Origin of the sequence: Streptomyces sp. 1222.5 (assembly GCF_900105245.1) — a bacterium.
GTDB classification, from domain to species: domain Bacteria; phylum Actinomycetota; class Actinomycetes; order Streptomycetales; family Streptomycetaceae; genus Streptomyces; species Streptomyces albidocamelliae.
Window position 1 is genome coordinate 3,080,816 of the sequence record NZ_FNSZ01000001.1, and the last position, 913,964, is coordinate 3,994,779.

Below are 913,964 nucleotides of genomic sequence, written 5' to 3' on the forward strand. Positions count from 1 at the left end.
GGTCACGCCCGTCCTCGGCGTGCCGGTGACCGTCATCGCTCGTTCTCCTCGTGCTCGTTCGTCGCCCCGGGTGCGTCGCCGTTCACCAGCCGGGCGAGTTCGTCGGCGTCCCATTCCGTCGCGGTACGGACCTGCCAGCCCGCCTCCCGGTAGGCCCGGTCCCGTTGTTCGGCGTCGATGTCCCGTCCGGTCACCGGGTCCGGACGGTGTGCGAGGACGACGCCTACGCGCGGGGCGGGCCAGGCGAGTTCGGCGGGCCAGGCGGCTGCTCCCAGCTCGTAGCCGGCCTCCGGCGCGGGCAGACCCCGGTCGGCGAGCTCCCCGGCGAGTGCGGACAGCCCGGGATCGTCGACGAGGAACTCGACGACCTCGTCCCAGGCCGGATCGCGTACGGCCGCGGGGGCCTGCTCGGCGGCGCCCGCTCGGTCCGTTTCCGGCACCGGCCCGTGCGCCACCGCTTCGTCCGCCTGGCGCTGCGAGGTGAGCCATCCGGCTCCCCCGGTGACCGCCAGTTCAGCCGGGTCGAATCCGGGCAGCAGGCCCGTCGTGAGCTGAACTCCGTCCCCCTCGCCCGCGTCGAGGAACTGGAGCAGGTTGCTCCAGTACAGCCATGCCTGCCAGCGCCTGCGATGGGCGGCCTCGTCCGCCGCGGCCGTGTCCGTGTCGTCGTCGAGTACGGTCAGCGCCGTCCAGACCGCCCCGGTCTGTCCCCGGCGCAGGTCGAGCACGATGGTGAGCGGGCATCCCGATGTGTCCCGGGTCGCCATGACCTGGACGGCGCCGTGTCCCCCGGAGAGCCGCCGCCCGTGCAGCGCCTCGCCGATCCTGCGTGCGATGTCCTCGCCGTCGGCCAGGGCCCTGCTGGTCGCCGACACGGCGGCGAAGCCGGCGAGCGTGCTCTGGGTGCGCCGCCGCCACAGGCCGGGGTCGGGGTCGGTGAGGTAGCCGATCAGTGTGTCCACCGGGTTGGCCCACATCAGGCGTGGCAGGTCGCGGGTGTCTCCGGCGTGCATGCGCCGGTGGACGTCCATGGCGGCCTTCTGCGCCGTGTTCGGGTACGGCTTCCACGCGGGGTCGGCGGGCGGCCTGGCCTGCCCGGTCCAGGCCCGTACGTCGTCCCAGGTGAGCTGGAAGACCTGCCAGCCCTCGGTGCGCAGCCGGGTTCGCTTGGCCGTGTCCTCCTCGGCGGTGAGGTGCGCGGGGCTCGCGTGGTAGCGGTACCCGTCGAGGTAGACGGCGACGCGGCGGTCGTCGTCGGTGCTGCGGAAGACCACGTCCGGCCGGGTGAAGCCGAGCGGGGTCTGGGTCTCCATCCGCCATCCGCGGACGGTGCCGTCGGGCGCGGTGAAGCGCAGGGTGGTGTCCCTGGTGCCGTCGGCGGTGAGCGCGGTGCGGACGCTGACGTCGTCCACCTGCTCGGCCCACTCCAGCAGCCCGCGCCGGAAGAGTGCCTCCAGTTCGCTCTCCACCTGGAGGACCAGGGTGATGTCCCGCGTGGTGGCGACCGGTTCGACGCTCCACCCGTCGGCGGTCCGGCCCAACAGGTCTCCCAGCATGTCCAGGGCGTGCTCGCGGGAGACCAGTTCGTACTCGCTGTCGGTGACGTGCCGCAGCAGGCAGCGGTGGCAGGCGGTCCGGCCCTGCGTCACGCACACGCAGGTCTCGACGACCTCGCGCGCGGCCTCCAGGACGCCCTTGAGTCCGTCCCGGTCGGCGAGGCGGTGCAGATACCCCGTGCCGCCGGGGAGGGTGTCGTAGAGCACCAGAAAGTGGCGGCGGTGCGCGGCCTCGCCGCCCTCGTCGGGCATGGAGTCGGTGACGACGGCGAGGTGGTCGGGGTCGCCGCCGTAGCTGCGGGCGATCCCGGCCAGCAGCAGCGCCTTGAAGGACGCGAGGCGTTCCTGGGTGTAGGCGGTGACGGCGGGGATGAGGATGCGCAGCGCGTCGGTGCGCAGTTCGTGGGCGAGCAGGACCCGTTCGCCCCGTCGGGCGGTGGCGGCATCGGCGCGCCGCCTGGGGCACCAGGGCCGGTGGTACCTGGCGGTCGCGGACGTGTCGCCCGCGTCGTGCGCGGCGGGTCCGCCGTCCGGGTCGGCGAAGCCGCACGCGTCGCACACCCAGAAGGGGTTGAGGCGGATCTCCCGTCCGGCGAAGGCCGTGTCGGTGCCGCCGTCCACCCGGGTGGCTCCGACGTTGATGTGGCGGATGTGCGCCTGGCGGGTGAACTCCCAGCCGAAGGTGACGTGTTGGTGTTTCCAGGCCTGTTCGACATCGCGCGCGTCGATGTCGACGGCGGGGACGACGGTGTAGTGCCGTCGCTCCCGTTCGTCGCTGTCGTCGCGTACGCGGACGTCGTCGCGTTCGTCCCGGGAGGTGACGCGGCGCGGTACGAGCACCTTGTGCAGGCAGCCGACGTCTCCGATGGCCGCGGAGCGGCAGCGGGGGCAGAGTGAGGCGTCCTGTTCGGCCCGGTGGGTGCGGACATGACCGCAGTCGGGGCAGATCCGCCACCAGAGCCAGGCCGGGCGGCCGGGGCTGCCGATGTCCAGTCCGGTGACGCGGTGCTTGTAGCCCTGCGCGTAGTAGTGGTTGCCGGGCGCGAGCTCGGTGAGGGCGAGGCGGGCGGGACGACGGTGGGGGATGGTCTTGTTGTGGTTCTCGCGCCGGCCGTCGGCGGTCTTCTCGGTCCAGGTGAGAGTGGCTTCGAGTTCGGTGGCGGAGTCGATCAGGCTGTAGTTGGGCAGCAGACCGAGATCGACGAGCGCGCCGTGCGCGGTGGTACGGGCGATGTCGCGGGCGACGCGTGACACGTCCCGGCGTTCGGCACGCAGTTCGCGGCCCTGCCGTTCGTGGTCGGGGTCGCCGGCGACGAGCAGTCCGTGCGCCCGGTCGATGGCCTCGGTCCGGCGCTGGAGTTCGGCGCGGCGGTCCTCCCAGCGTCGGCGCGCCGATTCCAGGGCACCGCCGAGTCCCTCCTCGCCCGGGTCGGTGGCGTAGGCGACGAGGGCCGCGCGGGCCTGCGGGTCGACGCCGGTGCCACGGGTCTCGTCGTACGACGGGAAGAGGTCCAGGAAGTCCCGTACGAGCCGGGGGCCGTCGGCGAGGGCGGCTTCGGTGAACTCGGCCTGCCAGGCCGAGGTCCCGAACAGCTCGGTGGCGCGTGCCGGCAGCGGCCGCAAGGGCGTCCCGTCGGGAGCGGTGAGCCGTCCGGCGCCCGCGAGGTCGAGGAGGTGGGCCAGGTACTGGCGGCGCAGGATCTCGGCGGCGGACAGGTAGCAGCCGGGCGGCAGGACGTCCCCGGCGATCATGAGCCGGGGTTCCTCGAGGTAGTAGCGGTCGCGCGGGCCCCGGTCGACCATGGTCAGCAGGTAGGCGTTGCCGGTGGCGCGGCCCGCCCGTCCGACGCGCTGGATGTAGTTGGCCGGGGCCTTGGGCAGGGAGGCCAGGACGACGGCGGAGAGGTCGCCGATGTCGATGCCGAGTTCGAGGGTGGGGGTGCAGGACAGCACCTGCGGGTTGGCGTAGTGGACGTCGGTGCCGTCGCGGAACGCCTTCTCCACCGCCTCGCGCCGGGCGCGACTGAGGGCGCCGGTGTGCTCGGCGGTGTTGATGGTGAAGACACCGGCCTCGCGGTACATGCGCCGGTAGAAGTCGTCGGTGAAGTCCCGCTGGCGGAGCCCGCTGTCCAGGTCGCGGCCGGTGTTCAGGATGCCGTCGCAGCGGTAGCGGGGGCAGGGCAGGCCGTGCCACTGGTCGGCGAGGTCGGGATGGACGGTCTGTTCCCAGAAGCACTGCGGACAGTGCGCGGTGGCGTCGGGAACGGTGTCGTCGGCGAGTTTGCGGACCTGGATGTGGCCGGGCTGGAGTCCGTAGACGCGGGTGGCGCCGTCGAGCGCGGTGCGTACGGAGACGACGCCCAGGTCGGCGAGCGCGGGCAGCAGCCGGGTCAGGAAGGCGCCGGCCGTGTCCGGTCGCAGGCCGAGGGAGCGTACGGCCCAGTCCTGGTACCAGCCGAGGCGGCCGGTGAGTACGTCGAAGTCCTCGCTGCCCTGTTTGGGGGTGCCGAGCAGGAAGGCGGGCGCGGACACGCCCCGGGGGAAGGCGGGCATCCCGGTCTCGCGCCCGCCCCAGATCGCCCATCGGCGTACTCCGGCCTGGTCCAGCCAGGGGTCCAGCCAGGCGTGCCGGACGGCGCCCCGGATGCGCATGCGTTCCAGCAGACCGCGCACGAATCCGACGTACTGGTCGGGCCCGGGGACCGACCCGTCCGCGAAGGCGATCTCTCCGGGTGTGGTGAGCAGGAGCTCTCGCACGAGGTCCGCCACGGCATCGGGGTCCGTCAGGGGCACGTCGGCGGCGACCGTGCGGGTGAGCTCCAGGGTGCGGCCCTGCCGGGACCGCAGGCCGAACTCCATGACGGTGGCGAACGCCAGGCGCTGCGCGATCAGTTCCCACGTGGGCCGGGAGCCGCGGCTGCGGCCGGACAGCAGCGTGTCCACGCCGCGCACCGGGTGCAGGTCCGGCGGGATGACGGCGGCCTGCACGGCCTTGCTGTCGACGACGTCCTCTATCAGGTCGGCGGCCAGGTCGTTCAGGGTGATCGGTTCGTTCTCGTCGATGCGGCTGGCGAGGAGGGCGCGCAGCGAGAACGTGTAGGAGCGGCTGGCGACGTATCCGGCGCGGTGGGCGGCGTCCTGGACGGAGTCGTTGAAGAGGAGAGTCTTGTTCTCCTTGAGGTTCCTGTCGAGTTCGCCGCCGGTGAAGAGCTGGGTGATGGCGGCGGCGGCGAGCGCGGCGAGGCCGGTGCCGAGGTAGCGGATGGAGTTGGCGGTGTGGCAGGCGGGGCACTGGTCGCGTTCGGCGGCCCGGTCGCCCGCGAGGTCGGCGTGGACGAACGCGGCGTTGTGCAGGGCCCGTGGCCGACGCGGCCCGTCCGCGCCTTCCGGACCCTCCGCGTCGATGAAGTCGGTCTCGGGCGACAGGGGCCGCAGCCGTCCGCCGCTGCCTTCCAGGACCATGACGGTGGATCCGCCGCGCCGGCGCTCGGGCCCGGCCCCGTAGGCCGCCTGGTGCACCTCCCGCGGGGTCGCGGCGATCATGTTGCGCACCCGCCGTTTGTCGCGCCCGACCGAGGCGCGGCGGATCTTCGTGGCGTTCAGGTCGAGTTCGGCGGGGTCGACCTCCGGTGAGTACGCGGCCCAGCCGGAGCGTCCGCACTCGCGGCAGAACACGGCCGGCAGAAAGACCTCGGCGGGCGGCGGTGCGCTGTCGTCGGCGGGTACGGCGCTCTGTCCGGCGGCGTCGAGCGGAACGGCCGGCTCCTCCCCGTCGTACGGGGAGCGCTGGGCGGCCGGGCCCGGGTCCTTGCGGGCCAGGGCCCCGCGGGAGGTCACCCGTTCGTCGTCCCAGCGGAACTCGGCGCGCGCCACGCCGATGCCGCGCAGCACGCGGGAGACGGAGCGCACCCAGTGGTGGATCTCGATGGACAGCAAAGGCCGTCCAGGGTGCTCCGGGTCGCGGGCGTACGACAGGAGGGCGACGTAGCGGGCGAGGGCGCGGGCGGCGAGACGCGGGCGCTGCTGTACAGCCACGCCCCAGTGGTAGGCGTAGCGGGGCAGTACCTCGGTGATCTCGGCGAGGGTCTTCGGGGTGCCGTCGAGGATCTCCAGGACGGCCGCGGTCAGCCGGTGCCGACGCAGCACGGCCCCGAGGTCCTCGGGACTCGGTCCGCTCAGGCGGGTGAACCTGGCCACGAGGTCGTCCATGGCACCCGCGTCACGGGTGGGGTCGCCGAGAGCGTCGACCTCCTCGGGCGAGGGGAACGGCAGACTGAAATCGCTCTCGCCGGTGAAGTCCTTGGTGGAGCGCCGGTCCTCGCCCACGACCGCGTCGGGCGGGAACGGTACGCCGAAGACCTGCTCGGCGACTTCCCTCATTCCCACTCGGCCGCTGCCGGCGCCGTTCTCGCCGAGTGTGGCGGAGGTGGCGACGGGGCAGACCGGCCCCAGTGGGCGGCCTGGTTCGGCGTGCCCGGTGACCGACCCCAGGCGGCGCAGCAGCATCGCGACGTCCGTGCCCTGGGCGCCGTCGTAGGTGTGGAACTCGTCGAGGACGACGTACGCGAGCGCCGGGTCCTGCCACAGCCGCCGGTCCTCGGGCCGCTGGAGGAGCAGGTCGAGCATCTTGTAGTTGGTGATCAGGATGTCCGGTACGGCGCGCCGGATCTCGTCCCGGTCGACGGTGATCGTCGGGTTGGCCTGCTTGAACTCCTGCGACGGTGTGTCGCCGATGTAGAGCGCGGCCCGTACGCCCGCATCGCGCAGCCGGGTGTCCTTGGGGTCACCGAGCCGCTCGCCGATGCGGTGGGCCTGGTCGGTGGCGAGCGCGTTCATGGGGTAGAGCAGGATCGCTTTGACGCCCTCCCGGCCGGCCTGCCGTGCGCGGTAGCAGTGGTCGATCAGCGGAATCAGGAACGACTCGGTCTTCCCGGACCCGGTGCCGGTGGTGACGAGGGTGGGCCGCGCCGGACCGTGCAGCGTGGACAGCCGTTCCCAGGCCCGCTCCTGGTGCCGGTACGGGGTCAGGTCGGGGTACCAGGTCAGATGCCGCTTCCAGTCCGTGCCGTCGGCGGTCCGGAAGGGTGTGCGGACGCGGAGGTAGGGCCCCCGGAAGATGCCGTCCTCGGGGTCGCCGAGGAAGTTCTCCAGGGCCCGGCGCGTGCTCTCGTCGGCCAGCGCGTACGTCGTCGCGAGGTACTGGCTCAGACTGTCCCGTACCTGGTCGGCGGCGAGGGTGGGACGCACGCGCGGTCCTCCTTTTGTGCTGGTGGGGCCGGTGGGCGGCCGTTCACCGGTCTACGGTAACGGGGGCGGCCGTCCGGCTCCGGCCCGGATCACTTGCCGAGTTTCCGTCCGACGTACGCGATGCGCAGGGTGCGCTCCTCGTGGAGCAGCCGGAAGTGCATCCGGCCCGGCGACGGCAGGAAGTCGCAGTGCCAGTCGAAAAGCTCGTCCTTGCCATCGTCGTCGGGGAACCAGCACAGACGCCGACGGGACTCGAACTCGGTGCGGACGTAGGAACGCCACTGGGGGCAGATGGGCTGCCGGGCCGGATCCCAGTCGCTGACGGCGTCCTGGAGTTCTCCGAGCCGCTCGCCCACCGGCCGCACCCACACCTCGGGAAGTGCGGCGAAGTGCTGCTCGGAGAGCCGGGTGAACTGGAGGAGCGGGAACAGGTCCGACTTCAGGCTCCACAGTTCGGTGCCGGAGCGCAGGCCTTCGACAGCCTTCTGCCGGGCGGAGTTCGCTCCGCGCCGGATCCACGGCAGGTGGGTGTCGACGTGCTCGGCGCGTGCGGCGTGCCGCACCTCGGCCTCGGTAAGCTCCGCACCCGCGTCTCCGTCCCCGCCGTCGAGCAGTTCCTCGCGTTCAAGGGTGAGCCGGTCCGCGTCCCAGCGCGTTTCCAGAGGCAGGGAGACACCTATGCCGCCCAGCTCATGCGCCCAGCCCAACCCTTCCACGACCTCACCGCCGTGCCGGTATTCGAGGCCGGAATAGGTCTCGCCCTTGGGAAAGACAGTCCTGAAAGGCGACTTGTCATCGAGTTCTTTCAGCCGCCCCCGTGCGTCCCTGTCGGTTCCCGGGGCGCCCATCCACTTGCTGATCGAGTGTCCCTGAGCGAGCTGTAACACCAGCAGGCTGTCCGCGTGGGTGATCAGCGCCGTGCCCTTCCGGTCCGCACGGGCCATGGCGAGTATGGCCGCGACCATCTCGTTCATGGCACGGTTGACCCGGTCCGGGTCGGCTGTGGTCCCGCAGGACCTCTCGTTCAGAAACAGGTGCGGCATGTGTCCCCCTCCGCCACGATCCGTGTGCCGGCCGCTCCGTGTGCGGTGTCAGCCGATGAGCTGGTCAAGCGTGTTCTCGAACTCGTCGAAGAAACCGGTGGGCCACTGGTCGAGCTTGCCGTCCCCGTTGACCTGCGGGCTGACGACCTCCACGCCGGTGCCGTCACCACGGAAGTAGTGGAACACCGCCTGGCTGGGCGTGATCCGCCCCCTCTTCACTGCGAGCCGCACCCCGTTGAGGACGTGGTCGCTGTGCGTCTCCATGATCACCTGAGCGCCCTGCGCGGCGGTCGCCGCGGCCAGCTCCGCCATCCGGGTCTGCCCCATCGGGTGGAGGTGTGCCTCCGGGTTCTCCAGGAGGACCAGGGAGCCGGGCCGGGCGGTGAGGCAGGCGACCACGATCGGTAGGACGTAGGTGAGGCCGAATCCGACGTTGCTGGGACGGCGGCGCTTAGTGGCGCCGAGCGATCCCTGGAACCCGTACGAGAGGCTCACCGCATCGGCGCCCTTGATGGCGTCCGCCTGGATGTCCACGCCGGGGCAGAGGTCACCCATCCAGGCGGCGACCTGGTCGCGCAGCAGGTCGGACCCGGTCCCCGGATGACGCAGCGGGCCCGCCGGGACCGTGTCATCGGCGTGGATGCGCAAAAAGTTGACGGTGTGTTCGCCGCGTACGCCGAGGAAGCCGCGGCCCATGACGGCGTGATGGTCGCGCGGGTAGAACTCGGCGGGCGAGATCCGGTCGGCGTGCAGGTACTGGAAGGGGGCGGTGAGGAACGAAGGAGTCACGGCCTCGGGTCCGGTGGGCGCGGCGGCTCCCTCCGAGGTGAGCGGCGACTCCACGTCCCGCAGCGGCAGCAGGTTCTGCTCTGCCTCGTACGCGACGGTCCAGCCGTAGTGGTACGGCCCCTCGTCCACGCCGAGTCCGATCAGCGGCTCGTCCTCCGTGAAGTCCTCGTGCAGGACGTCCTCTCCGGTGCCGAGGCCGACAAGTTCGCCGTTGAGCAGGAAGCCCTGGTTTCCGACCTCCCCCTGGAATCCGACCGCTCGCGCCTCATGCAGGAGCGAGGAGACGTCGAGGTCGCCCGCCTCGTACGACTGGCGCAGCAGGGCGATCGACTGCAGAACGCTGCTCTTGCCGGACGAGTTGAGTCCGGTGAGGAGGGTGAGGGGGCCCAGCGGCAGTGACGCGTCCTGGAACGCCTTGAAGTTGTGCAGCGTCAGACGGTCGATCACTGTTCTGCCACCCCTCGGAACAGTCGTGCCATTGCATTGAATCTGGTGCGGATCTTCGTCGGGCCCCCTGTGCCCACGGAGATCGACCGGTCGAAGTCCCAGTCGCCCATGAGCTGGACGAACCCGGCGATCACCTTCTCCCGAGACGCTACCAGCCTGGCCCGCTCCTGATCATCGAGAAGCGCGAGTTGGACGGAGATCGTCTCGAACAGTGCCTTGTTGATGGCGGGTGAACTGCGCTTGCCTCCACGCCACTTGCGGAAGGCATGGTCAAGGAACAGGTCCCGCGCGCACCGCATGGCCACCCGGAACTCCCGTGCCAACTGTTCGCGGCGCTCGTCGGTGAGCGCGTTGACCTTGTACATCGCATCGATGAGGAACTTGTCGAAGTCCTTCTCCTCGTGCCTGGCCGGATTCGTGAGACGGAAGGCGAGGAAGCGGAGCACCATCTCCCGGTCGGCCATCCGTTCGTTGGACACGCTCCATCGGGTGGCTTCGCCGAACGCCGGGTCCTCGGCCAGGTCGGCGAGGAACTCCCGGACCGGCCCCCGCACCAGCGCGTGCCGCAATTCCTGCGGCTCCAGCGGCACACCACCGGTGTTGATCCGGGAGAACACGTTGTACCTGACGGCCTCTGGGGTGCCCTGCTGCAGGATGTGGACGGTGAGCTGGGTCTCGCGCAGCCGAATCTTCAACCGTCCGGTCAGGTCCTGGTACGTGCTGCCATCGAACCTCCACAGGTAGTCCAGGCTCCGGAGGGTCAGCGGGCCGAGGTTGGTCAGCCCCGGCTCCATGAACCGGGCGATGGCGGTGAGCCGCTGGACGCCGTCCACCACGGCCCATTTGTCCTCATCGTCCTGGGCCATGTGGAAGTTGGAGATCGGGATGCGCAGCAGCAGCGACTCGATTAGACGGCTCTGCGCGCGGTCGCTCCAGATCCCGGCCCGGCGCTGGAAGTCCGGCGCGAGGTCGATCATGCCTTCCCGCAGCCGGGACAGCAGCAGGTCCACCGTGGTGGTCTCTGTGTGGATCTTGATGCTGTCGGGCCGGAACGGGGCCGAGACGCCGTCAGCGTCGCTGTACTCCTCGCCGTCCCCGCCCTCCTCGTCGTCCGGGAGTTCCAGCTCCACGCCGGTCGGCCGGCCGTCGGACCCGATTTCGAGGGGCGCCCCCAGCGGCAGGAGGAGCGCGTCCGGCTCGTCGACGTCCCCCGCCACGGCGTACCCCCGGACTCCTGCCTCCCGGTTTCGTCCGACACCCCGGCCGTCGGCGCTGCCCTCCAGGTCCGTCATGGTCCCCGCTACCCTCCGCCGCCACTCAATGCCGTTCCCGGCCCAGCCTATAGACGGGACTTACGGCATGTCAGCGCGACGGTCCGGGCCGGTCAGCCTGGCAGGTCCAGCTCGGCGACGACCGTCTTGCCGACGGGGAGACGGTCCACTACCTCCCACCGGTCAGCGAGGGCTTCCACGAGCAGGAGGCCCCGGCCGGTCTCCGCGAGCGGCGGGAGTGCGGGCCGCGCCGGGTGCCGGTGGCCGGCGCTCGCCTTGGGTGTCGGAGACCTCGATACGCAGGGTCCGGCCGAGGAGCCGGACGGCGACGACGAAGTCCCGGCCGGGGACACGGCCGTGCGTGACGGCGTTGGCCGCGAGCTCTGCGACGAGCAGCGCGGCGGTGTCGGACGCCTCGCTGCCGTACGGAACGCCCCAGGCGTCGAATGGTGCAGCACGAGGCGACGGGCGAGACGGGCTCCGCGTGGGGTGGAACTGAATCGCTGGGCGAACACACGTACGGTGACGGGCTCCCGGCGGGTTGTGGGGGACGGTGGCGTCATGTGCCCAATCTGGCGGCGGTTCGGGGCGTTCACCAGGGACGCCCTGCGTACTCTGGGTCAGTGCACGCACACACAGAGTGGACAGTGCTTGTCGCTGAGCGTGACTATGGGAGCGAGTCAGAAGCGGTACGGCGTGACCGGTGCGCGGGAGGTGGCTTGTGGTGGCCTACGAGAACACGGATGGCGGGGCGGCCGTTGGGAAGCTGCGGCGAGCCCGGGGTCTCGGACAGTTTGCGCACGTTCGGCGCCGTCGTCCAGGCCTTACGGGAACACGCGGGCCTCAGCCGCGAGGAGTTCGCCAACCTGGTCCGCTTCTCGAGGCACACGGTGGGCCTCGGTCGAGCTGGGGCGCCGCATGCCCGACCGTGACTTCGTGGAGCGCGGGGAGACGGCGACGGGCAACACGCGCAAAGGAGATCAGCTTGCTCCAGCAGCGGTATGCGAAACTGCGCCCGCAGGCCTTGCCCCCCTCCGCAGTCCTGCTGAAGCGATTGCGAGGAGCGCTATGAGCATGTCCGAACTGACCTGGTTCAAGAGCAGCTACAGCGGCTCGCAGGGTGACGCCTGCGTTGAGGTGGCGCAGGGCACGCAAGCGATCCACGTGCGGGACTCCAAGAACCGACAGAGCCCCAAACTCGCCCTCTCCCCCACCGCGTGGAACGACTTCGTCAACTTCGCCGCCCAGGGCTGACTTTCACTCCTCGCCCCGTGCCGGATGCGTCCGGCACGGGGCGTTGTCGCTCACTCACTTGCCCTTGTCCTGGGCCTTTTTGAGCCTCGCGGTGAAGTGGGCGTGTGCCTCGCGCATTTCCTCTTCGCGCTTGGCCTTGTAGAAGGGGGCGGTGTAGCCCTCGGGGGGCTCGGGGCGCTCCTTCTTCTGGTAGGCAAGGAGGTGGTCGTAGTGGTCCTTGGTCTGGCCGAAGCCGTAGGTGTAGCGGTCACCTGCGATCTTGCGTTCGTTGGCGTCAAACCACGTGACCGCGTCGAAGTCCTGCATGATCGGGAACCGGGACTTGTACATGGCCGCGAGCGCGTCTGCGCTTACTCCGAGCCAGACAGCGACTAGGGCATCGATCTCCACGAGCGCTGCCCTGCGCGCCCGCTCGCTGCGGAGCGGGGTTGCCCGTTCCCACGCCGGACCGACCTCGTGGAGCGGCTGCATATCCGGCCACTCCACTGCCCAGGGCTCGTAGCCGGGCCACGTCGGCTCGTACAGTTCCTCCCACAGGTCCGCGTAGGCGGACGTCAGGCAGTTAAGGCGGAGGGTGCGCAGCAAGAGGGCGGGGGCTAGCAGGTGGTCCCCCGCTGGCGCAGGCAGCCGCCTCGCCGGAGCTACATCGAGGTTTCTCACACGAACCGTGCGAAGCAAGTAGTCCACCGGGAGCGAAGCCCAAAAGCCAGCCAGCAATGCAGTCTTCCGGTTGTCGGGCAACGCCCCACTGCGCAACGCATCAACGTGCGCGGCACCGGGGGGGACCAAGGCTGTGTAGAGCGCCCTCTCCGTATCAGGCGCGATCATCTTGCGCCACGCCACCCGATAGAACTCGGTATACGGCCTCCGCAGCCGCCGTACCAGCTCCGCCTCCACCTGCTCCTCGGTAACCTCGGCAGGCTCCACCCCGAACCGCCCCGCCGCAGCGTTCCGCGCCCGCGTCACCTCACGCTCGGACGCCTTGAGCTGCTCCAGAGTCCTCCCGTCGCTCCACACGTCCTGCGCGGCCCGGTACACGTCGGGCTTCGCGACGTAGACGTACTCGGACTCGGGCACGGCGTCGTCGGCCAGCGTCAACGGGTTGAGGCCCAGGACCTCACCGCCACCCTGGCTCGGCTGCTTGAACATGGGGTTGGCCAGACCGATCTGAGGGCCCTTGAGGATCACCTCGGACCAGGCGGCGGGTCGTCGAACCGCGCCTGTGTCGTCGGGCGTGTTGTAGCCGATGAGGTCGTCGTCCTTGGCGGTCTTCTCGTTGTAACCGCTGGTGATCTGTGGGTCCCATTCGGCCAACCGCACCGGGTAGGCGGCCAGTGCCGTGATGGCATCAGCCTCAGCCGTGCTCACCGGCGACAACAGACGCGCCTGACGCGTCGGCTGTGTCTCGTCACCGGACAGCTTCTTCCACTGAGCAAGCGTCGTCTCATCGACTCGGACGATGCGCTTGCGGTGCGGGCGTTCGTCCCAGCTGGCTCCGTAGCGGACCCCGGGGTCGGGAGTCGTACCGTCGTCGTCCGCCGACAGACGCAAGGCATCCACCGAAAAGAGCCAGGACAGATGGTCGAAACCGATCTCGCCTGCCTGCCCGTAGATGTGCACGCCGAAGTGACTGGACCGGCCGACGGGAGGCGGAAAGAAGCGATTGCCCGCGTTTACGAAATCGCCATGGACGCGCAGCCTGGTGTAGGCGGCCTCCCGCAGCCGCCCTTCCTTGTCCCCGCTGAAGTGGGAGTCCGGGTGTACCAGGCCGATGGTGCCGCTCTCGCCCAGATGCTCCCAAGTGCGGCACATGAACGCTCGGTACAGGTCAGGACGCGTTCCCGAGATCAGCGGGTACGTTACAGCACTGCCCAGGATCTCGGCCGTACCCGTCGTCGCGGTCAATTCACGCAGGTACACCGTGCGACGGGCAACGTCCGTCAGAAGCGCGCTTTTACGCTGCCTCTGCACTGCCACCGGCTGCTTATCAGAGAGCTGGAACCACGGATCGAACTCGGCCAGTACGACGCCCTCGTTCCAGTCCGGCCGCACCCACGGCGGATTCCCCACCTGAAGGTCGAACCCACCCCCCGGCCCACGGAACACATGCGCGAAGTGCAACTCCCAGTGGAAGAAGCCGTGGCCGTCCTCTGCCTTTATGTCCTTCTCCGTGGTGCCGGCGATGTCCTCGACCGTGTTCAGCCACGGGTAGCGGAACGGCAGCAGCCGGGCCGGGCGCATGCCGAGGAAGCCCTCCAGGCGGTCCTCGACGTCGGCCAGCAACTCCAGTGCCTCGTCGGGACCGAGGTTCTCGATTCCCGAGAGCAGGGAGTTCTCGGGCATGTCGGCCTTGCCGAGGACGCTCTCCAAGAAGTCCAGCCAGTCGCCGAGGCTCTGGAGCGGGACGGTCGTGCGCTCCGGCGGCCGGGCGACGGACTTGCGGACGGGCGCGGTCCGCCCGGGTCCGGGGTCGGCGCCCAGTTCCTCCTGCTCGCCGTCCGGGTCGTCGAACAGCCCGGTCGCCCGCCACACCTGATCCCCAGGAGCCGGGCCGGTCGATGCCTCCGGCACTGCGGTCGGCCGGGGTCCGCCCAGCAGGCCCGCCACCGACGCCTCGTCGACCAGCGCGCCGCCCGTCCCGTACACCGGGTCGGTCCCGTCGAGTGCGCCGACCTTGTCCAGCGGCCAGAACCACAGGGCGCACCACGCGTCCATGACGGTCTTCAGCCGCCAATAGGGGGTGCCGTGCCGGGTCAGGTCGTCGAGGACCTTCTGCTTGTCCTCCGCCTCCGAGGACTGCTCCAGCCAGTCCGCGCCCCAGACGTCGACGCGGCGGGCGACAGCCCGCTCGGAGAGTTCCAGCCGGGTCGCGACGAGCGACCACAGGAACTCGGCGCGCCGGGCCACGCCCTGCAACCGGCCCAGTTCGGTCTTGTCGGCGGCCTTGAGCCACCGGTCGTATCGCTTCTGCCGTGCCTCGGTGGTCTCCTCGCCGCGTTCCTGGAAGGGTTTCGGTCCCTTCGGGGCCCTCTGGACGCCCTTGCGCCACGCGCCGAGCGCCCTGGCTTGGTCCTCCGCGAGTCGCTTCGCCTCCGGCTCGCCCGCGACCGCGCCCCAGCCGATGGCGGGCAGCAGGAACTGGTGGACGGCGCCCTCGGGCAGTGGGCCCTCACGGAAAGGCAGGTCGGTCGGCGGGAGGGTGTACTTCTTCGCCAGCCAGCCGCCGCCCGTCAGGGCATCGGCCTTGTAGACCTTCCGGCTCGCGCCGATGAGGGAGTTGCCGCGCCGCAGGTGCAGGCCGAACCAGGGCGCGCGCATGCCCGGGTGCATGGAGTTGAGCCAGAGGGAGACCTCCGCGAGTTCCACCGCCGTGGCGTTGAGGTCGACCCCGTAGGCGTTGTGCAGGGCGATGTAGGCCTTGGTCTTCTGGAGCTCGATCTGCCGCAGCTCGGGGTCCACGCGGCGGCCCAGCTCATGTTCACGCCGTCTCAGATACTCGGCGGCCACCTGGTCGATGGCCTCGTTGAGGAACGCGCCCGAGCCGAGGGCGGGTTCGCAGATCTTCCAGTCGAGGAGTTCGCGGGCCTCGGTGACGGTGCCGTGCTGGTCGAGCCGGTGCTTGAGGGCGAGTTCGACCGTGACCTCGGTGAGGGACTTCGGGGTGTAGTAGGAGGCGGAGGTCTGGCGGTCGCGGCCGGCCAGGCGGTAGACGAACGTGCCCTCGTCATGGACGACCCGCTCCAGGCGGCCGGTCTCGGGGTCCGTCCGATGGACGAAGAACTTGTCGTCGTAGTCCTGAACACGGTCCTCGGGGATAGTCCAGCTGCCGCCGGAGGGGTCGCCGCCCTTGGCGACCTCGTACAGCTTCTTCTCGGCGATGGAACCGGTGTAGGACATCAGGCCCTCGTACACCGCGCCGAGCTGGTTGATGCCGAGCTGGGCGTACGAGATGAAACCGCCGCGCTCCCTGCCCCGGCCCTGCGTGAGCATCAGGCGGCGCAGCACCTTGTGCAGGGTCTCGTTGCGCAGCCGGGTGTCCAGGAACGGGCGGCGCTTCTCCCCCTCGCCGCCCCGATACGCCGGGTTCTCGATACGGTCGTCGCCGATGAGGCGGACGGCGTCCTTGGTGAAGAGTTCGGAGCGCAGGGCCTCGAAGCGCAGGCCCGCGCCGGTGCTGCGGGCGGCGGTGCGGCGGACGCGGTCGGCCTCGCGCACGCGTTCGGTGTGCTCGGCGCGGGTGAGGGAGCCGGCGGCGAGCAGCCGGTCCGCCTCGTGCTCCGCCGCGGCGGCCTCGCGGGCGGCGGCCTCGGCCTTCAGGTCCTCCGGCTCGGTGCCGTAGCGGCGGTGGCCGTTCTCGACCTTGTCGAAGAGCAGGTTCAGCGACTCGTAGAGGTGGAAGCCGCGCCGGGAGCGCTCGCCGACGAGGTCGCGCAGGACGAGGTCGCCGAGGCGCTGGAGGCCGTAGCCCTGCTCGTACTCGGGGTAGTCGGAGGGCAGGATGCCGAGCGCCGGGCTGGCCTCGGCGTAGAGGAGGAACAGGATGCGGTAGAGGTAGCGCAGGGACTCGCGGCTGAGTTCCTTGGCGAGGCGTGCCGGGTCGTCGAGGTCGGCCGGAGTGACGCCGTTCTCCGGTTCGCGCAGGCGCTCCAGGACCTCGTTGGCGATCCACTCGACGCTCAGGCGCAGGCCCTCGCGCAGTTCGGTGGAGACGCCCACGGCGTGCTTGCCGGATTTGTCGACGAAGGCGGCGAGCGGTGCGGTGCCGCCCTCGGCGGGCGCGCGCAGTGAGTCGGCGCCAAACAGGGCGGCCAGGGTGTCGAGTTCGCCGCCGTGGCGGTCGTCGCGGCGGTTGAGGGCCGCGTCGAGGTCGGCGGCCAGGTAGCGGCCCTCGGGCCAGGCGAGGCGGTCGGCGAGGACGATGACGCCGCCGACGAGGAGGAGGACGTAGCGCGCCGGGGTGTCGCAGGCGAAGAGGAAGTCGGTGAGGGCCTTGGCGTCCTCGATCTCCAGCGACCCCTCCAGCTTCACGGGGTGCAGGAGTCGGCCGGCGCCGTCCGGGTCGAGGGCGGCGTCGGGTTCGGTGGTCCAGCCGCAGGAGACGGCGTACAGGCCGGGTTCGGCGTGGACGACCTGGATGCTGTACGCGTGGTCGGCGCGGTGGACGGTGACGGTCTGCTCGTGGGCGGCGGTGTGGCCGAGGGCGCGCAGCGTGTCCAGATGCAGTTCGGTGACCCGTTTCCGCCAGCCCGCGGGGACGGGCGCGTCGGGTTCGGCGAGGGCTTCCGCGTCCTGGGCGAGGGCGGCGCGGCCGGCGAAGTAGGGGCCGTGCAGGGCGCGCAGTGTCTCGCGTGGTGTGCGGGCGCGCGGGGGGACTGCGGCGGGGTCGAGGCCCTGGCGTTTCGCGTCGGCGACGGCGTCGGCGTGGCGGCGGCGTTCCTCCTCCTCGAAGGCGGCCCATCGGGTGAGGAGGCCGTCCTTGGCCTTGAGATCCTTGGGGAGGACCTCGGCGAGGTAGTGGGCCGAGAGGTAGTCGCCGTGGTTGACGAGGGAGTCGTACGTCATGCTCGGTTCTCCGCCTGGGCTTCGGGGGCGGTCGGGGTGCCGGGGCGGTCGAGGACGGCCAGGACGCGCAGCAGGGGGCGGCCGGTGGTGTGCAACTGGTCCAGCAGCCGGGCCAGTTCGTCGGCGGTCTCCTCGACGAGGCGTTCCCGGCGGCCCGAGAGGCCGGGGAGCAGGGAGTCGGTGCGCCACTGGGCGACGTGATCGCGATAAGTGGCGAGAGGTTCGCTGATCGTCTCCTCCCACTCGGCCCGTCCGGCGTCCAGGTGGGCGCGGGCGGCGGCGACGGCGGCCGGGACGAGGGCCTGGAGACGGTCCGGGTCGGCCGGCCCGCCGGTGCGGGCGAGCCTCGGGCCGACCTTCGCGTCGCGGAGCGCGTCGGCCATGGGGCGCACCTCGGGCGTGCCGTTTCCGGCGCCTTCGGTGCCGAGGGCGGTCACGGCCATCCAGCGCACCACGGTGGGGCGGCCCAGGGCGTTGGAGTGGATGCCCTGGACGAGGAAGACCGGGCCGTCGACGTGCGGGGTGGTGATGACCGGGGCCTCCTGCCTGCCGAACTCGACGAGGACCTTGTCCGTCAGCCACTCCACCACCGGGTGGATGTCGGTGAGGAAGGAGACCTCCGGCCACATGGTGGTGCTGCTGTCCCTGGCCTCGGTGAGCTTGCGCTGCGCGAGGGCGCGGTCGAAGGTGACCAGCATCCGCTCGGCGACCCGCTGCTCCTTGAGGTAGGACGGCGGCAGGGCCTTGAGGCGGTGGAGCAGGTCGGGGGCCATGGCCGGGGACAGCGAGAAGTATTCGCCGCCCTTGGCGTCGGCGCCGGACGACAGACCGACGAGGTCCTCGGCGCGCTCCTCGTACACCTCGTCGAGGGCGGTGGAGACGAAGGCGGCCGTGTCCCCCTCGAAGAGGGAGATCTGCTCGGCGCGTGCGGGCAGTTCCTGCTCGGTGACGGTGTCCACCTGGCCGAACAGGTCGGCGAGGGCGGTGTCGGCGGCCGGGTCGGGCTCCAGGAATTCCTCGACGCTGCCGCCTCTGACCAGTTCCCTGATGAGCCGGCGTTCCTCCTCCTCGGCCCGGTAGAAACCGGACACGGCCTCGGCGGTGCCGTCCAGTTTGTGGGCCTCCTCCTCCCGGCGGAGCAGCTTCTCCGCGACCGTGCGGTCGTCCTTGGCGCCGGGGACGGCGGAGGTGAGGATCAGCGCGCGGAACTGGGGCTCGTACTTCTGCCCGTACCGGTCGATACGGCCGTTGCGCTGCTCGATGCGGATCAGCGACCACGGGATGTCGTAGTGGATCAGGTGGTGGCACTGGCGGTGCAGGTTGACACCCTCGGAGGCGACGTCGCCGGTGAACAGGAGCCGGACCGGGGTGTCGGCGAGGCCGAACGCCTCCAGGACGTCGCCCTGTTCGTCGTCGCTGAGGCCGCCGTGCATCACGGCCACGGCCTTGGCCGTGCCGTCGGCCGCGACCGGGAAGCCCAGTCGGGCGGGGACGACCTGGGCGAGCCAGGTGAGGGTGCGGACGCGCTCGGAGAAGACCACCGCTCGGGTGGTGGACCGGGGACCGACACCGATCTCCTTCAACTGCCCAACGAGCGCGTCGAGTTTGGCGGAGTCGCCGGGGGCGGTGCCGTCGCCCATGCCGGTGATGATCTCCCGCAGCCGGGCCAGGGCCGCCTGCTCGGGGGCGATGGCCGGGTCGGGCCGCAGCCCCTTCTCGCCGGCCTTGCGGACACGGTCGGCGAGTGAGGCGACGCGCTTGTCGACCGTCTCGCCGAGGGCGACGTGGGAGGACAGAAACGTCTTCAGCAGCTGGTAGGCGAAGAGCTGCTCGGTGGCGACCGAGGTGCGGTCCTCGTCGGCCGTGCCGAACTCCGTGCTCGTCCGCGCGGCGGGCAGCCAGTGCTCGGTCAGCTCGGTGAAGATCCGCTCCTCCGCCTCGGTGGCGACGCAGTGGAGGGAGACGGTGGGGCCTCGGTCGGGCCACTCGGTGCCCATCTCGTCGCGCACCTCGGGACTGATCTTGGTGCGCCGGATGTAGAGGTGGCCGAGGTCCGCCTCGGGGTCGTAGTGGTCGCGGTCGACGATGGCGGCCGGGTCAAGCAGGGAGATCAGGTCGGCGAAGGAGCGCTTGTCGCCGTTGTGCGGGGTCGCGCTGGCAAGCAGCAGGGCGTCGGTGCGTGGGGCGAGGGTCTCGGCGAGGGCGCGGCGCTGGCTGCCCGGGTTGATCAGGTTGTGGGACTCGTCGATGACGACGGCGTCCCAGCGGATGCGCTCCAGATGGTGCCGGTACTGGCCGATGTTCTTGAGCGTGTCCACGGAGATGATCACGCGCTTGTAATGAGTGAACGGGTTCCGCCCCGCCGGGAGCTCGCGCTGGACACGCTGGATGCCGAGCGAGTCGAGCCGCACGAGCGGGATCGAGAAACGGGTCCACAGCTCGTGCTGGAACTGTTCCAGGATGCTCTGCGGGGTCACGACCAGGATGCGCTCGCCCCGTCCCCGGCGGATGAGTTCCGCGAGGGTCAGGCCGATCTCCAGCGTCTTGCCGAGGCCCACGACGTCGGCGATCAGGACCCTAGGGCGGAGGTTGCGCATGGACAGGGCAAGCTCGGCGGGGCGCTGCTGGTAGACGAGCGGGTCCAGCAGGAAGCGGTCCGCAAGGGCGAGCCCCCGCTCCGACTGCGGCAGCGGCGTCTTGCGCAGAACGGCTTCGAGGAAGAGGCGGCTGCGCCGGAAGTACGAGGAGGTGTCGGGGACCAGGCGGGTCTTCTCCGGGTCGAGTAGTTCGACCGTGTCGATGCCGCTGAAGAAGACGGCTTCCTCGTCCCGGACGAACTCGGATACGCCGACCGCTTCGATCCGCTCACCGTCATGCTCGGTCGTGATGGTGTTGCGGACCAGCCACTCCTCGTCCCGTACAAGGATCTGCGCTCCCGGCGGGAACCGAGTCCCGTCCTGCGTCGCCCCCTGGTCGGTCACCCGCGGCCCCTTCGTCTTCCCGTTCCACCTGCAATCACGTGGTCCTGCCGTCCAGCAGTCCTGCGACCGCAAGTCTGTCACGGGGGAGGAAGGGCTCGTACTGGCATCGGCGACGCGAACCGGCGCGGCTCAGAAGCGCGCCTCCCGCGCGTACCCTGCGCGGATCCGCTCAGCGACCTGGAGGGGGGTCGAGAGTCGGACGCCAGCGCTCCCACGGCTTCGGGACGAGCTCCCGTCCTGCCCGAGGACGGTCTCCCCCGGGATGGAGGGGCCAGCGCTCCCGGATTTCCCGCCGGGTTCGTCGTCGATGTCGGCGGGCTGCCCCGCGGCCGGTACCGCCGTGACCGCTTGCTCGTCGTCCTCCACCGCCGCCGGGTCGACGGCGGTGGGCGTGTAGGCGGGGGCGTCGGCCCCCGGTGCGGGTCCGAGGGCCGGCGCGGGGAGCTGGGGCACGACGATCTCGGGCGTGAGGTCGGTGAGGCGGTACTTGGCCTGGAGAGCGGTCAAGCCCTGGTCGTGGATGGCCCGTACTAGGCGCTTGATGACCTCGGGCAGAGCGGGCCGGGCGCCGGGGTCCGGCGCGAGCATGTCTGTGACCAGGGGCCCGAGCTCCGGTGGCAAGTCCGTCAGGTCGGGAGGAGTCGCCGGGTCCTCGATCTTCAGAGCAACGGCCTGCCAGGTGGGTCCCTCGTACGGGTAGTGTCCGGTCGCGGCGAACAGCAGCACCGCGCCCAGCGCGTAGACGTCGGCGGACCGGTCCAGCTGGTGCTCGCCCCGGGCCTGCTCCGGCGGCATGCACAGCACGCTGCCGACGACGAAGCCGGTCGCCGTCAGGGTGGTGCGGCGCTCGGCGAGCACGGCGAGACCGAAGTCGATCACCTTGGGGCCGTACCGGGACAGCAGGATGTTCTGCGGCTTGAGGTCACGGTGGAGCAGCCCCGCGTCGTGCACGGTGCCGAGGCCCTCCGCCAGCAGCGCTCCGAGGCTGGCGGTCTCGGCTAGCGGGAGGGGGCCGTGCTCGGTGACGAAGGTGCGCAGATCCGGTCCGGGGACGTACTCCACGGCGAGCCAAGGCTGATCAGCGTCCGCATCGGCTCCCACGAAGGCCGCGACGAACGGCCCGTACACCGTGCGCAGGCTGTCCACTTCGGACAGGAAACGCGCGCGGGTGTCCTCGTCGAGGACGGAAGGCTTGATGACCTTCACGGCGGCCTGGTGGCCGGCTGCGGACTCACCGAGGAAAACCTGCCCCATGCCGCCGGCCCCGATCCGGCAGACGAGGGCGAAGCCCCCGATCTCCTTCGGGTCCTCGTCCCTCAGTGGTTCCACAATGCTGTGCCTCCCCCTTGTGGCCTGTACGCGCCGCTGCGGACGAGAGCCGAGCTGGACCGGAATCAGTGTATGCAAGGCCTGGGGTTTCCCTGCGCTGCTTACGTGACCAAGCCCCCCCCCCGACAGGGGACTCGGCGGAACGCCGTTGTCCGCTTGTGCCCTCTGCTGTCTTGCCAACGAATTTCCTGGATCAGGCCAGCCGACTGTGGTGGTGATCGCTACGGTGTTAACCGCAGAGCGAAGAGGGGATCTCGATCCATGAGAGCAGACACAGTCGACCTGCGTCGGATCTTCGGCAGGGACATCCGTTACACGGTGCCGCTGTTCCAGAGGCCGTACGTGTGGAACCGGGACGACAACTGGTCGGCTCTGTGGGAGGACATTCGCCGCACCGTCGAGCGGGCAGAGCAGGCGGCCCTGACCGGCGATACGGTGGCTCCGCACTTTCTCGGCGCCGTTGTCTTCGACGAGACGCCGTACCTTTCGTCAAGTCTGGAGACACGGCAGGTCATTGACGGCCAGCAGCGTCTCACAACTCTGCAGTTGTTCCTGTTCGCGGCCCGCCTGTCCGCAGCGGCTCTCAACCATGAGCGGTCCGTGCGGCTGCTGAGCAAGTTCCTGGAGAACGACGAGGACCTGTTCGACCGCGTCCAGCACCCCGATCACCTCTACAAGGTGTGGCCGACCAACGCGGACCGGGACGAGTTCCGCAGCGTCATGCGCGGTCAGGGCGGGGCAGGACGGTTCGCCGAAGCCATCACCTACTTCAAGCAGGAGATCGACGCTTGGCTGGCAGAAGCCGCCGAACCGGAGGAGCGGCTAGGGACGCTGGTGCAGACCCTGCGGGAACAGTTGCGCCTGGTCATCATCGATCTGGAAAAGCACGACGACGCTCAGGTCGTCTTCGAGACGCTGAACAGCCGCGGTACACCGCTGGAGCACGCGGATCTGATCAAGAACCTACTGTTCCGTGACGCGGAACGCGCCGGCGCGGACATCGACCGGCTCTACAAAACGTACTGGGCTCCCTTCGACCAGGACGAATGGCGCACGGAACAGACGACTGGCCGCATCACGCGAAGCCGCCTCGACGTGTTCCTGACGTACTGGCTCACGATGCGAACACAGCGGGAGTTCACCGCCTCCGCCCTGTTCAAGGAGTTCGAGCGCTGGCTGCTCTCGGCTGCCGTCCCTACGGAGGAGGTCTTCGCCGAACTGGCGCGATACGCCGAGATCTACGACCTGATCGACGATTACCCGCAGCACGGCGTCGAGGGCCGGTTCCTCTACCGGATGAAAGTCCTTCAGACCTCCACTCCGATGCCCCTGCTTCTTCTCCTGTACGGCCTGGACGAGTCCGTGCTGCCCCCGGAGCGCCGTCGACGGGCGATCCGCGCCATCGACAGCTACCTCGTTCGCCGGGCGCTGCTCAATCTCAGCAACCGCGACCACAACAACGTCTTCCGTGACCTGGTCGCCGCTGCAGCCCGGCAGCCCGACCGCGCGGACGAGGCCGTCATCAAGGCCCTCTCGGCAATGCAGGGAGCCCACCGTCATTGGCCGAGCGACCATGAGTTCCGCGCTTCGTTGGAACAGGACCCCATCTACACCCGCCTGTACCGCCGCGGCGTACGCATCCTCCTGGAAGCGCTGGAGGACGAACTCCGCACCGACCACACCGAACAGCTCGTCGTCCCCCTCGGCGAGCAGGCGGGCGCGAAGTTGACCATCGAACACGTCATGCCGCAGAGCTGGCGCGACAACTGGCCGCCCCTCGAAAACGATCCATCCGAAGGCTCCGACCGCGACGAACTGGTCCACACCCTCGGCAACCTGACCCTGGTCACTGCCCGCCTGAACCCCACCTTGGGAAACATGGCCTGGGAAGACAAGCGGCAATGGCTCAGCAAGCACAGCCTGCTGCGTCTCACCCACGGCACCCTGCTCAGCGCACCACCGAACACCGACATCAGCGACTGGGCTGCCACCTGGGACGAGCACCGGATCCACGCACGTGGCTCCTACCTTGGCTCACTGTCTTTGAACATTTGGCCGCACGCCGATGGCCTACTCGCCGCTCCGGTTTCTGCCGACCGCGGCGACAAGTGAAGGTGGCGATGAGCACGTGGCGGGTTGATCATCCTGCCACGCGCAATAGCCGCTACTAACCTCCGCTGTTCAGCGGAACGTGAGCTGACGCCCTGACCGGCGAAACGAAGAAGAAGCCCAACGTCACCACAGTCTCGACGGTCACCCAGACCGTAACCTCTGCGCCGCAGAAGGTACAGCAGCCTTCATACAAGACGTCGACGGGCCGTGGACCATCTGTGGACCGGATAGGCATAATCGAGCCTCCGTGAGGCCATGAACAGCTGTTATTCATGGACCCGAAACGGCCTCCGGAGCCGTGTGCGCAGGTTCGAATCCTGCCGGGGGCACTCGCCTAGGAACAGCAAGAATCAAGCGCTGACCAGGGCGGATGCCGACAGAAGAGGGCGGGAGTCAGTCTCACTGACTCCCGCCCTCTCTCGTTGTCTCTCACCGTTCTCGCACTATCTGCGATACACGCGGCACACCTCCGCCACACTCGTCAGCCGTACGACATGGCATAGGGCCTTGCCAACCGCGATGAGGACGATGCGATGAACGAGGGGTGGGCGGCCCTAGCCGCCGGTGGCTTTGGATTGATCGGCGCTTTGGCTGCCGCCGGCGCTGCCATGTGGGGTGCTCGGACGGGGGCAACAAAGGCTCTCGAAGCCACCTACGCCCAGGTGACGGGCCAAGAACTTGCCGAGCATCGCCATTGGGTCCGCGAGCAACGCATGCTGGCCTTGATGGAGACAGTTGATCTACTGACGGCTATAGATGCAGCCCTGAGCTTGGCTTGGGTGAAGCTCCTCATGGGGGAGACGCCTGCTGCTGAACGGCACGAGGAGTTCGACGTAGCTCATAGGGCCCTCATGCGTTGTGTTTTTCGCCTGGGGGTCTGGGGACCGACCGAAGGCCGGGTCGTAGCCCAGGAGGTCCATCGCTTGGGCAGTCGCATCGCTGAAGCATGGATCCTGTGGGAGGCCTCTCTGGACTCCGGACATCCAACGGACGCACTTCAGGAAGACTTTCGGGTTCGCAGAGCAGCGCTCAACGCACCATGGGCCGAGTTCCTCAACTTGGCCGGACGGGCTCTCAGGGATCCTACGCAGGCCTCCTAAAAGTAAGGGACGCTGCGTCACCTGCTCACACGCGACGGAAACCGGCTCCCGCAGGCGCCGTCCAAGGGGGAGCTCCGGGCTGCCGGGCGCCTTAAGTAATCACCAGGGTGGCTGACCTGGGTTGCTGAGCTAGGGCACAATGCAGACCGTGAACGCAGGTGACGTGGCAATAGTGGGTGCGGCAGCAGCTGTATTTGGCGCACTGCTAGGGGCTGGCGGGGCTGTGATGGCTGCGACAGTCACAGCTCAGGGGCAGAAAAACTCGCAACATGCCCAATGGAGACGTCAGATTAGGCGCGAAGCCTACGCAAATCTAATGACGCTCACCGTTGACTTTTCTGTAGCGCTCTGGGCGCTCGAAACCCAGGTTAAGGACTACCAAGCGCAGAGATCTAGCCTCAGCAGCAGGCGAAGGCGTCTCCGTGCTGCCCAAATCCAGGAGAAACTGGACGCCGCGACGGCGGCGTATCACCGAGTGAACAGCGCCCATTCAGTGGTAGACCTCGAAGGACCGAACGATGTGATTTACCCGGCTGGGGCCTTGATGCGCGCAGTTAGGGAGGGGATGGAGGCTGCACGTGCGCGGGCGACACGGGAAAACGAGAACGATTTCCGCTCCCGTCGTGGCATTCCTCCGTCGGAGGACATTAGCGCCCGACGGTACCTACAGCAAGCTGATGATGCGGCGGTTCTTTTTAAGGTTGCCGCCCGGGATGTTCTGGATTCGTGAAAGGAACAACGCCTATGTCAAGGCAGGGTCCTGGCACGGAGCCATGTATTAGTGTCGCCCGCCCAAAGGGCGGTCCTTCCTGGAATCTCCCCCGGCCTCCTCCCTGCCTTTATACGACCTACGCGATGTCGCCCTCTTCCTCCAGAGCCTTTGTGATCTTTGCGTTGGCGACTTCCTCGTGGCCATCAATGCAGCCGTGATTGCACAGGTGGATCACCTCGGGGGAATTGCCGACCCGCCGGGCAACCTCGGCAATCGGTACTCCCGCGTTCAGCCATCGCGTGATGCAGGCGTGCCGCAGGTCGTACGGGCGGCCGGCCAGCGGCGAGTCGACGCGCTCGGGTGGGAGCGCGTACTCCCGCGCTTCCTCCCACACGCGCCAGTAGGTGGATGAGCCGACCACTCCCCCGCGCTCGTTGCCGAAGACACGGCCTTCCTTGGCTGTGCCGAACGCGTCCAGGTGCGCACGCAGGATCGCCACCAGGATCGGCGGGATGGGGACCGGTCGGTCGCTCTTGGCCTCCCTCGCTTGCAGCCCGCGCCGGTCGTGGCGCTCTCCTGAATCGGTCCACTGCTTCCCGGAGACGGGACGCGTCTCCCGGAGCGTCAGCGTGCCCCATCCTGCGTCCGGGAGGTGGCAGTCAGACCGCTTCAGCCGGACGCAGGCCCGCGTAGTACAGGACCGCGTAGAAGGCCACCAGGCGCCTACCGCGGCACCGGTCCCACGATCCGACGTAGGACACCGCCGCGAGCAACTGGCGGGCCTGTAGGGCGTTCACGAGGACTCGCCGGTCTACCACGTCATTGGAGCCGATGTGCTTCCGGCGGGAGCGCTGAAGCGGGTTCTCCGAGAGGTCTCCCGCGACCACTGCGTGTTCTAGGGCGGTGTTGAGGGCTCGCTGGGCGGCGCCTGTACGTGTCGCCCGCTGCCGGGGTGCCGTCTAGCTTGTACCCGAGGCGATAGAGCACGTCTTGAACACCGCAGCGTCTGCCACATCGGCCACCGGACGGTCCGTCGTCGTGAGCCAGTCATACGCGGCTTTGAGGTCGGCCGGCGGATCCTCGCCAGCATTCGCGGGCACGATCCCCCACCGGAAGGCCAACCGCAGTTGCTCATCCGAGGGAGAGGCGTCCCCGCGCTTGACCATGGCGAGCGTCACGGCTGCAAGACCGTCCGCCATGCCCTCTCGGGTCTTGGCCGCGCTCATACGCCACCGCCCGGCGACGTATTTGCGGCAGAACTCGAACCACCGCAACGGCGGTTCTTCTTCTGGGGCTTTCGCCGCTTCCGCTGCCGCGCGGACTTCGGACTCAGGCTGTCCGCTTGCGATCTCGAAAGCCTCGCCCCGGCGCATTGCCTGCCGCAGTTCCGAGCTTCGTTTTTCGGCGAGTGCCGACGTGGCGAACGTCGCGCTGCTCACCTTCCCGCCTACGACCCATCGCAGTTGGTAGGGTCGCGCTTTCCGATTGACCTTCGTGACCTTCCACAGCCGGACATCGAGGGAATACCCCGGCCGTGCTTCTCCGTGCGGCCGGAGAACAGGATCTTTGTCATCCGTGCTCACGCAGCGTCCTCCCGCTCCGCAAGCCAACGCTCATACTCCGACCGCCGGATCCGTACGTCACCGTTGGGAAGCTTGATCGCACGGGGGCCTATGTCGAGTTGGCGCCACCGGTAGAAGGTCGACGGGGCGACCTTCAGATCGGTGATGACCTCTTGGACGGTCATCTTTTCGTCCTGCGTACGGGCGCTCATTCCTTCTCCCCCTCGGCTTCGTCCGCCCCGGACAGGCCGGACAGCTCCAATTCCGACTGTCCGGGGTGTTCGTGCAGGTCAGACGCCATACCCGGACAGCCGGACAGCGCGGACACCTCTTGCGCGCCCTCTGTCCGGGTGTCGGTGTCCGGGTAGTACCGGCCGCCGGGGTCCTTGGTGAGCTGTCCGGCGTCGGCCATGCGGTTGCAGGTGCGCCGGATCGTGTCCAGATCAACGTTCGGCAGCTCGCCCGCCATGTCCTTCGGCTTGGCACCGGGGTGAGCGCGGACGTAGCGCAAAATCGTGGCGCGGGTGTCGCCGACGGTGTGGTCGGACACCGGGCCGTCCAGCAAGTGCCAGGCCCCGGAGGCGGGTTGGAAGCTGAGGGCGTACTCGGCTTCGTCCACGTCGCGGCCGGTGACGTGCAAGATGCCGTCTGCCTGGCCGCGTGCCCGCTTCAGTACGAGGGTGGCGTCGGCGGCTCCGGCGATGCCGTTGGTGCCGGAGACCTCGGTGAGGAAGTCCTCGGAGCCTGCCTTACGAACGTGGTGCACGAGGACGACAGCGACGCCGTAGTGGTCGGCGAGCCGCTTGGCGTAGCCAACGGCCACATAGTCCGCGTCGTAGGCCGAGACGCAGGCCGGAGACTGGCCGCGCATCTTGGCGAACACGTCGATGACGACCATGCGCGCGTCGGGGTTGCGCTCCAGCCACTGTGCGATGGCCTCGGTGCCGCCCTGGGGGAAGGGCGGGCATTCGGTGACCAGGGTCAGACCGGCGGGGGCGGGCTGGCCTCCGAGGAGCTTGCCCATGCGGGTCTTTAGACGGCGCGGGGTGTCTTCCAGGGCGAGGTAGAGCACCGGTCCGCCCTGCACGGGCACGGAGTCGAACGCCTTGCCTCCGGCCGCGACGGACAGGCCCAGTCCGAGGGAGAGCCAGGACTTGCCGACCTTCGGCGGTCCGGCGAGCAAGCTGACGCCCTCGGCGAGGATGCCGGGCACGGCCCATTTCGGCTCGGGGAAGTGCGCGGCCATGAGCTGATCGGCCGTCCATGCGGTCCGCGGGCGCTCCCGCTTTGGCGGCGCAGTGGGTGCCAGTTCGGGGTCGCTGGGCACGGAGTACAGGTGCAGGGGCGGGATGGGGTTGGCGCTCATGCGGCGACCGTCCTCGGGCGCCGTGCTCCGGCCCGCAAACCGGAAGCGATGGTGCGCCGTGCCTCACGCTCGCCCTGGCCGACTTGGAGCGCGGCCGTGAGGAGCCAGCCGGTGACGTCGGCTTCGCTCAGCTCGCCCCCGGAAACGAGCTGTCCCAAGGCGACCGCGGCGATGTAGAGCGCGTTGTTGTGCTCGTGCGGGCCGGAGCCGGTGACCCGCTCCACTTCCCCGTTGATCGCGGAGCGGAGGAAGGCGGTGCGCCGTCCGTGGCCGGTGAGGGCGACCGTGATGGGCGTCTGCGGGGGCAGTGGCGCCGAGCGCAGGAGGTCGGCGAGCCAGCCCGGCAGGGGTGCCACCGGCCGGTGGTGGGTGACCTCGTACGGGTGTCCGGCGACGGTGCTGCCCGCCCCGACTACGAGTCCGCCCCACGCGCGGGTGTCGACCTTCCAGCCCAGCCCGCGGGAGCTATCTCCGGCGGTGTTGCGCAGGGGCTCGCCCTCGGGGGCGAGGAAGTAGAGGTGTGTGCCGCCGCTCCAGGTGCGGACGGTGTAGGTGTCGCCGGGGTAGGGCTGGCCGTGGCGCGTGCAGAGCACGGCGAGCACGTCGGCGCCGTCGGTGACGCCGTGATGGGCCCAGGCGTCCGGCGGGGTGTCGCCGGGGTGCTTGGGCTTGTCCCGGTCGATGACGATCAGGCCGGAAGGGCCGGTGGCGATGCCGACGTTGAAGGCGCCGACGGACCATGCGCGGGGCGCCGAGGCGGCACGGGTGCTGCAGCCCGTCGGCGAAGCCGACCTTTCAATGGGCGCAGGAGCCGGAGGCGACTCCTACCTTGCTCGGCTGCACAGGTGAGCGACAGATCGACCTGGACGGATTACCCGGTGCTCTTGCGTTCACTCGACTCATCGTCGCTCAGGAACGCATTGAAGACATTGCGAAGCGCCTCCGGAGGTGTTCTCATCAACTTCGCCAGTGCAGGACCGTCCTTGCTCTTGCTGTACCCGCTGCCAAGAAAATGTTGCCAAATCCCCTTCAGTACATCGGCCCCTGGAGCAAGGGACTCCCAGGCGTCATCCCAAGCAGCGTCAATCTCTGCAGTATGGGTGAACCACGCTTCGCTGATACGCGACTTCACATCCCCGGGCCGGGGAATACGATCGACCACAGCTGAAATCAATATCTCCTCACTCGGCACTACTCGGCCGAGTTTTCTCCGCAAGGAGTTATCTACTAGTCGAACCGGATCGGAAAATTCGGTCATGACCCGCTTCATAACCACAGCATGCTTAAGCTCGTCTGCTGTTGACCGCGCAATGGCTGCAACTTCGGCGCTGCTCACGGGATCGCGCCCTTGCTTGGCGCGCTCAGTGCTCAGCAAGGTGGCGATGACCTCGTAGTCCAGCAGAAGGTTCTCAATCTCGCGGCCGGGAAGCAGGTAGGTGTTAGGTGACTTCTCCAGCTTTTCCAGGAAAGCTCCTGAGAGTTCATCACGATCACGCACGTAGAGGACCCGTCGCTGGCCGAGCTGGTCAGCAACCTCAAGCCACTTGGCAAGAAGTTCCGCGTGGCGAGCGTCGTACCCTCCCCCTCCCGGTAGAACTACAACCTTGGGACTACGCAGCACATCATGGAACCACGCCTCAAGAATTTCCCGGTCACTCGGACCTTCAAGGATCAAGATCCGCTCCGCTGACAAGACATCACTCATGCGCATGCCCAGTTCGCGCAATAGGTGGGCCCGCTCAGTCGTGACAACGACCGCCTCGGAAACGCCATGCTTCCGACTCACGGTCACAACTCTGGTTTCCGGAGAGGACCAGTCCAGCATGGCAGCGGAATGCGTGGCAGTGAGAATCAGACTGCGGTGGGACCAGTTCTGAAGTAGCCCAAGAAGGGCTCGCTGAGCGCTAGGGTGAAGGCCGATCTCTGGGTCTTCCAGCACGACCGTCGCGCGGGTCGAGGTGCGTGTAAGACCGACAACGAGCAGCATGAGCAACTGCTCCACCCCGGTACCGAGATCCTTGAGGTTGTGCTGAAACTCATTTTTCACAGCCGGATCCCTGAACGCAATTTCACACGTTCCGCCGTTAACCGGTGTCATTAGTACTCCAACATCAGGAATGATATCGGCAATCAATCCTTGGAGAGTGGACCAGAGGCGAGGTTTATTGGTGTGAAGGTGAAGCAGGACGGTGGCTAGGTTAGAGCCGTCCGAGTTCAGCACCTCAGAGACGTTGGAAAGCTGAGCTGACCGGCCACTGGCCTGCCGCAAGGGCTGGAAGTGAAAATAACCATTTCTCCAACGCCGTAGCACCCGCTGAGCAACGGAGACTCCGCCGAAATGAGACAGAGTGTCAATAGAGTCGCCACTACCTCCACTGGTTCTACTGCCTGCCGCCTCGGGATCGTAATTTCCAGCGAGAGCTGCTTCCAAGGCCGGTGTGGTGATTCGCCATCCGTCGGAACCGGATACCTCAAGCCTAGCAAGATAGCGCCATGCGTCTCGATAGTTTACTCGTACGGCAACAGGTTGCATTACATCAGGGTCAGGGATGCAAAAATCTCAATCACACCATGGCCGCTCCGCTACCCATCCCTCCGGCCTCCGGGCCACCCATGCCATGGAGACAGGCTGGCGCCGCCGAAGACTCCCGCCGGCTGCGACACACCTTCGACACAGCCAGTGCCCTCAGGCGCTGTGGATTAATTCCCCCGCAGGTCAGACGAGGTTGGGGGTTCGATCGGCGCAATCACTCCGGAGCCGGGTGCGACTGGGTCTCACAGAGGCGCGCACGTACCCACTTCGGTCAAACCTTCCGCTGGCTTTCCCAGATCGCGTGGTCTAGCTCCCACGGTGTGCACCTCAAGCGGGCCGCAGCCTCAGTGAGGATGCTGATCGCTTGGACCGTGGTCACCGTGCGCTGCAGCACTGTTTGCAACCATCGAAGAACCATGCGGTCCGGCTTGATGCGGCTGTCGTCTCCTAAGAGCATCCACAGGTAGGCGAGTCGCGCGCCGGAGCCGTGGCCGGCAACCCCGGCGAGATCACGCTCAATGGCGCTCAGCTTGTCCGGATCAGCGAGTAGCGCATTGGCATCGGCAAGGGTTGCGATGCCGTGAGATGCCAGGAGCTCGGCGTAGTGACGGGCAGCTTCCGCCTTCAGGGGGGCATCGCGGTTTGCCCGTGTGCGCTGCCTGTTCTGTATGACCTCGGAAGAGAAGGCCTCTTCACCGTAGGTCTGGATGTGCGTAACGAAGACCTGGAGCGGTTGCTCGTCGGGGACAGGGAGCTGCGCGCTACCTGACAGCGGAACTGAGATGCCGGCCCAGGCCGCGTACCGGTGACAGGTCGGGGCCGTGTGCCGCTCGTAGTGGGCATTGATGGAGAAGACGGCGTCTAGAACGCACAGGGAGGCATGGGCCCACCGAGGGCCCCGCGGTTTGAGTGCCAGATGCCCTGCGGCAACGACTACTTGTCCTATCTCGTCCATCGCTCTCCCAATTAATGAAACGGGGAGGCATTGTTGCATGCGGCGCTGGCAGGAGAGCCAGTTGAAGGTCGAACCACGAATGCATGCTGCGCACCTACCGCACGCAGTTTGTCCCTGAGTGTCCTCCGGAGCCGGGACCACGCAGGAGGTGTCCGGGCTGTCCGGCTGTCCGGTTAAACCCCTCACCTGCACAAACAGCCCGGACAACTTGGAGAACCGCTGTCCGGGCTGTCCGGTCACAGAGGGCTGCAACACCCCGCGTGTTGCAGCCCGTCAGGAACGCTGCTGTATCGCGTGTTAGCGGCGAATGCGCGGCAGGCTTCCTCGCAGCAACTTGACGACCTCAATAGCCCGTCGGGCCTTGCTGTCGTCAGAGGTGAACGCTGCGAACAGAGCGCAGATCGCGACGACAATCGTGACCAGCAAGGGAGGAACGGCGAACAGCCACAGGAAGGGCACAGGACGACAACTCCATGGTGAATGGATTGTCCCGCCGCCTACGGCTCGCCGGTCCGATTCCGGCTTCGTAGTGCTGGGAATGAATGGCTTCAGCGTCCCTGGGCTGTGTGAGGTGCGCTTGAGGCTCGGACCCGACCTCGTACCACGCGCTTCGCGGTAAGCCTACGCGATCCGCGGCCGTAAGCCCTGATCGATCCCAGCGGGGCCACATCCAGCCGAGCCCCCGGGGTGTCGCAGCCCATCGGCGAAGCCGACCGCGCTCAACGGGCGCAGGAGCCGGAGGCGACTTCCGACTTCGCACTATCTGCGATACATGAGGGCACTGCAAACCTCCCGGGATCAAGGAACCTGCTGGTCAGAGCCCATTCGCAAGCCGAACTCTGAATGTGCTCCGGAGCCGTGTGCGCAGGTTCGAATCCTGCCGGGGGCACCTCGAAGAAGGTGCCCAAAGACCCCGTCACCAGCGGAAACGCTGAGGCCGGGGTCTTCGCGTATGTGCAGGCGTGTGAGGGCCGAAGCGGCCGTATGCCGGGGTCTGTGGACGAGGCGTGGACGGGATCTTGGAGCATCGCCGCAGGTGAGGTTCATGAAAGGGCGAGGCCAGCACCGGCGCCAGGTGCCGCTGCCTTGATGCACATCCTCACGCCATCAGGGCTACCAGCGGGCTCCCTCGAGGACTGCCGACACCTAGTCCTGGTTGTTGCTGCGGGCCTGGCGTGCCGCCTCCTCGCGCTGCTTCAGAGGGCGGTGGCGCGTGGGGGCCTCGTGCCCTGCGACTCGCCACCGCCGCCCGGGGCTGTCCCGAAGGGACGGGTCAGCGCGCCAGCCACGAGCCGAACACGACGCCCTTCTCCGGCGCGCCGAGTGCCTTGGGGCCGAACGACTTGATGCCGGTGACCGTCAGGCCGCCGGCCGCGCCCCGCAGGTGCCAGGCGGCGCCGGAGTCGGCGTAGGTGCCGTCCTCCAGAGGCGCGGTCGCCGTCAGGTCGGCCTTGCCGTCCTTGTTGGTGTCCGACAGCAGGACCTGGCTGCCGAACTTGTCCTCCTTCTCGGAGACACCGGGCACGCCGGTCGTGGACTGCTGGAAGGCCTGCGCGCCCGTGCCGGTCAGACCGCTGCGGGAGCCCTTGAGCAGCACCGTGCTCCCCGCGTCCGCGACCGACTCGATGTCCTCGCCGGGGATGCCGACCGCGACGTCCGCGTAGCCGTCGCCGTTCACGTCGCCCGCGCTGATCGAGGAACCGAACTCGTCGCCCTTCTCGCCGACGCCGGGCACGCCCGCCGAGTCCTGCGTGATCTTCGCGGTGCGGGTCGTCGAAGGCCCGTTCGCGGTGCCGTACTTGATGAGGATCGTGCCTTTCTGGTACGGCATGTCCTCGAAGTTGTTGCCGATGTCGCGGACGATCAGGTCGCCGTAGCCGTCCTTGTCGACGTCCGCGATCGCCCCGCCGACGGAGGCAGCGAGCGGCTTCGGGGTGGTGTTCACGCCGTCCTTGCCGCCGGCCCAGAACTTGCTGCCGTACGCCATCTCCTCGAAGCCGTGGTTGGAGACGATGTCGTCAGCGCCGTCGCCCGTGATGTCGCCCGTGACGAAGCCGCCGGGGCCGAAGGTCTGGCTGGTGGCGACCGCCTGGGTGCTCGCGGCCTTACCCTCGCGCGTGAAGGGGCCGTAGGAGATGAGCATGCCCTGGTCGTCATTGTCGGGGTCGTCGCTGCGCGGGAAGTCCACCGTGACCAGGTCGCGCTTGCCGTCGCCGTTGAAGTCGCCGGCGGTGACGTGCCCGCCGTTCCAGGGCAGCTCGGCGCTGCCCTGGCCGGACAGGCCGGCGGCGGAGCCCCACAGGACCACGGCCTTGCCGTCGTAGCCGTTGACGACCAGGTCGGTGTACCGGTCGCCGTCGAGGTCGGCGGCGGCCGTCTCCTGACCGAAGCGTCCGCCGCTCCGCGGGTCGCCGGGCACGCCAGGGGTGGCGCGGCCGAAGGTCTTGGCGTGCGCGGTGTCGGGGCCCGACGCGGAGCCGTAGACGACCGTCACCCGGCCGGGCGTCGACTCCTCGTAGCCGCCGACCGCGGAGAACACGAGGTCGGCGTACCCGTCGTGGTTGAAGTCGACGAGCGGCGTGCGCGCCGCCGCCGGCGCGGCCGAGGCCGAGCCGGCGGCGACGAGCACGAGGGGAGTGACGAGCGTGGTGACCGCGAGGGCGGCCGCGAGAGAGCCTCGCACTGATCCTCCAGAAGAGAGAAAGACAGGGAAAACAGAAGGCGAGAGAGAGGGAGGGGGTCAGCCGCCGAGCGTGTGGCCGAACTTGGCGTCCTTCTCGGGAGCGCCGAGCTTCGCGGGGCTGAGCGTGCCGGCGCCCGTCGTGGTCAGGCCGCTCGCGGAGCCGTAGAGGTTCCACAGGGCCCCCGAGTCGGCGAAGGCACCGTCCTCGCCGGGGGCCGTCGCGGTCAGGTCCGCCTTGCCGTCCTTGTTCAAGTCGGAGAGGCTCACCTGGCGGCCGAAGTCGTCGCCCGACTCGGAGACACCGGGCACATTCGCAGTGGACTGGCTGTAGGCGATCGCGCCCTTGCCGGTCATGCCGCCGGCGGCCTTGGGCGCGCCCTTGAGCAGGATCACCGCGCCGGTACCGGTGGCGGCGCCGAGGCTCTCGCCGGGAACGCCGACCGCGACCTCCGCCTTGCCGTCGCCGTTCACGTCACCGGCGCTGAGGGACGCGCCGAAGGCGTCGTTCGCCTCGCTCACCCCGGGAACCCCCGCAGTGGCCTGGGTGATGACCTTCTTGCGCGTGTTGCTCGGCCCGGTGGAGCCGCCGTACTGGATGGTGATGCTGCCCGGGGCGGAGTCGATGACCTCGGTGACGGAGCCGATGTCGCGGGTGATCAGGTCGCCGTAGCCGTCGCCGTCGACATCGCCGACGGTGCCGCTGTACGCCGTGCCGAGGGCCTTGGAGGTGTGGCCGACGCCGGTCCTCGACCCCTTCCAGAAGCGGGCCTGGTGCTGCATCTCCTCGAAGCCGTGCGTGGTGACGATGTCGTCGACACCGTCACCCGTGAGGTCACCGGTGATGAAGGAGCGCAGACCCGAGGGGCCGTCGTCCGTGGTGATGCTGTCCTGGGTGCGCGTCTTGCCGTCGCGGGTGAACGGACCGTACTGGATCGTCATCCCGGAGACGTCCGGGTCGTCGCTCGGGTCGGAGTTCACAACGAGGTCGCGCTTGCCGTCGCCGTTGAAGTCACCGAGGGCGAACTCGGAGTACCGGTACGGCAGAACGGTGTTCTGGCCGGTAAGGCCGTCCTTGGAACCCCAGAGCACGGTCGGCTCGCCTTCGTCGCCGCCGCTCGTCACGAGCAGGTCGGTATACGAGTCATCGTCGAGGTCACCGGGGAGCGTCTGGACACCGAAGGCGAAGGTGCCCTGGAGGTCGCCGGGGACGCCGGGCGTGGCCCGGCTGATCATCTGGTGGCGCGCCGTTCCGGGCCCGGAGGCGGTGCCGTACACGACCGAAATGTAACCGGCCTTCTCCACACCGCCGACGGTGCCGAAGGGCGCCGCGACCGCGAGGTCGGCGTGTCCGTCGTGGTTGAAGTCAGTCATCGGCGTGCGGGGCGGCACGGGCGCGGCCGACGCCGCGCCGGAGGCGGCGAAGAGCGCGAGGGGGGTCGCGAGCGCGGTGACGGCGATCGCGGCCGTGAGAGTGCGGCGGGGCACTGTGCCTCCTGTGCGGAACGTGTGTGACGTAACGGGAGACGGACCACTTCGAGTGAAGGTTGTACACCGCTGGAACTCCGTTGCGAGATGCGGACGTTCCATCGAGTACGGCGGCCGTTCACCAGGTAGGGCGCAAACGAGGGAGGAGCCAGGCGACATGCCCGAGGCCTCAGTGTGATGCCCTTGTCTCACTCGTACTCGCGCAGCAGGTCCTCGATGCGCCGGTTGGCGACGTCCTGCCGTCCGTCGAGGCACTTCGCGTAGCGCGTCAGCAGGACCTCAACGCTGTTGCCGGCGCGCTCGGCAACCTCGGTGGGATCGACTCCGGCATTGAGCCATGTCGACAGCGCCGAATGTCGAAGGTCGTACGGCCTACTCGCCAGCGGCGAGGCCGCGACGGCCGGCGGAAGGGCCAGGAGACGAGCTTCCTGCCACACACGGTAGTAGGTCGAGGACGGGACAACCGAACCCTTCTCACTGAAGAAGAGCCGCCCGTCCTCCGCCGTGCCGAACGTGGCCAGGTGCTCGCGCAGCGCGGCAACGAGCTGGGGTGGAATGGGCACACGCCGAACGTCCTCCGTCGGCCGGTTCTTGAGTCCGCGGTCGTCGTGGGTCTCCCCCGAGTCGGTCCACTGCTTGCCGACCGAAGGACGGGTCCGGTGGAGCAGCGCCGCTCCCCAGCCCCGCTCGGGGAGGACGAGGTCCGTCTCGACCAGGCCGACCGCCTCAGCGGGCCGGAGGCCGACCGCGTAGTTCGCGGCGTTGACGAGAGTCCGCCGCTTCCGCCGCACGGTCTCGGCGGCTGCCGCAGTGCCGTCGAGCTTTAATGACGGCCTGGATCAAGACCGCGTCAACGCGTAGAGCGGACCGGGCCATCAGGGCGCCTTTCCGGGGCTCGGCGCCAATGTCGCCACGGCCGGACTCCTCGACCTGGCGGTCGTACCGGCCTGGCTGCGCATCCTCGTCGCCGGATGGCCGGCCGTCGCCTTCATCGGCGGCACCCTGCTCGTCCACGACTCCCCGAAGCCCGAAGAGACACCGGACCAGGGCACGTCGGTCGAGCACCATCAGGACCGGAGCGTGACGTTGACCTGTCAGCTGGCTGTGGGGCGTCAGGGCCACCCTGACGAGCGTTGGGTGGTCTCTCTGCCCCTGGACGACAAGTCCTGGGTGTAGTCGACGGTGGTGGAGCTATGAGGCGCTCTACGTCAACTCCCCACTGACTACGGGGACATGGAGGGGAGCACACGCTTTTCGGTCGCATCTGGACGAGTGGTGGACACGAAGGGGTACAACCGGCGGTCGGCGAAGCTGGGGCGGCGACTTACCTGACCAGCGCCCCCTCCTCGCCGAGTGCCTGAAGCCAGGTTGCGACTCGCCTGATTCGGTCGGCGCCTACGCCTACAGCGCCAGCCTCGCCGTACAGAGGCGACGCTTGCAAAGCCGGTCGCGCCGAGGGTGCAGGCGGGCCGCGGTGACTGCTGGTCCCGTCGGGCTCTGCTGGCGCCTCGGCCACTGCCGCCTCGTCGCGCAGGAGAGCTACGGCAGATGGCTCCCAGCCCGAGGGGTCGGCCCCCGGCGAAGCCGTTTGCCGGCGCCGACAGGCACCGGTCCGTGGCATCCCACGTCCCCACGCGTCCGCAGAGCCTTCCCACGCGTATGTGGGACCGTCCACACCCGCATCCGAAACCGTCCACTCCGTCCTGTTGTGGATCATCGTGCCGCTGCTGGTCGTCGCCCTGTCCTTCCTTGACTTCCGTCAGGCCCCCAAAGCGCGATCAAGAGCAGGGGCATCCGCGGGATAGGACCGGCACCACTTGTCACCGAGAGAAACCTCCCGCTCACTCAGCCTCGGCCTCACACGCGGGGAAACGAGCCCGTGCAGCGCGTGTGAAAATTGGGCGACCGGGGCGTCGAGATCGGCGGCAGGCGGTCGCGGTGACGAAATTCTCCCTCCCGGGACCGTGGCCGGGACGGCGTCGCGTCTGACCAGGCATGCAGCCGATCGGCGGGGGTAAGCGGGGGCTGCGTGGCCGTAGTTGTGGAGGCTGCTCGGAACCGGCCATTCATGGGTTCCGTCTCACCCAGAGTGCCAAGAACGCGACGATGCAGGTAAAGTCCGACCACCTTCTAGATGAACATCCGTACGCATCGGCTTGCGGCCCGCGGCCATCCCAATCGCGCCAGTCAGCAGTCAGTGCCCGTGGATGTTGAGTTGCCTGGAGCCCGCTAAGTGTCAGCGTCCCCCCCTTCCGCTCGGTTGCGCGCCGCAGCGGTACGCCTCTTCCTGCCGACGGTGCTCGCCCTGTCGTTCGCCGCTCAGGCGGCAGGTGCGCTCCTCCCCAGCGTCCCCCTGCTCGTGGCCTCCACCGCTGTCGGACTGGCGGCGGACCTCGCTCTGCACCGGTGGCAGCGGGGCATGGCCACGACTCTCGGGAAGCTGCATGCGACCGTGACCGTGCGCCAGGCAGTCCGTGATCTTCTGCTCGTGACCGGCCTGATCCGAATAGAGGACCAGGACTACGAGACGAAGTACATGGCTCTCGCCTGCGGTCTCCTGATCTTCTACGCCCTGCACTTCGCGTCGCAGGCCCTGGCGATCGTCGTACGGCGCAGCCGCACCCTGCCGATCCTGACCCGGAACATCGACGCCTCGCCCCTGCGGCTGAGCCCCGCTCCCCCGGCGCTGCTGATGCGCCGCTCCGGGCAGCGGCTCCTGGTGTTCGGTCTGCCCGCGACGGCCGGCCTGCTGGTCGCCGCCGTCGCCGACTCGGGCTGGGCGGCCGCCGCGGGCATCGCGCTGTCCGCCGTCCTCGCGCTGGCGGCCATCGTCGTGCTGGCGGTCCGGCTGCGGACGAGCCGCAAGCCGGTGACGAGCGAGGAGGCGCTGGAGTGGTTCGAGTCCTGGATCGCGGAGTACCAGCCGACGGTCGGCATGTACTTCTCCGGCGGCACGAGCTCCGCCTACCAGGCGAACATGTGGCTGGAGCCGCTGGCCCGGCTGGAGGGCCGCCCGCTGATCGTGCTGCGTGAGCGCTTCATGATGCGCAAGATCGCGTCCACGGACATCCCGATCGTGTGCCTGCCGAAGGTCGCCGACCTGATGCGGCTGGAGCAGTCCACGCTGAAGATGCTGATCCACCCGTCGAACTCGGGCAAGACCTCGCAGGTGCTGCGGATCCCCACGATCAAGCACGCCTTCGTCAACCACGGCGAGAGCGACAAGCTGTCCAGCTGCAACCCGTACGCGAAGGCGTACGACGAGGTGTGGGTGGCCGGCCCCGCGGCGCGCGAGCGGTACGCCCTGGCCAGCGTGGGCGTCGACGACAAGGACATCGTGGAGATCGGGCGCCCGCAGCTCGACGTGATCAAGCCGTACGCCGGTGCGCCGACGGGCTCGTACACCACGGTTCTCTACGCCCCCACCTGGGAGGGCTGGGACGGCAACCCCGGCAACACCTCGATCATCGAGGCCGGCGAGAACATCGTCCGCTCGCTGCTGGCCGACCCGGGCGTCCGGCTCGTCTACAAGCCGCACCCGCTGACCGGCTCGGTCGAGCCCCGCGCGGGAGCCGCGAACATCCGGATCCAGGAGATGATCCGCGCCGCCAACGTGACCCGAGCCACGGAGCACGCGAACGAGCGCCCCGCGGCCGCCGCCGCGGCCGAGCTGGAGCGGCGGACCGCCGAGCTGGAGCGACTGACCACGTCCAGGTTCCGGGACAGCGCGGACGACGCCGAGCGGATGCTGCTCCAGGCGGTGCCGGAGACCGGCCGGGCCGCGGCGGTGGCCGCCGCGACCGCCGCGTGGGAGACCGCGTACTGGGACTCGTTCCCGGCGTGGGAGCACCTGATCATCACCGACGCGCGGCCGAACGTCTACGCCTGCTTCAACGTGGCCGACCTGCTGATCAGCGACGTCTCCAGCGTGATCTCGGACTACCTGGCGAGCGAGAAGCCGTACGCGGTCACCAACACCAGCGGTCTGCCGGAGCGGGACTTCCGCACCACCTTCCCGACCGTGCGCGCGGGCGCCGTCCTCACTCCGGACGCCTCGGGCATGCCGGCGCTGCTGGAGTCCGTGCGGAACCCGGAGAACGACCCGTACGCGGCCGCCCGCACCGAGCTCAAGGAGCACCTGCTCGGTCCGTCCGACCCGCCGTCGGTCGTCCGCTTCAACGACGCCTCCCGTGCGCTGTGCGCGAAGGCCGAGGAGCACCGCGCGGGTATGGCGGTGCGGGCGCTCATGGCGATTCCCAGCCAGCGGGACGCCGAGTCGCCGGGCCAGCGGGACGCCGAGTCGCCGGCCGACAACGAGCACGTCAAGGGCTGACCGCCCGACCGCTGACAGGGCGTGTACGCCGGCACCAGCCGGTGGCCCCCGGAGCAGCGGCTGCCGCACCGATCGGGTGCGGCGGCCGTACGCTTCGGGGGCCGTTTCGTTTCCGCGGTGCTCGGCCGTGCTTGGGCCGCCGCCTCAGCATGCGGTGCGGTGCGCCGCGGCGGCGGCGCGGCGGCCTCAGGCGCGGAGTGCGGCGTCCAGGTCGCGGATCAGTTCTCCCACGCGGCCTCCCCCGGGAGGTGCGGCGGGCAGGCGGCCGAGCACCGCGGTGACCGCCGGTGGAGCGTGGTGGCGCGCCCATTCGAGGGTCTGTCCGGTGGCGCCCTGGCCTTCTCCGGATACCAGCTCCTCGGCCCGTGCCGCGTGCGCTGCCGCGCCGAGGATGTGTTTCACCTGGTGAGCGCTGGCCTTGGGGTGCAGGTAGGCGGCAGCGGCCGCGTGGCTAGCCGCCCGCGCCGCGTCGGCCGCGGCCGCTTTGCCGGGCACCTCCCCGGCGACGCCACCCGCCGCTTCACCGGTCACTTCACCGGTCACTTCGCCCGCCGCTTTGTACGCCGCCCAGCCACACGTCCGCAGTGCTTGCGTGCGTCGGCCGCCGTCGGCGAAGGCCTGCGCGGCTTCTACGGCGTCTCGGGGGCGGGAGTCGTCAGGGAGACTCCGCTCGAAGATCGACAGCACTCTGCGCGCACACTCCGCCGCGAAGCCCGTGATCTCCTGGAGTTCCTCTGTGCTGAGCTCGATGGTGTCCGGCTCGGTCGGCTTGGCTGGCATGGCTCAAGCCTGTCAAAGGTCGCCGATCACGGCCGCGCTCTTCCGCGTCATTTCCCGGCCGCCCCCTGTGCAGCGTCAGCTCCCGGCGTCCCCTCTTCCGAGGCGCCAGGCCACGGCGTCGAAGACCCGCAGCAGAGTCGTGTCCGCCGGCGCGTGGGAGGCGAGGACGGCCAGTCCTCCTTCGGGCGTTCCAGGTCGGCGTCGATGAAGCCGGCGAGCAGGGGGAAGAACACCGCGTCCGGCCGGTTCCGTACGCGGGTCATGGGATAGCCGGCCGTAGGCTCAGGCGTCCAGTAGCACCGTCTGACGTTGTCGTCGAAGAGCGGTATGAGCAGGGGCCGCTTCCGGTGGAGGACCTTCACCGGCGTGGTGAGCTGTACGCCGGGCAGCGAGAGGAAGGGGTCCAGTACGGACACCAGGGCGCCGAGGAGCTTGGTGTGGGCGCCCTTCGCGACGGCGGTTCGGAGGGTGAGGTCCGTCGGTGTCGCGGCGAGGAAGTGCTCGAGTTTCGGCCGGACGCGCTGGAGGGAGTACACGGCTTTGATGCTCGGCCCCGCGTTGAGGACCAGGGGCGCCGGCAGGTCACCGTCGTTCAGTTCGTTCGGCCCGCTGCCCGTGGCGAGGCGGTCGTAGGCGGGATAGGTGTAGACGGGGCCCTTGCCGAGAGCCGCGGCCTCCCGGTCGGCCGTCTCGTCGAAGTAGTCCTTGATCCAGAAGGCCGCCTTCTCGATGTCGACCCGGCGGCCACCGACGTGGATGTGGTGGTCGGTCATGTTCCCTGCTCGGTCAGTGAGGGGCCGGCGGCCGAGCGTCGGGCGCGTCGGCCGCCGGGACGGGTCGCGGGTGTCAGCCGGTCGGCGTCGCTTCCCTGGACGGTGTGCGGCGAGGTGTCGCGCGGTCCAGGTGGGCCGCCACGGTGGTGTAGAAGCGGTGCACCGCGTCGTCGACGCTGCGGATGAAGCCGGTCTCGGCGTTGCCGCGGCTGCTTCCCATGCCCTTGAGCAGGGACAGGCGGAAGCCGGTGATGCGGCCGGCGCCGTCCTTCGGCAGCAGGTCCGCCGGTTCGGGACGGAGCCGTTCGAGCGTGCCCCGGGGACCGCTCGTCTCGCCCTCGACGAGGGTCTCGATGTGGAGGTCCGCCGGTGCCTCGGCCAGGGTCCGGATGAGCCGTTTCGCCCAGGAGAGGGGGTAGCCCTGCTCGGGCGCCGGGATCGCGAGGGACGTACGCAGTCTGCCGGTCCGGAGATCCGCGGTGACCGCCAGCACGCCGGGCGTGCCCTCGATGCGCAGTTCCGCCTCGAGCCGTCCGTCGGCGCAGAGCTGCTCGGCGAGAAGGCTCCGGCGCGCTCCGGGGTCCGTCCCCCGCTTCGCCCGCTGGACGGGCAGCACCTTCTGTCCCAGTTCGCCGCCCAGCCCGAGACAGACCTGGCGGATCAGCCGCTCCCAGCTCTGCACGACCTCCAGGGCGCGCGGGTCCCCCTGGCACAGGGTCTCGTCGTCGATGCCGTTGCGTACGGGGACCCAGGCCGGGCCCATGTTCTGGAAGCCGTGGCAGCCGGAGTTCTCGTGCTGCAGGTAGTGCAGGAGCTCCTGGAGGAGCCAGGCGTGCGCCGCGTTGCCGACACCTTCGTGCCGGATCAGCATCTGTGCCTGGTGGGCGACCTCGGCCCAGGACAGGTGCCGGAGCGCGACCTTGTGCTTGCGCCGCTTGTCGATCTTGACGTCGACGAGCGGGCTGCCCTCCAGGGCGACGTCGTTCGACAGCGTGATCACGGCCTCGTAGCCGCGGCGCGCGGCGATGTCCATGTACGCCTGCACCTGCTCCGTCCTGAGGGCGTTCCCGTTGGTCTTCGTCTCGACCAGGGCCGTCCACAGCTTCCCGGCACGCTCGACGCGGATCACTCCGTCGGGGCGTCGCGGTGAGTCACCGTGCGGGAGGCTGACCTCGGTGAACGTCTCCATGCGCCCTGCGGGCGCTCCGAAGGCCGCGGTGAGTCTCCTGCCGAATTCCGGTACCTGGGCCATCACCGACAGCAGCACCGAGGTGGCCCGCGTCTCGCGGTCGCGGTCGCTCTTCAGCGCCGACACCGGGAAGAGCCGGGCCTCCCTCCAGGACTCGTTCTCTGCCAGGCTCTTCCTGGCCACCTTGGGCAGGGTGACCTTCTTCTTCGCGGTACGCGGCCGGGCGGCCCGCTTCTGCGGCTCGCCGTCCTCGGCGGCCCTGCGAGGGGACGGCACCGCGGTCAGCGGCTCCGGGGAGGTCCCCTCGGCGGCAGGGCCGGCTGCGGGGCCCGGCGCCGTGGCCGGGGCCGTCAGGTGTGCCGGATCGCCGGTCGCCGCGCTGCGCCGCTCCTCGGCCACCGCCGTACCGGACTCCGAGTCGAGGGCCGCCTGTCCGGCCTCCGCTTCCACCGTCGCCGCGTCGTCCTCGATGTCGACGCCGAAGTCCGTCGCGAGACCGGCGAGGCCGCTGGCGTAGCCCTGGCCCACGGCGCGGAACTTCCATTCCTCCGCACGCCGGTAGAGCTCACCGAAGATGATCGCGCTCACCGAGTCGACGTCGTCGATGGTGAAGCGCAGCAGGTCCTCGCCGGTCCCGTCGGCCAGCGAGAGGCGCACGTCCTGAAGTTCACCGAAGCGCGCTCCGCCGTAGCGGCTGGCGGCCACGACGATGCGGTCCACGTCGGCCGGGACCGCGGTGAGGTCGAAACTGATCCGGTCCTCGCTGCCGTCCTCGGTCGGCGCCTTGCCCAGCAGCTGCACGCTTCCGTCGGCGGCGACCGGGTTGTTGTAGAAGTAGAAGTCGGTGTCGCTGCGGACCTTGCCGTCGGAATCCAGCAGCAGCACCGAGACGTCCGCGTCGCCTTCGCCGGTCGGGCTCCCCCAGCCCAGGCCGACGATCACCGAACCGACGTCCTCGCTCAACGCCGCCAGAGCGACGTTCGAGCCCTTGATCATTTCTTGCACTATGCCCCCCAACTGGCGCAAGCCGGGCAGGAATGCGCCCCTCCCCCGGCCGCATGGAACACGACGCAGTGTGACGCGCCGCACATGGGTAACTGTAATACCCACGGAGTGGCGGGCAGGGGCGAGTCAGGACTTCCCGGCAGAACCTCAAGCCGAGCGTTTGCGGGAGGGTGTCTTCTTCGCCGGCGTCGCCTTCGCCGTCGTCGTCTTCTTCGTCGCCGCCGTCGACTTGGCCGGGTTCCCGGTCGCCCCGGTCTTGGCCGTCGTACTCTTCGCCGTCGCGCTCTTCGTCGTCGTGGTCTTCGCCGTCGTGGTCTTCTTCGTGCCCGGTGTCGCCTTGGACGTCGACTTTCTCGCGGGGGTCGGCTTCCTGGCGGCGGCCGTCTTCTTCGTGGTGGACGTCGACTTCTTGCCGCCCGTCTCCTTGGGTGCGGTCCGGCCCCGGGGCAGGGGTCTGACCTCGGCCTCGCCGCCGCCCGCCGGGGCTCCGCGTGACTCCCGTGCGGCCCTCACGCTGTTCTCCAGGGCGGCCATCAGGTCCAGCACCCGACCCCCGGCCGCCGGTGCGGGAGCCTCCGGTGGGGCCTCGCCGGAGGCCTTCGCCACGATGACCTCCTCCAGCGCTTCCCGGTACTCGTCGTGCAGGTCGTCCAGGTCGACCTCGCCGAGGGTGTCCATCAGGGCGTCCGCGAGGTCCAGCTCCTTGTCGCGGATGGTGACGTCGGTGTCCGGGGCGACGCCCTCGGGGGTGCGCACCTCGTCCGGCCAGAGCAGGCCGTGCATGACGATGGCCTCGCCGACCACGCGCAGCATGCCGAGGCGCTCGCGGCCGCGCAGCGCGAACTTGGCGATGGCCACCTTGTTGCTGCGCTTGAAGGCCTCGCGCAGGAGCGCGTACGGCTTGGCGGCGGGCGCTCCGCCGGCCGCGAGGTAGTACGCCGAACCCATCTGGAGCGGGTCGATCCGGTCGGCCGGCACGAAGGCGACGATCTCGATCGTGCGCGCGGTGGGGATGGGCAGGTGGGAGAGGTCCTCGTCGGTGATCGGGATGATCGTGCCGTCCGCGTCCTCGTACGCCTTGCCGATCTCGGCCTGGCCGACCTCGCGCTCCTCCAGTTCGCAGACCTTGCGGTAGCGGATGCGGCCGTTGTCCTCGGTATGGATCTGGCGGAAGGAGATCGCGTGGTTCTCCGTCGCGTTCACCAGCTTGATCGGGATGCTGACGAGACCGAAGGAAATGGCGCCGTTCCATATCGATCGCACGTGCCGCGCCCTTCCTTTCCCGTTTTTCCCTGTTCGTCTGGGATTGTCATCCTATGACGCCTATCACGGAGGTGGAGGGGCGGCGGGTCGCGCTCAGCAACCTGGAGAAGGTGCTGTATCCGGAGACCGGCTTCACCAAGGGGGAGCTGCTGCACTACTACGCGACCACCGCCGGCGCCCTGCTGCCGCATCTGCGCGACCGGGCGGTGTCGTTCCTGCGCTACCCGGACGGTCCGGAGGGCCAGCAGTTCTTCACGAAGAACGTGCCGCCGGGTACGCCCGAGTGGGTCACGACCGCCGGGGTTCCCCGGTCGTCCGCGGACGCCCCGGCGCGGATGGTGGTCGTCCAGGACCTGCCGAGTCTGGTGTGGGCGGCGAACCTGGTCACCGAGTTCCACACGCACCAGTGGCTGGTGCACAGCCCGGAGGAGGCGGACCGGCTGGTATTCGACCTCGATCCGGGCGCTCCGGCGACCGTCGTCCACTGCTGCGAGGTCGCCCTGTGGCTGCGGGAGCGGCTGGCCGCCGACGGGATCGAGGCGCACCCGAAGACGGCCGGGTCGAAGGGCCTGCACCTGCTGGCGGCGGTGCGCGGGGGGTCGTCCGAACGGACGTCGGAGTACGCGAAGGCGCTGGCGGTGGAGGCGGAGCGGGCGATGCCCCGGCTGGTGGTGCACCGGATGACGAAGAGTCTCAGGCCGGGGAAGGTGTTCGTCGACTGGAGCCAGAACGCGGCCCGCAAGACGACGGCGACGCCCTACACCCTGCGTGCCCGCCGCGCCCCGCTGGTGTCCGCGCCGGTGACCTGGCAGGAGGTCGAGGACTGCCGAGATCCCGCCCGGCTGGACTTCCGGGCGGACGACATCGCTCCGCGCCTCCAGGACCTCGGCGACCTGATGGCTCCCCTGCTGGACCGCGACCGGGCGGCACCCCTGCCCTGACCGGTGCCGCGGGCCGAGGAGGGGGCTGGTCCTCATTCCGGAAGGCACCGGAAGGGCACCGGGAAGCACGTCGCGCCCCGTCCCGGGTCCCCGGGCCCCGGAGCCCCCGAAGCCCGGAACCACCCCCCGTTCCCTCAGACCCTCCCCCAGGTCCCCCGGTCCCTCGCCATCGCGTGCAGCGCTTCCACGTCCGCCGGTTTCAGGACCGCGCCGGTGTGGGCCAGGGTCGGCAGGGCCGGGTCCTGGAGGACGCGGACTCCTCGGGGGGCGGTGGTCAGGGTCAGGTCGGCCGGGCCGGCCAGGGCGAGGACCGGGTGGACCTCGGCGGTCAGGGCGTAGGAGGCGCGGTCGGCGCAGGCGCGCAGGTGGCGCAGGACGGGTTCGGGTTCGCGGCGGCCCACGGTGACCATGGGGTCGGCGACCAGCACCCGGCTCTTGCGGGCGTACAGGGCGTGGAGGGCGAAGAGGCCGCCGGGGCCGATCAGCAGGTGGTGGACGCGGTCGCCGCCGGGCAGCGGGACCGAGTGCAGGGTGTGCCAGCCGGCACCCTCCAGCCGGTCCAGGGCCTCGCCGACGGTCTGCTCGGCGGTCAGGGCGCGCCGGCGGGGGTCGGGGCGCAGCCGGTGGGCGGGTCCGGGGTCGCGGTCGAGGGCGACGAGGAGGGCCTCGCCGGGGCGGTTGGGCGCCAGGTCGTCGTCCGGGTGCAGGGTGAGCCGGGCGAGTTCCGCCGGGGTCGGGACAGGGGGCGGGCCGACGGTCACCGGGCCGCTCAGGAAGGGTTTCAGGGCCGCGAGCACGTCGTCCCCGCGGTCCTCGTCGAGCAGGTCGACCCGGCCGGTCTCGCGGTCGTACCAGGCGACATTGCTTCCGTCCGGGCCGCAGACGTAGATCCGTTCCCGGCCGTGGCGGAAGGCCGGCACCACACGCAGTCCGTTCATGCGCCATCACCCCTCGACCATGGGAACAGGCGGGGTGCTCCCGGGGCAAGAGCGGTTACCTTGGATGACGGCCCTGTGCGAGGGAGTTGGGGAGGCGTCGTTGCGGACCCGCGGAAAGCAGCCCGACGTACCGGCTCCGGAGCGCCCGTGGAGCGAGATCGTGCCCGGCCTGTGGATGGGCGGGCACGAGTTCCGGGGCCGTTCGGGGCGGCTGGAGTTCGCCGTCGTACGTGACGAGTTCGAGGTGGTGCAGTCGCTGCTGCGGCTGCCGGGGTACGGCCCGGATCCGGGCGTCGAGCACCATGTGTGGCCGATACCGGACGGCCCGCTGGACGGGACGCAGCTGGCCGGGGTGATCCGGCTGGCCCGTGCGGTGAACGAGGCGCTGGACTCGGGCCGCCGGGTGCTGGTGCGCTGCTACCACGGGTACAACCGCTCGGGGCTGGTCGTCGCGCACGCCCTGGGGCAGCGCGGCCGGTCGCCCGACGAGGCGATCCAGCTGATCCGGGCCCGGCGCTCGGCGTGGGCACTGCACAACGAGCTGTTCGTGGAGTACCTGCGGGCGGGCCTGTCGACCGTGCGGCTGCTGGAGGAACTGGCCGAGTAGCCTTCTCTCTCAGCACCCCCGCCGGGGAACAAACAGGACTTTCCCGGGTATCTGAGAACACTTCCCTACGAATACACGAATTAAGGTGTACGGGGCTCGTCCGTCCCCGCTGCCCCCAGGAGCACCGTGCCTGCCCGTCGCCCCCTGCGCACCGCCCTCGCCGCGGCCGTCCTCGCCCTGCTGTCGGCGACGGCGACCGCCTGCGGGGACACCGGCGGGCTGCAGGCCGCCGGGGCGACCCCGACCGCCGTCAGCCCGGCCAAGCTCTGGCCGGACCTCAGGCCGGCGTCCAGCCCGGCCTACCCGTACGACGTGGCGACCAGGGCGGTCGTGAAGGGGGTGGCGGTGCCCGGGGACGACCTCCGGAAAGTCGATCCGGTGGACGTCGTCGAGGCGGAGATCAAGGCGCATCCGGACGACTACGGCTCGAAGGGCGTGTACCACGCGACGGTGGACCGGATGAAGGAGTGCCGCCCGGGCGGGGACGAGGCGCGGTGTCCGCTGCTGAAGCCGTACTACCGGGACCTGACGGGGGACGGCCGGCGGGACCTGACGCTCGGCTTCCGGCTGTACCCGACCAACCAGACGGCGGTGCGGGTGTACACCGTCGAGCACCACAGGCTGGTGCAGGTGCTGGCCGACAACGACGCGATCATCGGGGTGGAGCTGGCCGGCCGGGAGCTGATCGAGCGCTCCCCGGCGGACATCTCCGGTTACGAGTACCGCACCACCTGGGTGTGGGACCCGCAGGAGCGGGCGATGACGTTCTCCCGTGACGAGTACCTGCACACCGCCGGCGGCCGGCCCGGCCGGAAGCCGTCCCCGTCGGCCAGCCCCTCCGCGAGCGCGCCGTGAGGATCGCGCTGCCCCGGTGGTCCGGGACGCTCGCGGTGAAGGCGGCCGTGTTCATCACGGTGATGTGCTGCGCGCTGGCGGCGCTGCTCGGCATGCTCGTGCACGTCTCGGTGACGAACCAGACCGTCGAGCAGGCCCGGGACCTCGCGCTGTCCCGGCTGGAGGACACCACGAAGGCCTTCGAGGCCGGTGACGCGCTGCCGCCGGGCGCCGGGGTGGACCCCGCGGGGCTGCCCGCGTCGCTGCGGGCGCTGGCGGTGGCCGGCCGGCGCGGCACGGTGGTGGCCTCGCACCAGGGGCGTCCGATCATGTGGGCGGCGGGTCCGGCGGCCGGGCACCGGGCGCTCGCGGTGGAGGTGGACTATTCGCAGCAGTCCCGCACCATCGCCGGGCTCGACCAGTCGATCCTGTGGTCCTCGGGGCTCGCGATCGGCGCGACCGTGCTGGTGGGTGTTTTCGCGGTGACCCGGGTGACGCGGCGGCTGCACGGCACCGCGCGGGTGGCCCGGCGGATCAGCGGGGGTGACCTGGACGCCCGGGTGGACGATCCCCGTACGAAGGATCCGACCCGGCCGCAGGACGAGGTGGCGGCGGTCGCGGCCGCCCTGGACACGATGGCCTCGACCCTGCAGAGCAAGCTGCTGAGCGAGCAGCGGTTCACCGCGGACGTGGCGCACGAGCTGCGCACCCCGCTGACCGGGCTGCACGCGGCGGCCGAACTGCTGCCGCCGGGCCGGCCGACGGAGCTGGTCCGGGACCGGGTGGCGGCGCTGCGCACCCTCACCGAGGACCTGCTGGAGATCTCCCGGCTGGACACCGGCCGGGAGAAGCAGGAGGTCGACACCGAGGAACTGGGTGCGCTGGCCGGGCGGGTGGTGCGGGCCTCGGGCACGGACACCGAGGTACGGATCGTGCGGGACGCCCGGGTGGAGACCGACCGGCGGCGGCTGGAGCGGGTGCTGGGCAATCTGGTGGCCAACGCGCACAAGCACGGCGGCCCTCCGGTGGTGCTGACGGTGGACGGGCCGGTGGTGACCGTGCGGGATCACGGGGACGGCTTCCCGGAGTACCTGGTGGCGCACGGGCCGCAGCGGTTCCGCACGGAGGGTGGGGCCAAGGGGCACGGGCTGGGTCTGACCATCGCGCTCGGGCAGGCGGAGGTGCTGGGGGCGCGGCTCTCGTTCGTGAACGCGGTGGACGGCGGCGCCGTCGCGACGCTGACGCTGCCCGCGGAGGGCCAGGGCGCCCGCGACCGCCCGAAAGGACCACTGTGACGGGCGCCGGGCAGTCACCGCCCCTAGGGTGGCAATCGGTCAATATGCGGCAATAGGCCCGCCTTCGCCCGTTTTCCGGAGGTATCCCATGTCCCTGCGTTCCTCCCTCGCCCGCGGACTGGCCATAGCCGCGGCCACCGGCGCCCTGCTGACCGGTGTCGCGGCCGTCCCCGCCGCGGCCGACGACGGCGCGGGCGACGACGGGTCGGGCCTCAACCTGCAGAGCGACAGCGTTCAGGACGGCGGCCTCACTGGCCTCGACGGTCTCACGGGCACGGGCGGCCTCGGCGACTTCGGGAACGGCGGTACGGCCGGCCCGTATCGAGGCGTCGTCACCGCGCGGGGCGGCCTGTGGCTGCTCGACCGGCCGGACCGGGGCAGCCGGCGCGTCCGGTTCGTCCCGGAGGGCGACCCGGTCTCGATCTTCTGCAGGACCACGGGCGACTTCGTGCTCGGCACCCCGGTCTGGTACCTGCTGACGGACGGCACCTGGGCCTGGGGCACGGCCCGCTACATCCGGAACGTCGGGCCCACGCCACGCTGGTGCTAGCGGGCACGGCACACAAGTCGCCCCGTTTAGGTAGGTTCCGGGCATGACGAAGGCCGGAACCACCGTGGCGGCGGCCCAGACTCCCGCACCCTCCGTACGCCTGCCCCGGCGCCGGGGCGTCGAACTGGCCCTGATCGTGCTGGCCGTCCTGCTGTCCGTGTACGGCTACTGCGCGGTGGGCCTCGCGCGGACCGGGACCGTCCCCCCGGGTGCCGCCGTCTACGGCGCCGGACTCGGTGTGCTGGCCCTGTTCGCGCACGTCGTGGTCCGGATCCGGGCTCCGTACGCCGATCCGCTGCCGCTGCCGATCGGTGTGCTGCTCAACGGGCTCGGCCTGGTCCTGATCTACCGGCTGGACCTGGAGACCCCGGGCGACCGGGCGGCCCCCACCCAACTGGTGTGGTCCACGCTCGGGGTGGGGCTGTTCATCGTCGTGATCCTGATGCTGCGCGACCACCGGGCGCTCCAGCGGTACTCGTACGTCTGCGTGGTCGCGGCCCTGGTGCTCCTGCTGCTGCCGATCCTGTTCCCGGCGGTCAACGGGGCCCGTATCTGGATCCGGATCGCCGGGTTCTCCATCCAGCCGGGCGAGTTCGCGAAGGTGCTGCTCGCGGTGTTCTTCGCCGCCTACCTGGCGGCCAACCGCAACGCGCTGGCGTACACCGGCCGCAGGGTGTGGCGGATGCAGTTCCCGACCGGGCGGGTGCTCGGCCCGATCGTGACGATCTGGCTGCTGAGCGTCGGCGTACTGGTACTGGAGCGCGACCTCGGCACCTCGCTGCTGTTCTTCGGCCTGTTCGTGGTGCTGCTGTACGTCGCCACCGGCCGGACGGGGTGGATCGCGGTCGGGCTGGTGCTGGCCGTGCTCGGGGCCGTCGCCGTGGGCCGTCTCGAACCGCACGTGGGCGGCCGGATCGAGGACTGGCTGCACCCGTTCGCCACCATCGAGGCCGGACAGGGTCCCAACCAGCTCTCCCAGTCGCTGTTCGCCTTCGCCGCCGGCGGTGTCCTCGGCACCGGGCTCGGGCTCGGGCACTCGATCCTCATCGGGTTCGCGACCAAGTCCGACTTCATCCTGGCCACGGCGGGCGAGGAGCTGGGCCTGGCCGGGCTCGCCGGGATCATCCTGCTGTACGCCCTGCTGGTGGAGCGCGGCTACCGGGCGGGGCTGGCCCTGCGCGAGCCCTTCGGCCGGCTCCTCGCGGTCGGGCTCGCCTCGATCGTCGCCCTCCAGGTGTTCGTGATCGCGGGCGGGGTCACCGGGCTGATCCCGCTGACCGGCATGGCGATGCCGTTCCTCGCCCAGGGCGGCTCGTCGGTGGTCACCAACTGGGCGATCGTGGCGCTGCTGATCCGGGTGAGCGACTCGGCCCGCAGCCAGTACGACGGGAAGGAGGCCCCGTGAGCCGGTTCGACGGCGGACGGGGTCTCGCGAGCGAGCACGACGGGCGGGAGGCTCCGTGAGCGACTACGGCGGCGGGCGGCCGATGGCCCGGTACATCCGGCACGCCTGCGCGTTCTGCGCCCTGCTGCTGGCGGCGCTGCTGGTCAACGCCGCCCGGGTGCAGGTGGTGCAGTCCGGCGACTACGACGGCAACCCGGCCAACCGCCGTGCCACGATCGCCCGTTACCAGCAGCCGCGCGGTGACATCCTGGCCGGCGGTGAGCCGGTCACCGGGTCCGTGGACACCGGTGAGCAGCTGCGTTTCGAACGCACCTACCGAGACGGCCCGTTGTACGCGCCGGTCACCGGCTTCGCCTCGCAGATGTACGGCACGACCTTCCTGGAGCACGCCCAGGACGGGGTGCTCGCCGGCACCGATCCGATGCTGTCGCCGCTGCCGCTGTGGAACGACGTGACGCGCGGGGCGAGTCCGGGCGGGGACGTCGTCACGACCCTGAACCGGCGGGCGCAGGAGGCCGCGTACCGGGGGCTCGCCGGACGCAAGGGCGCGGTGGCCGCGATCGAGCCGGCCACCGGCCGCGTCCTGGCGCTGGTGACCAGCCCGTCGTACGACCCGGCGGAGCTGTCCGGCAACGGCGAGGCGGTCGCCTCGGCGTGGGAACGGCTCAACCACGATCCGGAGAAGCCGATGCTCAACCGGGCGGTGCGGCAGACCTATCCGCCGGGTTCGACGTTCAAGGTGGTCACGGCGGCGGCCGCGCTGGACGCGGGCCTGGTCACGGATCTGGACGCGCGGACGGACTCCCCCGACCCCTACCGGCTGCCGGGCACCACGACCCGGCTGACCAACGAGGCGGACGGCTGCCGCAACGCCCCGCTGCGGGAGGCCTTCGAGTGGTCCTGCAACACCGTGTTCGCCAAGCTGGGCGTGGACGTGGGAGTGAAGGACATGGCGGCCACGGCGCGGGCGTTCGGGTTCAACGACACCGGTCTGCGCGTGCCGTTCTCGGTCTCGCCCAGCACCTTCGACCAGCACGTGGACCGGGCGCAGCTGGCCCTGTCCTCGATCGGGCAGTACAACACGCGGGCGACGCCGTTGCAGATGGCGATGGTCGCGGCGGCCGTCGCGGACGACGGCCGGCTGCGGCCGCCGTACCTGGTGGAGCGGACCACCCGGCAGGGCGGCGAGACCGTCGCCGGGGCGGGGGCGCACCCGGCCCGGCAGGTCATGCGGCCGTCCACGGCCGTGCGGCTGAAGGAGCTGATGACCGGCGTGGTCGAGGAGGGCACCGGCACCCAGGCGGCGATCCCGGGCGCCGTGGTCGGCGGCAAGACCGGCACCGCGCAGCACGGGATCGGCAACTCCGGGGTGCCGTACGCCTGGTTCGTCTCCTGGGCGCAGGCCCGGAACGCGCTGGAGCCGGGGGTCGCGGTCGCGGTGGTGGTGGAGGACGCCTCCGCGAACCGGGGCGAGATCAGCGGCGGCGGGGACGCGGCGCCGATCGCGAGGGACGTGATGCGGGCCGTTCTCGGTCCGTGAGACCGGGGTACCGGGCGCGAGCGGCGCCGACCTACCGTTCGGCCATGACGGACACGGCAGCGCACGAACTCGCCCAGGTCAACATCGCCCGCCTCAAGTTTCCCTTGGACTCACCGCAGTTGAAGGACTTCGTCGACGGACTCGACCCCGTGAACGCGGCGGCGGACGGCTCGCGCGGGTTCGTGTGGCGGTTGCAGGGCGACAGCGGCAACGCGACCGACGTCCCGGTCCTCGGGGACGAGTGGCTGATCGTCAACATGTCGGTGTGGCGGGACACCGACGCGCTGACGGCGTTCATGTACCAGGGCCTGCACCGGGAGCTGCTGTCCCGGCGCAGGGAGTGGTTCGAGCGGCTCGCGGAGGCCGTGACCGCCCTGTGGTGGGTGCCGGCCGGCCACCGCCCGACGGTCGCCGAGGCGGAGGAGCGGCTGCTGCACCTGAGGGCGCACGGCCCGACGCCGTACGCCTTCACGTTGCGGACGTCCTTCCCGCCCGCGGAGGCCGCGGAGAACGGGCAGGTCAGCCGATCGGCTTGATCGCCTCGGAGCGGATCTTGAGGGTCTGCTTCGCGAGCGCCTCCAGGTCCACCTCCGACGGGTCCTGGGTCACGCCCTCCGTGGTCACCTCGGCGACCGTGGCGCCCGTGTTGTCGTCGGCCCAGGCGCACATCGGCAGGGTGATCTTCGTGCCGAGCTGGTCCTGGGTCAGCACCTCGCAGCTGACGGTGACGTCCAGGTCGAAGTCCTTCGGCGGGACGGCGACCTTCGCCGAGGCGCCCTCGGCGGCGCCCTTCATCATGTTCTTGCGGGCCGCGTCGGTGTTCTTGAACCGGCCGTACATGCCCGACACCACCAGGGTGCCCTTGTTCTCGTCACCGCCGAGGCCGTAGCTGCCGACGACACCGTGGGTGTCCTTGGCGTCCCACGCGCCGTCGGCCTCGCTCTCGATCTTCTTGCCCTCGGAGCCGGAAAGGTCCTTGCTCAGCTGGTACTTGCCGTCGAGCAGCGTCTGCGGCAGCGTCAGCTTGTTCTCCGCCTCGGGGAAGCCGCTGTCGGCCACCAGGCCGAGCACCAGGAGGACGGCGACGACGGCCACGACCACACCGGCCACGATCCCGACGATCAGGCCGACGCGGCGCTTCTTCGGGGGCGGGCCCATGGGCGGCGTTCCCCACGCGGGGTACGGCTGCTGGGCGCCCGGCTGGGCCGGGTAGGGCTGCTGCGGCGGGTACGGGGAGCCGTACGGGCCGGGAGCGGCCTGCGGGGGCTGCTGGCCGTAAGGAGGCTGCGGCTGGTTCGGATACGGCTGCTGCGGCGGCTGCGGAGGCATGGACACGCCAGCACGCTACTGCACCCGGGTGACCGAAAAGACACCGCACCCCGAAACGACTTCGGCAGGTCCCGGCGCGGCCAACAAGTCGTGCGCGGGGGATTGACGGCCTTGCTGACAAGCAGTCTCATAAGAAGCGGAAGACGTACCCCGGGTAACGAGGTGAGGGAGCCATGACGACCCTGACGGAAGCGGACGCGCTGGACGGCCTGCGCGACGCGCTCGGCCTGCTCAAGGACCGGGAACAGGTGGCCGAAAGGCTGCTGGTCTCCTCCGCCAAGCACTCCTTCGACCCGGACAAGGAGCTGGACTGGGACGCGCCCTTCGAGGAGGGCAAGTGGTTCTGGCCACCGGAGCTGGTCTCGCTGTACGACACCCCGATGTGGAAGCGGATGAGCGAGGAACAGCGCATCCTGCTCTCCCGGCACGAGGCCGCGGCGCTGGCCTCGCTCGGCATCTGGTTCGAGATCATCCTGATGCAACTGCTCGTCCGGCACATCTACGACAAGGCGGCGACGAGTGCCCATGTGCGGTACGCGCTCACCGAGATCGAGGACGAGTGCCGGCACTCGAAGATGTTCGCGCGGCTGATCTCGCGGGGCGGCACGCCCTTGTATCCGGTGAGCCGCGCCCACCAGCACCTCGGCCGCCTCTTCAAGACCATCTCCACGACCCCCGGTTCGTTCACGGCCACCCTGCTCGGCGAGGAGGTCCTCGACTGGATGCAGCGGCTGACCTTCCCCGACGAGCGGGTCCAGACGCTCACCCGGGGCGTCACGCGCATCCATGTGGTCGAGGAGGCGCGCCACGTCCGGTACGCCCGTGAGGAGCTGCGGCGCCAGATGGTGACCGCGCCCAAGTGGTCCCAGGAGTTCACGCGGGTCACCTCCGGCGAGTTCGCGCGGGTCTTCTCGGTGGCCTTCGTCAACCCCGACGTGTACACGAACGTCGGCCTCGACAAGCGGGAGGCCGTGGCCCAGGTGAAGGCGAGCGGCCACCGCCGCGAGGTCATGCAGACCGGCGCCAAACGCCTGACGGACTTCCTGGACGACATCGGCGTCCTCCGCGGAGTCGGCCGCCGCCTGTGGAAGTCCTCGGGCCTGCTGGCCTGACGGGACGCGGGAACGGGCGGGGGCAATCGCCGGGGTGGGAACGGGCGGCCGGTCGTCGGGGCCGCCGGCCTGACAGGCGCGGGAACGGGCCGGGGCAGTCGTCGGGGCCGGCCGGCCTGCCGTCGCGTCCGGCCATCGGTCCTGCGGCCCGCCCCGGCCCGCCGACCGCGTAGCGCCCGACCTGCGCGCGGCAGGGCCTCACCGTCAGCCGGTGGCTGCGGCGCCCGGCCGGACCGACGCGGCGAGGGAGCGGGTCCGGCGGGGGCAGTCACCTCGGGGCCCCCGACATGACGTCACGTCCCGCCACCGGCCCGGCAGCCCGCCCCGGTCCGAGGCCCACCGCGAAGCGCCCGGCAGCCACGCGGCCGAGCCCGCACCGGCGGCCAACGGTGTGACAGCCGGCCGGACCGACACGGCGAGGGCACTAGCCCGGGGGGCAACAGCCTCGGGGCCCGACATGACGTCACGTCCCGCCACCGGCCCGACAGCCCCTCCGCGGAGCCGCACCGGCGGCCGGCGGTGGGGCAGCCGGGCGGAGCGGCACGGTGCGGGGACGGGCCCGTCGGGCTGGTGGCGCGAAGGGGTGCGGGGACCGTCGGGTGGCGGCTTGCGGGAGGGCGGCGACCAGCCGCGACGGGCCGGAAGGGGAGGTCGGTCCAAGGGGTGCAGCGATTAGGCTGACGGGCATGACCCCGTCGGCCACCCCCGCCTACCGTCGGCTCAGTGTCGAGGAGCGGCGAAGCCAGTTGCTCGACTCCGCGCTCTCCCTCTTCGCGCACCGCGCACCCGAGGACGTGTCCCTGGACGACGTGGCGGAGGCGGCCGGGGTCTCACGGCCGCTGGTGTACCGGTACTTCCCGGGCGGCAAGCAGCAGCTGTACGAGGCCGCGCTCCGGTCGGCCGCCGAGGAGCTCCGGCAGTGCTTCGACGAGCCCCGCGTGGGCCCGCTGCTGCCCCGGCTGTCCCACGCCCTCGACCGCTACCTGACCTTCGTCGACGAGCACGACACCGGCTTCAGCGCACTGCTCCAGGGCGGGAGCGTGGTGGAGACGTCCCGGACGACCGCCATCGTGGACGGCGTGCGCCGGGCCGCCGCCGAGCACATCTTCAGCCACCTCGGCGTCCCGGACCCAGGTCCCCGGCTGCGCATGACCGTCCGGATGTGGATCACGGCCGTGGAGGCCGCCTCGCTGATCTGGCTGGACGAGGACAAGCAGCCCCCGGTCGAGGAACTGCGCGACTGGCTGGTGGAGCAGTTCACGGCCCTGCTCACGGTCACCGCGGGCCGGGACCCGCAGACGGCCGGCCTCGTCGGCACGCTCGCCGGGGAAGGCCGAGACTGAAGTCGTGAAGAGCCAGGACACCCCCTTCGAGGGCGGCCCCATGGACGGACGCGTGCTTTCCGTCCTGTGCGGCGCCACCGGTCACCCGCCGAAGACGTACCGCATCCCCGTCCCGGACCCGGCCGGCGGTCCGCCCACGGTCCTCGTCTACCGCCGGGTGCCCCGCGGGCACAGCAGGCGGCTGGGACTGATCCAGGGCTGGAAGTACCAATACGACCCGGACGACAGGACCGGCGGCCGGCTCAGGTGGCCCTGGTCCAAGCCACACACGGCGCCGTCCGGCAAGCCGGATGACACGCACGGGTGAATCCACTGCGCCGAACCGCGCACAGTCGGCACACAAACGCCACCGACACGTCTGATTATCACGGTGCGACGAGAGACGGAGAGCCCGTCTGTCCCGCACCGGAGGTGATGACGTGTCAGGAAGCTTTCGGCGCCTGGCCTGTACGGCCACGGTGGCGGCCCAGGCCGTCCTCGCGCCGCTGCCCGCCGCGGCTGCACCGGAGCCGGAGCGCTCCGTCTCCCAGCTGCTGACCGACCTTCAGCAGCTGTACCGGCAGACCGAGCAGGCCACCGAGTCCTACAACGGCACCGCGGAGAAGCTGAAGCAGCAGCGCGCCGAGGTGGCCCGCCTCGACGGCGAACTGTCCCGCGCCCGTCTCGCCCTGCAGGGCAGCCGGACCGACGCCGGGCGCCTGGCCAGGCAGCAGTACCAGAACAGCGGCGACCTCGGCCCCTACGTCCGCCTGCTGCTGGCCCGTGACCCCCAGCACGCGCTGGACGAGGGGCACGTCATCGGTGAACTGGCCCGGGAACGGGCCCGGACGGTGGCCCGGCTGACCACCGCCGAGAAGCGGCGGGACGCCCTCGCACGGGCGGCCCGCAAGGCCCTCGACACCCAGCTCACGCTGGCGGGCCGGCAGCGGGAGGAGCGCGACGACGTCCAGCGCAAACTGCGTGACGTGGAGCGCCTGCTGGCCGGCCTCACGCCGGACCAGCTCGCCGCGGTCGCCCGCCTGGAACAGCAGGGCGTCACCGCGGCCCAGGAGCGGCTCACCACCGCGGGCGCCCTTCCCGCCGACCACCCGGCCTCGGCCGGGGGCGACCGCGCCGTCCACTACGCCCTGGAACAGCTCGGCAAGCCGTACCGGTGGGGCGCCGAGGGCCCGTCGTCGTACGACTGCTCGGGCCTGACCTCACGGGCCTGGTCCCACGCGGGCACCCCGATCCCGCGCACCAGCCAGGAGCAGTGGCGCCGGCTCAAGCGGGTCCCGCTGAACGACCTGCGCCCCGGGGACCTGGTCGTCTACTTCCCCGAGGCGACACACGTGGCGATGTACGTGGGCGGCGGCAAGGTCGTCCAGGCCCCGAGACCGGGCGAGGACGTCAAGGTCTCCCCGATCGCGTCCTACCCGGTCCTGGGCGCGGTCCGTCCCGACGCCGCCGCCTCCGCCGCCTCCGCCGATCAGGCCCCGGCGACCGAGGCCGGGTAGGCGCCCGACCCCACAGGTCCTCTACCTGCAGTTCTCCCCAACTGCGGGTCTCCGGGTGGGGCCGTGGGCCGTCTGTGGGCCGTCACACCGGAGCGGCGCCTTGCCGAAGGAATCACGCCTGCTCCGCGGTGTGGGGGTCGACGGCGGACGGGACGGGAGCTGGGGTGAGTGGTGGGTCGCGGGGTGTGCTACCGCCTACCACGCCGGTAGGTGCCTTGTGCAAGCAGTGCCCGCTCGAGTGTGTGCAAGGTGCCTCACACGCCCGCTGCGTGTTCGCGCACCGCGATCTGAGCCAGCTTCGTCAGCATCATGCCGTTGCGGATCCGGACGAAGTACTCCACGGGGAGTCCGTGCATCCGCGTGCCGGGGCCCCGGAGGGGGTGCCAATCGAGGGTGAAAAGGGTGTGCTCGCCCCAGGGGATCAACTTCATCGCGATGCGAGCCGCGCCGAAGGGTTCTGCCTTCGCTTCCAGTTGCAAGCGTTGTCGCGGCTCGGAGATGCGGACGACACAAGTGTCGTCGAGAGTCAGAGGGCCGGCGCCGACGCGGACTTTCAGCCGGGCGCCTATGTCTGGCCAATGCGGGTCCACGGCGAGGATTCGCTGGGTTCCTGTCACCCACTCCGCGTAGCGGTGGCCATCGGACAGCAGGCGCCAGACTTCGGACGGCGAGCTCAAGATCAGACAGCGGTTCCGGGCCATGATCGCGCTCCTGGAGTATGGGCAGCTGGAGGCACCCCGGCCATGGCGTCCCTGGATGAGGACGTCCGGCGCAGCAGACGGTCGGCAATTGTGAAGCGCGGCGCGGGGCCCCGGCCACTCCTCGGCTCGACAGGTGGACCCAGAGCACCGGGTCTTCCCCTCCGGCCGTCCCACGGGCTCAACTTCAGCGTCATGCCGATCGCACCGCCTGCATAGTCCGTGAGATCCAGACGAGTGAGTCGACAGCCGGGGATCATGTCAGCCATGAACACCCCCACGCATGCCGACCGTGCCCCGGCCGTGCCCGATGGAGCGGGGAGCCACGGGGAACACCGGGTAGCAACGGTAGCCGGAACTGAAAACGGCCCCCGACCGCATATCCAGGTCAGGGGCCCTTCTCACTGCTCATCGCGCGGTGGGTGATCAGCACGACGGAGGCCCCGCCGTCCACTCAAGAGCTGATCAGCGAGGCGTGCAGGGACGGACCCAGGCGTGCCACTCCCGTGCCGGATCCAGCGGGGAGTCACGGAACGGCAGTAGCCGGCGGACGGTCGGCCCGCTGCTCTCAGATCAGCCCCTGGGCGTTTCCCCTGCCATCATTTAGGTCAGAACCTGACCTAACCGGCCCCTAGCGTCTTCCTTGACCGGCGGAACACGGACCACGGAAGGCAGCGACCATGAGCGAGACCGCGACTGTCGACGAACCGGCCACCCACGACCCGGCCCGTGAGCCGGCCACCGGCGAGCGCGCCGACTTGCTGGAGGTGCTGGCCAAGCATCGGCACTTCCTGCGATTCACCACTCGTGACATCACCGACGAGCAGGCCGGACGCCGGACCACCGCCAGCCAGCTGTGCCTGGGCGGCCTGATCAAACATGTCACTGCGGTCGAGCGAACCTGGGTGCAGTTCATCTCGGACGGCCCGTCGGCGATGCCCGACTTCACCACCATGACCGAGGCCGACTGGGCCCGGCGGTCCGACGAGTTCCGGATGCTGCCCGGCGAGACGCTGACCGGCGTGCTCGCCGACTACGCCGAGGTAGCCCGGCGGACCGACGAACTGGTTGTCACCCTGCCCGACCTGGACGCCACACAGCCACTGCCGAAGGCCCCGTGGTCCGAGTCGGGCGCGCGATGGTCGGCCCGCCGGGTGCTGATGCACATCGTCACCGAGACCGCTCAGCACGCCGGCCACGCCGACATCATCCGCGAGTCCCTGGACGGCGCCAAGACCATGGGTTAGCCAGCGGCGGGGCGGGGCCCATCGCTTCCACCCGTCGGGGGGCGACAAGCCCTCTGACCCGCCAACGCCTTGCCCGGTGATCCGCGGGTCGAGCGTGAACGTCGGCGTACAAGTGCAGTTGAGGGCGTACCCACAACCGTCGGCACGGCGTTTTCCCACGGTGAGATGCGAGACCCCCAGCCGATCAAGGCTGGGGGTGCTCGGCGTGACGACTGCAGGACCGCTGGTCAGAAGGCCGTCATGCCCCGGCCACCGAGCCCAGGTAGGCGCCAGTCTTCTCCGGGTCGTAGAAGAAGTTCTCGAAGTCGGCCGGGTCGTTGAAGCCGTTGGCGAAGCGGTCGGCCACCGGCTGGAGCTGGCCGGCGGCGCCGATGAGGTTCAGGATGTGCTCCGGCGGCGGCGCCAGCATCGCGTTCGTCCACTTGGTGACGTGCTGGGCGGTGGCCCAGTAGCGGTCGAACGTCGCCCGCATCCAGTCCTCGTCGAACGGCTTGTCCCCGTGTTCGACGATCGAGGCGAGGTAGGCCGCGGCGCACTTGGACGCCGAGTTGGAGCCCTGGCCGGTGATCGGGTCGTTGGCGACGACCACGTCGGCCACGCCGAGGACCAGACCGCCCGAGGGGAGACGGCCGACGGGGTTGCGGACGGTCGGCGCGTAGCGGCCGGCCAGCGTGCCGCCGGCGTCCGTGAGCTCGACCTTCGTGGCCCGCGCGTACTCCCAGGGCGTGAACTTCTCCATGAGTTCCAGAGTCAGGGAGAGATGCTCGGCCGGGTCCTTGACACCGTTGAAGACGTCGAGCGGGCCACCGGGTATGCCCTCCCAGAACAGGATGTCCGCGCGGCCGGAGGTGGTCAGCGTCGGCATGACGAACAGTTCGCCCACGCCGGGGACCAGGTTGCAGCGGACCGCGTCGAACTCCGGGTGCTCCGGACGCGGGCCGAGCCCGTGGACGTACGCCACCGCGAGGGCGCGCTGCGGCTCGCTGTACGGGGAGCGCTCCGGGTCCCGGCCGAACATCGACACGAGTTCGCCCTTGCCGGCCGAGACCAGGACGAGGTCGTAGGTGCGGGAGAAGTAGTCGAGGTCGCCGACCGCCGCGCCGTGGATGACGAGCTGGCCGCCGCGCTGGGCGAAGGTCTCCATCCAGCCGGCCATCTTCACCCGCTGGTCGACGGACTGCGCGAACCCGTCGAGCTTGCCCACCCAGTCGATCGCCCGCTGGGTGGGGCCCGGGTCGTGCGAGCCGGGGGCCGCGACCGAGACGCCGAGTCCTTCGATCTTCGGGGCCTGGGACTCCCAGAAGTTCAGCTGGAGATCGCGCTCGTGCTGAAGTGCCGTGTGGAACATGCACTGCGTCGACATGACCCGGCCGGAGCGGATCTCATCGGCGGTCCGGTTCGACATCAGGGTGACCTCGTAGCCGTGCGACTGCAGGCCGAGGGCGAGCTGGAGTCCGGACTGGCCGGCTCCGACGACGAGAATCTTCCGCATGCGGGTGGTGTCTCCTACGAGGTGAGGACTGCTGGGGGCAGGACTACTCGGGGGTTTCGTCCAGCGCGTGCGCCACCAGGGCGAGGAGGGTCTCGATGGCCGAGATCCGCCGCCGCGCGTCCATGATCATGACAGGGATGTGCGCGGGTATCGTCAGCGCCTCCCGTACGTCCTCCGGCTCGAACCGCTCGCTGCCGTCGAAGTGGTTGACCGCGACGACGTACGGCAGTCCGCAGCTCTCGAAGTAGTCCAGGGCCGGGAAACAGTCCTTCAGACGGCGGGTGTCGGCCAGGACGACGGCGCCGATCGCGCCGCGCACGAGGTCGTCCCACATGAACCAGAACCGCTGCTGGCCCGGCGTGCCGAACAGGTAGAGCACCAGGTCGTCGTCGAGCGTGATGCGGCCGAAGTCCATGGCCACGGTCGTGGTGAGCTTGCCCGGCGTGGCCGTCAGGTCGTCGGTCTCCTCGCTCGCCTCGGTCATCAGCGCCTCGGTCTGCAGGGGCGTGATCTCCGAGACGGAGGTGACCATCGTGGTCTTCCCGACGCCGAAGCCCCCGGCCACCACGATCTTCGTGGCGATGGGGGCCCGGGTGCGGTCCGTCTGCCAGGACTTCAGGTCGCCGTCCGGATCGGCGAGGCCGGCGGCGAGGGGGTTGCCTCCGACGGAGGCGGCTGCGTCAGAGACGACGGAGTCCACTCAGCACCCTTTCGAGCAGAGCGCGGTCCGGGCGGCCGGTGCCGTGACCGGTTCCGGTGCCGTACACACGGATCTTTCCCTGGTCCGCGAGGTCGCTGAGGAGGACCCGGACCACGCCGAGCGGCATCTTCAGCAGCGCGGCGATCTCGGCCACCGTGCGCATACGGCGGCACAGTTCGACGATGGCCCGCATCTCGGGCATGACCCGGGTGGCGAGCGAGCCGTTCGTCAGTTCCCTGCGCTCCTCGGGGGCCTCCAGCGCGGCCACGAAGGTCTCCACGAGGAGCACGTGACCGAAGCGGGTACGGCCGCCGGTGAGCGAGTAGGGGCGGACGCGGGCGGGTTTGCGGTCGCCGCCGCGGACGGGGAGCTTCGAGGTGCCGCTCATCGGGCGCTCCCGGTCGACGAGGCTTCCAGCGACTGCCGCAGTTCCGAGCGGAGTTCGGGGGTGAGGACGTGCCCGGCACGGCCCACGAAGAGGGCCATGTGGTACGCCACCACGCTCATGTCGCACTCGGCGGAACCGTGCACGCCGAGCAGCGAGCCGTCACTGATCGACATCACGAACAGGCTGCCCTCCTCCATCGCGACCATCGTGTGCTTGACCCCGCCGAACTCCATCAGCTTCGCGGCGCCGACGGTGAGGCTGCCGATGCCGGAGACGATGGTGGCGAGGTCGGCGGAGGATCCGCGCGGTCCGCCGCGCCTGGCTCCGCGGGTCTGCCGGGCCTCCTCCGCGTGCCCGGGGTCGGACGAGAGCAGGAGCAGGCCGTCGGAGGAGACCACGGCGACGGACTGGATGCCGGGTACTTCCTCGACCAGATTGGTCAGCAGCCAGTGCAGGTTGCGGGCTTCACTGCTCAGTCCGTAGGTACTGGGCGCGGTCAACTGCTTGCCTCCTCGGCTGTGCCCCCCGTGGCTTCTTCGGCGTGTGCGTAGCGGGCCGGGCGCTGGTGGCCGGCCGTCTGTTCGGCGATCTCCGCCTCCACCTCGCGGTAGCCGGCCTGGGCGCCCTGGCGGAAGCCGCCGAGCCTGCGGCGCAGGGCGTCGGCGTCGACGCTTCCGCTGCGCTGGCGGGGCGCCGCGGCCGGTGCGGTGATCCTGGGCGTGCGCTTGGGCAGGCCCTTGCTGGTGACCCGGTCCTCCTCGGGCTCCTGGAGAGCGTCGTCGGTCTCCTCGGGGGCCTCGGCGGCCGCGGGTGCGGTGTGGTCGTGGCCGTCCCCGTCCCTCGCCGGGTCTTCGCCGTCGGCCGCGGGGGGCCGGGGGGCGTTCCCGCCGTCGTCGGCCGGCGCCAGGTCCGGGAGCAGCAGCTCCATGGTGGTCTCGGCGAACGTCTCCGCCGGCGCCTTCGGGCGGGCCTCCGCCTGCTCGCCGCCCGCTTCGGCCTGCTCGTGCACGGCCTGCTCGGCCTCGGCCCGGTCGGACGCGGCCTGCCCGGTTCCGGTCGGTTCCGTCCCGGTCCGCTCGGTCCCGGTCCGCTCGGACGCGGTCTCATCGGTCCCGGCCGTGCGGTCGGCGGCGGCCGGAGCCGTCCCGTCCGCCGTGCTGTCGGAGGCGGTCTCCGCCGCCGTTCCGGCCTCCACCGCCTTCTCGGCGAGGGCGACGAGCAGATCGCCGTCCTTGGGGCGGCCGTACAGGACGTTGGAGTTGACCTCGGCGTCGGCGCCCGGCAGGGAGAAGGCCGCCGTACCGCCGGCGGCCGTGGCCTGGGACGGGACGGCGACCGTCGGGGCCTCCGTGAGCAGCGTGGCGGGCAGGACCACGACCGCGGCGATGCCGCCCTGCTTCTGCTCGCGCAGCTGCACCCGGACACCGTGGCGGTGGGCGAGGCGGGCGACGACGTAGAGGCCGAGCCCGAGGCCCTCGTCGCCCTCCTGGTCGTAGGGCGACTCGGGGTCGAAGTCGCTGAGGCGGGCGTTGAAGCGGTCGAGGCGGTCGCCCGCGACGCCGATGCCCTCGTCCTGGACCGACAGCATGACCTCGCCGGACTCCAGGAGCCAGCCGGAGACCTCGACGGGCAGGTCCGGCGGGGAGAACGAGGTGGCGTTCTCCATGAGTTCGGCCAGCAGGTGGGAGAGGTCGTCGGCGGCGAAGCCGGCCACGTGCGCGTGCGGCGGGAGAGCGGCGATGCGGACGCGTTCGTAGCGTTCGATCTCGCTGACCGCGGCGCGGACCACGTCGACCAGCGGCACCGGGCCGTGGTGCTGCTGGACGTGCTCGGTGCCGGCGAGGACCAGGAGGTTCTCGCTGTGCCGGCGCATGACCGTGGCGAAGTGGTCCAGCTTGAAGAGCGTGGCGAGGCGGTCGGGGTCCTGTTCGCGGTCCTCCAGACCCTCGATGACCGCGAGCTGCCGTTCGACCAGGCCGAGGGTGCGCAGGGCCAGGTTGACGAAGGTGGAGCCGATGCTGGTGCGCAGGCGGTCCAGCTGGGCGGCGGACTCGGCGAGTTCGGCGCGGAGCTCCTCGCGGGCGTCGGCCATCTTCTGACGCTGGCCCACCAGGTGCTTGCGGTCGGTCTCGAGCGTGGCCACGCGCTCGTGCAGGGCGGCCGCGTGCGTGTGCAGGGCGTTGACCGAGCGGACCACCTGGGCGAACTCGTCGTTGCGGCCGGTGAAGGTGATCGGTTCCTGCGTGACCGGGTCCTCGGCCTCCGCCAGCCGGGCCGAGCCGCGGCGCAGCACGGACAGCGGGCGGGTGAGGGTGCGGGCCATGGCGGTGGCGATGCCGATCGTGGCCAGCATCAGGGCGCCGAGCACGGCGATGCGGATCTCCAGGGCGGTGACGTCGTCGTCCCGGAGCACCGCGAGGTCCTTGGTGCGGTGGTCGTAGAGCGCGGCCTCGGCCCCGCGCATCAGGTCGACCCGGGCGGACAGGGCCGCGTCCAGCTTCCTGGTGCCGGTGCTCAGCTCGCTGTCGGAGAGCGTCGGCTGGTCGGTGAGCGCGGCGAGGTACTTGTCGGCGGAGTTGACCTCGGGGCCGGTGACCGTGGAGTCGTAGGAGTCGACGGCCGCCCTGGGGGCGGTCGCGCGGAAGTCGGCGAGGGTCGCGTCGGCGCGCAGCCGGGCCTGCTGGGCGGCGGCCGTGAGGGCGTCGCGCTGCTTCTTGTCCTCGTCGGTCGTGGTGACGGACGAGGTGGGCAGGCCGGTGGTGGGGCTGATCACCGTCTGAGTGCGCGAGGGGACGTTCAGCGCGGCCAGCAGCAGGCCGCGGGCGGCGGCGGACTGCTGGACGGCCGAGTCCAGTTCGGCGAGCGCGTAGGCGCCGGAGCCGGCCCGGGCGGGCATCTGCTCGGCGAGCTGCCCGGCGAGCCGGTGCAGTTCGCTGATCGTCGCCGAGTAGGCCTGGTGGGCCTGGAGGGCGGTGCTCTTGCCGGTGAGGGCGGCCCGGCGGACGGCGGCTACGGCGTCGAGGTCGCCGCGCAGGGCCGCCGGGGTGTCGGTGTCGGCCCGCAGGTCCTCCACCTGCCGGTCGACACGGGCGCTGCGGTCCTCCGAGGGTGCCTTCGTCCTGGGGCGGCCGGCCGCGATGTACGAGGTGACCTCGTCGCGTTCGTCGGCGAGCGAGTGGGCGAGGACCAGCGCGTCCTGGGTGCGGGCGGCCAGCGTCACCAGTTCCTGGGAGTCGCTGACGTCCTGGGACGCGGTGAGCAGCGCGGGTGCGCCGGCCCCGGCGACTGCGGCCGCCACCACGGCGACGGCGAGGATCAGCCGGGTGCGCACATGGGTGGGGCGGCCGGCGCCCACGGGGGTCTGCGGGTCGGTCCCCTTGGGGTCCGTCTGCCTGCCTGTGCGCCGAGGCCGCTTTTTCTGCACCGGTGCTCGCATTCCTGAACTCGTCCATCCAGGGGCCCGGGTGGCGCCCCGTCATCTCGGTGCCAAGTGGTGCGTACACCCGGTTCGTACGGTTCCCGACCCTCCCAGCGCCGGTGGGCAGTGGTCGCGCATCACCTGACCCGCCACCCGAAGGAGTGAACATCGGAGGGGAGTTGGCGGGCAAGTTCCGCCGGCGTGTGCGGTGGCCGTGCGCGGCGGGCCGGTTGGACGTGCGCGGCAGGCTTTGGCAGACTTCGCCACCACGTCTTCCCGGAGTGGATCATTCCCTCCCAAAACAGGCGTCTGACCTGCGCGGTCGCGGCCTTTCGACGGTGGTTGCCAGCCTTTGGCGGAGCCTGTGAAGGCCTGGTGCAGACTGGCTGGATGCGAACCGATCTCGTTTCGGAACCCGGTGACGCCGCCCGCCCCAACGAGGACTTCGCGGGGGTCGGACTACCCGCCTGCGGACTGGGCGGTTGCGTGGTCGTCCTGGACGGGGTGACTCCGCCCAGGGACGGCGCCGGCTGTCTGCATACCGTGCCCTGGTTCACCGCGCGGCTGGGCGGCGCGCTGACCGAACTGACCGTTTCCGGTGGAGATCTGACGCTCCCGGAGATTCTCGAGCGGGCGATCGAACGGACCGCCGAGGCCCACGCGGGCACCTGTGACCTTTCTCACCCGCGCACCCCGCAGGCAACCGTGGCGCTGGCCCGCTGGTCCGCGGACACGGTCGAGTATCTGGTGCTGTCCGACTCCGCTTTGCTGCTGCGGGGCCCGGACGGCACGGTCGTCCCGGTGCTGGACGACCGGCTCGCCCGGCTCCCCCGGTCCGCGCTCGCCACCGACGCCCTGGTGGACGCGACCGTGCGCAACAAGGAGGGCGGCTTCTTCACGGCCGCCGCCGACCCCTCGGTGGCGGCCCGCGCGGTCACCGGCTCGGTGCCCCGGCACGAGGTCCGCGCGCTGACCGCGCTGACGGACGGCGCGACGCGCTGGACGGAGACGTTCCACGAGGGTGACTGGACGGCCCTCTTCGACATGGTCGCGAAGGAGGGCGCCCGGTGGCTGGTGGACCGGGTGCGGGAGCTGGAGGCGGCCGACCGGGCGGAGCGGGCGTTCCTGGGCCGCGGCAAGACCCACGACGACGCCACGGTGGTCCACGTGGAGCTGTGAGGCCCGGGGGCGGGGGCCTGGCGGGGGCCTACCTCTCCATGACGCCGTTCAACTCGTGCAGCAGCCGCGCCAGTTCCGCCACCTCGTGGCGGTCCCAGTGGGCGAGCTGGCTGACGTAGCGGGCGCGGCGCGCCTCGCGGACCGTGCCGACGCGGCCACGGCCCTCGTCGGTGAGGGTGACCAGCCAGGCCCGGCCGTCGGCGGGGTCGGGCTGGCGGGTGATCAGGCCGAGGTCCTCCAGGGCGCGCAGTTGGCGGGACATGGTGGCCTTGCCCACGCCGATGTAGGCGGCGAGTTCCGTGGCCCGCTGGCCGCCCAGCTCGTCCAGCCGGATGAGCAGGCCGTACGCGGAGGACTCCAGGTCGGGGTGGACCTCGCGGGCCATCTCTCCCTGGTTGGCCCGGGCTCGCCGGAGCAGCACGGTCAACTCGCGCTCCAGCGCCAGGAACTCCTGGTCTGCACCACTCGGTGTCCCTGGGCCGGTGACGCCGTGCGCGCCACCGATTCCGTCCTCGTGCACGTCAGCACCCCTGCTCGATTTCGCGGTCCTGAAAGTTTCTGCCGAACGCCGTCATAGCCGCAGCTCCGTAAGTATTTCGCAGGCGTAGACCAACGGCGTCGTCCGGACCCCCTTCCCACTCCGTCATCTACGTGCGTAGCTTCTTTATCAGGCAATGAATGGCATGCCCACGCCACTCTTGGCCTTTCTCCCACGGTCACTGCCACGGTCCCCCCACACCACCCCCCGGAGGCACGCCATGTCCGTGCACAGACCCGGCCCCGCCCGCCCGCGTCCCCGTGCCGTCCTGCTCACGGCCCTCCTCGCGGCGCTCGCCCTCACCCTCCCCCTCACCTCCGCCCAGGCCGCGACCGCACCGGGCCGCGGCTCCGCCCACATGGGCATGGGCGTCCTCGCGCACGACGGCCAGGACGGCACCCCCAGCACGGGTGACGTCACCCAGACGGAGGGTGTGGACGTCGCCGGCTACCAGGGCAACGTCGCCTGGTCGACCCTGTGGAGCAGCGGGGTGCGCTGGGCGTACACCAAGGCCAGCGAGGGGACGTACTACACGAACCCCTACTTCGCCCAGCAGTACAACGGCTCCTACAACGTCGGCATGATCCGCGGCGCGTACCACTTCGCGACCCCGGACACCACCAGTGGCGCCACCCAGGCCAACTACTTCGTCGACCACGGCGGCGGCTGGTCGCGGGACGGCAAGACCCTCCCCGGCACCCTCGACATCGAGTGGAACCCCTACGGCGCCGCCTGCTACGGCAAGACCGCGAGCCAGATGGTCGGCTGGATCGCCGACTTCATCAACACCTACAAGGGACGCACCGGCCGGTACCCGGTGATCTACACCGCCACCAGCTGGTGGACCCAGTGCACCGGCAACTACGCCGGCTTCGCCGCCAACGATCCGCTGTGGATCGCCCGGTACGCCTCGGACCCGGGCACGCTGCCGGCCGGCTGGTCGTACTACACGATGTGGCAGTACACCTCCTCCGGCCCGACCGTCGGCGACCACGACAAGTTCAACGGGGCGCTGGACCGGGTGCAGGCCCTGGCCCTCGGCTGACCGCCGTCGGGCACCGGCCCTCCGCCGGCGACGGCGGGGGCCGGTGCCCGACGAGGACGCCCCGCCCCGCACGCCGCGCCTCCCGCCCCGATTTCCCGCCCGTCCCTGCGTTGGTGCTCGGCGCCGGCCGGGATCATGCTGGTCAGGGAGAGCCTGCCGAGCAAGGGCGAGATGAGCGGCGATGGAGCGACAGTCGACGTACACGGCCACGGCCACCATCGATGCGCAGGGCATCCTCACAGGCTGGAGCGAGGGCGCCCAGCGGCTGCTCGGCTACGACTCCTCCGCGGTCCTCGGCCGGCCCGCCGCCGCGCTGCTCGCCGCCGAAGGCGCCGCGGCGAGGCGGGTCCTCGCCGGACGGGAACGCTGGAACGGCAGCATCCCGCTGCGCCACCGGGACGGCCGGTCCCTGGAGCTGGGCGTGCTCGCCCACCGGCGGACCTCCGCCACGGGAGCCGTCGACTGGCTCGTGGTGAGCGCCGTGACGGCCCGGACCCAGCCGCCCCGGGGGGAACCGCTGGAGGAGTGGACCTTCCTGCAGTCGCCCTTCCCGCTGGCCATCTTCGACGCGGAGCTGCGGCTGGTGCGCGCCAACCGCCGCATGGAGCACGCCCTCGCCCTGCCCGAGGCGGCGATGCGTGGACTGCGCCTCGTCCACATCGTGCCCGGTGCCGCCAGCGAGGAGGCCGACCGCTCGCTGCGGCTGGCGCTGGAGTCCGGCCGACCGCAGGACGTCCGGGTCCGCCTCGGCGCGGAGCTCGGCCGCGGGATCGTCCTCACCCCGCTGAAGGACGCCGACAGCCGGGTCCGGGCCGTCTGTCTGTCCACCCAGCAGCCCACCCAGGACTCGGCCGTCCGCAGAAGCCCGCCGGACGACACCGGCTCGCGTGTCGGCACCGCCGCGGACCAGGCCCGTGCCGCACAGGAACTCGGCGAGGTCACGGTCCCCCGGCTGGCCGACGTCATGGCGGTCGACCTGCTCGACTCGCCCCGCTCCGGCGCCGAGGACCCCGTCCCGCAGCCCGGCCCGGTCGTCCTGCGGCGCGCCGCCCTGCGCGCGATGCCGAACGGCGACGGGCCGGCCTACGGCACCGGGGTGGGCGAGGCGATCGTCTGTCCGGCCGACTCCCCGCCTGCCCACTGCCTGGCGGCGGGCCGCCCACTCCTGTACGACACCGCGGACCCGGCCATCACCGAGTGGGCGACGCTGGACCCCGGCGCCGTGTGGCTGCGCACGTCCGGCACCCGGTCGCTGCTCACGGTGCCGCTGCTCGCCCAGGGCAACACGCTCGGGGTCGCGCTCTTCGGCCGCCACCGGGACCGGGAACCGTTCGGCCCGGAGGACCTGCGGCTCGCGCAGGAGTTCACGGCGAAGGCGGCAGCGGGCATCCATCAGGCCCGGGCCTACTCCCGGGCCCGCACCACCACCATGGCCCTCCAGCGCAGCCTGCTGCCGCACACCCTGCCCGACCAGGGCGCCCTGGAGATCGCCACCCGCTATCTGCCCGCGGCGACCCGGGCCGGCGTGGGCGGCGACTGGTTCGACGTGATCCCGCTGTCCGGGGCGCGGGTGGCGCTCGTGGTGGGCGACGTGGTCGGCCACGGCATCCGCGCCACCGCCACCATGGGCCGGCTGCGCACAGCGGTACGCACCCTGGCCGACGTCGATCTGCCGGCCGACGAACTCCTCACCCACCTCGACGACCTGGTGCTGCGGCTCGCCGCCGACGAGGGCAGCTCCGACCCGGCCGCCGAGACCGCCGGCGGCATCGGCACCACCTGCCTGTACGCCGTCTACGACCCGATCTCGCGCCACTGCACGCTGGCCCGGGCCGGCCATCCGCCGCCCGCGGTGGTCACCCCGGACGGCACCGTCCGCTTCCTCGACGTGCCCGCCGGGCCGCCGCTCGGGCTCGGCGGACTGCCCTTCGAGGCCGTGGAGACCCAACTGCCCGAGGGCAGTCTGCTGGCCCTGTACACCGACGGCCTGTTCGAGGCCCGCGACCACGACATCGACGAGGCGCTGGACAAGATGTTCGCCGCGCTCGTCCGCCCGGCGAAGTCGCTGGACTCCGTGTGCGACCGGGTGCTCACCGAGCTGCTGACCCACCGCCCCGACGACGACATCGCCCTCCTGGTGGCCCGCACCCGGGCCCTGCACGAGGACCGGGTCGCGTCCTGGGAGCTGGCGAGCGAGGCCACGGTCGTCTCCCGGGCCCGCCACTACGCCAGCGAGCAGCTGTCCGCGTGGGGCCTGGAGGACGCCTCGTTCACCACCGAGCTGATGGTCAGCGAACTGGTCACCAACGCCATCCGCTACGGCCGCCCGCCCATCCGGCTCCGGCTGATCCACCAGGGCAAGACGCTGGGCTGCGAGGTGTACGACTCCAGCGGCACCACCCCGCACATGCGGCGGGCGCGGATCTTCGACGAGGGCGGGCGGGGGCTGCTGCTGGTCGCCCAGCTCGCCGAACGCTGGGGCACCCGGCACGATCGCGTCGGCAAGACGGTGTGGGCGGAACAGACGCTCGCCTCCGGCTGACCGGCGCCGTGCCCGGCCGCCACCCCGGCGGATTTGGCTATAACTGGTAGAGCTACATATAGGCCCTACCGATACCCCATCTAGGTACTTGTCCGGCTAATCCCTCACCCATTTGCGCCGCATCCATCACCGAATGGCGGCGTTATCTGGAATATGACGAAGGCATCGGGGGGGCGGGGGTTCGCATCCGTCCCGAAGCGGTCGCACACGACTGCGCGGCGGCCCGCGCGGCTGGGCTCCTACATGTACGTGCCCGGGCAACCCGCCACCGGCCCCGCCAAGGGAGTTCTGGTGAAGGGCGGCCTTCCCGTCGCCCTCGAGGTGACCGAGGAGATCCTCCAGGAGTTCGTGGATGTGATGAACTCCCTGGAGGACGACGTCGCACAACGCTGGCCGAGCCAGGAGACGTGGCTCTGCGGCTCGCCCACAGGGTGAGTGGTCCACATCATGCATCAAGAGCATATGGGGTATCCGGAACCCTCCATGGGATATCCGGACGACTATCAGAGCGAGTATCAGGACGCCGAGGGATGGCATCCGGCATCCACCGAAGGTTTCTCCTCCCCTTTGATCCCGCCGGACTCCAGCTGGGATCCCGCGGAAGAGCTGGCCTTCATCCTGCAGGAGACCATCGAGCAGCAGCCGAGGATTCCGGCCGCGCGCGATGAGGACTTCTTCGCCCAACCACGCGTGAAGACTCCACGCGAAGCGCTCGCAGAGATGAGCGCGGAGTTGCCCCCGGTAAAGTCGCCTCCCCGAGGCCATCGAAGGGTCAGGGCACGGCAGCGCCCGAGCAAGATCCGGATCGCCAGTCACTTCATCGCCGTGGTGGTGACCTCCGTCGCGTCCGCGGTGAGCATCTTCGGCGGCCTGATCGCCTACGACCCGCTGCGCTTCGTGGCGATGTCGCGGATGCAGACCGACGTGGTCTCGTGGTGGCCGGTGCTCGTGTTCGGACCCTGGATGGTGGCGTCGCTCTCCATCGTCCGCGCCGCGCTGCACCAGCGCCGGGCGCTGCACTCCTGGTCCGTGCTCCTGGTGTTCTCGGCCATCGGGATGACGCTCTGCGTCGCCCAGGCGCCGAAGGACATCATCGGAGCCGCGGCCGCCGCCCTGCCGAGTCTGGCCTCCCTGGCCTGCTTCCAGCAGGTGGTGCGTCAGATCACCCTGACGAGACCGCCCCGGAAGGCCACGCCCCGGCACCGTACGAAGCTCGCCGAGGCGCCCGCCGGAAAGGGTGACCGGCAGGTCCGTACGCCACCCCGTACCAGGAGTGCCGAGTGAACAGTGTCGCCGCGGGCTTCCTGACTCTGCCCGACGTCTCCCGGCTCCTGCCCCGCCAGCAGATGGCCATCGACTGCGCGGTCTGCGCGCGCCCGCTCGGTGCCAACGGCCAGGTGATGGGCGACGTACTGCACCTCGGTTTCCTGTACCGGCTCTGGGTCTGCATGCGCGGCTGCGATGTGGGCGGGCCGGCTTCCGGCCACCAGGTCTCCCGGGGCCCGACCACCGCGGGGCCGGGGCTGCTGCTGTAGGCCTGCCGTGCGCGCAGAGGGGTCCGGGTGGTGCGGTCGACGACCGCACCACCCGGACCCTCTTACGTCAACCTCTCAGGCGGTCCGCGCCCTAGCCGGCGGTGGCGTCACCGCCGTTGCCTCCGGTGGCGTTCCCACCGGCATTGGTGGTGGCGTCACCACCGTTGCCGCCGGTCGCGTTGCCACCCTGGTTGGTGGTGGCGTTACCGCCGTTCCCACCGGTCGCATTGCCACCGGCATTGGTCGTGGCGTTACCGCCGTTGCCGCCGGTCGCGTTGCCACCCTTGTTGGTGGTCGCATTACCGCCGTTGCCGCCGGTCGCATTGCCACCCTTGTTGGTGGTCGCATTGCCGCCGTTCCCACCGGTGGCGTTCCCACCGCCGTTGGTCGTGGCGTTACCACCATTGCCGCCGGTCGCGTTGCCGCCACCATTGGTCGTGGCATTTCCGCCGTTACCACCCGTCGCATTTCCCGGGTTCTTCTTGTGATCCTTCTTGTGATGGTCCTTCTTGTGATGGTCCTTCTGGTCGTGGTTCTTGTGATGGACGACCATCGTCGTCACGGCCGAGTCGGGCATCGTGCCCGCCGAGGCGGCGGTGGCCGGGAGGATGATTCCACCGGCGACGACCACGGCCGAGGCGACGAGTGTCGAGAGACGGAAACCGCGCTTGGTGCGGATCTCCTGGGCGTTCTGAACGTTCTCGGTGTTGCGCTGCATGGTTATCTCCTACTTGCCGTCCGGGCCTTTTCGCTTTCCGGTCCTTCCGGTGCGGCCCGTGCTTCAAGTAGGCCGGAACGTGAAGGCGGGGTCACGTTCCGAGGACTCGGGACTTGACGAGGAGGAGGGCGACCGGGACTATGCCGGTTTCCCGAGGACCGGACCGGCCCAGGCGGGCGGCTCGGGCACCGGCGCGGCCACCGTCAGGGTCTCCGCGCCGAGGGTCCGCACCGGGTCCGCCGGGGCGTCCACGGCGGGGGCCGCCACATGGGCGTCCACCAGCGTCGGGGTACGGCCTCGCGGGCCGACCTCGCCGGTCGCGGTGCGCAGAGCGGCCACGAACTCCAGGCAGGAGCCGTGACGGTCGTCGGGGATCTTCGCCAGGGCCCGCCTGAGGACGTCGTCGGCGGCCCCCGGAAGGTCCGGCCGCCTGTCGCTGAGCGCGGGCGGTGGATCGTACTGGTGGGCCCAGAGCAGTTCGAGGTGGTCCTCGCGCTCGAAGGGCGGGACACCGGCCAGGATCTCGTGGACCACACACGCGAGGCTGTACAGGTCCGCCCTGCCGTCGACCGGGCGCCCGGCGATCCGCTCCGGCGCCACGTAGTCGAGGGTGCCGACGAACTCGCCCGCGGTGGTGAACCCGGTGAGCGACAGGGACTTCTTCGCCAGCCCGAAGTCGGTGAGGTAGACGTGCTCGGGGTGGTCGATGTCGATGCCCTTGGCCACCAGGACGTTGCCGGGCTTGACGTCCCGGTGCACCAGGTCGCGCGCGTGGGCCGCGTCGAGCGCGGACGCCAGCTGGGTCGCGATGCGCAGTGCGGCGGGCACCGGGAGCGGGCCCTCGCGGTCGATCAGGGCGCGCAGATCGAGACCGGAGACGAAGCACATGGCGATGTAGAGGATGCCGTCGGCCTCGCCGGCCTCGAAGACGGGGACGATGTTGGGGTGGTCGATGGCGGCGGCCACCCGCGACTCCTGGGCGAAACGGCGGCGGAAGGCGTCGTTTCGGGTGTACTCGGGGGCCAGCAGCTTCAGGGCGACCGTCCGGCCGAGGCGCAGATCCTTGGCGCAGTAGACGACGGCCATGCCGCCGCGACCGAGTTCGCGCTCGACCCGGTAGCCCGCGATCTCCGTCCCGATCAGACCGGAGGGCCGACCGCCCTGCCCATTCACGTCCGAATTCTACCGACTCGTCCCCGACGCCCGCCTGATCACACCGCCTGCCCGGACGGCACGACGGGTCCGCGCACGGGAGGACGGGGGCCCGCGCTCGGGGCGACGGCGGATGGGGCGAGGCAGCGACGGCAGGCTCATCGGGGACGGCGGCGGGCCCGCACTCGGGACGGCGGCAGACGAGGCCGGGCATCGACGGCAGGCCGGGCGAGGCACGACGACGCCCCCGATCACGGCGACAGACACGGGCGCGGCGCACGCGGCAGTACGCAGGGCCGCGCACTGGGGGGGCGACGCAGACCGGGCCAGGTCACGAAGGCAGGCGCCTCCGCACATGGTGGCAGGGCAAAGGCGCGGGCCCGTCCGCGGCATGGCGCGCGCCCGGTCAGGGCGCCGCTCGCGCGGCCGGAACGTGGCGAAGGCCCGGGGCCCCGTCGGGGTCCGGGCCTTCGCTCGTCCGGGAGCGTCCGTCACGCCGCTACCGGAACCTCCGGCGTCACACCGCTCGCGGCGGGTGCGAGCGCCAGTTCCAGGACCTGGCGGACGTCGGTCACGGCGTGGACGTCGAGCTTGTCCAGCACCTCGGCCGGGACGTCGTCCAGGTCGGGCTCGTTGCGCTTGGGGATGATCACGGTGGTCACCCCGGCGCGGTGGGCGGCGAGCAGCTTCTGCTTCACGCCGCCGATGGGCAGCACCCGGCCGGTCAGCGAGACCTCGCCGGTCATGGCCACGTCCGTGCGGACCAGCCGGCCGGACAGGAGCGACGCGAGGGCCGTCGTCATCGTGACGCCGGCGCTCGGGCCGTCCTTGGGGACCGCGCCCGCCGGGAAGTGGATGTGCACGCCCCGGTCCCGCAGGTCGCCCACGGGCAGTTCCAGTTCGGCGCCGTGGCTGCGCAGGAAGCTCAGCGCGATCTGCGCCGACTCCTTCATCACGTCGCCCAGCTGGCCGGTCAGGGTCAGCCCGGCCGCGCCCGTCTCCGGGTCGGCCAGGGAGGCCTCGACGAAGAGGACGTCACCGCCCGCGCCGGTCACCGCGAGGCCCGTCGCCACTCCGGGGACCGCCGTACGGCGCTCGGCCGGGTCCTGGGCGGACTCGGGCACATGGTGCGGGCGCCCGATCAGTCCGCGCAGATCCTCGTCCCGCACGGTGAACGGCAGCTCGCGCTCGCCGAGCTCGTGCTGGGCCGCGAGCTTGCGGAGCAGTCGCGCGATGGACCGCTCCAGGGTGCGCACGCCCGCCTCGCGGGTGTACTCGCCGGCGAGCCTGCGCAGCGCGCCCTCGTCGATCGTGACCTCGTCCGTGTTCAGGCCGGCCCGCTCCATCTGGCGCGGGAGCAGGTGGTCCCGGGCGATCACGATCTTCTCGTCCTCGGTGTAGCCGTCCAGGCGGACGATCTCCATACGGTCGGCGAGCGCCTCCGGGATGGCTTCCAGGACGTTGGCGGTGGCCAGGAAGACCACGTCCGACAGGTCGAGTTCGACCTCCAGGTAGTGGTCGCGGAAGGTGTGGTTCTGCGCCGGGTCCAGGACCTCCAGCAGGGCCGCGGCCGGGTCGCCGCGGAAGTCGGAGCCCACCTTGTCGATCTCGTCGAGGAGCACGACCGGGTTCATCGACCCGGCCTCCTTGATCGCGCGCACGATCCGGCCGGGCAGGGCACCGACGTACGTACGGCGGTGGCCGCGGACCTCGGCCTCGTCGCGGACGCCGCCGAGGGCGACCCGGACGAACTTGCGGCCCATGGCGTGCGCGACGGACTCACCGAGGCTGGTCTTGCCGACACCGGGGGGCCCGACGAGCGCGAGCACCGCGCCGCCGCGCCGGCCGCCGATGACGCCGAGGCCCCGGTCGCCGCGCCGCTTGCGCACCGCCAGGTACTCGGTGATGCGCTCCTTCACGTCCTCCAGGCCGGCGTGCTCGGCGTCGAGGATCGCCTTCGCGCCCTGGATGTCGTACGCGTCCTCGGTCCGCTCGCTCCACGGCATCTCCAGGACGGTGTCCAGCCAGGTGCGGATCCAGGAGCCCTCGGGCGACTGGTCGGAGGACCGCTCCAGCTTGTCGACCTCCTTGAGGGCGGCCTCGCGGACCTTCTCGGGCAGGTCGGCGGCCTCCACGCGGGCGCGGTAGTCGTCGGACTCCTCGCCCTCCTGTTCGCCGTTCAGTTCGCGCAGTTCCTTGCGGACGGCCTCCAGCTGACGGCGCAGCAGGAACTCGCGCTGCTGCTTGTCGACGCCTTCCTGGACGTCCTTGGCGATGGTCTCGGCCACGTCCTGCTCGGCGAGGTGGTCGCGGAGCTGCTGGGCGGCGAGCCTGAGGCGGGCCACCGGGTCGGCGGTCTCCAGCAGCTCGACCTTCTGCTCGGTGGTGAGGAACGGCGAGTAGCCGGAGTTGTCGGCGAGCGCGGAGACGCCGTCGATGGCCTGGACGCGGTCCACGACCTGCCAGGCGCCGCGCTTCTTCAGCCAGTTGGTGGCCAGCGCCTTGTACTCCTTGACGAGTTCGGCGACCTGGCCCGGCAGCGGGTCCGGCACGCTCTCGTCGATACGGGCGCCCTCGACCCAGAGCGCCGCGCCGGGGCCGGTGGTGCCGGCGCCGATGCGCACCCGGCTCCGGCCGCGGATCAGAGCCCCGGGGTCGCCGTCGGCCAGCCGGCCGACCTGCTCGACCGTGCCCAGCACGCCGGTCTTCGCGTACGTCCCGTCGATGCGCGGCACCAGCAGCACCCTGGGCTTCCCGGGCTCCGACCGGGCGGCGGCCTGGGCGGCCTCCACCGCGGCCCGTACCTCGGTGTCGCTCAGGTCCAGCGGAACCACCATCCCGGGCAGCACGACCTCGTCGTCGAGCGGCAGCACTGGCAGAACGAGCGTGAACGCCGTGGACTCAGCAGCCATGATGTCCCCTTAGGCAGTCAACTTGAGCTATGCCGACTCAACCGTTGGGCGTGGGCTGGTGTTCCCACAGCGGTGTTCGCTGTGGGCGATCACTGGGTGACGCAGGTGTTCTCGCAGGTCAGGTGCTGTCCAGGCGGCTGGGCCGACGGCGTCCGGCGGCGTACGAGAGGCCATGAGGCGACGCCGAGCGCGAGGGCGATCAGGTGGCCCCAGTTGGTCATCGGGTCCGTGAAGGCGACGAGGTCGTCGAGGAGCATGCCGCCCACCACGACGAGCAGGAGCCCGCGCAGCCACGGGGTGAGCAGTCCGGCCAGGGCGCCGATGCTGGTGGCCACGCCGAAGCTGATGCCGTAGTCGAGGCGGTGCAGCGAACTGTCCGGCAGGTGCCCGGACAGGACGGCCAGGCCCACCGGGACCTCCGTGGCGAGCGTGGCCAGGACGTGCCCGGCGAGGAACACGCAGGCCGCACGCGTGCCCCCGATCCGGCGCTCCAGTGCGGTGAGCACGAGCAGGAACGCCAGCGCGTACGGCGAGACGATCCCGCCCGCGATCCACAGCGCACTCGCCGGCAGCACCAGCAGGGGCGTGCGCACGAGGTGTGCCACGTCCGTGCTGGAGGCCTGGTGGACGGCGTGCACCAGCGCGGGGTCGGCCAGGGCCGCGAAGGCCGAGGTGGCGGCCAGAAGACAGGCGTAGGCGAAGGTGAACGGGGTGCCCGCCGGGGTGGGCAGCAGCAGCCACCACCGCGCGACCGCTGCGGCCGGACGCGTCGCGGCCGGCACCGGGGCGGGAGCCGTGGCACCGCGCTGACGCGGTATGCCGTCCAGCAACCGGACGACCGCGGGCGGGCCGACGGCGACGGCGCCGTCGGGAAGGGGCGTGCCCGGCGGGGGCGGGGACGCGGCCGTCGCAGGGCCCTTCGCGGTCCGTTCCACGGTGAGGCGCTCCTTCCGTCGCGCCCCACCCTTCGTGCTCCCCGGGCCGCTGTCTATGACCGACGCCACGCGAGAGCGGATTCACAGCAACCTCTCACGCTCCCGCCGCGTCCGCGTCCGCCGGCCGGGGCCGTCATCGGCAATTCCCGTGAACCTCGGGCCCCGTTCAAGCAGGATGGGCGTATGACAGCCGCGTACGACTCCCCCGTGGTCCTGGACCGGCGCGACGGCCCGTACGGCGAGGTGGTGCTCCGCAGACAGGGCGCGCTGCTCCAGATCATCGCCAACGGCTGTTTCCTGATGGACACCTCCGACGGCCGCTCGGAGCGACTGCTGGTCGACGCCGCGTACGGCGCGCTGGACGGGCGGCCGGCGCCGGAAGTGCTGATCGGCGGTCTGGGCGTGGGGTTCTCGCTCGCACACGCGGCCGCCGACGCGCGCTGGGGGCGGATCACCGTCGTGGAGCGGGAACCGGCCGTCATCGGCTGGCACCGCGACGGCCCGCTCGGCGAACTGTCCGCCGCCGCGCTCGCCGATCCGCGCACCGAGATCGTGGAAGCGGACCTCGTGAACTACGTCAATGAGACATCGGACACGTTCGACGCACTCTGTCTCGATATCGACAACGGGCCGGACTGGACGGTGACCGAGGACAACGACGGCCTGTACGCGTCGGCCGGACTCGCCGCCTGCGCAAGGGTGTTGAGACCCGGCGGCGTCCTCGCGGTGTGGTCGGCGAAACCCTCTCCGGAATTTGAAGGATCCTTGCGGAATGCCGGGTTCCAGCAGGTGCGTACCGAAGAGGTGCCCGTTGCCCGGGGCGTTCCGGACGCCGTTCACCTCGGCGTCCGCCCTGGATAGCGACAGCGCGGTGAGTCCCCGTAGGGTGCTGCCCTGACGCGCGGATCATTCAAGCGTCAATCGCAGACATGGGATCACCCCACGGATTCCGGAAAGCAACAACAGGGGCGGGCGATGGAGCAGACACACACCTCCCAGAGCGGCGCGGCGACGACCACCCCGGGTGCGCAGCGCCGGGTGCTGGTCGTCGAGGACGACACGACGATCGTCGACGCCATCGCGGCCCGGCTCCGCGCCGAGGGATTTCTCGTACAGACGGCGTCCGACGGTCCGGCCGCCGTCGACACGGCCGAGGCCTGGCAGCCCGACCTGCTGATCCTCGACATCATGCTGCCCGGCTTCGACGGCCTGGAGGTCTGCCGCCGCGTGCAGGCCCAGCGCCCGGTGCCGGTGCTGATGCTCACCGCGCGCGACGACGAGACCGACATGCTGGTCGGGCTCGGGGTCGGCGCCGACGACTACATGACCAAGCCGTTCTCGATGCGGGAGCTGGCGGCACGCGTGCACGTGCTGCTGCGCCGCGTGGAGCGGGCCGCGGTCGCCGCCTCGACGCCGCGCAGCGGGATCCTGCGGCTCGGCGAGCTGGAGATCGACCACGCGCAGCGCCGGGTGCGGGTGAAGGCCGAGGACGTGCATCTGACGCCCACCGAGTTCGACCTGCTGGTGTGCCTGGCCAACACCCCGCGCGCGGTGCTCTCCCGGGAGCAGCTGCTGGCCGAGGTCTGGGACTGGGCGGACGCCTCCGGCACCCGCACGGTCGACAGCCACATCAAGGCGCTGCGGCGGAAGATCGGCGCCGAGCGGATCCGCACAGTGCACGGCGTCGGTTACGCGCTGGAGACGCCGACTCCATGAGCGGTGACGGGCGCCAGGCCGCACGGAGGAGCCCCGGGGAGGAACCCTGGGGCGGCGTACGCCCGTTCTCGATCAAGACCAAGCTGGGCGCGCTGGTCGTCATCTCGGTCCTGATCACCACCGGTCTGTCGATGATCGCGGTGCACACCAAGACGGAGCTCCGCTTCATCACGGTCTTCTCGATGATCGCCACACTGCTGATAACGCAGTTCGTGGCCCATTCGCTCACCATGCCGCTGGACGAGATGAACACGGTCGCCCGTTCCATCTCCGAGGGCGACTACACGCGCCGCGTGAAGGACAACCGCCGGGACGAACTCGGCGACCTGGCCGGGACGATCAACGTCATGGCCGACGAGCTGGAGGCCCAGGACCGGCAGCGCAAGGAGCTCGTGGCGAACGTCTCGCACGAGCTGCGCACTCCGATCGCCGGCCTGCGCGCGGTGCTGGAGAACATCGTCGACGGGGTCACCCGGGCGGACCCGGAGACCATGCGCACGGCACTGAAGCAGACCGAGCGGCTGGGCCGGCTGGTGGAGACCCTGCTGGACCTCTCCCGCCTCGACAACGGCGTCGTCCCGCTGAAGCTGCGCCGCTTCGAGGTGTGGCCGTACCTGTCGGGCGTGCTGAAGGAGGCCAACATGGTCGCCTCGGCGCGGGCGGGCATCGCGTCCGGCTCGGGCAGCCACACCCGCACGGACGTCCATCTGCACCTCGACGTCTCCCCGCCGGAGCTGACCGCGCACGCGGATCCCGAGCGGATCCACCAGGTCGTCGCGAACCTGATCGACAACGCGGTCAAGCACAGCCCCCCGCACGGCCGCGTGACGGTGCGGGCGCGGCGCGGGCCGCGGCCGGAGTCGCTGGAGCTGGAGGTCCTGGACGAGGGCCCCGGCATCCCCAGGTCGGAGTGGCACCGGGTGTTCGAGCGGTTCAACCGCGGCGCGGTGACCCGGCCGCACGGCCCGGGCAGCGACGGCGGCACGGGGCTCGGTCTCGCGATCGCCCGCTGGGCGGTGGATCTGCACGGCGGCCGGATCGGTGTGGCCGAATCCGAGCGCGGCTGCCGGATCATCGTCACCCTCCCGGGACTGTCCTCCGCTTCAGGTTGACGTAAAGTTCGAACCGGAAGCACAAGATCCACGACGGTCGCCGCTGTTTCTCGCAGCTCGACACGTGTGATCAGGGGCAGGCCCGCGCCATCCGCCGTACCCAGGCGCCCCGGGCCTCGACCGGCGCACCCTCTCGCATCCGGAACCACGCTTGTTTCCCGCCATTTCAAGCCCTGAAACAAGATTTCTGATGTGACTTACGCGACGATGAACGGGCCCGACCTGACCTTCGCGGTCTTGGAGGCGTAGCCTTTATTCCCGCTGTCCATCACCTTGTGAAGCGGAAGAGGGCGGTTGCCGCCGTGTCGCCACAGTCCCCCAGTAACTCGAGCATCTCGACCGACGACCAAGCCGGGAAGAACCCCGCTGCCGCGTTCGGTCCGAACGAGTGGCTCGTCGACGAGATCTATCAGCAGTACCTCCAGGACCCGAACTCGGTAGACCGAGCCTGGTGGGACTTCTTCGCCGATTACAAGCCGGGTGCTCCTGCCACCCCGGCTCCGGCGGGTACTGCGGCCGCGGGGGCCGCAGCCACCACCGCAACGGCGCCGCAGGCCCAGCCCGCGGCTCCGGTCTCCCGGCCCGCGGCTCCGGCCCCCCAGGCCGCCGCCCCGGCCCCCGCGGCTCCACAGCCCCCGGCCGCTCCGGCCCCGGCTCCGGCTCCCGCCGCGAAGGCCGCTCCCGCCCCCGCCAAGCCGGCGCAGCCCGCACAGGCGCCCGCTCGGCCCGCGGCGCAGGCGGCCCCCGCCAAGGAGGCGCCCGAGGGTCCCGAGTTCGTGACGCTGCGTGGTCCGTCCGCGGCCGTCGCGAAGAACATGAACGCCTCACTGGAGCTGCCGACCGCCACCTCGGTCCGCGCGGTCCCGGTGAAGCTGCTGTTCGACAACCGGATCGTCATCAACAACCACCTGAAGCGCGCCCGGGGCGGGAAGATCTCCTTCACGCACCTGATCGGCTTCGCGATGGTGCAGGCCATCAAGGCCATGCCGTCGATGAACTACGCGTTCGGCGAGAAGGACGGCAAGCCGACCCTCGTCAAGCCGCCGCACGTCAACCTCGGCCTGGCCATCGACCTGGTCAAGCCGAACGGTGACCGCCAGCTCGTCGTGGCCGCCATCAAGAAGGCCGAGACGCTGAACTTCTTCGAGTTCTGGCAGGCCTACGAGGACATCGTCCGTCGCGCCCGCGACAACAAGCTGACGATGGACGACTTCACCGGCGTGACGGTCTCCCTGACCAACCCCGGCGGCCTCGGCACCGTCCACTCCGTGCCGCGTCTGATGCCCGGCCAGTCCGTGATCATGGGCGTCGGCTCCATGGACTACCCGGCGGAGTTCCAGGGCACCAGCCAGGACACCCTGAACAAGCTCGGCATCTCGAAGGTCATGACGCTCACGTCGACCTACGACCACCGGGTCATCCAGGGCGCCGCCTCCGGCGAGTTCCTGCGCCAGGTGGCGAACCTGCTGCTGGGCGAGAGCGGCTTCTACGACGACGTCTTCGAGTCGCTGCGCATCCCCTACGAGCCGGTCCGCTGGCTCAAGGACATCGACGCCTCGCACGACGACGACGTCACCAAGGCCGCCCGTGTCTTCGAGCTGATCCATTCCTACCGGGTCCGCGGCCACGTCATGGCCGACACCGACCCGCTGGAGTACAAGCAGCGCAAGCACCCCGACCTGGACATCACCGAGCACGGGCTCACCCTGTGGGACCTGGAGCGCGACTTCGCGGTCGGCGGTTTCGCCGGCAAGTCGCTGATGAAGCTGCGGGACATCCTCGGCGTGCTGCGCGACTCGTACTGCCGCACCACCGGCATCGAGTTCATGCACATCCAGGACCCCAAGCAGCGCAAGTGGATCCAGGACCGCGTGGAGCGCCCGCACTCCAAGATGGAGCGCGAGGAGCAGCTGCGCATCCTGCGCCGCCTGAACGCCGCGGAAGCCTTCGAGACCTTCCTGCAGACGAAGTACGTCGGCCAGAAGCGCTTCTCACTGGAGGGCGGCGAGTCCGTCATCCCGCTGCTCGACGCGGTGATCGACTCCGCCGCCGAGTCCCGCCTGGACGAGGTCGTCATCGGCATGGCCCACCGCGGCCGCCTGAACGTCCTCGCCAACATCGTCGGCAAGTCGTACGCGCAGATCTTCCGCGAGTTCGAGGGCAACCTCGACCCGAAGTCGATGCACGGCTCCGGCGACGTGAAGTACCACCTGGGCGCCGAGGGCACCTTCACCGGCCTGGACGGCGAGCAGATCAAGGTCTCGCTGGCCGCCAACCCGTCCCACCTGGAGACGGTCGACCCGGTCATCGAGGGCATCGCCCGCGCCAAGCAGGACATCATCAACAAGGGCGGCACGGACTTCACGGTCCTGCCGGTCGCGCTGCACGGCGACGCGGCCTTCGCGGGCCAGGGCGTGGTGGCCGAGACGCTGAACATGTCGCAGCTGCGCGGCTACCGCACCGGCGGCACGGTCCACATCGTCATCAACAACCAGGTCGGCTTCACCGCGGCGCCGGAGTCCTCGCGCTCGTCGATGTACGCCACCGACGTGGCCCGCATGATCGAGGCCCCGATCTTCCACGTGAACGGCGACGACCCGGAGGCCGTGGTGCGCGTCGCGCGTCTGGCCTTCGAGTTCCGTCAGGCGTTCAACAAGGACGTGGTGATCGACCTCATCTGCTACCGCCGCCGCGGTCACAACGAGTCGGACAACCCGGCCTTCACCCAGCCGCTGATGTACGACCTGATCGACAAGAAGCGCTCGGTGCGCAAGCTCTACACCGAGTCCCTGATCGGTCGCGGCGACATCACCCTGGAAGAGGCCGAGCAGGCCCTGCAGGACTACCAGGGCCAGCTGGAGAAGGTCTTCACGGAGGTCCGCGAGGCCACGTCCCAGCCGGCCTCCGGCCCGGTGTCGGACCCGCAGGCGGACTTCCCGGTCGCCGTGAACACCGCGATCTCCACGGAGGTCGTCAAGCGGATCGCCGAGTCGCAGGTCAACATCCCCGACACCTTCCACGTCCACCCGCGTCTGCTGCCGCAGCTGCAGCGGCGGGCGGCGATGGTCGAGGACGGCACGATCGACTGGGGCATGGGCGAGACCCTCGCGGTCGGCTCCCTCCTGCTGGAGGGCACCCCGGTCCGCCTGTCCGGCCAGGACTCCCAGCGGGGCACCTTCGGCCAGCGCCACGCGGTCCTCATCGACCGCGAGTCGGGCGAGGAGTTCACGCCGCTGATGTACCTCGCCGAGGAGCAGGCGCGCTACAACGTCTACAACTCGCTGCTCTCCGAGTACGCCGTCATGGGCTTCGAGTACGGCTACTCGCTGGCCCGCCCCGACGCGCTCGTCATGTGGGAGGCGCAGTTCGGCGACTTCGTCAACGGCGCCCAGACCGTGGTCGACGAGTACATCTCGGCCGCGGAGCAGAAGTGGGGCCAGACGTCCGGCGTCACCCTCCTCCTGCCGCACGGCTACGAGGGACAGGGCCCGGACCACTCCTCGGCCCGTGTCGAGCGCTTCCTCCAGCTCTGCGCCCAGAACAACATGACGGTCGCCATGCCGACCCTCCCGTCGAACTACTTCCACCTCCTGCGGTGGCAGGTGCACAACCCGCACCACAAGCCGCTGGTGGTCTTCACCCCGAAGTCGATGCTGCGCCTGAAGGCCGCCGCGTCGAAGACGGAGGAGTTCACGTCGGGTCAGTTCCGCCCCGTCATCGGCGACGCCACCGCGGATCCGGCGGCGGTCCGCAAGGTCGTCTTCGTGGCCGGCAAGCTGTACTACGACCTGGAGGCCGAGCGGGTCAAGCGCGGCGTCACGGACACGGCGATCATCCGCATCGAGCGGCTGTACCCGCTGCCGGGTGCCGAGATCCAGGCGGAGGTCAACAAGTACCCGAACGCCGAGAAGTACCTGTGGGCGCAGGAGGAGCCGGCGAACCAGGGTGCCTGGCCGTTCATCGCGCTCAACCTGATCGACCACCTGGACCTGGCGGTCGGCGCGGACATCCCGGCCGGCGAGCGGCTGCGGCGCATCTCGCGTCCGCACGGCTCGTCGCCGGCGGTGGGCTCGGCCAAGCGCCACCAGGCCGAGCAGGAGCAGCTGGTGCGTGAGGTGTTCGAGGCGTAGGCCTCCGGCGCCCGCCGACACCGAAGGGCCCGGTACCGAGTTCCGACTCGGTACCGGGCCCTTCGTGTGTCCGCCGGCTCTTCGCGCTGCGGCCGCTCTCGGCTGCCCGTCGGCTACTCGTCGTCCTCGTCGTCGAGGCGGGCGAGCCAGGTGGCGAGCCGCTCCACGGGCACCTCGAAGTCGGGGTTCAGGTCCACGAAGGTGCGCAGTTGCTCGGCGAGCCACTCGAAGGTGACCTCTTCCTCGCCGCGCCGCTTCTCCAGCTCCTCGATACCGCGGTCGGTGAAGTACATGGGGTGTGTCTCCTGCGTGTGCATCCAGGCCGTTGATGGCTTCGAGGACAGCCTATGCCGCGCTCGCTCACCCGGATGAGTGCCTTGACTTCCCAGGGGCACGATATATCGTGTTTCCCAGAGACGCGATATGGCGCGTCACGTCCGCGCCCGGCCTAGGAGGTCCCATGTCCGAGTGGTCCGTCACCGAGCCCCAGAAGCTGACCTTCGACGCCCCGGTGCACGACCTGCGGGTCCGCCTCGTCAACGGAACGGTGAACGTGGTGGGCACGGACGAAGGTTCCGCCCGCCTGGAGGTCTCGGAGATCGAGGGCCCACCCCTGGTGGTCACACAGGAGCGCGGCACCCTCACGGTGGCCTACGACGACCTGCCCTGGAAGGGCTTCCTGAAGTGGCTCGACCGCAAGGGCTGGCGCCGCAGCGCCGTGGTCTCGCTGGCCGTCCCGGCCGGCACACGCGTGGAAGTGGGCGTGGTCGGCGCCGCGGCGGTCGTCTCCGGCATCAGCGGACCGGCGGTGATCAAGGGCGTGACCGGGGACACCACCCTGGTCGGCGTCTCGGGTCCGGTCCGCGCGGACACCGTCTCCGGGAACCTGGAGGCCCAGGCCGTCACCGGAGACCTCCGCTTCAACTCGGTCTCCGGGGACCTCACGGTGGTCGAGGGTTCGGGACGGTCCGTCCGCGCCGACTCGGTCAGCGGCTCCATGATCGTCGATCTCGATCCGGACGGGCCCACGGAGGTCGGGCTCACCAGCGTCTCCGGCGAGATCGCCATCCGCCTGCCGCACCCGGCGGACGCCGAGGTCGAGGCGAACACCGCGAGCGGCAGGATCTCCAACGCCTTCGAAGGACTGCGGGTGTACGGCCAGTGGGGCGCCCACAAGATCGCCGGCCGGCTGGGCGCGGGTACCGGCAAACTCCGCGCCAGCACGGTCTCCGGCTCGATCGCCCTGCTGAGCCGGCCGCCCCGCGAGGACGAGCCCGGCGCCGCCTGGGAGACCGAGCCCCCACGGACCCCCGGCACCGGCCCGATACCGGACCCGGTCGGCGACGCACCGGCCGCCGCGGGGGACAATTCCGTCTCCGGCCAGGGTGCCGACGCCACCGACGTCCCGGCCGACGGCACGACCGACAAGAAGGTGCTCTGACATGCCCCCCGTCTTCGCCCACGGCCGCCTCCGCCTGTACCTGCTCAAGCTGCTCGACGAGGCCCCGCGCCACGGCTACGAGGTGATCAGGCTCCTGGAGGAGCGCTTCCAGGGGCTGTACGCCCCCTCCGCGGGCACGGTCTACCCCCGTCTCGCCAAGCTGGAGGCCGAAGGGCTGGTCCGGCACACCACCGAGGGCGGCCGCAAGGTGTACTCCATCACCGACGCGGGCCGCGCCGAACTGGCCGACCGCAGCGGCGAGCTGGCCGACCTTGAGCTGGAGATCCGCGAGTCGGTCGCGGAACTGGCCGCCGAGATCAAGGCCGACGTGCGCGGCGCGGCCGGTGACCTGCGCCGGGAGATGCGCGCGGCCGCCTCCGAGGCCCGCCGGCACTCCCGGGCGGCCGGCGGCGGTCAGGGACCCTTCGGGGAGTACGGCGACCTCGGTGACAAGGAGGCCTGGCGCACGGCCAAGGAGGAGATGCGCCGGGTGAAGCAGGAGTGGAAGGAGCAGGCCCGCCGCGCCAAGGACGAGAGCCGCCGGGCCCGCGAGGAGGCCAAGCAGGCCCGCCATCAGGCCCAGGAGGCTCAGGCACGGGCCCGGGCGCAGGCGCAGGAGGAGGTGCAGCGCATCGCCCGGCAGGTCCAGGACCGCGTCCAGGACCACTTCGCCCGCGGTGACTGGCCGACCGGCGTCCGCGAGGGGCTGACCGAACTGGCCAAGGAGTTCGGTGAGTTCGGCAAGGACTTCGGAAAGGAGTTCGCCAAGGACAGGGCCTCGTCCTTCGGCCGCACCCCGGGCAAGGCGGGCCCCGCCGCTGCCCCGGAACCGCAGTACACGGTCACGCGGGAGGACTTCCCGGCCGAGTACGAACCCTCCTGGGCACACGAGGAATCCACCGGCGACCCGGTGCGGGACCTGGACCGTCTGCTGGACCGCTTCCGTGACGACATCCGCGACACGGCACGGGATCACGGAGTCACCGCGGACCAGCTCGACGACACCCGCCACCACCTGTCACGGGCGGCGGCCCACATCACGGCACTGCTGCGGCCGCGCACCCCCTGAGCCGGCCGGGCCCACCGAGCGCATGGACCGCCCTCCGGCCGACCGGGTCTGCCGGAGGGCGGCAGGGGTGTCGTGTCAGCCGTACAGCACCCGGGTCACCGACGCGTGCGTGACCCCCGCGTCGGCCAGCACCTCGGCGGGCGCCCCGGGAAGGACGGTGAGCGCCAGCAGCAGGTGCTCGTCGCCGATGTGCCGGTCGCCGCGCCCGACGGCCATGCGCAGGGACTGCTCCAGCACCTTCTTGGCCGTGCGGCCGAAGCCGGGCCGGCGCCCGCCCCACCGGCTCGCCCCGTCCGTCCGGCTCGCGCCCTTCCCCGCGCCGGACATCGCCAGCGCCCCGACTCCGTGCGCTTCTTCCACGCGGGCCACGATCTCCGAGACGTCGATGCCCAGCCCGGCCAGCGCGTCCGTATCGGCGCGGGTCAGCCCCGCACGGCGCCGCGCCTCCTCCACGGCCCGCCGCACCGGCTCCCGCTCGGCGAGCCCGAGGGCGGACAGGGCGAACGACGCGCGGCTGCCCTGGCGGTCGAGGACGGCGAGCAGCAGATGCTCGGCGTCGACGGACCGCGCCCCCTCTCCCTGCGCATGGCCGAAGGCTCCCTCGACCACGGCCCGGGCGTCCTTCGTGAACCGCTCGAACATCATCGCCTCCCGTACTTCTTGTGCACGGCCTGCCTGCTGACTCCGAGCTCCGCGGCGATCTCCTGCCACGACCAGCCCTGATTGCGCGCGTTGCGCACCTGCACCGCCTCCAGCTGCTCCAGCAGCCTGCGCAGCGCGGCCACGGCCCGCAGTCCCACCCGCGGATCACGGTCACCGGCGCGCTCGGCGAGATCGGTTGCCTCCGTCATGATGTCAACTTACGTTGACAGTCGGCATGCGTCAACCCACGTTGACAGGTCGGTCGCGAAAGAGGCGGACCCGGTATCCCGGACCCGCCTCTCGTCGCACTTTCGTCTCAGGTGGCCTCAGGCGTTGGTGAGCACGATCTTCCCGAACTGCTCGCCGGACGCCAGCCGTTCGAAGCCCTCGCGGGCGCGGTCCAGCGGCAGTTCCTCGTCGATGACGGGCCGTACGCCGGTCGCGGCGCAGAAGGAGAGCAGGTCCTCCAGCTCGTCCTTGGTGCCCATGGTGGACCCGACCACCTTCAGTTCGAGGAAGAAGATGCGGGTCAGTTCGGCGTGCGAGGGCCGGTCACCGCTGGTGGCCCCGGAGATGACGAGCGTGCCGCCGGGTCGCAGGGACTTCACCGAGTGGGACCAGGTGGCGGCGCCGACGGTCTCGATGACGGCGTCCACGCGCTGCGGCAGCCGGGCACCCGACTCCACCGCCTCGACCGCGCCCAGTTCCAGAGCCCTCTTGCGCTTCGCCTCGTCCCGGCTGGTGGCGAAGACCCTGAGGCCGGCCGCCTTGCCGAGCACGATCGCGGCCGTGGCGACACCGCCGCCCGCGCCCTGCACGAGGACCGAGTCCCCGGGCCGTACGCCGGCGTTGGTGAACAGCATCCGGTACGCCGTCAGCCAGGCCGTCGGCAGACAGGCGGCCTCCGCGAAGGACAGCTCCTTGGGCTTGGGCAGGACGTTCCAGGACGGCACGGCGACCTGCTCGGCGAAGGTGCCCTGGTAACGCTCGGTGAGGATGGAGCGCGGCTCGTTCGGGCCGACGCCATGGCCGGTCTGGCCGATGACGGAGTGCAGGACGACCTCGTTGCCGTCCTCGTCGACGCCGGCGGCGTCGCAGCCGAGGATCATCGGCAGCCGTTCCTCCGGCAGGCCGACGCCCCGCAGGGACCAGAGATCGTGATGATTGAGGGAAGCGGCCCGTACGTTGATGGTGCTCCAGCCGGGACGGGCCTCGGGAGCCGGACGCTCCCCCAACTCAAGGCCGGTGAGCGGCTGGTCGCGGTCGATTCGGGCGGCGTAGACAGCGAACATGGCTCGACGATAGGTGCGCGGTGCAGCCGACGGAACCAGGTGGCCCTGTGACACATGCCCTCTTGCACGACGACACCCACACAGCGCAGCCCCCCCTTCACCCCTGCCCGAGCCCCCCCGCCCGAACAACCGTCGACCGCCCCACCGACCGACTGCCGAGCCGGCACGGAACGGGGCCAGTGTGCGCCGGGCCGGCCGCGGCCACCCCACCGACCGACGGAAGGCGGGCGGCGACGGGGCTGCCGACGGACAACGGTCCGGCAGCGGACGGGACTCGCGACCCGGCGGGCCAGTTGCCGGGGGCCGTCGCCGGGCCGCCCGCCGGCAGGGGACGGGCCCTTCGCCGGCGGCGGGGTTTTCGAGTGGCGGTAGAAGAAATGGCCCCGCCCGGTCGGGCGGGGCCATCAAGGGTGGGGTCAGCTGCGGGCGACGCCCTCGGCTCGGGCGGCTGCGGCCACGGCCGCGGTCACCGCCGGGGCGACCCGCTCGTCGAACGGCGACGGGATGACGTAGTCGGCGGCGAGGTCGTCACCGACCACCGCGGCCAGCGCCTCCGCCGCCGCGATCTTCATCCCCTCCGTGATCCGCGAGGCCCGCACCTGCAGCGCGCCCGCGAAGATCCCGGGGAAGGCCAGCACGTTGTTGATCTGGTTCGGGAAGTCGGAGCGCCCGGTGGCGACGACCGCCGCGTACTTGTGCGCCACCTCCGGGTGGACCTCCGGGTTCGGGTTGGCCATCGCGAAGACGAAGGCACCCTCGGCCATCGAGGCCACGGCCTCCTCGGCGACCGTACCGCCGGAGACGCCGATGAAGACGTCCGCGCCCGCGAGCGCGTCCTCCAGCGAGCCGGTGATGCCCGCCTTGTTGGTGAAGCCCGCGAGCTCCCGCTTGACCGGGGTCAGGTCCTCCCGGCCGGCCGACACGACGCCCTTGCGGTCCGCCACGGCCACGTCCCCGATGCCGGCCTCGACCAGCATCTTGGCGATGGCGACACCGGCCGCGCCGGCACCCGAGATGACGGCGCGCAGCTGCCCGATCTCACGCCTGCTGAGCCGCGCCGCGTTCCGCAGCGCCGCGAGCGTCACGACGGCCGTGCCGTGCTGGTCGTCGTGGAAGACCGGGATGTCCAGGCGCTCCTGGAGCCGGCGCTCGATCTCGAAGCACCGCGGCGCCGAGATGTCCTCCAGGTTCACTCCGCCGAACGAGGGAGCGAGCCGGACGACGGTCTCGACGATGTCGTCCACGTCGGTGCAGGCGAGCGCGATCGGCACCGCGTCGACGCCGCCGAACTGCTTGAACAGGATCGCCTTGCCCTCCATCACGGGGAGGGAGGCCTCGGGACCGATGTCCCCGAGTCCGAGCACGGCCGTACCGTCGGTCACCACGGCCACCACGGAGGACTTCCATGTGTAGTCGTTGACCAGTTCCGGCTGCTCGGCGATCGCGGTGCACACCCGCGCTACGCCGGGCGTGTACGCGAGGGAAAGGTCGTCCTTGTCGCGGACCGGCACGGTGGCCTGCACAGCCATTTTGCCGCCGCGGTGCAGCGCGAACACCGGATCGAAGGAATCGAGGGGCTCCGCCCCGCCGTCCTGGTCGGTGCCGCCGTCGCTGCGAGGATTGACGATCTCCGCTGCCACTTTGTTTTACCCCTTAGGTATGCATGGTTTGAGGGTCGACCACTCCTGGTGAGGGGTGGGCGGGCACCGCGCACGGCTCGATTGCGGATACGTACGAGCACATACGCGACGGGCGCGCCGCACACGCGCCCTGAGCCCCGGATGAGGGGTGTAAAGAACCTTCTTACCGGACGGACGGTACCCGCGACGAGTCCATTAGGTTCAAGGTCACATCCCGGAACCGGGAAACCACACGGAGATGACGCCCGGCCGACGGATGGGCGGGAGCACCACCGGGGCCGCCACCGGACCGCCCCGAGGGCGTCGGCGCTGGGCGGCACAAGGCCCGAACGGGGTGAAAGGGGCAGCCGCCCGGTTGATCACATCGTGAGATGCGCTGAAGATTTTCCGGCCGGAGCGCTTGATTCCCGCAGATGATTCGGCGGCCATGGACCAAGGATGTACCGACCTGATGCGGTTCGGGGGTCACCCGTTATCTGATTTTGACATTGCGACGACCCTGAATGGCGTAGTCCGAATGGCAAGATGCCGTAAACCCACGAGGTCGCGACACCCGAAGGTGTGTGTTTCCGTCGACCCATCGGCAACTCTTCCCATCCGCCGGAGGAACCACGATGACCGCAAGCTCCACCCGTCGTACCACCGCCGCGCACTCCCGTCTTGCGGCGGTCGGTGCGATCGCGGTCGCAGGCGCCCTGCTGCTCACCGGCTGCGGTGACCAGACCAAGGGCAACGACAACGGCTCCGGCAGCGCGTCCGCCGGCTCCGCTCCGCTGGCCGACAAGCTCCCCAAGGACATCCGCGACAAGGGCGAGATCAAGGTCGGTTCCGACATCGCCTACGCCCCGGTGGAGTTCAAGGACTCGTCCGGCAAGGTCGTCGGTCTCGACCCCGACCTCGCGGCGGCCATGGGCAAGCAGCTCGGCGTGAAGCTCACGTTCGAGAACGGCACCTTCGACGCCCTGCTCACGGGTCTGCGCTCCGGCCGCAACGACATCGCGATGTCGGCGATGACGGACAACAAGAACCGTCAGGAGGGCGTCGACCCCGACACCGGCAAGAAGGTCGGCGAGGGCGTCGACTTCGTCGACTACCTGACCGCCGGTGTGTCGATCTACACCCGCAAGGGCGACACCAAGGGCATCACGTCCTGGTCGGACCTGTGCGGCAAGAAGCTCGCCGTCGAGCGCGGCACCGTCTCGGAGGACCTGGCCAAGCAGGAGGCCAAGAAGTGTCCGAGCGGCAAGAAGCTCACCATCGAGGCCTTCGACGACGACCAGCAGTCCCAGACCCGTCTGCGCTCGGGCGGTGTGGACGCGGCCTCCTCCGACTTCCCGGTCGCCGCGTACGCGGTGAAGACCTCGGGCGGCGGCAAGGACTTCGAGATCGTCGGTGACCAGGTCGAGGCCGCCCCGTACGGCATCGCCGTGGCCAAGGACGACACCCAGCTGCGGGACGCGCTCCAGGCCGCGATGAACGCGATCATCAAGAGCGGTGAGTACCAGAGGATCCTCGAGAAGTGGGGCGCGGAGGACGGCGCCGTCAAGGAGTCCGCGATCAACGGCGGCAAGTGACCCGCGGTTCCCGAGCGGCCACTGAGAGGCAACACCCGTGACTGACATCAACAAGACGGCCGGGGAGCCGGGCACTCCCCCGGCCGGCGCGGAGGCCATCAAGGCCATCCCGGTCCGGCACTACGGACGATACGTTTCCGCGGTCGTCGCCATCGCGATCCTCGTCGCGATCGTCTACGCGTTCGGCCAGGGCCGGATCAACTGGCACGCGGTACCGGACTACTTCTTCGACGACCGGATCCTGACCGGTGTCGGCAAGACCCTCCTGCTGACGGTCCTGTCGATGGTGATCGGCATCGTCGGCGGCATCGTCCTCGCGGTGATGCGGCTGTCGAAGAACCCGGTCACCTCGTCGATCGCCTGGTTCTACATCTGGTTCTTCCGCGGTACCCCGGTCCTGGTCCAGCTGTTCCTCTGGTTCAACCTGGGCCTGGTCTTCGAGTACATCAACCTGATGCCGCTCTACAAGGACCACTGGTCGAACTTCATGACGCCGTTGCTGACGGCGCTGCTCGGCCTGGGTCTGAACGAGGCGGCGTACATGGCCGAGATCTGCCGGGCCGGCCTGCTCGCGGTCGACGAGGGCCAGACCGAGGCGGCCCACGCCCTCGGCATGAGCCACAGCAAAACCCTGCGCCGGGTGATCATCCCGCAGGCGATGCGCGTGATCGTGCCGCCCACGGGCAACGAAGTGATCAACATGCTGAAGACGACCTCGCTCGTGGCGGCCGTCCAGTATCCCGAGCTGTTCCGCTACGCCCAGGACATCGGCCAGAACTCCGGCGCCCCGGTGGAGATGTACTTCCTCGCCGCCGCCTGGTACCTGATCATGACCTCGATCCTGAGCGTGGGGCAGTACTACATCGAGCGGTATTACGCCCGCGGCTCCAGCCGCCAGCTGCCGCCGACGCCGTGGCAGAAGGTCAAGACCAACATGCTTTCCCTGGGCCGGCCCAAGGGAGGCATGGCATGAGCGACAAGCTGAGCAAGACGCAGGACACCCCGCCGCAGAGCACCGTCCCGATGGTGAAGGCGGAGGGCGTCCACAAGTCCTTCGGGCACGTCGAGGTGCTCAAGGGCATCGACCTGGAGGTCAAGCCGGGCGAGGTGTTCTGCCTCATCGGCCCCTCCGGCTCCGGCAAGTCCACCTTCCTGCGGTGCATCAACCACCTGGAGAAGATCAACGCCGGCCGGCTGTACGTCGACGGCGAGCTGGTCGGCTACCGCCAGCAGGGCGAGAAGCTGTACGAGCTGCGTGACCGCGAGGTCGCGCAGAAGCGCCGGGACATCGGCATGGTCTTCCAGCGCTTCAACCTGTTCCCGCACATGACGGCGCTGGACAACGTCATGGAGGCGCCGGTGCAGGTGCGCGGCACGAGCCGGGCGCAGGCCAGGGAGCGCGCCATGCAGCTGCTGGAGCGCGTCGGCCTGGCCGACCGGGCGGGGCACTACCCCTCGCAGCTCTCCGGCGGCCAGCAGCAGCGCGTGGCGATCGCCCGGGCGCTGGCGATGGACCCGAAGCTGATGCTGTTCGACGAGCCGACCTCGGCCCTGGACCCGGAGCTGGTCGGTGACGTCCTGGACGTCATGCGCGACCTCGCCGAGTCGGGTATGACCATGGTCGTCGTCACCCACGAGATGGGCTTCGCCCGCGAGGTGGGCGACAGCCTGGTCTTCATGGACGACGGCGTGGTGGTCGAATCCGGCCATCCGCGGGACGTGCTGACCAACCCGCAGCACGAGCGGACGCAGTCGTTCCTGTCCAAGGTGCTCTGACGCTCCACCGGTGAGGGGCGGTACGGATCCTCCGTACCGCCCCTTTTCCGTCGCCGGATCAGCGGCGGGTCACTTCAGCGCCAGCAGCAGGGTGTCCGACGGCGAGCACCACACCGGCCGGGCCTCGCCGAAGCCCCGCTCGCGCAGGGTGCGGGCGTGCCAGGCCGCGGACGGCGTCTCGCCGTCGGCGTGGGAGCCGTAGATCTCGAACCGACGGGCGGTGGGTGCGGCGAGGACGGGGTCCTCGGCCGCCCGCGCCCACCACTCGGCCCAGTCGAGGGCGCCGTCGCGCATGGCCTGATCCATGCGCGTGTGCCGCAGGGTGCTCTCGGCCGCGTTGATCCGGGGCGTGCTGTCGTCGATCATGTGGTCGGCGTTCATGAAGACGCCGCCGTACCGGACGAGGCCGGCGATCCGGCCGTAGAGAGCATCGAGGGCGTCCGTGCGCAGCCAGTGGAGGGCCGTGGCGGTGAGGACCGCGTCGTACGTGTCGTACGGCAGCGGGTCCGTCCAGTCGGGGTTCTTGAGGTCGGCCTCGACGAGGGTGACGCGGTCGTCGCCGTCGAAGGTGCCCCGGGCGATCGTGAGCAGCGCCGGGTCGAGGTCGACACCGGTGCTGGTGGCCTTCGGGAAGCGGGTGAGCAGCCGGGCGGTGATGCTGCCGGTGCCGCAGGCCAGGTCGAGTACGCGCGGCTCGGGCCCCGTGAAGGCCTCGACCATGTCGAGCATGATGCGGAACCGCTCCTCGCGGTCCGGCATGTACCACTCCTGCTGCCGGTCCCAGCTCTCCTGCCAGGCCTGCCAGCCGGTGTCCGTCGTCGTGGTCATGTGATCCCCTCTCCCCACCCGCGCGTAATACCCTGGGGGCGTAGGCAGCTGTTACGTCTCCGCGCCCTCGAAGATAGAACGCCTCCGTAAGGACTACAAGTGGAACTGGCCTATTACTCGGATTACGCCGTGCGACTCGTCAACAGCGAGGAACCGGCCCGGGGCAAGGACAACCTGACCTCGGTCGAGGCCGTCCGCGACCTCTTCGGGGAGAACGCGTCGGCGGCCCGCCGCGCCACCGACGCCGACGTCACGCGCTTCCGCTCGGTCCGGGCCCGGCTGCGCTCGGTCTTCGAGGCGGCCGACGGGGGCGACGAGACCCTCGCCGTCGACCTGCTGAACTCGCTGCTGCTGGAGTTCCCCGTCAGCCCCCAGATCTCCGGCCACGACCACCGCGACGAGGACGGCCGCCCGCTGTGGCACATGCACCTGGCCGACCACCCCTCCAACGCCACCGCGGGCTACGCGGCGATCGCGGCGATGGGTCTGGCCTTCCACCTGACCGAGTACGGCGTGGACCGCCTCGGCCTGTGCCAGGCGCCGCCGTGCCGCAACGCCTACCTGGACACGTCCACCAACCGTTCCCGGCGCTACTGCTCCGACCGCTGCGCCACCCGGGCCAACGTGGCCGCCTACCGGGCCCGCAAGCGCCTGGAGGCCGACCGGTCGGGCAGCAGCGGCCTCGCCGCCGAGAGGGCCCAGCGCGCCAGCGCCAGCGGCGAGCGCTGACCGGGCGGGAGCGGCCGGTACCGGAAGCGGGCCTTGCCCAGGACGAGGTCGTCCGGCACGACCCCGTAGTCGGTGCTGTCCCCGCCCGCGTAGGGGTTGTCCCCGAGCACCCACCAGCCGCCCTCGCGCCGCTCCACGGCCCGCTTGACGACCAGGAGGTCCTGCTGGAACGGGTGGCGCAGGACCACGACGTCCCCCGGCCGGACGACGGCGCCGTACTGCAGCAGCAGCCGGTCGCCGTGCTGGAGGGTGGGCGCCATGGACGGTCCCGTCACCTCGGCCAGCCCGAAGGGCGCAACCGCCCTCCCCCGCTCGGACTCCTGCGACAGCTCCGGCATCCCCGGCACCTCCCCGGTCGTTCCTCCACCAGTCTCAGTCTCACCCTGGACTTTTGTCCTAAGCCCTAGGGGGCACCCGAGAAATCGCCTTCCACAGGGAGTAATGTCGCACCTGAGAAGACGATCACGAGGAAGGAATGCTCCATGCTTTCCCGCCTGTTTGCCCCCAAGGTCAAGGTCAGCGCCCACTGCGACCTGCCCTGCGGCGTGTACGACCCGGCCCAGGCCCGCATCGAGGCGGAGTCGGTGAAGGCCGTCCAGGAAAAGATGGCCGGTAACGACGACCCCCACTTCCAGGCGCGTGCCACCGTCATCAAGGAGCAGCGCGCGGAGCTCGCGAAGCACCACGTCTCCGTGCTGTGGAGCGACTACTTCAAGCCCCCGCACTTCGAGAAGTACCCGGAGCTGCACCAGCTGGTCAACGACACCCTGAAGGCCCTGTCGGCCGCCAAGGCGTCCACCGACCCGGCGACGGGCCAGAAGGCTCTGGACTACATCGCCCAGATCGACAAGATCTTCTGGGAGACCAAGAAGGCCTGACCTTCAGAGCCTTCTGACCTGCGGTTCCCTGAACCACAGTGTCTCGACGACCGCACCCGGCCCACCAGGCCGCCGGCAACGGCGCCCCTGGCGGTCCGGGTGCGGTCGTCTCTCCTCCGGGTGCGGTCCTGGCTCCGTCGAAATCCGGGGCCGGCGGCGTGCGGACCTGTGCCAGGCTGAGGGGATGACCTGGCTGGAGGACCTCAGACGTCTGCGTCGTGTGCGGGACCGCATGGACCGCGAGTTCGCCGAGCCCCTCGACATGACCGAGCTGGCCCGCGACGCCCTGATGTCCCCGGGGCACTTCCAGCGCAGCTTCCGCAAGGCCTTCGGCGAGACGCCGTACAGCTATCTGATGACCCGCCGTATCGAGCGGGCCAAGGCCCTGCTGCGCCGCGGCGACCTCACCGTGACCGAGGTGTGCATCGCCGTCGGCTGTACCTCGCTCGGCTCGTTCAGCTCCCGCTTCACCGAGCTGGTCGGCGAGACACCGAGCGCCTACCGCTCCCGCGACCACGAGGCGAGCGCGGTGATCCCCTCGTGCGTGGCCCGTACGTTCACGCGCCCGCGCCGGCGCCCCTACTGAGGTTCCGCGCGCCACGGCCCGAAGGGGCCTAGCGTGACCCCATGGACGTGAAACTCAAGCAGTGCTTCATCGCGGTGGACGACCATGACAAGGCCCTCGCCTTCTACTGTGACGTGCTCGGCCTGGAGGTCCGCAACGACGTGGGCTTCGAGAACATGCGCTGGGTGACCCTGGGCTCGCCGCTCCAGCCGGACGTGGAGATCGTGCTGGAGCCGCCCGGCGCGAACCCGGACGCCTCTCCCGCGGACCGGCAGGCGATGGCCGAGCTGCTCGCCAAGGGCATGCTGCGCGGTGTCATCTTCACCACCGAGGACTGCGACGCGCTGTTCGAGCGGGTCCGGGAGTCCGGCGGCGACGTGCTGCAGGAGCCGACGGACCAGCCGTACGGGGTGCGGGACTGTGCCTTCCGGGACCCGGCCGGGAACCAGCTGCGTTTCCTCCAGCGGCCCGCGCGGTGAAATCCCGGCGGCGCCCGGGCACTTGCCGCCTACACTCCCGCGCATGATCATTCGCTGGACGTACGCCTTCGCCGACCGGCCCGCCGACCGCCTGGCCGAGGCGCGCGCCTTCTGGACGGCGGTCACCGGCACACGGCCGTCCGAACCCCGCGGTGAGAGGGGTGAGTTCGCCACCCTGCTGCCCGACGGGGCCGACGCGTGTGTGAAGCTCCAGGGTGTCGCCGAGGGGGACGGTGGCGCCCATCCCGACCTCTGCACCGACGACGTGCGCTTGCTGATCGCGACCGCCCGCGCGCTCGGCGCCGGGACGGTGGCCGACCACGGCGACTGGGCCGTACTGCGTTCCCCCGGGGGGCAGTTGTTCTGTGCGGTGCCCTGGCACGGGGAGACCGTACGGCCGCCGGTGGTGGCCGGCAGTCGTCTGGACCAGGTGTGCCTCGACATCCCGCCGTCCGCGTACGACACCGAGACCGCCTTCTGGGCAGGGCTCACCGGATGGGAGCACCGGGCGGGCTCCCGGCCGGAGTTCCAGGTCCTGGAGCCGCCGGCGGGGCTCCCCGTCCGGCTGCTGCTCCAGCGGCTGGACGACGAGCGTCCGGCCTCCGCCCATCTCGACCTGGCCTGCGCGGACATCGCCGCGGTCCGCGCACGGCACGAGGAACTGGGTGCCGTCGCCGTCCACCGGGGCGCCCACTGGACGGTGCTGCGCGATCCGGCCGGCGGCACGTACTGCCTGACCGGCCGGAACCCGCAGACGGGCGGCCTGCCGGCCGCCGCTCAGGGATCCGGCTTCGAGTAGGCGCAGGCCGGCAGGGGTGCGGGAGCCCCTTCGGGGGCTTGCGGGGTGGGACCCGTCGCGCAGGCGTCACCGTCCGGCCGCCGGTCCGCACCCCGCGGACGCGCCGGAGGCGACGAGCCGTCCTGCCAGACGTACGGCCCCTTCGGCCCGGCCTCCTCCCGGAGCACCAGCGTGAGTCCTCCCCCGACGGCGACGGCCACCACCCAGCCCGTCACCGCCCACCGCCACCACCGGCGGCGCACTCCCCCCGGCCGGGTCACCGCCAGGGTTCCACGTCCACCACGGCCTCGGCCGGCACCGGCCCGTAGACGTGCGGGAACTCCTCTCCGCCCGGCTCCATGGACTCGTACTTCACCGGCACACCGACCCGTGCCGGGTCGACCACCAGTACGACCAGCTCGTCCGGGCCGTCGTAGTCGCCGTAGAGGAAGCCGGCGACGCGCGGGAGCTGTTCGCGGGTGGAGAAGTGGATGAAGCCCTCCTCCTGGAGGGTGCGGCCACGCGTCGACACCTCGTAGGCGCCGCGCTCGCGCGCCGCGTCCCACAGGGAGCGCTCGGTGATGTGGAAGATGCGGGGCAGTTTCGGCATGCGCCCACGCTACGGCGCCCACTGTGCGCGGCGCCCGCGCCGACGGCGCTTTCCCGACACGGCCGGGATCACTTCCCGGCGGGCCCCTCCGGCTGCGGCCGTGCCACCGGTGCGGCGGGCTCCGCGGCCCCGGCGCCTGCCGCGCAGTCGGGATTGCGGCACGGACCGGGTCCCCACACCGGCACCCAGGCACCCAGCGTCTTGTGCCGCCGGACGACCGTCTCGACCGGCTGCCCGCAGACCGGGCAGACCGCTTCCTCCCTGGACATGACTTCAGGGTAGGACGGCGGCGGACTCAGCGCTTCCTGGCGTACGTCCGCACCATCACGCCGTTCGCGAAGGTACGCACCTCACCGAGGGTGAATTCCTCGACCCCGGCGCCGGTGGCGAACATCGGCATGCCTGTGCCGTAGACGATCGGATAGGACTTGATGACCAGTTCGTCGATCTCGTCGAGCAGTTCCCCGGCGACGACCGAACCACCGCACAGGAAGATGTCCAGCCCGCCCTCCTCGGCCTTGAGTGCGCGGACCCGGCCCACCAGGTCTTCGCCGATGATCTCGACGTTCGGGTCGGGCGAGACGCCCAGGCTGCGGGAGGCGACGTACTCGCGCAGGTGGCCGTAGGGGCTGGTGATGCCCATCTTGAGTGCCAGGTCGTAGCTGGCCCGGCCCTGGATCATGGTGTCGAACCGCTTGTTCGGCACGTCGTCGATGCCGAACTGCCTGCGCCCGGGGGTGGACAGGGTCTCGGGGAACTCCGCCGTGAGGAACTCCAGGTACTCCGCGTCCAGGAAGCGGAACATCTCCGAGGCGTCGCCGTGCTCGTCACCGATGAAGCCGTCGAGCGAGCAGGCGATGAAATACGTGAGCTTGCGCAAACCGATCCCGTTTCGTCAGGTTCGGAGCGGGCGATTGACCACTCCGTCTGTAGTGCTTCATTTGTAGTACTCCAAGTGGGGTCCGCGCAAGGACGTTTCGGGACGCACGACGGCGGGCCCCGCACACCGTGGGGATGTGCGGGGCCCGCCGGGCCGGAGTCCGGGTGGCGCGTGCGGGGTCAGGTCCGCAATGCGCCGGGGGACTCCGGGGCTTTCTCGGCCGCCGGCGATCCGGCAGCGCTCAACTGCTGCGTCTGGTCACGAACTCGGCGAGCGCCAACAGGCCGCCCGCCGCCTCGGGGTCGGGGACCGCGCGGGCGAGTTCCTGCATGGCCCGGGCCATCCGGTCGGCAGCCTCGGCCTGCGCCCAGTCCCGGCCGCCGGCCCGCTCCACGGCCTGCGCCGTGCGCGCGATCTCCGCCGCCGCCTCCGCGTCCTGCCCGTGGTACGGCTTCGCGTACAGGTCGGCGAGTTCGGTGGCCGCCGGGGTGCCCGAGGTGAGGGCGGCCACCACCGGCAGGGACTTCTTGCGGGCCGCGAGATCCGCGCCCACCGGCTTCCCGGTGTTCCGCGGGTCCCCCCATATGCCGATGACGTCGTCGATCAGCTGGAAGGCGAGTCCGGCCTGCCGGCCGAAGCCGTCCAGCGCCGCCACCTCCTCGTCGCCCGCGCCGGCGTACAGCGCGCCGACGGCACAGGCGCAGCCGATCAGTGCGCCGGTCTTCGCCTCGGCCATGACGAGCACTTCGTCGAGGGTGACGTCGTCCGGCGCGCGGCTCTCCAGGTCGGTGTCGGTGTGCTGGCCGGCGCACAGCTCCACGACACAGGCCGCGAGCCGGGACGCGGCCGGGATCGCGGCCGGGTGCGGGTCCTCGGCGAGCATCCGGAGCGCGAGCGCCTGCAGCGCGTCACCGGCGAGGATCGCGTCGGGGTCGCCGAACACGGTCCAGGCCGTGGGCCGGTGCCGCCGGGCGGTGTCGCGGTCCATCACGTCGTCGTGCAACAGCGTGAAGTTGTGGACCAGTTCGACCGCCGCGGCCGCCCGGACGGCCGCCGCCCGGGCGGCCGGGCCACCCAGTGCGGTGGCCGCGGCGAGGACGAGCGCGGGCCGGATGGCCTTGCCCGCATTGCCTGCCGCCGGAGTGCCGTCCGCGTGCTGCCAGCCGAAGTGGTAGAGCGCGACGCGGCGCATGGAGTCGGGCAGCGACGCGAAAGCCGCGCGCAACTCCGGGTCGACCAGGGCCCGGGTGCCCTCCAGCAGCGCCGCCGCCTCCTGGCCGTCGAGCGGACCGGCGGCGTCGCCAGGCCTCCCCCCGCGCTCCTCCGACGTGCCGGGACGCGGCACGACGGCGGAACGCTCCTCGGTCTCCGTCATGAACTCGGCCATGCCTCCCCCTCGCCAGGTCCGCGGACACCGGCGTCGCCGGCCCCGCCGGACGCATACTCCGAGGGTGTACCCCGCCGGGGAGGCGGGGACACGGCCACGACGTGCGAAAACGTCACCTCCACCGGCCGATCTCGACGTTCTCCAGCACACCGAGCGCATCGGGCACCAGCACGGCGGCCGAGTAGTAGGCCGTCACCAGGTACTTGATGATGGCCTGCTCGTTGATGCCCATGAACCGGACGGACAGGCTCGGCTCGATCTCGTCCGGGATGCCGGACTGCCGCAGGCCGATGACGCCCTGCTCCGCCTCGCCGGTACGCATGGCGATGATGGAGGTCGTCCGGGCCTCGCTGATCGGGATCTTGTTGCACGGGTAGATCGGCACACCGCGCCAGGTCGGGATGCGGTTGCCGGCCATGTCGACGGTCTCCGGGACCAGGCCCCGCTTGTTCAGCTCGCGTCCGATCGCGGCGATCGCCCGCGGGTGGGCCAGGAGCAGCTTGGTGCCCCGGCGCCGGCTGAGCAGCTCGTCCAGGTCGTCCGGGCTGGGTACGCCGTCGTGCGGCTGGATCCGCTGGTCGTACTCGCAGTTGTTGAGGAGGCCGAACTCCCGGTTGTTGACGAGTTCGTGCTCCTGGCGCTCCTTGAGCGCCTCGACCGTGAGCCGCAACTGCTGCTCGGTCTGGTTCATCGGCTGGTTGTACAGGTCCGCCACGCGCGAGTGGATGCGCAGCACGGTCTGGGCGATGCTCAGCTCGTACTCGCGGGGCCGTGACTCGTAGTCGACGAAGGTGTGCGGGATGTCTGGCTCGCCGGCGTGGCCGGCCGCCAGCTCGACCTCCTTCTCGCCGTACTTGTTGGTGCGCTGCGAGGGGATCGCACGGACCTCCTCCAGGTGCGCGCGCAGCGAGTCGGAGCGCTCGGCCACCTGCTCGAAGTCCTGGCGGCTGAGGATCAGCACGGTGGTCGCGGTGTCCGCGCGGGCGGTGAACTCCCAGATGGCGTCCGGGTCGACCAGCGCCTGCTCGCCGAAGTAGGCGCCGTCGGCCAGGACTCCGAGGACGGCGTCGTCGCCGTACGGGCCGGTGCCGACCTTCTCCACCCTGCCGTGGGCGAGCAGATACACCTCGTCGGTCTGGTTGCCGAAGTCGGCGATCACCTCGCCGGGGGCGAAGTCGCGCTGGCGGCAGCGCCGGGCGAGCTCCGTCAGCACCTCCTCGTCCTCGTACGACCGCAGGGCCGGCAGCTCGCCGAGCTCGGCCGGGATGACCTCGACCTGGTCCCCGGTCTTCACGAAGGTGATGCGGCCGTCGCCGACGGCGTAGGTCAGGCGCCTGTTCACCCGGTACGTGCCGCCCTGGACGTCCACCCAGGGGAGCGTGCGCAGCAGCCAGCGGGAGCTGATCTCCTGCATCTGCGGGACGGACTTGGTGGTGGTGGCCAGGTTCCGCGCGGCCGCCGTCCCGAGGGACTGCTGCGGCTTGCCCTGATCCGTGCGGACCTCTTCGCCTACCGACATAAGGAAATGCCCTCTCATGTTTGCCCGGTACCGACTCGCACACCGGTCTCGCACACAGGGTTCCATCACGGAGCGCGCTCGCACCATTACCCGAAAGAGCGGGAATGGATCATCGCACTACTGGGCAGAAAGAGGGATCTTGCCCACTGGCACCCGCGATGCCCGGCCTGTCCGGATCGGCTCGCACGGTGTGCGAACGATGTCGTCCGTGACGTCCGTTTTCGGTAGAAGCATGCAGACGAGAGAGCCGCCGTCGGCGGCCACCGGGCACGGCACGAAGGAGGGGGCCATGGCCCCACCCATGTCCGCGAGCGGATTTCTGGACGCGCTCAGGGCGGAGGGCGTCACGGTCGTCGAGGTCGGCGACTGGAAACACCACAACCGCAACCACAAGGGCCCCTGGGGTCCCGTCCACGGCGTGATGATCCACCACACGGTGACCCGCGGAAGCGCGCACACGGTGGAGGTCTGCCGCAAGGGTCACCCGGCACTGCCGGGTCCGCTGTGCCACGGCGTGATCACCAAGGACGGCACGGTCCACCTGGTCGGCTACGGCCGCGCCAATCACGCCGGCCTCGGCGACGACGAGGTGCTGCGCGCGGTCATCGCCGAGAAGGGGCTGCCGCCGGACAACGAGGCGAACACGGACGGCAACCGGCACTTCTACGGCTTCGAGTGCGAGAACCTGGGCGACGGCGAGGACCCCTGGCCCGAGGCCCAGTTGGACGCGATCGAACGGGTCTCGGCCGCGCTGTGCCGCCGCCACGGCTGGACGGAGCGGTCCGTGATCGGCCACCGGGAATGGCAGCCGGGCAAGGTCGACCCGCGGGGCTTCGCGATGACATGGCTCCGGGAACGGATCAGAGAGCGCCTGAAGGACTGACGCCCACCACCCGGGGGCGGCGCCGCCACCCGAAGGACGGCGCCGCAGCACGGACCGGCACGGCAGCTCACGGAGCCCCGCGCCCCGGCACACAGCCGCCGCCGACGGACCCGGAGTGCCGGGGCGCACCCGGCGGTGCCGTTCCGTGGGGTCGGGGGAGAATGGGGGGCGTGACCAGCCCCGATGTGCTCGCCCCCCGGCTTCCCTCGCCGCTTCACGAAGTGCGGGACGAGCGGTTCGGGCGGCGTGGGCTGCGGCTGCTGCTCAAGCGCGACGACCTGATCCACCCGGAGCTCATCGGCAACAAGTGGCGCAAACTCGTGCCGAACGTCGAGGCGGCCGGCGGGCGGGCCCTGGTCACCTTCGGCGGGGCCTGGTCCAACCATCTGCGGGCCACCGCCGCCGCGGGCCGCCTCCTCGGCTTCCCCACCGTCGGCGTGGTCCGCGGCCACGAGCTGGCCGACCGGCCGCTCAACCCGTCCCTGACCCGATGCGCGGCCGACGGCATGCGGCTGCATTTCGTCGACAGATCGACATACCGGCACAAGTCCGAGCCGGACACCCTGGCCGCGATCCTCGCGGCGGCCGGTGCGCGGGAGGCGTACGTCGTCCCCGAGGGCGGCAGCAACGCCGAGGCCGTACACGGCTGCCGGGCCCTCGGGGTGGAACTGCGCGGCTCGGCCGAGGTCGTGGCCGTGGCCTGCGGCACCGGCGGCACGCTCGCCGGTCTCGCCGCGGGACTCGCCCCCGGACAGCGCGCCCTCGGGATCCCGGTCCTGCGCGGCGGCTTCCTGGAGGCCGACGTCCAGGCCTTGCAGGAACGTGCCTTCGGCGCCCGTACCGGCTCCTGGTCGGTGGACGACCGCTTCCACTGCGGCGGTTACGCCCGCACGACCCCGGAACTCGAGGCGTTCGCACAGGACTTCGAAGACCGCCACGGACTGCCCGTGGAACGTCTCTATGTCGCCAAAATGCTGTACGGTCTCACGACCCTGGCCGCGGAGGGCGCGTTCGCGCGCGGTACGGCCCTCGCCGCGGTCGTCACGGGCCGCCCCTCCGCCTGAACGCGCCGCACGACGGGCCCGCGCCGCGCCTAGCCCGCCTCCCGGTACGCGGCCGCCTCCTCCAGGTCGAGCCTGCGCAGGAGTGCGCGCAGCATCTCGTCGTCGATGTAGCGGAGGTCGCGGAGCCGGACGAACACCTCGCGTTCCGCGCTGATCATCTCGCGGGACAGCCGGCGGTAGGTGTCGTCCACGGACTCGCCGGTGACCGGGTTGGTCTGGCCGAGGCGCTCCCAGACGGAGTTGCGGCGGCGCTCCAGGACCTGGCGCAGCCGGTCGGCGAGCGGTGGGGGCAGGGCGTTGCGCTCGTCGGAGAGGAGTTCGTCGAGACGGGTCTCGGCGGCCCGCGACGCCTGTGCCTGGGCGTTGGCCTCGGCGAGTGTCTCGGCCTGCCGGTCCCGGCCGGGGAACTTCAGCAGCCGGATCAGCGGGGGCAGGGTCAGGCCCTGCACGACCAGGGTGCCGATGACGGTCGTGAAGGTCAGGAAGAGGATCAGGTTGTGCTGCGGGAAGGGGTGGCCGCCGTCCACGGTGAGCGGGATGGAGAAGGCGATGGCCAGGGAGACCACGCCCCGCATGCCGGCCCACGCGGTGACCATCGCGCCACGCCAGGTGGGGTTCTCCTCGCGTTCGCGGATCCGCGCGGACAGCATCCGGGGCACGAAGGCCGCCGGGTACACCCACACGAACCGGGCCGCGACGACGACCACGAAGAGCACGACGGCGTACCAGGCGGCGGTCGAGCCCTCGTACTCGCCGAGCCCCTTGAGGACGACCGGCAGCTGCAGGCCGATCAGGGCGAAGACCGCCGACTCCAGGATGAACGCGACCATCTTCCACACCGCCTCCTCCTGGAGCCGGGTGGCGAAGTCGACCTCCCACGCGCGGTGGCCCAGGTAGAGGGCGACGACCACGACCGCGAGGACTCCGGAGGCGTGCACCTGCTCGGCGACCCCGTAGGCGACGAACGGGATCAGCAGGGAGAGGGTGTTCTGCAGGAGGGGTTCCGACAGATGGGTGCGCAGCCAGTGCAGGGGCGCCATGAGGACGAGTCCGACGCCGACACCGCCGACCGCGGCGAGCAGGAACTCGCCGATGCCGCCCGCCCAGGTCGCGCCCTCGCCGACGGCCGCGGCCAGGGCCACCTTGTAGGCGGTGATCGCGGTGGCGTCGTTCAGCAGTGACTCGCCCTGCAGGATGGTGGTGATGCGGGAGGGCAGCCCGACCCGGCGCGCGATCGCGGTGGCGGCCACCGCGTCCGGGGGCGCCACGACCGCGCCCAGCACCAGAGCGGCGGTCAGCGGCATGTCGGGGATGATCAGATAGGCGGCCCAGCCGACGACGAAGGTCGCGAAGAGGACGTACCCCACCGACAGCAGCGCCACCGGTCTCAGCTGCGCGCGCAGGTCGAGGTAGGAGCTGTCGCTGGCCGAGGTGTAGAGCAGCGGCGGCAGCAGCAGCGGGAGGACCACGTCGGGGTCGAGGGTGTAGTCCGGGACCCCCGGGACGTAGGAGACCGCCAGCCCGGCCGCGACCAGGAGCAGGGGCGGCGGCACGGGCCCCCTGCGCGCCGCCGCGGCGACTGCGGCGCTGCCCGCGACCAGCAACAGCAGCGGCATCACATCCATGGTTCTCGCCCACCCTCGTTTCCGCGCGGTCCCCCGCACACCCGTCGTAATCTGGCAATCATGAAACAGTGCACGCACGCCCCCGCGCTGCCGCACCCGGAACCGGAGCCGCAGGACAAGACCTGCCGCGAGTGTCTGCGCGACGGCACGCATCCGGTACAGCTGCGGCTCTGCCTGACCTGCGGCCACGTCGCCTGCTGCGACTCCTCGCCGGGACGGCATGCGACGGAGCACCACGAGAGGTCCGGTCACCCGGTGATGCGGACCTTCGAGCCGGGCGAGGACTGGCGGTGGTGCTTCGTCGACCACGTCCTCGTCTGAGCAGCCGTCCGGCGGTGTTCCCGGTCGGCCGCGATTTCGTGTGACACTGCTTGCGGGACGCGACCGCACGACGGTTCGAGCATCTGACGTCTGGGTACGTCAACCCGGCGCGCCCTCTTCCCATTTGGGCACGCCCACCCTCTAGACACGGAGCGTATTCGCGGCTTTACTGTGAGTGACGCCAGGGGGTTGGGGTCCCGGGGACAGGAACGTTCGGAGCGCGATAGCGTCACCGCGGAACCACGTTCGCGTTACCCCCGAGGGGCGACCCTCGGCCCCGTAGAGCTTGTACCACCATGGAGGTGAGGGTGTCCCAGATCGCAGGCGAGCCCGTGACGAACCAGGACTTCGTGGAAGTCCGGCTTCCGGCTGCGGGTGCCTACCTGTCGGTGCTGCGGACGGCCACGGCCGGTCTGGCGGCCCGCTTGGACTTCACCCTGGACGAGATCGAGGACCTGCGCATCGCCGTCGACGAGGCCTGCGCGATCCTGCTCCAGCAGGCCGTCCCCGGCTCCGTGCTCAGCTGTGTCTTCCGGCTCGTCGACGACTCGCTGGAGGTCACGGTGTCGGCGCCGACCACGGACGGCCACGCCCCCTCGCGGGACACCTTCGCCTGGACCGTGCTGTCGGCCCTCGCGGGCAAGGTCTCCTCCGCCGTCGACGAGGACAAGACCGTGTCGATCAGCCTCTACAAACAGCGCGGCGCGGGCCCCGGCCCGGCGTGAGGAACGGGGACGGTCCGGTGCGGGACGAAGAGCGCGGCACACGGGAGCTGCCGGCCGGGGACGGGGGTGCCCCCTGGCCGACCGGCGCCGAGACGTCCGGGGAAGGCCCGCAGGCCGGTTCCCGGCGCATGGCGGACGGCATCGACGGCATCCCCGACCAGGCCAGGCCCCACCCGGAGGACACCTCCGCGGGGGCCGGCCGTGACGGTGCCGTGCAGGGCACACCTTCACGGGGACGCGGCGGGTCCGCCTCCGCCGGCCGTGCGAAGGCGGGGCCTCGGGGAAGGGCAACGGGCGGGCAGATGAGCGAGCACGAGCGGAACGCCGAGGACGACGCGCCGGGCGCGGAGGCCGTGCAGGCCCCCCACCACGACCCGCAGGACCGCAGCGGGGCGCGCGCGATGTTCGTCGAGCTGCGCAAGCTGAACGCGGGCAGCGCGGAGTACGCGGAGCTGCGCAACAAGCTCGTCCGGATGCACCTGCCGCTCGTCGAGCACCTGGCGCGCCGCTTCCGCAACCGCGGCGAGCCGCTGGACGACCTGACCCAGGTCGCCACGATCGGCCTGATCAAGTCGGTCGACCGCTTCGACCCCGAGCGCGGCGTGGAGTTCTCCACGTACGCCACCCCGACCGTCGTCGGCGAGATCAAGCGGCACTTCCGCGACAAGGGCTGGGCGGTCCGCGTGCCGCGCCGGCTTCAGGAACTGCGGCTCGCGCTGACCACGGCCACCGCCGAGCTGTCCCAGCTGCACGGCCGCTCCCCGACGGTCCACGAGCTGGCCGAGAAGCTCGCCATCTCCGAGGAGGAGGTCCTGGAGGGACTGGAGTCCGCGAACGCGTACTCCACCCTGTCCCTGGACGTCCCCGACACCGACGACGAGTCCCCGGCGGTCGCGGACACCCTCGGCGCCGAGGACGAGGCGCTCGAGGGCGTGGAGTACCGCGAGTCCCTCAAGCCGCTGCTGGAGGATCTGCCGCCGCGGGAGAAGCGCATCCTGCTGCTGCGCTTCTTCGGCAACATGACGCAGTCGCAGATCGCGCAGGAGGTCGGCATCTCGCAGATGCACGTCTCCCGGCTGCTCGCCCGCACGCTGGCCCAGCTGCGGGAGAAGCTGCTCGTGGAGGAGTAGGGCGCAGGAGTGGGGCGCCCGCCTACTCGGACCGGCCCGGTCCCTTGATACCGAGGGCCCGGGTCGTCTCGCCGTTGACGAGGAGCACCAGCGCCGCCACGGCGACCACCGCGAGGGCGATACCGGCCGGGATGGCCATGCTGTTCGACTGAAGCAGGCTGTAGGCCACCGGCAGGGCCATGATCTGCGTGATCACGGCAGGGCCCCGGCTCCAGCCGCGGCGCAGCAGCAATCCGCGCGCGGCGAGCAGCGGAAGCAGCCCGAGCACGGCCAGCGTGATGCCCAGGGTCACGGCCTGCTGCCGGTCGTCCGGATCACCGGTGATCCCGAGGACGAGCACCCACAGACCGCCGGCCACCAGGGCGGCGCCCTCCAGTCCGGCCAGCGCCGCCGCGTACGTCAGCCGGCGCGGACGCGGTCCTTCGGCCACGGCTGCGTCGGCGGTGTCGGGTGCGGGCTTCTGGTCACTGCTCACCCCAGAAGGGTAGCCGTCGGGCCGCCGCGGACGGGGTGGGGTCGCCCTCAGGTCACCGACAGGTCAACGGTCCGATCGACTGCCTGGCCACCCTCCGGGTCACCTGCCGGCACCGGCCGGCGGCTTGCAGTCGATACGCCCCGAGTGTCCAGCCTCACGCCCTCCCCTCTTACCGGATCCCTACCTCGGTCTGGGCCGGGTACCACCCAGTAGGTACGCTGCCATGCATGCGTGCACTTCTCGTGGTCAATCCGGCGGCAACCACCACAAGCGCACGCAGGCGTGATGTCCTGATCCACGCGCTGGCCAGTGAGATGAAGCTGGAGGCGGTCACCACCGAGTACCGCGGCCACGCCCGGGACCTCGGACGGCAGGCGGCGGAGAGCGACGACATCGACATGGTCGTGGCCCTCGGCGGCGACGGCACGGTGAACGAAGTGGTCAACGGCCTGCTGCACGCCGGCCCCGCCCCCGACCGGCTGCCCGGCCTCGCCGTCGTCCCCGGTGGTTCCACCAACGTCTTCGCCCGGGCCCTGGGCCTGCCCAACGATCCCGTCGAGGCCACCGGCGCCCTGCTGGACGCCCTGCGCGAGAACCGGGAACGGATCGTCGGCCTGGGCCTGACCTCCGGCACGCCGGGTACCGAGGACGAGGCGGTCCCGGACCGCTGGTTCACCTTCAACGCGGGGCTCGGCTTCGACGCGGGCGTGGTGGGCCGGGTCGAGCAGCAGCGCGAGCGCGGCAAGAAGTCGACGCACGCGCTGTACGTACGTCAGGTGGTGCGGCAGTTCCTCGGCGAGCCGCACCGCCGACACGGCACGATCACGCTCGACCAGCCCGGTGCGGACCCGATCGAGGATCTGGTCGTCGCCATAGTCTCGAACACGTCCCCGTGGACGTTCCTCGGCAATCGAGCCATGTACACGTCACCGAAGGCCTCGTTCGACACGGGCATCGACGTACTCGGCCTCAGCCGTCTGTCGACGGCCGCCGTCGCCCGGTATGGCACCCAGTTGCTCACTTCGTCCCCCGAGCGGGGACCTCATGGCAAGCATGCGGTCTCACTGCACGATCTGGACCGCTTCACCTTGCATTCGAAGGCTCCCCTGCCCCTCCAGATGGACGGTGACCACCTGGGGCTGCGAACGAGCGTGACGTTCACAGGCGTACGCCGCGCACTGCGTGTGATTGTGTGAGCGGAACGGGCGAAAGTCCTTTCACTCGAACGTTTAGACCAGGGTCCACCCCATGGAAGTACGGCTGTGACCCAGTCGACACCGAGGAATCAAAAAAAACTTTCCGGAAGGGGTTGTATCCGCCGCTGAGGTTTGCGAGTCTCTACGTGGTGATCGGGACGGCCCGCAGGACCGGCCTCCACTGATCACCAGAACCCCTCTTCAAACCAAGGACCACGCCGGGTGAAGACTCGGCGGTCGGCCCTTCACTTGTTGAGGGATTCGTGAAAGCGTTCACATTCACAAGCAACTTGCACGTAATACCAAGGAGAGGTAGCAGCCATGGACTGGCGTCACAACGCCGTTTGCCGCGAGGAAGACCCCGAGCTCTTCTTCCCCATCGGCAACACCGGTCCTGCGCTGCTGCAGATCGAGGAAGCCAAGGCCGTCTGCCGTCGCTGCCCGGTTATCGAGCAGTGCCTGCAGTGGGCGCTCGAGTCCGGTCAGGACTCCGGCGTCTGGGGTGGTCTCAGCGAGGACGAGCGTCGCGCCATGAAGCGCCGTGCCGCCCGCAACCGGGCCCGTCAGGCCTCCGCCTGACACACCCACCCCTGCTGACAGCCTGAGCTTGGCGGCGCGTGCAGCACGCACGCATCTCCCGCCCCCGAGCCGCAGCGCGCAGTATCCCCCGATGCGCTTAGCGATTTAGCGGAGCAGCAACGAGCACAAGCCTCGGACCCATGGCGGTCCGGGGCTTTTTGCTGTCCCGGTCCCCGCCCGAACCCAACTGCCCATCCCCGCGGGCTCGTCGCTCGGTTCCCGGCAGGCCGGCCGCTCACTTCTGCGCCAGGACCGGGATGTCCAGGATCACCCGCGTCCCCCGCTCCGGGGCCGGCACCATGTCGAACGAGCCGCCCAACTCGCCCTCCACCAGGGTCCGTACGATCTGCAGGCCCAGGTTTCCCGAGCGGTGCGGGTCGAAGCCCTCGGGCAGGCCGACGCCGTCGTCCTGGACGGTGACGAGGAGGCGGGCCTCCTTGGTGGTGCCACCGCGGACGGCGGAGACCTCGACCGTGCCGGTGTCGCCCTGACGGAAGCCGTGTTCGAGGGCGTTCTGCAGCACCTCGGTGAGGACCATCGACAACGGGGTGGCGACCTCGGCGTCGAGTATCCCGAACCGGCCGGTGCGCCGGCCGGTCACCTTGCCCGGCGAGATCTCGGCGACCATCGCCAGCACCCGGTCGGCGATGTCGTCGAACTCCACCCGCTCGTCCAGGTTCTGAGACAGCGTCTCATGGACGATGGCGATGGAGCCGACCCGTCGTACGGCCTCCTCCAGGGCCTCCCGGCCGCGCTCGGAATCGATGCGCCGGGCCTGGAGGCGGAGCAGGGCGGCGACCGTCTGGAGGTTGTTCTTCACCCGGTGGTGGATCTCCCGGATGGTCGCGTCCTTGGTGATCAACTCGCGCTCGCGGCGCCGGAGTTCCGTGACGTCCCGGCACAGCACCAGTGAACCGATGCGAGTGCCCTTGGGCTTGAGCGGGATGGCCCGGAACTGGATCACCCCGTCGTGGGCCTCGATCTCGAACTCGCGCGGGGCCCAGCCGCTGGCCACCTTGGCCAGCGCCTCGTCCACCGGCCCCCGGGATGGCGCCAGTTCCGCCGTGGTCCGCCCCAGGTGGTGACCGACCAGGTCGGCGGCAAGGCCCAGCCGGTGGTAGGCGGACAGGGCGTTCGGGGAGGCGTACTGGACGATGCCGTCCGCGTCCAGCCGGATGAGGCCGTCGCCGACGCGGGGCGAGGCGTCCATGTCGACCTGCTGGTCGGGGAAGGGGAACGAGCCGGCCGCGATCATCTGCGCGAGGTCCGAGGCGCTCTGGAGATAGGTGAGCTCCAGCCGGCTCGGGGTACGGACGGTGAGCAGGTTGGTGTTGCGGGCGATCACCCCGAGGACGCGGCCCTCACGCCGTACGGGGATGGACTCCACCCGTACCGGGACCTCCTCGCGCCACTCCGGGTCGCCCTCGCGCACGATCCGGCCCTCGTCCAGGGCCGCGTCCAGCATGGGCCGGCGCCCGCGCGGGACGAGATGGCCGACCATGTCGTCCTGGTAGGAGGTCGGACCGGTGTTGGGGCGCATCTGCGCGACCGAGACGTACCGGGTGCCGTCGCGGGTGGGAACCCACAGGACCAGGTCGGCGAAGGAGAGGTCGGAGAGCAGCTGCCACTCCGAGACCAGCAGGTGGAGCCACTCGAGGTCGGAGTCGTCGAGGGCCGTGTGCTGGCGTACGAGTTCGTTCATGGAGGGCACGGTGCGAGCGTACCCGCGGCTTCGCGGTGGCCGGAAAACACCCGCGGGCCGCGGCGCCTGGAAGGGACCCTCAACCCTCCCGGCACCGCAGCCCGGAGCATCATCGGCCGTGGGGTGTGCGGTCCCGGTCGGCCGAAGGTCGAGGAGCCGGGGCAGTCAGGGCAGAGAGCGCCGGTTCCTCGATCCGCCTTCCTGTGCGGGGAAGACGGAGGCTTGTTCACTTGGATTGTGGACTAGACCACGAAGGCGTGTCCATGGTGCGGCGGCCTGCGCGTTCGAGCGATGGCACGCGATGCCACGCAGCCTAGCCCGCCCCGGCCGGTCATGGGGCCGGATGACCGCGGCAATTTCCGCGGGCGCCCGTGGTTTCCCTTGGGGCACCTGGGAGGAGACGCCTTTCGGGGGCGCCCTCGAACGCCGATTCTGTTAGATTGGTCTAAACCACATAGAGACGCACGAGCCCACTTCAGAACGGCAGGCCCAGCGTGGAAGTTGTCATCGTTCCGGATGCCGCGGCGGGCGGCGAGCTGATCGCCGAGGCCATGGCGCAGCTGCTGCGACGCAAGCCCGACGCCGTGCTCGGCGTGGCCACCGGCTCCACCCCACTGCCCGTCTACCAGGCCCTGACCGCGAAGGTGCGCTCCGGCGCCGTGGACACCTCGCGGGCGCGGATCGCCCAGCTCGACGAGTACGTGGGGCTGCCCGCCGACCACCCGGAGTCGTACCGCTCTGTACTGCGCCGGGAGGTGCTGGAGCCGCTCGGGATCGGCATGGACGCGTTCATGGGCCCTGACGGCACGGCCGCGGACGTTCAGGCGGCGTGCGAGGCGTACGACCGGGAACTCGTCGCGGCCGGCGGCGTCGACCTCCAGCTGCTCGGCATCGGGACCGACGGGCACATCGGGTTCAACGAGCCGTGCTCCTCGCTCGCCTCGCGCACCCGCATCAAGACGCTGACCGAGCAGACCCGCGTCGACAACGCGCGCTTCTTCGACGGTGACATCGAGCAGGTCCCGCACCACGTCATCACCCAGGGCATCGGCACGATCCTTGAGGCCCGGCACCTGGTGCTGCTGGCGACCGGCGAGGGCAAGGCGGACGCCGTCGCGGCGACCGTCGAGGGACCGGTCGCCGCGGTCTGCCCGGCCTCCGCGCTCCAGCTCCACCCGCACGCCACGGTGGTCGTCGACGAGGCGGCCGCGAGCAAGCTCAAGCTGGCCGACTACTTCCGCCACACCTACGCGCACAAGCCGGAGTGGCAGGGGATCTGACCGCAGCGGCGGCGGCGCGGCCGGGGCGTCGCCGCACGCACTGCCCCTGATGGACTAGACCAACAGCAGGGGCCCCGGTATACAGAGGAGATCACGGAGCGTGCGGGGTGGACTCCTGGCGCACGAAGCCGTGCCACGATGTGAGCCGTGGCCGATGCGAGGTCGGTCGCTTTCGGCATCCGGAGCCGGGAAGGCAGAGCATGAGCACCGACGTCAGCAGTGCGGAGAACGAGGCCGGCACGACCGTCCGTACCGCGCGCGTGCCCAAGTACTACCGCTTGAAGAAGCACCTGCTCGACATGACGGAGACGCAGGCGCCGGGCACGCCGGTACCGCCCGAGCGCACGCTGGCCGCCGAGTTCGACACCTCCCGCACCACCGTCCGCCAGGCCCTGCAGGAGCTCGTCGTCGAGGGCCGGCTGGAGCGCATCCAGGGCAAGGGCACCTTCGTCGCCAAGCCCAAGGTCTCCCAGGCGCTGCAGCTCACCTCGTACACCGAGGACATGCGCGCCCAGGGCCTGGAGCCGACCTCGCAGCTGCTGGACATCGGCTACATCACGGCCGACGACCGGCTCGCCGACCTGCTGGACATCACCGCCGGCGGGCGGGTGCTGCGCATCGAGCGGCTGCGCATGGCCAACGCCGAGCCGATGGCGATCGAGACCACGCATCTGAGCGCCAAGCGCTTCCCGGCCCTGCGCCGCTCGCTCGTTAAGTACACGTCGCTGTACACCGCGCTCGCCGAGGTCTACGACGTCCACCTCGCCGAGGCCGAGGAGACCATCGAGACCTCCCTGGCCACGCCCCGTGAGGCGGGCCTGCTCGGCACGGACGTGGGCCTGCCGATGCTGATGCTCTCCCGGCACTCGCTGGACCGCGAGGGCAAGCCGGTGGAGTGGGTGCGGTCCGTGTACCGGGGCGACCGGTACAAGTTCGTCGCGCGGCTGAAGCGGCCCGTGGACTGACCCCGGCGGCATCTCTTCACACCGCCACCCCGAAATCGGCATACCGATATCCGGACGAGGTCTTCCCGTGCACTGATCCCGTCACCTAGATTGCCTGCGCATTACACGCGTGATCAGCAAGGGGACGGGAGCCGTGGCATGTCCGAAACACCTCAAGTGAGACCTCCGGTGGTGACACCGGTCCGGGTCGTCATCGGCCTGTGTCTGGTGGCGCCCTTCGTCGCGATGCTGTGGCTCGGTTCGTACGCCAAGACGGACCCCACGTTCATCGGGATCCCGTTCTTCTACTGGTACCAGATGCTCTGGGTGCTGATCTCCACCGCGCTCACGATGACCGCGTACAAGCTGTGGCAGCACGACCAGCGTTCCCGCAACGGTGCGAAGGGGGGTGCCGCGCAGTGAAGGACGGGGTCAACGGCGTCGCGCTCGGCGTCTTCATCTTCTTCTTCCTGGCCGTCACGGTCATGGGCTTCCTGGCCGCGCGCTGGCGCCGGGCCGAGAACGAGCACTCCCTGGACGAATGGGGCCTGGGCGGCCGGTCGTTCGGCACCTGGGTCACCTGGTTCCTGCTGGGCGGTGACCTGTACACGGCCTACACCTTCGTCGCCGTCCCGGCGGCGATCTACGCGGCGGGCGCGTCCGGCTTCTTCGCGGTGCCGTACACGATCCTGGTGTACCCGCTGATCTTCACCTTCCTGCCCCGCCTGTGGTCCGTGTCCCACAAGCACGGCTATGTCACCACCTCCGACTTCGTGCGCGGCCGGTTCGGCTCGAAGGGCCTGTCGCTGGCGGTGGCGCTCACCGGCATCCTGGCGACGATGCCGTACATCGCGCTGCAGCTCGTGGGCATCCAGGCGGTGCTCGACGTGATGGGCGTCGGCGGCGGCGAGAACACCAACTGGTTCGTGAAGGACCTCCCGCTGCTCATCGCCTTCGGTGTGCTCGCGGCCTACACGTACTCCTCCGGCCTGCGCGCGCCCGCGCTGATCGCGTTCGTCAAGGACGCGCTGATCTACATCGTCATCGCGGTGGCGATCATCTACATCCCGATCAAGCTGGGCGGCTTCGACGACGTCTTCGCCAAGGCGGGCGGCGCGTTCAGCCAGGTCAACCCCGCCACCGGCAAGCCGCGCGGCGCGCTCGTCCCGCCCGAGGCGGGCCAGTGGACGTACGCCACGCTGGCGCTCGGCTCGGCCCTCGCGCTGTTCATGTACCCGCACTCGATCACCGCGACCCTGTCGTCCAGGAGCCGTGAGGTGATCCGCCGGAACACCACGATCCTGCCGCTGTACTCGCTCATGCTGGGCCTGCTGGCGCTGCTGGGCTTCATGGCGATCGCGGCCGGGGTGAAGGTGACCAACGGGCAGCTGGCGATCCCGCAGCTGTTCGAGGACATGTTCCCGGACTGGTTCGCGGGCGTGGCCTTCGCGGCGATCGGCATCGGCGCGCTCGTGCCGGCGGCGATCATGTCCATCGCAGCGGCCAACCTCTTCACCCGCAACATCTACAAGGACTTCATCAAGCCGGACGCCACGCCCAAGCAGGAGGCCCAGGTCTCCAAGATCGTGTCGCTGCTGGTGAAGGTGGGCGCGCTGGTCTTCGTCCTCACCATGGACAAGACGGTCGCCATCAACTTCCAGCTGCTGGGCGGCATCTGGATCCTGCAGACCTTCCCGGCCCTGGTGGGCGGCCTGTTCACCCGCTGGTTCCACCGCTGGGCGCTGCTGGCCGGCTGGGCGGTCGGCATGGTGTACGGCACGGTCGCCGCGTACGGGGTGGCCTCGCCGACGCAGAAGCACTTCGGCGGCTCCGCGAAGGAGATCCCGGGTATCGGCGAGATCGGGTACATCGGTCTCACCGCGTTCGTCCTGAACGTCGTCGTCACCGTGGTCCTGACCTTCGTCCTGAAGGCCGTGAAGGCCCCCGAGGGCCTCGACCAGACCCGGCCGGAGGACTACACCGCGGACGCCGGCGACCCGGGCGTCCAGGTGGAGCTGCCGCCGGCGACGGCGGGCACCGGTCACTGAGCGACAGCCGCGCGACGGGCCGCCGGAGGGGATCCGGCGGCCCGTCGTCGTTCCCGCCCGGCACACCGCCGCCGCCCGGGCAGGCGGCCGGCGACATCACTCTTCTCACCTACCAGTTGACGCTCTGAAACCGACGGCGACACAACATCTGGGGGTGGCGTGGCGGGCGAGCACAAGATGTATGCTCATCCTCGCTGTCGCCGCAGGGGAATCCGGTGCGAATCCGGAACTGTCCCGCAACGGTGTACTTGCGTGTCTCCGCACGCCTGTTCAGTCCGAGGACCTGCCGCCAGCGCGCCCGGCCGTCCGGTCCGGGTGCTCACAGACGTCCGGGCCTCGCGGAGTGGGCCGGTGGACGCGACGCCGTGCGCGCTCGTGGCTGCCCCCTGCCCTCCGCCAGGCCCTGTGCCGAGCGAGGGAGAGCCCCACGTGACCATCGCGCCAGCAGACCCGGCTTCAGTCAGCGAGCTGAAGACCGCCGGTCCCGGTGCCGCGCTGCTGCGGACCCTGACCGAGCTGACCGCCGACCTCCCCGACGCCGACCCCGGCCGGGTCGCCGCCGCCGCGCTGCGCGGCCGGTCCGCGCGGGCCGACGAGGCGGAGTTGCGCGAGCTGGCCACGGAGGCGGCCGCCGGCCTGATCTCCGAGGACCCCGCCTACTCCCGGCTGGCCGCCCGACTGCTGACCCTCGCCATCCGCGAGGAGGCCGCCTCGCAGGGCGTCACCTCGTTCACCGAGTCCGTGGCCGTGGGACACCGGGAGGGGCTCATCGCGGACCGGACCGCCGAGTTCGTCCGGCTGCACGCCGGGCGGCTGGACGCGCTGGTCGACCGGGCCGCCGACGACCGCTTCGGCTACTTCGGCCTGCGCACCCTGCACAGCCGCTACCTGCTGCGGCACCCCTTCACCCGCAAGGTCGTCGAGACGCCCCAGCACTTCATGCTGCGGGTCGCCGCCGGCCTGGCCGAGGACGACACCACCCGCTCGGTGGACGAGGTCGCGGCGCTCTACAGGCTCATGAGCCGCCTCGACTACCTGCCGTCCTCCCCCACCCTGTTCAACTCCGGTACGCGGCACCCGCAGATGTCGTCCTGCTACCTGCTGGACTCCCCGCTGGACGAGCTGGACTCCATCTACGACCGCTACCACCAGGTCGCGCGGCTCTCCAAGCACGCCGGCGGGATCGGTCTGTCGTACTCCCGGATCCGCAGCCGCGGTTCGCTGATCCGTGGCACCAACGGGCACTCCAACGGCATCGTCCCGTTCCTGAAGACCCTGGACGCCTCGGTGGCCGCGGTGAACCAGGGCGGCCGGCGCAAGGGCGCGGCCGCGGTGTACCTGGAGACCTGGCACTCCGACATCGAGGAGTTCCTGGAGCTGCGGGACAACACCGGTGAGGACGCCCGCCGTACGCACAACCTGAACCTGGCGCACTGGATCCCGGACGAGTTCATGCGCCGCGTCAACGCCGACGAGCAGTGGTCGCTGTTCTCCCCGGCGGACGTGCCCGAGCTGGTGGACCTGTGGGGCGCGGAGTTCGACGCCGCGTACCGCGAGGCCGAGGCCGCCGGGCTGGCCCGGAAGACCATCGCTGCCCGTGACCTGTACGGCCGCATGATGCGCACGCTGGCACAGACCGGCAACGGCTGGATGACCTTCAAGGACGCGGCCAACCGCACCGCCAACCAGACGGCCGAGCCGGGCCACGTCGTCCACTCCTCGAACCTCTGCACGGAGATCCTGGAGGTCACGGACGACGGCGAGACCGCGGTCTGCAACCTGGGCTCGGTCAACCTGGGCGCCTTCGTCGTCGACGGCGACATCGACTGGGAGCGGCTGGACGAGACGGTCCGCACCGCCGTCACCTTCCTCGACCGCGTCGTGGACATCAACTTCTACCCGACCGAGCAGGCGGGCCGCTCCAACGCCAGATGGCGGCCGGTGGGCCTCGGCGCGATGGGTCTGCAGGACGTCTTCTTCAAGCTGCGGCTGCCCTTCGACTCCCCCGAGGCCAAGGCCCTGTCGACGCGGATCGCCGAGCGCATCATGCTGGCCGCGTACGAGGCCTCCGCCGACCTCGCCGAGCGCAACGGCCCGCTGCCGGCCTGGGAGAAGACCCGTACCGCCCGCGGTGTGCTGCACCCCGACCACTACGGCGTGGAGCCGGCCTGGCCGGAGCGCTGGGCGGCGCTGCGCGAGCGGATCGCCTCGGTCGGCATGCGCAACTCGCTGCTCCTCGCCATCGCCCCGACCGCCACCATCGCCTCCATCGCGGGCGTCTACGAGTGCATCGAGCCGCAGGTCTCCAACCTGTTCAAGCGCGAGACGCTGTCGGGTGAGTTCCTCCAGGTCAACTCCTATCTGGTGCGGGACCTGAAGGACCTGGGCGTGTGGGACGCGCGCACCCGCGAGGCGCTGCGCGAGTCCAACGGCTCGGTGCAGGACTTCGCCTGGATCCCGGCGGACGTGCGGCAGCTGTACCGCACCGCCTGGGAGATCCCGCAGCGCGGCCTCATCGACATGGCCGCGGCGCGTACCCCGTACCTGGATCAGGCGCAGTCGCTGAACCTGTTCCTGGAGACGCCGACCATCGGCAAGCTCTCCTCGATGTACGCGTACGCCTGGAAGTCGGGCCTGAAGACGACGTACTACCTGCGCTCCCGTCCGGCGACGCGGATCGCCCGGGCCGCCCAGGCCCAGGCGCAGAGCCAGGCGCCCATCCCCGTCCAGCAGGTCGCCGAGCCCGACGCGGTCGCCTGCTCCCTTGAGAACCCCGAGTCCTGCGAGGCCTGCCAGTGATGACCACCCGTAACCAGAACCTCCTCGACCCGGGCTTCGAGCTGACCCTGCGTCCCATGCGCTACCCGGACTTCTACGAGCGCTACCGGGACGCCATCAAGAACACCTGGACCGTGGAGGAGGTCGACCTGCACTCGGACGTGGCCGACCTCGCAAAGCTGTCCCCGGAGGAGCAGCACCTGATCGGCCGGCTGGTCGCGTTCTTCGCGACGGGCGACTCGATCGTCGCGAACAACCTGGTGCTGACGCTGTACAAGCACATCAACTCCCCGGAGGCGCGCCTGTACCTGTCGCGCCAGCTGTTCGAGGAGGCCGTGCACGTCCAGTTCTATCTGACGCTGCTCGACACCTACCTTCCCGACCCGGAGGACCGGGCCGCCGCCTTCGCCGCCGTGGAGAACATCCCGTCGATCCGCGAGAAGGCCGGGTTCTGCTTCAAGTGGATCAACGAGGTGGAGAAGCTGGACCGCCTCGAGTCGAAGGCGGACCGCCGCCGCTTCCTGCTCAACCTGAGCTGCTTCGCCGCGTGCATCGAGGGGCTGTTCTTCTACGGCGCCTTCGCGTACGTCTACTGGTTCCGCAGCCGGGGTCTGCTGCACGGTCTCGCCACGGGCACCAACTGGGTGTTCCGCGACGAGACGATGCACATGTCCTTCGCCTTCGAGGTGGTCGACACCGTCCGCAAGGAGGAGCCGGACCTGTTCGACGACGAGCTCCAGCAGCAGGTCACCGACATGCTGCGGGAGGCCGTCGAGGCGGAGCTGCAGTTCGCGCGCGACCTGTGCGGTGACGGCCTGCCCGGCATGAACACCGACTCCATGCGCCAGTACCTGGAGTGCGTCGCCGACCAGCGTCTGACGCGTCTCGGCTTCGCCCCGGTGTACGGCTCGGAGAACCCCTTCTCCTTCATGGAGCTGCAGGGCGTCCAGGAGCTGACGAACTTCTTCGAGCGCCGCCCGTCCGCGTACCAGGTCGCCGTGGAGGGCACGGTCGACTTCGACGAGGACTTCTGACCGGCCGCACTCAGGCGGCGCGGGTCGCGCCGTGGTGACGGCGGGACTTGACGGCCCTCCGGGGGGCCGGCGGCTGCGGGGACGCGGCCGCCGGCCGCCGCCCGCTGCGCTCGGCCTCCCTGAGCTGCCGGTCGATACGCCGGTCGCGCACGATGCCGAGCACGGACGGGAGGACCAGCAGGAGCAGGATCCCGAGGGTGGCGGTCATTCCGATCAGGCCTTCGATCTGGTTTCCGTTCATGGACACCACTGTCGCGCCGAATGCTCCTTACCGTGAGTGGCAGGACTGCCGCAGACCCTCGAATTACTGCCACCGACGAGGCACACTGGCAGCATGCTGAAGAACGTGGCCGCAGTACTGCTGGACGGGGTGCACCCCTTCGAGCTGGGTGTCGTGTGCGAGGTGTTCGGCATCGACCGCAGCGACGAGGGGCTGCCGGTGTACGACTTCGCGGTGGTCTCGGCGGAGGGACCGACGCTGAGCACGCATGTCGGCGGGCTCTCCGTGTCGACGCCGTACGGCCTGGAGCGGCTGGAGGAGGCCGACCTGATCGCCGTGCCCGCCGGGGCCGACTACGTCGTCCGGGACTATCCGCCCGCGCTGCTCGACGCCCTGGTGCGGGCCGTGGAGCGGGGCACCCGGGTGCTCAGCGTGTGCTCGGGCGTCTTCGTGCTCGGCGCGGCCGGACTGCTCGACGGACGCCGGTGCAGTGTGCACTGGCGGCAGGCCGGGGAGCTGGCGCTGCGCAATCCGCGGGCGGTCATCGAGCCGGACGTCCTCTACGTCGACGAGGACCCCGTCATCACGTCCGCCGGCACCGCCGCCGGGATCGACGCCTGTCTGCACCTGGTGCGCAAGGAACAGGGTCCGGAGGTCGCCAACAAGATCGCCCGCCGTATGGTGGTGCCGCCGCACCGGGACGGCGGACAGGCGCAGTACATCGAGCGGCCGCTGCCGCGGACCTCGTGCGACACCGTCGGGGAGGTCCTGGTGTGGATGGAGGAGCACCTCGACCATGAGGTGACCGTGGAGCAGCTCGCCGCCCGCGCCCACATGTCGCCGCGCACCTTCGCTCGCCGGTTCCAGCAGGAGACGGGGACCACGCCCTACCGGTGGATCCTTCGCCAACGGGTGCTGCTGGCACAGGAGTTGCTGGAGGGCTCGGACGAGACGATGGACGCGATCGCCTGGCGCACCGGGTTCGGCACGGCGGCCGCGCTGCGGCACCAGTTCGTCCGGGCGATCGGGACGACTCCGAACGCCTACCGGCGCGCGTTCCGGGGCCCGCAGGCCGCCTGAACGCGCGCCGGTATCAGGCGCCCTACCAGGGCATCGCCCGCAGGCGCAGGTCGTGCGGACGCAGCGTGATGCCCACGCGTGTGCTGTCGTTCGACCCGCCGACCTGCTCGAAGCGGTACTTCGCCGAGATCGCCGCGGTGATCAGGCTCAGCTGGGTCATGGAGAAGTGGTCGCTCGGGCACTTGCGGTTGCCCACGCTGAACGGGCTCATCGCGTACTTCGGCACGTCCTTGGCCCGCTCGGGCCGCCAGCGGTCGGGGTCGAAGTCGAGGTGGCCCTCGTAGGAGCGGGCGTCGCGCTGGATCGCGTACGGGCTGTAGACGATGTCGGCCCCGGCCGGAATGCGATAGCCGCCGAGCGCGGTGTCGGTCACCGCGCGCCGCGTCAAAATCCATACGGCGGGCCTGAGCCGCATGGCCTCGACCACGACATTGTTCGTGTGCGTCAGTGAGCGGACGTGCTCGAATCCGACGGGTCGGCCACCGGTCACGGATTCGACCTCGGTCCGTACCTTCTCGGCGTGTTCCGGATGTTCCGCGAGGACCTGGAGCAACCACATGATCGTGGACGCGACTGTTTCGCTGCCGGGGGTGAGTATCGCGACGACCTGGTCGTGGATCTCCTGTTCCCCGATGGGGTCGCCATTGTCGTCCTTCGCCTCCAGCAATGCCGTCAGCAAATCGTCCGGCTTTTGACCAGATGCCCTCCGCTCGGCGACGATCTCGTCGACCAGCAGATGCAAATCGGCCAGTGCCCGGTTGAATTCGCGGTTGGCCGGGAACGGCAGCTGGTACAGCGGCCCCAGCGGAACCACCATCCTCCGGTACATGCCGCGGAAGACGGTGGCGAGGTCGTTGCTGAGCCGCTCGGCGCGCTCGTCCATGTATTCGCCGCGCAGCAGACAGCGGGCGGCGATGCGGACGGCGACCCGGAAGGACTCCGAGGTGCAGTCGATGGTCTCGCCGGGCCGCCAGCGCACGGTCAGCGCGTGCGCCTCCTCCTCCATCACCGGCCCGTAGTCCGGGATCGCGTCGAGCCGGAACGCGGGCTGGATGGTGCGCCGCTGACGCCGGTGCCGGGGGCCGTTGGCGGTGGCCACGCCCTCCTTGCCGAGCAGTCCCTCGAGGGACTCCCACAGGGGTCCGTCGATCTTGAAGTCGGGGCTCAGGGCCAGTGCGCCGGTGAGCGCCGGCGTGGTGACGGCGTACACCGTCTTGGGGCCGAGCCGCAGGCGTACGACGTCGCCGTGCCGGCCCAGCCCGGACATGAACGCGAGCGGGTCGCGGACCAGCTTCAGGCCGTGCCCGAGGCCCGGCACCGCGCCCCCGGCCAGCGGGGGCTCCCGCAGCTCCGCCGCCTCGGGGGCCACGGGCTTCACAGACTCGACGGTCATTTCTCACCTGCCGCTTCGTTGGTGACGTACGGGGGCGTGGACCGGTCGTCCCAGCTGTCGACCATGTACCGGCCGGACTCGTGGTGGAACCAGTAGACGGAGCTGAACCAGTCGCGCATATTGCCGACGCAGGCGCGGACGGCGGCGCTCAATTCCTTGCCGCTCACCGTGCCGTCGTCGATTTCGTCGGCGAGCCGTAGGGCGTCCCGTTCGGCCACGATGAATTCGTCGACGCATTTCTCGACACGCCGCCTCATTTCGTCCACGGCTTCTTCGAGAGTCAGCCCCTGGTGCGTGACGAGACTGATTCCGAGATTGTGGACCTCGTCGCCCGCTATTTCCTTGGGCAGTGAGCACAGGTCGTTGTACCAGGCGGCGAATTCCTGACTCAGCAGTGCGGCCCGGCGATAAGCGGGTTTCTTCCTCACCACGTCCGGAAGTTCGCATCCGGCGCTCGGCTCCAGCAGGTCCGTCCATATCCAGTGCGCGAAGGTGTGGCGGCGCAGGGCGAGGTATTCCTCGACGCCGGGCACATATCCCTCGGTGCGGTTGTGGAACTCACGGTCGTACGCCTCGATCACCGCGTGGAAGTGCCGGGCGAACCGCTGGTTCCAGGTGCGGGGCAGGAACCCGTACAGCCGCAGCACGCTGTCGGCGAACCCCGCGACCAGCGGGTCCGGGTGGTGCAGGTGGTGCTTGGGCGCGTCGAGCGCCGCGTGCAGGCGGTACCGCAGCCGCCGCCACTCGCCGGCCCGTCCGTGCACCACGTGGCGGTCGTGCCGGTCGTCCCAGACGAAGAACCAGGCGCTGTAGTCGGCTATGGCCTGCAGGACCTCGTCGGGGGCGCCGATGTAGTACCCCGCCATGAGGTCGGTGTAGCAAAGTCCGTCGGCATATTCCTGCACCTTGTCCGCCGGCATGAGCCGTTTTTCCAGCAGCCAGTGCCGCGTCTTCTCCTGTAGTCGCGGCCAATACGGGTGCAGTTGCCGGGGAAAGGCGGACTCGATCACCGGGAGTGCCAGTGAGGGTGGGACCACCACCGCCGTCGGTGTCGCTGTGGTGCTGTGTGGGAAAGCTTGCACAGAACAAACCCCTCTCAGCCGCCAGGAGCGCACGCCCCTCCCGTCGTGCCGGGCGTGCGCCGTTGCGTATCCCGCACTTACATTCAGCACCACAACTGACCGCCGTGGGAACGGATTTGCTCCACTCACTACCCCAAGGTGCCGAGAATCTCCCCTTGCGTGACCGATTGGGGATCGCCGGGAGGGCGGAAGCGACCGGATGTACGACGCACGGACGAGCGAACGCACTCATGCCAAGGGGCGCCCGGCCGGGAGTGATCCCGGCCGGGCGCCCCTACTGCCCTGCGCCGACTAGTCGTTGGCGACCACGGGGTAGCGTGGCTCGTTCTCGGCCATCTGCCGCAGCGCGTCCTTGCGGTCCCGCTTGGACAGCCGGTCGATGTAGAGGTAGCCGTAGAGGTGGTCGGTCTCGTGCTGCAAACAGCGTGCGAAGTAGCCGGTGCCCCGGACCTTGATCGGGTTGCCCTTCTCGTCCTGGCCGGTCACCTCGGCGTAGTCGGGGCGCGCGAGCGGCGCGTACGCGGTCGGCACCGACAGGCAGCCCTCGTTGCTGTCGTCCAGCCGGCGCTGCTCGGCGGGCAGCTCCACGAGCTTCGGGTTGCACACCACACCGACGTGCCGCTCGCCCTCGTCGTCGGGGCAGTCGTACACGAAGACCTTCAGGTCGACCCCGATCTGGTTCGCGGCCAGGCCCACGCCCTCGGCGGTGCGCTGGCTCGCGAACATGTCCGCGACCAGCTGCTGCAGCTCCTCGCCGAACTCGGTGACGTCCTTGCACTCCTTGTGCAGCACCGGGTTGCCGACGACCGTGATCGGGCGCGAGGTCCCGCGCTCCCGCCAGGCCGTCTCGCGCTCCTCGCAGTCCTCCGTGTCCACGACATAGCCCTCGTCGTCGACGGGGAGCACGCCCGCGTGCTGCTGATCGGTGTCCTGCTGCGCCATGACCGACGTATGCCTTCCTGCAAGCCTGGAAATTTCTGCGAGTACAGCCTAAAGGCGGCTGGTCACGGGCGGCTCAGCAAACCTCTTCGAGATCCCGCCAGTCCCGCGAGTCCGGGCTGTCGGCCACCCACCCGTCCAGCAGACCCCGGACCAGCGAGGCCGGCGCCGCGACCCCGCACTCCCGCTCCGGGACCCACAGCTGTCCGTCCGTCCGGTGCCCCAGCGGCCCGGGATGACCCGGCTCGCTGTGGTCGTGCGGATCCAGGTGCACCCCTTCGCCCTCGTCCGACGGCATCCGCGACTCCGAGCACATCCGGCACAGCAGCCGTACCGACGAGGACCAGTCCTCGGCGGCGAACCCCGCGTCGGCCGCCAGCTGCTCCAGCGCGTCGCGGTCCGCCTCCGTGGCCGCCTCCAGCAGGACCACCCAGGTGGGGACGGGGGACGGCGCCCACAGCTCGATCTCGTCGAAGACGGGATAACTGTGCCCGATGGACGTCGTGCGCTCGCCGTGCGGGACGCCGTCGTGCAGCACGACCTCGCCCCAGCGGCGTCCGGAGGAGGGAAGCGGGATGGACAGCACCTCCATCCGCGCCGGGTCCAGCCTGCGGCCCCACACGACCTCGGCCTCACCCTCCGGGGAGAGCCGTACGGCCGCGCTGCCCAGCTCCATGCCCACCGGCTCGCCGGAGACGGGGGCGCCGAGACCGCCCTTCGGCCGCGAGGACCCGCCGGGCACCTTCAGCCCGTACGCCTGCCAGGCGCGACGGGCCAGCGGCCAGTCCTGCAGGGCGGTGGCGGCGATGCCGACGTTCCACCAGTCGGGGGCGCCGGCCTCCCGGTCCAGCAGGGCGACCGCCCGCAGACCGGCGGCCCGGGCCTGCTCCCAGTCGTGCCGGAACTTGTGCAGCAGGGCGAGGTTGAACCAGGACTCCGCCAGCCAGGGCTCCAGGTCGGCGGCGCGTGTCAGCAGCTCGCCCGCGTCCTCGTACCGGCCGTCGCCGATCAAGGTGAACGCGCGGTCGGTGGCCTGCCGCCAGGAGGCGGAGGGCCGGTGCCGTCCCTTGCCGAAGATCCTCACGATTCCCGCCTGCCAGTTCCAGTTCCGCTCAGTGGGCTGGCTTGTGCCCCCGGACACCCTCTCCCTCGCATCCAACCACGTGCGGTGGGAAAGGCGCTCATTACCCATGGGTTACCCAGCCGCGGACGGGGTCAGACAGTGCCGTGCGTCTCCCGCCGCCCCCGGCCGGCCCGCTCTCGCCCCGTCCTCGCGGCTGGGCGAGGACCCGCGCGAGCGACTCCACGATCTCCGGAGCGTAGTCCCCGGCGGTGCCGAGGCGCAGTTCCTCCAGCGCACGCAGCGGCCCCTCGGGTCCGGTACCCCGGGTCTTCTCCTCGTAGGCGTTCACGGCCCGGACGATCCGCGCGGCGACCGGCTGCTCACGGCAGGGGTCGGCCTGCCGCTCGACGACGACCGCGACGGCCGCGTCCACGCCGGTCTGCCGGACGACGGCACCGCCGAGCAGGGCGATCCGCCGCTGCTCCTCGTCCGGCAGGTCCGCGGTGGCACCGGCCGGGACCGGGTCGACCAGGCTGAGCTGGCCGATGTCGTGCATGAGGGCCGCGTACTCCAGGACGGTCAGTTCGGGGCCGGCCAGGCCGAGGTCCCGGCCGACGGCCAGGCTGAGCGCGGCGACCCGGTGGGCGTGGCCGGCGGGGGTGTACCCGGCGATCTCCGTGGCGCGGGCGAGGGAGGCGATGGTCTGCCGGTAGGTGGCGCGGACGGCCGCGTGCCGGCGGACGGACAGCTGGGTGAGGAGCAGGGGCAGGCAGAAGACGGGCAGCGCCCACAGGCCGGCGACGGCGACCCCGAGTGCCATCACCGCGCCGGTCGCGCAGACGGCGGAGCCGATGCCGAGCAGCCCGTGCAGCTCCTCGCGCAGCAGCGGCCCGAACGGCCAGCGGGTGCGGAAGTGGGCCAGGGCGGCGGCCAGCACGGCGTCGCAGAGCGCGCTGAGGCTGAGCAGGGTGACGAGGAGCAGGGCGTAGGCGGGGCCGTCCCAGGAGTCGAACACTCCCCGGTTGTAGAGGGGCTGGAAGCAGACGGCGGCGAAGCCGACGGTGAGGACGCGGCGGGCCAGGTGATCGCGGGTGGGGGTGCTGCCGGACCAGATGTGCGGGACGGCGCCGAGCAGGGCGGCGGTGAGGACCACGGTGACGACCTGGGCGGCGCCGTGCTGCGTGGGCCGCCCGGCGTCGGCGCCCAGCAGGGCGTACGACAGCGATCCGGCGGCGCCGAGGGGCGCGGCCTGCCGGCCGGGGGAGGCACCCCAGCGGGTCAGCTCGCCGACGGCGATGAGCACGCCGAAGGCGAGCGCGACGCCCCTTTCCTGGAGGCCGCTCGCCAGGGTGAGGGCCAGGCAGCCGGCCGCGACGAGGGCGGCGGCGCCGTGGACGAGCCGCAGGGGGGCCGTCATCGGGGCGTCCCGGTGCCGGCCGGCCGCTGCCGGGGTGCCACGTCGTGGGCGGGCTCGTCGGCGGTGACCGCGGGATGCCAGCCGTGGCGGCGCAGGGCGCGCACGAGCGCGGCGACCATGCGGGGGTCGAAATGGGAACCCGCGCAGCGCTCCAGCTCGGCCACCGCGGCGGGGACGGGCCGGGCCCGGCTGTAGGACCGGGTGGAGGTCATCGCGTCGAAGGCGTCCGCGACGGCCACGACGCGGGCGCACTCGGGGATCCGGGTGCCGGCGAGACCGTACGGGTAACCGCTGCCGTCGAGGCGCTCGTGGTGGTGCAGGATCGCGGCGCGGGCCTCGCCGAGGAAGGAGATCCCGCGCACCATCTCGTGGCCGTACTCGGGGTGCAGCTCGATGATCCGGCGTTCCTCGGGGGTCAGCGGGCCGTCCTTGCGCAGCAGCCTGGTGGGGACGCCCAGCTTGCCGACGTCGTGCAGGATGCCGGCGAAGCGCAGCACCTCGACGCGTTCGTCGTCCATGCCGAGTTCGCGGGCGATCAGCACGGAGGCCTGTCCGACGCGTTCGCTGTGGCCGCGTGTGTAGCCGTCCTTGATGTCGACGGCCTGCACCAGGGCGCGGACGGTGGCCTGATGCGCGGCACGTTCGCGGTGGTACTGGGCGAACACCCACCAGGAGACGCACATCGGCAGCAGCACGAGCAGCGCGGCGACGGGGCCGTACGGGCTGCGCCACAGGACGGCCATCATCAGCCCGGCGAGTCCGTGCACGGCGACCGGCGCGAGCGACCGGGAGAGCAGCCCGCGCCAGGCCCGGCGCGCGCTCCCCCGCCCGGCGGGCGTGGGCACGCCCACGGTGAGGGCGAGGATGCCGCCGTCCAGGACGGTGAGGATCAGGCAGAACGCGAGGACGGCCGCGCCGGCGGGCAGCAGCGCGTAGGGGAAGTCGCAGTCGACGACGGCGTCCCGCCCGTCGAGCGCCCAGTGGACGTGGGCGGCGCCCCACACGGCCAGCGAGGGCTGTGCGGCGCGCCAGACGCGCCGCAGCGGCGCCGGCCGGTGCTCCCCGCGCGCGAACAGGGCGGCGGGCAGCGGAACGAGCGCGGCGGCCGGTGGGGGCAGCAGAAACGCTCCGGCCAGTAGGACCGGGTAGAAGGTGCCGCCGAAACGGCGGCCCAAAAGGTGCTCACAGGCCGCGTAGAGCGCCGCGAGCAGGCCGATCGCCCACCAGGGGGCGTGCGTCCTCGGCAGCGGCAGGATGCAGAGCGCGGACAGCAGGGCGACGCAGGCCACATAGCCGCGAGCCCTCGCCGGTACCGCCTCCATCGCGCCCCTTCCCCGACCGTGCCCGTCCAGGCTCGGAGCCTAGGGCGGGTGGGGAGGGAGGCGGGGCCTATGACCTGAGGATTAGCACGTTCGGGTGATGACCTGGCGGTCAGCTCTCCTGGGCGGTGGCGGTGACGTCGTGCTCCGGCACGGTCTGGCCCGAGCGGATCAGGTCGATCCGCCCCATGACCTTGGCGCGCAGGTCGGAGGGCACGTCGTCATGGCCGCAGCACCGCTTGACGAGCTTCTTCACGGCCTGCTCCAGGCCGTACTTCTCCAGGCACGGCGAGCATTCCTCGAAGTGGTGCTGGAACTTGTCGCGGTCGACGTCCGGCATCTCACTGTCGAGGAACTCGTACAGATGGTCGAGGACCTCACTGCAGTCCGTCTCGTGCGGCTCTCCGCAGCTCATGAGCCCGAGCCTTTCGCTTCGTTCGACTCCCCGGCGCCGGCGGGCACCAGCCCGCGCTCACGGGCGTAGTCCTCCAGCATGCCGCGCAGCTGACGGCGGCCCCGGTGCAGCCGGGACATCACCGTACCGATGGGTGTCCCCATGATGTCCGCGATCTCCTTGTAGGCAAACCCCTCGACGTCCGCGAGATAGACGGCGATGCGGAACTCCTCGGGGATCGCCTGCAGCGCTTCCTTCACGTCCGAGTCGGGCAGGTGGTCGAGCGCCTGCGACTCGGCGGAGCGCAGACCGGTCGACATGTGCGACTCGGCACGGGCGAGCTGCCAGTCCTCGATCTCCTCCGCGGCGGAGCGCTGGGGCTCACGCTGCTTCTTGCGGTAGGAGTTGATGAACGTGTTGGTGAGGATCCGGTACAGCCACGCCTTGAGGTTGGTGCCCTCGCGGAACTGGTGGAAGGACGCGTAGGCCTTGGCGTACGTCTCCTGCACCAGGTCCTCGGCGTCGGCCGGATTGCGCGTCATGCGCAGCGCGGCCGAGTACATCTGGTCGAGGAATTCGAGCGCGTCCCGCTCGAAGCGCGCACTGCGCTCCGCGGTGGACTCGGAGGACTCCTCCGCGCTCACGCCCTGGCCCTCGGGCAGCTCCGCCTGACCGTTGTCGGTCCCTGCGTCGGTACCGGTGACCGGACCCACCTCCTCAAGTTCCCGGGCAGGACCGAAACCGGTCCTACTCGTTTCGGAGGATAGAACACCACCCGGGCCCGCCGCCCCTCGAATAGGGGTGGCCTTGGCCGCGTGCAGCACCGTCCAGTCCAGGTCAGTACGGCTGCTGCGGCTCGGGCAGATGGTCGAACCCATGCGGCGGACTTCCTTTCCCACGACGTCGGTGCCGAGGCCTCAGCACTTCTGTCCGCCTCAACAGCGATGCGTCGCGCAGCATTCCCGGGGGTCACCCGAGTGACGCCGCCCACTCCACGACCCTTTCCGTGACGATCTCCAGGGCGCGTTCCTGGGTGATCTCCGCGCGTTTGGGGACCGCGAACCCGTGGTCGCCGTGCGGCACCTCGACGAGTGCGAAGTCACCCTCCGGGAACTCCGCCGGTCTTCCGAACGGATCGTTGCCGCCCTGGACGACCAGCGTGGGCACCCCCGCGCCCAGCAGTTCCGCCGCGCGGGACTTCTCCGGCCTGCCCGGCGGGTGCAGCGGGAAGCTCAGCGCGAGCACGGCGTGCGCGCCGAGCTCGCCGGCGGTGCGGCAGGCGACCCGGGCGCCCGCGCTGCGCCCGCCCGAGACCACGGGCAGGCCGGGCTCCGCGAGGGCGGGCCAGAGGCCGCGCCAGCCGGCGTCCAGGGTCTTCGGCGCGGGCGCGAGCTTCTTCCCGGCCACCCGCCACGGCTGCTCGACCAGGGCCACGCTCACGCCGTGCCCCGGCAGCGCCCGGGCGAGTGCCCGCAGGTCCCGCGCCTCGATGCCGCCGCCGGCCCCGTGGCTCACGGCCAGCACCAGCCGTGCCCTCTTCGCCCGGTGCCAGGTGATCCGGGCGTCCCCGGCCTCCGTGGCAACGGTCTCGGTCGTCATGTCGGACTCTGTGGTCACATCAGAAGAGTGTGCCCTCCTCCGGTGCCTCCAGCTCCTTCAGCAGCTCCGGGCCGTTGTTGCGGACGTTGCTGACGGCCGTGGAGACCGGGTAGGCGCGCATCAGCCCGGCCGGCGGCGGGGCCAGCAGCTCGCGCAGCTCCTCCGGGTCGGTGCGGGCGGGATCGAGCCAGGCGTCCCAGCGGTCCGGGGTCAGCATCAGCGGCATCCGGGGGTGGATCTCGGTGAGGGAGCGCGGGCCCTCGGCGGGGGCGACGGCCAGCGGGGTCCGCTCCGCCTCCGTGGTGATCACCGAGCAGGTGACCCACCAGGCCCGCGGGTGGTCGTCGGGCAGGGTCCGGTCGCGCCAGAACTCGTACAGCCCGGCCATGGCGAAGACCGAGCCGTCGGCGGGCAGCACGAAGTACGGCTGCTTGCGCGGGCGCTTCTTCCGGCCCTCCTCCTCCAGGTCGCGCTCCTGCTTGCCGGTGACCCACTCGAAGTAGCCGTCGGCGGGCAGGATGCAGCGGCGGGTGGCGAAGGCCCGGCGGTAGGACGGCTTCTCGTGCACGGTCTCCGCGCGGGCGTTGATCATCCGGGCGCCGCCCTCGGGCGTCTTGGCCCAGGAGGGCACCAGGCCCCACTTCAGCTTCCGCAGCTGGCGAACCGGACGGGGGGAATCCGCGTCTTTCACCGGACGGTCGAGGACGGCGTAGACCTCCTTGGTCGGCGCCACGTTGTAGTCCGGTTCCAGGGTCTCCTCCGGCTCCCACTTCTCGATCTCGAAGACTCCTGCGAGATCCTCGGGCCCACGACTCGATGCATACCGTCCGCACATACGTGCCACACTGCCAGGCCCACCCGTCCACCGACCACCGTTCCTCAGCGACGGCGCCCCGCGCCGACACCTGTTGACGACGACAGGAGCAACGCCGCCCCATGGACAGCCTCGCCGCGACCGCGCTGCCCGACGTCTGGGACCGGCTCACCGGCACCCAGTCCGACCCCGACCTGTGGGTGGTGCTCGCCACGCTGACCGCCGCGCTCGCCGTGGTCGTCCCCGGCACGCTCTGGCGGATATCCCGCAACGCGATCACCATCGCCCACGAGGGCGGCCACGGTCTGGTCGCCCTGCTCACCGGCCGGCAGCTCACCGGCATCCGCCTGCACTCCGACACCAGCGGACTCACGGTCAGCCGCGGCAAGCCGTACGGCCTGGGCATGATCCTGACGGCCGCCGCCGGCTACACGGCGCCCTCGCTGCTGGGCCTGGGCGGGGCCGCCCTGCTGGCCGCCGGCCGCATCACGCTGCTGCTGTGGGCGGCGACCGCCCTGCTGGTGGTGATGCTGGTGATGATCCGCAACGCGTACGGCGTCCTGACCGTCGTCCTCACGGGCGGCGCCTTCCTGCTGGTGTCATGGCTGACGGGCCCGCAGGTGCAGGCGGCCTTCGCGTACGCGGTCGTGTGGTTCCTGCTGTTCGGCGGGGTGCGGCCGCCGTTCGAGCTCCAGGCCAAGCGGTCCCGGGGAGGGGCCGGGGACTCGGACGCGGACCAGCTGTCCCGGCTGACGCACGTGCCGGCGGGCCTGTGGCTGTTCCTGTTCCACGCGGTGTCCCTGTGCTCGCTCATCGGTGGCGGGCGCTGGCTGCTGGAAGGTTGACCCCGGAGCCTCCTTATAAAGTGGCCCCATGGCCCCGAACACCGCATCCACCGCACTCTGGCCCGCCCCGCACGCGAGCGGAGCCGTCGACGCCACGGTTCACGTGCCGGGGTCCAAGTCGGTCACCAACCGCGCCCTCGTCCTCGCCGCCCTGGCCTCCGAGCCCGGCTGGCTGCGGCGGCCGCTGCGCTCGCGCGACACCCTGCTGATGGCCGGGGCGCTGCGCGCGATGGGCGTGGAGATCGAGGAGACGGTGTCCTCCAGCTCCTCGGGCGGCGGCGCCGGCGAAGCCTGGCGGGTACTGCCCACGGGCCTGCGGGGCCCGGCCACCGTGGACGTCGGCAACGCCGGCACGGTGATGCGCTTCCTGCCCCCGGTGGCCGCGCTGGCCGACGGACCGATCCGCTTCGACGGCGACCCGCGGTCGTACGAGCGTCCCCTGCACGGGGTGATCGACGCGCTGCGTCGTCTCGGTGCCCGGATCGACGACGACGGCCGGGGCGCGCTGCCGCTGACCGTGCACGGCGGCGGGGCCCTGGACGGCGGGCCGGTGTCGATCGACGCCTCCTCGTCCTCCCAGTTCGTCTCGGCACTGCTGCTGTCCGGTCCGCGCTTCAACCAGGGCGTCGAGGTCCGGCACACCGGCACCGCGCTGCCGTCCATGCCGCACATCCGGATGACGGTGGACATGCTGCGCGCGGTCGGCGCCCAGGTGGACACCCCGGAGTCGGGCGGCGAGCCCAACGTGTGGCGGGTGACGCCGGGCGCCCTGCTCGGCCGGGACCTGACGATCGAGCCGGACCTGTCCAACGCGCAGCCGTTCCTCGCTGCGGCCCTGATCACGGGCGGCAAGGTGCTGATCCCGGACTGGCCGGCGCGTACCACCCAGCCGGGTGACCGGCTGCGGGAGATCTTCACCGAGATGGGCGGCTCCTGCGAACTGACCGAGTACGGGCTCGTCTTCACCGGTTCGGGTGCTGTTCACGGCATCGATGTCGACCTAAGCGACGTCGGCGAGCTGACCCCGGGCATCGCGGCGGTCGCCGCGCTCGCCGACTCGCCCTCCACCCTGCGGGGCGTGGCCCACCTGCGGCTGCACGAGACGGACCGGCTGGCCGCGCTCACCAAGGAGATCAACGAACTCGGCGGCGACGTCACGGAGACGGCCGACGGCCTGCACATCCGCCCGCGCACCCTGCACGGGGGGACCTTCCACACCTACGAGGACCACCGCATGGCCACCGCCGGTGCGGTCATCGGCCTGGCCGTCGAAGGTGTGCGGATCGAGAACGTGGCGACCACGGCCAAGACGCTGCCGGACTTCCCCGAGCTGTGGGCCGGGATGCTCGGGCAGTAGGGACACGCCATGCGCCGCTACGGCAAGCACACCGACGAGGACGACATCCGCAGCCGTCCCAACCGCAAGGGCAACCGGCCGCGGACGACCATCCGGCCCAAGCACGAGGACGCGGCCGAGGGCATGGTCCTCACCGTCGACCGGGGGCGGCTGACCTGCCTGGTCGAGGACCGGATCGTGATGGCGATGAAGGCGCGTGAGCTGGGCCGCAAGGCGGCCGTGGTCGGCGACCGGGTGGCCCTGGTGGGTGATCTGTCCGGCAAGAAGGACACGCTCGCGCGGATCGTGCGCATCGCGGAGCGCGCCTCGCTGCTGCGGCGAACGGCCGACGACGACGATCCCTTCGAGCGGGTGGTCGTCGCCAACGCCGACCAGCTGGCGATCGTCACCGCGCTCGCCGACCCCGAGCCCCGGCCGCGGCTGATCGACCGCTGCCTGGTCGCGGCCTACGACGGCGGCCTGGAACCGCTGCTGGTCATGACCAAGTCGGACCTGGCCCCGCCGGACAAGCTGCTGGAGCTGTACGGCGACCTCGACATCCCGTACGTCGTCACCAGCCGCGACGAGCTGGAGAACGGCGATGCGGCGGGCCGGGTGCGCGAGCTCCTGGGCGGCCGGATCACCGCCTTCGTGGGCCACTCCGGCGTCGGCAAGACGACCCTGGTCAACGCGCTCGTGCCCGAGGAGCGCCGGCGTACGACGGGACATGTGAACGCGGTGACGGGCCGCGGCCGGCACACCACGACCTCGGCTCTCGCGCTGCCGCTCGACGACGTGCACGGCTGGGTGGTCGACACCCCCGGCGTCCGCTCCTTCGGGCTCGCGCACATCGACCCGTCGCGGGTGATCCACGCCTTCCCCGACCTCGAACCGGGCACGGAGGGCTGTCCGCGCGCGTGCTCCCACGACGAGCCGGACTGCGCGCTGGACGCCTGGGTCGAGGAGGGGCACGCGGACCCCGCGCGGCTGTACTCCCTGCGCCGGCTGCTGGCCACGCGGGAGCGCCGGGACGGCGACTGACCATCGCGTTGTTTGCCCGGGCCGGAGTCCGGCAAGTGCATAATCGCACCGAGCCGGAGATCCGGACCAACGGGAGGACAGCACATGGCGTGGCTGCTGGTCATAGTGGCCGGGATTCTCGAGACCGGTTTCGCCGTGTGCCTCAAGCTCTCGCACGGGTTCACCCGGCTGTGGCCGACGATCGCCTTCGCCTCGTTCGCGCTCGGCAGCTTCGGTCTGCTGACCCTCTCGCTGAAGAAGCTCGACGTCGGCCCGGCCTACGCCGTGTGGACGGGGATCGGGGCCGCGGGCACCGCGATCTACGGCATGGTCTTCCTCGGTGACCTGGTGTCGACCCTGAAGATCGTCTCGATCAGCTTCGTGATCGTCGGGGTGATCGGTCTCCAGCTCTCGGGCTCGGCCCACTGATTCACTCGCAGGGGTGGTCCGGCCGGCCCGTCGCCGTACGGCCGGCGTGCGCGCGGACGGCCCGCCCTCACGCGATGTGGCGGGGGAACACGGCACGCACCAGCTCCGCCATACCGCCCTCGTCCGGTGGCGCCGCCAGGCAGGACAGGGCGAGGCGCACGACCAGTTCGCAGGAGCGGGCCAGTTCGGCGGTGTCGGCGGGGGCGGCACCGGGTTCGCCGAGCGCGGTCACGGCACGGTCCCGGACGGCGCGCACGAAGTCGCGGGGTGTCGGCAGCGGCCCGTCGGCCCGGCGCTGCGCGGGCACGGCGGTGGAGGACGGTACGGCGGCCAGCGGCGGGGCCGGCAGCCACTCGTGCCAGGAGCCGGTCAGCATGGCCCGGACCAGCGCGTTGTCCCGGCCGGCGGCGGCCGTCCACTCGGCGGTCGCGGTGAGCCGCTCCCGGGGCCCGGCCGAGCCGCCGAGCGCCCGCTCCACCCCGGCGAGGTAGCCGTCGGCCTCGCGTCGCACGAGGGCCCTGGCCAGCCCGTCCTTGCTGCCGAACTCGTTGTAGAGGGTCTGCCGGGACACCCCGGCCGCCGCGGCCACGTCGACCATCCGCACCGCGGACCACGGCCGGCGCGCGAGGGCCGTGTAGGCGGCGTCCAGTAGCGATTCCCGGGCAGCAGGCATCCTCGCCTCCCTGGGGCGGAGCAGCTTTGCGCCCAGATTTGACGCGCTTGTATGCACTGTCAAGAGTTCGCGGGGGTACGGGGTCGGGCTTCGGCCGCCCGCCGCCCGGGCCGGCGCCGGCCGTCTCGCCCCGCGTGGCCCCGCGGGCGTGCGGGCCGATACGGTTCATCACATGCCGGACTACCTCGACGACCTGCGCCTCGCCCACGTCCTCGCGGACGCCGCCGACGCCACCACCATGGACCGCTTCAAGGCGCTCGACCTGAAGGTGGAGACGAAGCCGGACATGACCCCGGTGAGCGAGGCGGACAAGGCGGCGGAAGAACTCATCCGCGGTCAGCTCCAGCGCGCCCGCCCGCGGGACGCGATCCTCGGCGAGGAGTACGGACTCGAGGGCAGCGGTCCACGCCGCTGGGTGATCGACCCGATCGACGGCACCAAGAACTACGTGCGGGGCGTCCCGGTGTGGGCCACCCTCATCGCGCTGATGGAGGCGGCCGAGGGCGGCTACCAGCCCGTCGTCGGCCTCGTCTCCGCGCCCGCGCTCGGCCGCCGCTGGTGGGCCGCGAAGGGGCACGGCGCCTTCACCGGCCGCAGCCTGACCTCGGCGACCCGTATGCACGTCTCCGGCGTCAACGGGCTCGCGGACGCGTCCTTCGCGTACTCCTCCCTCTCCGGCTGGGAGGAACAGGGCCGCCTGGACGGCTTCCTGGACCTGACCCGCCAGGTGTGGCGCACCCGTGCGTACGGCGACTTCTGGCCGTACATGATGGTCGCCGAGGGATCGGTGGACATCTGCGCCGAGCCCGAGCTGTCGCTGTGGGACATGGCGGCCACCGCGATCGTCGTCACCGAGGCGGGCGGCTCCTTCACCGGCCTCGACGGCCGGCCGGGCCCGCACAGCGGCAACGCCGCCGCGTCCAACGGTCTGCTGCACGACGAGATGCTGGAGTATCTCGGCGGGCGTCGCTGAGCCACGGCCGGATCCCACGCACGCCCTCAACTGACTTCGCGCGCCCTCTTGTTGACTCTCCCTTTACCTGTCACTCTGAGGTCACCCCCACTTGTGAACTTGTGAATCCCCGCACACGCGCGGATTCCTAGGAGGTGGCCCCATCCATGCTCGTCCGTGACGCCATGAGCACGGTGATCCTCACCGTCGGCCCCGCACACACCCTCCGCCAGGCAGCGGCCCTGATGTCCGCCCGCCGCGTCGGCGCCGCCGTGGTCCTCGACCCGGACGCCGGCGGCATCGGCATCCTCACCGAACGCGACATCCTCAACTCCGTCGGCCTCGGCCAGGACCCGGACGCCGAACACACCCACGCCCACACCACCACCGATGTCGTCTTCGCCTCCCCGGCCTGGACACTGGAGGAAGCCGCCCGGGCCATGGCCCACGGCGGCTTCCGGCACCTGGTCGTCCTCGATCGCGGCGAGGTGGCCGGCATCGTCTCGGTCCGCGACATCATCCGCTGCTGGGTCCCGGCCCGCGAGCCCGCTCCGGCGCTCTGAGCACGCGGAACGGGCCGGACCCCGAGCACCGTGGGGTCCGGCCCGCCCTGGGGCACTCCCCCCAGGATCTCGGGGCACCGGGGAGCCGGTGCCGCCCGCTCAGGCGCGCAGCGCCCGCACCGCCACCTCCAGCCGCTTGCCGAAGTCGGCGTCGGCGGCCGCGAAGTTGCCGATCGCACGCTCGGCGATGTCCTCGCGCGAGACCTGGGAGATCGCACCGGCGAGGTTGGCGATCAGCCGCTCACGCTCCTCGTCCGACATCAGCCGGTAGAGGTCGCCCGCCTGCACGAAGTCGTCGTCCTCGGCGTGCGCCGGCGTCGGGTGGTCACCGGTGCCGCCCGAGAAGCCGTCGAACGACTGCCACAGCGGGCGGCCGGTCTGCCGCGGCCCGCCGAAGCTGTTCGGCTCGTAGTTCTTCGAGCCGCCGTGGCGGCCGTCGTAGAGGAGGCCGTCCCGGGAGTTGGTGCGCGCCTCGGTGGCGTGCGGACGGTTGACCGGCAGGTGGTCGGCGTTGATGCCGACGCGGTAGCGGTGCGCGTCGCCGTAGGCGAAGAGCCGGCCCTGGAGCATCTTGTCGGGCGAGGGCCCGATGCCCGGAACGAAGTGCGCGGGGCTGAAGACCGACTGCTCGACCTCGGCGAAGACGTTCCGCGGGTTGCGGTTCAGCTCCAGCCTGCCGATCTCGACGACCGGGTAGTCCGCGTGCGGCCACACCTTGGTGAGGTCGAACGGGTTGAAGCGGTACGTCGCCGCGTCCGCCGCCGGCATGATCTGCACACCCACGGTCCAGCTCGGGAACTCGCCGCGCTCGATCGCCTCCCGCAGGTCACGCTGGTGCGAGTCGGGATCCTTGCCCGCGAGGACCTCCCCCTCCACCGCGGTGAGGTTCCTGATCCCCTGGTCGGTCTTGAAGTGGTACTTGACCCAGAAGGCCTCACCGGACGCGTTGTTCCACTGGAAGGTGTGCGAGCCGAAGCCGTCCATGTGCCGGTACGAGGCCGGGATGCCGCGGTCGCCGAAGAGCCAGGTCACCTGGTGCGTCGACTCCGGCGACAGCGACCAGAAGTCCCACACGTTGTCGGCTTCCGTGCTGCCGGTGTACGGGTCGCGCTTCTGGGTGTGGATGAAGTCCGGGAACTTGATCGCGTCCCGGATGAAGAAGACCGGGGTGTTGTTGCCGACGAGGTCGTAGTTGCCCTCCTCGGTGTAGAACTTCAGCGAGAAGCCGCGCGGGTCCCGGACGGCGTCCGCCGCGCCCAGGTTGCCGGCCACCGTCGAGAAGCGCAGGAAGACCTCGGTCTCCTTGCCGACCTCGGAGAGGAACGCGGCGCGCGTGTACGGCGTGACGTCGGCGGTCACCGTGAACGTGCCGTAGGCACCGGCACCGCGGGCGTGCACCACGCGCTCCGGGATGCGCTCGCGGTTGAAGTGGGCCAGCTTCTCCAGGAGCAACTGGTCCTGCACGAGCACCGGGCCGCCGACGCCTGCCGTCTCGCTGTTCTGGTTGTCGGCGACCGGAGCACCGGCCTCCGTGGTGAGCGGTCCCTGCGTCACGTGCGCCTCCTGCGTCATTCCTGACCAATCCTGTCCCATGGCCAAAGCCGTTGCCGATCCTACAATGGACTTTGTCTAAGTCAAACATCGATCCAATCTCACACCAGTTCCCAACCTGGTCTGCCCTGCTGTTAGGCTGGTGGCCATGAGCGACCTTCTGGAACGGCTGCGTGGACGCGGATGGCGGATGACCGCGCAGCGGCGCGTCGTGGCCGAGGTCCTCGACGGCGAGCACGTGCATCTGACCGCCGACGAGGTCCACGCGCGGGCTGTCGCGAAGCTCCCCGAGATCTCCCGGGCCACCGTCTACAACACGCTGGGCGAGCTGGTCACCCTCGGCGAGGTGCTCGAGGTCTCGACCGACAGGCGCGCGAAGCGTTACGACCCGAACGCGCACCGGCCCCACCACCACCTGGTCTGCGCCCGGTGCGGCTCGATCCGTGACGTCCACCCGACGGGCAACCCACTCGCCGACCTCCCCGACTCCGAGCGCTTCGGCTTCACGGTGTCGGACGTAGAGGTGACGTACCGCGGGCTGTGCCCGAACTGCGCGAGCGCGTAGACAGCGCGCGAAGGACGACGAGGAGGGGGCGAGAGCCCCCTCCTTCTGCGTTCCGGGCACCCCGACGTCGCGTCGCGCGGGCACCCGGGGGTCCATGAGGTTCGCGGAAACGACTGAGGGCCGGAATCCATTTCTGGATTCCGGCCCTCGGCCTTCAGTAGCGGGGACAGGATTTGAACCTGCGACCTCTGGGTTATGAGCCCAGCGAGCTACCGAGCTGCTCCACCCCGCGTCGGTGAACACGACATTACGTGAGGGGAGAGCGCGGAAGCAAATCCATGGGGCGGGAGGTGTCCCGGATCACTCAGGAGCCCTCGGCGGCTCACGCCGACAGCTCCTCCCGCAGCGCGTCCCGGAGCCGGCCCGCACGCTCGGACACCTCCGCCGGGCCCAGTGCCACCGCCCGGTCGGCCCACCGCTGGCCCTCCGCCAGCTCGCCACGACGCGCGTAGACCAGGGCCAGCCGCAGCGCCGCCCGTCCGTGCCCGGCGTCGGCGGCACGGGTCCACCACACGGCGGCCTCCGGCTCGCTCCCCTCACGGGCCAGCAGCAGCCCCAGGTTGAAGGCGCCGTTGCGCGAGCCGGCCTCCGCGGCCTTCCGGTACCACCGCGCCGCCTCCACCACGTCGCCGCGGGCGGCGGCCAGCATGCCGACCCTCACCTGCGCCCGCCGGTGCCCCTGGGAAGCGGCACGCTCGTACCACTCCTCGCACTCGGTCTTCTCGTGCACGACCTCACCGAGCTCGTGCGCGGGCTCCGGCGGCCGGCGCGCGTCGAGCAGGGTGGCCAGCCGGTAGGCCGCCTCCGCGCTCCCGCCGCCCGCGGCGCAGCGCAGGTGCCGCTCGGCCGCGGGCTCGTCGCCCTCGCGCTGCCGGGCGATCCCGACCTGCAGCGCGGCCTCGGTATGTCCGGCCGCGGCCGCCCGCTCGTACCAGCGCAGGGCCATCTCCTCGGCGCCGCGCCCTGTGTACAGGATTCCGAGGTTGAATGCCGCGTCCACGCTGCCGGCCTCGGCGGCCTTGGAGAACCACGGCTCGGCCCCGGTCGTGTCGCCGCCCTGGAGCAGCAGGATGGCCAGCGCGTTCGCCGCCTCCCGGTGCCCCGCGTACGCCGCCCGCCGGTACCACTGCTCGGCCTGCGCGGTCCGCCCCTGCTCCGCGCAGAGCAGCCCGAGGTTGTAGGCGCCGTTGTCGTCACCGGCGTCCAGGGCGGCCCGGTACCAGCGCTCGGCGGTCTGCGTCTCACCGCGCTCGGCGTGCAGCGCGCCGAGCGCGTTGGCCGCGTTGCCGTCGCCGTTCTGGGCCGCGCGCAGCCACCACACGGCCGCGTTCTCGGTGTCGCCGGCGTCGCGCAGCAGGAAGCCGAGCGCGCAGGCGGCCCGCGGCTCACCGTCCTTGGCGGACGTCAGGTACCAGCGGCCGGCCTCCTTCAGCTCCCCGCGCTTCTCCAGGATGGCGCCGAGGTGCAGGGCGGCCCGCCGGTGGCCACGCGCGGCGGCCTGCCGGTACCACTGCTCGGTCTCCGCGAGGGCGACAGCGTTGTCAGTCCCGGCCTCGTCCTCGTGTCCGGCCTTCCGGTCGATCGCCCGCGCCAGCCGGTAGGCGGCCTCGCGGTGCCCACGCTCGGCCGCGGCCCGCATCCAGTGCCCGGCTCCCACGTCCCCGCGGTGCTCCAGCAGATCGGCGAGCGCGTAGGCGCCGAGGGCGTGGCCCTGCTCGGCGGACTGGCGCAGCCAGTACTCGGCGGCCGGCTCGTCGCCGCGCTCGCGGTGGTGGCGACCGAGGGCGTGCGCCGCGGCGGCGGAACCGGCGACGGCGGCGATCCGCCACCAGCCGGCGGCCTCGTCGGCGTAGCCGCGCTGGTGCAGGAGGACGCCGAGGTTGTTGGCGGCGGCCCGGTCACCCGCCGCGGTGGCGGCCCGCAGCTGGGGTTCGGCTCCGTCGAGGTCACCCCGGCGCAGGAGCATGGCGCCGAGCACGCTCGCCGCCTCGGCGTCGCCGCTCTGCGCCGCGAGAGCGAGCCGTACTTCTTCTCCGGCATCCCCCGTGTCGCTCAAGTCGTCGCGGGTCGGCTCCTCGGAAGGCTGCACAAATCGCCCTGACTCGAACAGAGTTGCCTTGTCCCCCATAACGTCCATCGTCGCACCACCTGCAACCTGGGTACACCCGGTATACCGCAGCCCGTGAGGTCACTTCAGCGTTTTGTCGACATGCCCACAGGACGACAAGTCAAACACACTCGACCCCAACTCCCCCCGGCGGCGCGGCCGTCCCTCCCCCCAGTACATGAGTTCGCACACCACGAAGGCCCGGATCCCTTGGGATCCGGGCCTTCGATCGCAGTAGCGGGGACAGGATTTGAACCTGCGACCTCTGGGTTATGAGCCCAGCGAGCTACCGAGCTGCTCCACCCCGCGCCGTTGCCTGACAACCGTACCACGGCGCGGGGTGGTCTTGATCAACTCCCGTTCTTGCCGCTCGGCTTCTCGGTCCTGGACTGCGCGTCCTGAGCCCGCTTCAGCGCCGCCTCCAGGTCCTTCTGCGCCTTGGCGTACGCGTCCCAGTCCGGGCCGTCCGGCTGCTGCAGGGCCTCCTTGCCGGCGTCGATGGCCTTCTGGGCGTCCGCAAGTGCCTGCTTGACCGTGGGGTTGCCGGTGTCGGGCGGGTTGGTGCCGGTGTCCGGCGGCGTGGTGGTCGTGCCCTTCACGCCGAACACGTCGTCCAGGGCCGCGTCCAGCGTGTCCTCGAAGGCGGTCTTGCCTCCGTAGGTGACCAGAACCTTGCGCAGCAACGGGTACTTGAGCGATCCGCCGCGTACGTAGACGGGCTCCACGTACAGCAGTCCCCCGTCGAGCGGCACGGTCAGCAGATTGCCGTACTCGACCTTCGAATGCCCGCGGCTGAGCAGGCTGATGGTCTCGGCGATGGCCGATTCGGAGTTGAACTGGCTCTGCACCTGTTTGGGGCCGTCGACGGTGGTGCTCGTGGGCAGTTTCAGGACTCTGATCTTGCCGTAGTCACTGGCGCGCGGATCGGAGTCGACCGCCATGAACGCGCTCAGGTTGTCCCGCCCGTTGGGCGTGAACGTCGTCGTCAGCGAGAACGCCTGCGCGGTCTGGTCCGGCATCTTCATGCTCAGGTAGTACGGCGGGACCGCGCTGCCGGAGTCGTTGGCCGGATCATCGGGCACCTGCCAGACCTCGCTGCCGCTGAGGAACGTCTGGGCGTCCGTCACGTGGTAGCGGGTGAGCAGTTCGCGCTGGACCTTGAACAGGTCCTGCGGGTACCGCAGATGATCCATCAGGTCCGCGGAGATGGTGCTCTTCGCCTTCACCGTGCCGGGGAAGGCCTTCATCCAGGTCTTCAGCACCGGGTCCTCGGTGTCCCACTGGTAGAGCTTGATCTCACCGGTGTACGCGTCGACGGTCGCCTTCACCGAGTTGCGGATGTAGTTGACCTGGTTCTGCTGGGCCACCACCGCACGGGAGTTGTTCGTCGCCGTCAGCGAGTCGGCCGTCGTGTCACCGAGGGTCGTACGGGACGAGTACGGGAAGCCGTTCGACGTGGTGTAGGCGTCGACGATCCACTGGATGCGGCCCTTGACGACGGCCGGGTAGGCGTCGCCGTCGATGGTCAGCCAGGGGGCGACCGCCTCCACGCGCTCCTTGGGCGTGCGGTTGTACAGGATCCGCGAGCCCTTGCCGATCGCGCCCGAGTACAGGATCTGCGGCTCGTTGAACGACAACGCGTACGCGGCCCGGTTGAGCGGGCTGTCGAGGTCGACCCCGCTCCTGCCGGCGTAGCTGGTGGTCTTCTCCCCGCTGTCGTCCGAGTAGTCGATCTCCTTCTGCGGACCGCCGACGATGGAGTACGCGGTGGTCTTCTCGCCGTAGTAGACCCGCTGTTCGTACGTGCCCAGGTCGCCGCGGGACGGCAGGTCGGACTCGGTGAAGACCGGCTCGCCGTTGGAGTCGGCCTCCGTGCCCTTGGCGGCGACCACGCCGTAACCGTGCGTGTAGCGGAAGTGGTCGTTGATCCAGTTGTTCTTCGGGATGCCGTCCAGGTTCAGCTCGCGCAGCCCGAGGACGGTGTCCTGCTCCTTGCCGTCCTTGGTGGGGTAGCGGTCGACGTCCAGGTTGGTCGGGAACCCGTAGTAGTTCTTCATCTGCTGCAACTGCTGGAACGTGGGCGAGACGACGTTCGGATCGATGATCCGGATGCTCGCCGCGTCGTTCGCGTCGTTGCGCAGCTTGGTCTTGTCGGAGGTCGTGGACTTGCCCGCGTACTCGCTGACCTTGGTGTCGTCGATGCCGTACGCCTCGCGGGTCGCCTTGAGGTTCTTCTGGACGTACGGGGCTTCCTTGGCCTGCTCGTTGGGCTGGACCTGGAACTTCTGCACGATCGCCGGGTACAGCCCGCCGATCAGGATCGCCGAGAGCACCATCAGGCCGAAGCCGATGACCGGCAGTTGCCAGGTGCGCCGCCACAGCGTGGCGAAGAACAGCAGCGCGCAGATGACGGCGATGCAGAACAGGATCGTCTTGGCCGGCAGGTAGGCGTTGGCGTCGACGTAGCGCAGGCCGGTCCAGTTGCCGGTCGCCTTGAAGTCGCTGGACTTGACGGCCAGGCCGTACCGGTCGAGCCAGTAGGCGACCGCCTTGAGGGCGACGAAGATGCCGAGCAGCACCGACAGATGCCCGGTCGCGGCGGCCGTGGCACGCGCGCCGGGGCTCGTGACGCGCAGCCCGCCGTACAGGTAGTGGGTGAGTGCGGCGGCGATCAGGCAGAGGATCGCGGCGGCGAAGCCGAAGCCCAGCAGGAACCGGTACCAGGGCAGGTCGAAGGCGTAGAAGGAGATGTCGAGGTGGAACTGCGGGTCCTTCTCGTGGAAGGGGACGCCGTTGACCCACATCAGCCAGGTCCGCCACTGGCTCGACGCCGAGGCACCGGCGATGAGGCCGACCAGGGCGGTGACGGCGAGCAGCAGCCACTTCTTGTACGGCGCTATGGCCATCCGGTACCGGTCGAGGCTCTGCTGCTCCATGGACATGGCGCTCAGCGGGGGCCGCAGCCGGTGCGCGAGCCAGATGTTGACGCCCACGGCCAGTGCCATCAGCAGGCCGAAGACGAAGAACAGCCCGATCTTGGTCGACAGCGTGGTCGTGAACACGGACGAGTAGTGCACCGACCGGTACCACAGCCAGTCCGTCCAGAAGCCCGCGAACATGGTGAACGCCATGCCGAGGACTGCCAGGACGCCCAGTGTCACGAGCAGGGTCCTCACGCGCCGGGACGGGCGGCCCGCTCTGATCCGTGGACCCGTCGGGCCTCCGCCGCGGTCCGGCATCTGGAAAGCCAAGGTGCGCACCTCGAAGTCGCTGTCGATCCGTCAGGCCCCCGGTTTCGCGGGCCCTCCGTGGCCCCCCGTGATCGTGGGCCCACACCTATGCAACTTACTCACGGTTTACTCGGTTCCCGATTCCGGGCGGGAACGAGGCAGGATTGTGACCATGTCCAACACTCCCATGGCAGCGAACCCGCTCACCCGGGCCGTACTCGAGATCGACGAGTACGCCTCCGGCCTCGGCTGGGAACAGCCCGCTCGCCTCTTCGCCCTCGTCGACACCGCACGGCTGCGGGCCCAGGAACCCTCGCTCGCGGCCCAGCTGGGCCTGGAGAACGAGTCCGAGACCGCCGGTCTCACCCCGATCGAGCAGGACGAGATCCCGTCCGGCAAGCCGCTGGACGAGTTCCTCGGCACCATCGCCTGGCCGGACGCGGTGGCCGGCTGCGCGCTCACGGTGGAGCGCCTGATGCTGCCGCCGTCGGCCGAGGCGCAGGTCCCGCAGGGCCTGAGCGAGGCCAAGCTGGCCAAGTGGGTGGCCGATCACCCCGAGCGCCAGGAGGTCCGGATGACGGTCGCGGTGCTGCGCGACGGCACCCGCGAGTCGGCGCTGCGGCTGCGCGAGAAGGACTCCTCGACGGAGGTCCTGACCGGCCCCGACCTGGTTCCGGGGCTCGCCCAGGCACTGTCCTCGACGTTCGCGGACTGACGTCCGGCGGGTACGGCGATGGGGGCGCCCCGGATGTGCGGGGCGCCCCCAGCCGTGCTCAGCGGCCGCTCAGCCCTTGGTGGCGCACTTGGGCAGGGCCGCGGTGTTCCCGCCGCGGATGTCCTTCAGCACGCCGAGGGCGTCCCCGATCGTCTTGACCTTGACCAGGGTGAGCCCGCTCGGGGTGTCCTTGGCGGCGGCCGCGCAGTTCTCGGCCGGCGTCAGGAAGTACTGGGCGCCCTTGCTGCGCGCGCCCACGGTCTTCATCTCGATGCCGCCGATCGGGCCGACCGTGCCGTTGTCGTCGATGGTGCCGGTGCCAGCGACGAACCTGCCGCCCGTGAGGTTGCCCGGGGTGAGCTTGTCGTAGATCCCGAGGGCGAACATCAGACCGGCGCTGGGGCCGCCGACGTCGGCGAGCTTGATGTCGATGGAGAACGGGAAGGTGTGGTCGGTCCCGGCGGAGATCCCGACGATGGCCCGCTTGGCGCCTGTGTCGTGGGAGGTCGCCGTCGTGATGGCGACGTCCTGTGTCTTCGTCGCCGCCTTGTTCGCCCTCTCGGCGGCGGCCTGCGCCTTGGCCGGGACGACCGTGAAGACGACCTTCTGACCGGCCTTGTGCCTGGTCACCAGCTTGGCGACGTCGGACGGCTGCTTGACCGCCGTGCCGTCCACGGCCTTGATCACGTCACCGGCGTGCAGCCGGCCCTCGGCCGGGGAGTCCTTGACGACGGTGGAGACGATCACCCAGGACTTCACCGGGACGCCCAGCTCCTTCAGGGCGGCGACCTTGGCGCTCTCCTGGGACTGGCTGAACTCCTCGGCGTTCTCCTGGGAGGACTGCTCCTCCGTCTTGCCGTCCGGGTAGAGGGTGTCGTGCGGGACGATCTTGCTGTCGTGGGCCAGCCACCCGTAGACGGCCTCCACCAGGTTCATCCGGAAGTCCGCGCTGGTGACCCGGACCGTGGTCATGTTCAGATGACCGTCGGCCGGATAGGTCTTGTGCCCGGAGATCTGCAGCACCGGCTCGCCGTCGTGGTCCCCCAGCGTGTTCACGGTCGGGCCGGGGGACATCTCCGAGAACGGCACGGGGATGAGCACTCCCGCGCACAGGAGCGCGATCAGCATCAGGGTGGAGGCGAGCATCGTCGCGGTGCGGCGTGGCATGCCATGACAGTACGGGACGGCTGTGTCAGCGCACCGTCAGGGCACCCGCGTCACGCCTCGCGCGCGCTCGTGTCCGTCTTCTCCATGGCGGCGCGGAATCGGGCGTACCCGTCGAGCTCCGGACCGTCGCTGCGCATCTTGCGCGTCCGGTTGGCCCAACTACCCCACAGTCCGGCCGCTATCGCAGCCACCATCGGAATCAGCAACCAGGCGAGAGCCGCCATGCCGACCTCCCAACCCCTTGAGCGTCTGCGACTGACTGATCAGCAGATTAACCATTCGCACTGACAACGCTCACGCGAGGGTGCCGGTTACGCAACCGCATGGCCCGGTTGGCCGAACGTGCCGCACGGTGGGGAGCGGTCAGCAGGCGCCGACCCACTCCTCGGTCCCATCGGAGAACTTCTGGTGCTTCCAGATGGGGACCTCGTGCTTGATGTCGTCGATCAGCCGGCGGCAGGCGTCGAAGGCCTCCGCGCGGTGCGGGCACGCCACGGCGACCACGACGGCGAGGTCCCCGATCCGCAGGTCACCCACACGGTGGACGGCGGCCAGCGCGCGCACCGGGAAGTCCGCGACGACCTTCTCGGCGATCCGCCGCATCTCGGCCTCGGCACTGGGATGGCAGGAGTACCCGAGCCCGTCGACGTCGGCGCCGCCGTCGTGGTTGCGCACGGTCCCGACGAACAGCGCGATGCCGCCGGCCGCCTCGTCCCCGACGGCCCGGAACACCTCGTCGACGGAGAGCGCGGTCTCCCGGACACCGATCAGCTTGACGGGATCCTGAGCGGCCTGCTCACCGGGGTGCTCGTTCGCGTGTGCCATACCTCCCATCCTGCCGCACGCGTATGACATCCCGGTATACGAGATTCACCAGTCCCGCGCGCACCGGCGTTTGGAGCGTCCTACAGGACGCGCGGCACACGCGGGTCCCGGGTCTCACACCCGCCGCCGCGCCTTCCGGGCCCGGCGGACCACGGCGGCGGCACCGAGCAGGGCCACCGTCGCGCCCGCCGCACCCGCGGCCGTCGCGTCCTTGCGCCCCAGCCGCCGGCCGGCGACCGTGTGCCGACCGGAGACCTCCTCCAGCAGCTCCGCGAGGACCTCCTCGTTGGTCCACTTCGGCCGCCACCCGGCGTCGTGCAGCCGGCTCCCGCTGACCACCCAGGGGTACATCGTGTAGGCCAGGTCCCCCGCCGGGGACGGTGTGAGCCCGATCCGGTGCAGCCGGGCCGCGGCGCCGAGCGCGACCGCCGACGGCAGCTCCATCCGCCGGATCCCGCTCAGCTCCTCGACCTCCTCCTGCTCGAGCCAGCCGTCGCAGCCGACGGCGAGTTCCCCGTCGACCTTCTCCAGGACGGCGTACTCCAGCGCACCGCAGAGGTCCTCGACATGGCAGAACTGCCACGCCGGCCGGGATCCGGCGACGACGAGCAGCCGGGGCGACTCGAAGTACCGGGTCAGTGCCGTGTCCGTGCCGCCGACCAGGACGGCGGGCCGGACCACGCTGACGTTCAGACCCGGGTGCGCCCGGGGCGCGCGCCGGGCCAGCCGTTCGATCTCCAGCAGGTCGCCCACGCCCGTGGCCTCGGCCGTCGCGCGGAGCTCGGCGTCCTCAGAGAGGGGCAGCTCGTTGTCCGGCAGCGCGCCGTAGACCATTGCGGAGGTGCACAGCACCACCCGGGGCACCCCGGCCGCCGCGGCGGCCGTCAGCACGGTCTGGGTCCCCCGGACGTTGTAAGCCGTGCGTGCGGCCGGATCGGTCTCCAGATCGAGGTCGAGCGCGAGGTGCACGACCACGTCCACGCCCCGCAGCTTGTCCGCGATCGCCGGGTCGCGGACGTCGAGGATGTGCCACTGGGCGTCGGCGCAGTCCCCGCGCCGCTCGTCGATGGCGACGACCCTCTTGATCTCCCCGGAGGCGGCGAGCCGCTCCGTGAGCAGGGCGCCCACCCCGGTGGCGGCGCCGGTGACCGCGACGACGGGCCCGCGCGCGGCGGGAGGGGTTGTGAGGTTTCGCGCTGCGCGAACCTGCGGATCTGGGGAACTCACCGGGCGTCTCCAGCGGTTGTCTTCAGTACGGGCGCGAGTGACGCGTACGTACCAGGTGCATCCATCCTGCCGCAGGCCTTCCGTGGGCGAAGCACCGAGGCCCGATCGGGTCGGGGTGTCTACGCTGGGTGGTGACGTCGGGCAGCCGCGCCGCCGGGAGAGACCGGTGGCCTTACCAGCCGAGGAATCCCGTGAGTGACACCCCATTCGGTTTCGGCCTTCCGCCGGAGGAGCCGGAAGACGGCGACGAGGGCAAGAAGAAGGACCAGCAGAGCGGTGGTGGTCAGGGCCCGGCCAACCCGTTCGGTTTCGGCGGCGCGCCCGGGGCCGGGGGCTTCGGCGCCCCCGGCGCCGACAATCCGCTCGCAGCCATGTTCGGGTCCCTGAACCCCACCGACCTGGGCGCCGCGTTCCAGCAGCTGGGCCAGATGCTCTCCTACGAGGGCGGCCCGGTGAACTGGGACATGGCCAAGCAGATCGCCCGCCAGACGGTCGCCCAGGGCGCCCCGGACGGCACGAAGGACGCCAGCGTGGGCCCGGCGGACCGCAAGGCGGTCGAGGAGGCCGTGCGCCTGGCCGACCTGTGGCTGGACGACGCGACGTCCCTGCCGTCGGGCTCCGCCTCCGCCGTGGCGTGGTCCCGCGCGGAGTGGGTCGAGGCGACCCTGCCCGCCTGGCAGGAGCTGGTCGACCCGGTCGCCGAGCGCGTCGGCGCGGCCATGGGCGACGTCCTGCCGGAGGAGATGCAGGCCATGGCGGGCCCGCTGATCGGCATGATGCGCTCGATGGGCGGCGCCATGTTCGGCACGCAGATCGGCCAGGCCGTCGGCGTGCTGGCGGGCGAGGTCGTCGGCTCCACCGACATCGGCCTGCCGCTGGGCCCGGCCCGCAAGGCCGCGCTGCTGCCGGCCAACGTCGAGGCCTTCGGCAAGGACCTCGGCGTCCCGCAGGAGGAGGTGCGGCTCTACCTGGCCCTGCGCGAGGCCGCCCACCAGCGTCTGTTCGCGCACGTGCCGTGGCTGCGCTCGCACCTGTTCGGCGCGGTCGACGGCTACGCGCGCGGGATCAAGGTCGACACGGCCAAGCTGGAGGACGTGGTCGGCCAGTTCGACCCGCAGAACCCCGAGCAGCTGCAGGACGCGCTGCAGCAGGGCATGTTCCAGCCCGAGGACACGCCCGAGCAGAAGGCCGCCCTGGCGCGTCTGGAGACCGCTCTGGCGCTCGTCGAGGGCTGGGTGGACGCGGTGGTCCACGCGGCCGCGAAGCCGCGTCTGTCGTCGGCCGACGCCCTGCGCGAGACCCTGCGCCGCCGCCGCGCGACGGGCGGTCCGGCCGAGCAGACGTTCGCCACTCTGATCGGCCTGGAGCTGCGTCCGCGCCGGCTGCGTGACGCTTCCCGCCTGTGGGCCTCGCTCACGGACGCGCGCGGTGTCGACGGCCGGGACGACCTGTGGCACCACCCGGACATGCTGCCGACGGCCACCGACCTGGACGACCCGGACGGCTTCGTGCACCGCGAGCAGATGGACTTCTCCGAGCTGGACAAGATGCTCGGCGAGGCCGCCGACAAGCCCGACCTGCGCAAGAAGGACGACGGCGAGACCAAGGGCGACGACACCGAGTGAGCCTCCACGACGACGCGGTCCTCGTCCTCAAGGGGTACGAGGGCCAGGAGGAGCTGCGCCAGGTCTACCTGGACCACCTCGCCACGCATCCCGACGGCCTGTGGAAGGCCTGCGGGGACGGGCACATCACGGCGAGCGCGCTGGTGATCGACCCGGAGCGGGGCCGGGTGCTGCTCACCCTGCACCGGAAGCTGCGGATGTGGCTCCAGATGGGCGGTCACTGCGAGCCGACCGACGCGACCCTGGCCGAGGCCGCCCTGCGCGAGGCGGCCGAGGAGTCCGGCATCGCCTCCGGGCTGACCCTCCTGTCCGGCGGACCGGTGCGCCTGGACCGGCATCACACGCCGTGCGCCTGGCATCTGGACGTCCAGTACGCGGCGCTCGCTCCGGCCGGTGCCGTGGAGGCGATCAGCGACGAGTCGCTCGACCTGCGCTGGTTCCCCTACGCCGAGGTCGCGGACGTGGCCGACGGGTCGGTCGTACGGCTGCTGGAAGCGGCCCTCGCCAGGCTCTGAGGCACCCGCCCGCCCGCGAGCACGCGTGAGGGGCGGCCGCACAGGCGGCCGCCCCTCACGTCTGCCGTCCTGGTGGTCAGCTCCAGACGTTGCCCTGGTTCTGACCGCGGGCCCCCTGCTGCCCCATGCCGAACTGGGCCGCGAGGCCCTGCCCGATCGCCGCGTTCTGCGGCGGCAGCAGCTCGCTGGGCTGCACCAGCGCGAACCCGGAGCCCATGAAGCTCAGCTCCCAGCCCTCGCCGGTGTTGCCGCGCCTGCGCCACACGCCGGAGGAATGCGTCTGCGCCTGCATCTGCACGCGCAGCCCGGTGGACCAGGCGACGATCGCGTCCGCGTCGCAGTTGACGTATTTGTCGGGCGTGACCTGCATGAGCAGCGGGGCGCCCGAGGTCATCAGCGCGACCTTGCCCCGTCCGGTGATGTTGAGCTGGTACTTCCCCGAGCCGGAGATGCCGTAGAGGCTGTCGACGGCGATGACCTCGTGGTGCAGCGAGGAGTCCATGGCGAGGACGTAGGAGCTGTCGACCGTCAGCCCGTCCTGCTCGACGTCCATGACGTGCACGTGCTGGGCGAGGTTGGCGAGGTAGACCGTGCCCTGTCCGTGACAGCGCATCAGGTCCAGGCCCTCGCCGGTGCGCGCACGCGCACGTGCCTGGTTGTTGCTGCGGTACTCGGCGTCGAACTCGACCAGCCCCTGGTAGGCGACCATGGTGCCCTTGCGGGCGAGGATGTCGTCGTGGCCCTCGAGGGTGACGCGGAGCATCTGCTTGTTCTGCAGACTCCAGCGCTCCTGGGTCTGCAGGTCGTTGTGCGCGAAAAGCGGGCTCTGCATGGTGTTCTGGCTCCCCCTCAGCCCCGGACTCGGAGGCGGTCGGTGCTGTCCTCGCTGGGCTGGACGACGACGATGCCCTGGCCGGAGAAGGCCATCTGGTAGGCCTCGCCGCTGCCCCGGCCGATCAGCGACTGCGCCTTGAAGCTGCGCTTGCCCTTCACCTTCAGGTTCGGGGACCAGGCGACGAGCGCGTCCGGGTCGACGTACGTCTCGTCCTCGCCGCCACCGCAGTCCACGACGATCGGTTTGCCGCGGGAGGTCAGCGCGACCCAGCCCTGCCCGGAGATCTTCGTGTTCCACAGGCCCTGCCCGGCGAACTTGGCGAGCCCCTTGACGCGCTCCACGCCCCAGGTGAGGTGGGCGTCGAAGGCGAGCAGGTTGGTGGCGTTGACGGAGATGCCGTCGCCGTTGAGGTTGATCACGACGACGTCGGCGCCGTAGTCGGCCAGGTAGAGCAGGCCGTCGCCGGAGCACTTCATCAGCGGGGCGCCCTCGCCGGTGATCCAGTCGCGGGCGATCTGGCGGACGGCCGGCGGGTTGGGCTCGTACTGGATGAAGCCTTCGTAGGCGACCATCGACCCCACGCGCGCGAGGAGGTCGTTCCCGGTCTGCATGGCGACCTTCAGCATGTGGTTGCCGTGGTTCTCCATGCGGGCGGTGACGGGTGCGGGGGCGTAGCCCGCGAGCGGCTGGTTCATGACGGGCTCCCTCAGACCTCGTACGGCTGGACCACGATGAAGTTGCCGGGCGCGCCCCGGAACTGCAGGTTGACGCTCTCGCCGGTGTCGCCCGGGTAGGCGTTGCGGCGCATGCGGACCTGGCTGGAGACGATCACCTGGGAGGCGGCCGACCAGGCGACGACCGCGTTGCAGTCGGCGAAGGTGGTCGGCGTGACCGGCAGGACCACGGGTGTGCCGTGCGTCTTGACGACGATCGTGCCGGTGCCCTGGAACTGCATGGTGAACAGCGCGCCGCCCGGGATGCCGTGTCCCTCGACGCGGCGGACCTCGTACTGGAGGCTCTCGTCGAAGGCGAGGACGTTCTCCGCGGACACGCAGATCGCGTCGCCCTGGAGCTCGACCGGGTGCAGGTGGGTGGAGTTCTCCGCGAGGAACACCTGGCCCTGGCCGGTGCAGCGCATCAGCTGCATCTCCTGGCCGGTGGCGTTGCCGACGAGCCGCCCGGCGAAGCCGGCGCCCTTGTAGCTGAAGTCGACCTTGCCCTGGTAGAGCACCATGCTGCCCTGCCGAGCGAGCACAGGCTGTCCGCCGACGCCGAGGTCGACGCGGATGAGCTTCTTGTTCTGCTGCGTCCAGCGCTGCCCGGTCGGCGTCTCCTTGAACGCCTGGAGCGCGGCCGTGACACCGGCACCGCCCTGGGGCGCGCCCTGCGGCACTCCGTAGGGGGCGGTCTGCTGACCGGGGACCTGACCGTAGCCCGGCGGCATGGGAGCGGTCGGCTGGCCGCCGTAGGAGGGCGGCTGCTGGCCGTACCCGGGAGGCATGGGCGCGCCGGGCTGACCACCGTAGGGCGGCTGCTGGGGCGGCTGGCCGTAGGGCGCGGGCGCCGGGGCCGGGGGCGGCACGGTGCCGCCGGGGGGCTGGTGCAGCGGGGCGATGACCGTCGGCGCGCCGTGCATGTTCGGTGCGGGTGCCGGGGCCGGCGGCGGGGTGTGCCCGGGCGGCGGCGCGAAGCCCTGTGCGGCGGGCTGGGGCGCGGGGGCCGGGGCGGGCTGGGGCGCGGGGGCGGCCGGAGCGCCGAACGAGGGCGGTGCGGCGGCCTGGGCGGGCGGGGCGAAGCCGGGCGCCGCGCCGGACTGCGGGGCGGCCGGCGCCTCCTCCTCCAGCACCTCGCCGCCGAAGTTCTTCAGCAGCGCGTCCAGGCCGCCGTCGAAGCCCTGGCCGACGGCCGCGAACCGCCAGCCGTCCTTGAAGTAGAAGTCGCCGAGCATCACGGCGCGCTCGGTGGAGAACTCCGCGCCGCTGAACGAGTAGCGGGCGACCTCCTCACCGCCCGCCACGATGCGCAGGTATCCGGGGGCGATCTGCGACATCTGCCCGGCGCCGTCGAGGGTCGCCGTGAAGGACAGCTTGCGGATCTGGGAGGGGATGCCGTCGAGCGTTACCCGGAAGGACTCCGTGTCGCCCGCCTGGGCACCCAGCAGTTGGACGGACTCCTCCGGGGTCTTCGGCTGGTTGAAGAAGACGAAGTACCGGTCGTCCGACAGGCGCTCGTCGGCGTCCAGACCGAAGCAGCTGATGTCGAAGGTCAGTCCGGGGCCGGTGATCTGCACGCCTACGTACAGATCCGTGCCCGCCGTGAGGTCACTGATCCTGGCCTTGTGGCCGCGTTGGAATTCCCTGGCCATGCGTTACGACCGTCCCCCATCCCGAATGCGAGTGCGTCGCGCCAGGCTAACGGCAATGGCCGACATCGGCCCCGGTCGGGCCCGGTCGGTACAGACCCGGTACACAATCGCACCCGACCGCTCATCCGGGCGGGCGGGCCGGGCGCCTCACTCGTCCCGTGCGCCGGGCAGGTGCGGGAGCCGCTGCGCGGCGACGACCCCTTCCAGGTAGCCGCGGGCGCGCTCGGTGCGCGGGTAGGCCTCCAGCAGCCGCCAGAAGTCGGGCCCGTGACCGGGCACCAGCAGATGGGCGAGCTCGTGGCACAGGACGTAGTCGACGACGTACTCCGGCATCCCCTGAAGCCGGTGCGAGAGACGGATGCTGCCCTCGGCCGGGGTGCACGAGCCCCAACGGGTGTTCTGGTTGGTGACCCAGCGCACGGAGGCGGGCCGGGCCCGGCCGTCGAAGTACTGGGCCGACAGCCGCGCTGCGCGCTCGGCCAGCTCACCGTCACCCAGCTGCCGACGGCTCTCCTGCGCGGCGAGCTTGTCGAGCATGACGGTCACCCAGCGCTGCTCCTCCGCCTTCGACATCCGGGCGGGGATCAGCACGACGGTGCGATCGCCCTCGCGGTACGCGGAGACGGTCCGGCGACGCCGGGCACTCCTGCGTACCTCGATCGCGCTCGCCTTCGAGCCGCCGGGCGGCTGGCTCGTCGTACTGCGCTGTGGGTTACCGGCGCGGTGCAGTGGGTCGGCGGGCACGCCCCGACGTTACCCGGTGGGCAGGGCCGAAGTCCCGGCTCGGGGACGGTGGAATGTCGACGCCCCACCATGCGTCTGATTCGTACGACCGGCCCGGGTGGCCGCTTTACGGTAATTCATCATGACTGATCAGTACGACAAATACCCCACACCTGTGGACAACTTCGGGCACCCGGCGCACGGGCCGGGCATGCTGGCAGGCGTCGGCGGAGCGTGACCGGTTCCACCGGCGGACGGACGTTCCGGGTGTTTCTACGGATACGGGGGCAAGTCATGCATCCGATGGTGAAGCCGGCGCTGCGGCGCGGCTGGCGCGACCTGAACACCGTGCAGTTCGGGATGACCCCGGCGCACGCGCTGACGCTGGGGCCGTTGGACACGGCGACGGGCGGCTTCCTGGATCTGCTCGACGGCACCCGCGGGCTGCCCCTGCTGCGCGAGGAGGGCCGCCGCACGGGCCTGCCCGACGGCCGGGTCGACGCCCTGGTGGAGCGGCTGGCCGGGGCCGGCCTGGTGGACGACGCGTGCGGCGGCGGACCGGACGCGGACGCCCTGCGCGAGAAGCGGGAGGTGCTGGGGCGGCTGCGCCCCGATCTCGCCTCGCTGAGTCTGACCACGTCCGAACCGGGCGGGGCGCTCGCCCGGCTCGCCGCCCGCCGTGCGCTGCGCGTGCAGGTGCGGGGCGCCGGCCGGGTCGGCGCGCTGCTGGCGTCGGTGCTGTCGGGCGCGGGCGTCGGCGAGGTCGACGTGCGGGACGACGGCCGCGTGGAGCCCTGGGACGTGGCACCGGGCGGCCTGCCTGCGGAGTCCGTCGGCGAGCGCCGCGACACGGCAGCGCGGGCCGCGGTCCGCCGCGCGGCACCGGACCGGCCGCCGCGCCGCCCCCACTCCCCCGGCTCCGGCGCCGCGGACCCCGGTCTCTCCCTGGTGATCCTCGCGCCCCGGGACGACGTGGCGGTGCACGCGCCGGATCCGCGCACCGCCGAGCCGCTCCTGGCCTCCGGGACGCCCCATCTGTACGCCGGCGTCGTGGAGGGCACGGGGGTCGTCGGGCCGCTCGTCCTGCCCGGCGAGTCGGGCTGCGCCGGCTGTCTGCACGAGGACCGCACGGACCGCGACCCGGCCTGGCCCCGGCTGATCTCCCAGTGGGGATCCGGCCGGGCCCGCCGGATCGGAGCCTGCGATCTGACCCTGGCCACGGCGGTCGCCGGACTGGCCGCGGCCCACGCCCTGGCCTTTCTCGACGGCGGATCGCCCGCCACCGCCGGGGCCCGCTGGGAGGTGTCCGCACCCGGCCTGACCTGGCATTCCCGGCCGGTTCGGCCCCACCCGGCATGCGGCTGCGGTGCGGCGGAGAGAGGGAGGGAGAGTGGTAAAACGGAGCACTCCTCAACCGATGGACGACCACGCGCGACAATGGCGGTGCAACGGCCGTCCGCGAAGCGACGAAGCGAAGCAGGCGCGGCGCGACCGACTGGGACCTGGAGGGCGCATGTCTGATCTTCCCCGGAAGGCGGTCACCCGGACCGCCAAGCTCGCCGCGCTCCCGCTCGGCTTCGCCGGCCGGGCGACCTGGGGGCTGGGCAAGCGGATCGTGGGCGAGTCCGCGGAGATCGTCGGCCGTGAGCTGCAACAGCGCACGGCGGAGCAACTGTTCAAGGTGCTCGGCGAGCTCAAGGGCGGCGCGATGAAGTTCGGGCAGGCGATGTCCGTCTTCGAGTCGGCGCTGCCCGAGGAGATCGCCGGCCCCTACCGTGCGGCCCTGACCAAACTCCAGGACGCGGCGCCCCCGATGCCGACGCGCACCGTGCACACGGTGCTCGAGGAGCGCCTCGGCCCGGACTGGCGTGATCTGTTCGAGGAGTTCGAGGACAAGCCGGCGGCGGCGGCCTCGATCGGCCAGGTGCACCGCGCGGTGTGGCACGACGGCCGTGAGGTGGCCGTCAAGGTGCAGTACCCGGGGGCCGGCGAGGCCCTGCTCTCCGATCTCACACAACTGAGCCGCTTCGCACGGCTGCTGGGTCCGCTCATCCCGGGCATGGACATCAAGCCGCTGATCGCGGAGTTGAAGGACCGCGTCTCCGAGGAGCTGGACTACGCGTTGGAGGCCCAGGCCCAGACCGCGCACGCAGACGTGTTCGCCGCCGATCCGGACGTGGTCGTCCCCGCGGTGGTGCACCAGTGCGAGCAGGTGCTGGTGACGGAGTGGATCGACGGCATCCCGCTGTCGGAGGTCATCTCCGACGGCACCCCCGAGCAGCGCGACCGGGCCGGGCAGCTCCTCGCCCGCTTCCTGTTCTCCGGGCCGGCCCGCACCGGTCTGCTGCACGCCGACCCGCATCCGGGCAACTTCCGGCTGCTGCCCGGCGGCCCGGCCGGCGAGGACGACTGGCGGCTGGGCGTCCTGGACTTCGGCACCGTCGACCGCCTGCCCGGCGGGCTGCCCCTGCCGATCGGAGTCTCGCTGCGGCTGACGCTGGACGGGGAGGCCGAGCGGGTCTACGAACTCCTCTGCGAGGAAGGGTTCGTGAAGGAGTCCATAGAGCTCGAACCCGACGCGGTCCTCGACTACCTGCTGCCGATCATCGAGCCGGCCCGGGTGGACGCCTTCACCTTCACCCGTTCCTGGATGCGCGGTCAGGCCGCCCGCGTCGCCGACCCGCGCTCCCCCGCCTATCAGCTGGGCAAGCGGCTGAATCTGCCGCCGGCCTACCTGCTGATCCACCGGGTGACCCTCAGCACGATCGGTGTTCTGTGCCAGCTCGGCGCGACGGTCCGGCTGCGGGAGGAACTGGAGGAGTGGCTGCCGGGCTTCGTCGGCGACGACGTCTCGGCCGAGGAGGAGCCGGCGGGCGCCTGACCGGGTGGCGTGCCCGGTGGCCGTGGCCCGGCACGCCTCAGCCGGTTCCGGGGCCGCCGGGCCGGCGGTGGGCGCAGTCGATCTCGTTGCCGTCGAGGTCGGTGACGTATCCGAGGTTGCCGTTGGAGTGCACGGTCACCGACCCCGGCCGCTGTTCGACCTCGAAGGGCTCGTAGGCGTGGGTCGTTCCGGACCAGGGACGGCCGCCGCTGGTGTCGACCGACCAGACCATGAAGGTCTCGCCGGGAAGCAGCCAGCGGTCGCTCCCGTACGGTTCGAGGATCAGCTCCAGCAGTTCCTCGGTGTCGTTCGTGATCCTCATGCGCGCCACCGGCGCATCCTGTGCCGCCACTGTTCCCCCGTCGTCGCACGGACCGTCCGGGCCGGCAGCGTACCGGTCAGGTCGCACGGTCCGGAGCGGGATCTCACCACCAGGACGAGTCGAGCCGTCCCTCGATCGCCCGCAGGTTCTCCCGGGAGCAGGTGTCGCAGAAGTACTGGCGGACGCCGTTCTCCACGGAGCAGGTCCAGGTGACCGGCTCGGGGCCGTCGGCGAGGGTGCCGCAGCGGGCGCACACCACGGGGCCGCGGCCGGCGGTTGAGCTGCCCTGGTCGGTGCCTCCGGGAAGACTCGTCACCCGGCGACCATAACCCCGCGGTCGGCAGATCGCCGCACACAACGCACCGCGGGGGCCGGTCCGTTCGGCCGGACCGGCCCCCGCGGGGAATGCTTCGCCTCCCTGGGCCGGGAGGCCACCGCTGTTCAGGTGTGCTCGTTACTGCATGACGGCCATGGCGAGCGCGCGGCGGGCACGCAGCGAGGCGCGCTCGGCGCGGCGCTGCATCCGCTGGGCGACCGCCAGGCGCATGGCCCGGCGTTCGCGCACGGCGTCGTGGAGTCGCTCGTGCATATGCGCACGAGCCAGGGCTTCTTGCATGAGTTGCATTTCTCGGTTCCTGTTCTGCCGCGCTTCGGTAGCGCCGGTGGAGGTGAAGTCTGTGGTCGCGGAGCCTGTGAGCTCGCTGGTGGACGGCTTCATCGGGGCCTGCTTCTTGGGGTCGTGCGTGAGGGGGCGGTCGATCGTTCCTGCGGTGTTCATGCCGTGACCGGGTTCTTGCGCGGACGACCACGCGGCCGCTTCCGGGCGACGACGACGCCCTGGACGAACAGCTCGCCACCCCAGACGCCCCAGGGCTCACGCCGCTCCTTGGCGCCGGCGAGGCATGCCTCCATCAGCGGGCAGGTGCGGCAGAGGGACTTGGCGTACTCCACGTCCGCGGGCGACTCGGCGAAGAAGACCTCCGGGTCGTAGGAGCGGCAGGGAACGGGTACGCCGAGGTTCTCGATGGCGTCGTCGAGCGCGGTGAGCGCGGTGAGGGGGATCAAGGTGGAGTCCTCCGTGAGGCCGGGCGGGGGGATCGTTTGCGAAGGCGGTACGGACGGGGCGTGCGCTTCGAGTTGCACGGTGTGTCTTCCTCGTCTGGTCGTTCCGGCCGGTTGACCGGGTGTCGGCTGGTACCGGGTTCTTTCCTGTCCCGAGGCCCCTTCGCTCTGTCGCCCCGTTCGGGGCAAACAGAAGGGCCGCGGATCCCGGGTGGGGTTCCGCGGCCCTGAAGGCGCCGGCCTGATCGAATCAGGCTGGATCACTCCAGGGTTCTGGCCCACGGAAGGCCCACATCAGGTGGTGCTGCTTCGTCTGCTTCCGGAATCCGGCACCGGCCGGCGCAAAGGCATAGGCATGTGCCTGCGCCTCTACCGCTTCCAGTGCCTTGGTCGGTCGCTCATTGCCCTCGCGGACGGGAAGACCCGCGAGAGACAGGGCGGAGGCCGGACGGACGGCACGAATGCCGGACAGACCGGTGCCCTGGTTCGAGGCGCCGAGCATGCACGTGGAGACGGCCGAGCGATCGGTCAGTTTGGCCGTGCTGATGGTGCTGAAGTTGATGCTGATCACTGGACTCGCCTCCTCTCGGCGTCTCAAGGGCTGGGACGAACCAGCCCGTTCGGATATGCAAGTACATCACGGAACCGCGGTCTTCGAGAAGGCCGCCGCTTCCGTGCCTAGAACCTATGGGGATTGCCGGGGCATGCGCAAACTATTTTTTCGACGAGTTCGCATCAGTCGTCCAGGCCGTCTTCGCCGGGCTCCTGGCCTGCGCAGATGGCCAGAACATCGGCTCCGTAGCTGCGCAGCTTGCGGCTGAGGACGCCGGGGATGCGGGAGAGGTCGGCGGGGTTCTCCGGCCGTGCCTCGGCGATGGCCATCAGGGTCCGGTCGGTGAAGACGCAGAAGTCCGGCTGCCCGCTGCGCTCGGCCTGGACCGCCCGCCACTCGCGAAGCCGCTCGTAGAGCCCCTCGTCCATGTCCGAGGGGCAGTCCTCACAGCGCATCAGCTTCATCTCGCCCGCGTCGGTGAGGGTGCGGCCGCAGACCCGGCAGCGGGCCGGGACCCGCTGGGCACGCCGGGGAGCGGCGGCCGCGGCACCGGCGATCCCGCGCTCGACTCCGCCTCCGGTGCCGGCACCGCCGCGGCCCACGGTGGCGGTGGTGCCGGGGCGCAGGCCGTCGAGGAAGCGGCTGGGCCTGCGGTTGGGGCGGCCGCCGGGTGAGCGGGAGAGGGCCCAGGAGACGTAAAGCCGCTCTCGGGCACGGGTCACGCCGACGTACAGGAGCCGGCGCTCCTCCTCGATCTGCTCGTCGGTCTTGGCATAGCTGATGGGGAGCATGCCCTCGGCCACGCCGGCGAGGAAGACGACGTCCCACTCCAGGCCCTTGGCGGCGTGCAGGGAGGCGAGGGTGACGCCCTGCACGGTCGGGGCGTGCTGGGCGCCCGCCCGCTCGTCCAGTTCCGCCACGAAGTCGCCGAGGGAGGCGCCGGGTCTGGCGGCGGCCAGGTCGTGGGCGAGGTTGACCAGGGCGGCCAGGGACTCCCAGCGCTCCCTGACCGCGCCGGAACCGGCCGGGGGCTCGGTGGTCCAGCCCTCCCCGGACAGCACGGCACGCACCTGGGAGGGCAGGTCCACGGCGTCGTCCAGGAGCGAGTCGTTGCCGCCGAAGCGGGCCGCGCCGCGCAGGGCGACGCCGGCCTTGCGCACCTCGGGCCGGTCGAAGAAGCGTTCGGCGCCGCGCAGCTGGTAGGGGACGCCGGCGTCGGCGAGGGCCTGCTCGTAGGTCTCGGACTGCCCGTTCGTACGGAACAGGACGGCGATCTCGGCGGCCGGGACGCCCGCGTCGATCAGCTCGCGGATACGGCGGGCGGCACCCTCGGCCTCGGCGGGCTCGTCCGTGTACTCCGTGTGGACGGGTTCGGGGCCGGAGGGGCGCTGGGAGACCAGTTCCAGCCGGTGGTCGGCGGCGCGGCCGCGGGCCTGGGAGAGCAGACCGTTGGCAAGGCGGACGACCTGGGGGGTGGAGCGGTAGTCCCGGACCAGCTTCACGACGGTGGCGCGGGGGTGCTTGGCACGGAAGTCGAGGAGGTGGTCGGGCGTTGCTCCCGTGAACGAGTAGATCGTCTGGCTGGCGTCACCGACGACGCAGAGGCTGTCGCGCTCGCCCAGCCACAGCTCCAGCAACCGCTGCTGCAGGGGGCTGACGTCCTGGTACTCGTCGACGACGAAGTGCTGGTACTGCGAGCGGACCTGTTCGGCGATGTCGTGCCGGTCCTGGAGGACGGCGACGGTCAGCAGCAGGACGTCCTCGAAGTCGATCACCGCGCGGTCGCGCTTGAGGTCCTCGTAGGCCGCGTAGAGATGGGCGATCTCGGCCGGGTCGCGCGGGGTCTCCCGGCCCGCCTTCACTGCCGCGTACGGGTAGTCGGCGGGGATGGTCTGGGTGACCTTGGACCATTCGATCTCGGAGGTGACGTCCCGCAGCTCGCCCCGGTCGAGCCGGGTGCCGCAGGCGGCGGCCGCGTCGGCGACGAGCTGGATCTTGCGGTCGATGAGCCGGGGCATGCCGCCACCGATGGCTTTCGGCCAGAAGTACTGGAGCTGGCGCAGGGCGGCGGAGTGGAAGGTGCGGGCCTGGACGCCCTGGGCGCCGAGCTGACGGAGCCGGCCGCGCATCTCCCCGGCGGCGCGATTGGTGAAGGTGACGGCGAGCACGCTGGAGGGCTGCAGGATCCCGGCCCGCACCCCGTAGGCGATGCGGTGGGTGATCGCCCGGGTCTTGCCGGTGCCCGCTCCGGCCAGCACGCACACCGGCCCGTGCAGGGCGGTGGCCACCTCACGCTGCTCGGGGTCGAGCCCCGCGAGCACCGCGTCGGCCGAATCCGGTACCTGCGGGAAGAGGGTGGAGTGCGTTGCTGCTGTCACACAGCCATGCTGCCAGGTCGCCGGAGACGGCTGTGCCGGTTGTCCACAGGCGGGTACCCGCGGTCGTACTAATGCGGCAGGTGTCACATCCGGGGGCCCATACCCCCATGGGGAATGGCCTGCCGCTCGCTTACGTTCTACTCCCCGGACGAAGTTTCCGAGCAGCCTGAGGAGCGCGAGAGACATGCAGGGCACTGTGACGATGTACAGCACGACTTGGTGCGGCTACTGCCGGCGGCTGAAGAGCCAGCTGGACCGGGAGGGCATCGCGTACACCGAGATCAACATCGAGCAGGACCCCGAGTCCGCCGCCTTCGTGGAGAAGGCGAACGGTGGAAACCAGACGGTCCCGACGGTCCGGGTGGTCTCCGGCTCCGGGGGCGACGAGGTCGTCATGACGAACCCGAGCCTCGCCCAGGTCAAGCAGGCCCTCACCGCCTGACCTCTCACGCTGCACGATCCGCTGCACGACCCCCGACGGCCCGGCTGTCGGGGGTTTCGTGTGTCCACCCGCCGGCTCCGGAACGGCGACGGCCGTAGCGCTGCCGCCCGGCTGTCGGACCCTCCGTCTACCGTGCGCGTCATGGACATGGACGACCCGCAAGACGTAGGCGCAGCGTTCTGGGCGCAGATTCTCGGCTTCACGATCAGCGAGGAGCCGCCCCCGCCGGACAGCCCCCTCGGCCGGGTGGTGGCCTTCGTCGCCGAGCACGGTGAGGAAGCGCTCCGGGACGAACACTTCGAGGCCGCGCGGGAGGGGCGTCCCCTGCTCCCCTGAGAGATGCGGGGGCCGCCCCTCCGCGGCCGGCCGTGTGCCCGGGGCGCGCGGGCCCCGGGCACGCGGTCAGACGAAGCTGCGCGTCGGCAAAGGCTTGCCGTACCACATCTCGATCAGGCGGGCCGCGATCGAGATGCCGTAGGGCGGCATGACCTCGCCGGACTCGAAGGCCTCGTGGAGCTCCGCGCGGGAGAACCAGCGGGCCTCGTGGATCTCGTCGCCGTCGACGTCGATGTCGGTCGACGTGGCGCGGGCCATGAAGCCGAGCATCAGGCTGGACGGGAACGGCCAGGGCTGGCTGGCCACGTACTCGACCGGGCCGACGGTGACACCGACCTCCTCGAAGACCTCGCGGCGCACGGCCTGCTCGATGGACTCGCCCGGCTCGACGAAGCCGGCGAGCGTGGAGAAGCGGCCCTCGGGCCAGTGAACCTGGCGTCCGAGGAGGATGCGGTCCTCCGCGTCGGTCACCGCCATGATCACGGCCGGGTCGGTGCGCGGGTAGTGCTCGGCACCGCAGGCCGGGCAGCGGCGGATGTGGCCGGCGGCGGCGATCACCGTGCGCTCGCCGCAGCGGGAGCAGAAGCGGTGGGTGCGCTGCCAGTTCTCCAGGCCGACCGCGTGCACCATCAGCCCGGCGTCGCGCGGCGACAGCAGCAGGCCCGCCTCTCGCAGGCCCGCGGAGCGGGCGGACTGGTCGATGCGGCCGGGCAGGGAGTCCTTCTGCAGCGCGAAGTAGCTGACGCCCTCCTCGTCGATGCCCAGGAAGTAACGGTGTGCCTCGGTGAGGGGCGCCTCGAAGGACGGCGTCATGACGAGTTCGGTCCGGCCGTCCGGGGTCTCGTCGATCAGCACCTGGCCGCCGGAGACGACGAAGCAGCGGGTGGTGGGGTGGCTCCACGCCGCCGCGAGCCAGGCCTCGTCCAGCCGGTGGTGCGCGGCACGGTCGAGGCCGCTCGGGGCGGTCAGCGAGATGGGTCGGTCGGCTGTGTCGTCGGTCCAGGTGGTCACGGGTGCTTCCAACTCCCCCAGGTGCGGTTCTCGTATCGGCGGACGGTTCGGCGGGGCGCCGGGCGGGAGGGCACGGGGCCGGGCGGCGGCGGGCGTACGGGGCGGTCCTTCCAGTGTGCCCCGCGCGCGGCGCCCTCCCTTGCGGCGCCGGCCGGTCAGGGCGTGCGGCTCCAGTGAGCGGCCAGGTCGCCCCACAGGTAGGCGCTGGTCTCGACGCCTTTGAGGAGGAGGTCCAGTTCGACCTTCTCGTTGGGGGCGTGCCAGCCGTCGGAGGGGACGGAGATGCCCAGGAAGAGCACGGGGGCACCGAGGACTTCCTGGAGGTCGGCGGCGGGTCCGGAGCCGCCCTCGCGGGTGAAGCGGACCGGCTTCTCGAAGGCGCGGCCCATGGCACGGACCACGGACTGCAGGGCGGGGTGGTCGAGCGGCGTCAGGCACGGGCGCGTGGCCGCGCCGAAGACGATCTCGTGGCGGATGCCGGCGGGCACCTGCTCGGCCGCCCAGTCGCGGACGGCCTTCTCGATGTGGTCGGGGTCCTGGCCGGCGACCAGCCGGAAGGACAGCTTCACCATGGCCGAGGACGGGATGATCGTCTTGCCGCCGGGACCCTGGTAGCCGCCGCCGATGCCGTTGACCTCGGCGGTCGGGCGGGCCCAGATCCGCTCCAGCGTGGTGTGCCCGGCCTCGCCGTGGGCGGCGCGGGACTTGGCGGTGCGCAGCCAGCGCTCCTCGTCGAAGGGCAGCTCGGCGAAGAGTTCGCGCTCGCGGTCGGTCAGCTCGACGATGCCGTCGTAGAAGCCGGGGACCGCCACGCGCGCGTGCTCGTCGTGGAGGGCGGCCACCAGGCGGGCGGCGGCGGTGGCCGGGTTGGGCACGGCGCCGCCGAAGGAGCCCGAGTGGATGTCCTGGTCGGGGCCGTACAGGCGGATCTCGCAGTCGGCGAGGCCGCGCATGCCGGTGCAGACGGTGGGGGTGTCCTCGGACCACATGCCGGTGTCGGAGACGATCACGGCGTCGGCGGCGAGCAGCGCCGCCCGCTCCTCGACGAGTGCCCTGAAGTGCGCGGAGCCGGACTCCTCCTCGCCCTCGACCAGCAGCTTCAGGTTGACCGCGGGGGCGGTGCGGCCGGTGGCGGCGAGGTGGGCGCGGACGCCGAGTGTGTGGAAGAACACCTGCCCCTTGTCGTCGGCCGCCCCGCGCGCGTAGAGGCGGTTCTCCCGGACGACCGGTTCGAAGGGGTCGCTGTCCCAGCCGTCCTCGACGGCGGCGGGCTGGACGTCGTGGTGGCCGTAGACGAGGACGGTGGGCGCCTCGGGGTCGTCCGAGGGCCACTCGGCGAAGACGGCCGGGGCGCCCGCGGTCTCCCAGACCTCGGCGGTCGGGAAGCCCGTCTCCCTGAGTTTGCCGGCGAGCCAGTCGGCGCTGCGCCGCACGTCGGGCGCGTGGTCGGGCTGGGCCGACACGGACGGGATGCGCAGCCACGCGGCGAGATCGTCGAGGAAGGCGGCGCGGTGCTGCTCGATGTACGTGCGGACGGCGCTGTCCGGGGTCTGGCTCATGCTCACGAGCCTATCGGCCTTCACGGGCGTCCTCGGCGGGCGGTACGTCACACTCGGGACGCCCGCGTGCCGCGCCCCGGGGTCCTTCGGCGGCCGCCGGGCCGTCGTCAGGTGCCGCCCGTGAGCAGCCGCTCCAGGGCGGCCCGGTCCGGCAGGCCCGTGGGCCGTACGACCTCGCCGGTGCGCACGTACAGGAAGGCGACCGTGACGGACTCGGGCGGTACGCCCTGCTGCTCGGCCCAGGCCAGCCGGTAGATGGCGAGCTGGAGCGGGTCCGCCGAGCGGGTGCGGCTGGTCTTCCAGTCCACGATCTCGTACGTCGCCCCGTCGCCGTCCCCGTTGCGGTAGACGGCGTCGATGCGGCCCCGTACGACGCGGCCGGCGAGGCCGAGCTGGAAGGGCGCCTCGACCCGGTAGGGGGTGCGCCGGGCGTACTCGGTGCGCTCGAAGGCTTCCTTCAGGGCCTCCAGGTCGCGTTCGTCGGCGATCTCGGCGTCGCTGCCGGGCAGCTCCTCCGGTTCGAGCAGGGGCAGCGTCAACTCCTCGAAGCGGGCTTCGACCCAGGCGTGGAACCGGGTGCCCCGGCGCGCGGCCGGTTGTGGGGGGCGCGGCATGGGGCGCGCGAGTTCCTGCGCGAGCCCGTCCGGGTCCTCGGCGAGCCGCATCAGCTGGGACGCGGTCAGCGTGACCGGCAGGGGGACGTCCGTGACGGTCCGCCGGGCGCGCAGCAGCTCCCCGGTGAGTGCGCCGAGGTCGCGGTCCCAGGAGGCGATGGCTCGGGCCTCCTCCGGAGTGAGGGAAGTGCGGGGCCGCGCTTCGGTGCGCCGGGGGCCGTCCAGGCCGTCCTGCGGCGCGGTGGCCTGGTGGGGGACGGTCGGCCGCTCGGCGCTCTCTTCCTCCGGGGCGAGGTCGTCCGCGGCGGGCTGTTCCGCGGCGGGGGCGTCCGCCGCGTACGGCTCCGCACCGAAGGGGTCCTCGTCGTAGGGGAGGTCACCGTCGTACGGGACGTCCTCGTCGTACGGCTGGTCGTCGTACGGCTCCTCGTACGGGTCCTCGCCGTAGGGGTCGTCGTCCGGTGGTGCGGGCCAGTCCGGGTCGTCGACCGCGGCGGGGTCATGGGCGGCGGGCGGCCGGTCGTCGCCCTGGGCGGCGAGGGCGTCGAGGTGGGCGAGGACGGTGTCGGCGGCCGCGCGGCGGCGGGCCAGCGCGGCGTCGTCCAGCGGGAGCGGCCACACCTGGTCGGCGGCGGCCGTGTGCAGGGCCGGGTTCTCCTCGTCCTCGGCGGGTTCCTCGGCCCACGCCTCGATCTCGCCGTACCCGGCGGCGCAGTGGTCGTACAGCGCCTGGAGGAAGTCGGAGGGACCGCGCGGCTTCTTCTGGCTGGGGCCCCACCAGTGGCCGGAGCCGAGCAGCAGCGAGCGGGGGCGGGTGAAGGTGACGTAGCCGAGGCGCAGCTCCTCGGTGTGCTGGTGCTCCTTCATGGCCTCGTGGAAGGCCTTCATGCCGCGCGAGTCCCAGGAGTCGATGTCGGGAAGGGTGTCGGTGTCGCCGCGCAGGGCGTGCGGCAGCACCTTGGCCTGCGCGGTCCACTTCTCGCGGCCCTGTGCGCTGGGGAACGTGCCTTTCACCAGTCCGGGGACGGCGACGACGTCCCACTCCAGGCCCTTGGACTTGTGCGCGGTGAGCACCTTGACGGTGTTCTCGCCGCCGGGCAGGGCGTTGTCCAGGCCCTTCTCGTACTGGGCGGCGGTGCGCAGGAAGCCGAGGAAGGCGAGCAGGGTGGCCTCGCCGTCGCCCGCCGCGAAGGAGGCGGCGACGTCCAGGAAGTTGGACAGGGTCTCGCGCCGCCGGGCGGCCAGCGCGTGGGGGGACGCCGACAGCTCCACCTCCAGGCCGGTGACCGCGAGGACGCGGTGCAGTACGTCCATCAGCGGGTCGGACAGGGAGCGGCGCAGGTCGCGCAGCTCGGCGGCGAGGCGGGCGAAGCGCACGCGCGCGTCCGGCGAGAACGGCAGTCCGTCGTCGGTGCCCTTGGCGAAGTCCCCTTCCAGGGGCGTCTCCAGGAAGGTGTCCAGGGCGTCCGCGAGCGATATCACCTCGGAGGGGTCGGTCCCCTCGACGGCCGCGGCGAGCCGGCGGTCCGGGTCGTCGGTGCCGTCCACGCGCGCGTGGGCGACCAGCAGCCGGGCACGGCGGCCGAGGAGGGCGAGGTCGCGGGGGCCGATGCGCCAGCGCGGCCCGGTCAGCAGGCGCACCAGGGAGGCGTTCGCCCCGGGGTCCTGGAGTACTTCGCAGACGGCGACGAGGTCGGCGACCTCCGGCAGGTGCAGCAGCCCGGACAGGCCGACCACCTCGACGGGGACGTCCCGGGCCACGAGGGCGCCCTGGATCTCGGCGAAGTCGGTCGCGGTGCGGCACAGCACGGCGATCTCGGCGGGGGCCGTGCCGGTGCGCACGAGATGGGCGAGGGAGTCGGCGATCCAGTCGATCTCCTCGGCGTGGGTGGGCAGCAGGGCGCAGCGGACCGTGCCGTCGCGTTCGGCGCCGGGGGCCGGGCGGAGCGCCTCCACGCCCGCGTGCATGGCGCGCAGGGGTTCGGCGAGGCCGTTGGCCAGGTCGAGCAGGCGTCCGCCGCTGCGGCGGTTCTCGCTGAGCGACTGGCGGGTGGCGCGGCGCCCGTCCGAGAGCGGGAAGTGTGCCGGGAAGTCGTCCAGGTTGGCGACGGACGCGCCGCGCCATCCGTAGATGGCCTGGCAGGGGTCGCCGACCGCGGTCACCGGGTGGCCGGTGCCGCCGCCGAAGAGGCCCGCCAGCAGCACGCGCTGGGCCACGGAGGTGTCCTGGTACTCGTCCAGGAGCACCACCCGGAACTCCTCGCGCAGCAGGCGGCCGACCTCGGGGACGCGGGAGAGGCGGGCCGAGAGGGCGATCTGGTCGCCGAAGTCGAGCAGGTCACGCTCGCGTTTGACGGCCCGGTAGCGGTGGACGAGGTCGGCGAGTTCCCGCCGGGCCGCCGCCGTCTCGGGGACCTTGCGCAGATCGGCGTTGGTGAGCTTCGCGCCCCCCAGGGTGTGCAGCAGGTCGGCGTCCCAGGCGCGCAGTTCCTCGGGGTCGACGAGGTGTTCGGCGAGCTCGGAGTCGAGGGTCAGCAGGTCGCTGACGAGGTCCGCGAAGGAGCGGGTCAGAGCCGGGTAGGGGCCGGGTGCCTCGCGCAGCACGCGCGCGGCGAGCTGGTAGCGGGTGGCATCGGCCAGCAGACGCGAGGTGGGCTCCAGCCCGAGGCGCAGTCCGTGGTCGGTCAGCAGCCGCCCGGCGAAGGCGTGGTACGTCGAGATGACCGCCTCGCCCGGCGGGTTGTCGGGGTCGATGACGTCCGGGTCCGTGACACCGGCCTTGATCAGCGCCTTGCGGACGCGCTCGCCCAGCTCGCCGGCGGCCTTGTTGGTGAACGTGAGGCCGAGGACCTGCTCGGGGGCGACCTGCCCGGTGCCGACGAGCCAGACCACGCGGGCCGCCATCACGGTGGTCTTGCCCGAACCGGCGCCGGCCACGATCACCTGCGGGGCGGGCGGCGCGACGATGCAGGCCGTCTGCTCCGGGGTGAACGGGATGCCGAGGAGCTCCTTGAGCTGCTCGGGATCGGTGATACGGGCGGGCATGTGGAGAGAGGCTAGCGGCGGCCACTGACAGTCGGGGACGAATCCACCCGCCGGGGTGGAAGAGACGCAGGTCAGCGCGGGTGGTGCCGTACGTCACTCCGGACCGTGCACCACTGCGGCCGCACGCCGCCGTGCCGTTCGTCACTCCACCACGTGGCGGCCCTCGGGGCGGGCGCTGCACGAGGCGCGGAACGCGCAGTGGGTGCAGTGCTGGCCGGCGCTCGGGGTGAACCGCTCGTCGAGGACCTTGCCGGCGGCGGTGGCCAGCAGCTCGCCGACCCACTCCCCGGACGGCGGCTCCTGCGGTTGTACCTTGGGCAGGGTCTCCCCGCCGTCACGCTTGGCCGCACCCTGCCTGAGGTGCACCAGCTCGGCACCGCCCGGCTCGGGGCGCACCCCGTCGAAGGCCGCGTCCAAGGCACCCTCCCGGACGGCCAGCTGGTAGACGGCGAGCTGGGGGTGGCGGGCCACCTCCGCGGCGCTCGGCGCCTGTTTGCCGGTCTTGAAGTCGACCACGTAGGCCCGGCCGTCGCCGTCCGTCTCCACGCGGTCCATCTGGCCGCGGATGCGGATCTCGTAGTCGCCCGCCCCGAGGGTGACGTCGAAGTCCTGCTCGCTCGCCACGGTGGTACGGCCGGCGCGGTTCAGCACGTGCCAGTTCAGGAAGCGTTCGAGCGCCACGCGCGCGTTGGCCTTCTCCTGCTGCGACTTCCAGGGCGCGTCGAAGGCGAGCGCGTTCCACACCGAGTCCAGGCGTTCCATGAGGACGTCGAGGTCGGCCGGGGTGCGGCCGGAGGCGACCTCGTCGGCGAGGACGTGCACGACGTTGCCGAAGCCCTGGGCGGTGGTGGCGGGTGCGTCGGCCTTCACCTCACGGCCCAGGAACCACTGGAGCGCGCAGGTGTTGGCGAGCTGGTCGAGGGCGCTGCCGGAGAGCACCACGGGCTGGTCCCGGTGGCGCAGCGGCACCTTGCTCTCGGTCGGCTCGAACATGCCCCACCAGCGGTAGGGGTGCGCGGACGGCACCAGCGGGCGGCCGTCCTCGTCGGCCAGTGCGGCGAGCCGGGCCAGGCGGTCGGCGGCGGCCTCCCGCAGGGCGCCGGACGCGCGCGGGTCCACGGTGGTGGCGCGCAGTTCGGCGACGAGCGCGGCGACCGACAGCGGGCGGCGGGGTCGCCCGGTGACGTCCTTGGGTTCGACGCCCAGTTCGGTCAGGAACCGGGAGGGCTGGTCGCCGTCGTCGGCGGGTGCCTTCACCGCGGTGACGACGAGACGCTCCCGCGCGCGCGTGGCGGCCACGTAGAACAGGCGGCGCTCCTCGGCGAGCAGCGCGCCCGGGGTGAGCGGTTCGGCGAGGCCGTCGCGGCCGATGCGGTCCGCCTCCAGGAGGGAGCCGCGGCGGCGCAGGTCGGGCCACAGTCCCTCCTGGACGCCGGCGACGACGACCAGCCGCCACTCCAGGCCCTTGGAGCGGTGCGCGGTCATCAGGCGGACGGCGTCGGGGCGTACCGATCGGCGCGTGAGCGTGTCCGCGGCGATGTCCTCGGCCTCGATCTCGGCCAGGAAGTTCAGGGCGCCACGGCCGCCGGTGCGTTCCTCCGCGCGCGCGGCGGTGGCGAACAGAGCGCACACGGCGTCGAGGTCGCGGTCGGCGTTGCGGCCGGCCGCGCCGCCGCGCCGGGCGGCACGCTCCAGCCGGGTGGGCCACGGGGTGCCCTGCCACAGGTCCCACAGGGCCTCCTCGGCCGTGCCCCCGCCGGCGAGACGCTCGCGGGCCTTGCGCAGCAGCGCGCCGAGGCGCTGCGCGCCGCGCGCGTACACCGGGTCGTGCACGGACAGGCGCTCGGGCTCGGCGAGCGCCCGCGCGAGGAGTTCGTCGGACGGGGGCGGCAGCGGGTTCCCGGCGGCGCGCTCCTCCTCGCGCAGGGCACGCCCGAGACGGCGCAGATCGGCGGTGTCCATCCCGGCGAGAGGGGAGGCGAGCAGGGTGAGCGCGGTCTCGGTGCCGAGCCAGGAGGTGTCCGGGACCGGCTCGGCGGCCGGCGCGAGGGCTTCGGCCGCGGCGGCGGGTTCCTGTGCGGCGGGTTCCCCGGTGGTGGGTTCCTCGGCGGACGGATCGTGGTCCGCGATGGTGGCGGCGGGGTCGGCGGGGTCGGCGGGGTCGGCGGGGTGATCGTGGGCCGCGGTGGCCGCTTCGGGGGTCTCGGGGGACGGCTCCTCGTGCGCGAGGGCCCCGCCGGACTCCTCGGCGGCGCGCTCCGCGGTGGGCTCGCCGGGCTCCTCCGCGGACGGTTCGCCCTCCGCCGTGGGGCCCCCGGACCCCTCCTCGTGGCGCCGGGCCTCGGCCGTGGCCACCGCCCGCAGGGCCGCGAGCAGCGGGGCGACCGCGGGCTCGTGCCGCAGCGGCAGGTCGTCGCCGTCGATGTCCAGCGGGACGCCGGCCGCGGTGAGGGCCCGGCGCAGGGTCGGGAGGGTGCGGGCGCCTGCACGGACCAGGACGGCCATGTCGCTCCAGGGGACGCCGTCCTCCAGGTGCGCGCGGCGCAGGATGTCCGCCACGTTGTCCAGTTCCGTGCCGGCCGTCGGGTAGGTGTAGACCTCGACCCGGCCGCCGTCCCGTACGGCGGCCGGCTCACGGTGGGCGCGCACCTTGTCGGCGGGCAGCCTGGGCAGCGGCATGCGCTGGGTGATCAGGCGGGTCGCGGCCAGCAGGGCGGCCCCGGAACGGCGGGAGGTGCGCAGCACCTCGACGGGGGCGGGGCGGCCGTCCGCGCGCGTGAAGGCCACGGGGAAGTCGAGGATGCCGTTCACGTCGGCGCCCCGGAAGGTGTAGATCGACTGGTCGGGATCGCCGAGGGCGACCAGGGTGCGCCCGCCGCCCGCCAGCGCGTGCAGGAGGCGCACCTGGGCGGGGTCGGTGTCCTGGTACTCGTCGACGTACACGGCGTCGTACCGGTCGGCGAGCCGCGCGGCGGTCCCGGGCCGGTGGGCGAGCAGGACCGCGCGGTGGACGAGTTCCGCGTAGTCGATGACGCCCTGCATGTCGAGGACGTCCAGGTACTCGGCGAGGAACGCGGCGGCGGCACGCCAGTCGGGGCGGCCGATGCGCCGGGCGAAGTCGTCCAGGGCGCCGGGTCCGAGGCCCAGCTCGCGGCTGCGGGCGAGGACCGCGCGGACCTCGTCGGCGAAGCCGCGTGTGGTCAGGCAGGCGCGCAGCTCGTCCGGCCAGCGCACATGGGTCAGTCCGCGCCGCTCCAGCTCGGGCTGGCCGGCCAGCAGCTCGCGGACGGTGACGTCCTGTTCCGGCCCGGAGAGCAGGCGCAGGGGCTCGGTGAACAGGTCGCTGTCCTGGTGGGCGCGGACCAGCGCGTAGCAGTACGAGTGGAAGGTGGTGGCCCGGGGGGCGCGCGCCGCGCCCATGCGCAGGGCCATGCGGTCGCGCAGGTCGACGGCGGCCTTGCGGCTGAACGTCAGCACGAGGATCCGCTCCGGATCACCGCCGCGGGCGATCCGCGCGGCCACGGACTCGACCAGGGTGGTGGTCTTGCCGGTACCCGGACCCGCGAGGACGAGCAGTGGACCGGAGCGGTGGTCAACCACGGCACGCTGTGCCGCGTCCAGAGGAGGGGGATCCGTGCGGGACGGCCGGGTACGGACCAGTCGGTAAGCGCCACGGCTCCCCTGCCGCACCTGGGGGTGCGGCAGGCGCCTGGTGGTGGAGGAGGAGCTCACGTGGTTGGCCGGTCCTGGTGGTCGTACTGGTGGTCGGGCGGTCACGCGTGCGAGACGGTGGCCGCGGGGTGAGGGGGACGCGCGCAGCCGACGCTACGCTCCCGCTCCGGACGGAAGCAGGGCTTCCGCTTCTTCCCTCACGGCGCTCGCGCCACGCGAGTCCCGCACCTCACGAACGTACGTCATGCCACGGACGTCCCCGATGTCACCCGTACGGGCCGCGGGCCCTCCCCGGCGGCATCCGATGGCGGAAGCTGTCAGGTGTGACCCTCCGCGCCCGCGCCGCCGTCCCACCGGGCCCGCCGCATGTCGAGCCGCGGCACATGGCCCTCGGCGCTCCTGCCGGCCTGCCTCAGCGGCGTGCCCTCGTCGCGGTAGTGGGCGAGCGCGCGCAGCTCGTGCCCGGGCAGCAGCGCACCGTCCGCGCGGACCACCCGCCACCACGGCACGGCGCCGCCGTAGAGAGCCATCACGCGGCCGACCTGGCGCGGCCCTCCCTCCTCGAGCCACTCGGCGACATCGCCGTACGTCATGACCCGCCCCGGCGGAATCCGCTCGGCGACCTCCAGGACCCGCTCGGCGTATTCCGGCAGGGTCTCCGCGTACTCCTCGCGGGTCTCTCGGGCAGGTCTCTGCTCGCTCATTCGCCCCATCCTGCCGCACCCCACCGACATCGCGCCGGGGACCGCGCTCCTTGGTGCTCTCGCACCGGCGCGTCGCTTCGGGCAGACTGTGCGCCCGCGCATCCAGACCCTGATGCCCGCGTCGGTCGGTGGAGCATGCCACCATCGTGCGGGCGGTGACCGGTGATACGAGACCAAGAAGAGACCATGAAGCAGCAGGGCGTGCACCCCGAGGACGCGGCGGGCACCCCTGACGCCGCCGCGCGCCCCGACACCGCCCGCGCGGGCACGGGCGACCCGGACGCGCGGCGGGAGGAATCCGGTCCGCGCAAGGACGATCTCACGCGGCCACCCCGGAACGACGGCGGCACGCGCGCGCGTGAGGACGACGGCGCGGCGCCCGACGACGCCCGCGGGGCGTCGCGCGCGGGCGGCTCCTCGCCCGCGCGCGACGACGGCGACGGCGACAAGGCAGGCGAGGGGGCGCAGATGCCGGAGAAACCGCCCCCCGGCCACGGTTCGGGCGTGGGCGCGGACCCTCACGCGGAGGCGGTCGAGGGCGACGAGCCCCTGCTGCCCGCGCGGGTGCACCGCCCCTCCGACCTCATGCGGCTCCTGGTGGGCGTGCTCGCCGTCGTCGTGCTGTTCGCGATCGCCGCGTTCGCCCACGGCACCACCTCGGGCCTCGAACAGGACATCAACAAGGGCACGGGGCAGGCGCCCGATCTGCTCATCAAGATCGCGGGACTGGCGTCCAGCATCGCGATCCTCCTCGTGCCGGTCGCCTTCGCGATCGAACGCCTGATCAAACGGGACGGACTGCGGATCGCCGACGGCGTCCTCGCGGCCGTCCTCGCGCACGGAGTGACCCTCGCCACCGACCTGTGGGTCGCGCGGGGCGCCCCGGACTCGATCCAGGAGGCGCTCACCCAGCCCTCGCCGGGTGACATCCACGCGCTGACCGACCCCGTGCACGGCTATCTGGCTCCGGTCATCGCCTACATGACGGCCGTCGGCATGTCCCGCCGGCCCAGATGGCGCGCGGTGCTGTGGATCGTGCTGATGCTCGACGCGTTCTCGATGCTCGTCACCGGCTACACGACCCCGTTCTCGATCATCCTGACGGTGCTGATCGGCTGGACGATCGCCTACGGCACCCTGTACGCGGTGGGCTCCCCCAACGTCCGCCCGACCGGGCAGACACTGATGGCGGGCCTCAGACACGTCGGCTTCCATCCCCTCAGCGCGGCCCGCGAGGAGACCGTCGAGACGGAGAACGGCGACCGGGGCCGGCGCTACTTCGTCACCCTGGAGGACGGACCTCCGCTGGATGTCACGGTCGTCGACCGGGAACAGCAGGCCCAGGGCTTCTTCTACCGCGCGTGGCGCAATCTGACCCTGCGCGGCTTCGCCACCCGCTCCAGCCTCCAGTCGCTGCGCCAGGCGCTGGAACAGGAGGCCCTGCTGGCCTACGCGGCGATCGCGGCCGGCGCCAACGCGCCGAAGCTGATCGCCACCTCCGAGCTCGGCCCCGACGCGGTCATGCTCGTCTACGAGCACACCGGCGGGCGCACCCTGGACACACTGGCCGACGAGGAGATCACCGACGAGCTGCTGCGCACCACCTGGCACCAGGTGCAGGCGCTGCAGTCGCGTCGCATCGCGCACCGCAGGCTGGCCGGGGACGCGATCCTGGTGGATCGTTCCGGCAAGGTGATCCTCGCCGAGCTGCGCGGCGGCGAGATCGCCGCCGGTGATCTGCTGCTCCGCATGGACGTCGCCCAGCTGCTCACCACGCTCGGTCTGCGGGTCGGCGCCGAACGCGCCGTGGCCTCGGCGGTCGGCGTGCTCGGTCCGGACGCGGTCGCCGACTGCCTGCCGATGCTCCAGCCGATCGCGCTGACGCGCTCCACGCGCGCGACGCTGCGCCGGCTGGCCCGCGAGCGGGCCCAGCGCGAGCGCGAGGCGGTGCTGGAGGCGTCCCGGCAGACCAAGGCGGCCCGCGCGGAGGAGGCGTCCGGCGCGGCCCCGGCCGCCGTCGACAAGCCGGACAAGAAGACGGTCCGCGCCGAGCAGCGCGCGGAGAAGCGGGCCCTCGACGAAGCCCTCGATGAGGCCCGCGAGGAGGCCCGCGAGGAGGACCTGCTCACCCAGATCCGGCACCAGGTGCTGCGGATCAGGCCCCAGGCGCCCGTGGAACCGGCCCGACTGGAGCGGGTGCGGCCGAAGACGCTGATCAGTTTCATCGCCGGTGCCATCGGCGCGTACTACCTGCTGACGCAGCTCACCCACATCGAGTTCGGCACGCTGTTCGCGCAGGCCCAGTGGGGCTGGGTGGCCGCCGCGGTGGTGTTCTCCGCGCTCAGCTACGTCGCCGCGGCGATGGCGCTGCTGGGGTTCGTGCCCGAGCGGGTGCCGTTCCCGAGGACGGTGGCGGCGCAGGTCGCCGGCTCCTTCGTGAAGATCGTGGCGCCGGCCGCGGTCGGGGGCGTGGCCCTCAACACGCGCTTCCTCCAGCGCGGGGGCGTGCGCCCCGGGCTCGCAGTGGCGAGCGTCGGGGCGTCACAGCTGTTCGGGCTCGGCTGCCACATCCTGATGCTGCTGTCGTTCGGCTATCTGACCGGCACCGAGAAGACACCGTCCCTGTCGCCGTCCCGCACGGTCATCGCGGGTCTGCTGACCGTGGCGGTGCTGGTGCTCGTCGTGACCTCGGTGCCGTTCCTGCGGAAATTCGTCGTCACGCGCGTGAGGTCGCTGTTCGCCGGTGTCGTGCCGCGCATGCTCGACGTGCTCCAGCGGCCGCAGAAGCTGGTCACCGGCATCGGCGGCATGCTCCTGCTGACCGCCTGCTTCGTGATGTGCCTGGACGCCTCCATCCGCGCCTTCGGCGACGGCACGGTCTCGCTGAGCATCGCCAGCGTCGCGGTCGTCTTCCTGGCCGGCAATGCGCTGGGTTCGGCCGCGCCGACACCGGGCGGGGTGGGCGCGGTCGAGGCGACGCTGACCGTCGGCCTGATCGCCGTCGGCCTGCCCAAGGAGGTCGCCGCGCCGGCCGTCCTGCTGTTCCGTCTGCTGACGCTGTGGCTGCCGGTGCTGCCGGGCTGGCTCGCCTTCAACCACCTGACCCGCAAGGGCGCTCTCTGAAGCCGGCGGGGCGAGCGCACGGGCGTACCTCGTACGGCTCGCGTCCCGCGCGCGTGGGCGGACGCGGGCCCACGATGGAGACATGGCGAACCCCTTCTGGCTGCGTGCCGCCGTCCTGATGACCACCGCCGCGGTGCTGTCCGGTCTGCTGGCCGGATGCGGCGACGGCGCCGAGCACGACGGGGACGTCACGCAGCAGGAGCTCGACTGGCAGGACTGCCCCGCCCCGTCCGAGGCGGAAGGCGGCGGCAGCGCCCCGTCCCCCCTGCCGAACGGCACCAAGTGGCAGTGCGCCACCATGAAGGCGCCCCTGGACTGGGCGAAGCCCAAGGGCGACACCATCGATCTCGCCCTGATCCGGGCCAAGGCCAGCGGCCCCGCGGACAAGCGGATCGGCTCACTGGTGTTCAACTTCGGCGGCCCCGGCGGCAGCGGCGTCAGCACGCTGCCCGCCTTCGGCGAGGACTACGCCGCCCTGCGCACCCGCTACGACCTGGTCAGCTTCGACCCGCGCGGGGTCGGCCGCAGCGCACCCGTGAAGTGCGAGAGCGACGCCCAGCTGGACGCGTTCTTCCAGCAGGACGCGACCCCCGACGACAGCGCCGAACGCACCGACCTCGTGAACCGCACCAAGCAGTTCAACGCGGCCTGCGAGAACAACTCCAAGAAGATGCTGCCGCGCGTGCGCACCACGGACGCGGCCCGCGACATGGACCTGATGCGGCAGGTCCTCGGCGACGACAAACTGCACTACTTCGGCATCTCCTACGGCACCGAACTCGGCGGCGTCTACGCCCACCTGTTCCCCAAGCACGTCGGCCGGGCCGTGTTCGACGGCGTGGTCGATCCCACGCAGAACCCCGAGCAGAGCGCGCTCGGACAGACCAGGGGCTTCCAGCTCGCGCTCGACAACTTCGCCGAGGACTGCACGTCGAAGACGACGGAGTGCCCGGTCGGGGACACCCCGCAGGAGGTGAAGGACCGCATCGCCAAGCTCCTGGCCGACCTGGAGAAGAAGCCGATCCCCGGCATCCTCCCGCGCCAGCTCACCCAGACCGCCGCGACCAACGGCATCGCGCAGGCGCTGTACTCCAAGGACTTCTGGGAGTACCTCACCGAGGGGCTGGAGGAGGCGTACGACGGCGACGGCAAGATCCTCATGCTGCTCTCCGACTCGATGAACGGCCGTTCCGAGAACGGCGAGTACAGCAACATCACCGCGGCGAACATCGCCATCAACTGCGCCGACGACAAGCCCCGGTACACCCCGGACTTCGTCCAGCAGCGAGTGCCCGAGTTCCGCGCCGCCTCCCCGCTGTTCGGGGACTACCTGGCCTGGGGCATGCTCAGCTGCACCGACTGGGCCGTGCCGGGCGCGGCCGACCATCCCGACGTCAGCGCCCCGGGATCGGCGCCCATCCTCGTCGTCGGCAACACGGGCGACCCGGCCACCCCGTACGAGGGCGCGCGGAAGATGGTGGACGCGCTCGGCAAGGGCGTGGGCGTCCAGCTCACGTACAAGGGCCAGGGGCACGGCGCGTACGACAGCAAGAACAAGTGCGTGCAGAGCGCGGTGAACGGCTACCTGCTGGACGGAAAGCTGCCGAAGGCGAGCGCGGTCTGCTCCTGAACTCCCCGACACCGATTGAAGATGCAGTTCAGAGAGTTCTCCACAGCTCGTAACGGGTTCGGCCCGCTATGCCTACCATGGCGTGAACGCCCGGCGCGGCACTGACGCGAGGGGCCTGTGAGGGGGGGTGCACATGAGGCGATGGCTGCGATGGACGGCGGCCGCGGCCGCGACGCTGCTGGTGGCCGGCTGCGGCGGCTCGTCGGACGGGGGCGGCGGAAAGAGCGACGGCAAGGCGACGGGCACGGCTCCTGGGCCGGCCTCGCGGTCCTCGGCGGCGTCCTCCGCGGACCTGCCGGACTCCCTGACCTCCCAGCACCTGGACTGGCACCGCTGCGAGGCCACCGGGGACGCGAAGGCGCCGGGCGACGACTGGCGGTGCGCGACCCTCAAGGTGCCGCTGGACTGGGCCGAGCCGGGCGGTGCGACGATCGGCCTCGCCCTCATCCGTGCGCGGGCGACCGGCGGGGACCGCCTCGGCTCGCTGCTCTTCAACTTCGGCGGCCCGGGCGGCTCGGGCGTGGACACCATGCCGTACTACGCGGCCCTGGCCTCCCCCCTGCGTGCGCGCTACGACCTGGTCAGCTGGGATCCGCGCGGAGTGGGCCGGAGCGAGGGCATCCGCTGCCGCGGTGACCGGGAGATCGCGGCCGCCGAGGACGTCGACGCCACCCCGGACACCCCCGCCGAGGAGAAGGCGTACTTCGAGGACTCCACCGCCTTCGGCAGAAGCTGCCAGAAGGCCGCCGGCCGGTTGCTGGCCCATGTGTCGACCACCGACACCGCGCGCGACATGGACCTGATGCGCCAGGTGCTCGGCGACACGCGGATGCACTACTTCGGCATCTCCTACGGCACCGAACTCGGCGGTGTGTACGCCCACCTGTTCCCCAAGCGGGTGGGACGCCTGATCCTCGACGCGGTGGTCGACCCGACCGCGGACACGGTGGGCCACGCCGAGAACCAGACCCGCGGCTTCCAGCGCGCCCTGGACGACTATCTGAAGTCCACCGGCCAGGATCCCGAGCAGGGCTCCCGGAAGATCACGGACCTGCTGAAGCGGATCGACGCCGAGCCGCTGCGGACGTCGTCCGGTCGGAGACTGACCCAGACGCTCGCCGTCACCGGGATCGTCCTGCCGCTGTACAGCGAGTCGAGGTGGCCGCGGCTGACCGGTGCGCTCGAGTCGGCGGAGAAGGGCGACGGTTCGCAGTTGCTGGCACTCGCCGACGACTACAACGAGCGGGACTCCTCGGGGCACTACGGCACGACGTCCCACTCCCAGCGGGCCATCTCGTGCCTGGACGACAGACAGCGGCCGACCGCCGCCGAGACGAAGCGGCGACTGGCGGAGTTCGAGCGGATCTCCCCCGTCTTCGGGGACTTCCTGGGCTGGGACTCGGCGGGCTGGTGCCACGGCTGGCCGGTGCCGGGCCAGTTCGACACCCCGGAGGTCGGTGCGCCGGGCGCGGCGCCCGTCCTCGTCGTCGGCAACACCGGCGACCCGGCCACGCCGTACGAGGGCGCCCGCAGAATGGCCGACGAACTGGGCCGGGGCGTCGGCGTCGAACTCACCTGGAAGGGCGAGGGGCACGGAGCGTACGGCCGCGGCAGCGACTGCGTCGACTCGGCGGTGAACGCCTATCTGCTGAAGGGGACGGTACCCAAGGACGGCACGGTCTGCTCCTGACGGACGCCGGCGCGGACGGGGCTCCGGACACCTGTGGCGCCGGAGCCCCCGCTCCACGGCTCATGCGGGAGCGTCGGGTCGACTCAGCTCCAGCGCTGGGCCTTGAGGCCGCCGTCGAAGCCCGTGTAGAGGACGCTGTCGTGCTGGCCGAGCGTGAGCCCGGTCGCCTTGTTCTTCAGACGCCAGCCCGCGGTGTCCTTGATCTCTTCCCACTTCTGGTTGGCGCCGCCGTTGCAGTCCCGGATGTAGACCTTGCCGTCCCGGTTGCTGTCGAGGCAGTCGCCGTAGCTGGTCTTGAGCGTCCAGCTGCCGTCGGACTGCTTGGTCTCCGTCCACTTGGACGGCGGCGTACCGCAGTCGGCCCCAGCGAGCGGGATGTTGTTGATGTAGCCCAGGCACTTGCCGTTGAGCTTGTTCTTCCAGGTGACGGTCCCGTTGGCGAACGCCTGGCCGGCGCCCGCCAGGATCACCACGGGGGCCAGGATCGCGACCGCGAGCCTGCCCATCAAGCGCTTCTTCATGAAACTCCCCGTATCTTCCGTCGAACAGCGACGGCAGCCGCGACCACGGGGCCGCGAGGATGGTCATGCCTCGCATACGGCCCGGTGGCCCTCGTGCTGCGGTCGCGCGGTGTGGTCGACCTCAACATGACTCAGCACGTATGAAGTTGACGCCACGTTAACCGAGGTGATCATCACACTGCAACGCGGATCCCTTCACCACAGACAGAGACGGCGAACACACCGATACCGCCCTGAATTGCCGACGGCCATCCAGGAGAGCTCCTGGATGGCCGTCGTAGCCCGGATCCGGCGTGGGGAAGGCGCGCCGGTACCAGGGCCGCTCAGACGTCGATGTCGAAGAAGAAGAGCTGCACCAGGCGGTGGGTGCCGTGTTCGCCGGCGAAGTGCTCGTAGGACGTGGCCGAGTGGATCAGCTTCGCGTCCCAGATCACCAGCCGGTTGTACTGGCCGGAGATCGACTCGACCAGCTCCCAGTTGTCCTCGTGCACGAAGTTGTAGGGGTCGTAGACCGAAGAGCGCGCGGCCTCCACGGCCTCCGGACTGCCCAGGCGGGCCCGCTCCTTCGGATGAGCGGGGGCGCGCCGGCAGCCGTGCAGCCGGTCGCGCCAGAAGCTGGTGCCGGCACCGGCGGGCGGGTTCGGGTTCAGGTAGATCGCGGCGGCGTAGCTCTGCGAGTCGTGATGCCAGACCAGCGGATCGTCGTGCGCCGTCTGCTGGAAGACACCGTTGGCGTTGTGGCCGAGCCACTCGGTGACCGGGGTGCCGAGCAGTCGCGAGAACTCCTCGCGCAGGCCGGGCCAGAGGTACCGGTGGTCGCTGCGCAGCCCTTTGAAGTGCTCCGGATCGGTGTGGTAGCCCGCGCTCAGCGCGATCTCGCGCACCTCGTCCGGATCGTCGAGGAAATCGTCCACGGAGAGCAGATGCGGCACGCTCGGGGTGAACAGCCGCTTGGCGGCCGGCCGGCGCCGCGCGTTCTCCAGGGAGTGACGGGGGACCACGATCGACAGTCGCGCGGGACCGCTGGAGATCAGGTAGCCACCGTCACCGCGGTCCTCCAGCACCACGGCGGTCTCACCGCCTAAATTGACCTGCTCCCCCGGATGGAATGGCATGGGCAGACTTCTTTCACCGCGCGCCGGCTGACGCTCGGAGCGTATCGATCCACCCCCGACAATTGGGGAATTTCGTCATGCAGTTACTCATATCGGCGCAGTCGCCGGGTGCCCCGGCCGCCGACGGTACGGTCCGGGACGGCGAGAAGCCCACGGCACCTGAGCTGATCAGGGCCGTGGGCTTCCATGGGACCGGGGGGTGGATCAGTAGACCGGCTTGTCCGGTTCGATCTGGTTGACCCAGCCGATGACGCCACCGCCGACATGGACCGCGTCGGAGAAGCCCGCGGACTTCAGGACCGCGAGGACTTCCGCACTGCGGACACCCGTCTTGCAGTGCAGGACGATCTTCTTGTCCTGCGGCAGCCCCTCGAGGGCGGTGCCCATGAGGAACTCGTTCTTGGGGATCAGCTTGGCGCCGGGGATCGAGACGATCTCGTACTCGTTGATCTCGCGGACGTCGATGATCTCGATGTTCTCGCCGTCGTCGATCCACTCCTTGAGCTGCTTGGGAGTGATCGTCGAACCGGCGGCCGCCTCCTGGGCCTCCTCGGACACGACGCCGCAGAAGGCCTCGTAGTCGATGAGCTCGGTGACGGTCGGGTTCTCGCCGCAGACCGCGCAGTTCGGGTCCTTGCGGACCTTGACCTGGCGGTACTGCATCTCCAGGGCGTCGTAGATCATCAGACGGCCGACCAGCGGCTCGCCGATGCCCGCGAGGAGCTTGATGGCCTCGTTGACCTGGATGGAGCCGATGGACGCGCAGAGCACGCCCAGGACGCCGCCCTCGGCGCAGGAGGGCACCATGCCGGGCGGCGGGGGCTCCGGGTACAGGCAGCGGTAGCACGGACCGTGCTCGGACCAGAACACGGACGCCTGACCGTCGAAGCGGTAGATCGAGCCCCACACGTACGGCTTGTTCAGCAGCACACAGGCGTCGTTGACCAGGTAACGGGTCGCGAAGTTGTCCGTGCCGTCGACGATCAGGTCGTACTGACCGAAGATCTCCATCACGTTGTCGGCCTCGAGCCGCTCCTCGTGAAGGATCACGTTCACGTACGGGTTGATGCCCTTGACGCTGTCCCGCGCCGACTCGGCCTTGGAGCGGCCGATGTCGGACTGGCTGTGGATGATCTGGCGCTGCAGGTTCGACTCGTCGACCTCGTCGAACTCCACGATGCCGAGCGTGCCCACGCCCGCGGCGGCCAGGTACATCAGCGCCGGCGAGCCCAGGCCGCCGGCGCCCACACAGAGCACCTTGGCGTTCTTCAGCCGCTTCTGCCCGTCCATCCCGACATCCGGGATGATCAGGTGGCGGGAGTACCGGCGGACCTCGTCTACGGTGAGCTCAGAAGCCGGCTCGACCAGGGGTGGCAGCGACACGGGGACTCCGTTGGTCGGTCAAACAGTACGGTTGTTCTCCCCGTAACACTGCCACGGCCTTTTTCATTCCGAGACACCCGTTCCGATACGCGAGACGATGTCGTCCCAGTAGCCGGGCATCGTCTCCCAGGGGTCCGCGCGGCCGCCCCCGTCGGTACGGTCCGTGAGGTAGATCGTCGCCGCCCCCTGCCAGCGTGCGATGCGCAGCGCCTCGTCCAGGTGGCCGTGCGGCACGCCGTGCACGAAGTGGCAGAAGCGGTCGGGCGGGTAGTCGGCCGTCCACTCGGCGACCTGCGACCAGCGGTAGTCGGACCAGGGGCCGGAGAAGGTCACCAGTTGGTCGGCGTTCTCGGCGTAGCCGGGGTGCGGGTGGGTGCCGTGGCCGAGGACGAGGTGCGCGGTGTCGCTGATCGCGCGCAGCGTGGTGACGGCGCGCCGGACCTCGGGAAGCGCGGTGCGCTCGGTGGGGCAGCGGTCCAACAGGAAACCGTCCACCCGGTACCAGTCGAGGTGACGGTGGGCGTCGGAGAGCAGGTCGCCGAAGGCACGGGCGCCGTAGGCGAGGTCCAGGTGGCCGAGGACGCGGACGCCGGCGCCGCGCAGCCGGGCCGTGGCCTCCAGGCAGTGCGGGTCGGGGCGGCTGCCGGGGCCGCCGGCCACGTTCAGCACCACCCAGTCCAGCGGGGTGCCGGGGCGGGCGAGTTCGGACCACTGGGCGGGTGCGACGAGCGGGTGGGCGTAGCCGGGGATGCCGAGGGCGGTGCGGACGCCGGTGTTCGTGGCGCCCGCCGTGATGCTGGTCAGATGCGGCATGCCGCCTCCATCCAGATGTCTGCCAGGGATTCTTCGAGGTTGATGCGGGGCCGCCAGCCGAGCCGGTCGCGTGCGGTGCGCACGTCGGCCTGCTGCCAGCTGCCGCAGCCGTCCGGGTACGGGTAGGCCAGCGGGGCGGTGTGGTCGGAGTCGGCGCGCGGGTGGCCGATGGCGCCGCGCAGGACTCCGGGCGGGGCGTCGAGTTCGTGCAGGGCGCCGCCGTACCCGGCGACGCGCGCGAGGACGGCGGCGGCGTCCCGGAGGCGTACGGCCCGGCCGGAACCGATGTTGATCACGCCCTGCGCGGCGGAGAGCGAGGCGGCGTGCACGGCGCGGGCGACGTCGCGCACGTCCACGAAGTCGCGCTGGACGCCGAGGCCGGCCAGCTTCAGTTCGCCGTCGCCGGACTGCATCGCGCGGCGCATGGCCTCGGCGAGCCGGCCGAGCGGGGACCCTGCCGGGGTGCCGGGGCCCGCGGGTGAGAAGACGCGCAGGACGACGGCGTCCAGTCCGGAGCCGAGGACGAGTTCGGTCGCGGCGAGCTTGCTGACGCCGTACGGGCCGCCCGGGCGCGGCACGGCGTCCTCGGCCGTGGAGGAGCCCGGCTGGCTCGGCCCGTACTCGGAGCCGCAGCCGATCTGCACCAGGCGGGCGCCGCAGCCGCTGCGGCGCAGGGCCTCGCAGACGGTGGCGACGGCGACGGTGTTGTGCCGGGTGAGTTCGCGGGCGCCGCCCCGGGTGGCTCCGGCGCAGTTCACGACGACGCCGGGGTGTACGGCGTCGAGGAAGCGCGTGAGCGCGCCCGGGCTGCCGGTGGCCAGGTCGAAGCGGACGTCGGCGTCGTCGCCGCGGCCGAGCGCGGTGAGCTGGACGGCGGGGTCGGCGAGCAGGCGGTCGGCGACGAAGCGGCCGATGTATCCGTTGGCTCCGATCAGCAGGACCCTCATCGGGCGGCTCCCGGGGTGTGCGCGCCGGTGGATCCGGCCGTTGCGAAGGCTCCCGTGGCCGGTCCGGCGGTACCGGGGGCTCGGGACGCTCCGGGTCGGGAGGTGGTCATCTGGTGTTCTCCTTCAACGGGGTGGTGCGGGCGCCGCCGGTGGCCGGCCGGGCCCCGGTGGCCCCGGTCCGGTGCGGTCATGCGCTCCGGACGGGTGGCGGGCCCGGGTCGGACCGGTGGCGGAAGATTCACTCGGGTGCTCCCGCGGGAGCGTGCGCCGAGGCCTGGGTGAGGGCGCGGACGGCGTGCAGCAGCAGGGCCAGGGCCGCGGTACCGCAGGCGAGGGCAGGGACGGCGGCCGAGCCGCCCGCGTTCACCAGGGTCTCCACGGGGGTCGCGAGGAAGGCGCAGCCCGGCAGCCGCGCCGCCGTCGGCAGGGCGAGGGCCGCCGCCTCCACGGCCGCCGCCGCGCCCAGGGCGAGGACCGGGGCGTGCCGGTGACGGTGGACGGTGAGCAGGCGCGCGAGGAGGAGCAGGGCGCCGAGGGCGACGGACCGCGGGTAGGGCACGGGTTCGCGCAGCGTGGTGCCGCAGAGCAGGAGCAGTGTCGTGAGCGCGCCCAGGAACAGCGCGAAGGTGCCCAGCAGCAGTGGTTTCGCTGCGGAGGAGAAGTCCTCCAGTCCGCGGCTGCCGGCGAGCCGGCGGCGGGCGCCCGCGGTGAGCAGGTGGGCGCACCAGGCCGCCGGAGCGCAGGCGAGCAGGAGGGCGAGGACGGGCGCGGTGGCGGTCGGCCAGGGTCCGTCCGGGGTCCCGGTGGGCGCGGTGTCGGGGCCGCCGGTCAGGACGGCGTGCAGCAGACCGTCGCCGAGGAGGGCGTATCCGAGCAGCCAGAGCGTCCACGCGCGCGCGGCGCTCGCCGTGCGCCACGAGGGCGTGCCGGACCGGTCGGCCAGGGGGCCGTGGCGCAGTGCCGCGCGGGTGGCGAGGGCCGCGGCGAGGACGCCGCCGAGTGCCACGAGCAGCCGGGTGTGCCCGTCGGTGAGCCGCAGCGCGGTCACGGTGGCCGCGCCGAGGGCGCCGGGCAGCACGGTGAGCAGGACCCAGCCGGTGCGGACGCGGGGCGCGGGCAGGGGCTCGGGCTCCTGGCGCGGGTCGCCGTCGCGCGGGACGCGCGCGTACAGCTCTTCGGCGAGCGAGAAGACGTCCCGGTGCCGGAAGCGGGCGGCGGTCCGGTCGGTGACGCCGTGCGCCTCCAGCCCGGCCGCGATCTCCAGGGGGTCCACGGCCCGCTCGCACAGTTCCCGGTGCCGGTGCAGCAGTGTTTTCACCGGATCCACCGCCCCGCGCCGGCTGTGCGGTCCGGGGACACGCCGCTTGCCGGGCTCGGGGTCCGCCGGTGCCGGAAGGGCGTCGGCCGCGGGGCCGGCTTCGGCTTCGGTTCCGGCACTGGCACCGGCTTCGGCCGACGTCGCCACGAGCGGGTTCGGCCCCGGAGCGGCCGCGAGCCACTCCCCCGACGGCGCGTCCCACGCGTCGGCGCCGCTCGGCATGCCGGGCCGGTCGAGGTCGCCCGGCTCGCTCACGGCGCACCGGTCGGTCCCGCCGCGCCCGCTCAGCTCCTCACGGTCCTGTCCCACGCTCATCGCACCCCCTCCGCGGCCGCCACGCGCGTCGCGCGCACCGGGGCGCCGTTGGCCCAGCCGGGAATGCCGCGAGGCAGGACGCGGGCCGTCGGGCCGGTCCAGCGGCCGGGCACGTGGGACTCGGCGGGGGTGGCGAACGGCAGGGGTTCCCCGGCCTCGTCGAGGACGACCCGGCGGACCGGGCAGTGCGAGACGATCTCCAGGTAAATGCCGTGAAATGCCGCGATGTTCTGCTCGACGGTGAACAGTTCGAGCGCCCGGGCGCGCGCGGCGGCGCCGAGGCGCGCCCGGCGCTCGGGGTCGCGCAGCAGCGCCACGCACGCCTCGGCGAGCGCCCGCGGGTTGCGCGGGGGGACGACGAGGCCGGTGCCTCCGATGACCTCCACCACGGCACCGACGTCCGTGGACACCGTGGCCCGGCCGCAGAACATGGCTTCGACGAGACCGACCGGGAAGCCCTCCACCACGCTGGACAGCACGACGACGGCGCCGGCCGCGTACGCGTCGGCCGGGGTCGGGGCCTCCGGACCGCCGATCTCCTCGAAGGAGACCGGGTTGTCGCCGACGGCGTGCACGCCCTCCGCCTCGTCCGGGAAGAGCTGCGCGGCGAGGGCCCGGCAGTGGCCGAGGTAGGCCTCGCCCTCCGGTCCGGCGGGCGGGCCCACGATGCGCAGCCGCGCCTTGGGTTCCTCCTTGCGGACCTCGGCGAAGGCGTGGAGGAGGGAGACCAGGTCCTTGGCGGGTTCGACGCGGCCGACCCAGACCAGCGCGTCCGGATCGGAGCGGTCCGGGGACTCGCCGGCCTCCGTGAAGCGGGCGGCGTCCATCCCCGGGTAGACCGTGCGGATCCGGCTCCGGTCGGCGCCGCACCGTTCCTGCCAGCGGCGGGCGTGCCCGTTGCCGGGGGTGAGGATCTCGGCGCGCCGGTAGACCTCGGCGGCCAGCCGGCCGTGGAAGGAGGCGAGGAGCGCGCGGACGGCGGGGGCGGCGGCGTCGGGTCCGAGGGCCAGGTAGTGCGAGCGGAGCTGGACGCCGTACTCGGTGACCAGCAGGGGGACGCCGGCGAAGTGCCGGGCGAGCAGTCCGGGGAGGGCGGCGGAACCGCCCGCGGTGGCGTGGCAGAGGTCGGCCGCGCCGAGTCCGGCGTCGTCGTACCAGTCGAGGGACAGGGGACGCAGGCCGCGTTCGAGGTGTGCGGCGACCGCGAGCAGATCCGGTACGCGCGCCTCGCGCGCCGTACGCAGGGCGCCGGGCGCGCGGCAGGCGCGTTCCAGGGTGCGCACGGCGGCGTCGGAGCGCAGGGCGCCGACCAGTCCGCCCTCGTCGCGGGCGAGTTCGGCGAGTCCGTACAGAGCGCTGCCGAAACGGTCCGCCAGCTCGGCGGACGTGGGCCCGGATCCGGCGTCGGAGGCGACGCACACCGCCCCGACCAGCTCCCCGTAGCACTCGGTGAAGCGCCGGCGCGCGCGCCGCCCGTGGGTGACCCCGTCGTCCTCCGCCGTCCACAGCGGTGCCGTCCGCACCTGGCCGACCTGCGGCGGGAGCGGGACCCGGCCCTCGTCCTCCTGCTGCCGGCTGCGGCTGAGCGCGTAGACGTCGAACTCGTGCTGCTCGAGCCCGCGCACGAGCCGGTCGCACCAGAGTCTGGCGTCACCGCTCACAAACGGGTAGCCACCCTCCGTAAGCAGTCCGATGCGCACGTGTGCACCCCCGATCTCCCGTCTGGGGAGCCGCCGTTGTCCCGACGGCTCGCAGCGGGACGAACGTAAGGGGACAAGGCGGTGGTGCGACGGACGGTTGTCCATCGCACCACCAAAAGGGGTGAACGGTCGTAACTTTCGCGTGCGGGTGGCGTTCTACCGCGCTAGGAGATCAGCGGGCTGACCGTCGGGGCCGGCGGCCGCGCCGATCGGCGCGGGGCGTCACGCCACGGCCGGTTCGCCCCGGGCCGCCCGCCGCCGGGCCGCCAGCTCCGGATCGAGCGAGGGTACGGCGGCCAGGAGCTGCCGGGTGTAGGCCTCGCGCGGGCTGTCGTACACCTCGTCGGCGGGGCCGTACTCGACCAGCCGGCCCCTGCGCATCACCGCGACCCGGTCGCTGACCTGGCGGACGACGGCGAGGTCGTGGGCGATGAAGACCAGCGCGAGACCGAGTTCCCGCTGGAGCTCACCGAGCAGGCCGACCACCTGGGCCTGGGTCGTGACGTCGAGCGCCGAGACCGGCTCGTCGCAGACGATGACGCGCGGATCGGCGGCGAGCGCCCGGGCGATGCCGATGCGCTGGCGCTGTCCGCCGCTGAACTCGTGCGGGTAGCGGTCGTGGTGCTCCCTGTCGAGCCCCACGCGCTCCAGCAGTTCCGTCACGCGCCCCCGGACGCGCTCGTCGTCGGTCTCTCCCCGTGCGCGCAGCGGGTCGGCGATGGACTCGCCCACGCTGCGGCGGGGGTTGAGGGAGGAGACCGGGTCCTGGAAGACCATCTGCACGGCCGGGTTCACGCCGGTGTGCGGGCGGCCCTCGTAACGGATGCCGCCCGCGGTCGGCCGGAGCAGCCCGACCAGCATGCGGCCGAGCGTGGTCTTGCCGCTGCCGCTCTCCCCGACCACGCCGAGCGTCTCACCGCGGCGGACGGTCAGCGAGACGTCGTCCACGGCGGCGAACGCCCGCTTGCCGCGCCCGAACTCGCGCCGCACTCCGTCGGCCTCCAGCACGACCTCCTCGCCGGCCGGCGAGGAGGTCCGGCGGGTGTCCACGCGCGGTACGGCGTCGAGGAGTCGGCGGGTGTACGCCTGGGCGGGCGCGGCGAGGACCGTGCCGACCGGACCGTGCTCGACGGCCCTGCCGTGCCGCATGACGAGGACGTCGTCCACGCTCTCGGCGGCGACGCCCACGTCGTGGGTGACGAGCAGCAGGCCCATGCCCGTCTCCTGGCGCAGGGTGTGCAGCAGGTCGAGGATCTGGGCCTGGACGGTGACGTCGAGGGCGGTGGTCGGCTCGTCGGCGATCAGCAGGTCCGGTTCGCAGGCGAGGGCCATGGCGATGAGGGCGCGCTGGCGCATACCGCCGCTGAACTCGTGCGGGCGGGAGCGGGACCGCCGTGCCGCGTCCGGGATGCCCACCCGCTCCAGCACTTCCACGGCACGCGCGCGTGCGGCGCGGCGCGGCACGCGCGCATGGACGCGGTGGACCTCGGCGATCTGGTCGCCGATCGCGTAGTACGGGTCGAGCGAGGACAGCGGGTCCTGGAAGACCATGGCGGCCTTGGCGCCGCGCAGCCGGCGCAGTTCCTCGTCCGGGGCGTCCCGCACGTCGGTGCCGGCGACGCGGACCGAGCCGCCGACCCGGGCACCGGTGCCGCGGTGCAGGCCCAGCAGGGCGCCCGCGACGGTGGACTTGCCGGAGCCGGACTCGCCGACGAGGGCCAGGGCGGCGCCCTTCGCCAGATCGAAGGAGAGCCCGTCCACGGCCCGCACGGCGCCGAACTCGACGGTCAGGTCCTTGACTTCCACCAGGCTCATGCGAGCACCACCCGTCGGTCGGCCACCGCGTACAGCACGTCCGCGACGGCGTTTGCGAGGACCACGAAGAATGCGATGACCAGGACCATGCCGACGACCACCGGCAGGTCGACCACCTTCACCGCGTGCACCAGCTCCTGGCCGATGCCCGGCAGGCCGAACAGGGTCTCGGTGAGGACGGCACCGCCGACGGCCGAGCCGACGTTGTTGGCGTTCAGCGCGATGACCGGCGCGAGCGCGCCACGCAGCGCGTGCCGGCCGACGACGGCCCGTTCGCCGACGCCGTAGGCGCGGAAGGTGCGGATGTGGTCCTCGGCGAGCGTCTCCAGCATGGCGGCGCGGGTCAGCCGGGCGAAGGCGGCCGCCTCGATCAGGGCCAGCGAGAGCCACGGCAGCAGCAGGTTCCACGCCCACTGTTCGGGGTCGTCGGTGAGGTTCACGTACTGCGGGAAGGGCAGCAGCTGGAGTTCGCCGCAGACGACGATCATCAGGACCAGCCCGATGACGAACACGGGCGTGGCGGTGCCGGCCAGGGTGATCGCCGTCAGGACGCGCTCGCTGAGCCGGCCGCGCCGCCAGGCGGAGAGCACGCCGGTGCCGACGCCGAGGAGGAGCCACAGCACCATGGCGCCGAGGACGAGCGAGAGGCTGACGGGCAGCTTGGTCAGGATGATGTCCAGGACCTGCCGGCCGGTCTGGTACGACTGCCCCAGGCAGGGTGCCGTGCAGTGCTCGACCGAGGTGCCCGTGGAGAAGTCCCGGCCCACCAGGAGGCCTTCGAGGAAGTGCCAGTAGCGCAGGTGGAGGGGGTCGCCCAGGTGCAGTTGCCGGGCGACCTGGTGCACCTGTTCCGGCGAGCAGCGCGGGCCGCAGGTGATCTGGGCGACGTTGCCGGGCGTGGCGTAGAAGACCACGTAGACGATCACCGAGACGGCGAGCAGGGTGATCACCGCGCCGATGGCCCGGCGCAGCAGGAATCCGCCGAAGCCGCTCATGCGGTCGCCTCCTCGGAGCTCTTGCCGGTCCTGTCCCGGCGGCCGGTTCCGACGCGCAGGCGGGAGGCGGCGCGCGGGTCCAGGGCGGTGCGCACGCCGTCCCCGAGGACGGTGAGGGCGAGGACGGTGACGAACAGGGCGCCGGCCGGCAGCAGCAGGTACTGGGGCGCGGCCTGGTACCAGACGTCGGCGGCGGTGAGCATCTGCCCCCACGAGGGCGTGGGCGGCTTCACGCCGACGCCGAGGAAGGAGAGGGCCGCCTCGACCGAGATGTTCATGGGGACGAGCAGGGCCGCGTAGGTGATGACGGGGGCGGCGAGGCCGGGCAGCAGCTCGCGGCGGGCGACCCGCCAGGTCTTCCAGCCGCTCAGCCGGGCGGCGGCCACGTGGTCGAGCCCCTTCAGGGTGAGGGTCTGGGCGCGGACGATCTTCGCGATGTTGCCCCAGCCGATCAGGCCGATCACCAGGGTGACGAGTACGGTGCGCGGGAAGCCGGCCGGCACGATCGCCAGCAGGGCCAGTGCCATGATCATCAGCGGCATGGCGACGATGACGTCCGTGGTGCGGCTCAGCAGCTGATCGATCCAGCGGCTGCCGAGCGCGGCGGCGGCGCCGACGGCGACCCCGATGGCGATCTGCAGCACCGTCGCGGCCAGCGCCACCCCGAGGGACACCCGCGCCCCGTACACGAGCCGGGCGAACAGGTCGCGGCCCGTCTGCGGTTCGACGCCCAGCCAGTGGTCGCCGCCGGTGCCGCCGAAGGAGCCGACGGGCACGCCGCCGCGCGCGGAGTCGATCAGCGAGGGGTGGTAGGTCGTGGGGTCCTGGCCCTCCAGGGCGGTGAGCAACGGCGCGCCGAGCGCGACGAGGACGAGCAGCGCGACGACGGCCGCGGCGACCAGGGCGGCGCGCTGCGCACGCAGCCGCCGCCAGAACTGACGTGCCCCCGAGACCGCCGGGACGGAGGTGTCCGTCCCGGCGGTCTCGACGGCGATGAGTGCCTCGCTCACGGCGTCACTTCACCGCGACCTGGGAGATGTCCAGGACGCCGGTCCAGTCGCTGATGACGACGTTCTTGACGTCCGAGCCGTACAGGCGCTTGTAGACGGGGTGGAACAGCGGGACGACGAGGGCCTTCTCGCCGATCTTCTTGTCCAGCGCACCCCACCGCTTCGCCGCCGCGTCGAGGTCGGTCAGCTTGTTGATCGCGTCGATCTCGGCGTTGACCGACTTGTCGTTCAGCAGGCCTGTGTTGAAGTTCGCTCCGTCCTTGACGATCTGCCGGCCGTCGAAGACCGGGGCGAGGAAGGGACCGCCGGAGGGCCAGTCGGCACCCCAGTGGGCGAGGAAGAAGCCCGGCTCGGTCTTCAGGCCGTGGGTCTTGTCCCGGTAGTCGTTGTCCTCCAGGCCCTGGAGCTCGACCTTGATGCCGGCCTTCTTGAGCGCGTCCTGGACGGCGGTCGCGATCTCGGGGCTGGTCTCGAAGTCCTTGGCGTTGGAGTGGGTCAGCGTGACGGTGAGCCCGTTCTTGTAGCCGGCCTGGGCCAGCAGTTCCCTGGCCTTGGCCGCGTTGCCCGACCTGCCCGCCGGGAAGGGGTCGTAAGGGGTGTACCCGAAGGACTTCTGGTCGGGCAGGAAGGTGGTGGCGGGCTCGGCGAGCGCGCTGCCGCCGGCCGCGTTGACCACCGAGGAGCGGTCGATGGCATAGGAGATCGCCTGCCGGACCTTGGGGTCGTCGAACGGCTTCACGGTCGGGTTGAACGCGATGTAGTTCGTGTAGCCGAAACGGCCGGTGCCCACGCGCGCGGCCAGCGCCTTGTCGCCGGTGACCTTGGCCAGCTCGGCCGGGCCGAGGTTGGTGTCCGTGGTGACCGCGGCGGCGTCCGTCCCTTGGGACGCGGACAGCCGCTGGTTGATCACGGAGGAGTCGAGCCCGGAGCGCACGTCGATGGTGTCCGGGTAGGCCTTGCGCTCGGCGTCCACCGAGCCCGACCAGTGGGTGTTGCGCTTCAGGACGAGGTGCTCACCGTCGTTCTCGTTCTCGACGACCTTGTACGGGCCGGACGAGACCGGGTGCGACTCGTACTTCGTGCCCGTGTCCTTGGCCTTGGGGACCGGGGTGAACTGCGTCTGGGTGGCGAGGTACGGGAACTCGCCCTCGGGCTTGTTCAGGTGGAAGACGATGGTCCGGGCGTCCGGCGTCTCGATCGCGGACAGCCCCTTCTTGTCCTTGTACGGGCCCTGGTAGCCGGCGGCGCCGACCAGCCAGTCCCGCAGGTAGGGGGCGCCGCCGGAGAGTTCGGGGGCGAAGGAGCGCTCGATGCCGTACTTGATGTCGGCGGAGGTGATCGGGGAGCCGTCCTCGTACGTGAGCCCGGCCTTCAGGGTGTACGTCCACACGGTGGCGTCCTTGTTGGGGCGCCCGGTGTCGGTGGCGAGGTCCGGGACGACCTCGGCGCCGGCCGCGCCGTTCTCGCGGTTGCGCGTGGTGAGGGTGCGGAAGACGAGCGAGGGGACGTTTCCGCCGCCGGAGGTGTAGAGACGCGCGGGGTCGAAGTCGGTCTGCGGCTCGGAGTTGAGCACCGTGAGCGTGCCGCCCTTGTGGGGCGCGGAGTCGCCACCGGAACCCTTGGCATCGTTGTCCTTCGGGCCGCAGGCGGCGGCGCCCGCTGCCACGACCAGGCTGACGGATGCCGCTGCCACGCGGCGCGCTATGACGGACGGTTGACGCATCGGAATGACGACCTCTCGGGGAACTGATCGAGGATGTCTCGAAGAGTGAGACAAAGGGACGAGGAGTGAGACGGCTGCGGGCAGACGTCGGCCCCGGCGTCGGGTCGTCGGAAACCCGTGACACGGTCACGCGGACTCGGTCACGGAGAAGGTGGGGAAAGGTCGCGACGCGTACGCCGGGGAGGCGGCGTCAGCGACAGTGGATGTCGGCCACGCAGAGCGCGGTCACACCGATGAGCGCCAGCTCGATGGCGGCGCTGTCGGAGACGGCGTGACGGGACCACATGGTCAGAAATATGAACGACCTTGCGACTCATGTCAATCTGACATAAGCACAGCTCGTCAACTCTTCGGGTAGGGCCAGGGGTTGGGCAGGCAGTGGATTCCGTCGTGGTCGAGGAACTTGGTCTGCTGCTGCATGACGGGGGCCAGTTCGCCGTTCTTCTGGCAGGTCACATGGCCGTGTCCGAGGCGGTGACCGACCTCGTGATTGATCAGCATTTGCCGGTACGCGTGGATTTCGTCCCCGTATGTCTTGCTGCCCTGGGCCCATCGGTAGGCGTTGATCATCACGCGCTCGGTGGCGGCCGAGTCGCAGGAGACGTTCTCCTCCGCGGTGTCGAGATCGGACTTGGCACACCACTCGGCGGTGGTGCCGGGGCTGGCCAGGGTGATCACGAAGTCCGGCTTGCCGGAAGAGATGCGCTCGAAGGTACGGGCTCCGCCGTGGGCCCAACTCCGCTGGTCGTTCAGGGTCTTCTGGACGGCTTCGGCGAACAGCTCGCCGTCCAGGCCCAGCCCCTGCTCGACGTCCACGCGGTACCGGTACTTCTGGCCCTTGCCGGGCGCCTCGGCGGACCCGGGCACGGCGTCGAACTTTCCCGGGCCCTTCAGCGCGACGCCGAGGGGATACTTCCGGCCCATCTTCTGGTCGTACGTCAGCGCCACCGTCTCCGGCGACGTGGAGGCACTCGACGCGCCGGGTGCCCGGGCGTCCCGGGCCTGATCGGTGTCCGTGGCGGGCTGCGCCTCCGCCGTGCCGCCGTCCCGCGCACCGGTCACCTGTCCGGCGACGATCACGGCGAGCACGGTGGTGACGGCCGCTGCCGCGATACCGGCGAAGGCGCGCCCCTTGCCGCCGCCGCGCTGCGCGGGCACCGCGAGGCCGTCCGCGGCCTCGCGGCCGGATTGCTGTTCCTCCGGGTCCCGCTGCTCGCCTACGGCCGGCCGCTCCTCGGTACGAGGGTTCCGGCCCGGCCGGGGCGCGAAGACGTCCACGTCGTCGGTGCCGTCGCCCGCACCCTCGAACGCCTCGAGATAGTCCTGCCGGGGACCGCGGCGCCGCCCTGGACCGCCCGGCCCCGCCTGCCGTTGCCGGGGAAGTACGACACCGGGTCCGGCGCCGCCGCCGGCCTGCCCGCCGACCTCTCCCCAGCCACCGCCGGCCTCACGCTGCTCGGGGTGCGCCCCGCGGACCGAGCCGCCCCCGCGCCCCCGGGGCACGCCCTGCGCGGAAGCACCGTCGGCGGCCCTCGGCACACCGCGCGCGGGGGTCCCGTCGGGCGGACGGGGCATGCCGTGGGCGGGAGTCCCGTCCGGGAAACCCGGCACACCGCGCGCGGGGCTGCCCACGGCGAAGCGGGGGACCCCCTGCGCGGGCGTCCCGTCGGCCGGACACGGCACACCGTGGGCGGGGGTGCCGTCGGAGAACCCGGTCGGGTCCGGGAACGCGGCGCGCGTGGGCCACGCGGTGCCCAGAGCGCGCGGAGCCCGGGGCGGCCCCTGGACGGCGCCGTCCGGGTACGGCGTCGCCGCACCCTGGCCGCCTCTCCGGTCCGGCGGGTCCCGGCGGTCGCCGGAGCGGGCGTCCCGCTCCTCGCCTCGCCGGGCCGCTATGGCCGCGGAGTCGTCCTTCGGTGCCGGTCCGCGCCGGCTGTGACGTCCCACCCCTGCCCTCAGCTCTCCGTGCCCGGTGCGGTGGCGCGCCGGCCGCCGTCCGTGGACCCCTCGGCGTCGATTGTGCCCGACTCCCCTGCCTGGGCGAGGAGTTCACGGAACGCGCCGGCCACCAGGTCCGGGTACTCCATCATCGCCACGTGCCCGGCGTCCGGCAGGGACAGCAGGCGGGAGTCACGGAAGGAGCGGGCGGCCTTGGCGGCCATCCGAAAACCGACCAGCCGGTCGCGGCCGCCGTAGACCAGCAGGGTCGGGGCGAGGACCCGCTCGGCCTGGCGCCACAGCCCGTGCTGCCCGCCGAGCGTGTAGGCGTTGACGATGCCGCGCGCGGAGCGTGCCATCGCGTCCCAGAAGTACGGCAGCTGCAGGCGCCGCTCCAGCTCCTCGACGGCGTGCTGGAAGGCTTCGGCGGAGACCCGGCCGGGATCGCCGTAACAGAGGGCGGTGACCCCGTGCACCCGCTGCTCGGCCGTCCACTCCTTGGTGATCCGGGTGAACAGCGCGGCCACACCGGGCACGCCGAGCAGCCCCGTGGGTACCGCGCCGCGCTGGATGCGCAGCTCCGGCAGGGCGGGCGAGACGAGGGTGAGTGTGCGGACGAGGTCGGGGCGCACGGCGGCCACACGCGTGGCGACCGCGCCGCCGAGGGAGTTGCCGAAGAGGTGGACCGGGCCGCGGCCGGACGCGTCGAGATGGCGGATCACCGCGCGCGCGTGACCGGTGACCGAGTAGTTGCCGTCGTCCGGGGGCGGGGAGTCGCCGAAGCCGGGCAGGTCGACGGCCTCGCCGTCGACGACACCGTCCAACTCGGCCATCAGCGCCGACCAGTTCTGCGAGGAACCGCCGAGCCCGTGGACGTACAGCGCGGGCGGCAGACCCTCGCGGACGGGGGGCCGGGAACGGACCGACAGGGTGACTCCGGGCAGGTTCACGCACCGCAGCCGCTCGCCCTCGCCGACCCGGACGGGTGCCACCCGAGGGAGCACACTGGCGGCCGACACGGAAGGCGACTCGGTCGAAGACATGCGGGCAATGTTACGAGGTGATCACGCCGAGGTAGGTGTGGCGGCCGTCACAGCGTGAACCGCCGGCGAAAGGTGAACCGGACAGCGCACGCCCGAACGGGACGGCAGACCCCCTGGAAGATCGCCGGACCGGCTGCGAGAAGGGGCCTGACGGCATGGCGTCCGGATCGGCTGTCTCCTAGGCTCGTACAGAGGGCACCCGCGTGTGGCCCCTGCCGCTTCCAGGGACGTTCGTAGGAAGGGAGCCCACCATGACCTATGACCCCACCGAGCCCGACGCCATCGACGACCTGGAGCCCGAGGCGACCCAGGAGACGGACGTCGAGGCTCCCGAGGTGGACGCTGCCGAGCAGCACGCGGACCTCGCGCCGGACCGCGACGACCCCCTGACGGGCGTGGACCCGGACCGCGCGAACGTGGCCGACATGGTCGAACAGGCGCGCGTGGTCTCACTCGACGAGGACGACTACCGCTGACCTCGCGGGACACTCGGGACCGCCCTCGCCGGACACTCGGGACCGCGGCAGGTCCCGGGAGAAGCGCTCCGCGGCTTTCGCGGCCGTCCGGTACGTGAAATTCTGCGCTCGCACCGCGCACAGCACGGTTACCGAAAAGTACGATGGCCGCGCGGTCTACACCGCATGTGGACGACATAGGGAGGCGGCGTGACAGCCATCGAGCAAACTGAGGCGGCACGCCCGCGCGGCACCCGTCTGCCGCGCCGCGCCCGGCGGAACCAGCTGCTGGGCGCCGCCCAGGAGGTTTTCGTCGCGCAGGGGTACCACGCGGCGGCGATGGACGACATCGCCGAGCGGGCCGGCGTCAGCAAGCCGGTGCTCTACCAGCACTTTCCCGGCAAGCTCGACCTCTACCTCGCCCTGCTGGACCAGCACTGCGAGTCGCTGATCCAGGCGGTGCGCGGCGCGCTCGCCTCGACGTCGGACAACAAGCAGCGCGTGCGGGCGACCATGGACGCCTACTTCGCGTACGTCGAGGACGACGGCGGCGCCTTCCGGCTGGTCTTCGAGTCGGACCTGACGAACGAGCCGGCGGTGCGCGAGCGCGTCGACAAGGTCACCGTCGAGTGCGCCGAGGCGATCTGCGACGTCATCGCCGAGGACACCGGTCTGTCGCGCGCGGAGTCGATGCTGCTCGCCTCCGGCCTCGGCGGTCTCGCCCAGGTGGTGGCCCGTTCCTGGCTGCACAGCGACCGCAGCGTCCCGCGCGACCAGGCGGTGCAACTGCTCACCTCGCTGGCCTGGCGGGGCATCGCCGGCTTCCCGCTGCACGGCATCGAACACCACTGAGACCGCCCGTCGGCCGGACTGTTCGCTGATGGCGTTCCGTCCGGCAGCGTGTACGTCCCCTCACCGGGCTAATGTGTGCAGCGTACGGCGCGGAAGATCGCGCACATCACTGACCGTCGGAGGGACATAGCCGTGGAGGTCAAGATCGGCGTGCAGCACGCGCCCCGCGAGATCGTTCTGGAGAGCGGTCAGAGCGTCGAGGAGGTCGAGCGCATGGTGACCGAGGCGCTGGCCGGCAAGACCCAGCTCCTGAGCCTCCAGGACGAGAAGGGCCGCAGGATCCTGGTCCCGACGGAACGCCTGGCGTACGTGGAGATCGGCGAGCCGGCCGTGCGCAAGGTGGGCTTCGGCACGCTCTAGGCAGAGGTTCGGGCAAGGGCCCGGTGGCCGTCGGCCGCCGGGCCCTTGGCTGTGCGGTGCCCGCACGGACGGAGCACAACTCGTCCATAGCGGTGGATTGCATTCCGCAGGTCACGGGTATGACGGGCTACGACCGTCAAGCCCAGAACCGCCGTGGGAGGGACCCCGAGATGATCCTGGAAGCACTCGGATCCGCAGTGCTCGGTCTCGTCCTCGCATGGGCGGCGGCCCGCCGTCTGTCGCACCGGCTGCCGGCCCGCCCGCTGATCTACACCACGGGCATCGCCGGGGCGCTCTTCGGTGACTTCGTCACCCACAGCGCCCTGGGCCCGGGCAGCTCCCTGCCGAGCCTCATCGGGGCCGTCGTCGTGTCGGCGGCGTCCCTCTCCCTGCTCCTGCGCCCGGCGACCCGCCGCCTGCGCCGCCGATCAGCCCCGGCATAGCGCGTACGCCTGTCGACACAGGGCCACGGGCAGCGCCCCGTCAGGGGCGCGGGGAACTACGCGACCAGCCACGAACCACCCGCAGCCGCGCAACACCCCCTGGCCACCCCCCACAGAGCGCACCGGCACTCAGGCCGCGAGGCCCACCGCGCCACAGGCAGCGCCCCGTCAGGGGCGCGGGGAACTGCGCGACCAGCCACGAACCACCCGCAGCCGCCCAGGCCCCCCTGGCCACCCCCCACAGAGCGCTACGCCGCCAAGCCCAGCGCAGCCATCCGCTTCGTGTGCGCCTCCGTGATCCGCGAGAACATCCGCCCGACCTCCGCGAGGTCGAACCCGTCCGCCACGCCCCCGACGAGCATCGTGGACAGCGCGTCCCGGTCGGCGACGACCCGCTGCGACTGCGACAGCGCCTCGCCCATCAGCCGCCGCGCCCACAGCGCCAGCCGGCCGCCCACCCGCGGGTCGGCGTCGATCGCGGCACGCACCTTCTCCACCGCGAACTCGGCGTGCCCGGTGTCGTCCAGCACGGCGAGCACCAGCTCACGGCTGTCGGAGTCGAGACGGGCCGCGACCTCGCGGTAGAAGTCGCTCGCGATCGAGTCCCCCACGTACGCCTTGACCAGGCCCTCCAGCCAGTCCGAGGGCGCCGTCTGCCTGTGGAAGCCGTCGAGCGCGGCGACGAACGGGTCCATGGCGGCCGTCGGCTCCTCGCCGATCTCGGTCAGCCGGTCCCGCAGCCGCTCGAAGTGGTGGAACTCCGCCGACGCCATCTTCGCCAGCTCCGCCTTGTCCGCGAGGGTCGGCGCCAGCTTGGCGTCCTCCGCGAGGCGCTCGAACGCCGCCAGCTCCCCGTACGCGAGCGCGCCGAGCAGGTCCACGACAGCGGCGCGGTACTGCGGGTCGGCGGAGGCCTGCGCCCAGTCCTGGGCGGCGACACCGGTCGGTTCGGCGGAGGCGGCGGACGCGTTCTCAGGCTTGTCAGAGCTAGTCATGAGGCGCACAATAGCCCGCTCGGCGACTCCGGGAAGCCCCTGGTCAACCACTGTGACGACGACTACGTGACCAATTCGGCCATCACATGTGCGCGAATCCGGGGTATGGTGGTAATGCGCCTGCTGAGTGCGTCGACGATGTTCGACGTGTCCGGACAGGGCGCACGCATGAGGATGCCCGGTCGGTGGCCCGATCGGCTCCGACCCGACAGCCCTCCCCGGCCGTACGGCTCATTACGTACGACGACCGGAAGGGACACCCTCAGCGGTACGAGCGCTAGAGCGTCGGCAGAGGTCCCGTGCTTTACGGCTGGCCCCGAGTGGTTCGCCCGTATGGCAGCCGACGTCCCCGGCACGGTCCGTCAAAGACCCCCGCGCTCGCCTCGCACCGCACCACACAGAAGAGGCATAGCCCTGACTACGACGTTTCGAGACCTTGGGATCCTGCCCGAGACGGCCGAGGCCCTGGAGGCCGTCGGCATCATCAACCCCTTCCCCATCCAGGAGATGACGCTCCCCGTCGCCCTTTCCGGCACGGACGTCATCGGCCAGGCGAAGACCGGTACCGGCAAGACGCTGGGCTTCGGTCTCCCGCTCCTGGAGCGCGTCACCGTCCCCGCCGACGTCGAGGCCGGACGCGCCACCCCCGAAGCCCTCACCGACGCCCCGCAGGCGCTCGTCGTCGTGCCGACGCGCGAGCTGTGCACCCAGGTCACCAACGACCTGCTCACGGCCGGCAAGGTCCGTAACGTGCGCGTGCTGGCGATCTACGGCGGCCGGGCGTACGAGCCGCAGGTCGAGGCCCTGAAGAAGGGCGTCGACGTCGTCGTCGGCACCCCGGGCCGGCTGCTGGACCTCGCGGGCCAGAAGAAGCTGAACCTCAACCACATCAAGAGCCTGGTCCTCGACGAGGCCGACGAGATGCTCGACCTGGGCTTCCTGCCCGACGTCGAGAAGATCATCAACCTGCTGCCGGCAAGGCGCCAGACCATGCTGTTCTCGGCCACCATGCCGGGCGCGGTCATCGGCCTCGCCCGCCGGTACATGTCGCAGCCCACCCACATCCGCGCCACCGCGCCGGACGACGAGGGCATGACGGTCGCGAACATCAAGCAGTTCGTCTACCGCGCGCACTCCATGGACAAGCCGGAGATGATCGCCCGCATCCTGCAGTCCGAGGGCCGCGGACTGGCGATGATCTTCTGCCGCACCAAGCGCACGGCCGCCGACATCGCCGAGCAGCTCCAGCGCCGCGGCTTCGCCTCCGGCGCCGTCCACGGCGACCTCGGCCAGGGCGCTCGCGAGCAGGCGCTGCGCGCCTTCCGCAACGGCAAGGTCGACGTCCTCGTCTGCACCGACGTCGCCGCGCGCGGCATCGACGTCGAGGGCGTGACCCACGTCATCAACTACCAGTCCCCCGAGGACGAGAAGACGTACCTGCACCGCGTCGGCCGCACCGGCCGGGCGGGCGCCAAGGGTACGGCGATCACGTTCGTCGACTGGGACGACATCCCGCGCTGGCAGCTGATCAACAAGGCGCTGGAGCTGGACTTCAACGACCCGGCGGAGACGTACTCGAGCTCCCCGCACCTGTTCTCCGACCTCGGCATCCCCGCGGGCACGAAGGGCATACTGCCGCGCTCGGAGCGGACCCGTGCGGGTCTGGGCGCGGAGGAGCTGGAGGACCTGGGCGAGACCGGCGGGCGTGGCGCTCGCGGCGGTCGTGGCGACCGGGGCGACCGGGGCGGCCGGGGTGGCCGCGCCCAGTCCGAGACGGCCGAGCAGGAGCGTCCGGCCCGTACGCCGCGCCGTCGCCGCCGTACCCGCGGGGGCGCCCCCGCGGACGCCACCGCCACGTCGGCACCGGCACCGTCCGTGGAGTCCGGCACCGAGGAGGCGCAGGCGGCCCGTACGCCGCGCCGTCGTCGCCGTACCCGCGGCGGAGCGCCCGGTGAGGCCCTGCCGGCCGCCGCGACGGTCACGGCCGACGAGGCAGCCGTCGAGGCGGTGGACACGGTGGAGGCTCCGGCCGAGCCGGCCGCCGCGGAGAAGCCGCGCCGCCGTCGCACCCGCAGGACGGCGGAGCAGCCGGCGACGGAGACGGCCGTGGAGCCGACCGTAGCGGCCGGCCCGGTCTCCGAGCCGGTCGTCGAGGCCGCTCCGGCCGAGGAGGCCGCACCGCGCCGCCGTACCCGCAAGGCGGCCGCTGCCGCCGAGACCGCCGTCGACACGGCGGAGGGCACGGAGGCCAAGCCGCGCCGCCGCACCCGCAAGACCGCCGAGCCGGTCACGGAGGCCGCTGCCACCGAGGCCCCGGCCACGGAGGACGCCCCGGCCGCCAAGCCGCGCCGCACCCGCAAGACCACCGCTGCCGCCGAGGCCGCCGTGGACACCGCGGAAGGCACGGAGACCAAGCCCCGCCGCACGCGCAAGGCTGCCGCCACCACCGAGGCCCCGGCCACGGAGGACGCCCCGGCCGCCAAGCCGCGCCGCACCCGCAAGACCACCGCTGCCGCCGAGGCCGCCGTGGACACCGCGGAAGGCACGGAGACCAAGCCCCGCCGCACGCGCAAGGCTGCCGCCACCACCGAGGCCCCGGCCACGGAGGAGACCCCGGCCGCCAAGCCGCGCCGCACCCGCAAGACCACCGCTGCCGCCGAGGCCGCCGTGGACACCGCGGAAGGCACCGAGGCCAAGCCCCGCCGCACGCGCAAGGCTGCCGCCACCACCGAGGCCCCGGCCACGGAGGAGACCCCGGCCGCCAAGCCGCGCCGCACCCGCAAGACCACCGCTGCCGCCGAGGCCGCCGTGGACACCGCGGAAGGCACCGAGGCCAAGCCCCGCCGCACGCGCAAGGCTGCCGCCACCACCGAGGCCCCGGCCACGAAGGAGACCCCGGCCGCCAAGCCGCGCCGCACCCGCAAGACCACCGCTGCCGCCGAGGCCGCCGTGGACACCGCGGAAGGCACCGAGGCCAAGCCCCGCCGTACCCGGAAGGCCGCCACCGCCGTGGTGGAGGCCGACGGGGCCGAGGCCGCCGCTCCGAAGGTCCGGCGGACCCGTAAGGCCGTCGCGGCCGCTCCGGAGATTCCGGCGCAGGCCAGTGACGAGCCGGAGGCCGAGCCGCGCCGCCGCACCCGCAAGGCGACGGCCGCCGTGGAGGCCCCGGAGGCCTGACCGGCACCGCACCACGGTGCACACGATCCGCCGATGGCCCGGCCCACTTCCGTGGGCCGGGCCATCGGCGTTCTCCGCGCGCCTGCGTGCCCCTCCGCACCCTGCGCGGGTCCCGTCCGTGCCCGATAGCCTGCTCCTCATGAGCAGGCCCGCGACCTTCGTCCCGCCCCCCGGCGCCCGTGCGTACACCCTGCGGACGGCACGCGGTGAGTTCGCCGTCGTCGACGCGCCCGTGGCCGCCGGGGTCGAGCCCCGGGGAGTCGCGCTGCTGCTGCCGGGGTTCACCGGCAGCAAGGAGGACTTCAACCCGCTGCACGTCCCGCTCGCGGAGCGCGGGTACCGGACCGTGGCCGTCGACGGGCGCGGCCAGTTCGAGTCGGACGGTCCCGCGACCGACGAATCCGCCTACGCGCAGGAGGAGTTGGCGCGAGACGTGCTGGCGCAGGCGGCGGCGCTCGGGCAGCCGGTGCATCTGCTGGGGCACTCGCTCGGCGGGCAGATCTCCCGCGCGGCGGTCCTGCTCGACCACGCACCGTTCCTGTCGCTGACCCTGATGGCGTCCGGCCCGGCGCAGATCTCGGCGTCCCAGCGGGAGCGGGTGAAGCTGTTGCGGGACGCGCTCGCGGTGATGAGCATGGCCGAGGTGTGGGACGCGATCCAGGCGATGGAGACGCCCGAGGAGACCGAGACGCCGTCGCTCGACGGCGGCCTGGACGAACGGGACGACCTGCGGCGCCGCTGGCTGGCCACCAAGCCCGCCCAACTCATCGCCACCGGAAACCAGTTGTGCACGGAGCCGGACCGGATCGCCGAACTGGCCGCCGTACCACTGCCGTTCCATGTGCTGTCGGGCTCCCAGGACGACACCTGGCCGCTGCCGCTGCTCGACGACATGGCGGTACGGCTGCGGGCGCGGCGGACCGTCATCGACGGGGCCGAGCACTCCCCCAACACCGACCGTCCGCTCGCCACCGCCGAGGCGATCGCCGGCTTCTGGGACGGCGGCACGTCCGGGGCGTGACCCCGCGCGCGTACCGGAGCCCGCCGGCCGCGCGCCGGGCTAGTACTGCGCCTGAAGGTGGTCCCAGAAACCGTCCCTGAGGGAGCGGCGCAGGTCCGCCTGGCCGCGCAGGGAGTACTGGAGCAGGCCCTCGGCCTCGACCAGCAGGTCCTGGTCGACGGAGCCCGGCAGGTAGGGGTGGCCGGGGAGCAGTTCGACCAGTGCCTCGCGACCTCGGGAGGCGAGCCACTTCGCGGCGATCTGGGCGCCGACGAAGCGGACGGCCTCGCGGGTGGGGCGGGCGCCGGCCGTGGCCTCGTAGGCGGCGGCCGTGCGCCGGGTGACGTACGGCTTGAAGAACTCCAGGTCGAGGGTGCGCTGGCTGTCCACCTCCCAGAGCAGTGGCTCGGCCTGGTTGCGGCCCTCGGGCGCCTCGATGCCCCAGAGGTGGACGCGGGCGCCGTACCCCTGGGCCGCCTCGACGGCCGACACCAGGTCCTCGTCGCCGCCGAGCAGGGCCGCGTCACTGATCGCGCGGTGCCGGGCGAGGGACTCCAGGTCGGAACGGATCAGGGAGTCGACGCCCTTCTGCTGGTTGTTGGCGTTGAGGTTGCCGAGGCGGACTTTGACGTCGGGGAGTTCGGCGATGGACTGCTGCTCGGCGGTGTGGATGCGGCGGCGGGCGCCGTCGTACCAGTACACGCGGAGCAGCCGGCTGTCCGCGAAGATCGTGCGGGCGCGGTCGATCAGCGCGTCGATCAGCCCCTCGGCGTCGAGGTCGAAGGCCCGGCGGTCCTCGGTCCCGGCGACCAGCCGCCCGGCGGCCGCGTACAGATAGCCCGCGTCGACGAAGATCGCGTGGGTCGAGGGCGTCTTCGCCACCTCGGCGAGCATGCGCTGCAGCAGCTCGTTCGTGCGGTCGATGCGGGCGCCCAGGGCCGCCAGTTCGTCGTTCATCGCCTCCATTGTCCCGTTGGTCACGCTGCGAACACAACCGGTCCCGGTCGGTCCCACGAGGATCGCTTACCGGTCGGTAATTAGACGTTCGAAAAATTTCTTTAGCGTAGGGAATGTTTGTAACAAGAAGCACGTTGACTACGTACGACACCGGATACCCATCCGGTGCTCACAAGTAGTTCTCCGCAGGAGGATGACCAGACGAAGGGAGAAGCCCATGCGCTTCGAAATCATGCGACTCGACCACGTCGACGGGACCACCGTGGACAGCAGGGTCGTGGACGCCGCCTCCGTCAACCGGATCGTTCAGCAGGCCGCCGCCGTAGGACAGCGCCTCTGGATCCGCCCGGCCGAGACCCCGGCCTCGTAGCGGGCACGGCCACTCAAGCTTTCCGGGGGAGCCGAACCGGGCGAAGGGTCAGCTCCCCCGGATGACCTGAGTGATTCCGTTGATGATCTGCTGCACCGCGATCGCGGAGAGCATCATGCCCGCGAGCCGCGTCACCAGGACGACGCCGCCGTCCTTGATGACCCGGATGATCAGCAGCGAGTAACGCATCACCAGCCACAGCACGACGTGGATCGCGAGGATCGCGGACCACACCGAGACCTGCGTGGCGACACTGCCGGCCTTCTGCACGGCCAGGATCACGGACACGATGGCGCCGGGGCCCGCGAGCAGCGGCATGCCCAGCGGTACGAGCGCCACGTTCACGTCCTTGGTCTGCTTCGGCTCGTCGGTCTTGCCGGTGAGCAGGTCCAGCGCGATCAGCAGGAGCAGCAGACCGCCCGCGATCATCAGCGCGGGGACGGAGACGTGCAGGTAGTCGAGGATCTGATGGCCCAGGACGCCGAACGTGGCGATGACACCGAACGCCACGCACACCGCCTGGAAGGCCATGCGCTTCTGCACCTTGGCCGGACGGCCCGCGGTCAGGGCGAGGAAGATCGGGGTGATCCCGGGGGGATCCATGATGACGAAGAGGGTCAGGAACAGGGAGCCGAAGACGGCGATGTCGAACATGGTGTGCCTTGCAGGAGAGAGCCGCCGCCGGCGGCACCCGTCCGGCGAGGCGGACAGGCGGGCACGGCGGCCGTACTACGGACGTACTGGGGAAGGGTGAGGAGGGTGGCGCCGGATCGTGGGCGCCGGGCGGTCAGATTCCGCCGGTTCCCGGGACCGGGAACGCTCCGGTCGCGCGCCGGGTGATCTCCCCGTAGACCTCGGGGTCGGTCGTGAAGGCGCCGAGCGACACCGTCTTGCGGCTGCCGTGGTAGTCCGAGGAACCCGTGACCAGCAGGCCCAGCTCGTCGGCGAGGGCCCGCAGCCGGGTCCGGGCGTCGGCGTCGTGGTCCATGTGGTCGACCTCGATGCCGTCGAGACCGGCGGCGGCCATCTCGGCGATCGCCGACTCGGGGACCGTGCGGCCGCGTTTGACGGCGGCCGGATGCGCGAAGACGGTCACCCCGCCCGCGCCCTTGACCAGCCGGATCGCCTCGAAGGGGTCGGTCTCGTGCTTCGGCACGTAAGCCCGGCCGCCGTCGGCGAGCCACTCCTCGGTGAACGCGTCGCTCACCGTCGCCACGACGCCCAGCTCGACCAGGGCGGTGGCGACGTGCGGGCGCCCCACGGAACCGCCGGCGGCGATCCGCTCGACCTGCTCCCAGGTGACGGGCACGCCCAGCGCGTTCAGCCGGGAGACCATGCCCCGGGCCCGCGGCACCCGGTCGTCCCGGACCAGCTCGCGCTCGGCGAGCAGGGCGGGCTCCTCGGGGTCGAAGAGGTAGGCCAGCAGGTGCATCGAGACGCCGTCGATCCGGCACGACAGCTCGGCGCCGGTGACCAGGGTGAGCCCCGCGGGCAGCGCGGCGATCGCCTCGCCGTACCCGCGGGTGGTGTCGTGGTCGGTCAGCGCGACGACGTCCAGTCCGGCGGCGGCGGCGTTGCGCACCAGCTCGGCCGGCGTGTCCGTGCCGTCGGAGGCCGTGGAGTGACAGTGCAGATCGACGCGCACGGTGACTCCAGACAGGGGACGGGACGGACGGGACACCTAAGGATAGCGGTGTTTTCCCGCCCGCCTGTCACACCCGCAACCGCCTGTCACCCCCTACCGAAACCCGCTCAGAGGCGTGGGGAACAACGCGTGCGACCACGGGGACACCCGCGCCCTCCCCCGAACGGCCCGGTCCACCGCCCCGGGGCGCTACGGCCGGAGCAGGCGCGGCGACAACGCCCCGCACGGCACCAGGTCCAGCTCCGCGCCCGCGTCCCGCAGGTCGGTCAGCACCAGCTCGTCGTACATGAGCAGCCCGGCCTGCTCGGGCCACATCACCGCCCACAGCCACATGCCGAGCGCCTCGCCCGCGAAGACGGCGCGGTCGTCGGGGGTGCGGTAGACGTGCCAGAGCGGGGTCGGGCGGCCGGCGGCCAGGACCTTGACCTGGGGCGGCTTCTCCACGTTCATGTACGACCCCGGGTCCGGTCCGTCGATGCCCGCGTAGCGCGCGCCGAGACCGACGCCGAGTTCCTCGGCGACGAGGATCAGCTCGCCGGGGCCGCCGAGCGGGCCGGGACCCGAGCACGCGACGGCGGTCGCGCGGCCGCCGCTGCGGTCGTCACCCGCGTAGCCCACACCGGTGAACAGCCAGCCGACCGGCAGCGGCCAGGGCATCCACACCGGCACCTGCGTGCGGTGCACCACCACGTTCAGAGCCTCGACGCTGGGCGGGATCACGGGCTGCAGCGGATACACCGCGCCGTGCACATCGCACTGCCACGTATCGGCGAAGAGACCGGGAGCCCTGACCCGGCCACCGCACCTCGGGCAACTGGGTTCGCCCCTCATAGGGCTCCACGGTCCTACCCCGGCCCGCCCACGTCAAGGACGATCACCCGTCCGGACGGAACGGCGACCGCGACACACATAGATGTAGCTTGCATTTATTAGAGCGGCTAACTTACTGTGTGCATAAACCAACTATCCGCCTGGGACGGGAGAAGCACATGGACCCCCTCGACGCGGGAGCCGGGAGCATCCTGCGACAGCCCAAGGCCGTCTGGGCCACGGCCGGCGCCTCCGTCGTCGCCTTCATGGGCATCGGCCTCGTCGACCCGATCCTGCCGTCCATCGCGCGGGGCCTCGACGCCACCGCCGGGCAGGTGTCCCTGCTCTTCACCTCGTACTTCCTGATCACCGCGATCGCGATGCTGCTGACCGGCTTCGTCTCCAGCCGCATCGGCGGCCGCAGGACCCTGCTGCTGGGGCTCGCCTTCGTGGTCGTCTTCGCGGGCCTGGCCGGCACCTCCGGCTCGGTCGGCCAGCTCGTCGGCTTCCGGGCGGGCTGGGGCCTCGGCAACGCGCTGTTCGTCTCGACCGCCCTCGCGGTGATCGTCGGCGCGGCGGCGGGCGGCAGCGCCGCGGCGATCCTGCTCTACGAGTCCGCCCTGGGCCTCGGCATGGCCTGCGGCCCCCTGCTCGGCGCGGTCCTCGGCAACATCAGCTGGCGCTACCCCTTCTTCGGCACGGCCACGCTGATGGCGATCGGCTTCCTGTGCATCACGGCGTTCCTGAAGGAGCAGCCCGAGCCGGCCCGCAGGACCTCGCTGCTGGACCCCCTCAAGGCGCTCGGCCACGGCGGCCTGGCCTCGGCGGCGGTGTCGGCGTTCTTCTACAACTACACGTTCTTCACCGTGCTGGCCTTCACGCCGTTCGTGCTGGACATGTCCCCGTACCGCTCGGGCGCGGTGTTCTTCGCCTGGGGCCTGCTGCTCGCCGTCTTCTCGGTGATCGTGGCCCCGCGCATGCAGGAGCGGTTCGGCTCGCTCAAGGTGCTCGGCGGCTCGCTGGTGCTGCTCGCGGCGGACGTCCTCGTGCTCGGCTACGGCGACCACACCACGGCCGTCGTCTGCACGGTCCTGTCCGGTGCGTTCATCGGCGTGAACAACACCGTCTACACCGAACTCGCCCTCGGCGTGTCGGACGCCCCTCGCCCGGTGGCGAGCGCGGGCTACAACTTCGTCCGCTGGTTCGCGGCGGCCGCCGCCCCCTGGTTCGCGCCGAAGATCGAGGAGTGGACGGACGTCCACATGCCGTTCGTCGTCGCGGCGGTGACGGCGGCCCTGGGCGCGGTCGTGGTCCTCGTCCGGCGCCGGGCCCTCACTCTCGAGGCCGAGGAGCAGGCACCGCGGCACGCCTCGCAGGACGGGGTCGGCGTCTTCGCCAACTGACCACCGAGGAGCAGGCTTTGGTGAGCTTGCTCACTCCGGCTCAGTCCAGCGGGACGGATCTGCGGGCGGGGTCCCTCAGGTCCGTCCCGTGCGCGAGCCAGCGCTCGTGGAGGGCCTGGGCGCCGTGAACCCGCTTCCAGGCGGCCTCGTTGGGGGTCATCGGCAGCAGCGGCAGGAACCGTACGGGGTCCAGCGGATCGTCGAGGGCCAGATCCTCCACGAGACCGCCGGGCTCGCCCACCAGGACCGAGGTGAACGGGGCGCCGGGCCACAGCGGCTCACCGACGTCCAGGGAGGCGCCCGGAGTCACCACCAGACCCTCCACCTGCGGGGACGCGGCGAGGACGGCGAGCGGACGCAGGACCGGGTCGGTGTCGGCGACGCCCGCGCGGACGGACAGGACCAGCTCGGCACGGGGACCCTTGACCGGGTCGGCGAGCATCGCCGTGGGGTCCGTCATGGGGTGGGCGGACATGCCGAGGGTGGCGTAACGGAGGACGTCCCCCTCCTGGAACCGGAGCACCTCGATGCGGTCCGTGCCGAGGAAGGTGACCGCGGCGCGCGCGTCCGGTTCGCCCAGCGCGGTGTTCAACCGTGCCTCGACCAGAGGAAGAACATCAACCATGCGGTGAGCATAGAACTCGCCAGCTGCGGGCAAAGCGGCGCCTTGACAGTATGGGCGGCTGGTACTCTGAGCCGGTGGTTCGGGGCAGCACGCAGAAGCGTCGCTATCAAGTCCCGACGCCGACGAGACTCCCTTACGAGGGACCGGCCGGAGGAGGTGGGGCTGTCATGGATCGAAGTCGACCGTGCAGTACCACTCGCTCTTCCTGCCTTTGATGTAACTCCTGGCTGGTTGCCGGCTGCCGCCTTCCTGTGCGCGTCACCGTTCGGAAGAGCACTTCGTTTCGCTTTGCCTGATCCGTCTGATCGCCTGATCCGCCCGATCTGAATCAGTTCTGCATCAGTAGCGAAGTCGCCACCGCGACGGTGCGGTGCTCCCCGCTTTGCGGACGTGCCAAACATGCGTTGTCAGGACGTCCCCATTCCGGGTAGTTCCACCCGTCGCCGCGCGCACTGTCGCTGCCCGCCCGCGAAGGAGCCTGCCCATGTCGATGATTCGCGACCTGCGTGCCGTGGTCCGCCCGTCCTCCCGTGTCTCGCTGCGCAAGGACGCCGGCGCCTCCTACGACACCACCCGCGACCCCGGCACGCCCTCGGCGGTCGTGGACTGCGCCGTCTACCGGGACGGCGCCCGCGTGGCGAGCGACAAGCCGCTGACCCCGCAGGAGGCGATGCGGCAGGTGCGCCGCGACGGCGGCTTCGTGTGGATCGGGCTGCACGAGCCGACCGAGGGTGAATTCTCCGGTATCGCGAGCGAGTTCGGGCTGCACCCGCTGGCCGTCGAGGACGCGGTGCAGGCGCACCAGCGGCCGAAGCTGGAGCGCTACGACGACTCGCTGTTCACGGTCTTCAAGACCATCCACTACGTCGAGCACGACCGGCTCACGGCCAACAGCGAGGTCGTCGAGACCGGCGAGGTCATGTGCTTCACCGGCCGGGACTTCTTCATCACCGTCCGGCACGGCGGCCAGGGCTCGCTCAGGGCGCTGCGCCACCGCCTCCAGGACGACCCCGAACTGCTCGCGAAGGGCCCCTCGGCCGTCCTGCACGCCATCGCCGACCACGTCGTGGACGGCTACATCGCGGTCGCCGACGCGGTGCAGGACGACATCGACGAGGTGGAGACCGAGGTCTTCTCGCCGGGCCGCAGGGGCGGTGTCTCGCGCGGTGTGGACTCGGCGCGGATCTACCAACTCAAGCGTGAGGTGCTGGAGTTCAAGCGGGCGGTGGCGCCGCTGCTGCGGCCCATGCAGCTGCTGAGCGAGCGTCCGATGCGGCTGGTCGACCCAGACATCCAGAAGTACTTCCGGGACGTCGCCGACCACCTGGCCCGGGTCCAGGAGCAGGTGCTGGGCTTCGACGAACTGCTCAACTCCATCCTCCAGGCCAACCTGGCGCAGGCCTCCGTCGCGCAGAACGAGGACATGCGCAAGATCACCGCCTGGGCCGCGATCATCGCCGTACCGACGATGGTCTGCGGGGTGTACGGCATGAACTTCGAGCACATGCCCGAGCTGCACTGGAGGTACGGCTACCCGGTGATCATGGGCGTCACGGTCGTCCTGTGTCTGGGCATCCACCGCACGCTCAAGCGCAACGGCTGGCTGTGAGCGGGCGTGGATAGGCTGGGCGCATGACAAGCGAGCTGCTCGACCGGGCCCTCATCGAGGAGGCCTCCAAGAAGTCCGGCCTCATCTGGGTCCGGGGCGCCGGTGCCCCGGCCGCGCGTGCGCTGTGGCACGTGTGGCACGAGGGCGCGGTGTGCGTGATCGGGGACGGTCCCGGTGAGCAGCCGCTGCCCGCGCTCGTGGACGGCGGCTCGGCCGAGCTGACCGTCCGCAGCAAGGACAAGGGCGGCCGGCTGGCGACGTTCCCCGCGACCGTCTCCGAGCTCGCCCCCGGCTCCGAGGAGTGGGAGGCGGCCGTCGCCGAGCTGAAGGGCAAACGCCTGAACGCGCCCGACGGCGAGGAGATGCCGGGCCGCTGGGCCCGCGAGTGCCGGGTGCTGCGCCTGGTGCCGTCGGGGCTCGTGGAGCCGCTGCCCGACGGCAGCCTGGCGGAACGTCCCGTGCCGTCGCCCGCGACGACGCGGATGCCGATGCCCGCGGGGCTGCCCAAGCTCCTCGCCAGGCGCCGGAAGAAGTGACGCCCGGCCGCTCCGTCCGTACCGCTAGGACGTCGGAAGCTGCCTGCCGTAGTCCACGGTCGCGGACTTGGCAGGCTTAGTGACCTCGAAGTCCTTGCCCCAGTCGGAGAAACGGAGTGTGCCCGCGTCGCCCGCCCGCACCAGACGGAGCGGATACGGCCTGCCCTCCAGGGAGACGTCCAGCGTGCCGCCGGACCCCTTGTCGCCGGTGACACGGATGGTGGGGGTACCCGACTGATCGGTGTGGTGGCCGTCCGTGGCCAGCTTGCCGTGCAGCGTCAGCAGACCGTCGAGGAGGACAGCCTTGTCCGTGAAGCCGCTGAACTTCTTGTACGCGGGGTCCCCCTGCGGGACCTTCACGTACTTGCCGTCCAGCTTTCCGGTGGCGCCGTCGGCGTCGGCGTGGTGCCAGAAGTCGGCGTCGGCCTTCAGATACAGCTGCTCGCCCACGCGCAGCAGCTTGAAGGTGGCGCCCTGCGCGGTCACCGACCCGGTACCGCCGTCGGCCTTCAGCTGCATGTCCAGCCGGTACGTGCGCCCGCTGGTGACCACGGTCCCGGACAGCCGGACCGCCGGTGCAGCGTCGGCCGCCGCCCGGGACTTCGCCTGGATCTTCTCGGCGGGCAGCTTGCCCACGCCGTTCGTCCCCGCGTCCGGGTCGTCACCGCCGCCGCACCCGGACAGCACCATCGCTCCCGTCACGGCGAGTGCGCAGGTCGCGGTCGCCAGCACGGTCCGGCGGGCACGGCCCCGGGGAGTCGCAGTCACAGATGGCGCTGCCTTTCTGACGGTTCCTGAGCGGCGTACCGCAGCGTACCGGTGCCCCGGCCGCCCGGCGGAGCCAGTCCGTCCGGACCGCACACCAGGGCGTACCCGACCGGTACGGGCTAGCCTGAAGCGCACCCGAGCGGGCAAATCCGAGCAATTCCCACGCATCGACCACCACTCCCCCAGCGATTCCCAGGCAAAGGAAGCAGAGCCATGGCAGCCGGCGCCCCCCGGATCTTCGTCTCGCACATCGCCGGGGTCCCCGTCTTCGATCCGGCCGGCGACCAGGTGGGCCGCGTACGCGATCTGGTCGTCATGCTGCGCGTCGGGCGGCGTCCCCCGCGGATCCTCGGACTGGTCGTCGAGCTGTCCACCCGGCGCCGTATCTTCCTGCCGATGACCCGGGTGACCGGTATCGAGTCCGGCCAGGTCATCACCACCGGTGTCGTCAACTTCCGCCGCTTCGAGCAGCGGCCCACCGAGCGGCTGGTCTTCGGCGAGCTGCTGGACCGGCGCGTGACGCTGACGGAGACCGGCGAGGAGGTCACCGTCCTCGACGTGTCCGTGCAGCAGCTGCCCGCGCGCCGGGACTGGGAGGTCGACCGCGTCTTCGTCCGCAAGGGCAGGAAGGGCAGTGCCTTCCGGCGCGCCAAGGGCGAGACGCTCACCGTGGAGTGGTCGGCCGTCACCGGGTTCTCCCTGGAGGAGCACGGGCAGGGCGCGGAGAGCCTGCTCGCCACCTTCGAGCAGCTGCGCCCCGCCGACCTGGCCAACGTCCTGCACCACCTGTCGCCCAAGCGGCGCGCCGAGGTCGCCGCCGCACTGGACGACGACCGGCTCGCCGACGTGCTGGAGGAGCTCCCCGAGGACGACCAGATCGAGATCCTCGGCAAGCTGAAGGAGGAGCGCGCGGCGGACGTCCTGGAGGCGATGGACCCCGACGACGCGGCCGACCTGCTCTCCGAGCTGCCCGAGGAGGACAAGGAGCGGCTGCTGAGTCTGATGCAGCCCGCCGACGCGGCCGACATGCGGCGCCTGATGTCGTACGAGGAGCACACCGCGGGCGGTCTGATGACGACGGAGCCGATCGTGCTGCGCCCGGACGCCACGGTCGCCGACGCGCTCGCCCGGGTCCGCAACCAGGACCTCTCCCCGGCCCTCGCCGCCCAGGTCTACGTGTGCCGCCCGCCCGATGAGACACCGACCGGCAAGTACCTGGGCACCGTGCACTTCCAGCGGCTGCTGCGCGACCCCCCGTACACACTGGTCAGCTCGCTCGTGGACGACGATCTGCAACCTCTCGCCCCCGACGCCACCCTGCCGATCATCGCCGGGTTCTTCGCCACGTACGACATGGTGGCCGCGCCCGTGGTGGACGAGTCCGGGTCGCTGCTCGGCGCGGTCACCGTGGACGACGTGCTCGACCACATGCTGCCCGACGACTGGCGGGAGACGGAGTTCCACCTGGACGAGGGAGAGGGGGCCGCCGCTCATGGCTCCTGAGCGCGACAGCGCGACACGCGAGCGCAGCCCGGCGGGTGCCACGGCAGCGCCCCGGCCCCGTGCGCCGCGCCTGGACCAGCCGCGCCCGCCCCGGCGCCGGTTCCTGCCCGAATGGGACCCGGAGGCCTTCGGACGCCTGTCGGAGCGGATCGCCCGCTTCCTGGGCACGGGACGCTTCATCGTCTGGATGACGGTCGTCATCATCGCCTGGGTGGTGTGGAACATCGCAGCGCCGGGGCACCTGCGCTTCGACCCGTACCCGTTCATCTTCCTGACGCTGATGCTGTCCCTGCAGGCCTCCTACGCGGCCCCGCTGATCCTGCTCGCCCAGAACCGGCAGGACGACCGCGACCGGGTCAATCTGGAGCAGGACCGCACGCAGAACGAGCGGTCCATCGCCGACACCGAGTACCTGACCAGAGAGGTGGCCGCGCTGCGAATGGGCCTGGGCGAGGTGGCCACCCGCGACTGGATCCGCTCGGAGCTCCAGGACGTGGTCAAGGAGCTGGAGGAACGAAGGCGGCACGACGGGCATGTCGTATTCCCGGCAGAGCGGGCAGAACGGTCGCCGGGACGTGACGCAGACGACCGCTGAAGGGCTACCCGCAGTGCCCTCGGGGCGCCGTACCATCGTCCTTATGGCTACGGAAGACGCGGTGCGCGAGGCACTGGCGACGGTGAACGACCCCGAGATCAACCGACCCATCACCGAACTCGGGATGGTCAAATCGGTGGAGATCGGCGCGGACGGAGCGGTCGCGGTCACCGTGTACCTGACGGTCTCCGGCTGCCCCATGCGCGACACCATCACCCAGCGCGTCACGGAGGCGGTCTCCCGCGTCGAGGGCGTCACCCGGGTCGACGTCACCCTCGACGTGATGAGCGACGAGCAGCGCAAGGAGCTGGCGACCGCCCTGCGCGGCGGCCAGGCCGAGCGCGAGGTGCCCTTCGCCAAGCCGGGCAGCCTCACCCGCGTCTACGCGGTCGCCTCCGGCAAGGGCGGCGTCGGCAAGTCCTCGGTGACCGTGAACCTGGCGGCGGCGATGGCGGCCGACGGGCTGAAGGTCGGTGTCGTCGACGCCGACATCTACGGCCACTCGGTACCGCGCATGCTGGGCGCGGACGGCCGCCCCACCCAGGTCGAGAACATGATCATGCCGCCGTCGGCGAACGGCGTGAAGGTCATCTCCATCGGCATGTTCACCCCGGGCAACGCCCCGGTCGTCTGGCGCGGCCCGATGCTGCACCGCGCGCTCCAGCAGTTCCTCGCCGACGTCTACTGGGGCGACCTGGACGTCCTGCTGCTGGACCTGCCGCCGGGCACCGGTGACATCGCGATCTCGGTCGCCCAGCTGGTCCCGAACGCCGAGATCCTGGTCGTGACGACGCCTCAGCAGGCGGCGGCCGAGGTGGCCGAGCGGGCCGGCTCCATCGCCGTGCAGACCCACCAGAAGATCGTCGGCGTGGTCGAGAACATGTCCGGCCTGCCCTGCCCGCACTGCGGCGAGATGGTCGACGTGTTCGGCACCGGCGGCGGCCAGATGGTGGCCGACGGCCTGACCCGCACCACGGGTGCGACGGTCCCGGTCCTCGGCAGCATCCCGATCGACGTCCGCCTCCGCGAGGGCGGCGACGAGGGCAAGCCGGTCGTGCTGACCGACCCGGACTCCCCGGCGGGTTCGGCGCTGCGCGCGATCGCCGGAAAGCTGGGGGGCCGTCAGCGGGGCCTGTCGGGGCTGTCCCTCGGGCTCACGCCGAAGAACAAGTTCTGAGGCACCGCACTCGAACGCCGTACGGCGAAGGGGGCGCCGCGTACCGCCGGCGCCCCCTTCGTCATGCGTAGGCGGCGACGTCCTTCACCACGGCGAAGCCGAGCCCGTACGCGCTCATCCCCCGCCCGTACGCCCCCAGGTGCACGCCCGCCCCGGTCGTACCGGCGAGCACCCAGCCGAACTCCGACTCCCGATAGTGGAACGGCACCGCCACCCCGTCCACCGGCAGCGAGAGCGTGGACCACTCGGAGCCGTCCAGATCGTCGGCCAGCGCCCAGGCGGTCTCCGTCTGCTGGTCCAGCCAGTCGTCCCGCAGGGTGTGGTCCATCTGCCCCGGCCAGGTGAAGGACAGCAGTCCCACCCCGGCCAGCCATGCCGCCGAGGACACCGAGGTCGCCTCCAGCAGCCCCGTGCCGTCCGCGCTCCTGCGGGACGGATGCTCGGCGACGGTGACCACGACCGCGAACTTCTCCCGGGTCTCACCGGCCGCGAGGGCCTCACCCCGCACCGAGGGCTCGTCACCGTGCCCGATCGAACCGTGCTCCACGGCGCCGTCGGCCGCCGTACCCACCTGCATCAGCCAGCGCGGCCCGGTGAACGCCTCGTCGAGGCCGTACCACGGGAAGGGCGCCAGCAGGTAACCGTCGACCGTACGCCGGGCGGAGGGGAGCTGCTGTCCGCCCTCCGCGGCCGGCGTCTGCGCGCCCACCCGACTCGTCGTCTCCATCTGCCCGGACGCCTCCTCGCTCTCGTCGGACCGGCGTGGCCCGCCCCCCTTCGGGCGTACGCGTCCGGTCCGCACAACAACTCGGCAGCATATCCACACCTGTGCGGGCCGCAGGGCAGGTGCTGGAGGCGCGGGTCGGGCGAACGGCCTGATCAGGCCGTGTGCGACGGGTGCGCGCTATGAAACGCGTCACGTGCGCGGGATACGCCGACGCCCGCGTGTCGACACGCGGGCGCGGAAGGGCGGGAGGAGGCGGGGGTCAGGTGGCGTCCGCGTCGAAGGGGGGCCGGTGGTCCTCGCCGGGTTCCTCGGGCTTCTTGGTCATGTCGATACGCCCACCCGAGGAGGAAGAGCCCGCGGACCCGTTGTCCCGGCTGTTGACGGCATCCGTGACCTCGGCCATCTCCTTCTTCAGGTCGAAGCCGTTGCGGATCTCCTTCAGCCCGAGGTCCTCGTTGTCCAGCTGCTTGCGGATGAACGTCTTGGGGTTGAGGTCCTCGAACTCGAAGTCCTTGAACTCCGGGCCCAGTTCGGTGCGGATGTCGTCCTTGGCGCTCTCCGAGAACTCGCGGATCTTCCGGATCGTGCGCGTGACGTCCTGAATGACCTTCGGGAGCTTGTCCGGACCGAAGACGAGCACGGCGAGCACGACGATCGTCACCAGCTCGAGTGGCCCTATGTCATTGAACACCTGACGCTCCTTGCGATGTCCTCGGTCGCTCAACGGTACCCGGCGTTCCCGTCCGACCGGTACCGTCCCGAGGTGAGACTTCTGTCAGTTCTGCTCCGAGGCGCCCAGCACGAGTGAGACCTCCCGGTCGGTCCCCCCGCGTTCGACCGTCAGGCGCAGCCGGTCGCCGGGGCGGTGGGCGCGGATCTTCACGATCAGCTCCTCGCCGCTGTGGACGCGCTCCCCGCCGACCTCGGTGATGACGTCGCCGCCCTCGAGACCCGCCCGTTCGCCGGGGCCGCCCTTGATGACGGCGGGGCCGCCGCCCGCGCTCTTGTCGTCGATGCGGGCGCCGTCACCCGTGTAGCCCATGTCGAGGGTGACGCCGATCACCGGGTGGGTGGCCCGGCCGTCGTTGATCAGCTCCTCGGCGACCCGCCTGGCCTGGTTCACGGGGATGGCGAAGCCGAGTCCGATGGAGCCGGCCTGGCCGTCGCCCGACCCGGAGCCGCTGCCGGCGGAGCGGATGGCGGAGTTGATGCCGACGACCCGGGCCCGGGAGTCGAGCAGCGGGCCGCCGGAGTTGCCCGGATTGATGGGCGCGTCGGTCTGGAGGGCGTCGACGTAGCTGACGTCGCTGCCGTCGCCCTTCTCGCCGCCGGCCGTGATGGGCCGCTCCTTGGCGCTGATGATGCCGGAGGTCACGGTGTTGGCCAGGTCGAAGGGGGCGCCGATGGCGACGACGGGATCGCCGACCCGGACGTCGTCGGAGTTGCCGAGGGGCAGCGGGGTGAGGCCGTGCACGCCGTGCACCTGGACCACGGCGAGGTCGTAGCCGCTGTCACGGCCGACGACCTTGGCCTTGACGGTGTCGCCGGTGCTGAACGTCACGGATATCTCGCCGCCGGATCCGGCGGGCTCGACGACGTGGTTGTTGGTGAGGATGTGCCCCTGGCCGTCGAGCACGAAGCCGGTGCCGGTACCCGCCTCGTCGGCGCCGGTGACGTGCAGGGTGACGACGCTGGGCAGGGCACGGGCGGCGATCCCGGCCACGCTGTCCGGCGCGCGTCCGGCGGGCACGCTCCCGGCCTGCGGCAGGTGCACCTCGCCGCCCAGTCCCTCGCGCTCGACGTACGCGCCCGCGACGCCGCCGACGGCCGCGGAGACACAGGCGACCAGCAGCGTCCACCCCACCGCCAGCCGCCTGGCCCGTCGGCGCCGCTGCCCGACCGTCGCCACGGCGGCACCGGTCTGCTGCAGCGGCCCGTTCCCGGCCGGCTGCTCCTCGGGCGCACCGGCGGCCCAGGGGTCGTACCGCCCCCAGGGCCCCTGCCCCTCCGGCTCCGGCACCGAGGCACCGGGAGCGGGTACGGCTGCGGCGTGCGCCGCCTCGGGCGCCACGGAGGCGGGCGCAGGCGACACGGGAGCGAGTGGCGCGCAAGCGGCGCCCCTGGGCGCGGGTACGGCGGTGTCGTGTGCCGTTTCCGAAGCCCCCGGCCCTGGCGCGGAAGCCGACGGTGTCGTCGCGGGAAGGCCGGACGGAAGGACGGCCGTGCCGGGAGCCGGTTCGGGCGCAACCAGCCCTGGCGCGGAAGCCGGCGGCGGCGCCGCGGCCATGCCGGGCGGAAGGACGGCCGTGCCCTGCGCCGGTTCGGGCGCAACCGGCACCGGCGCGGGAGCCGCGGGCATACCCGGCGGAAGGACGGCCGCGCCCTGCACCGGTTCAGGCGCAACCGGCACCGACGCGGGAGCCGCAGGCATCGCCGCGGCCATACCCGGCGGAAGGACGGCCGTGCCCTGCGCCGGGGTGGTCGAGGGGTGTTGTACCGGCGGTGCCGGGGCCCATGGGCCGGGCTCGCCGTACGGAGGGGTGCTGTAGGGGTCGGGGTCGTGCAGCGGCCTGGGCCGGTCGGCGGCCGCCGACCAGGCGGATTCCCCGGCGGGCGCGCCGGCGTCCGCCGGGACCCGCACGGGACGCGCCAGTTCGAAGTCCCCGGTGCCCTCGGCCGCGATCTCGGGCGTGGTCGCCGGACGGACCGACTCGAAGTCGGCCGGCGTCGTCCCCGCCGCTCCCGCCGGATCCGGCTCCGGCGGGACACGGTTCCCCTCGTTCATGCTCTCCCCACGGCTGGCCGCGACCGCACGCTCGCACGGCGGCCGCGGAAAGTCGACTGCGCCCCCGGGTCATCGCCGCGGGCACGGCCCTCACCGGATTCAACCAGGTTCGCGGGCCGTGGCGCAGGGGCCGGTCAGGGGGTTCGCTGAGGTGTGGCGGGAGACACCGAGGGGACGGAGGCGTTGTCGGGGACGGGGGCGGACAGGAGATCGGAGCCGGTGGCGCCGGGAATCGTGGACCAGTCGGTGAGCGGGAGGGCCACCGTCTTGTCCAGCGGGCGTATGAGCGGGGACACGGCTGCCGCACCGGCCATCACCGGCGTGGTCAGGCCGCGCACCAGATCGCCCTGGTCCTGCCCCGCGGCCGGGGAGGCCACTCCGGGCACCAGGGGGGCGGACATGGCGGTCGGCGCCGCCGGCGTCCGGCCGAGCTGCCCGCTGCCCGGGGCCGGCGCGAGCAGCGGTCCGACCGCACGACGGCGCTGGGTGTCGGGCGTGGCCGCCCCGGCACCACTGCCTGTCCCCGTACCCGTGCCCGCCGAGCGCGCGGGCACGACGTTGCTGCCGGTGCCGGAGCCGCGGGCCTCTCCGGTCAGGTCGCCGGGAAGGGCGTTGGTCACGCCGCCGAGGGCGACCGCGGCCAGCGAGACCGCACCGGCGGCGGCGACCGCGAACCGCATCCCGCGCGAGGCGGAGCGGCCGTCGTCCGGGCGGCCGACGGGATGTATGCGGAAGCCTCGCTCCTCCGGGACGGTGGCGGCGTGGCCGGGGCGGGCCGGGACGTACCCGAACGCGAAGCGCTCGCCACGGCTCACTCCGAAGACTCCCGGGGTCCCGGTGCCCGGGGCCCCGCCGAGAAGTCCTCCCCCGGGCGGCGGCGTGCCGCCGCCGTCGAGGTCACCTCCTCCGGGAAGGCCCTGGAGCCGTGCCAGGAAGCTCTCCGAGAGCGGAGGCGGGGCCGCCTCCGCGAACACGTTCTTCAGTCGGCGCTGTGCGTCCGCCTCCGCCCTGCAACGGGCGCAGGTGGCCAGGTGCGCGAGGACGCGCTCACGCGTCTCGTGACCGAGCTCTCCGTCCACCAGGGCGGAGAGCCGGTCTCCCAGGTGCTGCTCTGCGAGGTGTGCCTCCTCGACAGGTTTCGGTCGAGATCCACTCACGCGGTCGCGCCCCCTCCCCCCAGAGCGGGGACACGGGCCATGAAGGAGCGCCGCTCGGCCGCGCGGGCCTCCGGGGAGCGGTGCGCGAGGGCCTTGCGGAGCTGCGAGCGCCCGCGGTGGATACGGGAGCGGACCGTGCCGAGCTTGACGCCGAGGGTCGCGGCGATCTCCTCGTAGGACAGTCCCTCGATGTCGCACAGGACGACCGCGGCGCGGAACTCCGGCGCCAGGGTGTCGAGTGCCTGCTGGACGTCGGCGTCGAAGTGCGCGTCGTTGAAGAGCTGTTGCGGGGTGGGTTCGCGGCTGGGCAGGCGCTCGGCCGCGTCGTCGCCGAGGGCGTCGAAGCGGATGCGCTGCTTGCGCCGGACCATGTCCAGGAAGAGGTTCGTGGTGATGCGGTGCAGCCAGCCCTCGAAGGTGCCCGGCGAGTAGGTCGAGAGGGAGCGGAAGACACGGACGAAGACCTCCTGCGTGAGGTCCTCGGCGTCGTGCTGATTGCCCGTCAGACGGTAGGCCAGGCGGTAGACGCGGGCGCTGTGCGTACTGACGATCTCGTCCCACGTGGGCGGAGTCCACGCCTGCCCGTCCGCGTCGGTGGAGAAGGTCGCGGTCTGGGCGTCGCCTGCGGCGGCGGCGCGGCTGTCAGCAGCGGTGTCGGTCACGGATTTCGGCCTGCCCGCCGATCCGAGGAAGCGCCGTAGCACTCCGCCCCGATCCCCAGGCGTAGCCGCACCTCCCCTGTCGGCTCTGGTGGTGTCCAGTGGAGCCCCTACCATAGCCACCTCGCCCGTTAGCTCCGGATAAGCGGTTTTACGAGAATTTGATACACGCTGATACGGCTCATACGGCTGCGTCAGCAGTTGCTCGGCGTCCTGATCCACCTCTTACCCCCCGTCGCGTCCCGAGCCACCGGCTCAACCCTCTAAACGTCCGGCCTCATCTGCGGGTTCCCGAGGCCAACGGATACAGTCACGCCCAGGCAACCACGGGGACGGGAGAGGGTCATTACCGCCAACCGGCAGACGAGCTGGGCGTTCGCCGACGCCTTTGTCGCCGAGGACGAAGCGCTGCGCTGGGCCCGCGACCGGGCCCGCGAGGCAGGGCTGCGCTCGGTGTCGCCCGGCGCGGGCGCCGCGCTGCGACTGCTCGCCGCCTCCGTGGACGCGAAGGCGGTCGCCGAGATCGGCACCGGCTGCGGGGTGTCCGGAATCCATCTGCTGCACGGCATGCGTCCGGACGGGGTGCTCACCACGGTGGACCCGGAGCCGGAGCACCAGCAGTTCGCCCGGCAGGCCTTCCGCGCCTGCGGCTTCGCCAGCAACCGGGCCCGCTTCATCCCCGGCCGCGCGCTGGAGGTACTGCCCCGGCTCGCGGACGCCGGCTACGACCTGGTCTTCTGCGACGGGGACCGGCTGGAGTACCTCGACTACCTCGCTGAATCGTTGCGCCTGCTGCGGCACGGCGGCCTGGTGGTCTTCGAGGGGGTCTTCGCCAACGGCCGTACCGTCGACTCGGGACCGCAGCCCACGGAGGTCCTGCGGCTGCGGGAACTGCTGCGCGCGGTGCGCGAGAGCGGGGAGCTGATCCCGTCGCTGCTGCCGGTGGGCGACGGGCTGCTGTGCGCCGTCAAGCGGTGACCCGCCGGGCGCGGGGCTCGCGGAACGCGGCTGCCCCGACACCGCGTACGATGCCGGGGCAGCCGGAAGGTCAAGAGCGCTGGGTCGTCAGACGACGACCTTCTTGAGGGCGTCGCCGAGCGCCTCGGCCTCGTCAGGGGTCAGCTCGACGACGAGTCGACCGCCGCCTTCGAGCGGAACGCGCATGACGATGCCCCGCCCCTCCTTGGTCACCTCGAGCGGGCCATCACCCGTCCGCGGCTTCATGGCCGCCATGCTCGTTCCCCTTCCTGAAACCCAGCTCACGTCTACCGCCGGCCCAGGCAGGGCCCCCGCGGTCCGAAGCGGACACGCGACACCGGCATCGAACACATTGCTTCCCAGCCATTATCCCGCATCGCAGGACCCGATGACCAACATCAGTCGGCATCGCTTGGGCAACGCGCGCGAGCAAAACCACCCAATTCGGCGATGTGGCTGCGATACTGCGCCACCGCACGGACCTTTATCCGCCGGCTCCGCTCCGGATTTCTTTGACGCAGGTCACACGTCCGCTCCGACCCCCGGCCGCCGATCTCCGCCATGCTGTCCTCAGACAGGGGCGTACCGAGCGGTACGTCACCAGCCGCGACCGGAGGGGATGCGCCATGGCCGACACCGTGCTCTACGAGGTGAGCGACGGACTCGCGACGATCACGCTGAACCGCCCCGAAGCGATGAACGCGCTGAACATCGCGACCAAGTCCGCTCTCCGGGAGGCGGCGGAATCCGCGGCCGGGGACACGGCCGTACGGGCGATCCTGCTCACCGCGGCCGGGGAGCGGGCCTTCTGCGTGGGCCAGGACCTCAAGGAGCACATCGGGCTGCTCGTCAGCGACCGGGAGGCCGGGACCAGGCACACGATGAACACGGTCAAGGACCACTACAACCCGATCGTGCGGGCCCTCGCCGGGGCGCCCAAGCCGGTGGTCGCCGCGGTCAACGGCGTCGCGGCCGGCGCCGGATTCGGTTTCGCGCTCGCCGCGGACCACCGCGTCGTGGCGGACACCGCGTCCTTCAACACGTCGTTCGCGGGCGTGGCCCTGACCGCCGACTCCGGCATCTCCTGGACGCTGCCCCGGGTGATCGGCCCGAGCCGCGCCGCCGACCTGCTGCTCTTCCCGCGCAGCATCAGCGCGCAGGACGCGCTGGAGCTGGGGATCGCCAACCGGGTCGTCCCCGCCGCCGAGCTGCGCGCCGAGGCGGAGCGGACGGCGCGGGCGCTGGCCGAGGGGCCGACGGTGGCGTACGCGGCGATCAAGGAGGCGGTGGCCTACGGGCTGACGCACTCCCTGGCGGAGACGCTGGAGAAGGAGGACGAGCTCCAGACGCGCGCCGGTGCGTCCGAGGACCACGCGATCGCCGTGCAGGCGTTCGTGAACAAGGAGAAGCCGAAGTACCTGGGCCGCTGACGGTCCCCGGCCGGCCCGTCCTCAGCCACCGGACGGGCCGGACACCCGCGCCACGCATGTCTCCAGGTGGTCGTTCACCAGTCCGCAGGCCTGCATGAGCGCGTACGCCGTCGTCGGGCCGACGAATCTCAGGCCCCGCTTCTTCAGGGCCTTCGACAGGGCCGTCGACTCCGGGGTGACCGCGGGGACGTCGGCGAGGGTCTTCGGGGCGGGGCGGCCGGCCGGCTCCGGGGCGTGGGACCAGATCAGCGCGTCCAGCTCGCCCTCCGCCCAGTCGGCGAGCACGCGCGCGTTGGCCAGCGTCGCGTCGACCTTCGCGCGGTTGCGGATGATGCCCGGGTCGGCCAGCAGGCGCTCGCGGTCGGTGTCGGTGAACGCGGCGACCTTCTCGATGCGGAAGCCGGCGAAGGCCGCGCGGAAGCCCGGGCGGCGGCGCAGGATCGTGATCCAGGACAGGCCCGACTGGAAGGCCTCCAGGCTGAGCCGTTCGAAGAGCGCGTCGTCGCCGTGGACCGGGCGGCCCCACTCCTCGTCGTGGTACGACACGTAGTCGTCGGTGGACAGGGCCCACGGGCAGCGCAGGGCTCCGTCCGGCCCGGCCACGGCGTCCCCGGCGCTCATCGCCGGTCCTCCGGTCCCGGCTTGTCCAGGCGGGTGTGCGCGACGGCGGCCCGCGCCCCGGCCAGCGCGGACTCCAGGTCGGCGATCCGGGCGTCCCGCTCGGCGAGCTCGGCGGCGAGACGGCCCAGCGCGTCGTCGACGTCGGACATTCGGTAGCCGCGCGGGGCCACCGGGAAGCGCAGGCTCTCCACGTCCGCGCGCCCCACCGGGCGGTCCGCCGGCAGCGGGTCGCGCAGCCGCTCCGGGGCCGCCTCGGGCAGCGGGCCGCTCTCCCCGCCGCCCAGCACCGCGAGTGTCACCGCGGCGACCACGACGGCCAGCGCGACGACCAGGAACAAGAACATCACCATTGCCAGGGGTCCCCACGCTCTGTGCCGGACGCTGTGCCGGACGTCGTAACTGTCAGGGTCCGATCGTGCCATGCGAGTCTGACGGTTAGGGTCACAGGCGGCCGTACTGCGGGACGCACTAGGAGAGGTCACAGCGGATGCTCAGGCTGGGCAAGCGGGAATTCGGGCCCCACGAGCCGGTGATCATGGCGATCGTGAACCGGACGCCGGACTCCTTCTACGACCGGGGGGCCACGTTCCGCGACGAGCCGGCCCTCGCGCGCGTCGAGCAGGCGGTGGCCGAGGGCGCCGCGATCATCGACATCGGCGGGGTGAAGGCCGGGCCGGGCGAGGAGGTCACGGCCGAGGAGGAGGCGCGCCGGACGGTGGGCTTCGTCGCGGAGGTGCGGCGCCGCTTCCCCGACGTGGTCATCAGCGTGGACACCTGGCGGGCCGAGGTCGCCGAGGCGGTGTGCGAGGCGGGCGCGGACCTGCTGAACGACGCGTGGGGCGGGATCGACCCGGCGCTCGCGGAGGTCGCGGCGCGCCACCGCGTGGGGCTGGTGTGCACGCACGCCGGGGGTGCGCGGCCGCGGACCCGCCCGCACCGGGTGTCCTACGACGACGTCGTGGCCGACATCCTGCGGGTGACCGTGGGGCTGGCCGAGCGCGCCGTGTCGCTGGGGGTGCCGCGGGAGTCGGTGCTCATCGACCCCGGGCACGACTTCGGGAAGAACACCCGGCACAGCCTGGAGGCGACGCGGCGGCTGGACGAGATGGTCGGCACCGGGTGGCCGGTGCTGGTGTCCCTGTCCAACAAGGACTTCGTCGGCGAGTCGCTGGACCGGCCGGTGAAGGAGCGGCTGATCGGTACGCTCGCGACGACCGCCGTGTCCGCATGGCTCGGGGCGCAGGTGTACCGGGTGCACGAGGTGGCCGAGACCCGGCAGGTGCTGGACATGGTGGCGTCCATCGCCGGCCACCGGATCCCGGCGGTGGCCAGGCGGGGCCTGGCCTGACCGCCGGGGGCTCCGGCCGGGGGCGGCGCTAGCGGGCCGCCTCCTTCGAGACCAGGGCCACCGCCTCCTGCACGTCGTCCGTCACGTGGAAGAGCAGCAGGTCCTTCTCCGCGGCCTTGCCCTGCGCGATCACCGTGTCGCGCAGCCAGGACACCAGGCCGCCCCAGTACTCGCTGCCGAACAGGACGATCGGGAAGCGTGTGACCTTCTGGGTCTGGACCAGGGTGAGGGCCTCGAAGAGCTCGTCCAGGGTGCCGAGGCCGCCCGGGAGGACCACGAACCCCTGCGCGTACTTCACGAACATCATCTTGCGGACGAAGAAGTAGCGGAAGTTCAGCCCGATGTCGACGTAGGAGTTCAGCCCCTGCTCGAAGGGCAGTTCGATACCGAGCCCCACCGAGGTGCCGCCCGCCTCGCACGCGCCTCTGTTGGCCGCCTCCATCGCGCCCGGGCCGCCGCCCGTGATCACCGCCCAGCCGGCCTCCGCCAGCCCCCGGCCGAGCCGGACGCCCGCGTCGTACTCCGCCGAGTCGACCGGGGTCCGGGCGGAGCCGAACACGCTGATGGCCGGCGGGAGTTCGGTGAGGGTGCCGAAGCCTTCGATGAACTCCGACTGGATGCGAAGGACCCGCCAGGGGTCGGTGTGGACCCAGTCCGAGGGCCCACCCGCGTCCAGCAGCCGCTGGTCCGTGGTGCTGGCCGTCACCTGGCCACGCCGTCGGAGGACCGGTCCGAGCCGCTGCTCGTCCGGCGGCTGCTTCTTCCCGTGGGGGTCTCCGGTCGCCATGTGCGCTCCCTCCGCTTGCCGGTGGTTCGAGCTCAGCCTAGATCTACTCGGGTTACAGAGGGGGGAAGTGCGCGTGTCCGGCGCGCGGCCGGGCCCGCCGCGCTACGCGGTGAGCCAGTCCCGCAGGCGCTCCTCGCCCGCCAGGATCTTCCCGGTGGCCACGCGCTCGTCACGCTTGTGGGCCAGGTGCGGATTGCCCGGTCCGTAGTTCACCGCGGGGATGCCGAGCGCGGAGAAGCGTGAGACGTCCGTCCAGCCGTACTTCGGCTGCGGGGTGCCGCCGACCGCCTCGATGAAGGCCGCCGCGGCCGGGTGGGAGAGGCCGGGCAGCGCGCCGCCGCTGTGGTCGTCGACGACGAACTCCTCGACGCCGCAGTCCGCGAACACCTCGCGGACGTGGGCGATCGCCTCCTCCTCGGTGCGGTCGGGGGCGTAGCGGAAGTTGACCGTGACCACGCACTCGTCGGGGATGACGTTGCCGGCGACGCCGCCGCCGATACCCACCGCGTTCAGCCCCTCGCGGTACTCCAGGCCGTCGATGACCGGGTAGCGGGGCTCGTAGGAGGCCAGCCTGGCCAGGATGGGGGCCGCCGCGTGGATGGCGTTGGAGCCCATCCAGCCGCGCGCCGAGTGGGCCCGCTCGCCCGTGGTCCGCAGCAGCACCCGCAGGGTGCCCTGGCAGCCGCCCTCGACCTCGCCGTCGGAGGGCTCCAGCAGGACCGCGAAGTCGCCGGCCAGCCACTCCGGGTGCGCCTCGGCCACGTGCTTGAGGCCGTTGAGGTCCGCGGCGACCTCCTCGTTGTCGTAGAAGACGAACGTGAGGTCGCGGTTGGGGGCCGGGACCGTGGCCGCGATGCGCAGCTGCACCGCCACGCCCGCCTTCATGTCGCAGGTGCCGCAGCCCCACAACACGCCGTCCTCGTCGAGGCGGGAGGGCACGTTGTCCGCGATCGGGACGGTGTCGATGTGGCCGGCCAGGATCACGCGCTCGGCGCGGCCCAGGTGGGTGCGGGCGATCACGTTGTTGCCGTGGCGGTCGACCGTGAGGTGCGGAAGGGCGCGCAGGGCGGTCTCGATCGCGTCCGCGAGCGGCTTCTCGGTACCGCTCTCGGAGCGGAAGTCCACGAGCTGCGCGGTGAGCCGGGCGGCGTCGAGCGAGAGGTCAAGCGAGGTGTCGGCCATGGTCCCGACCCTAGCGCGCCACCCCCGCGGTCCCGCCCGCCGCGCTTTTCGGACCCACGGCCGGGCCCCCGGGGGGCTCCAGTACCTTGTACGCGTGCCAGAGCCGTCTCCCACCCGTCCCAAGCGTCGCGGCCGCCTCCTGCGTTCCCTGGCGGCCCTGTTGGTCCTGTGCGGCGTCGTCGCCTACCTCGTGGTGCAGTACGTCACCGGGGGCGGCGCGGCGCGCGGCTGCACCGTGGTGTCGGCGTCCGGTGACGGGGCGTCGTACGAGTTCACTCCGGAGCAGGCGATGAACGCGGCGACGATCGCCGCGGTCGGCACCGGGCGCGGGATGCCCCGGCGGGCGGTGACGATCGCCCTCGCGACCGCTCTGCAGGAGTCGGAGCTGCGCAACGTCGAGCACGGCGACCGGGATTCGCTGGGTCTGTTCCAGCAGCGCCCCTCGCAGGGCTGGGGCACCGAGGGGCAGATCATGGACCCCACCTACGCGGCGGGCATCTTCTACGCGCACCTGGCGAAGGTGCCGGACTACACGGGCCTGCCGCTGACGGTGGCCGCGCAGCGGGTGCAGCGCAGCGGCTACCCGGAGGCGTACGCGAAGCACGAGCCGGACGCCACGCTGCTCGCGGCGGCGCTGACCGGGCAGGCCGCGGCCACACTGACCTGCGACGGGCGCCCGGAGCGCACGGCCGAGGCGACCGGTCCGGACGCGGTACGGGCCGCGCTGGTACGGGACTTCGGACGGGACGCGCTCCAGGAGACCGGTGCGGTGGTGGGCGGTACGCCCGTGCCGTCGCCGTCCCCCTCGCCGAGTGTGACCGCGACCGCGCACGGGCGGACGGTGACGGTTCCGGTGGCCGAGGGCACACGGGCCGACGCCGCCGGGCGCGGCGAGCGGCAGCGGGGCTGGCAGCTGGCGCAGTGGGCGGTCGCCAACTCCTCGGCGCTGCACATCGAGCGGGTGTCGTACGCGGGGCGGGAGTGGACCGCCGGCCTGCACGGCGACGAGTGGCGGACGGTGCGGCCGGGCGGCACGTCCGGCGCGGAGAAGTCCCTGGGGGCGGTCCGGATCGTCACCGGACAGTAGTGCGGTGCCTCACCCCTCGGGGTTGTGCGGGTCCGGTCGGCCGAGCGTTTCGCGTGGGTGGCGGTCCGGGTTCCGCAGCCCTTGGGAATCCAGGGCCGGAAGGATTCTGCGAGCTGTCCGGCGGATCTTGTTTGCCCGTTTTTATCCACACCTGATAATGCGATGCGTTATCCATTCTTTACCTGGGGCGTCCGCAACCTTCGCGGACTTCGAGCGGTAGTCACGGCGTCCGAGCGCGGAGACGAGCCCGGACACAGACCGTTCTCTCCCGTCGAATGGAGCATCATGTCCCTCCCTCTGACCCGCCGGATCGCCCGTGCCGCGCTGCTCGTCGCAGCGGGAGCGGCAGCCGGGGTCGGTGCGGCCGGCTCCGCCGGTGCGGCCACGAACCTGCCGGCGGCCACCCCGAACCTGGGCGGCCTGACGGCCCTGGACGGGGCGCACGTGGGCAACACCGTCGATGGTGTCGCGCAGAACGCCTCCTCCCTCGTGGGCGACCCGGGCGGCAAGGCCGTCAAGCAGGCCGTGCCGGCCGCCCGCAAGACCGGCGGCGGTGCCGTGAAGAAGACGGCGCCCGCGGCGCAGAAGGCCGCGGGGGGTGTCCTCGGGGACGCCGCCGCCGGTGCGACGAAGGGCGGCCTGCCGACGGACGCGCTGACCAAGGGCGGCCTGCCGACGTCGTCCCTGCCGACGTCGTCCCTGCCGACGAAGGGTCTCCCGCTGGGCGGCTGACTCCCACCGCACGACCGCCGACGGGCCCGGAGTTCCCTCCGGGCCCGTCGGCCTTGGTCCGTGTGTACGCCGGCGGCGGCGCGGGGTGTCACAGGCGGGCGGCTGCCGCCCGGATCCGTTCGTCCGTCGCCGTGAGGGCCACGCGGACGAAGTTCCGGCCCGCCTCGCCGTAGAAGTCGCCGGGGGCCACGAGGATGCCCAGGCCGGCCAGGTGGGCGACGGTGTCCCAGCAGGACTCGTCGCGGGTGGCCCACAGGTAGAGGCTGGCCTCGCTGTGCTCGATGCGGAAGCCGTGACCGAGCAGCGCGGTCCGCAGGGCCTCCCGGCGGGCCGCGTAGCGCTCGCGCTGGACACGGACGTGTTCGTCGTCTCCGAGGGCCGCCACCACGGCCGCCTGGGTCGGCGCTGAGGTCATCATGCCGCCGTGCTTGCGGATCTCCAGCAGGGGGCCGAGGACGGCCGGGTCGCCGGCGACGAAGGCCGCGCGGTAGCCCGCCAGGTTGGAGCGCTTGGAGAGGGAGTGGACGGCGACGATGCCGTCGTAGGAGCCGCCGTTCACGTCCGGGTGCAGGACCGAGATGGGGTCGGCCTCCCAGCCCAGCTCCAGGTAGCACTCGTCGGAGACGAGCAGCACGCCGTGCTCGCGGGCCCAGGCCACGATGCCGGTCAGGTCCTCCTTGGAGAGGACCTTGCCCGTGGGGTTGGACGGGGAGTTCAGCCAGAGGAGCTTCAGGCCCGCCGGGTCCAGCTCGCGCGGGTCGTCGTAGACCTCGTAGCCGGCCCGGGCCAGCCGGGCGCCGACCTCGTAGGTCGGGTAGGCGAGGCGCGGGTAGGCCACCTTGTCGCCGGGGCCGAGGCCCAGCTGGGTCGGCAGCCAGGCCACCAGTTCCTTGGAGCCGACGACCGGCAGGACGTGCCGGTGGGTGACGTCACGGGCGCCCAGCCGGCGCTCCAGCCAGCCGGTGATCGCGTCGCGCAGCGCGGGGGTGCCCCACACGGTCGGGTAGCCCGGGGAGTCGGCCGCGTCGATCAGGGCCTTCTGGATCAGCTCGGGCACCGGGTCGACCGGGGTGCCGACGGAGAGGTCGACGATGCCCTCGGGGTGGGCCGCGGCGGTCTTCTTGTACGGCTCCAGCTTGTCCCAGGGGAACGCGGGAAGGCGGTCGGAGACTGCGGACACGGTCAGTGGCTCACTTTCGTCTGGTGCGGCGAAAACGCCTCGGTCCCGTACGGCGGCGATCCGGGCGATCGGGCCGTACGGGACCGAGGCGGCGCGAAGTGGCGTGCCGCTTTGCGCCTAAACGGTCACTCGCCCTGCGGCGGCAGCGCGGCGATGAAGGGGTGGTCGCGCTCGATCAGCCCCAGCTTGCTGGCACCGCCGGGAGAGCCCAGCTCGTCGAAGAACTCGACGTTCGCCTTGTAGTAGTCCTTCCACTCCTCCGGAGTGTCGTCCTCGTAGAAGATCGCCTCGACCGGGCAGACCGGTTCACAGGCACCACAGTCGACGCATTCGTCCGGGTGGATGTACAAGGACCGCTGGCCCTCGTAGATGCAGTCGACCGGGCACTCCTCGATGCACGCCTTGTCCTTGACGTCGACACAAGGCTGCGCGATGACGTAGGTCACGCTGTCGTTCCTCCTCGATAGGGCGCTGGCGGGCCTCCTCAGGCTCCGCCGCCTGGCGCGCGGGAGCGCGGCGTCGTCGATGCCCGCCCCTAGTATCTCCGTTCCGGAGCATGATCCGAACAGGAGGGGTGAACTGACCAGTGGAAATCTCGGCGGCAGGACGTCTGGAAGTCCGCATCACCCCCGATGACGTGGGAAAACGGGTGTCGGTCCGGTGCCGATACGAACACGGCTCGGCACAGGAGAAGTTCACCGACACGGTCGGTGTTCTCACATCATGGGATGATGGCGTGCTCATGATCACGCGCCGGGACGGGGAAAGCGTCCGGATCCCGGAATCGACGCTGGTCGCGGGCAAGGTCGTGCCGGCCGCCCCGGCGCGGCGCCGCGGGCCCGCCGCGACCTACGCCGAGCTGGCGCACGTCGCCTCCCGAGCCTGGCGGCCGGTGGAGAGCGAGCGGCTCGGCGAGTGGGAGCTGAGAGCAGCCGCCGGATTCACCAGACGGGCCAACAGCGTGCTGCCGCTCGGTGATCCCGGGCTTCCGCTCGACGCGGCCCTGGAGGCCGTACGACGCTGGTACGGCGAGCGTGGCCTGCCCGCCTACGTGCAGACCGCCACCGGAGCCGAGGGCACGCAGGAACTGCTGTGCGCGGAGCTGGAGCGGCGCGGCTGGGTGCGGGAGGTGACCGCCGAGCTGTGGACCGGTGCACTGCCGCCGGTCGCGGACCGGGCCGAGGGCGCGGGTGTGGTCCTGTCCCGGGAGGCGGACGAGGCGTGGCTCGCCCGGTACCGGCGCAAAGGGGTGAGCGAGGTGGCTCTGCGGGTGCTCGGCGGCGGGCCGTCGGTGTGGTTCGCGACCGTGCCCGGCGCCGCGGGCGAGGCTCCGGCGGCGATCGGGCGGTGCGTCGTGGACGGCCGGTGGGCCGGGTTCGCGGCGGTCGAGGTGGATCCCGGCCGGCGGCGGGAGGGGCTCGCCACCGAGGTGATGGCCGCGCTGGCGCGGCGCGCGCTGGACGAGGGAGCGTCGGCGGGCTGGCTCCAGGTCGAGACGGACAACGACGGCGCCCGGGCGCTCTACGCCGCCCTGGGCTTCGCGAAGCACCACGCGTACCACCACTACCGGGCGCCCGGCGGGCATGACGCTCCAGCGCCGGCGGAGGCCGGCCCGCGGGGGGACACGGCGTCCGGTCCCGGACGGTCGTAGGAAGCGCCGTGGAAGGGCAAGAGCCAGTCATGGGTCACCCGTATCTGCCGCCCCCGTACCCGCCCCCGCCGGAGCGGTCCGCCGAGCTGCGGCAGCGGTTCGCCGAGGAGGCCCGTTCGGAGCGGCCGGACCTGTCGGGGCTGTGCCTGCTGATCGGCGCGGAGGCGGACGGCTCGCTGGCCGAGAGGGGCATGGACGAGGCACAGCTGGAGCTGGACCGGCTGGCGGGCGCGCTGCCGTACCGCCCGGGCGGGCCCCGGGCGTGGGCGGAGGCCGTACGGCGGCTGCTCGGCACGGACCACGGCTTCCACGGGACCCCGGCCGACTACCAGCGGCTGGAGTCCTCGCTGCTGCACGAGGTGCTGCGGCGGCGGCGCGGGCTGCCGATCCTGCTGTCGGTGGTGTGGATGGAGGTCGCCCGCCGCGCGGGGGCCCCGGTGTACGGCGTCGCGCTGCCGGGGCACTTCGTGGTGGGCTTCGGCCCGGCGGAGGAGCAGGTGCTGGCCGACCCGTTCGACGGGGGGCGGCTGCTGACCGGGGCCGACGCCGAGCTGCTCGTCGCCGGAGCCACCGGTGCGCCGCTGGACGCCTCGATGCTGGAGCCGGCGGCGTCCCTGGAGGTCGTCCAGCGCATCCTGAACAACATCCGGGCGTGGGCGGCGGCCCGGCCCGAGCGGTCCGATGTGGCGCTGCGGGCCGTGGAGCTGGCCCTGCTGATCCCCTCCCATCCGGCCCGGCTGCGCTACGAACGCGGGCAGCTCCTGGTGCAGCGCGGCGAGTTCACCGCGGGCGCGGCGGAGCTGGACACCTATGCCGAGCTGATCGAGGTCGTCGACGAACCGGCCGCCCGCAAGGTGCGGCAGCAGGCGCACACCGCCCGGGCGATGCTCAACTGAGCCTCACAGCCAGCCCTTCTCCCGTGCCGTCCGCACCGCCTCGGCCCGGTTGCGCACCGCCAGTTTCTGGATGGCGGTGGAGAGGTAGTTGCGGACCGTGCCCTGGGAGAGATGCAGGATGCCCGCCAGTTCCGCGTTGGTGGCGCCGTCGGCCGCCGCACGGAGCACCTCGCGCTCGCGTTCGGTGAGCGGGTTGGCGCCCTCGGCGAGCGCGGCCGCGGCGAGCGTGGGGTCGATGACCCGCTCGCCGGACAGCACCTTGCGGATCGCCTCGGCGAGCTGGGCGGCCGGGGCGTCCTTCACGAGGAAGGCATCGGCGCCCGCCTCCATGGCGGTGCGCAGATAGCCGGGCCGGCCGAACGTGGTGAGGACGACGAGCTTGACCGCCGGGTGCTCGCGGTGCACCCGGGCCGCCGCCTCGATGCCGGTGCAGCCCGGCATCTCGATGTCGAGCAGCGCCACGTCCACGTCGTGCGCGGCGACGGCCGCGAGCACCTCGTCCCCGCGCGCGACCTGGGCGACGACCTCGATGTCGTCCTCCAGCCCGAGCAGGGCGGCCAGCGCCTCGCGGACCATCGACTGGTCCTCGGCCAGCAGGACCTTGATCGTGCTCGTCATGCCCCGGATCCTACGTCCCCCGAAGGGGGCGTGGGCACGCGGGCGACCAGCCGGAACCCGTGCCTGACCCGGCCCGCCTCCAGGGTGCCGCCGGCCTTCTCCAGACGCTCCGTCAGTCCGGTCAGGCCGTTGCCGGGGCCCCCGCCGGAGCCACCGGATCCGTTGTCCTCGACGACGAGTTCCAGGACCGGGCCGTCCAGGGTCTGGCGGTGCGCGAGCCGGATCAGGCAGCGGTCGGCGCCGCTGTGCCGGACCACGTTGGTGACCGCCTCGCGCAGCGACCAGGCGAGCGCGGACTCGGTCTCCTCGGGGACACCGGCCGTCTCGGGTTCGGCGGGCACTTCGGCGGTGACGCCGGCCGCGGTCAGGGCGACGTGGGCACCGGCGAGTTCGGCGGCGAGGCGGGGGCGCCGGTAGCCGGTGACGGCCTCCCGGACGTCCACCAGGGCCTGGCGGCTGACCTGTTCGATGTCCGCGACCTGCTGGGCGGCCTTGTCGGGATGGTCGGGCAGCATACGGCCGGCCAGTTCGCTCTTCAGCGTGATCAGCGACAGGGAGTGGCCGAGCAGGTCGTGCAGGTCGCGGGCGAGCCGCAGTCGCTCCTCGTTGGCGGCCAGCTGCGCGACGGTCGCCCGGGCCTTGCGCAACTCCACGGTGGTGCGAACCAGTTGCCCGACGCCGACCATCGCGAAGCCGATGAGCAGCACGAGGAGCAGTTCGACGTCCACCTCCCTCACGCCCCAGCGCAGCCCGGTCAGGTAACTGACCGCGGCCGTCGCCGGGATCGCCCAGTAGGCGGCCCGCACCGGCAGGGTCGCGCCGCAGGCGACCGAGACGTAGACGAAAAGCCCGAGCCAGGGGGTGCCGAGGGAGGCGGCCAGCGCGGGGGCGAGGACGACGAGGACCGCGAGCAGGGAGACGACGGTCCTCGGTGCGAAGGGCCGGCCCATGTTGCGGAAGACCAGCGACAGGTAGGTGGCGACGAAGAGGGTGAGGCCGGCCGCGCCGGCCACGGTGGCGCCCGTCGTGTGGTGGCCGCCCGCCAGGTCCTGGACGGGGTTGCCGAGGAAGATCAGCCAGACGCCGATCCACAGCAGCTTGACCATCAGCTCGCGGCGGTTGCGGGGACCCTGGCCGATCCGCACCTGGGTGTCCGGCCGGCTCTCACCGGTCCGCGGGTCTTCCGTCATGGTGCTCACGCCTTCAGCGTGTCCTTCCGGTACAGCCAGGCCGCGCCGCCCGCGAAGAGGACGAAGTAGACGGCGAGGATCGCGACGTCCGTCACGCTCGGGGCCTGGCTCTGTTCGATCGACCGCCCCAGTGCAGCGTACGCGTGCGTGGGCAGCCACTTCGCGATGTCCTGGAGGATCCGCGGGAAGGTGGTGGACGGCATCCACAGACCGCCGAGGATGGACAGACCGAAGTAGATGATCATCGTGATCGGTCGGACCGCGTCCCCGGAGGCCACGTACCCGATGGCCACGCCGAGCGCGGCGAAGACCAGGCTGCCGGCCCAGACGACCCCGGTGAGGGCGAGCCACTGCCAGGCGTCCAGGTGGACGTGCTTGATCGCGGCGGCGGCGAGGAAGACCACGACGACCGACGGCAGGCTCACCACGGCGGCGCTGGCGATCTTGGCGAGGACGTAGCCGCGTCCGGGCAGCGGGGTCAGCCGCAGCTGCCGTACCCAGCCGTTCTCGCGCTCCTTGGCGATGCGCTCGCTGTTGCCCATGAGGACGGCGGTCAGGGCGCCGAAGGAGGCCATGGAGACCATCAGGTAGGTGGCGACGGTCAGGCCCGTGCCGTCGATCCGGTCCTCGGAGCCGGCGCTGCTGGAGAAGATCAGGAACAGGAACGAGGGGTAGAGCACCGAGAAGAACAGGAACTTCTTGTTGCGCAGGGCGCGGGCCAGTTCCAGCTTGATGAGCGCGTTCATGACTGCTTGGCCTCCTCGGCCTCCGTGATGGCGACGAAGGCCTGCTCCAGACCGAGGCCGGCGACTTCGAGGTTGCGGGGGTAGACACCGAGGCCGTACAGGGCGTGGACGGTGGCGTCGGCGTCGGAGGACTGGATGCGCACGGTCTGACCGGACACGTCGATCGAGGTGAGGAAGGGCAGGGCGCGCAGGGCCGCCTCGTCGGGTGCGCCCTCCAGGTCGAAGGCGATCCGCCGGGCGCCCGCCCTGGCCTTGATCTCGGCGGCCGTGCCGTCGGCGAGGAGCCGGCCGCGGTGCAGCACCAGGACCCGGTCGGCGATGGCGTCGGCCTCTTCGAGGTAGTGGGTGGCGAAGAGGACCGTACGGCCCTGGTCGGCCTGCTCGCGCATGGTGGCCCAGAAGGCCTGGCGGGCGGAGACGTCCATGCCGGTGGTCGGCTCGTCCAGGAGGATCAGGTCGCTGTCCCCCGCGGTGGCGAGGGCGAAGCGGACGCGCTGCGCCTGGCCGCCGGAGAGCTTGTCGACCTTGCGGTCGGCGATCTGGGTGACGCCGGCCCGGGCGAGCACGTCGGACACCGGGTACGGCCGCGGGTGGAGGGAGCAGGCCAGCTTCACCATCTCGGCGACGGTGACCTCGTCCATCAGTCCGCCGCTCTGCAGCATGGCGCCGACCCGGCCGGCGACGATCGCCTCGCGCGGGCTGGTGCCGAACACGCTCACCGTCCCGGAGTCGGGCTGCTTGAGCCCGAGGAGCAGGTCGAGCGTGGTGGACTTGCCGGCCCCGTTCGGGCCGAGGAGCGCGACGGTCTCGCCGGGGTTCAGCCGGAGCGAGAGCCCGTCGACGGCCCGGACGCTGCCGTATGTCTTGGTCACCTGGTCGAACCCGACCACCGGGGTGGTCGTGGCCGGTGCCGCTGTCGTCGTCATGCCGTCCATGCTGGCCGAACGGCCCGGGGCCCGGCAGTGTCGGCGGTCCTGACCGCCGGATGACAGATGTCATGCCGGCCGGGTGACGGGACGCGGCAAGGGGGGCGCGCCATGGACGCCCCCCTTGTGCGGCGGGCTAGTTCGGGTCGGTCTCGATGACCGCGACCCGGTTCGTCCTGCTGGTGAGTGCCTGACGCAGGGCGAGGTAGACGTCGTTCGGTGTCACGGGCGTCTTCTTGCCGTTGCCGCGGGCGATCAGGACCCCGTCGAAGGTCTGGCCGTACAGCTGCTGAAGGGCCTTCAGATCGGGCTTGTCGACCAGTTTGCCGTTGACGGCCGTGACCCTGAGGAACTTCCACAGCGAGTTCTCGGGGCTCAGCGGGACCGAGTGCGCCGCGTCCGTCTGCACGGTCACCTTGCCGGACATCGCCGGGTTCGCGAAGTCCTTCATCATCCGGTCGACCTCGGCGTTCGAGACCGTCGGCTGCCGGGTGGTCGTCGGCACGGTGACCGGGGTGGGCGTGCCCGTCTCCACCAGCGTGCGGTAGGCCCGTTCGACCGCTGGCCCGGACCGGGCCGCGTCGACGGCCTTGCCCGCCTTGCCGTAGACGGCCACGGCCTTGCCCGACTGGAACTTGACGGTGCCGTCGGTGACCGAACCCGCGCCCGAACCGCCGCCGGCCTGCTGGAGGGCGGCCTGCAGCTTCTCCTCATCCACCGGCATGACCGGCTCGACCACGCGCTTCTGCCCGAACAGGGAGCCGACGACGTTGACGGGGTTGTAGTCGCTCTTCGCGGCCTCGCTCACCGTGGCCTGGTAGTCGAACTGCAGACCGGCGTTCTCCGGCGTGAGGGTGACCGTCCGGCCGCCGACGGCGAGCTTCAGCGGCTTGTTCACCCGGCTGCCGAACGCGTCGTCGAGCTTCTTGACCGCGTCGTCGCGGGTGCCGCCGCCGATGTCGACGCCGAGCACGGTGGTGCCCTTGGGCACGTCCGTGCGGTTCATCAGCAGTCCGGCGCCGTAGGCGCCGCCCGCAAGGACCACCACGACGGCGCCGAGCAGCACCAGCTTGCTGCGGCCCTTCTTCTTCGGCTTCGGCGGCGCCTTGGGGGCGGCGGCCGGCCCCGACGCGGACGGCGTGCGCGGCGCCGGGCCGTCGGGGTGCGCGGCGGAACCGAACGGCGGGGTGCCGGGGCCGGGGACGACCGGGATGCCGCTGGTGACGGTGTGTCCGGAGACGTTGTCGGCGACCGGCGCGCGGTAGCCGGGGCCGGTCGGTTCGGGGGCCGGCTTCTGCGGGGTGAGGATCGCGGTGTCGTCGCTCAGTCCGCCGCCGGGACCGCGGCCGGCGGGACCGGCGCCCGGAGCGCCGGGACCGCTGAGGTCGGCGATGTCGGCGAGGGCGCTGCGCGCCGGCGGGGTGTTCCGCCCGCCGGGACCGCCGTAGCCGCCCGTGCCGGGCGGACCGGCGGGGCCGTCGAAGGGCTCGCCCCGCTCCATGCCGAAGGGGCCGACCGGCGGCGGCAGAAGGGTGCCGTCCCCGGTGACCGGGCCGCCGGTGGGGCCGGCCGGTCCGCTGTAGCCGCTGGGACCGCCGGGACCGCCGTGCCTGTTACCGCCGTTCGCTCCGGCACCGCCGAAGCCGTCCTGGCCGTGGGTGCCGGTGCCGTCGAGGGCGTCGCCGCCGTTCTCCGCGAAGTACGGCAGGTTGTCACGGCGCGGTTCGCCGGCGCCGCTCGCACCGGGGCGGGGAGCGCCGCCGCGGGAGCCCGCGGCCAGTGCCTCGGTCACGTCGAAGGAACCGGTGCCACCGCCGTGTCCCGGGGCGACCGGACCGCCGGTGGCGCCGGGCAGGCCCTTGCCGTTCGTGGCGCCGGGACGCGGGGCGCCCGGCACGCTCATGGAGCCGACGACACCGCCGGGACGGCCGCCGCTCGGGCGCGCGCCGGTGGTACCGGCCGCGCCGGACGCTCCGGGACCACCCGGACGGGCCCCCGGCGCGCCGGGGGCGGCCGGGGCCGCGGGCGCGGCGGCGGAACCGCCGGGCGTCCCGGCCCCGTTCGTGCCGCCGCCGGCCGGACCAGTCTTGCCGGCGGAGGACTTGCGGGGCGCGAACCAGTCGCTGGTCTTCTCCTCGCCCCCGGCCGGGGCCGGGGACGCGGGCTCGGCGGGGGCCTCGGCGGCGCGGGGTGCCGGCCGCTCGGCCGCGGGCCGCGGCTCGGCGGCGGGTGCTTCCTCCACGGCGCTGTCGGCGTCCCCGACGGGCTTGCGTACGACGACCGGCGGGATGGGCCGCGAACCGGGGATGTTGATCCGGATCCGCGTCGTCAGCGTCGTCTCGGTCTTCTTCTCCTCCGACCGCGCGCCGGAACGGCCCGTGTCCGTACCGTCGTCGGAAGCCATGGGGGTCCCGTACGGCGGCGTGCCGGAGGGGTATGCGGCTCCACCGTGCCCGTTGGGCCCGGGGGACGGAGTGTCAGTTTCACGACTCAAGGCAGGTTCTCCCAGTTGGCTCCACCGCCCGTTTCGACCTCACTGCTCTGAGGTCCCCCCGACTCGCGCCAGGTCGAGAGCTTGGGGGAGGCTCGGCGGCGCGCACCACCATACTGGCCGCTTCTGGCGCTTATCCCATGACCGCCGAGGAAACTCACACCGGACTCGCACGCGCGCCGTACGGCGAAGTGGTACGTCACTTGCCAAGTCGGGCGGAGCCGCCGCCGGGTTGCCGTCCGGCACCGAAGGTGGCACAGATCACAGCGACGGCCATGCCGCCGAGCAGGAAGAGATAGGAACCGGCTCCCGCGCCGAAGAAGAAGTCGCCTTCGGGACGGGCGGTGGTGAGCAGGATGACGGCGACGATCCAGCCCGCCGCGGGCGCCACCGCCCCGCCCCGCCCGCCGGTGGCGTAGGACCCGCCGAGGAAGGCGCCGGCCGCGCCCGCGAGGGCGAGCAGCAGGCCGCCCGGGAACCAGCCGCCCTGGACCAGGGTTCCGGCGAACGCGACGACCGCGCCCAGCAGGAACAGGCCGACGTAGGCGACGGCCCGTCCGGCGGAGGGCGCTCGCAGGGGCTGGGTGAGCAGCGAGCCCGGTGCGCCCTTGCTCATGACGCCTCCTCGAGGCCGCCGAACAGGTCGGTCCCCGCGCCCTGCGCCGGACCGCGCACCAACTCGTAGTACTCGGTGGTGAACAGCGGCTGGGCGAGTTCGTTGGAGAGCGCGAAGTACGGCTCCGCCACCTCGATCTGGGTGGCGTGGGCACGCATCGCGGCGGCCTTGGCGGAGGCGTGGGCGCCGCCGTCGATCGTGGTGGTGATCCGCTCGTCGTCCACCACACCCGGCACGTCGTCCACGGACGCGCTCTTGTCGAACGGCAGTGCGGACAGCTCGTCCTGGAGGCGGCCGAAGGCGGCCTCGGCGACGGACCGCGGGACGCGGTTCCAGTAGACCCGGTCGACGCGGTGGCCGCGCTCGGCCGCCAGGTCGACGGCGCGCATGGCGACGCGGTGGGCCTGGATGTGGTCGGGGTGGCCGTAGCCGCCGTGGTCGTCGTAGGCGACGACGACCTGGGGGCGGACCTCCAGGATCACCTCGGCGAGCCGCCCGGCGGCCTCGTCCACGCCGGCCTGCCAGAAGCAGCCGGGGTCCTCGTTGTCGGGGATGCCCATCATCCCGGAGTCGCCGTACCGGCCGGCCCCGCCGAGCAGTCGGCCGTCCTCGACGCCCAGCGCGCGCAGGGCGGCGGCCAGCTCGCCGCGCCGGTGCGCGCCCAGTGCCGGGCCCGTCAGGTGCCGCAGCTCCGGCGGGATGACCTCGCCGCGCTCGCCGAGGGTGCAGGTGACCAGCGTCACATGGGCACCCTCGGCCGCGTACCGGGCCATGGTCGCGCCGTTGTTGATCGACTCGTCGTCCGGGTGCGCGTGCACCAGCAGCAGACGCCGGGCTGGCAGTTCCGTCATGGGACCACCCTACGAGGTCACCGCGACGGCGCCCGTCAGAATTTGATGCTGCCGATCATGCTGGCGACGTTCGTCGTCAGCTCGCTGATCGTCGGCGCGACCGTCGAGGAGGCGAGATAGAAGCCGAGCAGGACGCAGATGACCGCGTGCCCGCCCTTCAGTCCCGACTTCTTGATCAGCAGGAAGACGATGATCGCCAGCAGCACCACCGCCGAAATCGAGAGTGCCACGGCGGCTCACCTCCAATAGATCGCCAGATCCGGAACAGTCGAGCAAATCCATGCGGACGCCAGCAGGTTCATACCCACACAGCGGTAGTGATCATAACTATCCGTGCTCGCGCATCGCTCGGCGCACGGCCGCACAAGGGGGCGCATGGCCAATATGGTCGGGGTATGACGACCGAGCCTGACTCCTTCCCCCGTCGGCACGCCCGGACCCAGCGGTTCACGCTCGGCGCGCCGCGTGCGTTCACCGTGGCGCCCGACGGTTCACGTGTCGCGTTCCTGCGTTCCGGCTCCGGCACGGACCGGGCCAACTCCCTGTGGGTGCTGGACCTGCCGGAGGGCGGTGAGCGCCTCGCCGCCGACCCGGGCGCCCTGCTCGCCGGCGCCTCGGAAGAGCTCTCCGCACAGGAGCGGGCGCGCCGGGAGCGCAGCCGTGAGGGCGGTGCCGGCATCGTCGGCTACGCCACCGACGCCACCGTGGAGTTGGCGTCTTTCGCCTTGTCAGGGCGGCTTTTCGCGGCCGAGCTGCGGGCCGGCACGGCACGTGAACTCCGGGTTCTGGGGCCGGTGATCGACCCGCGTCCGGCCCCTGACGGCCGGCACATCGCGTATGTCGCGCAGGGCGCGCTGCGGGTGGTGGGCGCGCAGGGCGAGGGCGACCGGGCGCTCGCCGAGCCGGAGTCGGAGCACGTCACCTACGGCCTCGCGGAGTTCGTCGCGGCCGAGGAGATGGGGCGTTCGCGGGGCTTCTGGTGGGGTCCCGACGGGCATCGGCTGCTCGTCGCGCGGGTGGACGACACGCCGGTGCGGCAGTGGTGGATCGCGGACCCGGCCAACCCCGGAAGTGAGCCGAACCACGTCAGGTACCCCGCGGCGGGCACTCCGAACGCCGACGTACGCCTGTTCGTGCTCGGCCTCGACGGGGAGCGTACGGAGGTCGCGTGGGACCGGTCCCGCTATCCGTATCTGGCCCATGTGCACTGGTCGGAGGCGGGTGCGCCGCTGCTGCTGGTGCAGGCGAGGGACCAGCGCAGCCAGCTGTTCCTGGCGGCGGACCCGGACACCGGTGCGACCCGGATGGTGCACGCCGACGAAGATCCAACATGGCTGGAACTTTTCCCTGGAGTGCCCTGCTGGAGCCCCTCCGGGCAGCTCGTCCGGATCGCGGACGAGGGCGGCGCACGCCGTCTCGCGGTCGGGGAACGGCCGCTGACCAGCGACCAGTTGCACATTCGTGCGGTACTGGACGTGGGTGCGCACGACGTACTCGTTTCCGCCTCCGCGGGAGAGGACGCGGAGACCCCCGAGACCGGCGAGATCCACGTGTACCGGGTGAACGAGCTGGGCGTGGAGCGCGTGTCGCAGGAGCCCGGTGTCCACACGGCGGTCCGGGCCGGGGAGGTGACCGTGCTGCTGTCCGCGACCCTCGACAGGCCGGGCACCGGTGTCCAGGTGCTGCGTGACGGAAAACCGGCGGTCACTGTCCGCTCGTACGCCGAAGATCCCGGTATGTCCCCCCGAGTGACCCTCACCGAGGGGGGCGCACGCCGAATTCCGTGCGCCGTGCTTATGCCACGGGACTACCACGGAGACACTCCCCTGCCGGTGCTCCTCGACCCCTACGGCGGTCCGCACGGCCAGCGGGTCGTCGCCGCCCACAACGCCCATCTGACCTCGCAGTGGTTCGCCGACCAGGGCTTCGCGGTGATCGTCGCCGACGGCCGGGGCACCCCGGGCCGTTCACCGGCCTGGGAGAAGTCGATCCGGGACGAGGTCGCGGCCACCGTCCTGCAGGACCAGGTCGACGCCTTGCACGCCCTCGCCGACCGGTACCCGCTCGACCTGGACCGGGTGGCCGTACGGGGCTGGTCCTTCGGCGGCTACCTGGCCGCGCTCGCCGCGCTGCGCCGCCCCGACGTCTTCCACGCGGCGGTGGTCGGCGCGCCCGTCACCGACCTGCGGCTGTACGACACCCACTACCAGGAGCGCTACCTGGGCCACCCCGACGAGCAGCCGGAGGTCTACCGCCGCAACTCGCTGATCGACGACGCCGGCCTGGTCGATCCCGCCGAGCCGCACCGGCCGATGATGATCATCCACGGTCTGGCGGACGACAACGTGGTCGTCGCCCACTCCCTGCGGCTCTCCTCGGCCCTGCTGGCGGCCGGCCGGCCGCACGAGGTCCTGCCGCTGTCCGGGGTGACGCACATGACCCCGCAGGAGACGGTCGCCGAGAACCTGCTGCTGCTCCAGGTGGACTTCCTGCGGCGCGCACTGGCACTGCCGGGCACACCCGGGTGAACCACGTTTACAGGCAGGCAACTTGACGGAAGCGGTACCGATATACGGACACGGAAGGCTGTCCAGCGTACGGCCGTGCGGGTGCCGTGGGCGGGCCGGGATGCACCATGTCATCCCGGCCCGTCGCCGTTCCCCCGGCCCGGGGTGCCCGACGGCCGCGGCGGCCCCTCCTCGGGCGGCACCACCCGCTTCTCCTCCGCGAAGTGGCAGGCCGAGTCGTGCGCCGCGGGCCCCCCGGTGTCGCGGAAGACGGCGGGCACCGCGAGGGCCGGCACCTCCCGGGCGCACCGCTCCTGCGCCTTCCAGCAGCGGGTGCGGAAACGGCAGCCGGAGGGGACGTTCGTCGGCGAGGGCACGTCGCCCGCGAGGAGGATCCGCTCGCGGTGCTCCCGGGCCTCCGGGTCGGGGACCGGTACGGCCGACAGCAGCGCCTGGGTGTACGGGTGGGTGGGGTGGTCGTAGATCTCGGCGTCCCTGCCGATCTCCACGATCCGGCCGAGGTACATGACGCCGACCCGGTCCGAGATGTGCCGGACGATCGACAGGTCGTGCGCGATGAAGACGTAGGAGAGGTCGAACTCCGCCTGGAGCCGGTCGAGCAGGTTGACCACCTGGGCCTGCACCGAGACGTCCAGGGCGGACACCGGCTCGTCGGCGACGATGACCTCGGGGCGCAGCGCCAGTCCCCGTGCGATGCCGATGCGCTGGCGCTGGCCGCCGGAGAACTGGTGCGGGTAGCGGTTGATGTACTCCGGATTCAGGCCGACCACGTCCAGCAGTTCCTGGACCCTGCGGCGCCGCTCGCCCTTCGGTGCCGCCTCGGGGTGGATGTCGTACGGCTCCCCCACGATGTCGCCCACCGTCATCCGGGGGTTGAGCGAGGTGTAGGGGTCCTGGAAGACCATCTGGATGTTGCGGCGCACGGCCTTCAGGGCCCGGCCGGACAGCCGGGTGATGTCCTCGCCCTTGAACCGGATGACGCCCGCCGTCGGCCGCTCCAGATGGCAGAGCAGCTTCGCGACCGTGGACTTGCCGCAGCCCGACTCCCCGACGATGCCCAGGGTCTCGCCCCGGCCGAGGGTGAAGTCGACGCCGTCGACCGCCTTCACCGCTCCGACGTGCTTGCGGAACACGATGCCCCGGGTCAGCGGGTAGTGCTTGACGAGGCCGCCGACCTCCAGGATCGGCTCAGTGGTCGGCGCCATCGAGGCACTCCCTCCAGAAGTGGCAGGCGCTGCCGCGCACTTCGGACACCTCGTACAGCGCGGGCTCGTCGGTGCGGCACACGTCCCGGGCCATCGGGCAGCGCGGGTGGAAGGAGCAGCCCGGCGGGATGCGGGTCAGGTTCGGCGGGAGTCCCTTGATGGCGTACAGCTCCTGCCCCTTCTGGTCCAGGCGCGGGATGGAGTCCAGCAGCCCTCGGGTGTAGGGGTGGGCCGGGGCCTTGTAGATGTCGTGCACGGGCGCGGACTCGATGATCTTCCCCGCGTACATCACCGCGATCCGGTCGGCGACGTCCGCGACCACCCCGAGGTCGTGCGTGATGAGGATGAGCCCCATGCGGTACTCGCGCTGCAACTCCGCGAGCAGGTCCATGACCTGGGCCTGCACGGTGACGTCCAGGGCGGTGGTGGGCTCGTCGGCGATGACGAGCGCCGGCTCCAGGGCCAGCGCCATCGCGATCATGATGCGCTGGCGCATGCCGCCGGAGAACTGGTGGGGGTAGTCCCGCGCCCGCTGGGCGGCGGCCGGGATGCGTACCCGGTCCATCAGCTCGACGGCCCTGGCCCGCGCGTCCTTCCTCGACGCCCCCCGGTGCACGACGAACATCTCCGCCAGCTGGTCCCCCACGGAGAGCACCGGGTTGAGGGCCGAGAGCGCGTCCTGGAAGATCATCGCCATCTGCGCGCCGCGGATCCTGCGCCGCTCCTCCTCCTTGAGCGTGAGCAGGTCCTGTCCCTGGAAGAGGATCCGCCCGCCGGTGATCCGCCCGGGCGGCATGTCCAGGATCCCCATCACCGCCTGCGCGGTCACCGACTTGCCGGAGCCGGACTCGCCGAGCACCGCCAGCGTCTCCCCCGCGTCCACGCCGTAGCTCACCCCGTTGACGGCGTGCGCGACGCCGTCCCGGGTACGGAACTCCACCCGCAGATCACACACTTCGAGCAGCACGGCACCATCACCTCAGCTTCGGGTCGAGGGCGTCGCGGACCGCGTCGCCGAGCATGATGAAGGCCAGGACGGTGACGGCCAGGGCCCCCGAGGGCCACAGCAGGGCGTGCGGGGCGTTGCGGATGTACGGGGACGCGGCGGAGATGTCGATCCCCCAGGAGACGCTGGGCGGCTTGAGGCCGACGCCGAGGTAGGACAGGGTCGCCTCCAGGGCGATGTAGGTGCCGAGGGCGATGGTCGCCACGACGATCACCGGCGCGACGGCGTTCGGGGCGATGTGCCGGAGCAGGATCCGGGAGTCCGAGGCGCCGAGGGCGCGGGCGGCCTGCACGTAGTCGTTCTGCTTGGCGGTGATGACCGAGCCGCGGGCGATGCGCGAGATCTGCGGCCAGCCGAGCAGCACCATGAACCCGATGACCGGCCAGACCGTATTGCTGGTCACGACGGAGAGGAGGACGAGACCGCCGAGGACGACCGGGATGGCGAAGAAGATGTCGGTGACGCGGGACAGGAGCGAGTCCCAGATCCCGGTGAAGTAGCCCGCGAGTCCGCCGAGCACCGAACCGAGGACGGCCACGCCGAGCGTGGCCAGCACACCGACCGTGACCGAGGTGCGGGCGCCGTACACGGTGCGCGTGTAGACGTTGCAGCCCTGGCCGTCGTACCCGAAGGGGGCACCCGGCCCCGGCCCGTCCTGGGCCTTGGCGAGGTCGCACTGGAGCGGGCTGCCGGAGGCGATCGCCGACGGCCACAGGGAGATGAAGACCAGGAACAGGATGACGAGGCCGGAGAGGATGAAGACCGGGTTGCGCCGCAGGTCCCGCCAGGCGTCGGACCACAGCGAGCGCGGCTTGCCCTGCGCTCCCGTCCCCTCGCGTCCTCCCGGCGCCCCTTCGAGCGTGACCGCCTCGCTCGCCCCGAGGTCCATCGCGCCGCCCATACCGGTCCCCGCGATCGCGCCCTCGGGCTCGTACGGCTGCTCAGGCATAGCGGATCCTCGGGTCGAGTACGGCGTAGAGCAGGTCGACGAGCAGGTTGGCGACGAGGAAGACCAGGACGAGCACGGTCACGAAGCCGACGACCGTCTGGGTGTTCTGCCGCAGGATGCCCTGGTAGAGCTGGTAGCCGACGCCGTGGATGTTGAAGATCCGCTCGGTGACGATCGCGCCGCCCATCAGCGCGCCGATGTCGAAGCCGATGAAGGTGACCACCGGGATCAGGGAGTTGCGCAGCAGGTGCCGGGTGATGACCCGGTGCCGGGGCAGGCCCTTGGCGATCGCCGTGCGGACGTAGTCGGCCCGCTTGTTCTCGGCGATGGAGGTACGGGTGAGCCGGGTGACGTAGGCGAGCGAGACGGAGGCGAGGACCAGGCCGGGCACGATCAGCTCGTCGAAGCTTGCCGCAGGCGAGACGGAGGGCTTGATCCAGCCCCACTCGACGCCGAGCAGCAGCTGGAGCAGCAGGCCGGTGACGAAGGTGGGGACGGAGATGACGACGAGGGTCAGGACGAGGACCGAGGTGTCGACGGGCCGGCCGCGCCGCAGTCCGGTCACCACGCCGAGGGCGATGCCGACGACGATCTCGAAGAGGATCGCGACGATCGTGAGCCGGATGGTGACCGGGAACGCCGTGGCCATCAGCTCGGTGACCGGCTGGCCGTTGAACGCCGTCCCGAAGTCCCCGGTGAAGACGTTCCCCATGTAGGTCAGGTACTGCTGCCACAGCGGCTTGTCGAGGCCGAACTCCTTCTTCAGCTGGGCGGCCGTCGCCGGGTCGCAGGAGCGCTCACCGCACAGCCCGGCGATGGGGTCGCCCATCACGTTCACCATGAGGAAGATCAGCAGGGTGGCCCCGATGAACACCGGGATCATCTGGAGCAGCCGCCTGGCGACGTAGCGTCCCATGCCGTCAGCCGACCTTGATCTCGTTGTAGACCGGCACGCTGAAGGGGTTCAGGGCCACGTGGGACAGCCGCGCGGAGTAGCCGGCGCTGCCGTTCTGGTACCAGAGCGGGACGGCGGCCATGTTGTCCCGCACCACGCCCTCGGCCTGCTGGAAGAGCGCGATCGCCTTGGGGGTGTCGCTCTCGGCGTTGGCCTCGTCGACGAGCCGGTCGAACCGCTTGTCGGACCACTTGCCGTCGTTGGAGGAGGCGCCCGTGTAGTACAGCGGCTGCAGGAAGTTCTGGATCAACGGGTAGTCCATCTGCCAGCCGGCCCGGAAGGGACCGGACATCCTGTGCTGGGTGATCTGGTTGCGGAAGTCGGCGAAGGTGCCGATCGGGTTGCCGACGCAGGCCGTGTCGTTGCCGAGCGCGTTGTTGATGGAGTTGCACACGGCGTCCACCCACTGCTTGTGCGAGCCCGAGTCCGCGTTGTAGGTGATCTTCAGCCGGCCGCCGGGGATGCCGCCGCCCTCCTCGATCAGCTGCTTCGCCCGGACCGGGTCGTACTCGCAGGCGGGGCCGCACAGGCCGGCCTTGAAGCCGCCGTCGACGCCGAGGACCGGGGAGGTCCAGTCGGTGGCCGGGGTGCGGGTGCCGCGGAAGATGGTCTCGGTGATCTGCTTCCGGTTGATGGCCATCGACAGGCCGGTGCGGACCTTCCGGGCGCCGGCGGTGTTCCACTTCGGGTCGTAGAACGGGAAGGCGAGGGTCTGCAGGATGCCGGCCGGGGTGTTGATGTAGCGGCCGTCCAGGTCGGTCTCGACGTTCTTGAGCTGGGCGGCGGGCACGTCGTCCACCAGGTCGAGGTTGCCGGCCAGCACATCGGTGTACGCGGTGCTGGTGTCGGTGTAGACCAGCAGGCTCACGCCGTCGTTGCGGGCACGGTCGGGGCCCGGGTAGGCGTTCCACTTCCGCAGGGCCATGGCGGAGCCCTTGGTGTACGACTGGACCTGGTACGGCCCGTTCCCGACCGGCCTGCTCACCCAGGCCGCGTGATCGGTGAAGAACGTGCGCGGCAGCGGAGCGAAGGCGACGTAGCCGAGGGTGTCGGGGAAGCTGGAGAACTTCTGGTTGAGCCGGACGGTGAACGTGCGGGGGCCGGTGACCTTGAGCCCCGACAGGCTGTCGGCGGTCTGGGCGCCGCTGTCGGGGTGGACCTTGTCGTAGCCCTCGATGTAGCCGAAGAAGTAGGCGTTCTTCTGGTTGTTGCGCAGGCTCGCGCCGTAGTTCCACGCGTCGACGAAGGAGCTCGCGGTGACCGGCTCCCCGTTGCTGAACCGCCAGCCGTCCTTGACGGTGATGCTGAAGTTCCGCGAGTCGGTGGTGTCGATCCGCTCGGCGAGCATGTCGGTGGCCTTGCCCGTCCTCGGGTCGTACCGCTTGAGGCCGCGGAAGATCATGTCGAGTACCTTGCCGCCCTGCACCTCGTTGGTGTTGGCGGGCTCCAGCGGGTTCTGCGGGTCGCCCCAGGAGGAGGTCAGCGTGCCGGGACCGCCGATGCCGCTCGCGCCGCTTCCGCAGGCGACGGCCAGGAACACCAGGGCGAGCGCGCCGGCGGTCCGCCCCACAGGCCCGGTTCCCCGCATGGCGTGCCTCCTCCGTGACTATTGGTCCATTAACGGTCAATATCACGAATAAGGGACAGAATGGTATGTTCCGATGGGTCGACGGGCCGGAACTCAGCCGGATGCACGCGCGAGGGCCCACTCCGGGCGGGAAATCGGGCACCCTCGCCGACCGACAGGGGCCACACCCGGTGGATCTTGGTCCGGAAGCGCAATAGATCTTCGGGCAACGATGCCGAAACGTTGGATTCCGACGCGTCGATGTACGCATTTCGACATACCACCGTCCGTATATCGAACTTCTTGCCCGAATAGTCCAGTTAGTCCGATGTGAAGCACGGATTGATTACAGGGCGCTACCCGCGTAGCTACGGAACAGTCAAGCGCGAGCAAAGAAGGTAAATAGACAACCAAGCCGACCGAGAATTTATTGACCTTGAATGAATTGCGTTGAAAAAGTCCGGCGTAGCCCGTAGGGGAGCGCCCTGCGGAGTCATCTCTGACCCACCCTTGGGCCGCAGGAGCACCATGACCCTCCCAACTCCATCTACGGCTGTCCCCCTCGAGGTGACCGACGAGTCCGCCGCGAAGTCGATCGCTTCCGGCGACTCGAAGGGCAGCGAGGGGCGTTCTCCGGGACGACTTGCCTGGAAGCGCTTCAAGCGCGACCGGACGGGTGTCATATCCGCCTGCATCGTGATCTTCTTCTTCGTGATCGGCATCGCTGCGCCGCTGATCTCGAAGCTGTACGGCAAGGACCCGTACACCACCTACGCGAGCCAGGACCCGAGCCTGCTCGACGCCTTCTCGTACCCCGCCGGCCCCAACGGCGGCATGAGCTCCGACTTCTGGTTCGGCATCGAGCCCCAGCTCGGCCGGGACGTCTTCACGTTCCTGCTCTACGCGATCCGGAACTCGCTGGGCATCGCCGCGGCGGCCACGATCCTCACCACGGTCGTCGGCGTCGTGGTCGGCGTCACGGCGGGCTACCTCGGCGGCAAGACGGACTACCTCGTCGGCCGGGTCATCGACATCCTGCTGTCGTTCCCGTCGACCCTGTTCTTCATCGCGTTCATGCCCGTCGTCTACGGCATCTTCGTCAAGCCGGACGACAACATCCCGACCGGACTGGTCGTCCTCTCCCTGATCGTCGTGCTGTCCGCCTTCGGCTGGGCGTCCATCGCCCGACTGCTGCGAGGCCAGGTACTCGGTCTGCGCGAGCGTGAGTTCGTCGAGGCGGCGAAGGTCACGGGCGCGTCTCCGATGCGCATCGTGTTCAAGGAGTTGCTGCCCAACCTGTGGACTCCGATCATCATCCAGTCCACGCTCATGCTTCCGGCGTACGTGACCGCCGAGGCCGGTCTGGCCTTCCTCGGCGTCGGCGTCACCGACCCCACCCCCGACTGGGGCGTGATGATCGGCCGCGGCGCCACGTTCTACACCGAGGACATCACCTTCATGCTCTTCCCGGGCCTCGCCATGGTGATCTTCGTCCTCGCCTTCAACCTGCTCGGCGACTCCGTGCGTGACGCACTCGACCCGAAGTCGAAGCGGTAGCAACGCAGTTCCACCCGGCCCGGGGCGGTGACACCCGGCTGGTCCCGTCTGTTCCGATCAACTCTCTAGGCAGGCTCAGCATGTCCTTTTCTCGTCGAAACTTCCTGATCGCCACCGGTGTGGTGGCCGCCTCCTCCTCGGTGCTGAGCGCCTGCAGCAGTGGCTCGAAGAGCTCCGGCCACGACAACGTGCCCTCGGTGAGCGACTCCAAGGCCGTCAACATCCCGGTCGGCACCAAGGCCGACTCGACCGGCCCGGCTCCCGAGGTCAAGGACGCGGTCAAGGGCGGGACCATCTACTCGCTCGACCAGTTCGACATGGACCACATGGACCCGGCCCAGATCTACGTCTCGACCGAGGGCGCCATCACCGTCCCGATCATGCGTGGTCTGACCGGCTACAAGCTCGACGAGAAGGGTGGCTGCACCCTCGTCGGTGACGCGGCCACGGACGCCGGCACCATGAAGAACGGCGGCAAGACCTGGTCGTTCACCATCAAGGACGGCATCAAGTGGGAGGACGGCTCCGACCTCTCCATGGACGACGTCCGCCACACCTTCGAGCGCCTCTTCGCGTCCTTCGTGACCGAGGGTCCGCGCTACGTCCAGCAGTGGCTGGTCGGCGGCGACAAGTACAAGGGCCCGTACAGCGGCAAGGAGCTCGACTCGATCGAGGTCTCCGGCAAGACGATCACCTTCCACCTCACCGAAGCGCGCGCCGACTTCAACTACACCCTGGCGATGCGCGGCTACTCCCTGGTGCCCAAGAAGCACGACACCAAGGAGAAGTACGACAAGCGCCCGTTCTCCTGCGGCCCGTACAAGATCGGTGACCGCAAGATCGGCAAGTCGCTGACCTACGTGCGCAACGACCACTGGGACGCGAAGACGGACCCGATCCGCAACGCCTACCCGGACAAGTACGTCTTCCAGTTCGGCTTCGAGCTGATCGCCTCCACCGACCGGTACATGGCGGACAAGGGCAACGACCAGTACACGATGTCGATCTTCAACGAGGTCGCCCCGGAGCGCATCGCGCAGGTCCTCACCAACGCGAAGCTCAAGGAGCGCGTCCTCACCCAGGTCGACACGGTCACGTACTACTGGCCGATCAACATGACCCGCATCAAGGACGTCAAGGTCCGCCAGGCCATCAACTGGGCGTGGCCGCACCAGCAGCTGCAGACCATCCGCGGCGGCAAGGCGTCCAGCGAGCTGGCCACCACCATCCTCAGCCCCGTGACCCCGGGTTACGAGAAGTTCGACCTCTACGGCACGGACAAGAAGCCCGGTGGCGACCCGGTCAAGGCCAAGGCCCTGCTGAAGGAGGCCGGCAAGGTCGGCCAGAAGCTGGTCATCGCCTACCAGCACTCCGACAACGCGGTGAAGTCCGCCGTCGCGATCAAGAACGCCCTCGAGGCCGCCGGCTTCCAGGTCGTCAACAAGCAGGTCGACAAGTCGACCTTCTACACGCAGATCGGCAAGGTCGACAACGACTTCGACCTGTTCGCGGCCGGCTGGAGCCCGGACTGGCCGAACGGCTACTCGGTCTTCTACCCCTGCTGGAGCGGCAAGAACATCGGCGACGGCCGCAGCAACTACGCCCAGCTGAACGACCCGAGCGTCAACAAGGCGATCGACGCCGCGTCGAAGATCGCCGACCCGGACAAGGCCAACAAGGCCTGGGGCAACGTCGACCGCCAGATCATGGAGCTGGCGGCGGTCGTCCCGGACTACCACTCCATCCGTAACTGGATGTACGGGTCGAAGGTCGGCAACGTCGTGTTCGACGCCGGCAACACCTGCATCGCGCTCTCCAAGCTCTACGCCAAGAAGTAAGAGCGCACGACCCCTGGGGGCGGCCATGACCTGGCCGCCCCCTCCGGCCCACCCCTCACCCCGGCGACGGCGCCCCGTCCGGAAAGTCACGCCCCATGTTCCGCTTCCTTGTCCGCCGAGTCCTCGGCGCGCTGGTCATCCTGTTGATCATCAGCGCAGTCACCTTCTGGCTCTTCTACGCCATCCCGCGTGACCCCGCCATGATGTCCTGCGGCAAGAACTGCACGCCTGACATGCTCAAGCAGGTGCGGCACAACCTGGGCATCGACCACCCGGTCCCGGTCCAGTACTGGTACTGGCTGAAGGGCATCTTCGTCGGACGCAGCTACGGCGACTTCGGCGACTGCAGCGCGCCGTGCCTCGGCTACTCGTTCGCCAACCGCGAGCCCGTCCTCGGCACGATCCTGGACCGGCTTCCGCTGACGCTCTCCCTCGCCTTCGGCGCGGCCGTGGTCTTCCTCGTCTTCGGCGTCGGCGCCGGCATGATCGCCGCCCTCAAGCAGGGCAAGTGGCAGGACAAGGCGGCCAGCTCCGCCTCGCTGGTCGGCTCCTCGCTGCAGATCTACTTCGTCGGGTACATCGCGATGTACTTCCTCGTGTTCAAGCTCGGCATCCTCGACAACCCGTCGTACACGCCGATCACCGAGGACCCGGCGTCGTGGGCCTCCGGCCTGCTGCTGCCGTGGCTGGTCCTCGCGATCATCTTCACCGCGAACTACACGCGTATGGCCCGCTCCCAGCTCGTGGAGCAGCTCACCGAGGACTACGTCCGCACGGCCCGCGCCAAGGGTCTCTCCCGCCGCAACGTCTTCTTCCGCTTCGCCTGGCGTGGCGCGATGGGCCCGATCGTCACCATCTTCGGTGTCGACCTGGGCACCCTGATCGGCGGCGCGATCATCACCGAGTCCGTCTTCAGCCTCCAGGGCGTGGGCCGGCTCGCGCTCGACGCCGTGAACAAGAGCGACCTGCCCATGGTGCTCGGCGTCACCCTCCTGTCGGCCGGCGCGATCGTGATCTTCAACATCATCGTGGACGCCGTCTACGCCCTCATCGACCCGCGGATCCGGCTCGCCTGACCTCCGCCGCACCCCCTACCCCTCGCATCACCCCAGGAGCGTCCCCGTGACGAGCACCGATCAGCAGCCGTTCCTCTCCATCAGGGACCTCAAGGTCCACTTCTCCACCGAGGACGGCATCGTCAAGGCCGTCGACGGGCTCAGCTTCGACCTGATCAAGGGCAAGACCCTCGGCATCGTGGGTGAGTCGGGCTCGGGCAAGTCCGTGACGAACCTGACGATCCTGGGCCTGCACGACCGCGACCGCACCGCCATCGAGGGCGAGATCCTCCTCGACGGCAAGGAGCTGCTCACGGCCACCGAGAAGGAGCTGGAGCGGCTCCGCGGCAACAAGATGTCCATGATCTTCCAGGACGCGCTGGCCTCGCTGTCGCCGTACCACACCATCGGTACGCAGATCGGCGAGACCTACCGCAAGCACACGGGCTGCTCCAGGTCCGAGGCCCGCAAGCGCGCGATCGAGATGCTGCGCCGGGTCGGCATCCCGCAGCCGGACATGCGGGTCGACGACTACCCGCACCAGTTCTCCGGCGGTATGCGCCAGCGCGCGATGATCGCGATGGCGCTGGTGTGCGACCCCGAGCTGCTGATCGCGGACGAGCCGACGACCGCGCTGGACGTGACCGTGCAGGCCCAGATCATGGACCTGCTCAAGGACCTCCAGCAGGAGTTCGGCACCGCCATCATCTTCATCACCCACGACCTCGGCGTCATCGCCGACATCGCGGACGACGTCCTGGTGATGTACGGCGGCCGGTGCGTGGAGCGCGGCACGAAGAAGGAGGTGCTGGGCGACCCGCAGCACCCCTACACGGTGGGCCTGCTCAACTCGATGCCCAGCCTGAACGGGTCGGTGGACGTCCCGCTGACGCCCATCCCGGGCTCGCCGCCCTCGCTGCTCAACCCGCCGACCGGTTGCCGCTTCCACCCTCGCTGCGCCTTCGCGGAGAAGGTGGAGGGCGGTCTGTGCTCCACCGAGCGCCCCCTGCTCGAGGTCCTGGAGGGCCGTGGCTCCGCGTGCCACCTCACGCCGGAGCAGAAGCAGGAACTCTTCGCCGACTTCGCCGCGACCCCGCACAACTGACGGACTGACGGGACTTCACGATCATGAGCAACACGAACCCCCTCCTGGACGTCTCCGGGCTGACCAAGCACTTCCCGATCAAGGGCGGCTTCCCGATCCGCCGTACCGTCGGCGCCGTCCAGGCCGTCGACGGCCTGGACTTCCAGGTCGGCGAGGGCGAGAGCCTGGGCCTCGTCGGCGAGTCCGGCTGCGGCAAGTCGACCACCGGCCGGCTGATCACCCGGCTGATGGAGCCCACGGCGGGCAAGATCAGCTACCGCGGGCAGGACATCACGCACGCGGGCCGCAAGGACCTGGCGCCGATCCGGTCCGAGATCCAGATGATCTTCCAGGACCCGTACGCCTCGCTGAACCCGCGGCACACGGTCGGCAAGATCATCTCCGGCCCGATGGAGATCAACGACGTCAACCCGGCCGGCGGCCGCGAGAAGCGCGTGCGCGAGCTGCTGGAGATCGTCGGTCTCAACCCGGAGCACTACAACCGGTTCCCGCACGAGTTCTCCGGTGGCCAGCGTCAGCGCATCGGTGTGGCCCGCGCGCTCGCCCTGGAGCCGAAGCTGATCGTCGCCGACGAGCCGGTCTCCGCACTCGACGTGTCGATCCAGGCCCAGGTCGTCAACCTGCTCCAGAAGGTGCAGAACGAACTCGGCATCGCGTTCGTGTTCATCGCTCACGACCTCGCGATCGTGCGGCACTTCTCACAGCGCGTCGCGGTCATGTACCTGGGTAAGATCGTCGAGATAGCAGACCGCGAGGACCTGTACGACAACCCGCGCCACCCGTACACGCGGGCCCTGCTGTCCGCCGTGCCCGAGGCCACGGTGGACGAGGAGCCCCGTGAGCGCATCCGCCTGACCGGTGACGTGCCGTCGCCGATCAACCCGCCCTCCGGCTGCCGTTTCCGTACCCGCTGCTGGAAGGCGACGGAGAAGTGCGCGACCGAGGCACCGCCGCTGGTCCAGGTGGACGGCAACAAGCCGGGCCACCTGACGGCCTGCCACTACCCGGAGACGGCGGACCTCATCCCGGCGCAGCGCCTGTCCAAGGACCCCGAGGCGGCGGCCTGACACACCCCTTTTCGTCAGCCGCCCCCTTGCGGAACGGACCTTCTCGGCCCATTGACCCGAGCCCATGAAGTCCGATCCAGGGGATGAAGGCCCGCGTCCACCCGGATGCGGGCCTTCGTCGTTCCTCCGCGCCGAACGCACCCCACGGTCACGTGTCACCGACCCAAACTCCATACGGTCGTTCGGAGTTGAGAACCCCTCAAGAACTGGGCCGGAAACTGACGCGCCGTTCAGCATCGTGTGTCAGACTGCCGCGGTGGTAGATCACTCGTTCGCCGATCTCTCGCTCGCCGCACTGTACGACGGCCTCAATCCCTGGGGGCCGAGTGACGACTTCTACCTCGGTCTGGTGAGAGACGCCCGCTCCGTGCTGGACATCGGCTGTGGCACCGGGCGGCTGCTGCGGCAGGCCCGGTCCGAGGGGCACGAGGGCCGGCTGATGGGACTCGACCCGGCCGCCGCCATGCTCGTCCAGGCGCGCCGGGCCCGGCCCGACGTCGAGTGGGTGCTCGGGGACACGCGGGTACGGCGGTGGGAGGCGGACTTCGACCTCGTCGTGATGACCGGGCACGCCTTCCAGGCGCTGGTCCGCGACCAGGACATCCGGCACTGCCTCGGCGGCGTCCGCGCGGCCCTCGCGGACGACGGGAGGTTCGTGTTCGAGACCCGGAACCCGGCCGCCCGCGGCTGGGAGCGGTGGACTCCGGAGCGGGTGCACTCCATCACCGCCGACGACGGCACACCGGTGCGGGTGTGGCACGAGGTGCAGGACGAGGACCCGGAGCGGGGCCTGGTGCGGTTCACGGAGACCTTCTCCGGCGACGGCTGGCCGGCCCCCAGGGTCAGCCGCACCACCCTGCGCTTCCTGGACGCCGAGACCCTGGAGGGCTTCCTCACGGAGGCCGGCCTGGCGGTCGTCGAACAGTACGGCGACTGGAGCCGGGGCCCCCTCACCCCGACCGCCCCCGAGATCATCACAGTGGTCGGCCGGGCCTAGGGAGCTCCGGCCACCGCTCCCGCCGCGGCCAGCAGTCCGGCGGTTCCGGGATGGGGGCCGGCGAGCGCCCAGTCCAGCGGGGCGCGGCCGGTTCCGCGATCCTCACGCAGGCCCGGATCCGCTCCGTGCTCCAGCAACGCGCGCACGGTCTCGGTGTACCCCCAGCACGCGGCCGCGCACAGGGGTGTCCCGTCCGTGCCGGGCCCGCCGCTCTCGGTGTCCGGGCACGCACCGGCCGCCAGGAGCAGGCGCACGATCCCGGCCTCCCCGTTGACGGACGCCAGGTAAAGGGGAGTCGCACCGTCCCGGTCGGCCTGCTCGGGATCCGCGCCGGATCGCAGCAGCGAGCGCACCCGGGCCGGGTCGCCCGACAGGATCGCGTCGAACAGCCGCCGGGAGAGTTTCTTGCGCTGCCGTCGGTTCATGAGCGCCGAGAATAGCGGCCGGCCAGGGGAAGGGCTCGAGCATGTCCCAGAGCGTCTGATGGTCTGTCATTTTTGCGACATAGCAAGCAATTTGGTCACCGCACGCCGCCGAGGTTCCCCGTGCCGAGCGTGATTGTGATCATGGACTTGGTCACTGGTTGTCCCCCGCGCGCCCCAGGTAGGTTTTCGGCATGCCCACCCGGTCGGCCGACCTCCGACCATGCGGTGGAGCCAAGGGGGTGGCTGACGGCGGCAGCCGGGACGAGCACACGCGGCTCTCGACAGGCGCGTCCCCCGGTGGCGTGGACGTCGACAGCTTGGAGCCCGAGCCTCCCCATGAACTGCCGTTCGCCCCGACCCCGCTTCCGGCTGCCCTTATGGCTGATCCCGCTGCCCTGGACCGTCGGTCTGGGTGTGTGGGGACTGTCCCGGCAGCACAGCGTGTGGCGGGACGAGGCCGCGACCTGGATGGCGGCCCAGCGGTCCCTGCCCGAACTCGAGCACCTGCTGGGGCAGGTCGACGCCGTGCACGGGCTGTACTACCTGCTGATGCACGGGCTGTTCAGCTGCTTCGGGCCGAGCATCACGACCCTCAGGCTGCCCTCCGTACTGGCCATGGCCGTGGCCGCGTCCTGTGTCACGGCCGTCGGCCACCGACTGGCCGGTGCCGGCGCCGGTGTCGGCGCCGGGCTGGCGTTCGGGCTCCTTCCCGCCGTGCAGTTCTCCCTCCAGGACGGCCGCCCGTACGCGTTCGTGTGCGCGGGGGCGGCGATCTCGACGCTGCTTCTCGTCGACGTGCTCCAGGGGCGCGGACGGACCGGGCACTGGGTGGCGTACGGCGGCACGGTGCTGGTCTGCGCGCTGCTGAACTGGCTGTCGCTGCTGATCCTGCCCGCCCATCTGGCGACGGTGGTGTGGACGGGGGCCGGGCGCGGGACCCGGACGCGCTGGGCGGTCACCGCGTGGGCCGTGGTCGCGGGTGCGCTGCCGCTGATCCTGTTCAGCCGGGGTCAGGCACACCAGGTGGCCTGGATACCGCCGCTGACCCGGCACACGCTGATCGGCCCGGCCGTCCTGCTGACGCTCGGCGGTCTCCTCGCCCTGCCGGGCCGGCCGCGGGCGGGCCGTCTGTCGGTGGCGGCCGTCGGACTGCCGCTGCTGGCAGTGCCGTTGCTCGGCCTGATCGGTGTGTCCCTGGTCCGGCCGCTGTATCAGGAGCGCTATGTCCTGTTCGCCATGCTGGGCCTGGCGCTGCTGATCGGAGGGGCGCTGGCGGCGGCGACCCGGTCGGCGGCCCGCCGACATCCGGGCGCCGCGCGCTGGCTCGTCCCGGTGGCGGTCGTGACGGCGCTGGCGGCGCTGTCACCGCAGTTGCTGGCCACGCGGTCCCCGGCCAGCCGCGTGGACGACGTCCTCGCGGTGGCCGGGGACGTCCGGAAGCTGAAGAGGACCGGGGACGCTGTCCTCTTCATCCCCGCGGACCGGCGCGACACCGCCCAGGTCTCCCCCGACGACTTCGCCGGGCTCCGGGACATCGCGCTCGTCAGGGACCCCGTGGAAGCCGGGAACCTCAAGGGCGAGGAGGCCCCGCCGCACCGTATCCGGGCCGCCATGCTGACGCAGCGCCGCATCCTGCTGGTCACCGACGCACCGGAGGTGGCCCCGCCGGTGTCCGCCGAGCGGGACCGGGCGAAGACCGCCGTACTGCGGCGGTACTTCACCGCGGTGGCGGATGAGCGGGTCCGCGGCCGGCGGGTCACGGTGTACGCGCGTCGCCCGTGACCGCCGGCACGGCCACGGGCGGCGCCTCGCTACGCGTCCTCGGCGGGCGCCGCCTGCGAGGTCCCCTCCTCCAGTGCCGCCAGCGCCGGGTCCAGGACGATGTCCTCGTCACGGGCCTCGATCGTCGGCTCCTCCGGGAAGTGGCAGGCCGTCAGGTGACCGGCGCGGTTGCCGGCGATCTGCACCAGCGGCGGCTCGTCCGTGGCGCACTTGTCCTGCGCCTTCCAGCAGCGGGTGCGGAACCGGCAGCCGGAGGGCGGGGAGATGGGGGACGGCACGTCGCCGGCCAGCCGGATGCGCTCGCGTGCCGGCGCTCCGCCCACCTCCAGGCTCACCTCGGGGACGGCGGAGAGCAGGGCGTGGGTGTACGGGTGGCGCGGCCGGGTGTAGATGGAGTCGCGGTCACCCACCTCGATGATCTTGCCGAGGTACATGACGGCCACGCGCTGCGAGAAGTGCCGTACCACCGCCAGGTCGTGGGCGATGAAGAGGAACGCGATGCCGAGTTCGTTCTGCACCTTCTGGAGCAGGTTGACGACCTGGGCCTGGATCGACACGTCGAGTGCGGAGACCGGCTCGTCGGCGACGATCAGCTTCGGCTCCAGGGCGAGCGCGCGGGCCACACCGATGCGCTGACGCTGGCCACCGGAGAACTCGTGCGGGAACCGGTTGTAGTGCTCCGGGTTGAGACCGACGATCTCCAGCAGCTCGCGCACGCGCTTCTCGCGGCCGCCGGCCGGGTTGATGTCGTTGATCTCCATCGGGCCGGAGATGATCTTGCCGACCGTCTGCCGCGGGTTCAGCGACGAGTACGGGTCCTGGAAGATCATCTGGATCTCGGACCGGATCGGCGCCAGTTGGCTGCGCGAGGCGTGACTGATGTCCCGGCCGCGGTAGCTGATCGAACCGCTGGTCGGCTCCATCAGCCGGGTGATCAGCCGGCCGGTGGTCGACTTGCCGCAGCCCGACTCGCCGACCAGGCCGAAGCTCTCGCCCGCGTGCACGGTCAGGTCGATGCCGTCCACGGCCTGCACCGCGCCGATCGTGCGGCGGATCGGGAAGCCGCCCTTCACCGGGAAGTGCTTGGTGAGCCCCGCGACCTTCAGCAGCGGCTCCCCGTCCGCGCCGGTGCTCTGCTCCCGCGGGACCGGGAGGACCAGGTCCTCTTTCATGACGGTGTCCTCCTATGACCTAGCCCAGTCGGGGCTTGATCTCCTCGATGAAGATGGTCCGCTTCTGGTCGGCGGTGAGGTGACAGGCCGACGCGCGGTCGGGGGCCAGCAGCGGGCGCTCCTTCACACAGCGGCCCGAGCCCTCCACCCGCTCCTGGAAGGCGCAGCGGGGATGGAAGCGGCAGCCGGACGGCGGGTTGAGCAGCGAAGGCGGGGCGCCGGGGATCGGGGACAGCTGGGCGCCGAGGTCGGAGTCGAGGCGCGGCATCGAGTTCAGCAGGCCCCAGGTGTAGGGGTGCTGGGGCGCGCGCAGCACCTCGTCGGTCGTGCCCTGCTCCACCGCGCCGCCCGCGTACATCACCATGATGTCGTCGGCCATGTCGGCGATCACCCCCAGGTCGTGGGTGATGAAGACGATGCCCGAACCGAACTCCTGCTGGAGGTCCTTGAGCAGGTCCAGAATCTGGGCCTGCACGGTCACGTCCAGCGCGGTCGTCGGCTCGTCCGCGATCAGCAGGTCCGGGTCGCACACCAGCGCCATCGCGATCATCGCGCGCTGGCGCATACCGCCGGAGAACTGGTGCGGGTAGTCCTTCGCCCGCTCCCGGGGGTGGGGGATGCCGACCTTGCCGAGCATCTCCACGGCCCGCTCCCAGGCCTGCTTCTTCGAGGCCCCGGTGTGCTTCATGTACGGCTCGGCGATCTGCCGGCCCACGGTGTAGTAAGGGGAGAGCGCGGTGAGCGGGTCCTGGAAGATCATGGCGACCTTGTTGCCGCGCAGCTTCTCCAGTTCCGACTCGCGGGCCGTGGTCAGCTCCTGCCCGTCCAGCAGGATCTCGCCCTCGACCGTGGTGAACATGGGGTTGTGCAGGCCGAGGACGGTCAGGTTCGTCACCGACTTGCCCGAGCCGGACTCGCCCACGATGCCGAGGGTGCGGCCGCGCTCCAGGTCGAAGGAGAGCCCGTCCACGGCCCGTACGACGCCGTCCTCGGTCTTGAAGCTCACGTGCAGGTCCCGCACCGAGAGCAAGGGCCCGGTGCCGGCCGGGATCGGAGCACCGGCTTCCTTGGTCAGAGTGGTCACGACAGTGCTCCTAGGCCAGCCGCACGCGCGGGTCGATGAAGGCGTACGCGGCGTCGACGATGATGTTGAACAGCAGGATCATGCTGGCGGAGAACAGCATCACGCCGACCAGCAGCGGCAGGTCGCTGAAGAACACGGACTGCACGGCGAGCTGCCCGAGGCCCGGCAGGCCGAAGGTGAACTCGGTGATGATCGCGCCGCCGAGCAGGGCGCCGAGGTCGATGCCGAAGATGGTGACGATCGGGATCAGCGAACCGCGCCAGGCGTAGCGGAAGAAGACGTACCGCCGGGACATGCCCTTCGCGCGGGCGGTGCGGACGTGTTCCTCCTGGAGCTGTTCGATCATCGAGGAGCGCGACATACGGGTGTACTGCGCCGCGAAGATCGTGGAGAGGACCACCCAGGGAATGATCAGACCCGAGAACCAGGCCACGGTGTCCTGGGTGAACTCGTTGTAGGCCGGCTTGTCGAACCAGTGCGTCTGGTAGACGAGGATCGCCAGGGCCAGCGGGCCGAGGAAGTAGATCTGCAGGGAACTGATGACCATGGCACCCGCGGTGGCCGTCTTGTCGATCATGGTGCCGCGCCGCCAGGCGGCGAGCAGGCCGGTTCCGAGACCGACGACAAGGAAGCACACGGCCGCACCCAGGGTGAGCGAGACGGTGGTGGGCAGGCGGTCCATCAGCGTGCCCCAGACCTGCTCGTTGGTGTGGTACGAGTAGCCGAAGCACGGTGCCGGGCACGGGCCCTGGGCGAACTGGTCGCTGCCCAGGACGAGATTGTGCAGGAAGATCCCGTACTGCTCGGGGATGGATTTGTCCAGGCCGAGCACGTGGTGGATGTTCGCGATGCTGTCCGGGTTGCAGGTCTTGCCGCACATCAACAGCGCCGGGTCCCGGGGCACCCCGAAGAACAGCACGAACGTGACGATGCTCAGCAGGAACAGAATGACGACGGCACCGATGATCCGGCGGACGAGGAAGCGCAGCATGACAGGGCAGCTCTCAGACGTCGGCGGTCCGGGCGGTACCCGGCGCACCCCCTGTGCGGGAGCGCGCCGGGTACCGGACGGGGACGGTTACTTGATGTAGAGGCGACGCGGGTCGATACCGCCGAGCACGTCGTCGTAGACGAGCCCGCCGACCTTCGAGCCGGCGATCTGGGTCTGCTTGTAGTACGCGGTCGGGACGACGTTCACGACGTCCTTGACGAGGTACTGGTCGAGCTTCTCCCACTCGGCGGCGGACTTGACCGGGTCGGTGATCTGGTTGATCCGGTCGATCTCGCTGTTGACCTTGGGGTCGTTGACCTGCGAGTAGTTCTGCGCACCGTCGGCGATCACGCGGCCGTCGTACAGCGGCGGGATCACTGTCGAGGAGGACGGCCAGTCGGCACCCCACGCGGTGTGGAAGATGTCGTAGTTGTTGTTCAGCTTGGAGACCTGGTCGTAGTAGGTCTCGGCCGGGATCTCCTGGCGCTGGACGTTGAAGCCGGCCTTCTTCAGGCCCGCCGCCATGGCGGTGGAGTACTGCTGGCCCTCGGGGGTGTTGATGTAGCCGAAGGTCAGCTTCATGTTGAGCTTGCCGGCCTTCTTCAGCAGCTCCTTGGCCTTGGCCGGGTCACCGGCGGGCTTCTTCTTCTTGCCCCACGGGTCGAACGCCGCGTCGTAGCCGGAGACGGTCGGGGAGATCAGGCCGCCCGCGACCTCCATGGCGTCGGTGCCGCCGTAGGCGCGGACGAACGGGGTGATCGGCAGGGCATAGGCGATCGCCTCGCGGATCGTCTTGTCCTTCATGGCCGGGTGGCTCATGTTGATGTTCATCTGGCCCACGTACGGCTGGTAGCCGGAGACCGTGCGCGACTTCATCTTCGTGTCACGCAGCACCTGGGACAGGTTGCCCGCGTCGACCTGGTTGTTGAAGCTGACGCCGGCCCGGTCCGCGCCGCTGTCGGCGAGCAGGGCCTTGGTGGACGTCTCGTACTGCTGGTTGAACGTGATGTTGAACCGGTCCACGTACTGGTGGCGGATCGGGTCCGTCTTCGGGTCCCAGTTGGTGTTCTTGACCAGCACCATCGACTTGCCGGACTTGAACGACTGGATCTTGTACGGGCCGGTCACCACCGGTGCCTTGTCGTACTTGACCTTGGTGTCGCCCTTCTCCGAGACGACCGCGTAGCCCGCCATCGCCATGGCGTAGGGCAGGTCGGGGTGCGGCGTCTTGAAGTGGAAGATGATCGTCTTGTCGTCCGGCGTCTCCAGGACGGAGCTCGGCAGGTGCTTGCCCTTGTACGGGCCGTCCTTGAGGAGCTTGCGGTACTCGGTGCCCGGCTTGTCGGCCAGCCACTGCTGGAGGTAGGTCGGACCCTGGTTGACGAACGACGCGAAGAGCCGCTCGACGCTGTGCCGGACGTCCTTGGACGTGATCGGGGACCCGTCCTGGAACTTGATGCCGTCCTTCAGCGTGTACTTCCAGGTCTTGCCGCCGTCGGTGGTGGTGCCGGAGTCGGTGGCGAGGTCACCGACCACCTCGTGCTTGCTGCCGTCGTTGCTCGTGGCCTTGTAACCGGTCAGGCCGCGGTGCAGCAGCGAGGCGAGCGAACCCTCGTCGGAGACGTAGATCTGCGCCGGGTCGAGGTGGGCGTAGCTGTCTCGCTGCAGCACCTCCATCGTGCCGCCGGTCTTGGCGCCGGGCACGTCCGCGGCCGGGCCCGTGGAGGCCGCCGCGTCGCCGAACTTGATGGACGCCTGCTGACGCTGGGCGTTCTCCTTGTCCTTCTTGCCGTCGGTGCCGCCGTCGCTGCCGCCCTTGCTGCAACCGGTGAGCACAAGAGCTCCGGCCGCGAGCACGGAGAGTGCGCCGTATGCGTGGCGTCCGCCCCTACTCATCACGAAGATTCCCACCCATCTATGTGTCACCAGTGCGTTCTGTGTGTCACCAGTGCGAAAGAGAACTGCTGGAAGTGCAGTGAGATGCATCGGAACTGACGTTCCGTGCGGTGGACGTGCTTGGGTCAGCGCGCGGTCTTGGGATCGAATGCGTCTCTGACCGAGTCCCCGAGCAGGTTGAACGCGACGACGAAAATGATCATCGAGATGCCGGGGAAGAACATGTAGGTGATGTCGTTCTGCATCACCAGTTCGGTGGACGCCTTGGAGAACATCTGCCCCCAGTCGGGCGTCGGTTCGACGATGCCCACGCCCAGGTAGGACAGGCCGGCCTCGGCCGTCACGAATCCGGGCAGCAGGTACGTCGACTGCACCAGGAGCGGGGTGACGATGTTCGGCAGGATCTCCTTGCGGATGATCCGCCACGGCTTGGCCCCGCTGACCTTGGCCGCTTCGATGAACTCCCGTTCACGCAGGGCCAGTGCGGTACCGCGCAGGATGCGGCCGAGTCCCATCCAGCCCAGGAACCACTGGACCAGGATGAGCGCGATCACCCGGACGTACGTGGGCGTCTCGTCACGGGGGCTGACGAACAGGGAGACCACGACGGGCATGCTCGCGATGAAGAACAGCTGCGCGGGGAACGCCAGCAGGAAGTCGATGACGCGGCCGAGGAAGTAGTCGGTCTTGCCACCGATGTAGCCGGCGGTGACACCGAGCAGGATGCCGGTCACGACGACCGCGACGGTCACGGCGACCGAGATCATCAACGAGGTGCGGATACCGTAGATCAGCTTGGTGAAGACGTCGTAGCCGTTGCCGGGTTCGAGGCCGAACCAGAACTCGCCGCTGATACCGCCGTTGGGCTGGATGGGCACGCCGGCGCTGTCGAACAGTTCCGGACGCTCGTCGGCGTAGACCGTGTACGGGTCCTTGCCGTAGAGCTTGGAGATCAGCGGGGCGAGCAGGCCGATCAGGAAGAAGAAGCCCACGACGTAGGCCGAGATCACGCCGGTGCGGTCGCGCTTGAAGCGCATCCACATCAGCTGGCCGGGAGACCGGCCTTCGAGCTTGACGACCTCGCTCTTCGTCTCCGGCCCTGGTTCGCCGTCGACGACGACCGAAGTTCCGCCGCCCTCAATGTCGATAGGACTTGTCACGGTTCGTCCGTTTCACAGATATGAGTGTGAGAGGTGCCCGGGTACTCCGAGAACGCGCGAATCCGCAGTCGGACGCGCGTAGTTCTACAGCCGAATCACACTGCTGGAAGTGACGAACTGGCCCACTTGGTGTTTGTGACACCGCGCATGGGGGTTCCTCCTCATGACTTCACGTGTTCACCAACAGGAGAGGGTTGACGTCTTCCCTCCGACACCCCTGACGGAGGGTCAGACACCCCCTGGTGCTCGTGAGTCACCGCGCTGTCCCCACAGCACGAGACCCATTGACCCGAGCGCTACGCGGCTAACTATCTGCCATGAGCCAGGTGGCGACCACCGTCTTTAAATCTCAATTCAGTCACAGCTGGCGTGTAGAACTTCCAAAAACTGGACAAACTGTTCGCGGCGAGAAGGCCGCGAAACGGACGTGTTACATGGCTATCGGTCGAGGATCTCCGCAATGCGGACACCGGATCCCGCCTCATGGATCACCGGCCGACGAAAAACGGGTTGCAAAAAGCCCGGGTCCCCCCATCCTTGGGGGAACCCGGGCTCAATTGCCGTCGGGTCAGCCGTGCTTGGCGCGGCTCGCGGCGCGGGCGCGCTCGCGGGCGTCCAGGTTCACCTTGCGGATGCGAACGGCCTCCGGGGTCACCTCGACGCACTCGTCGTCGCGGCAGAACTCCAGCGACTGCTCCAGGGAGAGCTTGCGCGGCGGGACGATGGCCTCGAACGAGTCGGCCGACGAGGACCGCATGTTCGTGAGCTTCTTCTCCTTGGTGATGTTCACGTCCATGTCGTCGGAGCGCGAGTTCTCACCGACGATCATGCCCTCGTACACCTCGGTGCCCGGCTCCGTGAAGAGCACGCCGCGCTCCTGAAGGTTCGTCATCGCGAACGCGGTGACGGCGCCGGAGCGGTCGGCGACGAGCGAACCGTTGTTACGGGTCTGCAGGGTGCCGAACCACGGCTCGAAGCCCTCGTGGATGGAGTGGCCGATGCCGGTGCCGCGGGTCTGGGTCAGGAACTCCGTCCGGAAGCCGATCAGGCCGCGCGAGGGCACCACGAACTCCATGCGCACCCAGCCGGAGCCGTGGTTGGACATGTTGTCCATCCGGCCCTTGCGGACACCCATGAGCTGGGTGACGGCACCCATGTGCTCCTCGGGCACGTCGATCGTCATGCGCTCGACCGGCTCGTACGTCTTGCCGTCGACGTCCTTGGTGACGACCTGCGGCTTGCCGATGGTCAGCTCGAAGCCCTCGCGGCGCATCTGCTCGACCAGGATGGCGAGCGCCAGCTCACCACGGCCCTGCACCTCCCAGGCGTCCGGACGATCGGTGTCCAGGACGCGCAGCGAGACGTTACCGATCAGCTCACGGTCCAGGCGGTCCTTGACCTGGCGGGCGGTGACCTTGCGGTCCTTGACCGCCGCCTTCGCGTCGGCGCCCTTGCCGGTGCCGCCGCGGCCGACCAGCGGGGAGGTGTTGGTGCCGATGACCATGGAGATGGCCGGCTCGTCCACCGTGATCAGCGGGAGCGCGATCGGGTTCTCGGTGTCGGCGAGGGTCTCACCGATCATGATCTCCGGGATGCCGGCGACAGCGCAGATGTCACCCGGCCCGGCCTTCTCGGCGGGCTTGCGGGTGAGCGCCTCGGTCATCATCAGCTCGGTGATGCGGACGTTGCTGATGGAGCCGTCGCGCTTGATCCAGGCGACCGTCTGGCCCTTGCGCAGCTCGCCCTGCTCGACGCGGAGCAGCGCGATACGGCCGAGGAAGTTGTCGGCGTCGAGGTTGGTGACGTGGGCCTGCAGCGGCGCGTCCTCCTCGTACGTCGGGGCCGGGATGTGCTCCAGGATCGTGGAGAAGAACGGCTCCAGGCTGTCGCTGTCGGCCGGGACCGTGCCGTCGTCCGGCTTGGTCAGCGAGGCGACGCCGTCACGGCCGCAGGCGTAGACGATCGGGAACTCGATCTGGTCCTCGTCCGCGTCCAGGTCCAGGAACAGGTCGTAGGTCTCGTTGACGACCTCGTCGATCCGGGAGTCCGGGCGGTCCGTCTTGTTGATGCACAGGATGACGGGCAGGCGCTGCTGGAGGGCCTTGCGGAGCACGAAGCGGGTCTGCGGCAGCGGGCCCTCGGAGGCGTCCACCAGCAGCACGACACCGTCGACCATCGACAGACCGCGCTCGACCTCGCCGCCGAAGTCGGCGTGGCCGGGGGTGTCGATGATGTTGATCGTGATCGGGTCCCCGCCGTCCTTCGGGTGGTACTTGACCGCCGTGTTCTTGGCGAGGATCGTGATGCCCTTCTCACGCTCCAGGTCGTTCGAGTCCATCATGCGGTCGTCGACGCCTTCGAGCTGGTGGGCGGCGAAGGCGCCGGCCTGCTTCAGCATGCCGTCGACGATGGTCGTCTTGCCGTGGTCGACGTGGGCGACGATGGCGACATTGCGGATGTCGTGGCGCGTGGCCATATTGCGACGTACTCCCGGGGTGTGAGGAAGGCCCTCTGCGTACGTCCGTGTGACGCGGGCCCTGCCGGGCTTGACATGCCACGGCCTCACCCCATGTTACGTGGCCCTGAGGGGGTCGGCTTCCTCAGGGCCTCAGGGGCCTCAGCTCGCGGACGGCGCCGGGGAGACCTTGGCGCCCTTCTTCAGGTAGCCCATGTCCTCGTAGACGGGTGTCTGGAAACCGAACGCCCCGGCGTTGACCAGCGTCTTCCGTGCGCCCATGAGCTGCGGCCGCTGGTAGAGCGGGATGGAGCCGGCCGCCGCCCAGATGCGCGCGTCGGCCTTGCGGATCAGCGACCTCTCCTCGTCCTCGTCGAGGGTCGCCACCGCCTCGTCGAAGAGCTGGTTCACCTGGTCGGTGCCGACCCTCGTGTAGTTCTGCTCGACGTTCACCGACCCGTCGGCCGCCGCCACCGGCTTGGCGTAGATGGGGCGGGCGTCGGTCGCGGGGAAGGCGGAGGCCGGCCACGAGTACAGGGCCAGGTCGAAGTCGCCGGAGGCGATGTGGTCCTTGAAGTAGCTCTCGTCCGGGACCCTGCTGATCTCCGTGCGGATGCCGAGCCGCTCCAGCATGGCGGAGATCCGTCCGGCGACCGTGTTCAGGCTCTCCGAGCCGGGGCCGGAGGGCAGGACGAAGCGGAGCAGCAGCGGCTTGCCGTCCTTGGCGAGCGGCGCGGCCGGCGCGGCGGCCGGGGCGGCCGTGCCCTTGGGGGCGTAGGCGCCGGGCGCGCCGCCGTGCTTGCCCTCCTGGTCGAGGTGCCGGCCGTTCTCCTCGCCCTGCTCGTGCGTGCCCTCGGCGGACTCGTGGTGCTTGCCCTTGCCGTCGGGGTCGTCGTCGTGGCCCTTGTCGTCCTCGCCGACGATGTACTCGCCGTCCTCGCCGCCGTCGGACTCCTCGCCCTTCTGCTTCTTCTTCTCGGGGCCGGCGGCCTTCTCGGCCTTCTTCGGCTGCGTGACCGGGCCGCCGGGCACCCAGCCGGCGTCGGCGAGCAGCGCCTGCGCCTCCTTGGTGTCCTGGCCGCCGATCGCGCCGCTGTTGTCGGCGTAGGCGGGCTGCCCGGAGAGGGCGAGGTGGCTGCCGACCGGGACGGCGGGCAGCCCGAGGGGCGTGAGGACCAGCTTGGCGAGCTCGTCGCGGTCCAGGGCACGGGCGACGGCCCGGCGGACCCGGTCGTCGAGGAGGGGGCCGGTGGAGCCGTTCAGGGCGAGCTGGGTGTAGGCCGGCTCCAGGGACTTGCGGACCTCGAACCCGGCCAGCGCCTGCTGCTCCTCCAGGTACTCGGCGATGGACTTGCGCAGCTTCTTCTTGCCCGCCTTCACCTCGTCGGAGTCGAAGCCGTGGGCGAGCGCCCAGGAGCGCAGCTTCTTCACGGAGGTCTTCCCGCTGCCCTGGAGCGGGGTCCCGGTGCCCTTCTCACGGCCGGCGAGCCCGATCCGCTGGGCCTCGACCGAGTCGACCTCGGCGAGGTCCACGCTGCCGTCGGCGAGTGCCACGGCCCGCTGGTCGCGGGGCACGGCGTGCAGCACGATCTCGTTCAGCTTGGCGGGCTTGCCCCACCAGCGGGCGTTGCGGGTGAGGACCACGTCCTTCTTGGCGGTGTCGACCTTCGCCACCTTGAAGGGGCCGGCGGTGACCTGGAGCTTGCGGCGGGCGCCGTCGTTGAAGGCGTCCGGGGTGCCCATGACGTTCTTCGGGTACAGCGGGGAGAACAGCGACCTCCAGTCCGCGTAGGGCTTGGAGAAGGTGACCCGGACCTGGAGGTCGTTGGCGCCGCGCTCGATCTTCTCGATGCGGTCGTAGCCGGCGTTGCGGGCGGTCCAGTAGGCGCTGTTCTTCCCCGACAGGGCGCGCCACTGGGCGACGAAGTCGGCGGCGCCGATCTCCCGGCCGTCGCTCCAGACGGCCTGCTGGTTCAGTTTGTACTGCACGACCTGGCGCGGCTCGGTCTCGATCACCTTGGCCGACTCCAGGTAGGCGGGATTCGCCACCGGGCGGCCGTTCGCGTCCAGCCGGAACATCGAGGGGAGCACGGCCTGGGCGACGCGCGCGGTGCCCGCGTCGGCGTCGGCCTGGAAGGTGTTCAGGGTCTCCGGTACGGCGTCGACGGCCCACTTCAGGGTGCCGCCGTCGGCGACCTTGTCGCGGGCGACGAGCGCGATGTCCTGCGGCGCGGCGGGGGAGGCGGCCTCGTCGTCGGAGCCGCAGCCGGCGAGGAGCGGCACCGCGAGCGCGCCCGCGGTGAGGAAGACGACCGAGCGCTTGACCGCGCGCGGGCCGACGCCGTCGTGGGACATCTCTGCTACCTCCATGAAGCCGCGGGCTTTATGCTCGCTTTTGTCGGTATATGGAGCTGATCACTATTGGCGGTATATGGAGCTGATCAGATCTATGCGGCCACTGAAGAGGAAAGGATCCGGCCACCGTGGGCGACACGGCGACGACGGGCGGTAACCCCACCCGTGCGGCGCAACACACCGGCAGATGCATCCGTACGCCTCCGCCAATCGCTGCACATGCCTTCACACCGGCGTGTGCGGCGCGCAACACTCCAAGGCGCATGAACGTTGCCGCCCAGGGTCCGCCGGACCCACGGAAGTGAGGGCAAGTCATGTCCGTGCACGACGACATCACCTCGGTCCAGCGTTCTCTCGACGATCTGTACCGGTCGCTGGGACGGCTGGAGAACCACCTCGGCAGCGGCGGCCTGGAGATGCGCCGCGTCCGACTGGACGCCGACCACCTGCGGGAGAGCGTGGCGCTGCTGCGGGAGGCCGCCGCCTCCCCGGACGCGGCCCGCCGCCCCGACCTCGTCACCATCTCCGACACGCCCTACGACATCAGCCTGTGGACGGACTCGGACGACGAGGGCCTCGGCGCCCGCGACCGCCGCGCCCCCTGACACCCCCGAACCGACCGGAGTCCCCCTTGGCTACTGGTACGGAACCTCAACAGAACAGCGGCGGCGTACACACCGGTACGCGCGCCGCGATCGCCGCGAGGCATCTGCGGACCGACCGCTGGTGGCTGGCGCCCGCCGTCACGGCGGCCGGTCTGTTCGCCTTCGTCGTGTACTCGACCTGGCGGGCCTTCGCGAACGCCGACTACTACGCGGCCCCGTACGTCTCGCCGTTCTACTCGCCGTGCCTGGCGGAGAACTGCCGGACGATGCACGCCGGGCCGAACGCCGACCTCTTCGGGAGCTGGTGGGGCATCTCGCCCGCGATCATCATCCTGATCTTCCCGCTCGGCTTCCGCCTGACCTGCTACTACTACCGCAAGGCGTACTACCGCAGCTTCTGGGCGTCCCCGCCCGCCTGCGCGGTGGCTGAGCCGCACCGGAAGTACACGGGTGAGACCCGCTTCCCGCTGATCCTGCAGAACGTCCACCGGTACTTCTTCTACGCCGCCCTGCTGGTCGCCTGCGTGCTGACCTACGACACGGTGCTGGCCTTCCGGGACCCGCAGTACCGCTGGGGCCACATGGGCCTCGGCACCCTCGTGTTCCTGGCCAACATCGTGCTGATCTGGGCGTACACCATCTCCTGCCACTCCTGCCGGCACATCGTCGGCGGCAAGCTCAAGCACTTCTCCCGGCATCCCGTGCGCTACAAGGCGTGGCAGTTCGTGGGCAGGCTCAACGCCCGGCACATGCAGCTGGCGTGGGCCTCGCTGCTGAGCGTGGCGCTCGCGGACTTCTACGTCTACCTGGTCGCGTCCGGGGTCTTCGACGATCCGCGCTTCTTCTAGAGATTCCAGTGAGGGACTGACTGATGTCCGTGGTGGACCGGCAGGAGTGGGACGTCGTCGTGGTCGGTGCCGGGGGCGCCGGGCTGCGGGCCGCGATCGAGGCGCGCGAGCGGGGCGCCCGTACGGCGGTGATCTGCAAGTCCCTGTTCGGCAAGGCGCACACGGTGATGGCCGAGGGCGGCATCGCGGCGGCCATGGCCAACGCCAACGAGCACGACAACTGGCAGGTCCACTTCCGCGACACCATGCGCGGGGGCAAGTTCCTCAACCAGTGGCGGATGGCCGAGCTGCACGCGCAGGAGGCCCCGGACCGGGTGTGGGAGCTGGAGACCTGGGGCGCGCTGTTCGACCGTACGAAGGACGGCCGGATCTCCCAGCGCAACTTCGGCGGCCACGAGTACCCCCGCCTCGCGCACGTCGGCGACCGCACCGGCCTGGAGCTGATCCGCACCCTCCAGCAGAAGATCGTCGCCCTCCAGCAGGAGGACCACCGGGAGACGGGCGACCACGAGTCCCGGCTGAAGGTCTTCCAGGAGTGCACGGTGACCAGGATCCTCAAGGACGGGGACCGCGTCTGCGGTGTCTTCGCCTACGACCGCGAGACCGGCCGCTTCTTCGTCCTGGAGGCCCCCGCCGTGGTCGTCTCGACCGGCGGCATCGGCAAGTCCTTCAAGGTCACGTCGAACTCGTGGGAGTACACCGGGGACGGGCACGCCCTCGCCCTGCTCGCGGGCGCGCCGCTGCTGAACATGGAGTTCGTGCAGTTCCACCCGACGGGCATGGTCTGGCCGCCGTCGGTGAAGGGCATCCTCGTCACCGAGTCGGTGCGCGGCGACGGCGGGGTGCTGCGGAACTCCGAGGGCAAGCGGTTCATGTTCGACTACGTTCCGGACGTCTTCAAGGAGAAGTACGCCGAGTCGGAGGAGGAGGGTGACCGGTGGTACGAGGACCCGGACCACAACCGACGGCCGCCCGAACTGCTCCCCCGCGACGAGGTGGCCCGCGCGATCAACGCCGAGGTGAAGGCGGGCCGGGGCTCACCGCACGGCGGTGTCTTCCTCGACGTCTCCACCCGCATGCCCGCCGAGGTCATCCGGCGCCGGCTGCCGTCCATGTACCACCAGTTCAAGGAGCTGGCGGACGTCGACATCACGGCGGAGGCGATGGAGGTCGGGCCGACCTGCCACTACGTGATGGGCGGCATCGCCGTCGACTCGGACACGGCGGCCGCGCGCGGGGTGCCGGGGCTGTTCGCGGCCGGTGAGGTGGCCGGCGGTATGCACGGCTCCAACCGGCTCGGCGGGAACTCGCTCTCCGACCTGCTGGTCTTCGGCCGCCGGGCGGGCTGGCACGCGGCCGAGTACGCCCAGGGGCTCGCCGGGGGGCGCCCGCCGGTGGACGACGCCCAGGTCAACACGGCCGCCGCGGAGGCCCTGCGGCCCTTCTCCGCGGAGACCGAGGGCGAGGCGGGACCGCCGGAGAACCCGTACACCCTCCACCAGGAACTCCAGCAGACCATGAACGACCTGGTCGGCATCATCCGCCGCGAGGGCGAGATGGAGCAGGCCCTGCACCGGCTCGCCGAGCTGCGCGTACGGGCGCGCCGGGCCGGGGTGGAGGGGCACCGCCAGTTCAATCCCGGCTGGCACCTCGCCCTGGACCTCAGGAACATGCTGCTCGTCAGCGAGTGCGTGGCGCGTGCCGCGCTGGAGCGCACCGAGTCGCGCGGCGGCCACACCCGCGAGGACCACCCGGCGATGGACCGTGCGTGGCGCAACGTGAACCTGCTCTGCGCCCTCGCCGACCCCACCGGCGGCCTCGCGGCGACCGACCCCGCCCGCGGCCAGATCCGCCTGACCCGTGAGACCACCGAACCCGTCCGCCCCGACCTGCTCGCCCTCTTCGAGAAGGAGGAGCTGGTCAAGTACCTCGCCGAAGAGGAGCTGTACGAGTGAGCAGCTACGACGCCCGTTTCCAGGTGTGGCGGGGTGATGAGCAGGGCGGCGGCCTGGCGGACTTCACCGTCGAGGTCAACGACGGTGAGGTGGTCCTCGACATCGTCCACCGCCTCCAGGCCACCCAGGCGCCCGATCTCGCGGTCCGCTGGAACTGCAAGGCGGGCAAGTGCGGTTCGTGCTCGGCGGAGATCAACGGCCGGCCCCGGCTGCTGTGCATGACCCGTATGTCGGTGTTCGACCGCGCGGAGACGATCACCATCACCCCGCTGCGCGCCTTCCCGGTGATCCGGGACCTGGTGACGGACGTCGGCTTCAACTACCAGAAGGCCAGGGAGGTCCCGGCCTTCGTACCGCCCGCCGGCGTGGGTCCCGGCGAGTACCGCATGATGCAGGAGGACGTGGACCGCTCGCAGGAGTTCCGCAAGTGCATCGAGTGCTTCCTGTGCCAGGACACCTGCCACGTGGTGCGTGACCACGAGGAGAACAAGACGGCGTTCGCCGGTCCGCGCTTCTTGATGCGGGTCGCGGAACTGGACATGCACCCGCTGGACTCGGCCGCGGAGGCGGGCCTGGACCGCAAGCGGACGGCTCAGGACGAGCACGGTCTCGGCTACTGCAACATCACCAAGTGCTGCACGGAGGTCTGCCCCGAGGGCATCAAGATCACGGACAACGCGCTGATCCCCCTGAAGGAGCGGGCCGTCGACCGCAAGTACGACCCGTTGGTGTGGCTCGGCTCGAAGATCAGACGACGGTCTTCGTAGCCTCGCGGCCGGGGCGCTGGGCCAGCATCTGGAGGCCCAGCCCCGCCATGAGGGCGAGCCAGCCGAGCCAGGGCAGCGGCCCGTACGCCCCGGCGAGCGGGCCGAGGAAGACGAAGAACGTCCCTCCGGACGCGCTCAGCAGCGCGCCGTAGCCCCACAGTTTCGGGCGTACCACCCGGCTCCGGCCCCACGGCACGACCCAGCCGGCCGTGACGGCCGCGATGCCGGCCCCGGCGAGGAGCGCCATGGCCACCGCGGCGGCCACCACCATGTGCATGTGCATGACCGTCAGGGTCCCACCAGGGCCAGGGCCCGCGCCAGGTTGTGGTCCGCTATGCCCCGCATGAATTCCGGGTCGGGGAAGTCCCCGTCGAGCAGCCGCAGCGGGCCGGCGACCAGGTGCAGGTGCATCGCCAGCCGGTACAGGCGCAGCCGGTCCGGGTCCAGACCGGGGGTGCGCAGGCCGTCGTAGTGGGGGCCGAAGCGGAAGCTCAGGAAGACGTGCTCCCACTCGGCGTCGAAGTACATCAGCCCCTCGATGTCGATCAGGGCGGGATGCCCGCCGGCGTCCAGCAGGACGTGGTCGGGGCCCAGTTCGCCGTGGACGAGGCTGTGCGCGGCGCGGGGGCGCACCTCGGCGGCGAGCGCCCGCACGCTCTCCTCCAGCCGTGCGCGGTGGGCGGCTGCCCGCGGTTCGCGTACGGCGGTCTCGGCGATGTCGGACAGCGCGCGGCCGGCGACCAGCCGGGCGCAGGAGCCGCCGTACGAGGAGACCCCGCCGTCGGCGACGGCGACCTTGCCGAACCTGTCGGAGCGGCACTCGCGCAGGGAGCCGAGGGCCTCGGCGAGTTCGCCCAGGGCCGGCCGGGCCGCACCCGGGTCCCGCCGCAGGGCCTCCTCCAGGCTGCCGCCGGGCAGGTCCTCGACGACGACGGCGCCCGCCTCCCGGTCCACGTGCAGCAGGCGGGCGGTACGGACACCGGCGGCGGTGAGCCGGTCGTGCGAGGCGGTGAACAGATCGAGGCCGGAGGCGTGCGAGAAGGGATCGCGGGGGTCGGCGTCGGGCTGCTCCCAGTAGTCCTCGTCCGGGGCCCAGACGTAGGCGATCGCGGTCGTGCCGTCGTCCGCCAGGAGACGGTAGGCGCCCTTCTTGGACCCGCCGCGCAGCCGGGTGACGGCCGTCAGGGTGCGGTGGGCGCCGAGGGCGGCCCGGGCGAGGGGTGCCAGGTCGGCGGCCGTGCGGTGCCGCCGGGCGGGTGTCATGCGGCCCAGTCCTCCCGGTAGGCCCGCCAGTCCGCCTCCGTCGCCGCGAAGTCGACGTACAGGGCGACGCCGAAGCGGGCGCGGTCCGCGTCGGTCCGGGACAGGCCCAGCCGCACGCCCCGCACGGCCGCCGGGACGGTCTCGGCGTGGGCCCAGTGGCCGAACCGGTTCTCGTGGTAGAAGGGCAGGCCCATCAGGAGGTCCGTGGAGTCGGGGGTGACCTCCAGGGCGAGGCTGGTCTGCTGGGCCACGTACCCGCCGTAGAGGCTCTCCAGCGGCTGCATGGTGTCGTACGACATGACGGCGATCTGGTCGACCCGGCGGGCCACCTGCCCGAAGTAGGCCTGCGACCACCACTTGGGGTGGCCGGTGGTCGTGCCCCAGAAGGAGTGGAAGGCCGGCAGCGGGTCGATCTGGTGGGCGGCCACGGACAGCAGGGCGTGGTGGGCGTGAGTGAGGGCGCGCAGGTCGTCGAGGAGGTCGAGGTAGTCCCGGTCGCCGGAGTGGAGCGGCTCCAGGTCGAAGTGGGCGCCCTCGAACCCGGCGTCCAGGACGCGGCGGGTGGACGCGACGATCGCGGCCCGGGTGGAGGCGCGCTCCAGACGCAGCCCGTCGGGGCTCTCGGTGGCCAGCTTGTCGCCGAGCCAGGCCTGCACCCTGACCCCGGGCAGTTCCCGGTGGACGGCCGAGATCAGCCAACGCGCCCGCGCGTACGCGGACTCGGGCAGGGTTCCGTCGTGTTCCAGCGGACCGGAGTGGACGTACAGGTCCCGGATCCCGGTGCCCCGCAGCCGTCCGGCCAGCGCCTCGACGTCCTGGTCCGTCTTGCGGCCGTCCACCCACGCGTGGCCCAGCCAGAGGGCGTCCCGGTGGCGCGTGCGGGTCCCGGCGGCCGGGTCACCCGTGTAGTTGACGCGCAGGGCGGTCTCGGCGGTGAGGAGGGGGACGAGAAGGAGGGCGAGCACGAGGAGGGCGTAGCGACGGAACCGCCGGAGCCCGCGCCCGGCGGGCTTTCGCGGCGCGCCGGCGCCGACGGGTTCGGTCGTGTCGCCGTCCGGCCGGGCCGCGTTCTCCTGCGGCTGTTCGGCTTCCGGCTGGTTCGTCCGTTCGGTGTCCATCCCGCCCCCCTGTCCGCCTCGTCCCCCACCCGTATCCATCCCGCTCGCGAAGCCGTCTACCTGCCCATACGCTCCGAAATGTGACGTCCTCCCTCATCCGGGGCCGGCCCCGGCGCGCCAAGGCGCACATACGGGTGCGGGTGACGCATGCCGTGCTGGGTGCCGTGGCCGCGGCCGGGTGGCTGATGCTGCCTGTGATGACGATCAACGCCGGGCAGCCGGTTCCCGGGGCCCCCACCGGGCCGGTCGCGAGTGCCGCCGCGCCGCAGGACGAGACGTCCCCCGCCGACCTCGTACTGCCGCTGGTGGCGGGCGGCGCGGCCGTCGTCCTGGCCGGATACGGCTACCTGCGCCGCACCCGGCGGGCCCGCTCCCGGACGACCCCGGGCATCGTCTCCGTCACCCCGGCCGCCCCCACCCCGGCCGACTCCGAACGCCAGGCACGGGCCGCGCTGGTGCTGGCCGACGACTGCGTACGCGCCAGCGGGGAGGAACTGCCCTTCGTACGGGCGCGGTTCGGGCAGGCGGAGACCGAACGCCTCACGCACGCGATGTGTGCCGCGCGGACCGAGCTGTCGGCCGCGTTCGCGATCTGGCGGCGGTACGAGGAGGGGGTGCCGGAGGAGGCGGACGCCCGGCGGCAGGCGCTGGTCGGGGTGATCGGGCGGTGCGCGGAGGCGGGGCGGCGGCTGGACGCCGAGGCGCCGGACCTGGACCGGCTGCGCGGGCTCGACCAGGGCGTGGGCGGGGCGCTGGAGGTCGCCGAGGCGCGGTTCCGGGAGCTGACCGCACGGACGGCGGCCGCCCAGGACGCCGTCGCCGCCCTGCACGAGCGGTATCCGCCGCCCGCCGTGGAGCCCGTCACCGGGTACGTCGAACAGGCCAAGGACCGGCTGGTGTTCGCCACGACCCACCTCAACGGCTGCCGACAGGCCGACGACTTCGCCGACCGGACCCGGGCCGCGGCCCACCTGCGTGCCGCCGAGGGCGCCATCGCCCAGGCCGACACCCTGACGACCGCGATATCCCGCCTGACGGCGCACCTGGCGGAGGCCGCCGCCCTGGTGCCGCCGACGCTGACGGGCGCGGAGGCGGAGCTGGCCGTGGCACGGGAACCCGAGGGCGAGAAGGCGGAGGACGGGGCGCGCCCACCGCGTCCTCCCCTGGCCGCCGGTGAGCTGCGGGCCCGGCTCGCGCACGCCGACGGAGTGCTGGCCGGCGTCCGCGCGGAGGCGACCTCGGGGCCGTACGACCCGCTGGACGCGCTGCGCCGGATCACGCGGGCCGTGGCACGGCTGGGGGCGGGGCGGGCGGGCGTGCTGGCCGCCGCGGCGGTGCTGGTGGCCCGGAGTTCCGTCGCCGGGGCGGAGGAGTTCACGGCGGTGCACCGGGGCGCGGTGGGCGCGGAGGCGCGGGCCCTGCTGGCCGAGGCGACGCGGTCGCTCGCCGCGGGGGACGCCGAACCGGCCGACACGGTGTCACGGCAGGCCCGGGACCTGGCCGAACGGGACGTACGCACGCACGGCACCCCGTACGTCGGCACCGACGGCGACCCGGCGGGGCCGGCCGGGGCCGTGCTCGGCGGGATCCTCCTGGCCGAGGACCCCGACGGCGGCCCCCCGGCCGCCTACGGCGGCCCGGCCACCCGGGGCAGACACCACTTCCGCCCGGCACCGTGACGGAGCCCCGACCCGCCGCACCCGGCGAACGGGCACGTCGGCGGGACCGCGACCGGTGACCCGCACCGACGGCAGGCCCCGGCCGCAGACTCCCGGCCCAAGGCCGCGACAGCCACCCGGAGGACACCACTACCGGCCGACACCCCGACAGACCGCGCCACGACCGGCCGTACCCGGCGAGCGACAACGTCGGCGGGACCGCGACCGGTGACCGCACCGACGGCAGGCCCCGGCCGCAGACTCCCGGCCCAGGACCGCCACAGCCACCCGGAGGACACCACTACCGGCCGACACCCCGACAGACCACGCCACAACCGGCCGTACCCGGCGAGTGGCCGCCCCGGCGGCAGGCGTCGCCCTATGCTGCCCGGCCGAGGATTCGCCCGGTGTCAGAAGAGGCTGAGCAGGGCCTCCGCAGGGTCGGTCAGGCCGGTCTCGCCGCCCGGCAGCGGCAGCTCGAACCACACCGTCTTGCCCCGGGGTGTGCGCCGCGATCCCCATGCCGCGCTCAGCAGTCCGACCAGTTGCAGACCCCGGCCGCCCTCGTCCGTGTCGCGGGCCCGTCGCCGCCGGGGCTGGACGAGCCCCGAGTCCCACACCTCGCACACCAGGGTCCGGTCCAGCAGCAGCCGGAGCCGTATCTCCCCCTCGCCGTACCGCAGCGCATTGGTCACCAGCTCGCTCACCAGCAGTTCGGCGGTGTCGACCAGCGGCTCCAGGTCCCAGCTGAGCAGCTGCCCGCGGGCGTACTCCCGGGCCCGCCCCACACTGCGCGGCTCGCGCGGCAGCGTCCAGTCGCCGACGGACTCGGCCGGCAGCCCCTGCACACGGGCCATCAGCAGGGCGATGTCGTCCTCGCCGTGGTGGGTGTCGAGCGTGTTGAGCACGTGGTCGCAGACGTCCTCCAGCGGCCGGGAGGGATCCGTGAGCGCGCCCACGAACGCCTGGAGGCCCTCGTCCAGGGGGTGGTCGCGGGACTCGACGAGTCCATCCGTGTAGAGGGCGAGCAGCGCCCCCTCGGGGAGTTCGACCTCCACCTCCTCGAACGGCTCCCCGCCCACGCCGAGCGGCATGCCGGGCGGCACGTCGAGCATCAGCGCCGCCTCGCCGGGCTCGACCAGGACCGGCGGCAGATGGCCGGCGTTGGCGAACGTACATCGCCTGGTCACGGAGTCGTAGACGGCGTACACACAGGTCGCCAGGTACACCTCGGAGAGGTCGGCGTCCCGGGGCTGCCGGGCCGTGCGCGTGGCCTGCTGGACGCCACCGGGGGTGCCGAGCCCCCGCGCGATCTCGTCCAGCGCCGACAGCACCTCGGCCGGTTCCAGGTCCAGCAGGGCCAGCGTGCGGACCGCCGTGCGCAGCTCGCCCATCGCGACGGCCGCCCGCAGGCCCCGGCCCATCACGTCGCCCACCACCAACGCGGTGCGGTGCCCGGGCAGTTCGATCACGTCGAACCAGTCGCCGCCGACCTCCGTGGCCGCGTTGCCGGGCAGGTAGCGGCAGGCGATGTCCAGTCCGGAGGCCTCCGGGTCACCGGGCGGGAGCAGGGACCGTTGCAGTATCAACGCGCGTTCGTGCTCGCGGCGGTACAGCCGGGCGTTGTCGATGCAGACCGCGGCGCGCGCGGCCAGCTCCACCGCGAGGTCCCGGTCGCGGTCGCCGAAGGGCTCGCTGCCCTTGGTCCGCGCGAACCGGGCGAGTCCGACGACCGTGTCGTGGGCGACCATCGGCACGGCCAGCGTGGACTGCACGAGGCCGCCCTCCTCGGCCGGCACGGCCTGCGGCCGGGCGGTGCGCAGAGCGTCGGCGTAGGGCGAGTTGAAGGGGAAGTGGTGGACCGCGCCGATCTCGACGGAGTCGCCGGAGCCGCTGAGGGGCGCGTCGGCGACGGCGCTGGCGAAGGCGACGCGGCGCAGTTCGGCGCTGCCGTCGGCGAGCCCCGGCGGGGCCTCGTCGCCGGCCAGCAGTCCCTGGTAGAGGTCGACGGTGGCGAGGTCGCAGAAGCCGGGGACGACCACGTCGAGGAGTTCGCGGGCCGTGGTCTCCAGGTCCAGGGAGTTGCCTATGCGGGCGCCGGCCTCGTTGAGCAGGGCGAGGTTGCGGCGGGCGGCGGCCGCCTCACGGGCGGCGGCGCGGCGGGCGGTGATGTCGGTGCCCAGCCAGGCGATGCCGATGGGCCGGCCGCTGCCGCTGTGCACGCGGTAGAGGTTGACCGACCAGTGCCGGCGCTCCTCGGATCCTGGGACGAACCCGGTGACGTGCATGTCGGTGATGGACTCGCCGCTCTCCAGCACCCGCCGCAGGGTGGCCGAGACCCGCTCGGCCTCACCGCGCGGGAGATAGTCGTGAACTCCCTTGCCGCGATGGTCGTCCGGGGTCCCGCCGAAGATGGAGGCGAACCGTTCGTTCGCCCGCCGGACCCGAAGGTCGGCGTCGATCAGCAGGAATCCGAAGGGGGATTGACCGAATATCGCCTGCGAGGCGGCGAGGTCGGTCTCGATGCTGCGCAGGGTGCGCACGTCCACGACGATGCAGACGGCGGCCTTGTCGCCCTCGGCGGTCCGGGTGGGCATCACGTAGACCTCGGCGAGGCCGTCCTCGCCACGGCCGCCGTCCACCGTGCCCGACGCCCGGAAGGGTACGACCCCGGTCCACTCCCGCCCGTCGAGGATTTCGGCCATCTTGCGCTGACCGCGGTCGCGCAGATCGGAGTCGATGAACGCCTCTATGGGGTCCATGCCCACGGCGCGTTCGGCGGGGATGCCGAGCAATTGCTCGGCGCGCAGGCTCCACTGGTCGACCAGACCGCCGGGACCGATGGAGAAGGACGCGACCTTGATGTAGTCGTAGATCGAACCGGGCGGACTGCTCTGCCACATGGCGTCGCCGGGTGCCGCGGCATCCGCGGCCTGCTGCCTCGCGCCGTCCGACGGGTCCTCGGACTCCGTGGCCTTCGCTGGTATCTCGCTCACGCGAACCGTCCCCTCCAGCTCACCGCGTCCGGCACCGGTCACCGGAGGCGGCTGCCCGCAGTATCCAGCACTACGGCGCCGCACGACACGGTGTTCACGATCACAGCTCGGTCCAGGTGTTTTTCGGACCGGTCCGTGACAACACTTCCACTCTTCTAACCAGGGAACACGCCCGCGAATCACACACTCACCGACGGGCCGGGGAGCGGAGCGCGCAATCGACGGCACCCCGGCGTACGTCCGACCCCGCGCGAGCCCCCGCGTGCTCCCCCCTCACCCGGGCAGCGCCAGTTCGAACCAGACGGTCTTTCCGTTCGCGCCGGGACGGGTCCCCCAGCGGCGTGCGGCTCCGGCGACCAGTTGCAGACCGCGTCCGTTCTCGTCCTCGAGGCGGGCGACACGCTCGCGCGGCGGGTCCGGGAGCGGGTCGGAGACCTCCACGAGCAGCGCGCCGTCGAGCCCGCCGGGACGCACCAGCCGTACGCCGATGGGTCCGGTGGCGTGGCGCAGGGAGTTGGTCACCAGCTCACTGACCAGCAGGGCGGCGAGGTCGGCGAGACAGTCGAGGTCCCAGCCGTGCAACTGGCCCCGCACGGCGGCGCGTGCGGCGCGCACTGCTCCCGGTTCCGCGGGAAAGGACCACTCGGCGCAGTCGCCATCGGTCTCGATCACGCCGATCACTTCCCAGGCCAGCGAGCGCACCCATGTCCGTTTTCGTGGGGTTAATGGGCACATACCCGATATCTCGCGGGCAGTACCGCGCCGGAGGGCGCACTGTGGCACGAACGGCGTACGGCTCGTTCGGCGCGGCGGGTCGAGCGCCGGACCGGTGCCGCGCCGGGCGCCCGGCTAGAAGGAGGCCAGCGCCTCGACCTCGCGCACCGCCGCCACGTCCTGGTCGAGCCACGGCACGTCCCAGACCTCGGCCGGGGTCAGCCAGCGCAGCTCGTCGTGGTCCTGGAGGGGTTGGGGGGCCGGGGAGCCGGGGCGGAGGCGGGCGGTCCACACCTGGAGGACGTACGGCGTCCGCAGCGGCCACTCCCCCGGTACGCGCTCGACCGGCTCGGCGTCGATGCCGAGTTCCTCGCGGAGTTCGCGCACGAGGGCGTCCTCGGGGCGTTCGTCCGCCTCGACCTTGCCGCCGGGCAGCTCCCAGCGTCCGGCCAGTTCGGCGGGCGCGCTGCGGCGCGCGGCGAGCAGCCGGCCGTCGTCGAGCAGGGCGGCTCCCACCACCACGATGCGTTCGGTCCTCGGCGTCATGGGGCGGAGCCTACGGGAGGGCGCGCCTGGTCAGTTGCGCGTGCCGTCCCCGTTCGCACCGATGCGCTCCACCCAGTAGAGCTGCTTGTGCCCCCGGTCGTCGAAGCTGTCGGCGATCTTCTGGGCCTCGGCCCGTGTCGCGTACCGTCCGACGCGGTAGCGATTACCGTTGTCGTCCTGCCGTATCACGATCCAGGGCAGAGAGACCGTGTTCTCACTCATGGCCCTCACCGCCCGGGTCACTCCTTCTCGCACCGCCCCACCCTCCACGACGCTCGGCTGCGCTCGCCCGGGGCCCCCGTCCCGTTCCGGGCCCCCGCCGTGCCCCGCCTAAGGAAACCGCAATCCGCATATGCCCGAGCGTACGCCCAACCTTCACGCACCGAATACGCCTTTTCACAAAGAGGTACGCAACCAGCCAGAACGGTGGGGGCGCGCGGAGTCGAACGCGCCGTCGCGGACGACGCCCACTGGGAGGGACGTCCGTTCGGCAGAAACGGGGATCACCTGGGAGAACGGCCGGATTGCAGCGGCCCGCCGGGCAGGGGCCATGGCCGGGCGGCGGGGCGGACCGCACACCCGGTGCGCACCGGGTGTGCGCCACCTCACTCGGCGGGCGGGCGGACTCCGTGCCGCCGCCCCGCCCGGGCGGGGTTACCAGGAGACGTCACTTCACGGGCAGGTGGTACGCGACCCGGTAGCGGTCGGCCGGGATCACCACGTCGGCGGTCTCGACCGGGCGGCCGGAGGCGAAGTAGGTGCGCTGGATGACCAGGACGACATGCCCCGGAACACCGCCGAGCAGGTGCAGTTCCTCCGCGAGACCGGGGCGGGCGCCGACCTCCTCGGTGACGTTGTCCACGATGACGTCGATGGCCCGCATGCGCTCGGCCACGCCCATGCCGCCGAGGGGGCCCTCCTCGGGGAGCATCACGGGGGTGCGGCCGGTGACGGCGAGCGGCTCCCAGGAGGTGGAGAGCATCATCGGCTCGCCGCCGTCCCGGAAGAGGTAGCGGGTGCGCATGACCCGCTCCCCGGCCTGGATCGCGAGCCGGTCGGCGATGGCGGCACCGGCCTCGGCCTGCTCGCTGCTGGACTCCCAGGTGCCGCGCACCGAGGCGTCGGCCTGCTCCTGCCGGAAGGGCGTGGCACCGCCGGACGGGCGGTAGCCGGAGCGGGACACCCGCCGGGGCACGGGCCGTTCCCGCACGTACGTCCCCGAGCCGGAGCGGCCCTCGACCAGCCCCTCGGCCATCAGCACCTTGCGGGCCTCCAGGGCGACCGTGTCCGAGACGCCGTACTCCTCGCGGATGCGGGCCTGCGAGGGGAGCCGGGTGTGGGGTGGCAGTGAACCGTCGTCGATCTTCTTGCGGAGATCACCCGCGACGCGCAGGTACGCCGGCTGCTCACCGAAAGTCACTGGCCACTCCCATCAGGTTGTACAGACAGCAACAGCCTGGCAACCGTGGGTTGTGCCATGCAAGCAAAGGCCAGAGAATCACTCGATGTGATGACAAAAGAGCCGCAGGGTCTTCACGCAGGCACTTTCCTCCCTCTATAGGGGTGCTCATCTCGCGGCGCACTCACACCTGGACGACAGAGACGAGCGGGGGCGGAATGACGACGGGGACAGGCGCGCGGGGCAGGGTGGGCAGCCGGGCCGTCCGGGCGGTGAACGGGCTCACCGCACGTTGGGCGACGACCGTGCGGGACGGCACGGTCTTCTCGGCGGCCGGTGTCTGGCCGCTGCTGGCCTTCCTCGCCGACGGCGCGGCGGGACCGGCACGGTCCGAACTGGCCGAGGCGCTGGGCCTGCCGGCCGATCAGGCGGCTTCCGCGGGGCGGGAGTTGATCGCCGGCATGGCCGCCCTGCCGGGCGTGGACAGCGCCGTGGGGCTGTGGACCGGGCGGACGCTCGAGCTGCGCCCGGAGTGGGAGGCGGGGCTGCCCGCCGGGACGCACGGCGCACTCACCGGGGACGTGCCGGCGGACCGGGGAGCCCTGGACACCTGGGCGGCGGAGCGCACCGGAGGTCTGGTCGAGCGGCTGCCCCTGCCGGTGACGGACAGGACCGAACTGGTGCTGGCGAACGCGCTCGTGATGCGGACCGAGTGGCTGACGCCGTTCGACGAGGTGCCTTTGGAGACGGCGTACGGACCGTGGGCCGCCACCGAACGGCTGGGCCTGCGGCGTTCGACCGCCGTGCTCGACCGGATCGGCGTCGTGGACGCCCCGCACGGCCGGGTGACCCGGCTGACGGTACTGGGAAGCAACGCCCTGGACGTGCACCTGTTGCTCGGCGAGGAGGGGGCGGCCCCGGGCCGGGTGCTGGGAGCGGGCGTCGGCGCCCTCGCCGGGCGGCCGCGGCTGCCCTACGGGGCGGTGGGTCCCGGCCTGACCGTGCGACGGGAACGCAGCACGAGCCCCCGGCCGCCCACGCTCGACGTCACGACGGCCGCCTTCGACCTGCGCGCGAGCCACGATCTGCGGGGATCGCCACGGCTGTTCGGGCTCACGACGGCCATGGACACCGGCCGCGGCCACTTCCCCGGTATCAGCGGCGGCCACCCACTCGCCCTCGATGCGGCGGAGCAGTCGGCCACCGCCAGGTTCGGCGCGCTGGGCTTCAGGGCCGCGTCGGTCACCGCCTTCGGGGCGGTGGCGGGCGGCGTGCCCGACCTCCGGTACGTGACGACGACGGTCGACGCCCGCTTCGACCGCCCCTTCGGCTTCCTCGCCCTGCACCGGCACTCCCGGCTGGTACTGGCGGCGGGCTGGGTGACGGACCCGCTGCCGTTCCCCGAGGACCCGGACGAGGAGCGGGAGGACCGGTAGCGGCCTCTCAGGGGCGCTGGTCCTCCAGGACTTCGACACAGCGGGCGAGGAGAGCGGCCAGTGCCTCCCGCTCCTCGGCGCTGAACTCGGCGGCGAGGGCCCGCTCCACCCGTACGGCGCGGGCGTCGGCGTCGGCCAGTACGGCGCGGCCCTCGTCGGTGAGGCGGGTCTCCAGGACGTTCCTGTGCCACTCGTGCGGAGTGCGCGCGATCAGGCCGCGGTCCTGGAGGTTCTTCAGGACCGTGGTCATGGTGGGCGGCGTGACCCCGCACAGCCGGGCCAGGGCGGCCGCGGAGATGCCCGGCTTGTCGGAGAGGTGGAGCAGGGCGGCGTACTGGGCGACCGTCACGCCCGCCGGCTTCAGCACCGCGGTCTTGGTCGCGTTGAGAGCCTGCTCGGCCCGCTTGAGGTGGGAGCCGAGGCGCTCGGACGCGGGCATGGAGGTCATCACCCGCGCATGCTAGCGGGCACGTACATCCATGCCGCCTCTGGTACCCGCACCACCCCGCAGACTCATTAACGTATTGACGATCATTAGACCTCTAACTTAGCTTCGTACTCGTATTCATGGAATGGCTCAACCGAACCCGAGAGGCACTGCCACCCGTGTCCCGTTCGATCCACCGCCGCACGTTCCTCACCGCCACCACGGCCGCCGCGCTGGCCGTCGCCGCCCCCGGGCAAGCCCGGGCGGCCGGGCCGCGCGTCTCCACGGCCTTCACCCTCCCCGGCGAGCGCGCCTACCCCGAGGGCATCGCCCTCGACCCGCGCACCGGAGACGCGTACGTCGGCTCGTTCACCACCGGCGCGGTCTACCGCGCCGCCGCCGGGAGCCGCACAGCCGAGGTGTACCTCCCCGCGGGCACCGACGGCCGGACCACCGCCAACGGCCTGAAGGTCGACGGAAGGGGCCGCCTGTGGGTCATCGACTCCACCACCGGCGTCGACGTGTACGACCTGCGGGACCGCACTCTGCTGGCCCGATTCGAGGTCCAGGACGGCGAGCAGCGCTTCCTGAACGACCTCACGATCACCGCCGACGGCACGGCGTACGTCACCGACAGCGTCCGTCCGCTCCTGTACCGCGTCACCCCGGCCGAGGTGAGCCGCGCCCGCGGCGGCCGCGCCCCCCTCACCGCGCGCTACGACCTGAGCGCGGCCACGCCCCCGCAGCCCGGCGCGGCCTACACCTTGAACGGCATCGTCGCCGACCCGTCCGGACGCCTGCTCTTCACCGTCGACATGACCGGCGGCGGCCTGTACCGGGTCGCCGTGGCCGACGGATCGGTGCGCCGGGTCACCCTGCACGGCGGCGACCTGGCGCACGGCGACGGCCTGGAACTGACGGGCCGCACCCTGTGGGCCGCGCACAACGCGACCAACACCCTGACCCGCTGGCACCTGTCGGCGGACGGCACCGCGGCCCGCCTCCGGCGCACCCTGACCGACCCCGCCCTGCAGATTCCGACCACGCTGGCCCACCACCGCAACGGCCTGCTGGTGGTCCGCTCCCAGTTCGACAAGGGCGGCCCGATGGGCCCGGGCACCCCCGGGACCCCCTTCACGGTGGCCCGGGTGACGGGGCTGTGATCGCCGCCCGCAGCGATTCGACGTGGCCTTCGTGCGAAGGCCGGCCCCGGTCTGCTTCCCTCCACCGCGACAGGCCGTCGGCCACCCGGTGAGGATGAACGAGCAGAGGCCAGATCCGAAGATCGGATCTGGCCTCTGAACCGGGGTCATGCGCCTTGATCAGCTCGCTTGGCGATCAAGGGACTTCGCCCTACACGTTGAAGCGGAACTCCACCACGTCGCCGTCCTGCATGACGTACTCCTTGCCCTCCATGCGCGCCTTGCCCTTGGCGCGGGCCTCGGCCACCGAGCCGGCGTCGACCAGGTCGCCGAAGGAGATGACCTCGGCCTTGATGAAGCCCTTCTGGAAGTCGGTGTGGATGACACCGGCCGCCTCGGGGGCCGTCGCGCCCTTCTTGATGGTCCAGGCGCGGGACTCCTTGGGGCCGGCCGTCAGATAGGTCTGCAGTCCCAGGGTGTTGAAGCCGACGCGGGCCAGGGTGGCGAGGCCGGGCTCCTCGGCGCCCACCGACTCCAGCAGCTCCAGGGCGTCCTCCTCGTCCAGCTCGGCGAGGTCCTGCTCCAGCTTGGCGTTGAGGAAGATCGCCTCGGCGGGGGCGACCAGGGCGCGCTGCTCGTTCTTGAAGTCCTCGTCGACCAGTTCGTCCTCGTCGACGTTGAAGACGTAGAGGAACGGCTTGGTGGTGAGCAGGTGCAGGTCGTGCAGCAGCTCGTTGCGCTCGGTGCCCTGGACGATGCCGTGCGCGAAGAGCGTGTCGCCCTTCTCCAGGATCTCCTTGGCCTCCTCGACGGCCTTGACCTTGGGCGCGACGTCCTTCTTGATCCGCGACTCCTTCTGGAGCCGGGGCAGGACCTTCTCGATGGTCTGGAGGTCGGCGAGGATCAGCTCGGTGTTGATCGTCTCGATGTCGTCCTTCGGCGAGACCTTGCCGTCGACGTGGACGACGTTCTCGTCCTTGAAGGCGCGGATGACCTGGCAGATCGCGTCGGACTCACGGATGTTCGCGAGGAACTTGTTGCCCAGACCCTCACCCTCGGACGCGCCACGCACGATGCCGGCGATGTCCACGAAGTCGACCGTGGCCGGAAGGATGCGCTCCGACTTGAAGATCGAGGCCAGCTGGGCGAGACGGGCGTCGGGCACACCGACGACGCCGACGTTCGGCTCGATCGTGGCGAACGGGTAGTTGGCCGCCAGCACGTCGTTCTTGGTCAGGGCGTTGAACAGGGTCGACTTGCCGACATTCGGCAGACCGACGATTCCGATCGTGAGCGACACGTTGCGACTTCCCGTAGATGAGTGGGCCAGTGGCTGCCAGGGGCCAGGAGACACTGGCCGATCCACCAGTCTACGGCGTCCCGGGGGGCAGGCTCACGGGAGCGTCGAACGCCCGGCCAACCTCCTCTCATCGGCGTGTCCGAGGGCCGATTCGACACATAAACAGACCTAAGTTGGTCCAGTGGAGCAACACAGAACGCGACCCCCGAACGACGGAAGGCGACGTGGCACGCCGCACGGCTCTCTGCCGTCGCAGGCCGGACGCCGGTCCGGCGGAGCACGGCCCGGACGGGCGGAACGGCCGTCACGACAGGTCCGGGGCGCCCGGCAGGCGCCACGGGGTCCGGGGCTGCCGGACCTCCGGCTCACCGGCCTCGGCAGCGGTCTGTTCTGCGGCGCGGCGACGTTCCTGCTCGGCTGCCTGGACTGGTTGGTGTTCGACGGATCCCTGACCCTGTACGGGGTGCTGTTCCTGCCGGTGTGCGTGCTGACCGCGCTCTGGGTGCGCGAGGGGGACGTGTTGTCCGCGCCCGTGGTCGTACCGATCGCGTTCGTCGTGGGGCTGCTCCCCGTCGCCGACGGCGACGGGGGACTGACCGGCCGCATGGTGGGGCTGGCCACCGGCCTCGCCACCCAGGCCGGCTGGCTGTACGGGGGGACGCTCGTGGCGGGGGTGATCGTGCTCGCCCGCCGGGTGCGGTGGGTACGGCGGCGCCGGCGGCGGGGCTGAGCGGGACCCCGTACCGCGGGGCGGCCGCCGCGCGCGGCGGTCCCCGCTAGCCCCGGCCCTGCCGGCCCCGGCCCTCCTGGGCCGCTCTCATCGCCGCCCCCACGATCCCCGCGTTGTTCTGCAGCTGCGCGGGGACGATCTCGGCCTCGATGCCCTCGATGAGGTGCAGGAACTTGTCGGACTTGCGGCTGACCCCGCCGCCGATGATGAACAGCTCCGGCGAGAACAGCATCTCGACGTGCGCGAGGTACTTCTGGACGCGGTGCGCCCACTGCTGCCAGCTCAGGTCGTGGTCGTCCTTGGCCTTGCTGGAGGCGCGCGTCTCCGCGTCGTGGCCGTTCAGCTCCAGGTGGCCCAGCTCCGTGTTCGGCACGAGGACGCCGTCCACGAAGACGGCGCTGCCGATGCCGGTGCCGAAGGTGAGCAGGATGACCGTGCCCCGGCGGTCCCGCCCGGCGCCGAACTGCATCTCGGCGACGCCCGCCGCGTCGGCGTCGTTGACCACGGTCACCGGCAGGCCGCCGAGCATGCCGCCGAACAGGGCGCGCGCGTCGGTGTCGATCCAGCTCTTGTCGACGTTCGCCGCCGTGCGGACCGTGGCTCCGCCGGTGACCACTCCGGGGAAGGTCAGCCCGACGGGGCCGGTCCAGCCGAAGTGGTCGATGACCTGCTTGACCCCGTCGGCCACGCCGTCGGGCGTCGCCGGATGCGGGGTGAGCACCTTGCAGCGCTCCTGGGCCAGGGTGCCCCCGTCCAGGTCCACAGGGGCGCCCTTGATCCCGGATCCACCGATGTCCACGCCGAAGATCTGCATGGCACCACGTTACGACGGACCACTGACGGTCACTACGGTGAGCGGCGGGGTGATCCGCCGGCCGTCACTCGGCGGCGGTGCCCGTGGCGCCCGAGCCGCCGCGTTCGGCGACCAGGGTGGCCGCCTCGTCGCGCAGGTCGCGGCGCAGTTCCTTGGGCAGCGAGAAGGTGATGGACTCCTCGGCCGCCTTGACGATCTCCACGTCGCCGTAACCGCGCTCGGCGAGCCACTCCAGGACCTGCTCGACCAGCACCTCGGGCACGGAGGCGCCGGAGGTGACACCGACCGTGGTGACGCCCTCCAGCCAGGCCTCGTCGACCTCGTCGGCGAAGTCCACCAGGTAGGCGGCGCGGGAGCCGGCCAGCTTGGCGACCTCGACCAGCCGCTTGGAGTTGGAGGAGTTGCGCGAGCCGACGACGATGACCAGTTCGGCCTCGGCGCCCATCTGCTTCACGGCGAGCTGGCGGTTCTGCGTGGCGTAGCAGATGTCGTCGCTGGGCGGGGAGACGAGCCCGGGGAACTTGGTCTTCAGGGCGTCGACGGTCTCCATGGTCTCGTCGACGGACAGGGTGGTCTGGGACAGCCACACGACCTTCGACGGGTCGCGGACCTCGACCTTGGCGACGTCCTCGGGACCGTCGACGAGCTGGATGTGGTCGGGGGCCTCGCCGGAGGTGCCGATGACCTCCTCGTGGCCCTCGTGCCCGATCAGGAGGATGTCGAAGTCGTCGTTCGCGTAGCGGACGGCTTCCTTGTGGACCTTGGTGACCAGCGGGCAGGTGGCGTCGATGGTGGCGAGGCGGCCCTGCCGGGCCTCCTCGTGCACGACGGGGGCGACGCCGTGCGCCGAGAACATGACGATGTTGCCGGGCGGCACCTCCTCCGTCCGCTCGACGAAGACGGCGCCCTTCTTCTCCAGGGTCTGCACGACGTACTTGTTGTGGACGATCTCGTGCCGGACGTAGATCGGGGCCCCGTACTGCTCGAGGGCCTTCTCGACGGCGATCACGGCGCGGTCCACACCGGCGCAGTAGCCCCGGGGGGCGGCGAGCAGGACACGGCGGCCAGGCGAAGCGGTCATGCGTCCCATCGTAAGGCCGCGTTCGGTGGCGCAGAGATCGCGTCCCCGCTCGCCCGCGGGGAACACCGGATCCCCTGTCCGACACCGGAACGGCCGCCTCCGCGACCGACACGCACGCCGGGCCCGGTCGCACGGTGCGGTGGCCTTCGCGGCTCCGCCCGGCCGGCCGGCGCGGCCTGGCTGCTCAGCGGCTGCCTGCTCCCGCTCGTCCCACGGCACCCACCGACGAAGCCCGCCGACGACCGAGTGGCGCCGGTGCCCGGAGCCGGCGGCACCGCGGCTGCCCGCGGACGCGGGGAACCGTGCGCGGCCACCGCCGGCCCGCGGCCGGACGGAGGCACCGCAGGCCGGCGGGCCCTCGCTGTCGGTACCGGCCGATACGCTCGGGCGCATGGCTGTCAACACGTCCCCCGAAGCGCCGCTGCCCGTCGGTGAGGTGTCCCGGATGATCGGGGGCTGGATCGACCGGCTCGGGGCGGTGTGGGTCGAGGGGCAGATCACGCAGTTGTCGCGGCGGCCCGGCGCAGGTGTCGTGTTCATGACGCTGCGCGACCCGTCGCACGACATGTCGGTCAGCGTGACCTGCTACCGGCAGGTCTTCGACGCCGTCGCCGACGTCGTCGGCGAGGGCGCGCGTGTCGTGGTCCTGGCGAAGCCCGAGTGGTACGCCCCGCGCGGCCAGCTGTCGCTGCGGGCCGCCGAGATAAGGCCCGTCGGCGTCGGTGAGCTGCTGGCGCGGCTGGAGCGGCTGAAGAAGGCGCTCGCGGCCGAGGGGTTGTTCGCGCCGGAGCGGAAGAAGCCGCTGCCGTTCCTGCCGCAGCTGATCGGGCTGGTGTGCGGCCGGGCCTCCGCGGCGGAGCGGGACGTGCTGGAGAACGCCCGGCACCGCTGGCCCGCCGTCCGCTTCGAGGTGCGCAACGTCCCCGTCCAGGGCGTGCACGCCGTGCCGCAGGTCGTGCAGGCGGTCAAGGAGCTGGACGAGATGGACGGCGTGGACGTCATCGTCGTCGCCCGCGGCGGGGGCAGCGTGGAGGACCTGCTGCCCTTCTCCGACGAGCAGCTCGTACGGGCGGTGTCGCAGTGCCGTACGCCCGTCGTGTCGGCCATCGGGCACGAACCGGACAATCCGCTCCTGGATCATGTCGCCGACCTGCGCGCCTCCACCCCGACGGACGCGGCGAAGAAGGTCGTGCCGGACGTGGGCGAGGAGTTCGAGCGCGTGCGGATGCTCCGGGGCCGCGCGCGGCGCTGCGTGAACGCCTCGCTGGAGCGGGAGGAGCGGGGCCTCGCGCACGCGCTGGCCCGGCCCTGCATGGAGGACCCGCACCGCATGGTGGACGAGCGGGCCGATCACCTGGCCTCCCTGGCCGAGCGGAGCCGGCGGACGCTCGGCCATCTGCTGGACCGCGCGGACTCGGAGCTGACGCACACCCACGCGCGCGTGGTGGCCCTCTCCCCCGCGGCGACGCTCAAGCGGGGTTACGCGGTGCTCCAGAAGGCCGACGGGCACGCGGTCCGGGATCCGGAGGAGGTCGCGCGGGGCGAGGCGCTGCGCGCCCGTGTCGCCGACGGCGAATTCACAGTGAAGGTAGGGGAATGACGGGCAAGGCGGACGAGACGCTCTCGTACGAGCAGGCGCGGGACGAGCTGGTCGAGGTCGTACGGCGGCTGGAGGCGGGCGGTACGACGCTGGAGGAGTCCCTGGCGCTGTGGGAGCGCGGCGAGGAGCTGGCCAAGGTGTGCCGGCGCTGGCTGGAGGGGGCGCGGGCGCGGCTGGACGCGGCGCTGGCCGAGGAGGAGTCCGAGGGCGAGGACACCGAGTAGACGGACCCGGGAGGCTGTGAAGCGGATCACCGCACCCCAGGGTTTGTTGAACCTTGAACTTCTTTGTCGTAAGGTCGTGCCGTCAGCCGGTCCGGGACTCCGGGCCGGACGCACACCTGAGGAAGTCACGCATGTCTCTCGTTCTTGACCCCGCTGCCCAGGACCTGCTGTTCCGCGAGGCCCGCACCGCGAACACCTTCACCGACGAGCCGGTGACCGACGAGCAGGTCCAGGCGATCTACGACCTGGTCAAGTACGGCCCGACCGCCTTCAACCAGTCGCCGCTGCGCATCACCCTGGTCCGTTCCGCCGAGGCCCGCGAGCGCCTCGTGCAGCACATGGCCGAGGGCAACCAGCCGAAGACGGCCACCGCCCCGCTGGTCGCCATCCTCTCCGCGGACAACGAGTTCCACGAGGAGCTGCCGGCCCTCTTCCCGCACTTCCCGGCCGCCAAGGACGTCTTCTTCTCGGAGCGCCCGGCCCGCGAGGGTGCCGCCGCCCTGAACGCCGCCCTCCAGGCCGCCTACTTCATCATCGGCGTCCGCGCCGCCGGTCTCGCCGCCGGCCCGATGACCGGTCTCGACTTCGCGGGCGTCCAGAAGGAGTTCCTGGACGACGACCACACCCCGCTGATGGTCGTCAACATCGGCAAGCCGGGCGCGGACGCCTGGTTCCCGCGCTCCCCGCGGCTGGCGTTCGAGGACGTCGTCACCACCGTCTGAGCCGTACCGCCGGCCGGTGAGGCCGGCGCGCACGCACCCATGGAAGAGGCCCCCGGCATCGCCGGGGGCCTCTTTCCTGCGGAATCGCCGTGCGGCGCGCGGGCAGGACCGCGGAGCACGGCCGGGCGCCTACTGCATCTTCAGCGCCGCCGCCATCTTCGTCAGGTCGGCGAAGGACGCCGTACCGGCCACCACCGTCGTGGAACCGGGCGTGCCCTGGAGGACCAGGGCGTCGTAGCGGCCGCCGGTGTAGCGGATCCAGGTGCGGTCGCCGATCCGGTCGGTCCGCTTGGTCGCCGACGCGCCCTGACTGGCCGCGTCGATGAAACGGGAAGGCTTCTGAGCGGACTGCTCGACCTGCACGTACTGCCCGTCGGGGGTCTGGAAACCCAGGTGCCAGCGGTCGTCCTTCTCGCCCTGGAAGCGTACGGAGGTCGCTTTCCAGGTACCCGGCAGTCCTTCGGGTGCGGCCACCGGGTAGCTCACCGCGCGCCGGGCCGTGGACAGCTCGACCTTATAGTCGACCCGCTTGAGTTCGGGAGCGTGATCGTCGTGCGGGATGCTGAGGAAATAGACGACCGCCGCCGCGATCCCGATGAGGGCCAGGGAGAGGATCATGTCCCGGGCCGTCTGCTGCTTGCCTTTCGAACCTGCCACGCCCCCTATCGTCGCAGGTGCCCCAAGCGCTCATCCGTGGGGTCCCCTGCTCATTTTGTCGGCCTAACGATAGAGTCGAGGCGAAGACCCTCATCCGGCCGTCGTCGTATCAGAAAGGTGCGCTCCGATGACCGAAAATCATCACCTGCCGTCCGAGCTCGATGTTCCCTCCGAGGCTCCCGACCGCAACCTCGCCCTGGAGCTCGTCCGGGTGACCGAAGCCGCCGCGATGGCAGCGGGCCGCTGGGTGGGGCGCGGCGACAAGAACGGCGCCGACGGTGCCGCGGTGCGCGCGATGCGGACCCTCGTCTCGACCGTCTCGATGAACGGCGTCGTCGTCATCGGTGAGGGTGAGAAGGACGAGGCCCCGATGCTCTTCAACGGGGAGCAGGTGGGCGACGGCACCGGACCCGAGGTCGACATCGCCGTCGACCCGATCGACGGCACCACGCTGACGGCCAAGGGCATGCCGAACGCGATCGCCGTCCTCGCCGCCGCCGAGCGCGGCGGCATGTTCGACCCGTCCGCCGTGTTCTACATGGACAAGCTGGTCACGGGCCCCGAGGCGGCGGACTTCGTCGACATCAACGCGCCGGTGGAGGTGAACATCCGCCGGATCGCCAAGGCCAAGCGGTCCGCGCCGGAGGACGTCACCGTCGTCATCCTGGACCGGCCCCGGCACGAGGGCCTGATCCGCGAGGTCCGCGAGGCCGGCGCGCGCATCAAGCTGATCTCGGACGGCGATGTCGCCGGCTCGGTGTACGCGCTGCGCGAGGGCACCGGCGTCGACCTGCTGCTCGGTGTCGGCGGCACCCCCGAGGGCATCATCTCCGCCTGCGCCGTGAAGTGCCTCGGCGGCACGATCCAGGGCAAGCTGTGGCCCAAGGACGACGAGGAGCGGCAGCGGGCCATCGACGCCGGGCACGACCTGGACCGGGTGCTCACGACGGACGACCTGGTCTCCGGGGAGAACGTCTTCTTCGTGGCGACCGGCATCACCGACGGTGAGCTGCTGCGCGGTGTGCGGTACCGCTCGGAGACCGCCCTGACCGAGTCGATCGTGATGCGGTCGAAGTCCGGGACGGTACGGCGGATCGACTCCGAGCACCGGCTGCGCAAGCTGCGCGCCTACAGCGCGGTGGACTTCGACCGGGCCAAGTAGCGCCTGCCGTCCGGGGGCCGTGCCGGCCCCCGGCGGTGCAGGAGTCCGGCTGCGCCGCCGGTGCGGAGCGGACGCAGCCGTCTCCGGTTCAGCCCGCTATGCGGTTCGCGGCCGTCGCCCGCGCCGCCTTCTTCAGGTCCATCTCCCGGCGGCGGCGCCGGGCCAGGACCACACGGCGCTCGGCCGCCGTGAGGCCGCCCCAGACTCCGTACGGCTCGGGCTGGAGCAGGGCGTGTTCGCGGCACTCGACCATGACCGGGCAGCGGGCGCAGACACGCTTGGCGGCCTCCTCGCGGGACAGCCGGGCGGCGGTGGGTTCCTTCGACGGGGCGAAGAACAGGCCGGCCTCGTCGCGCCGGCAGACCGCCTCGGTGTGCCACGGGGCGTCCTGGTCCCTGTCCTGTGCCGGCCCCCGCTGGGCCGGCACAGCAGCTACCTGCAAGGACGAATGCGGCGGTTGCAGCACGGTCTACTCCTGACGACGGCTTCGCGAGCGAGAGACGATGCAGCAAGGCCTACCCGCTGTGCGCGTGCCTATGCACAGCGTTTCCGATCGCGGGCGCGCGGTGGCCCGTTCACGCCCCCGCACCGCCGCCGCGGGCGGACCGACACCTTCCGGTGACCCGGCGGGCGTGCCGCGCCGTCAGCGGTCCAGGTGCTTGCGCAGCTTGCGGTCGACCTTGTCGTGGACCCGCTCCAGGATGTCCGCCACGAGCCTGCCGCGCTTCGGGTGCGCCTCGACGTTGCCGAGGACGGCCCAGCCGTCGACGTAGACGACCGGGGCGTCGGGCTCGCCCGAGTCCAGCGGGCTGACCTCGAAGTTGCCCAGCACTCCGCCGCCGGTGCCGCGCAGCGAGATGTTCTCCGGGACGCGGATCTGGACGTCGCCGAAGACCGACACGGCCTTGATGACGACCTGCTGGTACTCGAAGAGCGCCTCGCTGAGGTCGATCTCGACCGAACCGAAGATCGCGTACGCGTGCAGCCGGCGGCCGGCCCGCCAGCGGCCGCGGCGCATGGCGCTGCTGAACACGGCCACCACGTTGGCGTCGGCCTCGGCCGGCACCGCGCCCGGCGTCGGCCGGGACGGGACCGGCGCGTAGGCGGGAGCGGACCGCTGCCGGTGGCCGGCGGGCAGGTCCCGGATGAAGACCTCCAGCTCGCCCACCGTCTTGGCGTGCAGTACTCCCTCGACGCGCTCGGCGTGCTCGTCGGCGGTCAGCCGGCCCTCGGCGAGGGCCTCGCGGAGGATGTCGGCGACCCGGTCGCGGTCGGCGTCCGAGGCGCGCAGTTCGGAGACGCGCGGTCCGGCGTCCTGGATGGGGGCGGGCTTCTGAAGGTCCACGGCAGCAGCGTACCGAAACGCGATAGATCGCGACTAGGGGGTGGGGCGGCCCGGTCGCGTCCGCCGCTGAGCGCCACCTCACACCTACTGAGCCCTACCTCACAGGTTCCGTGTCGGCGGCAGGTTCTAGGCTGGTGAGGCCCGCCAGCGTCGGCGGGCGCCGTCCGTCAGAGTGAGGAATGGGCTGAGATGCCTGAGTTCGCGTACACCGATCTGCTCCCCCAGGGAGAGGACACCACCCCGTACCGGCTGGTGACGTCCGAGGGCGTCTCCACGGTCGAGGGGCCCGACGGGCGGACGTTCCTCAAGGTCGAGCCCGAGGCGCTGCGCAAGCTCGCCGAGGAGGCGATCCACGACATCCAGCACTACCTGCGCCCCGCCCACCTCGCCCAGCTCCGCCGCATCATCGACGACCCCGAGGCGTCGGCCAACGACAAGTTCGTCGCACTGGACCTGCTGAAGAACGCGAACATCGCGGCGGCCGGTGTGCTCCCGATGTGCCAGGACACCGGCACGGCGATCGTCATGGGCAAGCGCGGCCAGAACGTGCTGACCGAGGGCGGCGACGAGGCGGCGCTGAGCCGCGGCATCTACGACGCGTACCTGAACCTCAACCTGCGCTACTCGCAGATGGCTCCGCTCACCATGTGGGAGGAGAAGAACACCGGCTCCAACCTGCCGGCCCAGATCGAGCTGTACGCGACCGACGGCGGCGCCTACAAGTTCCTGTTCATGGCCAAGGGCGGCGGCTCGGCCAACAAGTCCTTCCTGTACCAGGAGACGAAGGCCGTCCTGAACGAGACCTCCATGATGAAGTTCCTGGAGGAGAAGATCCGTTCGCTCGGTACGGCCGCCTGCCCGCCGTACCACCTGGCGATCGTCGTCGGCGGCACGAGCGCCGAGTACGCGCTGAAGACCGCGAAGTACGCCTCCGCGCACTACCTGGACGAGCTGCCCTCCGAGGGCTCCCCGCTGGGCCACGGCTTCCGGGACAAGGAGCTGGAGGAGAAGGTCTTCGAGCTGACCCAGAAGATCGGCATCGGCGCGCAGTTCGGCGGCAAGTACTTCTGCCACGACGTCCGCGTGGTCCGCCTGCCCCGGCACGGCGCCTCCTGCCCGGTCGCCATCGCCGTCTCCTGCTCCGCCGACCGTCAGGCCGTCGCGAAGATCACCGCCGAGGGCGTCTTCCTGGAGCAGCTGGAGACAGACCCGGCGCGGTTCCTGCCGGAGACGACCGACGAGCACCTCGACGAGTCCTCCGACGTGGTGAAGATCGACCTGAACCAGCCGATGGACACGATCCTCGCCGAGCTGACGAAGTACCCGGTCAAGACCCGGCTGTCGCTGACCGGCCCGCTGGTCGTCGCCCGTGACATCGCGCACGCGAAGATCAAGGAGCGGCTGGACGCGGGCGAGGGGATGCCGCAGTACCTGAAGGACCACCCGGTCTACTACGCCGGTCCGGCCAAGACCCCCGAGGGCTACGCGTCCGGCTCCTTCGGCCCGACGACTGCCGGCCGCATGGACTCCTACGTGGAGCAGTTCCAAGCGGCGGGCGGCTCCAGGGTGATGCTCGCGAAGGGCAACCGCAGCAAGCAGGTCACCGACGCGTGCGACGCCCACGGCGGCTTCTACCTCGGCTCCATCGGCGGCCCCGCCGCCCGCCTCGCCCAGGACTGCATCAAGAAGGTCGAGGTCCTGGAGTACGAGGAGCTGGGCATGGAGGCGGTCTGGAAGATCGAGGTCGAGGACTTCCCGGCGTTCATCGTCGTGGACGACAAGGGCAACGACTTCTTCCAGGACCCGGCCCCGGCCCCGACGTTCACGTCGATCCCGGTACGGGGCCCCGGTCTGGCCTAGTGGCTCTCGGGACGGCGGGGGCCGGAACGCGCCCCCGCCGCCCCCTGTTCGACCCTGTCGGCGGCCTCCCGCAGACCCGGCGGGGGCTCTGCCACGGGAGCGTTCCGGCGCGACGGCCTCGTCCACGGACACCGGACGCCGGACGGGCCGGGTGCGCCGCCGGACCGGCGGGACCCGGCCGGTCCGGATGCCGCCCGGCGGGGCCGCTCGTACGCTGTAGCGGTGGAGGTGGCTCCATGTCTTTCTGGATGCACTGGGCCGTGGTCGGGGTCGCCGACGCCGCCTCCTCCGTCACCGACGTGGCAGAGGCGGTGGCGGTCTTCGACAGGTCCATCCACGCGGTCCAGCAGAAGGCCTGCACGCCTCCGGAAGCGGCCGCGCCGGCCGTTTCGGCCGGTGCGGTGCGGACGCGGATGGCCACGGACGGGTCCACGGCCATGGCGCGGGGCCAGGAGTGGCGCACCCGGGCGGGCGACGTCGAAGTGGTGTTCCGCCCGCGCCCGGCCTAGGGACACCCCGGCGCAACGCGCGGCACGGCGAACGGAGTTGCCCGCCGCCGACGTGCGGCGCGGCGCCCGCACGGGTGTCCGGACGGGAATACGGGTACCCCGGCCGGTGCTCACGTCTCCGGAGGTACGACGATGACGACCGAAGAGCCGCAGTACCGGATCGAGCACGACTCGATGGGTGAGGTCCGGGTCCCGGCCCACGCCAAGTGGCGGGCGCAGACACAGCGTGCCGTCGAGAACTTCCCCGTCTCCGGGCAGCGGATCGAGCGGGCGCACATCGAGGCGCTGGCCCGCGTCAAGGCCGCCGCGGCGAAGGTGAACGCCCAACTGGGCGTGCTGGACAAGGAGGTCGCGGAGGCGATCCAGGAGGCGGCCGGCGAGGTCGCCGCGGGGAAGTGGGACGAACACTTCCCAGTGGACGTGTTCCAGACGGGCTCCGGCACCTCGTCCAACATGAACACCAACGAGGTGATCGCCACCCTCGCCACCGAGCGGCTGGGCCGGGACGTGCACCCGAACGACCATGTGAACGCCTCGCAGTCGTCCAACGACGTCTTCCCGTCCTCCATCCACATCGCGGCCACCGCGGCCGTCACCCAGGACCTCATCCCGGCCCTGGAGCACCTCGCCGCCTCCCTCGGCCGCAAGTCCGAGGAGTTCGCCGACGTGGTGAAGTCCGGGCGGACGCACCTGATGGACGCGACGCCGGTGACGCTCGGGCAGGAGTTCGGCGGTTACGCGGCCCAGGTCCGGTACGGCGTGGAGCGGCTGCGGGCCTCGCTGCCCCGGCTGGCGGAACTGCCGCTGGGCGGCACGGCGGTCGGCACCGGCATCAACACCCCGCCCGGGTTCTCCGCCGCCGTCATCGAGGAGGTCGCCCGGGTGACCGGGCTGCCGCTGACCGAGGCCCGCGACCACTTCGAGGCGCAGGGCGCCCGGGACGGCATCGTGGAGACCAGCGGACAGCTGCGCACGATCGCGGTCGGCCTGACGAAGATCGCCAACGATCTGCGCTGGATGTCCTCCGGCCCCCGCACGGGCCTCGCCGAGATCCGGCTGCCCGACCTCCAGCCCGGCTCGTCGATCATGCCGGGCAAGGTCAACCCGGTCGTCCCCGAGGCCGTCCTGATGGTCGCCGCGCAGGTCATCGGCAACGACGCCACCATCACCACCGCCGGTGCCGCCGGGAACTTCGAGCTGAACGTGATGCTGCCCGTCCTCGCCAAGAACGTGCTGGAGTCGATCCGGCTGCTCGCCAACGTCTCCCGGCTGCTGGCCGACCGCACCGTCGACGGCATCACCGCCGACCGCGAACGCACCCGCGAGTACGCCGAGTCCTCCCCCTCCGTGGTGACCCCGCTCAACAAGTACATCGGCTACGAGGAGGCCGCGAAGGTCGCCAAGAAGTCCCTCGCCGAGCGGAGGACGATCCGCGAGGTCGTCCTGGAGGGCGGGTACGTGGAGCGCGGCGACCTCACACCGGAGCAGCTCGACGAGGCACTGGATGTCCTGCGGATGACGCGTCCGTAACCACGAGCGAACCTTTCCGGCCACCGCCGTACAACCGTGACGCGTACCGCAGCGTCGTATGCCTACGGCACCTAATATCTGTGCATGAAGGACGACGGAGCGGTGACACGAGTGGAAGCGGGACCTGCCGGCCATTGGCGCCCCGGGACACAGGTCCTGTGGCGCTATCGCGAGAACGCCGGCGATCACGTGCACATCGCCCGGCCCGTCACCGTCGTGCGCGACGACGCGGAACTGCTGGCGGTGTGGCTGGCGCCCGGCACGGAGTGCGTACGCCCGGTCCTGGCCGACGGCACCCCCGTGCACCTGGAGCCGCTGGAGTCCCGCTACACCAAGCCCCGTACGGTCCAGCGGGACCGCTGGTTCGGCACGGGTGTGCTCAAGCTGGCGCAGCCCGGTCGTCCCTGGTCGGTGTGGCTGTTCTGGGAGCCGGGCTGGCGGTTCAAGAACTGGTACGTCAACCTCGAACAGCCCCTGGTCCGCTGGTCCGGCGGGGTGGATTCCGAGGACTACTTCCTGGACATCTCCGTTCATCCCGATCGGAGTTGGTACTGGCGGGACGAGGACGAGTTCGCGCAGGCCCAGCGGGACGGACTGATGGACGCGGCGACCGCGGAGCGGGTGCGCGCGGCCGGTCGGGACGCGGTGGCGGTGATCGAGCAGTGGGGGCGGCCGTTCCCGGACGGCTGGCAGCACTGGCGCCCGGATCCGTCCTGGGCGGTACCGTCACTCCCCGATGACTGGGACCGTACGCCCGCGCATGTGTCCTCATGAGACCCTTGATGCGCCCCCAGGCAAGAAACGTAGGATCGTCCTCCGCAAGGGCGCGCACATGCAACTCCCGGCATACGGGCCGGGCCTGACCGAACGTCACCGAGGGGCGGCACGACGTGAGCGAGGAGTACCAGGACACCACGGCCGGCCGCCGAGGCCCCGCCGGTGGCACGGCGACATCTCCTGAGCACGCGGGAATTCCGTTCCCGGGGCACGTATTGCGGGTATCGGGATTTCGGCGGGACCCACTGCGCGCCCGGCGCGCAGCCCCGGACGGATGGATGCGACACGCGTGACGGAGCAGCCCACCTCCTTCGAGCGCCCGCAGCAGGGCGCCGACCCCGCGGAGGCCCGCGGGGCGCTCCTGCGTACCCCGAAGCCGCCCGGCAGCCCGGCCTTACCGGTGCAGGCCCGGGCCGACGGCACGCCGTCGGGTCCGGGTACGGCCACGCCCTGTGGCAAGGGAAAGGACGGCAAGGGGAAGGAGCCCCCAGTCAACGGCCCCGAGCACTCCCAGCCCGCCGCGACGGAACCCGGCGCACACCGCCCGCGCCCCGCACCGGAGGCGATCCCGCCGCAGCCCGGTGCCGATCAGGAGCGGGCACCGGCCGGCCAGGAGCGCCGTACCGGGCGCGGGCTTCCACCGGGGCGGCCCATGCCGATGCGGCGCGACGGGGACCGGCTGCGGTTCGTGGGCGCGGCCACCCGCCGGATCGCCCGCGGGCTGGACCTGGACGAGATCGTGATGGGGCTGTGCCGGGCCACCGTGCCGACCTTCTCCGACGCGATCCTGGTCTACCTGCGCGACCCGTTGCCGGTCGGCGACGAGCGGCCCACCGGGCCGGTGGTGCTGCGGCTGCGCCGCACGGACCGGATACCGGAGGAGCGGGACACCGACGGGGTGCCGCTGCCGCCCGCCTTCGAGCCGGAGCCGGAACCGTCCGCGCTGACGGACCTGTCCTCGCTGACGACGGAGCTGTGCGAGGTGCGGCCCGGCGGTGCGCTGAACGAGGTGCTGCGCGGGGTGCGGCCGGTGTTCGCCGACGCGCCCGCGGCCCGGGCCGCGCTGCCCGAGCTGCTCGGTGAGAACGGCGAGGCGGTCGTACCGGACGGCCGGCACGCGATCCTCGCCCCGCTGCGCGGGCGGCGCCGGGTGATCGGCGCCGCCCTGTTCCTGCGCCGCCCGGAGCGGCCGGCGTTCGAGGCGGACGACCTGCTGGTGGCCGCGCAGCTGGCCACGCACAGCGCGCTCGGCATCGACAAGGCGGTGCTGTACGGCCGTGAGGCCTACATCGCCGACGAGCTGCAGCGCACCATGCTGCCCGAGACCCTGCCGCGCCCGACCGGCGTCCGGCTGGCCTCGCGGTACCTGCCGGCGGCGGAGACCGCGCGGGTCGGCGGTGACTGGTACGACGCGATCCCGCTGCCCGGCAGCCGGGTCGCGCTGGTGGTCGGCGATGTCATGGGCCACTCCATGACCTCGGCGGCGATCATGGGCCAGCTGCGCACCACGGCGCAGACCCTGGCCGGGCTGGACCTGCCCCCGCAGGAGGTGCTGCACCACCTGGACGAGCAGGCGCAGCGCCTGGGCACCGACCGCATGGCGACCTGCCTGTACGCCGTCTACGACCCGGTCACGCACCGCATCACCATCGCCAACGCCGGTCATCCGCCGCCGGTGCTGCTGCACCTGGGCGGCCGGGCCGAGGTGCTGCGGGTGCCGCCGGGCGCCCCGATCGGGGTCGGCGGGGTCGACTTCGAGGCGGTCGAGCTGGACGCGCCCGCCGGGGCCACCCTGCTGCTCTACACCGACGGGCTGGTGGAGTCGCGGCTGCGGGACGTGTGGACCGGCATAGAGCAGCTGCGGGAGAAGCTGGCCGCGACCGCGCAGCTGACCGGGCCGGACCATCCGCCGCCGCTGGAGGCGCTGTGCGACGAGGTGCTGGACATGCTCGGTCCGGGCGACCGGGACGACGACATCGCGCTGCTCGCGGCCCGCTTCGACGGGATCGCGCCGAGCGATGTCGCCTACTGGACGCTGGAGCCGGAGGACTCGGCTCCCGGCCAGGCCCGCAGGCTGGCGCGGCGCGCGCTCGCCCGCTGGGACCTGGAGGACCTGTCGGACTCGGTCGAGCTGCTGGTCAGCGAGGTCGTGACGAACGCCGTCCGGTACGCCTCGCGGCCGGTGACCCTGCGGCTGCTGCGGACGCATGTGCTGCGCTGCGAGGTCGGTGACGACGTGCCGCAGTTGCCGCGGCTCAGGCAGGCGCGGGCCACGGACGAGGGCGGGCGCGGCCTGTACCTGGTCAACAAGCTGGCCCGGCGCTGGGGCGCGACCCGGCTGAGCACCGGCAAGGTGGTGTGGTTCGAGCTGAACCGGGGCTGATCCCGGCCGGCATGACGACGACGAAGGGCGCCCGGATCGCTCCGGGCGCCCTTCGTCGTCGTGGCGCGTCTACTGGCCGAGTCCGCTTTCGGGGTCGAGCGGGTCCTCGGTGACGGGGTCCGTGGGCGGCCCGGTGCTCGGCGACTGGGACGGCGACTGGCTGGGCGGCTTGCTGGACGGCGTCTGCGACGGGCTGTCGGACGGCGAGTTCGACGGCGGCGCGGACGACGTCGGCGGCTTGCTGGACGGCGTCTGCGACGGGGTGTCGGACGGCGACCGGGACACCGTCGGGGTCTCGGTCGGCTCGACGGCCGCGCCCTGCGTGGTGTTCAGGTCGAACTCGGCCCTGTCGGTCACGCCGAAGGTGTACGCGGCCCAGATCTTCGCGGGCGGACCGCCGCCGTTGACGCGGCCACCGCCCATCGCGCCCTTCAGCGAGACGTGGTCGTTCTTCTTGATCGGCCGGCCGTCGCAGCCGGTGCCGCCCGCCTTGTCCGCCTCGCCGAACAGGCCGACCGAGGTGACCAGGTCGGGCGTGTAACCGGTGAACCACGCGGAGCGGTTGCAGTCGGACGTACCCGTCTTGCCGGCGACCTCCTGGCCCTGGCGCAGCGGGTTGCCCGCCACGGACTCCTGGGCCGTGCCGTCGTCGACCACGCCGGTGAGCACGGAGGTGACCGTGTCGGCAGCGGTGCGGCTGATCACCGAGCCGCCGACCGCGTTCGGAATGTGCGCCGAGCGGCCGCGGTTCTCCGCCGACTTCACGATGTTCGGCGTGACCTTGTAGCCGTGGTTGTCGAAGGTGGCGTAGATCCCGGCCATCTCCAGCGGGCTCGCGCCCATGGAGCCCAGCGTCTGGGCGGGCACGGCCTGCATGCCCTTGGTGTCCATGCCGAGCTTGTCGGCGGTGCTCATGACCTTGTCCATGCCCACGTCCACGCCCATCTGCGCGAAGACGGAGTTGACGGACGCGTTCATCGCCTTCTGGACGGTGATGTCGTCGTAGTCGCGGTTGTCCTCGTTCGGCGGGGCGAAGCCGACCTTGGCGCCGTGGTCCAGGACCTGGCGGCGGCTGGTGCCGTCGTAGAGCGTGCCGGCGGTGATCGGCTTGCCGTCCTGCGTGGTGGCGTTCTGCTCCAGCGCGGCGGCGAGGATGACCGGCTTGAACGTCGACGCCGGCTGGTAGTCCGTGCGGGTGGCGTTGCTGAAGTAGTGCTTGTAGTAGTCCACACCGCCGTACAGCGCGACGATCTTGCCGTTCTTGGGGTTGACGGAGACGGCGCCGGCCTGGACGTCGTTGTCGACCTTGCGCCTCTTCTTGTCCAGCTTGCCGGTCAGCTCCGTCTTGACGGCCTTCTCCAGCGCGGCCTGCTTCTTGCGGTCGATGTTGAGGGTGATCGTCCAGCCCTGGTCGATGACCGCGCTCTCCGCCTGGCCCCGGCTGAGACCCTCCTGCTCCATCAGCTGCTGCTCCAGCTGCTGGTTGGCGAGCTCGACGAGGTAGCCCTTCTGCCCGTCGAGGCCCGGGGCGCCCTTGGGTGCCTTGGGGTAGGGGAACTTCAGGCCGTCCCGCTCGGACTTGGGCAGCCAGCCCTCCTCGACCATGTTGTCCAGCACGTAGTTCCAGCGCTGCTGGACCAGCCGCTTGCCGGTGGGCGTGGCGACCGCCCAGTCGTACTGGCTGGGCGCCTGGAGCAGCGAGGCGAGGTAGGCGCCCTGCTGGACCGAGAGCCGCTCGGCGTCGACGTGGTAGTAGGCCTGGGCGGCGGCCTGGATGCCGTACGCGTTGCGGCCGTAGTAGCTGGTGTTGATGTAGCCCGCGAGGATGTCGTCCTTGGACTTCTCGCGGTCCACCTTCAGCGAGATGACCAGTTCCCTCAGCTTGCGCGAGACCGTCTGGTCCTGGTTCAGGTAGAAGTTCTTGACGTACTGCTGGGTGATCGTCGAACCACCCTGCTTGCCCTTGCCGGACAGGGTGTTGAGCAGGCCGCGGGCGGTGCCTTTGAAGTCGACTCCGGAGTCGTGGTAGAAGCTCTTGTTCTCCGCGGCGACGAAGGTGAGCTGGACCTTGCGGGGCACCTTGGCGAGGTCGACGATCTCCCGGTTGACGTCGCCCTTGCGGGCCAGGACCTTGCCGTCGCTGTACTTGTAGACGTTGCTCTGCCGCTGGGCGGCGGCGTTGCCCTCGGGGACGTCCACGTACAGGTACAGGCCGATGAAGCCCGCGATGCCCAGGAGGCACACGCCGAAGAACGTCCCGAGGATCTTCTTCCAGGTGAACATCCTGCGTATGAGGCTCTTGCCGGATCTACCGCCGCCCCCGGCGGGCCCGGTACCGGCCGTGGGTGCGGAGCGGCGGCGGCTGGGCGCCGCGCGGTGGCCACCACGCTGCCGCGCTCGTCTCTCTTCCGCTCGTCCCATGGGTTCCTACGCTCGCTTCCGTCTCGGCATCAGCTCCGAAAGCTAACACCCGCCTATATGACAAAGAGGGTCTGATTCGCTCTTTTAGGGACGTGACAATCAGCACCCGCCCCAAGGGAACCGACGGCCCGGACGGCCGCAAGGTTGCCTGCCGATCCAAGAGAATCCCTTGACGCGCTAAAGTGATATCACTTAGATAGAACCAAGCTAAGCGAACCAGGCCGGGCACCCCGCTCCGGGGCCGTCCAGAACGGGGGGACCACCATGTCCACGCAGGACTCCGCGCACACACCGGACCACCAAGTCGACGCCGACGTACCCGAGATGCCCGCTCCCCGCGTGCGGGAGTTCGCCGCCCACAGCATCGGCGGCGGGCTCGCGCTGCTGCTCGGCCTGCTCGGACTCGGCGCGGCGGCCGCCCTGCTCGCGGCCTCCTCGGCGGTCGGTGCGCCCGGCGCCCGGGCCGCCCTGATCGTCGCCGGCATCCTGGTCTTCCTCGCCGCCGTCATCGCGATGCGCGGCCTGAACACGGTCGCCCCGGGCGAGGCCCGGGTCGTGCAGCTCTTCGGGCGGTACCGGGGCACGATCCGGCAGGACGGCCTGCGCTGGGTGAACCCCTTCACCTCCCGGACCCGGATCTCCACCCGGGTGCGCAACCACGAGACCGCCGTGCTGAAGGTCAACGACGCCTACGGCAACCCGATCGAGCTGGCCGCGGTCGTGGTGTGGAAGGTCCAGGACACCGCGCAGGCCACGTTCGAGGTGGACGACTTCGCCGAGTTCGTCGCCACCCAGACCGAGACGGCCGTACGGCACATCGCCATCGAGTACCCCTACGACGCCCACGACGAGGACGGCCTGTCGCTGCGCGGCAACGCCGAGGAGATCACCGAGAAACTGGCCGTCGAGCTCCAGGCGCGGGTGGAGGCGGCCGGAGTGCGGATCATCGAGTCGCGCTTCACGCATCTCGCGTACGCTCCCGAGATCGCCTCGGCGATGCTCCAGCGGCAGCAGGCCGGGGCGGTCGTCGCGGCCCGGCGCCAGATCGTCGACGGCGCGGTGGGCATGGTCGAGGCGGCGCTCGCCCGGATCGCCGAGCGGGACATCGTGGAGCTGGACGAGGAGCGCAAGGCGGCGATGGTGTCGAACCTGATGGTGGTGCTGTGCGGTGACCGGGCCCCGCAGCCGGTCCTGAACACCGGGACCCTCTACCAGTGACGGACACGCCGGACTCCCCGGATGCGCCGAAGCGCCGGCCCCAGCAGCGCAAGCAGGTGCTGCTGAGGCTGGACCCCTCGGTGTACGAGGCGCTGGCCCGGTGGGCCGGTGACGAGCTCCGGTCGGCCAACGCGCAGATCGAGTTCCTGCTGCGCAAGGCGCTGGCGGAGGCGGGGCGGCTGCCGCGGGACACGGGCCCGCTGCCCCGCCGCGGCCGGCCGCCCGGCGACTCCGCCTCCGGGCCCCCTTCGGCCTGACCGGCCCCGTCCCCGCTCGCGGGACGGGGCCGGTCGTCGTTACCGAACCATGACAATTGGCCGCCACCTGCGCGGCGGTACAGCCCGCCACGATCTGCACACTCCGCGTATACACACCGCGTATACACCGTGTGTAGAGTGCTCCGCATGTCCATCGGTCACACCCTTCTAGGGCTCCTGGAGTCCGGCCCGCGCCACGGCTACGACCTCAAGCGGGCCTTCGACGAGAAGTTCGGTCACGACCGGCCGCTGCACTACGGCCAGGTCTACTCCACGATGTCCCGGCTGCTGAAGCACGGCTACGTGGAAGTCGACGGGATCGAGGCCGGCGGCGGCCCCGAGCGCAAGCGCTACGCCATCACCGACGCCGGCATCACCGACGTCGAGCGCTGGCTCGCCACCCCGGAGAAGCCGGAGGAGTACCTCCAGTCGACCCTGTACACCAAGGTCGTCCTGGCGCTCCTCACCCACCGGGACGCGGCCGACATCCTCGACACCCAGCGCTCCGAGCACCTGCGCAGCATGCGGATCCTGACCGACCGCAAGCGCAAGGGCGACCTCGCGGACCAGCTGATCTGCGACCACGCGCTGTTCCACCTCGAGGCCGACCTGCGCTGGCTGGAGCTGACCGCGGCGCGCCTCGACAAGCTCCGTGAGGCGGTGGCCCGATGACTCCTCCCGCCGGCTCCCTGCTCACCGCCGAGAACCTGCGCAAGGTCTACGGCCCGACCGTCGCCCTCGACGGCGCCGAGTTCTCCATCCACCCCGGCGAGGTCGTCGCCGTGATGGGCCCCTCCGGCTCCGGCAAGTCGACGCTGCTGCACTGCCTCGCCGGCATCGTGCCGCCCGACTCCGGGTCCATCACCTACGACGGCCGCGAACTGTCCGGCATGAGCGACACCCAGCGCAGCGCCCTGCGCCGCAGCGACTTCGGGTTCGTCTTCCAGTTCGGCCAGCTCGTCCCCGAGCTGACCTGCGTGGAGAACGTGGCCCTGCCGCTCCGCCTGAACGGCCGTCCCCGCAAGGAGGCCGAACGGGCCGCGCTCACCTGGATGGAGCGCCTGGAGGTGGACGACCTCCGGGGCAAGCGCCCGGGCGAGGTCTCCGGCGGCCAGGGGCAGCGCGTCGCCGTGGCGCGGGCACTGGTCACCGGACCGCGGGTGCTGTTCGCCGACGAACCGACCGGCGCGCTGGACTCCCTGAACGGCGAGCGCGTGATGGAGCTGCTGACCGACGCCGCCCGCTCCACCAACGCGGCCGTCGTGCTCGTCACGCACGAGGCCCGGGTCGCCGCCTACTCCGACCGGGAGATCGTCGTACGCGACGGCAAGTCCCGGGACATGGAGCGCGCGATATGAACGTGCGGCAGTGGGGCCGCGATCTCGGCATGGGGATCCGGTTCGCCTTCACGGGCGGGCGCGAGGGCTGGGTCCGGATGCTGCTGACGGCCGTCGGGGTCGGTCTGGGGGTGGCGCTGCTGCTGCTGACGACCTCGCTGCCGAACGTGCTGACCGCCCGGCACCGCGTCGAGGAGGCCCGCCAGGACTACACCTTCTCGGCCACGCCGCCGAAGAAGGCCGACGACACCGTACTGCTCGCCGCCACCGACACCACGTGGCACTCCAGGGACATCCGGGGCCGGCTCCTCGAACCCGAGGGTTCGCGGCCGCCGTTGCCGCCCGGCGTGAACCGGGTGCCGGCGAAGGGCGAGATGGTGGTCTCGCCCGCGCTGAAGGAGCTGCTGTCGTCGGACGGCGCGAAGCTGCTGCGGGAGCGGATTCCGTACCGGATCACCGGCACCATCGGCGACAGCGGTCTGATCGGCTCGCGCGAACTCGCCTACTACGCGGGCGCCGAGGGCCTGGTACCGCAGTCGGGCGGGGTCCGGGTGGAGCGCCTGACCGCGTTCGGCGACCCGCATCCGACGGTCGAGAAGGCCGACCCGGTCCTCATCCTGATGATGCTCGTCGTCTTCGTCGTCCTGCTGATGCCGGTCGCCGTGTTCATCGCCGCGGCCGTGCGGTTCGGCGGCGAGCGGCGCGACCGCAGGCTGGCCGCGCTGCGGCTGGTGGGCTCCGACAGCCGGATGACCCGGCGGATCGCGGCCGGTGAGGCACTCGCCGGCGCGCTGCTCGGGCTGGTCGTCGGCTGCGGGTTCTTCCTCGCCGGCCGGCAGGCGGCCGGCTCGGTGGAGGTGATGGGCGAGAGCTTCTTCCCCGGCTATCTCAACCCCTCCCCCGTGCTCGTCGCGCTGGTCGCGGTGGCGGTCCCGGCCGCCGCCGTCCTGGTGACCCTGCTCGCCATGCGCGGGGTGGTCGTCGAACCGCTGGGTGTGGTGCGCGCGGCCAAACCGGCCCGGCGGCGCCTGTGGTGGCGGCTGCTGCTGCCGCTGGCCGGCCTCGGGATGCTGTACCCGATGCTCGGCAAGGGCCGTTCGCACGGCGACTTCAACCAGTACCTGGTCACCGGTGGTGTGCTCCTGTTGCTGGTCGGCGTGACCGCGCTGCTGCCCTGGCTGGTGGAGGCGGTCGTCGCCCGGCTGGGCCCGGGCGCGGTCTCCTGGCAGCTGGCCGTACGACGGCTCCAGCTGAGCAGCGGTACGGCGGCCCGCATGGTCAACGGCATCGCCGTGGCGGTGGCCGGTGCGATCGCGCTCCAGATGCTGTTCGCGGGCGTGCAGAGCCAGTACACCAAGGACACCGGGCGCGACCCGAACCGGGCGTCGATGGAGATCGACCTGCCCGACCGCGCACAGGTGAACGCGGCCGGCAAGGAGATCGCCGCGACCAAGGGCGTGCGCACCTCGGTGGCGCTGTCCACCGGGTACGTCGCCGACAAGCGCCGCGAGCCGGAGAACATGGCCGACGTCACGGTCGGCGACTGCACCGCCCTGCGGGAGGTGGCCCACCTGCCGTCCTGCCGTGAGGGCGACGCGTTCCTCCTGAACAACCCGCAGTTCGACGGCGACTACGTCGCGCGGATGCACGCCATCGTCCGGCCGGGCCACCAGCTGTACATCGACCCGTCCGCCGCGCAGGACCGTGGCCTCGAAGTGCCGTGGAAGGTGCCGGCCGGACTGAAGAAGGCCGTCTACCGCAAGGACGCGCTCCAGCAGGGCGCCGCCGGGGTGCTGATGACGCCGTCCGCGCTGCCCGGCAGGGCCGTGCCCTCGCTGAACGGCCGGGTCTTCGTCCGCCTCGACGCGTCCGTGCCGGACGCCGAGGAGTACGTGCGGACCACGACCGCGAAGGTCGACCCGGTCGCGGACGCCTTCACCTGGGCGGCGACCAGGCAGTCCACCAAGTACGCCTCGCTGCGCACCGGCCTGTTCATCGGCGCGATCTGTGTGCTCGCGCTGATCGGGGCGAGCCTGCTCGTCTCCCAGCTGGAGCAGTTGCGCGAACGCCGCAAGCTGCTGTCGGCGCTGGTCGCCTTCGGCACCCGGCGCCGCACCCTGGGCCTGTCGGTGCTGTGGCAGACGGCGGTGCCGATCGCCCTCGGCCTGCTGCTCGCCTCCGCGGTGGGGCTGACCCTCGGCGCGGTGCTGCTGAAGATGACGGCCACCCCCGTGGCCGTCGACTGGGCGAGCGTCCTGTCGATGACCGGCGCCGGCGCGGCGGTCGTCCTCACGGTCACCGTGCTGAGCCTGCCGCCGCTGCTGCGGCTGATGCGGCCGGAGGGGCTGCGCACGGAGTAGGGCGCGGCGGCCCCGGCCCCCACGCACGACGGCTCCGTGCCACCGGACCCCCGGTGGCACGGAGCCGTCGCACGTGCCCGGGGCGGTGCTCAGCCCTCCGTGTCGAGGACCCGTACCGGCAGCGCGCGCAGGGCCTCGCGCAGCGCCGCCGACAGCTCCTGGTACTCGGCGCCGCGCGCCGCGCCCGCCCGCATCGCCAGGGCGACCCGGCGGCTGGGGGCGGGCTCGGCGAAGTAGCCCGTGAGGAGTTGGCTGCTGCGGGTCGTCTCCAGCTTCAGCGCGGTGCGCGGCAGCAGGGTGCAGCCGAGGCCGCCCGCGACGAGCTGGACCAGCGTGGACAGCCCGGCGGCCGTCGTGGTGACCGGCGCGTCCTCCCGGCCGGCCTCCCGGCAGATGTCCAGGGCCTGGTCGCGCAGACAGTGACCCTCGTCCAGGAGCAGCAGGTTGAGCTCCCTGAGGGCCTCGCGCGGAATGCCCTCGCGGCCCCCGAGCCAGTGGTCGAGCGGGGTGACGAGCACGAAGTCCTCGTCGAAGAGGGGCAGTTCGGTGACCCCCGGCACGCCGAGCGGCACAGCGAGCAGCAGCAGGTCGAGCCGGCCGGAGTGCAGGCCGTCGATCAGGCTGGCGGTCTGCTCCTCGTGCACCTGGAGGTCGAGGTGCGGGTACCGCTCGTGCACCAGGCGCAGCACGGTGGGCAGCAGGTACGGCGCGACGGTCGGGATGACACCGAGCCGCAGCACCCCCGTGAAGGGCGCCCGGACCGCCTCGGCCTCCTCGAGCAGCGCCCCCACCTCGTCCAGCACCGCCTTCGCCCGTACGGCGAGGCGCTCACCGGCGGGCGAGAGCAGTACCTTGCGCGTCGTACGCTCGAGGAGGGTCACCCCGAGGGTCTCCTCCAGCGCCGAGACCGCGCCGGACAGGGCGGGCTGGCTCGTCCCGATGGCGGCCGCCGCGTCGCGGAAGTGCAGGTGCTCGGCGACGGCCGCGAAGGCGCGCAGCTGCGCGAGGCTCGGCTGCCTCCGTTTACCGCTACTGATGGTCACTGATAACTACCTCCGATCAACATGACCGAGTGTAGCTATTTCCCGAATCAATGCAGCCTGTGCCACCATCGATTCAGTCCAACCCATGGGAATCGTCCTCAAAAGGGGCGCTTCCTCGCTGCAAGGAGAGCCTGTGCTCACTGTCGGTGACAAGTTCCCCGAGTTCGAACTGACCGCCTGCGTCTCGCTGGAGAAGGGCAAGGAGTTCGAGGAGATCCACCACAAGTCCTACGAGGGCAAGTGGCTCGTGGTCTTCGCGTGGCCCAAGGACTTCACGTTCGTGTGCCCGACCGAGATCGCCGCGTTCGGGAAGCTGAACGACGAGTTCGCCGACCGTGACGCCCAGATCCTCGGCTTCTCCGGTGACTCCGAGTTCGTGCACCACGCCTGGCGCAAGGACCACCCGGACCTGACCGACCTGCCGTTCCCGATGATGGCCGACTCCAAGCACGAGCTGATGCGCGAGCTGGGCATCGAGGGTGAGGACGGCTTCGCGCAGCGCGCCGTCTTCGTCGTCGACCCGAACCGCGAGATCCAGTTCACCATGGTCACCGCCGGTTCCGTGGGCCGTAACCCCAAGGAGGTCCTGCGGGTCCTGGACGCCCTGCAGACCGACGAGCTGTGCCCCTGCAACTGGAGCAAGGGCGACGAGACCCTCGATGCGGTCGCGCTGCTGGCTGGTGAGTGACCCATGTCGCTCGACTCCCTGAAGTCCCGCGTACCCGACTACGCCAAGGACCTGAAGCTCAACCTGGGCTCGGTCATCGGCAACTCGGACCTGCCCGCGCAGCAGCTGTGGGGCACGGTGCTGGCGACCGCCATCGCCTCCCGTTCCCCGATCGTGCTGCGTGAGCTGGAGCCGGAGGCGAAGGCGAACCTGACGCCGGAGGCGTACACGGCCGCCAAGGCGGCCGCCGCCGTCATGGCGATGAACAACGTCTTCTACCGGACCCGCCACCTGCTGTCCGACCACGAGTACGGCACCCTGCGCGCGGGCCTGCGGATGAACGTCATCGGCAACCCGGGTGTGGAGAAGGTCGACTTCGAGCTGTGGTCCTTCGCGGTCTCCGCGATCAACGGCTGCGGCATGTGCCTCGACTCGCACGAGCAGGTGCTCCGCAAGGCCGGCGTCGAACGCGACGTCGTCCAGGAGGCCTTCAAGATCGCCTCCGTGATCCAGGCGGTCGGCGTCACCCTCGACGCCGAGGCGGTGCTGGCCGAATAGGCCCCCCGTAAGGCCGTGATACCCAGGGCCTCGCTCACTCCTGGTGGGCGAGGCCCTCGGCGTTCTCCCGGACCTGTCCGTCGGTCCCGGCCGTCCCCTCGTCGGGCACCGGGGAGGCCGGTTCCTGTCCCGCGGCGCCCGGTTGCTGTTCCTGGGCGTACTGGCGCAGGTAGCCGACGACCGTGTTCGTCACCGCCACCAGGGGGACGGCCACCACCGCGCCGCCGATGCCGGCCACCATGCCGCCGGCCGCGACCGTCAGGACGACCGCCAGGGGGTGGACGCGGACCGCGCGGCCGAGGATGAACGGCTGCAGCACGTGCCCCTCGATCTGCTGGACCGCGAGGACCACGGCGAGCGTCATGACCGCGGTGAACACGCCCTGCGTGACGAGCGCGACGATCACCGCGAGCGCTCCGGAGGCGACCGCGCCGACCAGGGGGATGAACGAGAACAAGAAGATGAAGACGGCCAGCGGCACGGCCATCGGCACGTCGAGGAAGTAGATGCCGATGCCGATGAAGATGGCGTCGATGAGGGCGACCAGGACCGTGCCGCGGACGTACGCGGTCAGGGTGCGCCAGGCGCGCGGGCCGGCACCGGCCACGCCCGGACGGGCGGCGGAGGGCACCAGCTTCAGGAACCACTGCCAGATGCGCACACCGTCGTAGAGCAGGAACAGCGTCGAGAAGAACACCAGCAGGATGCCGGTCAGCGCCTCGACGACGACCTGAACTCCCTCCAGACCCGCGGACGTTATCTGGTCGGTGTTGGCGCCGATCGCCTCCCGGAGGTTCTTGGCGATCTGGTTGATCTGCTTGTCGGTGACGTGGAAGGGACTCTTCAGCAGCCAGTTGCGCAGATCGTCGATGCCGTTCTGGATCTGCGTGGAGAGCGTGTCGATGTTCTCCATGACCTGCCAGGTCACGAACCAGCCCATCAGGCCGATGACCACGAAGCCGAGGATGGCGGTCAGCGCCGTCGCCGGGCCGCGCGGCACCCCGTGCCGCATCAGCCGGGCGACCGTCGGCTGGAGCAGGGCGGTGACCAGAAGGGCGATGACGAAGGCGAAGACGACCAGTTGGACCGCGCTGATGACCCGCATCAGCACCCACACGGTGCCGGCGAGCACCAGCAGGCGCCAGCCGGCCTCGGCCGCGACCCGGACACCCCAGGGCACCGCCTGCGCGGGATCGGGCCGGGGCCCGGCCGGCGGCGCGGGCCTGCGGACCGGCGCCGGGTCGACGGCGGCGGGAGACGCGTCGGCCGGTTCGGACTCGGCGTGCTCCTTCTCCACCTCGGCGCGACGCTCGTCCAGGCGCTCGCCCATCTCGGTGAGATTGGCGCCGAGCCGGCCGAGCCACCCTGGCACTCGCGACATCATCCGTCCTCTTTCCCCGCGTCCCCGGGTGCTCGCCACGCTCCCCCCTGGAGTCGTTCCGATACGACCGTACAGTGCGAAAGCCCCTCCCCTAGGGACGGGGAGGGGCTGCGCGGGGTTGAGCGGAGCCGGTCGGCTCGGTACCGAAGGACCGTCGGGCGGCCTAGTACCAGTGGTTGGCCTGCCAGAACGACCACGCCTGGCACGGGCTGCCGTAGCGGCTGTTCATGTAGTTGAGGCCCCACTTGATCTGCGTGGCCGGGTTCGTCTGCCAGTCGGCGCCGACGGACGACATCTTGGAGCCGGGCAGGGCCTGGAAGAGGCCGTAGGCACCGGAGGAGGCGTTGACCGCCTTGTAGTTCCAGCTGGACTCGTGGTCCACGATGTTGCTGAAGCACTGGAACTGGCCGCCGCCCACCATCTGACGCGCCATCGCCTGGATCTGCGCCACGGTGTAGCTGCTCTGGGTGGGGAAGCTGGAGGAGTCGCGGACGTCGTCGCGGCTGGCCGCGGCCTTCGTCTCGGCACGCTCCTTGGCCTCCTTGGCCGCCTTCTCCGCCTTCTCGGCGGCCGCCTTCTTCGCGATGGCGGTCTCGGCGGCGGCCTTGCGGGCTGCTGCCTCGGCGTCCTTCTTGGCGCCCGCGTCGGCGGCGATGGCCTGAGCGTCGGCCTGCTGCGTCAGGGACGCGGTCTGCACCTGGGCCTGCTGACCCGCGGGTATGTCCGCGAGGAGCGTGGTGTCGGCTGCCGTCGTCTCTGCGTCGTTGTTGTTCTGCGCGACGCTGCCCGAGGCAACGCCGACAACGCTTCCGACGGCGGTGACCGCGGTGGCCGAGGCCACTGCGAATCCCCGGACCGAAATCCGGCTCACACGGTTTCCTTCCAGCATCGCCCGCTTCGGTGACCCTGGCGGACGCAATCGTGCCCCTTGGCACTGGCCTCCCAACTGCGGGGTCACGGGAGGCGCGGGCCCGGTGGGCAACTCCCCCGAAGGGAGCGCCGCGTGGTGCTCGGGCGGCATACGACGAACTCTGTGGAGTTGGTGTGTTTCTGTGGTGCCGTACCGCTGGGGGTACAGGTGTGTCGTATGCGGGGCCTGACAGGAGTGAGACTCTGCCGTAACCGGACGCCGCGTGGCAATTCTGTGTTGCGTGTGAAAGCTCACATCCCGTTTGGCCCTGGTGATTTCAGGAAACCCCCACACGCGAAGGCACCGCCCGGCTAGGCTCCTGTGCCTTTGCCGGACGGTGCCGAATGGGCCTTCCTCAGGGTCAGATGTGGCCGTCCTCCAGCATTTCGGTCACAAGGGCGGCAATCTGGGACCTCTCGGACCGCGTCAGCGTGACGTGCGCGAAGAGCGGATGCCCCTTCAGCTTCTCCACCACGGCGACCACGCCGTCGTAGCGGCCTACGCGCAGATTGTCCCGCTGTGCCACGTCATGGGTCAGAACGACCCGCGAGTTGGCGCCGATCCGGGACAGAACGGTCAGCAGGACGTTCCGTTCGAGGGACTGCGCCTCGTCCACGATCACGAACGCGTCGTGGAGCGAGCGGCCGCGGATGTGGGTGAGCGGGAGGACCTCCAGCATCCCGCGTGCGGTGACCTCCTCGATGACCTCGCGGCTCGTGACCGCGGAAAGGGTGTCGAAGACGGCCTGTGCCCACGGGCTCATCTTCTCCGCCTCGGAGCCGGGCAGATAACCCAACTCCTGCCCGCCGACCGCGTACAGCGGACGGAAGACCATCACCTTCTGGTGCTGGCGGCGCTCCAGGACCGCTTCCAGGCCCGCGCACAGCGCGAGCGCCGACTTGCCGGTGCCGGCCCGGCCGCCCATCGAGACGATGCCGACGTCCGGATCGAGCAGCAGGTCGAGCGCGATGCGCTGCTCGGCGCTGCGGCCCTTGATGCCGAACGCCTCCCGGTCGCCGCGCACCAGCCGGACGTTGCCCTCGGCGGTGACCCGGCCGAGCGCCTTGCCGCGCTCGGACTGGATGGTCAGGCCGGTGTGCACGGGGAGGTCGGAGACCTCCGGGACGTACACGTGCCCTTCCTCGAAGAGGATGTCCACCTGTTCGCCGGAGAGCATCAGTTCGGACATTCCGGTCCAGCCGGAGTTCTCCGTGATGGCGAGTTCGGCCCGGTACTCCTCGGCCAGCAGGCCCACGGACGAGGCCTTGATCCGCAGGGGCAGGTCCTTCGACACCACGGTGACGTCGAACCCCTCGGCCTGCAGGTTCCGGGCCACCGCGAGGATGCGGGAGTCGTTGTCCCCCAAGCGGTAGCCGGTGGGCAGCACGCTGGGGTCCGAGTGGTTGAGCTCGACACGGAGCGTCCCGCCGAGTTCCCCGATCGGGATGGGGGCGTCGAGGCGACCGTACTTCACCCGGTAGTCGTCCAGCAGGCGCAGCGCCTGGCGGGCGAAGTAGCCGAGTTCGGGATGGTGCCGCTTGGCCTCCAGCTCCGTGACCACCACGACGGGGAGCACGACCTCGTGCTCGTCGAAGCGGGTCAGGGCGTTCGGGTCGGCCAGCAGGACGCTGGTGTCGAGAACATAGGTGCGCCGGTCTGGCTTGTGGCGCTTTGTGCTGGTCACCACGGAAGGACGTACCCCCTCGGATGAGGTCGGGGAGCGACGAAGTGGAGCTGGACCGGTTTCCGGCCCCCGCACACGGCGGGCCGGATACCGGCCCTCCGCGGCTGCTTCCGTGCGGCGATCGCACGGTCGGGCTGGTGCAAAGGGCCTCCCGGGCGGACGGCCCCGTGCCGCCCGCTGAGATACGACGCCCGTGGTTCGGGTGTCGACCTGCTTGGCTTATGCCCTCGAACATGCACCGCCATGCAAATGCAGCCAACAGCGCACCGGTGAACTCCTTGTTACATCCACCCGAACCGGGGTATACGGCAACCGCCCCGGCGCCGGGCGGCGACGGGGCGGTGCGGTGTGCGGTCAGCCGCCGTAGCGGCGGTGACGTGCGGCGTAGTCGCGCAGGGCGCGCAGGAAGTCGACCTTGCGGAAGGCCGGCCAGAAGACCTCGCAGAAGTAGTACTCGGAGTGCGCGGTCTGCCAGAGCATGAATCCGGACAGCCTCTGCTCGCCGCTGGTGCGGATGACCAGGTCCGGGTCGGGCTGGGCCCGGGTGTAGAGGTGACGGCCGATCATGTCGACGTCGACGGACTCGGCGAGGTCCTCCATCGCCACGCCCTTGTCCCGGGCGTCGAGGAGCATGGAGCGCACGGCGTCGGCGATCTCCTGCCGGCCGCCGTAGCCGATGGCCACGTTGACCACTATTCCGTCGATGTGGGCGGTGGCCTCCTCGGCCTCCTTCAGCGCGGTCTGCATCTGCGAGGGCAGCAGGTCGGGCGTGCCGACGTGGTGCACGCGCCAGCGGCCGTCGGCGGCGAGGGTGCGGACGACGTCCTCGATGATGCCGAGCAGGGGGACGAGCTCGTCCGCCGGGCGGTCGAAGTTGTCCGTGGACAGCAGCCACAGGGTGACGACCTCGACGTCGGTCTCGGAGCACCAGCCGAGGAATTCCTCGATCTTCTCGGCGCCGGCCCGGTGGCCGTGGACGGTGGTGGAGCCGGACGCCTTGGCCCAGCGGCGGTTGCCGTCCATGATGACGCCGATGTGCTTGGGCACCTGGTCGTGGTCGAGGTGGCCCTCCACCCGGCGTGCGTAGAGCCTGACGAGCAGGCCGCGCAGCTTGTCGCGCAGGTTCACGTGGCCCTCCGGGGGTTGGCGCGGGGGTATGGGGTGCCGGAGCCGTTGAGCCTACCGTTGCCGGAGGCCCGGTCCCGGTCCGGGGTTTGGGTGGGTGTCGACACGGTCTCGCCGTCGGACGCGGGTCCGCAAGGGCCTGCCGCGCGCACGCGGTAGGGCCGCACCTCGGAACCCGGCCCCGGGCCCCCGTCCGGGACGCCGGTCCGCGGTCGGCGTTCCGGGCCGCCCCAAGAAAAAACGGGCCGGTCCGTGGGGGGGAGACGGACCGGCCCGAGGGGGGGTTTCCACCATAACCCTTCGTGAGGGATGGTGGGTGCATCGGCGCGACACAACTACTCTCCGGAATCGCCCGGCGACGCCCCGGTGGGTGCGGAAGGTTGGATTCAGGGGTGTGTCGTGGCCGATTCGCATCGGAATCCCAGGGAAATCCTGCTGGATGCAGAGGGATTCAGAGGGTTTGCGCCATATTGGCGATAGATCGGCATGTCGCCCTGCCGTCCCCCTGACGGGCTACCCGGCCGGCGAACGGCGGACTTGACGATTCCGCTCGACGCGGGAGGCGGAGCAGGGACGGGCCACCGGCCTGTCGGCACCGCGCAGCCCCCTCCTCTGCGCGGTGCCAGCCCGCGCAGCTTTGCTGACGCGAATTACCTTGGTCTGAACTTACGTGACCGGTGAGGCTGATGTGAACCGGAGCCGATAACGATGTGGAAACCCCGGGGGAACGGCGGGCAAAGACTGCCGGGTACACCCCGGTATGCCCTGATTCGTCAGCTGTGCGGCTTGCGGACGTCGAAGAGGTGCCGGGTGCTGTGCGCGACGAACGGCCCCTCCTTCCCGATCCGCTCGTGCAGCGCGCGCAGCCGCGGCTCGTACGCCTCGACCGTGAAGCCGGGCACCATCCAGACAACCTTCCGCAGGAAGTGGACGACCGCCGCGACGTCGTGGAACTCCATCCGCAGCCGCTCCGCCCGCAGGCCGGCCACCACGAGGCCCGCCGCCTCGGCGCCGGCCCGCTCCCGCTCCGGGGCACGGGCGGACCGCACCTCCTCGGGCTGCGGGCCCAGGAAGTACTCGACCAGCTCGAAGACGCTCGCGGGTCCGACGTGCTGCGCGAAGTAGGTGCCGCCCGGGCGCAGCACCCGGGCGATCTCGTCCCAGTACGGCCGGACGGGGTGCCGGCTGAGCACCAGGTCGAAGGTCTCGTCGGCGAACGGCAGCGGCGCGTCGTCCGGGGCCGCGACGACCACCACCCCGCGGGGCCGCAGCAGCGCCGTGGCCTTGGCGACGTTCGGCGGCCAGCCCTCCGTGGCGGCGACCGCGCCCGGCCGGTCCGGGCCGGCCGTGCCCAGCGCGAAGTCCAGCACCTCGCCGCCGCCGGTCTGGACGTCCAGCACGGCCCGCGCACCGGCCAGCCGCTCCCCCGCCGACCGGGCGTACCCCCAGGAGGGCCGCGCCTCGGTCGCCCGGCCCTCGAACCAGGAGAAGTCCCAGCCTTCCGTGGGCGCGGCGGCGCCCTCGGCCACAAGGTCCTCGAAGGAGGGGTTCGCTGTCATGACACCCAGGATCGCAGCCGGTTGTCGGTGCGTCCTGCTACTTTCCGCCCGCATGACGACGACTTACTTCGCCGGGGAGAAGGACACCCTGCACGCGAGCCTGGACCGGCACCGGGACATCGTTCTCGGCAAGCTGGACGGCCTCGACGACGAGCAGCTGCGCCGCCCGATGACACCGACCGGCACCAGCCTGCTCGGCCTGGTCAAGCATCTGGCCGCGGTCGAGTACGGCTGGTTCGTGGAGACGTTCGGCGGCGAGGCCGAGCCCTTCTGGTTCGATCCCCACGACGACATGCGGGTCTCCCGCGACGAGCCGACGGAACGGATCGTCGCCTTCTACGGCCGTGCCCGCGCCGCCGCCGACCGTTCGATCGCCGCGCTGCCGCTGGACGCCGAGGGCCGTCCGGCCTGGCGGGACATCGGCGTCTCCCTGCGCTGGACCCTGGTCCACATGATCGAGGAGACCGCGCGGCACGCCGGGCACATGGACATCCTGCGGGAGCTGATCGACGGCGCGACCGGGGACCGCCCCTAGGGGGCTTCGCCCGGGTCGGCCGGGGCCGGGCGAGCGGGCGGGCCGGCCGGTCCGGGGAGGACGAGGAGGATGTGTTCGTTCTCGCCGTACCGGACCGTGCCGGCGCGCTCGAAGCCGTGTCTCTCCAACAGGCGCACGGAGGCCGCGTTGCCGGCGAACGGATCGGCGTACAGCGGGCGGGCCGGCTCCTCGTGGAGGAAGAGGGCGAGGGCCCGGGTGCCGATGCCACGCCCCCAGTACGGGCGGCCGAGCCAGTACCCGAGGAACCGGCGGTCGTCCTGCGTCCAGGACACGAAGCTCCCGGCGACCTCCCCGCCCACGGTGACCGTCCGCACGAGGCAGTCGGGATCTCCCAGTACGCGCTGCCGCCAGTGCGCGAGGAAGGCGTCCCGCGGCCGGGGGGTGAACCTCGACCGCCGGACCGCCTCCGGATCGTGCTCGTGGGCGAGGAACAGTTCCAGGTCCGCCTCGACGACGGCACGCAGCCGCACCTCGGGGTGCCCGCCCTGTTCGCCGCCGGTGTCCCGCGTCGTGTCCGCCATGCCGGGAAGTGTGGCAGCCGCCACCGACACCGGGTCCTTCCCGCGCACCCGCGGGCCTACGGCACCAGGGGCCGCACTTCGGCCGCGGTGAAGCGCACGAAGCCCTCCGGGTCGGGTTCGTCCCCGGTCGGCTGGAGGACGACGGTGTCCGCCCCTGCCTCGGTCAGCCGGCGCACCGCTCCGGCCACCGCGGTCGCGTCCCCCGCCACCCCGACGTCCTGGGCCGACTCCAGCCCCTCGGCGGCGAGTTCGGCGCGCAGCCGCATCTCGGCGCCGGCTCCGGTGGCGGCGAGCAGGTAGACGACCACCGGGTGGGGATCGGTGCGGCCCGTCTCCCGCCGCCCCTCGTCGATGAGCTCCCGGGCCCGCCGTACGCCCTCCGGTGAGGTGGACGCCGTGAGGACGGTGCCGTCGGCCCGGGCGCCCGACAGCCGCAGCGTACGGGGGCCCGCGGCGCCGGCGAACACCTGCGCCGGGGCGTCCGGGGGCCAGTCGAGTCCGACGTCGTCCAGGGTGACGTACCGCCCCTGGACGGTGAGCCGTTGCCCGGCGAGCAGCGCGCGCAGGGCGTCGAGGTGTTCGCCGAGCAGGGTGAGCGGGGAGGCGGGGCGGGCGCCCACCTGGCCCATCCAGTCCTGCACCCCGTGTCCGACCACGACGGTGGCGCGGCCGGGGAACATCCGGTGCAGTGAGGCGGTCTCCATCGCGGTGAGGGCCACGTTCCTGAGGGGGACCGGCAGCAGCCCCACGCCCACCCGCACCCGCTCCGACCAGGCGAGCGCCGCGGCGGCCGTGGAGATCCCGCCCTCCCGGAAGCAGTCCTCCCACAGCCACAGCTCTTCGAGGCCCACGTCGTCCGCCGTCCGGGTGACGGCCCGCAGCCGCTCGGGAGGAAGCTGGGGGCGGAAGACCACACCGAGTCGAGTCATGACGCCCTTCCTAGTGGGGAGGACGGGATGAGGACAACGGGTTTATGTCCGGCGGGTGTTGATGCCGACGGCCGGCGCGGAGAGGGGAGTCGGGGCATGGGGCGGCGGGAGCGCTGGCGGGACGGGCGGGGACGGCTGATCGTGGGGGGAGGCTCCGGGGACGCGGCGGCCGTCACCGTGCCCCTGGAGATCGCGGCGTCGTACCGGGCCCGTACGAGGGGGCTGCTGGGCCGTGACGCGATCGACGGGGCGATGCTGCTGTCGCCCGCGAGCGGGGTGCACACCTTCGGGATGCGGATGCCGATCGACGTCGCCTACCTGGACCGCCGGTCGACCGTCATCGCGGTCCGCACGATGCTCCCCGGCCGCCTGGGCCTGCCCCGGCCGCGGGCCCGGCACGTGCTGGAGGCGGAGGCGGGGGCGATGGCGGGCTGGGGGCTGGTGGCGGGTGTACGGGTGGAGGTCGAGGCCGTTGTCGGTGGGACGGCCTAGCATCCGGGCATGAGAGCTTCAGGGACGTTCACGGTGGAGGAGTTCACTCCGGCAGCGGTACGGCCGCCGGAGCCGGTGGTCGAGACGGCGGTGCCCGTGGGGGTGGCCACGATGCGGAAGCGGTACGACGGCGAGGTCGGCGGGAGATCGGTGACCCTGTTCACCGCCGCGTACGACCAGGCCGCCGCGACCGGCACCTATGTCGCGATGGAGTCGTTCGAGGGGACCCTGCACGGACAGGGCGGCACCTTCAACTTCGCCCACTCGGGCACGACCCTCGGGGAGGGCAGGGAGGCCGAGTTCTTCGTGATCGTGCCGGGCAGCGGGACGGGCGCGCTGACCGGGATCCGGGGGGCCGGCGGTCTGTCGGTCGACGCGGACGGCACCCATCGGATCTGGTTCGACTACGAGGTGGGTGCGGGCTCCGTCACCGCTGGGGGCGCGGGAAGGTGACCTCGACGCGGCGGTTCTTGCGCCGGCCCTCCTCGGTGGAGTTGTCGGCGATCGGGTACTGCTCGCCGTAGCCGCGCACCTCGAAGGTGATGCCGGGCTCGTTCAGGTCCTGGTCCAGGACGGCCTGGACGGCGTTGGCGCGCTGCTTGGACAGGATGTCGCCGTGGGCGGAGCTGCCGAGGTTGTCGGTGAAGCCGAAGACGCGGACCTGGGTCGCGTTCTGCTTCCTGATCTCCTCGGCGATGGCCGCGATGCGGGCCTTCGCGTCCGCGCCGAGCTTGGCGCTGTCCTTGCCGAACAGCACCTCGGCCTGGAGGGCGAAGGTGACGTCGGCGTTCGTGTCCTCCCGGCGCTCGTCCCCGCTCTGGTCCTCCACGACCGACTTGATGTCCAGCACCTTGGCCTCCGCCAGGGTGGCCCCCTCGGGCAACTTCAGATCGGGATCGGTGGGGTCGACCTTCACGGGGGCGGTGGCGGAGGGTTCGGTACCGGGGGGGTTGTTGGGGTCGGTGTCGTCGGCGTGCGCCGAGGCAGCACCGTGAAGGCTCGCCACGAGGAGGAGGGCGGCGGCCGAGAGGGTGCGACCGAGGCGCGGCGTGGTGGTCACTTGGGCCTCACCCGGAGATCTGGATACTGGCGGAGGCGAACGTCGGCAGCTGGAACTCCACCTCGGCCGTGTTCGCGGGCGGTGCCGGAAACTGCATGAAGACCGGCAAATTGTCCCCGGCCTTGAGACTCGAGAGACCAGTGGTCGTCAGCGGCCGCCCCTCCGTGTCCCGCAGAACGTAGTACCGCTTCTTCCCCTTCGGGTCGACCAGTGTGGCTCCGCCCAGCGACGTGCCATTCCTGATGATTTCGGTTTCGTTGCCGCTCAGGGATGACGGAATGAGGAGGCTCTTGGCCCCGTCGTTCTTCAACGTCCCATTCACAGTGACGAAGCCGCCGGAATCTCGCTGTGCCGAGGTGATCTGGAGGAGCAGACCATCCGAGCCTTTCAGCTCGGCCAAGGGCTCGTCCGACTGCCCCTCCTGGGTGCTCGGGTTGGGGTCGCCGCCCTTGGTGGCGGAGGCGGAACCGTGCGGCTTTTCGTCGTCGCCGCCACCGCCACAGCCTGCCACGCCGACAGCCAGGCCCACCGCAACGGTCAGTGCGACCATCCCCCTGCGGACCCTCGCAGTGAACCGAATGCTCATCGCTCTGCTTCCCTTTTCCATCGCGTTCGCTTGTTCAGTCGGCCAGGTGGACGTCGAAGAGGTCGTCGGGCTTCGGGAGCCGTGACGGAGGATCGTCCGGCTTCGGGTCCCACACCTGGTCACCGCAGGTGAGTTCGGGCAGCGTGTCGTCCTCGGTGTCGTCACCAGGGGGCGGGAAAGTGCAGAGCGACTCGATCACGGCGCGGGCGTGAGCCGTCGATCTACGGTTCTCCGTGCCCGGGACCACCGAGTCCCCCACCGTCTTGTTGGTCCTGACTTCAACGGCGTAGGCGAGCGTCGCCCGAGTACAGGCGAGCACCGAAGCATCATTCTGGTCGGCGAGCTCACCGGCACGCGAGCAGAAATCGTCGCCCACTTCCCCATTCAGGATTGCCTGCCACTGGTCCGGATCGCTCAGAGCATCCAGCCACATGTCCGCGAGTTGGTCACGTGTCTTCTGCGCGGCCGCGAGCGCCGCCGCGTCCGCCGCTGTCTGAGCGCCACCCCTGTTCACAGCCGCTTGGCCGACGGCGAGGTAGGCAAACGCGAGAAAGAGCAGGCCCGCCACCACCGTGATGTAGATGGGGAAGGCCTGCCCTGCGTCGTGGCGCGGAGGAGTCAGCCGCCGGTGACTTCGGTGATTTTCGTCCTGATCGCATCGAAGATCGTCTGCCCGATGCTCGTACCCGTGATCGCCAACACGATCGCCACGACCACCGCGATGATGCCGAGGTACTCCACTGCGGTCTGCCCACGGTCGCTCCGGACGGCACGCGCCTGCAGATACGCGACGGTGGTGTTGAACCACTTGCTCATGGTCTTCCCCTCCAGCTTTGCCTCGGATCCGGGCACCGTACGGCGACACCCCCTGCACACCCCAGGGCCCCAGGGCCCAACCCCAGGCCCATTCGTGGGACGTGTCGCTCCCCCGCGTCCCCATCTCAAGCCACCCCCAGCCACTTCGCGGCCGCCTGGGACCTCGTCGTGCTGTCGAGCTTGGCGAAGATGCGGTTGATGTGGTTCTTGACCGTCTTCTCGCTGATGAAGCAGGCGGCGGCGATCTGCTGATTGGTCATGCCGGACGCGATGAGGTCCATGATCTCCGCCTCCCTCGTACTCAGCCGGAACCGCGACCGATACGACTCTCCCACAGGACGTTGCAGTTGCGAAAGAGGAATGGGGGGTAATTCGTCCAAACCAACCGGGGGTTCGGCCTCCATGTGTGCAGGTGCACTCGACTGGAGCCCGGACAGCAACGCCCTCGCCGCCCCCGGTGTCACATGCGGCCGCCCCTCCCGCACATCCCGCACCGCCCGCACCAACTGCTCGGTCGTGAACTCGCCGTGCACCAGGTATCCCCCCGCCCCCAGCCGCAGCGCCTCCCGCACGGTCTCCGCCTCGTGGCTGTACGTCAGCATCATGACGGGGGCCAGCCGCACCAGGTGGGGCAACGCCGAGATTCCGTCCACCCCGGGCATGCGGACGTCGAGCAGGATCACGTCGGGCCAGCACCGCAGCGCCGCCTCGTAGGCCTCGCGGCCGTCCGTCGCCTCCGCCACCACCGTGGTGTCCTCGCGGCCGGACAGCAGGGCGGTCAGGCCCGCGCGGACCACGGGGTTGTCGTCGGCGACCAGCAGCCGCAGGGGCGGGACCACGGGCGCGGACGGCGGGAAGTCCGGCCGGGGACGGGTGTGCCGCATCGGTGCCTCCTCTCAGGCGTCCGGGGAGGACGGGTGGGCGGGACGATCGGTGGGGGCGGTCGCGGGCCGGGCCCCCAGCGGGAGTTCCAGCCGTACCTCCGTGCCCCGCGCGTGGCCGCCCCGGCCGACGCGGAGGCGGGCGCCCGCCCGGGCGGCGCGTTCGACCATGCCGAGCAGGCCGAAGTGGCCCGAGGTGCGGAGGTCTTCGAGCGTGGTGCCGGGCGGGAGTCCGGTGCCGTCGTCGTGCACGGTGATCCGCAGCAGGTCGCCGTGGACCGCGGCCCGTACGTCCACCCGGGTCGCGGACGCGTGCCGGTGCGCGTTCTCCAGCGCCTCCGCGACGATGGCGAGGACATGACGGCCCGTGGTCGCGGGCAACGGCGGGAGGCCGGCCGGGACCGGCCAGTGACAGTGGACCGGCAGACCGGTGCGGGCACCGAAGTCGGCCGCACGCGCACGCAGTTCCCGCCATGCCGTCGTCTCCCCCGCCCGGCCCGACTGCTCGCGTCGCAGGTCCGTCAGCAACTCCCGCGACTCCGCGGCCGCCCTGCGCGCCGAACGGGACACCAGCTCCGCCTGCTGCCTTATGCGGTCGGGATCGGGCGCGTCCGTGGAGGCGGTCGCCGCCAGTCCGTCCGCGGCCAGCGCCACGCCGTACAAGGTCTTGGCCACGGAGTCGTGCATCTCGCGGGCCAGCCGGGCCCGTTCCGCGCTCACCGCCTCGGCCGCCGCGAGGCGCGCCTGCACCGTGGTCAGGGCCTGGGTCGCGGCGCCGAAGCGGAGCATCAGGTTGCGCAGGGTCGAGCCCATGGCGCCGGCGATGACGCACAGGCCGGGCAGGAGCAGGGCCTCGGCGACGGGCGCGTGCCGGTCGGCCTTCAGGGTGGCGTGGACCAGCAGCAGGATCAGCGACTGGAGCGAGGCGAAGCAGGCCGCGCCGCGCCAGCCGTAGACCAGGCCCGCCACGAGCGGGGTGCAGACGCTCACGTAGGCGAGGGTGGTGTCCGGGCCCGCCGAGACGAGGAGGAAGGAGCCGAAGAGGGTGTCGACGGCGAGCAGGCTGGGGTGGCGCAGCAGGAGGGGGCCGAAGCGGGCCCAGTCGCGGAAGAGGACGTAGGACATCATGAACGTGACGACCACCGCGGCGCCCACCAGGCGTGCGCCCAGGCCGGGTGCCGCGTTGAGCAGCGCGGCGGGGGCGGCCAGGGCGATCATCGCCAGCCGGAAGCCGAAGACCTGCCGGCACATCGCCTGCAGCGCCCGGACCTGGATCTTCTCCGACGGCTCGGTCGGCAGCACGCCCTGACCCGCCCCGGTCGCGGAGAGCGAGTCGGCCCCGGACAGCGGGTCGGCCCCGGCCGCCGGACGTCCCCGCTCCCGCCGACCTCGGGCCCACCGGCCCTGCCCGGGCCACCCGCCGGCCCGCCGCGCCAGCCGGCCGGCGGCCGTCCGCAGTCGCCGCCGGCCCCCGAAGGACGCGTCTCCCACGTGTCCTCCGGGTCCCGTCAGCCCTGTCGCCGTCACGTCCGCCTCACTTCCCCGTGAGCGAACCGAAGTCCACTCCGGAGCCGAGCAGCAGGCCGGCGCCCAGCAGGAGCATCGTCGCCGGGACCATGAACGTGGTGATCATCAGCGTCGCCTTGGGCACCGCGCGGGCGGCCTTGCGGCGGGCGTTCTGCGCGTCGGTGCGGCGCATGTCCTTGGCCAGGGAGACCAGGGTGTCCACGATCGGGGCACCCAGTTCCTCGCCCTGCTGGAGTGCCGTGACGAACATGGCCACCTGCTCGGAGTCGTTGCGCCGGCGCAGTTCCGCGAAGGCCTGGCGGCGGCTCACGCCCAGGTCCATCTGGCGCAGGGTGATGCGGAGTTCGTCGGCCCACGGGCCCTCGTAGCGGGAGGCGACCCGGTCCAGGGCCTGGCGGAAGCCGAGGCCCGCGCTGACCACGACGGCCAGCACGTCCAGGAAGTCGGGCAGGGTGCGCTCGATGACGTCCTTGCGGACGCGGATCGCGGACCAGATGCCGACCTCGGTCCAGAACGCGCCGAACAGCAGCAGGAGCAGGGCCACGAACCACTGCCCGCGCAGCAGGAAGACCAGGAAGCCGACGCCGCCGAGCGCGCCGTAGACGGCGCGGCGGGCCGCGTACCGGTCGATGGTCAGACCGCCCGGGTTGCCGGCGAGGTCGATCCTGCGCCGGTACTTGGCGACCAGCCGGGGCCCCATCAGACGCAGTACGGCGGGTGCGTAGCGCATGCCCATGCGGTCGATGACCGAGCCCACCGCCCCGGTGCGGGTGGCGCCGACCTCCAGGGCCACGGCGAGGTCGCCGGGGAGCTTGGCGTCGGCGCGGTACATGCGGATGCCGGCGAAGACGCCCCAGACCGCGAGGCCCATCACGAGTGCGAGCAGGAGTTCCACGGTGCCCGCCCCCTCACACGTCGATCCGGCTGAGCCGCCGGATGAGGACGAATCCGACGGCGTACATGGCGAACGCGATGATCACGCAGGCCTGGCCCACCGGAGAGCCGGTCATGCGTTCCAGAGCGCCGTCCTTGACGGCGTTCATCAGGAACAGGGCCCCGATGCCGAGGACCGGGACGGCGTACGACGTCATCGTCACCTGGGAGAGCTGGGTGCGGATCTCCCGCCGGGTCTCCTTGCGTTCCTCCAGCGTCTCGGTCAGGTTCCGCAGGGCGGACACCACCTGGCCGCCCGCCCGGTTCGACAGGACCAGGGTGGTGACGAGGACGACCAGTTCGCGGGAGGGGAGACGGTCGGCGAGTTCCCCCAGCGCGTCGTCCAGGGAGTGTCCGATGGCGAGCTGGTCGTCGACCTTGGCCAGTTCCTCGCCCGCCGGTGCCTCCAGTTCCTCCGCGGCCATGCCGATGGCGGTGCGCAGGGCCAGGCCGGCCTGGGTGGCGTTGGCCAGGATGCGGGCCAGTTCGGGGAGCTGGTTGATGAACCGCTCGATACGTTTCTGGCGCTGCCAGTTGAGGAACTGCACCGCCGCCCAGATGCCGAGCAGCCCGGCGATCGGGCCGAAGAAGGGCGCCAGGGTGGCCTGGCCGATCAGCCAGAGCGCGGCGACCGTGGCGAGCATGTAGACGAAGAACTCTCCCGGTGTGACGTCCAGGCCGGTCGCCGCCAGCCGCAGTTCGAGCCAGCGGCCGAAGCGGGTGCGGCGCAGCCGCCGGTCGAGGTCGCGGAAGCGGCGCGTCCGGCCGGTCCCCGCGTGGGGGCCGGTGAGGGCGAGGCGGTCGACGAGGGCGGCGCGCTGTGCCCGCCCGGAGGCGTAGGCGTGGACGCCGGCCACCGCCAGGACGCAGGTCAGCAGCGCCACTCCGGTGGTGAGCTGGACGAGGGTGTGGAGTTCCATGGGGGGTGGCTACCTACCTGGCTTCTCGGGTGGCGAGCTGGTCCGCGGAGTGGGCGACTCCGAAGGCCTGCGGGATGGGCTGGCTCGCCATGTAGAGGCGGTCGGCGGTACGGCGGGGCAGCGGGAAGTACTGGAAGGTGCCGTACACCCGGCCGTCCGGGGTCATGGGCTGCGCGTCGAAGCGGGCCACGGTCGCCAGCCGGTACGGCTCCCCGCCGTGGCTGTCCAGCAGCGCGATCTCGGTGATGCGGCGGACGCCGTCGGCGAACCGGGTCAGCTGGACGAGGACGTCGACCGCGCTGTTGATCTGGTCGTGCAGCGCCACGAAGGGCACCTCGACGTCCGACATGGAGGCGAGGGTCTGCAACCGGGTGAGGGCGTCCTCGGCGCTGTTGGCGTGCACGGTGGCGAGGGAGCCGTCGTGGCCCGTGGACATGGCCTGAAGCATGTCGAGGGACTCGCCCCCGCGGACCTCGCCGACGACGATGCGGTCGGGGCGCATGCGCAGCGAGTTGCGGACCAGGTCGCGGATGCCGACCTGGCCCTTGCCCTCGACGTTCGGCGGCCGGGACTCCAGCCGGACCACATGGCTCTGCTGGAGCTGGAGTTCGGCGGAGTCCTCGATGGTGATGATGCGCTCGTGCGAGGGGATGAGCCCGGAGAGGGCGTTGAGCAGGGTCGTCTTCCCGGTGCCGGTGGCCCCGGAGACGATGATGTTGAACTTGGCCTGCACCAGTCCCGCCAGCAGGTACACCATCTGCTCGTCGAGCGAGCCGAAGGAGATCAGCTCCTGAAGGGTGAAGGAGCGCGGGAAGCGGCGGATGGTGAGGATCGGACCGGTCAGCGACAGCGGCGGGATGATGACGTTGACCCGCTCGCCGGAGGGCAGGCGGGCGTCCACCATCGGATTCGACTCGTCGACGCGCCGGTTGACCGTCGACACGATCCGCTCGATCGTCTGCATGAGCTGGTCGGCGGAGACGAACCGGAGCGGCAACTGCTCGACGCGACCGCCGCGTTCGACGAAGATCGCGTCGGGTCCGTTCACCATGATCTCGGTGATCGACGCGTCCTCCAGCAGGGGTTCCAGGATGCCGAGGCCGAGGGCCTCGTCCACGACCCGGCGGATCAGCTGCGAGCGCTCCACCGTCGACAGGACCGGACCCTCGCGGCTGATGATGTGCCCGAGCACCCGCTCCAGCCGCGCCCGGCGCTCGGCGGCGGCGAGCGAACTCATCTCCGCGAGGTCGATCTCCTCCAGCAGCTTGGCCCGGTAGGAGGCGACCAGATGCCCGTCCTCGCCCCGGCTGCCGTGCTCCTCCGGAGTGCTGATGCGTGCCCGCAGGCTCATGGTCGGCGACTCCTCGTTCAGTGGTCGAGCGGCATGGTGGCGGACTTGGTGGCGGAGCCGAGGTCCCAGCCGGGAACGATCTGCGGGATGTGCACTTCGGCGATGACCGTGACCGAGCCGGCTCCGCCCCCGCCCTCGCCGCACGACACGGTGAGCCCGCCGCTCACGGCCTGCGCGCACGCCGCTTGCGCGTCCTGGTGCAGGGACGCGGCGCGGGCCCCGGCCCGGGCCGCCGTACCGGCCTGCTCGGCGGCGTAGGCGACGGCACCGATCTGGATGCCGGCCATGCCCACGAGCAGCAGGATCGGCACGAACCCCAGGTACTCGATGGCCACTTGGCCCCGGTCACGTCGTCGACGGCACGGCATCTCAGTGCTTCACCTCCTCGACGGCACCGGCGTGACCGGTCACCGTTGCCGGGAAGTCGATCAGACCGGGGAAGAGGACGGGGACGTGCAGTTCGACCTCGGCCGTGACGTATCCGCTCGGGTTGCAGGTCACTTCGGCACTCCCCCTCCACGCGGCCGACAGGTGCGCCATCCCCGCCGCCGAGCAGGCTCCTTGCCGTGCGCCGCCCGGTGGCGCGGCCGTCCCCGCCCGCACCGCCTCGTCCGCGGCGTTCCCGGCGAGCGTGAAGGTGTATCCCACGAGCACGGCCTGCCACACCAGCACCAGCGTCAGCACGATCAGGGGAGTCATCCCCAGGAACTCGATGCTGACCTGTCCTCGGTCCCCATCCCGTTTCACGGGCCGCTCACTCCTTCCGCCGCCGGAATCCGGTCGCGCCGCGGCCCGCGCCCCGGTGCGCGCCCTCGCCGCCGGTCTTCACCAGCCCCAGCTCGCCCGCGAGCGCCCACAGCGCCTGCTTCACGGTGCTCCTGGCATCCAGTTCGTGCACCCGGCCCGCGTCCACCACCGCCTGAAGCTCCTTGAAGTTGGCCGGGACGGCCGTGCGCGCCAGTGCCGTGCCCGTGATGCGCTGCACGAGGGCCGGCTGGATCTCCGTGTTCCGCGTGTGCCGGTTGACGACCACGGTCGTCTCCTCCGCCTTGCGGATCTGGAGCCGGTCCCACATCCGTACCGTCCGCTTGGCGGCGCGTACGGCGACGACGTCGGGTGTGGTGACCAGCAGGGCGGTGTCGGCCATCTCGACGGCCGCCGCGCCGGCCCCGCCGAGCTGGGAGCCGCAGTCGATGACGACGATCTCGTAGCGGGAGCGCAGGGCGCTGACGATCTGCCGGGCCGCGCGGTCGGTGACCTCCTCGCCGCGTTCGCCCTCGCCGGGCGCGAGGAGCAGGGCGAGGCCGGTGTCGTGCCGGAAGACGGCGTCGGCGAGGACGCGCGGGGAGATGTCGGTGATGGTGGCGAGGTCGACCACCGAGCGGCGGAACTGGATGTCCAGGTAGGAGGCGATGTCGCCGGTCTGGAGGTCGAGGTCGACCAGTGCGGTGGCGCGACCGGAGGCCTGGGCGGCGAGGGCCAGCTGGATGGCGGTCAGGGTGGTGCCGGTGCCGCCCTTGGCCCCGCTGACCGTGACGACCGTACCGCCGGCTCCGCCGATCACGTCGGCGCCGTGGCCGAGGTGGCGCCGTACGCCCGTCGACCACTGGGCGACGGCCTGGACGCGGCCGGCGAGCTCCTCGTACGACAGCGGGAGCGCGACCAGGCCGCGGGCGCCGGAGTCCATGGCGGCGGCGAACAGGCCGGGGCTCGCGTCGGTGGTGACGAGGACGACGCCGACGGCCGGGAAGCGCAGCGCGACCTCGCGGATCAGTTCCAGCGCCGGTACGGGGCCGATGCGCTCATGGACGACGACGACTTCCGGGAGTTCGTCGACGGACTCGGCGGCGAGCCGGGCGAGGGTGTCGACCAGGTGGGTGGAGTCGGCCGCGGGCGGCTGCGGTTCGGCGTCGGGGAGCTGGCTGAGCAGGGTGGTGAGGGAGCGGACGGCGTCCGGGTCCGAACCGGCCGGGAGGATCCTGGTGGGCATGGCCGCCTCTCACTTGTCCGTCACGAGTTCGTAGGTGCGGTCCTTGTCCGGGACGCTGGTCTCGCCGCCGGGTGCCACCAGAGCGAGCCGGACGCGCTGGGCGAAGGACTCGGCGTAGGTGATGCGCTGGGCGTCGAGGGTGGACAGCGCGAAGGTGATGGGGACGGCCTCGGTGGGCTGCTGCTGGTCCTTGCTGCGGTCGGGGTCGAGGGCGGTGATGTGACCGACGTCGAGGACCCGGGCGTTGGTGACGATGATCTTCGACTGGTCGGGGTCGCCCTCCTTCTTCCCCTCGAAGGTGGCGTAGACGTTGACCCGCGAGCCCGGGGTGATCTTGCCCGCGACGCCGGTGGCCGCGTCGATCATGATGGCGACCTCCTGCTGCCCGGGCTGGAGGGCGGGCTGGTCGACGATCATGTCGGTCTGCAGCAGGGAGCCGGCCTGGAGGGTGGTCACGGCGATCTTGCCCTGGATCTGGCGGAGGTCGGTGACGGCGTTGGCGGACAGCCACCTCTTCGGCATCTCGGTCTTCTCGAACTGGCCGGTGCTCAGGGCGGTGTACGGCTCCACCTTGGATTTCACCCGGTAGGCGGTCACCTCGGGGCCGACCTTGGAGTTCACGTCGCGGATGACGGAGAGCACGCCGGCGAACGCGCCGAGAGCGCACAGGACCGACAGGATCAGGAGTATCACGCCGCGGCGCTGACGGGAGTTCATGAACCGTGCAACCTCATTGGGGGAATCGGTCGAGCGGGATGTGAGTGTCGGGCCGGGCCCGCGGCCCGGGGTCGGTCCGGTCAGGCGGGCGTGCGTTGCTCCAGGGCGCGGGGAGCGGGCGGTTCGTGGACGGGCGGGGTGGCCGAGCAGAAGACGCAGCGGTCGCCGATGACGTCGAGGCCGCACCAGTGGCAGCTGGTCTGCCGTACGGACGTGACCAGTTGGTAGAGCACCGAGAGGTCCGCGAGGTAGCTGCAGAACTCGATCATCCGGCCGGTCCCCCACCACACCGGGGACTCGGCGGGCAGCGGCGTCTCGCGCACACCGTGCGCGTTCCACGCCGTGCCGAGGCCGGCGGCCCAGTCGCTCTGCAGCTGCCCCTTGGCGACGAGCAGCCAGGTGCTGAACTCGGGCCCCTTCAGCGTGACGTCGGGGCCGATCCGCACGAGCTGCGGCTCGGGGTGGGCGAGCACCGCGAACTGGCTCCCGGGCACCCAGGACTTGGCGTGCGCCTTCAGTCCGACGGGGACGCGGTCCAGCTTGGCGACGGAGCCGAGGACGGCGCCGGCGTGGATGTAGTGGGTGAGCAGGCGCCCGGCCGAGGCGAGCACACCCGGGCTCAGGTCGCAGGAGGCGAGCTGGCGCAGCTGCCGGGCCAGGACGGCGATGCCGAGGGGCGGCAACTCGGGCCGGAACAGGGCGATGCGGTCGCTCTCCAGCAGGGAGCGCAGGGTGTGCAGCCGTCGTACGACGGGTTCCGGAGTGGCCGGTGAACAGACGACCACCACGTATCCGTACTGTTCGATGAGGGCGTACAGCTCGGTGAGGACGTGGTCCAGCGGACGCCGGTCGATGTCGCGCAGCACGACGGCGGGCATGGTCCGTTCGTCCTGCGCCGGCAGCGCCATGTCGGCGCTGGTCACGGCAATGGCAGTTGGCACGCGCAGCTCCCCGCTCTCACACCCGCCGCCGGCCCACCGGTGTAACTCCCAGGCGCCGGAACGACTTCATTGCGTGACTACCTGAGCACTGTATCCACGGCCGTGAGACCGGAGAACAGCGTTTGTGAAGCTCGCGTGGAACTCTCTTGACGCAAGTCCCGCCAAAACCGGACAGGTTGCGCCGGTGGACGGAAACGGTTTTGGTCTGGACCTCTTGACACCCGGATTGGTCTGGACCAACTTGTACGCCAGCGGTGGCCACCGTTCCTCACCTCTCCCCGCCGAACTCCCCCACCGGAGGCCCCAGTGGACCGCGCACCAGGCATACCCAGACCCCGCAGCGGGCGGCTCGCGACGTGGTCCGCCGCCACCGCCCTCGCCCTCTCGGTCGCCGGCCTCGCCGCCGCCTCCCCCGCGTCCGCGGCGGACGTCAACAACGTCAGGAACGCGGGCTACGAGTCGGGCCTGGCCAACTGGACGTGCACGGCCGGCAGCGGGGCGACGGTCTCCTCGCCGGTGCACGGGGGCACGGCCGCCCTGAAGGCGACCCCGGCCGGGCAGGACAACGCGAAGTGCACCCAGTCGGTGGCGGTCAGGCCCAACTCGACGTACACGCTGAGCGCCTGGGTCCAGGGCGGCTACTCCTACCTGGGCGTGACGGGCACGGGCACCACGGACGTCTCCACCTGGACCCCCGACTCCGCGTCCTGGAAGCAGCTCACGACGACGTTCACCACCGGGGCGTCCACGAACTCCGTCACCGTGTACACCCACGGCTGGTACGGCCAGGCCGCCTACTACGCGGACGACGTCTCGGTCTACGGCCCCGACGGCGGCGGAGGCGGCGACCCGGCCCCGACCGTCCCGGCCGCCCCGGGCGGTCTGACCGTCTCGGGCACGACCTCCTCGTCGGTCTCCCTGTCCTGGTCGGCGGTGTCGGGCGCGACGGGCTACAACGTCTACCGCAACGGTACGAAGGTGACGGCGGTGACCGGCACCTCGGCCACGGTGACGGGCCTCGCGGCGTCGACGTCGTACCCCTTCCAGGTGACGGCGACCAACGCGGCGGGCGAGTCGGCGAAGTCGGCGACCGTGACGGGGACGACCTCCGCGACCGGCGGAGGGGGCGGCGGGGGCGGCTCGGTGCCCAAGCACGCCGTGACGGGCTACTGGCAGAACTTCAACAACGGCGCGAAGGTCCAGAAGATCTCCGACGTCCCGTCCGCCTACGACATCATCGCGGTGGCCTTCGCCGACGCGGCCTCGACGCCGGGCGCGGTCTCCTTCAACCTGGACTCGGCGGGCCTCGGCGGCTACACGGTCGACCAGTTCAAGGCGGACATCAAGGCCAAGCAGGCGGCCGGCAAGAAGGTCGTCGTCTCGATCGGCGGCCAGAACGGCACGGTGTCGATCAACGACTCGGCGTCGGCGGCGAACTTCGCGAACTCGGTCTACTCGCTGATGCAGACGTACGGCTTCGACGGCGTCGACATCGACCTGGAGAACGGCCTCAACGCGACGTACATGACCCAGGCCCTGCGCTCGCTGTCGTCGAAGGCGGGCTCGTCCCTGATCATCACGATGGCCCCGCAGACGATCGACATGCAGTCGACGTCGAACTCCTACTTCCAGACGGCGCTGAACATCAAGGACATCCTCACGGTCGTCAACATGCAGTACTACAACAGCGGTTCCATGCTGGGCTGCGACGGCAAGGTCTACAGCCAGGGCTCGGTCGACTTCCTCACCGCGCTCGCCTGCATCCAGCTGGAGGGCGGCCTCTCCCCGTCCCAGGTGGGCCTCGGCCTCCCGGCCTCCACCAGCGGCGCCGGCAGCGGCTACGTCTCCCCCACGGTGGTCGACAATGCCCTGGACTGCCTCTCCAAGGGCACGGGATGCGGCACCTTCAAGCCCTCCAGGACCTACCCCGACCTCCGCGGCGCGATGACCTGGTCCACCAACTGGGACGCGTCGGCGGGCAACGCCTGGTCCAACGCGGTGGGAGCGCACGTGCACGCGATGCCGTGAGCAGGCCCTGTCCCTGACACCCGGCGCCCGGAGCCTTCACGGTTCCGGGCGCTGTGTTGCGGGGGCCCGGCGGCCAGGGACCACACCACCCCAGCGCAGCGATCCGGCCAGTCCACCGAAGCCCGCAGCACGAGGCGATCACTCGTGAGGTACAACGTTCTGCGGTACTGCCGAGCATGCTCATGCCGAACGGGGAGGGTTCACGTGGGGTTGCCGCCTGATCTGAAGGTCATAGCGGAGAACATGATCAAAGCCTCCATGGGCCTTGCGGACACAGTCATGGTGGCTACCGCCGAGGCTGCCGTCGCCCTGTCCAGTGAACTGGCACGGCAGCACGGCATGGCTGGTGACGACGACGCAGGCGCCGCCTTCGCCGAGGTGTACCGCTCGGCCGCATCGACAACCCTGGACATGCTGGGTTACAGCGCGTACGTCATCGGTGAGGCGGGCGAAGGGCTGATGCGGAACGCAAGGGAGTTCATGGCCCGGGAAAGCGCAGTGGCCTCCGCGATCCTTCAAAAACAGGTCGACCTCACCTACACCATGGGGGATCCCGGCCAGGCATGCAGCCAGAGGTTCCTCAACCTGGGGCAGGACCTCCCTGAAGTGGTCGGCGAGACGTCCGCCTGGGATAAGTACGCACCAGCAGGCAACAGTGACCGCTTCCGTGGCTCTCCGGACAAGCTACGGGACGTCGCCGACTCCTGGAGGGCAGGAGGGAAGCTGGTTCAGCGACTGCTCAAAGATGCCCAGGCATACGCCTCAACGGCCGACAAGGCGCACTCGGGGCAGGCCGCCGATGCCTTCCACCATTACTTCTCCAACAGCATCGGGTTCGTATGCCCATCCGATCAGGTACATCCTGAAGATCCGCTGTTCACCAACCTGGTGGGCGCCTGCATGCAACTCGCGAAGGCCTGCGAGCGCTACGCTGATCATGTCGAGGACGCCAGGCAGAGGATACTTGAACATCGCGTCGATCTGTTCGCGATCGACATGCCCTGGGACTCACCGATGTTCGGGGGAAACGGCTACGACGGCGGCCTGAAGGACGCCGTCCTCTCGGACCCGTACATTCGTGCGCTGGGCGACGTCGCCCACGCTCTGGATTCGTCCGAGAAGCGAGTGAAGCTGCCTCCGGGCAGCAAACCGGACACCCCCTTGTTGCCCGGCATCCCCTTGCTTCCGATCTTGGGCCGGGTCCCGGTGCTGGTCGCCTCGTATAAAGGTCATGCGCCGGCCATTGTCCCGATGGCCAGCCCGTACGACCCCACCCTCAACCGAGATCCACTCCCGCCGGACCCTGGCTCAACGCGCATCCTCAGCCTGGCGGACCAGCAGCGATTCGCGAGCTGGGTGAACACCCTGCCTCCCGGCGGCTTCGCCGGAGGCCAGGGTCCGACGACCCCTGCCAACGCCTACCAGATGCGCGTTGCGGGATACCCGGAGCGTGAGGTCCCCCTGCCGCCCGGCATCGGGAAGAGCGGCAAGGGACTCATGGTCGACGGCATGCGTAAGGTCGACGGTTACGCGGTTGAGGCCAAGTACGTGAAAGAACCGGGTAAGTGCAAGTCGTTCCGTCTGGTCAGCAGCGTCGATCGCACTCTGGGTACGCCGCCGAAGATCGACCCGCGAACCGGCAAAATGAGGTTCGACCCACACCTTGACGGCATGTACTTCGGCGACGGAGCGGAACTGAACCGGTATCGGGCCGCCCTTGACGATCCGCGCAATGACGAGATCCGCGGATTCGAGATCATCACCAATGACCAGCAGTCGGTGCCGTACTGGCAAAGCATGATGGCCATGAGCGGAGTCAACGGCAGCGCTCGTTACATTTCCTGATGAAGGTAGATATGGCAGACTCAATCGCCCAACGCACGACATTCAGTTTCGCACCGCCCGTAGACGATGCCGCCGCCTGGGGCTTGGAGTTGGACGACTTCGCCAACCGATTGACACAAGCTTTTCCAGGCACCGAGACGTGGAGAGTGGGGGCTTCTTTCCCGCGCCCACAGGAAGGTCTCGGGTTCGACATGCCCTTGGGAGGTGGAGCGAGGATGGAGGGATTGGTGTCGGCCCCCTACCCCCAGGTCGGCGCCGTCATGGCTGTTGACGCCACACCCGGCGAGGCCGCCGTTCTCGCGTGCTGGCTCAGAGATCGTTACGCGCCCTCCCCGAACCTGGTGCACTTCACCAGCGAGAGAGCTTTGGAGTTGGGCGTCACCGAGCACGAGCGCGTCCCTGCGATCGGAGACGTGCACGAGATCGCACGCGCGCTTCAGGACCACCTCGACGAGGTGGAAGCCTGAAGCCGGGCGTCGACGACTCCACCCTCGAAGATCCTTCGCGGGGCCACGGGGCCGCCACGGAAGCAGGCGGCCCCATGACAACCGGCTCACTCCTCGGCATACACCTCCGCGGCGTCCACCGCGTGCACCGCCCGTCTCATCCACAGCGTGAGCAAGTCCTGGCTGCCGCAGGCGGCCACACGTGACCGGACAACGCTGGTGACCGGGATACCGCGCCACTCCAGGGTCCGGAGGAGCATCTCCGGTTCGGCCTGAATGCGCCGATATCTTTACCAGTACTGGCGGACGTCGTCCCCGCCGGATGTTCGCACGACGTGATCAACGAGTTAGGCGGCCACAAGTTCGCACCAGACGTACTTGCCCCGGTCGCCGAACCGGGCAGACGGCTGCCAGCCCCAGTGGTCCGCACAGGCCCGCACCAGCCCGAGCCCCCGACCGTCCTCGCTCTCCACGACCTGCCCCAGCGGCCGTGGGGCGGGCGGCGGCCCTGGGTCGGTGTCCCACGCCCCGATCCACACCACCCCCTGCGCGGTACGGCGCACCCGCAGCGCCGCCGGCCCCTCGGTGTGCCGTACCGCGTTGGACACCAGCTCCGTCGCCAGCAGCTCCGCGGTGTCCACCAGGCCGATCAGACCGTGCAGGGTCAGGATCAGGCGCAGGGTGCGCCGGCAGACGGTCACCGCTCTGGCGTCGTTGGGGATGTAGAGCGTGTAGTCCCAGGACCCGCTCTCGGGCATGCGTCATCAACTCCGTTGCTGAGCAAGGGTTTCGTGCGCGGTGGCATTGCCGTGGACGCCTTGGCAGGACGGCACGGTGCGCTTCCGCTGCGTATGCGGTACGTCACTGAATGTAGACATTAGAAATAAGGTTCAGCAAGGCGATCCCGTAATCTGACCCCGAACGAGGTGCACGGACGCACGGGTTGAACCTAGGAGCGGTCGATGGGGACCAAGCGTGAGCCCACAGCGCGGCAGATGCGGCTGGCCGTGGAGCTGCGCAGACTCCGCGAGGCGGCGGGCCTCAGTTCCCGCGAAGCGGCTGCGCTGCTCGGCGTGAACTCCGTCCAGATCAGTCAGATCGAGTCCGGCACCTCAGGCGTGAGCGAGCAGCGGCTGCGTCGCATGGCGGCCAACTACGCATGCGTGGACACGGAGTTCGTCGACGGCCTTGCTGCGATCGCGGCCGACCGGACGCAGGGCTGGTGGGAGGCCTACCGAGGTCAGTTGCCCACGCCGTTCATGGATCTGCCCGAACTGGAGCACCACGCCCGCTTCCGGTGGGACGTCGAGTTCCTGCACGTTCCTGGCCTGCTCCAGACAGCCGACTATGCCCGGTCCCTCTTCTCCTACGTGAACCCGGAGTTTCCGCAGAGCGATGTCGAGCGGTGGGTCGAGCACCGGATGGCGCGCAGGATCGTCATCGAGCGCCCGGACCCGGTTCCGTACGAGGCGCTGATTCACGAGGGCGCCCTGCGCATCAGGGTCGGTGACCGGGCCACAGCGCGGGCTCAGCTCACTCGCGTCCTGGAGAGCTCCGAAGCCGACCACGTCACCGTGCGCGTCGTCCCCTTCGATCTGGACGACTTCGGCGGGGCGGGGAGTGCCATGGTGTATGCCGGTGGCCAGGTTCCCAAGCTGGACACCGTGGTGCGGGACGGACCGGGCGGACCGGTGTTCATCGACGCAGAAGCCCAACTCAACCGCTATCGAACGCTCTTCCGTAGGGTGGAGGCGGTGTCACTCGATCCCGACCGTTCGCGTGACTTCATCCACCAGCTGGCGAAGGAGCTGTGAGCATGCTGACCCCTGGCACATGGAAGAAGTCCTCCTACTCGGGCGGCGGGCAGGGGGACGCCTGCGTGGAGATCGCCCAACGGGCCACCCACATAGCCGTCCGCGACTCCAAGGCCCCCGCCAGAGCCACCCTCACCTTCCCGGCCGCCGCCTTCGCCCCCTTCATCCACGCCCTGAAGAACGCCCATGTGCATCTCGACCGCTGAAGCCGCGTTCTCCGGCACCACCCTGTACTGCGGGCGGCAGCGGCATCCCGTGCATGGGCTCATCCATGTCATGGGGTACCAGAACACGGCGCTCAACCTCGCCGCCGGGCCCAACGCCATGCTGCTCCACCTGCCCACCCGGCGGCTCGCGCCCGAGCAGTTCGTGTCCGTCGGGCGGGCCGACGACATCCTGCGCCGGATGGTGGACGCCGTGGAGATCAAGGACGCCCAGGACGACGGCATCGCCTGGATGGGCCTGAGCCGCTCCCCCGTGCGGGTCTTCGACCACGACGTGTACACCGTGCTGCTCGCCGACGACCCCCGCCTGATCCCCGCGGCCCTCCACCAGGTCCCCTGGAACAGGCGACCCGCGATCAGCCCCGAGCTGCTGGACTTCTACGCCGGGCACTTCCCCGACCACGCCGTCGCCCTCTGCTGCTTCGACAACGCCGACGCGCGGCGGGCCAAGCCGCTGCTGGTCCGGTACGAACCCCTCGACCCCGACCGGTTGAGCGTGCCGGCGCTGGACAGCCACACCGGTGGGCCGCCCGAGCTCGGCGCGGACGTACCCGTCGACCACTGGGTGCTGTTCTCCACCGACGAGGCCCCGGACGACTGGGGCGCACCCGTCATCTACCCCGAGCGGATGCGGCACAGCCTGCGGGCCTTCCTGCCCGACAGGGTCGTGGGACGGTACTACGGCGGCGGCCGGGCCCTGCCCAACGGTGACTTCGGCATCAGCCACCAGGATCTGCTGACCGGTGACCTCGACCGCATCGAGCGGTATCGGCCGGCCGCCGTCCACTAGACGCCGGCCCAGCCCGCCAAGCCCTCCTCAGCAGATCCGCGGCCACACCCGGCGAACCTCCTCCGCCCTGCGACAGTGGTCCTCGATCCAGTCCTCCTCCGGCCGCATCCCCAGCGCCGTCGTCAGACGGTCGGGGTCGTGGACCGTCACGGCCAGGGAGCGGTCCTCGATCATGTGGAGGACGAGGTTCAGGCCCCGGTCGTGGCCGATTCTCGCCTCCCTGCCCGGTCCGAGTTCGAGCAGCGCGGCCTGCCAGAGGTCCAGGTCGCCCGGGAAGAGGTAGACGTCCAGACGGGCGTCGACCCAGCTCGCCGACACGAGCACGTCGGCCCGGAGGTTGTGGCTCCCGGGGCGCGAGGGGCCCGTCACCCGTACGACACAGCGGTTCCCCCGCTCGTCCGCCAAGTGGACCAGGTCCACCGCACCCACCGAAGCCGAAGCCGCGGCCGCGGCCGCGCTCACGACAGCACCGGCACCGACCCCCGCACCCGCACCACTCACCGCAGACATCCCGCACTCCCCTTCCCCATCGACCCGCATCCTCCCGCAGCCCTGTTCGAACGGCTCCGGCCCAGCCCTTTTCGGCCGAGCCGCTTTGACTCATCTTGACCTGACCATGACACGGCAGGACCATGAGGGCGCCCGCACCGACGCACGTCGCACTGAAGCACCCCCACCTCCACCCCAAGGAGTTTTCATGCGACTTCGCACCCGTGGCTCCGGCGCGCGCGGCGGCAGACGTGCCGCCGGCCTCGGCGCCCTGCTGGCCCTCGCCCTCGCCGCTCCAGTGGCGGCGACCGCCCCGAGCGCCAGCGCCATCAGCACCCGCAAGGCCGCACCCGCCGGCCAGGACATCCGGCAGTACGAGATCCACCAGCGCTCGACTCCCGTCACGCGTACCGCCATTCAGGCCACCGGCGTCACCGTGGACGAGGCCGACGAGGAGACGGTCGTCGTCTCCGGGCGCGCCGACCAGATCCGGAAGCTGCGCCGACTCGGCTACGAGGTCAGCCCGTTGGGCGCCGCTCCGGCGCGGGCCGGGGCGCGACTGTACGACTTCCCCAGCGCCGACTCGAAGTACCACAACTACGCCGAGGCGAACGCGGAGATCGACCAGCGGCTGGCCGCCTACCCGGGCATCATGAGCAAGCGCGTGATCGGGAAGTCGTACCAGGGGCGGGACATCGTCGCCATCAAGGTCAGCGACAACGTCGGGGCCGACGAGGACGAGCCCGAGGTGCTGTTCACCGCCCATCAGCACGCCCGGGAGCACCTGACCGTGGAGATGGCGCTGTACCTGCTGCGCGAGCTGGGCGCGGGGTACGGGAAGGACTCCCGGATCACGAACCTCGTCGACAGCCGGGAGATCTGGATCGTGCCGGATCTGAACCCGGACGGCGGGGAGTACGACATCGCCACCGGCTCGTACCGCTCGTGGCGGAAGAACCGGCAGCCCAACTCCGGTTCCTCGGCCGTCGGTACGGATCTCAACCGGAACTGGGACTACAAGTGGGGCTGCTGCGGTGGGTCATCGAGCAGCAAGTCGTCCGAGACGTACCGCGGTGCCTCCCCCGAGTCCGCGCCCGAGGTCAAGGTGGTCGCCGACTTCGTCCGCAGCCGGGTCGTCGGGGGCAAGCAGCAGATCAAGGCCGGGATCGACTTCCACACCTACAGCGAGCTGGTGCTCTGGCCGTTCGGGTGGACGTACAACGACACCGCGACCGGCATGACGGCCGACGACGCCGCCGCCTTCAAGGCCGTGGGGCAGAAGATGGCCGCGAGCAACGGGTACACCCCGGAGCAGTCGAGCGACCTGTACATCACGGACGGGTCGATCGACGACTACCTGTGGGGTACGCAGAAGATCTTCGACTACACCTTCGAGATGTATCCGACGTCCGCCTGGAACGGCGGGTTCTACCCGCCCGACGAGGTGATCGAGCGGGAGACCTCCCGCAACAAGGACGCCGTGCTGCAACTGCTGGAGAACGCCGACTGCATGTACCGGGCGATCGGCAAGGCCGCCCAGTACTGCAGCTAGCTTCTCAGGCCTCTTCGAAGTAGGCGTCGAGCACCGCGTCCAGCTGCTCGTCCCACTCCTGGAAGCGCGCCCTGGCCGTCGCCTCGATCTCGATCGGGTACCAGCGGCGGTCAGGGGTGTGCACGGTGATCGTGAACCGCTTGCCGAAGCGGGGCGACTCCGTCTCCACGGCGGCGATCTCGTCCCAGCGGAACTCGCAGGACTCCTCGTCCAGACGGAGGCGGACGCCCTTGCGGTCGGCCACTATCCGCGCGCGGCGGTCGGCGGCCTCGAAGACGGGGCCGTCGGCCACGTCCTCGTCGTCCGCCTTCTCCGCCTGGTCCGCCGGCGCTTCGTCCGACGGCTGGTCCGGGCCTGCCGGCGCCTCGGACCCCGGTTTCCCGGCCGCTGCCGAGTCCGCCTCCGCCACCGCGTCCTGCGGCTCGGCCTCGTCCTCGCTCCCGGCCTGCGCCGGAACCGCGGCGGGAGCCGTGATGCCGGGGATGAAGGCCGGGTCGAAACCGGCACCCTTCACGGGCTCGCCCTCGAGGGGCTTGCTGCTCGATCCTATGCGCTGCTCCACGGCGGCAGTATGGACGACTTACCTGTGCCGGAACCAGTCAGCCCGCCCATCCCTTGGTTCACACGGGTCACCGATGGCCGACATGCACGGCTCGAACGGCTCGAACGGCTCGAACGGCCGCTAGACGAACACGCTGACCAGTGCCGCCACCGCGAACCCCGCCACCGACAGCACCGACTCCAGGACCGTCCACGTCCTCAGCGTGTCGCGCTCGCTGATGCCGAAGTACTTGGCCACCATCCAGAAGCCGCCGTCGTTGACGTGCGAGGCGAAGATGGAGCCCGCGGAGATGGCCATGATGACGAGGGCGACGAAGGCCTGGGAGTGGTGGCCCTCCGTCAGGAGCGGCGCCACGATGCCCGCCGTGGTGACGATCGCGACCGTCGCCGAGCCCTGGGCGACCCGCAGCACGAGCGAGATCAGGTACGCCAGCACGATCACCGGCAGGCCCACGCCGTTGAACGTGTCGGAGAGCGCCTGGGCGACCCCGCTCGCCTTCAGCACGGCGCCGAAGACCCCGCCCGCGCCGACCACCAGCAGGATGTTGCCGACCGGCTTGAGGGACGAGGTCGACACCGACTCCAGGGACTTGCGGGACCAGCCGCGCCGGATGCCGAGCAGGTAGTAGGCGAGCAGCAGGGCGATGGTCAGGGCCACGAAGGGGTGGCCGAAGAACTCCAGCACCGAGCGGCCCGGGGAGGGGTCCAGCGCGATCGAGGAGAAGGTCGCGGCGAGGATCAGGATCAGGGGCGTACCGATGATGGCGAGGACCGTGCCGAGCGGTACCGGCTTCTCCCGCGGTTCCACGCCCTGCGCGCGCTGCTCGGCGAGGACGGCCCGCCTGGCCTCCTCGGCGGCCTCGACCATGTCCTGCGGTACGGCGACGAAGATGCGCCTGCCGACCCAGGCGGAGTAGGCCCACGCGGCGAGGACGGCCGGGACGCCGCAGACGACGCCCATGAGGATGACCCAGCCGAGCTGGACGTGCAGCAGTCCGGCGGCGGCGACCGGGCCGGGGTGCGGCGGCAGGAAGGCGTGGGTCATGGAGAGGCCCGCGAGCAGCGGCAGGCAGTAGAGCAGGATCGACTTGCCGCCGCGCTTGGCGGCCGCGTACACGAGCGGCGCCAGGACGAAGATCCCGACGTCGAAGAAGACCGGGATGCCGAAGATCAGGCCGGTCAGGCCCATGGCGAGCGGCGCGCGCCGCTCACCGAAGAGACTCAGCAGGCGGGAGGCCAGCACCTCGGCGCCGCCGCTGACTTCGAGGATCGCGCCGAGCATGGTGCCGAGGCCGATGATGATCGCGACGTGGCCGAGGATGCCGCCCATGCCGGACTCGATGGTGGAGACGGCGTCGGAGCGCTGGACGGTGCCGAAGAGTTCGGTGACCGAGAGGCCGGCGAGCAGACCGACGGCTATGGAGACGGCGAGGAGGGCGACGAAGGGCTGGAGCCGCACCTTGATGATCAGAAAGAGGAGCAGTGCTATGCCGATGGCGGCGACGGTGAGCAGTCCGGTGGTGCCGTCGAGGAGGAGGAGCAGGCCGCCGGTGTGGGGTGGTGCGGCAGGGGCGGCCGCGGCGAGCGGAAGGGGCATCGAGGGGGTCCTCTGGGTAAGTGCATCGTGCTTTCGGGCAGGGCGGATCGCGGCACGGCGCCCGGAAGGGTGCCGTGCCGTGCGGGACGTACGGGGGGTGCGGTGGCGTCAGCCGAGTACGGCGAGCGCGTCGATCTCGATGAGGAGCCCGGCCGGCAGACCGACGTAGACCGTCGTGCGGGCCGCGGGCGGCTGGGTGAGGCCCTGCTCCTCGAAGTAGGCGTTGTAGATCTCGTTCATCTCGGCGAAGTGGTCCACGTCGGTGAGGTAGACGCGGATCATCATCGCGTCGTCCCAGCTCGCGCCGCCCTCTTCGAGGATCGCCTTGACGTTGGCGAGGGTCTGCAGGGTCTGCTCGCGCAGGGTGGGGCCGGCCGGGGTGGGGGCCTTGCCGTCCTCGGCGGGCAGGAAGCCCACCTGGCCGGCGACCTGGAGGATGTTGCCCTTCTTCACGCCGTGGGAGAACTTCGCGGGCGGGGTGGTGTGGGTCTTCGGGGTGAGCGCGGTCTTTTCCGTCATGCGGGGTCCCTTACTGGTGTTCTGCCGGAGTACTCGCCGCTGATCGCGTCCGCGGTACGGCGCACCAGCGGGAGCAGGGTGAGGAGTTCCTCGGCGGTGACGACGACGTTCGGCGCGGACACCGACATCGCGGCGACCACCCGGCCGTCGGCGCCGCGGACGGGGGCCGCGACGCAGTTGATGGACTCCTCGTGGCCACCGAGGTCGGTGGCCCAGCCCTGTTCGCGCACCTGCTCCAACTCCCGTAGGAAGGCATATGCGTTGGGGGTGGAACGGGCCGTGTAGAGGGGGTAGTCGAGCGTGTCCGCGAGGGCGCGGCGCTCGGGTTCGGGCAGGTCGGCGAGGAGGAGCTTGGCGACGGCGGCGACCGTGATGGCCACCGGCTTCCCGATCCGCGAGTACATCCGTACGGGGTAGCGGCTCTCCACCTTGTCGATGTAGAGCACCTCGTTCTCCTCGTGGACGGCGAGGTGGACGGTGTGTCCGCACTGCTCGTTGAGGCGCACGAGGTGGGGATGGGCGATCTCGCGGATGTCGAGGTTCTCCATCGCCTCCTGGGCGAGGGCGAAGAGGCGGGCGCCGAGCCGGTAGCGCTGGTCGGACTGGCGGTAGACCAGGCCGTGCTCGTGCAGCGTGCGCAGCAGCCGTAGCGCCGTGGACTTGTGCACGCCGAGGCGGTCGGCGACCTGCCCGAGGTCGGCGGGGCCCTCGGCGAGCAGCGGCAGGATGCTCAGGGCGCGGTCGACGGTCTGACTCATGGGGTGATCGCCTCCTCATCGGCCTGTCCGGCGTGCGTCCAGCCGGGGCCGAGTCGAAGTCTCCCCCATGCCCCCGGGTCCACGGCCGCCAGGCGGTCGGCGTGCCCTCGGGAGGGGGGTGCGGCGAGGTCGCCGGGCGTGGTGAGGGCGGCGGCGGCGAAGAGGTGGCCGTACCGGAGGCGGGTGCGCAGGGGGAGCCCGCGGAGGGTGCCCGAGAGAAATCCGGCGGCGAAGGCGTCCCCGGCGCCGGTGGTCGCCACGACGTCGACGTGGAGGGCGGGCTCGAAGACGGGTCCGGGACCGGGTGGGGCGGGCAGCGGGGCCCGGGGTCCGGCGTCGCGGCCCTCGCGCGCGAACCCGGACGGCGGCCCCGACTCCGCGCCCACCTCCTCGCGTGCGAAAGCCGTCGCGCCGTGCGCCCCCTGCTTGACCACCAGCACGGCCGGTTCCGGCAGGGCCTCCCGGATCGCCTCCGGGCCGCCGGTGATCCCCCAGGCGTGCTCGGCCTCGTCGTCGCCGACGAAGACGAGGTCGGCGCCGCGCGCCAGTTCCAGCAGCACCCGCGGGCCGTCCGCGTCCGGCCACAGCGCCGGCCGGTGGTTGACGTCGAAGGAGACCAGCGGGCGGCCGGGCCGGCGTGCCGTCAGTTCCCGCGTCAGCTCCAGGCAGTCCTGGGAGAGGGCGGCCGTGATCCCGGACAGGTGCAGCACCCGTGCGGTCCGTACGGCGGTCGGGTCGACGTTGCCCACGGCCATGGCGGAGGCCGCCGAGCCGGCCCGGTAGTACGCCACCTCGTGCGCGTCGGTGGCCCGGTCGGCCGCCGTGCGGAAGTAGACGCCCGTGGGCCGGTGGGCGTCGCGGCGGACGGCGCCGACGTCGACGCCGTATCCGGCGATCCGCTCCACCAGGTGCTCTCCGAATCCGTCGGCGCCCACGCGGCTCACCCAGCGGGCCGGGTGCCCGGCGGCGGCCAGTACGCAGGCCACGTTGGACTCGGCGCCGCCGATGCCCCGCTCGAAGGAGGCCACGTCGGCGAGGCGCCCCGGCCGGGACGGCAGGAAGGTGACCATGGACTCGCCGAGCGCCACGACATCCACCACATCCACGGCGTCGGGGGTGGCGCGGGGGTGTCCGTCGGCGGTCACGATGGTGGGGCTCCTTGTCCGTGTCCCGGGGCGGCGGTTTCGTTGACCCGGTGTTCGCGAGATGTTAGACAGCAGTGAGCGACATACGCAATGGATGTTGCATAAAGTGCAACGCACCTGATCAGGAGGGGTTCATGGGCCGTCAGACCGGCACCGAAGCGCTCGCCGCCCTCGCAGAGGAACGCGTCGACCACCGCTTCAAGGGCCTCCCCCCGGAGGCCGACGGCCTCACCGTCGCCGAGCTGGCCGCCCAGCGCCGCAACCTCTTCCGCGCGGCGGACGGCTTCACCACCCCCGTCCTCGCCCTGTCCGCGGAGCGCCTGGAGCACAACCTGGCGCTGATGGAGACGTACACCGTCCGGCACGGCCTCGCCTTCGCCCCGCACGGCAAGACCTCCATGGCGCCGCAGCTCTTCCAGCGCCAGATCGAGCACGGCGCGTGGGGCATCACGCTGGCCGTCCCCCACCAGGTGCGCGTCGCGCGGGCGTTCGGCGTGCGGCGGATCTTCCTGGCCAACGAGCTGGTGGACGCCTCCGCCCTGCGCTGGATCGCCGCCGAACTGGCCGCCGACCCGGAGTTCCGCTTCGTCTGCTACGTCGACTCGGTGCGCGGGGTGGAGCTGATGGACGCGGCCCTGCGGGGCTCCGGCCGCCCGGTGGACGTGGTCGTGGAGCTGGGCGCGGGCGACGGCGCCCGGACCGGCGTCCGCACGGAGGCGGAGTGCCTGGCCGTCGCCGCGGCCGTGGCCGGCGCACCGACCCTGCGCCTGGTCGGGGTGGCGGGCTACGAGGGCGAGGTGCCCGAGGCCGACCCGCAGCGGGTGGCGGCCTACCTGCGGCGGCTGACGGCGCTCGCCGCCGAACTCGACAAGGCGGGCCGGTTCGCGGACGCGGAGGAGATCGTGGTGAGCGCGGGCGGCAGCGCCTGGTTCGACACCGTGGCCGAGGTCTTCGGCGAGGTGCCCGCACTCTCCCTGCCGGTACTGAAGCTGCTCCGCTCGGGCGCCTACGTCTCGCACGACGACGGGCACTACCGCAGGCTCACCCCGTTCGCCCGGGTCCCGGAGGAGGGCGCCCTGGAGCCCGCCTTCCGGCTGTGGGCCGAGGTCGTCTCCCGGCCGGCCCCCGGGCAGGCCTTCGCCAACGCGGGCAAGCGGGACGCGGCCTACGACCTGGACCTGCCCACCGCGCAGGTGCTCCGCCGGGACGGCGCCGAGCGGCCGGCCACCGGTGTCACGGTGACCGGTCTGTCCGACCAGCACACCTGGCTGCGCACCGGCCCGGAGGCGGACGTCGAGGTCGGGGACTGGATCGGCTTCGGCCTCTCCCACCCGTGCACGTCCTTCGACAAGTGGCAGCTGATCCCGGTGGCGGAGGCGGACGGCACGGTCGTCGACTACATCCGCACGTTCTTCTAGGAGGCCCCGTGGAGGACCTGGTCATCCGCGACGCGGACGTCGTCGACGGCAGCGGCGCGGACTCCTACCGCGCCGACGTCCTGATCGACGGCGGCCGGATCGTCTCGATCGTCAAGGAGGCGGCCGCGGCGGGCTGCCAACGCCCACGTGCCGTACGGGAGATGGACGCGGAGGGCCTGGTCCTCTCGCCGGGCTTCATCGACATGCACGCCCACTCCGACCTCGCCCTGCTGCGCGACCCCGACCACAGCGCCAAGGTCGCGCAGGGGGTCACGCTGGAGGTGCTCGGCCAGGACGGGCTGTCGTACGCGCCGGTGGACGACCGCACGCTGGCGGAGGTGCGGCGGGCGATCACCGGCTGGAACGGGTACGGCGACGACGTCGACTTCGACTGGCGCTCGGTCGGCGAGTACCTGGACCGGCTGGACCGCGGGTTCGACGGCCGCGGGATCGCTGTGAACGCGGCGTACCTGGTCCCCCAGGGCACGGTCCGGGCGCTCGCCGTCGGCTGGGAGGACCGCCCGGCCACACCCGGGGAGCTGGACCGGATGCGGCGGCTGGTCGCGGAGGGGCTGGAGCAGGGAGCGGTCGGCCTGTCCTCCGGGCTCACCTACACACCCGGGATGTACGCCGAGGACGCCGAACTGACCGAGCTGTGCCGGGTGGTGGCCGGGTGCGGCGGCTACTACTGCCCGCACCACCGTTCCTACGGCGCCGGCGCCCTGGAGGCCTACGCCGAGATGGTGGCCCTGACCCGGGAGGCCGGCTGCCCGCTGCATCTGGCGCACGCGACGATGAACTTCGGCGTGAACGAGGGCCGGGCGCCCGAGCTGCTGGCGCTGCTCGACCGGGCCCTGGACGCGGGCGCGGACATCACGCTGGACACCTACCCCTACACCCCCGGCTGCACCACGCTCGCCGCGCTGCTGCCCGGCTGGGTGAGCGAGGGCGGCCCGGAGGCGGTGCTGGCCCGGCTCACCGATCCGGCGACGGCCGAACGCATCCGGCACGAGCTGGAGGTGACCGGCTCGGACGGCTGCCACGGTGTGCCCGTGGAGTGGGAGACGATCGAGATCGCCGGGGTGACCGATCCGGCGCTCGGCGACCATGTGGGCCGCACGGTCCGCGAGTCGGCCGAGCTGCGCGGCGAGAGCCCGTGGACCACGGCCCACCGGCTGCTGGTCGGGGACCGGCTCGGCACGACGATCCTCCAGCACGTCGGCCACGAGGAGAACGTCCGCACGATCATGCGGCACCGGACCCACACCGGCGGCTCCGACGGCATCCTCCAGGGCGCCAAGCCGCACCCGCGCGCCTACGGCACCTTCCCGCGCTACCTCGGCCACTACGTACGGGAGTTGGGGGTGCTCACACTGGAGGAGTGCGTCGCCCGTCTCACCGGGCGGCCCGCGGCCCGGCTGCGCCTGCCGGACCGCGGTCTGGTGCGCGAGGGCTTCCGGGCCGACCTCGTGCTGTTCGACCCGCGGACGGTCGCGCCCGGTGCCACCTTCGCCGAGCCGCGGAGGCTGCCGGCCGGTGTCCCGCACGTCCTGATCGACGGCCGGTTCGCCGTCGAGGACGGCAAGCGGACGGACGTCCTGGCGGGGCGGGCGGTCCGCCGCACTCCGGCGTGACCGCCCGGCCCCGGCGGGCACGGCGCTACGGCATGGCTGTGGCCACGGCCATGTCTACGGCTTGGGCAGGGTGCAGCCGGCCGCGCTCAGGTCCAGCTTGTTGCCGGTCGTGAAGCAGGCCGGGATCAGGTAGGTCTCCTCGGCGTAGTTGATGCCCTGGCGGACGGTGACGTTGCCGTTGGCGTCGACCTCGCACGGGTTGTTCTCCGTGCAGCGCTGGCCGTCCTCGTTGCCGGTGTTGTTGACGGCGACGACCTTGCCGGTGTTCGTGTCGATCACCGGCGAGCCCGAGGTGCCGCCGATGGTGTTGCAGGACGAGGTGTAGCGGAGCGAGTCCTTCCAGGTCCAGTCGCCTTCCTTGAGCCGGTAGACGAACCCGTCGACGTTGCAGCTGTAGATCCGCTTCCAGTAGCCGGACACCACCTTGATGGGCGTGCCGGCGGTCGGGTGCGTGTCCTGCACGGTGAGCGGGCTGATGCCGTACGAGCTCTTGATCTTCGCGTAGGTGGTGGTGGTCCGGTAGATCGTGACGTCCGTGTCCGTCATGGTCGAGTAGACGACCTGGTTGGCGCGGAGCGTGGCGACCCTGGTGCCGGAGGAGTTCAGCAGGCCGAAGGAACGGCTGGAGGACTGGCCGGTGATGACCTCGCCGGGCGCGGGGAAGCCGGTCTCCAGGCAGTGGCCGTTGGTCATGACCAGCGCCGGGTCGGTGTCCGCGGAGTTGGGGAAGCGGATGACGGAACCGGAGCAGTTGCTGAGGGAGACGGTGCCGGCGAAGTTGACCGTCACCGCGGCGGCCTTGGCGGTGGGCTTCGCCGCGGTGTGCGGCGCGGCGACCGCCGGGGTCGCGCCCAGCCCGGCTATCGCCAGGGAGGACAACGCGGCAAGGAGAGGCTTGTTCATGTGGGGGTCCCCTCTTACGACGGAGGCGGCCGGAGCTCTTCCGGCCGCCCTTGCGTCTTTGTCATGCGCATTCTCAACGCATGGAGGGCCCTGGACAAGGATCCGCGTCAGGTCATAGGGGTTTCCCTGTGCGGGAGGGAGACCTCAACTCACCTTTCGCCGGGGCTTGGTGACCGCCGCGCCGAACGGGGCGAGCCCTTTCACGACGACGCGCGGCGCCCCGGGACGGCCCGTTCCGCGCGCCCCCCGCCGGCCGACGACGCCGAACAGTCCGAACCCCCTTACCTCGACGTCGATGTCGTCCGGTACGACGATGCCCGTCCCGCCCCACAGGGCCACCGCCCGGATCACGGTCTCCTGGGCGGCGAAGCGCGCCTCGGTCAGGTCCAGCCGGCCGCCGCCCCACAGGGACCGGGCGGCGAACCTGGCCGGAATCACCCACTCGCCCTCGCGCCGGAACCCACCGAACAGGCCCAGGGCGAAACGGGACGTGGGCGCCCGGTCCACCACCGGCGTGTCCCGGGGGCCCGGTTCGGGCAGCCCGCTCCCGGCGGACGAAAGCTCCCCCAGCGTCCGGGCGCCGTAGACCCCGCCGAGCCGCTCGTCCAACTCCGCGAGCTCCAGCCGCCCGTCCGCCACCGCCGCCCGCACCCGCTCGGCGACCCGCTCCCGCTCCTCGTCGGAGACGAGGACGCCGGCACCGGAGCCGTCACTGTCGGAGTGGGCGGGCGAGGGCGGGTGCTTCACGAGCGGCTCGGGCTGCGTGGAGTCGGGCACGCACCCAACTCTCGCACGGGATGCGGTGGATGCGTCGGCGCCCAGGCCAACTGAAAGTGATACGAAGGGCTTTGATGCGACCACACCGTCATCCGCCAGGGCGGCCGGGCCGGGTGACATGAGGAGCCGGCGGGGCCGAGGCGACGGCCGGCGCACCACCCTGGCGCCGCCCCGGCCGCAGCCGTACCGACGGCCGGGCGGGACGGCGCGGGCCCCTGTCGGACAGGGCGGCGGCACCCACGCCGCAGGCGCGAGCGCACCTGACCGCGGTCGGCCGGGAGGCGGCGCCTCGGCACCGGCATCGCACCCGAGCGGGAGGCAGGGACACCCCGAGGCCCCCGGCCGCAGCCCGTGGTAGCGGTCAGTGGGGGCCGCGGCCGTGGCCGTGGCCTCTGCCCGGGGGGTCGGGCCAGGACGTCGTCGGGGCCGGTGACGTGAGCGTGGGGGTGACGGAGGCCGTGGCGGGCGGGGGCGAGGCCGTCGTCGCCGAGGCGCTGCTCGTCCCGGCGCCGGGATCGGCCGTCGACGTACCGGCGGCCGAGGAGGTCGCCGCGCGGAGCGGGGAGGCCGGGGTGGACGGGCCCACGGCGGTCGGAGCCCCCGTCGGCGTCGTGGACGGAGCGCCGCTGTCCGTGCGGGTGCTCTCGGTGGCGTCGTCTGCGACACGTCCGCCGCCCGCGGGACGGGACCCGTCCGGGGACCCCGAGCCGCCCGACAGGCCGGCGATCGCCGCCACGGTTCCGGCCACTCCGAGCACTCCGGCGACGACCGCGACCCGGCGCCGGCCACCCCTGCGCCGCTGCTGCTCGCGCCGACGTCCGGCCCGCCCCTCGCCCGGTCCGCCCGGCTCGCGCTGCGCGGGCACGGCGGGCAGTTCGCGCGTGGCGTCGTAGGCGTTCTGCCAGCCATGGGCGGCGGCGGGATCGGCGTAGGCGTCGTACACGGGCGCGGGGGCCTCCTGAGGGAGGTACACGTTCGGCGGAACCTGTGGCTCGCCGACCGGTACCTGCCCGCCGTACGCCCCCGCCCCGTACTCGCGTTCGGTGGACATGACGCGGATTCTAGGGACGCAAGGGACCGCTGAGACAGCCGACGGCGATATCGGGGCAATTCTTCGTGTCTCACGTGGCGGATAACACCACCCATGAGCCGTTACCGGGCCGTAAGCTCACGGACATGCAGGTGATCCAGTCGACCAAGCTCGCCAACGTCTGTTACGAGATCCGGGGCCCGGTTCTCGAGGAGGCCATGCGGCTCGAGGCGGCGGGTCACCGCATCCTCAAGCTCAACACCGGCAACCCCGCGGCGTTCGGCTTCGAGTGCCCGCCGGAGATCCTGGAGGACATCCTCCGCAACGTCTCCACCGCGCACGGCTACGGCGACGCCAAGGGCCTGCTGGCCGCCCGCCGCGCGGTCGTGATGCACAACCAGACGCTCGGCATCGAGACGGACGTCGAGCACGTCTTCATCGGCAACGGCGTCTCCGAGCTGATCGTGATGGCCATGCAGGGCCTGCTGGACGACGGCGACGAAGTCCTCGTACCCGCCCCGGACTATCCCCTGTGGACGGCGGCCGTCTCCCTCTCCGGCGGCACCGCGGTGCACTACCGCTGCGACGAGCAGTCCGACTGGATGCCCGACCTCGCCGACATCGAGCGCAAGGTCACCGACCGCACCAAGGCGATCGTCATCATCAACCCGAACAACCCCACGGGCGCGGTCTACGACGAGGCCGTGCTCAAGGGACTGACGGACATCGCCCGCCGGCACAACCTCCTCGTCTGCTCCGACGAGATCTACGACAAGATCCTCTACGACGGCGCCACGCACACCCCGACCGCGAAGATCGCCCCGGATCTGCTCACCCTCACCTTCAACGGCATGTCGAAGGCGTACCGGGTGGCCGGCTACCGCGTCGGCTGGATGTCGATCTCCGGTCCGCGCGCGCACGCCGACTCCTACATCGAGGGTCTGACGATCCTGGCGAACATGCGACTGTGCGCCAACATGCCGGGCCAGCACGGAGTGGTCGCCGCGCTCAGCGGACGCCAGTCGATCAACGACCTGGTGCTGCCGGGCGGCCGGCTGAAGGAGCAGGTGGACACCGCCTACGAGCTGCTGACGCAGATCCCGGGCGTGAGCTGCGTACGACCGAAGGGCGCGCTGTACCTCTTCCCGCGCCTGGACCCGCAGGTCTTCAAGATCAAGGACGACCGCCGGATGGTCCTGGACCTGCTGCGCCAGGAAAAGATCATGGTCGTCCAGGGCACCGGCTTCAACTGGCCCGACCCGGACCACTTCCGCGTGGTGACCCTCCCGGCGGTCGGGGACCTGCGGGACGCGATGACCCGCATCGGCACCTTCCTGGACGGCTACAGCCAGCCGTAGCACACGGAGACCGGCGGACCGCACTCCGTGACCCGACTCAACTTTAGACGAAATCCAAGCTAAGATGGCTTCCTGTAAGCGCACAGGAGGCCATCACCCATGTACGAACCGATCCGCACCAAGTCGGTCCACAGCACGATGGCCGGCACCCCGTCCGACTTTCCCCACCGGTCGCGCGAGGAGGAGCTGGACATCCAGCTCGCCGGACACCTCGCCGCACTGCTCACGGTCACCGACGAACTGCGTGCCCTGACACCGTCCGCCGGCCTCGACACGGCCGCGGAGCGCCTGACCTGCGAGATCTCCCGGCTCCGGGGAGGACGCGCGCCGCTGCGCGCGACACCGGCCGCGGCCGGCGACCCCGCCGCCCTGCACCGGCGCGCACACGCCCTCGCCGGCCGCGCCCTCGTGGTCGCCGCCTCGCGGGCGGACACGGCGGCGGCGATCCTCTCGGCCGAGCGGATGGACGCGCACGCGGCCGCTCTGGCCGACCCGAAGGAGCTCACCGCGGCCCACTGACCCCGCCCACGGGGTCCCACGAACGGCCCCGGTCCGCGTGCACCCGCAGCGACGCGCGGACCGGGCGCCACAGATACGGCGCCACAGATACGCGTGCATTCGAGTGGTCCGCGCCACCCGCCTGCCCGGCAGATGACGACGGCCTCACGACTTCCTCGTAACGTCGGGCAGCGTGAAACACAGGCCATTGCTGGCAGGACTCTTCGGTGCGGCCGTGGTCGCCACGGGAGCGATCTCCTGGGCGGTCGCGTCCCGGTCGGACATGTTCCCGGAATCCAAGGCCCCCGCACCTGCGTACCAGGAAGCCGATTCCCTGCTACGGAAGGGCATTCAGCAGGACAAGAGCCACGATCCCGCAGGGGCTGCCCACTCCTACGCGCGCGTGCTCGAACTGCAACCGTGGAACAAGTACGCCTGGTACGACCTGGGATACGTCGCGCAGGAAGTCGGAAACACGGACGACGCGCGCCGGGCCTACGAAAGGGCCCTGACGATCGACCCGGCATTCTCGCCGGCTCTCTACAACGAGGCACTGCTCCTGAAGAAGTCCAAGCCCGACCAGGCCATGGCGCTTCAGGAACGTGCCATGGCCGCCGATCCGAAGTCGGCGGCCACAGCTCACTATCACATCGGGCTCATCTGGTCACGAAAAGGCCGTGACCGCCAAGCAGTGACGGAATTCCGCCGAGCCGTGGCGATCGACCCCTCGCTGCTCTCCCAAGTGCCGCGCGCGTACAAGGAATCCGTGAGCGAGCGCTGAACGAGGTGTGAGCGGGATCCGGGCTCGCCGGTGTCTCAGACGCCGGCGAGCTCTTTCGGGCTCAGCCGCTGGCGTGCGAGCTCGAGGTTCTTCCTCACGCGCTCGCGGTGTTCCTCGGGCAGCTTTCCGCTTTCCAGCAGGCGTTCACAACAGTTCTTCGACTCCTCGTACTCGCCCACCCAGTAGGCGGAGACCGCGAGTTCGTCCAGTGCCCCCCATTCGTACCAGCCGGACTCGACGAACAGGCCGTGTGCCGGCTGCGGGATGCGTACCGCCTGCCGCGCGTACATGTAGGCGAGAGGCCAACGCCGGCCGTTGAGACGGCACCAGCGCGCGAGGGCCGCCAAGGCCTCGGCGCGTGAGGGCAGGCACTCGTGGGCCCGCAGGTACCGGTCCATCACCTCGGCGGGCGGCCGGCCGAGGGTCTCCGCGGCCCGAGCGGCCGCGAGGTGGGCACAGAAGGTCTCGTGATCCCAGCCGTCCATGGCCGCACGGCGGTCGTAGGCCTCGATGGCCTTCTCCAGCTCACCCGCGTCGCGCCAGCTCTGGGCGAGGTAGAAGGCATACCGCTCGTTGCCCGGCTCCTCGGCCAGACCGCCCTCGAGGATCTTCGCGTCGCGCAGGTACTTGTCCCGCAGGCCCTCGTTCCGCTGCCGCCCCCCGCCGCCCAGGATGACCATCCGGGCGCCTTCGAGAGTGCCGAGGCTGAACGGCCCACCGCATTCCACGTACTCGTGCAGAACGCCGACGTACCGCCAGGGAAGCCGCGTCGAGACCAGGGCCGGGCGCCAGTAGACGCTGCTCCCGTAGTGGATGTCGACCCGGTAGGCGTCGAGGGTCAGATCGGGCATACGAAAACCGGGCTCCATCTCCATGACGTCGTCGGCGTCGATGAAGAACAGGAATTCGGCGCGGTCGCGGGCGAGTTCGATCGCCTCGGTCCGGCTGCCGTCGTATCCCTTCCAGGACCGTTCGTGCAGTTCGCCGGGCAGGTCGCGGTAGACGTCGCGGATGATGTCCTGGGTGCCGTCGGTGGAACCGGTGTCCACGATGACCCAGGTGTCGATCAGGGGCCGCACGGATTCCAGACAGCGCCGGATCACCGGAGCTTCGTCCTTGACAATCATGTTCAGACAGACCGTTGGTTTCATGGGTCCCATCCCACTCGGTGGCGGCATACAACCGAATCGGGACGGTATCCAGCTGTTTCGACCCATGCAAAGAGGCTGATCCGAGACACCGCCGGATGGCTCGTGCATTCGAGTGGTCTGAACGGCGCCGGAGCCTGCCGAAAGACATCACCTTCACCGTGGACTCGTAACGTCGAGGTCGATCATCCGAAAGAGAGCCCAACTCCACCCGTTCGCCAGCTTCCACGAAGAGTGACAAATGAAAAAATCGACCTTCTGGACAGGAATCGCGACCGCGGCGACGGTCGCCACCGGACTGACCGTCTGGGCGGTTCACTCCCCATCGGCGGGGCCGTCGGAATCCAAATCCGTCTCGGTCGCACGGGACACCAAGTCAGTCCCCAATTCAGTCCCCAAGTCAGTCACCAAGTCAGTCGACGTGCTTCTCCAGTCGGCCCTCAAGCGCCAGACGCATCAGGATTTCGTGGGCGCGGCCGAGGACTACCGGCGCATTCTGGAAGCCGATCCGAAGAACAAACAGGCCTGGTACGGCATCGGGGTCATCGACCAGGCGTACGGCAGGACGGCGGAGGCCCGCAAGGACTACGACAAGGCCCTCGAAACCGATCCGCGCTTCACGTCCGCTCTCTTCAGCGAGGCGTTCATGCTGAGATCGAGCGACCCCGACCGGGCGGTCGAACTCCTCAGGCGTGCCGCCGCCATCCAGCCGAAAGCGGCAACGGTCCAACTGCAACTGGGCCAGTTGCTGGCCGATCGGAACCGCGACGGCGAGGCCGAGCAAGCCTTCCGCCGTGCGGTCGCGGCCGATGGCCGTCTCCTCTCACGGGTCCCGGAGGAATTCCGCGACGCGGTGAGCCGCTGAGGGCAGAACTGCCCATGGGGCGCGGTGTGGTCGACATGCGAGCAGGTGCCCACGAGGCCGAAGCACCGGGGCACCTGGCGCTCAGTCGCGGCCGGGAGGAGCGGTCAGTCGTTGCCGCTCCTCCCTCATCGGCCGGTCACTGCCTCACGAAGTCCTGACACAGACCACGTAGGCGGTGATGTTGTTGGGGTTGTTGGCGGTGGTGGTGGCCGTCCACGAGGTCGGCGACGTCGTCGTGCTGCCGTCGGCGGGGAAGGTCTCGACGAGGTCACCGTTGGTGGCGAGGGCGCCGCCGCCGGTGGCGAAGTCGCCCTCGTCACAGGAAGCGGTCACCGAGCGCTGCCCGGTGGCGGTGTTCACGTAGGTGCCTGCGATCGTGCCCGTGGCACCCGTGGCACCGGTCGCGCCAGTGGCACCCGTGGCACCCGTGGCACCCACGGAACCGGAACCGCCAGGACCCGTCGGGCCCGTCGCACCCGTGGCACCGGTCGCGCCCGTGGCACCGGTCGCGCCGTTCTCGCAGTGGCAGGGCTTGCCCCCGTCTCCGTACTCGTCGTCGGAGCCGGTCGGACCCGGGCCGTACGCGTCGTCGGAGCCGGTCGCCCCGTACACCTCGTCGGAGTCGGTCTGACCCTGGCTGTACGCGTCGCGCTTCCAGTCGAGGGCGTCGACGGCGGCCCTGTCGATCGCGTCGGCGATGGCCGAGCTGAGGTCGTCGTGCGGGCTCTGCCGCTCCGCGACGGCGCCGGCGCTGTGCCGGTCCATCCCCTGGGCGGCGGCGACCGTGCCCGGCAGGACGTTGAGGGCGACGGTGAGCGCGCCGGTACCCACCATCATGGCGGACTTCAGGCGCGAATTACGAATCGTTCTGCGGCTCAAGAGAACCTTCCCTGGGAGTGAGCGGAGTACCGCGGACGGATGCGCCGGGGAGCGCCTTTCCGCATGCGTGTCTCGCAACGTCGTCCGCGGACGACTACAATGTGCACGCTTCGCTCACCGAGGAAAACGACTATCTGCGCGCCGTTTGGGAAGGATCACTCGGGTGGCGTTATTTCGAGACTCAAAGCGTCCAATCACGGAGTGTCCGCTTTCGCGCCAGGATTCTGTGAATTAGGGCCCGACCTCCAAAAGGGGAGCGTACGCCTTTCACTGAGTCGTCGTGACGTTCCGCCAGGCCGCCTTTCCCGAAGACGACAAGGGCCCCGCACACCATGGTGCGGGGCCCTTGTGCGTTCATGTCCGCGGCCGGTCGTGACGATCGCTGGTCAGGGCACATCCAAACCGGCCGCGGAGTTCGTGGTGGGCGTCAGCCCAGGCGCTCCACCAGAGCGCGGTACTGGTCCCACAGTTCCTTCGGGGTGTGGTCGCCGAAGGTGTTGAGGTGCTCGGGGACGAGCGCCGCCTCCTCGCGCCAGACCTCCTTGTCGACCGTCAGCAGGAAGTCGAGTTCGGCGTCGGCCAGTTCGAGGCCCTTGGTGTCGAGCGCCTCCTTGGTCGGCAGGACGCCGATCGGGGTCTCGACGCCCTCGGCCTTGCCGTCCAGGCGCTCCACGATCCACTTCAGGACACGGGAGTTCTCACCGAAGCCGGGCCAGACGAACTTGCCCTCGTCGTTCTTGCGGAACCAGTTGACGTAGTAGATCTTCGGGAGCTTGGACTGGTCCTTGCCCTTGGCGACGTCGACCCAGTGACCCATGTAGTCGCCCATGTTGTAGCCGCAGAACGGCAGCATGGCGAAGGGGTCCCGGCGCAGCTCGCCGACCTTGCCCTCGGCGGCGGCGGTCTTCTCGGAGGCCACGTTGGCGCCGAGGAAGACGCCGTGGTTCCAGTCGAAGGACTCGGTCACCAGCGGCACGGCACTGGCGCGCCGGCCGCCGAACAGGATCGCCGAGATCGGCACGCCCTTGGGGTCCTCCCACTCGGGCGCGATGATCGGGCACTGGGAGGCGGGGACGGTGAAGCGGGCGTTGGGGTGGGCGGCCGGAACCTCGGAGGCCGGCGTCCAGTCGTTGCCCTTCCAGTCGGTCAGGTGGGCCGGGGCCTCCTCGGTCATGCCCTCCCACCAGACGTCGCCGTCGTCGGTGAGCGCCACGTTGGTGAAGACCGCGTTGCCCCACAGGGTCTTCATCGCGTTGGCGTTGGTGTGCTCTCCGGTGCCGGGCGCGACGCCGAAGAAGCCGGCCTCCGGGTTGATCGCGTAGAGACGGCCGTCCTCGCCGAAGCGCATCCAGGCGATGTCGTCGCCGATGGTCTCCACGGTCCAGCCGGAGATCGTGGGCTCCAGCATGGCGAGGTTGGTCTTGCCGCACGCGGACGGGAAGGCGGCGGCCACGTACTTCGCCTCGCCCTGCGGCGGGGTCAGCTTCAGGACGAGCATGTGCTCGGCCAGCCAGCCCTCGTCACGCGCCATGACGGAGGCGATACGCAGCGCGTAGCACTTCTTGCCGAGCAGGGCGTTGCCGCCGTAGCCGGAGCCGAAGGACCAGATCTCGCGGTCCTCGGGGAAGTGCGAGATGTACTTGGTGGAGTTGCACGGCCACGGAACGTCCTGCTCACCCTGCTCCAGCGGCGCGCCGAGGGTGTGGACGGCCTTGACGAAGAAGCCCTCGTCGCCCAGCTCGTCGAGGACGGCCTGGCCCATGCGCGTCATCGTGCGCATGGACACGGCGACGTAGGCGGAGTCGGTGATCTCCACGCCGATCGCGGACAGCGGGGAGCCGAGGGGGCCCATGCAGAACGGGACGACGTACATCGTGCGGCCCCGCATCGAGCCCCGGAACAGGCCCTTCTCACCGGCGAAGATCTCCCGCATCTCGGCGGGGTCCTTCCAGTGGTTGGTGGGGCCCGCGTCCGCCTCCTTCTCGGAGCAGATGAAGGTCCGGTCCTCGACGCGCGCGACGTCGGTCGGGTCGGAGGCGGCGTAGTAGGAGTGCGGGCGCTTGACCGGGTCGAGCTTCTTGAAGGTGCCCCTCGCCACCAGCTCCTCGGCCAGTCGCTCGTACTCGGCCTCGGAGCCGTCGCACCAGACCACGCTGTCCGGCTGGGTCAGTTCGGCGATCTCGTTGACCCACGAGATCAGTTCCTGGTGGTTGGTGGGGACGACGGTGGGAGCCGCGATGTCGCGCGCCACGATTGCTCCTAAAAGAGGGATTTTTTGTCTTGTTCGCCCCGTGGGGGCCGCGACCCGGACGCTTCGTAGCTGCTCATCCGGTGCCGACCGCACTCATTTGATCATCCGATTCTAGTGCCCATCTGTCCAGAGGGCATCACAGGTGAGCGACGTGAGGAATCCCACGGTTTCCGCGGTTCTTTGCGTCCACGTTGGGTTCGACTGAAGGACTTTTTGCCTCGGGGCCTTCGACCGAGCGGCACTGAGCGACGACTTACGGCGGCGTAGGTACGATGCCGCCATGACTGCGTCCGCCTCCGACGCGCCCATGGACACGCCGGCCGACGGCCGCGGTCCCGTCGCGCTCTCCTTGCCGCATCCGGTCAAGCCCCGTCTGCGTGGCTGGCTGCACCTCGGCATGTTCCCGGCCGTGCTCATCGCGGGCCTCGTGCTCACCGCACTCGCCGACTCCACCAGAGGCCGCATCGGCTGCGGCATCTACGTCCTGACGGCCTGTCTCCTCTTCGGCGTCAGCGCGCTGTACCACCGGGGCAATTGGAGCCCGCGGATGGACGGTGTCCTGCGCCGCCTGGACCACGCCAACATCTTCCTGATCATCGCGGGCACCTACACCCCGCTGACGCTGCTGCTCCTGCCCGACAGCAAGGGCCAGTGGCTGCTCTGGGGCATCTGGGCCGCCGCGGCCGCCGGCATCGTCTTCCGGGTCTTCTGGGTAGGCGCCCCGCGCTGGCTCTACACGCCCTGCTACATCGCCATGGGCTGGGCTGCCGTCTTCTTCCTGCCCGACTTCCTCCGGACCGGCGGCATCGCCGTCCTGGTCCTGGTGATCGTCGGCGGTCTGCTCTACAGCGTCGGCGGCGTCGTCTACGGCATCAAGCGGCCGAACCCGTCACCGCGCTGGTTCGGTTTCCACGAGGTCTTCCACTCCCTCACCCTCGCGGCATTCGTCGTCCACTACGTCGGCATCTCGCTGGTGGCCTACCAGCACGCGTAGCCGCCGGCCGCGCCGCTCATCCGAACAGGGGAATGCGGAACGTCGCAGCGGGTCGCGGCCGGGGCCCGCCCGGCCGCGCCGCTATGGCTGTCCGCATGACGCTTATCGCCCCTCCGGCTCAGGACACCAGCGACGTTCCCGATCCGGGCGCGGAGCACCGCCGCTGGATCACACCGGTCGGCCTGTGGCTCTGGCCGTCGATGGTCACGCTGATCGTCGGAACGTACCGCATCGGCCAACCGCTGATGGGACGCGACGAGTTGTCGAGCTGGGACGCGTCCGGCCGAAGCGCCGGACAAGTGCTGGCCACGGTGCGGCACGTGGACGCGGTGCTCGGTACGTACTATCTGCTCCTCCATGGCTGGAGGACGCTGTTCGGTGACTCGGCCACCTCCCTGCGCCTGCCCTCCGCCCTGGCCATGGCCGGTGCCGCCGTCTGCGTGGCGCTGCTCGGGCAACGGCTGTTCGGCCACCGCGCAGGGCTGGCCGGCGGCCTGCTGTTCGCCCTGATCCCCGGAGTGAGCCGGTTCGCACACGAGGCGCGTCCCTACGGCTTGGTGATGCTGGCCGTGGCGCTCGCCGCGCTCCTGCTGCTCCGGGCCCTGGAGCGCCCGGGCAGCCCGTGGCGGTGGACCGGGTACGCCCTCGGGCTGGTGGCCGTGGGACTGTTCCACCTTCTGGCGCTCACCTGCGTGATCGGGCACCTGGCTCTCGTGATCATGCGGGCGCGGCGCGAACGCCGGGCGTGGCTGGGCTTCGGCCTGGCGGTCCCGCTGGCCGTCGTCTGTGTGTCACCGGTGGTGCTGCTCGGCAGGGCTCAGACCGTCCGGCAGATCTACTGGATCGCCGAGCCGGGCGCCTCGGGTCTGATCGACGTCTGGTCGCAACTGTTCTACTCCGGCCTGTGCGCCGGAACGGTGCTGCTGCTGGCGCTGGTGGCGTGCCGGGAGCACCGTACGGCCGTCGTCTTCTGCGCCGTGTCCGCGGTGGCACCCGTCCTGCTGGTCTGGGCGCTCTCCCACGGGCACATCTCGTACTTCTACTTCCGGTACATGCTCTTCACCCTGCCCGCGTTCGCCGTTCTCTCCGGGGCGGGACTCGCCGCCGCGGCCCGGTCCCGCCGGGTGCTCGTGTCGGCCCTGGCAGTCCTCGCCGTGCTCACGGCGCCCGATCAGCGGTCACTGAGGGAGCCGCTCGGGCACTACTGGGGAGGCGGCCCCGACTTCGCGGCGGCCGCGCGGACCATCGAGAGGTACTACGTCCCCGGCGACGCGATCGTCTTCGACAGGACGCAGGAGGAGGCGCTCTCCCTGGGCGTCGGCTACTACCTGCCGCGGAATCTGAGACTGCGCGACGTCTTCCTCGCCGAGTCGCCCGTCCAGCGCGACGACTTGGCGGCCGTCCAGTGCCCGAAGCCCGCCGCCTGCCTCCGCGCCGGCGAGAAGCGGGTCTGGCTCGTGGTGAGCGGGAACGCGGCTGACCCGATGAACGGGCTGCCCGCCGACCAGTCGGCGGCGCTGCGCGCCCATTACACGGCGTACGGAGCGGACCGCCCCAGCGGCCTGACCGTGGCGCTCCTGGTGCGCTCCGCGTAGCGGCGGCAGCCGACGCGGCGCGCTTCGCCCGTCCGGCGCGGGTCGCCCTCTAAGGTGTCCGACGCCGGACACAGGGGGTGGAAACTCCCATAGTCGGGCGTATCGACTCGAAGGCGGGCGCAGATGACCACCGTCGGACAACAGCCGGACCGGACCTCGGGGGCGACGGCCGAACAGGCAACCGTCCCCGGGCAACGACCGCCGGGGCAACTCCGACGCGTCGCCGGTACGATCACCCGTCGCGTCCGGCCCTTCGACGTCGCCGTCGCCGCGTTCTTCCTGCTCGCCGCCCATCTCCGTCGCGCGCCTCCACAACCCGTTCTTCACCACCGTCCAGGGATTCCCCGACGGGGTGAACCTGATGGCGATCGGCCCGCAGCAGAGGGCCGAGGCCGACCTGTCGTACTGGAGGGCGGGTGTCGTCGTGCTGGCGCCCGGGTTCAACGCTCCGCCTCTCTACCAGACCCTGAGACAGCTCCTGGGCCGGGACGGCACCCTGACCGGCGGCGCCTGGGTGTGGGACGTGGACGACGGCACGTCCGCCACCCGGCGCCCCGGAAGGTGACGACCCCGGGCCGTCCGTTCCTTCGGCCCCCGGCAGGGCGTGTCTGCGTACCCGTGGCGTTCACCGGCGTATAGGTTCGCGAACGATCAGCCATGACAGCGCGATGCGTCCCGCTCGCCATCGTCCTGAGCACGCTCAGCGGGCCCGCGCCGATCACCGGCGTCTGCCGGCGCGGCGCCTCGGGGAGCCACCTCGGCGATCGCATGGAAACAGACCCACCCCACGGCCTTGTCCCCTCGCGGGGCTCAGGAGATCTCGATGGCAGTCACCGCGCCTCTTCCCTCGCCCCGCGATGAGATCCAGAGGGCGGAAACGGCCGAATCCGGAGGTCGCCCGACAGGGCCCTGGCTGTGGCTGGTGCCGTTCGTCCTCACGGCCGGCGTGACCGGCTTCGGCCTGACCGACTCCCTGCTGGGCAGGGACGAGCTGGTCACCTGGGACATGGTGAACCGCGGCACGGGGCGGATCCTCGCCACTCTCCAGAACGTGGACGCCGTCCACGGGACGTACTACCTGCTGATGCACGCGTGGGTCGGACTCTTCGGCGACTCCACCGTCTCCCTGCGGCTCCCTTCGCTTCTCGCCGTGGCCGGAGCCGCGTCGGTCGTCGCCCTCCTTGGCAACCGGCTCTTCGGGAGCCGGGCCGGACTGACCGCCGGAACCCTCTTCTCGCTGCTGCCCGCGGTGAGCCGCTACGGCCAGGAGGCCCGCAGCTACGCCTGGGTCGTGCTCGCCGTCGCCCTGGCGACACTACTGCTGCTGCGGGCCCTGGACGCCCCGCGCAGCCCCTGGCGATGGGCCGCCTACGCACTCGCGCTGCCCGGCGTCGGACTTCTGCACCTGATCGCGCTGTCGGTCGTACCCGCCCACGTGATGCTGATCGTCGGCCACGCGCGGCGCGACCGCTCCCTGTGGTGGAAACCCGCCCTCGCCCTGCTGCCCGTCGCCGCCTGCATCACCCCGCTCGTCCTCCTCGGCCGGTCCCAGGTCCAGCGCCAGCTGTACTGGGTGCCGAAGCCCGACGGATGGGCGCTCCTCTCCGTCTGGCAGGAGGTCTTCGCCTCCGCACTGACCGCGGGAGCGCTGATCACCCTGGCCGTGCTGGCCCGCTCGCCCCGCAGGACCCCGCTCCTGGTGTGCGCCGTCTGGGCCCTCGTCCCCCCCGTCCTCGTCTGGCTGAACTCCCATGGCGACGTCTCCTACTTCCGCCACGTCTACCTGCTCTTCACCCTCCCGGCCTGGACCCTTCTCGCCGGAGCCGGTCTCACCGCGGCCTGTCGATCCTGGAAGGCCGCCACAGCGGTCCTTGTGGCGCTGGCGGTCCTCACGGTGCCCGACCAGGCACGTATGCGGCAGCCCTTCGAGCACGACGCGCCCGTCCCCCTCGACTACGCCGCCGCGGCCGATGTGGTCCGACAGCACCACCAGGCCGGCGACGCGGTGGTCTACGACCGCGAGAACACCTGGAAGCTCGACGGCGGAGTCCGGTACTACCTGCCCCGCGGCTTGAGGATGCGCGATGTCTTCCTCTCGGAAGCCCCCGGGGCGATCGACCAGTTGTACACGCTCGACTGCCCCGCGCCCGCCCTGTGCCTCAAGGGCGAGCAGCGCGTCTGGCTGCTGACCCAGGGCAACGACCCGGACCCGCTGACCGCGATCAACCAGGGGCAGGCCGACGCCCTGCGGGCGCGGTACCGCACGTCCTGGAGCCAGCCGGTGACGGGGATGACCGTCACCCTGCTCGTGCGCAGAGCCACCGAGCAGCCGCCCGGCTCCCGCGGCCCCGCGCGGTGAAAACCCGTTCGGGTCCGCGGTGCACGCCGTGCCATCCTGACGACGTGAACGGAACCGAGATCCGCGTCGAAGTCGCCTCCGAGCTCCACCTGTTCGTCCCGCCGGCCCGCCGCGTCGGCGCCACGGCCCTGGCCACGGACGGCGTCTCGACCCTCGGCCATGTCGTCGAGTCCCTCGGGGTTCCGCTCACCGAGGTCGGCACGCTCCTCGTCGACGGGCGCGAGGTGCCGACCTCGCACATCCCGAAGGCCGGCGAGCGGATCGCGGTCCGCCCGGTGGCCCGCCCGCAAGAGGTGCCCGGCGCCCCGCTCCGCTTCCTGCTCGACGTGCACCTCGGCACCCTGGCCCGCCGTCTGCGCCTGCTCGGCGTCGACACGGCCTACGAGTCCACCGACATCGGCGACCCCGCGCTCGCCGCCCGCTCGGCGGCCGAGCGGCGGGTCATGCTCAGCCGCGACCGGGGCCTGCTGCGCCGCCGCGAGCTGTGGGCCGGCGCCTTCGTCTACAGCACCCGCCCCGACGACCAGCTCCACGACGTCCTCGACCGCTTCGCACCCGACCTGCGCCCGTGGACCCGCTGCACCGCCTGCAACGGCACGCTGCGGCAGGCCACCAAGGAAGAGGTCGCCGACCAGCTCAAGGGCGGCACGCAACGCTCGTACGACGTCTTCGCCCAGTGCACCGCGTGCGGTCGCGCCTACTGGAAGGGCGCGCACCACGAGCAGCTCGAAGCCATCGTGGAACGCGCCCTGACCCGGTTCGGCGGCGGAACCTGACGCCCTTCGGCGCCTGACCCGCCCGCTAGCGCCTCACGTCCCCCTTCCCGCACGCGGTGCCGTCCCGGTCGCGGTCCAGGCCCAGCGGGTCGTCGCCGCCGTTGACCTTCAGCCGGCCGTAGTGGTTCTGCCGGAGCCAGCTGCAGCGGGCCGCGGCCGTCTTCCTCACCTGCGGCGGGAAGACGGTCGGCACGCACACGTTGACCGAGCCGTAGTGGCGGTCGCAGCCGGAGACGGCCGGGCCGACCTTCTGCGACGTCTTCTTCTTGCCGGGCCCGGTGACCTTGCCGGACAACGAGTCGGCGAAGGAGTGGACGTGCGGGGAGGCCGCCTTGGCGCTCAGCGCCGCCGGGCCCGTCAGGTGGACCCATTTGGCCACTGACGGCACCCCGTTGGCGTCGACGGCGAAGAGCATGTACCAGCCGGGCGGCGCCAGGTTGGGGTTGTTCGTCACGTTCAGGTCGACGTTGTTGCCGCTCACCGAAAGCGGGAGGTCGACGAAGCGCTGGTTCGGGTCGGAGGAGTGGGTGACCGCGGCCGGACGGACCAGCTCCGCCTTGGCGACGGGCCGGTCGACCGTGATCCGCTGGGTGTCGCCGTACTTCCACTCCTGGTTGATCACCGAGGTGATCGTCGGGCGGGTGCCCTTGTAGAGGTACGGCGGGGTGTAGATCGACACGTTGTGGTTCCAGGAGCCGTTGCCCGGGTTGTCGCCGGTGGCCATCACCCGGCCGTCGGGCAGCAGGAACGCCGACGAGTGGTAGCCGCGCGCCTGCGGGTCCGCGGCCACGGGGTCGAAGGTGTTGCCGCCCGGGTCGTAGATCGAGGACTCGTACACCGGGTCGGCCCGGTTGTGCAGGGCGCCGCCGGTCTCCAGCACCTTGCCGTCGGGCAGCAGTACGGCGGAGACGTACATCTTGCCCTGCTTGCCGGTCTCCGCGACCTTGCCGTTGCCGAGGTCCACCGTGCCCTGCGGGAGCTGCGGGCCGGCCACGTACGCCGGGTCGGCCTGCTTGAGGTCGATCACGTCGGTCAGCCGGTTCGCGTCCGGGTTGGAGTCGATGTTGCCGCCGCCGAGGGTGAGGACCTTCTGGTCCTGCGCCGGGGGCAGCAGCACGCTCGCCGACTGGTCCCGCTCGTCCTTGTTCTGCAGGCCCGGGATCTGCGTGGTGGTGTTGGCCCCGTAGTCGTACACCGCCGAGCCGGTGCCGGGGATGTTGTTGCCGAAGACGTGGCTGCCCGTGTAGAAGAGGCGGCCGTCCTGCATCAGGATCATCGCCGGGTACAGACCCCAGTACGACCAGGTCTGGTTCACCTTCCACAGCGGCTGCCACTGCTTGTCCTTGTCGGACCACAGCTCGGCGGTGACCGAACCGGTGGAGTCCTCGCGGAGCCCGCCGAAGGAGATGACGTCACCGTTGCCGAGCTCGGTGGCCGACGGGTACCAGTGCCCGTCGTTCAGGTCGTTCGTCCTGCTGTAGGTCTCGGTCTTCGGGTCGAAGACGTACGAGTCCTTGAACCCCTCGTAGCCGTGGCCGCCCGCGACCGGATAGGCCTTGTTGCCGCTCATGACGAGGACCCGCCCGTCCTGGAGCTGCACGTGCCCGGCGCAGAACATGTCCTTCGGCGTCGGGACGACCTTGTAGGTGCCCTTCGCCGGGTCGTACACCGCGGAGGTGAACGTGCCCGCGTCGAAGTTGGCCTCGCTGTTCCCGGAGCCGGCGATCAGCAGCACCTTGCCGTTGTTCAGGACGACGGAGTGCATGGAGCGGACCGGGTTCTGGGTCGGCAGGACCGACCAGCTGCCGTCGGCGCACTGGGTGCTCGTGCCGGTGCACTGGGCGGGCGGGACCACGTCCGGAACCTGGTCCATGGTGTAGTCGTCGGTGGTCGCCGAACCGGTGCCGTAGACGGAGACACCCCAGGTGATGCGGTCGGTGCCGGCCGGGACCTCGGGCGTGCGCACCGTGGCCTTCGTCCAGGCCGACGCCATGTCCAGGGTCTTGAGGTCGGTCCAGTACTGCCAGCCGGCGGTGGCGTCGTGCCGGAAGACGGTGATGTTGGCGTCCGGGGTGGTCGTCCTGTACCAGAGCCCGAGGTCGTACTGCTTGCCGACACTCACCGCGGGCGCGCAGGCGGCGGACTCGGTGATCAGCGCCTTGCGGTCGCCCTCGGTACGCCGGGTCAGCGTCACCTTCATCGCCTTGGTGCCGGAGTGCGCGTCGGCGACGGTCTGGAAGGTGAAGTCGTTGTCGCCCCACCCCGACTTCTCCCAGCAGGCCGGCATGTCGTCGGTGCCGGCGGTCTCGAAGCCGGGGTTCTGGACGAGGTTGGCGGCCTCGGCGTGCTGCGGCGAGGTGAGGATCAGACCGGCGGTCAGGGCACCTACCCCGGCCAGCGCGGTCCGTCTGCGGCGGGTGTTCACACGGCTCTCCCAGCGGTCGTACGGGCCCCGCGGCGGCGCGGGATGTACACCAGCGCTTCGGTCCCCACGAAGCGCAGAACGAAGGTCAGGACCAGCGCGAGCGCGGTGGCGGGGAGCGCGCCCAGGTGGAACCGGTGGACGAGCAGCGCGATCAGCGGGATGCGCAGCACCAGGTCGGCGTTGGCGAGCAGCGCGAACCGGCCGAGACGGTCCCACCAGCGTCGGTGCGCACGCCGGTCGCGGAACAGCAGGTGCTCGATGAGCAGGAAGTTCCAGGCGACGCCGAGCTGGTTGGCGAGGATCTCGGCGGGGACGTAGTGCATGTGGAGGGCGGTCAGTGCCCACAGGCCGGCCAGGTTCGGCACGAAGCCGCTCGCGCCGATCAGCCCGAAGCCGACCATGCGCGCGAGGGGCGAGGCGGTGCGCAGGCCGGCCAGGTGGCGCAGGAAGCGCAGGCCCTCCTTGGCGGAGGACTTGGACTCGCCCGCGAACCGGTCCTCGAAGACGAAGGGCACCTCGGCCACCTGGCGGGGGCGGCTGCGGACGGCCAGTTCGAGGAGGATCTTGTAGCCGAGGGGTCTGAGGACGTCGGCGGTGACGGCGCTGCGCCGGATGGCGAAGAAGCCGCTCATCGGGTCGCTGATGCCGTGCAGCCGGCGCGGGAAGAGCGCCTTCGTCAGCCAGGTCGCGCCGCGCGAGACGGCCACCCGGTAGCTGCCGGCGAGTCCGGCCCGGCTGCCGCCGTCGATGTACCGGGAGGCGACGACGAGTCCGGCGTTCGCCCGTTCGCCGGTGGCGACCAGTTCCGGTACCAGGGACGGCGGGTGCTGGCAGTCGCCGTCCATGACGACGATCCACTCCGAGGTCGCCGCCTTCAGCCCCTCGACGACCGCCCCGCCGAGCCCGCCGACGGGTTCGTCGCGGTGCAGCACGGCCACCGGGAACGGGCAGTCCTGGGCGGCCTCGCGGATCACCTCGGGGGTGTCGTCGGTGGAGTCGTCCACGAAGACCACCTCGCAGGGCAGCCGGGCGGGCACCGACTCGGTGATCAGACGGAGCAACTGCCGGACGTTCGCCGACTCGTTGTAGGTCGGTACGACGATGGTGACGGCGCCGGGCTCGGGGACCTCGACGGCGTCGATCCCGGGGACGGGTGCGGTGTACTCGTGGCTGCTGCTCATCGTGCGCCTCCCGTGGCGGCCGTCCGGATCCGCCGGATCTCGATGCGGTCGGGTCCGGTGCCGAAGGTGGCGACCGGTGTCGAATGCCGGATGGCGGCGCGGACGTTGGGCAGGTCCTGGGCGTCCCGGCGGACCGTCGGCGAGGCGACGACGTAGTCGAGGTCCCGCCAGCCGTGCGGCATGGTCCTGGTGACCGCCGGGTCGAGGTCCGCCTTGTAGAACCAGATCGCGCCGAGTCCGGGCCGGTACCCGGCGTGGACCAGGTCGAGCCACAGGGCGTCGTCGACGAGGACCCGGGTGTCCTCGGGGTCCGCGACCCGGGTGGAGAGCCAGTGGGACGCCTGGCGGTAGGGCTTGTTGGCGTCGGCGGTGACGGCGGTGCGGTCGCCGTCGTACCAGTGGGGTACGACGTAGGCGCCGGCGGCGAGCGCGAGGGCGGCGGCGAGCGCGTACCGGCCGCCGGTGACGTAGCGCCCCTCGGCGGCGGAGCGGCGGCGGCGCAGCACCGCGTGGGCGACGGAGGCGGTGCCGCCCGCGAGGACCAGGGCGAGGAAGGGCAGTGCTCCGATGACGTACATGGCGGGCAGGTAGCCGCCCGGCCGCATGGCCACGGCGGCCAGCACGGCGACCGTGAGGGCCGGGCCGGCCAGGGCGCGGGCGGTGACCGACCAGCGCCAGGTGCCGATCAGCAGGAGCGCGCCGGCGAGGCCGCCGATCGGCAGGACGCGGTCGTAGTACAGCCAGGAGTGCAGGACGCCGTACGAGCCGGAGTCCGGGTCGAGGATGAAGCCGGAACCGGGCCGGGACATCTGGTACTTGATGCCGTCCCACAGCGACACGTGCCCGGCGCCGGGGAACAGTTCGCCCTTGAGCAGGGCGAACAGCGGATAGGAGAGGCCGATCAGGACGCAGGCGGTGACGGCGCCGGTGAGGGCGAACTTGCGGGTGTCGCGGTGGCTGTGCCGCCACATGGTGACGAACAGGGCGGGCAGGACGACGAGCATCGTCTCCTTGGTGAGCACGCCCGCCGCCGCGGCGAGACCCGCGCCGAAGTGGTGCCACAGGTGGCGACTGGGCGAGGCGGCGAGGCAGAACGCCAGCAGCAGCCACATCACGGCGATGTTGTCGAGGAAGATCTCCCGCTGGAGCACGACCGCGAGCGGGGAGAGTCCGAAGAGGGCCATGGCGAGCCCGGCGGCCCAGCGGGGCAGGGCGAGCCGGCGGCCGAGGACGTAGACGAGGACCGCGCTGACGGCGCTGATCACGAGCATGGTGATCCGCATGGTGCCGACGGTCATCGAGCCGGGGCTGATCGCCGACGGGATCCAGCTGAGCAGGGCTATCTGGACCCAGCCGAGCGGCGGGTGGTCGTACCAGTAGGTGTAGTGGGCGAGGCCCTTGCCCTGCTGGACGGCCCAGGCCTGGGCGAGGTAGGTGCCCTCGTCGTCGCTGAGGGTCGGGTAGTCGGCGATGTTCCAGCCCTGGACGACGAGGATCGCCAGGAGCAGCACACCGCACAGGAGGAGGTCGGGGCGGGAGGAGCGGAGCCGCCGCGGTGGGCCGGTGCGGCCGGCCGGGCCCGTTTCCGGCACAGGTGGGTGCTGCGCGGGGACCTTCGAGGCGGTCACCGCGGGGAGGGTGGAGGTCACGCGGGAACGTCCTCTCGGATCGGCTCGGCCGCGGTGAGGTGCGCGCCGACGTGCGTGGTCAACTCCCAGTCGTTCCGTCCGCGTTGCTCGCGCCATACGGCGCGGATCGCGGCTCCGGCGAGGAGGACCTGGTAGAACGGGCCGCCCACGATGAGCTTCACGTAGTGGACGAGGCGGACACGCAGGCCGTACTGCTTGCCGAAGTCGTGCAGTCCGACCACCTCGAAGACGAAGGTGACGGCGGCGGTGACCAGCGGCAGGAAGGTGAGGAAGGCGATGCCGACGGGCACGTCGAGGAAGAGCGCCACGGCCGCGTTGAGCGGGATGATCACGCCGGAGAAGGCCTGCAGGAAGGGTGTCATCAGGGTGTACCGGGCGAGCAGCCGCTGCCGCAGGGCGGGCAGTTGCTTCCAGTCCTTCTTCCGGTACACCTGGAGGAAGCCCTGGTTCCAGCGGGTGCGCTGCTTCAGCAGCGACATCAGCGAGCCGGGCGTCTCCTCGCGGGTGACCATGTCGGAGTCGTAGGCGACGACGACCTTCTTGCCGACGCTGGACAGGCGCACGCCCAGGTCGCAGTCCTCGGCGAGGCAGTCGGGGTCCCAGCCGTCCGCATCCCTGAGGACGTCGGTCCGCACGAAGACGGTGTTCCCGCCGAGCGGGATGAACCCCTTCTGCGCGTGCAGGTGCAGCCGGGAGCGGAACCAGAAGAAGTACTCCAGGCAGTTGCGCAGGCTGTACCAGCTGGAGTGGAAGTTGATGAGCTGCACGCCGCCCTGGACGACGTCCGCCCGTGTCGTGCGGAACGCGTGGTCGACGTGGGCGAGCAGTTCCGGGTGGACCTGGTCCTCGGCGTCGAAGACCCCGACGACGTCGCCGCGGCAGTGCGGCAGCGCCGTGTTCATGGCCTTCGGCTTGTTCTTCTTCTCATGGGTGTCGACGACGACGCGGACGCGCGGGTCGCGGGCGGCGGCCCGCTCGGCGACGGCGGCGGTCTCGGGGTCGTCGTGCCCGACGATCACGATGATCTCGAAGTCGGTGTGCGTGGACTCCAGCAGCCGCTGGATGGTGTGGTCGAGCACGGCCTGCTCGTGCCGGGCCGGCAGGAGCAGGGAGAACGACAGGTGTTCGCCCCCGTCCGGTCTGCCGAACCGGGTGGACGCGAGCACTTCGGGCGTGCGCCACGCGTGCATCTGCCACCACAGGGTGAAGGCCGCCATCCAGAACAAGGCCAGCGAAACGGCAGCGATGAAGACAGACGTCAGCAAAAAGATCCCCCCAGATCCCCAAAACCCCCTGAGCGCACGGCGGTTCGCTTCACCTGCCGTGCCGCTATGGAGAGACTAGGGGGGTTCTGTGAAATGCGGGCACTGTTCCGATAAATAGCGTGTTTCGGAACGGTGGTGCGATTAACGGGGCCTATCCGAACACCCGCTCAAATCAGGCATCCCACAGGCCCCGCTCGCTCCGCAGGTCAGTGACCCAGTGCCGTGCGCAGCCGCCCCCGGTCGGTGGTGGGGGCGTCACACGTGAAATTACGGCAGACGTACGCCGCCGGTTCACCGGACACCAGCGGACGGTCCGCGAGCAGCGGGAACTCGTCGCTCTCCGGAGTGCCGACGGCGACGACGGCACCGGGCGCGGTGCCCAGCAGGGCGGTCATGTGCAGGGCGGCCGTCCGTTCGTCGTCCAGCGCCGGGCCGACGATCGCCACCTCGCGAGGCCCGTCGAGCAGCGCCTCCGCGGCGGCCAGACCCCAGCCGATGAAGCGGGGAACGCGCGGCCCGAGGGTCTTGACGACGCCCAACGCCCTTTCGGCGGCGGTCCGGTGGCGCTCGGAGCCGGTGTGCGCCGCGTAGCCCAGCAGGGCGGCGGCCGCGGCGGTCCAGCCGGAGGGGGCGGCGTTGTCGGTGGGGTCCTGGGGCCGGCGGATGAGCCGCTCGGCGTCGGAGGCCGTGTCGTAGAGGGCGCCGTCCTCGGGGTCGGCGAAGCGGGCGAGCACATGGTCGAGGAGCAGTCCGGCGAAGTCGAGCCAGACGCCCTCGCCGGTGACGGAGGCGAGCGCGAGGAAGCCCTCGGCGACGTCGGCGTAGTCCTCCAGAACTCCGGCGTTGGCGCCGACGCGGCCGTCCTTGCTGGTCCGGGCGAGGCGGGCGTGTTCGTCCAGGTGGACGCGGACGAGCAGGTCGGCGGCGCCGAGGGCGGCCTCGACCAGGTCGGGCCGGTCGAAGTAGGCGCCGGTCTCGGCGAGCGCGGCGATCGCGAGGCCGTTCCAGGCGGCGACGACCTTGTCGTCCCGGCCCGGCGCCGGCCGTTCGGCCCGCACCGCCAGCAGCCGGCTCCTGACGGAGGCGACCTTCTCGGCGTCGAAGACGCCTTCGGTCTGCGGGAGTTGCAGGACGGACAAGCCGTGCTCGAAGGTGCCTTCGTCGGTCACCCCGAAGTACTGGGCGGCGAGGTCGCCGTCGGTGTCCCCGAGGGCGGCGCGCAGCTGCTCGGGCGTCCAGACGTAGTAGGCGCCCTCGACGTGCCGGCCCGTGCCGTCGTCGCTGTCGGCGTCGAGCGCGGAGGCGAAACCGCCTTCGTCCGTCCGCAGTTCGCGCACCAGGAAGTCGGCGGTCTCCACCGCGACCCGCCGGGCGAGGTCGGAGCCGGTGGCCCGCCACAGGTGCGCGTACACCCGGCACAGGAGGGCGTTGTCGTACAGCATCTTCTCGAAGTGCGGCACCACCCAGTCCCGGTCGACGGAGTAGCGGGCGAAGCCGCCGCCGAGCTGGTCGTAGAGGCCGCCGCGGGCCATGCGCTCGCAGGTGTCCGCCGCCATCTGCAGGGCTCCCTCGGCGCCGGTGCGCGCGTGGTGGCGCAGCAGGAACTCCAGGACCATGGACGGCGGGAACTTGGGCGCGCCGGAGAATCCGCCGCGCTGCGGGTCGTACTCGCGGGTGAGGCCGAGCAGCGCCTGCGCGAGTTCCTGCTCGCCGGGCGGCCGGGTGCCCTGGTGGCTGAGCTCGCGCTGGGTGAGGTCGCGCACGATCTTCCCGGCGACCTCGCTGACCTCGTCGTGCCGGGTGGTCCACGCCTGCTGGACGCCCTCCAGCACCTGCCGGAACGAGGGCATCCCGTGGCGAGGGGCGGGCGGGAAGTAGGTGCCGAAGTAGAACGGCTCGGCGTCCGGGGTGAGGAACACGGTCATCGGCCAGCCGCCCTGCCCGGTGGCCGCCTGGACGGCCTCCATGTAGACGGCGTCGACGTCGGGGCGCTCCTCGCGGTCCACCTTGACGCTGACGAAGTGCTCGTTGAGGTAGTCGGCGGTGGCCCGGTCCTCGAAGGACTCGTGCGCCATGACGTGACACCAGTGGCAGCTGCTGTAACCGACGCTCAGCAGTACGGGTTTGCCGGTCCTGCGGGCCTCGTCGAAGGCCTCGGCCGACCAGGGCCACCAGTCGACGGGGTTGTCGGCGTGCTGGAGCAGATACGGGGACGTCTCATGGGCCAGTCGGTTCACCGTTCCACTCTCCCACGGGCTCCGGCACCGCGTAGAAACGCACCAGCACCGGGCGCGCCTCCTGCGGCGCCTCCTCGCGCGGGTGGCCGTACCGGTCGAGCAGGGCGCGGTAGTCCCGCATGAAGGCGAGCAGGTCCTCCCTGGTCATCCAGGTGCCGTGGCGCTGCACCTGGGCCCACCCCTCGGGGCCGCGGTACTCCTCGTGCGCGCGGCGGTACAGGGCCGTGTCGAACTCGATCTTGAGGTGGGCGAGCCGGGCGGCGGCCGCGTACTCCTCCGGGGACATCCCGGCGGGGTCGGGCGTGGTGTGGCTGAACGGCAGCGCCCGCCACCAGCGCTCGCGGCCGGCGGACTTCTCCGGGATCTCCTCGATGAGCCGCTGCTCGGCGAGTTTGCGCAGGTGGTAGCTGGTGGTGCCGGAGCTCTCGCCGAGTTCGCGGGCGAGCACGGTGGAGTTCGCCTCGCCGTGCCGGCCCAGGTATTCGAGGATGCGGCGGCGCAGCGGGTTGCCGAGGGACTTGTAGAGAGCGGTGCGCTCCAGGCTGGTCATCTCGGGCAGGCCGTCGGTCATGCGGCCACGGTAACCCTGAGGACCCTGAGTCGTCCCCGATGTCTGCCGAGATTTCTTTGCAGAATTTTCTCTGCGGTCTACTGTGGAGACGGAACGTGTGAGGGCGGAGAGCGGGAAGACGGAAGACGACATGACGGGGGCCGTGATGAAGACGTTCGAGGTGCCGCTGAAACGGTGGACACTGATCCTGCTCGCGGTGGGCGCCGCCCTGCTCGTGCCCTGGACGGTGGTGCTCGCCCTGACTCTCCCGGCGAGCACGGAGGTCCGCCACTGGTCGCTGGCCTGGATCGGGCTCGACGCCCTCATGACGGCGGGCTGCGCCACGACGGCCCTGCTCGGCCTCCGCACCGACCCCCGCGCCCGCCTCACCGCCTCGGCCACGGCGGCCGTCGCGGTGCTGGACGCCTGGTTCGACATCACGACGGCCCCGTCCGGCGGAGACCTCGCGCAGGCCCTCGCGTGCGCCGTGGCGGAGGCGAGCCTGGCGGCGGCGTGCGTGGCGCTGGCGCTGTCGGAGCCGCGAGAGCCGCCCGCCCGTGAGGGAGTTGGCACCAAACCCTCACCCTCCCCCTGATCACCGCCCCCTCGCGTTCCCGCTCCGCCCGAAGGACACTCGTACGCGAAGGAGTTGCCGCCGGAGGGGGACGGGACATGCGGGACGACCATCGGGCGGAAGCCGAACGGCTGCTGGCGCGGGCCGTGGAGGAGGAAGTACGGCGCTCGGGCGGCCGGATCGACGGTCAGCTGCTGCTCGCGCGGGCCCGCGGCGGACTCGACGCGATGGCGGGGACGGCCGGCGAGGAGTACGAGGCCTACACCCGGGCGCTGGACGAGGCGGAGGCGGGCCGGCTGACCTTCGGCCAGCGGTACGCCCGCGCGGGCGCCGGAACCGCCCTCATGGTGGCGGCCGTTGCCGCGGTCGCCGCCGCGGCGGCCGACCTGGCCCTCGGCACCGGTACCGGGACGGCCGTCGGCGCCGGTGCGATCGCCGGAGTGGTGGGCGCCGCGGCCACGGTGGTGAAGGTGGCCGGCTCCCATGTACCGGCCGCCCATCACCGAGCGGGCGCGGCCGGGCAGCCCGGCGGGCCGGAGCAGCTGCGGTTGCAGTGGCTGACCGCGCTGGAGGTGCGGGGCATCCGCCCGTTCCTCGACCAGCAGCGGGTGATCAGCGCCTCCACCGGCCCGAAGAAGACGACCGGCCCCGCGCTGCGCGGCGCGGACAAGAGCGCGGCGTCCCGCAGGCGTACGATCCTGGAGCAGTCCTTCGGTCATCTGCCGCAGCCGGACGGCCCGTTCGCGGGACGCCGGCCGGAACTGGGCCGGATCAGGCAGTGGGCGCAGGCGGCCCGGGCGGCCACCGAGACCCGGCCGACGGTGGTCGTGCTGCACGGCGAGCCCGGTTCGGGCCGGACGACGCTCGCCGTGCGCGCGGCGCACGATCTGCGGGACCACTTCCGGGGCGCGGTGGTCGTCGACCTGCGCGGCGGCGGGCGGGAGGCGCCGCTGTCCACCCGGGACGCCCTGCTGCACCTGCTCAACCGGCTGGGCGCGCCCCGCGAGCAGTTGCTGTTCCGGGAGCGCTCCTCCCTCGATCAGCAGGTCAAGCGGCTCGGCGAGCTGTACCACCAGCATCTCGCGGGCCTGCCGGTGACGATCGTGCTGGACGACGCCTCCGATCCGGAGCAGGTGCGGGCACTGGTGCCGGAGCGGTCCGACAGCCTGGTGCTCGTCACCGCGCGGACGGCCCTGGACCTCCCGGCGGACCTGCCGGCCTGGGTGCACCGGCTCGCGGTGGCGCCGCTGGACGCGGCGGGCGCCGAGGACTTGCTGAGCACTGCCGCCGAGGACGCGTCGGGCCCGTACGACGCGGAGTCCGCCGACGAGGTACGCGCGCTGTGCGGGGGCCTGCCGCTGGCGCTGCGGATCGCCGGATCGGCGCTCGGCCCGCGCTCGCCCCGGCAACTGGCCACGGACCTGGGCGCGTACGGGCCGGTGGAGCCGGTGGAGCGTGCCCTGTGGCTGCGCTACACCGACCAGCCGGAGCCGGCGCGCCGGCTGCTGCGCCGGCTCGCTCTCGCGGGGCGGGCCTCGCTCGGCGCGGCGGCCGCCGCCTCCCTGCTCGCCACGGACGAGGCGGAGGCCACCCGGCATCTGGCGGCGCTCGCGCGGGCCGGGCTGATCGACCATGTGCGCGGCAGCCGCTACCGGCTGCACGACCTGGTGCGCGCCTTCGCGCTCGCCCGGCTGGCGGACGAGGAGGACCCGGCCGAGCGCGCGGCGGCGCAGGAGCGGCTGATCGTGAACTACGCGGAGCTGGCCGACTCGGTGCTGCGTCTCGTCGACGGCAACATGTCGACGCGCTCCAACCAGTTCGGCTCGCACGGCTTCCCCTCGCTCGACGAGGCGCTGCGCTGGCTGGACGACGAGTCCAGTTTCATCACGGCGGCCCTGCGCCACGCGGAGGGCGTGAACCAGGCGGCCGTGCTGAACCTGCTCGGCGCGCTGTGCGACTACTGCCTGCTGCGCGGCGACCTGTACCGGCTGGGCGAGATCAGCGAGCTGACGCAGGCCGTGGACGAGGGGCTGCTGGTGCGCTCGGTGCAGTGGCGCACGGGCATCGCGGCCCGGCAGCTGGGCGAACTGGACAAGGCGCGCACGACGCTGGCCTCGGTCGTGGACCTGTACCGGGAGGCGCACCACGACGCGGGTGCCGCCCGCGCCCTGACGTCCCTCGGGATCACCCTGCACCACCAGGGCAACCTGACCGAGGCGGCGGCCAGGCTGCGGGAGTCGCTGGCTCTTCAGGCGGCGCCGGAGCTGGCGACGGACCGGGCGTGGACGATGCACGCGCTGGCCGCGGTCGAGCGGGACCGTGCCCGGCTGGCGGAGGCGCTGGACCTGCTCACCGGTTCCCTGGTCCTGCACCGCGAGGGCGGCTCGGTGCACGGCGAGGCCTGGGCGCACTTCCAGCTCGGCCAGCTGGCGCTGCGGATGGGCGACGTGCCGCGCGCGGAGACGGAGCTGCGGGCCGCCCTGGAGCGGTACGGCCGCACCCAGGACGCCCGCGGGGAGGCCTGGGCGCTCACCCAGCTGGCGCGGGCCCGGCTCGTGGACGGCGACGCCTCGCCCGCCGTGGACGACCTCCGGCAGGCCGCCGCCCGGCACCGGGAGAACGAGGACGCGCGCGGCGAGGCGTGGACGCTGTACTACCTGGGGCAGGCGCTGGAGGAGACCGGGGACCTGGACCAGGCGGTGCGCGAGCTGGAGCGGTCGCGCACGATGTTCTCCCGGATGCGGGACGTGTACGGCCTGGCGTGCGCCCGGCACCACTCGGCCCGGGTCACCCGGGACCAGCGGGCGGTGCAGACCGGTTCGCTGCGCAACTCCGGCTTCGCCCGGCAGCTGCTCGTGGACGCGCGGGCCGACTTCCAGCGCATCGGAGTCGCCCACGGCGAGGCCTGGACCTGCCTGGAGCTGGCGGTGGTGGACGCGGGCAACGCACGCACCCGGCAGGCGCTGGACCTGTGCGACGAGGCCCTCGCCCTGTTCGCGTCCTACGGGGACCGGCGCGGCGAGGACTGGGCCCGTTTCCTGCGCTGCACCCTGCTGCCGTACGCGGCGCCGGGCGGGGTGGAGGTGGGCACGGCGGTCGCCCAGGAGGAGCTGGCCGAGCTGGCCCGCGCCACGCATCCGCTGCGCGACGAGAAACTGGCCGAGTACGTCTCGGCGTACGCCCTGCCGCTGGAGCGGGGCGTCCAGCTGGAGGCGGGCTGGCAGGCCTGGCGCCTGGGCATGACCCCGAACCGGCACGCCCGGGAGGTGATGGGGGTCGCGGTACCGGCGACCCGGTGACCGGACGGCGCCAGCCGGCTCGACGCGGGACGACGGCTGTCGGCTCGGCACGGGGCACGGCGGGCGGCCTGCACGGCATGAGGGCGGGGGTCGTCGGCCCGACATCGGGCACGGCGGGCGGCTCGCGCGGCACGGCTGGCGGCGCGGCGACGCGTGGCAGCGCGGCGAGGGCACGGCGAGTGACCGGCTCGGCTTCGGGCACGGCACAGGGCGGTGCGGGCCCGTCCCCCGGTGTGCCGCCGCGGCGGTGGGCTACGGCGACGTACCGGTCCGGTGGTGCCGGACCGGTCGTGTGCGACGCCTCAGTTCTGCCGCGGCTTCGCCCCGGCGACGGCCTCGGCCTCGCCGGCCTCAGCGGTCTCCTCGCCGGAGGGGTCCGCCTCCTTGAAGTCGACCTTCCGCATGTGCTTGCTCATCGACTTCATCAGGCCCCACACGGCCAGGGCCATCACCGCGAACACGATGAAACCGAGGACGCCGGGGGTGACCTTGTTCTCGTCGACCTCCTTGGCGAGGGGGACGAGGTGCGTCACTGCCAGGCTCACGCTTGCGCTCATGTCAGGCATTGTCCCGGATGCCCGCGAAGAGGTCGTCCTCGGGGAGGGAGGTGTCCACGAGGGATTTCGCCAGCTCGTACTCCTCGGTGGGCCAGACCTCCTTCTGGAGCTCCAGCGGCACCCTGAACCAGCCGCCGTCGGGGTCGATCTGCGTGGCGTGGGCGATCAGCGCCTTGTCGCGGATCTCGTAGAAGTCCGCGCACGGGACGTGCGTGGTCAGGGTCCGCTCCTTGCGCTCGAACTCGCTCCAGCGCTTGAGCCAGTCCCCGTAGGGCGACTCCAGTCCGCGGTCGAGCATCGCCTGGTGGAGGGCCTCGGTGCGGGGACGGTTGAAGCCCTGGTTGTAGTAGAGCTTGAGCGGCTGGTAGGCGGGGCCGTACTCGGCCTCCGGGTACTTCTCGGTGTCCGCAGCGCCCTCGAACGCCACCATGGAGATCTTGTGGGTCATGATGTGGTCGGGGTGCGGGTAGCCGCCGTTCTCGTCATAGGTGGTGATCACCTGCGGACGGAAGGAACGGATCTTCCTGACCAGCTCGCCGGCCGCCTTGTCGACGTCCTCCAGGGCGAAGCAGCCCTCGGGCAGCGGCGGCAGCGGGTCGCCCTCGGGCAGACCCGAGTCGACGAAGCCGAGCCACTCCTGCTTGACGCCGAGGATCTCCCGGGCCTCGTCCATCTCCTTCTTGCGTACCTCGTGGATGTGCTCCTCGATGTACTTGTCCCCCTGCAGCTTGGGATTGAGGATGGACCCGCGCTCCCCGCCGGTGCAGGTCACGACCAGCACGTCCACCCCCTCGTACACGTACTTCGCCATGGTGGCCGCACCCTTGCTCGACTCGTCGTCGGGGTGCGCGTGAACGGCCATCAGTCGCAACTGGTCAGTCAAGACTCAATCCTCGGTAAGTCGGCGCCCCCGCGTCCTGGGGTGCGATCGGCGGCTTCTATAGTGACCGAATCGGGGGGCGAAAAATTCCGGGGTCCGCCCTGGAGCCCCTTTCGGGACGTACGTCCCGCTCCTGCCGAGAGGACGATCATGAGCACGGCGAGCACGCGGCTGCCCGAGGGCCGCTACGGCCGCTCCTCGGACGCGCGCGCCGACCGCAGGCTCAAGGTCGCGGGGACGGCGCTCGGCGCGGCCCTGCTCGCCCTGATCGGCTACTTCGCGTACCACTACGTCGCGCAGAGCGACATCAGCGCTCAGGTGATCACCTTCCAGGCCTCGGACGACGCCGTCAAGGTGCATCTGGAGGTGCACAAGGACGCGGGGACCGCGGGCTACTGCACGCTGCGCTCACAGGGCGCGGACGGCGCCGAGGTGGGACGGGCGGACTTCCGGTTCACCGGCTCGGCCACGCGTATCGACAAGGTCGTCACCCTCCGTACGACCGCGAAGGGGATGACGGCCGAGTTGCTCGGCTGTCACGCCGGCTGAGGCCCGGACACTCCCCGCATCACCCGGAATACGTACACGCTGACCTGCGTTGTTGTGATTCTGATGGCTTATGTCCTCCCCCTTCCGGCGTTGAATTGTTAGGCTCGTGGTTTCGCCCATCCAAGAGGGAACATTCTTCTGGGTAGGGCGATGCTTTGTATTCCCAGTACCGACGAGGAGCACCCTGTGACCCAGACCAGCGAGAACGTCACCTGGCTGACCCAGGAGGCGTACAACAAGCTCAAGGACGAGCTTGCGTACCTTACTGGTCCTGCGCGCACGGAGATCGCCGCCAAGATCGCGGCCGCGCGCGAGGAGGGCGACCTGCGCGAGAACGGTGGGTACCACGCGGCCAAGGAGGAGCAGGGCAAGCAGGAGCTGCGCGTGCGCCAGCTCACCCAGCTTCTCGAGAATGCCCAGGTCGGCGAGGCCCCCGCGTCCACGGACGGTGCGGTCGCACCCGGCATGCTCGTCACGATCGCCTTCGACGGCGACGAGGACGACACCACGACGTTCCTGCTCGCCTCCCGCGAGTACGCGAGCGCCGACATCGAGACGTACTCCCCGCAGTCCCCGCTCGGCGCGGGCGTGATCGGCCACAAGGTGGGCGAGGACGCGGAGTACGAGCTGCCGAACGGCAAGAAGGCCTCGGTGCGCATCCTGAAGGCCGAGCCGTACTCCGGCTGACCAGGCCCCCTACCGGCTTCGAGGCCCCCGGCGTCCGGACGACGCCGGGGGTTTCCTCATGCCGTCACGCGGTGGCCGAGCGGTACTTGCGGACCGCCAGGGTGCGGAAGGCCACGATGATCAGTATCGAGTAGAGCAGCGACGCCCAGACCGGGTGCTGCATGGGCCAGGCGCCGGAGGTGGACTGGCCCGGGTTGGCGAAGAGCACACGGCAGGCCTGCACCGTGGCACTGAACGGGTTCCACTCGGCGATGTGGCGCAGCCACGGGGTCATGTTCGAGGTGTCCACGAACGCGTTGGAGATGAAGGTCACCGGGAACAGCCAGATCAGCCCGCCGGAGGTGGCCGCCTCCGGGGTGCGCACGGACAGGCCGATCAGGGCGCCGATCCAGGTGAAGGCGTATCCGAGCAGGAGCAGCAGACCGAAGGCGCCGAGGACCTTGCCCGCGTTGGTCTCGCCGTTGGATCCCACACGCCAGCCGACCAGCAGCGCCACGACCGCGAGGACGAGCAGGGTGAGCGCCGTCTGCACCAGGTCGGCGAGGGTACGGCCGGTCAGCACCGCGCCGCGCGCCATGGGCAGGGAGCGGAAGCGGTCGATGAGGCCCTTGTGCATGTCGTCGGCGATGCCGGCGCCGGAGCTGGCGGTGGCGAACGTGACGGTCTGCGCGAAGATGCCGGCCATCAGGAAGTTGGTGTAGTCGTTCGCGCTGGTGCTGGTGCCGATCTTCATGGACCCGCCGAACACATAGGTGAACAGCACCACGAACATGATCGGCTGGATCAGCCCGAAGATGACCATCTCGGGGATGCGGGACATCCGGATCAGGTTGCGCTTGGCGACGATCAGCGAGTCCCGGACGGACCGGCCGATGGGGTTGCCGGGCGCCGCCGCGGGCACGGCGTCGGTCAGGGCACTCATTTTTTCACGGCCTCCTTGCCGTTGTCCGCGTCCCGCTCGCCGGCCTCGGCGACATGCCCCGTCAGGGACAGGAAGACGTCGTCGAGGGTCGGGCGGCGCAGCCCGATGTCGTCTATCTCGATCCCGCGGGTGTCCAGCTCCCGGATGACCTCGGCGAGCAGCTTGGCGCCGCCGGTGACGGGGACGGTGAGCCTGCGGGTGTGCTCCTCGACGGTGGTGTCGCCCTTGCCGAAGCCGCGCAGCACCTCCTCGGCGGTCGCGATGTGGTCGCGCTCGTGCACGACGACCTCGACGCGCTCGCCGCCGGTGCGCGCCTTGAGCTGGTCGGAGGTGCCGGTGGCGATGACCCGGCCGTGGTCGACCACCGCGATGTCGTGCGCGAGGTGGTCGGCCTCCTCCAGGTACTGGGTGGTCAGCAGCAGGGTCGTGCCACCGGAGACGAGCTGCTTGATGACCTCCCACAGCTGCTGGCGGTTGCGCGGGTCGAGACCGGTGGTCGGCTCGTCCATGAACATCACCGGCGGCGAGACCACCAGGGCCGCGGCGAGGTCGAGGCGGCGGCGCATGCCGCCCGAGTAGGTCTTGGCGGGGCGGTCGGCCGCGTCGGCGAGGTTGAACTGCTCCAGCAGCTCCGCCGCGCGCGCCTTCGCCGCCTTGGCCCTCATCTGGTAGAGCTGCCCGACCATCTGCAGGTTCTCCCGGCCGGTGAGGTACTCGTCGACCGCCGCGAACTGGCCGGACAGGCCGATGGACCGGCGTACGGCGTCGGGATGTCGCAGCACGTCCACACCTGCGACGACGGCCCTGCCGCTGTCGGGGCGCAGCAGGGTCGTGAGGCAGCGGACGGCGGTCGTCTTGCCGGCGCCGTTCGGCCCGAGCAGGCCGAGGACCGTTCCCTCTGGCACATCGAGGTCTACGCCGTCCAGTGCCTTTACGTCGCCGAAGGTCTTCACCAGGCCTTCGGCATAGATGGCGCCTGGCATGTCTGTCTCCACGTCGTCGGGGATCGTTCAGGAAGGCTAGATCTGCGCGCTCGGTACCGCCCGCCTTTTTCCGCTGCGGGCGGTCGGCCGGACGGTCACGCGACACACCGTAACGCGATGTATCGCGTCTCTCAAGAGTGTCCGGTCCCTTTGGACTCGGACGAGTGATGCCCCGCGCGCCGGACCGGCCCGGCCTCAGTCGATGACCGTGTAACCCGCGTCCCGCAGGGCCTGGCCGACCTCGACGCAGTGCGCCGGGCCCTTCGTCTCGAGGTGCAGCTCCACCTCCGCCTCCGTGAGCCCGAGCCGGGGATCGGTCCGTACGTGGCTCACGTCGAGGACATTAGCGTCGACCACTGACAACGCCCCGAGAAGCGTCGCGAGAGCGCCCGGCCTGTCCGTCAGCCGGAGCCGAACGGCCAGGTAGCGGCCCTGCGCGGACATGCCGTGCCGCAGCACGCGCTGCATCAGCAGCGGATCGACGTTGCCGCCGGAGAGCACCGCGACGACCGGGCCCTCGAAGCCGTCCGGCGCCGCCAGCAGCGCCGCGACGGGGGCGGCCCCGGCCGGTTCCACGACCAGCTTGGCCCGCTCCAGGCACAGCAGCAGCGCGGCCGACAGCTGGTCCTCGCTGACCGTGCGCACCTCGTCCACGAGCTCGCCGACGATCCCGAACGGCACCTCGCCGGGGCGGCCCACCTTGATGCCGTCGGCCATCGTCGCCGGGGTGTCGAGCGAGACCGGGCGGCCGGCGGCGAGCGAGGGCGGATAGCAGGCGGCCCCCTCGGCCTGCACGCCGACGATCCGGACGTCGGGCCGCAGGGTCTTCACGGCCACCGCGATGCCGGCCGCGAGCCCGCCGCCGCCGACGCCCACGACGACCGTGCGCACCTCCGGGCACTGCTCCAGGATCTCCAGGCCGACCGTGCCCTGACCGGCGATGATGTCCGGGTGGTCGAAGGGGTGGATGAACACCGCTCCGGTCTCGGCCGCGTACTCCTCGGCGGCCGCCAGGGTCTCGTCGACCACCTGGCCGTGCAGGCGCACCTCGGCGCCGTACTCCCGGGTCGCGCTCACCTTCGGCAGCGGGGCGCCCTGCGGCATGAACACGGTGGCATGCACGCCCAGCAGCGAGGAGGCCAGGGCCACGCCCTGCGCGTGGTTGCCGGCGCTCGCCGCCACCACTCCGGCCGCCCGCTCCTCGGGCAGCAGCCCGGCGATGCGCACGTAGGCGCCGCGCAGCTTGAACGAGCCGGTCCGCTGGAGGTTCTCGCACTTGAGGTGCACCGGCGCCCCGACCAGCTGGGACAGATGCCGGCTGCCCTCCATCGCGGTCGCCCGGGCCACGCCCGAGAGCATCTTCTGGGCTCCCCGCACGTCATCGAGGGTCACGCAGCGCAAGGGTCCGGCCGTGCCGTAGCTCATGACTCCAGCATCGCAGTTCACAGTCGCGCACGACGGGTGTGACCAAGCTCCGAGACCGGTTTGCGCAGCGCCGGTACGGTCCGGCGCCGGGCCGCGTACCCTGTCCCCCATCCCAGCAGCCTTCATGAAGCGAGCCTCCGGCCATGCCCACAACACCTGAAATGTCGATGGACATGACGACCGTCGGTGACACCGGTCTTCTCGACACCCTCCAGCACGAGGTGGCGGTGTTCGCCCGCCGTGCCGAACAGACCCGGCTCGGTGGCGTCGGGCAGGTGCGCAACTCCATGGACCGCGCCGCCTACCTGCTGCTCAACCGCCTCGACAAAGAAGGCCCGATGGGCGTCAAGGCGCTCGCCGCGAGCATGGGCATCGACTCCTCCACGGTCACCCGTCAGGTGGCTCCGCTGGTCGACACCGGACTCGTCAAGCGCACCTCGCACCCGGAGGACGGGCGTGCGGTGGTGCTCCAGCTGTCCCCGCGCGGCGCGACCCGGCTGGAGGAGGTGCGCTCGTCCAGGCGTCAGCTCATGGCCGAGTTGACACACGACTGGGCGCCGGAGGAGCGCGAGCAGTTCTGCACGCTCCTCACCCGCTTCAACACCGCGCTCTCCGCGCGGATGGCGGTGCAGGGAGTCCCCTCGGCGGATCAGCCGCCGGCGTCCTGAGCCCGCGAAGCGCCCCCTCCGGTACCGGTGGGGTCCGGACCCTTGACCTCCGGCCGCCACTGGCCTCATATGAGACCGGGTCCTGCGTCGTACGCGCTTCGCGTGTCCCGTACCGGACAGGGCCCCTGCAGGGGGAGGCACGGTGCGTGATCGGCAGGTGTCCCGCGATGCGCGGCGGGCCCGCGAGTTCGAGGCGTTCGTCGCGGGCGCTGCGGGGCGTCTGCTGCACACCGCCATGCTGCTCACCGCGGAGGCCCCGGACGCCAACCCGCGCGCGCGGCGGCTGCTGACCCTGGCCCTCGCCCACGTCTACGCCCGTTGGGACCGGCTGCGCGGCGAGGATCCGTACGACTGCGCCCGCCAGTACCTGGCCACGCGCTTCGCGCGCGCAACCTGGCACCAGTACGTCGCCCCCGCCCGCTCCCGGCGGTCGGATCCGGGCAACCCGCTCGCCGCCCTCGCACCGCAGGAGCGGCTGGTCCTGGTGCTGCGGCTCTACGAGGGAGTCGCCGAGGAACAGGTGGCGGCCCTGCTCGGACTGCCCATGGAACGGGTGCACACCATCTGCGACCGCGCGACGTCCGCCGTGCTGCATCCGGTCGGACGGTCCGCCGCGCGCGCGGTGGGGCCGAAGGCGGCGGCGTCGTGAGGCGCGGGCGCACCGGCGGGAGAGGCCGGTGAACCGGGCCGAGCGGGAGAGCACCGCGCGTCGGATCATGGAGCGGCTGCCGGCACCGGTGCCGCCGGACGTGCACGCGGACGCGGTGCGCCGCGGCGAGCGCCTGCTGCGGCGCAGACGGCTCGCGCGCCGGGTGCTGTGGCTGCTGGCGTGCGCCGCGGTCGTGGCCTTCACCGTGTGGGCGGTGGACGCGCACCCGTGGGTGGAGCCGCCGTCCGAGACGACTCCACCGATCACCGGCTGGTGATCCGGGTTCTCGCTAGCCGAGGGCCTGCTGGAGGTCCTCCAGCAGGTCGTCGGCGTTCTCGATGCCCACGGACAGGCGCACCAGGTCGCCGGGGACCTCGAGCAGGGAGCCGGCCACGGAGGCGTGCGTCATCCGGCCGGGGTGCTCGATCAGGGACTCGACACCGCCGAGCGACTCGCCGAGGGTGAACACCTTGGCCCGGTTGCACACCTCGACCGCGGCCTCCTCGCCGCCCTCCACGCGGAAGGACACCATGCCGCCGAAGGCCTTCATCTGCTTGGCGGCGACCTCGTGGCCGGGGTGCTCGGGCAGGCCCGGGTAGAGCACGCTGGTCACGCGCGCGTGCCGGGTCAGCATGTCGGCGATCTTCGTGGCGTTCTCGCTGTGCCGGTCCATGCGCACCGCGAGGGTCTTCGTGCCACGCAGCACCAGCCAGGAGTCGAAGGGGCCGGCGACGGCGCCCATCGCGTTCTGGTGGTAGGCCAGTTCGTCGCCGAGCGCCTGGTCGGAGACGATCAGCGCACCGCCGACGACGTCCGAGTGGCCGCCCATGTACTTGGTCAGGGAGTGCACGACGACGTCCGCGCCGAGCGCCAGCGGCTGCTGGAGGTAGGGCGTGGCGAAGGTGTTGTCGACGACGAGCTTCGCGCCGGCGGCGTGCGCGACCTGGGCGACGGCGGCGATGTCGGTGATGCCGAGCAGCGGGTTGGAGGGGGTCTCCACCCAGACGGCCTTGGTCCGCGGGGTGAGCGCGGCCCGGACGGCGGCCGGGTCGCTGGTGTCGGCGACCGACCACTCCACGCCCCAGCGGGTGGCTACCTTGGCGAACAGGCGGAAGGTGCCGCCGTAGGCGTCGTTCGGGATGACCACGTGGTCGCCGGGGGTGAGCAGCGTGCGCAGCAGGGTGTCCTCGGCCGCGAGGCCGGACGCGAAGGCGAGGCCCCGGCGGCCGCCCTCCAGCGCGGCGAGGTTCTCTTCGAGGGCGGTGCGGGTCGGGTTGGCGCTGCGGCTGTACTCGTAACCGCCGCGCAGCCCGCCGACGCCGTCCTGCTTGTAGGTCGAGACCTGGTAGATCGGCGGGACGACCGCGCCGGTGAGGGGATCCGCGGTGTTGCCCGCGTGGATCGCGAGGGTCTCGAAGTGCTGACTGATGTGCCTGTCGCTCATGTGCACCGAGCGTAGTGCGCTTGGCCGGATGCTGACGGACACCGGGCTCCCCCGGGCACGGTCGGAGGGTTTTCCCTGCGTGTACGGCGGTGGCGCGGGGCCGGTGCGGCCGCCACGTCCGCCGCGCCCGGCGTCCTCCGTCCCGGTCGCCCGGCCGTCACCGGCCCCGTCGCCCTTGTCATGGCCAGAGCCGGAGTTTTCCACAGGTCGGGGGTGGGGTTGGCCATTTGCCGACGGCGTCTGGTTCGCTTGGGGCATGGCGATTCTCTGGCTGCTGATGGCGCTGCTCATGCTGGGCTTCGTCCTGCTCCCGGTCATGCGGCGCAGGCGCGGGGCGATCGGCCTGGTCCCCGCGGGGCACCCGGACGCCGCCGACCCGGCGAACTACGGCTTTGCGCGCCAGGAGGAGCTGGACGTGCGCATGCCCGGCCCGGACCAGGACCTGCTGGACGTCCTGGAGCTGGTGCAGCGCACCCGGGACTACCGGGCGGCCGCCCAGCTGCTGGCCGGCACCGAGGCCGCGGGCGAGCGGCGCTGGCAGCGGGTCCAGGCGTTCGCGGGCGCCGCCGCGCTGGAGCTGCAGCAGAGGCCCGGCGGGGTGCACGAGACGCCGGGCGGCCAGTGGCTGCGGGTGTGGCGCACCGAGCAGCCCAAGGACGCGGGCGGCGCGGCCGTCCACGCGGAGTTCCTGGTGCAGCAGGCCTGGCGCACGTCGACACCGGGCACGGACGACTTCCGGATCATCATGGAGGAGGCCCGGGACGCCTGCGCACAGGCGGCCCTGCTGGCCCCGGGCGACCCGGTGCCGTACCTCGTCGAGCTGTCCATCGCGCGTGGACTCGCCTACTCGCAGGCCGAGTTCGAGCAGCTGTGGCTGAAGATCCTGGACCGCGCGCCGCATCACATGGGCGCGCATCTCGCGGCGCTGCACTACTGGTGCGAGAAGTGGCACGGGTCGCGCGAGCAGGCGTACGCCTTCGCGGAGGCCGCGGCGGCCCGCGCCCCGCAGGGCTCGATGCTCGCCGCGCTGCCGCTGTTCGCGGTCTTCGAGCACCTCCCCGAGGTGAACCTGGTCGCGGGCTTCTACCAGAGCGAGGTCGTCACCAGGGCGGTGCACGGCGCGCTGCACGCGGTGCACGCCGCCCGGCCGGACGACCCGACGCTGGCGCACGTCCGGCACCTGCTGATCTTCTTCCTGGTCCGCGGCGAGCGCTGGGCGGAGGCCATGCACCAGCTGATACACGTCGACGGTCACGTCGGCGCGCTGCCCTGGACCCTGTCCGCCGACCCGGCCGCCGAGTTCGCCGTCTACCGTGCGCTGGCCGTCGCCGGTTACGAGGCCAACGGCGGCAGCCCGGCGACCCTGCCGGGCTGACCGACGGCCGCGCGGCCGGTGCTCTCCGTCGCGCGGGGCGTCCCAGGGCGGTCGAAAATCAGTGGCCGCCCGAACCGGCCGGGCTCCACGCTGTACGCCATGGAACACCCCCAGCGCGAGATCCGTGCGGCCTACGCGGACTCCACGATCACCGTCTACCAGGCGTACTCCCCGGCGATCGGTCTGCCCGCCGTCCGCGAGGGCCGCTTTCCGGCCACGTGGAAGCGCGACCGGATGACGTGGATCAAGCCGTCGTTCCTGTGGATGATGTACCGCTGCGGCTGGGGCGCCAAGGAGGGGCAGGAGACCGTACTCGCCGTCGAGATCCGCCGGGACGGCTTCGAGTGGGCACTGCGCCACGCGTGTCTGGCCGGCTACGCCCGCGGTGTGCACCCGGACCGAGCCGCCTGGCAGCGCCAGTTGAAGCGTTCGCCCGCCCGCGTGCAGTGGGACCCCGAGCGGGACCTGCGTCTGCGGCCGCTGCCGTACCGGTCCCTGCAACTCGGCCTCTCCGGTGAGGCCGCACGGCGCTACGCGGACGAGTGGACGGTCGCCATCCGCGACGTGACCCCGCTCGCCCGCGAGATCCACGCCCTCGTCGGCGCGGGCGACCTGGACTCCGCCGCGCGGCTGCTGCCCCTCGAGAGCCGCTACCCCGCCGGGGAGGAGCTCCTCGCCCACCTGCGGGGAGAAGAGGCATGACAGAGCGGTTCGCCCACGGGCCGTGCACGGCCCGGGAGGCCAGGCCTCAGGTCCACCCCCGCGGATGACCGGACGTACGTCGGCGTCCCTCGTGCCCCGCGCCGGCACCCGAGATCGGTGACCGTCGCATCGGTGTGATCAGGACGAGGCCTGGTCCGCTTTCCGGGCGTGCGGGGGCGGCAGGCGGAACAGGCCGTTCAGCCTGCGCAGTGCCTCGCTGCTGCCGGACGCCGACGCGACACCGGTTCCGATCGCCTCGGTCAGGGTGAGGCCCTGGCCGGTCAGGCCGAGGAAGGTGTCCGCGCTGGTCGTGATGGTCACGTCCGGATGCTGGGCCGGTCCGTGCAGCGCTTCGATCGTCCCGTCGTCGATCCGGGCGTGGAAGATCTCGTCGTCGACGCGGAACTCGTACACCGCGCGCAGTCCTGTGGCGGCCACGCTGTCGAAGCAGGCCCGCAGCCCGAGCACGGCCCAGCCCGGGTGGAACGTCTCGGCCGGGCGGGGCGTGCCCATCGCCCACTTCAGTCCCCACCGGGCCAACTCCATGACGACCTGCCCGAGTTCCTCGCCGGCCTGGGTGAGGGCGTAGGCGGGGGTCCGGGCCGGCGGAGGAAGCGTGATCTTGTGCGCCAGTCCCTCGCGTTCCAAGTGTTTCAGGCGGGCGGCCAGCAGTCCGGTGCCGAGACCGCGCAGGCTGGACTGGAGGTCGCCGAACCGCTTGGGTCCGGTCAGCAGTTCGCGGATCAGCAGCAGCGTCCACCGCTCGCCGACGAGGTCGAGGGTGCGCGCGGTCGCGCAGTACTGGTTGTACGTTCGCTGTTCCACTTCACCACTCTAGACTCGGCGCTTCCCGTTCTTGAATGAGGAAGCCTCCACGAGCACCCGGGCGAGCGGCTCGGGCCGGGTGAGCATCACGTCGTGCGGGCCGTCCATCGCGTACGTCCGATACCCGACGGCCGCGCCCATCCGGTCGAACGGATAGGTCTGAGGCCTGCAGTGAACGGCCGTTCCGGGAATCCGGTCGACCGCCCCGGCCAGGCGAGTGGGTTCGGTGAAGGTGCGCAGCAGCTGGGGGAGCAGGCGCGCGGCGAGCCAGGCCGCGCTGTCGGTGTCGACGATGCCGAAGGCCGCCGGGGGCGGGGCCGGGACGCACCGTCCGTCAGCGGATCTCTCCGCCGCCGCACGGACCGCGTCGGCGAACGCGTCGGGCGCCAGGCTGAACATGCTGGCGCCGTCGGGTCCGGCCCATCCGTCCAGGAGGACGATGTGGCCGACGGCATCGGGTCGCAGGTCGGCCGCCTCTCGTACGACCAGGCCCGCGTAGCTGTGCCCCACCAGTACGAGCTCCTCATCGTCCGGAACGGTGTCGAGGGCGGCGACAACCCTCTGGGCGTGCGCGTGGAGCCCGTGGTCGCCGACGGCGCTGAGGTCCGGTGTGAGCGTGCGCGCCCCGGCCGCGTGCAGCAGCGGGACGATTCGGTCCCAGGCCCACGGTCCGTGCCAGGCGCCGTGGACGAGAACGAACGTGGTCATCGGTGATCCTCCTCGCGCAGCAGGGGCAGCACCCGGTCGGCGAACTCCTCCAGGGCCGCCTCGTGGTCATCGGCCGCCAGGCGGATCACGAGGTGGCGGGCGCCGGCCGCGACGTAACCGGTCAGCCAGTCGGCGGCTTGGCGGGCGGTGCCGGCGAACAGGGCCTGGATCCGTGCGATGACGTCCAGGGGTACGCCGTAGTAGCGCTCGACGCTTGTCCGCAGGCGCCTTCGCGCCTTCTCCGGGTCCTGGGTCAAGCAGAGCGTCACGTACAGCGCCGGGGTGACCGACCGGGGCGCGGCCGCCCGCTCGATGACCTGGTGCCCCTCCGCGTACATTGCCGCCGTGGCCGGATAGGGGAGCCAGCCGTCGGCGAGGCGGGCCACGCGCCGCAGCGCCGGTACGCCGTTCCCGGGCAGCCAGACAGGTGGCCCTCCCGGGCGGGACGGCGGGGGTGCGATCCGCACGTCCTCAAAGGCGAAGTGCTCGCCCTGGAAGGACACCGTCTCCCCCGACCAGAGCTGCCGCATGACAGTGATCGATTCCTCCGTGCGGCTGGTGCGGCGCTCGAATCCGATGCCGATCGACGCGAACTGGGCCCGGGTGGCCGGGTTCGGGAATCCGCTCCCCATGCCGGCGATCAGGCGTCCGTCCGACAACCGGTCGAGGGTGGCGAGTTGGTGCGCCAGCAGGATCGGATGGCGCAGCGCCGGCAGCAGCACCGCCGTGCCGAGCGCGACCCGTTCGGTCGCCTGGGACACGGCGGCCAACAGCAGCAGCGGATCCGCCCGCGGCCTGGTCAGGGGACTGTCGCCCGCCCAGACCGAGTCCAGCCCCAGCTCCTCGGCCCGCCGCGCCCGGACGGCGAGCCGCGCCAGGTCGTGGTCACCCAGAACGGACTGGTCGCGTGTCGGCAGCAGGTAGCCGACCTCCGGCTTCGTCATCTTCCCTCCCAGCTCGTCACGGGGCTCACGAACCTAACCGTTGACTTCTCATTTTTTAAGTGGAAGGTTCAGATTACGGTAATTACCAAAGGAGTTCAGGATGTCCAAGGCGCTCTACACGGCGCAGGCGCACGTCGCCGGAGGCAGGAACGGCCGCGGCCGCACGACCGACGGACGGCTGGATCTGGACCTGCGGCAGCCGAAGGAGCTGGGCGGGGACGGTGAGGGCGCGAACCCCGAGCAGCTCTTCGCGATCGGGTACGCCGCCTGTTTCGGTGCGACGCTCGCCCTGATCGGGCAGCGTGCCGAGCTCAAGGCTCACGACGCGGAGATCGACTCGTCGGTCTCGCTGATCCCGATCGACGGCGGCCGCTTCAAGCTCCGCGTCGAGCTGCGGATCTCGCTCCCCTCGGTCACCGGCGAGCAGGCGTTCGACCTGGCCAGGACGGCTGACCAGGTCTGCCCGTACTCCGATGCCACGCGCGGCAACATCGACGTGGCCATGGTGGTCAACGGCACGCGGCTGTGACGCGGCCCCGCTCCCCGGCAGAGGGGAGCGGGGGCTCCCGCGCCCTCGTCGGCGCGGGAGCCCGGGACTCCGCCGCGCGGCTGCGGGCCCCGGTGACGGCCGGTCCGCCCGGCGGCCGGCTCCGGCCCGCAGGTCACGTCAGGGAGAGTCGCGGACGTGGCCCACGGGGAGGAACATCGGAGGCGGAGGCAAGGTGGTGGCTATGGGGACGCCGTCGATCCATTTCAGCGAGAGTCCCGAGGATCCGTTCGCCCTGGGGCGTGGCGCGTCGGCCGTGCTCGACGATCGGGGCACCGTGGTCGGCTGGAGCGCCCGTGCCCAGGACCTGCTCGGCTACCCGGCCAAGGAAGTGATCGGCCGGCCGTGGCGAGACCTGCTGGTCGACAGCCGTGATCTGCCGGTCGCGCGGTCCGCCGTCGTGGACGCAGTGAAGGCGGGGGGATGGTTCGGTGTCGTGCCCGTACGGCACCGTGACGGACGCCGGCTGGAGATGGGTTTCCGGGCCCGTACGGTCACCCGGGAGGGCGGCGGTCAGGAATGGATCCTGGTCGGCGCTCCCGCCGCGGAGGTCATCGCCTGGCAGCGGGACCGCGCACTGCTGGACGGGCTGTACCGCCGGTCCCCGATCGGACTGGTCACCTACGACCCCGACAGGCGGGTCATCCGGGTCAACCGGGCGGTCGAGAAGGCGAGCGGGGTCCCGGCCGAGTTGCCGGTGGGCCACCGGCCCCGCGAGTTCATGGTCGACGAGGACGCGGGTCCGGCGGACGAACGGGTCCGGCACGTCCTGGAGACCGGCGAACCGCTGATCTTCACGGAGCAGTCCGCCCGGGCACGCCACGAGCCGGGCCGGGAACGGATCGTGTCCGTCTCGGCGTTCCGGATGGAGGACCCCTCGGGCCGGGTGCTCGGCGTCGCCGAGACCATCGAGGACGTCACCGACCGCCACCGGGCCCAGCGCAGGCTCGCCATGCTGAACGAGGCGAGTGCCCTGATCGGCACCTCCCTCGACGTGCGGCAGACCGCCCGGGAACTGGCCGACGTGGCCGTCGAGGGTCTGGCCGACTACTGCTCGGTGGACCTGCTCAAACCCGTGACGCTGGGGGACGAACCCAGTCCCAACGCGACGGGCCCCCTGCTGCGGACCGCCCTCTCACCGACGGAACACCGCATCCCGTACCGGGAGGGCGACGTGGTGCCGCTGCTGCCGGAATCCGCGCAGGCACGGTGCCTGGCCGAGCGTCGCCCGATCCTCGAAGGACTGCTGTCCCTCCGTCCCGAGTGGTACGCCATGGACCGGCGGCGGATCGAACTCGCCCTGGGGCTCGGTGTCCATTCGCTGATCGCGGTGCCCCTGATCGCGCGCGGCATCGTCCTGGGGGTGGTGAGCCTGTGGCGGTCGCGCAATTCGGAGCCGTTCGAGGACGGCGACGCGGCGGTGGCCCAGGAACTCTCCTCGCGCGCGGCCGTCTGCATCGACAACGCGCGCCGCTTCACCCAGCAGCAGAACACCGCCCTGACCCTCCAGCGCAGTCTGCTGCCGAGCGCCCTGTCCGATCTGCCGGCCGTGGAGGTGGCCTGCCGCTACCTCCCGGCGAGCGGTGAACCGGGCCTGGGGGGCGACTGGTTCGACGTGATCCCGTTGTCGGGGGCCCGCGTGGCCCTGGTCGTCGGAGACGTGGTCGGTCACGGAATCCACGCCGCGGCCTCGATGGGCCGGCTGCGCGCCGCCGCGCGCACCCTGGCCAGCCTCGACCTGGAGCCGGACGAGGTGGTGGCGCGGCTGGACGATCTGGTCAGTCTGCTGGCAGGCGAACTGGAGGCGAACGCCGACGACAACCCGTCGGCGATCGAGCAGGTGCTCGGGGCCACCTGCCTCTACGCCGTCTACGATCCCGTCTCCCAGCGCTGTTCCCTGGCGCGGGCCGGTCACCCGGCGCCGGTCGTGTCCACCCCGGACGGCGAGGTGACCGTGCTGGACCTGCCCGCGGGGCCGCCGCTGGGCCTGGGCGGCCTGCCCTTCGAGACGTACGACCTGGACCTGCCCGAGGGCAGCCTGCTCACCCTCTACACCGACGGCCTCCTGGAGGCGGGCGTCGGCGACGTGGACACCGCGCTGGACCACCTGCGCACCTGTCTCGCCGCGACCACGGAATCCCTGGAGCACACCTGCCACGCCGTGGTCGAGGCGCTGCTGCCCAAGGGCCATCTCCCGACCGACGACGTCGCGCTGCTCATCGCCCGTACCCGGGTGCTGCGGCCGCAGAACGTCGCCTCGTGGGAGCTGCCGCTGGAGGCCACCTCGGCCGCCCGCGCCCGGGAGCTGACCACGGCGAAGCTCGACGAATGGGGGCTGTCCGAACTGGCCTTCACCACCGAGCTGGTCGCGAGCGAACTGGTCACCAACACCTACCGGTACGCGGCCGGCCCGGTCACCCTGCGCCTCATCCGCACGGACACCCTGATCTGCGAGGTGTCCGACACCAGCCACACGTCCCCGCACCTGCGCCGGGCCCTCAGCACGGACGAGGGCGGGCGCGGCCTCTTCCTGGTCGCCCAGCTCACGGAACGCTGGGGCACCCGCTACACGCACGACGGCAAGACGGTCTGGACGGAGCAGCCGCTGCCGGCCGTCTGACGGTCCGTACGGTCCGCCGGCGCGGGTTCAGCGGCGCACGGGTGCCTCGATGGCGAGGAGGCGGTCGCGCAGGACGGGGAGTTCGGAGCGGATTCGGGAGACCTCCGCCGTGTCGAGGTCCACGGTCACCGTCTCCTCGGCGGTGCCGGCCTCGCCCAGGACGGTCCCCCACGGGTCGATGACCATGCCGTGTCCGGCCTGCCGCGTGTCGCCGTGGGTGCCCGTCGCGCAGCAGGCCAGGAGGAAGACCTGTTCCTCCAGGGCCCGGGTACGGGTGAGGAGTTGCCAGTGGCCGAGGCGGGCGGCGGGCCAGGCGGCGGGCACCACGACCAGCTCGGCGCCCGCGTCGAGCAGCCCGCGGAAGAGTTCGGGGAAGCGGAGGTCGTAGCAGATGGCGAGACCGGTCACGCCGAACCCGGTGGGAACGGTGACGATGTCGTCGCCGCCGCCCATCAGGGTCGCCTCGCCGGTGTCGAAGCCGTACCGGTGGATCTTGCGATAGCGGCCACGCAGTTCGCCGGCCCGGTCGAAGAGCAGCGCGGTGTTGTACAGGGCCCCGTCGCCGTCCCGTTCGACGATCGATCCGGCGTGGAGCCACACCCCGGCCCGACGCGCCGCGGCCGACATGGCCTCGGCCGTGGGGCCGTCGGCCCCTTCGGCATCGCGCTCCCAGCGGTCGTACGACCAGGCGCCGGCCGCCCACAGCTCCGGCAGGACCACGAGGTCGTCGCCCGCCCGGCAGCGCACCAGCGAAGCCGCCCTGAGCCGGCGTTCCCCGGCGGAGTCCGACGCGCCCACGGACAGCTGGATCAGCGAAGCACGCATGCCTGTCACCTCCTGGACGAACGCGCGCGACGGCGCGGGGAGCGGGGCTACCCGCCCGGCGGTGGCACCGCACGCAGCACCTCCGCCAGGACCTCCTCGCGGCCCCCGGACGCGTCGACGGTGACGCCCGGCTCGTCGGCCTGGAGCGGTTCGAGGATCGCGTACTGCGAGTCGAGCAACTGCGGTGGCATGAAGTGTCCCCGGCGGCGGGCGATCCGTTCCGCGGCGACCGCCCGGTCCAGCGCGAGGTGGATGAACCACAGGTCCGCCCCCGTACGCCGGAACCGGTCCCGGTACGCGCGTCTGAGCGCGGAACACGTGGCGACACCCCCGCGCCCCCCGGCGGCCGTCGTCCGGATCCACTCGGTGAAGGCGGCCAGCCAGGGCTCACGATCGGCTTCGTCGAGCGGGTGCCCGGCCGCCATCTTGGCGCGGTTCGCCGCCGGGTGCAGGTCGTCACCGTCCACGTACGGCACGGCGAGCCGTTGCGCGAGCCACGCTCCGACCGTGGACTTGCCGGACGCCGACACGCCCATCACGATCACCAGGCGTGTACCGTCGGCCCTGGTCAACGGGCCTCCCTGAGGGGACGGTGGAAGACTGGTCCATGTCCACTATCGCCCGTCGCCGCAGGACGTGCCGTATGAGCCGACCCTTCCCGGGGAGCCCCCCGGTCGCACCGGTCACTCCTGCCGGCCGGAAGCGCTGCCGGGAGCACGGCCGAACGCGGGACCGGAAGCACCACCCATGACTTCCGCCGGAACCCCGGACCACGCGCGGCTCCTGCTGCCGTTCACGCCCGCCGACCTGGGCGGTCTCCCCCCGGCCTGGCCCACGCTGGTGTGGGACGGCACCGGCGGGGCCCCCGCCGGCCGGGACCTGGCCGCGGTCGAGTTCTTCGTCATGCCGTACACGTTCACCGGCGCCGCGCTCCCCCTGCTGCCGGCCCTGCCGCACCTGCGCGTCCTGCAGTCCCTGAGCGCGGGCGTCGACGACGTGCTGCCCCACCTGCCCGCCGGGGTCACGCTGTGCAACGCCGCGGGTGTCCACTCGGCGAGCACGGCCGAGCACGCGGTGGCGCTGACGCTCGCCTCGCTGCGGGGGATCCCCGACTTCGTCCGCTCCCAGGACGCGGGCCGCTGGACCTCCGGCTTCCGCCCCGCGCTGGCCGACCGCACGGTTCTGCTCATCGGCCACGGCTCCATCGGCTCCGCCGTCGAGGCCCGTCTGGCGGCGTTCGAAGTCGACGTGCTGCGCGTGGCCGGTACCGCCCGGGAGCTGCCCCAGGGGCCGGTGCACTCCATGGACGCGCTGCCGTCCCTCCTCCCGCGGGCCGACGTGGTGGTGCTGACCGTGCCGCTCACGGACACGACCCGGGGGCTGGTCGACGCCCGGTTCCTGGCGCGCATGAAGGACGGTGCCCTCCTGGTCAACGTGGCCCGTGGCGCGGTGGTGGACACCACCGCGCTGGTCGGCGCCCTGCGCACGGGGCGGTTGAGCGCGGCGCTCGATGTGACGGACCCCGAGCCGCTGCCGCCGGAGCATCCCCTGTGGACGACTCCGCACACCCTGATCAGCCCGCACGCGGCCGCCACCACCTCCGCGTACCGGCCCCGTGCGCTGGCCCTGGTCCGCGCCCAGCTCGCCCGGTACACGGCCGGAGAGCCCCTGGCCAACGTGGTGGTGGCGCAGGGGCACGGCACGGGCACCGGCCGGTGAGCGGTGTGCCCGTCAGTCGCCCGGGGCGGGAAGGACCTGGATCGTGTCGCCGACGGCGCGTTCGCCGGCCGCGTCCGAGGGGTGGTTGGCGAGGGTGCCGTCCACGGCCATCGTGGTGGAGCCGCCGCCGTCCAGGTTCAGTGCCTGCACGGCGCCGAGCGAGCGCATGAAAGCGGCGGCCTCGTACAGCGTGAAGCCCTCGCTGCCGTCGGTCTGCCGGCCGTCGACCGTGGCCAGGATCAGCCGGCCCCTCCCGTCGACGCCCGCCATGGTGCGCGGCTGACGGACGTTGGCCCAGGCGTAGCCGAAGGACAGGTCGCGCGGGTCGACGACGCCCTCGGCGGCCGCGTCGATGTCGATGCGGCCGTCCCGCACCAGGGTGGGGGCGGCGCTGACGATCGAGTCGCCGCCGTCGAGCCGGACGCGCCGGCCGTCGGTGTCGCGGACGACCTCGTCGACGCGGACACGGGTGCCGGGCCGGGCCTCGGCCGCCAGCCAGCCGCCGGCGTCCCCGATGCCTTGCAGGACCCGCCCGCCCGCCGGTACCCGGCCGCCGCGCGCACCGGTCGACACCACCCGGCCGGACCCGTCGAGCACGGCCTGGGCACCGGGCCCGGTGGGCAGCTCGGTGCCGAACGCGGGGGTGAACTCGACCAGGTCGTCGGTCATCCGGCAGGTGACGTCCTGCCAGGGCAGGTGGCTGGGTGCGGCGCCCGGACGGCCGCAGTCCCGCAGGGTTCCCGGCAGCCGGTTGACGCCCTGGACGCGGTACGAGGACTTCCCCGCCCGGGCGGTGACGGTGGTCGTCAGATCGGCCACCCGGGCCTGCCGGCCGCCGTCGCCGAGGATCAGCGCGGCACGTGAACCGGCCGCCAGCGACTCCAGCCGGCCGTCGTAGGCGCCCAGTCCGGAGATGGTGCCGGGCACGCCGTCGGCGTCCGAGATCACGAAGAAGCCGCCGTTGACCGCGACCAGCGAGTTCAGCCGGGCGGCGACCGACGACGTCGTCTCGCGCTGCGCGACCCTGCCGTCGTGGGTGCCCACGACGGTGCCCTCGAAGACACGCGGGTCGATCACCGCGACGTGGACGTTCTCCCGGTCGGCCGGTTCCTGGACGTCGTACCCGGTCCAGGTGACGGAGGTGTGGAAGCCGGCCGAGGTGACCGCCGTCGCGGTGGTCCGCGCGGCGGCCTGGGTGCCGTACGACCCGACGCGCACCCGGTAGCCCATCGTCCCGTGCGGTGTGTCCGCGTAGCGGGGCCACTGGACGTTCTCCACCCGCGGCTCGAATCCCGCCGCGCGCAGCTTCCGTGCCGTGGCGTCGGCCCAGCCGCGGGTGCCGACCTCGGCCCAGGTCGCGGCGCCCGTCAGCCGGCTGACGGCCGGGGACTGGACGGCGACCGTCCAGGTGTGCACCGCGTCGGCGTGCCGGACGGTCGCCGTGCGCACCTGCACACCGGGCGCGGTCGTCCGGGCGGACCAGTGTGTGACGGCCCGGGGTGCGGCGGACTCGCCGGCCCCGGCCTGCGCCGTGGCCGGGGCCAGGAAGGGACCGACGACGGAGAGAACGGCAGCGACGCCGAGGCCCGCACGCGCACGGGTGGTGGCTCGCGGGCGTCTGCCGAGGGCACTGTGGCTCATGGCTTCCTCACGGCTCGGAACGGTGACGGCCGGCGGGGCGGAGCCTCACGGCCGCGTACACGCCCCAGTTGAGACAACGGCCACGACGCCTGACGCTCTATCACGTGAAGAGCAGGGAAGGGAGCGGGAAACAACCCGCGTTCAATTCGGGCGACGGGATCGTCCCGATCCCGTACATTCGCCCCTCGCGTCATGCGGAAGGGGAGGACACGAGGTGAGCAGCGTTACGTTTCTGATCGGCGGTGGCTGGGACCGCGCCGAGGTGTACGCGCCGTTCCTGCGGGCCGCCGGGGGTGACGGGCCGCCGCGGGTCGGCTGCCTGGTCCTCGACGAGGGGGACGGCGCCGCGCAGTTCGAGCGCTGGGCGACGGCGCTGCGCGCGGCGGGGCCGTGCACGCCCGTGCCGCTGCTCGTGCCACTCGGCGGGCGCTTCGAGCCGGAGGCCGCCCTCGCCGGGATCGACGGGCTGCTGGTGTGCGGGGGGCTCACGCCCGCCTATCAGGACGCTCTGGCGGGCTGCCTGGAGCGGCTGCCGGAGCTGCTCGCCGCGCGGGGTGTGCCGTACGCCGGGTTCTCCGCGGGCGCCGCACTAGCCGCCCGACGGGCCGTGGTCGGCGGGTGGCTGGTGGACGGGGTGCCGGTGTGCCCGGAGGAGACAGGGGAGGACCTGGCCGAGGTCGAGGTGCGCGCGGGGCTCGGGCTGGTGCCGTTCGCGGTGGACGTCCACGCGGCCCAGTGGGGGACGCTCGCGCGGCTGGTCGCCGCGGTCGGGCGGGGCGAGGTGCCGTACGGCGTCGCCGTGGACGAGAACACCCTGCTCACGGTGACGGCCGGCGAGGCCCGCGTCTCGGGCACCGGCCGCGTCCACGTCGTCCGCCCCACCCCCGACGGCGACGCCCTGGTCCGGTCCCACCGCGCCGGGGACGGCTTCCCCGTCGCCTAGGCAGCACCGAAGCACCCCGAAGGGGCGCGGGGAACTGCGCGAAAAGCCCCCACGCCCCCGCACCCGGGAACGTGACCCGCGCCCCACGGAACGGTCCCGCACCGTGGCCTCCGCCCGACCGACGGAGTCAGATCGTCGCGGCGTCGATCACGAACCGGTACCGGACGTCGCTCGCCGCCACCCGCTCGTACGCCTCGTTGATCTCCCCGGCGCCGATCAGCTCGATCTCCGCGCCCAGGCCGTGCTCGGCGCAGAAATCCAGCATCTCCTGGGTCTCGGCGATGCCGCCGATGCCGGAGGTGCTGATGCTGCGGCGGTGGCCGAGCAGGGACTGCAGGACGATCTGCACCGGCTCCTCCGGGAGGCCGACGTTCACCATGGTGCCGTCCGTGCGCAGCAGGGACAGGTACGCGGCGAAGTCGAGCGGGGCCGAGACGGTGTTGAGGATGATGTCGAAGGTGCCCGCCAGCTCCTCGAAGGTGTCCGGGTCGCCGGTGGCGTAGTAGTGATCGGCGCCCAGTCGGAGGCCGTCGTCCTTCTTGCGCAGGGACTGCGAGAGCACGGTGACCTCGGCGCCCAGCGCGTGCGCGATCTTGACGCCCATGTGCCCGAGACCGCCCAGGCCGACGACGGCGACCTTCTTGCCGTGGCCGGCGTTCCAGTGCTTCAGCGGGGAGTACGTGGTGATGCCCGCGCACAGCAGCGGCGCGGCCACGTCCAGCGACAGTCCTTCGGGGATGCGGACGACGTAGTTCTCGTCGACGACGATCTTCTGCGAGTAGCCGCCGTAGGTGGGCTCGCCGTCCTTGCCGGTGTCGTTGTACGTCCAGGTGGGGCCGCCGCCCAGGCAGTACTGCTCCAGGCCGGCGCGGCAGTTGTCGCACTCGCGGCAGGAGTCGACCATGCAGCCGACGCCCACCCGGTCACCGACGGCGTACCGCGTGACACCGGGGCCGACCTCGGAGACCACACCGGCGATCTCGTGGCCGGGGACCATCGGGAAGGTGCCGGGACGCCAGCCGTCCTGGGCCTGGTGGATGTCGGAGTGGCAGATGCCGGAGAACTTGATGTCGATCAGGACGTCGTGGTCGCCGACCGCGCGCCGTTCGATGGTGGTGCGCTCCAGCGGGGCCTTCGGGGCGGGCGCGGCGTACGCAGCAACAGTGGTCATGCCGGAACTCTCCTAGCAGGGGTTTCGTACCGGGCCGGCTTCCGCCGGCACCGCTCCAGCCTGCCTCAGGTCCCCGGGCCCACCCAGTCCACAGCTTTGCGTACGACCGCTGTGCCTACCACTGACGGGGTCAGGTTCCTGTGCGTACGACCGTGAATACTGGACGTATGGAACGCAGGGACGAACAGCCGCGGACGGCGGCCGCCGCCGGCCGGCCTCTGGACCGGCGGGCAGAGCTGAGCGAGTTCCTGCGCAGCAGGCGGGCCCGGCTGAAGCCGGAGGACGTGGGACTGCCCGACTTCGGACGGCACCGCCGGGTGCCGGGGCTGCGCCGCGAGGAGCTGGCGCAGCTGGCCGGGGTGTCGGTGGCGTACTACACGCGCCTGGAGCAGGGCAACGGACGGAACGTCTCGGCGGAGGTGCTGGACTCCATCGCGCGCGCCCTGCGGCTGACCGACGCCGAGCACGCCCACCTCACCCACCTGGCCAAGCCGAAGTCGCACAAGAAGAAGCCGGCGGCGCGGCAGCAGCAGGTGCGCGCGGCGCTGTGCCGGCTGCTGGACACGATGGACGGCGTACCGGCGTACATCGTGGGCCGCCGGTCGGAGATCCTCGCCTGGAACCGGATGGCGGCGGCCCTGTTCGGTGACTGGGCGGAGCTCCCGGCGGCCGAGCGCAACTGGGCGCGTCTGGTGTTCCTGCGTCCCGAGTACCGGGAGCTGTTCGTCGACTGGGAGCAGAAGGCGATCGACGTCGTCTGCGGGCTGCGGATGAACGCGGGCTGCTACCCGGACGATCCGCGGCTGTCGGCGCTGGTCGGCGAGCTCTCGGTGAAGAGCGAGGAGTTCCGCCTGCTGTGGGCCACCCATGACGTCAAGGAGAAGAGCCACGGGGTCAAGCGGCTGCGCCATCCGCTGGTGGGCGAGCTCTCCCTGAACTTCGAGTCGTTCCGGCTGCCGGACGACACGGACCAGTCCCTGGTGACGTACCACGCGGAACCGGGCTCCGGCTCCGCCGAGTCCCTGCGTCTGCTGGCGAGCTGGGGCGCGGACGCGGCTCGGGCGGCGGCGGGCTGACACGCGAGGAGGGGCACACCGCGGGATCGCTCCCGGGTGTGCCCCTCGTCATGAGGCGCTACGGCCTTCCGGCCGCCGCGGCCCGCCTACTTGCCGAAGTAGGCGTCGTGGATCGTGATCAGCGACGTGTTGCCCTTCTTGTCGGTGATCTTGGCGCGGAAGGAGACGGACTTGCCCTTCGCGGGGTTCTTGACGGTGATCTTGCCGCTGCGGACGTCGGTCTTCGTCCAGTTCTTGCCGTCGTAGGAGACGTAGACGGCGAGGGACTTCAGGTTGCCGCCCGCGGCCGAACCCTCGACGGTGACCGGGAAGGTGACCTTCTTGCCCGCGGCGACCCGGCTGTCCAGTCCGGTGCTCGCGCCGAAGTGCAGGGCGGAGGCGGGGAGCTGGACGAAGTCGGACGACGGCTTCTTGGAGCGGAAGGTCCAGGTCGCGTCGATCCGGGAGGACGCCTCCGAGACCTTGGCCGAGCGCTTGACCGTGGTGGTCAGCTTGTAGGCCGCGTCACCGGCGGGGACCTTGAAGGTCTTGTCGCCGAACAGCGGGTCGTCGTTGGAGCCGACCTTGGTGCCGTTGCGGTACAGGGTGGTGTTCACCGAGGTGAACGCCGAGGCGCCGGCGTGCTTGCCCGAGTCGGCGAACAGCGGCAGCGAACCGAAGATGTCGTTGCCGTCGCGGTACAGACCGAAGTTCTTCGAGACGTGCGGGCCGAAGACCGCGGTGTTGACCGTCTTCGTGTAGGTCTGGCCGGCCTTGAAGGTGAACTGGCCGAGGGTGTAGGAGGAGTCGGAGAGCGGGAAGCCGTCCGGGTCGATGCCGCCGTCCTGCTCGAACTCCAGCTGCCAGGTCACGCCGCCCTTGGCGGACAGGTGCAGGGTGCGGGTGCCGGGCAGCTTCTGGGCGATGCCGATGGAGGACGCACCGGAGCTGTCGGGCAGCCAGCCGACGGCGCTGATCGAGCCGGTCTTGCCGCTCGCGGCGGCACCGAGCCGGGCCTTGACCGTGGCGAGCTCGCTCGCCTTGTAGTGCTTGGTAAAGCCGGTGGCGAGCTGCTTGACCTGTCCGCCGGAGGTGACGTCGTACTCCTCGCTCGCGCCCTTCGTCCAGTGGCCGTCCCACTGCTGGGAGAGCGAACCGGCGGGCAGCGAGCCGCCGAGGTGGGCGGTGCGGAAGTTCTTGTACGAGTCGAGGAACCAGCCGTAGCCGTAGGAGCCGTTGCCGAGGGTGACGTCGTAGGCGGGCGAGGCGAACACGGACTTGGCGCCCGAGGCGGGGACGGTGATGTCCACCGGCTTGGCCTTGCGCGCGTCGATCGTGATCGTCTGCTTCTTGGAGACGGTCAGCTTGGGCTGGGCGATCCAGTCGATGCCCTTGGTTCCGTCCTGCGGATCCACATAGGTGGCGGTGTTGAGGATGTACGTGCCCTTCGGCGCGCGCACCTTCACCGTGCCGGACGGGTCGTACGGGTTCAGCCACTGGCCGTTCGCCAGGCCGGCCACGCCGCTGAGGTCGGCGTCGTAGTACGGGGCGGGCTTGCCGTCACGGCCGATGAACTTCAGCGTGACGTCGTAGGACTCCACCTCGCGCTGGACCGCGGCCGCGGTGCGGACGGTCTGGCCGCCGCCGGTCGCCGTGACGTACGCGGAGTAGGCGCCGTCGACGGTGCCGCCGAGCTTGGTGTTGGCCGTGAAGCCGACCGAGGCCTTGCCGTGCGCCGGGACGGTCACACTGGTGGCGGCCAGCTTGAAGAAGCCCGACGGGGCGGTGGCGCCCTTGGGATCGCTGGCGGTGGAGGTCAGCTTGAGTGTGACGTCCTTGTCGCCGAGGTTGCGGTAGGTCAGCTTCTTGGTGACCGGCTTGTCGTCGGTGTGCGGCCACTGCTGCACACCGAAGCCGACCGAGACCGGGTCGGCGACGACCGACTGCTTGATGGCCTTGTCGACGGCGATGCGGCCCGAACCCTGCTGGAACGGCGTGTACTTGCCGCCCTTGGCGGAGCCGGTCAGCGCGCCCTTCAGCTCGGCGTAGCTCCAGTCGGGGTGCTGCTGCTTCAGGATCGCGGCGGCGCCCGCGACGTGCGGGGTGGCCATCGAGGTGCCGGAGATGGTCAGGTAGCCCTCGGGCTTCTCACCGACCTCCTCGTCGATGACGCTGCCCTTGGCCGCGGCGGCGGTGATGTCCACGCCGGGCGCGGTGACGTCCGGCTTGATGGCGCCGTCGCCGGTGCGCGGGCCGGTGGAGGAGAAGTCCGCCAGCTTGTCCTTCTTGTCGACGGCGCCGACGGTGAGCGCGGCGTCCGCGCTGCCCGGCGAACCGATCGACTGGGGGCCGTCGTTGCCCGCGGCGATCGCGAACAGGACGCCCTTCTCGGCGGAGAGCTTGTTGACCTCGGCCTCAAGCGGGTCGATCTCGGGGGTGTCGTAGCCGCCGAGGCTCAGGTTGATGACGGAGGCGCCCTGCGAGACGGCCCACTCCATGCCTGCGAGGATGCCGGAGTCGTCACCGGAGCCGGTGTCGTCCAGGACCTTGCCGTTGAGGATCTTGGCGTCGGGGGCGACACCCTTGTACTTGCCGCCCGACTTGGCGCCGGTGCCCGCCACGATGGAGGCGACGTGCGTGCCGTGCCCGAAGTGGTCGGTGGCGTCGGCGGCCGGGGTGAAGTTCTTGGACTCGATCACCTGGTCCTTGAGGTCCGGGTGACGGGTGTCCACGCCCGTGTCGAGGACGGCGACCTTCACGCCCTTGCCGGTGTAGCCGGCCTTCCAGGCGGTCGGTGCGCCGATCTGCGGCACGGACTTGTCGAGGGACGCCTTGCGGACGCCGTCGAGCCACACGTGCGCGATGCCGGAGGCGGTCCTGTTGCCGTTGGTGACCGCGTCCCAGAGGTCGGCGGTGTCCTTGACCGGGGCCTGCACGGCGTCCGCGTTGAGCGCCTTCAGGCTGCGGCGCACGTGGCCGGCGTCCCGGACGTCGGCCTTGGCGGCCGCGGCGGCGCCGCTGTAGCCGACGATGACCTTCAGGCCGTTCTTCTGGGCCTTGCGGGTGGCGGCCTTGTTCAGTTCGGTGACGTCGAACAGTCGCTGGTCCAGCTTGCCGGAGGCGACCAGACGGGCCGCGTCGGCGGGGATGACGAGGGTGTGTCCGTCGGCCCTGCGAACCTGGAAGGGTATGTGCTCGCGTCCCGCGGCCCGCTCCAGGCCGACGACACGGCCCTTGGCGTCGAGGGCGATGCGGTCACCGGTGATGAGGGTGACGTGGTGCTTGGCGGTGAGTGCGGAGGCAGCGGCCGGGACGTGTGCGGGCTTCGCCGACGCCGGGCTGGTCATTCCCGCTGCGAGGGCGACGGCTGCGGCCGTGGCCACGGTGGCAGCAGCAGCTCTTTTCACTTGTCTGCGCAAGTTCTCCCCCTGGAGAGGTGGTTCCGGGTGAATTCCCCGTTCACCCGGCCGGGGGAAGTTTCGTACGTATGCACGTCACCCCCCGGTGACCGAAGTATGCCGGGGGGTGATCACGCCGCTCAATAGATGAGAGGACGGTGAGAAAGCGCGACCGGAAACTGTTACGCGGTGGCCAGGACTCCGTTACACAATCGCGAAGTCCCGGACGGGTGTGCGGTGTTATAGAGGAACCGTGTCGTACGCCGTCACGCGCCGGCGTTCTCCCTCACCGTGATCCTTCCCTTGCGCAGGGTGGCCAGGCGCGGGGCCTTCTTCGCGATCGCGGAGTCGTGGGTGACCATGACGAAGGTCAACCCGTGCTCCGTCCACAGGCGTTCGAGGACGTCCATGATCTCGTCCCGCATGCCCTCGTCGAGGTTGCCGGTCGGCTCGTCGGCGAGCAGCACCTTGGGCTTCTTGACCACGGCCCGGGCGATGGCGACCCGTTGCTGCTGACCGCCGGACATCTCGCCGGGGAGATGGGAGAGGCGTTCACCGAGACCGACGGACCGCAGTGCCTCGGCGGCGAGTTCGCGGCGTTCCTTGACCTTGATGCCGAGGGGTACGAGGGCCGTCTCGACGTTCTCCTGGGCGGTCAGCGTCGGGATGAGGTTGAAGGACTGGAAGACGAAGCCGATGTTCTCGCTGCGGACCCTCGTCAGGCGGGCCTCGGAGAGCTTGGACAGGTCCGTCCCGTCCAGCACGACCTCACCGGAGGTGGGGCGGTCCAGGCCGCCGAGCATCTGCAGCAGGGTGGACTTGCCGCCGCCGGTGGGGCCCTGGATGACGAGCCGGTCGCCGTCGCCGATGGTGAGGTCGATGCCGTCGAGGGCGTGGACGGTGGCCTTGCCGCGCGTGTAGCGCTTGGTCACGTTCGTGAGTTCGTACATGGTGGCTCCTGGTGAGGGTTCGGGGGTGGGGCGTCTCGCCGGTTACTCGACCCGCCGCAGCGCGTCCGCCGGACGGAGCCGCGAGGCCCGCCACCCGCCGAACGCGCCGGCGACGAGTCCGCCCGCCACCGCGAGGCCCACCGCGAGGACGATCGTCGTCAGGCTCACCGGTGCGGTGAGAGCCACCTCCAGGGTCTTCGCCGCCTGACGGCCCGGCCCGCCGAAGCCACCGCCGCCACCGGGGTCGCCGAAGCCGCCACCACTCCCGCCGCCCGTGCCGCCACCCAGCTGGGCCTGGAGCGTGGGGCTGACGGCCGTGACGGCGTAGGCGCCCGCGAGGCCGAGCGCGATGCCGAGGGCGCCGCCGACCAGGCCGTTGACGACGGCCTCGCCGACCACCTGCCGGGTCACCCGGCCCGACTTCCAGCCGAGGGCCTTGAGGGTGCCGAACTCACGCACCCGTCGGGAGACCGCCGAGGAGGTGAGCAGGCCCGCGACCAGGAACGCGGCCACGAGCACCGCGACGGACAGCCACTTGCCGACCTTGGTGGCCAGTGACGAGGCGGTGGAGAGGGAGCCGGAGACGGTCTTGGCGAGGTCGGAGGAAGTGGTGACCGTCGTGCCCGAGACGTTCTTCTGGATGGCGCCCTTGACCGTGTCGATCTGCTGCGAGTCGGCCGCCTTGACGTAGATCGTGGTGACCTTGTTCTTCTGGCCCGCGAGGGTCTGCGCCCGCTGGAGCGGTATGTAGATGTTGGCCGCCGAGTCGCCGCTCGTCGCGGTGGCGATGCCGATCACCTTGAACTCGGTGCCCTTGACGGTGACCGTGGAACCGACCTTGTACTTCTTCTCCTTGGCGTACGCCGAGTCGGCCACGGCCACCTTGGCGTTCGTCTCGCCGGACGTGAAGGTACGGCCGCTGCTGATCTTCGAGGAGGTCAGCGGGCCGAGGGCGGTCCTGGTGACGTCCGTGCCGAAGACCGTGTACTGGTTGATGTCGAAGTCGGCCCCGCCGCCGCGCACTTCACCCTGCGGCTGTCCGCCGGCGCCCCCGGGACCGCCCTGCCGGTCACCGCCGTCGCCGTTCTGCTGGAACTGGCCGCGGGTGAACTGGCCGCTGACCTTCACGACGTTGAGGCTCAGCCCGCCCACCGCGCTCGACACGCCCTTCTGCCCGGCCACCTCGGCGACCGTCGAGGAGGCCAGCGTGGTGAAGCCCTGGACCACGACCCGGTCGCTGCTCTGCTTCGAGTCCTCGTCGCCGTCGTTCCGCGCGTCGAACTGGAACCGCGGGCGCTGCGAGCCGCCGGCCGTCGGCGTCGCCGCCTTGGTGACCGTCATGTCCGTACCCAGGCCGTACAGCGACTGGAGAACCTTGTCCTGGGCCTTCCCCATGCCGTTGGACACGGAGTTGACCACGATGACCAGGGCGATGCCCAGCGCGAGCCCGGAGGCGACGACGAGGGCCGCCTTTCTGCGGCGGCGCAGTTCGCGCCTCAGGTAGGTGAAGAACATGGCCGAAAGCTAGGGACGGCCCGTGATGACACCATAAGGCCCGCATAAAAGAAGCATGAGAAGGCTGCGCCCGCGGCCCCGGCGGGGCTGTGATCGGGCCCGGAAACACCGATGCCGCCCCTGGGGGCGGCATCGGCGGATGTGGAGGGGGGCGGTGTCAGACCGCCGAACCGGCCTTCCACTGCGCCCAGTCCATGTTCCAGCCGTTGAGGCCGTTGTCCGGGGAGACGGTCTTGTCGCCGGTGTGCCGGATGACCACCACGTCACCGATCAGGGAGTGGTCGTAGACCCACGCGGCGGGCGTGCTGGAGTCCTTCGCGCCCTTGGTGTCGGACAGGCCGACGCAGCCGTGGCTGGTGTTGACGCTGCCGAAGATGGACTTCGCGCCCCAGTAGTTGCCGTGCAGGAAGGTGCCGGAGTTGGTCAGCCGGATGGCGTGCGGCACGTCCTTGATGTCGTACTCGCCCTTGCCGTCGTCGTCGGTGAAGCCCACGGTCGCGCCGTTCATGCGCGTCTGCTTGAACTTCTCGGACATCACCATGATGCCCGCGTACGTCTTGTTCTCCGGCGAACCGGCGGAGATCGGGATGGTCTTGACGACCTTTCCGTCCTGCGTGACCTTCATCTGCTTGGTCTGCGCGTCGACGTAGGACACCTGGTTGCGGCCTATGTGGAAGGTGACCGTCTTCTGCTGCACGCCGTAGACGCCGTTCGCACCCTGGACGCCGTCGAGGTCGAGCTTCAGCGTGACGGTGGAGTTCTCCTTCCAGTAGGTCTCCGGACGGAAGTCGAGGCGGTTGGCGTTGAACCAGTGCCCCACGACCTCCTGACCGCTGCTGGAGGAGACCGTGACGCCCTTCTGGACGGCGGCCTTGTTGGTGATGGCCTTGTCGAAGTTGATCGACACCGGCATGCCCACGCCGACGGTGGTCCCGTTGTCCGGCGTGAAGTTGCCTATGAAGCTGTTGGCGGGCGAGACCGTGGTGAAGGACGCGTTCTCGTGCGCGACGCGGCCCTCGGAGTCCTTGGCCTCCGCGGCCAGCTTGTAGGTGGTCGAGCGCTGCAGCTGGACGCTCGGCTTCCAGCTCTTCCTGTCGGCGGACAGCGCGCCGGAGACGGGCTTGCCGTCCTCGGTGGTCATGGACACATCGGTGAGGGTGCCCTTGGCAACCTTGACGCCGGCCGAGTTGTTGATGGAGGCGTTGTTCGAGCCGTCCTTGGGCGTGATCGTGATCTGAGCCTCGGACGACTTCTTGGCCGCCGCCTCGTCGGCCTTCGCCTGCGAGGTGTCACCGCCGTCGGACGCCTTGGCATCACCGCCGCCGGAACAGCCCGTGAGCACGAGCACACCACCGAGCAGTGCGGACGCGACCGTCAGGCCCTTGCGCCGCTTACTGTCCGTCATCACACGCTTCTCCATCGTTGCCGAAACCGCAAAAACCCCGAGCCCCCGTGAGAACCCTCAAGCGTACGGACGCTTCGTCCCCTTTCACGCGGATCGCGCGTGTGTGACGCACCACGTCCGCCGCGGCGGGGTGGTGCGGAAGCCGTCCGTGCGCCCCCTGAGACGACAGAACCCCGGACGGCGGTTGCCGTCCGGGGTCACGGGTGCCCCGGGACGTTCAGCCGATGCCGTCCTCGTCGTCGTCCTCCCCATCATCCCCGTCCGGGTCCCAGTCCGACGAGTCAGGGTCGAACTCGATCCGTTCGCAGGACCACGAGGCCTGCTGGAGTTCCACTCCAGGCACTTCACTGACCAGGTCGAACGGGTCCACGAGGTAGGCGAGGGCCTCCGCGGTGTCTTCCGTCACAGCGCTCTCGGCCTGGGCCCGTTCCCCGGGCGGCAGTTCCGGATCGGCGGCCAGCCTGCGCAGTGCGGCCTTGGAGATCTCGTCCTCGTCCTGCACCTCGAGGACCAGATCCACGCGAAGCCGTACAAAACGTGATGTCTCTTCAGCGCTCATGCCGCGAGCGTACGACCGAAACCTCCTGTGACTTTCCCGTGACCCGCGACTTTCACTAACATCGCCCCACCCGGCCAATTCACCAGCGTCACAAGGGGATCGATATTCCGTGTCATCCGCTCGCCGTCCGCTGCTGACCGCCACCGCCGCGGGCACCCTGCTCTGCGCGCTGTGGTTCGTCCCGTCCGCGAACGCGTCGCAGGACTCCTCGGCGAGAGGGGCGACGACGCAGTCCGTCACGGACTATGCCGCGATCCCGGTCACCCAGCAGGCCAGGGCGGTCTCCGCCGCGAGTACCGGCAGCGGGCAGGAGACCCAGGAGACGGCGGACGGCACCGAACTCGCCGACACGGGAAGCCCGGACACCACGCCGTACGTCGTCGGCGGGACCCTCTTCCTCTCCGTGGGCGCCGGCTTCGTCGTCTATTCGGTGCGCCGCGAACGCCTGGGCTTTTAATCTCCCTTGACGAACCTTTGACAGTGCACACATAGTGCGCGCATGAAGAGATCATCGGGCGTGCGACTGTGCGCCACGGCGGCTGTGGGGGCACTGTCGCTCGCCCTTGTCACGGGCTGTTCCGACGAGGGGTCGAAGGGTGCCGGGGGCGCCGGCGGTACGGACGGCAAGCCGGCCGCGAGGGCCTTGGGCACCGCGGAGTTGAAGAAGCTGATCGTCGCCGGGGGCGAGGTTCCCGGCTACAAGGTCGGGGCCGTGCCGGCCACCCGCGCGAAGCCGATCACCACGGACAGCGCCGAGTGCCGTCCGCTGGCGCGCGTGCTGTCCGGGCTCCCGCCGGCCGAGGCTGCGGCGCAGACCGACCGCCTCGCCACGCAGGAACGGAAGAAGGACCCCACGGACGACGCGACGTCACTGGACGACATGGCCGACGGCAAGTTCGAGGACGCCATCAAGAAGTCCATGGACCTGGACGTCACCACGGTCAACCTGTCCTCGTACGACGGGGACGGCGCCGCGAAGGCCCTCGAGTCGGTCTCCGCCGCGGTGCGGGCCTGCGCGGGCGGCTTCGCCGGCAAGCAGTCGGGCACCGGGATGAAGTTCACCGAGGTCGCGGAGTCCAAGGCCGCGGCCGCGGGCGACGAGTCGGTGGCGTTCGAGGCGATCAGCGAGATGGACGGGGACTCGGCGCCCGTCTACGGCGAGGTCGTCCGGCACGGGAACACCCTGGCCTCGTACTACACGGTGAACATCGGCGCGATGATGGCCAAGAAGGCGTACTCGGTGTCGCCCGAGGTCGTCAAGGCGCAGTCGGCCAAGCTGAAGTGACGCCCTGACGGAAGAGGGGCCCCGCCGGACGGCGGGGCCCCTCACTCGTTCCGCGGTCCTACCGGAGCGGTCCGGTGACCGTCTCCACGGCCGCCACGAGCCCGCCGCCGCGCACGAACGCGTCGGCCGCGGCCAGGTCGGGCGCCAGGAAACGGTCGGGGCCGGGGCCCTCGACACCGGCGGCCCGGACGGCCGCGATGGCGGCCTGCGAGGCGGGCGCCGGGGTGAGGCCCTCGCGCAGCTCGATGGCGCGGGTGGCCGCGTACAGCTCGACGGCGATGATCCGGGCCAGGTTGCCGACGGCGGTGCGCAGCTTGCGCGCGGCCGACCAGCCCATGGACACGTGGTCCTCCTGCATGGCGGAGGACGGGATGGAGTCCGCGGAGGCCGGTACGGCGAGCCGCTTCATCTCGCTGACCAGCGCGGCCTGCGTGTACTGGGCGATCATCAGGCCGGAGTCGACGCCGGCGTCGTCCGCGAGGAACGGCGGCAGTCCGTGGCTGCGGTTCTTGTCGAGCAGCCGGTCGGTGCGGCGCTCGGCGATGGAGCCGAGGTCGGCGGCGGCGATGGCGACGAAGTCCAGGACGTAGGCCACGGGGGCGCCGTGGAAGTTGCCGTTGGACTCCACACGTCCGTCGGGCAGCACGACGGGGTTGTCGACGGCGGAAGCGAGCTCGCGCTCGGCGACCAGCCGGGCGTAGGCCAGGGTGTCCCGTCCGGCGCCGGCGACCTGCGGGGCGCAGCGCACCGAGTAGGCGTCCTGGACGCGCGGCGCGTCGTCCTGGTGGTGTCCGGTGAGGCCGGAGCCCTCGAGCACGGCCAGCATGTTGGCGGCGGAGGCGCCCTGGCCGGGGTGCGGGCGGATGGCGTGCAGCTCGGGGGCGAGCACCCTGTCCGTGCCGAGCAGCGCCTCCATGCTGAGGGCGGCGGTGACGTCGGCGGACTTGTACAGCATGTCCAGGTCGGCGAGGGCCATGATCAGCATGCCGAGCATGCCGTCGGTGCCGTTGAGGAGGGCCAGGCCCTCCTTCTCGCGCAGCTCGACGGGCTGGATGCCGTGCTCGGCGAGCAGCTCGCCGGCGGGCCGTACGACGCCGTCGGGGCCCTCGGCGTCGCCCTCGCCCATGAGCGTGAGGGCGCAGTGGGACAGCGGGGCCAGGTCGCCGGAGCAGCCGAGGGAGCCGTACTCGTGGACGACCGGGGTGATCCCGGCGTTCAGCACGTCGGCCATGGTCTGCGCGACCTCGGGCCGGACGCCGGTGTGGCCGGAGCAGACGGTCTTGAGCCGGAGGAACATCAGGGCGCGTACGACCTCGCGCTCCACCCGCGGCCCCATGCCGGCGGCGTGCGAGCGGACGATGTTGCGCTGCAGCTGGGCGCGCAGTTCCTGGCTGATGTGCCGGGTCGCCAGGGCTCCGAAGCCGGTGGAGACGCCGTAGACCGGCTCCGGCTTGGCCGCCAGGGCGTCCACGATCTCCCGGGCCGCCGCGAGGGCCGCCACCGCCTCCGCCGACAGCTCGATGCGGGCACCGCCGCGCGCCACGGCGAGAACGTCGGACGCCGTGACACCGGACGTCCCCACCACCACAGTGTGCATATCCATATTCAGGAGCGTACGCATTGAATGCGGCGATGTCACTAGTGGAGTAGGGGGGTGACCCTTACCGTTCGGTGTGGGCTTCGCCTCACGGCCGGCGCCCGCGGAACCGGCGCCGCTCGGCGTGCGAGGGCGGGGGTTCGTCGGCCAGTCGTACCACGGGATCGTCCGGGCCCTCGCGGCCGGCCACCACCGGCCGGTCCGCGCGCACGGCCTTCGCCCGGTACTGCGCCGCGTCCGCGAGCCGGAACAGCCGCCGGGCGTCGTGCACCGGACCGATCGGGTCCTCGGTCGAGGCGACACCGCACGCGACCCCCTCGCCCGGCTCCAGGTCCCCGGCCCGGCGGCACAGCTCGTCCGCCGCCTTCACCATGTCGTCGGCGGGCGGGCCGACCGCGAGCAGGCAGAACTCGTCCCCGCCGAGCCGCGCGGCCAGCGCGCCCGGCACCATCGCCCCGCACAGCGAGAGGATCGAGCCGAAGCGCTCCAGCAGACGGTCGCCGACGGCGTGCCCGAGGGTGTCGTTGACCCGCTTCAGCCCGTTGAGGTCGCAGACGACGAGGCTGACGGTCACCCCCTCCGTCCGGTGCCGCTCCACGGCCTCCTCCAGGTGCACGTCCACGGCACGGCGGTTGGCGAGCCCGGTGAGGGAGTCGGTGAACGCGAGCCGGCGGGCCTCCTCGAGCCGCTCGGTCTGCGCGAGCCCGGCGGCGACGACCGCGGCCAGTACGGTCGCGAACTCGGCGTCGGCGGGCGCGAACACGGGCGCGCCGACCGGGCGGGCCACGTACAGCTCGCCCCAGGCCCTGCCGTGCAGCACGACGGGGGCGACCACGCAGCAGCCGCGGCCCCTGCGGCGCAGGGCGGCGACCCGCTGGTGGAAGTAGCCGGGGGTGCCGGCGGCCGTCCCCTCGGCCGTCTCCACCCAGGCGTTGGGGCCCCGGCCGCCGGCCCACCGCTCGTGCAGGAACTCGGTGATCTCCGGGAACTGGTGCACCGGATAGGCCTCGACCTCCGGAAACTCCTCCTCGTCCGGACGGCGCACCCCCACGTTGACGAGGACCCGCAGCCGTCCGAGCTGCCGCTCCCACACCGACAGTGCGGCGAAGCTGCCGTCCAGCGCCCGGCAGGCGCCGAGGGCGGCGGCCTGCCACGACTCCCTCGGGGTGTGCGCCGCCGCCATCCCCTGGGCCAGCGTCACGACGGCGGCGAGCCGCTTGTCCTCACCCATTACTCCAGGTTAGGGAGGAATGGGCCGATTCGGGATGCTGGTGCGGCGATCAGGTGGACCGACGGCCGTTTTCCCCGGGCAGCCGCATGAGGACGACCGAGCGGGGGTATCCGCACGCGCCGACCACGACCGCCGGCGACCACACGACCGCGGGCAGTCGGTCACGGGCCGCCGGGGCGGGCGGGCGCCCCGGTCATACGGTTCCCCCGCTGCCCGGTCACGCGGGCACGCGGGCACGCGAGCACGCGCAGGGAAGCGGCTGCGGGCCCGGTCCGTTCCCCTCCGGCCACTGGAGCGCGCGCTACTCGTCTACTCCCCCGGCCACTGGGGTGTGCGCTTCTCGTTGAAGGCCGCCACGCCCTCCGCGCGGTCGCCCGAGAACGCCACCGAGCGCCACGCCGCGTCCTCCACCTCGAGCCCGGCCCGCAGGTCCAGCCCGTGGCCCAGCCGCAGCGCCCGCTTGGCGGCCCGCAGGCCCACCGGCGAGTTCGCGGCGATCCGGGCACCCAGCGCCAGCGCCTCCTCGCGGTCCCGGCCCTCGTCCACCAGCTGGTCGACCAAGCCCAGCCCGGCCGCCTCCGCCGCCTCCAGCCGCCGCGCCGAGAAGATCAGCTCGGCCGCCCGCGCCGCACCCACCCGGCGCGGCAGCAGCTGCGTACCGCCACCGCCGGGGATCACGCCCACCGACACCTCCGGCAGCCCCACGACGGCCGTACGGTCGGCCACGATCAGATCGCAGGACAGCGCGAGTTCGAAACCGCCGCCCAGCGCGAAGCCGTGGACCGCCGCGATCGTCGGCATCGGCAGCTCCAGCACCCCGGTGTACGCGCCGCGCGCGACCGGCCGCTGCCGGACGAGGTCGGCGTCGGTGAACGAGTTCCGCTCCTTCAGGTCGGCGCCGACGCAGAACGCCCGCTCGTGGGAGGAGGCCAGGACGACCACGCGGGCGTCCCGGTCGGCCGCCAGCGCGGTGCACGCGGCCGCGATCGAGCGGGCCATCTCCGTCGAGACGGCGTTCATCGCCTTGGGCCGGTCCAGTACCAGCTCAGCGACGTGCCCGTGCCGCCGTACCAGCACGAACTCCCCGAACCGCTCCTCGCTCATGACACCCTCCGGTTAACGCAGGTTAACTGACTGCCTGCCCGATCATCGCAGCCGCGCCCCCTCCCGTGAAGTCCAGGGGGCTACGCCCGTTCGAGTGACATGCGTGCTTTCCCACCCCACACCGCCCACAGGAGCGCATAGCGTGCGTCCGCCACGGCGCGCCCCGGGGCGCGCGGCCGGGAGGGAACCCCATGACACCGATACGTGCACTGTCCCGTGCAGCACAGGAGAGCGAGCCGGGCGAGCCCGGCACCGACGCCGAGCCCGGCGCGCGCCGCGGCCGTCATCGCAAGCCCCGCCCCCGGAAGGTCCTCCTCGCCGCCGGCGGCCTGGCACTGGCCGCGGGGGTGCTGAGCCTGGTGCGGGTCGCCCCGGAGTCGGGGGTCGGCGTCCCGGGCACGGCGGAGGCCGAGCCCCGGCCCGACCACGGCGGCGGTGCCACGGAGGGTGCGGCGCGGACCGCCGCCGCCGTCGCCGCCGACCCCACCGCACTGCCCTCGGCGACCTCCGCCATGGGCGGCAGGAGCCTCACCCCCGCGGACTCCGGAACTCCCACCGCCGTCGCCTCCGCCACCGCCGCGGCACCGCACGGCGAGACCGCCGCGCCGACCGCCGTCCCGACCGGGGCCCCGCCCGCCCCGGGCGGCACACCGCGGCCCTCGGCGACGACGTCCGCCCCGCGCCCCGCTCCGACGACGCCCACGCCGACTCCCACCCCGACGCCGAGCCGCAGCACGGCGGACCCCGATCCGGGCGGGCTGTGCCTGCCGGTGATCAGCCTGTGCGTGGATGTCCTCGACCGGAACCAGGGAAACGACTAGGGGGACGACCAGGGAAACGAACCGGGGGACGCCGCGGACGAGCGCGTTCGGCGGGGAACGGGCCGGCGGAGCCGGACGGAGCGGCTACGGCCGCTCGTCGCGGCGGCTCAGCAGCCACGGCTCGACCACGCCGAGGCCACGCACCGGGCGCTGCCACATCGGCTGGAGCGCGTAGCGGTACACCGGCGGCTCCTCGCCCTCCTTCTCGGCGGCGGCCGCCGCCTCGGCCGCCTCCGCCTCCGAGGCGGGCGCCTCGCCGGAACGGATCAGCTCCTCCGCGAAGGCGCTGTCCACCAGCACGGCGTCACGCGGAGCTATCGAGGTGAGCCGGGAGGCCAGGTTCACGGTCGTACCGAACACGTCGCCCATGCGCGTGGTCACCGTGCCGAACGCCATGCCGACCCGGAGCTCGGGCATCGTCTCGTCGTTCGACAGCGTCTCGACCAGGCGCAGCGCGATGTCGGCGGCGACACCGGCGTCGTCCGCCGCGTACAGCACCTCGTCGCCGAGGGTCTTGATGAGGCGGCCGCCGCGCGCGGCCACCAGGTCGGCGGCGGTCGTCTCGAAGGCCTCGACGAGTTCGCCGAGTTCCTCCTCCTCCATGCGGCGGGTCAGCCGGGTGAACCCGACGAGGTCGGCGAAGCCGACGGCGAGCCGCCGGTCGACCATCTCCTCGTCGTCGGCCGACTGCACGACCCGGCCGGCCGAGGCGGCGAGCTGGCGGCGCCAGACGTAGACGAGGAACTCCTCCAGCTCGGGCAGGAGCAGCTCGACGATCGGGTACGTCACCTCGGTGCGGGTCATGCCGGGCTCGGGCGGCTCGGTCAGGCCCTCCAGGAAGGAATCCATCTGCCACTCCGCCAACCGGGCGGTGGTCTGTCCCGTGGACCGGGCCACCTGCACCGCCATGGCCTCGCTGAGCAGTCCCGCCTCGACGAGGCCGGCGAGGCGGCGCAGGGCGAGTACGTCGGCCTCGGTGAGGGCCCTGGCCTGGCCTATGTCGGCGAAGCCCATGGCCCGCCAGAAGCGCGAGGCCAGTTCCATGGAGACGCCGGCGCTGCGGGCGGCCTGGAAGGGGGTGTAGCGGCGCTCGGCGCCCAGGATGAGCTGTTCCAGACGCAGGGCCAGCGGGTCCTCGCCGGTGTCGGCGGCGTGGGCGTCGTCCCCCCGATCGAGGGGAGGGTCCACCCGGCCGTCCGCGCCCGCGCCGGAGCCCGTGTCGTCGACGGTCACGCCTGCTGCCCTTCCGATCTGCCGCGGTCAGGTTTCGACCGGCCTCAACTCTACGGCAGGTGTGCGCCAGCTCACTCCGTCGGGTTCGGCGGCGGTAGGTACCGGCCGTGGCCGAGCGCCGTGCGCACCTGCAGCTCCATCGTGGCCGCTCGCGCGGTTCCCCGCGCCCCTGAGGAGCTGCACCACCGCCCGGTCGACCCCGCCGAAGCGCAGCGCAGCGGCTACGCCGGGCGCAGGTGCACGATGTCGCCCGCGCCGACCGGTTCCTGGACGCCGTTCTCCGTGGCGATGACCAGGCGCCCGTCGCCGTCCAACGCGACCGCCTCGCCGACGATCGACCGGTCCCCCGGCAGCTCCGCCCGCACCGCCCGCCCGAGCGTCGCGCAGCCCGCCGCGTAGGCGTCCTGCAACCCGCTGGCCGACGGATCGCCGCCGGCCCGCCGCCAGCGCCCGTACCAGTCCTCCAGGGACCGCAGCACCGCCCGCAGCAGCGGGTCCCGGTCCGTGCCCTGCGCCCCGGCCAGCGCCAGCGACCCCGCCTGCGGGACCGGCAGCTCCTCCGCCCGCAGGGAGACGTTGATGCCCACGCCCACCACGATGCCGTTCGCGCCGGCCCGCTCCGCGAGGATGCCGCCCGCCTTGCGCTCCTCCTCACCCACCGTCACCAGCAGGTCGTTCGGCCATTTGAGTGCCGTGTCCACGCCCGCGGCCCGGGACAGCCCGGTCGCCACCGCCACCCCGGTCAGCAGCGGCAGCCAGCCCCAGCGGGCCACCGGCACCTCGGTGGGCTTCAGCAGCACGGAGAAGAAGAGGCCGGAGCGCGGCGGCGCCGTCCAGCGGCGGTCCAGCCGGCCCCGGCCGGCCGTCTGCTCCTCCGCCACCAGCACCGCGCCCTCGTCGACGTCGCCCCCGGCGGCCCGTCCGGCGAGGTCGGAGTTGGTGGAACCGGTCCGCTGCACCACCTCGATGTCGCGGTACAGGCCGCCCTCCCTGATCAGCCCGCGCCGCAGTGCCGTGGCGTTCAGGGGCGGGCGGTCCAGATCGGACCAGCGGCTGTCGTCTGATGCATTGTGCGGCGTCATGCAAGCCACCCTAGGTGTGGCAAACGACGCACTGCTGATCGGTAGCGCCGCCACTACTCTACGAATGAGTAACCGTCCCCCCTTTTGAGCAGGCAGGGAGCCGTATCCCGATGTCCGAGCCGGAAGAGCGTCAAGAGATCCAAGGGATCGACATCCACACGACCGCGGGAAAGCTCGCGGATCTCCAGCGCCGCATCCACGAAGCGACGCACGCCGGCTCGGAACGTGCCGTCGAGAAGCAGCACGCGAAGGGCAAGCTGACGGCCCGTGAGCGGATCGAACTCCTCCTGGACGAGGGGTCCTTCGTGGAGCTGGACGAGTTCGCCCGGCACCGCTCCACCAACTTCGGGCTGGAGAGCAACCGTCCCTACGGCGACGGTGTCGTCACCGGGTACGGCACCGTCGACGGCCGGCCGGTCGCCGTGTTCTCCCAGGACTTCACGGTCTTCGGCGGCGCGCTCGGCGAGGTCTACGGCCAGAAGATCGTCAAGGTGATGGACTTCGCGCTGAAGACCGGCTGCCCGGTCATCGGGATCAACGACTCCGGTGGCGCCCGCATCCAGGAAGGCGTCGCCTCCCTCGGGGCCTACGGCGAGATCTTCCGCCGCAACACCCATGCCTCCGGCGTGATCCCGCAGATCAGCCTGGTCGTGGGCCCCTGCGCCGGCGGCGCGGTCTACTCCCCGGCCATCACCGACTTCACGGTCATGGTCGACCAGACCTCGCACATGTTCATCACCGGCCCGGACGTCATCAAGACCGTCACCGGTGAGGACGTCGGCTTCGAGGAGCTGGGCGGCGCCCGCACCCACAACGCCACCTCCGGCGTGGCCCACCACATGGCGGGCGACGAGAAGGACGCCATCGAGTACGTCAAGCAGCTGCTGTCGTACCTGCCGTCCAACAACCTCTCCGAGGCCCCGGTCTTCCCGGAGGAGGCCGACCTCGGCGTCACCGACGAGGACCGCGAGCTGGACACCCTCGTCCCGGACAGCGCGAACCAGCCGTACGACATCCGCACGGTGGTCGAACACGTGCTGGACGACGCCGAGTTCTTCGAGACGCAGGCCCTGTTCGCGCCGAACATCGTCACCGGCTTCGGGCGGGTCGAGGGCCACCCGGTCGGCGTGGTCGCCAACCAGCCGATGCAGTTCGCCGGCTGTCTCGACATCGAGGCGTCCGAGAAGGCGGCCCGCTTCGTGCGCACCTGCGACGCCTTCAACGTGCCGGTGCTGACCTTCGTGGACGTCCCCGGCTTCCTCCCGGGCGTCGACCAGGAGCACGACGGCATCATCCGGCGCGGCGCCAAGCTGATCTACGCCTACGCCGAGGCCACCGTCCCGCTGATCACCGTCATCACCCGCAAGGCCTTCGGCGGCGCCTACGACGTCATGGGCTCCAAGCACCTGGGTGCCGACATCAACCTGGCCTGGCCCACCGCGCAGATCGCGGTCATGGGCGCCCAGGGCGCGGTCAACATCCTGCACCGCCGCACCATCGCGGAGGCGGAGGCGAACGGCGAGGACGTCGAGGCGGTGCGGGCCCGGCTGATCCAGGAGTACGAGGACCACCTGCTCAACCCGTACATCGCGGCCGAGCGCGGCTACATCGACGCGGTGATCATGCCGTCCGACACGCGGGCCCACATCGTCCGCGGTCTGCGTCAGCTGCGTACGAAGCGGGAATCCCTGCCTCCGAAGAAGCACGGCAACATCCCGCTGTAGCCCGGTCCGACCGAGAGGAAGCCGTCATGACGATCAAGGTCGTACGAGGCAATCCGACCCCGGAGGAGCTGGCCGCCGCTCTGGCGGTGGTCCGCGCCCGCGCCGCGGCGGCAGCGGTCCAGCCGTCCGGCGCGGAGGGCCCGAGGGACGCGTGGTCCGACCCGTCGCGGATCGCGGTCCGGCGCGTCCCGAACCCGGGCCCGGCGTCCTGGACCCGCACGTACTGGCCGAGCTAGGCGAACCGCCCGGCCGATCTGAGTAGCAGTACTCAGGCGCCGCGGGCCGCCCGGGCCGCACGCTGGGAGCATGCTGTGGTCAGACCCCGAGGACGAGCCGCCGAAAGAACTGCGCGACATGCAGCAGATGCTGCGGCGGCTCGGCCTCTTCATGGCGCTGGCCATGATCCTGGCCATGATCGTCATCGGTCTGAGGTGAGCCGGGCGGCTCACCCTGACTAATCTGACGGCATGACTGCAAAGCGCCGCAGGCGACTCGTGCTCGCCTCCCAGTCCCCCGCCCGGCTCGGCCTGCTCCGGCAGGCCGGCCTCGCGCCCGAGGTGATCGTGAGCGGGGTCGACGAGGACGCCGTCACCGCTCCCACCCCGGCCGAGCTGGCGCTCGCGCTGTCCGAGGCGAAGGCCTCGGTCGTGGCGGCGAAGCCGGAGGTGCAGGGCGCCCTGGTGATCGGCTGCGACTCGGTGCTGGAGCTGGACGGGCGGGCGCTCGGCAAGCCCGCCGACGCCGAGGAGGCCACCGCCCGCTGGAAGGCGATGCGCGGACGCACCGGAGTACTCCAGACGGGTCATTGTGTGTGGGACACGGAGGCGAAGCGGTACGTCTCCGCGACCGCCTCCACCGTTGTGCACTTCGGCGAACCGACCGACGCGGAGATCGCCGCGTACGTGGCCTCCGGCGAGCCGCTCTACGTCGCCGGCGCGTTCACCCTGGACGGCCGTTCGGCCCCGTTCATCGAGGGCATCGACGGCGACCACGGCAACGTGATCGGCATCAGCCTGCCCCTGGTGCGCAAGCTACTCGCCGAACTGGGGGTCGGGATCACCGAGTTGTGGGAGCCGGCGGGATGACCTCGGTGGGGACGGAGTCCCGCGGCTCCCCGTCCCCGTCCCGCGGTGCGCCGCGCTGCTCCGGGACCTGCTGCGGCGCGCCGGCCGGGGGTGCCGGCTCGGCCCGGGCCTGCGGGTCGCCGTCGGCGCCGGCACCGTCGCCGGGGGCCGCCTGTTCCGGGCCTTCGGCACGGTCGTAGGTCATCAGGAGCAGGACGATGAGTCCGAGCACCACGACCATCGTCAGGAAGGCCGTCCAGCCCACCAGGCCCCAGGCGAACGCGCCCAGCAGGGCGTGCACCACGGCCGCGCTGATCAGCAGGACACGCCCGAGCCCGGCCGGGGCGCGGTTGCGGATCGCGACCAGCAGCGCCACCAGGGCGCACAGGGCGAAGTAGAGGCCGAAGACGATGCCGCCGACCTTCGAGGACGTGGCCATCGTCGACGGGTCCAGGCCGGCCAGGGACATGTCCTGCCGGTCGACGACCACCCCGAGGAACCAGTTCAGCGCGGCGACGAGGAAACCCTCCGCCAGCAGGACCAACGCCACGAGCCATGCCACCGGTCTGCGCACCACCGGTCCCCACCCACTTCCCAGCCAGCCATCTGTTACCCCAGGTACGTTCGAGCCATCGCAAACGCTACTAACGGGTAAACCGTGGGACAAGGGTCCGTGCGGCAGCAAAGAATCATTGGGCCATTCGTAGGGACTCGACAAAGAATCGGAGTGGGCCGCAGCACCCCACCACAGAGACCTTGACCACATGACAGAGCTAGGGTTTTCCGGAGGAGTCCTGCGTACCGAGGTGCGACAAGGACTTTCGCGGGTCGGGCGAGCCTCGCATCACGCTCCGTGTGGGCAAGCTCACCATTGGGGACGGGTCGTAGTGCCGTGTCGGCAGTCCCTAAACTCGGCTTGTTTCAAGGAGGGAGCCTCAATCGTGCGCAAGGTGCTCATCGCCAACCGTGGCGAAATCGCTGTCCGCGTGGCCCGGGCCTGTCGGGACTCCGGGATCGCGAGCGTGGCCGTCTACGCGGAGCCGGACCGGGACGCTCTGCATGTCCGCGCCGCGGATGAGGCGTTCGCCCTGGGCGGTGACACTCCGGCGACCAGTTATCTGGACATCGAGAAGGTGCTGAACGCGGCCCGCGAATCTGGTGCGGACGCGATCCACCCCGGCTACGGCTTTCTGTCGGAGAACGCCGAGTTCGCCCAGGCCGTGCTGGACGCGGGTCTGATCTGGATCGGTCCGCCGCCGCAGGCCATCCGGGACCTCGGTGACAAGGTCGCCGCGCGGCACATCGCGCAGCGGGCCGGTGCCCCGCTGGTCGCCGGTACTCCCGACCCGGTCTCCGGGGCGGACGAGGTCGTGGCGTTCGCCGAGGAGCACGGCCTGCCGATCGCGATCAAGGCCGCGTTCGGTGGCGGTGGCCGTGGTCTGAAGGTCGCCCGGACCCTCGAGGAGGTGCCGGAGCTGTACGACTCCGCGGTCCGTGAGGCGGTCGCCGCGTTCGGCCGGGGCGAGTGCTTCGTCGAGCGCTACCTGGACCGTCCCCGGCACGTGGAGACGCAGTGCCTGGCCGACAAGCACGGCAACGTGGTCGTGGTCTCCACCCGTGACTGCTCGCTGCAGCGCCGCCACCAGAAGCTGGTCGAGGAGGCCCCGGCGCCGTTCCTGTCCGAGGAGCAGGTCGCCGAGCTGTACCGCGCCTCGAAGGCCATCCTGAAGGAGGCCCACTACGAGGGCGCGGGCACGTGCGAGTTCCTGGTCGGGCAGGACGGCACGATCTCCTTCCTGGAGGTCAACACCCGGCTGCAGGTCGAGCACCCGGTGACCGAGGAGGTCGCCGGCATCGACCTGGTCCGCGAGATGTTCCGCATCGCCGACGGCGAGGAACTCGGCTACGACGACCCCGCCCTGCGCGGACACTCCTTCGAGTTCCGCATCAACGGCGAGGACCCGGGCCGCAACTTCCTGCCCGCTCCGGGCACCGTCACCGCCTTCGACGCGCCCTCCGGTCCGGGTGTCCGGCTGGACGCGGGCGTGGAGGCGGGCAGTGTGATCGGCCCGGCCTGGGACTCCCTGCTGGCCAAGCTGATCGTCACCGGCCGCACCCGCGCCGAGGCCCTCCAGCGCGCCGCCCGCGCCCTGGAGGAGTTCCGGGTCGAGGGCATGGCCACCGCCATCCCCTTCCACCGCGCGGTCGTCACCGACCCCGCCTTCGCCCCCGAGCTGACCGGCTCCACCGACCCGTTCACGGTCCACACCCGCTGGATCGAGACCGAGTTCGTCAACGACATCAAGCCCTTCGCCGCCCCCGCCGACACCGAGACGGACGAGGACAACGGCCGCGAGACGGTCGTCGTCGAGGTCGGCGGCAAGCGCCTGGAGGTCTCCCTGCCCTCCTCGCTCGGCATGAGCCTGGCCCGCACCGGCCTGGCCGCCGGGGCCAAGCCCAAGCGCCGCGCCGCCAAGAAGTCCGGCCCGGTCGCCTCGGGTGACACCCTCGCCTCGCCGATGCAGGGCACGATCGTGAAGATCGCGGTCGAGGAGGGCCAGGAGGTCAAGGAGGGCGACCTGATCGTCGTCCTGGAGGCCATGAAGATGGAACAGCCCCTCAACGCCCACCGGGCGGGCACCATCAAGGGCCTGACCGCCGAGGTCGGCGCCTCGGTCACCTCCGGCGCCCCCATCTGCGAGATCAAGGACTGACCCACCCCACACCCCGAGAAGCCCGGAGCCCCACCCAGGAGCCTCCGGGCTTCTCGCATTGCTGCGTGTTACCGGCGCGATCTCAGACGGGCCGTGAGGCGGCCGCCGGGGCGCCGGCAGGCTCCCAGGGCCGGCCGGCGGCGGTCGCGGCCCCACCGCGGAGGCGGATCCGCGATACCCGTGGTGCTGCCGGCCCCCCGGAGGGGTCAGCGGCGGCGGAGGTCTGCGACTCGGGCTCGGTCGGTTGTGGCCGGGTCCGCGAGGCCCGCGGTGGAGCGGAGGGGGACGTGGCCCCGGCGGGGGCCGGGGAGGGCCCGCTGCTGGCGTGCGGCAGGCCCTTGCTCACCCCCCGGGGCTCCGGTCGCCCCGGCCACGGCGATCTGCACCCCCTGGTCGGCCAGGGCCTGCAACTCGGTGGCGGCGCGGTCGTCGTGGGCCGGCGGCTCGTCGGTGACCAGGCGGGTGATGAGGTCCGTCGGCACGGTCTGGAACATCGTGTCCGTACCGAGCTTGGTGTGGTCGGCGAGGACCACGACCTCCGCCGCGGCCTGGACGAGGGCCCGGTCCACCGACGCCGAGAGCATGTTGGACGTGGACAGACCACGCTCGGCCGTCAGGCCGCTCCCGGACAGGAAGGCCTTGGACACGCGCAGCCCCTGCAGGGACTGCTCGGCGCCGGAGCCCACGAGGGCGTAGTTGGAGCCGCGCAGGGTGCCCCCGGTCATCACGACCTCCACCCGGTTGGCATGGGCCAACGCCTGGGCCACCAGGAGGGAGTTGGTGACGACCGTCAGACCCGGCACGCGCGCCAGGCGGCGGGCCAGCTCCTGCGTGGTCGTCCCGGCTCCGACGACGATGGCCTCGCCCTCTTCGACGAGGCCCGCGGCGAGATCGGCGATGGCCGTCTTCTCCGCGGTCGCGAGATGGGACTTCTGCGGAAAGCCGGACTCCCGCGTGAACCCGCCCGGCAGTACCGCACCGCCGTGCCGGCGGTCGAGGAGTCCTTCGGCCTCCAGTGCCCGCACGTCCCGCCGTACGGTCACTTCGGAGGTCTGGACGACGCGGGCGAGTTCACGGAGCGACACGGCACCGTTCGCTCGCACCATTTCGAGAATCAATTGGCGACGTTCAGCAGCGAACACGAAACTGACAGTAACCCCAGCGACCGTCTGGTTTCAGCAGTTTGCGCCGAATAACAGAAGTTGTTCGCATGGTGGGGCGGGGAGTGGTATAGGACCTATCCGCCCCGACTATGCCGCCCGCACACGCCGCAACTCCCCGTGACCAGCGGGAAGTTGCGTGACGGTCAGGCCTCCGCGCTCGCCTTGCGCGTGTGCAGCTGCCGGGCGACCTCCGCGATCGACCCCGAAAGGGAGGGGTACACCGTGAACGCGTTCGCGATCTGTTCGACCGTCAGATTGTTGTCGACGGCGATCGAGATCGGGTGGATGAGTTCCGACGCACGGGGCGCCACGACCACACCGCCGACGACGATGCCCGTGCCCGGCCGGCAGAAGATCTTCACGAAGCCGTCCCGGATGCCCTGCATCTTGGCCCGCGGGTTGCGCAGCAGGGGCAGTTTGACGACCCGCGCGTCGATCTTGCCCGCGTCCACGTCCGCCTGCGTGTAGCCGACGGTGGCGATCTCGGGGTCGGTGAAGACGTTGGAGGAGACCGTCTTCAGGTTCAGCGGTGCCACCGCGTCGCCGAGGAAGTGGTACATGGCGATACGTCCCTGCATCGCGGCGACGGACGCGAGGGCGAAGACACCGGTCACGTCACCGGCCGCGTACACGCCGGGAGCGGTCGTCCTGGACACCTTGTCGGTCCAGATGTGGCCCGACTCGCGCAGCTTGACGCCGGCCTCCTCCAGACCGAGCCCCGCGCTGTTGGGGATGGCACCGACGGCCATGAGGCAGTGGGAGCCGCTGATGACCCGACCGTCGGCCAGCGTCACCTCGACCCGGTCGCCGACGCGCTTGGCGGACTGCGCGCGGGAGCGGGCCATGACGTTCATGCCGCGGCGGCGGAAGACGTCCTCCAGGACGGCGGCGGCGTCCGGGTCCTCACCCGGCAGCACCCGGTCCCGGGAGGAGACGAGCGTGACCTTCGAACCGAGGGCCTGGTAGGCACCGGCGAACTCGGCGCCGGTCACGCCGGAGCCGACCACGATCAGCTCTTCCGGCAGCTCGTCGAGGTCGTAGACCTGGGTCCAGTTGAGGATGCGCTCGCCGTCGGGCTGCGCGTCGGGCAGCTCGCGCGGATGACCGCCGGTGGCGATGAGGACGGCGTCGGCGGTGAGGGTCTCCTCGTTGCCGTCGGCGGCGGTGACGACGACCTTGCGCGAGCCGTCGAGGCCCTGCATGCCGTCCAGCCGGCCGCGGCCGCGCATGACCCGGGCGCCGGCGCGGGTGACGGAGGCGGTGATGTCGTGGGACTGCGCGAGGGCCAGCCGCTTCACCCGGCGGTTGACCTTCCCGAGGTCCACGCCGACCACCCGGGCCGCCTGCTCCAGCGGCGGGGTGTCGTCGGCGACGATGATGCCCAGCTCTTCGTACGAGGAGTCGAAGGTGGTCATCACCTCGGCCGTAGCGATAAGGGTCTTCGACGGTACGCAGTCGGTCAGCACCGACGCCCCGCCCAGACCGTCGCAGTCGACGACGGTCACCTCCGCGCCGAGCTGGGCGGCCACCAGGGCCGCCTCGTATCCGCCGGGTCCGCCACCGATGATCACGATCCGAGTCACGTACTCCATTGTCCCGCACGCTTCAAGGTGCTACTGCCCGGGGGCGTACCCGGGGTTCCCGAGGGACACGAGTGGCCCGCGTTTCCCCTGACGTACGCTCTCCCCATGTCGCTCTATGCCGCGTACGCCGGCAACCTCGACGCCCGGCTGATGTCCCGCCGCGCCCCGCACTCGCCGCTGCGCGCCACCGGCTGGCTGAGCGAGTGGCGGCTGACCTTCGGCGGCGAGCAGCTGGGCTGGGAGGGCGCGCTGGCGACGATCGTGGAGGACCCGCTGGCCCAGGTCTTCGTCGGCCTCTACGACCTCGCGCCCATGGACGAGGAGTCGCTGGACCGGTGGGAGGGCGTGGGCCTCGGCATCTACCGGCGCACCCGCGTGCGCGTGCACACCCTGGACGGCGAGGAGTCGGCCTGGACGTACGTGCTCAACGGCTACGAGGGCGGTCTGCCCTCGGCGCGGTACCTCGGTGAGGTCGCCGACGCCGCCGAGTCCGCCGGGGCACCGCACGACTATGTGATGGAGCTCCGCAAGCGCCCCTGCTGAACGGCCGAAGCGCGGTTTTGCTGCACTTTTGCCCACCCCTTGTGGAAAACGACAAGACAACGATCTCCATTACGTGGGCATTGTCATCTACGCGCGTAGGCGCAGACCGGCTACCCTCGTCGGCGTGAACGCATCTCTTCTTCCGGACGACATCCAGGGCGACCCCTACGCCGCCGCCGACGCCGCCGCCGCGCGCCTGCGCGAACTGACCGGCGCCGAGACCCACGACGTCGCCCTCGTGATGGGCTCCGGCTGGGCCCCGGCCGTCGACGCACTGGGCGCCCCCGACGCCGAGTTCCAGGTCACCGAGCTGCCCGGCTTCCCGCCGCCGGCCGTCGAGGGGCACGGCGGCAAGATCCGCTCGTACTCCTTCGGTGACAAGCGCGCGCTGGTCTTCCTGGGCCGTACGCACTACTACGAGGGCCGTGGCGTCGCCGCCGTCTCCCACGGTGTGCGCACCGCCGTCGCGGCCGGCTGCAAGACCGTGGTCCTCACCAACGGCTGCGGCGGCCTGCGCGAGGGCATGCGCCCCGGCCAGCCGGTGCTGATCAGCGACCACATCAACCTGACGGCGACGTCGCCGATCGTCGGCGCGAACTTCGTCGACCTGACGGACCTGTACTCGCCGCGCCTGCGCGCCCTGTGCAAGGAGATCGACCCCTCCCTGGAGGAGGGCGTCTACGCGCAGTTCCCCGGCCCGCACTACGAGACCCCGGCCGAGATCCGCATGGCCCGTGTCATCGGCGCGGACCTGGTGGGCATGTCGACGGTCCTGGAGGCCATCGCCGCCCGCGAGGCCGGCGCCGAGATCCTGGGCATCTCGCTGGTCACCAACCTGGCCGCGGGCATGACGGGCGAGCCCCTCAACCACGAGGAGGTCCTCCAGGCGGGCCGCGACTCGGCGGCGCGCATGGGCCAGCTGCTGACCCAGGTGCTCGGCAGGATCTAGGCGGCACACGCTCGAGACACGCACGGCGCGCCGGACCGGGCGCGGGACGGGCACGGTGGCGAACGGGACGCGGTACGCGCGTCACGACGAGCCGGGTGCGGTGCCGCGGTCGGTTCGGGGGCGTGGTGCCGCCGCCCGCCCGGCCGGGGTCCGGTGCGCTGCCGGTAACCGTGCGGAACGGGCCCGGACCGCGGTCGGCGTTCACCGGATGTCCCGGACCGCGGTGCCCCGGCCGGACGCGCGAGCCTCCGCGGGCCGGGCGCGGCGGCGCGGAACGTGCCGGGGCGGGCACACGTAACGCCATCGGCGTTGGACGGGGGTTCGGGGGCCGAGTCCCCGGCCGGACCAGGCAGACACAGGAGAGGTTGATCCCAAGGTGCACGACGATCTGATCGCCCGGGCCAGGACATGGCTCGCCGAGGACCCCGACACGGAGACCCGTGACGAACTCGCCAAGCTGATCGACGCCGGGGACGTGACCGAACTGTCGTCCCGCTTCTCCGGCACGCTCCAGTTCGGCACCGCCGGCCTGCGCGGGGAGCTCGGCGCCGGCCCGATGCGCATGAACCGCGGCGTCGTCATCCGCGCCGCCGCCGGCCTCGCCGCGTACCTGAAGAAGAACGGGACGCCGCACGGGGACGGCACCGCCGGCCTCGTCGTCATCGGCTACGACGCCCGCCACAAGTCCGCCGACTTCGCCCGCGACACCGCCGCCGTGATGACCGGCGCCGGGCTGCGTGCGGCCGTACTCCCGCGGCCCCTCCCGACGCCGGTGCTGGCGTTCGCGATCAGGCACCTGGGCGCGGTGGCCGGCGTGGAGGTCACCGCCAGCCACAACCCGCCCCGGGACAACGGCTACAAGGTGTACCTCGGCGACGGCTCCCAGATCGTGCCGCCCGCCGACGCGGGGATCGCCGCCGAGATCGACGCGATCGTCTCCCTGAACGACGTACCGCGCCCGGAGGCCGGCTGGGAGATCCTGGACGACTCGGTCCTGGGCGCCTATCTGGCCCGTACGGACGCCGTCCTGGCGGCGGGCTCCCCGCGCACCGCCCGCACGGTCTACACGGCGATGCACGGCGTCGGCAGGGACGTCCTGCTGGCCGCCTTCGCCCGCGCCGGTTTCCCCGAGCCGGTGCTGGTGGCCGAGCAGGCCGACCCGGACCCCGACTTCCCGACGGTGGCCTTCCCCAACCCGGAGGAGCCGGGCGCGATGGACCTCGCGTTCGCGCGGGCCCGTGCCACCGACCCGGACCTGATCATCGCCAACGACCCCGACGCGGACCGCTGCGCGGTGGCCGTGAAGGACGGCGGCGACTGGCGGATGCTGCGCGGCGACGAGGTCGGCGCCCTGCTCGCCGCGCACCTGGTCCGCCGCGGGGTGAGCGGCACCTTCGCGGAGTCGATCGTCTCCTCCTCGCTGCTCGGGCGGATCGCCGGGAAGGCGGGGCTGCCGTTCGAGGAGACCCTGACCGGCTTCAAGTGGATCGCCCGCGTGGACGGTCTGCGCTACGGCTACGAGGAGGCCCTCGGCTACTGCGTGGACCCGGAGGGCGTGCGCGACAAGGACGGCATCACCGCCGCGCTGCTGATCACGGAGCTGGCGTCCGGGCTGAAGGAGGAGGGCCGCACCCTCCTCGACCTGCTCGACGACCTCGCCGTGGAGCACGGTCTGCACGCCACCGACCAGCTGTCGGTCCGCGTCCAGGACCTCTCGGTCATCGCCGACGCGATGAGCCGTCTGCGGGAGCAGCCGCCGACCGGGCTCGCCGGCCTTGCCATCACCCGTGCCGAGGACCTGACCCGGGGCACGGAGACGCTGCCGCCCACGGACGGCCTGCGCTACACGCTCGACGGCGCCCGGGTCATCGTCCGGCCGAGCGGCACCGAGCCGAAGCTGAAGTGCTACCTGGAGGTCGTCGTGCCGGTCGCGGCCCGTGCCGACCTCCCGGCCGCCCGGGCCCGCGCCACCGAGCTGCTGGCCGCCGTCAAGCGCGACCTGTCGGCCGCGGCCGGCATCTGACACCCACCGGGGTGCCCCTGTCCCGCACGGGGCACCCCGAGGGCACGTCCACGGGACGGCCGAGCGCGAGTCGCCCGCGGGCCCAGGGGCGGGTTCGGTACGTCGCCGCCGCCGGCGAGCCCGGCACCCCGGGGGCACGGCTCGGGACAGGGAGACGGGCGGCCCGTCTCCCGTCCTCCCGGGTCGGCTCGGCGGCCGGACGCACCCGGCTCGGCCGCCCCGGCCCATGCTCACGCTCCGGAGCCCGAGGGGCTCACACGGCCGTGGACGCCGCTCCTGGGCAGCCGCCCAGTCCCCGTCGGCTCCCCCGGACACCCGCGCTCGACTCACCGCCCGGGCGTCCCGTCACCCGACCCGGGCCCACGACCTCGCCGGCCGGCGCCGGCCGCCGTGTCAGCCCGTCGTCAGCAGGATGATCAGCAGGATGGCGCCGGCCAGCGCCGGGGCGAGCACCTCGTACGCCCAGCGGACCGCCGTCTCGCCCTGGGCCGTCTCCTCCTCCGCGCGGCGTTCCAGCGTCTCGCACAGGTCGTCCATGACCTGGTCGGTCTCGGACCGGGTCGGGCCGGTCTCCGCGCCGCGCAGGCCGAAGCCGCCGAAGCCGAGACCGCTCGGCGAGAGGCCGCCGCCGACCCGGCCCGGCGTCGTACCCCGGGCCGCGTCCGCCGCCGCCCGCTGCTGGCGGCGCGCCGCCTTCTTGCGGGCCCGCAGCGAGACGGGGATCGCCCACAGCTGGTACTTCGCGCCGGACTTGGTGACGACCTCGTTGGAGAAGCCGGAGCGCAGGCCGGAGACCTGGCCCCAGGGCAGGGAGATCACCCGCAGCGGGTTGCGGATGCGCAGCCGGTCGTCGTTCACGAAGACGGCGGGGCGCAGCGTGAAGGCCGCGACCAGCGGGACGACGAGGATCAGGCCGGCGAGCGCCAGCCACGGGACGCGGCCGTGGCCCTTGAACAGCGCGTCGAAGCCCAGCCAGCAGACGACGACGAGCAGCAGCACCCCGCCCACGAGCGCCATGGGCGAGCGGTAGATCCGGTCCTTGGCGGCGGGGGCCGGAGGCTGTGACGCGGGTGACGGGTGGTCCGGGGTCATGGCCCCGATTCTGCACGACACCGCCGCGGCTGCTCCCACACGCCCCGGGACCGGCGCTCATCCGTGATCTTCCAGCGCGTGATGAGCACCGGGGCTGTACAGCTGCTACGCGCGTAGATATGCTCGTCTGGTGACCATGCCCACTACCGCACCCACAGCTCACGCTCTCGCCGACGTCACCGCGTCCGACAGCACGCTGCGCCGCTTCCTGCACGGGCTGCCCGGCGTCGACGCGGTCGGCCTGGAGGCGCGCGCCGCGTCCCTCGGCACCCGTTCCATCAAGACCACCGCGAAGGCGTACGCCATCGACCTCGCCATCTCGATGGTCGACCTGACGACGCTGGAAGGCGCGGACACCCCGGGCAAGGTCCGGGCGCTCGGCGCCAAGGCCGTCCATCCCGACCCCACGGACCGTACGGCCCCGGCCACGGCCGCGGTCTGCGTCTACCCCGACATGGTGGCCACCGCCAAGGAGGCCGTCGCCGGCTCCGGCGTGAAGGTCGCCTCGGTGGCCACCGCGTTCCCGGCCGGCCGCGCCGCCCTCGACGTGAAGCTGGCCGACGTCCGTGACGCGGTCGCCGCCGGCGCCGACGAGATCGACATGGTCATCGACCGGGGCGCGTTCCTCGCCGGCAAGTACCTGAAGGTGTACGACGAGATCGTCGCCGTGAAGGAGGCCTGCGGCAGCAGCGCCCGCCTGAAGGTCATCTTCGAGACCGGCGAGCTGTCGACGTACGACAACATCCGCCGCGCGTCCTGGCTGGGCATGCTGGCCGGCGCGGACTTCATCAAGACCTCCACCGGCAAGGTCGCCGTCAACGCGACCCCGGCGAACACGCTGCTGATGCTGGAGGCGGTGCGCGACTTCCGCGCCCAGACCGGCGTCCAGATCGGCGTGAAGCCTGCCGGCGGCATCCGCACCAGCAAGGACGCCATCAAGTTCCTGGTCCTGGTCAACGAGACCGCGGGCGCGGACTGGCTGGACAACCACTGGTTCCGCTTCGGCGCCTCCTCGCTCCTGAACGACCTGCTGATGCAGCGCCAGAAGCTGGCCACCGGCCGCTACTCCGGCCCCGACTACGTGACGGTGGACTGATCACGATGGCTTCCGTATTCGACTACGCACCGGCGCCCGAGTCCCGTTCGGTCGTCGACATCGCCCCTTCCTACGGCCTGTTCATCGACGGCGAGTTCGCCGAGGCGGCCGACGGCAAGGTCTTCAAGACGGTCAGCCCGTCGACCGAGGAGGTCCTCTCCGAGGTCGCGCAGGCCGGTCCCGAGGACGTCGACCGGGCGGTCAGGGCCGCCCGCAAGGCGTTCGAGAAGTGGTCGGCGCTGCCCGGTTCCGAGCGGGCCAAGTACCTCTTCCGCATCGCCCGGATCATCCAGGAGCGCAGCCGCGAGCTGGCCGTCCTGGAAACCCTGGACAACGGCAAGCCGATCAAGGAGACCCGGGACGCGGACCTCCCGCTGGTCGCCGCGCACTTCTTCTACTACGCGGGATGGGCCGACAAGCTCGACCACGCCGGTTTCGGCGCGGACCCGAGGCCGCTGGGCGTGGCCGGCCAGGTCATCCCGTGGAACTTCCCGCTGCTCATGCTGGCGTGGAAGATCGCCCCGGCCCTCGCGACCGGCAACACGGTCGTGCTGAAGCCGGCGGAGACCACCCCCCTGTCCGCGCTCTTCTTCGCGGACATCTGCCGCCAGGCGGGCCTGCCCAAGGGCGTCGTCAACATCCTCCCGGGCTACGGCGACGCGGGTGCCGCGCTCGTCGCGCACCCGGACGTGAACAAGGTCGCCTTCACCGGCTCCACGGCCGTCGGCAAGGAGATCGCCCGCACGGTCGCGGGCACGAGGAAGAAGCTCACCCTGGAGCTGGGCGGCAAGGGCGCCAACATCGTCTTCGACGACGCCCCGATCGACCAGGCCGTCGAGGGCATCGTGACCGGCATCTTCTTCAACCAGGGCCAGGTCTGCTGCGCGGGCTCCCGCCTCCTCGTCCAGGAGTCGATCCAGGACGAGCTGCTGGACTCCCTCAAGCGCCGGCTGTCCACCCTGCGCCTCGGCGACCCGCTGGACAAGAACACCGACATCGGCGCGATCAACTCCGCCGAGCAGCTGGCCCGTATCACCGCGCTCACCGAGCAGGGCGAGGCGGAGGGCGCCGAGCGCTGGTCCCCGGCCTGCGAACTGCCGTCGGCGGGTTACTGGTTCGCGCCGACGCTGTTCACGAACGTCACCCAGGCCCACACCATCGCCCGTGACGAGATCTTCGGCCCGGTGCTGTCGGTGCTCACCTTCCGCACGCCCGACGAGGCGGTCGCCAAGGCGAACAACACGCAGTACGGCCTGTCGGCGGGCATCTGGACCGAGAAGGGCTCCCGGATCCTGGCCGTCGCGAACAAGCTGCGCGCCGGTGTCGTCTGGTCCAACACGTTCAACAAGTTCGACCCGACGTCGCCGTTCGGCGGCTACAAGGAGTCGGGCTTCGGCCGCGAGGGCGGCCGCCACGGCCTGGAGGCGTACCTCGATGTCTGATCGGCTCACTGTCTTCAAGACCTACAAGCTGTACGTCGGCGGGAAGTTCCCGCGTTCCGAGAGCGGCCGGGTGTACGAGGTGACCGACCCCAAGGGCAAGTGGCTGGCCAACGCTCCCCAGTCCTCCCGCAAGGACGCCCGTGACGCGGTGGTCGCCGCGCGCAAGGCGTTCGGCGGCTGGGCCGGCGCGACCGCCTACAACCGCGGCCAGGTCCTCTACCGCGTCGCCGAGATGCTGGAGGGCCGCCGCGAGCAGTTCGTGCGCGAAGTGGCCGACGCGGAGGGGCTGTCCAAGTCGAAGGCGGCCGGGGTCGTGGACGCCGCGATCGACCGCTGGGTCTGGTACGCGGGCTGGACCGACAAGATCGCCCAGGTGATCGGCGGGGCCAACCCGGTCGCCGGCCCGTACTTCAACCTGTCGTCCCCCGAGCCGACCGGCGTGGTCGCCGTGCTCGCGCCGCAGGAGTCGTCCTTCCTGGGCCTGGTGTCGGTGGTGGCCCCGGTGATCGCCACCGGCAACACGGCGGTCGTCGTGGCGTCCGAGAAGGCGCCGCTGCCCGCCCTGTCCCTGGGCGAGGTGCTGGCCACCTCCGACGTCCCGGGCGGTGTCGTCAACGTCCTGTCCGGCCGTACGGCGGAGATCGCGGCGCCGCTGGCCGCGCACCAGGACGTCAACGCGATCGACCTCGCGGGCGCCGACGAGGTGCTGGCGAAGGAGCTGGAGATCGCGGCTGCGGACAACCTGAAGCGCGTCCTGCGTCCACAGCCTGTGGATCATTTCGCGACGCCGGGCACCGACCGGATGACGGCATTCCTGGAGACCAAGACGGTCTGGCACCCGACGGGGTCGCTGGGCGCCTCGGGGTCCGCCTACTGACGCGGACCACGCGACACGGGGATCCACGGGATCCGTGCGGGGAACCGCGGGTCCGGCCGGGTGCGGGTCACCTCCGGCCGGTCACGCGGTTCCCCGTCTCGTTTCAGGGGCGGTTCAGCGGCCCAGTGAGCCCAGGACCTGCCCGACCACCGGCACGCTGCCGAGCGACTCCGCCTGGGCCAGCGGGCGCGTCACCATCTGGGACGAGAGCGGCTGGAAGTCCGCCAGCTGGGTGCCCACCCCGTTGTCCAGCGGGTCCACGCCCGTGCCGGCGAGCGGGTTGGGCTTGAGGGCGGCCACCGGTCCGGTGACGTAGCCGACGATGCCGGTCGCGGCGCCCACGCCCGCCTGGGGGTCGACGTTGCCGAGCCCGAGCGGCCGGTAGTTGAGACCGGCGACCGGAACCGAGTCCGCCGACGCCGAGGCCGCCCCGGCTCCGAGTGCCGCTCCGGCCGCCGCCAGGACGATCAGGGCGCGCCGCGCGGTGGAGTGGTGGGAAGAGGTGTGTCGGGCCATCGCTGGTGCCACCTTCTGGTGCGCAGGGTAATGCTGTCGCCACGTAGGGTAGTTGAGGTGCGTCTCACGCTCAAAAGCCGACCCGCGGGGTCGGCAGGCGGGCCGCCGTACGTCAAACTGGTGTTCCGTGAGCCTTCATCCTCCGTCTCCCGCCCGTGTCGTGCTGCTGTGCGGCCCCTCGGGCTCGGGCAAGTCCCTCGTCGCCGCCCGTTCCGGGCTGCCCGTCCTTCGCCTGGACGACTTCTACAAGGAAGCCGGCGACCCGACTCTGCCCCTGGTGGAGGGGAGTTCGGACATCGACTGGGACCACCCGGAGTCGTGGGACGCCGAGGTCGCGGTCGAGGCCATCGTCCGGCTGTGCGCCACGGGGTCGACGCCGGTGCCGGTGTACGACCTCTCGCTGAGCGCCCGGACCGGCGAGGAGACGCTGAGCATCGGCCGGACCCCGCTGTTCATCGCGGAGGGCATCTTCGCGGCGGAGATAGTCGAGCGCTGCCGGGAACGGGGCGTCCTCGCGGACGCGCTGTGCCTGAACCGCGGTCCGTTCACCACCTTCCGGCGGCGGTTCCTGCGCGACCTCAAGGAGGGCCGCAAGTCGGTGCCGTTCCTGGTGCGCCGCGGCTGGCGGCTGATGCGCACGGAACGCTCGATCGTCGCCCGCCAGGTGGCCCTGGGCGCGCATCCGTGCGACCGCGACGAGGCGCTGGGCCGGCTGGCGTCGGCGGCGGTGGGGCGGCAGACGCGGCAGCGGACGGTGGCCTGACCGTCCCGGCGGCCCGCCGGCCGTCGCCCGTGCGGGCCGTTCGTCCACGCGGGCCGTCGTGACGGAAACGCGAAACGGGACTGGTTGGACCCCCCGGCCCACCAGTCCCGCTCCTCTGTGCTCCCCCGTGGGTCCCACCCCCCAGTGGTCCCCCGTTTTTCCCCCGTGTTCCTCCCCCGTGACCTCAGGCGACCAGTTCGCCGAAGGCGTTCTCCTCGTCACGGCCGAAGCTGAGGACCTCGTCCTCGCGCAGCCGGCGGAGCGACCGCCAGATGCTCGACTTCACCGTGCCGACACTGATGCCGAGGATGTCCGCGATCTCCGGGTCCGTGCGGCCCTCGTAGTAGCGCAGGACCAGCATGGTGCGCTGGAGTTCGGGCAGCCGGGCGAGCGCCTGCCACAGGACCGCGCGCAGCTCCGTGCCGCGCATCGCGTCCGTCTCGCCGGGCGTCTCCGGCAGTTCCTCGGTCGGGTACTCGTTGAGCTTGCGGCGCCGCCAGGCGCTGATGTGCAGGTTCGTCATCGTCCGGCGGAGGTATCCGCCGACGGCCGCCTTGTCGCTGATCCGGTCCCAGGCCTTGTACGTCGAGAACAGCGCGCTCTGCAGCAGGTCCTCGGCCTCGAAGCGGTCACCGGTCAGGTGGTAGGCGGTGGCGTACAGGGAGGCGCGGCGCTCCTGGACGTAGGCGGTGAACTCCGCCTCCGTCAGCGAACGGCGCTCCCCCGAGTCCTCCCTGTACGCGGTTCCCCCGTGCGTTTCCCCCGTGTGCGCGTCAACCACCGTCATGTACGCGGTGTGCTGACGCCCGGTACCGCGAGCGCACCCCCGCCCGCTCACGGCACCGGACTTCTCGGAACCCCGGTGCACGTCGTGCAGACGCGTGACCACTGCGCTGGTGCTGATGCTGTGCAGCGTGTTCATCTCGCGCTCCCCGTCGTGGACTTCCGGTGACTCGGCCCTGCTCCGGGCTGGTTCCGGCTCCCCGCCGTGCCCGTGACCAAAAGACTGCCGGGGTGACTTCATCGCCGTGTCCGTCGACTGTCACAGACCTGTCACAGGGGTCCTTCCCGGCTCCGTCACAGCACGTGCACATACGGTGGCGGTAGGGAAGGGCCGGTGTCGGCAGGTCGTCCGCGACCCCCTCCATGGGCCAGAATGAGCCCCGTGCCTTCCCTGTTGCTGATCGAGGACGACGACGCCATCCGCACGGCCCTGGAGCTCTCCCTGACGCGCCAGGGCCACCGGGTGGCCACCGCTGCCAGCGGCGAGGACGGTCTGAAGCTGTTGCGTGAGCAGCGGCCGGACCTGATCGTGCTGGACGTGATGCTGCCCGGCATCGACGGGTTCGAGGTGTGCCGGCGCATCCGGCGCACCGACCAGCTGCCGATCATCCTGCTGACCGCGCGCAGCGACGACATCGACGTGGTGGTCGGACTGGAGTCCGGCGCCGACGACTATGTGGTCAAGCCGGTGCAGGGCCGGGTGCTGGACGCCCGGATCCGGGCCGTGCTGCGGCGCGGGGAGCGGGAGTCCAGCGACTCGGCGACGTTCGGCAGTCTCGTCATCGACCGCTCGGCGATGACCGTGACGAAGAACGGCGTGGATCTCCAGCTGACCCCGACCGAGCTGAGGCTGCTGCTGGAGCTGAGCCGGCGGCCCGGCCAGGCGCTGTCCCGGCAGCAGTTGCTGCGGCTGGTGTGGGAGCACGACTACCTGGGCGACTCCCGCCTGGTGGACGCGTGTGTGCAGCGGCTGCGCGCCAAGGTGGAGGACGTGCCCTCGTCCCCGACGCTGATCCGCACCGTCCGTGGTGTCGGCTACCGCCTGGACACGCCTCAGTGACCGATACGCAAGGGGGGCTCCGCGGCTGGACCGCGGGGCGCAGGGGAAGTCTGTCGCGGCTGCGCTTCACCAGCCTGAGGCTGCGACTGGTGGTGGTCTTCGCGCTGGTCGCGCTCACCGCCGCGGTGTCGGCGTCGGGCATCGCCTACTGGCTCAACCGGGAGGCCGTGCTCACCCGCGCCCAGGACGCGGTGCTGCGCGACTTCCGGCAGGAGATGCAGAACCGCGCGGGGGCGCTGCCGGAGCACCCCACGCAGGACGCCCTGCAGCGCGCCGCCGGCCAGATGGCCGCCGGGAGCCAGCACTTCAGCGTGCTGCTGGTCGGCCAGGATGCGAGCGGCAAGACGGTGTACGGCAACTCGGACGGCATCAACGGCTTCTCGCTGGAGGACGTGCCCGAGTCGCTGCGCGCGGCCGTGAACAAGCGGCAGAAGGTGACCGACTCCAACAAGGAGCCGTACCACCTGTACTGGCAGCGGGTCACGGAGCACGGCACGCCCTACCTGGTGGCCGGTACGCGGGTGATCGGCGGCGGTCCGACGGGCTACATGGCGAAGTCGCTGGAGCCCGAGGCCAAGGACCTCAACTCGCTGGCCTGGTCGCTGGGCATCGCCACCGGGCTCGCGCTGATCGGTGCCGCGCTGCTCGCGCAGGCCGCCGCGACGACCGTGCTGAAGCCGGTGCACCGGCTGGGCGTGGCCGCGAGGCGGCTGGGCGAGGGCCGGCTGGACACCCGGCTGCGGGTGTCCGGCACGGACGAACTGGCCGATCTGTCGCGGACGTTCAACAACGCGGCCGAGGCGCTGGAGAAACGGGTGGCCGAGATGGCGGCCCGGGACGACGCCTCGCGCCGGTTCGTGGCCGACATGTCGCACGAGCTGCGGACACCGCTGACCGCCATCACCGCCGTGACGGAGGTGCTGGAGGAGGAGCTGGAGTCCGAGGCCGGGAGCATGGATCCCATGATCGAGCCGGCCGTGCGGCTGGTCGTCAGCGAGACCCGGCGGCTGAACGACCTGGTCGAGAACCTGATGGAGGTCACCCGCTTCGACGCGGGCACCGCCCGGCTGGTCCTCGACGACGTGGACGTCGCCGACCAGATCACCGCGTGCATCGACGCCCGGGCCTGGCTGGACGCGGTGGAGCTGGACGCCGAGCGCGGCATCCACGCCCAGCTGGACCCGCGCCGGCTGGACGTCATCCTCGCCAACCTGATCGGCAACGCGCTCAAGCACGGCGGTTCGCCGGTGCGGGTGTCGGTGCGGGAGGCGGAGGACGAGGTGGTGATCCGGGTCCGCGACCACGGCCCCGGCATCCCGGAGGACGTCCTGCCGCACGTCTTCGACCGCTTCTACAAGGCGAGCGCGTCCCGGCCACGCTCCGAGGGCAGCGGCCTCGGCCTGTCGATCGCCCTGGAGAACGCCCACATCCACGGCGGTGAGATCATCGCCGCCAACTCGCCCGAGGGCGGTGCGGTCTTCACCCTGCGGCTGCCCCGGGACGTCTCGGGGCTGGCCGAGGACGCCGAGGCGGAGCGGCACGACGGGGAGACCGGCCGGGCCGGGAACGACGGACACGACGGTGCGGGGAAGGAGGGGTCATGACCGTAAGACGCCTGCTGGCGCTGCCCCTCCTGGGCCTGCTGCTCGCCGGTTGCGGCATCCGGGCCACGGAGGTGCCGACGGACTTCGGGGCCGCGCCCTCCCGGGTGCCGTGCTCGCTGGCCGGGCCCGACGTGTCCGCGCAGTCCGCGCACGGGGTGCCGGTGCAGGTCTTCCTGCTGTGCCGGGCGTCCCTGGCGACCGTCGACCGGACCGTGCGGGTCCCGGACGGCACCCCGGACGTCCGGCGCCGGGTGATCGTGGCGCAGGGCCTGCTGGACCAGCTCGCCGCGTCCCCGTCGGCCGCGGAGCGGGCGGCGGGTTACGCGACGCACGTGCCGGGCGGTCTGCACGTGTCCGGGCCGGGCCCCAAGGACCCCGAGGACACCTTGCGGCTGAGCGCCGTCCCGGGCCGCCTGTCGTCGTACGCGCTCGCGCAGATCGTGTGCACCCTGTCCGACTCGGCGGCCGCCGAGGGTGACGGCGCGGTGGTCCTGGGCGGACCCGGTGCCGTGTCGCCGCGGCGCTACGAGTGCACCGACGACGTCCGCACCGACCCGGGCTCCACGCCGCCCCCGTCGAGCGACGTCACGGGCGGCTAGCACCGGAAGGTTCCGGTGCGGAACCGATCCTGCCCCGCCCTGCGTCTTGGGGGGCGTGCAGCGTCAAGGCTCCGTCGGCGACAGCGCCGAGATCCGCATCCGTGCGACCGGGGGTGTCCTCCTCGTCGCGCATCTCGCTCTCGTCGCCTGGCTGATGCTGCGACCCCTGGACGTGCCCTGGGTGATGCCGCCCAACCTGCGTCCGCTGGCCGGCATCCGGGCCGATCTGGCGCTGGGCTGGCCGGCCGCGGCGAAACCCCTCGGCGAGGGCCTCGCGCTGCTCGCCCCGCTGGGTGTGCTGCTGCCGATGGCGCACGGCAGGCTCGCCGTGTCCCCGGTCGCCTCCCTGCTCCGTACGGCGGCGGCGGGCGCCCTGGTCTCCCTCGGCATCGCCCTGTTGCAGACCGGCGTGCCGGGCCGGGTCGTGGACGTCGACTCGCTGCTGCTGAACACCCTCGGGGTGATCATGGCGCACCTCGCCGTCGTGCCCGCGGGCCGTGCCGGGCTGCGGCGACGGGAGGCGTACGGGCAGGGCGCGGCGGAGCCCGTCACCGTGCAGGAGGAGTTGTCTCAGGGTCGGACCCCGACGATTCCCAGGGTCGGGATCGCCCCGTAGAGCGACGCTTCGTCCGCTTCGTCTCCGTACCGTGGAAGACAGCTGGGGACGCCGTTCGGGCGGCCCCGACCACCGGCCCCGAGCGGGCCGACGACCACGGAGGAGCCGACATGACCGCCCTTGCCCGCCCCACCCACGGCCGCGTGATCGGCGGCGTGTGCGCCGCGCTGGCACGGCGCTTCGGCACCTCGGCGACGACGATGCGGGTGATCTTCCTGCTGTCCTGCCTGCTGCCGGGCCCGCAGTTCCTGCTCTACATAGCCCTGTGGATTCTGTTGCCCTCGGAGGACAAGGCCCGCACCGCCTGGTGAGTGCCCGCACCCTGAAAGCCGTCGGGGCGCCCCGGATCCGGGGCGCCCCGACGCGTCGTACCGAAGCCGGCGTCAGCCGACCGGGACGCCGTTCACCGGCAGGCCGTGCGTGGGCAGGCCCTTCAGCGGCAGACCGCCCAGCAGGCCCGCGACCGGCTTGGTCGGCCCCTCGGCGATGACGCTCTCGGCAACCGGCTGCGCGGTGCTGAGGCCCTTGCCGACGGCCGGCTGCGCGGCGGCGACACCCCGCTCGGCCACCGGCTTGACCTGCTTCAGCGCGCCGCTGTCGGGCAGCGCCTGGACGACCTGCTGGGGAGGCAGGGTCCTGGTGACGGAGTCGAGGGTCTGCGCGGAGTCCGGGACGGCCGGGGCCGCACCGGCCGCGCCCGCACCGGCGGCGGCGAAGGCGACACCGAGGGCGGCGACACCGAGGGTCTTGGCAGCAGACTGCTTCATGGTGAATGCGTTCCTTGAATGCGGAGAAGGAGATCACGAACGATCTGAGCGGTCCACGACCGTAAACACGCGGCGCCGTCCGCCGCAAACACCGAAATGCGGACGCCTTGTGAAAGCGCGTCCGCATTTCCGGCCGGGTTCCGGTCGGCGACTAGCCCTCCGGATGACCGGAACCGCTGGTCGAAGCCGTCTGCTGGAACAGCCATTCGGATTTCAGTTCCGCATATCCGGGCTTGACGACGTCATTGATCATCGCGAGTCGTTCATCGAAAGGAATGAACGCTGATTTCATCGCATTGACGGAGAACCACTGGAGGTCGTCGAGCGTGTAGTCGAACGCCTCGACGAGGTGCTCGAATTCCCGGCTCATGGTGGTGTGCGACATCAGCCGGTTGTCGGTGTTCACGGTCGCCCGGAAGTGCAGCCTGCGCAGCAGCCCGATGGGGTGCTCGGCGTACGAGCGCGCGGCCCCGGTCTGCAGGTTGGAGCTGGGGCACAGCTCCAGCGGGATCCGCTTGTCCCGGACGTAGGACGCCAGCCGGCCGAGGGTCACCGCACCGTCCTCGGCGACCTCGATGTCGTCGATGATCCGCACCCCGTGCCCGAGCCGGTCGGCGCCGCACCACTGCAGGGCCTGCCAGATCGACGGCAGTCCGAAGGCCTCGCCGGCGTGGATGGTGAAGTGGTTGTTCTCCCGCTTCAGGTACTCGAAGGCGTCGAGGTGCCGGGTGGGCGGATGGCCGGCCTCGGCGCCGGCGATGTCGAAGCCGACCACGCCGGAGTCCCGGTGACGGTTGGCGAGTTCGGCGATCTCCAGGGAGCGGGCCGCGTGCCGCATGGCGGTCAGCAGGGCGCCGACCCGGATGCGGTGCCCGTTCTCGCGGGCGATCCGCTCCCCCTGCCGGAACCCCTCGTTGACGGCCTCGACCACCTGCTCCAGGGTCAGACCCTGGTCGAGGTGCTGTTCGGGCGCGTACCGCACCTCCGCGTAGACGACCCCGTCCTCGGCGAGGTCCTCGGCGCACTCCCGGGCGACCCGGACGAGCGCCTCCCGGGTCTGCATCACGCCGACGGTGTGCCGGAAGGTCTCCAGGTACCGTTCCAGCGAGCCGGAGTCGGCGGCCTCGCGGAACCAGATGCCGAGCTTGTCCGGGTCGGTCTCGGGAAGATCCGGGTAGCCCGTCTCCCGGGCGAGTTCGACGACGGTGCCCGGGCGGAGCCCGCCGTCGAGATGATCGTGCAGCAGAACCTTGGGGGCCCGGCGGATCTGGTCCGCCGTCGGTACGTGTGCCGGGATGTGCGCCGGGACGGTCCCAGCCGGTGCAGTCTGGCTCGTCATTTCCGCACTCTAACGCCTACGCGCGTAGAGAGACCGGTGTACGCGTCAGCTCGTTACCGGTTCCTCCGGCGGTGGTTTTCCGTCGATACGCAAAGGTGACCGCGAGTACGGGTTTCGTACACCGCGCCTTCTGACACTGTTCTGTCATGGGACAGCAAGCGACGCCGGTGCGAACGGCCAGGCTGGGAAAGGCAGTCGGCCCGGAGCCGACGGCGGTCAGCGGAGCGGTGCTGCTGCTCCCCGGCGGCGAGGAGGTCTCCGCCCGCAGGCCGTCCCCCGTACGGGCGACGGCCTTCGTCCGCTCCCTGAGCCGCCGCATCGCCCGCGCGGGCCGCGGGGAGGGCCTGGCCGTCCACACCGTCCAGTACCGCTACCGGGGCTGGAACGGCAGCGAGGCGCATCTCGCCGCGGACGCCGAGTGGGCCGCCGGCGAGATCGTACGACGGTACGGGGACGTTCCCGTGTGCCTGGTCGGCGTGGACATGGGCGGCCGGGCGGCGCTGCGGGCCGGCGGGCACGAGGCGGTGAACTCGGTCGTCGCCCTCGCCCCCTGGCTGCCGGAGGACGACGTCGCCGCTCCCGCCGAGCCGGTGAAGCAGCTGGTCGGACGCCGGGTGCTGATCGTGCACGGGACCAACGACGAACGGACCGACCCCGAGCTGTCGTTCCGGTTCGCGGCGCGGGCGAAGAAGGTGAACCGGGAGGTGTGCCGGTTCGAAGTGCACTCCGACGGCCACGGGTTGCACGGGCACCGGGACGAAGTCCTCTGGCTGTCGGCCGACTTCACGATGGGGGCGCTGTTCGGCAACCCGCTGTCGCGGCCGGTGGAGGACGCGCTCGCCGCTCCGCCGCCGATCGGTCTCCGGATGCCGCTCGCGGCGGGGTTCGGCAAGTCGCTGCGGCGGCAGAACGCCTAGGCCCTACGGAAGCAGATTGCCCCGGCGCGAGAGCAGGAACCTCTTGAAGGCGGTCACCGGCGGGGTGTCCGGGCGGTCGGCCAGCCAGGCGACGCCGATCTCGCGGGCCGCCCTCGGAGCCGTCACCGTCAGCTCCACGACCCCGGGGCGCGGGACCGTCGGCGGGGGCAGCAGAGCGACCCCGAGCCCGGCGGCGACCAGGCCCCGCAACGTCTCCGCCTCCTCGCCCTCGAAGGCGATGCGCGGCTTGAAGCCGGCCTCACGGCACAGGTCGTCGGTGATGCGGCGCAGGCCGTAACCCGGTTCGAGGGTGACGAAGGTTTCCTCGGCGGCCTCGGCGAGGCGGATGCGGCGGCGGCCGGCCAGCGCGTGGTCCGCCGGGACCACCAGACGGAGCTTCTGCTCGTCCAGCCGCCGGGCGACCAGGTCGGGCGCGTCCGGGACCGGCGAGGTCAGGCAGAGGTCCAGTTCGCCCGCCCGCAGCCGCTCCAGCATGGCCTCGCCGTAGTTCTGGACCAGGCTGAACCGGATGCGCGGGTGGTCGGCGCGGAAGGCGTGCAGCAGGCCCGGCACGGTCTCCGCCCCCATGGTGTGCAGGAAACCGAAGGCGACCTTGCCGGTGGCCGGGTCGGCGTCCGCCCGGACCTCCTCCACGGCGCGCTCGATCTCCGCGAGGGCGCGTTCGACGGAGGCGAGGAAGGTGCGGCCGGCGGGCGTCAGGGAGACCGTGCGGCCGTGGCGGGCGAACAGGTCGACACCCAGCTCCTGCTCCAGGCGGGCCATGGCACGGGACAGGGTCGACTGGGGGACGTTCATCTCCTGGGCGGCCCGGGTGACGTGCTCGGTGCGGGCCACGCCGGCGAAGTACGCGAGGCGGGGCGCGAGCAGTCTCGACATCCCGTGAATGTCTTCTGTGTCACCGGACGGTGACAGCCACGCCTGTGACCTCTGCTGATGCGCCATGGGAACGATTATGGCGATTCCATGCATTGGACGGATGAGTGGGGCCCTCCCTACGGTCGAGGCATGTCTCCCGCCAGTACCGGGGCGTCCACCGCCGTGGACGCCGTCACGTCCGTCACCTCCGCCGACTCCGCGACCGACTCCCGCATGACGCCGGGCGGCCCCGGCTACCGCCGGATGAGTTTCGCCCTCTTCCTCGCCGGAGTCGCGACCTTCGCCCTCCTCTACTCCACCCAGGCCCTGCTGCCGCTGATCTCCGGCGAGTTCGGGGTGGCCGCGAGCGAGGCCAGCTGGACCGTGGCGGCCGCGACCGGCGGACTGGCCCTGTTCGTCCTGCCCATGAGCGCCCTGTCGGAGCGCTTCGGCCGCCGCACCGTGATGACCGCCTCGCTGGCCGTCGCGGTCACGGTCGGGATGCTGGTGCCCTTCGCGCCGTCGATCGGCGTGCTGGTGGTACTGCGCGCGGTCCAGGGCGCGGCGCTCGCCGGCCTGCCCGCCTCGGCGACGGCCTACCTGGCCGAGGAGGTCCGGCCGAAGGCACTGGTCACGTCGATCGGCCTGTTCGTCGCGGGCAACAGCGTCGGCGGCATGAGCGGCCGGGTGATCACCGGCTGGGTCGCCCAGGAGTGGGGCTGGCGGGTCTCGGTCGGGGTGATCGGGGCGATCGCCGTGGCGTGCGCGGTGGCCTTCCGGGCGCTGCTGCCGGCGCCCCGGCACTTCCGGACGGGCTCGCTGCGCCCCCGCGTCCTGCTCGGCACGGTCCGCGATCACCTCTCCGACCCGCTGCTGCGCCGCCTGTACGCGATCGGCGCGCTGTTCATGACGGTCTTCGGCGGCGTGTACACGGTGATCGGCTACCGGCTGACCGAGGCGCCCTTCGGCCTGCCGCAGGGCATCGTGGGCTCGATCTTCCTGGTCTACCTGGTGGGCACGGTGTCGGCGTCGACGGCGGGCCGGCTGGTGGGCCGCCTCGGCCGCCGGGGCGCGCTGTACCTGGCCGGCGGTACGACGGCGGCGGGTCTGCTCCTGTCGGTCGCCGACTCGCTGCCGCTGGTCCTGCTGGGTCTGGTGCTGATCACGGCGGGCTTCTTCGCCGGGCACGCGGTCGCCTCCTCGGCGGTCAGCAAGACGGCCGTGCACGGTCGCGCCCAGGCCTCGGCGCTCTACCAGTCCGCGTACTACATCGGCTCCAGCGCGGGCAGCACGGTCGGCGCCATGGCCTTCCACGCGGACGGCTGGACCGGCACGGTCGGTGTCGGCCTCCTCGCGGTCCTCGGTGTCGTGACGATCACCGTCCTCGGCTCGCGGGCGGCCCGGGTGACGGCCCGCCGGGAGCCGGTGGCCGCGCACTGAGCCCCGCGGCCCTACGGCCGCGGGCCCTGCGCCGTCCGTTCATGTCCGGACGGAAACCGGTCCGGGCTGTGCCTTTTCGCGCTCGGGGGGCCATTGTCAGTGGGCTGCGGTAGCTTCCCAAGTGCTGGCGCGCGAAGAGGCGCGAACAGGACGGCCACAGGGGTGGGTGGACGATGGGCAACGGCACGGCGACCGCGGATCTCGACATCGCGCTGGAGAAGCACCGCACCGAGCTGACCGGGTACTGCTACCGGATGCTGGGCTCCTCCTTCGAGGCCGAGGACGCGGTGCAGGACACCCTGGTGCGGGCCTGGCGGAGCTACGACAAGTTCGAGGGCCGGTCCTCGCTGCGCTCGTGGCTGTACCGGATCGCGACGAACGTGTGCCTGGACATGCTGACGGCGGGCAACAAGCGGGCCCGCCCCATGGATCTGACGGAGTCCACGCCGCTCGCCCAGGCGGCGCTCTCCCCCCGCCCCGACAACACGTGGCTGGAGCCGGTGCCGGACGCCCGGGTGCTGCCGGCGGTGGGCGACCCGGCGGAGGCCGCGGTCGCCAAGGAGTCGATCCGGCTGGCCTTCATGGCGGCCCTCCAGCAGCTGCCGCCCAAGCAGCGGGCGGTCCTGATCCTGCGCGAGGTGCTGGCCTGGAAGGCGAGCGAGGTCGCCGAGCTGCTGGACACCACCGTCGCCTCGGTCAACAGCGCGCTGCAGCGGGCGCGGGCCACGCTCGCGGAGCGCGAGGCGGCGGGCGACCGGGGCGCGGTGTCCGATCCGCTGGACGAGGAGCAGCAGAAGCTCCTGGAGCGGTACGTCAAGGCCTTCGAGGGCTACGACATGACGGCCCTGACGGCCCTGCTCCACGAGGACGCCGTCATGACGATGCCGCCGTTCGACCTGTGGCTGCGCGGCCCGGCCGACATCACCGGTTTCATGACCACCCTCGGTGCGTCCTGCGCCGGTTCCCGTCTGCTGCCGGTCACGGCCAACGGGCTGCCGGGCTTCGCGCACTACAAGCCCGACCCGGACAACGGCGGGTTCAGCCCGTGGGCGGTGCAGGTGCTGGAACTGTCAGACGGCCGGATCACCGGATTCCACTGCTTCCTCGACACCAAGCGCTGGTTCCCCCTCTTCGACCTGCCCCTCCACCTGGAAGCGGAGGCCGACGAGGTCGAGAAGAGCGGGTAGCGCGGGGTCGGGGTCCCGCAGCCGTATCCGTCCGCCGGCCCGGCGGGCGGCCAGCTCCAGCCGGGCCAGCAGGTCCACGATCCCGAGCCCGGGCGGCCCCAGCCCGCCGACGTCACAGACGACGACCCCGGTACCGCCGAGCTCCATCAATGCCCGCACGTCGTCGCACAGCCCCGGCACCGCGTCACGGGTGACGGGGCCCGGCAGCACGAGCACGGCAGGTGTCCTGGCATTCACGTCGGGTAGACCGGGCGGACGGGCCGAACTCATCGGAGGGGCGCGCGTGAACGGCCGTCGAAGATCACATTGACCGGGCCGCCCGCTCCCGTCGAGGGTGGGTTCCGTGGCGGGGGTACTGAGCGGGTTCGCGGTGATCGCGGTCGTCATCGGGGTGGGCTATGTGCTCGGGCGGCGCGGGACGCTCGGCGCCCAGGGCGCCGAGGTACTGACGCGGCTGGCCTTCACGGTGGCCGGTCCGGCGCTGCTGTTCACGACCCTCGCCGAGGCGGACCTCTCCGTGCTCTTCTCGGGCCGCCTGCTGGTGACGGCGCTGAGCACGGCGGCGGTGTGCGGGGTCTTCGTGGCGGCCGGCACGCTGCGCGGCTGGGGAGTGGGCCGTACGACGATCGGCGCGCTGTGCTCCGGCTACGTCAACTCGGGCAACCTGGGCATCCCGATCGCCGCGTACGTGCTGGGCGACGCGTCGCTGGTGGCACCGGTGCTGCTCTTCCAGGTCGTCCTGGTCACGCCGGTCGCGCTGACGATCCTGGACCTGTCCGGCATGGGCGAGCAGGGCACGGTGCGGCGCCGGCTACTGACGCCGTTGCGGAACCCGATCGCGGTGGGCTCCCTGTCCGGGGTGGCGGTGTCGGCGGCGGGGTGGCACCTGCCCGGGCCGCTCATGAACCCCCTCACCCTGATCGGCAACATGTCCGTGCCCGCGGCCCTGCTGGTCTTCGGCATGTCCCTGCACGGCGGCGCGGCGCCCGGCCGGGGGCGGGACCGCCCGCTGCTCCTGCTGTCGGTCGCGCTGAAGTCTCTGGGCCAGCCGCTGGTCGCCTGGGTGCTGGCCACGACCCTCTTCGGCCTGCACGGCGCCCCCCTGCTGGACGTGGTGGTCACCTCGGCCCTCCCGGCCGCGCAGAACCTCTTCACCTACGCGAGCCGCTACCGCGTGGCCGAGTCCCTGGCCCGCGAGTCCGTCCTGCTGTCGACGGTGGTCTCGGTACCGGTGCTGGTGGGGGTCGCCACGGCCCTGGGGTGACGCGGGGTCAGTCGACGGGGAACTCGCCGGTGTCGATCGTGCTCCCGAACGGCTCGGGCAGGTGGAGAGGTGGAGCGGAATTCCCGCCGAGGCACAGGCGGCGGGCTTGCTGACGCGGTCGTGCCCGGCGTCGGACTCGGAGGTGACCTCGACGACCAGCTCGGCGAGGGCGGCGGGGTGGTCGGGGTCCTGGCTGACGGTGAGTGCGCTCACGCCGGTCTCCTCACGGTGCGTCACCGATCCCAGCATGACGAACGGGACCGGTGGAGGTCCACCGGTCCCGTTCACCCGAACGATTACGCAGGTCAGGCGATGCGCTCCAGCACCACCGGGTTCGCCTTGAAGTCCGTACCCGCCGCCGCGATGTCGTACGAGCCCGCCACCGCCTCCAGCGCGTACGCGAAGCGCTCGGGGGTGTCCGTGTGCAGGGTCAGCAGGGGCTGGCCCTCCGTCACCGTGTCGCCGGGCTTGGCGTGCATCTCCACGCCCGCGCCCGCCTGCACCGGGTCCTCCTTGCGGGCACGGCCCGCGCCGAGGCGCCAGGCGGCCACGCCGATGTCGTAGGCGTCGAGGCGGCTCAGCACACCGGAGGACGGCGCCTTGACGACGTGCTGCTCCTTCGACGTGGGCAGCTCCGCGTCCGGGTCTCCGCCCTGGGCCGCGATCATCCGGCGCCAGACGTCCATCGCCGAGCCGTCGGCCAGCGCCTTCGCCGGGTCGGCGTCCTTGATGCCGGCCGCGTCGAGCATCTCCCGGGCCAGGGCGACCGTCAGCTCGACGACGTCCGCCGGACCGCCGCCCGCCAGGACCTCCACCGACTCGCGGACCTCCAGGGCGTTGCCCGCGGTCAGGCCGAGCGGGGTCGACATGTCCGTCAGGAGCGCGACCGTCTTCACGCCGTGGTCGGTGCCGAGGCCGACCATCGTGGAGGCCAGCTCGCGGGCGTCCTCGATGGTCTTCATGAAGGCGCCCGTGCCGACCTTCACGTCCAGGACCAGCGAGCCGGTGCCCTCGGCGATCTTCTTCGACATGATCGAGGAGGCGATCAGCGGGATCGCCTCGACGGTGCCGGTGACGTCGCGCAGGGCGTACAGCTTCTTGTCGGCCGGGGCCAGACCGTCGCCCGCCGCGCAGATCACCGCGCCGGTGGTGTCGAGGACGTTCAGCATCTCCTCGTTGGAGAGCAGGGCGCGCCAGCCGGGGATCGACTCCAGCTTGTCCAGGGTGCCGCCGGTGTGGCCGAGGCCGCGGCCGGACAGCTGCGGGACGGCCGCGCCGCAGGCCGCCACGAGCGGGGCCAGGGGCAGCGTGATCTTGTCGCCGACGCCGCCGGTGGAGTGCTTGTCGGCCGTCGGGCGGGACAGCGCCGAGAACTCCATGCGCTCGCCGGAGGCGATCATGGCCGCCGTCCAGCGGGCGATCTCGCGGCGGTTCATGCCATTGAGCAGGATCGCCATGTTGAGCGCGGCCATCTGGTAGTCGGCGACCTCGCCGCGGGTGTACGCGTCGATGACCCAGTCGATCTGCTCGTCGGTCAGCTCCGCGCGGTCCCGCTTGGTGCGGATGACGGAGATGGCGTCCATGGCCATGGCTGCTGGCTTCCTTCCGGGAGGTGCGAAGTGCACGGCCCCCCTGAGCGGGTCAGGGGGGCCGTACGGGAGTTACTTGGTGAGATGGTCCGGGCCGAAGGCCTGGGGCAGCATCTCGGAGAGCGGCAGGACGCCCGCGGGGGTGTCCATGACCAGGTTCGGCCCACCGAACTCGTACAGCAGCTGGCGGCACCGGCCGCACGGCACGAGCAGGGTGCCCGCACCGTCGACGCAGGTGAAGTGCGTCAGCCGGCCGCCGCCCGTGCGCTGGAGCTGCGAGACGAGACCGCACTCGGCACACAGGCCGAGGCCGTAGCTGGCGTTCTCGACGTTGCAGCCGGTGACCGTGCGGCCGTCGTCGACCAGGGCCGCGGCGCCGACCGGGTACCCCGAGTACGGGGCGTAGGCGTGGGTCATGGCCTCCCGCGCCTGGACGCGCAGCGCCTCCCAGTCGAACCCGGCGTCCGGAGCGGCCGTCACTTGCCCTGGCCCTTCCGGTAGCGCATGCCGTCCGCCTTGGGCATCCGCAGGCGCTGCGCGGACAGCGACAGCACCAGCAGCGTGACGACGTACGGGGTGGCGCCAACGAAGTCGCTCGGGACCTCGTCGGTGAGCAGGTACCAGGCCAGCACGAGGCCGCCCACGATGAGGCTGATCGCGCCCTGCCACACCGAGGTGCGGTACAGCTTCCAGCCGGCGAGGACCACGAGCAGGACGACCAGCAGGAGCAGCAGCGCGTGCACGGTCGTACCGCCGTTGCGCAGCTGGAGCGCGTCGGAGTAGCCGAACAGGCCCGCGCCCATCGCCAGACCGCCGGGACGCCAGTTGCCGAAGATCATGGCGGCGAGACCGATGTAGCCGCGGCCTCCGGTCTGGCCCTCCAGGTAGGTGTGCGAGGTGACCAGCGCGAGGAAGGCGCCACCGAGGCCGGCGAGGCCGCCGGAGACGGCCACGGCCGCGTACTTGTACGTGTAGACGTTGACGCCCAGCGACTCGGCGGCGATCGGGTTCTCACCGCAGGAGCGCAGCCGCAGACCGAACGGGGTGCGCCACAGCAGCCACCAGCTGCCGACGAACAGCACCACGGCCAGGATCGTCACGACGGACAGGTTGGTGACGAGGCCGCCGAGGATGCCGGCGAGGTCGGAGACCAGGAACCAGTGGTGCTTCTCGATCGACGACAGGCCGTCCGAGAGGCCGGGGACCGTGACGTTCGGCAGCGAGTCGGCGGGCGGGGACTGCTTGGGGTTGCCGCCCGCCTCCGAGGCCTTGCCGTCGGCGAAGAACAGCTTGGCGAGGTACTGGGTGGCACCGAGCGCGAGAAGGTTGACGGCGACACCGGAGACGATGTGGTCGACGCCGAAGGTGATGGTGGCGACGGCGTGCACGAGACCGCCGAGGACACCGAAGCCGATGCCGCACAGCAGCCCGAGCCAGGGGCTGGTCTGCCAGCCGATCCAGCCGGCGCCGAAGGTGCCGAGGATCATCATGCCTTCGAGGCCGATGTTGACCACACCGGCCCGCTCCGACCACAGGCCGGCGAGACCGGCGAGGCCGATCGGCACGGCGAGGCCGAGCGCGGCGGCGACCTGTCCGGAGGAGTCGAGCGAGTTGGAGCCGGTGATCATGCGGACGGCGGCCACGAGCAGCAGGGCGCCGGCGACGATCACGAGGGTCTGGCCGAGGGAGCGGCCCGGGCGCCGGGGCGCGTTGCCGGCCTTGGGCGCCGCGGGCGGCGGCGCGTCGGTCATCGTGGCAGTCATCACGCCACCTCCTGCTTCTTCGTCGCGGCGGCGGCCTGTGCGGCGAGTTCGGCGCCGACCTTCTGCTGCTGGCGCTTCAGCCCGTAGCGGCCCACGACCTCGTAGGCAATGACGACGCACAGGACGATGACGCCCTGGATGACGCCGAGGATTTCCTTGTCGTAGCCCTGGAATTCCAGGTGGTTGGTGGTGCGCTCCAGGAAGCCCCACAGCAGGGCGCCGAGCGCGATACCGACCGGGTTGTTGCGGCCGAGCAGCGCGATCGCGATGCCGGTGAAGCCGATCCCGGTGGGGAAGCTGTTGTCGTACTGGTGGCTCTCGTTGAGCAGCGTGGGCATGCCGATCAGACCGGCCACGGCACCGGAGATGATCATGCTGGTGGCGATCATCTTCTTCACCGACACACCGCTCGCGGAGGCGGCGCTCTCGGACTGGCCGACCGTGCGCAGGTCGAAGCCGAACCGGGTGCGGCCGAGCACGAACCAGTACGCGAGACCGACGAGGACGGCGACGACGACGAAGCCGTCCAGGACGCCGGCCGGGCCCATGTCGATGTTGAAGAAGTGCGAGGCCGACGGCAGCGGCTTGGTGGAGACCAGGGTGCCGCCCTGCTGGAGCTCGCCCAGGCGCCCGGGCTGGAGCAGGTAGGCGATGACCGCGGTGGCGATCGAGTTCAGCATGATCGTCGAGATGACCTCGCTGACGCCGCGGGTCACCTTCAGGACACCGGCGATGGCCGCCCACAGGGCACCGGTGGCCATGGCGGAGACGATGATCAGCGGGATGGCGATCCAGCCCGGCACGGTCAGCGCGCCGCCGAGGACGGCGGCGATGAACGCGGCGAGCCGGTACTGGCCGTCGACACCGATGTTGAACAGGTTCATCCGGAAGCCGATGGCCACCGCGATACCCGCGAGGTAGTACGTCGTCGCCTTGTTCAGGACGTACACCTGGCTGTCGCTGGCGAAGCCGTAGGTCACCATGTCGCTGAAGGCGTCGCCGGGGTTCTTGCCGGTCGCGAGGATCACCAGGGCGGTGACGACGAGCGCGGCGACGACCGCGAGCAGCGGCGCGGCGATGCCGAGGAGCAGCCGCTCCTTGTCGATCCGTGAGGTCAGCTTCTTCATCGCTCGTCGTCCTCTGTGTGCTCCAGGTGGCCGGTGGCCGCACCCGTCATGGCGGAGCCCAGCTCTTCGGGGGTGATGGTGGCGGGGTCGGCGTCGGCGACCAGGCGGCCGCGGTACATCACCCGCAGGGTGTCGGAGAGGCCGATCAGCTCGTCGAGGTCGGCGGAGATCAGCAGCACGGCCAGGCCCTCGCGGCGGGCCTCGCGGATGTAGTCCCAGATGGCTGCCTGGGCGCCGACGTCCACACCGCGGGTGGGGTGGGCGGCGATGAGCAGCTTGGGGTTGTGGCTCATCTCGCGGCCGACGATCAGCTTCTGCTGGTTGCCGCCGGACAGCGAGGCGGCGGTGACGTCGATGCCGGGCGTGCGGACGTCGTAGGCCTGGACGATCCGCTCGGTGTCGGCGCGGGCCGCCTTGATGTCGAGCAGTCCGCCGCGCGAGTTGGGGCGCTCGGTGACATGGCCGAGGATGCGGTTCTCCCACAGCGGTGCTTCCAGGAGCAGGCCGTGGCGGTGGCGGTCCTCGGGGATGTAGCCGATGCCGGCCTGGCGGCGGTCGCGGGTGGCGGCGTGCGAGATGTCGGTGCCGTCGAGCGTGACGACGCCGGCGTCCGGGTGGCGCATGCCCATGATCGCCTCGACCAGCTCGGACTGGCCGTTGCCCTCCACACCGGCGATGCCGAGGACCTCGCCCTTGTGGATGGTGAAGGAGATCTCGTCCAGGATGATCCGCTCGACGCCGTCGAGGTCGGTCTGCGACAGGTGCACACCGTCCAGCTTGAGCATCGGGACGTCCGTGACGGTGGATTCCTCCGTCTCCGGGGTGGGCAGCTCGCTGCCGACCATCAGCTCGGCGAGCTGCTTGGGGGTGGTGCCCCGCGGCTCGACGGTGCCGACGGTGGTGCCGCGCCGGATGACGGTGATCTCGTCGGCGACGGAGAGCACCTCGCCCAGCTTGTGCGAGATGAAGATGACGGTGAGGCCCTCGGCCTTGAGCTCGCGCAGGTTGTCGAAGAGCGCGTCGACCTCCTGCGGCACCAGGACGGCGGTGGGCTCGTCCAGGATGAGGGTCTTGGCGCCCCGGTAGAGGACCTTGAGGATCTCCACGCGCTGGCGGTCGGCGACGCCCAGCTCCTCGACGAGGACGTCGGGGCGGACGTTCAGGTGGTACGCGTCCGAGATCTCCTTGATCCTGGCGCGGGCCTTGCCCCCGATGCCGTGCAGCTTCTCCGCGCCGAGGACGACGTTCTCGAGGACGGTGAGATTGTCGGCGAGCATGAAGTGCTGGTGCACCATGCCGATGCCGCGGGCGATGGCGTCACCCGGGTTGTTGAAGGTGACCTGCTGGCCGCCGACCGTGATGGTGCCCTCGTCCGGCTGCTGCATGCCGTAGAGGATCTTCATCAGGGTGGACTTGCCGGCGCCGTTCTCGCCGCACAGGGCGTGGACGGTGCCCGTGCGGACCGTGATGTCGATGTCGCGGTTGGCGACGACGCCGGGGAAACGCTTGGTGATGCCGCGCAGTTCGACGGCAGCGGGAGGGCTGGACGCGTTGATGGCGCACTCTCCTCGGGGAAAAGGGGCTGCGTAGGGGAGGGCAGGCGTCGGCGACGCTAGCGCGGCAACTCCATGCTACACGCGTAGAGTTGACACATTGTTATGGCTCGGCGGGGAGCTCCGGAAGGCGCCCCCGCGCCGAGCCTCAGGTCCGACGGGAACCGTCAGATCACGGGGTGGTCTTGACCTTGACCGAGCCGTCGACGATCTTCTTCTTCGCCGCGTCCAGCTTGGCCTTGATGTCGTCGATGAAGCCGCCGCTGGTGGCCAGCGAGACACCGTTCTTCTCGAGCGAGTAGGTGTTGGTGCCGGTCAGCGGCTTGCCGCCGTGGACGGACTTGACGAAGTCGTAGACACCGACGTCGACGTTCTTGACCATCGAGGTCAGGATGGAGTTCTTGTACTTCGACAGACCCGGGACGTTGTACTGGTCCGAGTCCACGCCGATCGCCCAGGCGCCCTTCTTGCCGGCGACGGCCTCGATCGCGCCGTTACCGGAGGAGCCGGCCGCCGAGTAGACGACGTCCGCGCCGTTGTCGAGCATGCCCTGCGCGGCCTCCTTGCCCTTGTCGGGGCTGGCGAAGCCGGAGGTGTCCGAACCGTGCGACAGGTACTGGGTGTCGACCTTGACCTTCGGGTTCGTGTCCTTGACGCCCTGGACGTAGCCCGCCTCGAACTTCTTGATCAGCGGGACGTCGACACCGCCGATGAAGCCGACGTGCTTCGACTTGGACTTCAGCGCGGCGGCGACACCGGCCAGGTAGGAGCCCTGCTCCTCGGTGAAGGTGATGCTGTCGACGTTCTTGGCGTCCACGACGGAGTCGACGATGCCGAAGCTGGTCTTCGGGAACTTCGCGGCGACCTTGGTCATGGAGGCGGCGTACGCGTAGCCGACACCGATGACGGGGTTGTAGCCGGCCTGGGCGAGGTCGGACAGACGCTGCTCGCGGTCGGCCTCGGTGTCCGAGGTCTTCGCGGTCAGCTCCTTGATGTCACCGCCGAACTCGGTCTTGGCCTTGTCGGCACCGCGCGCGGCGGAGTCGTTGAAGGAACGGTCACCACGGCCGCCGACGTCGAAGGCGAGACCGATCTTGACGCCCTTGCCGTCGCCCGAGGAGGACGAGTTGGTGTCGTTGTCGGAGGAGGTGCTGCCACAGGCTGTGGCAGTCACGGCGAGAGCTGCGGTGGCGATACACGCAGCAGAAAGCTTGGCTACCCGGCGCACGGGAAGGCTCCTTCACCTGACCTGAGCGCCATGTAGGCGCTTGATGGAAGCATCATGACGATGCCCCGGCCGAGACGCCCCTTCGGCGTCGGCTTCGCGGCATCGTAACGCGCGTAGATGTCGCAAAAAACCCTCTCGCGAAGCCGTTATCGATTCGAGGCAAACAGCATCTGAACTCGGAATCCTGATGCTGTCCGGGCAGTGTTGCGCAGCGTGAACGAATGGCTTGCGAACGTGTTGCGCCACGGGAGAATCCGGGCCACGCCCTTTCGGCAGCACTCCAGCCGAATCCCTGCCGATGGCCGAAAACACGGGGCTGGACGGGGCGGCCCCGGGGTGCCGGGGGCAGTGCCCTCGAGGAGGGTCGGCCGTCGGGGCCGCGGGAGGGGGTGGCTGCCGGCGGGGCCCGCGACGCGATGACCGTGGGGCGGAGCGCCCTCGGCGCGGAGCGGCCGCAGGACGGGCGCACGAGAGGGCAGCGCCCGGAGGGGGGACGGGAGGGGAGGCCGCCAAGGCTGGCGATCACCGCCCGACCGCTGCCGGGGCCGGGGCCGGGAAATCACCGCACCAACCGGTCGCCGGGACCGCGGCACCGCCGTCGCCCCCGCATGGAGACCACCGTTCAGGGGAACCGCCAGCTCCGCTGCCCGGCCGGACCGCTCCCGGCCGGGGAGGCCCGAGCCGGGTGACTGGACACCTGACCGTCGCCCGGATGGGCGCTGGACCGGCCAGGCCGCCCCGTGCGGCCTCTCGGGCCGGGGCTCACCGGCCGGGGCCGGACCGCGGCCGCAACGGGCCACAGGACCGCGTGGCCGCCGGGCCGCACGACTACGGTTCGGGCGGTCCGGACGCGGGCCGGGCAGTCCCGGGTTCGAGCCGGGACTCCGCGGTCGGGTGAGGTCGGGCCGATGCCCCAGCCCTCAGGCCAGGTCGGACGCCATCCCCGCGCGGGCAGATCCGGACGGCACAGCATCCTTCGGGTCGGGACGACACACCACCCGCCGCGCAAGGCCGAACCGCACCCCCGCCCGTCGGGTCGAACCGGGACGCACCCAGCACCCCAGCCGTCCGGTCAGACCGGGCCGGCACCCTGCCTGGCGGGCGGCGTCGGCACGGCACCCGCACCCGTCCGACCAGGCCAGGCCAGCACCCCCACCCGGCCCGCCGCCTCTGCGTCGTCAGGAGTTCGTCGTGTCCGCTTCCAGGAAGGCTGCCGCCGTGAACATCTCCACTCCGACCGTGATCGCGTGCTCGTCCGCATCGAAGTCGCCCTGGTGCAGGTCGCGCACCGTGCGCTCGCCCGGGCGGCGCACGCCGAGGCGGGCCATCGCGCCGGGCACCTCCTCCAGGTACCAGGAGAAGTCCTCCCCGCCGAGGCTCTGCTCCGTGCTCTCCACGGAGCCCATCCCGCGCCGGGCGACCATGGCCCTGCGCAGCAGGTCGGTGGACTCCCGGTCGTTGACGACGGGCGGCACCCCGCGCATGTAGTTGATCTCCGACTTGGCCCGGTGCAGGGTCGCGACCTCGTCGATCGCCGCGTGCACGATGTCCGGTGCGTCCCGCCAGGCGTTCAGGTCCAGGCAGCGGACGGTGCCGGACAGCTCGGCGTGCTGCGGGACGACGTTCGGCGCGTGGCCGGACTCGATCCGGCCCCAGGTCACGGCGAGACCGGCACGGGTGTCGACGCGCCGGGCGACGATCGCGGGCACGTCGATGGCGATACGGGCGGCGGCGGTGACCAGGTCGGTGGTCAGGTGGGGCCGGGCGGTGTGCCCGCCGGGGCCGTCCAGGGCGATCTCCAGCCGGTCGCAGGCGCTGGTGATCGGCCCGTGGCGCAGGCCGACCCGGCCCGCGTCCACCCGGGGGTCGCAGTGCACGGCGAGGATCCGGCCGACGTCGTCGAGCACCCCGTCCCCGATGGCCCCGAGCGCGCCCCCGGGCAGCACCTCCTCGGCGGGCTGGAAGACCAGCCGCACCGGACGGGACAGCAGCCCCTTGGCGTGCAGGTCGGCGAGGACCAGCCCGGCACCGAGCACGACGGTGGTGTGCACGTCGTGGCCGCAGGCGTGGGCGCGGTCCGGGACCGTGGACCGGTACGGGCAGTCCGTCTTGGTGTCCGGGATGGGCAGGGCGTCGATGTCCGCCCGCAGGGCCAGCAACGGTACGACCGGCCGCTCACCCTCCGCGAGCCCGATGTCACAGACGAGTCCGGTTCCGGTGGCGAGGACACGTGGCCGGAGCCCGGCCGACTCGAGCCGCTCCTTGATCGCGGCGGTCGTACGGAACTCCTGATTGCCCAGCTCGGGGTGCATGTGCAAGTCGCGTCGGAAGGCGACGAGTTCGTCGTGCAGGGACTCGCTCAGCACGCCGGGGAGCACATCCCCCGCGAGGCCGGCCTCGGACTCTAGGGACATCAATTGCTTCACCCTCTGAAGGGTAGGACGCCCGGATGGTCAACTACCCCTCGATCAACAAAAGTTCAGCCCGTTAGGGGAAGAAAATCTGACCGGCGGACGCATGATGGCGGACTCTGGTGGGTAAAACCTCTGTTTCCTCCTTCCACGGATACCACGCCTCGCGGGGGTCACGCGCGTCATGTCCAAGAACCGGACCCCCTGACGGCCCTCCTCCGGGTAGGGTCCGCGGCCGTGAGCGACTCGACCGCCGATTTCCTGCAGACCACCCGCACGTCCTACGACGCGATCGCGAAGGAGTACGCGAGCCAGTTCCCGCAGGGCCTTCCCCACCCGCTGGACCGCGGTCTGATCACCGTCTTCGCCGAGCTGGTCACGGCGAACGGCACCGCTCCGGTGGCCGACCTCGGCAGCGGACCCGGCTTCGTCACCGCGCTGCTCCAGGAGAGGGGGGTCCCCGCCTTCGGCGTGGACGTCTCCCCCGCCATGGTGTCACTGGCCCGCGAGGCCCATCCCCAACTGCGCTTCCACGTGGGCTCGATGACCTCGCTGGACCTGCCCGACGCCACGCTCGGGGGCATCCTCGCCCTGTACTCCACGATCCACGTGCCCGACGACCGCCTGCCGACGGCCTTCGCGGAGTTCCACCGCACCCTGGTCCCGGGCGCGCCGGTCCTCCTCGCCTTCCAGAGCGGTACGGAAGCCGGCCGGCTCCATCTGACGGAACGCTTCGGCCACGAGATCGCCCTCGACTACTACTGGCGTACGCCCGAGCAGGTCACGGCGCTGCTGACGGCGGCGGGCCTGGAGCCGGTGGCGACGGTGCGCCGTGAGCCGGCCGACGAGGAGAAGCGTCCACGGGCCTTCCTGCTGGCCCGCAAGCCCTGACACCGGCCCGCCGGGGGTTCACTCCCCCGGCGCAGCCGCCCGGCTCCGACGGGATTCCCCCGTTGGCGGTACGAGCGGTAGTGCAGGTGGCCGATCCCCCGGCCGGGGCAGGCCGGTGCCGGTGCTGCCCGCCCGCCGCCGGGGTCGTGCCTCAGGCCAGGGCCGCCACCGCCGTCAGGCGGTGGACGTCCTTGGCGGTGCCCGTGACGCCGGACAGGAAGCCCTGGGCGCGGGGCGAGGCGTTCTCGGTCAGCCAGCTCGGGTCGATGTCGCAGACCGCCACCCGCACGCCCGTGCCGGCCAGCGCCAGCGGCAGGGTGTGGACGACCGTCGACGGGAAGCTGAGGATCGTACGGCCGATGGGGCCGCGGCGGGCGATCAGCTCCAGGGGCAGGTCCGGGCGGACGATCTCCAGCCCGGTCTCGGCGGCCAGCCGGTGGAGTTTGTCCGCGCTCTCGCGCCGGTGGGCGAAGTAGCGGGTCGCGCCGTGCGCCCTGGCCAGGTTGCGGACGGCGACCAGGTAGCGGTCGCCGTCGACCACCCCGGTCTCCACCAGGGAGGTGCCGACCATGTCCGACCCCTTGGTGATCCGCGGCGGCCCGAAGCGGGACCGGGTCCAGGAGAAGTCGTTGGCCGTGACGGTGACGCCCTCCGGGGTCTCCGTGACCGGCATGGAGGAGAAGACCTCCACCCGGCGGCGCGCGCTGGGGGTCAGCCGGCGGCGGGCGGAGGAGGACACCGGCGCGAAGAGCAGGTCGCGGGCGCCGGGCCGGCCGCCCTTGCGGTGCCAGCGGACCAGCCGCTCACCGCGGGCCAGTTGGGCGACGAACTCCATCGTCGCCGTGCCGTCGTCGACCACCACCAGGTCACGGGCGCGGGTGATGGTCAGCAGCAGCTGTACGTAGCGGGAGAACGGGTCCCCCATGACGATCCGGTCCGCCCGCCGCAACGGGCCGGCCAGACCGCCGATCGTGTGGAAGGGCGCGGTCGTACCGCCCCGCGCCTCCTCCCAGCGCACCCGGTACCCCTCGTCCCGGGCCAGGTCGGCCATGCGGCGCAGCTGGCCCCGGGTCATGGGGTCCGTCGGGGACAGGACGACCACCATGAGTTCCGGCTCGGTCGGCGGCGGCCCGCCGGCCACCGTCCGCCGTATCTGCGCGGGCAGGGACGGCAGGGCGTCCTGTTCCGCGCCGTGCAGGCCGTGCAGATGCGCCCACTCCAGTACGTTCAGCAGCTGGACCGGGCTCTCCACGAAGGCGAGCGTGCGGGGAGGGTGGCCGGCGTGACCGGCGCGGGGGCTCATCGGCGTACGACCGTCCCGTCGTAGGGCAATCCGTCAGGCGACCGGGGCGCTCAGACCGCGACCGGCTCGCCCGCGGCCGCGGCGATCTCGGCCTCGGCGACGACGCCGGCGACGCGGCGCAGCTTCTTCATCGGGCCCTGCTCGGACTCGTAGACCTTCTTGACGCCGTCACCGAGGGAGGCCTCGATGGTGCGGATGTCGCGGACGAGGCGGACGAGGCCCTGCGGCTCCACGGAGGCGGCCTGGTCGGAGCCCCACATGGCGCGGTCGAGGGTGATGTGGCGCTCGACGAAGGCGGCGCCGAGGGCGACCGCGGCGAGGGTGGTCTGCAGACCGGTCTCGTGGCCGGAGTAGCCGATCGGAACGTTCGGGTACTCCTTCTCCAGCGTGTTGATCACGCGGAGGTTCAGCTCCTCGGCCTTGGCCGGGTAGGTGGAGGTGGCGTGGCACATGAGGATGTTGTCGCTGCCCAGGACCTCGACCGCGTGGCGGATCTGCTTCGGCGTGGACATGCCGGTGGAGAGGATGACCGAGCGGCCGGTGGCGCGCAGGGCGCGCAGCAGCTCGTCGTCGGTCAGGGAGGCGGAGGCCACCTTGTGGGCGGGGACGTCGAACTTCTCCAGGAAGGCGACTGCCTCGGTGTCCCACGGGGAGGCGAACCAGTCGATCCCCTTCTCCTTGCAGTACTCGTCGATCTGGCGGTACTCGTCCTCGCCGAACTCCACCCGGTGGCGGTAGTCGATGTAGGTCATCCGGCCCCAGGGGGTGTCGCGCTCGATGTCCCACTGGTCGCGCGGGGTGCAGATCTCCGGGGTGCGCTTCTGGAACTTCACGGCGTCGCAGCCGGCCTCGGCGGCCACGTCGATCAGCTTGAACGCGTTCTCCAGCTCACCGTTGTGGTTGATGCCGATCTCGCCGCAGATGTAGACGGGACGGCCGGGGCCGACCTCGCGCGAACCGAACGTACGCAGACGGGAGTTGGTGCTCATCAGGGGATGTCCTTACTTGGGGAGGGAATCGAGAGAGGGGCCGAGGATCCAGCTGGCGATCTCTCGGATCGCGCCGTCGCCGCCGGGGACGGTGGTGACCGCGCGCGCGGCGCCGCGTACGACGTCGTGGGCGCTTCCGACCGCCACGGGCCAGCCCACGAGGGCGAAGCACGGCAGGTCGTTGACGTCGTTGCCGACGTAGAGCACGCGCTCCGGCGCGATGCCCTGCTCCTCGCACCACTGCTTGAGGGCGAGGTCCTTGCGGTCGATGCCGTGCAGCACCGGGAGCTTGAGCTTCCGGGCGCGGGCGGCGACCACCGGGTTCTGTTCCGTGGACAGGATCAGCATCTTCAGGCCGCTCCTGCGGAGGGCCGCGATGCCCAGTCCGTCCCCGCGGTGCACGGAGACGAACTCCCGTCCGTCGGAGTCGATCAGCACCCGGTCGTCGGTCTGGGTGCCGTCGAAGTCGAGGACTACGGCGTCGATGTCGTCGTAGGTGGGGAGCGAACCGGGGCGGTCCGCGTCGAAGAGGGGCGCGAGGGCCCGGGCGCGGGCCAGGTCGTGCGGGTCGTCGATCTCCAGCACCCGGGCCGGGTCGGTGCGGACCAGCTCGGTGTGGCCGAAGAAGCGGTGCCGGTGCTCGCGGAAGCCGGCCGCGTCCATCGCGTAGGCGGCGCCGGTCTCCAGCAGGTCCTGCGGGCGGTCCTGGCGGCGCGGGCGGAAGGACTTGTCGTGGTTGACCCCGTAGCCGCCGACCGTGGCGGTGGCCTCGGCGACGCCGCCCGCTGCGCTCCCGGTGCGGGCGGGCTCGACGGCGACGGCCTCGTCGGCCGCGTCGCGCCAGATGAACCCGTGGAAGGGGGCGACGGTCACCGCGGTGTCGGCGCCGTTCTCGACGACGGCCGCCGCGACCCCGTCGACGTCCTCGCGGGCCAGGAAGGGGCTGGTGCACTGCACGAGCAGGACGGCGTCGACGGCCGAGCCGTGCAAGGCCTCGTGGGCGTCCATGGCGTGCAGGACGGCGGCCTCGGAGGTGGCGGTGTCGCCGGCGATCGCGGCGGGCCGCAGCACGACCTCGGCGCCGGCCTGCCGCGCGGCGGCGGCGATGGCCTGGTCGTCGGTGGAGACGACGACGTCGGTCACCAGGCGGGCGGCGCGGCACTCGCGCACGGCGCGGGCCACCAGCGGCACTCCGCCGACGGGGGCGAGGTTCTTGGCGGGCACACCCTTGGAGCCGCCGCGCGCCGGGATCACCGCGAGCACGCGGCACACGGTGGCGGCGGGTCCCGCTTCGGGGTTGGACATGGGCTCTACTCCTTGCGGCGCTTCGGGCTCTTCGCACACCTGGCGCGGGATCCGCTCGCTCACAGCTCCCCCATCCGCCGGATCACGGGGGCCACCCGCTGCACGCCGTGCCGGTAGGCGCCGCGCGCGGCGCGGCGCACGATCTGGCGTACGGGGCCGGGTGCCTTGTCGGCGGCGGGCGCACCGGGCAGCGGGGCGCCGTCGGGTCCGAGGTGGTGGCGGGCGAGGATGCCGGGCAGGTAGCCGGGCGCGGTCTCGGGTGTGTAGTAGGGGGTCAGGGGCGGCAGGCCGCCGGGGCGGTCCAGCAGCTTGGCGATGCGCTCGCGGGCGGTGTCGAACGCGGTGGCGTAGCCGCCGTCGGCGGCGACACCCTGGCGGGCCACCCACTCCTCGTCCGGCACCGGGCGGTGCCCGGCGTCGAGCTGGTCCCAGGAGGCGAGGCACCCGGAGCCGGTGAAGTGGTGGTTGCCGAGCGTCTCGCGCACCCCGAGGTCGGTCAGGACGACCGTCGGGACGCGCCGGTGCAGGGCTTCCAGGGCGGCCGTGGAGCTGACCGTGACCAGCAGGTCGGTGCGGTCGAGCACCTCGCCCATATGGCCGTACACCAGGCGGAAGTTGGCCGGCAGGTCCTTGCCCTGGACCAGCTTCTGGTACGGCAGTTCCTCGATGTGCGTGGTGTGCTCGCCGGGCTTGGACCGCAGCTTCAGCAGCACCTCGCGCTCGGGGTGCCGGCGGGCGTGCCGGATCAGCCGGTCGAGCAGGTACGTACGGTCCCCGCGGTTGTCCGGGACCGACGGCTGGGCCGCGAACACCACCGTGAAGGGGTCGTGTTCGCCGGTGTACGGCTCCCCGCCGAGGAAGGGCAGCGCGACCTCGGTGACCGAGGAGGCGTCGGCGCCCACCCCCTCGTACACGGCCCGGAACCGGTCCGCGTCGTGGCGGGAGTTGGCGAGGACCAGGTCCGCGCCGTGCCGCAGCAGCAGCCCGTCGGTGAGCTTCTCGTAGACGACACCGACGTAGCCGGTGACGACCGCGGGGCGCCGGCCGGATCCCCAGGCGTTGCGCAGCCCGTGCAGCATGGCCTGCACACCGCCGCCGACCAGGGCGAGGACGAGGACGTCGTAGGACTCCTCGGTCATCGCACGCAGGAACTCGGCTCCGGTGACCTCGCGGAGCGAGTCCGCCCGGACGCCGACCTCCTCGAGCTGACGGGGCGTCGGAGTGGCGCGGCCCCGCAGGAGGTAGCCGTCGAGCCGGACACCGGCAGCCGAGGGAGTGAGACGCTGCGCGGTGAGCGCGCCCCACTTCCATCGGGTGTCGGAGTCCGCGAGGACGGCGACCCGCAGAGACTTCGTTGCACTTGCTGGCACGTCGAAGACGCTAGGAAGCCATTCCGAGGATCCGCCCAACCCGAATGCAACAAACGGTTAACAGCACATCGCCGAATGGCGAATCGGGCCGCGATCGGGGCTGGAAAAAGCCTGGTTCACAGCTTCGCCACGTGTCGTTCACCCGGCATCAAGCAAGCCGTCAAGACGAATGACGGCCTTCGCCCTAACGTCCCTGACGTGGTCAAGCTCTCCGTCATCGTGCCGTTCTTCAACGTGCAGCAATACGCGCCCGACACGCTCAGAAGCCTGAAGGCGAACGCGCGTGAGGACTTCGAATTCATTCTCGTCGACGACTGTTCCCGCGACGGGACACCAGACATTCTCGCGCGCGCGGAGCGCGAGCTGCCGGGCGCGGTCCTGGTCCGGCACGAACAGAACGGAGGGCTGGCGACCGCGCGCAACACCGGGATCGACCGGGCGCGCGGCGAGTACGTGACCTTCCTGGACGGCGACGACTGGCTCGCCCCCGGCTACTACCAGCGGCTGGTCGCGGCCATCGAGGGCCTGGGGTGCGACTTCCTGCGCACCGACCACGTGCAGTGCACTGCGCGGGCCCGCAGCGTCCACCGGGTGCCCGTGGGCCGGCGGAACACGGTGCTGGACCCGCGTGCGGCGATCCTGCCCGCCGACCGGTCCACCTCCGTGGACTACGCCTACGCCTGGGCGGGGATCTACCACCGCCGGCTGGTGGACAAGGGTCTGCTGCACTTCACCGACGGTCTGCGCACGGCCGAGGACCGGCCGTGGATCTGGAAGCTGCACCGGGAGGCGGAATCCTTCGCCGCGGTGAGTCTGCTCGGTGTCTTCTACCGGCGCGGGGTCGCTTCGTCACTCACCCAGATCGGTGACGTACGGCAGCTCGATTTCATTCGCGCGTTCGATCAGGTCATCGCGGAGACCGCCGCGGACCGGGAGGCCGACGCGTTGCTGCCGAAGGCCGTCCGCACCTATTGCGCCATCATTTCCCATCACCTGGGATCCATCGAAAGGTTCGAACCGGCGGTGGCGAAGAAACTGAAATCCCTGAGCGCCGCGGCCCTGCGGCGCATGCCGCAGGACGTGCTGGACGAGGCGCTGGACTCCATGGACCTCCAGCGCGCCACCAAGCTGCGCCGGCTGCGCCGCCGTCCCGCCGCCACGGGGGTCGCCGCGTGACCACCCAGATCTTCCAGGCGTCGACGCTGTACGGCACGGCCACGCTGGCCGCCGCCCTCGACTCCGGCTGCTTCCGCCCGGCCGACCGGCGGATCCTGCTGGTCTGCAACAACGCGGCCACCCCCGAGACGACGCCCGGGCCGGACGCGATGCCCGGCTTCGAGCGGCTGCGCGACCGGTTCGACGACGTGGTGTCGTACAACGAGGCGATCTTCCCGTTCCACCCGGGCGGCTGGGCGCCGCGCGCCGAGGACCTGCCGCTGTGGGAACGCTATCTGCGCCACGAGTGGCGGCTCGCCGACGACGACGTCGAGCTGGCCGTGGAGTCCATCCAGGTCAACCCGTCGCTGAGCCTCGCGCAGATCTTCACCGGCGCCCCGGTCACCGTCTACGCCGACGGCCTGATGAGCTACGGCCCCACCCGCAACAAGATCGACCCGCTGGTCGGCACCCGCGTGGACCGGGTCCTCCACCTGGACCTCGTGCCGGGCCTGGAGCCGCTGCTGCTCACCGAGTTCGGCGTGCCGGGCGAGGTCGTGCCGACGGCCGCCTTCACCAAGGTGCTCGCCGCGCTCGCCCCGGCCGGCGACGACCTGCCCGCGATCGAGGAGCCCGCGCTGCTGCTCGGCCAGTACCTGTCCGCGCTGGACATCCTCTCCGCCGAGCAGGAGGAGGACCTGCATGTGCGGATGCTCAGGGGCGCGGCCGGACTCGGCCACACCAAGGTGGTGTTCAAGCCGCACCCGTCCGCCCCGGCCCGGTGGGCCCGCTCCCTGGAGGAGACGGCGGAGAAGCTCGGTGTGGAGCTGACCGTGCTGGACACGCCGGTGCTCGCCGAGGTGCTGTACCAGCGGATGCGTCCCGCGCTGGTCGTCGGCTGCTTCTCCACGGCCCTGCTCACCGCCTCCGCGCTGTACGGCCTCCCGGTCGCCCGGGTCGGCACCGACCTGCTGCTGGAGCGGCTGACGCCGTTCGAGAACAGCAACCGGATCCCGGTCACCGTCGTGGACGCCCTGCTGCCCGAACTGGGTGACGGCGCCGCCGTCACCGAGCAGCGCATGGGCATGGACGTGGAGTCGCTGGGCGCCCTGGTGCGCGCGGTGGGCTTCGCGATGCAGCCGAAGATCCTGCCGCGGCTGCGCGCGGAGACCGAGGCCTACCTGACGAAGAACCTGGACGAACGGACCGTCCGCTACTTCAAGCGCAAGCGCCTGACCTCGCTGGCGCTGCCCGGCGGGGTGCCGGCCCAGCTGTCGTTCATCCCGCGCAACGCGACGGTGCGCCGGGTGGCCCGCAAGGCGCGCAGTCTGCGCCGGGTCGTGCGCCGCTGAGTCCACCCCTTCGCGAGGGCGGGCCCGGGACTCCGGGCCCGCCCTTTCCGTTCGTCCGGCCTGCTCAGCGGCCGAGGATCGTCCGGATCCGGGCCGCGTTGTCCTGCGTGACCTTCCACAGCTGTTCCTGCCGGTCGTGCACGTCGGCGACGGTCCGGTCGTGGTGGTCGAGGATGTCCAGCGCCCGCTCGGTGAGCACGGCGCCGAGGTTCCGCTCGTGGACGGAGACACCCCACTCGGGACGCTCGATGTCCCGGAGGAAGTACGCCATCTTCGGGTGCGAGATCAGGCTGATGACGGGCGTGCCGACGCCGAAGGGGATCATTCCGGCGTGCCCGCGCATGCCGATGACCAGACGGGTCCTGGCGTACGTCTCGCGGATCGCGTCGTTGTCGAAGTCGTACATCGGGATCACGGGCAGCGAGATCCCGTGCTCGCGGCGCAGGTCGAACGCGATCCGCTCGTCGTCCAGGGAGTGGGCGACGCAACGGACCTCGGTGTGTGTCCCGATCGCCCGGACCGCCTTGGCGATCTCGCCGAGGAAGTGCGCGTAGTCGTGGCCGAACCGCAGCCCGGCGCGGTCGTAGGCGGCGTTCAGCAGGACGGTGTCCTCGCGGTGCGCCGGGTCGGTCCAGCCGGGCAGCAGCCGGCGCATGACCGTGGTCGGGCAGGGCTGGAAGACGACCTTGTCGTGCAGCTCCGGCGGCAGCAGCGAGCGGACCTTGGCGATCGAGCCGTGGTTGCGCAGCCCGAAGAAGGAGGACTTCTCCACCAGCAGGCGCAGGCTCTCGTTGAACCGCCGGGCCCGGTACGACTGTCCGTCGAAGGCGTTGAAGCCGACCGCGAACACCATGATCGGCACGTCGATAGCGTTCAGGTGCTCGTCCGGGACGTTCCACTGCCAGGCGCTGTTGCCGTTGGGCATGGTGTCCGGGATGAACAGTCCGCCGCCGCCGATCACCAGGCCCCGCCGGGCGTTGACGCGTTCCAGGGCCGCCTTGTCGAAGAGACGGTGGGCGTGGACGGAGTGCCAGCGCCGGGAGGTGGTGTCGGCGCCGAAGGCCAGCCGGACGGTCTCGGGCAGCAGCTTGTCGCCGGCGTTGCCCTGCCGGTCCATGTAGAAGGCGACGTGCGCGAGCTGGTCCTCGGCGGCGCCCTGCTTCTGGGCGGGCACGGCGGCGGACCGCTGGGCCCACAGGCGGCTGGAGCGGTGGGTGGGGTCGACGGTGAGACCGGCCGTGGCGTACTTCAGGGCCTCGGTGTTGTCGCCGTGCACCCATGCCAGCTGGGCGAGGCGGGAGTAGGCGGTGGCGGCCCGGTTGGGGGCGGCGGTGGCCATCAGCAGCTGGGTCCTGGCCTCCTCGTAGCGGGAGACGCTCAGCAGGGCGTGGCCGAGGATCTCGTGCGGCCAGGCCTCGTCCAGCGGGATGCGGACACCGCTCAGGATGTCGACGGCGTCCTGGTACTCGCCGGCCGCGATGTGCGCGGCGGCCAGCTTGCGCGCGGCCTCGACGTCTCCGGTGCGTCTGACGTGCGGGGTGCCGAAGTGCACCAGCAGGTCGTGGTGGAGGCCGCCCTTGGCCAGGTAGGCCGCGTGGAACTCGGCGTCGCCCAGCACGAATTCGCGCCAGCGCTCCTCGGCCTGCGCGTACCCGGCCTCGCCGCCCTGCCAGGGCTTGTGCCGGCCGGTGAAGTGCAGGATCGCGGTGTCGTCGGGGACCGGCAGGTCGCCGGAGAGCCGCCGCTTGACGAAGTTGTAGCGGGTGTCGAGGCGGACGAAGTCCCCGTCGAGGACGGCGTTGAGGATGCCCTGGTCGTGCTTGTCCAGCTCGTAGGCACCGGTGCGCCCGGCCTGGTCGATCTGCGCGCAGAACTCGTCCGACAGGTACTCGCGCTGGATGACCAGCAGCCCGGAGTTCAGCTTGTGCTGGCCGTAGAAGAACTGCGGGACGGCCGCGAGTCCCTCGCGCAGCTCCAGCAGCTCGCTCAGGTCGCCGAGGACGACCATGTCGGTGTCCAGGGTGATGACCGTGTCGTAGTCGCGGGTCCTGAAGACGTCGAGGATGAAGTACGCCTTGCGGACCAGGTAGTTGTCCTGGTCGCCCTTGACGTAGGAGTCGTAGTGGCCGGCGTCGACGCGGCGCAGCACGATCCTCGGGTGGAGGGCGCGGATGCGGGCGATCGAGGAGGGCTTCAGGTCGTCGTGCAGGACGATGAAGTCCTCGCAGACGCCGGGGTTGGACAGGGCGAGGCTGCGCAGCAGGACGAGGAAGCCGGGCAGGTAGTTCTCGTCGACGAAGCTCGCGAAGGCGATGCGCCGCTTGCCGGTCAGGGCCTGCGCCGAGGTGTCCGGGACGGCGGGGCTGAGTGTGGTGGTCATCGCAGGGATATCCTCATGTCGGTCACGCTCTGGGCCCGCTCCATGACCCATGCCTTCTCGCTGGTGTATTCGTGCACGGAGGTGATGGCGAGCTTCATGGCCTCGGGCACGCGGTAGGCGCCGCTCTCGTAGAAGTCGAAGCCGATCAGGTCGAGCTTCGGGCTGACGTCCAGGAAGTCCAGCAGCCAGAGCATGTTGAAGCCGGTGGTCGGGATGCCGGACCAGACGTCGTTGCCGAGCCGGCCGATGTTGCGCACGGGCCAGCGCAGCGACTCGTCGCCGAGGTACTGCTGGGCGCCGGGCACCAGGCGGTTGCGCAGCGAGTGCTTCCAGTCGCCGGTCACGCCGCCGAAGACGAGCCGGGCGGTCACCGGCTTGTCCCAGTTGAAGCCGTGCTTGTGGATGGTGGCGTGGATGTCGGTACGGCTGCCGGTGTGCCTGGGGTCGATCTTGTACGAGTTGAAGCGCACGACCAGGTCGTAGCCGTCGATCTCGGTGCCCATCCCGCTCTCGCCCACGCGCCCGGAGTTGGCGATCAGGCAGATCGACTTGCCGGCGACCAGGTTGCGGAACTCGCCGAGGCCGATCCAGCGCACCCCGCCGACGGTCGGGTCGGCGACCGGGCCGCGCATCCGGAGCCGGCGCTGCTCGGCGTAGAGCGCGACGGCCTCGGTGAGGGCGGCGGGGTCCGGCGCGTGGACGCCGGTGCGCAGGTCCAGGTACTGGCTGAGCAGTTCCTGCCGGTCGGCGACGGGGGCCTCGTCGGCGGCGAGCGCGAGCAGGGCGCCGACCAGCCGGGGCTCGGCCGCCGTCCAGTCGCCGGCGGCGTGCAGGGCGAGGCCGTCGGCCCAGACGTCGGTGGCGGGTCCGGCGGCGAACTCGGCTGCTCCGGGGCACTGCTTGCGCAGCAGGTCCAGCAGTTCGCGCTCGCGTTCGGCGGCCCGGCGCAGTCCGGCGATCCGGGCGGCGACGCCGAACCCGTCCTCCGTGGTCAGCTCCAGGTAGCGCTCGTAGGCCCGGACGGCTTCGAGTTCCTCACCGACGGACTCCAGGACGCGGGCGCGCAGCCGCCAGCCGGCGCGGGAGTTCCGGCGCTCGGCGAGGACGGTCTCGCTGATCCGGAGGGCGAGGTCCAGCTCGTCGGAGTACCCGCATTCCAGGGCCTTGTTGGCGACGGCCAGCAGGGCGTCCAGGAGGTCGTTCGTGATGCCGCCGGCGGGCACTGCGGCGCCCTTCACGGCCCGCTTGAGCAGGGCGGTCGCGCCCGAGGCCGGGGCCGGTGCGGCGGAGCCGGCCGCGTCGGTGCTGAACACCACGAGCAACTTGCGCAGCTGCTCCGCCAGCTCCGCGCGGCGGCGGTCGAGACTGCCGACGACTTTGCCGCTGTGCACGGCGCACGCGCGCAGGCAGTCGTCCAGCTCCCCTGCACGCACAGGCGTCCGCCGGTTCTGGACCCTTGTCATAGCTCTCCTGATTTTTGCCAAGCAAATACAGCCTTTACGGCTGAATGCCATGCGTTTGCCAAAACGTGGGGGTGGATGGAGAAACTAGGAAGCCAAAACGACGTTCAGGTGAACTGACCGGGGCGCCCGGACGAATGGTTGGGCTGTCAACCAACTCGTTTCTGTGATGCGCCCAGGTGCCGCAGGTACGGCTCCCCCGTGCCGGGGACCTTCACAAAAGAAACCGAGATGATCAATGGTTGGCCGGGTAGGCGCCGAGCACCATGCCTGCCTCATCCCCCACCCTCGCCGCCGTTCCCGCATCCCCCGCTCCGGGGACGGCCTCCGCCCCCTTCACCCCCTCCGCCTCCGGCGGCCGCCGCAACCGTCTGCTCGCCCTGGACGGCCTCCGTCTGGTGGCCGCCCTGATGGTCTGCCTCTACCACTACGCCGGACGCGGCGGCACGGTGTCGGAGTCCTGGCACCAGACCCCGGCCCACGTCTTCCCGACCCTGTCCCGGGCGGCCACCTACGGCTGTCTCGGCGTGCAGTTCTTCTTCGTCATCAGCGGTTTCGTCATCTGCATGAGCAGTTGGGGCCGCACCCTCGGCGACTTCTTCCGCTCCCGGGTCGCCCGGCTCTACCCCGCCTACTGGGTCGCCCTGGTGCTGGTCACCGCGGCCGCAGTGGTCCTCCCGGCCGTCGTGCACCCGGTCCGCCCGGACGAGTTCCTGGTCAACCTGACGATGATGCAGCAGCCCATGGGCGCCGACCGGATCCTCGGCGTGTGCTGGACGCTCTGGGTCGAGGTGCGCTTCTACGCGCTGTTCGCCCTGCTCGTGGTGGTGCGCGGCGTCACCTACCGCCGGGTGGTGCTGTTCGCCTGCGGGTGGACCCTGGCTGCGGTGGTGTGCCGCACCTCGGGCAACGCGCTCACGGACCAGATCGTCATGCCCGACTACGCGCCCTTCTTCGTCGGCGGACTCGCCCTCTACCTGATCCACCGGTTCGGCGGCGACCTGCTGCTGTGGGGCATCGTCGCCGTGTCCTGGCTGCTCGGGCAGGCCGACGCCACCCGTGGGCTGTGGCACGCCGGTGCCCAGGGCGACTTCCACCGCGACCCGTGGGTCATCCTGGCGATCGTCACCCTGGCCTTCGCCGCGGTCGCCGCGGTGGCCCTGGGTTGGACGCGGTGGGCGGGCTGGTCCTGGCTGGTCACGGCCGGCGCGCTGACCTACCCGTTCTACCTGGTCCACGAGCACCTGGGCTGGTTCGTCATCCGGGTGCTGCACCGGGGTCTGGGCCTGCCGCCGTGGCCGACGCTCCTGCTGACCGTCATGGGCATGCTTTCGCTGGCATGGCTCATCCACCGCTTTGTGGAGAATCCTTTCGGCCCGCGGCTGAAAAGGGCGTTGAAAAGGGTCCGTACACCGGAGATCTCCTCGCAGTTCACCTCGGCGAAAGACGGAAAGGAATCAGCCGGTTCCGTGTGAGAGCCGGGAATTGGGCAGTCGTTCACCTCGCCTTGGGTTTCGAACTCGCCTTCGGGGCAGGCACCGTAGTGCCCTCGCCGCCCACCCCCCACAGGCTTTCCGCAGGGAACTCACAAACTGCCGTACCGAGGGAGTGCCTCCGCCGCATGGCCACCATCCAGGAAGCGACCCGACCGCCCCATCGTCTCGACGACGTCCCGGGGTGGTTCCCGGTCCTCGACCAGCTGCTCTTCGACTGGCTCCTGAACCGGCAGGAGGCCGCCGGAAACCGCGGCGACCTGCTGGAGATAGGGGTCTACATGGGCAAGAGCGCGATCTTCACCGGCCGGCACCTCCAGCCGGGCGAGAAGTACACCGTCTGCGACCTCTTCGAGGGCGAGGCCCCGGACGACGCCAACCGGGCGGAGTCCGCCAAGTCCTACAGCGCACTGACCCGCAGGCGCTTCGAGGACAACTACCGGGCCTTCCACGACGAGCTGCCCCGGGTCCTGCAGGGGCCCAGCTCGCTGGTGCCCGCCGAGGTCGAGCCGCGGTCCTGCCGGTTCGTGCACGTCGACGGCTCACACCTGTACGAGCACGTGCGCGACGACATAGGGGCGGCGCACGATCTGCTGGGGCCCGAGGGCCTCGTCGTGCTCGACGACTTCCGCTCCGAGCACACGCCCGGGGTGTCCATGGCCACGTGGGAGGCCGTGCTCAACCGCGGCCTGCGTCCCGTCTGCCTGAGCACGCAGAAGCTCTACGGCACCTGGGGCGATCCGGCGCCGGTCCAGGAGGAGCTGCTGGCCATGGTCGGCGAGCGGTCGGACTGCCATGTGAGCGTCCAGGAGGCCGCCGGGCACCGGATCGTCCGGCTGAAGTCCAAGGGCATGCCGGCGCCGGCGTTCCCGCTCTCCCGGCACGCGGAGGAAGCCACGGAACCGGCACCCGGGGTGCCCCTGCCGACGGCGGCGCCCGCACCGGCGCCGGCCGCCCGGCCCGCGCCCCGGTACGGCCGGCGGGTCCGCCGGGTCGCCGTCGACCTGCTGCCGCCGGTCGTCACCCGGGCCATCCGCAACTCCCGCCGGGCCAGGGGCTGACCGCCCCCTCAGCCGATCCCGTACCGAGCCCCGACACCCGCGATCACCAGGGCCAGCCCCTCCTCGAACTGCTCGTCGTAGTCGTCGAAGAGCAGCTGCCCGGCCTCGGCCGCCAGCGGGTGGGCGGCCATGCGCCGGGCCCGCTCCGCCACGTCGTACCCCTCCCGGCGCTCGCCGGGCAGGGGTACGACGCCCTGCTCCTCGGTGACGAAGCCGATGGTGAACATGCTCGCGGTCCGGGCCGCGCTCACCGCCTGCGCGAGGCTGAGCCCGGCGGCGGTCAGCACCCTCAGGTGCTCCTCCACCTCGCGCGCGTGCTCGGTGCCCGTGAAGCGTGAGCCGCTGAAGACCTTGGCACCGTCCCGGTAGCCGAGCAGCGCGGCCCGCAGTCCGCGGTTGGCCTTGAGCAGCCGATCCCGCCAGGTGTCGGCCGGGTCGAACACCGTGCCGGCGACCATCCGCCGGTACATCTCCGTCGCCATCTCGTCGAGCAGCGCCTGCTTGTCCTTGAAGTGCCAGTAGAGGGCGGGCGCCTTGACGTCCAGCTCCTTGGCGATGGCGCGCAGCGTCAGCCCGTCCAGGCCGACGTCGTTCAGCAGGCGCAGCGCGGTCCGGGCGACCCGTTCGCGGTCCAGGGGCGTGCGTCGTTCCGTACTCACACTTGACAGCTTAACAGCGTTAAGGGCACGCTCGTCGGCGACGGCACTTAACGTTGTTAAGGAGACAGTTGATGGATGTCCTGATCGTGGGCGCGGGGCCGACGGGCCTCACCCTCGCCATCGACCTCGTCCGGCGCGGGGTGGACGCGCTGGTGGTGGAACGGGCCGAGGGACTGTTCCCGGGCTCGCGCGGCAAGGGGATCCAGCCGCGCACCCAGGAGGTCTTCGACGACCTCGGTGTCCTCGGCGCGATCCGCGCGGCGGGCGGCCCGTACCCGGCGATGATGATCTGGAAGGACGGCGAACGGCAGGGCGAGCAGCGGATGTTCGACGCCGTGCCGGCGAACGGGGAGAACCCGTACACCGAGCCGCTGATGGTCGCGCAGTGGCGGACGCAGGAGGTCCTGTACGCGCGGCTGACGGAACTGGGCGGCCGGGTCGCCTTCGGGCACGAGGTGACCGGCCTGACCCAGGACGCGGAGGGCGTCACCGTGGAGTTCGCCGACGGCACGGCACTCGGCGCGCGGTACGTCGTCGCGGCCGACGGCGGCCGGTCCTCCGTGCGCCGGGCGCTGGGCGTCGGCATGACCGGGGAGACGGTCGACCCGGCGCCGTTCCTGGTGGCGGACGTGACGGTCCGGGGCCTGGACCGGAACCACTGGCACGTGTTCCCGACGGGCGACGGCACCGCCGTCACCCTCTGCCCGCTCGCCGGGACGGACGTCTTCCAGCTGAGCGCGCGCTGCGCGGAGGGCTCCGCGCCCGAACCGGTCCTGGACGGCGTCCGGGAACTGGTCGGCGCGGCCACGCACCTGGCCGCCGAGGACGTGACGGAGCTGCGCTGGGCCTCCGGCTTCCGGCCGCGCGCCGCCCTCGCGGACCGGTTCCGCGTCGGCCGCGTCCTCCTGGCGGGCGACGCGGCCCACGTCCACTCGCCGGCCGGCGGGCAGGGCCTGAACACCAGCGTGCAGGACGCCTACAACCTGGGCTGGAAGCTGGGCGCCGTACTGCGGGGCGGGACGCCCGAGGCCCTGCTGGACACCTACGAGGAGGAGCGGCGCGCGAACGCCGCCGCGGTGCTCGACCTGTCGACGGGGGTCCACCGCGGCGAGGTGCGGCGCGGGAGGGCGACGGTCCAGCTCGGGCTCGGGTACCCGGAGTCCTCGCTGAGCGTCGACACCCGGGGCGCCGGCGGGGAGACCACCAAAGTGCGCGCGGGCGACCGGGCACCCGACGGCACGGTGGACGGCGTACGTCTCTTCGACGCCTTCCGCGGGCCGCACTGGACCCTGCTCGGGGCCGCCGGCGCCCTCCCCGGCGTGCGGACGCTGCCGGCCGCCCCGGACTCCTACGGCCCGGGTGTCTTCCTGGTCCGCCCGGACGGCTACGTCGGCTGGGCGGGCACCGGCACGGAGGGCCTGCGCGCGTACGCGGCGCGCACCGGAGCCCTCGTCGCGCCGTGAGGCGTCACGAGCTCGCGAGCGACAGCTTCACCGCGAACCCGAGGAACAGCGCGCCGGCCGCCGAGGTCGCCGTCGCCGACAGCCGCCTGCGGCGGCGGAAGGCGGCGGCCAGGCGCGTGCCGCCGAAGATCAGCGCGCTGAGGTACAGGAAGCTGGCCACCTGGGCGAAGGCGCCGAGCACCACGAAGGACAGCGCCGGATAGGCGTAGCCGGGGTCGACGAACTGTACGAAGAAGGCGACGAAGAACAGGATCGCCTTGGGGTTGAACAGGCTGACGACGAAAGCACGGCGGAAGGGCCGCTCCACGGTGCCGGCGGCGGAGACGGCGTCCTCCACGGTCTTCTCCCGCCGGGTCCGCCACATGCTCCACGCGGTCCGCATCATGCCGATCGCGAGCCAGGTCAAGTAGCCGGCGCCGGCGTACTTCACGATCCCGAACAGCACGGCGTTGGCCTGGAGGAGCGAGGCGACCCCGGCGGCGGACAACGTCATCAGCACGGTGTCCCCGCACCACACACCGGCAGCGGCCGTGTAGCCGGCCCGCACACCGCGACGGGCGGCCACGGACAGGACGTAGAGGGAGTTGGGACCGGGCAGCAGGACGATCAGCACAAGACCGGCCAGATAGGTGGGGAGATCGATGACGCCGAACATGAGAAGGAGTGTCGCACGGCGGTACGACGGCGTCTGCGGCGCCGGTCTCAGAACGCGTCGCTCGGCACGTGGCTCCCCCACACCCCGCGCAGCGCCCCGCACACCTCCCCCACGGTGGCCCGGGCCCGCAGCGCCTCCTTCATCGGATACAGCACGTTGTCCTCACCCTCGGCCGCCTTCTTCAGCGCGTCCAGGGCCGAGTCCACCGCCGCCGAGTCCCGGGCGGCCCGCAGCTCGGCCAGCCGTGCCGTCTGCCGGGCCTCGATGGCGGGGTCCACCCGCAGGGGCTCGTACGGCTCCTCCTCGTCGAGCTGGAAGCGGTTGACGCCGACCACCACCCGTTCGCCCGCGTCGGTCTCCTGCGCGATGCGGTAGGCGTTGCGCTCGATCTCGCCCTTCTGGAAGCCCTGCTCGATCGCCGCCACGGCGCCGCCCAGGTCCTCGACCCTGCGCATCAGGCCGACGGCGGCCTCCTCCACGTCGTCCGTCATGCGCTCCACCGCGTAGGAGCCCGCGAACGGGTCGACGGTCGCCGGCACGTCCGTCTCGTACGCCAGCACCTGCTGCGTCCGCAGCGCCAGACGGGCGCTCTTGTCGGTCGGCAGCGCGATCGCCTCGTCGAAGGAGTTGGTGTGCAGGGACTGGGTGCCGCCGAGCACCGCGCCCAGGGCCTGCACGGCGACCCGGACCAGGTTCACCTCCGGCTGCTGGGCCGTCAGCTGCACGCCCGCCGTCTGGGTGTGGAAGCGCAGCATCAGCGACTTGGGGTTCTTCGCGCCGAACTCCTCCCGCATCACCCGCGCCCAGATCCTGCGCGCCGCGCGGAACTTCGCGACCTCCTCCAGCAGCGTCGTACGGGCCACGAAGAAGAAGGACAGCCGCGGGGCGAAGTCGTCGACGTCCATGCCCGCCGCCACCGCCGTACGGACGTACTCGATGCCGTCGGCCAGCGTGAACGCGATCTCCTGCACGGGCGAGGCACCCGCCTCGGCCATGTGGTAGCCGGAGATCGAGATCGTGTTCCACTTCGGGATCTCCGCGCTGCAGTACCGGAAGATGTCCGCGGTCAGCCGCAGGGAGGGGCCCGGCGGGAAGATGTACGTGCCCCGCGCGATGTACTCCTTGAGCACGTCGTTCTGGATCGTGCCGGTCAGCCGGGCCGCCGGGACGCCCTGCTCCTCCGCGACCAGCTGGTACAGCAGGAGCAGCAGCGCCGCCGGCGCGTTGATCGTCATCGACGTGGACACCTCGCCCAGCGGGATGCCGTCGAACAGCACCCGCATGTCCTCGATCGAGTCGATCGCCACGCCGACCTTGCCCACCTCGCCGTGGGCGAGGGGCGCGTCCGAGTCGTGGCCCATCTGGGTGGGCAGGTCGAAGGCGACCGAGAGACCGGTGGTGCCGTGGGCGATCAGCTGCCGGTAGCGGGCGTTGGACTCGGCGGCCGTGCCGAAGCCGGCGTACTGCCGCATGGTCCAGGGGCGGCCGGTGTACATGGTCGGGTAGACCCCGCGGGTGAACGGGTACGCGCCCGGCTCGCCCAGCTTCGCGGCCGGGTCCCAGTCGGCCAGACCGGCCGGCCCGTACACCGGCTCGACCGGCAGTCCCGACTCCGACTCGTGCGTCATGGATGCCTCCGCGGTACGTCGTGCTCCCCCCTCACCATGCCCCGTAGTTCGGCGGCGGTCACGCGGGGAAGCATCCCCCGCATGAGGAACACGGTCAGATCCGCCGCCGTACTCGCCTCGGCCGCCGCCCTCGCGGCCCTCTGCGGCTGCACCGTGCAGCCCGTGGGCCCGGACGGCAAACGCTCCTTGCCGGTGCACGTCGAACTGCCGTCGAGCCGGGCTCCCGATCCCACCCGTTCGGCCGCCGGCACGCCCCCCGCGTCGCCGTCGCGGGTGCTGTGGTCGCGCGGCGACAGCGGGCCGGGCGTACGGGAGCTGCAGGCGCGGCTGCGCCAGGTGGACTGGCTGTTCGACGGGCCGACGGGCACGTACGACGACCTGACCGAACGGGCCGTCAGCGGCTTCCAGGGCAAGCGCGGACTGCCCCGGACCGGCGCGGCGGACTCCGTGACCTGGCGGCGGCTGCTGGCGATGACGCGTCCGCCGGGGAAGTGGGAGCTGTACCTGATGGGCGGTCAGCCGGCCGCCGCGCCCGATCCGCGCTGCATGACGGGACGGGTGCTGTGCATCAGCAAGACCAGCCGCACGCTGCGCTGGATGGTGGACGGGCGGACCGTGTCGACGATGTCCGTGCGCTTCGGCTCCCAGTACACCCCGACCCGCGAGGGTGTCTTCCGCGTCTACTGGAAGTCACGGCACCATGTGTCGACCCTCTACCACTCGTCGATGCCCTACGCGATGTTCTTCAGCGGCGGCCAGGCGGTGCACTACTCCTACGACTTCGCGGCGCGCGGGTACGCGGGCGGCTCGCACGGCTGCGTGAACGTCCGGGACGAGACGGCGGTCGCCGCGCTCTTCGCACAGGTGCGGGGCGGCGACAAGGTCGTCGTGTACTGGTGAGAGAGGGATTCGGGGCGCGGGCGGGACCGGGGGAACGTGTCCCGCCCGCGCCAGGTGCACGAGCCGTAGGTACGGGGGGAACCCCGGCTCAGTGCGACGGCCGATGACCAGTCGGCTCACTCATTACTGCGTCGCGAGGTCCAAAAACGTCACACCTCTCGCGGAGAAATTTTCGCGGTGTCTAAAACCGCAGGTCACAGGGGTGAGCCGAGCTCAGAGAGCGGTGTAGGTCGGGCTCGGTTCCGGGGTCGGCGAGGTCCTGCCCGGTCGGCCGGGGGCCGTCGGGGCGAAGGCGGAGGGAGCGGGTACGGCACCGCGGCGGTGCCTGCCCCTGCCGCCGTCACCGTGCTCGCCGCCGCGCCTGCCGGGGTGGCTGTCGTCGTCCCCGCCCTGGCCGTCCCGGTCCTCGCCGCCCTTGCCCTTGCCCTTGTCGCGGCCCTTGCCGCCGCCCTTGCCCTGGTCGCCCTCGTCCTGGCCACCGGCGTTCGTGTCGTCCTTGCCGCCGGTGTGACCGGCCGCCAGGACGACCTTGCAGTACCCGCTCACCCGCCCGGAGCCGCCCGCCAGGTGCTCCAGCGCACGCTTGCGGTCGGCGGCCGGTTCCCTGCCGTCCCGGATGTCGCGGCAGGCCGCGGCGACGACGTCCCACCCGGTGCCGGCGCTCGCGGAGGGCGGGGCGCCGGGGCCGGGAGCGTCGCTCGCCCCCGGGTCCTCGTCCGGGGCGGCGGCCTCGTCGGAGGCGCCGCCGGGGGTGCCCTCGGCGCTGCCACCCGGCGTGCTAGGCGCGATGCCGGACGGGGTGCGCGGGGAGGGCGAGGCGAGCGGTTCCCCGGAGGTCCCGGCGCTGACGGTGACGGCGGGGCCGGGGGGTTCGTCGTCGAACGGCGTGGGCAGCACCCCGCTCCCGGCCGCGACCGCGACCCCGCCGAGCGTGCCGACGGCCAGCGAGGCGGCGAGCGCGAAACGTGCCGGGCGGGCCCAGCGGGGGCGCCGCGCGGTGGTTCCGGTACGGCCCGCGCCGCCGATGCGGATCAGGCCCGCGTCGGCGCCGTTCGCGGGTGTGCCGGAGCGCCGGCCGGGGGCACGGGCGGCGAGATCCGCGGCGGTGCGCTCGGCGTCCGCGGCCTCACGGGCCTTGCGGAACGCGGCCAGGGCGGCCTCTTCACCGGGGAGTTCACCCGCGGCGGGGGCGGCTTCCGCGGCCAGTGCGCCGAGTGCCCGGGAGAGGCGTTCGGCCTGGTCACGTGCGCAGGGGTCGACGGCTTCCAGCGGCTCACCGCGCAGCAGGCGTTCCGCCGTCTCACGGTCCAGCCACTTGTCCTGCTCGTCGGCCATCACATGTCCTTCTGCGTCCGCGCACGCGGATGCGTCACAGTGGCGGACGTCACCGCGTGTCCACGCGGTTCTCGCTGGGGTGGCAGCGCGTCGAGCACGCCCGCCGATTCCGGATCGTCGCCGAGCAGCTCCGCCAGCCGCTTCAGGCCCCGGTGCGCGGCGGTCCGTACGGCGCCCGCGCGTTTGCCGAGCGTCTCGGCCGCGGTCTTGGCGTCCAGGCCGACCACCACCCGCAGGACGACCGCTTCGGCCTGGTCCTGCGGGAGGCGCGCGATGAGGGAGAGGGCGCTGCCGGTCGCCAGGGCCTCGATGGCCTCGCCCGCCGTGTCGGACTCGGCGGCCCGGCCGGTCAGTTCGGTCTCGTCGCCGCCTATGGCGGGGCGGCGGCCGCGCATGCGTATGTGGTCCAGGGCGCGGTTGCGGGCGATGCGGGCGGCCCAGCCGCGGAACCGGTCGGCGTCGCCGCTGAACCGGTCGAGGTCCCGGGCGATCTGCAACCAGGCCTCGGACGCGACGTCCTCGGCATCCGGATCGCCGACCAGCGTGCGCACGTATCCGAGCAGCCGGGGATGCACCGCGCGGTACACCGTACGGAACGCGGTCTCATCACCGTTCTGTGCTGCACGTACTGCGGCGGTCAGCTCCGCGTCGTCCCCCAGCACCGCACTCCCTCTACGCCTGTCTTCGGTCGGCGCGAAAGGCACGTTACGGCGTGAAACCGCTCCTCGTCCATGTCTGTAGAAGATGCAACTAACTCGTGACCGGGTACGGATGTGCGCAGGGTGAGGACCGGCCGTGGCGGGGTGTGACAGAAAACGCACTCATGGCGCTGTAGGAAGTACGGGCCCGCGCGGCCCGTCCGCGCGACGGCCGGGGCCTCTCCTGTGGGGGGTGGCGGCCCCGGCCGTTGCCTTTGCGGGGCAGGGCCGGACGGCCGGACTCACTTCTTGGCGTCGGACCTGCTGTTCGCGGTGGGGGAATCGCCGTTCTTGCCGTTGTTCTCATGGTTGTCGGCATTGCCGCTCCGGTCACTCTCGCCGGAGTTGTTCCCCTTGTTGGCGTTCGCGCCGGGCGAGGCCTCGGCGTTCCGCCCCGGCGAGCCCGATGGCCGGACGGCCCGCGCGATCAGGTCGGCGCAGTAGGAGGCGACCCGGTCGGGTCCGCCCGCCGCCGCCGCCAGCCGCTGCCGGGCCGTCGCCTCCAGGGCGTTGCCCCGGGCGCCGGCCCGCACGTAGGTACGGCAGTGGGCCAGGGTGTCCTTCGCGGTGTCCGGGTGCCCCGGCCGGGCGCCGGGAGCGGACGGGGACGCGCCGGCGGAACCGGGCGCGGTGCCAGGGGCCTGCTGGTTCGCGCGCACCGACGGGTGCGCCGACCGCGAGGTGTCCCGGCCGTCCGCCGTACCGGACCCGGCCGAGCCGATCGCGGCGACGGCGACCCCGCCCAGGGCGAGGCTCGCGAGCGCCACCGAGAGCGTGCCCTTCAGCGAGAACCGGGCCCGCCGGGCCGCCTTGGGACGCCAGTCGTCCCGGGTCCGCGTCCGCGCGCCGTGCACCCCGGACTCGCGGGCGGCCCGGAAGGCGGCCAGCGCCCGGTGCTCGCCCTCGGGTTCGGCACCGGACACGGCACCGTCCGCACGGAGGGCGGCGCCGAAGCCCGCCTCGAACCGGGCGAACTCGGCGGAGTCCGGAAGTTCGGGGGACCGGGTGAGTCCGGGGAGGCTCCGGTGCGCGCGGTGGCGGCGCTCGGGTGCGTCCCGGCGCCCGGAGGCGCCGTCCGGACGGCCGGCCGGATCGGCGGGTCCGGGGGTCCCGGCGTGGGCCGATGGGGAGACGGTGCCGCCAGGGTGTGCCCGCCGGCGGCCGGGCAGCCCGCCGCCGCTGTGCCGTTCACCCATGTCCGTTCCCGTCCCTCTGCGGTCCGCCCGGCCCACCGGACACGGGCGGTCCTCCGACCCCGTCGCGGGGGCCGGAACCGATGCTTCTCCCGTATCCATACGGCCCGTGGCCGTCGCCGTTCATCTCACGGCCTGCGCCGTTCATGTCGACTCCCCCAGCGTCCGGGGGTTCGCATCCGTCACACCCGCGTCCGCCGCGTCCGGCACGCCCAGGTGCCGGGCGAGCCGTTTCAGCCCGCGGTAGGCGGCCGTGCGGACCGCGCCGGGGCGCTTGCCGAGGACCCTGGCGGCGGCGGGGCCGTCGAGACCCACGACCACCCGCAGCAGCACGGCCTCGGCCTGGTCCCGCGGCAGCGCCCGCACCATCTCCAGCGCCCGCTCGGTGGACAGGGACTCCAGCGCCTGGTCGTGCGTGCTGTGCCCGCCGGGAAGGTCCATCACGCTCTGGTCGAGCGCGGCCGCCCGGGGCCGTACCCGCTGGCGGCGCAGGTGGTCCAGGGCGCGGTGCCGGGCGATGGTCGCGGTCCAGCCGCGGAATCCGGCGCCGTCGCCCTTGAACCGGCCGAGGTCGCGGGCTATCTCCAGCCAGGCGTCGGAGGCCACGTCCTCCGCGTCGTCGCCGACGATGCCCCGCAGATAGCCCAGCAGGCTCGGCTGCACGATCCGGTAGGCCACGGCGAACGCGGTCTCGTCGCCGTCCTGGGCCCGTGCGACGGCGGCTCCCAGTTCCCCGTCCTGCGGCTGCAGGCGGCGGCGTTCCCCTCCGTGGCCCAAGACCGTCCTCGTTCGTGCCGAGTTCATGGCCACCGCGTGGCGCGTCCCTCACGGTGCGACACGCTCCGACCGTGTCTCCGCCTTCCAGGATCATCAGCGTCGGGCCCCACAGAAATGTCACAGTCCCCGGCCGCCCCGCCGGCCGCACGCCCGCCGCCACGGCAACGGCCGTGGCTCCGCGCGCGGGACCGCCGACCGGACGGCATCCGCGGTTGTCAGTGCCCTTCCCTACGCTGCTCGCGCACCGACGAGGAAGCACGAGGGAAGGCATCGGCATGGGCGGCAACTGCTGGACGGACACGGGCCCCTACCAGGAGGATCTGGCGGCGGCCTTCCGCCGGGCACAGGCGGAGGAACTGGCCGCGGACGACCACGGCTTCGGCGCCGGCCGGACGGCGGAGGAGCTGTGGCGCGACCCGGACTGGCAGGAGTACATCCTCACCGGCGGCACCGGCTCGGTCCTGGACTTCCCCCTCATGATCGACGCGACGGACCCGGACGACGGCCCCTTCCTGCGCCCGCTGACGGAGGCCGAGATCCGCGCCTTCGCCCCCGGCGGCCGTCCCACCTTCGCCGAGTGGGACGCGGCCCTGGACGACGAGCGGCTGGACTTCCCCGACCGGGCGCAGGGCAGATGCACGGTGCTCTACACGGACGGTGAGCCGACGGCCATCGGTTACTGGGGGTGCACGGCGGACTAGGGGGCCGGCCGCGCGTCGAGGAGCCCGCCGACCACCACACCGGTGACGAGGAAGGCGGCCGTCGCGGACAGCAGACCGACCTCGTAGTACGCCGCCGGAGTCGCCCAGGCCGCGGCGCAGGCGGCACCGGCCGCGTCGAGCACGGCGAGGCCGAGCCGTCCGGCGCCGACCGTCGTGTCGCGCCGCGCCAGAGCGACGGCGGCTCCGGCGAGCACCAGGGCCGCCGCACCCGCCACCGCGGGCGTCCCGAACATCACGCCGTACCGGATGGCGAGGGCGGGCACGAGGAACAGGGCGAACCAGTGCCGCAGGGCCTGGCGCACGAAGGCGAGGACGGGGCCCGGCGCGGCCGGCTCGCGCAGCCGGGAGGCGGCACGGCGCAGGCCGGCGAGCGCGAGCACGGCCACCGCGGCGATCGGCAGCCGCTCGCCGGCCCTGCCCAGGTTGTAGAGCAGGGCGGTGTCGTAGACGACGAGGACCAGGGCGCCCAGGGCGCCGAGCGAACCGATGAGGACCAGCAGTCCCGGCACCGAGGCGGGAGTGCGGGAGGTCTCGCGGTCCCGGGCCGCGAGCCACCGCAGGAGGCAGGGCGTAAGAACGGCCGAGACGGCCCGCACGGCGATGTCGTCGGCCGTGTACGGGTTGCGCAGGTCCCACTCCACCAGGCAGAACACGACCGTGTACGACACGGCGGCCAGCGGCAGCAGCACGGAGCGGGCGATCGCCCGGTACAGCCCCGCGTCGAGCCACCGCACCACGACCGCGAACGCCAGGAGGACGAAGGGGAGTTCGAGGAAGGCCTGGACACGCAGGACCGACGGGGCGAGGAGTCCGGGCGCGGGGAAGACGTCGGCGAACCGGTGCAGCACGGGGTTTCCCGACGCGAGGTCGAACCAGCCCGACGGCAGGTACCGCGCGACGAAGGACGGATCGCCGCCGTGCACGCGCAGCACGTACACGGTGAACAGGACCTGGTTGAGGTAGATCAGCGCGGTCACCACCGCGAGCGCGGCGAGCGGCGGCACGCGACTGCCCGGGTACGGCTCCACCGGAGAACTGGGGGCGGCCGGCAGCCGCCTGGCGCGCAGCAGCGCGAGCACGGCGGACACGGCCACCACGGCGTCCACGAACACGCGCGGCCTCACAGCCGGTGCGCCGTGCGGGAAGCCCCGCGCCGGCCCGCCTCGAAGTGCCCCGTCTCCCGCGCGCACGGCGCCCGTTCACCCGCCTCGGTCACGGTCGGATTCTCCTCCGGTCGCCTCCGGGGGTGAACACGGATCGCCGACCCCCTCGTTGACCAAGCGGATGCCGGGTGCGAGGCGTCACGGGTGTGCGGGCAGGTGACGTTCGATCGGGGCCGAGCGCTATGTAGGTGGCACCTGTGACAGGTGGTGCTGTCGTGAAACATCGTCTAGGGGTGGGTTAGTGAGTCCTCGCAGGACCCGTGCGTACAAACCGCTCGGTCTGAGGAGACGGGCGTGGCTGACGGCCGGGGCGGTCGTGCTGAGCGGTGCGGGCATCGTCAGCTACGCGATGGCCGACCCGCCGGCGCAGTCCGACGGCAAGGGGCAGAGCCGTCGGCCGTCCATCCACACGCTGAAGCTGGAGAACCGGGGCGCGGGCCGCATCGGGCTGGGCCGCAAGGGCACCGACCGGTTCAGCGCGCTGCTGCTGACCTGGAACGACGCCGACACCGACGCCAAGGGCACGCCGGAGGTGCGAACCCGGGACCGGGAGAACGGCACGTGGTCCGGGTGGCGGAAGCTGCCGGACGACCCGTACCAGGCCGACGGTGCGGAGGCCGAACGCGCCGGGGACGTGCGGGGCGGCACGGCCTCGCTGTGGACCGGTGACTCCGACGGCGTCCAGGTGCGCCTGGTGAAGTCCGACGGCACCGAGGCGGCGGGCCAGCCTGCCGGCATGGACGTCAGGCTGCTGGACCCCGGCACCGATCCCGCGGGCGGCCCGGAACCGGCCGCCTACGCCGAGGGGACGACGGCACCGGCCGCGACCGACACCGCGTCACCGTCCGACACCGCGTCACCGTCCGACCCGGCGTCGGCCTCCGAATCGGCATCGGAGTCGGCATCGGAGTCGGCCTCCGCGCCCGAGTCGGCCTCCGCCTCCCCCTCGGTGTCCGACAGTTCCTCCGCGCCCGGCTCGCCGTCGGACACCCCCAGCCCGTCCAGCACGGTCCCGACGCCGCTGCCCTCCACGGTCGCCAAGCCGCCGATCGTCAGCCAGGCCGAGTGGGGCGCCTCGACGGACTACGACGGCACGCCCGGCTACGGCACCGAGATCAAGGCGGCCGTCGTCCACCACACCGGCGTGGACGGCGACAACAAGCTGTCGTGCGCCGACTCGCGGGCCCGGATGCGCACCATCCAGCAGGAGCACTTCGCCCGCGGCTACTTCGACATCGGCTACAACTTCGTCGTCGACCGCTGCGGTCAGATCTTCGAGGGCCGCAGCGGCGGCATGGACCTGCCGGTGGTGGGCGCGCACGACATCGGGTTCAACACGAACACGGTCGGCATCTCCTCCATCGGCAACTACATGACCGCGCACCCCTCGCGGGCCGCCCTCGACTCGATCGCCCGGATCGTGGCCTGGAAGTTCGGCATGTACGGGATCGACCCGGCAGGCAAGGTCACCCTGACCTCCGGCAGCGCCAAGGGCCAGGACGGCAACCTCGTCGACAAGGACCAGCAGATCACGCTGCCCCGCGTCTTCGGCCACCGGGACACCAACTCCACCGCGTGCCCCGGCGACAACCTCTACAAGAAGCTGCCCCTCATCGCGACGCTCGCGAGGACGCCGGGCGTCTCGCACGCCCTGCCCACCGCGGACTTCGACCGCGACGGGCTGCCCGACCTGGTCGCGGGCACCCCGAAGGGCAACTCGGTGACGATCCTGCCGGGGGGCGTGGACGGCCCCGTGACCTCCCGGAAGGTGACGCTCACCCAGAGCAGCCCGGGCGTGCCCGGCTCCTCCGAGTCCGGGGACGCCTTCGGCACCGCGACGGCCTGGGGCGACGTCAACGGCGACGGCTACGCCGACGTCACGATCGGCTCCCCCGGCGAGGACGACACCACCGGCCACGCCGACCGGGGCCAGGTAACGGTCATGTACGGCCCGGCGTTCACCAAGGGGTTCTCGTACACCACCTCGGGCAGCGTCACCGCGGCCGGCGCCAGGCTCGGCTCCACGGTCGCGGTCGGTGACTTCGACGCCGACGGCAGGGCCGACGTGTTCTCGGCCGGCACCGGCAAGGGCGGCAACTGGAACGCCCGGCCGGCGGCCGGCGCCACCACCTCCGGCACGCTGACCACCGCCACCGGTTCCCTCGCCTACCTGGACGCGGCGACGGGTGACTTCAACCGGGACGGATACGCCGACGTCGTCCTCAACTACCGGGACGGCGGCGGTATCTCGCGCGTGGTCCGGTTCGCCGGCTCGGCGAAGGGGCTGACCATGGCCGGTGTGCTCAGCGTCAAGGGCGGCCGCTCCGTCACCTCGGCCGACTTCGACACCGACGGCTACGACGACCTGGTGATCGGCCAGCCGTACACCGCCGAGTCCGGCGCCTACAAGGGTGGGCAGGTGACCATGCTCCGGGGCACCTCCACCGGCTTCACCACCACCGGTGCCAAGACCCTCCACCAGGACAGCGGCGGGGTGCCCGGGGCCGCCGAGTCCGGCGACGCCATGGGCGCCTCGGTCTCCGCCGGCGACTTCGACGGCGACGGCTACCCCGACGTGCTGACCGGTCTGCCCGGTGAGGGCATCACGCGCGGCGGGGTGAACCGCTCCGACGCCGGCTCGGTGCTGCTCCTCAAGGGCGGCGCCACCGGACTCACCGGCTCCGGCGCGGTCGCGGTCTCCCAGGACACCGCGGGTGTCCCCGGTTCCACCGAGAGCGGCGACCGTCTCGGCTCCTCGGTGTCGCTGACCGACCTGTCCGGCTACGGGCGGGCCGACCTCGCGTTCGGCGCGGCCGGTGAGGACGGCGCCGACGGCATCCTGATGCACCTGCCGAGCGGCAGCACCGGTCTCGGGTACACGCAGACGACCGTGTTCAGCAGGTCGGCGCTAGGTACCGCGACGGGCGCGGCCCTCGGGGCGAACCTGGCGCCGTAGTCACGGGGACGCCGTCCGGCCGGGGCCCCTCGGGCGAGGGGCCCCGGCCGGACGGCTCAGCCGAGGGCGGTCGCGTCCCGGCACAGCAGACGCAGCGAGCCGTGCCCGTCGAAGCAGCGCCGGGCCTCGTCCACCGGGTCCCACAGCCGGCCGTCCGGGGTGCGCACCCAGTGCTCGCCACCGGTCGCCCACCACTCGGCACCGGTCTGCCGGACGATCACCTCGCCCGCGTAGGCACCGAAGCCACGCAGCACGTTCTCCACCGCGGCGTACGGCGGTCCCTCACGGCGTATCTCCTCGATCATCCGGTCCACCCGCCACAGGCTCTGCGCCGAGTAGTCGAGCCGCACCCGCGCACCCTCGCGCATGGTCGCGACCGTGTCCGCCGCCCACCGCACGGGCTTCGCCGCGGCGTGCGGCCTGGTCTCCTGCTGTGCTGTCAGGTACTGGGCTGTCACATAAGGAAGAGCGAGCCGGGGGTGGCATCCGTCACCGCGACCGGCGATGCTTCACCGACCGTCGCAGGACCGCCCCACGTCCGCCGCACGGCTGACACACGATCGGCCGGTCCAGCAGGTCCGGGACGCCGGAGACGCCGACGGCCGGAGTGACGGGATCCGTTTTCGTCGGCGGACTCACGCGCCCGGCAGGACGGTACCCCTGGCCCGGCGGGAGACCACCGCGCGCAGGACCCGGCGTCCCTCGACCGAGATGTCCAGCGCGCGGCGCAGCCCCTGCGGGCCGTGGCCGGCGAGGAGTTCCAGGACGGTGACCTGGCGGCGCAGCTCCGCGGCGACGAGCGGTGGCAGATCGTCCGTCTCCCCCGCGCGCCCGGCGTCCAGGCCGTCGTCGCCGCAGGCGTCCTCCGCGGCGGGGTCGAGGAGCCGGTGGATGCGCAGGGAGGCGACCGAGCAGGCGTCGGCCCAGGCGCGGACCGCGTCGGCGGTGCGTTCGGCGGGGGCCGCGTCCAGCATCCGGCGGGCGAGCCGCCCGGCCTCGCCGGTCTCGCCGTCCCCGTCGGGCCGTGCGGAACCGAGCGCGTCGCGGGCCTTCTCCAGGCCGCTCCCCCAGTCGGACCCGTCGGCGAGGCTCGCCCACAGCGGGCGCAGCAGCTCGTCGTCGCCGCCGAGCAGCGGCAGACACCGATCCAAACTGGCCAGACCGCTGGCCGCCAGGCCGCGTTCGTCGGCCTGTGCGATCAGTTCCACCAGGCTCATGAAAGCCTCCCTCGCCAGGGCCCATCCGGTACGGAGCCCGCACTTCCCCTTACTGCGTGCGACGGCGCGGGAGTGTCACAGGAGGAGGTTTTCGGCCAAGAACAGGACGAGGCGCCTCAGCCCAGCCCGTCCGCCAGCTTCTTGAACCCGGCCCAGGACAGGGCCGGCCTGCCCGGGTCCCACAGCTTCTGGATCGTGGCCCGCAGGGGCATCCGGATGCCGGCGGCGACCTGTCCCTCGCTCTGCGCACCGGGGAAGTCGCTCCACACCGCCAGCGAACCGCCGAGGATCTGGCCGTCGTAGCGCGCCGGCACGGCGGTCGTGCCGCGCAGCACCCGCGGGTTCCACTGCTCGTAGATGCGCTGTCCCGTCGGGTACACGAAGGTCTGCGGCTGCCCGAGCACGTAGTAGAGGTACTCGTCGTTGTAGTTGAGCACCTTGCGTCCCGCGCTCAGGTACTCCACCGGCTGCCGTGCCCCGATCTCCTTGCCGGTCCAGTAGGCGACCTGGAGGTCCTTGGCCGGCTGCACGGAGGTGCCGCGGTAGAAGCCGTCGTTCCACGCCCGCATGGTCCGGTCGTGGGCCCGGACGGTGTCGGCGCGGTCGTTGAGCCAGCCGGTGGCGAGGTCGGCGACGGTGCCGCCGGAGCCGTAGGCCTTCCGGGCGGCGGCGGCCAGCTGCGGATACGAGGCCTGCGGGTCCTTCACGGTCAGCGCCTGGTACTCGTCGCCGCCGAGGTGCCACTGGCCGCCGGGGAAGAGCCCCGCGTACTCGTTCAGCAGATCGTCGACGAGCTTCGCGGAGCCCGGCTCGGAGATGTCGATCGCGCCTCTGGTCGGCACCCCGCTCGCGTTGCGCAGCTGCAGTTCGGGGTGGGCCTTGAGGACGGCGCCCAGGTGCCCCGGTGAGTCGATCTCGGGGACGACGGTGATGTGCCGGCTGTTCGCCAGGTCCACGATCTTCTTGACCTGCGCCTTGGTCAGGTGGTCCTGGGAGACGATCTCGGGGTGGCTGGCGGACTCGATCCGGAAGGCCTGGTCGTCGGAGAAGTGCAGCCCCAGCTCGTTGTACTTCAGGTCGCCGAGCTCGCGTATCCGGTCCTCGATCCACGCGGCGCTGTACGGCTTGCGCGCGATGTCCACCATGAACCCGCGCCGCGGCTTGGCGGGCTCGTCGCGGACGACGCCCTCCGGTGCCGTGCCGCCGCCGTGGACCTCCTGCTTCAGGGTGCGGGTGCCGTAGAAGACCCCCGCCTCGCCCGGCCCGCTGATCTCGACCCGCCCGCCGCGGACGGTCATCGCGTACGACTCCTGGTTCCCGCCCCCGCCGCCGAGCGCGAGCCGCACGTCACCGGCCCGTACGTCGTCCTTTTCCCCCGCGTAGGCGAGCCCCAGCTCGCCGGCTATCAGGCGCCCCTCGTCGGCCAGCGCGGCGTCGCCGACGACCACCCGCTCGCCGTGCCGGGGTTTCCAGCCCGGGCCCCGCGCCGGCGTGTGGGAGCGCACGGCGGGGATGGTGCGCGGCGCCTCGGACATCGGATAGGAGCGGCTGGGCTTCGGACTCGCCGACGGGGTGGCCGCCGCGCCGGACGCGGCGGCGTCCCGCCCGGCCGGCTCGCCGTCGGTCGCCGCCCACACGCCCACGCCCGTGCCGAGCGCGACCGTACCGACCACCGCGGCGGCGACCACCGCCCGCTTCCGTATCACTTGCCTCGCCGGCCCCCGGCGCCTGTGCTGGGTCACCCTGCCAACGTACGGCCGATCGCCGCCCCGTTCGTCACCCGGGCGCTCCGAAACTCTCCCGTCCGGGTGAAATTCAGGTATCACACGGACACACAGTGACCACTCTCGATAACCTGACGACACACATTTCACAGCATCCCCTGCCACACCACATGTGACGCGAGGACCTACGCTGCCCGCCCACCACCTTCCGTATCTCCCCAAACCCCTCGACGCCTTCAACACGGCGTCGGGCGCCGAGGCGCGCGCGCTTCTGCTGCACTGCCTGGACAGCCTGCGCTGGTCCCACCGGATCGCGGACCACCGCCCCTATCCCGACGTGGAGGCCCTGCTGGCCGCGGCGGACGAGGCGGCGTACGACCTCTCCCCGGCCGACCTGGCGGAGGCCCTGGCCGGCGAGTCGCTCCCGGAGCTCCCCGAGGACACCTACTCGGCGGCCCACATGGCCCTGAGCGCGGCCCACGCGGCCTACGAGGCCAGATTCGGACACGCGTTCGTCATCTCCCTGGGTGATGTGCCGCCGGAGGAGGCCCTCGACCACATCCTCCAGGGCATCCGGTCACGATTGGCGAACGATCCGGAGGAGGAGCGGGTCATAGCGGCCGAGGAGCTCCGGCGCCTCGCACGGGAACGGCTGCTGCTCCTGCTCAGGGCCGCGCGCAACTGCGCGACCAGCTCAAATGCCCCCTCACCCGGCAAATAGCGCAAGAACCCACCCCGGCGGTGGCCCCCGCTAGCCCAACCGCGTGCCACTTTGATCACACCGGTAGGCCCCCCGTCAGGCACGGCGCGACGCATCGCTACGATGCTGGGGGCCGGTGGACCGTACCCGGCCGGGCCCGACCGACAGTGAAGCCGGCGCGGCCCTAGTCCCCGCTCCCGGAGGGTTCTTCCGTGCCGGCTGGAACGCTGTACCGCGGCCGGGAAGGAATGTGGTCCTGGGTGGCTCACCGAGTCACCGGCGTCCTCATCTTCTTCTTCCTGTTCGTTCACGTGCTGGACACCGCTCTCGTGCGTGTCTCCCCAGAGGACTACGACAAGGTCGTAGCCACGTACAAGACGCCGATCGTCGCGCTGCTGGAGTACGGCCTCGTCGCCGCAATCCTCTTCCACGCGCTCAACGGCCTGCGCGTCATCGCCGTCGACTTCTGGTCGAAGGGCCCGCGCTACCAGAAGCAGATGTTCTGGACCGTGATGGGTGTCTGGATCGTGCTGATGGCCGGGGCGATCTACCCCGTCCTCGGCCACGCCGCCCGTGTTCTCTTTGGGAGCTGACGCCGATGTCCACGACTGAAACCCCCGCGTCCGGAGTCGGCCCCGTCGAGGGCGCCCCCGTCTACACCGTCGACAACCCGGCCCCGCTGATCGAGGCGCCGCGCAAGCGCACCAAGAAGTCCCCCAAGTCGACCCGGGGCAACTTCGAGCTGGCCGCGTGGCTCTTCATGCGCCTGTCCGGCGTCGTGCTGGTCGTCCTCGTCATCGGCCACCTGCTGATCCAGCTCGTGCTGGACGGCGGGGTCTCCAAGATCGGCTTCGCCTTCGTGGCCGGCCGCTGGGCGTCCCCGTTCTGGCAGGTCTGGGACCTGCTGATGCTGTGGCTGGCCATGCTGCACGGCGCCAACGGCCTGCGGACGGTCATCAACGACTACGCCGAGCGGCCGAACAGCCGGCTGTGGCTCAAGGGCCTGCTCTACACCGCCACGGTGTTCACCATCCTGCTGGGCACGCTGGTGATCTTCACCTTCGACCCGAACATCCGCTAGGCACGGGGCTGCGAGAATCATGAAGATCCACAAGTACGACACCGTCATCGTCGGCGCCGGCGGCGCCGGCATGCGCGCGGCCATCGAGTCGACGAAGCGCAGCCGCACCGCGGTCCTGACCAAGCTCTACCCCACCCGCTCCCACACGGGCGCCGCGCAGGGCGGCATGGCCGCCGCGCTGGCCAACGTGGAGGAGGACAACTGGGAGTGGCACACCTTCGACACGGTCAAGGGCGGTGACTACCTGGTCGACCAGGACGCCGCGGAGATCCTGGCGAAGGAGGCCATCGACGCCGTCCTCGACCTGGAGAAGATGGGCCTGCCGTTCAACCGGACCCCGAACGGCACCATCGACCAGCGCCGCTTCGGCGGTCACTCCCGCAACCACGGCGAGGCCCCGGTCCGCCGGTCCTGCTACGCCGCGGACCGCACCGGCCACATGATCCTCCAGACGCTGTACCAGAACTGCGTCAAGGAGGGCGTGGAGTTCTTCAACGAGTTCTACGTCCTCGACCAGCTGATGACCGAGGTCGACGGCGTCAAGAAGTCGGCCGGTGTCGTGGCGTACGAGCTGGCCACCGGTGAGATCCACGTCTTCCAGGCGAAGTCCGTGATCTACGCCTCCGGCGGCACCGGCAAGTTCTTCAAGGTGACCTCCAACGCGCACACCCTCACCGGTGACGGCCAGGCCGCCGTCTACCGCCGGGGCCTGCCGCTGGAGGACATGGAGTTCTTCCAGTTCCACCCGACCGGCATCTGGCGCATGGGCATCCTCCTCACCGAGGGTGCGCGCGGTGAGGGCGGCATCCTCCGCAACAAGGACGGCGAGCGCTTCATGGAGAAGTACGCGCCCGTCATGAAGGACCTCGCCTCCCGCGACGTCGTCTCCCGCTCCATCTACACGGAGATCCGCGAGGGCCGCGGCTGCGGTCCCGAGGGCGACCACGTCTACCTGGACCTGACCCACCTGCCGCCGGAGCAGCTGGACGCCAAGCTCCCGGACATCACCGAGTTCGCGCGTACGTACCTCGGCATCGAGCCCTACACGGACCCGATCCCGATCCAGCCGACCGCGCACTACGCGATGGGCGGCATCCCGACGAACGTCGAGGGTGAGGTCCTGGCGGACAACACCACCGTCGTCCCGGGTCTGTACGCGGCCGGCGAGGTCGCCTGCGTGTCGGTGCACGGCGCCAACCGCCTCGGCACCAACTCGCTGCTGGACATCAACGTCTTCGGCCGCCGCGCCGGCATCGCCGCCGCCGAGTACGCCCACACGGCGGACTTCGTGGAGCTGCCGGAGAACCCGGAGTCCCTGGTCGTCGAGCAGATCGAGCGGCTGCGCACCTCCACCGGCAACGAGCGGGTGGCGACCCTGCGCCGCGAGCTGCAGGAGACCATGGACGCCAACGTCATGGTGTTCCGCACCGAGCAGACGATCAAGACGGCGGTCGAGAAGATCGCCGAGCTGCGTGAGCGCTACAAGAACGTGGCGATCCAGGACAAGGGCAAGCGGTTCAACACGGACCTCCTCGAGGCGATCGAGCTGGGCAACCTGCTCGACCTGGCCGAGGTCATGGCCGTCTCGGCCCTGGCCCGCAAGGAGTCCCGCGGCGGTCACTACCGCGAGGACTACCCGAACCGCGACGACGTCAACTTCATGCGGCACACCATGGCGTACCGCGAGGTCGGCGCCGACGGTTCGGAAACCGTCCGTCTCGACTACAAGCCGGTCGTCCAGACCCGCTACCAGCCGATGGAGCGTAAGTACTGATGGCAACCCCCGTTCTGGACAAGGAAGAGGCGGCCGGCCGCCCCGAGCCCGGATTCGCCGACTCCCCCTACATCACGGTCACCTTCCGGATCCGCCGGTTCAACCCGGAGGTCTCGGCGGAGGCCGTCTGGGAAGACTTCCAGCTGGAGATCGACCCGAAGGAGCGCGTCCTCGACGGCCTCCACAAGATCAAGTGGGACGTCGACGGCACCCTCACCTTCCGCCGCTCGTGCGCGCACGGCATCTGCGGCTCGGACGCGATGCGGATCAACGGCAAGAACCGTCTGGCCTGCAAGACGCTGATCAAGGACATCAACCCCGAGAAGCCGATCACGGTCGAGCCCATAAAGGGCCTCACGGTCCTGAAGGACCTGGTCGTGGACATGGAGCCGTTCTTCCAGGCGTACCGGGACGTCATGCCGTTCCTGATCACCAAGGAGACGAACGAGCCGACGCGTGAGCGTCTGCAGTCCGCCGAGGACCGCGAGCGCTTCGACGACACGACGAAGTGCATCCTCTGCGCGGCCTGCACCTCCTCCTGCCCGGTGTTCTGGAACGACGGCCAGTACTTCGGTCCGGCCGCGATCGTGAACGCCCACCGCTTCATCTTCGACAGCCGTGACGAGGCGGGCGAGCAGCGCCTGGAGATCCTCAACGACCGCGACGGCGTGTGGCGCTGCCGCACGACGTTCAACTGCACGGACGCCTGCCCGCGCGGTATCGAGGTCACTAAGGCGATCCAGGAGGTCAAGCGCGCGCTGATCACGCGCCGCTACTGATCCCCGGGATCGACTCGCTTCGAGGGCCCCGTCTCCTCCTGGAGGCGGGGCCCTCCGGCACATGCCCCAGCCAGGCCGAGGTGCCGCTATGTGATCGTCGACCGCGAGCGCCGGCGCGTACACGTCCTCACCGACCCGGCGTGAGACACGTACGAACACCACCGTCCCTGAGCCCCGGGGGAGACCGTGCCCCCGCGGCTGACGCGAGAGAGCCACCCGGGCCCCCTGCCGAGCCCCACCGGACATCCGCGGTGGGGCTCCTCGCATCCGTGCGGCACGCCTTCTAATCTGACGACATGTCAGACGAAGAGTCGTACGAACTGCTCGGTTTCGACAACGTACTGCTTCCCGTCGGCGACCTCGCCGAGGCCGTCGGGTTCTACGAGCGGGCCGGATTCACCGTGGCGTTCCGGTTCGACGAGGCCGGGATCGCCCTGCTGCGGGTCGGCGGGGAGACGCCCGGCATCCTGCTGCGCGCCGAGGAGGCGCTGAGTTGCCGCACGCCGCCCTGGGCCTCCCCGCGCCTGTGGCTGGAGGTGCCGGACGCCCGCGCGGCGGCACGGCACCTGGCCGCCGCGGGCATCGAACCCCTGGACCAGGCGTTCCAGGGAGCCACCGGCTGGACCGTGGAGATCGCCGATCCCTGGGGCAACATCCTCGGCCTCACGGACTACACCAAGCGCCCGGAGCTGGGCCGCAGGGCCTGAGCGCACACCCCCGCCGAGCCCGCCCCGGCCGACCGTCCGGTTGAGTTGAACATGTTCAAAAGCAGGGCTAGAGTCATCCCTGTCAGCGTTTTGAACGCGTTCAAGAAGGGGTGGGGCATGGACCGCACCGTCATCGCCTACGTCATCTACCTGGTCGTCAGCGTCGCGCTGACCGTCTGGGTGGCCCGCACGCTCAGCCGCAACGGCCGGGTCTTCCTCGCCGACGTCCTGCGCGGCAACGAGAAGCTCGCGGACGCCGTCAACCACCTCCTGGTGGTGGGCTTCTACCTGGTCAACCTCGGCTTCGTGGCGCTGTACCTCGGGGACGACGAGACGATCGAGGACACCCGCGGCATCTTCGAGGCCCTGTCGACCAAGCTGGGCGTGGTCCTGCTGGTGCTCGGCGTGATGCACCTGGGCAACGTGTACGTGCTCAACAGGATCCGCCGGCGCGGGGTGATGGACCGGGAGCAGCTGCCCCCGGTCGCCCCGCAGGAGTGGATCGCCCCGACGGCCGGCGCGTGACCGGCATGACCGCCACGACCGCCGCACCGGGCCGGGGTGCCGCGCGCACCCCGGTCCGCGGGCTCACCGTCCTCTACGACGCGGAGTGCGCACTCTGCACCCATCTGCGCGGCTGGCTGGAGCGTCAGCCGCAGCTGGTCCCGCTGGAGTTGCTGCCGGCGGGCTCGGCCGGGGCCCGCGCCCGCTTCCCCGGACTCGACCACGCCGCCACCCTCGACGAGGTCACCGTCGTCGGCGACTCCGGACAGGTCTACCGGGGCTCCCGCGCCTGGATCGTCGTCCTGTGGGCCCTGCGCGAACACCGGCCGCTCGCCCACCGGCTGTCCACCCCGGCCGGCGCCGTACTGGCCCGCGGGGCGGTGCTGGCGGCGGCGAAATGGCGCGGCGCCCAGTGGCAGGGACAGGCGCGCGGCGGACAGTGGGGAGACCAGGTGTACCGGCGCGGCGACGGATGGGTCTACCGCCCGGACACCGGCTGGACCTACGAGCCGCCGTCCTGCGCCGACGGCGGCTGCACGACTCGTTAGGCTCTTCTCTCGTGCCCGCGAAGAACGACGGCCCCGAGGCCGGCCCCCAGAGCAAGTCCGAGCAGACCCGTGCGCTGATCCTGGAGACCGCGATGCGGTTGTTCCAGGAACGCGGGTACGACAAGACGACCATGCGGGCCATCGCCACGGAGGCTGGGGTCTCCGTGGGCAACGCCTACTACTACTTCGAGGGCAAGGAACACCTGATCCAGGGGTTCTACGACCGGATCGCCGCCGAGCACCGGGAGGCGGTACGCGAGGTCCTGGACCGCGAGACCGACCTGGAGGCACGGCTCGCCGGCGTGCTGACCGCGTGGCTGGACATCGCCAAGCCGTACCACGAGTTCGCCGTGCAGTTCTTCAAGAACGCCGCCGACCCCGACAGCCCGCTCAGCCCCTTCTCCCCGGAGAGCGAGCACGCCCGCGAGCAGGCCATCAGCGTGCACCGGGAGGTGCTCGCCGGCTCCAGGTCCAAGGTCGCCCCCGAACTGCGGGACGTCCTGCCCGAGTTGATGTGGCTCTCCCAGATGGGACTCGTCCTGTACTGGGTCTTCGACCGCACGCAGGAGCGGGAGCGCAGCTACCGGCTGGCCCGGCGCGGAGCCCGGCTGACCGCGCGCGGTGTCGCCCTGGCCCGGTTCCGCGTCCTGCGCCCGCTCGTCCTGGAGGTGCACGAGCTGTTCACGGACTTCCTGCCGGGCATGACGAAGGTGCTGCCGGACCCGGGCCGCGACCGGGGCGAGTGACCGCCCCGGCCGGGGACCGGCCGATCAGATCCACGACAGACGCCAGAGCCGGAACACGCCCGTGCCGTCGTCCAGGTACTGCCCACCGCCGACGTCCTCGGTGCTGACCACGTACTCCTTGCGCTGCCAGAGCGGGATCAGCGGCACGTCCTCGGCCACGTCGGTCTGGATGTCACGGAAGTCGTTCGCGGCCCGGCTGCGGTCGGCGAACTGCTGGCTGTCCAGGATGAGATGGTCGACCACCTTGTTGCTGTACCCGGTGGCCATCGTGGAGCCGGTGCCGACGAGCGCGGCGCCGAAGGTGTCCGGGTCGGGATAGTCGGCCACCCAGCCGACCGCCCACGCGTCCATCTTCCCCGCGGCCCAGCTCTTCTGGAAGTCGGTCCACTCGTAACCCTTGACGTCCACCTTGAACAGGCCGCCCGTCTCCAGCTGCTTCTTCAGCGAGGCGGCCTCCTCCTTGCCGGCGCCGCGCCCGATGCCGTAGCCGAAGGTGAACCGCACCGGCAGGGTGACCCCGGCCTGGGTGAGCAGCGCGCGCGCCTTCTTGGTGCTCTGCTTCGGGTAGCCGTCGAAGAACGCCGTGGTGTGGCCGGTGATGCCGGTCGGGATCAGCGAGTACAGCGGGTCGACGGTGCCCTCGTAGACCGTCGCCGCCAGTTCCTCGCGGTTGACCAGCCAGGCCATCGCGCGGCGCACCCGCGCGTCGTGCAGCGGGGAGCCTGCGCGGGTGTTGAGGTACAGGTTGCGGGTCTCGGCGCTGTCCGACTCGGTGACCCGCATTCTGGGGTCGCTCGGGTTCAGGTCCGCGAGCACGTCCGGTGACAGCGTCCGGGTGGCGACGTCGACCTGCCGGGCCTTCCAGGCGCCGTCCAGCTTCTTGGAGTCGGCGTAGTAGCGCAGCGCGATCGGGCGGCCTGTGCCGTCGAGGTAGCCCTGGTAGCGCGTGTTCGGCGCGAGGTCGGCCCGCTGGTCCTTGGCGTATCCGGTCAGCGTGTACGGGCCCGTGCCGTCGACCGAGTCGCCGGTGCGCAGGGCGCGCGCCGGGTACTTCTCCTTGTCCACGATCGAGCCGGCACCGGTGGCGACCTTCAGCGGGAACGTGGCGTCCGGGGACGACAGGTGGAAGGTGACGGTCCGCGCGCCGTCGGCGGTCACCGAACCGAGCGTGGAGAACAGGGACGCCGGTCCGACGTCCGAGTTGATCTTCTTCACCCGGTCGAAGGAGAACTTCACGTCCTCGGCCGTCATCGCGCGCCCGCTCGGGAAGCTGATCCCCTCGCGCAGGGTGCACCGGTACGTCTTCAGCCCGCTGCCCCGGAACGCGCAGCTCTGCGCCGCGTCCGGTACCGGCTCGACCCCGCCGGGCTCGAAGGTCAGCAGCGTCTGGAAGACATTGCTGAACAACGCCCAGGAACCGGCGTCGTAGGCACCGGCCGGGTCGAGCGCCGTGACGGCGTCCGTCGTCCCGACGGTGATGGTCTTGTTCTTGTTCTCCTGCGACGGCAGCAGTTGCCAGCCACCCACTCCCACGACCGCGAGCACGAGCAGCGTCATGAGAATCCGCATGCGAACAGATCGCATGGTGGTGCCCTCCCCAGGCCCCTCGAGGCCCTACCCCTGGTCAGCACGAAATCGCGCCACTCCCCTAAGCGGCGCGGCTCACCTAATCACACCTGTTTCGCCCTGGGGAAGGGCTTTCCGACCGGATGGGCAAGAACTTACCGAGGTGTTGTTTGCGCCGGGTTTCACAGCGCCTTCACAGGCTGGGAGGCGCTCCCGGTCAGGAGCGTGCGGCGGCCAGTTCGATCACCGTGACGTCCGACGGCGCCCCCACCCGGGTGGGCGGTCCCCAGGCGCCCGCGCCCCGGCTGACGTACAGCTGGGTGTCGCCGTAGCGGTCGAGTCCGGCGACGGTCGGGTTGGCGGCGGCCGCGATCAGGCTGCCGGGCCAGAGCTGGCCGCCGTGGGTGTGGCCGGAGAGCTGGAGGTCGACGCCGTGCCGGACCGCCTCGTGGATCTGCACCGGCTGGTGGGCGAGCAGCACGCACGCGCGTGCCGGGTCCCGGCCGTCGAGAGCCCTGTCGAAGTCCGGCCCCTGCCCCTCGCTCTCGCCCTGCACGTCGTTCACGCCGGCCAGGTCGAAGTGGGGCAGCTCGGCGCGGGCGTTCTCCAGCGGGTGCAGGCCGAGGGTGCGGACCTCCTCGACCCACTGCTCGGCACCGGAGAAGTACTCGTGGTTGCCGGTGACGAAGTACGCGCCGTGCCGTGCGGTGAGCCCGGCGAGGGGGGCGGCGGCCGGGCCGAGGTCCTTGACGCTGCCGTCCACCAGGTCGCCGACGACCGCGATCAGGTCCGGCTGGGTCGCGTTCACCGTGTCGACGACCCGCTGCGCGAAGCTCCGGCCCAGGACGGGGCCGAGGTGGATATCGCTGGCGACCGCGATCCGGAAGCCGTGCGCGGCCCGCGGGAGTCTGGCCAGCGGCACGGTGACCCGCTTCACCCGGGGGCCGCGCAGCACCCCGTGGGTGCCGAGGCCGACGGTCGCGACGGCGGTGGTGACGGCGGCGCCGGCGACGACCCGGGAGACGAAGAGGCGGCGGGTGGCACCGGGCGCCCCGGCCTGCTCCGGCGCGTCGGGGCCGGGTCCGTTCGCAGGGGCCGGCGCGCCGGGTCCCGGACCGTCCGCCGGCTCCCCCGCCGGTACGGTCTCGGGTTCCGGTACGGGGGCGGCGGCGCGGGGCCGCCGGGCCGGGAACCGGCGCAGCAGGGGTCGCACGGCCTCGCCCGCCACCACCGCCAGCAGCAGGTACAGGGCGAGGGCCAGCCACAGGAATCCGGGCCAGGCCAGGGCGCGTTGGAACCCGAACGGCGCGCCGGAGCGCTCCGCGACCAGGGCGGCGACCATCAGAACCGGGCCGGCGACGAACACCGCCGTGCCGGCGCGGCGGGCCGGGCCCGGGCCGCGCGTGGTGTCGCGGACCAGACGCCGCCACACGTACCAGTGCAGGACCGCCACGACGGCCAGGACGGCCAGGGCGACGAGCGCGAAGACGACGACCATCCCGACCGGTCCCCCGCTATGACGTCCGGCGCAGTGCGCGCAGTCCGCGCAACCCGATGACCCCGACGACCGTCCCCAATACGAAGGAGACGACCGCCAGCAGCAGGTGCACCCAGAAGTACGCGGTCGGGTGACCGTCGTCGAAGGCGAGTCCGCTGCCGTCCTTGACCAGGTTCTTGACGAAAGTGACCCAGATGACCCAGCTCCACACCCCGAAGGCGAGCAGGAACCAGGAGACCGGGCGGCTGAGCTTCATGTCTCCAGTATCGCGGTCGCGATTCCGGTTCCGTGTCGGGGGTGGGGCGGGACGCGGGACTTCACGGAGTGCTCCAGGTACGTTCTCGACCGTGTTCGCTCCCCAGAAGACCGGCCGGCGATCGCTGCTGGTCACCTCCGCCACTGTGCTGACCCTGTCCGTCACCGCACCCGCGGCGCTCGCGGCCCCGACCCCGTCGACGAGTCCGTCGGCCAAGCCCCCGGCCGGGATGTCCACCGTCGGCGGTGCCCGGCTCGGCATGGCCGGCACCCAGGTCGACCTCGCGCCGGGCGTGCCCGTGCTGCCCAAGGACCTGACCGCCCGTTCGTGGATCGTCTCCGACGCGGAGTCGGGCGAGGTGCTCGCCGCGCACAACGCGCACTGGCGGCTGCCCCCGGCGAGCACGCTGAAGATGCTGTTCGCGGACACCGTGCTGCCCCGGTTCCCCAAGGGCACCCGGCACAAGGTGGTGCCGTCGGACCTCGCGGGCATGGGCATCGGCTCCAGCGTGGTCGGGATAAAGGAGGGCAGGAGCTACACCGTCCACGATCTGTGGCTCGGGGTCTTCCTGCGCTCGGGCAACGACGCCGTGCACGTGCTGTCGGCGATGAACGGCGGGGTCCGGCAGACCGTCGAGGACATGCAGGACCACGCCGAGCAGTTGCAGGCCCTGGACACGCACGTGGTCTCCCCCGACGGCTACGACGCCCCGGAGCAGGTGTCGTCGGCGTACGACCTGACGCTGTTCGCCCGTTCCGGGCTGCAGAAGAAGGACTTCCGCGACTACTGCTCGACGGTGCGGGCGCCGTTCGGGTCGTCCGAGATCCAGAACACCAACCGGCTGCTGAGCGGCGACACCGACGTGCCCGTCTACCAGGGCATCGCGGGCGTGAAGAACGGCAACACCACCCATGCGGGCGCCACCTTCACCGGCGTCGCCGAACGGGGCGGCAAGGTGCTGCTCGTCACGGTGATGAACCCGGAGAAGCACGAGCACAACGAGGTCTACAAGGAGACCGCGAAGCTGTTCGACTGGGGCTTCCAGGCGGCAGGCAAGGTCACTCCGGTGGGCGTGCTGGTGCCGCCGAAGAGCGCCGCGCAGTCCACCGCGCCGCCGAGCGGGGGGCCCTCCACCGGGGAGGCGGCCGCGGGGACCGGCGGGTCGGGCTCGAAGCCGGTGGCGAGCGCCACCGCCGGGACCGGTTCGGGGGTCGGCACGGCGCTGGCCGTCGCGGGCGGGCTGCTGGTACTCCTCGGAGGCGGGGCGTTCCTGGTCAACCGCCGATGGCCGCTGCCGGACCTGATGCGCCGTCGGACCCGTCCCTGAGACCGGTCTCCTTGCTCGGCGTCGCCGTCCAGGAGGCGCAGAACAGGACGAGTTTCGCGGTGAAGTTGATCCACAGCAGCAGCGCCACCGGGACGCCGAACGCGCCGTACATGCTCTTCGCGGCGACCCCCTGGATGTACCCGCTGATCAGCAGCTTCAGCAGTTCGAAGCCGATCGCGCCGAGCATCGCGGCCACCAGCAGGCGACGGCGCCGCGGCTCGACCCCGGGCAGCAGGGTGAGGACGTAGAGCAGGACGAGGAAGTCCGCGAGCGCGGCGACTGCGAACGCGGTGACCTGGAGCAGCAGGCTGCCCCAGCCGTGCTCCTGGAGGCCGAGCTGCCGGGACACGAGGCCGACCGCCGCCGAGGCGAGGGCGGACGTGGCGAGTGTGACCAGCAGGGCGCCGCCGAGGCCGAGGAGGATGCCGGCGTCCTTGGCCTTGGTGACGAGCGGGTTCTCCTCGCGGTCGGGCAGCTCCCACACCGCGCGCAGGCAGTCCCGCGTCTGCCCGACCCAGCCGATGCCGGTGAACAGCAGCACGGCGCCCGCGATGACGCCGACCGTGCCGGCGTTGTCCACCAGCGCGCCGATGTCCAGCTGCTGGGAGAGGCCGGGGAACTGGTCGGCGATCCGGTTCTCGACGGTCTTCTGACCGGACGGGCTGAGCGTGGCGGCGGTGATCGCGGCGGCCACGGTCAGCAGCGGGAACAGGGCGACGAAGCTGACGAACGTCATGGCGGCGGCCAGCCGGGTCCATTTCACCCGGTCGAGCCGCTCGTAGCTCCGCCACGCGTGCGTCGTCATCAGCCGTGTGACGAGCGGCCCGATGCCGGGCAGTCTCTTCAGCCAGTCCATGATCCGTCCCTGCCCTCGCCGCGCTCCTCCACACCGCTCAAATGACGTCACTATCAGGGGACATCCCATTAATCACCCGTTTCCAGGAGGAAGGAGATGTTTTTTAACTCACCGCCCTCATGGGGGCGATACGGTCGCCAGCATGTCTGGAGACACCGTTCCCGTCACCGGCTGGGGCCGCACCGCCCCCACCGTCGCCCGTGTGATCCGCCCGCGCACCTACGAGGAGGCCGCGGCGGCCGTTCGGAACTGCGGGACGCGGGGCGCCGTCGCACGGGGTCTCGGACGGGCCCACGGGGACGCGGCGCAGAACGCAGGCGGCGCCGTCCTCGACATGACCGGCCTGGACCGCATCCACGTGGTCGACGCCGCCGAGGGCATCGTGCTGTGCGACGCCGGGATCTCCCTGCGGCGGCTGACCGAGGTGCTGCTCCCGCTCGGCTGGCTCCCGCCGGTCACCCCGGGCACCCGGTACGTGACCGTGGGCGGCGCGATCGGCGCCGACATCCACGGCCGCAACCAGCACGTCTCCGGCTCCTTCTGCCGCCATGTGCTGTCCCTGGAGCTGCTGACCGCCGACGGCGAGGTCCGCACGGTACGCCCCGGCACCCCGCTGTTCGAGGCGACCACCGGCGGCCTCGGCCTGACCGGAGTCGTCCTGACGGCCACCTTCCGGCTGCTCCCGGTCGAGACGGCGTACCTGACGGTCCGCACCGAACGCGCCGCCGGCCTCGACGACCTGCTGGCCCGGATGACCACCGGCGACCACCGCCACCGCTACTCGGCCGCCTGGATCGACCTGCTGGCCCGGGGCACGGCCACCGGACGCGCGGTCCTCGGCCGCGCCGACCACACCCCGCTCGACGCCCTCGGCAGGCACACGCGCGCGTGGCGGCAGCCGCTGTCCTCCCGCCCGCGCCGTCTCCCGGCCCCCTCCTCCCTCGTCCCGGACGGCCTGCTCGGCCGCACCACGGCGGGGCTCCTCAACGAGCTCCGCTACCGCGCGGCGCCCCGCGCGCGCACCGGCCGGATCCAGCACATGTCCGCGTTCTTCCACCCCCTGGACGGCGTGCCCCACCGCAACCGCCTCTACGGCCGCGGGGGGTTCGTGCAGTACCAGTTCGTCGTCGGCCACGGCCGGGAGGAGGTGCTGCACCGCGTCGTGCGGCGCATCGCCGCCCACCGCTGCCCGTCCCTCCTCGCCGTCCTCCAGCGCTTCGGGGACGGCGACCCCGGCTGGCTCTCCTTCCCGGTGCCCGGCTGGAGCCTCGCCCTGGACGTGCCGGCCGCGCTGCCCGGACTCGCCCCGCTGCTCGACGGCCTCGACGAGGAGATCGCCGCGGCAGGCGGGCGGGTCTGCCTCGCCAAGGACTCCCGGCTGCGCCCCGAGCTGCTGGCCGCCATGTACCCGCGCGTGGGCGACTTCCGGGCCCTGCGCGCGGAGCTCGACCCCCGCGGGGTCTTCGTCTCGGACCTCGCCCGCCGACTCGACCTCCAGACCCCTAGGAGCTGACGTGAAGGACGCCTTCGGTCTTCCCCAGTCCCTGCTCGTCCTCGGCGGCACGTCCGAGATCGGGCTGGCCACGGCACGCCGGCTGATCGCCCGGCGCACCCGCACGGTGTGGCTGGCCGGCCGTCCCTCGCCCGCCCTGGAGCAGGCCGCCGGGAGTCTGCGCGCGCTCGGCGCGGACGCCCGCACGGTCGCCTTCGACGCCCTCGATCCCGGGTCCCACGAGACCGTCCTCGGCAAGGTCTTCGCCGAGGGCGACGTCGACCTGGTGCTGTTCGCCTTCGGCGTCTCCGGCGACCAGGCCGAGGACGAGCGCGATCCGCTGCGCGCGGTCCGGGTCGCCCAGACCAACTACACCGGGGCGGTGTCGGCGGGCCTGGTCGCCGCCCGTGCCCTCCAGGCGCAGGGGCACGGCTCCCTGGTGGTCCTGTCCTCCGTCGCAGGCGAGCGGGCCCGCCGCGCCGACTTCATCTACGGCTCCAGCAAGGCCGGCCTCGACGCCTTCGCCCAGGGCCTCGGCGACGCCCTGCACGGCACCGGCGCGCACGTCATGGTCGTACGCCCCGGAGAGGTCCGGACGGGAACGGTGGCCGGGCGGTCCGGGAGCCCGCTGTCGACCACGCCGGAGGCGGTCGCCGCCGCGATCGAGCTGGGGCTGCGCCGCCGCTCGGAGACGGTGTGGGTGCCGGGGGTCCTGCGCCCGGTGATGTCGGCCCTGCGGCACGCCCCGCGTTCGCTGTTCCGCCGGCTGCCGCTGTAGTCACCCGGGAGAGGTCCGGGCCGCCGGCGGCCCGGCCCGCGCGCGGCCTAGCGGCTGGCGATCGTCCCGCGTCCGACGTCCGCGTGGCCCGCCTGCGGGGGCACCACGGAACTGCCGAAGACGTACTCCCGCAGCTTGCGCCACACCCCGTCGGCGCCCTGCTCGTAGAGCGCGAACCCGGTGCAGGGCCACTCGGCCTCGAAGCCCGCCAGTTCCTCGAAGGCGCGGTCCATCGCCGCGTCGTCGATGCCGTGCGCGACCGTGACGTGCGGGTGGTACGGGAACTGCAGCTCGCGCGCGACGGGCCCGGAGGCGTCGCGCACCCGCTGCTGAAGCCAGGTGCAGTCCTCGGCGCCCTGGACGATCCGGACGTAGACGACCGGGGAGAGGGGCCGGAACGTGCCCGTGCCGGACAGCCGCATCGGGAACGGCCGGCCGGCCGCGGCGACCGCCGCGAGGTGGGCGTCGACGGCCGGCAGACCGGTCGCGTCGACCTCGGTCGGCGGCAGCAGCGTGACGTGCGTGGGGATGCCGTGAGCAGCGGCGTCGCCGAAGCCCGCGCGCCGCTCCTGGAGCAGGCTGCCGTGAGGCTCCGGGACCGCGATCGACACTCCGATCGTTACGGTCCCCACGTCGTCTCCTGTCGTCGCGTCTGTTGTGTTCTCAGTCGTCCGGCTATCGACTGTACGGCCATGACCGTCCCGTGGGCAGGCGCAGCGGAAGTGATGTGCAGCGCTCCGCCCGTGCGGACGTGTGTGCGGTCGTACGCCTCGCCGGCGTTCAGTGCTTCGCCGGAAGGAAGCCCACCCGCTCGTACGCCTGCGCCAGGGTCTCCGCGGCGACCGCGCGGGCCTTCTCCGCGCCCTTGGCGAGGATCGAGTCGAGGGTCTCGGCGTCGTCCAGGTACTGCTGGGTGCGCTCGCGGAACGGCGTCACGAACTCGACCATGACCTCGGCGAGGTCCGTCTTGAGCGCGCCGTACATCTTGCCCTCGTAGTCCTGTTCCAGCTCGGCGATCGTCCGGCCGGTGAGCGTGGAGTAGATGGTGAGGAGGTTCGACACGCCCGGCTTGTGCTCGGCGTCGTAGCGGATCACGGTGTCCGTGTCCGTGACCGCGCTCTTGACCTTCTTCGCCGTCGCCTTCGGCTCGTCGAGGAGGTTGATGAGGCCCTTCGGCGTGGACGCCGACTTGCTCATCTTGATCGACGGGTCCTGAAGGTCGTAGATCTTCGCCGTCTCCTTGAGGATGTACGGCTTCGGGACGGTGAAGCTCTGGCCGAAGCGGCCGTTGAACCGCTCGGCGAGGTCGCGGGTCAGCTCGATGTGCTGGCGCTGGTCCTCGCCGACCGGCACCTCGTTGGCCTGGTACAGCAGGATGTCCGCGACCTGGAGGATCGGGTACGTGAACAGGCCGACGGAGGCCCGGTCGGCGCCCTGCTTGGCGGACTTGTCCTTGAACTGGGTCATGCGGGAGGCCTCGCCGAAGCCGGTGAGGCAGTTCATGACCCAGGCGAGCTGGGCGTGCTCGGGGACATGGCTCTGCACGAAGAGGGTGCAGCGGTCCGGGTCGAGGCCGGCGGCCAGCAGCTGGGCGGCGGCGAGCCGGGTGTTGGCGCGCAGCTGGGCCGGGTCCTGGGGAACCGTGATCGCGTGCAGGTCTACGACCATGTAGAACGCGTCGTGGGTCTCCTGCAGGGCCACCCACTGGCGGACGGCGCCGAGGTAGTTGCCGAGGTGGAACGAGCCTGCGGTGGGCTGGATTCCGGAGAGCACGCGGGGTCGGTCAGTGGCCATGTCCACCATTCTCTCAGGTATCGGGGCCCGGTTCGGAACTGGTCGGGAACAGCGGGCCTTCGTCAGGGCGCGTCCCGCGCCGGCGCTCGCCCTCGGTCCCGGTGCCGACGCGCCGCGCGGCGGCCCGGCGCAGTGCCGGGCCGCCGCGGGAGGAGCTGGAGGAGCCTCGTCAGGCGAGGTCGATCTCCGGGTAGAGCGGGAAGCCGGCCACGAGGTCGGTCGCCCGGCGGGAGATCTCGTCCGAGACCTTGGGGTCGAGGACGTGCTGGGCCTTGGAGGGGGCGCCCTTGCTGGTGGTGCCCGGCTCGGTGGTGGTGAGGACGCGGTCGATGAGACCGGCGACCTCGTCCATCTCCGCGGTGCCGAGACCACGGGTGGTCAGGGCGGGGGTGCCGATGCGGATGCCGGAGGTGTACCAGGCGCCGTTGGGGTCGGCGGGGATGGCGTTGCGGTTGGTGACGATGCCCGAGTCCAGGAGGGCGGCCTCGGCCTGACGGCCGGTGAGGCCGTAGGAGGTGGTGACGTCGATGAGGTTGAGGTGGTTGTCCGTGCCGCCGGTCACCAGGGTGGCGCCGCGCCGCATGAGGCCCTGCGCCAGGGCGCGGGAGTTGTCGACGATGCGCTGGGCGTAGTCCTGGAAGGCGGGCTGCCGGGCCTCGGCGAGCGCGACCGCCTTGGCGGCCATGACGTGCGGGAGCGGACCGCCGAGCACCATCGGGCAGCCGCGGTCGACCTGGTCCTTGAGGGAGTCGTCGCACAGGACCATGCCGCCGCGCGGGCCGCGCAACGACTTGTGGGTGGTGGTGGTGACGATCTGGGCGTGCGGGACCGGGTCGAAGTCGCCGATGAGGACCTTGCCGGCGACGAGACCCGCGAAGTGGGCCATGTCGACCATCAGGGTCGCCCCGACCTCGTCGGCGATCTCGCGCATGATCCGGAAGTTCACGAGCCTCGGGTAGGCGGAGTAGCCGGCGACGATGATCAGCGGCTTGAACTCGCGGGCCTGGGCGCGCAGGGCCTCGTAGTCGATGAGGCCGGTGGCCGGGTCCGTGCCGTAGGAGCGCTGGTCGAACATCTTGCCGGAGATGTTCGGGCGGAAGCCGTGGGTGAGGTGGCCGCCGGCGTCCAGGGACATGCCGAGCATGCGCTGGTTGCCGAAGGCCCGGCGCAGTTCGGCCCAGTCGGCCTCGCTCAGGTCGTTGACCTGGCGGACGCCGGCCTTCGCCAGGAAGGGCACCTCGACCCGGTCGGCGAGGACGGCCCAGAAGGCGACGAGGTTGGCGTCGATGCCGGAGTGCGGCTGGACGTAGGCGTGCCGGGCGCCGAAGAGCTCGCGGGCGTGCTCGGCGGCCAGGGCCTCCACGGTGTCGACGTTGCGGCAGCCGGCGTAGAAGCGGCGGCCGACGGTGCCCTCGGCGTACTTGTCGCTGAACCAGTTGCCCATCGCGAGGAGGGTCGCCGGGGAGGCGTAGTTCTCGGAGGCGATGAGCTTGAGCATCGCGCGCTGGTCGGCGACCTCCTGGCCGATGGCGTCGGCGACCCGCGGCTCGACGGCGCGGACGACGTCGAGAGCGGCGCGGAAGGCGGTGGACTCGGTGGAGAGATGCTGCTCTGGCATGGGGACCTCCGGACGTGGCGTTCGGCGTGTTCGGTTCGGCCCAGGCGCACGGCACTCATTCGTGCTCGGGCCGCTCCCCGATGGTCGGTCCCATCCCAGCGCGCCAGTCACGGCCCGCTGATCAGCCTACCCGGCGGGCCGGAGCCGTGAGATCCCGCGTCCACCATGCGAGCGAGCGCGGGAAGGAGGCGACCGGCGCGTCCGCGGGAGGCCGTGAGGTCAGTGCAGCGGGATGTCGGTGCCGTGCTCGGCGGCGGGGCGGGGGCCGAGGATGCGCCGGTCGGACTCGCGGATCGCGACGTCGTTGATGCTGGCCTCGCGGCGGCGCATCAGCCCGTGCTCGTCGAACTCCCACAGTTCGTTGCCGTAGGAGCGCCACCACTGCCCGTCGGCGTCGTGGCACTCGTACTGGAAGCGGACGGCGATCCGGTCCTCGTGGAAGCTCCACAGGCTCTTGCGCAGCGCGTAGTCGAGTTCGCGCTCCCACTTCTCGGTCAGGAAGGCGACGATCTCCTCCCGGCCGGTGAGGAACCGGTCCCGGTTCCGCCAGACCGAGTCCGGTGTGTACGCCAGGGCCACCCGGTGGGGGTCGCGGGTGTTCCAGGCGTCCTCGGCCGCCTGCACCTTCTGGCGGGCGGTCTCCAGGGTGAACGGCGGGAAGGGCGGACGGTCTTCGGGCACGGCGGCCTCCTCATGTCGAGAACGAGCGTTCTCCATCGATGCGGCTAACATAGAGAACGATCGTTCTCAGAGTCAAGGAGCACGCCGATGCCCGCCCCGATCACCGAGGAACAGACCCGCCTGGACCGGGCGGCGCTCCTGGACACGGCGGAGGCGCTGTTCTACGCGCACGGCATCCAGGCCGTCGGGATGGACCGGGTCCGCGAGGCGTCCGGACTGCCTCTGAAGCGGATCTACCGGCTGTTCGCGACCAAGGAGGACCTGGTGGTCGCCGTGCTCCGGCGGCGCGACCGGCGCTGGCGCGAGAGCCTGACCGCCCACGTGGAGGGCGTCCGGGACCCGCGGGAGCGGGTGCTCGCGGTCTTCGACTGGCTCGCCGGATGGTTCGCCGAACCCGGCTTCCGCGGCTGCGCCTGGATCAACGCCTTCGGCGAGCTCGGCTCGTCGTCCGAGCCGGTGCTCGCCGAGGTGCGGTCCCACAAGCAGGCCTTCCACGACCAGCTCGCGGCCTGGGTGCGGGCCACCGGGGTACCGGTGGCCGAGCCGGTGTTCCTGCTCGCCGAGGGTGCCGTCGTCACGGCCGGGCTCAGCGGCGATCCGGCGCCCGCGGCGCACGCCCGCACGGCCGTCGAGACGCTGCTCGGGAGCGGCGGAAACCGCTGAGACACCCCGCCGGGGGCCGTCGCCCGGCGTCGGTCCCCGTCCGTTAGAGGATCACGTGGGGCAGGAAGCGGGCGTACTCGTCGGTGATCAGGCCCGAGGACTCGCGGATGCCGAGGCCTGCCGACTCGTCGCGGACGACCCAGGCGCCGAGGACCACGTGGTTGCCGTCGAAGGCGGGCAGCGGGGCCAACTGCTGGTAGCAGCAGGGTTCTTCGCGGAGCACCGCGGGCCCGCCGGGCGGGTGCACGGTGACGCCCTCGCCCTCGCGGCCGAGGAGGGGCTTGGAGACGTAGCCGGCCGGCCCGGCCAGCTCGCGCGGGCCGTCGAGGTAGGCGGGGAGGAGGTTGGGGTGGCCGGGGTACAGCTCCCAGAGGACCGCCAGGAGGGCCTTGTTGCTCAGGAGCATCTTCCAGGCCGGTTCGATCCACAGGGTGCTGCCGGTGCCGCCGCCGTTGTCGAGGGTGTCCAGGACGTGCCCGCCGAAGGAGTCCGTGGTGAGCCACTCCCAGGGGTAGAGCTTGAAGATGCCCCGGATGAAGCGGAGCCGGTTGTCGACGAAGCGGCCGGAGAGGGTGTCCCAGCCGATCTCCTCCATGGAGATCCAGTCGGTGTCGAGGCCGGCCTGCTCGGCGGTCTCCTTGAGGTAGGCGACCGTCATCAGGTCCTCGCCGAGTTCGTCGGCGGAGGAGTGCGCGAAGTGCAGGGGGCTGCCGGGCGGCAGCAGCGCGGCCTGCGCGCGCCAGGCGTCGACGAGGCGTTCGTGCAGGGAGTTCCACTGGTCGGCGCCGGGGAACCGGTCCTCCATCCAGAACCACTGCGGCGAGGCGGCCTCCACCAGGGAGGTCGGGGTGTCGGCGTTGTACTCCAGCAGCTTCGCCGGTCCCGTGCCGTCGTAGCGGAGGTCGAACCTGCCGTACAGGGAGGGGAGTTCGGCGCGGCGGTGCCAGGCCTCGGTGACCGCGGCGGCCACGCGCGGGTCGGTGATGCCGAGGTCGGCGAGGCGGTCCTTCGCCACGATGTGCCCGGCGGCCGCCAGGCACATGCCGTGCAGCTCCTCGACGGTCTCCTCCAGCGCCTCGACCTCGTCGAGGGTGAAGACGTAGTAGGCGCTCTCGTCCCAGTAGGGGCGCAGCGAGCCGTCGGGGTGACGGGTGAGCGGATAGACGAGTCCCTGCTCCTCGACGGTCCGCTGCCAGCCGGGGCGGGGTTCGATCGTGCGGCGTTCCATCTCGTGTGCCCGGCTCAGCCGCCGGAGCCGCCCTTGCCGCCGCCGAAGCCCCCGCGGTGGACACCGCCGCCCGAGCCGCCGCCCGAGCCCTTGCCGGGCTTGGTGAAGGAGCCGTCGCCCACGAACGAGCCCTTCTTCGTGCCGCCGTAGTACCAGGTGCCGTGCGAAGAGGACTTGGTGGACTTGCAGTTCTTGTCGGAGACGACCTTGTAGCCCTTGCCGTAGGTGTAACTGTCGCGGTCCACGCAGCGCTTGTCCGGGTCGGACGACGAGCAGGCGGTCAGAGCGGTCGCCAGCAGGCCCATGCCGCCGAGGACGACCGTGCCGGACCGGAGCCGCCGGCGCGTGCGTGGCTGTGCTGTGCTCATGTCTGCGTCTCCCCCGTGTGTCGGCCGGCCGGTGCCGGTTCGCTGCGGGCCAGCCTAGGCACCGGTGGCACCGGCCGGGCAGGGGGGGCCAGGGAATTCCCGCTCCCCTAGAGTCGCTTCGTGCTGTTTGGAATGGTGTGCGCCCTCGGCGCGGCGGTCTGCTTCGGAACCGCGACGGTGTTGCAGGCGGTGGCCGCCCGGGAGGCGGCCGCCGAGGGGGACGGCGGCGGTGACGCGGCGCTGCTGCTGCGGGCGCTGCGGCAGTGGCGGTACATCGCCGGGCTGGCGCTGGACGGTCTGGGCTTCCTGCTCCAGATCGCGGCGCTGCGGTCCGTGCCGATCTACGCGGTGGGCGCGGCGCTGGCGGCGAGCCTCGCGGTGACGGCCGTGGTGGCGGCGCGACTGCTGCGGGTGCGGCTGAGCGGGCTGGAGTGGGCCGCCGTGGGGGTGGTGTGCGCGGGTCTGGCGATGCTCGGGCTGGCCTCGGGCACCGAGGGCGACGAGCAGGGCCCGCACTGGCTGCCGTACGCGATGGTGGCGGCCGCGGTCGGCGTGCTGCTGCTCGGCGCGATCGGCGGGCGGCTGACCGGCCGGACCCGGGCGCTGCTCCTCGGACTGGGCGCCGGGTTCGGGTTCGGAGTGGTGGAGGTGTCGGTACGGCTGATCGACTCGCTGCGTCCGGCGGACCTGTTCACCGACCCGGCGGCGTACGCCCTGCTCATCGGCGGCGGTGCCGCGTTCCTGCTGCTCACCTCCGCCCTGCAGCGGGGCTCGGTGACGACGGCCACGGCCGGCATGGTGATCGGCGAGACGGTCGGCCCGGCGGCGGTCGGCGTGGTGTGGCTCGGCGACCGCACCCGGGAGGGTCTGGCCTGGCTGGCGGTCCTGGGCTTCACGGTGGCGGTGGCGGGCGCCCTGCTGCTGGCGCGGTTCGGCGAGGCACCATCGGCGGAGGGCGCCCCGCGGCCGGACGAGGCCTGAGCGCGGCCCGCCGACGACTACGGCAGCACCCGGCACAGGGCCTCCAGAGCGGCCCCCCACGCGCTGTCCGGCGGGGTGCCGTAGCCCACGACCAGCGCGTCCAGGTGCTCGGTGACGGCCTGCGGATGGCGGTGGTGGGCCAGGCCGTGCAGTGCCAGTCCCTGCCAGAGGGCGGCCTGGACCACCGACTGTTCCGTGCCCGGGGGCAACCGCAGCACGGCGTGCAGCCCGGCCGCGATCCCGGTCACCCGCACGTCGGGCGCATGCTCGGCCACCGCCGCGGCGAGGGCGTCGCGGCGGCGCCGGTACCGCAGCCGCGAGGACCGGACGTGGCGGTCGTACGCGCCGGAGGTGAGGAACTCGGCGAGAGTGAGCTGTTCCAGCACGCCCACCGTGTCGGTGCCGCCCTTCGCCGCGGCCGCCTCCTCGGCCAGGGACGGCGGAAGCACCATCCAGCCCAGCCGCAGTCCGGGCGCAAGGGACTTGCTGGCGGTGCCGAGGTAGACGACCCGCTCGGGATCGAGTCCCTGGAGGGCGCCGACCGGCTGGCGGTCGTAGCGGAACTCGCCGTCGTAGTCGTCCTCCAGGACCAGTCCGCCGGTGCGCCGTGCCCGGTCCACGACGGCGGCCCGCCGGTCGGGGTGCAGGGCGGTGCCCATCGGGAACTGGTGGGCGGGCGTCAGCAGCACCGCCCCGGCGTCGCCCGACGGCTCCGGGTCCGTGCCGAGTGCGTCGTACGGCAGCGCGGGGGTCGCGAGCCCGGCGTCCCGCAGCAGCCGCCGGTGCGGGGCGAGGCCGTACGACTCGACCGCCACCGTCCGCACGCCGCGGGCCCGCAGCACCCGGCCGAGGACGGTCAGGGCGTGCGAGAAGCCCGCGGTGATCAGCACGGTCTCCGGGTCGGCGCGGACACCGCGGGCGCGGGCGAGGTAACCGGCGAGGGCGGTGCGCAGTTCGGGCCGTCCGCGCGGGTCGCCGTAGCCGAGCGCGTGGTAGGGGGCGGTGTTCAGGGCGCGGCGGGCGGCCTTGAGCCACTCGGCGCGTGGGAAGGCGGCGAGGTCGGGGGTGCCGGGGACGAGGTCGTGGGTGGGGCGGCCGGGGTCCCGGCGCCGGGATGCCGTCGGTCCGGCGGCGGGCGGAGGCGGGGTCGTCCGGCGCGGTACGGCGGACGCTCCCGCGGCCACCCGGGTGCCGGAGCCCTGCCGGGCGGTGAGCCAGCCCTCCGCGACCAGGTCGGCGTAGGCCTCGGCGACGGTGTTGCGGGCGATGCCGAGGTCGGCGGCGAGGGACCGGGAGGAGGGCAGCCGGGTGCCGGGGGCCAGGCGACCGGTGCGGACCGCGTCCCGCAGCGCGTCGGTCAGGCGCCGGCGCAGGCCGCCCGGACCGGCCGGTTCGAGGTGCAGGTCGACGCCCGAAGTGGCCCACGTTCTCGCCATGGAAATGGACCATACTCCTGGGCTGCCCGGCTCCTAGGGTCGAGGGCATGAGCACTGCACAGGAAACCGTCGAGTACGCCACCGAGCACACCCCGCGCCTGAGCTGGGCCGAGCACGCACCCGAGGTCTACAAGGCGATGGTCCGCCTGGACACCGCCGCCAAGAAGGGGCTGGACCCGAAGCTGTACGAGCTGGTGAAGATCCGCGCCTCGCAGATCAACCACTGCGCGTTCTGCCTCGACATGCACACCAAGGACGCGCTCGCGGCCGGCGAGAGCGTCGAGCGGGTCGTGCAGCTCGGCGCGTGGGAGGAGTCGCGGCACTTCTACACGGAGAAGGAGCTCGCGGCGATCGAGCTGACCGAGGCGGTCACCGTCCTGACGGAGGGCTTCGTACCGGACGAGGTGTACGAGAAGGCCGCCAAGCACTTCGAGGAGGCCGAGCTGGCGCAGCTGATCGCCGCGATCACGGTGATCAACGCCTGGAACCGGTTCGGCGTGACCACCCGGATGGTGCCGGGCCACTACCGGCCGGGACAGCACGCGTGACGGCCGCCCCCGCCGCGGGACCCGGGAGGCCGGCCGCGCAGGGCGGGGCGGACGCGTTCCGCGCGCTGCACCGGGGGCGTGTACCGGGCGACCCGCTGGTCCTGCCCGGGCCGTGGGACGCGGCCAGCGCCCGGGTGTTCGCGGAGGCGGGGTTCCCCGCGCTGGCCACGCCCAGTGCCGGGGTGGCCGCCTCGCTGGGGTACGCCGACGGGGCCACCCCCGCCGACGAGATGTTCGCGGCGGTCGCGCGGATCACCCGGGCCGTGGACGTGCCGGTGTCGGCGGACGTCGAGGGCGGCTACGGGCTCCGTCCGAAGGAGCTGGTGGAGCGGCTGCTGGAGGCGGGGGCCGTCGGCTGCAACCTGGAGGACTCCGAGGGGGGCGTCCTGAAGGACCCGCACGAGCACGCCGACTATCTGGCCGAGGTCCGCTCGGCCGCCGCCGGCCTGCTCTTCGTCAACGCCCGCGTGGACACCTTCGTGCACGGCGACGGCGATCCCGGGCGTGCCCTCGCGCGGGCGGCGGCGTACGTGGCGGCGGGCGCGGACTGCGTGTATCCGATCCTCGCCCCGCAGGCCGTGCTGCCGCTGCTGCGGGCCGGGATCCAGGGCCCGCTGAACGCGCTGGCCCGGCTGGGCGGGAGCGGCCCCTCGCCCGCCGCGCTCGGCGAACTCGGGGCCACCCGGATCACGTTCGGGCCGGGGCTCCAGCTGCGGGCCGCGGCCGCCCTGCGGGAGATCGCCGCGGGGCTGGGCTGAACCGGCTCAGGACAGCCACTTCCTCCACACGTCGGGGTGGCTGTCCACCCACTTCTTCGCCGCGTCCTGCGGGCTGAGCTTCTCCTGGGCGATCATCAGCGCGACCTCGTCCTGGTCCTGGGTGGTCCACCGGAACTTCTTCAGGAAGGCCGCCGCCTTGCCGCCGGACTTCGCGAAGTCCGCGTTGAGGTACTTCTGGAGCGGGGTGTGCGGGTAGGCGCAGGTGATCCTGGCCGCGTCCGCGTCGCAGCCGTCCTTGTACGGCGGCAGCTTCACCTCCGTCATGGGGACCTTCTTGAACAGCCACTGGGGCGAGTACCAGTAGGTCAGGAAGGGCTTCTTGTCCTTGGCGAACTGCTTGATCTGGGTGATCTGCGCCGCCTCGGAACCGGCGAAGACGACCTGGTAGTTCAGCTTCAGGTTCTTCACCAGCGCCTTGTCGTTGGTGACGTAGGACGGGGAGCCGTCCATCAGCTGGCCCTTGCCGCCGCTCTCCGCGGTGCGGAACAGCGAGGCGTACTTGTTCAGGTTCCGCCAGTCGGTGATGTCGGGGTGCTGCTTGACCAGGTAGGTCGGGACGTACCAGCCGATGTGACCGGTCACCCCGAGGTCGCCGGCGTGCCGGATCGTCTTCTTGTCCTCGACGTACCGCTTCTCCTGGTCCGGGTGCCCCCAGTCCTCCAGGAGCGCGTCGACCCGGCCCTGGCTGAGGGCGTCCCAGGCGGGCACCTCGTCGACCTGGACGGTGTCGACGCGGTAGCCCAGCTTGTGTTCGAGGATGTACTGGGCGACGGCCACGTTGGCCTGCGCGCCCACCCAGGACTGCACGGACAGCGTGACGCTCTTCGCGCCCTGGGCGTTGGCGAACGGGCTGGCCTGCTTGGTCATGTCGGCGGCGCCGCAGCCGGTGGTCAGCCCCAGGACCGCGACGGCGACGGCGATCGGGCCGGTCGTACGGAATCGCATGTCAGGCTCCCTTCTTCGTGCGGCGCTCGGTCGGCTGGGTCACCCGGTCGAGCATCAGGCCCAGGCAGACGATGGCGGCGCCGGCCACCAGGCCGGTCGCCAGGTCGCCCTGGGCGAGGCCGAAGGCGACGTCGTAGCCGAGGGCGCCGCCGCCGACCAGACCGCCGATGATGACGACGGCGAGGACCAGGACCACGCCCTGGTTGACGGCGAGCAGCAGCGAGCGCCGGGCGAGCGGGAGCTGGACCTGCCAGAGCTGCTGGCGGCCGGTCGCGCCGAGCGAGCGCGCGGACTCCAGGGCGGCCGGGTCGACCTGGCGCAGGCCCTGCGCGGTGATCCGGACGACGGCCGGGAGGGCGTAGACGACGGCCGCGGCGACGGCGGGGGCGCGGCCGACGCCGAACAGGGCGACGACCGGGATCAGGTACACGAACTGCGGCATGGTCTGGAAGACGTCCAGGACGGGGCGCAGGGCGCGCTCGACGCGGTCGCTGCGGGCCGCGGCGATGCCGGTCGCGAAGCCCAGGACGAGGGTGACGGCCACGGCGGCCAGCACCTGGGAGAGGGTGTCGAGGGACGGCTCCCACACACCGAGGACACCGATCGCGGCCATGGCGAGGACGGCGGTCAGCGCGGTGCGCCAGGTGCCGATCAGCCAGGCCAGGGCGGCCACGATCAGCAGCACCGACCACCAGGGCAGCCACTGCAGACCGGAGCGGACCGGGTCGAGGACCCAGGTGGTGAAGTGGGCGGCCCACTCGGCGGTGCCGCCGACGACGGGGACGCCGGAGTACAGGTGGTCGACCATCCAGTCCTTGGCGGTGTTCACCGGGCCGGTGATGTCCAGGGTGGCGCCGGAGGGCCAGTCGAGGGCGCCGAGCAGCCGTGCGGCCAGCGCGACGGCCACGGTGACGGCGAGGGCGTAGGGCCAGCCGATCGTGCGGGCACGGGTGTGCCCGTCCCCGGCGGCCGCGGTGACGCGGTCCAGGACGACGGCGAGCAGCACGATCGGGATGCCGGCCGCGAGGGCCGCGCCGACGTCGACCGAGGCGAGGGCCTGGTAGACGCGGTCACCGAGGCCGCCGGCGCCGATGACCGAGGCGATGACGGCCATGCCCAGCGCCATCATGATCGTCTGGTTGAGGCCGAGGAGGAGTTCCTTGCGGGCCAGCGGGATCCGGGCGGTCAGCAGCCGCTGGCGACGGGTGGCTCCGAGCGACTCCACGGCCTCCAGGACTTCGGGGTCGGCTCCGCGCAGGCCGAGCGCGGTCAGGCGGGCCATCGGCGGGGCGGCGTAGACCACGGTGGCGAGGACGGCCGCGGGGACGCCGATGCCGAAGACCAGGACGACGGGGAGGAGGTAGGCGAAGGCCGGGAGCACCTGCATGGTGTCCAGCACCGGGCGCAATGCGCGGTCCAGGCGGTCGGAGAGGCCGGCTGCGAGGCCCAGGAGCACGCCCACGGCCACGGAGACGAGGACCGCCACGACCATGAGCGCGAGGGTCTGCATGGTGGGGATCCACATGCCGAGGGCGCCGCAGGCGAGGATCGCCGCGGCGGTGCCGGCGGCCAGCCGGACGCCGGCCACGCGCCAGGCGACGAGGGCGCCGAGCACCGTCACGCCGGCCCAGCCGGCGGCGAGCAGGGTGAGGTAGACGGCGCGGACGGAGAGGACGACCGCGTTGCTGACGTACCCGAAGAAGTACAGGAACAGGGGGTGGCTGTCCCGGTTGTCGATGACCCAGTCACTGGCGCCGGCCAGCGGCTTGGAGAGGTCGACGGTGAGGGCGTGCGGCCAGGTGGCGCCGGGCCAGTGGGTGGCCGCCCAGGGGGCGAGGACCGCGGCGACGAGGGCGAGCAGCAGGAGCTTGCCCGCGGCCCGGCTTCTGAGGACGCGGGGTTTGTCCGTGCGGGAGGTGGGGACGGTGAGCGTTGCCATCAGACGGCCTCCGGACTGGTCCGGGGGTGCGGCGGTGCCGCCTGCCCGCGCTTGCCGGGCGCGCCGTCGACGGCGGGTGCCGTCTTGGCGGCGGCGCTCCTGGCCGGGGCGGGGACGGGCTCCGCGGCGGCGTCGGCCGGGGCGGGACCGGCGTCCGGTGCCGGCGTCGGGGCTTCCGGTGCCGCCGTTCCCGCGACCACTCCGAGGAGGGCGTCGGAGTCCACGACGCCCAGGCAGCGGCCGTCGTCCATGACACGGGCCGGGGCTCCGGCGCGGGCCACCGCCTCGATGGCCTCGGAGACCGTGGCCTCCGGGCGGACCGCCGGGCCGGTCCCGGGGTCGGCGGCGGACACGGGGCGCATGGCCGTACGGACCGTCAGCACCTGTTCGCGCGGGACGTCGCGGACGAACTCGCGGACGTAGTCGTCGGCGGGGGAGCCCACGATCTCCTCGGGGGTGCCGAGCTGGACCACCTGGCCGTCACGCATGAGGGCGATGCGGTCGCCGAGCTTCAGCGCCTCGCTCAGGTCGTGGGTGATGAAGACCATCGTGCGGCCCTCCTCGCGGTGCAGGCGGACCACCTCTTCCTGCATGTCGCGCCGGATGAGCGGGTCGAGCGCGCTGAACGGCTCGTCGAAGAGCAGCACTTCGGGGTCGACCGCCAGGGCGCGGGCGAGGCCGACGCGCTGACGCTGGCCGCCGGAGAGCTGGCCGGGACGGCGCTTCTCCATGCCGGCGAGGCCGACCTTGGCGACGACCTCGGCGGCCCGTTCGCGCCGCTCGGCACGGCCGACGCCCTGGATCTCCAGGCCGTAGGCGACGTTGTCGAGGACGGTGCGGTGCGGGAGCAGACCGAAGTGCTGGAAGACCATGGCGGCGCGGTGGCGGCGCAGCTCGCGCAGGCGGGACTTGTCCATCGCGCGGACGTCCTCGCCGTCGATGGCGATCGTGCCGGCCGTCGGCTCGATCAGCCGGGTCAGACAGCGGACGAGGGTGGACTTGCCGGAGCCGGACAGGCCCATGACGACGAACACCTCGCCCTTGCGCACGTCGAAGGAGACGTCGCGCACGGCGGCGGTGCAGCCGGTGCGGGAGCGGAGCTCGGCGGGGCTCAGCCCGGTCAGTTCCGGGTCGGCGGGGACGCGGTCGGCCTTCGGGCCGAACACCTTCCACAGGCCGTCCACGGAGAAGACAGGGGCGTCGGTGGGGGGCTTGCGCGTGGGAACCGTGAGAGTCATCGGGACTCACCTCCGATCAGGTCGACGGCCTTCTCCCCGACCATGAGCACCCCGATCATCGGGTTCACGGCGGTCATCGTCGGGAAGACGGACGCGTCGGCGATGCGAATGCCGTCCAGGCCGCGGATGCGCAGCTCCGGGTCCACGACGGCGAGTTCGTCGTCGGCGGCGCCCATCCTGCAGGTGCCGGCCGGGTGGTAGACGGTGTGCGCGACCTTGCGGGCGTACTCGCTCAGTTCGGCGTCGCCCTGGACCTCCGGTCCGGGGCACACCTCGCGCTTGAGCCAGCCGGCCAGCGGCTCGCTCCGGGCGATCTCACGGGCGATGCGGATGCCGTCGACCAGGGTCCGGGCGTCGTAGTCGTCCTCGTCGGTGAAGTAGCGGAAGTCCAGGGCGGGCTTCACGGCCGGGTCGGCGCTGGTGAGGTGGAGCCGGCCGCGGCTCTTCGGCTTGGGGATGTTGGGGGTCATCGAGACGCCGTACTGCGGGCGTTCGTAGCCGAGGCGCTCGGGGTTGTCCGTGAACGGGATCTGGTAGAAGTGGAACATCAGGTCCGGGCCCGCGTGTTCGGGGTCACGGCGCACGAACAGACCGGCGTCGGAGTCCATCGCGGAGTTCTCCGGAATGGGGCCGTTCGTCTCCCAGACGATGACGGACTCGGGGTGGTCGAGCAGGTTCTCGCCGACGCCCGGCAGGTCGGCGACGACCGGGATGCCGAGCGCTTCGAGGTCCTCGCGGGGGCCGATGCCCGAGTGCAGCAGCAGGCGCGGGGAGTCGACGGCGCCGGCGCACAGCACGACCTCGTTGCGGGCCCGTATCAGCAGTTCCTCGCCGTCCTTGGTGCGCACGTGGACGCCCTCGGCGCGGGTGCCGTCCAGCTCCAGCCGGTACGCCCAGGTCTCCAGCAGGATGTGGAGGTTGGGGCGCTCGTCCATGACCGGGTGCAGGTAGGCCACGGAGGCGGAGGAGCGCTTGTTGTTCTCCGGGTGGTAGGCGAGGTCGAAGAATCCGACGCCCTCGGTGAACGGCTTGCGGTTGAAGCCCTCGACCCGGGGTACCCCGAGTGCCGACTGGGCGGCGTCGACGAAGTCGCGGGCGATGGCGTTCCGGTCCTTCTCGTCGACGGAGACGATGTTGTTCTTCAGGCGGGCGAAGTAGGCCTCCATGGGGACGGCGCCCCAGCCCTTGGCGCCGGCGGCCTCCCACTCGTCCCAGTCGGAGGGCAGGGGCTTGAAGGAGATGAGGGTGTTGTGGGAGGAGCAGCCGCCGAGGACGCGGGCCCGGCTGTGCCGGATGTGGGAGTTGCCGCGGGGCTGTTCGGTGGTGGGGTAGTCGTAGTCGAGGTCGCCGCCGAGCAGGCCCATCCAGCGGCGCAGCGTGAGGACGTCGTCGCGGCCGACGTCGCTCGGGCCGCCCTCGATGACGGCGACGGTGACGTCGGGGTCCTCGGTGAGGCGGGAGGCGATGACGGAGCCCGCCGTTCCGCCGCCGATGACGACGTAGTCGTAGACATGGGGGGTGTGGGACATGGTGGTGCTTACTCCAGGTGGGACGTGCCGCTTACGGGGTCGGGAGTTCAGCCGGCGAACCAGCGCACGGGCTTGGGCGCGAGGTTCTGGTAGATGTGCTTGGTCTCGCGGTACTCGGCGAGTCCGGCGGGCCCCAGTTCGCGGCCGGTGCCGCTCTTGCCGAAGCCGCCCCATTCCGCCTGCGGCAGGTAGGGGTGGAAGTCGTTGATCCAGACGGTGCCGTGGCGCAGCCGTCCGGCGACCCGGCGGGCCTTGCCGGGGTCGGTGGTCCACACGGCGCCGGCGAGGCCGTACTCGGTGTCGTTGGCGAGGAACACCGCCTCGTCCTCCGTGCGGAAGGTCTCCACGGTGAGGACGGGGCCGAAGACCTCCTCGCGCACGACCGTCATGTCGCGGTGGCAGGCGTCGAGGATCGTCGGCTCGTAGAACCAGCCGGTGCCGGGCCGCTGCGGTGCCGGCTGCGGGCGCTTGCCGCCGCAGCGCAGGACCGCGCCCTCGGCGAGGGCGGCCTCCACGTACTTCTCGACCTTGGCGCGCTGCTGCTCGGAGACGAGCGGGCCGCACTCGACGCCGTCCTCGGTGCCACGGCCGAGCCTGATCCGCTGGGCCCGGCGGGCCAGTTCGGCGACGAAACGCTCGCGGAGGGACTCCTCGACGATGAGGCGGGCGCCGGCCGAGCAGACCTGGCCGCTGTGGATGAAGGCCGCGTTGAGGGCCTGGTCGACGGCGGTGTCGAAGTCCTCCTCGGTGGCGCAGGCGTCGGCGAAGACCACGTTCGGGTTCTTGCCGCCGAGTTCGAGGGCGACCTTCTTCACGGTCGGCGCGGCGGCCTGGGCGACCTTGGTGCCGCTGATCAGGCCGCCGGTGAAGGAGACCAGGTCGACGTCGGGGTGCTCGGCGAGCCGGGCGCCGACGGTGTGGCCGGGGCCGGTGACGATGTTGGCCACTCCGGCGGGCAGTCCGGCCTCGGTCAGCAGGTCGATCAGCGCGATGGTGGTCATCGGGGTGATCTCGCTGGGCTTGACGACGAAGGTGTTGCCCGCCGCGAGGGCCGGGGCGATCTTCCAGCTGGCCTGGAGCAGCGGGTAGTTCCAGGGAGTGATCAGTGCGCAGACGCCGACCGGTTCGTGCACCACGACGCTGTGGACGTCGGGCGTGCCCGCGTCGACCACACGGCCCGGGGACTCGGCGGCCACCTGGTCGGCGAAGTACCGGAAGGCGTCGGCGACGCAGTCGATGTCGACGCGGCCCTCCTCGACGGTCTTGCCCGCGTCCCGGCTCTCCAGCAGGCCGAGTTCCTCGCGGTCGCGCACGAGGAGGTCGGCCACGCGGCGCAGCAGCGCGGCGCGCTCGGCGACCGGGGTGCCGGGCCAGGGGCCCTGGTCGAAGGCCCGGCGGGCGGCGGCCACCGCCCGCTCGGTGTCCTTCTCGTCACCCTCCGCGACCACGGCGAACGGCCGGGCGTCCGCGGGGTCGAGGATCTCGCGCGTGGCGCCGGAGACCGATTCCAGCCACTCGCCCCCCGCATGAATGGTCGCCTCGGCCTGTCGTATCGTTCTGTCCGCCATGATCGGTATTGCCTTCCGTTCCTGATCCGTGCCCCTGTGTCACACGCATGTCACGCTCGGGGACCGCGAACGCATGCCCATGGCCCACGCATTGCATGCGCGATCGATGGCCGAAAGTGCGCCGCGTCACTGAAAATGCGGTCGAAAACGAACAAAACCGGGCACTGAGCGGACGCTTGGGTGGCCATGGCAGCCAAATATCGGTGCGCCGTACAGCTTGAGCGTCACCGCGACCGGCCCGAACCGGCCGGTCGCCCTCTCCCGTGGACGGCCCGAAAGCCCCTGGCTACAGTCGGGGAATGGAGACCTTTGACCGCGGTCAAAGAGCCGCGTCCCCGGCGCCCACGGCATCCCCGGAGTCCGCTGTCCCGGCGGACGCCGTGGCCGCCCTCCGCCGCTTCAACCGCTACTTCACGCGCCGTATCGGCGCCCTGGACGACCACTACCTGGGTCAGGACCGGCCGCTCGGCGAGGCCCGGCTGCTCTTCGAGATCGGCGAGGGAGTCTCCCTGCGGGAGCTGCGCGGCCGGCTCGGGCTGGACGCCGGCTACCTCAGCCGGATGGTGAAGGCCCTGGAGGCGCAGGGGCTGGTCCGCGTCGGCGTGCCCCCGCACGACAACCGGCTGCGCGTGATCGAGCCGACCCCGGCCGGCCGCGCCGAGGTCGCCGAGCAGCACCGGCGCGCCGACGCCCACGCCGCCGGCCTGCTCGAAGGGCTCGACCCCGCCCGGCGGGCCGAACTGACCGCGGCCCTGACCACCGCGGAGCGGCTGCTGCGGCTGGCGGCGATCACCGTCGAGGTGGTCGACGGGGCCTCGCCCGCCGCGCTGGCCTGCCTGGACGCCTACGCCGCGGACATCGACGCGCGCTTCCCCGAGGGCTTCGACAAGGCCGCCCTCGTGCGCCCCGAGGAGGTGACCGGGGACGCCGGCGCCTTCCTGGTGGCGTACGAGGAGAAGCGCACCGTCGGCTGCGGGGCGCTGCGCCGGCTGGAGCCGGGGGTCGGCGAGATCCGGCACGTGTGGGTGCACCCGCGGGCCCGTCGGCTGGGGCTCGCCCGACGGCTGCTGTCCGGGCTGGAACGGGAGGCGCGGGCACGCGGCCTGGACGCCGTGCGCCTGGACACGCACGCCGAGCTCACCGAGGCACAGGCGATGTACCGGGCGTGCGGGTACACCGAGATCCCGGCCTACGACGACAACGTCTACGCCTCGCACTGGTTCGAGAAGCGGCTAGCCGGCTGACTCCCGGAGCATCAGCTCGCGCACGCAGCCGCGCAGCCAGGCGTGCGCGCGGTCGGCGTCGTGCCGGGGGTGCCAGGCGAACCCCAGCTTCACCGCGGGCAGTCGCAGCGGGATCTCGAAGGTGACCAGGCCGAGGGTGTCGGCCAGGTGGCGGCCCCAGTGGCTGACGAGGCCGATCAGGTCGGTCTCTTGCACGACGAAGAGGGAGGCCGGGGAGGAGCCGACACTGCCCACCACCCGCCGCTGGAGGCCGAGTTCGGCGAGGGCGTCATCGATCGGGCCCTGCAGCCTGCCGCGCCGGGAGACGATGAGGTGACCCGCCGCCCCGGCGAACCGCTCGGGCGTCAACTCGCCGGCCAGCAGCGGGTGTCCGGCAGTCCTGCTGGCCGTCGCCGTCGTGGTCACGACCCCGCGGACCGAGCGCTCCGCCGCCGGCAACCCCGACCCGCTCGGCACCCTGCTGCTCACGACGGGGCTGGTCGCGGTCCTGCTCGGCATCATCGAGGGCCCGGTGCACGGCTGGACCTCCGCACGCATCCTCGGCGCCTTCGTGGCGGGCGCGCTGCTGATCGCGGGCTTCACCGGACACGCCCTGCGCTCCCCCGCCCCGCTGTTCGACCCGCGGGTCTTCGCCTCGGCCCGGCTGCGGGCGGCCTCCCTCGGCACGGCCACCGGCTTCTTCGGGCTGTTCTCCCTCTTCTACGTCAACTCGCAGTACCTGCAGGACGTGAAGGGGTTCGGCGCCGCCGTCACCGGGCTGGCGATCATGCCGCTGGTGTTCGGGATGGCGGCCACCCAGAAGCTGGCCACCCGCTGGGCCGGCCACCCCCGGGCGGTCGTCGGCACCGGTCTCGCCCTGATCGGCCTCGGCCTGCTCGGCGCGTCCACGGCGGACGCGGGCACGCCCTACGCGGTGTTCGTCCGCTGGCTGCTGGTCATCTCGGCCGGCGCCGGACTGTCCATGCCGGCCCTCACCCTGGGCGTGGTCACCTCGCTCCCGCCCCACCAGGCGGGCCTCGGCTCGGGTCTCGGCACGACGGCCCGGGAGACCGGTGCCGCACTGGGCGTCGCCGTCACCGGCACCGTCCTGTCCGCCCACACCGACCTGCCGCACGGCATGGGGCCGGCGCTGCGGACGGTGGGCGTGGTGGTGCTGGCCGCCACGGCACTCGTGGTGGCCGGGTACGGCTCTCTCGCCCGGAGGGTGCCGCACTACGCGGCCGACGGCACCGCGACCCCCTGAGGTGCGGGGCCGCCCCGGTACGCGGCGCGGGCGCGACCGGCCGCGACGGACCCGCACACGGCGAACGCTCGGCACCCCTGCGAGGGGGTGCCGAGCGTCGGCTGTGTGGTGCGGGAGTCTAGAGCAGACCGAGGGAACGAACCGCCTCGCGCTCCTCCGCCAGCTCCTGCACGGACGCGTCGATGCGGGTGCGGGAGAACTCGTTGATGTCCAGGCCCTGGACGATCTCGTACTTGCCGTCCTTGGTGGTGACCGGGAAGGAGGAGATCAGGCCCTCCGGGACGCCGTAGGAGCCGTCCGACGGGATGCCCATGGAGGTCCAGTCGCCGTCGGCGGTGCCGTTGACCCAGGTGTACACGTGGTCGATGGCGGCGTTGGCGGCGGAGGCGGCCGACGAGGCACCGCGGGCCTCGATGATCGCGGCACCGCGCTTGGCGACGGTCGGGATGAAGTCCTCGGCCAGCCACTTCTCGTCGTTGACGACCTCGGCGGCGTTCTTGCCGGCCACGGTGGCGTGGAAGATGTCCGGGTACTGCGTGGCGGAGTGGTTGCCCCAGATGGTCAGGCGCTTGATGTCGCCGACCGTGGAGCCCGTCTTCTTCGCGAGCTGGGTCAGCGCGCGGTTGTGGTCCAGGCGGGTCATCGCGGTGAAGCGCTCGGCCGGCACGTCCGGGGCGGCGGCCTGCGCGATCAGCGCGTTGGTGTTGGCCGGGTTGCCGACGACGAGGACCTTGATGTCGTCCGCGGCGTGGTCGTTGATGGCCTTGCCCTGCGGCTTGAAGATGCCGCCGTTGGCCTCCAGCAGGTCACCGCGCTCCATGCCCTTGGTACGCGGACGGGCGCCCACCAGCAGGGCCACGTTCGCGCCGTCGAAGGCCACGTTCGGGTCGTCGGTGATCTCGATGCCCTGGAGCAGCGGGAAGGCGCAGTCGTCCAGCTCCATGGCCGTGCCCTCGGCGGCCTTCAGCGCGGGGGTGATCTCCAGGAGGCGCAGCTTGACCGGTACGTCCGCGCCGAGCAGCTGGCCGGAGGCGATGCGGAAGAGCAGGGCGTAACCGATCTGGCCGGCCGCGCCGGTGACGGTGACGTTCACGGGAGTGCGGGTCATGGCGTTCTCCGTATGACAGCTGGCGGTGGGGCGTCCCTGCCCCGGGCGGATGATCGATCTCTTGGTATCAAGAGATCGATCCAGCGGTCAGGCTATCGCGCATCCGGCATGCGAGACGTCCCGGGCCGTGTGGCTCACCCCACAAGAGGATCACCGGGGCGGGACGCCGGGGTCGGCAGGGTCGCGGGGGACGAAAAGGCGGCCGCCCGTCCGGGAGAGGAGGGACGGAAGCGGCCGCCGGTGGGGGTACCGAAACACCGGACTCCCGTGGGGGTACTGCTCGCGTGCCCGGGATCGGGACCGCCATGCGCACCGGAAGGGAATTTCACCCTTCCGGCTCCCCGGGGCGGTGCCCACCGCGTGCGGGGAGCCGTACGGAGACGGACGGCCGTCACGGCGTGCAGCCGGTCCGCCCGGACGCCAGGATCGCGCAGGCCTTGGCCGCCGCCGGGTTCTTCACGGCGACCATCGGGGTGTACGCGATGGCGTCCCCGACGGCGGTGATCTCCCCCGTCTGCTTCACCTTGCCCGAGGACACCTGCACCTTGTCGCCCTGCGTGGCACCGGTGATGCGGCCCCACACGGTGCCGCACGACTTGCTGTAGCGGACCTCCAGGGTGGTGGTGCCGACGGTGGCGGTCTTGGCGGTGGTGACCAGGTCGCCACTGCACCCCATGGCCTCGGCGTCCTTGCCGTCGCACGCGGAGCCGGCGCACTTCACACCGGGCGGCAGCTTGACGTGGGCGCTGGCGGAGGGGGCGGGGGACTTCGCGGCGCGGCCCTTCCCGTCGTCGCCGCCCTGGTTCATGAACCAGAAGACGCCGGCGATGACGACGAGCACGCCGGCGAGCCCCGCCAGGGACATCGTCAGCCGCTGCCGGCGGGCCGGCCGCCCGGCGGAGGCGCGGTCCGCGGGCCGGGGCGCCCCCGGCTGCCCCTGGTGGGGAGCCTGGCCCGGAACCGGGGTACCCGGAACCGGGCCGGGGCCTTCGGCCGGGACGGGGGGCCGTACCCCCGTGCCGGGGCGGGCGCTCGTCGGCGAGGGGCCCCGGTACCCGGCCAGCTTCCAGGAGTTGACGCCCGAGTCCGCGCCGTCCTCGCCGTCCGCGCCGTCGGCCGGTTCGCCGGCCGCGTCCTCGCGGGCGTCGGTGTCGGTGTCGGTGTCGGGACCCGCCGGCCGGCCGGGGACCGACGGGGAGACGCCCGCGGGGCCGGCGACGCCCGGGGTCACGGTGGTGCTGCCGCCGCCCTGGCGTGCGGACGGACCGCCGGTCGCCTCGGCCGCCCCGAAGTCGCCCAGCGCGGCACGCGCCTGGGAGATCCGGATCGCCTCCATGGTGCGGTCGTGCCGCATCTCCGCCCGGCTCCAGGCCCGTTCGGCCAGCTCCCACATGGTGGTGAGATGGACCGGGCTGGAGCCGGTGACCTCGGAGAGCGCGACGATCGCGCCCTTGGGCGCGAGGAGCCGGCCGCTCAGGTAACGCTCCCAGGACGTCTTGCTGTAACCCGTGCGGTCGGCCAGTGCCGCGATGCTCAGGCCGCTGCGGTCCACGAGTCGGCGCAGCTGACTCGTGAACTCCTTGATCTGCGGGTCCAGATCCTCGGGCAGATCTTTCCAGCGAGGCATCGTTTCCCCCTCTTCCCCCCGGTCGGTGCATGTCGTCTCGCGCGCGGCCCCCCGGCTCGCCCCCGCGTGCCGGTACTCGTGCCGGCTACCCACAGGGATGCGCTGACCAAGGATCCCAGTTCCCGGTGTGGGGGCGCACGGGGGCGTGGGTCGCCGCGGCGGTGCACCCGGTGCCACGAGGTCTTCGTAACGTATCCCGAACTGTCAATACGTCGACACCTGAACGGCACACGCGGGGGTGCGCGCGGACACCGTAGCGGAACGGTCACTTCCGTGCCACAGCGCGGGGACAGGCGTTGAACAGGGAGTTCCCGAAGCGGAAGGCTGTTTCCCGGCGGCGGTTCGTCCTTGCTCGGGGGAGGGGACGGGCCGCCGCTCCCGCGTCCGGCGGGCTCAGCCGCCCGCGGTCACCAGTCCCGACTCGCGGGCCGGCACCACCGCCTGGGCCCGGCTGCCCAGGTCGAGTCTGGACATCGTGCGGTTGAGGTGGGTCTTGACGGTGGCCCCGCTGATGTAGAGGCGGTCGGCGATCTCCCCGTCGGACAGACCGCGGGCGGTGAGCGTGAGGACCTCCCTCTCCCGGGAGGTGAGCACCTCGAGGTCGGGTGCGGGCGCGGAGCGGGGGGCGGGCGCCTGGTTCCGGCCGAACGCCTCCACCAGGCGCCGGGTGACGCCTACCGCCGCGGTTGGCCGGGGAGTTCGCCCGCAGGGCCGACGCGGGGCGCGGGAGGTCCGCCGTAGCGTCGGCGACGGGGAGGCACCGGTGGCCCGCGCCCCCGGGGGAGGTGCGGGCCACCGGTACTGCGACGTCGCTATCTGCTGATCGTGAAGTGCAGGACGCCCTTCACGAACGGGATCCGCAGCCACGGGTTGGGCTGCGCCATCAGCGCCAGCAGGACGATCGCCACGCCGAGGATGCCGTAGGTGACGATGTCCGTGAAGCGGGACCGGACGGCGAGCATGCCGACGCTGGGCAGGACCCAGCGCAGGACCGCGCCGGCCAGCAGGGCGGCACCGACCAGCAGCATGCCGACGCGGAACACGTCGAGCGCGGTCAGCAGCAGGCCGAGCGCGACCGTCGACAGCACGACGAGCATGGGCCACTGCCGGGCGGGCGCCGGGGCGTCGCCGGGGGCCGCCCGGCCGCCGCCCTCGGGGCGCGCGGTGTCCTTGGTGAACAGCGGGAAGCGGCGCGTGGTCCGCCGCGGGCGCCCCTCGGCATCGGGGGCGCTGATCGCGTCGCGGACGGTCGGCTCACCGCCGCGCGTCTTATCGGCCGGCACTGCGCTCCGCCGCCTCGACCACGTTGACCAGCAGCTGGGCCCGGGTCATCGGGCCGACCCCGCCGGGGTTCGGGGAGATCCAGCCGGCCACCTCCAGCACGTCCGGGTGGACGTCGCCGACGATCTTCCCCTCGTCGTTGCGGGAGACGCCGACGTCCAGGACGGCCGCGCCCTGCTTGACGTCCTCGGCGCGGACCAGGTGCGGGAAGCCGGCGGCCGCGACGATGATGTCGGCCCGCTTCAGGTGTGCGGACAGGTCCCGGGTGCCGGTGTGGCACTGGGTCACGGTGGCGTTCTCGCTGCGCCGGGTCAGCAGCAGCGGCATCGGGCGGCCGATGGTCACGCCGCGGCCGACGACCACGACCTCGGCGCCCTTGATCTCCACGCCGTGGGCGCGCAGCAGGCTGATGATGCCGTTGGGGGTGCAGGGCAGCGGGGCCGGCTCGTTGAGGACCAGCCGCCCGAGGTTCATCGGGTGCAGGCCGTCGGCGTCCTTGTCCGGGTCCATCAGCTCAAGGATGCGGTTCTCGTCGATGCCCTTGGGCAGCGGCAGCTGGACGATGTAGCCGGTGCAGGCCGGGTCCTCGTTCAGCTCGCGGACGACCGCCTCGATCTCCTCCTGGGTGGCCGTGGCCGGCAACTCCCGCTGGATGGAGGCGATACCGACCTGCGCGCAGTCGCGGTGCTTGCCCGCGACGTACTTCTGGCTGCCGGGGTCGTCCCCGACCAGGATCGTGCCGAGGCCGGGCGTGACGCCCTTCTCCTTCAGCGCCGCCACGCGGGCGGTCAGATCGGACTTGATCGCGGCTGCGGTGGCCTTGCCATCGAGAATCTGGGCGGTCATGGGTCCATCCTCGCGGATGACCCGGCCCGGGTTCCAATCCGGGTCGCCGGACAGCTCTCCCCGTCTTTTGTCACCGCATGATCCGGGATGTGTCACCTCATGATCAGTGATGTTGCACTTGCACAACACATGCCGATTCCGGCTGGACAAGTAAGAGCCTGCTAAAGAACGATGAGCACACAGTGCCGCGGGCAGTGCCGGGGGGACGGACCGCATCTGTAGAACTCTCCTCCGAACCGTGCCGCGCGTTCGTCCCCGCACTTGAGCAACGGAGGAACCCCGCCATGAGCTTCGGCGACCCGAACAACCCGTACGGCCCGCCCCCGTCCCAGCCCCCGTCGGCCGCTCCCGGCTACGGCTACCCGCAGGCGCCGGCCGGCCCGCCGCAGGGCTACGGCTACCCGCAGCAGCCCGCGTACCCCGGCTACCCGGGCGGCAACGCGATGCCCCAGTCGATGCCGGGTCTGCTCGTGACGGCCCGGGTGTTCCTGTACCTGATCTCCGCGGTGCAGATCATCGGCGGCCTGATCTGGCTGTACGTGGCGGCGTTCGTCAACGACGTCTCGAACAAGGCCGACGACCTGGGCAGCTCCTCCGAGGACAACCCGTTCACCTCGATCGGCGAGGGCGGTCACACGGCCGCGGGCCTGATCGTGTTCTTCGCGCTGATCGCGCTGGGCCTCGCGGCGCTGTCCATCACGCTGGGCGTGAAGTTCGGCCGGGGCGGCCAGGGCGTGCGCATCACGACGGTGGTCTACGGCGCGCTCGGCGGCATCCTCGGTCTGATCATGCTGTTCGCGGGCATGGACTCCGGCCTCGCCTCGGCCGTCATCTTCCCGCTGATCTGGGTGGTGTTCGCGGCCGTCATCACCGCGGCGCCGGTCGTTCCGAGCGGTACCGCCTGGTTCAACCGCCCGCGCTACTGAGCTGCGCCTGCGACAGGCATCGACTGGGCTGCTCCTCCCACTGCGGGAGGACAGCCCAGTCGCCTTTTCCGGGCCGTCCACGGCCGTTTCGGCAGCACCGGGCGTTTACGGCGGCCGGGTGGGCGCACGTCAGCGGTCAGGTCCGGAATGCCACCGGAAGGACGCGAGACCGGCCGGCTCCTCGTCGGCGGCGCCGTCCACGGAGGTGTGGACGGCCCCGGACCGCCGGCGGACGAGACCGCCGAGGCCGACGATCGCGGCTAGCAGCACGGCGATCAGGCAGACGAAACCGAGCGCGAGGACGGCCAGGCCCGCCAGCCCGTAGCCCGCCAGTCGCGCCACCATCTCGATCGGGTTCATGCATCCGCACGCCGGCATGGGGCGATCCTGCCCGCCGGGACGGCGCCGGGCACGGGCCGTGTCCGTACGGTGCTCAGGTGGTGCCCGTTCCGGTACCGGAACAGGCATCGCGCTCGTCCCTGTCGGGACCGGGACGCCGACGGTCCGGCCGCCGGCGAACGGCGACCGGACCGGGGGCACTTCCGAAGCGGTGGAACTCAGTGGAAGAAGTGGCGCGTGCCCGTGAAGTACATGGTCACGCCCGCCTCCTTGGCGGCCTCGACGACCTGCTCGTCACGGATCGAGCCGCCCGGCTGGACGATCGCCCGGACACCGGCCTCGATGAGGATCGCGGGGCCGTCGGGGAAGGGGAAGAACGCGTCGGAGGCCGCGTAGGCGCCGCGGGCCCGCTCCTCGCCGGCCCGCTCGACGGCCAGCTTGCAGGAGTCGACGCGGTTGACCTGGCCCATGCCGACGCCGACCGAGGCGCCGTCCTTGGCGAGCAGGATCGCGTTGGACTTCACCGCACGGCACGCCTTCCAGGCGAAGGCCAGCTGCGCCAGCTCCTCGGCGGAGAGCGCCTCACCGCTGGCGAGCGTCCAGTTGGCCGGGTCGTCGCCCTCGGCCTGGAGCCGGTCGGCGACCTGGAGCAGCGCGCCGCCGTCGACCGGCTTGACGTCGACCGGGTGGGCCGGGGCGCCGGGGCAGCGCAGCACGCGGATGTTCTTCTTCTTGGTGAGGGCCTCCAGCGCGCCCTCCTCGTAGTCCGGCGCCACGATGACCTCGGTGAAGATCTCCGCGACCTGCTCGGCCATCTCCTTGCTGACCGGCCGGTTCACCGCGATCACGCCGCCGAACGCGGACAGCGGGTCGCAGGCGTGCGCCTTGCGGTGCGCCTCGGCGACGTCCGCGCCGATCGCGATGCCGCAGGGGTTGGCGTGCTTGATGATCGCGACGCAGGGCTCGTCGTGGTCGTACGCGGCACGGCGCGCGGCGTCCGTGTCCGTGTAGTTGTTGTACGACATCTCCTTGCCGTGCAGCTGCTCGGCCGCCGCGAGGCCGCCCTCGCCGGAGGTGTAGAGGGCGGCGGGCTGGTGCGGGTTCTCGCCGTAGCGCAGGGTGTGCGCGCGCTCCAGGGTGGTGCCGATGAACTCGGGGAACGCGGAGTCGTCGGCCGGGGCGTAGGCGGAGGCGAACCACGACGCGACGGCGATGTCGTACTCCGCGGTGTGCCGGAAGGCCTCGGCGGCCAGGCGCTTGCGGGCGGCGAGGTCGAAGCCGCCGTCCTGCACCGCGGCGAGGACGTCGGCGTACCGCTCGGGGCTGGTCACCACGGCCACCGACGGGTGGTTCTTGGCGGCGGCGCGGACCATCGACGGGCCGCCGATGTCGATCTGCTCCACGCACTCGTCGGGCGAGGCACCGGAGGCGACGGTCTCCCGGAACGGGTAGAGGTTCACGACGACCAGGTCGAACGGTTCGACGCCCAGCTCGGCGAGCTGCTCGCGGTGGCTGTCCAGACGCAGGTCGGCGAGGATGCCCGCGTGCACCCGCGGGTGCAGGGTCTTCACCCGGCCGTCGAGGCACTCGGGGAAGCCGGTGAGCTCCTCGACCTTGGTGACGGGGACACCGGCGGCGGCGATCCGGCCGGCCGTGGAGCCGGTGGAGACGAGCTCGACGCCCGCCTCGTGCAGCCCGCGCGCCAGGTCCTCGAGACCGGCCTTGTCGTAGACGCTGACGAGCGCGCGACGGATGGCCCGCTTGTTGCTCTCCGCGGTCACTGGATAACTACCTTTCGTCCCTCAATGCGATAGCCGTTGCGGGCGAGCCGCCCCACGACCTCGACGAGCAGCCTTCGCTCGACTTCCTTGATGCGCTCGTGCAGCGCGCTCTCGTCGTCCTCGTCCCTGACCTCGACCACGCCCTGGGCGATGATCGGTCCGGTGTCGACGCCGTCGTCGACGAAGTGGACGGTGCAGCCGGTGACCCTGGCGCCGTACGCGAGCGCGTCACGGACGCCGTGGGCTCCGGGAAAACTGGGCAGCAGCGCCGGGTGGGTGTTCACGAACCGCCCGCCGTAGCGGGCGAGGAACTCCTTGCCGACGATCTTCATGAACCCGGCGGAGATCACGAGGTCGGGCTCGTGGGCGGCCACGGCCTCGGTGAGGGCGGCGTCCCACTCCTCTCGGCCGGCGTGGTCCTTGACCTTCCGCACGAAGGTCGGCAGCCCGGCGCGCTCGGCGCGGGCCAGCCCCTCGATACCGTCGCGGTCGGCCCCGACGGCGACGATCCGGGCGCCGTACGCCTCGGCTCCGACGCGCTCGATCTCGTCCAGGAGCGCCTGCAGGTTCGTGCCTGATCCGGAGACCAGCACGACGAGGCGCTTGACCGCTGGGCCAGCGGGGGTGGCGGCCACGGTGGGGCCCTTTCTCGGGGTGGCGATCTGTCCGGCCGACTGCTTGTACGTTCGTACGAATGCTTCGCGCTTCCCGATACGGGGAAGTCTACGAAGCGGCCGGCCGTCAGCAACGATACCGGCACTGCGGACGGCCCCCACGGGACGGGGGCCTGGCCGGAAGGTAGCGTTCGCAGGGGTTCGGGATGGGGCAGCCTCGGGAACGCGGTCGGCGTGCGGTGCGTTCAACGGGGTGGAAGCTCTCGCCGGACAGCCGTAGCCACCTAGGGGAAGACGCTCTCTTGATGCCCGATCGCAGCCTGCGACTCCTCACGTTCCCGCCGCGCCCGGCCCAGGGAGGCGAGCGTGGCGCCGTCCTGCTGCGGGAGCGGCCGACCTCGCCGCCCCAGGCGCCCGAGGGCGGCCGGGACAGCGGCGGGCGCGACGGTGAGCAGCAGGACGACAACCCGTTCGCGCCGCCCCCGGAGGGCACCCCGGACCGTCCGTGGCAGCCCCGCCGGCCCGAGGGTTCTTCCGGTTCCGGTGACGGCCAGGACGACCACTCCCCCTGGGGCAGCCAGTGGAGCGACCGCCAGCCCGGCCGCTCCCCCGGCGGTTTCGGCGAGCGTCCCGGTGGCGGGCCGCAGGGTCCCGGCGGACCGGCCGGCGGCTCCGGCATGCGCTGGGACCCCACCGACCCCGCCCAGCGCCGCGCGCGGTACGCGCTGCTGTCGGGCATATGGGCGGTCTTCTTCGCCCTGTTCAGCTGGCCGTACGTGGCGCTGCTGCTGGGTGCGCTGGCCCTGTACTGGGGCATCAGCGCACTGCGCGCCAAGCCGCGCACCCCGGACCCGGACACCCCCGCCGTCCCGAGCGGCCGGCCCCTGACGACGGCGGCGATCAGCGGTCTGGTCACGGCGTCCCTGGCCCTGGTCCTGGTGGCCTCGACCTTCACCGTGCAGCTGGTCTACCGCGACTACTACACCTGCGTCGGCGACGCCCTCACCCACGAGGCGAAGGTGTCCTGCGAGAGGCTCCTCCCGGAGCAGCTGCGCGGAGTGCTGGGCGCGGGGAACGACTGACGCCACGACGGCCCGGAGGCGCCTGCGTCAGCGGGTGTCGTGGGCTCGCTCGGGTCCGTCCGTGACGGTCGGGTCCTCCTCGGGCGAGCGGGGCGCGGCGGAGGAGGACGGCGCGGTGCCGGGCGCCTTGGCCTGCTCGTCCGGCTCCGGTCGCGACCACTCGGGACCGTTGGCCAGATCGCCGGCGGCGGCCTCCCTCAGGGCCGCCCAGCGGGAGGCGCGCGCCAGCTCGTCGTGCCAGTCCGGGGCGAAGGGGTCCTCGGCCGGCGGGAAGTCGTACGCCTCGTCGTCGGAGACGCCGGTCGCGACCGGCACGGCGTCCCGCTGAGCGGCCGGCCCGGAGCCGGCCGCCCCCGACGCGGAGTGGACCTCGGACCGAGGGACGGCCTCGGCGCCGGCGTCCTGTACCACCGTGGTGGGTCCGGTCCCGGTGGTGTCCGGCCCGGGCACCGGCTTCTCGCCCCCGTCCGTTCCCGTGCCCTTCCTGGCGCCGGTTCCGGAGGGTGACCCGGCTTCGTCGGGTGTCTCGTCCACCGCGCGGTGCCCCGCCCACCCCCCGGAACTCTCCCCGGAGCTCTCCCCGGGGGTCGCACCGCTCCCGCCGTCCGGCGCGGCGCCCGTGCCGGCCGCGCGTACCTTCCCTGCACCCTCCGGCGCGGGCTCGGCCGGGTCCGCGGGGGTCACCGTCGCCGACGCACCGGCAGCCGAACCCGCGGCGGCCGCCGTCGCCGCGCTCACCGTGACCCTCTTCCGGCCCGGCTCCGTGCCCTGCGCCGGGACGACGTCGGACCGCGTCCGGCGGCCACGGAGCCGCCAGGCCCGCACGGTCAGCGCCACCGGTGTCGCGAACACCGCCGTGCAGACACCGGCCGCTCCCCCGGTCTGCCACCACACCGGACCGAACCGGGCCAGCGCGGCCACCCCCAGCGGTCCACCCGACAGCTCGGCGAGCAGAGCGAGGAATCCGGCGCAGACCGCCGCCGTCAGCAGCACCAGCCCGGCGGTCCGGGCGGCCGACCAGCGGGCCCGCGCGGGCGCCCCGGACGCCGGCCGGCGCACCGCCGCCCGCGCCACGAACCACCCGGCCGTCACCCCTGCCGCCACCGGCAGCAGCCCGGCGGCCCAGTTGAGCGGCGTCCCGGCCCCCGGGTCGGGCACCGCAGCCAGCAGCGGGAACGGCGGCAGCAGCGGGGCAGGGTCGGAGGCGAGCGGGTGCACCAGGTGCCCGGCACCGAGGACGAACCCGGGGCCGAGGGCGTAGGAGGCGGCCCACAGCGCCGCGTTGGGGATCAGCGCGACGCCGAGCAGCAGCACGGCGAACCGGCCCGTCCAGCCCTCCGTCAACTGCAGGAACGACGCCCGTGCCGCGTCTCCGTGCCACACCAGCGACACCCCGGTCAGCAGCGCCCCGCCGCCGAAGAACACCGCCGTGGCGGCACCCGCGGCCCGTACGGCGGCTCCCAGCCTGGCCCCCGCGTCCGCGCCGAACACCAGCCGCCTCACCGGCCCCGGGAGCACCGCCAGCAGGCTCAGCACCGGACCGGGCGGGCGGCCGTGCGCGGTCCACACCCCGGCCGCGGCCGAGCCCGCCGCGACGATCGGCAGACAGCACGTCACCCAGGCCCATCCGGGCCGCAGTTCCCCACTGCCGCAGTACAGCGCCGCCGCGCCGCCGACGGCGAGATAGCCGAGGACGACACCCGTCCACGCGGTACGCGGCGGGACCGGCGGCGGGCCGTCGGGGTCGGCGGAGACGTCGGAGGCGTCCCGGGCCGCCCGGTACAGCAGCCACACCGGCAGCGCGAGCAGCAGCAGCGGGGTCACGCCGACCGGCAGGGGCGCCCCGGACAGCGTGTCGGTGCGGGCCAGTTCCACCCCGTGGCCCAGCAGCCACAGCGCGGCGGCCACGTGCAGCGCGGCGCCCGGCCCGCTGTCGGGGTACGGCGAGCTGACCCACATCGCGAGGACCAGCACGGCGAGCGAACCGAGCCCGAGCCCGGCCGCGACCGCGCCGGCCAGGAGGCTTGCGGCCAGCCCGGGCGAGCGGTCGCGCACGCGCGCGATCAGGGGCGACAACGACGGGCGGCGAACGGTCATCTGGGGCACGCCCGCCATCGTCCCAACGACACGCGCTTTCCGGGCGTAACAGGCGAACCCCCGAAGTGTCGCTCAATATATGTTTATGTTCTTTTTCGTACGAAAGGGTGCATGGTGACGACGCACATCACTGCCGGCCCACTGCCCTCACCGAAGGAACGCCGATACCTGCGCCAGTCCGCCTCGCTGACGCAGGCTCAGCTCGCCGCACGGCTCGGCGTCAGCCGCGCCACGCTGCGCGCATGGGAGTCCGGCCGCCGCATCCCCGGCGGGAGTGAAGGCGAGGCGTACGCCAGATTCCTGACCACGGCCGTCGAATCAACAGCCCGTCAGGAGCGGGCGGCACAAGCGGGGGACGCGGGCGCCGATCCCACGGCGGGCCCGCCACGGCCCCTGACACCCGCTCAGGCGTTCGACGCGCTGTACGCGTTCTGCGCCCCCGCCCTCGTACGGCAGACCTATCTGCTCACCGGGCGGCGGGAACTGGCCCGCGAGGCCGTGGAGCAGGCCTTCCAGACCGCGTGGCAGCGCTGGCCCGAGGTGGCCCGCGACCGGGACCCGGGCGGCTGGGTGCGGGCGGTGGCGTACGACTGCGCGCTCTCCCCCTGGCACCGCTTCCGCCCCCGCTACCGGCACGAGGAGCCCCCGCCGGCCGACCCGGCCGACCGCGCCCTGCTGCACGCGCTGCTCGGACTCCCGCCCTCGTACCGGCGCACGCTCGTCCTCTACGACGGGGTCGGCCTCGACCTGCCGGAGACGGCGGCGGAGACGGAGGCCAGCACCCCGGCGGCGGCCGGCCGGCTGCTCCGCGCCCGTGAGGCCGTGGCCGCGCACGTGCCGGCGCTGGCCGACCCCGCCGTACTGCACCGGCGGCTGACCGAACTCGCCTCGTCGGAGCGCCTCCTCGCGGCCAGGCCGACGACGGTACGGACGTACGGCGAGCGCCGGAACGTGTTCTGGACCCGGGCGGCCATCGCCTTCACCGTCGCCATCATCGGCTCGACGGCCCTGACGCTGCGGACGGCGCCGACGCACTACGAGCCGCCGATCGCCCCGGCCCAGGCGGTGCACGGCGTCCCGCCCCCTGCCGCCATGGGCCCCCTGTCCCAGGAGGAACAGGCCCTGCGGACGAAGCTGCACCGCTCGGACTCCGGCGGCCCGGAAAGACTGCTGCCCGAATTCCGGTGACGGCGGGAGGCGCCGGGGACTGCCGGTGAACGGGAGGGGGAAACGGCGGTAGGCCCGCCCCCGTGAGGGGACGGGCCTACCGACAGCCTGCGGAGGGACTCAGGCGCTGAGGACCTCGCGGGCCAGCTTCGCCGTCTCGGTCGGCGTCTTGCCGACCTTGACGCCGGCGGCCTCGAGGGCCTCCTTCTTCGCCTGGGCGGTGCCGGACGAACCGGAGACGATGGCGCCGGCGTGGCCCATGGTCTTGCCCTCGGGGGCGGTGAAGCCCGCGACGTAGCCGACGACCGGCTTGGTCACGTTCTCCTTGATGAACGCGGCCGCGCGCTCCTCGGCGTCGCCACCGATCTCACCGATCATCACGATCAGGTCGGTGTCGGGGTCGGCCTGGAACGCGGCGAGGGCGTCGATGTGCGTGGTGCCGATGATCGGGTCGCCACCGATGCCGACGGCGGTCGAGAAGCCGATGTCACGCAGCTCGTACATCATCTGGTACGTCAGCGTGCCGGACTTCGACACCAGGCCGATGCGGCCCGGCTTGGTGATGTCGCCCGGGATGATGCCGACGTTCGACTGGCCCGGGGTGATGATGCCGGGGCAGTTCGGGCCGATGATGCGGGTCTTGTTGCCCTTCTTGCCGGCGTACGCCCAGAAGGACGCCGTGTCGTGCACGGCGATGCCCTCGGTGATCACGACGGCCAGCGGGATCTCGGCGTCGATGGCCTCGACGACCGCGTCCTTGGTGAACTTCTCCGGCACGAAGATGACGGAGACGTTGGCGCCGGTCTTCTCGATGGCCTCCTTGACGGTGCCGAAGACCGGTACCTCGGTGCCGTCGAAGTCCACGGTCTGACCCGCCTTGCGCGGGTTCACGCCGCCCACGACCTGGGTGCCGTCACCGAGCATGAGCTTGGTGTGCTTCATGCCGGTGGCGCCGGTCATGCCCTGGACGATGACCTTGCTGTCCTTGTTGAGCCAGATAGCCATGGTGTGTTGTGTCCTCGTCCTGAGTGCTTACTTGGCGGCGTGGGCCAGTTCGGCGGCCTTGTCGGCCGCGCCGTCCATGGTGTCGACGCGCTGCACCAGCGGGTGGTTCGCGTCGGTGAGGATCTGCCGGCCCAGCTCGGCGTTGTTGCCGTCGAGACGGACGACGAGCGGCTTGGAGACGTTCTCGCCGCGGTCCTCCAGGAGCTTCAGCGCCTGGACGATGCCGTTCGCGACCTCGTCACAGGCGGTGATGCCGCCGAAGACGTTCACGAAGACGGACTTGACGTCCGGGTCGCCCAGGATGATCTCCAGGCCGTTCGCCATGACCTGGGCGGAGGCGCCACCGCCGATGTCCAGGAAGTTGGCGGGCTTGACGTTGCCGTGCTGCTCACCGGCGTACGCGACGACGTCCAGGGTGCTCATGACGAGACCCGCGCCGTTGCCGATGATGCCGACCTCGCCGTCGAGCTTGACGTAGTTGAGGTTCTTCTCCTTGGCGGCGGCCTCGAGCGGGTTGGCCGCGGCCTTGTCGTGGAGCTCCTCGTACTCGGGGTGACGGAACTCGGCGTTCTCGTCGAGCGACACCTTGCCGTCGAGGGCGAGGACGTCCCCGGAGGCGACCTTCGCGAGCGGGTTGACCTCGACGAGGAGGGCGTCCGACTTGATGAAGGTGTCCCACAGCTTGATCAGGACGTTGACGACCTTGTCCGCGACCTCGGCCGGGAACTTGGCGGCCTCGACGATCTCGCGGGCCTTGGCCTCGTCCACGCCGTCGATGGCGTCGATCGCGATCTTGGCGACGGCCTCCGGACGGGTGGCCGCCACCTCCTCGATCTCCATGCCGCCCTCGACGGACGCGATGGAGAGGAAGGTGCGGTTGGCACGGTCGAGGAGGAAGGAGACGTAGTACTCCTCGATGATCTCCGGAGCCGTCTCGGCGATCATGACCTTGTGGACCGTGTGGCCCTTGATGTCCATGCCGAGGATGTCCGTCGCACGGGCGACGGCCTCGTCCGCGGAGGCGGCCAGCTTGACGCCACCGGCCTTGCCACGACCACCGACCTTCACCTGCGCCTTGACGACGGACTTGCCGCCCAGCCGCTCGGTGATCTCGCGCGCCGCCTCAGGCGTGTCGATGACTTCACCGGCCAGCACCGGTACATCGTGCTTGGCGAAGAGGTCCCTCGCCTGGTACTCGAACAGGTCCACGCGCTTCCGTCCCTATCAGTGATCTCGCGGTTCGTTGGATGCGTGGGCGTGCCGCGAAGGGCAACGTGACGTCCGCTTGTCACTAGGGGAGCGCACACGGTGTCCGAGCGCGCGGCATGTCCGTCTCGCAGGTTATCGCCGCTTGCGGGGGCTCCCTAAATCGAGGGTCACACCTGAGCGGTGATACCTGTCACATGATGCCGGATTTCCTGGCACGGCGTGCCGACATATGTGCTGTACAGGGGCGGTCTGCGAGGCCTCACCGGGCTGGGGTCGACCCGGTGAGGCCCCCTCGATCGGCCCCGGCGGGAACCGGGACCGGGGCGGTTGATCCCCACCCCAATGGGGACCACCCGCCCCTTCCCGCGGAGCACCGGCCGGACGGGCCGATGGCCTTCGGCCGCCCGGACCCGGTCGCCCCGCGGAGCTTGTGAGGGCGCTCAGCCCTGCTGTCGCATGCCCTCCGACACGTCGCGCACGCTGTAGGGGTCCAGCCATCCGTGCGCGGCCTGCGGGCCCTGGGGGCTCGGGAGGTGGCCGGGTACGGCCGAACGGGTGACGGCCTCCGCCCCGCTCACGGCATGCCCGGCCCACGGACCTTCCGCACCCTGGACCGTGCGCCCGAGGCCCCCCGCGAAGCCCACGGCCTGACCGGCGACCGACTCCCCGAGATCCGCGGCCCGGCCGGTGGCTCCGTGCGCGAGGTACTCGCCCTGGCCTGCGACTCCGCCCGCGAAGCCCGCGGCCTGCCCGGCGGCACCGTCGGCGAAGCCGGTGGCGCGACCGGCGGCTCCGTGCGCGAGGCCGGTGGCGTGGCCGGTCGCCTGGTCGGAGGCTCCGTGCGCGAGGCCGGTGGCGTGACCGGTCACCTGGTCGGAGGCACCGTGCGCGAGGGCGGTGGCGTGGCCGGTCGCCTGGCCGGTGGCTCCGTGTGCGACGTACTCGCCCTGGCCTGCGACTCCGCCCGCGAAGCCCGCGGTCTGCCCGGCGGCACCGTCGGCGAAGCCGGTGGCGTGACCGGCGGCTCCGTGCGCGAAGGCCGACGCCTGGCCGACGGCACCGTGGGCGAAGCCGGCGGCCTGCCCGGTGGCACCATCCACGAAGCCCGTGGCCTGCCCGGTGGCCCCGTGGGCGAAGCCCCTGGCCTGCCCGGTGGCCCCGGCCGCGAGGTGCTCGCCCTCACCGGCGGCCCCGTGTGCGAGGTACTCGCCCTGACCGGCGACCGCGCCCGCGAAGCCCGCGGCGTGGCCGGTGGCGCCGCCCGTGAAGGAGCGGGCGTCGGCCGTGAGGCCGTGGGCGAGGGTGCCCGCGTCGGTGGCGGTCCTAGCGGCGACCGGCACGACACCGTGGACCGCGCCGGAAGCCACCGGAGGCAGGACCGCGTCCGTGGTGTTCCAGGCCGCCTGCTCGGCGAGACCGGTGGCGTACGCCGACCCGTCCGCGACGACACCGTCGGCGACCGTCCGCACGGCGCCCGCCGCGCCGTGCGTCCCGGAGATGGCCCGCGCCGCGGTCCCGTGCACATCGGCGCGCACGCCCGCGCTCACCCCGTCCATGCGCGCCTCGGCCTCCCGGCCGACGCCGTACGCACCGGTCCGCGCCTGGTCGGCGACCCCCTGCGCCCCGGCGGCCGCATCCCCGGTGGCGCCGTACACACCGGCCACGGCGCCCGCGCCGGTGTCGTGCACCCCGGAGACGGCGCCCGTGGCGGTGCCGCCCAGGCCGTACGCGGTGCTCTCGGCTGTCCCGCACACCCCCGGGACGGCGTCTCCGGCCGTCCCCCGCACCCCGCCGACGGCGCCCACGGTCGTGCCGTGCGCGCCGTCCACCGCGTGGTGCGCCGCGGCCGGAACCCCGTCCACCGCCCGCCCGGCGACCGGCACGGCCCCGTGCACGGCGGCGGAGGCCACCGGCGGAACCACGGCGGACACCGCACCGTCGACGACCGGCGTGACCGCACCCGGTACGGACCTCACCGTGCCGACGACCCGTTCCCGGGCCCCGCCGACCGTACCGGTGACATGCCCCGGCACCCCGGACACCGCGGCCCGGCCCGCACCGGCCGCCTGCGAACCCTCGCCCCGCACGATCCCGGCGCCCCGCTCACCGACACCGCCCGCCGCGCCCGCGACATGCCCAGGCACCCCGGACACCGCCGCCCGGCCCGCACCGGCCGCCTGCGAACCCTCGCCCCGCACGATCCCGGCGCCCCGCTCACCGACACCGCCCGCCGCGCCCGCGACATGCCCAGGCACCCCGGACACCGCCGCCCGGCCCGCACCGGCCGCCTGCGAACCCTCGCCCCGCACGATCCCGGCGCCCCGCTCACCGACACCGCCCGCCGCGCCCGCGACATGCCCCGGCACCCCGGACACCGCCGCCCGGCCCGCACCGGCCGCCTGCGAACCCTCGCCCCGCACGATCCCGGCGCCCCGCTCACCGACACCGCCCGCCGCGCCCGCGACATGCCCCGGCACCCCGGACACCGCCGCCCGGCCCGCACCGGCCGCCTGGGCGGCCTCGCCCCGGACGGGGCCGGTCGTCGCGGTCGCCGTGTGCCGGGCCTCGGCCGCCGCTCCCGCGGTCCGGCCCTGCGCGGTCGCGACGGTCCGCTGCACGGCCGTGCGAACGGCGCCTTCGACGCCCTCGGCGCTCATGCGCGCCGCCGCCTGCACGGCCCCGAGCCTGGTCTGGGCCGCGGCCAGGGCCTCCTCCACCTCGGGGGCGAAGGTCGCCAGCGGGCCGAAGAGGTAGTCGATCTCGTCCCGAGCGGAACCGTGGGCGGCGTGGACGGTGCCGGCGGCCCCGACGGTGGCGTGCGCCGTCAGCCGCGCGCCGTCCGTCCGGGCGTGCACCTGTGCCTGCGCCGTACGGTTCGGCGCCTGCCCGGCCCGTGCGGCCCGGGCACCCCCGACGGCCCGGGCGGCTCCCTCCGCCTTCCCGGTGGCCGGAACCCCGGCGCCCACGTGCCGGCGGACCTGGTCGGCGGACGTCGGCACGGTGTCGCCGACGGCGTCCCGTACCGGTCGCTCGGCGCGGTCCGCGGTGTCCGAGACGGTCGAGGCCGCCGTACCGGTCAGGCCGGAGACCGTGTCGTGCAGGTCGGCGGCCACGCCGTCGACCGTATCGGTGAGCGCTCCGGTGACACCGCTGCCGGCGTCCGGCGTGGACAGGGTCGTGGCCGGCAGCTCGTCCGCGTCGGCGGCGGCCGAACCGAGCGCCCATGCGCTGGTGACACCGGCGGCTATCACTATGGAACGACGAATGTTCTTGTTCATCTCTGCGTCAAATCCTCGGGAGAACGGCTGGGGAGTTCCGTCCGGGGCGCCGGAGAGCCGGCGGGCCGGACGGGGGTGGACCTGTTCCGTCCCCGCTCGGCAGGGCCGTGACGGGGAGGTCGGCCGTGCCGCCTAGCCGGGGAAGACGGGGATGTCGCGGTGCCGTTCGAGGATTCCGGGCGCGTCGACGTGCGCGAGGGTGCCGGGCGCGAGCCGCAGGGGCGCCCGGTCGGCGAGGGTGACGGCCTGCGCGTCACCGTGGCGGGACGTGGTGCCGTCGACCGCCGCCTGCTTGCCGAGCGCGCCGTCCGGGTCACCGGCCGGCGCCGGCAGACCGGGTGCCTCGGCGGGCGCGACGGCGTGGCGCACGGTCACGGGCGCCGAAGGACGGAGCGCGGAGGGCGCCTCGGGGCCGTACGGACTGACCGGTGCCGACGGGGCGAAGGCGTTACGGGCCCCCGTCCGGGCCTGCCGCTCCCCGGCCGGCACCGGCACCGACGTGCCGCTGTCCTCCTGCGAACCAGCTGTCGGGGGCTGTTGGCGGGGCGTCAGGCAGTCGGTCAGGTCGGGAAGGCCCGGCAGCCCGTCGAGGTCCGGCACGGACACGGTGGGAGCCGCCGTCCGCGTCCTGCCCACGGTCCCGGAGGCGTCGTCCGTCAACGTCCGTACGGGCTCGGCGGCTCGCTCGGTGACACCGCGCACCGCCTCGGCGGATCCGGCGACGCGTCCGGCTCCGGCAGTCCCGACCGCCTCGGCCGTCCGGACCACTTGGGTCACCCGGCCCACTGCGGTCTCCCGCAGCTGTCGAACGGAGACGGCGGGCCGGCCGTCGCCGGCCACTCGGCCCCCTTCGGCCACCCGGCCGGCACCGACCGCACGGCCAGAGTCGACTGCTCCGCCCGTGTGAGCCGCACGATCGGAGGTAACTGCTCCGCCCGCATCCGCCGCTCGGCCGGAGTCGGCGCCTCGGACCGCTTTCGCGGCAAGGCCGGCTCCGGCGGCCGGGACGCGATCCGTGATCGCGACGACCGGAGCGGCCTGGACCGCCCCCAGCGTCGTCGCTGTCCCGTCCGCCGCGTGCGCCTGCTCCCCACAGAGGAACCCGAGCGCGAACAAGCCACTGACCAGCAGCAACAGTTGGAGCGCACGCCGCCCGGCCGCCGTACGCAGCACACGCACGGAGGCACCGACAAGGGCGGCTGGGAAGGTCAAGGAGGGGAACATCCTCGGGTCGGTACGACACGGGCGCCGCCGATCCTCGCACGGCACGCCCGAGGCTGCGCAAGCCCCCTGTTACCGATGGGTAGTCATGTCCCCTTTCCCTCCCCTTTCCTGCCCGGCGTCATACGGTGTCCGGTATCGGCAGCGGCCGTTTCTCGAGGGCCGCCGCCATCACCTCGGGGAAGAGATCGGGCGTGCAGGCGAAGGCGGGCGCGCCGAGCGCGGCCAGCGCCGCCGCGTGCTCCCGGTCGTAGGCGGGCGCCCCTTCGTCCGACAGGGCGAGCAGCGTCACGAACTGCACCCCCGACGCCTTCATCGCCGCGACCCGCTTGAGCATCTCGTCGCGTATACCGCCCTCGTAGAGGTCGCTGATCAGCACCACCACGGTCTCGGAGGGCCGGGTGATCTGCGACTGGCAGTAGGCGAGCGCGCGGTTGATGTCCGTGCCTCCGCCGAGCTGGGTACCGAAGAGCACGTCGACCGGATCGTCCAGCTGGTCGGTGAGGTCGACCACCGCGGTGTCGAACACGACCAGCCGGGTGCTGATCGACCGCATGGAGGCGAGGACCGCGCCGAACACCGAGGCGTAGACCACCGACGCGGCCATCGACCCGGACTGGTCGATGCAGAGGACGACCTCCTTCTTCACCGACTGCGCGGCCCGCCCGTACCCGACGAGCCGTTCCGGTACGACCGTGCGGTACTCGGGCAGGTAGTGCTTGAGGTTGGCCGCGACGGTGCGGTTCCAGTCGATGTCCCGGTGGCGGGGACGGCTGACCCGCGCGCTGCGGTCCAGGGCGCCGGTGAGGGTGGCCCGGGTGCGGGTCGCGAGCCGCTTCTCCAGGTCGTCGACCACCTTGCGCACGACCGCGCGCGCCGTCTCCCTGGTGGTCTCCGGCATCGCCTTGTTGAGCGAGAGCAGCGTGCCCACGAGGTGCACGTCGGCCTCGACCGCCGCCAGCATCTCCGGTTCCAGCAGCAGAGAGGCGAGCCCGAGCCGGTCGATGGCGTCGCGCTGCATGACCTGGACGACGGAGGACGGGAAGTACGTGCGGATGTCTCCGAGCCAGCGCGCCACGGAGGGCGCCGAGGCACCGAGTCCCGCCGAACGATCGCGCCCCGTCGGCGGCTTGTCGCCCTTTCCGTAGAGCGCGGCCAGGGTGGCGTCCATCGCCGCGTCCCGGCCGGAGAGCGCGCACCCGGTCCCGTCCGCCTGGTCACCGCCGAGCACCAGCCGCCAGCGCCGCAGCCGTTCCCGGTCCGGATCGTGCGCCTGGGACGGCGCCGGCACGGGTGTCGTCGTCGGTGTCGGTCCGGTCGTCATGTGCCCACCCCCGCGAGTCGGTTGTCGTCGGTCGTGTCGGGCTCGGTCTCCAGGCCGAGCAGCAGGCGCAGCACCGGTAGCACCGCGTCGGCGCGCTCGATGTCCGGTTCGGCGGCGAAGCCGGGGGTGACGGTGTTCCCGCCCGGCCGGTCCGCCCGTTCGCCCGGTCCGCGCCGGACCAGTTCACCGAGGGTTCTGCGCACGCCCGGCTCGTACGCCGCGAACGTGCGCCGCAGCAGCGGCAGCACGTCCGTGAACGCCTCCACCGGCACTCCGGTCAGCCAGGCGTCGACCAGTCCGAGCAACCGGTCGTCGTGCACCAGCAGCAGCCCGCCCCCGCCACCGACGAAGCCCTCGATCCAGGCGGCGGCGTCGGGAGGCGGTGTCCCCGGTGACAACGCCAGCCCCATCAGGCGTGCCGCCTCACCGGCGTCGAGTGCGCCGTCGTCCAGCAGCAGCCGCACGGCCCGGCCCCGGATGGCACCGGGCGCGGTGTCCCGCAGGGACAGTGCCCGCAGCACCGTCCGCCAGCGCTCGCGCAGGTCGCCGCGGCCCGTGTCCGAGGTGCCGACGAGACTCTCCGCCAGCAGTCCGACCGCCGTGTGCACGGCGTCGACATGGCCGCGCATCTCGTCCGCGGCGTCCGCGTCGAGGGAGGTGCAGGCCGGGGGGAGGCCGACGAAGATCCGCTCGGCGAGCCCGGCCGCGACCCCGGTCAGCGCGCCGGTGTCGGTCCCGCGCACATCGCCGTAGCGCAGCGAGCGGACCAGGGCGGGCAGGCCCTGCGCCAGGTGGCCGACGTCCGTGTCCAGGGCCGCCCGGTCCGCCAGCACCCGCATGACCACGGGCAGCGCGTCCGGCAGGCCGGCCAGCAGGCACTGCTCGGCGAGCGCGGTGACGTCGGCGAGGGCCGTCGCGGCGGTCGCGTCAGCCTCGGTCTTGGCCTGCGCGGCCCCGAGCACGGTGGTCCCCCACACGCCCGCCTCGGCGACCTTTACCGCCAACTCCGGTTCCCAGCGCAGCCGCCACGTCTCCCGGAAGGTGCCCGTGCTGCCCCGCGACCGGGCCGGCTCGCCCCAGCCGACGCCGAGCAGCCGCAGCCGGTGCAGGAGCCTGCTGCGGCCCGCGTCGGTGTCCCCGCGCAGGTCCAGCTCCAGCTCGCGCTCCAGGGCCTCCGGTTTGATCCGCAGCGACCGCTGCTGCCGGGCCAGATCGCGCTGCAACGGCACGGCGGGGGCCGATTCGGGAACCTCACCGAGGACGTCCCCCACCACCAGCCGGTCGTGCACCAGGGAGAGCGGCACGTCCGAGCCGTCGCACATCACCGCGCGCACGGCGTCCATGGTCTCGCCCAGCCCGGGCAGCGGACGGCCGCGCATCGCCGCCAGCGTCTCCGCCAGCCGTACGGCCTCGATGACGTGGGCGGAGGAGACGATCATGTCCTCCTCGCGCAGCAGCCCGGCCACCCTGGTCAGCCAGCGCTCGACCGGCCGGTCGGGGGCCCGGAAGAGATGCCCGTACCAGCCGGGCGAGTCGATGCCCGCGCCGTACCCGCTGGACCGGGCCAGCCGGCGGTGCGTCCACGGCACCCAGGTCAGATCCGCCTTGACCTTGGGGAGCCCCTTCAGCAGCGCCCGGTCGGAAGTGACGGTGGTCCGCTCGCGCAGCGCGGGCACGTGCCAGGCCCCGCAGACCACGGCCACCGCGTCGCCGAACTCCTTGCACGCGTCACGCAGTCGGAGCCGCATGTGGGCTTCGCGGACGGCGTCGCGCGGGTGGCCGCCGGTGCCGAAGCGCTCGCGCAGCGCTCCCATCGCCTCGGCCAGCGCGTCGAACGGCGCGAACGGGTCCCGCTCCCCCGGCCCCCGGTGCTCGACGACGTCCTCCCACCACCGCTCGGGATCGTCGTAACCGGCGGCCTCGGCCAGCACGGCGAGGGGATCGACGCGCGCCTGGTCCCCGGCGACGAGCGCGGCGGCGGGACCGTCGGGCGCCTGTTCCCCGGCAGCGGGGCCCGGCTCGCCGGGGGCCCGGCTCCCGCCGTCCGGAGCGGGCTCCTCGGGCCCGGAGACGCCCCGGGCCTCCTCCTGCTCCTGCTCCTGCTCCTGCTCCTGCTCCTGCCACGCGAGCGTGTGCGTGGCCGGCAGGTCGATGAACCGGGCCGGGACACGGTGCCGCAGGGCCCAGCGGAGGGCCACCCACTCGGGGCTGAACTCGGCGAGCGGCCAGAAGGCCGAGCGGCCGGGCTCGTCCACCGCATGGGCGAGCAGGGCGACCGGGGGCCGCAGGTCGGGGTCGGCGGCCAGCGGGATCAGCGCGTCGGCCTCCGGCGGGCCCTCGATGAGGACCACGGCGGGGCACGCGGCGTCCAGCGCGGCCCGCACCGCCCGCGCCGAACCGGGCCCGTGGTGCCGCACGCCGAGCAGCAGCGGCCCGGAACGGCGGGCCGGGCCCGGGCCGGAGTCGGTCATGCGCTCACCTCCCGGCAGGCGCGGTAGAAGTCCGTCCAGCCCTGACGCTCGCGGACGACGGTCTCCAGGTACTCCTGCCAGACGACCCGGTCCGCCGCCGGGTCGCGCACGACGGCGCCGAGGATCCCGGCCGCGACGTCCCCGGACCGCAGCACCCCGTCGCCGAAGTGCGCGGCGAGCGCGAGGCCGTTGGTCACGACGGAGATCGCCTCCGCCGTGGACAGCGTGCCGCTGGGCGACTTCAGCTTCGTACGCCCGTCGGCGGTGATGCCGTCGCGCAGCTCGCGGAAGACGGTCACGACCCGCCGGATCTCCTCGATGCCGTCGGGCGCGGCCGGCAGGTCGAGGGAGCGGCCGATCTGCTCGACCCGGCGCGTGACGATGTCGACCTCGGCCTCGGGGCTCTCCGGCAGCGGCAGCACCACGGTGTTGAAGCGCCGGCGCAGCGCGCTGGAGAGGTCGTTGACCCCCCGGTCGCGGTCGTTGGCGGTGGCGATGAGGTTGAAGCCACGTACCGCCTGGACCTCCTCGCCCAGCTCCGGGACGGGCAGGGTCTTCTCCGACAGGATCGTGATCAGCGAGTCCTGCACGTCCGCCGGGATGCGGGTCAGCTCCTCCACACGGGCCGTCATGCCGTCGGCCATGGCGCGCATGACGGGGCTGGGCACCAGGGCGTCGCGGCTCGGACCGTGCGCGAGCAGCCGCGCGTAGTTCCAGCCGTACCGGATCGCCTCCTCCGGGGTGCCGGCGGTGCCCTGCACCAGCAGGGTGGAGTCGCCGCTGACGGCTGCCGCCAGGTGCTCCGAGACCCAGGTCTTGGCGGTGCCGGGCACGCCGAGCAGGAGCAGCGCCCGGTCGGTGGCGAGGGTCGTGACGGCGACCTCGACGAGGCGGCGCGGACCCACGTACTTGGGCGTGATCACCGTGCCGTCGGGCAGGGTGCCGCCGAGCAGGTACGTCGCCACCGCCCACGGCGACAGCTTCCAACGGGCCGGGCGCGGACGGTCGTCCTGCGCGGCGAGCGCGGCGAGTTCGGCGGCGAAGGCCTGCTCGGCGTGCGGCCGCAACGCCTGCGCGCGCTCGGCACGGCTCGGTTCGGCGGTCGTCGGTTGCGCGGACACAGTCATGGCTGAGGCCCCCTCCAGCTCGGCCGGTTCGGATCTGTCATCCACCGTGCACCACGGCACTGACAATCGCCCTGACCTGCGCAAACTTCGACGCCCGGCCGATTGTCAGTGCCGGGACCTACCGTCGATGACATGACTGAGCAGGGGGTGCGCTGGACCGCGGACCAGGTGCTGGCACTGGCGCCTGACGCCGCGTCACGCAAAGCGGGAAGCAAACTCGGCGCCGCCGGGCCGTGGTCGGAGGCGGGCAGTGGAGAGGGGACGGTGTGGGGGCTGTGCAAGGGCAGTGGCAGCAAGCCCTACCAGACGGTGGTGGACCTCGCCGGCGCGGCCGGGCCGGCGTACAAGTGCAGCTGTCCGAGCCGTAAGTTCCCGTGCAAGCACGCGCTCGGTCTGCTCCTGCTGTGGGCGGGCGGCGACGGCTCGCTGCCGGCGTCCGCGCAGCCCCCGGACTGGGCGGGGCAGTGGCTCGCGGGCAGGCGGAGCCGCGCGGAGACCAAGCGGGTGCAGCAGGCCGAGGGAGGTGCCGCCGCCGATCCGGAGGCTGCGCGACGGCGGGCCGAGCGCCGGGCGGAGCGGGTCACGGCGGGCGCGACGGAGCTGGAGCAGCGGCTGACCGACCTGCTGCGCGGCGGGCTGGCCTCGGCCGAGCAGGCGGGATACGCCCTGTGGGACGAGACGGCGGCCCGCATGGTCGACGCGCAGGCTCCCGGACTGGCCGCCCGAGTTCGGGAGTTGGGGGCGATCCCGGCGTCCGGCGCCGGCTGGCCGGTGCGGCTGCTGGAGGAGTGCGCGCTGCTGCACCTGCTCGACCAGGGTTGGCTCCACCGTGACCGGCTGCCCGACGCCCTCGCGGCCACGGTCCGCACGAGGCTCGGTCTGCCGGCCGCCGTGGAGGGCCCGCCGCTGCGCGACCGGTGGCTGGTCCTCGCCCAGTACGACACGACGGACGCGAAACTGACGACGCGCCGGATATGGCTGCACGGCGCCGGATCGGGCCACACCCGGCTGCTCCTCTCCTACGGCGCGGCCGGCCGGGCACCCGAGCTGGCCCTGCCGGTCGGCCTCGCCCTGGACGCGGAGCTGTCCGTGCACGCGGGCGCCGGGCAGTCACGGGCCACGCTGGGAGAGCGGTTCGCCGCGCCCGCTCCGGCCGTATTCCGCCCGCCGGGCGTGACCACCGGGGAGGCGGCGGCCCGGTACGGCGAGGCCCTGCGCGACGATCCCTGGCTGGAGTCGGTCCCGGTGACCCTGGGCCGGGTGACACCGCTCCCGGACGGCGACCTGTGGCAGCTGGCCGACGCCGACGCGGACTCGGCCCTGCCGCTGTCCCGGACGGCCCGCTCCCGTCCCGGCCTGTGGCGCCTGGTCGCCCTGTCCGGCGGCGCCCCCGTCACGGTGTTCGGCGAGTGCGGGCACCGTGGCTTCACCCCGCTCACGGCCTGGCCGGAGGGCACGGGCGAGGCGGTGCCGCTGTGCTGACCCGACCGCTGCCGAAGGACGCCACCGCGGCTCGGCCCCGCCCTGTGGACCGCCCGGCCAGGTGCGCCGGCCGGCTCGCGCGCGACCTCGCCGGGCCCTCCCGGCCGTCCGCGCACCACTCGCACGGCCACGCTCCGAAGCCGCTCGGCCACACGCCGCGAAAGGAACGGTCATGAACGCGACCCCACCCGCTCCGCCGCCTGCCGGCCCTTCCGGGACGTCCGCGACGCCTCCCCCGAGCGCCTCGCCTGCACCCGCGGCACCGCCCGCGCCCTCCTGGGAGGACCTGGTCACGACCGCCCTGCTCGGCACCGACCGGCGTCCCCTGGCCCAGGATCCGGGCGGCCGGGCGGCCCCCGTCGCGCTGCTGGACGCGGCCGCCGTGGCGACCGTACGCCGGCGTGCCGGACTGCGGCCCGCGCGGGCGACGCGGCGGCCGGAACGGGCCCCCGAGGACCCCCGCCCGGCGCTGCCCCCGGCGGCGGCCCGCAGACTCGCGCTGCTCCTGGCCGACCGTTCCGGCGGACCGTCGGGAGGCCGGCGCGGCAGCTCACCGGATCTCATGGAGCTGCTCCCGCAGTGGCTGGCGGCGGCCAACGCGCACGGTTACGCGGCGCCTCCACAGGCGCTCCCTGCCCTGCTGGACGCGGCCCGGGGCCGTACGGACCTGCGCCCGGCCGCGCTGGCTTTCGCGGGCCCCCGTGCGCTCTGGCTGGCCCGGCTGAACGCTGACTGGCGGTTCGCCCTGCGCGCCGCCCCGGGCGGCGGCACCGCGCTGCCCGACGCCGGTGACGCCGGGGCGGTGCGCCGGCTGTGGCAGGAGGGGCTGTTCGCCGAGCGGGTCGCCCTGCTGGGCGTGCTCCGGGCCCGTACGCCCGCCCTCGCGCGTGAGCTGCTGGCCTCGACCTGGCCGACGGAGCGGGCGGAGGACCGGCTGATGTTCCTCGACTCGCTGCGCGCGGGCCTGTGCGGCGCGGACGAGCCGTTCCTGGAGCAGGCGCTGGGCGACCGCAGCCGCAATGTCCGGGCGACGGCGGCGGAGCTGCTGTCGGCGCTGCCGGATTCGGCGCTCGCGGCGCGCATGGCCGTACGGGCCGCCGCATGTGTGGCTCTCGACCGCATGGGGAACTCGCCCGTGATCGCGGTCGAGGCACCGCTCGAGTGCGACTCCGGCATGGAGCGGGACGGTGTGGTGGCGAAACCGCCCGCGGGCAGAGGGGAGCGGTCGTGGTGGCTTGGTCAGCTGGTCGAGGCGGCACCGCTCGCGACGTGGACGGAGCGGCTCGGCGGACGGAGCGCGCCGGAGATCGTGGCGCTGCCGGTGGCGGACGGCTGGCAGGGCGAGCTGCACGCGGCGTGGTGCCGCGCGGCCGTACGGCAGGGCGACGCCGCCTGGTCGAGGGCGCTGCTCGGCTCGCCGTCGGCGCCGGAGGCGGGGGGCCCGGGTGCGGTGTCCCTGGCGGAGCGGGCGAAGCTGCTGGCCGCCCTGCGGCCGGGCGAGCGGGCCGAATGGGTGGCCGGATTCATCGCCACCCACGGTCTGTCGGAGGCGTTCCAGCTGCTCGGCGGGTGTGCGGTGCCGTGGGAGCCGCCGCTGGGCAGGGCGGTCGTGGACGCCCTCAACATCGCCCGCGACGCCGGCAGTTACCCCTGGAGTTTCAGCGGGGTGATGGGGCTCGCGGAGCGTTGCCTGGACCCGGCGGAAGCCCCCCGGCTGGAGGCGCTGCTCGCGGTGCCCGACGAGCGGGAGGACGCGGCGCCGGGAGCCGGTGGCTACTGGGCGGAAGCGTTCCAGCGACTGGTCACCACGCTGCGCCTGCGGGCGGAGATGGCGGGCGAGCTGGGCGCCGCACCGCCCGCGCCACCGCGATGATCCGCTCAGCCCCCGGACGCGGCCGGCTGGTGGACGTTCTCGCGGACCCACTCCACGATCGACGTGGTCGTCGCGCCCGGCGTGAAGATCTCCGCGACGCCCTTCTGCTTCAGCGGCGCGATGTCCTCCTCCGGGATGATGCCGCCCCCGAAGACGAGGATGTCCGCGGCGTCCCGCTCCTTGAGCAGGTCGATGACCGCGGCGAACAGCGTGTTGTGCGCCCCCGAGAGGATGGACAGGCCGATCGCGTCGGCGTCCTCCTGGATGGCCGTGTCGACGATCTGCTCCGGCGTCTGGTGGAGCCCGGTGTAGATGACCTCCATGCCGGCATCGCGCAGGGCGCGCGCGATGACCTTGGCCCCGCGATCGTGGCCGTCGAGCCCCGGCTTGGCCACCACCACGCGGATCGGACCGGCTGCCACACCCATCACTGCCTCCATCAAACGATCACGGAAGCGATCGCTTCCGTCCGTAACGACAAGTACCGCACTTTTGGCGCGTCCCGCCACCCGCCGCGAAGTGAACGAACGTTATCTCCAGCATCCCGCAACCGGCGGTTTTACGGTGCGCAGCGAGGGGGAAATCACACGGTGGGACATCAGGGCACATGGGGGATCGAGCCGTCCTCCGGTGTGCCGACAGGAGGTCGGCCATGAAGGTCACCGGAGTTCTTCCGCTCTTCCTCCCGCTCTGCCGCCGCCTGTGGCCCGGCAGAATCGCCGGACTTTCCGTGGCGCTGCTCAAGGCGACCGCCCTCGAGGCCGCCATCCTGGCCGGCCACCTCCTGCTCTATCCGACCGGCCTCGTCCAGGAGCGCCGTGCCGTCCTGCCGGCCGGAGACGGCCCCGATCCCGCCGCCGAGGGCACCGCACGGCTGCCCGTCCGCTCCGGTCCGCCCGTGGTGCTGCTGCACGGCTTCATCGACAACCGCTCGGTGTTCGTGCTGCTGCGCCGCAGCCTGGTCCAGCACGGCAGGCAGCGGGTGGAATCCCTCAACTACTCCCCGCTGACCTGCGACATCCGTGCCGCCGCCGAGCTGCTCGGCCGGCACATCGAGGAGATCTGCGAGCGCACCGGCAACACGCGGGTCGACATCGTGGGGCACAGCCTCGGCGGCCTGATAGCCCGCTACTACGTGCAGTGCCTCGGCGGTGACCTGCGGGTCCGCATGCTCGTCACGCTCGGCACCCCGCACGCCGGGACCCGGGTGGCGCCGCTGGCCAACGCGCATCCGATCGTGCGCCAGATGCGGCCCGGCTCGGAGGTGATCGAGGAGCTGTCCCGGCCCGCACCCGGCTGCCGCACGCGGTTCGTCAGCTTCTGGAGCGACCTGGACTCCCTGATGGTCCCGCTGGAGACGGCCTGCCTGGAGCACCCCGACCTCGATGCGCAGAACGTCCGGGTGACCGGCATCGGGCATCTCGCCCTGCCCGTGCACCCGGCGGTCGCGACCGGGATACGCGAGGCCCTCGACAGCGCACAGCCCGGGGACCGGCTCGCGGACGGTCTGACGGTGGCCTAGCGGGCCACTGTCCGAGGCGGGAGAAAGGACCACCGACGGCGCGGTACGGCCTGCGCACAGGTGACTCACCGTCACCCGACATCGAACATTCATCGAACACAAGGCCAAAGTCGCGTCCGGGGTCCCCCGAAACACGGCCGAATGCCCGTTTCCGGCCCACGCGAAACAGGCCGAAGATTGTCGCGCCCGCGTACCGCCGGGTACAGTCACCGCACTGCTCTGGCAGCCCCTGTTGTCGAGGCGAAAGAGAAGTTGGTGAACGACCGTCACCCGTCGGGGACCATGACCACCCCGGCCCCGGCTTCCGACGCCTCCGCAGCGCACTACGCACCGTACGGGACACCGGAAGTCGCCTACGACGACGTCACCACGTACGGTCATTACGACGCCACAGGTTTCGCGGCCGGTTCCGTAGGCTTCGACGCCGATCCGCTCTTCGGCAGCCTCCCGGGCGACGGGCACACCACGGACGCGTACGACACCACGCACTGGCAGACCGGCACCGGTCCGACCCCGCACTACGACCCCTACGCGGCCCAGCACCACTCGACCTACGACTCGGGTGCGTACGACAGCACCGCCTGGACGATTCCGGCGCAGGCCACGGGGCACGACGTCAGCGGGCAGTGGGACGCGAGTGCCTGGCTCCAGCCCGGACAGGCGGCCGGCGCCGACCCCGCCGCGCAGTGGGAGTGGGGCACCCAGACCTTCGACACCGGCGCCTACGACGCCACGCAGTGGAACGCCGCCGGCCAGGCCGTGACGGCGGAGGCCGAGCAGGCTGCCGAACCGTTCGACCAGCAGGCCACGGCCACGTTCGACCAGGTCGCGGATGCGCACGTCGGCGCCGCGTTCGACCGGACGGGCGACGCGCACGCGACCGCCCCCTTCGAACAGCCGTCGCACGAGGACGCCGCGTACGAGGACGGCGGGTACGAGCACACCACGTACGACGACACCGTCTACGGCGACGGCGCGTACGAGGAGGGGCCGGTCGGCGAGGGCGATGCGACCGCCACCGGTGAACTGCCCGCCGTGCCCGGCCTGTTGGACGGGCAGGAGGAGATCACCCCGGTTCCGGCGGCCCGTGCGAGCTCGCGCGGCGCGGGCCGGTCCCGGCGCCGTACGCCCGCCAAGCGCTCCGCCCTGTTGACCGTCGCCGTGCCCTCCGCCTGCGTGATGGGGGTCGCCGGGATCGCCGCCGCCTCCGTCGGCACGCTGACCGACGACTCCAAGGACACCTCCGCCTCCGCCTCGGACGCGCACGCGGTGCAGCCGTCGGTCGCCAACAACAAGCTGGACACCCAGCTCAAGACGCTCGCGGCGGGCGCCGACGACTTCGCCGACCGGGCCAGCCGCACCCAGGAGCGGATCGACCTCAAGGCCCAGCAGGAACTGCAACAGAAGAAGGCCGCGGCGGAGGCCGCACTCAAGGAACGACTGCGGCCCAAGTTCGCGCTGCCCGTCATGGACCGCGGACTCAGCGCCTACTTCGGCCAGGCGGGCGTGAACTGGATGTCGGTGCACACCGGCATCGACTTCCCCGTCTCCTACGGCACCACGGTGATGGCCGCCACCGACGGAACCGTCAGCACCAAGTGGAACAGTGCCTACGGCAACATGCTGATCCTCACCGCGAAGGACGGCACGGAGACCTGGTACTGCCACCTCTCCAGCTACCGCGTGGCCTCCGGCACGGTCGTCAAGGCCGGCCAGTCGATCGCCTACTCCGGCAACTCGGGCAACTCCACCGGCCCGCACCTGCACTTCGAGGTACGGCCGGCGGGCGGGGCGGCCATAGACCCGCTGCCGTGGCTGCGCAGCCACGGGCTGGACCCGACCTGAGCCGGCTTGTTTCCTCGTGCCGAGTGAGCCCCGCCCGTGCAGGCGGGGCTCATCGCGTTCTACAGCTTCTCCACCGGCGCGTACCGCAGCAGCAGCCGCTTCGGCTTGGTGTCGCCGAAGTCGATCGTCGCCTCCGCGTTCCCACCCGTGCCCGTGACCGCGACGACCGTGCCGAGACCGAACTGATCGTGGGTGACACGGTCTCCGACGGCCAGCGCGACCACCGGCTTCTCCGCGGTGCGCCGCGTGGCGAACCCGGACGCGCCGGACGCCGAGGAGCGTGAGCGGGACGAGGACAGGGAGGCCGCGATCCCGGAGGCCGGCCCGGAGGACACCGGCGCGGCGGCCCCCGTCCGCTTCCAGTCCACGTGGGTCGGCGGGATCTCCTCCAGGAAGCGGGAGGGCGGGTTGTACGACGGCTGGCCCCAGGCGCTGCGCATCGCCGAACGCGTGAGGTACAGCCGCTCCCGCGCGCGGGTGATGCCGACGTACGCCAGGCGCCGCTCCTCCTCCAGCTCCTTGTTCTGGCCGAGGGCGCGCATGTGCGGGAAGACGCCGTCCTCCATGCCGGTCAGGAACACGACCGGGAACTCCAGGCCCTTGGCGGTGTGCAGGGTCATCAGCGTGATGACGCCGTCGCCGTCCTCCTCGTCGGGGATCTGGTCCGAGTCGGCGACCAGGGCGACCTGCTCCAGGAAGTCGGCGAGCGTGCCGGTCTCTCCCTCGGCGCGCTCCTGCTCGAACTCCAGGGCCACGGCGGCGAGTTCCTGGAGGTTCTCGATGCGCGTCTCGTCCTGAGGATCGGTGGAGGCCTGCAACTCGGCAAGATAGCCGGTGCGTTCGAGTATGGCCTCCAGCACCGTCGCCGGTCCCGCCCCGGACTCCACGATCGTCCGCAGGTCCTCCATCAGCGTATTGAACCGCTTGACCGCGTTGGTGGAGCGCGCGGCCATGCCGTACGCCTCGTCGACGCGCTTGAGCGCCTGGGGGAAGCTGATCTTCTCGCGCTGGGCGAGGGCGTCGATCATCGCCTCGGCGCGGTCGCCGATGCCCCGCTTGGGCACGTTGAGGATGCGGCGCAGCGGCACCGTGTCCTCGGGGTTGGCGAGGACACGCAGGTAGGCGAGGACGTCCCGGACCTCCTTGCGCTCGTAGAAGCGGACACCGCCGACGACCTTGTAGGGCAGGCCGACGCGGATGAAGACCTCTTCGAAGACACGGGACTGGGCGTTGGTGCGGTAGAAGACGGCGACGTCGCCCGCCTTCGCCTCGCCCGCGTCGACCAGGCGGTCTATCTCGTCGGCGACGAACTGCGCCTCGTCGTGCTCGGTGTCGGCGACGTAACCGGTGATCCGCGCGCCCTGGCCGGCGTTGGTCCACAGGTTCTTCGGGCGGCGGGACTCGTTGCGCTCGATGACCGCGTTGGCGGCGGACAGGATGGTCTGCGTGGAGCGGTAGTTCTGCTCCAGCAGGATCGTCGTCGCGTCGGGGTAGTCCTCCTCGAACTGGAGGATGTTGCGGATCGTCGCACCGCGGAAGGCGTAGATGGACTGGTCCGCGTCACCCACGACGCACAGCTCGGCCGGCGGCAGGTCGGACTCGCTCGGCGGTACGTCCACCGGGTGCGCGGCGGTGCCGACGAGCTCGCGGACCAGGGCGTACTGGGCGTGGTTGGTGTCCTGGTACTCGTCGACCATGACGTGCCGGAAGCGACGGCGGTAGTGCTCGGCGACGTCCGGGAAGGCACGCAGCAGGTTGACCGTCGTCATGATCAGGTCATCGAAGTCGAGGGCGTTCGCCTCGCGCAGCCGCGACTGGTACAGGGCGTAGGCCTGCGCGAGGGTCTTCTCGAAGCCGTCGGTGGCCTGGGCGGCGAAGTCCTCCTCGTCGATCAGCTCGTTCTTCAGGTTGCTGATCTTGGCGCTGAATGACTTGGGCGGGAAGCGCTTGGGGTCGAGGTCCAGGTCACGGCAGACCAGGGCCATCAGGCGCTTGCTGTCGGCGGCGTCGTAGATCGAGAACGACGAGGTGAAGCCGAGCTTCTTGGACTCCCGGCGCAGGATGCGCACGCAGGCGCTGTGGAAGGTCATGACCCACATCGCGTGGGCGCGCGGGCCGACGAGCTGCTCGACGCGCTCCTTCATCTCGCCCGCGGCCTTGTTGGTGAAGGTGATCGCGAGGATCTGGCCGGGGTGCACATGCCGCTCGGCGAGCAGGTGCGCGATGCGGTGGGTGAGCACGCGGGTCTTGCCGGAGCCCGCACCGGCGACGATGAGCAGAGGGGAGCCGGCGTGCGTCACGGCCGCGCGCTGGTTCTCGTTCAGCCCCTCCAGGAGGGCCGCCGGGTCCAGCGCGGGGCGCGGGGCGCCGTCGCGGTAGTGGGCGTCCCGGTCCGGCGGCACGTCGAACTTCCCGCCGAACAGATCGTCCGGAATCGGCTCCGGGGCGTGATCGTGCTCGGGCGGCGGCGGGGGTTCCTCGTCGTGCCCGCGAGGGGGCCGGAGGTCCGCCAGGAAGCTGTCGTCAAAGAGGCTGCTCATCGCTCTACGAGTCTAGGGCGCCCCACCGACAACCGGTCCCGGTCCCCGGAACATGGCCCGCGGACGGCCGTTCCCGAGCACTTCCACGGCGGCATCGATCTTCCCGGCGGACCCCCTCCACACTCCTCACGCTGCGGAATCGCCTGGTCACCCCTGTATAAACCTGACCTCAGGTCACAGAAATGTATCGGACAAACCGCTCACCAACCTTCACAGGAGACACACGAGTTGGCTAGGTTGCCGTCAGGCCGCACGACCCCACTCCGGCGAACGTCGCCGGGCCGTGCGGCCTCCGCCGAGTCCGGCGCGCCTCGCACGGCGCCCAGAGCCGGGGACCCACCGATCCCGGGGTGAATCGGCCGACTCCCACCCGGGACGACGCCGTAGGGCAACCCTTCCGAACCACCCGCCCGAACCCGACAGCTAACCCGGTAGGCGGCCGTTTGGAAGGAGTCGCCAGCCTTGGCGTCGCACCGCAAGCCGCGCCCCGGCGGCACCCGTGGACCGGGCCTGCGCGGCCCCGCTCTCGCCACCGCCGCCTTCACCTCCGTGGCCCTCCTGTCGCAGACGGCCGAGGCCGCCGCCGACGACGGCAGGCCGAGCATGGAGGAGATCGAGAAGAAGATCGACGAGCTCTACCGCCGGGCCGACTCGTCTCCGGAGGACGAACCGGCGGCCAGGCAGCGAGCCCGCGAGGAGGAGCCGCGCCAGGAGAGCGCCCGCCGCGGGACCCGGCGCGCCAAGGCGCCGGAGGGGCGGGTGGCGTCCGCCGCCGGCCCGGACACGGCCGCCTTTCTCCTCGAGGAGTTCCCGCAGGACCACTTCGCCCAGAACAGGGTGATGAACCGGCTGGCCTCGCGCGTGCGGGACACGGCCGAACGCGGCAGGACCGGCAGGAGCCCGCGGACGCCGGACGCCGACGCCGCGCCCTACGACGTGAAGGCCGCGAAGGCCGCCGTCCAGCGCAAGCTCGCCACCGCGCGGGACCTGCTCTCGCGGCTCCCCGCCCAGGAGCACGCGCGCCCCGCCGAGCCCGACCCCACGCCCTGGGGTGACGCGCTGCCCGTAGTGCCCGCGCAGGCGGCCTGGGAGGACGGGCTGCCCGCCGCATCCGCCCCGGCAACCTGGGAGGACGGGCTGCCCGCCGTACCCGCCCCGGCCGCCTGGGAGGGCACCGGCCCGCAGACGTACGCGGCCGCAACGTCCTCCGCCGCACCCGCGCCTTCCGCAGCCACGGTCTCGCAGCAGGCCACCAAGGCCGGGAAGGCGATCGCCTTCGCGCGCGCCCAGCTCGGCAGGCCCTACGTGAGCGGTGCCAGCGGCCCCGGTTCCTACGACTGCTCCGGCCTCACCCAGGCAGCGTGGCGGGCCGCCGGTGTCATCCTTCCGCGCGCCGCCCGCGACCAGGCCGTCGCGGGCACTCCGGTGGCCCTCGCCGACGCTCGCCCCGGTGACCTGGTCTTCTTCCACGAGGACAGCAGCCATGTGGGTCTGTACACGGGCGACGGAACGATGATCCACGCCCCGGAACCGGGCGCCTACATCCGCGAGGAGCCCGTCCACCGAGGCGGCGAGGCGCTCGTCCAGGGCGTCGTCCGGCCGGCCTGACCCCTTCCGCCCGCGCATCCACGCGCGCGTGCCGGTGTTTTTGCCCGCTACGCGCGCGTGGCCTGCCCGGTCGGCCCGTCGCGGCTGCCTAGCATCGGCGCATGCCCGGCATCTCGGAAGTGCGTGCGTGGTGGGCGGAGTGGCCTCCCGCCGCCGGCGCCGCGGTCATGGCGACCGGCATCGTGTCGATGGGCCTGCACCTGTCCGGCGACGAGACGCTGTCCCGGGTGGTGCTGGTCCTGGCCGCGATCGCCTGGGTGGCGCTGGCGGCCGACTTCGTCATGCGGCTGGGCACCGACCGGCCGCGGTGGCTGGCCGCCGCGGCGACTCCGGGCGCGCTGACCGCGGTCGCCGCGACGACCGTACTGGGCACCCGGCTCTCGGTGCTGGGCTGGGAGACCCTGGCCGCGGCACTGCTCGCGCTCTCGGCGCTGCTCTGGCCGGGGCTGCTCGTCTTCGTGATGCGGCACTGGGCCCGGCGCATGCCGGGTTCGGTCTTCCTGGGCTGTGTGGCCACACAGGGCCTCGCCGTGCTGGGCGCCACGCTGGCCGCGGCCGTCGAGACGGCGTGGCTGGCGCACACCGCGATGGTGCTGTTCTGGCTGGGGCTGGTGCTCTACGGCCTCGCCCTGGTCCGCTTCGACCTGCGGCAGGTGCTGGAGGGCGCCGGGGACCACTGGATCGCGGGCGGGGCGCTCGCGATCTCGGCGCTGGCCGGCGCGAGGCTGATCGCGGCGGGTGACGGGCCCATGTACCTGTGGAACCTGGACGACCGCGGCGTACTGCGCGACGTGACGGCGGCCCTGCTCGTGCTGGATCTCGCCGCGTACGCCGTGCTGCTGGTGGCCGAGGCGGTCCGGCCCCGGCTCGGCTACGACCTGCGGCGGTGGGCGACGGTCTTCCCGATGGGGATGACGGCTGCGGCGACGCTGTCCGTCTCCACCGCCATGGACGCCCCGTGGCTCAGGGTGCCGGGGCAGGTGCTGGTGTGGGTCGGGGTGGCGGCGTGGCTGGCCACGGTCATGGGTGCGCTGCGCACGGCCCGCGCCGGCGGCGGGCCCGGCTGACCGTCGGGTCCGGCCGGGCCGTCAGCCGCGGCCGCTCAGGTCCACAGGACGGCAATAAAGATGTTCGCCGTGGTCAGCGCGCCGACCAGGGCGAACAGCCCCTTGTCGACCCGCTCCTCGTCGCGCTTCACGTAGACCAGCCCGAGGATCACGATCAGCAGGGCCAGCTTCACGCCGATCTTGACGGTGTTCACGTGGTGACCGTCGGCCTGGTTGAGGCCGACCAGGGCCACGCCGGTGACCAGCATGGTCGCAGCACCGTGCAGCATCCCGGGCACGAACCGGGCCGTGCCCTGGCCCATCGCCTTCATCTGGGTGAGGAAACCGCCGAGCAGTGCGGCGATGCCGATGATGTGCAGGCCGACGAAGAGATGGATGAGTACGTCCATGGAGCCGGAGCCTAGCCAGGGCCCTGCCGGGCCCTTCGCACCGGGCCCCTCGCACCGCCCTCACCGGCCGGGCCCCGGCGGGCGGTCGGAGCGGACGTCCGGGTTCTCGTCACCCACCACCGACGATCTTGCATATATGCGCGCCATAGCACCACACGCATCCCGCCCGTCCCCCTTTCCGCGCTTCGGTCACCACGCTGCGTGAAGGCGTCGACTCCGGAAGGTCAACATGGTCACCTACGGTCATTTCGCGATCCGTCGAAGCCAGTTCCGTACACCGCGTTACCGACTCGTCACCGGCCGGTTTAGCGTCCTCCCCCAGGTGACCGGCTCCCCACCGCCGCCCGGGCCAGGGGCGGCAGTCGGCCACCTCCGCCGAGAAAGGCCCGGCGGTGGCGCGCTCCCCCTGTACGGGCCGCCGCCGGGCACGTCGACCGCTCGGTCGCACGAGTCCTACGGAAAGGTCGTGACGGTCCAGGTGGCAGCCCACCGAAAGCCCCGGCAGAGTCCGCTCAGCGGCCATACGGTCCGGACGGCCGCCACCCTCGCCCTCGCGGGCGCCGCCACGGCCACGGCGTTCGACGGGACGGGTCACGCCGAGCCGCAACTGACGCCGACCCAGGTCAAGGCGAAGGTCGCCAGGCTGTACCAGGAGGCGGAGGCCGCCACCGAGAAGTACAACGGGGCCAAGGAGAAGGCCGACACCGCCCAGCACCGGCTCGACGGGTTGCAGGACCAGGCCGCCCGCAAGCAGCAGCGGCTGAACACGGCCCGGGACGCGCTCGGTTCGATCGCGGCGGCCCAGTACCGCGACGGCGGCATCGACCCGGCCTGGCAGCTGGCCCTCTCCAGCGACCCCGACCACTACCTGGAGGGCGCTGCCTTGGCGGAGCGGGCCGGCGACCGGCAGGCCGACGCCGTCTCCCGGGTGCGCGATCAGCTGCGTGAGATCGAGCGGCTGCGCGGCGCCGCGCGGGTCGAGCTGAAGTCGCTGCGCTCACGTCAGACGGAGCTGAAGCGGCAGAAGAAGACCATCACCGGCAAGCTCGAGGAGGCCCGGCGGCTGCTGTCGCGGCTGACCCCGCAGCAGCAGGCGGAGGCCACCGGTGACGGGACCGGGACCGGGCGAGCTTCCCGGTCGGCGCCGGAACCCCGGGACGCACCGGAGCCGACCGGGTCCTTCCCGGCTCCCAACTCCCGTGCGGCGGCAGCCGTCTCCTACGCCTACGCCAAGCTCGGCAGCCCCTATGTGTGGGGCGCGACCGGCCCGAACGCCTTCGACTGCTCGGGCCTCGTCCAGGCCGCCTACCGCTCCGCCGGCCTCTCCCTGCCGCGCACCACCTACGCCCAGATCAACGCGGGCCGGCGCGTGTCCCGGTCGGAACTGCAGCCAGGCGACCTGGTGTTCTTCTACTCCGGCATCAGCCATGTCGGGCTCTACGTCGGCAACGGCCAGATGATCCACGCTCCCAACCCGTCGGCACCGGTCCGGCTGGCCCCGATCGACCAGATGCCGTTCGCCGGGGCCACCCGGGTGGCATGAGGGTGTCCCCCCGGGGATCAGACCAGCCGGCGCGCGGTCGCCCAGCGGGTCAGCTCGTGCCGGTTGGACAGCTGGAGCTTCCTCAGCACCGCCGAGACGTGGGACTCGACCGTCTTCACCGAGATGAACAGCTGCTTGGCGATCTCCTTGTAGGCGTAGCCACGGGCGATCAGGCGCAGGACCTCGCGTTCGCGCTGGGTGAGCCGGTCCATGTCCTCGTCCACGGGCGGGGCGTCGGTGGACGCGAAGGCGTCCAGGACGAACCCGGCGAGCCTCGGGGAGAAGACGGCGTCGCCCTCCTGGACCCGGAAGATCGAGTCGACCAGGTCGGTGCCGGTGATCGTCTTGGTGACGTAGCCGCGGGCCCCGCCGCGGATCACACCGATCACGTCCTCCGCCGCGTCGGAGACGGACAGGGCCAGGAAGCGCACGGGCTGCGCGGCGTCCGCCATCAACGCGGCGCACCGGCGCAGCACTTCGACCCCGCCGCCGCCCGGCAGGTGGACGTCGAGCAGGACGACCTCGGGCCGGGTCGCGGTGATGACCGTGACCGCCTGGTCCACGTCCGCCGCCTCACCGACCACCTCGACACCGGTCTCGGCGGTCCGCCCGATCTCGGCCTGGACACCGGTACGGAACATCCGGTGGTCGTCCACGAGCACCACGCGTACGTGCCGCCCGCCCACGCCGCCGTCGCCCGGGCCGGTCCCTGCCGCATCACCCGCTCCGGTGGTGCCGTTCGCCTCGGTCGCGTCGCTCATGACGTCTTCTCCGCCCTCTCCATCTCCAGCTCGACCTCCGTGCCGCCGCCCGGCACCGCCCGCAGCCGGGCCGTGCCGCCGTTGCGCTCCATGCGGCCGATGATCGATTCCCTGACGCCCATGCGGTCGCCGGGTATCGAGTCGAGGTCGAAGCCGGGACCGCGGTCTCGCACGGACACGAAGACCGTCCTCCCCTCGACTTCGGCATAGACCTGTACGGCGCCGCCCTCGCCACCGTACTTGGCGGCGTTCACCATGGCCTCGCGCGCGGCCTGCATCTGCGCCGTCGTCCTCTCGTCCAGCGGGCAGTCGCCGACGACGACGACCTCTATGGGGACGCCGTGCTTGTCCTCCACCTCCGCCGCGCTGCGCCGCACCGCCTCCGCGACCGTGTCCGGCTCGTCGGCCTCGTCCTTGCCGGTGCCCTCCGGCTTGTACAGCCAGGTGCGCAGGTCGCGCTCCTGGGCACGGGCGAGGCGGCGCACCTCCCCCGCGTTGTCGGCGTTGCGCTGGATCAGGGTGAGGGTGTGCAGCACGGAGTCGTGGACGTGGGCGGCGACCTCAGCCCGCTCCTGGGCGCGGATGCGCATCAGGCGCTCCTCGGACAGGTCCTGGGTCATGCGCACCAGGTACGGGCCGGCGAGCAGGGTGATGCCGACCAGGACGGCGAGCGCGGCCTGGAGGACGGCACCGAGGTGGGCGGCCGAGCCCTGCAGGACGAAGATGGCGGAGACGCCGGCCGTGACGAGCAGGACGCCGCCGGCCGCCCGCAGCAGGGTGAGGGTGCGGCGCCGCCGGCCGACCTCGGCCCAGCGGGCCCGGCGGGCGTTGTCCGCCTGCCGCCAGACCAGGGCGACACCGGCCGCGACGAGCACGGCGGGCACCAGGTACGCCTTCGCCGCGTTGCCCATGTTGACGCTGCCCACGAAGACCACGGAGACCACGACCATGAGGAGCAGCGCGACGATCTGCCCCCGGTCCGGCTTGCGGGCCACGAGTCTGCGGCGGCCGTCCGGCGAGGTCTCCGTGCCGACCAGTGTCGGTGGCTTCTGCTCGCCCACCCCGCCGACGCCGAGCGGGACGAAGAACCAGAACGCCGCGTACAGCAGGGCGCCGAGCCCGTCGGCCATGAACAGCCCGACGAAGACGAGCCGCACCCAGATGACGGGCAGCCCGAGATGCCCGGCGAGGCCCCGCGCCACTCCGCCGAGCCAGCGTCCGTCGCTGCTGCGGTAGAGCTTGCGCGGCGGCCGCGGGTCGTCGAGTGGCAGGCTTGCGGCTTCCGGCATGGCACCGATGGTCACACGGCAGGCGGGGCGGAGCATCAGGGTCGGTCCCCGAGACGCCCCTGATCTTCGCCGGGGTCGGGCCGGGGCGGGACCGGTCGGGGCGGTCCGACGCCGGTCGAACGCTTCCCGGCCTCGTCTCAGGGCCGATTTCAGGGTTCGCCCAGGGTCGTCCCGACTGCCGCGGCGGCGGCCGGGCCGTCACCATGGACGCATGACGGATCACGAGCACGCCGCGACGGGTCCGGGACCCGGCACCGGCCCGCGCCCGGCCCCGGGTACCGGACCGACGGATGCCGCGCCCGCCGCGACGGGGAGGACGGGAGCGGCCGGCCGTGGCCCCGACGACGACCGGAGCCACACCCGTAGCCACGCCCCCGCCGGCCCCCGCGCCGACGCAGGCACCCGGGAACCCGAAGAGGAGCAGCAGCCGGGCATCGGCGAGGCACCCGCCCGGTTCCGGCGCGACCGTCGGCACAAGATGATCGCGGGCGTGTGCGCGGGCCTCGGGCGCCACACGGAGATGGACCCGGTGATCTTCCGGATCACCCTGGCCGTGCTGTCGGCGACCGGCGGCATCGGACTCATCTTCTACGGCTTCGCCTGGCTCCTCGTGCCCTACGAGGAAGAGGAGGAGAACGAGGTCCGCAAGCTGCTCACCGGCCGGGTCGACGGACAGGCGCTGGCCGCCGTGCTGTTCGCCCTGGTCGGCTGCGGGATCTTCCTGACCATGCTGCGCAACGGCGGGGTGCTGACCTTCGCCGTGGTGCTCTCCCTGCTGCTCGCGGGGGCCGGGTACTGGTCGCGGCGCCGCGGCGCCGCCGACCCCGACCCGCTCGCCGCGCAGGCCGCCGCCGACGCCCCGCCGGAGGCCCAGGCGCCCCCGGTCGTTACCTCCTACCCGTCCTGGTGGCGGGACCCGATCGTCAAGGACGGCACCCATGTCGGCGGCACCGGCTATCTGTGGGGCCCCGGCGACGCCCAGGAGCGGGACCTCGTCTCGGTGGTCGACGTCGGCGTCGCCACGCCGTGGAGCCATTCCGGTTCCGCACAGCCGGCGGCGGCGCGGCCCGCGCCTCCGAGACGGCGCGGCCCGCGCTGGATCGGCGGTTGGGTGTTCCTGCTCGCCCTGCTGGCGGGCGGTCTGGGCACCGGGCTGACCTGGCACACGCACCCGCTGGGCACCAGCCTGCAGACCGGCCTGGCCTGTGCCCTCGCGGTGTTCGGCCTGGGGCTCGTGGTCAGTTCGTTCCTCGGCCGCACGGGCGCCGGCACGGTGTTCCTTGCGATAGTCACGGCCGCGCTGCTCGCCGGGGTGTCGGCCATGCCGAAGGACATCACCACGCACTGGCGGGACACCACGTGGAGACCCGCCGCGGCGGCGCGGGTGAGCTCGGTCTACGAGCTCGGTACCGGGCGGGGCACGCTGGACCTGAGCCGGGTGAGCCCCACGGAGGGACAGCAGGTCTCCACGAGCGCCCATGTGGGCGCGGGGCGGCTGAAGGTGGTCGTGCCGGCGGAGGCGACCGTGCGGATGAGCATCGATGTGGGAGTGGGCGACATCCGGTTGCCCGGGGACGACAGGAAGGACGTGGACGTGCGGCCGGGCAGGCACAAGGACGTGACGCTCGAACCCACCCGGGGCGCCGGGGACGCGGGCACGCTGGACCTCACCCTCGAAGTCGGTGTGGGAGAGGTGGTGGTCAGCCGTGCTGCGTCATGAGTTCCAGCCGGGGAAGCTGGTCGCCGGTCTCTTCCTGATCGCCACCGGTGTCGTGTACGCCGGGGACGCGGGCGGCCTGTGGGAGACGCCGTGGTTCGCGATCGTCCCGCTGGTCGTGGGCGGCCTGTGTCTGGCCGGGGCGACCGCCGTCGTGACCCGGGGGATACGCAGACGGGGCGGCGCCGAGGGCGGCTAGCGGTAACCGCCGGACCGGCGGCGCCGGGTCCGCCAGGCCGCGTCCACGGAGAGATAGGGGGCGCCGGCGAGGATCAGGGGCAGCCAGGCCATCAGGTAGGCGAGGTCGTTGCCGTAGTAGTAGGGGCTCGTCGCCCAGCTGACCGTCAGCCACAGGCTGAGCGAGATCAGCGCGCCGCCGAGGGCGGCGAGCCGGCCCAGCAGGCCCAGCAGGGTGCCGATACCGACGGCCAGTTCACCGAGGGCGATGCCGTAGCCGAAGCCGACGGGGCTCTTGAGGGCGAGGTCGATGAGGGCCGGGAGGGCGGCGGAGCCGCGGGCCGCGCGCATGGTCTCGCCGATCGAGCCGGCGCCGCCGGACTTCAGAAAGGCGCTGTCGGTGAGCTTGTTCAGGCCGGCGTAGACGAAGGTGATTCCGAGGAAGACGCGCAGCGGCAGCAGGGCGTAGTGGGCGGCGGTGTCCCGCAGCCCGCGGGGGCCGTCCAGCCGGGTCGAATGCGTTTCCGTCCGAATACTGTGAGTCATCGCTGCCAGCCACCTCTCGCCCGCCATCCACCCCTCACTTGACGATACGTATGACAAGGGGGGCCCGTTCAATCCTCTACCAGATGATTTTCCGGATCCAGGAGCCCGGCGCGAGCCGCGGCGACAAGTGGGGGTGCGTCAGATGCGGACCAGGGGCCACCGAACGAGCAGGACGGACCTGCTCATCGGGCCGTCGTGCCCCCGACGGGCCGGTGATTCACTCGGTCACCTGGACGACGCACCGGTTGGTCGCCACCCCGGCCGCGGTCACCACCTGAACCTCCACCGAGCCCGGCTCCACCTCGGCCGGGACGGGCACGGTCAGGACGGTGTCCGTGGGATTGCGGAAGCCGCCCGCGACGGGGACGAGCGGCACTTGGACATCGACCGCGCCGATGCGGACGACCATGCGCGACAGCCGGTCGGCGCTGTGCGCGCCGGGCGGGACGAAGCCGGTGCCCCGGATCTCGATGTCGTCGCCCGTGCGGATCGGCCCGTCCAGGCCGCCGGGTTCGCGGGCGCGGACCACCGAGAGGACTGCCGGGCGGCCGCCTTCGGCGTACTTGCCGGCCAGATAGGTCGCGGCCGAGATCAGCACGATCACGCCCAGCCCCCACGGCAGGTCGGGCAGCTGGTCGGGGCGGCGGGCGAGCCGTACGGCGGCGAACAGCAGCGCGACGGCACTGATGGCGACGTACTGGATGTCGGCGAAGGCGCCCCGGCCGGAGTCGTCGGTGAGCAGGTCGGCGGCGCGCGGCCGGTGGGCCGGCACCTTTTGCAGCCGCTGGGCGACGATGCGCAGGCCCACCACGCGGCGGACCAGGACGGCGATGCCGCACACCACGGCGAGGACGGTCACCGCGCCCGCGCCGCGCGCCAGGCCCAGCCCGGCGATCAGCGCGTCGCGCTCGGCGTGACCGGAGGCGGCGGCCAGCCGGACGGCCAGGAGCAGGACGGCGTAGAGGACGAACAGCACCCAGCAGGCGGCCACCGAACGGGAGGTGGACATCCGGTTGTCCTCGCCGATCACCGGGGCCAGCGCCCCGCCCCGCGTCCGGTGGAGCAGACAGGCGGCGGTCAGCGCGCCCGCCACGACCAGCGCGGCGAGCAGGGCCGCGGTGCGGGCGCCGGTCCAGCCCGCGCCGATCGCGGTGAGCGCCTCCGCCAGCAACAGGACGGCCACCGCGCCCCACACCACGCACAGGGTCCGCAGCCACAGCCGGGCCAGCCATGTCTCGCCCTCCTCGCGGCCGCGTTCGGCGACGGCCTCGGCCCGCTGGGTCAGCTCCTCGGAGACCCACTGGCGGGACGCCGAGGCCGAGTGCGCCACGGCCGGCGGCAGCCCCTGTCCGGCCGCGAACTCGTCGCGCCGGCGCAGGAACGCGGCGACCGCCCGCCGGTGTCCCTCCCGGGCGCCGTGCGGGCAGCCCCCACAGGTACAACCGCCCTCGTGGGCCCCGTCGGGGCCCGTGCCCCCTCTCGCTTCCTGCACCGCCACGCCCGACGCCCGCCTTCCCCACGGCCTTCCGACCCGGCCGGCGGCACCCGACGGTGCCCGCGCCACGGCCGATAACTCCCCGGTGTCGAGAGCGAATTGTGCCCTACGCAAGGCCCCGCGGGGTCACGGGACCGCGTCAATGGGGGTGAATCCGGAGGCGTCAGGTTGACCCGGCCGCGAAAATCTCCGTACTACCGGGATCATCCGGCGGCACGGGGTGCGCGGGGGCCTTCAGCTGAGCAGGTCGGGTTCGCTGCGGCTGATGTCCTGCCACAGCGGCTGGTAGTTGATCCAGGCCACGAGATCGCCGCCGAGCTGTTCGCGGGTGGCGACGGCCTGCCGGTGGTCGATGAGCACCGGGCGCCCGGCCGCGCGGGCCATGAGCTGCACCTGGCTGGACCGTTCCAGGGAGAGGAACCACCAGGCGGCCGCGTCGATCGAGTCCCCGACGGTCAGCAGACCGTGGTTGCGCAGGACCAGCGCCTTGCGGGAGCCGAGCGCACCGGCGATGCGGCGGCCCTCCTCGGCGTCGACGGTGACCCCGCTGTAGGCGTCGTAGAGCGCCACGTCCTCGTAGAAGGCGCAGCTCTCCTGGGTGATGGGGTCGACCAGCTCGCCGAGCGCGGCGAGGGCGCGGCCGTGCACGGAGTGGCAGTGGGCGACGGCGACGACGTCCGGGCGGGCGGCGTGCACCTGGGCGTGCACGGTGAACGCGGCCTGGTTGACGTGGTAGCGGCCCTCGACGACCTGGCCGTCCTCGTTGGCGAGGACGAGGTCGCCTACGGTGACGTGCTTGAACGGCATCCCGAACGGGTTGACCCAGAAGCAGTCGGAGAACTCGGGGTCGCGGGCGGTGATGTGCCCGGACACCCCGTCCTCGAAGCCGTGGCGCCCGAAGATCCGCAGGGCGCCCGCGAGGCGCTCCTTGCGGTGCCGGCGTTCGTCCTCGACCGAGTCGTGCATCGGCGGCATGGCGAACTTCAGCTGGTCGGTGGGCAGCGGCGGGGGCGGGGTGGGCCCGTGCATAGGTCCTCCAGCGCTGGGATTGCGGTACGGGCCGGAAATTACCCCCGGTCGGCGCAAAAAGGCAGGGCTGTTCTGTAAAGATGACGCGCAGGCCGGATTCTCTGGGGAATCGGTGGCGAAATCCCGACAGAAGATGTCCGGTATCGGCTTCAGACTGCGGCCATGAGCCGGATGACCTGGGCGGCCTTCGCCGCCGCCGAACCCGATTTCGCCCGGACCGTCGAGCGGCGCTTCGGCGCGTTCCGGCACCACGTCCTCGCCACACTCCGCAAGGACGGCTCGCCGCGCACCTCCGGCCTGGAGGCCGACTTCCGCGCGGGTGAGCTGTGGCTCGGCATGATGGACGGCTCCCTCAAGGCCCGTGATCTGCGCAGCGACCCGCGCTTCGCCCTCCAGGCGAACCCGGGAGGGGGCACGGACCTGGGCGGCGGGGACGTACGGATCGCGGGACGGGCGTACGAGGCCGGCGCGGAGACGAAGGCCTGGTACGGGGAAGAGGTGGAACCGCCGCAGCCGTTCCACCTCTTCCGCACCGAGGTGACGGAGGTCGTGCTGACCCGCGTCGAGGACGAGACCTACCTGGTGGTCCAGGTGTGGAAGCCCGGAGAGCCGGTGCGCACTCTCAAGCGGACCTGATCGCCCGGACTACTCCCACTCGATGGTGCCCGGCGGCTTCGAGGTCACGTCGACCACGACCCGGTTGACGTCCCGGACCTCGTTGGTGATCCGGGTCGAGATCTTCGCCAGGACGTCGTAGGGCAGCCGCGACCAGTCGGCGGTCATGGCGTCCTCGGAGGAGACCGGGCGCAGGACGATCGGGTGGCCGTAGGTGCGGCCGTCGCCCTGGACGCCCACGCTGCGGACGTCGGCGAGCAGGACCACCGGGCACTGCCAGATGTCACGGTCGAGGCCGGCCGCGGTCAGCTCCTCGCGGGCGATGGCGTCGGCCTCGCGCAGCAGGTCCAGACGCTCCTTGGTGACCTCGCCGACGATGCGGATGCCGAGGCCCGGGCCCGGGAAGGGCTGGCGCTGGACGATCTCCTCGGGCAGGCCCAGCTCGTGGCCGACCATCCGGACCTCGTCCTTGAACAGCTTGCGCAGCGGCTCGATCAGCTTGAACTCGAGGTCCTCGGGCAGGCCGCCGACGTTGTGGTGCGACTTGATGTTGGCGGTGCCGGAGCCGCCGCCGGACTCGACGACGTCCGGGTACAGGGTGCCCTGGACCAGGAACTCCACGGCCGGGCCCGCGTCGGCGATGATCTCGGCCTGCGCCTGCTCGAAGACGCGGATGAACTCGCGGCCGATGATCTTGCGCTTCTCCTCCGGGTCGGAGACGCCCTTGAGGGCGGTGAGGAAGCGCTCCTCGGCGTCGACGACCTTCAGCTGCACGCCGGTGGCCGCGACGAAGTCCTTCTCGACCTGCTCGGTCTCGCCCTTGCGCATCAGACCGTGGTCGACGTAGACGCAGGTGAGCTGGGAGCCGATGGCCTTCTGGACGAGCGCGGCGGCGACGGCGGAGTCCACCCCGCCGGACAGGCCGCAGATGGCGCGCTTGTCACCGACCAGCTCGCGGATCGCGGCGACCTGCTCGTCGATCACGTTGCCGGTCGTCCAGTCGGGCTTGAGGCCGGCGCCGCGGTACAGGAAGTGCTCCAGCACCTGCTGGCCGTGCGTGGAGTGCATGACCTCGGGGTGGTACTGGACGCCGTAGAGCTTCTTCTCGTCGTTCTCGAAGGCGGCGACCGGGACGACCTCGGTGGAGGCGGTGACGGTGAAGCCCTCGGGGGCGGCGGAGCAGGCGTCGCCGTGCGACATCCACACGTGCTGCTCGTCGGGGGTGCCCTCGAAGAGGGTGGACGAGTTCTTGGAGACGTGCAGATCGGTGCGGCCGTACTCACGGGCGCCGGTGTTGTCGACGGTACCGCCGAGGACCTGCGCCATGAGCTGGAAGCCGTAGCACATGCCGAAGACGGGGACGCCGGCCTCGAAGAGCTCGCCGTCGAGGCGGGGGGCGCCCTCCTCGTACACGGACGAGGGGCCGCCGGAGAGGATGATCGCCGCGGGGTTCTTGGCGAGCATCTCCTGGACCGGCATGGTGCTCGGCACGATCTCGCTGTAGACCCGCGCCTCGCGGACGCGACGGGCGATGAGCTGGGCGTACTGCGCGCCGAAGTCGACGACCAGGACGGTGTCGGGGTTGGCGGCAGTGGGAGTCGCTGATGACACGGGGTGCCTTCTGGTGGTCGGGCGGGGGTCTGTGCTACCGAGTCTAACGGGGAGGGCGGTGCGGCATCCCCGGTAAGGGGGCCGTGGCATACTGGCCTCATGTTCACGCAGACGACCTACGTCTTTACCTATGGCACCGGGCCCGCCGGCTGCCATGGTCGTGCTGCTTGAGCGAACGCCAAGCGACTTCCCAGGCGCCCCGGGCCGACAAGGCCCGGGGCGCCTGTCGTTTTCCGGGTTCCGCCGGCCCAGGGCATCCACCATCCCGAACGAGGAGCCCGACGTGACCACCACCAGCCCGGAAGCGATCACCAGCCCCGCAGCGGGCCTCACCCCGGCAGCGGCCTCCGGCCCAGCACCGGCCACCGCACCGGAGGCGACCATCGCCGACGCCCGTGAGCGCATCGACGTGCTCGACGACCGGATCATCGGTCTCATCCAGGAGCGGATGGCCGTCTCCGCCGTCGTCCAGCGGACCCGCATCGCCTCCGGCGGCCGCCGCGTGCACCTGTCCCGCGAGATGGAGATCCTCGGCCGCTACCGCGACGCCCTCGGCAAGCCCGGCACCCCGCTGGCCATGACGCTGCTGGAGCTGTGCCGGGGTCGCATCTGAGTTCGGACCCGGTCTCACCCGTACGGCGCGTGACCGGCTCGCGCACCGCTTCGTTGAGGGGAGTGTCCGTGCCAGCCAGGGGCGGGCCCGACAGAACCACGCGTGGCTCGCTGGAGTGATGAGGCGTACGGGTCGTGCCGTACGCCGTGGGACCTCGCTCCAGGAAGTGACCGGACGGCAGGGGACAGCAGCCCGGTCACCCAAGAGAAACGGCCGGCTCCGGGGACGCCCGGGGCCGACCGGCGGAAAAACTGCAAATATGCACCAGTGCCGGGTCAAACGGTTGCGGATGCCGCGCTCATCCAGCACGATGCGTACAGCCCCAAGTCCCGGCGCAGACAACGGCATTGGGTGCACCGGCCGACCGCCACAGGTCGTGCCCATCCGCCATGAAGGCAACACGAACAAGCGGCGCAACCCCCCGGCGCCGCTCCCAGGCACCGGCGCTGCCCTGACGCCGGTGCTGACTGAAAGAAGGGCCCCGCGACCTCTCCGTCCCGCGGGGCCCTTCGTCATGTCCTCGATCACCGCGGCCCGGTCATGTGACCCACCGCACACGAAAAACCCGCGTGGGCCGGGCAACCCTTCCGCCTTTTCGCTGATCAAACCTGCCGGATCAAGAAACCGGTGCGCCGGCTCACGAGACGGTGAGAGGGAGCTGCCTTCGGAGGGGGAGGCAGCTCCCTCTTGGCCGTCCCGGGCCTTCCGGCTCCCGGGCCTTCCGCCTCCGGCCTACCGGCCCACGGCCTACTTCTTCGGCGGTACCGCCGGCATCCCGAGGAACGGCAGCCGCAGCGCGCCGAACGCCTCCGCCGGGACCGCCGGGGTCTGCGGCTCGACCGGCTTCAGCCGCTCGTACGCCGTCCCCGTCGCCGGACGCGGGTCCGCCTCGCCCTTGTTCGGCCAGAAGGACATCGCCCGCTCGGCCTGCGCGGTGATCGTCAGCGACGGGTTGACGCCCAGGTTCGCCGAGACCGCGGCGCCGTCCACGACCGAGATACCGGGGTGGCCGTACAGCCGGTGGTACGGGTCGATCACGCCGGTCTCCGCGGAGTCGCCGATGGGGCAGCCACCGAGGAAGTGCGCGGTGAGCGGGGTGCCCATCAGCTCGCCGACGTTGCTGCCCGCGAAGCCGTTGATCTCGGAGGCGAGCGCGGAGGCGGCCTCCGTGGCGGCCTTGATCTGCTTGGGGTTCGGGGCGCCGTGTCCCTGGCGTGCGGTCAGCAGCCCCTTGCCGAGGCCGCCCGGCTTCAGGTACGTCGTCAGGGAGTTGTCCAGGGACTGCATGACCAGCCCGATGATGGTCCGCTCCGACCAGCGCCGGTTGGACAGGGAGCGGGCGACCAGCACGGGATGCCGGGCGGCGTTCGCCAGCCAGGCCAGCACGCGCGAGGAGCCCTCGGCGTACGGCACCTGGAGGATGGAGAGGCCGCCCATTGAGTTGGAGCCCTTGCCGTAGCGGACCGGCTCGATGTGGGTGTTCTCGTCGGGGTGGATCGAGGACGTGATGGCGACTCCGCGCGTGAAGTCGGCCCGCGGTTCGCCGGTCGCCCTGCGGTAGCGGCGGTCGTCGGTCTGCGCGCCGACCAGCGCCTCGGAGTTGGTGCGCGTCAGGTCGCCCAGCCGGTTCGACAGGTACGGCAGGTGGCCGGCTGCCTTCATGCGGTGCAGCAGGGTCTGCGTGCCGTAGGTGCCGGCCGCGAGCACCACTCGGCGTGCGGTGAGGATCCGGCCCGCGCCCTTCTTCTTCCGGTCGGTCGGCAGGGTCGCGACGGCGTACCCGCCGCGCGAGTCGTCCGTGACCGACACGACCGTGGTCATGGGGTGGACCACCGCGCCCGCCTTCTCGGCGAGGTGGAGGTAGTTCTCGTTGAGGGTGTTCTTCGCCCCGTGCCGGCAGCCGGTCATGCACTCGCCGCACTCGGTGCACGCCTTGCGGGCGGGGCCGGCCCCGCCGAAGTACGGGTCCGCCACCTCGCCGCCCGGCCGCGCCTTCGCCGTGCCGTCGGCGTCCTCGCCGTCGCCGAAGAAGACGCCGACCGGGGCGAGGTGGAAGGTGTCGCCGACGCCCATCCGCTGGGCCGCCGCCTTCAGGTGCACGTCGGAGGGGGTCATGGTCGGGTTGAGCCGTACGCCGAGCATCCGCCGTGCCTGGTCGTAGTACGGCTTCAGCTCCTCCTCCCAGTCGGTGATGTCCCGCCACTGGGGGTCGTCGAAGAACGGCTTCGGCGGCACGTAGAGGGTGTTGGCGTAGTTGAGGGAGCCGCCGCCGACGCCCGCGCCGGCCAGCACCATCACATTGCCCAGCAGATGGATGCGCTGGATGCCGAACATGCCGAGCCGGGGGGCCCACAGGTAGTTCCGCAGGTCCCACGAGTTCTTCGGGAGGCTGTCCCGGGTGAAGCGGCGGCCCGCCTCCAGGACGCCCACCCGGTACCCCTTCTCGGTGAGGCGGAGTGCGGACACCGAGCCCCCGAACCCCGAACCGACGACGATGACGTCGTAGTCGTACCCGTCCTTGTCCCGGGTCTGGGCGGACTTCTCCTGCGACACGTGCTCTCCTCGTCGAGAACGGGGGTGGGAACGGGGATCGGGGTCAGGGTCTGGTGGAGTCGGGTGAAGGGCCGGCTAGCGGAAGCGGAAGGCCTTCATCAGGCGCAGGCTACGGCTCATGAAGGCCGCGTACCTCTCGTCGTCCATGCCCAGCGAGGGCGCCATCGGTAGCAGTCGCTGCTGGGCCACCGTCTGGGCCTCGGTGTACTTGAGGATGCCCTCGGAGCCGTGCCGGCGGCCGAGTCCGGAGTCCTTCATGCCGCCCATCGGGGACTGGACGCTGCCGTAGGCGGGCGCGTAGCCCTCGTTGACGTTGACCGTGCCGGTGCGCAGGCGCGAGGCGACGTCGAGGCCGCGGCGGGCGTCCTTCGTCCACACGGACGCGTTCAGGCCGTACGGCGTGGCGTTGGCGCGCTCGACGACCTCCTCGTCGCTCTTGAAACGGTAGACCGAGACCACCGGGCCGAACGTCTCCTCCTCGCACACGGCCATGGAGTCCTCGACGCCGTCGAGGATGGTCGGCTCGAAGAAGTAGGGGCCGATGTCCGGGCGGGCGACGCCTCCGGCTACCAGCTTCGCGCCCTTGGCCACGGCCTCCTGCACATGGCGTTCCACCGTCTCGAGCTGCCGCTCGCCGACCAGCGAGCCCATGTCCGCGCCGTAGGCGAGGGAGTTGCCGAGCCGCATGGCCCGGGTGCGGGCGGCGAAGCGCTCCAGGAAGGCGTCGGCGACCGACTCGTGGACGTACAGCCGCTCGATGGAGATGCAGAGCTGGCCGGCCGAGGAGAAACAGGCGCGGACGGCGCCGGCGGCGGCCTTCTCGATGTCGGCGTCGTCCAGCACCAGCATGGCGTTCTTGCCGCCGAGTTCGAGGGAGACGCCGACCAGGCGGGCTGCGGCGCCCTGGGCGACCTCGCGGCCGGTACGGGTGGAGCCGGTGAAGGAGACGTAGTCGGCGTGCTTGACCAGCTCCGGGCCGACGACCGGGCCCTCGCCGAGGACGACCTGGAAGACGCCCTCGGGCAGACCGGACTCGATGAGCAGGTCGCGGGCCCACAGCGCGGTGAGGCAGGTCTCCGTGTCCGGCTTCATGACCACCGCGTTGCCCGACACGAAGGCGGGCAGGGCGTCGCCGACGGACAGCTCCAGCGGGTAGTTCCAGGGGGCGATCTGGCCCACGACTCCGCGCGGGTGCCGCAGTTCGGAGACCTTCGTCAGGGTCGGCATGGCGCCCGCGTGCCGCTTCGGCCGCAGATAAGCGGCGGCCCGGCGGCCGTAGTGGCGGGCCGCGACGGCGACTGCCTGCACCTCCTCGTGGGCGTGCAGCCGGGCCTTGCCGGTCTCCAGCTGCACGAGGTCGAGCACCTCGGCCTGCCGCTCCAGCAGCAGGTCGTGGAAGCGGAGCAGGACGGCGGCCCGCTGCCGTACCGGGACCTTCGCCCACACGGCCTGCGCGGCACGGGCCGCCTCGAAGGCCCGGAGCACGTCCTCGGGGGTGGACTCGGGCAGGTCGGCCAGCTTCTCGCCGGTGAAGGGGGTGTGGTTGGCGGTGCGTCCCGAGCCGACGACGCCCTTGGTGAGCTGGGCCACCAGTTCCGGGGTGACCACGTCGGCGGCGGTGCGGGCGCCCGCGGGCGCGGGTGCGAGGGGGTTGGTACCGGCGATGTCCGGGGCCTGCGTGTCCGTCATGAGGCGCAGGGTATGCCGGTGGGGAAGCTTTGTGTACCCGTCGGTAACGGGGATTCACCGACCGCTCACACACTGCCAGTGATCACTGGCAGCAAATGTGCTGATCAGGGCGTGGGGGTACCGAAGGCCACGACGATCATTCGGCTCCGGGTTTTTTCGCGAGGAGCAGGCCGAGGGCGGCGAAGGGGGTGCGGCGGCGCGGGTCGGCGGGCGGGGCGGGAGCGGGCGCCGGGGACCGGGTGGGTGACCCGGGCCCGGCCGACGGCTCCGGTAGCCCCGGCTCCCCGGACTCCGACTCCCCCGGCTCCTCCCGCGGCTCCGGTTCCCCCGGCCGCTCCGCCTGCTCCGGTACGGGCGCCGGCCCCAGGTACGCGCGCAGTGCCGCCTCCGCCTCGTCCGCGCCGGGCCGCGCCTCGGGCGCGTCGGCCTGGAGCCGGTCCAGCAGCGGGCCGAGCGGGCCGGGGTCGGCGTCCCCGAGGGCACCGCGCAGCAGCGCGCCCAGGGACCACAGGTCGGAGGCCGGACCGGCACCGGGCCCCGCCGCCCGCTCGGGGGCCACGAACCCGGCGGGCGCCTCGTCCGGGTGGCCGTCGCCGATGCCGAAGTCGGTGAGCACCACCCGCCCGGTGCCCTCCTCCAGCAGGACGTTGGCCGGCTTGACGTCCCGGTGGACGATGCCGACGGCGTGGGCGGCACGCAGGGCGCCGAGGACGGCGAGTCCGACCCGGGCGGCCTCGGCGGGCGGCAGCGGGCCGCGCCGCAGGGCCGTCTCCAGGGACTCGCCCTCCACCAACTCCATGACGATCCACGGCACTTCGGCCTCGGTGACGACGTCGTGCACCGTGACGGCGGACGGGTGCCGTACCCGCGTGGCGGTACGGGCCTCCCGGTAGAGGCGGTGCGCGACGCGCCGGCTCTCCTCGTCCTCGGCCGGATCGCCGGGCAGCAGCGGCTCCTTGACGGCGACCCGGACGTCGTCCCGTTCGTCCCGGGCACGCCAGACGGTCCCGGCCGGACCGGAGCCGAGGCGCCCGGTCAGCCGGTAACGGCCGCCGATCAGACGTCCGTCGGGCGGGTGTTCGCCGTCTTCAGTCATGTCACATGAGTACCGTGCGCACCACGCCGTTGTCGAAGCGGGCGGTCAGGCGGCCCACCGGTGCAGGGTGAAGCCGTCGCGCGCCCTCCGCACCTCCACCGCGCCGGCTCCGGCGAAGTGGGCGGGAATCACCAACGCCCGTTCGTCCGCGGCACGTTCCAGCTCACGGCGCCTGGTCCCGGCCGCCTGCCGCGGGTCGAGGCAGAAGCAGCTGCTGCACTCGGGCCGCAGGATCTGCACCGGGCTGTGCAGCAGGTCGCCGACGAACACGGCGCGTTCGCCACGGGAGGCGACGCGCAGGACGGAGGAGCCCGGTGTGTGTCCGGGGGCGGGCGCGAGGACGAGGTGCTCGTCGATCCGGTGCTCCCCCTCCCACACCTGCGCCTGTCCGGCCCGGTGCACGGGCGCGACGCTGTCCTCGTAGAGGAGCCGGTCGTCCACCCGCACTCCGCCCCCGTAGCCGCCCTCGGGTCCGAAGTGGTGGTCGTCGGCGGCCGGGAGCAGGTACCGGGCGTTCGGGAAGGTCGGCACCCACGCGCCGCCGGCGTCCCGGGTGTTCCAGCCGACGTGGTCGGCGTGGATGTGGGTGTTCACCACGAGGTCGACGTCCGCCGGGTCCACGCCGGCCCGCCGGAGCCGTCCGGGCAGGTCGCCGTCGCGCCGGTGGAACTGCGGGTTCGCGGGCCGCTCCCGGTCCCGGCCCACCCCGGTGTCGACGAGCACGGTTCGCCCGCCGCTGCGCACCACCCAGGTCTGCAGCGCGGCAACGGCCAGGTCCTCCGCGGGCTGCCAGTGGCCGGGGGCGAGCTGGTCCTCGTACTCCCGCCACAGCTCGGGGCGGCTTTCGGGGACGAGACGGCGGGCCGGAGCGAGCGGGCCCCGCCACTCGACGACCCGCAGGACCTCGACGTCGCCGATCATGAACTTCTGCACGGTGTCTTCAGCCATACGCAGGACACTAGAAGGGCGAGGTGAGCATTTCGATGCTCACCATGCTCGATCGAATACGCTGGCGTCTCATGGATGTGGTGAGCGACGCGATCTCCGCGGTCCGGGCCGGCCGTCCCTCCTCGAACCGGCTCCGGGTGACCGGCTCGTGGTGCGTACGGCTGGCGCCGTACGAGGGGGCGGGCTTCCACGTCGTGCTCGGCGGTTCCTGCCGGCTGCTCACCGACGGCGGCGGCGAGCCCGTGGCCCTGGGTCCGGGCGACGTGGTGCTGCTTCCGCACGGGACCGGGCATCTGCTGGCGGACGGCTCGCGGCGCCCGGTGGACGTCCGCCGAGCGGTGCCGTTCGAGGAGGTGCGGGACACCGGCGCGGTGCTGCCCGGCGGCGGCCCCGAGGTGGAACTGCTGTGCGGCAAGTACCGGCTGGACCGCAGCCGGACGCACCCCCTGCTGGCGGAGCTGCCGGATCTGGTGCTGCTGCCCCACCGGGCCGGGGAGAACGCCGAACTGCGCTCCGCGGTGGACCTGTTGTGCCGGGAGCTGGCCGGTGCGCGGCCCGGCGGCAGTCTGGCCCTGCCCAGTCTGCTGGACCTGCTGCTGGTCTACATGGTCCGCGCCTGGACGGCCGGGGCACACACCGGCAGCTGGCCGGCCGCGCTGAGCGACCCGGCGACGGCCGCGGCCCTCGCCGCCCTGCACGCCGAACCGGCCGCTCCCTGGACCACCGGCCTGCTGGCCGCGCGTGCCGGTGTCTCCCGCGCCACCCTCGCCCGCCGCTTCACCTCCCTGGTCGGCCGTCCGCCCATGGCGTACCTCACCTGGTGGCGGCTGACGCTGGCCGCGACCCGGCTGCGCGACTCCGACGCACCGCTCGCGACGGTGGCCCGGGAGACGGGGTACGGCAGCCCCTACGCGCTGTCGCACGCGTTCAGCCGGGAGTTCGGGATGACACCGGGCCGGTACCGCGGCCTCAGGGCTTCATGACGTCAGCCCTTCGTGACGTCGGGGCTTGCGCAAGGGCATGCGTCAGGGCTTGGTGACGTCCAGGTTCGCGATCGCCGCCTTCGCCACCTCCCGGCCCCGGGCGGTGAAGTCGCCCGCGCCCGGATAGCCGACGACGAGCGTGTACAGGTCCCCGGCGGTGGTCCGGTAGTAGAAGATCTGGAGTTCGCGCGGACGGGGGTCCTCGCTGTCGTCGGTCTTGTAGCTGACGGTGTTCTGCGCGGCCTGTCTGCCGTGGTACGTGGCCGTGTCGTCCGGGTGGGTCCTGGCGCCCTCGGGCATGTCGAGCCGGTACTCGCCCTCGTTGCGGAACTTCTCGTCGTCGGCGTACATCTGAGACCGCGCGGTGTTCTTGATCTCGTGCAGGGAGTCCTGCGCCTTCCGGGCCAGGTGCAGCTCGACCCGGATGCTTCCGCTCCAGTCCGCGTACGCCACCCAGTTCCTGTCGGAGTCGTCCTTGGCGGGCCGGGCGACCTGGTAGCCGGCGGGGACGGCGAGGGTGGCGCCCAGCCGGGCCTCCGGCCGCTTCTTCCAGCCGTCGGGCAGGGGGCCCGCGAACGGGTCGGCCAGGACGAGGTACCCCGCCACGGCGGCGGCCACCACGGCCGCGCCGAGGCCCAGCCACACCCCGCGACCGAGGCGCCGTGACCTGGCGGCGGGCGCCTCCCCCGGGGCGGTCGTCGCCACGGGCCGGGTCGGCGCGGGGGGCGCCGGGGGCTTCGCCGCCTCCTCCAGCAGCGCGCGGACCCGGTCCGCGGCCGGCCGGTGCGCGGGGTCCTTCTGGAGCAGTCCGTTGATGACCTCGGCCAGCGGGCCCGAGGCGGACGCGGGCGCGGCGGGCGTGGCGTTGAGGACGGACTGGAGGGTCGCCGGGGTGTTGCTGCGGCGGAACGGCGAGACGCCCTCGGTGGCCGTGTACAGGACCACGCCGAGGGACCACAGGTCGCTCGCCGGTCCGGGCCGCTGCCCCAGCACCCGTTCCGGCGCGATGTACTCGGGCGAGCCGACGAAGCCGCCGGTGTCCGTGAGCCGCGTGTCGCCCTCGATCTGGGCGATCCCGAAGTCGGTGAGGACCACCCGGTCGTACCGGCCGAGCAGGACGTTGTCGGGCTTGACGTCCCGGTGCAGGACGCCCGCCGCGTGCGCCGCCTCCAGCGCGCCCAGCACCTCCAGGCCGACCCGGGCCGCCTCGCGCGCGTCCAGGGTGCCCTCCTGGAGCGCGCTGCCGAGGGTGCGGCCGCGCACCAGCTCCATCACGATCCACGGGCGGTCGTCGACGACCGCGACGTCGTACACGTTCACCACGGACGGGTGGTCGAGTCGGGCCGCGGCGCGGGCCTCACGGCGCATGCGCTCGTAGGCGTTGGCGCGTTCCCGTTCGGGAAGGTGGTCGGGGACGCGGGGCTCCTTGACGGCGACCTCGCGGTCCACCGTCTCGTCCTTGGCCCGCCACACGGTGCCCATGCCCCCGTGGCCCAGCCTGCCCAGCAGCCGGTAGCGGCCCGCGATCAGCCGTCCGCCGCCCGGTACCTGCGCGGGGAGGGACGGGGCCGCGGGGGCCCCGGGCACGGCGGCGGCCGGTACGGCGTGCGGATCCGGATGGGAGGCGGGGTGCGCCTGCGGCTGCGGGGCCGGGTGCGCGTGCCCCTGCGCCTCCGGTCGGTGCTGCCACTGCGGCTGCGGCGGTCGCAGAACGAAGCTCGTCGTGTCGTCGGTCCCGTGACCGGCTCCCCCGTCATTGCTCATGCTTCATCCATATCGCGCCGACGGCGCCCGCATCCACAGCGAACACGAACCGGTCACACACCCGTGACCGTGCCGCCGAGGGCCCGGTACGCGCACGTCCGCCCCGCGGGGACGGGGCGCTCAGCCGCGCGAGGCGCGGAAGGTGTCGACCGCCACGTCGAAGTACTCGCGGGCCTCGCTGACGTCGCCGACCGGCGCCGACACCCACACGTCGTACATGCGCCCGGATTCCTCCCAGCACAGGTCGAAGGTGTGCCGCGGGCCCTCGGTGGCGCTGAAGCCGTCCCAGGTGAACTCCCACAGCGCGGCGGGGTGTCCGTCGTGCTCGGTGCCGGTGACCCGGCCGTCGCGGTAACCGGGGTTGTTGGCCGGTCCCTTGGCCGCGGACCGCTCCATCACGAGCCGCGGACCGCCCGGTTGGACACCGGTGACCTTCACACCGAGGCGGAAGGTGCCGCCGGGCGAGAGGAAGAAGACACGCTCGCCCTCGCGGCTGCGGGTGAAGCCCTCCGGTACGGCGAGGGAGTACCCGGCCGGTTCCCGCGCCGTGCGGTAACCGGAGGGCGCCGGACGCGAGCCGCCGGTGGCGCCGGGCGACGTACCCGGGGCTCCGCTGGCCGGGGGTGCGCTCGTGCCCGTGCCGGTCCGGGTCGCCGGGGACGTCGCCGTACCGCCGGGTCGGCCCCCGCCCCCGTCCCCGCCCCCGTGCAGCAGCAGCGCCGCGGCCGACACACCGGCCCCGGCCAGCGCGGCGACGAGCAGGGCCGCGATGAGCACCGGGCGCCGGGACGGCCGGGGCACGGCGGAGGTGAGCGGACCGCGGTGCGGGACGTCCCGCTGCGTCGGCGTGTAGGGCGCGGGCACCTTCCCCGTACGGCCCGTCCGGCTGCCGCCGAACCGGGGGACGCGCCCGTTGCCGTGGCCGCCCGCCGCACCGGGGCCGCCCGGCCCGAGGGGTGTCCGTCCCGTCTCCAGGTACGTCCGCAGCATGCGCTCGGCGTCCGCCGTGCCGAGCCGCCGGTCGGGATCGCGGTCCAGCAGGCCCCGTACGACGGGCAGCAGCGGCTCGGCCTGCGCGGGCGGCCGGATGTCGTCGGCGACCACGGCGTGCAGGATGCCGCCGAGCGAGTCGCGCCGGAACGGGGACTCGCCGCTGAGCACCGTGCACAACAGGGCGCCCAGCGACCACAGATCGGACTCGGGCCCGGTGCGCAGCCCCGACATCCGCTCCGGAGCGGTGTATTCGGGCGAGCCGACGAAGGAGCCGGTCTCGGTGAGCGTGGTGGCGCCCGCGACCTGCGCGATGCCGAAGTCGGTGAGCACGACCCGGTCGGTGCCGGACTCGATCAGGACGTTCGCGGGCTTGATGTCCCGGTGCAGCACCCCCGCCTCGTGGGCGGTGCGCAGCGCGCTCAGCAGGGCGATGCCGATGCGCGCGGCCTCGGCGGCGTCGACCGGGCCCTGCCGGGCGATCCGGTCGGCGAGCGAACCGCCGTCCACCAACTCCATGACGAGGTAGGGCCGGTCGTCCTGCTCCACGACGTCGTGCACGACGATGATGTGCGGATGGCGCAGCTGGGCGACCGCGCGCGCCTCCCGGAAGATGCGGTCGCGGCGCCGGCGCGCGTCGTCGTCCGCGAACGAGTCGTCCGGGAGAAGCTCCTTGACCGCCACCAGGCGGCCCAGCACCTGATCGCTCGCCCGCCACACGACGCCCATGCCGCCACGCCCGATGCGTTCCTCCAGGCGGTAACGGCCCGCGATCACCCGGAAGTCGGCGCCCTCGGTCCCCATGCGCCCATCATGCCGCACCGGACCCATGCGCTCCGGGGCGCCGATCGGCCAAGCCGAACCGCCCAACCTGCATTTCCGGCCGTCCTCGGCCGTTTCGGGCGCCTCGGCGCCGCGGCCGGATCAGCCCGCCTCCGGCTGCTGCCAGCCCCGCAGTACCCACGTGAACTGCCGGCTGGTCGTCGGCCAGTCCTGGGCCGGAGCGGACATGTAGATCGCGTACTCGGTGCCCTGACGCGAGAAGTACGTCTCCTCGATGGCGCGCCGGGGGCCGGGGACGAAGGGCGGGTCGTTCTTCAGCGCCGTCCAGGTGTATTCCCACACCGCGCCCTTGCAGTCGCGGTAGGTGTTCTCGGTCATCTGCACGCGCTTGTAGTCGAGCAGCCGCTGCAGCTGCTGCTCCAGGTCCTTCTGGTGGGACACCGGATCGGCGAAGTCGGATGAGCCGTCGATGGCGATGCGGACGAAGTGCCTGCCCTGGTCCGGCGTGTAGTCGACCTGCTTGAGATCGCCCTGGATGGAGTACACCTTGCGCTTCCAGCCCTTGGGCAGGGAGAGGCTGAAGCCCAGCGGGTCGTGGTAGGTCCGCCAGCCGGCCGGGATCGCACCGCCCGGGCTCGGTGACGCGCCGCCGCCCGAGGACGCCGGCGCGGGACTCGTGCCGTCCCCCGTCCCGGTGCCGGTGTCCGATCGCGTTCCGTCCCACTTCTGGTAGGCCACCGCCGCGCCGCCGCCGAGCACGGCCGCGAAGGCGACGACGAGGGCGAGTGTGCGCAGCCGTCGTCGTGGCCGGCCCGCCGTCCGGCCGCCAGCCGCCTGGGACACGGACGCCACGGCCGTGGGGCCGGTCGCCGAACGCCCCGTGCCCGGCACCGTACTCGTGCCGTGCGTGGCAGCCGCCGTACCGGAGCCGTACCCCGAAGTGCCGTGCCCGTAGCCCGCGGTGTCCGGCCCGTGGTCCGCGGGGCCCTGCCGGCGGCTCCGGCCCGCGGACAGACCCGAGCTCTGCGTCGGAACGAACGCCTGTGCCGTGCTCGGCCGGCGGCCCTCCGCCGCCTCGGCGAGCATCTGCTCCGCGTCCTCCGCGCCCGGCCGCTGGCCCGGTTCCTTGCGCAGCATGGCGGCGATGACGGGCCCCAGCGGACCGGCGTGCCGCGGCTCCTCCGCCTCCTCCTCGACGACCGCCTGCATCGTGCCCAGCGGCGAGGTGCGGCGGAACGGCGAGCGGCCCTCGACGGCCGTGTACAGCGTCGCGCCGAGCGCCCACAGGTCCGAGGACGGGCCGGGGTCATGGCCGCGCACCCGTTCCGGCGCGAGGTAGTCGACCGAGCCGACGACCTCTCCGGTGCGGGTGATGGTCGTGTCGCCCTCGATCTGGGCGATGCCGAAGTCGGTGAGCAGGACACGACCGTCCTGCCCGAGAAGGACGTTGCCGGGCTTGACGTCCCGGTGCAGGACTCCGGCGGAGTGCGCGGCGCGCAGCGCCCGCAGCACCCACAGCCCGATGCGCGCGGCCTCCCGCGGCTCGACGCGTCCCTGTTCCTTGACCGCGTCGGCCAGCGAATGGCCCTCGACCAGCTCCATCACGATCCACGGGCGGCCGTCGTGTTCGAGCACGTCGTGCACGGTGACGACGGCGGAGTGGTTGATGCGCGCGGCGGCACGCGCCTCGGCGCGGGTACGGGCGAGCAGAACGGCGCGGTCGCCGTCGGAGACGTAGAGAGCGGCGGTCAACTCCTTGACGGCGACCGACCTGTGCAGCACCTCGTCGTGGGCGCGCCACACCCGGCCCATGCCGCCGCTGCCGATGGAATCGGCGAGACGGTAGCGGCCCGCTATGAGCAGGCCCTGCATCTGATTCACGTTGCCCCGCAATGCTCTTGACAGGGTCAGACTAAGGACCGCCCCTCCCTCTGGGAACAAGCGGGGTACCAAGGTGACAGTCCTGTGACGGTTGTCGTGTTCCGGGCCGCCCCACCGGTATACGGGGCGCTCAACCCGTGTAGCGGTACGTCGCCGTGGCCTGGTCGTAGAGCCGCGTGATCTCGTCCCGCTGGGCTTCGGGACCGCGCACCTGGACGAGGTGGTAGCGGCCGTCGATCAGGATCGCCATGTTGCGCACGAACAGGTCGCGTCCCTGGCCGTCGGTCCAGGTGAACTGCCCCTCCGCCATGGTCCGCCCGCCCACCTCGATGGTTCTCAGGCCGGTGGCGGTGGACCAGCTGGAGTCCCGGTACGGCTGGAGTTCCTTCTCCTTGTCCCGCTGGTAGACCATCGGATCGCTGCCGTAGGACGAGGTGCCGTCCCGGCCGGGCACGAGGATCAGCTCGAAGTTCCCGTGCGCGTAGACCACCTGGCCGCTGCCGTTCCTGGGCGTGCGGTCCCAGCCCTTGGCCACGGCGACCTGGAAGCCGTCGGGGTCCTTGCGCAGGGTGAAGCCGTCGGCGACGGCAGGGTCGCCACCGGTCTGCGTCCCGGTGGCCGGCGCGGAGGCCGAGGGGCTGCCGTCCGGTGTGCTCCGTCCGGACGTCGGTCCGGCCGAGCGGGAGGGCGCCGGACTCGCCTGCCCCGCGCTGCCGGTGCGGTCGTCCCCCGCCGCGCCGTCCTCCTTCTGCTTCGGCATGAACAGCATCGCGTAGGCGACCGCGCCGGCCAGCAGGACCAGGATCAGCAGGAGCAGGATCCGGCCGAGGCTGCGCGGCGAACCGCGGCCCTCCCGCGCACGCTTGTGGCGGCCGTGGGGATGGGTGTCGGGCAGGGCTGCGCGGCGCCGCCGGACCAGTTCGCCACGGCGCCGGACGATCGGCAGCCGCCTCGGGTCGGCGGGCGGGACGGGGACGACGTGCGTACCGGCGTCCGGCTCGGGCGCGGACCGCACCAGCGAGCGCAGCCAGCCGCTCAGTTCCTCGAAGTCCAGCCGGTCGGTGGGGTCCTGGCGCAGCAGCGACTCCACCACCGGGCGCAGCGGTCCGCACTCCTCGGCGAACGCGGGCGGCTCGGCGCACACCAGCTGGACCAGTTCGGCGGTGGACTCCTCGGGGTAGGGCGCGTGTCCCTGCACGGCGCGGAAGAGCAGCGCGCCGAGGGCCCACAGGTCGGTCTCGGGGCCGACCGGCGCGGCCAGCTGCCAGTTCTCGTGCACGGGCCCGGCCTGCTCCGGTGCCCACCGCTCGGTCACCGGCCCCACCACCGTCATCCGCACCTGCCGCGCCCGCTCGGCGGCCAGTGCGGTCCCGGGCCCCCGGCGTACGGCACTGCCGGCCCGCTCCTCGCCCCAGCGCGCGGTCGCCTGCGCGGGGAGAGCGGGGGTGGTGCTCCGATGGCCGGGGCCGTCGGGTGCCTGCGGGGCGAGGTCCGCCCGGGGTGCGGTGCCCGGCCGGCCGGTGTGCGGGTCGCCCGGGGGGAGACCGGCCCGCTGGGGAGCGCCGCCCAGGGCCGGGGGCGTCGCTCCGGTGCCGGTACGCGGCGCGGCGCCGTGCCAGGGCGCTCCCTGCACGCCGTAGGGGTCGGCTATCCGGCCGGGCGGCGTCGCACCGCCCGTCCCGGTGGCGTACGGCGACGGCGGCGCGGCGTCGGCCCGGCCCGTGCCGGTGTCGTCCTCGGCGGGCGGGCGGGCGCCGGGCAGGGCGGCGCGCCCGTTCTGCTGGGCCTCCTGCACGCGGGCGGCGGCACGGGCGCCCGCGCGGTAGGCGGCGATGGCACCGGCCCGGGCGGCCCGGATGTCCCCGCCGCTCTCCAGGGCCCGCTGTCCCGCCGGACCGGACGGCGCCCCGGGCGCACCGGGCCCGCCGGAGACGCCGTCGGCCCCCGCGGACAGCCCGCCGGCCGCCCTCGCCCGGATCGCGGCCCGGCGTGCGGCCTCCGGATCGACGTCCGGCGCCGGGACACCGCCGGGACCGACAGCCTCGCCGGGCCCGCCCGCGGCGCCGCCACGAGCACCGGGGCCGGGGGAGCCCGCGGCCCCACGGTCACCTGCCGGGTGCGTGCCTGGACCTGAGCCCGGGCCCACCGCGGGTCCCGGCCCGGGCCCCTCTGCCGCCCGCGCGTCCGGCTCGAAGCCTTCCTGGGCCGGCACCGGGTCGTAGCCGCACAGGGCCTCCTCCGCCGCGCCGACCGCGAGCCCGGTGAGCATCACGCGGCCGTCGTCGCAGACGAGGACCGTACGGGCGGTGATGTTGCGGTGCACCCAGCCGTGGGCGTGCAGCACCCGGAGCGCCATCAGCACGTCGGCGGCGACCTCGGCCGCCCGGTACGGCGTCAACGGCTTGTCCGCGAGGAGCGCGGACAGCGGGCGTGCGGCCACCAGCTCGCTGACCACCCACAGTGACCCACCCTCGGCGAACACGTCGAACACCTGGTCCAGCCGGGGATGGTCGGGGATGCGGGCCGCGGCCTGCGCGGCCTCCACGGCGCGCCGCACCGCGGGATCGGCGGGGCGCCGGGTCGCGGTCCGGGTCGCCGGTCCGGGACGGGTGGCGCGCGCCCGTGCGGTGAAGCCCTCGGGCAGCCCCTCCGCGTCGAGCACCTCGGCCTCGACGACCTCGGGCAACGGCACCTGACGGACAAGCACTTCCTGACCGCTGTAGGTGTCGAAGGCCCGGCTCTCGGTCAGCTCGTACTCGTCGGACGGCGGCAACGGCAGGCGGTACCGGTCGGCGAGCACCCGACCCGCGTAGTCGTCCACTGCGCCTCCCCCGGCCGCCCTTCGGTCACATCCGTTCGCCTCGCGGACCGTTTCGCACACCCGTCCGGCTGCGTACGGTCCGCAACCATTCACGATACGTGCCGGAGGCAACCCGCACGGAGTGGATGACGGATTCTCACGCGGCAAACCGGCCGTGAACGTCTACGACTTGGGCCGGAAGGACTTCGTCAGCGTCTTCCAGGTGTCCTTGCGCAGCTCGCTGCCCCAGTTGGCGGCCTTCGCGCTGTACATCAGTCCGTAACCCTGATGCCCGTTCACCACGAAGCCCCGATCGATGCTGCGGTACTTGGTGCCGCCCTCGGAGTAGGTGAACTCCCAGTCGGCGGTGTTCCAGTTCCGGTAGTCCACCGCCTCAATGCGGATCCGCCGGTACTGGGCGCGGACCATGCCGCGTTCCTGGTTCTTCCAGTCCGCCACCGGGTCGCTCTTGGGCGTGCTGGTCCACCCGACGAGCAGCCGCTGGCCCTCGGGCCCGGTGTAGCGGTCGCCGGCGCCGTCGGAGGACTTGAACGACCAGCCCTTGGGCAGCCCGATCGAGTAGCCCTGACCGCTCTTGCGGGTCGTGACCGCCGGCGCCGCGTCGGAGGAGCCCTTGTCGCCGGAGTCGTCCGGGTCGGACTTGTCGTCGGACGCGCTCGCGCTGGCGTCGGTCGCCTTGTCCGAGTCCGAACCGGTGCTCGCGGGAGCCGAGTTCGCGTCCCCGGCCCGGGTCCCGCCGTCCTTGCCCCGCGTGCCGCCCGTGCTCTTGTCCTGCTTGGTGGAGGCGCTGCCGCTCGCCGCGGGCGCGGCTCCGCCGCTCCCGCCGTCCTTGTCGCCGCCGTTCAGGGTCAGGACGAGCACCGTGCCGAGCACCGCGAGGGCGACCAGTACGGCGATGACGATCAGGGTGCGCTTGGGCACCACGTCGGTCAGCGGCGCCCGGGGCACCGGACGCGGCGGCAGGTCGAGGTCCGGCGGCGGTACCACCGGCCAGCCCGAACTCGGCTTCTTCGCAGCGGTGTCCGGTGTGGTGGCGGCGTCCGGGGTGGTGGCCGCCGGCCTGCCCGCACTCCCGGTGCCCGCGGATCCGGCGGAGCCGGGCTTCGTGCCGGCGGTCGCGCCTCCCGCCCCGGCCGCAGCGCCGGTGCCGGACTTGGCCGTGCCCGGCTTGGCGGTGTCGGGCTTGGCGGTGTCACCGCCGGTCTTCGACCGCGCCGCGGCCGCGGCGGTGGCCGCACCCGCGGCCTTGCGGACCGAACGCAGCGCGCCGCGCAGCTTCTCCCCCGCCTCCTCGCCCCGCTTGCCCTCGCGCGAGTCGGGCTGCCCCGGCAGCGGAACCACCCGCGTGGCGTCCATCGACTCCGGCTCCGGGGCGTGGACGACCACGCTCAGCATGGCCCGGGCCCCGGCGTCGTCGAGCCGCTTGGCCGGGTCCTTGGTGAGCAGGCCGTAGATGACGTCCCTGAGCGGGCCCGCGTTCTTGGGCTCCTCCAGGGGCTCGGTCATCACCGCGGTGAGCGTGGCGATCGCCGAACCCTTGTCGTACGGCGGAATGCCTTCCACCGCCGCGTACAGCAGTCCGCCGAGCGACCACAGGTCGGCCGCCGGTCCGGGCTTGTGGCCGCGGGCGCGCTCGGGGGAGATGTAGGAGGGCGCGCCGACGAGCATGCCGGTGGAGGTGATGGACGGGTCGCCCTCGACCTGCGCGATGCCGAAGTCGGTGAGCACGACCCGGCCGTCCTCGGCGATGAGCACGTTGGACGGCTTCACGTCCCGGTGCAGGATGCCCTCGCGGTGCGCGGAACGCAGCACGTCGAGGATGGCGAGCCCCACCTCGGCGGCCCGCTTCGGCTCCAGCAGGCCGTCCTCGCGGATGACCTCGGCGAGGGACTTGCCCTCCACCAACTCCATGACGATCCAGGGCCGGTCGTCCTCGTCGACCACGTCGAAGACCGTCACCGCGCTGTTGTTGCGGATCCTCGCGATCGCCTTCGCCTCGCGCAGGGTGCGCGTGATCAGGCGCCGCTTCTCGTCCTCGTCGATGTTCGTCGGGAACCGCAGTTCCTTGACGGCGACCGTCCGGTCCAGGGTCTCGTCCTCGGCACGCCAGACGGTGCCCATGCCGCCCCGGCCCAGCACGTCTCCCAGCCGGTACCGCCCGGCGAGGAGACGCCGCTCGTTCTTGTCCCGACGAGTCTCCTGACGAGATGTTCCCGCCCGCTCCGCCTCCGACATGCGTCCCCTCATACAACCCGCCCTGACAGAGCCTCCATTGTCTCTCACCCGACAAGTGGCCGACGCCCAGGGTGCCTCTGGCCGCGGCCCGCCCTCCGCGCACCGGGCACCCCCCTGAATCATGCGTTCCGCTTACCGGGATGATGACCCGCAAGAAGGGAGGAACCGGCATGCCGACACTCAGGTCACTGCTGCCCCTGGCGGTGTCCGCGGCCCTGCTGCTGGCCCCGGCGGCACGTCCGGACGCCGGCCGGACCGCGCACGTCGACACCGTCCTGCCGCTGCTCGTCTCCGAGGGCGGGGCGCCCGCCGCCGCCCTGCTGACCCGGGACGAGGGCCACGACCACTACATGGCCGCGGGCCGGGGTATCGCCCGCGCCGACCACTTCCGGGCCGGCAGCGTCACCAAGACCTTCATCGCCACGCTCGTGCTCCAACTGGCCGCCGAGCACCGGCTCTCCCTGTCCGACACCGTGGAGCGACACCTGCCGGGACTGCTCCGCGGGCCCGGCACCGACGGCCGGGACATCACCCTGCGCGCCCTGCTCACCCACACCAGCGGGCTGCCCGACTTCACCGAAGCCACGCACGGCACCGTGCCCCTGACCGCGTCTCAGGCCGTCCGCCTGGCGCTCCTCCTCCCTCCGGCCCACCGGGGCCGCTACTCCTACTCCAGCACCAACTACGTCCTGCTCGGCCTGGTCGTCCGCCAGGTCACCGGTCACTCCTACGCCACCGAGGCCGAGCGGCGCATCATCGCCCCGCTGGGTCTGACCGGCACCTCCTTCCCGGGATCACGCACCTCTCTGCCCTCGCCGCACGGCCGCGCCTACGCCGCCGATGGCTCCGACGTCACCCGGCTCGACCCGCGCGTGGCCGGCGCGGCGGGTGAGCTGGTGACCACGCTGGCCGACCTCGACCGCTTCTACGCGGCGCTGCTCGGCGGCCGGCTGCTGCCCCCGCGCCGGCTGCGCGAGATGCTCGACACCCTTGCCGCACACGGCGCGTACGGCATGGGCCTGTTTCCGGTGAGACTGCCCTGCGGCACCACGGTGTGGGGACACAACGGCCGGATATCCGGCAGCTACGTGCGCAGCGCGGCCACCGCCGACGGCCGGCGTGTCCTCACCTTCCGGGTGAACACGGACGCGATCGCAGAGCCCCGCCTCGAACCGGCCCTGCTCGAAGCCGAGTTCTGCCCTCGCACCTGGTAGAACGTGCCGGTTCCGCACAAAGATCCCGGTACACGACACTCGTTCGAGTGAACCCCGCGCCGTCAGGTGAGCGGCACGATGTCCGGTGCGCCCAGGCGTGCCGCGTCCGCCGTGAGGTCGTCCGGCTGGAGCTGGGACTCCCGCTCCGCCTCCACCCGCTTCTCGTAGTGCTCGACCTCGCGCTCGATCCGGTCCTTGTCCCAGCCGAGGACCGGGGCCATCAGCTCGGCCGCCTCACGGGCGCTGCGGGTGCCCCGGTCGAAGGTCTCGATGGAGATGCGGGTGCGGCGGGTGAGCACGTCGTCCAGGTGCCGGGCGCCCTCGTGCGAGGCGGCGTACACCACCTCGGCGCGCAGGTAGTCGTCGGCGGCGTGCAGCGGCTCGCCGAGGGCGGGGTCGGCGGCGATGAGGTCCAGGATCTCCTCGGCCATCGAGCCGTACCGGTTCAGCAGGTGCTCGACCCGGACCACGTGCAGGCCCGTGCGGGCGGCGATCCGCGCTCGCGCGTTCCACAGCGCCTGGTAACCCTCCGCGCCCAGCAGCGGGGTCTCCTCCGTGACGCAGTCGGCGACGCGCATGTCGAGGCCGTGCACCGCCTCGTCCACGGCGTCCTTCGCCATCACCCGGTAGGTCGTGTACTTGCCGCCCGCCACGACGACCAGTCCGGGGGCCGGGTGGGCGACCGTGTGTTCCCGGGACAGCTTGCTGGTGGCGTCGGACTCGCCGGCCAGCAGCGGCCGCAGACCGGCGTACACCCCCTGCACGTCGTCGCGGCTGAGCGGCACCGCCAGTACCGAGTTCACGTGCTCCAGCAGGTAGTCGATGTCGGCGCTGGACGCGGCCGGGTGCGCCTTGTCCAGGTCCCAGCCGGTGTCCGTGGTACCGATGATCCAGTGTCGTCCCCAGGGAATGACGAAGAGAACGGACTTCTCCGTGCGCAGGATGAGGCCCGTGGTGGAGTGGATGCGGTCCTTGGGCACCACCAGGTGGATGCCCTTGGAGGCGCGGACGTGGAACTGACCGCGCTCGCCCACCATGGCCTGGGTGTCGTCGGTCCACACACCGGTGGCGTTGACGATCTGCTTGGCGCGGATCTCGTACTCCCCGCCGCCCTCCACGTCCTGCACCCGGGCGCCGACGACCCGCTCGCCCTCGCGCAGGAACCCGGTCACGCGCGCACGGTTGGCCACCTTCGCGCCGTAGGACGCCGCCGTGCGCACCAGGGTGGCGACGAACCGGGCGTCGTCCATCTGGGCGTCGTAGTACTGAAGGGCGCCGACGAGGGCGTCCTTGCGCAGGCAGGGCGCGACGCGCAGGGCGTGACGACGGCTCAGGTGACGGTGCAGGGGCAGGCCCCGGCCGTGGCCGCGGGCCATGGACATCGCGTCGTAGAGCGCGACGCCCGAGCCCGCGTACAGCCGCTCCCAGCCCTTGTGCTGCAACGGGTACAGGAAGGGCACCGGCTTGACCAGGTGCGGGGCGAGCCGCTCCAGGAGCAGACCGCGCTCCTTGAGGGCCTCACGGACCAGCGCGAAGTCGAGCATCTCCAGATAGCGCAGGCCGCCGTGTATCAGTTTGCTGGACCGGCTGGAGGTGCCGGACGCCCAGTCGCGGGCCTCGACCAGTCCGGTGGACAGGCCGCGGGTGACCGCGTCGAGCGCGGTACCGGCTCCGACGACTCCACCGCCGACCACCAGTACGTCCAGCTCGCGCTCCGCCATCGCCGCCAGTGCCTCGGCGCGCTGCGCCGGCCCCAGAGTCGCTGTCCTCACCGCTGCCTCCCGCTGTCGCACATCGCTCGCGTCGGCCGCACCCGGTGGGCGAAGCCCGGTTCACCCCCTCCTCATGCCCAAATTCTGACCGGGTTGCCCGACTTCAGCCACCACGGGCTTCCAACCTGTGGACAACTCGCGCACAACCCTCGCAAGACACACGAACACAATCACACATGGTGGTCATATGTGTACCTAGTCTGACATTGCACTCGCTCTGGCTGTCCACAGCGGTTGCGCACCTGTCCCGCTCCGGCTACTGGGAAGGACGGCCCACGCATGCCCGCAGACCTCGCCGTCATCGGACTCGGCCCCTACGGCTTGCCGCTCGCCCAAGCCGCGGTCGCGGCGGGCATCCACACCGTCGGCTACGCCACCGGCCCGGAGGCGGGGTCGCTGAGCCCCGCCGAACTGCGCCGGATGCACTCCGCGGGCTTCCGGCCCGTCACCGACCCGGCCCAGCTCGGCCGGGTGCGCACCGCGGTGATCTGCGCGCCGACCCCACGCGGCGCCGACGGCGGGGTCGACCTCGGCCAGGTCGAGTCCGCCGCCCGCACCCTGGCCGCGCGGCTCCGCCCGCACACCACGGTCATCCTGGAGTCCCCGGTGCTGCCCGGGACGACGGAGAAGTTCCTGCGCCCCCTGCTGGAGGAGGGCTCGGGCCTGCGGGCCGGACGCGACTTCCACCTCGCCTACTCCCCCAGCCGGGTCGACCCCGGCAACCGCGACCACACCCCCGGCAACATTCCCAAGGTCATCGGCGGGCTCACCCCCGCCTGCACCGAGTCGGCGGCCGCCTTCTACGGCCGGCTCACCGACAAGGTCGTACGCGCCCGCGGGCTGCGCGAGGCGGAGACCGTGCAGCTGCTGGAGACGAACTTCCGGCACGTGAACATCGCCCTCGTCAACGAGATGGCCGTGCTCTGCCACGATCTGGGCGTCGACCTGTGGGACGTCGTCCGCTGCGCGGAGACCAAGCCCTTCGGCTTCCAGGCGTTCCGGCCGGGACCGGGCGTCGGCGGCCACGGCGCCCCGCAGGACCTCACCGGGCACGCCGGCCGCACGCTGCGCATGGTGGAGCTGGCCCAGCAGGTCAACCACCGCATGCCCCGCTACGTCGTCCAGCGCGCCGCCACCCTCCTCAACGAGCACGGCAAGTCCGCCCGCGGTGCCCGCGTCCTGCTGCTCGGCGTCACCTACAAGGCCGACCTCGCCGATCTGCAGGGCACGCCCGCGCGGGAGATCGCGATCCGGCTGATGGAGCTGGGCGCCTCCGTCAGCTACCACGACCCCCACGTGCCCGCGTGGAACGTCCTGGACCGCCCGGTCCCGCGCGCGGACTCCCTGTACGAGGCGGCCGCCGACGCCGACCTGACGATCCTGCTCCAGCCGCACCGCACCTACGACCTCCAGGGCCTGTCGGTGAAGGCCCAGCTGCTGCTGGACACGCGGGGGGCCACGCCCGCGGGAGCGGCGCACCGGCTCTAGGCGGGCACTGGCCGAAAACGATCGCGCACGGAAAGCGGTCACGAACGGAAAACAGCCGGGGGCGTTGTCGCCCCCGGCTGTTAGTCTCCCTCGGACTCGCCGCATTCGCGTGCGCATGTCATTCTTTTCCGCCATCCAGTTGTGCACAACACGGGGGGATTCCTGTCATGAGCCAGTCAGCTCCGCAGCCGCCGCAGTCGGGGCCGGTCGACGGCAACCCGTTCGCGAAGGAGGCGCCGGCGCCCGCCCCGGGAGCGCCGTACCCGCCGCAGCCGGGCGCCTTCGCGCCGCCGGCGCCGGCCGCGCCCAGCCGCAACAACATCGCCCTCGGCCTGGTCGCGGCCGTCGTCGCCGCCGTGGCCACGGCCGCCCTGTACGGCCTCATCATCGGCGGCACCAAGCACGAGATCGGCTGGGCGGCCGTCGGTGTCGGCTTCGTCATCGGTCTCGCGGCCGGCAAGGCCGGTGGCAACAACCCGGTCCTCCCCGTCGTCAGCGCGATCCTCGCGCTGGGCGCGGTCTACATCGGCCAGCTGGTCGGCGAGGCGATGATCGGCGCGGACCAGCTGCACGTGAGCTTCAGCGAGCTGTTCTTCCAGCACTTCGACGTGGTCCAGAAGGTCTGGAAGGAGGACGCCGATCCGCTCACCTTCGTGTTCTTCGCGATCGCCGCGTTCGCCGCGTTCTCCGGCAGCAAGAAGGCCGCCCAGTAGGCGAGCCGCCCGTTCGGGAAAGGGCCCGGCCACCGCATCGGTGGCCGGGCCCTTCGCGTCGTACGGATCAGCGCCGGTGCTGGCTGTCCGCCACCGTCACCTCGACCCGCTGGAACTCCTTCAGCTCGCTGTAGCCGGTCGTGGCCATGGCGCGGCGCAGGGCACCGAAGAAGTTCATGGAGCCGTCCGGGGTGTGGGACGGGCCGGTGAGGATCTCCTCCAGGCTGCCGACCGTGCCGAGGTCGACCTTCTGACCGCGCGGCAGCTCCTCGTTGACCGCCTCCATGCCCCAGTGGTGGCCCTTGCCGGGCACGTCCGTGGCGCGGGCCAGCGGGGAGCCCATCATCACCGAGTCGGCACCGCAGGCGATCGCCTTGGGCAGGTCGCCGGACCAGCCGACCCCGCCGTCCGCGATCACGTGCACGTACCGGCCGCCGGACTCGTCCATGTAGTCGCGGCGGGCCGCGGCCACGTCGGCGACGGCGGTGGCCATCGGGACCTGGATGCCGAGGACGTTGCGCGTGGTGTGCGCCGCGCCGCCGCCGAAGCCGACCAGGACGCCGGCCGCGCCGGTCCGCATGAGGTGCAGGGCGGCGGTGTACGTGGCGCAGCCGCCGACGATCACCGGGACGTCCAGCTCGTAGATGAACTGCTTGAGGTTCAGCGGCTCGTGCGAGGACGAGACGTGCTCCGCGGAGACCGTCGTACCGCGGATGACGAAGATGTCCACACCCGCGTCCACGACCGCCTTGGAGAACTGGGCGGTGCGCTGCGGGGAGAGCGCGGCCGCGGTGACCACACCGGAGTCGCGCACCTCCTTGATGCGGGCGCCGATCAGCTCCTCCTTGATGGGAGCCGCGTAGATCTCCTGGAGTCGGCGGGTCGCCTGCTCGGCGGGCAGCCCGGCGATCTCGTCGAGCAGCGGCTGCGGGTCCTCGTACCGCGTCCACAGGCCCTCGAGGTTGAGCACGCCGAGGCCGCCCATCTCGCCGATGCGGATCGCGGTGGCCGGGGAGACCACGGAGTCCATGGGGGCGGCCAGGAACGGCAGCTCGAAGCGGTAGGCGTCGATCTGCCAGGCGATCGAGACCTCCTTCGGGTCCCGCGTACGGCGGCTGGGGACGACGGCGATGTCGTCGAAGGCGTACGCCCGGCGGCCGCGCTTGCCGCGCCCGATCTCGATCTCAGTCACGTTGGTGGCCTTTCCCTATGCGTTGCAGCGCCTTCCAGTATCGCCGACGGGCACGGCAGGGGCGGCCCCGGATGCTCCGGAGCCGCCCCTGCGTGGCCTCATGCGCGCGCGTACGTCACTTCTTGCTGCTGTAGTTCGGCGCCTCGACCGTCATCTGGATGTCGTGCGGGTGGCTCTCCTTCAGGCCCGCGGACGTGATCCGCACGAAGCGGCCGTTGGCCTGAAGGTCCGGAACGGTGCGGCCGCCGACGTAGAACATCGACTGGCGCAGACCGCCGACCAGCTGGTGGACGACGGAGGCCAGCGGGCCGCGGTAGGGCACCTGGCCCTCGATGCCCTCGGGGATCAGCTGCTCGTCGGAGGCGACGCCCTCCTGGAAGTAGCGGTCCTTGGAGAACGACCGGCGGTCGCCGCGGGTCTGCATGGCGGCGAGCGAGCCCATGCCGCGGTACGACTTGAACTGCTTGCCGTTGATGAAGAGCAGCTCGCCCGGGGACTCCTCGCAGCCGGCGAGCAGCGAGCCGAGCATGACCGTGTCGGCGCCCGCGACCAGGGCCTTGGCGATGTCGCCGGAGTACTGCAGACCACCGTCGCCGATCACCGGGACACCCGCGTCCTTGGCGGCGAGCGCGGCCTCGTAGATCGCGGTGACCTGCGGGACGCCGACGCCGGCGACCACGCGGGTGGTGCAGATGGAGCCGGGGCCGACACCGACCTTGATGCCGTCGGCGCCCGCGTCGACCAGGGACTTGGCGCCGTCGCGGGTGGCGACGTTGCCGCCGATGACGTCGACGCCGGAGGAGTTCGACTTGATCTTGGCGATCATGTCGCCGACCAGGCGGGAGTGGCCGTGGGCGGTGTCCACGACGATGAAGTCGACGCCGTTCTCGATCAGCGCCTGGGCGCGCTCGAAGGCGTCACCGGCCACACCGACGGCGGCACCGACCAGGAGGCGGCCGTCCGCGTCCTTGGCGGCGCTCGGGTACTTCTCCGCCTTGACGAAGTCCTTGACGGTGATCAGGCCCTTGAGGACACCGGCGTCGTCGACCAGCGGCAGCTTCTCGATCTTGTGCTTGCGCAGCAGTTCCATGGCCTCGGGGCCGGAGATGCCGACCTTGCCGGTGACCAGCGGCATCGGGGTCATGACCTCGTGCACCCGGCGGCTGCGGTCGCTCTCGAAGGCCATGTCGCGGTTGGTGACGATGCCGAGGAGCTTCTTGTCGCCGTCGGTCACCGGGACGCCGCTGATGCGGAACTTGGCGCACAGCGCGTCGGCCTCGGCGAGCGTGGCCTCCGGGTGAATGGTGATCGGGTCGGCGACCATGCCGGACTCGGAGCGCTTCACCAGGTCGACCTGGTTGGCCTGGTCCTCGATGGAGAGGTTGCGGTGCAGGACGCCGACACCGCCCTGGCGGGCCATCGCGATCGCCATGCGGGACTCGGTCACCTTGTCCATGGCGGCGGACAGGAGCGGGATGTTGACCCGCACGTTCCTGGAGACGTGCGAGGCGGTGTCGATCTCGTCGGGCGCCATGTCCGACGCGCCCGGCAGCAGCAGCACGTCGTCGTAGGTCAGCCCGAGTGTCGCGAATTTTCCGGGCACTCCGTCGACGTTGGCAGTCATGACACCTTCCCCAAATGGCCTTGATCGGTGCGGATGTCCATGCTAACGGGAAGCATCGACAGCAAATTCCACGGTACGGGGTGACTTCAGGCTTCGTATGTTCGTACGGAAATGACGGCGCGCACGTTCAGCCGCGAGCCGCCGATGCTCCGCCCAAGGGGGTTACTGCTCGGCGAGCGCCCTGAGGCGGCTCAGCGCCCGGTGCTGGGCGACCCGGACGGCGCCGGGTGACATTCCCAACATCTGCCCGGTCTCCTCCGCGGTCAAGCCCACCGCGATGCGCAGCAGCAGCAGCTCGCGCTGGTTCTCCGGGAGGTTGGCCAGCAGCTTCTTGGCCCATTCCGCGTCGCTGCTGAGCAGGGCGCGCTCCTCGGGGCCGAGGGAGTCGTCGGGGCGCTCGGGCATCTCGTCGGACGGCACCGCCGTGGAGCCGGGGTGGCGCATCGCGGCCCGCTGCAGGTCGGCGACCTTGTGGGAGGCGATGGCAAAGACGAACGCCTCGAAGGGGCGGCCGGTGTCGCGGTAGCGCGGCAGGGCGAGCAGCACCGCCACGCAGACCTCCTGGGCGAGGTCCTCGACGAAGTGGCGGGCGTCGCCGGGCAGCCGGGACAGCCGGGTGCGGCAGTAGCGCAGCGCCAGCGGGTGCACGTGCGCGAGCAGATCGTGCGTGGCCTGCTCGTCCCCGTCGACGGCGCGGTGCACGAGCGGGCCGATCGCCCCGCGGGCCGTGCCCGCCTCGTCGTCGCGCATCGGACCATCGTGCCCTGTGGCCGTCCGGTCCGTCGCATTGTGCTCGTGGTTGTGCACCGAAGCGTTATGAGCAGGTGCGCCGGCACTCATCCCCTGCGCCCTCCCCTTCCGCTCGACCGACTCGTCCCCGAGAGACTCCACACCTCAAGGATGCGGCATCCGCGCCGAAACGAGCAGCGCGCGTCCGGCGGGTCGCCTTGCGCACCGCCCCCGGGTGGCTCCGGCGGAGTCCCGCGCGGGGCGCGGGAACGGCCGGCGCGGGCAACGTCCCGCCCTTCGCCGAACGGCCCCGGAACACAGGGTCTTTCCTGGTACGGGGCACGGCGGCGGGCCGCTGCCCGCCTCGGCGTCACGGTGCGGCGGGCGCCGGCGGGCGTGGTTCCGGAGCGGCCGGCCGGCACGCTCCGGGGGTGACGCACACCTCGCCGGGAGCCGGGCCCGGCCGGCCCGGTGCGGGCACGGGCGCGTCCCGCGCCTTCCCCTGGGGCGGTGGGTGCGGCGGCCCGTGAACCGCGGCCGGCAACCCGGTCGCCGGGGCACGCCCGAGCTGCCGGGCGGCCGCGCGTCCGCGCGGGACGCGGCGCACACCGCCCGGGTCCCGTCGTGCCGTCCGGCTGCTGCCGAGAGAGGCGGAGCCGTTCCCGGCGTCGGGAACGGTGCCCGGTGCGATCCGGTCCCGCCTGCCCCGCAGGGCTGCGCATGTCCTACCGGACCAGTCCCCAGCGGAAGCCGAGCGCCACCGCGTGGGCCCGGTCCGAGGCGCCGAGCTTCTTGAACAGGCGCCGGGCGTGGGTCTTGACGGTGTCCTCGGAGAGGAACAGCTCGCGGCCGATCTCCGCGTTGGAGCGGCCGTGGCTCATGCCCTCCAGGACCTGGATCTCCCGCGCGGTCAGCGTCGGCGCGGCACCCATCTCGGCCGAGCGGAGCCGGCGGGGGGCCAGTCGCCAGGTCGGGTCGGCCAGCGCCTGCGTCACCGTCGCGCGCAACTCCGCGCGCGAGGCGTCCTTGTGCAGGTAGCCGCGGGCGCCGGCGGCGACCGCGAGGGCCACACCGTCGAGGTCCTCCGCGACGGTGAGCATGATGATGCGTGCGCCGGGGTCGGCGGAGAGCAGCCGGCGGACGGTCTCCACCCCGCCCAGGCCGGGCATGCGCACGTCCATCAGGATGAGGTCGGAGCGGTCGGCGCCCCAGCGGCGGAGGACTTCCTCGCCGTTGGCCGCCGTCGTCACACGCTCGACACCGGGCACGGTCGCGACCGCGCGGCGGAGCGCCTCTCGGGCAAGCGGGGAGTCGTCGCAGACGAGGACGGAAGTCATGACCGCCCTCCGCAGCTGATGCGCGTCACCTTGAGCCTCCAGGCTGGTACGGAATCGTCACCTGTGCGGTCGACCGTCTCGGACGCCTGCCCGAGCGCTTGTGTTTTCAACCGCCTCCGCACTCTCAACGACGGTCACTCGAAAGAGTTACGGGGCTGCGTGCCGTCTTCGGCACTCTACGTGAGGGCGTCGACACGGTGCAGACATGCCCGACGGACCCTCGACTTTCCATCACAACCCATGCCCCATTCAGCCCTTTTTCTTCCCGTTTCGCAGTGTCCGGGGCTAGATTCGCAATGAGTCATATTTTCATCTCCTTAGACCGGAGATGTACGGTCGTTGGCACCGTATCCGCCCAGAACGGCTACAAGGGGTCACGTAATGGCAGATTTCTCCCGCCTTCCCGGACCGAACGCGGACCTGTGGGACTGGCAGCTGCTCGCTGCCTGCCGCGGGGTGGACAGCTCGCTCTTTTTTCACCCGGAGGGCGAGCGCGGGGCGGCTCGGAGCGCTCGCGAGAACTCGGCCAAGGAGGTCTGCATGAGGTGCCCCGTCCGTGCGGAGTGCGCGGCGCACGCGTTGGCGGTGCGCGAGCCGTACGGAGTGTGGGGCGGCTTGACCGAGGACGAGCGTGAGGAGTTGATGGGGCGGGCACGCAACCGCCTGGTGTCGGCATCGAGCACCAGCGGCGACACCGCCTCGAACCACTGAAGGAACGTTTCACCACCCATAGACCACCGGGTGCGTCCCATCCCCTCCTGGGCACGCGGGAAGGCGTGCCCTCGACTCTGCCGCAGCCCTTCTACGGACGCCCGGCCGCCCGGGCCGCCCGGGCCAGCTGTTCCAGCGTCGCCGCCACGGTCGGCACCTGTGCCAGGTCCGGCAGGGTGAGAGCGACGATCTCCCGTCGTACCGCGGGCTCCAGCCGCACCGCCCGCACCCCCCGGGGCCGCACCGACTCCACCGCGAGCTGCGGCAGTACGGCGACCCCGAGCCCGGCGCCGACCAGGCCGACCACCGCCGGATAGTCGTCGGTGGCGAAGTCGATGCGCGGGGTGAAGCCGGCTCCCTCGCACACCTGCACGAGCTGGCCGCGGCAGCGCGGGCAGCCCGCGATCCAGGGCTCCTCGGCCAGTTCACCGATGGCGACGCTCTCCGCGCGCGCGATCCGGTGCCGCTCGGGCACGAGGGCGACCAGGCGGTCCGTCAGCAGGGGCCGTACGACGAGGTCGTCCCAGTCCTCGGCGGTGGCGGCGCCCTCGTAGCGGAAGGCGAGGGCGAGGTCGCAGTCCCCCTCCCGCAGCAGGTCCACGGACTTGGGGGGCTCGGCCTCCTCCAGGGAGACACGGGTGCCCGGGTGGGCGGCGCGCAGGGCGGCCAGGGCGGTGGGCACCAGGGTGGAGCTGCCGCTGGGAAAGGAGACCAGCCGGACCCGGCCCGCCCTCAGCCCCGCGATCGCGGCGACCTCCTCCTCGGCCGCGGTGAGGCCCGCCAGGATGCCGGAGGCATGCCGGACCAGAGCCTCCCCGGCCTGGGTGAGGCGCATCTCGCGGCCGGTGCGCACGAGCAGCGGCGTGCCGACCGAGGCTTCCAGGGCCTTCATCTGCTGGCTGACGGCGGGCTGGGTGCAGCCCAGTTCGCGCCCCGCCGCCGAGAAGGAACCGGTGGTGGCGACGGCGCGCAGGACACGGAGATGACGGGCCTCGATCACCTTTCGAGCATAAGGGCTACTTGGGGAGGGCGTCACAAATCCGCTCGACGCTTTGAGAAGGCTCACGTACCGTTCCCGGCATGCAGCTTCTCTCTGTCAATCTGGGCCGCCCGCAGCCGGTGCCCTACACGGACCAGCCGGAAGGCGTGACGGGCATCGACAAGAAGCCGGCCGAGGGGCCGGTGCGGGTGGCGGCGCCGGGCCCCAAGGGGATTGGGGCCGGCGGGCTCGCCGGGGACGCCGTGTGCGACCTGCGGCACCACGGCGGGGTCGACCAGGCGGTGTACGCGTTCGCCCGCGAGGACCTCGACGACTGGGAGCGCGAACTCGGCCGATCGTTGGCCAACGGTTGCTTCGGAGAGAACCTGACGACGGCCGGTCTGGACGTCTCCGGCGCGCTGATCGGCGAGCGGTGGCGGATCGGTTCCGAGGTGGTGCTGGAGGTGACCTCCGGGCGGATCCCGTGCCGTACGTTCCAGGGCCATCTGGGCGAACGCGGGTGGGTCAAGAGGTTCACACGGAAGGGCGCAACGGGTGCCTACCTCCGGGTGATCGAGCCGGGCGGGATACAGGCGGGTGATCCGATCGAGATCGTGCACCGGCCCGGGCACGGGGTGACGGCGGCGCTGCAGTTCCGTGCGGTCACCACCGAGCGGGAACTGCTGCCGCGACTGCTCGACGCGGGCGACGCGCTGCACACGGAGTCGCTGGCCGCGGCCCGCAAGTACATCGCCGCACAGGCCCGCTGAGGGCACGTCACCGGCCGCGCCGCCGTCGGTGCGGGTCACTACCCTTGGGCCATGACAACGGCTCTGATTACGGGATCGACCGCGGGGATCGGCGCCGCATTCGCGCGGCGGCTGGCGGCTGACGGGCACGACCTCGTCCTGGTCGCCCGGGACACCAAGCGGCTGCGCGAGCAGGCGACCGAACTGCACGACCGGCACGGCATCGAGGTGGAGGTGCTGAGCGCCGACCTGTCCGAGGACAAGGGCATCGAGACGGTCGCCGACCGGCTCGGCGACCGGAAGAACCCGGTCGACCTGCTGATCAACAACGCCGGCTTCGGCAACAAGGGCCGCTACCTGGACGTGTCCATGGCGGACGAGCTGAAGATGCTCAAGGTGCACTGCGAGGCGGTGCTCCGGCTGACGTCGGCGGCGGCCGCGGCGATGCGGGAGCGCGGGCGGGGCGGGGTCGTCAACGTCGCCTCGGTGGCCGCCTTCGTGCCGCGCGGCACGTACGGCGCGTCCAAGGCGTGGGTCGTGCAGTTCACGCAAGGCGCGGCGAAGGACCTGGCGGGCAGCGGCGTGCGCCTGATGGCGCTGTGCCCGGGCTTCGTGCGCACCGAGTTCCACCAGCGGGCCGGCATGGGCACGGACAACATCCCCGGCTGGATGTGGCTGGACGCCGACAAGCTGGTCGCGGCGGCGCTCGCGGACCTGGCACGCGGCAAGTCGTTGTCCGTCCCGGACCCGCGGTACAAGGCGCTGATGGGGCTGGTGAAGGTCACCCCGCGCGGGCTGCTGGGCGGGATCAGCTCCCGGACGGGACGCAAGTACGGGCCCCAGTAGGACGGGTGGCGCCCGCGTTCCGGTGGGAAAATGGGCCTGACGGATCCGGACCCAGGGGGCCGGGAGGCGGCGCCATGACGTTCGTACAGCTCATCGACTGCAGGACCAGCCGGCTCGACGAGATGAACCGGTTGATCGACCAGTGGGTCGAACAGACCAGGGGGAAGCGCACCGCGACGCACGCGGTGATCGGCACGGACCGCTCGGACGCCTCGCACGTCGTCGAGATCGTGGAGTTCCCGTCGTACGACGAGGCGATGCGAAACTCGAAGCTGCCGGAGACCGACCGGATCTTCCGGGAGATGGCCGCCCTGTGCGACGGGACGCCGACCTTCACCGACCTGGACGTCGTACGCGACGAGCCGCTGGAGGCGGCCGCCGCGCGCCGCTTCTTCGAGACGATCGCCGTGCGGGGACCGCTGCCCCCGCTGAACGGCCTGCTCGCGGAGAACTACCACCACCACGACCCGGGCGACGAGCAGGACGCACTCGGGCTGGACAACATGCGGCGCGAGATCGAGATGTGGCGCGGCGGCTTCGACTTCACGTTCACGGTCGAGGACCAGCTCACCCAGGGGGACCGGGTATGCACCCGGTGGTCGTGGAACGGCATCCAGAAGGGCGAGTTCCTGGGCCTGCCGAACACCGGCCGGGAGGTGTCCATGACGGGGACGACCGTCTTCCGGTTCGACGGCACGGGCAGGATCCGCGAGGGCTGGTGGCAGTACGACCGGCTGGGTCTGATGGAGCAGTTGGGGGCGCTGGACGCGCTGGAGAACTAGCCTCGCACGGCGAGGGCCCGGCACCCCGAGGGGTGCCGGGCCCTGCTGTCCCGTTCCTGACGTGCGTCAGTGGGCGTGGCCGTGCGAGTGGCCGTGGCCGGCGGCCTCCGGCTCCTCTTCCTTCTTCTCGACGACCAGGGTCTCGGTCGTGAGCAGCAGGGAGGCGATGGAGGCGGCGTTCTCCAGGGCGGAGCGGGTGACCTTCACCGGGTCGATGACGCCGGCCTTGATCAGGTCGCCGTACTCGCCGGTGGCGGCGTTGTAGCCCTGTCCCTTGTCCAGGTCCTTGACCTTGGACACGATGACGTAGCCCTCCTGGCCGGCGTTCTCACCGATCCAGCGCAGCGGCTCGACCACGGCGTTGCGGACCACGGAGACACCGGTGGCCTCGTCGCCGGTCTTGTCGAGGTTGCCCTCGAGGACCTTGGAGGCGTGGACCAGGGCGGAGCCACCACCGGAGACGATGCCCTCCTCGACCGCGGCGCGGGTCGCGGAGATGGCGTCCTCCAGACGGTGCTTCTTCTCCTTCAGCTCCACCTCGGTGGCGGCGCCGACCTTGATCACGCACACGCCGCCGGCCAGCTTCGCGAGGCGCTCCTGGAGCTTCTCGCGGTCCCAGTCGGAGTCCGTGGACTCGATCTCGGCCTTGATCTGGGCGATGCGGCCCTCGACGTCCGCCTTGTTGCCGGCACCGTCGACGATCGTGGTGTCGTCCTTGGTGACGGTGACGCGGCGGGCGGAGCCGAGCACGTCGATGCCGACCTGGTCGAGCTTGAGGCCGACCTCCTCGGAGATGACGGTGGCGCCGGTGAGGGTGGCCATGTCCTGGAGCATCGCCTTGCGGCGGTCGCCGAAGCCGGGGGCCTTCACCGCGACGGCGTTGAAGGTGCCGCGGATCTTGTTGACGACCAGGGTCGACAGGGCCTCGCCCTCGACGTCCTCGGCGATGATCAGCAGCGGGCGCGAGGAGTTGGCCTGGATGACCTTCTCCAGCAGCGGCAGCAGGTCGGCGATCGCGCCGATCTTGCCCTGCGTGATCAGGATGTAGGGCTCGTCGAGGACGGCCTCCATGCGCTCCTGGTCCGTCACGAAGTACGGCGACAGGTAGCCCTTGTCGAAGGCCATGCCCTCGGTGAAGTCCAGCTCCAGACCGAAGGTGTTGGACTCCTCGACGGTGATAACACCGTCCTTGCCGACCTTGTCCATCGCCTCGGCGATGAGCTCGCCGACCTGCTGGTCCTGGGCGGACAGCGCGGCGACCGCGGCGATGTCGGACTTCTCGTCGATCGGGCGGGCCGTGGCGAGCAGCTCCTCGGAGACGGCGGCGACGGCGGCGTCGATGCCCTTCTTGAGGGCGGCCGGGGAGGCGCCGGCGGCGACGTTGCGCAGGCCCTCGCGGACCAGGGCCTGGGCCAGCACGGTGGCGGTGGTGGTGCCGTCACCAGCGATGTCGTTGGTCTTGGTCGCCACCTCCTTCACCAGCTGCGCGCCGAGGTTCTCGTACGGGTCCTCGATCTCGACCTCGCGGGCGATCGTGACACCGTCGTTGGTGATGGTGGGGGCGCCGAACTTCTTGTCGATGACGACGTTGCGGCCCTTGGGGCCGATCGTCACCTTCACCGTGTCGGCCAGCTTGTTGACGCCGCGCTCCAGGGCGCGACGGGCGTCCTCGTCGAACTTCAGGATCTTCGCCATGACAGCGGCAGCCCTCTCGGAAATCTGTGGGTGTAAAAGGCACTGCGCCCCGGGCGCCCGGTTTCTTATGTGGTCGCGGGGGCCAGGGGCGCAGCATCAAGCATCAATGGTGCTCGAGGTGTCTTACTTCTCGATGATCGCGAGGACGTCGCGAGCCGAGAGGACGAGGAACTCCTCGCCGTTGTACTTCACCTCGGTGCCGCCGTACTTGCTGTACAGGACGACGTCGCCGACCTTGACGTCGAGCGGAAGGCGCTCGCCGTTCTCGAAACGGCCCGGGCCCACGGCGAGGACGGCGCCCTCCTGGGGCTTCTCCTTCGCGGTGTCCGGGATGACCAGGCCAGAGGCGGTGGTCTGCTCGGCGTCGAGCGGCTGGACCACAATGCGGTCCTCGAGCGGCTTGATGGCAACCTTGGAGCTGGTGGTCGTCACGATCCGACCTCCCCCTTCGGAGATCTCACGGGGTTAACTGTCTGAGGTGGCGACCAGGTGGATCCGTCGTCGCGGGTGCCGGACCTGCCCGTCGCGTGTTGGCACTCTCCAGGGGGGAGTGCCAGACCCGAGACTATGACCGCGATTAGCACTCGGTCAAGCGGAGTGCCAATGCCGCGCGGCGCGTCGGCGGAATCGGGTGCGTGGAGTCCGTGATGCGACCCGGTCTCCGCCCCGCTGTCGCCGGGGGCCGCTCCCCTCGAAGGCGCCCGCTGCGGCCTTACGCCCTCGCCCGTCGGACGCTGGACGTCGGACGGGCTGAACCTCCTACAGGTAGTCCTCCAGCCGTCCCACCGTCAGGCCCCGTTGCTGGACCCGGCGCAGGACACGGGTCGTGCGTTCCCTCAGGGTGGGGCCCGTGGACTCGTCCGGGCCGACGAGGATGATGTCGCCGGGGCGGAGCCGGTGGTCGCCGCTCGTGTAGACGAGGTCGGCCGGGGTGAGGGCGGCGCGCCACAGGACGACCGCCGAGATGCCGCAGTCGGCCGCCGCGCGCAGGGTGGTGCGGTCGTACGTGCCGTAGGGCGGGCGGAAGAGACGGGCCCGGACGCCGAGCCGGGCGCTCAGCCGGTCCTGCTGGCCGCAGATCTCGGCGCGCTGGCCCGCGTACGGCTGCCCGGCCAGGGCGCGGTGGTCGAGGGTGTGGTTCTGGATGCCGGCGCCGAGCCGGCGCAGCCGCGCGAAGTGGTCGTAGCCGGGGCCGGCGATGCTGTCGGTGAGGAACATGCTCACGGGGAGCCGGAGTTCGCGGACCATGTCGACGAAGCGGGGGTCCTGCTCGGCGCCGTCGTCGTAGGTGAGGAAGACGACGGGGTCGCCCGTGGGGACGCGGTCCAGGACGCGTGGCAGGGTGCCGCGCGCGCCGTCCGGGTCCAGCCCGAGGGGCCGGGCGGCGGGGCGGGGCGGGCGGCGCAGGGGCTCGGTCAGGCCCCAGTGGCGGTAGGAGCGGTCGGGGGCGGGGCCGGACGGGCGTACCCCTTGAGCGGCCTTCTTGCCGAGGCGCTCGATGGGGTCGACCGACTGCGCGCAGCCCGTGAGGAGGAGTGCCGCGGCGAGGACCGCGGCCGGGCCCCGCGCCCGCCTCACAGGTAGTCCTCCAGGCGGGCCACCGCGTAGCCCTCGCGCGTGACCTTGTTCAGGAAGCGGCGCATGTCGTCGACCATCGTGCCGTTCCAGTCGTCCCGGCCGCGGAAGTGGGTGAGCACGATGTCGCCGCGGCGCAGCCGCTGGTCGTCCTCGCGGTACTCCCAGTGGTCGACGAAGACCTCCTCGTTCCAGATCGGCGCGTACTTGATGCCGCAGGACTTGGCGGCGACCAGGGTGTCCTGGTTGTAGTTGCCGTACGGCGGGCGGAAGACGGTGGGCGCCTTGCCGAACTGCTTCTTCATGATGTCCTGCATGCCGCAGATCTCGTCCCGCTGCTCCTCGTAGGACAGACCCGGCAGGTAGGGGTGGTGCAGCGTGTGGTTGTTGAGGGTGTTGCCGTAGCCCTTCATCGCCCGGAAGTAGGCGTAGTCGTCCTTCACCAGGTAGTTGCTGAGGAAGGCGGTGTACGGGACGCCCAGCTCCCGCATCATGGCGAGGAACCGCGGGTCCTTCTCGGCGCCGTCGTCGATCGTCAGGAAGACGACCTTCTGCTCGGTGGGGACCGTGGTGAAGACCGGAGGCAGGTTCCAGTCCTCCTGGTGGTCCACCTCGAACCCGGCGCGGGCGGTGATCCTCGGCTTCTTCGCGGGGGGCGGCGGAGGCGTCAGCGGGGCCCGGTCCAGTCCCCAGCGCCGGGCGGCGGCGGCCAGCCGGGCGTGTTCGGCGGCCTGGCGGGCCTCGGGGCCGAGGGCCTGCGCGGGGTCGCGTCTGACGGGTGCGGAGCCCGCGGAGTCCGGGCCGGCGCAGCCGGCGAGCAGGGCGGCGGTGGCCAGCGTGGCGGCGCAGCCGCCGAGGAGCAGCCGCCGGAGACGAGTCCGGCTTTTGTCATTTTGTACTACTTCTCGCATGGTGCCGGATCCTCGCAGGACCCGTCCCCGAACCCGGGCCGACACCTCCGCCGGAGGCACAGCATCCACCGACTGGCCCACAATGACCCGGTGAACGACCTCGCCCTCCTCCTCACCCCCGAAGGCCGCGCCCTCCTCGACGAGGTGCGCGACACCGCGCCCGCACAGGAGCTGGCCGTGGCCACCCGGCTGCGCCGCGACCATCCGGCCGAGCTGGTGTCGGCCGCGCTCGGCCAGGCACGGCTGCGGCAGCGGGCGGCGGCGAAGTTCGGCGCCGAGGACGCCGGGCGGATGTTCTTCACGCCCGACGGCGTCGAGCAGTCGACGCGGGCCCGGGTGGCGGCGTACCGGGCACGCCGGTTCGCGGAGCTGGGCGTGGCCTCGGTGGCCGACCTGTGCTGCGGGATCGGCGGCGACGCCATCGCGCTGGCGCGGGCGGGGATCCGGGTGCTGGCCGTCGACCGGGACCCGGTGACGGCGGCGGTGGCGCGGGCGAACGCCGACGCGCTCGGTCTCGCCGGATTGATCGAGGTGCGGGAGGCCGACGTCACGGAGGTGGACACCGCCGGGTACGACGCGGTGTTCGTGGACCCGGCCCGGCGGGGCGGACGCGGCCGCATCTTCGATCCCGAGGCGTACTCGCCGCCGCTGTCCTGGGCGGTCGGCGCGGCCCGCTCCGCGCCCCGGGCGGCTCTCAAGATCGCCCCGGGCATCCCGCACGAGGCGGTGCCGGCCGAGGCGGGGGCGGAGTGGATCTCCGACGGCGGGGACGTGAAGGAGGCCGTGCTGTGGTTCGGCACCGGGGCCGCCGGCACCGTCCGGGCCACGCTGCTGCCCGGCCCGCGCACCCTGCCCGGCCGCGGCCTGCCCGACCCCCAGGTGCGTGCGGTGGGACGGTACCTGTACGAGCCCGACGGCGCCGTGATCCGTGCGCATCTGGTCGCCGAGGTGGCCGAGGAGGTGGGCGGCGGACTCCTCGACGCGACGATCGCCTACGTCACGGCCGACGAACTGCGGCCCACCGCGTTCGCCTCGGCCTACGAGATCACCGACCGGCTTCCGTTCAACGTGAAGAGACTGAAGGCCCTGCTGCGGGAGCGGGAGGTCGGCATCCTGACCGTGAAGAAGCGCGGCTCGGCCGTGGAGCCGGAGGAGCTGCGCCGCAAGGTCAGGCCCCAGGGACCCCACGCGGCCACCGTGTTCCTCACCCGGGTAGCGGGGGCACCGACCATGCTGATCGGCTCCCCCGTCCGGCCCTCGGGCCCCGGCGCGGCGTAGGGCCCCCTCCCCGCCCCGGGGCGGGCCTCAACCGGTCGGCAGGGACCGGAGCCTGGACTCGAGCAGGGCGCGTTCGCGTCCGTTGCGGGCCAGTTCCGCCGCCCGCAGGAACTCCTCGCGGGCCTCGGCCGTGCGTCCCAGGCGGGCCAGCAGGTCGCCGCGGACGCTGGGCAGCAGGTGGTACTCGCGCAGGGCCGGCTCCGCGGCCAGGGCGTCGACCAGCTTAAGGCCCTCGGCCGGACCGTCGGCCAGGGAGACGGCGACCGCCCGGTTCAGCTCGACCACGGGAGACGGGGCACGGGCCGCCAGCAGGCCGTAGAGGGTGGCGATGGCGCGCCAGTCGGTCTCCTCGTACGTGTACGCGTGCGCGTGGCACGCGGCGATCGCCGCCTGGAGCGCGTAGGGGCCGGGGCCACCGCTCGCGGTGGCGTCGGCGCGGGCGAGGGACCGGACGCCGCGGGCGATCAGCATGCGGTTCCAGCGGCGGCGGTTCTGGTCGCGCAGCAGCACCGGTGCGCCGTCGGGGCCGGTGCGGGCGGCGGCCCGGGACGCCTGGAACTCCAGCAGCGAGGTCAGCGCGTGCACCTCGGGTTCCTTGGGCATCAGCCCGGACAGCAAGCGGGCCAGGCGCAGGGCGTCCTCGCACAGTCCGGGACGCAGCCAGTCGTCGCCGGCGGTGGCCGCGTACCCCTCGTTGAAGATCAGGTAGATGACGTCCAGGACGGATCCGAGACGGGCTTCGCGATCGGGGCCGTACGGCACCTCGAAGGCGACGTTCTTCGTGGCGAGGGTGCGTTTGGCGCGGACGATGCGCTGGGCGGTCGTCGGTTCCGGGACCAGGAAGGCCCGGGCGATCTCCGCCGTCGTCAGGCCGCCGAGCAGGCGCAGGGTGAGCGCGGTGCGGGCCTCGGGGGACAGCACCGGGTGGCAGGTGGTGAACACCAGCCGCAGCAGGTCGTCGTCGATGTCGTCCGGGGCGGAGGGTTCCGCGGGCGGTGCCACGGTCTCGAGGTCGCGGCCGATCTCGGCGAGTTTGCGGGTGTAGGTCTCGCGGCGCCGGATCAGGTCGACGGCCCGGTGCCGTGCGGTGGCCATGAGCCAGGCGCCGGGGTTGTCGGGCACGCCGTCGCGCGGCCACCGCTCCAGGGCGGCGACCAGTGCGTCCTGGGCCAGTTCCTCGGCGATGCCGACGTCCCGGACGATCCGGGCGACACCGGCGATCACCCGGGGCGACTCCAGCCGGAAGACGGTCTCGATCGCGCGCACGGTGTCGGTCACCGCGCCGGGCGCCGGGGCGGGGGGCCGCGCGGCGGGCGGCTGCGGTGCGGTGGGCTGCGTTTCCACAGCCCACCATGCAACACCTCCGGACGGCGGAACGCCAGGAACGCCTAGCCCTCGGCGATCTCCCGGACCTCGCAGGTCACGGTCCAGAACTCCTCGTGGACCTGGAGGAACCGCTTGGTCCACTCCAGGGCCTCGGCCTTGTCCTTGCACTGCATGAGGGCGTAGCCGCCGATGACCTCCTTGGTCTCGGTGAAGGGGCCGTCGGTGACGGAGATCTTCCCGCCCTCCCAGGTGACCCGGGTGCCCTGGGCGGAGGGGGTGAGACCCGCGGTGTCGAGCATCACGCCGGCCTTGGTGATCTCCTCGATCAGCGCGCCCATGCGCTGCATCAGCTCCTCGCTGGGGCCCTCCGCCGGTGCGGAGGACTCGTCGATGCGCACGAGCGACAGGAAGCGGGGCATGGAGACTCCTTCGGTGGGGCGGCGGGACCGTTCCCCGCCGCTCACCCATGCGTCGAACGGGAGACGGCCGGATCGACAGGCTCGGCGGAATTTCCCGAAGATTTTTTTCCGGCAGCTGTTCGTGCAGGTCAGCGCACGTGTCTAGCGCAAGGACGCCCACAGTTCACCGGCCGCCGGTTCCTTGGCGACCACCCGGTTGGGGTCGGAGGGCGCAGGGAGGACCGGCATCGTCACGGTCCTCGTCCGGTCAGCGGTCAGGCCCCGCAGGCTGCGGCCGAGGCTCATCAGCTCGTTCAGGGAGTCGAGGCCGGTGTCGGTGGTCAGGCTCGCGGTGAGGGCGTCGGCGACCTGGTACAGCCCGGCCGGGTCGGTGAGCAGGTTCATGGTGGCGATGCGCTCCAGCAGCGCCTTCACCAGCTTCTGCTGCAGGCCTATGCGGCCGAGGTCGCTGCCGTCGCCCATGCCGTGCCGGGTGCGGGCGAGGGCCAGGGCCTGGGTGCCGTCGAGGTGGTGGTCGCCGGCGTCCAGCCGCAGATGACTCTTGTCGTCGTCGATGTCCTGGTCGGTGGTGACGTCGACCCCGCCGAGCGCGTCCACCAGCTTCGCGAAGCCGGCGAAGTCGATCTCGACGTAGTGGTCCATGCGGACGTGCGTGAGCGACTCGACGGTCTTCACGGCGCACACCGGACCGCCCACCGAGTACGCACTGTTGAACATGGCGCCGTGGGTCACCGCCGTCGAACCGCCGGACGGGAGCGGGCACGACGGGCGGGTGACGAGGGTGTCGCGCGGGATGCTGACGACGGTGGCCTCCGTACGGCCCGCGTCGATGTGCACGACCATCGCGGTGTCGGACCGGGCGCCACCGCTGTCGCCGCCGCCGAGCGCCTTGTTGGTCTTGCCGCTGCGCGAGTCCGAGCCGAGGACCAGGATGTTCAGGGAGCCGCTCGGCAGTGGGGAGGCGGCGGCCGTGGACGGGGTGACCACCGCCCGTGCGGGCCGGTCGTCGCCGAGCGCGGTGTTGATGTCGACGCTTCTGATGTTGTCGTCGAGATGCCGGTACGCCCAGGTCGTGGCGGCGGCTGCGAGCACCAGCGCGCCCGCCAGGGCGAAGCCGGTGATGCGCAGCGCTCTCCGCCGCCGGCCACCCGGTCCGCCCGTGTCGCTTTGTTCCTCGTGTCGCGTCACGGGCAGGAACGTACGTCCGAATTATTAGGGGACTGTTAGCAGAAGCCGCCCGAGTCGGCATTCCAGGGAAATTCTCATCCCGGGAGCACCGAGTCCTCGTTCCCGGCTCCGGCTCCGCCTCCGAAAGTTTCGGCCCCGACCGGCGTCAGCCCGCGGCCGGCGCCGCCGTGCTCGACCGCACCACCAGACGGGTCGCCAGTTCCACCCGGGTCGCGGACCGTTCCTCCCGCTCCCGGCCGAGCTCCAGCACCAGCCGGGCCGCCGCTTCGGCCATCTCGGTCAGCGGCTGCCGGACGGTCGTCAGCGGCGGGCCGACCCAGCGGGACACCGGCAGATCGTCGAAGCCGACGACGCTGAGGTCCTCGGGGATGCGCAGCCCCAGCTCGCGGGCCGCCTCGTACAGGCCGAGCGCCTGGAGGTCGTTGCCCGCGAAGACGGCGGTCGGCCGGTCGGGGCGGCGCAGCAGCTCCAGGCCCAGCCGGTAGCCGGCGTCGTGGTGGAAGTCGCCGGTCAGCACGAGCGAGGGGTCGGCGGGCAGCCCGGCCGTCTCCAGGGCGGCCCGGTAGCCGTCCACGCGGGCCCGGCTGCACATCATCCGGGAGGGGCCGCTGATCGCCCCGATCCGGGTGTGGCCGAGGTCCACCAGATGCCGGGTGGCGGCGAGACCGCCCTGCCAGTTGGTGGCGCCGATCGAGGGCACGTCGGGTCCCGGGTCGCCGGCCGGGTCCATCACCACGAACGGGATGGACCGGCTGGTCAGCAGCGCACGCTGGGGCTCGTCGAGCCCGGACAGCACGAGCACCACGCCGTGCGGACGGCGGGCGGCGACCTGGTCGGCCCAGGTCCGGCCGGGGGTGAGCCGTCCCGCGGACTCCGACAGCACCACGCTCAGCCCGGCGTCCCGGGCCACGTTCTCCACGCCCCGGATGACCTCCATCGCCCAGGCGCTCTCCAGTTCGTGGAAGACCAGGTCGATCAGCGGGGAACGGGAGGCCTCGGCGCGGCGGCGCCGGTAGCCGTGGGTGCGCAGCAGTTCCTCGACACGAGTACGGGTCGCGGCGGCGACGTCCGCACGCCCATTGAGCACCTTCGAAACAGTCGGAGCGGACACCCCGGCCGCGCGGGCGATCTCGGCCAGGGTCGCCGTCTGCGTTTCTACGGACTTCGCGGGCTTCATGGCCGCGATCGTATCGCCGTTGAGCCTCTTGACGAAGGCGTGTGTACCGCCATAGGTTCCCGGAACATTCGAGGTGTCATTCGAAACATTCGACGGCAGGGGCCCGACCCGGCCGTCGGCACGATCCCGACCGTCCGACGGGAGTTCCCTTGACCACCGCTCCGTGGCGCGACCCCGCGCTGCCCGCCGCCGCCCGCGTCGACGACCTGCTCTCGCGGATGACCCTCCAGGAGAAGACCGCCCAGCTGTACGGCGTGTGGGTGGGGGCCGCCACGGACGGCGACGGAGTCGCCCCGCACCAGCGCGAGATGACGGCCGCGTACGACTGGGACGAGCTGATCGCCTCCGGACTCGGCCAGCTGACCCGCTCGTTCGGCACCGCCCCGGTCGAACCGGCCCTCGCCGCTCGGGCCCTGGCCCGGGCCCAGCGGCGCATCGCCGCCGCGAACCGCTTCGGCATCCCGGCGGTCGCCCACGAGGAGTGCCTGGCCGGCTTCACCGCCTGGCGCGCGACGGCCTACCCCGTACCGCTCGCCTGGGGCGCCTCGTTCGACCCGGAGCTGGTGGCGGAGATGGGCCGCCGGATCGGTCACGACCTGCGCTCGGCCGGCGTCCACCAGGGCCTCGCGCCCGTCCTGGACGTGGTCCGCGATCCCCGCTGGGGGCGGGTGGAGGAGACGATCGGCGAGGACCCGTACCTGGTGGGCACCCTCGGCACCGCCTACGTGCGGGGCCTGGAGTCGGCCGGGGTCGTGGCGACCCTCAAGCACTTCGCCGGGTACGCCTCCTCGGCCGGCGCCCGGAACCTCGCTCCGGTCCGGGCGGGCGTACGGGAGTTCGCGGACGTCACGCTGCCACCGTTCGAGATGGCGCTGCGCGAGGGCGGGGCCCGCTCGGTGATGGCCGCCTACACGGAGACCGACGGGGTGCCCGCCTCCGCCGACCCGTGCCTGCTCACCGGGGTGCTGCGCGAGGAGTGGGGCTTCACCGGCACGGTCGTCTCCGACTACTTCGGCATCGGCTTCCTCCGCACCCTGCACCAGGTCGCGGCCGACGAGGCGGAGGCAGCCCGGCTGGCCCTGGTCGCGGGTGTCGACGTGGAACTGCCCACCCTCGACTGCTTCGGCGACCCGCTCGCCGAGGCCGTGCGGAAGGGCCGCGTCCCCGAGTCCCTGGTGGACCGCGCGGCCCGCCGCGTGCTCCGCCAGAAGTGCGAACTCGGCCTGCTGGACGAGGACTGGACCCCGGAGCCGGACGGGCCGCCGGAGCTGGACTCCGCCGGGAACAGGGCGGTCGCCCGGCGCCTCGCGGAGGAGTCGGTGGTCCTGCTGGACAATCCCGGCGGCCTGCTGCCGCTCGCCCCCGGCGGCCGGATCGCGGTCGTGGGCCCGCGTGCGGCGGACGCGCTCGCCATGCTCGGCTGCTACTCCTTCCCCTCCCACGTCCTCCCGCATCACCCCGGGGTTCCGCTCGGCATCGAGGTGCCCCCGCTGCTGCACGCGCTGCGCGCCGAACTGCCGGACGCCGAGGTCACGTTCGCCGAGGGGTGCGGCGTCTGCGACCCGGACACGAGCGGCTTCGAGGAGGCCGTGGCCCGGGCGGCCGAGGCGGACGTGTGCGTCGCCGTGCTCGGCGACCGCGCGGGACTGTTCGGCCGGGGCACCTCCGGCGAGGGCTGCGACGTGGCCGACCTGCGGCTCCCCGGTGTGCAGGCGGAACTGCTGGACGCGCTGGCCACGACGGGCGTCCCGGTCGTCCTCGTGCTGCTCACCGGCCGCCCCTACGCGCTCGGCCGCTGGCACGGCCGGCTCGGCGCGGTCGTGCAGGCCTTCTTCCCCGGCGAGGAGGGCGGCCCGGCGGTGGCGGGGGTGCTGTCCGGCCGGGTGAATCCCTCCGGCCGGCTCCCGGTGAGCGTGCCGCACGGGCCCGGCGGCCAGCCCTGGACCTATCTCCAGCCCCCGCTCGGCCTGGCCGGCGAGGTCAGCAGTCTGGACCCGACCCCGCTGCACCCGTTCGGCCACGGCCTGTCGTACACGACGTTCGCCTGGGAGGGCCACGCGGACGACGAGGTCGCGGAGATCGGCACGGACGGCGGTCACGACGTCTCGCTGACGGTGCGCAACACCGGCGACCGGACGGGCGCGGAGGTCGTCCAGCTCTATCTGCACGATCCGGTGGCCTCGGTGACCCGCCCGGACGTCCGTCTGATCGGCTACCGGCGGCTGGAACTGGCTCCCGGCGAGGCGCGCCGACTGACCTTCCGCTTCCACGCGGACCTGTCGTCCTTCACGGACCGTACGGGGGCGCGGGTGGTGGAGCCGGGCGAACTGGAACTGCGGCTGGGCCCGTCGAGCGCGGAGACCCGGCACACGGCCCGGTTGCGGCTGTCGGGGCCCGTGCGGGTGCTGGGGGCGGACCGTCGGCTGCGGTGCGAGGTCCTGGACACGGCGGACTGAGCCGGGGCCCCCGGAACGCGAGCACCCCGCTCCCGGAGACCCGGGAACGGGGTGTGTGTGGAGCGCCGGGCAGGCCTTGCACCTGCATCTCCCCGCAGGAAGCGGGACGTCTTTCCTTGGACCACCAACGCACTGCGTCCGAACCGGTGTTCCGGCCGTTCGCTGTGTGATGATCATAGCGCAGTCGGCGGGGATTGCTCAAGCTCAGCCCTCCGCCACCGGTTCGAACCGCCACCGGTGCACCGCACGGGTCGTCAACTCCGGTTCCGGCTCGGGCAGTTCCGGCAGCGGGGCGTCGTAGGGCGCGTCCCACCACGTGATGACCAGCACCCGGTCCCCCGGCGCCCGGAAGGTCTCCCGGCGCAGCGGGGACCGGGCCAGGCCCTGCCCCCGCACCCAGGCCAGCAGTTCCTCGCCGCGGCCCTCGGCGGCCCGGGCCTCCCACATCAGCGCGACGGTCACGAGTAGAGGTTCTCCGTGCTGACCTCGTGCACGTGGTCGTGGTCGTTTCCCGGCACGTGCGGGTCGGTGACCGGCAGGGAGGAGTCGGCCGACAGGTCCCAGCTGGAGGCGGACCGGTTGCGGGCGACCATCTCGGCGCCGAGCGCGGCCACCATCGCGCCGTTGTCCGTGCACAGCTTGGGGCGCGGGACGCGCAGCCGGATGCCGGCCGCCTCGCAGCGCTCCTGGGCGAGGGCGCGCAGCCGGGAGTTGGCGGCGACACCGCCACCGATCATCAGGTGGTCGACGCCCTCGTCCTTGCAGGCGCGGACGGCCTTGCGGGTCAGGACGTCGACGACGGCCTCCTGGAAGGAGGCGGCCACGTCGCGCACCGGGACCTCCTCGCCGGCCGCGCGCTTCGCCTCGATCCAGCGGGCCACGGCGGTCTTCAGACCGGAGAAGGAGAAGTCGTACGCCGGGTCGCGGGGGCCGGTGAGGCCGCGCGGGAAGGCGATCGCCGCCGGGTCGCCCTCCTTGGCGTACCGGTCGATGACCGGGCCGCCGGGGAAGCCAAGGTTCAGCACGCGGGCGATCTTGTCGAACGCCTCGCCGGCCGCGTCGTCGATGGTCGCGCCCATCGGGCGGACGTCGGAGGTGATGTCCTCGGACAGCAGCAGCGAGGAGTGGCCGCCGGAGACCAGCAGGGCCATCGTCGGCTCGGGCAGCGGGCCGTGCTCCAGCTGGTCGACGCAGATGTGGGAGGCGAGGTGGTTGACGCCGTAGAGGGGCTTGCCCAGGGCGTAGGCGTACGCCTTCGCCGCGGAGACGCCGACCAGCAGGGCGCCCGCGAGGCCCGGGCCCGCGGTCACCGCGATGCCGTCCAGGTCCTTGGCGGCGACCCCGGCCTCCTTCAGGGCGCGGTCGATGGTGGGGACCATCGCCTCCAGGTGCGCGCGGGAGGCCACTTCCGGTACGACACCGCCGAAGCGGGCGTGCTCGTCGACGCTGGAGGCGATGGCGTCCGCCAGCAGGGTGGTGCCGCGGACGATGCCGACGCCGGTCTCGTCGCAGGAGGTCTCGATGCCGAGGACGAGGGGTTCGTCAGTCATTGCTCTCGGTTCCTTGTACGGGGGGAGCATCCGCGGCGGGGCCGCCGGCGGATGCGGTGGTCAGACGCATGACCAGGGCGTCCACGTTGCCCGGCTGGTAGTAGCCGCGCCGCACGCCGATCGGCTCGAAACCGAAGCGCTCGTACAGCTTCTGGGCGCGGACGTTGTCGACCCGGCATTCGAGCAGCACCTCGTGGCACTCGAACGCGGTCGCCGCGCGCAGCAGCTCGTCGAGCAGGCGCCGGCCGAGGCCGGTGCCCTGCTCGTCGCGGGCCACGGCGATGGTCTGGACGTCGGCCTGCTCGCCGGAGGCGACGAGACCCGCGTAGCCGACGATGCGGCCCTCGGTCTCGGCCACGAGATAGCGCCGGGTGGCCTCGGAGCCCCGGGCGTGGGCCAGTTCGGACCAGAACATGCCCCGGGACCAGGCGTCCTCGGGGAACAGGTCCTTCTCCAGCTCCAGGACCGGGTCGATGTCCCACCAGCGCATCTCGCGCAGTACGGGGTTTGCCGGTGCCGTCACTTGGGGGTGACCACCTTGTAGTTCTTGGGGACCTGGGCGTCCGGACGGCGCAGGTACAGCGGCCGGGGCGCCGGGAGTTCCTCGCCCGCGGCCAGCCTCCGGGCGGCGAGCGAGGCGAGGGCCGCGGCGGACACGTGCTCGGGCTCGTGGGCGCTCGGGAACGTGTCCGGGTAGAGCAGCGCGCCCGCACCGACCGCCGGGAGCCCCGCGACCTGCTCGGCGATGTCGGCCGGCCGGTCGACGGCGGGGTCGGTGAGCCGGGTGCGGGAGTCGGCGTACTTCGCCCAGTAGACCTCCTTGCGCCGGGCGTCGGTCGCCACGACGAAGGGGCCCTTCTCGATGTCGGCGGCGTAGGCCAGCGCGTCCAGCGTGCACAGGCCGTGCACCGGGACCCCGAGCGCGAGGCCGAAGGTGTCGGCGGTCATCAGACCGACCCGCAGGCCGGTGTAGGGGCCGGGGCCGGTGCCGACGACGATCGCGGTGACCGCCTCCAGCTTCAGCCCGGCTTCGGCGAGCACACGGTCGACGGCCGGCAGCAGCAGCTCTCCGTGCCGGCGCGCGTCCACCTGGCTCGACGAGGCGATGACGTCCGTGCCGTCGTGCAGCGCGACGGTGACGGCGGGTGTGGCGGTATCCAGAGCGAGCAAGAGCACGCGAACAGCCTACGGCTCCCGCGGCTCGGGCATCGCCGTCCCGGTCGTACGGTCACCGACTGCTACGGTCTGTACGAAGTACGACATATCGCACGAGACGGAGGTGGGCGCACGTGGCCGGGACCAGCTCGGGAATCGTGGCCGGCCTGACCGCGGCGGCGCTCGGAGCGGTCGGTTTCCTCGCCTACCGCGCCCAGGCGACCGTCCCGGCGGGTCTGGCCGGCCGGCCCGGAGCGAGCGCCTCCGCCGCGGCGCCGGCCGCGAAGGCGCCCCGGGACCGCCGTAACCCGACCGCCCTGCCGACGGCGTCCGGCAAGGGTGAACGGGTCGTGTACTCGGTGGACGACGACCGGGTCTGGCTGGTCGAGGAGCACGAGCACGTGGCACGCACCTTCCGGGTACGGCCCGGCAGCATGGACCCCGCGGTGGGCACGTACTGGGTGTCGTCCCGCTCGAACGCGGCCACCGGCACCGACGGCGCGCCGGTCGAGCACATCGTGCGGTTCTCCAGCGTGGACGGCGTGGCGATCGGGTTCAGCGCGGCCGTCGGCGACGGCGCGCAGACGGCGGTCGACCCGGCCGTGAAGACCGGCGGCATCCGGGAGGACCGGGCCGACGGGACCGCGATGTGGAACTTCGCGACGATCGGCGTGAAGGTGGTCGTGATCCGCTAGGGCCGGTCGCCGGATCCGGTCGGCGGGCCCTAGGCGGCCTCGCGCCGCTCCGGGGCGGCGCCAGCGGCCGTCTGGGCCGTCTCCGGGGCCCGCGGTGGTGTGGAGACCGCGGCCGCGGCCGCGCACGAGGCCAGCAGATCGCGCATGGACATCCCGGCGGGCAGGGCCGGGCGGGACTGCTTCGCGGGGCGGTGAGCGGTCATGGACGCCTCCTGAGCTGCGGGGGCGGGCGTAGTTAGGCAAACCTAACTACCGGCTGGACACCATGTGACCACGCCCGGGACGTCCTGCGCAATATGTTGCCGACGGCATGTCGGAAAGCCGTCGGGCGGTTCAGGCCGCGAGGGTCTCCAGGCCGCTGTCCGCCCACCGCCGCCCGAGCCCGGTCAGCGTCACGTGCCGCGCCTCGTCCGTGGTGTCCCCGACGGCCCGGTGGATGACGACCTGCAGCCGGTCCTCGGTCAGCTCCTCGACCTTGCCCTCGCCCCACTCCACGACGATCACCGAGTCGGTCAGCGAGACGTCGAGGTCCAGGTCCTCCATCTCGTCCAGGCCTCCGCCGAGCCGGTAGGCGTCCACGTGGACCAGGGGCGGTCCGTCACCGAGGGAGGGGTGCACGCGCGCGATGACGAAGGTCGGCGAGGTGACCGCGCCGCGCACGCCGAGCCCCTCGCCGAGGCCCCGGGTCAGCGTGGTCTTGCCCGCGCCGAGCTCCCCGCTGAGCATCACCAGGTCGCCCGCGCGCAGCAGCTTGGCGAGGCGGCGGCCCAGCTCCCGCATCTGCTCGGGAGAGGTGATGGTCAGCCGGGTCTCAGCGGTGTCGTGCGGTGCGGCAGTAGCTTCCATCGTCACTCACTTGCAGTAGTACACGGATGAGGTCCCGCGGGGGACCGGTCCGGGCCGGACCGCGGCCGTAGGGCCGGTGGCCGCTCCCTCTAGGAGGAGGCGGAGTCACAGCCACTTACGGTAGCCGGAAGCGGCACGGCGCCGGCACGGGCGAGCAGATCGGCGAGGCGGTCTATGACCACTTCGGGGTGTTCCAGCATCACCAGGTGCCCGGCGTCCGGCACGAGCACCAGCTCCGCTTCGGGGAGCAGATCGGCGATGGCCTCGCTGTGCTCGCTCGGGGTGACCAGGTCCTGCACGCCGGCCAGCACGAGCACGGGCATGCTGCGGAAGTGGGCGAGAGCCTCGGTCTTGTCGTGGTCGGAGAAGGCCGGGTAGAACTCGGCGACCACGTCGATCGGCGTGGACTCGATCATCCGTTCGGCGAACCGCTCGACGGCCGGGTCGACGTCCCGCCCCGCGAACGAGTACCGCTTGATGATCCCGGCGAACAGGTCGGCGGTGGCCCGGCGCCCCTTCTCCACCAGTTCCGCCTGCTGCCCGAGCGCCTTCAGCACTCCGGGGAGGATGCGGCGCACCGCGTTGACGCCGGCCAGCGGCAGGCCGAAGTTGACCTCGCCGAGCCGTCCGGACGAGGTCCCCACGAGGGCGGTCGCGACGACCCGGTCCCGGATCAGCTCCGGGTACTGGGCGGCGAGGGCCATCACGGTCATCCCGCCCATCGAGTGGCCGACGAGCACGACCGGGCCGTCCGGTACGGCGGCGTCGAGGACGGCCTTCAGATCGCGGCCGAGCTGGTCGATGGTGACCGGCACCCGGTCGCGGGTCTGGGCCGCGCCCCGCCCCGAGCGTCCATGGCTGCGCTGGTCCCAGTGCACGGTACGGACGACCCCGCGCAGGGCGGCCCGCTGGAAGTGCCAAGAGTCCTGGCTGAGGCAGTAGCCGTGGCAGAAGACGACGGTGACGGGGGCGGGCGCCTTGCGCCCGAAGAGCCGGCGGCGGCGCGGGGAGGGGGTCGGCCCGGGTTCCGGCTCGGTCTCGTCGACCTCGTAGTACAGCTCGGTGCCGTCGTCGGCGTACGCCTTGCCCGGGGTGCCGCGCAGGGTGCCGTAGGGGCCGGTCGAATCCAGTGCCAGCCGGGCCTTGCGCCGCATCCCGCGGCCGACCGTCATCCGCTCGATGGCGACACCGGCCGCCGCGCCCGCGGCGAGCACGCCTATCGCGGCGCCGGCGATGCCGGTCGCCCTGCGCCAGCTCCCGGCCGTCGCCCCCGCGGCGGAGGCGACGGCCGCCGAGGCGAGGACGTCCGCCACTGCCTCCGCACTGCTCTCGCTCACGTACCGCTCCTCTTCGCCGTACTGCAGTTCGCCTGTTGGGTGAAACGGGTGAGGCCCCTGTGGTGCCCGAGTGCCGGAGTCACCCGAGGGACCCGTCGCTCCGGGACGGGTTACCCGAGTTCTTCCCCGTTCACATAGACGCGCGGAACCCGCGTTCCGATGCGTGTGACGATTTCGTACGCGATCGTGCCGCAGGCCTGCGCCCAGTCCTCGGCGGTGGGTTCGCCGCGGTCGCCGGGGCCGAACAGCACGGCCTCGCTGCCCACCGCGGGCTCGTCGCCGCCGAGGTCCACCACGAACTGGTCCATGGCGACCCGCCCGGCGACCGTCCGCCACTTGCCGTCGACCAGCACCGGCCCGGTGCCCGAGGCGTGCCGCGGGATGCCGTCCGCGTAGCCGACCGGCACGAGGCCGAGGGTGGTCTCGCCGGGAGTGACGTAGTGGTGGCCGTAGCTGACGCCGTGTTCGCCCGGGACGTGCTTGACCAGGGCCAGCGAGGCGCTGAGCGTCATCACCGGGCGCAGCCCGAAGTCGGCCGGGGTGCCCAGCTCCGGGCTGGGCGAGATGCCGTACATCGCGATGCCCGTGCGGACGAGGTCGAAGTGGGTCTCGGGCAGGGTGAGCGTGGCGGGCGAGTTGGCGATGTGCCGCACCTCGGGACGCAGGCCCTGCTCCTCGGCGTGGGCGAGCATCTCCCGGAAGCGGTCGAGCTGGTCGGCGACGGAGGGGTGCCCCGGCTCGTCGGCGCAGGCGAAGTGGGACCACAGACCGGTGACGCGGACCAGTCGGTCGTCCTCGGCCCGCCGGGCCTCGGCGACGAGTTCGGGCCAGTCGGCCGGCTGACAGCCGTTGCGTCCGAGTCCGGTGTCCGCCTTGAGCTGCACGCGTGCGGTCCGGCCGGCCTGCCGGGCCGCCTCGACGGCCTCCCGCAGGGCCCACAGCCCGCTCACGGAGACGTCGATGTCGGCCTCGATCGCCTGCCGCCAGGGGCCGCCCGGCACCCACAGCCAGCACAGCATCCGGCCCGGCAGGCCGGCCGAGCGCAGCGCGAGCGCCTCCTCGGGCGTGGCGGTGCCGAGCCAGTCCGCCCCCGCGGCGAGGGCCGCGCGGGCGCACGGCACCGCGCCGTGGCCGTATCCGTCGGACTTGACGACGGCCATCAGGGCCGCGCCCCGCGTACGGGCGCGCAGCGCCCGCACGTTGGCGCGCAGGGCGCCCAGGTCGATCTCGGCGCGGGCGCGCAGGGGGGCGGTAGGCACAGCTGCAGTCTCAGTCATGGCGCCCCCAGTCTCTCAGAGGGCCGTGCGGGCCCCCGGTGCCGTGTCAGGTACCCGGCCTCCGCCCGCGCACGGAGAGGTGGTCGCCCTTCGTGAGCACGGGTGCTTTCCGGCGGGGTGCGGGGCGGTCCGTGGCGGGACGCGCATGCCGCCGGCCGCACGTCACCTCGACGGCGGCGGCCGGCCGGGCGTGTCGGTCCGCCGGGGCCGCGCGGGGCCGGGACCGGCGCCGGGTACCGCGCACCGGGCCGCATGCCGGTGCGGGGCGCGCGGGGCTGCCCGCCGAGACCGTCGCCGGCGGCCCGGTCACCGCGGTGGCGAGCGGTGCCGCGGCGGACCGGTGTGCGGTGCGTCCGCCGATCACGCGGTCGGCCGAACGCGCGGCCCCTCCCGATCGGCGGTGCCGCGCGGAAGGGGCGCCCGTGGGACCAGGGGCCCCGCCGAGCCGGGCGCGTTCCGCCCGCCCGCGCACGCGGGGCGCCCCCGGCGCGGGGGAACCACCGGTCCCACGCGGTCAGTCGTACACGTCCCGCCACGCCTCCGGGATCCGCGCGGCGACGTCGTGCGCCCCCGCGGGCGCCCCGTCCGCCGCGAACCTCCCGGCGAGTCCGTGCAGATGGGCGGCCGCGCTCCCGGCGTCCCGCGCGGCGAGTCCCGCCGCCAGCAGCGATCCGGCGAGCCCCGACAGCACGTCGCCGCTCCCCGCCGTGGCCAGCCAGGGCGTCCCCGTCGCGTTGACCCGGACGGCACCGCCCCCGTCGTCGGCCACCAGCGTCGTCGAACCCTTGAGCAGCACGGTCGCCCGGTACGCCGCCGCCAACTCCCGCGCCGCGGCCAGCCGGGCGCCCTCGACCTCCTCCCGCCGCACCCCCAGCAGCGCGGCGGCCTCCCCCGCGTGCGGCGTCATCAGCGTCGGCGCGGTACGCCCGCGCACCGCGTCCCGCTCGGCCAGCCGCAGCCCGTCCGCGTCGAGCAGGACCGGCACGTCGGCCGCCAGCACCTGCGCGACGGTCGCCGCGTCGTCGCCCGCTCCGGGCCCGACCACCCAGGCCTGCACCCGCCCGGCCCTGGCGGGGCCGGCGTCGGAGACGAGCGTCTCGGGGAAGCGCGCGATGACCGCGTCCCCGGCGGGCCCGACGTACCGAACGGCTCCCGCGCCGCCCCGCAGCGCCCCGGAGACGGCGAGCACCGCGGCCCCCGGGTACCGCGCGGACCCGGCGGCGATGCCCACGACACCCCGCCGGTACTTGTCGCTCTCCGCCGCGGGCGACGGCAGCAGCCGCGCCACGTCGGCGTGCTGCAGGGCTTCCAGTTCGCCCTCGCCGGGCAACTCCAGCCCGATGTCGACGAGTCGCACGATCCCGGCGTACTCGCGCGCCGGGTCGATCAGCAGGCCCGGTTTGTACGTGCCGAACGTGACCGTGAGATCCGCCCGGACCGCGGCCCCCCGGACCTCTCCGGTGTCCGCCTCGACGCCGCTGGGCAGGTCCACCGCCACCACGGCGGCCCGGGACCGGTCCGCCAGGTCCGCGAGCCGTTCGGCGTCGGGGCGCAGCCCGCCCTTGCCGCCGATCCCGACGATCCCGTCCATCACGAGGTCGGCCCGCGCGATCGGCTCCTCGGCGTCGTCGGCCCCGGTGACCCGGCCGCCCGCCCGCCGCAGCGCGCCGAGCCCGCCGACGTGGGCCCGTCCGGGCGCGAGCAGCACGGCCGTCACGCCGGCTCCGCGCCGGGCCAGCCGTGCCCCGGCGTACAGGGCGTCCCCGCCGTTGTCGCCGCTGCCGACGAGCAGCACCACCCGGCTGCCGTACACCCGGCCGAGCAGATCCGCGCAGGCGGCGGCCAGTCCGGCGGCGGCCCGCTGCATCAGCGCGCCGTCCGGCAGTCGCGCCATCAGGGCCCGTTCGGCCGCCCTCACCGTCTCCACGCTGTACGCAGTACGCATGGCACCGAGTCTGCCCCGCACCCCCCACCCCCCACACCCGGGGCTCACCCCTCGGCGACCACCACGGCCGAGGCCACGCCCGCGTCGTGGCTCAGGGAGACGTGCCAGGCCCGCACGCCCAGCTCCGCGGCCCGCGCGGCGACGGTCCCCTTCACCCGCAACCGCGGCTGCCCGCTGTCCTCGACGTACACCTCGGCGTCGGTCCAGTGCAGTCCCGCCGGCGCCCCCAGGGCCTTGGCCAGCGCCTCCTTGGCGGCGAACCGGGCCGCGAGCGAGGCGATGCCCCGCCGCTCCCCACTGGGGAGCAGCAGTTCCCGTTCCACGAACAGCCGGTCGGCCAGGCCGGGCGTGCGCTCCAACGACGCCCGGAACCGGTCGATCTCGGCGACGTCGATCCCGACTCCGATGATGCTCATGCCGCGCAGCCTACGGTCACGGCCGGGTGCCGGACGGCGGGTCGGCCCGTGCCGTCTACGCTCCGGTCATGACATCCAAGGCCTATCTCTCCGACCTGTTCGCGCTGGACGGCCGTGTCGCCGTGGTCACCGGAGGGAGTTCCGGCATCGGCCGGGCCATCGCCGGGGCGCTGGCGCGGGCCGGGGCGAGCGTGGTGGTCGTGGCCCGGACCGAGGCACAGCTCGAGGAGACGGTCGAGGAGTTGACGGCCGACAGGTGCCGGGCCGCCCGGGTCGCCGCGGATCTGTCCGGCCGTGCGGGCGTGCGCGCGGCGGCCGAGGAGGCGGCCGCGGTGTTCGGGGAGCCCGACATCCTCGTCAACTGCGCCGGGGTCAACCTCCGGCCACCGATGGGAGAACTGGGCGAGGAGGTGTGGGACACCACCATGGCGCTGAACCTCGACGCGCCGTTCCTGCTGGGTCAGCGGTTCGGGCCGGGCATGGCCGAGCGCGGGTTCGGCCGGATCATCCACATCACCTCCCAGCAGGCCCACCGGGCGTTCGTGCAGAGCGGCGCCTACGGCGTCTCGAAGGGGGCGCTGGAGTCGCTGGCCCGCTCGCAGGCCGAGGCGTGGTCGCGGTACGGCGTCACCTGCAACACCCTGGTGCCGGGCTTCGTGATGACGCCTCTGAACACCCGGCTGTCGTCCGATCCCGAGCGGGTGGCGGCGCTGGCCGCGCGGACGATGGTGGGCCGCAACGGGCTCGCGGAGGACTTCGCGGGCGCGGCGGTGTTCCTCGCGAGTGCCGCGTCGGCGTACGTCACCGGCCAGTCGCTCTTCGTCGACGGCGGTTTCTCGGTGCACTGACGGCGGTCGCGCGGTGCTGACGGCCGTTCCGCGGTGCTGACGGCGGTTTCCCGGCGCACCGGGGGAGAGGACGCGGGGACCGCCGCACCCCCGTTTCCGGGGGGCGGGACGACGGCGGTCCCCGCGAAGGACGCGTGCCGGGTCAGGGCCGGGCTTGCGCGTCCGTGGCGTCCATGGAGGTCCGGGAGCCGCTCCGGAGGTCCTTGGCGCCGTTCGCCGCCGGCCCGGGCGGGGAGCCTCCCCCGTTGCTGAAGCCTGGGAGGTACCCCGTCGCCCTGCCGACACCCACCAATCTGCCGGACCCGTGTTAAGCGGGTGCTGCGCGCACATGACGCCCTCGTACCGTTTCCGATACGGCCCGATCGGCCGAGGTCACCACGAGTCTGCCGTGGTCACGGGCAGTTCACCGCGCGTTCGCTACTTGTTGCCGCCCTTGGCCAGGAAGGCCAGCAGGTCCTGCCGGCTGACCACACCGGTCGGCTTGCCCTCGACCAGGACGATGGCCGCGTCGGCCCCGCCGAGCACCGACATCAGGTCGCCGACCGGCTCGCCGGAGCCGACCTGGGGCAGGGGGGCGGACATGTGCTTCTCCAGCGGGTCCTCCAGGGACGCGCGCTTGCTGAACAGGGCGTCCAGCAGCTCCCGTTCCACGACCGAGCCGACGACCTCGGCGGCCATCACGTCGGGGTGGCCGGCGCCCGGCTTGACGACGGGCATCTGCGAGACGCCGTACTCGCGCAGCACCTCGATGGCCTGGCCGACGGTCTCCTCGGGGTGCATGTGCACCAGGGAGGGGATGGCGCCGGCCACCTTGTCGTTCAGGACGTCGGCGACGCGGGCGCTCGGGCCCTCGTCCTCCAGGAAGCCGTAGTCGGCCATCCACTCGTCGTTGAAGATCTTGCTGAGGTAGCCGCGGCCGCTGTCCGGCAGCAGGACGACCACGACGTCGTCCGGGCCGAGCCGCTCGGCGACCTCCAGCGCGGCCACGACGGCCATGCCGCAGGAGCCGCCCACCAGCAGGCCCTCCTCCTTGGCCAGCCGGCGGGTCATCTGGAAGGAGTCCTTGTCGGAGACGGCGACGATCTCGTCCGCGACGGTGCGGTCGTAGGCGGTCGGCCAGAAGTCCTCACCGACGCCCTCGACCAGGTACGGCCGCCCGGACCCGCCGGAGTACACCGAGCCCTCGGGGTCGGCGCCGATGACCTTGACCTTCCCCTGGCTGGCCTCCTTGAGGTAGTTGCCGGTGCCGGAGATGGTGCCGCCGGTGCCCACGCCCGCGACGAAGTGGGTGATCTTCCCCTCGGTCTGCTCCCACAGCTCGGGGCCGGTCGAGTGATAGTGCGAGAGCGGGTTGTTGGGGTTGGAGTACTGGTCCGGCTTCCAGGCGCCGGGGGTCTCCCGCACGAGCCGGTCGGAGACGTTGTAGTACGAGTCGGGGTGCTCGGGGTCCACGGCGGTCGGGCAGACGACGACCTCGGCGCCGTACGCGCGCAGCACGTTGATCTTGTCGGTGCTCACCTTGTCGGGGCACACGAAGATGCACTTGTAGCCCTTCTGCTGGGCCACGATGGCAAGACCCACACCGGTGTTCCCACTGGTCGGCTCGACGATGGTGCCGCCCGGCTTCAGCTCCCCGCTCTGCTCGGCGGCCTCGATCATGCGCAGGGCGATGCGGTCCTTCACGGAGCCGCCCGGGTTGAAGTATTCGACCTTGGCCAGGACGGTGGCCTGGATGCCCTGGGTCACGTTGTTGAGCCGCACCAGCGGGGTGTTGCCGACGAGGCTGATCATCGAGTCGTGAAAATGCACCGTTGTCTCCGGTTGCTTGCACAAAAACTGTGGTCGTAGTTGGTATCGCCAGCCTAAGGCCCTCGGGTGACACCTGGCGGGCGTTCACTCCCCGTCGAGATTGGCGCACGGTCTGTACGGGGCAAGGAGTGGATGTACGGCTACGAGGAGGTGGCGGCGACGCATGACGAGCATGTCGAGGGCGAGAGTGGCCCGGCGCATCGCGGCCGGAGCGGCGTACGGCGGTGGCGGGGCGGGGCTGGTCGGCGCTGCCGCCGTCGGTCTGCTGCTGGCCGAGGTGCAGATGGCCCGGCGCCGCGTCGGCAACGGCAGCAGCGGGCGGGTGCCGATGGCCGACGGCGTGTACGGGCACGCGTACGACGTGCCCGGTGAACAGGCGCTCCAACTGACCATTCTCGGCGACTCCACGGCCGCGGGGCAGGGCGTGCACCGGTCGGGCCAGACACCGGGGGCGCTGCTGGCGTCGGGGCTCGCCGCGGTCGCGGAACGGCCGGTCGAGCTGCGCAACGTCGCCCAGCCCGGGGCCCAGTCCGACGACCTGGACCGGCAGGTGGCGCTGGTGCTGTCCTCGCCCGCCCCGGTCCCGGACGTCTGCGTGATCATGATCGGCGCGAACGACGTGACGCACCGGATGCCGCCGACGCGGTCGGTACGGCACCTGTCGACGGCGGTACGGCGGCTGCGCACGGCCGGCGCGGAGGTGGTGGTCGGCACGTGTCCCGACCTCGGGACCATCGAGCCGGTGCAGCAGCCGCTGCGCTGGCTGGCCCGGCGGGCGTCCCGGCAGCTCGCGGCGGCGCAGACGATCGGCGTGGTCGAGCAGGGCGGGCGCACGGTGTCGCTGGGCGACCTGCTGGGTCCGGAGTTCGAGGCGAATCCGCGAGAGCTGTTCGGACCGGACAACTACCACCCTTCGGCGGAGGGGTACGCGACCGCCGCGATGGCCGTGCTGCCGACGGTGTGCGCGGCGCTCGGCCTGTGGCCGGAGGAGGAGCGGCCGGACGTGTCCCGCCGCGAGGGCTTCCTCCCGGTGGCCCGCGCGGCCGCGGAGGCCGCGTCCGAGGCCGGCACCGAGGTGACGGCCGCCATGCCGACGGGCCCCCGGGGCCCCTGGGCCCTCCTCAAGCGACGCCGCCGCCGCCGCGTGCACGAGGCCGAACCGGCCCGCCCCACGGCCTGACCGGCGGGCCGGCGACCGGCCGCCCGGTGACACCGTGATCGGCGGGACCCGCCTGTCCCGGCCGACCGGCCCGCCCGTACCGTCGCCGTCACCTGACGGGCGCGGCTCCGGGCCCCCCGGGCGCCCGCCCCGACGCCGAGTCGACCGCGCCGGGCCCGGCGGCCCGAGGCCGGGTGGGTGTGCGTCGGCGCCCCCGGCGGGGTGAGGTGGGGGCGGGCATCCCCGTGGGCATAGGGAGAGCACGGGGCCTGTGTCGTGCGAGGCCCGTTCGATCCCGCGCCCGTTCGGCCTCGGGGCGAGCGGGTAGGCAAGCAAGCGCTTAGTAATGTGAGGTCAGTGTCACACCGCGACACCGATGACCTGTCAGGTACGGCCGGGTAACTTCCCAGACGGCCCTGCCCAATTCCGTCCACTGGAGCCGTGATGCCCGAAGCCGTCATCGTCTCGACCGCCCGCTCCCCCATCGGCCGCGCTTTCAAGGGCTCCCTGAAGGACCTGCGCCCGGACGACCTCACCGCCACGATCATCCAGGCGGCGCTCGCCAAGGTCCCGGAGCTCGACCCGCGGGACATCGACGACCTGATGCTCGGCTGCGGCCTGCCCGGCGGCGAGCAGGGCAACAACCTCGGCCGTATCGTCGCCGTGCAGATGGGGATGGACCACCTCCCGGGCTGCACCGTCACCCGGTACTGCTCCTCGTCCCTGCAGACCAGCCGCATGGCCCTGCACGCCATCAAGGCCGGCGAGGGCGACGTCTTCATCTCGGCCGGTGTCGAGATGGTCTCCCGGTTCGTCAAGGGCAACTCCGACAGCCTGCCCGACACGCACAACCCCTTCTTCGCCGAGGCGGAGGCCCGCACCGCCGCCGTCGCGGAGCAGGAGGGCACCACCTGGCACGACCCGCGCGAGGACGGCCTCGTCCCCGACGCCTACATCGCGATGGGCCAGACCGCCGAGAACCTGGCCCGTTCCAAGGGCGTCACCCGCCAGGACATGGACGAGTTCGGCGTCCGCTCGCAGAACCTCGCCGAGGAAGCCATCAAGAACGGCTTCTGGGAGCGGGAGATCACCCCGGTCACCACCCCCGACGGCACGGTCGTCGCCAAGGACGACGGCCCGCGCGCCGGCGTCAACCTGGAGGGCGTCCAGGGCCTGAAGCCGGTCTTCCGCCCCGACGGCCTGGTCACCGCCGCCAACTGCTGCCCGCTCAACGACGGCGCCGCCGCGCTCGTCATCATGTCCGACACCAAGGCCCGCGAGCTCGGCCTGACCCCGCTCGCCCGCATCGTGTCCACCGGCGTCTCGGGCCTGTCCCCCGAGATCATGGGCCTCGGCCCCGTCGAGGCGTCCCAGCAGGCCCTGCGCCGGGCCGGCCTGACCATCGACGACATCGACCTGGTCGAGATCAACGAGGCGTTCGCCGCCCAGGTGATCCCCTCCTACCGGGACCTCGGCATCGACCTCGACAAGCTGAACGTCAACGGCGGCGCCATCGCCGTCGGCCACCCCTTCGGCATGACGGGCGCGCGGATCACCGGCACGCTCATCAACTCGCTCCAGTGGCACGACAAGCAGTTCGGCCTGGAGACCATGTGCGTCGGCGGCGGCCAGGGCATGGCGATGGTCATCGAGCGCCTGAGCTGACGCACCGTCCGTAGCCGACCGGACACCTTACGTCAGCCGGAGGCCCGGAATCCGTGGGACACCAGGGTTCCGGGCCTTTCCGTGATCCAATCTCCCCCAGGATGTGACCTATCTCCCTCTCCGGGGATATCCGCGCAGGTCAGCGCCGTTCCACCGGAAACGTTACGAACGAAGTCCCGTCCTTTTCGTGACGTTACGCACTGACAGCTGGTTAGTCCGCCCTTCAAGCTGATGTAGGAAGTCGGGGGTCGACTTTGAACCGGGAGTACGTCAGTGAGCGCCATGCCGATCGCTTTGCTGCTCACCACGGCCGCCACGGGCGCCGTGGGCGTCGCCGTCCTGCGCACCGTCCTGAAGCTGCGCCGCCAGATCTCGGAGCTGCACGCAGAGCTCGCGGGGAACGCCGAGAGCAACGCCGCGACCATGCGCGCGCTCCTGCCGAACGCGCGCAGCCACGCCGACGCCGACCGGATACGCGAAGCGGTGGCCGAGGCGCTGGCGGAGGAGCGGGAGCGTGAGCTGGCCGAGGCGCGCGCCTTCTGGGCGGCGCAGGAGGCCCGTGACGCCTCCGACGCGCCCTCCCTGCTCGGCCTGCCGGACACCGACCTGTTCATGCCCCGGCAGACCGACTTCGTGGGCCTGGAGCCGGTGGCCGAGCCCGCCACGGACGCCGACGAGTTCGCCGGGGAGTCCCCCGAGCTGGCCGCCGCCCGCCGCCGCCACCCCTCGCACCCGGACTTCGTGCCGGTGCAGTCCCCCGCCGTGACCGACCACGAGCGCACGGTGACCACACTGGAGCAGCTGGCCGACGGACGCGTCGAGCTGTCCGACGTCCGTCCGGGCCCGCTCGGCACCCTCGACGTGTACGTGTTCGCCGACGGCACCACCCTGTGCATGACGCCGGGTCACCGGGAGACGGCGGAACGGCTCGCGGCGGCCCTGGACGCGGGCGAGATGCCGTACCTGCTCGGCGGCTCGGGGATCTCCGGCGCCTACACGCTGACCTTCGCCTGCGGCGAGGACACCGTCTACGTGCTGGCCGACCGGGTCATCGCCTCCCTCTGAGCCGGCCGGGGCAGCGCCCCGCCCCGGCTCACACGCCCGCGCGCTGCCGGGCCTCCTCGACACGGCGGACCGCCTCGGCGACCTCGTCGTCGCTCCGCAGCACCAGGGCCAAGTCGTGAGCGGCGACCAGGATTTGGTCGGCCACCGCGAACATCCCGGCGTCCGGCATCTCGCGGGGCTCGGTCCCCGGCTCCTCCACCTGCTGCACCCAGCGGGAGAACTCCCGGGCCAGCGCCAGCGCCTCGGCCGCGGCGCTGCGTTGCAGCCGGCTCTGCGGCGCCGCCCGCAACCGGTCGGCGAAGTGATCCACTGCTTTGGTCAAGGGCGTCGTATCAAGCACGGGCCGAGCGTAACGCGCCGCACTGTTGCCAATACGCGAACGCTCAGGCACGGTGACGTGAAGGACCGGCTTACATCCCCTTTGCGTTCGGAGGCGCCGATGTCCCAAGTCTTCTCCGAGGAGACCCACCGCAATCTGCTCGCCCGCATTCCCCACTGCACCGGTCGTGAGATCTCCGACTGGCTGCGCACCGTCGAAGAAGGCCCGTCTCTGTTCCGCTTCGAGGAGAAGGTCAGCTGGCTCCGGCACGAGTACGACCTGGCGTACGGCCACGCGAAGGCCATCGTGCACGAGTACGACCTGAGGAGGGCAGCGCGCAAGCTGCTCTGACAACGGCGAAGGGCCCCGGGCGTGTTGCCCGGGGCCCTTCGTACGACCGGCGTGACCGCTAGTCGTTGCTGCTGAAGATCGCGACCAGGCGCAGCATCTCCACGTAGATCCACACCAGGGTGAGGGTGAGGCCGAACGCGGCGAGCCAGGACTCGTTGCGCGGGGCGCCGTAGGCGATGCCGTCCTCGATCTGCTTGAAGTCGAGCGTCAGGAAGAACGCGCCGAGCAGGATCGCGAAGATGCCGACGAGCGCACCGAGCGGGCCGAAGCTGCGCAGTCCGCCGTCCTCGGCGACGCCGAAGGCGACCAGCAGCAGGTTGACCGCCATGACCACCAGGAAGGCCATCGCGATGGCGAGTCCGATGCGGGCGTAGCGCGCGGTGACCCGGATCCAGCCGGCCTTGTAGACCAGCAGGGTCGCGCCGGAGACCGCCATGGTGCCGAGCACGGCCTGGAAGGGCGCGCCGCTCCACCGGCTGTTGAACATCTCGCTGATCACGCCGAGGAACACGCCCTCGAAGGCGGCGTAACCGAGGATCAGCGCGGGCGACGGCGTGCGCTTGAAGCTCTGGATCATGGCCAGCACGAAGGCGACGATCGCGGAGCCGACCGCCAGGCCGTAGCTGGTCGTGGAGACCGGCAGCAGCGCCCAGGCGAGGACGGCGCCGACGGCGACCGTGCCGAGCGTGATGGCGGAGCGGACGACGACGTCGTCCATGGTCATCCGGTCGGTGGTGACCGGGGCCTGCGGCGGCGCGCCGGCCGGGGCACCCTGCTGGGCGTAGGGGTTCTGCGCGTAGGGGTTCTGCGCGTAGGGGTTGCCCTGTGCGTACCCGGCCTGCGGTGCGGTGTTGAAGCCGGCGTAGCCGTTGTCGCGGCTGAACCCCCGTCGCGAGAAGACCGGGTTACTGCTCCTCATTTCACTCCTCCATGGCCACCCTGCGCGGCCTTGGCCTCAAGGGTAATGGATTGGCAAAGGATCGTCCGTAATACCTGGGGAGGATCTTTCCCTCGTCGTGCTCCGCAACACGCTACGCGTACCGGTGATTCCCGGCCATGGAGATCCACGGGTCGTGACGAACCCGCAGCACTCCACCGGTTCGCCTCACCGGAGCGGGAAGCCGGTGTACGCCTCGGCCAGATCGGTTCCGGCCGCGCGCGAGGAGGCGATCCGCTCCAGCCGGGCCCGCTGGAGGCGGGCGTCGAAGGCGGTGGCGTCGGGAGCCCGGTGCAGCAGGGTGGTCATGTCGTAGGAGAACCGCTCGGCCTGCCAGATTCGGCGCAGGCAGGTGGCGGAGTAGGCGTCGAGGAGTTCCTCGGATCCGGTGTCCCGCCGGTGGACCAGCGCGCGGGCGAGGGTGACGACGTCGCCCACGGCGAGATTCAGCCCCTTGGCCCCCGTGGGCGGCACGATGTGGGCGGCGTCCCCGGCGAGGAACAGCCGGCCGTGGCGCATCGGCTCGTGCACGAAGGAACGCATGGGCGTGACCGACTTCTGGGTGACGGGGCCACGCTCCAGCCGCCAGCCGTCGGCGGTCTCGAGGCGCCGCTCCAGCTCGTCCCAGATCTCCCCGTCCCCCCACTGCGCGGCGTCGGTCCCTTCGGGGACCTGGAGGTAGAGCCGGGAGGTGGTGGGGGACCGCATGGAGAGCAGGGCGAAGCCCCGGTCGTGGCGGGCGTAGACGAGTTCGTCGTGGGACGGCGCCACATCGGCGAGGATGCCCAGCCAGGCGTAGGGGTACGACCGTTCGAACACCCGGGAGACCTCCGCCGGGAAGGCGCCCCGGGCCACGCCCCAGAAGCCGTCGCAGCCGACGACGTAGTCGCAGTCCAACACCTCCTCGACGCCCCGGTGCCGGAAGGGGACGCGCGGGCGGTCGCCCTCGGCGCCCTCCACCGCCAGTGCCTCCGCCTCGAACAGCAGCGGGCCGCCCTCCTCCGACTGGAGGGCGACGAGGTCCTTGCAGACCTCCGTCTGCGCGTAGACCGTCACGGACCTGCCGCCGGTGAGGCCGGGAAAGTCGACGCGGTGGCGCCGGCCGTCGAAGCGCAGTTCGATGCCGTCGTGCCGCAGCCCCTCCCGGTCCATCCGCTCGCCGGCACCGGCGGCGCGCAGCACGTCGGCCGTGCCCTGCTCGAGGATCCCGGCCCGCTGGCGCTGCTCGACGTAGGCCCGGTCGCGGCTCTCCAGGACGACGGAGTCGATGCCCGCGCGGTGCAGCAGCCGTGCGAGCAGCAGTCCGGCCGGACCCGCTCCGATGATCCCGACGGTGGTGCGCATCGGTCGTCCTTCCCTCGGTCCACTCGGTCCGGCCGCCCGACGGCCGTTCGCCTGGTGAAATTTTCTTCACTTGATTCCGGGCGTGAGTCTCCGACCGCACGGGTGCCGCTGTCAACGGTCGTGCGGTACGTCGAAGGGTGATCGAGGGCGGAAAGGTGCCCGGAGCCGGACTTGAACCGGCACGCCCGCGAAGGGGCAGCGAGGTTTAAGCTCGCCGTGTCTGCATTCCACCATCCGGGCAGGCCATGGGCTCCGCTACGAGGGTCCGAGCCTATCGGGACGCATCCCCCGAACAGCGGAAGGGCGGACCGATGTTGTCTTATTTTATTGACGTCTGAGTGTGCATCAGCCCACGGAACACGCCATCCGCACTTGCCAACAGCCTGGCGTGACGTGGGCGCGGCCGCACGCGAAATGACGGAATTTCACCGTCTGAACGAGGTCGCTCCACCTGTTCTCGACACGTTTCGAAGGCGCGTCCGACGGCGCGGCCCTCAGGGACGCCCGTCCTCCCCAGGTATGACACCGCGCGCCGCCGTCCGACCCGAGTCGCCCTCCGGAACCGGAACAGCGGCTGACTACACCGCGGTCCGGCGCCGGGACGATGGACGAGTCCCCAGGAACACACGTCGTCCCGACAGGAGCACCGCCCCGTGACCACCACACCCACCGCCGGCCGGACCACGGCCGTGGCCGCACGCGCCACCGAGCTGTCGAAGATCTACGGGCAGGGTGAGACCCGGGTGGTCGCCCTGGACCGGGTCTCCGTCGACTTCCGGCAGGCGGAGTTCACCGCGATCATGGGCCCGTCCGGCTCCGGCAAGTCCACGCTGATGCACTGCGTGGCCGGCCTGGACACCTTCTCCTCCGGCTCGGTGCGCATCGGCGACACCGAGCTGGGCTCCCTGAAGGACAGGCAGCTCACCAAGTTGCGCCGGGACAAGATCGGCTTCATCTTCCAGGCGTTCAACCTGCTGCCGACGCTCACCGCGCTGGAGAACATCACCCTGCCGATGGACATCGCCGGGCGGAAGCCGGACAAGGCGTGGCTGGACCAGGTCATCCAGATGGTCGGGCTCTCCGGGCGGCTGAGCCACCGGCCCGCCCAGCTCTCCGGCGGACAGCAGCAGCGGGTGGCCGTGGCCCGCGCCCTCGCCTCCAAGCCCGAGATCATCTTCGGCGACGAGCCGACCGGCAACCTCGACTCGCGCTCCGGCGCCGAAGTGCTCGGCTTCCTGCGCAACTCCGTGCGCGAGCTGGGCCAGACGGTGGTCATGGTGACCCACGACCCGGTCGCCGCGGCCTACGCGGACCGCGTGGTCTTCCTGGCCGACGGCCGGATCGTCGACGAGATCCACGCCCCCACGGCCGACTCGGTCCTCGACCTCATGAAGCAGTTCGACGCGAAGGGCCGTACCAGCTGATGTTCCGCACCGCCCTGCGCAACGTCTTCGCGCACAAGGCCCGGCTCCTGATGACCGTGCTCGCCGTCATGCTCGGCGTGGCCTTCGTCTCCGGGACGCTCGTCTTCACCAACACCATCTCCGACGCCTACCAGAAGAGTTCCGCCAAGGGCTTCGACCGGGTCGACGTCGCCGTACGGCCCGAGTACCAGGACTCCGAGGGCGACAAGGTCGGCCGGACGGCCGAGCTGACCCGGGCGCTGCTCGACAAGGCCGCCCACGTCCCCGGGGCCGCGTCCGCCACCGGCGTCGTCAGCGGCTTCACCGCCGTCGCCGACAAGGACGGCAAACTCCTCGGCGGCGACTGGCAGTCCGCGGGCGGCAACTACTGGGGCGCGAAGGACCCCCGGTACCCGCTCGTCGACGGCCACGCCCCGCACGGCCGCGGCGAGGTGCTCCTCGACTCCAGGACCGCCGAGCGCGCCGGCTACCGGGTCGGCGACACCGTCCGCCTGTCGGTCGACGGCCCGGTCCTCACCCCGACCGTCGCCGGCATCTTCACGACCGACGACGGCAACGTGGCCGCGGGCGGCAGCCTCGCCCTCTTCGACACGCCCACCGCGCAGGCGCTGTTCGGCAAGAAGGGGACGTACGACGAGATCGACGTCCAGGCCGCCGCCGGCACCGCCCAGTCCGCGCTCAAGGCCGAGCTGGACAAGGCCCTGCCGTCCCGCCTGGTGGAGACCACCACCGGCCGGCACCTCGCCGACGAGCAGGCGCGGGCCATCTCCGCCTCGATGAGCGGGCTGCGCCAGGCCCTGCTGGTGTTCGCCGGCATCGCCCTGTTCGTCGGTACGTTCATCATCGCCAACACCTTCACCATGCTGGTCGCCCAGCGCACCCGGGAACTGGCCCTGATGCGGGCGGTCGGCGCCTCCCGCCGCCAGGTCACCCGCTCGGTGCTCATCGAGGCGTTCGCGGTCGGCGCGGTCGCCGGCGTGACCGGTCTGGCCGCCGGTGTCGGCATCGGGGCGGGCCTGCGCTCCCTGCTGGGCTCCTTCGGCGCGAGCGTGCCGGACGGGCCGCTGGTCGTCACCCCGGGCACGGTGGGCGCCGCTCTCGCGGTCGGTGTCCTCATCACCATGCTGGCCGCCTGGCTGCCCGGCCGCCGGGCCGCGAAGATCCCGCCGGTGGCGGCGATGAGCAGCGTGCACGCCAAGGCCACCACCAAGTCGCTGGTGCTGCGCAACACCCTCGGCGCGCTGTTCTCGGCGGCCGGCGTCGCGGTGGTCCTCGCGGGCACCACGATGAACGCGGACAGCGGCCAGGGCGCCATGGGGCTCGGGGCCGTCCTGCTGATCGTCGGTGTGTTCATCCTGACCCCGCTGCTGTCCCGTCCGCTCATCGCGGCGGCCGCCCCGCTGCTGCGCGTGTTCGGTGTCTCGGGCAAGCTGGCCCGCCAGAACTCGGTGCGCAACCCCCGCCGTACGGCGGCCACCGCCTCCGCGCTGATGATCGGCCTCACCCTGATCACCGGTATGACGGTGATGGCCGGCAGCCTGCAGACCTCCATCGACAAGATGGCCTCCGCGGCGATCCGCGCGGACTACGTCGTCTCGATGGCCAACCGCGGGCCGCTCTCCCCCGACGTGGCGGACAAGCTCGCGACCGCGGACGGCGTCACCGCCAGCAGCCCGCTGCGCAACGGCGAGTCCCGCATCGACGGCGGCACGGAGTTCCTGACCGGTGTCGACGGCTCGGCGATCGGGAAACTGACCGACCTGAAGGTGCGGGACGGCTCCTTCACGGTGGGCGGCTCGCGGGTCGTCGTCGACGAGGACCGCGCCAAGGAGTACGGCTGGAAGGCCGGTTCGCGGTTCACCGCGCACTTCGAGGACGGCAAGGCCGCCCGGCTGACGGTCGCCGGGGTCTACGAGGGCAACGAGATGCTCAACGGGATCATCCTCGACAACAAGGTCCTCACCCCGCACCTGACGGACCCGGCCGACATGCAGGTCATGGTCAGGACGGCGGGCGGCGCCTCCGACGCGGCCAAGGACAGGCTGGTGGAGACCCTCGGCATCAACCCGGCGATCAAGATCCAGGACAAGCAGGACATCTCCAACGAGATCGCGAAGATGTTCACGCTGATGCTGAACATGGTCTACGGCCTGCTCGGCATGGCGGTGATCGTCGCGGTGCTCGGTGTCATCAACACCCTCGCGATGTCGGTGTTCGAACGCTCCCAGGAGATCGGCATGCTCCGGGCGATCGGCCTGGACCGCAAGGCGGTCAAGCGGATGGTCCGCCTGGAGTCCCTGGTGATCTCCCTGTTCGGCGGGGTGCTCGGGATCGGCCTGGGCGTGTTCTTCGGCTGGGCGGCCGGTGAGCTGCTCGGCACGAAGATGCCGACGTACGAACTGGTCCTGCCCTGGGGCCGGATGGCGGTCTTCCTGCTGCTGGCGGGCACCGTCGGCGTGCTGGCGGCCCTGTGGCCGGCCCGGCGCGCGGCCCGCCTGAACATGCTGACGGCGATCAAGGCCGAGTAGCACCGCGGCGCCCGCGGGGGGGGCGCGCAGGGCGAGGGCCCCGTTTCCGGTCGCGGAACGGGGCCCTCGCCGTGTGCCGGGGTCAGGGGTTCCAGGTGCGGGTCCGCAGCGGGAGCCCGGAGGCGCCGGACTCGGGCGGGCGGACGGCGAGGACCTGGTTGACGCCGATGCGGTTGCGTTCGAAGGCGAGGGCGCAGGCGGCCATGTACAGCCGCCAGACACGGGCGCGGCCCGGGCCGCTGAGCCGGACCGCGCGGCCCCAGTCGGCCTCCAGGCGGGCCACCCAGTGGCGCAGGGTGCGGGCGTAGTGCTCGCGGAGGGACTCGACGTCCCGCACCTCGAAGCCGGCCCGCTCCAACTGGGTGACGGTGGTGCCGAGCGGGGCGAGCTCGCCGTCGGGGAAGACGTAGGAGTCGATGAACGGGTCGACCCGGTAGGCCGTTTCGTCCCCTTGGGGGCGCCGGGCGATCTGGTGGTTGAGCAGTCTGCCGCCGGGCGCCAGCAGGGTGTACAGCCGGCTCGCGTACTCCAGGTACCGTTCGGCGCCCACGTGCTCGGCCATCCCGATGGAGGAGATCGCCTCGAACGGGCCGTCCTCGACGTCCCGGTAGTCCTGGACCCGGATCTCCACCCGGTCGGTCAGCCCCTCGTCCGCGACGCGCTTGCGGGCGTAGGCGGCCTGTTCCTGGGAGAGGGTGACCCCGACGACCCGCGCGCCGTAATCGCGGGCCGCGTGGACGGCCATCGAGCCCCAGCCGCAGCCGACGTCCAGCAGCCGCATGCCCTCCCTCAGCCCGAGCTTGCCGCAGACGAGTCCGAGCTTGTCGTGCTGGGCGGACTCCAGGGTTCCGTCGTCCTCCCAGTAGGCGCAGGAGTACACCATGGACGGGCCGAGGACGATCTCGTAGAAGTCGTTGCCGACGTCGTAGTGGTGGCTGATGGCCCGCTTGTCGCTGCGCCGCGTGTGCAGATGCCGGCGCCTGCGTACCTCCTCGCGCGGCGGGGCGGGCGGGATCGGCGGCCCGACGAGCCGCAGCAGCTCGCGCCCGGCGGCCCGGACGTGGGGATCGCGCAGCGCCTCGATCAGGGTGCGGGCGTCCCCGTCGCGCTCCCAGACGGAGCCGGCCATGGCTTCGAGGGCGGTGTACAGGTCCCCCTCGATGTCCAGGTCCCCGGCGACCCAGGCGCGGGCCAGGCCCAGCTCCCCCGGCTTGAACAGCAGCCGGCGCAGCGCGCGGCGGTTGCGGACCACGAGGGTCGGGACACCCGGCGGCCCGGACTGGGAGCCGTCCCAGGCGCGGATCCGCAAGGGGAGCGGTGCTCCCATCATCTGTTCGGCAACACTCGTCAGCCGCGACGCGGCGTCGGCCATGGCGCACCTCCGCTGAAAGGGATAGGCCCGCTGGATCGTCTCCGTCCGATGGAGGGAAACGACCCCGCACGCCGACGTCATTCCCCTCCACGCGCTCATGCCGACACGATGGCCGAACCGTCACACGGTCGCGTTACCCGCACTCCCCGGTCGGTCAAGTCCCGAACTCGCGTGCCACGGACATCAGGGGCATGACCCCTCTCGCGGGACGGGGGTCAATGGAGACAGAACATTTCGTTCGCCTCCCTCTCCCCCCTCGGATCGGATGTGCATCGCCATGACCCGTCGTTCCACGCTCCGGCGCCTCGTCCTGCTCGCCGCCTCGACCAGCGTGATCACCGGTGGCGTGCTGCTGCCCACCAGTGCCTTCGCCGCCCCGCCACCGCGGACCGCAAGCGTCGCCACGGCCGACGCGGGCAGCGGGGACGCCGCGGGATGGAGCCGTACGACCGACACCACGAGCGGCATCAGCGTCCGGCTTCCGGGCCGGGCCTCGGTCCAGCAGAACAACGAGGACGGCGTCCGCAACCGCCTCTATCTGGTGCCGACCGAGTACGGGGCCATCGGCTTCTCGGTCTTCGAGGCACCCGGCACGGATCCGTCGGCCCCCTGGGACCTCAAGGCCACGCTCACATCGGTACTGGAGGGCTACAACAGCGGCTCCAAGTCCTCCCACGACGTGCTGCGCAGCACCGGTGCCCGCGCGGGCACCACCAAGGGCAGCCCCGACCTCACGGCCGACCTCACCGCGGCCGACGGCTCCAGGGGTCACATCCGGCTCATCGACCTCGGTGAGCACATGGTTGTCGTCATGACCGTCTCCGAGCGCGGGCACCAGGACCTGATGGACAAGGACCACCGGCAGGTCCTGGACAGCGTCCGGGTGCCGGGTGACGACTCCGCGCGGTCCGGCGGCTCCTCGCGGCCCGCCTGATCCTCCTGGGCCGTCCGGTCGCCGTCCGGCCGACGGCGAAGGAGTCCCTACAGACGCCGAAGGGGCCGCCCGCACCACGGATGGCGGGCGGCCCCTTCGGGTGTGGCCGGGGGGACCTGAGGTCAGGAGGCCTTGGCCTTCTCCTCGGTCTTGCTCGCGGCGGCGACGGGAGCCGGCTTGGCGGCCTCGTAGAACTCCTCGCGGGGGTTCTCCATGGCGCCCAGGGAGACGACCTCGCGCTTGAGGAACATGCCGAGGGTCCAGTCGGCGAAGACGCGGACCTTGCGGTTCCAGGTCGGCATCGCCAGACCGTGGTAGCCACGGTGCATGTACCAGGCGAGACGGCCCTTGAGCTTGATCTTCATCTTGCCCATGACGATCATCGCCACGCCCTTGTGCAGGCCGAGACCGGCGACCGCACCCTTGTTGGCGTGCTCGTACTCCTTCTGCGGGAAGCCCCGCATGCCGGAGATCACGTTGTCGCCGAGGGCACGGGCCTGGCGCAGCGCGTGCTGGGCGTTCGGCGGGCACCAGGCGTTCTCGTTGCCCGCCTTGCGGCCGACGAGGTCCGGGACCTGCGCGTTGTCACCGGCGGCCCAGATGTAGTCCGTGCCCTTGACCTGGAGGGTCGGCTCACAGTCCACGTGGCCGCGGGGGCCGAGGGGCAGACCGAAGCGGGCGAGGGCCGGGTTCGGCTTGACGCCGGCCGTCCAGACGATCGTGTTGGAGTCGACCTCGAGGCCGTTCTTCAGCACGACGTGGCCGTCGACGCAGGAGTCCATGGAGGTGGAGAGGTAGATCTCCACGCCCCGGCTCTCCAGGTGCTCCTTGCCGTACTGGCCGAGCTTCGGGCCGACCTCGGGAAGGATCTTGTCCGCGGCGTCGACGAGGACGAAGCGCATGTCCTCGCGGGAGACGTTCTTGTAGTACTTGGCCGCGTCCCGGGCCATGTCCTCGACCTCGCCGATGGTCTCCGCACCCGCGAAGCCACCGCCGATGAAGACGAAGGTGAGCGCCTTGCGGCGGATCTCCTCGTCGTTCGTGGAGTCGGCCTTGTCCAGCTGCTCCAGGACGTGGTTGCGCAGGCCGATGGACTCCTCGATGCCCTTCATGCCGATGCCCTGCTCGGCGAGGCCGGGGATCGGGAAGGTGCGGGAGACCGCGCCCATCGCGATGACGAGGTAGTCGAAGGGCAGCTCGTACGCCTCGCCCACGAGCGGGGCGATCGTGGCGACCTTGCGGTCCTGGTCGATGGTGGTGACCCGACCGGTGAGGACCTCCGCCTTCGGCAGCACGCGTCGCAGCGGGACGACGACGTGGCGAGGGGAGATGCTGCCGGCGGCGGCTTCGGGGAGGAAGGGCTGGTAGGTCATGTACGACCGGGGGTCGACGACCGTGACGGTCGCCTCGCCGTAGCGCATCTTCTTGAGAATGCGCCGAGCTGCGTACAGGCCTACGTACCCACCGCCTACTACGAGGATCCTGGGACGCTCCGTGGTGCTCATGCCATCGAGTATCCACCCGCCTCGACAGGGGTGCTCGTGCGCCCCTTCACAAGCTTCGGCAGGTGCTGTGCTAAACTCCGCGGCCCGCGTGACGCAGGTCATGTCGCCCGGGGGGAACCGCTGGGCGGTCTGACCCGTTGTCAAGGCCGCGTGAGCTGCCTCTCTTCGTCCGGCGGGTCGTCGTGAGCACTTCGCAACACCCTCGGAGCACCCCCCTCACGGGCCCTTGCGCACCTACCTACTGAACATGTTCAAACACCCCGGGAACCCCCGGAAGGGCCGATCGGGCCCCTTCCACGCCCCTGCGGGGCGGAATCTCTTGTGAAGAACTTCACGAACTTTCCCGACCGGCCGTCACCGAGGGGCCCCGAAAGGGCCCCTCAGCCCCGCTCAGACGTTATCCGACCTGCTCAGCCGACGGCTACCGGTCAGTAACTGAAGAGAGCTACGCCACCGACCACGCGATGCCGTCGAGGATGTCGTGCTCGCTGACGACGACCTCCTCGGCACCGATCCGTTCCATGATCGACAGCAGCACGAGGGCCCCGGCTCCGATGACGTCGACCCGGCCGGGGTGCATCGACGGGATCGCGGCGCGCTCGGCGTGCGTGGAGCGCAGCAGCCGTCCGGTGATCTCGCGTACACGGTCGTGGGAGATCCGGGAGTGGTGGATGCGCGCGGAGTCGTACTCCGGCAGGTCCTGGGCGATCGCGGACACGGTGGTGACCGAGCCCGCGAGGCCCACCAGGGTGTGCGCCTCGCGCAGCGGGACCGTCCGCTCGGCGAGGTCGAGAGCGGCCTCGATGTCGGCCCGCATGGCGGCGATCCGCTCCTCGGTGGGCGGGTCGCTCACCTTGCCGCCGTGCACCAGGTGACGCTCCGTCATCCGCACGCAGCCGACGTCCACGGAGCGCGCGGCCGCCACGTGGTCCCCGCCGACGACGAACTCGGTGGAGCCGCCGCCGATGTCCACGACGAGGAAGGGCCTGGTGAGGTCGTCACGCCCCGTCAGTTCCCTGGTGGCGCCCGTGAAGGAGAACTCGGCCTCCTGGTCCCCGGTGATGACCTCCGGCTCGACACCGAGGATGTCCACGACACCGCGGACGAACTCGTCCCGGTTCTCCGCGTCGCGGGAGGCCGAGGTGGCGACGAAGCGGAGCTTCTCGGCGCCGTGCTCCTTGATGATCTCCGCGTACTCGCGGCAGGCGGCGAAGGTCCGCTCCAGCGCCTCGGGGGCGAGCCGGCCGGTGCGGTCGACTCCCTGGCCGAGCCGGACGATCGTCATGCGCCGGTCCAGGTCGACGAGTTCGCCGGTGGCCGGGTCCGCGTCGGCGACCAGGAGACGGATGGAGTTCGTACCGCAGTCGATGGCGGCGACCCGGGTCACTTGCCGTCCTCCTCGACGGGCCTGGCGGCGAAGAAGCCGTCCTCGGTGGCGTCCACCTGCCACTCCTCACCGCACGGGGGCCCGGACGGCGTCACGCACGGCCCCTTGCTCCACCACTCCGGCAGCATGGCGATCGCCTCGTCGCCGAGCGGGTTCACGCCCGGCCCCGCGGCCAGCGAGTGCGCCACGAGGACGTGCAGGCACTTCACCCGGTCCGGCATGCCGCCCGCGCTGGGGAATCCGGCCAGGACCTCGATCTCGTCGCGGCGCCGGACGTAGTCCTCGTGCGCGGCCCGGTAGGCGGCGGCCAGCTCGGGGTCGGTGCCCAGCCGCTCGGTCATCTCCTTCATGACGCCGTTCGCCTCCAGCGTGCCGATCGCCGAGGCGGCACGCGGGCACGTCAGGTAGTACGTCGTCGGGAAGGGCGTGCCGTCGGGCAGGCGCGGCGCCGTCTCCACGACGTCCGGCTGGCCGCAGGGGCAGCGGTGCGCGATGGCCCGCAGGCCCCGCGGCGGGCGGCCGAGCTGCTGCTTGAAGGCCTCGACGTCCGCGTCGGTGGGCTCGGTGTGCGGAGTGGGCGGCGGAGGCGTTTCCATGACTGCTTTCAGGGTGGCTTTCTGTCGGTGACCGGCCGGGGCCGGCTACTGGTCGGAGGCGTCGGACTTGTCGACGCCGTCCCAGACGTTCGCGTACCAGGGCCGGTGCGCGGCCCGGAGATCGGTGCGGGACTGCCTGGCGGATCCCGGGTCCACCACCACGTACCCGGTCTCGCCGGGCTTCACGTAGTGCAGCCGGTGCCGGATCTGCTGCTCGGCGTAGGCGTCGTCCTGCCAGCGCGCCTTGAGGTCCCGCAGCTGCTCGACGCGCCGGCGGGCCTGTTCCTGGCGGTGCTGCAGGTCGGCGATCTCCGCGCGCTGGGAGACGTACTGCCGCATCGGGTAGGCGAGGGCGACGATCAGCGAGCACAGCACCAGCGCGAGCAGGGCCGCGCGGCCGGTGAGCCGCGAGCGGCGCGCCTGGCGCTTGGTCTGGGAGCGGTAGACGCGGGCCGCCGTCTGCTCGCCGAGCAGCCGCAGCCTGGTCGCGGTGGAGAAACGGTCCCGGTCCTTCACGGCCATCTGGTCCTCCGCCTCCCCTTTCACGTGCGTACGTCCCCGGACACGGTACGGGACCGGGGACGGGGACGTACGTACGACTGGCTAAGACTTAGCCCGGTGGAGGTCAGCCCTTGGAGACCTCGTGGTGGCCGCGGAAGCGCGGGAAGGCGCTGCGGCCGGCGTACACCGCGGCGTCGTCGAGGATCTCCTCGATGCGCAGCAGCTGGTTGTACTTGGCGACACGGTCCGAGCGGGCCGGGGCGCCGGTCTTGATCTGGCCGCAGTTCACGGCGACCGCGAGGTCGGCGATGGTGACGTCCTCGGTCTCGCCGGAGCGGTGGGACATCATGCACTTGAAGCCGTTGCGCTGGGCCAGCTCGACGGCGTCCAGGGTCTCGGTCAGCGAACCGATCTGGTTGACCTTGACGAGCAGGGCGTTGGCGGAGCCCTCCTCGATGCCGCGGGCGAGGCGCTCCGGGTTGGTGACGAAGAGGTCGTCGCCGACGATCTGGACCTTGTCGCCCAGCTTGTCGGTGATGACCTTCCAGCCGGCCCAGTCGTCCTCGTACAGCGGGTCCTCGATGGAGACGAGCGGGTACGCGGAGACGAGCTCCTCGTAGTACTCGGTCATCTCGGCGGCCGAGCGGGACTTGCCCTCGAACTCGTACTTGCCGTCCTTGTAGAACTCGGACGCGGCGACGTCGAGCGCGAGCGCGATCTGCTCACCGGGGATGTAACCGGCCTGCTTGATGGCCTCGACGATGAGGTCGAGGGCGGCGCGGTTGGACTCCAGGTTCGGGGCGAAGCCGCCCTCGTCGCCGAGGCCGGTGGACAGGCCCTTGGTCTTCAGCACCTTCTTGAGGGTGTGGTAGACCTCGGCGCCCCAGCGCAGCGCCTCGGAGAAGGACTCCGCGCCGATCGGGGCGATCATGAACTCCTGGATGTCCACGTTGGAGTCGGCGTGCGAGCCGCCGTTCAGGATGTTCATCATCGGCACCGGCAGCAGGTGCGCGTTCGGGCCGCCCAAGTAGCGGAAGAGGGGGAGGTCCGAGGCCTCGGAGGCGGCGTGCGCGACGGCCAGGGAGACGCCGAGGATGGCGTTGGCGCCGAGCGAGCCCTTGTTGTCGGTGGCGTCCAGGTCGAACATGGCCTGGTCGATCAGGCGCTGCTCGGTGGCGTCGTAGCCGACGAGCTCCGGGCCGATCTGCTCGATGACGGCGAGGACGGCCTTCTCGACACCCTTGCCCTGGTAGCGGTTCGGGTCACCGTCGCGCAGCTCGATGGCCTCGAAGGCACCCGTGGAGGCGCCGGACGGGACGGCGGCACGACCCGTGCTGCCGTCGTCGAGGCCGACCTCGACCTCGACCGTGGGGTTGCCTCGGGAGTCCAGGATTTCCCGGGCTACGACGACGTCGATGGACGGCACGAGCATCTCCTTCTTGGATGTGACGCTGGAAGTGCGGGGCTGGGTGCCTCACGGCTCCGGGCCTTGCGCCTAGAGCCTATCCGCCCACGGGCCGTCGGCCACCGACCGACCGTCCCGTGGACAGGGCGGGACACGCAGACGGTACCCATTGTTCACCGTCGGAACAAAGGGGGGCGCGATGAAGAACAGGGAAAGGGCCGGAAGCGGACCGGGAGACGAAAAACCCCGCCCCGGCGCGTACGGGGGAAAGACGCGCCGGGGCGGGGAGCCCGTGGGGACGGGGGTGACCCTCACGGGGTCTTCGGGGTGGGCACCTCCAGGGTGCGCACCGGGGATGTGAGGGCGCTGTGGTCCGGCCGGGAGCCGGGTGTCACTTCAGGTGCAGCTGCTGACCGGGGAAGATCATGTCGGCGTCCTGGACGATGTCCTTGTTCAGCTCGAAGAGCTTCTTCCAGCCGCCCTGGACGTGGTGCTTCGTGGCGATGGTGCTGAGGGTGTCGCCCTTGACCACCTTGTACTCGCCGTCGCCCTTCTTGACCTTCTTGCCGGTCGGGGTGGTGACGGTCTTGCTCGCGGCCGGACGCTCGGCGGACCGGGAGGCGGCCTGCGTGTCGGTGGAGCGGGTGGTGGTCGTCGTCTTCGACGAGGAGCCGCCCGTCGAGGTGGAGCCGGTCGAGCCGTTGTAGGGGGTGCTCGACAGGCCCGTGCCGCAGACCGGCCAGGCGCCCTTGCCCTGGGCGGCGAGAACCTTCTCGGCGACGGCTATCTGCTGCGCCTTGCCGGCCTGGTTGGCCTGCGGGGCGTAGGCGGTGCCGCCGTACGCGGCCCAGGTGGAGGCGGAGAACTGCAGACCGCCGTAGTAGCCGTTTCCGGTGTTGATGGACCAGTTGCCGCCGGACTCGCACTGGGCGACCGCGTCCCACTGGGAGGCGGTGGCGGCGGAGGCGTTGCCGGCCGCCATCAGCGGAGCGGCGACGGCGGCACCGGTGACACCGGCGAGCGCGACGGCGCGGACGGCCTTGGACGGACGACGGTGCTTGCCCTTGCTGGAAAACAGCATGGATCGATCCCCTCACCGACGCCTGCGAGGTGAGCTGTCGGGTTCGGGCCGGTTGAGTTGCCCGGCCGCACTCCCGCTTGCGCGGAGTGCGGCTTCACCCCAAGCCGGTGCCGGCTCAACTGCCGGCAACGGCACTTACCTTGGGTCCCCCGCTCCTGCCTACGGCGCATGACGCGACGACTGTTCCCGGGCAACCGCTGGCAGGATTCGGCGTTGCGACTGCCGGGGCTCGTGGTGACGAGCGGCCTTGACCGTAGACACGCGATCCGCGGAATTTCAAAGACGATCAGGGCTTCTGAGACTCATCCCACACTTTCACCAAACCGGACATTAGCGCCGCAAGTGGGGCGTCAACTCCCGCTATCCGGCGTCCGTTTAGGTACCGATTTCCAGGGTCTGACCGGCAGTGATGCGGTTCGGGTCGGACCCGATCTCCTTCTTGTTGCCGGCGTAGAGGGCGCGCCACCCGCCCTCGACCGCAAGGGACTCGGCGATGGAGGCGAGCGAGTCGCCCTGACGGACGGTGTAGTCGTCCGCCTCACGGGAGGCGTGACGGCCGGTCGAGGTGGAGTCCTGACCGTTTGTCACGTTTTCGTCCGCGCTCTCGCCGCGGTGACGTCCGCCACTGCTGAGCGCGCCGGTGTCGACCAGGCTCCAGGATCCGGCGTTCTGCTGGGAATTGTCCGAGTTGCCGGCATCCGGAACGGCCGTGGGCGAGCCGCCGTCCCCCTGCGGGCTTCCGGCGTCACCGGCCTCGGGGGAGGCGGACTTGTCCGACTTGGGAGTGTTGGTACCGGTCGAATCGTCCTCGGTGCCGTGCCCCTTGCCGCCCTTGTCCGGGTGGGAGGTGGGCTTCCCGTGCGCGTCACCGGAGGAGTCCGAGTCGGCCTTGGAGCCGGAGGAGCCGGTGGAGTCGGAGGCGGAGGAATCGCCGGACGACGACGAATCCGGCAGACCGGACGACGGGGAGGTGTCACCCGATCCAGACGAGTCGTCCGAACCCTGTGCGTTCCCGGACTCGTCGACGCCCGTGTCGACGTCCAGGGAGCCGGAGTTCTGGGTCAGCCCGGAGAGCAGGGCGCAGGTGGCCCAGGGGGTGGTGCCCCGGTCGGCGAGGATCTTCTCGGCGACGGAGATCTGCTGCGAGCGGCTGGCCTCGTCGGCGCTGTAGGCGTACTGCCCGCCGCCGTACTTGTCCCAGTCCTCCTGCGATATCTGGAGTCCGCCGTAGTAGCCGTTGCCGGTGTCGGCGCTCCACGAGCCGCCGCTCTCGCACTCGGCCACCTTGTCCCACGTGGTGCCGTCGGCCGCGTTGGCGCTCGCCGCGCCGAGCAGCGGGATGGCGATGGCGGAGCCGGTCACTCCGGCCGCGACGAGGAGAGCTGGAGCCTGACGGGGGCGACGATGGCGGCCGTTCCCGGAGAGCATGCGGAAGCCTTTCGTGCGACAGCAGGACCGACGCGGCGGATGGTGCTCGTCGCCACGCTGAGGGAGGAACGTATCGGCAGACGATCACTTGTCACAAGTTCATGCCGCGCAGATCACGTGAAGATCACAGAGTTGAACGCCTGTGGTGTTGACGGTTCTACGAACTCTGGGCCGGCTCCTCGCCGGTTCCCCCGGTGGCCGGGGCGGCCGGAGTGAACTCCACGGGCAGGGTGCGCAGGCCGCGCATGATGAGTCCGCCGCGCCAGCGCAGTTCGGCCGGGTCGGCGGCGAGCCGCAGGTCGGGCAGGCGGGTGAGGAGGGTGGCGAGCGCGGTCTGGCCCTCCAGGCGGGCGAGCGGCGCGCCGAGGCAGTAGTGGATGCCGTGGCCGTAGCCGAGGTGCTGGTTGTCGCGGCGGGCGAGGTCCAGCACGTCCGGGTCGGCGAAACGCGCGGGGTCCCGGTCGGCCGCCGCCAGCACGACCAGCACCGGGTCGCCCGGCGCGATGTCCCGCCCGCCGACGGTGAGCGGCTCGGTGGCGAACCGCCAGGTGGCCAGCTCCACCGGCCCGTCGAAGCGCAGCAGTTCCTCCACCCCGGTCTCCAGGAGGTCCCGCTCCCCCCTCGCCAGGGACTCCTGCAGCCGCCGGCGCTGTGCGGGATGGGTGAGCAGGGCGTAGGTGCCGTTGCCGATGAGGTTGACGGTGGTCTCGAAGCCGGCGAACAGGAGGATGAAGGCCATGGCGGCGGCCTCGTTCTCGGTGAGGTGCTCACCGTGGTCGGAGGCGCGGATGAGACCCGAGATGAGGTCCTCGCCGGGCCCCGGCTCGGCGGGCAGGGCCGCACGCTTCTTGTGGATCAGCTCGGCCAGGTAGCCGCGCATCTTCTTCACCGACCGCGCGACCCCGCCCCGCGGTCCACCGCCGTGCCGGATCATCATCCCGGCCCAGTCCCGGAAGTCGTCCTGGTCCTCGCGCGGGACGCCGAGGAGGTCGCAGATGGCGTAGATGGGCAGCGGGAAGGCGAACTCGTGGATGAGGTCGGCGGAGCCACGCTCGGCGAACCGGTCGATGAGGTGGTCGGTGAGCTCCTGCACGCGGTGCGCGAACTCGGCGACCCGGCGCGGGGTGAACGCCTTGCTCACGAGCCGGCGCAGCCGGGTGTGGTCGGGCGGGTCGATGTTCAGCAGGTGCGTCATCAGCTCGGCCTTGCGCTCACCGGGGATGCCGGTCTTCCCCTTGGCGTGCGCGGGCTCGTCGTGATGCGCCGGGTTCTTGCTCAGCCGCTGGTCGGCCAGGGCCTGCTTGGCGTCGGCGTAACGGGTGACCAGCCAGGCCTCGACACCGCTGGGCAACCGGGTGCGGTGCACCGGCGCGTGCTCGCGCAGCCAGGCGTAGGCGGGGTACGGGTCGGTGGCGAACTCCCAGGTGAAGAGCTCGGGCGCGGAACCGGGGGCGGTCGAGGGGCGGGGCTGGTCGGTCACCCCTCGACGGTATCCGGACGGGCCCGCCGTCCCGCCCGCGGTGTCGTGCCCCGCGCCGCCGGGTTCCGTACCCTCGGGCCGCCCGGGCCCGCTACCCCTCCTGCGGCGCCGGGCCGTCCGCCCGGCCCGTGCCCTCCGCCGCGCGTATCGCGTCCCGGTAGACCCGTGCCGCCGCGCGCAGCGCCGCTTCCGGGTCGACGCCGGACGCCTCGGCGCGGACCGCCAGCGCGAGCAGCTCGTAGCCGACGCCCTCCCCCTGCGGCAGCGGGACGTCCAGGTCCGCCGTGCGTGCGCGGGAGGCGAGCTTGGCGGCGAGGGCGAGGCCGGGCTGGCCGAGGGGGACGCCCTCGGTGACCGAGGTGCGCTGTTTCTCCTCGGCCTTGGTCCGCAGCCAGTGCTCCTTGACGTCCTCCGGCGTCTCGGCCCTCTCCTCGCCGAAGACATGCGGGTGACGGTGGATGAGCTTGGCGACGATGCCGGCGGCCACGTCGTCGACGGAGAAGGGCGCCTCCGGGTCCTCCTCGGCTATGCGGGAGTGGAAGACCACCTGGAGCAGCACGTCGCCCAGTTCCTCGCGCAGCTCCTCGCGGTCGCCGGCCTCGATCGCCTCGACCAGTTCGTACGCCTCCTCGATGCCGTACTTGGCCAGGCCCAGGTGGGTCTGCCGGGAGGACCAGGGGCACTCGACACGGATGCGGTCCATGACCTGCACCAGGTCCAGGAGGCGGGCGCCGGGCAGGTCGTAGGAGGCGGGGAGCAGCTCCAGCTCCGGCATGGAGACGCGCCCGGAACCGGCCAGCCGGGCCAGACCGTCGGTGAGCGCGGGCTCGCCCTCGCCGGTGGCCACGACGACCACCGTCCGCCCGCCGGCGCAGGCGTCGACCAGCTCCTCGGCGGTGGGTGACGCCTCCTGCACCGCCGTCCCGGCCTCCCGCAGATACGGCAGCTGCGGGTGCGCGCCGTCCGCGCACAGCACGAGGTCGGCGGTGCGCAGGGCCTGCCAGGCGGGCCAGGACAGCAGTCCGGGGGCGACGCGGTGGCTCGTGGTGAGCAGGACGATGCGGCCGCGGGCGGGCTCGTGGCCCGTGGGGCCGGGGGCGGAGGGTTCGGGGCGGGATGCGTTCACGATCCGAACGTAACCCACCGCGGCCCGGGACGGATTCCGTTGTCCACAGGGCCGAGGGGATCATGTGATCGTACGACCGACAGCCCGTCGTCGTACCGTGCCGTCGTACCGCGCCACCGTGCCGTTCCGGCGGGGCGACGGGCGCGTCAGGCGGTCAGCGGCTGTCCACCCGCCGTGGAGACCTCCCGCACCCACGGCGTCTTGGCGTCCACGCGGCTGCTCTTCTGCACGTCCCAGGAGCCGTAGCGCGGGTTGAGGTCCACGTGCAGTTCCGCGGACGCCTTGGACAGGGCCTTCCAGAAGGCCGGCTGGGTGGTGTCGGTGCCGAGCCGGGACGCGAGCTTCTGCGCCTCCAGCTGGAGACGCAGGTTGTCGTCGAGGCGCGCGGGGGCGATGCCGTACTTCTGCAGCCACGCCGACTCCAGCCCCTTGGCGCCGCCCGCCTGCTGCTCCAGGCCGGCGCGCATCCGCTGGATCTCCTTGCGGGTGACCGAGACGCCCTCGTCCCGCGCGGCGCGGTGCAGCACCCGGTCGAGCACCATGTTGTGCAGGGTGTCCCGGGTGAGGCTGCTCGTGGAGGCGACCACCTGCTCGTACTGGGCGTCGTCCGGAACCGCGGCGCGCTGCGCGCTGCGGACCTCGTTGACCCGGTTCTCCAGCTGGGAGACGGTGATCCGCTGCCCTCCGACGACGGCCGCCGCGCCCGGGTGCGCGTCGTTGCCGCACGCGGTGAGCAGGGGGGCCGCGGCGGCGATCGCGGCGGTGAGGACGAGCGCGGTGCGACGGCGGCGGTGCAAGGGAGACCTCCTGAGGAGATTGTGCGACGGTGCACAAGGTCTTGCGGTGATCGATGGTAGGCAGTGGGCGGGCTGTGGCCAACCCATTCGACCAACGATTCGCGTGCGCTTCGGGCACCGCCGCGCCCCGCGGAAGACGTCCCGGTCAGCCGGTGACAGCCACCGGGGCGTCCCAGGCGTCACGGTCGACGGTGAGCGTGACCCCGCCGTGCGACTCCTTGCTGTTGACCATGTACTGGTGACCGCGGCTGTGACCGGTGAACTGGGCGGCGCCCCACGGCCAGTCGGTGGTCGTCGTGTTCTTCTTGTCCCACAGCGCGTACCAGAGGTTGCCCGGCAGGTCCGTCCTGTCCTTGGCGGTGGCGATCGCCTTGGCGCTGGAACTGCTGAAGCCGTAGTAGCCGAACCGGTACGTCTTGGCGCGCAGGCCCTTGCCGAAGGCGCGCACGTACGTCAGCACGGCGTCGTTGCACGACGTGTTCGCGATGTCGTACGCCTCCATGTCGAGGTAGATCGCGCTGCCCGCCTTCATGCCGAGCGCGGAGGCCTTGGCCACGGCGTCGGCGGCGTCCTTCGCGCCCAGGGAGGCCGCGGTGGAGGCGGTCAGCTTCTCCGGGTTGGCGCCGGACTGGCACGGCGGCTGGGCGCCGACGTAGAGGGGGATGAGCTTCCAGCCCTGTCCGCTGACCGACGTCACCCAGGAAGCGGTGAGGTTGGGCTGGTTGCAGCCGCGGTTCCTGCCGCCCACGTAGACGGCGGCGGCGCCGTAGAAGCCGGTGTGCCACGCCTTCATCGCCGACACCGAGGGCGCGGTGCAGGTGTCGAACGCGCGGCCCGTGAAGGTCTTCTGCGCGGGCCAGGCCGTGGCGGCCATGGAGGTCTGCGCCGCGATGCCCGCCCCGGCGACGACGGCCGCACCGGCCACCGCCCACGTGAGGTACCTGCGCTTCTTCGACTGCCGATGGCCGGCCATGCGTCCCACCCCTGTCCTTGCACGGCGCCTCACGCGCGCGTGCGCTTGTACGAAACGGAGCGCAAAGTATCGAGCGCGGCACCGGACTTCGGAAAACCCAAGCCCTTGTAGGGCACAAGAATCACCCAGGGAACAGCAAAATCTAGCCGCGCACCTGTCCCAGCCATTGCAGGGTGCGCCGGATCTCCACGGCCATCGGGTGGCCGGGTCCGTGCAGCCGCTCCACGTCCATCAGCAGCCGCGCGAGCGTGTCGTGCGCGGCCGGCCGGTCGCCCAGGGCGAGCAGAAGATGGCCGATGCGCCGGCGCACCTCGTGCGCGAGCTGCGGGTCGCCGGAGACGTACTGGTTCTCGTAGTACGGCAGCAGCGCGCGGTACTCGGCGAGCGCCGCGGCCGGTTCCCCCAGCTGTTCCAGGCACTGCGCGGCCTCGTAGCGGAAGCGCAGGGACTGGGGGTCGGCCTGGCCGGCCTCGGCGGCGCGTTCGTCGGCCAGCCTGCGCAGTTCGGGCAGGGCGCGCCGGTACTGGCCGTCGTCCATGAGCGTGGCCGCGTACTGCTTGCGCAGCGTGCGCACGACCGGGGAGTGCTCACCGTGCTGTTCGGCGGCGGCGGGCAGGATCGTGCCGAGGATGTCGACGGCCTGGGTGATGCGCCCCTCCCCCAGCAGACGCTTGACCTCGTCCACGGCCGCGGCCACATCGGGCTTCTCGGCCACCGGCGGTGCCGGCACGACGGGGGCGGGCTGCGGCGCGGGGGTCCGCGCCCGGTCCGGCCAAGGGGCGTGCGGGCGCAGGAAGGGGCGCGTCGGGTCCAGTGGCGCCCCGGTGGGTATCCCGCGGGCGGGCAGGAGCAGCGCCAGGTCCTCGTAGACCTCCTGCGCGGACGCCGGCCGGTGCTGCGGATCCTTCGCGAGCAGCCGCAGCACCAGGGTCTCCAGCGCCTCGGGGACCTCGGGACGGATCCGGCGCACCGGCAGCGGGGGCTCGTACAGGTGCCGGTGCAGCACGCCGAGCGCCGTCGAGCCCGCGAACGGCACGTCCCCGCTGAGCAGTTCGTGCAGCAGCACGCCGAGCGCGTACAGGTCGGTGTACGGGCCGACCGCGCCGCCCATCGCCTGCTCGGGCGCCATGTAGGCGGGCGAGCCGATCGGCGAGCCGGTGTGGGTGAGGCGGGTGGTGTCGGTGTCCATGACCGAGGCCACACCCAGGTCGAGGACGGTGACCGTGCCGTCCTGCTTCACCATCACGTTGCGCGGCTTGAGGTCGCGGTGGACGATCGGCACGGCGTGCACGGCGCTCAGCACCGCGCACAGCTGCGCGGCCACCGCGACCGCCCACTGCCACGGGTACGGGTCGTGCTCGGCCAGATGGTCGGACAGGTCGGCGCCGTCCACGTACTGCATGACGAGGAACAACTCCTCGCCCTCACTGCCCGCGTCGTGCACCGTGACCAGGCCGGGGTGGTCGACCTGCGCGGTCACCCGGCACTCGCGCGCGAACCGTCGGCGCAGTTCGTCGGCCTCCTGCCCGGCCACCTTGTCGGGGCGCAGCAGCTTCACCGCCACACGCCGGTCGAGCCGTTTGTCGTAGGCCGTCCAGACCTGGCCCATGCCGCCCTGGCCGATGAGAGTGGAGAGTTCGTACCGGCCGGCGACGACACGTCCCGCCGCCACGGTCACCTGCCGTCCTCGTGGCTGCCGTCCTGCCGGCGCAGGTAGTCGCTGAGCTCGTCGAGTTCGGCGCGGACCTGGTCGATGCGGGCGGGCGCGGGGCGCTGCGGCGGCTGCGGCGGAGTCTGGTGCGGCGGTACGGGGTTCTGCGGCACCGGCGTCTGGTGGAGAGGCGTCTGGTGCGTGGGGGTGTGCTGCGTGGGGGTGTGGTGTGCCGGCGGCTGGGGCACGAAGGGCTGCGGCGCGGGCTGGGTGACCGCGTACGGGGACGGCGCCTGCGGGTAGCCGTACGAGGTGCCCGGCACGGTCGCCGCTCCGGGGGGCGCGTAACCGGCGTACGGCCCGCCCTGGTTGCCCAGCCGTATGTCCATGATCAGGAAGTAGGCGCTGGAGACGGCGCCGAGCAGCAGGACCACGGCGAGGGCGGCGTCGCCCCGGTGGTCGGACTCCTTCACCGAGCCGACTATTGCGAAGCACACGATGGCCAGCGGCAGGCTCGCCCAGGCCGCCGTCCAGTTGAACCACCGGCCGCGCAGGAACGCCACCCGGAACAGCGGCACGCACGCGAGCAGGCCGCACGAGAGGAAACCGGCGGCGGCGAAGAGCACGCGCAGGGTGATGACGGTACTCGCGCTGCGGGTGGGCGGCGGCGCGCCGTGGCCGTACATGACTGCTCCTGGACCGGTGATGCCGATGGGACGGACGAGCGAGCGACGGTTGATGTCGGAGTTCGAGCGTATAGGCCGACACGTGAGAGCGGTCCCGGGTTGCACCGAACCGTTGTCGTACCGATCACTTCGCGGGACCACGACGGGATCGCGCGCGTGCGGGCGGCCGCGGGCGGAGGGGAACCTTCCGGACGGCGGCCGCCCCCGGGCCGGTGGAGGCGGGTGGGCTCGGACGGGGGCGGGCGAGGGCCGGTCGGGGGCTGGAGCCCCCGGTGGGGATACCGGTGGGGGTCGCGGTGGGGCCGCCGGTGTCAGTCCGGTGCCACCGTCCCGTCCGTCAGTCCGTCGTACATGCCGCGCACGAGCTGTTCCCCGAGCCGGCTCGCATGGCGCAGCGCCCGCTCGAACTCGTCGAGCGCGCGGAACCGCGCGCCGTAGCGCCGCTGTTCGTCCAGCGGCAGCCGGGGCAGTTGCAGTCGGCGCACGTCCAGCCGGGTGGCTGTGGAGGCGTAGCTGCTGGCCTGCCGGTTGTTGGCGGTGCCGCGCAGGAAGCCGGCGAGGAACCAGGGGTCGAGCGCCGTGCCGTCGGGACGCAGGAGCACGAGGTTGCGCCCGAGGGCCGCGCCCGCCGTGGCGGCGTCGATCACACGCGCCACCGAACCGCCGCCGAGCACCGGTACGACGACGTCGCCCGGCTCGGTCAGTACGGCCTCCTCCTCGGTCTCCGGAAGCGTGCCCGAGGGTGCCGAGCCGGCGAGGACGTCATGGTCGGTGAGGACGGGCACGCGCGCGGGGCCGCCGTTCCCGCCGGTGCGCATCACCAGGGCGCCCCCGCGCGCGAGTTCGCCGACGGTGGTGAGGGGCCAGCGCGCGGCCGGTGCCGGGTCGGCGGGGGGCGGGGTGAGGTCGGCGGTCAGCCGCAGGGTCGCGCCGAGACGCTCACGCACCGCGCTCAGCTGTTCCGCGCCGTCGGCGACGGCCGGCGGCGGCAGATGCCGGGCGGGGGCCAGGTCCACGTCGTCGTCGAGGAGTTCGATGACGGGCACGGAACGGGCGAGACCGGGCCGATCGTCCAGCCGGCCCGCGCGCGCGAAGGCACGCCAGGCGTCCAGGACCGCGTCCCTCACCGCCGCCCAGTCCGGGCCGCCCCGGCCCTCGGCGGCGAACTTCCCGCTGTCGACGAGCAGCACCTCCGGCGTCGCCGGCGTCCGGTCGGGCCGGCGCAGCACCCACACGTGCAGCGGGATGTTGTACGGCGGTGCCGCGCCGACCGGCAGCGCGACCACGGCCCGGAGCGTGCCCCGGCGCAGCAGGTCGGCGCGGATGCGGCGCCCGGAACGCCGGGAGGCCGCGGCCGGCGGCATGAGCAGGACGGCGGTGCCGCCGTCGGTCAGCCGGGCCAGCGCGTGCTGCACCCAGGCCAGCTCGGACTCGGTGCGTGCGGGGAAGCCGTACTCCCAGCGGGGGTCGTAGGCGAGTTCGTCGTGGCCCCAGTTGCGCTCGTTGAACGGCGGGTGGCACAGGACCGCGTCGGCGCGCAGGCCCGGCCGGGCGTCGGCACGCAGGGAGTCGCCGACGGCCGCGCGTACGTCGGCCCGCGAGTGCAGCGCCAGCCGCAGTGCGGTGAGCGCGGCGAGGTCGGGGGCACCGTCCTGCGCGTACAGCTCCTGCCCGGGGCGGGGGTCGACCGCGCGCAGCAGGGCGCCGGTGCCGCAGGCCGGGTCCAGGACGCTGCGGGCCGGCCCGGCGAGGTCGGCCATGAGCCCGGCGAGGTCGGCCGGGGTGAGCGTGTACTGGCGGGGGTTGGCGTCCAGGTGCCGGCCCAGCAGGAACTCGAACGCCTGCCGCGCCCCCAGATCGGCGGCCAGCTCGGCGGCACCGCGCAGGAGGGGGACGGAGGGGAGGAGCTGGGGGCCGGTGGGGGTGCGCAGGGCGTTCACGGCGGGTGTGACCGTGGAGGCGTTCACAGGCTCCGGCGCTGCGGGGGCGTTCACGGCGGGCGCGGCTGCGCGGGCGTTCACGGCGGGCGCGGCTGCCGGAGCGCTCCCGGGCTGCGTGGGAGCGGGGGTGTTCACGCTTGGCGTGGGCGCCTGCGTGTTCGCCGTTCGGCCTGCCGGTGAGGAGTTCACGTCCGCGCTCGCGGGTGCCGCGTTCACAGCGGGCGCGGGGGACGGCATGTTCACAGTCGGCACCGAGTGCGGTGCGTTCACAGCACTTGCGTCCGGCGCGCTGTTCACAGCCTGTGGGCCGTCGACGGCATTCACGGCCGATGAGGTGCTCGCGGGACGGCCGCCGTGGACCGCGCGGCCGGCTGCGTCACCGAAACGCGGCGTCAGCACCTGGTCCAGCGCGCCGGGCAGGATCGCGGCCAGCCGTTCGTCGGAACCGGCGACGGCGTCGAGCCAGACGGTGGGCCGCTCATGGATCAGCAGCAGTACGCAGCCGGCGTGCACCAGGGCCGTCAACGGGCCCTCGGGATGACCAACGAGCTGCTGCCAGACGCGTTCCCGCAGCGGGACCTCGGCGAGTTTGCCCTGCTTGCGCAGCCATGCCTCGACCTCGGCCAGTGCGAAGGAGGGGCTGGTCTCCGTGCCGCCGACCGGCTTGGGGAAGTCGGCGTGCCGACGGCGCCAGTTGCTGACGGCGGCACGGCCCACTCCGGCGAGCCGCGCGATCCCGGCCGCGGTCACCTCTGTCGCGTTGTCCTGCACCGGCCCCGCTCCCCTCGTCCTGTGTGCGCCGAGCATACCGGCGTACTTGTGATCCCGGCATTCACGGCCGTGTACACACTGAATTGCGTGAACCGTGTTGACTCGGTTCACAGGCTCTGTTCTTATTGACCCAGCGAACGAGCGGTCACCGGAGGGGGCGGCCGCCGCTTTGGGGAGGGATTCGCCATGGGCATGAAGGCCAAGGTCGCGCTGGGCGCCGTCGTGGGGATCGTCGTCATCGGTGCCGTGTCCGCGAACGCCGGCAACGACGGCAAGGACGGCGGTTCCGGCGGCAGCGGCTCGGGCTCTTCGGCCTCCGCCGGGCAGCACACCGACGGCAAGAAGCTCTCGGGGGGCGCGAAGGCGGCCGAGAAGAAGGCCGCCTTCGACGGCGACGGGGAGTACCAGGTCGGTTCCGACGTGAAGCCGGGCACGTACCGCACGACCGGCAACACCGACGACATGTGCTACTGGGAGCGCGCCAAGGACGCCAAGGGCGAGATGGACTCGCTGCTGGCCAACGACAACGTCAGCGGCACGAGTTACGTGACCATCAAGGCCACCGACAAGCTGTTCAAGTCCAGCGGCTGCGCGGACTGGGAGGCCGTCGACCCGAAGGCGAAGGGCAAGCCCGCCTCCTCGATGGACGGCGACGGGGGCATGTTCAGGGTCGGCACGGACATCGCGCCGGGCACCTACCGGTCCACCGGCAATGCCGACGACTCCTGCTACTGGGAGCGCACGAGGGACGCCGAGCACGGGCTGAACTCGATCATCGCGAACAACAACGTGACCGGCAGCGCCGTCGTGACCATCAGCGCGACGGACGCCTACTTCAAGTCGGCCGGCTGCGGCGACTGGAAGAAGGCCTGAGCGCGCAGGCCACCGTCGGGACACGGTGAGGCGCCCGGCCCCCGCGCCGGGCGCCCCGGACCGCCCCGCCCCGACTCGCGCATGCCGCCGGCCCGGTCCCACCGCACCGGCCGCGGCGCACGCTCCACCGACCGAGGCACCGCCCGCCGCACCGCCGTCCGCACCACCCGCTACCCGGCACACCGCACCGTCCGATCCACCACTGGCTCCACCACTCGCTCCATCACCCGGGCCTCCGCTCACCGCACCACTCACGCCGCCACGCCGTGGGGCTCGCGCTCCCGGCCACCGGGTCGCTGCCCACCGCACGCACGGTGGCGGCACCGCTCAACCGCTCATCACTTCTCTCAACAAGGAATTGCCATGCGCCGTACCGCACTTGCCGCCCTCTGTCTCGCCGCCGCGGCCACCGCGGGACTCACCGGCTGTCTGCCGGGGCAGGACTCGGCGGACAGCAAGCCGAAGGGCCCGTTCGCCGGGCTGAGCGGCGGCCAGATCGCCGATCGGGCCGTCAAGGCCACCAAGGCGGCCTCCTCGCTGCGGATGAAGGGCGAGGTCACCGACGACGAGAGCAAGGGCACCATCAAGATCGACCTGGCGCTCGACAAGAAGGGCGAGTGCGCCGGCACGATGAGCATGGGCGGCCAGGGCAAGGCCGATCTGATCAAGACGGGCGACACCGTCTACATGAAGTACGACGAGGCGTTCCTGCGCGCCCAGAGCAAGGGCGAGTCCAAGGCCGGCACGGACGCCGCGGTGGCGATGCTGGCGGGCAAGTGGTCCAAGATGTCCCTGAAGGGGCAGGACGCCAAGGACATGGCGAGCCTGTGCGACCTGGACTCGGTGCTCGGCGGGATGGACGACACCGGCAACGGCACCACCGCCCGCGGGAAGACCACCGAGTCCGACGGGACGCCGGTGATCACGCTGCACGAGAAGGACGGCAAGGACCGGTACACCGCGTACGTGGCGACCGAGGGCAAGCCGTACCTGGTGCGTATCGACAAGACCTCCGGCACCGACGGGCCGCAGCACCTGTCCTTCACCGACTACGGCAAGCCGGTCCCGGCGCAGAAGCCCGCCGGTGACGTCATCGACCTGGACGCGCTGGGCGGCTGACGCCCGGCCCGGCGCAGGGTCACAGCGGGTGGCCCTGCGCCGGGCTCGACGCAGGCGGCATGCCCGCGCTCCGGTTCGCAGCGGACCTGGACCGGCGTGCCGGGCGTTGTCAGTGCGCCCGGAAGCGCTTCGGTGCCTCGGTCGGGTTGCCGCCCGAGGGGAGCTTCTGCTTCGGGCAGGTGGCGAGGACCTTCTTCATGGCGGTCTTCTCGGCGGCGGTGACCCACAGGCCGTACTTCTTCTTGACCGCCACCTGGGCGGCGACGTAGGTGCAGCGGTAGGTCTTGTTCGGCGGGAGCCAGGTGGCCGTGTCGCCGTCTCCCTTGCCGCGGTTGGTGCTCGCGTCGACGGCGATGAGGTTGAGGGGGTCGTTGGCGAGGGCTATCCGCTTGCTGGGGGCCCAGTACTTGGCCCCCTTCTGCCAGGCGTCCGACAGGGCGACGACGTGGTCGATGTCGACCTGGCTGCGGCCGCGCCGGTAGGTGATCTCCTTGCCGGAGTACGGGTCCGGGTCGAGCAGGCCGTAGGTGACCTTGCAGGTGCCGCCGGTGTACCTCACCTCCTTCAGGTCGCGCTTGAGGATGTCGTCGCGGGTGTCGCAGGAGTTGGAGTCGGTGTCCGCCCAGGCGGTGCCGAACCGCTCGCGGTCGTAACCGGTCTTCGGCGCACGCCCCTTGACGGTGAGTGAGTCGGCGGCCTTCAGGGCCGCGCCTCCGCCGCCCGTCTCCTCGGGGCCGGACGCCCCGCCGGTCTGCTCGACCTTGCAGCCGGTCACGGCGACCAGCACGGCCACGGCTGTGACCGCCCCGCCCCTCAGACGCGTCACGGTGCGCCCTCCTTGCTCGCCCTGTCCGCCCCTCGGCCGGCGGCGGATCGTTCCGTCCCACGGTAACCGCCCTTCCGTTGACGGAGGATGGGGCGCAATGGGGTGATTGGCGGGCAAGGCGGGCCCTGGTGGCGTCACCTGACGTCGCGACGGGGGAGCACGGCTGCCGGCTGCGTGCGCCCGCTCACACCTTGCCTATGCCGAGGGTGGATTCCGAGGGGAGCAGTCCGGTGGACAGGACGGCGACCCAGTAGTCGCCGAGGAGTTCGGTGAGGCGGTCGACGCCGGTCCTGCCGAGGGTCTGCCAGGGGGCGGCGGCAAGACGGTCGGTGTCCTCCTCCACGCGTCGGCGCAGGGCGAGGCCCTCCTGCGTGGCCGTACCGTCCGGGGTGAGGAGCCCGCGGCCGGCCAGGCGGGCACCGGCGGCCGACCACTGCTCGGGACGCCAGCCGCGGCTCTCGAACCGCTCGGCGGAGGCGGCACCGATCGCGGCGAAGGAGACCAGGGACTCGACGGGGTCGAGGTCCGCGAGGAGCAGGGCGGCGAGATGGCCGTCACCCCGGTGTTCACGCAGGATCGTGGCGGCGTGCCACAACTGCAGGTGCGGGGCCTCGGGCCAGGCCAGTGCGGCGTTGGCCGCGGCGAGCGGGCGGCCCGCCGTGCCGGCCGCCTCGGCCGCGCGCCGGGCGAGGGCGGCGGCCTCGGCCAGTTCGGGGCGGTCGACCCGGTCGCCCAGGATCGCGCGGTAGGCCCGGTCGATGCCGCGCAGGCGCGCGTCCAGCACCTGCTGCGGACTCGCGACGTCCCAGGCGCGTTCGATGTGTTCGGCGACCATGTGCGGCGCGAAGCTGTAGAAGGCGGAGGTCACCCGCTCCGGTCCGGCCGCACCCAACGGGGCCGCGCGCAGCGGGAAGTAGCTCGGCCAGCGGTCGGTCGGGGCGTAGCCCAGTGCGGCCGACTCCTCGAAGACCTCGGGCGCGTAGTACAGCAGCGCGTGCAACGGCTCCAGCAGGTGCCACAACTGGCGGGCCCGCGCCGCCGGCACCGCCTCCGCGCCCACGGCCGCACCCGCGGCCGTCACCCCTGTCGCCGTCCCCTTGCCGGTCCGCTCGGACATGACGCGTCTCCTCCCCCGTGTGCGACCCGTTCGGCCACACCTGAACTTGACACTGACTAGATTGCCGGGCGCGGCCGAACTTGTCAATGCCTAGATTTGGCGTACGCTGCTTGCCATGAGTCCCGCGAAGTCCCCGGCCGCGTCGCAGCGGTCGTACCACCACGGTGATCTGCGCCGTGCCGTACTCACGGCCGCGCTGGAGGTCATCGCGGCCGACGGCCCCTCGGCCCTGAGCCTGCGCGATCTGGCGCGCCGGGCCGGGGTCTCGCACGCGGCGCCCGCGCACCACTTCAAGGACCGCGCCGGGCTCCTCACCGCGATCGCCGCCGAGGGCTACGGCCTTCTGGCACAGGCGCTCGCGGACGCCCGCGACCTTCGGGAGGCGGGCGTGCGCTACGTGCGCTTCGCCCGCGAACACCCGGCGCACTTCGAGGTGATGTTCACCCCCGGGCTGCTGCGCGGGGACGACCTGGAGCTCTCCACCGCCCGGGCGCTGGCCGCCGACGCCCTGCGCACGGCGGTCTCCGCGGTCGATCCCGGCGACCGCGGCCAGGACGCCGGCCTGGCCGGGGTGGCCGCCTGGTCCCTGGCCCATGGCTTCGCCACGCTGCTGCTCGGCCGCAATCTGGACACGGCCGTCGGCGACCGGGACCCGGAAGAGGTGTTCCACACGCTGGCGGGCATGCTGTTCCACTCGGCCGGCCCGGACCAGCGCCAGGGCTGACCGGCCGGCGCCAGGCGCCGGCGTCGGCCGCCCGGTGGCCGGAGGACGGTACGGTCCCGCCCTCCGGCCGCCTCCCTACGACCCCAGCACGGAGGCCAGGAACTCCCCGACCCAGCCGAGCAGTTCGCGTCCGACCAGCGGCTTGCCGCCGACCTTCGCGGTCTTCGGGCGCGGCACCAGCACCTGGTGCGCGGTCGGCTTGATGACCGTGCCCGGGTAGAGCCGCTTGAGCCGCAGTTCCTGCGACTCGCGCAACTCCACCGGCGCGAAGCGGATGTTCGTGCCCTGGAGGACGATCTCGCCGACGCCGCACGCGCGCGCGAGCATCCGCAGCCCGGCCACCAGCAGCAGGTTCTCCACCGGTTCGGGCAGCTTGCCGTAGCGGTCGGTGAGTTCCTCGCGGACGGCCTTGACGTCCTCCTCGGAGTTCGCGGAGGCGATGGCCCGGTAGGCCTGCAGTCGCAGCCGCTCGCCGGGGGCGTAGTCGTGCGGGACGTGCGCGTCGACGGGCAGCTCGATCTTGACCTCGAGCGGAGCCTCCTCCTCGGCCTCGCCGGTCTCCAGCTGACGCCGGTAGTCGGCGACGGCCTCGCCGACCATGCGGACGTACAGATCGAAGCCGACGCCCGCGATGTGCCCGGACTGCTCGCCGCCGAGCAGGTTTCCGGCGCCGCGGATCTCCAGGTCCTTCATCGCGACGTACATGCCCGCGCCCATCTCCGTGTGCTGGGCGATGGTCGCGAGGCGTTCGTGCGCGGTCTCGGTGAGCGGCTTCTCCGGCGGGTAGAGGAAGTAGGCGTAACCGCGCTCCCGGCCCCGGCCGACGCGACCGCGCAGCTGGTGCAGCTGGGACAGGCCGAAGTTGTCGCCGCGCTCCACGATCAGGGTGTTGGCGTTGGAGATGTCGATGCCGGACTCGACGATCGTGGTGGACACCAGGACGTCGAACTTCTTCTCCCAGAAGTCGACGACCACCTGCTCCAGCGCGGACTCCGACATCTGGCCGTGGGCGGTCGCGATGCGCGCCTCGGGGACGATCTCGCGCAGGCGCGCCGCCGCGCGGTCGATGGACTCGACCCGGTTGTGGATGTAGAAGACCTGGCCCTCGCGCAGCAGTTCACGGCGGATGGCGGCGCCGATCTGCCTCTCCTCGTACGGCCCGACGAAGGTCAGCACCGGGTGCCGCTCCTCGGGGGGCGTGGTGATCGTGGACATCTCGCGGATGCCGGTGACCGCCATCTCCAGGGTGCGCGGGATGGGCGTGGCCGACATGGTCAGCACGTCGACGTTGGCGCGGAGCTTCTTCAGCTGCTCCTTGTGCTCGACGCCGAAGCGCTGTTCCTCGTCGACGATGACCAGGCCCAGGTCCTTGAACTTGGTCTCGGAGGAGAACAGCCGATGGGTGCCGATGACGACGTCGACCGCGCCGTCCTTCAGGCCCTCCAGGACGCCCTTGGCCTCGGTGTCGGTCTGGAAGCGGGAGAGGGCCTTCACGTTCACCGGGAACTGCCCGTACCGCTCGGAGAAGGTGCCGAAGTGCTGCTGCACCAGCAGGGTGGTGGGCACGAGGACGGCGACCTGCTTGCCGTCCTGCACGGCCTTGAAGGCGGCCCGTACGGCGATCTCGGTCTTGCCGTAGCCGACGTCGCCGCAGATCAGACGGTCCATGGGGACGGACTTCTCCATGTCCTCCTTGACCTCGGCGATGGTGGTGAGCTGGTCGGGGGTCTCCGCGTAGGGGAAGGCGTCCTCCAGCTCGCGCTGCCACGGTGTGTCGCCGCCGAAGGCGTGGCCGGGGGCGGCCATCCGCGCGCTGTACAGCTTGATCAGGTCGGCGGCGATCTCCTTGACGGCCTTCTTCGCGCGGGCCTTGGTCTTGGTCCAGTCCGCGCCGCCCAGGCGGTGCAGGGTGGGGGCCTCGCCGCCGACGTACTTGGTGATCTGCTCCAGCTGGTCGGTGGGGATGTAGAGGCGGTCGCCGGGCTGGCCGCGCTTGGCGGGCGCGTACTCGACGACCAGGTACTCGCGGGTGGCGCCCTGCACGGTGCGCTGCACCATCTCGATGTAGCGGCCGACTCCGTGCTGTTCGTGGACGATGTAGTCGCCCGGCTCCAGGGTGAGCGGGTCGATGGTCTTGCGGCGGCGGGCCGGCATGCGGGCGCCGTCCTTGCTGGCGGTGCGCTGCCCGGACAGGTCGGTCTCGGTGAGCACGGCGAGCTTGAGCGCCGGGTCCACGAAGCCGTACTCGACGCAGCCGCAGGAGACGTGCACCACGGAGGGGCTCAGGGCGTCGAGGTCGGCGTCCAGGCGGGCGGCGATGCCCTCGCCGCCGAGGACCTCCACGGTACGGGCGGCGGGCCCGTGGCCCTCGGTGACGAAGACCGTGCGCCAGCCGTCGGCGAGCCAGCCCTTGGTGTCGGCGAGGGCCCGCGCGGTGTCGCCGCGGTAGGTCTCGGGGGCGTGCATGCCGAGTCTGAGGGTGTCCCCGTCGAGGACGTCCGGTTCGAGGTCCGCCGCGAACGGCGACACCGACCACCACATCATGTCCAGGTCGCGCGCGCGGTCGCGGACGTCGGCGATGGACCACAGGGAGGCCGCGTCGACGTCGATGGGTGCCTCGCCGCCGCCCGCGGTGGCCGCCCAGGAGGCCTGCAGGAACTCCTGGGAGGTGGCGACCAGGTCGGCGGCGCGCGTGCGGACCCGCTCCGGGTCGCAGACGACGGCCATGGCGCCCTTGGGCAGGACGTCGATCAGCAGCTCCATGTCGTCGACGAGGACGGGGGCGAGGGACTCCATGCCCTCGACGGCGATGCCCTCGGCGATCTTGTTCAGCAGTTCGCCGAGCTCGGGGTGCTCCTCGGCGAGGGCACGCGCGCGTGCCCGGACGTCCTCGGTCAGCAGCAGTTCGCGGCAGGGCGGGGCCCACAGGCCGTGCTCGGCGACTTCGAGAGAGCGCTGGTCGGCGACCTTGAAGTAGCGGATCTCCTCGACGTCGTCGCCCCAGAACTCGATGCGCAGGGGGTGTTCCTCAGTGGGCGGGAACACGTCGAGGATGCCGCCGCGCACGGCGAACTCGCCGCGCTTCTCGACGAGCTCCACGCGCGCGTAGGCGGCGGCCGCGAGGGCTTCGACGACGTCGTTCAGGTCGGCGTTCTGTCCGGCGCGCAGGGATACCGGTTCCAGGTCGCCGAGGCCCTTGACCTGCGGCTGGAGGACGGAGCGCACGGGCGCCACGACCACGGAGACCGGGCCGGTCTCGGGGTCGTCGGGGCGGGGGTGGGCGAGGCGGCGCAGCACGGCGAGGCGGCGGCCCACGGTGTCGCTGCGGGGGCTGAGCCGCTCGTGCGGGAGGGTCTCCCAGGAGGGGTACTCCACGACGCCCTCGGGGGGCAGCAGCGAGCGCAGGGCCGCCGCGAGGTCCTCGGCCTCCCGGCCGGTCGCCGTCACGGCCAGCACCGGGCGGGCGGCCTCGCGGGCCAGGGCGGCGATCGCGAAGGGGCGGGCCGCCGGGGGGCCGACGAGGTCGACGTGCATGCGGTTGCCGTCCGCGGCGGCCTTGATCGCTTCCGCGAGAGCGGTGTCCTTGACGACGGCGTCGAGCAGACCGTGCAGACTCATGGAGGGTTTTTTCCGTCCCGATGGGTGGGCAACACGAACGACCCGACACGTGTGACGGCCGGGGTTGTCCAGCGTACGACTCCGTCGGCGTTGCCGTCGGAGCCTGTGGACAACTCCGCCGTCGGGTGGCAGGTGCCCGGCCGGGTGGAAGGCCCCACGACGGCCGAAAACCCGGTGCCGGGAAGTCCTGGCTGGACTTCCCGGCACCGGGCACTCCCCCGCAACCCCCGTGTGCGGTGGTCGTCGGCTCGCGCGGCTACTCCGTCGCGATCGCGTTCAGCACGTTCATCCGTCCCGCCCGGAAGGCCGGGATCAGCGCGGCGAACAGTCCCACGAAGGCCGAGCCGACGAAGACGGCGATGATCGTCGGCCACGGGATCTCCAGGACCTTCAGGCCCTGGAGGGCCAGGAGCTTCTGCGCGGTCGCGCCCCAGCCCATGCCCAGTCCGAGGCCGAGCAGGGCGCCGAAGACGGCGATCACGACGGACTCCAGGCGGATCATGCGGCGCAGCTGGCGGCGGGAGAGGCCGATGGCCCGCATGAGGCCGATCTCCCGGGTCCGCTCGACGACCGAGAGGGCCAGGGTGTTCACCACACCGAGGACCGCGACGATGATCGCGAGCGCCAGCAGGCCGTAGATCATGTTGAGCAGCTGGCCGATCTGGTCCTTCAGCGCCTTCTTGTAGTCGGTCTGGTCGCGGACGGTCAGCTCGGGGTAGTCGTGCAGCGCGGTCTTGAGCGCCTTGTAGGCGGCGGCCTGCTGCCCGTCCTCGGCGGAGGCGAAGAGCAGCTGGTTGAGCGGCATCCGACCGGCGGGGACGTACTTGGCCATGGTGGCGACGGAGGTGTACATCGCACCCTTGTCGATGACGGTGTCGTCGCTGGTGATCGCCCGTACGGTCAGGTGGGCGGCGGTGGTGCCGTTCTGGAAGGCGACGGTGATCCGGGAGCCGAGGTGGATGCCGTGGTCCTCGGCGAACTTCTCGTGGACCGACATCGAGTCGGGCAGGTAAGCGTCCTTGAGGTCGCCGGCGACCGTCTTGGTCCGCAGGTCGGTCGCGTAGGACGGGTCCGCCCCCGTGATGTCGGTCTTCTCCAGGGTCTTGCCGTCCGGGGTGGTGAAGGCGGCGCTGGTCGGCCGGTACTCGGTGACCCGCGCGAGGCCCGGGACGGACTTGACGGCCGCGACCTCGTCCGCCTTGATCAGCTGCTCGTTGTCGGGCGAGATGATGAAGTCGGTGCCGACGGTCTTGTCGAGCTGGTCGGTGGCGGAGGCCACCATGGAGGAGCCGACGACGGACAGGCAGGCCACCAGGGCCAGGCCGATCATGAGGGCGGCGCCGGTCGCGCCGGTGCGGCGCGGGTTGCGCAGGGCGTTGCGCTCGGCCATCCGTCCGACGGGGCCGAAGATCCGCAGGATGACCACGCCGAGGACGCGCACCAGGCCGCCGGCGAGGACCGGGCCGATGACGACGAAGCCGATCAGTGTCAGCACCACGCCGAGGCCCAGCCAGCCCGAGCCGGTCGTGGCCTTGTCCGCGGTGGCGGCGACGTACAGGCTCCAGCCGCCGGCGCCGGTGAGGACCAGTCCGACGACCGCGCGGACGATGCCGGCCTTGGCGTCGGCGGGGGTGCCGGCGTCGCGCAGGGCGGCCATCGGGGAGATCTTGCCGGCGCGGCGGGCGGGCAGGTAGGCGGCGAGGACGGTGACGACCACGCCGAGGAGCAGGCCGAGCGCCGGGGTCGTCCAGGCCACCGTCAGGTCGTCGGTGGACAGGTGCATGCCCATCTGGCCCATGAGCTTCATGAGGCCGACCGCGATGCCGACGCCGGCGGCGACGCCGAGGGCGGAGCCGATCACGCCGAGGAGCAGGGCCTCGAGCAGCACGGAGCGGTTGACCTGTTTGCGGGAGGAGCCGATGGCGCGCATCAGGCCGATCTCCCGGGTGCGCTGGGCGACCAGCATGGAGAAAGTGTTGATGATCAGGAAGATGCCGACCAGGAAGGCGATACCGGCGAAGCCGAGCATCGCGTACTTCATGACGTTCAGGAAGCTCTGGACGCTCTTCTGGTTGGCGTCGGCGACCTCCTTGGCGGTCTGCACCTTGTAGGCGTGTCCGAGGGCGGCGAGCACGTCCTTCTTCAGCTGCGCGTCGCTCACGCCCTGGGCGGCGGTGACGTTGACGTTGGTGTAGACGCCGCTCTCGCCGACGAGGGCCCGCTGGGCGGTCTTGGTGTCCAGGTAGAAGATGGCCGCGCCGGGGTTGGTGACCTTGAAGGCGGCGATGCCGGAGACGCGCGCGTGCCGGGTGCCGACGGCCGAGATCAGGCCGATGTCGTCGCCGAGCTTCAGGTGGTGCTTGTCGGCGGTGTCGGCGTCGACCATCACCTCGTCCGGGCCCTTGGGCGCCGCTCCGGTGGTGATCTTCATGGTGCGGGCGTCGTTGCCGTTCCAGCTGCCGACGATGGTGGGCGCGCCGCTGCTGGGCGACAGCTTGTCCTTGTCGCCGTCCACGACGGTGACGGAGGTGGAGAACACGGTGCCCTCTGCCGACTTCACGCCGTGGGCGTCGCGGATCTTGCCGATCACGGAGGCCGGGATCACCGGCGGCTTGCCGGTGCGGGAGGTGGTCTGGCCGGTGTCGGAGGAGCCCTTGGCGCTGACCGTCACGTCCGAGGCGGTGGCCTGGAACAGCTTGTCGAAGGTGGTGTTCATCGTGTCGGTGAACACGAGGGTGCCGCAGACGAAGGCCACCGAGAGCAGCACGGCGACCGCCGACAGCGCCATGCGGCCCTTGTGCGCGAAGAAGTTGCGCATCGAGGTCTTCAGGACGGTCATGACGTACGCCCCCGGGCGTCGAAGTCCTTCATGCGGTCGAGGACCTGTTCGGCCGTCGGCTGGTACATCTCGTCGACGATGCGGCCGTCGGCGAGGTAGAGCACACGGTCGGCGTAGGAGGCGGCCACGGGGTCGTGGGTGACCATCACGATGGTCTGGCCGAGTTCGTCCACGGAGCGGCGCAGGAAGCCCAGCACCTCGGCGCCGGCGCGCGAGTCGAGGTTTCCGGTCGGCTCGTCACCGAAGATGATCTCCGGCCGGGCGGCGAGGGCGCGGGCCACGGCGACGCGCTGCTGCTGGCCGCCGGATAGCTGGGTGGGCCGGTGCTTGAGCCGTCCGGCGAGCCCGACGGTCTCCACGACCCGGTCCAGCCAGGCCCTGTCCGGCTTGCGGCCGGCGATGTCCATGGGCAGCGTGATGTTCTCCAGCGCGTTCAGCGTCGGCAGCAGGTTGAACGCCTGGAAGATGAACCCGATCCGGTCCCGGCGCAGCTGCGTGAGCTTCTTGTCCTTCAGGCCGGTGATCTCGGTCTCGTCCAGGTAGATCTGACCGCTCGTCACGGTGTCCAGGCCGGCGAGGCAGTGCATCAGGGTGGACTTGCCGGACCCCGAGGGGCCCATGATCGCGGTGAACTGGCCGCGGGCGATGTCCACGTCCACGTGGTCCAGGGCGACGACACGGGTCTCGCCGGACCCGTACGCCTTCACGACCTGCCGCGCTCGCGCGGCAACGGCCGTACGCCCTCCAGTGCCCCCGTGCCTGGGAATGGTCACAGCCGATGTCACGTAAGTCTCCTATGTCGAATGGCAGGTGCGTGGCTCGGTGCTCCGGTGTGCCGAAGCGTCGTCCTGGGTACGTCGATGAGTCTCTCGGCCGGCGGGGGTGCCGCGCGCTGGTGCGGAGCCCCCTCTTTCCGGGGGGAAAACCCCACCCCCACCGGTACGGCCGACCGCCCCCCTGCGGCATAAAGCCAGGTTAAGGACCGCACCCGCACCGGCTCGTCCTCCGCCGGGACGAACCCTCCCCGAGCCGTAGTAAGGAGGTGCCCCTAGGGGTCCTCCACCGCCGGGTGGAGGCGGACTCGGGGTCGTCTCCACCCTTCGGTGCGGCAAGCCTCCACCCTCCCGTCGCGTCAGGGTCAAGTCGCGGGCCGCGTGGGAAGCTGTCGTACCGGAAACGGATGCAAGGGGCACGCGACTCGGCCCCGCGGGCGGGCAGGGGGGTACACGGTGGGGAGCACGACACCCGCGATACGCGGCGGCGCGGCCCGGCGGCCGGACACCCGGCGACGCGGAGCGGTCGTCGCCGCGCTGATGCTGGCGATGGCACTGGCGGCGCTCGACTCGACCGTCGTCTCCACGGCGGTACCGCAGATCGTCGGTGACCTCGGCGGCTTCTCCGTCTTCTCCTGGCTGTTCTCCGGCTATCTGCTGGCGGTGACCGTCTCGCTCCCCGTGTACGGCAAGCTGTCCGACACCTTCGGCCGCAAGCCGGTGCTGGTGGTGGGCGCGGCGGTGTTCCTGCTGGGTTCGCTGCTGTGCGCGGCGGCCTGGAACATGGGGGCGCTGATCGCGTTCCGGATCGTGCAGGGTCTGGGCGGCGGCGCGCTGCAGGGCACCGTGCAGACGCTGGCCGCCGACCTGTATCCGCTGGCGGAGCGCCCGAAGATCCAGTCCAGGCTGTCCACGGTGTGGGCGGTGTCCGCGGTCGCCGGGCCCGGGCTCGGCGGGGTGCTCGCGGCGTACGCCGACTGGCGCTGGATCTTCCTGGTCAACCTGCCGATCGGCGCGGCCGCGCTGTGGCTGGTCGTGCGTCATCTGCACGAGCCGGAACGGCGGAGGGCGCCCCGCGCGCGCGTGGACTGGGCGGGCGCGCTGGCCGTGTTCGCGTGCGGCGGGGTGCTGCTGACCGCGCTGGTGCAGGGCGGGGTCGCGTGGCCGTGGCTGTCCGCACCGTCGTTGGCGTTGTTCGGGACGGGCCTGGCGCTGGCCGGCGTCGTGGTGGCGGTGGAGCGGCGGGCCGCCGAGCCGATCATCCCGGGGTGGGTGTGGCGGCGGCGGACGATCGCCGCCGTCAATCTGGCGCTCGGCGCGCTGGGGCTGCTGATGGTGGCGCCGGCGGTGTTCCTGCCGACGTACGCGCAGTCGGTGCTCGGACTCGCGCCGGTGGCGGCCGGGTTCGTGCTGTCGGTGTGGACGCTCAGCTGGCCGCTGTCGGCGGCGCTCAGCCAGCACGTCTACCGGCGCATCGGCTTCCGGGACACCGCGCTGACCGGCATCGGACTCGCGGCGCTGATCCTGTGCGCGTTCCCGTTCCTGCCGTATCCGGGGTCGTGGTGGCAGCCGACGCTGCTGATGCTGCTGCTGGGCGGGGCGCTGGGACTGTTCCAGCTGCCCCTGATCGTGGGGGTGCAGTCGACGGTCGGCTGGTCGGAGCGGGGCACCACGACCGCGTCGGTGCTGTTCTGCCGGCAGACCGGGCAGACCGTGGGCGCGTCCCTGTTCGGCGCCGTCGCCAACGGCGTGCTGGCCGCGCGGCTCGGCGGCGCGGGGGACCTGGACTCCGTCACGCGCGCGTGGGACGCGGGAACGGCACCGGAGGCGACCCGGCGGGCCATCGCCGAGGCGGTGCACGCGGTGTACCTCGGCGCGGCCTGCGCGGCGGTGCTGGCGTTCCTGGTGCTGCTGCTGGTGGCACCGCGCAGGTTCCCGGTCCTCGACGACTGAGACCGGGGCGGCCGAGACGACCGGTGCCACCGGGGCGACCGGGGCGATGGGCGTTCCCGCAGGTTAACGTCGGTAACACCCCTCTCCCGCACCCGTATTCGTGCAGTAAGCGCATACCGACTGGCCAGTTTGGCAAAAACGCCGCGCGACGCGCGACGCGCGAGTAGCGTGCGTGGCTCCGCTCCCCACCTCCCTGCGGTCCGCCGCCACGGACCCGAGCCATGCAAGGAGCCCCGGGATGTCCTACGACCCGCCGCACCCGTCGTACACCTACCCCTGGCAGCCCGCCCCGCCCGAACCGCCCCGCCCCGCCCGACCGGCCCGCGAAACCCTCGGCCACCACAGTGATCTGCGCCTGCTGCGCAGCGCCTACCGCTGGCAGCGGCGCACCGCCACGCTCACCGCGCTCGGCTACTTCACCCTGTTCCTGGTCCTGTCCGCCTGCGCGCCCGGCGTCATGACGAGCACGGTCGCCGACGGCATCCCCGCCGGCCTCCTGCTCGCCCTCCTCCAACTCCCCGTCACCTGGCTGGCGATCGCCCTGTACGAGCACACGGCACGCCGGCAGGTCGACCCGCTCGCGGACCGCATCCGCAAGCAGGCCGAACTGGACGCACGGCGAGGAGCGATGCGATGACCATCGCCGCAAGCTCCCCCGCCGGCCCGGGTTTCACCGGTTTCAGCGGCTCCGGCCAGGCCATGTCCCTGGTGGCCTTCTCCACCGTCGCCACGATGACCCTGCTGCTGTGCGTGATGACCGGCCCCGACCGCGACGACCTCGACGAGTTCTACACCGGCTACGGCTCCCTGTCCCCGCTGCGCAACGGCCTCGCCATCGCCGGCGACTACATCTCCGCCGCCACCGTCCTCGGCACCGGCGGGGTGATCGCCCTGTGCGGGTACGACGGGGTCGTCCTCGCCCTCAGCACGGCCCTGTCGCTGATGCTGCTGATGTTCCTGCTGGCCGAACCGCTGCGCAACGCGGGCCGGTTCACCATGGGCGACGCGCTGGCCCGCCGGCTGCCCGGCCGCAGTGTGCGCATCACGGTGTGCGCCGTGACGATCGCCGCGCTGCTGCCGCTGATGCTGGTCCAACTGGCCGGCACCGGGCAGCTGATGGCGTTCATCCTGGGGTTCACCAACGAGTCCCTGAAGACCGGCTGTGTGGTGGGCCTCGGCGCCCTGATGATCGCCTACGCCGCGATCGGCGGCATGAAGGGCACCGCGCTCATCCAGATCTTCAAGATCGTGATGCTGGTCGGATCCGGCGCCGTGATCGCCCTGCTGATCCTGCGCCGCTTCGACTGGGACCCCGGCGCCCTGTTCACCGCGGCCTCGCGGCAGAGCGGGGCCGGGCCGGCCTTCCTGCACTCCGGGCTCGAGTTCGGGTCAGGGGGCCGCTCCCGCCTCGACATGATCGCCTCGGAGCTGACCGTGGTGCTCGGCGGCGCCTGCCTGCCGCACATCACCATGCGCATGTACACCGCCTCCAGCGCCCGCCAGGTACGCCGCTCGATGTCCTGGGCGGTGTCCATCGTCGCCCTCTTCGTGCTGGTCATGACGGTGGTGGGGTTCGGCGCCACGGCACTGGTGGGACGCACGGTGATCTCCGCGGCCGATCCCCAGGGCAACACGGCCTACCTGCTGGGCTCGCGTGCGGTGTTCGGGGCGGACGTGACGACGGCGGAGACCTTCCTGTTCACCCTGGTCACCACCGCGCTCTTCCTGACCCTGCTCGCCTCGGTGGCCGGGATGATCCTCGCCTGCGCCAACTCCCTCGCCCACGACGTCTTCGCCGCCCGGGTGCGGGAGATGCCGGCCACCCGCGAGATGGGCCTGGCCCGCCTGTCGGCGCTCGCCATAGGCATCCCGACCATTCTGCTGGCCACCCTGGTGCAGCACTACAGCCTGCAGCCCCTGGTGACGCTCTCCTTCTGCCTGGGCGCGTCCGCCCTGGCACCGGCCCTGGTCTACGGCCTGTTCTGGCGGCGCTACACCCGCGCCGGGCTGCTGTGCACGCTGATCGGGGGCTCGCTGACGGTGCTGCTGCTCATGCCGGGCACCAACCTCGTCTCCGGGTCACCGGTCTCCGCGTTCCCGCACGCCGACTTCAACTGGTTCCCGTTCACCACGACCGGCATCGTCTCCATCCCGGCCGGCTTCTTCTTCGGCTGGCTGGGCACGGTGGTCTCCGGCCGCGCCAAGGCGGAGCAGCAGCGCCGCCAGTACGAGGCCGTGGAGGGGTGGATCCTGGCCGGCGCGGTCCGCAGATGACCTGCCCGGCGGGCCGGGCCGCCGCTACTCCGCGGCGGCCGGGCCCGTCAGTGAGGTCAGGTCGCTGCGCGCCTCGTCCATGTGCGCCCGTGCGTCGTCCCAGGCCTCGCCGTGCTCGCGCAGCACCTGCTCGGTACGGCGGACGATGCCCTCCTCGCGCGCGCGCGCGTCGGCGACGACCCCGGCGGCATGCGCGTGTGCCTCCTCCTGGACGCGCCGCGCGGACGCCTCGGCGTCGGCGAGTGCCCGCCCGGCCTCGGACAGCACGGCCTGGGCACGGCTGATCCGCTCGGCGTACCGCGCCTCCAGGCCGGCCGCCCGCTCGTTCTCCTCGCGCTCGGCCCCGGCCCAGTGCCCGGTGTGCTCCCAGGACTGCCCGTCGAGCAGGCCGCTGGTGCGCCGGCGCACCTCACGCACCGCAGCGAGCGCCTCTCCGCGTCCCTTCCGCACCTCGCGCCGGGCGCCGACGCGCAGCGCGTCGGCCTCGGCGCGCGCGGCGAGGAGACGGCGACGGGCGTGCTCGTCGGCCTCGGCACGGAGCGTGTCGGCCGCCTTCCGAGCCGCGCGGAGCACCTTCTCCGCGTCGGCCTCGGCCCGCGCGACGCACTCGTGGGCCGCACGCCGGGCGCGCTCCCCGATGTCGCGCTCCTCCTCCAGCGCGAGCCGGAACAACCGCCGCGCGCTCGCGCCGAGCGTCGCGTAGTCCTGCGGCGCGAGCCCCGAGACGGTCTCCCGCAGCCGCGCGGCCTCCGCCTCCATGTCCTTGGCGAGCACGGTCAGTCGCGCGGCCCGTTCCCACGCGGCGTCCCGCTCACGCCACAGCGCCGTGAGGCGGGCGTCGACCTGCTCGGGGCGGTAGCCGCGCCCCCGGACCGTCACGAATCCCTGCGGCGGCATCGATGCGCTGCTCATCCGGGAAACCCCTCTCCACCGGACATGCACGACGGGATGATTTCGCGCATATCTTGATGGATCGGAGGTAAGTGTTCATAACGCGACACTCCGTGGTCACCGGACGGTCGTGATGCCGCACCGCGGCGTCAACCCGCCGCTCGCCCGTAGCGTGTGAGGACGGCGGCGCCCACCCGTTCGGCCGACAGGCACTCCAGACCGGCCGGCGGACTCCCGGCCGGGAACAGCGGCCGGCCCTGCCCGAGCACCACCGGGAACGTCAGCAGCCGGTACTCGTCGACCAGGTCCCCGGCCATCAGCTCGTGCACGACGGCCAGGCTCCCGGTCACGACCGCGTCCCGCCGCTCGGCCCGCACGGCGGCCGGCAGATCGCCCTCCAGCAACCGCGAACCGGCCCACCGGGACACGTCCGGAGCGCCGCGCGAGACCACCGGCTTCGGCACGGCGTTCATCCGCGCCGCGAATGATCGACCGGCTCGCCCACCGCATCGATGCCGCCCCCGCGCGCAAGGGCGGCACGCGCCCGCTGCAAAGCGCTGTTGACGGCCGCCACGGACGTGCCCAACCGCCCGGCCACCTCGGCGGCGGAGAACTCCAGCACCTCCCGCAGCACCAGCACGGCCCGCTGCCGCGCCGGCAGCGACTGCAGCGCCGCCACCGGCGCCAGCCGCAGGTCCGTGCGCGCCTCCACGTCGCACCGCGCCTCCGGGAACGGATCCAGCCAGGGCACGTCCACCGCCGGCGTCAACGGTGCCCCGGGATCCTCCGAAGGCGCTCCCAGACCCGACGGCAGCGGGCGCCGGGCACGGCCCTCCAGAGCGCTCAGGCAGACACGGGTCGCGAGGCGGTACAGCCAGGTCCGCACGGACGCGCGCCCGGGGTCGTACCTCTCCCGCGCCTTCCACGCCCGCAGCATCGTCTCCCGCGTCAGATCCTCGGCCTCGTGGAACGAGCCCAGCATGCGGTAGCAGTACGCCACCAGCTCGCCCCGGTACGGCTCGAAGTCCACCGGCCCATCGTGCCCTTCACGCACGCGTGAAGGGCACGAACGGACTCACACCCGGCCGGCCCCCGCTACAGCAGCCCGTCCCACATCTGCTCCAGCAGCACCGACCACCAGCTCTCCGGCGAACCCAGCGCCGCCGGATCCAAGGAGGCCAGCTGCGCCTGGAAGTCGACCGTCCAGCGGCCCGCCTGCTCCTGGTTCAGCCCGAACCTCAGACGCCACATACGGCCCAGCAGCGCCAGGCAGCGCGCGAACTCCAGCAGCCCGCTGTTCACGAACTGCGGCGGCACCGGAGCACCGCCCGGCCCCGCCTCCACCGGCACGGCCACGATGTTCGCCGTGCCGTACTGCACACAGATCGCCTTGCCGAAGTCCGTGCCCATCACGAGGTACGACCCCGCGTCCGCCGCCGGCTGCACCCCCCGCTCGGCCGCCAGCTCCGCCAGCGTCGGCACGGGACGGCCCGGCTGCGCCTGCGCCCAGAAGAACGGACCCATGTCCACCGGCAACCCGGCCACGACCAGCGTGTGCGCCACGACCGGCGGCACTCCCTGCCGCGACACCGCCTGCTGCTCGAACCGGAAGACCCCCGGACCGAACGCCGCCGCCAGCTCCTGCGCGACGCCCTCCGGCGGAATCGGCTGCACCGCCTGCACCGGCGGCAGCGGCGCCCGCACCGGCGCGGGACGCGCCGGACCGTCGGCCACCTGGTGCAACTCGCCCTGGTGCGCCAGCAACTGCTGCATGCCCTGCTGCCGGCTCGCATGATCCGTGCCGTACGGCGCGATGCTCGCGATCCGCGCCTGCGGCCACTGCTCCCGGATCATCCGCGCACAGTAGGCACCCGGCAGCGCGCACGACTCCAGCTCCGTGTGCAGCTCCAGCACCTGGTCCGGCGGCACGTTCATCGCACGCAGCTCGTGGAAGATCTGCCACTCCGGGTGCGGCGTACCCGGCGACGAACGCCGGATCAGCTGCTGCTCCGAACCGTCGTGCGCGCGATACCGCAGAACGGCCTGGTAGCCGGGACCCACCGTCGGCTGCCCCGCCTGCGGATATCCGTACGCCGGAGGCTGCCCCGGCACCGGCGCGCCCGGCGGCGGCATCGCACCCGGCGGCATCGGCTGCGGCACCCCCGGAGCACCGGGCGGCGGCACCGCACCCGGGGCCGGCGGCGGCATGGAACCCGCGGCCGGCGGCGGCGGAGGCATGCCCGGGCCCGCAACGGGAGGCGCCGCCAGCACGGTCTCCGCATGGTGCACGGCACCACGCGCACCACCGGGAGCACCCGGAGCGCCCGGCGCACCAGGGACACCCGGAGCCACCGGAGGCTGCGGCGCCCCGGGGCCGGGCGGCACACCCGGAGCGGCAGGCGCACCCGGCGGGTTCGGCATGCCCGGCGCCGCCGGACCGCCCTGCACGCCCGGAGCACCCGGAACACCCGGCGGCTGGGGCGCGCCCGGGCCCGTCCGACCGGGATCGGCCAGCATCGTGGCCGCATGGTGCACGTTGCCCGGAGGAGTACCGCCACCCGGCACACCCGGAGGCGCGGGCGGCGTGGACGCGCCCGGCGCCTGCCCTCCCTGCGAGCCACCCGGAACGGCCGGCACGCCCCCGCCGTCGGGCCCCAGCGACGACACGAGCTGCGTCGGCACGTACCCACCCGCGGGCGCACCCGGAGCGGGCGGCACCGCCGCACCACCCGGACGCGCGCCCGGCGCGCCCGGAACACCCGGCGGAGGAGGCGGCGCACCCGCGCCACCCCGCGGCTTCCTCGGCGGCGGCGCCGCCTTGCTCGTCGCGGCGTCCGCGATGTCACCGGCGTTCGGCGCGAGGCGCCGCCCGGGCCCGCCCGGACCCGCCGGCGGCTGCGGATAGCCGTACCCCTCCGCGTCCTGCGCGGCACCCGGACCCTGCGGGTACCCGTACGGCTGCGCACCCGGCGGCGGAGGCGCAGGCGTACCGCCCTGCGGCACACCCGGAGCCGCCGGAGGCGGAGTGCCGTGCACCGACGGGTAGCCGTACGGCTGCCCACCCGGCGGCGGCGTACCGCCCTGCGGCACACCCGCCGGGGCGGGCGAACCACCCTGCGCGCCCGGCGCGTTCGACGGATCCAGCGCCGGCGCCACCGCCGTCGGCGGCAGCTGACTGCCACCCGCCATCAACGCCGTCTTCGCATCGGGCTCGGCCGCCGGCGACCGCGGACCGTCCGCCTCCGCATCACTCACCTGCGGCGCGAACACCGTCGCCGGCAACGGAACCGACCGGTCCTCCTCACCGCCGTCCGCATTCGTGTCCGTACCCGCCCACGGCGTCGCACCCGACGGCACGTCCACCGGAGCGGCCGCACCGGACACGGGCACGGCCGGACCGGCAGGCGCCCCCGGGAACGCCCCCGGCGCGTCCACCGGCACCCCGGCCTGCGTCTGAGCGAGCCCGGCGCCCCCGGACGACACCCCGCCACCGGCACCGGCACCCGACCCGTCGGCGGGCCCGTCCTCCGAACGCCCCTCCCCGAGACCCAGCCGGTCCGCCGCCTCCTGCAACCACTCCGGAGGAGTCAGCAGGAACGACGTCTGATTCAGATCGACCCGCGCCGCCGCAGCCGCCGGAACCGCGTCCCGCGGCTCGTCCGCACGGCCGTACTCCTCCTCGTACCGGCGGATCACCTCACCCACCGGCAACGCCGGCCACAGCGTCGCCTCCCCGCTGTCCCGGGCGATGACCAGCCGCTGACCACCCGCGTCCGAACGCGGGCCCTCCGCACGGTCCTCACCCCACACCACGAAACCGAGCTCGAACTCCCGTACCCGCACCTCACGATGCTGATACGCGGGAACGTCCCCGTTGATCCACTCCTCGGCGCGCTCCTGCGCCTGCGCGTAGGTCACCATCGCCCGCAGCTCACTCCCCCACCGGACCGGAAGACGCCGCACCGGAGGACACCGGAACGACACGGGCGAACCCGCCGTCCACCATCAGATCGGCCACCGTCTCCAACTCCGGCGGATCCCCCGCCAGCCGCGACAGGAAGGCGTCGAAGTCCTCACCGCACGGCAGCAGCAGACGCTCCACCCGCTCCGCCGGCGACCACGACGGATCCACGTCCCGCACATCGTCGTACGCGCAGAACCACACCGAACCCGCCCGCTCACCACGCACCTTCACCGCGAGCAGACCACCCTGCACGAACGTGACCCCCAGATAATCCTTCGTCAGATGGTCACGCAGACACTTGTTGACATACACCAGGTCATTGACCGCGGCCTCGTCCCGCACCGTGAAGAACGGCTGGTCCAGCAGCAACCCCAGCTCGGCGTCGAGCGCCGCACCCACCGGCGCACAACCACCCGCCGCCTTCAAGAACGAACGGTACGCACCCGGAAGCCGGTACCCGAGATCCTCCTCGACCCCCTGCACCTGCGCCTCCGTCACCGCCACACCCGACTTCGGCAGCCCGAAATGCACCGGACGCGTCTCCTGCAACGGCCGCGTCCCCCGCTTGGCATGGTCCACCCCCGACGTCGCCACCCCACCGTGGTGCCGCAGCAACGCCTTCACCTCCACCGGAACCAGCTCCAGCCGCCGCGATGCCGCCACGTGATGCCACGTCCAGCCGTGCGGCGTCGCCACATCCGGCACCGTGTCCCACAACTCGTGACCCGACGCCGCCAGAGCCGCGTTCGCCGACACGTAGTCCGTCAGCCGCAACTCGTCGACCCCGAAACCCTCCGGAGGCTCCGCGATCTCCGCCGCCACACGCGCGTACGGCGAAAGATCCGGGTAACCCCGCTCATCGACCCGTACCCCTCTCGGGTGACGTGCCGCCCGAACCGGATCCGGGAAGTGCACGACCTGCCCGGCATAGGCCGCGTTCGGCGGCGCGGCTCGCTGCCCGAGCCGACCTGTCGTCATGGCGGTTGCCCCCTGCGGCGTTCTCTCTGGCCTGAACGGCGGTGTCGATCGCGGATGGCGACAGCCTATGCGGTACACGAACCCGGGTCACCGGCCCACCTCATCCCGGCGGACACCACCCCTCCGCTTCCGTGACCAGCCATCACCGCACCGTCACCACCAGAACAGCCCCGGGCGTGTCGCACCGCCCCAGCTTCCGCACCAGCCACGGCATTTGGCACCCTGTGTCCTTCGGGGGACACCCGGGGAGGGGAGAACGAGCATGAGCACCTTGCAGACCGGAGGCACCGACGTACGGGCCGGTGACCCCCGCATCGACTGGAGCGGCACCGAAACACCCCCCGCACCCGCACTCCGCCACCGCCGCGACGGCATCCTGCCCACCGTCGCCGCAGCCCTCTCCGTCCGCGGCGCCACCCTCACCGGCACCGCCGCCCGCGGCGAGGAGCCCCCCGCCCTGCACCCCCTCGTCCAGGACTTCCTCGACACCCTCACCAGCGCCCAGCGCGACCGCTTCACCGGCCGCTGCGCCGAAACCATCCTCATCTCCCGGCACATCACCGCCGCCGACGCCACCCGCAGCAGACGCGCCGCCCGCAAACCCATGACCAACGGCGAAGCCCGCAGAGCGCTCAAACACGCCAAGCTCACCGCCCGCCGCATACGCGAGGACGGCGACCCCCTCCACGGCAGCTTCGCCACCCCCTGCCGCGCCTGCACCGCCCTCAGCGCCCACTTCGGCGTCCGCGTCGTCGACCCCACGGCAACCGACGGCTGACCACACCCGTCCCCACAGGCAACACCCGCACCACCCCGCCGGCACGAGGAAAGGCAGATGCACCCCGACCGCACCACCACCCGCTTCCCCGTACCCGTCGACGCCGCCCTGCGCGCCGCCGGCTGGCAGCCCGGACGCTGGGACATAAAACAAGCCGAGATCTGGGCCGACACCCTCCGCGAACACACCTCACCCGCGGGACACCGGCACACCGTCTTCCCCGCGGCCGTCGAAGCCTGGGCCGAATTCGGCGGCCTCACCATCACCCCCAACGGACCCGGCCGCCAGATCGCCCCCGCCACCCTCCACCTCGACCCCCTCCACGGCCTCCACCACGCCCGCACCCTCGGCGACCTCGGCCGCGCCCTCGGCACCGAACTCAGTCCCCTCGGCGAGGAGACCGACACCGCCGCCGTCCTCGCCATCGACGCCGAAGGCCGCGTCTACACCCTCGACCACACCGGCGACTGGTACGTCGGCCCCGACATCGACCACGCCCTCGCCATGCTCGTCACCGGCATAGGACCCGCTCGCCTCACCGCCGGCTGACCCCCGCAATCCGGCCCGAGGAAAGACCCGAGGGAACTACACCGCCGGAATCACCGCCGACACCCGGAAACCCCCCGCCTCCGTCGGCCCCGACACGAACACACCGCCCAGCCCGACGACCCGCTCCCGCATCCCCAGCAGACCGTTCCCACCCGACGGCAGCCCCGCCGCCGACGCCGAAGCGGCCTCCGGCGGCGGCTCGTTCTCCACCTGCATCGCCAGCTCCGCCACCCGGTGCGCCAGCCGCACCCGCGTCTTCGCACCCGCCGCATGCTTGTGGACGTTCGTCAACGCCTCCTGCACCACCCGGTACGCCGTCTGCTCCAGCTCCGCCGCATACGACCGCACCTCCCCCTCCACCGACAGCTCCACGACCATCCCCGCGGCCGCCGACTGCCCGATCAACTCCTCCAGCTCCGACAGACTCGGTCCCTCCGCCGCACCCTCCGCCTCCACCAGCCGCGCGACCGCCACGGCCGCCTCCCCCACCGCCACCGACGGCACCGCGGCGACACGCCGACCCGCGTCCCCACCGGCCCGCAGCACCCCGAGCATCTCCCGCAACTCGGTCAACGCCTGCCGGCCCATGTCCCCCACCAGCGACGCGTTGCGCACCGCCTTCTCCGGATCCTTCCGCGCCACCGCCTGCAACGCCGCCGCGTGCACCACCATCAGACTCACCCGGTGCGCGACGACGTCATGCATCTCCCGCGCGATCCGCGTCCGCTCCTCACCGCGCGCCCACTCGGCCCGCTCCTCCGCCCGCTCCGCGAGCAGCTGCAGCTCCCGCTCCAGCGAATCCGCCCGCTCCCGCAGGCTCTCCATCAGCCGGCGCCGCGCCCCCACGTACAGACCCAGCAGCACCGGCGGAGCCGTCAGCCCCAGCGACGTCGTGACCGCCGCGAACGGCACGAACCAGTCACCGAGCGTCAGATCACCCCGCGCCATGTCCTGCCGCACCCGCACGAACGTCACGATCATCGTGCCCAGCAACGACATCCCCGCCAGCGCGCCGATGACCCGCCGCGGCAGCTCGCACGCCGCCAGCGTGTACAGACCCACGATGCCCATCAGGAAACCCATCTGGGCCGGCGTGATCGCGATCGCCACCAGCACGACGGCGATCGGCCACTTCCGCCGCACCAGCAGAACCGAACCGGCGATCAGCCCGAACACGATCCCCACGGACACCGGGACACCCGCGTCCTTGGCGAACGGAATACCCTCCGCACCGCACTCCACGGCGGACACCAGCGCGAGACTCCCGTCGAGCACCGCACTGCGCCACCTCGCCCACCACCAAGGGCCGGTCAGGCCCCTGGCATGCTCTTCCCCCGTCGTGGTCATGCGTCCAGCCTACGGGCGACGGGTGCGGCTTTTCCGGTGAGTTTCACCTACCTCCACACACCACACCCCGTAGTCGAACGACCTCGAAACCCACCGGTATCCCTCGAACTGGTGAACCCTTCCCGTTCGCCTCCGGAACGGATCATTCCGGCCGGACGGTATGCATATGACACATGCATTCGGCACGTACGCCGACTTCGACCGCCTTCGCGAGCGGGCTGTCGCCCTGCGCCGCGCCGGCCACAGCCTCCGGCAGATCCGGGACGAGCTGAAGATCTTCAACAACGACCTCCTCAACCGACTCGTGCAGGGCGAGCCCCCACCGGAGTGGACCAAGCGCCCGAGGGCCAAGGACGACCTGCGGGCCCGGGCCCGCGAGCTACGCCTCCAGGGCTGGACCTACGACCGGATCCAGGCGGAGTTGGGGTGCTCCAAGAGTTCGATCTCGTTGTGGGTGCGAGATCCCCCCGAGCCGGAGAGGCGCGACCCCACGGAGCAGGCGAAGCTGGCCGCCAGGAAGCGCTGGGAGCACGAACTGGCGGTACGGGACGAGAAGCGCCAGGCGACGAAAGCTGCCGCCGCGAACGAGATCGGCGCAATGACCGACCGCGAGCTCTTCGTGACGGGAGTGGCCCTTTACTGGGCCGAGGGCTCCAAGGACAAGCCGTACGCGCGGCGCGAGAACGTTCAGTTCGTCAACAGCGACCCCGGCGTGATCAAGGTCTACCTCGCCTGGCTGGATCTCCTGGGGGTCGCGCGCGAACGCCTTCGCTTCCGCGTCATGATCCACGAAACCGGTGACCCCGACGGAGCCGTGCGCTACTGGGCGAACCTCGCCGACGTCGACGCATCCGCGTTTCAGCCCACCACCCTCAAGAAGCACAACCCGAAAACCGTGCGCAAGAACGTGGGCGAGAGCTACCGGGGCTGCCTCGTCATCGGCGTCCTGCGGGGAGCCGAGCTGTATCGTCGCATCGAAGGCTGGTGGTGCGGCATAGTAGGGGCTGCCACCGCGGCCGATCTTCCAAATCGGACATAGCGGCAATCCCGGGTCGTCTAAGGGCAAGACGTCAGATTTTGGTTCTGATCATGGGGGTTCGAGTCCTCCCCCGGGAGCACATGCTCAGTTCGGGTCCTCACCGCCAACACCGGTCAGGGCCCGCACTCATACCCCCCAAACCCCGCCCCGGTATCCTGCGGCTGTCACCCCCACCCATCCAGAGCCGAAGGGCAACCCCGTGAGCGCCATCCGCCCGGCAGCCGTCGTCGTTCTCGCAGCGGGTGAGGGCACCCGTATGAAGTCCGCCACACCCAAGGTCCTCCATCAGATCTGCGGCCGATCCCTGGTCGGCCATGTCCTCGCCGCCTCCCGCGAGTTGGACCCGCAGGCCCTGGTCGTCGTCGTGGGCCACGCCCGCGAGCAGGTCACCGAGCACCTGACCGGTATCGACCCGGACGTGCGCACGGCCGTGCAGGCGAAGCAGAACGGCACCGGGCACGCGGTGCGGATGGGCCTGGAGGAGCTGGGCGGCGCGGTCGACGGGACCGTGGTCGTCGTGTGCGGTGACACCCCGCTGCTCACCGCGGAGACGCTCGAGGCGCTCGCCGGCACCCATCACGCGGACGGCAACGCGGTGACCGTGCTGACCGCCGAGGTGCCGGACGCGACCGGTTACGGCCGGATCGTGCGGGACGAGGCGACGGGTGCCGTGACGGCGATCGTGGAGCACAAGGACGCGACCGACGCGCAGCGGGCGATCCGGGAGATCAACAGCGGTGTGTTCGCGTTCGACGGGCAGCTGCTGGCGGACGCGCTGAAGAAGGTGCGGACGAACAACAGCCAGGGCGAGGAGTACCTGACGGACGTGCTGGGGATCCTGCGGGAGGCCGGGCACCGGGTCGGGGCGTCGGTGGCCGGTGACCACCGGGAGATCGCGGGGATCAACAACCGGGTGCAGCTCGCCGAGGCGCGGCGGATCCTGAACGACCGGCTGCTGACCCGCGCGATGCTGGACGGTGTGACGGTGGTGGATCCGGCGTCGACGTGGCTGGATGTGACGGTCACGTTCGGGCAGGACTCCGTGGTGCATCCGAACACGCTGCTGACCGGGTCGACGCATGTGGCCGAGGGTGCGGAGGTCGGTCCGAACAGCCGGCTGAAGGACACGAAGGTGGGCGCGGGGGCGCGGGTGGACAACACGGTGTCCGAGGGGGCCGTGGTGGGTGCGGGGGCGAGCGTGGGGCCGTACGCGTATCTGCGTCCGGGTACGCGTCTGGGCGCGAAGGGCAAGATCGGTACGTACGTCGAGACGAAGAACGCGCGGATCGGCGAGGGGACGAAGGTTCCGCATCTGTCGTACGTGGGGGACGCGACGATCGGTGAGCACACGAACATCGGTGCGGCGAGTGTGTTCGTGAACTATGACGGTCAGGACAAGCACCACACCACGATCGGGTCGCACTGCCGGACGGGTTCGGACAACATGTTTGTGGCTCCTGTCACGGTCGGGGACGGCGCGTACACCGCTGCCGGTTCGGTGATCACGAAGGATGTGCCGCCGGGTTCGCTGGCCGTGGCCCGTGGTCAGCAGCGGAATATCGAGGGCTGGGTGGCTCGGAAGCGTCCGGGGAGCGCGGCGGCGAAGGCGGCCGAGGCGGTGTCCCGGCAGGGCGGTGACGAGGGCTGACCGGAAACGGTTGCGTCAAACACGGCGTACCGTGATAAGTGCACATCCGCACGAGTGCACCCCCGCACCCTTACCAGCTGATTCGGCCTCTCGCGCCCAGCCGAGAGGTCGGCGGCCGGCTGGTTGAGACAACCTCTGAGGAGACAGTGCTGTGACCGGGATCAAGACGACCGGCGAGAAGAAGTTGATGTTCTTCTCCGGCCGCGCCCACCCCGAGCTTGCCGAGGAGGTCGCCCAGCAGCTGGGTGTCGGGGTCGTCCCGACCAAGGCCTTCGACTTCGCGAACGGTGAGATCTACGTCCGGTATCAGGAGTCGGCGCGTGGTGCGGACTGTTTCCTGATCCAGAGCCACACGGCTCCGATCAACAAGTGGATCATGGAGCAGTTGATCATGATCGACGCGTTGAAGCGTGCGTCGGCTCGTTCCATCACGGTGATCGTGCCGTTCTACGGTTACGCGCGGCAGGACAAGAAGCACCGTGGTCGTGAACCGATCTCGGCGCGTCTGATCGCGGATCTGATGAAGACCGCGGGTGCGGACCGGATTCTCACGGTGGACCTGCACACGGATCAGATCCAGGGCTTCTTCGACGGTCCGGTGGACCACTTGTTCGCGCTGCCGCTGCTGGCGGACTACGTGGGGCGGAAGGTGGACCGGGAGAAGCTGACGGTCGTATCGCCGGACGCGGGGCGTGTGCGGGTGGCGGACCGGTGGTGCGACCGGCTCGGTGCGCCGCTGGCGATCGTGCACAAGCGGCGTGACAAGGATGTGGCGAACCAGGTGACCGTCCACGAGGTCGTGGGTGAGGTCAAGGGCCGGGTGTGCGTCCTCGTCGACGACATGATCGACACGGGTGGGACGATCTGTGCGGCCGCGGACGCGCTGTTCGCGCACGGTGCGGAGGATGTCATCGTGACGGCGACGCACGGTGTGCTGTCGGGTCCGGCGGCGGACCGGCTGAAGAACTCGCGGGTGAGTGAGTTCGTGTTCACGAACACGCTGCCGACGCCGGGGGAGCTGGGCAGCGATCTGGACAAGATCACGGTGCTGTCGATCGCTCCGACGATCGCGAGTGCGGTGCGTGAGGTGTTCGAGGACGGCTCGGTGACCAGCCTCTTCGACGAGCAGTGAGGTTTCTGCAGACCTTCTGCGCGTCGGTCGGTCCGACCGGCTGAAGATCCTTTTGGTGCGGCCTCCCCCGCCGGGTAAACTGCTGGAGTTGCTCGGCGAGGGAGGCCGTTTTCCGTCATGGCCGGGATGCGGCGGTCCGTTATCGACGCGCTCTTCGTAGCAGGCCGTTCGTGGCCGGGTGACCACGTCCGCATCTGAGTTCTACGAGGAGTGATCCATATGTCCGAGGTGAAGCTCGCCGCCGAGACCCGCACCGAGTTCGGCAAGGGTGCCGCGCGCCGCATCCGCCGTGAGAACAAGGTCCCGGGTGTCCTGTACGGCCACGGTTCCGACCCGCTGCACCTGACCCTCCCGGGCCACGAGCTGCTGCTCGCGCTGCGTACCCCGAACGTCCTGATCTCCCTGGACATCGACGGCAAGACCAACGAGCTGGCGATCCCGAAGTCCGTGCAGCGCGACCCGCTGAAGGGCTTCCTGGAGCACGTCGACCTGCTGCTGGTCAAGCGCGGCGAGAAGGTCACGGTCGAGATCCCGGTGCACGCCGAGGGCGAGCTGGCCCCCGGTGGCAACCTGCTCGAGCACGTCCTGGTCGCCCTGCCGGTCGAGGCCGAGGCCACGCACATCCCCGAGGCCGTCACGGTCTCCGTCGAGGGCCTGGAGGCCGGTGCCTCCGTCCACGCCAAGGACATCACGCTGCCCAGCGGCGTGACCCTGGCCGTGGACGAGGACGCGGTCGTCCTCCAGGTGCTGCAGGCCCAGGTCGAGGAGACCGAGGGCGAGGAGGCGGCTGCCGAGGGCGAAGAGGTCGCCGAGGCCTGATCGCCGGCCGACGGCCGACGGTAGTTTGCTGTTCAGCCGCCGCTTCCCTCGCGGGGAGCGGCGGCTGGCGCGTATCAAGGAGGCATGGACGTGACCACCCCCGCCAGTGGCCCCTGGCTCATCGTCGGGCTCGGTAACCCCGGTCCGGAGTACGCCATGAACCGGCACAACGTCGGTTTCATGGTGGCCGACCTGCTCGCGGAGCGGATCGGCGGGAAGTTCAAGCGTGCGGGCAAGGCGCAGGCGCAGGTGCTGGAGGGGCGGATCGGTCCGGCGGGTCCGGCGAGCCGCCGGGTGGTGCTGGCGAAGCCGATGTCGTACATGAACCTGTCCGGTGGTCCGGTGAACGCGCTGCGGGACTTCTACAAGGTGCCGCAGGCGAACGTGGTGGCGGTCCATGACGAGCTGGACATCGACTACGGCACGCTGCGGCTGAAGCTGGGCGGCGGGGACAACGGGCACAACGGTCTGAAGTCGATGACGAAGGCGATGGGTCCGGACTACCACCGGGTGCGGTTCGGGATCGGGCGGCCGCCGGGGCGTATGCAGGTGGCGGACTTCGTGCTGAAGGACTTCTCGTCGGCGGAGCGCAAGGAGCTGGACTGGTTCGTGGACCGTGCGGCGGACGCGGTGGAGTGTCTGCTGGCGGAGGGGCTGGAGCGGGCGCAGGGCGCGTACAACTCCTGACTGCGCGGGTGCCGGCCGGTGTGCCGTACAACTGCGGACTTGTCCGTCCTTGCCTTCCGGCGGAGTTGACCGGCCGTGCGGCTATGGCCAATGATCCCGGCCATGCCTGCCTCAGCCAGTAACGCTCGCGCCCGCCGGGCGTCCGTGTCCGCGTTGCGGTTCGGGCGGGTCGCGGCGACGGGTGCGGTCGCCGCGCTGATCCTGTTCGCCGGGGTGTGGGGTTCCTGGGGGACCGCGCAGCACGTGATGCTGACCAAGGGGCGTGAGCGCGGCACGGTCGAGGTGACGTCCTGTGCGGGTGACGGCTGTTCCGGGCCGTTCCGGCCGGTGTCGGCGGGTGCGCGGGCGCGGGCGCGGGTGGTGATCGCGCAGTCGGTGGCGGTGCGCAAGGGGCGGACGTACGACGTGGTGCTGAAGCCGGGTACGGCGGACGCGCTGCGTTCGGGTCCGGCGGGGATTCTTTACGCCTGGGTGCCGCTCGGCGGGGCGTTGCTGCTGGCCTCGGTGGTGGTCGCGGGGGGTCTGCGGCTGACGCGGGTGGCGTGGGGGCTGGCGTTGTCGGGTGCGGGTCTGCTGACGGTGGCCTTCGTGGCTGTGCGGTGACGTGGAGGTGAGGGTGCCCCCGGGGTCGTGGACCTCGGGGGCACCGTTGTGTGCGGGGGCGGGTGTCAGCCGGTGTTGCGCAGGCCGGCGGCCACGCCGTTGACGGTGAGGAGCAGGGCGCGGGAGAGCAGCGGGTCGGGGTCGGCGCCCGCCGCGGCCTCGTCGCGCTGACGCTTGAGCAGGGCGACCTGGAGGTAGGAGATCGGGTCGAGGTAGGCGTCGCGGACGGTGAGGGTCTGCCTGAGGTCGGGCTGGGCGTCGAGGAGGCGGGTCTCGCCGGTGATGCGCAGGACCTCGCGGACGGTCAGCTCGTGTTCGGCGCGGATGGTGTCGAAGACGTGCTTGAGCTCGTCGGGGACGAGGGTGTCGACGTAGTGCTGGGCGATGCGCAGGTCGGTCTTCGCGAGGGTCATCTCGACGTTGGAGATGAAGTTCCGGAAGAAGTGCCACTGTTCGTGCATCTCGCCGAGCACGCTGTCCAGACCGGTTTCCCGCAGCGCCTTGAGGCCGGAGCCGACGCCGAACCAGCCGGGCACGATCTGCCGGGACTGGGTCCAGCCGAACACCCACGGGATGGCGCGCAGACCGTCGAGCGAGACGCCCGAGCCGGGGCGGCGGGAGGGCCGCGAGCCCAGGTGCAGCTCGGCGAGCTGGTCGACGGGCGTGGAGGCGAGGAAGTACGTCGGCAGGTCTGGGTCCTCGACCAGGCGGCGGTAGGCGGCGTGGGCGGCGTCGGAGACGACGTCCATGGCGGCGTCCCAGCGGGCGAGGGCCTCGTCGGACTGGCGGGGCGCGGTGTGCAGGGCGGAGGCCTGCAGGGTGGCGGCGACGGTCAGTTCCAGGTTCTCCCGGGCGAGGGAGGGGATGAGGTACTTGTCGGAGATGACCTCGCCCTGCTCGGTGACCTTGATCTCGCCCTCCAGGGTGCCCCAGGGCTGGGCGAGGATGGCGTCGTGGGAGGGGCCGCCGCCGCGGCCGACGGTGCCGCCGCGGCCGTGGAAGAGGCGCAGGCGTACGCCGTAGCGGTGGGCGACGTCGCGCAGCCGGCGCTGGGCGCGGTGGATCTCCCACTGGCTGGTGGTGATGCCGCCGAACTTGGAGGAGTCGGAGTAGCCGAGCATGACCTCCTGGACGTCGCCGCGCAGCGCGACCAGGCGCCGGTAGGACGGGTCGGAGAGCATGTCCTCGAGGATGGTGTCGGCGGCCTTGAGCTCGTCGGTGGTCTCGAGGAGGGGGACGATGCCGATCTTCGCCCAGCCGGCGTGGAGGTCGAGGAGGCCGGCCTCGCGGGCGAGGACGGCGGCGGCGAAGACGTCGTCGGCGCCCTGGCACATGCTGATGATGTAGGACTCGATGACTTCGGGGCCGAAGACGCTGAGGGCCTTCTTGATGGTCTCGAAGACGCCGAGGGTCTTGGCGCCGGCGGCGTCGACGGGTGCCGGGGTGGGGCCGAGGGGGCGCCGGGAGCGCAGTTCCTTGGCGAGGAGCCGGGCCCGGTAGTCGCGGGGCATGTCGGCGTAGCGCCAGGATTCCTCGCCGAGGCGGTCGAAGAGCTGGCCGAGGGCGTGGTGGTGGGCGTCGGCGTGTTCGCGGACGTCCATGGTGGCGAGCTGGAGGCCGAAGGCGGCGAGGGTGCGGATGGTGCGGCCGAGGCGGCCGTCGGCGAAGAGGCCGCCGCGGTGCTCGCGCAGGGAGGTCTGGATGATCCGCAGGTCGCTGAGGAGTTCGCCGGTGCCGAGGTAGTCGCGGCCCTCGGTGTGGGGGGTGCCGTTGGCGAGGCGCTGCTTGGTGTTCTCGAGCTTCTGCCGGATGCAGGTGGCCTTGAGCCGGTAGGGCTCCTCGGCGTTGAGTCGCTTGTAGCGGGGGCTGATCTCGGGCAGTTGTTCGAGGTCGGTGTGCAGGGAGGTGAGGAGTTCCTCGGTGGCGCCGGCGTAGCGGATGGAGTTGGAGAGCAGGCCGCGCAGTTCGTCGACCATCTCCAGGGCGTCGTTGATGCCGTGTTCGTGCTGGAGGATGAGGACGTCCCAGGTGACCTGGGGGGTGACGTTGGGGTTGCCGTCGCGGTCGCCGCCGATCCAGGTGCCGAAGGTGAGCGGCCGGGTGTCGTCGGGGAGCTTGACGCCGACGCGTTCGAGTTCGGCGGTGAGGTCCTCGAGGACGTCGCCGACGGCGTCGGCGTGGAGTTCGTCGAGGTAGTAGATGGCGTTGCGGGCCTCGTCGGCGGGTTCCGGCCGTACGACGCGCAGCTCGTCGGTCTGCCAGACGAGGTCGATGTTCTCGGCGAGGCGGACGTCCTGGCGGCGGCGGTCGGAGTCGAGGACGGGGGTGTCCAGGAGGGCTGCGATGCGCCGGAGCTTGTTGAGGACCGACCGGCGCGCGGCCTCGGTGGGGTGTGCGGTGAACACGGGGCGGACGTTCAGGTGCTGGACGGTCTGCGCGAGGTGTTCGGGGTCGGCGTCCTTGAGCCGGTCGGCGGTGCGGGCGAGGAGGCCGCCCTCGACGGCGCGCCGGGCGCGCAGTTCGCGGCCTCGGTGCACCTGCTCGGTGATGTTGGCGAGGTGGAAATAGGTGGAGAAGGCGCGGACCAGCTTGGCCGCGGTCTCCAGTTCGGTACCGCGCAGCAGCTCGGCGGCGGCCTCGCCGTCCTCGCGGGTGAGGCGGCGGACCTTCTCGACCAGTTCGAGGAGCTCGGGGCCTTCCTGCCGGACGAGGGTCTCGCCCAGGAGGTCGCCCAGGCGGCGGATGTCGGCGCGCAGCTCGCTGCCGGCCGTGGTGGTCTGGTCGTCGGCACTGCTCACAGGTGCGGCTCCTTGCAGTGTTGAAGCTCGTCTGGGAGGGAACCCGAGCGTCAGCCACGCGGCGGCGGGCGCCGCTTACGGGCCGGAGCGTCCGGGAAGAAACTTCAGCGGACCGCGCTGTCCGACCGAGACCAAGGATAGGTGGCCGTGCGGAGGCGCAGGCCGTGGGGCTCTTGCCGCCGTACGACACGCTGCCATACTTACGACGCCGTAGGTTACGGAGCCGTAGGGAAGTACCGTCGAGTCCCGCCCGGTCCCGGGGCCCGGCATCCACCTCATCCCTCGACCCTCGACCCCACAGGGGACGCGCATGACCTCAAGTTCCGATGTGATCGACGAAGCCCGTAAGGCCAACGACACCTCCACCTCCTCCGCCACCCTGGGCGGCGAACAGAAGCGTTCGATCGAACAGATCACGCTGCTCCTGTTCATCGTCGTGCCGTTCGTGGCACTCGTGGCGGCCGTGCCGCTGGCCTGGGGCTGGGGGGTGAGCTGGCTCGACCTGGGCCTGCTGGTCTTCTTCTACTTCCTGGGGTGCCACGGCATCACGATCGGTTTCCACCGGTACTTCACGCACGGTTCGTTCAAGGCGAAGCGGCCGCTCAGGATCGCGTTGGCGATCATGGGGTCGATGGCCGTCGAAGGCCCCCTGGTGCGCTGGGTGGCCGACCATCGCAGACACCACAAGTTCTCCGACGCCGAGGGCGACCCGCATTCGCCGTGGCGGTTCGGGGAGACGCTGCCGGCGTTGATGAAGGGCCTGTGGTGGGCGCACATCGCCTGGATGTTCGACGAGGAGCAGACGCCGCAGGACAAGTACGCCCCGGATCTGATCAAGGACGGGGCGATCCGGGCGATCTCCCGCCAGTTCGTGCTGTGGACGGCCCTGTCGCTGGCGCTGCCGCCGCTGATCGGTGGCCTGGTGACGATGTCCTGGTGGGGCGCGTTCACCGGGTTCTTCTGGGGTTCACTCGTGCGGGTGGCGCTGCTGCACCATGTGACGTGGTCGATCAACTCGATCTGTCACGCGGTGGGCAAGCGGCCGTTCAAGTCGCGTGACCGTTCGGGCAATGTGTGGTGGCTGGCGGTGCTGTCGTGCGGGGAGTCCTGGCACAACCTGCACCACGCGGACCCGACGTCGGCCCGGCACGGGGTGATGCGCGGGCAGATCGATTCGTCGGCGCGGTTCATCCGGATCTTCGAGCGTCTCGGCTGGGCGTACGACGTGCGCTGGCCGTCACGCTCGCGTATCGATTCGCGTCGCAACATCGGGGAAGACGGCTCCGGGCGCCGGAAGGAGGCGGCCGAGGCGGCATGATGGAAGCCGTGGCGACCGATTCCAGCAGCAATTCCGGCAATGACAAGCAGCGGCGGACTCGCCGGACCCGTATGACCGGTGCGGAGCGCCGCCAGCAGCTGCTGGAGATCGGTCGCACGCTCTTCGCGGCGAAGGGTTTCGAAGGCACCTCGGTGGAGGAGATCGCGGCGAAGGCCGGGGTGTCCAAGCCGGTGGTGTACGAGCACTTCGGCGGCAAGGAGGGCCTGTACGCGGTGGTGGTCGACCGTGAGATGCGGCGGCTGCTGGACATGGTGACCGGCTCGCTGACGGCGGGGCATCCCCGTGAGCTGTGCGAGCAGGCCGCGTTCGCGTTGCTGGACTACATCGAGGAGTACACGGACGGCTTCCGGATCCTGGTCCGTGACTCCCCCATCCCGCAGTCGACGGGGTCCTTCGCCTCGCTGATCTCCGACATCGCCACGCAGGTGGAGGATATTCTCGGCCGCGAGTTCAAGTCCCGCGGCTTCGATCCGAAGCTGGCCCCGCTCTACGCCCAGGCGCTGGTCGGCATGGTCGCGCTGACCGGCCAGTGGTGGCTGGACGTGCGCCGCCCGAAGAAGGCGGAGGTGGCGGCGCATCTGGTGAACCTGGCGTGGCACGGGCTCGACGGGCTGGAGCAGAAGCCGCGGCTGATAGGCCACCGCAAGGCGTGAGCCGGCGGGACCGGCCGTAGCCGGGCTGTTTGCCGGCGGGGCCGCGCGCCGGCCGGGCGGCGAGTCCGCGGGTCCGCGAGCCGGCCGGGCCACAAGTCAGCGGGGCTGGAGGAATTCCAGTCGGTTGCCGACGGGGTCCCGTGAGAAGAACCGCCGGTGCCCGGGGAGGTTGTCGTCCCAGGTCACCGGGGCGCCGCAAGCCGTGAGCCGGTCCGCGTACGCCTCGATGTCCGTGACCCGCAGCCCGGGGTGGGCCTTCGTCGCGGGCCGGAAGCCGTCCTCGACGCCCAGGTGCAGCTCTACGGCGCCGGCCCGGAACCAGCAGCCGCCGCGCGCCGCGAGCACCGGCGGTTTGGGGATCTCCGTCATGCCGAGGACGTCCCCGTAGTACGCCCGCAGCAGGTCCTCCGAGCCGGGCGGGGCCGCGAGCTGGACGTGGTCGACGGCGGCGAGCATGCTCAGGCTCCCTTGACGGCCACGGCGAACAGCCGGCGGAACGGCAGGACGGTGCCGTAGGGGGCGCTCGGGTACGCCGCGCGGAGGAGGTCCCGGTACTCGGTGACGAACGCGTCGCGTGCCTCGGGGTCGTCGGCCAGGGCGGTCAGGGCGGGCCGCAGGCCGGTGCCCTTGACCCAGTCGAGGACGGGGTCCTCGCCCGCCAGGACGTGGAAGTACGTCGTCTGCCAGACGTCGGTCGCGCAGCCCAGGCGGGCCAGGCGGTCGAGGTAGGTGCCGGGCGTGTGGACGGAGTCGGTGTGGCGCAGGACCTCGGCGAGGCGGGCCTTCCAGCGGGGGGTGGCGGCGAGCTCGCGCATCAGGGCGTGCAGCGGGGCGTCGATGTTGTCGGGGACCTGGAAGGCGAAGGTGCCGCCGGGGCGAAGGGCGGCGACCCAGTCCGTGAACCGGTCGGCGTGGCCGGGCACCCACTGGAGCACCGCGTTGGAGACGATCAGGTCGTACTGCTCCGGCGGCGTCCAGGTGCGGGCGTCGGCGTGGGCGAAGTCGAGGCGGCCGCCGCCGGCCGTGGGGCCCTCGTGCTCGGTGTGGGCGCGGTCGAGCATGTCGGGCGAGTTGTCGTAGCCGGTGACGTGGGCGGTGGGCCAGCGTTCGGTGAGCCGGACGGTGACGTTGCCCGGGCCGCAGCCGAGGTCGGCGATGCGCGGTGGGCCCGCGGACGGTTCCCGTTCCGCCGGGAGGGCGGGGACGGCGGCGAGGAGGTCGGCGAAGGGACGGGCCCGGTGCCCGGCGTGCCGGAGGTACTGGGCGGGGTCCCAGGTGGGATGCGTCATGTTCGTCATGTCTTCCACTGTCCCCGGGGTTTTATCTCGATGTCAAGAGACTTGACTTCAAGAGACTTCATGTCGACACAACCACTACACTGATCTCCATGGAGGACGAGGTCGATCGGCTGGTCGCAGCGTGGCGCCGGGAGCGTCCGGACCTCGACGTGGAGCCGCTGGAAGTACTCAGCCGGGTGAGCCGACTCGCCCGGCATCTGGACCGCGCGCGACGGCTCGCCTTCGCCGAGCACCAGCTGGAGCCCTGGGAGTTCGACGTACTGACCGCGCTGCGGCGCGCGGGCACGCCGTACCAGCTCTCCCCCGGACAGCTGCTGACGCAGACCCTGGTCACGTCGGGCACGATGACCAACCGGATCGACCGGCTGGCGAAGAAGGGCCTCGTGGAGCGGCTGCCGGACCCGAGCGACCGGCGCGGTGTGCTGGTCCGGCTGACCGAGACCGGCCGGGACCGCGCGGACCAGGCGCTGGCGGGCCTGCTGGACCAGGAGCGGGCGATCCTCGCCGAGCTGTCCCGCGCCCAGCGCGGTGAACTGGCGGGCCTGCTACGCCAGTTGACCGCCCCGTTCGACAACATCCCCGGCTAGGTCCGCCGGGCCGACCCCGGCCCGCCGGGCGAGCGCCACGGCGGCGAGGGTGGAGTGGACGCCCAGCTTGCCGAGGACGTTCTGCATGTGGGTGCGCACGGTGTGCGGGGAGAGGAACAGCCGCTCGGCGACCGCCTTGCGGCCGAGCCCGGCGACCATGCAGCGCAGCACCTCCCGCTCGCGCGGGGTCAGGGACTGCACCAGGCGTTCGCTCTCGGTGCGGTGCTTGCGCGCGGCCGTCAGTTCCCTGAGCACGCCGGTGAGCAGTGCGGGCGGCAGATGGGTCTCGTCGCGCAGCACGCCGCGGATCACCGTCAGCAGCCGGGACAGCGAGCAGTCCTTGGCGACCCAGCCGGAGGCGCCCGCCTGCAGCGCGAGGGCGGCGCGGCGCGGGTCGTCCTTCTCGGCGAGGACGACGAGCCGTACGGCGGGCTGGGCGGAGCGGACGCCGGCGACCAGCGAGATCCCGTCGACCAGGCCTTCCTCGTCGCCGTCCTGCACGGGCACGGCCGGGCGGGCGCCGGGCAGGTTGCCGCCGAGGTCGGCGTCGACCAGGAGCACGTCGAAGCGGCGTCCCTCGCCGGCCGCGCGTTCCAGGCAGCGCAGCGCGGCCGGGCCGCTGCCGGCGGCGGAGACGTCGACGTCGGGCTCGGCGGCCAGTGCGGCGGCGAGCGACTCGGCGAAGATGCGATGGTCGTCCACGACCAGGACTCGGATACGAACCACGAAACCCCCTTCCCCAGGCTCCGCGTGGAGCAGGGGATACCCAAGGTCCGGACAGGGCCCGGCGATCGGCCGGTCCGAAAGGGCCGGCAAAGGCTCGGGAAACGACGACTCGCACGGGTACGACACCCAGCGGAAGGACGCCCACCGCACGGCCGCCGCCGTCGCGGAAACTGCTACCCCCACCGCGGGTGTCGTACCCGCCTGTCTCGCCCCCTGATCAGCACCGGCCCCCACCGGTGCTGTTCCTCAGAGTACGGATGCGGGCGGACAGCGGAAGCGGATTTGCAGAACTGGCCGTCCGACGCGTTTATGGTGTGCCGCATGTTTCGTATTGAGGCGGAAGTCGACAAAGGACGACGTGATCTGCTCCGCTCGCGGTTGCGGGACACCAACACGGCGGCGTCCCCGGTGCTGGCGGCGCTGCGCGGCACGCCCGGCGAACGGGAGGTCCCGCTCCATGTGTGGGCGCTGGGCGACTCCGGGGAACTGGCGGGCGGGCTGGTCGGTCACACCTGGACGACCTGGCTGCACGTCACCTACCTGTGGGTGGACGACCGCCACCGCGGCACGGGCCTCGGCTCCCGTCTCCTCGCCGAGGCCGAACGCATCGCCCGCACCGAGCGCACGTGCACGGCGGCCCGCCTGGAGACCTGGAGCTTCCAGGCCCCGGAGTTCTACCGCAAGCAGGGCTACGACGTGGTCGGCACCATCCCCGACTACCCGCCGGGCATCACGGAGTACATCCTCACGAAGCGCCTGACCTGACGGTGGCTCACCCCTGTGGAGTGGGCGGCGTGGGGGGCGGGGGCGGGTAGGGCGGCCGCCGCGGACCCTGAGTCCGGGCGGCCCCACGGGCGGCGGTGACTGCGGCTCCATCGACCGGCGCGGACGGGGCGCCGGCGGCCGGGGGACGAAGGGCGGTGCCGGGGCGGGCGGAGGCGGCGGGGGCAGCAGCGCCTCGTCGTCCGCGAGCAGGGGCCCGCCGGCCCGCAGCCGCTCGACGGTCCGCTCGGCCCGGCGCCGGGCCCGGGGGTCGTCGTCGCGCCGGAAGACGAGCCGCACGGTGGCCGGGGGCCGCGGAAGCCCGAGCACGGGGCCGGGGCCACGGGTCTGCTCGGTGGACACCAGCTCGTAGCCGAGCACGTACGCGACCCTCTCGGCCCGCGCCTTCAACGACGCCCCGCCACGGAGCTCCACCACCCCCCGCCCGTCGAACCGGGACCGGATCTCGTCGTCGTCCATCAGGGGTGCGGCACGGCCCGCCGCGCGTCTCTGGCGTGCGGCGGGCCGGTGCGGGGCGGGTGTCAGATCAGGCGGTGGGCCCCCGCCGACGGGATCGCCTCGAAGACGCGCGGGGGTGCGAAGCCGGCCGCGGCGAAGGCTTCCTCGACCGACTTGGTGAGGGTGTCGACGTCCGTCGCCTGCGTCAGCACGATCGCCGAGCCGCCGAAGCCGCCGCCGGTCATCCGGGCGCCGAGCGCGCCGCCCGCGAGGGCGGTGTCGACGACCAGGTCCAGTTCCGGGCAGGAGATGCGGAAGTCGTCGCGCAGCGAGGCGTGTCCCTCGGTGAGGACGGGGCCGATCGCGTGGGTCCGTCCGGCGCGCAGCAGGTCGACGACGCGTTCGACGCGGTGGTTCTCGGTGACGATGTGCCGGACGAGACGGACCACCTCCTCCTCGTCGCCGAGCCGGGCGAGGGCCGCCTCCAGGCCGTCGTACGGGACGTCCCGGAGGGCGTCGACGCCCAGCAGGGCCGCACCCTTCTCGCAGCCGGCCCGGCGCTTGCCGTACTCGCCGCCGCTGTGGGCGTGCTTGACCTGCGTGTCCACGACGAGCAGGCGCAGGCCCTCGGCCGCCAGGTCGAAGGGGGTCTGCCGCTGGGACAGGTCCCGGGTGTCGAGGAACAGGGCGTGCCCCGGCGTGCAGCACGCGGACGCCGTCTGGTCCATGATGCCGGTCGGCGCGCCGACGTAGACGTTCTCCGCGCGCTGGCACAGCCGGGCGAGCTGCCACCGCTGGAGACCGAATCCGTACAGGTCGTCGAGCGCCAGGGCGATCACGACCTCCAGCGCGGCGGACGAGGAGAGACCGGCGCCCGTGGGGACCGTCGAGGACAGGTGGACGTCCGCGCCGGTCACCTCGTGGCCCGCCTCGCGCAGCGCCCAGACCACGCCGGCCGGGTAGGCCGTCCACGCGCTGTCGGACCCTGGGGCGAGGCCGTCCAGGCGCACCTCTGCCACGCCTCCCGCGACGTCCGCCGAGTGCAGGCGCAGCAGCCCGTCGTCCCGGCGGGAGACGGCCGCGACCGCCTGGTGCGGCAGTGCGAACGGCATGACGAAGCCGTCGTTGTAGTCGGTGTGCTCGCCGATCAGGTTGACCCGGCCCGGCGCCGCCCACACGCCCTCGGGTGCCGTCCCGTACAGCTCGGTGAAGCGCTGTGCGACCTGCTGTGCCCCCACTAGTGCTCCTCTGTGATGCTCTGCGCGAACTCCCACGCGTCCGCGACGATTCCGGCGAGGTCCGCGCGGGTCGGGTTCCAGCCCAGCTTCTCGCGGGCGGTGTCCGCGGCGGCGACCAGGACCGCCGGGTCGCCGCCGCGGCGCGGGGCGGCCACCTCGGGGATCGGGTGGCCGGTGACCTCGCGGACGGTCTCGATGACCTGGCGGACGGAGAAGCCGCTGCCGTTGCCGAGGTTGCAGATCAGGTGCGTGCCCGGCCGGGCGGCCCGCAGGGCGAGCAGGTGGGCCTCGGCCAGGTCCGCCACGTGGATGTAGTCGCGGACGCAGGTCCCGTCGGGGGTGGCGTAGTCGTCGCCGTAGACCGAGATGGCGTCGCGGCGGCCCTGGGCGACCTGGAGGACCAGCGGGATCAGGTGCGACTCGGGGTCGTGGCGCTCGCCGTGGGCGCCGTAGGCTCCGGCGACGTTGAAGTAGCGCAGGGACACCGCGGCCAGGCCGTGGGCGTTCGCCTCGCTGGTGATCATGTGGTCGACGGCCAGCTTGGTGGCGCCGTAGGGGTTGGTCGGCCGGGTGGGGGCGGTCTCGGTGATCGGGACCTGCTCGGGCTCACCGTAGGTGGCCGCCGTGGAGGAGAAGACCAGCGTGCGCACGCCCGCGTCCCGCATGGCGCCGAGGAGCGCCAGGGAACCGGCGACGTTGTTCTCCCAGTACTTCTCGGGCTTCGCCACCGACTCGCCGACCTGCGAGGACGCGGCGAAGTGCAGGACGCCCTCGTAGGAGGCGTCGAGCCACTTGGCGGCGTCGCGGATGTCGCCCTCGACGAACGCGGCGCCGGCCGGGACGCCCTCGCGGAAGCCGGTGGAGAGGTTGTCGAGGACGGTGACCTCGTGGCCGGCCTCCAGCAGATGCTGGGCCACGACACTGCCGACGTATCCCGCGCCACCCGTCACCAGGTACTTCATGAACTCGCTACCTCTCGCAGTCGCTCGGCCGCGCGCTCCGGCGGCACGTCGTTGATGAACACGCTCATGCCGGACTCGGAACCCGCGAGAAACTTCAGCTTGCCGGAAGTGCGGCGGATGGTGAAAAGCTCGAGGTGGAGCGCGAAGTCGTGGCGCGTGACACCGTCGAATTCCTCCAGCGTGCCGAACGGGGCCTGGTGCCAGGCCGCGATGTAGGGCGTCGGAGGCTCTCCGTCCCCGAAGATCCGGTCGAAGCGCCTCAAGAGTTCCAGATAGATCTGGGGGAATTCTGTGCGCGCCGCCTCGTCGAGCGCCGGCAGATCGGGCACGCGGCGCCTCGGGTACAGGTGGACCTCGTACGGCCAGTGCGCCGCGTACGGCACGAAGGCCGCCCAGTGTTCACCCGCAAGGACGACCCGCTCACCGGCGAGTTCGCGCTCCAGCACCGTGTCGAACAGGTTCTCCCCGCCGGTGGCCTCCTTGTGGGCGGCGAGCGAGCGGAGCATCAGCGCGGTGCGCGGGGTGGTGAAGGGGTAGGCGTAGATCTGTCCGTGCGGGTGACCCAGGGTCACACCGATCTCGGCACCGCGGTTCTCGAAACAGAACACCTGCTCGACGGAGGGCAGATGCGACAGCTCCGACGTGCGGTCGGTCCACGCCTCCAGCACCAGTCGCGCCTGCTCCGGGCCGAGGTCGGCGAAGGAGGCGTCGTGGTCGGAGGTGAAGCAGACGACCTCGCAGCGGCCGGAGTCGCCGGCCAGCGACGGGAAGCGGTTCTCGAAGACGACGACGTCATAGGAGGAGTCGGGGATCTCGCTCAGCCGCTCGCCCCGGGTGGGGCACAGGGGGCACTCGTCGGCGGGCGGGTGATAGGTGCGGCCCTGGCGGTGGGAGGCGACGGCGACCGCGTCGCCGAGCAGCGGGTCGTGGCGGATTTCGGACGTGGTGACGGTGGGGTCCAGCGGGCGCCGGTCCTCGGCGTCCCGCACGGTGTCGTCCCGAAGGTCGTAGTAGATCAGCTCACGACCGTCGGCAAGCCGGGTCGAGGTCTTCTTCACGCCTGGCTCCTTGTTCGACACCCCGCGGGGACATCCGTGGGGGCTGGTCAGCGCCCACTCACTCAACACAACCAAACATAACAAACCACAACTCGACAACACCTCGGTCGATCACAATCAAACAAAGAACACCACCGGAAGTGTTCAAATACTGAACACGTCGGCGTAGGTTCCGCTCTGGATCAGTTCGCGCAACGAAGCGAGTACTCATGCAAACCCCCACAGAAGCACCCGCCGTCCTGGCGGCGGAGCTACGGCTCCCCACGAACTGGCTGGACTACACGATCCTGGCGATCTACTTCGTCGTCGTCCTCGGCATCGGCTTCGCGGCCCGCCGCTCGGTGAAGACCAGCCTGGACTTCTTCCTCTCCGGACGCTCGCTGCCCGCCTGGATCACCGGCCTGGCCTTCATCTCCGCGAACCTGGCCGCCACCGAGATCCTCGGCATGGCCGCGAACAGCGCCCAGTACGGCGCCTACACCGTGCACTGGTACTGGATCGGCGCCATCCCCGCCATGGTCTTCCTGGGCCTGGTGATGATGCCCTTCTACTACGGCAGCAAGGTCCGCTCGGTCCCCGAGTTCCTGCTGCTGCGCTTCGACCGGGCCGCCCACCTGCTCAGCTCGATCCTGTTCGCGTTCGCCGCCATCCTGATCGCGGGCGTCAACCTCTACGCCCTCGCGATCGTCGTCGAGGCCCTGCTCGGCTGGCCGCAGTGGGTCGCCATCGTGGTCGCCGGTGCCTTCGTGCTCGCGTACATCACGCTGGGCGGCCTGTCCTCGGCGATCTACAACGAGGTGCTCCAGTTCTTCGTGATCCTGGCCGCCCTCATCCCGATCACCGTGCTCGGCCTGAAGAAGGTCGGCGGCTGGGGCGGTCTGACGGACAAGCTCACCGCCACCCACGGCGCCGACTTCACCACGGCCTGGGGCGGCACCGGCATCGGCTCGGCCAACCCGCTGGGCGCCAACTGGCTGACCATCGTCCTCGGACTCGGCTTCGTGCTGTCCTTCGGCTACTGGACCACCAACTTCGCCGAGGTGCAGCGCGCCCTGTCCGCGAAGAACCTCTCCGCGGGGCAGCGCACCCCGCTGATCGCCGCCTACCCGAAGATCTTCATCGTCTTCCTGGTGATGATCCCCGGCCTGGTCGCCGCCGCGATCGTCCCGAAGTTCGGCACCACCGGCTCCGGCTACCAGTACAACGACGCCATCCCCTACCTGATGCAGGAGCTGCTGCCCAACGGCGTGCTCGGCATCGCGGTCACCGGTCTGCTCGCGGCCTTCATGGCGGGCATGGCGGCGAACGTGTCGTCCTTCAACACGGTGTTCACCACCGACATCTGGGCGAAGTACGTGGTGCGGGGCCGCGAGGACGGGTACTACGTGCGGTTCGGCCGCCTGATCACCGCGATCGGCGTCTGCGCCTCCGTCGGCACCGCGTTCCTCGCCTCGTCGTTCTCGAACATCATGTCCTACCTGCAGACGCTGTTCTCCTTCTTCAACGTGCCGATGTTCGTCGTCTTCATCGTCGGCATGTTCTGGAAGCGCGCGTCCGCCAAGTCCGGCTTCTGGGGCCTGCTCGCCGGCACCGTGACCGCGATGGTCAACTACTTCGTCCTCTACAAGAAGGGGATCATCTCCATCCCCACCGACCAGGGCGCCAACTTCGTCTCCGCCATCGCCGGCTTCGTCGCCGGCGCGGTCGTGATGTTCGCCGTCTCCCTGTTCACGAAGCCGAAGCCGGCGAACGAGCTGCAGGGCCTGGTCTACGGCACCCGCTCCCCCGGTATGTCCGAACCGCCCGCCAAGGGCGACGACGCCTGGTACCGCAAGCCCGCCCTGCTGGGCTGGGGCGCGATCGTGCTGGCCGCCGCCTGCTACATCCCGTTCTCGTTCTGACGCGGGAGGACCGAGGAAACCATGACCGAGAACCCCGACCGCCCCGAGCGGTTCCACTACTCCGAGGACGACGTCCAGCGGGAAGTCACCGAGCTGGAGGGCAAGTCCGAGACCGCGGCCCGGCTGTTCGACCTGCGCCGCATCATCGGCGGACTGTTCGTCGTCTACGGCGTCATCGTCACGATCACCGGCATCACCGACTCCCAGTCCGCCATCGACAAGGCCCAGGGCGTCAACATCAACCTGTGGACCGGGATCGGCATGCTCCTACTGGGCGTCTTCTTCCTGGCCTGGCTGAAGCTCCGGCCCACTCCGCCGCCGCTTCCCCGGGAGGGCCTGCCCGAGGAGCCGGCGGGGAAGCGGTAACCGCCCGCCGACCCCGGACCGGGGCGCGCGGGAGCCGATCGTGAGGTTCCCCGCGCGCCCTCGGTACACCGGGCGGCTACTGCGGCCCGGACTCCCGCAGGGAACCGGCACGGTCCAGCAGTCCCGTCCGCGCGGCCAGTGCCGCCGCCTCCAGCCGCGACCCGACCCCGAGCTTCATCAGCACCCGCTGCACATGCGTACGCGCGGTGCTCGGCGCGATCCCCATCCCGGCCGCGATCAGCCGCGTGTCCTCGCCGTCGGCCACCCGTACCAGCACCTCGACCTCCCGCGGCGTGAGCATCTCCAGCAGCTGCTGGGCCTCGTCGTCGGGCTGGGCGGCCGGGTTGAGCAGCTCCCCGAACGCCCCCTGGAGCAGCTGCGGAGCCACCGCCGCCTCCCCCGCGCGGGCCTTCATGATGGCCCGCTCGACCCCCTCGATCCGCTCGTCGTGCCGCACGTACCCCGACGCGCCCGCCGCGAAGGCCGCCGCGATGCCCCGCGGTGAGGGCACCGGTCCCAGCACCAGCATCGCCACCTGCGGCCGCTCCCGCTTGATCTTCACCACCGGATCGAAGACGCCCGGCTCGGCGGGAGCCGCCGTACCCAGCAGGCACACCTCCGGCGCCCGCGCGATCACCAGATCCGCGGCGCCCGCGGCCGGCGCCGCCGCGGCGAGCACCCGGTGCCCGCGCAGCTTGAGCGCGGACGCCAGCGCCTCCGCGAGCAGGCGATGGTCGTCGACGACCATGAGCCGCACTCCCATAGAGCAACCCCCCAGTCCCCCCCATGGATGCCCCACTATGGACGCCCACGGGTCCGCAAGGACAGAGGGCCCCCCGGCACCCCGCCCCTCCCTGCCCCCGGAAGCTACACGCTTGTTCGACGTCGCGCTGCCCCTACTCATGAGAAGTGCCCCGGATCGATGAAATCCGGGGCACTTCTCGGTAAGTCACCCTTTCGGGCGGGAGCGGCGCGCAGGGATCCGGCGCCGCCGGCCGGTCAGCCGTCCGTGCCGAACGCCACGACCAGGTACTGCTTGCTGCCCGTGCCCGAACTCTTCGTCTCGGTGAAGACCTTGGACATGTACAGCCGCCCCTCGCCGAACAGGATCTCGGAGTAGTCCGGCAGCATGCTGCTCTCCGCCTCCTGCGCGATACCGGTGGCCGGGTTCTGCAGCAGCTTGGTCTCCTTGAAACTGCCACCGTCGATGCTGACGACCTGGCCGCCCTGGTCGTACGGCGTCCGCTTGTAGGCGATCAGGTTGCCGCCGTCCATGCGCAGCGGGGAGAGCGTGCAGCCGTCGCCGGCCTCGGCGCGCTGGCCGGTCTGCTTGCCCGTGTCGAGGTCGAAGGAGACGATCTCGTTGGTGTCCTTGTAGGCGGCGGAGCCGTCGTGCTCCTCGGTCGGCAGGTACAGCCGGCCGTTGCCCGCGACGATCTGGTGGCAGTCCTCGATGCGGGTGATCCCGTCGCAGCGGCCGCTGTAGGTCTTGCCGGGCGCGGAGATCCGGGCGAGCAGGCTGCCGGTCCTGGCGTCGATGGAGAAGTAGTCCGAGATGCCGCTGCCGTCACCGGCGCTGTCGCCGACGTCGGCGGCGACCACCAGCGGGTCGGTGGAGACGACGGCGGCGTACTCGACGCCCGCGGGCATCTTGTACTCGGCGATCACCTTCCCCGTCTTGGGGTCGATGTTCTGGATGTGCAGCTGCCGGTTCCCGTAGTCGCCGCACTTGCGCACCGCGACCAGCTTCGCGCCGCCGCCGTACCCGGCGTCGTAACAGGTGTCGCCCGCCTTCGGCTGCCACAGCAGCTTGCCGGAGTCCAGGTCGAACGCGGCGCCGCCGCCGGTGCTGCCGAGCGCGACGGTGTGCTGGGAGACCGTCAGGTTCTGGAAACTCACCGGGTAGTCACCGGACTTGACCGACTTCGTCCACAGCCGCTTGCCCGTGTCGAGGTCGATCCCGGAGATCAGGCTGCATCCCGAGGTGGCGTCCTTCTGGGACATCTTCGGCCGGAAGGCGATCGCCGTCCGGTTCTCCGAGTTGACGTGACCGGTGGTCGCGCAGACCGGGCCGGGCAGCTTGATCGTCCAGTTCTCGGTGCCCTTGACGGGGTCGTAGCCGACGATCTCGGCCACACCGCTCTTGGCGTACACCTTCTCGGTCAGCCAGGAGCCGGTGGTGCTCGTCAGCTCCTTGGTCGTGGGCATCGCGACGTTGAAGAGGGGCTTCGCCGAGGGGTCGGACGGCGCCTTCTCCTTGCCGCCGCCGGTGGTGGCCCCGGAGCCCTTGTCGCCGCCGCCGGTGCCGCCGTCGGAGGACGCGGTGTCGTGCTTCTTGCCGTCGTCCCCGGAGGACTTGGCGTACCAGATGCCGCCGCCGACGATCAGCGCGATGGCGACGACCGCCGCGACGACGATGTACAGCGCGGTGTTGTTGCGGCCGCCGCCGCCCTGCCCCGGCTGCTGCATCGGCGTGGTCGACGGCTGCCCCGGATAGCCGTACCCCGGCTGCGCGGGGTACATCGGCTGGGTGGGCTGGGCGTAGGGGTTCTGCGGGTGGGCGCCGTAGGCGGGGGGCTGCTGACCGTAGGCCGGGGGCTGCTGGGCGTACGGGTTCTGCTGCCCGCCGGGGTAGCCGTAGCCCGGCTGGGGCTGCGGAGGCTGCGGGGCCGGGGCGGCCTGCGGGTAGCCGTAACCGGGCTGCGGAGGCTGCGGCTGCGCGGGCGGGGTCGCCGGCGGCCCGGCCGGGGGCGCGGGCGGCTGGTCCTGCGGGGAGCCGGAACCGGGCTGCTGCGGGGGCTGGTTGGGCGGCGGAGGGGGCGGCTGCGTCATGGGAGCGGATACCTCGGTGAAACGCTGAAGGCCGGACGGCGGAGGGGACTCGGGACGTGGTGCGAAGGGATGTGCGCCGGGGTCAGTTGCCGAAGGCCATCATCAGCTTCTCCTTGGACTGGTCGTTTCCGGACAGCCGGCCGGAGGAGATGAAGAACCGCCCGTCCACCCAGTCGACGACACCGTTGTAGAAGGCGTCCTCGGCGTCGGCCGCGCCCTGCGGATTCTGCAGCAGCTTGGTGGGCTTGTGGGAGGAGCCCGCGACCGGGATCGACACCACCTGGCCGCCCGCGTCGTACGACGGCTGCACGTACGCGATGAGCTTGCCGCCGTCGATCTTCAGCGGGGCCATCGGCTCCTCGGCCGGGGACTTGGTCCGCCACTTCTCCTTGCCGTCGGCGAGGCCGATCGCGACGATCTCGTTGGCGCTGCTGAGGGAGTCCGTGGGCAGGTACAGGGTGTCGGCGTCGACCGCGACGCCCTGGCAGCCCTGGAGGTCGCGTTCGAGGATCGCCCAGCCGCAGCGGGGCGCGAACTTCTCATTGACCTTGACCTCCGAACGGAACTTGCCGTCCTTGGTGAAGGTGGAGATGTTCCACGCCTTCTTGTCCTGGTTGGTCAGGTAGACCACGAGCGGGTCGACGGAGTACGTCCTGGTGACCCGCCAGCCCTTCTTGACCGGCTGGGTCCACCGCACCTTGCCGGTGGCCGGATCCAGCTCCTGGATCTCGTCGTGCTCCTTGTCGGTGCCGGCCGCGCAGGAGGCCACCTGGACCAGCCGGCCGGTGCCGCCCGCGAAGGCGGTCGGGAAGCAGGCCGCGCCGTACTTCTTCTTGTCGTACAGCTTCTTGCCGCTGGTGATGTCGTACGCCGTGCCCGACTGCGAGCGGCCGACCATCAGCGTCCTGCCGCTCACGGTCAGTTCGACGGAGAGCGAGCTGTCGAACAGGCCGCCGTCGGCGACCTCACCGCTCCAGCCCTTCTTGCCCGTCGCCAGGTCGATCTGCTGGAGCTGGTTGCACTTGGCCCGGTCACCCGAGCCGTTCATGTACGCCACGACGACCGTGCCGCCGGCCGCCTGAGGGGTGGCCGCGCAGATCTTCTGCGGGAAGTCGATCGGACCCCAGGCGGTCCTGCCGTCGGCCGCGCCGAAGGCGAAGAGCTGCTTGTAGGCCGCCTTCACCGCGGTGTCGCCGGTGACCCACATGCCGGGTGCGTCGGCGCCGGAACCGGGGGCGTCGGGCGCGGACTTGTACCAGAGCACCTTCGCCTCGCCCGCCCGGCGACCCTCGTTGAGGTTCTCCGGGTCGTCGCCGTCGGTGCCACCGGTGGACCGGGTGGGCTCCGCCGAGGCGGAGTGCTTGGGGTCGTCGCTCTGCTGGGCGACGGGCTTCTTCCCGCCGTCGTGGTCGCCGCTGAGCGCGTAGACGGTGCCTCCGACGACGAGCAGCGCGGCCACCGCGGCACCGATGATCAGCAGCGGTTTCTTGCTGGATCCCGGCCCGCCGCCCTGGGGCGCGCCGGGGTACGGCGGCTGCTGCGGGTAGCCGTACCCGGGCTGCGGCACGGCGCCGTAGGGGCCCGCCTGCTGCTGCGGGTGACCGTAGGGGCCGGGGGTGCCGGGTGCGGCGGGTGCGCCGTACGGGCCCGGGGTGCCCGGTGCGGGCGGGGCGCCGTACGGGCCCGGCTGCTGCGGGTAGCCGTAACCGGGCTGGGGCTGCGGGGGGCCCGCGGGCGGCTGCTGCGGCGGAGGCGGCGTGGCGGGTGCGCCGAAGCCGGGCTGGGCCGGGGGCGCCTGCGGGGGCCCGAATCCGCCGCCCTGGGGCGGCTGCTCCTGCGGCGACTTCCCCTGCGGCGCTCCAAAACCGTCCTGCGACGGCTGGTTGGGCGGCTGAGTCATCAGCGCTCTTCCCCCTCGTTCACTGATTTTTAGCCACGCCCTGAGGTTCGCGATGGACCCAAGGTCGTACTCAGAAAGTTCTCAGACGGCCCTTTCTATCACCCGGCACCGACAGCGCACGGCCCTGGACAGCCCGCTGTTCCCAAGGGAGAACCGGCCTGTGATGCCGCCGTTACGCGCCTTCACGCCCCCTTCACGCGGCGCACGCACCAGCAGCGCGCGCCCCACCCCTGCTTACGCGTCCTCCGCGAGTTCCAGCCAGCGCAGCTCCAGTTCCTCACGCTCCCCGGCGAGATCCCGCAGCTGGGCGTCCAGTTCGGCGACCTTTCCGAAGTCGGTTGCGTTCTCGGCGATCTGCGCGTGCAGCTTGGTCTCCTTCTCGGAGATCTTGTCCAACTGGCGCTCGATCTTCTGGAGTTCCTTCTTCGCCGCCCGCTGGTCGGCCGCGCTCTTCTCGGTGCCGGCCGGCTTGGGCGCCGCGGCCGGGGACTGCGCGGCGACCTCCTCCTCCATGCGCCGGCGCCGCTCCAGGTACTCGTCGATACCGCGGGGCAGCATCCGCAGCGCGCCGTCGCCCAGGAGGGCGAAGACCCGGTCGGTGGTGCGCTCGACGAAGAACCGGTCGTGGGAGATCACGATCATCGAGCCGGGCCAGCCGTCGAGGACGTCCTCGAGCTGGGTGAGGGTCTCGATGTCGAGGTCGTTGGTGGGCTCGTCGAGGAAGAGGACGTTGGGCTCGTCCATGAGGAGGCGCAGCAGCTGGAGCCGGCGGCGCTCACCGCCGGAGAGGTCCCCGACCGGCGTCCACTGCTTCTCCTTGCTGAAGCCGAACGTCTCGCACAGCTGACCGGCGGTCATCTCGCGGCCCTTGCCGAGGTCGACGCGCTCGCGGACCTGCTGCACGGCCTCGAGGACCCGCAAGGCGGGGTCGAGTTCGGCGACCTCCTGGGAGAGGTAGGCGAGCTTGACGGTCTTTCCGACGGCGACGCGCCCGCCCACGGGCTGCGCCTCGCCCTCCGTGCGGGCCGCTTCTGCCATGGCGCGCAGCAGGGAGGTCTTGCCGGCGCCGTTGACGCCGACGAGACCGATCCGGTCGCCGGGGCCGAGCTGCCAGGTGACGTGCTGCAGCAGCACCTTCGGGCCGGCCTGCACGGTGACGTCTTCCAGGTCGAAGACGGTCCTGCCCAGCCGCGAGGAGGCGAACTTCATCAGCTCGGCGCTGTCCCGGGGCGGCGGCACGTCCGCGATCAGCTCGTTGGCTGCTTCCACGCGGAACCGCGGCTTGGAGGTACGCGCGGGGGCGCCGCGCCGCAGCCAGGCCAGCTCCTTGCGGACCAGGTTCTGCCGCTTGGCCTCCTCCGTGGCGGCGATGCGCTCGCGCTCGGCGCGGGCGAAGACGTAGTCGGAGTAGCCGCCCTCGTACTCGAAGACGTCGCCGCGCTGCACGTCCCACATGCGGGTGGAGACCTGGTCCAGGAACCACCGGTCGTGGGTGACGCAGACGAGCGCCGAGCGCCGGGTCTGCAGGTGCCGGGCGAGCCAGGCGATGCCCTCGACGTCGAGGTGGTTGGTGGGCTCGTCGAGGACGACCAGGTCCTGCTCCTCGATGAGCAGCTTGGCGAGCGCGATACGGCGCCGCTCGCCACCGGAGAGCGGTCCGATGACCGTGTCGAGGCCCTTGGGGAAGCCGGGCAGGTCCAGGCCGCCGAACAGTCCGGTCAGCACGTCCCGGACCTTGGCGTTGCCGGCCCACTCGTGGTCGGCCATGTCGCCGATGACCTCGTGGCGGACGGTGGCGGACGGGTCGAGGGAGTCGTGCTGGGTGAGTACGCCGAGGCGCAGCCCGCCGGAGTGGGTGACCCGTCCGCTGTCGGCCTCCTCCAGCTTGGCGAGCATCCGGATGAGGGTGGTCTTGCCGTCGCCGTTGCGGCCGACGACCCCGATCCGGTCCCCTTCCGACACACCGAGCGAGACGCCGTCGAGCAGGGCACGGGTGCCGTACACCTTGCTGACGTTCTCGACATTGACCAGGTTGACGGCCATTTCACTCCTGTGCGCGGGGCGGTATCGACATGCGGCTCCGCCGCGGGGGTCAGCCTTCTAGCGTAGGGCCTGCGCGAGGGGCGGCGGCGCGGGCGGGGTGGTCCCCGGATCCGGGCCCGGCGGGCGCCGTTCCGGCGGTCCTCAGATCACGGTCGCCCCGGCCACCGGGCCCGCGGCCGTCCGCACCGACCGGCAGGTGCCGGACGCGCGCAGTGCCTCGGCCACCTTCTCCGCCGAGCCGGCGTCGCGCGTGAGGAAGGCCGTCGTGGGTCCGGAGCCGGAGACGAGCGCGGTCAGGGCGCCCGCGGCCCGTCCGGCGGCCAGGGTGTCGGCCAGTTCGGGGAAGAGGGACAGGGCAGCCGGCTGGAGGTCGTTGGAGACCGCCGACGCCAGCGCGTCCGGGTCGCCCTTGGCGAGCGCCTCCATCAGGTCGGGGGAGGCGACCGGCTCGGGGATGTCGCGGCCCTCGGCGAGCCGGTCGAACTCGCGGAACACCGCCGGCGTGGACAGTCCGCGCCCGGCCATCGCGAACACCCAGTGGAACGTGCCGCCGAGTTCGAGCACGGTCAGCCGCTCGCCGCGCCCGACACCGAGGGCGGCCCCGCCGACCAGGCTGAACGGGACGTCGCTGCCCAGTTCGGCGCAGAGCGCGAGGAGCTCCGCGCGGGAGGCGCCCGTGCCCCAGAGCGTGTCGCAGGCGAGCAGCGCGCCCGCGCCGTCCGCGCTGCCGCCCGCCATGCCGCCGGCGACGGGGATGTCCTTGGCGATGTGGATGTGCACGGCCGGTTCGATGCCCCGCCGGGCGGCGAGCTCGACGGCGGCGCGCGCGGCGAGGTTGGTGCGGTCCAGCGGGACCTGGTGGGCGTCCGGGCCCTCGCAGGTGACGCGCAGTTCGTCGGCGGGGGTGACGGTGACCTCGTCGTACAGGCCGACGGCGAGGAAGACGTTGGCGAGGTCGTGGAACCCGTCGGGGCGGGCGGCGCCCACCGCGAGCTGGACGTTGACCTTGGCGGGGACGCGGACCGTGACGCTCACTGCTGACCGGGCTCCTTGCTGGGCGGGCGTGGTGGACATGGCCCGGCCGGGCGGGCACCGGCCGCTCCGCCGGTGCCGGGTGCCGACCGGGGCCTGGCGGCTAGGCGGCGGGCTGGGCGTTCTCGGCGATGCGGGCGAACTCCTCGACCGTGAGGGACTCCCCGCGCGCCTGCGGTGAGACCCCGGCCGCGACCAGGGCGGCCTCCGCGGCGGCGGCGGATCCGGCCCAGCCGGCGAGTGCCGCGCGCAGGGTCTTGCGGCGCTGCGCGAAGGCCGCGTCGATCACCGCGAAGACCTGCTTGCGGGAGGCCGTCGTCCTGATCGGCTCGGTCCGGCGGACGAGGGAGACCAGTCCGCTGTCGACGTTGGGCGCGGGCCAGAAGACGTTGCGGCCGATGGCGCCGGCCCGCTTCACCTCGGCGTACCAGTTGGCCTTGACCGACGGCACGCCGTACACCTTGGAGCCCGGCGCGGCGGCGAGCCGGTCGGCGACCTCGGCCTGCACCATCACCAGGGTCCGCTCGATGGTGGGGAAGGTCTCGAGCATGTGCAGCAGGACGGGCACGGCGACGTTGTAGGGCAGGTTCGCCACCAGGGCGGTGGGCGCGGGGCCGGGCAGCTCGGTGACGTGCATCGCGTCGGAGTGGACCAGCGCGAAGCGGTCGGCGCGCTCCGGCATGCGTGCCGCGACGGTCGCGGGCAGCGCGGCGGCGAGGACGTCGTCGATCTCGACGGCGGTGACCCGGTCGGCGGCCTCCAGCAGCGCGAGGGTGAGGGAGCCGAGCCCCGGGCCGACCTCCACCGCGACGTCGTCGGGACGGACCTCGGCGGTCCGGACGATACGCCGGACCGTGTTGGCGTCGATCACGAAGTTCTGGCCGCGCTGCTTGGTGGGACGGACACCGAGGGCTGCCGCGAGTTCGCGGATGTCGGCCGGACCGAGGAGGGCGTCGGGGGTGGGGCTGCTCACGGGACAAGGGTACGGGGGCGCGGTGGGCCGGATCGCCAGGTGTCCGGTGCGGGGGGGAACCGCGCGACCGGACCTCGTGGATCCGCGTCCGCCGCCCCCGCGCCGCGTGATCGCCGGTGGCTACCCGTGCAGCTGTCTCCCGCAGGCCGGCCAGGGCGTCGCGCCACGGCTCACGTACAGCTTCTTCGCCCGGAAGGTCTGTTCCTCGGCCGGGGCGTCCTGCGGGCGGCCGCGACCGCCGAGGCTGTGCCAGGTGTGCGTGTCGAACTGGTAGAGCCCGCCGTACGTGCCCGAGGCGTCGACGGCGTGCGGCCGGCCGCCGGACTCGCAGGCGGCGAGGGCGCGCCAGTTCAGGTGGTCCGCGCCGTGCACGGAGGGTGGCAGCGGCTTGGTGCCGACCCTGACCACCCGGCGGCGCGGCAGGCGCACCACCTCGGTCTTCTCCCGGCGCGGCTTCTGCCGGACCCCGTTGACGGTGCGCACGAGGAAGGTGGTCCGCCGCAGTCCGGGCTGCCCGGGTTCGGAGACGACCTCGGTGCCCTTGAACAGGGAGGGGTCCTCGGTCCGCCGGACCCCGAAGGGGATCTGCTCCTCGCGGATCTCGCGGCTGCCGGTCACCCGCAGCACGGTCACCGTCTGCCCGTCGCGCGGGAAGCTGTCCGCGGGGACGGAGAGGGTGTCCTGGCCGCGCAGGGTGATCCCGGCGTCCTCGATCGCCTCGCGGACGGTGGCGGCGTTGGTGCGGACGGTGCGCGCGCGGCCGTCCGCCATGATCGTGACGGCCCGCTCGGTGCGCACGTCGAGGGCGAGTCCGGCGCGTCCGATGCTCTGGGAGCGCGAGGCGGACAGGTAGGCGCCCTCGGCGCGCACGCCCAGTTCGTGCAGCGCTCCCTCGACGGTGCCGGCGGTCGTCCACACCTCGTGCCGGCGGCCGTCCAGGGTGAGCCGTACGGGGCGTCCGTAGCGCACGGCGATCCGGTCGCCGCCGGCGAGGGCGCTGCCGGGGGCGGGCGCGACCATGTCGTGGGCGCCGACGTGCACGCCCTCCTCGGCGAGCAGTTCGCCGACGTCGTCGGCGAAGGTGTGCAGGCTGCGCTGCCTGCCGTCGACGCTGAGCTCGACCGCCTTGTCCTGGGCGACGAAGGCGGTGGTGCCGCCCGCCAGGAAGGCCACGACCAGTGCCTGCGGCAGCAGGCGGCGCACCGCGGACTCCGGGCGCTCGGTGGAGCGCGCCCTGCGCCGGCGCGCGGCCCGCCCGCTGCCGTCGCCGTACCCGTCCTGTACGAGGGTGTCCTGGTCGTCGGTGTCCTTGATCTGTACGAGGGTGTCCTCGTCGGGCGCGTGGGTGTGCTCGACCAGGGTGTCGCCGCTCTGGCGCGGCAGCAGCGGTTCGGTCGCGAGCTCGTGCGCCGGTGTGGACGCCGAGGCCCGCGCCGCGGCCTCGTACGCGGGCCGGTACGTGTCCTCGTACGGCACCCCGTTCGGCACGGTCTCGGCCTCGTGCAGGCCGGGCCAGGGAGCGCCGGGCGGGCCGGCCGGCGCGACGTAGGGGCCGTACGCCTCGTAGGTCTCGTACTGCGACTTGCTCACGCCGACACGCTCCAGAGGGCCAGACGGGTCCGGAAATCGGGCCCAGAACCTAGCGGAGCGCCGGTCACTCTCCAAAGCGGCGCGACTACGCAACGTGGCGCTCGAACCCAAGCCCGAGCCGCCGATCCGTTACCGGTCGGTTATGTTCTGCGTACGTTCAGTAACCGAAGGCGCGGGCGGTGTTCGCGCCCAGGGCCGTCGCCAGCGCGTCCTCGTCGAGGCCGCGCACGGCGGCCATCGCGCGGACCGTGACCGGAATGAGATACGGGGCGTTGGGCCGTCCGCGGTACGGCACGGGGGTGAGGAAGGGCGCGTCGGTCTCCACGAGGACCAGCTCCAGCGGGGCGACGGCGAGCGCGTCCCGCAGGTTCTGGGCGTTCTTGAAGGTGACGTTGCCCGCGAAGGACATGAAGTAGCCCTCGCGGGCGCAGATCTCGGCCATGTCGGCGTCGCCGGAGTAGCAGTGGAAGACGGTCCGCTCGGGGGCGCCCTCCTCCTTCAGCACGCGCAGGACGTCGGCATGGGCGTCGCGGTCGTGGATGACGAGCGCCTTGCCGTGCCGCTTGGCGATCTCGATGTGGGCGCGGAAGGACCGCTCCTGCGCCGCCTTGCCCTCGGGGCCGGTGCGGAAGTGGTCGAGGCCGGTCTCGCCGACGCCCTTCACCTGGGGCAGCGCGGCCAGCCGGTCGATCTCGGCCAGGGCCTCGTCCAGGGCCGCGTCGCCGCCCGGCTCGCGGGCGCCCTGCCGGGACCAGCCGTCGGGGTCGCCGTGGACGATGCGCGGTGCCTCGTTGGGGTGGAGGGCGACGGTCGCGTGGACGTTCTCGTGCTCCGCCGCGGTCTCGGCGGCCCAGCGCGAGCCGGCGATGTCGCAGCCGACCTGGACGACGGTCGTGACTCCCACCGACGCCGCCTTCGCAAGGCCTTCCGCGACCGTGCCGGACTGCATGTCGAGGTGGGTGTGGGAGTCGGCGACGGGCACCCGGAGGGGTGCCGGGAGCGGCGGCGCCGCGTTCTTGTCGTCCCGGGTGTTCCGGCCGGTGTTCGAAGGCATGCCCCGATCCTACGAAAGGGGCATGCGCCCGAGGGCCGGTGATCCGTTCAGCCGGCCTTGCGCTGGAACGGGTGGAGGAGATCGGACAGGTGCCAGTGGTGCGGCTCCCTGGGCCGCGCGGGCACCTCGGGGGCGCCGGGCACGTCCGGCACCTCGACGGGACCCGCCGAGGGCACCCGGTGCGGGTGGCCCTGCGCCGCGCTCCGCACCGACGAGACCTGCCCCGCGCGCATGATCCGCAGGACGTGGCCGTCGCAGTTCTGGCAGCTCGGCCGGCTCAGCGGTGACGGTACGACGCGGCCGTCGGCCACGTACCGCACGATCTGCTGTCCGTCGGCGTCCGTGTGGTGCTCTATCTCGTACGACTGTTCCCAGCCGTGCCCGCAGCGCATGCAGGCGAACGAATACGACTCGTGAACGACGGCGGTGGCCGTGCCGCGGAGGCCGGTCTGCCCTGCGATCTCACTCATGCCAGCTCCTCTTGTCCGCTGGACAAGCGCCCCGGCTCGGGATTCCCCCCGGAACCCCTGGGGCGAGGGACGGGTGCGTCCCTTCGACCAGTGGACGCCTCCGCCGGCGTGAATGCAGCAGGCCTGTCGAGTGTTGGAGGCGATTTGGTCGTTCCTTGCAGAAACCACCCTCTTCACGGCCCTCGGGCTTTGCTTTCGGCGACAGTCTTTTGCCCTCCCATGGGGCGTTCGCTCACCCGAGGACAGACCTGCTCAGAGGGAGCGTTTCCGCAGGCCAGGGGCGCACGGGCGGCCAGGGGGGCGCGATGAGCGGCGCGCTCGGCCCGCGCGGCCGGCGGGCCCGCGGCCGCTCAGGCGCCGGCGGTCTTGGCCGCGACGACCGCGTCGAACACCACCCGCTTGGGCAGCCCCGCCTCCACGGCCACCGCCGCGATGGCCTCCTTGCGGCGCTCGCCGGCCTCCTCGCGCACCCGCACCCGGCGGACCAGTTCGGCGGCGTCGAGTTCCTCGGGCCCGGTCTCCGGAGCGCCCTCGACGACGACGGTGATCTCACCCCGGACGCCCTCCGCGGCCCACCGCGCCAGTTCGGCCAGCGGGCCGCGCCGTACCTCCTCGTACGTCTTGGTCAGCTCGCGGCACACGGCGGCGCGCCGCTCGGCGCCGAAGACCTCGGCCATGGCGGCGAGGGTGTCGTCGAGCCGGTGCGGCGCCTCGAAGTAGACGAGGGTGCGCCGCTCCCCGGCGACGTCCCGCAGCCGGGACAGCCGCTCGCCCGCCTTGCGCGGCAGGAAGCCCTCGAAGCAGAACCGGTCGACGGGCAGCCCGGACAGGGCGAGCGCGGTGAGCACGGCGGACGGTCCGGGCACGGCGGTGACCCGGACGTCCTTCTCCACGGCCGCCGCGACCAGCCGGTAGCCCGGGTCCGACACGGACGGCATACCGGCGTCGGTCACCAGCAGCACGCGCGCGCCGCCGAGCAGTTCCTCGACCAGTTCCGGCGTACGGGCGGTCTCGTTGCCCTCGAAGTACGACACGACCCGGCCCCTGGGCGTCACACCCAGCGCCTGGGTGAGCCGGCGCAGCCGCCGGGTGTCCTCGGCGGCGACCACGTCGGCGCCGGCCAGCTCCTCGGCCAGCCGGGGCGGCGCGTCCGCGATGTCGCCGATGGGGGTACCTGCGAGGACAAGGGTTCCAGTCACGCCCCCATCCTCCCAGGCGCGCGGGGACACACGGGTGGCGGTCGGGACCGCCTCTTCGGCCACAGGAAATGCATCGCGTCCCGACCGGTACCGCACATGCACGGGACTCGCACAGAACGGTTCCCTACGATGGCGCGGTGACCAGTACCGCGTCCTCCATGGACCTCCGGCAGGGCCAGACGCCGCACGACCGGCGGCCGTCCTGGCAGCAGCGGCTGCGCCGATTCGGGTACGCACCGGCGAAGGACGCGCCCGAGGGCGACGTACGCGACCGGCTGGTGCCCCCGTACGCCGAGCCGAGCACCCGGCTGTGGCAGGTGCTCGGCATGTCACCGGTCCTCGCCGAGCGTCTGGTGCGCTGGTCGGGCTGGGGCGGTCCGCTGCTGGTGACGCTCATGGCGGGCCTGATGCGGTTCTGGAACCTGGGCAGCCCGCGAGCGGTGATATTCGACGAGACGTACTACGCCAAGGACGCCTGGGCGCTCGTCCACCACGGTTTCGAGGTGAACTGGGACAAGTACGGCAAGAGCGCCAACGACCTGGTCCTGTCCTCGCACGGCCATCTGGCGGTCCCGACGGACCCGGCGTACGTCGTGCACCCGCCGGTGGGCAAGTACGTCATCGGACTGGGCGAGCTGATGTTCGGGTTCGACCCGTTCGGCTGGCGGTTCATGACGGCGGTGCTCGGCACGCTGAGCGTGCTGCTGCTGTGCCGGATCGGGCGCCGGATGTTCCGCTCGACGTTCCTCGGCTGTCTGGCGGGCGCGCTGATGGCGGTGGACGGCCTGCACTTCGTGATGAGCCGGACCTCGCTGCTCGACGGCGTGCTGATGTTCTTCGTGGTCGCCGCGTTCGGCTGCCTGATCGTCGACCGGGACCGGTCCCGGGAGAGACTGGCCGCCGCCCTGCCCGTCGGCCCGGACGGCCGGGCGCGTCCCGACGCGGAGCTCGCCGACACCTTCCGCTTCGGGCTGCGCCCCTGGCGCTGGGGTGCCGGGGTGATGCTCGGCCTGGCGATCGGCACGAAGTGGAACGGGCTGTACGTGCTGGCCGCGTTCTGCGTGATGACGGTGCTGTGGGACGTCGGCGCCCGCAAGGTGGCCGGCGCCCGCCACCCGTATGCCGCCGCCCTGAAGTACGACACCGGCATCACCTTCCTGGCGACGGTGCCGGTGGCGCTCGTCGTGTACCTGGCGTCCTGGACCGGCTGGATCCTTTCTCCGGCCGACGGCCGCGGCGGGTACTACCGCAACTGGGCGGCCACCGACGGCAAGGGGGGCAGCTGGACCTTCCTGCCCGACTGGCTGCGCAGCCTGTGGCACTACGAGCACGAGGTCTACAACTTCCACGTCCACCTGTCGTCGCCGCACACGTACCAGTCCAATCCCTGGAGCTGGATCGTGCTGGGCCGCCCGGTGTCGTACTTCTACGAGTCCCCCTCCCCCGGCGCCGACGGCTGCCCGGCGGACGCGGGCCAGAAGTGCGCCCGGGAGGTGCTGGCGATCGGCACGCCGGCGCTGTGGTGGGCGGCCTGCTTGGCGCTCCTGTACGTGCTGTGGCGGTGGGCGTTCCGCCGCGACTGGCGGGCCGGCGCGATCGCCTGCGGCGTGGCGGCGGGCTACCTCCCCTGGTTCATGTACCAGGAACGCACGATCTTCCTGTTCTACGCGGTCGTCTTCCTGCCGTTCCTGTGCCTGGCGGTGGCGATGATGATCGGCGCGATCGTCGGCCCACCCGGCTCCACGGACACCCGCCGCGTGATCGGCGCCTCTGCAGCGGGCGTCCTGGTCCTGCTGATCGCCTGGAACTTCATCTACTTCTGGCCGCTCTACACGGGCCAGGCCATCCCGATCGACTCCTGGAGATCCCGGATGTGGCTGGACACCTGGGTCTAGCCGGGCGGACACCGAACGAGGGCACGGCCAACGGCCGTGCCCTCGTTGTTCGTTCACATAGTTGGGTGATGCACGGGATCTGCGTCACGGTTTCGGCAAGTGGGGGCGCGCGGGCCCCGCGTACCGCTTACAGTGCTCACGCACCTGTTTTTGAACGCGTTCAGGAAACGCGTCGCAGGTGACGGGGAAACGGGGAGGGGTGCGCGGATGCGCAGCGGGGTCAAGGGTGCGGTCGTAGGCGGCGTCTGTGCGGTGCTGCTGGGGGGTGCCGGGTACGGGACCTACAACTTCCTGCACGCGCTGAGCGACGACGGGGGGACCGGCGTCGCCGCCTCCGTGAAGTCCGGGCCGCCCGACGGTGCCGAGGTGGAGGACGCGACCGGCAGGTTCTTCGCCGCCTGGGAGAAGGGGGACGCGGCGACGGCGGCGTCGTACACGAACTACCCGGAGGCGGCGCGGCGGTTGCTGACCGCCTACGGCCACGACGCGCACATCACGAAGGTGCACATCACGCCCGGCACGGCGGACGGCAGGACGGTGCCGTTCTCGGTCAGCGCGACGGTGTCGTACCGCGGCAGGAGCGAGCCGCTGAAGTACCGCGGCAGCCTGACCGTCGTACGCGGCGCCCACTCGCACCGTCCGCTGGTCGACTGGCAGCCCTCGGTCGTCCATCCGCGGCTGCGCAAGGGGGACACGCTCGTCACCGGTGAGGCGGCAGCCCCGCCGATCGAGGCCGTGGGCCGCGAGGGCACCGTACTGACCAAGGAGAAGTACCCCTCCCTCGGCCCGGTCCTGGACGAGCTGCGCAAGCGGTACGGCGACAAGGCCGGCGGCCGGGCCGGTGTGGAGCTGGCCGTGCGCCACGAGGCCGACGCGGACGGCGGCCAGGCCGCCGACACGCCCCTGCTGACCCTCGCCGAGGGCCGCGCGGGCAAGCTCACCACGACCCTCAGCGCGAGCGCCCAGGCCGCCGCCGAGACGGCCGTACGGAAGTACACCGACGCCTCCGTCGTGGCCGTGAAACCGAGTACCGGCGAGATCCTGGCCGTCGCCAACCACCGCTCCGACGGTTTCGACGCGGCCCTGCTCGGCGAACGCGCACCCGGCTCCACCATGAAGATCGTCAGCGCGGCGGCCCTCATCGACAACGGTCTGACCACCGCGAACGGCCCGGCTCCCTGCCCGGCCACCGCCGTCTCCCTGAGCCAGACCTTCCACAACCTCAAGGACCTCCCGCCGGACGAGCACGCCACCCTCTCCGACAGCTTCGCCCGCTCCTGCAACACCGCGTTCGTGAAGTTCGCCGACGAGGTCCGGCCGGACACCCTCACCAAGGAGGCCGAGGAGCGGTTCGGGCTCGGGAGGAACGACTGGCAGATCGGCGTGCCGTCCTTCGACGGCCGGGTGCCCGCAGCCGGCGGCTCCGACAAGGCCGCCGGCCTCATCGGCCAGGGGCAGGTCCAGATGAGCCCGCTGAACATGGCCTCGGTGACGGCGACCGCGATGACCGGCACCTTCCGGCAGCCGGTGCTCGTGCCGCTGAAGCTGGACGACCGGGAGCCGGCCCACGCGCGCGGGCTGCCGTCGAGCACGGTGGCGCAGCTGCGCGGCATGATGAACCGCACCGCGCGCAGCGGCACCGCGGCGGGCGTGATGGCCGGGATGAGCGGGGACATCGGCGCCAAGACCGGCTCCGCGGAGGCCGCCGGGCTGGCGAAGTCCGACAGCTGGTTCGCCGGTTACCGGGGTGACGTCGCCGCCGCCGCGCTGGTGCAGGACGGCGGACACGGCATCGACGCGGCCGGTCCTATTGTCGCAAGCGTGCTACGGAACGTCGGCTGACATCACCCGCCGAGGTCGGGACCTTAGGGTGAGGACGTCGTTGGGGATTGTGAGGGCTGCGGGGACCCTGAGGAAGGCGCGGAGGAACTGAGGCTGTGGGCAAGAGAAGGCGCGTCGCCGAGCGACGGAAGACCCCGCCCGCCGTACTCGGCGGGATGATCGCCGTGGTCGTCGGCGGCGCCGGCATCGGCGCCTACGCCCTCTACGGCGGCGGCGCCGCGGCCGACGAGGGCACGTCCGCGCAGGGCGGCCACAAGACCGTCAGGACGGGCCCGCTCACGACGGCCGAGGTCCGCACCGCCTCGACGCACTTCCTCACCGCCTGGCAGAAGGGCAGCGTCACCGACGCGGCGGCCGCCACCGACGACCCGTCCGCCGCCGGCCCCCTCCTCACCGGCCTCACGAAGGACGCCCACCTGAAGGACCTCACGCTCACCGCCGGCAAGGCCAGGGGCGCCGAGGTGCCGTTCTCCGTGAAGGCGACGGTGTCGTACCACAAGCTCAGCAAGCCGCTCGCCTACGACAGCGCTCTCACCGTCGTACGCCGCAAGAGCGACGGCAGGCCGATGGTCCAGTGGCACTCCTCGGTCGTCCACCCGGACCTGAAGGACGGCGACAAGCTGGTCACCGGCGAGTCCGGGACCCCGCCGGTGACGGCGCTGGACCGCGACGGCGGGAAGCTGACGGACACGCAGTACCCGTCCCTGGGCGTGGTGCTGGACGGCCTGCGCGAGAAGTACGGCAAGACGGCGGGCGGCAGGGCGGGCGTCGAGCTGCGCGTGGTGCGCGGCAAGGCGGCCAGGGCGGACAAGCTGTCCGACAAGACGCTCGTCGAGCTGAGCAAGGGCACACCGGGCACGGTGCGGACGACGCTGAGCCCGTCCCTCCAGGCCGCGGCCGAACGGCAGGTCGCCAAGCGCACGCGCGCCTCCGTGGTCGCCCTGCGGCCCTCGACCGGCGAGATCCTCGCGGTCGCCAACAGCGGGCACGGTTTCAACACCGCCTTCCAGGGCTCGCTGGCGCCCGGCTCCACGATGAAGGTCATCACCTCGTCGCTGCTGATCGACAAGGGCCTGGCCTCGGCGGACAAGGAGCACCCCTGTCCCAAGACGGTCACCTACGGCGGCTGGAAGTTCCACAACGACGACGACTTCCAGATCAAGGACGGCACGTTCAAGGCGAGCTTCGCGCGCTCCTGCAACACCGCCTTCATCAGCCAGGCGAAGAAGCTGAAGGACGACGACCTGACCAAGCAGGCGCAGCAGGTCTTCGGTCTGTCCATGAACAACTGGGCGATCGGCGTGCCCACCTTCGACGGCGCGGTGCCGGTGCAGTCGCAGGCGCAGATGGCGGCCTCGCTGATCGGGCAGGGCGGGGTGCGCATGAACCCGCTGAACATGGCGTCGGTGGCGGCGACGGTGAAGTCGGGCAGCTTCCACCAGCCGTACCTGGTGTCGCCGTCCGTCGATCACCGCAAGCTCGCCGCGGCGTCCCGGAAGCTGTCCGCCAAGACGCTGCCCCAGCTGCGTGAGCTGATGCAGTACACGGCCGCCTACGGCACCGCCGCCGAGGCCATGTCGGGGCTCGGCCCGGACTACGGCGCGAAGACCGGCTCGGCGGAGGTGGACGGGCAGAAGAAGCCGAACGGCTGGTTCACCGCCTACCGCGGCGACCTGGCCGCGGCGGGTGTGGTGCAGGCGGGCGGCCACGGCGGCGACACAGCGGGCCCGATCGTGGCGACCCTGCTGAAGTCGGGCGGCTGACGGCGTCCACGGCTCGGCCGTACCCGGCCGCGGCCTCACCGTGCCACCGGCACGATCCGCGCAACCGGGCGGGCGGTCAGGTCCGCACCGGCTCCACCGTGTAGGTCCGGCGCAGGAACCTCACCAGCGCCTTGGACTCGAACTGCACCACGGCGACACCGTTGTCCGTGTGCAGTTCCAGGATCGCCTGGACCCGTCCGCACGGCCACACGCGCACGTCACCGCTCTCGGCGGGGACCCGCAGTCCGCGTTCCAGCAGCGCACGGGAGAACGTCCACTCGTGGGGGCCCGGCAGTCCGACCCGCACCGAGCGCGGATCACTGTCGGGGTCGTACCGCAGCACCACGGGTACGGCCCCAGGGTCCTCCTCGTCCGTGACGATATGGGCGCGCGCGTACTGTTCGACCACAGACATCGGACCGCCCTCTCACGCTGAGTGACCTAGGTGAAAGCTGTGCATCCGCTTCTCCTCCAATGTCCCACATTTTCCCGTTCGCGCTTCCCGGAGGCCGCGGATCTCGCGGGGGCGGGCGCAGTCGGCGGACGACCGACTGGTACTTGCAAACCCTTCGCAACAACCCTTTAAAATCAAACGGTGCACGTACCTGACGGATTCATCGACGCCCCCACCTCCGCGGTCACCGGTGTGGTCGCCGCCGGCGCCCTCGCCGTGAGCCTGCGCGGCGCCCGCCGCGAACTCGACGAGCGAACCGCACCGCTGGCCGGTCTGGTGGCGGCGTTCATCTTCGCCGTACAGATGCTCAACTTCCCCGTCGCGGCCGGAACAAGCGGCCACCTCCTCGGTGGCGCGCTGGCCGCGATACTCGTCGGCCCCTACACAGGCGTGCTGTGCGTGTCGGTCGTGCTGCTCATGCAGGGTGTGCTGTTCGCCGACGGCGGGCTGACCGCGCTCGGCGTGAACATCACCGACATGGCGCTCGTCACGACCGTCGTCTCCTACGCCCTCTTCCGCGGACTGCTCGCCGTGCTGCCGCGAGGGCGGCGCTCGGTGACGGCCGCCTCCTTCGTCGCCGCGCTGGTGTCCGTGCCGGCCGCCGCCGTGGCCTTCACGCTGATCTACGCGATCGGCGGCACCACCGACATCTCCATCGGCAAGGTCGCGACCGCGATGATCGGCGTGCACGTGCTGATCGGCATCGGCGAGGCGGTGATCACCGCCCTCACGGTCGGTGCCGTCGTCGCCGTACGCCCCGACCTGGTGCACGGCGCGCGCGGTCTGCGGCAGCGGCTCCAGCTCCGGGTGAACGGCTCGCTGGTGGACGCGCCCGCGCCCACGGCGCCCGTGGCGGCTCGCACCTCCCGGCGGACACTGTGGGTGACCGGCCTCGTCACCTCCCTCGTCCTCGCCGGCTTCGTCAGCTTCTACGCCTCCGCCGACCCGGACGGGCTGGAGAAGGTCGCGCACGACAAGGGCATCGACAAGAAGGCCGAGGCGCACGCCGCGTCCGACTCCCCGCTCGCCGACTACGGCGTCAAGGACGTCTCCGACGCCCGGCTGTCCGGCGGCCTCGCCGGGGTGATCGGCGTCGGCGTCACCGTCGTCGCGGGCAGCGCGGTCTTCTGGGCGGTGCGCCGGCGCCGCGACGCGGACCTCTCGCCCGCCTCCACGGCGAGCACGGGCGCCTGACATGGGGGCGGGACACGCGCACCGGCTCTACCGGCACGGGCACTCGCCCGTGCACGCCCTGCCGCCGCACACCAAACTGGCGGCCGTCTTCCTCTTCGTGGTCGTCGTGGTGTCGACCCCGCGGGAGGTGATGTGGGCCTTCGCCGTGTACGCGGTCCTGCTCGGCTGCGTCGCGTACCGGGCGCGCGTGCCCGGCGGTTTCCTGCTGAAGCGGCTGCTGATCGAGGTGCCGTTCGTGGCGTTCGCGGTCCTCATGCCGTTCGTCGCCGAGGGCGAACGGGTGCACGTCCTCGGGATGTCGCTGAGCGTCAGCGGACTGTGGGGCGCCTGGAACGTGCTCGCCAAGGGCACCCTCGGCGTCGCCGCGTCCGTGCTGCTCGCCGCCACCACCGAACTGCGGGAACTGCTGCTCGGCCTGCAGCGGCTGAAGCTGCCGCCGCTGCTCGTGCAGATCGCGTCCTTCATGATCCGCTACGGCGACGTCATCACCGACGAGATGCGCCGGATGCGGATCGCACGCGAGTCGCGCGGCTTCGAGGCGAGGGGCGTGCGGCACTGGGGCGTGCTCGCCAAGTCGGCCGGCGCGCTGTTCATCCGCTCCTACGAGCGCGGGGAGCGCGTGCACCTGGCCATGGTGAGCCGGGGGTACGCCGGCTCGATGCCGGTGATCGACGAGGTGACCGCGTCCCGGGCGCAGTGGTCGTACGCCCTCGCCCTCCCCTTCGCCGCCCTCGCCGTCTGTCTGCTGGGATGGGTCCTGTGACACCTACGCTGGAAGTGGCCGGACTGGCCTTCGCCTACCCGGACGGCCATCAGGCACTGTTCGGCGTCGACTTCACCATCGCGCGCGGCGAACGCGTCGCGCTGCTCGGCCCCAACGGCGCCGGCAAGACCACCCTGGTGCTGCATCTGAACGGCATCCTGGGCGGCGGCGCCGGCACGGTGACCGTGGCCGGGCTTCCCGTCTCCAAGCAGCACATGGCCGCCATCCGGCAGAAGGTCGGAATCGTCTTCCAGGACCCGGACGACCAGCTGTTCATGCCGTCCGTGCGGGAGGACGTGGCGTTCGGGCCGGCCGCCGCCGGGCTCAAGGGCGCGGAGCTGGAGGAACGGGTGCGGCGCGCGCTGGAGCGGGTCGGCATGCAGGACTTCGCCGACCGGCCGCCGCACCACCTGTCCTTCGGCCAGCGCAGGCGTGTCGCGGTGGCCACGGTGCTCGCCATGGAACCGGAGATCCTGGTCCTGGACGAGCCGTCGTCGAACCTGGACCCGGCCTCGCGCCGCGAACTCGCCGACATCCTGCGCTCCCTGGACGTCACGGTCCTCATGGTCACCCACGATCTGCCGTACGCCCTGGAGCTGTGCCCGCGCTCGCTGATCCTCAGCGACGGCGTGATCGCGGCCGACGGCCCGACCGGCGAGCTGCTCTCCGACGACGCGGTGATGCGGGCGCACCGCCTGGAGCTGCCCTTCGGCTTCGATCCGCGCGCGGCGGCGCCCGCGCCGGGGCGGGCGTGACACCCGCCGCGCCTTTGTGACCGTACGGGCGGCGCCGCGTGCGGTGCTTCCCCGACAATGGGCGCGTGATGCGTCTAGAGGACCGGGACGACCCGGGGGCCACCGGGTCGCTGCTGCTGGAGGACCAGCTGTGCTTCGCGCTGTACGCCGCCCAGCGCGCGGTGACCGCGGCGTACCGCCCGCTGCTGGACGACCTCGGGCTCACCTATCCGCAGTACCTCGTGCTGCTCGTGCTGTGGGAGCGGGGCGAGACCAGCGTGAAGGAGCTGGCGCGTGCGCTCCGGCTGGACTACGGCACCGTCTCGCCGCTGCTGAAGCGGCTGGAGGCGGCGGGTCTGGTGCGCAAGGAGCGTGCGGCGGACGACGAGCGCTCGGTGCTCGTCGCGTGCACCGGGCGCGGTGAGCAGCTCAGGGAGCGCGCGGTGCGCGTGCCCGGCGCGCTGCTCACCTCCACGGGGCTCGCGGCGCAGGAGATCGCGCGGCTGCGCGAGGAGCTGTGGAGACTCACCGAGCGCGCGGCAACGGCGGCGGACCGGCACTGATCCCGGCAACCGGTACCGGCGGCCGCCCGCGGAACGCCACCCTGCCGGTGCCCGCTGACCTACCAGCCAGTACCTTGTGCGCAATGCACTTGTGCGCCACTTGTTCTGGGGGAGGCCGGCCATGACCGAGGGCACCGCCGTCGACACCCGTCCGACGAAGATCGTGTACGTCGCCGAGGCCACCGCCCACGGCGGCCGGGACGGCTATGTCACCAGCCAGGACGGCCAGATCGAGCTGAAGGTCGCCATGCCCCCGGCGCTGGGCGGCGACGGCAACGGCACCAACCCGGAGCAGCTGTTCGCGGCCGGGTACAGCGCCTGCTTCCACAACGCCCTGATCCTCGTCGGCAACCGCGCGGGCTACGACCTGGCCGGCTCCACGGTGGCCGCCAAGGTCGGCCTCGGACCGAACAGAACCCGCGGCTACGGCCTCGCGGTCGCGCTCAGCGTCTCGCTCCCGGTGCTGGACGCCGAACTCGCGGCCCGTCTGGTGGACGAGGCGCACGAGGTGTGCCCGTACTCGAACGCGACCCGCGGCAACATCGACGTGACGATCCTGCTCGGCTGAGCGACCGGCCGGGCACGGCTGAGAGACACCTCACGTCCGCCCCCCTTCCCCACCGAGGAATCGCAGGCGCGCGGCCGACGTTGCAGCCACTGTCGCAGGCGATCGGAAGGGACGGCGGGGCGTGGACGTGAACGGCACTGTGGCCGAGGGCTTCGAGCCGGTCAGGGAAGCGTTCGCAGCGAACTTCGCGCTGCTCGGGGAGCGGGGCGCGGCCGTCGCCGTGTACCGCGACGGACACCGGGTCGTGGACCTGTGGGCCGGCACCAGGGACGTGGACGGCGACACCCCCTGGGAGTCCGGGACCGCGCAGATCGTGCGTTCCGCGACCAAGGGCGTCGCCGCGGCCGCGCTGCTGCTCCTGCACCAGCGCGGCGAACTGGACCTGGACGCCCCCGTCGGCACGTACTGGCCGGAGTACAAGGCGGCAGGCAAGGAGCACACCCGGGTGCGGCACCTGCTCGCGCACCGAGCCGGCGTGCCCGTGCTGGACCGCCCGCTGACCCCCGCCGAGGCCGCCGACCCCGACATGGGCGCCGCGGCCGTCGCCGCGCAGGCCCCGGCGTGGGAGCCGGGCACGGACCACGGCTACCACGCCCAGACCTACAGCTGGCTGACCGGCGAACTGGTCCGGCGCGTCACCGGCCGCCCGATCGGCGAGTGGATCGCGGAGGAGATGGCCCGCCCGGTCGGCGCGGACCTCTGGCTCGGCCTGCCGGAATCGGAGCACGCGCGCGTGGGGCGCGTCGGCCCCGTCGAGGGACCGCAGTCCGCGGGCGCCCTGAAGACCCGGCCCAAGCGCGCGGTGACGGAGGCCTACGCCGACCCGGAGTCGCTGACCCGCCGCGCGTTCGCGGCGATCACCCCGCTGCCGGACGAGAACGCGCCCTCCTACCGCGCGGCCGCCCTGGCCGCCTCCAACGGCATCGCCACCGCCGACGGACTGGCCCGCTTCTACGCCTCGCTGATCGGCGAGGTGGACGGCGGCACCCGCCTGTTCACCCCGGAGACGACGGAACTGGCCCGCACCGAGCAGTCCGCCGGGGCCGACCGGGTCCTGGTCGTCGGCACCCGGTTCGGCCTCGGCCACATGCTGCACGGCAGCGCGTCCCCGCTGCTCTCCCCCACCTCCTTCGGCCACCCCGGCCGCGGCGGCGCCCTGGGCCTCGCCGACCCGGAGACGGGTGTCTCCTTCGGCTACGTCACCAACGGCTTCAGGCAGAGCGTGACGGCTGACCCGAGGGCACAGGCACTGCTGCGGGCCCTGCGCTCGGCGCTCGCGTAGGACGCGGGGCCGGCGGGGGCCCGCCGCCGTCACACGTTGATCGGATGCGAGATCCGTCCGGAGTCCGCGTCGATCTCCCCGTGCGCCTTCCCCAGCAGCTGCATGGCCAGTTCGTTCAGGGCGCGGGCACCGGCGATCTCCTCGCCGACCCTCGGCTGGTTGGAGTCGACGCTGTGCCGGCTGGCCCGGCCGTGCGCCCGTACCTCCGTGCCGTCGGGCAGACGCACCATGGCCGCCGCGCGCGTGTGCTGATCGTCCTCCATGAACTCCAGCTCGACGTGCCATCCCACAGTGGTGTGCATCATGTCGGACCACCTCCGAGAATTCCCTGCTTCCAGGGTGCGCCCGGGCATCCCGGCGCGCACTCCTGGGGCTCGTGGAGACCGGACCGGGGCGCGGCCCCCCTGGCGTGCTCAGCCGCGCGGCTTCTCGTCGAAGCTGGCGAAGTACGCGGCGGCCATGTCCTCGTCCGCGTGCCCCTGGGCGGCGGCGCGCGCGAACCGCTCGGCGGTCGCGGCGGCGACGTCGAGGCGCACGCCGTTGCCCTCGCCCGCCTCGACGATGAGCCGGGCGTCCTTCTCCGCGGTCGCCACCGCGAAGGACGCCGGCGACAGCTTGCCGTCCAGCACCAGCGCGGCCTTGGCACGCAGGTACCCCATGTCGAGCGGTCCGCCCTCGATGAGGTCGAAGAACTTGTGCGGGTCCACGCCGAGGGCCTTCGCGAGCGCCAGGACCTCGCCCGTCGCCGCCGTCGCCGCGAGCACCCAGCTGTTGGCGACCAGCTTGAGCCGGCTGGCGCTGCCGGCACCCGGGTCGTCCCCGGTCCACAGGGTCTTCGCGCCCACCGCGTCGAAGACCGGCGTCACCTTCTCCCGGCCTTCCTCGGGCCCGGCGGCCAGCACCGTCAGCTGTCCGGCCTCCGCGGGCTGGCGGGTGCCGAGGACCGGGGCGTCGTAGAGGACCAGCCCGCGTCCGGCGGCGAAGGCGGCCAGGTCGGCGGCCAGGTCGATGCCGGCCGTGGTGCACTGCGCCCACACCGCCCCGGGGCGCAGGCCCGGCGCGGCCTCGCGCATGACGTCCAGGACGGTGTTGCCGTCGTGGAGCATCGTCAGGACGACGTCCGCGCCCTCGACGGCCTCGGCGGGCGTCCCGGCGACCTGCGCGCCGTCGGCCGCCAGCGGCTCGGCCTTCTCCCGGGTACGGTTCCAGACGCGGACGGCGAACCCCGCGCGGCACAGGTTCCGGGCCATCGCGGCCCCCATGATGCCGGTGCCCAGGACACTGACGGTCGGCTTGTCGGTCATTGACGGCTCCCTGTCGTCCGGTTGCTGCCTCGTGCTCCGACGTCATCCTCGTACGGATCACGGCACCGGTCGCGGTACGGATCGCGGTACGGGCCGCGCCGGTACGGCGGATGCGCACCGGGTGCCCCGCGGTCTGCCCGCCACCCGTTTCCCGCGGTGCCTACCCGGCGTGCAGCATCAGGCCTATCCCGACCACCAGCAGTCCCGCCGCCGCGATGCGCGGGGCTCCGAAGCGCTCCTTGAAGAACAGCGCGCCGATGGCCGCCCCGACGATGATGGACGACTCCCGCAGGGCCGCGACGGGCGCCAGGTCGGCGCGGGTCTGCGCCCACAGGACCAGGGCGTAGGCGGCGACGGACAGGACGGAGCCGAGGAGGCCGAGACCGGCGTGGGGCCGGAGCAGCCGTACGGTGTCGCCCCGTCGGCGGACGTACATGCAGGTGGGGATGACGACGCCCTGGATGGCCATGAGCCAGGCGATGTACCCGAGCGGCGAATGGGCCGCGCGTACCCCGAGGCCGTCGAGCACCGTGTACGCGGCGATCGTCAGGCCGGTCGCGAGGGCCGCGCCGATCGCCGCCCAGTCGGGCCGTCTCCCGCGCAGGCCCCACAGGCTGACTCCGGTGAGTCCGAGGCAGGACACGGCGATGCCGGCCGCCGCCCAGCCGGAGGGCAGCTCGTGCGCGAAGACGGCGGCGAGCACGGTGACCACGAGGGGCGCGCTGCCGCGCGCGATGGGGTACGCCTGCCCGAAGTCGCCGAGCCGGAAGGAGGTCATGAGCAGGGCGTAGTAGGCGATGTGCACGACCGCCGAGGCCAGCAGGAACGGCCAGGCGGCCGCGGCCGGGCGGCCCACGAACGGTGCCACGGCGAGCCCGATGAGCACGCCGCCGCCGGAGATCAGGGTGAAGCCGACCAGCTTGTCGGTGATGCGGTGCGCGATGGCGTTCCAGCTCGCGTGGGTGACCGCGGCGAGCAGGACCGCCGCGGTGACCAGCGGCGTCACGCGGTCTGCTCGCGCACGTCCACCAGGTCGGCGCCGGCGTGGGCGACGAGGTCCTTCGGCTGGATCGGGAAGACGGCGTGCGGGGTCCCGGCCGCCGCCCACACCACGTCGTGCGCGAGCAGCGAGCGGTCGGCGAGGACACGCGTACGCGTCCGGTGCCCGAAGGGCGGTACGCCGCCGATGGCGTACCCGGTGGTCTCGCGGACGACGCCGGCGTCGGCACGGGTGACCTTCGCGGCGCCCAGCTCGCCGCGCACCCGTTCCAGGTCCACGCGCGAGGCCCCGTCCATCAGGACCAGCACCGGGACGCCGTCGGCGGCGAAGATCAGCGACTTGCAGATCTGGCTCAGCTCGCAGCCGACCGCGGCGGCGGCCTCGACGGCGGTCCGGGTGCCCTCCGGGAACCGTCGGGTACGGGCGAGCACGTCGTCCAGCCCGAGGGCCCGCAGCGCCTCTGCGAAGCGGGGGTGGGCTCCGGACCCGTCGGCGTCGGTGGCGGCTGTCGTCGTCATGGACGGCACGCTACGGCATCGCCGGAGCAGCGCTCACGGGGTTTACCCGTGCGTCCCCGCCCGCCCGCGCCGGACACGCGGGAAGCCGGTGAGGGTGCAGCCCCGTCCCCACGGGCACCCTCACCGGCGGTCCTTGTGCGGCGGTACGTCAGGCGCGTACCAGCTCCCGCTCCCCGTCGGGGTCGGCGTCGCGGGCCGCGGCGCGCAGGCCCTCGCCCTCGACGTCGACGTTGGGCAGTGCGCGGTCCAGCCACTTCGGCAGCCACCAGGCCCGCTTGCCGAGCAGCGCGAGCACCGCCGGGACGATGGCCATGCGGACGATGAACGCGTCGAAGAAGACGGCGACCGCGAGGCCGAAGCCGATCATCTTGACCATCGACTCGCTGGAGCCGATGAAGCCGGAGAAGACGGCGATCATGATGACCGCGGCGGCCGTCACGACCCGGGCGCCGTGCCGGAAGCCGGTCACCACCGCCTGGCTCGGCTTCTCGCCGTGGACGTACGCCTCGCGCATCCGGGTCACGAGGAAGACCTCGTAGTCCATGGCGAGTCCGAAGACGACGCCCACCATGAAGATCGGCATCATCGACATGACCGGGCCGGTCTGCTCGACGTTCATCAGGCCGGACAGCCAGCCCCACTGGAAGACCGCGACCACGGCGCCGAGCGCGGCCAGCACGCTGAGCAGGAAGCCGAGGGCCGCCTTCAGCGGGACCAGGACCGAGCGGAAGACCACGATCAGCAGCAGGAAGGCGAGGCCGACGACCAGGGCGAGGTAGGGCAGCAGGGCGTCGTTCAGCTTCTGCGAGACGTCGATGTTCATCGCCGTCGAGCCGGTCACCAGGATCTCGGAGTCGGTCTTCTGCCCGATCTCCGTGCCCTCGTCACGGATGGTGTGCACCAGGTCCTCGGTGGTCTTCGAGGACGGCTTGGACTTCGGCACCACGGTGATCGTCGCAGTGTCACCGGCCTTGTTGGGCGTGGCCGGGGTGACCGTGACGACGTCCTTCAGGCCCTCGATCCGGTCGCCGACCTCGGTGAAGACCTTCTTGGGGTGGGCGCTGTCCTTGGCGTCGACGACGACCATCAGCGGGCCGTTGAAGCCCGGCCCGAAGCCCTCGGAGAGGAGGTCGTAGGCGCGGCGCTGGGTGGTGGAGACCGGCTGGGAGCCGTCGTCGGGGAGGCCGAGTTCGAGGGAGGCGGCCGGGATGGCCGCCGCGCCGAGGCCGAGCACGCCGAGCAGGAGGACGGCGACCGGGCGCCGGACGACGAAGCTGGCCCAGCGGGTGCCCATGTTGGGGCGGCCCGGCTTCTTCGGCGTGCGGCCGCCGCCGAGCAGCTTGCTCTTCTGGCCGGCCGGCTTGATCCTGCGGCCGGCGTAGCCGAGCAGCGCGGGGATGAGGGTGAGGGCGATGAGGACGGCGATGGCGACCGTGCCCGCGGCGGCGACGCCCATCTTGGTCAGCATCGGGATGTTGACCACGGAGAGGCCGACGAGGGCGATGACGACGGTCAGGCCGGCGAAGACGACCGCGGAGCCGGCCGTGCCGACGGCCCGTCCGGCCGCCTCCTCGCGCTCGCGGCCCTCGGCCAGTTCGGCGCGGTAGCGGGAGACGATGAAGAGGGCGTAGTCGATGCCGACGGCGAGGCCGATCATCGAGGCCAGGGTGGACGTGGTCGAGCCCAGGTCCAGGGCGCCGGCGAGCGCGGTGATCGTGGAGACGCCGATGCCGACGCCGATGATCGCGGTCAGCAGCGGGAATCCGGCCGCGAGGAGCGAGCCGAAGGTGATGACGAGGACGACCGCGGCGATCGCGATGCCGATGACCTCGCTGGAGCCGGTTTCCGGGGTGGCCGTCAGCGCGTCACCGCCGACCTCCACGGTGAGGCCCGCGTCCCGCGCGTCCTTTGCGGCCTCCTTCAGCGCGTCGCGGGAGGAGTCCTCCAGCTCCATGCCGGAGACCTCGTACTTCACCGAGGCGTACGCGACGGTGCCGTTCTTGCTGACGGCGTGCGCGAGGTAGGGGTCGGCGACGGAGGTGACCTCGGAACCGCTCGCGAGCTCCTTGACGGTCTTCTTGACGGTCGCCTTGTTGACGGCGTCCGTCATCTTCTCGCCGGCCGGCGCCTTGAAGACGACCCGGGCGGTGGCGCCGTCGGCGCTCATCCCGGGGAAGCGCTGTTCCAGCAGGTCGAAGGCCTTCTGGGCCTCGGTGCCGGGGATGGAGAAGGACGTGTTGCCGGCGGCCGGCGCGGAGGCGGCGCCCACCCCGGCGAGGGTGAGCAGCGCGACCCATATGAGGGCGACGAAGTGCCGTCGCCGGAAGGCGAGGCGGCCGAGTCGGTAGAGGAACGTGGCCATGGAGGCGTACTCCCGGTCAGGTCGTGGGGTGAATCTGGGCAGGGGTGATCAGCCCGACGACGTGAGCGGTGACGTCAGGTTGCTGGGCTTGCGGGGAGGATCGCGCGGTACCTGATCAGGAACCGCGATCAGGCGGACCGGCGGACCGGGGTGGTCCGGCCGGTCAGGTGGTGCGAGCGCCGAGGGCGGGGAGGACCACGGCGTCGATGTACGAGAGGAGGAAGGACTGCGTCGGCGGCTGCTCGTCGATCATCGTGCGGGCGGCGAACCCACCGATCATCATGTGCATCACGAAGTCGATCGCCGGGTTGTCCGCGCGGACTTCGCCCCGGTCGATCGCGCGCTGGAGCACACGGTGGAACTCCGCCATCTCCGGCTCGATGAGGTGTTCCCGGAACGCCTTCAGGAGGTCCGGGTTGGAGTGGGTCGCCATGGCCAGGCCCCGCATCAGCGCGGAGTTCTGTTCCATCTCGCAGTCGTCCGCACGCATGGTGAGCGCGTGCAGATCGCCCTTGAGCGACCCGGTGTCGATGTCGTCGGCGGAGCCGCCGGGCTTGCTGTGCCGCACCGCCTTCGCCACCAGCTCGGCCTTGCCGCCCCACTGGCGGTAGAGCGTGGCCTTGCTCGATCGCGTACGGGCGGCCACGGCGTCCATGGTGAGGGCGTCGTAGCCGACTTCCCGGAGCAGGTCGAGCACGGCCTCGTACAACTCGGCCTCGCGCTCGGGCGTGATCCGACTGCGACGCGCCGTTGCGACGACCTCGGTCATGCCTGTCACCTTCCCGCTCCGGAGCCTGACGGCTTCTCGCTTCGTACGACTCCGAAGATACCCCTCCCACAAGCGAAACGAAACCGTTTCGTACGTGTGGTGGGTCACGCCCACCGGAAACCCCCGAACCGGGCCCGTGCGAAGCGCCCAAACCCCCTGTCCACGAGTTGCCCGGGCCCTTTGCCCGGAAAAGCATGGGGAGGTGAGCTATCTGCGCTTTCCCCACATCAACGGCGACCTGCTGTGCTTCGTGTCCGAGGACGACCTCTGGCTGGCCCCCCTGGACTCCCCGGGCCGCGCCTGGCGGCTCACCGCGGACCGCACGAAGTCCGGTCACCCCCGCTTCTCACCCGACGGCAGCCGGATCGCCTTCACGACGTGGCGCAGCCTGGTCCCGGAGATCCACCTCGTCGCCGTGGACGGCGGTCCCTCACGGCAGCTGACGTACTGGGGCAGCGTCGACACACAGGTCTGTGGCTGGACACCCGAGGACGACGAGGGCCACACCGACATCCTGGCCGTCGCCTCCCACGGGGAGCCCTTCTCCTACTTCACCTGGGCCTACAAGGTGCCCACCGACGGCGACCCGGGCGGGCGCCTGCCCTGGGGCCCGGTCGCCGACATCCAGGTCGCCGACGTCGACGGCGAGCACCTGACCCTGCTGCTCACCGGCACGCCGCCGCACGAACCGGCCTCCTGGAAGCGCTACCGGGGCGGCGCGACGGGCCGCCTCTGGCTGCACGGACAGCGTCTCCTGCCGGACATCGGCGGCCACCTGGCAAGCCCCATGTTCGTCGCCGGCCGGATCGCCTTCCTCTCCGACCACGAAGGCGTCGGCAACCTCTACTCCTGCGCCCCGGACGGCACCGACCTGCGCCGCCACACCGACCACGACGCCTTCTACGCCCGCAACGCCGCGACCGACGGTACCCGGGTGGTCTACCAGTGCGCGGGCGACCTGTGGCTGGCGGACGACTTCTCCCCGGGCGGCACGCCGCACCGGCTCGACATCCGGCTCGCCGGAGCGGCCACCGGCCGCCGCCGCTACCAGGTGCCGGCCGCGCAGAACGTGGACGGCATCTCCGTCGACGAGACGGGGCGGGCCAGCGCCGTCGTCGTACGCGGCAGCCTGTACTGGCTCACCCACCGCGACGGCCCGGCCCGCACGATCACCGAGACGGCCGGCGTCCGGGTGCGGCTGCCGGAGATGCTGGGCTCCACCGGGCAGGTGGCCTGTGTGACCGACGCGGAGGGCGAGGACGCCGTCGAGATCGCCCGGCTCCCGCGCGCGTCCGGCGACCGCCCGACACGCCGGCTGGCCTCCGGCGAGCTGGGCCGGGTCCTGGAGCTGGTCTCCGACCCGCTCGGCGAGCGCCTGGCCATCGCCTCGCACGACGGACGCCTGCTCCTGCTGGATGTGCCGGAGGAGGCCGGGGACGAAGCGGGCGAGGGGACCGGGGAGGAAGCGGAGGCCGGTGCGGGCGGCACGGTCGTCGAGCTGATCCACTCCGGCAACGGGCCCGTGCGCGACCTGGCCTTCTCCCCCGACGGTTCCTGGCTCACCTGGTCCCACCCGGGCATCGGCCGCTCGCTGCGCATGATCAAGCTGGGCCGGATCAAGGACCGGCTCATCGTCGACGTGACGAACGGCCGCTTCGAGGACGAGAGTCCCGTCTTCACCCGGGACGGCCGCTACCTCGCCTTCCTCTCCTGGCGCGGCTTCGACCCCGTGTACGACGTCCACACCGGCGACCTGTCCTTCCCGCTCGGCTGCCGCCCCTACCTCGTCCCGCTGTCCTCGGCGACCCCGTCCCCCTTCGCCCTGAACCCGGAGGGCCGCCCGGCCGCCGGCGGCCTGGACCCGCTGGAGGAGGAGGAGACCGGTGAGGGCGGCACGGTCACCGTCGAGGTGGAGGGCCTGCCGAGCAGGGTCACGCCGTTCCCGGTCATCGCCTCCAAGTACTCCGCGCTGTACCCGGTCGCCGGCGGCGGACTCGTCTGGCTGCGCTGGCCGATCTCCGGCGCGCTCGGCGAGACCTTCGCCAGCCCCGACGACACCACCGGACGCCCGACCCTGGAGTACTTCAACATCACCAAGGCCAAGAAGTCCGAACTCGTAGGCCACCTGGACTGGTTCGCGGTCAGCGGCGACGGCACCCGGCTGGTCGTCGTCGACGAGGGCGACCTGCGGGCCGTGCCGTCGACCGAGCCCGGCGACGGCGACACGACCGTCTGGATCGACCTGCGCCGCATCCTGCACGAGGTCGATCCGGCCGCCGAGTGGCGGCAGTCGTACGCGGAGGCCGGTCGCCTCATCCGCGCCTACTACTGGGACCCGGGCATGTGCGGCATCGACTGGGACGCGGTGCTCGCCCAGTACCGGCCGCTGGTGGACCGCGTCGACTCCCCCGACGAGTTCGCCGACCTGATGCGCGAGGTCCTCGGCGAACTGGGCACCTCCCACGCCTACGTCACCGCCGCCCGCCGCAACGAGGGGCCGCCCCACTACCAGCGCTGGCAGGGCCTGCTCGGCGCCAACTTCGTCCGCCGCGACGGCCATTGGACGGTCAAGCGCATCCTGCCCGGCGAGTCCTCCGACTCCAAGGCACGCTCACCGCTGGCCGGCACGGGCATCCGCGAGGGCGCCGTCCTCACCCATGTCGACGGCCGCCCGGTCGACCCGGTCACCGGCCCCTACCCCCTGCTCGCGGGCTCGGGCGGTACGACCGTGGAACTGACGTTCACGCCGGCCGAAGGCGGGACCGCCCGCCCCCGACGGGTCGCCGTCGTCCCGCTCGTCGACGAACGCCCCCTGCGCTACCAGGACTGGGTGGCCAAACGCCGCGCGGTCGTGCGCGAGTTGAGCGGCGGCCGATGCGGCTACCTGCACATCCCCGACATGGGCGGCTCCGGCTGGGCACAGTTCAACCGCGACCTGCGCATGGAGGTGTCCCGGCCCGCGCTGATCGTGGACGTGCGCGGCAACGCGGGCGGCCACATCAGCGAGCTGGTCATCGAGAAGCTGACCCGCACGATCCTGGGCTGGGACCTGACCCGGAACGCCCAGCCGGTGTCCTACACCTCCAACGCGCCCCGTGGCCCGGTGGTCGCCCTCGCCGACGAGGCGACCTCCTCGGACGGCGACATGATCACCGCCGCCGTCAAACTCCTCGGGCTCGGCCCGGTCGTCGGCCAGCGCACCTGGGGCGGCGTGGTCGGCATGACGGGCCGGCACCGGCTCGGCGACGGCACGGTCATCACCGTGCCGATGAACGCGGCCTGGTTCGACGCCTACGGCTGGTCCGTGGAGAACCACGGCGTCGCCCCCGACCTGGAGGTCCTGCGCACCCCGCTGGACTGGGCCGAGGGCAGGCACGCCCAGCTCGACGACGCCGTCCGACTCGCCCTGGAACTCCTGGAGACCAACCCGCCGGCCGTCCCGCCCGACTACAGCGACGTCCCGGACCGCTCCCGCCCGAAACTCCCCCCGAGGCAGTAGGGGGCGCTCCGAAGGGACGCGGGGAACCGCGCGACAGGCCCCCACGGACCGGCACCCGCACAACACCCCCGCACCGCCTGCGCCCATGACCGCGGACATGGGCGCAGGGCACCCCTCACCAGGAGGGGTGCCCCACGTCGTACGGCCAAGGCCGAGCGCAGCGGCTACGCGTCGTAGTCGCGGTCGAAGCGGTCGTCCATCTCCCGCTCCGTCTCGTCGGTGTCGCGCATGTTCTGGCGACCACGCTCGGACTGCGGCTGCTGGCCACCGCGCTGCGGCTGGTGCTGGCCGCCACGCTCACCGCGCTGGGGCTGCTGGCCACCGCGCTGCGGCTGCTGCGTGCCGCGCTCGGCGCGCTCGCGGCCCTGGCCCGCCTTGTCCTTGGCCTGGTTCTGCCGCTCGTTGGCCTTGTCCTGCATCTGGTCCTTCATACCCATGTGGGTTCACTCCTGTGGTGAGTGAGGGTGGGGAGTCGGCCCCTCGGTGGGGCCTCGACCAGATTCACACGGGCGAACACGCAACGCATGTCGATCAGTTACGGTGCGTAGCGCGGGCTGCCTCGTCGGCCTCCCCACCTGCGCCGACGAGTCCCGAGCGCATCCCCTGGAGCCGGGGCGCGAACCGCTTCATCTCGCGCTGGCCGACGGTCCCGATGAGCGCCGGCAGGTAGCCGCGCACGCCCTGCATGCCCCGCAGCCACCACTGCCCGTACACGTGCGCCGAGCGCCGCTCGATACCCGCGACCAGCCGGTCCACGGCGGGGCCCAGCGGATAGGTCTTGTTCGACGGCCACGGCAGCCGCCGGCGCAGTTCACGCATGACGTCGTCCTGGTCGGCGCCGCGCACCATGTCGGTGTCGGTCCAGGACAGGTAGCCGACCCCGACCCGCACGCCCTGGTAGCCGACCTCGGCGCGCAGGCTGTGCGCGTACGCCTCCACACCCGACTTCGACGCGCAGTACGCCGTCATCATCGGCGCCGGGGTGATCGCGGCGAGGGAGGCGATCTGGAGCAGGTAGCCGCGGCTCTCGACGAGCACCGGCAGGAACGCGCGGGCGGTCACCGCCGAACCGATCAGGTTCACCTCGATCACGCGCCGCCACGCCTGCGGATCGGAGTCGACGAACGGACCGCCCGTCGCCACACCGGCGTTGGCGACCACGATGTCGACCTTGCCGAACCGCTCCTTCACCTCCCCCGCGACCCGGCTCATGGCCTCGTGGTCGGTGACGTCGGCGTACCAGTACGCGCTCTCGCTGTGCAGCCGTCCGGAGACCTCCTTGAGCGCCTCCTCCTCCAGCCCGACCAGTGCCACCTTCGCACCGCGCGCGGAGAGCTTGCGTGCCAGCAGCTCTCCGACGCCGCGCGCCGCTCCGGTGACGACCGCGACCTGCCCCTCGAGGCTAGCCCTGCTCATGCGCCCTCCTTGATCTGCTCAGGGGTGGAACCGTGCTCCGGGGCCGCCCCCTTGACGTACGTGGTGACGAGCTCCCGCATTCTGCCGCCGACCAGCTCGGGAGCCTCGATCGGAGTCATGTGGCCGACGCCGGGCAGATCGGTGAGACCGACGCAGTTCGGCAGCGCGGCGACCAGGGCGCGGGCGTGCACGGGAGGCGTGAGCCGGTCGGACGCGCCGTGCAGCACCGCGGTGGGCGCGTGCAACTCCCGTACGCCGTGGTCGAGATCGAGCGCCTCCAGGACGGCCGCCCAGGCGTGGCGCGCGGCCCGCGGGCAGGCGTGCACGATCCGCGCGCACGCCTCGACCATGTGCGGAGCCGAACCGGCGCCCATGGTCGCGTACTTGAGGATGCTCTTGGCGACCGGCGTGACCGGACCCAGCGGCGCGCGCGAACCGAGGACGCGCCCGGTCAGCCAGGTGCGGGCCCGCCCGGCGCGCCACGGCACCACGCGGGCCTCCGCGACCAACCGCGAACTGCCGGTGCTGCACAGCAGGACGGCGGCGGCGTGCTCCCGGAAGCGGGGGCGCGTGGCGGCGGCCATGACGGTCATGCCGCCCATGGAATGGCCGGCGATCAGGGCCTTCTCGCCGGGCGCGAGGGTCGCTTCGAGCACCGCTTCCAGGTCGTCGGCCAGCGCCTCGGTGGTGCAGGCGGGGCTCGCGGGACTGCGCCCGTGCCCCCGCTGGTCGTAAGTGATCACCCGGTGGTCGGCGGAGAGGTCCCGCACCTGCGCGGCCCAGAAGGCGGTGGAGCAGGTCCAGCCGTGCGCGAGGACGACCGCGGGGGCGTCGTCGGGTCCGTGCACCTCGACGTGCAGCCGCGCGCCGTCGGCGGAGACGACGGCGAGCGAACGGGAGGGGACGGGCGGGGCGTACGGACCGGAGGTCACGTGGGCGAGGCGGCTCATGCGGCGCTCTCGCTCTTCTCCGTGGCGGCCCGCGCCTTCTTCACGGATGCCGGCCGCTGTTCCTCGTCCGCCCTCTGCTTCCCGGCGGGCCTCTGCTTCCCGGCGGGTGTGCGCAGGACCTCGTACTCCGCGAGGTCCACCCGCCGGGTCGCGCGCCGGAACTCGGTGGTCGTACCCGGCCAGATGGTGGTGTTGCGGCCGCTCGGGTCCAGGTACCAGCTGGTGCAGCCGCCGGTGTTCCACACGGTCCGCTTCATGCGCTCCTGGACCTTGTCGTTCCAGGCGTCGACGGCGGCGGGCCGCGCGTCGAGGGCGGTACGGCCGCCGAGCACGTCGAGCTGGCGCAGGTAGTCGGCCATGTAGTTCAGCTGCGACTCGATCATGAGGATCATGGAGGAGTTCCCGAGGCCGGTGTTGGGCCCGATGATCGTCATCCAGTTCGGGAAGCCCGCGGCCGAGGCTCCGCGCAGCGCCTGCATGCCGCCCTTCCAGGACTCGGCGAGCGTGACACCGTCCGCGCCGAGAACCCGCTCGGCGATGGGCATGTCCGTGACGTGGAAGCCCGTACCGAAGACGATCGCGTCGACCTCGGTCTCGGTGCCGTCGGCCGCGACGACGGTCGAACCGCGGACCTCGGCGAGCCCGGACGCGACGACGTCCACGTTGGGCCGGGCGAGCGCCGGGTAGTACGTGTTGGACAGCAGGATCCGCTTGCAGCCGATGCGGTAGTCCGGGGTCAGCTTGGCGCGCAGGGCCGGGTCCTTGACGGCGCGGGCCATGTTCCGCTTGGCGAGGCGCTCGACGAGGCCGAGTTCCTCGGGGTGCTTGGTGAACGCCTGGACCTGCAGCTCCCTGATGCCCCACAGCACCCCGCGGCGCAGCTGGGTGGTGAAGGGGACCGCCCGGTGCAGCAGGCGCTCCGCGCCGGTGATGGGGCGGTCGAGGCGGGGCATCACCCAGGGCGGGGTGCGCTGGAAGAGGGTGAGCCGGCCGACCTGCGGCTGGATGGCCGGCACGATCTGGATCGCGGAGGCGCCGGTGCCCACCATGGCGACGCGCTTGCCGCGCAGGTCGTAGTCGTGGTCCCAGCGTGCGGAGTGGAAGACCTTGCCGGGGAAGGACTCAAGACCGGGGATGCCCGGGATCTTCGGGTCGGACAGCGGCCCGGTGGCGGAGACGACGACATCGGCGGTCAGGGTGCCGCGCGCGGTCTCGATCACCCAGCGCAGGTTCTCGGCGTCCCAGGTCATCAGCTCGACCTCGGAGCCGAGGCGCAGGTGCGGGCGCAGGCCGAAGAGGTCGGTGACGTGCTCCAGGTAGGCGCGGATGTGCCGCTGGCCGGAGAAGGTGCGCGGCCACTCGGGGTTGGGCGCGAACGAGAACGAGTACAGGTGGGAGGGCACGTCGCAGGCGCACCCGGGGTAGCTGTTGTCCCGCCAGGTGCCGCCGACCTCGTCGGCCCGCTCCAGGACGACGAAGTCGGTGATCCCCTCGCGGCGCAGCCGCACGGCGGCCCCCAGACCGCCGAAGCCGGACCCGATCACCGCCACCCGTACATGCTCGTGCTCGGTCATCCCGGAGCCTCCACGCATCACCTTGGACCCTGCCAGTGAACACTGGCGCAATGGGACTGTAGAGCAGCTCCGTACCGAGCGGTAGGGGGCGCGGGAAGGAAAGTTACCGGCGGTACAACATAGGCTTCGGGGGTGGCAGGAGACGCAGAACACCCGGCGGCACACCCTCAGGACCGGCGCGAGTACCGCATGGAGGAACTGGCCCGCCTGGCCGGCATCACCGTACGCACGCTGCGCTTCTACCGGGAGCGCAAGCTGCTCCCGGCACCCCGCCGCGAGGGCCGTATCGCCTGGTACGACGACCACCACCTGGCCCGTCTGCGCACCATCGCCGCCCTGCTGGAGCGCGGCCACACCCTGAACGGCATCGCGGAACTGGCCGAGGCCTTCGACCACGGCCGTGACGTCGCCGACCTCCTCGGCGTCGGCACCCCCACCGAGGAGGAACCGGTCCGCCTCACCCCCGAGGAACTCGCCGCCCGCTTCGAGGGCGAGGTCACCCCCGAGAACCTGGCCGCCGCCATGGACCTCGGCTATCTCGGCACCGACGGCGACGAGATCGTCCACATCAGCCGCCGGCTGCTGGACGTCTCCTCCGCGCTGGTCCGCGAGGGCATCCCGCTCGCCGACGTCCTCACGGCCGCCGCCCGCGTGCGTGAGCACGCCGACGCCCTGGCCGAACTCTTCGCCTCCCTGATCCTGCGCCACGCCCCCGAGGAGGACCTCCACCGGCTGCGTCCACTGGCCGGCAGCGTGGTGGAGGCGGAACTCTCCCTGGCCCTCGACCGCCGCATCACCAAAGGTACGGGCGCCGCCTGAGGGCGCGGGCCGCCCCTACAGGTCGTAGACGACTGTCACGGGCGCGTGGTCGGACCAACGCTCGGTGTGCGTGGCCGCCCGCTCGACGAAGCCCTTGACGGCCTTGCCGGCGAGGCCGGGCGTGGCCGCCTGGATGTCGATGCGCCACCCCGTGTCGTTGTCGAAGGCCCGCCCGCGGTACGACCACCAGGTGTACGGCCCCTCGACATCGGGGTGCAGGGTGCGGACGACGTCGACGTAGCCGCCGTCCTCGGGGGCGAACACCTGGTCGAGCCAGGCCCGTTCCTCCGGCAGGAAGCCGGAGCTCTTGGTGTTGCCGCGCCAGTTCTTGAGGTCGGCCCGCTGGTGGGCGATGTTCCAGTCGCCGCAGACGACGACCTCGCGCCCGTCGGCGGCGGCCCGCTCGCGCAGATCCTTGAGGTACGCGAGGAACTCGTCCATGAAGCGGACCTTCTCGTCCTGCCGCTCGGTGCCGACCTCACCGGAGGGCAGATACAGGGAGGCGACCGTCACACCGGGCAGGTCGGCCTCGACGTAGCGCCCGCTGTCGTCGAACTCGGCCGAGCCGAACCCGATCCGCACCCGGTCCGGCTCGCGCCGCGTGTACAGGGAGACGCCGGCACGGCCCTTGGCGGCGGCCGGGGCGTGGACGACGTGCCAGCCCTCGGGCTGCCCGACCCCCTCGGGGAGCTGGTGCTGCTCGGCCCGCACCTCCTGCAGGCAGACGACGTCCGCGGAGGTCTGGGCGAGCCACTCCACGAAGCCCTTCTTGGCGGCGGCTCGCAGCCCGTTCACGTTCACCGAGGTCACAGTCAGCACCCGGGCACGATACCGGCACACTGGTCGCAGTCCGCACCGTCCGAGGCCACCGGCCATCCGCATAGAAGTACGATATCCCGCATGAATATTCGCCCCGTTCGCTTCGATCACCCCGACGCCGTCAAGCTCAACGACGAGGTCCAGGCCGAGTACCACGTGCGCTACGGCGACGGCGGCGACGCCACACTCCTCGACCCCACGGACTTCGACCCGCCGCGGGGCGTGTATCTGATCGCGTACGACGAGTACGACCGCCCCGTGGCCACCGGTGGCTGGCGCAGCCAGGACACCAACGACGAGGGCAACGAGGACGGGGACGCCGAGCTCAAGCGGATGTTCGTGGTCGAGACGATGCGCGGCCGGGGCCTCGCCCGCCGCATGCTCGCGGCCCTGGAGGAGGACGCCCGCACGGCCGGCCGGGTCCGTATGGTCCTGGAGACCGGCAGCAAGCAGCCGGAGGCCCTCGCCCTGTACGCGTCCAGCGGGTACGAGCCGTGCGCCAAGTTCGGTTACTACCGCCACTACGACGAGAGCCGCTGCTTCGCGAAGACGCTCTGAGACGCTTTTCCTGTAACTCGGATCACATGGGGCCCGCTTGGAGCCACCAGGCCTTCCGGCGGGCCTGCCCTCTGCCCCGTCCCTGCCCCCGACATAAACGATGGAGCCCCAGCCGAAGTGAATCGGCTGGGGCTCCATGCTGCGTGGACCTGAGGGGATTTGAACCCCTGGCCCCCTCGATGCGAACGAGGTGCGCTACCGGACTGCGCCACAGGCCCTTGCAACGAGTGAAACTTTAGCATCCCGATCGGGCTGCTCGGAAATCCGCTCACGGACCGGTCGGAGCGGGAGTTTCCGCACGGCTCACTCGTTGGCGGCGCGCGGCCGGTCGCCGTCCTCGTACTGGTCGAAGAGCGGGGTGTGGCCGCGCTCGCGGGACCGGCGGGCGGAGGCCGCGCGGCGCGCGTCGCTGCGGCCGCCCGCGGGCTTGCCCGCGGACGCGGGCGCCGTCCCGTCCGCCGCCACCGCCTCCTGCGCCCGGCCCGTCTCCTGCTCCGGCAGGACGGGGCCGGAGCGCGCCGCGCTCCAGGTGTCGGGCGCGCCCAGGTCCACGTCGGAGGAGGCACGCGGCGCGACGGGCGCGGTCACGTACGTCGGCAGCGGGACCGGCACCGGGTCCCAGCTGTCCCCCTGGCCCGGACGCCGCTCGCGCTCGCGTTGCTGGTCGACCCACTCGGCGTGGTCGGTCTGCTCGACGAGGGCGCGCCGGTCAGCGGCGAGCGCGGAGAGACCGGTGTCCGTGTCGGTCGCCGGGGCCTCCTCCGGTTCGTCGGCGACGGGGGCGTCGAGCGGGGCGCGCCGCCGCGGCTGCCGCTCCCGCTCGCGCAGCCGCTGGGCCGCCGCCTCGGCGCTGCGGCGGTCCATCTGGTAGGCGAACCGCCGGCGCTCCTGGGAGCGCAGGTAGGCGATGTAGGCGCTGAGCAGGACGGCGGGCGCGGCGGGCGCCCACAGGAAGGCGAGTCCGCCGACGGCGGCCACGATCGCGCCGAGGGTGAAGGTGAGGAAGAGCATCACGGTGGTGCGCCGTCGGCGGGCGAGCACCTTCGTGCGCTGGGCGCGTGCGGCCGCCTCCTGCGCCGAGGGGGTTTGCCGCGCGGTCGGCACACGCTTCTGTGCGGGTACGGACGCGCCGACGTGCGCGGGTGCGCCCGAGGAGTGATGCGCGGGCACGGAGGCGGACCTGGGTGCCGGTGCGTCGTCGGGGCGGGGGGCCGGCTGCGTGCCGGACGGCGCCTCGGGCTCGGCCTCCCCCCGGGCCTGACGGCGGGTCGGAGGCACGGCGAAGGACCGGACGTCCACCGAGTCGGTGACCGCGTCCGGAACGCCGGCGTCGGACTCCCCCTCCTCGGTGGAGCGCGCCCGCAGGTCCTTGGCGTATCGGCGCTCCATGCCCGCCCGTCCGGACAGCAGCCGGATGGCGGTGCTGAAGCGTTCCGTCGGACGGGCCTCGTTCAGCTCGTCCTGCCTACGGAGCCACATCGGCACCAAGTAGGCGGCCCAGGCCCCGACAATGACTGCGTAGATGAGGCCGCTGCTGCTCACTCTCACACCGTAGAGGGGTTTGCACGGGGGCATCGGCCAATTGGGCCGGTGTGTCGCACGATCAGGCTGATATTTCCAGCTTTTTTCGCGACCGATGCGATCAGCGGACCACCAACGCCCGGAATTCAATGCGCCGAGACGGTCAACTCCCGACCAATTTCGAACATGTATTCAATTTCGCAGACGGGGCGGGATTCCCTGGTGTGTTCTACGGATTCCACGGCCCGCCGGGCGTGCCCGAGGTGTCCTGGGAGCCCGCCGGGCCCGTACCGCCGGCCCGGCGATCGGCGCGCTGCGCGTCCCGCGTGCGCTCCCGCCGCCAGCGTGCGAGCAGCCCTTCGGGCACCTCTTCCGCGGTGAGCGCGAAGACCATGTGGTCACGCCAGGCTCCGTCGATGTGCAGATAACGCGGCCGGATCCCTTCCTCGCGGAATCCGAGTTTCTCCACGACACGGCGGCTCGGCCGGTTCTCGGGGCGAATGCACACCTCGATGCGGTGCAGCCCGACGGCACGGAAACAGTGGTCCACCGCGAGCGCGACCGCCGTCGGCATCACGCCGCGTCCGGCCACCGCCTCGTCCACCCAGTAGCCGACGTGCCCCGAGCACATCGATCCCCAGGTGATCCCGGCGACCGTCAACTGGCCGACGAGCCGCCCCTGGTACTCGATGACGAAGGGCAGCATCCGGCCCGCGCCGGCCTCGGAGCGCAGGTGCCGGACCATCTGCCGGTAGGTGGGCCGGTGCGTGATCGGCCCGCTCGGCGTGGGCGGCGGGATGGTCGCCTCCCAGGGGCGCAGCCAGTCGCGGTTGCGCCGGTTCACCTCGCGCCAGGCCGCCTGGTCGCGCAGCTTTATGGGCCGGAGGACGACATCGCCGTCCCCCAGCACCACGGGCCAGGACGGGCTGTTCAGCTCGCACCCCCGCTCTCGGGTCTGGGGTGGTCGCCGCCGCGGATCTGGTCGACCGCGTGCGCCAGCAGCGGTTCCAGCACCGCGAGGCCGTCCTTCACCCCGCCCGTGGAGCCCGGCAGGTTGACGATCAGGGTCCGCCCGGCGACACCGGCCAGGCCCCGGGACAGCGCCGCCGTCGGCACCTTCTCCCGGCCGAAGGCGCGGATCGCCTCCGCGATGCCCGGGACCTCGTAGTCGATCACGGCACGGGTCGCCTCGGGCGTGCGGTCGGTCGGCGAGACGCCGGTGCCGCCGGTGGTGACGACCGCGTCGTACCCGGCGTCGACGGCCGCGCGCAGCGCCGCCTCGACGGGGTCGCCGTCGGGGACGACCTGCGGGCCCTCGACGGCGAAGCCGAGGCTCCGCAGGCCGTCGGCGACCAGCGGGCCGCCCCTGTCCTCGTAGACACCCGAGGCAGCCCGGTTGGAGGCGGTGATCACCAGAGCGCGCATGGTCATGCCCGGCTCCAGTCGCCCGACTTGCCGCCCGTCTTCTCCTCCACCCGCACGTCCGTGATGACCGCTCCCTTGTCGACCGCCTTGACCATGTCGATCACGGTGAGCGCGGCGACCGTCACGGCCGTGAGGGCCTCCATCTCGACGCCCGTCCGGTCCGTCGTTTTCACGGTGGCCTGGATCTCCACGGCGTCGTCCGCGACCGACAGATCCAGTTTCACACCGGACACCGACAACGGGTGGCACAGCGGGATCAGGTCGGGGGTGCGCTTGGCACCCATGATGCCCGCGATCCGCGCGGTGGCGAGGGCGTCACCCTTGGGGACCCCCTCGCCGCGCAGCAGCTCGACCACCCGCGGTGCGACGAGGACCCGCCCGCTGGCCCGGGCCGTGCGCGCGGTCACGTCCTTCCCCGATACGTCGACCATGCGAGCCGCGCCCGCCTCGTCGATGTGCGTCAGCCGTTCCTGCGTACTCATGGTGTGGCGCTCCTGGTCCGGGCCCGTCGCAGTGCGGTGCACGGGCCTGTTGTGCGCGACACGGTACCCCCACGGCGGGGCGCGCAGCGGACCAGGACCGGCCCCCGGGCGGCGCGGGCACCCTCAGCCGAGCAGCACGACCTCCACCTCGGCGCCGGGCTCGACGGATTCCGCGTCCTCGGGTACGACGATCAGCGCGTCGGCCTGCGCCAGCGCCGCGATCAGGTGGGAACCCGCACCGCCCACGGGGGTCACCTCGCCGTCGGTGTACGCGCCCCGCAGGAACTGGCGCCGGCCCTTGGGCGAGCGGAGCGCCTCGTCGCCCTTCAGGACGGCCCGCGTGCGGGGCCGGTGGAGGTCCGTGAGGCCCATGAGGGCGCGGACGGCGGGGCGGACGAACAGCTCGAAGGAGACGTACGACGACACGGGGTTGCCGGGCAGGGCCAGCAGGGGCGTGTGGTCGGGGCCGATGGAACCGAAGCCCTGGGGCTTGCCGGGCTGCATGGCCAGCTTGCGGAACTCGACGCCGGCGCCGGCCACGTCCTCGTCGCCGACGGACTCCAGCGCCTCCTTGACGACGTCGTACGCGCCGACGCTGACCCCGCCGGTGGTCACCAGCAGGTCGGCGCGGATGAGCTGGTCCTCGATGGTGGAGCGGAGGGTCTCCGCGTCGTCGGCGACGGCGCCCACCCGGTAGGCGATCGCGCCGGCGTCGCGGGCGGCGGCGGTGAGGGCGAAGCTGTTGGAGTCGTAGATCCGGCCCGGGCCCAGCTGCTCGCCGGGCTGGACGAGTTCGCTGCCGGTGGAGAGCACGACCACGCGCGGGCGCGGGCGCACCCGTACCGTGCCGCGGCCGATCGCGGCCAGCAGCGCGATCTGCGGCGGGCCGAGGATCGTGCCGGCCTCCAGGGCGAGGTCTCCGGCGCGTACGTCGCTGCCCTTGTCCCGCACGTGCGCGCGTGCCTCGGCGGGGCGGTGCACGCGCACGTGCCCCGCGGCACCCTCGGGGGCCAGGCTGCGCGCCCGCATGCCGCTGACGGGCCCCTCGCCGAGCCCGCCGTCGGTCCACTCGACGGGCACGACGGCCTCCGCGCCGGGCGGCAGCGGGGCGCCGGTCATGATGCGGGCGGCCTGGCCGGGGCCGACCCGCACCGGGTCGGCCGCGCCCGCCGCGACGTCCCCGACGACGTCCAGGACGGCCGGGAACTCCTGGCTCGCGCCCGCGACGTCCGCGACCCGCACCGCGTACCCGTCCATGGAGCTGTTGTCGAACGGCGGCAGTGACACCGGCACCGTGACGTCGTCGACCAGGACGCAGCCCTGGGCGTCGAGCAGTTGCAGCTCGATGGGTTCGAGGGGACGGACCGTCGAGAGGATGTCCTCCAGGTGCTCGTCCACCGACCAGAGGTGGTCCGAGTCGGCGGAGCGGGTCGCGGCGCTGCTCAAGATTGCTGCATCTCCTCGGCTACGTAACTGCGGAGCCAGGTCCGGAAGTCCGGGCCCAGGTCTTCACGTTCGCACGCGAGTCTGACAATGGCACGCAGATAGTCGCCGCGGTCGCCGGTGTCGTAGCGGCGGCCCTTGAAGACGACGCCGTGCACCGGCCCGCCGACCTTCTCGTCCTGGGCGAGCTGCTGCAGGGCGTCGGTGAGCTGGATCTCGCCGCCGCGGCCGGGCTCGGTCTTGCGGAGTATGTCGAAGATGTGCGGATCGAGGACGTACCGGCCGATGATCGCGTAGTTCGACGGGGCGTCCGCCGGGTCCGGCTTCTCGACCAGGCCGGTCACCTTCACGACGTCCCCGTCGGCGGTGGCCTCCACGGCGGCGGAGCCGTACAGGTGGATCTGCTCGGACGCGACCTCCATGAGGGCGATCACGCTGCCGCCGTGCCGCTCCTGGATCTCGATCATGCGCTGGAGCAGCGGGTCGCGCGGGTCGATCAGGTCGTCGCCGAGGAGGACCGCGAAGGGCTCGTGGCCGACGTGCGGGGCGGCGCACAGCACCGCGTGGCCGAGGCCCCGGGGGTCGCCCTGGCGGACGTAGTGCATGGTGGCCAGGTCGCTGGACTCCTGCACCTTGGCGAGCCGTTCGGCGTCGCCCTTCTTCTCGAGCGCCGATTCGAGCTCGTAGTTGCGGTCGAAGTGGTCCTCGAGAGGACGCTTGTTGCGTCCGGTGATCATGAGCACGTCGTCGAGCCCCGCCGACACGGCCTCCTCGACCACATACTGGATCGCCGGCTTGTCGACGACCGGCAGCATCTCCTTGGGAGTGGCCTTGGTGGCCGGCAGGAACCGGGTACCGAGGCCTGCCGCGGGAATGACAGCCTTGCTGATCCTGGGGTGCGACTGAGTCATGCCCGCAACCTTATCCGTTGCCTTAGATGGGAATCTGTGGCTCAGGTTCGATTGCCCCTCATATGACTGCATTACGAAGGGTGCGGGAACGACCAGTGGAACATGTCGGACCTGAGGGCGAGCCTGACAAGCGAACGTTGCGGCGGGAGTTCCTCGCGGTGAGGAACAGGTTGACGGGCGATGACGTCCGCGGGGCGGGCCTGGCGCTGGCGGAGCGCGCGCTGGAGCTGCCGGAACTGGCGCGGGCGAGGACGGTGGCGGCGTACGTGTCCGTCGGCGGCGAGCCGGGAACGGCCGCGCTGCTGGACGCCCTGCGCGCGCGTGGGGTGCGGGTCCTGCTGCCCGCGCTCCTGCCCGACAACGACCTGGACTGGGGCGAGTACACCGGCCCGGACTCCCTCGCGCGTATCCAACACGGCGGGAGAATGGCGCTTTTCGAGCCCTCCGGCCCACGCCTCGGCCCGGACGCCGTGACGGAGGCGGACGTCGTCCTGCTGCCCGGAGTCGCGGTGGACGCGCGCGGGATGCGCCTGGGACGCGGCGGCGGCTCGTACGACCGCGTGCTGGCCCGTCTGGAGCGCGCGGGCGTCCGTCCCCGGCTCGTGGTGCTGCTGTACGACGCGGAGGTCGTCGCGCACGTCCCGGCGGAGGAGCACGACCAGCCGGTGCACGCGGTGGTGACGCCCTCCGGCACCCGCCGTTTCGCGAGCGGCTGACCCGCTCCGCCGCCCTGGCGCACGGGGAACGGCCCCCCACGCGCGCGTGGAGGGCCGTTGTGGCCGAGTGCCTCAGCGGCTCACGGCTTGAGCACCAGGGTGTCGCTCGTACTCTTGCCGACCGCCTTGTCCGAGAAGGACCAGGGCAGCAGCTCGCCCTTGGCCCACATGCCCGTCTGGTCCGTGTAGTGCGCGCTGAAGGCGTGCCCGGAGGCGCCCGTCAGGTTGATCCACTTGGACTTGTCGAGGTCGGCGAGGTTGACCACCATCCGCATCGACGGCACCCAGACGACGTTGTAGCCGCCGGCCGCGTTCCAGCCGCTCGCGTTGACCGTGGACTCGCCGCCGCTGAGCTTCCAGGGGCCGCGGTTCAGCACGTACTGCAGGAACTTGGGGCCCTCGGTGCCGAGCGTCTGGTTCTTCAGGAACAGGCGGTGCAGCCGGCCCCAGCTCCAGGTGTCGATGTCCTTGCCGAGCTTGGCGGTCAGCTCCCAGCGGGCGTCGATCATGGCGCGGGCGAACAGCTGATCGCGGTTCTCGGCCTTCGGGCGGGTGCCCGAGGCCGGCGTCTTCCACCAGTCGCTGCCGGGCTTGTCCATCAGGGTGCGCACGACCTCGAACCAGCGGTCGCCGCCGTCCGGCTGCGCCTGGTCGGCGTCGCGCTCACCGCACTCGCGGACCTTGGTGTCGTCGTCCACCGGGCCGGTGCTGTCGATCTTGTCGACCCACAGGCACTGTCCCTTGACGCGCACCTCCTCGGGCAGCTTGTTGCCGAAGCCGAGCTTGAGGATGTTGCGCCAGACGGCGTTGAAGTACGCGGCCGCCGCGGAGTCGGCGTCCTGGGTGTAGTCCCAGCCCTCCAGGAGCTTCTGCGCCTGGCGGACGTCCGCGTCGTCCAGGTTGATCTTCAGCAGCTTGGGCACGAGGAGCTTGGCGATCTCGCTGCTGTTGTCCAGCTGCATCTGGCGCATGTCGTCCGTGGAGATCCGGCCGCCGTCCTTGATCTTGGACTCGATCAGGTCGGTGATGCGCTGGCTGCGGGTGCCGTAGCCCCAGTCGGTGGTGAGCGTGTACGGGTACTTGTCCTTGTCGACCACGGCCTGGTTGGCGGTCACGATGTAGCCGCGTTCGGGGTCGTACTCGTAGGGCAGCTCGTCCTTCTTGATGAAGCCGGTCCACTTGTACTTCGATTCCCAGCCCGGTGCCGGGATGGCGCCGTCGTCGACGGAGGAACGGGTGGGGATCTTGCCGGGCAGGGTGTAGCCGATGTGCTCGCTGTCCGCGTAGATCAGGTTCTGCGAGGGCACGTCGAACAGGCCGGCGGCCGCGCGGAAGCCGTCCCAGTCCGCCGCCCTGTCGAGGGCGAACACGGCGTCCATGGAGGTGCCCGCGTCGAGCGCGGTCCACCGCAAGGCGATGCCGTAGCCGTCGCCGCGGTCGGGGGCGGCGGTGGTGACGGACGCCTTCTTGCCGACCTGCACCAGTTCGTCGTCGCGGTCGGACAGCAGCGGCATCCCGTCCCGGGTCTGCCGGACCACGATGGTCTTGGACTTCCCGCCGGCGACCTTGATGGTCTCCTCGCGGGTCTTGAAGGGGCGGATCTTGCCGTCGTAGAGATAGCCGCCCGCGGTCACCTTCTCCAGGTACAGGTCGGTGACGTCGACGCCGGAGTTGGTCATGCCCCAGGCGATCTTCGCGTTGTGCCCGATGATCACACCGGGCATCCCGGCGAAGGTGTAGCCCGTGACGTCGTACTGGCACTTGGCGGACACGGCCCGGCAGTGCAGGCCCATCTGGTACCAGACGGACGGCAGCGACGCCGACAGGTGCGGGTCGTTGGCCAGCAGCGGCTTGTGGGTGATGGTGTACTTCCCGGACACGACCCAGGAGTTGGAGCCGATTCCCTGGCCGTTCACGCCGACGGCCGTGGGGACGTCGTCGAGCACCTTGTACAGGCCCGCCAGCTGGCTCGTGAGGCCCGATCCGGTCGCGCCCGAGGTGGTGGAGCCGGCGGAGCCCGCGGCGCCCTGCGAGGTGCCGGTGGCGCCCTGGGTGCTGCCGGTGGTGCCCGTGGAGCCGCTCTGCCGGAACGTCTCGGTCAGCTTGTCGTACTGGCCTTCCTGCACGATCGGCTTGTTACGGCTGTAGGGGTACTCCGGATAGAGGTCCTGGATCTGCTGCGGGCCCAGACGGCTGGTCATCAGGGCGCGGTCGATCTCGTCCTGCATGTTGCCGCGCAGGTCCCAGGCCATCGCCTTGAGCCACGCGACGGAGTCGACCGGGGTCCACTTCTCCGGCTTGTAGTCGTTGGTGAGACCCAGTGCCGCGTACTCCAGGGAGATGTCCTCGCCGTCCTTGCCCTGGAGGTAGGCGTTGACCCCCTTGGCGTACGCCTGGAGGTACTTCTTCGTGGAGGCCGACAGCTTGGTGTCGTACTCCTCCTTCGCGACGCGGTCCCAGCCGAGGGTGCGCAGGAAGGCGTCGTTGTCGACCTGGCCCTTGCCGAACATCTCCGACAGGCGCCCGGACGTCATGTGCCGGCGCACGTCCATCTCGTAGAACCGGTCCTGCGCCTGGACGAAGCCCTGCGCCATGAACAGGTCCGCGTCGGAGGAGGCGTAGATCTGCGGGATGCCGTAGCCGTCCCGCTTCACGTCGACCGGTCCCGACAGGCCCTGGAGCGTGATCGAGCCCTTGGTCTGCGGGAAGGAGGCGCGGACCGTGCTGATCGACCAGTACGCCCCGTAGGCGACGCCTCCGATGATGGCCAGGACCAGGACCAGCACGACGAGTCGGGCTTTGCGCCCCTTCTTCCTGCCGGACTTGACGGGCGTGGCACCGGTTGTGGCGGTGTCACCCGTTGTGGCGGTGGTGTTGGGGGGCATCGCTGTCCTTGCTGTCCTAACGCGAGCGGCAGGTCGGGCTGTGACTTTGAATGAGCGCTGGAGCAACCATAGGCGCAGGGTCCTTCCCCGCTTGACGCGGAGTCGGGAACCGGCGCGTACGAGCGTTCGATCTTGCCCCGTCGAGCGTCAAGAAAGCGTCAAGAGTTAGGTAAGGTAACGAAGTACTTGGATGCGGTGCGCCGCAGCCTCGGGTCTGCTGTACGTGCGTTCGCGCGCCCCCGCGCGCGGGCCAAGGAAGGGAATCGCCGCTGACTGTCCACCACCTCAACCAGCTCCTGCTCGTCTGCTCCGTCGTGCTGCTCGTGGCCGTCGCGGCCGTCCGGGTCTCGTCCCGCAGCGGGCTCCCCAGCCTGCTCGTCTACCTCGGCATCGGCGTCCTCATGGGACAGGACGGCATCGGGGACATCCACTTCAACAGCGCCGAAGTGACCCAGGTCATGGGATACGCGGCCCTGGTCGTGATCCTCGCCGAGGGCGGCCTGGGCACGAAGTGGAAGGAGGTCCGGCCGGTCCTGAAGTCCGCCTCCGTCCTCGCGACGGCGGGCGTCGCGATCAGCGTCGGCGTCACCGCGGCGGGCGCGCACTATCTGGTCGGACTGGAGTGGCGGCAGGCGCTCATCATCGGCGCGGTGGTGTCGTCCACGGACGCGGCGGCGGTCTTCTCCGTACTGCGCAGAATTCCCCTCCCCGCGCGCGTGACGGGCACGCTGGAGGCGGAGTCCGGCTTCAACGACGCACCGGTGGTCATCCTGGTCGTCGCCTTCTCCCAGGCCGGCCCGGTCGAGCACTGGTACAACCTGGTCGGCGAGATAGCGCTGGAACTGGCCATCGGGGCGGCGATCGGACTGGCGGTGGGCCTGATCGGGGCCTGGGGCCTGCGGCACGTGGCCCTGCCCGCCTCGGGCCTGTACCCCATCGCCGTGATGGCGATCGCCGTCACCGCGTACGCCGCCGGCGCCCTGGCGCACGGCAGCGGCTTCCTCGCCGTCTATCTGGCCTCGGTGGTGCTCGGCAACGCCAAGCTGCCCCACTGGCCGGCCACGCGCGGTTTCGCCGAGGGGCTCGGCTGGATCGCGCAGATCGGCATGTTCGTCGTGCTCGGCCTGCTGGTCACCCCGCACGAGCTGGGCGACGACGTCCTGCCCGCGCTGGTCATCGGACTGGTCCTGACCATGGTCGCCCGCCCCCTGAGCGTGGTCCTCAGCCTCGCCCCGTTCCGGGTGCCGTGGCAGGAGCAGGTCCTGATGTCGTGGGCGGGACTGCGCGGCGCCGTGCCCATCATCCTGGCCACCATCCCCATGGTGAACGGTGTCGCCGGCAGCCGCCGGATCTTCAACATCGTCTTCGTCCTGGTCGTCGTCTACACCCTGGTGCAGGGGCCGACGCTGCCCTGGCTGGCGCGCACGCTGCGGCTCGGCGAGAAGGGCGAGGCCTCCGACCTGGGCATCGAGTCGGCACCCCTGGAGCGGCTGCGCGGCCATCTGCTGTCCATCGCGATCCCCGAGGGCTCGCGGATGCACGGCGTGGAGGTCGGCGAGCTGAGACTGCCGCCGGGCGCCGCCGTCACGCTCGTCGTGCGCGAGGAGAAATCGTTCGTGCCACTGCCCTCCACCGTCCTCAGGCGGGGCGACGAGCTGCTGGTGGTCGCCACCGACCCGGTCCGCGACGCGGCGGAACGGCGCCTGCGCGCGGTGGCCCACGGCGGCAAGCTGGCGGGCTGGCTGGGCACCGACGGGGCCGACGCGGGGCGGTGAAGCGCGGGCGCCTACCGCACCCGCGGAGCGCGCGAGGCGGGCGGTGACCCGTGCGAGCTGCGGGGCGGTGCGTTACGGGTGCGTTTCAGGCGATTCACACCCGCGCCAATCACAGGTGAACGGGCGCTGTGGTGCTCGTTTTCACAGGGGTTCAAGGCGTTGATCCCTGTAGTATCAAGGCACCCCTGATCGAACCAACTCTGCCTGATGCAGAGCTGGCGCGACCGTATGGCGGCCGGCAGGCCCACCACCGTGGCACCGGTATCTACCGCAGTTCAGCGCAAGAGGACAGCTCTCGGCGCCCCCGCACGGGCGCGCTACCAGGCGGCAGAAAGGCACGGCCGTGGAATCCACGGTCACCACCGAGCCGTCGCGGAACCCGGCGGCACCGTCCCGCCCGGGCTACGGACAGCTGCTGCGCACCCGCGGCGCCTGGACGTTCCTGCTCCCCGGCTTCGCGGCACGCCAGCCGTTCGCCATGCTCACGATCTCGATCGTGCTGCTCGTGCAGCACACCACCGGTTCGTACGGCGCCGCCGGTGCCGCCGCGGCCGCCACCGGCGTCTCCATGGCGCTGTTCGCGCCGTACAGCGGCCGCCTGGCCGACCGCTACGGGCAGCGTGCGGTGCTGATCCCCGGCGTACTCGTGCACACCCTGGCGGGGCTGACCCTCACCGCGCTCGCGCTGGCGCACGCGCCCCTGTGGGCGCTGTTCCTCGCGGCCGTCCCGACCGGCGCCTCCGTGCCGCAGGTCGGCCCGATGGTCCGCGCGCGCTGGGGCGTGAAGCTCCAGGGATCGCCCCTGATGACCACCGCCGCGGCCTTCGAGTCGGTCACCGACGAGCTGACCTTCGTCGTCGGCCCGCTGCTCGCGACCGCCCTGTGCACCGCCGTGACCCCGTCGGCCGGCCTGGTCACCGAGGCGGCCCTGACCCTCGTCGGCGGCCTGCTGTTCGCGGCGCAGAAGAGCACGCAGCCGGCGGTGGACGCCAACGGCGAGCACGCGCGCGTGGGGCACGCCTCCGCCCTGCGCGTCCCCGGCGTGCGCGTGCTGATCGTCACCTTCCTCGGCATCGGCTCCGTCTTCGGCGGCATGCAGGTGTCGCTGGCCGCGTTCACCGAGTCGATCGGCGAACCGGGTCTGAACGGCGTCCTGTACGGCGTCTTCGCCGCGGGCAACATGCTGTCCGGCGTCGCCTGCGGCGCGATCGCCTGGAAGGTCGCCCCGCAGCGGCGCCTGGTCATCGGCTACGCGGCCCTCGCACTGAGCGCGTCCGCCCTGTGGACCGCGCACTCGGCGCTGCTGCTCGCGGCGCTCGGCCTGCTGGTCGGCATGTGCATCGCACCGTCGCTGATCACCGGCTACACGCTGGTCGACAGCCTGGTCCCGGCCGGCGCCCGGACCGAGGCCTTCACCTGGCTGACCGGTGCGGTCGCGCTCGGTCAGGCCGCCGCCGTCACCGTCGCCGGACAACTGGAGGACCGGCTCTGGGACGGCGCGGGATTCCTGGTGCCGATGGCCGGCACGGTGCTCGCCCTGGTCACCCTGGTGGCGCTGCGCTCCCGGCTGGCCGCCCCGCACCGGAACCGCACCGTCGCACGTGGCGTCGGTCACCGCGTGCCGGTGACGGTGGACTGATCCCCGGGAATACGTCACTATGGACCGTCGTTAGCACTCATCGAGTGAGAGTGCCAGGAGGAAGACAGTGCCGACGTACCAGTACCAGTGCACCGAGTGCGGCGAGGGCCTCGAGGCGGTGCAGAAGTTCACCGACGACGCCCTGACCGAGTGCCCCAACTGCAGCGGTCGCCTGAAGAAGGTGTTCTCTGCCGTCGGCATCGTCTTCAAGGGCTCCGGCTTCTACCGCAACGACTCGCGTGGCTCCTCGTCGAGCAGCAGCCCGGCGTCGAAGCCGAGCTCGTCGTCCTCCGACGCGAAGCCGGCCTCGTCGACGTCCTCGACGTCGTCGTCCTCCTCGTCCTCGTCGTCGAGCTCCGCCAGCAGCCCGGCCGCCTGAGACCTCCCACCCGGGCCCTGCCGTCGACGACGGCGGGGCCTTCGGTATGCCCGAGGCCCGCTGCCGCACGGTTCGGCGGCCAGCTAGTGTGCTGGTCATGGCGAACGCAGAGATCGGCGTAATCGGCGGCTCGGGCTTCTACTCGTTCCTCGACGACGTGACCGAGGTCGAGGTGGACACCCCTTACGGGCCGCCCAGCGACTCCCTCTTCCTCGGCGAGATCGCCGGCCGGCGGGTCGCCTTCCTGCCCCGGCACGGCCGCGGCCACCACCTGCCGCCGCACCGCATCAACTACCGTGCCAACCTGTGGGCCCTGCGCTCGGTCGGGGTCCGCCAGGTCCTCGGCCCGTGCGCGGTGGGCGGCCTGCGCCCCGAGTACGGACCCGGCACGCTGCTGGTGCCCGACCAGTTCGTCGACCGTACGAAGTCCCGGATGCAGACCTACTTCGACGGACTGCCGCTGCCCGACGGCACCGTGCCGAACGTCGTGCACGTGTCCGTGGCCGACCCCTACTGCCCCACCGGCCGGTCCGCGGCGCTGAAGGCGGCGCGCGGGCGGGACTGGGAGCCGGTGGACGGCGGCACGCTGGTCGTCGTCGAGGGCCCGCGCTTCTCCACCCGCGCCGAATCGCTGTGGCACCAGGCACAGGGCTGGTCGGTCGTGGGCATGACCGGCCACCCGGAGGCGGCACTCGCCCGGGAACTGGAGCTGTGCTACACGTCGATGACCCTGGTCACCGACCTGGACGCGGGCGCGGAGAGCGGCGAGGGCGTCTCCCACGAGGAGGTGCTGCGCGTGTTCGCGGCCAACGTGGACCGGATGCGGGGCGTGCTGTTCGACGCGGTGGCGGCGCTGCCGGAGACCGGCGCGCGGGACTGTCTCTGCGTGAACGCGCTCGGCGGCATGGACCCGGGCTTCGAACTGCCTTAGCCCGGCTGGGACCGCCGGGTCGGCCCGGGGGTTGCGGGTGCGGTGGGCCCGGGGGTGCGAGTGCGGTGGGCCTGGGAGTTGAGGGTGCGGTGGCCCACCCGGAGATCGGTTGTGGGACCCACCTGGGGATCAGTGGGCGGAATTCCTCGTTCGGGTGGGCGGGTTGTCCACAGTCCGTCCGCCGTCCACCGGCGCCGACGGGATGCGGCGCGAGACCTCATCGTGGGTGTCGCAGGCCCCCTTCCTCGTCGCAGGCGGTGATTCCCGTGTCCGTGCCCGTTTCCTCGTCGTCCCCCGATCCGTCCCCCTTCCTCCCCGGCCGCCCGCCGGCCCGTTCCCCCTTCCCGCCGCCCCTCCGTGTCCCGCGTCCCCTGGGCACGGACGCCCCCGGGACCTGTGCGATCCCGCAGTTCGCTCCGGTGCGCGTGCGCGGCGGGCGGTACCAGCTGCAGCGGCTCCTACGGCACCGCAGGCGGGCCGTGGCCGCCGGTCTCGCGGTGACCGCCGCCGCCCTGGTGGCCGCGGTACCGCGTGCCGCGACGGAGCCGCACCGGGCGGAGCGGGCCCGGGGGCACCCGGCCGCGGAGCCGGTACGGCGGCACCCGGCGGCCGGCGTCGTGACCGCGCCGGTGCGGATCGCCGACGCCGCCACGGTCCGGCTCCTGCGCGCCGGTGACCGGGTCGACGTCGTCGCCGCCGAGGACGCCTCGACCGGCGGCGCGGTCCGCGTGCTCGCGCGGGGTGTGCGGGTGACGAAGGTGCCGGAGCCGCTGGAGGGCGCGGCGGAGAGCGGCGCGCTGGTCGTCCTGTCGGTGCCGCGCGCCACGGCCGCGCGGCTGGTCGGCGCGAGTGCCACGGCCCGGCTGGCGGTGACGCTGTGCTGACCCGACCGGTACGTCTTTTTGGCGGCGGCCCGTCAAGTCACACGATCGGGCAACAGGACTGGACAGGACGGCCGCACCGTGCCGTAGGTTGCGGAGCGATTCGTTCCACAGCCTGTGCACGCGAGGAGAGTCCCCTAGGTGAGCGCGAAGAAGGAACCGAGCGTCTGGCAGGGCTTCAAGGCCTTCCTGATGCGCGGCAACGTCGTCGATCTGGCAGTCGCGGTGGTCATCGGCGCGGCCTTCACGAACATCGTCAACGCGGTGGTGAAGGGGGTCATCAGCCCGCTGGTCGGCGCGATCGGCACGCAGAACCTCGACCACTACAGCGCGTGTCTGAAGCCTCGGTGCCAGGTGGCCCCGGACGGTACGGTCAAGAGCGGGGTGCAGATCCTGTGGGGCTCGGTCCTCGGAGCGACTCTCACCTTCGTGATCACCGCGGCGGTCGTGTACTTCCTGATGGTCCTGCCGATGGCGAAGTACCTGGCCCGGCAGGCGGCCCGCAAGGCGGCGCGCGAGGGCACGAAGGAGGTCCTGGAGGTGACCGAGCTGGAGGTGCTCAAGGAGATCCGCGACGCCCTGGTCGCCCAGCGGGGATCCGGGCACTACGAGCGCTAGCGGGTCCCCTGCGGGCGGTTCAGATGTGGTGGGGCGGCTTCTCGTCGAGGAAGCGCTTGAGGTCGGCGGCGCTGTCGCCGGCCGGGCGCTCGCCCCACCCGCGGTCGGTGTCGTCCGAGGACTGCTGGTCCAGCGGGTCGTCGAAGACCAGTGCCGGCTTGGGGTCGCGCTGCTCGGGTTCGGGGGCGGTGCTCATGCCTCAAGGGTACGGCCCGGCCCCGGGCGGGCCGGCGGGCCTCCGTGGGCTTCCCGGGCGGCGACGGGCCGCTCCCGGGGCGGCCGGGGACAGACTGGGCCCCATGACAGTTGACGCATTGACGGACGTCGCCGGGCTGCGGGTGGGGCACGCCTCCCGCAGCGGTGACGGCTGGCTCACCGGCACCACGGTCGTCCTCGCCCCGGAGGGCGGTGCCGTCGCCGCGGTGGACGTGCGCGGCGGTGGGCCCGGCACCAAGGAGACGGACGCGCTCGACCCGCGCAATGTGGTGCGGACGGTCGACGCCGTCGTCCTCACCGGAGGCAGCGCCTACGGGCTCGACGCCGCGTCCGGTGTGATGGCGTGGTTGGAAGAGCGGGGGCGCGGGGTGCCGGTGGGGACCGACCCGGCGCACGTCGTGCCGGTGGTGCCGGCCGCGTGCGTCTTCGATCTGGGGCGCGGTGGCGACTTCCGCGCGAGGCCCGACGCGGCCATGGGCCGTGCGGCGGTGGAGGCCGCAGCGGCGAGCGAGCCGGGCGCCCGGGTGCCCGAGGGAGGCGTGGGCGCCGGGACGGGCGCCGTGGCCGGCGGCCTCAAGGGCGGGGTGGGCACCGCGAGCACGGTGCTCGGCTCGGGGATCACCGTGGCCGCCCTGGTGGTCGCGAACGCCGCGGGGTCCGCGCTGGACCCCGAAACGGGGGTGCTGTACGGGGAGTTGTACCAGGGGCGGGTGGAGTATCCGCGGGAGCGGGTGCACGAGGCCGCGCGCCGGCGGCTGGCGGAGGCGGCCGCGGACAACGCGCCGCCGCCGCTCAACACGACGCTCGCGGTGGTCGCGACCGACGCGGACCTCTCCAAGGCGCAGGCGCAGAAGCTCGCCGGCACGGCACACGACGGGATCGCGCGCGCCGTGCGGCCGGTGCACCTGCTGCACGACGGGGACACGGTGTTCGCGCTGGCGACCGGCACCCGCCCGCTCGACGCGCACCCGTTGGCGCTCAACGAGGTCCTGGCGGCCGGCGCGGACCTCGTGACGCGTGCGACAGTGCGGGCCGTCCGCGCCGCCGGGTCGGTCGACGGGCCGGGCGGAGTGTGGCCGTCGTACGGGGAGTTGTACGGCACGGCGTAGCGGTCCGGGCGGTGCCGGACCCGGCCGCGGGTCGCCGACGGGTGCGGATTGTCGCGGTTCTGTCACGTGATGGCCTTCAGGAGGCACGGAGGGAACCCCGCCGTGCGCCGGTGCCCTCTTTCCCCACGCACTGGAACGGATCACGCACATCACACGAACATGGAGCAGCCCGTGGCAACGCCGGACATTCGAGCGCGGCGCGTACTGGGGGCCTGTGCCGCCCTGGTGGTCGGCGCCCTCACCCTGACCGCCTGTGGAGGCGACGCCAGCGCCGAGAGCAACGACGGCAAGGGCGGCAAGGGTTCCGCCGACACGTCGACGGCGAAGATCGCGATATCGGCCAAGGACGGTTCGACCGGCGCGTCCATCAACGCGACCGGGGTGAAGGCCAGCGGCGGCAGGCTCACCGGCGTGAAGATGACCGTGGCGGGGTCGGGTCAGGCCGTGCCGGGGTCGATCTCGGCGGACGGCGGCAGCTGGAAGCCGAAGCAGCAGCTGGAGCGCGGGACGAAGTACGAGATAAACGCGACCGCGAAGGACGCCGACGGGCGTACGGCCGCGGCCAACTCCATCTTCACGACCGTCTCGAAGGCGAACAGCTTCATCGGCACCTACACGCCGGACGACGGCGCGACGGTCGGCGCGGGCATGCCGGTGTCGTTCACCTTCGACAGGTCGATCACCGACAAGAAGGCCGTCCAGTCGCACATCACGGTCAGCTCCAGCAGCGGTCAGCAGGTGGCCGGGCACTGGTTCGGGGATGAGCGGCTGGACTTCCGGCCGCAGGACTACTGGAAGGCCGGCTCCAAGGTCACGATGAAGATCGACCTGGACGGGGTGCAGGGCGCGAAGGGCGTCTACGGGGCGCAGAAGAAGACCGTCTCCTTCACCGTGGGACGGTCGCAGGTCTCCACGGTCGACGTCCGCACGCAGACGATGACGGTGGTGCGGGACGGCAGGACGGTCAAGTCGGTGCCGATCTCCGCGGGCAGCGCGGAGCACACCACGTACAACGGCCGGATGGTGATCTCCGAGAAGTTCACGCAGACCCGGATGAACGGCTCGACGGTCGGTTTCGGCGGGGAGTACGACATCCCGGACGTGCCGCACGCGATGCGGCTGACGTCGTCGGGCACGTTCATCCACGGCAACTACTGGTACGACAAGGGCAACCCGCCGTTCGGACGGCAGGGCACCAGCCACGGCTGCGTCGGCCTCGCGGATGTGCAGGGCGCGCAGGGCGACACGACGGCCAAGTGGTTCTTCGACAACTCGCTCGTCGGCGACGTCGTGATCGTGAAGAACTCCCCGGACACGACCGTGGCGCCGGACAACGGCCTCAACGGCTGGAACATGTCCTGGAGGGCCTGGACCGCGGGAAGTGCCGTCTGAGCGGCGCCTTTTGACGGAATTCGGGGCCGCGCGGGAACTCCTCGCGTGGCCCGCGCGTTTTCCGGGCAGACGTTTTCTCGGTTCGCGGACATGATGTCCGACCGAGGGGCTACGGTATGCACCCACTAGGTGACATGCAGCAACGCCGGGAGATGCCTTGAGCGTTCCGTACGAGACGGCAGCGTACGAACCAGCCGAGTCGCCCGAGTCTCCGGAGGAGCACCTCGCGCGGCTCCTCGGCCGTGCCCTGAACTCCTTCGAGCTGCCCGACGAGGTGATACGGCGGCTCGACAGCGCGCTCGCGCACGACAGTTCGCTGCACTCGGCGCACCACTGCGCGGGGCTGCACCGGGAGACGTACCGGCACACGTGGCTCCTCGCCGACGGCGCGGCCGTCACGCTGTGGGAGCTCGTCCACAACACGGTGCCGGGCGGCCCCGCGGAGCACGAGGTGTTCGCCGACGAGGAGGAGCTGCAGACGGCCACGGGACGGCTCGGGCTGCCGCAGGACACCCCGGACTTCGAGCTGCCCGCGCTGATGCGGCTGTGGTCGATCCCCGCGCCCCGGCACGTCTTCGCCTCGCAGGACTCGGCGGATCACGCGCGGCGGCTGCTGCGCCGCGCGGAGAACCCGGACCGGCCGGACGCGGAGACGGCGGCGCTGCTGGCGACGGCGACCGCGCACGAGATCACGCAGGCGTTCGGCCGCCCCGGGCGGGCCGGCCGCGCGGGACTGAGCTACGCGCTCTACGAGCACGCGTTCCTGCTGCCGGACGGCGACGAGGTGTCCCTGTGGGAGGTCGAGCACACGGCGACCCCCGACGGACGGCACATGTGCGAGGTGTACATGTCGGAGGACGCGGCGAGGGGCGCCATGGAGCAGCGCGCGGCACGCCGGGGGTAGTCCCGGACCCCGTGCCGGGGGCGTCCGTCCGGTCAACGGCCGCCGAGTTGCCGTACCAGTCCGGCGAAGGCGTCGCGCTCGGCGGCGGTCAGTTCCACCTTCTCCAGGGCGGGGCCGGCCTGCCGCTGCGGCGGGAGGACCGGGAGCCGGACCGTCGGGATCTCCCGGAGGGCCTGCGCGCGGAAGCGGCGCAGCAGGCGCAGGACGACGATCGCCCAGGCCACACCGGCCAGGGTGAGGACGACCGCGCCGGTCCACTGGAGAGTCGAGACGTGCTCAGGCATGCGTTCCAGTACACACCACGGTCCGGGACTTTGGCCCCGGACCGTGACGTATCTCGCAGGTGCCGTGAACAACTCACAGCGAACTTAAGGGACAAGGGTGGCGGGGTGATCAGGCCGCCACCGGCTGCTTCGTCTCCTTCGGGGAACCGGCCGCGCCGGCGGCGGGGTCGGTGGCCGTGCTCTCCGGGGCCTGCTTGCGCATGCCCTTGAGCACGATCACCAGGGCCGTGGTGGCGCACACCCCGGCCGCGACGGCGACCAGGTAGAGCAGCGGGTTGCCGATCAGCGGCACCACGAAGACGCCGCCGTGCGGGGCGCGCAGGGTGGCCCCGAAGACCATCGAGAGGGCGCCGGTGAGCGCGCCGCCCACCATGGCGGACGGGATGACCCGCAGCGGGTCCGCCGCCGCGAAGGGGATCGCCCCCTCGGAGATGAAGGAGGCGCCCAGCACCCAGGCGGCCTTGCCGTTCTCCCGCTCGGTCCGGGTGAAGAGCCGGCCGCGGACCGTGGTGGCCAGGGCCATCGCCAGCGGCGGGACCATGCCGGCCGCCATCACCGCCGCCATGATCTTCATGGCGGAGTCGCCGGGGTCGGAGACCGCGATGCCGGCGGTGGCGAAGGTGTAGGCGACCTTGTTGACCGGCCCGCCGAGGTCGAAGCACATCATCAGCCCGAGCAGCGCGCCGAGCAGGACGGCGTTGGCGCCGGTGAGGCTGTTCAGCCAGTCGGTGAGGCCCTTCTGGGCGGTGGCGATGGGCTTGCCGACGACGACGAGCATCAGGAATCCGACGATCGCCGAGGAGATCAGCGGGATCACCACCACCGGCATGATGCCGCGCAACGACGTCGGGATGTTCACCTTCTGGATCGCCATCACCACGCCGCCGGCGATCAGACCGGCCACCAGTCCGCCGAGGAAGCCGGCGTTGATGTCGAGGGCGATCGCGCCGCCGACGAATCCGGGCACGAGGCCGGGCCGGTCGGCCATGCCGTAGGCGATGTAGCCGGCCAGGACGGGGACGAGGAACTTGAAGGCCACGCCGCCGATCTGGAAGAGCAGGGCGCCCCAGCTGTCGGTCTGCGTCCAGATGAAGTGGTCCATGACCGACGGTGCCTTGCTGACCTGCCAGCCGCCGATCGCGAAGCCCAGGGCGATGAGCAGGCCGCCCGCGGCGACGAACGGCACCATGTAGCTGACGCCGGACATCAGCCACTTGCGGAGCTTGGTGCCGTAGCCCTCGGTGGACTCGCCCGCGCGCTCGACGGGCGTACCGCCCGCGGCCGCCGGGGCGCTCACCTCGCCGCGCGCCGCCTTCTCGCGGACCTCGGCGATGAGTTCGGCGGGCCGGTTGATGCCGGCCTTCACCCCGACGTCGACGGTGGGCTTGCCCGCGAAGCGGTCCTTGTCGCGTACGGAGACGTCGTGCGCGAAGATCACGCCGTCCGCGCCCGCGATCACCGCCGGGTCCAGCCGGGTGAAGCCGGCGGATCCCTGGGTCTCGACGAACACCTCGACGCCCGCCTCCCGGCCCGCGTTCTCCAGGGACTCGGCCGCCATGTAGGTGTGGGCGATGCCGGTCGGGCAGGAGGTGACGGCGATCAGACGGAAGGGTCGCTCTTCGGCAGCGGCACCGGTGCCCGCGCCCGCGGGGGCCGACGGGGCCGGGACGGAGGCGTCCGATGGTGGCGCCGTACTGCCCGCCGCGGCGCCGGCGGAGGCCGCCACCGGCGTCGCGGCGGTGTCCTGGGAGGCGCCGCTCGCGGCTTCGGCGCCCGGTTCGCCACCGGCGCTCGCGGTGTCCCGCGCGCTCTCCGCCGGTGCCGGCTCCTCGCCACGGATCAGTGCCGCCGTGGCCGCCGCGTCGTCCGCCGCCCGCAGCGCGGAGGTGAAGTCGGCGTTCATCAGCTGGCGGGCCAGGGAGGAGAGGATCGTCAGGTGGGCGTCGTCGGCGCCCGCGGGAGCCGCGATCAGGAAGATCAGGTCGGCCGGTCCGTCCGCGGCGCCGAAATCGATGCCGGCGCCGCTGCGCCCGAAGGCGAGGGTCGGCTCGGTGACATGGGTGCTGCGGCAGTGCGGGATGCCGATGCCGCCGTCGAGGCCGGTCGGCATCTGGGCCTCGCGGGCGGCGACGTCGGCGAGGAAGCCCTCCAGGTCGGTCACCCGGCCCTGGGCCACCATGCGTTCGGCGAGGGCGCGCGCCGCCGCTTCCTTGGTGTCGGCGGACAGGTCGAGGTCGACCAGGTCCGCGGTGATCATGTCGCTCATCGCGGGCTCCTATGCGCGCGTATCGCCCGGGGGGAGAGGTGGGCGGGAGGGGGGACGGGGGTGCGGTACGGGGAGGTGGTGGGTGCGGCCTGCGGGGTGAGTGACGGGGAGTCCCGCCGCGGCCGGTGGGGAGCGGTCGCAGGACGGCGGACCGGGGCCGCACGCCTGACGATCGAGTCCGTAGGCCCGGCGATCCGGGCCGGGTTCCTACGGCGGCGGGCCGGGGCGTTCATGACGCCGGCTCCGTCAGTTCGCGGTCGAGCGGGATCTCCGCGGTGACCGTCACCGCGGCCGGATCGAGGTCGGCGGGGGTCGGCATCACGCTGCCGGGGAGCTGGACCGCGGCCGCGCCGTGGGCGACGGCGGAGGCGAGGGCCTCGGGGCCGGTGCCGCCCGCGACGAGGAAGCCGGCGAGGGAGGAGTCGCCCGCACCCACGTTGCTGCGGACGGCGGCCACGCGAGCGTTGCCGAACCAGGCACCGGTCTCCTCCACGAGGAGCTGGCCGTCGGCGCCGAGACTCGCGAGCACGGCGCCCGCGCCCATCGTGCGCAGTTCCTCGGCCGCCTTGAGTGCGTCGCCCACGGTCGCCAGGGGGCGTCCCACGGCCCGCGCGAGCTCCTCGGCGTTGGGCTTGACCACGTCGGGCCGGGCGCGCAGCGCTTCCAGCAGCGCCCGCCCCGAGGTGTCCAGGGCGATGCGGGCGCCCCCGGCGTGCGCCCGCATGACGACGTCGGCGTACCAGGAGGGCGCGAGGCCGCCGGGCAGGCTGCCGCAGCAGGCGATCCAGTCGGCGTCGCGCGACTGCTCGCGCACCGTCTCCAGGAGCAGTTCCTGCTCAGCCGCCGACAGGTCGGGCCCGGGTGCGTTGATCTTCGTCAGCACCCCGTCGGACTCCGCGAGCGCGATGTTGGAGCGGGTGGCTCCGGCGATCGGGACCGGCGCGACCTCGATGCCCTGTGCGTCGAGGAGTTCGGCGACGAGCGCGCCCGGCGCACCGCCCAGCGGGAGGACGGCGACCGTGCGCCACCCGGTGGCCGCGACGGCCCGCGAGACGTTCACGCCCTTGCCGCCGGGGTCCGTGCGCTCGGTCTCGGCGCGGATGACCTCGCCGCGCTTCAGCGCGAGGACCTCGTAGCTGCGGTCGAGGGACGGGTTGGGGGTGACGGTGAGGATCATGCGCGCACTACTTCCGTGCCGCCGCGCTCGATGACGGCGGCGTCTTCGGGGCTCAGCCCGCTGTCGGTGATCAGCAGGTCCACGTCGCTCAGGTCGCCGAAGCGGGCGAAGTGCTCCTGGCCGTGCTTGGTGGAGTCGGCGAGGAGGACGACCCGGCGGGCGGCGGCGACCGCTGCCCGCTTGACCGCGGCCTCGGCGAGGTCGGGGGTGGTCAGACCGTGCTCGGCGGAGAAGCCGTTGGCGGCGACGAACAGGACGTCGGCGCGGATCTCGCCGTAGGCGCGCAGCGCCCAGGCGTCCACGGCGGCGCGTGTGCGGTGCCGAACGCGCCCTCCGACCAGGTGGAGCTGGATGCCCGGGTGGTCGGCGAGGCGGGCCGCGATGGGCAGGCTGTGGGTGACGACGGTGAGGGCCGACTCCAGCGGGATGGCGGCGGCGACCCGGGCGACCGTCGTACCGGCGTCGAGGATCGTCGTGCCCTCGGCCGGCAGTTCGGCCAGGGCCGCCTTGGCGATGCGGTCCTTCTCGTCGGCGGCGGTGGACTCGCGCTCGGTGAGGTCGGGCTCGAAGTCCAGGCGGCCGACCGGGATGGCACCGCCGTGCACGCGGCGGACCAGGCCGGCCCGGTCGAGGGCCTTCAGGTCGCGGCGGATCGTCTCCGCCGTGACCTGGAACTCCTCGGCCAGCGACAGCACGTCCACCCGGCCGCCGTCACGGGCGATCCGGAGGATCTCCTGCTGCCGTTCCGGTGCGTACATGTCCGCTCGCCTCCGCCTGGATGTCCGACCCGTTCCGACTCATGCCCGAACGTGTGGTTTCACTGGCGAGGCTACGCCCGCGCATCCAGAAAGTAAACAGGTTCGGACTGCAAGCGGGCATGAACGGACTTCCAGGGGGACTCCGGTGCGTCTCCGGGCGCGGAAGAGCCCGGCACCTGCTCGGTGCCGGGCTCTCGGGTCCGCTCTCGGGTCCGCTCGGGTTCTCCGGTCGCGTCCGGTCAGGACACCAGCTCGGGCTCCTTCGCCGGCTCCGTCGGCTCCGCCGCCGCGGCGCCCTCGACATGCACCGCCGGCCGCTTCGGCAGGGCGGACATCAGCAGGAAGATCGCGCCCATGATCCCGGCGACCCACCACAGCGCGTGCTGGAAGGCGTGCACGAAGGCGGGGCCGACCTGGCCGAGGGGCAGCCGGTCGCCGATCTCCCCGAAGAAGACCACCGAGACGAGTCCCAGCCCCAGCGCGTTGCCCATCTGCTGCACGGTGTTGATCAGCCCCGACGCGGAGCCGGCGTGCTCGCGCGGCACCTCCGAGAGCACCGCGTCGGTCAGCGGGGCGACGATCAGCCCCATGCCGACGCCCATCACGACCAGCGGCAGGGCCATCTGCCAGGAGGCTATGGAGAGGCCGTAGCGGTTCGCCTCCCACAGGTAGAGCAGCACGCCCGCACCCATGATCAGCGCGCCCGCCTGGAGCACCTTGCGGCCGAACCGCGGGACCAGCTTCTGCACGGACATGCCCGCCGCCGTGGACACCGCGAGCGAGAACGGCACCCCGGTCAGACCGGCCCGCAGCGGGCTCCAGCCGAGACCGATCTGCATGTACAGCGTCCAGACCAGGAAGAAGATGCCGAGGGCCACACCGAAGACGGTCTGCACGGCGATGCCCGCCGCGAAGCTCTTCACCCGGAACAGTGACAGCTCCACGAGCGGGGAACCGTCCCGGGCGGCCTTGCGCCGCTCGTACGCCACCAGCGCCGCGAAGACGCCGAACGCGCCCACCATCGACACATGGCCCCACAGCGGCCAGCCCAGTTCGCGGCCGCGGGTCAGCGGGTAGAGCAGCATCAGCAGGCCCAGCGTGACCAGGGCGACGCCGACGAGGTCCAGCTTGAGCGCCTTCGGGGCGCGGGACTCGGTGATGAAGCGGCGGCCGAGCAGCCAGGCGACGACGCCGACCGGCAGGTTGATGAGGAAGATGGGCCGCCACTCCAGGCCGAACAGGTTCCACTCCGTCAGCAGCGCGCCGAGCAGCGGGCCGGAGACCGCGCCCAGACCGACGATCGCGCCGAACAGGCCGAAGACCTTGCCGCGTTCGTGGGCCGGGAAGGTGGCGTGCACGATCGACAGCACCTGCGGCACCATCATCGCCGCCATGCCGCCCTGCAGCAGGCGCGAGGCGACCAGCATCTCCGGGTTCGCGGCGAAGCCGCACAGCGCGGAGGCGAAGGTGAAGCCGCCGATGCCGATCAGGAACACCCGCCTGCGGCCGTGGATGTCGCCCAGCCGGCCACCGGTGATCAGGCCGGCGGCGAAGGCGAGGGCGTAGCCGGCGGTTATCCACTGGATCTGGCTGACCGACGCGTGGGCGGTGCGCTCGATCGACGGGATGGCGATGTTGACGATCGTGACGTCGACCAGGTCCATGAAGGCGGCGGTCATGACGATCGCGAGCGCGAACCAGCGCGTTCGGTCGGTTGTGGCGGGGAGCGCCGTGGGGGCGGCCACGGCGGCCGCGCCGTCCGTCCGTCGCGGCTCGTCGCGCAGTTCCCCGCGCCCCTTCAGGGTCGTGCGGTCGTTGTCGGTCATGGGAAGAAGGTAGGGCCCTATTAGGTCAGATCGTGTCCTAGTTCTCCGGCATTCTCATAGGCATGACGACGGACACTCCGGCACGGCTGCTGCAGCTCCTCTCGCTCCTCCAGACGCCCCGTGAGTGGCCGGGCGGGGAGCTGTCCGACCGGCTCGGGGTGTCCCGGCGCACCGTGCGGCGGGACATCGACCGGCTGCGGGAGCTGGGCTATCCGGTACAGGCCACCAAGGGCGCGGACGGCGGGTACCGGCTGGTCGCGGGCAAGGCGATGCCGCCGCTGGTGCTGGACGACGAGGAGGCGGTGGCGATCGCGGTCGGGCTGCGGGCCGGCGCCGGGCACGCCCTGGAGGGCGTGGACGAGGCGTCGGTGCGGGCCCTGGCGAAGCTGGAGCAGGTGCTGCCGGCCAGGCTGCGGCACCAGGTGGCCACGTTGCAGGCCGCCACGACACCGCTGACCAGCGGGGACGGGCCGAGCATCGCCCCCGAGACGCTGACGGTGATGGCATCCACGGTGGCCGGGCGGGAGAGACTGCGGTTCGCCTACCGCGACAAGGACGGCGGCGAGTCACGGCGGCTGACCGAGCCGCACCGGCTGGTGTCGACCGGACGGCGGTGGTACCTGGTCGCCTACGACCTCGACCGCGCGGACTGGCGCACCTTCCGGGTGGACCGGGTGAGCGCGCCCTTCCCGACCGGAGTCCGGTTCACACCACGGGAGTTGCCGACCGGCAACGCGGCCGAGTACCTGCGCCGGTCCATCCACCGGCGGCAGGAGACGTACGAGTTCGCGGTGCGGTTCGCCGCACCGGCCGAGCGGGTCGCCACGCGGCTGCCGGCCTGGGTCGGGGCGGCGGAGGACGACGGTCGCGGCGGCTGCCTCCTGCGCGGCGCCACCGGCGATCCCACGGAGTGGCTGGCGGTACGGCTGGTGATGGCGGGTTACGAGTTCACGGTGCTCGAACCCGCCGAACTGGTCTCGTGCGTCAGGGAATTGGGCGGCCGCCTGACCCGCGCCGGAGGCTGACCGGCCGGGCGGCCCGGCACCCACCGGGGCGGCACGGCACCCACCGGGGCCACCCGGCTCCCGCCCGGGCCGGGGCGGCCAGCCCGCGGACGCCGAGTCGTCCCGCAGGGGTCCACCCCGGGCCGGGGCCACAAGCCCCCGGACCACCCCCGAAGGCGCCGGCGGCAGCGTGGGCATCCTCGCGATCCGGCCGGCCGCCACCCGTCCCCTGCGCCGGGGCACCCGCCTCCCAACCGGGCCGGGACGGCCGGCCCGCGGACGCCGCGTCGTCCCGCAGGGGTCCACCCCGGGCCGGGGCCACAAGCCCCCGGACCACCCCCGAAGGCGCCGGCGGCAGCGTGGGCATCCTCGCGATCCGGCCGGCCGCCGCCCGTCCCCTGTGCCGCGGCACCCGCCTCCCACCCGGGCCGGGGCGCAGCCGGCCCGCGGACGCCGCGTCGTCCCGTAGAGCCCGCCCGGGGGTCGGAGCGCACAGGTCCCCGGACCACCCCCGAAGGCGCCGGCGGCAGCGTGGGGCATCCCCTCGGCGCGGCCGGCCGGGGCCCGACGTCGGGGCGGCTAGCCCTCCGCGTTCCAGTCGAAGCCGCGCAGCGCCCGCAGATTGCGCAGTGCCAGGGCCGCGGGGCCCTCGGGGCCGGCGGGCTGGGCACCCGTGACGGCCCAGGACTCCACGGCGACCCGGACGGCGGCTCCGGCCACGGCCGCGGCGAAACGGAGGCCGGGCGTGAGCGGGGCGGGGCCGGACGGCGGGGAGCCGTCGGCAACGTTGTCGTCGCCGGCCGGCTTCTCCTCGCCCGGCTCGGCGGCCTCCGCTTCCTCGCCGCCCGCCGAGCCGGTCCGTGCCGCGAAGATCTCCGCCAGCGTCGTCTCCGATGCCTGGCACACCTCCGCCCACACCTTGCGCAGGGCGGGGCTCGCGTCGGCCAGGCGGATCAGGGTGCGGGCCCATTCCCAGGACGCCGGAGAGACGCCGGCCCCCGGGGTGAAGGTCTCGCGGACGGCGTGTTCCAGCGCCTCGGGGACGCTGAGGTGGGCCGGGGCCGTGTGGACCGCTTCCGCCCAGCGTCGGGCACCCGCGGCGTAGAGGGGGGCGACCGACTCTTCCTTGGTGGCGAAATAGCGGTAGAAGGTCCGCGGGGCGATGCCCGCGGCGTGGGCGATGTCCTCCGCGCGGGTGGCCCGCAGGCCCTGGTGGACGAAGAGGCGGGCCGCCGCCCGGGCGATCTCCATCCGGGTCTCGGCCTTGCGCCGCTCGGTGAGGGAAAGCGGCGCGGAGGCGGAAAACGGCTGGTGGCCGGCGTTGCGGGTGGTGCTCATCTCGGCAGGCTATGCCCATGTGACAGAATCTGCCATCCGGCGGTCCACCCCGGGGTTCAGGTACGGGGTGGGCCGCCGTTCCCACGCGCCCCCCACCGTACGAGGGTGCCGCGGCAGCCCCCCGACGAGGACGGATGCCCACCGCGGACCCGCACCCGGGGCCCCGAGCCCCCGCCCGAGTCGCAAGGTCCCCACCTCGCCGCGCCCGGGCACAAAGAGAGCCGGGCCCCGGCGCCCGGGGGGGATAGGCGCCGAAGCCCGGCTGGGAAGATCCCGGCGCCGGGGGGGATAGCGTCGGGACCTGGCTCATGTGGTGTCGGCCGGTGGTGCGGTGGTGTCTTCGGGGTCGTGCTCGGGTGGACCCGACCGCGAGGGGCCGGACGCCCCAAGGGCTCGGCCGGTGGGGTCGGCCGGTGGGGTGGGGTTGGGCCGTGCGGGTGCGTGGCGTGGTGCGCTGGGGAGTGCGGTCGCGGTTCCCGGGGCCTCGATCCCGGGCCCGGAAGGGTTTTTCCCGCGGGCCCCGCAGTTGAAGCGACGGGAAGACGTCGTGTTTGCGCCGTCTTTCGCCACCGGGCGTGCGCGTAGCGAGCATTCCGCACGCCGGTCACACCACCGTCCCGGAACCGGGCTCACTCCCCCCTCGCACCCGTCAGGCAGCCGCGTCGAAGCCGGTGTCGCGAGCCAGCTTCTTCAGTTCGAGCAGGGCGTGCTTCTCGATCTGGCGGATGCGCTCGCGGGTCAGTCCGTGCTCCTTGCCGACCTCGGTCAGGGTGCGCTCGCGGCCGTCGTCGATGCCGTACCGCATCTTGATGATGGAGGCCGTGCGCTGGTCCAGGCGGCCGATCAGGTCGTCCAGTTCCTCGCTGCGCAGCAGGGTCAGGACCGACTGCTCCGGGGAGACCGCGGAGGTGTCCTCCAGGAGGTCGCCGAACTGGGTCTCGCCCGCGTCGTCCACCGACATGTTCAGCGAGACCGGGTCGCGGGCCCAGTCGAGGACGTCGGTGACACGCTCCGGCGTCGAGCCGAGCTCCGTTGCGATCTCCGCCGGCTCCGGGTCGCGGCCGTTCTCGCGGTTGAACTCGCGCTGGACGCGGCGGATGCGGCCCAGCTCCTCCACCAGGTGGACGGGGAGCCGGATCGTGCGGGACTGGTCGGCGATGGAGCGGGTGATGGCCTGACGGATCCACCAGGTCGCGTACGTCGAGAACTTGAAGCCCTTGCGGTAGTCGAACTTCTCCACGGCGCGCACCAGGCCGGCGTTGCCCTCCTGGATCAGGTCGAGCAGAGGCAGGCCGCTGCGCGGGTAGCGCCGGGCCACCGCGACGACCAGGCGGAGGTTGGAGCGGATGAAGACGTCCTTGGCCCGGTCACCGGCGGCGACGAGCGCCTCCAGCTCCTCGCGGCTGGCGTCCGACGTGCTCTCCTCGTATCCGTCGAGGACCTGCCGCGCGAACACACCCGCCTCGATGGTCTGCGACAGCTCGACTTCCTTCGCGGCGTCCAGCAGCGGCGTGCGCGCGATCTCGTCGAGGTACATGCCGACCAGGTCGCGGTCGGCGATCTCGCCGCCATGGGCGCGAACACTGCTTGCCGAGTCGACCGTCTCGCCGGTGGCGGACTGACGACGGGCGACGGCACGGGTTGCCATGCGTGCTCCCTTGCGATGGTGGGCTGGCGGGTGGTCGTGAACGCCGGGCACTCCGGGGTGTGTCTCCGGGACTCTTTCCGAGTGCCCTGCATCCGAGGGGAACAACGACTGGAATCAGGACAGAATTCCCAACCCGCACCCCGAATTTTCTGATCATGCAGTACCCTGTCGGCCACTTCGGGCGCAGGACGGCGCCGACACGCACAGAGACGCAGGTCAGACCCGGAGTCGAGGAAGCCCTCGAAGCCCTCACGGCCCTCTGCCACCACCGCGCGCGTGAGACGGTCGTCACATTCCGACACGGCCGGCCCTCACTGCGGAAGAGCGCCGCCTTCGACCGCCCTCCCACCCGGAAGACGGCCCGCACCGGCCGATGGTTGCCACGGACACGCACGCGCGGGAAATTCGGGGCGAGCGCCCCCTCCGGGTCAGCCGAACTGCACGGAGCGCTTCGCCATTCCCATCCAGAAGCCGTCGATCACCGACTTCTGCGCGTCGAGCTCGCCGGCCGCCTCTGCCGCGCCCATGGTGACGAACAGCGGGGCGAAGTGTTCGGTGCGCGGGTGGGCGTACCGGCCGGCCGGGGCCTTGTCCAGGAAGTCGAGCAGGGCGTCCCAGTCGCGGGTCTCCAGGGCGCGCCGGCCCCAGTCGTCGAACTCGGAGGACCAGCTCGGGACACCCCCGGCGTGCCGGAGCGCGGCGAGGTTGTGGGTGAAGAAGCCGGAGCCGACGATGAGGACGCCCTCGTCGCGCAGCGGGGCGAGCCTGCGGCCGATGTCTATCAGGCGGACCGGGTCGAGGGTGGGCAGCGAGACCTGCAGGACGGGTATGTCGGCGGCCGGGAACATCTCGACGAGGGGGACGTAGGCGCCGTGGTCGAGGCCGCGGTCGGGGATGTCCTGGACGGGGGTGCCGGGGGCGCGCAGCAGCTTGCGGACGGACTCGGCGAGCGCGGGGGCGCCGGGGGCGGCGTACCGGACCCGGTAGTAGTGCTCGGGGAAGCCCCAGAAGTCGTAGACGAGCGGGACGGTCTCCACCGCGCCGAGCGCGAGCGGGGCCTCCTCCCAGTGGGCGGAGACCATCAGGATCGCCTTCGGCCGGGGCAGGCCGGCGGACCAGGCGGCGAGCTGGCCGGGCCAGACCGGGTCGTCCGCGAGCGGCGGGGCGCCATGGCTGAGGTACAGGGCGGGCATGCGCTCCTGGGCGGTGACGGACATGGTCGCGGCTCCCAACATCCTGTTGCTTTAACTCTCAAGTTCTCCTTCAGAATACGGCCGACTTGTTCAAGTTTCAAGGAGCTGCCTCGTACAGTGGGACCCATGAACACGGCACCGGACTCCGCGGCGGGGCACCGCTGGCTCACCGACGAGGAACAGCGCGTGTGGCGCGCCTACCTGCACGCCTCCACCCTGCTGGAGGACCACCTCGACCGGCAGTTGCAGCGTGACGCGGGTATGCCGCACATCTACTACGGCCTGCTCGTCGGCCTCGCCGAGGCACCGCGCCGCCGGCTGCGGATGACCGAGCTGGCGATGCAGGCGAAGATCACCCGCTCCCGGCTGTCGCACGCCGTCGCCCGTCTGGAGAAGAACGGCTGGGTGCGCCGCGAGGACTGCCCCTCCGACAAGCGCGGCCAGTTCGCGGTGCTCACCGACGAGGGTGTGGAGGTGCTGCGGCGCACCGCGCCGGGCCATGTGACCGCCGTACGGCAGGCGCTGTTCGACCGGCTCACGCCGGCACAGCAGAAGGCCCTCGGCGAGATCATGGAGATCGTCGCCGAGGGCCTCCAGCCCAACGAAGCGGGTGCGGACCTGCCCTGGCTCCGCTAGCGGCCCCGGGTCAGTGGGCCACCACCGGCACCGGCAGCTCGTCCTCGACACCCTCGCCGGAGGCCACCGTGGTGCTGCCCGGACGGCCCGCATTGACGAAGGTGAAGGCGATCAGGGAGGCGAGCGCCAGGATGCCGACGGCGAACCAGATCGCGCTGGTGTAGCCGTGCACCATGCCCTGGAGCTTCACCAGCTCCGCCTGCGGCTTGGCGGTGGCACCGGCGATGTGGTCCTTGATGTACGAGGTGGTCGCGGACGCGGCGATGGTGTTCAGCAGGGCGGTGCCGATCGCGCCGCCCACCTGCTGCGAGGTGTTGACCATCGCGGAGGCGACACCGGCGTCCCGGGGCTCGACGCCCTGCGTGGCCAGCGACATGGCCGGCATGAACGCGGTGCCCATGCCGAGGCCCAGCAGCACCATCGCCGGCAGCAGCAGGGCGCCGTACGAGGAGTCGATCTCCAGCTGCGTCAGCAGCAGCATGCCGAGCGCGGCGACGAGGAAGCCGGGGCCCATCAGGAAGCGGGCCGGGATCCGGGTCATCAGCCGGGTGCCGATCTGGGTGGAGCCGGTGATCATGCCGACCACCATCGGCAGGAAGGCGAAGCCGGTCTTGACCGGGGAGTAGCCCTTCACGACCTGGAGGTAGTAGGTCAGGAAGAGGAACAGGCCGAACATGCCGATGATCGCGAGACCCAGGGAGAGGTAGATGCCGCCGCGGTTGCGGTCGGTCACCACGCGCAGCGGCAGCAGCGGGGCCTTGACCCGGGACTCGACCAGAACGAAGGCGAGCAGCAGCACGCCGGACGCGACGAACATCGAGACGGTCACGGCGTCGCCCCAGCCGTCGGACTCGGCACGCGTGAAGCCGTAGACGAGGGAGACCAGGCCGAGGGTGGACAGGATCACGCCGGGGACGTCGAGCGGGGAGCGGTTGCGGCCGCCCTCGGGCTCACGGACGACGAAGTAGGCGCCGGCCGCGGCGACGACGGCGAACGGGACGTTGACGAAGAAGGTCCAGCGCCAGTTCAGGTACTCGGTGAGGAAGCCGCCGAGGATCAGGCCGACGGCACCGCCGCCGCCCGCGATCGCGCCGTAGATGCCGAACGCCTTGGCGCGCTCCTTGGCGTCGGTGAACATCACGGCCAGCAGCGAGAGCGCGGCCGGGGCGAGCAGGGCGCCGAACACGCCCTGGAGGGCGCGGGCGCCGAACATCATCGCGCCGGTGGTGGCGGCACCGCCGAGCGCGGACGCGGCGGCGAAGCCGGCCAGTCCGAGCACGAACGCGCGCTTGCGGCCCCACAGGTCGGCGATGCGGCCGCCGAAGAGCAGCAGACCACCGAAGGCCAGGGCGTAGGCCGTGACGACCCACTGCCGGTTGCCGTCGGATATCCCGAGGTCCTGCTGGGCGGAGGGAAGGGCGATGTTCACGATGGTGGCGTCGAGGACGACCATCAGCTGGGCGAGCGCGATGAAGACGAGCGCCTTCCAGCGGTTGGTGTCACCGCTCGGTGCGGCGGCGCCGGGAGCCTTGAGGGCTGTTTCGGACATGGGGATACCCACTTCGGGACTTCGTGACGGAAAAAGGCGCGGAAAAACAGGGAAGATCTGAGGAAAAGCGAGGAGGAACCGGGAAACGGCGATGAATGGCGAGAAAACGGAGCAGGGCAGGAATGCGGCGGCCGGGAGGGCTGCCGTGTCAGGTGGACGGTGATCGGGGGCCGGACTCGTCGGAGCCGGGCCGGTCGGTCAGGGTGAGCGCAGCTCCTCGATGGTGACGGCCGTGCCCGGCAGGGCGGAGCGGGCGGGCGCCCGCAGGCCGTCGAGGAACAGCTGGAGATGGCGGTGGACGAAGCGGTCGCCGCGAATGCAGTCCGTACCGGCCGGGGGCCGGCTGAGCTGGGCCGCGACGATCATCAGGTCGCCGACGCCGACGTCGGGGCGTAGCTGCCCGGCCGCCTTCGCCCGGCCCATGACCTCCTCGACGAGCTGCTCGACGCGCTCCCGCGAGGCCTCCAGGTCGGGATGGTGCTTGTCGAAGGTGTCGGACATCATCGGGCACAGCGCGCTGAGCCGCTCGTCCGCGGAGGTGTGCACGAAGCGCTCCAGCGCGGCGAAGGCGTCCCCGGTCTCCGTGAGGGCTGCCTCGGCCGCCTCGGCCGTACGGTCCATGACGGAGCAGACGACCTCGCGCACGAGGGCCTCACGGTCGGGGAAGTTGCGGTACACCGTGGCGTTGCCGACGCCGGCGCGGCGGGCGATCTCGTCGAGCGGCACGTCCGGACCGTGCTCGACGAACATGTCCCGGGCGGCGGTGACGATCCGCTCCCGGTTGCGCACGGCGTCGGCACGGGGCCGGGGCACCTTGCGCTGCGCGGGGGATGCGGTCGCGGTCGGCACGGCGTACTCCTTCAGGCGTTTGAGGACGATCCGGTTCGGGTGAGGAGAACGATCCGGTTCGCGGTGAGGGCGATCCGGGGAGGCAGTCCCCGTTTCGCTCGGACACAGGGCTAAACGGGGAGAGGGTCCCCGGTTATTTCCCGGTACCGGAAAAAGATCGCTGTGATCTGAGCCACACTCAACGTCCGCCGGGATTCACCCTCGTGCGGCCCCGCTTTCCCACGATCGGTCTCCTCCAGCGCGCGCCCGCCACCCCGTCGACCCAGGGTGATCGCAAGGGTGCAGTCGGCGACCGGCGGCTGCCGTGGAGCGAAGGGCCCGTGCATGCCGCCGCAGCCGCCCCGCCGTCACATACGCCCGCGCCGCGTGGCCGCCCTGGCCTTCGTGACCGTGCTGACCATGGCGGTCAGCACCTCGGCCGGGACCGGGCATCTGCCGGCGCCCACCACCGCCGGGCCCGTCGGCCTGGACCGCTCCGCCGCCCTCTCCCCCTGCCTGATCCACGGCGGCCTCGACGTGCAGATGACCGAGGGCGTCCCCACCCCGCACGGCTACTCCCGCTCCACGGGCACGGTCCACGCCCTGACCCTCATGGTCGACTTCTCCGACGCGCCCGGCCAGGGCAGCGCCATGGACCGCTTCCACGAGTTCTTCCCGCAGACCCAGGAATGGTTCCGCACCGCCTCATACGGCCGCCTCGACTACCGGCCCGAGACCCCCGTCACCGGCTGGCTGCGGATGCCGAAGTCGTTCCGCGAGTACGGCATAGAGCGCGGCGCCCCCTTCGACCCCGGCTACCGGCAGCTGGTGCAGGACATAGTGGCCGCGGCCGACCCCACCGTGGACTTCCGCTCGTACGACCTGCTGAACGTGCTCGTCACCCCGAACGCCGGACCGTCCGCCCTGGACACCGTTCTGTCCGTGACGTTCGCCGGGAACGGGGAGGCCCCGGTCGCCGACGGGGTGCCCGTCGCCAACGCCTCCTTCGTCTACTCCCGCCAGGACGACGGTTCCGGCTCCTACGACCGAACCGGCTACCGCGTCCTGCCCCACGAGAACGGCCACACCTTCGGCCTGCCCGACCTGTACACGCAGGAGGGCGGGGGCACGGTCGGGCACTGGGACATCATGAGCGAGGACTGGGGTGCCAACAACGACCTGCTCGGCTGGCACAAGTGGAAGCTGGGCTGGCTCGACGGCGGTCAGGTCGGCTGCGCGACGGCCGACGGGAGCGTCGAGTACACGCTGTCCCCGCTGTACAAGCCGGGCGGCGGCAAGCTGATCCTCGTACCCGTGGACGTGCGGACCGCCTACGCGCTGGAGGTACGCGTGCAGGGCGGCAACGACGAGGTGGTGTGCCGGCCGGGCCTCCTCATCTACAAGGTCGACGCGACCGTGGACACCGGGCGCGGACCGGTCACCGTCTACGACAGCACGCGGGGCAGCGGCGGCTGCACCCGCAGCCCCAACGTCCACACGGAGCTCTCCGACGCACCCTTCACCCCCGGCGAGACCTTCAAGGACCCCAAGCACGCCATCGCGGTCCACGTGGTCGGCACGGACGCGGACGGGAACTACCGGGTGCGGATCACGCGGGGCTAGCCGCGCGGGCGCGGCGGGCCACCGGACGGGGATTACCGTAGGCGTCCGACGCACGCCGAACACCGGGTTTACGGTAGGCGTCCGACGCACGCCGTACCGGAGAGACGATGCCCGCGCAGACCGCCCAGGATTCCGGCAGCCGTGCCGAGCCCCGGCCCCCGGCGGGGACGGACGGGCCGACGCGGACGGTCGGGGCGAGGGCGGGGGCGGACGGGCCGCCCGCGGAGGCGGTCGGGCCGCTGCTGCGCGGGGTCGCGGTACTGCGGCGGCTCACCGAGGCCGGCGGCAGGATGAGCCCCAGCGCGCTGGAACGGGCCACCGGACTCGCCCGGTCCACCGTCGACCGGATCACCGCGACCCTGGCCCGCATGGGACACGTCCGCCTCGACGGCCGGGACGTCGCCCTCACTCCGCGCGTGATGGAGCTGGGCAACGCCTACCTGGCCGCCCTGCGCCTGCCCGCGCTGCTCGGCGCGCACGCCGACGCCGTCGCCGACGAACTGGACGAGTCCGTGTCCCTGGCGGTGGCCGACCTCGACGGCATCCGCTTCATCCACCAGGCGACCCGCCGCCGCGCGATGTCCGTGAGCTTCCGCATCGGCGACCTGCTGCCGGCCGAACGCACCGCCCCCGGGGCGCTGTTCGCGACCGAGTGGGATCCGTCGGACTGGCGGCGGTGGCACGCCCGGCACGCCGAGGACCCGTCGGACGCCTTCTTCCCCGCCGTACCGCCCCGGTCCCCGTCCGCCGCCGGCGACTTCGCGGCCCGGGTGGAGCGGGCCCGCCGGGACGGCTGGGCGCTGGACGACCAACTGGTCGAGCCGGGACTGGTCGCGGTGTCCGTGCCGGTGCGCGCACCGGACACCGGCCGCATCGCGTGCGTGGCGAGCGTGGTCAGCCACACCAGCCGGCACACGGCGGCCGGCCTGCGCACCGCCCTGCTCCCCCGGCTGCGTACGGCGGTGACGGCGATGGAGGCCGAACTGCGCACGGCGCCGGCCCCCGAGCCCGGGCCGCCGCCCTCGGAACTGGCCGCCTGGACGGGGGCGTCCAAACTCGAACTGGGCCGGGATTTCGTGGAGTCCCTGGCCCGGGGTCTGACCGTGCTCACCGCGTTCGGCGAGGGCCGGCCCGCGCTGCCGCTCGCCGAGGTGGCACGGGCGACCGGGCTGTCCCGCGCCACCGCGCGCCGGGCCCTGATCACCCACGAACACCTCGGCCTGGTGACCGCGCGCCCCGACCACACCTTCGCCCTCACCCCACGCGTGCTGGACCTGGGCTTCCCGCCGCTGTCACGCAGCACGCTGCCCCGGCTCGCCGAGCCCCATCTGCGGGCGCTCGCCGACCGGTTGCACGAGCCGACGGCGCTCGCGGTACTGACGGGCGGCGGCACGGAGATCCAGTACACGGCCGGGGCGGCCGCGAGCCGCGTGCTGACCGTGCACATCGCCGTCGGCACCCGGCTGCCCGCCGCCGCGACCTCACTCGGCCGGGTCCTCCTGGCCGACACCACCGGCCCGGCGTCCCCGGATCGGAAGCCGACCCGCACGCGCGCACACGCCCTCCCCGACGAGGAGCTGGAGGCGGTCCGAACGCGGGGTTACGCCCTCGTCGACGAGGAGCTGGAGTCCGGGCTGCGGTCGATCGCCGTACCGGTTCGGGACCGGACGGGCCGGGCCGTCGCCGCGGTGAACGTGTCCACCCACGCTGCCCGCCGCACGCTGGAGGACTGCGTGCGCGAGCTGCTCCCCGAACTGCGTGCGACCGCCGACCGGGTCCAGGACGACCTGCGCACCGCCGACCGCTTCACCCGGGTGCCGCTCCTGTGACGGAGGGGCTGCCCGGGTCCGGGGTCAGCCGCGGGCGCCCCGGCGGCGGCCGAAACCGTAGTAGAGGCCGATCAGCACGCCGCCGATCACCGCGACGGCGGTGACCGCCTTGCCCGATCCGAAGACGGCGGTGAGCGCGACGGCAACCCCGTAGACGGCGGGCAGCAGCCAGTTGAGGTTGAGGCCCGCTCGCGAGGTCTGCTCCATGGTTCCCCCTGCTTCCTTTGTCTGCGCTCCCCGCCGAAGGTCGGATGGGCGGTGGAAGACGTCCGACGTGGACTGTTGTCGTACGGGCCTGATCATGTCATCCCGGCCACGGTGCCGGAACCTGTTCGTCGATTCAGGACAACTGAGGGCCCGCCAGGCGGGCGAACAGACCGTCGGCGTCCGCCAGCAGTTCCTCGTAGGTGCCCTGCTGCACCACCCGCCCGCGGTCCATGACGACGATGCGGTCGGCGTCGACCACGGTGGACAGCCGGTGCGCGATGACGAGCCTGGTCGCGTTCAGCCGGCGCGTGCTCTCGGCCACGAGGCCCTGGGTGGGGTTGTCGAGAGCGCTGGTCGCCTCGTCGAAGAAGACCAGGCGCGGCCGGGCCACCAGGGCACGGGCGATCATCAGGCGCTGGCGCTGGCCGCCGGAGAGGGTGTTGGTGCCCTCCGAGAGCATCGTGTTCATGCCCATCGGCATGGCACGGACGTCGTCCGCGAGACCCGCCATCTCGGCCGCCGCCCACGCCTCGTCGAGCGTGTAGCCGCTCGTGCCGACGATGTTGGCGAGGACGTCACCCGCCTGGAGCGCGCCGTTCTGCAGCACCACGCCGCACTGCCGGCGCACCGCGGAGATGTCGAGTTCGGCGAGGTCCTGCCCGTCGTACAGGACGCTGCCGGCCAGCGGGGTCTCGAAGCCGAGCAGCAGCCGCAGCAGCGTGGACTTTCCGCTGCCCGAGGCGCCGACGACGGCGACGAACTCGCCCGGCTGCACGGTGAGGCTGACGTCGTCGAGGACGAGCGGTCCGTCCTGTCCGTAGCGGAACGACAGGTGGGAGACGGTGATGCGGCCGGACAGGTCCCCGGGGTCCGCCTTGGTGCCGTCGTTCTCCGGTGCCGCCTCCAGGATCGGCCGGAGCCGCTCCAGCATCGGCACGGTGCCGACCGCGGTGACGGCGGAGGCGGTGAACTGCAGGCCCGCCGAGAGCAGCAGGTTGAAGGCCGCGTAGAACGGCAGGAACACCGCGAGGGACACCCGGCCGTGCAGCGGGCCCGCCGTCACGGCGAACACGATCGCCGAACACACCAGCGGGAAACCGGCGTTGAAGGTGGTGACCGCGTTCTGCACCCGCCGTACCCGGGCCGACAGGGAGTGCCCGCCGGCGGCGAGCCTGCTCCACTCGGCGAACGCCCGCTCCTCGGCGGCGGCCACCCGCAGCTTCGGCATGGCGGTGAGCATCTGGAACACCATGGAGGACATCGCCTGCTCGTGCACGTACTCCCGCCGTGCCCAACGCAGTTGGAAGCGGCCCGCGACCGCGGCGAAGCCGATGCCGAACGCGGTGAGGGCGGTGGCGACCAGCGCGAGGGTCAGGTCGTAGCAGAAGACCAGGACCAGGTTGGCGAGGCCGGTGAGCAGGGCGAGCGTCGCCGTGGTGAGCATGCCGGACAGGAGTTCCTGGGCGGCGGTCACGCCGAGGACGGTGGTGCCGAGCTCGCCCGTGGAGTAGCGGGTGAAGAACGAGGCGGGCAGGGACAGCAGCCGGTTCCACAGTCCGGCCTGCATGGCGGCGCCCGTACGGCTCTCCACGCGGAGCACCGCGATGTTCTGCACGACGGACAGCGCGGCCGTCACCAGGCCCGAGCCGATGACGAGCAGCGCCCCCTGCACGATGAGACCGCGGTCGGCCTCGGCCACGAACCTGCCGAGGACCTTGCCGGTCATCACGGGGATGATCAGTCCGAGCAGGGCGACGAGGACCCCGGTGACGGCGAGCCGGACCAGGTCGCGGCCGTGCCCCAGGGACGGTGAGAAGCCGAACCGCAGCAACCCGGGTACGTCCCGGACCCGGGCGGGCAGCGGACGGTAGAGGACGACGGCGGTGTTGCTCAGCCGGGCCGCGGCCCGGTCGGTGACCGGGGCCACCTCGCCGTCGTCGACCATGACGTAGCCGCGGCCGAGCGGCAGCAGCGCGACGGGCCGCCCGGTGGTGCGGTAGCCGAGCAACGGCCCCAGGTCCCGGGTCCACCAGCGGTCCTCCAGCCGGACGGTGCGCGTGCGGGCCCCGGAGGCGAGGGCGATGGCCCGCAGGTCGTCCTGCGCGCGGCCGCCGCCGCGCCCGCGCACCGGAGGCCGTACGGCGAAGCCCTGCCGGGACGCGACGAGCCGGACGGCGGCGAGCAGCGGCGGATCCGCGGCGACGTCGGCGAGCCGCACCCGGGTGTCGGTGTCGTGCAGGACGGCGTCGAAGCCGCGTACGGCGGTGGCGAGGACCTTGCCGTCCTGCACCTGACGGGCCGCGAGTTCGGCGCGCTCGCGGGCCCTCGCCACGGCGAGCCGGTGGTCCACGGTCGCCCGGAGCCGGACGGCGTACCCGGTCAGCGCCGAGGTCAGCCGGCCCTGCCGGTAGACCTCGAGGAGGGAGGCGGTGGCGAGCCGGGCGGGCTCACGGGCGCGCAGCCAGTCCCGTTCCGTCAGCACCAGTTCGTCGCCGGGGCCGGCCGGCTCCAGGGCGCCGCGGTACCGCTCGGGGCCGTCGCCGTCCGTGCCGGGGCGGAGCGCCTCGGTGGCCGGATCGCCCGGGTCGAGGACGCCGGACTCCACGCGCACGAACCGCACGCCGTCCACGGAGCGGGCCACGCCCCGGGCGGCGAGCTCCGTGCGGCCGGTGGCGGCCAGGGAGGTGAACTGGCGGGGCGGCAGCGTGCCCGGCAGGGCCTCCGCCAGTGCGGTGAAGCCGGCCGTCAGACCGTCGAGGACCCGGGCGTGGTCCACCTCGGGCGTACGTCCCACCGCGGGCCGCGGCAGGGTGGCCCGGCCCAGGCGTACGTCGTCCAGCACCGACAGGGGCAGCAGGGTGAGGCGGGCGTCCAGGACGGGCCTCGCGACCACGGTGTGGCGGCTGTCCCGGCCGGTCCCGCAGGCGAGGAGCATCCCGGCCTCGGCCCGGCACAGGAAGTACCGGCGTCCGCGCTCCGGCCCGTGCCCGCCGGGGCCGTCGGGGTCGTCGCCGCGGTCCACCGCGAACAGGTCGGCGCTGCCGGCCTCCACGTAGAGCAGCGTCGTGGGGTCGTCGAGGCACACCGTGCGGGCCGGTGCGGTCGTCGTGGCGGGCGTGCTCACAGCGTGTCCCTCTCCTCGGCGCGGCTGGACTCGAACAGTCGGGCGTACAGGCCGCCGACGGCGAGGAGTTCGTCGTGGGTGCCGCGTTCGGCGACGGTGCCCCGGTCGAGCACGATGATCTCGTCGGCGTCGCGCACGGTGGACAGCCGGTGGGCGATGATCAGGCAGGCACAGCCGCGCCGGCGCAGGTTGTCCATGACGGTGCGCTCGGTGGCGGGGTCGAGTGCGCTGGTGGCCTCGTCCAGGACGAGCAGGGTCGGCCGGGCGGCGAGCGCGCGGGCGAGTTCGAGGCGCTGGCGCTGGCCGCCGCTGAAGTTGCCGCCCTGTTCCCACACCCGGGCGTTGAGGCCGCCGGGGCGGGACATGACCTCGTCGAAGACGGCGGCGTCCTGCAGCGCGTCGAGGACCACCTCGTCGGGGACGGTGCCGTCCCACAGGGTGAGGTTGTCGCGGACCGTGCCGGCGAACAGGGCGACGTCCTGGTCGACGTAGGCCATGGACGCGGCGAGCACGGTGCGCGGTACCTCGTCGCGGGGCCGGCCGCTGATGAGGATCCGGCCGGAGCGCGGCTCGTACAGGCCGGTCACCAGGCGGCCCACGGTGGACTTGCCGCTGCCGGAGCCGCCGACGATGGCGGTGCGCGAGCCGGGCGCGAGGGTGAGGCTGAGTCCGGTGACGACGGGTGCGGCCAGCGGGCCGTAGCCGAACGTGACGTCGATCAGGCTGAGTTCGCCGTCGAGGCGGCCCGTCGAGGCGTCCGCCGCGGTCTCGTCCCGGCCCGGCTCGAAGCAGCGGGCCTGCGGGTACTTCTCCACGTCGTGGATGCGCTTGAGGTCGGCGTTCATGTCCTGGAGCCGGGTACCCAGGTTGGTCAGCTGGGTGACGGGACGGCTGAGGGCGGCGAGCAGCGTCTGGAAGGTGACGAGCAGGCCGACGCTGAGCGTGCCGTCGACCACGCGCAGTCCGCCGACGAGCAGCAGCACACCGATGTTGGCGACGGCCAGCAGCGGGGGCAGGGTGGTCAGCACCGCGGTGGTCCGGCCCAGCCGCTGCTGCGCGCTGGTCACCTTGGCGAGGAATCCGGCCCAGCGGGTGAAGGCGTCCGGCTCGGCACCGGTCGCCTTGACGGACTCGATGGTGGACAGGGTCGCGAAGGTGGTGCCGACGAGGTTGCCGCGGTCGGCGCGCAGGGCGGCCACCGCGTCCTTGCGGGAGCGCGCGACGAGTTGCAGCACGGCCACGTTGAGGCCGGCGGTGGTGAGTCCGAGGACGCCGAGCAGCACGTCGTAGCGGACCATCAGGGTGCCGTAGAAGACGACCAGGGCGAGGTTGATGGTGGTGGCGGCCACGTCGCGGGAGAGGATCATCGCGACGGTGTCGTTGCTCGCCACCCGCTTGGCGACCTCGGCCGGCCGGCGCTGGAGGAAGAACTCGATCGGCAGCCGCAGCAGATGGCGGAAGAAGCGGGCCGAGGCGACCAGCCCGGTGCGGATCTCCATGCGCAGCAGGTAGTGCTGCTGCACGGAGGTGAGCACGAACACCATCAGGGCGGTGACGGCCATCGCGACGGCGAGCGGCAGCACCGCGGTGGGCGAGTCCGAGGCGAGCACCCGGTCGACGAACACCCGGCTGTAGGCGGCGCCGACGATGCCCGGCACCACCAGGAGCAGGCTCGCCAGGAGGACCAGCGGCAGGGCGCGGCCCGACGGCAGGCGGCGGTCGAGGAGGGCGGCCGCCGTGCTGCTGCGCCGGCCGCCGGGCCGGAAGTCGGGGCCCGGTTCGAAGGTGAGGACGATGCCGGTGAACCCGGAGTCGAACTCCGACCACTCCATCAGCCGCGGGCCGCCGGCCGGGTCGTTCACGGCGACCTGGGTGCGCCCGAACCGGGTGGTGACGCCCTCCACCACCATGAAGTGCTGGAACGCCCAGAAGATGATGACCGGACCGGTGCGGATCTTCTCCAGCAGCAGGTCGGTCTCGGCCTGGAAGCCGCGGGCGACCAGGCCGAAGGACCGGGCCGCGGCCATGACGGAGCTGGCCTTCGCGCCGTCCCGGGAGACCCCGCACAGCGCCCGCAGTTCCTCCAGCGGCACATGGCGTCCGTAGTGCGCGAGGATCATCGCCAGGCTGGCGGCGCCGCACTCGACGGACTCCATCTGCAGGACGGTGGGGACCCGGTGGGCGCGGCGGCGGGCCCAGCGCCGGGTGCGTGCGGCGGTGCGCCGCGTCCGGCGCGAGCTGCGCCGGGCGGCCCGCCGGGAGGGGGCGCGGGTAGTGCTCTTGGTGTCGCTCATGGTGCCGTTTCGTCAGCTCCTTCGGCGCCCGGGGCCGTCGCCGGCACCCCGCTTCCGCGGCTACCGGGGGCCTTCGGGCCTGGTCAGCGCCCCAGCACCAGGTCGAACGGCGACTGGGTGCGCAGCTCGATCGAGGCGGAGACGGAGGTCTGGGACCCGAGCCGCACGGGAGGGGTCTTGGCGGTGCTCCAGGTGTAGCCGGACGCGGAGCCGGGGTCGGGGATCAGGTCGACGGTGACCAGGCGCGGCGCCTGTCCCTGGTGGAAGGTCTCCGCCGCCAGCTCCCCGCCGGCGATCGCGGCGAGGCCTTCGCGGGTGAGCGGATAGGGGTCGACGGCGGTCACCCTGCCGCGCAGCAGGCCGTAGGCGGCCGGGGGCGCCGTCGACACCGACAGGTCGACGGGGCGGCCGGGCACGAGCCGGGCGGCCTGGTCCGCGGGGACGAAGACCAGGGCGACGAGCCGGTCGTCGGGCAGGTCGGTGCGTTCCACCGTGGCGACGGTCGAGCCGGCGTGGACGTACTGCCCGGTGGTCAGCGCGGCGCTGATGACTTTGCCCGTGAAGGGGCTGGTGACGGTCCGGGTGTGCCCGGCGCCGTCGGTGAGCCGGGCCACGGGCTGCCCGGCCCGCACCTGCTCGGCGGGGCGTACGAGGAGTTCGCGGGCGAGTCCCGTGTAGGGGCTCTGGACCTGGCTGGTGCCGCCCGGATGGGTGAGGACGCCCGGGGCGTCGACGGTGACCTCGAGCCGTGCGGCCAGCGCCCACACGCAGGCACCCGCGATCATGATCATCACGACGAAGACGGCGATCCAGCCGCGGGGGGCGGCGAGCAGGACGGGTGCGTCCAGCTCGTCCGGCTCCCGCTTGCGCTGCAGCGCCTGGTAGCGGAACTGCACGGGTCCGCTTCCCCCCTTCGGTGGTCAGTCGCCCGCGACGGCGGACGGTTCGGGCTGCGCGGGCGGGCGGCTGCCCAGGACGAGTTCGCCGACGGAACCCTCCAGCAGCGGGTCGCGGCCGGTCGCGGCGGCGAACGCGGTGGTGTCACCGCCGCCGAGGCCGCAGACGGCGAGCCCCATGGCGGTGGCCACCAGGTAAACGGTCTGGTAGAGCACGCCCACGTGCTTGAGGATCAGCGGGTAGGCGACCGTCTCGTACTTCCACATGACCCGGCCGAAGCGGGCCGCGACCAGCAGCACGACCTGGGGGTCGCCGGTCATCATCGCGGCGTCCCGGGCCTCCTTGACCAGGGGCACGGTGGCCGGGCCCGGCGCGGCGACCGGCTGGAGCTCGTGCCGGTCGGGCGCGTAGCGGTAGAGCCCCGGTTCCAGCCCGGCGCAGTTCGTCACCAGCGGGTAGACCTCCAGCTCGTGCACGGAGCCGCCGCTGGGCATGGGACGGTCCGCGAGTTCCTGCCCGTCGCTCCCGGTGAACGTGGAGCGGATCCGGACGGTCCGGTAGAGGAGTTCGCCGAGCTGGGCCAGGGTCAGGGGCGCCTCGGGGTCGTGGGCGCGGGTGGAGGTGCGGCCCTCGAGGACCTCGGTGAGGGAGGGCTCCCGCGCGGCGATCGCGTCGAGGTCCGGCACGGGCAGCGGTACGGCGGGGCCGCCGCCCGCGGGCGCGGCGGCCGGCTCGGGCGGGAACCGGTCCGCGTGCGGGTAGGTGCCGCCGTAGCCCGGCGCGGCCGCCGGGGTGCGGGTACGGGCGTGGAAGGCGAGGTCGACCGGGTCCCACTGCACGGCGCCGCGCCCGGTCTCGGGGTCGGCGTCCGGACCGCCGGGGTTCAGGGCGCCGGCGGTCGCCAGCAGCCGCAGCAGGGGGGCCGGGGTCCGCTCGGTCCAGTCGGTCAGCCGGGTGAGGAACTCGGCCGCGCCGGCGGACAGTTCCACGGCCAGCGGGCTGCCGGGCGCGCGCAGGGTGAGGACGCCGTCGGCGGGCAGCAGCAGGGCGTGCCGGGAGAGGCGGGCCGGGCCGCGCGGGGCGGGCCGCAGGGTGGTGCCGCCCCGGCCGACGGCGACGAGACGGGCGAGGGGCGCGCCGTCCGGGCCGGTCACCGCGTGTTCGAGCAGGCCCATGGCGTCGAGCCGGCCGCGCAGCATCTGCCAGCGCAGCAGGCCCGCCTCGCCGTCGCCGGCGACGACGAGGCCGCTGATCGCGGCCTCGTCCAGGTCGCCCTCGGTGAGGGCGCGCAGTGCCGCCTCGGCGCCGGCCGGCAGGGCCTTGAGGCGCAGGGTGCCGAACCGGGTGGTGAGCTGCCCGTCCTCGAACGCGGCGCCCCGGACCAGCCGGGTGGTCCCGGTGTACGTGGCGGCCGTCGTGCCCGGATCTGTGGTGGTGATGGTCATGGCTCCCCCGCCTGATGAGGTGCGGGCCACGAAGGTGCCGTGGCCCGCGGTGCGACACGCGATCAGAAGAAGACGTTCCAGCTGTTCAGGTCCGCCTCGGCGGTGGGTTCGGCGAGCAGCCCGAGGCGCACGGGCGCGTCGTAGAGCCGGCCCGGGCCCAGCCGGCGCCAGAAGTGGCGCAGGCCGGGTGCGATCACCTTGACGACGTTGAGCTCCAGGTCGGGGCGGGTCTGGTCGATGACGATCACCTCGGAGCCGGCCTCCTGGATGCGGGCGACCTGCTCGCGGATCCGGGCCGCGAGGTCGAATCCGGCCTGGGGTCCGACCCGGGTGGCGGGCAGCTCCGGGTCGGGCAGCAGCCAGGGCTCCTTCTCGACCGTGGCCTCCTTGAGCCAGGTCAGGGTCTCCAGGTCGTCGACGAGGTAGGCGGTGTTCCCGTCGGCGTCGCGGTTCTCGATCATCGGCAGGAACTGGTTGAGCTCGGTGAGCGCCCGGAACGCGGCGACGCGCGGGTCCGGGTGGGCGCCGAAGCCGACCATGACGTCCTCGACGCTGTGGCGGCGCCGCGAGGCGGCCACGTACACCGGCATCCCGAGGTCGCAGCTGATGTCGAGCATCCACAGGTCGCGGTCCTGGGCGTCGTAGAAGGCGCGCAGCCGGTCGACGTACGGGTCGTCGAGCGAGTCCATGTCGAAGGCCGGACGGCGCAGCCGGTTGTACCACCACAGGGCGACGGCGTCGCGCTCGGTCAGCTCGCACAGCCCTTGCAGGATCGCTTCCTCAAGGGTGTTGCCGGCGGCGCTGCCGTTGGAGTCGGCGATGCAGAAGAAGTGGTCCTTGAGGTCCGGGTGGCCGTACCAGGCGTACGCGGCCGGGATCAGCCGCTCCTCGTCGTGGGTGAGCGACCAGCCGCGGGTCCAGTCGACGGACGCGTCCTCGGGGAACGGGTCGGGGACCTTGTGCAGCCGGTTGGCGGGGTCCCGGTTCCACGCCTCGCGCCCGGCGAGCTGCGTCTCGGAGAAGTGCAGCAGGCTGCGCGGATGGACGGCCGTACGGGGGTCGAGGTCGCGGTAGGCCGAGCGCAGCACGGGCTCGTCGCCGCGCCAGACGCCGACGTAGCGCTCGATGGCCTCGCAGACGGCGCTGACCTTGGCCTGCACCTCGGAGCGGCCCTTGCCGCCGCTCTGGCCGCGCAGGTTGCGGCGCAGCAGGTCCATGCTGTCGTTGACCATGGCGAAGTTGTGGCCGGCGGCGAAGCTGTAGGTCAGCGTGTTGTTCTCGGGGGTGTGCGACACCAGCTTGGTGATGGCGCCCAGATGCGGGCTGATGTGCCGCTCCAGACGGGCGAGGGTGGCCTCGGGGCTGGTGACGCGGTAGCCGCCGTCGCTGGTGTGGCGGGCCTCTTCCGCGTGCAGCACGATCTTGGGGCTGCGCTCGGTGACGAGGGCCGGGTTGCCGCAGGAGGGGCACTGCGGCTGGCGGATCAGCCGGTGGGTCTCGGTGCTCAGGGTGGCGAGGTCGAGGGTGACCATCTGGCCGCACAGGGCGCCGGGTTCGCCGGTGGCGGCGATCCGGGCGGCCTCCGCGGCGATGAGGCCCGCGGCGGCCATCGGGCCGGCGGCGATGCCGGCGCGCGCCGGGTGGCGGGGCACGGACTCGCCGCGCTTGCCGGCCAGGTAGCGCTCCAACTGGCGGTTGCCGGACAGACGCTGGGCCAGACAGGCCCAGCAGCCGGTGTGGTCCGGGTCGAGGAAGGGACCGATCCAGGGGGCGACGCCGCCGGTGCGGGCCAGCAGCCAGGGCCGCTCGGCGGCCAGCTGGCGCTCGTTGCGCCGCTCCAGGGCCGGGTCGAGGTAGTCGTCGACGAGGACGACGGCCACGCCCTCGGCGGGCACCTCGTCGAACGGCCCGGTGCGGGCGGTCAGTCCGAGCGCGCGCAGCGCGTCGAGGACCGGCCCGGGGTCCGTGCCGGGAGCGGCGGAGACGGTGACCGGCGCCGTGCCCAGGGTCGCCGCGGGGTCGATGCCGAGGGCGTCCCAGTAGGCGAGCGTGTTCTCCGGCAGGTCGGGGCGGCCCTCGGCCAGGTGCCCGGCGGCCTTGAAGCGGGTGAGCGCCTGGAACACGGCGGGGATGGGCAGCGTGCCGGCGAGCTCCTGCACGATCTCCATGACGGTGCGACGGCCGTCGAGGTACGGCACCACCGCCGCCGCCGCCTTGCCGGGCACCAGGTAGTCCTGGCCCTCCGCGTAGAGGAAGACCCTTTCGCCCTCCACCACGTCGACGTGGAAATGCGCCTTGAGACGCGGCTTTTCCATCGGTCCCCCTTGTCGTACGGATCAGCCCTGACGTGGCGTCACGTCGGCAACCCAAACACGGGGACAGCTGCGGGTAAATGCTTCATCCGATACGCACCGGGCCCATTCATACGTATCCCTGCGCGGGTGGCATATACGTAACGCGGCAGCGGGCGGAGTGTGAACCCGCGAAACCTGGGTGTTCGGACCCGAATCCGCTTCGGTGGCAACGATGTTGGCTTGAACTGCCCGGTGGAGAATGCCACATTGGCCTGATGCATGCACCGAACGGGGATCTGTACCACAGAGAGCAGGAGATATCCCTCCTCCAACAGGCTGTCGACGCACTGGCACTGGGCCGTCCGACCGTGGCCACCGTGCAAGGACCGCGCGGCATAGGGAAATCCGCGCTGCTGGGCGCCGTGCCCCGGCTGCTTCCGGCCGACGCCCTCGTCCTGCGGGCCCGCTGCCATCCCAGCGAGACCCAGTTCCCGTACAGCATGGTGCGCCAGCTCTTCGATCCGGTGCTCGGCGGGCGCGAGGCCGCCGGGGCCGGCCACGACGCGGGGAACCCGCACCGGACGGACGGGACCGGGCTCGGCGGCGAGGGCGCGTGGCCCGGCACCCGGCCCACCCACGAGGCGCTGCTCGGTCTGCTGCGCACCACCCGGTCCCTCGCGGTGGACCGGCCGGTCGCCATCCTGGTCGACGACCTGACGCAGGCCGACGAGCCCTCGCTGCGCTGGTTCTCCTACATCGCGCGGCGCCTGGACGACCTGCCGGTGCTGATGGTGGCGACGCTGCCGTCGAGGGCGGCGGCGCAGGTCACGGAGGACCTCGGTCCGCTGCCGTACCTGCTGAGCCTGTGGCCCGAGCCGCTGTGTCCGACCTGTACGACGGAGCTCGTGGACCGCGCCTTCGACAGCCCCGTCGACCAGGAGCTGGCGGCGCTGTGCCACGCGCTCGCGCACGGCAACCCGTTGGTGCTGCACGACCTCGTGACCCGGCTGCGCCGCACCCACGTACCGCCGGGTTCACCCGACCCCGAGCAGGTGCTTCCGATCGGCGCGCAGGCCCTGTCGGAGACCGTGCTGGCCTGGCTCGATGAGGACGAGCCGGCCGCCGGTGAACTGCTCGCCCTGCTGGCCGTCCTCGGGCCGGAGACCGATCCGGCCGTGTGCGGGGCGCTGTCGCAGCGCGGCGAGGTGCACGAGCAGCACGCGCGGGAGACGCTCGTCCGGGCGGGCCTCCTGGAGTCCGGCCCGCCCGTCCGGTTCCCGCACCCCGCCGTCCGGCCTGCCGTGCTCGCCCGGGTACCGGCACACGAGCGGCTCGCGCTGCACGGGCGGGCGGCCGCCGTCCTCGCCCGCCTCGGCGCCCCGGCCCGGCAGACCGCGGAGCACCTGCTCAAGGGCGGCTGCGACTGGGGGCTCGACGTGCTGCGCGCCGCCGGCACCCAGGCCGCGGCAGCCGGTGACCACGAGGCCGCGGCCCGCTATCTGCGACGCGCCCTGGCCCTGTTGGACGATGCCGGCGACGCGGAGCAGGACGAGGCGGCCGACCGGGACGAGCGGGCCGGCGGGGCCGACGCGGACAGAGACGAATCGTTTCTCGACCTCACCGTGCGGCTGGGCGCGGTCGAACTCCACCGCGATCTGGACGCCTGCGCACGGCACGCCGTCGCCGCCGCCGACGGCGCCCCCGGCCCGCTCCGGCGCGCCGAGGCCCTGGTCCGCATGGCCTCACCGGCCCTCGTCGCCACCGTGGAGGGGGCTCAGCCCTTCGTCCGGGTGTGCGGGGAGCTGGCGGCGCTGCCGGCGCCGCCGCGGGAGCACCTGCTGCGGCTCACCGCCCAGAGCCTGCTCACCGGGCACCGGTCCGGGCTGCGCCGGGCCGCCCGGCTCGCGGCCGCCGCCCCCGCGGACGCGGCGGCACGCACCTTCGGCGGGGCTCTCGCCGCGGCCGCGGCGGCGGGCGGCCGGCTGAGCACCGCACGGCGGATGGCCGCACGGGTCGTCGCCGGCGCGGTCCGTGATCCGGAGGCGATGGCGCCCGCCGCGGCGGCCGGACTGGTCGGCGCCGCCCTGGCGCTCATCTGGACCGGGGACGTCGAGGGCGGCAGATCGCTGGCCACCCGGCTGGCCGGCGCCGCCCGCGCGGCCGACGACCTGGCCGGCGCCCTGCTCGCCCATCTCGTGTGCAGCGACGCCGCCGAACGGCTGGGGGACCACGAGGCCGCCTACGCGGAGGCCACGACCGCGCTGCGCCTCGCCCGGCGGCTCAACGCCTCGGCCCTGACCGGTGCGGCGCTGGCCTGTACGGCGCGCGCCCTGACCGGCCTGGGCCGTACGGACGAGGCGGCCGCTCTCCTGGACGGCGAGCAGGTGGCCGGTGACGCGCACCCGTTCATCAAGGCGCTGTTCCTCCAGGCACGCGGCACGGTCGCCGCGGCGCGGGGCGAGCACGCGGCCGCCGCCGGGCTCTTCCTGGACTGCGGGCACCGGCTCGCCCTGCGCGGCATCACCAACCCGGCCTGCCTGCCGTGGCGGACGCAGGCCGCCCGGTCCTATCTGGCGCTCGGCGAGGACGCGGCAGCGGCGACCATCCTCGACGGCGCGCCCCGTGAGCAGCCGGCGTCGGCCGCGCGGCCGGTGTCGCAGGGCGAGCGGGCGCTGCTCAGCCCGGCGGAGCTCAGGGTCGTGGAGCTGGTGGTGCGTGGGCACTCGAGCCAGGAGGTGGCCGAGAAGCTCTTCCTCAGCAAGCGCACCGTCGACACGCACCTGGGCCGTATCTACCGCAAGCTCGGCATCCACAGCCGCCACGAGCTGACCGGGGCGCTCGGCGCGGAACTCCAGCTCTGAGCGTGCGGTCCCGCTGCCGCAGCGGAACCGCGCAGCACGGCGGTGGGCGGGGCCGCAGTGGCCCCGCCCACCCGCGCACCGCCCGCGGGGGTCAGGCGTGCGCCGTCTCCGCGGCCCGGCCGGCCCGGCCGATGCCCAGCCGCGGAGTGGTCCTCAGGTACAGCCCGGTGGCCGCGTCCGCGTTGTTCAGGTCGTGCTGCCGGGACATGCGCGCGGCCAGCACCTCGTGCGGCAGCGGCCGCGCGCCGCCCGCCCGCGCCGCGTCGTCCAGGTCGAGGACGCCGGCGGTGAGCGCGGCGAAGGCCTCGCTGTCGGGCGCGGACCGCATCGGCTCGGGAGCGGGGCGCTGGTTCATCAGCTCGGGGTGGCGGCCGCGGGCCAGCCGCTGGGCGAGCCAGAAGTAGGTGGCCTTGCCGCGGTACTGCTCGTAGAAGCCGGCCACCATCGAGAACATGCGCGCGTAGGCGTTGCGGTAGAGGGACTCGTAGAACGACAGCGCCTCGTCCTCGGTCACCTCGCCGGCGTCCTGTGCGAGGATCGACGCGGCGGCGAGCATCCCGCTGTACATGGCCAGGTGGACGCCGGTCGACAGCAGCGGGTCCAGGAAGCAGGCGGAGTCGCCGGCGAGGAAGTAGCCGGGGCCGCAGAAGCTGTCCGCCGTGTACGAGAAGTCCTGCTCGACGCGGACGTCGTGCTGGAACACCCCGTCCGCCACCAGGTCCCGTACCGTCTCCGACTCCCGCACGGCGTCCAGGAAGAGGGACTCCATGTCGGCGTACCTCTCCTTGCGCTTGCGGAAGTGGTCCTGGTGGGTCACGAAGCCCACGCTGAACACGTCGTCCTTGAGCGGGATGACCCAGTACCAGCCCTCGGGCGAGGAGATGACGTTGATGCCTCCGCGGGGCGTCCGCGGCAGCAGGCCACCGCCCTGGTAGTAGCCCCAGACGGCGATGTTGCGGAACACGTCGTGCGGCGTGCGGTTGCCGAGGTGGCGCACGGACATCAGTCCGGCGCGCCCCGACGCGTCGATGACGAAGTCGGCGCGGCTGGTGCGCTCCTGGCCCTCGTGGGTCCATTCGACGCCGCACGCGCGCCCGTCCTCGAAGAGCACCTTGCGGGCCTGGGCGCCCTCGATCACCTCGACGCCCTGGGAGGCGGCGTGCCGCAGCAGGACGTCGTCGAAGTCCGCGCGGTCGACCTGCCAGGAGCTCTGTGCCTCGGTGCCGAAGATCTCCGGCCAGTCGACGACCCAGTCGCGTTCGGCACCCCAGCGCAGCAGCAGGCCCTCCTTCACCATGTAGCCGCGCTCGGCCACCTTCTCCAGGGCACCGGCCAGTTCGATGATGGCGCGGCAGGACGTCGCCACCGACTCCCCGACGTGATAGCGCGGGAAGTGCGCGCGTTCGAGGAGCTGCACACGTGCCCCCTGCCGGGCCAGCAGTGCCGCCGCTATGGAGCCGGCGGGCCCCCCGCCGACAACCACGATCTCGGGTGCCATCGCATTCCCCTTCCCCACCTGGTCCCCCGGTGGCATCTCCGCCGAATTCCGATCCGCACCGAAGCGTCCGACGGAATTTCCCCAGCGGGTGCTCTTCGTTCCCCGACCGTTTTCCGGTCGTTTCTCGGAAAGAACCCTTGCACGTCCGGGAAGCCCAGCTGAATGGAATGCGATGCGCACTGCGCCGATTACGTATCGCCCGGAACGGCCGGACGAATGCGTAGACGCGGCGGCCGTCAGTCGGCCCGGACGGCTCCGAACCGGTCGGTGACGCCGAACGCGGCACCCCACGGGTCGGCCAGCAGGCCGGGCGCGAGCCGCCGCGCGCCGGCCGCGAGGGCGCGGTCCTCGAAGGCGGCGGCATCGGCGACCCCCAGGTACGGCACCCAGCCCGCGGCCGTCGCCCCCTCGGTCACCGCGCCGGTCGACGCGTCGGTGCGGCACACCTCGCGGTAGAAGGCCGCGGACGCCTCCGGTCGGGGCGTCCGCAGGACGGCGCCCGTCAGCGCGCCGGGCTCGTCGACGAGGACCACGCCCTCGTCGTGCGCCCCCTGCCACAGGCCGAAGGACGCGCCCAGCGGGTCCACGGCGAGGCTCAGCCGGCCGTCGGCGCCGGCCGGGACCCCGCGGACGAGGATCCGGCCGCCCTGCCGCTCGGCGCCCCGGTGGGCGGCGTCGAGGTCCTTCGCCGCGAGGTAGACGGTCCACGAGGAGCCGAACCGGGGCCCGGCGGGACTCGGTCCGAGGCCGCCGACGAGGTCGTCGCCGAGCAGGATCAGGTGATGGCCGCGGCCGCCCTCGGATCGGAACTCCCAACCGAAGAGGCGCGCGTAGAAGTCCTTCGCCCCGGTGGGGTCGACCCCCGCGTAGCCGATCCAGCAGGGCGTTCCCTCGGTGTAGGCGGTACGGCGGGGCACGGCGGGGCTCCCTTCGCGGCGGGCGCGGTCAGTCGTTCGTCCAGCAGGTCGGCGGCTTCCTCCGCGCCGCCCGACTCGGGCATCAGCAGCCGCATGCGGGGCGCGGCCGCCAGGTCCGCGGCGGCCTCGGACGGCCAGACCGACGGGGCGAAGTCCCAGTCCTCCAGCCGGCATCCGTAGGCCCCGCCGGTGCACAGCCGGACCAGTGCGGCCGGTGCCAGGGCCTCGTCGACGGCCGCCGTCGCGAGCAGCCGCTCCGGGCGGACCTGCACGGACGACCCCGTCAACGGCGAGCAGACGGGACGCAGATCGTCCGACGGCCCGTCGGTGAGACCGGCCGCGCGGGCGCTCTCCAGGGCGGCGCCGCGCAGTTCGAGCGGCAGCTGGTACGGCAGCGTGCGCCCGGTGACACGGTCGACGACCAGGTACCGCCCGGAGACCATCCGCCAGCCGCGTCCGCCCAGGGCGAGCGCCACCGAGTTGCGCGGGGACCCCACCCCGCCGATGAGCGCGACCACGCTGTCGCCCTTGGCCAGCACGGCCGCCTGGACGAGCGCGTACCGCTGGTTCATGACGGCGAACGGCGGCAGCATCGGCGGGATGCCGCCGATGCCGTGGAAGGCCCAGCGGCGCAGCAGCCGTCCCTCCCCGTCGAGGACCCGTACCTCGCGGTCCCGGCGGCCCGCCCCGGCGCGCGGGGCGAAGTGCAGGCTCAGCGCGGCCCGTTCCGAGACCGCCCGCTCCCCCAGCAGGTGCGGTCCGAAGAAGAAAGCGAGGTCGGCGGTGTCCACCGCCCCCATCACCTGGTGAATCGTCCCGAAAAACTCCAGCACGAATATCGGCATGTCCCCCAGTCCCCCCGATTTCTGCCGTTGATCATTTTATACGGGCGTGCGTGGGCACGGAAACTCCTCGGTCGTCGAATGTTCCGTCCGAAAATTTCACACCCAGGTGGCCCGCCAGCGAAGCGGCCGTGGTCCGGGGCAGCTCCAGGAAGGGCAGATGGCCCGCGCCCGGCACGACTTCGCCGCGGCAGCGGGGCAGCGCACGGACCAGCAGGGCGGCGTTCTCGTGGAAGACCGGCATGTCGTCCTCGCCGGTCAGGGCGAGCGTGTCGGCCGTGATCCGGGACAGCTCCTCCGCCGTGTGCACATGGCCGCTGAGCGCCGCCATCGCGCCGTTGTCCAGCTCGGCCCAGGAGTGCCTGGCGACGACCGCCCGCACCCGGGCCCGGACCTCCGGACGGCTCTCCGTGCCGCGGAAGATGTCCGGCGGCGCGGCCATCCACAGGTCGGCGAGCTGGCCGGCGGCCGCCGCGCCCCGCATCCGGCGCAGCATCAGCAGCTCCATGTAGCGCTTGCGTGCCGCCGGATCGGGCGGGCCTCCGGCCGGGGTGGGCGCGCCGACGGCGAGGCGGTCCACCGCGTCCGGGGCGTCGATCGCCATCTGGAGCACGACGGTGGAGCCGAAGGACAGCCCGACCCAGCGCCTCGCCTCCTCGGCACGGGCCAGATCCCGCACCCGGGCGGCGAGTCCGGGCAGCGTCACCCCCGGTGACAGCGGCTCGGAGCGTCCGTGTCCGGGCAGGTCCACACCGACGTGACGGAACCCGGGCAGCAGCCGCCACAGGGGCCGCCAGAGCGTGGCGTCCATGGTGTACCCGTGCACCCACAGCACGGTGGGGCCGCTGCCGTAGGTGCGGGTGTGCAGTCCGTCGTACGTGCCCCGCAGCTCGCCGGGCAGCGGCTCGTCGGGGGCGTCGTCGTGCCGGGTCGTGGCGGTCTCGCTCACGGCGCCTCCCGGGGGTCGAGGTCGGTGAAGCCCGCGCAGAACTCCCGGTAGGCGACGACGGCCGCGTCCGCCGCGTCGTAGCGGGGCGTCACGCGCGGGTTCAGGTGCTCCCAGACGGCGATGTCCTCGGCCAGCGCCCGCTCGCTGCCGGCGATCAGCATCGGCAGCTGGTCCTCGCGGCCCTCGCCCACCCCGACGGCGACGCGCGCGACACAGCCGCCGCGCCCGTCGGGCACCGCACCGGTGACGATGACGTGCACCTCGTGGCTCGGCCCGAACTCGGTGACCACCACGCCCGGGCTGAACGCGCGCGCGTGGAACCGCGGCACGTACGCCGGCGCGGCGGCCGCGGGCCGCCCCGCGCCCTGGCCGCCCCACGGCGAGGCGGGCATCGGGAACTCACCGTCCATCACCAACTCGCCGTGCGCACCCATGGAGTGAAGCATCCCGCGCACCCGGTGCACCTTGTGCAGGGCGGTGAAGTGGTCGGTGTCGAAGGCGTTCTCGACGATCAGGTCGGCGGCGGCGGCGACCGGCCGCTCCACGGCCTTCACCAGCGGCTTGGCCGCGGACAGCTCCTTGAGCGTCGCCCGCAGCCCCCGGTCGTCCTCCGGCCCGTCGGTGAGGCGTACGAACACGGCGTCGCCGCACACGATCGCCTCGTGCTCGCGCACCCAGGGCCGGCTGCCCTCCCCCGCCGGCTCCCCGAGCCCCACGCGCCGCCCGTGGAACGGGCAGACCAGACAGCCGCGCTCCAGGCGGCCGCCGTGGCCGAGGTGCGCGCCGCGGTGCGGGCAGTCGGCGTCGTACACCCGCAGGCCGCCGTCCTCTCCGCGTACGGCCACCAGCCGGCGTGTCCCGATGTCCAACGGCACCACCTCGGCGTCCAGTTCGGACGCGAAGGCGGCCAGATACCACCCCGAGTGGACGTTCGCTGTCACTGCTTCCCCGCCTCCAGAACCTCTTCGGCCGCCCGCCGCCCGTCGGCGTACGCCCCCTGCAGCCAGGGCAGCGCCCGGCCGGTCACCGCGGCCTCGCCCGCGAAGAACACCCGTCCGTCCAGCGGCCGCGCCCACTCCCGGGCCGCCCGGACCGCGCCGGGCCCCGGGGCGCAGAACGCGCCCCCGCTCCACGGGTCGGCGGCCCAGTCGGCCGTCTCGACGCCGGCGATCTCCGTTCCCGCGGTCCACGGCAGTGCCACCGCCAGCAGCGCGCCGAGACGGGCCCCGGACCCCGCCGCCTCACGTACGCACGCCGCCGCGGTGTCCTTGGCGACGATCAGCACCTCGGGCCGGCCGCGCCGGCAGGAGACGAACCCGCCGACCCCGTCCGCGTCGAAGACGGAGGCGGTCCGCGGGGCGGTGCCGGTCAGGGTGACCACGGCGCAGAACCCGTCCCCCGGGGCTAGCGTCCGGACGGCCGCGGCGCGGTCCGGGCCGAGTCCGTCGACGGTCAGCAGCCCCCGGTCCACCACGGCGGGCGGTACGGCGACGACGACCCGGTCCGCGGTCAGCTCACCGTCCTCGGTGAGCAGCCGGACGCCGGTCCCGCCCGGCCCGGCCCCGATCCGGCGGACCGGCTCGCCGGTGCGCACCCGCAGCCCCTCGGCGAGCCGTGCCGGAAGCAGGTCCAGGCCGCCGGGCACGGTGAACTCGCCGCGTCCGCCGGGATCCTGCCGCACGGCGGCGGCCACGGCCGGGGCGTCGAGCCGGTCGGGATCGGCCGCCCAGGTCTGCCGCACCCACTCGCGGCCCGTGGCCACCTCGGCTGGCGTGGCACCGCTGCGGGCCAGCCAGGCACCGACGGTCGGTCCGTGCGGGGAGCCGGCCGGGTCCCCGCCGTCGGCCGGGTTCGTCCCGCCCTGCGCCGTACAGCCGGCGAGCCGGGACTCCAGCAGCCACGGCGGATGGCCGCCACGCGCCAGGAGCGCCATGGGGCGGGCGACACGTCCGGACACCACGTACGCCGCCTCCGGGCGCGGAGCGGCGGGCTGCGGGCCCAGCACGGTGTGCGCCGGGTTGCGGTCGCCGTGCACGATCTGCGCGCCGAGTTCGAGGGCCGGCCCGCCGTCGGCCGGGCGGAAGGTGCGGACACGGCCGCCGACACGCGCCCTGGCCTCCAGGACGAGGGTGTCGACGCCCGCCTCCGCGAGCCGCGCGGCACACGCCAGGCCCGCGACGCCCGCGCCGACCACGATCACCTCAGGCATGCGCGGCCTCCGCCTCCGTACAGGACTCCCGGCCGGACGCCCGCGCGGACTCCGCCGGCCCACTCCCCGTCCGCCGTGGCGCGCACGCTCCCAGGTCGACGCCGAGCCCGGTGAGGCGGCGCGGGATCAGGGTCGCGGCCCAGCGCGGTTCGGCCCCGCTGAGAGCCGCCTCGGGGAACCGGCGCACGATCCGGCCGAGCAGCAGGGCACCTGACTGCTTCACGAGGCGGGCGGCCAGGCAGAAGTGCGGGCCGCCGCCGAAGGCGAGGTGCGGATTGGGACTGCGGTCCCACACGAGGGCACCGGGGTCGGCGAACACGGCCGGGTCGCGGTTGGCGGCGGCCAGCACCGCCAGGACCCGCTGCCCCGCCGGGACGCGGCCGCCCGGAAGCTCGGCGTCCCGCACGGTGACGCGGGCGGTGAAGGGGATGGGCGCCTCCAGGCGCAGCAGCTCGTCCATGGCCGTCTCGGCCGCCTCCCGGCCGCCGGCGCGCAGGGCCTCGCGCACGTCGGGGCGGGGCAGCAGCCAGTACAGGGCGTTGCCGACGGCCTCGGCGAGCGGCTGCCAGCCGCCCACCACGGCAAGACCCAGGACGCCGAGCATCTCGCGCCGGGACAGCCGGGGATCGGCGGCGAACCGGGCGAGCGGACTCCCCTGGGTGCCGCCGGCCTCCGGCGAACCGCCCGGCTCCGGGTGGCCGAGGGTGTCGATGTGGGCGTCGAGGAAGCGGGTCAGCTCGCCCATCGCGGCCCGGCCCAGCCGGGCGACGTGCGGCGGGGCGAGCGGATCGAGGTTGACGGAGGCCGCACGCGCCAGCTCGGCCAGCGTCCCGTGCTGGTCCGCGCCGAGGCCGATCAGCCGGGCCAGTACGGCGGTGGCGAGCGGCACGCCGAGTTCCTCCACGGCGTCGGCGAGCACCCCGTGCCCGGCGGCCCGGTCCAGCAGCGCGTCGGTGTCGGCGGCGATGCCGTCGGCAACGGACGCCAGGGCGCCCGTGCCCAGCAGCAGCGAACCGGGGGCGCGCAGCCGCGCGTGGTCGGCGCCGTCCGTGGTCAGCATGGACACCGGCAGGTCGTCGTCCCGGGACCGCTCGCGCTGTCCCGCGGCCGCGGAGAAGGCCGGGTCCTTGAGCAGCGCCACGCAGTCCGCGTATCCGGTGACCAGCCACATGCCGGTCATCGGGTCGCGGTGCACGGGCTCGTGCGCGCGCAGCCAGTCGTACGCCGGGTACGGGTCGACCCGCCCGGCCGGGCTGAAGGGGTGCGCCGGCTGGGCGGGCGGTCCGGGCGGTCTGGTCATGTAGGCGTTCTCCTTCTCAGCGCGGCGCGAACCCGCATGTACGACGGGCCCGCGCGCTCAGCGCACCCGCGGTCCGCGCCAGCCGAACGTCAGCGTCGTGGCCAGCAGGCCGCCCACCGCCCACGCGGTGAGGACCAGCGCGATGCGGCCCAGTTCCCAGGACCCGGCCGGCTCCACGGCCGTGAAGGAGTCCGGGAGGAAGACCGAACGGAAGCCCTGCGCCATCCACTTGACGGGGAACAGCGCGGCCGTGTTCTGCATCCACAGCGGCAGCTTGTCGAACGGGTAGAACACACCGGAGATGAACTGCAGGACCATGAAGACGGGCGTCACGACCGCCGCCGCGGACCGGCTGTTGGGGATGAGGGCGCTGTAGGCGATCCCGGCGAGGGCGCACGCCGCGGTACCGAGCGCCAGGCACCAGCCGAGCGTGGCCCACCGCTGCGCGGTCCCCGGCAGCGGCAGCCCGAACGCGGTGACGGCGATGCCGATGAGCAGCACCGTCTCCAGCACGGTGGTCACCACCACCCGGACCAGTTTGCCCACGAAGTACGCCGACTTCGGCATCGGCGTGAGTGCGAGCCGGCGCACCGTCCCGGTGTCCCGCTCGATCGCCACGTTGATGGCCAGGCCCGAGAACGCCGTGCTCATCACGCCCGCGGCGATCACCCCGGCCATGAAGACCTGCCGGAAGTCGGTGTCGGTGCCCTCGACCTTCCCGGAGAAGATCGAGCCGAAGACGACGAGCAGCAGCACCGGGAAGAACAGGGTGAAGACCAGCGACTGCTTGTTACGGAAGAACGCCTTCAGTTCGACGGACGCGCGCGCCGCGCACGCCCGCCCCAGTCCCCGCGCACCGCGCGCGGCCGGGCGGGCGGGAGCGGCGACGGACGGCCGGACACCGGCGGCCTCGGTCAGGGGCATGCGACGGTCTCCCTGTCGATGAGGTTCAGGTAGATCTCTTCGAGCGTGGGCCGGTGCACGCGCAGCTCGGCGAGTTCGGTCACACCCGCCTCGCGCGCCCAGGCCAGCAGGACACCGAGGACCTGCGAGGGCACGGGGGTGCGGAGCGTCAGGGTGCCCGCGACGCCCGGCACCACCTCGGTGCCCGGCGGCAGGGCGGGCAGGTCGAGGTCGGCCAGTAGGGCGCAGCGGCGGAAGGTCACGTTCGCGGGGGTCGTGTCGCGGCCGCCCAGCGAGGCGAGCGGCCCGCACTCGACGAGCCGTCCGCCGATGACGACGCCGGCCCGCTGGGCCAGCTCCTCGGCCTCGTCGAGGTAGTGCGTGGTCAGTACGGTCGTACGGCCGCGGTCCGCGAAGTAGCGGACCAGCTCCCAGGCCTCGCGCCGGGCCACCGGGTCGAGACCCGTCGTCGGCTCGTCCAGGAAGATCAGCTCCGGGTCGCCGATGACGCCCACCGCGACGTCCAGCCGGCGCTGCTGGCCGCCGGACAGCGCGGCGGCCTGCTTGGTGTGGTGGCCGCCGAGGCCCACCATGTCGAGCACCTCGCCCACCGGCAGCGGCGCCGGATACATGGCGGCGAAATGCGCGACGACCTCCCGGACGGTCAGATCCGCATAGGCGCCCGTCGTCTGGGGCACCACGCCGATTTTCGCCCGCCATTCCCGCGGGTCCTCGGCCGGATCATGGCCGAGGACCCGCACTTCTCCACCGGTGCGCCGCTGCACTCCCGTCAGAATGTCGACGGTCGTGGTCTTTCCCGCGCCGTTCGGCCCGAGCAGTGCGAACACCTCGCCCTGGTGGATGTCCAGGTTGAGATCCCGCACGGCATGGACTTCACCGTACTGCTTGGAGAGTCCGCGGACGGAAACGGGATGTGCCGTCTGCGCAGTGGGCATGAAAACGCTCCAGCGAAGTGGGAATGGGTGCGTCTGCGCCTGTCAGGTGCAGCAGCAGCACGGGCAGCAGCAGTAGTTGCAGCCCGCCGCGACGTCCGACAGGTCACCCTCGCTCAGCTCGGCGGCGTCGACCGTCGGCGTGGCGGGGATGTGGAACTCGTAGCGGCCGGTCTCCAGGCCGGTCTCCCAGAGCGCGACCTGGACGTCCAGGTTGCCCTCCTCGTGGCCCTCGGGCGCCTCGGTGACGATGACGACCTGGGCGCCGGCGGGGAGTTCGATGCCGGACTCGGCAAGCGCCTCACGCGGCTCGGACTGGAGCCGGGTGGCGTACGCCTCGTCGGACCACGAGCTGATGAGCACGCGGGTGTAGGCGTTCACGAACTCTGCCCGCTGCTGCGGATCGAGCGCCATGTTGGCTCTCCCTTCCTAGCGTTTTCCTGAATTGCGATTCGGTCGTTGTGCCGGCGACGAGAAAACATTCACACGGCCGCAACGGCGCCGCCAAGTCGCAAGGGAACGTAATCCGGAGAGCGTCGAAAGCTGAGTAATCCCCCTCGTCGAGCTGAGTACTCCCCCGCTTTCGATAAGCATTGAGCCGGTCCGCACCCGGGGGATAATGTTGCCAATCGCCCACGCCCGCAGACCGGTTGTACCCGCCCGCGTCATGCATGCTCTCATGTCGGACGCCGCAAGGCGCCCGACCGGTGGGCCACCGCGGGAATTCGCGCACCGATTACGGAATTACCGACACCCGGTACGTATCCGAAGACCGCCGTTACGTACCCGGCTTACGTACGCGGCTCCAGCAGCCACGGAGGTTCATGTGACAGCCACCACCGCACCGGCGGGCACCGTCCCGCCGGGGCCCGCAGCCCCCGTGGACATGGCCCGGATGCGAGCCGACCCGCTCTCCTTCGTGACCTGGATGAACCGCCGCTACGGCGACATCACCAGCCATCTCGGCGACGGCGAGCGGGTGTTCATGCTGCACCGGCCCGACCTGGTACGGCACGTACTCAAGGACAACGTCGGCAACTACACCAAGGCGCACACCCCGGACGACGCGATGCTGCGTCCGCTGCTCGGCAACGGACTGCTCACCAGCAACGGCGAGGAATGGGCACGGCAGCGCCGGCTGTGCGCACCCGCGTTCCGCCGCACCGCGGTCAGCACCTTCGACGGCATCATCACCGAGGAGACCGAGGCGCTCCTGGAGCGCTGGCGGCCGGCCATGCGCGAGGGCGGCGCGCTGCCCGTCGAGCACCACCTGACCTCCCTGACCCTGGCCATCCTCACCCGTGCCGTACTCGGTGTGGACCTGGGCGCGGCGGGCGAGGGGTTCGGCCGCTCCGTGGACGCCGTGAACCGGTTCATGGGCCACTACGTACCCGATCCCGACCCGGACCCGCAGGACACGGCGCTGCGCCGCCGCGGATACGTACAGGCCCGCAACTTCCTCCAGTTGATCGCCCGTACGGTGATCGCGTCGCGGCGCGCGGCGGGCATCGGGCAGCCCCCGTCGCACGACACCGGGTCGCTGCTGGACGCGATGATCGGCGAACTGGACGACGAAGCCCTGCGCGACCAGGTGCTCACGCTGGTCATGGCGGGACACGAGACCACCGCCAAGGCCCTCACCTGGACGCTGTACCTCCTGGACCGCCACCCCGAGGAGGCCGACCGGGTGCGGGCGGAGATCGACGAGGTGCTGGGCGACCGCACCCCCACCGCCGCGGACCTCCCCTCCCTCGTGCACTGCCGGCACGCCATCGAGGAGGCCATGCGGCTCTACCCGCCGGTGTGGCTGATCTCCCGCCGGGCGACCGGCCCGGACAGCATCGGCGGGTACGACATCCCGGCCGGGGCGCTCGTCTGCGTCAGCCAGTGGGTGCTGCACCGCCACCCCGACCACTGGGAGCGGCCCGATGCGTACGTACCCGCGCGGTTCGCCGACGCATCACCGCCGAACCACCTCTACCTGCCGTTCGGCGGCGGCGAGCGCACCTGCATCGGCCGCCACCTCGCCCTGGTCGAGGCGACCCTCGTCCTGGCCGTCCTGATGCGCTCGGCCCGCCTGGAGCTGGAGCCCGGCTTCCCGGTGGAGCCGGAAGCCCTTGTGACCCTGCGCCCGAAGCACGGCATGCGAATGACTGCGAGGCCCCGATGACCACGTCCCCTCCCACCCCGGCCGCACCCGCCCCCACCGGCGACCCCGCACGACCGGCCACCCTCCCGTCCTCCCCCGCCGGCGCCCGGCCGGTCGGCCTCCCCCTCTCCTCCCCCGCCGGCACCCGACCGGTCGGCGGCTCCTACGACCCCGCCGCCACCACCGCCGGAGGGCTCGGCGGCGAGCTGGCACGCCTGGAGGCGCAGGCCGCCCTCTCCTTCGACGCGGAACTGCGCATCCTGCGGGAGCTGGGGCTGGCCGCGGAGGCCGGGCCGCTGGTCGAGATCGGGGCCGGTTCGGGCGCGGTCACCCGCAGACTGCGTACCGCCCTGCCCGGCCTCGCCGTCACCGCCGTCGACATCGACGGCGAGCTGCTCGCCCACGCGGCGGGCTCTGGCGCCGACCTGGTCGTGGCGGACGGCGCCGCGCTGCCCCTGGCGGACGCCTCGGCCGGCCACGTCCTGCTGCGCTACGTGCTGCAGCACCTGTCCGACCCGCGGCCCGTCCTCGCGGAGGCACTGCGCGTCCTGCGGCCGGGCGGCCGCATCGCCGTCACCGAGGTGGACGCCTCCTGCTGGGGCGTGGCCGACCCGGCGTTCCCCGAACTGGCTGCGGTGCACGCCAAGCTGGCCCAGGCCCAGTCGTCGGCGGGCGGCGACCGGACGATCGCACGGCGGCTGACCCGCCTGCTGCGCGCCACGGGGTTCGAGGACGTCGTCATGCGCCCGTTCGCGACGACCAACGACGACCGTCCCACCGAGGACTTCGCCCCGCACCTGGGCCCCGGCCGCCTGCAGCCGCTGGTGGCCTCGGGCGTGCTGACGCTGCGCGAGTTCGCGCTCGCCGCGGACTGCTGGAACCGCTTCCGCGCCGACCCCGACGCCCACGTGATGCTCCTCGGCTTCACCGCCGCGGGCACCGCACCCCGCTGATGCCCGCCGGGCCGGCGGCCCGGCACCTCACCAGAACAACCGGATTGGACCAGACCCTCGATGAACCCGAACCTCAAGATCTTCGTGACGATCTTCTGCTACATCAGCGGCGTGATGGGCGTCGTGACGGCGGTCGTCAACGCCAGCCAGAAGCCGGCCCAGACGACCGCGGCCGTCGTGGCGGGCGTCCTCGGTGTCGTCTTCCTCTTCGCCGGCATGGCCCTGGGCCGCCGCCCGCGCCACTGACCGCACCCCAGCGGCAGGAACACGTCCACCCGCAGTGGCAGGGGGCCGGGCTCCGCGGAGCCCGGCCCCCTGCCACTGCCACTGCCCCTGCCCCGTCACCGGAGCCCACCATGCTTCTCGACACGACCGGACACTTCTTCCTCGGCGCGGCCGCCGTCCTCGCGCTCTCCCACCTCGCGGGAGTCCTGGCGGTGCGGCTGGGCCAGCCACGCGTCATAGGAGAGGTCGGCGCCGGCATCACGCTCGGCCCCTCCGTCCTGGGCGCCCTCAGTCCGCAGACCGCCGCCTGGCTGTTCCCGCCGGCGATCCTGCCGATGCTCAACGGACTCGCGCAGATCGGGCTCGCCCTGTTCATGTTCGGGACCGGGCAGGAACTCGCCTCGATGCGCGTACGCGGAGCCTCGCGCCAGGGACTGACGATCAGCCAGGCGTCCCTCCTGCTGCCCTTCGGGGCGGGAGCCCTGGTCGCCATGCCGCTGGCGGGCGACTACGCCCCCGCCGGAACCTCCCCGACGGCCTTCGTGCTCTTCGTCGGCTGCGCGGTCAGCATCACCGCGTTCCCGGTACTGGCACGCATGCTGGAGGACCTCGACATCTCCCGGACGCGACCGGGCCGGCTGAGCCTGTTCGCCGCGGCGGTCGGGGACGGCGGCAGCTGGCTGGCCCTCTCCGCCGTGCTGGCCCTGGCGCACGGCTCCGGCCCGATGGACGCCGTGATGCGGGCCCTCGTCTCGGTCGCGGTGATCGCGATCTGTCTCGGCCCGGTACGGCGGCTCGTGGCCGTCTGGTTCGCCCGCCGCGCGGACCGCGTCGGCCCCGCCACCCTGACCGTCACCCTCGTCGTGTCGATCGGCGCGTCCGCGGCGATGACGGCCGCCCTGGGGCTGCACCAGCTGATCGGCGCGTTCCTCGTCGGCCTGGTCTGGCCGGCCGGCAACCGTGCGGCCGCCACGGCGGCGGCCCCCCTCACCGCCACCGCCAAGACCGTCCTGCTCCCCTTCTTCTTCATGGGCTACGGGCTCGGCGTGGACCTGGGCGCCCTGCGCCTGTCCACGGGCGCGGGCCTCGTCCTCGCCGCGCTGCTGGCCGCGGCCGTCCTCGCGAAGATCGGCGGCACCGGCCTCGGCGCACGGTACGCCGGCCTGCCGTGGACCGAGTCCCTCGCGGTCGGCATCCTCATGAACACACGGGGCCTGACCGAACTCGTGGTCCTGCAGATCGGCCACGAGGCCCACATCATCGACGACCGCATGTTCGCCCTGCTCACCGTGGTGGCCCTGGTGACGACCCTCATGACGGCCCCCCTCCTCAGACTGACCGGCACCCTGCCGCCCCCGGCCCCCGCGCCGGCCCCTCCGACCCGCGCCCGGGGCGAGGAGTCCCCCGTCGGAACCTGACCACCCCGACAGGATCACCCCAGCACGTTCCCTCCCCCGTCCGCTAGGCTGTCCCCGGTACCTCTCCCACCCCTGGGAGGAGGCCGGGACCAACCACTGACCCGCGCCACCTGCCAAGGGCAACAGAGGCACTGCCTTCGTAGCTCAGGGGATAGAGCACCGCTCTCCTAAAGCGGGTGTCGCAGGTTCGAATCCTGCCGGGGGCACAAGCATGACCAGGGGAAACGCCCCGGGCCGGGATGGTCCGGGGCGTTTTGACGGCACCGACCCACAGCTGGCAAGCAGGCGACCGCTACGCGATACGGGTTGTCTGACACCCGAATCCTTCGGCATCACTACACGCTTCGGCCGATGGACTACGGCCACGGCGTCCTTGCCGCGTCCGCGCTCGGGTAAGCCCGCTCCCGGAGCCGATCGCAAATGATGGACACCGCCTCCCGGGGCAGGCACCGAACGCGCACAAAGCGGGACCCAATCCTCAAGGCCCGTATGCCGGTCGATCAGCGGGTTGTCGAGGTCGAAAAGTGTCGGCAGCAGGTCAGTTGGGGTGTAGCGCAACGACGAACTGGCCCCTCTCTTCCCCCAGCTATGGGACGCGGCTCAGCCCAGATAGAAGTCCTTTCGGGCGGCCACGAACGCCTCGATCGACTGCGGGGGGATGCCTGTCACGCGCTCGACGCCGTCGGTCGTGCGGTCGTAACGGTTGTCCCTGTGCAGCTGGGCCATGGTGGCGACGTGCTGTTCAAGGTGCGGCGGCATCCCCAGCTTCGGGAGCTGAGCTTCCCACCTCTCCGGGGGCATGTCCACGTAGGTCACCGGTCGTCCCAGCGCCCGAGAGAATTCCTTGGCCAGCTCCGTCATGTCGACCGAGCGCGGTCCGGTGAGCTCGTAGACCTGCCCGATGTGCGGAGCCGGGTCGCGGAGCACGGTGGCGAGGACCCGGGCGACGTCGTCCACGGCGATTGGCGAGGTGCGTCCGGTGCCGAACGGCAGCGCGATCGTGCCGTTCTCCTGGATCGAACGCGCTGCCATCGTGGTGAATAGCGGAGTGTCGAGGAACGCCGTCGGCCGGATGTGCACCACGGGCAGGCCGGACCAGTTCAGTACCTGCTCCGCCAGCCAGTGCAGCCGCTGCTGGTGCGACTCCTCGGTGCTGGTGGCGGTCATCTGCGACACCGTCATCTGCGACAGGTCGACCAGGGCATCCAGCTTCCCGTACTCCCTTGCAACGGAGGCCACCACGGTCGCCGCCAGCAGGTGGTCCGGCGACACGCGCATCGCGAAGTACATCCGCGTCACGCCCTGCAGCGCGGCCGCTACCGTCTCGGGCCGGGTCAGGTCGCCGATGACGACCTCCGCGCCGAGCGCCCGCAGCTCAGCTGCGCGCTCGTCCTCGCGGCGGACCATGAAACGGACCGGTACATCCTGAGAACGCAATTGATCGAAGACCGTCCGGCCCACGCCGCCGGCACCGGGGATAAGAACAAGGTTGCTGGTAATCATCAGTCGATCTCCTTCGGAGTAATGGAATATCTGAGTTGAGGTGTGATCAGAGCGTCAGCGGAGCTGCCAGCAAGGCGTTGGCCTCGGCGATGTCACCGCTGATCCGGGCGGCGATTTCAGGGGTCTCCGGTGCTGTCGATGGTTCTGCGATTGCCGGGCGGAGGAGGCCAGCGGCACCGAAGTCGGCACAGGCCTCACCTGCGCGGCCGCAGGTGGCTCCGGCGTAGGCTCACCCAGGGAGATCACCGTTGGGCTCGGATGGTCTGGCGCTGGGACTTATCACTGCCGGCGGCCAAGGTGGCGTCCTTGCCCGGCAGGAAGATCAGCACGACGACCGCGCCGACCAGGGCGACGGCCGCCGAACCAATTGCGGTGATGTGCATGGCATGGATGAAGGCGTCGTTCGCGGGCCGTACCAGCGCCCTGCCGGCGGGTCCCAGCTTCTCGGCGACGGCCAGGGTCGCCTGGACGGATTCGCCTGCGGCGTGCTGGTCGGAGGCGGGCAGTACGCCCAGGTGGCCGTCGATGCCGTTGCGGTAGGTGGTGGACAGCAGTGACCCCAGCACGGCGACCCCCATGGCCCCGCCGACCTGCCGGAAGGTGTTGTTGACCGCGGATCCGGAGCCGGCCTTCTCCCGCGGCAGCGACGACATGATCATGACGGTGGCGGGGGGCATGACATGGGCCATCCCCGTGCCCATCAGGAAGAACAGCACCTCCAGCACCCAGATGGGGGTGTCCTGGCCGAGCAGCAGGAAGCCGGCGAAGGCTACGGCGGTCAGGACGAGGCCGGTGGCGCACACGGCTCGGGTACCGAAGCGGTTGACGACCAGCCGCGCTCGCGGGGCGAAGAACATCTGGGAGGCGGCCAGCGGCAGCACGAGCAGGCCGGACTGCAGGACGCTGTAGCCCCGAACGCTCTGGTTGTAGAAGACGCTGAAGAACGTGACGCCCATGAGGGCGAAGAAGACCAGGCCGATGGCGGCGACGGACGCGGAGAACCGCCGGTTGCGGAAGTAGGTGACGTCGAGGGCCGGATGGTCGCTGCGGGCCTCGTACACCACGAAGCCGGCGAGGACTGCCAGGCCGCCGAGGATCGTCGCCAAGGACTCGGGCCGGGTGAAGTCGCCCAGCTGGCCGCCCTTGATGATGCCGTAGACCAGCAGCGCCAGACCGACGATCGACAGCAGCACGCCGAACGGGTCGAGCTTGCCGGGCCTGGGGTCCTTGGAGTTGGGGACGATCGCCACCATCGCGACCATCGCGGCGACCACGATCGGCACATTGACCAGGAAGACCGAGCCCCACCAGAAGTGCTCCAGCAGAACGCCGCCGGCGATCGGGCCGGCGGCGATGGCGAAACCGACCACACCGGTCCAAATGCCGATGGCCTTGGGCTGCTCCTCGCGCTCGAAGACGTTCATGATGATCGCGAGGGTGGCGGGCAGGATGAAGGCGCCGCCGAAGCCCATCACGGCGCGGAAGGTGATGAGCTGCCCGGAGGAGTCCGACAGCGCGGACAGCGCGGATCCCACGCCGAACACCAGCATGCCGAAGAGCAGCACCTTCTTGCGGCCGAGCCGGTCACCGAGCAGGCCCGCGGTGAAGAGCAGCCCGGCGAAGACCAACGTGTAGGAGTTGACCGCCCACTCCAGTTGGCTCTGGGTGGAGCCGAGTCCGGTGGGAGCGGGCTGGGCGATGGTCTTCATCGCCACGTTGAGGATCGAGTTGTCCAGCATCACCACCAGGAGGCTGAACGCGAGCACGGTCAGGATGGCCCAGCGTCGGCGGTGGACCGCCTCGGAAACGCCTCGTGGCTGGGCAGGCGGCACGGGTGGTGTGGACGCCGCGGGCGTCGAGGACTCGGTGGGCGAGGGTGGCGATGCCACAGGGGTCTCCAGTGCTGTCGGTGGTTCTGCGATTGCCGGGCGGGGGCGGTCGACCTCAGACGGTGGGAGGCAGTGCAAGGCCCCGCTTGACCTACCGGTGACCTCATCGGCATCAAATAGATGTCACTAGGAATCTAAATGGAGGCTAGAATAGATGTCAACCGACATCCATCTGAGGAGAGTGACTCCATGGGCCGCGTGTCCCAGGCGCAAGCACAGGAGAACCGGCAGCGCGTCGTAGCCACCGCTTCCCGGATGTTCCGCGAGAAAGGCACCGCGGTCAGCGTCGCCGACCTGATGAAGGCCGCCGGGCTCACCCGTGGCGGGTTCCACAAGCAGTTCGTCTCGAAGGTGGACCTGATCGACGAGGCCATCGCCCACGCCTTCGACGAGCAGGCGGTGAAGATCGAGGAGCACGCCGGGGAGCACGAGGCTGCCCGCCGGGCGCTGATCGAGGACTACCTCTCGGTCTGGCACCGCGATCACCCCGGGGACGGCTGCCCCGTCTCCGGATTCGCCGCCGACCTGGGGCGCGAGCCCGACGAGGCCGCCCGCGCCCGCCACGCCTACATCAAGGGGGTACGCAACCGTGCCGCTCGGCTGGCCACCAGCGCTGACGACGGCATGGCCCAGCTCTGCACCATGGTCGGTGCCCTCGCCCTCGCCCGCGCCACCCGGGGCAACCCGATCTCCGAAGAACTACTGCAGGCCGCGCGCACGGCTCTCACCGAGAGCGGCACCGGGCAGTTCGAACCACGGCAGCGCACGGAGTGACCGGGGGGCGGCCGACGGCGTCGGCCGCCCCCTGACGAACGAGTTGGGGTGCCCTCTGGGGTCGGTGTGGGGCGCCACACCCAGCGACTGAGGAAGTGCCTGGTCCGCGGGCACGCTGGGCGCGGACTGTAAATCTGCCGGCCTCAGCGGATCGGCGTCGTACCTGCCGTGCGCATGCGCGACGTCCCGCTCGGCCATCACGCGGGCCCTCTACGAGTCGAATGACGGCAGTCTCTGACGGCAACGTCGGCAGACCGGGACGGACTTGTTCGCGTCTCAGGGCACGCACTGCACCGGGCCATAGGTTCGCCACCCAGGCGAGCAGATGGCGCGGTCGAACTCCTAAAGCGGGTGTCGCAGGTTCGAATCCTGCCGGGGGCACCAGCCAAAAGGCCCCGGACCGATCATGGTCCGGGGTCTTTGACATCTACGCGATCCGCGTCCAGGACGCCATGCGCGACGAGGCACCCTCCATCCGGAGCCACGCCGGCCGCCGACTCACGCCACCTCTGGACGACTGAAACGCCCCATAACCAAGAGCTGTTACGGGTTTCTCTACCTCGTCAAGGCCCGCGCACGGCGCGGGCACGCGCCGCCTGCGGCGCGGCCTACGTGCAGCGGGCAGAGCAGAGAAAACCCTCTGTGGCTGTCGGCTCCACGGCTTCAGGCACAACTTTGCCGGGTCTCATGAGACGCCGGCGCCTCGAAACGACCGGGGGCCGGTGAGAGTCTCGGCTCTGCCGGCCTCGTGCCGGAGCAGCTGTGAGAGCTGCGCCTCCGGGCGGGCACCGCGACCGACCCATATCGACCGTCTTCACTTGCCGTGACAGCCATGCATTGACGCTCACCGTGGCGGTGTCCACGCTGGTAGCAGGGGCCGGTGGAAAGGATCGTGATCGTGAGTGGTGGAAGGAGTGAGCTCCCCCGACTGCTGACGGCAGCGGAGAGGGCAGCGCCTGTGGAGGCCGTCGATGTGATCGCGGGGGACCTGCAGCGGCGTTTCAGGGCCCGAAAGGTCTCTTTCCTCCTCGTGGACCTCACGGGGAAAGCGGTGGTGCGGCTGTCCACCGCCGGTGCCGCGGAAGCGGGGCGGGAGCGGATCCCGATGTTCGGCAGCGTCTACGACAAGGTGATCCGCACCCAGCAGCTGTACCAGGAAGCGACTGGCCAGGGACAGTGGGTGATCGTGCCGGTCACCAACCGGGGCGACGCTATCGGGCTGCTGGAGCTGCTCCTGCCGGCCGCTCCCAGTGAGGGTGTCCTTGAAGCGGTCGGGGAAGCCGCCCACGTGCTGGCCTACGTCGTGATCGCCAACGGCCGCTTCACCGACCTGTACACCTGGGGCAAACGCTCCAGGCCCCCCACCCTGGCCGCCGAGATCCAGTACCAGCTGCTGCCTGCGTCACTGTCGTGCGAGGCTGCACAGTTCACACTGTGCGGGAGCCTGGAGCCCTCCGAAGACCTCAGCGGCGACACCTTCGACTACGCCCTCGACCGCGACACCCTGCACGTGTCGGTGACCGATCCCATGGGCCACGACATCGACGCCGCCCTGGCCGCCACGGTTCTGGTGGGCGCTCTGCGCGGTGCCCGCCGGGCAGGAGCCGGCCTGGCCGAGCAGGCCCACCTGGCCGACCAGGCTCTGGCCGACCACAGCCACGGTCACGCCACCGGGCAGTTGCTGCGCATCAACCTTCACACCGGGCGGGCACAACTCGTCAACGCCGGTCACCCTTGGCCACTGCGCATGCGAGAGGGCACCGCGGAGACGATCACCTGCGAGGTGGACCATCCCTTCGGGCTGTCCGTGCGTGTGCCCCACCCCTACCGCGTTCAAGACCTTGATCTGCGCCCCGGTGACCGTCTGCTCATGCTGACCGACGGCATGCTCGAACATCACGGGGGGCAGATCGACCTGCCTGCCCTGCTGGCGAAGACCCGGGATCTGCACCCGCGGGAGGCCGCGCTGACGCTGACCTCCGCAGTCCTGGACGCTGCCGGCGGCCAGCTCGAAGACGATGCCACCGTGATGTGCCTGGACTGGCACGGCCCTCAGGAGACCCAGCGACACGTCAGCTCCGGCGCGGACACTCTGCAAGCCTCAGCCGCCCGTGCGAAGCGGTAGCTGTGACCAAGGCGCCCTCCAGGAACTGCTAGGCGGCCGGTGGGTGACTCAGCAGTCCAGCACGGTGCTGTCATAGGCCGATCGGGTCGGAGCACCAAGGTCTGCCCGCATCTTCTAAGCACCTGACCACTGCCGGGAAGCGAAACCCTCGCCAAGGGCAGGGTCTCCCTCCAACGCACGAGCGCCCTCCCGGGCCGTCCTCGGGCCGTGGCAGGGCGCTCAATGGTGACCGTCGTCGACAGGTGCCGACAGCTCGGCAGCAGGTCGAAGCGTTGATCGGTGAGGCGGCCGCAGGTCACGGCCGCCAGCGATCAGTTGTGGCTGAGCTGTACCACCGAGGGCGTGGCCAAGCACTGCAATCCCCCGTCGGCACTCGCGTCGACGGTGCGGTGGTTCCAAGCGCCGGTGGCACATCACGGTGTCCTGTTCCTTACAGACCGAACGATCTACTGGGGCGCATGGCTGGGTGATGGAAGACAGACCAGGCCCATGTTCGCTCGGGACCTTCGAGACTGTCCGAGTGCACGCACAGGCGAGCCGGGCACGTCGGATGTAGCCGTGAGTGGCGAACACGTGGGGTCCTTCGCCTCGTTCGCGCCAGCCCCTGGCGCTCAGTGGAGCTTCACCGCGTTCTGCAAGAGCTCGGGCAAGCCATGGCGGACAGCAGAGACCTGCCACGCCAGGGAGACACCCTCTGGCAAGGGCCATGCCGCACCCGGGTGCGACGCGGTGAGTGTCTCACTGCGTCACTGCGTGACGACGCCGCCAGACAAGCAGCGGACAAGCGCGGACGTCTGCGGACCGTCGCAGCAGGTGAGAGGCGCACCAGCCCGAGGCGGAGGCCCCGCCCGAGTTGCGTCGGGACGAAGAGGTCACCACGCCATGGCCGCCCAGAGCCCACTGTGCGACGTGGTCAGAGATCGTCAGCCGGCCGCCTTGGCGATGATGCGCTCCATCTCCTCTCGATCGAAGGCCCGCAGAGTCGTGGAACGGACGTTGCCCACCCCACCGAGCTGCAGGAGTGCTGCAGTGGCAGTTTCGTCGTCGGGCGCCTCGACGATGGCCACGAGGTCGTATGGACCGACGGTCCAGTAGATGCTCAGCACCTTCGCCCCGAGGTTCTGTACCGCTGAGCCGAAGGTCTCGGCGCGCTTCGCGGTGTCCTTGTAGTTTCGGACCCCTTGATCGGTCCAGCTCAGCAAGGTGACGTACGTCGGCATGTTCTTTCACCTCCACCAGGAGACATATCGCGAGGTCGAGTCTGGGCATATGGGCTAGAACATGCACGAGGTACGCACCCGAACGAGCAAGACGACCGACCACAGGCATCGAGAGGCAAGCTGACATCCGCGCCTGACAGCAACGACAGCAGACACCACCGGATCGCCGCGGTTCTCGGCGGAGTAGGTGCAGTCATGCAGCCGTAGCGATCCATGGCCGCTGTTATCGCGGATCGCACTCCTGAAGCGGGTGTCGCAAGTCGCCTGTCGGGCGGCCGGTCGCGGTCCAGGTCGATGACGAGCGGCCCGGCCGACCCGGTCGCGCTCCGCAAGGGTGCCGTCCAGCAGGACGTAGTCGGGGGCGGCTTCGCATAGCGCGTGCCGTAGGCCGGGCGCACGGTCCGTGAGCAGGCCGATCACTTGCCCTGGTCGAGTGGGTCACCCTGCTCATCGTCACCCGCTGGGGCAGGTCGAGTGCGGCAGGACCGGAAACCGACAGGGCTCCTGCGCGGACGAGTCGAGGCGTCGCCCCCCCAACGGTACGGGAGCCTTTTCCGTTGCGGACGGTTACGTCGTCACTCGATCAGTGGTCACGCTGAAAAACCTCAGTGGCCAACGCCCACCTCGGCGGGACGAATACGGCGAGACCTCCACCGGCCCGCGCGACTCCGTCTCCAGACGCACGGAGGTCTCTGCTCAGCGGTAGGCCCTATCAGTCCAAGCAACAAGCCAAGCCCGAGCGGCACCGCGAACGACGCGGCCCGAGCACCCCGAAACTGGTGCGGCATTACTCCGGGCCCGTGTGCCCGGAGTAATGCCGCACCCGAGGGAGGTCAACCCTCACAACGGACAAATTTATGCATTATCGTAATATGCATAGCAGGTGTATGCCGCACCCTGCGTGTGGTTGGCGTAGGAAGTCTCGCCCTTCGCCACCCAGCCACTCGAGTGGTCGATGTTGACGACCCTGACCGTCGACTTGTGCTTCACATCCGCGATGTAGTTCGAGTAGCACTTCTTTTTGGTTCCAGCCGACAGCGATTCGGACCCATAGCACCACTTGCCATGAGTCACATTCTCGCAGGTATTATCTTGCGCTCGAACGGCCGAAGGCTTGATTTCCAGCTTTACCACGCCCCACTCGGCGGGGTTGCCCAGCTCCGCCGGCGGCTTGACGCCGTCACCCCTCTTATGGATGACGGGCTGCCCGACTTTGAGGCCACCGCCGGCCGCAACTACGGTGTCGGCGTTACCGGTTCCACCCTGAGGGCCGTAGGCCGCTGCCGGGCTGGCAAATCCGGAAACCGCAAGCGCGGCGCCCGAAATGCCGAAGAGTATCGACTTTCCAACCTTATTCACGTTTCCCCCTTTTCCGCCCCCACTATCGAGGGCCAAGAGGGATCTTGTACGAGGGCGCTGTGGCGGTCAAGGCTTGGCCGATTTGTGGTCCTTGCACGGCCTGAAATGATTGTCGGGCGGTGGCATTCACCGGCGGGGCCATGAACGCGCCGCCAAGGCAAGCACGTTGTCAGGGCCCCCAACACCCCTCCGTCCCGCCCTTCGCCCGACGCGCCCACACCGACCACCTCCACGTCCTCGCCCTCTAGTGGAGTGCCTTCGGCCAGCGGCCGGCGGAAACGCTCTCGGCGCGCTCGGTCATGCCGTTCCTCCCGCGGTGGATGCCACGGACGTCCTCGTGTAGTGCTTCATCTCCTCGATGTCGCCGATGTAGGAGCGGATCTCGGCGAGGAACGGGGGGAAGTGCGGGCCGCCGCGGAAGCCCTGCTCGTGGTCCTCGACGGAGGTCCATTCGATCCGCAGGATGTAGCGGTCGGGTTCCTCGATGCCGTGGGAGAGCTCGTATCCGAGGCACTGGGGGGCGAGGTCCAGCTGCTGGGCGGCAGCCGCGTAGGCCTTCTCGAAGCCGGCACGACGTTCGGCTTCGGCGATGCGGTAGCGGACGTATTCCACGATCATGGTGATCCTCCGTAGGTCGCTGTCGCCAGGATTCCAGCGGCCCTCACGAACCCGGCGGAGTTCGCGCAGAGCGCACATCCGACGGATGCCGCCCGCGGAAACGCCGCGCGCCCGGTCGCGACGGCCGGCACACCTGTCACGCCCATCGTCAGAGCCATCACTTCACCGGCCACAACAGCCGACATCAGCACGTGCCCCCCCCCCGCATCCCTCGAGCCATAAGCACCGTAAGTGCCGCGAGCTGCCCTTTGCAGATCCGTCCCAGAACGGGCGGGCCGCGCAGGAAGGGCCACCTACGGACTCCGTAGGCGGCCCCTCGGCGTACGGGTCGGCGCACGTGCGACGCGCGTCCCGGGGACCTACTTGTGGGCCGCGCCCTTCTCGCCTATGTGGACGATCTTGTGGCTGCTGCGGCTCATGTCGACGACCAGCTTGGTCGTGCTGCCCCGGCTCCAGGTGAGGGTGACCACGGCCTCCGTCCTGGTGCGGGTGGAGCCGCTCTCGGTGACCTTCCAGGCCAGCGGGACGTTCTGGGCGCGCAGGACGCCGTCGGCGTGCTCCCGGTTCTCCCAGGCCGCCAGCTCCTTCTGGAAGGCGGGGGTGAGGTAGTGGCTGCGCAGGTCCTTGCCGAGCTTGCCGCTGTCCTCGTCGAGCACCGCGTCGATGTAGGTGCCGTAGAAGTTGGCGATGCGCGTGATGTTGTCGGTCGTCTTGCCGCTGACGCTGCGCGGGGCGCCCGCGGAGGCCTGGGCGGTGGCGCCGAGGCCGAGGGCTGCGGCGAGGACGCCGGCGGTCAGGACGGTGCGGGTCTTGCTGTTCATGTGAGTTCCCCGTTTTCGGAGTCGTGCCGGATCGCGTCGAACGGCGCCGGCGGTGGTCGGTGGGCCGTTCTCCCCACCCCCGTGGCGGAGAGCGGCCCCGGTCGCTCGGTCAGTCGAGCTTGTTCACGGCCGTGACAGTCGTCTTCTTGAAGGCCTTCACCGGCGCGCCCCTGAAGCCGCCCAGCTGCCCCCAGTCCACGACCGTGACGGTCCTGCCGTCCCGGCCGATGGAGAGCAGACGGATGTCGGAGGCGCCCCAGGTGGTCACCGTGTGCAGGCCGTAGACATGGGCGCCCTCCTCGACCGGGAGCGTGCCGTAGTCCCGCAGCGTGGCCTCGGTCTCCGGGTCGGCCTTCTCGATGCGTGCCGCACAGGACTTGATGTCCTTGTTCAGCCGCGAGAAGCGGCCCTTCGCCGCAGCCGTCGTGGACGACCGCACGCTGACCTGACGGGCGCTCGTGTCGAGGTCGGTACGGAACTCCCGGTACCAGGTGTTCGAGCCGCCGCCCAGGGCCATGCTCAGGCAGCGGTCCTGTTCCACCGCCTCCGGTACGCCGGCGGTCACCTTGCCGGCCGTCCAGGTCGAGCTCGGGTGCGGCGGGAGATCGGCTGCCTTGAGGAAGCCGGGCGCCTTGGCCGCGGCGGCGTTCGCCGGTGTGGCGAGCGTCGCGCCGAGGGCGAGGCCCGTGACGGCGAGAGCGAGAAGCGCGCCTGCTCGGGTGCTCTTGGGCATGGGTGTCCCCCGTGGATGAGTGCATGGGTGTCGTCTGTCGCTCGCCGTCTGCTGGTCGGTCGGGCCCTGATCGGTGCGACACCAAGAGCATTGGCCGTCAGGGCGGCCCGGCGCAACGCCGGAAGCCCGTCCGGCGACGGTGGAACCATCCCAGCCCATCTGACGTGCAGGTATATGGGCCGCCTGGGATGCGGGGACATGGGGGAGACGGGGGCAGCGGTGTCGACCGGGGACGACGTCGAGCAGTTCGCGGCGCTGCTGCGCCGGCTGAAGGACCGCACGGACCGGAGCTACGGCTCCCTGGCCCGGCGCGTCAACATGAACACCTCCACGCTGCACCGCTACTGCGCGGGCGAGGCGGTCCCGCAGGACTACGCCCCGGTGGAGCGCCTGGCCGCCTTCTGCGGGGCGACACCCGAGGAACGCCTCGAACTGCACCGCCTGTGGCTGCTCGCACTGACGGCACGGCAGGTGACGGCGCGCCAGCGGCCGAAGGCCGGTGACGCTGCGGCGGAGGAGGCCAGGGCGGAGGGGGTGCCGGAGCCGGCAGGGGGCGAGCGGGCTCCGGGCCCGGACCGCCGGGCGGCACAGGGGGGCAGGCCCGGCGACAGCGTCAGCAACAACGGCAGCGCGCCCGGCACCGGGCCGTCCGCCTCCGACGCACCCCGGCCGGGCAGTCCCGAGCCGACGCTTCACGCGGATGCGGATGCGGACCGCCGCTCCACCGTACGGCCCTGGTACCGCCGTCGCCGTACCGTCGTCGGCGCCGCCGTGGCGACCGTCCTGCTGGCGACGCTGGGCAGTCTCCCCGCGCTGTCCACCGGCGGGTCCGACGGCGACCCGGCGGCCAAGGCCCCCGTTCGGTCCCGTACGACGGGAACCGGTACGTCAGTTCGTCCCTCGGCCGCCTCGACCAGCCCCTCCCCCAGCAGCCGCTCGTCGGCACCGCCCTCCGCGAAGGCACGGGCCTCGGGGCGACCCGAGGTGAAGGGCGAACCGTCGGCGGGTGCGAAGAGCGACGCCCCCGTGCCGGCCGGCGTGCCGCTCACCTGGACCGCCGACTCGCAGGTCTGGCAGGGCGGTTGCGAGCACGACTACGTGATCGACAAGAAGCCCGACCAGGTGCCCCCGCCGCCGGTGCAGCAGGACGCCGGGGCGTGGGCGGCGACACAGGGCGCGGTGCACGGGCGGCAGACGATGGTGCAGATCTCGGTGCAGGGGAAGTCGTCCACGGCCGTGGTCCTCACGGCCCTCCGGGTCCGTGTCGTCAGCCGCGGCACCCCGCTCCCCGGTACCGCGTACGACATGGAGCAGGGCTGCGGCGGTGACCTGACGCCTCGTGAGTTCTCGGTGAACCTGGACGTCGACCGGCCGCTCGCCCACGCGCGTCCCGGCAACGACGCCGGCAGGCCCATCCCCGCCGTGCGGTTCCCCTACCGCGTCTCCGCCGAGGACCCGGAGGTGCTGCTGGTCACCGCGACGACCGAGGCCCACCACTGCGACTGGTACCTGGAACTGGACTGGTCCGCCCAGGGCCGCACCGGTACGGTCCGCGTCGACGACCACGGCCGGCCGTTCCGCACCAGCGGCATCAAGGGCCTGCCCCGCTACTGGTACGGCACGAACGACCACGGGGTGCGCCAGTGGGTGCCGGCCGACTCCTAGCGTGCGCGAGAGGCGCCGGCGTCCGGGGGGCGCGGCGCCGGTCCTCCGGCCCGTTGGGTCCCGGCCGGACTGGGTCTATCGTCGGAATCATGGGGCCAGGAAGAGGAGGACGGCCGGTGATGCCGCAGGACGAGGCCGTGATCGGCTGCACGGGGAAGGTACTCATCGGAACGCGCGGTTCCACAGGGCCCGGCGAGGTCCTGGTGCGGGTCAGAGGCGGTTCGGAGACCTTCCTCGCCTGGTCGGAAACCCCCCTGGCCGTGGGTACGACCGTGCTTGTGATCGAATCACGAGGATGCCGCGAGGTCGGCGTCATCGAGTGGGTGGATCCATTGGACGCGCTCGGCGGGGACACCGCCGGCGCCGACTGAGGAGTACGTGCATGTTCGGATACCGCGTTCCCGCTCCCGACGAGGCGATGTTGATCTCGGGGGGCAGGCGGGGATTGGGGGGCGCGCCGTTCCGAGTGGTCACCGGGCACGGGAAGTTCGTGCTGCCGGTGTTCAGGAAGGTCCGGTTCCTCACTCTCGCCATGTGCGAGGCGGAGGTCACCGAGACCTGCGTGACCAGGCAGGGCATCGCGTTGCACGTCCGCGCCGTCATCGCCTTCAAGGTCGGCAACGACCACGAGAGCATCATCAACGCCGGCCAGCGGTTCCTCTCCGACCAGGAGCAGATGTCGGTGCTCACCGGCCGGATCTTCGCCGGTCACCTGCGGGCCATCGTCGGCTCGATGACGGTCGAGGAGATCGTCACGGAGCGGCAGAAGCTCGCCGCCGAGGTCCTGGACACCTCCAAGACCGAGATGGCGAAGATCGGTCTGATCGTCGACTCGCTGCAGATCCAGTCGATCGACGACGGCGACACCGGTTACATCGACGCGATGTCCGCCCCGCACAAGGCGGCCATCCAGCGGCAGGCGCAGATCGCCCAGGCGCAGGCCACCCAGGCCGCGGTCGAGGCGGAGCAGGCGGCGGCCCGCAAGCAGGCCGAGTACGCCCGGCAGACCGCCATCGTCAAGGCCGAGTACTCGGCCGAGGTGGACCGTGCGCAGGCGCAGGCCGGGCAGGCCGGACCGCTGGCGCAGGCACACGCCCAGCAGGAGGTGCTCGCCGCCCAGACGGAGCTGGCCGAGCGCCAGGCCAAGCTGCGCCAGCAGCAGCTGGTGGCCGAGGTCGTGAAGCCCGCCGAGGCCGAGGCCGAGCGGGTCAGGATCCTCGCGGCCGCCGAGGCGCAGCGGATGAAGATCCAGGCGGAGGCCGCCGCCTCGTACGACCGGGTCGCGCTCGACCGGATGCTGATCGACCAGCTCCCGCAGATCGTCAAGGAGGCCGCGGGCGGTCTGGCGGGCGCCAACGTCAACGTCCTCAACGGTGCGGACGGTCTGGGCGAGATCGCCGCCGGCCTGGTGTCCCAGGGCCTGACGATCCTCGACTCGGTCCGGCAGAACCTGAACGGTCCGGACGCCGACGGTCACCGCTCCACGGAGGGCGAGGGCAACAGCCTCCTCCAGCTGCCCACCAGCAAGGGCAGGAAGTCGAACGACGGTCCGGTGGACGTCGACTAGCGGCGCCCGCCGAGTGCACTGAGCGCAGAGGCCCTCGACCGGTGTCGGTCGGGGGCCTTCGCCGTCCGCCTGCGGCATCACCGCGTGCCGGTGATCACCGCTCGGCCCGGTGGAACACCGCGAGGGGGCCGTACCGGTCGAGTGTGCGCACCAGTGCGGCGACGGCCTCCTCCCGCTCGGATTCAGGGACGTCGGCGATCCGGACCGTGACCCTCTGCACGGACGGGGCAAGGCGCCGGACCCGTGCCGGGACGGGCCGGTCGTACCCCATCCAGCACTGGAACTCGACCTCGTGGTACCGGTCGTCGGCCAGGGAGTCCGCCAGCACGTCGGGACCGCCGAGCAGCGGGGCTCGCCCGCCGTCCGACGTCTCGCGGGAGCCGAAGAGGGCGTCCGTGAGCGGATGTACGACGGACAGTCCCGCGGCGCCGAGCTGCTTGATCAACGTGAGACTCGCGGCCCGCGTCAGCCTCGGCACGTACCAGAGGAAGAACGGTTCCGGAGTGGCGTCCCGTGCGTCGGCACCGGTCGCGCCGTCCCGGCCGAAGTGCTCGTCGAAGATCGCACGGGCCCGTTCCTCGGGCAGGGCGGGGCACACATAGCCGTTGTCCCTGATGTGCGCGACGAAGTCGGCGGGCAGCAGGACGTGGTGCCGGCGGACGTAGTGCGCCAGCTCGGCCGGCCACAGCCAGGTTCCGTCGGTGACGAGGGACCCGGCGCCGGGGATCCATGTGTCCCCGGTGACCACGTCCCGTTCCGCCCCCATGACGGAGTAGATCTCGGTGGACGATTCCAGGTAGGCGACGAGCCTGTCCTCGTCCCGTTCCCCGACGGCCCTCACGGCGTCGCGGAGGAAGTTGCCGGACTTCCCGGTGAAGCCCGCTCGCTTGATCATCTTCTCTCCTGCTCCGGGGTCATACTGAGGGTGTGAGTGCGGCTCGCACGGGTGATGGCGGGGCCAGGGAGCAGGTCGGGAGGCCTGTGCCGAGGGCGGCTGCGGTCATCCAGTACGAGTGGGACGCCGCGTGGGTGATCGTCGCGTACGGCGAGTACGACGCCGGATGCATCGCGTCCCTGGCCGAGGCCCTGGAGATCGCGTCCGAGAGGTACTCCAAGGTGGTGGTGGACGCCTCTCGGCTCACCTTCGCGGACTCGACGTTCGTGAACCTGCTGCTCAGAGTCAACCCCACGACCAAACTTCGAGTGGCCGAGCCTGCGCCGCAGCTGCGGCGGCTGCTGCGGCTCACCGGGGCGGACTCCGTGCTGGACGTCCGCGACTCGGTCGAGGAGGCCGCGGCCTCCTGACCCGCCACGGCCCGTGCCCGCGCGGTGAGCAGTGCCCGACCGGTCTTCTCCGGGAGGCTCGTGCCCTGCACCGCTGCGAGGACCTGCTCCGCGACCGTCCGCAGCCTGACGTCGGCCGTCCGGGAGACCTCCTTCAGGATCCCGACGGCCTCCTCGGAGCCATGACCACCCCGAGCGCCAGCCGCCGGCCGACGGCCCGCGCCGCGAGCCCGACGACTGCTTCGGCCGCCACGACCACGGGGAGCAGGAAGTTGAGTTCGAAACGGCCGCCGGCGTCGTACCCCGCGTCGCAGTACGCCCGTGCCCATACGGTCAGCGACCAGGCGGCGCAGCCCATGGCGGCCCCGAAGAGCGCGGAGCCCGCCCAGGGGAGAGGGGAGTCGGATCTCGGCTTGGCTGTGTCCACGACACAGCACGACATCGATCACCGCGCCCGCGGTTCCCCGCACCGCTCAGTCGTCCTCGTTCTCCTCGTGTGTCTTCCTGGGGGACTTGCCGGCCTTCGCGGGTGATCCGTGGTTCCTGTGCGGCTTGTGACGGGGGTGATCGTCCCGGGGGTGGGGCGAGTTCGGCTTGTGCGGATCGGCGCCGTGGTGGCGGCCCGCCGGGGCTGCCCGGTCGGAGGAGCCCCGGCTCATGGAGACCGGCTCGGCACGGGTGCCGGTCGTCGCGGACGCCGGGCCCGACGCGCTTCCGGCCGCGGGCCGAGCGCCGTGGGATCCGCTCGACGGGGCCGCACTCGGCCCGCCGCCCGGTGTCGCCGTGCCGGACGGCGGGTGCGTGGCCGTCGAGGCCGCGTCGGCGCGGTCGTCGCTGCTGCCGCTCGTGTCCGGGGCGACCGCGAGCGTCGTCCCCAGGGCCACGGAGATCGCGGCCAGTACGGTCCCCACGGCCAGGCGGCGGCCGTGCCGGACGCCTCGGGGGCCACGCGGCGGGCCGGACCGCCCGGTGACCGCCAACTCCTCCGTACGCACGGGCTCGTTCTCGTCGGGTCGAGCCGCGCGGGGCAGCGGCGGGCGGACCGCGGCGGCGGACGGGGACGGCCCGCGCCCGCCGGGCCCGGACGTCAGGGAGGAGAGCGCCCGCGCACATTGCTCGGCGTCCGGACGTGCCTCCGGGTCCCGGTCGGTCATGGCCCGTATCAGGGCGGCCAGGTCCGAGGAGAGCCAGGCGGGGACCGTGGGCGGACGGTGGAGACGGGCCACCGCGGCCTCCAGCGGGGTGCCGTGGTACTCCAAGTCCCCTTTCAGGCACTCCAGGAGGACCAGCCCGAGCGCGTAGACGTCCGCGGCCGGTCCGACGCGCCCGCCCTCGACCTGTTCGGGCGCCAGATAGGCGGCGGTCCCTGTCAGTACGTCAGGTGCCGTGTGACGGGTGGCGTTCGCCAGGCGGGCGATGCCGAAGTCCGCCAGATAGGGGTCGCCGGTCGTGTCGAGCAGGACGTTCGACGGTTTGACGTCGCGGTGCACGATGCCGGCCCGGTGCACATGGGCGAGCGCCCGTGCGAGGGCGGTGCCCAGCTCGGTCACGCGCCGCCTGGGCAGTGCCCCGCACGTCAACAGGCCGCGCAGGGTGGGGCCCTCGACGAGTTGCATGACCAGGTAGGCGCGGTCGTCGTGGCGGCCGGCGTCGTAGACGGTGACCAGTCCGGGATGCTGCAGACGGGCGAGGAAGACGGCCTCCGCGGCGAGACGGTCCTCGGCCTGCGGATCGGAGCCCGGCCGGAAGACCTTGACGGCCACGGGCCGGCGCAGACGCGTGTCGACGCCTTCGTAGACGTCGGCCATCCCTCCGGAACCGATTCTCGAGCCCAACCGGTAGCGGCCGCAGAGGACTTGGGCGGACTGCGGGTCCGCGGGGACCGGCGCGGGAGCCGGCAGGGCTGCTGATCGGCGGGCCTTCATCTGCTTCTCCGTTGCTGTCACCTGCTGTCACCGCATTCGGGCTGGGCCGGGGGTGTACTGCGAAGCGGGTACCCCGGGCCGTGTCAGGTACCCGGGCGAAGTCGGCGCCGCGACGGGGACCGGACCTCCCGGCGACCTGGCGGAGCCCTCCCCCTCCGTCACGCCGCCTCGCCACCCCGCTCCCGTCACGGCTCGCGCCAGAAATCGAACACATGATTGAATTCAGCCATGCGACCGATTCCCGACGACCTCGCCCACGCGCAGGAGGAGTGGCACGCCACCTACCGGCAGCTCGCCGTGCGCCCGCGCACCGCGCTGCGGCGGCGGCTGATCCGCCTGTCGTCCCAGGTGCTGTTCCACCCGTACTGGCAGGGACGCGGTACGGCCGCCCGGTCGGCGTTGTCCGTCTCGGGGCGGGGTGGAAGGAGCCGGTGATGTACGGCCGCGTCCGGTGCGCCGTGTCGGGCGGCGGGGATGGTGCGTGCCGTGTCCCTGCTGCCGCCTGATCCGCGCCGGCTCCGGGCGATCCTCGCCCACCTGGACGAGCGGCTCGCCCAGAACGAGACCGTCGCCGTCTACCTCCGGCTCCAGCGGGAGGCCGTACTCGCCGCGCTCGCCCGCACCGAGGGGGGCGGACGCCCCGCGCGCCGGCGGGCGAGGCGCGGGGGCGACAGCGGCGGGGAGAGCGGCGGGCCGCCGCCCGGCCCTGCCGCGTCGGCGCCGAGGAGCGGGTACGTCGTCGAGCGGAAGCGCACCCCGCACGGGCGCGAGCCCGCCGTCGTCCACCGGGCCCTGTGCACGATGATCGACGGCACCCCGAGCCACATCCGGGCCGACGAGGCGCGGGCCGCGCTCACCGACCCGAACGGCGAGCCGTGCCCGTTCTGCCGGCCCGACACGGAGCTGGGCACGGACCTGGCGTGAGCCGGCGGCCGGCCGGGGGACCGCCGTGAGCCCGGTGGCCGTCCACGAGCTGCCGTGCGGGGCGGCCGTACGTACCGTCGGACGCATGGACGGGACGCCGCAGCGCATCGAGCCCTCGACGGACCGGACCGCCGCGGCGCGCATGCTGGGCTGCGCGCCGGACGAGGTCGGCTACTGCCCCCGCTGCCAGGGGCTCACCCGCCGCTACGGCCGCGGTGCGCAGATCATCTGTACGGCCTGCCGGGCGGCCGAGGAGGCCGGGCGAGCGGCGTCCGGGGCCGGCTGACTCCCCGCGGTCGGCCCACGGCGGCCGGGCAACCGCCGCGTGCGCCGCCCGAGGTGGTTTCTTTACCGTTCCCTGACGCCCCCACCGCATCCATCGGTCCCGTGGCGGTGTCCTCCCCGTTGTCCGCAACTGGCGGTAGTCATGTCGGAGAGGGGAGTGCCATGGAAGGCACCGTCGTCGCAGTGGTGGTCGTCGGCCTGCTTCTGCTCGTCCTCAGGAGCGGGATGCGCGTCGTCAACCAGGTGGAGCGCGGGGTGGTGTTCCGGTTCGGGAAGGCGCTGCCGAGCCACCGGCAGCCCGGCATCACCTTCCTCATCCCGTTCGCCGACCGGATGCGCAAGGTGAACGTGCAGGTCGTGACCATGCCGGTGCCCACGCAGGAGGGCATCACCCGGGACAACGTGTCCGTGAAGGTCGACGCGGTCGTCTACTTCAGGGTGACCGACCCGGTCCGCGCGGCCATCGAGGTGCAGGACTACAGCTTCGCCGTCGGCCAGGTCGCCCAGTCGTCCCTGCGGTCCATCATCGGCAAGAGCGACCTGGACGACCTGCTGAGCGACCGGGAGCGGCTGCACGAGGGGCTCGCCCTGATGATCGACAGCCCGGCGGCCGGGTGGGGCATCCACATCGACCGCGTCGAGATCAAGGACGTACAGCTGCCGGAGTCGCTGAAGCGGTCCATGTCGCGGCAGGCCGAGGCGGAGCGGGAGCGGCGGGCCCGGGTCATCACCGCGGACGGTGAGTTCCAGGCCGCGCAGCAGCTCGCCAACGCCTCGCGGATCATGTCGGACACGCCCGAGGCGATGCAGCTGCGGCTCCTCCAGACCGTCGTCGAGGTGGCCGCCGAGAAGAACTCCACACTCGTGATGCCGTTCCCGGTGGAGCTGCTGCGGTACTTCGACCGGGCCACGGCGCGGATCGACGCCGGCCTCAGGACGGCGAGCGTTCCGGCGCAGACGCAGGCGGAGGCACAGCCTGGGCCGGTGGAGCAGGAGACCGGCGGCCCGGAGTCCGCCGAGCGGCCGTAGCCAGCGCCAGCGTCACGCACACCGAGCCCGCCGCCGTCCCGGTCATCGCGGCGGCGGGCGAGGTGAACTGGGCCACCGCCCCGGCCAGCGCCGCGCCGACACCCTGGAGGGTGAGCATGCCGGCCGAGTGCAGCCCGAGCGCCTGACCGGCGAGTTCGCCGGGGGTCAGCTCCATCAGCCGTTCCTGCTGCACGAGACTCGCGCCGAAGCCGGCCGAGGCGACCGTCACGCACACCGCGGCCACGAGCAGCGGCGGGCGGGCGCAGAACACCAGGAACGGCACCGCGAGCAGCAGCAGGAGCGGAGTGGCCAGCCGGCGCCGTACCTCGGGCCGCAGCAGGCGGCCGACCGTCACGTCCCCGGCGAACATGCCGAGCGCCCCGCAGGCGAACAGGGTGCCGGCCGCGTGCGGGGCGTACGGCACGTAGAGGGACTCGCAGCCGACGACCAGGCCGTTGGGCAGCCACAGGCCCAAATAGGTGAGGCGGCGCGGGCGGGAGGACCACAGCAGGGCGTTGGCGCGCCAGGTCGCCGACGGGGAGGGGCGGCCCGTGGTCCGGGGCCGGCGGGCGGACAGGCCCAGCCGCAGGACGAGTGCGGCCGTCAGATGGAGGGCCGCCGACAGCAGCAGGCAGGCCCGCGGCGACAGGGCGGCGAGCAGGGCGCCGCCGGTGGCGAACCCGGCCACCTGCATGAGTCCGTTCATCATGTTGAACAGCGAACGCCCGGGCAGGTAACCGTCCTTGGTGAGGATCTCGTTCAGCAGGCCCCAGCGGACGCCTCCGCCGAGGGAGGCCACCAGGCCCAGCGCGAGGAGGACGGCGAAGACCGCGCCGACGGGCAGGCCGGGCAGGGCCTGCACCGCCGTCCCGGCCGCGAAGGCCAGCGCGATCGCCGACAGGGCCGTACGCGGGGGCAGCCGGTCGGCGCCCGAGAGCAGCACGGTCGCGCCCAGCACCTGGGCGAGGGAGGGGCCGAACATGCTCACCGCCGACAGCAGCGGGGAGCCGGTCGCCCGGTACACGAGCGTGCCGAGGGCGAGACCGCCGACGGTCTGGGCGGCGGTCTGGGCGGCGGAGCCGAGGAAGAGCGGGGTGAACTCGGGGGTGCGGACCAGGGATCGGTAGCTGGGCATGCCCGGGAGTCTCGGGCGGTCCGGGTCGGGGCGGTTATTGTTTCGCGGCAGCGCGAAAGGTCCTACGGCCGGAGGGGGGCGGGTCCGGTGGGGTGGTGGCAGCTGAACGCCGACACCGTGGCCCGCAGCCGGTTCGTCCTCTCGCCGCTCGCGGAGACCTTCGCCTGTCTCAAGCTGCTGCACGCCGGTGAGGGAGCGCATCCCGGAGAGCGGGACTGGCTGCGCGCCCACCTGCCCGGCTACCGGGCCCGGCCGGCCGCCGACCCGGTGACGGCGCTGCTGGTGCGGGCCGGACTCGGCCGGGAGTGGATCGCCGACTTCCTGACGCCCACGCCCCGCGGAGGGGAGACGTTCGAGGACGAGGTCGCCCGGGTGCGGTCGGTGGCGCCCGCCGCGGCCCGCGCCCATCTGCGCACCGCCCTCGCCGGTCCGCTCCCGGACGCCCTCGACCGGGACGACCTGCCCGAGCGGGCGGCCGTACTGCTGGAGTGGGTGTGGCGGGAGACGGTACGGCCGTACTGGGAGCGGCGCCGGCGCGTGCTGGAGGCGGACGTGGTGGCACGGACCGCGCAGGTGAGCCGGGGCGGCTGGGCGAGTGCGCTGGACTCGCTGCGGCCGGGGCGCACCCGGTGGCTCGGGGAGAACCGGCTCCAGGTCAATCTGCACGAGTATCCGCCGCGCGAGATCTCCGGGGCCGAGATGCTCTTCGTGCCGGTGACCCCGCAGCGGCACGGCTGGGTGGCCTGGGAGGACGGCGAACGGTACGCGGTGATCTACCCGTGCGCCGGAGTCCTCGCCGACGCCGGGGACCGTGCCGTGCCCGCGAGCCTCGGCGCGCTGCTCGGGGCGGCCCGGGCCGGGGTGCTGGTGCTGCTGGACTCCCCCATGAGCACGAGCCAGCTGACCGCGGTGACCGGCCAGGGGCTGGGCTCGGTCGGCCGGCATCTGAAGGTGCTGCGGGAGGCGGGGCTGGTGACCCGCCGCCGGGCGGCCCGTTCGGTGCTCTACACCCGGACGGCGGCGGGCGAGGTCCTGGTGGAGGCGGCGGGCCCGGCCTCGGACCCGGGCGGGGCGACGGGGCCGCGCGCCGGGGGCGTGCACGGGCGGGGCTAGCATCCGGGGCATGACGACTACTGACCACAACGGTTCCGTGCTGGACACCGAGATCGGGGCCCTCAAGGGCGGCTCCGCGGACCTGCCGCAGTTCACCGGCAAGGCCGTACTGATCGTGAACGTGGCCTCGAAGTGCGGGCTGACCCCGCAGTACACGGGCCTGGAGAAGCTGCAGGAGCGGTACGCCGAGCAGGGCTTCACCGTGCTGGGCGTGCCCTGCAACCAGTTCCTCGGGCAGGAGCCCGGGACCGCCGAGGAGATCGCGGAGTTCTGCTCCGCGACGTACGGCGTGTCCTTCCCGCTGACCGAGAAGGTGGAGGTGAACGGCGAGGGCCGGCACCCGCTGTACGAGCGGCTCGTGGGCTTCGCCGACGCCGAGGGGCACACCGGCGACATCCGCTGGAACTTCGAGAAGTTCCTCGTCGGCCGGGACGGCCGGGTCGTCGCGCGCTTCTCGCCGCAGACCGAGCCGGAGTCGGCGGAGGTCGTGGCCGCCATCGAGGGCCAGCTGGCCTAGGCGGTTGACCCTGCCCCTGGGGCAGGGACGAGCGTTCCCGTCACCGGGCGGAGAGGCCGCCCGGTGACGGAGGAGCGAGAAGGCCGCAGGGCGGTCCGCTCGGCACGAGGGACGGACACCGTGAACGAGGAGCTGCTCACCATCGGCGCGTTCGCCGCGCGGGCCCGGCTCTCGGCCAAGGCCCTGCGGCTGTACGACCGGCTGGGCCTGCTGGCGCCGGCGCACGTCGACGCCGCCAGTGGTTACCGCTACTACCGCGCGGACCAGGTCGAGCACGCTCGGCTGGTGGCCCTGCTGCGGCAGCTCGACATGCCGCTCGCCCGGATCGCCGAGGTGACCGGGGCCGGGGGCGCCGAGGCCGCCGAGCGGCTCGCCGCCTACTGGGCGGACGTGGAGGCCCGGGTGGCCGGGCAGCGGACCCTCGTCGAGTACCTCCGTGGACGACTGTCGGGGAGGAGCTCCGAGATGTACGAGAAATTTGCGATCGAAATCATCGACGTGCCGGCGCAGGTGGTGATCACCGAGTCGCGGCACACGCTCGCGGACGAGTTGCCGGCCTGGATCGGCGCGTCCCTGGGGCGGCTGGAGGCGGGCGCGCGGGAGTGCGGGGGCGTGACGGGCGCGCCGTTCGTCGTCTACCACTCCGAGGTGTCGATGGAGAGCGACGGGCCGGCCGAGTCCTGTGTGCCGGTGGCGGACGGGGCCGCGGCCCGCGCATGGGCCGGACGGCAGGGGCGGGCCCGGGAGACGACGGTGCGGGTGGAGCCGGCGGCACGGCTGGCCTACACCCGGATCACCAAGGCGCAGGTGGCCCATCCGCAGATCCTGGCCGCCTTCGAGGCGGTGGAGCAGTGGACGGCCGGGGAGGGGCTGTCGATCGCGGGGCCCTGCCGGGAGATCTACTTCGCCGACTGGGACGCGGCCGGGCCCGGTGACCCCGTGTGCGACGTGGCGTTCCCGGTGCACCGGTCCGCGGTGACCGCGGAGTAGGCGCACCGGGCCCGCGGAGACAGGTGAGCCCTCTCGGCAAGGACGGCGTCTGGTCGAGAGGGCGTTCCCAGTGGTGCTTGTGCGGTTGTGGGGGCCGGACCGGAGCGTCCGGCTCGTCCGCGGACCAGGGTCAGGGAAGGTCTGCCTACGCCTTCACCGAGGCCACGAAGGCGTTCCACGCGTCGGTCGGGAAGGCCAGGACCGGGCCCTCGAGGACCTTGGAGTCGCGGACGGCGAGTTCGGCGGTGGTGGGCGACTTGACCTCGACGCAGGCGCCGTTGCCCGCGGAATAGGAAGACTTCATCCACGTCTCCGAAGCGCCCTGAATCAGTGCCATGTCCACTCCTGTTGCGAGTTGCGATAGTGCGGTTCACGCCAACCTTGTCGACTGATTGGCGTGATCGACGCTACCGGGCAACTGCCCCCGCCGGCGTAGTCGTTCACTCAACCGGATGGCATATTCCAGGTGAGCCTTCCAATAGAGTGGACCGACGGTGTACGATCCGGCGCCCTCTGTGACAGCAGCTCATTCCGCGTAGTCTTTGGCCCGTTCCGCAATGAACTGTCGGGATTGCTCCACATTGAGGGACTGTGCCCGCAGATGCTCGTACATCACGGCGTACTTCTGCACGTCCTGCGCCTTCTCCAGGTACAGGTCGCTGGTGACGCCCTCCAGGTACACCACGCTGGAGTCGGCCGCGTCGGTGAACTCGAGGATCGCGTACTGGCCGTTGAGGCCCGGGTGCGCGCCCACCTCGAAGGGCAGCACCTGCACGGTGACGTGCGGCAGCTGGGACAGCTCGATCAGGTGCTCGAGCTGCTCGCGCATCACCAGCTTGCTGCCGACGACCCGGCGCAGCGCCGCCTCGTCCAGCACCACCCACAGCCGCAGGGGGTTCCCCTCGGCGGTGATACGTTCCTGTCGCCGCATGCGCACCTGCACGCGCTTCTCGATCTCGGCCGTCGACGTCTCCGGCAACGCGCCCTGCACCAGGGCCTCCGCGTAGGCACGGGTCTGCAGGAGACCGGTGACCAGCTGGGGTTCGTAGACCCGCAGGGACTCGGCGTCGGTCTCCAGGCCGATGTACACGCTGTAGGGGATGTCCCCGAAGGTGTGCCACCAGCCCTGCTGCCGCGAGTCCCGGGCCATCTCCATCAGCGAGTCGACGATCCGCTGGTCGTCCACCTCGTACACGCCGCACAGGTCGCGCACGTCGCGCTGGCTGATGCTTCTGCGGCCGTTCTCCAGCCGACTGATCTTCGACTGCGACACGAGCAGCCGCTCCGCCACCTCTTCGGCCGTCATGCCCTTGAGCTCACGGAGCCTGCGCAGCTCCTGACCCAGCCGGCGCCGCCTGACGGTGGGATTCACATTGGACGCCACGGGACGTGCACCTCCGGCTGCCTGCCTGTTTCTTGACACTTTCCGTATCTGCTGTTCAGCAGACTGCCACCAAGGTGCTTTCTACCGCTGGGAAACGGTGGATATGCGGCGCGTACGCGTCAGTTCGGGCACAGATCCGAAAACCCGAGGCCGGCGGGGACGCAGTCGAGCGGGGCGGAGAGATCACAGGATCTCTCCGCCCCGCTCGGACCAGCGGCTCCCGAATCGGGTCTGTGGGGACCGGGGTTGCGGCTCAGTGGGCCACGGCGCGTGCCATGGACCCGCGGTGCGGCTGCATCGGAACCCCGCGTGCGGGTTCCGCCGTCGGCCTGCCTCCGGGCCCGCCCGGCCGGCCCGGTGAGGCCGGGCCACGGCGCGGCTGGGCGGCCGCGCCGTTCTGCACGTCCATCACGGCGTGCGCGACGAGCCCGCCCATCGGGTCGTGCCGGATCAGGTCCCGCAGCCGGGACCTGGACGAACGCCCCTCGTTGCCGGGGTAGAGATGTTTGCCGAGCCCGACGGCGTGCGCCAGGGCGGCGAGCGCCGCGGTCCGCGGGTCCGGCGGTACACCGGTGCGGATCGCGGAATCCAGCCGGGCTCGGATCTCCCGGCTGATCTCGTTGTCCGTCGCCTGATAGCGCGTCGTCGGCAGCACCCCGCACATCTGGCCCGCCACGGCATGCACCATGCCGCACCGCTCCAGGTGCGAGAGGTAGGTCTGACGGAGCCCCAGCCGGGGTCCGCCGATCCAATGGACGGCACGTACCGGAGCGCCACGCCTTCGCAGCAACTCCAACGCGCAGTCCAGAGTCGGATCTCCAGTCGGCCGTGGTGCCACCACGGCGATACGATCCCCGTCTGGGGCTATCCGTCCGGCCAGCGCCAGCTCCACTAGCTGTGCTCCGGCCAGACCGAGGTCGAGCGACTGCGGCTGTGCAGTGGTACCCGTGGTCGGGTCCAATGCCAGCAGCAGAAGCTCCTCCGGAAGTGTTCTGCGGCTCCTGCCCATCCATGCCTCCCCGCGTGGATGAATGACAGGGTGACCCCTCTCACATTGGTCTGTCGAGGGTGCGTGACCGGTTCGTGAGGGAACCGGCAGGTATGTCGTTCTCGTCTACCACAGGGGCCAAGCCCTCACACAGGACACTGGTACATGGTTCGGACAGGGCGCGCGTACAGGCGTGCGGCGCATGGAGGAGGCATCGGTGGCGGGCGAGTCCCCCGACAGGTCGAAGCAGCGCGAGTCGTCGGCGGAACCGACGTCGGGGAGCGGGGGTTCGGTTCCCGAGGCGCGTGATCCGCGTCTCGCGGTCGCCCGCGAAAAGGATTCCTCGGGTGGTGGCAGGGACACCGCGACGAAGATCCTGTCGGTCCGGGACCTGAAGACACCGGCGGAGGCGGAGAAGCCGGCGGAGGCGGAGGAGTCCGCGGGCTCCGAGGGCGCCGACGCCGAGGCGTCGGCCGACGCCGCCCCCGACGAGGACATCGCGCTCCGCGACGCCGTCTCGGCGTGGGTGCGCGGGGCGGACGCGGGCAAGCGGGAGGCGAAGGCCGACGCACCTGCAAACACCGCTGAGCGCCGGGAGTCCGGGGCCGACACGGATGCCGAGGCGGGGGCGGAGTCCGCCGACGGTGCCGAGGCCGGTACCGACTCGGAGGCGGGGGCGAGTTCCGCCGCCGACGCCGACGCCGACACGGACGCCGGGTCCGCGTCCCGGTCCGGGGCCGAGTCCGGGGAGGCTGTCCAGACCGGCACCGGTTCGAAGGCCGACGGCGACGAGACCGACAAGGACGCCGACGGCAAGGCGAAGGCAGGCGCCGTCGAGAAGGCGGACGCGGCGGTGAGGTCCGACGCCCGCGTGGCGGCCGCCGCTCGCGTGAAGGCGGCGCACGGTGGCGCGAACGCCAAGGCGGGGGCGCGCTCTGACGCCGGCTCCGGTGCGAAGGCCGACGCCGCCCGGGACACCGAAACGGCCTCGAAGACCGGTGCGGCGCCGACGGCTGCCGCCGACGCACCAGCCGACTCGGAGCGGAAGTCCGGCGGCGACGCCGGGGCCGACGCCGACTCCCCCACCGACGCCGACCCGAAGGCGGACGCGGCTCCCGAGACCGGCACCGGCACCGGCTCCGAGGCGGACGCGAAGCCGGAGTCCGGAACCGACGCGAAGAGCGACGCGAAGCCCACGGACGCCGCCGACGCCAAGACCGACGCGGCTCCCCTCGACGCGAAGCCCGATGCCGGCACCGATGACGGAGCCGACGCCAAGGAGGACGCGAGGCCCGAGGACCGTGACGGTGGGGACGGGCCGCGGGTCGATCAGGCCACCGCCGTCTTCAAGGCCGTACGTCCCAAGGCGCCGCAGGTCGACCAGCCGACCACCATGCTCAAGCTGGGCGGCAAGCCCCGGACACCCGCGCCCGAGAGCGAGCGCACCAGCAAGTTCGTCGCGCTGAAGAACGATCTGGGGCCCGCGCCCGCGAAGCCCGGCACCGCCGCCCCCGGCACCGGCAAGCCGGCCGGCGACGAGCCCGCGGCCGCCGCGCCGGCGGCCGCCAAGCCGGACGTCACCACCGCCGTCCCCCAGGTCGGCCCCGAGCGCACCACCCAGCAGCCGCTGCCGCCCAAGCCCCCGCTGGACCTGCTGGCGGAGCTGACGAACACCCCACCGCCCCCGGAGACCCCGGTCCGCACCGCCGTGCGCCGCGTCAAGATCTGGACCCCGCTGGTCCTGCTCCTGGCGATCGTCCTCGCGGTCGTGCAGAACTTCCGCCCGCTCCCCCAGCCCACCCTCGACCTCACCGCGAAGGACAGCTACACCTTCGGCGGCTCCGACGCGAAGGCCGGCATCCCGTGGCCGTCCGACGGCCAGGCCGCGCTGGACGTCCAGGGCATCGGCAGTTTCGGCTCCTCGGGCACGCAGAAGCCCGTGCCGATCGCGAGCGTCGCGAAGGTGATGACCGCGTACATCATCCTGCGCGACCACCGGCTCAAGAGCGGCGCCGACGGCCCCAAGATCAAGATCGACAAGACCGCCGAGCAGCAGTCGAACGCGGGCCAGGAGTCCACGGTCCACGTCACCGCCGGTGACTCGATCTCCCAGCGCGAGGCGCTGGAGAGCATCCTGATCGCCTCCGCGAACAACGTGGCCCGTCTGCTCGCCCGCTGGGACGCCGGTTCGGAGAAGGCGTTCGTGGCGAAGATGAACGCCACCGCCAAGGACCTCGGCATGACGAACAGCACGTACACCGACCCCTCCGGTCTGACGGACTCCACCGTCAGCACGGCTGTGGACCAGGTGAAGCTGGCCAAGGCCGCCATGACCGAGCCCGCCTTCCGCGAGGTCGCGGCGATGATGTCGTACGACGACTACAAGGGCGAGAACCACTCCAACTGGAACCACCTGGTCGGCAGGAACAACGTGGTCGGCATCAAGACCGGCACCACCACCTCCGCCCTCGGCAACCTCGTCTTCGCGGCGAAGAAGGACGTCGGCGGCGAGACGCGGACCATCGTGGGTGCCGTGCTGCGCCAGCCCGCGGGCGGCCCGGAGAACACCATCCTCAGCGCCGCCCTGGACCACAGCGACAAGCTGATCCGGGCCGCGCAGGGGGCGCTGAAGTCCGCGACGATCCTGAAGAAGGGCGACGTCGTCGGCTACGTGGACGACGGCCTCGGGGGCCGTACCCCGGTCGTGGCCACGAGGGACGTCAAGGCGGCCGGCTGGTCCGGTCTGAAGGTCGAGCTGGAGTTCGCCGCCGACGAGGTGCCGCACACCGCGAAGGCCGGCACCCAGGTCGGCACGCTCACGGTGGGTGACGGCTCGGCCGGTGCGGTGAAGGTCCCGGTGGCCCTGGCCAAGGATCTGGCCGAGCCCGGTCTCGGCGCCAAGCTGACCCGTCTGGGCTGACCGCACCACCTCCGCCCGCCCGCGCACCCCGTCGACGGCGCCCACCCGGGAGCCGGTCGGCGGGGTGCGTGCTAGCGTCACGAATCGGGGCAGCTAGCCGGTCAGGGGGACAAGGCCGGGAACTGGACGAGAAGCGGCCGGGAACACTGAGGGAAACGGCCGAGAAAAGAAGACGGGAACGGGGAGCCTTCAGGTGGCCACAGCGGAGCCGACACGCGCCGACGACGCCGATCCGGGCCCGGGAGCCGGCCCGCGAATACGTGTGTCCACACCGGACCGGGACAGGGTGGGCAGCACGCACGGTCATCACGACGACCGTGCGGCAGCGCACCGGCCCGGCGGACGCGCGCGTCTTCTCGCCTCCCTGGAACCCGTTCGTCAGCGGCTGCTGCTGCACCCCGTGCTCTCCGTCACCGCACTCGCGGGCGTGCTGCACATCGTCTGGTTCTTCACCTTCGCCAACAGCGGCGGCGACCTCGCGGCCCAGGACGCCTGGGCCGAGTTCGTCGGCCGGCACCCGGACTCGGCGTACAACCTCGCCTGGTACGGGGGCATGCACCCGGTGTCCTACAGCGTGGTCTCGCCGTACCTGATGTCGGTCCTCGGCGTCCGTACGACGATGATGCTCGCCGGGACCGTGTCGGCGGGCCTGCTGACGCTGATCCTGATACGCAGCCGGGCGGTGCGGAACCCGCTGTGGGTCTCGTTCGCCGGGGTCTTCGCGTTCCTGTGCAACGCGATATCCGGGCGCGTGACCTTCGGGCTCGGCACGATGTTCGCGCTCGGCGCGGTCGCCGCCGTGCACTGCTGGCCGTACCGGTGGCGGTACAAACGCTGGGCGAAGGCGCTGGTCGCCGCCCCGCTGGCCGGGCTCGCCACGATGGCGTCGCCGGTCGCGGGGCTGTTCGTGGGTCTGGTCGCGGTCGCGCTGTTCCTGCAGAAGCGGCGGCCGGGCGCCTGGGCGCTGGGTCTCGCGCCGGCGGCCGTGGTCGGGGTCTCGGCCTGGCTGTTCCCGTTCTCCGGCACCCAGCCGATGACGATCGGCTCGGTGATCCTGCCGCTGCTCTACGGCCTGCTCTGCCTGTTCCTGGTGCCCAAGGAGTGGCTGACCGTCCGGCTGACGGCCGCCGTCTACAGCCTCGGTGTCGTCCTGGTGTGGCTGATCAGCTCGCAGATCGGGTCGAACATCTCGCGGCTGCCGATGCTCTTCGCGGGTGCGGCACTGATCGCGGCACTGCCGTACACCGTGCCGAAGTCGCGCAAGTGGTACGTGACCGTGCTGGCGTTCCTGGGCTTCGTCGGCTGGATCGGCTTCAAGACGGTCGACGACATCATCCACACCACCCCGGCCGCCTCCTGGGCCCGCGAGCTGGCCCCGCTGGTCAACGAGCTCCAGAAGAACGGCGCCGAGAAGGGCCGCGTCGAGGTGGTCCCGGCGCGCTCGCACCGCGAGGCGTCCGCGCTCGCGCCGTACGTCAACCTGGCCCGCGGCTGGAACCGTCAGGCCGACATGGAGCGCAACCCGCTCTTCTACGACGACACCCTCAACTCGGCGAACTACCACGAGTGGCTCCAGCGCTGGGCCGTCCACTACGTGGTGCTTCCCAAGGACAACCCCGACGGCGACGGCGGTGTGCGCGAGGTGCAGCTGCTGCAGCGGGGGATGCCGTACCTGAAGCAGGTGTGGGGCGACGCCAACTGGCAGCTGTTCCAGGTGACCGACCCGGCGCCGCTCGCCGAGCCCAACGCCGTGGTCGACCGGGCGGAGCAGGGGGAGATGACGCTGGAGGTGCGCAAGGCCGGGCGGATCCTGATCCGGATCCCCTACTCGCCGTGGCTGAGCGTCGTCGACGAGCAGGGCAAGAGCCTGAAGCCGCCGCAGGAGACGGAGTCGTCCAGGCACCGGGAGCAGGGCATGCCGAAGACGTACGACAACGTCAACGGATGTCTGATGGAGACGCCGGAGGACGCCAACGGGGACAAGTGGACGGCGCTGCTCGCCCCGCGGGCCGGCACCTACCACCTGGCGGCGCCCTACCAGCTGCCCCGCGGCACCCCCTGCCCCGACGAGCTGAAGTAGCTAGTCCGTGCCGCGCAGCTCCGTCACGTAGCGGTCCGTGCCCGGCACCGTCGGGACGAAGGGGGCCACCAGCTCCACCCGCCCCAGTCCCGAGCCCGCGACGTCCGCGTCCAGGCCCGTGAAGTGGTCCGTCCAGCACTCCCGCGGGTCCTTCTCCAGGAACCACAGCAGGGTCAGGCGGGTGTCCACGCCCTCCACCTGCTTCACATAGGTCATGCGGTCGCCCGGCAGCGGTGTCGGCCGGAACACGGTGACCATGGCGGACGGGGACCCCGCGAGCCGGCGCGGCAGGTGCCGGGCGGCCAGCCACTCCAGCAGCTCGGCCCGCTGCCGCGGGGAGTCGGTGTCGACGACCTGGAGCACCAGCCCGGAGTACGGGTGGTCGAGCGCGTGGACGTCCCTGGGCCCCGCGGCGCCGTCCCGGTAGACGGTCGCCGCGTGGTCCTGGAAGGCCGTGAAGACGTGGGTGCGGTCCTGGTAGACCCGGGCGTCGCGGTTGAGGCGCCGGTTGACGGCGACCGTCCACTTCATGTGGTCGGCGTAGCGGCCGGCGGTGATCCAGTAGGTGGAGAGGTAGCAGCCGGCGGTGACCGGCTGGGCGATCGCGGACTTCTCCGGGTAGCGCAGCAGTTGCAGCTCCCGGGTCGCGACCCAGCGGCGGCCGGCGTACATCCACGGCATGGCCATCGCGCCGGCGTAGTAGTGGTCGTCCTCGTACCAGCGGTTGTAGGCGTACTCGTGGCCGGGATGCGGTTCGACCATGGTGATCAGGGCGTGGCCCGGGCGGACGCCGTACGGGCCCACGGCGGCCAGTTCTCCGTACAGCTCGCTTCGGGTGTCCTCGCTCATGCGGTTCCCCTTCCGTCCTCCCGCGGTCGCCCATACTCTGACGCTCCGTCAGACAGAACGCCATACCCCGGGAGGCACCGATGTCCCTGCTCACCGGCAAGACCGTCGTCGTCTCGGGCGTCGGGGCCGGGCTCGGCCACCAGGTGGCCGCGGCCGTCGTACGGGACGGCGGCAACGCGGTGCTCGGCGCCCGCACCGAGGCGAACCTCGCCAAGAGCGCGGCCGACATCGATCCGGACGGCGGCCGCACGGCGTACCGGACGACCGACATCACCGACGAGGGGCAGTGCGAGGCGCTGGCCGCGCTGGCCCGGGAGCGGTTCGGCTCGATCGACGCCGTGGTGCACGTGGCCGCCTGGGACTCCTATTTCGGCGGGGTCGAGGACGCGGACTTCGCGACCTGGCGGTCGGTCATCGACGTGAACCTGCTGGGGACGCTGCGGATGACGCGGGCGTGTCTGCCGGCGTTCAGGGCGGGCGGGGGCGGGTCGGTGGTGTTCATCGGGACGCAGTCGGCCGTCGCCGCGCCCTCGCAGGTGAAGCAGGCCGCGTACGCCGCCTCGAAGGGGGCGCTGACCAGCGCGATGTACTCGCTGGCACGGGAGCTGGGGCCGCAGCGGATCCGGGTCAACACGGTGCTGCCGGGGTGGATGTGGGGGCCGCCGGTGCAGGCGTACGTGCGGTTCGCCGCGCAGTCGGAGGGGGTGCCGGAGGACGAGGTGCTGGCGCGGCTGACGGAGCGCATGGCGCTGCCGGAGCTGGCGACGGACGGGGACGTGGCCGACGCGGCGGTGTTCCTGGCCTCGGACCGGGCGCGGTCCATCACGGGACAGTCGCTGCTGGTCAACGCGGGTGAGCTGATGCACTGAGCCGACCTGGCGAGCCGGTTGAGTTCATATAGATGAACAGAGGTCATCTAGGCGAACAATTTTACGCGCTCTTGACCTTCTCCTTCCTTGCCCTGTGTCCATGTTCGAAACCAGAGTTCACATGCCTGACCCTGGCTGCGAACCCTGGAAGGGGACACATGAACGGTCTCGACTGGGCCGTGCTGATCGGCTATTTCGGAGTGATGGTCGCGATCGGCGTCTGGTCGCACAAGCGCGTGGACAACGTCTCCGACTTCTTCACGGCCGGCGGCAAGATGCCCTGGTGGCTTTCCGGCATCTCGCACCACATGTCGGGCTACAGCGCGGTGATGTTCACCGGGTACGCGGGCATCGCCTACACGTACGGCGTCACGTCCTTCATCACCTGGTCGTTCCCGATCGCGCTCGGCATCGCCATCGGCTCGAAGCTGTTCGCGCCGCGGATCAACCGGCTGCGCTCCCGGCTGCACGTGGCCTCTCCGCTGGAGTATCTGAAGAACCGCTACAACCTGCCCACGCAGCAGGCGCTCGCCTGGTCCGGCATGCTGCTGAAGATCGTCGACGTGGGCGCCAAGTGGGCGGCGATCGCGACCCTGTTGTCGGTGTTCACCGGGGTGTCCCTGAACCAGGGCATCCTCATCACCGGGGCGATCACCGCCGTCTACTGCACGATCGGCGGTCTGTGGGCGGACGCGCTGACCGAACTCGGCCAGTTCGTCATCCAGTTGCTGGCCGGCATCTCCATGTTCGTCGCGGTCGTGCTGAAGCTGAGCGACAAGGACATCGGCTTCTTCGGCGCCTGGGACGAGCCCGCCCTGCACGGCCACGGCAAGCCGCTCGTCGGGCCGTACGGGACGGTGTTCCTGCTGGCGTTCCTCTTCATCAAGCTCTTCGAGTACAACGGCGGCATGCTCAACCAGGCGCAGCGCTACATGGCGACGGGCAGCGCGCACCAGGCCGAGCGCTCGGCGCGGCTGTCGGCGATCCTGTGGCTGGTCTGGCCGGTGGTCCTCTTCTTCCCCATGTGGATGTCCCCGCTCCTGGTCCACGCGCAGAAGCCGGACGGCTCGGACTCCTACGCGCTGATGACCGAGCAGTTGCTGCCGCACGGCCTGCTGGGCCTGGTCATCGTCGGCTTCTTCTCTCACACCATGGCCATGTGCTCCTCCGACGCCAACGCGATCGCGGCGGTGTTCACCCGTGACGTGGCGCCGGTGCTGTCGGCGAGGGCGCGTGCGTGGGGCGAGCGTTCGGGTCTGGTCGCGGCCCGGGTGACCACGGTCGTCTTCCTCGGGCTGTCCATGGCGGTGGCCACGCAGGTGAACTCGCCCGCTTTCAAGGACATCATCACGGTCGTCATCAAGTGGGTGGCCGGTCTCATGGGGCCGATCGCGATCCCGATGATGCTGGGTCTGCTCCGCCCGTTCCGCCGCTCCGGCCCCACGGCGGCGCTGACCAGCTGGGCGGCGGGCCTGCTGGCCTTCTGGCTGGTCAACTACCCGATCAACTGGGCCGTCGACGGCGGGGTGCCGCTCCAGTACCAGGTCTCGGTGCCGCTCGCGGTCTCGCTGGTCCTGTACATCCTCATCGGCTACCTCAAGCCGGAGGACACCCCGGAGCGCCTGGCCGTCATCGAGACGGTCAACACGGACGGGGGCGCTGCGCCGGCTGTGCCGGTGCCTGCGGGTGCCGACGACGACGCGGCTGCCGCGTCCTCGCCCGGCGGGAACGCGTCGTAGGACTGCTGCCGGGGGCGCGGGCGCGGGTGCGCGGGGGCTGGTCACGCAGTTCCCCGCGCCCCTGGGGAATCACCGGACCGTCGGCCGACGGGGGCCGCTCGCACCTGCCGACGCATCGGCCGTGCGGGTGCGTCGGAGCCAGTCACGCAGTTCCCCGCGCCCCTGGGGAGTCGCCGGACCGTCGGCCGACGGGGGCCGCTCGCACCTGCCGATGCATCGACCGTGCGGGTGCGTCGGGGCCGGTCACGCAGTTCCCCGCGCTTCTGGGGACGGTCAGGCTCGGGGGTAGCGGGTCAGCCAGGCCGGGGAGGAGCCGGCCGGGCCGTGCAGGGCCGGGCCCTGGGTCATCTCCATCGCGAAGTCGTCGGCGAGTTCCAGGACGGTCGGACGGCCCTCCAGCTCGGCCAGCCAGGCCGGCGGGAGGGCCGTCTCGCCGTGCAGGGCGCCGAGCAGGCCGCCGGTGAGGGCGCCGGCCGCGGCCGAGGGACCGCTCTGGTTCACCGCGAGGCACAGCCCGTGCCGTACGTCCTCCCCCACCAGCGCGCAGTACACGGACGCGGCCAGCAGACCGTCCGCCGTGCCGTCCCCGGCCAGCTCCTCCACCCGGGTCGGGGTGGGCATGCCCTGCCGCACCGCGCCGAGGGCGTGCTGGAGGGCGTCGGAGACGGGCTGGTGCCCGGGGCGGACGGCGAGAAGGGCGAGGGCCCGCTGCACGGCACCGTCCAGGCTCTCGCCCCGGGCCAGCGCGTGCACGATCACGGCGTACGCGCCCGCCGACAGGTTGGCGATGGGATGCCCGTGCGTCTGGGCCGCGCACTCCACGGCCAGCTGGACGACGAGCTGCGGCTCCCAGCCGACCAGCAGACCGAAGGGCCCCGAGCGGGCGACGGCCTCCGGGCCGAGCTCCGTGGGGTTCTTGGGCTGCTCCAGCGTGCCCATCGTCTCGTCGCCGAGACCGATGAGCAGCGCGCGGCTCGGCTCACGCCGGGCGTACAGCCACTCCTCCCGCGCCAGCCAGCCGTCGTCCTTGCGGCGCTCGTCGGGTCCCCAGTCCCGCTGCGTGGCCGCCCAGCGCAGGTACGCCCGGTGCAGATCGGTCGGCGGGTGCCAGGCGCCGGTGTCGCGGCGCACCTGCGCGCGAATCAGCCCGTCCACGGTGAACAGGGTGAGCTGGGTGTGGTGGGTGACCGTACCGCGCCGCCCGTGCCCGAAGGCGAGGTCGAGCAGGCCCTCCGGACCGTAGGCCGAGCGGATCTCCTCCAGGGACAGCGCGTCGGCGGGACCGCCCAGCGCATCACCGACGGCGACCCCGAGCAGGGTGCCACGCACCCTGCTGCGGAAGTCCTGCTGTTCGGCACGGCCCCACACGGCGCCGGACGTCGCACTCACCAGATCTCCTCACGACACCGCCCGCCCGTACGACGCTAGGCACTGTAATCGACCGGGAACGGTCAGTTCAGCGGGCGAACCGACACCGACGGGTCATTGCCGACCGGCCCTGAACGCTCCGGTCGCCGCACGCGGCCGGGCCGGACCGGCCCGATTGTGGCTCAATGCGCGTGGGAGAAGCGGGTGTTCGTCGGGGAGAATCCAGCCATGACCACCACCCCCACCACCGCCACCACCCCCATCGGCCGCACCTCCGGTACCGCCCTTCCGCTGGCCGCGGGCGTCCTCACCGGGATACTCGCCCTCTACATCGCCCTGGTCGCCCTCGGGAACATCACCGACTTCGGGACGAACCAGCAGTTCGTGCGGCACGTGCTCGCGATGGACACCACGTTCAAGGACGACGACCTGATGTGGCGGGCCGTCACGAGCACCGCTCTCCAGGACACCGCCTACGTCCTGATCATCGTGTGGGAGACCGTGGCCGCGCTGGTTCTCGTCGGGGGCACCTGGTTCTGGGCGCGGCGGGACCACGACCGCGCACGGCGCCTGTCCACCTACGGTCTGCTGATGCTCGTGCTGCTGTTCGGCGCCGGGTTCATCGCCGTCGGCGGGGAGTGGTTCGCCATGTGGCAGTCGAAGACCTGGAACGGGCTGGACGCGGCGACCCGGGTGTTCCTGCTCAGCGGGGTCGCGCTGATAGTCAACCAGCTGCCGGGCGCCGTGCGCCGGGACGCTAGCTGACCACCGCCACCGTCGTCCCCTTGGCACCGAAGTCCCACAGCGCGGACCCGTTCCGCTTGTTCAGCCGGACGGCGCCCAGCTTCTTGCCGTTCGCGGGCGGCGGCGAGGCGCCGTCGAGGGCGTTGGAGAAGGCTATGGACACGCCCGACACCTTGTTGAAGTACATGATGTGCTCGACCGCGATGCCGTCCGAACCCGTGAGCGACTGCGTGCGCAGGGTGATCGAGTAGCTGCCGGGCCGCGGGGCCACCGTGCCCGGCCACACCGGGAAGCTGCGGGCGACCTTGCCGCCCGCGTCGACCAGCCACACCCGCTTCTCGCCGAGCGAGTAGACGATCCGGCGGCCCGTGCCGGACCCGGCCGGCAGGGCGGGTACGGCCGGCGCCTTCGGCTTCGCGGACGGGTGGGCGCCCGCCGACGCCGTGGCGCTGGGCCTGGGCGTCGAGGAGGCCGTGGGATGCGGCCCGTGGTCCGCCTGGACGGCAAGGGCGATCACGGCCGCGGTCGCTCCCGCCGTCAGACCGGTGACCCAGGCCCACGAGGGCAGTCGGGCAGCCACGGGTACGCATCTCCTCCGCTACGGGTCCCCCCATGGGATCGGGGGTCGGATCATCGTACTCAGTCCAGGACGGGCAGCAGATCCGGCAGGTGCCCGTCGGACGCCTCGGCCGCCCGCCGCCGTTCCTCGGGGACCTCTCCGTAGAGGGTGGTGCGCGGCCTGGCGGGCCGGCCGGCCGCCTCGGCGACCGCGACGAGCTCGCGGACCGACTTGTACGAGCCGTAGGAGGAGCCCGCCATGCGGGAGATCGTCTCCTCCATCAGGGTCCCACCGACGTCGTTCGCGCCCGAGCGGAGCATCTCCGCCGCACCCTCCGTGCCCAGTTTCACCCAGCTCGTCTGGATGTTGGGGATCCAGGGGTGCAGCAGCAGCCGGGCCATCGCGGTCACCGCGCGGTTGTCCCGCATCGAGGGGCCGGGGCGCGCGATGCCCGCCAGGTACACCGGCGCGTTGGTGTGGATGAAGGGGAGGGTGACGAACTCCGTGAAGCCGCCCGTCCGCTGCTGGATCCCGGCGAGCGTGCGCAGGTGGCCGAGCCAGTGGCGGGGCTGGTCCACGTGGCCGTACATCATCGTCGACGACGAGCGGATGCCCAGTTCGTGCGCCGTCGTGATCACCTCGATCCAGGTGGCCGCCGGCAGCTTGCCCTTGGTCAGCACCCAGCGGACCTCGTCGTCCAGGATCTCCGCCGCCGTGCCGGGCACGGAGTCCAGGCCGGCCTCCTTGGCGGCGGTCAGCCACTCGCGGACGGACAGCCCCGTCCTGGTCGCGCCGTTCACCACCTCCATCGGCGAGAAGGCGTGCACGTGCATGCCGGGGACGCGCTCCTTGACCGCCCTGGCGATGTCGAAGTAGGCCGTGCCGGGCAGGTCGGGGTGGATGCCGCCCTGCATGCAGACCTCGACCGCGCCCACGTCCCACGCCTGCCGGGCGCGGTCCGCCACCTGCTCCAGCGACAGGGTGTAGGCGTCCGCGTCGGTGCGGCGCTGGGCGAAGGCGCAGAAACGGCAGCCGGTGTAGCAGACGTTGGTGAAGTTGATGTTGCGCGTGACGATGTACGTCACGTCGTCGCCCACCGCCGTCCTGCGCACGTCGTCCGCCACCCGGCACAGCGCGTCCAGCGCCGGGCCGTCCGCGTGCAGCAGGGCCAGGGCCTCGGCGTCGGTCAGCCGGGTCGGGTCGTCGGCCGCCGTGCGCAGCGCCTGCCGTACGTCCGTGTCGATGCGCTCCGGTGCCATGCCGGGGACCGCCGCCTCGCGCAGGGCCTCCCAGTCGCCGTACACCTCGTCGAAGTCGTCGCGCCGGTCGCGGGTGCGGCCCTCGGTGTCGATGGTGCGGTGCAGGTCCGTGCGGCCGGTCGGCACGAAGGCCTCCTCCGGCTCCTGCCACGGCAGACCCCGCGGGAGGGCGCCGGGCAGTGCCAGCCCGGTCTCGGGGTCGGCGAGTGCGGCCACGTGCGGGCGTACCCGCGGGTCCAGCCAGGGCTCGCCGCGGCGGACGAACTCCGGGTACACGCAGAGGCGTTCGCGCAGCTCGAAGCCCGCGGCCGCCGACTTCGCGGCCAGTTCATCGATCTGCGGCCAGGGGCGCTCGGGGTTGACGTGGTCGATGGTGAGCGGGGAGACCCCGCCCCAGTCGTCGATGCCGGCGCCGATCAGGCGCTCGTACTCGCCGGCCACGAGGTTCGGCGGGGCCTGGAGGCAGGCGCCCGGGCCCATGATGTGCCGGGCGACGGCCACCGTGGCGACCAGGTCGTCGAGTTCGGCGTCCGGCATGCCGCGCATCGCCGTGTCCGGCTTGGCGCGGAAGTTCTGGATGATCAGTTCCTGGATGCCGTGGTGGGCCCGCGCCACCTTCCGCAGCGCGAACACGGACTCCGCGCGCTCCTCGTAGGTCTCCCCGATGCCGATGAGGAGACCGGAGGTGAAGGGGACGGAGGAGCGGCCGGCGTCCTCCAGCACCCGCAGGCGCACGGCCGGCTCCTTGTCCGGGGAGCCGTGGTGCGGGCCGCCGGGCTCGGACCAGAGCCGGGTCGCGGTCGTCTCCAGCATCATGCCCATCGAGGGGGCCACCGGCTTCAGACGCTGGAAGTCCGTCCAGGTCAGCACGCCCGGGTTGAGGTGGGGCAGCAGGCCCGTCTCCTCCAGGACGCGGATGGAGATCGCGCGGACGTAGGCGATGGTGTCGTCGTAGCCGTGCGCGTCCAGCCACTCGCGCGCCTCGGGCCAGCGGTCCTCGGGCTTGTCGCCGAGGGTGATCAGGGCTTCCTTGCAGCCGAGCGCGGCGCCCTTGCGGGCGATGTCGAGGACCTCGTCCGGGGACATGAACATCCCGTGGCCCGCCCGGCGCAGCTTGCCGGGGACGGTGACGAAGGTGCAGTAGTGGCACTTGTCCCGGCACAGCCGGGTGAGGGGGACGAAGACGCTCTTCGAGTAGGTGATGACGCCCGGCCTGCCCGCCGCGTCGAGTCCCGCGTCCCGCACCCGGGCGGCGGACGCGGCGAGATCGGTGAGGGCCTCGCCGCGCGCCTGGAGCAGCACCGCGGCCTCGGCGACGTCGAGGGCGACGCCGTCCCGGGCACGTTTGAGGGCGCGACGCATGGAGTTCTCGGTCGGGCCGGTTCCGGAGGTCGCGGAAGTCGTCATCTCTCGAGCATACGTAGGGGGAAGGACTGTTCAGCGAGGTCGGGGGTGCCGCCGGGACGGGCGGGGCGCGCGCGGGCACGCGCCGCGCCGTGCGCCGGCCGGCCCGGTCACAGGAAGGCCGCGTACGCGTCCAGCACCCGCAGGACCTCCGCCTCCCCGGCTGAGGGCAGTTGGAGGACGACCTCCTCGATGCCCAGCCCGGCGTAGTGCGCGAGCTTGCCCGGGGTGGGCAGGACGGCGTACGGGACGACCTGGAGGGCGGCCGGGTCGCGCCCCGCGTCGGTCCATGCCGCGCGCAGGACCGGCAGCGATTCGGACAGTCCGCGGCCGCCGATCGGCAGCCAGCCGTCGGCGTACTCGCCGATGTGCGCGAACAGCGTGGGCCCGGCGGCTCCGCCGACGAGCGTGCGCGGCCCGACGACCGGGCCGCGCGGCTTCTGCGCCGGTTTGGGGTGGGCGAAGCTGGCCCGCACGCTCGCGAACTCGCCGTCGTGGGCGAGGGGTTCCTCGGACCACAGCGCGCGCATCAGCGCCATCCGGTCCCGGACCAGCTCGCGCCGGGTGCGCCACCGCACTCCGTGGTCGGCTGCTTCCTCCACGTTCCAGCCGAATCCGAGGCCGAGGGTGAAGCGCCCGCCGGACAGATGGTCGAGGGTGGCGACCTGCTTGGCGAGGCCGATCGGGTCGTGCTGCGCGACCAGGGTGACGCCGGTGCCGAGGCCGAGGCGCTCGGTGACGGCCGCGGCCTGGCCGAGCGCCACGAAGGGGTCGAGGGTACGGCCGTACTCGGGCGGCAGTTCGCCCCCGGCCGGGTAGGGGGTGGCCCGTTCGACGGGGATGTGGGTGTGCTCGGGCAGGTAGAGCCCGGCGTAACCGCGCTGTTCGAGCTCGCGGGCGAGCGCGGTGGGGGTGATGGTCTCGTCCGTGAGGAAGATCGTGACGGCGATACGCATGGGCCATCTGTACCGGGTGCGGCCGGAACTGTCCATACCGACTGGTCGGCATTCGGTGTCGGCCTGTCCCGTCCGTCACCGGGGCGCCTACCGTGGACCGGTGACCACCCTGCGCGGCACCCTCGCACCCGGCGCACCGGACTACGTCTACCTCCCCTTCGAAGTCCCGCCCGGCACGGCCGAGTTGAAGGTCTCCTACACCTACGACAGACCCGCCGTCCCGCCGGGCACCCTCGGCAACGCGCTCGACATCGGGCTCTTCGACGAACGCGGCACCGAGCTGGGCGGGCGCGGCTTCCGGGGCTGGTCCGGCGGCGCCCGGACGGAGTTCCGGGTGCGGGCCGACGAGGCGACGCCCGGCTATCTGCCCGGCCCGCTGAACCCCGGCACCTGGCACATCGCCCTCGGCCCGTACACGGTCGCGCCCCAGGGGCTGCGCTACGAGGTGACGGTCACGCTCACCGAGGGCGAGCCCGGCCGGACGCCGACGCCCTCGTATCCGCCCGCCCGGGCCGCCGGCCGGGGACGCGACTGGTACCGGGGCGACTGCCACCTGCACTCCTGGCACTCCGACGGCCGACGCACCCCGGCCGAGATCGCGGCGCTGGCCCGCGCCGCCGGCCTGGACTTCATCAACAGCTCCGACCACAACACCACGGCCGCGCACGCCCACTGGGCCGACGCGGCCGGGGACGACCTGCTGGTGCTGCTCGGCGAGGAGGTCACCACCAGGAACGGTCACGTCCTGGCCCTCGGCACCGACCCGGGCACCTTCGTCGACTGGCGCCACCGGGCCCGGGACCACCGCTGGGCCCGCTTCGCCCGGGAGATCCGCCGCGCCGGCGGCCTGGCCGTACCGGCCCATCCGCACGGCGACTGTGTCGGCTGCGCCTGGAAGTTCGGGTTCGCGGAAGCGGACGCCGTCGAGGTGTGGAACGGGCTGTGGACGCCCGACGACGAGGTGACCCTGGCCGCCTGGGACGCCCGGCTGGTCTCCTCGGCGCGCGCCGGCCGGTCGTGGCTGCCGGCCATGGGGGACAGTGACGCCCATCGCGACCCGGACGTGGTCGGCCACCCCCAGACGGTGGTCCTGGCCGAGGATCTGACCCGGGAGGCGATCCTCGAGGGCCTGCGGGCCGGGCGGTCGTACGTGGCCGAGTCGCGGGCCGTCTCCCTGGCCTTCACCGTGACCGCCGAGGGGGGCGCACGTGCGGGGATCGGCGAGCGGCTGACGGCCCCCGCCGGCGCCCCGGTGACGGTACGGCTGGAGGTCCACGGCGCCCCGCGCTGCTCCGTGCGGCTGGTGACCGACCAGGGCGTGGTGCTCACCGGCGACCCGCTGCCCGTCTCCGGCGCCGGTGTGGTCGAGTGGCGCACCACCACGGCCCACGCCGCCTACGTGCGGGCGGAGTTGCGGCACGAGGCGGCGGCGGGTCCGCTGCCCGGGGCGATGGCGGCGTTCACCAACCCCGTGTTCCTCACGGCTGCTTGATCTGGTCCGCCGCCCACTCGGCCCAATCGCGCCGCATCGCGTTGAAGCGCAGCCCGTACTCCAGGGCGATCCGGCCGTAGACCGAGAGGTTGTCGTCGTCCCAGTCGATGGAGTCGTGGAGCTGCCGCAGCCGCTCGTGGCCCTCCTCGGACATCGCGATCAGCTCGGTGAGGTACGCGTGCGCCTGGTCGGGCCGGAGCACGCCGAGGAAGAAGACGCGCAGCAGGATGTCGCTGCGGGTGTTGCGCTGGGGCGCGACCTCGGTGAGCCAGTGGCGCAGCTCCGCCGTGCCCTCGTCGGTGATCCGGTACTCCTTGCGTCCGCGCGGGCCTTCGGCGGCCACCGTGATCAGCCCGGAGCCCGCCAGTCTGGTCAGCTCGGTGTAGATCTGGCTCTGGGTCGCCGGCCAGACGTTGGCCAGCGAGGTCTCGAACGTCTTCAGCAGGTCGTAGCCGCTGGCGGGACGTTCCGAGAGCAGGCCGAGCAGTGCGTGTCTGAGGCTCATACCTCCACTTTACCTTCCACTATTGACATGTCGAGAGCCGACCTTCTAGTTTTGACATGTCGAACAAGGAATACAGTCACACCGCAGACCGGAACACCGACCGCTTCCGACCGTCCGGGGGATCTCATGTCGTACCTGCGCACGTTCTTGCCGTGGATCGTCTTCGCCGTCATCCCCTCGCGGGACTGGCAGTGGGGCGCCCTGGCCGCCCTGGTGGCCGCCGTCGCGCTCATCGCCGTGGAGAAGCGGTCGGGTGCCGGCTTCGACGCGCTGATCATCGAGACGGGTTCGGCGGTCTTCTTCGCCGTCCTCGCCGCCGTCGCGTTCGCCGACCCGCACTCGGGTGTGCACGGCTACTCGGCCGCCCTCTCCTCGGGCTCGCTCGCCGTCATCGCCGGTGTCTCCCTGGCCATCGGCCGGCCGTTCACCCTGGGCATCGCCAAGCGCACCACTCCGCGCGAGTACTGGGGCCTGAAGCCGTTCATCCGGACCAACGCGGTCATCACCGCCGTGTGGACCGCCGCGTTCGCCCTGACCGCCGCCGTCCTCGCCCTGCTGGCCCACGCCGGGGACGCCCACTCCACGCCGGCCACCCTCGTGCAGATCGCCGGCTTCGCCGTCCCGATGGTCTTCACCGTCCGCTACGTCGCCCACGTCCAGGCGAAGGCCCGGGCCGCCGGGCAGGTGGCCCGGTGACCGCCGCCCCGAAGCACCTCAACGGCAACTACGCCCCGGTCACCGAGGAACTCACCGCGCGCGACCTGCCGGTGACCGGCACGGTCCCGCCCGAGCTGGCCGGCTGGTACCTGCGCAACGGCCCGAACCCGGCGGACGCCGCCTCCGGCCACTGGTTCTTCGGTGACGGCATGGTCCACGGCGTGCGCCTGGAGGGCGGCCGGGCCGTCTCGTACCGCAACCGCTGGGTGCGCACCACCCGCTTCACCGACGACGCCCGGATGTACGACGGCCAGGGCCGCCGGGACCTCACGGCCGGCCCGGCCAACACCCACGTCGTCCGGCACGCCGGCCGCACCCTCGCCCTGGTCGAGACCGCTCTGCCCTACGAGCTGACCCGCGGCCTCGACACCGTGGGCCCGTACGACTTCGACGGGCGGCTGTCGACCGCGATGACCGCCCACCCAAAGACCTGTCCCGCCACCGGCGAGCTGCACTTCTTCGGTTACGGCATGGTCGAGCCCACCCACCTGACCTACCACCGGGCCGACGCGGCGGGCGAGCTCACCGTCAGCCGGCCCGTCGAGGTGCCCGGGCCGACCATGCTGCACGACTTCGCCCTCACCGCCGGGCACGTCGTCTTCATGGACCTGCCGGTCGTCTTCGACGTCGAACTCGCCCTGACCGGCGGGACGATGCCGTACAGCTGGGACGACGGGTACGGCGCCCGGCTCGGCGTGCTGCGCCGCGACGACCCCCACGGCGAGGTCCACTGGTTCCCCGTCGACCCCTGCTACGTCTTCCACGTCGTCAACGCCCACGACGTCCCGGACGGCACCCTCGTCCTGCACGTGATGCGCTACCCGGAGATGTGGCGGCGCACCGCCGACGGCCGTACCGGCCCGCAGCAGGCCGTGCTGTGGAAGTGGACCGTCGACCCGGCCCGCGGCACGGTCCGCGAGGAGCAGGTCGACGACCGGCCCGGCGAGTTCCCGCGCGTCGACGACCGGCTCACCGGGCTCGACTCCGGCCACGGCCACATGACGAGCGGCACCGCACTGGTCCGCTACGACCTGGCCACCGGGGCCGCCACCGCCCACGACTTCGGTCCCGGCCGCACCCCCGGGGAGGCGGCGTTCGCCCCCGCCGACGGGACGCCCGGCGGACCCGGCTGGCTGCTGACGTACGTGCACGACGCTGCCACCGACCGCAGCGACCTGGTGGTCCTGGACGCCGGTGATCTAGCGGCGCCCCCGGTCGCCACGGTCCACCTGCCCGCCCGGGTGCCGTTCGGCTTCCACGGCAACTGGCTGGCCGACGCGGACGCCTAGGCGGGACCGCCCCGGGCCGACCGGCGCAGGGCGACGATCTCGGCGACCGCCTCCAGCCAGCGGGCGGCCCGCGTCTCGGCCTCCGGGCCGGTGGCGGTCTGCGCCGCACCGCTCAGCCAGTCGCGCAGCACGGCCGCCGGCTCGGGGGACGGCAGCGGCTCGGGCAGCCCGGCGGCGTAGGCGAGGCCGCCGGAGCGGACGATCTCCGCGACGAAGACCAGCGAGCGGGGCAGCACGCCGAGCCGGTCGAGGGTGACCGCGGCGGCGATCGCGCCGTCGCCGAACAGGGCCGTCCGGAACGCCTCCTCGGTCAGGCCGTAACGGAGCAGCATGGTGACGTCCGTGCCGGCCAGCACCTCGTCGTCGCTGCGGCTTTCGGGAGCTGGGGACATGAGGGCCTCGGTTCCGGTCCGGGTCAGCGGACGGTGATCGTGAAGACGTAGTAGGCGGCGCGGGAGTCCGGGGTGCCGGTGGCGGTCGGGTACGGCGACGGGGACGCCGTGCCGTCGGGCGTTGGCCCCAGGGTGGACCGGTCGTCGGGGCCGGGTCCGGTGCACGTGTGCAGGGGGCAGTAGAGCAGCCGTACGGTCGTCCTGCCCTCGGCGACCGCGGAGAACTCGAAGGACTGGCTGCCGCCCGTGCCGCCGTCGGCGTCACCGCCGTCCCCGGAACTCCGGTCGCCCCGGAACCTCAGCACGGCCGCGTCCGGCCGGGGGTCGGCGAGGTACCAGTTCTGGCCGAGGGTCGCGGCGGACGGGACGGTGAGGGTGATCGCCTCCCCCGGCGCGGCGGTGATGGTCCGGTCCCGCGGGCCGTACCGGGTGGAGGGGGTGCCCGTGGACGGGGTGCCCGTGGCCGGCGTCGTGGGCGCGGGGGTGCTGATGGCAGGGGTGCTCGCGGCGGGCGTGCCGGTCCCGCCTCCGCCGCCGCAGCCGGTGAGGGCGAGCAGGCAGACGAGGGCGGCGGAGCCGAGAAGAGAGGGGCGTGCGGTCATGGTCGATCGGTGTTCCTGGGTCTCTCGGTCCTGGTCCGTCAGTCCTGGGGCAGGTGGACGGCGTACGCGTCGGGCAGCCGGCTGTTGCTGGCCTTCGCCATGCCGCCGTTGACGAAGTCGTTCTCGCTGACCCATGTGGTCTGGCCCCACGGGTTGTAGATCTCCAGCTTGTCGCCCTCCTGGCCGACGATCATCATGGCGTGGCCGGAGCGTTCGCCCTTGGCGTCGTAGCCCTCGACGCCGATCGGCACCGGCCTGCCCTCCGCCACCGCCTTCTCGATGTCCGGCAGGATGTTGCGCCGGGCGTCCGCGTCCCGGACCTCGTGCAGTTCGTACGAGCTCCCGGTCTCGGGGCTGATCTCCTTGTTGACGACCTCGGTCTTGCCGTCCTGGCCCATGCCGTTGTAGTTGGCGCCGCCGTGGCCCTCCTCGTGCACCCGGTGCTGCTCGTCCACCAGGCGGCGCCGGAAGGCGGCCGGGTCGTTCTCCTGACCCGTCGGCCCGCCGGTGAGCGAGAGGGCGTACACCGGGTCGACCATGGCGCGGGCGGTGACGGTGGACGAGGCGACACAGGTGCCCTCACTGCCGTCGCCGCCCTGGGACCACTGCTGCGTGCCGAAACTCTGCAGGTCGGTGTTGACGTTGGCGCCGTTGCCCGGGTCGGTGCCCTCGTCCTTGAGGCTGTCCCCCTTGGTGACGATCGGCGACAGGTGCTGCTGCAGCCACGCCGGGTCCTTGCCGTGGATCTTCCCGTCGAACGCCGCGATGTCGTCGACGCCGTGGCCCGCGGCGAGGGCCTTCATCAGGTACGCCTTCTCCTGCGGGGACGACGCGTGCGCCAGCAGGGTCTCCATCCGGGTCCGGTCGGCCGCCGAAAGCCTGTCCATGGCCCGGCCCGAGCGTTCCAGGTCGCCCGCGGTGAGGATCTCGTTGTAGTCAGCGGCACCGGCCGGGCCACTGGAGTCGGCGAGCATCAGCCGGTCCACCGCGGACAGTTCACCGGTGTGTATCTTCCCGGCACGGGCCTCGGCCGCCCACTTGTTCAGATCGCGGGTCGCCGCACGGACGGCGTCGTCCGCGGCGACGGCCGCCTTGTGCATCAGGTCGACCCCGGCGGCGGCGACGGAACGGGCCGACGCGAGGGCCTTCTTCTCCTCGTCCGTCTCGATCATCCGGTCGAGGAAACCGTCCTTGCCACCGAGCTGCTGCTTCGCCTGCCGCATCCGGGAGCGGCCCTCGGTGTCCTGCTTCTGCGCGTCCGTGAGCGCGTCGGCCAGCGCGATCAGCGCCTTGGCGCCGCCCTCGAACGCCTCGGCCATCTTCGTCGCCGCCCGGCCCGCGGCACCCACCGCGTCGGAGGCGAGGACGCTGGTGTCACCCACCCACACCTCCGGCAGCCCCTTGCGGGCCACCTTGTGCACGCGGTCGTGCACGTCCCCGGCCTTGTCGACCTGGCCCCGGTAGCGCTTGCCCAGCGATTCCAGCGTCGCCGTGTCGCCCACCGGCGCGCAGGCGAACAGCGCGCCGTCGATCTGGTCGAGCAGATCGTTCTTGGACCCGGCTTTGGGAATGCTCTCGCACAGCCCGGCCAGCCAGGAGCGGCGGCCGGCGGGGGTGTCCGTGGGCAGCAGGGGCAGCCCGAAGAATCCGGTCATCGATCCGTCCTCAGTACCGCGCCAGGGCCGACGGCCGGCCGGCGTGCGCCGGCATCGTGGTGACGTCGTTCCCGGCGGGCGCCGGCATCGTCGTGAGTCCGTCGGCGCCCACCCGTACCGCCTCGGCCCGGGTGCCGACGGCGTGGTCGCCGCCCGTGTACGCGCCCTTGGCGAGGCGGACCTTGCCCGCGAGTTCGTGCAGCGCCGACTCCAGCGTGGCCGCGTCGGTCTCCCAGGCCGCGGCGAAGGCGTTGAACGCCGCCGCCGGCTCGGAGCCGCCCAGCGCGTCGTCGGTGTAGCACATGGCGGGGCTGACCGCCTCGCGGATGTGTCCCGCGTCGTCGCCCGCCCCGTCCAGTTCCTTCGCCTGCCCGGACATGCCGGACCTGACCGTGTAGCCGTCCGAAGACGCGCCCATCACGCTCCCCCGTTGCGATAGATCATGGCTGCGGGGGAGGCTAACACGCGTCTTTCGTACGAACGTCCACGCATCACAGGCCCCGCACCGGGCCGACACAGCATCCGCGCGGGCCGCCGCCGGTGCCCGCGACGGGCCCGGGGTCCGCCCGCGGAGAGCAAGGGGAGCCACCGACATGCCAGGCCGTGCCGAGCGCAAGCACCGCATCGTGACCCGCTTCCAGCGGTACCTCGCCAACCCGGTCAACCGGCGCCTGCCGTTCCAGACGCTCCTGGAGACCACCGGCCGCACCTCCGGGCTGCCCCGGCGGACTCCGGTCGGCGGGCGCCGGGTCGGCGACTCCTTCTGGCTGGTGTCGGAGTTCGGCCCGAAGTCGCAGTACGTGCGCAACATCCAGGCAGACCCGGAGGTCCGCGTCCGTATCGCCGGCCGCTGGCACCGGGGCACCGCCCACCTCCTGCCCGAGGACGACGCCCGGGCCCGGCTGCGCGCCCTGCCCCGGTTCAACAGCGCGGCGGTACGGGCGTTCGGCACGGACCTGCTGACGGTGCGGGTGGACCTGGCGGACTGAGCGTCAGCCCGGCCACACGAGGGCCTGCACCTCGCTGTAGGCGTGCAGGGCGTACACGCCGACGTCCCGGCCGACCCCGCTCTTCTTGAACCCGCCGAACGGCGCCTCCATGTTGCGGCCGACGGTGTTGACGCCGACACCGCCGGCCCGCAGCCGCCGCCCCACCCGGAAGGCCCTGGCCACGTCACCGGACCAGACGTAGTCGACGAGTCCGTAGTCGGAGTCGTTGGCGAGGGCCACCCCCTCCTCCTCGTCGTCGAAGGGGATCACCACGACGACGGGCCCGAAGATCTCCTCCCGGGCCACCCGCATGTCGTTGCCGCAGTCGGCGAGGAGGGTGGGAGCGACGTAGAACCCCCGGTCCAGGGACGGACGTTCACCACCGGTGACGACGACCGCCCCTTCCTTGCGGCCGAGTTCGACGTACGACTCCACGCGGGCCCGGTGCTCGGCGGAGATCACCGGCCCCACGACGGTGTCCGGCTCCCCCGGATCACCGACCTTCAACCGGGCGGCGTACCCGGCCAGTCGCTCCACCAGCCGGTCGTACACCCCGCGCTGGGCCAGCACCCGGGTGGGCGCGGTGCAGATCTGCCCGCTGTAGAAGGAGAACGTGGTGCCGATGCCGGCGACGGCCGAGCCGAGGTCTGCGTCGTCGAAGACGAGCGCCGCACCCTTGCCGCCCAGCTCCATCAACTGGCGTTTCATGTCGCGTCCGCACACCTCGGCGATGCGCCGGCCGACGGACGTGGAACCGGTGAAGCTGACCATGTCCACGTCGTCGCAGGCCACCGCCGCCTCGCCCACCGCCGTGTCCCGGCCGGAGACGACGTTCACCACGCCCGGCGGCACCCCGGCCGCCTCCAGCGCCTCGGCCATCCGGTAGACCGAGAGGGGGTCCTGCGGAGCGGGCTTGACCACCACCGTGTTGCCCATGGCCAGGGCCGGGGCGACCTTGCCCGCCGGATTGGCCCACGGGTTGTTGTACGAGGTGACGCACGTGACCACGCCGACGGGCTGCCGCACCGCCAGGGCGCCCATCACACCGGCCCTGCCCATCGGCCCCGCCTCGTTGATCTGCGGGACCACGGCCCACTCGGCGGGCTCCACCGCGGCGTACCGGCGGAAGCGGGCCGCGGCCACCCCGACCTGCATCGCGCGGGCGGTCCCGGCCGTCGCGCCGGTCTCCGCCCGGGCGAGGTCGGCGTACGGCTCCAGGGAATCCCGGATGACGCCGGCCGCCCGGGCCAGCACCGCCGCCCGCTCCTCCGGCCGGGTCCGCGACCACGGCCCGAAGGCCTCGCGGGCCGCCGCGCAGGCCGCCCGCACCTGCTCCGGTGAGGCCTCCGGCGCCCAGCCGACGGTCCCCTCGGTGGCCGGATCGGTCACCGGGTAGTGCCCGCCGTCGGGTTCTGTCCACTCCCCGCCGACGAACAGCCGCTGCCCCTCGTTCACCGGGTGCTCACCGTCCGCGTGTCCCGCCCGGACCGCAGCACCCGGCCCGGTACGGCACCGGTCACCACGTCGTCCCGGATCGCCTCGACTCCGTTGACCCACACCGCGCGCACCCCGATCGCCCGGGAGTCCAGCCGCGGACTGTCGCCCGGCAGGTCGTGCACCAGCCGGGCCCGGCCCGCGTCGATCCGCTCCGGGTCGAGGAGCACCAGGTCGGCGTGCCAGCCCTCCCGTACCCGTCCCCGCTCGCGCAGCCCGAAGAGCCGCGCCGGGTCGTCGGTCAGCATCCGCACCGCCTGCTCCAGGCCGACCAGCCGCCGGCCGCGCAGGCAGTCCCCGAGGAACCGGGTGGTGTACGGCGCCCCGCACATCCGGTCCAGGTGGGCGCCCGCGTCGGAGCCGCCCAGCAGCACGTCCTCGTGCTGCCAGGTCTCCGCGCGCAGCTCCCAGGAGGCGGGGTCGTTGTCGCTCGGCATCGGCCACAGCACCGTGCGCAGTTCGTCCTCGGCGCAGATCTCCACCAGGCACGCGAACGGGTCCTGCCCGCGCTCGGCGGCGATGTCCCGCACGACCCGGCCGGTCAGACCGCGGTTGGCCTCGCTGTAGGTGTCCCCGATGACGTACCGGCCGAAGTCCGCGAGCCGCCGGAAGACGCCCGCCTCCTTGGACCGGGCCCGCCGCAGCAGCTCCGCCCGGACCTCCGCGTCCCGCAGCCTCGCGATCCGTTCGGGCACGGGCAGCCCGAGGACCGGCCCCCAGCCGGGGATCAGGTTCAGGGCGCAGAAGGTGCCGAGGGACATGTTCATCGGGGTGAGGATCGGCATGGTCAGGGCCACAATGCGGCCGCCGGCCTTCCGTGCCCGTTCGCTCGCGCCGAGCTGCCGGGGCACACGCTCCGGGACGGCCGCGTCGACGGTGAGGACGTTCCAGTTCAGCGGCCGTCCGGCGGCCGCGCTCATCTCCACGAGGAGATCGATCTCGGCATCGCTGAACTGGTCGAGGCAGCCGGCGACGATCGCCTCGATCTGCGTGCCCTCGTGCTCCCCGACGGCCCGCGCGAGCGCCAGCAGCTCCGCAGGTTCGGCGTGCCGGGACGCCACGGGCCGCCCGTCCCCGTCCGAGTGGGTGCTGGACTGCGTGGTGGAGAGTCCCCAGGCGCCGGCGTCCATGGCCTCGTGCAGCAGCGCGACCATGGCTTCCAGCTGCCGCCGGCTCGGCTGCCCCCCGACGGCGTCCGGGCCCATGACGTACCGCCGGAGCGCGCAGTGCCCCACCATGAAACCGGCGTTGACCGCGATCCGCCCGTCGAGGGCGTCCAGGTACTCCCCGAACCCGTGCCAGCTCCACGGCGCGCCCTCCTCCAGGGCCACCAGGGACATGCCCTCCACCTTGGACATCATCCGGCGGGTGTAGTCGGCGTCCTCGGGGCGGTCGGGGTTCAGGGGCGCGAGGGTGAAGCCGCAGTTGCCGGCGGCGACGGTGGTCACGCCGTGGTTGAGGGAGGGGGTGGCGTACGGGTCCCAGAACAGCTGGGCGTCGTAGTGGGTGTGCGGGTCGACGAACCCGGGGGTGAGGACGAGGCCGTGCGCGTCCTCGGTGGTGCGGGCCTCCCCGGTGACCCGGCCGACGGCGGCGATCCGGCCGTCGCGGATGCCGACGTCGGCGGTGCGGGCGGGGGCGCCGGTGCCGTCGACGACCGTCGCGCCCTTGATGACGTGATCGAACATGGGGCCTCCTTCCCGGCCGGGACCGGCGGCGCTCACGCGGCGGCCCGGAACCGCGAGGTCCGGTGCACGGGGTCGGTGTCGATCTTGGGAATCACGTGCTCCCCGATCAGCCGGATCGTCTGCAGCGTCTCCTCCTTCGGCACCCCGACCGGCAGCCCGAAGCTCAGCTGGTCGGCGCCGGCCTGCTCCCAGCGCTTGCACTGGCGCAAGACCTCGTCCGGGTCCCCGCAGATCAGCAGCTCCTCCTCGATGAGCAGCTCCACGAACTCGGGGGTGTACGGGGGCAGCGTCTCCGGCCACACCGGGAACCCCTCGGGCCGGGGGAACGTGTCGTGGTACCGGAAGACCAGCGAGGGCAGGTAGTGCAGCCCGCCGTTGACGGCGATCTCGATCGCCTCCGCGTGCGTCGGCGCGCAGATCGCGGTCGTCGTCACCATCACGTTGTCGTTGACGAAGTCGCCGATCGGCTCCGCGTCCACGACCGCCGTCTTGTACTGCTCCAGCACCCACTCCATGTCGGAGACCTTCTGGATGCTGAAGCCGAGCACGCCGAGCCCCTTCTTCGCGGCCATCGCGTAGGAGGGCGGCGAACCGGCCGCGTACCACATCGCCGGGTGCGACTTCCCGTACGGCTTCGGGAGCACCTTCCGCGGCGGAAGCTGCCAGTGCTTGCCCTGGAAGCCCTCGTACTCGTCCTGGAGCCACATCTTGGGGAACTCGGCGACGGTCTCCTCCCAGATCTCCTTGGTGTGGTTCATGTCGGTGATGCCCGGCAGGAAGCCGAGGATCTCGTGGCTGCCCGCGCCCCGGCCGCTGCCGAACTCGAAGCGGCCCTCGCTGAGGTGGTCGAGCATGGCGACCTTCTCGGCCACCTTCACGGGGTGGTTGACCTGGGCGAGCGGGTTGAAGATGCCCGATCCCAGGTGGATCCGCTCGGTCGCGTGGGCAAGGTAGCCGAGGAAGACGTCGTTGGCGGACAGGTGCGAGTACTCCTCCAGGAAGTGGTGCTCGGAGGCCCAGGCGTACTTGAAGCCGGACTTGTCCGCCTGGATGACGTACTCGGTCTCCTCCATCAGCGCCTTGTGCTCGGCGAGCGGGTCGGTCTCGGCACGCTTGCCCACGTATCCCTGTACAAAGAGCCCGAATTCCACGGCGGTTCACCGTCCCAGTTTTTCTGACGCTCCGTCAGTTCTTGGCTGTCGGCCGACTGTCGCACCGGCCGCCGCGACCGTCAATAGCTGACGGTAAGTCAGATAACGCTGACCCCGGCGAGCCAGCCGCCGTCGATCACGAACGGCTGGCCGGTGATGTACGAGGAGTCGTCCGAGGTGAGGAAGAGGGCGAGCCGGGCCACCTCCTCCGGCTGTCCGACCCGGCCCAGCGGCACGAGCTTGCGGTACAGCTGGTCCAGGGCCCGGCTCATCTCCTCCGGATCGGCGTCCGGGTCCAGCCGTGCCGGGTTGGACATGGCGGTGTCGATGGCGCCGGGGCAGATGGCGTTGACCCGGATCCTGCGGGCGGCCAGCTCCAGCGCGGCCACCCGCGTCAGCCCGAGCACCGCGTGCTTGGTCGCCGCGTACGTCCCCACGGCGGCCATGCCCGTCAGGGCCGTGTACGACGCGGTGTTCACGATCGTGCCGCCGTCGTCGAGCTCGGGGGCCACCGTCTTCATGCCCAGGAAGCAACCGACCTGGTTGACCTGCACGACCTGCATGAACTCGTCCAGCGGGGTGTCCACCAGGGCGTTGAACCGCAGGATGCCCGCGTTGTTGACCAGCCCGTCGAGCCGCCCGTACTCCCGCTTGGCGGCCCGCACGGCGTCCCGCCAGCCCTCCTCCGTGCCCACGTCGAGGTGCACGTACAGCGCGTCTATCTCCCCGGCCAGCGCCTCCCCCTGCTCGTCCAGCACGTCGGCGACGACCACCCGGGCGCCCTCCGCCCGGAAGAGCCGCGCCTCCTGCTCACCCTGCCCGCGCGCCGCCCCGGTGACGATGACGACCCGCCCGTCCAGCTTGCCCATGCCGGCTCCTCCTGCTCAGTCCAGCCGGGGCGCGACCTCGGCCCCGAACACGCCGATCTGCTCGATCAGTTCGGCCCGGCTCCGGCTGCGGAACCGCACCTGGATCTGGTCCACGCCCATCGCCCGGTACGCCCGCAGCGACTCGGCGATCAGGGCCGGGGTACCGGTGAGGGTGCGTCCGCCGACGTCCCAGCCGGCCCGGCCGACGTACAGCGGCTCGGCGAGGGCGCCCACGGTGAAGGGCCCCTCGACGCCGTGCTCGGCCCGCAGCGCCCGGATCCGCGCGATCTGCGCGGGCAGCCGCTCCCGCGGGTCCCCCTGCGGCAGCCAGCCGTCGCCCTTGAGCGCCGCCCGGCGGACGGCGGCGGGCGACGAGCCGCCCACCCACACGGGCACGGACGGCTGCGTGGGGCGGGGCCGCTGGCCGAGGCCGGAGAAGTCGTGGAACTTGCCGTGGTGCTCGGGGAACTCCTCGGGGCCGAGGGCGGCGCGCAGGGCGTCGATGCTCTCGTCGAGCACGGCACCCCGCCGCGCGAAGTCCACCCCCAGCGCCTCGAACTCCTCCCGCACGTGCCCGGCCCCGACGCCCAGGACCAGCCGCCCGCCGGAGAGATGGTCGAGGGTGGCGTACTGCTTGGCGGAGAGCAGCGGGTGGCGCAGCCCGACCACGGCCACATGGCTGAGCAGCCGGACGCGTGCGGTCACGGCGGCGAGATGGGCGAGGGTGGCGACCGGGTCGTACCAGACCGTGCTCATCGCCTCGGCCAGCCGGCGCGGTACGCCGACGTGGTCGCAGACGGCCAGGTAGTCGAACCCGGCGTCCTCCACGGCCCGGGCGACCGCGACCAGGTCCGCCGGCCCGGCAGCGGCCTCCCATGCCTCCGTGTACAGGGTGCTCTGCGACTGGACGGGCAGCTGGATGCCGTAGGCGAGCGTCACACCGACCCCTTCCAGAGCCCGTCCTCGGTCAGCCCCAGCAGCTCGATGGCGTTGCCCCGGACGATCCGCTCGACCACGTCGGCCGGCAGGTGGCCCATCTGCGCCTCGCCGACCTCGCGGGACTTGGGCCAGGTGGAGTCGGAGTGCGGGTAGTCGGTCTCGTACAGGACGTTCCCGACGCCGATGGAGTCCAGGTTCCTCAGTCCGAAGGCGTCGTCGAAGAAGCAGCCGTACACGTGCTCGGCGAACAGCTCGGACGGCGGCCGGCGGACCTTGTCGGCGACCCCGCCCCAGGCCCGGTTCTCCTCCCACACGACGTCGGCGCGTTCGAGGATGTAGGGGATCCAGCCGATCTGCCCCTCGGCGTACATCACCCGCAGCCCCGGGAAGCGCTCGAACTTGCCGCTCATCAGCCAGTCGACCATCGAGAAGCAGCAGTTGGCGAAGGTGATGGTGGACCCCACGGCGGGCGGGGCGTCCGCGGAGGTGGAGGGCATCCGGCTGCTGGAGCCGATGTGCATGGCGACGACCGTGCCGGTCTCGGCACAGGCGGCGAGGAACGGGTCCCAGTCGTCGGTGTGGACGGAGGGCAGGCCGAGGTGCGGGGGTATCTCGGAGAAGGCGACGGCCCGGACGCCGCGCGCGGCGTTGCGCCGCACCTCCTCGGCCGCCAGCCGGGCGTCCCACAGAGGTATGAGGGTGAGCGGCACGAGCCGCCCGCGCGCCTCGGGACCGCACCACTCCTCGACCATCCAGTCGTTGTAGGCGCGCACGCAGAGCAGGGCGAGCTCACGGTCCCGCGCCTCGGTGAAGGTCTGCCCGCAGAAGCGGGGGAAGGTCGGGAAGCACAGGGCGGACTGGACGTGGTTGACGTCCATGTCGGCGAGCCGGGCGGGCACGTCGTACGAACCCGCGCGCATCTGCTGGTAGGTGATGACCTCCAGGCGGATCTCGTCCCGGTCGTAGCCGACGGCGGTGTCGAGACGGGTGAGCGGGCGGTGCAGGTCCTCGTAGACCCACCAGTCGCCGACGGGGCCGTCGGTGCTGCCGGGATCGCCCATGACGGGCTTGAAGCGCCCGCCCAGGAAGGTCATCTCCTTCAGCGGGGCGCGCACGATCCGGGGTCCGACGTCCAGGTACTTCTTCGGCAGCCGGTCCTGCCAGACGGTGGCGGGCTCCACGGTGTGGTCGTCGACGGAGATGATCAGCGGGAACTGTGTGGTCTCCATGCCGTTCACGGTAGCGCTGATCTGACGACCCGTCAGCTCATGACGAACGGCCGACGGATGCGAAGAGGGTGTGAACGCCTTGTGCACCGATGCATACCGGCCTGTGATCGGCGTCTCCCACGGCTGACGCAACTGCCCGGAACAAGGCAAACTGACGGGGTTGTTCATGATGCCGAGGGGGGCGAACGCATGGACGGTGGGCCGCGAGTACCTGAGCAGCGGCGTACCGGCTCCGTGGCCGGGGCCGAGGCCGGCGCCGCCACGGAGCCGGACGCGCTGCGCTTCAGCGTGCTCGGTCCGGTGCGGGCCTGGCGCGGCGCGGAGGTGCTGAACACCGGCTCCCCCCAGCAGCGCGCCCTGCTGGCCGCCCTGCTGCTGCGCGAGGGCCGTACGGCGACGGCGGCGGAGCTGATCGACGCGCTATGGGGCACCGAGCCGCCGTCCCAGGCGCTGGCCGCGCTCCGCACGTACGCCTCCCGGCTGCGCAAGGTGCTGGACCCCGGCGTCCTGGTCAGCGAGTCCGGCGGCTACGCGGTACGCCGGCTGCGCGAGGGCGCCCTCGACCTGGCCGCGGCCCAGGAGCTGGCCACGGAGGCGGAGAAGGCACGCGGCGCCGGGGACCTGCGGCACGCCCGTGAGGCCCTCGGCCGCGCACTGGACCTGTGGGACGGCGAACCGCTCGCGGGCGTGCCCGGACCGTACGCGGAGGCGCAGCGGGCCCGGCTGGAGGAGTGGCGCCTGGGCCTGCTGGAGTCCCGGCTGGACATGGACCTGGAGCAGGGCCGCCACGCGGAGGCGGTGTCGGAGCTGACGGCACTGACCGCCGCCCATCCGCTCCGTGAGCGCCTGCGCGAACTGCTCATGCTGGCCCTGTACCGCGGCGGGCGGCAGGCGGAGGCGCTGGCGGTGTACGCCGACACCCGCCGCCTCCTCGCCGAGGAGCTCGGCGTGGACCCGCGCCCGGGCCTCAGCGAACTCCAGCAGCGCATCCTCCAGGCGGACCCGGTGCTGGCGGAGCCCTCCGCCCCGGCGGCGGAGCCCGCGGCGGCTCCCGTGCGCCCGGCACAACTACCCGCTTCCGTACCGGACTTCACGGGCCGCGCGGCCTTCGTGAACGAACTGAGCGAGGTGCTGTCCTCCGCCTCCGAGACCGAGGGCCGGGTGATGGCCGTCTCGGCACTGGCCGGCATCGGCGGCGTCGGCAAGACGACGCTCGCGGTGCACGTGGCCCACCGGGCCCGCACCGCCTTCCCCGACGGCCAGCTGTACGTCGACCTCCAGGGCGCGGGCCCGCGCCCCGCCGAGCCGGAGACGGTCCTAGGCTCCTTCCTCCGCGCCCTCGGCACTGCCGACTCGGCCGTACCGGACTCGCTGGAGGAGCGGGCGGCCCTGTACCGCTCGGTGCTGGACGGCCGCCGGGTCCTGGTCCTGCTCGACAACGCGAAGGACGCGGCCCAGGTACGGCCCCTGCTGCCCGGCACGGAGGGCTGCGCGGCCCTGGTCACCTCCCGGGTGCGGATGCTCGACCTGGCCGGCGCGCACCTGGTCGACCTGGACGTGATGTCCCCCGACGAGGCGCTGGCGCTGTTCACGAAGATCGTGGGCGAGGAACGGGTGGCGGCGGAGCGCGAGGCCGCGCTGGACGTGGTGGCGGCCTGCGGCTTCCTGCCCCTGGCGATCCGTATCGCGGCGTCACGCCTCGCGGCCCGCCGCACCTGGACGGTCTCCGTCCTCGCGGCCAAGCTCGCGGACGAGCGCCGCCGGCTGGACGAGCTCCAGGCGGGCGACCTGGCCGTGAAGGCCACGTTCGAGCTGGGCTACGGCCAGCTGGAACCGGCCCAGGCGCGCGCCTTCCGCCTGCTCGGCCTCGCCGACGGCCCGGACATCTCCCTGGCCGCCGCGGCCGCGGTCCTCGACCTGCCCGCGGAGGACACGGAGGACCTGCTGGAGTCCCTGGTCGACACGTCCCTGCTGGAATCGGCGGCCCCCGGCCGCTACCGCTTCCACGACCTGGTCCGCCTCTACGCGCGTGCCTGCGCCGACCGCGACGAACAGCCCCCCAGCGAACGGGGCGCGGCGATGTCGCGCCTGCTGGACTTCTATCTGGCGACGGCGGCGCACGTCTACGCGATGGAGCGGCCGGGGGACCGTACGGTCACCCATCTCGAACACGTGCAGCGGCCCGGCAGCGCCTTCGCCGGTGCCTCGGCGGCGCTGGACTGGCTGCACACCGAGGCCGAACCGCTTCTCGCGTGCGTACAGCAGTCGCTCGAAGCGCCCACCCTGCGGCGGGCCGTCGATCTCCTGCTGACGACCATAGATCTGGCGGAGTCCGGGGCCAGCGCGCGCCGCTACGAGACGACCGCCGTCGCCGCGCGGGACGCGGCGGCCGCACTCGGGGACCCGCACGCCGAGACCCGGGCGCGGATCACCCTCGCGCAGGTCCTCAGCCAGTCGGGGCGGTTCGACGAGGCCCGGCTGGAGGCCGAGCACGCGGACGCGCTGAACGAGACCGCCCAGGACCCGTGGACGAGCAGCACGGCACCCAACCAGCTGGGCATCATCGCCAACTGCACGGGCCGGTTCGCCGACGCGGTGACGTATCTGCAGCGGGCCATCGAGGCGTTCCGCGCCGACGGCAACAAGCCGGGCGAGGGAAGTGCCGTGTGCAACCTGTCCCGTTCCCTCGCCTCGATGGGGCGCAGCGGGGAGGCCGTGGAGCTCGCGAAGCGGGGCGTCGACATCTACGACGAACTCGGGATGTCCGTCCGCCTGGCCAACGCGCACTACGCGCTGGGCATCGTGCTCACCCAGGCCGGGTCGCTGCCCGAGGCGCTGGTGCAACTGTCCGAGGCGCTGCGGATGTTCACGGACAGCCGGCAGCGCCTGTGGGAGGGGACCACGCACTTCCGCATCGCCCAGGTGCACCTGGTGTCCGAGCGTGCCGCCCTCGCCGCCCAGCACGCCGAGCAGGCCCTGGCGATCGGCTGCATCGGCGGTGACTGGATGCGGGCCAACGCCCTGACGATGCTGGGGAAGGCCCTGGAGGCACTCGGGCAGTCCGACCGGGCCCGGGTCTGCTGGCAGGAGGCTCTGTCCCTGTACGAGCAGGCGGGGTCCGTCGAGGCGGCCGAGGTCCGGCGCCTGCTCGCGCCGTTGGCGGCGGCCTGAGAGGCGGCCCCCCACGGGGTCGTTCATCGAACGTTTATGACTTCCTGTCACTCTCTGGGAGTCGATCCGCCGTTCTCGGGGGGCAGGCGGATCAACCGGGCCTCGCGGCTACTCTGAGGCCTCCTGGAACGCCCGTTCGGCGACCCACGGGGGAGTTTCCGAACGGGCGTTCCACTCGCTGCGCCACATATCTCTTGGAGTACCAGCCATGAGCAACGACAAGAAGATCGTCACCATGAAGGACCAGCACACGCCGGCTCCGCCGGCCCTGGACGAGCCGGTCACCACGATGGACCAGCACACCCCGGCTCCGCCGGCCCTGGACGAGCCGGTCACCACGATGGACCAGCACACCCCGGCCCCGCCGGCCCTGGACCTCGATCGCAAGTAAGCCACCACCCCGACGGGGATCGGCCGCGGCGGCGCGGAGGGGGAGCCGTCGCGGCCGAGGTGTGTCCGGAGGGCCGGGACCGGCGGACCCGTTCCGTCGGTCCCGGCCTCAGCCTGCCGGTGGTCCGCTCCCCCGCAGTACCCCCTTCACGACCTTCCCGCTCGCGTTCCGGGGAAGTTCGGGGACGAACTCCACCGCTCTCGGGACCTTGTAGTTGGCCATCTCCCGGCGGGCCCAGGCGATCAGGTCGTCGGCGGTGAGGGAGGCGTCGGGTCTGCGGACCACGAAGGCCTTGCCGACCTCTCCGAGGCGGGCGTGCGGGACGCCGACCACCGCCACGTCGGCCACGTCGGGGTGCAGGCCGAGCAGTTGCTCGATCTCGGCGGGGTAGGCGTTGAAGCCGCCGACGATGAACATGTCCTTGATGCGGTCGGTGATGCGCAGGTTGCCCTCGGCGTCGAGGACGCCGACGTCGCCCGTGCGCAGCCAGCCGTCGGCGGTGACCGCCTCCGCGGTGGCGGCCGGGTCGGCCCAGTAGCCGCGCATGACGTTGAAGCCGCGCACCAGCACCTCGCCGGGTGTGCCGGGCGGCACCCGGCCACCCCGGGCGTCAGCGACCCGCACGTCCGTGCCGGGGATCGCCCGGCCGGACGTCGAGGCGATCACCGAGGGGTCGTCGCCGCGCCGGCACATCGTGACGATGCCGCTCGCCTCGGAGAGGCCGTAGGCGGTGAGGACCGTGCCGATGCCGAGTTCGCCGCGCAGGCGTTCCACCAGGCGGAGGGGGACCACGGCCGCTCCGGTGACGACCAGCCGGAGGGCCGAGAGGTCGTGGGCGCCGCGGGCCGGGTGGTCCAGGAGGGACTGGTGGAGGGTCGGCGGGCCCGGCAGGACCGATATCCGCTCCGCCGCGATGTTCGCCAGTGCCGTGTCCACGTTGAACACCGGCTGCGGGATCATCGCCGCCCCACGCATCAGACAGGCGATCACACCGGCCTTGTAGCCGAAGGTGTGGAAGAAGGGGTTCACGATCAGGTAGCGGTCGGTGGCGCGCAGGCCGGCGAGCTCGGCCCAGATCTCGTACGCGCGCAGGGTCTGGGCGTGGGTGATCATCGCGCCCTTGGGGCGGCCCGTCGTACCCGAGGTGAAGACCATGTCCGAGAGGTCCGAGCCGCACAACTCCGCTTCTCGTGCGCGGACTTCGGACGCCGTCACCTCCTCGCCCGCCGCCAGGAAGTCCTTCCAGGTGCGGAAGTCGGGCGGTGCGTCGTCGGAGAGGACCACCACCTGTTCGAGGTCCGGCAGGCCGGGCAGCGGGCCCCGGCCGCCGGGCACCCCCTCGCCGGTCGCCCTCCGCAGCGAGGCCACGTACGACGTACCGAGGAACGTGCCCGTGACGAACAGCAGCCGGGTCCCGCTGCGGCGCAGGACGTCGGCGGCCTCGGTGCCCTTGAAGCGGGTGTTCAGCGGCACCAGCACCGCGCCCGCCGACACGGCGCCGAGGGCGGCCACGATCCAGTCGAGGGAGTTGGGCGCCCACACGGCCACCCGGTCGCCCCTGGCCACTCCGCAGGCCAGGCAGGCAGCCGCGGCGCGTTCGATCCGGGCGCCGAGTTCGGCGTACGTGATCCTCGTCCGGCCCTCGACCACGGCCTCGGCGTCCGCGTACCGCTCGGCCGCGGACCGCACCAGTCGCGGGACGGTGCCCCAGTCACTCACAGCAGACCTCCCCGTGCCCACACGTAGCTGACTGTCCGTCAGATTAGCGGTAACCTGACGCACTGTCAGGAGAGGGGGCCTTGCATGGCAGGAACGGGACTCAAGGACGCCACCGCCGTCGTCGGCATAGGACAGACCGCATTCGCCAAGCACCTTCCGGAGGACGAGCGGACGCTCGCCTGCCGGGCGGTGCTCGCCGCGCTCGACGACGCCGGGATCGCACCCGGCGAGGTCGACGCCCTGGCCTCCTACACCATGGAGGAGACCGACGAGGTGGAGCTGGCGAAGGCGGTCGGCTTCGGCGATCTGACCTACTTCGGCAAGGTGGGGTACGGCGGCGGCGGCTCCTGCGCCACCGTCGCCCACCTCGCCGCCGCCATCGCCGCCGGGCAGGCCACGGTGGGCGTGGCCTGGCGGTCCCGCAAACGGGGCAGCGGGCCCCGGCCGTGGACCAGCACGGCCGTCCAGCTGCCCACACCGGCGCAGTGGACACGGCCCTTCGGGCTGCTGCGGCCGGCGGACGAGATCGCCATGCTGGCCCGCCGGTACATGCACGAGTACGGCGCCACCCGCGACCACCTGTTCAACGTCGCCCTGGCCTGTCGCAACCGGGCCAACCAGAACCCGGCGGCCGTCATGTACGAACGGCCCCTGACCCGCGAGATGTACATGACCTCCCGGTGGATCAGCGAGCCGCTGTGCCTGTTCGACAACTGCCTGGAGACCGACGGGGCCCTCGCCTGTGTGGTGGTCTCCAAGGAGCGGGCGCGGGACTGCCGACAGCGGCCGGTGTACGTGCACTCCGTCGCCCAGGGCCTGCCCGCCCAGCACCACGGCATGGTCAACTACTGGAACGACGACCCGCTCACCGGCCCCGCCTGGACCGCCGCCCGGCATCTGTGGAAGCAGGCGGACTTCACCCCGGACGACGTGGACGTGGCGCAGATCTACGACGCGTTCACCGCGCTGATCCCGCTCTCCCTGGAGGGCTACGGCTTCTGCGCGCGCGGGGAGGGAGGCGCCTTCACCGAGCAGGGCGCCCTGGAGATCGGCGGGCGGCTGCCGGTGAACACCGGGGGCGGCGGGCTCAGCGAGGCCTACGTGCACGGCTTCAACCTCATCAACGAAGGGGTGAAGCAGCTGCGCGGCACCAGCACCGCGCAGGTCCCCGGCGCCGCCACCTGCCTGGTCACGGCGGGCGAGGGCGTGCCCACCTCCGCGCTTCTGTTGAGGAGTTGACCCGCCATGCTGACTCCGGTCACCGACGCCGACGGCGCCCCCTTCTGGGAGTACGCGGCCCGGGGCGAACTGCGCGTCCAGGCCTGCGCCGACTGCGGCGAGCTCCGGTTCCCGCCCCGGCCCTGCTGCCCCCGCTGCCAGTCCTTCGCGACCGAGTGGCGGCCGGTGTCGGGGCGCGGGCGGGTGTGGTCGTACGTGGTGCCGCATCCGCCGCTGCTGCCCGACTACGCGGCGCAGGCGCCGTACAACGTGGTCCTCGTGGAGCTGGAGGAGGCCCCGCGGATCCGGCTGGCCGGCAACCTGGTCACCGGGCCGGGGGCGCCGCTCGGCTCCCTCGACCCGGGCCGGATCCGGATCGGCGCCCGGGTGCAGGTGGTGTTCTCCGGCGGACTGCCGCAGTGGGTGCTCGCGTGAACACCGTGCGTCTCGACATCGACGAGGACACCGCGGTCGCCGTCGTCACGCTGGACCGGCCCGCGCGGCTGAACGCCGTCGACCTGGAGATGGTGGCGGAACTGACGCACGTGTGGCGGAAGTTGCGGTTCGACGACTCGGTGCGGGCGGTGGTGCTGACCGGGTCCGGGGAACGGGCGTTCTGCACGGGCATCGACCGGGACGCGGTGGTGCCGCAGCCGTCGTCGCCGTACATGCAGGACGATCCGCTGCTGGGGCTGGGGCCGAAGGCGAACGGCCTGTGGAAGCCGGTCGTGGCCGCCGTGCGCGGGATGGCGTGCGGGGGCGCGTTCTATCTCCTCGGCGAGAGCGAGTTCGTCGTCGCCGACACCACGGCCACGTTCTTCGACCCGCACACGACGTACGGGATGGTCAGCGCCTACGAGTCGGTGCTCATGGCGCAGCGGCTGCCGTACGGCGAGGTCGCGCGGATGGTGCTGATGGGGACGGCCGAGCGGATCTCCGCGCGACGGGCCCACGACGTCGGGCTGGTCTCGCAGCTCACCGCGGAGGGCGAGGCCCTGGCGGAGGCGGTGCGCTGTGCCGCCGTCATCGCCTCGCACCCGCCCGAGGGGGTGCAGGGGACCGTGCGGGCGCTGTGGGCGGCCGAGGAGGCGGCGCGTGCGCAGGCGTTCGCGCAGGCGCCGCATCTGATCGCACTGGGCAACCTGCCGGCCGAGCGGCAGGCCGAGCTGTTCGCCGCCCGCCGGGTCGGGTTCGAGGTGCGTTAGGAGCTGACGTCCGCCTCCGGTTCCGCCTCGCAGTGGTCGACCTTCAGCCGGAGGCGGTCGCCGACCGGCACCCGGGTGGTCGCCGTGCCCCTCGCGGGCACCTCGACGGTGTAGGAGGAGTTGTTCAGGATCTGGGTGCCCCGGTCGTCGTAGAAGAGGACCCGGGCCTGGAACTCGGCCTCGCGGCCGTTCGGGTTCGAGATCTCGACCGTGGCGTACGGCTTCTTCGCGGTCGCGCAGGCGACCAGCTTCGCCGTCCCGTCCTTCAGCGCCCTGCCGCTCGTCGCGGAGGAGGTGGCGGTGGCCCGGTGGGTGGGGCGCCGGCCGTAGTACCTCCCGCCGGTGCCTCCGGTCGTCCCCGAGCCACCCGTCGCGCTGCTGCCGCCGGTCGTACCGCCGCTGCCGTAGTAGCCGTCGTCCGAGTCGTCGTCGTACGTCCCGCCGCCCGAGGTGGACGAGGACGAGCTGTCGTGGTCCTGGTGGGAGCTGCTGCAACCGCCCCCGCCGCCTCCGTGGCGGCCGTGGTGGCCCCGCGAGAATCCGCTGAGGCTGAGGACCACGAGGGTCAGTACGGCCGTGTACCTGAGCGCGCGCGCCCGAGTTTGCAGGTGCATGCCATCACCATAGCCAGCGGCGGCCGGCCGTGTACCGCCTGGCGGGGAACGGTCACCGGAGGTAGCGTCGGCCCTGGGACGGCCGCCGTCCGGAGCCCTTCCGTGCAACCGGTACGACGGCCGTCACGCTCGCCTCAGCCGGTCCGTGCCGTGCCCGTGCCCTTCTCCGCGTCCAGCGCGTAGACGCACCGGTCCTTGCTGCACGCGTACACCACACCGTCCTTGACCACCGGGGAGCCGGTGATCTCGCCGCCCGTCGCCAGCTTCCAGCGCAGCCGGCCGTCGTCGGCCTTCAGGGTGTACAGCAGGTGGTCGGTGGAGCCGAAGTGGATGCGGCCCTCGGCCACCGCCGGCGCGCCCACGACGTCGCCGCCGGCCTGGAAGCGCCACTTGGGCGTGCCGGTGACCGCGTCCAGGGTGTAGAGGCCCTTGCCGCTGCCGACGTGCACGTGGCCGCCGGCCACCAGGACCGGTTCCACAGAGGAGCGGGACTCGGTGGCGATGCGCCAGCGGTCGCGGCCGTCGGCGGCGTCGAGGGCGTAGACCGTGCCGAGGTAGTCGGCGAGGTAGACCCCGCCGCCGGTGACGGCCGGGCCGGGGGCGAAGGCCGGCGGGCTGAGGAAGACCGCGGGGGCCTCGAAGTGCCAGCGCACCATGCCGCCGGCCGCCTCGATGGCGAGGACGCGGGTGCCGGCGGAGATGTAGACGTAGCCGTCGTCGGCCGGGTTCAGGCGTACCGGGACGCCGCCGCAGGAGGCCGCGTCACCGATGGGGTACGACCAGCGCTCCTCGCCGGTGCGGGCCTCCAGGGCGCGCAGCCGGGCGTCCTGCCAGACGTAGACCGTGCCGTCGTGGACGAGCGGGCCCGCCTCGGGGGACTCGAAGTCGGTCTGGCAGCCGCTGATCTCCCACAGCTTCTGCCCGCCCGTGGCGTCCCAGGCCTGGACGCCGCCGCCACGGGTGCCGGTGACGACCGTGCCGCGGTCGGCCGTCAGGGAGTACACCCAGGCGTCCGTGGACAGCCGCCACAGGTCGGCGCCCTCGCGGGCGTCCAGGGCGAACAGGGTCGGCCCGTCGGAGGCGTGGATACGGCCGTCCGCCACCGCCATCGACCAGGCCACGTCCCGCGTCTTGAAGCGGCGGCGGCCGGTACCCACGTCCAGGGCGTGCACCTCGAAGGAGGTGACGTAGACGAGGTCGCCGTCGACGGCGGGGGTGCCCCAGACGTCGTTGGACATGCGGAACCGCCAGGGCCGCCAGCCGCTCGCCGTCTCCGGGGGCATGGGCGGGGCGGGCGGTACGGCGGGGTCGGCGCCGGCCACGCCGGGGCGCGGACGGGACCAGCTGGCGACCAGGCCGGCCTCCGGCGGGGGCGCCTTGACGGCGGCGGCGCGGGCGTCGGCGACCCGGGGGCCGGGGCCGATGGGCACCTTGGCGCCGGCCAGTTGCACCGGGCCGGTACCGGGGGCGCCGACCGGTACGGGGGCCGGGCCCGGGGGGTCGTACGGGGGCGGCGGGGGCACGGCCGCGCGGCCGCCGCTGCGGGGGCCGGGCGCGGTGGCCAGGGCGGGCTTGATCGCCGGACGTCCGCCGCGGCGGGACTCGATGAGGCCGACGGCCTTCTCGGGCAGCCAGGCGGAGGCGGTGCCGCTGTCGTCGGAGCCGGAGCCGAAGAGGTGCGGGGCGAGCTGGGCCTGGAGGTCGGCGGGGTTGGGCCGGCCGGTGGCCTCCATCTGCATGCAGGACTCGATCAGGGGGCGCAGCTCGTCCGGCAGGCCGGTGAGGTCCGGGCCCTCGCGGAGCAGCATGAAGACGGTCTCGACCGGGTTGGCGCCGTGGAAGGGCGGGTGGCCGGTGGCGGCGAAGACCAGCATCGAGCCCAGCGAGAAGACGTCGCTGGCGCCGGTGACGCTGCGGGAGTCCTTGGCCTGCTCGGGGGACATGTAGGCGGGGGTGCCGACGGCCACGTTGGTCATGGTGAGACGGGTGTTCGAGACGCCGGAGGCGATGCCGAAGTCGATCACCCGGGGGCCGTCCTCGACGACGAGCACGTTGGACGGCTTGAGGTCGCGGTGCACCAGTCCGGCGCCGTGGATGGACTGCAGGGCCTCCGCGACGCCCGCCGCCAGCCAGCGCACGGCCTGGGCCGGGAGGGGCCCGCACTCGTTCACTATCTCCTCGAGCGAGGGCGCGGGCACGTAGGCGGTGGCCAGCCAGGGCACGGCGGCGCGCGGGTCGGCGTCCACGACGGCCGCCGTGTAGAACCCGGAGACCGCGCGGGCCGCCTCCACCTCACGGGTGAAGCGCACCCGGAACAGCTGGTCCTCGGCCAGTTCGGTGCGCACCGTCTTGATCGCCACGCGCCGGCCGGACGCCGAGCGCGCGAGATAGACCAGCCCCATGCCGCCGGCACCCAGCCGGCCCAGCACCTCGAACGGCCCGATCCGCCGCGGATCGTGCTGCGTCAGCTGATCCACCACTTGCCTGCCACCTCCCCGTACGAGCCGCGCCACCCACATATGTACGCGACCGAAGTGCAGCGTCTCACCACCGCACCGCCTCGGCGGCACGCACCCCGATTCTTCCTGTCCGCGCCCCTGGTTGCGAACCCGGTGACAATTCGGGGTGTCTTCCGCCAAAGCGGGCGTTTCACCGCTGGAGCAGCGCGAAGGACGCTCCCTGATTGTCGGTGACGACGGCCACTCGTCCGTACGACGTCTCGAAGGGTGGCGCCTGCACCCGCCCGCCCAGCCGTACGACCGTCCCGAGCGCGGCGTCCAGGTCCGCGACCCGGAAGTGGGTGACGAAGTGCGGGGGCATCTCGGCGGCGAAGATCTCGGTGACGTCGGCGCGGCCGAAGTCGGGCTCGGCGCCGCCGCCGAACAGGGCCGCGTGGAAGAGGTCGCCGTAGAAGGCGTTGGCGGTGGCGGTGTCGCGGGTGTAGAGCTCGGCCCAGACGAACGTGCCGGGCTCGTGCCGCCGCCCGAAGCCGGGGTGGGTGCCGGGCTGCCACAGACCGAAGATCGCGCCCTCCGGGTCGGCGGCGAGGGCGGCGACGCCGAGGTCGCCCACCGGGAACGGCGCCATGACCACCTGCCCGCCTGCCGCCGTGATCCTGCGGCCGAGGGCCGTCGCGTCCGAGGTCGCGAAGGAGACCGTCCAGACCGTGGGCATGCGGCCGTCCCGTTTGGGGGCCAGCGAGGCGACGAGGTCGCCGTCCAGCCGGGCCCACACGGAGGAGCCGTACGCCTCCTCGAAGGACCACCCGAAGAGCTCACCGTAGAAGCGCTTTCCCGCCTCGACGTCCGGCAGCTCGGCGTCCACCCAGCAGGGGACGCCCTCGGGGTACGCCTCTTCGTGCACGGATGCCCTGTTTTCGGCCATGCCGTCAAAGTAACCGGGTCGCGCGCACCGCGCAGACCAGGCACACCACCCCCAGAGCACCCGTGCACCCCATTTGCAGTCGGCCGAATCGCGCTCCGATCACCCCTCGGTAAGCTGACGGCATGACAGGACAAGTGCGTACCGTCGACGGCCGCGTGGCCGGCCGGCGTGGGCAGGCGACCCGGCAGAAGCTGCTCGACTGCCTCAGCGAGATGCTCAGCTCCTCCCCCTACCGGGATGTCAAGGTCATCGATGTCGCCCGGAAGGCGGGGACTTCACCCGCGACCTTCTACCAGTACTTCCCGGACGTCGAAGGCGCCGTCCTGGAGATCGCCGAGCAAATGGCGGCCGAGGGCGCCGGGTTGACCGAACTGCTCGAAGGGCGCACCTGGGCCGGCAAGGCGGGGTGGGCGACCGCGCAGGAACTCGTGGACGGCTTCTTGGAGTTCTGGCGGAAGAACGACGCGATCCTGCGCGTGGTCGACCTCGGCGCGGCCGAGGGGGACAAACGGTTCTACAAGCTCCGCATGAAGATCCTGAACTCGGTCAACAACTCCCTCGCGGACTCCATCACGGAGCTGCAGGCCAAGGGCAGGGTCGACAAGGACGTGAACCCGGCGGCGGTGGCCGGTTCGCTGGTCGCGATGCTCGCGGCGGTGGCGTCCCACCAGAAGGGCTTCTCCTCCTGGGGCGTGAAGCAGGCCGAACTCAAGCCGAACCTGGCACTGTTGGTGCACCTGGGCGTGACGGGCAAGAAGCCCACGCGGTAGCGCACCCCTTACTTTTTCCGGCGCCGAGTCCTGTCTCGCGGGCGGTGGTTCACATGACGTGAGCCGCCGCCCGCCGTGCTGCCTGGGGCGTCAGGCCGGCAGCGGCCGGTCCTGGACCACGTGCTTCATCACCAGGGTCGACGTCAGGCGCTGCACCCCCGGCAGGGTCGCGAGCCGCTCGTCGTACAGCCGCTGGAAGGCCGCGAGGTCGGCAGTGGCGACCCGGAGCAGGTAGTCGGGTTCGCCGAACAGCCGCTGGGCGTCCAGCACATGATCCAGTTCGCTGACGGCCCGCTCGAACTCGGCGACCGTGTCGCGGTCCTCCTGCCGCATGGACACGAAGACCAGCGCCTCGAAGGTCAGCCCGAGCGCCGCCGCGTCCACGACCGCCCGGTAGCCCTGGATGGCTCCGGAGCGCTCCAGCTCGCGCAGCCGCCGGTGGCAGGGCGAGACGCTCAGGCGCACGCGGGCGGCCAGCTCGGTCACGGTCAGCCGCCCGTCCTGCTGGAGCTCGGCAAGGATTTTGCGGTCCACGTTGTCCATGAGACAGATTCTTGCCGAGATTCCGCGATCATGGGCAAACTTCAGGAACACTTTCGGGCCACTCGCGCCTAATGTCCCCAGCATGGACTCGGGACTGCTCTTCTCCTTCCTCGCCGTCGACCTGCTGCTGGTGTGCGTACCGGGCGCCGACTGGGCGTACGTCATCGCGACCGCCCTGCGCGGCAGCTCGGTGATGCGCGCGGTGGCGGGCCTGGTCTGCGGATACGCCCTGCACACCGTCCTGGCGACGGCGGGCCTGGCGGTGCTGGTGGCGGGCTCGCCGCGGCTGCTGACGGCCCTGACGGTGGCCGGAGCGGGGTACCTGCTGTGGCTGGGCTGGTCGGTGCTGCGCCGCCCGGCCGTCCCCGGGGCGGCGGACGCGCCCGCGCCCGCCGGCCGGCTCTTCCTCCGCGGTGCGACGATCAGCGGCGCGAACCCCAAGGGGCTGCTGCTCTACCTCTCCGTGCTCCCGCAGTTCCTCACCCTCGACGGCACGCATCTCCCCGTGGCCGCGCAGACCGCGGCGCTGGGCCTGCTGCACATGGCGTGCTGCGCGGTCGTCTACCTCGCCGTCGGCGTCCTCGCCCGCGCCCTGCTGTCCGCCCGCCCGGCGGCGGCCCGTGCGGTGACCCGCACCTCGGGCGCGGCGATGCTGGGAATCGGCGCGTTCCTGCTGGTGGAGCGGCTGGCGACGCTCTAGCCGCGCGTCCGGCCGGGAGCGCCGTCCCGCCCCTCAGGGTGCCGCGGTGAGCCGGAAGAGCCGGATCTCCCTGGTCACCCGGGCCTGGTAGGTGGCGTACGGCGGCCAGAACACCAGCAGGGCCCGCCAGGCCGCCGCGCGCTCCTCCCCCGTGAGCAGCCGGGCGGTGACCGGGACGTCCCGGCCCTCGACGCTGATCGAGGCGTCCGGGTGGGCGAGGAGGTTGTGGGTCCAGGCGGGGTGGCCGGGCCGGCCGAAGTTGGAGCCCACGAGGAGCCAGCCGCGTCCGTCCTCCTGCGGCATGCACGCGAGCGGGGTCCGGCGGGGCAGCCCGCTGCGGGCGCCGGTGGAGGTCAGGATCACGCCGGGCAGCAGCTGGGCGCTGAGCAGCACCCGCCCCCGGGTGAGCCGGTGCACCCCGCGGTCCAGGGCCGGGATCACATGAGGGGCGACCTTGGCGAACAGCCGGGTGGACGACACCTTCTGCACGAGCCGGACACCGGCGGCGCGGGCCATCAGACCGCCACCTTCCCGTGCGCGAAGAGCCCGGCGGTCTCGGCGGCCCGGTCGCGCAGCCGGTGCACCGGCCCGAAGAGCAGCTCGTCGCCGGCCGCCCGTTTGAAGTACAGGTGGGCGTCGTGCTCCCACGTGAACCCGATCCCGCCGTGCAGCTGGATGCCCTCGGCGGCGGCCGCCTGCAGCGCCTCCAGCGCCTGGGCGAGCGCGAGCCGGCCCACCTCCTCGCCGTGGGCGGCGGCCCAGGCGGCGTAGCAGGCGGCCGACCGGGCGGCCTGCACCGCCACGTACACGTCCGCCAGCCGGTGCTTGACCGCCTGGAAGGAGCCGACCGGCCGCCCGAACTGCACCCGCTGCCCGACGTACTCGACGGTCCGTTCCAGGGCCCGGCCGGCCGCCCCTGCGGCCTCGGCGGCGAGCACGGCGGCGACCGTGTCCCCGAGCCCGGCCAGCGCGGGCAGGACGTCGGCGTCGTCGTCGCCCAGCAACTCGGCGGTCACATCGCGCAGCTGCACCTGCCCCTGCGGCCGGGTGGCGTCCAGGGCGGTCTGCCGGGTCCGTACGAGTCCCGCCGCGTCCCCGGCCACCAGGAACAGCCGCGTCCGGGAGCGGGCGAAGCCGCCGGTGTGCGCGGCGACCAGCAGCAGTCCGGCGCTGTGCCCGTCCAGCACCTGGTCGGCCTGTCCGTACAGGGTCCACCCGTCGGGGGTCCGCCGGGCCTGCACCCCGCCGGCCCGTCCCCCGCCCGCGCGGTACCCGTCGTTCCGGCCGGTCAGGGCGAGGGCGGTGGCGAGGTCGGGCCCGGGGACGGTGAGGGCGGCGGTGAGACCGCCCGCGGCGAGCCGGGGCAGCAGGCCGGCCCGCTGGGCCTCCGTGCCCAGGGCGAGGATCAGCGGGGCGGCGAGGACGGACGTGGCGAGCAGCGGCGAGGGGGCGAGGGCGCGTCCCGTCTCCTCGCAGGCGAGGGCCAGTTCGGTGACCGAGCAGCCGACGCCGCCGTACCGTTCGGGCAGGGCGAGGCCCGGCAGGCCGAGCCGGTCGGCGAGGGCCGACCACAGGAGGGGGTCGTACCCGTCCGGGGTGTCCACGGCCGTCCGCAGCTCCCGCGGGCCGCAGCGTCGGTGCAGCAGCTCGCGCAGGGTTCGGCGGATCTCGTCCTGCTCTGCGGTGAGGCGCGTGTCCATGGCTGATCCCTCCGGACCGTATCTGACGGTGCGTCATATTAGGTCGCCATGGCGGGGATGCCCAGAGACGCGACCCTGCCGCCCGCACCGGTAGCTGATGTACCGTCAGATTCATGACGCCAGGGACCAGGAAAGTCGCCGTGGTGGGTGCGGCCCTCGCCGACTGCGGCCGCGTGGACGACGCGACCCCGTACACCCTGCACGCCCAGGCGGCCCGCCGCGCCCTGGCGGACGCCGGGCTGGACCGCGCCCGGGTGGACGGCTTCGCCTCGGCGGGCCTGGGCACGCTGGCCCCGGTGGAGGTCGCCGAGTACCTGGGCCTGCGGCCCACCTGGGTGGACTCCACCTCCGTCGGCGGCTCGACCTGGGAGGTCATGGCGGCCCACGCGGCGGACGCGATAGCGGCGGGCCACGCGAACGCCGTCCTGCTGGTCTACGGCTCGACGGCGCGGGCGGACATCAGGGCGGGCCGCAGAACGGGCGACCTGTCCTTCGGCGCCCGCGGCCCGCTGCAGTTCGAGGTGCCCTACGGCCACACCCTGATCGCCAAGTACGCGATGGCGGCCCGGCGCCACATGATCGAGTACGGCACGACGATCGAGCAGCTGGCACAGGTCGCCGTGCAGGCACGGGCGAACGCCGCCCTGAACCCGGAGGCGATGTTCCGGGACCCGGTCACCGTCGACGATGTGGCGGCGGGCCCGCTGATCGCCGACCCCTTCACCAGGCTGCACTGCTGTCTGCGGTCGGACGGCGGCGCGGCGGTGCTGCTGGCGGCCGAGGAGTACGTACGGGACTGCCGTACGGCCCCCGTCTGGGTCCTCGGCACCGGTGAGCACGTCTCCCACGCCACCATGTCCGAGTGGCCGGACTTCACCGTCTCCCCGGCCGCGGTGAGCGGCGCCCTGGCCTTCGAGCGCGCCGGTGTCCGCCCGTCCGAGATCGACTTCGCCGAGATCTACGACGCCTTCACCTACATGACCCTGGTGACCCTGGAGGACCTGGGCTTCTGTGCCAAGGGCGAGGGCGGGGCGTTCGTGGAGAAGGGCCGCCTGCTGGTGCGGGGCGGGGACCTGCCGGTGAACACGGACGGGGGCGGGCTCTCGGCCCAGCATCCCGGTATGCGGGGGCTCTTCCTGCTGGTGGAGGCGGTACGGCAGCTGCGCGGGGAGGCCGGCGAGCGGCAGGTGCAGGCGCGGGACGGGATGCCGCCGCGGCTCGGGGTGGCGTCGGGGACGGGAGGCTGGTTCTGCTCCTCGGGGACGGTGGTGCTGGGCCGGGAGTGAGCGGGCCCCGGGCGACTGCCCCGCCCCCGCCAGCCGGGCGGCCGGGGCCCCGCACGCGTGGCCGGGGCCGTGCGCGCCCCGGCCGATCGTGGCCGCCCCGCCGGGCGATACTCGCTCCATGGCACAACAGGATCTCCACGAACTGCTCCGGTCGCAGCGGGTCTGGGCCCCCGGGACGACGCAGCTGCGGCCCTTCGACCCGGCCACCGCTCCTCCCACACCGCTGACGTTGTTCACGCACTGGTTCGCGGAGGCGGTCGCGGCGGGGCAGCCCGAGCCGCACACGATGTCGCTGGCGACGGTGGACGAGGACGGGAAGCCGGACGTCCGGATCGTGATGCTGCACGGCGCGGACGTCGACGGCTGGTCCTTCGCCACGCACGCCACCAGCCGGAAGGGCCGGGCCCTGCGCGCCCACCCGGACGCCGCCCTGGCCTTCTACTGGCCGGTGCTCGGGCGCCAGGTGCGGGTGCGGGGGACGGTCACCCCGGCGCCGTCCGAGGAGAGCCAGGCCGACCTGCACGCACGGACCACCGGGGCGCTGGCCGCCGCGCTCACCGGCCGGCAGAGCGAGGAGCTGGACTCGCTGGAGGAGCTGGGCCGGGCGTCGGAGGCGGCCTGGGAGAAGGCCCGCGAGAACCCGGCGGAGCCCTCCCCCACCTGGACCCTGTACCGGCTGCGCCCCGAGACGGTGGAGTTCTTCCAGGGCGACGCGGACAGGCGGCACGTACGGCTGGAGTACCGGAGCACCGGGTTCGGCTGGAGCAGGGGGCTGCTGTGGCCGTGAGCCGGCCGACGCAGGCGGGTTCCGGCTGACTCCAGGGCCCGTCCGGCACCAGGGCGCGCAGTACGGCCGTCAGCCGGGGCGGCTCGACGGGGTCCGGCAGCCGGCGCAGCTCGGAGCACGCGACCCACGCGTGGGTGTCCGGGTTCGCCCGCTCGTCGGGGAGCAGGCCGGTCCGCACGAGCGGAGGCCGTTCCGTGCCGAACCGCGCGACCAAGAACCGCACCGTCCCGACGTGCCGTCCGCCGTTCCACCACAGGTCCCGGTCGACCGGCACCGAGCGGTCGAGGACCGCGGCCGGATCGAGTCCGGTCTCCTCGGCCGGCTCGCGCCGCGCCGCCTCCAGCGGTGTCTCGCCGGGTTCGATGCCGCCGCCGGGCGGCTCCCAGGGCCACGACCCGTCGAACGGGCCGCGCCGGCGCAGGAAGCAGCAGGCGGTCGGCGGGGTCCAGGCAGATGACCCGTGCGGCGGGCCGGTGTGAGGTCTCCACCGGCCCGCCGCCATGCGCTCCGCGGCCCGCTGCCGAGACCGCCCGCGTGAACCGGGCGCGAGGCCGCCTCCGCCGGCGGCCTCACCCGCCGAACCGCCACACCGCGAAGTCCGCGACCGGCCGGTACCCGATCCGCTGGTAGAGGGCGTTGCTCGTCGGGTTGGCCAGGTCCGTGTAGAGGAGGATCTCCGGTACGCCGGAGTCCCGCGCGGCCCGGCTCACCTCCGCCGTGACCGCGCCCGCGTATCCGCGTCCGCGCAGGGCGGCCGGGGTGTAGACGGGGGCGACACGGACCTGGCCGGCGATCTCCGGGGTCGCTCCGGCCATCGAGGCCGGGGTGCCGTCCGGCGTCTCCCACAGGGTGGCCCCACCGCGGGCGATACGGGCGTCGGCCCACTCGGCGGGGTCCTGGGGCTCCGCTCCCACCGCCTCCGTGAACTCCCCGTACCAGCGGATCAGCAGGTCACGGTCCCCCGGGCCCGCGATCCGTGCCCGGCCTTCCGGCTCCGGTCCGGGCAAGGTCAGCCCGGCCAGCCGGTACAGCCGTTGCCGCTGGTGGACGGCGGCCTCCGCGCCGGTGCACCGCTGCCAGGCCGCCGCGAGGGCCGCCGCCGTCTCCCGTTCACCGAAGACCCCCGGCACCGGGTGCCCGGCGTCCGCCAGCCGCGCCGCGAGGGCACCGGCCCCGTCCGGGGTGAGCGGGGTGACGTGGAGGGGGAAGGGCGGAGTGTGCAGCAGCACGGCCCGGACCCTGCCCGCCGCCCCCAGCACGCCGAACAGGGGCGGTTCGTCGCCGTAGACGTGCGGGCCGCGGCGGCGGAGCGCGTCCGTCACCGTCAACGGAACCGTGTGCAGGGCCGGTTCGGAGCGCAGGAAGTCGCCCGCGCGGTCGAGGAGTTCGTCCAGGTCTTCGGTCAGGTGCCAGTCGTCGGGGCGCATCCGGTCATGATCGGCTCTCACCCTCCGGGCCGAACACCGGATTTCCCTCGCGGAACGTCACCCGCAGCGGCATTCCGGCCGCCAGTTCCGCCTCGGCGCACGCCACCACCTGCGTCATCATCCTCGGCCCCTCCGCCAGGTCGACCACGGCCGCCGTGTACGGGGTGCGCTCGCCGAAGGGAGGCAGGTCGTTGCGATGGACCGTGGACCAGGTGTAGAGAGTGGCCCGGCCGCTCGCCTCCTCCCATCCGACCTCCTCGCTCCAGCAGTACGGGCAGAACTCGCGGGGGTAGTGGTGGGCCCGGCCGCACTGCGCGCAGCGCCGGATCAGCAGCCGGCCCTCGGCCGCCGCCGCCCAGTAGGGGCGCGTGAAGGCGTCGGGTTCGGGGAGGTCGTAGCGCGCCGCGCCCATCAGAACCAGCCCAGCCAGGCGTCCACCGACCAGGTCTGCCAGGCCATCCCGAAGAAGCCGGCCAGGGAGATCAGCGCCATCATCGAGTTCTGGCCCTGCTCAGCCCAGTCGTGGATCATGAGGACGAAGTAGATCGCGTTCAGCAGCAGGCCGCCGAGCAGGGCGACGGGGGTCAGGAATCCGGCGATCAGGCCGAGGCCGAGGGACAGTTCGGCGTAGGCCACGACGTACGCCATGAGCCTCGGGTGCGGCCCGACCACCGTGTCGAAGCCCGCCCGGACCGGGGCCCACCGGTGCTTCGCCGCCACGTCCGCCGCCCAGGCGATCCCGCTCCCGTCCTCGAACCAGGCCTTCTTGTCCTTGTGCCGCCAGCTCTCCAGCCACCACAGGCCGAGGCCGATACGCAGCACCGCCAGCCACTGAGCGCCGTCCAGCCATATCGAGTCCATGGATCTGACGGTACGTCAGATGGGTCACCTTGCCGAGCCCTCCGCCGGGGATCGGTGTGGGCTGCGTCACGAGTGGCGGTCACATCTCCACACACGTGATCAATCCGCAACCAATTCCGGTCTTGACCGAGACCCATCAAGCGGACGTGTGATTACGCTCCCGCTCATGGCAGCCTCCCGTCCCGCTCCCGCACACCTCTCCCCGACCCCGGCGGACCGCCCGGTCTACGTCATAGGCGCCGGTCCGGGCGGCCTGGCCGCCGCGTACGCGCTGCGGGCCCGGGGCATACGGGCGGTGGTGCTGGAGAAGGCCGACCGGGTGGGCGCCTCCTGGCGCGGGCACTACGACCGGCTCCATCTGCACACCACCCGCCGGCTGTCCGGACTGCCGGGCCTGGCGATGCCCCGCCGGTTCGGGCGCTGGGTCTCCCGCGACAACGTGGTGCGGTACCTGGAGAAGTACGCCGAGCACCACGAGCTGGAGATCGTCACCGGCGTCGAGGTGCACCGCGTGGAGCGGACCGGGGACGGCACGGGCTGGCTGCTGCACGCCTCCGGTGGACGGGAGCTGACCGGCAGCGCGGTCGTCGTCGCCACCGGCTTCAACCACACCCCGCGCATCCCGGACTGGCCCGGGCGGGAGGGGTACGACGGCGACTTCCGGCACGCCGGCGAGTACCGCGACGCCGAGCCGTACGCCGGCCGTGACGTGCTCGTCGTCGGTGTCGGCAACACCGGCGCCGAGATCGCCGTGGACCTGGCGGAGGGCGGGGCCGCCCGGGTGCGGCTGGCGGTGCGCACCGCTCCGCACATCCTGCGCCGGTCGACCCTCGGGTGGGCCGCCCAGTACACCGGCGTGCTGGTACGGCGGCTGCCGGTGGGGCTCGTCGACCGGCTCGCGGGCCCCGTGGGCCGCATCAGCACCCCCGACCTGTCCGCCCAGGGGCTGCCCCGCCCGGACACCGGCCTCTACACCCGGGTGAAACAGGGCGCCATCCCGGTCCAGGACGTCGGCCTGATCGACGCCGTGCGCCGGGGGAAGGTGGAGGTCGTGGCCGCCGTCGAGGCCTTCGAGGACGGCAAGGTGGTCCTCGCCGACGGCAGCCGTCTCTCGCCGGACGCGGTGATCGCGGCCACCGGGTACACGCGGGCCCTGGAGGGGCTCGTCGGGCACCTGGGCGTACTGGACGAGCGCGGCAGGCCGGTGGTGCACGGCGGGCGCACACCGCAACAGGCCACCGGTCTGTATTTCACCGGTTTCACCAACCCCATCAGCGGAATGTTCCGGGAAATGGCCCTCGACGCCGGACGGATCGCCAAATCGGTGGCGAAGACGCTGAGGTAGCCGCGCAACAACTTTGCTGTACCGACCCGTTCCTGACGAGTCGTCAGTTCAGTAATCTGACCATGCGTCAGTTTTGTTGGCTGTCTCACAGGAGCGGGCGGAACGATGCTTGGATCAACCCACGGCACCCTCACCACCGACTCCCGCCGGGCCCGGGTCATCGCCTGCGGTGAGCAGCGGCCCGGCCGCGCCGTCCACGGCCGCACCGACGATCCGGCCGATCTCGACGTCAGCGGACGCCCGCTGTACGCGGACGTGCCCGACCTCGCGCGGTTCTTCCGGCCCGAGTCCGTCGCCGTGGTCGGCGCCTCGGACGCCGAGGGCCGGCCGAACACCGGGATCACCCGGCAGCTGCTGGCCTGGGCCGAGCGGGTCGGCGCCCGGGTGCATCCGGTGCATCCGAGCAGGCCGGCCGTGTTCGGCGTCCCCTGCGTGGCCTCCGTCGCCGAGCTGCCCGAACAGGTCGACCTGGCCGTCCTGCTGGTCGCCGACCCCCTCCCGCTGGTCGAGGAACTGGCCGAGGCCAAGGTGCGGTTCGCGGTCGCCTTCGCCTCCGGATTCGCGGAGACCGGCGAGGCGGGCGCCGAGGCCCAGCGGCTCCTCGCGGACACCGTGCGCCGCTCGGGACTGCGGCTGCTCGGCCCGAACACCAACCTCAACGCCTTCGAGCGCTTCCGGGAGGACCTGCCGGGACCCGCCATCGCGCTGATCACCCAGTCCGGGCACCAGGGCCGGCCCGTCTTCGCCCTCCAGGAACTCGGTATCCGCCTCTCGCACTGGGCGCCGACCGGCAACGAGGCCGACCTGGAGACGTCGGACTTCGTCTCCTGGTTCGCCGAGCAGCCCGAGGTCGGCGTCATCGCCGCCTACGTCGAGGGGCTGAAGGACGGCCGCGCCTTCCTGCTGGCGGCGGACCGCGCCGCCCGCCGCAAGGTGCCCGTGGTCGCCGTGAAGGTGGGCCGGACCGAGACCGGGGCCCGTACGGCCGCCTCCCACACCGGCAAGCTGACCGGCGCCGACGACGTGGTGGACGCGGCGATGCGGCAGTACGGCGTGATCCGTGTCGACGGCCTGGACGAACTCCAGGACACCGCCGCCCTGCTGGCCCGGGCCCGGACGCCCCGGGCCGACGGGGTCGCCGTCTGCTCCATCTCCGGCGGCACCGGCGCCCACGTGGCCGACCTGGCCTCCGCGGCCGGCCTGCGCCTGCCCCGGCTGTCCGAGGCCAAGCAGGCCGAACTGCACCAGTGGATACCGGAGTACCTGAGCGTGGCCAACCCGGTGGACAACGGCGGCCACCCGGTCGGCGACGAGCGCGGCCGGAAGATCATCGACGCGATCCTCGCCGACCCCGCGGTCGGGGTGCTGATCTGCCCCGTCACCGGTCCCTTCCCGCCGCTCAGCGACCGGCTCGTACGGGATCTGGTCGAGGCCGCCGAGGAGACCGACAAGCTGGTGTGCGTGGTGTGGGGCTCACCGGTCGGCACCGAGCCCGCGTACCGGGAGGTCCTGCTCGGCTCCTCCCGGGTGGCCACCTTCCGGACCGTCGGCAACTGCCTGTCCGCCGTGCGGGCCTGGCTGGACCACCACCGCTTCGTGAGCGGCTACCGCTCCCCCTTCGACGAGGCCCCGCGCACCCTGTCGCCCTCCTTCCGCAAGGCCGAGGCCCTGATGCAACCGGGCCGGCAGCTCAGCGAGCACGCGGCCAAGCAGCTGCTGCGCGCCTACGGCGTCCGGGTGCCGCGTGAGCAGCTGGTGACCAGTGCGGCGGGCGCCGTCCGCGCCGCCGGGCAGGTCGGCTACCCCGTGGTGATGAAGGCCTCCGGCGGCCAGATCGCCCACAAGACCGAACTCGGCCTGGTGAAGATCGGGCTGACCTCGGCGAGCCAGGTCCGGGACGCCTACCGCGAGCTGACCGACATCGCCCGCTACGAGGGCGTCGCGCTGGACGGCGTGCTGGTGTGCCAGATGGTGGAGCAGGGCGTGGAGATGGTCGTCGGGGTCACGCACGACGAGCTGTTCGGGCCGACGGTGACCGTGGGGCTCGGCGGCGTGCTGGTGGAGGTGCTGCGCGACGCGGCGGTCGGGGTCCCGCCGTTCGGCGAGGAGCAGGCCCGGGACATGCTCGCCGGGCTGCGGGGCCGGGCGCTGCTGGACGGGGTCCGGGGCCGGCCGCCGGCCGACCGGGACGCCTTGGTGGAGGTGGTCCTGCGGGTGCAGCGCATGGCCCTGGAACTCGGTGACCACATCGCCGAGCTGGACATCAATCCGCTGCTGGTGCTGCCCCGGGGGCAGGGCGCGGTGGCACTGGACGCGCTGGTGGTGTGCCGGTGACCGGGGTCGCCCACGAGGTCCGCGAGCAGGTCTCCCACATCACGCTGACCCGCCCCGAAGCCCTCAACGCGCTCACGCCCGCGATGCGGGACCGGCTCGTCGACCTGCTGGCGGCGGCCTCCGCGGACCCGGAGGTCCGGGCGGTGGTCCTCACCGGCACCGGGCGCGGCTTCTGCGCGGGCGCGGACCTGCGGGGCGGTGCGTCCGTCTCCGGTGAACGCGTCACCGGGGACGTGTCCCGCACCCTGCGCCTGGGCGCGCAGCGCCTGATCGCGTCGGTGCTGGACTGCGAGAAGCCGGTGCTGGCGGCCGTGAACGGCACGGCGGCCGGGCTCGGCGCGCACCTGGCCCTCGCCTGCGACCTGGTCCTGGCGGCGGAGTCGGCCCGTTTCATCGAGGTGTTCGTCCGCCGCGGCCTGGTCCCGGACGGCGGCGGCGCCTACCTCCTCCCCCGGCTGATCGGCCCGCAGCGGGCGAAGGAGCTGATGTTCCTCGGCGACGCGGTCCCGGCCGCGGAGGCGGAGCGGCTCGGCCTCGTCAACCGGGTCGTCCCGGACGGCGACCTGGAGAAGACGGCGCGCGAGTGGGCGGCCCGCCTGGCCACGGGCCCCACCCGGACCCTGGCCCTGACCAAGGCCCTGGTCAACGCGTCCCTCGACACCGACCGCACCACCGCCTTCGCCGCGGAGGCCACCGCCCAGGAACTCAACCTGACCACCCGGGACGCCGCCGAGGGCCTCCAGGCCTTCGCGGAACGCCGGGCAGCGGAGTTCCGTGGGCGCTGACCCCCCGCCCCGGCCCGCTCCCGGCCTTCCTTTCTGACATGCCGTCAGCTTCAATGGAGGGATGATGGGACACGCAGGGGCGGCGGCCGCCGCCGTCCGGTATCTGGGGCCCAGGTCCGTGGAGGCGCTGCCGCGGCCGGAGTTGCGGTGTGTGCGGGAGGACGAGCGGGCGCCCGTGGAACCGGGCGAGTTCCGGCGGGTGCTGGGGGCCTTCGCGTCCGGCGTCACGGTGATCACCGCGCCGGCCCCGGACGGCTCCGGGGGCCCCGCCGGGTTCGCCTGCCAGTCCTTCTCCTCCCTCTCCCTCGAACCGCCCCTCGTCTGCTTCATGGTGGGCCGTTCGTCCACGACCTGGCCGCGCATCGCCCGCGCCGGCGTCTTCTGCGTCAATGTGCTCGGCGCCGGCCAGGAGGAGCTGTGCCGCGGCTTCGCGGTGAGCGGCGCGGACAAGTTCGCGGGGGTCGCGTACGACACCGCGCCCGTCTCCGGCGCCCCCCGGCTCGCCGGCGTGGCCGCCTGGATCGACTGCACCGTGCACGCCGTGCACACCGGGGGCGACCACCTGATCGTCGTGGGCCGGGTGGACGCCCTCGGGGCGGAGGGGCCGGGCGAACCGCTGCTCTTCCACCGGGGCCGGTTCGCCCGGCTGGACGGCGGCTGAGGCGTGGACCCCGCTCAGGCCACGGCGGGCAGCCGCGGCGCCGGGGTGCGGCGGATCACCAGGGACATCAGGGCCGCCGCCGCGCACAGGGTGCCGGAGGCGTACCAGACCAGGTCGTAGGAGCCGAAGACGTCACGGGCGACGCCGCCGAGGTAGGCGACGAGCGCCGCTCCCACCTGGTGGGAGGCGAGGACCCAGCCGAAGACGATCGCGCTGTCCTCGCCGAACTGCTCACGGCACAGGGCGAGGGTGGGCGGCACGGTGGCCACCCAGTCGAGGCCGTAGAAGACGATGAAGAAGAGCATCGGCGGATGCACGGCCGGGCCCAGCAGCATCGGCAGGAACACCAGGGAGATGCCGCGCAGGGCGTAGTAGACGGCGAGCAGCCGGCGCGGTTCGTAGCGGTCGGTGAACCAGCCGGAGGCGATCGTGCCGACCACGTCGAACACCCCGATGACCGCGAGCAGCGAGGCCGCCGTCGTGATGGGCATGCCGTGGTCGTGCTCGGCGGGCACGAAGTGGGTCTGCACCAGGCCGTTGGTGGACGCCCCGCAGATCGCGAACGTGCCGGCGAGCAGCCAGAAGGTGCCGGTGCGCACGGCACCGGACAGGACCGAGACCGTACGGCGGGCCGCCCCGGTGACCGGAGGCGGCTTGGGCACGAACTCCGTGGCGCCGTACGGCTTCTGGCCGACGTCGGCCGGATGGTCGCGCAGCAGCAGCCAGACGAAGGGGACGACGGCGAGCGCGGCCAGGGCGACCGTGACGGACGCGGGGCGCCAGCCGTGGCGGTCGACGATCCAGGACAGCAGCGGCAGGAAGATCAGCTGCCCCGAGGCGGAGGCGGCGGTGAGGATGCCGCTGACCAGTCCGCGCCGCTCGGTGAACCAGCGGTTGGTGACGGTCGCCGCGAAGGCGAGGGCCATCGCGCCGGTGCCGAGTCCGACCATCAGGCCCCAGCACAGCAGCAGCTGCCAGGCCGCCGTCATCCACACGGTCAGGCCCGAGCCGGCCGCGATCACGGTCAGTGCGACGGCGACGACCCGGCGGATGCCGAAGCGGTCCATCAGCGCGGCGGCGAAGGGGGCGGTGAGGCCGTACAGCGCGAGGTTGATGGAGACGGCCGCGCCGATCGTGCCGCGCGACCAGCCGAAATCCTCGTTCAGCGGGTCGATGAGCAGACCGGGCAGGGAGCGGAAGGCGGCCGCGCCGATGATCGTGACGAAGGTGACGGCGGCGACGAACCAGGCGCGGTGCACGCGGCTGGGCCGCCCGGCGGGCGGGACCTCGACGGGGGCTGCGGCTGGGCTTGTCTGAGTCACGTCATCGAGCTTCCGGTCCACGGCCCCGCGCAACGAGTGGCCCGAAGGACAGTGTTCGCTAGGATCGGGCCATGACTGACGACGAGGAGTTCCGTCCGCACCGGGTCGCCGTCCTCGCCCTGGACGGGCTGCTGCCCTTCGAGCTGGGCATCCCGCACCGCATCTTCGGCCGCCCCACGGACGGGCGGGGGCGGCTCCTGTACGACGTCGTGACGTGCTCGGTACGGCCGCCCGGCCCGGTGGAGACCGACGCCGACTTCGCCGTGCACGTCCCCCACGGACCCGAGGCCCTGGCGAGCGCCGACACGGTGATCGTCCCGGCCTCCTACGAACTGGGCCCCGTCTTCGAGGAGGGCCGGCTCACCGACGAGCTGGCCGCGGCCCTGGCCCGCGTCCGTCCCGGCACCCGGCTCGCCTCCATCTGCACCGGCGTGTACGTCCTCGCGGCCGCCGGCTACCTGGACGGCCGCCCGGCGACCACGCACTGGGCCGACGCCGAGCGCCTCCAGCGGCTGTTCCCGAAGATCAGGGTCGACGCGGACGTGCTGTTCATCGACGACGGGGACGTGCTGACCTCGGCCGGGGTGGCCGCCGGCATCGACCTGTGCCTGCACATGGTGCGCCGCGACTTCGGCACGGCCGTCGCCAACGACGTGGCCCGCCGCACGGTCGTACCGCCGCATCGCGACGGCGGCCAGGCGCAGTACATCGAGCGCCCGGTGCCCGACCCGCAGCTGTCGACCACGACCGCCGCCCGCGCCTGGGCGCTGGGCCGCCTCCACGAACCGATCCAGCTGCGCGACATGGCCGGGCAGGAGTCGATGTCGGTCCGCACCTTCACCCGCCGGTTCCGCGAGGAGGTGGGCGTCAGCCCCGGCCAGTGGCTCACCCAGCAACGGGTGGAGCGGGCCCGCCACCTGCTGGAGTCCACCGAGCTGTCGATGGACCAGGTGGCCCGCGAGGCCGGGTTCGGCACGGCCCAGTCGATGCGCCAGCACCTCCAGCAGGCCCTGGGGGTGACCCCGACGGCTTACCGGCGCACGTTCCGGGCGGCGGTGAACGCGGTCTAGGACGTGGCCGGCAGGGGCGCCCGGGACGGGTCCGGGAAGCGGCCTAGAAGGTGAGCACCGCCCGTGCCACCCGCCCCGCCTCCGCGTCCGCGCGGGCCTTCTCGAAGTCCTCCACCGGGTAGGTCGCCGTCACCAGTTCGTCGAGCAGCAGGCGGCCCTGGCGGTACAGGTCGGCGTAGAGGGCGATGTCCCGCTGGGGGCGCGAGGAGCCGTAGCGGCAGCCCAGCACGGACTTGTCCAGGTACAGCGAGGAGACGAGGAAGGACGCCTCGGCCGTGGCCGGCGGCACACCGAGGAGGACCGCCTGGCCGTGCCGGTCGAGGAGGTCGATGGCGGCGCGGATCAGCTCCACGCGGCCGACGCACTCGAAGGCGTGGTCGGCACCCGTCGGCAGGAGCTCGCGGACCCCCTCGACGGACGTCAGGAAGTCGGTCGCGCCGAACCGCCGGGCCGCCTCCTCCTTGGCCGGGTTGGCGTCCACCGCCACGATCCGCAGGGCGCCCGCCAGCCGCGCGCCCTGCAGCACGTTGAGCCCGATCCCGCCCGTGCCGATGACGACGACGCTGTCCCCGCGGTCCACCCGGGCCCGGTTCAGCACCGCGCCCACCCCCGTGAGCACCCCGCACCCGATCAGCGCGGCCGAGGCGGCCGGGATGTCCTTCGGGATCCGCACAGCCTGGACGGCCTTGACGACCGTGCGCTCGGCGAAGGCCGAGTTGGACGCGAACTGGTACACCGGGTCCGTGCCCCGGGTGAACGGCCTTCCCGGGCGCCCGATCGCCTGCCGGCACATCGTCGGCCGGCCCCGGTCGCACTCCGCGCACGTCCCGCAGTTGGCGAGCGTGGACAGCGCCACGTGGTCGCCGGGCGCGACGTGCGAGACCCCGGCACCGACCGCCTCGACCACCCCGGCGCCCTCGTGGCCCAGCACCACGGGCACCGGGAAGGGGATGGTGCCGTCCACCACGGACAGGTCGCTGTGGCACAGCCCCGCCGCCGAGATCGCCACCAGCACCTCACCGGGCCCCGGCTCACGCACCGCCAGGTCGTCGACCACGCGGACCCGGCCGCCGTCGAACACCACACCACGCATCACACGGCCCCCTTGGGCTCTCTGGGCAGACCGAGCACCCGCTCGGCGATGATCGTGCGCTGGACCTGGTCCGAGCCGCCGTAGATGGTGTCGGCCCGGGAGAAGAGGAACAGGTGCTGTGCCGCGTCGAGTTCGTACGGCGCGGCCGGCGACCAGGCGGTGGGGCCCACCGCCGCCGTCGCCCCCCGGACCCGTACGGCCAGCTCCCCGAGCCGCTGGTGCCAGTTGGCCCACAGCAGCTTGGCCACGCTGGGCGCGCCCGGGTCGCCGGAGCCGCCGAGGGTGCGCAGCGCGTTCCAGCGCATGGTGCGCAGCTCGGCCCACTGCCGTACGAGCCGCTCCCGCAGGACGGGATCGTCGAGGCCCCCGGTCTCGGCGGCGGTGGCCACGACCTTGGCCAGCTCCTCGGCGAAGCCGATCTGCTGGGCCAGGGTGGACACCCCGCGTTCGAAGCCGAGGAGGCTCATCGCGACCTGCCAGCCCCGCCCCTCCGCCCCGACGACGTGCTCCGCGCGCGCGTGCGCCCCGTCGAAGAAGACCTCGTTGAACTCGCTGGTGCCGGTCATCTGGCGGATGGGCCGCACCTCGACGCGGCCCGGCTGGTCCATCGGGACGAGCAGGAAGCTCAGTCCGTGATGGCGGCGGGAGCCGGGATCGGTGCGGGCGAGCACGAAGCACCAGTCGGCCTCGTGGGCGAGGGAGGTCCAGATCTTCTGGCCGGTGATCCGGTAGTGCGGCCCCTCCCGTACGGCCACGGTACGGACGCCGGCCAGATCGGAGCCGGCACCGGGTTCGCTGTAGCCCTGGCACCACAGTTCCTCGCCCGCGGCGACCGGGGGCAGGAACCGGGCCTTCTGCTCGTCGGTGCCGTGGACGAGGAGGGTGGGCGCGAGCAGGTTCTCCCCGATGTGCCCCGAGCGCGGCGGAGCACCCGACCGGGCGTACTCCTCGGCCCAGGCGACCTGCTGGGTGAGGGTGGCGGCGCGGTTGCCGTACCCCTCCTCGGGCCAGCCGAGCCCGATCCAGCCGGCCTTGCCGAGGGTCCGCTCCCAGGTCCGCCGGTCCGTGCCGGCGCCGGCGTGGGCGGCGAGCCAGTCCCGGACCTCGGCGCGGAACGTCTCGTCTTCCTGACTGAACCCGAAATCCATGTGGACCGCCTTGAGTCGAGTGTCCGGAGCTGGATGGCCGCGAGCGCGTCGGGCGCCGGGGTCTGTCGTTCGGATCAGGCCGGCCCGGCTCACGGTGCCGGCACGCCCTAGGCGTTGGGCCGGGTACCGCTGCGCGCCGCCTCCTCCATCGCGGCCACCCGCGCGAGCATCGGCATCGGGTCCACCCCCACGGAGCCGGGCAGGAACTGCGCGATCCGTTCGGGCGTCCATCCGCCGGAGGCGAACGCGGCCCGCAGCTCGCGCGGCTGGGCCCACACCGCGATCTTCGGACCGGCGATCGTGTACACCTGCCCGGTGACGCCCTGGTCCTTCGCGCCGTCGGACAGCAGGTAGACCACGAGCGCGGCGACGTCCTCCGGCTCACCGATCTCCGCCAGCTCCATCGGCACGTTCGCCGACATCCTCGTACGCGCCACCGGGGCCACCGCGTTGGCGGTCACCCCGTACTTGTGCAGGCCCAGCGCGGCACTGCGGACCAGCGAGATGATCCCGCCCTTGGCCGCGCTGTAGTTGGCCTGGGAGACCGAGCCCTGGTGGTTCCCGCTGGTGAAACCGATGAGCGTGCCGGACCTCTGGGCGCGCATCACGGCGGAGGCGGCCCGGAAGACGGTGAAGGTGCCCTTGAGGTGGGTGGCGACGACGGGGTCCCACTCCTCCTCGGTCATGTTGAACAGCATCCGCTCGCGCAGGATGCCCGCCACGCAGACGACCCCGTCGAGGCGGCCGTAGGAGGCCAGGGCCGTGTCCACGACCCGCTGCCCGCCGGCCATGGTGGCGATGTCGTCGGCGACCGCTACCGCCTCGCCGCCCGCCGCCTCGATCTCCTTGACGACGGCCGCGGCGACCTCGCTCGCCGGTGCGGTGCCGTCGGCGGCGACCCCGTAGTCGTTGACGACGACCTTCGCGCCCTCGGCCGCCGCGGCGAGGGCGACGGCACGCCCGATGCCGCGTCCGGCGCCGGTGACGGCGACCACCTTGCCTGCCAAGAAGTTCCCCACGTCCGGCCCCTTCCCGCGGTTTCTGACGGTCCGTTAGATTTTATGGCGCGTCGGACGCGCGGACACAAGCCCCGGGGAGGCACCGGATGGCACTGCCGGAGGAGTTCCACGAGATCGCGAAGCGGGTGAACAACTGGGGGCGCTGGGGCGCCGGCGACGAGATCGGCACGCTGAACCTCGTCACCGACGAGGTGGTGCGGCAGGCCGCCGCCGGGGTCCGCACCGGCCGCCGCGTCCCGCTCGCACTGCCGCTGCGGCAGGACGGCGTGCAGACCGGGTTGATCCCCGGCCGGGTCAATCCGCTGCACGCGATGGTGCAGACCAACCAGGAGCTGTTCGGCCCGGGGACGGTGGCGTGCAGCGACGACGTCGTGACCATGGGGCTGCAGGCGGGCACCCACTGGGACGCGCTCACGCACGTCTCGCACTCCGGCCGGCTCTACAACGGCCGTCCGGCGCACACGGTCACCGCGCACGCCGGTGCCGAGTTCAGCGGCATCGACAAGGTGCGGCACGTCGTCTCGCGCGGGGTGCTGCTGGACGTGGCCCGCGCACGGGGCGTGGACCGGCTGGCGGGGGATCACGCGGTCACGCCGGAGGACCTGGCGGCGGCGGAGGAGTTCGGCGCCGTCCGCGTCCGGGCCGGTGACGTCGTGCTCGTCCGTACCGGGCAGGTGCAGGTGTACCTGGCCGGGGACAAGCACGGATACGGCTATCCGTCGCCGGGTCTGTCGGTGCGCTGCCCGGAGTGGTTCCACGCGCGTGACGTGGCGGCCGTCGCGAACGACACGCTCACTTTTGAGATCTTTCCTCCCGAGATCGACAATCTCTGGTTGCCGGTGCACGCCCTGGACCTGGTGGAGATGGGGATGCTCCAGGGGCAGAACTGGAATCTCGAAGAGTTGTCCACAGCCTGTGGACAAGAGCGGCGGTACGCGTTCCTCCTGTCGGCGATGCCCGAGCCGTTCGTGGGCGCGACGGGGACCCCGGTGGCACCGGTGGCGATCCTGTGAGAGTGAGAGTGAGAGTGAGGGGTCCGGCGCCGGGACACCGGCGTCCGCGGATGTCCCGCGACCGGCCCGGCCGGCGGCGCGTCTCCCCCCGGAGTCGCGCGCACGCCGCCGGCCGGTGCGACCCACACTCGGCGAGGACCGCCCTGCCGCGGCCCTCGCCGTCCCCTCGCGGCGAATCGACGCCCACCAGCGTGATCAGTCGGCCATGGGCAGTCAACGCCGCAACGGCGATTTGTCGCCTACGCCCGGTTCACGAGACCCGCGCACGGTTGCACCCCCGGCGCATCTCGGCGCCGGGAGGCTACACGGCTTCGAAGGCGAGGTCCTCGTAGGCGGACAGGCCGCCCCCGTACGCCATCGCCGCGCTCCGCCGGGGCCCCGAACAGCGGTCCAGTTCGCACCAGATGCTCTTGCCGGCGCCGTCCGGGCTCCAGCCCCAGCGATCGGCCAGGCAGTCCACGAGCGCCAGGCCCCGGCCGCCGGTCGCGTCGTCGGCGGCGCACCGCGGCACCGGGGCGCGGGAGCTGCTGTCGGCCACCTCCACCCGGACCGTGGCGGAGGGCGGGGCCTCCGCCACCGGGACCGGCAGGGAGAGCCGCAGCACGGCCGGACGGCCGGTGTGCACCACGGCGTTGGTCACCAGCTCGGAGACGAGCAGGATCAGAGTCTCGGCCAACGGCTCGTCGACCCCTATGCCCGACCCGGCGAGTCGCGAGCGGGCCCACTTCCTGGCCCGTCCCACCTCCGCGGGGTCGGGCCGGATCTCCAGCTGCACTTCAAGCACCTGCACCGCTCACACCATCCGAACCGGCGGACACATGAACCGACGCCGGCCGGACGCCGCGGTGCGAACCACGGCGATCGGCACGACGAGGGCCACGATCGTAGCCATTTTCTGCATGGCCAGGACAACGGGCCAGAGCAAGGGTCACGGACCGTGATTCCCTTGCAAGGCAGCATGGTTGACGTACAGTCACCCCAACAAGCGCTTCGGGCATATTCCAGCGCGAAGGAGTACGCGTAGGGCATACTGTGCGACGCTCGTGCCGGGGAGTCGAACAGGCGGGGGCCGGCACTCCGACCGCCCCGCGAACAGCGGCGCGCACCGCACTGACCGGCACCACCCCAGGGGCACCACCGGCACGGCTCGTGCTCGCAGCCACTCGCATCCCACACAAGGTACCCGAGCGGACAGCCGACTCCGGGACGTGACGAGTCCCGGGAAGGACACAACCCGGTATCGACGCTCAGTGATTCCGCGGTGCCACGATCCGCGACATCTTGGGCCAAGGCTTCGCCGGTGGCGCCGCCCGGGACGCCGCCGCCCGCTCAGATTCCGAGCCGCGCCGCGAGGAGTTCCTCGCTCCAGGCGCTCCCCCCGCCGCGACGAGCCCGCACCCAGGCCCGCTTCAGGTGCAGGTGGACGTCCGCCTCCCAGGTGAACCCCATCCCGCCGTGCACCTGGAGACAGTCCCGGGCCCCGCGTACGGCGGCCTCGTCGGCGAGCAGCCGGGCGGCCGCGACGTCGGCGGGATCGGCGGTCACGGCGGCCGCGTAGACGGCCGCCCGCGCGGTCTCGGCCCGCACCAGCAGGTCCGCGCACAGGTGCTGGACGGCCTGGAAGGCCCCGACCGGCCGCCCGAACTGCTCTCGCGTCCGGGCGTGTTGCACGGCCAGCTCGCACACCTGTGTGGCGGTGCCCAGCTGCTCGGCCGCGGTGAGGAGCGCGGCCACCGGTTCCGGGGCCCCGGCGGCGGGCGCGCGGCCGCCGTCCGCGGGCAGCCGGTGCAGCGGGGTGAGCGGGTCGACCGACCGCATCGGTACGGCTCCGGCGGCCTCCCCCCGTACGACGTCGGCCGCGTCCAGCCACTCCACCAGCGCCCCGTCCACGGCGGCCACGACCGTCTCCCCGGTGGCCGCGCCGGGCACCGTCCCGGCCGCGAGGTGCGTGGCCACGAGCGGCCCGGGCAGCAGGGCGCGTCCGGCCTCCTCGAAGGCCAGCACCGCCTCGGGCAGGCCCGCTCCGACCCCGCCGTCCGCCTCCGGCAGCCGCAGCGCGAAGAAGCCCGCCCGCCCCAGTGCCCGCCACAGCTCCCGGTCGACACGGCCCGGCGCGTCGACGGCCGCGCGCAGTTCCTCCCGCCCGAAGTGCCGTCCCAGCAGGTCCCGTACGCCCGTCCGCAGCGCCCGCTGGTCGTCGGTGAGTCGGAAGCGCACGCTCATCTCCCCCTGGGCAGGCCGAGGATGCGCTCGGCGACGATGTTGCGCTGGATCTGCGAGGTGCCGGCGGCGATGGTGTACGACAGCGAGGAGAGCCGGTCGAGGACCCACGGGCGGTCCAGGTCGAGGCAGTCCGGGCCGAGCACGTCGGCGGCGGTGTCGTACAGGTCCTGCCGGGCGTGCGAGTACCGGAGCTTGAAGACCGAACCGCCGACGCCCGGCACCCCACCGCCGGCCTCCGCCTCGCTCACGTTCCACTGGGTCAGCCGCCACAGCGCCCGGAACTCCGCGTCGAGCCGCCCGAGCCGCCGGCGCAGCGCCGGGTCGTCCCAGGTGCCGTTCCGCCGGGCCGCGCGGGCGAGTCCGCCGAGGACGCGGCGGCAGGCGACGACCTCACCGACGAAGGCGGTGCCGCGCTCGAAGGAGAGGGTCACCATGGTCACGCGCCAGCCGTCGTTCTCCGCGCCCACCCGGTTGGCTGCGGGCACCCGCACCTCGTCGAGGAACACCTCGGCGAACTCCGCCGACCCGGCGAGCGTGCGCAGCGGCCGTACGGTGACGCCCTCGGCGTCCATGGGCAGGGCGAGCCAGGTGATGCCCCGGTGGCGGGGCGCGTCCGGGTCGGTGCGCACCAGCAGTTCGCACCAGTCGGCGACCTCGGCGTGCGAGGTCCAGATCTTGGACCCGGTCACCACGTAGTGGTCGCCGTCGCGCCGCGCCCGGGTGCGCAGCGCGGCGAGGTCGGACCCGGCGCCCGGTTCGCTGAACCCCTGGCACCACACCTCCTCACCGCGCAGGATCGGCGGCAGCCAGCGCTCCCGCTGCGCGGGCGTGCCCTCGGCGGCGATGGTCGGGCCCGCGTGCAGCAGCCCGACGAACCCGGCGCCGACGTAGGGGGCGCCGGCCCGCTCCGTCTCCTCCAGGAAGATCAGCCGGGTGGTCGGGGAGGCGTCCCAGTGGACGTCGGCGTACCCGGCGTCGTACAGCATCCGCTGCCAGCCGAGGTCGTAGGCGCGGCGGCCGGGCCAGTCGTCGGGCGGGGGCGCGGCCGGCAGGCTGGGCAGCACCTTGGTGAGCCATTCCCGCAGCCGGGCCCGGAACTCCTCCTCCTCGGGCGTCCAGGAGAGGTCCATCAGCGGTCGAGGTCCAGGCCCAGCATGCGGATGGCGTTGCCCCGCATCAGCTTGTGGACGGTCTCGTCGTCGAGGCCCTTCACATGGTCGAGGGCGACCTCCTTGGTGTGCGGAAAGGTCGAGTCGACGTGCGGATAGTCGGTCTCGAAGGTGGCGTTGTCCCGGCCGACGGCGTCGATCGAGGCGACGCCGTGCTTGTCGCGGAAGAAGCAGCAGTAGATCTGCCGGTAGTAGTACGTCGACGGCGGCTCGGGGACGAGATCGCGCACCCCGCCCCAGGCGCGGTGCTCCTCCCACACGTCGTCGGCGCGCTCCAGGGCGTACGGGACCCAGCCCATCTGCCCTTCCGAGTAGGCGAGGGTGAGCCGCGGGAACTTCACCAGGACCCCGCTGAAGAGGTAGTCCATCATCGAGGCCATCGCGTTGTTGAAACTGAGCGAGGCCTGTACGGCGGGCGGCGCGTCCGGGGATGCGGCGGGCATCTGCGAGCTGCTGCCGATGTGCATGTTGACGACCGTGCCGGTGTCCTGGCAGACGGCGAAGAAGGGGTCCCAGTACCCGGAGTGGATGGAGGGCAGTCCGAGGTGGGTGGGGATCTCGGAGAAGGTGACGGCCCGCACCCCGCGCGCGGCGTTGCGCCGGATCTCCGCGACGGCCAGGTCCACGTCCCACAGCGGGATCAGGCACAGCGGGATGAGCCGGCCGCCGCTGTCCCCGCACCACTCGTCCACCATCCAGTCGTTGTAGGCGCGGACGCAGGCGAGGGCGACCTCCTTGTCGTGCGCCTCGGCGAAGGTCTGGCCGCAGAAGCGCGGGAAGGTCGGGAAGCAGAGGCTGGCCTCGACGTGGTTGAGGTCCATGTCCGCGAGGCGCGCCTTCGGGTCCCAGCAGCCGCGCCGCATCTGCTCGCGGGTGATGCCCTCGAGGGTCATCTCGTCGCGGTCGAAGCCGACGGCGGCGATGTTGCGCTTGTACGGGAACTTCAGGTCCTCGTAGATCCACCAGTCCGTCTGCTGGCCCTCGGGGTCCATGGTGATCCGGTACTTCCCGCCGACGTAGGCCAGCTCCCCGATCCCGGCGGTCAGCGGCCTGGGTCCGCGGTCGCGGTACCGCGCGGGCAGCCAGGTCTCGAAAAGATGGGCGGGCTCGATCACGTGGTCGTCGACGCTGATGATGCGGGGCAGTTCGGTCGCCATGGGTCCCCTCCGCCGGACGGTACTTATCTGATGGTCCGTCAGATAGCATGGCACCTGACGAGCCGTCAGCCAAGGAGGGGGCTACGTGAACGAGACCCCGCACTCCCTGAGTTCCGCCCGCACACTGTGGGACCTGGTCGTCCGCCGGGCCGCCCTCACCCCCGGCCTGCCCGTTCTCCTCCAGGGCGAGCGCCGGCTGACCTTCGGCGAACTGCGCACGCGCGCCGAGCGCGTCGCGGCGGGCCTGTACGGGATGGGCGTGCGGCCCGGCACGGTGGTCGCCTGGCAGCTGCCCACCCGGATCGAGACCGCCCTGCTCTCCTTCGCGCTGGCCCGCCTCGGCGCGGTGCAGTCCCCCGTCATCCCCTTCTACCGGGACCGCGAGGTCGGTTTCGCGCTGCGCGCGTCACGGGCGGAGTTCTTCGCGGTCCCCGGCGTGTGGCGGGGCCACGACCACACGGAGATGGCCCGGCGGCTGGGCGCCGAGGGGGTCTTCGAGGCGTACGACGACCTGCCCGACGGCGACCCGTCCGTCCTCCCGGCCCCGCCGGCCGACGGCACCTCGGTCCGCTGGATCTACTGGACCTCGGGCACCACCTCCGACCCCAAGGGCGTGCTGCACACCGACCGCTCCCTGATCGCGGGCGGCTCGTGCCTCGCCCACGCGCTGAGGCTGACCGGGGCGGACGTCGGCTCGATGGCCTTCCCCTACGCCCACATAGCCGGCCCCGACTACACGGTGATGCTGCTGCTGTACGGCTTCCCGGCGGTGATGTTCGAGCACTTCGCACTGCCGGACGCGCTGGCGGAGTACCGGCGGCACGGTGTGACGGTGGCCGGCGGCTCCACCGCCTTCTACTCCATGTTCCTCGCCGAGCAGCGCAAGCGGCCGGGCACGAAGGTGATCCCGTCGCTGCGGCTCCTCGCGGGCGGCGGCGCCCCCAAGCCGCCCGAGCTGTACCACTCGGTGGTCCGCGAGATGGACGTCCAGCTCACCCACGGCTACGGCATGACCGAGGTGCCGATGATCACCATGGGCGACCCGGAGGACACCCCCGAGAACCTCGCCACGACCGAGGGCCGGCCGCCCGCGGGCATGGAGATCCGGATCGTCGACGGCGAGGTGCGGCTGCGCGGCGAGGCCGTCTGCCGGGGCTACCTGGACCCCGCCCAGACCGCGGAGGCCTTCGACGGGGAGGGCTTTCTGCGCACCGGCGACCTGGGGCGGCTGACCGGCTCGGGGCATCTCGTCCTCACCGGCCGGCTGAAGGACGTGATCATCCGCAAGGGCGAGAACATCTCCGCCAAGGAGATCGAGGACCTGCTGGCGGCGCATCCGTCGGTGGGGGACGCGGCGGTGGTCGGCCTGCCGGACGCCGAGCGCGGGGAGCTGGTGTGCGCCGTGGTGGAACTCCGCTCCGGCGCGGCCGGGCTGACGCTGCCGGACGTCGTCTCCCACCTGCGGGAGCGGGGCCTGTCCGTGCACAAGCTGCCGGAGCGGCTGGAGGTGGTGGCCGCCCTGCCGCGCAACGACACCCTGCGCAAGGTGCTCAAGTACCGGCTGCGGGAGCGCTACTCGGGCACCGTGAAGTAACGGGCGAACGCCGGGATGACGTCCGGCTCGCCGACGCTGCCGTCCCCGTCGGTGTCGAGCCCGGCGGCGGTGGCCCCGGCGACGTCCTCCGGCACGTGCAGCACGCGCAGCACGCGCGCGGTGTCCGCGACGGACAGGCGGCCGTCGTCGTCCGTGTCCGCGACCGCGAGCGCGGCGTGCAGGAAGGGGCGGGCGATCTCGCCGAAGCGCTCGGGGTTGTCGCGCAGCCGCTTGACCGCGCCCGTGACGAACTCCTCACGGGTGATCCGCTGGTCGCCGTCCCGGTCCGCGATGCCGGCCATGCCCTGCCAGAAGGCCTCCGCTCCGGCGTACAGCGCCTGCCCCTTGTCGGAGCGAGCCGTCACGCCGAACTCGGTGAGCAGCGCCTTGGCCGCCGCACTGAAGTCCTCGCGGTCGATGGTGCCGTTGCCGTCCTGGTCGAAGGTGGCGAAGCGGGCGGCGATCCTGCGTTCGTACTCGGAGCTGACCATGTCTGTTCGGCCGCCTTACCTGTGCGTGGGGTGATCTGCCAGGGAGCGTACGACGCGGGGGGCCGTCGGGCGGCGGGAAACCGACGGTTGTGCCAAGACCGGGGGAATTCTGCGACACCTGTGTGGCCTTGTCGCGAAGACGCCGGTACGTCTCCGTCAGGCCGCCCCCGGGCGGGTGCGATCAGGCCGAGAGGGGGCCGGCCTCGTCCGTGGTCGCGGAGTCGAGGTCGGGGTGGACGTCGAAGAGCCGGCGGACGCCGAGCGCGCCGAGGACCCGGTTGACGTGCGAGCCGTCGTCGGCGCCCCGGTCCGGCAGGATCAGCCGCAACCGGCCCTGGCAGGAGCGGAGCAACCGGCGGGCGGCGACGAGCACGCCGACCCCGCTGGAGTCGCAGAAGAACACGTCGGAGAGGTCCACGACGAGGTTGTGGTTCCCTTCCGCCACGACGTCGTGCACGTGTTGCCGCAGTACCGGCGAGGTCATCAGGTCCAGTTCCCCGGACACCCGGAGCACGGCCCACTCGCCCTGGTCGACGCCGGTCACCTTGAATGTCACGGCAATGCCCCTCCGCTCGCCGGATCTCCCGGAACCGCCCGGAAACGGAAGCAGTTCCTACGCTTCATTTCGCGCAGCTGCCCAGCGGCCGTTCCCTGAAACGTGGAGCGACAAACCGGCAGACGTCGACAAGGGGCTTGTTTCGGTCACTATCGATCCTGTTCGATCGGAGATGCACACGCTTTGCGTGAAGGTTGTGTGAAGAGGGCACTATCACCTGCGGTGCTTCGGGGGGCGCACATTGACACAAAGGGGCGTGCGTTGTCGGACGTGCCGACTACATTCGAGAGGGCAGCGCAGACACGCTGGACGGGCCGGTACACGGACGAGGGGAGGGGACCGCATGGCCGGGAAGGACGCACCACCCCGCTGGGACCGCAAGATGCAGCAGCGGCTCGCCCGCGGTGAGGCGGCGGCCCTCGGCGAGCTGTACGACCGTTTCGCCTCGCTCGTGCACAGCATCGCCCACCGCGTCCTCGGCGACGAGAAGGCCGCCGACGCCGTCACCCGTGAGGTCTTCGCCCGCGTCTGGGAGCACCCGGAGAGCTACGACCCCAAGCAGGGCCCGCTGCGCTCCTGGGTCGCCGCCGTGGCCCACCGGATCGCGGTGCAGCGGCTGCGCGACAGCGAGACCGCCGCGCTCCCCCGCCAGGGCGGGGGCTCCCCGGAGGAGCTGGAGCTGAAGGTGCGCCGCGCCTCCGTCGCCGCCCGCGCCGACTACATCGTCCACTCCATGCCCGCCCCGCTGCGCGCCGCGCTGGAACTGGCCTACTTCCAGCGGCGCGACTACCGCCAGACCGCCACCGACCTCGGTGTCACCGAGGACGAGGCCCGCCGCCGGCTGCGCCTCGGCCTGCAACTGCTCTCCACCGCGCACGACGCCGGGAAACCCCCGGGATACGGGGGTGCGGTGTGAGCGGGACGGAACGGTTCGAGGCCCACGACGAGCCCGGCGGGCACGACGACCGCGACGGCCGCGACGGCTTCGGGGAAGCGGGCCGGCGCGAGGAGCACGAGGGGTTCGAGGCCGCCGGCGGACCGGGTGAGCGGGAACACACCGGCGACGGTGCGGGCTCCGGCTCGGGCGACGTGCCGCACGGACCCGGCGGACCCGGCGGGCCCGATCCCGCACGGCCCCCGCGCATCCCGATGCCCCGCGCCTCCGTCGAGGACAGCGGGCGCCCGCTGCCCGACCTCGCCGTCCTGGGGGACCTCCTGCCCGTGCCGCTCGACCTGTCCCACGACGTCCTGAAATCGCTCCTCGGCGCCTGGGCGCTGGCCGCCTGCTCGGCGGCCGAGACGGCCGCCGTCGAGGTGCACCTGGGCGACTGCGGAAGCTGCGCCGACGAGGCCCGCCGGCTGCGCGAGGCGGTCGGACTGCTGCACCAGCCGGAGAGCCTCGACCTCGATCCGGCGCTGCGCACCCGCGTCCTGGAGACCTGCCTGGACCGCCGGCCGCCGCGTATCCCGCTGCCCGAGTGGGCGACGCCCTACGACGCGGAGACCGCCCGACTGGACGCGCTGCTCCAGGACTTCGGGGACGCGGAGTGGCACGCGCCGGTACGGCTGAGGTGGTTCGAGGCCGACGGCGCCACCAGCCGCCGTACGACCGTCGCCGGGGTGATCGCGCACCTGCTGTCGGTGGACGGGCTGATCGCGGCCGCGATCGGCCTGGAGGACCCGCTGGCCGGCGTCCCCGCACCCGCTCGGGGCGGGACCGGGCCGGCCGGGCGGACCGAGGCGTTCTGGCAGGCCTCCCACTTCCCGCCGACCCGCTCCGTACGGGCGCCCTGGCGGGAGCAGAGCCACGGCCTGGTGCGGACGGTGGCCTTCACCGGCAGCCACGCGGGCGGGCTCGCGGTGTCGTACGGCGACTTCGAACTGCCGCTGCACGACGCGATGCTGGACCGCGCCTTCGAGTGCTGGGTGCACGCGGAGGACATCGCGGAGGCGGTGGACTACCCCTACGAGCCGCCCGCGCCACGTCACTTGAACAGGATGATCGACCTGGCGGCACGGATGTTGCCGGTCGCGCTCGCGGAGCGGCGGCGGGCGGGGCTCTCCGCGCCGGGGCCCACCGCGCACCTCGTCCCCGCCGGAACGCCGGGGCGCACGCTGCGGCTGGAGATCGAGGGCGCCGCGGGCGGGGAGTGGCTGATCCCCCTGGACTCACCGGCGGCGGTGGGCTCGGCGGACCGCGAGGTGGCCCATGTCGCCCTGGACGGTGTCGAGTTCTGCAAGCTGGCGGCCGGTCACCTGTCACCGGAGGAAGCGGCGGCCGGCCAGGACGGCGACCGCCAGGCGATCAAGGACGTGCTGTACGCGGCCGCCGGGCTCAGCAGGATGTGAGAGCCGGGCCGTGCCCGCGGTACGGCGCCGTCCCGGGGCGCGAGCGGCCGTATCCGCCCCGGATGCAGCGCCCTTGACGTCATGAGACGCTGGTTGCAGATCGGCCGATCGCTCCACTCCGTCCTCTGATCCCCCGAGATGGACCGCAGTCATGGCCGAATTCCGACTCAACGCGACGACGAACGGTGACCAGCATCTGTCCGCCGCCACCGCCGTCCTCGGTTCCGAATTCCTGACCCTGTGGTCGGACGACAGCACCTTCACCGTCAGGGGCCGGTTCGTGGGTACCACGGGCAGCTTGCTCGGTGACGAGTTCCCGGTCGGCACCCAGCCCCCGGGGGGCGCCCAGGTCCGCCCGCGGTGGCCGTCCGTCCTGTCGGTGGGAAGCAACCAGTTCGCCGTATGGCTGGAGACACCGTTCAACACGCCCGGCAGGTCCTCGGTGCGGCTTCAGCGCTTCACCGACGGACACCCGGCGGGTCCGGCGGCGACGGTCACGGACGAGGCCGACTCCGACGGCCGACCGGCACTCTCGCTCATGATCGACGGGGGTGTCCTGGTCACCTGGGCGGGCACCCGGTTCGATCAGCGCATCCGGGCTCGCCGCTTCAGTCCGGAGGGGCAGCCCAAAGGGGCGGAACTGGCCGTCAACACCACCGAGGGTTTCCACCTCAGCCCCGCCACGACGCTCCTCGAGGGCGGCGACTGGGTGGCCGCCTGGACCACGGACCCCCACGCGATCGGCGGCAACCGGCTCAACCTCAGGTTCTTCGACTTCGAGGGAAACGCGCTGACGTCCGAGATCGCACCGAACGTCGGCGACTTCCAGGGAGTCAACGCCCTCACGCTCCTGGACAGCGGTCAGTTCGTCGCAGCGACCATCTCCCACCTCCCCGACAGCGACCTGGGACAGCCGCAGACCACGGTGCGGGCGAACATCTTCAAGACCGACGGCTCCATGGTGGCCGACTTCACCGCCGGCAACCCGAAGCACTTCACACGGACCAGCCCGGCTCTGTCCCATCTCCCCGGCGGGCGCTTTTTGATGACGTGGATCGAGGAGAGCGCCGACACGTTCTCCACGGTGCCCACGGTGATGGCGGTGATCTGCTCGGAGGACGAGGGCCGGCTCACCGACCCGGTTCCGGTCAGCACGGCCACCTCGGGGAAACGGTTCAACACATGTGCCGCCACGGCCTTCGGCAACGGGGCCGAGACCGCACTGATCACCTGGGACGACACCGTCGATCCGGGCGGTGACACCGGCCTCGGGGTGCACGGGCGCACCTTCCACGTCACCTCTCCGGGAATCCTCACCTGAGAGCCGAAAGCGGGGCGCGGCAAAAGCGGCGAAGAGGGCCGCGGACGACAGCCACGGCCCTCTTCGGGGCAGCGGCCCCTCGGGTCAGCGGCCCGGGAGGCGTTCGGTGATCTCCTGGAGTGTCCAGGCGTTGCCGTCCGGGTCGGTGAACGACGCGAACGACCCGTAGCTGGTCCGGTCGGGGTCCGGGCCGGGCACCTGGTGCTTGGTGCCCGCGTGATGGAAGACTCCGCCCGCGTCGTGGAACACCTCGCTCACGTCGACGCCCTTGCCGGCCAGCTCCGCACGTGCCGCCTCGACGTCCGGGACGACGAGGTGGAGACCCTCGACGGACCCCGGCGCCGCCGAACTCACCTCGCTGCCGAAGATCACCGAGCAACCCGACCCCGGCGGCGTCACCTGCACCACCCGGAAGCCGCCGTCACCGGAGACATCGGCGTCCAGCCGCCATCCCAGACCCGCGTAGAAGTCCTTCGACCGGTCGACATCGGCGACGGGGATCACTACGACTTCGAGTTTCATGTCCACGGTGGAGTCCTCCTGCCCGTACGGCGGCTGTACGCGTCACCGGTCGCCACGTGTCCCGCGCTCAGGCGGCGCCGGGCCGGCCTGCCATGCGGTGGGCGAGGGAAAAGACCCCTTCACGATACTGCGTCACCACGGCGGCGCCACTTCTGACGCCGCGCGGTGCGGGCCCGCGGGCGGCCCGGAACCCGGGCCCCCGAACTCCCTGAGATCTCAGGCGAATACGACCGTACGGCGGCCGTTGAGCAGGATGCGGCGCTCCGCGTGCCACTTCACCGCCCGCGCCAGCGCCTGGCACTCCACGTCGCGGCCGATGGCCACCAGCTGGTCCGGAGTCACGTCGTGGGCGACGCGCTCCACCTCCTGCTCGATGATCGGGCCCTCGTCGAGGTCGGCCGTGACGTAGTGCGCCGTCGCGCCGATCAGCTTCACGCCCCGCGTGTGGGCCTGGTGGTACGGCTTCGCGCCCTTGAAGCTCGGCAGGAAGGAGTGGTGGATGTTGATGATCCGGCCGCTGAGCTTCTTGCACAGGTCGTCCGAGAGGACCTGCATGTAGCGGGCGAGGACGACCAGTTCGACCTTCTCCTCGCGCACGATCTCCAGCAGCCGCGTCTCGGACTCCGACTTGGTGTCCTTCGTCACCGGGATGTGGTGGAAGGGGATGTTGTAGGAGCCCACCAGCTCCTCGAAGTCCGTGTGGTTGGAGACCACGCCCACGATCTCCACGGGCAGCGCGCCGATCCGGGCCCGGAACAGCAGGTCGTTGAGGCAGTGCCCGAACTTGCTGACCATCAGGACGATGCGCATCTTCGCGTCGGCCCGGTTGATCTGCCAGTCCATGTGGAAGGAGTCGCCGATCGCGGCGAAGCTCGCCCGCAGCTTGTCCACCGTCACGGGCGCGTCGGCCGAGAAGTGCACGCGCATGAAGAACAGACCCGTGTCGTGGTCGCCGAACTGCTGGCTGTCCTCGATGTTGCAGCCGGTCATGAAGAGATAGCTGGACACGGCGTGCACGATGCCCTTCTTGTCCGGGCAGGACAGCGTGAGGACGTACTGATCGGCCGGGGCGGCGCTCGCGGACTGCTCGTTCATGCACTACAGGGTCCCACACCGGCCCCGTACCGGCCGCCGCCGTCCGCCACGCGGACCCGCCGTCCGCTACGCGGACCGGGTGAGGATCCGCAGCACTTCCAGCGTCTTCGGCGCCACGTCCGGATCGTCGCCGTCGCTCACCGCCATCCGCACGTGCGCGTCCCGCGCCGCCCGCACCGCCTCCGGCCAGCCGGGGTGCTCCACGTACGTGGCGACGGGGGCGTCCGGCCCGGCCTGATGCATGATCCGCAGGACCCGCAGCACGGCGGTGTCGACGAGCGCCGCCTCCTGCGAGTCGCGGAATATGGTGCCGACGTATTTCTCCGCCGACCAGTTGTCCAGCCAGGTGTCCTCCACCAGCCGGTACACGGCGTCGGTGACGTCGCCGTACCCGTCCACACCGGCCAGCCAGACGTCCCGCTGGAACACCGGGTCGGAAAGCATGTGCAGCGCCGAGCGCACGTTGCTGCGCCAGCGCCACCACGGCATGTCGTTCAGGGGCATGCCGCCCATGGTGGAGGAGCGACGGCCGCGACGGGAAGAGTTCTCCGAACCTTGCACGGTCATCGATCGTACGTTCCCTGCCACACCAGTCCCACCGACCCCTGTAATTCACCTCGATGTCACTTTTGGTTGACTGAGGGTCACTCTCGGGTTAGCGATGTGAGGGAATCGTGCGTGTCCATGACCGGCAGGCGACGCACCGCTAGTACTTTCCTCCACTCCTTGTCCCGCCCCGGCAGAGCCGGCGCCCTGTACCTGGGCGCGATGGCCCTCTGTGCGTCGTTCACCGCCGGATGCGGGGTCATCCCCGGTGCCACGGGGGGCTCCGGGGATGACCCGATCAAGGTGATGACCTGGGCGCCGCAGGACACCGACGCCACGAACAAGCCCGGCATGCCCGCCATGGCCCGCGCCTACGCCAAGTGGATCAACGCCCAGGGTGGCCTCGGCGGCCGGGAGGTCGAGGTCCTGACCTGCAACGACCACAACGACAGCGTGGGCGCCGCGAAGTGCGCCCGCCGCGCGGCGAAGGAGGACGTCGTCGCGGTCGTCGGGTCCTACAGCCAGTTCGGCGACTCCTACCTCGCCCCGCTGGAGGGCGCCGGCATCCCCTACATAGGCGGCTACGGCGTCACCAACGACGAGTTCACCGGCCCCATGTCGTATCCGGTCAACGGCGGTCAGCCGGCCCTGCTCGCCGGTCTCGGCCGGGCCCTCGCCGAGACGTGCGGCAACGTTTCGCTGGTCCGCCCCGACAGCATCGCGGGCGACGAGCTGCCCACGATGCTCGACTCGGGGCTGAAGGCGGGCGGGCACGCGAACGCGGACGACCAGCTGGCCGCCGAGGACGCCACCGAGTACGGCGGCCAGGCCGACCGGGCGCTGCGCGACGCCACCGAGGACGTCCTGAAGAAGGGCTGTGTGGTGCCCGCGCTCGGGGACCGCACCGACACCTTCATGGACTCCTTCCGGCGGGCTCGGGAGGACTTCCCCGACGTGCGCATGGCGACCGTGCTCGGCAGTGTCGACCAGACGGTGATCAACGCCACGGGCGGCGCGTCCAGCCCGTACGAGGGCGCCTACATCACTGGCTGGTACCCGCCGGCGTCGGACGCGCGGTGGGCCCAGATGAAGGACGTGATCAACAAGGAGGCCTTCGGCGACAACCGCATCGACCCCGCGGACGCCGGAGTGCAGACCACCTGGATCGCCTACACGGTGCTCAAGGCCGTCCTGGAGAAGATCGGCGAGGGCGAGGTCAGCGCCGACACGGTGCGCCGGACCCTCAACGACGATCTGCGGGTCTCCACCGGGGGCCTCACCCCGACGCTGCACTGGCCCTACGAGAGCAAGCTCGCCGGGGTCGGCTTCCCCCGACTGGTCAACGCGAACGTGACCCTTCAGGTGGTCCAGGGCGGCAGGCTGGTCGCGGCCCGCAAGGGCATCGGCGGCAGCAACGGCATCGCCGACATGACGAGGACGCTGGAGAACGCGGACGTGCAGTGAGCCCGGCCGGGCCGCCCCGGCCGCGCCCGCCTCGGACGTGCCTCACACCGCGGGCCTCACAGCTGGGTGGGCTGGCGCTGGGTCAGGCCGTACTTCTGCGCGATGGCGTTCCAGAGCGCGGCCGCCTTGGTCTTCTGCGCGCTGGCGGTGCCGCTCTCCCGGTTGCCGGCCGCGGTCTCCCCGGTGGTGCGGGCGTGGCCCTTCTTGCAGCCCTTGTGGCCGCCCTTGACCTGGCCGGCCCAGGCCGCGTAGTGGTTGTCGGCCGCGGCGGACGCCTGCCAGGCCTTGGTCAGGGCCGCGGTCAGCTCGCCGTTGCCGGGAAGCTTGTCCACGGACAGCTGCCCGAGCCGGGTGACCAGGGCGTTGCGCTGCCTGGCCGCGTCGCGCAGGTTGGTGGCGGACTGGTCGAGGTCGGCACACTGCCTGACGTTGCCCACCGCCTTGATCACCGAGGCGCGGCTGCTGCCGCTGTCGGCGAGCAGCTTGTCCAGCGCGACGGCCTGCTGCCGGGCGGGGTCGGCGGTGGGCGAGGCGGAGTCCTGGGTGGCCGGGGACGCGGCGGCGACCGGCTTGTCGTCGGTGCCCTGGTCCTTGCCGCCCCCGCTGCTGAGCAGCGCGCCGGCGCCCACCCCGACGAGGACGATGCCGAGCCCGACGGCGGCGATCAGCGGCACCCGTGACCGGCCGCTCCGCCGGCCGTCGTCGCCGTCGTCGTGCATCGCCCCGTAGGAGTCCCGTGCCGGGCCGTACGACGACTGCGCCGGGCCCGGGTAGGCGTCCCGCTGGACGCGCGGGAGCTGCTGGGTGGACCCGGCCGGGGCGTCCCCGTGCGCGGGGCCACCGCGGAAGAGGTTCTCGAACTCGGCGGGCGGCTGCCGGTCGCCGCCCTGCGCCTGGACGGTGTACGGCGGGATGAACTGCGTGGCGTCCGCGTCGGAGTGCGCGGGCGCCGCCT

At 72.0% G+C, this 913,964-nt stretch carries 802 protein-coding genes, 7 tRNA genes, 8 pseudogenes and 4 riboswitches (2 of these 821 running past the window's edge); of the genes and pseudogenes, 337 read left to right on the forward strand and 480 right to left on the reverse strand.

What is annotated here, in order from left to right; translation table 11 throughout:
- From BLW57_RS13730 to BLW57_RS42290, 6 genes and pseudogenes are all read right to left on the reverse strand, one after another.
- Positions 1–36 carry the start of a UvrD-helicase domain-containing protein gene (locus BLW57_RS13730; protein WP_093474721.1) on the reverse strand. The gene continues 2,232 nt to the left of window position 1, outside the view, so only the first 36 of its 2,268 coding nucleotides appear in the window; its start codon is at positions 34–36; its stop codon lies beyond the left edge, outside the window.
- The gene (locus BLW57_RS13735) at positions 33–6,803 is read right to left on the reverse strand and encodes a DEAD/DEAH box helicase (RefSeq protein WP_093474723.1); all 6,771 of its coding nucleotides are present in this window, start codon (positions 6,801–6,803) and stop codon (positions 33–35) included. Before BLW57_RS13735 ends, BLW57_RS13730 begins: the two co-directional genes overlap by 4 nt.
- 89 nt (positions 6,804–6,892) lie before the next feature.
- Entirely contained in the window at positions 6,893–7,846 is a 954-nt protein-coding gene (locus BLW57_RS13740; protein ID WP_093474724.1) for a hypothetical protein, read from the reverse strand.
- A 48-nt stretch (positions 7,847–7,894) separates the two neighbouring features.
- Entirely contained in the window at positions 7,895–9,082 is a 1,188-nt protein-coding gene (locus BLW57_RS13745) for an AAA family ATPase (protein ID WP_093474726.1), read from the reverse strand.
- Entirely contained in the window at positions 9,079–10,374 is a 1,296-nt protein-coding gene (locus tag BLW57_RS13750) for a DUF262 domain-containing protein (RefSeq protein WP_093474727.1), read from the reverse strand. The genes BLW57_RS13745 and BLW57_RS13750 overlap by 4 nt, the downstream gene beginning before the upstream one ends.
- Positions 10,375–10,466: 92 nt before the next feature.
- Positions 10,467–10,916, reverse strand: a pseudogene (locus BLW57_RS42290) (ATP-binding protein).
- A 180-nt stretch (positions 10,917–11,096) separates the two neighbouring features.
- Here BLW57_RS42290 and BLW57_RS42295 point away from each other — a divergent pair.
- Together BLW57_RS42295 and BLW57_RS13765 are read left to right on the forward strand one after the other, a co-directional pair.
- Positions 11,097–11,322: pseudogene (locus BLW57_RS42295) on the forward strand (multiprotein-bridging factor 1 family protein); the annotation flags it as partial.
- Between the two features lie 105 nt (positions 11,323–11,427).
- Positions 11,428–11,607, forward strand: a complete 180-nt coding sequence (locus BLW57_RS13765) for a DUF397 domain-containing protein (protein ID WP_371127857.1) — start codon at positions 11,428–11,430, stop codon at positions 11,605–11,607.
- A 54-nt stretch (positions 11,608–11,661) separates the two neighbouring features.
- Here BLW57_RS13765 and BLW57_RS13770 read toward each other — a convergent pair whose 3' ends face one another.
- From BLW57_RS13770 to BLW57_RS13780, 3 genes are all read right to left on the reverse strand, one after another.
- A complete protein-coding gene (locus BLW57_RS13770; protein WP_093474729.1) occupies positions 11,662–17,169 on the reverse strand; it encodes a DNA methyltransferase in 5,508 nt (1,835 codons plus the stop codon).
- On the reverse strand, positions 17,166–20,150 hold the full coding sequence (locus BLW57_RS13775) for an SNF2-related protein (protein WP_093474730.1): 2,985 nt from the start codon (positions 20,148–20,150) through the stop codon (positions 17,166–17,168). The genes BLW57_RS13770 and BLW57_RS13775 overlap by 4 nt, the downstream gene beginning before the upstream one ends.
- A 129-nt stretch (positions 20,151–20,279) precedes the next feature.
- Complete coding sequence (locus tag BLW57_RS13780; protein ID WP_093474732.1) at positions 20,280–21,479, reverse strand: serine/threonine-protein kinase; 1,200 nt, start codon at positions 21,477–21,479, stop codon at positions 20,280–20,282.
- Positions 21,480–21,740: 261 nt separating this feature from the next.
- Here BLW57_RS13780 and BLW57_RS13785 point away from each other — a divergent pair, with 261 nt between their 5' ends.
- The 3 genes from BLW57_RS13785 (at position 21,741) to BLW57_RS40905 (ending at position 25,421) form a co-directional block, all read left to right on the forward strand.
- Positions 21,741–23,591: a DUF262 domain-containing protein gene (locus tag BLW57_RS13785; protein WP_101376996.1), complete on the forward strand. Its 1,851-nt coding sequence runs from the start codon at positions 21,741–21,743 to the stop codon at positions 23,589–23,591.
- 241 nt (positions 23,592–23,832) lie between these two features.
- Positions 23,833–23,920: transfer RNA gene (locus BLW57_RS41375), tRNA-OTHER, on the forward strand.
- 919 nt (positions 23,921–24,839) lie between these two features.
- The gene (locus BLW57_RS40905; protein ID WP_143051602.1) at positions 24,840–25,421 is read left to right on the forward strand and encodes a hypothetical protein; all 582 of its coding nucleotides are present in this window, start codon (positions 24,840–24,842) and stop codon (positions 25,419–25,421) included.
- Between the two features lie 118 nt (positions 25,422–25,539).
- On the opposite strand, the gene BLW57_RS42300 is transcribed toward BLW57_RS40905, so the two are convergent.
- The 10 genes and pseudogenes from BLW57_RS42300 to BLW57_RS13830 all read right to left on the reverse strand — a co-directional run.
- Positions 25,540–25,902, reverse strand: coding sequence for a site-specific integrase (locus BLW57_RS42300; RefSeq protein WP_256339475.1), 363 nt, complete (start codon positions 25,900–25,902; stop codon positions 25,540–25,542).
- A 460-nt stretch (positions 25,903–26,362) separates the two neighbouring features.
- A complete protein-coding gene (locus BLW57_RS42305) occupies positions 26,363–26,986 on the reverse strand; it encodes a hypothetical protein (RefSeq protein WP_256339476.1) in 624 nt (207 codons plus the stop codon).
- Positions 26,983–27,177 carry a helix-turn-helix transcriptional regulator gene (locus BLW57_RS13800; RefSeq protein WP_093474736.1) on the reverse strand — a complete coding sequence of 65 codons (195 nt, stop codon included), beginning with the start codon at positions 27,175–27,177 and terminating at the stop codon, positions 26,983–26,985. The genes BLW57_RS42305 and BLW57_RS13800 overlap by 4 nt, the downstream gene beginning before the upstream one ends.
- Positions 27,174–28,331, reverse strand: a complete 1,158-nt coding sequence (locus tag BLW57_RS13805) for an AAA family ATPase (protein WP_093474738.1) — start codon at positions 28,329–28,331, stop codon at positions 27,174–27,176. The genes BLW57_RS13800 and BLW57_RS13805 overlap by 4 nt, the downstream gene beginning before the upstream one ends.
- Positions 28,328–29,131: a bifunctional DNA primase/polymerase gene (locus BLW57_RS13810; protein WP_093474739.1), complete on the reverse strand. Its 804-nt coding sequence runs from the start codon at positions 29,129–29,131 to the stop codon at positions 28,328–28,330. The genes BLW57_RS13805 and BLW57_RS13810 overlap by 4 nt, the downstream gene beginning before the upstream one ends.
- Positions 29,132–29,202: 71 nt before the next feature.
- On the reverse strand, positions 29,203–30,552 hold the full coding sequence (locus tag BLW57_RS40530) for an ATP-dependent nuclease (RefSeq protein WP_176985573.1): 1,350 nt from the start codon (positions 30,550–30,552) through the stop codon (positions 29,203–29,205).
- A 583-nt stretch (positions 30,553–31,135) separates the two neighbouring features.
- Complete coding sequence (locus BLW57_RS13815) at positions 31,136–31,819, reverse strand: hypothetical protein (RefSeq protein WP_093474741.1); 684 nt, start codon at positions 31,817–31,819, stop codon at positions 31,136–31,138.
- A 1,273-nt stretch (positions 31,820–33,092) separates the two neighbouring features.
- Positions 33,093–34,502 carry an FG-GAP and VCBS repeat-containing protein gene (locus tag BLW57_RS13820; RefSeq protein ID WP_093474742.1) on the reverse strand — a complete coding sequence of 470 codons (1,410 nt, stop codon included), beginning with the start codon at positions 34,500–34,502 and terminating at the stop codon, positions 33,093–33,095.
- Positions 34,503–34,559: 57 nt separating this feature from the next.
- Positions 34,560–35,987 carry an FG-GAP-like repeat-containing protein gene (locus tag BLW57_RS13825; RefSeq protein WP_306822948.1) on the reverse strand — a complete coding sequence of 476 codons (1,428 nt, stop codon included), beginning with the start codon at positions 35,985–35,987 and terminating at the stop codon, positions 34,560–34,562.
- A gap of 188 nt (positions 35,988–36,175) precedes the next feature.
- Positions 36,176–36,814: pseudogene (locus tag BLW57_RS13830) on the reverse strand (site-specific integrase); the annotation flags it as partial.
- A gap of 67 nt (positions 36,815–36,881) precedes the next feature.
- Here BLW57_RS13830 and BLW57_RS42310 point away from each other — a divergent pair.
- Both BLW57_RS42310 and BLW57_RS13840 read left to right on the forward strand, forming a co-directional pair.
- A pseudogene (locus BLW57_RS42310) lies at positions 36,882–37,037 on the forward strand (SpdA protein); the annotation flags it as partial.
- 1,210 nt (positions 37,038–38,247) lie between these two features.
- Positions 38,248–40,320, forward strand: a complete 2,073-nt coding sequence (locus tag BLW57_RS13840; protein WP_256339477.1) for a CDP-glycerol glycerophosphotransferase family protein — start codon at positions 38,248–38,250, stop codon at positions 40,318–40,320.
- A 186-nt stretch (positions 40,321–40,506) separates the two neighbouring features.
- Here the strand turns inward: BLW57_RS13840 and BLW57_RS13845 are convergent, their stop codons facing one another.
- The 4 genes from BLW57_RS13845 to BLW57_RS13860 all read right to left on the reverse strand — a co-directional run bounded on the left by BLW57_RS13845 (position 40,507) and on the right by BLW57_RS13860 (position 45,330).
- Complete coding sequence (locus tag BLW57_RS13845; protein WP_093474745.1) at positions 40,507–41,100, reverse strand: putative immunity protein; 594 nt, start codon at positions 41,098–41,100, stop codon at positions 40,507–40,509.
- A gap of 47 nt (positions 41,101–41,147) precedes the next feature.
- A complete protein-coding gene (locus BLW57_RS13850; RefSeq protein WP_093474747.1) occupies positions 41,148–41,873 on the reverse strand; it encodes a DUF6308 family protein in 726 nt (241 codons plus the stop codon).
- A gap of 73 nt (positions 41,874–41,946) precedes the next feature.
- Positions 41,947–44,058 (reverse strand): TerD family protein, encoded by a 2,112-nt coding sequence (locus tag BLW57_RS13855; RefSeq protein ID WP_176985574.1) that lies wholly within the window; start codon positions 44,056–44,058, stop codon positions 41,947–41,949.
- 156 nt (positions 44,059–44,214) lie between these two features.
- Positions 44,215–45,330 (reverse strand): non-homologous end joining protein Ku, encoded by a 1,116-nt coding sequence (locus BLW57_RS13860; RefSeq protein WP_093474748.1) that lies wholly within the window; start codon positions 45,328–45,330, stop codon positions 44,215–44,217.
- A gap of 53 nt (positions 45,331–45,383) precedes the next feature.
- Here BLW57_RS13860 and ligD point away from each other — a divergent pair, with 53 nt between their 5' ends.
- Positions 45,384–46,271: a non-homologous end-joining DNA ligase gene (ligD, locus tag BLW57_RS13865; RefSeq protein ID WP_093474749.1), complete on the forward strand. Its 888-nt coding sequence runs from the start codon at positions 45,384–45,386 to the stop codon at positions 46,269–46,271.
- A gap of 134 nt (positions 46,272–46,405) precedes the next feature.
- Here the strand turns inward: ligD and BLW57_RS13870 are convergent, their stop codons facing one another.
- Entirely contained in the window at positions 46,406–47,209 is an 804-nt protein-coding gene (locus tag BLW57_RS13870; RefSeq protein ID WP_093474750.1) for a nuclease-related domain-containing protein, read from the reverse strand.
- 100 nt (positions 47,210–47,309) lie between these two features.
- On the opposite strand from BLW57_RS13870, the gene BLW57_RS13875 reads away from it, so the two are divergent.
- From BLW57_RS13875 to BLW57_RS13905, 7 genes are all read left to right on the forward strand, one after another.
- Entirely contained in the window at positions 47,310–47,816 is a 507-nt protein-coding gene (locus tag BLW57_RS13875; RefSeq protein ID WP_073889498.1) for a protein-tyrosine phosphatase family protein, read from the forward strand.
- Positions 47,817–47,942: 126 nt separating this feature from the next.
- Entirely contained in the window at positions 47,943–48,671 is a 729-nt protein-coding gene (locus BLW57_RS13880; RefSeq protein ID WP_093474751.1) for a hypothetical protein, read from the forward strand.
- Positions 48,668–49,945, forward strand: coding sequence for a sensor histidine kinase (locus BLW57_RS13885; protein ID WP_093474752.1), 1,278 nt, complete (start codon positions 48,668–48,670; stop codon positions 49,943–49,945). The genes BLW57_RS13880 and BLW57_RS13885 overlap by 4 nt, the downstream gene beginning before the upstream one ends.
- An 88-nt stretch (positions 49,946–50,033) precedes the next feature.
- The gene (locus tag BLW57_RS13890) at positions 50,034–50,495 is read left to right on the forward strand and encodes an SH3 domain-containing protein (protein ID WP_093474754.1); all 462 of its coding nucleotides are present in this window, start codon (positions 50,034–50,036) and stop codon (positions 50,493–50,495) included.
- A 43-nt stretch (positions 50,496–50,538) separates the two neighbouring features.
- Positions 50,539–51,900, forward strand: coding sequence for an FtsW/RodA/SpoVE family cell cycle protein (locus tag BLW57_RS13895; RefSeq protein ID WP_093474756.1), 1,362 nt, complete (start codon positions 50,539–50,541; stop codon positions 51,898–51,900).
- A gap of 82 nt (positions 51,901–51,982) precedes the next feature.
- Positions 51,983–53,440, forward strand: coding sequence for a penicillin-binding transpeptidase domain-containing protein (locus BLW57_RS13900; protein ID WP_093480687.1), 1,458 nt, complete (start codon positions 51,983–51,985; stop codon positions 53,438–53,440).
- 44 nt (positions 53,441–53,484) lie between these two features.
- Positions 53,485–53,976, forward strand: coding sequence for a DUF3291 domain-containing protein (locus BLW57_RS13905; protein ID WP_093474757.1), 492 nt, complete (start codon positions 53,485–53,487; stop codon positions 53,974–53,976).
- Here BLW57_RS13905 and BLW57_RS13910 read toward each other — a convergent pair.
- Positions 53,960–54,775, reverse strand: a complete 816-nt coding sequence (locus BLW57_RS13910; protein WP_093474759.1) for a hypothetical protein — start codon at positions 54,773–54,775, stop codon at positions 53,960–53,962. The two genes, BLW57_RS13905 and BLW57_RS13910, sit on opposite strands and share 17 nt — an antisense overlap.
- Positions 54,776–54,942: 167 nt before the next feature.
- Between BLW57_RS13910 and BLW57_RS13915 the strand changes: the two genes are divergently transcribed.
- The 4 genes from BLW57_RS13915 (at position 54,943) to BLW57_RS13930 (ending at position 58,720) form a co-directional block, all read left to right on the forward strand.
- A complete protein-coding gene (locus BLW57_RS13915; RefSeq protein WP_093474760.1) occupies positions 54,943–55,881 on the forward strand; it encodes an AurF N-oxygenase family protein in 939 nt (312 codons plus the stop codon).
- Between the two features lie 686 nt (positions 55,882–56,567).
- A complete protein-coding gene (locus BLW57_RS13920; protein WP_093474762.1) occupies positions 56,568–57,224 on the forward strand; it encodes a TetR/AcrR family transcriptional regulator in 657 nt (218 codons plus the stop codon).
- Positions 57,225–57,228: 4 nt separating this feature from the next.
- Positions 57,229–57,531, forward strand: coding sequence for a hypothetical protein (locus BLW57_RS13925; protein ID WP_093474764.1), 303 nt, complete (start codon positions 57,229–57,231; stop codon positions 57,529–57,531).
- A 112-nt stretch (positions 57,532–57,643) separates the two neighbouring features.
- The gene (locus tag BLW57_RS13930) at positions 57,644–58,720 is read left to right on the forward strand and encodes a C40 family peptidase (protein WP_093474765.1); all 1,077 of its coding nucleotides are present in this window, start codon (positions 57,644–57,646) and stop codon (positions 58,718–58,720) included.
- A 254-nt stretch (positions 58,721–58,974) separates the two neighbouring features.
- Here the strand turns inward: BLW57_RS13930 and BLW57_RS13935 are convergent, their stop codons facing one another.
- Complete coding sequence (locus tag BLW57_RS13935) at positions 58,975–59,421, reverse strand: SRPBCC family protein (RefSeq protein WP_093474767.1); 447 nt, start codon at positions 59,419–59,421, stop codon at positions 58,975–58,977.
- Between the two features lie 677 nt (positions 59,422–60,098).
- Between BLW57_RS13935 and BLW57_RS13940 the strand changes: the two genes are divergently transcribed.
- Positions 60,099–60,665 (forward strand): DinB family protein, encoded by a 567-nt coding sequence (locus tag BLW57_RS13940; RefSeq protein ID WP_093474768.1) that lies wholly within the window; start codon positions 60,099–60,101, stop codon positions 60,663–60,665.
- 238 nt (positions 60,666–60,903) lie between these two features.
- Here BLW57_RS13940 and BLW57_RS13945 read toward each other — a convergent pair whose 3' ends face one another.
- Genes BLW57_RS13945 through BLW57_RS13965 form a run of 5 tightly spaced genes read right to left on the reverse strand, consistent with a single transcriptional unit; the run spans position 60,904 to position 66,669 of the window.
- On the reverse strand, positions 60,904–62,157 hold the full coding sequence (locus BLW57_RS13945) for a styrene monooxygenase/indole monooxygenase family protein (protein ID WP_093474770.1): 1,254 nt from the start codon (positions 62,155–62,157) through the stop codon (positions 60,904–60,906).
- Positions 62,158–62,200: 43 nt separating this feature from the next.
- Positions 62,201–62,857 carry a GTP-binding protein gene (locus tag BLW57_RS13950; RefSeq protein WP_093474771.1) on the reverse strand — a complete coding sequence of 219 codons (657 nt, stop codon included), beginning with the start codon at positions 62,855–62,857 and terminating at the stop codon, positions 62,201–62,203.
- Positions 62,838–63,245: a DUF742 domain-containing protein gene (locus tag BLW57_RS13955; protein WP_073889454.1), complete on the reverse strand. Its 408-nt coding sequence runs from the start codon at positions 63,243–63,245 to the stop codon at positions 62,838–62,840. The genes BLW57_RS13950 and BLW57_RS13955 overlap by 20 nt, the downstream gene beginning before the upstream one ends.
- Positions 63,242–63,745 carry a roadblock/LC7 domain-containing protein gene (locus tag BLW57_RS13960; protein WP_093474773.1) on the reverse strand — a complete coding sequence of 168 codons (504 nt, stop codon included), beginning with the start codon at positions 63,743–63,745 and terminating at the stop codon, positions 63,242–63,244. Before BLW57_RS13960 ends, BLW57_RS13955 begins: the two co-directional genes overlap by 4 nt.
- Positions 63,742–66,669, reverse strand: a complete 2,928-nt coding sequence (locus BLW57_RS13965) for a nitrate- and nitrite sensing domain-containing protein (protein ID WP_256339478.1) — start codon at positions 66,667–66,669, stop codon at positions 63,742–63,744. Before BLW57_RS13965 ends, BLW57_RS13960 begins: the two co-directional genes overlap by 4 nt.
- A gap of 384 nt (positions 66,670–67,053) precedes the next feature.
- On the opposite strand from BLW57_RS13965, the gene BLW57_RS13970 reads away from it, so the two are divergent.
- On the forward strand, positions 67,054–67,842 hold the full coding sequence (locus tag BLW57_RS13970; RefSeq protein ID WP_093474776.1) for a protein phosphatase 2C domain-containing protein: 789 nt from the start codon (positions 67,054–67,056) through the stop codon (positions 67,840–67,842).
- A gap of 28 nt (positions 67,843–67,870) precedes the next feature.
- Here the strand turns inward: BLW57_RS13970 and BLW57_RS13975 are convergent, their stop codons facing one another.
- On the reverse strand, positions 67,871–68,362 hold the full coding sequence (locus BLW57_RS13975) for a MarR family winged helix-turn-helix transcriptional regulator (protein WP_093474777.1): 492 nt from the start codon (positions 68,360–68,362) through the stop codon (positions 67,871–67,873).
- A 238-nt stretch (positions 68,363–68,600) separates the two neighbouring features.
- On the opposite strand from BLW57_RS13975, the gene BLW57_RS13980 reads away from it, so the two are divergent.
- The 5 genes from BLW57_RS13980 (at position 68,601) to BLW57_RS14000 (ending at position 73,502) form a co-directional block, all read left to right on the forward strand.
- A complete protein-coding gene (locus tag BLW57_RS13980; protein WP_093474779.1) occupies positions 68,601–69,425 on the forward strand; it encodes a lysozyme in 825 nt (274 codons plus the stop codon).
- Positions 69,426–69,606: 181 nt separating this feature from the next.
- A complete protein-coding gene (locus BLW57_RS13985; protein ID WP_093474780.1) occupies positions 69,607–71,967 on the forward strand; it encodes a SpoIIE family protein phosphatase in 2,361 nt (786 codons plus the stop codon).
- 153 nt (positions 71,968–72,120) lie between these two features.
- Positions 72,121–72,402, forward strand: a complete 282-nt coding sequence (locus BLW57_RS13990; protein ID WP_093474782.1) for a hypothetical protein — start codon at positions 72,121–72,123, stop codon at positions 72,400–72,402.
- A 48-nt stretch (positions 72,403–72,450) separates the two neighbouring features.
- The gene (locus BLW57_RS13995) at positions 72,451–73,251 is read left to right on the forward strand and encodes a DUF2637 domain-containing protein (protein ID WP_093697513.1); all 801 of its coding nucleotides are present in this window, start codon (positions 72,451–72,453) and stop codon (positions 73,249–73,251) included.
- The gene (locus BLW57_RS14000) at positions 73,248–73,502 is read left to right on the forward strand and encodes a hypothetical protein (RefSeq protein ID WP_093474785.1); all 255 of its coding nucleotides are present in this window, start codon (positions 73,248–73,250) and stop codon (positions 73,500–73,502) included. The genes BLW57_RS13995 and BLW57_RS14000 overlap by 4 nt, the downstream gene beginning before the upstream one ends.
- A 91-nt stretch (positions 73,503–73,593) precedes the next feature.
- On the opposite strand, the gene BLW57_RS14005 is transcribed toward BLW57_RS14000, so the two are convergent.
- From BLW57_RS14005 to BLW57_RS14020, 4 genes are all read right to left on the reverse strand, one after another.
- Complete coding sequence (locus BLW57_RS14005; RefSeq protein WP_093474786.1) at positions 73,594–74,220, reverse strand: hypothetical protein; 627 nt, start codon at positions 74,218–74,220, stop codon at positions 73,594–73,596.
- A gap of 138 nt (positions 74,221–74,358) precedes the next feature.
- Positions 74,359–75,393, reverse strand: coding sequence for a serine/threonine-protein kinase (locus tag BLW57_RS14010; protein WP_256339479.1), 1,035 nt, complete (start codon positions 75,391–75,393; stop codon positions 74,359–74,361).
- A 470-nt stretch (positions 75,394–75,863) separates the two neighbouring features.
- A complete protein-coding gene (gene lon / locus BLW57_RS14015) occupies positions 75,864–78,284 on the reverse strand; it encodes an endopeptidase La (protein WP_093474788.1) in 2,421 nt (806 codons plus the stop codon).
- 89 nt (positions 78,285–78,373) lie between these two features.
- Positions 78,374–79,219: a rhomboid-like protein gene (locus BLW57_RS14020; RefSeq protein ID WP_093474789.1), complete on the reverse strand. Its 846-nt coding sequence runs from the start codon at positions 79,217–79,219 to the stop codon at positions 78,374–78,376.
- Between the two features lie 183 nt (positions 79,220–79,402).
- Here BLW57_RS14020 and BLW57_RS14025 point away from each other — a divergent pair, with 183 nt between their 5' ends.
- The 4 genes from BLW57_RS14025 (at position 79,403) to BLW57_RS14040 (ending at position 86,177) form a co-directional block, all read left to right on the forward strand.
- Entirely contained in the window at positions 79,403–80,080 is a 678-nt protein-coding gene (locus BLW57_RS14025; protein WP_093474791.1) for a spermine/spermidine synthase domain-containing protein, read from the forward strand.
- A 114-nt stretch (positions 80,081–80,194) separates the two neighbouring features.
- Positions 80,195–80,935 carry a response regulator transcription factor gene (locus BLW57_RS14030; protein ID WP_093474792.1) on the forward strand — a complete coding sequence of 247 codons (741 nt, stop codon included), beginning with the start codon at positions 80,195–80,197 and terminating at the stop codon, positions 80,933–80,935.
- Positions 80,932–82,047, forward strand: a complete 1,116-nt coding sequence (locus BLW57_RS14035) for a HAMP domain-containing sensor histidine kinase (protein WP_093474794.1) — start codon at positions 80,932–80,934, stop codon at positions 82,045–82,047. The genes BLW57_RS14030 and BLW57_RS14035 overlap by 4 nt, the downstream gene beginning before the upstream one ends.
- A 302-nt stretch (positions 82,048–82,349) precedes the next feature.
- On the forward strand, positions 82,350–86,177 hold the full coding sequence (locus BLW57_RS14040) for a multifunctional oxoglutarate decarboxylase/oxoglutarate dehydrogenase thiamine pyrophosphate-binding subunit/dihydrolipoyllysine-residue succinyltransferase subunit (RefSeq protein WP_093480689.1): 3,828 nt from the start codon (positions 82,350–82,352) through the stop codon (positions 86,175–86,177).
- A gap of 113 nt (positions 86,178–86,290) precedes the next feature.
- Here the strand turns inward: BLW57_RS14040 and BLW57_RS14045 are convergent, their stop codons facing one another.
- Positions 86,291–86,470, reverse strand: a complete 180-nt coding sequence (locus BLW57_RS14045) for a DUF6104 family protein (protein ID WP_003992906.1) — start codon at positions 86,468–86,470, stop codon at positions 86,291–86,293.
- Positions 86,471–86,637: 167 nt separating this feature from the next.
- On the opposite strand from BLW57_RS14045, the gene BLW57_RS14050 reads away from it, so the two are divergent.
- Both BLW57_RS14050 and BLW57_RS14055 read left to right on the forward strand, forming a co-directional pair.
- The gene (locus BLW57_RS14050) at positions 86,638–87,618 is read left to right on the forward strand and encodes a DUF4097 family beta strand repeat-containing protein (protein WP_093474795.1); all 981 of its coding nucleotides are present in this window, start codon (positions 86,638–86,640) and stop codon (positions 87,616–87,618) included.
- Position 87,619: 1 nt separating this feature from the next.
- Positions 87,620–88,687, forward strand: coding sequence for a PadR family transcriptional regulator (locus BLW57_RS14055; protein WP_093474797.1), 1,068 nt, complete (start codon positions 87,620–87,622; stop codon positions 88,685–88,687).
- A 75-nt stretch (positions 88,688–88,762) separates the two neighbouring features.
- Here BLW57_RS14055 and BLW57_RS14060 read toward each other — a convergent pair whose 3' ends face one another.
- The 4 genes from BLW57_RS14060 to BLW57_RS14075 all read right to left on the reverse strand — a co-directional run bounded on the left by BLW57_RS14060 (position 88,763) and on the right by BLW57_RS14075 (position 92,261).
- Positions 88,763–89,329, reverse strand: a complete 567-nt coding sequence (locus BLW57_RS14060; protein WP_093474798.1) for a Clp protease N-terminal domain-containing protein — start codon at positions 89,327–89,329, stop codon at positions 88,763–88,765.
- Positions 89,329–89,538 (reverse strand): HTH domain-containing protein, encoded by a 210-nt coding sequence (locus BLW57_RS14065; protein WP_073889424.1) that lies wholly within the window; start codon positions 89,536–89,538, stop codon positions 89,329–89,331. The genes BLW57_RS14060 and BLW57_RS14065 overlap by 1 nt, the downstream gene beginning before the upstream one ends.
- 117 nt (positions 89,539–89,655) lie before the next feature.
- The gene (locus BLW57_RS14070; RefSeq protein WP_093474800.1) at positions 89,656–90,621 is read right to left on the reverse strand and encodes a zinc-binding dehydrogenase; all 966 of its coding nucleotides are present in this window, start codon (positions 90,619–90,621) and stop codon (positions 89,656–89,658) included.
- A gap of 416 nt (positions 90,622–91,037) precedes the next feature.
- The gene (locus tag BLW57_RS14075; protein ID WP_093474801.1) at positions 91,038–92,261 is read right to left on the reverse strand and encodes an NAD(P)-dependent malic enzyme; all 1,224 of its coding nucleotides are present in this window, start codon (positions 92,259–92,261) and stop codon (positions 91,038–91,040) included.
- 614 nt (positions 92,262–92,875) lie between these two features.
- On the opposite strand from BLW57_RS14075, the gene BLW57_RS14085 reads away from it, so the two are divergent.
- From BLW57_RS14085 to BLW57_RS14095, 3 genes are read left to right on the forward strand one after another with little or no spacing between them, the layout of a single operon-like run.
- Positions 92,876–93,835: an ABC transporter substrate-binding protein gene (locus tag BLW57_RS14085; protein ID WP_093474803.1), complete on the forward strand. Its 960-nt coding sequence runs from the start codon at positions 92,876–92,878 to the stop codon at positions 93,833–93,835.
- Positions 93,836–93,872: 37 nt separating this feature from the next.
- A complete protein-coding gene (locus BLW57_RS14090; RefSeq protein ID WP_093474804.1) occupies positions 93,873–94,808 on the forward strand; it encodes an amino acid ABC transporter permease in 936 nt (311 codons plus the stop codon).
- Positions 94,809–94,858: 50 nt separating this feature from the next.
- On the forward strand, positions 94,859–95,611 hold the full coding sequence (locus BLW57_RS14095; RefSeq protein WP_073890419.1) for an amino acid ABC transporter ATP-binding protein: 753 nt from the start codon (positions 94,859–94,861) through the stop codon (positions 95,609–95,611).
- Positions 95,612–95,680: 69 nt separating this feature from the next.
- Here the strand turns inward: BLW57_RS14095 and BLW57_RS14100 are convergent, their stop codons facing one another.
- Positions 95,681–96,439: a class I SAM-dependent methyltransferase gene (locus tag BLW57_RS14100; protein ID WP_093474806.1), complete on the reverse strand. Its 759-nt coding sequence runs from the start codon at positions 96,437–96,439 to the stop codon at positions 95,681–95,683.
- A gap of 99 nt (positions 96,440–96,538) precedes the next feature.
- Between BLW57_RS14100 and BLW57_RS14105 the strand changes: the two genes are divergently transcribed.
- On the forward strand, positions 96,539–97,168 hold the full coding sequence (locus BLW57_RS14105; protein WP_073889416.1) for a CGNR zinc finger domain-containing protein: 630 nt from the start codon (positions 96,539–96,541) through the stop codon (positions 97,166–97,168).
- On the opposite strand, the gene sodX is transcribed toward BLW57_RS14105, so the two are convergent.
- Positions 97,072–97,506 (reverse strand): nickel-type superoxide dismutase maturation protease, encoded by a 435-nt coding sequence (gene sodX, locus BLW57_RS14110; RefSeq protein WP_093474807.1) that lies wholly within the window; start codon positions 97,504–97,506, stop codon positions 97,072–97,074. The genes BLW57_RS14105 and sodX overlap by 97 nt on opposite strands.
- 144 nt (positions 97,507–97,650) lie before the next feature.
- On the opposite strand from sodX, the gene sodN reads away from it, so the two are divergent.
- From sodN to BLW57_RS14130, 4 genes are all read left to right on the forward strand, one after another.
- Complete coding sequence (gene sodN, locus BLW57_RS14115) at positions 97,651–98,046, forward strand: superoxide dismutase, Ni (protein ID WP_004983535.1); 396 nt, start codon at positions 97,651–97,653, stop codon at positions 98,044–98,046.
- A gap of 184 nt (positions 98,047–98,230) precedes the next feature.
- The gene (locus tag BLW57_RS14120) at positions 98,231–98,632 is read left to right on the forward strand and encodes a helix-turn-helix transcriptional regulator (RefSeq protein WP_073889413.1); all 402 of its coding nucleotides are present in this window, start codon (positions 98,231–98,233) and stop codon (positions 98,630–98,632) included.
- Between the two features lie 41 nt (positions 98,633–98,673).
- Positions 98,674–99,090, forward strand: coding sequence for a VOC family protein (locus tag BLW57_RS14125; protein ID WP_093474809.1), 417 nt, complete (start codon positions 98,674–98,676; stop codon positions 99,088–99,090).
- Positions 99,091–99,133: 43 nt separating this feature from the next.
- Positions 99,134–99,889, forward strand: a complete 756-nt coding sequence (locus BLW57_RS14130; protein ID WP_093474811.1) for a VOC family protein — start codon at positions 99,134–99,136, stop codon at positions 99,887–99,889.
- Positions 99,890–100,145: 256 nt separating this feature from the next.
- Here BLW57_RS14130 and BLW57_RS14140 read toward each other — a convergent pair whose 3' ends face one another.
- From BLW57_RS14140 to BLW57_RS14160, 5 genes are all read right to left on the reverse strand, one after another.
- Positions 100,146–100,478 carry a DUF952 domain-containing protein gene (locus BLW57_RS14140; RefSeq protein ID WP_093474814.1) on the reverse strand — a complete coding sequence of 111 codons (333 nt, stop codon included), beginning with the start codon at positions 100,476–100,478 and terminating at the stop codon, positions 100,146–100,148.
- A 68-nt stretch (positions 100,479–100,546) separates the two neighbouring features.
- On the reverse strand, positions 100,547–100,747 hold the full coding sequence (locus tag BLW57_RS14145; RefSeq protein ID WP_093474815.1) for a hypothetical protein: 201 nt from the start codon (positions 100,745–100,747) through the stop codon (positions 100,547–100,549).
- 26 nt (positions 100,748–100,773) lie between these two features.
- Positions 100,774–101,358, reverse strand: coding sequence for a dihydrofolate reductase family protein (locus tag BLW57_RS14150; protein ID WP_093474817.1), 585 nt, complete (start codon positions 101,356–101,358; stop codon positions 100,774–100,776).
- A gap of 241 nt (positions 101,359–101,599) precedes the next feature.
- Positions 101,600–102,745, reverse strand: coding sequence for a family 2 encapsulin nanocompartment cargo protein polyprenyl transferase (locus tag BLW57_RS14155; RefSeq protein WP_093474818.1), 1,146 nt, complete (start codon positions 102,743–102,745; stop codon positions 101,600–101,602).
- Positions 102,746–102,857: 112 nt separating this feature from the next.
- Complete coding sequence (locus BLW57_RS14160) at positions 102,858–104,264, reverse strand: family 2B encapsulin nanocompartment shell protein (RefSeq protein WP_093474820.1); 1,407 nt, start codon at positions 104,262–104,264, stop codon at positions 102,858–102,860.
- A 289-nt stretch (positions 104,265–104,553) separates the two neighbouring features.
- On the opposite strand from BLW57_RS14160, the gene BLW57_RS14165 reads away from it, so the two are divergent.
- Together BLW57_RS14165 and BLW57_RS14170 are read left to right on the forward strand one after the other, a co-directional pair.
- The gene (locus tag BLW57_RS14165; protein ID WP_093474821.1) at positions 104,554–105,147 is read left to right on the forward strand and encodes an N-acetylmuramoyl-L-alanine amidase; all 594 of its coding nucleotides are present in this window, start codon (positions 104,554–104,556) and stop codon (positions 105,145–105,147) included.
- 161 nt (positions 105,148–105,308) lie between these two features.
- Positions 105,309–106,211 carry a 1-aminocyclopropane-1-carboxylate deaminase/D-cysteine desulfhydrase gene (locus BLW57_RS14170; RefSeq protein ID WP_176985576.1) on the forward strand — a complete coding sequence of 301 codons (903 nt, stop codon included), beginning with the start codon at positions 105,309–105,311 and terminating at the stop codon, positions 106,209–106,211.
- A 29-nt stretch (positions 106,212–106,240) separates the two neighbouring features.
- Here BLW57_RS14170 and BLW57_RS14175 read toward each other — a convergent pair whose 3' ends face one another.
- Positions 106,241–107,836, reverse strand: coding sequence for a Na+/H+ antiporter (locus tag BLW57_RS14175; RefSeq protein WP_093474824.1), 1,596 nt, complete (start codon positions 107,834–107,836; stop codon positions 106,241–106,243).
- 60 nt (positions 107,837–107,896) lie between these two features.
- On the opposite strand from BLW57_RS14175, the gene BLW57_RS14180 reads away from it, so the two are divergent.
- From BLW57_RS14180 to BLW57_RS14190, 3 genes are all read left to right on the forward strand, one after another.
- Positions 107,897–108,157 (forward strand): UBP-type zinc finger domain-containing protein, encoded by a 261-nt coding sequence (locus BLW57_RS14180; RefSeq protein ID WP_093474826.1) that lies wholly within the window; start codon positions 107,897–107,899, stop codon positions 108,155–108,157.
- 308 nt (positions 108,158–108,465) lie between these two features.
- Positions 108,466–108,882, forward strand: coding sequence for an ATP-binding protein (locus BLW57_RS14185; RefSeq protein ID WP_073889396.1), 417 nt, complete (start codon positions 108,466–108,468; stop codon positions 108,880–108,882).
- A 17-nt stretch (positions 108,883–108,899) separates the two neighbouring features.
- On the forward strand, positions 108,900–110,012 hold the full coding sequence (locus tag BLW57_RS14190; protein WP_176985577.1) for an RNA polymerase sigma factor SigF: 1,113 nt from the start codon (positions 108,900–108,902) through the stop codon (positions 110,010–110,012).
- 22 nt (positions 110,013–110,034) lie between these two features.
- Here the strand turns inward: BLW57_RS14190 and BLW57_RS14195 are convergent, their stop codons facing one another.
- Positions 110,035–110,487, reverse strand: coding sequence for a hypothetical protein (locus BLW57_RS14195; RefSeq protein ID WP_093474829.1), 453 nt, complete (start codon positions 110,485–110,487; stop codon positions 110,035–110,037).
- Between the two features lie 227 nt (positions 110,488–110,714).
- Here BLW57_RS14195 and BLW57_RS14200 point away from each other — a divergent pair, with 227 nt between their 5' ends.
- The gene (locus BLW57_RS14200) at positions 110,715–111,683 is read left to right on the forward strand and encodes a diacylglycerol/lipid kinase family protein (protein WP_093474830.1); all 969 of its coding nucleotides are present in this window, start codon (positions 110,715–110,717) and stop codon (positions 111,681–111,683) included.
- Positions 111,684–112,004: 321 nt separating this feature from the next.
- Positions 112,005–112,262, forward strand: coding sequence for a WhiB family transcriptional regulator (locus BLW57_RS14205; RefSeq protein WP_003992873.1), 258 nt, complete (start codon positions 112,005–112,007; stop codon positions 112,260–112,262).
- A 235-nt stretch (positions 112,263–112,497) separates the two neighbouring features.
- Here BLW57_RS14205 and BLW57_RS14210 read toward each other — a convergent pair whose 3' ends face one another.
- Positions 112,498–113,973, reverse strand: coding sequence for a sensor histidine kinase (locus tag BLW57_RS14210; protein ID WP_093474832.1), 1,476 nt, complete (start codon positions 113,971–113,973; stop codon positions 112,498–112,500).
- A 485-nt stretch (positions 113,974–114,458) separates the two neighbouring features.
- Here BLW57_RS14210 and nagB point away from each other — a divergent pair, with 485 nt between their 5' ends.
- The 6 genes from nagB (at position 114,459) to BLW57_RS14240 (ending at position 122,048) form a co-directional block, all read left to right on the forward strand.
- Positions 114,459–115,244 (forward strand): glucosamine-6-phosphate deaminase, encoded by a 786-nt coding sequence (nagB, locus tag BLW57_RS14215; RefSeq protein ID WP_093474833.1) that lies wholly within the window; start codon positions 114,459–114,461, stop codon positions 115,242–115,244.
- Positions 115,245–115,444: 200 nt separating this feature from the next.
- Positions 115,445–116,209 carry a GntR family transcriptional regulator gene (locus BLW57_RS14220; RefSeq protein WP_073889388.1) on the forward strand — a complete coding sequence of 255 codons (765 nt, stop codon included), beginning with the start codon at positions 115,445–115,447 and terminating at the stop codon, positions 116,207–116,209.
- Positions 116,210–116,347: 138 nt separating this feature from the next.
- Positions 116,348–116,611, forward strand: a complete 264-nt coding sequence (locus BLW57_RS14225; RefSeq protein ID WP_176985578.1) for a DUF3311 domain-containing protein — start codon at positions 116,348–116,350, stop codon at positions 116,609–116,611.
- Positions 116,608–118,236: a monocarboxylate uptake permease MctP gene (mctP, locus tag BLW57_RS14230; protein ID WP_093474836.1), complete on the forward strand. Its 1,629-nt coding sequence runs from the start codon at positions 116,608–116,610 to the stop codon at positions 118,234–118,236. Before BLW57_RS14225 ends, mctP begins: the two co-directional genes overlap by 4 nt.
- Before the next feature lie 146 nt (positions 118,237–118,382).
- A riboswitch (cobalamin riboswitch) is annotated at positions 118,383–118,542 on the forward strand.
- Between the two features lie 123 nt (positions 118,543–118,665).
- Positions 118,666–121,035 (forward strand): ribonucleoside-diphosphate reductase subunit alpha, encoded by a 2,370-nt coding sequence (locus BLW57_RS14235; RefSeq protein WP_093474838.1) that lies wholly within the window; start codon positions 118,666–118,668, stop codon positions 121,033–121,035.
- Positions 121,035–122,048 (forward strand): ribonucleotide-diphosphate reductase subunit beta, encoded by a 1,014-nt coding sequence (locus BLW57_RS14240; RefSeq protein WP_093474839.1) that lies wholly within the window; start codon positions 121,035–121,037, stop codon positions 122,046–122,048. The genes BLW57_RS14235 and BLW57_RS14240 overlap by 1 nt, the downstream gene beginning before the upstream one ends.
- A 10-nt stretch (positions 122,049–122,058) precedes the next feature.
- Here the strand turns inward: BLW57_RS14240 and BLW57_RS14245 are convergent, their stop codons facing one another.
- Positions 122,059–122,289 carry a hypothetical protein gene (locus tag BLW57_RS14245; RefSeq protein WP_093474840.1) on the reverse strand — a complete coding sequence of 77 codons (231 nt, stop codon included), beginning with the start codon at positions 122,287–122,289 and terminating at the stop codon, positions 122,059–122,061.
- A gap of 93 nt (positions 122,290–122,382) precedes the next feature.
- On the opposite strand from BLW57_RS14245, the gene BLW57_RS14250 reads away from it, so the two are divergent.
- A complete protein-coding gene (locus tag BLW57_RS14250; protein ID WP_093474842.1) occupies positions 122,383–123,348 on the forward strand; it encodes a helix-turn-helix domain-containing protein in 966 nt (321 codons plus the stop codon).
- A 22-nt stretch (positions 123,349–123,370) separates the two neighbouring features.
- Here BLW57_RS14250 and BLW57_RS14255 read toward each other — a convergent pair whose 3' ends face one another.
- From BLW57_RS14255 to BLW57_RS14300, 10 genes are all read right to left on the reverse strand, one after another.
- Positions 123,371–124,741: a bifunctional albaflavenone monooxygenase/terpene synthase gene (locus BLW57_RS14255; RefSeq protein WP_093474843.1), complete on the reverse strand. Its 1,371-nt coding sequence runs from the start codon at positions 124,739–124,741 to the stop codon at positions 123,371–123,373.
- Entirely contained in the window at positions 124,738–125,823 is a 1,086-nt protein-coding gene (gene cyc1 / locus BLW57_RS14260; RefSeq protein WP_093474845.1) for an epi-isozizaene synthase, read from the reverse strand. The genes BLW57_RS14255 and cyc1 overlap by 4 nt, the downstream gene beginning before the upstream one ends.
- Positions 125,824–126,114: 291 nt before the next feature.
- Positions 126,115–126,765 (reverse strand): peptide deformylase, encoded by a 651-nt coding sequence (gene def, locus BLW57_RS14265; protein ID WP_073889376.1) that lies wholly within the window; start codon positions 126,763–126,765, stop codon positions 126,115–126,117.
- 73 nt (positions 126,766–126,838) lie between these two features.
- A complete protein-coding gene (locus BLW57_RS14270; RefSeq protein WP_093474846.1) occupies positions 126,839–127,846 on the reverse strand; it encodes a tetratricopeptide repeat protein in 1,008 nt (335 codons plus the stop codon).
- Between the two features lie 100 nt (positions 127,847–127,946).
- On the reverse strand, positions 127,947–129,242 hold the full coding sequence (locus tag BLW57_RS14275; protein WP_093474848.1) for an HD-GYP domain-containing protein: 1,296 nt from the start codon (positions 129,240–129,242) through the stop codon (positions 127,947–127,949).
- Positions 129,239–130,564 (reverse strand): HD-GYP domain-containing protein, encoded by a 1,326-nt coding sequence (locus BLW57_RS14280; RefSeq protein ID WP_093474849.1) that lies wholly within the window; start codon positions 130,562–130,564, stop codon positions 129,239–129,241. Before BLW57_RS14280 ends, BLW57_RS14275 begins: the two co-directional genes overlap by 4 nt.
- A gap of 109 nt (positions 130,565–130,673) precedes the next feature.
- Positions 130,674–130,976, reverse strand: a complete 303-nt coding sequence (gene rsrA, locus BLW57_RS14285) for a mycothiol system anti-sigma-R factor (RefSeq protein WP_073889370.1) — start codon at positions 130,974–130,976, stop codon at positions 130,674–130,676.
- Complete coding sequence (sigR, locus tag BLW57_RS14290; protein ID WP_198960315.1) at positions 130,973–131,668, reverse strand: RNA polymerase sigma factor SigR; 696 nt, start codon at positions 131,666–131,668, stop codon at positions 130,973–130,975. The genes rsrA and sigR overlap by 4 nt, the downstream gene beginning before the upstream one ends.
- A 256-nt stretch (positions 131,669–131,924) precedes the next feature.
- Positions 131,925–132,554, reverse strand: a complete 630-nt coding sequence (locus BLW57_RS14295; RefSeq protein ID WP_093480690.1) for an alpha/beta hydrolase family protein — start codon at positions 132,552–132,554, stop codon at positions 131,925–131,927.
- Positions 132,555–132,573: 19 nt separating this feature from the next.
- Positions 132,574–133,389: an SOS response-associated peptidase gene (locus BLW57_RS14300; RefSeq protein WP_093474852.1), complete on the reverse strand. Its 816-nt coding sequence runs from the start codon at positions 133,387–133,389 to the stop codon at positions 132,574–132,576.
- 101 nt (positions 133,390–133,490) lie between these two features.
- Here BLW57_RS14300 and BLW57_RS14305 point away from each other — a divergent pair, with 101 nt between their 5' ends.
- From BLW57_RS14305 to BLW57_RS14320, 4 genes are all read left to right on the forward strand, one after another.
- On the forward strand, positions 133,491–134,213 hold the full coding sequence (locus BLW57_RS14305) for a M50 family metallopeptidase (RefSeq protein WP_093474854.1): 723 nt from the start codon (positions 133,491–133,493) through the stop codon (positions 134,211–134,213).
- A 28-nt stretch (positions 134,214–134,241) separates the two neighbouring features.
- A complete protein-coding gene (aroA, locus tag BLW57_RS14310; RefSeq protein ID WP_093474855.1) occupies positions 134,242–135,570 on the forward strand; it encodes a 3-phosphoshikimate 1-carboxyvinyltransferase in 1,329 nt (442 codons plus the stop codon).
- Positions 135,571–135,579: 9 nt separating this feature from the next.
- Positions 135,580–136,590: a ribosome small subunit-dependent GTPase A gene (rsgA, locus tag BLW57_RS14315; protein WP_093474857.1), complete on the forward strand. Its 1,011-nt coding sequence runs from the start codon at positions 135,580–135,582 to the stop codon at positions 136,588–136,590.
- 84 nt (positions 136,591–136,674) lie between these two features.
- A complete protein-coding gene (locus tag BLW57_RS14320) occupies positions 136,675–136,998 on the forward strand; it encodes a DMT family transporter (protein ID WP_073889359.1) in 324 nt (107 codons plus the stop codon).
- A 67-nt stretch (positions 136,999–137,065) separates the two neighbouring features.
- Here the strand turns inward: BLW57_RS14320 and BLW57_RS14325 are convergent, their stop codons facing one another.
- A complete protein-coding gene (locus BLW57_RS14325; protein WP_093474858.1) occupies positions 137,066–137,671 on the reverse strand; it encodes a TetR/AcrR family transcriptional regulator in 606 nt (201 codons plus the stop codon).
- A 172-nt stretch (positions 137,672–137,843) separates the two neighbouring features.
- On the opposite strand from BLW57_RS14325, the gene hisN reads away from it, so the two are divergent.
- Together hisN and BLW57_RS14335 are read left to right on the forward strand one after the other, a co-directional pair.
- A complete protein-coding gene (gene hisN, locus BLW57_RS14330; RefSeq protein WP_093474860.1) occupies positions 137,844–138,644 on the forward strand; it encodes a histidinol-phosphatase in 801 nt (266 codons plus the stop codon).
- Between the two features lie 146 nt (positions 138,645–138,790).
- Entirely contained in the window at positions 138,791–139,186 is a 396-nt protein-coding gene (locus tag BLW57_RS14335) for a CBS domain-containing protein (protein ID WP_093474861.1), read from the forward strand.
- A 99-nt stretch (positions 139,187–139,285) separates the two neighbouring features.
- On the opposite strand, the gene BLW57_RS14340 is transcribed toward BLW57_RS14335, so the two are convergent.
- Positions 139,286–140,740 (reverse strand): catalase, encoded by a 1,455-nt coding sequence (locus BLW57_RS14340; protein ID WP_093480691.1) that lies wholly within the window; start codon positions 140,738–140,740, stop codon positions 139,286–139,288.
- A 145-nt stretch (positions 140,741–140,885) separates the two neighbouring features.
- Between BLW57_RS14340 and BLW57_RS14345 the strand changes: the two genes are divergently transcribed.
- Complete coding sequence (locus BLW57_RS14345; RefSeq protein WP_093474863.1) at positions 140,886–141,302, forward strand: Fur family transcriptional regulator; 417 nt, start codon at positions 140,886–140,888, stop codon at positions 141,300–141,302.
- 158 nt (positions 141,303–141,460) lie between these two features.
- Here BLW57_RS14345 and BLW57_RS14350 read toward each other — a convergent pair.
- The 4 genes from BLW57_RS14350 to BLW57_RS14365 all read right to left on the reverse strand — a co-directional run bounded on the left by BLW57_RS14350 (position 141,461) and on the right by BLW57_RS14365 (position 146,648).
- Positions 141,461–141,534, reverse strand: a tRNA-Met gene (locus BLW57_RS14350).
- A gap of 90 nt (positions 141,535–141,624) precedes the next feature.
- Positions 141,625–143,439: a tetratricopeptide repeat protein gene (locus BLW57_RS14355; protein ID WP_176985579.1), complete on the reverse strand. Its 1,815-nt coding sequence runs from the start codon at positions 143,437–143,439 to the stop codon at positions 141,625–141,627.
- A gap of 205 nt (positions 143,440–143,644) precedes the next feature.
- Positions 143,645–143,718 (reverse strand) — tRNA-Met (locus BLW57_RS14360).
- Between the two features lie 41 nt (positions 143,719–143,759).
- Positions 143,760–146,648, reverse strand: a complete 2,889-nt coding sequence (locus tag BLW57_RS14365) for a UPF0182 family membrane protein (protein WP_256339818.1) — start codon at positions 146,646–146,648, stop codon at positions 143,760–143,762.
- A 163-nt stretch (positions 146,649–146,811) separates the two neighbouring features.
- On the opposite strand from BLW57_RS14365, the gene BLW57_RS14370 reads away from it, so the two are divergent.
- A complete protein-coding gene (locus tag BLW57_RS14370; protein WP_093474868.1) occupies positions 146,812–147,354 on the forward strand; it encodes a PPA1309 family protein in 543 nt (180 codons plus the stop codon).
- Between the two features lie 69 nt (positions 147,355–147,423).
- On the opposite strand, the gene BLW57_RS14375 is transcribed toward BLW57_RS14370, so the two are convergent.
- From BLW57_RS14375 to BLW57_RS14385, 4 genes are all read right to left on the reverse strand, one after another.
- Positions 147,424–148,521, reverse strand: coding sequence for a YlbL family protein (locus tag BLW57_RS14375; RefSeq protein WP_176985581.1), 1,098 nt, complete (start codon positions 148,519–148,521; stop codon positions 147,424–147,426).
- Between the two features lie 50 nt (positions 148,522–148,571).
- Entirely contained in the window at positions 148,572–148,715 is a 144-nt protein-coding gene (locus BLW57_RS41380) for a hypothetical protein (RefSeq protein ID WP_176985370.1), read from the reverse strand.
- Positions 148,716–148,884: 169 nt separating this feature from the next.
- Positions 148,885–149,346, reverse strand: a complete 462-nt coding sequence (locus BLW57_RS14380) for a molybdenum cofactor biosynthesis protein MoaE (RefSeq protein ID WP_073889348.1) — start codon at positions 149,344–149,346, stop codon at positions 148,885–148,887.
- Positions 149,347–149,460: 114 nt separating this feature from the next.
- A complete protein-coding gene (locus tag BLW57_RS14385; protein ID WP_093474869.1) occupies positions 149,461–150,573 on the reverse strand; it encodes an SDR family oxidoreductase in 1,113 nt (370 codons plus the stop codon).
- A 191-nt stretch (positions 150,574–150,764) separates the two neighbouring features.
- Here BLW57_RS14385 and BLW57_RS14390 point away from each other — a divergent pair, with 191 nt between their 5' ends.
- Positions 150,765–152,198: a zinc-dependent metalloprotease gene (locus BLW57_RS14390; RefSeq protein WP_093474871.1), complete on the forward strand. Its 1,434-nt coding sequence runs from the start codon at positions 150,765–150,767 to the stop codon at positions 152,196–152,198.
- Positions 152,195–152,713 carry an NUDIX hydrolase gene (locus BLW57_RS14395; protein ID WP_093474872.1) on the forward strand — a complete coding sequence of 173 codons (519 nt, stop codon included), beginning with the start codon at positions 152,195–152,197 and terminating at the stop codon, positions 152,711–152,713. The genes BLW57_RS14390 and BLW57_RS14395 overlap by 4 nt, the downstream gene beginning before the upstream one ends.
- Positions 152,714–152,789: 76 nt before the next feature.
- On the opposite strand, the gene BLW57_RS14400 is transcribed toward BLW57_RS14395, so the two are convergent.
- The 4 genes from BLW57_RS14400 to BLW57_RS14415 form a co-directional block, all read right to left on the reverse strand.
- The gene (locus tag BLW57_RS14400) at positions 152,790–153,545 is read right to left on the reverse strand and encodes an AIM24 family protein (RefSeq protein WP_093474874.1); all 756 of its coding nucleotides are present in this window, start codon (positions 153,543–153,545) and stop codon (positions 152,790–152,792) included.
- 17 nt (positions 153,546–153,562) lie between these two features.
- Positions 153,563–154,243, reverse strand: coding sequence for an AIM24 family protein (locus BLW57_RS14405; RefSeq protein ID WP_073889342.1), 681 nt, complete (start codon positions 154,241–154,243; stop codon positions 153,563–153,565).
- An 11-nt stretch (positions 154,244–154,254) separates the two neighbouring features.
- The gene (locus BLW57_RS14410; RefSeq protein WP_093474875.1) at positions 154,255–155,913 is read right to left on the reverse strand and encodes a TerD family protein; all 1,659 of its coding nucleotides are present in this window, start codon (positions 155,911–155,913) and stop codon (positions 154,255–154,257) included.
- A 147-nt stretch (positions 155,914–156,060) separates the two neighbouring features.
- Entirely contained in the window at positions 156,061–156,657 is a 597-nt protein-coding gene (locus BLW57_RS14415; RefSeq protein ID WP_093474877.1) for a M48 metallopeptidase family protein, read from the reverse strand.
- 273 nt (positions 156,658–156,930) lie between these two features.
- Here BLW57_RS14415 and BLW57_RS14420 point away from each other — a divergent pair, with 273 nt between their 5' ends.
- Positions 156,931–158,157, forward strand: coding sequence for a TOMM precursor leader peptide-binding protein (locus BLW57_RS14420; protein ID WP_093474879.1), 1,227 nt, complete (start codon positions 156,931–156,933; stop codon positions 158,155–158,157).
- Positions 158,150–159,517: an ABC1 kinase family protein gene (locus BLW57_RS14425; protein ID WP_093474881.1), complete on the forward strand. Its 1,368-nt coding sequence runs from the start codon at positions 158,150–158,152 to the stop codon at positions 159,515–159,517. Before BLW57_RS14420 ends, BLW57_RS14425 begins: the two co-directional genes overlap by 8 nt.
- Positions 159,518–159,554: 37 nt before the next feature.
- Here BLW57_RS14425 and BLW57_RS14430 read toward each other — a convergent pair whose 3' ends face one another.
- From BLW57_RS14430 to BLW57_RS14455, 6 genes are all read right to left on the reverse strand, one after another.
- Positions 159,555–159,839, reverse strand: a complete 285-nt coding sequence (locus BLW57_RS14430) for a hypothetical protein (protein WP_143051604.1) — start codon at positions 159,837–159,839, stop codon at positions 159,555–159,557.
- A gap of 103 nt (positions 159,840–159,942) precedes the next feature.
- Positions 159,943–160,155, reverse strand: coding sequence for a hypothetical protein (locus BLW57_RS14435; RefSeq protein WP_093474885.1), 213 nt, complete (start codon positions 160,153–160,155; stop codon positions 159,943–159,945).
- Between the two features lie 138 nt (positions 160,156–160,293).
- Entirely contained in the window at positions 160,294–160,617 is a 324-nt protein-coding gene (locus tag BLW57_RS14440; RefSeq protein ID WP_093474886.1) for a hypothetical protein, read from the reverse strand.
- Positions 160,614–160,982, reverse strand: coding sequence for a WhiB family transcriptional regulator (locus BLW57_RS14445; protein ID WP_037660091.1), 369 nt, complete (start codon positions 160,980–160,982; stop codon positions 160,614–160,616). Before BLW57_RS14445 ends, BLW57_RS14440 begins: the two co-directional genes overlap by 4 nt.
- 169 nt (positions 160,983–161,151) lie before the next feature.
- On the reverse strand, positions 161,152–161,472 hold the full coding sequence (locus tag BLW57_RS14450) for a hypothetical protein (protein WP_093474888.1): 321 nt from the start codon (positions 161,470–161,472) through the stop codon (positions 161,152–161,154).
- A 164-nt stretch (positions 161,473–161,636) separates the two neighbouring features.
- On the reverse strand, positions 161,637–163,832 hold the full coding sequence (locus BLW57_RS14455) for an ATP-dependent DNA helicase UvrD2 (protein ID WP_176985582.1): 2,196 nt from the start codon (positions 163,830–163,832) through the stop codon (positions 161,637–161,639).
- 184 nt (positions 163,833–164,016) lie between these two features.
- Here BLW57_RS14455 and BLW57_RS14460 point away from each other — a divergent pair, with 184 nt between their 5' ends.
- Complete coding sequence (locus BLW57_RS14460) at positions 164,017–164,274, forward strand: mycoredoxin (RefSeq protein ID WP_093474891.1); 258 nt, start codon at positions 164,017–164,019, stop codon at positions 164,272–164,274.
- Between the two features lie 141 nt (positions 164,275–164,415).
- The gene (locus BLW57_RS14465) at positions 164,416–164,610 is read left to right on the forward strand and encodes a hypothetical protein (RefSeq protein WP_093474892.1); all 195 of its coding nucleotides are present in this window, start codon (positions 164,416–164,418) and stop codon (positions 164,608–164,610) included.
- A 66-nt stretch (positions 164,611–164,676) separates the two neighbouring features.
- On the opposite strand, the gene nudC is transcribed toward BLW57_RS14465, so the two are convergent.
- From nudC to BLW57_RS14490, 5 genes are all read right to left on the reverse strand, one after another.
- Entirely contained in the window at positions 164,677–165,621 is a 945-nt protein-coding gene (gene nudC, locus BLW57_RS14470; protein WP_093474894.1) for an NAD(+) diphosphatase, read from the reverse strand.
- A 155-nt stretch (positions 165,622–165,776) separates the two neighbouring features.
- On the reverse strand, positions 165,777–167,180 hold the full coding sequence (locus BLW57_RS14475; protein WP_093474895.1) for a dipeptidase: 1,404 nt from the start codon (positions 167,178–167,180) through the stop codon (positions 165,777–165,779).
- A 107-nt stretch (positions 167,181–167,287) separates the two neighbouring features.
- Complete coding sequence (locus BLW57_RS14480; RefSeq protein WP_093474897.1) at positions 167,288–170,839, reverse strand: ATP-dependent DNA helicase; 3,552 nt, start codon at positions 170,837–170,839, stop codon at positions 167,288–167,290.
- 141 nt (positions 170,840–170,980) lie between these two features.
- Positions 170,981–174,571 carry an ATP-dependent helicase gene (locus tag BLW57_RS14485; RefSeq protein WP_093474898.1) on the reverse strand — a complete coding sequence of 1,197 codons (3,591 nt, stop codon included), beginning with the start codon at positions 174,569–174,571 and terminating at the stop codon, positions 170,981–170,983.
- 257 nt (positions 174,572–174,828) lie between these two features.
- On the reverse strand, positions 174,829–175,215 hold the full coding sequence (locus BLW57_RS14490; protein ID WP_256339481.1) for an MGMT family protein: 387 nt from the start codon (positions 175,213–175,215) through the stop codon (positions 174,829–174,831).
- A gap of 186 nt (positions 175,216–175,401) precedes the next feature.
- On the opposite strand from BLW57_RS14490, the gene BLW57_RS14495 reads away from it, so the two are divergent.
- From BLW57_RS14495 to BLW57_RS14505, 3 genes are all read left to right on the forward strand, one after another.
- A complete protein-coding gene (locus BLW57_RS14495) occupies positions 175,402–178,338 on the forward strand; it encodes a lysylphosphatidylglycerol synthetase family protein (protein ID WP_093474901.1) in 2,937 nt (978 codons plus the stop codon).
- An 82-nt stretch (positions 178,339–178,420) separates the two neighbouring features.
- Positions 178,421–179,968 (forward strand): alpha/beta hydrolase, encoded by a 1,548-nt coding sequence (locus BLW57_RS14500; protein WP_093474903.1) that lies wholly within the window; start codon positions 178,421–178,423, stop codon positions 179,966–179,968.
- A 133-nt stretch (positions 179,969–180,101) separates the two neighbouring features.
- Positions 180,102–181,658, forward strand: a complete 1,557-nt coding sequence (locus BLW57_RS14505; RefSeq protein WP_093474904.1) for an alpha/beta hydrolase — start codon at positions 180,102–180,104, stop codon at positions 181,656–181,658.
- Between the two features lie 83 nt (positions 181,659–181,741).
- Here the strand turns inward: BLW57_RS14505 and BLW57_RS14510 are convergent, their stop codons facing one another.
- The 14 genes from BLW57_RS14510 to BLW57_RS14570 all read right to left on the reverse strand — a co-directional run bounded on the left by BLW57_RS14510 (position 181,742) and on the right by BLW57_RS14570 (position 198,294).
- Entirely contained in the window at positions 181,742–182,179 is a 438-nt protein-coding gene (locus tag BLW57_RS14510; RefSeq protein ID WP_093474906.1) for an RICIN domain-containing protein, read from the reverse strand.
- A gap of 323 nt (positions 182,180–182,502) precedes the next feature.
- A complete protein-coding gene (locus tag BLW57_RS14515; RefSeq protein ID WP_143051605.1) occupies positions 182,503–183,294 on the reverse strand; it encodes a DUF6445 family protein in 792 nt (263 codons plus the stop codon).
- A gap of 204 nt (positions 183,295–183,498) precedes the next feature.
- Positions 183,499–184,677 (reverse strand): adenylyltransferase/sulfurtransferase MoeZ, encoded by a 1,179-nt coding sequence (gene moeZ / locus BLW57_RS14520; RefSeq protein ID WP_093474909.1) that lies wholly within the window; start codon positions 184,675–184,677, stop codon positions 183,499–183,501.
- Between the two features lie 63 nt (positions 184,678–184,740).
- Entirely contained in the window at positions 184,741–185,490 is a 750-nt protein-coding gene (locus tag BLW57_RS14525) for a spherulation-specific family 4 protein (RefSeq protein ID WP_093474910.1), read from the reverse strand.
- Positions 185,478–186,437, reverse strand: a complete 960-nt coding sequence (locus BLW57_RS14530; protein ID WP_093474912.1) for an NAD-dependent epimerase/dehydratase family protein — start codon at positions 186,435–186,437, stop codon at positions 185,478–185,480. Before BLW57_RS14530 ends, BLW57_RS14525 begins: the two co-directional genes overlap by 13 nt.
- A gap of 238 nt (positions 186,438–186,675) precedes the next feature.
- Entirely contained in the window at positions 186,676–187,755 is a 1,080-nt protein-coding gene (locus tag BLW57_RS14535) for a hypothetical protein (RefSeq protein ID WP_093480693.1), read from the reverse strand.
- A 311-nt stretch (positions 187,756–188,066) separates the two neighbouring features.
- Positions 188,067–189,770 carry a DUF3492 domain-containing protein gene (locus tag BLW57_RS14540; protein WP_256339483.1) on the reverse strand — a complete coding sequence of 568 codons (1,704 nt, stop codon included), beginning with the start codon at positions 189,768–189,770 and terminating at the stop codon, positions 188,067–188,069.
- Positions 189,771–189,992: 222 nt separating this feature from the next.
- The gene (locus BLW57_RS14545; RefSeq protein WP_093474915.1) at positions 189,993–191,585 is read right to left on the reverse strand and encodes a dipeptide ABC transporter ATP-binding protein; all 1,593 of its coding nucleotides are present in this window, start codon (positions 191,583–191,585) and stop codon (positions 189,993–189,995) included.
- Positions 191,582–192,580, reverse strand: coding sequence for an ABC transporter permease (locus BLW57_RS14550; protein WP_093474916.1), 999 nt, complete (start codon positions 192,578–192,580; stop codon positions 191,582–191,584). The genes BLW57_RS14545 and BLW57_RS14550 overlap by 4 nt, the downstream gene beginning before the upstream one ends.
- Positions 192,577–193,590 (reverse strand): ABC transporter permease, encoded by a 1,014-nt coding sequence (locus BLW57_RS14555; protein ID WP_093474918.1) that lies wholly within the window; start codon positions 193,588–193,590, stop codon positions 192,577–192,579. The genes BLW57_RS14550 and BLW57_RS14555 overlap by 4 nt, the downstream gene beginning before the upstream one ends.
- Positions 193,591–193,594: 4 nt before the next feature.
- Positions 193,595–195,313, reverse strand: coding sequence for an ABC transporter substrate-binding protein (locus tag BLW57_RS14560; protein WP_093474919.1), 1,719 nt, complete (start codon positions 195,311–195,313; stop codon positions 193,595–193,597).
- Between the two features lie 190 nt (positions 195,314–195,503).
- On the reverse strand, positions 195,504–195,599 hold the full coding sequence (locus tag BLW57_RS43095) for an Ms4533A family Cys-rich leader peptide (protein ID WP_311318790.1): 96 nt from the start codon (positions 195,597–195,599) through the stop codon (positions 195,504–195,506).
- Positions 195,600–195,655: 56 nt separating this feature from the next.
- The gene (locus BLW57_RS14565) at positions 195,656–197,260 is read right to left on the reverse strand and encodes a DUF3152 domain-containing protein (protein ID WP_093474921.1); all 1,605 of its coding nucleotides are present in this window, start codon (positions 197,258–197,260) and stop codon (positions 195,656–195,658) included.
- Between the two features lie 8 nt (positions 197,261–197,268).
- On the reverse strand, positions 197,269–198,294 hold the full coding sequence (locus BLW57_RS14570; protein WP_093474922.1) for an alpha/beta fold hydrolase: 1,026 nt from the start codon (positions 198,292–198,294) through the stop codon (positions 197,269–197,271).
- A 251-nt stretch (positions 198,295–198,545) separates the two neighbouring features.
- Between BLW57_RS14570 and BLW57_RS14575 the strand changes: the two genes are divergently transcribed.
- The 4 genes from BLW57_RS14575 to BLW57_RS14590 all read left to right on the forward strand — a co-directional run bounded on the left by BLW57_RS14575 (position 198,546) and on the right by BLW57_RS14590 (position 200,404).
- The gene (locus BLW57_RS14575) at positions 198,546–198,770 is read left to right on the forward strand and encodes a hypothetical protein (protein ID WP_093474924.1); all 225 of its coding nucleotides are present in this window, start codon (positions 198,546–198,548) and stop codon (positions 198,768–198,770) included.
- Between the two features lie 189 nt (positions 198,771–198,959).
- Complete coding sequence (locus BLW57_RS14580; protein WP_093474925.1) at positions 198,960–199,601, forward strand: TetR/AcrR family transcriptional regulator; 642 nt, start codon at positions 198,960–198,962, stop codon at positions 199,599–199,601.
- A 132-nt stretch (positions 199,602–199,733) separates the two neighbouring features.
- Positions 199,734–199,961, forward strand: coding sequence for a DUF3107 domain-containing protein (locus tag BLW57_RS14585; RefSeq protein WP_093474927.1), 228 nt, complete (start codon positions 199,734–199,736; stop codon positions 199,959–199,961).
- A 170-nt stretch (positions 199,962–200,131) separates the two neighbouring features.
- On the forward strand, positions 200,132–200,404 hold the full coding sequence (locus tag BLW57_RS14590) for a hypothetical protein (protein ID WP_093474928.1): 273 nt from the start codon (positions 200,132–200,134) through the stop codon (positions 200,402–200,404).
- Between the two features lie 248 nt (positions 200,405–200,652).
- Here BLW57_RS14590 and BLW57_RS14595 read toward each other — a convergent pair whose 3' ends face one another.
- The gene (locus BLW57_RS14595; RefSeq protein WP_093474930.1) at positions 200,653–201,399 is read right to left on the reverse strand and encodes a ferritin-like fold-containing protein; all 747 of its coding nucleotides are present in this window, start codon (positions 201,397–201,399) and stop codon (positions 200,653–200,655) included.
- A gap of 507 nt (positions 201,400–201,906) precedes the next feature.
- Between BLW57_RS14595 and BLW57_RS14600 the strand changes: the two genes are divergently transcribed.
- The gene (locus BLW57_RS14600; protein ID WP_176985584.1) at positions 201,907–204,576 is read left to right on the forward strand and encodes a DEAD/DEAH box helicase; all 2,670 of its coding nucleotides are present in this window, start codon (positions 201,907–201,909) and stop codon (positions 204,574–204,576) included.
- Positions 204,577–204,715: 139 nt separating this feature from the next.
- Positions 204,716–205,597, forward strand: a complete 882-nt coding sequence (locus BLW57_RS14605) for an alpha/beta fold hydrolase (RefSeq protein WP_093474933.1) — start codon at positions 204,716–204,718, stop codon at positions 205,595–205,597.
- 39 nt (positions 205,598–205,636) lie between these two features.
- Here BLW57_RS14605 and BLW57_RS14610 read toward each other — a convergent pair whose 3' ends face one another.
- Positions 205,637–206,533 (reverse strand): NYN domain-containing protein, encoded by an 897-nt coding sequence (locus BLW57_RS14610; RefSeq protein ID WP_176985930.1) that lies wholly within the window; start codon positions 206,531–206,533, stop codon positions 205,637–205,639.
- 217 nt (positions 206,534–206,750) lie between these two features.
- Between BLW57_RS14610 and BLW57_RS41385 the strand changes: the two genes are divergently transcribed.
- Positions 206,751–206,903 carry a hypothetical protein gene (locus tag BLW57_RS41385; protein WP_093474936.1) on the forward strand — a complete coding sequence of 51 codons (153 nt, stop codon included), beginning with the start codon at positions 206,751–206,753 and terminating at the stop codon, positions 206,901–206,903.
- Between the two features lie 48 nt (positions 206,904–206,951).
- Here the strand turns inward: BLW57_RS41385 and BLW57_RS14620 are convergent, their stop codons facing one another.
- From BLW57_RS14620 to BLW57_RS14630, 3 genes are all read right to left on the reverse strand, one after another.
- Complete coding sequence (locus BLW57_RS14620) at positions 206,952–207,557, reverse strand: MarC family protein (RefSeq protein ID WP_093474937.1); 606 nt, start codon at positions 207,555–207,557, stop codon at positions 206,952–206,954.
- A 133-nt stretch (positions 207,558–207,690) separates the two neighbouring features.
- Positions 207,691–208,548, reverse strand: coding sequence for a PHP domain-containing protein (locus BLW57_RS14625; protein WP_093474939.1), 858 nt, complete (start codon positions 208,546–208,548; stop codon positions 207,691–207,693).
- A 189-nt stretch (positions 208,549–208,737) separates the two neighbouring features.
- Positions 208,738–209,379, reverse strand: coding sequence for a DUF6758 family protein (locus tag BLW57_RS14630; protein WP_093474941.1), 642 nt, complete (start codon positions 209,377–209,379; stop codon positions 208,738–208,740).
- A gap of 158 nt (positions 209,380–209,537) precedes the next feature.
- On the opposite strand from BLW57_RS14630, the gene BLW57_RS14635 reads away from it, so the two are divergent.
- Positions 209,538–210,761, forward strand: coding sequence for an MFS transporter (locus BLW57_RS14635; protein ID WP_093474942.1), 1,224 nt, complete (start codon positions 209,538–209,540; stop codon positions 210,759–210,761).
- A 40-nt stretch (positions 210,762–210,801) separates the two neighbouring features.
- Here the strand turns inward: BLW57_RS14635 and BLW57_RS14640 are convergent, their stop codons facing one another.
- Positions 210,802–211,386: a suppressor of fused domain protein gene (locus BLW57_RS14640; RefSeq protein WP_093474944.1), complete on the reverse strand. Its 585-nt coding sequence runs from the start codon at positions 211,384–211,386 to the stop codon at positions 210,802–210,804.
- A gap of 484 nt (positions 211,387–211,870) precedes the next feature.
- Between BLW57_RS14640 and BLW57_RS14645 the strand changes: the two genes are divergently transcribed.
- Together BLW57_RS14645 and BLW57_RS14650 are read left to right on the forward strand one after the other, a co-directional pair.
- Positions 211,871–212,995: a magnesium and cobalt transport protein CorA gene (locus BLW57_RS14645; protein ID WP_093474945.1), complete on the forward strand. Its 1,125-nt coding sequence runs from the start codon at positions 211,871–211,873 to the stop codon at positions 212,993–212,995.
- A gap of 23 nt (positions 212,996–213,018) precedes the next feature.
- Complete coding sequence (locus tag BLW57_RS14650; protein WP_073889282.1) at positions 213,019–213,531, forward strand: hypothetical protein; 513 nt, start codon at positions 213,019–213,021, stop codon at positions 213,529–213,531.
- 24 nt (positions 213,532–213,555) lie between these two features.
- Here the strand turns inward: BLW57_RS14650 and BLW57_RS14655 are convergent, their stop codons facing one another.
- Positions 213,556–214,299, reverse strand: coding sequence for a hypothetical protein (locus BLW57_RS14655; RefSeq protein ID WP_093474947.1), 744 nt, complete (start codon positions 214,297–214,299; stop codon positions 213,556–213,558).
- Between the two features lie 213 nt (positions 214,300–214,512).
- Here BLW57_RS14655 and BLW57_RS14660 point away from each other — a divergent pair, with 213 nt between their 5' ends.
- Genes BLW57_RS14660 through BLW57_RS14670 form a run of 3 tightly spaced genes read left to right on the forward strand, consistent with a single transcriptional unit; the run spans position 214,513 to position 217,574 of the window.
- The gene (locus BLW57_RS14660; RefSeq protein ID WP_093474948.1) at positions 214,513–215,802 is read left to right on the forward strand and encodes a magnesium transporter MgtE N-terminal domain-containing protein; all 1,290 of its coding nucleotides are present in this window, start codon (positions 214,513–214,515) and stop codon (positions 215,800–215,802) included.
- Positions 215,792–216,397, forward strand: a complete 606-nt coding sequence (locus BLW57_RS14665) for a DUF1003 domain-containing protein (protein WP_093474950.1) — start codon at positions 215,792–215,794, stop codon at positions 216,395–216,397. Before BLW57_RS14660 ends, BLW57_RS14665 begins: the two co-directional genes overlap by 11 nt.
- Positions 216,398–216,440: 43 nt before the next feature.
- On the forward strand, positions 216,441–217,574 hold the full coding sequence (locus BLW57_RS14670; protein WP_093474951.1) for an Mrp/NBP35 family ATP-binding protein: 1,134 nt from the start codon (positions 216,441–216,443) through the stop codon (positions 217,572–217,574).
- Between the two features lie 61 nt (positions 217,575–217,635).
- Here BLW57_RS14670 and BLW57_RS14675 read toward each other — a convergent pair whose 3' ends face one another.
- The 5 genes from BLW57_RS14675 to sigE form a co-directional block, all read right to left on the reverse strand.
- A complete protein-coding gene (locus tag BLW57_RS14675; RefSeq protein ID WP_176985585.1) occupies positions 217,636–218,301 on the reverse strand; it encodes a hypothetical protein in 666 nt (221 codons plus the stop codon).
- A 259-nt stretch (positions 218,302–218,560) separates the two neighbouring features.
- Positions 218,561–218,992: a sec-independent translocase gene (locus tag BLW57_RS14680; RefSeq protein ID WP_093474954.1), complete on the reverse strand. Its 432-nt coding sequence runs from the start codon at positions 218,990–218,992 to the stop codon at positions 218,561–218,563.
- Positions 218,993–219,076: 84 nt separating this feature from the next.
- Positions 219,077–221,086 carry a S1C family serine protease gene (locus tag BLW57_RS14685; RefSeq protein WP_176985586.1) on the reverse strand — a complete coding sequence of 670 codons (2,010 nt, stop codon included), beginning with the start codon at positions 221,084–221,086 and terminating at the stop codon, positions 219,077–219,079.
- Between the two features lie 134 nt (positions 221,087–221,220).
- Complete coding sequence (locus tag BLW57_RS14690) at positions 221,221–222,243, reverse strand: anti-sigma factor family protein (RefSeq protein ID WP_093474956.1); 1,023 nt, start codon at positions 222,241–222,243, stop codon at positions 221,221–221,223.
- Positions 222,240–222,947 carry an RNA polymerase sigma factor SigE gene (gene sigE, locus BLW57_RS14695; protein ID WP_073889272.1) on the reverse strand — a complete coding sequence of 236 codons (708 nt, stop codon included), beginning with the start codon at positions 222,945–222,947 and terminating at the stop codon, positions 222,240–222,242. The genes BLW57_RS14690 and sigE overlap by 4 nt, the downstream gene beginning before the upstream one ends.
- A 234-nt stretch (positions 222,948–223,181) precedes the next feature.
- Here sigE and BLW57_RS14700 point away from each other — a divergent pair, with 234 nt between their 5' ends.
- Positions 223,182–223,880: an O-methyltransferase gene (locus BLW57_RS14700; RefSeq protein WP_073889271.1), complete on the forward strand. Its 699-nt coding sequence runs from the start codon at positions 223,182–223,184 to the stop codon at positions 223,878–223,880.
- An 87-nt stretch (positions 223,881–223,967) separates the two neighbouring features.
- Here the strand turns inward: BLW57_RS14700 and BLW57_RS14705 are convergent, their stop codons facing one another.
- Positions 223,968–224,135, reverse strand: a complete 168-nt coding sequence (locus BLW57_RS14705; protein ID WP_018544333.1) for a DUF3117 domain-containing protein — start codon at positions 224,133–224,135, stop codon at positions 223,968–223,970.
- A 371-nt stretch (positions 224,136–224,506) separates the two neighbouring features.
- Here BLW57_RS14705 and BLW57_RS14710 point away from each other — a divergent pair, with 371 nt between their 5' ends.
- On the forward strand, positions 224,507–225,310 hold the full coding sequence (locus tag BLW57_RS14710) for a 2-cyclohexenylcarbonyl CoA isomerase (protein ID WP_093474957.1): 804 nt from the start codon (positions 224,507–224,509) through the stop codon (positions 225,308–225,310).
- A 21-nt stretch (positions 225,311–225,331) separates the two neighbouring features.
- On the opposite strand, the gene BLW57_RS14715 is transcribed toward BLW57_RS14710, so the two are convergent.
- Complete coding sequence (locus BLW57_RS14715) at positions 225,332–225,931, reverse strand: DNA-3-methyladenine glycosylase I (protein ID WP_093474959.1); 600 nt, start codon at positions 225,929–225,931, stop codon at positions 225,332–225,334.
- Positions 225,928–226,281 (reverse strand): DivIVA domain-containing protein, encoded by a 354-nt coding sequence (locus tag BLW57_RS14720; protein ID WP_093474960.1) that lies wholly within the window; start codon positions 226,279–226,281, stop codon positions 225,928–225,930. The genes BLW57_RS14715 and BLW57_RS14720 overlap by 4 nt, the downstream gene beginning before the upstream one ends.
- A 137-nt stretch (positions 226,282–226,418) precedes the next feature.
- Here BLW57_RS14720 and folP point away from each other — a divergent pair, with 137 nt between their 5' ends.
- Positions 226,419–227,279 (forward strand): dihydropteroate synthase, encoded by an 861-nt coding sequence (gene folP / locus BLW57_RS14725; protein ID WP_093474962.1) that lies wholly within the window; start codon positions 226,419–226,421, stop codon positions 227,277–227,279.
- Between the two features lie 28 nt (positions 227,280–227,307).
- On the opposite strand, the gene BLW57_RS14730 is transcribed toward folP, so the two are convergent.
- Together BLW57_RS14730 and dapE are read right to left on the reverse strand one after the other, a co-directional pair.
- Positions 227,308–228,066 carry an LOG family protein gene (locus tag BLW57_RS14730; protein ID WP_093474963.1) on the reverse strand — a complete coding sequence of 253 codons (759 nt, stop codon included), beginning with the start codon at positions 228,064–228,066 and terminating at the stop codon, positions 227,308–227,310.
- A 102-nt stretch (positions 228,067–228,168) separates the two neighbouring features.
- Positions 228,169–229,248 (reverse strand): succinyl-diaminopimelate desuccinylase, encoded by a 1,080-nt coding sequence (gene dapE, locus BLW57_RS14735; RefSeq protein WP_093474965.1) that lies wholly within the window; start codon positions 229,246–229,248, stop codon positions 228,169–228,171.
- Between the two features lie 94 nt (positions 229,249–229,342).
- Here dapE and BLW57_RS14740 point away from each other — a divergent pair, with 94 nt between their 5' ends.
- Complete coding sequence (locus tag BLW57_RS14740) at positions 229,343–230,335, forward strand: VldE C-terminal domain-containing protein (protein WP_176985587.1); 993 nt, start codon at positions 229,343–229,345, stop codon at positions 230,333–230,335.
- 285 nt (positions 230,336–230,620) lie between these two features.
- Positions 230,621–231,067, forward strand: a complete 447-nt coding sequence (locus BLW57_RS14745; RefSeq protein ID WP_093474968.1) for an ATP-binding protein — start codon at positions 230,621–230,623, stop codon at positions 231,065–231,067.
- 88 nt (positions 231,068–231,155) lie between these two features.
- On the opposite strand, the gene BLW57_RS14750 is transcribed toward BLW57_RS14745, so the two are convergent.
- Positions 231,156–232,247 carry a bifunctional succinyldiaminopimelate transaminase/glutamate-prephenate aminotransferase gene (locus BLW57_RS14750; protein ID WP_093474969.1) on the reverse strand — a complete coding sequence of 364 codons (1,092 nt, stop codon included), beginning with the start codon at positions 232,245–232,247 and terminating at the stop codon, positions 231,156–231,158.
- Between the two features lie 125 nt (positions 232,248–232,372).
- A complete protein-coding gene (fdxA, locus tag BLW57_RS14755) occupies positions 232,373–232,693 on the reverse strand; it encodes a ferredoxin (protein ID WP_018561461.1) in 321 nt (106 codons plus the stop codon).
- A gap of 140 nt (positions 232,694–232,833) precedes the next feature.
- Between fdxA and BLW57_RS14760 the strand changes: the two genes are divergently transcribed.
- Positions 232,834–233,898, forward strand: a complete 1,065-nt coding sequence (locus tag BLW57_RS14760; protein ID WP_093474971.1) for a GNAT family N-acetyltransferase — start codon at positions 232,834–232,836, stop codon at positions 233,896–233,898.
- Positions 233,899–233,927: 29 nt separating this feature from the next.
- A complete protein-coding gene (locus tag BLW57_RS14765; protein ID WP_093474972.1) occupies positions 233,928–234,794 on the forward strand; it encodes a transglutaminase family protein in 867 nt (288 codons plus the stop codon).
- Between the two features lie 3 nt (positions 234,795–234,797).
- On the opposite strand, the gene BLW57_RS14770 is transcribed toward BLW57_RS14765, so the two are convergent.
- The 8 genes from BLW57_RS14770 to BLW57_RS14805 all read right to left on the reverse strand — a co-directional run bounded on the left by BLW57_RS14770 (position 234,798) and on the right by BLW57_RS14805 (position 242,462).
- Positions 234,798–235,412 (reverse strand): response regulator transcription factor, encoded by a 615-nt coding sequence (locus BLW57_RS14770; protein WP_093474974.1) that lies wholly within the window; start codon positions 235,410–235,412, stop codon positions 234,798–234,800.
- Positions 235,409–236,602: a sensor histidine kinase gene (locus BLW57_RS14775; RefSeq protein WP_093480695.1), complete on the reverse strand. Its 1,194-nt coding sequence runs from the start codon at positions 236,600–236,602 to the stop codon at positions 235,409–235,411. Before BLW57_RS14775 ends, BLW57_RS14770 begins: the two co-directional genes overlap by 4 nt.
- Positions 236,603–236,607: 5 nt before the next feature.
- The gene (locus BLW57_RS14780; protein WP_093474975.1) at positions 236,608–237,348 is read right to left on the reverse strand and encodes an ABC transporter permease; all 741 of its coding nucleotides are present in this window, start codon (positions 237,346–237,348) and stop codon (positions 236,608–236,610) included.
- The gene (locus BLW57_RS14785; RefSeq protein ID WP_176985588.1) at positions 237,345–238,274 is read right to left on the reverse strand and encodes an ABC transporter ATP-binding protein; all 930 of its coding nucleotides are present in this window, start codon (positions 238,272–238,274) and stop codon (positions 237,345–237,347) included. The genes BLW57_RS14780 and BLW57_RS14785 overlap by 4 nt, the downstream gene beginning before the upstream one ends.
- A 136-nt stretch (positions 238,275–238,410) precedes the next feature.
- Positions 238,411–240,768 (reverse strand): hypothetical protein, encoded by a 2,358-nt coding sequence (locus BLW57_RS14790; RefSeq protein WP_093474978.1) that lies wholly within the window; start codon positions 240,766–240,768, stop codon positions 238,411–238,413.
- Positions 240,769–240,964: 196 nt separating this feature from the next.
- Positions 240,965–241,381, reverse strand: coding sequence for a DUF6113 family protein (locus tag BLW57_RS14795; RefSeq protein WP_093474980.1), 417 nt, complete (start codon positions 241,379–241,381; stop codon positions 240,965–240,967).
- On the reverse strand, positions 241,378–242,232 hold the full coding sequence (gene mshB, locus BLW57_RS14800; RefSeq protein WP_093474981.1) for an N-acetyl-1-D-myo-inositol-2-amino-2-deoxy-alpha-D-glucopyranoside deacetylase: 855 nt from the start codon (positions 242,230–242,232) through the stop codon (positions 241,378–241,380). The genes BLW57_RS14795 and mshB overlap by 4 nt, the downstream gene beginning before the upstream one ends.
- Before the next feature lie 35 nt (positions 242,233–242,267).
- Entirely contained in the window at positions 242,268–242,462 is a 195-nt protein-coding gene (locus tag BLW57_RS14805; protein ID WP_031163587.1) for a hypothetical protein, read from the reverse strand.
- A gap of 165 nt (positions 242,463–242,627) precedes the next feature.
- Between BLW57_RS14805 and BLW57_RS14810 the strand changes: the two genes are divergently transcribed.
- A complete protein-coding gene (locus tag BLW57_RS14810; RefSeq protein ID WP_093474983.1) occupies positions 242,628–244,760 on the forward strand; it encodes a S9 family peptidase in 2,133 nt (710 codons plus the stop codon).
- Positions 244,761–244,870: 110 nt separating this feature from the next.
- Here BLW57_RS14810 and BLW57_RS14815 read toward each other — a convergent pair whose 3' ends face one another.
- Genes BLW57_RS14815 through BLW57_RS14835 form a run of 5 tightly spaced genes read right to left on the reverse strand, consistent with a single transcriptional unit; the run spans position 244,871 to position 250,463 of the window.
- A complete protein-coding gene (locus BLW57_RS14815) occupies positions 244,871–245,965 on the reverse strand; it encodes an ABC transporter ATP-binding protein (protein WP_093474984.1) in 1,095 nt (364 codons plus the stop codon).
- Entirely contained in the window at positions 245,949–246,932 is a 984-nt protein-coding gene (locus BLW57_RS14820) for an ABC transporter ATP-binding protein (protein WP_093474986.1), read from the reverse strand. Before BLW57_RS14820 ends, BLW57_RS14815 begins: the two co-directional genes overlap by 17 nt.
- Positions 246,933–246,939: 7 nt before the next feature.
- Positions 246,940–247,920 carry an ABC transporter permease gene (locus BLW57_RS14825; RefSeq protein ID WP_093474987.1) on the reverse strand — a complete coding sequence of 327 codons (981 nt, stop codon included), beginning with the start codon at positions 247,918–247,920 and terminating at the stop codon, positions 246,940–246,942.
- Positions 247,913–248,836 (reverse strand): ABC transporter permease, encoded by a 924-nt coding sequence (locus BLW57_RS14830; protein WP_093474989.1) that lies wholly within the window; start codon positions 248,834–248,836, stop codon positions 247,913–247,915. Before BLW57_RS14830 ends, BLW57_RS14825 begins: the two co-directional genes overlap by 8 nt.
- A gap of 4 nt (positions 248,837–248,840) precedes the next feature.
- Entirely contained in the window at positions 248,841–250,463 is a 1,623-nt protein-coding gene (locus BLW57_RS14835) for a peptide ABC transporter substrate-binding protein (RefSeq protein ID WP_093474990.1), read from the reverse strand.
- A gap of 507 nt (positions 250,464–250,970) precedes the next feature.
- Between BLW57_RS14835 and BLW57_RS14840 the strand changes: the two genes are divergently transcribed.
- The 6 genes from BLW57_RS14840 to BLW57_RS14865 all read left to right on the forward strand — a co-directional run bounded on the left by BLW57_RS14840 (position 250,971) and on the right by BLW57_RS14865 (position 258,061).
- Entirely contained in the window at positions 250,971–251,999 is a 1,029-nt protein-coding gene (locus tag BLW57_RS14840; protein WP_176985589.1) for an ABC transporter permease, read from the forward strand.
- A gap of 80 nt (positions 252,000–252,079) precedes the next feature.
- Positions 252,080–253,837: an ABC transporter substrate-binding protein gene (locus BLW57_RS14845; protein ID WP_093474993.1), complete on the forward strand. Its 1,758-nt coding sequence runs from the start codon at positions 252,080–252,082 to the stop codon at positions 253,835–253,837.
- A gap of 95 nt (positions 253,838–253,932) precedes the next feature.
- Complete coding sequence (locus tag BLW57_RS14850) at positions 253,933–254,913, forward strand: ABC transporter permease (RefSeq protein ID WP_093474995.1); 981 nt, start codon at positions 253,933–253,935, stop codon at positions 254,911–254,913.
- 46 nt (positions 254,914–254,959) lie between these two features.
- A complete protein-coding gene (locus BLW57_RS14855) occupies positions 254,960–255,997 on the forward strand; it encodes an ABC transporter ATP-binding protein (RefSeq protein WP_093474996.1) in 1,038 nt (345 codons plus the stop codon).
- Positions 255,998–256,020: 23 nt separating this feature from the next.
- Positions 256,021–257,064: an ABC transporter ATP-binding protein gene (locus BLW57_RS14860; RefSeq protein ID WP_093474998.1), complete on the forward strand. Its 1,044-nt coding sequence runs from the start codon at positions 256,021–256,023 to the stop codon at positions 257,062–257,064.
- Between the two features lie 256 nt (positions 257,065–257,320).
- Positions 257,321–258,061, forward strand: coding sequence for a class I SAM-dependent methyltransferase (locus tag BLW57_RS14865; RefSeq protein ID WP_093474999.1), 741 nt, complete (start codon positions 257,321–257,323; stop codon positions 258,059–258,061).
- Here BLW57_RS14865 and BLW57_RS14870 read toward each other — a convergent pair.
- Positions 258,058–258,486 carry an ankyrin repeat domain-containing protein gene (locus tag BLW57_RS14870; RefSeq protein WP_093475001.1) on the reverse strand — a complete coding sequence of 143 codons (429 nt, stop codon included), beginning with the start codon at positions 258,484–258,486 and terminating at the stop codon, positions 258,058–258,060. The genes BLW57_RS14865 and BLW57_RS14870 overlap by 4 nt on opposite strands.
- A gap of 336 nt (positions 258,487–258,822) precedes the next feature.
- Here BLW57_RS14870 and BLW57_RS14875 point away from each other — a divergent pair, with 336 nt between their 5' ends.
- Positions 258,823–260,268, forward strand: coding sequence for a glycosyltransferase family 39 protein (locus BLW57_RS14875; RefSeq protein ID WP_093475002.1), 1,446 nt, complete (start codon positions 258,823–258,825; stop codon positions 260,266–260,268).
- A gap of 29 nt (positions 260,269–260,297) precedes the next feature.
- Here BLW57_RS14875 and BLW57_RS14880 read toward each other — a convergent pair whose 3' ends face one another.
- The 7 genes from BLW57_RS14880 to BLW57_RS14910 form a co-directional block, all read right to left on the reverse strand.
- Complete coding sequence (locus tag BLW57_RS14880) at positions 260,298–261,440, reverse strand: ABC transporter ATP-binding protein (protein ID WP_093475004.1); 1,143 nt, start codon at positions 261,438–261,440, stop codon at positions 260,298–260,300.
- 19 nt (positions 261,441–261,459) lie between these two features.
- Complete coding sequence (locus BLW57_RS14885) at positions 261,460–262,524, reverse strand: ABC transporter ATP-binding protein (RefSeq protein WP_093475005.1); 1,065 nt, start codon at positions 262,522–262,524, stop codon at positions 261,460–261,462.
- A gap of 10 nt (positions 262,525–262,534) precedes the next feature.
- Positions 262,535–263,515: an ABC transporter permease gene (locus tag BLW57_RS14890; RefSeq protein WP_093475007.1), complete on the reverse strand. Its 981-nt coding sequence runs from the start codon at positions 263,513–263,515 to the stop codon at positions 262,535–262,537.
- Between the two features lie 87 nt (positions 263,516–263,602).
- Positions 263,603–265,411 carry an ABC transporter substrate-binding protein gene (locus tag BLW57_RS14895; RefSeq protein WP_093480696.1) on the reverse strand — a complete coding sequence of 603 codons (1,809 nt, stop codon included), beginning with the start codon at positions 265,409–265,411 and terminating at the stop codon, positions 263,603–263,605.
- 125 nt (positions 265,412–265,536) lie between these two features.
- A complete protein-coding gene (locus BLW57_RS14900; protein ID WP_093475008.1) occupies positions 265,537–266,571 on the reverse strand; it encodes an ABC transporter permease in 1,035 nt (344 codons plus the stop codon).
- 568 nt (positions 266,572–267,139) lie between these two features.
- Positions 267,140–269,047: a translational GTPase TypA gene (typA, locus tag BLW57_RS14905; RefSeq protein WP_093475010.1), complete on the reverse strand. Its 1,908-nt coding sequence runs from the start codon at positions 269,045–269,047 to the stop codon at positions 267,140–267,142.
- A 141-nt stretch (positions 269,048–269,188) separates the two neighbouring features.
- A complete protein-coding gene (locus tag BLW57_RS14910; RefSeq protein WP_093475011.1) occupies positions 269,189–271,381 on the reverse strand; it encodes an ABC transporter family substrate-binding protein in 2,193 nt (730 codons plus the stop codon).
- A gap of 314 nt (positions 271,382–271,695) precedes the next feature.
- Here BLW57_RS14910 and BLW57_RS14915 point away from each other — a divergent pair, with 314 nt between their 5' ends.
- Genes BLW57_RS14915 through BLW57_RS14930 form a run of 4 tightly spaced genes read left to right on the forward strand, consistent with a single transcriptional unit; the run spans position 271,696 to position 275,556 of the window.
- Positions 271,696–271,986, forward strand: coding sequence for a hypothetical protein (locus BLW57_RS14915; protein WP_073889206.1), 291 nt, complete (start codon positions 271,696–271,698; stop codon positions 271,984–271,986).
- A 26-nt stretch (positions 271,987–272,012) separates the two neighbouring features.
- A complete protein-coding gene (locus tag BLW57_RS14920) occupies positions 272,013–272,834 on the forward strand; it encodes a hypothetical protein (protein WP_093475013.1) in 822 nt (273 codons plus the stop codon).
- A 23-nt stretch (positions 272,835–272,857) separates the two neighbouring features.
- Positions 272,858–274,789 (forward strand): fumarate reductase/succinate dehydrogenase flavoprotein subunit, encoded by a 1,932-nt coding sequence (locus BLW57_RS14925; RefSeq protein WP_093475014.1) that lies wholly within the window; start codon positions 272,858–272,860, stop codon positions 274,787–274,789.
- The gene (locus BLW57_RS14930) at positions 274,786–275,556 is read left to right on the forward strand and encodes a succinate dehydrogenase/fumarate reductase iron-sulfur subunit (RefSeq protein ID WP_093475016.1); all 771 of its coding nucleotides are present in this window, start codon (positions 274,786–274,788) and stop codon (positions 275,554–275,556) included. Before BLW57_RS14925 ends, BLW57_RS14930 begins: the two co-directional genes overlap by 4 nt.
- Here the strand turns inward: BLW57_RS14930 and BLW57_RS14935 are convergent.
- The 3 genes from BLW57_RS14935 to BLW57_RS14945 are packed head-to-tail and all read right to left on the reverse strand — an operon-like array spanning position 275,537 to position 277,937.
- Positions 275,537–275,839 (reverse strand): hypothetical protein, encoded by a 303-nt coding sequence (locus BLW57_RS14935; protein WP_093475017.1) that lies wholly within the window; start codon positions 275,837–275,839, stop codon positions 275,537–275,539. The genes BLW57_RS14930 and BLW57_RS14935 overlap by 20 nt on opposite strands.
- A gap of 5 nt (positions 275,840–275,844) precedes the next feature.
- A complete protein-coding gene (locus BLW57_RS14940; protein WP_093475019.1) occupies positions 275,845–276,819 on the reverse strand; it encodes a phosphotransferase in 975 nt (324 codons plus the stop codon).
- A complete protein-coding gene (locus BLW57_RS14945; RefSeq protein ID WP_256339484.1) occupies positions 276,816–277,937 on the reverse strand; it encodes a hypothetical protein in 1,122 nt (373 codons plus the stop codon). Before BLW57_RS14945 ends, BLW57_RS14940 begins: the two co-directional genes overlap by 4 nt.
- 80 nt (positions 277,938–278,017) lie before the next feature.
- Here BLW57_RS14945 and BLW57_RS14950 point away from each other — a divergent pair, with 80 nt between their 5' ends.
- Positions 278,018–279,616: a hypothetical protein gene (locus BLW57_RS14950; protein WP_093475020.1), complete on the forward strand. Its 1,599-nt coding sequence runs from the start codon at positions 278,018–278,020 to the stop codon at positions 279,614–279,616.
- Between the two features lie 389 nt (positions 279,617–280,005).
- On the opposite strand, the gene BLW57_RS14955 is transcribed toward BLW57_RS14950, so the two are convergent.
- The 5 genes from BLW57_RS14955 to BLW57_RS14975 all read right to left on the reverse strand — a co-directional run bounded on the left by BLW57_RS14955 (position 280,006) and on the right by BLW57_RS14975 (position 285,271).
- On the reverse strand, positions 280,006–282,591 hold the full coding sequence (locus tag BLW57_RS14955; RefSeq protein ID WP_093475022.1) for a SpoIIE family protein phosphatase: 2,586 nt from the start codon (positions 282,589–282,591) through the stop codon (positions 280,006–280,008).
- A gap of 273 nt (positions 282,592–282,864) precedes the next feature.
- On the reverse strand, positions 282,865–283,326 hold the full coding sequence (locus BLW57_RS14960; protein ID WP_371127792.1) for an ATP-binding protein: 462 nt from the start codon (positions 283,324–283,326) through the stop codon (positions 282,865–282,867).
- Positions 283,327–283,440: 114 nt separating this feature from the next.
- Complete coding sequence (locus tag BLW57_RS14965; RefSeq protein ID WP_093475025.1) at positions 283,441–283,851, reverse strand: (deoxy)nucleoside triphosphate pyrophosphohydrolase; 411 nt, start codon at positions 283,849–283,851, stop codon at positions 283,441–283,443.
- Between the two features lie 30 nt (positions 283,852–283,881).
- On the reverse strand, positions 283,882–284,073 hold the full coding sequence (locus BLW57_RS14970; protein ID WP_093475026.1) for an SPOR domain-containing protein: 192 nt from the start codon (positions 284,071–284,073) through the stop codon (positions 283,882–283,884).
- Between the two features lie 445 nt (positions 284,074–284,518).
- Positions 284,519–285,271: a GntR family transcriptional regulator gene (locus BLW57_RS14975; protein ID WP_093475028.1), complete on the reverse strand. Its 753-nt coding sequence runs from the start codon at positions 285,269–285,271 to the stop codon at positions 284,519–284,521.
- Between the two features lie 197 nt (positions 285,272–285,468).
- Here BLW57_RS14975 and BLW57_RS14980 point away from each other — a divergent pair, with 197 nt between their 5' ends.
- Positions 285,469–286,686, forward strand: a complete 1,218-nt coding sequence (locus BLW57_RS14980; RefSeq protein WP_093475029.1) for a serpin family protein — start codon at positions 285,469–285,471, stop codon at positions 286,684–286,686.
- 7 nt (positions 286,687–286,693) lie between these two features.
- Here the strand turns inward: BLW57_RS14980 and BLW57_RS14985 are convergent, their stop codons facing one another.
- On the reverse strand, positions 286,694–287,134 hold the full coding sequence (locus BLW57_RS14985; RefSeq protein ID WP_256339485.1) for a MarR family winged helix-turn-helix transcriptional regulator: 441 nt from the start codon (positions 287,132–287,134) through the stop codon (positions 286,694–286,696).
- A 158-nt stretch (positions 287,135–287,292) separates the two neighbouring features.
- Between BLW57_RS14985 and BLW57_RS14990 the strand changes: the two genes are divergently transcribed.
- Positions 287,293–288,276, forward strand: coding sequence for an SMP-30/gluconolactonase/LRE family protein (locus tag BLW57_RS14990; RefSeq protein ID WP_093475031.1), 984 nt, complete (start codon positions 287,293–287,295; stop codon positions 288,274–288,276).
- 190 nt (positions 288,277–288,466) lie between these two features.
- On the opposite strand, the gene ychF is transcribed toward BLW57_RS14990, so the two are convergent.
- Positions 288,467–289,555 carry a redox-regulated ATPase YchF gene (gene ychF, locus BLW57_RS14995; protein WP_093475032.1) on the reverse strand — a complete coding sequence of 363 codons (1,089 nt, stop codon included), beginning with the start codon at positions 289,553–289,555 and terminating at the stop codon, positions 288,467–288,469.
- Between the two features lie 181 nt (positions 289,556–289,736).
- Here ychF and BLW57_RS15000 point away from each other — a divergent pair, with 181 nt between their 5' ends.
- On the forward strand, positions 289,737–290,285 hold the full coding sequence (locus BLW57_RS15000) for a DUF6542 domain-containing protein (RefSeq protein WP_176985590.1): 549 nt from the start codon (positions 289,737–289,739) through the stop codon (positions 290,283–290,285).
- A gap of 46 nt (positions 290,286–290,331) precedes the next feature.
- Here the strand turns inward: BLW57_RS15000 and ppgK are convergent, their stop codons facing one another.
- Positions 290,332–291,099, reverse strand: a complete 768-nt coding sequence (ppgK, locus tag BLW57_RS15005) for a polyphosphate--glucose phosphotransferase (protein ID WP_093475033.1) — start codon at positions 291,097–291,099, stop codon at positions 290,332–290,334.
- 64 nt (positions 291,100–291,163) lie between these two features.
- Positions 291,164–292,189, reverse strand: coding sequence for a 4-hydroxy-3-methylbut-2-enyl diphosphate reductase (locus BLW57_RS15010; protein WP_093475035.1), 1,026 nt, complete (start codon positions 292,187–292,189; stop codon positions 291,164–291,166).
- Positions 292,190–292,571: 382 nt separating this feature from the next.
- Here BLW57_RS15010 and xseA point away from each other — a divergent pair, with 382 nt between their 5' ends.
- The 3 genes from xseA to BLW57_RS15025 all read left to right on the forward strand — a co-directional run bounded on the left by xseA (position 292,572) and on the right by BLW57_RS15025 (position 294,726).
- Positions 292,572–293,780, forward strand: coding sequence for an exodeoxyribonuclease VII large subunit (gene xseA / locus BLW57_RS15015; protein ID WP_093475036.1), 1,209 nt, complete (start codon positions 292,572–292,574; stop codon positions 293,778–293,780).
- Positions 293,777–294,004, forward strand: coding sequence for an exodeoxyribonuclease VII small subunit (locus BLW57_RS15020; protein WP_093475038.1), 228 nt, complete (start codon positions 293,777–293,779; stop codon positions 294,002–294,004). The genes xseA and BLW57_RS15020 overlap by 4 nt, the downstream gene beginning before the upstream one ends.
- A 131-nt stretch (positions 294,005–294,135) precedes the next feature.
- Positions 294,136–294,726 carry a malonic semialdehyde reductase gene (locus BLW57_RS15025; protein ID WP_093475039.1) on the forward strand — a complete coding sequence of 197 codons (591 nt, stop codon included), beginning with the start codon at positions 294,136–294,138 and terminating at the stop codon, positions 294,724–294,726.
- Between the two features lie 129 nt (positions 294,727–294,855).
- Here the strand turns inward: BLW57_RS15025 and BLW57_RS15030 are convergent, their stop codons facing one another.
- Complete coding sequence (locus BLW57_RS15030) at positions 294,856–295,383, reverse strand: DUF4245 domain-containing protein (protein WP_093475041.1); 528 nt, start codon at positions 295,381–295,383, stop codon at positions 294,856–294,858.
- A 127-nt stretch (positions 295,384–295,510) separates the two neighbouring features.
- Between BLW57_RS15030 and glpX the strand changes: the two genes are divergently transcribed.
- Positions 295,511–296,545, forward strand: a complete 1,035-nt coding sequence (gene glpX / locus BLW57_RS15035) for a class II fructose-bisphosphatase (protein WP_093475042.1) — start codon at positions 295,511–295,513, stop codon at positions 296,543–296,545.
- 88 nt (positions 296,546–296,633) lie between these two features.
- On the opposite strand, the gene BLW57_RS15040 is transcribed toward glpX, so the two are convergent.
- Positions 296,634–297,011: a WhiB family transcriptional regulator gene (locus BLW57_RS15040; protein WP_093475044.1), complete on the reverse strand. Its 378-nt coding sequence runs from the start codon at positions 297,009–297,011 to the stop codon at positions 296,634–296,636.
- Positions 297,012–297,188: 177 nt separating this feature from the next.
- Positions 297,189–297,890 (reverse strand): DUF1707 SHOCT-like domain-containing protein, encoded by a 702-nt coding sequence (locus BLW57_RS15045; protein WP_093475045.1) that lies wholly within the window; start codon positions 297,888–297,890, stop codon positions 297,189–297,191.
- A 189-nt stretch (positions 297,891–298,079) separates the two neighbouring features.
- Here BLW57_RS15045 and BLW57_RS15050 point away from each other — a divergent pair, with 189 nt between their 5' ends.
- The 5 genes from BLW57_RS15050 to BLW57_RS15070 all read left to right on the forward strand — a co-directional run bounded on the left by BLW57_RS15050 (position 298,080) and on the right by BLW57_RS15070 (position 304,949).
- Positions 298,080–299,750 (forward strand): fumarate hydratase, encoded by a 1,671-nt coding sequence (locus BLW57_RS15050; RefSeq protein ID WP_093475047.1) that lies wholly within the window; start codon positions 298,080–298,082, stop codon positions 299,748–299,750.
- 236 nt (positions 299,751–299,986) lie between these two features.
- Positions 299,987–300,259, forward strand: a complete 273-nt coding sequence (locus BLW57_RS15055; protein ID WP_093475048.1) for a hypothetical protein — start codon at positions 299,987–299,989, stop codon at positions 300,257–300,259.
- Between the two features lie 132 nt (positions 300,260–300,391).
- Positions 300,392–301,789 carry a class II fumarate hydratase gene (locus BLW57_RS15060; protein ID WP_093475050.1) on the forward strand — a complete coding sequence of 466 codons (1,398 nt, stop codon included), beginning with the start codon at positions 300,392–300,394 and terminating at the stop codon, positions 301,787–301,789.
- 84 nt (positions 301,790–301,873) lie between these two features.
- A complete protein-coding gene (locus BLW57_RS15065; RefSeq protein WP_093475051.1) occupies positions 301,874–302,563 on the forward strand; it encodes a cytidylyl-2-hydroxypropylphosphonate hydrolase in 690 nt (229 codons plus the stop codon).
- 292 nt (positions 302,564–302,855) lie between these two features.
- Entirely contained in the window at positions 302,856–304,949 is a 2,094-nt protein-coding gene (locus tag BLW57_RS15070; protein WP_093475053.1) for an ATP-binding SpoIIE family protein phosphatase, read from the forward strand.
- Positions 304,950–305,018: 69 nt separating this feature from the next.
- Here BLW57_RS15070 and BLW57_RS15075 read toward each other — a convergent pair whose 3' ends face one another.
- Entirely contained in the window at positions 305,019–307,370 is a 2,352-nt protein-coding gene (locus tag BLW57_RS15075) for a transglycosylase domain-containing protein (RefSeq protein ID WP_093475054.1), read from the reverse strand.
- A gap of 264 nt (positions 307,371–307,634) precedes the next feature.
- On the opposite strand from BLW57_RS15075, the gene BLW57_RS15080 reads away from it, so the two are divergent.
- The 5 genes from BLW57_RS15080 to BLW57_RS15100 all read left to right on the forward strand — a co-directional run bounded on the left by BLW57_RS15080 (position 307,635) and on the right by BLW57_RS15100 (position 312,542).
- Positions 307,635–308,588: an SPFH domain-containing protein gene (locus tag BLW57_RS15080; protein WP_093475056.1), complete on the forward strand. Its 954-nt coding sequence runs from the start codon at positions 307,635–307,637 to the stop codon at positions 308,586–308,588.
- A complete protein-coding gene (locus BLW57_RS15085) occupies positions 308,585–308,845 on the forward strand; it encodes a type II toxin-antitoxin system antitoxin (protein WP_093475057.1) in 261 nt (86 codons plus the stop codon). Before BLW57_RS15080 ends, BLW57_RS15085 begins: the two co-directional genes overlap by 4 nt.
- Before the next feature lie 147 nt (positions 308,846–308,992).
- On the forward strand, positions 308,993–309,517 hold the full coding sequence (locus tag BLW57_RS15090; protein WP_093475059.1) for a PadR family transcriptional regulator: 525 nt from the start codon (positions 308,993–308,995) through the stop codon (positions 309,515–309,517).
- Positions 309,514–310,203 (forward strand): ABC transporter ATP-binding protein, encoded by a 690-nt coding sequence (locus tag BLW57_RS15095; RefSeq protein ID WP_093475060.1) that lies wholly within the window; start codon positions 309,514–309,516, stop codon positions 310,201–310,203. The genes BLW57_RS15090 and BLW57_RS15095 overlap by 4 nt, the downstream gene beginning before the upstream one ends.
- Positions 310,200–312,542 (forward strand): ABC transporter permease, encoded by a 2,343-nt coding sequence (locus tag BLW57_RS15100; RefSeq protein ID WP_093475062.1) that lies wholly within the window; start codon positions 310,200–310,202, stop codon positions 312,540–312,542. The genes BLW57_RS15095 and BLW57_RS15100 overlap by 4 nt, the downstream gene beginning before the upstream one ends.
- A gap of 89 nt (positions 312,543–312,631) precedes the next feature.
- On the opposite strand, the gene BLW57_RS15105 is transcribed toward BLW57_RS15100, so the two are convergent.
- Positions 312,632–313,579, reverse strand: coding sequence for a LysR substrate-binding domain-containing protein (locus BLW57_RS15105; RefSeq protein WP_371127858.1), 948 nt, complete (start codon positions 313,577–313,579; stop codon positions 312,632–312,634).
- A 139-nt stretch (positions 313,580–313,718) separates the two neighbouring features.
- Here BLW57_RS15105 and BLW57_RS15110 point away from each other — a divergent pair, with 139 nt between their 5' ends.
- Together BLW57_RS15110 and BLW57_RS15115 are read left to right on the forward strand one after the other, a co-directional pair.
- Positions 313,719–314,273, forward strand: coding sequence for a peroxiredoxin (locus tag BLW57_RS15110; RefSeq protein WP_093475065.1), 555 nt, complete (start codon positions 313,719–313,721; stop codon positions 314,271–314,273).
- Positions 314,274–314,276: 3 nt separating this feature from the next.
- The gene (locus BLW57_RS15115) at positions 314,277–314,810 is read left to right on the forward strand and encodes an alkyl hydroperoxide reductase (RefSeq protein WP_093475066.1); all 534 of its coding nucleotides are present in this window, start codon (positions 314,277–314,279) and stop codon (positions 314,808–314,810) included.
- A 34-nt stretch (positions 314,811–314,844) separates the two neighbouring features.
- On the opposite strand, the gene BLW57_RS15120 is transcribed toward BLW57_RS15115, so the two are convergent.
- The 5 genes from BLW57_RS15120 to BLW57_RS15140 form a co-directional block, all read right to left on the reverse strand.
- Positions 314,845–316,191 carry an AI-2E family transporter gene (locus BLW57_RS15120; protein WP_256339819.1) on the reverse strand — a complete coding sequence of 449 codons (1,347 nt, stop codon included), beginning with the start codon at positions 316,189–316,191 and terminating at the stop codon, positions 314,845–314,847.
- A gap of 163 nt (positions 316,192–316,354) precedes the next feature.
- Positions 316,355–317,080: an aggregation-promoting factor C-terminal-like domain-containing protein gene (locus BLW57_RS15125; protein ID WP_093475068.1), complete on the reverse strand. Its 726-nt coding sequence runs from the start codon at positions 317,078–317,080 to the stop codon at positions 316,355–316,357.
- A gap of 382 nt (positions 317,081–317,462) precedes the next feature.
- The gene (locus BLW57_RS15130; protein ID WP_093475069.1) at positions 317,463–318,788 is read right to left on the reverse strand and encodes a PhoH family protein; all 1,326 of its coding nucleotides are present in this window, start codon (positions 318,786–318,788) and stop codon (positions 317,463–317,465) included.
- A 351-nt stretch (positions 318,789–319,139) separates the two neighbouring features.
- Positions 319,140–319,913: an isoprenyl transferase gene (locus BLW57_RS15135; protein WP_093475071.1), complete on the reverse strand. Its 774-nt coding sequence runs from the start codon at positions 319,911–319,913 to the stop codon at positions 319,140–319,142.
- 770 nt (positions 319,914–320,683) lie between these two features.
- Positions 320,684–321,469, reverse strand: coding sequence for a class I SAM-dependent methyltransferase (locus BLW57_RS15140; RefSeq protein WP_093475073.1), 786 nt, complete (start codon positions 321,467–321,469; stop codon positions 320,684–320,686).
- Positions 321,470–321,521: 52 nt separating this feature from the next.
- Between BLW57_RS15140 and BLW57_RS15145 the strand changes: the two genes are divergently transcribed.
- Positions 321,522–322,004 carry a DinB family protein gene (locus BLW57_RS15145; RefSeq protein WP_093475074.1) on the forward strand — a complete coding sequence of 161 codons (483 nt, stop codon included), beginning with the start codon at positions 321,522–321,524 and terminating at the stop codon, positions 322,002–322,004.
- Here the strand turns inward: BLW57_RS15145 and BLW57_RS15150 are convergent.
- Positions 322,001–322,546, reverse strand: a complete 546-nt coding sequence (locus BLW57_RS15150; protein WP_093475076.1) for a GNAT family N-acetyltransferase — start codon at positions 322,544–322,546, stop codon at positions 322,001–322,003. The genes BLW57_RS15145 and BLW57_RS15150 overlap by 4 nt on opposite strands.
- Before the next feature lie 56 nt (positions 322,547–322,602).
- Positions 322,603–323,475, reverse strand: a complete 873-nt coding sequence (locus BLW57_RS15155; RefSeq protein ID WP_093475077.1) for an LLM class flavin-dependent oxidoreductase — start codon at positions 323,473–323,475, stop codon at positions 322,603–322,605.
- A 96-nt stretch (positions 323,476–323,571) separates the two neighbouring features.
- Between BLW57_RS15155 and BLW57_RS15160 the strand changes: the two genes are divergently transcribed.
- Complete coding sequence (locus BLW57_RS15160) at positions 323,572–323,967, forward strand: DUF192 domain-containing protein (RefSeq protein ID WP_093475079.1); 396 nt, start codon at positions 323,572–323,574, stop codon at positions 323,965–323,967.
- Positions 323,968–323,976: 9 nt separating this feature from the next.
- The gene (locus BLW57_RS15165) at positions 323,977–324,420 is read left to right on the forward strand and encodes a DUF3224 domain-containing protein (RefSeq protein WP_093475080.1); all 444 of its coding nucleotides are present in this window, start codon (positions 323,977–323,979) and stop codon (positions 324,418–324,420) included.
- Here BLW57_RS15165 and BLW57_RS15170 read toward each other — a convergent pair.
- The 14 genes from BLW57_RS15170 to BLW57_RS15235 all read right to left on the reverse strand — a co-directional run bounded on the left by BLW57_RS15170 (position 324,395) and on the right by BLW57_RS15235 (position 335,656).
- Positions 324,395–325,027 carry an OmpA family protein gene (locus BLW57_RS15170; protein ID WP_093475082.1) on the reverse strand — a complete coding sequence of 211 codons (633 nt, stop codon included), beginning with the start codon at positions 325,025–325,027 and terminating at the stop codon, positions 324,395–324,397. The genes BLW57_RS15165 and BLW57_RS15170 overlap by 26 nt on opposite strands.
- A 7-nt stretch (positions 325,028–325,034) precedes the next feature.
- Entirely contained in the window at positions 325,035–325,613 is a 579-nt protein-coding gene (locus BLW57_RS15175; protein WP_093475083.1) for a hypothetical protein, read from the reverse strand.
- A gap of 34 nt (positions 325,614–325,647) precedes the next feature.
- The gene (locus BLW57_RS15180) at positions 325,648–326,235 is read right to left on the reverse strand and encodes a pilus assembly protein TadG-related protein (RefSeq protein ID WP_093480700.1); all 588 of its coding nucleotides are present in this window, start codon (positions 326,233–326,235) and stop codon (positions 325,648–325,650) included.
- Entirely contained in the window at positions 326,232–326,429 is a 198-nt protein-coding gene (locus BLW57_RS15185; RefSeq protein WP_093480701.1) for a Flp family type IVb pilin, read from the reverse strand. The genes BLW57_RS15180 and BLW57_RS15185 overlap by 4 nt, the downstream gene beginning before the upstream one ends.
- Positions 326,430–326,554: 125 nt before the next feature.
- Entirely contained in the window at positions 326,555–327,313 is a 759-nt protein-coding gene (locus BLW57_RS15190; protein WP_093475085.1) for a response regulator, read from the reverse strand.
- A 12-nt stretch (positions 327,314–327,325) separates the two neighbouring features.
- A complete protein-coding gene (locus BLW57_RS15195) occupies positions 327,326–328,561 on the reverse strand; it encodes a sensor histidine kinase (protein WP_093480702.1) in 1,236 nt (411 codons plus the stop codon).
- Positions 328,562–328,844: 283 nt separating this feature from the next.
- Positions 328,845–329,732, reverse strand: coding sequence for a DUF5936 domain-containing protein (locus tag BLW57_RS15200; protein WP_093475086.1), 888 nt, complete (start codon positions 329,730–329,732; stop codon positions 328,845–328,847).
- 13 nt (positions 329,733–329,745) lie between these two features.
- Complete coding sequence (locus BLW57_RS15205; protein WP_093475088.1) at positions 329,746–330,690, reverse strand: type II secretion system F family protein; 945 nt, start codon at positions 330,688–330,690, stop codon at positions 329,746–329,748.
- Between the two features lie 13 nt (positions 330,691–330,703).
- Positions 330,704–332,041: a TadA family conjugal transfer-associated ATPase gene (locus tag BLW57_RS15210; RefSeq protein ID WP_093475089.1), complete on the reverse strand. Its 1,338-nt coding sequence runs from the start codon at positions 332,039–332,041 to the stop codon at positions 330,704–330,706.
- A gap of 17 nt (positions 332,042–332,058) precedes the next feature.
- Positions 332,059–332,409, reverse strand: coding sequence for a TadE/TadG family type IV pilus assembly protein (locus BLW57_RS15215; RefSeq protein ID WP_093475091.1), 351 nt, complete (start codon positions 332,407–332,409; stop codon positions 332,059–332,061).
- Between the two features lies 1 nt (position 332,410).
- Positions 332,411–332,740, reverse strand: coding sequence for a septum formation initiator (locus BLW57_RS15220; protein WP_093480703.1), 330 nt, complete (start codon positions 332,738–332,740; stop codon positions 332,411–332,413).
- Positions 332,741–332,795: 55 nt separating this feature from the next.
- Positions 332,796–334,031 carry a CpaE/TadZ family protein gene (locus BLW57_RS15225; RefSeq protein ID WP_093475092.1) on the reverse strand — a complete coding sequence of 412 codons (1,236 nt, stop codon included), beginning with the start codon at positions 334,029–334,031 and terminating at the stop codon, positions 332,796–332,798.
- Between the two features lie 9 nt (positions 334,032–334,040).
- Positions 334,041–334,748 carry a Flp pilus assembly protein CpaB gene (gene cpaB, locus BLW57_RS15230; RefSeq protein ID WP_093475094.1) on the reverse strand — a complete coding sequence of 236 codons (708 nt, stop codon included), beginning with the start codon at positions 334,746–334,748 and terminating at the stop codon, positions 334,041–334,043.
- Between the two features lie 80 nt (positions 334,749–334,828).
- Positions 334,829–335,656, reverse strand: a complete 828-nt coding sequence (locus BLW57_RS15235; protein WP_093480704.1) for a hypothetical protein — start codon at positions 335,654–335,656, stop codon at positions 334,829–334,831.
- A 339-nt stretch (positions 335,657–335,995) separates the two neighbouring features.
- On the opposite strand from BLW57_RS15235, the gene BLW57_RS15245 reads away from it, so the two are divergent.
- The 3 genes from BLW57_RS15245 (at position 335,996) to BLW57_RS15255 (ending at position 340,029) form a co-directional block, all read left to right on the forward strand.
- Positions 335,996–337,717, forward strand: a complete 1,722-nt coding sequence (locus tag BLW57_RS15245) for a chitinase (RefSeq protein ID WP_093475095.1) — start codon at positions 335,996–335,998, stop codon at positions 337,715–337,717.
- 204 nt (positions 337,718–337,921) lie between these two features.
- Positions 337,922–339,562 carry a restriction endonuclease fold toxin-2 domain-containing protein gene (locus BLW57_RS15250; RefSeq protein ID WP_256339486.1) on the forward strand — a complete coding sequence of 547 codons (1,641 nt, stop codon included), beginning with the start codon at positions 337,922–337,924 and terminating at the stop codon, positions 339,560–339,562.
- A gap of 215 nt (positions 339,563–339,777) precedes the next feature.
- Positions 339,778–340,029 (forward strand): hypothetical protein, encoded by a 252-nt coding sequence (locus BLW57_RS15255; RefSeq protein ID WP_073889112.1) that lies wholly within the window; start codon positions 339,778–339,780, stop codon positions 340,027–340,029.
- A gap of 326 nt (positions 340,030–340,355) precedes the next feature.
- Here BLW57_RS15255 and BLW57_RS15260 read toward each other — a convergent pair whose 3' ends face one another.
- Positions 340,356–340,766, reverse strand: coding sequence for an ATP-binding protein (locus BLW57_RS15260; RefSeq protein ID WP_093475097.1), 411 nt, complete (start codon positions 340,764–340,766; stop codon positions 340,356–340,358).
- A gap of 204 nt (positions 340,767–340,970) precedes the next feature.
- On the opposite strand from BLW57_RS15260, the gene BLW57_RS15265 reads away from it, so the two are divergent.
- Genes BLW57_RS15265 through BLW57_RS15275 form a run of 3 tightly spaced genes read left to right on the forward strand, consistent with a single transcriptional unit; the run spans position 340,971 to position 342,836 of the window.
- Complete coding sequence (locus tag BLW57_RS15265; RefSeq protein WP_093475098.1) at positions 340,971–341,822, forward strand: helix-turn-helix domain-containing protein; 852 nt, start codon at positions 340,971–340,973, stop codon at positions 341,820–341,822.
- A 2-nt stretch (positions 341,823–341,824) separates the two neighbouring features.
- On the forward strand, positions 341,825–342,028 hold the full coding sequence (locus tag BLW57_RS15270) for a DUF397 domain-containing protein (protein ID WP_093475100.1): 204 nt from the start codon (positions 341,825–341,827) through the stop codon (positions 342,026–342,028).
- Entirely contained in the window at positions 342,009–342,836 is an 828-nt protein-coding gene (locus BLW57_RS15275) for a hypothetical protein (protein ID WP_093475101.1), read from the forward strand. Before BLW57_RS15270 ends, BLW57_RS15275 begins: the two co-directional genes overlap by 20 nt.
- 27 nt (positions 342,837–342,863) lie before the next feature.
- Here BLW57_RS15275 and BLW57_RS15280 read toward each other — a convergent pair whose 3' ends face one another.
- Entirely contained in the window at positions 342,864–343,256 is a 393-nt protein-coding gene (locus BLW57_RS15280) for a DUF5959 family protein (protein WP_143688826.1), read from the reverse strand.
- 277 nt (positions 343,257–343,533) lie between these two features.
- Here BLW57_RS15280 and BLW57_RS15285 point away from each other — a divergent pair, with 277 nt between their 5' ends.
- A complete protein-coding gene (locus BLW57_RS15285) occupies positions 343,534–344,877 on the forward strand; it encodes a M14 family metallopeptidase (protein ID WP_176985591.1) in 1,344 nt (447 codons plus the stop codon).
- Between the two features lie 4 nt (positions 344,878–344,881).
- On the opposite strand, the gene BLW57_RS15290 is transcribed toward BLW57_RS15285, so the two are convergent.
- From BLW57_RS15290 to BLW57_RS15310, 5 genes are all read right to left on the reverse strand, one after another.
- Complete coding sequence (locus BLW57_RS15290) at positions 344,882–345,439, reverse strand: hypothetical protein (RefSeq protein WP_093475104.1); 558 nt, start codon at positions 345,437–345,439, stop codon at positions 344,882–344,884.
- Between the two features lie 120 nt (positions 345,440–345,559).
- Entirely contained in the window at positions 345,560–347,035 is a 1,476-nt protein-coding gene (locus BLW57_RS15295; RefSeq protein ID WP_093475106.1) for a GntP family permease, read from the reverse strand.
- 108 nt (positions 347,036–347,143) lie between these two features.
- Positions 347,144–347,554, reverse strand: coding sequence for a RidA family protein (locus BLW57_RS15300; protein ID WP_093475107.1), 411 nt, complete (start codon positions 347,552–347,554; stop codon positions 347,144–347,146).
- Positions 347,551–348,312, reverse strand: coding sequence for an IclR family transcriptional regulator (locus BLW57_RS15305; protein WP_093475109.1), 762 nt, complete (start codon positions 348,310–348,312; stop codon positions 347,551–347,553). The genes BLW57_RS15300 and BLW57_RS15305 overlap by 4 nt, the downstream gene beginning before the upstream one ends.
- Positions 348,309–349,457: a sugar kinase gene (locus BLW57_RS15310; protein ID WP_093475110.1), complete on the reverse strand. Its 1,149-nt coding sequence runs from the start codon at positions 349,455–349,457 to the stop codon at positions 348,309–348,311. The genes BLW57_RS15305 and BLW57_RS15310 overlap by 4 nt, the downstream gene beginning before the upstream one ends.
- A gap of 134 nt (positions 349,458–349,591) precedes the next feature.
- On the opposite strand from BLW57_RS15310, the gene BLW57_RS15315 reads away from it, so the two are divergent.
- Both BLW57_RS15315 and BLW57_RS15320 read left to right on the forward strand, forming a co-directional pair.
- Positions 349,592–350,875 carry an amino acid deaminase gene (locus BLW57_RS15315; RefSeq protein WP_093475112.1) on the forward strand — a complete coding sequence of 428 codons (1,284 nt, stop codon included), beginning with the start codon at positions 349,592–349,594 and terminating at the stop codon, positions 350,873–350,875.
- Positions 350,876–350,883: 8 nt separating this feature from the next.
- Positions 350,884–352,509 carry an N-acyl-D-amino-acid deacylase family protein gene (locus BLW57_RS15320; RefSeq protein ID WP_093475113.1) on the forward strand — a complete coding sequence of 542 codons (1,626 nt, stop codon included), beginning with the start codon at positions 350,884–350,886 and terminating at the stop codon, positions 352,507–352,509.
- 54 nt (positions 352,510–352,563) lie between these two features.
- On the opposite strand, the gene BLW57_RS15325 is transcribed toward BLW57_RS15320, so the two are convergent.
- The 3 genes from BLW57_RS15325 to BLW57_RS15335 all read right to left on the reverse strand — a co-directional run bounded on the left by BLW57_RS15325 (position 352,564) and on the right by BLW57_RS15335 (position 355,240).
- Positions 352,564–353,412 (reverse strand): trypsin-like serine peptidase, encoded by an 849-nt coding sequence (locus BLW57_RS15325; RefSeq protein WP_093475115.1) that lies wholly within the window; start codon positions 353,410–353,412, stop codon positions 352,564–352,566.
- Between the two features lie 144 nt (positions 353,413–353,556).
- A complete protein-coding gene (locus tag BLW57_RS15330) occupies positions 353,557–354,189 on the reverse strand; it encodes a DUF1707 SHOCT-like domain-containing protein (RefSeq protein WP_256339487.1) in 633 nt (210 codons plus the stop codon).
- A 361-nt stretch (positions 354,190–354,550) separates the two neighbouring features.
- A complete protein-coding gene (locus BLW57_RS15335; protein WP_256339488.1) occupies positions 354,551–355,240 on the reverse strand; it encodes a hypothetical protein in 690 nt (229 codons plus the stop codon).
- A 125-nt stretch (positions 355,241–355,365) separates the two neighbouring features.
- Between BLW57_RS15335 and BLW57_RS15340 the strand changes: the two genes are divergently transcribed.
- The 3 genes from BLW57_RS15340 (at position 355,366) to BLW57_RS15350 (ending at position 357,856) form a co-directional block, all read left to right on the forward strand.
- Entirely contained in the window at positions 355,366–356,577 is a 1,212-nt protein-coding gene (locus BLW57_RS15340; RefSeq protein WP_093475118.1) for a pyridoxal phosphate-dependent aminotransferase, read from the forward strand.
- Between the two features lie 99 nt (positions 356,578–356,676).
- Complete coding sequence (locus BLW57_RS15345) at positions 356,677–357,096, forward strand: SCO4983 family protein (RefSeq protein WP_093475119.1); 420 nt, start codon at positions 356,677–356,679, stop codon at positions 357,094–357,096.
- 172 nt (positions 357,097–357,268) lie between these two features.
- On the forward strand, positions 357,269–357,856 hold the full coding sequence (locus tag BLW57_RS15350) for a tetratricopeptide repeat protein (RefSeq protein WP_143051607.1): 588 nt from the start codon (positions 357,269–357,271) through the stop codon (positions 357,854–357,856).
- 35 nt (positions 357,857–357,891) lie between these two features.
- Here the strand turns inward: BLW57_RS15350 and BLW57_RS15355 are convergent, their stop codons facing one another.
- Positions 357,892–358,983 (reverse strand): glycosyltransferase, encoded by a 1,092-nt coding sequence (locus tag BLW57_RS15355; RefSeq protein ID WP_176985592.1) that lies wholly within the window; start codon positions 358,981–358,983, stop codon positions 357,892–357,894.
- Between the two features lie 262 nt (positions 358,984–359,245).
- Here BLW57_RS15355 and BLW57_RS15360 point away from each other — a divergent pair, with 262 nt between their 5' ends.
- Positions 359,246–359,869: a tetratricopeptide repeat protein gene (locus BLW57_RS15360; protein WP_093475124.1), complete on the forward strand. Its 624-nt coding sequence runs from the start codon at positions 359,246–359,248 to the stop codon at positions 359,867–359,869.
- 144 nt (positions 359,870–360,013) lie between these two features.
- Here the strand turns inward: BLW57_RS15360 and BLW57_RS41390 are convergent, their stop codons facing one another.
- Entirely contained in the window at positions 360,014–360,748 is a 735-nt protein-coding gene (locus tag BLW57_RS41390; RefSeq protein WP_176985593.1) for a hypothetical protein, read from the reverse strand.
- A 427-nt stretch (positions 360,749–361,175) separates the two neighbouring features.
- Positions 361,176–362,999: a phosphoenolpyruvate carboxykinase (GTP) gene (locus BLW57_RS15370; protein WP_093475127.1), complete on the reverse strand. Its 1,824-nt coding sequence runs from the start codon at positions 362,997–362,999 to the stop codon at positions 361,176–361,178.
- Between the two features lie 280 nt (positions 363,000–363,279).
- Between BLW57_RS15370 and BLW57_RS15375 the strand changes: the two genes are divergently transcribed.
- The 5 genes from BLW57_RS15375 to BLW57_RS15395 all read left to right on the forward strand — a co-directional run bounded on the left by BLW57_RS15375 (position 363,280) and on the right by BLW57_RS15395 (position 368,723).
- The gene (locus BLW57_RS15375) at positions 363,280–363,993 is read left to right on the forward strand and encodes a PAQR family membrane homeostasis protein TrhA (protein ID WP_093475128.1); all 714 of its coding nucleotides are present in this window, start codon (positions 363,280–363,282) and stop codon (positions 363,991–363,993) included.
- A gap of 95 nt (positions 363,994–364,088) precedes the next feature.
- Positions 364,089–365,588, forward strand: a complete 1,500-nt coding sequence (locus BLW57_RS15380; RefSeq protein ID WP_176985594.1) for a glycosyltransferase family 39 protein — start codon at positions 364,089–364,091, stop codon at positions 365,586–365,588.
- Positions 365,589–365,940: 352 nt separating this feature from the next.
- Entirely contained in the window at positions 365,941–366,153 is a 213-nt protein-coding gene (locus BLW57_RS15385; protein ID WP_093475131.1) for a hypothetical protein, read from the forward strand.
- 357 nt (positions 366,154–366,510) lie between these two features.
- Entirely contained in the window at positions 366,511–367,947 is a 1,437-nt protein-coding gene (locus BLW57_RS15390) for a glycosyltransferase family 39 protein (protein WP_176985595.1), read from the forward strand.
- A 44-nt stretch (positions 367,948–367,991) separates the two neighbouring features.
- Positions 367,992–368,723, forward strand: coding sequence for a Mut7-C RNAse domain-containing protein (locus tag BLW57_RS15395; protein ID WP_093475134.1), 732 nt, complete (start codon positions 367,992–367,994; stop codon positions 368,721–368,723).
- A 25-nt stretch (positions 368,724–368,748) separates the two neighbouring features.
- On the opposite strand, the gene BLW57_RS15400 is transcribed toward BLW57_RS15395, so the two are convergent.
- The 6 genes from BLW57_RS15400 to BLW57_RS41395 form a co-directional block, all read right to left on the reverse strand.
- Positions 368,749–371,148 (reverse strand): galactose oxidase early set domain-containing protein, encoded by a 2,400-nt coding sequence (locus BLW57_RS15400; RefSeq protein ID WP_093475135.1) that lies wholly within the window; start codon positions 371,146–371,148, stop codon positions 368,749–368,751.
- Positions 371,145–372,329 carry a glycosyltransferase gene (locus BLW57_RS15405; RefSeq protein WP_093475137.1) on the reverse strand — a complete coding sequence of 395 codons (1,185 nt, stop codon included), beginning with the start codon at positions 372,327–372,329 and terminating at the stop codon, positions 371,145–371,147. The genes BLW57_RS15400 and BLW57_RS15405 overlap by 4 nt, the downstream gene beginning before the upstream one ends.
- Positions 372,326–373,978: an ArnT family glycosyltransferase gene (locus BLW57_RS15410; protein ID WP_093475138.1), complete on the reverse strand. Its 1,653-nt coding sequence runs from the start codon at positions 373,976–373,978 to the stop codon at positions 372,326–372,328. The genes BLW57_RS15405 and BLW57_RS15410 overlap by 4 nt, the downstream gene beginning before the upstream one ends.
- Positions 373,975–375,243: a glycosyltransferase gene (locus tag BLW57_RS15415; protein ID WP_093475140.1), complete on the reverse strand. Its 1,269-nt coding sequence runs from the start codon at positions 375,241–375,243 to the stop codon at positions 373,975–373,977. The genes BLW57_RS15410 and BLW57_RS15415 overlap by 4 nt, the downstream gene beginning before the upstream one ends.
- A 206-nt stretch (positions 375,244–375,449) precedes the next feature.
- Positions 375,450–377,480, reverse strand: a complete 2,031-nt coding sequence (locus tag BLW57_RS15420) for a thioredoxin domain-containing protein (protein WP_093475141.1) — start codon at positions 377,478–377,480, stop codon at positions 375,450–375,452.
- Positions 377,461–378,051, reverse strand: coding sequence for a winged helix-turn-helix domain-containing protein (locus BLW57_RS41395; protein ID WP_176985596.1), 591 nt, complete (start codon positions 378,049–378,051; stop codon positions 377,461–377,463). Before BLW57_RS41395 ends, BLW57_RS15420 begins: the two co-directional genes overlap by 20 nt.
- A gap of 130 nt (positions 378,052–378,181) precedes the next feature.
- On the opposite strand from BLW57_RS41395, the gene BLW57_RS41400 reads away from it, so the two are divergent.
- Both BLW57_RS41400 and BLW57_RS15430 read left to right on the forward strand, forming a co-directional pair.
- A complete protein-coding gene (locus BLW57_RS41400) occupies positions 378,182–378,625 on the forward strand; it encodes a hypothetical protein (protein ID WP_093697373.1) in 444 nt (147 codons plus the stop codon).
- Between the two features lie 77 nt (positions 378,626–378,702).
- Entirely contained in the window at positions 378,703–381,903 is a 3,201-nt protein-coding gene (locus BLW57_RS15430; protein WP_093475143.1) for a tetratricopeptide repeat protein, read from the forward strand.
- Between the two features lie 302 nt (positions 381,904–382,205).
- Here BLW57_RS15430 and BLW57_RS15435 read toward each other — a convergent pair whose 3' ends face one another.
- Both BLW57_RS15435 and mca read right to left on the reverse strand, forming a co-directional pair.
- Positions 382,206–382,469: a hypothetical protein gene (locus BLW57_RS15435; RefSeq protein WP_093475144.1), complete on the reverse strand. Its 264-nt coding sequence runs from the start codon at positions 382,467–382,469 to the stop codon at positions 382,206–382,208.
- A complete protein-coding gene (gene mca / locus BLW57_RS15440; protein WP_093475146.1) occupies positions 382,462–383,343 on the reverse strand; it encodes a mycothiol conjugate amidase Mca in 882 nt (293 codons plus the stop codon). The genes BLW57_RS15435 and mca overlap by 8 nt, the downstream gene beginning before the upstream one ends.
- Positions 383,344–383,490: 147 nt before the next feature.
- Here mca and BLW57_RS15445 point away from each other — a divergent pair, with 147 nt between their 5' ends.
- Positions 383,491–383,889, forward strand: a complete 399-nt coding sequence (locus BLW57_RS15445; protein WP_093475147.1) for a DUF4307 domain-containing protein — start codon at positions 383,491–383,493, stop codon at positions 383,887–383,889.
- A gap of 186 nt (positions 383,890–384,075) precedes the next feature.
- The gene (greA, locus tag BLW57_RS15450; RefSeq protein ID WP_093475149.1) at positions 384,076–384,576 is read left to right on the forward strand and encodes a transcription elongation factor GreA; all 501 of its coding nucleotides are present in this window, start codon (positions 384,076–384,078) and stop codon (positions 384,574–384,576) included.
- 64 nt (positions 384,577–384,640) lie between these two features.
- Here greA and BLW57_RS15455 read toward each other — a convergent pair whose 3' ends face one another.
- The 3 genes from BLW57_RS15455 to ilvA form a co-directional block, all read right to left on the reverse strand.
- Complete coding sequence (locus BLW57_RS15455) at positions 384,641–385,498, reverse strand: ABC transporter permease (RefSeq protein WP_093475150.1); 858 nt, start codon at positions 385,496–385,498, stop codon at positions 384,641–384,643.
- Complete coding sequence (locus BLW57_RS15460; RefSeq protein WP_093475152.1) at positions 385,495–386,481, reverse strand: ATP-binding cassette domain-containing protein; 987 nt, start codon at positions 386,479–386,481, stop codon at positions 385,495–385,497. The genes BLW57_RS15455 and BLW57_RS15460 overlap by 4 nt, the downstream gene beginning before the upstream one ends.
- 195 nt (positions 386,482–386,676) lie before the next feature.
- Entirely contained in the window at positions 386,677–387,906 is a 1,230-nt protein-coding gene (gene ilvA / locus BLW57_RS15465; protein WP_093475153.1) for a threonine ammonia-lyase, read from the reverse strand.
- A gap of 161 nt (positions 387,907–388,067) precedes the next feature.
- Between ilvA and BLW57_RS15470 the strand changes: the two genes are divergently transcribed.
- From BLW57_RS15470 to BLW57_RS15480, 3 genes are all read left to right on the forward strand, one after another.
- Positions 388,068–388,574, forward strand: a complete 507-nt coding sequence (locus BLW57_RS15470) for a MarR family winged helix-turn-helix transcriptional regulator (RefSeq protein WP_176985933.1) — start codon at positions 388,068–388,070, stop codon at positions 388,572–388,574.
- Positions 388,575–388,716: 142 nt separating this feature from the next.
- Positions 388,717–389,223: a sigma factor-like helix-turn-helix DNA-binding protein gene (locus tag BLW57_RS15475; RefSeq protein WP_093475155.1), complete on the forward strand. Its 507-nt coding sequence runs from the start codon at positions 388,717–388,719 to the stop codon at positions 389,221–389,223.
- A 28-nt stretch (positions 389,224–389,251) separates the two neighbouring features.
- Positions 389,252–389,500 (forward strand): hypothetical protein, encoded by a 249-nt coding sequence (locus tag BLW57_RS15480; protein WP_093475156.1) that lies wholly within the window; start codon positions 389,252–389,254, stop codon positions 389,498–389,500.
- Positions 389,501–389,512: 12 nt separating this feature from the next.
- Here the strand turns inward: BLW57_RS15480 and BLW57_RS15485 are convergent, their stop codons facing one another.
- Entirely contained in the window at positions 389,513–390,667 is a 1,155-nt protein-coding gene (locus tag BLW57_RS15485; protein WP_093475158.1) for a cystathionine gamma-synthase, read from the reverse strand.
- A 256-nt stretch (positions 390,668–390,923) separates the two neighbouring features.
- Between BLW57_RS15485 and BLW57_RS15490 the strand changes: the two genes are divergently transcribed.
- Positions 390,924–392,042: a hypothetical protein gene (locus tag BLW57_RS15490; RefSeq protein ID WP_093475159.1), complete on the forward strand. Its 1,119-nt coding sequence runs from the start codon at positions 390,924–390,926 to the stop codon at positions 392,040–392,042.
- A 99-nt stretch (positions 392,043–392,141) separates the two neighbouring features.
- Positions 392,142–392,744, forward strand: a complete 603-nt coding sequence (locus tag BLW57_RS15495) for a DUF4291 domain-containing protein (RefSeq protein WP_093475161.1) — start codon at positions 392,142–392,144, stop codon at positions 392,742–392,744.
- A gap of 138 nt (positions 392,745–392,882) precedes the next feature.
- Here the strand turns inward: BLW57_RS15495 and BLW57_RS15500 are convergent, their stop codons facing one another.
- From BLW57_RS15500 to BLW57_RS15510, 3 genes are read right to left on the reverse strand one after another with little or no spacing between them, the layout of a single operon-like run.
- The gene (locus tag BLW57_RS15500) at positions 392,883–393,569 is read right to left on the reverse strand and encodes a winged helix-turn-helix transcriptional regulator (RefSeq protein WP_093475162.1); all 687 of its coding nucleotides are present in this window, start codon (positions 393,567–393,569) and stop codon (positions 392,883–392,885) included.
- 9 nt (positions 393,570–393,578) lie between these two features.
- On the reverse strand, positions 393,579–394,277 hold the full coding sequence (locus BLW57_RS15505; RefSeq protein ID WP_093475164.1) for an alpha/beta fold hydrolase: 699 nt from the start codon (positions 394,275–394,277) through the stop codon (positions 393,579–393,581).
- Complete coding sequence (locus BLW57_RS15510) at positions 394,274–395,221, reverse strand: LLM class flavin-dependent oxidoreductase (protein ID WP_093475166.1); 948 nt, start codon at positions 395,219–395,221, stop codon at positions 394,274–394,276. The genes BLW57_RS15505 and BLW57_RS15510 overlap by 4 nt, the downstream gene beginning before the upstream one ends.
- A 100-nt stretch (positions 395,222–395,321) precedes the next feature.
- On the opposite strand from BLW57_RS15510, the gene BLW57_RS15515 reads away from it, so the two are divergent.
- Both BLW57_RS15515 and BLW57_RS15520 read left to right on the forward strand, forming a co-directional pair.
- Positions 395,322–395,750 carry an organic hydroperoxide resistance protein gene (locus BLW57_RS15515; protein WP_093475168.1) on the forward strand — a complete coding sequence of 143 codons (429 nt, stop codon included), beginning with the start codon at positions 395,322–395,324 and terminating at the stop codon, positions 395,748–395,750.
- Positions 395,751–395,952: 202 nt separating this feature from the next.
- Positions 395,953–398,388 carry a SpoIIE family protein phosphatase gene (locus BLW57_RS15520; protein WP_093475170.1) on the forward strand — a complete coding sequence of 812 codons (2,436 nt, stop codon included), beginning with the start codon at positions 395,953–395,955 and terminating at the stop codon, positions 398,386–398,388.
- A 27-nt stretch (positions 398,389–398,415) separates the two neighbouring features.
- Here the strand turns inward: BLW57_RS15520 and BLW57_RS15525 are convergent, their stop codons facing one another.
- A complete protein-coding gene (locus tag BLW57_RS15525; protein ID WP_093475171.1) occupies positions 398,416–399,213 on the reverse strand; it encodes a carbon-nitrogen family hydrolase in 798 nt (265 codons plus the stop codon).
- A 47-nt stretch (positions 399,214–399,260) separates the two neighbouring features.
- A complete protein-coding gene (locus BLW57_RS15530; protein WP_306822947.1) occupies positions 399,261–399,785 on the reverse strand; it encodes a gluconokinase in 525 nt (174 codons plus the stop codon).
- Positions 399,786–399,960: 175 nt separating this feature from the next.
- Between BLW57_RS15530 and BLW57_RS15535 the strand changes: the two genes are divergently transcribed.
- The gene (locus tag BLW57_RS15535; protein ID WP_093475172.1) at positions 399,961–400,932 is read left to right on the forward strand and encodes a 2-hydroxyacid dehydrogenase; all 972 of its coding nucleotides are present in this window, start codon (positions 399,961–399,963) and stop codon (positions 400,930–400,932) included.
- 12 nt (positions 400,933–400,944) lie between these two features.
- Here the strand turns inward: BLW57_RS15535 and BLW57_RS15540 are convergent, their stop codons facing one another.
- The gene (locus BLW57_RS15540; protein WP_093475173.1) at positions 400,945–402,573 is read right to left on the reverse strand and encodes a phosphodiester glycosidase family protein; all 1,629 of its coding nucleotides are present in this window, start codon (positions 402,571–402,573) and stop codon (positions 400,945–400,947) included.
- 214 nt (positions 402,574–402,787) lie between these two features.
- Between BLW57_RS15540 and BLW57_RS15545 the strand changes: the two genes are divergently transcribed.
- Positions 402,788–403,516 carry a type 1 glutamine amidotransferase family protein gene (locus tag BLW57_RS15545; protein WP_093475175.1) on the forward strand — a complete coding sequence of 243 codons (729 nt, stop codon included), beginning with the start codon at positions 402,788–402,790 and terminating at the stop codon, positions 403,514–403,516.
- 127 nt (positions 403,517–403,643) lie between these two features.
- Here the strand turns inward: BLW57_RS15545 and BLW57_RS15550 are convergent, their stop codons facing one another.
- Complete coding sequence (locus BLW57_RS15550; RefSeq protein ID WP_093475177.1) at positions 403,644–404,687, reverse strand: NAD(P)-dependent alcohol dehydrogenase; 1,044 nt, start codon at positions 404,685–404,687, stop codon at positions 403,644–403,646.
- 167 nt (positions 404,688–404,854) lie between these two features.
- Between BLW57_RS15550 and BLW57_RS15560 the strand changes: the two genes are divergently transcribed.
- Entirely contained in the window at positions 404,855–405,763 is a 909-nt protein-coding gene (locus BLW57_RS15560; protein ID WP_093475179.1) for a helix-turn-helix domain-containing protein, read from the forward strand.
- An 86-nt stretch (positions 405,764–405,849) separates the two neighbouring features.
- Here BLW57_RS15560 and BLW57_RS15565 read toward each other — a convergent pair whose 3' ends face one another.
- The 5 genes from BLW57_RS15565 to BLW57_RS15590 all read right to left on the reverse strand — a co-directional run bounded on the left by BLW57_RS15565 (position 405,850) and on the right by BLW57_RS15590 (position 413,569).
- Positions 405,850–409,089 (reverse strand): S8 family peptidase, encoded by a 3,240-nt coding sequence (locus tag BLW57_RS15565; protein WP_093475181.1) that lies wholly within the window; start codon positions 409,087–409,089, stop codon positions 405,850–405,852.
- A gap of 317 nt (positions 409,090–409,406) precedes the next feature.
- Positions 409,407–410,090 carry an ABC transporter ATP-binding protein gene (locus tag BLW57_RS15575; protein WP_093475185.1) on the reverse strand — a complete coding sequence of 228 codons (684 nt, stop codon included), beginning with the start codon at positions 410,088–410,090 and terminating at the stop codon, positions 409,407–409,409.
- Between the two features lie 42 nt (positions 410,091–410,132).
- Positions 410,133–411,605, reverse strand: coding sequence for an ABC transporter permease (locus BLW57_RS15580; RefSeq protein ID WP_093475187.1), 1,473 nt, complete (start codon positions 411,603–411,605; stop codon positions 410,133–410,135).
- A 157-nt stretch (positions 411,606–411,762) separates the two neighbouring features.
- Positions 411,763–413,010: a L,D-transpeptidase gene (locus BLW57_RS15585; RefSeq protein WP_256339490.1), complete on the reverse strand. Its 1,248-nt coding sequence runs from the start codon at positions 413,008–413,010 to the stop codon at positions 411,763–411,765.
- Between the two features lie 217 nt (positions 413,011–413,227).
- Positions 413,228–413,569, reverse strand: coding sequence for a hypothetical protein (locus tag BLW57_RS15590; protein WP_093475189.1), 342 nt, complete (start codon positions 413,567–413,569; stop codon positions 413,228–413,230).
- 109 nt (positions 413,570–413,678) lie between these two features.
- Between BLW57_RS15590 and BLW57_RS15595 the strand changes: the two genes are divergently transcribed.
- Positions 413,679–414,026: a hypothetical protein gene (locus BLW57_RS15595; RefSeq protein WP_093475191.1), complete on the forward strand. Its 348-nt coding sequence runs from the start codon at positions 413,679–413,681 to the stop codon at positions 414,024–414,026.
- Between the two features lie 42 nt (positions 414,027–414,068).
- On the forward strand, positions 414,069–414,854 hold the full coding sequence (locus BLW57_RS15600; protein WP_256339491.1) for a hypothetical protein: 786 nt from the start codon (positions 414,069–414,071) through the stop codon (positions 414,852–414,854).
- 58 nt (positions 414,855–414,912) lie between these two features.
- On the opposite strand, the gene hutH is transcribed toward BLW57_RS15600, so the two are convergent.
- From hutH to BLW57_RS15615, 3 genes are all read right to left on the reverse strand, one after another.
- Positions 414,913–416,451, reverse strand: a complete 1,539-nt coding sequence (hutH, locus tag BLW57_RS15605) for a histidine ammonia-lyase (protein WP_093475194.1) — start codon at positions 416,449–416,451, stop codon at positions 414,913–414,915.
- A gap of 88 nt (positions 416,452–416,539) precedes the next feature.
- Complete coding sequence (locus BLW57_RS15610) at positions 416,540–417,682, reverse strand: GGDEF domain-containing protein (RefSeq protein WP_093475196.1); 1,143 nt, start codon at positions 417,680–417,682, stop codon at positions 416,540–416,542.
- Positions 417,683–417,991: 309 nt separating this feature from the next.
- The gene (locus tag BLW57_RS15615; RefSeq protein WP_093475197.1) at positions 417,992–418,786 is read right to left on the reverse strand and encodes an enoyl-CoA hydratase/isomerase family protein; all 795 of its coding nucleotides are present in this window, start codon (positions 418,784–418,786) and stop codon (positions 417,992–417,994) included.
- Between the two features lie 191 nt (positions 418,787–418,977).
- Here BLW57_RS15615 and BLW57_RS15620 point away from each other — a divergent pair, with 191 nt between their 5' ends.
- Positions 418,978–419,607 carry a hypothetical protein gene (locus BLW57_RS15620; RefSeq protein ID WP_256339492.1) on the forward strand — a complete coding sequence of 210 codons (630 nt, stop codon included), beginning with the start codon at positions 418,978–418,980 and terminating at the stop codon, positions 419,605–419,607.
- Between the two features lie 84 nt (positions 419,608–419,691).
- Here the strand turns inward: BLW57_RS15620 and BLW57_RS15625 are convergent, their stop codons facing one another.
- Both BLW57_RS15625 and BLW57_RS15630 read right to left on the reverse strand, forming a co-directional pair.
- A complete protein-coding gene (locus BLW57_RS15625) occupies positions 419,692–420,840 on the reverse strand; it encodes an adenylate/guanylate cyclase domain-containing protein (protein ID WP_093475199.1) in 1,149 nt (382 codons plus the stop codon).
- A gap of 221 nt (positions 420,841–421,061) precedes the next feature.
- On the reverse strand, positions 421,062–421,922 hold the full coding sequence (locus tag BLW57_RS15630) for a biotin--[acetyl-CoA-carboxylase] ligase (protein ID WP_093475200.1): 861 nt from the start codon (positions 421,920–421,922) through the stop codon (positions 421,062–421,064).
- Between the two features lie 110 nt (positions 421,923–422,032).
- On the opposite strand from BLW57_RS15630, the gene BLW57_RS15635 reads away from it, so the two are divergent.
- The 4 genes from BLW57_RS15635 (at position 422,033) to BLW57_RS15650 (ending at position 424,731) form a co-directional block, all read left to right on the forward strand.
- Positions 422,033–423,646: an acyl-CoA carboxylase subunit beta gene (locus BLW57_RS15635; protein WP_093475202.1), complete on the forward strand. Its 1,614-nt coding sequence runs from the start codon at positions 422,033–422,035 to the stop codon at positions 423,644–423,646.
- 26 nt (positions 423,647–423,672) lie between these two features.
- The gene (locus BLW57_RS15640) at positions 423,673–423,882 is read left to right on the forward strand and encodes an acyl-CoA carboxylase epsilon subunit (protein ID WP_093475204.1); all 210 of its coding nucleotides are present in this window, start codon (positions 423,673–423,675) and stop codon (positions 423,880–423,882) included.
- Positions 423,883–423,952: 70 nt separating this feature from the next.
- On the forward strand, positions 423,953–424,081 hold the full coding sequence (gene mmpB / locus BLW57_RS42315; protein WP_093475206.1) for a morphogenic membrane protein MmpB: 129 nt from the start codon (positions 423,953–423,955) through the stop codon (positions 424,079–424,081).
- 32 nt (positions 424,082–424,113) lie between these two features.
- Positions 424,114–424,731 (forward strand): Maf family protein, encoded by a 618-nt coding sequence (locus tag BLW57_RS15650; RefSeq protein ID WP_073889005.1) that lies wholly within the window; start codon positions 424,114–424,116, stop codon positions 424,729–424,731.
- Here the strand turns inward: BLW57_RS15650 and BLW57_RS15655 are convergent.
- Entirely contained in the window at positions 424,703–425,272 is a 570-nt protein-coding gene (locus BLW57_RS15655; RefSeq protein ID WP_256339493.1) for a hypothetical protein, read from the reverse strand. The two genes, BLW57_RS15650 and BLW57_RS15655, sit on opposite strands and share 29 nt — an antisense overlap.
- A gap of 379 nt (positions 425,273–425,651) precedes the next feature.
- Between BLW57_RS15655 and BLW57_RS15660 the strand changes: the two genes are divergently transcribed.
- The gene (locus BLW57_RS15660; RefSeq protein ID WP_093475209.1) at positions 425,652–427,424 is read left to right on the forward strand and encodes an acetyl/propionyl/methylcrotonyl-CoA carboxylase subunit alpha; all 1,773 of its coding nucleotides are present in this window, start codon (positions 425,652–425,654) and stop codon (positions 427,422–427,424) included.
- A 206-nt stretch (positions 427,425–427,630) separates the two neighbouring features.
- Here BLW57_RS15660 and BLW57_RS15665 read toward each other — a convergent pair whose 3' ends face one another.
- Together BLW57_RS15665 and BLW57_RS15670 are read right to left on the reverse strand one after the other, a co-directional pair.
- Entirely contained in the window at positions 427,631–428,542 is a 912-nt protein-coding gene (locus BLW57_RS15665) for a DeoR/GlpR family DNA-binding transcription regulator (RefSeq protein ID WP_256339494.1), read from the reverse strand.
- 188 nt (positions 428,543–428,730) lie between these two features.
- Positions 428,731–430,179 carry an NAD(P)H-quinone dehydrogenase gene (locus BLW57_RS15670; RefSeq protein ID WP_093475212.1) on the reverse strand — a complete coding sequence of 483 codons (1,449 nt, stop codon included), beginning with the start codon at positions 430,177–430,179 and terminating at the stop codon, positions 428,731–428,733.
- A 96-nt stretch (positions 430,180–430,275) separates the two neighbouring features.
- Here BLW57_RS15670 and BLW57_RS15675 point away from each other — a divergent pair, with 96 nt between their 5' ends.
- From BLW57_RS15675 to BLW57_RS15685, 3 genes are all read left to right on the forward strand, one after another.
- Positions 430,276–430,713: a gamma-glutamylcyclotransferase family protein gene (locus BLW57_RS15675; protein ID WP_073888999.1), complete on the forward strand. Its 438-nt coding sequence runs from the start codon at positions 430,276–430,278 to the stop codon at positions 430,711–430,713.
- A gap of 124 nt (positions 430,714–430,837) precedes the next feature.
- Positions 430,838–431,662: a purine-nucleoside phosphorylase gene (locus BLW57_RS15680; RefSeq protein WP_093475214.1), complete on the forward strand. Its 825-nt coding sequence runs from the start codon at positions 430,838–430,840 to the stop codon at positions 431,660–431,662.
- Between the two features lie 376 nt (positions 431,663–432,038).
- Positions 432,039–433,685 carry a phospho-sugar mutase gene (locus BLW57_RS15685; RefSeq protein ID WP_093475215.1) on the forward strand — a complete coding sequence of 549 codons (1,647 nt, stop codon included), beginning with the start codon at positions 432,039–432,041 and terminating at the stop codon, positions 433,683–433,685.
- Positions 433,686–434,078: 393 nt separating this feature from the next.
- Here BLW57_RS15685 and BLW57_RS15690 read toward each other — a convergent pair whose 3' ends face one another.
- Entirely contained in the window at positions 434,079–434,777 is a 699-nt protein-coding gene (locus tag BLW57_RS15690; RefSeq protein ID WP_093475217.1) for a PH domain-containing protein, read from the reverse strand.
- A 136-nt stretch (positions 434,778–434,913) separates the two neighbouring features.
- On the opposite strand from BLW57_RS15690, the gene deoC reads away from it, so the two are divergent.
- The 3 genes from deoC to BLW57_RS15705 are packed head-to-tail and all read left to right on the forward strand — an operon-like array spanning position 434,914 to position 438,192.
- Positions 434,914–435,873, forward strand: a complete 960-nt coding sequence (deoC, locus tag BLW57_RS15695; protein ID WP_093475218.1) for a deoxyribose-phosphate aldolase — start codon at positions 434,914–434,916, stop codon at positions 435,871–435,873.
- A gap of 5 nt (positions 435,874–435,878) precedes the next feature.
- Positions 435,879–437,315, forward strand: a complete 1,437-nt coding sequence (locus BLW57_RS15700; RefSeq protein WP_093475219.1) for an aldehyde dehydrogenase family protein — start codon at positions 435,879–435,881, stop codon at positions 437,313–437,315.
- Entirely contained in the window at positions 437,308–438,192 is an 885-nt protein-coding gene (locus BLW57_RS15705) for an aldehyde dehydrogenase family protein (RefSeq protein ID WP_093475221.1), read from the forward strand. Before BLW57_RS15700 ends, BLW57_RS15705 begins: the two co-directional genes overlap by 8 nt.
- Before the next feature lie 114 nt (positions 438,193–438,306).
- On the opposite strand, the gene BLW57_RS15710 is transcribed toward BLW57_RS15705, so the two are convergent.
- The gene (locus tag BLW57_RS15710; protein ID WP_093475222.1) at positions 438,307–438,708 is read right to left on the reverse strand and encodes a hypothetical protein; all 402 of its coding nucleotides are present in this window, start codon (positions 438,706–438,708) and stop codon (positions 438,307–438,309) included.
- Between the two features lie 160 nt (positions 438,709–438,868).
- Between BLW57_RS15710 and BLW57_RS15715 the strand changes: the two genes are divergently transcribed.
- The gene (locus BLW57_RS15715; RefSeq protein ID WP_093475224.1) at positions 438,869–439,471 is read left to right on the forward strand and encodes a uridine kinase family protein; all 603 of its coding nucleotides are present in this window, start codon (positions 438,869–438,871) and stop codon (positions 439,469–439,471) included.
- 184 nt (positions 439,472–439,655) lie between these two features.
- On the opposite strand, the gene BLW57_RS15720 is transcribed toward BLW57_RS15715, so the two are convergent.
- The gene (locus tag BLW57_RS15720) at positions 439,656–440,393 is read right to left on the reverse strand and encodes a SigE family RNA polymerase sigma factor (RefSeq protein ID WP_093475225.1); all 738 of its coding nucleotides are present in this window, start codon (positions 440,391–440,393) and stop codon (positions 439,656–439,658) included.
- Between the two features lie 243 nt (positions 440,394–440,636).
- On the opposite strand from BLW57_RS15720, the gene afsQ1 reads away from it, so the two are divergent.
- The 5 genes from afsQ1 to BLW57_RS15745 all read left to right on the forward strand — a co-directional run bounded on the left by afsQ1 (position 440,637) and on the right by BLW57_RS15745 (position 444,444).
- Positions 440,637–441,314, forward strand: a complete 678-nt coding sequence (gene afsQ1, locus BLW57_RS15725) for a two-component system response regulator AfsQ1 (RefSeq protein ID WP_176985599.1) — start codon at positions 440,637–440,639, stop codon at positions 441,312–441,314.
- Positions 441,311–442,918: a sensor histidine kinase gene (locus BLW57_RS15730; protein ID WP_176985600.1), complete on the forward strand. Its 1,608-nt coding sequence runs from the start codon at positions 441,311–441,313 to the stop codon at positions 442,916–442,918. The genes afsQ1 and BLW57_RS15730 overlap by 4 nt, the downstream gene beginning before the upstream one ends.
- Positions 442,915–443,517, forward strand: a complete 603-nt coding sequence (locus BLW57_RS15735; protein WP_093475227.1) for a hypothetical protein — start codon at positions 442,915–442,917, stop codon at positions 443,515–443,517. Before BLW57_RS15730 ends, BLW57_RS15735 begins: the two co-directional genes overlap by 4 nt.
- 55 nt (positions 443,518–443,572) lie before the next feature.
- Positions 443,573–444,133: a VanZ family protein gene (locus BLW57_RS15740; protein WP_093475228.1), complete on the forward strand. Its 561-nt coding sequence runs from the start codon at positions 443,573–443,575 to the stop codon at positions 444,131–444,133.
- A gap of 110 nt (positions 444,134–444,243) precedes the next feature.
- Positions 444,244–444,444: a PspC domain-containing protein gene (locus tag BLW57_RS15745; RefSeq protein WP_093475230.1), complete on the forward strand. Its 201-nt coding sequence runs from the start codon at positions 444,244–444,246 to the stop codon at positions 444,442–444,444.
- A gap of 72 nt (positions 444,445–444,516) precedes the next feature.
- Here BLW57_RS15745 and BLW57_RS15750 read toward each other — a convergent pair whose 3' ends face one another.
- Entirely contained in the window at positions 444,517–444,900 is a 384-nt protein-coding gene (locus tag BLW57_RS15750) for an ATP-binding protein (protein WP_093475231.1), read from the reverse strand.
- 151 nt (positions 444,901–445,051) lie between these two features.
- Positions 445,052–446,239 (reverse strand): adenosine deaminase, encoded by a 1,188-nt coding sequence (locus BLW57_RS15755; protein ID WP_093475233.1) that lies wholly within the window; start codon positions 446,237–446,239, stop codon positions 445,052–445,054.
- Positions 446,240–446,385: 146 nt separating this feature from the next.
- Here BLW57_RS15755 and BLW57_RS15760 point away from each other — a divergent pair, with 146 nt between their 5' ends.
- On the forward strand, positions 446,386–447,156 hold the full coding sequence (locus BLW57_RS15760) for a prolyl oligopeptidase family serine peptidase (protein ID WP_093475234.1): 771 nt from the start codon (positions 446,386–446,388) through the stop codon (positions 447,154–447,156).
- A gap of 3 nt (positions 447,157–447,159) precedes the next feature.
- Here BLW57_RS15760 and BLW57_RS15765 read toward each other — a convergent pair whose 3' ends face one another.
- Positions 447,160–448,119, reverse strand: coding sequence for a LysR family transcriptional regulator (locus tag BLW57_RS15765; protein ID WP_093475236.1), 960 nt, complete (start codon positions 448,117–448,119; stop codon positions 447,160–447,162).
- 63 nt (positions 448,120–448,182) lie between these two features.
- Between BLW57_RS15765 and BLW57_RS15770 the strand changes: the two genes are divergently transcribed.
- Positions 448,183–449,472 carry an MFS transporter gene (locus BLW57_RS15770; RefSeq protein WP_093475237.1) on the forward strand — a complete coding sequence of 430 codons (1,290 nt, stop codon included), beginning with the start codon at positions 448,183–448,185 and terminating at the stop codon, positions 449,470–449,472.
- A gap of 173 nt (positions 449,473–449,645) precedes the next feature.
- Positions 449,646–450,659 (forward strand): sigma-70 family RNA polymerase sigma factor, encoded by a 1,014-nt coding sequence (locus BLW57_RS15775; protein WP_093475239.1) that lies wholly within the window; start codon positions 449,646–449,648, stop codon positions 450,657–450,659.
- Here the strand turns inward: BLW57_RS15775 and BLW57_RS15780 are convergent.
- Entirely contained in the window at positions 450,543–450,929 is a 387-nt protein-coding gene (locus tag BLW57_RS15780; protein WP_143050234.1) for an STAS domain-containing protein, read from the reverse strand. The two genes, BLW57_RS15775 and BLW57_RS15780, sit on opposite strands and share 117 nt — an antisense overlap.
- Before the next feature lie 73 nt (positions 450,930–451,002).
- On the opposite strand from BLW57_RS15780, the gene BLW57_RS15785 reads away from it, so the two are divergent.
- A complete protein-coding gene (locus BLW57_RS15785) occupies positions 451,003–451,923 on the forward strand; it encodes an AEC family transporter (protein ID WP_093475240.1) in 921 nt (306 codons plus the stop codon).
- 305 nt (positions 451,924–452,228) lie between these two features.
- On the opposite strand, the gene BLW57_RS15790 is transcribed toward BLW57_RS15785, so the two are convergent.
- The 7 genes from BLW57_RS15790 to BLW57_RS15820 all read right to left on the reverse strand — a co-directional run bounded on the left by BLW57_RS15790 (position 452,229) and on the right by BLW57_RS15820 (position 461,597).
- A complete protein-coding gene (locus tag BLW57_RS15790; RefSeq protein ID WP_176985934.1) occupies positions 452,229–453,506 on the reverse strand; it encodes a thymidine phosphorylase in 1,278 nt (425 codons plus the stop codon).
- A 78-nt stretch (positions 453,507–453,584) separates the two neighbouring features.
- On the reverse strand, positions 453,585–453,992 hold the full coding sequence (locus BLW57_RS15795; protein WP_093475243.1) for a cytidine deaminase: 408 nt from the start codon (positions 453,990–453,992) through the stop codon (positions 453,585–453,587).
- Positions 453,989–455,275 carry an ABC transporter permease gene (locus BLW57_RS15800; RefSeq protein ID WP_093475245.1) on the reverse strand — a complete coding sequence of 429 codons (1,287 nt, stop codon included), beginning with the start codon at positions 455,273–455,275 and terminating at the stop codon, positions 453,989–453,991. Before BLW57_RS15800 ends, BLW57_RS15795 begins: the two co-directional genes overlap by 4 nt.
- A complete protein-coding gene (locus BLW57_RS15805) occupies positions 455,275–456,402 on the reverse strand; it encodes an ABC transporter permease (protein WP_093475246.1) in 1,128 nt (375 codons plus the stop codon). Before BLW57_RS15805 ends, BLW57_RS15800 begins: the two co-directional genes overlap by 1 nt.
- A complete protein-coding gene (locus tag BLW57_RS15810; protein WP_176985935.1) occupies positions 456,399–457,925 on the reverse strand; it encodes an ABC transporter ATP-binding protein in 1,527 nt (508 codons plus the stop codon). Before BLW57_RS15810 ends, BLW57_RS15805 begins: the two co-directional genes overlap by 4 nt.
- A 202-nt stretch (positions 457,926–458,127) precedes the next feature.
- Entirely contained in the window at positions 458,128–459,183 is a 1,056-nt protein-coding gene (locus BLW57_RS15815) for a BMP family lipoprotein (RefSeq protein ID WP_093475249.1), read from the reverse strand.
- A gap of 1,178 nt (positions 459,184–460,361) precedes the next feature.
- Entirely contained in the window at positions 460,362–461,597 is a 1,236-nt protein-coding gene (locus BLW57_RS15820) for an amidohydrolase (RefSeq protein ID WP_176985601.1), read from the reverse strand.
- A 234-nt stretch (positions 461,598–461,831) separates the two neighbouring features.
- On the opposite strand from BLW57_RS15820, the gene BLW57_RS15825 reads away from it, so the two are divergent.
- Positions 461,832–462,485 carry a class I SAM-dependent DNA methyltransferase gene (locus BLW57_RS15825; RefSeq protein ID WP_093475251.1) on the forward strand — a complete coding sequence of 218 codons (654 nt, stop codon included), beginning with the start codon at positions 461,832–461,834 and terminating at the stop codon, positions 462,483–462,485.
- Between the two features lie 151 nt (positions 462,486–462,636).
- On the opposite strand, the gene BLW57_RS15830 is transcribed toward BLW57_RS15825, so the two are convergent.
- From BLW57_RS15830 to BLW57_RS15845, 4 genes are read right to left on the reverse strand one after another with little or no spacing between them, the layout of a single operon-like run.
- Positions 462,637–463,788, reverse strand: a complete 1,152-nt coding sequence (locus BLW57_RS15830) for a hypothetical protein (RefSeq protein ID WP_093475252.1) — start codon at positions 463,786–463,788, stop codon at positions 462,637–462,639.
- A gap of 50 nt (positions 463,789–463,838) precedes the next feature.
- The gene (locus BLW57_RS15835; RefSeq protein WP_093475254.1) at positions 463,839–464,777 is read right to left on the reverse strand and encodes an N-acetylneuraminate synthase family protein; all 939 of its coding nucleotides are present in this window, start codon (positions 464,775–464,777) and stop codon (positions 463,839–463,841) included.
- 12 nt (positions 464,778–464,789) lie between these two features.
- A complete protein-coding gene (locus BLW57_RS15840) occupies positions 464,790–466,082 on the reverse strand; it encodes an N-acylneuraminate cytidylyltransferase (RefSeq protein ID WP_093475255.1) in 1,293 nt (430 codons plus the stop codon).
- 59 nt (positions 466,083–466,141) lie between these two features.
- Complete coding sequence (locus tag BLW57_RS15845; protein WP_093475257.1) at positions 466,142–467,452, reverse strand: DUF6716 putative glycosyltransferase; 1,311 nt, start codon at positions 467,450–467,452, stop codon at positions 466,142–466,144.
- A 198-nt stretch (positions 467,453–467,650) separates the two neighbouring features.
- On the opposite strand from BLW57_RS15845, the gene BLW57_RS15850 reads away from it, so the two are divergent.
- Together BLW57_RS15850 and BLW57_RS15855 are read left to right on the forward strand one after the other, a co-directional pair.
- Positions 467,651–468,628 carry a glycosyltransferase family 2 protein gene (locus BLW57_RS15850; RefSeq protein WP_093475258.1) on the forward strand — a complete coding sequence of 326 codons (978 nt, stop codon included), beginning with the start codon at positions 467,651–467,653 and terminating at the stop codon, positions 468,626–468,628.
- Positions 468,625–469,959, forward strand: coding sequence for an alpha-2,8-polysialyltransferase family protein (locus tag BLW57_RS15855; RefSeq protein WP_093475260.1), 1,335 nt, complete (start codon positions 468,625–468,627; stop codon positions 469,957–469,959). The genes BLW57_RS15850 and BLW57_RS15855 overlap by 4 nt, the downstream gene beginning before the upstream one ends.
- A gap of 64 nt (positions 469,960–470,023) precedes the next feature.
- Here BLW57_RS15855 and BLW57_RS15860 read toward each other — a convergent pair whose 3' ends face one another.
- Both BLW57_RS15860 and BLW57_RS15865 read right to left on the reverse strand, forming a co-directional pair.
- Entirely contained in the window at positions 470,024–472,339 is a 2,316-nt protein-coding gene (locus tag BLW57_RS15860) for a glycosyltransferase (RefSeq protein ID WP_093475261.1), read from the reverse strand.
- Positions 472,336–473,802: a glycosyltransferase family 29 protein gene (locus BLW57_RS15865; protein WP_093475263.1), complete on the reverse strand. Its 1,467-nt coding sequence runs from the start codon at positions 473,800–473,802 to the stop codon at positions 472,336–472,338. The genes BLW57_RS15860 and BLW57_RS15865 overlap by 4 nt, the downstream gene beginning before the upstream one ends.
- A 263-nt stretch (positions 473,803–474,065) precedes the next feature.
- On the opposite strand from BLW57_RS15865, the gene BLW57_RS15875 reads away from it, so the two are divergent.
- Both BLW57_RS15875 and BLW57_RS15880 read left to right on the forward strand, forming a co-directional pair.
- A complete protein-coding gene (locus BLW57_RS15875; protein WP_176985602.1) occupies positions 474,066–475,274 on the forward strand; it encodes an acyltransferase family protein in 1,209 nt (402 codons plus the stop codon).
- A gap of 146 nt (positions 475,275–475,420) precedes the next feature.
- A complete protein-coding gene (locus BLW57_RS15880) occupies positions 475,421–476,353 on the forward strand; it encodes a class I SAM-dependent methyltransferase (RefSeq protein ID WP_093475266.1) in 933 nt (310 codons plus the stop codon).
- 8 nt (positions 476,354–476,361) lie between these two features.
- On the opposite strand, the gene BLW57_RS15885 is transcribed toward BLW57_RS15880, so the two are convergent.
- Positions 476,362–477,012, reverse strand: coding sequence for a TetR/AcrR family transcriptional regulator C-terminal domain-containing protein (locus tag BLW57_RS15885; RefSeq protein ID WP_093475267.1), 651 nt, complete (start codon positions 477,010–477,012; stop codon positions 476,362–476,364).
- Positions 477,013–477,083: 71 nt separating this feature from the next.
- On the opposite strand from BLW57_RS15885, the gene BLW57_RS15890 reads away from it, so the two are divergent.
- On the forward strand, positions 477,084–478,475 hold the full coding sequence (locus BLW57_RS15890; RefSeq protein ID WP_093475268.1) for an FAD-dependent oxidoreductase: 1,392 nt from the start codon (positions 477,084–477,086) through the stop codon (positions 478,473–478,475).
- Between the two features lie 4 nt (positions 478,476–478,479).
- Here the strand turns inward: BLW57_RS15890 and leuE are convergent, their stop codons facing one another.
- Together leuE and BLW57_RS15900 are read right to left on the reverse strand one after the other, a co-directional pair.
- Entirely contained in the window at positions 478,480–479,130 is a 651-nt protein-coding gene (gene leuE / locus BLW57_RS15895) for a leucine efflux protein LeuE (RefSeq protein ID WP_093475270.1), read from the reverse strand.
- 47 nt (positions 479,131–479,177) lie between these two features.
- A complete protein-coding gene (locus BLW57_RS15900) occupies positions 479,178–480,758 on the reverse strand; it encodes an acyl-CoA mutase large subunit family protein (protein ID WP_093475271.1) in 1,581 nt (526 codons plus the stop codon).
- Positions 480,759–480,839: 81 nt separating this feature from the next.
- Here BLW57_RS15900 and BLW57_RS15905 point away from each other — a divergent pair, with 81 nt between their 5' ends.
- Positions 480,840–481,658 carry a L,D-transpeptidase family protein gene (locus BLW57_RS15905; RefSeq protein WP_093475272.1) on the forward strand — a complete coding sequence of 273 codons (819 nt, stop codon included), beginning with the start codon at positions 480,840–480,842 and terminating at the stop codon, positions 481,656–481,658.
- Positions 481,659–481,871: 213 nt separating this feature from the next.
- On the opposite strand, the gene BLW57_RS15910 is transcribed toward BLW57_RS15905, so the two are convergent.
- The 4 genes from BLW57_RS15910 to BLW57_RS15925 form a co-directional block, all read right to left on the reverse strand.
- On the reverse strand, positions 481,872–482,993 hold the full coding sequence (locus BLW57_RS15910; RefSeq protein WP_093475273.1) for a hypothetical protein: 1,122 nt from the start codon (positions 482,991–482,993) through the stop codon (positions 481,872–481,874).
- Entirely contained in the window at positions 482,993–483,655 is a 663-nt protein-coding gene (locus BLW57_RS15915) for an RNA polymerase sigma factor (protein WP_093475274.1), read from the reverse strand. Before BLW57_RS15915 ends, BLW57_RS15910 begins: the two co-directional genes overlap by 1 nt.
- A gap of 278 nt (positions 483,656–483,933) precedes the next feature.
- Positions 483,934–484,887, reverse strand: coding sequence for a serine/threonine-protein kinase (locus BLW57_RS15920; RefSeq protein WP_093475275.1), 954 nt, complete (start codon positions 484,885–484,887; stop codon positions 483,934–483,936).
- Positions 484,888–485,028: 141 nt separating this feature from the next.
- Positions 485,029–485,661: an RNA polymerase sigma factor gene (locus BLW57_RS15925; protein ID WP_093475277.1), complete on the reverse strand. Its 633-nt coding sequence runs from the start codon at positions 485,659–485,661 to the stop codon at positions 485,029–485,031.
- A gap of 275 nt (positions 485,662–485,936) precedes the next feature.
- Between BLW57_RS15925 and BLW57_RS15930 the strand changes: the two genes are divergently transcribed.
- Positions 485,937–486,362: a hypothetical protein gene (locus tag BLW57_RS15930; protein WP_093475278.1), complete on the forward strand. Its 426-nt coding sequence runs from the start codon at positions 485,937–485,939 to the stop codon at positions 486,360–486,362.
- Here BLW57_RS15930 and BLW57_RS15935 read toward each other — a convergent pair.
- The gene (locus tag BLW57_RS15935; RefSeq protein WP_093475280.1) at positions 486,359–487,495 is read right to left on the reverse strand and encodes a hypothetical protein; all 1,137 of its coding nucleotides are present in this window, start codon (positions 487,493–487,495) and stop codon (positions 486,359–486,361) included. The genes BLW57_RS15930 and BLW57_RS15935 overlap by 4 nt on opposite strands.
- 292 nt (positions 487,496–487,787) lie before the next feature.
- Between BLW57_RS15935 and BLW57_RS15940 the strand changes: the two genes are divergently transcribed.
- Complete coding sequence (locus BLW57_RS15940; protein WP_093475281.1) at positions 487,788–490,502, forward strand: FG-GAP-like repeat-containing protein; 2,715 nt, start codon at positions 487,788–487,790, stop codon at positions 490,500–490,502.
- Positions 490,503–490,558: 56 nt separating this feature from the next.
- On the opposite strand, the gene BLW57_RS15945 is transcribed toward BLW57_RS15940, so the two are convergent.
- The 3 genes from BLW57_RS15945 to BLW57_RS15955 all read right to left on the reverse strand — a co-directional run bounded on the left by BLW57_RS15945 (position 490,559) and on the right by BLW57_RS15955 (position 493,461).
- Entirely contained in the window at positions 490,559–490,945 is a 387-nt protein-coding gene (locus tag BLW57_RS15945) for a hypothetical protein (RefSeq protein ID WP_093480717.1), read from the reverse strand.
- Between the two features lie 192 nt (positions 490,946–491,137).
- Positions 491,138–491,719: a hypothetical protein gene (locus BLW57_RS15950; RefSeq protein ID WP_093475282.1), complete on the reverse strand. Its 582-nt coding sequence runs from the start codon at positions 491,717–491,719 to the stop codon at positions 491,138–491,140.
- A gap of 116 nt (positions 491,720–491,835) precedes the next feature.
- Positions 491,836–493,461, reverse strand: a complete 1,626-nt coding sequence (locus tag BLW57_RS15955) for a beta-N-acetylhexosaminidase (protein WP_093475284.1) — start codon at positions 493,459–493,461, stop codon at positions 491,836–491,838.
- Positions 493,462–493,615: 154 nt separating this feature from the next.
- On the opposite strand from BLW57_RS15955, the gene BLW57_RS15960 reads away from it, so the two are divergent.
- From BLW57_RS15960 to BLW57_RS16000, 9 genes are all read left to right on the forward strand, one after another.
- Positions 493,616–494,164: a 2-oxo-4-hydroxy-4-carboxy-5-ureidoimidazoline decarboxylase gene (locus tag BLW57_RS15960; protein ID WP_093475285.1), complete on the forward strand. Its 549-nt coding sequence runs from the start codon at positions 493,616–493,618 to the stop codon at positions 494,162–494,164.
- Between the two features lie 191 nt (positions 494,165–494,355).
- Positions 494,356–494,736: a succinate dehydrogenase, cytochrome b556 subunit gene (gene sdhC, locus BLW57_RS15965; RefSeq protein ID WP_037856824.1), complete on the forward strand. Its 381-nt coding sequence runs from the start codon at positions 494,356–494,358 to the stop codon at positions 494,734–494,736.
- A 5-nt stretch (positions 494,737–494,741) separates the two neighbouring features.
- Positions 494,742–495,224, forward strand: coding sequence for a succinate dehydrogenase hydrophobic membrane anchor subunit (locus BLW57_RS15970; protein ID WP_073888838.1), 483 nt, complete (start codon positions 494,742–494,744; stop codon positions 495,222–495,224).
- A 19-nt stretch (positions 495,225–495,243) separates the two neighbouring features.
- Positions 495,244–496,998, forward strand: coding sequence for a succinate dehydrogenase flavoprotein subunit (gene sdhA / locus BLW57_RS15975; protein ID WP_093475287.1), 1,755 nt, complete (start codon positions 495,244–495,246; stop codon positions 496,996–496,998).
- A complete protein-coding gene (locus BLW57_RS15980; protein WP_073888834.1) occupies positions 496,998–497,777 on the forward strand; it encodes a succinate dehydrogenase iron-sulfur subunit in 780 nt (259 codons plus the stop codon). Before sdhA ends, BLW57_RS15980 begins: the two co-directional genes overlap by 1 nt.
- Before the next feature lie 296 nt (positions 497,778–498,073).
- Positions 498,074–498,484 carry a VOC family protein gene (locus BLW57_RS15985; protein ID WP_093475288.1) on the forward strand — a complete coding sequence of 137 codons (411 nt, stop codon included), beginning with the start codon at positions 498,074–498,076 and terminating at the stop codon, positions 498,482–498,484.
- A gap of 117 nt (positions 498,485–498,601) precedes the next feature.
- Positions 498,602–499,009, forward strand: a complete 408-nt coding sequence (locus BLW57_RS15990; RefSeq protein WP_093475290.1) for a hypothetical protein — start codon at positions 498,602–498,604, stop codon at positions 499,007–499,009.
- 5 nt (positions 499,010–499,014) lie between these two features.
- Positions 499,015–499,536 carry a thiol-disulfide oxidoreductase DCC family protein gene (locus BLW57_RS15995; protein ID WP_093480718.1) on the forward strand — a complete coding sequence of 174 codons (522 nt, stop codon included), beginning with the start codon at positions 499,015–499,017 and terminating at the stop codon, positions 499,534–499,536.
- 11 nt (positions 499,537–499,547) lie between these two features.
- Positions 499,548–500,282 (forward strand): TetR/AcrR family transcriptional regulator, encoded by a 735-nt coding sequence (locus tag BLW57_RS16000; RefSeq protein WP_093475291.1) that lies wholly within the window; start codon positions 499,548–499,550, stop codon positions 500,280–500,282.
- 24 nt (positions 500,283–500,306) lie between these two features.
- Here BLW57_RS16000 and BLW57_RS16005 read toward each other — a convergent pair whose 3' ends face one another.
- From BLW57_RS16005 to BLW57_RS16015, 3 genes are all read right to left on the reverse strand, one after another.
- Positions 500,307–501,851, reverse strand: a complete 1,545-nt coding sequence (locus BLW57_RS16005; RefSeq protein WP_093475293.1) for an ABC transporter substrate-binding protein — start codon at positions 501,849–501,851, stop codon at positions 500,307–500,309.
- A gap of 214 nt (positions 501,852–502,065) precedes the next feature.
- Complete coding sequence (locus BLW57_RS16010) at positions 502,066–503,346, reverse strand: metallophosphoesterase (protein ID WP_093475294.1); 1,281 nt, start codon at positions 503,344–503,346, stop codon at positions 502,066–502,068.
- Between the two features lie 16 nt (positions 503,347–503,362).
- On the reverse strand, positions 503,363–503,602 hold the full coding sequence (locus BLW57_RS16015) for an SCO4848 family membrane protein (RefSeq protein WP_073888820.1): 240 nt from the start codon (positions 503,600–503,602) through the stop codon (positions 503,363–503,365).
- A gap of 91 nt (positions 503,603–503,693) precedes the next feature.
- Here BLW57_RS16015 and BLW57_RS16020 point away from each other — a divergent pair, with 91 nt between their 5' ends.
- Positions 503,694–504,929 carry a D-alanyl-D-alanine carboxypeptidase family protein gene (locus BLW57_RS16020; RefSeq protein WP_093475296.1) on the forward strand — a complete coding sequence of 412 codons (1,236 nt, stop codon included), beginning with the start codon at positions 503,694–503,696 and terminating at the stop codon, positions 504,927–504,929.
- Here the strand turns inward: BLW57_RS16020 and BLW57_RS16025 are convergent.
- Complete coding sequence (locus BLW57_RS16025; RefSeq protein ID WP_093475297.1) at positions 504,877–505,785, reverse strand: YihY/virulence factor BrkB family protein; 909 nt, start codon at positions 505,783–505,785, stop codon at positions 504,877–504,879. The two genes, BLW57_RS16020 and BLW57_RS16025, sit on opposite strands and share 53 nt — an antisense overlap.
- 142 nt (positions 505,786–505,927) lie before the next feature.
- Here BLW57_RS16025 and BLW57_RS16030 point away from each other — a divergent pair, with 142 nt between their 5' ends.
- Both BLW57_RS16030 and BLW57_RS16035 read left to right on the forward strand, forming a co-directional pair.
- Entirely contained in the window at positions 505,928–507,298 is a 1,371-nt protein-coding gene (locus tag BLW57_RS16030; RefSeq protein WP_093475299.1) for a decaprenylphosphoryl-beta-D-ribose oxidase, read from the forward strand.
- A gap of 1 nt (position 507,299) precedes the next feature.
- Complete coding sequence (locus BLW57_RS16035) at positions 507,300–508,055, forward strand: decaprenylphospho-beta-D-erythro-pentofuranosid-2-ulose 2-reductase (protein ID WP_093475300.1); 756 nt, start codon at positions 507,300–507,302, stop codon at positions 508,053–508,055.
- Between the two features lie 47 nt (positions 508,056–508,102).
- Here BLW57_RS16035 and BLW57_RS16040 read toward each other — a convergent pair whose 3' ends face one another.
- The 4 genes from BLW57_RS16040 to BLW57_RS16055 all read right to left on the reverse strand — a co-directional run bounded on the left by BLW57_RS16040 (position 508,103) and on the right by BLW57_RS16055 (position 512,148).
- Positions 508,103–508,687, reverse strand: coding sequence for a 2'-5' RNA ligase family protein (locus BLW57_RS16040; protein ID WP_093475302.1), 585 nt, complete (start codon positions 508,685–508,687; stop codon positions 508,103–508,105).
- Between the two features lie 148 nt (positions 508,688–508,835).
- Positions 508,836–509,849 carry a tryptophan--tRNA ligase gene (gene trpS, locus BLW57_RS16045; RefSeq protein WP_093480719.1) on the reverse strand — a complete coding sequence of 338 codons (1,014 nt, stop codon included), beginning with the start codon at positions 509,847–509,849 and terminating at the stop codon, positions 508,836–508,838.
- Between the two features lie 169 nt (positions 509,850–510,018).
- Positions 510,019–511,467, reverse strand: a complete 1,449-nt coding sequence (locus tag BLW57_RS16050) for a glycine hydroxymethyltransferase (protein ID WP_093475303.1) — start codon at positions 511,465–511,467, stop codon at positions 510,019–510,021.
- 31 nt (positions 511,468–511,498) lie between these two features.
- Positions 511,499–511,588, reverse strand: a riboswitch (ZMP/ZTP riboswitch).
- 98 nt (positions 511,589–511,686) lie between these two features.
- Positions 511,687–512,148: a nuclear transport factor 2 family protein gene (locus BLW57_RS16055; protein ID WP_093475305.1), complete on the reverse strand. Its 462-nt coding sequence runs from the start codon at positions 512,146–512,148 to the stop codon at positions 511,687–511,689.
- 87 nt (positions 512,149–512,235) lie between these two features.
- Here BLW57_RS16055 and BLW57_RS16060 point away from each other — a divergent pair, with 87 nt between their 5' ends.
- Positions 512,236–512,811 carry a TetR/AcrR family transcriptional regulator gene (locus BLW57_RS16060; RefSeq protein ID WP_093475306.1) on the forward strand — a complete coding sequence of 192 codons (576 nt, stop codon included), beginning with the start codon at positions 512,236–512,238 and terminating at the stop codon, positions 512,809–512,811.
- 43 nt (positions 512,812–512,854) lie between these two features.
- Here BLW57_RS16060 and BLW57_RS16065 read toward each other — a convergent pair whose 3' ends face one another.
- Positions 512,855–514,039, reverse strand: coding sequence for a glutathionylspermidine synthase family protein (locus BLW57_RS16065; protein WP_093475308.1), 1,185 nt, complete (start codon positions 514,037–514,039; stop codon positions 512,855–512,857).
- A 14-nt stretch (positions 514,040–514,053) separates the two neighbouring features.
- Positions 514,054–514,407 (reverse strand): hypothetical protein, encoded by a 354-nt coding sequence (locus tag BLW57_RS16070; RefSeq protein ID WP_093475309.1) that lies wholly within the window; start codon positions 514,405–514,407, stop codon positions 514,054–514,056.
- 132 nt (positions 514,408–514,539) lie between these two features.
- On the opposite strand from BLW57_RS16070, the gene BLW57_RS16075 reads away from it, so the two are divergent.
- Complete coding sequence (locus tag BLW57_RS16075) at positions 514,540–515,388, forward strand: DMT family transporter (protein ID WP_093475311.1); 849 nt, start codon at positions 514,540–514,542, stop codon at positions 515,386–515,388.
- Between the two features lie 17 nt (positions 515,389–515,405).
- Here BLW57_RS16075 and BLW57_RS16080 read toward each other — a convergent pair whose 3' ends face one another.
- A complete protein-coding gene (locus BLW57_RS16080; protein WP_093475312.1) occupies positions 515,406–516,824 on the reverse strand; it encodes a MocR-like pyridoxine biosynthesis transcription factor PdxR in 1,419 nt (472 codons plus the stop codon).
- A gap of 47 nt (positions 516,825–516,871) precedes the next feature.
- Between BLW57_RS16080 and BLW57_RS16085 the strand changes: the two genes are divergently transcribed.
- Together BLW57_RS16085 and BLW57_RS16090 are read left to right on the forward strand one after the other, a co-directional pair.
- A complete protein-coding gene (locus BLW57_RS16085) occupies positions 516,872–517,372 on the forward strand; it encodes a carboxymuconolactone decarboxylase family protein (protein WP_093475314.1) in 501 nt (166 codons plus the stop codon).
- Positions 517,369–518,130, forward strand: a complete 762-nt coding sequence (locus BLW57_RS16090; RefSeq protein WP_176985604.1) for an isocitrate lyase/PEP mutase family protein — start codon at positions 517,369–517,371, stop codon at positions 518,128–518,130. The genes BLW57_RS16085 and BLW57_RS16090 overlap by 4 nt, the downstream gene beginning before the upstream one ends.
- Before the next feature lie 6 nt (positions 518,131–518,136).
- Here the strand turns inward: BLW57_RS16090 and BLW57_RS16095 are convergent, their stop codons facing one another.
- The 5 genes from BLW57_RS16095 to BLW57_RS16115 are packed head-to-tail and all read right to left on the reverse strand — an operon-like array spanning position 518,137 to position 525,370.
- Entirely contained in the window at positions 518,137–519,096 is a 960-nt protein-coding gene (locus BLW57_RS16095) for an ABC transporter substrate-binding protein (RefSeq protein WP_093475315.1), read from the reverse strand.
- Between the two features lies 1 nt (position 519,097).
- Positions 519,098–521,035 carry an ABC transporter permease gene (locus tag BLW57_RS16100; RefSeq protein ID WP_093475316.1) on the reverse strand — a complete coding sequence of 646 codons (1,938 nt, stop codon included), beginning with the start codon at positions 521,033–521,035 and terminating at the stop codon, positions 519,098–519,100.
- Positions 521,035–522,273, reverse strand: coding sequence for a quaternary amine ABC transporter ATP-binding protein (locus tag BLW57_RS16105; protein ID WP_093475317.1), 1,239 nt, complete (start codon positions 522,271–522,273; stop codon positions 521,035–521,037). Before BLW57_RS16105 ends, BLW57_RS16100 begins: the two co-directional genes overlap by 1 nt.
- Positions 522,270–523,802, reverse strand: a complete 1,533-nt coding sequence (locus tag BLW57_RS16110) for a GMC family oxidoreductase (protein WP_093475319.1) — start codon at positions 523,800–523,802, stop codon at positions 522,270–522,272. Before BLW57_RS16110 ends, BLW57_RS16105 begins: the two co-directional genes overlap by 4 nt.
- Before the next feature lie 47 nt (positions 523,803–523,849).
- On the reverse strand, positions 523,850–525,370 hold the full coding sequence (locus BLW57_RS16115; RefSeq protein WP_093475320.1) for an aldehyde dehydrogenase family protein: 1,521 nt from the start codon (positions 525,368–525,370) through the stop codon (positions 523,850–523,852).
- A 380-nt stretch (positions 525,371–525,750) separates the two neighbouring features.
- Between BLW57_RS16115 and BLW57_RS16120 the strand changes: the two genes are divergently transcribed.
- A complete protein-coding gene (locus BLW57_RS16120) occupies positions 525,751–526,614 on the forward strand; it encodes a helix-turn-helix domain-containing GNAT family N-acetyltransferase (RefSeq protein WP_256339821.1) in 864 nt (287 codons plus the stop codon).
- Here BLW57_RS16120 and BLW57_RS16125 read toward each other — a convergent pair.
- A complete protein-coding gene (locus BLW57_RS16125; protein ID WP_306822946.1) occupies positions 526,603–527,019 on the reverse strand; it encodes a LysR substrate-binding domain-containing protein in 417 nt (138 codons plus the stop codon). The two genes, BLW57_RS16120 and BLW57_RS16125, sit on opposite strands and share 12 nt — an antisense overlap.
- Between BLW57_RS16125 and BLW57_RS16130 the strand changes: the two genes are divergently transcribed.
- Positions 527,012–527,857 (forward strand): MFS transporter, encoded by an 846-nt coding sequence (locus BLW57_RS16130; RefSeq protein WP_371127793.1) that lies wholly within the window; start codon positions 527,012–527,014, stop codon positions 527,855–527,857. The two genes, BLW57_RS16125 and BLW57_RS16130, sit on opposite strands and share 8 nt — an antisense overlap.
- A 118-nt stretch (positions 527,858–527,975) precedes the next feature.
- Here the strand turns inward: BLW57_RS16130 and BLW57_RS16135 are convergent, their stop codons facing one another.
- The 5 genes and pseudogenes from BLW57_RS16135 to BLW57_RS16155 form a co-directional block, all read right to left on the reverse strand.
- A complete protein-coding gene (locus BLW57_RS16135; protein WP_093475326.1) occupies positions 527,976–528,965 on the reverse strand; it encodes a malate dehydrogenase in 990 nt (329 codons plus the stop codon).
- Between the two features lie 391 nt (positions 528,966–529,356).
- Positions 529,357–530,592: an XRE family transcriptional regulator gene (locus BLW57_RS16140; protein ID WP_093475327.1), complete on the reverse strand. Its 1,236-nt coding sequence runs from the start codon at positions 530,590–530,592 to the stop codon at positions 529,357–529,359.
- 393 nt (positions 530,593–530,985) lie between these two features.
- Positions 530,986–531,273, reverse strand: a pseudogene (locus BLW57_RS42320) (response regulator transcription factor); the annotation flags it as partial.
- A 131-nt stretch (positions 531,274–531,404) separates the two neighbouring features.
- Complete coding sequence (locus BLW57_RS16150) at positions 531,405–531,875, reverse strand: DUF3017 domain-containing protein (protein ID WP_093475330.1); 471 nt, start codon at positions 531,873–531,875, stop codon at positions 531,405–531,407.
- Positions 531,862–532,719 carry a bifunctional methylenetetrahydrofolate dehydrogenase/methenyltetrahydrofolate cyclohydrolase gene (locus tag BLW57_RS16155; RefSeq protein WP_093475332.1) on the reverse strand — a complete coding sequence of 286 codons (858 nt, stop codon included), beginning with the start codon at positions 532,717–532,719 and terminating at the stop codon, positions 531,862–531,864. The genes BLW57_RS16150 and BLW57_RS16155 overlap by 14 nt, the downstream gene beginning before the upstream one ends.
- Positions 532,720–533,003: 284 nt before the next feature.
- Here BLW57_RS16155 and BLW57_RS16160 point away from each other — a divergent pair, with 284 nt between their 5' ends.
- Complete coding sequence (locus BLW57_RS16160; protein ID WP_256339497.1) at positions 533,004–533,645, forward strand: hypothetical protein; 642 nt, start codon at positions 533,004–533,006, stop codon at positions 533,643–533,645.
- Between the two features lie 129 nt (positions 533,646–533,774).
- Here the strand turns inward: BLW57_RS16160 and BLW57_RS16165 are convergent, their stop codons facing one another.
- From BLW57_RS16165 to purN, 3 genes are all read right to left on the reverse strand, one after another.
- Entirely contained in the window at positions 533,775–534,005 is a 231-nt protein-coding gene (locus tag BLW57_RS16165; RefSeq protein WP_093475335.1) for a hypothetical protein, read from the reverse strand.
- A gap of 197 nt (positions 534,006–534,202) precedes the next feature.
- Positions 534,203–535,765, reverse strand: coding sequence for a bifunctional phosphoribosylaminoimidazolecarboxamide formyltransferase/IMP cyclohydrolase (gene purH, locus BLW57_RS16170; RefSeq protein ID WP_093475336.1), 1,563 nt, complete (start codon positions 535,763–535,765; stop codon positions 534,203–534,205).
- The gene (gene purN / locus BLW57_RS16175) at positions 535,762–536,400 is read right to left on the reverse strand and encodes a phosphoribosylglycinamide formyltransferase (protein ID WP_093475338.1); all 639 of its coding nucleotides are present in this window, start codon (positions 536,398–536,400) and stop codon (positions 535,762–535,764) included. The genes purH and purN overlap by 4 nt, the downstream gene beginning before the upstream one ends.
- A gap of 284 nt (positions 536,401–536,684) precedes the next feature.
- On the opposite strand from purN, the gene BLW57_RS16180 reads away from it, so the two are divergent.
- Positions 536,685–537,461, forward strand: coding sequence for a hypothetical protein (locus BLW57_RS16180; RefSeq protein WP_093475339.1), 777 nt, complete (start codon positions 536,685–536,687; stop codon positions 537,459–537,461).
- A 27-nt stretch (positions 537,462–537,488) separates the two neighbouring features.
- Here BLW57_RS16180 and BLW57_RS43100 read toward each other — a convergent pair whose 3' ends face one another.
- Entirely contained in the window at positions 537,489–539,576 is a 2,088-nt protein-coding gene (locus tag BLW57_RS43100) for a cell division protein PerM (RefSeq protein WP_371127794.1), read from the reverse strand.
- Positions 539,577–539,669: 93 nt separating this feature from the next.
- On the opposite strand from BLW57_RS43100, the gene BLW57_RS16190 reads away from it, so the two are divergent.
- Positions 539,670–540,746 carry a helix-turn-helix domain-containing protein gene (locus tag BLW57_RS16190; protein ID WP_093475341.1) on the forward strand — a complete coding sequence of 359 codons (1,077 nt, stop codon included), beginning with the start codon at positions 539,670–539,672 and terminating at the stop codon, positions 540,744–540,746.
- A 99-nt stretch (positions 540,747–540,845) separates the two neighbouring features.
- Here the strand turns inward: BLW57_RS16190 and sucD are convergent, their stop codons facing one another.
- The 7 genes from sucD to BLW57_RS16225 form a co-directional block, all read right to left on the reverse strand.
- On the reverse strand, positions 540,846–541,730 hold the full coding sequence (gene sucD / locus BLW57_RS16195) for a succinate--CoA ligase subunit alpha (protein ID WP_073888757.1): 885 nt from the start codon (positions 541,728–541,730) through the stop codon (positions 540,846–540,848).
- 27 nt (positions 541,731–541,757) lie between these two features.
- On the reverse strand, positions 541,758–542,939 hold the full coding sequence (sucC, locus tag BLW57_RS16200; RefSeq protein ID WP_093475342.1) for an ADP-forming succinate--CoA ligase subunit beta: 1,182 nt from the start codon (positions 542,937–542,939) through the stop codon (positions 541,758–541,760).
- A 440-nt stretch (positions 542,940–543,379) separates the two neighbouring features.
- Positions 543,380–546,217, reverse strand: a complete 2,838-nt coding sequence (locus BLW57_RS16205; RefSeq protein ID WP_143051609.1) for a hypothetical protein — start codon at positions 546,215–546,217, stop codon at positions 543,380–543,382.
- 132 nt (positions 546,218–546,349) lie between these two features.
- A complete protein-coding gene (locus tag BLW57_RS16210; RefSeq protein ID WP_143051610.1) occupies positions 546,350–546,994 on the reverse strand; it encodes a hypothetical protein in 645 nt (214 codons plus the stop codon).
- Between the two features lie 565 nt (positions 546,995–547,559).
- Complete coding sequence (locus BLW57_RS16215) at positions 547,560–548,762, reverse strand: VWA domain-containing protein (protein WP_093475347.1); 1,203 nt, start codon at positions 548,760–548,762, stop codon at positions 547,560–547,562.
- A complete protein-coding gene (locus tag BLW57_RS16220; protein ID WP_093475348.1) occupies positions 548,759–551,233 on the reverse strand; it encodes a DUF5682 family protein in 2,475 nt (824 codons plus the stop codon). Before BLW57_RS16220 ends, BLW57_RS16215 begins: the two co-directional genes overlap by 4 nt.
- Positions 551,230–552,360, reverse strand: a complete 1,131-nt coding sequence (locus BLW57_RS16225) for an ATP-binding protein (protein WP_093475350.1) — start codon at positions 552,358–552,360, stop codon at positions 551,230–551,232. Before BLW57_RS16225 ends, BLW57_RS16220 begins: the two co-directional genes overlap by 4 nt.
- A 132-nt stretch (positions 552,361–552,492) precedes the next feature.
- On the opposite strand from BLW57_RS16225, the gene BLW57_RS16230 reads away from it, so the two are divergent.
- Both BLW57_RS16230 and BLW57_RS16235 read left to right on the forward strand, forming a co-directional pair.
- Complete coding sequence (locus BLW57_RS16230; RefSeq protein ID WP_093475351.1) at positions 552,493–553,842, forward strand: SWIM zinc finger family protein; 1,350 nt, start codon at positions 552,493–552,495, stop codon at positions 553,840–553,842.
- A 172-nt stretch (positions 553,843–554,014) separates the two neighbouring features.
- Positions 554,015–555,715: a DUF5691 domain-containing protein gene (locus BLW57_RS16235; RefSeq protein ID WP_256339498.1), complete on the forward strand. Its 1,701-nt coding sequence runs from the start codon at positions 554,015–554,017 to the stop codon at positions 555,713–555,715.
- A gap of 5 nt (positions 555,716–555,720) precedes the next feature.
- Here BLW57_RS16235 and BLW57_RS16240 read toward each other — a convergent pair whose 3' ends face one another.
- Positions 555,721–556,143, reverse strand: coding sequence for a coenzyme B12-dependent isobutyryl CoA mutase small subunit (locus BLW57_RS16240; RefSeq protein ID WP_093475353.1), 423 nt, complete (start codon positions 556,141–556,143; stop codon positions 555,721–555,723).
- Between the two features lie 224 nt (positions 556,144–556,367).
- On the opposite strand from BLW57_RS16240, the gene BLW57_RS16245 reads away from it, so the two are divergent.
- Both BLW57_RS16245 and BLW57_RS16250 read left to right on the forward strand, forming a co-directional pair.
- Complete coding sequence (locus tag BLW57_RS16245; RefSeq protein WP_093475354.1) at positions 556,368–557,237, forward strand: esterase/lipase family protein; 870 nt, start codon at positions 556,368–556,370, stop codon at positions 557,235–557,237.
- 255 nt (positions 557,238–557,492) lie between these two features.
- On the forward strand, positions 557,493–559,082 hold the full coding sequence (locus BLW57_RS16250) for a M23 family metallopeptidase (RefSeq protein ID WP_093475356.1): 1,590 nt from the start codon (positions 557,493–557,495) through the stop codon (positions 559,080–559,082).
- Between the two features lie 59 nt (positions 559,083–559,141).
- Here BLW57_RS16250 and pcrA read toward each other — a convergent pair whose 3' ends face one another.
- Positions 559,142–561,622 carry a DNA helicase PcrA gene (pcrA, locus tag BLW57_RS16255; RefSeq protein ID WP_093475357.1) on the reverse strand — a complete coding sequence of 827 codons (2,481 nt, stop codon included), beginning with the start codon at positions 561,620–561,622 and terminating at the stop codon, positions 559,142–559,144.
- A gap of 309 nt (positions 561,623–561,931) precedes the next feature.
- Positions 561,932–562,076: riboswitch (cyclic di-AMP (ydaO/yuaA leader) on the forward strand.
- A gap of 8 nt (positions 562,077–562,084) precedes the next feature.
- Here pcrA and BLW57_RS16260 point away from each other — a divergent pair.
- Together BLW57_RS16260 and BLW57_RS16265 are read left to right on the forward strand one after the other, a co-directional pair.
- On the forward strand, positions 562,085–563,230 hold the full coding sequence (locus tag BLW57_RS16260) for a C40 family peptidase (protein ID WP_093475359.1): 1,146 nt from the start codon (positions 562,085–562,087) through the stop codon (positions 563,228–563,230).
- A gap of 101 nt (positions 563,231–563,331) precedes the next feature.
- Positions 563,332–564,297, forward strand: coding sequence for a tellurite resistance/C4-dicarboxylate transporter family protein (locus tag BLW57_RS16265; RefSeq protein ID WP_093475360.1), 966 nt, complete (start codon positions 563,332–563,334; stop codon positions 564,295–564,297).
- A 35-nt stretch (positions 564,298–564,332) separates the two neighbouring features.
- Here the strand turns inward: BLW57_RS16265 and BLW57_RS16270 are convergent, their stop codons facing one another.
- The gene (locus BLW57_RS16270; protein WP_093475362.1) at positions 564,333–564,686 is read right to left on the reverse strand and encodes a hypothetical protein; all 354 of its coding nucleotides are present in this window, start codon (positions 564,684–564,686) and stop codon (positions 564,333–564,335) included.
- 478 nt (positions 564,687–565,164) lie between these two features.
- Here BLW57_RS16270 and BLW57_RS16275 point away from each other — a divergent pair, with 478 nt between their 5' ends.
- Entirely contained in the window at positions 565,165–566,229 is a 1,065-nt protein-coding gene (locus BLW57_RS16275) for a C40 family peptidase (protein WP_176985937.1), read from the forward strand.
- Between the two features lie 17 nt (positions 566,230–566,246).
- On the opposite strand, the gene BLW57_RS16280 is transcribed toward BLW57_RS16275, so the two are convergent.
- Positions 566,247–566,990, reverse strand: coding sequence for a LuxR C-terminal-related transcriptional regulator (locus BLW57_RS16280; RefSeq protein ID WP_093475365.1), 744 nt, complete (start codon positions 566,988–566,990; stop codon positions 566,247–566,249).
- Positions 566,987–568,279 carry an ATP-binding protein gene (locus BLW57_RS16285; protein WP_093480722.1) on the reverse strand — a complete coding sequence of 431 codons (1,293 nt, stop codon included), beginning with the start codon at positions 568,277–568,279 and terminating at the stop codon, positions 566,987–566,989. The genes BLW57_RS16280 and BLW57_RS16285 overlap by 4 nt, the downstream gene beginning before the upstream one ends.
- 211 nt (positions 568,280–568,490) lie before the next feature.
- Here BLW57_RS16285 and BLW57_RS16290 point away from each other — a divergent pair, with 211 nt between their 5' ends.
- Both BLW57_RS16290 and BLW57_RS16295 read left to right on the forward strand, forming a co-directional pair.
- Positions 568,491–569,999, forward strand: a complete 1,509-nt coding sequence (locus BLW57_RS16290) for a PspC domain-containing protein (protein WP_093475366.1) — start codon at positions 568,491–568,493, stop codon at positions 569,997–569,999.
- Positions 569,986–570,195: a hypothetical protein gene (locus BLW57_RS16295; RefSeq protein WP_093475368.1), complete on the forward strand. Its 210-nt coding sequence runs from the start codon at positions 569,986–569,988 to the stop codon at positions 570,193–570,195. The genes BLW57_RS16290 and BLW57_RS16295 overlap by 14 nt, the downstream gene beginning before the upstream one ends.
- Here BLW57_RS16295 and BLW57_RS16300 read toward each other — a convergent pair.
- The 3 genes from BLW57_RS16300 to BLW57_RS16310 form a co-directional block, all read right to left on the reverse strand.
- Positions 570,192–570,719, reverse strand: a complete 528-nt coding sequence (locus tag BLW57_RS16300; RefSeq protein ID WP_093475369.1) for a DoxX family membrane protein — start codon at positions 570,717–570,719, stop codon at positions 570,192–570,194. The genes BLW57_RS16295 and BLW57_RS16300 overlap by 4 nt on opposite strands.
- Before the next feature lie 217 nt (positions 570,720–570,936).
- The gene (locus BLW57_RS16305; protein ID WP_093475371.1) at positions 570,937–572,217 is read right to left on the reverse strand and encodes a hypothetical protein; all 1,281 of its coding nucleotides are present in this window, start codon (positions 572,215–572,217) and stop codon (positions 570,937–570,939) included.
- 231 nt (positions 572,218–572,448) lie between these two features.
- A complete protein-coding gene (locus BLW57_RS16310) occupies positions 572,449–573,243 on the reverse strand; it encodes a class II aldolase/adducin family protein (protein ID WP_093475373.1) in 795 nt (264 codons plus the stop codon).
- Between the two features lie 171 nt (positions 573,244–573,414).
- Here BLW57_RS16310 and BLW57_RS16315 point away from each other — a divergent pair, with 171 nt between their 5' ends.
- The gene (locus tag BLW57_RS16315) at positions 573,415–573,879 is read left to right on the forward strand and encodes a pyridoxamine 5'-phosphate oxidase family protein (RefSeq protein ID WP_093475374.1); all 465 of its coding nucleotides are present in this window, start codon (positions 573,415–573,417) and stop codon (positions 573,877–573,879) included.
- A 9-nt stretch (positions 573,880–573,888) separates the two neighbouring features.
- On the opposite strand, the gene guaA is transcribed toward BLW57_RS16315, so the two are convergent.
- Complete coding sequence (gene guaA, locus BLW57_RS16320; RefSeq protein ID WP_093475376.1) at positions 573,889–575,469, reverse strand: glutamine-hydrolyzing GMP synthase; 1,581 nt, start codon at positions 575,467–575,469, stop codon at positions 573,889–573,891.
- Positions 575,470–575,752: 283 nt separating this feature from the next.
- Between guaA and BLW57_RS16325 the strand changes: the two genes are divergently transcribed.
- Entirely contained in the window at positions 575,753–576,082 is a 330-nt protein-coding gene (locus tag BLW57_RS16325) for a chorismate mutase (RefSeq protein ID WP_371127795.1), read from the forward strand.
- A gap of 747 nt (positions 576,083–576,829) precedes the next feature.
- Here BLW57_RS16325 and BLW57_RS16330 read toward each other — a convergent pair.
- The 4 genes from BLW57_RS16330 to BLW57_RS16345 form a co-directional block, all read right to left on the reverse strand.
- Positions 576,830–578,635, reverse strand: coding sequence for a GMC family oxidoreductase N-terminal domain-containing protein (locus BLW57_RS16330; RefSeq protein ID WP_093475377.1), 1,806 nt, complete (start codon positions 578,633–578,635; stop codon positions 576,830–576,832).
- A 75-nt stretch (positions 578,636–578,710) separates the two neighbouring features.
- Positions 578,711–580,324 carry a succinic semialdehyde dehydrogenase gene (locus BLW57_RS16335; RefSeq protein WP_093475379.1) on the reverse strand — a complete coding sequence of 538 codons (1,614 nt, stop codon included), beginning with the start codon at positions 580,322–580,324 and terminating at the stop codon, positions 578,711–578,713.
- A gap of 136 nt (positions 580,325–580,460) precedes the next feature.
- Positions 580,461–581,420 carry a serine/threonine-protein kinase gene (locus BLW57_RS16340; RefSeq protein ID WP_093475380.1) on the reverse strand — a complete coding sequence of 320 codons (960 nt, stop codon included), beginning with the start codon at positions 581,418–581,420 and terminating at the stop codon, positions 580,461–580,463.
- 45 nt (positions 581,421–581,465) lie between these two features.
- Positions 581,466–582,368 (reverse strand): MBL fold metallo-hydrolase, encoded by a 903-nt coding sequence (locus BLW57_RS16345; RefSeq protein WP_093475382.1) that lies wholly within the window; start codon positions 582,366–582,368, stop codon positions 581,466–581,468.
- A 71-nt stretch (positions 582,369–582,439) separates the two neighbouring features.
- On the opposite strand from BLW57_RS16345, the gene BLW57_RS16350 reads away from it, so the two are divergent.
- The gene (locus tag BLW57_RS16350; RefSeq protein ID WP_093475383.1) at positions 582,440–583,351 is read left to right on the forward strand and encodes an AraC family transcriptional regulator; all 912 of its coding nucleotides are present in this window, start codon (positions 582,440–582,442) and stop codon (positions 583,349–583,351) included.
- A 42-nt stretch (positions 583,352–583,393) separates the two neighbouring features.
- On the opposite strand, the gene BLW57_RS16355 is transcribed toward BLW57_RS16350, so the two are convergent.
- The 5 genes from BLW57_RS16355 to BLW57_RS16375 form a co-directional block, all read right to left on the reverse strand.
- Positions 583,394–585,115, reverse strand: coding sequence for a serine/threonine-protein kinase (locus BLW57_RS16355; protein WP_093475385.1), 1,722 nt, complete (start codon positions 585,113–585,115; stop codon positions 583,394–583,396).
- 120 nt (positions 585,116–585,235) lie between these two features.
- On the reverse strand, positions 585,236–586,909 hold the full coding sequence (locus BLW57_RS16360) for a serine/threonine-protein kinase (RefSeq protein ID WP_093475386.1): 1,674 nt from the start codon (positions 586,907–586,909) through the stop codon (positions 585,236–585,238).
- A 120-nt stretch (positions 586,910–587,029) separates the two neighbouring features.
- On the reverse strand, positions 587,030–588,760 hold the full coding sequence (locus BLW57_RS16365) for a serine/threonine-protein kinase (RefSeq protein WP_093475388.1): 1,731 nt from the start codon (positions 588,758–588,760) through the stop codon (positions 587,030–587,032).
- Between the two features lie 139 nt (positions 588,761–588,899).
- Positions 588,900–591,590 (reverse strand): protein kinase, encoded by a 2,691-nt coding sequence (locus tag BLW57_RS16370; RefSeq protein WP_093475389.1) that lies wholly within the window; start codon positions 591,588–591,590, stop codon positions 588,900–588,902.
- Positions 591,591–591,752: 162 nt separating this feature from the next.
- Positions 591,753–593,825: a serine/threonine-protein kinase gene (locus tag BLW57_RS16375; RefSeq protein ID WP_093475391.1), complete on the reverse strand. Its 2,073-nt coding sequence runs from the start codon at positions 593,823–593,825 to the stop codon at positions 591,753–591,755.
- A gap of 170 nt (positions 593,826–593,995) precedes the next feature.
- Between BLW57_RS16375 and BLW57_RS16380 the strand changes: the two genes are divergently transcribed.
- Positions 593,996–595,039 carry a serine hydrolase domain-containing protein gene (locus BLW57_RS16380; protein WP_093475392.1) on the forward strand — a complete coding sequence of 348 codons (1,044 nt, stop codon included), beginning with the start codon at positions 593,996–593,998 and terminating at the stop codon, positions 595,037–595,039.
- Positions 595,040–595,101: 62 nt separating this feature from the next.
- Here the strand turns inward: BLW57_RS16380 and BLW57_RS16385 are convergent, their stop codons facing one another.
- On the reverse strand, positions 595,102–596,811 hold the full coding sequence (locus BLW57_RS16385; protein ID WP_093475394.1) for a glycerol-3-phosphate dehydrogenase/oxidase: 1,710 nt from the start codon (positions 596,809–596,811) through the stop codon (positions 595,102–595,104).
- A 279-nt stretch (positions 596,812–597,090) separates the two neighbouring features.
- Between BLW57_RS16385 and BLW57_RS16390 the strand changes: the two genes are divergently transcribed.
- Together BLW57_RS16390 and BLW57_RS16395 are read left to right on the forward strand one after the other, a co-directional pair.
- Entirely contained in the window at positions 597,091–598,299 is a 1,209-nt protein-coding gene (locus BLW57_RS16390) for a nucleotide sugar dehydrogenase (RefSeq protein ID WP_093475395.1), read from the forward strand.
- Between the two features lie 167 nt (positions 598,300–598,466).
- A complete protein-coding gene (locus BLW57_RS16395; protein WP_093475397.1) occupies positions 598,467–599,012 on the forward strand; it encodes a hypothetical protein in 546 nt (181 codons plus the stop codon).
- Between the two features lie 67 nt (positions 599,013–599,079).
- Here BLW57_RS16395 and BLW57_RS16400 read toward each other — a convergent pair whose 3' ends face one another.
- The 4 genes from BLW57_RS16400 to BLW57_RS16415 all read right to left on the reverse strand — a co-directional run bounded on the left by BLW57_RS16400 (position 599,080) and on the right by BLW57_RS16415 (position 603,894).
- Positions 599,080–600,204 (reverse strand): GuaB3 family IMP dehydrogenase-related protein, encoded by a 1,125-nt coding sequence (locus BLW57_RS16400; protein ID WP_093475398.1) that lies wholly within the window; start codon positions 600,202–600,204, stop codon positions 599,080–599,082.
- A 115-nt stretch (positions 600,205–600,319) separates the two neighbouring features.
- A complete protein-coding gene (gene guaB / locus BLW57_RS16405) occupies positions 600,320–601,828 on the reverse strand; it encodes an IMP dehydrogenase (protein ID WP_073888683.1) in 1,509 nt (502 codons plus the stop codon).
- Positions 601,829–601,990: 162 nt separating this feature from the next.
- Positions 601,991–602,578: a sigma-70 family RNA polymerase sigma factor gene (locus BLW57_RS16410; RefSeq protein WP_093475400.1), complete on the reverse strand. Its 588-nt coding sequence runs from the start codon at positions 602,576–602,578 to the stop codon at positions 601,991–601,993.
- A 704-nt stretch (positions 602,579–603,282) separates the two neighbouring features.
- Positions 603,283–603,894, reverse strand: a complete 612-nt coding sequence (locus tag BLW57_RS16415; protein WP_003948568.1) for a response regulator transcription factor — start codon at positions 603,892–603,894, stop codon at positions 603,283–603,285.
- A 381-nt stretch (positions 603,895–604,275) separates the two neighbouring features.
- Between BLW57_RS16415 and BLW57_RS16420 the strand changes: the two genes are divergently transcribed.
- Positions 604,276–604,605 (forward strand): WhiB family transcriptional regulator, encoded by a 330-nt coding sequence (locus BLW57_RS16420; protein WP_073888679.1) that lies wholly within the window; start codon positions 604,276–604,278, stop codon positions 604,603–604,605.
- A 91-nt stretch (positions 604,606–604,696) separates the two neighbouring features.
- On the opposite strand, the gene BLW57_RS16425 is transcribed toward BLW57_RS16420, so the two are convergent.
- Complete coding sequence (locus BLW57_RS16425; protein WP_093475401.1) at positions 604,697–605,605, reverse strand: LysR family transcriptional regulator; 909 nt, start codon at positions 605,603–605,605, stop codon at positions 604,697–604,699.
- A gap of 80 nt (positions 605,606–605,685) precedes the next feature.
- On the opposite strand from BLW57_RS16425, the gene BLW57_RS16430 reads away from it, so the two are divergent.
- The 3 genes from BLW57_RS16430 to BLW57_RS16440 all read left to right on the forward strand — a co-directional run bounded on the left by BLW57_RS16430 (position 605,686) and on the right by BLW57_RS16440 (position 607,961).
- Complete coding sequence (locus BLW57_RS16430; protein WP_093475403.1) at positions 605,686–606,354, forward strand: MOSC domain-containing protein; 669 nt, start codon at positions 605,686–605,688, stop codon at positions 606,352–606,354.
- Between the two features lie 51 nt (positions 606,355–606,405).
- Complete coding sequence (locus BLW57_RS16435) at positions 606,406–607,179, forward strand: SDR family NAD(P)-dependent oxidoreductase (RefSeq protein WP_093475404.1); 774 nt, start codon at positions 606,406–606,408, stop codon at positions 607,177–607,179.
- 74 nt (positions 607,180–607,253) lie between these two features.
- The gene (locus BLW57_RS16440) at positions 607,254–607,961 is read left to right on the forward strand and encodes an ester cyclase (protein ID WP_093475406.1); all 708 of its coding nucleotides are present in this window, start codon (positions 607,254–607,256) and stop codon (positions 607,959–607,961) included.
- A 66-nt stretch (positions 607,962–608,027) separates the two neighbouring features.
- Here BLW57_RS16440 and groL read toward each other — a convergent pair whose 3' ends face one another.
- The 4 genes from groL to BLW57_RS16460 form a co-directional block, all read right to left on the reverse strand.
- The gene (gene groL / locus BLW57_RS16445) at positions 608,028–609,656 is read right to left on the reverse strand and encodes a chaperonin GroEL (RefSeq protein ID WP_093475407.1); all 1,629 of its coding nucleotides are present in this window, start codon (positions 609,654–609,656) and stop codon (positions 608,028–608,030) included.
- A 123-nt stretch (positions 609,657–609,779) separates the two neighbouring features.
- Positions 609,780–610,088 (reverse strand): co-chaperone GroES, encoded by a 309-nt coding sequence (gene groES / locus BLW57_RS16450; protein ID WP_057584642.1) that lies wholly within the window; start codon positions 610,086–610,088, stop codon positions 609,780–609,782.
- Positions 610,089–610,415: 327 nt separating this feature from the next.
- On the reverse strand, positions 610,416–611,234 hold the full coding sequence (locus BLW57_RS16455) for a polysaccharide deacetylase family protein (protein ID WP_093475409.1): 819 nt from the start codon (positions 611,232–611,234) through the stop codon (positions 610,416–610,418).
- Positions 611,231–612,142, reverse strand: a complete 912-nt coding sequence (locus BLW57_RS16460; protein ID WP_176985607.1) for a polysaccharide deacetylase family protein — start codon at positions 612,140–612,142, stop codon at positions 611,231–611,233. Before BLW57_RS16460 ends, BLW57_RS16455 begins: the two co-directional genes overlap by 4 nt.
- Before the next feature lie 90 nt (positions 612,143–612,232).
- On the opposite strand from BLW57_RS16460, the gene BLW57_RS16465 reads away from it, so the two are divergent.
- Positions 612,233–613,420, forward strand: a complete 1,188-nt coding sequence (locus tag BLW57_RS16465; RefSeq protein WP_176985608.1) for a class I SAM-dependent methyltransferase — start codon at positions 612,233–612,235, stop codon at positions 613,418–613,420.
- Between the two features lie 27 nt (positions 613,421–613,447).
- Here BLW57_RS16465 and BLW57_RS16470 read toward each other — a convergent pair whose 3' ends face one another.
- The 4 genes from BLW57_RS16470 to BLW57_RS16485 form a co-directional block, all read right to left on the reverse strand.
- Positions 613,448–614,764, reverse strand: a complete 1,317-nt coding sequence (locus BLW57_RS16470) for an RNA polymerase sigma factor (protein ID WP_093475410.1) — start codon at positions 614,762–614,764, stop codon at positions 613,448–613,450.
- A gap of 44 nt (positions 614,765–614,808) precedes the next feature.
- Positions 614,809–615,165: a YciI family protein gene (locus BLW57_RS16475; RefSeq protein ID WP_093475412.1), complete on the reverse strand. Its 357-nt coding sequence runs from the start codon at positions 615,163–615,165 to the stop codon at positions 614,809–614,811.
- 141 nt (positions 615,166–615,306) lie between these two features.
- Positions 615,307–616,353, reverse strand: coding sequence for an LCP family protein (locus BLW57_RS16480; protein ID WP_176985609.1), 1,047 nt, complete (start codon positions 616,351–616,353; stop codon positions 615,307–615,309).
- Between the two features lie 145 nt (positions 616,354–616,498).
- The gene (locus BLW57_RS16485) at positions 616,499–617,530 is read right to left on the reverse strand and encodes a LacI family DNA-binding transcriptional regulator (protein WP_093475413.1); all 1,032 of its coding nucleotides are present in this window, start codon (positions 617,528–617,530) and stop codon (positions 616,499–616,501) included.
- Positions 617,531–617,679: 149 nt separating this feature from the next.
- Between BLW57_RS16485 and BLW57_RS16490 the strand changes: the two genes are divergently transcribed.
- Entirely contained in the window at positions 617,680–619,986 is a 2,307-nt protein-coding gene (locus tag BLW57_RS16490) for a beta-xylosidase/alpha-l-arabinosidase (RefSeq protein WP_093475415.1), read from the forward strand.
- A 204-nt stretch (positions 619,987–620,190) separates the two neighbouring features.
- Here BLW57_RS16490 and BLW57_RS16500 read toward each other — a convergent pair whose 3' ends face one another.
- From BLW57_RS16500 to tsaB, 4 genes are read right to left on the reverse strand one after another with little or no spacing between them, the layout of a single operon-like run.
- Positions 620,191–620,448, reverse strand: coding sequence for a hypothetical protein (locus BLW57_RS16500; protein ID WP_093475416.1), 258 nt, complete (start codon positions 620,446–620,448; stop codon positions 620,191–620,193).
- Positions 620,445–621,536 carry a tRNA (adenosine(37)-N6)-threonylcarbamoyltransferase complex transferase subunit TsaD gene (gene tsaD / locus BLW57_RS16505; RefSeq protein WP_093475418.1) on the reverse strand — a complete coding sequence of 364 codons (1,092 nt, stop codon included), beginning with the start codon at positions 621,534–621,536 and terminating at the stop codon, positions 620,445–620,447. Before tsaD ends, BLW57_RS16500 begins: the two co-directional genes overlap by 4 nt.
- Positions 621,529–622,026 (reverse strand): ribosomal protein S18-alanine N-acetyltransferase, encoded by a 498-nt coding sequence (rimI, locus tag BLW57_RS16510; RefSeq protein ID WP_093480727.1) that lies wholly within the window; start codon positions 622,024–622,026, stop codon positions 621,529–621,531. The genes tsaD and rimI overlap by 8 nt, the downstream gene beginning before the upstream one ends.
- 29 nt (positions 622,027–622,055) lie before the next feature.
- Positions 622,056–622,712 carry a tRNA (adenosine(37)-N6)-threonylcarbamoyltransferase complex dimerization subunit type 1 TsaB gene (tsaB, locus tag BLW57_RS16515; protein ID WP_093475420.1) on the reverse strand — a complete coding sequence of 219 codons (657 nt, stop codon included), beginning with the start codon at positions 622,710–622,712 and terminating at the stop codon, positions 622,056–622,058.
- Positions 622,713–622,825: 113 nt separating this feature from the next.
- Here tsaB and BLW57_RS16520 point away from each other — a divergent pair, with 113 nt between their 5' ends.
- A complete protein-coding gene (locus BLW57_RS16520; RefSeq protein ID WP_093475421.1) occupies positions 622,826–623,386 on the forward strand; it encodes a hypothetical protein in 561 nt (186 codons plus the stop codon).
- Positions 623,387–623,415: 29 nt separating this feature from the next.
- On the opposite strand, the gene BLW57_RS41410 is transcribed toward BLW57_RS16520, so the two are convergent.
- The 6 genes from BLW57_RS41410 to BLW57_RS16550 form a co-directional block, all read right to left on the reverse strand.
- Complete coding sequence (locus tag BLW57_RS41410; protein ID WP_176985610.1) at positions 623,416–623,589, reverse strand: hypothetical protein; 174 nt, start codon at positions 623,587–623,589, stop codon at positions 623,416–623,418.
- A gap of 130 nt (positions 623,590–623,719) precedes the next feature.
- On the reverse strand, positions 623,720–624,232 hold the full coding sequence (tsaE, locus tag BLW57_RS16525) for a tRNA (adenosine(37)-N6)-threonylcarbamoyltransferase complex ATPase subunit type 1 TsaE (RefSeq protein ID WP_093475422.1): 513 nt from the start codon (positions 624,230–624,232) through the stop codon (positions 623,720–623,722).
- Between the two features lie 89 nt (positions 624,233–624,321).
- Positions 624,322–625,569, reverse strand: a complete 1,248-nt coding sequence (locus tag BLW57_RS16530) for an alpha/beta fold hydrolase (RefSeq protein ID WP_093475424.1) — start codon at positions 625,567–625,569, stop codon at positions 624,322–624,324.
- A 110-nt stretch (positions 625,570–625,679) separates the two neighbouring features.
- Entirely contained in the window at positions 625,680–626,846 is a 1,167-nt protein-coding gene (gene alr, locus BLW57_RS16535) for an alanine racemase (protein ID WP_093475425.1), read from the reverse strand.
- Between the two features lie 514 nt (positions 626,847–627,360).
- Positions 627,361–628,791, reverse strand: coding sequence for an NAD(P)H-hydrate dehydratase (locus tag BLW57_RS16545; RefSeq protein WP_093475427.1), 1,431 nt, complete (start codon positions 628,789–628,791; stop codon positions 627,361–627,363).
- Positions 628,792–628,835: 44 nt separating this feature from the next.
- Positions 628,836–629,207, reverse strand: coding sequence for a holo-ACP synthase (locus tag BLW57_RS16550; RefSeq protein ID WP_093475428.1), 372 nt, complete (start codon positions 629,205–629,207; stop codon positions 628,836–628,838).
- 68 nt (positions 629,208–629,275) lie between these two features.
- Here BLW57_RS16550 and BLW57_RS16555 point away from each other — a divergent pair, with 68 nt between their 5' ends.
- Positions 629,276–630,055, forward strand: coding sequence for an SDR family NAD(P)-dependent oxidoreductase (locus BLW57_RS16555; protein WP_093480728.1), 780 nt, complete (start codon positions 629,276–629,278; stop codon positions 630,053–630,055).
- 417 nt (positions 630,056–630,472) lie between these two features.
- On the opposite strand, the gene BLW57_RS16560 is transcribed toward BLW57_RS16555, so the two are convergent.
- Positions 630,473–631,864 carry a cystathionine beta-synthase gene (locus BLW57_RS16560; RefSeq protein ID WP_093475430.1) on the reverse strand — a complete coding sequence of 464 codons (1,392 nt, stop codon included), beginning with the start codon at positions 631,862–631,864 and terminating at the stop codon, positions 630,473–630,475.
- A gap of 163 nt (positions 631,865–632,027) precedes the next feature.
- Here BLW57_RS16560 and BLW57_RS16565 point away from each other — a divergent pair, with 163 nt between their 5' ends.
- The 3 genes from BLW57_RS16565 to BLW57_RS16575 all read left to right on the forward strand — a co-directional run bounded on the left by BLW57_RS16565 (position 632,028) and on the right by BLW57_RS16575 (position 635,753).
- Positions 632,028–633,044 carry an SGNH/GDSL hydrolase family protein gene (locus tag BLW57_RS16565; RefSeq protein ID WP_176985611.1) on the forward strand — a complete coding sequence of 339 codons (1,017 nt, stop codon included), beginning with the start codon at positions 632,028–632,030 and terminating at the stop codon, positions 633,042–633,044.
- A gap of 423 nt (positions 633,045–633,467) precedes the next feature.
- Positions 633,468–634,688, forward strand: a complete 1,221-nt coding sequence (locus BLW57_RS16570; protein WP_093475433.1) for an acetyl-CoA C-acetyltransferase — start codon at positions 633,468–633,470, stop codon at positions 634,686–634,688.
- 273 nt (positions 634,689–634,961) lie between these two features.
- The gene (locus tag BLW57_RS16575; RefSeq protein WP_093475434.1) at positions 634,962–635,753 is read left to right on the forward strand and encodes a hypothetical protein; all 792 of its coding nucleotides are present in this window, start codon (positions 634,962–634,964) and stop codon (positions 635,751–635,753) included.
- Between the two features lie 28 nt (positions 635,754–635,781).
- Here BLW57_RS16575 and BLW57_RS16580 read toward each other — a convergent pair whose 3' ends face one another.
- Positions 635,782–636,093, reverse strand: a complete 312-nt coding sequence (locus BLW57_RS16580; protein ID WP_093475436.1) for a hypothetical protein — start codon at positions 636,091–636,093, stop codon at positions 635,782–635,784.
- Between the two features lie 99 nt (positions 636,094–636,192).
- Between BLW57_RS16580 and BLW57_RS16585 the strand changes: the two genes are divergently transcribed.
- Positions 636,193–636,423, forward strand: a complete 231-nt coding sequence (locus BLW57_RS16585; RefSeq protein ID WP_073888630.1) for a DUF4287 domain-containing protein — start codon at positions 636,193–636,195, stop codon at positions 636,421–636,423.
- Positions 636,424–636,481: 58 nt separating this feature from the next.
- On the opposite strand, the gene BLW57_RS16590 is transcribed toward BLW57_RS16585, so the two are convergent.
- The 3 genes from BLW57_RS16590 to BLW57_RS16600 all read right to left on the reverse strand — a co-directional run bounded on the left by BLW57_RS16590 (position 636,482) and on the right by BLW57_RS16600 (position 638,944).
- Positions 636,482–637,342, reverse strand: coding sequence for a Bax inhibitor-1/YccA family protein (locus tag BLW57_RS16590; RefSeq protein ID WP_093475437.1), 861 nt, complete (start codon positions 637,340–637,342; stop codon positions 636,482–636,484).
- A 186-nt stretch (positions 637,343–637,528) separates the two neighbouring features.
- A complete protein-coding gene (locus BLW57_RS16595; protein ID WP_093475439.1) occupies positions 637,529–638,704 on the reverse strand; it encodes a 4-hydroxybenzoate 3-monooxygenase in 1,176 nt (391 codons plus the stop codon).
- Between the two features lie 156 nt (positions 638,705–638,860).
- A tRNA-Leu gene (locus BLW57_RS16600) sits at positions 638,861–638,944 on the reverse strand.
- A 413-nt stretch (positions 638,945–639,357) separates the two neighbouring features.
- Here BLW57_RS16600 and BLW57_RS16605 point away from each other — a divergent pair.
- A complete protein-coding gene (locus BLW57_RS16605) occupies positions 639,358–640,128 on the forward strand; it encodes an ABC transporter ATP-binding protein (RefSeq protein ID WP_093475440.1) in 771 nt (256 codons plus the stop codon).
- Positions 640,128–642,656: an ABC transporter permease gene (locus tag BLW57_RS16610; RefSeq protein ID WP_093475442.1), complete on the forward strand. Its 2,529-nt coding sequence runs from the start codon at positions 640,128–640,130 to the stop codon at positions 642,654–642,656. The genes BLW57_RS16605 and BLW57_RS16610 overlap by 1 nt, the downstream gene beginning before the upstream one ends.
- Positions 642,657–642,738: 82 nt before the next feature.
- On the opposite strand, the gene BLW57_RS16615 is transcribed toward BLW57_RS16610, so the two are convergent.
- On the reverse strand, positions 642,739–644,028 hold the full coding sequence (locus BLW57_RS16615; protein ID WP_093475443.1) for a class I SAM-dependent methyltransferase: 1,290 nt from the start codon (positions 644,026–644,028) through the stop codon (positions 642,739–642,741).
- A 277-nt stretch (positions 644,029–644,305) separates the two neighbouring features.
- Here BLW57_RS16615 and BLW57_RS16620 point away from each other — a divergent pair, with 277 nt between their 5' ends.
- Entirely contained in the window at positions 644,306–644,962 is a 657-nt protein-coding gene (locus BLW57_RS16620; RefSeq protein WP_101376986.1) for a hypothetical protein, read from the forward strand.
- 122 nt (positions 644,963–645,084) lie between these two features.
- On the opposite strand, the gene BLW57_RS16625 is transcribed toward BLW57_RS16620, so the two are convergent.
- From BLW57_RS16625 to BLW57_RS16690, 14 genes are all read right to left on the reverse strand, one after another.
- A complete protein-coding gene (locus BLW57_RS16625; RefSeq protein WP_093475446.1) occupies positions 645,085–646,467 on the reverse strand; it encodes an NAD(P)/FAD-dependent oxidoreductase in 1,383 nt (460 codons plus the stop codon).
- Between the two features lie 445 nt (positions 646,468–646,912).
- Complete coding sequence (locus BLW57_RS16630) at positions 646,913–647,854, reverse strand: Ppx/GppA phosphatase family protein (RefSeq protein WP_093475448.1); 942 nt, start codon at positions 647,852–647,854, stop codon at positions 646,913–646,915.
- Positions 647,851–648,450: a DUF501 domain-containing protein gene (locus BLW57_RS16635; RefSeq protein WP_093475449.1), complete on the reverse strand. Its 600-nt coding sequence runs from the start codon at positions 648,448–648,450 to the stop codon at positions 647,851–647,853. The genes BLW57_RS16630 and BLW57_RS16635 overlap by 4 nt, the downstream gene beginning before the upstream one ends.
- A gap of 45 nt (positions 648,451–648,495) precedes the next feature.
- Positions 648,496–648,972: an FtsB family cell division protein gene (locus tag BLW57_RS16640; RefSeq protein ID WP_093475451.1), complete on the reverse strand. Its 477-nt coding sequence runs from the start codon at positions 648,970–648,972 to the stop codon at positions 648,496–648,498.
- Between the two features lie 103 nt (positions 648,973–649,075).
- Positions 649,076–650,383, reverse strand: a complete 1,308-nt coding sequence (eno, locus tag BLW57_RS16645; RefSeq protein WP_093475452.1) for a phosphopyruvate hydratase — start codon at positions 650,381–650,383, stop codon at positions 649,076–649,078.
- A 364-nt stretch (positions 650,384–650,747) separates the two neighbouring features.
- The gene (locus BLW57_RS16650) at positions 650,748–651,437 is read right to left on the reverse strand and encodes a LysM peptidoglycan-binding domain-containing protein (protein WP_093475454.1); all 690 of its coding nucleotides are present in this window, start codon (positions 651,435–651,437) and stop codon (positions 650,748–650,750) included.
- 4 nt (positions 651,438–651,441) lie between these two features.
- Positions 651,442–651,614, reverse strand: a riboswitch (cyclic di-AMP (ydaO/yuaA leader).
- Positions 651,615–651,812: 198 nt separating this feature from the next.
- Entirely contained in the window at positions 651,813–652,865 is a 1,053-nt protein-coding gene (locus BLW57_RS16655; RefSeq protein WP_093475456.1) for a LysM peptidoglycan-binding domain-containing protein, read from the reverse strand.
- A gap of 157 nt (positions 652,866–653,022) precedes the next feature.
- Positions 653,023–654,345, reverse strand: coding sequence for a cytochrome P450 family protein (locus BLW57_RS16660; protein WP_093475457.1), 1,323 nt, complete (start codon positions 654,343–654,345; stop codon positions 653,023–653,025).
- Between the two features lie 91 nt (positions 654,346–654,436).
- Complete coding sequence (locus tag BLW57_RS16665; protein WP_093475459.1) at positions 654,437–655,471, reverse strand: nucleoside triphosphate pyrophosphohydrolase; 1,035 nt, start codon at positions 655,469–655,471, stop codon at positions 654,437–654,439.
- Between the two features lie 146 nt (positions 655,472–655,617).
- On the reverse strand, positions 655,618–656,268 hold the full coding sequence (locus BLW57_RS16670; protein WP_093475460.1) for a SurA N-terminal domain-containing protein: 651 nt from the start codon (positions 656,266–656,268) through the stop codon (positions 655,618–655,620).
- Positions 656,269–656,413: 145 nt separating this feature from the next.
- Positions 656,414–657,241, reverse strand: a complete 828-nt coding sequence (locus BLW57_RS16675) for a glycoside hydrolase domain-containing protein (protein WP_093475462.1) — start codon at positions 657,239–657,241, stop codon at positions 656,414–656,416.
- 142 nt (positions 657,242–657,383) lie between these two features.
- Positions 657,384–658,919, reverse strand: a complete 1,536-nt coding sequence (locus BLW57_RS16680; protein WP_093475463.1) for a serine/threonine-protein kinase — start codon at positions 658,917–658,919, stop codon at positions 657,384–657,386.
- Positions 658,916–659,578: a hypothetical protein gene (locus BLW57_RS16685; RefSeq protein WP_093475465.1), complete on the reverse strand. Its 663-nt coding sequence runs from the start codon at positions 659,576–659,578 to the stop codon at positions 658,916–658,918. The genes BLW57_RS16680 and BLW57_RS16685 overlap by 4 nt, the downstream gene beginning before the upstream one ends.
- Positions 659,579–659,889: 311 nt before the next feature.
- Complete coding sequence (locus tag BLW57_RS16690) at positions 659,890–662,289, reverse strand: N-6 DNA methylase (protein WP_093475466.1); 2,400 nt, start codon at positions 662,287–662,289, stop codon at positions 659,890–659,892.
- Positions 662,290–662,475: 186 nt separating this feature from the next.
- Here BLW57_RS16690 and BLW57_RS16695 point away from each other — a divergent pair, with 186 nt between their 5' ends.
- Together BLW57_RS16695 and BLW57_RS16700 are read left to right on the forward strand one after the other, a co-directional pair.
- Positions 662,476–663,162, forward strand: coding sequence for a hypothetical protein (locus BLW57_RS16695; RefSeq protein WP_093475468.1), 687 nt, complete (start codon positions 662,476–662,478; stop codon positions 663,160–663,162).
- Between the two features lie 363 nt (positions 663,163–663,525).
- Complete coding sequence (locus BLW57_RS16700; RefSeq protein WP_093475469.1) at positions 663,526–664,281, forward strand: hypothetical protein; 756 nt, start codon at positions 663,526–663,528, stop codon at positions 664,279–664,281.
- A 109-nt stretch (positions 664,282–664,390) separates the two neighbouring features.
- Here BLW57_RS16700 and BLW57_RS16705 read toward each other — a convergent pair whose 3' ends face one another.
- Both BLW57_RS16705 and BLW57_RS16710 read right to left on the reverse strand, forming a co-directional pair.
- Positions 664,391–665,107 carry an HNH endonuclease family protein gene (locus tag BLW57_RS16705; RefSeq protein WP_093475471.1) on the reverse strand — a complete coding sequence of 239 codons (717 nt, stop codon included), beginning with the start codon at positions 665,105–665,107 and terminating at the stop codon, positions 664,391–664,393.
- Between the two features lie 184 nt (positions 665,108–665,291).
- On the reverse strand, positions 665,292–666,224 hold the full coding sequence (locus BLW57_RS16710) for an SCO6745 family protein (RefSeq protein ID WP_256339499.1): 933 nt from the start codon (positions 666,222–666,224) through the stop codon (positions 665,292–665,294).
- 115 nt (positions 666,225–666,339) lie between these two features.
- Between BLW57_RS16710 and BLW57_RS16715 the strand changes: the two genes are divergently transcribed.
- Complete coding sequence (locus BLW57_RS16715) at positions 666,340–666,948, forward strand: TetR/AcrR family transcriptional regulator (protein WP_093475472.1); 609 nt, start codon at positions 666,340–666,342, stop codon at positions 666,946–666,948.
- Between the two features lie 75 nt (positions 666,949–667,023).
- Here BLW57_RS16715 and mfd read toward each other — a convergent pair whose 3' ends face one another.
- The 3 genes from mfd to BLW57_RS16730 form a co-directional block, all read right to left on the reverse strand.
- Entirely contained in the window at positions 667,024–670,566 is a 3,543-nt protein-coding gene (mfd, locus tag BLW57_RS16720; protein ID WP_093475474.1) for a transcription-repair coupling factor, read from the reverse strand.
- 256 nt (positions 670,567–670,822) lie between these two features.
- Positions 670,823–673,405: an ABC transporter permease gene (locus BLW57_RS16725; RefSeq protein WP_093475475.1), complete on the reverse strand. Its 2,583-nt coding sequence runs from the start codon at positions 673,403–673,405 to the stop codon at positions 670,823–670,825.
- On the reverse strand, positions 673,402–674,190 hold the full coding sequence (locus BLW57_RS16730; RefSeq protein ID WP_093475477.1) for an ABC transporter ATP-binding protein: 789 nt from the start codon (positions 674,188–674,190) through the stop codon (positions 673,402–673,404). The genes BLW57_RS16725 and BLW57_RS16730 overlap by 4 nt, the downstream gene beginning before the upstream one ends.
- Before the next feature lie 444 nt (positions 674,191–674,634).
- Between BLW57_RS16730 and BLW57_RS16735 the strand changes: the two genes are divergently transcribed.
- The 3 genes from BLW57_RS16735 to BLW57_RS16745 all read left to right on the forward strand — a co-directional run bounded on the left by BLW57_RS16735 (position 674,635) and on the right by BLW57_RS16745 (position 678,405).
- Positions 674,635–676,131, forward strand: a complete 1,497-nt coding sequence (locus BLW57_RS16735) for an MFS transporter (RefSeq protein ID WP_093475478.1) — start codon at positions 674,635–674,637, stop codon at positions 676,129–676,131.
- 238 nt (positions 676,132–676,369) lie between these two features.
- The gene (locus BLW57_RS16740; RefSeq protein ID WP_093475479.1) at positions 676,370–676,768 is read left to right on the forward strand and encodes a DUF485 domain-containing protein; all 399 of its coding nucleotides are present in this window, start codon (positions 676,370–676,372) and stop codon (positions 676,766–676,768) included.
- The gene (locus BLW57_RS16745; protein ID WP_093475481.1) at positions 676,765–678,405 is read left to right on the forward strand and encodes a sodium/solute symporter; all 1,641 of its coding nucleotides are present in this window, start codon (positions 676,765–676,767) and stop codon (positions 678,403–678,405) included. Before BLW57_RS16740 ends, BLW57_RS16745 begins: the two co-directional genes overlap by 4 nt.
- A 24-nt stretch (positions 678,406–678,429) precedes the next feature.
- Here BLW57_RS16745 and BLW57_RS16750 read toward each other — a convergent pair whose 3' ends face one another.
- The 5 genes and pseudogenes from BLW57_RS16750 to BLW57_RS16770 all read right to left on the reverse strand — a co-directional run bounded on the left by BLW57_RS16750 (position 678,430) and on the right by BLW57_RS16770 (position 684,238).
- Positions 678,430–679,317 carry a cellulose-binding protein gene (locus tag BLW57_RS16750; RefSeq protein WP_093475482.1) on the reverse strand — a complete coding sequence of 296 codons (888 nt, stop codon included), beginning with the start codon at positions 679,315–679,317 and terminating at the stop codon, positions 678,430–678,432.
- A 128-nt stretch (positions 679,318–679,445) separates the two neighbouring features.
- The gene (locus BLW57_RS16755; RefSeq protein ID WP_256339500.1) at positions 679,446–679,760 is read right to left on the reverse strand and encodes a dihydrofolate reductase family protein; all 315 of its coding nucleotides are present in this window, start codon (positions 679,758–679,760) and stop codon (positions 679,446–679,448) included.
- A gap of 23 nt (positions 679,761–679,783) precedes the next feature.
- Positions 679,784–680,326, reverse strand: a pseudogene (locus BLW57_RS16760) (RNA polymerase subunit sigma-70); the annotation flags it as partial.
- Between the two features lie 65 nt (positions 680,327–680,391).
- Complete coding sequence (locus tag BLW57_RS16765; RefSeq protein ID WP_093475485.1) at positions 680,392–683,217, reverse strand: SUKH-4 family immunity protein; 2,826 nt, start codon at positions 683,215–683,217, stop codon at positions 680,392–680,394.
- Positions 683,218–683,227: 10 nt separating this feature from the next.
- Positions 683,228–684,238, reverse strand: a complete 1,011-nt coding sequence (locus BLW57_RS16770) for an SMI1/KNR4 family protein (protein WP_093475487.1) — start codon at positions 684,236–684,238, stop codon at positions 683,228–683,230.
- A 262-nt stretch (positions 684,239–684,500) separates the two neighbouring features.
- Between BLW57_RS16770 and BLW57_RS16775 the strand changes: the two genes are divergently transcribed.
- Positions 684,501–685,016 (forward strand): YwqJ-related putative deaminase, encoded by a 516-nt coding sequence (locus BLW57_RS16775; RefSeq protein ID WP_093475488.1) that lies wholly within the window; start codon positions 684,501–684,503, stop codon positions 685,014–685,016.
- A 57-nt stretch (positions 685,017–685,073) separates the two neighbouring features.
- Positions 685,074–685,565 (forward strand): SUKH-3 domain-containing protein, encoded by a 492-nt coding sequence (locus BLW57_RS16780; RefSeq protein ID WP_093475490.1) that lies wholly within the window; start codon positions 685,074–685,076, stop codon positions 685,563–685,565.
- Positions 685,566–685,601: 36 nt separating this feature from the next.
- On the opposite strand, the gene BLW57_RS16785 is transcribed toward BLW57_RS16780, so the two are convergent.
- Positions 685,602–686,912 (reverse strand): sensor histidine kinase, encoded by a 1,311-nt coding sequence (locus BLW57_RS16785; RefSeq protein WP_093475491.1) that lies wholly within the window; start codon positions 686,910–686,912, stop codon positions 685,602–685,604.
- Between the two features lie 166 nt (positions 686,913–687,078).
- Between BLW57_RS16785 and BLW57_RS16790 the strand changes: the two genes are divergently transcribed.
- The 7 genes from BLW57_RS16790 (at position 687,079) to BLW57_RS16820 (ending at position 692,840) form a co-directional block, all read left to right on the forward strand.
- Positions 687,079–687,951, forward strand: coding sequence for a helix-turn-helix domain-containing protein (locus BLW57_RS16790; RefSeq protein ID WP_093480730.1), 873 nt, complete (start codon positions 687,079–687,081; stop codon positions 687,949–687,951).
- Positions 687,952–687,957: 6 nt separating this feature from the next.
- Positions 687,958–688,028, forward strand: a tRNA-Gln gene (locus BLW57_RS16795).
- Positions 688,029–688,150: 122 nt separating this feature from the next.
- Positions 688,151–689,599 carry a bifunctional UDP-N-acetylglucosamine diphosphorylase/glucosamine-1-phosphate N-acetyltransferase GlmU gene (gene glmU / locus BLW57_RS16800; protein ID WP_093475493.1) on the forward strand — a complete coding sequence of 483 codons (1,449 nt, stop codon included), beginning with the start codon at positions 688,151–688,153 and terminating at the stop codon, positions 689,597–689,599.
- Between the two features lie 151 nt (positions 689,600–689,750).
- Positions 689,751–690,731 (forward strand): ribose-phosphate diphosphokinase, encoded by a 981-nt coding sequence (locus tag BLW57_RS16805; protein WP_093475494.1) that lies wholly within the window; start codon positions 689,751–689,753, stop codon positions 690,729–690,731.
- Between the two features lie 219 nt (positions 690,732–690,950).
- Positions 690,951–691,550 carry a 50S ribosomal protein L25/general stress protein Ctc gene (locus BLW57_RS16810; RefSeq protein ID WP_093475496.1) on the forward strand — a complete coding sequence of 200 codons (600 nt, stop codon included), beginning with the start codon at positions 690,951–690,953 and terminating at the stop codon, positions 691,548–691,550.
- Between the two features lie 84 nt (positions 691,551–691,634).
- A complete protein-coding gene (gene pth / locus BLW57_RS16815; protein ID WP_093475497.1) occupies positions 691,635–692,237 on the forward strand; it encodes an aminoacyl-tRNA hydrolase in 603 nt (200 codons plus the stop codon).
- Positions 692,238–692,327: 90 nt separating this feature from the next.
- On the forward strand, positions 692,328–692,840 hold the full coding sequence (locus tag BLW57_RS16820) for a hypothetical protein (protein WP_093475499.1): 513 nt from the start codon (positions 692,328–692,330) through the stop codon (positions 692,838–692,840).
- A 65-nt stretch (positions 692,841–692,905) separates the two neighbouring features.
- Here BLW57_RS16820 and ppc read toward each other — a convergent pair whose 3' ends face one another.
- Positions 692,906–695,638, reverse strand: a complete 2,733-nt coding sequence (gene ppc / locus BLW57_RS16825) for a phosphoenolpyruvate carboxylase (protein WP_093475500.1) — start codon at positions 695,636–695,638, stop codon at positions 692,906–692,908.
- A gap of 310 nt (positions 695,639–695,948) precedes the next feature.
- Between ppc and BLW57_RS16830 the strand changes: the two genes are divergently transcribed.
- Together BLW57_RS16830 and BLW57_RS16835 are read left to right on the forward strand one after the other, a co-directional pair.
- Positions 695,949–696,956, forward strand: a complete 1,008-nt coding sequence (locus BLW57_RS16830) for an acyl-CoA desaturase (RefSeq protein WP_093475502.1) — start codon at positions 695,949–695,951, stop codon at positions 696,954–696,956.
- Entirely contained in the window at positions 696,953–697,630 is a 678-nt protein-coding gene (locus tag BLW57_RS16835; RefSeq protein ID WP_093475503.1) for a TetR/AcrR family transcriptional regulator, read from the forward strand. The genes BLW57_RS16830 and BLW57_RS16835 overlap by 4 nt, the downstream gene beginning before the upstream one ends.
- Before the next feature lie 96 nt (positions 697,631–697,726).
- Here the strand turns inward: BLW57_RS16835 and BLW57_RS16840 are convergent, their stop codons facing one another.
- Entirely contained in the window at positions 697,727–698,086 is a 360-nt protein-coding gene (locus tag BLW57_RS16840; protein ID WP_093475505.1) for a VOC family protein, read from the reverse strand.
- A gap of 2 nt (positions 698,087–698,088) precedes the next feature.
- A complete protein-coding gene (locus BLW57_RS16845; RefSeq protein ID WP_093480731.1) occupies positions 698,089–698,919 on the reverse strand; it encodes a trans-aconitate 2-methyltransferase in 831 nt (276 codons plus the stop codon).
- Between the two features lie 98 nt (positions 698,920–699,017).
- Here BLW57_RS16845 and tamR point away from each other — a divergent pair, with 98 nt between their 5' ends.
- A complete protein-coding gene (gene tamR, locus BLW57_RS16850) occupies positions 699,018–699,515 on the forward strand; it encodes a MarR family transcriptional regulator TamR (protein ID WP_073888558.1) in 498 nt (165 codons plus the stop codon).
- Here the strand turns inward: tamR and BLW57_RS16855 are convergent.
- Complete coding sequence (locus BLW57_RS16855; RefSeq protein WP_093475506.1) at positions 699,474–700,241, reverse strand: LuxR C-terminal-related transcriptional regulator; 768 nt, start codon at positions 700,239–700,241, stop codon at positions 699,474–699,476. The two genes, tamR and BLW57_RS16855, sit on opposite strands and share 42 nt — an antisense overlap.
- A 309-nt stretch (positions 700,242–700,550) precedes the next feature.
- Here BLW57_RS16855 and BLW57_RS16860 point away from each other — a divergent pair, with 309 nt between their 5' ends.
- The gene (locus BLW57_RS16860; RefSeq protein ID WP_176985938.1) at positions 700,551–701,006 is read left to right on the forward strand and encodes a GNAT family N-acetyltransferase; all 456 of its coding nucleotides are present in this window, start codon (positions 700,551–700,553) and stop codon (positions 701,004–701,006) included.
- 539 nt (positions 701,007–701,545) lie between these two features.
- Here BLW57_RS16860 and galK read toward each other — a convergent pair.
- From galK to galT, 3 genes are read right to left on the reverse strand one after another with little or no spacing between them, the layout of a single operon-like run.
- Positions 701,546–702,700 (reverse strand): galactokinase, encoded by a 1,155-nt coding sequence (galK, locus tag BLW57_RS16870; RefSeq protein WP_093475509.1) that lies wholly within the window; start codon positions 702,698–702,700, stop codon positions 701,546–701,548.
- A complete protein-coding gene (gene galE / locus BLW57_RS16875; RefSeq protein WP_093475511.1) occupies positions 702,700–703,662 on the reverse strand; it encodes a UDP-glucose 4-epimerase GalE in 963 nt (320 codons plus the stop codon). The genes galK and galE overlap by 1 nt, the downstream gene beginning before the upstream one ends.
- Entirely contained in the window at positions 703,659–704,720 is a 1,062-nt protein-coding gene (galT, locus tag BLW57_RS16880; RefSeq protein ID WP_093475512.1) for a galactose-1-phosphate uridylyltransferase, read from the reverse strand. Before galT ends, galE begins: the two co-directional genes overlap by 4 nt.
- Positions 704,721–704,929: 209 nt before the next feature.
- On the opposite strand from galT, the gene BLW57_RS16885 reads away from it, so the two are divergent.
- Together BLW57_RS16885 and BLW57_RS16890 are read left to right on the forward strand one after the other, a co-directional pair.
- Positions 704,930–706,621 (forward strand): sodium:solute symporter family protein, encoded by a 1,692-nt coding sequence (locus BLW57_RS16885; RefSeq protein WP_093475514.1) that lies wholly within the window; start codon positions 704,930–704,932, stop codon positions 706,619–706,621.
- Positions 706,622–706,642: 21 nt separating this feature from the next.
- Positions 706,643–706,987 carry a hypothetical protein gene (locus BLW57_RS16890; protein WP_093475515.1) on the forward strand — a complete coding sequence of 115 codons (345 nt, stop codon included), beginning with the start codon at positions 706,643–706,645 and terminating at the stop codon, positions 706,985–706,987.
- A 76-nt stretch (positions 706,988–707,063) separates the two neighbouring features.
- Here the strand turns inward: BLW57_RS16890 and BLW57_RS16895 are convergent, their stop codons facing one another.
- From BLW57_RS16895 to rsmI, 10 genes are all read right to left on the reverse strand, one after another.
- Positions 707,064–707,750 carry a helix-turn-helix transcriptional regulator gene (locus tag BLW57_RS16895; protein WP_093475516.1) on the reverse strand — a complete coding sequence of 229 codons (687 nt, stop codon included), beginning with the start codon at positions 707,748–707,750 and terminating at the stop codon, positions 707,064–707,066.
- A 236-nt stretch (positions 707,751–707,986) separates the two neighbouring features.
- Positions 707,987–709,819, reverse strand: a complete 1,833-nt coding sequence (locus BLW57_RS16900) for an outer membrane protein assembly factor BamB family protein (protein ID WP_093475517.1) — start codon at positions 709,817–709,819, stop codon at positions 707,987–707,989.
- An 82-nt stretch (positions 709,820–709,901) separates the two neighbouring features.
- Positions 709,902–711,719, reverse strand: a complete 1,818-nt coding sequence (locus BLW57_RS16905; RefSeq protein ID WP_093475518.1) for an outer membrane protein assembly factor BamB family protein — start codon at positions 711,717–711,719, stop codon at positions 709,902–709,904.
- Positions 711,720–711,953: 234 nt separating this feature from the next.
- A complete protein-coding gene (locus BLW57_RS16910; RefSeq protein WP_093475519.1) occupies positions 711,954–713,762 on the reverse strand; it encodes an ABC-F family ATP-binding cassette domain-containing protein in 1,809 nt (602 codons plus the stop codon).
- Between the two features lie 141 nt (positions 713,763–713,903).
- Entirely contained in the window at positions 713,904–714,797 is an 894-nt protein-coding gene (locus BLW57_RS16915) for a 4-(cytidine 5'-diphospho)-2-C-methyl-D-erythritol kinase (protein ID WP_093475521.1), read from the reverse strand.
- Between the two features lie 100 nt (positions 714,798–714,897).
- The gene (rsmA, locus tag BLW57_RS16920) at positions 714,898–715,767 is read right to left on the reverse strand and encodes a 16S rRNA (adenine(1518)-N(6)/adenine(1519)-N(6))-dimethyltransferase RsmA (protein ID WP_073888528.1); all 870 of its coding nucleotides are present in this window, start codon (positions 715,765–715,767) and stop codon (positions 714,898–714,900) included.
- A gap of 120 nt (positions 715,768–715,887) precedes the next feature.
- Positions 715,888–717,357 carry a resuscitation-promoting factor gene (locus BLW57_RS16925; protein ID WP_093475522.1) on the reverse strand — a complete coding sequence of 490 codons (1,470 nt, stop codon included), beginning with the start codon at positions 717,355–717,357 and terminating at the stop codon, positions 715,888–715,890.
- 157 nt (positions 717,358–717,514) lie between these two features.
- Complete coding sequence (locus tag BLW57_RS16930) at positions 717,515–718,411, reverse strand: TatD family hydrolase (protein ID WP_093475524.1); 897 nt, start codon at positions 718,409–718,411, stop codon at positions 717,515–717,517.
- Positions 718,412–718,458: 47 nt separating this feature from the next.
- Entirely contained in the window at positions 718,459–718,881 is a 423-nt protein-coding gene (locus BLW57_RS16935) for a hypothetical protein (protein WP_093475525.1), read from the reverse strand.
- A 350-nt stretch (positions 718,882–719,231) separates the two neighbouring features.
- Complete coding sequence (gene rsmI / locus BLW57_RS16940) at positions 719,232–720,080, reverse strand: 16S rRNA (cytidine(1402)-2'-O)-methyltransferase (protein WP_093475527.1); 849 nt, start codon at positions 720,078–720,080, stop codon at positions 719,232–719,234.
- 137 nt (positions 720,081–720,217) lie between these two features.
- Here rsmI and BLW57_RS16945 point away from each other — a divergent pair, with 137 nt between their 5' ends.
- The 3 genes from BLW57_RS16945 to BLW57_RS16955 all read left to right on the forward strand — a co-directional run bounded on the left by BLW57_RS16945 (position 720,218) and on the right by BLW57_RS16955 (position 725,580).
- A complete protein-coding gene (locus BLW57_RS16945) occupies positions 720,218–721,975 on the forward strand; it encodes a dolichyl-phosphate-mannose--protein mannosyltransferase (protein ID WP_176985612.1) in 1,758 nt (585 codons plus the stop codon).
- A 207-nt stretch (positions 721,976–722,182) separates the two neighbouring features.
- The gene (locus BLW57_RS16950; RefSeq protein WP_093475529.1) at positions 722,183–723,817 is read left to right on the forward strand and encodes a penicillin-binding transpeptidase domain-containing protein; all 1,635 of its coding nucleotides are present in this window, start codon (positions 722,183–722,185) and stop codon (positions 723,815–723,817) included.
- Between the two features lie 95 nt (positions 723,818–723,912).
- Positions 723,913–725,580 carry a penicillin-binding transpeptidase domain-containing protein gene (locus tag BLW57_RS16955; RefSeq protein ID WP_093475531.1) on the forward strand — a complete coding sequence of 556 codons (1,668 nt, stop codon included), beginning with the start codon at positions 723,913–723,915 and terminating at the stop codon, positions 725,578–725,580.
- 76 nt (positions 725,581–725,656) lie between these two features.
- Here the strand turns inward: BLW57_RS16955 and BLW57_RS16960 are convergent, their stop codons facing one another.
- Positions 725,657–725,995, reverse strand: coding sequence for an SsgA family sporulation/cell division regulator (locus BLW57_RS16960; RefSeq protein ID WP_093475532.1), 339 nt, complete (start codon positions 725,993–725,995; stop codon positions 725,657–725,659).
- Positions 725,996–726,175: 180 nt separating this feature from the next.
- Here BLW57_RS16960 and BLW57_RS16965 point away from each other — a divergent pair, with 180 nt between their 5' ends.
- The 6 genes from BLW57_RS16965 (at position 726,176) to BLW57_RS16990 (ending at position 731,138) form a co-directional block, all read left to right on the forward strand.
- Positions 726,176–727,228: an energy-coupling factor ABC transporter permease gene (locus BLW57_RS16965; RefSeq protein ID WP_093475534.1), complete on the forward strand. Its 1,053-nt coding sequence runs from the start codon at positions 726,176–726,178 to the stop codon at positions 727,226–727,228.
- Between the two features lies 1 nt (position 727,229).
- Positions 727,230–727,991, forward strand: a complete 762-nt coding sequence (gene cbiQ / locus BLW57_RS16970) for a cobalt ECF transporter T component CbiQ (protein ID WP_093475535.1) — start codon at positions 727,230–727,232, stop codon at positions 727,989–727,991.
- On the forward strand, positions 727,979–728,746 hold the full coding sequence (locus tag BLW57_RS16975; RefSeq protein ID WP_093475537.1) for an energy-coupling factor ABC transporter ATP-binding protein: 768 nt from the start codon (positions 727,979–727,981) through the stop codon (positions 728,744–728,746). Before cbiQ ends, BLW57_RS16975 begins: the two co-directional genes overlap by 13 nt.
- 68 nt (positions 728,747–728,814) lie before the next feature.
- Positions 728,815–729,288 carry a MarR family winged helix-turn-helix transcriptional regulator gene (locus BLW57_RS16980; RefSeq protein ID WP_093475538.1) on the forward strand — a complete coding sequence of 158 codons (474 nt, stop codon included), beginning with the start codon at positions 728,815–728,817 and terminating at the stop codon, positions 729,286–729,288.
- A gap of 121 nt (positions 729,289–729,409) precedes the next feature.
- Complete coding sequence (locus tag BLW57_RS16985) at positions 729,410–729,856, forward strand: organic hydroperoxide resistance protein (RefSeq protein ID WP_093475540.1); 447 nt, start codon at positions 729,410–729,412, stop codon at positions 729,854–729,856.
- A 121-nt stretch (positions 729,857–729,977) separates the two neighbouring features.
- Positions 729,978–731,138, forward strand: coding sequence for a serine hydrolase domain-containing protein (locus BLW57_RS16990; RefSeq protein ID WP_093475541.1), 1,161 nt, complete (start codon positions 729,978–729,980; stop codon positions 731,136–731,138).
- A 29-nt stretch (positions 731,139–731,167) separates the two neighbouring features.
- Here BLW57_RS16990 and BLW57_RS16995 read toward each other — a convergent pair whose 3' ends face one another.
- The 6 genes from BLW57_RS16995 to BLW57_RS17020 all read right to left on the reverse strand — a co-directional run bounded on the left by BLW57_RS16995 (position 731,168) and on the right by BLW57_RS17020 (position 737,091).
- Complete coding sequence (locus tag BLW57_RS16995) at positions 731,168–731,443, reverse strand: DUF1876 domain-containing protein (protein ID WP_093475543.1); 276 nt, start codon at positions 731,441–731,443, stop codon at positions 731,168–731,170.
- Positions 731,444–731,551: 108 nt separating this feature from the next.
- Complete coding sequence (locus BLW57_RS17000; protein WP_093475544.1) at positions 731,552–732,442, reverse strand: NAD(P)-dependent oxidoreductase; 891 nt, start codon at positions 732,440–732,442, stop codon at positions 731,552–731,554.
- 160 nt (positions 732,443–732,602) lie between these two features.
- Positions 732,603–733,448, reverse strand: coding sequence for an EamA family transporter (locus BLW57_RS17005; protein WP_093475546.1), 846 nt, complete (start codon positions 733,446–733,448; stop codon positions 732,603–732,605).
- Entirely contained in the window at positions 733,445–733,960 is a 516-nt protein-coding gene (locus BLW57_RS17010; RefSeq protein ID WP_093475547.1) for a YbaK/EbsC family protein, read from the reverse strand. Before BLW57_RS17010 ends, BLW57_RS17005 begins: the two co-directional genes overlap by 4 nt.
- Positions 733,961–734,108: 148 nt before the next feature.
- Positions 734,109–736,322, reverse strand: a complete 2,214-nt coding sequence (locus BLW57_RS17015; protein WP_093475549.1) for an MMPL family transporter — start codon at positions 736,320–736,322, stop codon at positions 734,109–734,111.
- A 163-nt stretch (positions 736,323–736,485) separates the two neighbouring features.
- Positions 736,486–737,091, reverse strand: a complete 606-nt coding sequence (locus BLW57_RS17020; protein ID WP_093475550.1) for a TetR/AcrR family transcriptional regulator — start codon at positions 737,089–737,091, stop codon at positions 736,486–736,488.
- A 202-nt stretch (positions 737,092–737,293) separates the two neighbouring features.
- Between BLW57_RS17020 and BLW57_RS17025 the strand changes: the two genes are divergently transcribed.
- The gene (locus BLW57_RS17025; protein WP_093475552.1) at positions 737,294–740,590 is read left to right on the forward strand and encodes a S41 family peptidase; all 3,297 of its coding nucleotides are present in this window, start codon (positions 737,294–737,296) and stop codon (positions 740,588–740,590) included.
- Positions 740,591–740,754: 164 nt separating this feature from the next.
- On the opposite strand, the gene BLW57_RS17030 is transcribed toward BLW57_RS17025, so the two are convergent.
- The 4 genes from BLW57_RS17030 to BLW57_RS17045 form a co-directional block, all read right to left on the reverse strand.
- The gene (locus tag BLW57_RS17030; protein WP_093475553.1) at positions 740,755–741,027 is read right to left on the reverse strand and encodes a hypothetical protein; all 273 of its coding nucleotides are present in this window, start codon (positions 741,025–741,027) and stop codon (positions 740,755–740,757) included.
- A 94-nt stretch (positions 741,028–741,121) separates the two neighbouring features.
- Positions 741,122–742,006 (reverse strand): SDR family oxidoreductase, encoded by an 885-nt coding sequence (locus BLW57_RS17035; protein WP_093475555.1) that lies wholly within the window; start codon positions 742,004–742,006, stop codon positions 741,122–741,124.
- Positions 742,003–742,956 carry an alpha/beta fold hydrolase gene (locus BLW57_RS17040; RefSeq protein ID WP_093475556.1) on the reverse strand — a complete coding sequence of 318 codons (954 nt, stop codon included), beginning with the start codon at positions 742,954–742,956 and terminating at the stop codon, positions 742,003–742,005. Before BLW57_RS17040 ends, BLW57_RS17035 begins: the two co-directional genes overlap by 4 nt.
- On the reverse strand, positions 742,953–744,530 hold the full coding sequence (locus BLW57_RS17045; RefSeq protein ID WP_093475557.1) for a flavin-containing monooxygenase: 1,578 nt from the start codon (positions 744,528–744,530) through the stop codon (positions 742,953–742,955). The genes BLW57_RS17040 and BLW57_RS17045 overlap by 4 nt, the downstream gene beginning before the upstream one ends.
- 189 nt (positions 744,531–744,719) lie before the next feature.
- On the opposite strand from BLW57_RS17045, the gene BLW57_RS17050 reads away from it, so the two are divergent.
- Positions 744,720–745,349 carry a MerR family transcriptional regulator gene (locus BLW57_RS17050; RefSeq protein ID WP_093475558.1) on the forward strand — a complete coding sequence of 210 codons (630 nt, stop codon included), beginning with the start codon at positions 744,720–744,722 and terminating at the stop codon, positions 745,347–745,349.
- A 15-nt stretch (positions 745,350–745,364) separates the two neighbouring features.
- Here the strand turns inward: BLW57_RS17050 and BLW57_RS17055 are convergent, their stop codons facing one another.
- Positions 745,365–746,159, reverse strand: coding sequence for an exodeoxyribonuclease III (locus BLW57_RS17055; RefSeq protein WP_256339823.1), 795 nt, complete (start codon positions 746,157–746,159; stop codon positions 745,365–745,367).
- 90 nt (positions 746,160–746,249) lie between these two features.
- Between BLW57_RS17055 and BLW57_RS17060 the strand changes: the two genes are divergently transcribed.
- Entirely contained in the window at positions 746,250–746,726 is a 477-nt protein-coding gene (locus BLW57_RS17060) for a GNAT family N-acetyltransferase (protein WP_093475561.1), read from the forward strand.
- A gap of 144 nt (positions 746,727–746,870) precedes the next feature.
- On the opposite strand, the gene BLW57_RS17065 is transcribed toward BLW57_RS17060, so the two are convergent.
- The 7 genes from BLW57_RS17065 to galU form a co-directional block, all read right to left on the reverse strand.
- A tRNA-Ala gene (locus BLW57_RS17065) sits at positions 746,871–746,944 on the reverse strand.
- An 85-nt stretch (positions 746,945–747,029) separates the two neighbouring features.
- Entirely contained in the window at positions 747,030–748,268 is a 1,239-nt protein-coding gene (gene glpR, locus BLW57_RS17070; RefSeq protein WP_176985613.1) for a divisome protein SepX/GlpR, read from the reverse strand.
- 208 nt (positions 748,269–748,476) lie between these two features.
- Positions 748,477–749,160 carry a GNAT family N-acetyltransferase gene (locus BLW57_RS17075; protein ID WP_256339501.1) on the reverse strand — a complete coding sequence of 228 codons (684 nt, stop codon included), beginning with the start codon at positions 749,158–749,160 and terminating at the stop codon, positions 748,477–748,479.
- Between the two features lie 17 nt (positions 749,161–749,177).
- Positions 749,178–749,678, reverse strand: coding sequence for a MogA/MoaB family molybdenum cofactor biosynthesis protein (locus BLW57_RS17080; RefSeq protein WP_093475562.1), 501 nt, complete (start codon positions 749,676–749,678; stop codon positions 749,178–749,180).
- Positions 749,675–750,154: a cyclic pyranopterin monophosphate synthase MoaC gene (gene moaC, locus BLW57_RS17085; protein WP_093475564.1), complete on the reverse strand. Its 480-nt coding sequence runs from the start codon at positions 750,152–750,154 to the stop codon at positions 749,675–749,677. The genes BLW57_RS17080 and moaC overlap by 4 nt, the downstream gene beginning before the upstream one ends.
- Positions 750,155–750,277: 123 nt before the next feature.
- The gene (gene glp, locus BLW57_RS17090) at positions 750,278–751,600 is read right to left on the reverse strand and encodes a molybdotransferase-like divisome protein Glp (protein WP_093475565.1); all 1,323 of its coding nucleotides are present in this window, start codon (positions 751,598–751,600) and stop codon (positions 750,278–750,280) included.
- Positions 751,597–752,508, reverse strand: a complete 912-nt coding sequence (galU, locus tag BLW57_RS17095; RefSeq protein WP_093475567.1) for a UTP--glucose-1-phosphate uridylyltransferase GalU — start codon at positions 752,506–752,508, stop codon at positions 751,597–751,599. The genes glp and galU overlap by 4 nt, the downstream gene beginning before the upstream one ends.
- A 62-nt stretch (positions 752,509–752,570) precedes the next feature.
- Here galU and BLW57_RS17100 point away from each other — a divergent pair, with 62 nt between their 5' ends.
- Complete coding sequence (locus tag BLW57_RS17100; RefSeq protein ID WP_093475568.1) at positions 752,571–753,224, forward strand: 5-formyltetrahydrofolate cyclo-ligase; 654 nt, start codon at positions 752,571–752,573, stop codon at positions 753,222–753,224.
- Between the two features lie 80 nt (positions 753,225–753,304).
- On the opposite strand, the gene BLW57_RS17105 is transcribed toward BLW57_RS17100, so the two are convergent.
- Complete coding sequence (locus tag BLW57_RS17105; RefSeq protein WP_093475569.1) at positions 753,305–756,109, reverse strand: penicillin acylase family protein; 2,805 nt, start codon at positions 756,107–756,109, stop codon at positions 753,305–753,307.
- Positions 756,110–756,378: 269 nt separating this feature from the next.
- On the opposite strand from BLW57_RS17105, the gene BLW57_RS17110 reads away from it, so the two are divergent.
- The 6 genes from BLW57_RS17110 to mscL all read left to right on the forward strand — a co-directional run bounded on the left by BLW57_RS17110 (position 756,379) and on the right by mscL (position 762,332).
- Positions 756,379–757,884, forward strand: a complete 1,506-nt coding sequence (locus BLW57_RS17110; RefSeq protein WP_093475571.1) for a potassium/proton antiporter — start codon at positions 756,379–756,381, stop codon at positions 757,882–757,884.
- 343 nt (positions 757,885–758,227) lie between these two features.
- Entirely contained in the window at positions 758,228–759,523 is a 1,296-nt protein-coding gene (locus BLW57_RS17115) for an MFS transporter (protein ID WP_093475572.1), read from the forward strand.
- 67 nt (positions 759,524–759,590) lie between these two features.
- Positions 759,591–759,902, forward strand: coding sequence for an FmdB family zinc ribbon protein (locus BLW57_RS17120; RefSeq protein WP_093475574.1), 312 nt, complete (start codon positions 759,591–759,593; stop codon positions 759,900–759,902).
- A gap of 97 nt (positions 759,903–759,999) precedes the next feature.
- Complete coding sequence (locus BLW57_RS17125) at positions 760,000–760,833, forward strand: S-methyl-5'-thioadenosine phosphorylase (RefSeq protein WP_093480733.1); 834 nt, start codon at positions 760,000–760,002, stop codon at positions 760,831–760,833.
- 272 nt (positions 760,834–761,105) lie between these two features.
- Entirely contained in the window at positions 761,106–761,717 is a 612-nt protein-coding gene (locus BLW57_RS17130) for a hypothetical protein (RefSeq protein WP_371127859.1), read from the forward strand.
- Between the two features lie 138 nt (positions 761,718–761,855).
- The gene (gene mscL, locus BLW57_RS17135) at positions 761,856–762,332 is read left to right on the forward strand and encodes a large conductance mechanosensitive channel protein MscL (RefSeq protein WP_093475575.1); all 477 of its coding nucleotides are present in this window, start codon (positions 761,856–761,858) and stop codon (positions 762,330–762,332) included.
- Positions 762,333–762,351: 19 nt separating this feature from the next.
- On the opposite strand, the gene BLW57_RS17140 is transcribed toward mscL, so the two are convergent.
- Positions 762,352–762,528 (reverse strand): hypothetical protein, encoded by a 177-nt coding sequence (locus tag BLW57_RS17140; protein ID WP_093475577.1) that lies wholly within the window; start codon positions 762,526–762,528, stop codon positions 762,352–762,354.
- A gap of 103 nt (positions 762,529–762,631) precedes the next feature.
- Between BLW57_RS17140 and BLW57_RS17145 the strand changes: the two genes are divergently transcribed.
- From BLW57_RS17145 to BLW57_RS17155, 3 genes are all read left to right on the forward strand, one after another.
- Entirely contained in the window at positions 762,632–763,657 is a 1,026-nt protein-coding gene (locus tag BLW57_RS17145) for a P1 family peptidase (protein WP_176985614.1), read from the forward strand.
- A gap of 171 nt (positions 763,658–763,828) precedes the next feature.
- Positions 763,829–765,049, forward strand: coding sequence for a L,D-transpeptidase (locus BLW57_RS17150; protein ID WP_093480735.1), 1,221 nt, complete (start codon positions 763,829–763,831; stop codon positions 765,047–765,049).
- A gap of 157 nt (positions 765,050–765,206) precedes the next feature.
- Positions 765,207–765,953 (forward strand): DUF6227 family protein, encoded by a 747-nt coding sequence (locus BLW57_RS17155; protein WP_093475579.1) that lies wholly within the window; start codon positions 765,207–765,209, stop codon positions 765,951–765,953.
- Between the two features lie 32 nt (positions 765,954–765,985).
- Here BLW57_RS17155 and BLW57_RS17160 read toward each other — a convergent pair whose 3' ends face one another.
- The 5 genes from BLW57_RS17160 to BLW57_RS17180 all read right to left on the reverse strand — a co-directional run bounded on the left by BLW57_RS17160 (position 765,986) and on the right by BLW57_RS17180 (position 772,264).
- Positions 765,986–766,237, reverse strand: a complete 252-nt coding sequence (locus BLW57_RS17160; protein WP_093475581.1) for a hypothetical protein — start codon at positions 766,235–766,237, stop codon at positions 765,986–765,988.
- Positions 766,238–766,346: 109 nt separating this feature from the next.
- Positions 766,347–768,503, reverse strand: coding sequence for a PTS fructose transporter subunit IIABC (locus BLW57_RS17165; protein ID WP_093475582.1), 2,157 nt, complete (start codon positions 768,501–768,503; stop codon positions 766,347–766,349).
- Positions 768,504–768,732: 229 nt separating this feature from the next.
- Positions 768,733–769,680, reverse strand: a complete 948-nt coding sequence (pfkB, locus tag BLW57_RS17170) for a 1-phosphofructokinase (protein WP_093475584.1) — start codon at positions 769,678–769,680, stop codon at positions 768,733–768,735.
- Positions 769,677–770,438 carry a DeoR/GlpR family DNA-binding transcription regulator gene (locus tag BLW57_RS17175; protein WP_073888438.1) on the reverse strand — a complete coding sequence of 254 codons (762 nt, stop codon included), beginning with the start codon at positions 770,436–770,438 and terminating at the stop codon, positions 769,677–769,679. The genes pfkB and BLW57_RS17175 overlap by 4 nt, the downstream gene beginning before the upstream one ends.
- Before the next feature lie 239 nt (positions 770,439–770,677).
- On the reverse strand, positions 770,678–772,264 hold the full coding sequence (locus BLW57_RS17180; RefSeq protein WP_093475585.1) for an MFS transporter: 1,587 nt from the start codon (positions 772,262–772,264) through the stop codon (positions 770,678–770,680).
- 62 nt (positions 772,265–772,326) lie between these two features.
- Here BLW57_RS17180 and BLW57_RS17185 point away from each other — a divergent pair, with 62 nt between their 5' ends.
- Complete coding sequence (locus BLW57_RS17185; RefSeq protein WP_176985615.1) at positions 772,327–773,289, forward strand: helix-turn-helix transcriptional regulator; 963 nt, start codon at positions 772,327–772,329, stop codon at positions 773,287–773,289.
- 558 nt (positions 773,290–773,847) lie between these two features.
- On the opposite strand, the gene BLW57_RS17190 is transcribed toward BLW57_RS17185, so the two are convergent.
- From BLW57_RS17190 to BLW57_RS17200, 3 genes are all read right to left on the reverse strand, one after another.
- Positions 773,848–774,519, reverse strand: a complete 672-nt coding sequence (locus BLW57_RS17190; RefSeq protein ID WP_093480736.1) for a TetR/AcrR family transcriptional regulator — start codon at positions 774,517–774,519, stop codon at positions 773,848–773,850.
- A 736-nt stretch (positions 774,520–775,255) separates the two neighbouring features.
- Positions 775,256–776,254 carry a sigma-70 family RNA polymerase sigma factor gene (locus tag BLW57_RS17195; RefSeq protein WP_093475589.1) on the reverse strand — a complete coding sequence of 333 codons (999 nt, stop codon included), beginning with the start codon at positions 776,252–776,254 and terminating at the stop codon, positions 775,256–775,258.
- Between the two features lie 428 nt (positions 776,255–776,682).
- On the reverse strand, positions 776,683–777,471 hold the full coding sequence (locus BLW57_RS17200; RefSeq protein WP_093475590.1) for a dioxygenase family protein: 789 nt from the start codon (positions 777,469–777,471) through the stop codon (positions 776,683–776,685).
- Positions 777,472–777,573: 102 nt separating this feature from the next.
- On the opposite strand from BLW57_RS17200, the gene BLW57_RS17205 reads away from it, so the two are divergent.
- The gene (locus BLW57_RS17205) at positions 777,574–778,083 is read left to right on the forward strand and encodes a MarR family winged helix-turn-helix transcriptional regulator (RefSeq protein WP_073888428.1); all 510 of its coding nucleotides are present in this window, start codon (positions 777,574–777,576) and stop codon (positions 778,081–778,083) included.
- 10 nt (positions 778,084–778,093) lie between these two features.
- On the opposite strand, the gene BLW57_RS17210 is transcribed toward BLW57_RS17205, so the two are convergent.
- Entirely contained in the window at positions 778,094–779,632 is a 1,539-nt protein-coding gene (locus BLW57_RS17210; RefSeq protein WP_093475592.1) for an MFS transporter, read from the reverse strand.
- Positions 779,633–779,830: 198 nt separating this feature from the next.
- Complete coding sequence (locus BLW57_RS17215) at positions 779,831–780,481, reverse strand: TetR/AcrR family transcriptional regulator (RefSeq protein WP_176985616.1); 651 nt, start codon at positions 780,479–780,481, stop codon at positions 779,831–779,833.
- 324 nt (positions 780,482–780,805) lie between these two features.
- On the opposite strand from BLW57_RS17215, the gene BLW57_RS17220 reads away from it, so the two are divergent.
- Positions 780,806–782,083, forward strand: coding sequence for a M6 family metalloprotease domain-containing protein (locus BLW57_RS17220; RefSeq protein WP_093475596.1), 1,278 nt, complete (start codon positions 780,806–780,808; stop codon positions 782,081–782,083).
- Positions 782,084–782,190: 107 nt separating this feature from the next.
- Positions 782,191–783,912: an IclR family transcriptional regulator domain-containing protein gene (locus BLW57_RS17225; protein ID WP_093475598.1), complete on the forward strand. Its 1,722-nt coding sequence runs from the start codon at positions 782,191–782,193 to the stop codon at positions 783,910–783,912.
- A gap of 24 nt (positions 783,913–783,936) precedes the next feature.
- Here the strand turns inward: BLW57_RS17225 and BLW57_RS17230 are convergent, their stop codons facing one another.
- The 6 genes from BLW57_RS17230 to BLW57_RS17255 all read right to left on the reverse strand — a co-directional run bounded on the left by BLW57_RS17230 (position 783,937) and on the right by BLW57_RS17255 (position 794,194).
- Positions 783,937–784,119 (reverse strand): hypothetical protein, encoded by a 183-nt coding sequence (locus BLW57_RS17230; RefSeq protein ID WP_093475599.1) that lies wholly within the window; start codon positions 784,117–784,119, stop codon positions 783,937–783,939.
- A gap of 133 nt (positions 784,120–784,252) precedes the next feature.
- Positions 784,253–787,243, reverse strand: coding sequence for an NHLP bacteriocin export ABC transporter permease/ATPase subunit (locus BLW57_RS17235; protein ID WP_093475601.1), 2,991 nt, complete (start codon positions 787,241–787,243; stop codon positions 784,253–784,255).
- Positions 787,240–789,537 carry an NHLP family bacteriocin export ABC transporter peptidase/permease/ATPase subunit gene (locus tag BLW57_RS17240; protein WP_305629476.1) on the reverse strand — a complete coding sequence of 766 codons (2,298 nt, stop codon included), beginning with the start codon at positions 789,535–789,537 and terminating at the stop codon, positions 787,240–787,242. Before BLW57_RS17240 ends, BLW57_RS17235 begins: the two co-directional genes overlap by 4 nt.
- An 83-nt stretch (positions 789,538–789,620) precedes the next feature.
- Positions 789,621–790,433, reverse strand: a complete 813-nt coding sequence (locus BLW57_RS17245) for an HlyD family efflux transporter periplasmic adaptor subunit (RefSeq protein WP_093475602.1) — start codon at positions 790,431–790,433, stop codon at positions 789,621–789,623.
- Positions 790,434–790,457: 24 nt separating this feature from the next.
- Positions 790,458–791,879: a SagB family peptide dehydrogenase gene (locus tag BLW57_RS17250; RefSeq protein ID WP_093475604.1), complete on the reverse strand. Its 1,422-nt coding sequence runs from the start codon at positions 791,877–791,879 to the stop codon at positions 790,458–790,460.
- 62 nt (positions 791,880–791,941) lie between these two features.
- On the reverse strand, positions 791,942–794,194 hold the full coding sequence (locus BLW57_RS17255) for a TOMM precursor leader peptide-binding protein (RefSeq protein ID WP_093475605.1): 2,253 nt from the start codon (positions 794,192–794,194) through the stop codon (positions 791,942–791,944).
- A 254-nt stretch (positions 794,195–794,448) separates the two neighbouring features.
- Between BLW57_RS17255 and BLW57_RS17260 the strand changes: the two genes are divergently transcribed.
- Positions 794,449–797,034: an AAA family ATPase gene (locus tag BLW57_RS17260; RefSeq protein WP_176985617.1), complete on the forward strand. Its 2,586-nt coding sequence runs from the start codon at positions 794,449–794,451 to the stop codon at positions 797,032–797,034.
- Positions 797,035–797,125: 91 nt separating this feature from the next.
- On the opposite strand, the gene BLW57_RS17265 is transcribed toward BLW57_RS17260, so the two are convergent.
- The 9 genes from BLW57_RS17265 to BLW57_RS17305 all read right to left on the reverse strand — a co-directional run bounded on the left by BLW57_RS17265 (position 797,126) and on the right by BLW57_RS17305 (position 807,019).
- Positions 797,126–798,532 carry an NAD(P)/FAD-dependent oxidoreductase gene (locus tag BLW57_RS17265; protein WP_093475608.1) on the reverse strand — a complete coding sequence of 469 codons (1,407 nt, stop codon included), beginning with the start codon at positions 798,530–798,532 and terminating at the stop codon, positions 797,126–797,128.
- 775 nt (positions 798,533–799,307) lie between these two features.
- Complete coding sequence (locus BLW57_RS17270; RefSeq protein ID WP_093475610.1) at positions 799,308–800,294, reverse strand: hypothetical protein; 987 nt, start codon at positions 800,292–800,294, stop codon at positions 799,308–799,310.
- A 31-nt stretch (positions 800,295–800,325) separates the two neighbouring features.
- On the reverse strand, positions 800,326–801,240 hold the full coding sequence (locus BLW57_RS17275; protein WP_093475611.1) for an alpha/beta fold hydrolase: 915 nt from the start codon (positions 801,238–801,240) through the stop codon (positions 800,326–800,328).
- Positions 801,237–802,181, reverse strand: a complete 945-nt coding sequence (locus BLW57_RS42335; RefSeq protein WP_093697170.1) for a Rieske 2Fe-2S domain-containing protein — start codon at positions 802,179–802,181, stop codon at positions 801,237–801,239. The genes BLW57_RS17275 and BLW57_RS42335 overlap by 4 nt, the downstream gene beginning before the upstream one ends.
- The gene (locus tag BLW57_RS17285) at positions 802,178–803,449 is read right to left on the reverse strand and encodes a flavin monoamine oxidase family protein (RefSeq protein ID WP_093475613.1); all 1,272 of its coding nucleotides are present in this window, start codon (positions 803,447–803,449) and stop codon (positions 802,178–802,180) included. Before BLW57_RS17285 ends, BLW57_RS42335 begins: the two co-directional genes overlap by 4 nt.
- On the reverse strand, positions 803,442–804,749 hold the full coding sequence (locus tag BLW57_RS17290) for a cytochrome P450 (protein WP_093475614.1): 1,308 nt from the start codon (positions 804,747–804,749) through the stop codon (positions 803,442–803,444). The genes BLW57_RS17285 and BLW57_RS17290 overlap by 8 nt, the downstream gene beginning before the upstream one ends.
- A 57-nt stretch (positions 804,750–804,806) precedes the next feature.
- Complete coding sequence (locus BLW57_RS17295) at positions 804,807–805,673, reverse strand: ABC transporter permease (RefSeq protein ID WP_093475616.1); 867 nt, start codon at positions 805,671–805,673, stop codon at positions 804,807–804,809.
- Positions 805,664–806,608, reverse strand: coding sequence for an ABC transporter ATP-binding protein (locus BLW57_RS17300; protein WP_093475617.1), 945 nt, complete (start codon positions 806,606–806,608; stop codon positions 805,664–805,666). Before BLW57_RS17300 ends, BLW57_RS17295 begins: the two co-directional genes overlap by 10 nt.
- A 42-nt stretch (positions 806,609–806,650) precedes the next feature.
- Entirely contained in the window at positions 806,651–807,019 is a 369-nt protein-coding gene (locus tag BLW57_RS17305; RefSeq protein ID WP_093475619.1) for a hypothetical protein, read from the reverse strand.
- 412 nt (positions 807,020–807,431) lie between these two features.
- On the opposite strand from BLW57_RS17305, the gene BLW57_RS17310 reads away from it, so the two are divergent.
- The 5 genes from BLW57_RS17310 (at position 807,432) to BLW57_RS17325 (ending at position 811,556) form a co-directional block, all read left to right on the forward strand.
- The gene (locus BLW57_RS17310) at positions 807,432–808,775 is read left to right on the forward strand and encodes a cytochrome P450 (RefSeq protein WP_176985618.1); all 1,344 of its coding nucleotides are present in this window, start codon (positions 807,432–807,434) and stop codon (positions 808,773–808,775) included.
- The gene (locus tag BLW57_RS17315) at positions 808,772–809,707 is read left to right on the forward strand and encodes a class I SAM-dependent methyltransferase (RefSeq protein ID WP_093475622.1); all 936 of its coding nucleotides are present in this window, start codon (positions 808,772–808,774) and stop codon (positions 809,705–809,707) included. The genes BLW57_RS17310 and BLW57_RS17315 overlap by 4 nt, the downstream gene beginning before the upstream one ends.
- 60 nt (positions 809,708–809,767) lie before the next feature.
- A complete protein-coding gene (locus BLW57_RS41415) occupies positions 809,768–809,953 on the forward strand; it encodes a hypothetical protein (protein WP_176985619.1) in 186 nt (61 codons plus the stop codon).
- A 110-nt stretch (positions 809,954–810,063) separates the two neighbouring features.
- Positions 810,064–811,350, forward strand: coding sequence for a cation:proton antiporter domain-containing protein (locus BLW57_RS17320; protein WP_176985620.1), 1,287 nt, complete (start codon positions 810,064–810,066; stop codon positions 811,348–811,350).
- A gap of 133 nt (positions 811,351–811,483) precedes the next feature.
- Positions 811,484–811,556, forward strand: a tRNA-Arg gene (locus BLW57_RS17325).
- Positions 811,557–811,950: 394 nt separating this feature from the next.
- On the opposite strand, the gene BLW57_RS17330 is transcribed toward BLW57_RS17325, so the two are convergent.
- A complete protein-coding gene (locus tag BLW57_RS17330) occupies positions 811,951–812,853 on the reverse strand; it encodes an NmrA family NAD(P)-binding protein (protein ID WP_093475625.1) in 903 nt (300 codons plus the stop codon).
- A 242-nt stretch (positions 812,854–813,095) separates the two neighbouring features.
- Complete coding sequence (locus BLW57_RS17335; RefSeq protein ID WP_257571908.1) at positions 813,096–814,619, reverse strand: MFS transporter; 1,524 nt, start codon at positions 814,617–814,619, stop codon at positions 813,096–813,098.
- Between the two features lie 312 nt (positions 814,620–814,931).
- Here BLW57_RS17335 and BLW57_RS17340 point away from each other — a divergent pair, with 312 nt between their 5' ends.
- Both BLW57_RS17340 and BLW57_RS17345 read left to right on the forward strand, forming a co-directional pair.
- The gene (locus BLW57_RS17340; RefSeq protein WP_093475628.1) at positions 814,932–815,516 is read left to right on the forward strand and encodes a TetR family transcriptional regulator; all 585 of its coding nucleotides are present in this window, start codon (positions 814,932–814,934) and stop codon (positions 815,514–815,516) included.
- A 958-nt stretch (positions 815,517–816,474) separates the two neighbouring features.
- Positions 816,475–817,641, forward strand: a complete 1,167-nt coding sequence (locus tag BLW57_RS17345; RefSeq protein ID WP_176985940.1) for a PP2C family protein-serine/threonine phosphatase — start codon at positions 816,475–816,477, stop codon at positions 817,639–817,641.
- Positions 817,642–818,564: 923 nt separating this feature from the next.
- Here BLW57_RS17345 and BLW57_RS17350 read toward each other — a convergent pair.
- From BLW57_RS17350 to BLW57_RS17370, 6 genes and pseudogenes are all read right to left on the reverse strand, one after another.
- On the reverse strand, positions 818,565–818,861 hold the full coding sequence (locus BLW57_RS17350) for a GYD domain-containing protein (RefSeq protein WP_093475629.1): 297 nt from the start codon (positions 818,859–818,861) through the stop codon (positions 818,565–818,567).
- Between the two features lie 309 nt (positions 818,862–819,170).
- Positions 819,171–819,281, reverse strand: a pseudogene (locus tag BLW57_RS42340) (IS5/IS1182 family transposase); the annotation flags it as partial.
- Positions 819,282–819,716: 435 nt separating this feature from the next.
- The gene (locus BLW57_RS40910) at positions 819,717–820,220 is read right to left on the reverse strand and encodes a lactococcin 972 family bacteriocin (RefSeq protein ID WP_143051611.1); all 504 of its coding nucleotides are present in this window, start codon (positions 820,218–820,220) and stop codon (positions 819,717–819,719) included.
- 297 nt (positions 820,221–820,517) lie between these two features.
- The gene (locus BLW57_RS17360) at positions 820,518–820,838 is read right to left on the reverse strand and encodes a putative quinol monooxygenase (RefSeq protein WP_093475632.1); all 321 of its coding nucleotides are present in this window, start codon (positions 820,836–820,838) and stop codon (positions 820,518–820,520) included.
- A 359-nt stretch (positions 820,839–821,197) separates the two neighbouring features.
- Positions 821,198–821,659, reverse strand: coding sequence for a hypothetical protein (locus tag BLW57_RS17365; RefSeq protein WP_093475634.1), 462 nt, complete (start codon positions 821,657–821,659; stop codon positions 821,198–821,200).
- 109 nt (positions 821,660–821,768) lie between these two features.
- Positions 821,769–822,392 carry a hypothetical protein gene (locus BLW57_RS17370; protein WP_093475635.1) on the reverse strand — a complete coding sequence of 208 codons (624 nt, stop codon included), beginning with the start codon at positions 822,390–822,392 and terminating at the stop codon, positions 821,769–821,771.
- 198 nt (positions 822,393–822,590) lie between these two features.
- Here BLW57_RS17370 and BLW57_RS17375 point away from each other — a divergent pair, with 198 nt between their 5' ends.
- The 3 genes from BLW57_RS17375 (at position 822,591) to BLW57_RS17385 (ending at position 825,624) form a co-directional block, all read left to right on the forward strand.
- A complete protein-coding gene (locus BLW57_RS17375; RefSeq protein WP_256339503.1) occupies positions 822,591–824,057 on the forward strand; it encodes a transcriptional regulator in 1,467 nt (488 codons plus the stop codon).
- A gap of 119 nt (positions 824,058–824,176) precedes the next feature.
- Positions 824,177–824,428, forward strand: a complete 252-nt coding sequence (locus tag BLW57_RS17380) for a hypothetical protein (protein ID WP_093475638.1) — start codon at positions 824,177–824,179, stop codon at positions 824,426–824,428.
- 11 nt (positions 824,429–824,439) lie between these two features.
- Positions 824,440–825,624, forward strand: a complete 1,185-nt coding sequence (locus BLW57_RS17385) for a flotillin family protein (RefSeq protein WP_093475640.1) — start codon at positions 824,440–824,442, stop codon at positions 825,622–825,624.
- A gap of 94 nt (positions 825,625–825,718) precedes the next feature.
- Here BLW57_RS17385 and BLW57_RS17390 read toward each other — a convergent pair whose 3' ends face one another.
- Entirely contained in the window at positions 825,719–826,519 is an 801-nt protein-coding gene (locus tag BLW57_RS17390; protein ID WP_093475641.1) for a hypothetical protein, read from the reverse strand.
- An 86-nt stretch (positions 826,520–826,605) separates the two neighbouring features.
- On the opposite strand from BLW57_RS17390, the gene BLW57_RS17395 reads away from it, so the two are divergent.
- Positions 826,606–826,929, forward strand: a complete 324-nt coding sequence (locus BLW57_RS17395; RefSeq protein ID WP_093475643.1) for an STAS domain-containing protein — start codon at positions 826,606–826,608, stop codon at positions 826,927–826,929.
- Between the two features lie 133 nt (positions 826,930–827,062).
- On the opposite strand, the gene BLW57_RS17400 is transcribed toward BLW57_RS17395, so the two are convergent.
- A complete protein-coding gene (locus BLW57_RS17400) occupies positions 827,063–827,335 on the reverse strand; it encodes a hypothetical protein (protein WP_093475644.1) in 273 nt (90 codons plus the stop codon).
- Positions 827,336–827,381: 46 nt separating this feature from the next.
- Entirely contained in the window at positions 827,382–828,833 is a 1,452-nt protein-coding gene (locus tag BLW57_RS17405) for a serine/threonine-protein kinase (RefSeq protein ID WP_093475646.1), read from the reverse strand.
- Positions 828,834–829,061: 228 nt separating this feature from the next.
- Between BLW57_RS17405 and BLW57_RS17410 the strand changes: the two genes are divergently transcribed.
- The 4 genes from BLW57_RS17410 (at position 829,062) to BLW57_RS17425 (ending at position 831,071) form a co-directional block, all read left to right on the forward strand.
- The gene (locus BLW57_RS17410; protein WP_093475647.1) at positions 829,062–829,268 is read left to right on the forward strand and encodes a hypothetical protein; all 207 of its coding nucleotides are present in this window, start codon (positions 829,062–829,064) and stop codon (positions 829,266–829,268) included.
- A gap of 51 nt (positions 829,269–829,319) precedes the next feature.
- Complete coding sequence (locus BLW57_RS17415) at positions 829,320–829,757, forward strand: DUF6233 domain-containing protein (RefSeq protein WP_256339504.1); 438 nt, start codon at positions 829,320–829,322, stop codon at positions 829,755–829,757.
- An 85-nt stretch (positions 829,758–829,842) separates the two neighbouring features.
- Positions 829,843–830,043, forward strand: a complete 201-nt coding sequence (locus tag BLW57_RS17420; RefSeq protein WP_093480738.1) for a hypothetical protein — start codon at positions 829,843–829,845, stop codon at positions 830,041–830,043.
- 161 nt (positions 830,044–830,204) lie between these two features.
- A complete protein-coding gene (locus BLW57_RS17425) occupies positions 830,205–831,071 on the forward strand; it encodes a slipin family protein (RefSeq protein WP_256339505.1) in 867 nt (288 codons plus the stop codon).
- Here BLW57_RS17425 and BLW57_RS17430 read toward each other — a convergent pair.
- Entirely contained in the window at positions 830,974–832,206 is a 1,233-nt protein-coding gene (locus tag BLW57_RS17430; protein WP_093475650.1) for an MFS transporter, read from the reverse strand. The genes BLW57_RS17425 and BLW57_RS17430 overlap by 98 nt on opposite strands.
- Positions 832,207–832,293: 87 nt before the next feature.
- Here BLW57_RS17430 and BLW57_RS17435 point away from each other — a divergent pair, with 87 nt between their 5' ends.
- From BLW57_RS17435 to BLW57_RS17445, 3 genes are all read left to right on the forward strand, one after another.
- On the forward strand, positions 832,294–833,319 hold the full coding sequence (locus BLW57_RS17435) for an ArsR/SmtB family transcription factor (protein ID WP_093475652.1): 1,026 nt from the start codon (positions 832,294–832,296) through the stop codon (positions 833,317–833,319).
- Positions 833,320–833,329: 10 nt separating this feature from the next.
- Positions 833,330–833,836 carry a glutathione peroxidase gene (locus tag BLW57_RS17440; RefSeq protein ID WP_073888385.1) on the forward strand — a complete coding sequence of 169 codons (507 nt, stop codon included), beginning with the start codon at positions 833,330–833,332 and terminating at the stop codon, positions 833,834–833,836.
- 120 nt (positions 833,837–833,956) lie between these two features.
- Positions 833,957–834,826, forward strand: a complete 870-nt coding sequence (locus tag BLW57_RS17445; RefSeq protein ID WP_093475653.1) for a MerR family transcriptional regulator — start codon at positions 833,957–833,959, stop codon at positions 834,824–834,826.
- Between the two features lie 145 nt (positions 834,827–834,971).
- Here BLW57_RS17445 and BLW57_RS17450 read toward each other — a convergent pair whose 3' ends face one another.
- The 3 genes from BLW57_RS17450 to BLW57_RS17460 form a co-directional block, all read right to left on the reverse strand.
- Positions 834,972–835,163, reverse strand: a complete 192-nt coding sequence (locus BLW57_RS17450; RefSeq protein WP_073888382.1) for a DUF397 domain-containing protein — start codon at positions 835,161–835,163, stop codon at positions 834,972–834,974.
- Between the two features lie 189 nt (positions 835,164–835,352).
- A complete protein-coding gene (locus BLW57_RS17455; protein ID WP_093475655.1) occupies positions 835,353–836,210 on the reverse strand; it encodes a helix-turn-helix domain-containing protein in 858 nt (285 codons plus the stop codon).
- A 253-nt stretch (positions 836,211–836,463) separates the two neighbouring features.
- Positions 836,464–837,219 (reverse strand): GOLPH3/VPS74 family protein, encoded by a 756-nt coding sequence (locus tag BLW57_RS17460; RefSeq protein WP_093475656.1) that lies wholly within the window; start codon positions 837,217–837,219, stop codon positions 836,464–836,466.
- 181 nt (positions 837,220–837,400) lie between these two features.
- On the opposite strand from BLW57_RS17460, the gene BLW57_RS17465 reads away from it, so the two are divergent.
- Together BLW57_RS17465 and BLW57_RS17470 are read left to right on the forward strand one after the other, a co-directional pair.
- The gene (locus BLW57_RS17465) at positions 837,401–840,118 is read left to right on the forward strand and encodes a D-alanyl-D-alanine carboxypeptidase (protein ID WP_093475658.1); all 2,718 of its coding nucleotides are present in this window, start codon (positions 837,401–837,403) and stop codon (positions 840,116–840,118) included.
- A 193-nt stretch (positions 840,119–840,311) separates the two neighbouring features.
- Positions 840,312–842,198 carry a DUF2029 domain-containing protein gene (locus tag BLW57_RS17470; protein WP_176985622.1) on the forward strand — a complete coding sequence of 629 codons (1,887 nt, stop codon included), beginning with the start codon at positions 840,312–840,314 and terminating at the stop codon, positions 842,196–842,198.
- On the opposite strand, the gene BLW57_RS17475 is transcribed toward BLW57_RS17470, so the two are convergent.
- Positions 842,199–843,047, reverse strand: a complete 849-nt coding sequence (locus BLW57_RS17475; RefSeq protein ID WP_093475659.1) for a hypothetical protein — start codon at positions 843,045–843,047, stop codon at positions 842,199–842,201.
- Positions 843,048–843,127: 80 nt separating this feature from the next.
- Here BLW57_RS17475 and BLW57_RS17480 point away from each other — a divergent pair, with 80 nt between their 5' ends.
- Entirely contained in the window at positions 843,128–843,916 is a 789-nt protein-coding gene (locus BLW57_RS17480; RefSeq protein WP_093475661.1) for an SDR family oxidoreductase, read from the forward strand.
- A 158-nt stretch (positions 843,917–844,074) separates the two neighbouring features.
- Positions 844,075–845,655, forward strand: a complete 1,581-nt coding sequence (locus BLW57_RS17485; RefSeq protein WP_093475662.1) for a sodium:solute symporter family protein — start codon at positions 844,075–844,077, stop codon at positions 845,653–845,655.
- Positions 845,656–845,928: 273 nt separating this feature from the next.
- Here BLW57_RS17485 and BLW57_RS17490 read toward each other — a convergent pair whose 3' ends face one another.
- Positions 845,929–847,044 (reverse strand): ADP-ribosylglycohydrolase family protein, encoded by a 1,116-nt coding sequence (locus tag BLW57_RS17490; protein ID WP_093475663.1) that lies wholly within the window; start codon positions 847,042–847,044, stop codon positions 845,929–845,931.
- A 207-nt stretch (positions 847,045–847,251) separates the two neighbouring features.
- Here BLW57_RS17490 and BLW57_RS17495 point away from each other — a divergent pair, with 207 nt between their 5' ends.
- Positions 847,252–847,788 carry a DUF2165 domain-containing protein gene (locus BLW57_RS17495; protein ID WP_093475665.1) on the forward strand — a complete coding sequence of 179 codons (537 nt, stop codon included), beginning with the start codon at positions 847,252–847,254 and terminating at the stop codon, positions 847,786–847,788.
- Here the strand turns inward: BLW57_RS17495 and BLW57_RS17500 are convergent.
- From BLW57_RS17500 to BLW57_RS17510, 3 genes are all read right to left on the reverse strand, one after another.
- Positions 847,781–848,347 (reverse strand): hypothetical protein, encoded by a 567-nt coding sequence (locus BLW57_RS17500; RefSeq protein ID WP_093475666.1) that lies wholly within the window; start codon positions 848,345–848,347, stop codon positions 847,781–847,783. The genes BLW57_RS17495 and BLW57_RS17500 overlap by 8 nt on opposite strands.
- Before the next feature lie 59 nt (positions 848,348–848,406).
- A complete protein-coding gene (locus BLW57_RS17505) occupies positions 848,407–850,992 on the reverse strand; it encodes a bifunctional FO biosynthesis protein CofGH (protein ID WP_093475668.1) in 2,586 nt (861 codons plus the stop codon).
- 107 nt (positions 850,993–851,099) lie between these two features.
- Positions 851,100–851,945 (reverse strand): LLM class F420-dependent oxidoreductase, encoded by an 846-nt coding sequence (locus tag BLW57_RS17510; RefSeq protein ID WP_093475669.1) that lies wholly within the window; start codon positions 851,943–851,945, stop codon positions 851,100–851,102.
- Between the two features lie 100 nt (positions 851,946–852,045).
- Between BLW57_RS17510 and BLW57_RS17515 the strand changes: the two genes are divergently transcribed.
- Positions 852,046–853,437 carry a CehA/McbA family metallohydrolase gene (locus tag BLW57_RS17515; protein WP_093475671.1) on the forward strand — a complete coding sequence of 464 codons (1,392 nt, stop codon included), beginning with the start codon at positions 852,046–852,048 and terminating at the stop codon, positions 853,435–853,437.
- Here the strand turns inward: BLW57_RS17515 and BLW57_RS17520 are convergent.
- A complete protein-coding gene (locus tag BLW57_RS17520; protein WP_093475672.1) occupies positions 853,424–853,942 on the reverse strand; it encodes a PadR family transcriptional regulator in 519 nt (172 codons plus the stop codon). The two genes, BLW57_RS17515 and BLW57_RS17520, sit on opposite strands and share 14 nt — an antisense overlap.
- A gap of 126 nt (positions 853,943–854,068) precedes the next feature.
- Between BLW57_RS17520 and BLW57_RS17525 the strand changes: the two genes are divergently transcribed.
- Together BLW57_RS17525 and BLW57_RS17530 are read left to right on the forward strand one after the other, a co-directional pair.
- A complete protein-coding gene (locus BLW57_RS17525) occupies positions 854,069–854,638 on the forward strand; it encodes a hypothetical protein (protein WP_093475674.1) in 570 nt (189 codons plus the stop codon).
- Positions 854,635–855,948, forward strand: coding sequence for a carotenoid oxygenase family protein (locus tag BLW57_RS17530; protein WP_093475675.1), 1,314 nt, complete (start codon positions 854,635–854,637; stop codon positions 855,946–855,948). Before BLW57_RS17525 ends, BLW57_RS17530 begins: the two co-directional genes overlap by 4 nt.
- On the opposite strand, the gene BLW57_RS17535 is transcribed toward BLW57_RS17530, so the two are convergent.
- From BLW57_RS17535 to BLW57_RS17550, 4 genes are read right to left on the reverse strand one after another with little or no spacing between them, the layout of a single operon-like run.
- Positions 855,945–856,340 carry a hypothetical protein gene (locus BLW57_RS17535; RefSeq protein WP_093475677.1) on the reverse strand — a complete coding sequence of 132 codons (396 nt, stop codon included), beginning with the start codon at positions 856,338–856,340 and terminating at the stop codon, positions 855,945–855,947. The genes BLW57_RS17530 and BLW57_RS17535 overlap by 4 nt on opposite strands.
- Positions 856,341–856,363: 23 nt before the next feature.
- On the reverse strand, positions 856,364–856,942 hold the full coding sequence (locus BLW57_RS17540) for a protease inhibitor I42 family protein (RefSeq protein WP_093475678.1): 579 nt from the start codon (positions 856,940–856,942) through the stop codon (positions 856,364–856,366).
- Positions 856,943–856,980: 38 nt separating this feature from the next.
- Positions 856,981–858,597, reverse strand: a complete 1,617-nt coding sequence (locus BLW57_RS17545; protein ID WP_093475680.1) for a peptidoglycan-binding protein — start codon at positions 858,595–858,597, stop codon at positions 856,981–856,983.
- Between the two features lie 10 nt (positions 858,598–858,607).
- Positions 858,608–859,015, reverse strand: a complete 408-nt coding sequence (locus BLW57_RS17550) for a hypothetical protein (RefSeq protein WP_176985623.1) — start codon at positions 859,013–859,015, stop codon at positions 858,608–858,610.
- A gap of 175 nt (positions 859,016–859,190) precedes the next feature.
- On the opposite strand from BLW57_RS17550, the gene BLW57_RS17555 reads away from it, so the two are divergent.
- Complete coding sequence (locus tag BLW57_RS17555; RefSeq protein WP_093475681.1) at positions 859,191–859,586, forward strand: nitroreductase/quinone reductase family protein; 396 nt, start codon at positions 859,191–859,193, stop codon at positions 859,584–859,586.
- A 3-nt stretch (positions 859,587–859,589) separates the two neighbouring features.
- On the opposite strand, the gene BLW57_RS17560 is transcribed toward BLW57_RS17555, so the two are convergent.
- The 6 genes from BLW57_RS17560 to BLW57_RS17585 form a co-directional block, all read right to left on the reverse strand.
- Positions 859,590–861,041 carry an aldehyde dehydrogenase family protein gene (locus tag BLW57_RS17560; RefSeq protein ID WP_093475683.1) on the reverse strand — a complete coding sequence of 484 codons (1,452 nt, stop codon included), beginning with the start codon at positions 861,039–861,041 and terminating at the stop codon, positions 859,590–859,592.
- On the reverse strand, positions 861,038–862,768 hold the full coding sequence (locus BLW57_RS17565) for an N-acyl-D-amino-acid deacylase family protein (RefSeq protein ID WP_093475685.1): 1,731 nt from the start codon (positions 862,766–862,768) through the stop codon (positions 861,038–861,040). The genes BLW57_RS17560 and BLW57_RS17565 overlap by 4 nt, the downstream gene beginning before the upstream one ends.
- A gap of 32 nt (positions 862,769–862,800) precedes the next feature.
- Positions 862,801–863,919, reverse strand: coding sequence for an LLM class flavin-dependent oxidoreductase (locus tag BLW57_RS17570; protein WP_093475686.1), 1,119 nt, complete (start codon positions 863,917–863,919; stop codon positions 862,801–862,803).
- Between the two features lie 98 nt (positions 863,920–864,017).
- Positions 864,018–864,788 (reverse strand): SDR family NAD(P)-dependent oxidoreductase, encoded by a 771-nt coding sequence (locus BLW57_RS17575; protein ID WP_093475688.1) that lies wholly within the window; start codon positions 864,786–864,788, stop codon positions 864,018–864,020.
- Between the two features lie 15 nt (positions 864,789–864,803).
- Positions 864,804–865,727 carry an LLM class F420-dependent oxidoreductase gene (locus BLW57_RS17580; RefSeq protein ID WP_256339507.1) on the reverse strand — a complete coding sequence of 308 codons (924 nt, stop codon included), beginning with the start codon at positions 865,725–865,727 and terminating at the stop codon, positions 864,804–864,806.
- Positions 865,724–866,956: an amidohydrolase family protein gene (locus BLW57_RS17585; protein WP_093480741.1), complete on the reverse strand. Its 1,233-nt coding sequence runs from the start codon at positions 866,954–866,956 to the stop codon at positions 865,724–865,726. The genes BLW57_RS17580 and BLW57_RS17585 overlap by 4 nt, the downstream gene beginning before the upstream one ends.
- Before the next feature lie 189 nt (positions 866,957–867,145).
- Between BLW57_RS17585 and BLW57_RS17590 the strand changes: the two genes are divergently transcribed.
- The gene (locus tag BLW57_RS17590) at positions 867,146–870,127 is read left to right on the forward strand and encodes an SARP-family global regulator AfsR (RefSeq protein WP_093475689.1); all 2,982 of its coding nucleotides are present in this window, start codon (positions 867,146–867,148) and stop codon (positions 870,125–870,127) included.
- Between the two features lie 208 nt (positions 870,128–870,335).
- Complete coding sequence (locus tag BLW57_RS17595) at positions 870,336–870,518, forward strand: regulatory protein AfsS (protein WP_073888337.1); 183 nt, start codon at positions 870,336–870,338, stop codon at positions 870,516–870,518.
- Between the two features lie 108 nt (positions 870,519–870,626).
- Here the strand turns inward: BLW57_RS17595 and BLW57_RS17600 are convergent, their stop codons facing one another.
- Positions 870,627–872,237, reverse strand: a complete 1,611-nt coding sequence (locus BLW57_RS17600) for a FadD3 family acyl-CoA ligase (protein WP_176985624.1) — start codon at positions 872,235–872,237, stop codon at positions 870,627–870,629.
- Positions 872,238–872,321: 84 nt separating this feature from the next.
- Between BLW57_RS17600 and BLW57_RS17605 the strand changes: the two genes are divergently transcribed.
- Genes BLW57_RS17605 through BLW57_RS17615 form a run of 3 tightly spaced genes read left to right on the forward strand, consistent with a single transcriptional unit; the run spans position 872,322 to position 874,660 of the window.
- The gene (locus tag BLW57_RS17605; protein WP_093475692.1) at positions 872,322–873,476 is read left to right on the forward strand and encodes a lipid-transfer protein; all 1,155 of its coding nucleotides are present in this window, start codon (positions 872,322–872,324) and stop codon (positions 873,474–873,476) included.
- A 6-nt stretch (positions 873,477–873,482) separates the two neighbouring features.
- Complete coding sequence (locus tag BLW57_RS17610; protein WP_093475694.1) at positions 873,483–873,890, forward strand: Zn-ribbon domain-containing OB-fold protein; 408 nt, start codon at positions 873,483–873,485, stop codon at positions 873,888–873,890.
- Complete coding sequence (locus BLW57_RS17615) at positions 873,887–874,660, forward strand: enoyl-CoA hydratase/isomerase family protein (protein ID WP_093475695.1); 774 nt, start codon at positions 873,887–873,889, stop codon at positions 874,658–874,660. Before BLW57_RS17610 ends, BLW57_RS17615 begins: the two co-directional genes overlap by 4 nt.
- Here BLW57_RS17615 and BLW57_RS17620 read toward each other — a convergent pair.
- The 3 genes from BLW57_RS17620 to BLW57_RS17630 form a co-directional block, all read right to left on the reverse strand.
- Positions 874,657–875,274: a hypothetical protein gene (locus BLW57_RS17620; protein ID WP_093475697.1), complete on the reverse strand. Its 618-nt coding sequence runs from the start codon at positions 875,272–875,274 to the stop codon at positions 874,657–874,659. The two genes, BLW57_RS17615 and BLW57_RS17620, sit on opposite strands and share 4 nt — an antisense overlap.
- A 134-nt stretch (positions 875,275–875,408) precedes the next feature.
- Complete coding sequence (locus BLW57_RS17625; RefSeq protein ID WP_093475698.1) at positions 875,409–877,754, reverse strand: protein serine/threonine kinase AfsK; 2,346 nt, start codon at positions 877,752–877,754, stop codon at positions 875,409–875,411.
- A 169-nt stretch (positions 877,755–877,923) separates the two neighbouring features.
- Positions 877,924–878,658: an AfsK-binding protein KbpA gene (locus tag BLW57_RS17630; RefSeq protein ID WP_176985625.1), complete on the reverse strand. Its 735-nt coding sequence runs from the start codon at positions 878,656–878,658 to the stop codon at positions 877,924–877,926.
- Between the two features lie 134 nt (positions 878,659–878,792).
- Between BLW57_RS17630 and BLW57_RS17635 the strand changes: the two genes are divergently transcribed.
- Positions 878,793–879,428 (forward strand): TetR family transcriptional regulator, encoded by a 636-nt coding sequence (locus BLW57_RS17635; protein ID WP_073888325.1) that lies wholly within the window; start codon positions 878,793–878,795, stop codon positions 879,426–879,428.
- A 90-nt stretch (positions 879,429–879,518) separates the two neighbouring features.
- On the opposite strand, the gene BLW57_RS17640 is transcribed toward BLW57_RS17635, so the two are convergent.
- Positions 879,519–879,971, reverse strand: a complete 453-nt coding sequence (locus tag BLW57_RS17640; protein ID WP_093475700.1) for an Lrp/AsnC family transcriptional regulator — start codon at positions 879,969–879,971, stop codon at positions 879,519–879,521.
- 82 nt (positions 879,972–880,053) lie between these two features.
- Here BLW57_RS17640 and BLW57_RS17645 point away from each other — a divergent pair, with 82 nt between their 5' ends.
- Positions 880,054–880,671: a LysE family translocator gene (locus BLW57_RS17645; protein WP_093475701.1), complete on the forward strand. Its 618-nt coding sequence runs from the start codon at positions 880,054–880,056 to the stop codon at positions 880,669–880,671.
- Positions 880,672–880,704: 33 nt separating this feature from the next.
- Here the strand turns inward: BLW57_RS17645 and BLW57_RS17650 are convergent, their stop codons facing one another.
- Entirely contained in the window at positions 880,705–881,187 is a 483-nt protein-coding gene (locus BLW57_RS17650; protein ID WP_093475703.1) for a nitroreductase family deazaflavin-dependent oxidoreductase, read from the reverse strand.
- The gene (locus BLW57_RS17655) at positions 881,187–882,371 is read right to left on the reverse strand and encodes an acyl-CoA dehydrogenase family protein (protein WP_093475704.1); all 1,185 of its coding nucleotides are present in this window, start codon (positions 882,369–882,371) and stop codon (positions 881,187–881,189) included. The genes BLW57_RS17650 and BLW57_RS17655 overlap by 1 nt, the downstream gene beginning before the upstream one ends.
- 113 nt (positions 882,372–882,484) lie before the next feature.
- Here BLW57_RS17655 and BLW57_RS17660 point away from each other — a divergent pair, with 113 nt between their 5' ends.
- Positions 882,485–883,657, forward strand: coding sequence for a thiolase C-terminal domain-containing protein (locus BLW57_RS17660; RefSeq protein ID WP_093475706.1), 1,173 nt, complete (start codon positions 882,485–882,487; stop codon positions 883,655–883,657).
- A 118-nt stretch (positions 883,658–883,775) separates the two neighbouring features.
- Positions 883,776–884,444, forward strand: coding sequence for a pyridoxine/pyridoxamine 5'-phosphate oxidase (locus BLW57_RS17665; protein ID WP_093475707.1), 669 nt, complete (start codon positions 883,776–883,778; stop codon positions 884,442–884,444).
- Between the two features lie 151 nt (positions 884,445–884,595).
- Here BLW57_RS17665 and BLW57_RS42355 read toward each other — a convergent pair.
- The 4 genes and pseudogenes from BLW57_RS42355 to BLW57_RS17685 form a co-directional block, all read right to left on the reverse strand.
- Positions 884,596–884,946, reverse strand: a pseudogene (locus BLW57_RS42355) (NUDIX hydrolase); the annotation flags it as partial.
- Between the two features lie 67 nt (positions 884,947–885,013).
- Entirely contained in the window at positions 885,014–885,871 is an 858-nt protein-coding gene (locus BLW57_RS17675; protein ID WP_093475709.1) for a GNAT family N-acetyltransferase, read from the reverse strand.
- A gap of 4 nt (positions 885,872–885,875) precedes the next feature.
- Entirely contained in the window at positions 885,876–886,283 is a 408-nt protein-coding gene (locus BLW57_RS17680) for a Zn-ribbon domain-containing OB-fold protein (RefSeq protein WP_093475710.1), read from the reverse strand.
- Positions 886,283–886,732, reverse strand: coding sequence for a DoxX family membrane protein (locus tag BLW57_RS17685; RefSeq protein WP_093475712.1), 450 nt, complete (start codon positions 886,730–886,732; stop codon positions 886,283–886,285). The genes BLW57_RS17680 and BLW57_RS17685 overlap by 1 nt, the downstream gene beginning before the upstream one ends.
- Positions 886,733–886,898: 166 nt before the next feature.
- Between BLW57_RS17685 and BLW57_RS17690 the strand changes: the two genes are divergently transcribed.
- From BLW57_RS17690 to BLW57_RS17705, 4 genes are all read left to right on the forward strand, one after another.
- Entirely contained in the window at positions 886,899–888,077 is a 1,179-nt protein-coding gene (locus BLW57_RS17690) for a flavin-containing monooxygenase (protein WP_093475713.1), read from the forward strand.
- A 105-nt stretch (positions 888,078–888,182) separates the two neighbouring features.
- Entirely contained in the window at positions 888,183–890,411 is a 2,229-nt protein-coding gene (locus BLW57_RS17695) for an acetate--CoA ligase family protein (protein ID WP_093475715.1), read from the forward strand.
- Entirely contained in the window at positions 890,402–891,196 is a 795-nt protein-coding gene (locus BLW57_RS17700; RefSeq protein WP_093475716.1) for an enoyl-CoA hydratase/isomerase family protein, read from the forward strand. The genes BLW57_RS17695 and BLW57_RS17700 overlap by 10 nt, the downstream gene beginning before the upstream one ends.
- 64 nt (positions 891,197–891,260) lie before the next feature.
- A complete protein-coding gene (locus BLW57_RS17705) occupies positions 891,261–891,857 on the forward strand; it encodes a flavin reductase family protein (protein ID WP_093480743.1) in 597 nt (198 codons plus the stop codon).
- Positions 891,858–891,871: 14 nt separating this feature from the next.
- Here the strand turns inward: BLW57_RS17705 and BLW57_RS17710 are convergent, their stop codons facing one another.
- Positions 891,872–893,179: an MFS transporter gene (locus BLW57_RS17710; RefSeq protein ID WP_176985626.1), complete on the reverse strand. Its 1,308-nt coding sequence runs from the start codon at positions 893,177–893,179 to the stop codon at positions 891,872–891,874.
- A 71-nt stretch (positions 893,180–893,250) separates the two neighbouring features.
- On the opposite strand from BLW57_RS17710, the gene BLW57_RS17715 reads away from it, so the two are divergent.
- Positions 893,251–894,249: a GlxA family transcriptional regulator gene (locus BLW57_RS17715; RefSeq protein WP_093475719.1), complete on the forward strand. Its 999-nt coding sequence runs from the start codon at positions 893,251–893,253 to the stop codon at positions 894,247–894,249.
- 43 nt (positions 894,250–894,292) lie between these two features.
- Here the strand turns inward: BLW57_RS17715 and BLW57_RS17720 are convergent, their stop codons facing one another.
- The 3 genes from BLW57_RS17720 to BLW57_RS17730 all read right to left on the reverse strand — a co-directional run bounded on the left by BLW57_RS17720 (position 894,293) and on the right by BLW57_RS17730 (position 897,509).
- On the reverse strand, positions 894,293–895,342 hold the full coding sequence (locus BLW57_RS17720; RefSeq protein ID WP_093480744.1) for a Zn-dependent alcohol dehydrogenase: 1,050 nt from the start codon (positions 895,340–895,342) through the stop codon (positions 894,293–894,295).
- Positions 895,342–896,490, reverse strand: coding sequence for an acyl-CoA dehydrogenase family protein (locus tag BLW57_RS17725; RefSeq protein WP_093475721.1), 1,149 nt, complete (start codon positions 896,488–896,490; stop codon positions 895,342–895,344). Before BLW57_RS17725 ends, BLW57_RS17720 begins: the two co-directional genes overlap by 1 nt.
- 107 nt (positions 896,491–896,597) lie before the next feature.
- Entirely contained in the window at positions 896,598–897,509 is a 912-nt protein-coding gene (locus BLW57_RS17730; RefSeq protein ID WP_093475722.1) for an SDR family NAD(P)-dependent oxidoreductase, read from the reverse strand.
- A gap of 86 nt (positions 897,510–897,595) precedes the next feature.
- Here BLW57_RS17730 and BLW57_RS17735 point away from each other — a divergent pair, with 86 nt between their 5' ends.
- Entirely contained in the window at positions 897,596–898,522 is a 927-nt protein-coding gene (locus BLW57_RS17735; protein WP_093475724.1) for a cyclase family protein, read from the forward strand.
- Positions 898,523–898,823: 301 nt separating this feature from the next.
- Here the strand turns inward: BLW57_RS17735 and BLW57_RS17740 are convergent, their stop codons facing one another.
- From BLW57_RS17740 to BLW57_RS17760, 4 genes are all read right to left on the reverse strand, one after another.
- Positions 898,824–899,297, reverse strand: a complete 474-nt coding sequence (locus BLW57_RS17740; RefSeq protein WP_093475725.1) for an ATP-binding protein — start codon at positions 899,295–899,297, stop codon at positions 898,824–898,826.
- A 554-nt stretch (positions 899,298–899,851) separates the two neighbouring features.
- Positions 899,852–900,739 carry an acyl-CoA dehydrogenase family protein gene (locus BLW57_RS17750; protein WP_093475728.1) on the reverse strand — a complete coding sequence of 296 codons (888 nt, stop codon included), beginning with the start codon at positions 900,737–900,739 and terminating at the stop codon, positions 899,852–899,854.
- Positions 900,740–900,741: 2 nt separating this feature from the next.
- Positions 900,742–901,875 carry an acyl-CoA dehydrogenase family protein gene (locus tag BLW57_RS17755; RefSeq protein ID WP_093475730.1) on the reverse strand — a complete coding sequence of 378 codons (1,134 nt, stop codon included), beginning with the start codon at positions 901,873–901,875 and terminating at the stop codon, positions 900,742–900,744.
- The gene (locus tag BLW57_RS17760) at positions 901,875–903,071 is read right to left on the reverse strand and encodes an amidohydrolase family protein (RefSeq protein ID WP_093475731.1); all 1,197 of its coding nucleotides are present in this window, start codon (positions 903,069–903,071) and stop codon (positions 901,875–901,877) included. Before BLW57_RS17760 ends, BLW57_RS17755 begins: the two co-directional genes overlap by 1 nt.
- A gap of 85 nt (positions 903,072–903,156) precedes the next feature.
- On the opposite strand from BLW57_RS17760, the gene BLW57_RS17765 reads away from it, so the two are divergent.
- Positions 903,157–904,665 (forward strand): class I adenylate-forming enzyme family protein, encoded by a 1,509-nt coding sequence (locus tag BLW57_RS17765; RefSeq protein ID WP_093475733.1) that lies wholly within the window; start codon positions 903,157–903,159, stop codon positions 904,663–904,665.
- Here the strand turns inward: BLW57_RS17765 and BLW57_RS17770 are convergent.
- Both BLW57_RS17770 and BLW57_RS17775 read right to left on the reverse strand, forming a co-directional pair.
- Complete coding sequence (locus tag BLW57_RS17770) at positions 904,644–905,156, reverse strand: EF-hand domain-containing protein (protein WP_093475734.1); 513 nt, start codon at positions 905,154–905,156, stop codon at positions 904,644–904,646. The genes BLW57_RS17765 and BLW57_RS17770 overlap by 22 nt on opposite strands.
- A gap of 181 nt (positions 905,157–905,337) precedes the next feature.
- Entirely contained in the window at positions 905,338–905,718 is a 381-nt protein-coding gene (locus BLW57_RS17775; protein ID WP_093475736.1) for an STAS domain-containing protein, read from the reverse strand.
- Positions 905,719–906,055: 337 nt separating this feature from the next.
- Between BLW57_RS17775 and BLW57_RS17780 the strand changes: the two genes are divergently transcribed.
- The 3 genes from BLW57_RS17780 to BLW57_RS17790 all read left to right on the forward strand — a co-directional run bounded on the left by BLW57_RS17780 (position 906,056) and on the right by BLW57_RS17790 (position 909,382).
- A complete protein-coding gene (locus BLW57_RS17780; RefSeq protein WP_093475737.1) occupies positions 906,056–906,628 on the forward strand; it encodes an RNA polymerase sigma factor in 573 nt (190 codons plus the stop codon).
- Complete coding sequence (locus BLW57_RS17785; protein WP_176985627.1) at positions 906,625–908,061, forward strand: maleylpyruvate isomerase N-terminal domain-containing protein; 1,437 nt, start codon at positions 906,625–906,627, stop codon at positions 908,059–908,061. Before BLW57_RS17780 ends, BLW57_RS17785 begins: the two co-directional genes overlap by 4 nt.
- A gap of 151 nt (positions 908,062–908,212) precedes the next feature.
- Positions 908,213–909,382 (forward strand): hypothetical protein, encoded by a 1,170-nt coding sequence (locus BLW57_RS17790; protein ID WP_093475739.1) that lies wholly within the window; start codon positions 908,213–908,215, stop codon positions 909,380–909,382.
- Positions 909,383–909,466: 84 nt separating this feature from the next.
- Here the strand turns inward: BLW57_RS17790 and BLW57_RS17795 are convergent, their stop codons facing one another.
- The 3 genes from BLW57_RS17795 to BLW57_RS17805 all read right to left on the reverse strand — a co-directional run bounded on the left by BLW57_RS17795 (position 909,467) and on the right by BLW57_RS17805 (position 911,566).
- Positions 909,467–909,910 carry a VOC family protein gene (locus BLW57_RS17795; protein WP_218138115.1) on the reverse strand — a complete coding sequence of 148 codons (444 nt, stop codon included), beginning with the start codon at positions 909,908–909,910 and terminating at the stop codon, positions 909,467–909,469.
- Between the two features lie 210 nt (positions 909,911–910,120).
- Positions 910,121–910,999: a formyltetrahydrofolate deformylase gene (gene purU / locus BLW57_RS17800; RefSeq protein ID WP_093475740.1), complete on the reverse strand. Its 879-nt coding sequence runs from the start codon at positions 910,997–910,999 to the stop codon at positions 910,121–910,123.
- A gap of 66 nt (positions 911,000–911,065) precedes the next feature.
- Positions 911,066–911,566: an SCO4402 family protein gene (locus BLW57_RS17805; RefSeq protein ID WP_093475742.1), complete on the reverse strand. Its 501-nt coding sequence runs from the start codon at positions 911,564–911,566 to the stop codon at positions 911,066–911,068.
- 117 nt (positions 911,567–911,683) lie between these two features.
- On the opposite strand from BLW57_RS17805, the gene BLW57_RS17810 reads away from it, so the two are divergent.
- Positions 911,684–913,009 carry an ABC transporter substrate-binding protein gene (locus BLW57_RS17810; RefSeq protein WP_176985943.1) on the forward strand — a complete coding sequence of 442 codons (1,326 nt, stop codon included), beginning with the start codon at positions 911,684–911,686 and terminating at the stop codon, positions 913,007–913,009.
- Positions 913,010–913,065: 56 nt separating this feature from the next.
- Here BLW57_RS17810 and BLW57_RS17815 read toward each other — a convergent pair whose 3' ends face one another.
- On the reverse strand, positions 913,066–913,964 hold the 3' portion of the coding sequence (locus BLW57_RS17815) for a hypothetical protein (protein WP_093475743.1). 778 nt of this gene lie beyond the right edge of the window; 899 of the gene's 1,677 nt are visible here — the last part of the coding sequence; its start codon lies beyond the right edge, outside the window; it ends in the stop codon at positions 913,066–913,068.

Bases quoted from the DNA above. Each gene is read 5' to 3' on its own strand.
- BLW57_RS14405 (WP_073889342.1), bottom strand. From the start codon at position 154,243: ATGAACCAGCCGCTCGCGGGCTACGCCCCCGCACCCGTCACCGCCCGC.
- BLW57_RS14705 (WP_018544333.1), bottom strand. From the start codon at position 224,135: ATGGCGGCCATGAAGCCGCGGACGGGTGATGGCCCGCTCGAGGTGACC.
- BLW57_RS17255 (WP_093475605.1), bottom strand. From the start codon at position 794,194: ATGGAAAAGCCGCGTCTCAAGGCGCATTTCCACGTCGACGTGGTGGAG.
- BLW57_RS15755 (WP_093475233.1), bottom strand. From the start codon at position 446,239: ATGACGAGCCAGACTGCACCGGCTGGGACCGTCCCGGCGCACATCCCG.
- BLW57_RS14835 (WP_093474990.1), bottom strand. From the start codon at position 250,463: ATGCGGGGAACCGGGCCTGTGGGGCGGACCGCCGGCGCGCTCGCCCTG.
- BLW57_RS17105 (WP_093475569.1), bottom strand. From the start codon at position 756,109: ATGCCCCCCAACACCACCGCCACAACGGGTGACACCGCCACAACCGGT.
- BLW57_RS14145 (WP_093474815.1), bottom strand. From the start codon at position 100,747: ATGTCCAGGGAGGAAGCGGTCTGCCCGGTCTGCGGGCAGCCGGTCGAG.
- BLW57_RS15890 (WP_093475268.1), top strand. From the start codon at position 477,084: ATGGATGTCCTGATCGTGGGCGCGGGGCCGACGGGCCTCACCCTCGCC.
- BLW57_RS14355 (WP_176985579.1), bottom strand. From the start codon at position 143,439: ATGGACGTTATGGGGGACAAGGCAACTCTGTTCGAGTCAGGGCGATTT.
- BLW57_RS17360 (WP_093475632.1), bottom strand. From the start codon at position 820,838: ATGATCGTGGAATACGTCCGCTACCGCATCGCCGAAGCCGAACGTCGT.
- BLW57_RS17790 (WP_093475739.1), top strand. From the start codon at position 908,213: ATGGCCGAATTCCGACTCAACGCGACGACGAACGGTGACCAGCATCTG.
- BLW57_RS14640 (WP_093474944.1), bottom strand. From the start codon at position 211,386: ATGGTTGATGTTCTTCCTCTGGTCGAGGCACGGTTGAACACCGCGCTG.
- BLW57_RS15075 (WP_093475054.1), bottom strand. From the start codon at position 307,370: ATGGGACGAGCGGAAGAGAGACGAGCGCGGCAGCGTGGTGGCCACCGC.
- BLW57_RS15295 (WP_093475106.1), bottom strand. From the start codon at position 347,035: ATGCCCCTTCCGCTCGCCGCGGCCGCCCCTGCCGCACCACCCCACACC.
- BLW57_RS14155 (WP_093474818.1), bottom strand. From the start codon at position 102,745: ATGGCCGAGTTCATGACGGAGACCGAGGAGCGTTCCGCCGTCGTGCCG.
- BLW57_RS13995 (WP_093697513.1), top strand. From the start codon at position 72,451: ATGGGATATCCGGACGACTATCAGAGCGAGTATCAGGACGCCGAGGGA.
- BLW57_RS16135 (WP_093475326.1), bottom strand. From the start codon at position 528,965: ATGACCCGCACTCCCGTGAACGTCACCGTCACCGGCGCGGCCGGCCAG.
- BLW57_RS17755 (WP_093475730.1), bottom strand. From the start codon at position 901,875: ATGGACCTCTCCTGGACGCCCGAGGAGGAGGAGTTCCGGGCCCGGCTG.
- BLW57_RS14430 (WP_143051604.1), bottom strand. From the start codon at position 159,839: ATGAGGATCACGAACGACACCGAGGAACTGCTGGAGCTGATCCTCGAA.
- BLW57_RS14825 (WP_093474987.1), bottom strand. From the start codon at position 247,920: ATGCCTGAGCAGCCGTACGAGCCCGAGGGCGCGATCGCGGGGACCGGT.
- BLW57_RS43100 (WP_371127794.1), bottom strand. From the start codon at position 539,576: ATGGCGGGCGTGCCCCAGATGACCGTTCGCCGCCCGTCGTTGTCGCCC.
- BLW57_RS41380 (WP_176985370.1), bottom strand. From the start codon at position 148,715: ATGGTGGCTGCGATAGCGGCCGGACTGTGGGGTAGTTGGGCCAACCGG.
- BLW57_RS17545 (WP_093475680.1), bottom strand. From the start codon at position 858,597: ATGACCGGATTCTTCGGGCTGCCCCTGCTGCCCACGGACACCCCCGCC.
- BLW57_RS13985 (WP_093474780.1), top strand. From the start codon at position 69,607: ATGGAGCGACAGTCGACGTACACGGCCACGGCCACCATCGATGCGCAG.
- BLW57_RS14070 (WP_093474800.1), bottom strand. From the start codon at position 90,621: ATGTTCGCTGTCTACGCCGCCCGAATCGACCGCGACCAGCCGCTCACC.
- BLW57_RS15305 (WP_093475109.1), bottom strand. From the start codon at position 348,312: ATGAGTCAGACCGTCGACCGCGCCCTGAGCATCCTGCCGCTGCTCGCC.
- BLW57_RS15205 (WP_093475088.1), bottom strand. From the start codon at position 330,690: ATGGAACTCCACACCCTCGTCCAGCTCACCACCGGAGTGGCGCTGCTG.
- rsgA (WP_093474857.1), top strand. From the start codon at position 135,580: ATGCGCCGCTACGGCAAGCACACCGACGAGGACGACATCCGCAGCCGT.
- BLW57_RS13850 (WP_093474747.1), bottom strand. From the start codon at position 41,873: ATGACCGACCACCACATCCACGTCGGTGGCCGCCGGGTCGACATCGAG.
- BLW57_RS15210 (WP_093475089.1), bottom strand. From the start codon at position 332,041: ATGAGCCTGCGGGCACGCATCAGCACTCCGGAGGAGCACGGCAGCCGG.
- BLW57_RS15020 (WP_093475038.1), top strand. From the start codon at position 293,777: ATGACGGGCAAGGCGGACGAGACGCTCTCGTACGAGCAGGCGCGGGAC.
- BLW57_RS15505 (WP_093475164.1), bottom strand. From the start codon at position 394,277: ATGACCACGTTCGTTCTCGTCCACGGCGCCTGGCACGGACCGTGGGCC.
- BLW57_RS14660 (WP_093474948.1), top strand. From the start codon at position 214,513: ATGGCAGCCGGCGCCCCCCGGATCTTCGTCTCGCACATCGCCGGGGTC.
- BLW57_RS16230 (WP_093475351.1), top strand. From the start codon at position 552,493: ATGACTGAGCAGGGGGTGCGCTGGACCGCGGACCAGGTGCTGGCACTG.
- BLW57_RS16285 (WP_093480722.1), bottom strand. From the start codon at position 568,279: ATGCCGGAAGCCGCAAGCCTGCCACTCGACGACCCGCGGCCGCCGCGC.
- BLW57_RS16650 (WP_093475454.1), bottom strand. From the start codon at position 651,437: ATGCTGTTTTCCAGCAAGGGCAAGCACCGTCGTCCGTCCAAGGCCGTC.
- BLW57_RS14095 (WP_073890419.1), top strand. From the start codon at position 94,859: ATGGTGAAGGCGGAGGGCGTCCACAAGTCCTTCGGGCACGTCGAGGTG.
- BLW57_RS17720 (WP_093480744.1), bottom strand. From the start codon at position 895,342: ATGCGTGGTGTGGTGTTCGACGGCGGCCGGGTCCGCGTGGTCGACGAC.
- BLW57_RS16715 (WP_093475472.1), top strand. From the start codon at position 666,340: ATGAGTCCCGCGAAGTCCCCGGCCGCGTCGCAGCGGTCGTACCACCAC.
- BLW57_RS14645 (WP_093474945.1), top strand. From the start codon at position 211,871: ATGTCGATGATTCGCGACCTGCGTGCCGTGGTCCGCCCGTCCTCCCGT.
- BLW57_RS15080 (WP_093475056.1), top strand. From the start codon at position 307,635: ATGTCCACGCAGGACTCCGCGCACACACCGGACCACCAAGTCGACGCC.
- BLW57_RS17630 (WP_176985625.1), bottom strand. From the start codon at position 878,658: ATGGCCGAAAACAGGGCATCCGTGCACGAAGAGGCGTACCCCGAGGGC.
- BLW57_RS17165 (WP_093475582.1), bottom strand. From the start codon at position 768,503: ATGAGCGACATGATCACCGCGGACCTGGTCGACCTCGACCTGTCCGCC.
- BLW57_RS17460 (WP_093475656.1), bottom strand. From the start codon at position 837,219: ATGGGCAGGAGCCGCAGAACACTTCCGGAGGAGCTTCTGCTGCTGGCA.
- BLW57_RS17550 (WP_176985623.1), bottom strand. From the start codon at position 859,015: ATGGGCGCGTCTTCGGACGGCTACACGGTCAGGTCCGGCATGTCCGGG.
- BLW57_RS16350 (WP_093475383.1), top strand. From the start codon at position 582,440: ATGGATGTGGTGAGCGACGCGATCTCCGCGGTCCGGGCCGGCCGTCCC.
- BLW57_RS15735 (WP_093475227.1), top strand. From the start codon at position 442,915: ATGACCGTAAGACGCCTGCTGGCGCTGCCCCTCCTGGGCCTGCTGCTC.
- BLW57_RS13895 (WP_093474756.1), top strand. From the start codon at position 50,539: ATGACGAAGGCCGGAACCACCGTGGCGGCGGCCCAGACTCCCGCACCC.
- BLW57_RS15535 (WP_093475172.1), top strand. From the start codon at position 399,961: ATGACTTCCGCCGGAACCCCGGACCACGCGCGGCTCCTGCTGCCGTTC.
- BLW57_RS16785 (WP_093475491.1), bottom strand. From the start codon at position 686,912: ATGACCACGACGGGGGAAGAGCATGCCAGGGGCCTGACCGGCCCTTGG.
- BLW57_RS16725 (WP_093475475.1), bottom strand. From the start codon at position 673,405: ATGACCGTCCTGAAGACCTCGATGCGCAACTTCTTCGCGCACAAGGGC.
- BLW57_RS14730 (WP_093474963.1), bottom strand. From the start codon at position 228,066: ATGGCGACCGGAGACCCCCACGGGAAGAAGCAGCCGCCGGACGAGCAG.
- BLW57_RS15550 (WP_093475177.1), bottom strand. From the start codon at position 404,687: ATGACCACTGTTGCTGCGTACGCCGCGCCCGCCCCGAAGGCCCCGCTG.
- galU (WP_093475567.1), bottom strand. From the start codon at position 752,508: ATGACTCAGTCGCACCCCAGGATCAGCAAGGCTGTCATTCCCGCGGCA.
- BLW57_RS17645 (WP_093475701.1), top strand. From the start codon at position 880,054: ATGGACTCGGGACTGCTCTTCTCCTTCCTCGCCGTCGACCTGCTGCTG.
- BLW57_RS14845 (WP_093474993.1), top strand. From the start codon at position 252,080: ATGTCCTTTTCTCGTCGAAACTTCCTGATCGCCACCGGTGTGGTGGCC.
- BLW57_RS14940 (WP_093475019.1), bottom strand. From the start codon at position 276,819: ATGACACCCGCCCGGCGGCACCGCACGGCCGCCGACCTGGCACCCCTC.
- BLW57_RS17650 (WP_093475703.1), bottom strand. From the start codon at position 881,187: ATGGCCCGCGCCGCCGGTGTCCGGCTCGTGCAGAAGGTGTCGTCCACC.
- BLW57_RS15185 (WP_093480701.1), bottom strand. From the start codon at position 326,429: ATGAGCAAGTGGTTCAACACCACCGTCGCGTATCTGCAGGCGCGTGCC.
- BLW57_RS14775 (WP_093480695.1), bottom strand. From the start codon at position 236,602: ATGACGGAAGACCCGCGGACCGGTGAGAGCCGGCCGGACACCCAGGTG.
- BLW57_RS16985 (WP_093475540.1), top strand. From the start codon at position 729,410: ATGACCGAGGGCACCGCCGTCGACACCCGTCCGACGAAGATCGTGTAC.
- BLW57_RS16935 (WP_093475525.1), bottom strand. From the start codon at position 718,881: ATGAGTGAGATCGCAGGGCAGACCGGCCTCCGCGGCACGGCCACCGCC.
- BLW57_RS17320 (WP_176985620.1), top strand. From the start codon at position 810,064: ATGCTTCTCGACACGACCGGACACTTCTTCCTCGGCGCGGCCGCCGTC.
- BLW57_RS16100 (WP_093475316.1), bottom strand. From the start codon at position 521,035: ATGGCAACGCTCACCGTCCCCACCTCCCGCACGGACAAACCCCGCGTC.
- BLW57_RS16240 (WP_093475353.1), bottom strand. From the start codon at position 556,143: ATGGGTGTGGCAGCCGGTCCGATCCGCGTGGTGGTGGCCAAGCCGGGG.
- BLW57_RS17265 (WP_093475608.1), bottom strand. From the start codon at position 798,532: ATGGCACCCGAGATCGTGGTTGTCGGCGGGGGGCCCGCCGGCTCCATA.
- BLW57_RS14895 (WP_093480696.1), bottom strand. From the start codon at position 265,411: ATGAGTAGGGGCGGACGCCACGCATACGGCGCACTCTCCGTGCTCGCG.
- BLW57_RS15790 (WP_176985934.1), bottom strand. From the start codon at position 453,506: ATGGACGCCATCTCCGTCATCCGCACCAAGCGGGACCGCGCGGAGCTG.
- BLW57_RS15195 (WP_093480702.1), bottom strand. From the start codon at position 328,561: ATGTGCCGGCAGGTCTTCGGCTTCCGGCTGGCGATGATCGCCCTGGCC.
- BLW57_RS16695 (WP_093475468.1), top strand. From the start codon at position 662,476: ATGGGCATGAAGGCCAAGGTCGCGCTGGGCGCCGTCGTGGGGATCGTC.
- BLW57_RS15220 (WP_093480703.1), bottom strand. From the start codon at position 332,740: ATGACTCCCCTGATCGTGCTGACGCTGGTGCTGGTGTGGCAGGCCGTG.
- BLW57_RS15115 (WP_093475066.1), top strand. From the start codon at position 314,277: ATGTCGCTCGACTCCCTGAAGTCCCGCGTACCCGACTACGCCAAGGAC.
- BLW57_RS17690 (WP_093475713.1), top strand. From the start codon at position 886,899: ATGGCAGCCTCCCGTCCCGCTCCCGCACACCTCTCCCCGACCCCGGCG.
- BLW57_RS17585 (WP_093480741.1), bottom strand. From the start codon at position 866,956: ATGGAGACCACACAGTTCCCGCTGATCATCTCCGTCGACGACCACACC.
- BLW57_RS16625 (WP_093475446.1), bottom strand. From the start codon at position 646,467: ATGAGCACCACGGAGCGTCCCAGGATCCTCGTAGTAGGCGGTGGGTAC.
- BLW57_RS16570 (WP_093475433.1), top strand. From the start codon at position 633,468: ATGCCCGAAGCCGTCATCGTCTCGACCGCCCGCTCCCCCATCGGCCGC.
- BLW57_RS15260 (WP_093475097.1), bottom strand. From the start codon at position 340,766: ATGCCCGAGAGCGGGTCCTGGGACTACACGCTCTACATCCCCAACGAC.
- BLW57_RS17100 (WP_093475568.1), top strand. From the start codon at position 752,571: ATGACTGCATTACGAAGGGTGCGGGAACGACCAGTGGAACATGTCGGA.
- BLW57_RS16675 (WP_093475462.1), bottom strand. From the start codon at position 657,241: ATGGCCGGCCATCGGCAGTCGAAGAAGCGCAGGTACCTCACGTGGGCG.
- BLW57_RS15520 (WP_093475170.1), top strand. From the start codon at position 395,953: ATGGGGACGCCGTCGATCCATTTCAGCGAGAGTCCCGAGGATCCGTTC.
- BLW57_RS14935 (WP_093475017.1), bottom strand. From the start codon at position 275,839: ATGCACATGCACATGGTGGTGGCCGCCGCGGTGGCCATGGCGCTCCTC.
- BLW57_RS14410 (WP_093474875.1), bottom strand. From the start codon at position 155,913: ATGGCCAGGGAATTCCAACGCGGCCACAAGGCCAGGATCAGTGACCTC.
- BLW57_RS16840 (WP_093475505.1), bottom strand. From the start codon at position 698,086: ATGCTCGCCGCCGTCGACCACGTCCAGCTCGCGGCCCCGCCCGGCTCG.
- BLW57_RS16460 (WP_176985607.1), bottom strand. From the start codon at position 612,142: ATGCGAGAAGTAGTACAAAATGACAAAAGCCGGACTCGTCTCCGGCGG.
- BLW57_RS17160 (WP_093475581.1), bottom strand. From the start codon at position 766,237: ATGCCTGAGCACGTCTCGACTCTCCAGTGGACCGGCGCGGTCGTCCTC.
- BLW57_RS17285 (WP_093475613.1), bottom strand. From the start codon at position 803,449: ATGCCTGAGGTGATCGTGGTCGGCGCGGGCGTCGCGGGCCTGGCGTGT.
- BLW57_RS16950 (WP_093475529.1), top strand. From the start codon at position 722,183: ATGCGCAGCGGGGTCAAGGGTGCGGTCGTAGGCGGCGTCTGTGCGGTG.
- BLW57_RS14280 (WP_093474849.1), bottom strand. From the start codon at position 130,564: ATGGAGGCGGTACCGGCGAGGGCTCGCGGCTATGTGGCCTGCGTCGCC.
- BLW57_RS17680 (WP_093475710.1), bottom strand. From the start codon at position 886,283: ATGGGCGCGGCGCGCTACGACCTCCCCGAACCCGACGCCTTCACGCGC.
- BLW57_RS17125 (WP_093480733.1), top strand. From the start codon at position 760,000: ATGGCGAACGCAGAGATCGGCGTAATCGGCGGCTCGGGCTTCTACTCG.
- pcrA (WP_093475357.1), bottom strand. From the start codon at position 561,622: ATGAGCAGCCTCTTTGACGACAGCTTCCTGGCGGACCTCCGGCCCCCT.
- BLW57_RS14120 (WP_073889413.1), top strand. From the start codon at position 98,231: ATGACCTGGCTGGAGGACCTCAGACGTCTGCGTCGTGTGCGGGACCGC.
- BLW57_RS17760 (WP_093475731.1), bottom strand. From the start codon at position 903,071: ATGGCGACCGAACTGCCCCGCATCATCAGCGTCGACGACCACGTGATC.
- BLW57_RS15515 (WP_093475168.1), top strand. From the start codon at position 395,322: ATGTCCAAGGCGCTCTACACGGCGCAGGCGCACGTCGCCGGAGGCAGG.
- BLW57_RS16225 (WP_093475350.1), bottom strand. From the start codon at position 552,360: ATGACTGTGTCCGCGCAACCGACGACCGCCGAACCGAGCCGTGCCGAG.
- BLW57_RS17430 (WP_093475650.1), bottom strand. From the start codon at position 832,206: ATGCCCAGCTACCGATCCCTGGTCCGCACCCCCGAGTTCACCCCGCTC.
- BLW57_RS17200 (WP_093475590.1), bottom strand. From the start codon at position 777,471: ATGTCCGTCACCGCCCAGGAGCGCATGCCCGCCCTGTACCTCAGCCAT.
- BLW57_RS13845 (WP_093474745.1), bottom strand. From the start codon at position 41,100: ATGCCAGCCAAGCCGACCGAGCCGGACACCATCGAGCTCAGCACAGAG.
- BLW57_RS16300 (WP_093475369.1), bottom strand. From the start codon at position 570,719: ATGACTCACAGTATTCGGACGGAAACGCATTCGACCCGGCTGGACGGC.
- BLW57_RS16245 (WP_093475354.1), top strand. From the start codon at position 556,368: ATGAAGGTCACCGGAGTTCTTCCGCTCTTCCTCCCGCTCTGCCGCCGC.
- BLW57_RS17425 (WP_256339505.1), top strand. From the start codon at position 830,205: ATGGAAGGCACCGTCGTCGCAGTGGTGGTCGTCGGCCTGCTTCTGCTC.
- BLW57_RS14710 (WP_093474957.1), top strand. From the start codon at position 224,507: ATGGCCGACACCGTGCTCTACGAGGTGAGCGACGGACTCGCGACGATC.
- BLW57_RS17315 (WP_093475622.1), top strand. From the start codon at position 808,772: ATGACCACGTCCCCTCCCACCCCGGCCGCACCCGCCCCCACCGGCGAC.
- BLW57_RS17405 (WP_093475646.1), bottom strand. From the start codon at position 828,833: ATGAAGGCCCGCCGATCAGCAGCCCTGCCGGCTCCCGCGCCGGTCCCC.
- BLW57_RS15355 (WP_176985592.1), bottom strand. From the start codon at position 358,983: ATGATTGTCAAGGACGAAGCTCCGGTGATCCGGCGCTGTCTGGAATCC.
- BLW57_RS15510 (WP_093475166.1), bottom strand. From the start codon at position 395,221: ATGACGAAGCCGGAGGTCGGCTACCTGCTGCCGACACGCGACCAGTCC.
- BLW57_RS17605 (WP_093475692.1), top strand. From the start codon at position 872,322: ATGGCAGGAACGGGACTCAAGGACGCCACCGCCGTCGTCGGCATAGGA.
- guaB (WP_073888683.1), bottom strand. From the start codon at position 601,828: ATGACTGCCAACGTCGACGGAGTGCCCGGAAAATTCGCGACACTCGGG.
- BLW57_RS14525 (WP_093474910.1), bottom strand. From the start codon at position 185,490: ATGCCGCATCTGACCAGCATCACGGCGGGCGCCACGAACACCGGCGTC.
- BLW57_RS14275 (WP_093474848.1), bottom strand. From the start codon at position 129,242: ATGACGGCCCCCCTGCGGCTCGTCCACGGCGCCGCCGCCCTCGTCGCG.
- BLW57_RS14365 (WP_256339818.1), bottom strand. From the start codon at position 146,648: ATGCCGGACCGCGGCGGAGGCCCGACGGGTCCACGGATCAGAGCGGGC.
- BLW57_RS15495 (WP_093475161.1), top strand. From the start codon at position 392,142: ATGGAACACCCCCAGCGCGAGATCCGTGCGGCCTACGCGGACTCCACG.
- BLW57_RS15750 (WP_093475231.1), bottom strand. From the start codon at position 444,900: ATGAAGCAGTCTGCTGCCAAGACCCTCGGTGTCGCCGCCCTCGGTGTC.
- BLW57_RS15160 (WP_093475079.1), top strand. From the start codon at position 323,572: ATGGGGCGGCGGGAGCGCTGGCGGGACGGGCGGGGACGGCTGATCGTG.
- BLW57_RS15175 (WP_093475083.1), bottom strand. From the start codon at position 325,613: ATGAGCATTCGGTTCACTGCGAGGGTCCGCAGGGGGATGGTCGCACTG.
- BLW57_RS14425 (WP_093474881.1), top strand. From the start codon at position 158,150: ATGTCTGATCTTCCCCGGAAGGCGGTCACCCGGACCGCCAAGCTCGCC.
- BLW57_RS17590 (WP_093475689.1), top strand. From the start codon at position 867,146: ATGGACGGTGGGCCGCGAGTACCTGAGCAGCGGCGTACCGGCTCCGTG.
- BLW57_RS41415 (WP_176985619.1), top strand. From the start codon at position 809,768: ATGAACCCGAACCTCAAGATCTTCGTGACGATCTTCTGCTACATCAGC.
- BLW57_RS17485 (WP_093475662.1), top strand. From the start codon at position 844,075: ATGAACGGTCTCGACTGGGCCGTGCTGATCGGCTATTTCGGAGTGATG.
- BLW57_RS17290 (WP_093475614.1), bottom strand. From the start codon at position 804,749: ATGACCAGACCGCCCGGACCGCCCGCCCAGCCGGCGCACCCCTTCAGC.
- BLW57_RS16930 (WP_093475524.1), bottom strand. From the start codon at position 718,411: ATGCCTTCGAACACCGGCCGGAACACCCGGGACGACAAGAACGCGGCG.
- BLW57_RS15405 (WP_093475137.1), bottom strand. From the start codon at position 372,329: ATGAGCAGCAGCCACGAGTACACCGCACCCGTCCCCGGGATCGACGCC.
- BLW57_RS16360 (WP_093475386.1), bottom strand. From the start codon at position 586,909: ATGGGGACCGAGGGCGCCGACTTCCGGGTGATCGCGGGCCGTTACCGC.
- BLW57_RS17725 (WP_093475721.1), bottom strand. From the start codon at position 896,490: ATGGATTTCGGGTTCAGTCAGGAAGACGAGACGTTCCGCGCCGAGGTC.
- BLW57_RS16355 (WP_093475385.1), bottom strand. From the start codon at position 585,115: ATGAGCAATGACGGGGGAGCCGGTCACGGGACCGACGACACGACGAGC.
- BLW57_RS15610 (WP_093475196.1), bottom strand. From the start codon at position 417,682: ATGGGTGAGGACAAGCGGCTCGCCGCCGTCGTGACGCTGGCCCAGGGG.
- BLW57_RS14495 (WP_093474901.1), top strand. From the start codon at position 175,402: ATGAAGCAGCAGGGCGTGCACCCCGAGGACGCGGCGGGCACCCCTGAC.
- BLW57_RS17780 (WP_093475737.1), top strand. From the start codon at position 906,056: ATGGCCGGGAAGGACGCACCACCCCGCTGGGACCGCAAGATGCAGCAG.
- glpX (WP_093475042.1), top strand. From the start codon at position 295,511: ATGACCGAAAATCATCACCTGCCGTCCGAGCTCGATGTTCCCTCCGAG.
- BLW57_RS17510 (WP_093475669.1), bottom strand. From the start codon at position 851,945: ATGCGTATCGCCGTCACGATCTTCCTCACGGACGAGACCATCACCCCC.
- BLW57_RS16700 (WP_093475469.1), top strand. From the start codon at position 663,526: ATGCGCCGTACCGCACTTGCCGCCCTCTGTCTCGCCGCCGCGGCCACC.
- groL (WP_093475407.1), bottom strand. From the start codon at position 609,656: ATGGCGAAGATCCTGAAGTTCGACGAGGACGCCCGTCGCGCCCTGGAG.
- BLW57_RS14505 (WP_093474904.1), top strand. From the start codon at position 180,102: ATGAGGCGATGGCTGCGATGGACGGCGGCCGCGGCCGCGACGCTGCTG.
- BLW57_RS17735 (WP_093475724.1), top strand. From the start codon at position 897,596: ATGGCACTGCCGGAGGAGTTCCACGAGATCGCGAAGCGGGTGAACAAC.
- BLW57_RS14815 (WP_093474984.1), bottom strand. From the start codon at position 245,965: ATGGCGCCGACCACTGAGCCGATCCTGGAGGTCGGCGGCCTCGTCAAG.
- BLW57_RS17210 (WP_093475592.1), bottom strand. From the start codon at position 779,632: ATGTCCGAAACAGCCCTCAAGGCTCCCGGCGCCGCCGCACCGAGCGGT.
- BLW57_RS13945 (WP_093474770.1), bottom strand. From the start codon at position 62,157: ATGCGGAAGATTCTCGTCGTCGGAGCCGGCCAGTCCGGACTCCAGCTC.
- BLW57_RS13870 (WP_093474750.1), bottom strand. From the start codon at position 47,209: ATGAACGGACTGCGTGTGGTGCCGGCCTTCCGCCACGGCCGGGAACGG.
- BLW57_RS15650 (WP_073889005.1), top strand. From the start codon at position 424,114: ATGACTGCAAAGCGCCGCAGGCGACTCGTGCTCGCCTCCCAGTCCCCC.
- BLW57_RS17205 (WP_073888428.1), top strand. From the start codon at position 777,574: ATGAACACGGCACCGGACTCCGCGGCGGGGCACCGCTGGCTCACCGAC.
- BLW57_RS17185 (WP_176985615.1), top strand. From the start codon at position 772,327: ATGACGACGGACACTCCGGCACGGCTGCTGCAGCTCCTCTCGCTCCTC.
- BLW57_RS15860 (WP_093475261.1), bottom strand. From the start codon at position 472,339: ATGACCACCACACTCAGCCCCGCCGTCCCGGACACCTCGGCGCAGGCC.
- BLW57_RS14985 (WP_256339485.1), bottom strand. From the start codon at position 287,134: ATGACCTCCATGCCCGCGTCCGAGCGCCTCGGCTCCCACCTCAAGCGG.
- BLW57_RS14720 (WP_093474960.1), bottom strand. From the start codon at position 226,281: ATGGTGATGTTCTTGTTCCTGGTCGTCGCGCTGGCCGTCGTGGTCGCC.
- BLW57_RS14295 (WP_093480690.1), bottom strand. From the start codon at position 132,554: ATGACGACCGAGACCGTTGCCACGGAGGCCGGGGACGCCCGGATCACC.
- BLW57_RS15970 (WP_073888838.1), top strand. From the start codon at position 494,742: ATGTCCACGACTGAAACCCCCGCGTCCGGAGTCGGCCCCGTCGAGGGC.
- BLW57_RS16545 (WP_093475427.1), bottom strand. From the start codon at position 628,791: ATGCGTACTGCGTACAGCGTGGAGACGGTGAGGGCGGCCGAACGGGCC.
- BLW57_RS15525 (WP_093475171.1), bottom strand. From the start codon at position 399,213: ATGCGTGCTTCGCTGATCCAGCTGTCCGTGGGCGCGTCGGACTCCGCC.
- BLW57_RS15430 (WP_093475143.1), top strand. From the start codon at position 378,703: ATGCGGGACGACCATCGGGCGGAAGCCGAACGGCTGCTGGCGCGGGCC.
- BLW57_RS15840 (WP_093475255.1), bottom strand. From the start codon at position 466,082: ATGTCCAACCCCGAAGCGGGACCCGCCGCCACCGTGTGCCGCGTGCTC.
- BLW57_RS17375 (WP_256339503.1), top strand. From the start codon at position 822,591: ATGGGGGAGACGGGGGCAGCGGTGTCGACCGGGGACGACGTCGAGCAG.
- BLW57_RS14770 (WP_093474974.1), bottom strand. From the start codon at position 235,412: ATGACGAGCACGATCAAGGTCCTGCTGGCCGAGGACCAGTCGATGGTC.
- folP (WP_093474962.1), top strand. From the start codon at position 226,419: ATGCTCAGGCTGGGCAAGCGGGAATTCGGGCCCCACGAGCCGGTGATC.
- moaC (WP_093475564.1), bottom strand. From the start codon at position 750,154: ATGAGTACGCAGGAACGGCTGACGCACATCGACGAGGCGGGCGCGGCT.
- BLW57_RS16995 (WP_093475543.1), bottom strand. From the start codon at position 731,443: ATGATGCACACCACTGTGGGATGGCACGTCGAGCTGGAGTTCATGGAG.
- BLW57_RS16740 (WP_093475479.1), top strand. From the start codon at position 676,370: ATGTCCTACGACCCGCCGCACCCGTCGTACACCTACCCCTGGCAGCCC.
- BLW57_RS15285 (WP_176985591.1), top strand. From the start codon at position 343,534: ATGCGACTTCGCACCCGTGGCTCCGGCGCGCGCGGCGGCAGACGTGCC.
- BLW57_RS15025 (WP_093475039.1), top strand. From the start codon at position 294,136: ATGTCTCTCGTTCTTGACCCCGCTGCCCAGGACCTGCTGTTCCGCGAG.
- BLW57_RS17330 (WP_093475625.1), bottom strand. From the start codon at position 812,853: ATGATTACCAGCAACCTTGTTCTTATCCCCGGTGCCGGCGGCGTGGGC.
- BLW57_RS14130 (WP_093474811.1), top strand. From the start codon at position 99,134: ATGATCATTCGCTGGACGTACGCCTTCGCCGACCGGCCCGCCGACCGC.
- BLW57_RS17365 (WP_093475634.1), bottom strand. From the start codon at position 821,659: ATGAACAGCAAGACCCGCACCGTCCTGACCGCCGGCGTCCTCGCCGCA.
- BLW57_RS14480 (WP_093474897.1), bottom strand. From the start codon at position 170,839: ATGCCCGCCCGTATCACCGATCCCGAGCAGCTCAAGGAGCTCCTCGGC.
- BLW57_RS15265 (WP_093475098.1), top strand. From the start codon at position 340,971: ATGGGGACCAAGCGTGAGCCCACAGCGCGGCAGATGCGGCTGGCCGTG.
- BLW57_RS14575 (WP_093474924.1), top strand. From the start codon at position 198,546: ATGACCTATGACCCCACCGAGCCCGACGCCATCGACGACCTGGAGCCC.
- BLW57_RS15780 (WP_143050234.1), bottom strand. From the start codon at position 450,929: ATGAGTTCGGCCCGTCCGCCCGGTCTACCCGACGTGAATGCCAGGACA.
- BLW57_RS14510 (WP_093474906.1), bottom strand. From the start codon at position 182,179: ATGAAGAAGCGCTTGATGGGCAGGCTCGCGGTCGCGATCCTGGCCCCC.
- BLW57_RS15140 (WP_093475073.1), bottom strand. From the start codon at position 321,469: ATGACAGCGAACCCCTCCTTCGAGGACCTTGTGGCCGAGGGCGCCGCC.
- BLW57_RS15470 (WP_176985933.1), top strand. From the start codon at position 388,068: ATGTCGATGGACATGACGACCGTCGGTGACACCGGTCTTCTCGACACC.
- BLW57_RS17260 (WP_176985617.1), top strand. From the start codon at position 794,449: ATGCATGCACCGAACGGGGATCTGTACCACAGAGAGCAGGAGATATCC.
- BLW57_RS15590 (WP_093475189.1), bottom strand. From the start codon at position 413,569: ATGAGCGCTGAAGAGACATCACGTTTTGTACGGCTTCGCGTGGATCTG.
- BLW57_RS17225 (WP_093475598.1), top strand. From the start codon at position 782,191: ATGCCCGCGCAGACCGCCCAGGATTCCGGCAGCCGTGCCGAGCCCCGG.
- BLW57_RS15060 (WP_093475050.1), top strand. From the start codon at position 300,392: ATGACGACCGAAGAGCCGCAGTACCGGATCGAGCACGACTCGATGGGT.
- cpaB (WP_093475094.1), bottom strand. From the start codon at position 334,748: ATGAACTCCCGTCAGCGCCGCGGCGTGATACTCCTGATCCTGTCGGTC.
- BLW57_RS17010 (WP_093475547.1), bottom strand. From the start codon at position 733,960: ATGACGACGACAGCCGCCACCGACGCCGACGGGTCCGGAGCCCACCCC.
- BLW57_RS16960 (WP_093475532.1), bottom strand. From the start codon at position 725,995: ATGTCTGTGGTCGAACAGTACGCGCGCGCCCATATCGTCACGGACGAG.
- BLW57_RS16235 (WP_256339498.1), top strand. From the start codon at position 554,015: ATGAACGCGACCCCACCCGCTCCGCCGCCTGCCGGCCCTTCCGGGACG.
- BLW57_RS17035 (WP_093475555.1), bottom strand. From the start codon at position 742,006: ATGAGCAGGGCTAGCCTCGAGGGGCAGGTCGCGGTCGTCACCGGAGCG.
- BLW57_RS17805 (WP_093475742.1), bottom strand. From the start codon at position 911,566: ATGACCGTGCAAGGTTCGGAGAACTCTTCCCGTCGCGGCCGTCGCTCC.
- BLW57_RS15980 (WP_073888834.1), top strand. From the start codon at position 496,998: ATGGCAACCCCCGTTCTGGACAAGGAAGAGGCGGCCGGCCGCCCCGAG.
- BLW57_RS16065 (WP_093475308.1), bottom strand. From the start codon at position 514,039: ATGGAACGCCGCACGATCGAACCCCGCCCCGGCTGGCAGCGGACCGTC.
- BLW57_RS17715 (WP_093475719.1), top strand. From the start codon at position 893,251: ATGACTGACGACGAGGAGTTCCGTCCGCACCGGGTCGCCGTCCTCGCC.
- BLW57_RS14245 (WP_093474840.1), bottom strand. From the start codon at position 122,289: ATGAACGGAAACCAGATCGAAGGCCTGATCGGAATGACCGCCACCCTC.
- BLW57_RS16140 (WP_093475327.1), bottom strand. From the start codon at position 530,592: ATGCCTCGCTGGAAAGATCTGCCCGAGGATCTGGACCCGCAGATCAAG.
- BLW57_RS13990 (WP_093474782.1), top strand. From the start codon at position 72,121: ATGACGAAGGCATCGGGGGGGCGGGGGTTCGCATCCGTCCCGAAGCGG.
- BLW57_RS14590 (WP_093474928.1), top strand. From the start codon at position 200,132: ATGATCCTGGAAGCACTCGGATCCGCAGTGCTCGGTCTCGTCCTCGCA.
- BLW57_RS15095 (WP_093475060.1), top strand. From the start codon at position 309,514: ATGACTCCTCCCGCCGGCTCCCTGCTCACCGCCGAGAACCTGCGCAAG.
- BLW57_RS13900 (WP_093480687.1), top strand. From the start codon at position 51,983: ATGGCCCGGTACATCCGGCACGCCTGCGCGTTCTGCGCCCTGCTGCTG.
- BLW57_RS17595 (WP_073888337.1), top strand. From the start codon at position 870,336: ATGAGCAACGACAAGAAGATCGTCACCATGAAGGACCAGCACACGCCG.
- BLW57_RS16980 (WP_093475538.1), top strand. From the start codon at position 728,815: ATGCGTCTAGAGGACCGGGACGACCCGGGGGCCACCGGGTCGCTGCTG.
- BLW57_RS14970 (WP_093475026.1), bottom strand. From the start codon at position 284,073: ATGAGTGAGAACACGGTCTCTCTGCCCTGGATCGTGATACGGCAGGAC.
- BLW57_RS16615 (WP_093475443.1), bottom strand. From the start codon at position 644,028: ATGGCCGACGCCGCGTCGCGGCTGACGAGTGTTGCCGAACAGATGATG.
- BLW57_RS14035 (WP_093474794.1), top strand. From the start codon at position 80,932: ATGAGCGGTGACGGGCGCCAGGCCGCACGGAGGAGCCCCGGGGAGGAA.
- BLW57_RS17045 (WP_093475557.1), bottom strand. From the start codon at position 744,530: ATGACCGAGCACGAGCATGTACGGGTGGCGGTGATCGGGTCCGGCTTC.
- BLW57_RS15340 (WP_093475118.1), top strand. From the start codon at position 355,366: ATGCAGGTGATCCAGTCGACCAAGCTCGCCAACGTCTGTTACGAGATC.
- BLW57_RS16775 (WP_093475488.1), top strand. From the start codon at position 684,501: ATGAGCACCTTGCAGACCGGAGGCACCGACGTACGGGCCGGTGACCCC.
- BLW57_RS14200 (WP_093474830.1), top strand. From the start codon at position 110,715: ATGCGTGCACTTCTCGTGGTCAATCCGGCGGCAACCACCACAAGCGCA.
- BLW57_RS16555 (WP_093480728.1), top strand. From the start codon at position 629,276: ATGACATCCAAGGCCTATCTCTCCGACCTGTTCGCGCTGGACGGCCGT.
- BLW57_RS16780 (WP_093475490.1), top strand. From the start codon at position 685,074: ATGCACCCCGACCGCACCACCACCCGCTTCCCCGTACCCGTCGACGCC.
- BLW57_RS17145 (WP_176985614.1), top strand. From the start codon at position 762,632: ATGACAGTTGACGCATTGACGGACGTCGCCGGGCTGCGGGTGGGGCAC.
- BLW57_RS16830 (WP_093475502.1), top strand. From the start codon at position 695,949: ATGACCTCAAGTTCCGATGTGATCGACGAAGCCCGTAAGGCCAACGAC.
- BLW57_RS15775 (WP_093475239.1), top strand. From the start codon at position 449,646: ATGGGCAACGGCACGGCGACCGCGGATCTCGACATCGCGCTGGAGAAG.
- ppgK (WP_093475033.1), bottom strand. From the start codon at position 291,099: ATGCAGATCTTCGGCGTGGACATCGGTGGATCCGGGATCAAGGGCGCC.
- BLW57_RS16900 (WP_093475517.1), bottom strand. From the start codon at position 709,819: ATGACGCAGCCGCCCCCTCCGCCGCCCAACCAGCCCCCGCAGCAGCCC.
- BLW57_RS16790 (WP_093480730.1), top strand. From the start codon at position 687,079: ATGACACATGCATTCGGCACGTACGCCGACTTCGACCGCCTTCGCGAG.
- BLW57_RS16075 (WP_093475311.1), top strand. From the start codon at position 514,540: ATGGTGTGCGCCCTCGGCGCGGCGGTCTGCTTCGGAACCGCGACGGTG.
- BLW57_RS16895 (WP_093475516.1), bottom strand. From the start codon at position 707,750: ATGGGAGTGCGGCTCATGGTCGTCGACGACCATCGCCTGCTCGCGGAG.
- BLW57_RS15760 (WP_093475234.1), top strand. From the start codon at position 446,386: ATGGGACAGCAAGCGACGCCGGTGCGAACGGCCAGGCTGGGAAAGGCA.
- sodN (WP_004983535.1), top strand. From the start codon at position 97,651: ATGCTTTCCCGCCTGTTTGCCCCCAAGGTCAAGGTCAGCGCCCACTGC.
- BLW57_RS14380 (WP_073889348.1), bottom strand. From the start codon at position 149,346: ATGGCACACGCGAACGAGCACCCCGGTGAGCAGGCCGCTCAGGATCCC.
- BLW57_RS14440 (WP_093474886.1), bottom strand. From the start codon at position 160,617: ATGAACACCGCAGGAACGATCGACCGCCCCCTCACGCACGACCCCAAG.
- BLW57_RS41410 (WP_176985610.1), bottom strand. From the start codon at position 623,589: ATGACCGCTCACCGCCCCGCGAAGCAGTCCCGCCCGGCCCTGCCCGCC.
- BLW57_RS17340 (WP_093475628.1), top strand. From the start codon at position 814,932: ATGGGCCGCGTGTCCCAGGCGCAAGCACAGGAGAACCGGCAGCGCGTC.
- BLW57_RS17015 (WP_093475549.1), bottom strand. From the start codon at position 736,322: ATGGCCACGTTCCTCTACCGACTCGGCCGCCTCGCCTTCCGGCGACGG.
- BLW57_RS16025 (WP_093475297.1), bottom strand. From the start codon at position 505,785: ATGGACTGGCTGAAGAGACTGCCCGGCATCGGGCCGCTCGTCACACGG.
- BLW57_RS16340 (WP_093475380.1), bottom strand. From the start codon at position 581,420: ATGACTGAAGACGGCGAACACCCGCCCGACGGACGTCTGATCGGCGGC.
- BLW57_RS17640 (WP_093475700.1), bottom strand. From the start codon at position 879,971: ATGGACAACGTGGACCGCAAAATCCTTGCCGAGCTCCAGCAGGACGGG.
- BLW57_RS15690 (WP_093475217.1), bottom strand. From the start codon at position 434,777: ATGACCCCGGACCACCCGTCACCCGCGTCACAGCCTCCGGCCCCCGCC.
- BLW57_RS15865 (WP_093475263.1), bottom strand. From the start codon at position 473,802: ATGACAAGGGTCCAGAACCGGCGGACGCCTGTGCGTGCAGGGGAGCTG.
- sodX (WP_093474807.1), bottom strand. From the start codon at position 97,506: ATGCCGGAGCTGTCGCAGGAGTCCGAGCGGGGGAGGGCGGTTGCGCCC.
- BLW57_RS17535 (WP_093475677.1), bottom strand. From the start codon at position 856,340: ATGTCCCCAGCTCCCGAAAGCCGCAGCGACGACGAGGTGCTGGCCGGC.
- BLW57_RS14030 (WP_093474792.1), top strand. From the start codon at position 80,195: ATGGAGCAGACACACACCTCCCAGAGCGGCGCGGCGACGACCACCCCG.
- BLW57_RS14085 (WP_093474803.1), top strand. From the start codon at position 92,876: ATGACCGCAAGCTCCACCCGTCGTACCACCGCCGCGCACTCCCGTCTT.
- BLW57_RS14810 (WP_093474983.1), top strand. From the start codon at position 242,628: ATGACGACCGAGCCTGACTCCTTCCCCCGTCGGCACGCCCGGACCCAG.
- BLW57_RS16290 (WP_093475366.1), top strand. From the start codon at position 568,491: ATGACGGATCACGAGCACGCCGCGACGGGTCCGGGACCCGGCACCGGC.
- BLW57_RS15575 (WP_093475185.1), bottom strand. From the start codon at position 410,090: ATGTACGAACTCACGAACGTGACCAAGCGCTACACGCGCGGCAAGGCC.
- BLW57_RS16160 (WP_256339497.1), top strand. From the start codon at position 533,004: ATGAGCTTCGGCGACCCGAACAACCCGTACGGCCCGCCCCCGTCCCAG.
- BLW57_RS17555 (WP_093475681.1), top strand. From the start codon at position 859,191: ATGCCAGGCCGTGCCGAGCGCAAGCACCGCATCGTGACCCGCTTCCAG.
- BLW57_RS15345 (WP_093475119.1), top strand. From the start codon at position 356,677: ATGTACGAACCGATCCGCACCAAGTCGGTCCACAGCACGATGGCCGGC.
- BLW57_RS14605 (WP_093474933.1), top strand. From the start codon at position 204,716: ATGAGCAGGCCCGCGACCTTCGTCCCGCCCCCCGGCGCCCGTGCGTAC.
- BLW57_RS17140 (WP_093475577.1), bottom strand. From the start codon at position 762,528: ATGAGCACCGCCCCCGAACCCGAGCAGCGCGACCCCAAGCCGGCACTG.
- BLW57_RS14860 (WP_093474998.1), top strand. From the start codon at position 256,021: ATGAGCAACACGAACCCCCTCCTGGACGTCTCCGGGCTGACCAAGCAC.
- BLW57_RS14400 (WP_093474874.1), bottom strand. From the start codon at position 153,545: ATGCAGAGCCCGCTTTTCGCGCACAACGACCTGCAGACCCAGGAGCGC.
- BLW57_RS16475 (WP_093475412.1), bottom strand. From the start codon at position 615,165: ATGCCCCGCTTCCTGTCGCTCGTGCGCATCGACGAGTCCTCCGCACCG.
- BLW57_RS15010 (WP_093475035.1), bottom strand. From the start codon at position 292,189: ATGGGACGCATGACCGCTTCGCCTGGCCGCCGTGTCCTGCTCGCCGCC.
- BLW57_RS17270 (WP_093475610.1), bottom strand. From the start codon at position 800,294: ATGCCGATATTCGTGCTGGAGTTTTTCGGGACGATTCACCAGGTGATG.
- BLW57_RS16005 (WP_093475293.1), bottom strand. From the start codon at position 501,851: ATGCGGATTCTCATGACGCTGCTCGTGCTCGCGGTCGTGGGAGTGGGT.
- BLW57_RS14205 (WP_003992873.1), top strand. From the start codon at position 112,005: ATGGACTGGCGTCACAACGCCGTTTGCCGCGAGGAAGACCCCGAGCTC.
- BLW57_RS14475 (WP_093474895.1), bottom strand. From the start codon at position 167,180: ATGAGCCAGACCCCGGACAGCGCCGTCCGCACGTACATCGAGCAGCAC.
- BLW57_RS17525 (WP_093475674.1), top strand. From the start codon at position 854,069: ATGTCGTACCTGCGCACGTTCTTGCCGTGGATCGTCTTCGCCGTCATC.
- BLW57_RS15705 (WP_093475221.1), top strand. From the start codon at position 437,308: ATGTCTGATCGGCTCACTGTCTTCAAGACCTACAAGCTGTACGTCGGC.
- BLW57_RS15155 (WP_093475077.1), bottom strand. From the start codon at position 323,475: ATGACTCGACTCGGTGTGGTCTTCCGCCCCCAGCTTCCTCCCGAGCGG.
- BLW57_RS14125 (WP_093474809.1), top strand. From the start codon at position 98,674: ATGGACGTGAAACTCAAGCAGTGCTTCATCGCGGTGGACGACCATGAC.
- BLW57_RS15360 (WP_093475124.1), top strand. From the start codon at position 359,246: ATGAAAAAATCGACCTTCTGGACAGGAATCGCGACCGCGGCGACGGTC.
- BLW57_RS14715 (WP_093474959.1), bottom strand. From the start codon at position 225,931: ATGAGCGCCGGGGACGCCGTGGCCGGGCCGGACGGAGCCCTGCGCTGC.
- BLW57_RS15830 (WP_093475252.1), bottom strand. From the start codon at position 463,788: ATGAGCCCCCGCGCCGGTCACGCCGGCCACCCTCCCCGCACGCTCGCC.
- BLW57_RS41385 (WP_093474936.1), top strand. From the start codon at position 206,751: ATGCGCTTCGAAATCATGCGACTCGACCACGTCGACGGGACCACCGTG.
- BLW57_RS14945 (WP_256339484.1), bottom strand. From the start codon at position 277,937: ATGGACACCGAACGGACGAACCAGCCGGAAGCCGAACAGCCGCAGGAG.
- BLW57_RS17465 (WP_093475658.1), top strand. From the start codon at position 837,401: ATGGAGGAGGCATCGGTGGCGGGCGAGTCCCCCGACAGGTCGAAGCAG.
- BLW57_RS16430 (WP_093475403.1), top strand. From the start codon at position 605,686: ATGCAGCTTCTCTCTGTCAATCTGGGCCGCCCGCAGCCGGTGCCCTAC.
- BLW57_RS15580 (WP_093475187.1), bottom strand. From the start codon at position 411,605: ATGTTCTTCACCTACCTGAGGCGCGAACTGCGCCGCCGCAGAAAGGCG.
- BLW57_RS17810 (WP_176985943.1), top strand. From the start codon at position 911,684: ATGACCGGCAGGCGACGCACCGCTAGTACTTTCCTCCACTCCTTGTCC.
- BLW57_RS15325 (WP_093475115.1), bottom strand. From the start codon at position 353,412: ATGAACAAGCCTCTCCTTGCCGCGTTGTCCTCCCTGGCGATAGCCGGG.
- BLW57_RS15770 (WP_093475237.1), top strand. From the start codon at position 448,183: ATGTCTCCCGCCAGTACCGGGGCGTCCACCGCCGTGGACGCCGTCACG.
- BLW57_RS16710 (WP_256339499.1), bottom strand. From the start codon at position 666,224: ATGTCCGAGCGGACCGGCAAGGGGACGGCGACAGGGGTGACGGCCGCG.
- BLW57_RS16835 (WP_093475503.1), top strand. From the start codon at position 696,953: ATGATGGAAGCCGTGGCGACCGATTCCAGCAGCAATTCCGGCAATGAC.
- def (WP_073889376.1), bottom strand. From the start codon at position 126,765: ATGGCGCAGCAGGACACCGATCAGCAGCACGCGGGCGTGCTCCCCGTC.
- BLW57_RS16205 (WP_143051609.1), bottom strand. From the start codon at position 546,217: ATGAACAAGAACATTCGTCGTTCCATAGTGATAGCCGCCGGTGTCACC.
- sucD (WP_073888757.1), bottom strand. From the start codon at position 541,730: ATGGCTATCTGGCTCAACAAGGACAGCAAGGTCATCGTCCAGGGCATG.
- BLW57_RS15270 (WP_093475100.1), top strand. From the start codon at position 341,825: ATGCTGACCCCTGGCACATGGAAGAAGTCCTCCTACTCGGGCGGCGGG.
- BLW57_RS15485 (WP_093475158.1), bottom strand. From the start codon at position 390,667: ATGAGCGACAGGCACATCAGTCAGCACTTCGAGACCCTCGCGATCCAC.
- BLW57_RS15640 (WP_093475204.1), top strand. From the start codon at position 423,673: ATGACGATCAAGGTCGTACGAGGCAATCCGACCCCGGAGGAGCTGGCC.
- BLW57_RS17685 (WP_093475712.1), bottom strand. From the start codon at position 886,732: ATGGACTCGATATGGCTGGACGGCGCTCAGTGGCTGGCGGTGCTGCGT.
- eno (WP_093475452.1), bottom strand. From the start codon at position 650,383: ATGCTCGTGCCGTCCATCGACGTCGTCGTAGCCCGGGAAATCCTGGAC.
- BLW57_RS15145 (WP_093475074.1), top strand. From the start codon at position 321,522: ATGACGACGACTTACTTCGCCGGGGAGAAGGACACCCTGCACGCGAGC.
- BLW57_RS14220 (WP_073889388.1), top strand. From the start codon at position 115,445: ATGAGCACCGACGTCAGCAGTGCGGAGAACGAGGCCGGCACGACCGTC.
- BLW57_RS15585 (WP_256339490.1), bottom strand. From the start codon at position 413,010: ATGACGGACAGTAAGCGGCGCAAGGGCCTGACGGTCGCGTCCGCACTG.
- BLW57_RS14880 (WP_093475004.1), bottom strand. From the start codon at position 261,440: ATGAAAGAGGACCTGGTCCTCCCGGTCCCGCGGGAGCAGAGCACCGGC.
- BLW57_RS14675 (WP_176985585.1), bottom strand. From the start codon at position 218,301: ATGGAGACGACGAGTCGGGTGGGCGCGCAGACGCCGGCCGCGGAGGGC.
- BLW57_RS17705 (WP_093480743.1), top strand. From the start codon at position 891,261: ATGGGACACGCAGGGGCGGCGGCCGCCGCCGTCCGGTATCTGGGGCCC.
- BLW57_RS14420 (WP_093474879.1), top strand. From the start codon at position 156,931: ATGCATCCGATGGTGAAGCCGGCGCTGCGGCGCGGCTGGCGCGACCTG.
- BLW57_RS16810 (WP_093475496.1), top strand. From the start codon at position 690,951: ATGTCCGAGGTGAAGCTCGCCGCCGAGACCCGCACCGAGTTCGGCAAG.
- BLW57_RS15275 (WP_093475101.1), top strand. From the start codon at position 342,009: ATGTGCATCTCGACCGCTGAAGCCGCGTTCTCCGGCACCACCCTGTAC.
- BLW57_RS15630 (WP_093475200.1), bottom strand. From the start codon at position 421,922: ATGACGCCGCACAATGCATCAGACGACAGCCGCTGGTCCGATCTGGAC.
- BLW57_RS13940 (WP_093474768.1), top strand. From the start codon at position 60,099: ATGAGCGAGACCGCGACTGTCGACGAACCGGCCACCCACGACCCGGCC.
- BLW57_RS17295 (WP_093475616.1), bottom strand. From the start codon at position 805,673: ATGCCCCTGACCGAGGCCGCCGGTGTCCGGCCGTCCGTCGCCGCTCCC.
- BLW57_RS13770 (WP_093474729.1), bottom strand. From the start codon at position 17,169: ATGACGTACGACTCCCTCGTCAACCACGGCGACTACCTCTCGGCCCAC.
- BLW57_RS13890 (WP_093474754.1), top strand. From the start codon at position 50,034: ATGTCCCTGCGTTCCTCCCTCGCCCGCGGACTGGCCATAGCCGCGGCC.
- BLW57_RS13800 (WP_093474736.1), bottom strand. From the start codon at position 27,177: ATGAGCGCCCGTACGCAGGACGAAAAGATGACCGTCCAAGAGGTCATC.
- BLW57_RS14910 (WP_093475011.1), bottom strand. From the start codon at position 271,381: ATGTCCCACGACGGCGTCGGCCCGCGCGCGGTCAAGCGCTCGGTCGTC.
- BLW57_RS15930 (WP_093475278.1), top strand. From the start codon at position 485,937: ATGGGCGGCAACTGCTGGACGGACACGGGCCCCTACCAGGAGGATCTG.
- BLW57_RS14840 (WP_176985589.1), top strand. From the start codon at position 250,971: ATGACCCTCCCAACTCCATCTACGGCTGTCCCCCTCGAGGTGACCGAC.
- BLW57_RS16640 (WP_093475451.1), bottom strand. From the start codon at position 648,972: ATGGCCGTGAAGGACCGGGACCGTTTCTCCACCGCGACCAGGCTGCGG.
- BLW57_RS14980 (WP_093475029.1), top strand. From the start codon at position 285,469: ATGACGACGGGGACAGGCGCGCGGGGCAGGGTGGGCAGCCGGGCCGTC.
- BLW57_RS13765 (WP_371127857.1), top strand. From the start codon at position 11,428: ATGTCCGAACTGACCTGGTTCAAGAGCAGCTACAGCGGCTCGCAGGGT.
- BLW57_RS14005 (WP_093474786.1), bottom strand. From the start codon at position 74,220: ATGCAGCGCAACACCGAGAACGTTCAGAACGCCCAGGAGATCCGCACC.
- BLW57_RS14025 (WP_093474791.1), top strand. From the start codon at position 79,403: ATGACAGCCGCGTACGACTCCCCCGTGGTCCTGGACCGGCGCGACGGC.
- pfkB (WP_093475584.1), bottom strand. From the start codon at position 769,680: ATGATCCTCACCGTCACCCCCAACCCGTCCCTCGACCGCAGCTACGAG.
- BLW57_RS14460 (WP_093474891.1), top strand. From the start codon at position 164,017: ATGCAGGGCACTGTGACGATGTACAGCACGACTTGGTGCGGCTACTGC.
- BLW57_RS17305 (WP_093475619.1), bottom strand. From the start codon at position 807,019: ATGGCGCTCGATCCGCAGCAGCGGGCAGAGTTCGTGAACGCCTACACC.
- BLW57_RS14325 (WP_093474858.1), bottom strand. From the start codon at position 137,671: ATGCCTGCTGCCCGGGAATCGCTACTGGACGCCGCCTACACGGCCCTC.
- BLW57_RS16155 (WP_093475332.1), bottom strand. From the start codon at position 532,719: ATGACCGCCCAGATTCTCGATGGCAAGGCCACCGCAGCCGCGATCAAG.
- BLW57_RS15255 (WP_073889112.1), top strand. From the start codon at position 339,778: ATGGAGGGATTGGTGTCGGCCCCCTACCCCCAGGTCGGCGCCGTCATG.
- BLW57_RS15670 (WP_093475212.1), bottom strand. From the start codon at position 430,179: ATGGAGTACGTGACTCGGATCGTGATCATCGGTGGCGGACCCGGCGGA.
- BLW57_RS15215 (WP_093475091.1), bottom strand. From the start codon at position 332,409: ATGCCGTGCCGTCGACGACGTGACCGGGGCCAAGTGGCCATCGAGTAC.
- BLW57_RS17050 (WP_093475558.1), top strand. From the start codon at position 744,720: ATGGAGGAACTGGCCCGCCTGGCCGGCATCACCGTACGCACGCTGCGC.
- BLW57_RS16745 (WP_093475481.1), top strand. From the start codon at position 676,765: ATGACCATCGCCGCAAGCTCCCCCGCCGGCCCGGGTTTCACCGGTTTC.
- BLW57_RS43095 (WP_311318790.1), bottom strand. From the start codon at position 195,599: ATGTGGTCCCGTCACGCCGTCTCCGACAGCGCCGCCATCGAGCTGGCG.
- BLW57_RS17505 (WP_093475668.1), bottom strand. From the start codon at position 850,992: ATGACGACTTCCGCGACCTCCGGAACCGGCCCGACCGAGAACTCCATG.
- BLW57_RS14890 (WP_093475007.1), bottom strand. From the start codon at position 263,515: ATGCTGCGCTTCCTCGTCCGCCGGATCATCGGTGCCGTCGTCATTCTG.
- BLW57_RS16415 (WP_003948568.1), bottom strand. From the start codon at position 603,894: ATGACTTCCGTCCTCGTCTGCGACGACTCCCCGCTTGCCCGAGAGGCG.
- BLW57_RS15900 (WP_093475271.1), bottom strand. From the start codon at position 480,758: ATGACGCACGAGTCGGAGTCGGGACTGCCGGTCGAGCCGGTGTACGGG.
- BLW57_RS17475 (WP_093475659.1), bottom strand. From the start codon at position 843,047: ATGAGCGAGGACACCCGAAGCGAGCTGTACGGAGAACTGGCCGCCGTG.
- BLW57_RS16270 (WP_093475362.1), bottom strand. From the start codon at position 564,686: ATGGACGTACTCATCCATCTCTTCGTCGGCCTGCACATCATCGGCATC.
- BLW57_RS14175 (WP_093474824.1), bottom strand. From the start codon at position 107,836: ATGGATGTGATGCCGCTGCTGTTGCTGGTCGCGGGCAGCGCCGCAGTC.
- BLW57_RS14635 (WP_093474942.1), top strand. From the start codon at position 209,538: ATGGACCCCCTCGACGCGGGAGCCGGGAGCATCCTGCGACAGCCCAAG.
- BLW57_RS41400 (WP_093697373.1), top strand. From the start codon at position 378,182: ATGACGGGGGCCGTGATGAAGACGTTCGAGGTGCCGCTGAAACGGTGG.
- BLW57_RS16380 (WP_093475392.1), top strand. From the start codon at position 593,996: ATGCCGACACTCAGGTCACTGCTGCCCCTGGCGGTGTCCGCGGCCCTG.
- BLW57_RS15985 (WP_093475288.1), top strand. From the start codon at position 498,074: ATGTCAGACGAAGAGTCGTACGAACTGCTCGGTTTCGACAACGTACTG.
- BLW57_RS15445 (WP_093475147.1), top strand. From the start codon at position 383,491: ATGAGCACGGCGAGCACGCGGCTGCCCGAGGGCCGCTACGGCCGCTCC.
- BLW57_RS16565 (WP_176985611.1), top strand. From the start codon at position 632,028: ATGACGAGCATGTCGAGGGCGAGAGTGGCCCGGCGCATCGCGGCCGGA.
- BLW57_RS16910 (WP_093475519.1), bottom strand. From the start codon at position 713,762: ATGGCCGTCAACCTGGTCAATGTCGAGAACGTCAGCAAGGTGTACGGC.
- BLW57_RS15800 (WP_093475245.1), bottom strand. From the start codon at position 455,275: ATGACTGCCACGATGACCGACGCGCCGCCGCCCGCGGCGCCCAAGGCC.
- BLW57_RS16220 (WP_093475348.1), bottom strand. From the start codon at position 551,233: ATGACCGACTCCGGCCCGGGCCCGGCCCGCCGTTCCGGGCCGCTGCTG.
- BLW57_RS17230 (WP_093475599.1), bottom strand. From the start codon at position 784,119: ATGGAGCAGACCTCGCGAGCGGGCCTCAACCTCAACTGGCTGCTGCCC.
- BLW57_RS17610 (WP_093475694.1), top strand. From the start codon at position 873,483: ATGCTGACTCCGGTCACCGACGCCGACGGCGCCCCCTTCTGGGAGTAC.
- BLW57_RS15905 (WP_093475272.1), top strand. From the start codon at position 480,840: ATGAGGAACACGGTCAGATCCGCCGCCGTACTCGCCTCGGCCGCCGCC.
- mshB (WP_093474981.1), bottom strand. From the start codon at position 242,232: ATGACGGAACTGCCAGCCCGGCGTCTGCTGCTGGTGCACGCGCACCCG.
- BLW57_RS16410 (WP_093475400.1), bottom strand. From the start codon at position 602,578: ATGCGCGACGACGAGGCGGGCACGGCCCGCGGGGCGATCGGCCCGCTC.
- BLW57_RS14165 (WP_093474821.1), top strand. From the start codon at position 104,554: ATGGCCCCACCCATGTCCGCGAGCGGATTTCTGGACGCGCTCAGGGCG.
- BLW57_RS17175 (WP_073888438.1), bottom strand. From the start codon at position 770,438: ATGTACGCACCGGAACGGCAGCAGGAGATCCTCCGGATCGCCCGTGAC.
- typA (WP_093475010.1), bottom strand. From the start codon at position 269,047: ATGGCCACGCGCCACGACATCCGCAATGTCGCCATCGTCGCCCACGTC.
- BLW57_RS17350 (WP_093475629.1), bottom strand. From the start codon at position 818,861: ATGCCGACGTACGTCACCTTGCTGAGCTGGACCGATCAAGGGGTCCGA.
- BLW57_RS16420 (WP_073888679.1), top strand. From the start codon at position 604,276: ATGGCAGATTTCTCCCGCCTTCCCGGACCGAACGCGGACCTGTGGGAC.
- BLW57_RS15875 (WP_176985602.1), top strand. From the start codon at position 474,066: ATGCCTGCCTCATCCCCCACCCTCGCCGCCGTTCCCGCATCCCCCGCT.
- BLW57_RS14045 (WP_003992906.1), bottom strand. From the start codon at position 86,470: ATGTACTTCACCGACCGCGGTATCGAGGAGCTGGAGAAGCGGCGCGGC.
- BLW57_RS14375 (WP_176985581.1), bottom strand. From the start codon at position 148,521: ATGCCACGCCGCACCGCGACGATGCTCGCCTCCACCCTGATGCTGATC.
- BLW57_RS17410 (WP_093475647.1), top strand. From the start codon at position 829,062: ATGCGACCGATTCCCGACGACCTCGCCCACGCGCAGGAGGAGTGGCAC.
- BLW57_RS15235 (WP_093480704.1), bottom strand. From the start codon at position 335,656: ATGGCGCTGCCGGCGCAGGACGAACGGACCATGCCCGCCGTCGTGCTG.
- BLW57_RS16335 (WP_093475379.1), bottom strand. From the start codon at position 580,324: ATGACGGACACGCAGGCCCCGGACATCGCCGGTACCAACCCCCTCGCA.
- BLW57_RS15315 (WP_093475112.1), top strand. From the start codon at position 349,592: ATGGGCCGTCAGACCGGCACCGAAGCGCTCGCCGCCCTCGCAGAGGAA.
- alr (WP_093475425.1), bottom strand. From the start codon at position 626,846: ATGACTGAGACTGCAGCTGTGCCTACCGCCCCCCTGCGCGCCCGCGCC.
- BLW57_RS15600 (WP_256339491.1), top strand. From the start codon at position 414,069: ATGAAGAGATCATCGGGCGTGCGACTGTGCGCCACGGCGGCTGTGGGG.
- dapE (WP_093474965.1), bottom strand. From the start codon at position 229,248: ATGGCCGACACCTCGCTTGACCTCTCGCTCGACGCCGCCCGGCTCACC.
- BLW57_RS15090 (WP_093475059.1), top strand. From the start codon at position 308,993: ATGTCCATCGGTCACACCCTTCTAGGGCTCCTGGAGTCCGGCCCGCGC.
- cbiQ (WP_093475535.1), top strand. From the start codon at position 727,230: ATGGGGGCGGGACACGCGCACCGGCTCTACCGGCACGGGCACTCGCCC.
- BLW57_RS16060 (WP_093475306.1), top strand. From the start codon at position 512,236: ATGCCCGCCCCGATCACCGAGGAACAGACCCGCCTGGACCGGGCGGCG.
- BLW57_RS17495 (WP_093475665.1), top strand. From the start codon at position 847,252: ATGACCACCACCCCCACCACCGCCACCACCCCCATCGGCCGCACCTCC.
- BLW57_RS17440 (WP_073888385.1), top strand. From the start codon at position 833,330: ATGACGACTACTGACCACAACGGTTCCGTGCTGGACACCGAGATCGGG.
- BLW57_RS16770 (WP_093475487.1), bottom strand. From the start codon at position 684,238: ATGACGACAGGTCGGCTCGGGCAGCGAGCCGCGCCGCCGAACGCGGCC.
- BLW57_RS14870 (WP_093475001.1), bottom strand. From the start codon at position 258,486: ATGAACCGACGGCAGCGCAAGAAACTCTCCCGGCGGCTGTTCGACGCG.
- BLW57_RS16820 (WP_093475499.1), top strand. From the start codon at position 692,328: ATGATCCCGGCCATGCCTGCCTCAGCCAGTAACGCTCGCGCCCGCCGG.
- BLW57_RS14320 (WP_073889359.1), top strand. From the start codon at position 136,675: ATGGCGTGGCTGCTGGTCATAGTGGCCGGGATTCTCGAGACCGGTTTC.
- BLW57_RS17385 (WP_093475640.1), top strand. From the start codon at position 824,440: ATGTTCGGATACCGCGTTCCCGCTCCCGACGAGGCGATGTTGATCTCG.
- BLW57_RS16265 (WP_093475360.1), top strand. From the start codon at position 563,332: ATGCCCGGCATCTCGGAAGTGCGTGCGTGGTGGGCGGAGTGGCCTCCC.
- BLW57_RS17080 (WP_093475562.1), bottom strand. From the start codon at position 749,678: ATGACCATGCGCGCTCTGGTGATCACCGCCTCCAACCGGGCTGCCTCG.
- BLW57_RS15720 (WP_093475225.1), bottom strand. From the start codon at position 440,393: ATGAACACGCTGCACAGCATCAGCACCAGCGCAGTGGTCACGCGTCTG.
- BLW57_RS16485 (WP_093475413.1), bottom strand. From the start codon at position 617,530: ATGAAGCCCGCGAAGTCCGTAGAAACGCAGACGGCGACCCTGGCCGAG.
- BLW57_RS15335 (WP_256339488.1), bottom strand. From the start codon at position 355,240: ATGTCCACCGAACGCGAGTACGGGGCGGGGGCGTACGGCGGGCAGGTA.
- BLW57_RS17060 (WP_093475561.1), top strand. From the start codon at position 746,250: ATGAATATTCGCCCCGTTCGCTTCGATCACCCCGACGCCGTCAAGCTC.
- BLW57_RS17250 (WP_093475604.1), bottom strand. From the start codon at position 791,879: ATGACCATCACCACCACAGATCCGGGCACGACGGCCGCCACGTACACC.
- BLW57_RS17030 (WP_093475553.1), bottom strand. From the start codon at position 741,027: ATGGGTATGAAGGACCAGATGCAGGACAAGGCCAACGAGCGGCAGAAC.
- BLW57_RS15490 (WP_093475159.1), top strand. From the start codon at position 390,924: ATGGCGATTCTCTGGCTGCTGATGGCGCTGCTCATGCTGGGCTTCGTC.
- BLW57_RS13805 (WP_093474738.1), bottom strand. From the start codon at position 28,331: ATGAGCGCCAACCCCATCCCGCCCCTGCACCTGTACTCCGTGCCCAGC.
- BLW57_RS17540 (WP_093475678.1), bottom strand. From the start codon at position 856,942: ATGACCGCACGCCCCTCTCTTCTCGGCTCCGCCGCCCTCGTCTGCCTG.
- BLW57_RS17020 (WP_093475550.1), bottom strand. From the start codon at position 737,091: ATGACCGAGGTCGTCGCAACGGCGCGTCGCAGTCGGATCACGCCCGAG.
- BLW57_RS15910 (WP_093475273.1), bottom strand. From the start codon at position 482,993: ATGGCCGACGAGCAGGACAAGTGGCTGGACCGTGAGACGGCGGAACGC.
- BLW57_RS16390 (WP_093475395.1), top strand. From the start codon at position 597,091: ATGCCCGCAGACCTCGCCGTCATCGGACTCGGCCCCTACGGCTTGCCG.
- BLW57_RS15540 (WP_093475173.1), bottom strand. From the start codon at position 402,573: ATGAGCCACAGTGCCCTCGGCAGACGCCCGCGAGCCACCACCCGTGCG.
- BLW57_RS14500 (WP_093474903.1), top strand. From the start codon at position 178,421: ATGGCGAACCCCTTCTGGCTGCGTGCCGCCGTCCTGATGACCACCGCC.
- BLW57_RS16315 (WP_093475374.1), top strand. From the start codon at position 573,415: ATGACCTGGGCGGCCTTCGCCGCCGCCGAACCCGATTTCGCCCGGACC.
- BLW57_RS16765 (WP_093475485.1), bottom strand. From the start codon at position 683,217: ATGGTGACCTACGCGCAGGCGCAGGAGCGCGCCGAGGAGTGGATCAAC.
- BLW57_RS13905 (WP_093474757.1), top strand. From the start codon at position 53,485: ATGACGGACACGGCAGCGCACGAACTCGCCCAGGTCAACATCGCCCGC.
- BLW57_RS15615 (WP_093475197.1), bottom strand. From the start codon at position 418,786: ATGAGCGAGGAGCGGTTCGGGGAGTTCGTGCTGGTACGGCGGCACGGG.
- BLW57_RS14490 (WP_256339481.1), bottom strand. From the start codon at position 175,215: ATGAGCGAGCAGAGACCTGCCCGAGAGACCCGCGAGGAGTACGCGGAG.
- BLW57_RS14620 (WP_093474937.1), bottom strand. From the start codon at position 207,557: ATGTTCGACATCGCCGTCTTCGGCTCCCTGTTCCTGACCCTCTTCGTC.
- BLW57_RS14795 (WP_093474980.1), bottom strand. From the start codon at position 241,381: ATGAGCAAGGGCGCACCGGGCTCGCTGCTCACCCAGCCCCTGCGAGCG.
- BLW57_RS16685 (WP_093475465.1), bottom strand. From the start codon at position 659,578: ATGTACGGCCACGGCGCGCCGCCGCCCACCCGCAGCGCGAGTACCGTC.
- BLW57_RS14180 (WP_093474826.1), top strand. From the start codon at position 107,897: ATGAAACAGTGCACGCACGCCCCCGCGCTGCCGCACCCGGAACCGGAG.
- BLW57_RS16050 (WP_093475303.1), bottom strand. From the start codon at position 511,467: ATGCCAGAGCAGCATCTCTCCACCGAGTCCACCGCCTTCCGCGCCGCT.
- BLW57_RS17195 (WP_093475589.1), bottom strand. From the start codon at position 776,254: ATGGCAACCCGTGCCGTCGCCCGTCGTCAGTCCGCCACCGGCGAGACG.
- BLW57_RS17655 (WP_093475704.1), bottom strand. From the start codon at position 882,371: ATGGACACGCGCCTCACCGCAGAGCAGGACGAGATCCGCCGAACCCTG.
- BLW57_RS14300 (WP_093474852.1), bottom strand. From the start codon at position 133,389: ATGTGCGGACGGTATGCATCGAGTCGTGGGCCCGAGGATCTCGCAGGA.
- hutH (WP_093475194.1), bottom strand. From the start codon at position 416,451: ATGCACACTGTGGTGGTGGGGACGTCCGGTGTCACGGCGTCCGACGTT.
- BLW57_RS16440 (WP_093475406.1), top strand. From the start codon at position 607,254: ATGACGTTCGTACAGCTCATCGACTGCAGGACCAGCCGGCTCGACGAG.
- BLW57_RS16635 (WP_093475449.1), bottom strand. From the start codon at position 648,450: ATGGAAACGCCTCCGCCGCCCACTCCGCACACCGAGCCCACCGACGCG.
- BLW57_RS15300 (WP_093475107.1), bottom strand. From the start codon at position 347,554: ATGACGGAAAAGACCGCGCTCACCCCGAAGACCCACACCACCCCGCCC.
- tsaD (WP_093475418.1), bottom strand. From the start codon at position 621,536: ATGACTGACGAACCCCTCGTCCTCGGCATCGAGACCTCCTGCGACGAG.
- BLW57_RS14140 (WP_093474814.1), bottom strand. From the start codon at position 100,478: ATGCCGAAACTGCCCCGCATCTTCCACATCACCGAGCGCTCCCTGTGG.
- BLW57_RS14875 (WP_093475002.1), top strand. From the start codon at position 258,823: ATGAACTGCCGTTCGCCCCGACCCCGCTTCCGGCTGCCCTTATGGCTG.
- BLW57_RS14345 (WP_093474863.1), top strand. From the start codon at position 140,886: ATGAGCGACCTTCTGGAACGGCTGCGTGGACGCGGATGGCGGATGACC.
- BLW57_RS16905 (WP_093475518.1), bottom strand. From the start codon at position 711,719: ATGACTCAGCCGCCCAACCAGCCGTCGCAGGACGGTTTTGGAGCGCCG.
- BLW57_RS15620 (WP_256339492.1), top strand. From the start codon at position 418,978: ATGACACCGATACGTGCACTGTCCCGTGCAGCACAGGAGAGCGAGCCG.
- BLW57_RS16190 (WP_093475341.1), top strand. From the start codon at position 539,670: ATGGTGACGACGCACATCACTGCCGGCCCACTGCCCTCACCGAAGGAA.
- BLW57_RS13855 (WP_176985574.1), bottom strand. From the start codon at position 44,058: ATGATCAAGGGCTCGAACGTCGCTCTGGCGGCGTTGAGCGAGGACGTC.
- BLW57_RS14960 (WP_371127792.1), bottom strand. From the start codon at position 283,326: ATGTGCCCATTAACCCCACGAAAACGGACATGGGTGCGCTCGCTGGCC.
- BLW57_RS15920 (WP_093475275.1), bottom strand. From the start codon at position 484,887: ATGGGTGAACGGCACAGCGGCGGCGGGCTGCCCGGCCGCCGGCGGGCA.
- BLW57_RS14785 (WP_176985588.1), bottom strand. From the start codon at position 238,274: ATGACGACGACAGCGGCACCGGCCACGACCACCCCGGTGGTCGGGTTC.
- BLW57_RS14370 (WP_093474868.1), top strand. From the start codon at position 146,812: ATGTCCAACACTCCCATGGCAGCGAACCCGCTCACCCGGGCCGTACTC.
- BLW57_RS14670 (WP_093474951.1), top strand. From the start codon at position 216,441: ATGGCTACGGAAGACGCGGTGCGCGAGGCACTGGCGACGGTGAACGAC.
- BLW57_RS13915 (WP_093474760.1), top strand. From the start codon at position 54,943: ATGACGACCCTGACGGAAGCGGACGCGCTGGACGGCCTGCGCGACGCG.
- ligD (WP_093474749.1), top strand. From the start codon at position 45,384: ATGACGCCTATCACGGAGGTGGAGGGGCGGCGGGTCGCGCTCAGCAAC.
- BLW57_RS15880 (WP_093475266.1), top strand. From the start codon at position 475,421: ATGGCCACCATCCAGGAAGCGACCCGACCGCCCCATCGTCTCGACGAC.
- BLW57_RS16180 (WP_093475339.1), top strand. From the start codon at position 536,685: ATGCCCGATCGCAGCCTGCGACTCCTCACGTTCCCGCCGCGCCCGGCC.
- BLW57_RS15635 (WP_093475202.1), top strand. From the start codon at position 422,033: ATGTCCGAGCCGGAAGAGCGTCAAGAGATCCAAGGGATCGACATCCAC.
- BLW57_RS16280 (WP_093475365.1), bottom strand. From the start codon at position 566,990: ATGAGCGACGCGACCGAGGCGAACGGCACCACCGGAGCGGGTGATGCG.
- BLW57_RS16070 (WP_093475309.1), bottom strand. From the start codon at position 514,407: ATGAGCACAGCACAGCCACGCACGCGCCGGCGGCTCCGGTCCGGCACG.
- BLW57_RS17620 (WP_093475697.1), bottom strand. From the start codon at position 875,274: ATGCACCTGCAAACTCGGGCGCGCGCGCTCAGGTACACGGCCGTACTG.
- BLW57_RS13955 (WP_073889454.1), bottom strand. From the start codon at position 63,245: ATGAGCGGCACCTCGAAGCTCCCCGTCCGCGGCGGCGACCGCAAACCC.
- BLW57_RS14965 (WP_093475025.1), bottom strand. From the start codon at position 283,851: ATGACGCCGAGGACCGAACGCATCGTGGTGGTGGGAGCCGCCCTGCTC.
- BLW57_RS13750 (WP_093474727.1), bottom strand. From the start codon at position 10,374: ATGACGGACCTGGAGGGCAGCGCCGACGGCCGGGGTGTCGGACGAAAC.
- BLW57_RS14515 (WP_143051605.1), bottom strand. From the start codon at position 183,294: ATGCCATTCCATCCGGGGGAGCAGGTCAATTTAGGCGGTGAGACCGCC.
- BLW57_RS17370 (WP_093475635.1), bottom strand. From the start codon at position 822,392: ATGCCCAAGAGCACCCGAGCAGGCGCGCTTCTCGCTCTCGCCGTCACG.
- BLW57_RS15190 (WP_093475085.1), bottom strand. From the start codon at position 327,313: ATGCGGCACACCCGTCCCCGGCCGGACTTCCCGCCGTCCGCGCCCGTG.
- xseA (WP_093475036.1), top strand. From the start codon at position 292,572: ATGGCTGTCAACACGTCCCCCGAAGCGCCGCTGCCCGTCGGTGAGGTG.
- BLW57_RS17695 (WP_093475715.1), top strand. From the start codon at position 888,183: ATGCTTGGATCAACCCACGGCACCCTCACCACCGACTCCCGCCGGGCC.
- BLW57_RS14060 (WP_093474798.1), bottom strand. From the start codon at position 89,329: ATGTTCGAGCGGTTCACGAAGGACGCCCGGGCCGTGGTCGAGGGAGCC.
- BLW57_RS13815 (WP_093474741.1), bottom strand. From the start codon at position 31,819: ATGGACGAGATAGGACAAGTAGTCGTTGCCGCAGGGCATCTGGCACTC.
- BLW57_RS16110 (WP_093475319.1), bottom strand. From the start codon at position 523,802: ATGTCCCACACCCCCCATGTCTACGACTACGTCGTCATCGGCGGCGGA.
- BLW57_RS16095 (WP_093475315.1), bottom strand. From the start codon at position 519,096: ATGCGATTCCGTACGACCGGCCCGATCGCCGTCGCCGTCGCGGTCCTG.
- pth (WP_093475497.1), top strand. From the start codon at position 691,635: ATGGACGTGACCACCCCCGCCAGTGGCCCCTGGCTCATCGTCGGGCTC.
- rimI (WP_093480727.1), bottom strand. From the start codon at position 622,026: ATGCGCTGGTGGGACATCGACCCGGTCCTGGAGCTGGAGAAGGACCTG.
- BLW57_RS16595 (WP_093475439.1), bottom strand. From the start codon at position 638,704: ATGCGCACCACCGTCGGGATCATCGGAGCGGGTCCGGCCGGACTGCTG.
- BLW57_RS15100 (WP_093475062.1), top strand. From the start codon at position 310,200: ATGAACGTGCGGCAGTGGGGCCGCGATCTCGGCATGGGGATCCGGTTC.
- BLW57_RS17300 (WP_093475617.1), bottom strand. From the start codon at position 806,608: ATGCCCACTGCGCAGACGGCACATCCCGTTTCCGTCCGCGGACTCTCC.
- BLW57_RS14550 (WP_093474916.1), bottom strand. From the start codon at position 192,580: ATGAGCGGCTTCGGCGGATTCCTGCTGCGCCGGGCCATCGGCGCGGTG.
- BLW57_RS16310 (WP_093475373.1), bottom strand. From the start codon at position 573,243: ATGCACGGGCCCACCCCGCCCCCGCCGCTGCCCACCGACCAGCTGAAG.
- BLW57_RS14530 (WP_093474912.1), bottom strand. From the start codon at position 186,437: ATGAGGGTCCTGCTGATCGGAGCCAACGGATACATCGGCCGCTTCGTC.
- BLW57_RS14600 (WP_176985584.1), top strand. From the start codon at position 201,907: ATGACGCTCCCCGTCGCCCTTTCCGGCACGGACGTCATCGGCCAGGCG.
- BLW57_RS15435 (WP_093475144.1), bottom strand. From the start codon at position 382,469: ATGCCTGACATGAGCGCAAGCGTGAGCCTGGCAGTGACGCACCTCGTC.
- BLW57_RS16620 (WP_101376986.1), top strand. From the start codon at position 644,306: ATGACCCGTCGTTCCACGCTCCGGCGCCTCGTCCTGCTCGCCGCCTCG.
- BLW57_RS15460 (WP_093475152.1), bottom strand. From the start codon at position 386,481: ATGCCAGGCGCCATCTATGCCGAAGGCCTGGTGAAGACCTTCGGCGAC.
- BLW57_RS14065 (WP_073889424.1), bottom strand. From the start codon at position 89,538: ATGACGGAGGCAACCGATCTCGCCGAGCGCGCCGGTGACCGTGATCCG.
- ilvA (WP_093475153.1), bottom strand. From the start codon at position 387,906: ATGAGCTACGGCACGGCCGGACCCTTGCGCTGCGTGACCCTCGATGAC.
- BLW57_RS14745 (WP_093474968.1), top strand. From the start codon at position 230,621: ATGTCCCTCCCTCTGACCCGCCGGATCGCCCGTGCCGCGCTGCTCGTC.
- BLW57_RS15835 (WP_093475254.1), bottom strand. From the start codon at position 464,777: ATGAGCACCAACTCCCGTCTGCGTACGTTCGGTTCGCGCGAGGTCGGC.
- BLW57_RS15050 (WP_093475047.1), top strand. From the start codon at position 298,080: ATGCCTGAGTTCGCGTACACCGATCTGCTCCCCCAGGGAGAGGACACC.
- BLW57_RS16105 (WP_093475317.1), bottom strand. From the start codon at position 522,273: ATGACTCTCACGGTTCCCACGCGCAAGCCCCCCACCGACGCCCCTGTC.
- BLW57_RS13935 (WP_093474767.1), bottom strand. From the start codon at position 59,421: ATGGCCCGGAACCGCTGTCTGATCTTGAGCTCGCCGTCCGAAGTCTGG.
- BLW57_RS14665 (WP_093474950.1), top strand. From the start codon at position 215,792: ATGGCTCCTGAGCGCGACAGCGCGACACGCGAGCGCAGCCCGGCGGGT.
- BLW57_RS17450 (WP_073888382.1), bottom strand. From the start codon at position 835,163: ATGGCACTGATTCAGGGCGCTTCGGAGACGTGGATGAAGTCTTCCTAT.
- BLW57_RS16890 (WP_093475515.1), top strand. From the start codon at position 706,643: ATGACCGAGAACCCCGACCGCCCCGAGCGGTTCCACTACTCCGAGGAC.
- BLW57_RS15165 (WP_093475080.1), top strand. From the start codon at position 323,977: ATGAGAGCTTCAGGGACGTTCACGGTGGAGGAGTTCACTCCGGCAGCG.
- BLW57_RS15565 (WP_093475181.1), bottom strand. From the start codon at position 409,089: ATGACCAGCCCGGCGTCGGCGAAGCCCGCACACGTCCCGGCCGCTGCC.
- BLW57_RS13980 (WP_093474779.1), top strand. From the start codon at position 68,601: ATGTCCGTGCACAGACCCGGCCCCGCCCGCCCGCGTCCCCGTGCCGTC.
- BLW57_RS15375 (WP_093475128.1), top strand. From the start codon at position 363,280: ATGACTGCGTCCGCCTCCGACGCGCCCATGGACACGCCGGCCGACGGC.
- BLW57_RS14780 (WP_093474975.1), bottom strand. From the start codon at position 237,348: ATGAACGCGCTCATCAAGCTGGAACTGGCCCGCGCCCTGCGCAACAAG.
- BLW57_RS16345 (WP_093475382.1), bottom strand. From the start codon at position 582,368: ATGGCTGAAGACACCGTGCAGAAGTTCATGATCGGCGACGTCGAGGTC.
- BLW57_RS16010 (WP_093475294.1), bottom strand. From the start codon at position 503,346: ATGGTCGTCGTCTTCGCGCTCGTCGCCCTGGCCGTCCTGGCCGTCGTG.
- BLW57_RS15710 (WP_093475222.1), bottom strand. From the start codon at position 438,708: ATGGCCCGACACACCTCTTCCCACCACTCCACCGCGCGGCGCGCCCTG.
- BLW57_RS14335 (WP_093474861.1), top strand. From the start codon at position 138,791: ATGCTCGTCCGTGACGCCATGAGCACGGTGATCCTCACCGTCGGCCCC.
- BLW57_RS15995 (WP_093480718.1), top strand. From the start codon at position 499,015: ATGACCGCCACGACCGCCGCACCGGGCCGGGGTGCCGCGCGCACCCCG.
- BLW57_RS14595 (WP_093474930.1), bottom strand. From the start codon at position 201,399: ATGACTAGCTCTGACAAGCCTGAGAACGCGTCCGCCGCCTCCGCCGAA.
- BLW57_RS17520 (WP_093475672.1), bottom strand. From the start codon at position 853,942: ATGAGCCTCAGACACGCACTGCTCGGCCTGCTCTCGGAACGTCCCGCC.
- BLW57_RS14055 (WP_093474797.1), top strand. From the start codon at position 87,620: ATGCCCCCCGTCTTCGCCCACGGCCGCCTCCGCCTGTACCTGCTCAAG.
- BLW57_RS16750 (WP_093475482.1), bottom strand. From the start codon at position 679,317: ATGAGCAGCGCATCGATGCCGCCGCAGGGATTCGTGACGGTCCGGGGG.
- BLW57_RS14650 (WP_073889282.1), top strand. From the start codon at position 213,019: ATGACAAGCGAGCTGCTCGACCGGGCCCTCATCGAGGAGGCCTCCAAG.
- BLW57_RS17660 (WP_093475706.1), top strand. From the start codon at position 882,485: ATGACGCCAGGGACCAGGAAAGTCGCCGTGGTGGGTGCGGCCCTCGCC.
- BLW57_RS17220 (WP_093475596.1), top strand. From the start codon at position 780,806: ATGCCGCCGCAGCCGCCCCGCCGTCACATACGCCCGCGCCGCGTGGCC.
- BLW57_RS16435 (WP_093475404.1), top strand. From the start codon at position 606,406: ATGACAACGGCTCTGATTACGGGATCGACCGCGGGGATCGGCGCCGCA.
- BLW57_RS16115 (WP_093475320.1), bottom strand. From the start codon at position 525,370: ATGGCGGACAGAACGATACGACAGGCCGAGGCGACCATTCATGCGGGG.
- BLW57_RS17480 (WP_093475661.1), top strand. From the start codon at position 843,128: ATGTCCCTGCTCACCGGCAAGACCGTCGTCGTCTCGGGCGTCGGGGCC.
- BLW57_RS17770 (WP_093475734.1), bottom strand. From the start codon at position 905,156: ATGGTCAGCTCCGAGTACGAACGCAGGATCGCCGCCCGCTTCGCCACC.
- BLW57_RS15700 (WP_093475219.1), top strand. From the start codon at position 435,879: ATGGCTTCCGTATTCGACTACGCACCGGCGCCCGAGTCCCGTTCGGTC.
- trpS (WP_093480719.1), bottom strand. From the start codon at position 509,849: ATGGCCACTGACCGACCCCGCGTGCTCTCCGGAATCCAGCCCACCGCA.
- BLW57_RS14305 (WP_093474854.1), top strand. From the start codon at position 133,491: ATGGACAGCCTCGCCGCGACCGCGCTGCCCGACGTCTGGGACCGGCTC.
- BLW57_RS16590 (WP_093475437.1), bottom strand. From the start codon at position 637,342: ATGAGGAGCAGTAACCCGGTCTTCTCGCGACGGGGGTTCAGCCGCGAC.
- BLW57_RS16845 (WP_093480731.1), bottom strand. From the start codon at position 698,919: ATGACGCATCCCACCTGGGACCCCGCCCAGTACCTCCGGCACGCCGGG.
- BLW57_RS17380 (WP_093475638.1), top strand. From the start codon at position 824,177: ATGCCGCAGGACGAGGCCGTGATCGGCTGCACGGGGAAGGTACTCATC.
- BLW57_RS15065 (WP_093475051.1), top strand. From the start codon at position 301,874: ATGAAGGACGACGGAGCGGTGACACGAGTGGAAGCGGGACCTGCCGGC.
- BLW57_RS16655 (WP_093475456.1), bottom strand. From the start codon at position 652,865: ATGCTCTCCGGGAACGGCCGCCATCGTCGCCCCCGTCAGGCTCCAGCT.
- sdhA (WP_093475287.1), top strand. From the start codon at position 495,244: ATGAAGATCCACAAGTACGACACCGTCATCGTCGGCGCCGGCGGCGCC.
- BLW57_RS15675 (WP_073888999.1), top strand. From the start codon at position 430,276: ATGTCGCTCTATGCCGCGTACGCCGGCAACCTCGACGCCCGGCTGATG.
- BLW57_RS14100 (WP_093474806.1), bottom strand. From the start codon at position 96,439: ATGACCACGACGACGGACACCGGCTGGCAGGCCTGGCAGGAGAGCTGG.
- BLW57_RS16215 (WP_093475347.1), bottom strand. From the start codon at position 548,762: ATGACGACCGGACCGACACCGACGACGACACCCGTGCCGGCGCCGTCC.
- purU (WP_093475740.1), bottom strand. From the start codon at position 910,999: ATGAACGAGCAGTCCGCGAGCGCCGCCCCGGCCGATCAGTACGTCCTC.
- galE (WP_093475511.1), bottom strand. From the start codon at position 703,662: ATGAAGTACCTGGTGACGGGTGGCGCGGGATACGTCGGCAGTGTCGTG.
- BLW57_RS16365 (WP_093475388.1), bottom strand. From the start codon at position 588,760: ATGCAGGGCCTGCTCATAGCGGGCCGCTACCGTCTCGCCGATTCCATC.
- BLW57_RS17190 (WP_093480736.1), bottom strand. From the start codon at position 774,519: ATGGAGATCGCCCGGGCGGCGGCCCGCCTCTTCGTCCACCAGGGCCTG.
- BLW57_RS13740 (WP_093474724.1), bottom strand. From the start codon at position 7,846: ATGCCGCACCTGTTTCTGAACGAGAGGTCCTGCGGGACCACAGCCGAC.
- rsrA (WP_073889370.1), bottom strand. From the start codon at position 130,976: ATGAGCTGCGGAGAGCCGCACGAGACGGACTGCAGTGAGGTCCTCGAC.
- BLW57_RS15805 (WP_093475246.1), bottom strand. From the start codon at position 456,402: ATGAAGAAGCTGACCTCACGGATCGACAAGGAGCGGCTGCTCCTCGGC.
- BLW57_RS14250 (WP_093474842.1), top strand. From the start codon at position 122,383: ATGCTGAAGAACGTGGCCGCAGTACTGCTGGACGGGGTGCACCCCTTC.
- BLW57_RS17040 (WP_093475556.1), bottom strand. From the start codon at position 742,956: ATGAGCCGCCTCGCCCACGTGACCTCCGGTCCGTACGCCCCGCCCGTC.
- BLW57_RS17565 (WP_093475685.1), bottom strand. From the start codon at position 862,768: ATGTTCGATCACGTCATCAAGGGCGCGACGGTCGTCGACGGCACCGGC.
- BLW57_RS16080 (WP_093475312.1), bottom strand. From the start codon at position 516,824: ATGGCGAGAACGTGGGCCACTTCGGGCGTCGACCTGCACCTCGAACCG.
- BLW57_RS14765 (WP_093474972.1), top strand. From the start codon at position 233,928: ATGGGTCACCCGTATCTGCCGCCCCCGTACCCGCCCCCGCCGGAGCGG.
- BLW57_RS16585 (WP_073888630.1), top strand. From the start codon at position 636,193: ATGTCCCAAGTCTTCTCCGAGGAGACCCACCGCAATCTGCTCGCCCGC.
- BLW57_RS14850 (WP_093474995.1), top strand. From the start codon at position 253,933: ATGTTCCGCTTCCTTGTCCGCCGAGTCCTCGGCGCGCTGGTCATCCTG.
- BLW57_RS13970 (WP_093474776.1), top strand. From the start codon at position 67,054: ATGCGAACCGATCTCGTTTCGGAACCCGGTGACGCCGCCCGCCCCAAC.
- BLW57_RS14160 (WP_093474820.1), bottom strand. From the start codon at position 104,264: ATGTCGGTAGGCGAAGAGGTCCGCACGGATCAGGGCAAGCCGCAGCAG.
- BLW57_RS16885 (WP_093475514.1), top strand. From the start codon at position 704,930: ATGCAAACCCCCACAGAAGCACCCGCCGTCCTGGCGGCGGAGCTACGG.
- leuE (WP_093475270.1), bottom strand. From the start codon at position 479,130: ATGTTCGGCGTCATCGATCTCCCCACCTATCTGGCCGGTCTTGTGCTG.
- aroA (WP_093474855.1), top strand. From the start codon at position 134,242: ATGGCCCCGAACACCGCATCCACCGCACTCTGGCCCGCCCCGCACGCG.
- BLW57_RS14240 (WP_093474839.1), top strand. From the start codon at position 121,035: ATGACCACCCGTAACCAGAACCTCCTCGACCCGGGCTTCGAGCTGACC.
- BLW57_RS14545 (WP_093474915.1), bottom strand. From the start codon at position 191,585: ATGAGCCTGGTGGAAGTCAAGGACCTGACCGTCGAGTTCGGCGCCGTG.
- BLW57_RS14610 (WP_176985930.1), bottom strand. From the start codon at position 206,533: ATGAACGACGAACTGGCGGCCCTGGGCGCCCGCATCGACCGCACGAAC.
- BLW57_RS17000 (WP_093475544.1), bottom strand. From the start codon at position 732,442: ATGACCGACAAGCCGACCGTCAGTGTCCTGGGCACCGGCATCATGGGG.
- BLW57_RS14630 (WP_093474941.1), bottom strand. From the start codon at position 209,379: ATGAGGGGCGAACCCAGTTGCCCGAGGTGCGGTGGCCGGGTCAGGGCT.
- BLW57_RS15820 (WP_176985601.1), bottom strand. From the start codon at position 461,597: ATGTCCCTAGAGTCCGAGGCCGGCCTCGCGGGGGATGTGCTCCCCGGC.
- deoC (WP_093475218.1), top strand. From the start codon at position 434,914: ATGCCCACTACCGCACCCACAGCTCACGCTCTCGCCGACGTCACCGCG.
- BLW57_RS15380 (WP_176985594.1), top strand. From the start codon at position 364,089: ATGACGCTTATCGCCCCTCCGGCTCAGGACACCAGCGACGTTCCCGAT.
- BLW57_RS16610 (WP_093475442.1), top strand. From the start codon at position 640,128: ATGTTCCGCACCGCCCTGCGCAACGTCTTCGCGCACAAGGCCCGGCTC.
- BLW57_RS13920 (WP_093474762.1), top strand. From the start codon at position 56,568: ATGACCCCGTCGGCCACCCCCGCCTACCGTCGGCTCAGTGTCGAGGAG.
- BLW57_RS14570 (WP_093474922.1), bottom strand. From the start codon at position 198,294: ATGTCTTCGACCGAGTCGCCTTCCGTGTCGGCCGCCAGTGTGCTCCCT.
- BLW57_RS15765 (WP_093475236.1), bottom strand. From the start codon at position 448,119: ATGGCGCATCAGCAGAGGTCACAGGCGTGGCTGTCACCGTCCGGTGAC.
- BLW57_RS17575 (WP_093475688.1), bottom strand. From the start codon at position 864,788: ATGGGCAAGCTGGACGGGCGGGTCGTCATCGTCACCGGGGCGGCGCGC.
- BLW57_RS16085 (WP_093475314.1), top strand. From the start codon at position 516,872: ATGAGCACTGCACAGGAAACCGTCGAGTACGCCACCGAGCACACCCCG.
- BLW57_RS14465 (WP_093474892.1), top strand. From the start codon at position 164,416: ATGGACATGGACGACCCGCAAGACGTAGGCGCAGCGTTCTGGGCGCAG.
- BLW57_RS15225 (WP_093475092.1), bottom strand. From the start codon at position 334,031: ATGCCCACCAGGATCCTCCCGGCCGGTTCGGACCCGGACGCCGTCCGC.
- BLW57_RS14560 (WP_093474919.1), bottom strand. From the start codon at position 195,313: ATGCGTCAACCGTCCGTCATAGCGCGCCGCGTGGCAGCGGCATCCGTC.
- mfd (WP_093475474.1), bottom strand. From the start codon at position 670,566: ATGAGTCTGCACGGTCTGCTCGACGCCGTCGTCAAGGACACCGCTCTC.
- BLW57_RS15950 (WP_093475282.1), bottom strand. From the start codon at position 491,719: ATGAGCCTGGTGGAACTGATCGCACAGGCCGACGAACGCGGCCTGGCG.
- BLW57_RS41395 (WP_176985596.1), bottom strand. From the start codon at position 378,051: ATGACCGACGGCCTGCCCGAGATGACCAGCCTGGAGCGCACCGCTCTC.
- BLW57_RS16550 (WP_093475428.1), bottom strand. From the start codon at position 629,207: ATGAGCATCATCGGAGTCGGGATCGACGTCGCCGAGATCGACCGGTTC.
- BLW57_RS14225 (WP_176985578.1), top strand. From the start codon at position 116,348: ATGTCCGAAACACCTCAAGTGAGACCTCCGGTGGTGACACCGGTCCGG.
- tamR (WP_073888558.1), top strand. From the start codon at position 699,018: ATGGAGGACGAGGTCGATCGGCTGGTCGCAGCGTGGCGCCGGGAGCGT.
- BLW57_RS16395 (WP_093475397.1), top strand. From the start codon at position 598,467: ATGAGCCAGTCAGCTCCGCAGCCGCCGCAGTCGGGGCCGGTCGACGGC.
- BLW57_RS14255 (WP_093474843.1), bottom strand. From the start codon at position 124,741: ATGACCGTCGAGTCTGTGAAGCCCGTGGCCCCCGAGGCGGCGGAGCTG.
- mmpB (WP_093475206.1), top strand. From the start codon at position 423,953: ATGCTGTGGTCAGACCCCGAGGACGAGCCGCCGAAAGAACTGCGCGAC.
- BLW57_RS16030 (WP_093475299.1), top strand. From the start codon at position 505,928: ATGTCTGGAGACACCGTTCCCGTCACCGGCTGGGGCCGCACCGCCCCC.
- BLW57_RS15745 (WP_093475230.1), top strand. From the start codon at position 444,244: ATGACCGCCCTTGCCCGCCCCACCCACGGCCGCGTGATCGGCGGCGTG.
- BLW57_RS17665 (WP_093475707.1), top strand. From the start codon at position 883,776: ATGGCACAACAGGATCTCCACGAACTGCTCCGGTCGCAGCGGGTCTGG.
- BLW57_RS14925 (WP_093475014.1), top strand. From the start codon at position 272,858: ATGTCCGTGGTGGACCGGCAGGAGTGGGACGTCGTCGTGGTCGGTGCC.
- BLW57_RS14050 (WP_093474795.1), top strand. From the start codon at position 86,638: ATGTCCGAGTGGTCCGTCACCGAGCCCCAGAAGCTGACCTTCGACGCC.
- tsaE (WP_093475422.1), bottom strand. From the start codon at position 624,232: ATGGAAGCTACTGCCGCACCGCACGACACCGCTGAGACCCGGCTGACC.
- hisN (WP_093474860.1), top strand. From the start codon at position 137,844: ATGCCGGACTACCTCGACGACCTGCGCCTCGCCCACGTCCTCGCGGAC.
- BLW57_RS17675 (WP_093475709.1), bottom strand. From the start codon at position 885,871: ATGCGCCCCGACGACTGGCACCTGACCGAAGACCTGGACGAACTCCTC.
- BLW57_RS14170 (WP_176985576.1), top strand. From the start codon at position 105,309: ATGGGGGGCGTGACCAGCCCCGATGTGCTCGCCCCCCGGCTTCCCTCG.
- BLW57_RS15560 (WP_093475179.1), top strand. From the start codon at position 404,855: ATGGAACGCAGGGACGAACAGCCGCGGACGGCGGCCGCCGCCGGCCGG.
- BLW57_RS15455 (WP_093475150.1), bottom strand. From the start codon at position 385,498: ATGAGTGCCCTGACCGACGCCGTGCCCGCGGCGGCGCCCGGCAACCCC.
- lon (WP_093474788.1), bottom strand. From the start codon at position 78,284: ATGGCTGCTGAGTCCACGGCGTTCACGCTCGTTCTGCCAGTGCTGCCG.
- BLW57_RS16975 (WP_093475537.1), top strand. From the start codon at position 727,979: ATGGGTCCTGTGACACCTACGCTGGAAGTGGCCGGACTGGCCTTCGCC.
- BLW57_RS15055 (WP_093475048.1), top strand. From the start codon at position 299,987: ATGTCTTTCTGGATGCACTGGGCCGTGGTCGGGGTCGCCGACGCCGCC.
- BLW57_RS15125 (WP_093475068.1), bottom strand. From the start codon at position 317,080: ATGCTGGAAGGAAACCGTGTGAGCCGGATTTCGGTCCGGGGATTCGCA.
- BLW57_RS16165 (WP_093475335.1), bottom strand. From the start codon at position 534,005: ATGAACCCGATCGAGATGGTGGCGCGACTGGCGGGCTACGGGCTGGCG.
- BLW57_RS17390 (WP_093475641.1), bottom strand. From the start codon at position 826,519: ATGATCAAGCGAGCGGGCTTCACCGGGAAGTCCGGCAACTTCCTCCGC.
- BLW57_RS15150 (WP_093475076.1), bottom strand. From the start codon at position 322,546: ATGGCGGACACGACGCGGGACACCGGCGGCGAACAGGGCGGGCACCCC.
- BLW57_RS15990 (WP_093475290.1), top strand. From the start codon at position 498,602: ATGGACCGCACCGTCATCGCCTACGTCATCTACCTGGTCGTCAGCGTC.
- BLW57_RS14685 (WP_176985586.1), bottom strand. From the start codon at position 221,086: ATGAACGAGGGGAACCGTGTCCCGCCGGAGCCGGATCCGGCGGGAGCG.
- BLW57_RS17180 (WP_093475585.1), bottom strand. From the start codon at position 772,264: ATGACCGACAACGACCGCACGACCCTGAAGGGGCGCGGGGAACTGCGC.
- BLW57_RS16015 (WP_073888820.1), bottom strand. From the start codon at position 503,602: ATGAAGCTCAGCCGCCCGGTCTCCTGGTTCCTGCTCGCCTTCGGGGTG.
- BLW57_RS16860 (WP_176985938.1), top strand. From the start codon at position 700,551: ATGGTGTGCCGCATGTTTCGTATTGAGGCGGAAGTCGACAAAGGACGA.
- BLW57_RS15120 (WP_256339819.1), bottom strand. From the start codon at position 316,191: ATGTCGCGAGTGCCAGGGTGGCTCGGCCGGCTCGGCGCCAATCTCACC.
- BLW57_RS14915 (WP_073889206.1), top strand. From the start codon at position 271,696: ATGTCCGTGCACGACGACATCACCTCGGTCCAGCGTTCTCTCGACGAT.
- BLW57_RS17240 (WP_305629476.1), bottom strand. From the start codon at position 789,537: ATGAGCGACACCAAGAGCACTACCCGCGCCCCCTCCCGGCGGGCCGCC.
- BLW57_RS16375 (WP_093475391.1), bottom strand. From the start codon at position 593,825: ATGTCGGAGGCGGAGCGGGCGGGAACATCTCGTCAGGAGACTCGTCGG.
- BLW57_RS17420 (WP_093480738.1), top strand. From the start codon at position 829,843: ATGGACGGGACGCCGCAGCGCATCGAGCCCTCGACGGACCGGACCGCC.
- BLW57_RS13785 (WP_101376996.1), top strand. From the start codon at position 21,741: ATGAGAGCAGACACAGTCGACCTGCGTCGGATCTTCGGCAGGGACATC.
- BLW57_RS14830 (WP_093474989.1), bottom strand. From the start codon at position 248,836: ATGGGACGCTACGTCGCCAGGCGGCTGCTCCAGATGATCCCGGTGTTC.